The 913456-nt window shown below is 65.9% G+C and carries 778 protein-coding genes, 10 tRNA genes, 1 other RNA gene, 75 pseudogenes and 2 riboswitches (2 of these 866 running past the window's edge); of the genes and pseudogenes, 344 read left to right on the top strand and 520 right to left on the bottom strand.

What is annotated here, in order from left to right; genetic code table 11:
• The 8 genes and pseudogenes from metG to ilvD all read right to left on the bottom strand — a co-directional run.
• Positions 1-43: the start of a methionine--tRNA ligase gene (metG, locus tag ACX5I6_RS13060; RefSeq protein ID WP_461840744.1), read on the bottom strand. The gene continues 1517 nt to the left of window position 1, outside the view; the window shows 43 of its 1560 coding nt (coding positions 1-43); it begins with the start codon at positions 41-43; its stop codon lies beyond the left edge, outside the window.
• A 35-nt stretch (positions 44-78) separates the two neighbouring features.
• Positions 79-834, bottom strand: coding sequence for an ABC transporter ATP-binding protein (locus tag ACX5I6_RS13055; protein ID WP_018760051.1), 756 nt, complete (start codon positions 832-834; stop codon positions 79-81).
• Positions 831-3628, bottom strand: a pseudogene (locus ACX5I6_RS13050) (ABC transporter permease). Before ACX5I6_RS13050 ends, ACX5I6_RS13055 begins: the two are co-directional and overlap by 4 nt.
• A gap of 216 nt (positions 3629-3844) precedes the next feature.
• Positions 3845-5433: pseudogene (gene serA / locus ACX5I6_RS13045) on the bottom strand (phosphoglycerate dehydrogenase).
• A gap of 125 nt (positions 5434-5558) precedes the next feature.
• Positions 5559-6584 carry a ketol-acid reductoisomerase gene (gene ilvC / locus ACX5I6_RS13040; RefSeq protein WP_285247614.1) on the bottom strand — a complete coding sequence of 342 codons (1026 nt, stop codon included), beginning with the start codon at positions 6582-6584 and terminating at the stop codon, positions 5559-5561.
• Between the two features lie 83 nt (positions 6585-6667).
• On the bottom strand, positions 6668-7180 hold the full coding sequence (ilvN, locus tag ACX5I6_RS13035) for an acetolactate synthase small subunit (RefSeq protein ID WP_018760055.1): 513 nt from the start codon (positions 7178-7180) through the stop codon (positions 6668-6670).
• 2 nt (positions 7181-7182) lie between these two features.
• Positions 7183-9090, bottom strand: a complete 1908-nt coding sequence (locus tag ACX5I6_RS13030; protein WP_461840743.1) for an acetolactate synthase large subunit — start codon at positions 9088-9090, stop codon at positions 7183-7185.
• A gap of 291 nt (positions 9091-9381) precedes the next feature.
• On the bottom strand, positions 9382-11100 hold the full coding sequence (ilvD, locus tag ACX5I6_RS13025) for a dihydroxy-acid dehydratase (protein WP_285247612.1): 1719 nt from the start codon (positions 11098-11100) through the stop codon (positions 9382-9384).
• 257 nt (positions 11101-11357) lie between these two features.
• Here ilvD and ACX5I6_RS13020 point away from each other — a divergent pair, with 257 nt between their 5' ends.
• The 3 genes and pseudogenes from ACX5I6_RS13020 (at position 11358) to ACX5I6_RS13010 (ending at position 13636) form a co-directional block, all read left to right on the top strand.
• Entirely contained in the window at positions 11358-12356 is a 999-nt protein-coding gene (locus ACX5I6_RS13020; RefSeq protein ID WP_461840742.1) for a sunset domain-containing protein, read from the top strand.
• A 145-nt stretch (positions 12357-12501) separates the two neighbouring features.
• Positions 12502-13448: pseudogene (locus ACX5I6_RS13015) on the top strand (PQQ-dependent sugar dehydrogenase).
• Positions 13449-13563: 115 nt separating this feature from the next.
• Positions 13564-13636, top strand: a tRNA-Lys gene (locus tag ACX5I6_RS13010).
• Between the two features lie 249 nt (positions 13637-13885).
• On the opposite strand, the gene ACX5I6_RS13005 is transcribed toward ACX5I6_RS13010, so the two are convergent.
• Positions 13886-14989, bottom strand: a complete 1104-nt coding sequence (locus ACX5I6_RS13005) for a hypothetical protein (protein WP_461840741.1) — start codon at positions 14987-14989, stop codon at positions 13886-13888.
• A gap of 464 nt (positions 14990-15453) precedes the next feature.
• Between ACX5I6_RS13005 and ACX5I6_RS13000 the strand changes: the two genes are divergently transcribed.
• The gene (locus ACX5I6_RS13000; RefSeq protein WP_461840740.1) at positions 15454-16098 is read left to right on the top strand and encodes a hypothetical protein; all 645 of its coding nucleotides are present in this window, start codon (positions 15454-15456) and stop codon (positions 16096-16098) included.
• A gap of 137 nt (positions 16099-16235) precedes the next feature.
• Here the strand turns inward: ACX5I6_RS13000 and ACX5I6_RS12995 are convergent, their stop codons facing one another.
• A complete protein-coding gene (locus ACX5I6_RS12995) occupies positions 16236-16691 on the bottom strand; it encodes a MarR family winged helix-turn-helix transcriptional regulator (RefSeq protein WP_285247757.1) in 456 nt (151 codons plus the stop codon).
• A gap of 96 nt (positions 16692-16787) precedes the next feature.
• On the opposite strand from ACX5I6_RS12995, the gene bcp reads away from it, so the two are divergent.
• The 8 genes and pseudogenes from bcp to ACX5I6_RS12955 all read left to right on the top strand — a co-directional run bounded on the left by bcp (position 16788) and on the right by ACX5I6_RS12955 (position 26834).
• Positions 16788-17261, top strand: a complete 474-nt coding sequence (gene bcp / locus ACX5I6_RS12990; protein ID WP_461840739.1) for a thioredoxin-dependent thiol peroxidase — start codon at positions 16788-16790, stop codon at positions 17259-17261.
• A 97-nt stretch (positions 17262-17358) separates the two neighbouring features.
• Positions 17359-17440: transfer RNA gene (locus ACX5I6_RS12985), tRNA-Leu, on the top strand.
• A gap of 231 nt (positions 17441-17671) precedes the next feature.
• A pseudogene (locus ACX5I6_RS12980) lies at positions 17672-18363 on the top strand (fasciclin domain-containing protein).
• A 214-nt stretch (positions 18364-18577) separates the two neighbouring features.
• A pseudogene (locus tag ACX5I6_RS12975) lies at positions 18578-20191 on the top strand (ABC transporter substrate-binding protein).
• Between the two features lie 79 nt (positions 20192-20270).
• A pseudogene (locus ACX5I6_RS12970) lies at positions 20271-21771 on the top strand (malate:quinone oxidoreductase).
• A 66-nt stretch (positions 21772-21837) separates the two neighbouring features.
• Entirely contained in the window at positions 21838-25071 is a 3234-nt protein-coding gene (locus ACX5I6_RS12965) for an efflux RND transporter permease subunit (RefSeq protein WP_461840738.1), read from the top strand.
• Between the two features lie 186 nt (positions 25072-25257).
• A complete protein-coding gene (locus ACX5I6_RS12960) occupies positions 25258-26367 on the top strand; it encodes an LLM class flavin-dependent oxidoreductase (protein ID WP_461840737.1) in 1110 nt (369 codons plus the stop codon).
• Positions 26367-26834: a MarR family winged helix-turn-helix transcriptional regulator gene (locus ACX5I6_RS12955; protein ID WP_461840736.1), complete on the top strand. Its 468-nt coding sequence runs from the start codon at positions 26367-26369 to the stop codon at positions 26832-26834. Before ACX5I6_RS12960 ends, ACX5I6_RS12955 begins: the two co-directional genes overlap by 1 nt.
• Before the next feature lie 28 nt (positions 26835-26862).
• Here ACX5I6_RS12955 and ACX5I6_RS12950 read toward each other — a convergent pair whose 3' ends face one another.
• Together ACX5I6_RS12950 and ACX5I6_RS12945 are read right to left on the bottom strand one after the other, a co-directional pair.
• A complete protein-coding gene (locus tag ACX5I6_RS12950) occupies positions 26863-27669 on the bottom strand; it encodes a transglutaminase-like domain-containing protein (RefSeq protein WP_461840735.1) in 807 nt (268 codons plus the stop codon).
• Positions 27670-27740: 71 nt separating this feature from the next.
• On the bottom strand, positions 27741-28547 hold the full coding sequence (locus ACX5I6_RS12945; RefSeq protein WP_461840734.1) for a hypothetical protein: 807 nt from the start codon (positions 28545-28547) through the stop codon (positions 27741-27743).
• Positions 28548-28694: 147 nt separating this feature from the next.
• Here ACX5I6_RS12945 and ACX5I6_RS12940 point away from each other — a divergent pair, with 147 nt between their 5' ends.
• Together ACX5I6_RS12940 and ACX5I6_RS12935 are read left to right on the top strand one after the other, a co-directional pair.
• Complete coding sequence (locus ACX5I6_RS12940) at positions 28695-29357, top strand: DUF1684 domain-containing protein (RefSeq protein ID WP_285247601.1); 663 nt, start codon at positions 28695-28697, stop codon at positions 29355-29357.
• Between the two features lie 100 nt (positions 29358-29457).
• Positions 29458-29946, top strand: a complete 489-nt coding sequence (locus tag ACX5I6_RS12935) for a GtrA family protein (protein ID WP_461840733.1) — start codon at positions 29458-29460, stop codon at positions 29944-29946.
• Positions 29947-29964: 18 nt separating this feature from the next.
• On the opposite strand, the gene ACX5I6_RS12930 is transcribed toward ACX5I6_RS12935, so the two are convergent.
• The 5 genes from ACX5I6_RS12930 to ACX5I6_RS12910 are packed head-to-tail and all read right to left on the bottom strand — an operon-like array spanning position 29965 to position 35867.
• Positions 29965-31131 (bottom strand): cysteine desulfurase family protein, encoded by a 1167-nt coding sequence (locus ACX5I6_RS12930; RefSeq protein ID WP_461840732.1) that lies wholly within the window; start codon positions 31129-31131, stop codon positions 29965-29967.
• Positions 31132-31134: 3 nt separating this feature from the next.
• Positions 31135-32049, bottom strand: a complete 915-nt coding sequence (nadC, locus tag ACX5I6_RS12925) for a carboxylating nicotinate-nucleotide diphosphorylase (RefSeq protein ID WP_461840731.1) — start codon at positions 32047-32049, stop codon at positions 31135-31137.
• Positions 32042-33817, bottom strand: coding sequence for an L-aspartate oxidase (gene nadB / locus ACX5I6_RS12920; RefSeq protein WP_461840730.1), 1776 nt, complete (start codon positions 33815-33817; stop codon positions 32042-32044). Before nadB ends, nadC begins: the two co-directional genes overlap by 8 nt.
• A complete protein-coding gene (nadA, locus tag ACX5I6_RS12915; protein WP_461840729.1) occupies positions 33817-35121 on the bottom strand; it encodes a quinolinate synthase NadA in 1305 nt (434 codons plus the stop codon). Before nadA ends, nadB begins: the two co-directional genes overlap by 1 nt.
• Positions 35118-35867, bottom strand: coding sequence for an NUDIX hydrolase (locus ACX5I6_RS12910; protein WP_461841716.1), 750 nt, complete (start codon positions 35865-35867; stop codon positions 35118-35120). The genes nadA and ACX5I6_RS12910 overlap by 4 nt, the downstream gene beginning before the upstream one ends.
• Positions 35868-36101: 234 nt before the next feature.
• Between ACX5I6_RS12910 and ACX5I6_RS12905 the strand changes: the two genes are divergently transcribed.
• The 3 genes from ACX5I6_RS12905 (at position 36102) to ACX5I6_RS12895 (ending at position 39179) form a co-directional block, all read left to right on the top strand.
• On the top strand, positions 36102-37499 hold the full coding sequence (locus tag ACX5I6_RS12905) for an amino acid permease (protein WP_461841715.1): 1398 nt from the start codon (positions 36102-36104) through the stop codon (positions 37497-37499).
• Positions 37500-37578: 79 nt separating this feature from the next.
• Positions 37579-38406 carry an alpha/beta fold hydrolase gene (locus tag ACX5I6_RS12900; RefSeq protein ID WP_461840728.1) on the top strand — a complete coding sequence of 276 codons (828 nt, stop codon included), beginning with the start codon at positions 37579-37581 and terminating at the stop codon, positions 38404-38406.
• A gap of 71 nt (positions 38407-38477) precedes the next feature.
• Positions 38478-39179 (top strand): phosphoribosyltransferase, encoded by a 702-nt coding sequence (locus ACX5I6_RS12895; protein ID WP_461840727.1) that lies wholly within the window; start codon positions 38478-38480, stop codon positions 39177-39179.
• A gap of 30 nt (positions 39180-39209) precedes the next feature.
• Here ACX5I6_RS12895 and ACX5I6_RS12890 read toward each other — a convergent pair whose 3' ends face one another.
• Positions 39210-40544 carry an MFS transporter gene (locus tag ACX5I6_RS12890; RefSeq protein WP_461840726.1) on the bottom strand — a complete coding sequence of 445 codons (1335 nt, stop codon included), beginning with the start codon at positions 40542-40544 and terminating at the stop codon, positions 39210-39212.
• Positions 40545-40794: 250 nt separating this feature from the next.
• Between ACX5I6_RS12890 and ACX5I6_RS12885 the strand changes: the two genes are divergently transcribed.
• On the top strand, positions 40795-41529 hold the full coding sequence (locus ACX5I6_RS12885; protein ID WP_461840725.1) for an IclR family transcriptional regulator: 735 nt from the start codon (positions 40795-40797) through the stop codon (positions 41527-41529).
• 31 nt (positions 41530-41560) lie between these two features.
• On the opposite strand, the gene ACX5I6_RS12880 is transcribed toward ACX5I6_RS12885, so the two are convergent.
• The 4 genes and pseudogenes from ACX5I6_RS12880 to ACX5I6_RS12865 all read right to left on the bottom strand — a co-directional run bounded on the left by ACX5I6_RS12880 (position 41561) and on the right by ACX5I6_RS12865 (position 48338).
• Positions 41561-42901: an MFS transporter gene (locus ACX5I6_RS12880; protein ID WP_461840724.1), complete on the bottom strand. Its 1341-nt coding sequence runs from the start codon at positions 42899-42901 to the stop codon at positions 41561-41563.
• Between the two features lie 83 nt (positions 42902-42984).
• Positions 42985-46084: pseudogene (locus ACX5I6_RS12875) on the bottom strand (AAA family ATPase).
• Positions 46081-47258, bottom strand: a pseudogene (locus tag ACX5I6_RS12870) (exonuclease SbcCD subunit D). The pseudogenes ACX5I6_RS12875 and ACX5I6_RS12870 overlap by 4 nt, the downstream one beginning before the upstream one ends.
• 57 nt (positions 47259-47315) lie before the next feature.
• On the bottom strand, positions 47316-48338 hold the full coding sequence (locus tag ACX5I6_RS12865; RefSeq protein WP_461840723.1) for an aquaporin: 1023 nt from the start codon (positions 48336-48338) through the stop codon (positions 47316-47318).
• Positions 48339-48547: 209 nt separating this feature from the next.
• Between ACX5I6_RS12865 and ACX5I6_RS12860 the strand changes: the two genes are divergently transcribed.
• Entirely contained in the window at positions 48548-49633 is a 1086-nt protein-coding gene (locus tag ACX5I6_RS12860) for an ADP-ribosylglycohydrolase family protein (RefSeq protein ID WP_461840722.1), read from the top strand.
• Here ACX5I6_RS12860 and ACX5I6_RS12855 read toward each other — a convergent pair.
• Entirely contained in the window at positions 49614-50093 is a 480-nt protein-coding gene (locus tag ACX5I6_RS12855; RefSeq protein ID WP_285247586.1) for a DUF4395 domain-containing protein, read from the bottom strand. The genes ACX5I6_RS12860 and ACX5I6_RS12855 overlap by 20 nt on opposite strands.
• A gap of 80 nt (positions 50094-50173) precedes the next feature.
• Positions 50174-51241 (bottom strand): 3'-5' exonuclease, encoded by a 1068-nt coding sequence (locus ACX5I6_RS12850; protein WP_461840721.1) that lies wholly within the window; start codon positions 51239-51241, stop codon positions 50174-50176.
• Between the two features lie 98 nt (positions 51242-51339).
• Between ACX5I6_RS12850 and ACX5I6_RS12845 the strand changes: the two genes are divergently transcribed.
• The gene (locus ACX5I6_RS12845; RefSeq protein WP_461841714.1) at positions 51340-52134 is read left to right on the top strand and encodes a DedA family protein; all 795 of its coding nucleotides are present in this window, start codon (positions 51340-51342) and stop codon (positions 52132-52134) included.
• A gap of 72 nt (positions 52135-52206) precedes the next feature.
• Here ACX5I6_RS12845 and rdgB read toward each other — a convergent pair whose 3' ends face one another.
• The 6 genes and pseudogenes from rdgB to clpS form a co-directional block, all read right to left on the bottom strand.
• The gene (gene rdgB / locus ACX5I6_RS12840; RefSeq protein WP_461840720.1) at positions 52207-52830 is read right to left on the bottom strand and encodes an RdgB/HAM1 family non-canonical purine NTP pyrophosphatase; all 624 of its coding nucleotides are present in this window, start codon (positions 52828-52830) and stop codon (positions 52207-52209) included.
• A 19-nt stretch (positions 52831-52849) separates the two neighbouring features.
• A pseudogene (rph, locus tag ACX5I6_RS12835) lies at positions 52850-53606 on the bottom strand (ribonuclease PH).
• 29 nt (positions 53607-53635) lie between these two features.
• The gene (locus ACX5I6_RS12830; RefSeq protein WP_285247583.1) at positions 53636-54433 is read right to left on the bottom strand and encodes an MBL fold metallo-hydrolase; all 798 of its coding nucleotides are present in this window, start codon (positions 54431-54433) and stop codon (positions 53636-53638) included.
• Positions 54430-55458 carry a glutamate racemase gene (murI, locus tag ACX5I6_RS12825; protein ID WP_461840719.1) on the bottom strand — a complete coding sequence of 343 codons (1029 nt, stop codon included), beginning with the start codon at positions 55456-55458 and terminating at the stop codon, positions 54430-54432. The genes ACX5I6_RS12830 and murI overlap by 4 nt, the downstream gene beginning before the upstream one ends.
• Before the next feature lie 105 nt (positions 55459-55563).
• A complete protein-coding gene (locus ACX5I6_RS12820) occupies positions 55564-56130 on the bottom strand; it encodes a DUF2017 domain-containing protein (RefSeq protein WP_285243917.1) in 567 nt (188 codons plus the stop codon).
• Positions 56123-56506 (bottom strand): ATP-dependent Clp protease adapter ClpS, encoded by a 384-nt coding sequence (gene clpS, locus ACX5I6_RS12815; protein WP_461840718.1) that lies wholly within the window; start codon positions 56504-56506, stop codon positions 56123-56125. Before clpS ends, ACX5I6_RS12820 begins: the two co-directional genes overlap by 8 nt.
• Before the next feature lie 504 nt (positions 56507-57010).
• Between clpS and ACX5I6_RS12810 the strand changes: the two are divergent.
• Positions 57011-58338: pseudogene (locus tag ACX5I6_RS12810) on the top strand (nicotinate phosphoribosyltransferase).
• 9 nt (positions 58339-58347) lie between these two features.
• Positions 58348-58980 carry an isochorismatase family protein gene (locus ACX5I6_RS12805; protein WP_461840717.1) on the top strand — a complete coding sequence of 211 codons (633 nt, stop codon included), beginning with the start codon at positions 58348-58350 and terminating at the stop codon, positions 58978-58980.
• A 3-nt stretch (positions 58981-58983) separates the two neighbouring features.
• On the opposite strand, the gene ACX5I6_RS12800 is transcribed toward ACX5I6_RS12805, so the two are convergent.
• The 5 genes from ACX5I6_RS12800 to ACX5I6_RS12780 all read right to left on the bottom strand — a co-directional run bounded on the left by ACX5I6_RS12800 (position 58984) and on the right by ACX5I6_RS12780 (position 64356).
• A complete protein-coding gene (locus ACX5I6_RS12800; RefSeq protein ID WP_461840716.1) occupies positions 58984-60762 on the bottom strand; it encodes a DEAD/DEAH box helicase in 1779 nt (592 codons plus the stop codon).
• A complete protein-coding gene (locus ACX5I6_RS12795) occupies positions 60762-61100 on the bottom strand; it encodes a DUF3039 domain-containing protein (RefSeq protein WP_285247576.1) in 339 nt (112 codons plus the stop codon). Before ACX5I6_RS12795 ends, ACX5I6_RS12800 begins: the two co-directional genes overlap by 1 nt.
• Before the next feature lie 108 nt (positions 61101-61208).
• Positions 61209-61988 (bottom strand): glucosamine-6-phosphate deaminase, encoded by a 780-nt coding sequence (nagB, locus tag ACX5I6_RS12790; RefSeq protein WP_461840715.1) that lies wholly within the window; start codon positions 61986-61988, stop codon positions 61209-61211.
• Between the two features lie 20 nt (positions 61989-62008).
• Positions 62009-63580, bottom strand: a complete 1572-nt coding sequence (locus ACX5I6_RS12785) for a transporter (RefSeq protein ID WP_461840714.1) — start codon at positions 63578-63580, stop codon at positions 62009-62011.
• On the bottom strand, positions 63562-64356 hold the full coding sequence (locus ACX5I6_RS12780; RefSeq protein WP_461840713.1) for an ABC transporter ATP-binding protein: 795 nt from the start codon (positions 64354-64356) through the stop codon (positions 63562-63564). Before ACX5I6_RS12780 ends, ACX5I6_RS12785 begins: the two co-directional genes overlap by 19 nt.
• A gap of 52 nt (positions 64357-64408) precedes the next feature.
• Between ACX5I6_RS12780 and ACX5I6_RS12775 the strand changes: the two genes are divergently transcribed.
• Positions 64409-66286, top strand: coding sequence for a Na+/H+ antiporter (locus ACX5I6_RS12775; RefSeq protein ID WP_461840712.1), 1878 nt, complete (start codon positions 64409-64411; stop codon positions 66284-66286).
• A gap of 15 nt (positions 66287-66301) precedes the next feature.
• Here ACX5I6_RS12775 and ACX5I6_RS12770 read toward each other — a convergent pair whose 3' ends face one another.
• Genes ACX5I6_RS12770 through ACX5I6_RS12755 form a run of 4 tightly spaced genes read right to left on the bottom strand, consistent with a single transcriptional unit; the run spans position 66302 to position 70399 of the window.
• Entirely contained in the window at positions 66302-66586 is a 285-nt protein-coding gene (locus ACX5I6_RS12770) for a DUF3253 domain-containing protein (protein WP_461840711.1), read from the bottom strand.
• 15 nt (positions 66587-66601) lie between these two features.
• On the bottom strand, positions 66602-67699 hold the full coding sequence (locus tag ACX5I6_RS12765) for an NADH:flavin oxidoreductase/NADH oxidase (RefSeq protein ID WP_461840710.1): 1098 nt from the start codon (positions 67697-67699) through the stop codon (positions 66602-66604).
• A complete protein-coding gene (locus tag ACX5I6_RS12760) occupies positions 67699-68685 on the bottom strand; it encodes a co-chaperone YbbN (protein WP_461840709.1) in 987 nt (328 codons plus the stop codon). Before ACX5I6_RS12760 ends, ACX5I6_RS12765 begins: the two co-directional genes overlap by 1 nt.
• Before the next feature lie 52 nt (positions 68686-68737).
• Positions 68738-70399 carry a hypothetical protein gene (locus ACX5I6_RS12755; RefSeq protein ID WP_461841713.1) on the bottom strand — a complete coding sequence of 554 codons (1662 nt, stop codon included), beginning with the start codon at positions 70397-70399 and terminating at the stop codon, positions 68738-68740.
• 233 nt (positions 70400-70632) lie between these two features.
• Here ACX5I6_RS12755 and ACX5I6_RS12750 point away from each other — a divergent pair, with 233 nt between their 5' ends.
• Entirely contained in the window at positions 70633-71946 is a 1314-nt protein-coding gene (locus ACX5I6_RS12750; protein WP_461840708.1) for an AI-2E family transporter, read from the top strand.
• 44 nt (positions 71947-71990) lie between these two features.
• Here ACX5I6_RS12750 and ACX5I6_RS12745 read toward each other — a convergent pair whose 3' ends face one another.
• Together ACX5I6_RS12745 and ACX5I6_RS12740 are read right to left on the bottom strand one after the other, a co-directional pair.
• On the bottom strand, positions 71991-72788 hold the full coding sequence (locus ACX5I6_RS12745) for an alpha/beta hydrolase (RefSeq protein ID WP_461840707.1): 798 nt from the start codon (positions 72786-72788) through the stop codon (positions 71991-71993).
• 73 nt (positions 72789-72861) lie between these two features.
• On the bottom strand, positions 72862-73209 hold the full coding sequence (locus ACX5I6_RS12740) for an ATP/GTP-binding protein (protein WP_285247567.1): 348 nt from the start codon (positions 73207-73209) through the stop codon (positions 72862-72864).
• A gap of 103 nt (positions 73210-73312) precedes the next feature.
• On the opposite strand from ACX5I6_RS12740, the gene nucS reads away from it, so the two are divergent.
• Both nucS and ACX5I6_RS12730 read left to right on the top strand, forming a co-directional pair.
• Positions 73313-74008, top strand: a complete 696-nt coding sequence (gene nucS, locus ACX5I6_RS12735; protein WP_026264238.1) for an endonuclease NucS — start codon at positions 73313-73315, stop codon at positions 74006-74008.
• Between the two features lie 305 nt (positions 74009-74313).
• A complete protein-coding gene (locus ACX5I6_RS12730; RefSeq protein ID WP_011692441.1) occupies positions 74314-74517 on the top strand; it encodes a cold-shock protein in 204 nt (67 codons plus the stop codon).
• A 129-nt stretch (positions 74518-74646) separates the two neighbouring features.
• On the opposite strand, the gene ACX5I6_RS12725 is transcribed toward ACX5I6_RS12730, so the two are convergent.
• The 26 genes and pseudogenes from ACX5I6_RS12725 to argS form a co-directional block, all read right to left on the bottom strand.
• Positions 74647-77220, bottom strand: coding sequence for a phosphatidylglycerol lysyltransferase domain-containing protein (locus ACX5I6_RS12725; RefSeq protein WP_461840706.1), 2574 nt, complete (start codon positions 77218-77220; stop codon positions 74647-74649).
• On the bottom strand, positions 77214-78542 hold the full coding sequence (locus ACX5I6_RS12720) for an alpha/beta hydrolase (protein ID WP_461840705.1): 1329 nt from the start codon (positions 78540-78542) through the stop codon (positions 77214-77216). The genes ACX5I6_RS12725 and ACX5I6_RS12720 overlap by 7 nt, the downstream gene beginning before the upstream one ends.
• Positions 78543-78546: 4 nt before the next feature.
• Entirely contained in the window at positions 78547-78978 is a 432-nt protein-coding gene (locus ACX5I6_RS12715) for a DUF2550 domain-containing protein (protein WP_461840704.1), read from the bottom strand.
• A 10-nt stretch (positions 78979-78988) separates the two neighbouring features.
• On the bottom strand, positions 78989-79273 hold the full coding sequence (locus ACX5I6_RS12710; RefSeq protein ID WP_050686789.1) for a F0F1 ATP synthase subunit epsilon: 285 nt from the start codon (positions 79271-79273) through the stop codon (positions 78989-78991).
• 1 nt (position 79274) lies between these two features.
• Complete coding sequence (gene atpD / locus ACX5I6_RS12705; protein ID WP_018760118.1) at positions 79275-80729, bottom strand: F0F1 ATP synthase subunit beta; 1455 nt, start codon at positions 80727-80729, stop codon at positions 79275-79277.
• Positions 80730-80811: 82 nt separating this feature from the next.
• Complete coding sequence (locus ACX5I6_RS12700; RefSeq protein WP_461840703.1) at positions 80812-81702, bottom strand: F0F1 ATP synthase subunit gamma; 891 nt, start codon at positions 81700-81702, stop codon at positions 80812-80814.
• A gap of 73 nt (positions 81703-81775) precedes the next feature.
• Positions 81776-83413, bottom strand: coding sequence for a F0F1 ATP synthase subunit alpha (gene atpA / locus ACX5I6_RS12695; protein ID WP_018760120.1), 1638 nt, complete (start codon positions 83411-83413; stop codon positions 81776-81778).
• A gap of 78 nt (positions 83414-83491) precedes the next feature.
• Complete coding sequence (locus ACX5I6_RS12690) at positions 83492-84319, bottom strand: F0F1 ATP synthase subunit delta (RefSeq protein ID WP_461840702.1); 828 nt, start codon at positions 84317-84319, stop codon at positions 83492-83494.
• Positions 84319-84870: a F0F1 ATP synthase subunit B gene (locus ACX5I6_RS12685; RefSeq protein ID WP_285247562.1), complete on the bottom strand. Its 552-nt coding sequence runs from the start codon at positions 84868-84870 to the stop codon at positions 84319-84321. Before ACX5I6_RS12685 ends, ACX5I6_RS12690 begins: the two co-directional genes overlap by 1 nt.
• 55 nt (positions 84871-84925) lie before the next feature.
• Entirely contained in the window at positions 84926-85144 is a 219-nt protein-coding gene (gene atpE / locus ACX5I6_RS12680) for an ATP synthase F0 subunit C (protein ID WP_003804776.1), read from the bottom strand.
• Between the two features lie 109 nt (positions 85145-85253).
• Positions 85254-86054 (bottom strand): F0F1 ATP synthase subunit A, encoded by an 801-nt coding sequence (gene atpB / locus ACX5I6_RS12675; RefSeq protein WP_026264239.1) that lies wholly within the window; start codon positions 86052-86054, stop codon positions 85254-85256.
• 81 nt (positions 86055-86135) lie between these two features.
• Positions 86136-86474: an AtpZ/AtpI family protein gene (locus ACX5I6_RS12670; RefSeq protein ID WP_461840701.1), complete on the bottom strand. Its 339-nt coding sequence runs from the start codon at positions 86472-86474 to the stop codon at positions 86136-86138.
• Positions 86467-86949: a hypothetical protein gene (locus tag ACX5I6_RS12665; RefSeq protein ID WP_461840700.1), complete on the bottom strand. Its 483-nt coding sequence runs from the start codon at positions 86947-86949 to the stop codon at positions 86467-86469. The genes ACX5I6_RS12670 and ACX5I6_RS12665 overlap by 8 nt, the downstream gene beginning before the upstream one ends.
• Positions 86950-87048: 99 nt before the next feature.
• The gene (locus ACX5I6_RS12660) at positions 87049-87930 is read right to left on the bottom strand and encodes an MraY family glycosyltransferase (RefSeq protein WP_461841712.1); all 882 of its coding nucleotides are present in this window, start codon (positions 87928-87930) and stop codon (positions 87049-87051) included.
• A 140-nt stretch (positions 87931-88070) separates the two neighbouring features.
• A pseudogene (locus ACX5I6_RS12655) lies at positions 88071-89938 on the bottom strand (polysaccharide biosynthesis protein).
• A gap of 98 nt (positions 89939-90036) precedes the next feature.
• Positions 90037-90999 carry a glycosyltransferase gene (locus tag ACX5I6_RS12650; protein WP_461840699.1) on the bottom strand — a complete coding sequence of 321 codons (963 nt, stop codon included), beginning with the start codon at positions 90997-90999 and terminating at the stop codon, positions 90037-90039.
• Positions 91000-91005: 6 nt separating this feature from the next.
• Positions 91006-91917, bottom strand: a complete 912-nt coding sequence (locus ACX5I6_RS12645; RefSeq protein WP_461840698.1) for a glycosyltransferase — start codon at positions 91915-91917, stop codon at positions 91006-91008.
• A gap of 1 nt (position 91918) precedes the next feature.
• Positions 91919-92671, bottom strand: a complete 753-nt coding sequence (locus ACX5I6_RS12640) for an L-threonylcarbamoyladenylate synthase (RefSeq protein ID WP_461840697.1) — start codon at positions 92669-92671, stop codon at positions 91919-91921.
• Positions 92668-93567: a peptide chain release factor N(5)-glutamine methyltransferase gene (gene prmC, locus ACX5I6_RS12635; RefSeq protein WP_461840696.1), complete on the bottom strand. Its 900-nt coding sequence runs from the start codon at positions 93565-93567 to the stop codon at positions 92668-92670. Before prmC ends, ACX5I6_RS12640 begins: the two co-directional genes overlap by 4 nt.
• 13 nt (positions 93568-93580) lie before the next feature.
• Complete coding sequence (prfA, locus tag ACX5I6_RS12630) at positions 93581-94654, bottom strand: peptide chain release factor 1 (RefSeq protein WP_461840695.1); 1074 nt, start codon at positions 94652-94654, stop codon at positions 93581-93583.
• A 231-nt stretch (positions 94655-94885) separates the two neighbouring features.
• Positions 94886-97024, bottom strand: coding sequence for a transcription termination factor Rho (gene rho, locus ACX5I6_RS12625; protein ID WP_461840694.1), 2139 nt, complete (start codon positions 97022-97024; stop codon positions 94886-94888).
• 297 nt (positions 97025-97321) lie between these two features.
• Complete coding sequence (gene thrB / locus ACX5I6_RS12620) at positions 97322-98296, bottom strand: homoserine kinase (protein WP_285247552.1); 975 nt, start codon at positions 98294-98296, stop codon at positions 97322-97324.
• 2 nt (positions 98297-98298) lie between these two features.
• On the bottom strand, positions 98299-99405 hold the full coding sequence (gene thrC / locus ACX5I6_RS12615) for a threonine synthase (RefSeq protein WP_461840693.1): 1107 nt from the start codon (positions 99403-99405) through the stop codon (positions 98299-98301).
• Positions 99406-100722, bottom strand: coding sequence for a homoserine dehydrogenase (locus tag ACX5I6_RS12610; RefSeq protein ID WP_018760135.1), 1317 nt, complete (start codon positions 100720-100722; stop codon positions 99406-99408). It lies immediately after the preceding gene.
• On the bottom strand, positions 100723-102201 hold the full coding sequence (gene lysA / locus ACX5I6_RS12605; RefSeq protein ID WP_461840692.1) for a diaminopimelate decarboxylase: 1479 nt from the start codon (positions 102199-102201) through the stop codon (positions 100723-100725).
• Positions 102198-103861 (bottom strand): annotated as a pseudogene (gene argS, locus ACX5I6_RS12600) (arginine--tRNA ligase). Before argS ends, lysA begins: the two are co-directional and overlap by 4 nt.
• Positions 103862-104003: 142 nt before the next feature.
• Here argS and ACX5I6_RS12595 point away from each other — a divergent pair.
• The 4 genes from ACX5I6_RS12595 to ACX5I6_RS12580 all read left to right on the top strand — a co-directional run bounded on the left by ACX5I6_RS12595 (position 104004) and on the right by ACX5I6_RS12580 (position 107168).
• Entirely contained in the window at positions 104004-104522 is a 519-nt protein-coding gene (locus tag ACX5I6_RS12595; RefSeq protein WP_461840691.1) for an FMN-binding protein, read from the top strand.
• A 3-nt stretch (positions 104523-104525) separates the two neighbouring features.
• Positions 104526-105398 (top strand): FAD:protein FMN transferase, encoded by an 873-nt coding sequence (locus tag ACX5I6_RS12590; RefSeq protein WP_461840690.1) that lies wholly within the window; start codon positions 104526-104528, stop codon positions 105396-105398.
• The gene (locus ACX5I6_RS12585) at positions 105395-106981 is read left to right on the top strand and encodes a ferredoxin--NADP reductase (RefSeq protein ID WP_461840689.1); all 1587 of its coding nucleotides are present in this window, start codon (positions 105395-105397) and stop codon (positions 106979-106981) included. The genes ACX5I6_RS12590 and ACX5I6_RS12585 overlap by 4 nt, the downstream gene beginning before the upstream one ends.
• A 111-nt stretch (positions 106982-107092) precedes the next feature.
• Positions 107093-107168: transfer RNA gene (locus ACX5I6_RS12580), tRNA-Arg, on the top strand.
• A gap of 53 nt (positions 107169-107221) precedes the next feature.
• On the opposite strand, the gene ACX5I6_RS12575 is transcribed toward ACX5I6_RS12580, so the two are convergent.
• Entirely contained in the window at positions 107222-108172 is a 951-nt protein-coding gene (locus tag ACX5I6_RS12575) for a cation diffusion facilitator family transporter (protein ID WP_461840688.1), read from the bottom strand.
• Between the two features lie 127 nt (positions 108173-108299).
• On the opposite strand from ACX5I6_RS12575, the pseudogene ACX5I6_RS12570 reads away from it, so the two are divergent.
• The 4 genes and pseudogenes from ACX5I6_RS12570 (at position 108300) to ACX5I6_RS12555 (ending at position 114809) form a co-directional block, all read left to right on the top strand.
• Positions 108300-109350, top strand: a pseudogene (locus tag ACX5I6_RS12570) (M4 family metallopeptidase).
• 60 nt (positions 109351-109410) lie between these two features.
• Entirely contained in the window at positions 109411-109746 is a 336-nt protein-coding gene (locus ACX5I6_RS12565; protein WP_461840687.1) for a protealysin inhibitor emfourin, read from the top strand.
• A 64-nt stretch (positions 109747-109810) separates the two neighbouring features.
• Complete coding sequence (hrpA, locus tag ACX5I6_RS12560) at positions 109811-113797, top strand: ATP-dependent RNA helicase HrpA (protein WP_461840686.1); 3987 nt, start codon at positions 109811-109813, stop codon at positions 113795-113797.
• Positions 113798-113825: 28 nt separating this feature from the next.
• The gene (locus ACX5I6_RS12555; protein ID WP_461840685.1) at positions 113826-114809 is read left to right on the top strand and encodes a beta-ketoacyl-ACP synthase III; all 984 of its coding nucleotides are present in this window, start codon (positions 113826-113828) and stop codon (positions 114807-114809) included.
• A gap of 2 nt (positions 114810-114811) precedes the next feature.
• Here the strand turns inward: ACX5I6_RS12555 and ACX5I6_RS12550 are convergent, their stop codons facing one another.
• From ACX5I6_RS12550 to ACX5I6_RS12540, 3 genes are read right to left on the bottom strand one after another with little or no spacing between them, the layout of a single operon-like run.
• Complete coding sequence (locus ACX5I6_RS12550; RefSeq protein ID WP_461840684.1) at positions 114812-115240, bottom strand: HIT family protein; 429 nt, start codon at positions 115238-115240, stop codon at positions 114812-114814.
• Positions 115237-116394 (bottom strand): NAD(P)-dependent alcohol dehydrogenase, encoded by a 1158-nt coding sequence (locus ACX5I6_RS12545; protein ID WP_461840683.1) that lies wholly within the window; start codon positions 116392-116394, stop codon positions 115237-115239. The genes ACX5I6_RS12550 and ACX5I6_RS12545 overlap by 4 nt, the downstream gene beginning before the upstream one ends.
• Positions 116391-117284 (bottom strand): sulfurtransferase, encoded by an 894-nt coding sequence (locus ACX5I6_RS12540; RefSeq protein ID WP_461840682.1) that lies wholly within the window; start codon positions 117282-117284, stop codon positions 116391-116393. The genes ACX5I6_RS12545 and ACX5I6_RS12540 overlap by 4 nt, the downstream gene beginning before the upstream one ends.
• A gap of 109 nt (positions 117285-117393) precedes the next feature.
• Here ACX5I6_RS12540 and ACX5I6_RS12535 point away from each other — a divergent pair, with 109 nt between their 5' ends.
• A complete protein-coding gene (locus ACX5I6_RS12535; protein WP_461840681.1) occupies positions 117394-118509 on the top strand; it encodes a PLP-dependent cysteine synthase family protein in 1116 nt (371 codons plus the stop codon).
• On the opposite strand, the gene ACX5I6_RS12530 is transcribed toward ACX5I6_RS12535, so the two are convergent.
• Positions 118506-119162, bottom strand: coding sequence for an MBL fold metallo-hydrolase (locus ACX5I6_RS12530; protein WP_461840680.1), 657 nt, complete (start codon positions 119160-119162; stop codon positions 118506-118508). The genes ACX5I6_RS12535 and ACX5I6_RS12530 overlap by 4 nt on opposite strands.
• Before the next feature lie 90 nt (positions 119163-119252).
• Here ACX5I6_RS12530 and ACX5I6_RS12525 point away from each other — a divergent pair, with 90 nt between their 5' ends.
• Positions 119253-119714, top strand: a complete 462-nt coding sequence (locus ACX5I6_RS12525; RefSeq protein WP_018760151.1) for a Fur family transcriptional regulator — start codon at positions 119253-119255, stop codon at positions 119712-119714.
• Here ACX5I6_RS12525 and ACX5I6_RS12520 read toward each other — a convergent pair.
• The 5 genes and pseudogenes from ACX5I6_RS12520 to ACX5I6_RS12500 form a co-directional block, all read right to left on the bottom strand.
• A complete protein-coding gene (locus tag ACX5I6_RS12520; protein ID WP_285247535.1) occupies positions 119692-120576 on the bottom strand; it encodes a metal ABC transporter permease in 885 nt (294 codons plus the stop codon). The genes ACX5I6_RS12525 and ACX5I6_RS12520 overlap by 23 nt on opposite strands.
• Complete coding sequence (locus ACX5I6_RS12515) at positions 120576-121394, bottom strand: metal ABC transporter ATP-binding protein (protein ID WP_285247534.1); 819 nt, start codon at positions 121392-121394, stop codon at positions 120576-120578. Before ACX5I6_RS12515 ends, ACX5I6_RS12520 begins: the two co-directional genes overlap by 1 nt.
• The gene (locus ACX5I6_RS12510; protein ID WP_461840679.1) at positions 121391-122368 is read right to left on the bottom strand and encodes a metal ABC transporter solute-binding protein, Zn/Mn family; all 978 of its coding nucleotides are present in this window, start codon (positions 122366-122368) and stop codon (positions 121391-121393) included. The genes ACX5I6_RS12515 and ACX5I6_RS12510 overlap by 4 nt, the downstream gene beginning before the upstream one ends.
• A gap of 67 nt (positions 122369-122435) precedes the next feature.
• The gene (locus ACX5I6_RS12505; protein ID WP_461840678.1) at positions 122436-123518 is read right to left on the bottom strand and encodes a hemolysin family protein; all 1083 of its coding nucleotides are present in this window, start codon (positions 123516-123518) and stop codon (positions 122436-122438) included.
• Positions 123515-124848 (bottom strand): annotated as a pseudogene (locus ACX5I6_RS12500) (hemolysin family protein). The gene ACX5I6_RS12505 and the pseudogene ACX5I6_RS12500 overlap by 4 nt, the downstream one beginning before the upstream one ends.
• A gap of 551 nt (positions 124849-125399) precedes the next feature.
• On the opposite strand from ACX5I6_RS12500, the gene ACX5I6_RS12495 reads away from it, so the two are divergent.
• The 5 genes from ACX5I6_RS12495 (at position 125400) to ACX5I6_RS12475 (ending at position 131517) form a co-directional block, all read left to right on the top strand.
• Positions 125400-129212, top strand: coding sequence for a multifunctional oxoglutarate decarboxylase/oxoglutarate dehydrogenase thiamine pyrophosphate-binding subunit/dihydrolipoyllysine-residue succinyltransferase subunit (locus tag ACX5I6_RS12495; RefSeq protein ID WP_461840677.1), 3813 nt, complete (start codon positions 125400-125402; stop codon positions 129210-129212).
• 141 nt (positions 129213-129353) lie between these two features.
• Complete coding sequence (locus ACX5I6_RS12490) at positions 129354-129953, top strand: GDSL-type esterase/lipase family protein (RefSeq protein ID WP_461840676.1); 600 nt, start codon at positions 129354-129356, stop codon at positions 129951-129953.
• A gap of 82 nt (positions 129954-130035) precedes the next feature.
• Positions 130036-130863 carry a DUF4097 family beta strand repeat-containing protein gene (locus ACX5I6_RS12485; protein ID WP_461840675.1) on the top strand — a complete coding sequence of 276 codons (828 nt, stop codon included), beginning with the start codon at positions 130036-130038 and terminating at the stop codon, positions 130861-130863.
• Positions 130863-131324 (top strand): PadR family transcriptional regulator, encoded by a 462-nt coding sequence (locus tag ACX5I6_RS12480; protein WP_461840674.1) that lies wholly within the window; start codon positions 130863-130865, stop codon positions 131322-131324. Before ACX5I6_RS12485 ends, ACX5I6_RS12480 begins: the two co-directional genes overlap by 1 nt.
• Positions 131325-131442: 118 nt before the next feature.
• A complete protein-coding gene (locus ACX5I6_RS12475) occupies positions 131443-131517 on the top strand; it encodes a 50S ribosomal protein bL37 (protein WP_369299106.1) in 75 nt (24 codons plus the stop codon).
• 101 nt (positions 131518-131618) lie between these two features.
• Here the strand turns inward: ACX5I6_RS12475 and rsrA are convergent, their stop codons facing one another.
• A complete protein-coding gene (rsrA, locus tag ACX5I6_RS12470; protein ID WP_018760161.1) occupies positions 131619-131879 on the bottom strand; it encodes a mycothiol system anti-sigma-R factor in 261 nt (86 codons plus the stop codon).
• Positions 131876-132649 carry a sigma-70 family RNA polymerase sigma factor gene (locus ACX5I6_RS12465; protein WP_461840673.1) on the bottom strand — a complete coding sequence of 258 codons (774 nt, stop codon included), beginning with the start codon at positions 132647-132649 and terminating at the stop codon, positions 131876-131878. The genes rsrA and ACX5I6_RS12465 overlap by 4 nt, the downstream gene beginning before the upstream one ends.
• Positions 132650-132925: 276 nt before the next feature.
• Between ACX5I6_RS12465 and ACX5I6_RS12460 the strand changes: the two genes are divergently transcribed.
• From ACX5I6_RS12460 to ACX5I6_RS12425, 8 genes and pseudogenes are all read left to right on the top strand, one after another.
• On the top strand, positions 132926-133474 hold the full coding sequence (locus ACX5I6_RS12460) for a DoxX family protein (protein ID WP_018760163.1): 549 nt from the start codon (positions 132926-132928) through the stop codon (positions 133472-133474).
• 6 nt (positions 133475-133480) lie between these two features.
• Positions 133481-134869, top strand: coding sequence for a 3-phosphoshikimate 1-carboxyvinyltransferase (gene aroA / locus ACX5I6_RS12455; protein ID WP_461840672.1), 1389 nt, complete (start codon positions 133481-133483; stop codon positions 134867-134869).
• Positions 134853-135968 carry a ribosome small subunit-dependent GTPase A gene (rsgA, locus tag ACX5I6_RS12450; RefSeq protein WP_285247522.1) on the top strand — a complete coding sequence of 372 codons (1116 nt, stop codon included), beginning with the start codon at positions 134853-134855 and terminating at the stop codon, positions 135966-135968. The genes aroA and rsgA overlap by 17 nt, the downstream gene beginning before the upstream one ends.
• Positions 135969-136012: 44 nt before the next feature.
• A complete protein-coding gene (hisN, locus tag ACX5I6_RS12445; RefSeq protein ID WP_018760166.1) occupies positions 136013-136837 on the top strand; it encodes a histidinol-phosphatase in 825 nt (274 codons plus the stop codon).
• A 141-nt stretch (positions 136838-136978) separates the two neighbouring features.
• Positions 136979-137092, top strand: a riboswitch (SAM riboswitch).
• Positions 137093-137129: 37 nt separating this feature from the next.
• Positions 137130-138548: an aminotransferase class V-fold PLP-dependent enzyme gene (locus ACX5I6_RS12440; RefSeq protein ID WP_461840671.1), complete on the top strand. Its 1419-nt coding sequence runs from the start codon at positions 137130-137132 to the stop codon at positions 138546-138548.
• 93 nt (positions 138549-138641) lie between these two features.
• Entirely contained in the window at positions 138642-139400 is a 759-nt protein-coding gene (locus ACX5I6_RS12435; RefSeq protein WP_461840670.1) for a class I SAM-dependent methyltransferase, read from the top strand.
• Positions 139401-139475: 75 nt separating this feature from the next.
• Positions 139476-140180 carry a metal-dependent transcriptional regulator gene (locus ACX5I6_RS12430; protein WP_461840669.1) on the top strand — a complete coding sequence of 235 codons (705 nt, stop codon included), beginning with the start codon at positions 139476-139478 and terminating at the stop codon, positions 140178-140180.
• An 80-nt stretch (positions 140181-140260) separates the two neighbouring features.
• Positions 140261-140639, top strand: a pseudogene (locus ACX5I6_RS12425) (hypothetical protein).
• A gap of 27 nt (positions 140640-140666) precedes the next feature.
• Here ACX5I6_RS12425 and ACX5I6_RS12420 read toward each other — a convergent pair.
• Positions 140667-141650 carry a S1C family serine protease gene (locus tag ACX5I6_RS12420; RefSeq protein ID WP_461840668.1) on the bottom strand — a complete coding sequence of 328 codons (984 nt, stop codon included), beginning with the start codon at positions 141648-141650 and terminating at the stop codon, positions 140667-140669.
• Between the two features lie 214 nt (positions 141651-141864).
• Between ACX5I6_RS12420 and ACX5I6_RS12415 the strand changes: the two genes are divergently transcribed.
• The 3 genes from ACX5I6_RS12415 to ACX5I6_RS12405 all read left to right on the top strand — a co-directional run bounded on the left by ACX5I6_RS12415 (position 141865) and on the right by ACX5I6_RS12405 (position 143916).
• On the top strand, positions 141865-142329 hold the full coding sequence (locus ACX5I6_RS12415) for a pyridoxamine 5'-phosphate oxidase family protein (protein WP_461840667.1): 465 nt from the start codon (positions 141865-141867) through the stop codon (positions 142327-142329).
• 77 nt (positions 142330-142406) lie between these two features.
• Positions 142407-142877 carry a pyridoxamine 5'-phosphate oxidase family protein gene (locus ACX5I6_RS12410; RefSeq protein WP_461840666.1) on the top strand — a complete coding sequence of 157 codons (471 nt, stop codon included), beginning with the start codon at positions 142407-142409 and terminating at the stop codon, positions 142875-142877.
• 22 nt (positions 142878-142899) lie between these two features.
• Entirely contained in the window at positions 142900-143916 is a 1017-nt protein-coding gene (locus ACX5I6_RS12405; protein WP_461840665.1) for a zinc-dependent alcohol dehydrogenase family protein, read from the top strand.
• Positions 143917-143969: 53 nt separating this feature from the next.
• On the opposite strand, the gene ACX5I6_RS12400 is transcribed toward ACX5I6_RS12405, so the two are convergent.
• From ACX5I6_RS12400 to ACX5I6_RS12315, 18 genes are all read right to left on the bottom strand, one after another.
• On the bottom strand, positions 143970-144995 hold the full coding sequence (locus ACX5I6_RS12400) for an ATP-dependent 6-phosphofructokinase (RefSeq protein WP_461840664.1): 1026 nt from the start codon (positions 144993-144995) through the stop codon (positions 143970-143972).
• The gene (locus ACX5I6_RS12395; RefSeq protein ID WP_461840663.1) at positions 144992-146503 is read right to left on the bottom strand and encodes a glycosyl hydrolase family 65 protein; all 1512 of its coding nucleotides are present in this window, start codon (positions 146501-146503) and stop codon (positions 144992-144994) included. Before ACX5I6_RS12395 ends, ACX5I6_RS12400 begins: the two co-directional genes overlap by 4 nt.
• On the bottom strand, positions 146431-148176 hold the full coding sequence (locus ACX5I6_RS12390) for an HAD-IA family hydrolase (RefSeq protein ID WP_461840662.1): 1746 nt from the start codon (positions 148174-148176) through the stop codon (positions 146431-146433). The genes ACX5I6_RS12395 and ACX5I6_RS12390 overlap by 73 nt, the downstream gene beginning before the upstream one ends.
• A gap of 68 nt (positions 148177-148244) precedes the next feature.
• Complete coding sequence (locus ACX5I6_RS12385) at positions 148245-148709, bottom strand: pyridoxamine 5'-phosphate oxidase family protein (RefSeq protein ID WP_461840661.1); 465 nt, start codon at positions 148707-148709, stop codon at positions 148245-148247.
• A 156-nt stretch (positions 148710-148865) separates the two neighbouring features.
• Positions 148866-149234: a transfer-messenger RNA gene (gene ssrA / locus ACX5I6_RS12380) on the bottom strand.
• 73 nt (positions 149235-149307) lie between these two features.
• A complete protein-coding gene (gene smpB / locus ACX5I6_RS12375) occupies positions 149308-149781 on the bottom strand; it encodes an SsrA-binding protein SmpB (protein ID WP_050054575.1) in 474 nt (157 codons plus the stop codon).
• Between the two features lie 82 nt (positions 149782-149863).
• On the bottom strand, positions 149864-151294 hold the full coding sequence (locus ACX5I6_RS12370) for a peptidoglycan DD-metalloendopeptidase family protein (protein ID WP_285247511.1): 1431 nt from the start codon (positions 151292-151294) through the stop codon (positions 149864-149866).
• A gap of 27 nt (positions 151295-151321) precedes the next feature.
• Entirely contained in the window at positions 151322-152236 is a 915-nt protein-coding gene (gene ftsX / locus ACX5I6_RS12365; protein WP_018760181.1) for a permease-like cell division protein FtsX, read from the bottom strand.
• Positions 152233-153021, bottom strand: a complete 789-nt coding sequence (gene ftsE, locus ACX5I6_RS12360; protein ID WP_133830941.1) for a cell division ATP-binding protein FtsE — start codon at positions 153019-153021, stop codon at positions 152233-152235. The genes ftsX and ftsE overlap by 4 nt, the downstream gene beginning before the upstream one ends.
• A gap of 184 nt (positions 153022-153205) precedes the next feature.
• Complete coding sequence (prfB, locus tag ACX5I6_RS12355; protein ID WP_018760183.1) at positions 153206-154321, bottom strand: peptide chain release factor 2; 1116 nt, start codon at positions 154319-154321, stop codon at positions 153206-153208.
• A 76-nt stretch (positions 154322-154397) separates the two neighbouring features.
• Positions 154398-154808 carry a pilus assembly protein TadG-related protein gene (locus ACX5I6_RS12350; protein WP_461841711.1) on the bottom strand — a complete coding sequence of 137 codons (411 nt, stop codon included), beginning with the start codon at positions 154806-154808 and terminating at the stop codon, positions 154398-154400.
• A gap of 35 nt (positions 154809-154843) precedes the next feature.
• Positions 154844-155455, bottom strand: a complete 612-nt coding sequence (locus ACX5I6_RS12345; RefSeq protein WP_461840660.1) for a TadE/TadG family type IV pilus assembly protein — start codon at positions 155453-155455, stop codon at positions 154844-154846.
• Entirely contained in the window at positions 155436-155852 is a 417-nt protein-coding gene (locus ACX5I6_RS12340; RefSeq protein WP_461840659.1) for a TadE family protein, read from the bottom strand. Before ACX5I6_RS12340 ends, ACX5I6_RS12345 begins: the two co-directional genes overlap by 20 nt.
• A 3-nt stretch (positions 155853-155855) precedes the next feature.
• On the bottom strand, positions 155856-156107 hold the full coding sequence (locus tag ACX5I6_RS12335) for a hypothetical protein (RefSeq protein ID WP_461840658.1): 252 nt from the start codon (positions 156105-156107) through the stop codon (positions 155856-155858).
• A gap of 68 nt (positions 156108-156175) precedes the next feature.
• The gene (locus ACX5I6_RS12330) at positions 156176-157117 is read right to left on the bottom strand and encodes a type II secretion system F family protein (protein ID WP_461840657.1); all 942 of its coding nucleotides are present in this window, start codon (positions 157115-157117) and stop codon (positions 156176-156178) included.
• Positions 157114-157971, bottom strand: a complete 858-nt coding sequence (locus ACX5I6_RS12325) for a type II secretion system F family protein (RefSeq protein ID WP_461840656.1) — start codon at positions 157969-157971, stop codon at positions 157114-157116. Before ACX5I6_RS12325 ends, ACX5I6_RS12330 begins: the two co-directional genes overlap by 4 nt.
• Positions 157968-159191 carry a CpaF family protein gene (locus tag ACX5I6_RS12320; protein WP_461841710.1) on the bottom strand — a complete coding sequence of 408 codons (1224 nt, stop codon included), beginning with the start codon at positions 159189-159191 and terminating at the stop codon, positions 157968-157970. Before ACX5I6_RS12320 ends, ACX5I6_RS12325 begins: the two co-directional genes overlap by 4 nt.
• A 495-nt stretch (positions 159192-159686) precedes the next feature.
• The gene (locus ACX5I6_RS12315) at positions 159687-160367 is read right to left on the bottom strand and encodes a hypothetical protein (protein WP_461840655.1); all 681 of its coding nucleotides are present in this window, start codon (positions 160365-160367) and stop codon (positions 159687-159689) included.
• 2186 nt (positions 160368-162553) lie between these two features.
• Between ACX5I6_RS12315 and ACX5I6_RS12310 the strand changes: the two genes are divergently transcribed.
• Positions 162554-164749 (top strand): lysozyme, encoded by a 2196-nt coding sequence (locus tag ACX5I6_RS12310; RefSeq protein ID WP_461840654.1) that lies wholly within the window; start codon positions 162554-162556, stop codon positions 164747-164749.
• Between the two features lie 59 nt (positions 164750-164808).
• On the opposite strand, the pseudogene rfbA reads toward ACX5I6_RS12310, so the two are convergent.
• Positions 164809-165682: pseudogene (rfbA, locus tag ACX5I6_RS12305) on the bottom strand (glucose-1-phosphate thymidylyltransferase RfbA).
• Between the two features lie 57 nt (positions 165683-165739).
• On the opposite strand from rfbA, the gene rfbB reads away from it, so the two are divergent.
• Together rfbB and ACX5I6_RS12295 are read left to right on the top strand one after the other, a co-directional pair.
• Entirely contained in the window at positions 165740-166738 is a 999-nt protein-coding gene (rfbB, locus tag ACX5I6_RS12300) for a dTDP-glucose 4,6-dehydratase (protein ID WP_461840653.1), read from the top strand.
• Complete coding sequence (locus ACX5I6_RS12295) at positions 166735-168147, top strand: sugar nucleotide-binding protein (protein WP_461841709.1); 1413 nt, start codon at positions 166735-166737, stop codon at positions 168145-168147. The genes rfbB and ACX5I6_RS12295 overlap by 4 nt, the downstream gene beginning before the upstream one ends.
• A gap of 337 nt (positions 168148-168484) precedes the next feature.
• Here ACX5I6_RS12295 and ACX5I6_RS12290 read toward each other — a convergent pair whose 3' ends face one another.
• Positions 168485-168838: a tyrosine-type recombinase/integrase gene (locus ACX5I6_RS12290; protein WP_461840652.1), complete on the bottom strand. Its 354-nt coding sequence runs from the start codon at positions 168836-168838 to the stop codon at positions 168485-168487.
• A 1120-nt stretch (positions 168839-169958) separates the two neighbouring features.
• On the opposite strand from ACX5I6_RS12290, the gene ACX5I6_RS12285 reads away from it, so the two are divergent.
• The 3 genes from ACX5I6_RS12285 to ACX5I6_RS12275 all read left to right on the top strand — a co-directional run bounded on the left by ACX5I6_RS12285 (position 169959) and on the right by ACX5I6_RS12275 (position 173433).
• Positions 169959-170810, top strand: coding sequence for an excalibur calcium-binding domain-containing protein (locus ACX5I6_RS12285; RefSeq protein ID WP_461840651.1), 852 nt, complete (start codon positions 169959-169961; stop codon positions 170808-170810).
• Positions 170811-172487: 1677 nt separating this feature from the next.
• Positions 172488-172946: a hypothetical protein gene (locus tag ACX5I6_RS12280; RefSeq protein WP_461840650.1), complete on the top strand. Its 459-nt coding sequence runs from the start codon at positions 172488-172490 to the stop codon at positions 172944-172946.
• 97 nt (positions 172947-173043) lie between these two features.
• Positions 173044-173433 (top strand): ankyrin repeat domain-containing protein, encoded by a 390-nt coding sequence (locus tag ACX5I6_RS12275; protein WP_461840649.1) that lies wholly within the window; start codon positions 173044-173046, stop codon positions 173431-173433.
• Positions 173434-173510: 77 nt separating this feature from the next.
• Here the strand turns inward: ACX5I6_RS12275 and istB (ACX5I6_RS12270) are convergent, their stop codons facing one another.
• The 3 genes from istB (ACX5I6_RS12270) to ACX5I6_RS12260 all read right to left on the bottom strand — a co-directional run bounded on the left by istB (ACX5I6_RS12270) (position 173511) and on the right by ACX5I6_RS12260 (position 178588).
• Positions 173511-174326 carry an IS21-like element helper ATPase IstB gene (gene istB / locus ACX5I6_RS12270; RefSeq protein WP_461840648.1) on the bottom strand — a complete coding sequence of 272 codons (816 nt, stop codon included), beginning with the start codon at positions 174324-174326 and terminating at the stop codon, positions 173511-173513.
• Entirely contained in the window at positions 174323-175999 is a 1677-nt protein-coding gene (gene istA, locus ACX5I6_RS12265) for an IS21 family transposase (protein ID WP_461840647.1), read from the bottom strand. Before istA (ACX5I6_RS12265) ends, istB (ACX5I6_RS12270) begins: the two co-directional genes overlap by 4 nt.
• Before the next feature lie 669 nt (positions 176000-176668).
• Positions 176669-178588 (bottom strand): hypothetical protein, encoded by a 1920-nt coding sequence (locus ACX5I6_RS12260; protein WP_461840646.1) that lies wholly within the window; start codon positions 178586-178588, stop codon positions 176669-176671.
• A 137-nt stretch (positions 178589-178725) separates the two neighbouring features.
• Between ACX5I6_RS12260 and ACX5I6_RS12255 the strand changes: the two genes are divergently transcribed.
• The 5 genes from ACX5I6_RS12255 (at position 178726) to ACX5I6_RS12235 (ending at position 183772) form a co-directional block, all read left to right on the top strand.
• The gene (locus tag ACX5I6_RS12255) at positions 178726-179787 is read left to right on the top strand and encodes a glycosyltransferase (protein ID WP_461840645.1); all 1062 of its coding nucleotides are present in this window, start codon (positions 178726-178728) and stop codon (positions 179785-179787) included.
• Positions 179788-180744 (top strand): NAD-dependent epimerase/dehydratase family protein, encoded by a 957-nt coding sequence (locus tag ACX5I6_RS12250; protein WP_461840644.1) that lies wholly within the window; start codon positions 179788-179790, stop codon positions 180742-180744. It abuts the gene before it with no gap.
• Positions 180745-180778: 34 nt separating this feature from the next.
• A complete protein-coding gene (locus ACX5I6_RS12245) occupies positions 180779-181381 on the top strand; it encodes a GtrA family protein (protein ID WP_461840643.1) in 603 nt (200 codons plus the stop codon).
• Complete coding sequence (locus ACX5I6_RS12240) at positions 181290-182150, top strand: glycosyltransferase family 2 protein (protein WP_461840642.1); 861 nt, start codon at positions 181290-181292, stop codon at positions 182148-182150. Before ACX5I6_RS12245 ends, ACX5I6_RS12240 begins: the two co-directional genes overlap by 92 nt.
• Before the next feature lie 482 nt (positions 182151-182632).
• Entirely contained in the window at positions 182633-183772 is a 1140-nt protein-coding gene (locus ACX5I6_RS12235; protein ID WP_461841708.1) for an IS30 family transposase, read from the top strand.
• 385 nt (positions 183773-184157) lie between these two features.
• On the opposite strand, the gene istB (ACX5I6_RS12230) is transcribed toward ACX5I6_RS12235, so the two are convergent.
• From istB (ACX5I6_RS12230) to ACX5I6_RS12190, 9 genes and pseudogenes are all read right to left on the bottom strand, one after another.
• Positions 184158-184946: an IS21-like element helper ATPase IstB gene (gene istB / locus ACX5I6_RS12230; protein ID WP_237430038.1), complete on the bottom strand. Its 789-nt coding sequence runs from the start codon at positions 184944-184946 to the stop codon at positions 184158-184160.
• Positions 184943-186492, bottom strand: a pseudogene (gene istA, locus ACX5I6_RS12225) (IS21 family transposase). Before istA (ACX5I6_RS12225) ends, istB (ACX5I6_RS12230) begins: the two are co-directional and overlap by 4 nt.
• Positions 186493-186678: 186 nt before the next feature.
• Positions 186679-187917: an IS110 family RNA-guided transposase gene (locus ACX5I6_RS12220; protein ID WP_461839766.1), complete on the bottom strand. Its 1239-nt coding sequence runs from the start codon at positions 187915-187917 to the stop codon at positions 186679-186681.
• A gap of 715 nt (positions 187918-188632) precedes the next feature.
• The gene (locus ACX5I6_RS12215; RefSeq protein WP_461840641.1) at positions 188633-190855 is read right to left on the bottom strand and encodes a hypothetical protein; all 2223 of its coding nucleotides are present in this window, start codon (positions 190853-190855) and stop codon (positions 188633-188635) included.
• 9 nt (positions 190856-190864) lie between these two features.
• Positions 190865-191599 carry an ABC transporter ATP-binding protein gene (locus ACX5I6_RS12210; RefSeq protein WP_461841707.1) on the bottom strand — a complete coding sequence of 245 codons (735 nt, stop codon included), beginning with the start codon at positions 191597-191599 and terminating at the stop codon, positions 190865-190867.
• A 20-nt stretch (positions 191600-191619) separates the two neighbouring features.
• A complete protein-coding gene (locus ACX5I6_RS12205; protein ID WP_461840640.1) occupies positions 191620-192471 on the bottom strand; it encodes an ABC transporter permease in 852 nt (283 codons plus the stop codon).
• Between the two features lie 2 nt (positions 192472-192473).
• Positions 192474-194495, bottom strand: coding sequence for a glycosyltransferase (locus ACX5I6_RS12200; protein WP_461840639.1), 2022 nt, complete (start codon positions 194493-194495; stop codon positions 192474-192476).
• Positions 194492-195679, bottom strand: coding sequence for a UDP-galactopyranose mutase (glf, locus tag ACX5I6_RS12195; protein ID WP_461840638.1), 1188 nt, complete (start codon positions 195677-195679; stop codon positions 194492-194494). The genes ACX5I6_RS12200 and glf overlap by 4 nt, the downstream gene beginning before the upstream one ends.
• Positions 195680-195828: 149 nt before the next feature.
• Positions 195829-195999 (bottom strand): annotated as a pseudogene (locus ACX5I6_RS12190) (DapH/DapD/GlmU-related protein); the annotation flags it as partial.
• A gap of 181 nt (positions 196000-196180) precedes the next feature.
• Between ACX5I6_RS12190 and ACX5I6_RS12185 the strand changes: the two are divergent.
• Positions 196181-199999 (top strand): FtsK/SpoIIIE domain-containing protein, encoded by a 3819-nt coding sequence (locus tag ACX5I6_RS12185; protein ID WP_461840637.1) that lies wholly within the window; start codon positions 196181-196183, stop codon positions 199997-199999.
• 345 nt (positions 200000-200344) lie between these two features.
• Here ACX5I6_RS12185 and ACX5I6_RS12180 read toward each other — a convergent pair whose 3' ends face one another.
• A complete protein-coding gene (locus ACX5I6_RS12180) occupies positions 200345-200833 on the bottom strand; it encodes a hypothetical protein (RefSeq protein WP_461840636.1) in 489 nt (162 codons plus the stop codon).
• Positions 200834-201063: 230 nt separating this feature from the next.
• On the opposite strand from ACX5I6_RS12180, the gene ACX5I6_RS12175 reads away from it, so the two are divergent.
• A complete protein-coding gene (locus ACX5I6_RS12175) occupies positions 201064-201312 on the top strand; it encodes a WhiB family transcriptional regulator (protein WP_003804966.1) in 249 nt (82 codons plus the stop codon).
• A 153-nt stretch (positions 201313-201465) separates the two neighbouring features.
• Here ACX5I6_RS12175 and ACX5I6_RS12170 read toward each other — a convergent pair whose 3' ends face one another.
• The 4 genes and pseudogenes from ACX5I6_RS12170 to ACX5I6_RS12155 all read right to left on the bottom strand — a co-directional run bounded on the left by ACX5I6_RS12170 (position 201466) and on the right by ACX5I6_RS12155 (position 209810).
• Complete coding sequence (locus ACX5I6_RS12170) at positions 201466-202932, bottom strand: sensor histidine kinase (protein WP_018760216.1); 1467 nt, start codon at positions 202930-202932, stop codon at positions 201466-201468.
• 27 nt (positions 202933-202959) lie between these two features.
• Positions 202960-207812 (bottom strand): annotated as a pseudogene (locus tag ACX5I6_RS12165) (NAD-glutamate dehydrogenase).
• A 55-nt stretch (positions 207813-207867) separates the two neighbouring features.
• Positions 207868-209172, bottom strand: a complete 1305-nt coding sequence (locus tag ACX5I6_RS12160; protein WP_461840635.1) for an AAA family ATPase — start codon at positions 209170-209172, stop codon at positions 207868-207870.
• Entirely contained in the window at positions 209169-209810 is a 642-nt protein-coding gene (locus tag ACX5I6_RS12155) for a hypothetical protein (protein ID WP_461840634.1), read from the bottom strand. Before ACX5I6_RS12155 ends, ACX5I6_RS12160 begins: the two co-directional genes overlap by 4 nt.
• A gap of 152 nt (positions 209811-209962) precedes the next feature.
• On the opposite strand from ACX5I6_RS12155, the gene ACX5I6_RS12150 reads away from it, so the two are divergent.
• Positions 209963-210178 carry a helix-turn-helix domain-containing protein gene (locus ACX5I6_RS12150; protein ID WP_018760220.1) on the top strand — a complete coding sequence of 72 codons (216 nt, stop codon included), beginning with the start codon at positions 209963-209965 and terminating at the stop codon, positions 210176-210178.
• A 53-nt stretch (positions 210179-210231) separates the two neighbouring features.
• On the opposite strand, the gene ACX5I6_RS12145 is transcribed toward ACX5I6_RS12150, so the two are convergent.
• Positions 210232-210801 (bottom strand): hypothetical protein, encoded by a 570-nt coding sequence (locus tag ACX5I6_RS12145; protein WP_461840633.1) that lies wholly within the window; start codon positions 210799-210801, stop codon positions 210232-210234.
• 140 nt (positions 210802-210941) lie between these two features.
• Between ACX5I6_RS12145 and ACX5I6_RS12140 the strand changes: the two genes are divergently transcribed.
• A complete protein-coding gene (locus ACX5I6_RS12140; RefSeq protein ID WP_461840632.1) occupies positions 210942-211784 on the top strand; it encodes a LysM peptidoglycan-binding domain-containing protein in 843 nt (280 codons plus the stop codon).
• A gap of 64 nt (positions 211785-211848) precedes the next feature.
• On the top strand, positions 211849-212337 hold the full coding sequence (locus tag ACX5I6_RS12135) for an Rv3235 family protein (RefSeq protein WP_461840631.1): 489 nt from the start codon (positions 211849-211851) through the stop codon (positions 212335-212337).
• 90 nt (positions 212338-212427) lie between these two features.
• Here the strand turns inward: ACX5I6_RS12135 and secA are convergent, their stop codons facing one another.
• The 7 genes and pseudogenes from secA to mtrA form a co-directional block, all read right to left on the bottom strand.
• Complete coding sequence (gene secA, locus ACX5I6_RS12130) at positions 212428-215166, bottom strand: preprotein translocase subunit SecA (RefSeq protein WP_461840630.1); 2739 nt, start codon at positions 215164-215166, stop codon at positions 212428-212430.
• 69 nt (positions 215167-215235) lie between these two features.
• Entirely contained in the window at positions 215236-216477 is a 1242-nt protein-coding gene (locus ACX5I6_RS12125; protein WP_461840629.1) for a winged helix-turn-helix domain-containing protein, read from the bottom strand.
• 31 nt (positions 216478-216508) lie between these two features.
• Positions 216509-217234, bottom strand: coding sequence for a ribosome hibernation-promoting factor, HPF/YfiA family (gene hpf / locus ACX5I6_RS12120; RefSeq protein ID WP_285248809.1), 726 nt, complete (start codon positions 217232-217234; stop codon positions 216509-216511).
• 178 nt (positions 217235-217412) lie between these two features.
• A complete protein-coding gene (locus tag ACX5I6_RS12115; RefSeq protein ID WP_461840628.1) occupies positions 217413-218186 on the bottom strand; it encodes a ComF family protein in 774 nt (257 codons plus the stop codon).
• A 229-nt stretch (positions 218187-218415) separates the two neighbouring features.
• Positions 218416-220130 (bottom strand): annotated as a pseudogene (locus ACX5I6_RS12110) (LpqB family beta-propeller domain-containing protein).
• A complete protein-coding gene (mtrB, locus tag ACX5I6_RS12105) occupies positions 220127-221899 on the bottom strand; it encodes an MtrAB system histidine kinase MtrB (RefSeq protein WP_461841706.1) in 1773 nt (590 codons plus the stop codon). Before mtrB ends, ACX5I6_RS12110 begins: the two are co-directional and overlap by 4 nt.
• Positions 221900-222038: 139 nt before the next feature.
• The gene (gene mtrA, locus ACX5I6_RS12100; RefSeq protein ID WP_018760230.1) at positions 222039-222713 is read right to left on the bottom strand and encodes an MtrAB system response regulator MtrA; all 675 of its coding nucleotides are present in this window, start codon (positions 222711-222713) and stop codon (positions 222039-222041) included.
• Positions 222714-223172: 459 nt separating this feature from the next.
• Between mtrA and ACX5I6_RS12095 the strand changes: the two genes are divergently transcribed.
• From ACX5I6_RS12095 to ACX5I6_RS12070, 6 genes are read left to right on the top strand one after another with little or no spacing between them, the layout of a single operon-like run.
• Positions 223173-224264, top strand: coding sequence for a DUF7847 domain-containing protein (locus ACX5I6_RS12095; RefSeq protein WP_461840627.1), 1092 nt, complete (start codon positions 223173-223175; stop codon positions 224262-224264).
• Positions 224254-224898: a DUF4129 domain-containing protein gene (locus tag ACX5I6_RS12090; RefSeq protein ID WP_461840626.1), complete on the top strand. Its 645-nt coding sequence runs from the start codon at positions 224254-224256 to the stop codon at positions 224896-224898. Before ACX5I6_RS12095 ends, ACX5I6_RS12090 begins: the two co-directional genes overlap by 11 nt.
• Complete coding sequence (locus ACX5I6_RS12085) at positions 224895-226106, top strand: DUF4350 domain-containing protein (protein WP_461840625.1); 1212 nt, start codon at positions 224895-224897, stop codon at positions 226104-226106. The genes ACX5I6_RS12090 and ACX5I6_RS12085 overlap by 4 nt, the downstream gene beginning before the upstream one ends.
• Positions 226103-227116 (top strand): AAA family ATPase, encoded by a 1014-nt coding sequence (locus ACX5I6_RS12080; RefSeq protein ID WP_461840624.1) that lies wholly within the window; start codon positions 226103-226105, stop codon positions 227114-227116. The genes ACX5I6_RS12085 and ACX5I6_RS12080 overlap by 4 nt, the downstream gene beginning before the upstream one ends.
• On the top strand, positions 227116-228408 hold the full coding sequence (locus ACX5I6_RS12075) for a DUF58 domain-containing protein (protein ID WP_461840623.1): 1293 nt from the start codon (positions 227116-227118) through the stop codon (positions 228406-228408). Before ACX5I6_RS12080 ends, ACX5I6_RS12075 begins: the two co-directional genes overlap by 1 nt.
• 41 nt (positions 228409-228449) lie before the next feature.
• Positions 228450-229163, top strand: coding sequence for a DUF4166 domain-containing protein (locus tag ACX5I6_RS12070; protein WP_461840622.1), 714 nt, complete (start codon positions 228450-228452; stop codon positions 229161-229163).
• Positions 229164-229166: 3 nt separating this feature from the next.
• Here ACX5I6_RS12070 and ACX5I6_RS12065 read toward each other — a convergent pair whose 3' ends face one another.
• From ACX5I6_RS12065 to ACX5I6_RS12025, 9 genes and pseudogenes are all read right to left on the bottom strand, one after another.
• A complete protein-coding gene (locus tag ACX5I6_RS12065) occupies positions 229167-230198 on the bottom strand; it encodes a uroporphyrinogen decarboxylase/cobalamine-independent methonine synthase family protein (protein WP_461841705.1) in 1032 nt (343 codons plus the stop codon).
• Positions 230199-230230: 32 nt separating this feature from the next.
• Entirely contained in the window at positions 230231-230629 is a 399-nt protein-coding gene (locus tag ACX5I6_RS12060) for a chorismate mutase (RefSeq protein WP_018760238.1), read from the bottom strand.
• A 110-nt stretch (positions 230630-230739) separates the two neighbouring features.
• Positions 230740-232453, bottom strand: a pseudogene (locus tag ACX5I6_RS12055) (ABC transporter ATP-binding protein).
• The gene (locus ACX5I6_RS12050) at positions 232450-233478 is read right to left on the bottom strand and encodes an ABC transporter permease (protein ID WP_461840621.1); all 1029 of its coding nucleotides are present in this window, start codon (positions 233476-233478) and stop codon (positions 232450-232452) included. Before ACX5I6_RS12050 ends, ACX5I6_RS12055 begins: the two are co-directional and overlap by 4 nt.
• A 1-nt stretch (position 233479) precedes the next feature.
• Positions 233480-234571, bottom strand: a complete 1092-nt coding sequence (locus ACX5I6_RS12045; protein WP_461840620.1) for an ABC transporter permease — start codon at positions 234569-234571, stop codon at positions 233480-233482.
• A 127-nt stretch (positions 234572-234698) separates the two neighbouring features.
• Positions 234699-236332 (bottom strand): annotated as a pseudogene (locus tag ACX5I6_RS12040) (ABC transporter substrate-binding protein).
• 252 nt (positions 236333-236584) lie between these two features.
• Entirely contained in the window at positions 236585-237718 is a 1134-nt protein-coding gene (gene mnmA, locus ACX5I6_RS12035; protein ID WP_461840619.1) for a tRNA 2-thiouridine(34) synthase MnmA, read from the bottom strand.
• Positions 237719-237880: 162 nt separating this feature from the next.
• Positions 237881-239110 (bottom strand): cysteine desulfurase family protein, encoded by a 1230-nt coding sequence (locus ACX5I6_RS12030; RefSeq protein ID WP_461840618.1) that lies wholly within the window; start codon positions 239108-239110, stop codon positions 237881-237883.
• A 62-nt stretch (positions 239111-239172) separates the two neighbouring features.
• Positions 239173-239838: a helix-turn-helix transcriptional regulator gene (locus ACX5I6_RS12025; protein ID WP_461840617.1), complete on the bottom strand. Its 666-nt coding sequence runs from the start codon at positions 239836-239838 to the stop codon at positions 239173-239175.
• A gap of 87 nt (positions 239839-239925) precedes the next feature.
• Between ACX5I6_RS12025 and ACX5I6_RS12020 the strand changes: the two genes are divergently transcribed.
• Positions 239926-240369, top strand: coding sequence for a hypothetical protein (locus ACX5I6_RS12020; RefSeq protein ID WP_285248793.1), 444 nt, complete (start codon positions 239926-239928; stop codon positions 240367-240369).
• Here the strand turns inward: ACX5I6_RS12020 and ACX5I6_RS12015 are convergent.
• Together ACX5I6_RS12015 and ACX5I6_RS12010 are read right to left on the bottom strand one after the other, a co-directional pair.
• A complete protein-coding gene (locus ACX5I6_RS12015) occupies positions 240339-240575 on the bottom strand; it encodes a hypothetical protein (protein WP_461840616.1) in 237 nt (78 codons plus the stop codon). The two genes, ACX5I6_RS12020 and ACX5I6_RS12015, sit on opposite strands and share 31 nt — an antisense overlap.
• Positions 240572-241039, bottom strand: coding sequence for a hypothetical protein (locus ACX5I6_RS12010; protein WP_461840615.1), 468 nt, complete (start codon positions 241037-241039; stop codon positions 240572-240574). Before ACX5I6_RS12010 ends, ACX5I6_RS12015 begins: the two co-directional genes overlap by 4 nt.
• Positions 241040-241210: 171 nt before the next feature.
• Between ACX5I6_RS12010 and ACX5I6_RS12005 the strand changes: the two are divergent.
• The 4 genes and pseudogenes from ACX5I6_RS12005 (at position 241211) to ACX5I6_RS11990 (ending at position 244302) form a co-directional block, all read left to right on the top strand.
• A pseudogene (locus tag ACX5I6_RS12005) lies at positions 241211-242145 on the top strand (J domain-containing protein).
• 23 nt (positions 242146-242168) lie between these two features.
• The gene (locus tag ACX5I6_RS12000) at positions 242169-242636 is read left to right on the top strand and encodes a tRNA (cytidine(34)-2'-O)-methyltransferase (RefSeq protein ID WP_461840614.1); all 468 of its coding nucleotides are present in this window, start codon (positions 242169-242171) and stop codon (positions 242634-242636) included.
• A 207-nt stretch (positions 242637-242843) separates the two neighbouring features.
• Positions 242844-243452 (top strand): sigma-70 family RNA polymerase sigma factor, encoded by a 609-nt coding sequence (locus ACX5I6_RS11995; RefSeq protein ID WP_461840613.1) that lies wholly within the window; start codon positions 242844-242846, stop codon positions 243450-243452.
• Between the two features lie 10 nt (positions 243453-243462).
• On the top strand, positions 243463-244302 hold the full coding sequence (locus tag ACX5I6_RS11990) for an anti-sigma factor (RefSeq protein ID WP_285248789.1): 840 nt from the start codon (positions 243463-243465) through the stop codon (positions 244300-244302).
• 67 nt (positions 244303-244369) lie between these two features.
• Here ACX5I6_RS11990 and ACX5I6_RS11985 read toward each other — a convergent pair whose 3' ends face one another.
• From ACX5I6_RS11985 to ACX5I6_RS11970, 4 genes and pseudogenes are all read right to left on the bottom strand, one after another.
• On the bottom strand, positions 244370-245149 hold the full coding sequence (locus ACX5I6_RS11985; protein WP_461840612.1) for a PIG-L deacetylase family protein: 780 nt from the start codon (positions 245147-245149) through the stop codon (positions 244370-244372).
• 4 nt (positions 245150-245153) lie between these two features.
• Positions 245154-246100: pseudogene (locus ACX5I6_RS11980) on the bottom strand (electron transfer flavoprotein subunit alpha/FixB family protein).
• Positions 246101-246112: 12 nt separating this feature from the next.
• Complete coding sequence (locus tag ACX5I6_RS11975) at positions 246113-246904, bottom strand: electron transfer flavoprotein subunit beta/FixA family protein (RefSeq protein WP_461840611.1); 792 nt, start codon at positions 246902-246904, stop codon at positions 246113-246115.
• 237 nt (positions 246905-247141) lie between these two features.
• Positions 247142-248731 carry a S1C family serine protease gene (locus tag ACX5I6_RS11970; protein WP_461840610.1) on the bottom strand — a complete coding sequence of 530 codons (1590 nt, stop codon included), beginning with the start codon at positions 248729-248731 and terminating at the stop codon, positions 247142-247144.
• 282 nt (positions 248732-249013) lie between these two features.
• Between ACX5I6_RS11970 and ACX5I6_RS11965 the strand changes: the two genes are divergently transcribed.
• From ACX5I6_RS11965 to ACX5I6_RS11955, 3 genes are all read left to right on the top strand, one after another.
• Positions 249014-251065, top strand: coding sequence for a TPM domain-containing protein (locus ACX5I6_RS11965; RefSeq protein ID WP_461840609.1), 2052 nt, complete (start codon positions 249014-249016; stop codon positions 251063-251065).
• 108 nt (positions 251066-251173) lie between these two features.
• On the top strand, positions 251174-251962 hold the full coding sequence (locus ACX5I6_RS11960; protein WP_461840608.1) for a PspA/IM30 family protein: 789 nt from the start codon (positions 251174-251176) through the stop codon (positions 251960-251962).
• An 88-nt stretch (positions 251963-252050) separates the two neighbouring features.
• Entirely contained in the window at positions 252051-253490 is a 1440-nt protein-coding gene (locus ACX5I6_RS11955; RefSeq protein ID WP_461840607.1) for a cryptochrome/photolyase family protein, read from the top strand.
• Here the strand turns inward: ACX5I6_RS11955 and ACX5I6_RS11950 are convergent.
• The 5 genes and pseudogenes from ACX5I6_RS11950 to ACX5I6_RS11930 form a co-directional block, all read right to left on the bottom strand.
• A pseudogene (locus tag ACX5I6_RS11950) lies at positions 253480-254413 on the bottom strand (cytochrome b/b6 domain-containing protein). The gene ACX5I6_RS11955 and the pseudogene ACX5I6_RS11950 sit on opposite strands and share 11 nt — an antisense overlap.
• A gap of 136 nt (positions 254414-254549) precedes the next feature.
• Positions 254550-254623 (bottom strand) — tRNA-Met (locus ACX5I6_RS11945).
• 144 nt (positions 254624-254767) lie between these two features.
• Positions 254768-254841: transfer RNA gene (locus ACX5I6_RS11940), tRNA-Met, on the bottom strand.
• A gap of 120 nt (positions 254842-254961) precedes the next feature.
• On the bottom strand, positions 254962-257940 hold the full coding sequence (locus ACX5I6_RS11935) for a UPF0182 family membrane protein (RefSeq protein WP_461840606.1): 2979 nt from the start codon (positions 257938-257940) through the stop codon (positions 254962-254964).
• A 163-nt stretch (positions 257941-258103) separates the two neighbouring features.
• On the bottom strand, positions 258104-259306 hold the full coding sequence (locus ACX5I6_RS11930) for a YlbL family protein (RefSeq protein ID WP_461840605.1): 1203 nt from the start codon (positions 259304-259306) through the stop codon (positions 258104-258106).
• Positions 259307-259441: 135 nt separating this feature from the next.
• Between ACX5I6_RS11930 and ACX5I6_RS11925 the strand changes: the two genes are divergently transcribed.
• Entirely contained in the window at positions 259442-260881 is a 1440-nt protein-coding gene (locus ACX5I6_RS11925; RefSeq protein WP_461840604.1) for a zinc-dependent metalloprotease, read from the top strand.
• A gap of 90 nt (positions 260882-260971) precedes the next feature.
• Here the strand turns inward: ACX5I6_RS11925 and ACX5I6_RS11920 are convergent, their stop codons facing one another.
• The 3 genes and pseudogenes from ACX5I6_RS11920 to nudC all read right to left on the bottom strand — a co-directional run bounded on the left by ACX5I6_RS11920 (position 260972) and on the right by nudC (position 264833).
• Entirely contained in the window at positions 260972-261625 is a 654-nt protein-coding gene (locus ACX5I6_RS11920) for a YgjP-like metallopeptidase domain-containing protein (protein ID WP_461840603.1), read from the bottom strand.
• Positions 261622-263755: pseudogene (locus ACX5I6_RS11915) on the bottom strand (ATP-dependent helicase). Before ACX5I6_RS11915 ends, ACX5I6_RS11920 begins: the two are co-directional and overlap by 4 nt.
• 55 nt (positions 263756-263810) lie before the next feature.
• Positions 263811-264833 carry an NAD(+) diphosphatase gene (gene nudC / locus ACX5I6_RS11910; protein ID WP_461840602.1) on the bottom strand — a complete coding sequence of 341 codons (1023 nt, stop codon included), beginning with the start codon at positions 264831-264833 and terminating at the stop codon, positions 263811-263813.
• Between the two features lie 143 nt (positions 264834-264976).
• Here nudC and ACX5I6_RS11905 point away from each other — a divergent pair.
• A pseudogene (locus ACX5I6_RS11905) lies at positions 264977-266208 on the top strand (macrolide 2'-phosphotransferase).
• Positions 266209-266253: 45 nt separating this feature from the next.
• Here ACX5I6_RS11905 and ACX5I6_RS11900 read toward each other — a convergent pair.
• From ACX5I6_RS11900 to ACX5I6_RS11890, 3 genes and pseudogenes are all read right to left on the bottom strand, one after another.
• Positions 266254-269766, bottom strand: a complete 3513-nt coding sequence (locus ACX5I6_RS11900) for a UvrD-helicase domain-containing protein (RefSeq protein WP_461840601.1) — start codon at positions 269764-269766, stop codon at positions 266254-266256.
• Positions 269763-273063 (bottom strand): annotated as a pseudogene (locus ACX5I6_RS11895) (ATP-dependent helicase). The gene ACX5I6_RS11900 and the pseudogene ACX5I6_RS11895 overlap by 4 nt, the downstream one beginning before the upstream one ends.
• 26 nt (positions 273064-273089) lie before the next feature.
• Positions 273090-273506: an MGMT family protein gene (locus tag ACX5I6_RS11890; protein ID WP_285319995.1), complete on the bottom strand. Its 417-nt coding sequence runs from the start codon at positions 273504-273506 to the stop codon at positions 273090-273092.
• A gap of 63 nt (positions 273507-273569) precedes the next feature.
• Between ACX5I6_RS11890 and ACX5I6_RS11885 the strand changes: the two genes are divergently transcribed.
• The 4 genes from ACX5I6_RS11885 (at position 273570) to ACX5I6_RS11870 (ending at position 277070) form a co-directional block, all read left to right on the top strand.
• Entirely contained in the window at positions 273570-274280 is a 711-nt protein-coding gene (locus ACX5I6_RS11885; RefSeq protein WP_461840600.1) for an exonuclease domain-containing protein, read from the top strand.
• Between the two features lie 331 nt (positions 274281-274611).
• The gene (locus tag ACX5I6_RS11880) at positions 274612-275559 is read left to right on the top strand and encodes an ABC transporter substrate-binding protein (RefSeq protein ID WP_461840599.1); all 948 of its coding nucleotides are present in this window, start codon (positions 274612-274614) and stop codon (positions 275557-275559) included.
• A 12-nt stretch (positions 275560-275571) separates the two neighbouring features.
• Positions 275572-276336 (top strand): amino acid ABC transporter permease, encoded by a 765-nt coding sequence (locus ACX5I6_RS11875; protein ID WP_018760270.1) that lies wholly within the window; start codon positions 275572-275574, stop codon positions 276334-276336.
• A complete protein-coding gene (locus tag ACX5I6_RS11870; protein WP_018760271.1) occupies positions 276333-277070 on the top strand; it encodes an amino acid ABC transporter ATP-binding protein in 738 nt (245 codons plus the stop codon). The genes ACX5I6_RS11875 and ACX5I6_RS11870 overlap by 4 nt, the downstream gene beginning before the upstream one ends.
• A gap of 110 nt (positions 277071-277180) precedes the next feature.
• Here the strand turns inward: ACX5I6_RS11870 and hemL are convergent, their stop codons facing one another.
• The 10 genes and pseudogenes from hemL to hemE all read right to left on the bottom strand — a co-directional run bounded on the left by hemL (position 277181) and on the right by hemE (position 288084).
• Entirely contained in the window at positions 277181-278512 is a 1332-nt protein-coding gene (gene hemL, locus ACX5I6_RS11865) for a glutamate-1-semialdehyde 2,1-aminomutase (RefSeq protein WP_461840598.1), read from the bottom strand.
• Between the two features lie 33 nt (positions 278513-278545).
• Positions 278546-279621 (bottom strand): annotated as a pseudogene (locus ACX5I6_RS11860) (LLM class flavin-dependent oxidoreductase).
• Positions 279618-280601, bottom strand: a complete 984-nt coding sequence (gene hemB, locus ACX5I6_RS11855) for a porphobilinogen synthase (RefSeq protein WP_461840597.1) — start codon at positions 280599-280601, stop codon at positions 279618-279620. The pseudogene ACX5I6_RS11860 and the gene hemB overlap by 4 nt, the downstream one beginning before the upstream one ends.
• Before the next feature lie 60 nt (positions 280602-280661).
• Positions 280662-281558 carry a uroporphyrinogen-III synthase gene (locus ACX5I6_RS11850; RefSeq protein WP_461840596.1) on the bottom strand — a complete coding sequence of 299 codons (897 nt, stop codon included), beginning with the start codon at positions 281556-281558 and terminating at the stop codon, positions 280662-280664.
• Positions 281559-281565: 7 nt separating this feature from the next.
• The gene (hemC, locus tag ACX5I6_RS11845) at positions 281566-282564 is read right to left on the bottom strand and encodes a hydroxymethylbilane synthase (RefSeq protein ID WP_461840595.1); all 999 of its coding nucleotides are present in this window, start codon (positions 282562-282564) and stop codon (positions 281566-281568) included.
• Entirely contained in the window at positions 282561-283802 is a 1242-nt protein-coding gene (locus ACX5I6_RS11840) for a ferrochelatase (protein WP_461840594.1), read from the bottom strand. The genes hemC and ACX5I6_RS11840 overlap by 4 nt, the downstream gene beginning before the upstream one ends.
• Positions 283799-284500 carry a hydrogen peroxide-dependent heme synthase gene (gene hemQ / locus ACX5I6_RS11835; protein ID WP_018760278.1) on the bottom strand — a complete coding sequence of 234 codons (702 nt, stop codon included), beginning with the start codon at positions 284498-284500 and terminating at the stop codon, positions 283799-283801. The genes ACX5I6_RS11840 and hemQ overlap by 4 nt, the downstream gene beginning before the upstream one ends.
• A 110-nt stretch (positions 284501-284610) precedes the next feature.
• Positions 284611-285399, bottom strand: coding sequence for a hypothetical protein (locus ACX5I6_RS11830; RefSeq protein WP_461840593.1), 789 nt, complete (start codon positions 285397-285399; stop codon positions 284611-284613).
• Positions 285400-285537: 138 nt separating this feature from the next.
• Positions 285538-286986 (bottom strand): protoporphyrinogen oxidase, encoded by a 1449-nt coding sequence (gene hemG / locus ACX5I6_RS11825; RefSeq protein WP_461840592.1) that lies wholly within the window; start codon positions 286984-286986, stop codon positions 285538-285540.
• Positions 286987-286989: 3 nt separating this feature from the next.
• Positions 286990-288084, bottom strand: coding sequence for a uroporphyrinogen decarboxylase (gene hemE, locus ACX5I6_RS11820; RefSeq protein WP_461840591.1), 1095 nt, complete (start codon positions 288082-288084; stop codon positions 286990-286992).
• A 159-nt stretch (positions 288085-288243) separates the two neighbouring features.
• On the opposite strand from hemE, the gene ACX5I6_RS11815 reads away from it, so the two are divergent.
• On the top strand, positions 288244-289572 hold the full coding sequence (locus ACX5I6_RS11815; RefSeq protein WP_461840590.1) for a glutamyl-tRNA reductase: 1329 nt from the start codon (positions 288244-288246) through the stop codon (positions 289570-289572).
• Between the two features lie 183 nt (positions 289573-289755).
• Here the strand turns inward: ACX5I6_RS11815 and moeB are convergent, their stop codons facing one another.
• Positions 289756-290955, bottom strand: a complete 1200-nt coding sequence (gene moeB / locus ACX5I6_RS11810) for a molybdopterin-synthase adenylyltransferase MoeB (RefSeq protein WP_461840589.1) — start codon at positions 290953-290955, stop codon at positions 289756-289758.
• A gap of 84 nt (positions 290956-291039) precedes the next feature.
• Between moeB and ACX5I6_RS11805 the strand changes: the two are divergent.
• The 3 genes and pseudogenes from ACX5I6_RS11805 (at position 291040) to ACX5I6_RS11795 (ending at position 292304) form a co-directional block, all read left to right on the top strand.
• Positions 291040-291706: pseudogene (locus ACX5I6_RS11805) on the top strand (TetR/AcrR family transcriptional regulator).
• 44 nt (positions 291707-291750) lie between these two features.
• A complete protein-coding gene (locus ACX5I6_RS11800) occupies positions 291751-291975 on the top strand; it encodes a DUF3107 domain-containing protein (RefSeq protein ID WP_285248758.1) in 225 nt (74 codons plus the stop codon).
• Positions 291976-292001: 26 nt separating this feature from the next.
• Positions 292002-292304, top strand: coding sequence for a hypothetical protein (locus ACX5I6_RS11795; RefSeq protein ID WP_461840588.1), 303 nt, complete (start codon positions 292002-292004; stop codon positions 292302-292304).
• Positions 292305-292367: 63 nt separating this feature from the next.
• Here ACX5I6_RS11795 and ACX5I6_RS11790 read toward each other — a convergent pair whose 3' ends face one another.
• The 3 genes from ACX5I6_RS11790 to thiO all read right to left on the bottom strand — a co-directional run bounded on the left by ACX5I6_RS11790 (position 292368) and on the right by thiO (position 294707).
• On the bottom strand, positions 292368-293180 hold the full coding sequence (locus ACX5I6_RS11790) for a thiazole synthase (protein WP_461840587.1): 813 nt from the start codon (positions 293178-293180) through the stop codon (positions 292368-292370).
• 4 nt (positions 293181-293184) lie between these two features.
• On the bottom strand, positions 293185-293421 hold the full coding sequence (gene thiS, locus ACX5I6_RS11785; RefSeq protein ID WP_461840586.1) for a sulfur carrier protein ThiS: 237 nt from the start codon (positions 293419-293421) through the stop codon (positions 293185-293187).
• Positions 293418-294707 (bottom strand): glycine oxidase ThiO, encoded by a 1290-nt coding sequence (thiO, locus tag ACX5I6_RS11780; RefSeq protein WP_461840585.1) that lies wholly within the window; start codon positions 294705-294707, stop codon positions 293418-293420. The genes thiS and thiO overlap by 4 nt, the downstream gene beginning before the upstream one ends.
• Positions 294702-294821: riboswitch (TPP riboswitch) on the bottom strand. (Overlaps the previous gene by 6 nt.)
• Before the next feature lie 27 nt (positions 294822-294848).
• Here thiO and thiE point away from each other — a divergent pair.
• The 4 genes and pseudogenes from thiE (at position 294849) to ACX5I6_RS11760 (ending at position 299918) form a co-directional block, all read left to right on the top strand.
• Positions 294849-295541 (top strand): thiamine phosphate synthase, encoded by a 693-nt coding sequence (gene thiE, locus ACX5I6_RS11775; protein WP_461840584.1) that lies wholly within the window; start codon positions 294849-294851, stop codon positions 295539-295541.
• A gap of 30 nt (positions 295542-295571) precedes the next feature.
• Positions 295572-297076: pseudogene (locus ACX5I6_RS11770) on the top strand (RNB domain-containing ribonuclease).
• A 290-nt stretch (positions 297077-297366) separates the two neighbouring features.
• Entirely contained in the window at positions 297367-299037 is a 1671-nt protein-coding gene (locus ACX5I6_RS11765; protein WP_461840583.1) for a DEAD/DEAH box helicase, read from the top strand.
• An 8-nt stretch (positions 299038-299045) separates the two neighbouring features.
• Complete coding sequence (locus tag ACX5I6_RS11760; protein WP_461840582.1) at positions 299046-299918, top strand: DNA-methyltransferase; 873 nt, start codon at positions 299046-299048, stop codon at positions 299916-299918.
• Between the two features lie 13 nt (positions 299919-299931).
• On the opposite strand, the gene ACX5I6_RS11755 is transcribed toward ACX5I6_RS11760, so the two are convergent.
• Positions 299932-300780, bottom strand: a complete 849-nt coding sequence (locus tag ACX5I6_RS11755; RefSeq protein WP_461840581.1) for a PHP domain-containing protein — start codon at positions 300778-300780, stop codon at positions 299932-299934.
• Between the two features lie 79 nt (positions 300781-300859).
• On the opposite strand from ACX5I6_RS11755, the gene ACX5I6_RS11750 reads away from it, so the two are divergent.
• Positions 300860-302434 carry an aminopeptidase P family protein gene (locus tag ACX5I6_RS11750; RefSeq protein ID WP_461840580.1) on the top strand — a complete coding sequence of 525 codons (1575 nt, stop codon included), beginning with the start codon at positions 300860-300862 and terminating at the stop codon, positions 302432-302434.
• Positions 302435-302555: 121 nt separating this feature from the next.
• Here ACX5I6_RS11750 and ACX5I6_RS11745 read toward each other — a convergent pair whose 3' ends face one another.
• Complete coding sequence (locus tag ACX5I6_RS11745) at positions 302556-303530, bottom strand: YflT domain-containing protein (RefSeq protein ID WP_461840579.1); 975 nt, start codon at positions 303528-303530, stop codon at positions 302556-302558.
• A 77-nt stretch (positions 303531-303607) separates the two neighbouring features.
• Between ACX5I6_RS11745 and ACX5I6_RS11740 the strand changes: the two genes are divergently transcribed.
• The 3 genes from ACX5I6_RS11740 (at position 303608) to ACX5I6_RS11730 (ending at position 306786) form a co-directional block, all read left to right on the top strand.
• Positions 303608-304891: a magnesium transporter MgtE N-terminal domain-containing protein gene (locus ACX5I6_RS11740; RefSeq protein WP_461840578.1), complete on the top strand. Its 1284-nt coding sequence runs from the start codon at positions 303608-303610 to the stop codon at positions 304889-304891.
• Entirely contained in the window at positions 304875-305573 is a 699-nt protein-coding gene (locus ACX5I6_RS11735; protein ID WP_461840577.1) for a DUF1003 domain-containing protein, read from the top strand. The genes ACX5I6_RS11740 and ACX5I6_RS11735 overlap by 17 nt, the downstream gene beginning before the upstream one ends.
• Positions 305574-305640: 67 nt before the next feature.
• The gene (locus tag ACX5I6_RS11730; RefSeq protein WP_461841704.1) at positions 305641-306786 is read left to right on the top strand and encodes an Mrp/NBP35 family ATP-binding protein; all 1146 of its coding nucleotides are present in this window, start codon (positions 305641-305643) and stop codon (positions 306784-306786) included.
• A gap of 8 nt (positions 306787-306794) precedes the next feature.
• Here ACX5I6_RS11730 and ACX5I6_RS11725 read toward each other — a convergent pair whose 3' ends face one another.
• The 3 genes from ACX5I6_RS11725 to sigE all read right to left on the bottom strand — a co-directional run bounded on the left by ACX5I6_RS11725 (position 306795) and on the right by sigE (position 308727).
• The gene (locus ACX5I6_RS11725) at positions 306795-307199 is read right to left on the bottom strand and encodes a Sec-independent protein translocase family protein (RefSeq protein WP_285248748.1); all 405 of its coding nucleotides are present in this window, start codon (positions 307197-307199) and stop codon (positions 306795-306797) included.
• A 69-nt stretch (positions 307200-307268) separates the two neighbouring features.
• Positions 307269-308105, bottom strand: coding sequence for an anti-sigma factor (locus tag ACX5I6_RS11720; protein ID WP_461840576.1), 837 nt, complete (start codon positions 308103-308105; stop codon positions 307269-307271).
• A 7-nt stretch (positions 308106-308112) separates the two neighbouring features.
• The gene (gene sigE / locus ACX5I6_RS11715; protein ID WP_461840575.1) at positions 308113-308727 is read right to left on the bottom strand and encodes an RNA polymerase sigma factor SigE; all 615 of its coding nucleotides are present in this window, start codon (positions 308725-308727) and stop codon (positions 308113-308115) included.
• A 229-nt stretch (positions 308728-308956) separates the two neighbouring features.
• Here sigE and ACX5I6_RS11710 point away from each other — a divergent pair, with 229 nt between their 5' ends.
• Positions 308957-309589, top strand: coding sequence for an O-methyltransferase (locus ACX5I6_RS11710; protein WP_018760302.1), 633 nt, complete (start codon positions 308957-308959; stop codon positions 309587-309589).
• Positions 309590-309643: 54 nt separating this feature from the next.
• Here the strand turns inward: ACX5I6_RS11710 and ACX5I6_RS11705 are convergent, their stop codons facing one another.
• The 4 genes and pseudogenes from ACX5I6_RS11705 to ACX5I6_RS11690 form a co-directional block, all read right to left on the bottom strand.
• Positions 309644-309811 (bottom strand): DUF3117 domain-containing protein, encoded by a 168-nt coding sequence (locus ACX5I6_RS11705; protein WP_009357720.1) that lies wholly within the window; start codon positions 309809-309811, stop codon positions 309644-309646.
• Positions 309812-310044: 233 nt separating this feature from the next.
• Positions 310045-311300: pseudogene (locus ACX5I6_RS11700) on the bottom strand (hypothetical protein).
• The gene (locus tag ACX5I6_RS11695) at positions 311297-311437 is read right to left on the bottom strand and encodes a hypothetical protein (protein WP_461840574.1); all 141 of its coding nucleotides are present in this window, start codon (positions 311435-311437) and stop codon (positions 311297-311299) included. Before ACX5I6_RS11695 ends, ACX5I6_RS11700 begins: the two are co-directional and overlap by 4 nt.
• Positions 311438-311829: 392 nt before the next feature.
• Positions 311830-312612, bottom strand: a complete 783-nt coding sequence (locus ACX5I6_RS11690) for an LOG family protein (RefSeq protein WP_133831014.1) — start codon at positions 312610-312612, stop codon at positions 311830-311832.
• A gap of 104 nt (positions 312613-312716) precedes the next feature.
• On the opposite strand from ACX5I6_RS11690, the gene ACX5I6_RS11685 reads away from it, so the two are divergent.
• The 4 genes from ACX5I6_RS11685 (at position 312717) to ACX5I6_RS11670 (ending at position 315985) form a co-directional block, all read left to right on the top strand.
• A complete protein-coding gene (locus ACX5I6_RS11685) occupies positions 312717-313472 on the top strand; it encodes an amino acid ABC transporter ATP-binding protein (RefSeq protein ID WP_461840573.1) in 756 nt (251 codons plus the stop codon).
• A 52-nt stretch (positions 313473-313524) separates the two neighbouring features.
• Positions 313525-314427, top strand: coding sequence for a glutamate ABC transporter substrate-binding protein (locus tag ACX5I6_RS11680; protein WP_387456951.1), 903 nt, complete (start codon positions 313525-313527; stop codon positions 314425-314427).
• 62 nt (positions 314428-314489) lie between these two features.
• Positions 314490-315137 carry an amino acid ABC transporter permease gene (locus ACX5I6_RS11675; RefSeq protein WP_285248740.1) on the top strand — a complete coding sequence of 216 codons (648 nt, stop codon included), beginning with the start codon at positions 314490-314492 and terminating at the stop codon, positions 315135-315137.
• On the top strand, positions 315134-315985 hold the full coding sequence (locus tag ACX5I6_RS11670; RefSeq protein WP_461840572.1) for an amino acid ABC transporter permease: 852 nt from the start codon (positions 315134-315136) through the stop codon (positions 315983-315985). The genes ACX5I6_RS11675 and ACX5I6_RS11670 overlap by 4 nt, the downstream gene beginning before the upstream one ends.
• Before the next feature lie 76 nt (positions 315986-316061).
• Here ACX5I6_RS11670 and dapE read toward each other — a convergent pair whose 3' ends face one another.
• On the bottom strand, positions 316062-317231 hold the full coding sequence (gene dapE, locus ACX5I6_RS11665) for a succinyl-diaminopimelate desuccinylase (protein WP_461840571.1): 1170 nt from the start codon (positions 317229-317231) through the stop codon (positions 316062-316064).
• A 51-nt stretch (positions 317232-317282) separates the two neighbouring features.
• On the opposite strand from dapE, the gene dapD reads away from it, so the two are divergent.
• Together dapD and ACX5I6_RS11655 are read left to right on the top strand one after the other, a co-directional pair.
• On the top strand, positions 317283-318305 hold the full coding sequence (dapD, locus tag ACX5I6_RS11660; RefSeq protein WP_461840570.1) for a 2,3,4,5-tetrahydropyridine-2,6-dicarboxylate N-succinyltransferase: 1023 nt from the start codon (positions 317283-317285) through the stop codon (positions 318303-318305).
• 7 nt (positions 318306-318312) lie between these two features.
• On the top strand, positions 318313-319170 hold the full coding sequence (locus tag ACX5I6_RS11655) for a hypothetical protein (RefSeq protein ID WP_461840569.1): 858 nt from the start codon (positions 318313-318315) through the stop codon (positions 319168-319170).
• A gap of 10 nt (positions 319171-319180) precedes the next feature.
• Here the strand turns inward: ACX5I6_RS11655 and ACX5I6_RS11650 are convergent, their stop codons facing one another.
• Together ACX5I6_RS11650 and ACX5I6_RS11645 are read right to left on the bottom strand one after the other, a co-directional pair.
• Complete coding sequence (locus ACX5I6_RS11650) at positions 319181-319792, bottom strand: hypothetical protein (protein ID WP_018760314.1); 612 nt, start codon at positions 319790-319792, stop codon at positions 319181-319183.
• A 116-nt stretch (positions 319793-319908) separates the two neighbouring features.
• Positions 319909-320513, bottom strand: a pseudogene (locus ACX5I6_RS11645) (TetR/AcrR family transcriptional regulator).
• Between the two features lie 100 nt (positions 320514-320613).
• Here ACX5I6_RS11645 and galE point away from each other — a divergent pair.
• Positions 320614-321627, top strand: coding sequence for a UDP-glucose 4-epimerase GalE (galE, locus tag ACX5I6_RS11640; RefSeq protein ID WP_461840568.1), 1014 nt, complete (start codon positions 320614-320616; stop codon positions 321625-321627).
• A gap of 145 nt (positions 321628-321772) precedes the next feature.
• Here the strand turns inward: galE and ACX5I6_RS11635 are convergent.
• The 3 genes and pseudogenes from ACX5I6_RS11635 to fdxA form a co-directional block, all read right to left on the bottom strand.
• Positions 321773-323058, bottom strand: a pseudogene (locus ACX5I6_RS11635) (citrate synthase).
• 250 nt (positions 323059-323308) lie between these two features.
• Positions 323309-324448: a succinyldiaminopimelate transaminase gene (dapC, locus tag ACX5I6_RS11630; protein WP_461840567.1), complete on the bottom strand. Its 1140-nt coding sequence runs from the start codon at positions 324446-324448 to the stop codon at positions 323309-323311.
• A 14-nt stretch (positions 324449-324462) separates the two neighbouring features.
• A complete protein-coding gene (gene fdxA / locus ACX5I6_RS11625; RefSeq protein ID WP_009356972.1) occupies positions 324463-324789 on the bottom strand; it encodes a ferredoxin in 327 nt (108 codons plus the stop codon).
• A gap of 136 nt (positions 324790-324925) precedes the next feature.
• Between fdxA and ACX5I6_RS11620 the strand changes: the two genes are divergently transcribed.
• Positions 324926-325162 carry a putative acetyltransferase gene (locus tag ACX5I6_RS11620; protein WP_018760320.1) on the top strand — a complete coding sequence of 79 codons (237 nt, stop codon included), beginning with the start codon at positions 324926-324928 and terminating at the stop codon, positions 325160-325162.
• Positions 325163-325296: 134 nt separating this feature from the next.
• Here ACX5I6_RS11620 and typA read toward each other — a convergent pair whose 3' ends face one another.
• Positions 325297-327225: a translational GTPase TypA gene (typA, locus tag ACX5I6_RS11615; protein ID WP_018760321.1), complete on the bottom strand. Its 1929-nt coding sequence runs from the start codon at positions 327223-327225 to the stop codon at positions 325297-325299.
• A 273-nt stretch (positions 327226-327498) separates the two neighbouring features.
• Here typA and ACX5I6_RS11610 point away from each other — a divergent pair, with 273 nt between their 5' ends.
• Positions 327499-328380 (top strand): SGNH/GDSL hydrolase family protein, encoded by an 882-nt coding sequence (locus ACX5I6_RS11610; protein ID WP_018760322.1) that lies wholly within the window; start codon positions 327499-327501, stop codon positions 328378-328380.
• Between the two features lie 58 nt (positions 328381-328438).
• Here ACX5I6_RS11610 and ACX5I6_RS11605 read toward each other — a convergent pair whose 3' ends face one another.
• The 6 genes from ACX5I6_RS11605 to ACX5I6_RS11580 form a co-directional block, all read right to left on the bottom strand.
• Entirely contained in the window at positions 328439-330145 is a 1707-nt protein-coding gene (locus ACX5I6_RS11605) for a dipeptide ABC transporter ATP-binding protein (RefSeq protein WP_018760323.1), read from the bottom strand.
• An 11-nt stretch (positions 330146-330156) separates the two neighbouring features.
• Positions 330157-331101 carry an ABC transporter permease gene (locus ACX5I6_RS11600; protein ID WP_018760324.1) on the bottom strand — a complete coding sequence of 315 codons (945 nt, stop codon included), beginning with the start codon at positions 331099-331101 and terminating at the stop codon, positions 330157-330159.
• On the bottom strand, positions 331091-332020 hold the full coding sequence (locus ACX5I6_RS11595; RefSeq protein ID WP_018760325.1) for an ABC transporter permease: 930 nt from the start codon (positions 332018-332020) through the stop codon (positions 331091-331093). Before ACX5I6_RS11595 ends, ACX5I6_RS11600 begins: the two co-directional genes overlap by 11 nt.
• A 123-nt stretch (positions 332021-332143) precedes the next feature.
• Positions 332144-333826 carry a peptide ABC transporter substrate-binding protein gene (locus tag ACX5I6_RS11590; RefSeq protein WP_018760326.1) on the bottom strand — a complete coding sequence of 561 codons (1683 nt, stop codon included), beginning with the start codon at positions 333824-333826 and terminating at the stop codon, positions 332144-332146.
• A 290-nt stretch (positions 333827-334116) separates the two neighbouring features.
• Positions 334117-335877 carry an ABC transporter family substrate-binding protein gene (locus tag ACX5I6_RS11585; protein ID WP_461840566.1) on the bottom strand — a complete coding sequence of 587 codons (1761 nt, stop codon included), beginning with the start codon at positions 335875-335877 and terminating at the stop codon, positions 334117-334119.
• A gap of 91 nt (positions 335878-335968) precedes the next feature.
• On the bottom strand, positions 335969-337600 hold the full coding sequence (locus ACX5I6_RS11580; RefSeq protein ID WP_461840565.1) for a cryptochrome/photolyase family protein: 1632 nt from the start codon (positions 337598-337600) through the stop codon (positions 335969-335971).
• 85 nt (positions 337601-337685) lie between these two features.
• Here ACX5I6_RS11580 and ACX5I6_RS11575 point away from each other — a divergent pair, with 85 nt between their 5' ends.
• A complete protein-coding gene (locus ACX5I6_RS11575; protein WP_461840564.1) occupies positions 337686-338153 on the top strand; it encodes a hypothetical protein in 468 nt (155 codons plus the stop codon).
• Positions 338154-338190: 37 nt separating this feature from the next.
• Here the strand turns inward: ACX5I6_RS11575 and ACX5I6_RS11570 are convergent, their stop codons facing one another.
• The gene (locus ACX5I6_RS11570) at positions 338191-338442 is read right to left on the bottom strand and encodes a DUF1272 domain-containing protein (protein ID WP_081624095.1); all 252 of its coding nucleotides are present in this window, start codon (positions 338440-338442) and stop codon (positions 338191-338193) included.
• Positions 338443-338552: 110 nt separating this feature from the next.
• Between ACX5I6_RS11570 and ACX5I6_RS11565 the strand changes: the two genes are divergently transcribed.
• Genes ACX5I6_RS11565 through ACX5I6_RS11555 form a run of 3 tightly spaced genes read left to right on the top strand, consistent with a single transcriptional unit; the run spans position 338553 to position 340582 of the window.
• Entirely contained in the window at positions 338553-339245 is a 693-nt protein-coding gene (locus ACX5I6_RS11565; RefSeq protein ID WP_461840563.1) for a histidine phosphatase family protein, read from the top strand.
• 24 nt (positions 339246-339269) lie between these two features.
• Positions 339270-339815, top strand: a complete 546-nt coding sequence (locus ACX5I6_RS11560; RefSeq protein WP_285320018.1) for a DUF3090 domain-containing protein — start codon at positions 339270-339272, stop codon at positions 339813-339815.
• Positions 339815-340582 (top strand): SCO1664 family protein, encoded by a 768-nt coding sequence (locus ACX5I6_RS11555; RefSeq protein WP_461840562.1) that lies wholly within the window; start codon positions 339815-339817, stop codon positions 340580-340582. Before ACX5I6_RS11560 ends, ACX5I6_RS11555 begins: the two co-directional genes overlap by 1 nt.
• Before the next feature lie 131 nt (positions 340583-340713).
• Here the strand turns inward: ACX5I6_RS11555 and ychF are convergent, their stop codons facing one another.
• Complete coding sequence (gene ychF / locus ACX5I6_RS11550; protein ID WP_026264273.1) at positions 340714-341799, bottom strand: redox-regulated ATPase YchF; 1086 nt, start codon at positions 341797-341799, stop codon at positions 340714-340716.
• A gap of 90 nt (positions 341800-341889) precedes the next feature.
• On the opposite strand from ychF, the gene ACX5I6_RS11545 reads away from it, so the two are divergent.
• Positions 341890-343116 carry a DNA recombination protein RmuC gene (locus ACX5I6_RS11545; protein WP_026264274.1) on the top strand — a complete coding sequence of 409 codons (1227 nt, stop codon included), beginning with the start codon at positions 341890-341892 and terminating at the stop codon, positions 343114-343116.
• A gap of 117 nt (positions 343117-343233) precedes the next feature.
• On the opposite strand, the pseudogene ACX5I6_RS11540 reads toward ACX5I6_RS11545, so the two are convergent.
• Positions 343234-344314: pseudogene (locus ACX5I6_RS11540) on the bottom strand (4-hydroxy-3-methylbut-2-enyl diphosphate reductase).
• Between the two features lie 9 nt (positions 344315-344323).
• Positions 344324-345172, bottom strand: coding sequence for a hypothetical protein (locus tag ACX5I6_RS11535; RefSeq protein ID WP_461840561.1), 849 nt, complete (start codon positions 345170-345172; stop codon positions 344324-344326).
• 160 nt (positions 345173-345332) lie between these two features.
• Between ACX5I6_RS11535 and xseA the strand changes: the two genes are divergently transcribed.
• Both xseA and ACX5I6_RS11525 read left to right on the top strand, forming a co-directional pair.
• On the top strand, positions 345333-346667 hold the full coding sequence (xseA, locus tag ACX5I6_RS11530) for an exodeoxyribonuclease VII large subunit (protein ID WP_461840560.1): 1335 nt from the start codon (positions 345333-345335) through the stop codon (positions 346665-346667).
• Positions 346664-346882, top strand: a complete 219-nt coding sequence (locus tag ACX5I6_RS11525; RefSeq protein WP_018760338.1) for an exodeoxyribonuclease VII small subunit — start codon at positions 346664-346666, stop codon at positions 346880-346882. Before xseA ends, ACX5I6_RS11525 begins: the two co-directional genes overlap by 4 nt.
• Here the strand turns inward: ACX5I6_RS11525 and ACX5I6_RS11520 are convergent.
• The 6 genes from ACX5I6_RS11520 to ACX5I6_RS11495 form a co-directional block, all read right to left on the bottom strand.
• Positions 346787-347755, bottom strand: coding sequence for a polyphosphate kinase 2 family protein (locus ACX5I6_RS11520; protein ID WP_461840559.1), 969 nt, complete (start codon positions 347753-347755; stop codon positions 346787-346789). The two genes, ACX5I6_RS11525 and ACX5I6_RS11520, sit on opposite strands and share 96 nt — an antisense overlap.
• A gap of 51 nt (positions 347756-347806) precedes the next feature.
• Positions 347807-349027 carry a pyridoxal phosphate-dependent aminotransferase gene (locus tag ACX5I6_RS11515; RefSeq protein WP_018760340.1) on the bottom strand — a complete coding sequence of 407 codons (1221 nt, stop codon included), beginning with the start codon at positions 349025-349027 and terminating at the stop codon, positions 347807-347809.
• A gap of 142 nt (positions 349028-349169) precedes the next feature.
• The gene (locus ACX5I6_RS11510; RefSeq protein ID WP_461840558.1) at positions 349170-350132 is read right to left on the bottom strand and encodes an ABC transporter substrate-binding protein; all 963 of its coding nucleotides are present in this window, start codon (positions 350130-350132) and stop codon (positions 349170-349172) included.
• Entirely contained in the window at positions 350129-350875 is a 747-nt protein-coding gene (locus tag ACX5I6_RS11505) for an ABC transporter permease (RefSeq protein WP_461840557.1), read from the bottom strand. Before ACX5I6_RS11505 ends, ACX5I6_RS11510 begins: the two co-directional genes overlap by 4 nt.
• Entirely contained in the window at positions 350872-351597 is a 726-nt protein-coding gene (locus tag ACX5I6_RS11500; protein WP_018760343.1) for an ABC transporter permease, read from the bottom strand. Before ACX5I6_RS11500 ends, ACX5I6_RS11505 begins: the two co-directional genes overlap by 4 nt.
• Positions 351597-352697: an ABC transporter ATP-binding protein gene (locus ACX5I6_RS11495; protein WP_018760344.1), complete on the bottom strand. Its 1101-nt coding sequence runs from the start codon at positions 352695-352697 to the stop codon at positions 351597-351599. Before ACX5I6_RS11495 ends, ACX5I6_RS11500 begins: the two co-directional genes overlap by 1 nt.
• A gap of 228 nt (positions 352698-352925) precedes the next feature.
• Between ACX5I6_RS11495 and ACX5I6_RS11490 the strand changes: the two genes are divergently transcribed.
• Complete coding sequence (locus tag ACX5I6_RS11490; RefSeq protein WP_461840556.1) at positions 352926-353945, top strand: pirin family protein; 1020 nt, start codon at positions 352926-352928, stop codon at positions 353943-353945.
• On the opposite strand, the gene ACX5I6_RS11485 is transcribed toward ACX5I6_RS11490, so the two are convergent.
• Both ACX5I6_RS11485 and ACX5I6_RS11480 read right to left on the bottom strand, forming a co-directional pair.
• Positions 353942-354889: an N-acetylglucosamine kinase gene (locus ACX5I6_RS11485; RefSeq protein ID WP_461840555.1), complete on the bottom strand. Its 948-nt coding sequence runs from the start codon at positions 354887-354889 to the stop codon at positions 353942-353944. The two genes, ACX5I6_RS11490 and ACX5I6_RS11485, sit on opposite strands and share 4 nt — an antisense overlap.
• Positions 354886-355867, bottom strand: a pseudogene (locus tag ACX5I6_RS11480) (LysR family transcriptional regulator). The gene ACX5I6_RS11485 and the pseudogene ACX5I6_RS11480 overlap by 4 nt, the downstream one beginning before the upstream one ends.
• A gap of 148 nt (positions 355868-356015) precedes the next feature.
• Here ACX5I6_RS11480 and ACX5I6_RS11475 point away from each other — a divergent pair.
• The gene (locus ACX5I6_RS11475; RefSeq protein WP_461840554.1) at positions 356016-357254 is read left to right on the top strand and encodes an MFS transporter; all 1239 of its coding nucleotides are present in this window, start codon (positions 356016-356018) and stop codon (positions 357252-357254) included.
• A 141-nt stretch (positions 357255-357395) separates the two neighbouring features.
• Positions 357396-357899 (top strand): Lrp/AsnC family transcriptional regulator, encoded by a 504-nt coding sequence (locus tag ACX5I6_RS11470; RefSeq protein ID WP_461840553.1) that lies wholly within the window; start codon positions 357396-357398, stop codon positions 357897-357899.
• 40 nt (positions 357900-357939) lie between these two features.
• On the opposite strand, the gene ACX5I6_RS11465 is transcribed toward ACX5I6_RS11470, so the two are convergent.
• Positions 357940-359184 carry an MFS transporter gene (locus ACX5I6_RS11465; RefSeq protein ID WP_461840552.1) on the bottom strand — a complete coding sequence of 415 codons (1245 nt, stop codon included), beginning with the start codon at positions 359182-359184 and terminating at the stop codon, positions 357940-357942.
• A 169-nt stretch (positions 359185-359353) separates the two neighbouring features.
• On the opposite strand from ACX5I6_RS11465, the gene ACX5I6_RS11460 reads away from it, so the two are divergent.
• A complete protein-coding gene (locus ACX5I6_RS11460; RefSeq protein WP_461840551.1) occupies positions 359354-359848 on the top strand; it encodes an Lrp/AsnC family transcriptional regulator in 495 nt (164 codons plus the stop codon).
• Positions 359849-360841 (top strand): annotated as a pseudogene (gene corA, locus ACX5I6_RS11455) (magnesium/cobalt transporter CorA); the annotation flags it as partial. It lies immediately after the preceding gene.
• A gap of 76 nt (positions 360842-360917) precedes the next feature.
• Here the strand turns inward: corA (ACX5I6_RS11455) and ACX5I6_RS11450 are convergent.
• From ACX5I6_RS11450 to galU (ACX5I6_RS11430), 5 genes are all read right to left on the bottom strand, one after another.
• Entirely contained in the window at positions 360918-361070 is a 153-nt protein-coding gene (locus ACX5I6_RS11450) for a hypothetical protein (protein WP_018760353.1), read from the bottom strand.
• A gap of 86 nt (positions 361071-361156) precedes the next feature.
• Positions 361157-361232 (bottom strand) — tRNA-Ala (locus ACX5I6_RS11445).
• A 132-nt stretch (positions 361233-361364) separates the two neighbouring features.
• Positions 361365-362285, bottom strand: coding sequence for a hypothetical protein (locus ACX5I6_RS11440; protein ID WP_461841703.1), 921 nt, complete (start codon positions 362283-362285; stop codon positions 361365-361367).
• Between the two features lie 105 nt (positions 362286-362390).
• Entirely contained in the window at positions 362391-363011 is a 621-nt protein-coding gene (locus ACX5I6_RS11435) for a GNAT family N-acetyltransferase (RefSeq protein WP_285248703.1), read from the bottom strand.
• A 4-nt stretch (positions 363012-363015) separates the two neighbouring features.
• Positions 363016-363921: a UTP--glucose-1-phosphate uridylyltransferase GalU gene (gene galU / locus ACX5I6_RS11430; RefSeq protein WP_026264278.1), complete on the bottom strand. Its 906-nt coding sequence runs from the start codon at positions 363919-363921 to the stop codon at positions 363016-363018.
• A 104-nt stretch (positions 363922-364025) separates the two neighbouring features.
• Between galU (ACX5I6_RS11430) and ACX5I6_RS11425 the strand changes: the two genes are divergently transcribed.
• From ACX5I6_RS11425 to ACX5I6_RS11415, 3 genes are all read left to right on the top strand, one after another.
• Positions 364026-364646 carry a 5-formyltetrahydrofolate cyclo-ligase gene (locus tag ACX5I6_RS11425; RefSeq protein WP_461840550.1) on the top strand — a complete coding sequence of 207 codons (621 nt, stop codon included), beginning with the start codon at positions 364026-364028 and terminating at the stop codon, positions 364644-364646.
• A 112-nt stretch (positions 364647-364758) separates the two neighbouring features.
• On the top strand, positions 364759-365022 hold the full coding sequence (locus tag ACX5I6_RS11420; RefSeq protein WP_461840549.1) for an FmdB family zinc ribbon protein: 264 nt from the start codon (positions 364759-364761) through the stop codon (positions 365020-365022).
• A 112-nt stretch (positions 365023-365134) separates the two neighbouring features.
• On the top strand, positions 365135-365866 hold the full coding sequence (locus ACX5I6_RS11415) for an RcpC/CpaB family pilus assembly protein (protein WP_461840548.1): 732 nt from the start codon (positions 365135-365137) through the stop codon (positions 365864-365866).
• 62 nt (positions 365867-365928) lie between these two features.
• Here the strand turns inward: ACX5I6_RS11415 and ACX5I6_RS11410 are convergent, their stop codons facing one another.
• The 7 genes from ACX5I6_RS11410 to ACX5I6_RS11380 form a co-directional block, all read right to left on the bottom strand.
• Complete coding sequence (locus ACX5I6_RS11410) at positions 365929-370218, bottom strand: AAA family ATPase (protein ID WP_461840547.1); 4290 nt, start codon at positions 370216-370218, stop codon at positions 365929-365931.
• A gap of 128 nt (positions 370219-370346) precedes the next feature.
• On the bottom strand, positions 370347-371936 hold the full coding sequence (gene guaA, locus ACX5I6_RS11405; RefSeq protein WP_461840546.1) for a glutamine-hydrolyzing GMP synthase: 1590 nt from the start codon (positions 371934-371936) through the stop codon (positions 370347-370349).
• Between the two features lie 86 nt (positions 371937-372022).
• Positions 372023-372532: a DUF3817 domain-containing protein gene (locus tag ACX5I6_RS11400; protein WP_461840545.1), complete on the bottom strand. Its 510-nt coding sequence runs from the start codon at positions 372530-372532 to the stop codon at positions 372023-372025.
• On the bottom strand, positions 372529-373392 hold the full coding sequence (locus tag ACX5I6_RS11395; RefSeq protein ID WP_461840544.1) for an SURF1 family protein: 864 nt from the start codon (positions 373390-373392) through the stop codon (positions 372529-372531). The genes ACX5I6_RS11400 and ACX5I6_RS11395 overlap by 4 nt, the downstream gene beginning before the upstream one ends.
• A 76-nt stretch (positions 373393-373468) precedes the next feature.
• Entirely contained in the window at positions 373469-373957 is a 489-nt protein-coding gene (locus tag ACX5I6_RS11390; protein WP_285248695.1) for a PTS sugar transporter subunit IIA, read from the bottom strand.
• 40 nt (positions 373958-373997) lie between these two features.
• Positions 373998-375737 carry a glycerol-3-phosphate dehydrogenase/oxidase gene (locus tag ACX5I6_RS11385; protein WP_461840543.1) on the bottom strand — a complete coding sequence of 580 codons (1740 nt, stop codon included), beginning with the start codon at positions 375735-375737 and terminating at the stop codon, positions 373998-374000.
• Between the two features lie 101 nt (positions 375738-375838).
• On the bottom strand, positions 375839-376975 hold the full coding sequence (locus tag ACX5I6_RS11380) for a GuaB3 family IMP dehydrogenase-related protein (RefSeq protein WP_018760366.1): 1137 nt from the start codon (positions 376973-376975) through the stop codon (positions 375839-375841).
• A gap of 188 nt (positions 376976-377163) precedes the next feature.
• Between ACX5I6_RS11380 and ACX5I6_RS11375 the strand changes: the two genes are divergently transcribed.
• From ACX5I6_RS11375 to ACX5I6_RS11365, 3 genes are read left to right on the top strand one after another with little or no spacing between them, the layout of a single operon-like run.
• On the top strand, positions 377164-377352 hold the full coding sequence (locus tag ACX5I6_RS11375; RefSeq protein WP_461840542.1) for a hypothetical protein: 189 nt from the start codon (positions 377164-377166) through the stop codon (positions 377350-377352).
• Positions 377349-377996, top strand: coding sequence for a hypothetical protein (locus ACX5I6_RS11370; RefSeq protein WP_461840541.1), 648 nt, complete (start codon positions 377349-377351; stop codon positions 377994-377996). The genes ACX5I6_RS11375 and ACX5I6_RS11370 overlap by 4 nt, the downstream gene beginning before the upstream one ends.
• 21 nt (positions 377997-378017) lie before the next feature.
• The gene (locus ACX5I6_RS11365) at positions 378018-378623 is read left to right on the top strand and encodes a hypothetical protein (RefSeq protein WP_461840540.1); all 606 of its coding nucleotides are present in this window, start codon (positions 378018-378020) and stop codon (positions 378621-378623) included.
• Here the strand turns inward: ACX5I6_RS11365 and ACX5I6_RS11360 are convergent.
• The 4 genes from ACX5I6_RS11360 to ACX5I6_RS11345 all read right to left on the bottom strand — a co-directional run bounded on the left by ACX5I6_RS11360 (position 378620) and on the right by ACX5I6_RS11345 (position 386053).
• Entirely contained in the window at positions 378620-380479 is a 1860-nt protein-coding gene (locus ACX5I6_RS11360; RefSeq protein WP_461840539.1) for an ABC transporter ATP-binding protein, read from the bottom strand. The genes ACX5I6_RS11365 and ACX5I6_RS11360 overlap by 4 nt on opposite strands.
• A gap of 146 nt (positions 380480-380625) precedes the next feature.
• The gene (locus ACX5I6_RS11355) at positions 380626-382119 is read right to left on the bottom strand and encodes an HNH endonuclease signature motif containing protein (protein WP_461840538.1); all 1494 of its coding nucleotides are present in this window, start codon (positions 382117-382119) and stop codon (positions 380626-380628) included.
• A 105-nt stretch (positions 382120-382224) separates the two neighbouring features.
• Positions 382225-383736: an IMP dehydrogenase gene (gene guaB / locus ACX5I6_RS11350; RefSeq protein ID WP_018760372.1), complete on the bottom strand. Its 1512-nt coding sequence runs from the start codon at positions 383734-383736 to the stop codon at positions 382225-382227.
• Positions 383737-383938: 202 nt separating this feature from the next.
• On the bottom strand, positions 383939-386053 hold the full coding sequence (locus tag ACX5I6_RS11345) for an acyltransferase family protein (protein ID WP_461840537.1): 2115 nt from the start codon (positions 386051-386053) through the stop codon (positions 383939-383941).
• A 128-nt stretch (positions 386054-386181) separates the two neighbouring features.
• On the opposite strand from ACX5I6_RS11345, the gene ACX5I6_RS11340 reads away from it, so the two are divergent.
• Entirely contained in the window at positions 386182-387105 is a 924-nt protein-coding gene (locus ACX5I6_RS11340; RefSeq protein WP_461840536.1) for a DUF389 domain-containing protein, read from the top strand.
• A gap of 37 nt (positions 387106-387142) precedes the next feature.
• Here ACX5I6_RS11340 and ACX5I6_RS11335 read toward each other — a convergent pair whose 3' ends face one another.
• Positions 387143-388666, bottom strand: coding sequence for an ATP-dependent DNA ligase (locus ACX5I6_RS11335; protein WP_461840535.1), 1524 nt, complete (start codon positions 388664-388666; stop codon positions 387143-387145).
• Between the two features lie 68 nt (positions 388667-388734).
• Between ACX5I6_RS11335 and ACX5I6_RS11330 the strand changes: the two genes are divergently transcribed.
• Positions 388735-389337, top strand: a complete 603-nt coding sequence (locus tag ACX5I6_RS11330) for a dihydrofolate reductase family protein (RefSeq protein WP_461840534.1) — start codon at positions 388735-388737, stop codon at positions 389335-389337.
• Positions 389338-389411: 74 nt separating this feature from the next.
• On the opposite strand, the gene groL is transcribed toward ACX5I6_RS11330, so the two are convergent.
• The 3 genes from groL to ACX5I6_RS11315 form a co-directional block, all read right to left on the bottom strand.
• Positions 389412-391022 carry a chaperonin GroEL gene (groL, locus tag ACX5I6_RS11325; protein WP_018760377.1) on the bottom strand — a complete coding sequence of 537 codons (1611 nt, stop codon included), beginning with the start codon at positions 391020-391022 and terminating at the stop codon, positions 389412-389414.
• 79 nt (positions 391023-391101) lie between these two features.
• Complete coding sequence (groES, locus tag ACX5I6_RS11320; protein WP_003805290.1) at positions 391102-391395, bottom strand: co-chaperone GroES; 294 nt, start codon at positions 391393-391395, stop codon at positions 391102-391104.
• Positions 391396-391642: 247 nt separating this feature from the next.
• Entirely contained in the window at positions 391643-392023 is a 381-nt protein-coding gene (locus ACX5I6_RS11315) for a hypothetical protein (RefSeq protein WP_461840533.1), read from the bottom strand.
• A 53-nt stretch (positions 392024-392076) separates the two neighbouring features.
• On the opposite strand from ACX5I6_RS11315, the gene ACX5I6_RS11310 reads away from it, so the two are divergent.
• Entirely contained in the window at positions 392077-393333 is a 1257-nt protein-coding gene (locus ACX5I6_RS11310; protein ID WP_461840532.1) for a THUMP-like domain-containing protein, read from the top strand.
• A gap of 26 nt (positions 393334-393359) precedes the next feature.
• On the opposite strand, the gene ACX5I6_RS11305 is transcribed toward ACX5I6_RS11310, so the two are convergent.
• Positions 393360-394178: a shikimate 5-dehydrogenase gene (locus ACX5I6_RS11305; protein WP_461840531.1), complete on the bottom strand. Its 819-nt coding sequence runs from the start codon at positions 394176-394178 to the stop codon at positions 393360-393362.
• 41 nt (positions 394179-394219) lie between these two features.
• The gene (locus tag ACX5I6_RS11300) at positions 394220-395671 is read right to left on the bottom strand and encodes a glycoside hydrolase family 3 N-terminal domain-containing protein (RefSeq protein ID WP_461841702.1); all 1452 of its coding nucleotides are present in this window, start codon (positions 395669-395671) and stop codon (positions 394220-394222) included.
• A 368-nt stretch (positions 395672-396039) separates the two neighbouring features.
• Between ACX5I6_RS11300 and ACX5I6_RS11295 the strand changes: the two genes are divergently transcribed.
• Complete coding sequence (locus tag ACX5I6_RS11295; protein ID WP_285248681.1) at positions 396040-397191, top strand: glutamate--cysteine ligase; 1152 nt, start codon at positions 396040-396042, stop codon at positions 397189-397191.
• Positions 397192-397308: 117 nt separating this feature from the next.
• Here the strand turns inward: ACX5I6_RS11295 and tsaD are convergent, their stop codons facing one another.
• From tsaD to ACX5I6_RS11265, 6 genes are read right to left on the bottom strand one after another with little or no spacing between them, the layout of a single operon-like run.
• Positions 397309-398400 (bottom strand): tRNA (adenosine(37)-N6)-threonylcarbamoyltransferase complex transferase subunit TsaD, encoded by a 1092-nt coding sequence (gene tsaD / locus ACX5I6_RS11290; protein ID WP_461840530.1) that lies wholly within the window; start codon positions 398398-398400, stop codon positions 397309-397311.
• A complete protein-coding gene (gene rimI / locus ACX5I6_RS11285) occupies positions 398397-398903 on the bottom strand; it encodes a ribosomal protein S18-alanine N-acetyltransferase (RefSeq protein ID WP_285248875.1) in 507 nt (168 codons plus the stop codon). The genes tsaD and rimI overlap by 4 nt, the downstream gene beginning before the upstream one ends.
• A gap of 5 nt (positions 398904-398908) precedes the next feature.
• Positions 398909-399580, bottom strand: coding sequence for a tRNA (adenosine(37)-N6)-threonylcarbamoyltransferase complex dimerization subunit type 1 TsaB (tsaB, locus tag ACX5I6_RS11280; protein WP_461840529.1), 672 nt, complete (start codon positions 399578-399580; stop codon positions 398909-398911).
• Complete coding sequence (gene tsaE, locus ACX5I6_RS11275) at positions 399574-400185, bottom strand: tRNA (adenosine(37)-N6)-threonylcarbamoyltransferase complex ATPase subunit type 1 TsaE (RefSeq protein ID WP_461840528.1); 612 nt, start codon at positions 400183-400185, stop codon at positions 399574-399576. Before tsaE ends, tsaB begins: the two co-directional genes overlap by 7 nt.
• On the bottom strand, positions 400182-401420 hold the full coding sequence (alr, locus tag ACX5I6_RS11270; RefSeq protein WP_461840527.1) for an alanine racemase: 1239 nt from the start codon (positions 401418-401420) through the stop codon (positions 400182-400184). Before alr ends, tsaE begins: the two co-directional genes overlap by 4 nt.
• 57 nt (positions 401421-401477) lie before the next feature.
• Positions 401478-402569: a carbohydrate kinase family protein gene (locus ACX5I6_RS11265; protein WP_285248676.1), complete on the bottom strand. Its 1092-nt coding sequence runs from the start codon at positions 402567-402569 to the stop codon at positions 401478-401480.
• Positions 402570-402660: 91 nt separating this feature from the next.
• Here ACX5I6_RS11265 and ACX5I6_RS11260 point away from each other — a divergent pair.
• The 4 genes and pseudogenes from ACX5I6_RS11260 to ACX5I6_RS11245 all read left to right on the top strand — a co-directional run bounded on the left by ACX5I6_RS11260 (position 402661) and on the right by ACX5I6_RS11245 (position 408379).
• A pseudogene (locus ACX5I6_RS11260) lies at positions 402661-404114 on the top strand (family 4 glycosyl hydrolase).
• 64 nt (positions 404115-404178) lie between these two features.
• The gene (mshA, locus tag ACX5I6_RS11255; protein WP_461840526.1) at positions 404179-405444 is read left to right on the top strand and encodes a D-inositol-3-phosphate glycosyltransferase; all 1266 of its coding nucleotides are present in this window, start codon (positions 404179-404181) and stop codon (positions 405442-405444) included.
• Positions 405445-405564: 120 nt separating this feature from the next.
• A complete protein-coding gene (locus tag ACX5I6_RS11250) occupies positions 405565-407241 on the top strand; it encodes a formate--tetrahydrofolate ligase (RefSeq protein WP_461840525.1) in 1677 nt (558 codons plus the stop codon).
• Between the two features lie 814 nt (positions 407242-408055).
• Positions 408056-408379 (top strand): hypothetical protein, encoded by a 324-nt coding sequence (locus ACX5I6_RS11245; protein ID WP_461840524.1) that lies wholly within the window; start codon positions 408056-408058, stop codon positions 408377-408379.
• Positions 408380-408531: 152 nt separating this feature from the next.
• Here the strand turns inward: ACX5I6_RS11245 and ACX5I6_RS11240 are convergent, their stop codons facing one another.
• From ACX5I6_RS11240 to glmS, 8 genes are all read right to left on the bottom strand, one after another.
• Positions 408532-409617 carry an inositol-3-phosphate synthase gene (locus tag ACX5I6_RS11240; protein ID WP_461840523.1) on the bottom strand — a complete coding sequence of 362 codons (1086 nt, stop codon included), beginning with the start codon at positions 409615-409617 and terminating at the stop codon, positions 408532-408534.
• Positions 409618-409800: 183 nt separating this feature from the next.
• Complete coding sequence (gene mgrA, locus ACX5I6_RS11235; protein ID WP_461840522.1) at positions 409801-410841, bottom strand: L-glyceraldehyde 3-phosphate reductase; 1041 nt, start codon at positions 410839-410841, stop codon at positions 409801-409803.
• A 96-nt stretch (positions 410842-410937) separates the two neighbouring features.
• Positions 410938-412704, bottom strand: coding sequence for a malto-oligosyltrehalose trehalohydrolase (treZ, locus tag ACX5I6_RS11230; RefSeq protein ID WP_461840521.1), 1767 nt, complete (start codon positions 412702-412704; stop codon positions 410938-410940).
• Complete coding sequence (gene treY / locus ACX5I6_RS11225) at positions 412701-415028, bottom strand: malto-oligosyltrehalose synthase (protein WP_461840520.1); 2328 nt, start codon at positions 415026-415028, stop codon at positions 412701-412703. Before treY ends, treZ begins: the two co-directional genes overlap by 4 nt.
• Positions 415025-417340 (bottom strand): glycogen debranching protein GlgX, encoded by a 2316-nt coding sequence (gene glgX, locus ACX5I6_RS11220; protein WP_461840519.1) that lies wholly within the window; start codon positions 417338-417340, stop codon positions 415025-415027. Before glgX ends, treY begins: the two co-directional genes overlap by 4 nt.
• Before the next feature lie 69 nt (positions 417341-417409).
• Complete coding sequence (locus ACX5I6_RS11215) at positions 417410-419005, bottom strand: NAD(P)H-hydrate dehydratase (protein ID WP_461840518.1); 1596 nt, start codon at positions 419003-419005, stop codon at positions 417410-417412.
• Between the two features lie 15 nt (positions 419006-419020).
• Positions 419021-419368 (bottom strand): holo-ACP synthase, encoded by a 348-nt coding sequence (locus ACX5I6_RS11210; RefSeq protein ID WP_018760400.1) that lies wholly within the window; start codon positions 419366-419368, stop codon positions 419021-419023.
• 156 nt (positions 419369-419524) lie between these two features.
• Positions 419525-421417, bottom strand: coding sequence for a glutamine--fructose-6-phosphate transaminase (isomerizing) (glmS, locus tag ACX5I6_RS11205; protein WP_285248666.1), 1893 nt, complete (start codon positions 421415-421417; stop codon positions 419525-419527).
• A gap of 125 nt (positions 421418-421542) precedes the next feature.
• On the opposite strand from glmS, the pseudogene coaA reads away from it, so the two are divergent.
• The 4 genes and pseudogenes from coaA to ACX5I6_RS11185 all read left to right on the top strand — a co-directional run bounded on the left by coaA (position 421543) and on the right by ACX5I6_RS11185 (position 424890).
• A pseudogene (coaA, locus tag ACX5I6_RS11200) lies at positions 421543-422518 on the top strand (type I pantothenate kinase).
• Between the two features lie 5 nt (positions 422519-422523).
• Positions 422524-423381: a M15 family metallopeptidase gene (locus ACX5I6_RS11195; RefSeq protein ID WP_461840517.1), complete on the top strand. Its 858-nt coding sequence runs from the start codon at positions 422524-422526 to the stop codon at positions 423379-423381.
• A gap of 95 nt (positions 423382-423476) precedes the next feature.
• Entirely contained in the window at positions 423477-423881 is a 405-nt protein-coding gene (mscL, locus tag ACX5I6_RS11190) for a large conductance mechanosensitive channel protein MscL (protein WP_461840516.1), read from the top strand.
• Positions 423882-424227: 346 nt separating this feature from the next.
• Complete coding sequence (locus tag ACX5I6_RS11185; RefSeq protein WP_461840515.1) at positions 424228-424890, top strand: methyltransferase family protein; 663 nt, start codon at positions 424228-424230, stop codon at positions 424888-424890.
• Positions 424891-424987: 97 nt separating this feature from the next.
• Here ACX5I6_RS11185 and glmM read toward each other — a convergent pair whose 3' ends face one another.
• Complete coding sequence (glmM, locus tag ACX5I6_RS11180) at positions 424988-426349, bottom strand: phosphoglucosamine mutase (protein ID WP_461840514.1); 1362 nt, start codon at positions 426347-426349, stop codon at positions 424988-424990.
• A 65-nt stretch (positions 426350-426414) separates the two neighbouring features.
• Complete coding sequence (locus ACX5I6_RS11175; protein ID WP_461840513.1) at positions 426415-427551, bottom strand: acyltransferase family protein; 1137 nt, start codon at positions 427549-427551, stop codon at positions 426415-426417.
• 158 nt (positions 427552-427709) lie between these two features.
• Here ACX5I6_RS11175 and ACX5I6_RS11170 point away from each other — a divergent pair, with 158 nt between their 5' ends.
• The 3 genes from ACX5I6_RS11170 to ACX5I6_RS11160 all read left to right on the top strand — a co-directional run bounded on the left by ACX5I6_RS11170 (position 427710) and on the right by ACX5I6_RS11160 (position 432719).
• Entirely contained in the window at positions 427710-428948 is a 1239-nt protein-coding gene (locus ACX5I6_RS11170; protein WP_461840512.1) for a bifunctional glycosyltransferase family 2/GtrA family protein, read from the top strand.
• Positions 428945-430828: an ArnT family glycosyltransferase gene (locus ACX5I6_RS11165; RefSeq protein ID WP_461840511.1), complete on the top strand. Its 1884-nt coding sequence runs from the start codon at positions 428945-428947 to the stop codon at positions 430826-430828. Before ACX5I6_RS11170 ends, ACX5I6_RS11165 begins: the two co-directional genes overlap by 4 nt.
• A gap of 181 nt (positions 430829-431009) precedes the next feature.
• The gene (locus ACX5I6_RS11160; RefSeq protein ID WP_461840510.1) at positions 431010-432719 is read left to right on the top strand and encodes an ArnT family glycosyltransferase; all 1710 of its coding nucleotides are present in this window, start codon (positions 431010-431012) and stop codon (positions 432717-432719) included.
• Between the two features lie 72 nt (positions 432720-432791).
• On the opposite strand, the gene rpsI is transcribed toward ACX5I6_RS11160, so the two are convergent.
• Positions 432792-433295 (bottom strand): 30S ribosomal protein S9, encoded by a 504-nt coding sequence (gene rpsI, locus ACX5I6_RS11155; protein WP_018760410.1) that lies wholly within the window; start codon positions 433293-433295, stop codon positions 432792-432794.
• A 38-nt stretch (positions 433296-433333) separates the two neighbouring features.
• Positions 433334-433777, bottom strand: a complete 444-nt coding sequence (rplM, locus tag ACX5I6_RS11150; RefSeq protein ID WP_015937805.1) for a 50S ribosomal protein L13 — start codon at positions 433775-433777, stop codon at positions 433334-433336.
• 293 nt (positions 433778-434070) lie between these two features.
• Here rplM and ACX5I6_RS11145 point away from each other — a divergent pair, with 293 nt between their 5' ends.
• The 19 genes and pseudogenes from ACX5I6_RS11145 (at position 434071) to ACX5I6_RS11055 (ending at position 450340) form a co-directional block, all read left to right on the top strand.
• Positions 434071-434736, top strand: coding sequence for a prepilin peptidase (locus ACX5I6_RS11145; protein WP_461840509.1), 666 nt, complete (start codon positions 434071-434073; stop codon positions 434734-434736).
• Positions 434737-435014: 278 nt separating this feature from the next.
• Complete coding sequence (locus ACX5I6_RS11140) at positions 435015-435215, top strand: Flp family type IVb pilin (protein WP_461840508.1); 201 nt, start codon at positions 435015-435017, stop codon at positions 435213-435215.
• 254 nt (positions 435216-435469) lie between these two features.
• Positions 435470-435571, top strand: coding sequence for a Flp family type IVb pilin (locus ACX5I6_RS11135; RefSeq protein WP_461840507.1), 102 nt, complete (start codon positions 435470-435472; stop codon positions 435569-435571).
• Between the two features lie 17 nt (positions 435572-435588).
• Positions 435589-436035, top strand: a complete 447-nt coding sequence (locus ACX5I6_RS11130; RefSeq protein ID WP_461840506.1) for a TadE family protein — start codon at positions 435589-435591, stop codon at positions 436033-436035.
• Positions 436023-437039, top strand: coding sequence for a pilus assembly protein TadG-related protein (locus ACX5I6_RS11125; RefSeq protein ID WP_461840505.1), 1017 nt, complete (start codon positions 436023-436025; stop codon positions 437037-437039). Before ACX5I6_RS11130 ends, ACX5I6_RS11125 begins: the two co-directional genes overlap by 13 nt.
• A gap of 22 nt (positions 437040-437061) precedes the next feature.
• Positions 437062-437841, top strand: a complete 780-nt coding sequence (cpaB, locus tag ACX5I6_RS11120) for a Flp pilus assembly protein CpaB (RefSeq protein ID WP_240617676.1) — start codon at positions 437062-437064, stop codon at positions 437839-437841.
• Positions 437838-439045 (top strand): annotated as a pseudogene (locus ACX5I6_RS11115) (AAA family ATPase). Before cpaB (ACX5I6_RS11120) ends, ACX5I6_RS11115 begins: the two are co-directional and overlap by 4 nt.
• Entirely contained in the window at positions 439042-440523 is a 1482-nt protein-coding gene (locus ACX5I6_RS11110) for a CpaF family protein (protein WP_461840504.1), read from the top strand. The pseudogene ACX5I6_RS11115 and the gene ACX5I6_RS11110 overlap by 4 nt, the downstream one beginning before the upstream one ends.
• Positions 440524-440525: 2 nt before the next feature.
• Positions 440526-441476, top strand: coding sequence for a type II secretion system F family protein (locus ACX5I6_RS11105; protein ID WP_461840503.1), 951 nt, complete (start codon positions 440526-440528; stop codon positions 441474-441476).
• A 9-nt stretch (positions 441477-441485) separates the two neighbouring features.
• Positions 441486-442360 (top strand): annotated as a pseudogene (locus ACX5I6_RS11100) (type II secretion system F family protein).
• 484 nt (positions 442361-442844) lie between these two features.
• Entirely contained in the window at positions 442845-443051 is a 207-nt protein-coding gene (locus ACX5I6_RS11095) for a Flp family type IVb pilin (RefSeq protein ID WP_461840502.1), read from the top strand.
• An 82-nt stretch (positions 443052-443133) separates the two neighbouring features.
• Positions 443134-443508: a TadE/TadG family type IV pilus assembly protein gene (locus ACX5I6_RS11090; protein WP_461840501.1), complete on the top strand. Its 375-nt coding sequence runs from the start codon at positions 443134-443136 to the stop codon at positions 443506-443508.
• On the top strand, positions 443496-444476 hold the full coding sequence (locus ACX5I6_RS11085) for a pilus assembly protein TadG-related protein (RefSeq protein WP_461840500.1): 981 nt from the start codon (positions 443496-443498) through the stop codon (positions 444474-444476). Before ACX5I6_RS11090 ends, ACX5I6_RS11085 begins: the two co-directional genes overlap by 13 nt.
• Positions 444477-444505: 29 nt before the next feature.
• Entirely contained in the window at positions 444506-445255 is a 750-nt protein-coding gene (cpaB, locus tag ACX5I6_RS11080) for a Flp pilus assembly protein CpaB (RefSeq protein ID WP_461840499.1), read from the top strand.
• Positions 445252-446445: an AAA family ATPase gene (locus ACX5I6_RS11075; protein WP_461840498.1), complete on the top strand. Its 1194-nt coding sequence runs from the start codon at positions 445252-445254 to the stop codon at positions 446443-446445. Before cpaB (ACX5I6_RS11080) ends, ACX5I6_RS11075 begins: the two co-directional genes overlap by 4 nt.
• Positions 446445-447946, top strand: a pseudogene (locus ACX5I6_RS11070) (CpaF family protein). The gene ACX5I6_RS11075 and the pseudogene ACX5I6_RS11070 overlap by 1 nt, the downstream one beginning before the upstream one ends.
• A complete protein-coding gene (locus ACX5I6_RS11065; protein ID WP_461840497.1) occupies positions 447943-448875 on the top strand; it encodes a type II secretion system F family protein in 933 nt (310 codons plus the stop codon). Before ACX5I6_RS11070 ends, ACX5I6_RS11065 begins: the two are co-directional and overlap by 4 nt.
• A gap of 7 nt (positions 448876-448882) precedes the next feature.
• A complete protein-coding gene (locus ACX5I6_RS11060; RefSeq protein WP_461840496.1) occupies positions 448883-449770 on the top strand; it encodes a type II secretion system F family protein in 888 nt (295 codons plus the stop codon).
• Between the two features lie 93 nt (positions 449771-449863).
• Positions 449864-450340 carry an Hpt domain-containing protein gene (locus tag ACX5I6_RS11055; RefSeq protein ID WP_461840495.1) on the top strand — a complete coding sequence of 159 codons (477 nt, stop codon included), beginning with the start codon at positions 449864-449866 and terminating at the stop codon, positions 450338-450340.
• Positions 450341-450348: 8 nt separating this feature from the next.
• Here ACX5I6_RS11055 and ACX5I6_RS11050 read toward each other — a convergent pair.
• Positions 450349-451133: pseudogene (locus ACX5I6_RS11050) on the bottom strand (response regulator transcription factor).
• A 250-nt stretch (positions 451134-451383) separates the two neighbouring features.
• Here ACX5I6_RS11050 and ACX5I6_RS11045 point away from each other — a divergent pair.
• Complete coding sequence (locus tag ACX5I6_RS11045; protein ID WP_461840494.1) at positions 451384-452418, top strand: hypothetical protein; 1035 nt, start codon at positions 451384-451386, stop codon at positions 452416-452418.
• A complete protein-coding gene (locus ACX5I6_RS11040; RefSeq protein ID WP_461840493.1) occupies positions 452391-453050 on the top strand; it encodes a sensor histidine kinase in 660 nt (219 codons plus the stop codon). The genes ACX5I6_RS11045 and ACX5I6_RS11040 overlap by 28 nt, the downstream gene beginning before the upstream one ends.
• Here the strand turns inward: ACX5I6_RS11040 and ACX5I6_RS11035 are convergent.
• From ACX5I6_RS11035 to ACX5I6_RS11000, 8 genes and pseudogenes are all read right to left on the bottom strand, one after another.
• Positions 453047-453939: pseudogene (locus ACX5I6_RS11035) on the bottom strand (tRNA pseudouridine synthase A). The gene ACX5I6_RS11040 and the pseudogene ACX5I6_RS11035 sit on opposite strands and share 4 nt — an antisense overlap.
• Positions 453940-453971: 32 nt before the next feature.
• Positions 453972-454547 carry a 50S ribosomal protein L17 gene (gene rplQ, locus ACX5I6_RS11030; RefSeq protein WP_109044358.1) on the bottom strand — a complete coding sequence of 192 codons (576 nt, stop codon included), beginning with the start codon at positions 454545-454547 and terminating at the stop codon, positions 453972-453974.
• Between the two features lie 67 nt (positions 454548-454614).
• Complete coding sequence (locus tag ACX5I6_RS11025; protein WP_013601812.1) at positions 454615-455625, bottom strand: DNA-directed RNA polymerase subunit alpha; 1011 nt, start codon at positions 455623-455625, stop codon at positions 454615-454617.
• Between the two features lie 130 nt (positions 455626-455755).
• Positions 455756-456157, bottom strand: a complete 402-nt coding sequence (rpsK, locus tag ACX5I6_RS11020) for a 30S ribosomal protein S11 (protein ID WP_018760435.1) — start codon at positions 456155-456157, stop codon at positions 455756-455758.
• Positions 456158-456211: 54 nt separating this feature from the next.
• Positions 456212-456586, bottom strand: a complete 375-nt coding sequence (gene rpsM / locus ACX5I6_RS11015) for a 30S ribosomal protein S13 (RefSeq protein WP_003803743.1) — start codon at positions 456584-456586, stop codon at positions 456212-456214.
• Between the two features lie 184 nt (positions 456587-456770).
• Positions 456771-456884 (bottom strand): 50S ribosomal protein L36, encoded by a 114-nt coding sequence (gene rpmJ / locus ACX5I6_RS11010; RefSeq protein WP_009358722.1) that lies wholly within the window; start codon positions 456882-456884, stop codon positions 456771-456773.
• A gap of 70 nt (positions 456885-456954) precedes the next feature.
• Positions 456955-457176: a translation initiation factor IF-1 gene (gene infA / locus ACX5I6_RS11005; protein ID WP_009358723.1), complete on the bottom strand. Its 222-nt coding sequence runs from the start codon at positions 457174-457176 to the stop codon at positions 456955-456957.
• Between the two features lie 167 nt (positions 457177-457343).
• Positions 457344-458318, bottom strand: coding sequence for a P1 family peptidase (locus tag ACX5I6_RS11000; protein ID WP_461840492.1), 975 nt, complete (start codon positions 458316-458318; stop codon positions 457344-457346).
• Between the two features lie 217 nt (positions 458319-458535).
• Between ACX5I6_RS11000 and ACX5I6_RS10995 the strand changes: the two genes are divergently transcribed.
• Genes ACX5I6_RS10995 through ACX5I6_RS10985 form a run of 3 tightly spaced genes read left to right on the top strand, consistent with a single transcriptional unit; the run spans position 458536 to position 461820 of the window.
• Complete coding sequence (locus ACX5I6_RS10995) at positions 458536-459495, top strand: carbohydrate ABC transporter permease (RefSeq protein ID WP_208294349.1); 960 nt, start codon at positions 458536-458538, stop codon at positions 459493-459495.
• Entirely contained in the window at positions 459492-460412 is a 921-nt protein-coding gene (locus ACX5I6_RS10990; RefSeq protein WP_018760439.1) for a carbohydrate ABC transporter permease, read from the top strand. The genes ACX5I6_RS10995 and ACX5I6_RS10990 overlap by 4 nt, the downstream gene beginning before the upstream one ends.
• 58 nt (positions 460413-460470) lie before the next feature.
• Entirely contained in the window at positions 460471-461820 is a 1350-nt protein-coding gene (locus ACX5I6_RS10985) for an ABC transporter substrate-binding protein (protein ID WP_461840491.1), read from the top strand.
• A gap of 106 nt (positions 461821-461926) precedes the next feature.
• Here the strand turns inward: ACX5I6_RS10985 and map (ACX5I6_RS10980) are convergent, their stop codons facing one another.
• The 23 genes and pseudogenes from map (ACX5I6_RS10980) to rpsJ all read right to left on the bottom strand — a co-directional run bounded on the left by map (ACX5I6_RS10980) (position 461927) and on the right by rpsJ (position 474903).
• The gene (gene map, locus ACX5I6_RS10980; protein WP_461840490.1) at positions 461927-462754 is read right to left on the bottom strand and encodes a type I methionyl aminopeptidase; all 828 of its coding nucleotides are present in this window, start codon (positions 462752-462754) and stop codon (positions 461927-461929) included.
• 72 nt (positions 462755-462826) lie between these two features.
• On the bottom strand, positions 462827-463396 hold the full coding sequence (locus tag ACX5I6_RS10975) for an adenylate kinase (RefSeq protein ID WP_018760442.1): 570 nt from the start codon (positions 463394-463396) through the stop codon (positions 462827-462829).
• Between the two features lie 5 nt (positions 463397-463401).
• Positions 463402-464712, bottom strand: a complete 1311-nt coding sequence (gene secY / locus ACX5I6_RS10970) for a preprotein translocase subunit SecY (protein ID WP_461840489.1) — start codon at positions 464710-464712, stop codon at positions 463402-463404.
• 211 nt (positions 464713-464923) lie between these two features.
• Positions 464924-465409: a 50S ribosomal protein L15 gene (gene rplO, locus ACX5I6_RS10965; RefSeq protein WP_013601817.1), complete on the bottom strand. Its 486-nt coding sequence runs from the start codon at positions 465407-465409 to the stop codon at positions 464924-464926.
• Positions 465410-465616 (bottom strand): 50S ribosomal protein L30, encoded by a 207-nt coding sequence (rpmD, locus tag ACX5I6_RS10960; RefSeq protein ID WP_018760444.1) that lies wholly within the window; start codon positions 465614-465616, stop codon positions 465410-465412.
• Positions 465617-465618: 2 nt separating this feature from the next.
• Positions 465619-466335 (bottom strand): 30S ribosomal protein S5, encoded by a 717-nt coding sequence (rpsE, locus tag ACX5I6_RS10955; protein WP_018760445.1) that lies wholly within the window; start codon positions 466333-466335, stop codon positions 465619-465621.
• The gene (gene rplR / locus ACX5I6_RS10950; protein ID WP_018760446.1) at positions 466332-466715 is read right to left on the bottom strand and encodes a 50S ribosomal protein L18; all 384 of its coding nucleotides are present in this window, start codon (positions 466713-466715) and stop codon (positions 466332-466334) included. The genes rpsE and rplR overlap by 4 nt, the downstream gene beginning before the upstream one ends.
• A 2-nt stretch (positions 466716-466717) precedes the next feature.
• Positions 466718-467254: a 50S ribosomal protein L6 gene (rplF, locus tag ACX5I6_RS10945; protein WP_018760447.1), complete on the bottom strand. Its 537-nt coding sequence runs from the start codon at positions 467252-467254 to the stop codon at positions 466718-466720.
• Positions 467255-467272: 18 nt separating this feature from the next.
• Entirely contained in the window at positions 467273-467671 is a 399-nt protein-coding gene (rpsH, locus tag ACX5I6_RS10940; protein ID WP_018760448.1) for a 30S ribosomal protein S8, read from the bottom strand.
• 82 nt (positions 467672-467753) lie between these two features.
• Positions 467754-468335 (bottom strand): 50S ribosomal protein L5, encoded by a 582-nt coding sequence (gene rplE / locus ACX5I6_RS10935; protein ID WP_018760449.1) that lies wholly within the window; start codon positions 468333-468335, stop codon positions 467754-467756.
• A complete protein-coding gene (rplX, locus tag ACX5I6_RS10930; RefSeq protein WP_018760450.1) occupies positions 468335-468697 on the bottom strand; it encodes a 50S ribosomal protein L24 in 363 nt (120 codons plus the stop codon). The genes rplE and rplX overlap by 1 nt, the downstream gene beginning before the upstream one ends.
• 3 nt (positions 468698-468700) lie before the next feature.
• Complete coding sequence (gene rplN / locus ACX5I6_RS10925; RefSeq protein ID WP_003803789.1) at positions 468701-469069, bottom strand: 50S ribosomal protein L14; 369 nt, start codon at positions 469067-469069, stop codon at positions 468701-468703.
• Between the two features lie 482 nt (positions 469070-469551).
• Entirely contained in the window at positions 469552-469857 is a 306-nt protein-coding gene (gene rpsQ / locus ACX5I6_RS10920) for a 30S ribosomal protein S17 (protein WP_018760451.1), read from the bottom strand.
• The gene (rpmC, locus tag ACX5I6_RS10915; RefSeq protein WP_018760452.1) at positions 469854-470183 is read right to left on the bottom strand and encodes a 50S ribosomal protein L29; all 330 of its coding nucleotides are present in this window, start codon (positions 470181-470183) and stop codon (positions 469854-469856) included. The genes rpsQ and rpmC overlap by 4 nt, the downstream gene beginning before the upstream one ends.
• Positions 470184-470185: 2 nt before the next feature.
• Entirely contained in the window at positions 470186-470602 is a 417-nt protein-coding gene (gene rplP / locus ACX5I6_RS10910; protein ID WP_015937848.1) for a 50S ribosomal protein L16, read from the bottom strand.
• On the bottom strand, positions 470603-471433 hold the full coding sequence (gene rpsC, locus ACX5I6_RS10905) for a 30S ribosomal protein S3 (RefSeq protein WP_461840488.1): 831 nt from the start codon (positions 471431-471433) through the stop codon (positions 470603-470605). It lies immediately after the preceding gene.
• Positions 471434-471798 (bottom strand): annotated as a pseudogene (rplV, locus tag ACX5I6_RS10900) (50S ribosomal protein L22). It lies immediately after the preceding gene.
• A 38-nt stretch (positions 471799-471836) separates the two neighbouring features.
• A complete protein-coding gene (gene rpsS / locus ACX5I6_RS10895; protein ID WP_003803803.1) occupies positions 471837-472118 on the bottom strand; it encodes a 30S ribosomal protein S19 in 282 nt (93 codons plus the stop codon).
• A 12-nt stretch (positions 472119-472130) separates the two neighbouring features.
• Positions 472131-472970 carry a 50S ribosomal protein L2 gene (gene rplB, locus ACX5I6_RS10890; protein WP_026264302.1) on the bottom strand — a complete coding sequence of 280 codons (840 nt, stop codon included), beginning with the start codon at positions 472968-472970 and terminating at the stop codon, positions 472131-472133.
• Between the two features lie 29 nt (positions 472971-472999).
• A complete protein-coding gene (rplW, locus tag ACX5I6_RS10885) occupies positions 473000-473305 on the bottom strand; it encodes a 50S ribosomal protein L23 (RefSeq protein ID WP_011692807.1) in 306 nt (101 codons plus the stop codon).
• Complete coding sequence (rplD, locus tag ACX5I6_RS10880) at positions 473302-473922, bottom strand: 50S ribosomal protein L4 (protein ID WP_461840487.1); 621 nt, start codon at positions 473920-473922, stop codon at positions 473302-473304. The genes rplW and rplD overlap by 4 nt, the downstream gene beginning before the upstream one ends.
• 4 nt (positions 473923-473926) lie before the next feature.
• Positions 473927-474577, bottom strand: coding sequence for a 50S ribosomal protein L3 (rplC, locus tag ACX5I6_RS10875; RefSeq protein ID WP_461840486.1), 651 nt, complete (start codon positions 474575-474577; stop codon positions 473927-473929).
• 17 nt (positions 474578-474594) lie between these two features.
• Positions 474595-474903, bottom strand: a complete 309-nt coding sequence (gene rpsJ, locus ACX5I6_RS10870) for a 30S ribosomal protein S10 (protein WP_003803825.1) — start codon at positions 474901-474903, stop codon at positions 474595-474597.
• Positions 474904-475298: 395 nt separating this feature from the next.
• Here rpsJ and ACX5I6_RS10865 point away from each other — a divergent pair, with 395 nt between their 5' ends.
• On the top strand, positions 475299-476735 hold the full coding sequence (locus ACX5I6_RS10865) for a GH1 family beta-glucosidase (protein WP_461840485.1): 1437 nt from the start codon (positions 475299-475301) through the stop codon (positions 476733-476735).
• A 21-nt stretch (positions 476736-476756) separates the two neighbouring features.
• Here ACX5I6_RS10865 and ACX5I6_RS10860 read toward each other — a convergent pair whose 3' ends face one another.
• From ACX5I6_RS10860 to ACX5I6_RS10815, 10 genes and pseudogenes are all read right to left on the bottom strand, one after another.
• Positions 476757-478007 (bottom strand): Nramp family divalent metal transporter, encoded by a 1251-nt coding sequence (locus ACX5I6_RS10860; RefSeq protein ID WP_461840484.1) that lies wholly within the window; start codon positions 478005-478007, stop codon positions 476757-476759.
• A gap of 105 nt (positions 478008-478112) precedes the next feature.
• Positions 478113-478238: a hypothetical protein gene (locus ACX5I6_RS10855; protein WP_461840483.1), complete on the bottom strand. Its 126-nt coding sequence runs from the start codon at positions 478236-478238 to the stop codon at positions 478113-478115.
• A 29-nt stretch (positions 478239-478267) separates the two neighbouring features.
• Entirely contained in the window at positions 478268-482470 is a 4203-nt protein-coding gene (locus tag ACX5I6_RS10850; protein WP_461840482.1) for a hypothetical protein, read from the bottom strand.
• Positions 482471-482619: 149 nt separating this feature from the next.
• Positions 482620-483810, bottom strand: a complete 1191-nt coding sequence (gene tuf / locus ACX5I6_RS10845) for an elongation factor Tu (RefSeq protein ID WP_018760460.1) — start codon at positions 483808-483810, stop codon at positions 482620-482622.
• Between the two features lie 264 nt (positions 483811-484074).
• Positions 484075-486189 carry an elongation factor G gene (gene fusA / locus ACX5I6_RS10840; RefSeq protein ID WP_018760461.1) on the bottom strand — a complete coding sequence of 705 codons (2115 nt, stop codon included), beginning with the start codon at positions 486187-486189 and terminating at the stop codon, positions 484075-484077.
• A 69-nt stretch (positions 486190-486258) separates the two neighbouring features.
• Complete coding sequence (rpsG, locus tag ACX5I6_RS10835; protein ID WP_003803829.1) at positions 486259-486729, bottom strand: 30S ribosomal protein S7; 471 nt, start codon at positions 486727-486729, stop codon at positions 486259-486261.
• A 1-nt stretch (position 486730) separates the two neighbouring features.
• Positions 486731-487105 carry a 30S ribosomal protein S12 gene (gene rpsL / locus ACX5I6_RS10830; protein ID WP_009358312.1) on the bottom strand — a complete coding sequence of 125 codons (375 nt, stop codon included), beginning with the start codon at positions 487103-487105 and terminating at the stop codon, positions 486731-486733.
• Positions 487106-487491: 386 nt separating this feature from the next.
• The gene (locus ACX5I6_RS10825) at positions 487492-491391 is read right to left on the bottom strand and encodes a DNA-directed RNA polymerase subunit beta' (RefSeq protein ID WP_461840481.1); all 3900 of its coding nucleotides are present in this window, start codon (positions 491389-491391) and stop codon (positions 487492-487494) included.
• A gap of 145 nt (positions 491392-491536) precedes the next feature.
• Positions 491537-495045: pseudogene (rpoB, locus tag ACX5I6_RS10820) on the bottom strand (DNA-directed RNA polymerase subunit beta).
• 298 nt (positions 495046-495343) lie between these two features.
• The gene (locus tag ACX5I6_RS10815; RefSeq protein ID WP_018760464.1) at positions 495344-495817 is read right to left on the bottom strand and encodes a hypothetical protein; all 474 of its coding nucleotides are present in this window, start codon (positions 495815-495817) and stop codon (positions 495344-495346) included.
• A gap of 264 nt (positions 495818-496081) precedes the next feature.
• Here ACX5I6_RS10815 and ACX5I6_RS10810 point away from each other — a divergent pair.
• Both ACX5I6_RS10810 and ACX5I6_RS10805 read left to right on the top strand, forming a co-directional pair.
• Positions 496082-497280 (top strand): annotated as a pseudogene (locus ACX5I6_RS10810) (acetyl-CoA C-acetyltransferase).
• A complete protein-coding gene (locus ACX5I6_RS10805) occupies positions 497280-497777 on the top strand; it encodes an aminoacyl-tRNA deacylase (RefSeq protein WP_461840480.1) in 498 nt (165 codons plus the stop codon). The pseudogene ACX5I6_RS10810 and the gene ACX5I6_RS10805 overlap by 1 nt, the downstream one beginning before the upstream one ends.
• A gap of 79 nt (positions 497778-497856) precedes the next feature.
• Here ACX5I6_RS10805 and rplL read toward each other — a convergent pair whose 3' ends face one another.
• From rplL to ACX5I6_RS10760, 9 genes and pseudogenes are all read right to left on the bottom strand, one after another.
• Positions 497857-498234 carry a 50S ribosomal protein L7/L12 gene (gene rplL / locus ACX5I6_RS10800; protein WP_018760467.1) on the bottom strand — a complete coding sequence of 126 codons (378 nt, stop codon included), beginning with the start codon at positions 498232-498234 and terminating at the stop codon, positions 497857-497859.
• 78 nt (positions 498235-498312) lie between these two features.
• Positions 498313-498904 (bottom strand): annotated as a pseudogene (rplJ, locus tag ACX5I6_RS10795) (50S ribosomal protein L10).
• 296 nt (positions 498905-499200) lie between these two features.
• Positions 499201-500319: a GNAT family N-acetyltransferase gene (locus ACX5I6_RS10790; protein ID WP_018760469.1), complete on the bottom strand. Its 1119-nt coding sequence runs from the start codon at positions 500317-500319 to the stop codon at positions 499201-499203.
• A gap of 7 nt (positions 500320-500326) precedes the next feature.
• Positions 500327-501466 (bottom strand): GNAT family N-acetyltransferase, encoded by a 1140-nt coding sequence (locus ACX5I6_RS10785; RefSeq protein WP_461840479.1) that lies wholly within the window; start codon positions 501464-501466, stop codon positions 500327-500329.
• 115 nt (positions 501467-501581) lie between these two features.
• Positions 501582-502289, bottom strand: a complete 708-nt coding sequence (gene rplA, locus ACX5I6_RS10780; RefSeq protein WP_018760471.1) for a 50S ribosomal protein L1 — start codon at positions 502287-502289, stop codon at positions 501582-501584.
• Between the two features lie 179 nt (positions 502290-502468).
• Positions 502469-502900: a 50S ribosomal protein L11 gene (rplK, locus tag ACX5I6_RS10775; protein WP_018760472.1), complete on the bottom strand. Its 432-nt coding sequence runs from the start codon at positions 502898-502900 to the stop codon at positions 502469-502471.
• A 128-nt stretch (positions 502901-503028) separates the two neighbouring features.
• Complete coding sequence (nusG, locus tag ACX5I6_RS10770; RefSeq protein ID WP_285248630.1) at positions 503029-503850, bottom strand: transcription termination/antitermination protein NusG; 822 nt, start codon at positions 503848-503850, stop codon at positions 503029-503031.
• A 115-nt stretch (positions 503851-503965) separates the two neighbouring features.
• Positions 503966-504250: a preprotein translocase subunit SecE gene (secE, locus tag ACX5I6_RS10765; protein WP_018760474.1), complete on the bottom strand. Its 285-nt coding sequence runs from the start codon at positions 504248-504250 to the stop codon at positions 503966-503968.
• An 83-nt stretch (positions 504251-504333) separates the two neighbouring features.
• A tRNA-Trp gene (locus ACX5I6_RS10760) sits at positions 504334-504406 on the bottom strand.
• Between the two features lie 277 nt (positions 504407-504683).
• Here ACX5I6_RS10760 and ACX5I6_RS10755 point away from each other — a divergent pair.
• On the top strand, positions 504684-505901 hold the full coding sequence (locus tag ACX5I6_RS10755) for a pyridoxal phosphate-dependent aminotransferase (RefSeq protein WP_461840478.1): 1218 nt from the start codon (positions 504684-504686) through the stop codon (positions 505899-505901).
• Positions 505902-506004: 103 nt separating this feature from the next.
• Here ACX5I6_RS10755 and ACX5I6_RS10750 read toward each other — a convergent pair whose 3' ends face one another.
• Positions 506005-506694, bottom strand: a complete 690-nt coding sequence (locus tag ACX5I6_RS10750; RefSeq protein WP_208294350.1) for a LuxR C-terminal-related transcriptional regulator — start codon at positions 506692-506694, stop codon at positions 506005-506007.
• Positions 506691-508025, bottom strand: a complete 1335-nt coding sequence (locus ACX5I6_RS10745; RefSeq protein WP_018760477.1) for an ATP-binding protein — start codon at positions 508023-508025, stop codon at positions 506691-506693. Before ACX5I6_RS10745 ends, ACX5I6_RS10750 begins: the two co-directional genes overlap by 4 nt.
• Before the next feature lie 125 nt (positions 508026-508150).
• Between ACX5I6_RS10745 and ACX5I6_RS10740 the strand changes: the two genes are divergently transcribed.
• The 5 genes from ACX5I6_RS10740 to ACX5I6_RS10720 all read left to right on the top strand — a co-directional run bounded on the left by ACX5I6_RS10740 (position 508151) and on the right by ACX5I6_RS10720 (position 512194).
• Complete coding sequence (locus ACX5I6_RS10740) at positions 508151-509689, top strand: PspC domain-containing protein (RefSeq protein WP_461840477.1); 1539 nt, start codon at positions 508151-508153, stop codon at positions 509687-509689.
• 1 nt (position 509690) lies between these two features.
• On the top strand, positions 509691-509945 hold the full coding sequence (locus ACX5I6_RS10735) for a hypothetical protein (RefSeq protein WP_018760479.1): 255 nt from the start codon (positions 509691-509693) through the stop codon (positions 509943-509945).
• Positions 509946-509948: 3 nt separating this feature from the next.
• Positions 509949-510212: a PspC domain-containing protein gene (locus ACX5I6_RS10730; RefSeq protein ID WP_018760480.1), complete on the top strand. Its 264-nt coding sequence runs from the start codon at positions 509949-509951 to the stop codon at positions 510210-510212.
• 212 nt (positions 510213-510424) lie between these two features.
• A complete protein-coding gene (locus ACX5I6_RS10725) occupies positions 510425-511450 on the top strand; it encodes an ATP-dependent 6-phosphofructokinase (RefSeq protein WP_018760481.1) in 1026 nt (341 codons plus the stop codon).
• 27 nt (positions 511451-511477) lie between these two features.
• Positions 511478-512194, top strand: coding sequence for a GNAT family N-acetyltransferase (locus tag ACX5I6_RS10720; RefSeq protein ID WP_461840476.1), 717 nt, complete (start codon positions 511478-511480; stop codon positions 512192-512194).
• On the opposite strand, the gene ACX5I6_RS10715 is transcribed toward ACX5I6_RS10720, so the two are convergent.
• The 6 genes from ACX5I6_RS10715 to ACX5I6_RS10690 form a co-directional block, all read right to left on the bottom strand.
• A complete protein-coding gene (locus ACX5I6_RS10715) occupies positions 512156-513679 on the bottom strand; it encodes a DHA2 family efflux MFS transporter permease subunit (RefSeq protein ID WP_285248621.1) in 1524 nt (507 codons plus the stop codon). The genes ACX5I6_RS10720 and ACX5I6_RS10715 overlap by 39 nt on opposite strands.
• A 53-nt stretch (positions 513680-513732) precedes the next feature.
• Entirely contained in the window at positions 513733-514152 is a 420-nt protein-coding gene (locus ACX5I6_RS10710; protein ID WP_461840475.1) for an ankyrin repeat domain-containing protein, read from the bottom strand.
• On the bottom strand, positions 514152-515234 hold the full coding sequence (gene ygfZ, locus ACX5I6_RS10705) for a CAF17-like 4Fe-4S cluster assembly/insertion protein YgfZ (protein WP_461840474.1): 1083 nt from the start codon (positions 515232-515234) through the stop codon (positions 514152-514154). The genes ACX5I6_RS10710 and ygfZ overlap by 1 nt, the downstream gene beginning before the upstream one ends.
• Positions 515235-515292: 58 nt before the next feature.
• A complete protein-coding gene (locus ACX5I6_RS10700) occupies positions 515293-516027 on the bottom strand; it encodes a flavodoxin family protein (protein ID WP_461840473.1) in 735 nt (244 codons plus the stop codon).
• Between the two features lie 17 nt (positions 516028-516044).
• Positions 516045-516653, bottom strand: a complete 609-nt coding sequence (locus ACX5I6_RS10695) for a nitrobindin family protein (RefSeq protein WP_018760487.1) — start codon at positions 516651-516653, stop codon at positions 516045-516047.
• A 171-nt stretch (positions 516654-516824) separates the two neighbouring features.
• A complete protein-coding gene (locus tag ACX5I6_RS10690; protein ID WP_285248617.1) occupies positions 516825-517592 on the bottom strand; it encodes a permease in 768 nt (255 codons plus the stop codon).
• Positions 517593-517932: 340 nt separating this feature from the next.
• On the opposite strand from ACX5I6_RS10690, the gene ACX5I6_RS10685 reads away from it, so the two are divergent.
• The 11 genes and pseudogenes from ACX5I6_RS10685 (at position 517933) to ACX5I6_RS10635 (ending at position 529369) form a co-directional block, all read left to right on the top strand.
• A complete protein-coding gene (locus ACX5I6_RS10685) occupies positions 517933-518631 on the top strand; it encodes a winged helix-turn-helix transcriptional regulator (protein ID WP_018769102.1) in 699 nt (232 codons plus the stop codon).
• A gap of 33 nt (positions 518632-518664) precedes the next feature.
• Positions 518665-519633, top strand: coding sequence for a mycothiol synthase (mshD, locus tag ACX5I6_RS10680; protein WP_461840472.1), 969 nt, complete (start codon positions 518665-518667; stop codon positions 519631-519633).
• A 132-nt stretch (positions 519634-519765) separates the two neighbouring features.
• Entirely contained in the window at positions 519766-522015 is a 2250-nt protein-coding gene (locus ACX5I6_RS10675; protein ID WP_461840471.1) for an RNA degradosome polyphosphate kinase, read from the top strand.
• A gap of 8 nt (positions 522016-522023) precedes the next feature.
• Positions 522024-522991, top strand: a pseudogene (locus ACX5I6_RS10670) (NUDIX hydrolase).
• Between the two features lie 72 nt (positions 522992-523063).
• On the top strand, positions 523064-524674 hold the full coding sequence (locus tag ACX5I6_RS10665) for a hypothetical protein (protein WP_461840470.1): 1611 nt from the start codon (positions 523064-523066) through the stop codon (positions 524672-524674).
• A complete protein-coding gene (locus ACX5I6_RS10660; RefSeq protein WP_461840469.1) occupies positions 524671-525474 on the top strand; it encodes a thymidylate synthase in 804 nt (267 codons plus the stop codon). Before ACX5I6_RS10665 ends, ACX5I6_RS10660 begins: the two co-directional genes overlap by 4 nt.
• Positions 525471-526055 carry a dihydrofolate reductase gene (locus ACX5I6_RS10655; RefSeq protein ID WP_461840468.1) on the top strand — a complete coding sequence of 195 codons (585 nt, stop codon included), beginning with the start codon at positions 525471-525473 and terminating at the stop codon, positions 526053-526055. The genes ACX5I6_RS10660 and ACX5I6_RS10655 overlap by 4 nt, the downstream gene beginning before the upstream one ends.
• A gap of 4 nt (positions 526056-526059) precedes the next feature.
• Positions 526060-526278: an NF038396 family protein gene (locus ACX5I6_RS10650; protein ID WP_188570795.1), complete on the top strand. Its 219-nt coding sequence runs from the start codon at positions 526060-526062 to the stop codon at positions 526276-526278.
• A 390-nt stretch (positions 526279-526668) separates the two neighbouring features.
• The gene (locus ACX5I6_RS10645) at positions 526669-526899 is read left to right on the top strand and encodes a hypothetical protein (RefSeq protein ID WP_461840467.1); all 231 of its coding nucleotides are present in this window, start codon (positions 526669-526671) and stop codon (positions 526897-526899) included.
• A 148-nt stretch (positions 526900-527047) separates the two neighbouring features.
• Positions 527048-528178 carry an aspartate-semialdehyde dehydrogenase gene (gene asd / locus ACX5I6_RS10640; protein WP_461840466.1) on the top strand — a complete coding sequence of 377 codons (1131 nt, stop codon included), beginning with the start codon at positions 527048-527050 and terminating at the stop codon, positions 528176-528178.
• A gap of 30 nt (positions 528179-528208) precedes the next feature.
• A complete protein-coding gene (locus ACX5I6_RS10635; protein WP_461840465.1) occupies positions 528209-529369 on the top strand; it encodes a cation:proton antiporter in 1161 nt (386 codons plus the stop codon).
• Here ACX5I6_RS10635 and ACX5I6_RS10630 read toward each other — a convergent pair.
• Entirely contained in the window at positions 529366-530466 is a 1101-nt protein-coding gene (locus ACX5I6_RS10630) for a winged helix DNA-binding domain-containing protein (RefSeq protein WP_461840464.1), read from the bottom strand. The two genes, ACX5I6_RS10635 and ACX5I6_RS10630, sit on opposite strands and share 4 nt — an antisense overlap.
• 45 nt (positions 530467-530511) lie before the next feature.
• Positions 530512-531579, bottom strand: a complete 1068-nt coding sequence (locus tag ACX5I6_RS10625; RefSeq protein WP_285248605.1) for a UDP-N-acetylmuramate dehydrogenase — start codon at positions 531577-531579, stop codon at positions 530512-530514.
• Between the two features lie 184 nt (positions 531580-531763).
• Between ACX5I6_RS10625 and ACX5I6_RS10620 the strand changes: the two genes are divergently transcribed.
• Positions 531764-532744 carry a trypsin-like serine peptidase gene (locus tag ACX5I6_RS10620; protein WP_461840463.1) on the top strand — a complete coding sequence of 327 codons (981 nt, stop codon included), beginning with the start codon at positions 531764-531766 and terminating at the stop codon, positions 532742-532744.
• 110 nt (positions 532745-532854) lie between these two features.
• Here ACX5I6_RS10620 and ACX5I6_RS10615 read toward each other — a convergent pair whose 3' ends face one another.
• The 7 genes from ACX5I6_RS10615 to ACX5I6_RS10585 all read right to left on the bottom strand — a co-directional run bounded on the left by ACX5I6_RS10615 (position 532855) and on the right by ACX5I6_RS10585 (position 538771).
• Positions 532855-533292 (bottom strand): MaoC family dehydratase, encoded by a 438-nt coding sequence (locus tag ACX5I6_RS10615; protein ID WP_387456144.1) that lies wholly within the window; start codon positions 533290-533292, stop codon positions 532855-532857.
• Positions 533293-533294: 2 nt separating this feature from the next.
• Complete coding sequence (locus tag ACX5I6_RS10610; RefSeq protein WP_285248602.1) at positions 533295-533756, bottom strand: FAS1-like dehydratase domain-containing protein; 462 nt, start codon at positions 533754-533756, stop codon at positions 533295-533297.
• 52 nt (positions 533757-533808) lie between these two features.
• On the bottom strand, positions 533809-534033 hold the full coding sequence (locus tag ACX5I6_RS10605; protein ID WP_018760507.1) for a DUF3188 domain-containing protein: 225 nt from the start codon (positions 534031-534033) through the stop codon (positions 533809-533811).
• 43 nt (positions 534034-534076) lie between these two features.
• Positions 534077-535036 carry a DUF2797 domain-containing protein gene (locus ACX5I6_RS10600; RefSeq protein WP_461840462.1) on the bottom strand — a complete coding sequence of 320 codons (960 nt, stop codon included), beginning with the start codon at positions 535034-535036 and terminating at the stop codon, positions 534077-534079.
• Positions 535037-535064: 28 nt separating this feature from the next.
• Complete coding sequence (locus ACX5I6_RS10595) at positions 535065-535928, bottom strand: HpcH/HpaI aldolase/citrate lyase family protein (protein ID WP_018760509.1); 864 nt, start codon at positions 535926-535928, stop codon at positions 535065-535067.
• A 157-nt stretch (positions 535929-536085) separates the two neighbouring features.
• Positions 536086-537027 carry an aldo/keto reductase gene (locus ACX5I6_RS10590; RefSeq protein ID WP_461840461.1) on the bottom strand — a complete coding sequence of 314 codons (942 nt, stop codon included), beginning with the start codon at positions 537025-537027 and terminating at the stop codon, positions 536086-536088.
• 31 nt (positions 537028-537058) lie between these two features.
• Positions 537059-538771: a glycoside hydrolase family 13 protein gene (locus ACX5I6_RS10585; protein WP_461840460.1), complete on the bottom strand. Its 1713-nt coding sequence runs from the start codon at positions 538769-538771 to the stop codon at positions 537059-537061.
• Between the two features lie 97 nt (positions 538772-538868).
• On the opposite strand from ACX5I6_RS10585, the gene ACX5I6_RS10580 reads away from it, so the two are divergent.
• Positions 538869-540077 (top strand): ROK family protein, encoded by a 1209-nt coding sequence (locus ACX5I6_RS10580; protein WP_461840459.1) that lies wholly within the window; start codon positions 538869-538871, stop codon positions 540075-540077.
• On the opposite strand, the gene ACX5I6_RS10575 is transcribed toward ACX5I6_RS10580, so the two are convergent.
• From ACX5I6_RS10575 to ACX5I6_RS10540, 8 genes and pseudogenes are all read right to left on the bottom strand, one after another.
• Positions 540078-541649, bottom strand: a complete 1572-nt coding sequence (locus ACX5I6_RS10575; RefSeq protein WP_461840458.1) for a Na+/H+ antiporter — start codon at positions 541647-541649, stop codon at positions 540078-540080.
• Positions 541650-541667: 18 nt separating this feature from the next.
• Positions 541668-542323 (bottom strand): annotated as a pseudogene (locus tag ACX5I6_RS10570) (SDR family oxidoreductase).
• Between the two features lie 16 nt (positions 542324-542339).
• Positions 542340-542897 carry a dihydrofolate reductase family protein gene (locus tag ACX5I6_RS10565; RefSeq protein WP_461840457.1) on the bottom strand — a complete coding sequence of 186 codons (558 nt, stop codon included), beginning with the start codon at positions 542895-542897 and terminating at the stop codon, positions 542340-542342.
• Positions 542898-542919: 22 nt separating this feature from the next.
• Positions 542920-543729, bottom strand: coding sequence for a membrane protein insertase YidC (gene yidC / locus ACX5I6_RS10560; RefSeq protein ID WP_461840456.1), 810 nt, complete (start codon positions 543727-543729; stop codon positions 542920-542922).
• 81 nt (positions 543730-543810) lie between these two features.
• A tRNA-Met gene (locus tag ACX5I6_RS10555) sits at positions 543811-543884 on the bottom strand.
• A 61-nt stretch (positions 543885-543945) separates the two neighbouring features.
• A tRNA-Thr gene (locus tag ACX5I6_RS10550) sits at positions 543946-544017 on the bottom strand.
• A 295-nt stretch (positions 544018-544312) separates the two neighbouring features.
• Positions 544313-546378, bottom strand: a pseudogene (locus tag ACX5I6_RS10545) (DEAD/DEAH box helicase).
• A gap of 409 nt (positions 546379-546787) precedes the next feature.
• Complete coding sequence (locus ACX5I6_RS10540; protein ID WP_461840455.1) at positions 546788-547441, bottom strand: MOSC domain-containing protein; 654 nt, start codon at positions 547439-547441, stop codon at positions 546788-546790.
• 134 nt (positions 547442-547575) lie between these two features.
• Here ACX5I6_RS10540 and ACX5I6_RS10535 point away from each other — a divergent pair, with 134 nt between their 5' ends.
• The 4 genes from ACX5I6_RS10535 to ACX5I6_RS10520 are packed head-to-tail and all read left to right on the top strand — an operon-like array spanning position 547576 to position 552063.
• Complete coding sequence (locus tag ACX5I6_RS10535; protein ID WP_285248591.1) at positions 547576-548169, top strand: Tat pathway signal protein; 594 nt, start codon at positions 547576-547578, stop codon at positions 548167-548169.
• Between the two features lie 3 nt (positions 548170-548172).
• On the top strand, positions 548173-549384 hold the full coding sequence (locus ACX5I6_RS10530) for a glutathionylspermidine synthase family protein (protein WP_285248590.1): 1212 nt from the start codon (positions 548173-548175) through the stop codon (positions 549382-549384).
• A gap of 13 nt (positions 549385-549397) precedes the next feature.
• A complete protein-coding gene (locus tag ACX5I6_RS10525) occupies positions 549398-550891 on the top strand; it encodes an APC family permease (RefSeq protein WP_461840454.1) in 1494 nt (497 codons plus the stop codon).
• Positions 550888-552063, top strand: coding sequence for an acyl-CoA dehydrogenase family protein (locus ACX5I6_RS10520; protein WP_461840453.1), 1176 nt, complete (start codon positions 550888-550890; stop codon positions 552061-552063). Before ACX5I6_RS10525 ends, ACX5I6_RS10520 begins: the two co-directional genes overlap by 4 nt.
• Positions 552064-552177: 114 nt before the next feature.
• On the opposite strand, the gene ACX5I6_RS10515 is transcribed toward ACX5I6_RS10520, so the two are convergent.
• From ACX5I6_RS10515 to ACX5I6_RS10495, 5 genes and pseudogenes are all read right to left on the bottom strand, one after another.
• Complete coding sequence (locus tag ACX5I6_RS10515; RefSeq protein ID WP_461840452.1) at positions 552178-552948, bottom strand: SDR family oxidoreductase; 771 nt, start codon at positions 552946-552948, stop codon at positions 552178-552180.
• A gap of 35 nt (positions 552949-552983) precedes the next feature.
• A pseudogene (locus ACX5I6_RS10510) lies at positions 552984-554353 on the bottom strand (MFS transporter).
• Positions 554350-554856 carry a winged helix-turn-helix transcriptional regulator gene (locus tag ACX5I6_RS10505; RefSeq protein ID WP_461840451.1) on the bottom strand — a complete coding sequence of 169 codons (507 nt, stop codon included), beginning with the start codon at positions 554854-554856 and terminating at the stop codon, positions 554350-554352. Before ACX5I6_RS10505 ends, ACX5I6_RS10510 begins: the two are co-directional and overlap by 4 nt.
• Before the next feature lie 52 nt (positions 554857-554908).
• Positions 554909-556072 carry a cystathionine gamma-synthase gene (locus ACX5I6_RS10500; protein ID WP_461840450.1) on the bottom strand — a complete coding sequence of 388 codons (1164 nt, stop codon included), beginning with the start codon at positions 556070-556072 and terminating at the stop codon, positions 554909-554911.
• Between the two features lie 10 nt (positions 556073-556082).
• Positions 556083-557470: pseudogene (locus tag ACX5I6_RS10495) on the bottom strand (cystathionine beta-synthase).
• Between the two features lie 62 nt (positions 557471-557532).
• On the opposite strand from ACX5I6_RS10495, the gene ACX5I6_RS10490 reads away from it, so the two are divergent.
• Complete coding sequence (locus ACX5I6_RS10490; RefSeq protein WP_461841701.1) at positions 557533-558717, top strand: ArsB/NhaD family transporter; 1185 nt, start codon at positions 557533-557535, stop codon at positions 558715-558717.
• 21 nt (positions 558718-558738) lie between these two features.
• Here the strand turns inward: ACX5I6_RS10490 and ACX5I6_RS10485 are convergent, their stop codons facing one another.
• Complete coding sequence (locus tag ACX5I6_RS10485) at positions 558739-559152, bottom strand: VOC family protein (RefSeq protein WP_461840449.1); 414 nt, start codon at positions 559150-559152, stop codon at positions 558739-558741.
• Positions 559153-559292: 140 nt separating this feature from the next.
• On the opposite strand from ACX5I6_RS10485, the gene ACX5I6_RS10480 reads away from it, so the two are divergent.
• Both ACX5I6_RS10480 and ACX5I6_RS10475 read left to right on the top strand, forming a co-directional pair.
• Positions 559293-560276 carry a DNA-3-methyladenine glycosylase family protein gene (locus ACX5I6_RS10480; protein ID WP_461840448.1) on the top strand — a complete coding sequence of 328 codons (984 nt, stop codon included), beginning with the start codon at positions 559293-559295 and terminating at the stop codon, positions 560274-560276.
• 101 nt (positions 560277-560377) lie between these two features.
• Positions 560378-560974, top strand: coding sequence for a hypothetical protein (locus ACX5I6_RS10475; RefSeq protein WP_461840447.1), 597 nt, complete (start codon positions 560378-560380; stop codon positions 560972-560974).
• Here ACX5I6_RS10475 and ACX5I6_RS10470 read toward each other — a convergent pair.
• A pseudogene (locus ACX5I6_RS10470) lies at positions 560971-562646 on the bottom strand (AMP-binding protein). The gene ACX5I6_RS10475 and the pseudogene ACX5I6_RS10470 sit on opposite strands and share 4 nt — an antisense overlap.
• Positions 562647-562748: 102 nt before the next feature.
• Between ACX5I6_RS10470 and ACX5I6_RS10465 the strand changes: the two are divergent.
• A complete protein-coding gene (locus ACX5I6_RS10465) occupies positions 562749-563027 on the top strand; it encodes a putative quinol monooxygenase (protein ID WP_018760535.1) in 279 nt (92 codons plus the stop codon).
• A gap of 68 nt (positions 563028-563095) precedes the next feature.
• On the opposite strand, the gene ACX5I6_RS10460 is transcribed toward ACX5I6_RS10465, so the two are convergent.
• Complete coding sequence (locus ACX5I6_RS10460) at positions 563096-563533, bottom strand: thioredoxin family protein (protein ID WP_285319206.1); 438 nt, start codon at positions 563531-563533, stop codon at positions 563096-563098.
• A gap of 89 nt (positions 563534-563622) precedes the next feature.
• Positions 563623-564177, bottom strand: a complete 555-nt coding sequence (locus ACX5I6_RS10455) for an acyl-CoA thioesterase (protein ID WP_285248577.1) — start codon at positions 564175-564177, stop codon at positions 563623-563625.
• 72 nt (positions 564178-564249) lie between these two features.
• On the opposite strand from ACX5I6_RS10455, the gene ACX5I6_RS10450 reads away from it, so the two are divergent.
• Both ACX5I6_RS10450 and ACX5I6_RS10445 read left to right on the top strand, forming a co-directional pair.
• Positions 564250-564984, top strand: a complete 735-nt coding sequence (locus tag ACX5I6_RS10450) for a potassium channel family protein (RefSeq protein WP_285248576.1) — start codon at positions 564250-564252, stop codon at positions 564982-564984.
• A gap of 265 nt (positions 564985-565249) precedes the next feature.
• Complete coding sequence (locus ACX5I6_RS10445) at positions 565250-566347, top strand: LysM peptidoglycan-binding domain-containing protein (protein ID WP_461840446.1); 1098 nt, start codon at positions 565250-565252, stop codon at positions 566345-566347.
• A 207-nt stretch (positions 566348-566554) separates the two neighbouring features.
• Here the strand turns inward: ACX5I6_RS10445 and ACX5I6_RS10440 are convergent.
• Positions 566555-566636, bottom strand: a tRNA-Tyr gene (locus tag ACX5I6_RS10440).
• 170 nt (positions 566637-566806) lie between these two features.
• On the bottom strand, positions 566807-567061 hold the full coding sequence (locus tag ACX5I6_RS10435; protein WP_285248574.1) for a hypothetical protein: 255 nt from the start codon (positions 567059-567061) through the stop codon (positions 566807-566809).
• A gap of 184 nt (positions 567062-567245) precedes the next feature.
• On the opposite strand from ACX5I6_RS10435, the gene ACX5I6_RS10430 reads away from it, so the two are divergent.
• A complete protein-coding gene (locus ACX5I6_RS10430) occupies positions 567246-567737 on the top strand; it encodes a YajQ family cyclic di-GMP-binding protein (protein ID WP_461840445.1) in 492 nt (163 codons plus the stop codon).
• Positions 567738-567787: 50 nt separating this feature from the next.
• On the opposite strand, the gene htpX is transcribed toward ACX5I6_RS10430, so the two are convergent.
• Positions 567788-568654: a zinc metalloprotease HtpX gene (htpX, locus tag ACX5I6_RS10425; protein ID WP_461840444.1), complete on the bottom strand. Its 867-nt coding sequence runs from the start codon at positions 568652-568654 to the stop codon at positions 567788-567790.
• A 28-nt stretch (positions 568655-568682) separates the two neighbouring features.
• Positions 568683-569954, bottom strand: a complete 1272-nt coding sequence (locus ACX5I6_RS10420; RefSeq protein ID WP_461840443.1) for an MFS transporter — start codon at positions 569952-569954, stop codon at positions 568683-568685.
• A 106-nt stretch (positions 569955-570060) separates the two neighbouring features.
• Between ACX5I6_RS10420 and ACX5I6_RS10415 the strand changes: the two genes are divergently transcribed.
• The 3 genes and pseudogenes from ACX5I6_RS10415 to ACX5I6_RS10405 all read left to right on the top strand — a co-directional run bounded on the left by ACX5I6_RS10415 (position 570061) and on the right by ACX5I6_RS10405 (position 572826).
• The gene (locus ACX5I6_RS10415; RefSeq protein ID WP_018760544.1) at positions 570061-570546 is read left to right on the top strand and encodes a Fur family transcriptional regulator; all 486 of its coding nucleotides are present in this window, start codon (positions 570061-570063) and stop codon (positions 570544-570546) included.
• A 7-nt stretch (positions 570547-570553) separates the two neighbouring features.
• A pseudogene (locus ACX5I6_RS10410) lies at positions 570554-572049 on the top strand (catalase).
• Positions 572050-572190: 141 nt separating this feature from the next.
• Positions 572191-572826, top strand: a complete 636-nt coding sequence (locus ACX5I6_RS10405; protein ID WP_461840442.1) for a DUF2461 domain-containing protein — start codon at positions 572191-572193, stop codon at positions 572824-572826.
• Here the strand turns inward: ACX5I6_RS10405 and ACX5I6_RS10400 are convergent.
• The 10 genes and pseudogenes from ACX5I6_RS10400 to ACX5I6_RS10355 form a co-directional block, all read right to left on the bottom strand.
• Positions 572811-573452, bottom strand: coding sequence for a TetR/AcrR family transcriptional regulator (locus ACX5I6_RS10400; RefSeq protein ID WP_461840441.1), 642 nt, complete (start codon positions 573450-573452; stop codon positions 572811-572813). The two genes, ACX5I6_RS10405 and ACX5I6_RS10400, sit on opposite strands and share 16 nt — an antisense overlap.
• 76 nt (positions 573453-573528) lie before the next feature.
• Entirely contained in the window at positions 573529-575088 is a 1560-nt protein-coding gene (locus tag ACX5I6_RS10395) for an amino acid permease (protein ID WP_285319221.1), read from the bottom strand.
• A 173-nt stretch (positions 575089-575261) separates the two neighbouring features.
• Positions 575262-575669, bottom strand: a complete 408-nt coding sequence (locus ACX5I6_RS10390) for a DUF779 domain-containing protein (protein ID WP_461840440.1) — start codon at positions 575667-575669, stop codon at positions 575262-575264.
• A pseudogene (gene adhP / locus ACX5I6_RS10385) lies at positions 575669-576690 on the bottom strand (alcohol dehydrogenase AdhP). Before adhP ends, ACX5I6_RS10390 begins: the two are co-directional and overlap by 1 nt.
• 41 nt (positions 576691-576731) lie before the next feature.
• On the bottom strand, positions 576732-578255 hold the full coding sequence (gene exaC / locus ACX5I6_RS10380) for an acetaldehyde dehydrogenase ExaC (RefSeq protein WP_461840439.1): 1524 nt from the start codon (positions 578253-578255) through the stop codon (positions 576732-576734).
• Positions 578256-578406: 151 nt separating this feature from the next.
• Positions 578407-579750, bottom strand: a complete 1344-nt coding sequence (locus ACX5I6_RS10375; protein WP_461840438.1) for a sigma-54-dependent transcriptional regulator family protein — start codon at positions 579748-579750, stop codon at positions 578407-578409.
• Positions 579751-579831: 81 nt separating this feature from the next.
• Positions 579832-581106, bottom strand: a complete 1275-nt coding sequence (locus ACX5I6_RS10370) for a glycosyltransferase (protein ID WP_461840437.1) — start codon at positions 581104-581106, stop codon at positions 579832-579834.
• On the bottom strand, positions 581106-581711 hold the full coding sequence (locus ACX5I6_RS10365; protein WP_461840436.1) for a TetR/AcrR family transcriptional regulator: 606 nt from the start codon (positions 581709-581711) through the stop codon (positions 581106-581108). The genes ACX5I6_RS10370 and ACX5I6_RS10365 overlap by 1 nt, the downstream gene beginning before the upstream one ends.
• Positions 581712-581768: 57 nt before the next feature.
• Entirely contained in the window at positions 581769-583229 is a 1461-nt protein-coding gene (locus ACX5I6_RS10360) for an FAD-dependent oxidoreductase (RefSeq protein WP_461840435.1), read from the bottom strand.
• A gap of 39 nt (positions 583230-583268) precedes the next feature.
• Positions 583269-584264 carry a DNA topoisomerase IB gene (locus ACX5I6_RS10355; protein ID WP_461840434.1) on the bottom strand — a complete coding sequence of 332 codons (996 nt, stop codon included), beginning with the start codon at positions 584262-584264 and terminating at the stop codon, positions 583269-583271.
• A gap of 119 nt (positions 584265-584383) precedes the next feature.
• On the opposite strand from ACX5I6_RS10355, the gene rarD reads away from it, so the two are divergent.
• Positions 584384-585394 carry an EamA family transporter RarD gene (rarD, locus tag ACX5I6_RS10350; RefSeq protein ID WP_461840433.1) on the top strand — a complete coding sequence of 337 codons (1011 nt, stop codon included), beginning with the start codon at positions 584384-584386 and terminating at the stop codon, positions 585392-585394.
• A 78-nt stretch (positions 585395-585472) separates the two neighbouring features.
• Here rarD and gabT read toward each other — a convergent pair whose 3' ends face one another.
• Together gabT and ACX5I6_RS10340 are read right to left on the bottom strand one after the other, a co-directional pair.
• Complete coding sequence (gabT, locus tag ACX5I6_RS10345; RefSeq protein ID WP_461840432.1) at positions 585473-586843, bottom strand: 4-aminobutyrate--2-oxoglutarate transaminase; 1371 nt, start codon at positions 586841-586843, stop codon at positions 585473-585475.
• A gap of 74 nt (positions 586844-586917) precedes the next feature.
• Positions 586918-588251 (bottom strand): annotated as a pseudogene (locus tag ACX5I6_RS10340) (aldehyde dehydrogenase family protein).
• A gap of 264 nt (positions 588252-588515) precedes the next feature.
• On the opposite strand from ACX5I6_RS10340, the pseudogene ACX5I6_RS10335 reads away from it, so the two are divergent.
• A pseudogene (locus ACX5I6_RS10335) lies at positions 588516-589953 on the top strand (PucR family transcriptional regulator).
• A 7-nt stretch (positions 589954-589960) separates the two neighbouring features.
• Here the strand turns inward: ACX5I6_RS10335 and ACX5I6_RS10330 are convergent.
• A pseudogene (locus tag ACX5I6_RS10330) lies at positions 589961-591507 on the bottom strand (CYTH and CHAD domain-containing protein).
• A gap of 196 nt (positions 591508-591703) precedes the next feature.
• Here ACX5I6_RS10330 and ACX5I6_RS10325 point away from each other — a divergent pair.
• Together ACX5I6_RS10325 and ACX5I6_RS10320 are read left to right on the top strand one after the other, a co-directional pair.
• Positions 591704-592969, top strand: a complete 1266-nt coding sequence (locus ACX5I6_RS10325) for an MFS transporter (RefSeq protein ID WP_461840431.1) — start codon at positions 591704-591706, stop codon at positions 592967-592969.
• A gap of 4 nt (positions 592970-592973) precedes the next feature.
• Entirely contained in the window at positions 592974-593654 is a 681-nt protein-coding gene (locus tag ACX5I6_RS10320; protein WP_461840430.1) for a FadR/GntR family transcriptional regulator, read from the top strand.
• Between the two features lie 73 nt (positions 593655-593727).
• Here the strand turns inward: ACX5I6_RS10320 and ACX5I6_RS10315 are convergent, their stop codons facing one another.
• Entirely contained in the window at positions 593728-594267 is a 540-nt protein-coding gene (locus tag ACX5I6_RS10315; protein WP_461840429.1) for a hypothetical protein, read from the bottom strand.
• A 160-nt stretch (positions 594268-594427) separates the two neighbouring features.
• On the opposite strand from ACX5I6_RS10315, the gene ACX5I6_RS10310 reads away from it, so the two are divergent.
• Genes ACX5I6_RS10310 through ACX5I6_RS10300 form a run of 3 tightly spaced genes read left to right on the top strand, consistent with a single transcriptional unit; the run spans position 594428 to position 596024 of the window.
• A complete protein-coding gene (locus tag ACX5I6_RS10310; RefSeq protein ID WP_285248551.1) occupies positions 594428-594718 on the top strand; it encodes a hypothetical protein in 291 nt (96 codons plus the stop codon).
• Positions 594719-594721: 3 nt separating this feature from the next.
• The gene (locus tag ACX5I6_RS10305) at positions 594722-595549 is read left to right on the top strand and encodes a DUF1206 domain-containing protein (RefSeq protein ID WP_461840428.1); all 828 of its coding nucleotides are present in this window, start codon (positions 594722-594724) and stop codon (positions 595547-595549) included.
• 34 nt (positions 595550-595583) lie between these two features.
• The gene (locus ACX5I6_RS10300; protein ID WP_461840427.1) at positions 595584-596024 is read left to right on the top strand and encodes an SRPBCC family protein; all 441 of its coding nucleotides are present in this window, start codon (positions 595584-595586) and stop codon (positions 596022-596024) included.
• A 64-nt stretch (positions 596025-596088) separates the two neighbouring features.
• Here ACX5I6_RS10300 and ACX5I6_RS10295 read toward each other — a convergent pair whose 3' ends face one another.
• The 6 genes from ACX5I6_RS10295 to ACX5I6_RS10270 all read right to left on the bottom strand — a co-directional run bounded on the left by ACX5I6_RS10295 (position 596089) and on the right by ACX5I6_RS10270 (position 602394).
• Positions 596089-597555, bottom strand: coding sequence for an FAD-dependent oxidoreductase (locus ACX5I6_RS10295; protein ID WP_461840426.1), 1467 nt, complete (start codon positions 597553-597555; stop codon positions 596089-596091).
• 97 nt (positions 597556-597652) lie between these two features.
• Positions 597653-598915 carry a uroporphyrinogen-III C-methyltransferase gene (gene cobA / locus ACX5I6_RS10290; protein ID WP_461840425.1) on the bottom strand — a complete coding sequence of 421 codons (1263 nt, stop codon included), beginning with the start codon at positions 598913-598915 and terminating at the stop codon, positions 597653-597655.
• A gap of 87 nt (positions 598916-599002) precedes the next feature.
• Positions 599003-599449, bottom strand: a complete 447-nt coding sequence (locus ACX5I6_RS10285) for an SRPBCC family protein (protein WP_461840424.1) — start codon at positions 599447-599449, stop codon at positions 599003-599005.
• Positions 599450-599556: 107 nt separating this feature from the next.
• Positions 599557-600522, bottom strand: coding sequence for an ABC transporter permease (locus ACX5I6_RS10280; RefSeq protein WP_461840423.1), 966 nt, complete (start codon positions 600520-600522; stop codon positions 599557-599559).
• Complete coding sequence (locus ACX5I6_RS10275) at positions 600512-601237, bottom strand: ABC transporter ATP-binding protein (protein ID WP_461840422.1); 726 nt, start codon at positions 601235-601237, stop codon at positions 600512-600514. The genes ACX5I6_RS10280 and ACX5I6_RS10275 overlap by 11 nt, the downstream gene beginning before the upstream one ends.
• Positions 601238-601263: 26 nt before the next feature.
• The gene (locus ACX5I6_RS10270; RefSeq protein ID WP_461841700.1) at positions 601264-602394 is read right to left on the bottom strand and encodes an ABC transporter substrate-binding protein; all 1131 of its coding nucleotides are present in this window, start codon (positions 602392-602394) and stop codon (positions 601264-601266) included.
• A gap of 262 nt (positions 602395-602656) precedes the next feature.
• Between ACX5I6_RS10270 and ACX5I6_RS10265 the strand changes: the two genes are divergently transcribed.
• A complete protein-coding gene (locus tag ACX5I6_RS10265) occupies positions 602657-603232 on the top strand; it encodes an SRPBCC family protein (RefSeq protein WP_461840421.1) in 576 nt (191 codons plus the stop codon).
• On the opposite strand, the gene ACX5I6_RS10260 is transcribed toward ACX5I6_RS10265, so the two are convergent.
• Genes ACX5I6_RS10260 through ACX5I6_RS10240 form a run of 5 tightly spaced genes read right to left on the bottom strand, consistent with a single transcriptional unit; the run spans position 603186 to position 608924 of the window.
• Positions 603186-604595: a sulfate adenylyltransferase subunit 1 gene (locus tag ACX5I6_RS10260; protein ID WP_285248542.1), complete on the bottom strand. Its 1410-nt coding sequence runs from the start codon at positions 604593-604595 to the stop codon at positions 603186-603188. The genes ACX5I6_RS10265 and ACX5I6_RS10260 overlap by 47 nt on opposite strands.
• The gene (gene cysD / locus ACX5I6_RS10255; protein WP_018760574.1) at positions 604595-605539 is read right to left on the bottom strand and encodes a sulfate adenylyltransferase subunit CysD; all 945 of its coding nucleotides are present in this window, start codon (positions 605537-605539) and stop codon (positions 604595-604597) included. The genes ACX5I6_RS10260 and cysD overlap by 1 nt, the downstream gene beginning before the upstream one ends.
• Positions 605536-606291 carry a phosphoadenylyl-sulfate reductase gene (locus ACX5I6_RS10250; protein ID WP_461840420.1) on the bottom strand — a complete coding sequence of 252 codons (756 nt, stop codon included), beginning with the start codon at positions 606289-606291 and terminating at the stop codon, positions 605536-605538. The genes cysD and ACX5I6_RS10250 overlap by 4 nt, the downstream gene beginning before the upstream one ends.
• A complete protein-coding gene (locus ACX5I6_RS10245; protein ID WP_461840419.1) occupies positions 606255-608000 on the bottom strand; it encodes a nitrite/sulfite reductase in 1746 nt (581 codons plus the stop codon). The genes ACX5I6_RS10250 and ACX5I6_RS10245 overlap by 37 nt, the downstream gene beginning before the upstream one ends.
• A 54-nt stretch (positions 608001-608054) precedes the next feature.
• A complete protein-coding gene (locus ACX5I6_RS10240; RefSeq protein ID WP_461840418.1) occupies positions 608055-608924 on the bottom strand; it encodes a sirohydrochlorin chelatase in 870 nt (289 codons plus the stop codon).
• A 60-nt stretch (positions 608925-608984) separates the two neighbouring features.
• Between ACX5I6_RS10240 and ACX5I6_RS10235 the strand changes: the two genes are divergently transcribed.
• Both ACX5I6_RS10235 and ACX5I6_RS10230 read left to right on the top strand, forming a co-directional pair.
• On the top strand, positions 608985-609638 hold the full coding sequence (locus ACX5I6_RS10235) for a trimeric intracellular cation channel family protein (protein ID WP_018760578.1): 654 nt from the start codon (positions 608985-608987) through the stop codon (positions 609636-609638).
• A gap of 50 nt (positions 609639-609688) precedes the next feature.
• Positions 609689-610120 carry a hypothetical protein gene (locus ACX5I6_RS10230; protein WP_461840417.1) on the top strand — a complete coding sequence of 144 codons (432 nt, stop codon included), beginning with the start codon at positions 609689-609691 and terminating at the stop codon, positions 610118-610120.
• 1033 nt (positions 610121-611153) lie between these two features.
• On the opposite strand, the gene ACX5I6_RS10225 is transcribed toward ACX5I6_RS10230, so the two are convergent.
• From ACX5I6_RS10225 to ACX5I6_RS10215, 3 genes are read right to left on the bottom strand one after another with little or no spacing between them, the layout of a single operon-like run.
• The gene (locus ACX5I6_RS10225; RefSeq protein WP_461840416.1) at positions 611154-612254 is read right to left on the bottom strand and encodes a polyprenyl synthetase family protein; all 1101 of its coding nucleotides are present in this window, start codon (positions 612252-612254) and stop codon (positions 611154-611156) included.
• Positions 612251-613582 carry a geranylgeranyl reductase family protein gene (locus ACX5I6_RS10220; protein ID WP_461840415.1) on the bottom strand — a complete coding sequence of 444 codons (1332 nt, stop codon included), beginning with the start codon at positions 613580-613582 and terminating at the stop codon, positions 612251-612253. The genes ACX5I6_RS10225 and ACX5I6_RS10220 overlap by 4 nt, the downstream gene beginning before the upstream one ends.
• A gap of 3 nt (positions 613583-613585) precedes the next feature.
• Positions 613586-614359 carry a demethylmenaquinone methyltransferase gene (locus ACX5I6_RS10215; RefSeq protein ID WP_285248533.1) on the bottom strand — a complete coding sequence of 258 codons (774 nt, stop codon included), beginning with the start codon at positions 614357-614359 and terminating at the stop codon, positions 613586-613588.
• Between the two features lie 114 nt (positions 614360-614473).
• Between ACX5I6_RS10215 and ACX5I6_RS10210 the strand changes: the two genes are divergently transcribed.
• From ACX5I6_RS10210 to ACX5I6_RS10195, 4 genes are all read left to right on the top strand, one after another.
• Entirely contained in the window at positions 614474-615862 is a 1389-nt protein-coding gene (locus ACX5I6_RS10210) for an isochorismate synthase (protein WP_461840414.1), read from the top strand.
• A 176-nt stretch (positions 615863-616038) separates the two neighbouring features.
• Complete coding sequence (locus tag ACX5I6_RS10205) at positions 616039-616992, top strand: ABC transporter substrate-binding protein (RefSeq protein ID WP_461840413.1); 954 nt, start codon at positions 616039-616041, stop codon at positions 616990-616992.
• Positions 616993-617027: 35 nt separating this feature from the next.
• Entirely contained in the window at positions 617028-617987 is a 960-nt protein-coding gene (locus ACX5I6_RS10200) for an amino acid ABC transporter permease (RefSeq protein ID WP_461840412.1), read from the top strand.
• Complete coding sequence (locus ACX5I6_RS10195) at positions 617984-618760, top strand: amino acid ABC transporter ATP-binding protein (protein ID WP_285248529.1); 777 nt, start codon at positions 617984-617986, stop codon at positions 618758-618760. Before ACX5I6_RS10200 ends, ACX5I6_RS10195 begins: the two co-directional genes overlap by 4 nt.
• A 123-nt stretch (positions 618761-618883) precedes the next feature.
• On the opposite strand, the gene menD is transcribed toward ACX5I6_RS10195, so the two are convergent.
• From menD to ACX5I6_RS10160, 7 genes are all read right to left on the bottom strand, one after another.
• Positions 618884-620644 carry a 2-succinyl-5-enolpyruvyl-6-hydroxy-3-cyclohexene-1-carboxylic-acid synthase gene (gene menD / locus ACX5I6_RS10190; protein ID WP_461841699.1) on the bottom strand — a complete coding sequence of 587 codons (1761 nt, stop codon included), beginning with the start codon at positions 620642-620644 and terminating at the stop codon, positions 618884-618886.
• A 332-nt stretch (positions 620645-620976) separates the two neighbouring features.
• Positions 620977-623043, bottom strand: coding sequence for a PhoX family protein (locus tag ACX5I6_RS10185; protein WP_461840411.1), 2067 nt, complete (start codon positions 623041-623043; stop codon positions 620977-620979).
• 201 nt (positions 623044-623244) lie between these two features.
• The gene (locus ACX5I6_RS10180; RefSeq protein ID WP_461840410.1) at positions 623245-624249 is read right to left on the bottom strand and encodes an o-succinylbenzoate synthase; all 1005 of its coding nucleotides are present in this window, start codon (positions 624247-624249) and stop codon (positions 623245-623247) included.
• 61 nt (positions 624250-624310) lie between these two features.
• Positions 624311-625327 carry a magnesium/cobalt transporter CorA gene (gene corA / locus ACX5I6_RS10175; RefSeq protein WP_018760591.1) on the bottom strand — a complete coding sequence of 339 codons (1017 nt, stop codon included), beginning with the start codon at positions 625325-625327 and terminating at the stop codon, positions 624311-624313.
• Positions 625324-625818, bottom strand: a complete 495-nt coding sequence (locus tag ACX5I6_RS10170; RefSeq protein WP_461840409.1) for a GbsR/MarR family transcriptional regulator — start codon at positions 625816-625818, stop codon at positions 625324-625326. Before ACX5I6_RS10170 ends, corA (ACX5I6_RS10175) begins: the two co-directional genes overlap by 4 nt.
• Positions 625815-627500 (bottom strand): ABC transporter permease, encoded by a 1686-nt coding sequence (locus tag ACX5I6_RS10165; RefSeq protein ID WP_461840408.1) that lies wholly within the window; start codon positions 627498-627500, stop codon positions 625815-625817. The genes ACX5I6_RS10170 and ACX5I6_RS10165 overlap by 4 nt, the downstream gene beginning before the upstream one ends.
• Entirely contained in the window at positions 627439-628431 is a 993-nt protein-coding gene (locus tag ACX5I6_RS10160) for an ABC transporter ATP-binding protein (protein WP_461840407.1), read from the bottom strand. Before ACX5I6_RS10160 ends, ACX5I6_RS10165 begins: the two co-directional genes overlap by 62 nt.
• A 52-nt stretch (positions 628432-628483) precedes the next feature.
• On the opposite strand from ACX5I6_RS10160, the gene ACX5I6_RS10155 reads away from it, so the two are divergent.
• On the top strand, positions 628484-629662 hold the full coding sequence (locus ACX5I6_RS10155; protein ID WP_461840406.1) for an MFS transporter: 1179 nt from the start codon (positions 628484-628486) through the stop codon (positions 629660-629662).
• Between the two features lie 36 nt (positions 629663-629698).
• Positions 629699-630604 carry a phosphatase PAP2 family protein gene (locus ACX5I6_RS10150; RefSeq protein ID WP_461840405.1) on the top strand — a complete coding sequence of 302 codons (906 nt, stop codon included), beginning with the start codon at positions 629699-629701 and terminating at the stop codon, positions 630602-630604.
• Positions 630605-630791: 187 nt separating this feature from the next.
• Here the strand turns inward: ACX5I6_RS10150 and ACX5I6_RS10145 are convergent, their stop codons facing one another.
• The 7 genes from ACX5I6_RS10145 to ACX5I6_RS10115 all read right to left on the bottom strand — a co-directional run bounded on the left by ACX5I6_RS10145 (position 630792) and on the right by ACX5I6_RS10115 (position 636198).
• Positions 630792-631166 carry a VOC family protein gene (locus tag ACX5I6_RS10145; protein WP_133830402.1) on the bottom strand — a complete coding sequence of 125 codons (375 nt, stop codon included), beginning with the start codon at positions 631164-631166 and terminating at the stop codon, positions 630792-630794.
• Positions 631167-631364: 198 nt separating this feature from the next.
• Positions 631365-631862 carry a hypothetical protein gene (locus tag ACX5I6_RS10140; protein ID WP_461840404.1) on the bottom strand — a complete coding sequence of 166 codons (498 nt, stop codon included), beginning with the start codon at positions 631860-631862 and terminating at the stop codon, positions 631365-631367.
• On the bottom strand, positions 631863-632492 hold the full coding sequence (locus ACX5I6_RS10135; protein WP_461840403.1) for a signal peptidase I: 630 nt from the start codon (positions 632490-632492) through the stop codon (positions 631863-631865).
• Positions 632482-633090, bottom strand: coding sequence for a hypothetical protein (locus ACX5I6_RS10130; RefSeq protein ID WP_461840402.1), 609 nt, complete (start codon positions 633088-633090; stop codon positions 632482-632484). The genes ACX5I6_RS10135 and ACX5I6_RS10130 overlap by 11 nt, the downstream gene beginning before the upstream one ends.
• Positions 633091-633161: 71 nt before the next feature.
• Positions 633162-633707, bottom strand: coding sequence for an alternate-type signal peptide domain-containing protein (locus ACX5I6_RS10125; RefSeq protein WP_461840401.1), 546 nt, complete (start codon positions 633705-633707; stop codon positions 633162-633164).
• A 189-nt stretch (positions 633708-633896) separates the two neighbouring features.
• Complete coding sequence (locus ACX5I6_RS10120) at positions 633897-634565, bottom strand: response regulator (protein WP_461840400.1); 669 nt, start codon at positions 634563-634565, stop codon at positions 633897-633899.
• Positions 634558-636198, bottom strand: a complete 1641-nt coding sequence (locus ACX5I6_RS10115) for an ATP-binding protein (RefSeq protein WP_461840399.1) — start codon at positions 636196-636198, stop codon at positions 634558-634560. Before ACX5I6_RS10115 ends, ACX5I6_RS10120 begins: the two co-directional genes overlap by 8 nt.
• A gap of 132 nt (positions 636199-636330) precedes the next feature.
• Between ACX5I6_RS10115 and ACX5I6_RS10110 the strand changes: the two genes are divergently transcribed.
• The 3 genes from ACX5I6_RS10110 to ACX5I6_RS10100 all read left to right on the top strand — a co-directional run bounded on the left by ACX5I6_RS10110 (position 636331) and on the right by ACX5I6_RS10100 (position 639321).
• Complete coding sequence (locus ACX5I6_RS10110; RefSeq protein ID WP_461840398.1) at positions 636331-637239, top strand: ABC transporter ATP-binding protein; 909 nt, start codon at positions 636331-636333, stop codon at positions 637237-637239.
• Positions 637236-638120, top strand: a complete 885-nt coding sequence (locus ACX5I6_RS10105) for an ABC transporter permease (protein ID WP_461840397.1) — start codon at positions 637236-637238, stop codon at positions 638118-638120. Before ACX5I6_RS10110 ends, ACX5I6_RS10105 begins: the two co-directional genes overlap by 4 nt.
• Before the next feature lie 91 nt (positions 638121-638211).
• Positions 638212-639321, top strand: coding sequence for an ABC transporter substrate-binding protein (locus tag ACX5I6_RS10100; protein ID WP_285248510.1), 1110 nt, complete (start codon positions 638212-638214; stop codon positions 639319-639321).
• A gap of 91 nt (positions 639322-639412) precedes the next feature.
• Here ACX5I6_RS10100 and ACX5I6_RS10095 read toward each other — a convergent pair whose 3' ends face one another.
• Positions 639413-640066 (bottom strand): TetR/AcrR family transcriptional regulator, encoded by a 654-nt coding sequence (locus tag ACX5I6_RS10095; protein ID WP_461840396.1) that lies wholly within the window; start codon positions 640064-640066, stop codon positions 639413-639415.
• A 100-nt stretch (positions 640067-640166) separates the two neighbouring features.
• Here ACX5I6_RS10095 and ACX5I6_RS10090 point away from each other — a divergent pair, with 100 nt between their 5' ends.
• Positions 640167-641285, top strand: coding sequence for a flavin-containing monooxygenase (locus ACX5I6_RS10090; protein ID WP_461840395.1), 1119 nt, complete (start codon positions 640167-640169; stop codon positions 641283-641285).
• Here ACX5I6_RS10090 and ACX5I6_RS10085 read toward each other — a convergent pair.
• From ACX5I6_RS10085 to ACX5I6_RS10075, 3 genes are all read right to left on the bottom strand, one after another.
• Positions 641254-641955: an esterase/lipase family protein gene (locus ACX5I6_RS10085; RefSeq protein WP_461840394.1), complete on the bottom strand. Its 702-nt coding sequence runs from the start codon at positions 641953-641955 to the stop codon at positions 641254-641256. The genes ACX5I6_RS10090 and ACX5I6_RS10085 overlap by 32 nt on opposite strands.
• A 23-nt stretch (positions 641956-641978) precedes the next feature.
• Positions 641979-643196 (bottom strand): MFS transporter, encoded by a 1218-nt coding sequence (locus tag ACX5I6_RS10080; protein WP_461840393.1) that lies wholly within the window; start codon positions 643194-643196, stop codon positions 641979-641981.
• A 76-nt stretch (positions 643197-643272) separates the two neighbouring features.
• Positions 643273-643710: a hypothetical protein gene (locus tag ACX5I6_RS10075; RefSeq protein ID WP_461840392.1), complete on the bottom strand. Its 438-nt coding sequence runs from the start codon at positions 643708-643710 to the stop codon at positions 643273-643275.
• 164 nt (positions 643711-643874) lie between these two features.
• On the opposite strand from ACX5I6_RS10075, the gene ACX5I6_RS10070 reads away from it, so the two are divergent.
• The gene (locus ACX5I6_RS10070) at positions 643875-644216 is read left to right on the top strand and encodes a thioredoxin domain-containing protein (protein WP_018760608.1); all 342 of its coding nucleotides are present in this window, start codon (positions 643875-643877) and stop codon (positions 644214-644216) included.
• Between the two features lie 26 nt (positions 644217-644242).
• Here ACX5I6_RS10070 and trxB read toward each other — a convergent pair whose 3' ends face one another.
• Positions 644243-645220 (bottom strand): thioredoxin-disulfide reductase, encoded by a 978-nt coding sequence (gene trxB, locus ACX5I6_RS10065; RefSeq protein WP_109044269.1) that lies wholly within the window; start codon positions 645218-645220, stop codon positions 644243-644245.
• Between the two features lie 203 nt (positions 645221-645423).
• On the opposite strand from trxB, the gene ACX5I6_RS10060 reads away from it, so the two are divergent.
• The gene (locus tag ACX5I6_RS10060) at positions 645424-645747 is read left to right on the top strand and encodes a hypothetical protein (protein WP_461840391.1); all 324 of its coding nucleotides are present in this window, start codon (positions 645424-645426) and stop codon (positions 645745-645747) included.
• Positions 645748-645919: 172 nt separating this feature from the next.
• Here the strand turns inward: ACX5I6_RS10060 and ACX5I6_RS10055 are convergent, their stop codons facing one another.
• Both ACX5I6_RS10055 and ACX5I6_RS10050 read right to left on the bottom strand, forming a co-directional pair.
• Positions 645920-646369 (bottom strand): hypothetical protein, encoded by a 450-nt coding sequence (locus tag ACX5I6_RS10055; protein WP_461840390.1) that lies wholly within the window; start codon positions 646367-646369, stop codon positions 645920-645922.
• A gap of 62 nt (positions 646370-646431) precedes the next feature.
• On the bottom strand, positions 646432-646950 hold the full coding sequence (locus ACX5I6_RS10050) for a MarR family winged helix-turn-helix transcriptional regulator (protein ID WP_285248504.1): 519 nt from the start codon (positions 646948-646950) through the stop codon (positions 646432-646434).
• A gap of 217 nt (positions 646951-647167) precedes the next feature.
• Between ACX5I6_RS10050 and ACX5I6_RS10045 the strand changes: the two genes are divergently transcribed.
• A complete protein-coding gene (locus tag ACX5I6_RS10045; protein ID WP_461840389.1) occupies positions 647168-647926 on the top strand; it encodes an ANTAR domain-containing protein in 759 nt (252 codons plus the stop codon).
• 332 nt (positions 647927-648258) lie between these two features.
• Positions 648259-648405, top strand: coding sequence for a hypothetical protein (locus ACX5I6_RS10040; protein WP_165837969.1), 147 nt, complete (start codon positions 648259-648261; stop codon positions 648403-648405).
• 28 nt (positions 648406-648433) lie between these two features.
• Here ACX5I6_RS10040 and ACX5I6_RS10035 read toward each other — a convergent pair whose 3' ends face one another.
• The 3 genes from ACX5I6_RS10035 to ftsW are packed head-to-tail and all read right to left on the bottom strand — an operon-like array spanning position 648434 to position 650920.
• Positions 648434-648892 carry an MFS transporter gene (locus ACX5I6_RS10035; RefSeq protein WP_461840388.1) on the bottom strand — a complete coding sequence of 153 codons (459 nt, stop codon included), beginning with the start codon at positions 648890-648892 and terminating at the stop codon, positions 648434-648436.
• Positions 648778-649647 carry an MFS transporter gene (locus ACX5I6_RS10030; protein ID WP_461840387.1) on the bottom strand — a complete coding sequence of 290 codons (870 nt, stop codon included), beginning with the start codon at positions 649645-649647 and terminating at the stop codon, positions 648778-648780. The genes ACX5I6_RS10035 and ACX5I6_RS10030 overlap by 115 nt, the downstream gene beginning before the upstream one ends.
• Positions 649648-649675: 28 nt before the next feature.
• A complete protein-coding gene (gene ftsW, locus ACX5I6_RS10025; protein ID WP_461840386.1) occupies positions 649676-650920 on the bottom strand; it encodes a putative lipid II flippase FtsW in 1245 nt (414 codons plus the stop codon).
• A 199-nt stretch (positions 650921-651119) separates the two neighbouring features.
• On the opposite strand from ftsW, the gene ACX5I6_RS10020 reads away from it, so the two are divergent.
• The 4 genes and pseudogenes from ACX5I6_RS10020 to ACX5I6_RS10005 all read left to right on the top strand — a co-directional run bounded on the left by ACX5I6_RS10020 (position 651120) and on the right by ACX5I6_RS10005 (position 654680).
• Complete coding sequence (locus ACX5I6_RS10020; protein ID WP_461840385.1) at positions 651120-652655, top strand: LCP family protein; 1536 nt, start codon at positions 651120-651122, stop codon at positions 652653-652655.
• A gap of 68 nt (positions 652656-652723) precedes the next feature.
• Positions 652724-653047: an ArsR/SmtB family transcription factor gene (locus ACX5I6_RS10015; protein ID WP_461840384.1), complete on the top strand. Its 324-nt coding sequence runs from the start codon at positions 652724-652726 to the stop codon at positions 653045-653047.
• Positions 653047-653754 (top strand): cation transporter, encoded by a 708-nt coding sequence (locus ACX5I6_RS10010; RefSeq protein ID WP_461840383.1) that lies wholly within the window; start codon positions 653047-653049, stop codon positions 653752-653754. Before ACX5I6_RS10015 ends, ACX5I6_RS10010 begins: the two co-directional genes overlap by 1 nt.
• A gap of 3 nt (positions 653755-653757) precedes the next feature.
• A pseudogene (locus ACX5I6_RS10005) lies at positions 653758-654680 on the top strand (cation diffusion facilitator family transporter).
• Between the two features lie 49 nt (positions 654681-654729).
• Here the strand turns inward: ACX5I6_RS10005 and ACX5I6_RS10000 are convergent.
• Positions 654730-655899 (bottom strand): acyltransferase family protein, encoded by a 1170-nt coding sequence (locus tag ACX5I6_RS10000; protein WP_461840382.1) that lies wholly within the window; start codon positions 655897-655899, stop codon positions 654730-654732.
• 158 nt (positions 655900-656057) lie between these two features.
• Between ACX5I6_RS10000 and ACX5I6_RS09995 the strand changes: the two genes are divergently transcribed.
• Positions 656058-656780: an ANTAR domain-containing protein gene (locus tag ACX5I6_RS09995; protein WP_461840381.1), complete on the top strand. Its 723-nt coding sequence runs from the start codon at positions 656058-656060 to the stop codon at positions 656778-656780.
• A 314-nt stretch (positions 656781-657094) separates the two neighbouring features.
• Here ACX5I6_RS09995 and ACX5I6_RS09990 read toward each other — a convergent pair whose 3' ends face one another.
• Positions 657095-658543, bottom strand: a complete 1449-nt coding sequence (locus tag ACX5I6_RS09990; RefSeq protein WP_461840380.1) for an FAD-dependent monooxygenase — start codon at positions 658541-658543, stop codon at positions 657095-657097.
• Between the two features lie 409 nt (positions 658544-658952).
• On the opposite strand from ACX5I6_RS09990, the gene ACX5I6_RS09985 reads away from it, so the two are divergent.
• Complete coding sequence (locus ACX5I6_RS09985; RefSeq protein ID WP_018760625.1) at positions 658953-659288, top strand: YciI family protein; 336 nt, start codon at positions 658953-658955, stop codon at positions 659286-659288.
• The gene (locus tag ACX5I6_RS09980; protein WP_461840379.1) at positions 659288-660535 is read left to right on the top strand and encodes an RNA polymerase sigma factor; all 1248 of its coding nucleotides are present in this window, start codon (positions 659288-659290) and stop codon (positions 660533-660535) included. The genes ACX5I6_RS09985 and ACX5I6_RS09980 overlap by 1 nt, the downstream gene beginning before the upstream one ends.
• A 250-nt stretch (positions 660536-660785) precedes the next feature.
• Here the strand turns inward: ACX5I6_RS09980 and ACX5I6_RS09975 are convergent, their stop codons facing one another.
• The gene (locus tag ACX5I6_RS09975; protein ID WP_461840378.1) at positions 660786-661520 is read right to left on the bottom strand and encodes a glycoside hydrolase family 16 protein; all 735 of its coding nucleotides are present in this window, start codon (positions 661518-661520) and stop codon (positions 660786-660788) included.
• Between the two features lie 505 nt (positions 661521-662025).
• Between ACX5I6_RS09975 and ACX5I6_RS09970 the strand changes: the two are divergent.
• The 3 genes and pseudogenes from ACX5I6_RS09970 to ACX5I6_RS09960 all read left to right on the top strand — a co-directional run.
• Positions 662026-662256 (top strand): annotated as a pseudogene (locus ACX5I6_RS09970) (TMEM175 family protein); the annotation flags it as partial.
• 74 nt (positions 662257-662330) lie between these two features.
• Positions 662331-662675 carry a hypothetical protein gene (locus ACX5I6_RS09965; RefSeq protein ID WP_461841761.1) on the top strand — a complete coding sequence of 115 codons (345 nt, stop codon included), beginning with the start codon at positions 662331-662333 and terminating at the stop codon, positions 662673-662675.
• A gap of 103 nt (positions 662676-662778) precedes the next feature.
• Positions 662779-663138 carry a hypothetical protein gene (locus ACX5I6_RS09960; RefSeq protein ID WP_461840377.1) on the top strand — a complete coding sequence of 120 codons (360 nt, stop codon included), beginning with the start codon at positions 662779-662781 and terminating at the stop codon, positions 663136-663138.
• Between the two features lie 38 nt (positions 663139-663176).
• On the opposite strand, the gene ACX5I6_RS09955 is transcribed toward ACX5I6_RS09960, so the two are convergent.
• From ACX5I6_RS09955 to ACX5I6_RS09945, 3 genes are read right to left on the bottom strand one after another with little or no spacing between them, the layout of a single operon-like run.
• Positions 663177-664664, bottom strand: a complete 1488-nt coding sequence (locus ACX5I6_RS09955; protein ID WP_461840376.1) for a dihydrolipoamide acetyltransferase family protein — start codon at positions 664662-664664, stop codon at positions 663177-663179.
• A 2-nt stretch (positions 664665-664666) separates the two neighbouring features.
• The gene (locus ACX5I6_RS09950) at positions 664667-665779 is read right to left on the bottom strand and encodes an alpha-ketoacid dehydrogenase subunit beta (RefSeq protein ID WP_461840375.1); all 1113 of its coding nucleotides are present in this window, start codon (positions 665777-665779) and stop codon (positions 664667-664669) included.
• Positions 665776-667002 carry a thiamine pyrophosphate-dependent dehydrogenase E1 component subunit alpha gene (locus ACX5I6_RS09945; RefSeq protein ID WP_461840374.1) on the bottom strand — a complete coding sequence of 409 codons (1227 nt, stop codon included), beginning with the start codon at positions 667000-667002 and terminating at the stop codon, positions 665776-665778. The genes ACX5I6_RS09950 and ACX5I6_RS09945 overlap by 4 nt, the downstream gene beginning before the upstream one ends.
• Before the next feature lie 160 nt (positions 667003-667162).
• Here ACX5I6_RS09945 and ACX5I6_RS09940 point away from each other — a divergent pair, with 160 nt between their 5' ends.
• The 7 genes from ACX5I6_RS09940 (at position 667163) to ACX5I6_RS09910 (ending at position 673391) form a co-directional block, all read left to right on the top strand.
• Positions 667163-667624 (top strand): Lrp/AsnC family transcriptional regulator, encoded by a 462-nt coding sequence (locus ACX5I6_RS09940; protein WP_461841698.1) that lies wholly within the window; start codon positions 667163-667165, stop codon positions 667622-667624.
• Between the two features lie 274 nt (positions 667625-667898).
• Complete coding sequence (locus ACX5I6_RS09935) at positions 667899-668345, top strand: hypothetical protein (protein ID WP_018760633.1); 447 nt, start codon at positions 667899-667901, stop codon at positions 668343-668345.
• Positions 668346-668421: 76 nt separating this feature from the next.
• Positions 668422-669558 (top strand): COG1470 family protein, encoded by a 1137-nt coding sequence (locus ACX5I6_RS09930; RefSeq protein ID WP_461840373.1) that lies wholly within the window; start codon positions 668422-668424, stop codon positions 669556-669558.
• A 1-nt stretch (position 669559) separates the two neighbouring features.
• Entirely contained in the window at positions 669560-670048 is a 489-nt protein-coding gene (locus tag ACX5I6_RS09925) for a hypothetical protein (RefSeq protein ID WP_461840372.1), read from the top strand.
• Positions 670045-672192 carry a beta strand repeat-containing protein gene (locus ACX5I6_RS09920; RefSeq protein ID WP_461840371.1) on the top strand — a complete coding sequence of 716 codons (2148 nt, stop codon included), beginning with the start codon at positions 670045-670047 and terminating at the stop codon, positions 672190-672192. The genes ACX5I6_RS09925 and ACX5I6_RS09920 overlap by 4 nt, the downstream gene beginning before the upstream one ends.
• A 368-nt stretch (positions 672193-672560) precedes the next feature.
• Positions 672561-672767 (top strand): hypothetical protein, encoded by a 207-nt coding sequence (locus tag ACX5I6_RS09915; protein ID WP_285245576.1) that lies wholly within the window; start codon positions 672561-672563, stop codon positions 672765-672767.
• 204 nt (positions 672768-672971) lie between these two features.
• Positions 672972-673391, top strand: coding sequence for a hypothetical protein (locus ACX5I6_RS09910; RefSeq protein WP_461840370.1), 420 nt, complete (start codon positions 672972-672974; stop codon positions 673389-673391).
• 97 nt (positions 673392-673488) lie between these two features.
• Here ACX5I6_RS09910 and ACX5I6_RS09905 read toward each other — a convergent pair whose 3' ends face one another.
• The 3 genes from ACX5I6_RS09905 to ACX5I6_RS09895 form a co-directional block, all read right to left on the bottom strand.
• On the bottom strand, positions 673489-673701 hold the full coding sequence (locus ACX5I6_RS09905; protein WP_461840369.1) for a hypothetical protein: 213 nt from the start codon (positions 673699-673701) through the stop codon (positions 673489-673491).
• A gap of 239 nt (positions 673702-673940) precedes the next feature.
• On the bottom strand, positions 673941-676406 hold the full coding sequence (locus ACX5I6_RS09900) for a hypothetical protein (RefSeq protein WP_461840368.1): 2466 nt from the start codon (positions 676404-676406) through the stop codon (positions 673941-673943).
• 6 nt (positions 676407-676412) lie between these two features.
• The gene (locus tag ACX5I6_RS09895) at positions 676413-677093 is read right to left on the bottom strand and encodes a peptidoglycan-binding protein (RefSeq protein ID WP_461840367.1); all 681 of its coding nucleotides are present in this window, start codon (positions 677091-677093) and stop codon (positions 676413-676415) included.
• A gap of 352 nt (positions 677094-677445) precedes the next feature.
• Between ACX5I6_RS09895 and ACX5I6_RS09890 the strand changes: the two genes are divergently transcribed.
• Positions 677446-678054, top strand: coding sequence for a hypothetical protein (locus ACX5I6_RS09890; RefSeq protein ID WP_461840366.1), 609 nt, complete (start codon positions 677446-677448; stop codon positions 678052-678054).
• Positions 678048-678506 (top strand): hypothetical protein, encoded by a 459-nt coding sequence (locus ACX5I6_RS09885; RefSeq protein WP_461840365.1) that lies wholly within the window; start codon positions 678048-678050, stop codon positions 678504-678506. The genes ACX5I6_RS09890 and ACX5I6_RS09885 overlap by 7 nt, the downstream gene beginning before the upstream one ends.
• Positions 678507-678549: 43 nt before the next feature.
• On the opposite strand, the gene ACX5I6_RS09880 is transcribed toward ACX5I6_RS09885, so the two are convergent.
• A complete protein-coding gene (locus ACX5I6_RS09880; RefSeq protein ID WP_461840364.1) occupies positions 678550-679053 on the bottom strand; it encodes a hypothetical protein in 504 nt (167 codons plus the stop codon).
• A gap of 166 nt (positions 679054-679219) precedes the next feature.
• Between ACX5I6_RS09880 and ACX5I6_RS09875 the strand changes: the two genes are divergently transcribed.
• Both ACX5I6_RS09875 and ACX5I6_RS09870 read left to right on the top strand, forming a co-directional pair.
• A complete protein-coding gene (locus ACX5I6_RS09875) occupies positions 679220-679930 on the top strand; it encodes a response regulator (RefSeq protein ID WP_461840363.1) in 711 nt (236 codons plus the stop codon).
• Complete coding sequence (locus ACX5I6_RS09870; RefSeq protein ID WP_461840362.1) at positions 679927-681414, top strand: sensor histidine kinase; 1488 nt, start codon at positions 679927-679929, stop codon at positions 681412-681414. The genes ACX5I6_RS09875 and ACX5I6_RS09870 overlap by 4 nt, the downstream gene beginning before the upstream one ends.
• Positions 681415-681509: 95 nt before the next feature.
• On the opposite strand, the gene ACX5I6_RS09865 is transcribed toward ACX5I6_RS09870, so the two are convergent.
• Both ACX5I6_RS09865 and ACX5I6_RS09860 read right to left on the bottom strand, forming a co-directional pair.
• Complete coding sequence (locus ACX5I6_RS09865; RefSeq protein WP_461840361.1) at positions 681510-683714, bottom strand: transglycosylase domain-containing protein; 2205 nt, start codon at positions 683712-683714, stop codon at positions 681510-681512.
• Positions 683715-683870: 156 nt separating this feature from the next.
• Positions 683871-684506, bottom strand: coding sequence for a LysE family translocator (locus tag ACX5I6_RS09860; protein ID WP_461840360.1), 636 nt, complete (start codon positions 684504-684506; stop codon positions 683871-683873).
• 169 nt (positions 684507-684675) lie between these two features.
• On the opposite strand from ACX5I6_RS09860, the gene ACX5I6_RS09855 reads away from it, so the two are divergent.
• Together ACX5I6_RS09855 and ACX5I6_RS09850 are read left to right on the top strand one after the other, a co-directional pair.
• A complete protein-coding gene (locus tag ACX5I6_RS09855) occupies positions 684676-685440 on the top strand; it encodes a VOC family protein (protein ID WP_461840359.1) in 765 nt (254 codons plus the stop codon).
• A gap of 64 nt (positions 685441-685504) precedes the next feature.
• Complete coding sequence (locus ACX5I6_RS09850; protein WP_461840358.1) at positions 685505-686422, top strand: DMT family transporter; 918 nt, start codon at positions 685505-685507, stop codon at positions 686420-686422.
• Positions 686423-686437: 15 nt separating this feature from the next.
• On the opposite strand, the gene ACX5I6_RS09845 is transcribed toward ACX5I6_RS09850, so the two are convergent.
• From ACX5I6_RS09845 to ACX5I6_RS09820, 6 genes are all read right to left on the bottom strand, one after another.
• Positions 686438-686950, bottom strand: coding sequence for a hemerythrin domain-containing protein (locus ACX5I6_RS09845; RefSeq protein WP_461840357.1), 513 nt, complete (start codon positions 686948-686950; stop codon positions 686438-686440).
• 149 nt (positions 686951-687099) lie between these two features.
• A complete protein-coding gene (locus ACX5I6_RS09840; protein WP_461840356.1) occupies positions 687100-687945 on the bottom strand; it encodes a hypothetical protein in 846 nt (281 codons plus the stop codon).
• Positions 687946-688094: 149 nt separating this feature from the next.
• Positions 688095-689213 (bottom strand): CapA family protein, encoded by a 1119-nt coding sequence (locus ACX5I6_RS09835; protein WP_461840355.1) that lies wholly within the window; start codon positions 689211-689213, stop codon positions 688095-688097.
• Positions 689213-691009, bottom strand: coding sequence for an ABC transporter ATP-binding protein (locus ACX5I6_RS09830; RefSeq protein ID WP_461840354.1), 1797 nt, complete (start codon positions 691007-691009; stop codon positions 689213-689215). Before ACX5I6_RS09830 ends, ACX5I6_RS09835 begins: the two co-directional genes overlap by 1 nt.
• A complete protein-coding gene (locus ACX5I6_RS09825; RefSeq protein ID WP_461840353.1) occupies positions 691003-692241 on the bottom strand; it encodes a DUF1611 domain-containing protein in 1239 nt (412 codons plus the stop codon). Before ACX5I6_RS09825 ends, ACX5I6_RS09830 begins: the two co-directional genes overlap by 7 nt.
• A 612-nt stretch (positions 692242-692853) precedes the next feature.
• Positions 692854-694143 (bottom strand): MinD/ParA family ATP-binding protein, encoded by a 1290-nt coding sequence (locus tag ACX5I6_RS09820; protein WP_461840352.1) that lies wholly within the window; start codon positions 694141-694143, stop codon positions 692854-692856.
• A gap of 335 nt (positions 694144-694478) precedes the next feature.
• Here ACX5I6_RS09820 and ACX5I6_RS09815 point away from each other — a divergent pair, with 335 nt between their 5' ends.
• The 3 genes from ACX5I6_RS09815 to ACX5I6_RS09805 all read left to right on the top strand — a co-directional run bounded on the left by ACX5I6_RS09815 (position 694479) and on the right by ACX5I6_RS09805 (position 696787).
• Complete coding sequence (locus ACX5I6_RS09815) at positions 694479-695195, top strand: DUF4397 domain-containing protein (RefSeq protein WP_461840351.1); 717 nt, start codon at positions 694479-694481, stop codon at positions 695193-695195.
• 175 nt (positions 695196-695370) lie between these two features.
• Positions 695371-695943, top strand: a complete 573-nt coding sequence (locus tag ACX5I6_RS09810) for an RNA polymerase sigma factor (RefSeq protein ID WP_461840350.1) — start codon at positions 695371-695373, stop codon at positions 695941-695943.
• A complete protein-coding gene (locus ACX5I6_RS09805; protein WP_461840349.1) occupies positions 695930-696787 on the top strand; it encodes an anti-sigma factor in 858 nt (285 codons plus the stop codon). The genes ACX5I6_RS09810 and ACX5I6_RS09805 overlap by 14 nt, the downstream gene beginning before the upstream one ends.
• Before the next feature lie 170 nt (positions 696788-696957).
• Here ACX5I6_RS09805 and ACX5I6_RS09800 read toward each other — a convergent pair whose 3' ends face one another.
• The gene (locus ACX5I6_RS09800; RefSeq protein ID WP_461840348.1) at positions 696958-697104 is read right to left on the bottom strand and encodes a hypothetical protein; all 147 of its coding nucleotides are present in this window, start codon (positions 697102-697104) and stop codon (positions 696958-696960) included.
• A gap of 242 nt (positions 697105-697346) precedes the next feature.
• Here ACX5I6_RS09800 and ACX5I6_RS09795 point away from each other — a divergent pair, with 242 nt between their 5' ends.
• From ACX5I6_RS09795 to ACX5I6_RS09785, 3 genes are all read left to right on the top strand, one after another.
• The gene (locus ACX5I6_RS09795; RefSeq protein WP_461840347.1) at positions 697347-697976 is read left to right on the top strand and encodes an NUDIX hydrolase; all 630 of its coding nucleotides are present in this window, start codon (positions 697347-697349) and stop codon (positions 697974-697976) included.
• A gap of 294 nt (positions 697977-698270) precedes the next feature.
• Positions 698271-699563 (top strand): glycoside hydrolase family 26 protein, encoded by a 1293-nt coding sequence (locus ACX5I6_RS09790; protein ID WP_461840346.1) that lies wholly within the window; start codon positions 698271-698273, stop codon positions 699561-699563.
• Between the two features lie 71 nt (positions 699564-699634).
• Positions 699635-700816, top strand: coding sequence for a glycoside hydrolase family 26 protein (locus tag ACX5I6_RS09785; RefSeq protein WP_461841697.1), 1182 nt, complete (start codon positions 699635-699637; stop codon positions 700814-700816).
• A 15-nt stretch (positions 700817-700831) separates the two neighbouring features.
• Here ACX5I6_RS09785 and ACX5I6_RS09780 read toward each other — a convergent pair whose 3' ends face one another.
• The 21 genes and pseudogenes from ACX5I6_RS09780 to ACX5I6_RS09680 form a co-directional block, all read right to left on the bottom strand.
• Complete coding sequence (locus ACX5I6_RS09780) at positions 700832-701224, bottom strand: Hpt domain-containing protein (RefSeq protein WP_461840345.1); 393 nt, start codon at positions 701222-701224, stop codon at positions 700832-700834.
• Entirely contained in the window at positions 701221-703242 is a 2022-nt protein-coding gene (locus ACX5I6_RS09775) for a glycosyltransferase (RefSeq protein ID WP_461840344.1), read from the bottom strand. The genes ACX5I6_RS09780 and ACX5I6_RS09775 overlap by 4 nt, the downstream gene beginning before the upstream one ends.
• Positions 703242-704948 carry a glycosyltransferase family 39 protein gene (locus tag ACX5I6_RS09770; protein WP_461840343.1) on the bottom strand — a complete coding sequence of 569 codons (1707 nt, stop codon included), beginning with the start codon at positions 704946-704948 and terminating at the stop codon, positions 703242-703244. Before ACX5I6_RS09770 ends, ACX5I6_RS09775 begins: the two co-directional genes overlap by 1 nt.
• Positions 704938-706944 carry a hypothetical protein gene (locus ACX5I6_RS09765; RefSeq protein WP_461840342.1) on the bottom strand — a complete coding sequence of 669 codons (2007 nt, stop codon included), beginning with the start codon at positions 706942-706944 and terminating at the stop codon, positions 704938-704940. Before ACX5I6_RS09765 ends, ACX5I6_RS09770 begins: the two co-directional genes overlap by 11 nt.
• Positions 706945-707062: 118 nt before the next feature.
• Positions 707063-707206 (bottom strand): hypothetical protein, encoded by a 144-nt coding sequence (locus tag ACX5I6_RS09760; protein ID WP_461840341.1) that lies wholly within the window; start codon positions 707204-707206, stop codon positions 707063-707065.
• Positions 707207-707256: 50 nt separating this feature from the next.
• Positions 707257-707379 (bottom strand): annotated as a pseudogene (locus ACX5I6_RS09755) (MBL fold metallo-hydrolase); the annotation flags it as partial.
• Between the two features lie 271 nt (positions 707380-707650).
• Complete coding sequence (locus ACX5I6_RS09750) at positions 707651-709012, bottom strand: hypothetical protein (RefSeq protein WP_461840340.1); 1362 nt, start codon at positions 709010-709012, stop codon at positions 707651-707653.
• A 230-nt stretch (positions 709013-709242) separates the two neighbouring features.
• Positions 709243-710070, bottom strand: a complete 828-nt coding sequence (locus ACX5I6_RS09745; protein WP_461840339.1) for an MBL fold metallo-hydrolase — start codon at positions 710068-710070, stop codon at positions 709243-709245.
• A gap of 130 nt (positions 710071-710200) precedes the next feature.
• Positions 710201-710479 carry a hypothetical protein gene (locus ACX5I6_RS09740; protein WP_461840338.1) on the bottom strand — a complete coding sequence of 93 codons (279 nt, stop codon included), beginning with the start codon at positions 710477-710479 and terminating at the stop codon, positions 710201-710203.
• 560 nt (positions 710480-711039) lie between these two features.
• Positions 711040-711825 carry a YveK family protein gene (locus ACX5I6_RS09735; RefSeq protein WP_461840337.1) on the bottom strand — a complete coding sequence of 262 codons (786 nt, stop codon included), beginning with the start codon at positions 711823-711825 and terminating at the stop codon, positions 711040-711042.
• A gap of 1530 nt (positions 711826-713355) precedes the next feature.
• Positions 713356-714501: pseudogene (locus tag ACX5I6_RS09730) on the bottom strand (oligosaccharide flippase family protein); the annotation flags it as partial.
• A 219-nt stretch (positions 714502-714720) separates the two neighbouring features.
• Complete coding sequence (locus ACX5I6_RS09725) at positions 714721-715242, bottom strand: CatB-related O-acetyltransferase (protein WP_461840336.1); 522 nt, start codon at positions 715240-715242, stop codon at positions 714721-714723.
• A gap of 112 nt (positions 715243-715354) precedes the next feature.
• The gene (locus ACX5I6_RS09720; RefSeq protein ID WP_461840335.1) at positions 715355-716065 is read right to left on the bottom strand and encodes a WecB/TagA/CpsF family glycosyltransferase; all 711 of its coding nucleotides are present in this window, start codon (positions 716063-716065) and stop codon (positions 715355-715357) included.
• Complete coding sequence (locus ACX5I6_RS09715; protein WP_461840334.1) at positions 716062-717099, bottom strand: glycosyltransferase family 4 protein; 1038 nt, start codon at positions 717097-717099, stop codon at positions 716062-716064. Before ACX5I6_RS09715 ends, ACX5I6_RS09720 begins: the two co-directional genes overlap by 4 nt.
• A 55-nt stretch (positions 717100-717154) precedes the next feature.
• Positions 717155-717991 (bottom strand): glycosyltransferase family 2 protein, encoded by an 837-nt coding sequence (locus ACX5I6_RS09710; RefSeq protein WP_461840333.1) that lies wholly within the window; start codon positions 717989-717991, stop codon positions 717155-717157.
• On the bottom strand, positions 717991-719007 hold the full coding sequence (locus tag ACX5I6_RS09705; protein WP_461840332.1) for a glycosyltransferase: 1017 nt from the start codon (positions 719005-719007) through the stop codon (positions 717991-717993). Before ACX5I6_RS09705 ends, ACX5I6_RS09710 begins: the two co-directional genes overlap by 1 nt.
• Positions 719004-719813 carry a glycosyltransferase family 2 protein gene (locus tag ACX5I6_RS09700; RefSeq protein WP_461840331.1) on the bottom strand — a complete coding sequence of 270 codons (810 nt, stop codon included), beginning with the start codon at positions 719811-719813 and terminating at the stop codon, positions 719004-719006. The genes ACX5I6_RS09705 and ACX5I6_RS09700 overlap by 4 nt, the downstream gene beginning before the upstream one ends.
• 79 nt (positions 719814-719892) lie before the next feature.
• On the bottom strand, positions 719893-720996 hold the full coding sequence (locus ACX5I6_RS09695; protein WP_461840330.1) for a glycosyltransferase: 1104 nt from the start codon (positions 720994-720996) through the stop codon (positions 719893-719895).
• Complete coding sequence (locus ACX5I6_RS09690; protein WP_461840329.1) at positions 720993-721988, bottom strand: GDP-mannose 4,6-dehydratase; 996 nt, start codon at positions 721986-721988, stop codon at positions 720993-720995. The genes ACX5I6_RS09695 and ACX5I6_RS09690 overlap by 4 nt, the downstream gene beginning before the upstream one ends.
• Before the next feature lie 2 nt (positions 721989-721990).
• A complete protein-coding gene (locus tag ACX5I6_RS09685; RefSeq protein ID WP_461840328.1) occupies positions 721991-722380 on the bottom strand; it encodes a GDP-mannose 4,6-dehydratase in 390 nt (129 codons plus the stop codon).
• A 20-nt stretch (positions 722381-722400) separates the two neighbouring features.
• Positions 722401-722973, bottom strand: coding sequence for a GDP-mannose 4,6-dehydratase (locus ACX5I6_RS09680; RefSeq protein ID WP_461840327.1), 573 nt, complete (start codon positions 722971-722973; stop codon positions 722401-722403).
• Between the two features lie 423 nt (positions 722974-723396).
• Here ACX5I6_RS09680 and ACX5I6_RS09675 point away from each other — a divergent pair, with 423 nt between their 5' ends.
• The 5 genes from ACX5I6_RS09675 (at position 723397) to ACX5I6_RS09655 (ending at position 729561) form a co-directional block, all read left to right on the top strand.
• Positions 723397-724779 carry a sugar transferase gene (locus tag ACX5I6_RS09675; RefSeq protein WP_461840326.1) on the top strand — a complete coding sequence of 461 codons (1383 nt, stop codon included), beginning with the start codon at positions 723397-723399 and terminating at the stop codon, positions 724777-724779.
• Between the two features lie 45 nt (positions 724780-724824).
• Positions 724825-726138, top strand: coding sequence for a UDP-glucose dehydrogenase family protein (locus ACX5I6_RS09670; protein ID WP_461840325.1), 1314 nt, complete (start codon positions 724825-724827; stop codon positions 726136-726138).
• 148 nt (positions 726139-726286) lie between these two features.
• Complete coding sequence (locus ACX5I6_RS09665) at positions 726287-728017, top strand: DUF4012 domain-containing protein (protein ID WP_461840324.1); 1731 nt, start codon at positions 726287-726289, stop codon at positions 728015-728017.
• A gap of 171 nt (positions 728018-728188) precedes the next feature.
• Positions 728189-728800 carry an LPXTG cell wall anchor domain-containing protein gene (locus ACX5I6_RS09660; protein WP_461840323.1) on the top strand — a complete coding sequence of 204 codons (612 nt, stop codon included), beginning with the start codon at positions 728189-728191 and terminating at the stop codon, positions 728798-728800.
• A 305-nt stretch (positions 728801-729105) separates the two neighbouring features.
• Positions 729106-729561: a VanZ family protein gene (locus ACX5I6_RS09655; protein ID WP_461840322.1), complete on the top strand. Its 456-nt coding sequence runs from the start codon at positions 729106-729108 to the stop codon at positions 729559-729561.
• Between the two features lie 10 nt (positions 729562-729571).
• On the opposite strand, the gene galU (ACX5I6_RS09650) is transcribed toward ACX5I6_RS09655, so the two are convergent.
• The gene (gene galU, locus ACX5I6_RS09650; protein WP_461840321.1) at positions 729572-730462 is read right to left on the bottom strand and encodes a UTP--glucose-1-phosphate uridylyltransferase GalU; all 891 of its coding nucleotides are present in this window, start codon (positions 730460-730462) and stop codon (positions 729572-729574) included.
• 367 nt (positions 730463-730829) lie between these two features.
• Here galU (ACX5I6_RS09650) and ACX5I6_RS09645 point away from each other — a divergent pair, with 367 nt between their 5' ends.
• From ACX5I6_RS09645 to ACX5I6_RS09625, 5 genes are all read left to right on the top strand, one after another.
• Positions 730830-731117 (top strand): WXG100 family type VII secretion target, encoded by a 288-nt coding sequence (locus tag ACX5I6_RS09645; RefSeq protein WP_285247153.1) that lies wholly within the window; start codon positions 730830-730832, stop codon positions 731115-731117.
• Positions 731118-731433: 316 nt separating this feature from the next.
• Positions 731434-732798, top strand: coding sequence for a DNA/RNA non-specific endonuclease (locus tag ACX5I6_RS09640; protein ID WP_461840320.1), 1365 nt, complete (start codon positions 731434-731436; stop codon positions 732796-732798).
• A gap of 25 nt (positions 732799-732823) precedes the next feature.
• Positions 732824-733228 carry a hypothetical protein gene (locus tag ACX5I6_RS09635; protein WP_461840319.1) on the top strand — a complete coding sequence of 135 codons (405 nt, stop codon included), beginning with the start codon at positions 732824-732826 and terminating at the stop codon, positions 733226-733228.
• 50 nt (positions 733229-733278) lie between these two features.
• The gene (locus tag ACX5I6_RS09630; protein ID WP_461840318.1) at positions 733279-737787 is read left to right on the top strand and encodes an FtsK/SpoIIIE domain-containing protein; all 4509 of its coding nucleotides are present in this window, start codon (positions 733279-733281) and stop codon (positions 737785-737787) included.
• 47 nt (positions 737788-737834) lie between these two features.
• Positions 737835-739448, top strand: coding sequence for a DUF4407 domain-containing protein (locus ACX5I6_RS09625; protein ID WP_461840317.1), 1614 nt, complete (start codon positions 737835-737837; stop codon positions 739446-739448).
• Between the two features lie 37 nt (positions 739449-739485).
• Here the strand turns inward: ACX5I6_RS09625 and ACX5I6_RS09620 are convergent, their stop codons facing one another.
• The 6 genes from ACX5I6_RS09620 to paaA are packed head-to-tail and all read right to left on the bottom strand — an operon-like array spanning position 739486 to position 744369.
• The gene (locus ACX5I6_RS09620; RefSeq protein WP_461840316.1) at positions 739486-740265 is read right to left on the bottom strand and encodes an enoyl-CoA hydratase/isomerase family protein; all 780 of its coding nucleotides are present in this window, start codon (positions 740263-740265) and stop codon (positions 739486-739488) included.
• 24 nt (positions 740266-740289) lie between these two features.
• The gene (paaE, locus tag ACX5I6_RS09615; RefSeq protein WP_461840315.1) at positions 740290-741516 is read right to left on the bottom strand and encodes a 1,2-phenylacetyl-CoA epoxidase subunit PaaE; all 1227 of its coding nucleotides are present in this window, start codon (positions 741514-741516) and stop codon (positions 740290-740292) included.
• 9 nt (positions 741517-741525) lie between these two features.
• On the bottom strand, positions 741526-742050 hold the full coding sequence (paaD, locus tag ACX5I6_RS09610) for a 1,2-phenylacetyl-CoA epoxidase subunit PaaD (RefSeq protein WP_461841696.1): 525 nt from the start codon (positions 742048-742050) through the stop codon (positions 741526-741528).
• Between the two features lie 5 nt (positions 742051-742055).
• Complete coding sequence (gene paaC, locus ACX5I6_RS09605; protein WP_461840314.1) at positions 742056-742982, bottom strand: 1,2-phenylacetyl-CoA epoxidase subunit PaaC; 927 nt, start codon at positions 742980-742982, stop codon at positions 742056-742058.
• Positions 742979-743359 carry a 1,2-phenylacetyl-CoA epoxidase subunit PaaB gene (gene paaB / locus ACX5I6_RS09600; RefSeq protein WP_461841695.1) on the bottom strand — a complete coding sequence of 127 codons (381 nt, stop codon included), beginning with the start codon at positions 743357-743359 and terminating at the stop codon, positions 742979-742981. The genes paaC and paaB overlap by 4 nt, the downstream gene beginning before the upstream one ends.
• A 5-nt stretch (positions 743360-743364) precedes the next feature.
• Complete coding sequence (gene paaA, locus ACX5I6_RS09595) at positions 743365-744369, bottom strand: 1,2-phenylacetyl-CoA epoxidase subunit PaaA (RefSeq protein WP_285247144.1); 1005 nt, start codon at positions 744367-744369, stop codon at positions 743365-743367.
• Between the two features lie 669 nt (positions 744370-745038).
• Here paaA and ACX5I6_RS09590 point away from each other — a divergent pair.
• The 5 genes from ACX5I6_RS09590 to ACX5I6_RS09570 all read left to right on the top strand — a co-directional run bounded on the left by ACX5I6_RS09590 (position 745039) and on the right by ACX5I6_RS09570 (position 749574).
• Positions 745039-745554 carry an MFS transporter gene (locus ACX5I6_RS09590; protein WP_461840313.1) on the top strand — a complete coding sequence of 172 codons (516 nt, stop codon included), beginning with the start codon at positions 745039-745041 and terminating at the stop codon, positions 745552-745554.
• Positions 745555-745930: 376 nt separating this feature from the next.
• Positions 745931-746905, top strand: a complete 975-nt coding sequence (locus tag ACX5I6_RS09585; RefSeq protein WP_461840312.1) for a hypothetical protein — start codon at positions 745931-745933, stop codon at positions 746903-746905.
• A 195-nt stretch (positions 746906-747100) separates the two neighbouring features.
• Positions 747101-748690, top strand: coding sequence for a S53 family peptidase (locus tag ACX5I6_RS09580; protein ID WP_461840311.1), 1590 nt, complete (start codon positions 747101-747103; stop codon positions 748688-748690).
• 129 nt (positions 748691-748819) lie between these two features.
• On the top strand, positions 748820-749047 hold the full coding sequence (locus ACX5I6_RS09575; protein ID WP_461840310.1) for a hypothetical protein: 228 nt from the start codon (positions 748820-748822) through the stop codon (positions 749045-749047).
• On the top strand, positions 749008-749574 hold the full coding sequence (locus tag ACX5I6_RS09570; RefSeq protein WP_461840309.1) for a phosphatase PAP2 family protein: 567 nt from the start codon (positions 749008-749010) through the stop codon (positions 749572-749574). Before ACX5I6_RS09575 ends, ACX5I6_RS09570 begins: the two co-directional genes overlap by 40 nt.
• Before the next feature lie 60 nt (positions 749575-749634).
• On the opposite strand, the gene ACX5I6_RS09565 is transcribed toward ACX5I6_RS09570, so the two are convergent.
• Positions 749635-749826 carry a hypothetical protein gene (locus ACX5I6_RS09565; protein ID WP_461840308.1) on the bottom strand — a complete coding sequence of 64 codons (192 nt, stop codon included), beginning with the start codon at positions 749824-749826 and terminating at the stop codon, positions 749635-749637.
• Between ACX5I6_RS09565 and ACX5I6_RS09560 the strand changes: the two genes are divergently transcribed.
• From ACX5I6_RS09560 to ACX5I6_RS09540, 5 genes are all read left to right on the top strand, one after another.
• Positions 749819-750346, top strand: coding sequence for a DedA family protein (locus ACX5I6_RS09560; protein ID WP_461840307.1), 528 nt, complete (start codon positions 749819-749821; stop codon positions 750344-750346). The genes ACX5I6_RS09565 and ACX5I6_RS09560 overlap by 8 nt on opposite strands.
• Positions 750347-750351: 5 nt before the next feature.
• The gene (locus ACX5I6_RS09555; RefSeq protein ID WP_461840306.1) at positions 750352-751023 is read left to right on the top strand and encodes a response regulator transcription factor; all 672 of its coding nucleotides are present in this window, start codon (positions 750352-750354) and stop codon (positions 751021-751023) included.
• Positions 751020-752057, top strand: coding sequence for a sensor histidine kinase (locus ACX5I6_RS09550; RefSeq protein ID WP_461840305.1), 1038 nt, complete (start codon positions 751020-751022; stop codon positions 752055-752057). Before ACX5I6_RS09555 ends, ACX5I6_RS09550 begins: the two co-directional genes overlap by 4 nt.
• Before the next feature lie 154 nt (positions 752058-752211).
• Positions 752212-752646, top strand: coding sequence for a VOC family protein (locus ACX5I6_RS09545; protein WP_461840304.1), 435 nt, complete (start codon positions 752212-752214; stop codon positions 752644-752646).
• Between the two features lie 5 nt (positions 752647-752651).
• Positions 752652-753293 (top strand): winged helix-turn-helix transcriptional regulator, encoded by a 642-nt coding sequence (locus ACX5I6_RS09540; protein ID WP_285247135.1) that lies wholly within the window; start codon positions 752652-752654, stop codon positions 753291-753293.
• 77 nt (positions 753294-753370) lie between these two features.
• On the opposite strand, the gene ACX5I6_RS09535 is transcribed toward ACX5I6_RS09540, so the two are convergent.
• From ACX5I6_RS09535 to ACX5I6_RS09520, 4 genes are all read right to left on the bottom strand, one after another.
• Entirely contained in the window at positions 753371-753787 is a 417-nt protein-coding gene (locus tag ACX5I6_RS09535; RefSeq protein WP_461840303.1) for an MmcQ/YjbR family DNA-binding protein, read from the bottom strand.
• A gap of 141 nt (positions 753788-753928) precedes the next feature.
• The gene (crcB, locus tag ACX5I6_RS09530) at positions 753929-754306 is read right to left on the bottom strand and encodes a fluoride efflux transporter CrcB (protein WP_018761644.1); all 378 of its coding nucleotides are present in this window, start codon (positions 754304-754306) and stop codon (positions 753929-753931) included.
• Positions 754303-754887 (bottom strand): fluoride efflux transporter FluC, encoded by a 585-nt coding sequence (locus ACX5I6_RS09525; RefSeq protein WP_018761645.1) that lies wholly within the window; start codon positions 754885-754887, stop codon positions 754303-754305. The genes crcB and ACX5I6_RS09525 overlap by 4 nt, the downstream gene beginning before the upstream one ends.
• Positions 754887-755423 carry a universal stress protein gene (locus ACX5I6_RS09520; RefSeq protein ID WP_018761646.1) on the bottom strand — a complete coding sequence of 179 codons (537 nt, stop codon included), beginning with the start codon at positions 755421-755423 and terminating at the stop codon, positions 754887-754889. Before ACX5I6_RS09520 ends, ACX5I6_RS09525 begins: the two co-directional genes overlap by 1 nt.
• A 167-nt stretch (positions 755424-755590) precedes the next feature.
• On the opposite strand from ACX5I6_RS09520, the pseudogene ACX5I6_RS09515 reads away from it, so the two are divergent.
• Positions 755591-757236, top strand: a pseudogene (locus ACX5I6_RS09515) (PAS domain-containing sensor histidine kinase).
• Positions 757237-757324: 88 nt separating this feature from the next.
• On the opposite strand, the gene ACX5I6_RS09510 reads toward ACX5I6_RS09515, so the two are convergent.
• The gene (locus ACX5I6_RS09510) at positions 757325-757825 is read right to left on the bottom strand and encodes a DUF4188 domain-containing protein (RefSeq protein ID WP_461840302.1); all 501 of its coding nucleotides are present in this window, start codon (positions 757823-757825) and stop codon (positions 757325-757327) included.
• 66 nt (positions 757826-757891) lie between these two features.
• On the opposite strand from ACX5I6_RS09510, the gene ACX5I6_RS09505 reads away from it, so the two are divergent.
• A complete protein-coding gene (locus ACX5I6_RS09505; RefSeq protein WP_461840301.1) occupies positions 757892-758467 on the top strand; it encodes a TetR-like C-terminal domain-containing protein in 576 nt (191 codons plus the stop codon).
• A gap of 359 nt (positions 758468-758826) precedes the next feature.
• A complete protein-coding gene (locus tag ACX5I6_RS09500) occupies positions 758827-759855 on the top strand; it encodes a serine hydrolase domain-containing protein (protein WP_461840300.1) in 1029 nt (342 codons plus the stop codon).
• Between the two features lie 375 nt (positions 759856-760230).
• On the opposite strand, the pseudogene ACX5I6_RS09495 reads toward ACX5I6_RS09500, so the two are convergent.
• Positions 760231-761111, bottom strand: a pseudogene (locus ACX5I6_RS09495) (helix-turn-helix transcriptional regulator).
• Between the two features lie 102 nt (positions 761112-761213).
• On the opposite strand from ACX5I6_RS09495, the gene ACX5I6_RS09490 reads away from it, so the two are divergent.
• The 4 genes from ACX5I6_RS09490 (at position 761214) to ACX5I6_RS09475 (ending at position 765620) form a co-directional block, all read left to right on the top strand.
• Positions 761214-762674, top strand: a complete 1461-nt coding sequence (locus ACX5I6_RS09490) for an MFS transporter (RefSeq protein WP_461840299.1) — start codon at positions 761214-761216, stop codon at positions 762672-762674.
• Between the two features lie 85 nt (positions 762675-762759).
• On the top strand, positions 762760-763641 hold the full coding sequence (locus ACX5I6_RS09485) for an aldo/keto reductase (RefSeq protein ID WP_461840298.1): 882 nt from the start codon (positions 762760-762762) through the stop codon (positions 763639-763641).
• A 73-nt stretch (positions 763642-763714) separates the two neighbouring features.
• A complete protein-coding gene (locus tag ACX5I6_RS09480; RefSeq protein ID WP_461840297.1) occupies positions 763715-764743 on the top strand; it encodes an aldo/keto reductase in 1029 nt (342 codons plus the stop codon).
• A gap of 46 nt (positions 764744-764789) precedes the next feature.
• Positions 764790-765620 carry an oxidoreductase gene (locus ACX5I6_RS09475; RefSeq protein WP_461840296.1) on the top strand — a complete coding sequence of 277 codons (831 nt, stop codon included), beginning with the start codon at positions 764790-764792 and terminating at the stop codon, positions 765618-765620.
• Between the two features lie 124 nt (positions 765621-765744).
• On the opposite strand, the pseudogene ACX5I6_RS09470 reads toward ACX5I6_RS09475, so the two are convergent.
• The 4 genes and pseudogenes from ACX5I6_RS09470 to ACX5I6_RS09455 form a co-directional block, all read right to left on the bottom strand.
• Positions 765745-767110: pseudogene (locus ACX5I6_RS09470) on the bottom strand (FAD-dependent oxidoreductase).
• A gap of 3 nt (positions 767111-767113) precedes the next feature.
• Positions 767114-767524 (bottom strand): arsenate reductase ArsC, encoded by a 411-nt coding sequence (locus ACX5I6_RS09465; RefSeq protein WP_018761657.1) that lies wholly within the window; start codon positions 767522-767524, stop codon positions 767114-767116.
• Positions 767521-768225: an aquaporin gene (locus ACX5I6_RS09460; protein ID WP_461840295.1), complete on the bottom strand. Its 705-nt coding sequence runs from the start codon at positions 768223-768225 to the stop codon at positions 767521-767523. The genes ACX5I6_RS09465 and ACX5I6_RS09460 overlap by 4 nt, the downstream gene beginning before the upstream one ends.
• Positions 768222-768572, bottom strand: coding sequence for a metalloregulator ArsR/SmtB family transcription factor (locus ACX5I6_RS09455; RefSeq protein ID WP_461840294.1), 351 nt, complete (start codon positions 768570-768572; stop codon positions 768222-768224). Before ACX5I6_RS09455 ends, ACX5I6_RS09460 begins: the two co-directional genes overlap by 4 nt.
• Positions 768573-768719: 147 nt before the next feature.
• Between ACX5I6_RS09455 and map (ACX5I6_RS09450) the strand changes: the two genes are divergently transcribed.
• A complete protein-coding gene (map, locus tag ACX5I6_RS09450) occupies positions 768720-769493 on the top strand; it encodes a type I methionyl aminopeptidase (protein WP_461840293.1) in 774 nt (257 codons plus the stop codon).
• Between the two features lie 62 nt (positions 769494-769555).
• On the opposite strand, the gene ACX5I6_RS09445 is transcribed toward map (ACX5I6_RS09450), so the two are convergent.
• Complete coding sequence (locus ACX5I6_RS09445; RefSeq protein WP_461840292.1) at positions 769556-770455, bottom strand: SGNH/GDSL hydrolase family protein; 900 nt, start codon at positions 770453-770455, stop codon at positions 769556-769558.
• A 96-nt stretch (positions 770456-770551) separates the two neighbouring features.
• Complete coding sequence (locus ACX5I6_RS09440) at positions 770552-771070, bottom strand: GNAT family N-acetyltransferase (protein ID WP_461840291.1); 519 nt, start codon at positions 771068-771070, stop codon at positions 770552-770554.
• Positions 771071-771225: 155 nt separating this feature from the next.
• Here ACX5I6_RS09440 and ACX5I6_RS09435 point away from each other — a divergent pair, with 155 nt between their 5' ends.
• Complete coding sequence (locus ACX5I6_RS09435) at positions 771226-771702, top strand: hypothetical protein (RefSeq protein ID WP_461840290.1); 477 nt, start codon at positions 771226-771228, stop codon at positions 771700-771702.
• Here ACX5I6_RS09435 and ACX5I6_RS09430 read toward each other — a convergent pair.
• The 6 genes from ACX5I6_RS09430 to ACX5I6_RS09405 all read right to left on the bottom strand — a co-directional run bounded on the left by ACX5I6_RS09430 (position 771671) and on the right by ACX5I6_RS09405 (position 780694).
• Positions 771671-773647: an APC family permease gene (locus tag ACX5I6_RS09430; RefSeq protein WP_461840289.1), complete on the bottom strand. Its 1977-nt coding sequence runs from the start codon at positions 773645-773647 to the stop codon at positions 771671-771673. The two genes, ACX5I6_RS09435 and ACX5I6_RS09430, sit on opposite strands and share 32 nt — an antisense overlap.
• Positions 773648-773789: 142 nt before the next feature.
• Positions 773790-774473, bottom strand: a complete 684-nt coding sequence (locus tag ACX5I6_RS09425) for a response regulator (RefSeq protein ID WP_018761665.1) — start codon at positions 774471-774473, stop codon at positions 773790-773792.
• Positions 774470-777037 carry a DUF4118 domain-containing protein gene (locus tag ACX5I6_RS09420; protein ID WP_461840288.1) on the bottom strand — a complete coding sequence of 856 codons (2568 nt, stop codon included), beginning with the start codon at positions 777035-777037 and terminating at the stop codon, positions 774470-774472. The genes ACX5I6_RS09425 and ACX5I6_RS09420 overlap by 4 nt, the downstream gene beginning before the upstream one ends.
• Positions 777038-777106: 69 nt before the next feature.
• Complete coding sequence (locus ACX5I6_RS09415) at positions 777107-777544, bottom strand: hypothetical protein (protein WP_461840287.1); 438 nt, start codon at positions 777542-777544, stop codon at positions 777107-777109.
• A gap of 76 nt (positions 777545-777620) precedes the next feature.
• Complete coding sequence (locus ACX5I6_RS09410; protein WP_461840286.1) at positions 777621-778778, bottom strand: ROK family protein; 1158 nt, start codon at positions 778776-778778, stop codon at positions 777621-777623.
• Positions 778775-780694 carry a hypothetical protein gene (locus ACX5I6_RS09405; RefSeq protein ID WP_461840285.1) on the bottom strand — a complete coding sequence of 640 codons (1920 nt, stop codon included), beginning with the start codon at positions 780692-780694 and terminating at the stop codon, positions 778775-778777. The genes ACX5I6_RS09410 and ACX5I6_RS09405 overlap by 4 nt, the downstream gene beginning before the upstream one ends.
• 147 nt (positions 780695-780841) lie before the next feature.
• On the opposite strand from ACX5I6_RS09405, the gene ACX5I6_RS09400 reads away from it, so the two are divergent.
• The 4 genes from ACX5I6_RS09400 to ACX5I6_RS09385 all read left to right on the top strand — a co-directional run bounded on the left by ACX5I6_RS09400 (position 780842) and on the right by ACX5I6_RS09385 (position 783733).
• Positions 780842-781588 carry an ABC transporter permease gene (locus ACX5I6_RS09400; protein WP_461840284.1) on the top strand — a complete coding sequence of 249 codons (747 nt, stop codon included), beginning with the start codon at positions 780842-780844 and terminating at the stop codon, positions 781586-781588.
• 108 nt (positions 781589-781696) lie between these two features.
• Entirely contained in the window at positions 781697-782284 is a 588-nt protein-coding gene (locus ACX5I6_RS09395) for a hypothetical protein (protein ID WP_461840283.1), read from the top strand.
• Positions 782285-782429: 145 nt separating this feature from the next.
• Positions 782430-783173 (top strand): YcnI family copper-binding membrane protein, encoded by a 744-nt coding sequence (locus ACX5I6_RS09390; RefSeq protein ID WP_018761672.1) that lies wholly within the window; start codon positions 782430-782432, stop codon positions 783171-783173.
• Positions 783174-783184: 11 nt separating this feature from the next.
• Positions 783185-783733, top strand: coding sequence for a copper resistance CopC family protein (locus ACX5I6_RS09385; protein WP_018761673.1), 549 nt, complete (start codon positions 783185-783187; stop codon positions 783731-783733).
• 115 nt (positions 783734-783848) lie between these two features.
• Here ACX5I6_RS09385 and ACX5I6_RS09380 read toward each other — a convergent pair whose 3' ends face one another.
• Positions 783849-784394, bottom strand: a complete 546-nt coding sequence (locus ACX5I6_RS09380; RefSeq protein WP_461840282.1) for a YceI family protein — start codon at positions 784392-784394, stop codon at positions 783849-783851.
• A gap of 161 nt (positions 784395-784555) precedes the next feature.
• On the opposite strand from ACX5I6_RS09380, the gene ACX5I6_RS09375 reads away from it, so the two are divergent.
• Positions 784556-784966, top strand: a complete 411-nt coding sequence (locus tag ACX5I6_RS09375) for a hypothetical protein (protein ID WP_018761675.1) — start codon at positions 784556-784558, stop codon at positions 784964-784966.
• Positions 784963-785799: a CDP-alcohol phosphatidyltransferase family protein gene (locus ACX5I6_RS09370; protein WP_461840281.1), complete on the top strand. Its 837-nt coding sequence runs from the start codon at positions 784963-784965 to the stop codon at positions 785797-785799. Before ACX5I6_RS09375 ends, ACX5I6_RS09370 begins: the two co-directional genes overlap by 4 nt.
• Positions 785800-785940: 141 nt before the next feature.
• Here ACX5I6_RS09370 and ACX5I6_RS09365 read toward each other — a convergent pair whose 3' ends face one another.
• Together ACX5I6_RS09365 and ACX5I6_RS09360 are read right to left on the bottom strand one after the other, a co-directional pair.
• Positions 785941-786345 carry a DUF302 domain-containing protein gene (locus tag ACX5I6_RS09365; RefSeq protein WP_018761677.1) on the bottom strand — a complete coding sequence of 135 codons (405 nt, stop codon included), beginning with the start codon at positions 786343-786345 and terminating at the stop codon, positions 785941-785943.
• 55 nt (positions 786346-786400) lie between these two features.
• Entirely contained in the window at positions 786401-786658 is a 258-nt protein-coding gene (locus ACX5I6_RS09360) for a metal-sensitive transcriptional regulator (RefSeq protein WP_018761678.1), read from the bottom strand.
• A 123-nt stretch (positions 786659-786781) separates the two neighbouring features.
• Here ACX5I6_RS09360 and ACX5I6_RS09355 point away from each other — a divergent pair, with 123 nt between their 5' ends.
• From ACX5I6_RS09355 to ACX5I6_RS09330, 6 genes are all read left to right on the top strand, one after another.
• Positions 786782-787399 (top strand): rhodanese-like domain-containing protein, encoded by a 618-nt coding sequence (locus ACX5I6_RS09355; protein WP_026264569.1) that lies wholly within the window; start codon positions 786782-786784, stop codon positions 787397-787399.
• Positions 787396-788154 carry a sulfite exporter TauE/SafE family protein gene (locus tag ACX5I6_RS09350; protein WP_018761680.1) on the top strand — a complete coding sequence of 253 codons (759 nt, stop codon included), beginning with the start codon at positions 787396-787398 and terminating at the stop codon, positions 788152-788154. Before ACX5I6_RS09355 ends, ACX5I6_RS09350 begins: the two co-directional genes overlap by 4 nt.
• Before the next feature lie 34 nt (positions 788155-788188).
• Entirely contained in the window at positions 788189-788530 is a 342-nt protein-coding gene (locus ACX5I6_RS09345; protein ID WP_018761681.1) for a rhodanese-like domain-containing protein, read from the top strand.
• A gap of 42 nt (positions 788531-788572) precedes the next feature.
• Positions 788573-788869, top strand: a complete 297-nt coding sequence (locus tag ACX5I6_RS09340; protein ID WP_018761682.1) for a rhodanese-like domain-containing protein — start codon at positions 788573-788575, stop codon at positions 788867-788869.
• Positions 788870-788962: 93 nt separating this feature from the next.
• Positions 788963-790363, top strand: coding sequence for an MBL fold metallo-hydrolase (locus tag ACX5I6_RS09335; RefSeq protein WP_018761683.1), 1401 nt, complete (start codon positions 788963-788965; stop codon positions 790361-790363).
• 113 nt (positions 790364-790476) lie between these two features.
• Positions 790477-791751 (top strand): MFS transporter, encoded by a 1275-nt coding sequence (locus ACX5I6_RS09330; RefSeq protein ID WP_461840280.1) that lies wholly within the window; start codon positions 790477-790479, stop codon positions 791749-791751.
• Positions 791752-791758: 7 nt separating this feature from the next.
• Here ACX5I6_RS09330 and ACX5I6_RS09325 read toward each other — a convergent pair whose 3' ends face one another.
• The 8 genes and pseudogenes from ACX5I6_RS09325 to ACX5I6_RS09290 all read right to left on the bottom strand — a co-directional run bounded on the left by ACX5I6_RS09325 (position 791759) and on the right by ACX5I6_RS09290 (position 799420).
• A complete protein-coding gene (locus tag ACX5I6_RS09325; RefSeq protein ID WP_018761685.1) occupies positions 791759-792001 on the bottom strand; it encodes an acyl carrier protein in 243 nt (80 codons plus the stop codon).
• 28 nt (positions 792002-792029) lie between these two features.
• Positions 792030-793523: a dihydrolipoamide acetyltransferase family protein gene (locus ACX5I6_RS09320; protein ID WP_018761686.1), complete on the bottom strand. Its 1494-nt coding sequence runs from the start codon at positions 793521-793523 to the stop codon at positions 792030-792032.
• The gene (locus ACX5I6_RS09315) at positions 793516-794496 is read right to left on the bottom strand and encodes an alpha-ketoacid dehydrogenase subunit beta (RefSeq protein WP_461840279.1); all 981 of its coding nucleotides are present in this window, start codon (positions 794494-794496) and stop codon (positions 793516-793518) included. Before ACX5I6_RS09315 ends, ACX5I6_RS09320 begins: the two co-directional genes overlap by 8 nt.
• Positions 794493-795541, bottom strand: a pseudogene (pdhA, locus tag ACX5I6_RS09310) (pyruvate dehydrogenase (acetyl-transferring) E1 component subunit alpha). The gene ACX5I6_RS09315 and the pseudogene pdhA overlap by 4 nt, the downstream one beginning before the upstream one ends.
• On the bottom strand, positions 795538-797355 hold the full coding sequence (gene acsA / locus ACX5I6_RS09305) for an acetate--CoA ligase (protein ID WP_461840278.1): 1818 nt from the start codon (positions 797353-797355) through the stop codon (positions 795538-795540). The pseudogene pdhA and the gene acsA overlap by 4 nt, the downstream one beginning before the upstream one ends.
• Positions 797352-798690: pseudogene (locus ACX5I6_RS09300) on the bottom strand (phosphoribosyltransferase family protein). Before ACX5I6_RS09300 ends, acsA begins: the two are co-directional and overlap by 4 nt.
• A 5-nt stretch (positions 798691-798695) precedes the next feature.
• Entirely contained in the window at positions 798696-799046 is a 351-nt protein-coding gene (locus ACX5I6_RS09295; RefSeq protein WP_018761691.1) for a CU044_2847 family protein, read from the bottom strand.
• 17 nt (positions 799047-799063) lie between these two features.
• The gene (locus ACX5I6_RS09290) at positions 799064-799420 is read right to left on the bottom strand and encodes an SPW repeat domain-containing protein (RefSeq protein WP_018761692.1); all 357 of its coding nucleotides are present in this window, start codon (positions 799418-799420) and stop codon (positions 799064-799066) included.
• Between the two features lie 193 nt (positions 799421-799613).
• Between ACX5I6_RS09290 and ACX5I6_RS09285 the strand changes: the two are divergent.
• From ACX5I6_RS09285 to ACX5I6_RS09230, 12 genes and pseudogenes are all read left to right on the top strand, one after another.
• Positions 799614-799960, top strand: a pseudogene (locus ACX5I6_RS09285) (PadR family transcriptional regulator).
• A gap of 2 nt (positions 799961-799962) precedes the next feature.
• Entirely contained in the window at positions 799963-800328 is a 366-nt protein-coding gene (locus tag ACX5I6_RS09280) for a DUF1048 domain-containing protein (RefSeq protein ID WP_461840277.1), read from the top strand.
• Between the two features lie 26 nt (positions 800329-800354).
• The gene (locus tag ACX5I6_RS09275; protein ID WP_461840276.1) at positions 800355-801170 is read left to right on the top strand and encodes an ABC transporter ATP-binding protein; all 816 of its coding nucleotides are present in this window, start codon (positions 800355-800357) and stop codon (positions 801168-801170) included.
• Entirely contained in the window at positions 801167-801931 is a 765-nt protein-coding gene (locus tag ACX5I6_RS09270) for an ABC transporter permease (protein WP_461840275.1), read from the top strand. Before ACX5I6_RS09275 ends, ACX5I6_RS09270 begins: the two co-directional genes overlap by 4 nt.
• A 179-nt stretch (positions 801932-802110) precedes the next feature.
• Positions 802111-803193, top strand: a complete 1083-nt coding sequence (locus ACX5I6_RS09265; RefSeq protein ID WP_461840274.1) for an alkaline phosphatase family protein — start codon at positions 802111-802113, stop codon at positions 803191-803193.
• Between the two features lies 1 nt (position 803194).
• Positions 803195-804832, top strand: coding sequence for a phospholipase C (locus ACX5I6_RS09260; RefSeq protein ID WP_461840273.1), 1638 nt, complete (start codon positions 803195-803197; stop codon positions 804830-804832).
• Between the two features lie 75 nt (positions 804833-804907).
• Positions 804908-805630: a VIT1/CCC1 transporter family protein gene (locus ACX5I6_RS09255; RefSeq protein WP_018761699.1), complete on the top strand. Its 723-nt coding sequence runs from the start codon at positions 804908-804910 to the stop codon at positions 805628-805630.
• Between the two features lie 117 nt (positions 805631-805747).
• Positions 805748-806152 (top strand): hypothetical protein, encoded by a 405-nt coding sequence (locus ACX5I6_RS09250; protein ID WP_461840272.1) that lies wholly within the window; start codon positions 805748-805750, stop codon positions 806150-806152.
• Positions 806153-806343: 191 nt separating this feature from the next.
• Positions 806344-807393, top strand: a complete 1050-nt coding sequence (locus ACX5I6_RS09245; RefSeq protein WP_461840271.1) for an iron ABC transporter substrate-binding protein — start codon at positions 806344-806346, stop codon at positions 807391-807393.
• A 4-nt stretch (positions 807394-807397) separates the two neighbouring features.
• Positions 807398-808987, top strand: a complete 1590-nt coding sequence (locus tag ACX5I6_RS09240; RefSeq protein ID WP_461840270.1) for an ABC transporter permease — start codon at positions 807398-807400, stop codon at positions 808985-808987.
• The gene (locus ACX5I6_RS09235) at positions 808984-810141 is read left to right on the top strand and encodes an ABC transporter ATP-binding protein (protein WP_461840269.1); all 1158 of its coding nucleotides are present in this window, start codon (positions 808984-808986) and stop codon (positions 810139-810141) included. Before ACX5I6_RS09240 ends, ACX5I6_RS09235 begins: the two co-directional genes overlap by 4 nt.
• 195 nt (positions 810142-810336) lie before the next feature.
• Positions 810337-810582 (top strand): hypothetical protein, encoded by a 246-nt coding sequence (locus tag ACX5I6_RS09230; protein WP_285247085.1) that lies wholly within the window; start codon positions 810337-810339, stop codon positions 810580-810582.
• A 38-nt stretch (positions 810583-810620) separates the two neighbouring features.
• Here the strand turns inward: ACX5I6_RS09230 and nhaA are convergent, their stop codons facing one another.
• Both nhaA and ACX5I6_RS09220 read right to left on the bottom strand, forming a co-directional pair.
• Positions 810621-811982: a Na+/H+ antiporter NhaA gene (gene nhaA / locus ACX5I6_RS09225; protein ID WP_461840268.1), complete on the bottom strand. Its 1362-nt coding sequence runs from the start codon at positions 811980-811982 to the stop codon at positions 810621-810623.
• A gap of 85 nt (positions 811983-812067) precedes the next feature.
• Positions 812068-812787, bottom strand: a complete 720-nt coding sequence (locus ACX5I6_RS09220) for a PAS and ANTAR domain-containing protein (protein ID WP_461840267.1) — start codon at positions 812785-812787, stop codon at positions 812068-812070.
• A 222-nt stretch (positions 812788-813009) separates the two neighbouring features.
• Between ACX5I6_RS09220 and ACX5I6_RS09215 the strand changes: the two genes are divergently transcribed.
• From ACX5I6_RS09215 to ACX5I6_RS09165, 11 genes and pseudogenes are all read left to right on the top strand, one after another.
• Positions 813010-815145, top strand: a complete 2136-nt coding sequence (locus ACX5I6_RS09215; RefSeq protein WP_461840266.1) for a copper-translocating P-type ATPase — start codon at positions 813010-813012, stop codon at positions 815143-815145.
• The gene (locus ACX5I6_RS09210; protein ID WP_461840265.1) at positions 815142-815600 is read left to right on the top strand and encodes a hypothetical protein; all 459 of its coding nucleotides are present in this window, start codon (positions 815142-815144) and stop codon (positions 815598-815600) included. The genes ACX5I6_RS09215 and ACX5I6_RS09210 overlap by 4 nt, the downstream gene beginning before the upstream one ends.
• Positions 815601-815654: 54 nt before the next feature.
• The gene (locus ACX5I6_RS09205) at positions 815655-816281 is read left to right on the top strand and encodes a DUF305 domain-containing protein (RefSeq protein ID WP_461840264.1); all 627 of its coding nucleotides are present in this window, start codon (positions 815655-815657) and stop codon (positions 816279-816281) included.
• A gap of 142 nt (positions 816282-816423) precedes the next feature.
• Complete coding sequence (locus ACX5I6_RS09200) at positions 816424-817074, top strand: arsenate reductase/protein-tyrosine-phosphatase family protein (protein ID WP_461840263.1); 651 nt, start codon at positions 816424-816426, stop codon at positions 817072-817074.
• Positions 817075-817200: 126 nt separating this feature from the next.
• Entirely contained in the window at positions 817201-818322 is a 1122-nt protein-coding gene (locus tag ACX5I6_RS09195; RefSeq protein ID WP_461840262.1) for an LCP family protein, read from the top strand.
• 113 nt (positions 818323-818435) lie between these two features.
• Positions 818436-820130 (top strand): alkaline phosphatase D family protein, encoded by a 1695-nt coding sequence (locus tag ACX5I6_RS09190; RefSeq protein WP_461840261.1) that lies wholly within the window; start codon positions 818436-818438, stop codon positions 820128-820130.
• A 149-nt stretch (positions 820131-820279) separates the two neighbouring features.
• Positions 820280-821101, top strand: coding sequence for a histidine phosphatase family protein (locus tag ACX5I6_RS09185; RefSeq protein ID WP_461840260.1), 822 nt, complete (start codon positions 820280-820282; stop codon positions 821099-821101).
• Entirely contained in the window at positions 821070-821984 is a 915-nt protein-coding gene (locus tag ACX5I6_RS09180; RefSeq protein WP_461840259.1) for an NAD(P)H-hydrate dehydratase, read from the top strand. Before ACX5I6_RS09185 ends, ACX5I6_RS09180 begins: the two co-directional genes overlap by 32 nt.
• 608 nt (positions 821985-822592) lie before the next feature.
• Positions 822593-824813 (top strand): annotated as a pseudogene (locus ACX5I6_RS09175) (S9 family peptidase).
• Between the two features lie 95 nt (positions 824814-824908).
• Positions 824909-825115 (top strand): hypervirulence associated TUDOR domain-containing protein, encoded by a 207-nt coding sequence (locus tag ACX5I6_RS09170; protein ID WP_026264575.1) that lies wholly within the window; start codon positions 824909-824911, stop codon positions 825113-825115.
• Between the two features lie 4 nt (positions 825116-825119).
• Positions 825120-826316, top strand: coding sequence for an NAD(P)/FAD-dependent oxidoreductase (locus ACX5I6_RS09165; RefSeq protein ID WP_461840258.1), 1197 nt, complete (start codon positions 825120-825122; stop codon positions 826314-826316).
• Here ACX5I6_RS09165 and ACX5I6_RS09160 read toward each other — a convergent pair.
• Genes ACX5I6_RS09160 through ACX5I6_RS09150 form a run of 3 tightly spaced genes read right to left on the bottom strand, consistent with a single transcriptional unit; the run spans position 826300 to position 828450 of the window.
• Positions 826300-826872: a GNAT family N-acetyltransferase gene (locus ACX5I6_RS09160; protein WP_461840257.1), complete on the bottom strand. Its 573-nt coding sequence runs from the start codon at positions 826870-826872 to the stop codon at positions 826300-826302. The two genes, ACX5I6_RS09165 and ACX5I6_RS09160, sit on opposite strands and share 17 nt — an antisense overlap.
• Before the next feature lie 5 nt (positions 826873-826877).
• Positions 826878-828038, bottom strand: a complete 1161-nt coding sequence (locus tag ACX5I6_RS09155; RefSeq protein WP_461840256.1) for an acetate kinase — start codon at positions 828036-828038, stop codon at positions 826878-826880.
• Between the two features lie 55 nt (positions 828039-828093).
• On the bottom strand, positions 828094-828450 hold the full coding sequence (locus tag ACX5I6_RS09150; protein ID WP_461840255.1) for a VOC family protein: 357 nt from the start codon (positions 828448-828450) through the stop codon (positions 828094-828096).
• 102 nt (positions 828451-828552) lie between these two features.
• Between ACX5I6_RS09150 and ACX5I6_RS09145 the strand changes: the two genes are divergently transcribed.
• On the top strand, positions 828553-828840 hold the full coding sequence (locus tag ACX5I6_RS09145; RefSeq protein ID WP_018761722.1) for a hypothetical protein: 288 nt from the start codon (positions 828553-828555) through the stop codon (positions 828838-828840).
• A gap of 69 nt (positions 828841-828909) precedes the next feature.
• Here the strand turns inward: ACX5I6_RS09145 and ACX5I6_RS09140 are convergent, their stop codons facing one another.
• The 4 genes from ACX5I6_RS09140 to ACX5I6_RS09125 all read right to left on the bottom strand — a co-directional run bounded on the left by ACX5I6_RS09140 (position 828910) and on the right by ACX5I6_RS09125 (position 833879).
• Complete coding sequence (locus ACX5I6_RS09140) at positions 828910-830106, bottom strand: fumarylacetoacetate hydrolase family protein (RefSeq protein WP_461840254.1); 1197 nt, start codon at positions 830104-830106, stop codon at positions 828910-828912.
• Entirely contained in the window at positions 830103-831647 is a 1545-nt protein-coding gene (locus tag ACX5I6_RS09135; RefSeq protein WP_461840253.1) for an aldehyde dehydrogenase (NADP(+)), read from the bottom strand. Before ACX5I6_RS09135 ends, ACX5I6_RS09140 begins: the two co-directional genes overlap by 4 nt.
• Entirely contained in the window at positions 831644-832990 is a 1347-nt protein-coding gene (locus ACX5I6_RS09130) for an enolase C-terminal domain-like protein (protein ID WP_461840252.1), read from the bottom strand. Before ACX5I6_RS09130 ends, ACX5I6_RS09135 begins: the two co-directional genes overlap by 4 nt.
• Before the next feature lie 163 nt (positions 832991-833153).
• Positions 833154-833879: a GntR family transcriptional regulator gene (locus ACX5I6_RS09125; protein WP_461840251.1), complete on the bottom strand. Its 726-nt coding sequence runs from the start codon at positions 833877-833879 to the stop codon at positions 833154-833156.
• A 240-nt stretch (positions 833880-834119) separates the two neighbouring features.
• Here ACX5I6_RS09125 and ACX5I6_RS09120 point away from each other — a divergent pair, with 240 nt between their 5' ends.
• Positions 834120-835451, top strand: coding sequence for an MFS transporter (locus tag ACX5I6_RS09120; protein ID WP_461840250.1), 1332 nt, complete (start codon positions 834120-834122; stop codon positions 835449-835451).
• Between the two features lie 75 nt (positions 835452-835526).
• On the opposite strand, the gene pta is transcribed toward ACX5I6_RS09120, so the two are convergent.
• Positions 835527-837647 carry a phosphate acetyltransferase gene (gene pta / locus ACX5I6_RS09115; protein WP_461840249.1) on the bottom strand — a complete coding sequence of 707 codons (2121 nt, stop codon included), beginning with the start codon at positions 837645-837647 and terminating at the stop codon, positions 835527-835529.
• A gap of 156 nt (positions 837648-837803) precedes the next feature.
• Here pta and ACX5I6_RS09110 point away from each other — a divergent pair, with 156 nt between their 5' ends.
• The 4 genes and pseudogenes from ACX5I6_RS09110 (at position 837804) to ACX5I6_RS09095 (ending at position 840757) form a co-directional block, all read left to right on the top strand.
• Complete coding sequence (locus ACX5I6_RS09110) at positions 837804-838271, top strand: hotdog fold thioesterase (RefSeq protein ID WP_461840248.1); 468 nt, start codon at positions 837804-837806, stop codon at positions 838269-838271.
• 7 nt (positions 838272-838278) lie between these two features.
• The gene (gene paaK, locus ACX5I6_RS09105) at positions 838279-839631 is read left to right on the top strand and encodes a phenylacetate--CoA ligase PaaK (protein ID WP_461840247.1); all 1353 of its coding nucleotides are present in this window, start codon (positions 838279-838281) and stop codon (positions 839629-839631) included.
• Positions 839632-839692: 61 nt separating this feature from the next.
• Positions 839693-840345 (top strand): annotated as a pseudogene (locus tag ACX5I6_RS09100) (TetR/AcrR family transcriptional regulator).
• A 106-nt stretch (positions 840346-840451) separates the two neighbouring features.
• Positions 840452-840757: a hypothetical protein gene (locus tag ACX5I6_RS09095; protein WP_461840246.1), complete on the top strand. Its 306-nt coding sequence runs from the start codon at positions 840452-840454 to the stop codon at positions 840755-840757.
• A gap of 97 nt (positions 840758-840854) precedes the next feature.
• Here the strand turns inward: ACX5I6_RS09095 and ACX5I6_RS09090 are convergent, their stop codons facing one another.
• Complete coding sequence (locus tag ACX5I6_RS09090; RefSeq protein WP_285247064.1) at positions 840855-841250, bottom strand: VOC family protein; 396 nt, start codon at positions 841248-841250, stop codon at positions 840855-840857.
• Between the two features lie 212 nt (positions 841251-841462).
• On the bottom strand, positions 841463-843574 hold the full coding sequence (gene paaZ / locus ACX5I6_RS09085; RefSeq protein WP_461840245.1) for a phenylacetic acid degradation bifunctional protein PaaZ: 2112 nt from the start codon (positions 843572-843574) through the stop codon (positions 841463-841465).
• A gap of 140 nt (positions 843575-843714) precedes the next feature.
• Between paaZ and ACX5I6_RS09080 the strand changes: the two genes are divergently transcribed.
• Positions 843715-844155, top strand: a complete 441-nt coding sequence (locus ACX5I6_RS09080) for a PaaI family thioesterase (protein ID WP_461840244.1) — start codon at positions 843715-843717, stop codon at positions 844153-844155.
• A gap of 44 nt (positions 844156-844199) precedes the next feature.
• On the opposite strand, the gene ACX5I6_RS09075 is transcribed toward ACX5I6_RS09080, so the two are convergent.
• The 4 genes from ACX5I6_RS09075 to ACX5I6_RS09060 form a co-directional block, all read right to left on the bottom strand.
• Positions 844200-845441, bottom strand: a complete 1242-nt coding sequence (locus ACX5I6_RS09075) for a S1 family peptidase (RefSeq protein WP_461841694.1) — start codon at positions 845439-845441, stop codon at positions 844200-844202.
• Positions 845442-845485: 44 nt separating this feature from the next.
• Entirely contained in the window at positions 845486-846355 is an 870-nt protein-coding gene (locus ACX5I6_RS09070; RefSeq protein ID WP_461840243.1) for a hypothetical protein, read from the bottom strand.
• Between the two features lie 59 nt (positions 846356-846414).
• Entirely contained in the window at positions 846415-847125 is a 711-nt protein-coding gene (locus ACX5I6_RS09065) for a tyrosine-protein phosphatase (protein ID WP_461840242.1), read from the bottom strand.
• Positions 847126-847207: 82 nt separating this feature from the next.
• Entirely contained in the window at positions 847208-847828 is a 621-nt protein-coding gene (locus tag ACX5I6_RS09060; protein ID WP_461840241.1) for a GNAT family N-acetyltransferase, read from the bottom strand.
• A gap of 75 nt (positions 847829-847903) precedes the next feature.
• Here ACX5I6_RS09060 and ACX5I6_RS09055 point away from each other — a divergent pair, with 75 nt between their 5' ends.
• Positions 847904-848137, top strand: coding sequence for a DUF6480 family protein (locus ACX5I6_RS09055; RefSeq protein WP_461840240.1), 234 nt, complete (start codon positions 847904-847906; stop codon positions 848135-848137).
• A gap of 14 nt (positions 848138-848151) precedes the next feature.
• On the opposite strand, the gene ACX5I6_RS09050 is transcribed toward ACX5I6_RS09055, so the two are convergent.
• The 4 genes and pseudogenes from ACX5I6_RS09050 to ACX5I6_RS09035 form a co-directional block, all read right to left on the bottom strand.
• Positions 848152-849021, bottom strand: a complete 870-nt coding sequence (locus tag ACX5I6_RS09050; RefSeq protein ID WP_461840239.1) for a 3-hydroxyacyl-CoA dehydrogenase family protein — start codon at positions 849019-849021, stop codon at positions 848152-848154.
• Positions 849022-849024: 3 nt separating this feature from the next.
• Positions 849025-849828: an enoyl-CoA hydratase/isomerase family protein gene (locus tag ACX5I6_RS09045; protein WP_461840238.1), complete on the bottom strand. Its 804-nt coding sequence runs from the start codon at positions 849826-849828 to the stop codon at positions 849025-849027.
• On the bottom strand, positions 849828-851054 hold the full coding sequence (locus tag ACX5I6_RS09040) for a thiolase family protein (RefSeq protein WP_461840237.1): 1227 nt from the start codon (positions 851052-851054) through the stop codon (positions 849828-849830). The genes ACX5I6_RS09045 and ACX5I6_RS09040 overlap by 1 nt, the downstream gene beginning before the upstream one ends.
• A 117-nt stretch (positions 851055-851171) precedes the next feature.
• Positions 851172-851846, bottom strand: a pseudogene (locus ACX5I6_RS09035) (pentapeptide repeat-containing protein).
• Between the two features lie 101 nt (positions 851847-851947).
• On the opposite strand from ACX5I6_RS09035, the gene ACX5I6_RS09030 reads away from it, so the two are divergent.
• Positions 851948-852124, top strand: a complete 177-nt coding sequence (locus ACX5I6_RS09030) for a CsbD family protein (protein ID WP_109045219.1) — start codon at positions 851948-851950, stop codon at positions 852122-852124.
• A gap of 106 nt (positions 852125-852230) precedes the next feature.
• Here the strand turns inward: ACX5I6_RS09030 and ACX5I6_RS09025 are convergent, their stop codons facing one another.
• The gene (locus ACX5I6_RS09025; protein WP_461840236.1) at positions 852231-853301 is read right to left on the bottom strand and encodes a DNA polymerase IV; all 1071 of its coding nucleotides are present in this window, start codon (positions 853299-853301) and stop codon (positions 852231-852233) included.
• Between the two features lie 98 nt (positions 853302-853399).
• Here ACX5I6_RS09025 and ACX5I6_RS09020 point away from each other — a divergent pair, with 98 nt between their 5' ends.
• A complete protein-coding gene (locus ACX5I6_RS09020) occupies positions 853400-854134 on the top strand; it encodes a dienelactone hydrolase family protein (RefSeq protein ID WP_461840235.1) in 735 nt (244 codons plus the stop codon).
• 101 nt (positions 854135-854235) lie between these two features.
• Here ACX5I6_RS09020 and ACX5I6_RS09015 read toward each other — a convergent pair whose 3' ends face one another.
• Positions 854236-855696 (bottom strand): amino acid permease, encoded by a 1461-nt coding sequence (locus tag ACX5I6_RS09015; RefSeq protein WP_461840234.1) that lies wholly within the window; start codon positions 855694-855696, stop codon positions 854236-854238.
• A 204-nt stretch (positions 855697-855900) separates the two neighbouring features.
• On the opposite strand from ACX5I6_RS09015, the gene ACX5I6_RS09010 reads away from it, so the two are divergent.
• Complete coding sequence (locus tag ACX5I6_RS09010) at positions 855901-856662, top strand: lysostaphin resistance A-like protein (protein ID WP_461840233.1); 762 nt, start codon at positions 855901-855903, stop codon at positions 856660-856662.
• Between the two features lie 21 nt (positions 856663-856683).
• On the opposite strand, the gene ACX5I6_RS09005 is transcribed toward ACX5I6_RS09010, so the two are convergent.
• Genes ACX5I6_RS09005 through ACX5I6_RS08990 form a run of 4 tightly spaced genes read right to left on the bottom strand, consistent with a single transcriptional unit; the run spans position 856684 to position 861608 of the window.
• Positions 856684-858408, bottom strand: a complete 1725-nt coding sequence (locus ACX5I6_RS09005; RefSeq protein WP_461840232.1) for a hypothetical protein — start codon at positions 858406-858408, stop codon at positions 856684-856686.
• Between the two features lie 39 nt (positions 858409-858447).
• Entirely contained in the window at positions 858448-859380 is a 933-nt protein-coding gene (locus ACX5I6_RS09000) for a carbohydrate ABC transporter permease (RefSeq protein ID WP_461840231.1), read from the bottom strand.
• 4 nt (positions 859381-859384) lie between these two features.
• Positions 859385-860326 carry a carbohydrate ABC transporter permease gene (locus ACX5I6_RS08995; protein ID WP_461840230.1) on the bottom strand — a complete coding sequence of 314 codons (942 nt, stop codon included), beginning with the start codon at positions 860324-860326 and terminating at the stop codon, positions 859385-859387.
• A gap of 4 nt (positions 860327-860330) precedes the next feature.
• Positions 860331-861608 carry an ABC transporter substrate-binding protein gene (locus tag ACX5I6_RS08990; protein WP_461840229.1) on the bottom strand — a complete coding sequence of 426 codons (1278 nt, stop codon included), beginning with the start codon at positions 861606-861608 and terminating at the stop codon, positions 860331-860333.
• A gap of 163 nt (positions 861609-861771) precedes the next feature.
• On the opposite strand from ACX5I6_RS08990, the gene ACX5I6_RS08985 reads away from it, so the two are divergent.
• From ACX5I6_RS08985 to ACX5I6_RS08970, 4 genes are all read left to right on the top strand, one after another.
• Positions 861772-862212 (top strand): VOC family protein, encoded by a 441-nt coding sequence (locus tag ACX5I6_RS08985; protein WP_461840228.1) that lies wholly within the window; start codon positions 861772-861774, stop codon positions 862210-862212.
• 22 nt (positions 862213-862234) lie between these two features.
• A complete protein-coding gene (locus tag ACX5I6_RS08980; protein WP_461840227.1) occupies positions 862235-863203 on the top strand; it encodes a 1,4-dihydroxy-2-naphthoyl-CoA synthase in 969 nt (322 codons plus the stop codon).
• A 12-nt stretch (positions 863204-863215) separates the two neighbouring features.
• Positions 863216-864454: an AMP-binding protein gene (locus tag ACX5I6_RS08975; RefSeq protein ID WP_461840226.1), complete on the top strand. Its 1239-nt coding sequence runs from the start codon at positions 863216-863218 to the stop codon at positions 864452-864454.
• A gap of 75 nt (positions 864455-864529) precedes the next feature.
• Positions 864530-865411, top strand: coding sequence for a 1,4-dihydroxy-2-naphthoate polyprenyltransferase (locus tag ACX5I6_RS08970; RefSeq protein ID WP_461840225.1), 882 nt, complete (start codon positions 864530-864532; stop codon positions 865409-865411).
• Here the strand turns inward: ACX5I6_RS08970 and ACX5I6_RS08965 are convergent.
• A complete protein-coding gene (locus ACX5I6_RS08965) occupies positions 865408-865716 on the bottom strand; it encodes a DUF4229 domain-containing protein (RefSeq protein WP_461840224.1) in 309 nt (102 codons plus the stop codon). The two genes, ACX5I6_RS08970 and ACX5I6_RS08965, sit on opposite strands and share 4 nt — an antisense overlap.
• 61 nt (positions 865717-865777) lie before the next feature.
• Here ACX5I6_RS08965 and ACX5I6_RS08960 point away from each other — a divergent pair, with 61 nt between their 5' ends.
• Together ACX5I6_RS08960 and ACX5I6_RS08955 are read left to right on the top strand one after the other, a co-directional pair.
• Positions 865778-866167, top strand: a complete 390-nt coding sequence (locus tag ACX5I6_RS08960; RefSeq protein WP_461840223.1) for a PLD nuclease N-terminal domain-containing protein — start codon at positions 865778-865780, stop codon at positions 866165-866167.
• Between the two features lie 65 nt (positions 866168-866232).
• A complete protein-coding gene (locus ACX5I6_RS08955; RefSeq protein WP_461840222.1) occupies positions 866233-866742 on the top strand; it encodes a hypothetical protein in 510 nt (169 codons plus the stop codon).
• Here the strand turns inward: ACX5I6_RS08955 and ACX5I6_RS08950 are convergent.
• The 10 genes and pseudogenes from ACX5I6_RS08950 to ACX5I6_RS08905 form a co-directional block, all read right to left on the bottom strand.
• Positions 866734-868227, bottom strand: coding sequence for a dynamin family protein (locus tag ACX5I6_RS08950; protein WP_461840221.1), 1494 nt, complete (start codon positions 868225-868227; stop codon positions 866734-866736). The two genes, ACX5I6_RS08955 and ACX5I6_RS08950, sit on opposite strands and share 9 nt — an antisense overlap.
• On the bottom strand, positions 868224-870074 hold the full coding sequence (locus ACX5I6_RS08945; RefSeq protein ID WP_461841693.1) for a dynamin family protein: 1851 nt from the start codon (positions 870072-870074) through the stop codon (positions 868224-868226). Before ACX5I6_RS08945 ends, ACX5I6_RS08950 begins: the two co-directional genes overlap by 4 nt.
• A gap of 122 nt (positions 870075-870196) precedes the next feature.
• Positions 870197-871000 carry an IniB N-terminal domain-containing protein gene (locus tag ACX5I6_RS08940; protein WP_461840220.1) on the bottom strand — a complete coding sequence of 268 codons (804 nt, stop codon included), beginning with the start codon at positions 870998-871000 and terminating at the stop codon, positions 870197-870199.
• 167 nt (positions 871001-871167) lie between these two features.
• Positions 871168-873254: pseudogene (locus ACX5I6_RS08935) on the bottom strand (LuxR C-terminal-related transcriptional regulator).
• Position 873255: 1 nt separating this feature from the next.
• Positions 873256-875355, bottom strand: coding sequence for an Hsp70 family protein (locus ACX5I6_RS08930; RefSeq protein ID WP_461840219.1), 2100 nt, complete (start codon positions 875353-875355; stop codon positions 873256-873258).
• 127 nt (positions 875356-875482) lie between these two features.
• On the bottom strand, positions 875483-876571 hold the full coding sequence (gene ccsB, locus ACX5I6_RS08925; RefSeq protein ID WP_461840218.1) for a c-type cytochrome biogenesis protein CcsB: 1089 nt from the start codon (positions 876569-876571) through the stop codon (positions 875483-875485).
• A complete protein-coding gene (resB, locus tag ACX5I6_RS08920; protein WP_461840217.1) occupies positions 876571-878343 on the bottom strand; it encodes a cytochrome c biogenesis protein ResB in 1773 nt (590 codons plus the stop codon). The genes ccsB and resB overlap by 1 nt, the downstream gene beginning before the upstream one ends.
• A complete protein-coding gene (locus tag ACX5I6_RS08915; RefSeq protein ID WP_461840216.1) occupies positions 878343-879098 on the bottom strand; it encodes a cytochrome c biogenesis CcdA family protein in 756 nt (251 codons plus the stop codon). Before ACX5I6_RS08915 ends, resB begins: the two co-directional genes overlap by 1 nt.
• A 15-nt stretch (positions 879099-879113) precedes the next feature.
• On the bottom strand, positions 879114-879692 hold the full coding sequence (locus tag ACX5I6_RS08910; protein WP_109045380.1) for a TlpA family protein disulfide reductase: 579 nt from the start codon (positions 879690-879692) through the stop codon (positions 879114-879116).
• A 35-nt stretch (positions 879693-879727) separates the two neighbouring features.
• On the bottom strand, positions 879728-880408 hold the full coding sequence (locus ACX5I6_RS08905; protein WP_461840215.1) for a histidine phosphatase family protein: 681 nt from the start codon (positions 880406-880408) through the stop codon (positions 879728-879730).
• 202 nt (positions 880409-880610) lie between these two features.
• On the opposite strand from ACX5I6_RS08905, the gene ACX5I6_RS08900 reads away from it, so the two are divergent.
• On the top strand, positions 880611-881159 hold the full coding sequence (locus ACX5I6_RS08900; RefSeq protein WP_461840214.1) for a YceI family protein: 549 nt from the start codon (positions 880611-880613) through the stop codon (positions 881157-881159).
• Between the two features lie 201 nt (positions 881160-881360).
• Positions 881361-882191: a hypothetical protein gene (locus tag ACX5I6_RS08895; protein ID WP_461840213.1), complete on the top strand. Its 831-nt coding sequence runs from the start codon at positions 881361-881363 to the stop codon at positions 882189-882191.
• Between the two features lie 74 nt (positions 882192-882265).
• On the opposite strand, the gene ACX5I6_RS08890 is transcribed toward ACX5I6_RS08895, so the two are convergent.
• The gene (locus ACX5I6_RS08890) at positions 882266-882970 is read right to left on the bottom strand and encodes a redox-sensing transcriptional repressor Rex (protein WP_461840212.1); all 705 of its coding nucleotides are present in this window, start codon (positions 882968-882970) and stop codon (positions 882266-882268) included.
• Positions 882971-882980: 10 nt separating this feature from the next.
• The gene (locus ACX5I6_RS08885) at positions 882981-883235 is read right to left on the bottom strand and encodes a glutaredoxin family protein (RefSeq protein ID WP_461840211.1); all 255 of its coding nucleotides are present in this window, start codon (positions 883233-883235) and stop codon (positions 882981-882983) included.
• Positions 883236-883313: 78 nt separating this feature from the next.
• Between ACX5I6_RS08885 and ACX5I6_RS08880 the strand changes: the two are divergent.
• Positions 883314-884131, top strand: a pseudogene (locus ACX5I6_RS08880) (HAD family hydrolase).
• A gap of 118 nt (positions 884132-884249) precedes the next feature.
• Here the strand turns inward: ACX5I6_RS08880 and ACX5I6_RS08875 are convergent.
• From ACX5I6_RS08875 to ACX5I6_RS08825, 11 genes and pseudogenes are all read right to left on the bottom strand, one after another.
• Positions 884250-884348 (bottom strand): 30S ribosomal protein bS22, encoded by a 99-nt coding sequence (locus ACX5I6_RS08875; RefSeq protein WP_003792170.1) that lies wholly within the window; start codon positions 884346-884348, stop codon positions 884250-884252.
• A gap of 151 nt (positions 884349-884499) precedes the next feature.
• Positions 884500-884712, bottom strand: coding sequence for a helix-turn-helix domain-containing protein (locus ACX5I6_RS08870; protein ID WP_018761777.1), 213 nt, complete (start codon positions 884710-884712; stop codon positions 884500-884502).
• 143 nt (positions 884713-884855) lie between these two features.
• Positions 884856-885977, bottom strand: a complete 1122-nt coding sequence (locus tag ACX5I6_RS08865) for a 3-deoxy-7-phosphoheptulonate synthase (RefSeq protein WP_461840210.1) — start codon at positions 885975-885977, stop codon at positions 884856-884858.
• Between the two features lie 242 nt (positions 885978-886219).
• Positions 886220-887239, bottom strand: coding sequence for an acetylxylan esterase (locus ACX5I6_RS08860; protein ID WP_461840209.1), 1020 nt, complete (start codon positions 887237-887239; stop codon positions 886220-886222).
• Between the two features lie 54 nt (positions 887240-887293).
• On the bottom strand, positions 887294-887923 hold the full coding sequence (locus tag ACX5I6_RS08855) for a LutC/YkgG family protein (RefSeq protein WP_461840208.1): 630 nt from the start codon (positions 887921-887923) through the stop codon (positions 887294-887296).
• The gene (locus ACX5I6_RS08850; RefSeq protein WP_461840207.1) at positions 887920-889392 is read right to left on the bottom strand and encodes a LutB/LldF family L-lactate oxidation iron-sulfur protein; all 1473 of its coding nucleotides are present in this window, start codon (positions 889390-889392) and stop codon (positions 887920-887922) included. Before ACX5I6_RS08850 ends, ACX5I6_RS08855 begins: the two co-directional genes overlap by 4 nt.
• Positions 889392-890194, bottom strand: a pseudogene (locus tag ACX5I6_RS08845) ((Fe-S)-binding protein). Before ACX5I6_RS08845 ends, ACX5I6_RS08850 begins: the two are co-directional and overlap by 1 nt.
• Positions 890195-890198: 4 nt before the next feature.
• Positions 890199-891674, bottom strand: coding sequence for a rhamnulokinase (locus ACX5I6_RS08840; protein ID WP_461840206.1), 1476 nt, complete (start codon positions 891672-891674; stop codon positions 890199-890201).
• Positions 891671-893713: a bifunctional aldolase/short-chain dehydrogenase gene (locus ACX5I6_RS08835; protein WP_461840205.1), complete on the bottom strand. Its 2043-nt coding sequence runs from the start codon at positions 893711-893713 to the stop codon at positions 891671-891673. The genes ACX5I6_RS08840 and ACX5I6_RS08835 overlap by 4 nt, the downstream gene beginning before the upstream one ends.
• 11 nt (positions 893714-893724) lie before the next feature.
• Positions 893725-894891: an L-rhamnose isomerase gene (rhaI, locus tag ACX5I6_RS08830; RefSeq protein WP_285247021.1), complete on the bottom strand. Its 1167-nt coding sequence runs from the start codon at positions 894889-894891 to the stop codon at positions 893725-893727.
• Positions 894892-894982: 91 nt separating this feature from the next.
• Entirely contained in the window at positions 894983-895327 is a 345-nt protein-coding gene (locus ACX5I6_RS08825; protein WP_285247020.1) for an L-rhamnose mutarotase, read from the bottom strand.
• Between the two features lie 152 nt (positions 895328-895479).
• Here ACX5I6_RS08825 and ACX5I6_RS08820 point away from each other — a divergent pair, with 152 nt between their 5' ends.
• Positions 895480-896502, top strand: coding sequence for a LacI family DNA-binding transcriptional regulator (locus ACX5I6_RS08820; RefSeq protein ID WP_285247019.1), 1023 nt, complete (start codon positions 895480-895482; stop codon positions 896500-896502).
• Positions 896503-896514: 12 nt separating this feature from the next.
• Here the strand turns inward: ACX5I6_RS08820 and ACX5I6_RS08815 are convergent, their stop codons facing one another.
• The 7 genes from ACX5I6_RS08815 to ACX5I6_RS08785 all read right to left on the bottom strand — a co-directional run bounded on the left by ACX5I6_RS08815 (position 896515) and on the right by ACX5I6_RS08785 (position 902517).
• Positions 896515-896892, bottom strand: a complete 378-nt coding sequence (locus ACX5I6_RS08815; protein ID WP_285247018.1) for a DUF7793 family protein — start codon at positions 896890-896892, stop codon at positions 896515-896517.
• A gap of 61 nt (positions 896893-896953) precedes the next feature.
• Positions 896954-897625: a DUF1961 family protein gene (locus ACX5I6_RS08810; protein WP_461840204.1), complete on the bottom strand. Its 672-nt coding sequence runs from the start codon at positions 897623-897625 to the stop codon at positions 896954-896956.
• Positions 897626-898336: a rhamnogalacturonan acetylesterase gene (locus ACX5I6_RS08805; RefSeq protein WP_461840203.1), complete on the bottom strand. Its 711-nt coding sequence runs from the start codon at positions 898334-898336 to the stop codon at positions 897626-897628.
• Between the two features lie 23 nt (positions 898337-898359).
• On the bottom strand, positions 898360-899232 hold the full coding sequence (locus tag ACX5I6_RS08800; protein ID WP_285245144.1) for a carbohydrate ABC transporter permease: 873 nt from the start codon (positions 899230-899232) through the stop codon (positions 898360-898362).
• Positions 899233-899234: 2 nt separating this feature from the next.
• Complete coding sequence (locus ACX5I6_RS08795; RefSeq protein WP_018761792.1) at positions 899235-900206, bottom strand: ABC transporter permease; 972 nt, start codon at positions 900204-900206, stop codon at positions 899235-899237.
• On the bottom strand, positions 900207-901736 hold the full coding sequence (locus tag ACX5I6_RS08790) for an extracellular solute-binding protein (RefSeq protein WP_461840202.1): 1530 nt from the start codon (positions 901734-901736) through the stop codon (positions 900207-900209).
• A 106-nt stretch (positions 901737-901842) separates the two neighbouring features.
• Positions 901843-902517, bottom strand: a complete 675-nt coding sequence (locus ACX5I6_RS08785) for a YesL family protein (protein ID WP_461840201.1) — start codon at positions 902515-902517, stop codon at positions 901843-901845.
• 240 nt (positions 902518-902757) lie between these two features.
• Here ACX5I6_RS08785 and ACX5I6_RS08780 point away from each other — a divergent pair, with 240 nt between their 5' ends.
• Both ACX5I6_RS08780 and ACX5I6_RS08775 read left to right on the top strand, forming a co-directional pair.
• Entirely contained in the window at positions 902758-903963 is a 1206-nt protein-coding gene (locus ACX5I6_RS08780; protein ID WP_461840200.1) for a Gfo/Idh/MocA family protein, read from the top strand.
• The gene (locus ACX5I6_RS08775) at positions 903963-907214 is read left to right on the top strand and encodes a family 78 glycoside hydrolase catalytic domain (RefSeq protein WP_461840199.1); all 3252 of its coding nucleotides are present in this window, start codon (positions 903963-903965) and stop codon (positions 907212-907214) included. The genes ACX5I6_RS08780 and ACX5I6_RS08775 overlap by 1 nt, the downstream gene beginning before the upstream one ends.
• Here the strand turns inward: ACX5I6_RS08775 and ACX5I6_RS08770 are convergent.
• The 5 genes from ACX5I6_RS08770 to ACX5I6_RS08750 form a co-directional block, all read right to left on the bottom strand.
• On the bottom strand, positions 907201-908376 hold the full coding sequence (locus ACX5I6_RS08770) for an MFS transporter (protein WP_461841692.1): 1176 nt from the start codon (positions 908374-908376) through the stop codon (positions 907201-907203). The genes ACX5I6_RS08775 and ACX5I6_RS08770 overlap by 14 nt on opposite strands.
• Before the next feature lie 125 nt (positions 908377-908501).
• The gene (locus ACX5I6_RS08765; RefSeq protein ID WP_461840198.1) at positions 908502-909134 is read right to left on the bottom strand and encodes a Poxvirus protein I5; all 633 of its coding nucleotides are present in this window, start codon (positions 909132-909134) and stop codon (positions 908502-908504) included.
• A gap of 18 nt (positions 909135-909152) precedes the next feature.
• Positions 909153-910070: a carbohydrate ABC transporter permease gene (locus ACX5I6_RS08760; RefSeq protein ID WP_461840197.1), complete on the bottom strand. Its 918-nt coding sequence runs from the start codon at positions 910068-910070 to the stop codon at positions 909153-909155.
• Positions 910067-911020: a carbohydrate ABC transporter permease gene (locus ACX5I6_RS08755; protein ID WP_026264595.1), complete on the bottom strand. Its 954-nt coding sequence runs from the start codon at positions 911018-911020 to the stop codon at positions 910067-910069. Before ACX5I6_RS08755 ends, ACX5I6_RS08760 begins: the two co-directional genes overlap by 4 nt.
• Positions 911021-911066: 46 nt before the next feature.
• The gene (locus tag ACX5I6_RS08750) at positions 911067-912356 is read right to left on the bottom strand and encodes an ABC transporter substrate-binding protein (protein WP_461840196.1); all 1290 of its coding nucleotides are present in this window, start codon (positions 912354-912356) and stop codon (positions 911067-911069) included.
• A gap of 198 nt (positions 912357-912554) precedes the next feature.
• Here ACX5I6_RS08750 and ACX5I6_RS08745 point away from each other — a divergent pair, with 198 nt between their 5' ends.
• Positions 912555-913456, top strand: the beginning of a protein-coding gene (locus ACX5I6_RS08745; RefSeq protein WP_461840195.1) for a beta-galactosidase. 1126 nt of this gene lie beyond the right edge of the window; only the first 902 of its 2028 coding nucleotides appear in the window; its start codon is at positions 912555-912557; the stop codon falls past the right edge of the window.

Below are 913456 nucleotides of genomic sequence, written 5' to 3'. Positions count from 1 at the left end.
TGGCCGTGGTGATGTAGAACGGCGTTTTCTCTGAAGCAGTCACGGTCGGACGTTACCTTCGGTGCGTGAGTGGGTGGGCTAGATCAGTTCTGTCAGGGTATCGCTGAGCCGGACCAGTTCGTGGTCGTGCGAAGCCACCAGGACGGCGATGCCGTCGGAGGTGGTGTCCTTCAGGATGCTGATGATGCGGTTGGCGGAGGCGCGGTCCAGGCTGGCGGTGGGTTCGTCCACCACCAGGACGCGGGTGCCCAGGATCAGGGCCCTGGCGATGGCCACGCGCTGGCGTTCACCACCGGAGAGCTGGGCCGGGCGGTGGCGCATGCGGCGGCCAAGTCCCACCAGGTCCAGCAGGTCCTTGGCCATGTCGCGCCGCTGTTCGACCTCTCCGTCGGGGACGGCCGGCAGCAGGACGTTCTCCAGCGCGCTCATGCCGTCGATCAGTGCACCGCCCTGGTCCACGTAGCCGATGAGCGCACGGCGTCGGTCGGCGATTTCGTCGTCGCCCATGCTTTCGAGCGAGTCGCCTTCCCAGAAGACGCGGCCCGACGTCGGCAGGGTCAGCCCCGCGCCAACGGTCAGGATGCTGGTCTTGCCCGAACCGCTTCGGCCGGCGACGCAGTGCATCTCCCCCGCGTGCAGGGTCAGGTCGAAGCCCTCCACCACGCTGACCGCCTCGGCGCCGCCCTTTCCGCCACCGTAACGGATGGTGATGTCGCGCATCTCCAGCGGGGTGGCGTGATCGGCAGACTTGACGATGGTGTTGGCCCGGGTCTGCAGGGGGACCTCAGTGGAGCCGCTCCGGCGGCTGCGCTGGACATTCGTCGGGTTTGTCATTGGACCACTTTCGTTGCAATCGGTATCCAGCAAAGTACGGCCACCAGCCCGGCCACGGCGGCCCAGATGGCCGCGTAGGGTGCCAGCAGCAGGCCGATGCCCAGGGCGCCCAGCACGCCCAGCGGCAAGGCCACGGTTCCCACCAGCGCGTTCTCGAACAAACGCACCTGGCGAAGCATGTCCGGGTTCCAGCCCATGGCCTGGAGGATGCCCAGGTATTGGCGCTTGGAGTTGAGCTCGAAGCGTCCGGTCACCAGGGTGAGCACCAGCCCCACGGCCACGCCGGCCACTGCCAGCAGGATGCTGGGCAGCGTCACGCTGGCCGCTGCAAGTCCGCTCAGGGCGCTGGCACCTGCGGCCCGCGGAATGTCGATCAGCAGGGCGATCAGGCCGCCGACGGCGGCGCCGAAGACACCTACCGCCACGGCCAGGGACAGGGTGTTGAACTTGTTGGTGCCCAGCTGCCGGTTGGCGAAGGTCAACGGCGAATCGACGGGGATGAGCCGCTCGTCATGCTGCGGTTCCTGGTCGATCACGTCACGGTGGCGGAGTTGTTGCGCGGCGAACAGTGCCGCGCCGCAGTAGAGGACCACGACGGCGGCGCACACCAGGGCGGTCGGCAGGCTCCAGCTCAGCAGGCTCAGCAGGATCCCCGCGGCAGCAAGGAGGACGGCGCCGACGCCGAACTCCTCAAGGACCCAGGTGCGGATCCGCCGTTGGGTCCAGCCCATCGCCCGCAGTGTCCCGGCCTCGCTCCGGCGTTTCCGGATGTAGCTGACGGTTGACGCGCCGGTCAGCAGGGCCGCGCCGCAGAGGGTAAGGAACAGCAGGGTGACGTTTGTTCCGGACAGGGATCCTGCCACGGCGTCGGCGGCGTTCTGCCGGACCCAGGACTGCTGGACCGTGCCCAGCGCGGATTCCTTGCCCGCCCCGTCCTTGGAGTAGCCGGGGACGGCGATGCTGGTGTCCTCGCGGGCGGAACCGGCCACGATGGTGGCGTCCAGGCCCATGTCCCGGATTTCGGCGGCAAGCTTCTCCACCTCGGGCTGGGCTTCCTTCCAGCTGCCCGGAGCCTTGGCCCGGACGCGGACGGCGTCGATGACCGCGGCGTTCTGCTTGTAGCCGCGGGCAGCCGCCAGGCCGTAGTAGTCGGTGATCGCACCGGCGGACTGGCTCGCCAGTCCGGTGGCGCTGAGGGAAGGCTTCAGTTCCGCGGCGGGGACATCCTTGCCTGCGGCGTCCTTGACCAGGGTGAACGGCGTGGGGTCGTAGCCGCCCAGCGGAAGCTTGTTGACGTCACCCGAGGCGGCGGCAACGGCAGCGGGGTCGAACGTGCCATAGACCATGGGCAGCGGCTGGGCCGGCTGCTGCTGGCCGGTGGACAGGTTCTCCCGGTACGAGCGCTCGTCTACCGGGTCGCGCTGGGTCTGGTCCACGGGGGCGCCGCTGGCGGCCTTGTCCGGCAGCCGGTTCACCGTTACCCAGTCACCGGGAACTGCGGTCTTGTCCACGGCACCGTTGGCGGCGGTGTCGCCGTCGGTGTACTTGGGGGCGCCGGCAAAGTTGGTGCTCCACTTGGCGGGGGTGTAGAGGCCCTGGTTGAAGTTGCCGTTGTTCCCCAGCAGGGACGAGTGGTCGGTGGAGCCGGGCCAGGAGAGCACGAAGGGGTCCTTGGACACGAACGGCAGGTAATCCTTGCCCAGCGACTTGGACACCGTGCCGACGTCCTTGACCACCTTGCCGGCGTCGTCGATTTCCTCGATCTTGACGTTGTACTTCAGGTCCAGCGACGTGCCCGACCGGACGATCAGCGGCACGGCCTGTGAGCCGCCGCTGAGCTGGCCGGTGCGCTTGGCCTGCTGGTACTGGGTCATCAGGGGTGCCCAGTACTTGAGCTTGACGCCGAGGAAGTCGGGTCCTTCCTTGAGCTGGTCCATGCTGATGCCGTTGGTGAAGAGGCCTTCCAGGTACCGTCCCACGGCGCCGGCGTCACGGGCGTCGGCGGGGGAGCCTTTTCCAGCGGGGCCAGGAAGTCGCCTGCGGAGCCCAGGAGGGCGCGCTCGGCCGCCGGGTCCACTGCCACGACGGATTCGGTGACCTCGGGGGCGAGCGGCAGCGCCACGGAGAGGTTGAAGAGGTTGTGCTCGGACCCGCCGGCAGGGTTGGGGAATTTTATCCCGGTCTCCCCCGCCGGTGCCGCGATGCGGATGCTGCTGCCGCCCTGGGCCTTCTCTTCGACGAGCCGCGCCTTGCCCAGGGTGCCTTCGGCGGTGGTCTTGAAGAGGGTCTGCTCGGAGTTTCCGTCGGAGCTCACGGCGCTGGCAGTCAGCCGGTACTTCTTTGCAGTGTCGCTGAGGACGGATTCGGCTGCCGGCCACTGGTTCGGGGCGGTGGCCCCTGCGGCCTGGTCGGCGGTGGCGGTGCCGGCGAGCCCGGCGTTGTAGCCGAGGTAGTCCATGGCGTCGAGCCGGGGCGTCTCAAGGTTCTGCGTTACCCGTGAGACCAGGCTGATGGGTGCGGCCACGGACGTGCCGGAGAGTTTCCGGATGGAGTCCAGCTGGTCGAACCCAATGCCGCCGGCGCCATTGGCGATCTCGGGCTGCAGGAGTGCTCCGGAGGGCGCCTTGGCCTGGACCAGGATGTCGTAGAGCCCCCTCGAATTTTCGTCGATTGTCCGGTTGAGCGCGGCCTGTGACTGGCTCTGGACGACGACCGACAAGCACATTGCTGCGATCAAGATGGCCGCGGTCAACAGCAGCACCCTGCTTCTGATGAACCTCTGGACGGCGTTCATGGAACTCCCTGAAACCTGGATTGCGTGCGCGCACTTCCAACCGCCGGGCAGACGTGGGCGATGGCGGACGGATGTGCAAAAGGTATTGGCCGGCCTGCCGGCTATGGTCCTGAACCAGGACCAAGCCACTTTAAGCAGACCGGCCAATCATACGTGGCTCCGCCCGGGCGTGCCTGCGCGGAGGAGCGGCTTCGGCGTTTCGGCCGGTGTGTCGCGTTAGTCTTCCAGGTCCACTTCCCGGACCATTTCAGCGCCGATGCCGGCCTTGATGGCGTCCAGCACCTGCTGGGGCACGGAGCTGTCGATGGTCAGCAGGGCCAGGACCTGGCCGCCTTCGTCGGAGCGGGCCACCTGCATGCCGGCGATGTTGATGTTGTTCATGCCGAGGATGTGGCCGATGGTGCCGATGACGCCGGGGCGGTCGGTGTAGGCCACCACCACCAGGTGCTCGCTGATGGGGATTTCGACTTCGAAGCCGTTGATGCCCACCAGCTTCTCCACCTGCTTGGGGCCGGTCAGGGTCCCGGCCACGGAGATCTGGCTGCCGTCGCTCAGGGCGCCGCGGAGCGTCAGGACGTTGCGGTAAGACTCGGTGTCGGGGGTGGTGATCAGGCGGACGTTGATGCCGCGCTGCTCGGCGATGACGGGTGCATTGACATAGGACACCTGTTCGGTCACGATGTCGGCGAAGATGCCCTTCAGCGCAGCCAGCTCCAGGACCTTGACGTCGAGGGAGGAGATTTCGCCGGCAACTTCGACGTCGAACTGGGTCAGGGAAGCGTGGGTCAGGGCAGTGAAGATGCGGCCCAGCTTCTCGATCAGCGGGATGCCCGGGCGGACGTCGGGGGCGATGACGCCGCCGGCCACGTTGACGGCGTCCGGCACCAGTTCGCCGGCCAGGGCCAGGCGGACGGACTTGGCCACGGAGACGCCGGCCTTTTCCTGGGCTTCATCGGTCGAGGCACCCAGGTGCGGGGTAACCACCACGTTGTCGAGCTTGAAGAACGGCAGGTCGGTGCTGGGTTCCTTGGCGAAGACGTCGACGCCGGCTCCGGCGATCTCGCCGTCCTGCAGGGCCGTGAAGAGGGCTTCCTCGTCCACGAGGCCACCGCGGGCGACGTTCACCACGTAGGCGGTGCTCTTCATCTTCTTGAAGGCGTCAGCGCCGAGCATGCCCACGGTCTCCGGCGTCTTGGGCATGTGGATGGTGATGAAGTCGGACTGGGCCAGGAGCTCATCCAGGGTGACCAGCTGCACCCCCAGCTGCGCCGCGCGGGCGGACGTGATGTAGGGGTCGTAGGCAAGGATCTTGGTGTCGAAGCCCTTAAGGCGGGCTGCCACGAGGGCGCCGATCCGGCCGAGTCCGATGATGCCGATCTTTTTCTCGAACAGCTCGATGCCGGTGTACTTGGAGCGCTTCCACTCGCCATCCTTGAGGGCGGCGCTGGCCTGCGGGATGTGGCGGGCCAGGCTGAGGATGTGGCCCACGGTCAGCTCGGCGGCAGAGACGATGTTGGACGTGGGGGCGTTGACCACCATGACGCCGGCCTGCGTGGCCGCCTTGATGTCCACGTTGTCCAGGCCCACGCCGGCACGGGCGATAACCTTCAGGTTCTTGGCGGCGGCGATGGCTTCGGCGTCCACCTGGGTGGCGGAGCGGACCAGGATGGCGTCTACGTCACTGATTGCCGAGAGCAGCTGGGAACGGTCTGCGCCGTCAGTCTGGCGGATTTCAAAGTCCGGGCCGAGGGCCTCGACGGTGGCGGGGAAAGTTCTTCGGCGAGCAGTACTACGGGTTTTGACACGGCTGATCCTCTGCGTTGCAGTCCTGGGGATGGAAACAAGTCTAGGCCGACGGAAAGGCCGGGCTCACATTGTTAAGTGTGAACCCGGCCTCACCGCTGCGGTCTGCGTGGTTGGGCTGGCAGCCTTAGCGGGCTGCGGAGCCTTCCACGTAGTCCACGTCCTGCTGCTGCCAGGAGAACAGGGAACGCAGCTCGCGGCCCACGGCCTCGATGGGGTGCTGTTCAGCCTTGGCGCGCAGTTCCTTGAACTCGACGCCGCCGTTGTCCTGGTCCTCGATGAAGCGCTTGGCAAAGGCACCGGACTGGATGTCGGCCAGGACGGCCTTCATGTTTTCCTTCACCTCCGGGGTGATGACGCGCGGGCCGGAGACGTAGTCGCCGTACTCGGCGGTGTCGGAAACGCTCCAACGCTGCTTTGCGATGCCGCCTTCCCACATGAGGTCAACGATGAGCTTGAGCTCGTGCAGCACCTCGAAGTAGGCGATCTGCGGCTGGTAGCCGGCTTCGGTGAGGGTTTCGAAACCGTACTGGATCAGCTGGGACACGCCGCCGCAGAGCACGGACTGCTCGCCGAAGAGGTCGGTTTCGGTTTCCTCGGTGAAGGTGGTCTTGATGACGCCGGCGCGGGTGCCGCCGATGGCCTTGGCGTAGGACTTCGCCAGCTCCCAGGCGGAACCGGAGGCGTCCTGCTCGACGGCGATGATGTCCGGGATGCCGCGGCCGGCTTCGAACTCGCGGCGGACGGTGTGGCCCGGCGCCTTCGGGGCGATCAGGATGACGTCAACGCCCTCGGGGGCCTTGATGTAGCCGAAGCGGATGTTGAAGCCGTGGGCGAAGGCGAGGGCCTTGCCCGGGGTCAGCTTGTCCTTGATGGAGTCGTTGTAGATCGCGCGCTGGTGCTGGTCCGGCGCGAGGATCATGATGACGTCGGCCCATTCGGCGGCGTCGGCAACGTTCTTGACCGTGAAGCCGGCGTCCTCGGCCTTGGCGGTCGACTTGGAGCCTTCCTTCAGGGCGATAACGACCTCGACGCCGGAATCGCGCAGGTTCAGCGCGTGGGCGTGGCCCTGCGAGCCGTAGCCGACAATGGCAACCTTGCGGCCCTGGATGATGGAAAGGTCGGCGTCGTCGTCGTAGAACATTTCAGTCACTTGCGTAACTCCTCTTGAGTGGTTGTAGATAGTGGTCTTGCGGTGCTGCGGTTGCGGGCGCCAAGTCCCGCCCGGGCTGGTGCCTAGGCGGAACGGAGGGCCCGGTCACTCATGGAGCGGGATCCCCGTCCAACGGCCAGGGTGCCGGACTGCACGATTTCGCGGATGCCGAAGGGCTCCAGCACTGAAAGCAGGGCTGTGAGCTTTTCCGGATGGCCGGTGGCCTCAATGACGACCGAGTCGGTGGACACGTCCACCACTGAGGCGCGGAACAGGTCTGCGGCCTGGGTTACCTGCAGGCGTGTTGCGGCATCCGCCCGTACCTTGACCAGGATGTGGTCGCGCTGTACGGAAGTTTCTGGTGTCAGCTCAACTATCTTGATCACGTTGACCAGCTTGTTGAGCTGTTTGGTGACCTGCTCGATGAGGTCGCCGTCGGCGTCGACCACCACGGTCATGCGGGACACGCCCGGCACTTCCGTGGGGCCGACGGCCAAGGAGTTGATGTTGAAGGCGCGGCGGGCGAACAGGCTCGCCACGCGGGTCAGGACGCCTGGCTTGTCCTCGACCAGGACGGAAAGTGTGTGGCGGCTCATGCTCAGTCTTCCTCTTCCCATTCCGGGGTCATGTTTCGGGCAACCTGGATCTGGTCATTGCTCACTCCGGAGGGCACCATCGGCCACACCATGGAGTTGGGGCTCACCACGAAGTCGATGACCACGGGGCGGTCATTGATTTCGAGTGCCTTCTGGATGGTGGCGTCGATGTCCTCTTCGCGTTCGCAGCGGAACGAGGCGCAGCCGTAGGCCTCGCCCAGCTTGACGAAGTCCGGGATGCGCACGGTGTCGTGGCCGGTGTTGAGGTCGGTGTTGGAGTAGCGGCCCTCGTAGAAGAGGGTCTGCCACTGCCGCACCATGCCCAGCGAGGAGTTGTTGATGACGGCAACCTTGATGGGGATCTTGTTAATGGCGCAGGTGGCCAGCTCCTGGTTGGTCATCTGGAAGCAGCCGTCGCCGTCGATGGCCCAGACCACCCGGTCAGGCTCGCCCACCTTGGCGCCCATGGCCGCGGGAACGGCGTAGCCCATGGTGCCGGCGCCGCCGGAGTTCAGCCAGGCGTGCGGGCGCTCGTACTTGATGAACTGGGCAGCCCACATCTGGTGCTGGCCAACGCCCGCGACGTACACGCCTTCGGGGCCGGTCAGCGCACCGATCCGTTCGATGACCTTCTGCGGGGCGATCAGGCCGTCGTCCGGTTCCGTCCAGCCCAGCGGGTAGGTTTCCTTGAGGTTGTTCAGGAAGGCCCACCAGGTGGTCAAGTCCGGCGTGCCGGAAGCATCGAACTGGCTGCGGACGGCCTCTGTCAGTTCCGGAATGATCTCCTTGACCGAGCCCACGATGGGCACATCGGCGGTGCGGTTCTTGGAGATCTCTGCGGGGTCGATGTCAGCGTGGATGACCTTGGCATGCGGTGCGAAGGTGCGCAGCACGCCGGTCACGCGGTCATCGAAACGGGCGCCGAGCGTGATCAGGAGGTCCGACTGCTGAAGGGCCGTGACGGCGGAAACGCTGCCGTGCATGCCCGGCATGCCCACGTGCTGCGGGTGGGAATCCGGGAAGGCGCCCTTTGCCATCAGGGTGGTCACCACGGGCGCACCCGTGGCCTCGGCGAGGGCGCGCAGTTCCGCGGAGGCGTGCGCCTTCACCACGCCGCCACCGACGTACAGGACCGGCTTGGAAGCGGCGGCGATGAGTTTCGCCGCCTCGCGCACCTGCTTGTTGTGGCCGCGGGTGACCGGCCGGTACCCGGGCAGGTCGATCCTTGGCGGCCAGGAGAACGTCATCTGTCCCACCTGGGCATCCTTGGCAACGTCCACCAGCACGGGGCCGGGACGGCCGGTGGAGGCCAGGTGGAAGGCCTCTGCCATGACGTGGGGGATGTCGTTCGGGTCGGTCACCAGGAACGAGTGCTTGGTGATCGGCATGGTGATGCCCACGATGTCGGCTTCCTGGAACGCATCGGTACCAATGACGCCGCTGGCGACCTGGCCGGTGATGGCCACCAGGGGCACGGAGTCCATGTGGGCATCCATGATGGCGGTAACGAGGTTGGTGGCACCGGGACCCGAGGTGGCGATGCAGACGCCAACCCGCCCGGTAACCATGGCGTAGCCTTGCGCGGCATGGCCGGCTCCCTGTTCGTGACGGACCAGCACGTGGTTCATGGTGGAGGCCATCAAGGGGTCGTAGGTGGGCAGGATCGCGCCACCAGGCAAACCGAAAATGTCGTCGACGCCGAGTTCTTCGAGCGAACGGACGATTGCTTGCGAGCCGGTCATCACCGTCGGGGGTACGACGTTGTTCGGCCCAAGGACAGGAGAGACGGCGGCAAGGTCGGCGACGACGGCGGCATGGTCAGCCGTCCGGTCGGCGCGTTCCGGAGCCTTGGCGGCTCCAGCTGACTTGGTGGCCATCAGCGAGGGGCTGATGGGCGATCCTTTGCTCATCGGACTCTTCCTTGTGGATCTTCTCTGGTGTTGGAATGTGACTGGAAAGGCGGGAAATAAAAAAACCCCTCAGCCTGGTGGCTCTGTGAGGGGTTCGCGCGTGACGGTTCGTTACCAGGGCTAATGTGCCACGCGCTTGGTAAGGACGACGACGATGCCGGTAACGAAAGTCATGCGTTCAGTTTTCCCTCTGGTGTGATGGGTGTCAACGAGCAACAACCCTATCTCACCATGTGGACAACACTGTCCACTCTTTGATCCTATCGCGGAAGGACCAGCCGAAACCGAACGTCAGCCGGTGTAGGCACCCTGGCTGGCACTGTGTACCAGCTTGGCGTATTTGGCGAGCACTCCCTTGGTGTAGCGGGCCGGAAGCGGCTCCCAGCCCACTTTGCGGGCCTCAAGTTCCGCGTCGTCCACCAGCAGGTCAAACGTGCGCGCGGCGATGTCCACCCTGATCCGGTCGCCGTCCTTGACGAAGGCGATCGGGCCGCCGTCGACCGCTTCCGGCGCAACGTGGCCGATGCACAAGCCGGTGGTCCCGCCGGAGAAGCGGCCGTCCGTCAGCAGCAGGACGTCCTTGCCGAGGCCGGCACCCTTGATGGCGCCGGTGATCGCCAGCATTTCCCGCATGCCGGGGCCGCCCTTGGGACCTTCGTACCGGATGACCACCACGTCGCCGGCCTTAATCTCGCCGTTGTCGAGTGCATCCAGCGCTCCCTTCTCGCGCTCGAAGACCCGGGCTGAGCCCTCGAAGACGTCGGCGTCGAAGCCGGCGCTCTTGACGACGGCACCTTCCGGAGCCATTGAGCCGTGCAGGATGGTGATGCCGCCGGTTTTATGGATCGGGTTGTCCAGTGCGCGCAGGATCTTGCCGTCAACGTCCGGCGGGTTGATGGCGTCCAGGTTTTCGGCGACGGTCTTGCCGGTAACGGTGAGGCAGTCGCCGTGCAGCAGGCCGGCGTCGAGCAGGGCCTTCATGATGACGGGCACGCCGCCGATCCGGTCGACGTCGGTCATCACGTAGCGGCCAAATGGCTTGAGGTCGCCCAGGTGCGGGATCCTGTCGCCGATTCGGTTGAAGTCGTCGAGGGTCAGCTCCACCTCGGCTTCGCGTGCGATGGCCAGCAGGTGAAGGACGGCGTTGGTGGAGCCGCCGAACGCCATGGTGACGGCGATGGCGTTTTCGAAGGCTTTCTTGGTCATGATGTCGCGGGCGGTGATGCCCAGGCGCAGCAGGTTGACCACGGCTTCGCCGGACTTGCGGGCAAATTCATCACGACGGCGGTCTGCCGACGGCGGGGCGGCCGAGCCGGGGAGGGACATGCCCAGGGCCTCGCCGATGCAGGCCATGGTGTTGGCCGTGTACATGCCGCCGCAGGCGCCTTCGCCGGGGCAGATGGCCTTTTCGATCCGGGTGAGGTCTTCCATGCTCATCTTGCCCGCGGCGCAGGCACCCACCGCTTCGAAGGCGTCGATGAGGGTGACTTCCTTTTCGGAGCCGTCCTCAAGCTTCACCCAGCCGGGCATGATGGAACCGGCGTAAAGGAATACGCTGGCCAGGTCCAGGCGGGCGGCCGCCATGAGCATGCCGGGCAGGGACTTGTCGCAGCCGGCCAGCAGGACCGAACCGTCGATCCGCTCCGCCTGCATGACGGTCTCCACGGAGTCGGCGATGACTTCGCGGGAGACCAGGGAGAAGTGCATTCCCTCGTGGCCCATTGAAATGCCGTCCGAAACCGAAATGGTGCCGAACTGCATGGGGAATCCGCCGCCTGCGTGGACGCCTTCCTTGGCGCCCTGCGCGAGGCGGTTCAGGGACAGGTTGCAGGGAGTGATCTCGTTCCACGAGCTCGCCACGCCAATCTGGGGCTTGGCGAAGTCGTCATCGCCCATGCCGACAGCCCGGAACATGCCGCGCGCGGGCGCCGCATGGATCCCATCGGTGACGACGCGGCTGCGGGGCTTGATATCAGGCGTGTTCTCGGTTGCGGTCTGGGCGTCACTCATAGGGGAAAGTCTAGGGCGCGCACCGCGCCCGGACGACCGTCAAATCAGCTTCCTGGTGAAATGACGGCAAAAATTGGCCAAATAGTGGACTTGTGTCTCACATAATGAGACGTCGCGGGTGTTCGAGGCTCCGGCCGGCCAACCTTGCGACCGGGTAGGACGCCTGCCTGCGGCCTGCGGCTTCTCTGGACAGCAGTGCCTGCCCGACGTAGCGTCGGGGACAGGACACCCCCGCCGCCCGGATCGAAAGGCCTGCCATGGACATTCTTTTCTGGATCATTCTCATCGTTGTTGTCGCGGCAGTCGTTTGGTGGCTGCTGAACCGCAACAAGTCGGCCAGTGCTCCTGGCGCCTCCGCCATCAGGTCGGACGGCGCCCTGGAGGGAGGCAGCGCCGCGGCTTCGGCCGAGGCTGCCGCGACCACCGGGATACCCACGGCAGCGGGCTTCGGCCGCGCCGCCGAACCGGAAGCCCCGCCAACGGCTGAGGAACCGGCGGATTCGTCGGCGACGCCACGGACGGCGACACCCGCGGCTGCCGAGGCCACCGACAACCCGGTCCAGGGCCCTTCCGGCGCCAATGACGGCACGGCTTCTCCCGGCGCCGTCGGCCGGGAAGAGGAGCGCAGGCTGCAGGATGAAGCCGAGTGGGAAACCCAGTGGTCGGAGGCCGGGCCGTCCGGGTCACGGCCCGCACCGCCAGCCACCAATGATGCAGCGGCAACGGCCGCAGCGTCACAGGCAGCCCCGCCCGCCGCAGGGGCCGGGGCCGACGCGGCGGACGACGGCGCCGGGCGGCAGGAATCCCGGGCGCACAGCTCCCCCGCACCTGCCCAGACTGTCCAGTCTGTCGTCCATCATGACGAATACACCGCACCCCACGCCCCGACGCTGCCCGGCGCCGAGACGGCCGCCGGGGAAGAGACAGCAGCGGCCGAAACGACGGACCATGCGGAGGCCTCGGCCCCGGCGGAGGAAGCATCAGGCCACCACGACGTCGCCCCGGGGCACAGCGAAGCGGCGGGAGAACCAGCCGGGCACCTTGCGGCAGAGGAACCGTACGGGGCAGGCTCGGCATCGCCGGCCGCCGACGGAAGCGGTCCGGCGGACTACAGCGTCAAGGGAGACGCCGCCGCGATGGTCTACTACGAAGAAGGACATCCCGACCATGAGCAAATCCGGGCGGACGTCTGGTTTGAGTCTGCCGCGCACGCCGAGGCTGCAGGTTTCCGCGCTCCGCGCCGCAAGCGGCTCTAGCCCAAAGACGGTCCGCCGCACGGCACCACGCCCCAGCTGGGCGGCATGCCTGCTCTTCCTGCTGGCAGCGTGAACCGGCTCGCCCGCCCCAACGCCTGGCAGCGGGGCCGGCACCACGGCCAATCCGCCCGTCTCCGTACCCGAGGTGCAGGAAAAGCTGGAACTGAAGCTGGCCGTCCCCTGGGCGGCCATCTTCCTTCAGGACGGCACGGCCATCATCTCCGAGCGTGGAACGGCGTTGTTGAAGGCGGTCCGCGACGGACAGGCCACCACCGTGGGCAAGGTCCCGGGAGTGGTGCCCGGCGGCGAAGGCGGCCTGCTGGGCCTGGCGCTGTCTCCGCATTTTGACGTTGACCACTACATGTACGCGTACGTGACGGGGCCGGAGGACAACCGGGTGGTCCGGCTGACGCTCCAAAAGGGACGCCGACGGCGCACTCTCCCCGGTCCACCGCAAACCGTCTTTGCCGGCATACCGAAAGCAACGACGCACAATGGCGGGAGGATCCGGTTCGGCCCGGACAGCTTCCTCTATGTTGGCACCGGCGACGCCCAGCGCCGGGAACAGCCCCAGGATCCGGTCGTCCTGGGCGGCAAGATCCTCCGGCTCGCCCCGGACGGCAGTCCGGCGCCAGGGAACCCGTTCGGCAATGCCGTCTACAGCCTGGGACACCGGAACGTCCAGGGGTTGGCCTGGGACGGCGAGGGCAGGCTGTGGGCCAGTGAATTTGGTCCCGACATCAATGACGAGCTCAACCTGATTCTTCCGGCGCCAACTACGGCTGGCCCGAAGTGACGGGCGCACCCCACCGGCCGGAATTCCAGGATGCAAAGGCCGTACGGCCGGCCACCGGTGAATCATCGCCCAGCGGCCTGGAAATAGCCGGCGGCACCGCGTACCTGGGTGCGCTTCGCGGGGAGCAACTGCGGGCCGTCACCCTCCACGGCACCGAGGCAGGAAGTCCTGTGGCCTATTTCACAGGAATGTACGGACGGATCAGGGACGTGATTCGCGACCCGAACGGCGGGTTGTGGCTGATGACGAACAACGAAAACCCTGATTTCGCGCTGGTTTTGGGGCTGCAGCGGTGACGGCATCTCCTTCGTGGGCGCCGATTTCACTTGCACCGGAAGTTCGTGTAGAGTTTCATGTCGTTGCGGAGATCAACGGGAAAGAAAAAGCCCGAAAGGTTGAAGCAAAGAAGATGCACCTCTAGCTCAATTGGCAGAGCAATTGACTCTTAATCAATGGGTTCCGGGTTCAAGTCCCGGGGGGTGCACAGGGGAAACCCCGTCTTTACTGGCCGATAGGCCAGGTGAAGGCGGGGTTTCGTTTTGCGCTTGCAACGGAAGTGCCACTGTTGGAGTAACACTCGTTGGACGACCCCCAGCGATCCGACCCGCAGCGGACCTGATACGACTGCCCTAAACGTCGGCGCGCCAGTTCCGTAACGAGGACGGCTCGGGACCTCTTCTACCGTTATAGCTTTGACGACGACTACTGGTCTGCCGGACGGCAGCGCTAAGGCTCATATCCACGTGCCTAAAATCTGCCTGTTGGCTTCTCGGAGATGATCGAAACCCTGTTCGGGGTGGAGCATCGGGGTCGTCCACCAGTCACTGGCATTGGGCGCTGTGAACATCCGCCGGCCGGCGCCCAAGGCGGTCACATTCCAGAATCCAGAAGGCTTGAGATCGGGGTGACTTGGGCCAAGTACCTGTGACCCGAAAATTCCGGGCACAGACGTTTTCATTAAGTGGTGGTGAGCGGAAAGATCGACGTCTTCCGGCCCGGGAACCCCGTGCTGAATCATTACACTGCGCGGAGTGGGGATCCCAAACCAACCCCTGGTGATAGCCGCATAGTCGATGTGCGGCGCGATGACGGTGAGCAGGCTGGTCAACGATGCCCACGCGGCTGCTTCTGAAGCCTTAATCTCTATGGACGGAAGAATCCAGCCTTCTCCGGAGAAGATCACATATCGGTCGCCGTCCTGTGTGGGGAATATAAGTTCGGCCCAACCCACGTCTTCACAGCACCGTTTGATTACGGCTGCCACTTGGTGAGCCTCGCAGCGTGCCAGCGTGAAGTGAAGGCCGGCGAGAACCGGGCCGGTGGCGTTCGTTATCGCCCAGCGTACGAATAAATCGACAATGTCCCTGAACGCCTGGCTGCCGATCGCCCAGCGGTCCAGGTTCTTCTTGGCCTCGCGAAAAGCCAGAGGAGTCTCACGGTGATCGAGTGCGGCATCAGCTGCGCAAATGGCCGCTGTAAAGCCGGTGCGTCCAGTCCTGGGCCGGGGGCCAATCTTGTCGGCGCAAGCCGTGATGGTCCCGCTGAAGCCGACCGTGGCGATGGCGTCTGCGATCATTCCCGCCACTTCCACCGCGTGGCGTGGAGAATCCATCGGCCAGATATAGATGGCACAGCCTCGGTTGACCTCGACGGCGTGGTAGCGCTGGTCAGGGTGCTGGTCCATCCTGATCTTGGCGATGGCGGCGTCGATCTCACGGGTCGAGGGCTGTTGGCGGTCAGAATTGGGCACGCACAAAAATCCTTGGTAAAACATCGCGTCAGAATTTACAGTCTTGATTTTCTGGGCGTCGACCTGAATGCCCGGCCCGTTATCCACTCAGTGCCCCTTGAGGCCGGCAGGGACCGTACCCGCCGAGGATCGCGCGGATCATTAGAACAGCCGCTCTGGGAGACTTGGGGCCGATGCGCAAGGTAGAAACGAAAATCGGCACACCAGCAGAGCGACGAGCAACTTCAAAAGTACTGCCATCGACGCTGCCCTCTATTCCCTTGCGATAGTTGGGAGTCTATCGGGGCGCCCAGCAGGGAGCCCACCCGGTTGGGCTGTCCGGTCCGGTGCTTGCGGGCGTTTTTGGTCCGCATGCGTGCCGACGGACGCGGCGAACCCGACACGCTGCAGGACGAGATCGGCAGGCCGGGCGAAGCTGTGGCTGGTCTTCTCGCAGGTTGCCATGATGTCCTGTCAGGGTGCGACCGCGGCCTGCCCGGGCTGCAAGCCGGGACCCGGGGTACCCGCACACCTGACCGGGGTACCCGTTTCCTCATTGAAAGTAGTCTCAGTTGAAAAAACAGCTCGCCGTCACTGCCGCCCTCGCCGGCATCACCCTGGCAGTTGCAGGATGCTCCGCGACCGTCACCCCCGGCCCCGGCACCGCCGTGTCCACGCCCGGCACGTCAGCTCCGACCACCGCGTCCTCCCCGGCAGCCTCCGCCGCGGCATCCACCGGATGGGAACTGAAGCCACAGGGGAGCGCTGACCGGATCAAGGCCGCCGGGCTGCAGGTCCTCAACGCCGAAGGCGCTGCAGAGCACTTCCATGCGCACCTGGACGTCCTCGTGGACGGCAAGCCGGTCGCCGTCCCGGCGGACATCGGCTTCAGCTTCACCCCGGCCGGCCAGCCCAACGGGATCTCCGCGCTGCACAGCCATGACAAATCCGGAATCATCCACATCGAAGCACCAACCGCCGGCGCCACCTACACGCTCGGGCAGTTCCTCACCGAATGGGGTGTCCTGGACGGCACCGACCCCACGCCCGGAACGCCACACTCCGCCCAGGACGGCTGGAGCGTGGCCGTCAACGGCGTTCCGCACGACGGGAAGATCGCCGATGTGGTCCTAAAAGCCCACGACGAGGTCGTCCTGTTCCACGGCGCGGCGCCAACTCCGGTCCCCGCCACGTTCACCTTTCCGGCAGGGCTGTAGCCCCCTCACCGGCGGCCGCTGATGAAGACCCCTATGTGGTGCGCGCGCACCTAACAGTGTGGCCGCCGGACACAAAAAAGCGTGGCCCCGGCATTCCTTGCCCGGGCCACGCTTTCGAAGGCGTTATGAAAAGCCGGTTACTTGTTCGAGTCCACCAGCGCAGAGGCGTTGCTCGGCGTCGTCGCGAACTGGCTGGCGAGTTCACGGACCACAGCCTTGAGCTCCTGGCGCAGGACCTCGGGGTCGATCGAAGAGGAAGCCAACACCGAACGCTCCATCTCCACTGCCTGGGCTACCGCTTCCTTGCCGCGCTCGGTCAGCGAGACCACGTGGCTCCTGCGGTCCGAGGTGCTCCGCACCCGGGCGATATGGCCGTGGGACTCAAGCCGGCTGAGCGTCTTGCCCATGGTCTGGGCCTGGACGCGGACATACTGGGCAAGCTGGGCCTGGGTCATGGGCCCCTGCGCAGCCAGCACTTCTATGGCGATCACACCGGCGTGCGTGAGTCCGATGGCGCCAAGTTTTTCGTTCCAGGAGTGTTCAACGAGGCGCGCAGCAGTGGACAGGAGGCGCCCTGTGGGCCAGTGATCCATATCAGGCATAGCAGCCAGTATAACCAAGTGCCGATTAGCACTCGCCCCACCCGCTTACTAGGCTGTTGTGTCCCGCCCGCAACAAGGAGAAAAACAATGGCTGAAAGACTCGTTACCGGCGACAAAGCACCCGCCTTCACCTTGCAGGACTCACACGGGAAGGAGGTCACCCTTGACCCGACATCCGGCCGCTCCACCATTGTCTACTTCTATCCGGCAGCGTCCACGCCCGGGTGCACAAAGGAAGCCTGCGACTTCCGCGACAGCCTTGCCTCCCTGCAGGCCTCCGGATACGACGTCCTGGGAATTTCGCCCGACCCCGTCGAGAAGCTGGCAACATTTGCGGCAAATGAAGCCCTGACGTTCCCCCTGCTCTCCGACGAGGACCACGCAGTGGCCGAGGCCTACGGCGCCTGGGGCGAAAAGAAGAACTACGGCAAGACCTACCAGGGCCTGATCCGCTCCACCATCGTGGTGGATCCCGACGGCACGGTCTCCCTCGCACAGTACAACGTCCGCGCAACCGGACATGTGGCCAAGTTGCGGCGGGACCTCAACCTGGACGCCTGACCACGCCGCACCTGCCGGACCACCCCGCCGGCGCGACGCTACAATGGACACTGGCATCCCGCCGTCGAACGCCTTGCGTTCCTGTCGGGAAGCCTGCGCGCGAGTGGTGAAATTGGCAGACACGCAGGATTTAGGTTCCTGTGCCTTCGGGCGTGGGGGTTCAAGTCCCCCCTTGCGCACACCGCGGATCCCCCGGCTTCGGCCGGGGGATCCTTTGCTTTAAGCCGGCCCTTTGCTGCCGGTTCATGCCCCGAATAGAAAAACTCCACGAATCCACCCATCCACTTCCGCCCACCGGCCGAATAGCCATTGAGACACCAGCCAAGGGCAGGTGCTTACCCCCAAGTCAGACTGCAAGCCACGGGCACCGTTCCAAGGGCAGCAGGCTCAACGATCCAAGGAGTACTGAAATGCAGACCTTCAAGCGCACCACTTTCACCGTCGCAGGCGTTGCAGCGGCCGCTCTGCTCAGCCTCACCGCGTGTGGCGGTTCGGGCAGCACCTCCGGGTCCTCGGCATCTTCGGCGCCGATGTCCTCCGCCCCAGCTCCAGCATGGCCTCACCGTCGTCCAGCGCGATGGCCAGCTCCTCGGCCGGCAGCATGGACCCGGCAGCAAACCTGGTCGGCCCGGGCTGCGCCGCCTACGCCCAGCAGGTTCCCACCGGCGCGGGCTCCGTAGCCGGCATGGCCCTGGATCCGGTGGCCGTCGCCGCATCCAACAACCCCATCCTCACCACGCTGACCGCATCGGTGTCCGGCAAGCTCAACCCCAAGGTCAACCTGGTGGACACCCTCAACGGCGGCGAATTCACTGTCTTCGCACCGGTGGATGACGCCTTCAAGAAGATTGACGCCGCCACCATCGACACCCTTAAGACGGACGATGCCCTGCTGAGCAAGATCCTGACCTACCACGTTGTTCCCGGCCAGATCACCCCTGACAAGATCGCCGGCACCCACGCCACCGTCGAGGGCGGCTCCGTCACCGTCACCGGCAGCGGCAACAACCTCAAGGTGGACAACGCCAACGTCATCTGCGGCGGCGTCAAGACCAAGAACGCCACGGTCTACCTGATCGACTCCGTCCTGATGCCCAAGTAGCCCTCACAGGCAACAGGCGTTCTTCGACCAAGCCGGGTTCCACTGGTTTTCCAGGGGCCCGGCATTGGCGTGTCCGGGTCCGGGCAGCGTCCAGGCCGTGTCCCTTAGACTGGATCCCGGCCCGCAAACGGCGGAGCCGGCAGGATCCAGAGGTGATAAACGAGTGCCCAGCAGTACATCGCGGCGGACTGCCCTCAAGGCCGGCGCCGTCCTCATGGCGCTGGGCGTGACATCATGCACAGGCACGCCGGCCCCCTCCCCCACGCCCGGCCGGAACAACTCCACGCCCGCGGAACCGGAAGCGACCTTCAGCTTCGGAACCGCCGCCCAGCCACTGGGCCTTGACCCGGCGTTGTCCAACGACGTCGAGTCCCAGCGCATCACGCGGCAAATCATGGAGGGCCTCGTGGGAGTTGACCAGACCACGGGAAAGCCCACGCCCCTGCTGGCCACCGAATGGAATGAATCCAACGAGGGCCGCACCTACACCTTCAAGCTCCGTACCGGCGTCACCTTCCAGGACGGCACCCCGTTCAACGCCGACGCCGTCTGCACCAATTTCAACCGCTGGTTCGCCTTCCCCGCCGAACTGCGGAAGCAGGCACCGGGCAGTTCCTTCAAGGGGGTCTTCAAGGCCCACTCGGACGAAGCCGGCCTCTCAATCTTCAAGGCTGCACCGCGGTGGCCGCGGACACCGTGCAGATCGACCTCACCCAGCGCTTCACCGCGTTCCTGCAGGCATTGACACTGCCCGCTTTCGCGATGGCCTCCCCCCCGCCCTCGCTGCCGGCAAAGCCGACGTGCTGGACCAAAACCGCGGCGGCCAGGCCTTGTCCGTTTTCGCCACCAACCCGGTGGGCACCGGCCCCTTCACACTCGCCGCCTGGGGCAGCGACAACGTGACCCTGTCCAGCAACAAGACCTACTGGGGCGACCGCGGGCAGATCGCCACCATCAACTTCCTGGCCTACAACTACCCGCAAACCCGCCTCCAGGCGCTTCTGGACGGAAAGATCGACGGCTACGACGCCGTGACCGTCGGGAACTTCGACCAGCTGGTCAAGCGAGGCAAGCAGATCGTCCAGCGCGACCCGTTCTCCGTGATGTACGTGGGCATGAACCAGGACGTCCCGGTGCTGCAAAACCAAAAGATCCGGCAGGCGGTGGAGCTTGCGATCGATAAGGAAACCCTGATCCGGAAGTTCTTCATCGACAACACCGCCAAAGCCACGCAGTTCGTCCCGCCCAAAATCAGCGGATTCAACAACGATGCTCCGGAACTGGGCCATGACCCGGAAAAGGCCAAGAGCTACCTCAAGGACGCCGGCTACGCGGGCGAGGAACTCAAGTTCTACTATCCCCTGAACGTCACCCGGCCCTACCTCCCGACCCCCGAAAAGGTCTACGCCGAGCTCAGCCGCCAGCTCACCGCAGCCGGCTTCAACATCCGGCCCGTCCCGGTCGACTGGGCCGATGGCTACCTCCAGAAAGTCCAGTCCCCCGGCGACCACGCCCTGCACATCCTCGGCTGGAACGGCTCGTACTCGGACGCCGACAACTTTGTCGGCCCGCTGTTCGGCGAGAAGAACGGCGAATTCGGGTACCAGGATCCGCAGGTATTCTCGAAAATCAACAGGGCCCGCGGCCTGCCGGACGGCAAGGAGCGCGATGACTTGTATCACACCATCAACTCCCAGATCGCGGCGACGGTTCCGGCCGTTCCCATCGCCTTCCCCATCTCCGCCCTTGCCCTGTCAGACCGGGTCCTGAGCTACCCGGCGTCCCCGGTCTTAATGAAGTTTTTACGAAGGTCCAACTAAAGCCTTGACGGGCCGGTCCAATTTCAGTATGTCGGCTGCCCGGGGATATTCTGTGACAGCCAGAGCCGCTGCAATCGGAGACTGATCGTGACTTTCATTTCCAAGACCCCACATGCCGACGTTGTCCTGATAGGCGGCGGCATCATGAGCGCGACGCTGGGCGCATTCCTCAAGCAGCTGGAGCCGGACTGGACCCTCTCGCTGTTCGAACGGCTGGACCAGCCGGGGCTCGAGAGCTCAGATCCCTGGAACAACGCGGGAACGGGCCACGCGGCCCTCTGCGAACTGAACTACTCCCCGCAGCCAAAGACGGCTCGGTAAGCCCCAACAAGGCGCTGCTCATCAATGAACAGTTCCAGCTTTCCCGCCAGTTCTGGTCCCACTTGGTGGACAACAACCTGATCGGCTCCCCCAAGGGCTTCATCAACACCGTCCCGCACATGAGCTTCGTGATCGGCGAGGACCACACCCGGTTCCTGAAGACGCGCTACGAGGCCCTGAAGCCGCACACCCTGTTCCGGTCCATGGAGTACTCCGAGGACCACGCACAGATTGCCAAGTGGGCGCCGCTGATCGTCAAGGGCCGCGACCCCAAGCAGCGCGTCGCCGCCACCCGGGCAGCTGAAGGAACCGACGTCGACTTCGGCGCGCTGACCCGTGAGCTCACCGGCTACCTGGGGAACAACGGCGTCGAAATCAACTATGGCCACGACGTCACCGGCATCTCCCGCGCGTCCGACGGCGGCTGGGACCTGACGCTGAAGCACCCGCGTTCCGGGGAGCACGGCAAGATCCACGCCAAGTTCGTATTCGTCGGCGCCGGCGGCGGTGCGCTGCACCTCCTGCAGGCCTCGGGCATCCCCGAAAGCAAGGGTTACGGCGGCTTCCCCGTCTCCGGGCAGTTCTTCCGCTGCACGGACGAGACCATCGCCGCCCAGCACAGCGCAAAGGTATACGGCCAGGCCTCGGTTGGTGCCCCGCCCATGTCCGTGCCGCACCTGGACACCCGCTACGTCAACGGCAAGCGCTCGCTCCTGTTCGGACCCTACGCCGGCTTCTCAACGAACTTCCTGAAGAACGGCTCCTACCTGGACCTGCCGCTGTCCATCCGCCCGGGCAACATCATCCCGATGCTCGCCGTGGCCAAGGACAACATGGACCTCACCGCCTACCTGGTCAAGGAAGTGGCAAAGCGGCACGACCAGAAGGTCGAAGCCCTTCGCGAGTACTACCCCGAGGCAAAGGGCGGCGACTGGGAACTTATCACCGCCGGACAGCGTGTGCAGATCATCAAGAAAGATCCGCAAAAGGGCGGCATCCTTCAGTTCGGAACCGAAGTGATCGCCGGCCGCGACGGCTCCATCGGTGCGCTCCTGGGCGCCTCGCCCGGAGCCTCCACCGCTGTCCCCATCATGATTGAACTGCTGCAGAAGACGTTCCCCGGAATTTCAAGGGCTGGCAGTCCAAGCTCAAGGACATGATGCCCGGTTACGGGGTCAAGCTGGATGAAAATCCGGACCTGGCCGCGGAGCTGGAACGGGCCACTGCCAAGTCCCTCCAGCTGGAGAGCGTTTCCGCCAGCCATTGACCCTGCCGGGGCCAGCGGCTGGCACCCAGGGCATGTACCAGTCACTAAACCCCCAGGAGGGCATCCATGTTCCGGCTGGCGCACCTTTCCCTTGCCAACAGGGCCCTGATCGCGCTGATCACCGTCTTTGCCTCGGTTTTCGGCGTGATCACCATGTCCTCGCTGAAGCAGGAGCTCATCCCGTCTATTGAGTTCCCGCAGATCACCGTGCTCAGCTCCATGCCGGGCGCGTCGCCGGAGGTGGTGGACAAGCAGGTCAGCGGCCCGCTGGAGAAGGCGCTGAACGGCGTGGAGGGGCTGGAATCCACCTCCTCCACGTCACGTACCGGCGTATCGCAGATCACCCTGGTCTTCACCTATGGTTCCAACCTCGACCGGGCCCGGAACCAGATCGATCGCGCGATCTCCAACGCCAAACGGACGCTTCCCAGCGATGTCCAGCCTCAGGCCATCGCCGGGAGCATCAGCGACTTCCCCATCGTGTTCCTCGCGGTGTCCTCGGACAAGTCCCTGAGTGACCTGAACGCCGACCTGCAGCGCCTGACCGTGCCCCGGCTGCAGAAGATCGACGGTGTCCGCAGCGCCGACGTGACCGGCGGCGCGTCCCAGCACATCGAGATCCTGCCACGCACCGATGCCCTCGCCGCCGCGGGCGTGGGCGTGACCGCGATAAAGGACGCCCTTTCCAACAACGGAGCCCTGGTCCCGGCCGGAACCCTCGAGGACCAGGGAAAGACCCTCTCACTGCAGATCGGCAGCCCGGTGGATTCCCTTGACGCCATCAAGGCCCTTCCGCTGGCCGGGGCGAAGAACGCTGCGACCGTCGGCTCGGTGGCCGACGTCTCGCTCAAGGACGACGAACGCACCTCCATCACCCGCACCAACGGGGCTGAGACCCTGGCCGTTTCCGTCACCAAGAAACCCGAAGGCGACACGGTGGGGATTTCCCATGCGGTGCGGGACTCCCTGCAGGATCTCCAGGCGGAGCTGGGATCGAACGCAAAGTTCACACCTGTCTTCGACCAGGCACCGTTCATCGAAAAGTCCATCAAGGACCTCACCACGGAAGGCCTGCTGGGGCTGGGCTTCGCGGTGGGGGTCATCCTGTTGTTCCTGATGTCGGCCCGCTCCACGCTGGTCACCGCCGTCTCGATCCCGCTGTCGCTGCTCATCACGTTCATCGGCCTTTCAGGCACGGGCTATTCGCTGAACATCCTGACCCTCGGTGCGCTCACCATCGCGATCGGACGCGTGGTGGACGACTCGATCGTGGTCATCGAGAACATCAAGAGGCACCTCAGCTACGGCGAAGAAAAGTCGACGGCGATCCTCACCGCCATCAGGGAAGTGGCCGGCGCCATCACGGCCTCCACGCTGACGACGGTGGCCGTATTCCTGCCGATTGCCTTCGTCGGCGATCTGGCCGGGGAACTGTTCCGGCCGTTCGCCCTGACCGTCACCATGGCGCTGCTGGCGTCGCTGCTGGTGTCCCTGACCATCGTTCCGGTACTCGCCTTCTGGTTCCTCAGAAATCCCAAGGGCGCCCCGGAAGGAGCACCGGCCGGTTCCGCCGAGGCGCGCCGGATTGCCGCGGAAGCCACAGCAAAAGCGCACGACGCCGAGCAGCGCAGCCGCCTGCAGCGTGGCTACCTGCCCATCCTCCGGTCCACCCAGAAACACCCGGTCATCACCCTGGTGGCGGCCGTCCTGGTACTCGGTGCCACGGGCGCCATGACGCCCCTGCTGGCAACCAACCTGCTGGGGAACTCGGGACAGAACAGCCTGACCGTGCGCCAGGTGCTGCCTGCCGGAACCAGCCTTGCCGACACCAGCGCCGCCGCCATCCGGCTAGAGGAGGTCCTGCGCGGCATCGACGGCATCAAGGACGTCCAGGTGACGTCGGGCAATGCGCAGGCCGGCTTCGCCGCGCTCACCTCCACCGGATCCTCGAACTCCACGTTCACTGTGGTCACTGACGAAAAGGCCAACCAGGAGCGGCTCCAGGACACCGTCCGGACCGAACTGGCCAAGGTGCCTGATTCCGGCAAGATCTCCGTCGGCACCCAGCAGGGCGGCTTCGGCACCTCGTCCACCGTGGACATTACGCTGAAGGCCGCCACCAGTGCCGACCTCCAGTCCGCCAGCGACACCATGGTTGCCGCCATGTCCGGCGTTCCGGGCACCAGCGAGGTGGCCAGCAACCTGGCGGCCAGCAACCCTGTGGTGCAGGTGAAGGTGGACAGGGCAAAGGCGGTGGCCGCAGGACTGAACGAGCAACAGGTGGCCGGGGTCCTGGCTTCCACCATCAGCCCCATCCCGGCGGGGACGGTCCGCATCGACACCAATGATTTCCCGGTGCGGATCGGCCAGGGCACCAAATTCACCAGTATTGACGCCGTCCGGAACATCCCGCTGCCGGCGGGCGGCAAGCCGGTAACGCTGGGAAGCATTGCCTCCGTGGATCAGGTGGACGTCCCCGTCTCCATCACCGCCAGCAACGGTGAGCGCACCGCCAAAGTCTCCATCACGCCGTCGGGCTCCAACCTGGGTGCCGTGAACACCGAGGTCCAAAAGCGCCTGGCGGACGTCCAGCTGCCGGCCGGCGTCACTGCGACGATCGGCGGCGCCACCACCCAGCAGGCGGACTCCTTCCGCCAGTTGGGCCTGGCGCTGCTGGCTGCCATTGCCATCGTGTACGTGATCATGGTGGCCACCTTCAAGTCCCTCATCCAGCCGCTGATCCTGCTGGTCTCGGTTCCCTTCGCGGCCACCGGCGCCGTGGCCCTGCTGCTGGTCACTGGAGTTCCGCTGGGCCTGCCGTCGCTGATTGGCATGCTCATGCTGGTGGGCATCGTGGTGACCAATGCCATCGTGCTGATCGACCTGATCAACCAGTACCGCCAGCCGCGGGACGGCCGGCCGGGCATGAACGTGGCGGACGCCATCACCAACGGTGCCCGGCAGCGCCTGCGGCCCATCCTGATGACGGCACTCGCCACGGTCTTTGCCCTGACACCCATGGCCCTGGGCCTCACGGGCGGAGGCGGCTTCATCTCGCAGCCGCTTGCCGTGGTGGTCATCGGCGGCCTGGTGTCCTCCACCGCGCTGACCCTCATCCTGGTGCCCGTGCTGTACCGGCTGGTGGAGGGTCGCCGCGAGAAGAAGGCGTTGCTGAAGGATCTCCACGCCCGGCCTGAACGCGGCCCGGGGTCCGACGTCGACGCCGGGTTCAAGGACTGGACCACGGGCCAGATTCCCAAACTCAGCGGCCGCCGCGCCGCCCCCGGCGGCGCCGAGTAGCAACAGCGCCCCTCCCTGATGCCCGTACCGCCCAGCGGTGCGGGCATCGGCTTTGGAGGCCCGCCTGCGAACACACGCGGGAATATTCACCGTGCCGGGGCGTTACAGCAGGCGATAGATGCAAATGCATCTAAATTGGTTTACACTTAAACCAAGCCAGCAAGTCCAGTAACGGAAAGGCACATCATGCAGATCGGTGTTTTCAGCGTCAGTGACATCACCACGGATCCCACAACGGGCCGCACCCCCACCGAGCACGAACGCATCAAGGCCTCGGTGGCCATCGCCAAGAAGGTCGAGGAGATCGGCATGGATGTCTACGCCCTGGGCGAGCACCACAACCGGCCGTTCTTCTCCTCCTCTCCCACCACAACGCTGGCCTACATCGCAGCGCAGACCAACCGCATCATCCTCTCGACGGCCACCACGCTGATCACCACGAACGATCCCGTGAAAATCGCCGAGGACTTCGCCATGCTCCAGCACCTGTCCGACGGACGCGTGGACCTCGTCCTGGGCCGGGGCAACACCGCCCCCGTCTATCCCTGGTTCGGCAAGAACATCCAGGACGGCGTGGAGCTGGCCATCGAGAACTACAGCCTCCTGCGCAAGCTCTGGGACGAGGACACCGTGAACTGGTCCGGCAAGTTCCGCACCCCGCTGCAGAACTTCACGTCCACGCCCCGGCCGTTGGACGGTGTGGCGCCGTTCGTGTGGCACGGCTCCATCCGGACGCCGCAGATCGCAGAGGTGGCCGCATACTTCGGCGACGGTTTCTTCGCCAACAACATCTTCTGGCCCAAGGAGCACTACCAGCAGCTTATCGGCCTCTACCGCGAGCGGTACGAACACTACGGCCACGGCACGGCAGACCAGGCAATCGTTGGCTTGGGAGGCCAGTTCTTCATGCGGAAGAACTCCCAGGACGCCGTCAAGGAGTTCCGCCCGTACTTCGACAACGCTCCTGTGTACGGCCACGGCCCCTCGCTGGAGGACTTCACCTCGCAGACTCCGCTGACCGTGGGCAGCCCGCAGGAAGTCATCGAGAAGACCCTGACCTTCCGCGAGTACTTCGGCGACTACCAGCGCCAGCTGTTCCTGATCGACCACGCCGGCCTGCCGCTGAAGACCGTCCTGGAGCAGCTGGACCTGTTCGGCGAGGAAGTCCTGCCCACGCTGCGCAAGGAGTATGCAGCACGCAAGCCCGCACAGGTTCCCGAGCCGCCCACCCACGCCGGGCGGGTCGCCGCGCTGCTGGCCGCCCAGGACGCCGAAAAAACCACCTCGGAGGCATGATGGCCGCGCAAGGATCCGACTCGCCGGTCCGGCTGGCGGCCGAAACCTGGGAGTCGCTGTTCCGGGCGCAGGTTGCGGTGATGCGCAAGCTGCAGTCCGGGCCGGCGTTCCGCAAGCTGGCACTGAACGAATATGACGTGTTGTTCACGCTCTCCCGCTGTCCCTCCGGCTGGCTGCGGCTCAACGAGCTCAACGACAACGTCCTGTTGAGCCAGTCCAGCCTCAGCAGGCTGGTGGAGCGGCTCGAGAAGCGCGGCCTGGTGGCCCGGATGCCGGCGCCCGAGGACGGCCGTGGAGTGCTGCTCAAGCTCACGGATGAAGGGCGGGAGCTGCAGAAGGAAATCGGCCGCGAGCACGTCCGGGACATCTCCGCGCTGGTGGCTCCCGCGCTGACGGCGGCCGAGCAAAAGGAACTCAGGCGGCTCACCGACAAGCTGCGGGCCTCCCTGGGTACCCTGCCACGCTAATCCCGACGCCGGGCCGGCGGGTCCGGCTTCAGCCCAGCGCCACCAGCCGGGACGGGTCCTCAACCGGCAACTCGCCGTTGACCACGGCCGTGATGCGCAGCTGGGTCAGGGTCAGGCTGCCGCCCACGGTGGAAAGGAACGCCGTGTCCGACGAGTCCCGGCCCGCGGTGATCCGGAGCATCGATTCCCGCGGGGCAAGCCCTGTGGGGTCGATGACATGCCACGCACCCTCCACGTAGGCTTCCGCCACCGCATGGAAATCCATCGGGCTGAGGCCTGGGGCGTAGACGGCCGCAAGGCGGGCGGGGATGTCCTTGGAACGGAGCAGGGCGATGGCCAGGTGCGCAAAGTCCCGGCACACGCCGCGGCGGCTCAGCAGAGTCTCCACTGCCCCGTCCGTGCCCCGGGAGGAACCGCTGATGTAGCGCAACTCGCCGTTGACCCAGTTCCGGACCGCATGCAGCAGGGCGGCCCCATGGATCCCGCCGAATTCGGCATAGGCGGTGGGCAGCAGCCGGTCGGATTCCGCGTAGCGGCTGGGGCGGACGTAACGGATCCGGTCGGCCAGCTCCGCTTCTTCGGGAACGGCGCGTCCGGACACCGTGGCGGTATATTCCACAGCAACCTCGGTGGGTTCGTCGAACTCCATGTAGTGGAACCGGCCGCCGTGGTGGTCGGACACCTCCGTGAGCGGCACGTCCGCACCGCCGGCCGTGACGGACAAGGATTCCGCAAAGGACGAATAGCCGCTGTTCCTCGCCGCGGCAATGGCCATGGCCACTTTGGTATGGGCGGTGGTCCTGAAGGCCAGGCGTGCGGAAACAGAGCGTTCCATGTCTCTCCGGGGGTGTTGGGGGTGGACGGCAAGTCGCGGTCCCCGGCACCGGGTGAGTGCGGGCAGCGGGACTAGTTTTTGACCTTCAGCGACATTAGCATCCGCTGTACGTTGGCGAAGTCGGAACTGTCATTGACATACTGGGCGGCCTGGGCAAGGGTGTCGAACGGCATCGCCGGTGCCACTTTCTCGTCCGGGGCGAAGGCCTTCAACGACACCACGTCGCCAAACGAGTAGTCGCCTTTGCCGGCCGGTCCGCGCACCACGTTGCGCAGCTCGCACGCCTGCCCGTCGCTTCCGCCCACCAGGTTGGTGATGCCGTAGGAGCCAAAGTAGCGGTAGCCCTGGATCACCCGGTAGACCATCCGGGGCGGGATGGTTCCGTCCCCGCCCTGGGCGGCCAGGTCGAAGGGCACGCTGCTGATCACCGTGTAGGGGTGCCTGGCGTTGTCCGGGCAAGCGGCGGAAGACGGCGGCAGCCCCGTCCGCAGTGCGGCGACGTACGTCCCGTCGGGCTTCTTGACTTCGATTTTCAGGCCGCCGGGGAGTACGCCTTCCTCCGGCGCCACCGACTGGGCGATCCAGTCCTGCGGCAGGTCGAAGCTCACGGTCTTCGCCGGGTCCGTGAAGGTCTTCCAGGAGGACGCCGTGGGGGCGCCCTCGGGTTCGGAGGGGGTGGCGGACGCAGAAGCGGGGGCGCTGCCTGACGCGCCCGGCGATGCCGCTGCCGCCCCTGATCCGGTGGATCCGGAGGCGTCCGGCTGCGCCGTCCAGCCCGGTCCGCTGCCGGCCTGGGGTCCCGAGCAGCCCGCCAGCAGAAGCGCGGCGGCCACCAGGGACATCCGGGAAAGAACGGTGATTGTTGCCTTGCCTTTCATGGCAGCCAGCCTAACCGTGCCGTGCCGCCTTCCGTGGCCGGCACGGCAGGTGTTTCCGGGCCACCGCCCGGTTCCGCCACCCGGGCACCCGGCCTGCGTGTCGCCGTCGGACGTTACCTGCCTTGGCCGGGGACTAGGCTGGAGGCTATGGCGGAAGAGCAGCACGGCACAGCCGAAGAGAATCCTGCGGAAATGTCCGCCCTTGACATCGCCGACTGGCGGCTGAGGACCTTTGCCCTCTACGACAATGTCCGCAAGATCTCAGCGGAGGACCCGGCCGAGGCGCACTCGTACTGGCGCCACCAACGCGACCTCATGTTCGCCACCCACCCTGCGTCCGCGCTCACGGCAGCGGACAAGGCACGCTTCTCCGGGCTGAAGACGGCGGACTACGATCCGATCTACCGGTTCCACGTACCGCTGACCAAGGAAGGCGCCGGCCGGCAGATGAGCGTGGACACCGGTACCGACGGCGTGGTCAATTTTGTGCGCCTGGGCACGTTCGACCTGCCGGAGATGGGCCAGCTTGGGGTCTGGAAGATCCACGGCTATGGCGGCGGCATCTTCGTCCCGTTCCGGGATGCGACTGCCGGCCAGCCCGGTGGAACGTACGGGGCCGGACGCTACCTGCTGGACACCATCAAGGGCGCATTCCATGGTGTCCAGGGCACCGGCCCGGACGCCATGTTCGTTGTCGACTTCAACTTTGCCTACAACCCCTCCTGTGCTTACAACGAGGCTTGGGCCTGCCCGCTGCCCGGGCCGTCCAACCGGCTGGCAGTGGAAATTCCCGTAGGAGAGCTGTACTGACCATGGTTTGCTCCCCCACGCGCCGGCAGCATGCCCTGTTCCCGCTGGACAGCCCGCAGTCCCCGGTACCCGTCGCCGACAGCGCCCCCGGTGGGGTCGCGTGAGGGAGGGTACATCCGCCCCCGCCGTCCAGGAGACGCCAACCCGCCGTCTTCCCGCCACCAGGCACTACCGCGGAGTCCTCCGCTTCCCGGTCATCCGGCAACTGCTGCGCTTCACCGGCGTCGGCGTCATCTGCACCGCCGCCTCACTTGGGCTGTACGCACTGCTGCGGCCGTGGCTGGGCGCACAGTTGGCCAACGCGGTGGCCCTGGTCCTCACGTCGCTGTTGAACACGGCCTTGAACCGGCGGCTGACGTTCAAGATTGCCGGTGGACAACGGCGCACCCGCGACCACCTCAACGGCCTGGTGGTGATCGGCGTGGCGCTGGTGATCACGGGCAGCAGCCTGGGCGTGCTGCACTGGATCAACCCGGACGCCACCGTGGGGGATGAACTGGTGGCAACCACCCTGTCCGGCTTCCTGGCCACCGCCGTCCGGTTCAGCATGCTGCGGCACTGGATCTTCCGCCGCGCACGGCACCGCTGACCCGATGGCACGGATCCGCTAGCGTCCCTGGCCTGCGCCGAGGTTTTTGACACTGGCGACGGCGGCCCGAACCGCTTCGGCAGCCTCCTCCAGTTCCTCCGGGGTTACGGATGCGTCGAAGCTGAAGCGGACGGCGGTCTGGGCAAGCTCTGCGGAGAGTCCCAGGGCAGTGAGGACCGGCGAGGGGGCATCGGAGCCGGCGGCGCAGGCCGAACCGCTGGAGCACACCACGCCGCGGCGTTCCAGCTCCAGGAGGACGGATTCGCCGCTGGTGCCCGGGAAGCAGAATGATGCCACCGACGGCAGCCGTTCGGCGGGATGGCCGGTGAGGACGGCGTCCGGCACGGCTTCCAGCACCGCTGCGATGAACCGGTCGCGCAGGGCGGCCACTCTCTCCCGTTGCTGTTGTTGTCCCGCATGGGCCAGGGTGAGCGCCGTGGCCAGGCCCACCGCACCGGCCACGTTCTCCGTGCCTGAACGGCGTCCGCGCTCCTGGCCCCCGCCGTGGACCACCGGTTCGAGCCTGGTGCGGCTGCGGACGTAGAGCATCCCGCACCCTTTCGGAGCGCCCAGCTTGTGCCCCGAGATGCTCATCGCGTCCACTCCCAGGGCCTTGGCGTCCAGCGGCAGCCAGCCGGCCGCCTGGACGGCATCGGTGTGGAACGGGATGCCCTGGCTGCGGGCCAGTTCCGCCAAGGCTTTGATGGGCTGCACGGTACCGACCTCGTTGTTGGCGTACATGACGCTGACCAGGGCTGTTCGCGGTCCGAGCAGCGCGGCGAGCGCATCCGGGCTGACCAGGCCGGACTTGTCTACCGGCACCACGTCCACCGCGAACCCGTGGAACCGCTCCAGGTACCGGGCGGATTCCTCCACGGCGGGGTGTTCGACGGCGCTGATCACCACCCGGTCCAGTCGCGGGTTGGCGGCCTGCCGTGCCAGCGCAATTCCTTTGACGGCAAGGTTGTCCGCTTCCGTGCCGCCAGAGGTGAACACCACTTCCCCCGGACGGCAGCCCAGGACGGCGGCCACGGCGGACCGTGCCCCGGCCAGTGCCGCCGCCGCAGCCTCACCGAGCGTGTGGTGGCTGGAGGGGTTCCCGAACCCGCCGGTGAGGTACGGCCACATGGCGTCCAGCACCTCGCGGCGGACGGGCGTGGTGGCGGCTGCATCAAGGAAGATCACGGGTCACCCGGCAGTCAGTTCGACGTCCAGGCCCAGGTCCAGGGCGGCCACGGTGTGCGTGAGGGCCCCTACCGAGATGACGTCCACGCCGGTGGCGGCGATCGCCGCGACGGTATCGAGGTTGACGTTGCCGCTGGCCTCCACCAGGGCACGTCCGGCAACCAGGGCCACTCCGGCCTGCAGTTCCGGCACCGTGAAGTTGTCCAGCATGATGGTGTCCACCCCTGCCGCGAGGACGGGCTCGATCTGGTCCATCCGGTCGACTTCCACTTCGAAGTGGGTGGTGTGTCCCAGCTGTGCTTTGGCTGCCAACAGGAGACCGGTGAGTTTGGCAGGGTCTCCGCCGGTCATCACGGCCAGGTGGTTGTCCTTGGCCAGGACGGCGTCCGACAGGCTGTACCGGTGGTTGGAGCCGCCGCCGCACCGGACGGCGAAGCGTTCCAGGACGCGCAGGCCGGGGGTGGTTTTGCGGGTGTCGGTGATGCGGGCGCGAGTGCCCTCCGTGAGCCGGACGAACCCGGCGGTCTTGGTGGCGATCGCGGACATCCGCTGCACCAGGTTGAGCGCCACGCGTTCGCCCAGCAGCACCGAACGCGCGGATCCGCTGACCCGGGCCAGGTGGGTGCCGGCCGCGAACGCCTGGCCGTCCGCGACGAGCAGTTCCACCCGGGTGGCAGGGTCCACGAGCTCCATGGCATCCCGGAAGACGGTGGCGCCGCTGAAAATGCCCGGGACACGGGCGTTGAGGACGGCGGTGGCACGCGCTCCTTTGGGAATCAGGAGTTGGGAGGTGATGTCCCCGGAGGGTGCGTCCTCGGCGAAGGCCCGCACCAGGATCTCCCGCACGGGGGCCGCCGGAAGGGTCAGGTCGAGGGGCCGCACGGCAGCGGCATGGTCGATTACGGCGGGTTCAGTCATGGAGCAGGCTCGCTTTCGGGCGCGGAGGGCAGGTGTTCTCGGGTTCGGCGGCTTCGTCGCTGCGGTAGTGGGCGCCCAGCGATTCGGTGCGGTCCAGCGCGGCAGCCACCAGCAGCCGGGCGGCCAGCAGAAGGTTTCGGTCCTCGGACGCCACAGGGTCTACGGAGGAATCAACAGCATCAGGACGGACGACGGCGGCCCAGGACTCAAGCGTGGCGGCCGCCTCCCGCAACAGATGCCCGGAGCGCAGCACCCCGGCATGGGACGTCATGAGGCGGCGAAGAGCCTCCCGGGAAAACGGCTCGCCGGCCCCTTCTCCCCTACCGGAGCTGGACGGCCCGCTCCCTGCCAGCGCACCTGAGCGATCCGCCGCGCCTTCTAAAACAGCAGTGACGGTGACGTGCGCACTCGCGTTTCGCGGCAGGGGTGCGGAAGCGTGCGTCAAGCGGAGGCCGCCCGCGGCCGAGGCAGCACGCGGAGCATCACTGACGCGGGACGCGCCCCAGCCCCTGTCACCGGAGAGGAAGCTTTCAACAGCGCGGCGGCCGAAGACGAGTCCCTCGAGGAGGGAGTTGCTGGCCAGTCGGTTTGCCCCTTGGACGCCCGTGCACGCAACCTCGCCGGCGGCGTAGAGGCCGGGGACGCTGGTGCGGGCGTTGAGGTCGGTGGTTACCCCGCCCATCCAGTAGTGGGCGGCGGGAGCGACGGGGACCAGTTCACGGGTCCAGTCAATGCCGGCCTCAAGGGTTTTCCTGGTGAGGGTGGGGAACCGCCGGCGAAGGAAGCCCTCGCCCTTGGCCTGCTCGATGGCGCGGGCGTCGAGGTAGACGTGGCCGTTGGCGTCGCCGAGTTTGGCCAGGTGCAGGGCGATGCTGCGGGAGACGACGTCGCGGGGCGCGAGCTCGGCGTCGGGGTGGTAGGCCTGCATGAAGCGCCTGCCGCCGGCGTCCAGCAGGGTGGCTCCTTCGCCGCGGACGGCTTCGGAGATCAGCAGCGGACCGTCCAGCCGGCCGGGGTGGGCGGTGGCGGAACTGACGAGGCAGGTGGGGTGGAACTGGAAGAATTCGAGGTCCTTCACGGCTGCGCCGGCGCGGACGGCGAGCGCCAGTCCGTCCGCGGTGGCGACGGCCGGGTTGGTGGTTTGGGCGAACAGCTGGCCTGCTCCGCCGCTGGCCAGGAGGACGGCGTCGGCCGCCAGGACGGACGGCCGGCACGCCTGGAGGTATTCGACTCCGCTGACGCTGCCGCATGTAGTGACCAGGGCGGTTGCCTGGGCTTGGGAAAGGATGCGGAGCGTGCCGCGGTCGCGCCGGTCCCGGACTGCCTGGATGAGCGCACCGGCCACCCGCGCCCCCGTGGCGTCCCCGCCGGCGTGCAGGATGCGCGGGGCACTGTGTGCGGCTTCGAGCCCAAGCGCCGGGCCGTCGTCGTGCGCGGCGTCGAAGCGGACCCCGTACCGCTGGAGCCCGGCGATGTCCTCGCGCGCCTCGGTGCACATGAGCCGGACGGCGGCCTCGTTGCAGTGTCCTGCCCCGGCGCGGAGGGTGTCGGCGATGTGCGCGGCGACGGTGTCCCCGGGCGACGGTTCGTCGAGCACTGCCGAGATGCCGCCTTGCGCGTACCAGGTGTTGCTGTCTTCCAGGGCGCCTTTGGTCAGCAGCACTACGTCCGCACCGGCGTCCGCGGCGAGCAGGGCAGCGTAGAGGCCGGCGATGCCGCTGCCCACGACGGCGAGGCGACCCGCCGGCGTGCCGGGCTGGCGGGTCATTAGGGCCTCGCAGCGAGCATGCGCTCGAGTGCCGTCCTGGCGTTGGCCTGCACATCCTCGTCCACCGTGATGCGGTTGACGATGCGGCCGGCGACCAGTTCCTCCAGAACCCAGGCCAGGTAGCCGGGGTGGATGCGGTACATGGTGGAGCAGGGGCAGATCACCGGGTCCAGGCAGAAGATGGTGTGCTGCGGGTATTCGGCGGCGAGCCGGTTCACCATGTTGATTTCGGTGCCGATGGCGAACGTGGTGGGCTCGGTGGCGGCCGCGATGGCTTTCTTGATGAAGTCGGTGGAGCCGGCTGCATCGGCGGCGTCCACCACCTCCATGGGGCATTCGGGGTGCACGATGACCTGCACGCCCGGGAAGTCGGCCCGGGCCTTTTCGATCTGCGCCACGCTGAACCGCTTGTGCACGGAGCAGAAGCCGTGCCAGAGGATCACCCGGGAATCGAGCAGTGCCTGTTCGTCGTTGCCGCCGAGGTCCTTGCGCGGGTTCCACATGGGCATCTGGTCAAGGGAAACGCCGAGCGCCTTGGCGGTGTTGCGGCCCAGGTGCTGGTCGGGGAAGAACAGCACCCGCTGCCCGCGCTGGAACGCCCACTCCAGAACGGTCCTGGCGTTCGAGGATGTGCAGACGATGCCGCCGTGTTCGCCGCAGAACGCTTTCAGGGCTGCGGAGGAATTCATATAGGTGACGGGGATGACCGGAACCCGGCCCTCGGCGTCGGGCTCGGTGCCGAAGATTTCTGCCAGCTGCTCCCAGCATTCCTTCACGGAGTCTTCGTCCGCCATGTCCGCCATGGAGCAGCCGGCCGCGAGGTTGGGCAGGATGACGGCCTGTTCCGGGGTGGACAGGATATCCGCCGTCTCGGCCATGAAGTGGACCCCGCAGAAGATGATCGCTTCCGCCTCCGGCCGGGTCAGGGCGGCGTTGGCGAGCTGGAACGAGTCACCCACGAAGTCGGCGTACTGGACCACCTCGTCGCGCTGGTAGAAGTGGCCCAGGATGACGGCACGCTCACCCAGGGTGGCCTTGGCCGCCCTGATCCGTTCACCCAGTTCGGCATCGCCGGCCAGCTTGTATTCCTCCGGCAGCTGGCCCTGGCGTGGCGTGGAGGCGGGCGCGGGATCGGCGCTCGATGCGCCCGGACCGTACGCCGGAGTACCTGCGAGCGCCTCGGCGAGGTCGTAGTCCCAGGGGCCTTTCGCCAGTGCCGGGCTACAGGTGCTGCGCTCCGCGGCGGCGCCCTTTTCGGCTTGTTCGCGCGTGATCAGCTGGATTGCCGTATTGACGCTGCTCATGGTGTGCTCCTGTTGTCTGGGTCAAGGCCTGGCCGGCCGGTGTAGCGGTAGAGGCGTGGCGGGCGGTGCTTGCCGCCCTGGAGGTATTCCCCGGTTTCTTCGATTTCCGGGGTGGACTTGAGCTGGCGGCGGAAGTTGGCGGGATCCAGCTGGCGGTCCAGGACGGCTTCGTAGACTTCGCGGACCTGGGCCAAGGTGAAGTACTCCCCCAGCAGGTGGTAGGCAATGGAGCCATAGGCGAGCTTGTTGCGCAGGCGCCAGAGGGCGTAGTCGACGATCGCGTTGTGGTCGAAGGCCAGGTCCCCCAGGCGGTCGGCCCGGAACCACCTGACGTTCTCCGACTCGTCCGCGAGCGCCGCTTCCGTGGGCTGGACCAGGGCCCAGTAGACGATCGAGACAACGCGCTGGGTGGGCGAGCGGTGCAGGCCGCCGAACGCATACAACTGCTCTAGGTAGCTGGGGCTCAGTCCCGTGGTTTCCCGGAGGTTCCTGGACGCGGCGTCCTGCAGCGACTCGTCGTGGCTCAGGGGCCCGCCCGGCAGCGCCCACAGGCCTTTGAAGGGTTCCCTGATCCGGCGGACCAGCGGCAGCCACAAGGTGGGGCGGCCGGAGGTAGCGCTCGGGCGCAGGGCGAAGATCACCGTGGAGATGGCGAGCGACGGCGGCGCGGCCTGCCGCTCGGACACGTTGGCTGAGCTGCAATACACCGTCACACCCCTTCCACTCCCCCGCCCCGGGGTCGCCATCTTAGTTATAGTCACTTTGACCAAAACTAATTTTACGACCAGCCGGACGGAAAAGGAAATGTTTCCGCGCCGGCAGCCCAAGCGCAGCCGCGTCCCCGGGAAGCCGCAACCCGATGCCGGACGGGGCGCGCGTTTTCGGCCGGCTTCCGGAAGCGGTAAATTCAAGTGGTCCCAAAAGGACCTCCGGCCCCCGTGACCGGACCCCGAACCAACCCCAAGAAGGGTTACCGCCCCATGACGATGAAGTCCGCCCAGACCACATCCGCCACAGCCGCACCCAAGGCTGCGGCAGGCCACAGCATGAAGCCGCGCCAGCTCACCATGATGGGGCTGGGCAGCGCCATCGGTGCCGGGTTGTTCCTGGGATCGGGCGCCGGAGTGCAGGCGGCAGGCCCCGCGGTCCTCATCTCCTACCTGGTGGCGGGGACCCTTATCATCCTGGTGATGTGGGCCCTGGGTGAGATGGCAGCCGCAAACCCGAACAGCGGAGCGTTCTCGGTCTACGCCGCACGTGCCCTGGGCCGCACGGCGGGGGCCACGATCGGGTGGCTTTGGTGGCTTCAACTGGTGGTGGTGATCGCGGCCGAGGCCCTGGGCGCGGCCGGCCTGCTGTTCTCCGTCTGGCCCGTGGTGCCGGTCTGGGCCCTGGCACTGCTGTTCATGGTGGTGTTCACCGGAATCAACCTGACCGGCGTCCGGAACTTCGGCGAATTCGAGTTCTGTTTCGCCATCCTCAAGGTGGCCGTCATCGTCCTGTTCCTGGCCGTCGGCGCCGCCTTGCTCCTAGGCCTGCTGCCCGGCGTTGAGTCCCCCGGCGCGTCAAACCTCACCACCAACTTTGCCCCGCAGGGACTGGGCGGGGTGGCCTCGGCCCTCTTCGTGGTGATCTTCGCGTTCGGGGGCACGGAAATCGTCTCCGTCGCCGCGGCCGAAACCGAGGATCCCCAGCGCAGCGTCGGCAAAGCCATCCGGACCGTGGTGTGGCGGATCCTGGTGTTCTACATCGGTTCGGTCTTCGTCATCGCCGCGGTCCTTCCGGCCACGTCCGCGGGCCTTGCCTCGCCATTCGCCGGAGTGCTCGACGCCGCCCGGATCCCCGGCGCCTCCACCGCCATCACCCTGGTGGCCGTCGTCGCGCTCCTCTCGGCGCTGAACGCGAACCTCTTTGGCGCCTCCCGCATGGCATACTCGCTGGCGCAGCGGGGCGAGGCGCCGCGCGTCCTTGCCCGCCTCAACACCGCCGGCGTCCCCATACTTGCCGTTGCGGTCTCCGTGGCCTTCGGCTTCATCGCCACCGTCATGGAACTGTTGTTCCCGGACCGGGTCCTGCCCGCGCTGTTCCAGCTGGTCGGCTCAACGTGCCTGGTGGTGTGGGGCAGCGCGCTGGTGTCCCAGCTGATCCTGCGGCGCCGCGCCGACCGGGACGGGGTTCCGTTGCCGCTGCGGATGAAGGGATTCCCCGCCTTGACCATCGTGGGACTGGTCCTGCTGGGACTGATCTTCGCCGTCGGCTTCAGCGCCGAGGCCAGCCGGGTCCAACTCCTGGGCACCTTGGGCCTGGTCGCCGGCATCGCGCTGGCCTGCGCTTTCGCCGGCCGGCTCACCCGCCGGAACCGGCCTGCCAACAGGTAGAGTGAAGCTACCTTTCCAAGGAAGACGCACCGACGCGCCGGGTCCGCCTGGGCGCCGTACCTGATGAGGAACTGACAGCATGAGCGGCAGGCACACCGGACAGCAGCAGGCGCACACCGTCGAGGGCACCGACCCGCAACTCTTCGTGGCGGTGCACGAGCCCACAGAGGACGCCGGGCTCCGGCCGGTGCTCCTGCTGCACGGGTTCTCCTCCTCGTCCAAACTCAACTGGGAGGACACAGGCTGGGTGGCCGCCCTGCTGGAGGCCGGGCGCCGGGTCATCACCGTGGACCTTCCCGGCCATGGCCGCAGCGGCGCCCCGGAAGACCGGGACTCCTATTCCCCCAGCAGGATCAGGGCGGACCTGCTTCAGGCAGCGTTCGACGCCGGTACGCGCCCGCTGCACGACGGCGATCCCTCCAGCGGCCTGGACGTGGTGGGATATTCCCTGGGTTCACGGCTCGCCTGGGAGTTCGCCGCAACCCAGCCGGAACTCGTCCACAGGCTGGTGCTGGGCGGACCCAACAACACCGACCCGCTCGCAGCCTTCGATCTGCGGGCCGCCCAGGACTACCTGGCGGACGGTACGCCGATCGCTGACGAATCGACGGCCCAGCTGCTGAAGATGGCGCTGCTGCTGCCGAGCAACAACATCTTCGCGCTGCTGTCTCTGGTCGAAGCCATCAAGGCGGAGCCCTATGACCCCGCCGAGGCGGTCCCCCACGTGCCCATGCTCCTCGTTGCCGGGGACCAGGACGAACGGGCCGGCACGCTGCCCCGCCTCGCCGAACTGGCGCGCGGAGCCGGGTCCATGGCCGAGCAACTGCTCATCCCGGGCCGGAACCACACCAATGCCATCACCAGCAGGGCCTTCAAGCAGGCCGCCATTTCCTTCCTGGGTGTCTAGCCACCGGCGGCACCCGGCCGCCGCCCCACGCGCTTTCGTTCACGCCGGACCTGACCGGCGGGGAGGGACAGATGGCGACGCGTTTTGAGGACCGCACGGAAGCGGGCGTGTGCCTGGCGGCCGCGCTTTCAGCGTTCCACGGGCGGACTGGCACCGTGGTCCTTGGCCTGGCCCGCGGCGGCATCCCGGTAGCGGCGGCCACAGCAGGTGCCCTCGGCCTTCCCTTGGGCACCGTCCTGGTGCGGAAGCTGGGGATCCCGGGCTATGAGGAAACCGCCTACGGCGCCCTGGCCTGGGCATCGGGAAGGATCGTCCGGCTGATCAACAAGCCCATGCGGGAGCGGGTCCTCCAACACGGCGTGCGCCAGGAGCAGCTCGATGACGTGGAGGACCGTGAACGCACGGAAATCCTGCGCCGGGCCGCCCTGTACCCGGGGACCATGCTGGACCTGGCCGGAAAGGCCGTCCTGCTCGTGGATGACGGCCTGGCCACCGGCGCCACCATGCGTGCCGCCGTCGAGGCGGTGCGCGCCGGCGGGGCGGCAACCGTGGTGGCCGCGGCTCCGGTGGGTTCCATTGACGCCGAAGCCTCGCTGGAGCGCGTGTGCGACGCCGTCGTTTGCCTGCACCTGCCGGGAAAATTCCGTGCCGTGGGCAGCTTCTACCGGCACTTCGGGCAGCTGACCGACGACGACGCCATCACCGTGCTGCGGCAGGGACCGCCCCTGCCGCACGCCGCAGGCCCGGAACAAAGTCCGGGCCTGCGGGACTGAGGACCGGCAAGCCGGCTCCCGGCAACGTTGCTAGTGGTGGCTGCTGACGCCCAGCGGCCGCCCCTTGGTTTCCTTGGCCAGCACCACTCCGACGGCGGAGATGACGCACAGGACCATGATGTAGATGCCGATCGAACCGGCCCACTTGGTGGACTGCAGCAGGGATTCGGCGATGGTGGCGGCAAAGGCTCCGCCCAGGATGGCGCCAAAGGCGTACCCGATGGAGATGCCGGAGTACCGCACTTCGGCCGGGAACATCTCGGCGTACATGGCGGACATGGGGCCGTAGGAGAGGCCAAGGCCAATGGTCAGGACGAACAGGGCCACCCCGTACAGGACGATGTCCTTGGTGTCGATCAGCGCGAACATGGGGATCATCCAGGCGAACACGATGGCGTAGCCGATCAGGAACGTCTTGACGCGGCCGATCCGGTCGGACAACCAGCCGCCCACCAGCGTGAAGATTAGCCAGCCGAAGGACGCCAGGGTGGTGGCGAGCAGGATCTGCGGGGTAGGCATCTTCAGCGTCTTGGTGGCGTAGGAGATGAAGAAGGCGATGAGCAGGTAGCCGGCTGCGTTGTTGCCGATGAAGATCATGGTCGAGTACAGGACGGGCTTCTTGTGGTTGCGGACCAGTTCGCCCAGGGGCGCCTTGCTTTCCTTCTTCCGCAGGGCCATTTCCTGGAAGACCGGGCTCTCGGCCACAGCGCGGCGGATCAGGTAGCCCACCACGATCAGCACGATGGAGAGCAGGAACGGAACCCGCCAGCCCCAGGCGGCGAAGTCTTCCTTGGACATGCCGGTGTTGAGGAAGAACAACAGGCCGGTGGCCAGGATCATGCCCACCGGGACACCGATCTGCGGGTATGCGCCGAACAGGCCGCGGCGGTTCAATGGTGCGTGTTCAACGGCCATCAGCGCGGCCCCGCCCCATTCACCGCCGGCCGAGAAGCCCTGGATGACACGCAGCACGATCAGCAGCACGGGGGCCCAGGCGCCGATCTGCGCGTAGGTGGGGAGCACGCCGATCAGCGCAGTGGCCGCACCCATCATCACCAAGGTGAAGACCAGCATGGCCTTTCGTCCCAGGCGGTCGCCGAGGTGCCCGGCAATGACGGCACCCAGGGGGCGGAACAGGAAGCTGATGCCGATGAGGGCGAAGGACAGGATCTGCGCCAGGCCCGGGTTGGACTCGTTGAGCGGTGCCAGGAACAGCGGTGAGAGCAGCGTTGCGGTCAGCTGGGCAAAGATGAAGAAGTCATACCACTCGATAGTGGTGCCCACGAGGGTGCCTGCGAGGACCTTGCGCTCCTCAGTCCGGCTGCTGGGGCCGGCGGGTGTGTCCACCTTGGAAGGTGTGGTCATTTAAACTCCATTGTTTTTATTGGGCAGCGTTGCTGCCCGGACGCCTTCAGGAATTACCGACAGAACGGTCAGTTAGTTAGCAGGGTACTACGAAAACGTGATGCGGGACACGGGGGAACGGGCCTGGGTGGAACCCGCCGGAACTTGTGTTCGATAATTGAACTCACTGTTCGTATAGAGGACAATACAGTCACGACGCGGCGGGGACAAGGGTCCTTTGCCCACAGTTTCGGCAACCTAGGATGGACACATGACTCCTCCCGCCGCAGCGCAGGCCGGAGCGGCCCTGCCGCAGGCTTCCCCGTCCCAGACCCTGTCACGCGGTATCCGTGCCCTCGAGATCCTGGCGGCAGCGCCGGGGCCGCTGACCATCGCCGAGCTTGCGGATGCCATGGGTGTCCACCGCTCCGTTGCCTACCGGATCCTGCGTACCCTGGAGGACCATTCGCTGCTGGTGCGCGATGACGCGGGGCGGGTCCAGCCCGGACCTGGCCTCGCGGTCCTGGCCCGCGGCGTCTCGCGCGACCTGCAGAGCGCCGCGCTTCCGGAACTGACCCAGCTGGCAAACTCACTAAACATGACGGCCTTCGTGGCCGTGTGGGACCACCATGACTGCATCACCCTGGTCACGGTGGAGCCGCGGCACTCCGGAGCCACCGTGGCCCAGCACCCGGGGACCCGGCATCCCATCAACGCCGGCGCGCCCGGGATCGCTATCCAGTCCGCCCTGACGGAGGCCGAGTGGAACAGGCTGGAAACCGGGATCCCCTACCGTCAAGAGGCCACCGAGGCGCGCCGGAAGGGATACTCCGCCAGCCATGACGAGGTTATCGCCGGAGTTTCCTCCCTGGCGGCGCCCGTCCGGGTGCCCGGCGGCCGGCCGGCCGCCCTCGCTGTCGTCTACATCCGGTCGGCCCACGACCCCGACGCCGTGGGCACCGCCATTGCCGAGAGCGCGGCCCGGATCGAGAGCCAGCTGGCCTGAGCCGGCGGAACGCCGGCCCAGGGTTCAGCCGTCAGCTCCGCCGGCGGAGTGCGACGGCGGTCCCCGCACCAAGCAGCGCCAGCGCCGCCGCCGCGCACACCGGGACCAGGAACGCCGCGCCGGCCCCGTGGACCTGGGCCAGCTGCCCGCCAATGGCTGAGCCGACCGCCGTGCCGGCGACAATGCCGCTGGCCAGGCCGGTCATCACGGTCCCCAGGCGGCCGGCGGGAGCCAAGGTGCCCCCGACGGCAAACACCGTGACCATGACCGGCCCCACCGGGAGCCCAAGGACCAGCAGGACTGCCGCCATCATGGGCAAGGACGACGGCAACAGCAGCAGGACGGCAAGCGCTGCCATGAGGACGGCGCACACCACCCAACGCAGCGCCAGGCCCGCCCTGCGCGGCCAGTAGGCAACCGAGAGCGCAGCGGCCGCAGAGCTCAAGCCCATGACCGCGTACAGCAATCCGGCAATCTCCGCACCCGCCAAGCCGGCGGAGAAAGCACTGAGGGCCGCTTGGGTGGACCCGAAGAACGTGCCCATGCAGACCATGGCCACCACGGGCAGCGCCACGGCCAGGGGCAGCCTTCGGGATGTCGCAGCACCCGCGCCTTTCCTGCCCCGGGCGGGCCGGGTAACCGGCACGGCCCGATGGGTGGGGTGAACGGCGAAGGCCGGGACAAGCGTGATGGTCAGGGCCGCAGCCAGGGCCAGCGGCAGCCAGGGCGCCACCAGGCTGGCAAGCGCCCCAACGAGCGCGGGCCCCAGGACGAAGGTCACTTCGTCAGCAGTGCTTTCGTAGGAGAGCGCGGTGTCAAGGTCGCGTTGGCCGCGGACGTCGGCGCCGGCACCTGCCGCGGCACTTGTCAGTGACATCCAACGGACCCTGGCCAGCGGGCCCACCTGCGGGCATGTTGCTCCGGCAGCAAAGGCCGCCGCCAGGACTCCCAGCGGGAATCCGCCGGTTTTTCCGGTGGCAAGTGCGGCCAGGACCAGCACCAGTACGGCCACTGTGTTGAGTACTGCCGATACCAGCAGCACGGGCCGTTGTCCCCGCCTGTCGGCCAGTGCCCCAAGGAAGGGCGCACCCAGTGCCGAGCCTATGCCTACTGCGCCGGCGGCCGTCCCTCCGACGGCAAAGGAGCCGCTGACGGAGGTGACCAAAGTCAGGGTCCCGACGGTCAGCATAGCCAGCGGCAGCCGCGCGAAAAGTCCCAGCGGAAGAAAAGTCCTGCCGGCAAGTTCGGGGAGGCGCGCGAAGCGGCCTGCTGCCGTTCCACCGGAATCCCGGGCAGGGACGTCCTCGGCGGAAGGGTCCGTACCCAGGGCCGGAACGTCGCGGGTGGTTGAAGGGGTGGTATGAGGTGTCAATTCCGGGCTCGTTCAGTCACTGCGCATCGTCCCTCCTCCCGATGCGCGAAACCCGGTAACGCGGTCCAGTATATCCGCCGGGGTCAGGAAAGTGCGTCCACGCTTTCAGATATCCGCAGGGTGGAGCCGTTCCGGCTCTTGAGCACCTGCAGTTGGGTGCCGATCCGCTGTTTCATCTCGGCCACGTGGCTGACCAGCCCCACCACCCGGCCGCCGTCACGGAGGCCTTCGAGGGCGTCCATGACTTGTTCAAGGGACTGTTCGTCCAGGCTGCCGAAGCCTTCATCAACGAACAGGGTCTCAATCTCCACGCCCCCTGACTCCTGCTGGACCACATCCGCCAGGCCCAGGGCCAGCGACAGCGAGGCCATAAAGGATTCGCCGCCGGACAGTGTGGACGTGTCCCTGCGGAAGCCCGTCCACTGGTCCACCACTTCAAGGCCCAGCCCCGATTTGGCGCCGCGGGCCGCCTTGGCATCGGTGTGCTGCAACAGGTAGCGGCCATCGCTCATGGCCACCAGTCGCTCCGAGGCGGCGAGGGCGACCTGTTCCAGCCGTGCGGCCAGGACGTAGCTGTTCAGGCTCATCCGGTAGGTGTTCTCACCCCTGCCCGCTGCCGCTTCGGCCAGTCCGGCGAGCATCTGCGCCCGCTCCGCCGGTTTCCGGGACGAGGACGCCAGGTCCTCATATTCCGCTGCTATCGAGGTCAGGGCGGCCAGGCACCGGCGAGCCATGCCCGCGGCGAGATCAGCCTCCCGGGCGTCATGGTGCGCGGCAGCAGCTTGGCTGCGGAGTGCTTCGAGCCGTTCATCGTCGGGTAGAAAGCCGTCGCCTGCTTCGGCCAGAGCCAGCACCAGGTCTTCCGACTCGAACAGCCCGGCTACCCGGGCAGCTTCTTCCCTGGCCGTCCGGACGGCAGCTTCGAGTGCTGCCACTTCCGCAGATCCCAGCAGTTGGCTGCGAACATCGGCGGCAGAGGCGAAACCCGCCCCGGGCAGGGCAAGCTCCAGGTTCTCCTCCGCCTCGGCGGCCTGCGCCCTGGCGGTGTCCAGCCGTGATTGCGCTTCAACAGCTTTGTCCAGGACCGCCACGGCGTCTTCAAGGACCCGCAGCCGCCGGTCCAAACTGCGGTGGTTTCCCCGCAGGCCGGCAAGGGCCCCGTCCAATGCGGCAGCCTGTTCGGCGAGGTCGGCGAGCTGGACAACAGTGTGGGACAGCTCAGCCTCCGCCTCTGACAGTGCGGCGCGGGCCTGGTCGGTACCGGTATCGAGTGCCTCAAGCCGCTGCCGCTTTTCCTGGAGCTCCTCCGCGGCCTGCTCTGCGGTCCCTGCCGCAGCCAACGCCTCCTCGGCCCCTCTGCGGGCCTCGGCCACGGGGATGGTCCCGCCTTGTCCGGCGAGGACGGCCACTGTTTGCTCGGCTTCGGCACGTTCGGCACTGACGGCGCTGTGGGCTGCCTCCGCCGCTTCAAAGGCGGCATGGGCCTCTTCCTCGGCCTGGGCCAGCGACGGCCCTCCCGTGCCCGATCCCGCCGGCGCCGGATGTTCTCCGCTTCCACAGACCGGGCAGGGCTCGCCGGCCACCAGTTTGGCGGCAAGCTCGGATGCGGCGTTGGCAAGCCGGACCTCCCGCAGGTCCAGCCAGCGGCCTTTCGCCTCCAGCAGGCTTTCCCGTGAGTCGTCGAAGCGGGCGTTTACGAGGTCCCGGCCCTTCACAGCCGTCCCGTACCGCCGGACGACGTCGAGCAGTTCCGCGGCAGCGGCCGCCTCCTTGCGACGGAGGGCCGCGTCCGCGGCACGGGGCTCCAGCTGGTCCATGGTTCCGGCCAGCAGCTCCCGGTCCGCCAGCAACTGCGCAACCCGGCTTCCCAGCGCCTCAACGTCCAGCCTGAGTTCGTCCTGCCTCCCGGCCAGGCTGCCGTGCCGCCCGCGCAGCTCCTGCAGCCTCTGCTCATCCGGCAGCCGTGCTTCGACGACGGCCAGCAGCGACCGAAGCCGGGCCAGCCTGCGCAGCCCCGGGCACACTTTCCGCCGTGTCATGGCTTGCGGTCCCCTTGCGGGCTTGGACCGACGGCCCGGCGGCCTCATCCGCGCCCAAGTTAAGCTGGGCGAGTTCGGTACTGTCCGCCGCGGCCATCCTGAGGAGGGTCATGGCGGCCTCAGCGGCGCCCCCAGCGCTCCGCACCTTGCCGGCCGCCGCATCCACCGCACGCAGCTGCCCCTGGAGGACTTCCGCCTCGCGGTGCCGACCCAGCCGGGCGGCGAGTTCTTCCTGCCGGGCTGCCCCGTCCTTCACGGCCTGCTGCCGCACGGTGGCCGCCTGGAGTTTGCGGGCCCGTTCGTGCCGTGCGGTCTCCCGTTCCACTTCATTGCGGCGGTCCTGGCTGAGGGATGCCGCGTTCGAAGCGTGCTCCGTGAGCTCTGCCAGTCGCGCAGCAACAGCGGCCTGCAACCAGCCCAGCCTGCCGTAGGTATCCTCTGCCGCCGGGGCCCCGTCCTGCGGGAGCTGGAGCGGCGCTGCCTCGGCTTCGGCCCGGGCGGCCAGGATGCCGAGCTGGCCGCCCAGGGCCGCGACGTCTTCCTTGGCCGCGGCGGCCTGGCGGGACAGTTCCTGTTCCAGGGCTTCGAACCGCTGCGTCCCGAAGAGTTTCTGCAGCAGGTCAAGGCGGTCCGCAGCTTTGGACCTGAGGAACGCGGCGAATTCCCCCTGCGGCAGCATGATGACGCGGGTGAACTGTTCACGGTCCATGCCCAGCAAGGCCATGATCTCCGCGCCGGCCTCGTCATTGCGGGCAGATTTCTCCACCCAAGTGCCGCCCACGCGTTCACGGAGCAGGGTTTTGGCCTGCTGGGTGGTGAAACCGTTCCTGCCGCGTGCACTGGGCTTGTCCCATGCGGGCGAGCGGGTCACCTCGAAGCGGCGACCCTGGGCGGAGAATTCGCAGCTTACGGCCGGCTCCTGGCCGGGCTCCGCATGGTCGCTGCGGAGCCGTTTGCCGTCCTGCCGGGCACCCGGAACGGATCCGTACAGGGCGAAGCAGATGGCGTCGAGGACGCTGGTCTTGCCCGCACCGGTGGGTCCGTTCAGCAGGAACAGGCCGTGGGCGCTGAGGCGGTCGAAATCGATGTCTTCTGTTCCGGCAAACGGGCCGAAGCCTGAGATGCGCAAATGATGGATCCTCACCGCGATGCCTCCAGCAGGCGGACGTTCTCCAACGCGGCGGCGAGCGCCGCTTTTTGTCCTGGTCCGCGCTGCGCCCACGCACGTGGTCCAGGAAGCCGCAGCATACAGCGAGGTCATCCGGGGCGTGGGCAAGCCTGCTGCTGTAGCTGGCCTGGTCCGGGTCGTTCCCGCCTTGCGGGTCGAAAGCCAGGACCAGGGTGTCAGGAAACCGCGCACGGAGCCGCTCCATCGCCCGCACGGGACGCTGGGCGTCAGTGAGGGTGACCTGGCAGTAGGCGGTCTCGGCCCAGGCATGCCCTGGCTCCTCAAGGAGCTCGGCCAGGGTGCCGCGCAGCACGGCAAGGGTTCGCGGGGCATCCCACTGCATCTCCTGCACCGAGGTGACTCCGTCCGGTCCCAGGTCCACTAGCCAGGCACCTTTCCGCTGCCTGGACTCGGAAAAGGAATAGGCCAGCGGCGAGCCCGAATAACGCACGCGCTCAGACAGCGCCTGGCGTCCGTGGAGATGGCCGAGTGCGGTGTAGCTGAATCCGTCGAACAGGTCCAGCGGAACGGCACCCACGCCACCGATGCTGAGGTCCCGCTCGCTGTCCGAGCTGATGCCGCCGCTGGCGAAGGTGTGGGCCAGGACCACCGAATGGACGGTGGTGGCATCTGCACGCCGTGCGATGTCGGCCCGGATAAGGGCGGTGGCCGCCCTGGTCACCTCGAAGTGGCTCGCCGTTTCCACGCCCAGCTGGTCGGCAACGAGCCGGGGTTCAAGCCAGGGGATGCCGTACAGGGCCAAGATGGCGTCCCGGCCTGCGGCGTCCGGCCCGAGCGGCAGCAGCAGTGGATGGTCGAGCTCGGCCACCTTGGTGCGCAGGTGGACTCCCCCGCGTTCCAGCAGCCGCGAGGCGAAACCCAGCCGGATCGCGGAGTCGTGGTTTCCACTGGTGAGCACCACCTTGGCCCCTGCGGAAGTGAGCCTGACCAGGGCGTCATCCAGCAAGTGGACCACGTCCACCCCGGGCAGTGCCCGGTCGTAGACATCGCCGGCAATCAGGACGACGTCGATGCACTCCCGCTCCACCGTTGCCACCAGCTGGTCAATGAAGGCCCGCTGGGCGTCCAGCATCCCAACGCCGTGGAATGACCGGCCCAGGTGCCAGTCCGAGGTATGAAGTAACCGCATATTCCTACGCTATCGGCACCCACTGACAGTGGCGGAAACCGCCGCGGCCCGGACCGCTCAGGATCGGTTGCCTTCGAAGAATTCCTGGGCCTCGCTGACATTGCGCGCCTGCTTGTCCTGTGCTGCAGTGCGTGCCGCGGGGAGCTGCTGCTCCGCACCCGGCGCGCCGCCGCCGTCGTCCGCCCGGGACTGGACCGGCACAGACCCGGTCCCGGCGTCCCCGGCACCTGTTTCCTCGCCCGCGGCCTCCTCGTCGTGGTCGGCAGCGTCCGGCGCTTCAGCGCTGTGCATGGCGTCAGCCGTGCCTGAAATCCGGAACACCAGGCCCGCGATGGCGGCGCCGGCCAGCGGGGCCACCAGGAATACCCACACCTGTCCCAGCGCCGCACCGGAGCTGAAGACGGCAGAGGCGAGGGCCCGGGCGGGGTTGAAAGGCAGGTTGCCGACGGACTGGCCCACCTGGAGCAGCGCCGCGAAGGACAGGCCCACGGCAACGGCGGCAACCGTCCGGCTGCCGCCCTCCACGCCGGCGTTGTCGCGCAGGGCGCCGTTGTCCCGGCCGGCAGCGCCCAGGAAGATGGCCACGATGATTGCCGCTCCCAGCAATTCCAGCAGCACCACCGCGGCGAGGGGCGCCTGGATAATGGAATGGTCGCCGAAGCCGGCGGCCACGGTATCGAAGGCGGTCCGGCTGTCGGGAATGCTGGGCAGGGTACGCAGGATGCCGAACAAGGCAAGGGCACCCACCAGCGCACCCACGACCTGGGCGGCGGCGTACGCTGCGGCCGCGCCGGCCCGGATCCGGCCGGCCAGGAGATGGCCCAAGGTGATGGCCGGGTTGAAATGGCCGCCGGAGATATGCCCGAAGGCGAGCATGGCGGCCGTGATGGCGAGGCCGGCAGCCAGGGCGGCGGGTACCGGGCTGGACTGCGGAATGCTGAACAGCGGTGCGCCCAGCCCGGCCACTGCCAGGAAGAGGCTGCCGAAAGCCTCGGCTGCCAGGCGGGGCAGCAGGGACCGGCGTTCGGGCTCCGCGCCGCCGGTCTGCAGTGCGTCGCGGGCTGGGACAGGGGTGCTCATGATGGGACCTTTGCTTGTCGGGTGCTCTCTGTGGTTCCCGAGCCGCCCCGGCCGGCAGGGGCGGCGGGCAGCGCAGGCAACCCGAGCAGTATTCCAGCCCAGTCTGGGCGTTCGCTGGACACCTGCTGTCCGCGGCCGCTCCCCCGGTCCCCCACCGCGGGATGCAGCCCCAACCGTTCGGAGCACGTCCGGACGGTAAATTTGTCTCCATGAGCATCGACCACGGCACGCCCACCCCCACTCCCAAGTCCCGGATCCACGGCTCCCTGTTGGGCGGGGCCCTGGGCGACGCGCTGGGCTACGCCGTGGAGTTCGATTCCATCGACGAGATCCGCCGGCGTTTCGGCGCCGGCGGCCTGACTGGCTTTGACGACCTCTCCGGTCCCTGCCATTTCTCCGACGACACGCAATTGACCCTCTACACCGTAGACGGCCTGGTGGAGGCGCTGGAGTGGGCCAACTCCGGTGTGGGCGCGGACGTGAATGCGTGCGTCTGGCTGGCCTACCTGCGCTGGCTGGCCACACAGGGTGCAGACGCCGGGCCGTCCGCACCGGTTCCGCAGCCCCGCTGGATCGACGGCAATGCGGTGTTGCGGCAGCGGCGCCACCCGGAGCAGGACTGCATCAGCGGGCTGGCCACCGGAGAGATGGGAACGTCGGTGCGGCCCGTCAATCCGGACTCGAAGGGTGCGGGCACGGTGATGCGCTCGGCGCCGTTCGGATTGATCCCGCACATCTCGCCTGAGGCAGCCTATAAGTTGAGTTCCGATGCCGCGTCACTGACCCACGGCCACCCGGCGGCACGCCAAAGTTCCGGTGTCTTCAGCCTCCTCATCCACCGCCTGGTCGCCGAAGAGGACCTGCGGGAAGCCGCCGCCGCCGTGACCGCCCACGCGGCCACCATCCCGCACGTGGCACCCGAACTGGCCCACCGCCTTGAAGCGGCACTGCGGCTCGCTGGCACGGCGGTTGTTCCACCTGAGGAACTGATCCGGGCACTGGGTGAGGGCTGGTTCGCGGAGGAAGCACTCGCCGTCGCGCTCTACGCCGTCCTCGCCACGCTTCCGGCAGGGGGCGCCCCAATGCTGCCGGAACAACACTTCCGGGACGCCATCGCCGTGGCGGTGAACCACAGCGGCGGCAGCGACACCGCCGGGTCCCTGGCGGGCAACATCCTGGGCGCCTGGTACGGGGAGGACTGCCTGCCCGACCCATGGCTCCGTGCCTTGGAAGGCCTGGAGGTAATCCGGGGGATGGCGGATCAGCTGGTTAGGGTCACGACCGGCGAAGGCTGATGTTGTTGCAGGCCTCGCAGACGTCCTCGGGGATCACTCCGCGGCGCTGCAGGAAGCCGAAAATCGTGCAGCCCAGGCAGAATCCGGCAAAAGCTTCAAGCGATGCCGCCACCACCAGGATCCCCAGCAGCAACCACGCTGCCAAGCCCAGGCCGGAGACGAACAACAGCAGGGCGGCCGTGGAGACGGCGGCGCCGATGCCTTGCGCAAAGCGCTTTGGCGGCCCGGGTACGAGCTTCACCTTTCCCAGCCGCGGGGTGATGACCTTCACGGAGAGGACCGCCAACGGTGAGATCCGCGGGCCGAAGAGCAGCCGCAGCCAGAACCCGACGGCGATGGCCAGCAGGCCCCACACGGAACCTGTCACGGCGGTGACCACCGCGAGCAGGACCACCAGGGCAGCCGTCGTGCGGGCCGCATACTCGTTGACCGGATTGGGGAAAGCGAACAAGGAACTCATCACGCAAGGCTAGGAGGGTAGCGCCCGGCGGCCAAGATTTGTTGCGCCGGATGAACCCTGGCGGATACCTCGAGGCCGCCTCAGGCGTTGAGGGCCGGCGCGAAGGCATCCGTTCCGGCGGGTGCGGCGGGGGCGTTCAAGCGGTGCGCAGGGACGGCTGCACTGCCCACCATCTGCAGGAACTCGCCCTCGGACAACACCTCGATGGCCTGCCCCCGATCATGGAGCTCCAGCACGCGCCGTGCCTTCCCGGTCAGCCTTCCGGAGCGCAGGTCCGAGGCCACGAACCCATCCCCCACCACCAGGACGGTGGTGCGGCCGGTCACCCGGCTCTCCGTGCGGGCACCGTGGTGGGCCGAGCGGAGCTTGGCGTCCGGGCGGCCGATGGACAGCTGCCCGGTGAACACGACGGTCTGGCCGTAGAGCGGGTGGCCGGGCTCGGCGTCGGCGTTCGGTTCGGGATTAAGCCCTTCTTCGGGCCAGCCGGACTGGAACCGCCGCACCAGCGCCGCGCCGTTGCCGGAGGCGCCGGACATGGCCGCCAGGCTTGGCTTCGACACATCACCGGTGGCGGGATCGAATGCCTGCTGGCGCGGCATGGCCAAACCCAGGGAGAGATACAGTTCGGCGATGCTGTTGGCACCGTTGCGGGCGGCAATGTCAATCAGGATGCCGGCGCAGGCGCGGGCATCCTCCGCGGCGTCGTGGTGGTTCACCAGCGGCACGCCCGCTTCCTCCGCAGCAAAGGGAAGCGAATTGGAGACCAGCGAATAGCAGCGGCGAGACAACATGACCGTGCAGACGTAGTCGTAGGCCGGGCCCGGCAGCCCTGACACTTCCAGCGCCGAGCGGATGACACCCAGGTCGAAGGCCGCGTTGTGCGCGGCCAGTACGTCCTCGCCGATGAACGCCCCGATCTCCGGGAACAGCTCCCCGAACCGCGGCTGCACCGCAACATCGGCAGGAGTGATTCCATGGATCCGGACGTTGTGGTGGTCAAAGTGGTCGTAGCCGGCCGGGGGCCGCATCAGCCAGGAGGCCTCGTCGACAATTTTCCCGCCCCGTACCTTCGTCAGGCCCACCGAGCATGGGGAGCCCCGGAAGCCGTTGGCCGTTTCGAAGTCGATCGCCGTAAAATCCAAACCCACGGCCCCCACCTTACCGCCGCCGGCGCCCCCGGGCCGGGAGGGACAGGCCCGGGAGGCGCAGGCCGGTCAAGTACGCTTGAGGGGTGAACTTTCCTGTGATGAACCACCTCGCTGTGTCCATGCTGGGCGGCGCGGGTCCGGTGCAGCCGCCAATGGCCTCCTTCCTGCCCGACTGGCTGAACCCCCAGGTCTTCCTGGCCGATCCGGCGCTCGCCCCGTGGGTGGTCCTGCTGGTCTGCGGCATCGTCTTCGCCGAGACCGGCCTGCTCGTGGGATTCTTCCTCCCCGGCGACTCCATGCTGTTCACCGCCGGCCTGCTGGTTGCCACCGGCACCATCAAGTTCAACATCTGGCTCCTGGCCCTGCTGATCGTGGTCTCCGCCATCATCGGCAACCAGGCGGGCTACCTGATCGGTTCCAAAGCGGGCCCTGCCCTCTTCAACAAGCCCGACTCCAAACTGTTCAAGCGCGAGAACGTCGAGAGCGCGCACGCGTTCTTTGAGAAGCACGGCGGCAAGGCGCTTATCCTTGCCCGGTTCGTTCCCATCATCCGGACGTTTGTCCCCGTGATCGTCGGCGTGGCACAAATGAGCAAGCGCAAGTTCTTCATCTACAACGTCATCGGGGCCGTGCTCTGGGGTGGCGGCGTGACCCTGCTCGGGTTCCTGCTGGGCGACACCGTTCCGTGGGTCCGGGACAACCTGGACATCATCTTCATCGCCATCGTGCTGGTCTCCGTGGTGCCGATCGGCATTGAACTCCTGCGCGGCATGTCAGCGAAGCGCCAGGCGCAGGCCTACGGCACCGACGCCGTCGACGAATTCATCGAGGAGCACGAACCGGAAGCGGAGCAAAAGACTCCGCGCAAGTTCCCCGGCGGCCGGCAGGATTAGTCCGGCCCTTCAACAGAAAAGGTGCGCACCCCGGCGGGGTGCGCACCTTTGTTGTGCGGCGTGCCGCGTCCTTCAGTCCGCTGCTTCCAGGGCTGCCACTATGGCTGGCAGCAGGGCACGGAAGGCCTTGCCGCGGTGGCTGATGGCGTTCTTTTCGTCGGCGGACAGCTCGGCGCAGCTGCGGTTCTCGCCGGCCGGCTGCAGCACCGGATCGTAGCCGAAGCCGCCGGCACCCCGGGGTTCGCGCAGGAGGACGCCCTCCAGCTGGCCGTACTCCACCACTTCGCGGCCCGGCCCGGCGGTGCCGGCGGGCACCGCCAGGGCTGCCGCGCAGACGAACGCCGCGCCGCGGTGCTCATCGGGAACGTCCGACAGCTGGTTCAGCAGCAGTTCGAGATTGGCTGCGTCGTCGCCGTGCCGTCCGGCCCAGCGGGCGGAGAAGATGCCCGGCGCCCCTCCCATGACGTCCACGGCAAGCCCGGAGTCGTCGGCGATTGCCACCAGGCCGGTGGCCCCGGCCACCGCCCGGGCCTTCAGCAGCGAATTCTCGGCGAAGGTCACGCCGGTTTCGACGACGTCCGGCGCACCTGCCGCCGCCGCATCCACCACCTGGGTGTCGACGTCGAGCCCGGGCACCTGCCCGCGCAGCAGGTCACGGAGTTCGCGCAGTTTCCCGGCGTTGTGCGTGGCGAGCACGAGCCGGGGGAGGGCGTGCTCACAGGGCGTCCGCCAGGGTTTCCCGCTGGATGGCGGCCAGCTGCGTAGTGCCCAGCAGGGCCAGGTCCAGGCTGGTCCAGCTCCTCCCGGTCGAACGGGGCGCCTTCCGCGGTGCCCTGGACCTCGACGAACTTGCCGGAACCGGTGACCACCACGTTCATGTCGGTTTCGGCCCGCACGTCCTCCACATACGGCAGGTCAAGCATGGGAACGCCGTCGATAATACCGACGGACACGGCGGCAATGGTGTCGAGGAGGGGCTGGGCGTTCTTGGCGATCAGCTTGGTGTCGCGGGCGAACCGGATGGCATCCGCCAGCGCTACGTAGGCGCCGGTGATCGCGGCGGTGCGTGTCCCGCCGTCGGCCTGCAGCACGTCGCAGTCCAGCACGATGGTGTTTTCGCCCAGCGCCTTGGTGTCGATGATGGAGCGCAGCGAACGACCGATCAAGCGCGAGATCTCGTGGGTGCGGCCGCCGATCTTGCCCTTGACCGATTCCCGGTCCGAGCGCGTGTTGGTGGCGCGGGGCAGCATGGCGTACTCGGCCGTGACCCAGCCGCGGCCTTCGCCTTTGAGCCAGCGTGGAACGCCGGCAGTCAGGGAGGCCGTGCACAGCACCCGGGTGTTGCCGAACTCGATCAGTGCCGATCCCTCAGCCTGGTTGGACCATCCGCGGGTGATGCTGATGGGCCGGAGCTGGTCGGGGGCACGGCCGTCGGCGCGCACGATGGGCACTGCAGTTGCTTCAGATGTCATGCCTTTAGCTTATCGAGTGCGGCCCGCCGCTAGATCGTGTAGTGCACACCGGCCACGGCAACGGCCACATCGCCGGGAAAAACCGGCCGGGCCTCGGCCATGACAGTGGTGGGTGATGTCCACACCGGAATGTGGGTCAGCAGGAGCCGGCGGGCGCCGGCCACGGCTGCGGTCTCCCCCGCCCGTTTTCCGGTCAGGTGCACGTCCTTGATGCCGTCGTCGCGGCCCTCTTCGAAGGCTGCCTCGCACAGGAAGAGGTCCGCATCCTTGGCGGCTTCCTCAAGCCCGGCGCAGGAGTCGGTGTCACCGGAGTACGTCAGCGTCCGGGTGACCGGGACGCCGTCCTTGCCGGGTTCCACCACCTCCACCCGCAGGGCATAGGCCTCTTCAATGGGGTGGTTGACGGCGAAGGGCGTGACGGTAAACGGCCCCACGGTCACGGGTTCGCGTTCGGTCCAGTTGCTGAAGTCGAATTCCTCGTGCATGCCCGGGTCCGGGTCAAGGCCGTAGGCGGTGGCCATCCGGTTGGCCGTGGCGGCCGGGCCCCACACCGGGATGCGGCCGCGGCCCCAGCCGCCGGGCTTCCAGCGGATGGCGACGTGCAGCCCGCACAGGTCCATGCAGTGGTCCGGGTGCAGGTGCGTGAGGAAGATGGCGTCGATGTCCTCCAGGTCGGTGTACCGCTGGATGGCGCCCAGCGCACCGCTGCCGAGGTCCATCACCACCTTCCAGGTCCGGTCGCCGTCGGTGGCGGTCAGCAGGTAGCACGACGCCGGGGAGCCGGGCCCGGGGAAGGAGCCCGTGCACCCCACGATGGTCAGCTTCACGGGCGGGGTCCTCCGGCTCGGCCGGCGTCGGCGAGTCCGCCGCCCACGAAATTGGAGATCCGGGGGCGTCCGCGCGCGGCCTGGGCGGCGGCGATCATTTCCGGCGTGATGCGGGCGAGGCTGCCGGTGGGGTATTGCGCGGCGACGTGGTCAACGTGCCGGACGGAGAGGACCTCGGGGCCCAGGAACCTCCGGGCGAGCGCCTCGAACTGGCCGGCATCGCCGGTGGCCACGAAGTGGTGCTCGGGCGGGGCGCCGGACGGGCGCTGCAGGTTGTGGGTGGCCAGCGCGCGGTAGACGTCCTTGGCTGTCTCCTCGGCGCTGGAAACGAGGGTGACGTCGCCGCCCATCACAAACGAGATGACGCCGGTCAGCAACGGGTAGTGCGTGCAGCCCAGAACAACCGTGTCCACCCCCGCGGCCTTAAGTGGTGCCAGGTATTCCTCTGCGACGGCCAGCAGCGCCGGCCCGGTGGTGATGCCGGCCTCGACATAGCTGACGAATTCGGGGCAGGCCACGGACGTGATGTCCAGGTCCGGGGCGGCGGCGAAGGTGTCCTCGTACGCGCGCGAGCCCACCGTGGCGGAGGTCCCGATCACGCCGATTTTCCCGCTGCGCGTGGCGGCCACGGCACGCCGCACGGCAGGCTGGATGACCTCGATGACGGGGATGCCGTATTTGGCGGTGTACCGCTCGCGGGCGTCCCGAAGGACCGCGGCCGACGCCGAGTTGCAGGCGATGGTGAGCAGCTTGACACCGGAGTCCACCAGTTCGTCCATCACGCCCAGGGCGTTGGCGCGCACCTCGGCGATGGGCAGCGGACCGTACGGCCCGTGGGCGGTATCGCCGACGTAGAGGATCGATTCGTTGGGCAGCTGGTCAATGATGGAGCGGGCCACGGTGAGGCCGCCGACACCGGAGTCGAAGACGCCGATGGGCCGGGTTTCCGGTGCGGCGGCCGGGAGGTCGCCGTCGCCGGCAGGCTGCGCATCCAACGTCGGGTCCGTGCTCGAGGCTGTTGTCATGATTATTCGAGGATAGGTCTTCCCGGAAGGCTCAGCCATCATCTTGTGTCCAGCGACTCATGTCGAATGTGTCACAACCAACGGCCTCCCCCGGGCCGCCGCAGCTCACCGGCGGGTTTCCAGGGACTGCAGCATGGCCTGGACAACGGACTCTTGAAGCCAGGTGGTGAAGTTGTAAACCAGCGCCAGGTAGCTTTCCACATCCTCGGCCTGGGACCAGTCCTGCATACGGTGGACGTGTTCGGCGTCGGCCTCGTCGCGGATGTCCAGACGCTCTGCCAGGACGAGCCGGACGTCATTGAGCGCCATGGACCAGTACTTGGCCCCCTCCGGCGTCAGGACGATCTCGTCCTTGTCCAGGTCCAGCGCCGCCGCACGGAGCGCCCCGATCTTGGTTTCCCGCAGCGAGCGCTCGGTGAGCTGGCGGAACTCCAGGGACGCGGCGTCGTCGTTCTTCGAAATGTTGGGCAGGAGCCGCTTGACCGCGCGGTCCGTAGGTTCGGCAACATCCATGTCCAGGCCGATGAGGGCAGCCAGCGGATCCTGTCCGTCGCGTTCCTCCGGCTGGAGCATGGAGATGACGTCATCGATCAGGCTGCGCAGCAGGTCCCGTTCGGCAGGTTCCAGGAACCCGGTGATGCCCTTGAGGCCGTATTTGAATGCCTTAGCCACGCTTCCCCTTACCCTGGCCCGGACCGCCGGACTTCCCGGCTTTGCCGCCGTGGCCGCCGCTGGCCTTTTCCACCGTGGCCCACAACCCGAACCCGTGCATGGCCACCGCGTGGCGTTCCACCTGCTCCTTGCTGCCTGCGGCGACGATCGAGCGGCCCTTCTTGTGGACCTCCATCATGAGCTTGTTGGCTTTGGTCACGGAGTAGCCGAAGTAGCTTTGGAAGACGTAGCTCACATAGCTCATGAGATTGACGGGATCGTTCCAGATCACCAGGTTCCAGGGGATGTCCGGAGCGGTGAGGGAGTCGGTGGACTCCGCTGTGCCGGTCCGGACGCCCTCCCGTGTATCGGGGCCGGGCGCAACGCTTATGGTCATCTGTCCATTCTATGGGTGGGCCCACACCGGCGAGGGCCCCACGGCGAAGCGAAGCGAGACGAGGGAGCCGGTGGGTGGGCCCACACCGGCGAGGGCCCCACGGCGAAGCGAAGCGAGACGAGGGAGCCGGTGGGTGGGCCCACACCGGCGAGGGCCCCACGGCGAAGCGAAGCGAGACGAGGGAGCCGGTGGGTGGGCCCACACCGGCGAGGGCCCCACGGCGAAGCGAAGCGAGACGAGGGAGCCGGTGGGTGGGCCCACACCGGCGAGGGCCCCACGGCGAAGCGAAGCGAGACGAGGGAGCCGGTGGGTGGGCCCACACCGGCGAGGGCCCCACGGCGAAGCGAAGCGAGACGAGGGAGCCGGTGGGTGGGCCCACACCGGCGAGGGCCCCACGGCGAAGCGAAGCGAGACGAGGGAGCCGGTGGGTGGGCCCACACCGGCGAGGGCCCCACGGCGAAGCGAAGCGAGACGAGGGAGCCGGTGGGGACTAGAGTGACTTTCGTGAGCACCTCCGCCGGCTGGGACCATCCCCGCACGTCCTTTTACACCGACCATTACGAGCTGACCATGCTGCAGGCGTCCCTCCATTCGGGGGCGGCGCACCGCAAATCGGTATTCGAGGCCTTCGCCCGGCGGCTGCCGGACGGCCGGCGCTACGGAATTGTGGCGGGTACCGGACGCCTGTTGGAGGGCATCGCAAGCTTCCGGTTCGGCGAGGCCGAGCTGGACTTCCTGGAACGTACCCGGGTGGTCAACCAGGAGACGCTGGAGTACCTGGCCAACTACAGGTTCTCCGGGGACATCTGGGGCTACGCGGAGGGCGAAGCCTACTTCCCCAACTCCCCCATCCTGATCGTCGAGGCCTCCTTCGCCGAGGCCTGCATGCTCGAGACATACCTGCTCTCCGTCCTGAACCACGACAGCGCCATTGCCTCCGCAGCGTCCCGGATGGTCAGCGCGGCCGGCGGCCGGCCGTGCATTGAAATGGGTTCACGCCGGACGCATGAGGAAGCTGCGGCGTCCGCCGCGCGGGCTGCGGTGATCGCCGGCTTTGACAGCACCTCCAACCTGGAAGCAGGCGCACGCTACGGCATCCGCACGGTGGGTACGGCGGCGCACTCGTTCACGCTGCTGCATGACACCGAGCGGGCGGCTTTCGAGGCCCAGATCGCGTCGCTGGGCGAAGGCACGTCCCTGTTGGTGGACACGTACGACGTCGAGAAGGCGGTCCGCACGGCCGTGGACCTGGCAGGGCCCCGGCTGGGCGCGGTCCGGCTGGACTCCGGGGACCTCGTGGCCCAGGCGCAGTGGGTTCGCCGGCTGCTCGACGACCTCGGCAACGAGCACACGAAGATCGTGGTCACGTCGGACCTCGATGAGTACGCCATCGCTGCGCTGCAGTCGGCTCCCGTTGATTCCTACGGAGTGGGGACCTCACTGGTCACCGGATCCGGGGCTCCCACGGCCAGCATGGTCTACAAGCTGGTCAGCCGGACGGACGACGCCGGTAACTTCGTTTCCGTGGCCAAGGCGGCCAAGAACAAGGCCAGCGTGGGCGGCCGGAAGTATGCCTTGCGGAAACTGGACGAGCGCGGCACCGCAACGGCCGAGGTTGTGGGCGTGGGCCACCGGCCGGAGGATGACGGCAACGACCGGCAGCTGCTGCAGCAGTTCATGAAGAACGGCGAACTGCTGCCGGGCTGGACCGGGCACGAAGGCGTGGTCCGCGCACGGCAGCGGCACGCCGATTCCATGGCGGAGCTGCCCCGGTGGTGAACCGCCTTCAGCGGGGCGAGCCCGCCATTCCCACGCTCTATGAAGACCACTGAGGAGGACTGATGTCCCGCGCACTGATCATCGTCGATGTCCAGAACGATTTCTGCGAGGGCGGCTCGCTCGCCGTGGACGGTGGTGCGGCCGTGGCCGGCGCCATCAGCGAGTACCTGGACGCCCACCACAGCGAATTCGACTTCGTGGTGGCCACCCAGGACTGGCACATCGATCCGGGCAGCCATTTCTCCGAGACACCCGATTTCATTGACAGCTGGCCGCGGCACTGCGTGGCCGGAACCCGCGGCGCCGAGCTGCACCCGGACCTGGACACCGAGTACATCGACGCGTATTTCCGCAAAGGCCAGTTCGCGGCCGCGTATTCAGGGTTCGAAGGCCTGTTGGCTCCCGAGGACGCCGTGCCCACCGGAGAGCGCCAGGCCGGCGCAATGGCCGGGTCCCTGGACGCGTCGGAAGTGGACGAGGACGCGATCGGGCTCGATGACTGGCTGCAGAGCCATGACGTCGAGGACGTGGTGGTGGTGGGCATCGCCACCGACTACTGCGTGAAGGCCACCTCGCTGGACGCGGTCCAGGCTGGCTACGGCGTCACCGTGGTGCGGTCCCTGACGGCAGGGCTTGCCGACGACCTCGAAGACGCCGTAGCCGAAATGGAACTGGGCGGCGTGGATATCGCCTAAGCCCTATTTACGGCCGATGAACCAGTCCTGGAGCTTCCGGAGCCTGGACTGCAGCTGTTCTTCGTTGGCCTGTGCCACCGGGGGCCCGCCGCACACGGTGCGCAGCTTGGTATGGACCACGCCGTGCGGGGTGCCCGTCCGGGCCGCCCACGCTGCCACGTTCTTGGCCAGCTCGTTGCGCAGGTCCATCAGCATCCGGTGGTCAGGGACGGCGGGAACCTGGCTTTCGGCGGCCGGGGACTTCCGGTTTTTCCGGTTCAGTTGTTCGTGCTGGCGCTGGCGCAGCAGCGTCCCCACCTGCTCCGCGTCCAGCAGGCCCGGGATCCCCAGGAAGTCCATTTCGTCGTCGGACCCCACCTCGCCGCCGGTGCCGAACTCGCCGCCGTCAAAAAGGACCCGGTCGAAGGAGGCCTGAGAATCCAGTGCCTCGAATTTGCCCTTGGTGAGGCTGTCCGAGGCTTTTTCTTCCCGGTTGGCCTCCTCCATCAGCGAGTCTTCGGGGTTGAAGAGTCCGTCGCCGTCCTCTTTTTCCGGCCGGTCCAGCGCGTGGTCGCGTTCCATTTCCATGGAGTTGGCCAGCGCCATCAGCTGCGGCACGGACGGCAGGAAGACCGACGCCGTTTCGCCCCTCTTGCGGGCACGCACGAAACGTCCCACGGCCTGTGCAAAGAACAACGGGGTGGAGGTGGACGTCGCGTAAACACCCACGGAGAGCCGGGGTACGTCCACGCCTTCGGACACCATCCGGACAGCCACCATCCAGCGCTTCTCGCCTGCCGAGAATTCCTCGATCTTGCTGGATGCCTTGGCGTCGTCGGACAGGATGACTGTGGGCGACTCACCGGTGATCTTCTTTAACTGCCCGGCGTAGGCACGCGCGTCTTCGTGGTCCGTGGCGATGACCAGTCCGCCGGCGTCCGGTACGGTGCGCCGGACCTCGCTGAGCCGCTTGTCCGCACCGGCCAGGACAGCGGGGATCCACTCCCCCGCCGGATTCAGGGCGGTCCGCCAGGCATGGCTGGTGATGTCCTTGGTGACTGCCGCCTCACCTAGCGAGGCGGCCATCTCTTCGCCCGCACTGGTGCGCCAGCGCATCTGGCCGGAGTAGGCCATGAACATCACCGGCCGGACCACGTGGTCCCGCAGGGCGTTGCCGTACCCATAGGTGTAATCCGCCTTGGAGCGGCGGATGCCTTCCCGGTCCTCCGCATACTCCACGAACGGGATGGGCGAGGTGTCCGAACGGAAGGGTGTTCCGGTCAGGGACAGCCGCCGCACCGCCGGATCGAACGCCTCGCGGAGGCCATCGCCCCAGGACAGGGCTTCGCCGCCGTGATGGATCTCGTCGAGGATCACCAGCGTCCGGGCGGCCTCGGTCTTGGCGCGGTGCAGCATGGGTTTGCTGGCCACCTGCGCATACGTGACCGCGACACCGATGAATCCGCGGCCGTGCTGTCCGTCGGAATTCTTGAAGTTGGGATCGATGGCGATGCCCACCTTGGCGGCGGCGTCAGCCCACTGCCGCTTCAGGTGGTCGGTGGGCGCCACGATGGTCACCCGGTTCACGGCACCGGAATCGATCAGCGTCGAGGCGATCCGGAGCGCGAAGGTGGTCTTACCGGCGCCGGGGGTTGCCACCGCAAGGAAGTCGCGGGGACTTTTCGCCAAGTAGAGGTCGAGTGCTTCCTGCTGCCAGGCACGGAGTTTGGGCGCGGTTCCCCAGGCTGCTCGTTCCGGATAAGCCGGAGGCAGGGTGGGGCCGCCAAAGAGCGTCTCCGTCACTACTTGTTGTTGCCCGAGTCGCCCGGACCCTTCCCGCCGTCGTTGCCCGGCCGGAGGCCCTCATAGACTTCCTTGCACTCAGGGCACACCGGGAATTTCTGCGGGTCCCGGCCCGGCGTCCAGACTTTGCCGCACAGCGCGATGACGGGCTCTCCCGTCATCGCGGACTCCATGATCTTTTCCTTGCGCACATAGTGGGCAAAGCGCTCCCGGTCGCCCGGTTCCACCTCTTGGCGCACTTCCTCGCGCTCAATGGTGGCCGTGGACGTTCCAGCCCCGGAAAGCTCGCGCATCGGGTCGTTTTCGAGAGGGTCCGTCATGCTAGTCATGGCATCCATCTTAGCCTTTCCGGTGGCCGGGCGTTCGACGGCGGCACGCCCGCGCCGGGGTGCGGCAGGGGCCGTTGCCGTCACTTTCAGGCAGGCGCGCGACGGCGGGTACACGGCCTACAACCCCTGCCAGCCGGGCTTGTTCTCATAGGTGTGGCGGTAGAAATCCGCGAGTTTCAGCGCGGACGCCGCGGCCTCGTCCAGCAGGACCGTGGCATGCGGGTGGAACTGCAGGATGGAGGCCGGGCAGATGGCCGCCACCGGGCCTTCCACGAAGTCGCGAACGGCTTTGGCCTTTTGCGCACCGGTGGCGAGGAGGATCACATGCCGCGCTGCCATGATGGTGCCCAGGCCCTGGGTCAACACGTGGTGCGGGACCTCGGCAAGGCTGTTGAAGAACCTGGCGTTGTCCCGGCGCGTCTGTTCGATCAGGCTTTTGATCCTGGTCCGTGAGGCAAAGGACGAGCCCGGTTCGTTGAAACCGATGTGGCCGTCCGTCCCCACACCCAGCAGCTGCAGGTCCACGCCACCGGCCGCGGCGATGGCCTGCTCGTACGCGGCGCAGGCTGCCGGGATGTCCTCGGCGGTTCCGTCCGGTCCGTGGACGTTTTCCGGCGCGATGTTCACCCGGTTGGTGAATTCCCGGCGGATCACCTCCCGGTACGACTCAGGGTGGCCGGCGGGCAGGCCCACGTACTCGTCCAGCGCGAACCCGGAAGACCTGCTGAAGTCCAGGCCCTGGAGGTGCCGGGCAGCGAGTTCGTCATAGACCGGCAGCGGTGAGGAGCCGGTGGCGAGGCCAAGCACCGCATCCGGTTTGCGCCGGACCAGTTTCTCGATGGCGTCGGCCGCGAGCCTTCCGGCTTGCCTGCCGCTGCCGAGGATGACGACTTCCATGCTCTTTCCTCCCTGGTTTGTCAGCGGTTGATGGAAACCTGCGCCAGGAGTTCCGGTCCCCTGGCGTCAAGCCATTTGCCGCCCAGGCGGACACCGGCCACGAACAGGACCAGGCCCAGGATGAGGCCGACGGCCAGGTTGATCCACCCGAACAGGGCCCTGCCCGTCACGGCCTGTGCCACCAGCAGGGCTGCCTCGGGGAGCACCAGGACCATAAGGACCAGCATTCCCACAAACTGCACGGCGAGGGTCTGGCCGACGTTCCCGGGCGGCTTCTTGAACGGGCTGTCGCCGGGCAGCGGAACCGTGACTGTGTACCGGGCAGATACCACCGAAGACAAGCCGAGGCCGCTGAAGAGGATCCCCAGGCTGAGCCCCAGCTGGCCGGGCAGCGCAGCCCAGTCGCGGGTCAGCGCCGCAGCCCCCACCGCGAACACCAGGACCACCGGCAGGGCGAATGCCAGGCACGCGAGGGACCGTCCCAGCCGGTCCGCCACGCCGCGGACCCCGGTGGCCACGTGCAGGGCGAACGCGGTGTTGTCATAGGACACGTCGGCGGAGATGGACCAGGCAAGGATGAACGCCGAGACCGGGGCAAGGAAGGCCAGTCCCCCGTACTGGCCTGTCTGCGCACCCTGGAACAGCATGATCACGGGAAGCAGTGGGATCACCACGAGGGAACCGGAATACCGCGGGTCCCGGAGCCAGTAAGTGAGGGACCGAGCCATCACGGCGCCTGCCGGGGTGGGCGGAATGACCCCGAGCAGCCCAAGGCGGCCGCCTTTCCGTTTACCGGCACCGGCGTAGGGCGGGGTGACGAGGGCCCTCTCCAGCAGCAGCTTCCAGCACCAGGCCAGGCCGGCCAGGACCGCCACCGACACCAGCAGCTTCACGGCAGCCGCGCCCGGCCGGCCGGCAGCGACGTCACCGCCGAGCGCCCAGGGCGCGCCCAGCGGGGTCCAGGACAGGGTCCCGGCGAAATCCGGCAGGAATCCCGTGGAGGCAGACACCCCGCGGCCTAGGGCCGCCACGATAGGCCCGAGCAGGACCAGGGGAACCATGAAGGCGATGGCGCTGATGTCCTTGAACCGCCTGGACGCGGCGAGGCTCGCCGTGGCGGTGGTGACAACCTTTGCCAGCACGATGCACGTCATGATTCCCAGGCACGCGCCCACGAGGGCCGCGAGCGCCGGCAGGACACCGCGGGACCAGGTGGCTACCGTGGCCAGGGCGACCAGGGTGGTGGCAACACCCGGGATGCCGATCAGGCCGCCAAGGGCAAGGCCTGCCAGCAGCTGCTTCATGGGAATGGCGAAGGTCGTGAAGCGTGCCGGATCCAAGGTCATGTCCGTGGCGGAGGCCACCACCGGGATGACGCCCCAGCCGAGCACGGCGGCGGAACCGCCCAGCACCACCGCCGTGTGGGCGGTTGCGGTGCCGGCGTTCCGCAGCAGGACCAGGGCGATGACGAGCGTGGCCACCAAGCCCAGCGCGTAGAGCCCTGCAATGGCCATACCCACCAGCTGCCAGGGGCTGCGGCGCAGTCCGTTTCGCAGCAGCGTGAGCTTGAGCCTCAGGAGGTGCGCAACCATTCGAGCCCTTCCGTGTGGCTGTGCCCGCCCACGAGCTGGACGAACCGGTCCTCCAGGGAAGCGCCGGCCCGGACCTCGTCCACCGTCCCTGCGGACAGGACCCGGCCACGGGCCACCACGGCCACGTGGTCGCACATGCGCTGTACCAGGTCCATCACGTGGCTGGAGACGATGACGGTGCCCCCGGAAGCCACGTACCGGTCCAGGATGGAGCGGATGTTCGCGGCGGAGACCGGGTCCACTGCTTCGAAGGGTTCGTCCAGGACCAGGACCCGCGGGGCGTGGATCATGGCGGAGGCAAGGGCGATCTTCTTGGTCATGCCGGCGGAATAGTCCACCACCAACGTCCCGGCGTCCTGGGTCAGGTCCATTGCCGCGAGGAGATCCGCCACCCGGGCCGCCACCACAGCCTTGTCCATACCGCGCAGCAACCCGGCGTAGGTGATGAGCTGCTCGCCGGTGAGCCGGTCGAAGAGGCGGACACCGTCGGGCAGGATTCCCATCAACCGCTTTGCCTCCAGCGGATGCTGCCAGACATCCACCCCGTGGACCACGGCGGTGCCAAAGTCAGGGCGCAACAGCCCCGTGGCCATGGACAAGGTGGTGGTTTTACCCGCGCCGTTGGGACCGACGATGCCGAAGAAGGAGCCGGCGGGCACCTCCAGGCTAATGCCGTCCACCGCGATCTTTCCGCCGAACCTCTTGGCCAGCCCGCGGATGGACAGGGCCGGGATGGGCCCGGAATTCGGCACCTGGTCAGGGAGCGGAGCAGTCATGGTGCCAGCCTAGCCCGCGGAAGGGAGCTGTGCGGGGTGCGAGACTATCGTCATGGACATTGCGCTCGGCCTGCTGGTGATCGTCGCGGTGGTGTGCGCCGGCAGCGCCATCGGCCGCAGATTCAATATCCCCGTGCCGCTGCTTCTGGTCCTGGCCGGCGTGGCGGGCTCGTTCCTGCCTTTCATTCCGCCCGTTGAGCTGAATCCCGAACTGGTGCTGGTGGGCCTGCTGCCGCCACTGCTGTATGCGGCGGCGTTCCGGACATCACTGTTCGACTTCAAGTCGAACCGCCGGTCCATTGGCCTCCTGTCCGTGGGCTACGTCATTTTCGGCACCCTGGCCGTCGGGCTGGTGGTGTGGTTGCTGTTCCCGGAAATCCCGCCGGCCGCCGCCATAGCGCTGGGCGCAGTGGTGGCACCACCGGACGCGGTGGCGGCCACCGCTATCGCCCGGAAGGTGGGCATGCCCCGGCGGATCGTCAACATCCTTGAGGGCGAATCGCTGCTCAACGACGCCACCGCACTGGTCTGCCTCCGGGCCGCCGTCGCGGCCATCGCCGGCTCCGTCTCAGCCCTGGACGTGGCCGGAGGCTTCGTGCTTGCCGCCGGCGGCGGACTGGTGGTGGGCCTCGCCGCTGCATACCTCCTCACCGAAATCCGGAAACGGATCAGCAACGTCGCCATCAACACCTCGGCGTCGCTGATGGCACCGTTCGTTGCGTTCCTCCCTGCCGAAGCCATCCACGCATCGGGGGTGCTCGCCGTCGTCGTCACCGGCCTGGTCATGGGCACCAAGGCGCCCTCGATGCCCAACGGTGCAGCCCGGCAAAGTGCCCGGAGCAACTGGGACACCGTGCAGTTCCTCCTGGAGAATGCGGTGTTCCTGCTGATCGGCCTGCAGGTCCGGACCATTATCGACAGCGTCCAGGACGACTCCCTGGGTGCCGGCCGCGTGTGGCTCGGCTGCGCCGTGATCCTGCTGGCTGTCCTGGTGCTGCGCCCGGTTTGGGTTTTCCCCGCCACCTACCTGCCGCGCCTGATCCCCTCTGTACGGCGGGCGGACCCGGCTCCGCCCTGGCAATTTCCGGCCATCGTGTCCTGGGCGGGCATGCGCGGTGTGGTCACGCTGGCCGCCGTCCTGACGCTGCCCGGTGACCTGGAGCACCGCAACGTGCTGGTCCTGGCGGCCATGGTGGTGGTGGCCGGCACCCTGGTGCTGCAGGGATTCACGCTGCCTCCCCTGGTCCGGGCCCTGGGTTTGCCCGGACCGGACAGGCGGGAAGATGCGTTGAACCAGGCCTCACTGATGCAGCTGACCACCGCCGCGGGAATGGAACGCCTGGACCAGCTGCGGCGCGAGAGCGATCCCCCGGAAGTCATGGACATGTTGCGGCGGCGGACGCAGGAGCGGGGCCTGGCCGCCTGGGAACGCCTGGGCCGGCCCGGGGCGGAATCCACCACGCCCAGCCAGCGCTACGCCCAGCTGCGGATGGCCATGCTGGAAGCCGAACGGGACAAGGTCCTGGAGCTGCGCCGCGGCGGCGACTTCGCCCATGAAGTCCTCAGCGAAGTCCTTGAACGGCTGGACATCGAAGAGTCCATGCTGGACGCGTCCCTCAACGAACTCGATTCCGCCACGGACGCCGGCGGCGGCGAGGGATTGGCCCAACCCGGGGGCGTCTGCGACCACCTGACGGCGGCCATGCTGTCCCCGGTCCCCGACAACCCTGCCTGTGCGGGTTGTGAACGGGAGGGGACCACACCGGTGCACCTGCGCATGTGCCTGGCATGCGGCCAGGTGGGCTGCTGCGACTCGTCCGCCGGACGGCACGCCAGCCGCCACTTCAAGGAGACCGGGCACCCCGTCATGCGCAGCATCGAACCGGGCGAACAGTGGCGCTGGTGCTATGTGGATGACCTGCTGGGCTGACCCGCTCCGGACCGTTTACGCTGGCCGGGCCCTGCGGATGCGGATAGGGCCCTTGGCTGCCGCCGGATCCACGACGGCACCGCCTTGGGTGACCTCCACCTCGCCCGCTTCCACCAGCCGGCGCGCGGCCTGGCGGGCAGCCTCCATCAGCTCCCGCCAGTCCGCCCCGCCAACCGCGCGGGCGGCGTCGGACGGGCAGATGCTGGACGTCGCGGCGCGTGACGCCAGCAGCCCACGGATGCCCGCTTCGAGCGCGCGGTCAACGGAGGACAGGCCCTGGTCCGGCTGCCGGTTGTCCATGGGCTCAGGCGGCCATCAGAAGGAACGCCGCGGCACAGCGCGCTCGTACTGCGGGGGCCAGGTGATGTCGTAGCCGAGTTCGAAGGCTGCGCGCAGCCACCAGTGCGGGTCCCGGAGGGCCGCCCGGGCGATGAAGACCCCGTCTGCCTGTCCGGTGGCAATGGCGTGCTCCGCCTGGCCCGGGGTGGTAAGGAGTCCCACCGCCCCCGTGGCCACGTGCGCCTCCTGCCGGATGGCCGCGGAGAATCCTGTCTGGTAGCCCAGGCCCGGTTTGATCTGCTGATGCGCCACCGCCCCGCCGCTGGAGACGTCCACCAGGTCCACGCCGTGGGCGGCAGCCTCACGGGCCAGGCGGACCGAAGCGGCCAGGTCCACCCCGCCGGGCGCCCAGTCAGTGGCCGAGATCCGGAGCAGCAAGGGCATGGAATCCGGAATGACGGCTCGGACGGCGTCGATCACCGCCATGGTCAGACGGTTCCGGCCGGCTTCGTCACCGCCCCACTCGTCGCCGCGTTCGTTGATCAGCGGGCTCTGGAACTGGTGCAGGAGGTAGCCGTGCGCGGCGTGGATCTCCACGGTGTCAAAGCCTGCGTCCACGGCGCGGACCGCCGCGGCGGCGAAGTCGGAAATGACACCGCGGATGTGCTCGACGGTCATGGCCGCGGGGGCGGCGTACCCATCGAAGGCGGTTTCGGACGGCCCCAAGGCCGGCCAGCCGCCGTCCGAGGCCGGGACACTGCCCTGCTTGCCGGAGAACGGCCAATAGGTGGACGCCTTCCGGCCGGCGTGGGCCAGCTGGACGCCGATCTTGGCATCGGCGGCCCCGTTCCGGTGGACGAACGACGTGATCCGCCGCCAGGCTCCGGCCTGCTCATCGTTGTACAGCCCGGCGTCGCGGGGGCTGATGCGGCCCTCGGCGTTGACGGCTGCCGCTTCGGTGAGGATCAGCGCCGCGCCGCCCGTCGCAAACGCCCCCAAGTGCACCAAGTGCCAGTCATTCGGAACCCCCGGGCCGTCGTCGGGATCGCAGCTGTACTGGCACATGGGCGAAACCCAGCCCCGATGCTGCAGCTCGAGCGACCTCAAGGCCAGCGGCTGGAACAGGGCAGGCACTAGAACAGCACCCGTGCGAGAGCCTGGCGCGCCTTGGCGACGCGCTCGTCTCCGGCGCCCACGACGTCGAACAGTTCCAGCAGCCGGACGCGGACCGTTTCCCGCTCGGGGCCAAAGTTCCTGCCGATGAACGCCACCAGGCGGTTCAGGGCATCCTCCACGTGGCCGCCCGCCACGTCCAGGTCCGCCACCGCCAGCTGCGCGTCAAGGTTGTCAGGTTCGTTCGCCGCCCGGGCGCGGAGGGCCTCGCTGTCCTGGGCGGAGAGCGGCTGCAGCCGGTCCATCAATTCCACCTGCGCCAGCCCGGCTTTCGCCTCGTGGTCCGAGGGCATTTCCCGCAAGGCCTGGCGGTAGGCCTCCGCGGCGGCGGCGTAGTCGCCGGCTTCGATGGCATCGAAAGCGGCCTGGTGCAGCGGCGGAAGCGGCGCGGGTTCCTGCTCTCCGGCCGGTCCGCCGTCGAGGCTGCCGGTCACGCCGTTGGCTGCTGCCACCTTGAGGAGTTCATCGAACAGGCTGCGCACCTGCTGTTCGTCCGCGGCGCCTTGGAAGAGCGGCACCGGCTGCCCCTTGAGCACGGCGACGGCGGTGGGGACGGCCTGTACCTGGAAGGCCTGGGCCAGCTGCGGGAAGGCTTCGATGTCCGCGGCGCCCAGGACCAGGCGGCCGCCGAAGGAGGCAACCACGCGTTCGAGGGTTTCCAGCATCCTTCCGGATTCCGGTGAGTAGGAGGCCCACAGGGCAAACACGACCGGAACCTGGGCGGAGAGTTCAACGAGCTGCTGGAAGTTCGCTTCGGTGACGTTGACCGTGAGCTCCGGGCCGCCTTCCGTTGCCTCCTGGCCAGGCGCCGGGCCTGAGCCGGCTGCGGGGCCGGACGGTGCAGCGGAAGCTGCGGGCCGCTTCAGCGAGGAAAGGTCGACGGCGCCGCGCAAGTTAAGCAGGCTGGCAGCGGCAGGAGGGACTGGGCGGGAAGCTGGCGAACTCATGTTTCCCACTCTAGCCACTCCGGCCGCTGCCGGTGGTAATACGGTCAGGGGCCTACTTGAAGCTGGCCCCCACCAGGCCGCGGGTGGCGGCAACGAGCTTCATCGGGTCCGTCGATCCTGCCGGCGGCACGTAGACCGCCATGGATTCGGCGAAGCTCAAGACCATGCCGGTGCTGGTTTCCTTGCCGCCGGCAAGGGCCGCCGCGTCGTCGCCGATGCTGAGCTTGTCACCGGCAGCCTTGGGGGTGCCCTCGAAGCCGAAGTTGATGCGGCCCAGGACGAGTGCCCCGCCATCGGAGGTACGGAAAACCACTGTGCTTTCCGGCACCACCTTGTGGGTGAAGGAGAAGTTGCCGTTCTCGCCGGCCTTCACCACCTCTGCCTGGTAGGACAGGGTGTCAGCGATGTACGGCGAGGACGAGCCCTCCACCAGCTTGTCCTTGAAAGGCGAGTCCGCCGAGGTGAGCCTGTCGGCCAGGCCGGACATGGCTTCCTCGCCGCTGTAAAGCAGCCCGGACTTGTCCGAGGCCGCCAGGGTCTGCGTACCGCTGCGGCCGATGGTGGGGAACGTGGTGCCCGGCTGGAGGGGGGTGGTCTCCATCAGCTTGTAGTTCTCACGCGGGGACTGCTGGACCAGCGTCAGGATTTGCGGGACGACGTTGCCGTCGCCCTGGGTCACGGCGAGCACCTGCCGCGGCCAGTCGCGGCCGCTGGTGATCACGGTGGTCAGCAGCTTGGTGGAGCGGACAGGCATACGGGGCTCGTACGAGCCGACCTGGGAACGGATCTTGTAGTTCTGGGTCCGGATTTCCAGTTCGGGTCCGGCCACGCGGTCGGCAAGCTTCGCCGCATCCTTGGCGGCGTCCCCGGCGTCGGTGGCGCTCGAGACCTGCTCCAGGATGCGCCGGAACTGGGCTTCGAGGAGGACCGGTGAACCGGTGCCGTCCTTGGCCGCCGGTGACGACGCACTGCCCGACGGCTGCGGGCTGGGGCTTGCCGCCTGCGCTGCGGTGCCGGATCCCGCCAGGACCACCGCCGCCACACCCGCGGCCACCATGGTGGCCTTGGTGGGAGACTGCGCCTGCGAACGGGCGCGGGCCCGCCGGGCGTAGCCGCTGCCGCCGCCGTCGCGGCCCTCGCCGTCCTTGGTCCGTGCGGACACCAAGGCCAGCACGACGCCGCCCACCATCAGCAGTCCGCCGATGACCATCAGCGGAACGGCCCACGGGGTGGACGTGTCGTTCGGGAAGGTCATGGACACCGATGCGGGTGCCGCCTTGGTGCCGTCGGCGGCCAGCAGGAGGCTCCAGTCGCCGTCAGCCGGCGGAGTCCAGGTGTAGTCCAGCTGGCCGCTGGCATTCTCAGTCGACGCCCAGAGGTCCGAGCCCGCCGGGTTGGGCGCCGTGGCGTCGCCGTCGGCATGCTCAACCTGCAGGGACTTTCCGTCCTCGGATACCCCGTTGATGGTGTTGTGGGCGGTCTTGCCGACCCACGCGTCAACGTCGTCGGGCCGGCCCGTTGCCAGCATGAAGTTGCCGTCGCCCTGGACCGAGATCTTGACGGTTCCGCCGTGCAGGGTGCGCAGCTTCTGGTCAATGACAGTCAGCGGGGCCGCGGCGGCGTCGGCCGGCAGGGACGCGGTGAACGTCTCGGATGGAGCCCAGATGGTTCTCTGGCCGATGCCGGCCAAAAGTGTCAGGAGGCCGAGCAGCACAAGTGCGGCTGCAGTCTTTAAACGCAAGGGAAACACCTATCATCAGCGGGGGTTTACCTTCAATAGTAACCTTTTTGTTACCAGGGGCCCCGAATCCGGGGTCCAAGCCGGCAGTCCCGGGGTCCGCCGGCGGCGCCTCGACTGTTGCTCACAAGCCTGCTGATAGTGTTTGCGATGATCATCACACCGGCCCGCGAACACGGTGCCACACACGGAACAGGCCCCAAAAACCAGTGACTGACAAGACGGACCCGTCCTCCCCGGCAGCCGAAAATTACGGGGATCCGGGCAGGGCTGTCCCGGTCCCGGCTCCGCAGGCCATGGCAGCGGCCCGACGGCGGGGCGGCGCCGCAGGGGCCCTCGGCCAGGTGGTCCGCAGGCTCCGCCAGCCGCTGCCCGGCGCCCAGCCCCGGCTTCGGTTCGAGATGCCGCCGGAGTTCGGCAGCCAGGCTCCTGAGCTGGAGCACGACGGCGAGGACGAGCCGCAGTTCGGGCACCCCGGGCCGCGGATGTCGCCCCAGCATCCGTTGTACATGGGATTCATGGGAACGGTCGGCGTTGGGCTGGCCCTGCTGGTGTACTGGATCGGATCCCACACCACGCAACTGTTGCTCTGGATTGTTGCCGCGCTGTTCATCGCCCTGGGCCTGGAACCGGTGGTGGGCTGGCTGGAGAACCGGAAGATTCCCCGGCCCGCCGGAATCCTCGTTTCGGTGGCCGTGCTGATGGGCGCCGTCGTCGGATTTTTCGCCACCCTGATCCCCACGATCGTTGAGCAGGTCTCCGAAATCGTGCGCCAGGCACCGGACTGGGTCCGCAACTTCATGGATTCTGATTTCTTCCGCAGCGTCGATGACCAGTTCGGGGTCAGGGACCGCATCACAGAGGAACTGAACAAGTTCGTCAATGATCCGGCAGCCATGGGCGGAATCTTCGGCGGGGTCGTCGGATTTGGTTCAACCCTTGCCAACAGCCTTTTCGGCACCCTCATCGTGCTGGTGCTGAGCCTGTATTTCCTGGCGGCGCTGCCGGCCATGAAGAAGTGGGGCTACCGCCTGGCGCCGCGATCCCGCCGGAAGCGGGTGGCGGCCCTCTCGGAGGAAATCACCCGGTCGGTGGGCAACTACGTCATCGGCCAGGCCTGCGTCGCCTTGCTCAACGCCACCTTCGCCTTCATCGTGATGTCCGTTGTCGGCGTACCGTTCGCCCTGCTGCTGGCGTTCGTGGTGGTGCTGCTCGCCTTCATCCCGCTGGTGGGCGGCATGATCGCGGGCATCGTGGTAACCCTGGTGTCACTCACGCAGGGCTGGCAGACAGCCGCGGTCTACGCGATCTGCTACTTCGCCTACCTGCAGTTCGAGGCCTACTTCATCTCGCCGCGCATCATGCAGAAGGCGGTGGCGGTCCCGGGCGCAGTGGCGGTGATCTCGGTCATCGCCGGCGGCAGCCTGCTGGGTGTCCTGGGCGCCCTGATTGCAATCCCCACCGCGGCCGCCGTGCTGCTCCTGCTCCGCGAAATCTACATCGCGCGCCAGGACCAGCACTAGCGGACGCCGCCGCGTTCCGGGTGGGGAACCGGCTGGACGCGGCCTCAGGACGTGGCGGTCGCCGTCGGGCCATCCCATTCCTGCGGAAGCGGCGTTCCTGATCCCTCCGGACTGACCCGGGCGACGATGTCGTTCAAGACCCGCGCGGCGTACTTCTCGCCCACCCACAGGTGCTTGGCGCCGGCCACGCCCACGACGTCCGCCTGGGGCACCAGGCTGAAGCGCTCGGCGGCCTCGGCCGGCTGGAGGAAGTCATCGTGCTCCGGCACCAGGAGGGTGAGGGGCTTTCCGGATTCGGCCCATTGCTGCAGGTGCTTGTCCGTGGCCCGGTGCAGCGGGGGCGAAAGCAGCACCGCACCCTCGATCCGGCCGGCCACCGGCTCCACGGCGCCGTACATCAGCGCCAGTTCCGTTCCAAATGACCAGCCCACCAGCCACCGGTTGGGCAGCCCGCGGTCGACGGCGAAACGAACAGCCGCTTCGACGTCGTACCGTTCCCCAAGGCCTTCCTCGAAGGCGCCGCTGCTGGTGCCGCGGGGTGAGGCCGTGCCGCGGGTGTTGAACCGGAGGACGGCGATGCCCGCCAGAGCAGGGAGGCGGTAGGAGGCCTTGCGGAACACGTGGGAATCCATGAATCCGCCGTGCGTGGGCAGCGGATGCAGGGTAATCAGCGTGGCGGTGACCGGGCCGTTCTCCGGCAGTGCCAGTTCGCCCACCAGGGTGTGGCCGTCCTCGGTCTGCAGCTCGATGTTCTCCCGCCGGGCGGGCAGGACCGTGGAAGCACGGATGGGAACGGGACCATGGGCTTGGGTGAAGTGGAACGACGCCGGATCAAAAGTCATGGTTTCCAGCTTAGCGACCAGCGGGTGGCCGAAGCCCGGACGGCCGGGTGCGCAGGCGGCGCCGCCCGGGCGGTCAGCGGTACCGGTAGCTGCGGGACATCCAGCAGTTGGTGTGCCAGTGCCGCCGTTCGGCGAGGCCGGCCGCCGCCCCGAAGAGGTGGTCGTCCTTCCAGACCACCAGGTGCGCGACGCCGGGCAGGACGGCCGTGGAGCACTCCGGGCAAATATAGGTCTTCTCCGCGTTTTTGGCCGTCATGGTGCGGACCATCCATTCGCCGTCCGGGGCGCTCTCGCGGCGTGCGATGCCGGCCCGGGCCCGTTCCAGGTCGAGTTCCGGGACCTCCTGGCCCTTGCGCCCCGCTCCCCTGCCGGAAGCGCCCTTACCGGATACGGGACGGCGGGGACGGTTCGAACGCGGCATGCCTCCATTCTGCCCCAGCCGCCCGCCGGCCCGCGCCTCCACGCCCTCCCGGCTGCCCGCCGTCGGCATGGCCCATGCGGCTCCACGCGGTAGTCTGTACGGCGTGCGACTCGTCATAGCCCATTGCTCCGTTGATTACGTTGGCCGGCTCAAAGCCCACCTTCCCCTGGCCACCAGGCTCCTGCTGGTCAAGGCCGACGGTTCGGTGCTGGTGCATTCAGACGGCGGTTCCTACAAGCCGCTGAACTGGATGAGCCCGCCGGCCACGCTGCGGGTTTCATCCCCCGACGAGGTGGACCTGGAACTTGGCGTGGTGGAGCAATGGACTGTGCAGTCGGCGAAGACCGATGACCGGCTCATCATCAACATCCACGAGAAGATCACCGAGTCCTCCCACGACCTCGGGGTTGATCCCGGGCTGATCAAGGACGGCGTCGAAGCCGACCTGCAGCGGCTCCTGGCCGAGCAGATTGAAACGCTGGGCGAGGGATATTCCCTGATCCGGCGCGAGTACTTCACCGCGATCGGACCGGTGGACATCCTGGCACGGGACGCCGACGGCGCCACCGTGGCCGTGGAACTGAAGCGGCGCGGCGACATCGACGGTGTGGAGCAGCTGACGAGGTACCTGGAGCTGCTCAACCGCGATCCCCTGCTGGCGCCGGTCCGCGGCATCTTTGCGGCCCAGCAGATCAAGCCGCAAGCCAAAGTGCTCGCCAACGACCGCGGCATCGCCTGCGTGACGCTGGACTATGACGCCATGCGCGGTGTGGACGACAGCGAATCGCGGCTTTTCTGACCGGATGGCCCGTTGCTTTGGGCACCTAATAATTGGCCTGAAATGCCGGAGCATCATTGTCACCTGGTTTTTACCTAAATTTTATGCATTTTCGTGTTCGGGCCGTTGACCTGCGGGAACGGGCATGAAATTCTGGTCTCAGTCTTTGTGTAGGTGTTTTTCATGCTCGCAAGACATGTTGCGAGCGCGAAGCTCCTGCAGCGCCGGACCTTTTGTGGCAAGGCAATCCAGGATTCTTCTCGCGGAGTGACCAAGGTCGGCACGAGGTGTGCCGGCTTAAAAAGTTCCACAATGAGGAGAAATAAATGGCACAGGGAACTGTGAAGTGGTTCAACGCTGAAAAGGGCTTCGGCTTCATCACCCCGGATGACTCCGACGGCGATGTCTTCGTTCACTACTCCGAGATCCAGACCGGCGGCTTCAAGACCCTCGACGAGAACCAGCGCGTTCAGTTCGAGATCGGCCAGGGCGCCAAGGGTCCCCAGGCTACCGGCGTAACGCTCGTCTAGTCACCCTGCGCGGCCGCTCGGCGGCCGCCAGCGACGCAAATGATCCCCGGCAGGAATGCCGGGGATCATTTGCGTTTGCGCACGTTGGGAGCGCCGGGGGTGCCCGGCGGCCGCCGGCCGTATCCGCGGTCAGGTGACCAGTTTGCCCACCAGGCGTGCTCCCTGGGCGAGCGAGAGGCCGGGAAGGTAGGCCCGGGTCAGTGCCCTGCCAATGGCCGGCAAATGAAGCGGATCCTGGTAATACAGGTAGAGCGCACGGTACTCCGGCTTGAACCGGGACTTGAACGCTGCCAGCGAGCGGAAGCCATAGACCGGCTCCAGGGCGTGGCCCACCAGGTCCAGGATGCGCACCAGGTTTTCCGCCCCCTCGTCGGTGGCGCCGGTGCCTGCATCGGCGTCCTCCCCCGCGCTGGCCTGCTCCTCCGGCCGGCTCGCCAGCGGAGAACCGGACAGGGAAATGACGTCCACCGAATCCTTCAGCTCCAGGACCGCGGACGCAATCAGGAACTCCATCACGCCCGGGAATCCCTCGCTGCCGCGGCGCATGACGTCAAGCGTCCTGCTGACCAGCCGGCCGCCGTCGTACACGGGAAGCCAACTGGTCACACCGTGCACGGCGCCGTTGCCGTCCACCGCCAGGCAGCACAGGACCTCCTCGTCGTCGAGTTCGTCCACTCCCCCCAGCGTGAACCCCATTTCCGGAACGGACTTCCCCGCCGCCCATTCCTCCGATACCTCATTGAGCCGGGAACGCAGGGCCGCAGGCAGTGAGTGATAGGAACCCCACACGGCGTGGACGCCGAGCTTTGCGGCCCTGTTGAGGGCGGTCCGAACGTTCTGCCACTCCTTGCCCTTGAACTCGAGCTCATTGAGCCTCAGCCGCGTTTCCTGCGCCACTGCCACCCGCGAGAAGCCCCGCTCCCGCAGCACCGGCCACAGGGTGTCGTCACAGGAGTAGAGCGCAGGGATCAGGGCCTGGGTGCGGCAGTAGTCCAGGAACCCTTCGGTAACCCTTTGCTCTGCCTGGCGGTCGCCGATGGCTCCGCCCAAAGTCAATGCCACGGTCCCGTGCTGCTGGAAGGCCATGGCGCCGGCGCCGTCCGGACTGAACCAATACGTGTTGGGCTCCCACAGGGCCATCCAGGACAGCGGTCCGCCGCCCTGGTGAAGCAGCTCGCGGGCACGGTCCCGGTCCTGCCGGCCGAAGCCGAGGCCGTGATGCCGCCCCAGCAGCACCCATGACACCGCCACCAGGGCGACGGTCCAGAACACCGGACCGGAGTAGGCAAACAGCACTGCCTCGGCGCTGTCCCGTTCCGGGAACACCCGACGAAAATTCTGTGGAATCGGCACCGGCACGTACTGCCTCGCCAGTTCGGCGAAGAGGCCCAGCAGACCGCCGTCCCGGGCAAGTCCGCCGGCCAGGAACCAGGCCACCGCGTACGAGCCGGACAACGTAACCCAGGTGCCCGAGACGAGCGTCGCGAGCGTCCGCCGTGCGCCGGGCCTCGTCTGGACACGGAACTGGCGGCGGTTCAGCCACAGGATCACGGCCAGCAGCAGCGGGACGACGACCAGGGGCAGCACGTGGGCGAAGGCCGATGACAGGGGCGTCGAGTGGTTGCCCTGAATGCGCGACGGGACCAGGGCGAACAGGGCCAGGTAGACAGCCGCCAGTGCCGTCACGGCCAGCTGGATGGCCAGGGCGATGTTGAGGGCCAGGCGGCGGCCGCGGCGCATGCCGTCCGCGCAGATCAGCAGCAGGATGACCGGCACCACTGCCAGCGCCAGGCCGAACGGCCCGGCAAACCCGGCCCTGCCGGTCTCCAGGCAGGACGCGTCCACTGTTGCCCCGCAGTTGAACACCAACTGGCTGAGGGTGGGCATCGGGCTGAGGACGACGTCGCGCAGCAGTGCCAGCGGGCCGGTGGGGGCCCGTGTAATCCCGGTCAGGATCGGACCCACGGCAAAAACCGCGACCGTCAGGGCCAGGAGGTTCCTGGTTTCGCGGCCGGTGGAACGGTGCCGGTGGAGCCGCCCCTGGTCCCCCTGGATCCACCAACCCGCCAGGAGGCCGAGGAGGGCACCGATCAGGCCGATCACCGTTTCCGCGTGTCCTACGTAGAGGACCAGGAGGATCGATACGGACAACACAGCGGTCCGGAGCCGGCGCTGCCACAGCAGCGTGATCCTGGCACTGGCTGCCAGGCCGGCGGTCAGGACCGGGGCGTAGGGTCCGATCAGGATGTCGCCCGCCATGTGGTCCAACCAGCCGTCCCCAACGTACACGGCCACCTGCGTGACCAGGAGGAAGACGGTGACTGCGGCGAACTGCCCGCCAAAATAGAGTCCGACGGCGGCGCGGCGCCCCAGCCTGCGCTCGGCCAGGCCCAGCAGCAGGATGATCATCAACGACGCCGTGAGGTAGGCCAGCGGGTTGGTGGCAAAGAACATGCTGGTGAAAAGGGTCCACCACTGCCCGGCACGAAGGCCGGGAGCGCTGACCGAGGCAAATCCCAGGAGTTGTTCCGGCGGGCCGTCCAGGAAACTTCCGGTCGCGGCGGCCGCCACCAGGAACACCGCTACGACACCCAAGGTGAACGGCATGGATTTCAGGGTGTCAAGGGTTTGGTGCACTGCAGGACGGCCTACGGAGGCCCACATCAATGCCACCGTGCGGTCCGGTTTCGTGGTGTTTACCATTGCAGCCCCCATTGGCTGCCGAGGAATGCCAGGGCGTCGCCAAAGCGCTTTGAAGACGTGTCCCACGAGTGTCCGGTGCGTTCAACCTCGTAGGCCTGCACGGTAAAGCCTGCATCCTTGGCCGCCGCGGCGAGCGTATGGAGGTTCCCCACGAACTCCGGATCGTTCTGGCCTGCGGTCAGGTACATGCCGCTGGTCTCAAAGCGTTGGTGTTTCATGATCTCCAGTGGAGTCTGCTTGATGAATTCGTCCGGGTTCCCGGGGAAGGCTGCGTCGATGGTCTTTTGCCGCTCCTTGGCGATGGCAGGCTCGGCTTCGCTGGAGAATCCCAGTACGTCCGCGTAGACGTCCGGGTGCCTGGTTCCCATTTGGATCGCGCACGTGCCGCCGAAGGAGAACCCGCCCACGGCCCAATGGCTGTGGTTGGTGTCAACGGCCAGGGTGGAACTGATCCACCGCGGCACGTCCTGCGACAAGTATGTGTCGGCTTTCGCGATCTTGCTGTCCATGCACATGGTGTTGGCGGACTGTGATCCGTTGGGATCGGGAATGACCACCACCGGGGCCACTCCCCCGTGCGCCGCGGCAAACGAATCCATGTGGCCGCGGATCGCACCGCCGGTCAGCCAGTCCGCGGGACCGCCGGGCTGGCCCGCCACCAGGACAAGCACGGGCAGGGCGGGACGGTTGGCAGCGAAGTAGGCCGGCGGGAGGTAGATGTAGGCATCGCGGTTGCTCATCCCGGACAGCGTTCCCGGGATGGCTGTCTTACGCAGGACACCGCCGGCTGGCAGGTCCCCGGCGGGCTTCCAGCCCTGGAGGGACACGCCATCGGATTCACCGGGGTGGCGCATGAGCTCCTGTTCCAGCACGGGTATCCGGGCCAAAGCGGTACCCAGCAGGTCGCTGACAGTCCGGTTCAGGCCGAAGTAGGCATTGATCTGGAGGGTAGAGAGGGCCACCACCAGGAGCGCGGCGACGAATCCGCTGCCGTAATGGGTCCAGGAGGTCCGCGGCAGCCTCAGGATTCCCAGGATGACTGCCGAAACACCTGGCACGAACCACAGCAGAACGGGCTCCGGGATGTCCTCCGGAAAAACGGTAAGGACGTTGATCATGACCCAATGGACGGTTGCCACCAGTACGACGGCTGAGGCGATGGCAATGAACACACGGATTGCCCAGGCGCGGATCCGCAAGTCCACTGTTTCCCAGGCGCGCGAAGGTGGTACCAGGAGGTAGGCCGCCCCGCCCAATCCCAATACCAGGACAGTCCCAAACAGGGGGCCGTCCGTAAGCCGAATGTCTGAAAGCCAGTCCACGTGGCTAGCGCCAGGTCCCTACGCCGATGACCGGACCGGCTTCGAGCCAGGAGGAAAGGCCCGTGTATGCGTCGAACTTCATGGCCAGGTGCAGATCCTGTCCCTCGTAGCGGAGTTCGACGATAACCACATCCGGCTGGACCTTGACGGCTTCGGCCTCGGTCGGCTTCCGCCTGCCCAAGAGCTCCAGCGAACTGCGCTTGAAGGTGTACTTCGGGCGGACGCTCAGTGAGATCAACCGGAACCACTCAAGGTCGTTGTCCTGATAACGACAAACCCCCATTTGCCAGCTGTTACCAGCAACGCAAATGGAGGCGTCCACCGTGCCGAGGGCGCGCCGCAAATTGAAACGGCGCACCCCCGAAAGGCACAGTGCAAAAATCAGCAATCCGAACACGACTGCCAGTGCGATGAACGAAATACCCGGAGCGTCCATCAAGGTCGTGCTAGCGGATCCCAGCGGTAGCCGAGCCGCCCAGCTGGGCGTTGTCAGCAACGATGACCACACGGTTGTTGTCCACGGAGAAGAACCCACCGTCAACATCTACCGCAATCCGGTCCCCTGTCACTGGCTGGATGGCCAGTTCACCTTCGGCCAGGATCGCCAGCAGGGGCGAGTGGCCGGGCAGGATTCCGATTTCACCATCGCTGGTGCGGGCCTTGACCATCTTGGCCGCTCCGGACCACACAAAGTGGTCCGCTGCGACAATCTCAACCTCAAGCTCAGCCATATTACTTGGTCTGTTCCTGGATCTTGGCCCACTGGCGCTCGACGTCATCGAGGCCACCGACGTTGAAGAACGCCTGCTCCGCGATGTGGTCGAGTTCGCCGTCGCAGATCGCCGAGAAGCCTTCAACGGTGTCCTTGATGGAGACCGTGGAGCCCTCAACACCGGTGAACTGCTTGGCAGTGTAGGTGTTCTGCGAGAGGAACTGCTGGATGCGGCGCGCACGCGACACCACGATCTTGTCTTCTTCGGAGAGCTCATCGACACCGAGGATGGCGATGATGTCCTGGAGTTCCTTGTTCTTCTGCAGGATCTGCTTCACGCGGACTGCCGTGTTGTAGTGGTCCTTGCCGATGTACTGGGGATCCAGGATGCGGGAGGTGGACGTCAGCGGGTCAACGGCCGGGTACAGACCACGGGAGGCGATTTCACGGGAAAGTTCCGTGGTCGCGTCGAGGTGTGCGAAGGTCGTGGCCGGTGCCGGGTCGGTGTAGTCATCTGCGGGAACGTAGATGGCCTGCATCGAGGTGATGGAGTGGCCCTTGGTGGAGGTGATGCGCTCCTGCAGGAGGCCCATCTCATCCGCCAGGTTCGGCTGGTAGCCCACGGCTGAAGGCATGCGGCCCAGCAGGGTCGACACCTCCGAGCCGGCCTGGGTGAAGCGGAAGATGTTGTCGATGAACAGCAGCACGTCCTGGTTCTGGACATCGCGGAAGTACTCCGCCATGGTCAGGGCGGACAGGGCCACGCGCAGGCGCGTTCCCGGCGGCTCATCCATCTGGCCGAACACAAGGGCGGTGTCCTTGAGGACGCCTGCCTCTTCCATTTCAACCCAGAGGTCGTTACCTTCACGGGTACGCTCGCCAACACCGGCGAACACGGAAGTACCACCGAAGTTGCGGGCAACACGGGTGATCATTTCCTGGATCAGGACGGTCTTGCCCACGCCGGCGCCGCCGAAGAGGCCGATCTTTCCACCCTTGATGTAGGGGGTGAGGAGGTCGATGACCTTGATGCCGGTCTCCAGCATCTCGGTGGAGCCTTCGAGCGAAGCAAAGCTCGGGGCCTTGCGGTGGATCGGCCAGCGTTCGCTGATGTCCAGTTCCGACTCCGCAACGTCAAGGGGCTGGCCCAGCACGTTGAAGATGTGGCCCTTTACTCCGTCGCCGACGGGCACGGAGATCGGGGCGCCGCTGTCCACCACGGACGTGCCGCGGACCAGGCCGTCGGTTGCCTGCAGGGAGATGGCGCGCACGAGGTTGTCGCCCAGGTGCTGGGAGGTCTCGAACGTGATGGTCTTGGTCTCACCGTTAAGCGTGATCTCGGTGGTGAGGGCGTTGTAGATCGACGGGATTGCGTCAGCCGGGAATTCGACGTCGACAACCGGGCCGATTACGCGCGCAATACGGCCGGTTGCACCGGACGTTGCGGCTACGTGTTCGGTAGCAGTGGCAGTCATCTCTCTCACTTCATTCAGTAGATGGCGTGGGGTTAAGTTTATCTGTGGTGGTGCTGGTTACGCGGAACCGGGGCAGTGCAGGCTAGGACGCGAGGGCGTCCGCGCCGGCAACAATCTCGGAGAGTTCCTGCGTGATCTCGGCCTGGCGGGCCGTGTTGCGCAGACGCGTGTACTTCTTGATCAGGTCCGTTGCGTTGTCGCCTGCGGACTTCATCGCCCGCTGGCGGGCCGCGAGCTCGGAAGCTGCTGCCTGCAACATGGCTGCGAAGATACGGGATTCGATGTAGCGCGGCAGCAAGGCGTCAAGGACACGCTCCGCTTCCGGTTCGAACTCGTACAGCGGCAGGAGATCCGACTCGGATTCAGCCTGCTCTTCCACTACTTCAAGCGGGAGCAGGCGGATGACCGTCGGCTCCTGGGTGACCATGGACTTGAAGCGGGTGTAGACAACGTGGATTTCGTCCACGCCGCCGTCTTCGAAGTCGGTCGCGAATTCTGCCAGCAACGCTGCGCCGATTTCACGGGCAGTAGCGAACTCGGGTGCGTCGGTTCCTCCGGTCCAGACCCGCGCGTATTCGCGGTTCCGGAAATCGAAGTACGCCTGGGCTTTGCGGCCCACGACATAGGTCTTGACTTCCTTGCCTTCGGCGCGGAGCAGCTCGTCGAGACCTTCCGCCTGCTTGAGGACGCTGGCCGAGTACGAACCTGCCAGGCCGCGATCCGAGGTGATTACCAGGACTGCGGCACGGCGGATCTGCTCCGGCTCAGTGATCAGCGGGTGGTCGATTTCGCTTTGGCTGGCGACAGCAGAAACGGCGCGCGTGATCGCGTTCGCGTAAGGCAGTGAAGCTGCTACGCGCGCACGGGCCTTCCCGATGCGCGAGGTAGCGATCAGTTCCATCGCCTTGAAGATCTTGCGCATCGACGTGGTCGAGCTGATCTTCTGGCGGTAGACCCGGATCTGGGCTCCCATACTTATCCTTTCCTAACATTCCGTTGCCGGGTGTGCCGGGCCTTTGGGGCCCGGCACACCCGGCGGTGCGGAACTAGCGCTTCTGCTTGACGATCTTTTCCTGGTCGACTTCGCCCTCGGAGATAGCGTCGTGCTCCTCGTGGCCGGCGCCTACCAGGTGGTTGTCACCCTCGCCGAAGAAGCCCTTCTTGAAGTCCACGATTGAGGACTTCAGAGCTGCAACGGTGTCGTCGTCCAGGACGTTGGTCTGTGCCAGCGTGGTCAGGATCGAGGACTTGTGGCGGAGGTGCTCCAGGAACTCAGCCTCGAACCGGCTGATGTCCTCGACCGGAACGTCGTCCAGGTAGCCGTTGGTGCCGGCCCAGATGGATACAACCTGGTCCTCGACCGGGAACGGTGAGTACTGGCCCTGCTTCAGCAGTTCCATCAGGCGGGCACCACGGGTGAGCTGCTGGCGTGATGCAGCATCCAGGTCGGATGCAAACATGGCGAACGCCTGCATGTCACGGTACTGGGCCAGGTCCAGCTTCAAAGTACCTGAGACCTTCTTCATGGACTTCACCTGGGCGGCACCGCCAACGCGGGACACCGAGACACCAACGTCGACAGCGGGCCGCTGGTTGGCGTTGAAGAGGTCCGACTGCAGGAAGATCTGGCCGTCGGTGATGGAGATGACGTTGGTCGGGATGTAGGCGGAGACGTCGTTCGCCTTGGTCTCGATCAGCGGCAGGCCCGTCATGGAGCCGGCACCGAGCTCGTCGGAGAGCTTGGCACAACGCTCCAGCAGGCGGGAGTGCAGGTAGAAGACGTCACCCGGGTAGGCTTCGCGTCCCGGCGGGCGGCGGAGCAGCAGGGAAACTGCACGGTAGGCCTCGGCCTGCTTGGACAGGTCATCGAACACGATGAGGACGTGCTTGCCGCCGTACATCCAGTGCTGGCCGATGGCCGAACCGGCGTACGGTGCCAGGTACTTGAAACCTGCGGGGTCAGAGGCGGGAGAAGCCACGATGGTGGTGTACTCCAGCGCGCCGTTGTCCTCAAGGGTCTGGCGGATGGCGGCAATCGTGGACGCCTTCTGGCCGATGGCGACGTAGATGCAGCGGACCTGCTTGGTGACATCGCCGGAAGCCCAGTTGGCCTTCTGGTTGATGATGGTGTCGATCGCGATCGCGGACTTGCCGGTCTGGCGGTCGCCAATGATCAGCTGGCGCTGGCCACGGCCGATCGGGATCATCGCGTCGATGGCCTTCAGGCCGGTCTGCATCGGTTCGTGGACCGACTTACGCTGGGTAACGCCGGGGGCCTGAAGCTCCAGCGCGCGGGTGGTCTCGGCCTTGATCTCGCCGAGGTCGTCGATGGGCACGCCCAGCGGGTCGACAACGCGGCCGAGGAAGGCGTCGCCAACGGGAACGGACAGAACCTGCCCGGTCCGGTGGACTTCCTGGCCTTCTTCGATGCCGGTGAAGTCACCGAGGATGATGACGCCGATCTCGCGGACGTCAAGGTTCTGGGCCAGGCCCAGGGTGCCGTCCTCGAAGCGCAGCAGCTCGTTCGCCATGACCGAGGGAAGGCCCTCAACACGGGCGATGCCGTCACTTGCGGTGGTTACGCGGCCGACCTCTACGCGCTCTGCGTTCCCGGGTTCGTAGGACGCCGCGAACTCGTTCAGCGCATTACGGACGTCGTCGGCGTTGATGGTCAATTCGGCCATCTGCAGTCCCTGCTCTCCTGTTTGTGATCACCGCAAACGGTGACCGGGGTTTCTATCAGTTTGGTTGTGCTTGTCCGGCTAGCCGGCCAGCTGGCGTTGCAGTTCTCCCAGCCGGGTAAGGACCGAGGCATCAAGTACCTCGTCGCCCACCTGGACGCGGATTCCGCCAATGAGCGACGGGTCAACAATGACGTTGACCTTCAATTCCCGCCCGTACAGTGCGTTCATGCCCGCCTGGAGGCGTGCCAGCTGTGTCTCCGACAACGGCCGGGTCACGCTGACTGTTGCAATCCAGCGCTGCTGCCGCTTGGCCGCCAGTTCGGCAAACCTTTCCACCAGCCGGGTGGGCTTGATGCCGCGGGGCTGGCTGACGGCCTGGGTGATGAGCACCCGGGCTTCTTCGCTGGCGCCGGGCGCCAGCCGCTCCGCGAGGGTAGCCTTGGCTGCCGCGCTGGCCTGCGGTTCGGACAGAGCACGTTGTACCTCGTGGCTGGAGGCAACAGCCTGGTTGAAGGAAAACAGATCGTTTTCCAGCTCTTCCAGGCCAGTGATTCCGGAGGCAGAAACGGCCGACTTGTTTTCAGCAACGGAAATGACCACCGTTGCGGCAAGAGTCTCGAGTGCATCGCCGATGTCGCGCGCCGATGCCCAGCGTGAGCTGGCCAGTCCGCCCGCGATTTCAGCCGCATCAGCGGAGACTTTTCCGCCAACCAGCTTCCTGACCAGCGCCGATTTCTCGTCGCCGCTGCGGGAGGGGTCAGCCAGGGCACGGCGCAAACCAGCCGAGCTGTCCACCATTCCCAGAATTCCGAAGAGTTCCTTTGCCAGCTGCAGCGACGCGGTCGGAAGCTTCGCTTCCAAGGCGGCCAGGGCTGTTGCCAGCGATTCGCTCGATACGCCTGCCATTATTTAGCTGCACCTGCGTTCTGGGACTCCAGATCTGCCAGGAAACGGTCCACGACCCGTGCTGCTCGGGCGTCGTCATCGAGGGACTCGCCCACGATGCGGCCTGCCAGGGTGGTGGCAAGGGTGCCGACCTCGGAGCGCAGGGACACAACGGCCGCCTGGCGCTCTGATTCGATCTGTGCGTGGGCCTGCGCAGTGATGCGGGCAGACTCTGCTGCGGCCTTTTCCTTGAGATCCGCGAGGATCTGGGCACCTTCGGCGCGGGCTTCCTCACGGATGCGGTTTGCTTCGGTGCGGGCGTCGGTCAGCTGCTGCTTGTACTCTTCGAGTGCAGCAGACGCCTCAGCTTGGGCCTTTTCAGCCTTGGCGATGCCGCCTTCAATGGCCTCGGCACGCTCGGCGAAGGTCTTCTCGAACATCGGGACAACGTACTTGACCACGATGAAAAAGAGGATGGCGAAGCCAACGAAGACAACCAGCATTTCCCAGCCATTGGGAACAAGGGGGTTGACGTCGCCCTCAGCGGCGGCTGAGATGTTCAGCTGATGCATATTTCACCCGTCCTTTATCTACTCGGTTCTGAATGTTCGCTGAAGTTCTCTGGGTTTACTTGAGAACGAAAGCGAAGACCAGGCCCAGGATGGCGAGTGCTTCGGTCAGCGCCAGGCCAAGGAATGCGATGGGCTGCAGGACGCGCTGGGCTTCCGGCTGGCGCGCAACGCCGTTGATGTAGGCAGCGAACACGAGACCCACACCGATACCACCGCCGATAGCCGAGAGGCCATAGCCGATGAGGTTGAGGGAGCCGTTGATGGAGCCTTCCATTTTTTTTCCTTTCAAGATGCCACTTGTGTGGCAGGTTGTTTGGGTTGCTTCATCCCCGCGAGGGGAATTCTGAGTGTGCCGTCAGGGACGTGGCGCCCCGCCGGCGTGCCTAGTGGCTGTCGGCGTGGAGTGCGCCTTCGATGTAGATCGCGGTCAGCAGCGTGAAGACGTAGGCCTGCAGGACCATGATCAGGGCTTCAAGCATGTACATGGCGATCGCACCGGCCAGGACCAGGACCGACGTGCCCTTGAGCAGGAAGTTCTCCTGCATGATCAGGTACTCGATGCCGGAGCCCGCGATCATCACGATGAGGTGGCCGGCGAGCATGGTCGCGAACAGACGAAGGCTGTGCGTCACCGGCCGGACAACGAAGTTGGAGATGATCTCGATCGGGATAACGATCGGCAGGATGTACCACGGAACACCGGAGGGTACGGTGGCCAGCTTGAAGTAGCGCAGGCCGTTCTTCTTGATGCCGATGGCGATCCAGGTCACGTAGACCAGGCCGGCCAGCACATACGCTCCACCCACGTGCGAGAACGTGGGGAGCTGGAACACCGGAATGGCGCCGTAGATGTTGTTGACCAGGATGAAGAAGAACAGGCTGAACAGCAGCGGGACGTACTTGATGAAGTCCCTGCCGCCGATGATGTCCTTGGCGATTCCGTTGCGGACGAAGCCGTAGGCGGCCTCGCCGGCGAACTGGAGCTTGCCGGGTACCAGCTGCTGCTTGCGTGCGGCGAGCACGAAGAAGACGGCGATAAAGACGACAGAGAGGAGGACCAGCAGCATCTGCTTGGAGAATCCTTCTGCGGCACCCCACGGCAGGATTGCCGGCAAATGCATTTCGTTAATTCCAGGAGGAGTGAACTCTCCTGAATCTTGGGCCGGGAGCGCAAGCGCGATCAACGCGTTTCCTCTCTGCAGTGTCCATCATTGGGCGTTGGGCGGGGTCCGGCAGCCTGACAGCCTGCTGTTCCCCCTGTGAAATTATTTGGCATTAGTGTTGCCGTCCTGGGACGGCCCGCTGGCAGCATGGCGATCACCAGCGTTTGTGCGAGAACTGGTAAGGCCATGCATATGGGAAAGGTAAAAACCTCCGACGGCTCCAAGCAGAGCGCCTGCGAGCACGATCCAGCGCGTTCCCCACACGTAATCCAGTCCCCACCCTATCAAACTCCAGACGATGATTCCGCCAATGATGTAGCTGAACACCGCCATTCCAGCGTTGTAGCCGCCGTCGTTCGAAGCCTCGGAATCGCCGGGTGCGGAGCCGCTGGATCGGCGCTTGGCGTTTGCTGCCGCGTCGGATTTCTTCGGGTTACGCATCGGTGGTTCCCTTCTCTGCCGGATCGTTGTAGATCTGGAGGCGGGCTTTGCTGAAGCCATGGATCTCGGCAGTCTGCCAGAGAACGACGGCGACCACGGCGCCGATGACGAACCAGCGCCCGTGCAGCCAAGCCGGAGCGCCGACAACGAACAGGACGACCGCGAAGCCAACCACCTTGATGAAGTAGGTGGCTACGAACACCCCGATCGCGCCGGACGGATTGCGGCGTCCCACGAAGTGGCCAACCAGCAGGCTGATTCCGAAGAACAGCATGACCAGCAGGCCGCCGAGGAAACTGGAAACTGCCCCGCTTGCTCCGTTGAGGAGCGCGGCAGGAATGGCGCACAGCGCAAGTCCGGCCGTGGCGGCAATCGAACTGCGCTTGAGCAGGTTCAGCCAAAGCGAGCGAGTGGGACCCGAAGAGCCAACGTGTCCATGGCCGGACACAGGTCCGGACTCGGCGTTGGAGGTCATTCGATCCCAATCGTCGGCACCCCACGGCTCAGCGCCAGGAGGTAAAGGGTGGAGGAGCAGCTTGGGCTGCCCCTAAATTCTACACGAGATAGAACATGGCTAGGTCACCGGCAGCCGTGTGACTTTGGACCTGCGGCGGCGTCGGCCGATCAGGTCCGGGCTGGCCAGGTACACGACGAGGACCAGGACGGTGCCGGCCACGCACAGGGCCACCACCGGCAACGACGCGGTGGCGGCGACAAAGCCGAGGATGATGACGGCGACCGTGCAGGCAGTAACGGCGGCAGCCGACTGCAGGTGCGAGAAGCCGACGTCCGTGAGCCGCTGGTAGACGTGCTCACGGTGGGATGCGTACCAGCGCTCCCCCGCCTTGATCCGCCGCAGCAGTGTGTAGCCGGTGTCCGCGGCATACACCAGGATGGGTGAGAGGACGTATTCCACGTAGACACCCCCAAGGAAGCCGGCTACGGCGAGGGCGGCTACGGATGCGCCGAGCAGGTAGCTGCCGACGTCGCCCAGGAAGACCGAACCCCGGCCCAGGTTCCAAGGCAGGAATCCGAGGAAGGACATCGCGAGCACGGCGCCGCCAGCCGTGAGCCACGGTTGTTCCGCCAGCGTGCCGGCCAGCGCGTAGGCCCCGCCGGCAGTGACCCCGTGCAGGCCCGAAATACCGTTGACGCCGTCCATGAAGTTGGCAATGTTGACGTACGCCGCGATCGCCAGCGCAGCGAGGGGCAGCCACCAGAACGACTGGCCGGTCAGCAGGATCAGGACCACGGAACCGGCGGCCCCGATGCCGAGCTGGGCAGCTGCGCGGCCGCGGATGGACAGGCCGCGCAAGTCCTCGACCCAGCCGACTACGGCGCAGGCCACAATAATCGCCAGGACGACGGCGGCCACGGACCGGTCAACGGTGACCACGCCCAGGAGGACTGCTGCCGCGTAGCCGATGACGGTTGCGAGCGCGGCGGCGACCCCCATGCCCCGGATGGTTGCCTTGACGTGCGATGAGCGGGCGGAGGGAACGTCCACCACGCCCATCCGGACCAACCACGGCTTGACCGCGAACGGCAGGAGGAGGCTCGCCAGCAGGGTTGCCAGTGCCACCAGCAGGAGCGGCATCATGACGCAACCCTGATGGCGCCCGTGTCATCGGCCTCGTCGTCGGGAATGTCGCTGATGCTGACGCCTTGTTCCGCTTCACAACGGGCCAGCCACACGTTGAGGTCGAGCTTGTCCGGATCCTGCTCGGTGGCCCGGGTGTGTGAAATCTTGGGGTGCAGCGGGCGTTTGTCCAGTTCCCCGGCGCCCACCAGTTCCTCGTGCAGCTTCTCCCCGGCCGCAGTCCGGTGTAGATGATCTCCACGTCCTTGCCGGACATGGCGATCATGCGCTGTGCCACGTCGAGGATCCGGACCGGTTCGCCCATGTCAAGGATCAGGACGTCGCCGCCGGCACCGATGGCACCGGCCTGGATCACCAGCTGGCAGGCCTCGGGAATGGTCATGAAGAAGCGCGTGACATCGGGGTCGGTGACCGTGACCGGACCGCCAACGCGAATCTGTTCGGTGAAGAGCGGCAGCATGGAGCCGCGGCTGCCCATGACGTTGCCGAAGCGGACGGAGACGAACTTCTTTTGCGTCTGCCCTGCCATCCAGGCGGTCAGTTTTTCGGCAACCCGCTTGGAGTGGCCGAGGGCGGTGGTGGGGTTGGCGGCCTTGTCGGTGGAAATGTTGACGAAGTTCGAGACGCCTGCCCGGCGGGCAGCGCGCAGCACGTTCAACGTGCCGCACACGTTCGTTTTCCACGCCTCCACGGGGTACTGCTGGAGCAGTGGAGCATGCTTGAGAGCTGCCGCGTGGAACACCACTTCGGGCTTCCGGTCGGCGAAGATCTCCTGGAGGGCCTCGCCGTCGCGGATGTTGGCCAGGACGGTGTCGCGGCCGGCCAGCAGGCCGCGGCCGGTGATGGAAATCTGCGTCTGCTGCAGCCCGGTTTCGTCGTGGTCCAGCATGATCAGTTCCGAGGGTTCGAACTGCACGATCTGGCGGCAGAGTTCCGAGCCGATGGATCCGCCGGCGCCGGTCACCAGCACCCGCTTGCCCTTGATGTAACCGGCAATCTCGTCGACCTTGATGTCCACGGGGCGCCGGCCGATCAGGTCTTCGACCGCCACGTCGCGGAAATCGGAGAACCCTGCGGGCGCCCCGCTGCCGAGCATGTCCCTCAGCGGGGGAAGGACAAGGACGCGGACGTTGAGCCCGGCCACGGCGTCGGAGATGCGGCGTACCAGTCCCGCTTCGACGTTGGCGAAGGCCACCACCAGGACGGTTGCCCGCGTGCGCCGGATGATGGCGGGGAGGTCGTCCCCGCGGCCCTGGACCTGGACACCGGAAAGGCGCAGGTGCTTCTTGGCGGGATCGTCATCCACCAGGCCTACCGGGAAGTAGGGCGAGTCCGGGTCCTGCAGCATCCGGGTTACCAGGGAGTTGCCGAGGAACCCCGCGCCGTAGACCAGCGTGTTTTGCGCCCCGTCCCCGGGCCTGGTCTTGCTTTCGGCGTAAAGGCGCTTGGCGTAGCGGGCGGCGCCCATGAAGAGACAGGCGAACGGGAAGGCGATGAGGCCCACGCTGCGGCCGATGTTGATGGCCTCATAGAGGACCAGCAGGCTGGCGGTGATGGAGGCGGCCACGATGACCGTGACGAACACCAGTGCCCGGGCTTCCTGGAAGCTGCCGAAGGGATAGCGGCCCCGGTACAAGGCGAGGGAATATCCTGCCAGCATCTGGACGACGACGGCGATGGCAGCGATGGCGAAGGCACCGGCGAACTGCTCCACCCGGATGCCCATCTCATAGCGCAGCAGGAGCGCCAGGACGATGGCCACGACCCACGACATGGAGTCGAGGAACATCTGGATCCAGATCCAGATGGCGGGTTTCTCGTCCCGTACGGCGGCGGGTGCGCGCGTTTCAGATTTTGTACTCAACAGAAGATGCAACCGACTTCCACTACCACGGCGGCCAGCGCCTTTTTCAAAATGCCCCGCCGCAAAACCGTCGGACGGCGTCGGGACCTAGAACGATACTAATCTCTTCGGCTTCCACTTCCCGGATGCGCGGGCACTGGAGGCATGGGTTTCCATTCGGTGTCCGAGAGGATCGTGCGTGATTCGCGCCATCCGCGCCACAGCGCACCGGAGCCCTTGAGGGTGCGTTCCACCAGGACCAGCCGGGCTATTTCCTTGAGGAAAGTCAGCGCCGTCCCGGCCGCGAAACCGGCCCTGTTGTACTTGCCGTACGCCTTCAGGTAGTGCGCCACGTGTCCCCGGTTGCGCATCACGTAGCGCCGGCTGAGGTCGGAGGAATCGTTTAGGTGGCGCAGTCCCAGGTCCACCTGCCGCTGGGCACGGACCTTCTTGATGACGAAGGCATTCACGTACACCACCTGGGTCCGCTGCGCGGCGAGCCAGCCGTAGATGAGGTCGTCCCAGGTGATGAAGAAGCGCGGGTCCGGCAGGCCGATCTCCCGGGCCACCGAGGCCCTGACCAGCATGCCCTCAAAATTCCCCACGTTGGTGCGGAACACGTTCGAATGCTTGAACACGTCCCGGGACACCGGCAGGAAGACGCCCAGCGATTCAACGAAATGGTGCTGCCAGAAGAAGGGCTTGCCGTTGGCGTCGTACCGGCGGCCGATCATGCAGGAATACTCAGGCGTGAATTTGTCCAGGGCGTCGACGGCGCCGGGGAGGACCTCGACGTCGTCGTCCATCAGCCACAGCCACTCGGCACCCGACTCCAGCGCGAGTTGGACGCCGTGGGAAAATCCGCCGGCGCCGCCCACGTTCCGGTCCAGCTTCTCGTACCGGATGGGCGGGCCGCCGGCGGACATCGCCTGCGCCACGACGTCGGCCGTGTGGTCGGTGCTGGCGTTGTCCACGACCAGGACCTGCGCGGGAGCGCTGCCCGGCCCGGTGAAGGAGCGGAGCAGGTTGCGGAGGAATTCGGCACGGTTGAACGTGACGACGACGGCGTACAGGTTGTCCACGGCGGCCTAGCTCTTGGCGGGCATCAGTTCCGCGGGCGAGCCGAAGCCCTTGCCGCGGAAGCCGGTGGAGTAGGCGCCGAACCAGTGTGCGAGGCCCTTGAAGTCACCGGTCTTCAGGAAGTAGTACGGGAAACCGACGATGTCGGCGCTGAACCAGCGCAGGTTGCGGTATTTCCGGGTCAGGTAGCCGCGGTTGCGGAAGTAGCAGTAGCGCTTGAACTCGCCTTCCGGGATGACGGGGGTGATGAAGCCGCCGAACACCGGCTTCATCTCGGTCCACGTGGCGGGGTGCTGCACGGCGACGGTGGCCAGGGTGCCGTACTTCAGGCCTGCCTTTTTCACCCGGGACAGGAAGTCCACTTCGTCCCCGCGGATGAAGAATTTCACGTCGGGTATGCCGATCTTGTAGAAGACCTCGGTCCGGATCAGGGCGCCGTTGAAGAAGTGCACCATGTCCGGGAGGTAGCCCATGGGAGCGAGCCGGGACCTGTCATTGGTCAGCAGGCCGTTGATGCGGAAATTGAAGGAGAGCCGGTTGGGATCTGCCGTTGCGGCAACCAGCGGGCTGATGATGTCCAGCTGGTGCTCGTCGGCGGTGCGGAGCAGTTCAGCCAGGCAGCTGGCGTCCTCCGGGTGGCCGTCGTCGTCCATCATCCAGATCCATTCTGCGCCGCTGGCCATGGCGGCCAGGATGGCGTAGGCGAATCCGCCGGCGCCGCCGAGGTTGGCTTCGGAGCGCAGGTAGTTGATGTTGTCCGCGCCCACGGCGTTGACGACGTCCGTGGCGGGGACGGTACCGGAGTCCACCAGGGCGATGGAATGGATGGGAGCGGTTTGGGCGGCCAGGCCTTGCAGCAGCAGGGCCAGCTCCTCGTGGCGGTCGAAGGTGACGGCTGCTACGGCAACTTTGGGCTGCATGTCAGTTTTCCGGAGCGGCGTCGGGGTTGCCCGCAACACTGGCGTCCGGTTCACCGGCGTCTTCGGCTTGCGGTTCTTCCTCTGCCATCGGGATTTCGCCGAGCCCAAGGACGCCGGGGACGTGCTCTCGCAACCGGTCGAGGCTGACCGCCCCGTTGCGTACCACGCGGAGGATGGGGCCGGTGGCGTCCACGATGGTTGATGGGACGCCGGCTTCACCTTCAAGCGGACGCGGGCCGCCCTCCAGGTACACCTCGACGGAGTCAGCCAGCTGCTCGCGCGCCGCTGCCGCGGTTTGCGCCGGTGCCTGGCCGGTGCGGTTGGCAGAGGAGACGGCGAGCGGGCCGGTCAGGGTCAGCAGTTCCAGGGCTACCTCGTCAGCAGGCATCCGCAGCGCCACGGTGCCCTTTGTCTCGCCGAGGTCCCAGTCGAGCGAGGGCTGGGCGTGCAGGATCAGGGTGAGGCCGCCGGGCCAAAAGGCTTCGGCGAGCTTGCGCGCGTCGGCTGACACATCCGTGGCCAGGCCGTCCAGTGCGTTGATGCGCGGAATCAGGACCGGCGGCGGCATGGTCCGGCTGCGGCCTTTCGATACCAGCAGCATGGTGACGGCGTGCGGCGAGAATGCGTCCGCGCCGATCCCGTAGACCGTGTCCGTGGGCAGAACCACGCACTTCTTTTCGCTGATGGCACGCTGGGCGTGTTCCAGGCCCTGTGCCCGCTCGTCGTCGATGGTGCAGTTGTAGGTTGTGGTCACTGGCCCATTCTTTCATTCCGTGTGGCCTGGTCCGCGAGCACGGCGCTGGTGGCGCGCTCCTTGCCGTTGAGGTCCAGGTGCGTACTGATGCTTGTCCAGGCGCCGGTCCGGTCGAGCATGGCGGCAATCCAGCCGGCCTGGACTTCAGCGTGTTCCATGACGAAGTAGCCCCCGGGACGCAGGAGCCGGGCAGCCGAGGCCGCTGCCGCCGTCGGGAGTTCCATGCCGTCCGCTCCCCCGCCGTACAACGCCTCGGGCGGGTCGTGCAGGGCCACTTCGGGTTCATTGGGGGTGGCGGCGGCCGGGATGTACGGCGGGTTGGAGATCACGACGTCGACTGTTCCGTTGAGTTCCGGCAGCGCGTTGCGCAGGTCCCCCAGGACGAGGTTGACGCCGAGGGGTGCCAGGTTCTTCGCCGCCCAGGCGTGCGCAAACGGGCTGAACTCGACCGCGTGCACGTCGGCACCGGGCACCTCGTGCGCGACGGAGCCGGCGATGGCGCCCGAGCCGGTGCCCAGGTCCACGATCCGGGGAGCCTGCATGCCCTTGACATGGTCGATGGCCAGCTGGACCACGGATTCGGTTTCCGGCCGGGGGATGAACACGCCGGGACCAACCGCCAGCTCAAGGTAGCGGAAGTGTGCCACCCCGGTGATGTGCTGCAACGGGGTGCGGCGGACGCGTTCAGCCACCAGCTCGGCGTAGCCCGCGGGCGCGGCTGTATCACCGAGCATCAGGGCACGGAGGCGTCCCAGCCCGACGTTGAGGAGGTGGTCTGCCAGCAGCTCCGCGTCGGCCCGGGGGCTGGGGACACCGGCCTCGGCCAGGCGTTCCGCGGCCTCGCGTACGGCTGCGGCCAGGGACTGGGCATGGGCCTTCTCGGTGGGCTCACTCATGGTTGGCTTCCGGTCAGTCGCCGATGGCGTCCAGCCGCGCCTGCTCGTCCATCTCGATGGCGGACTGGATGACCGGTTCGAGGTCGCCGTTCATCACCTGGTCCAGGTTGTACGCCTTGTAGCCGGTGCGGTGGTCCGCGATCCGGTTCTCCGGGTAGTTGTAGGTGCGGATGCGCTCGGAGCGGTCCATGGTGCGGATCTGCGACTTGCGCTGGGCCGAGTTCTCGGCGTCGATCTGCTCCTGCTGGTGCGCCAGGATACGCGCCCGGAGCACCCGCATGCCTGCTTCGCGGTTCTGCAGCTGGGACTTCTCGTTCTGCATGGCCACCACGATGCCGGTGGGAAGGTGCGTGATGCGGACGGCCGAGTCCGTGGTGTTGACGGACTGGCCGCCGGGACCGGAGGAACGGTACACGTCGATCTTGAGGTCGTTCTGGTTGATCTCGAGCTCTTCGGGCTCATCGACCTCGGGCAGGACAAGGACGCCGGCAGCGGAGGTGTGGATGCGGCCCTGGGATTCGGTCACGGGCACGCGCTGGACGCGGTGCACGCCGCCTTCGAACTTGAGCCGGGCGTAGACTCCCTCGGCGGGGTCGTTGGAGTTGCCCTTGACCGCAACCTGGACGTCCTTGTACCCGCCAAGGTCGGATTCCGTGGCGGAGATGATTTCGGTCTTCCAGCCGCGGGATTCGGCGTACCGGGTGTACATGCGCAGCAGGTCGCCGGCGAACAGTGCGGCCTCGTCGCCGCCTTCGCCGCCCTTGACTTCAAGGATCACGTTGCGGGCGTCGTCGGGATCGCGTGGAATGAGGAGGCGCCGCAGCTTGGCGGCAGCAGTTTCGAGCGAGGCTTCCAGTTCAGGGACCTCGGCAGCGAATTCGGGGTCCTCGGCAGCCATTTCCCTGGCAGCGGCAAGATCGTCCCTGAGCCCCTCCCACCGGTGGTAGGCCTCCACGATGCCATTAAGCTGAGCCGACCGCCGCCCCAGCTTCCGGGCAAGCCGCTGGTCAGCATAAACAGCAGGATCCCCCAACTGCGCCTGGATGGCGTCATGCTCATCAAGCAGGCCCTGTACGGACTCAAACATATTTCAAAACCTTTCGTTCTGTGCCCATCTTAAATCAGGCACAGGAAGCGGCGCGCCATGGTGAGCGAGCCCGCAACTGCCGCGCGGATGTTCCGCCCCGGGAGTGGCATCGGGCCTGTCGGAGCGTTGCAGTTGACGTACGCAGTACGTCAACTGCAACGCGAAGGGGCGGGCGGAACATCCGCGCGGCACCCACCGCACGAACGCACCAGCGCCCGCCCCTAAACTCAGCTACTTGTCGTTATCCGACTTCGCACCAAGCGTCGTCTTCTGCACCTGCATGAGGAACTCGACGTTGCTCTGGGTCTCCCGGATCTTGTTGGTGAGCAGTTCAAGGCTCTGCTGGGTTTCGAGTCCGGAGAGGACGCGGCGCAGCTTCCACATGATCTTGACTTCTTCGGGCGAGAGCAGGTTCTCCTCGCGCCGCGTGCCGGAGGCGTTCACGTCCACGGCGGGGAAGATGCGCTTGTCTGCCAGCTGGCGGGACAGGCGCAGTTCCATGTTGCCGGTGCCCTTGAACTCTTCGAAGATGACCTCGTCCATCTTGGATCCGGTCTCCACGAGGGCGGTGGCCAGGATGGTGAGCGAGCCGCCGTTTTCGATGTTGCGGGCGGCGCCAAAGAAGCGCTTGGGCGGGTAGAGGGCGGCGGAGTCGACACCACCGGACAGGATGCGGCCGGAGGCCGGTGCTGCCAGGTTGTAGGCACGGCCCAGGCGGGTCATGGAGTCCAGGAGGACAACCACGTCCATGCCCATTTCCACGAGGCGCTTGGCGCGTTCGATGGAGAGTTCGGCCACGGTGGTGTGGTCGTCGGCGGGACGGTCGAAGGTGGAAGCGATGACCTCGCCCTTGACGGTGCGCTGCATGTCTGTCACTTCTTCAGGACGTTCGTCAACGAGCACCATCATGAGGTGGACCTCAGGGTTGTTGGTGGTGATGGCGTTGGCGATGGACTGCAGGATGAGCGTCTTTCCGGCCTTGGGCGGGGAGACGATCAGGCCGCGCTGGCCCTTGCCGATCGGGGCGACGAGGTCGATGACGCGGGGACCGATTTTCTTGGGGTCGGTCTCGAGGCGCAGTCGCTCGGACGGGTAGAGCGGCACCAGCTTGGCGAACTCGACGCGGTCCTTGAGTTCTTCGGCGGTCTTGCCGTTGACCGAGGTTACGCGGACCAGGGCGTTGAACTTCTGGCGGTTGGACTGCTGGTTGCGGTCTTCGCCTTCGCGGGGGGCGCGGATGGCGCCGACGACGGCGTCACCCTTGCGCAGGTTGTACTTCTTGACCTGGGCGAGAGAGACGTAGACGTCGTTGGGGCCGGGCAGGTAGCCGGACGTGCGGATGAATGCGTAGTTCTCCAGGACGTCCAGGATGCCGGCGACCGGAAGCAGGACGTCGTCCTCGGTGACCTCGACGTCGTCGACGTCCGGTCCCTGGTTGCGCCCGCGGCGGCGGTCGTTGCGGTCGCGGAAGCGGTCGTTGCGCGAGTTGTCGCGGTCCTGGCCGCCGGAGCGGTCGTTGCGGTCATTCCGGTCGCGGCGGTTCCGGCGGTTCCGGCGGCTGCCGCCGTCGGTGTCGTCGTTGTCACGGGCGTTGTCGCGGTTGCCGTCACGCTGGCCGGCGTCGCGACTGCCGGCGTTGTCCCGGCCGCCGTCGGAATCCCGGGAGGTGGTGTCGCGGCCGCCGCGGGTGCGGCCGCCGTCACGGCGCTCGGTGCGCTGGCCGGCGTCTCCGGAGTCGGCTGCGGGGGCTTCGGTGCGCTGGTCGCCTGCCCGCTGTTCCGTGGCCGGCTGCTCTGCCGGGGTTTCCACCGGAGCCTCCTGGACGGAGGCTGCAGCGGCCTCGCTGCGGCGGCGGTTGCGGGTGCGGGGCTGGCGGCGCTCCGAGGCGCCTTCCGTGCCCTCGGTGGCTTCTGCGGACACAGCAGACGGCGCTTCGGCGGCCGGGGCAGCAGTAGTTTCGACGACGGGAGCCGCGGCTGCCGGGGCAACCACGCCGTCGCTGACCGCACGGCGGCTGCGGCCACGGCCACGGGCTCGGCTGCCTTCTGCGGCGGGGGCCTCTGCGGCGGGAGCGTCCGAAGCCGCCGGGGCGGCTGCTGCGGCCGGGGCCCCAACGCTCTCCGGTGCCTTGACGGTTGCCTTGGCAGGAGCCTTGGCGGTGAGGGTTCCGGCACGGTGGGCGGAAATGGCCGAGACCAGGTCCCCCTTGCGCATGCGGGAGCCGCCGGAGATACCGAGCTGGCTGGCGAGGGCCTGCAGCTGGGCGAGCTTCAGGCCTGCAAGGCCGCTGCTCTTGGCGGGTGCAGCCGATGATTCGGCAGCAGAAGTTGTGTGGTCCACAGCTGGTGACAGCTCAGTGGTTTCGGTCACGAAGGATCCTTCCCCCTCGACGGCGTCCAGACGAGGAGCTGGACGCGATGATTTGATCTGGGCTGCAGTTCAGATCTGCAGCCGGGATTTTTCGGCCTTGCCGGTTGGATTTCGGCCAGCAGGGCCGGATACTGATTCACCTTGCGCTGCACTCTTGGAGCAACGCCGGGCTGACGGTTCAGGGGCAGTTTTATGCTGCAATTTCCTGCGACAGACCAAGCAGGTGGCACCGGAATACATTCACAGTCGGTAGATCAAAACAGCAACTGAATGCACGAGCAGATCAGATAGGCGGAATTACCGCCGGTGCATGTCCACCTTAGCACCTTCAACGTCCACTGCGAGCTTCAGTACGCGCCAGCCGATATCCGGCGTGTTGGTTGCGGTGAAGGACTCAATGAAGGCCAGGGCATCCCCTGCCTGGGCGCCTCCGTTCGCCAGCACCAGGACGGTGGGGCCGGCGCCTGAAACAACCGCGGCATAGCCCGCTTTGCGCAGGGCGCCGATCAGCGCCGCGCTGGGCCGCATGGCCTCTGCGCGGTAGCTCTGGTGCAGGTAGTCTTCGGTGCCCGGCAACAGGAATTCGGGTTTTTGGGTGAGCGCATGGATCAGCAGCGCTGCACGGCCGGAATTCATTGCGGCGGCGTGGTGTCCCACGGAGGCCGGGAGCAGGGCCCGGGCGGCCTCCGTGGAGAGTTCGAAGTCCGGCACGGCGACGATGGGAATGACGTCCCCGGCCACGGTGGCACTGGTGCTGCTGTACTGCTCACTGTCCTGCCATGACAGCGCCAGTCCGCCGAATATGGCGGGTGCGACGTTGTCCGGGTGGCCCTCCAGTTCGCTGGTGAGCTGGAGGATCCAGTCCTTTCCGCGCCGGCTGCCGGCAGGCACCATGGCGTTGGCGGCAGAGACGGCGGCAACCACGGCAGAGGCGGAGGAACCGAGCCCACGCCCGTGCGGGTTGACGTTCTCGGCGGTCACCTTCAGGCCGCCGTGGCGGTAACCCAGCCGCTCGAACGCTGCGTCCATGGCGCGGATGACCAGGTGGCTGGCATCGCGGGGCAGCGTGTCGGCGCCCTCGCCGCGGAGCTCGAACAGGAGTTCGTCGGTATCCAGGCTTTCCACGGTGAGGGTGTCGTGCAGGGCCAGGGCAAGCCCCAGGCTGTCGTAGCCGGGGCCCAGGTTGGCCGACGTCGCGGGGACACGGACGGTGACGCGCTGGCCCGGCTCAATGAGGTGCAGCCCGACGGCGGCCTGCGAGGTGGCGTCCAAGGCTACTGCTCTTCCAGTCCCAGCTCAGCGGCTACGGTGACGACGTCGTTAGGCACCTTGACCGGCTGCACGTCGCTGCCGTCCTCGGTGCGAAGGGCCCACTGCGGGTCCTTGAGCCCGTGCCCGGTGACGGTGATGACGATGGTCTTCCCGCCGGGGACTTCGCCTGCCGCGTGCTTCTTGAGCAGGCCGGCCACGCCGGCTGCGGAGCCGGGCTCGACGAAGACGCCTTCCTTGGCGGACAGCCAGCGGTGGGCGTGCAGGATTTCGTCGTCCGTGACGGCGTCGATGAGTCCGCCGGACTCGTCGCGTGCGCCGACGGCACCGTCCCAGGATGCGGGGTTGCCGATGCGGATGGCGGTGGCGATGGTGTCCGGCTCGGTGATCGGGTGTCCGGCGACGAAGGGTGCAGCTCCGGCGGCCTGGAAGCCCCACATGGCAGGCGTCTTGGTGGAGACGGCGGGCAGCGTCCCGGCGGTCTCCGACTCAAACGGTGCGGAGTACTCCTTGTAGCCCTTCCAATAGGCGGTGATGTTGCCGGCGTTGCCCACTGGCAGGACGTGGATGTCCGGGGCGTCGCCCAGGGCGTCCACCACTTCGAAGGCGCCGGTCTTCTGGCCTTGGATTCGGGCAGGGTTGACGGAGTTGACCAGGAAGACGGGGTAGGACTCCCCCAGCTTGCGGGCGATGTCCAGGCAGTTGTCGAAGTTGCCGTCGACCTGCAGCAGGGTGGCGCCGTGCGCGATGGCCTGGCTGAGCTTGCCCATGGAGATCTTGCCTTCGGGCACCAGGACGGCGCATTTCAGCCCGGCAGCGGTGGCGTAGGCGGCAGCGGAAGCGGACGTGTTGCCGGTGGAGGCGCACACCACAGCCTTGGCGCCGGAAGCCACTGCGGCCGTCATGGCCATGGTCATGCCGCGGTCCTTGAAGGATCCGGTGGGGTTCATCCCCTCCACCTTCAGGTAGACCTGGGAGCCGGTGAGTTCGGAGAGCTTCTGCGCGTGCACCAGCGGGGTGCCGCCCTCGCCCAGGGTGATGACCCTGGTGGACTCCGTCACGGGCAGACGGTCAGCGTATTCGCGGATGACGCCGCGCCATTGGTGAGCCACTTAGACTCCTTCTACCCGCAGAACGGATGTAACTGAATTGATGACGTCCAGGCCCTTCACGGCCTCGACGGTGGCTGCGAGGGCAGCCTCTGACGCGCGGTGGGTGACGATCCGCAGCTCGGCCGACTCCACGTTGGATTCGGCGTCGCGGTGGATGGTTTGCCGCATGATTTCGATGGACACGCCGTGCTCGGCAAAGAGCTGGGCGATCCGGGCCAGTACGCCGGGCTGGTCGGCGACGTCCAAGCCGATGTAGTAGCTGGTGGTTGCCGCCTCGATGGGCAGCGCCGGGACGTGGCCGGTGGTGGTCTCGGTGCGCTGCGGTCCGCCCAGGACCAGTCGCCGTGCGGCGGAAACGAGGTCTCCCATCACGGCGGACGCGGTGGGAGTACCGCCGGCGCCCTGGCCGTAGAACATCAGCTCGCCGGCGTTTTCGGCCTCGATGAAGACGGCGTTGAAGGCGCCGCGCACGGCCGCCAGCGGGTGCTCGCGCGGCAGCAGGGTGGGGTGGACCCGGACGGACACGCCTTCCTTGCCGTCGGCACCGGTCAGTTTCTCCGCGATGGCCAGCAGCTTGATGACGAAGCCGGCGTCTTTGGCCGCAGCGATGTCAGAGGCCGTGACGGCGGAAATGCCTTCGCAGTGGACGTTCTCCAGCGCGAACCGGGTGTGGAACGACAGTGACGCCAGGATGGCGGCCTTCGCCGCGGCGTCGTGCCCTTCGACGTCGGCGGTGGGGTCCGCTTCGGCGTAGCCGAGGCGCTGGGCTTCGGCGAGGGCGTCCGCGAACTGGGCACCTGTTGAATCCATCTGGTCGAGGATGAAGTTGGTGGTGCCGTTGACGATGCCCAGCACCCGGGTGATCCGGTCGCCGGAGAGGCTGTCACGGATGGGGCGGAGGATCGGGATGGCTCCGGCGACGGCGGCTTCATAGGAGAGCTGGACGCCGGCTTTGTCTGCCTCTTCGTAGAGCGTGGGGCCATCCTGCGCGAGGAGTGCCTTGTTGCCGGTGACCACGCAGGCACCGTTCTGCAGCGCGGAGAGGATCAGGGTGCGCGCCGGTTCGATGCCGCCCATCAGTTCAATCACCAGGTCCGCGTCCTTGACCAGGGTCCCGGCGTCGGTGGTGAAAAGTTCCTGGGGCAGTTCGACATCGCGGTGGCCGTTGACGTTGCGCACGGCGATCCCGCTGAGCTGAAGGCGCGCCCCGGCACGGGCGGCAAGGGCGTCGGCGTCCTCAAGCAGGATCCGCGCAACCTGGGCCCCTACGTTGCCACAGCCCAGCAGGGCCACTTTCAGGGTTCGCATTTCCGTCATTCAGGCTCCCATGTCGCGGTTCAAAAGATCTTCTTCGGTTTCCCCGCGGACAATCAGCCGGGCAGATCCGTCGCGCACCGCGACAACGCCCGGCCGGGCCAGATAGTTGTAGTTGCTCGAGAGGGCCCAGCAGTAGGCGCCGGTCCCCGGTACGGCAAGCAGATCACCGGCTGCCACGTCCCCGGGCAGATATACATCTCTAACAACTATGTCGCCGCTCTCGCAATGTTTGCCCACCACGCGGGACAACTGCGGGGCCGCGCCGGAGGTGCGGGAGGCCAGGACAGCCGAATAATCCGCGTCGTACAGCACCGGGCGGGCGTTATCGCTCATGCCGCCGTCCACCGAAACATACCGGCGCGGATACGTAACGTTGTTGCCGCCGTCACTGTCGGCCCCGGAGGGAGCGTCCACGCGAACGGTCTTGAGCGTACCCACCTCGTACAGGGTGAAGGTGGTGCTGCCCACGATAGCGCGGCCGGGTTCGATCGAGATGCGCGGCGCGTCAATGCCCAGCTCGGCGCAGGTTGAACGCACGACGGCGGCCATCGCCGTCGCGATCTCCGCTGCGGGGCGGGGGGTGTCCACCGGCGTGTAGGCGATCCCGTAGCCGCCCCCGAGGTCGAGTTCCGGCATGGTGATGGAATATTTCGCCTGCATGGCCGCCAGGAAGCGGAGCAGTTTTTCGGCAGCCAGCGCGAAGCCGTCGGGCTCGAAGATTTGCGACCCGATGTGGCAGTGCAGGCCCAGCAACTCGATGCCGGGGTGTGCTGACGCCGCGGCAACTGCCTCTTCGGCTGCCGAGACGCCTGCTTCCGCGGTGGTGTCCGCAGCCATCGAGAGGCCGAACTTCTGGTCCTCGTGCGCGGTGGCAATGAACTCGTGCGTGTGGGCGTGCACGCCGGGCGTCAGCCGGAGCATGACCTTGGCCTGTTTGCCGCGGGCCTGCGCGATGGCCCCGACGCGGACCAGCTCGTCCAGGCTGTCCACCACGATGCGTCCGAGCTTCATGTCCAGCGCCCGGCGGATCTCGGCGTCGGATTTGTTGTTGCCGTGCAGTGCCACCAGTTCGCCGGGAATTCCGGCGCGTGCTGCCACCGCCAGTTCACCGCCGGAGGCGGTATCCAGGCGCAGCCCTTCCTCCTCGACCCACTTCACCACTGCGGTGCACAGGAAGGACTTCCCTGCGTAGTAGACGTCCACGCCGCCGCAAATATCGGCGAAGGCGGCGTCGAAGGAATCCTTGAAGGCCCGGGCACGGGAGCGGAAGTCAGCCTCATCCATGACGAACAGCGGCGTCCCGAACTGCTCCTTCAGGGCATGGACGTCCACTCCCCCGACGGTGAGGGCGCCGGCGCCGTTCCGGACCACGCTGCCGGCCCACATGGGCTCGTGGAGCGCGTTCAGGTCGGCCGGGACCTGCAGCCAATCGGGGGCCAGCGGGGACGCGGTGCTTGAGGAAACCGACACGGCGCTCACATCCGTTCCGGCGCCGAAACGCCCAGCAGGTCAAGTCCGTTGGCGAGCACCTGGCTGGTGGCGTCGTTGAGCCACAGGCGCGTGCGGTTGAGGTCGGTGACCGGTTCGTCGCCCATGGGCGCGATCCGGCACGCGTCATACCACCGGTGGTAGGCCCCGGCGATGGCTTCGAGGTGCCGTGCCACGCGGTGCGGTTCGCGCAGTTCCGCGGCCTTCGCCACGATGGACGGGTAGCTGCCCAGGTAGGAAAGCAGTTCGTTTTCCGTGGCGTGGTCCAGCAGCGAGGACTCGAAGCTGTCCCGGCCGTCCACCTGGCGTTCCACGCCGGCGGCCACCGCATTGCGCGCGGCGCCGCGGGAACGGGCGTGGGCGTACTGGACGTAAAACACCGGGTTCTCGTTGCTGTGCTTCTTGAGCAGCTGGGGTCCAGGGTCAGCGGCGAATCGGCCGGGAACCGGGCCAGCGAGTAGCGGACCGCGTCCTTGCCGAGCCATTCGATCAGGTCTTTGAGCTCGATGATGTTGCCCGCGCGCTTGGACAGCTTGGCTCCGTTGACGGAGACCAGCTGGCCGATCAGGACCTCGATGTTCACCTCGGGATCGTCGCCCGCGGCCGCGGCAATCGCCTTGAGCCGGTTGATGTAGCCGTGGTGGTCGGCACCGAGCAGGTAGATCTTCTCGGTGAAGCCGCGGTCCTTCTTGGACAGGTAGTAGGCGGCGTCGGCGGCGAAGTAGGTGGGCTCGCCGTTGGCACGGACCATCACCCGGTCCTTGTCGTCGCCGAAGTCCGTGGTCCGCAGCCACACCGCACCGCCGTCGTCGAACACGTGGCCCTGTTCGCGCAGGCGCGCCACGGCACTCTCGATCGCGCCGGCGTCGTGCAGTTCCTGCTCGGAAAAGAAGACGTCGAACTCGACGCCGAAGTCCGCCAGCGTGGCTTTGATGTCCTTCATCTGGGCTTCGTAGGCCGCGGCGCGGATGACGGGCAGCGCAGCCACCTCGGTGAGTTCGCGGATGTCCGGGTGCGCGGCGAGGACCTCGTGGCCGAGATCGGCGATGTACTGCCCGGGGTAGCCGCCGTCGGGCACCGGAAGGCCGTGCAGCCGGTTGTAGACGGAATGGGCGAAGGTGTTCATCTGCGACCCGGCGTCGTTGATGTAGTACTCGGCCGTGACATCGGCCCCGGAAGCCCGCAGCACGCGCGCGATGGCATCCCCGAGCGCTGCCCAGCGGGTGTGGCCGATGTGCAGCGGCCCGGTGGGATTGGCGGAGACGAACTCCATGTTGACGGTGTGCCCGGCGAGCGCGGTGTTGGTGCCGTAGCTCCGGCCGGCCTCGACGATGGCCTTGGCCAGGGCACCGGCTGCCGCGGCGTCAACGGTGATGTTCAGGAAGCCCGGGCCGGCGATGTCCACGGCGGAAACACCATTGATGGACTTCAGCCGGGTGCTGAGGATGGCAGCGAATTCACGCGGGTTGGTCCCTGCCGGCTTGGCGAGCTGGAGGGCTATGTTGGTGGCCCAGTCGCCGTGGTCCCTGTTCTTGGGTCGCTCCACGCGCACCTCAGCGGGAATTGCTGATTCCGCAAGGGCGATTTCGCCGGCGGCAACGGCGTCCTTGAGGCAGGCGGATATGGCGAGGGAAAGTTCTTCGGGAGTCACCCCCCAGCCTACCGGGGGCCAGTGACAGCAAAGAATTTGACGCCGGCCGGAGCACACCGGTGAACCTTTCGGGCAGATCCGGCGTTGTCCAGAGCGTAGCCACTGCCGCACGGCATGACCTCCGAGTGAAACGAGAGCCTTCATGAGACCCTCCACCCGTAAAAGCCAATCCATATCCGCAGGCGCCCCGGCAGCGGGCGGCGCCATCCGCCGGACCCTCTACGCCGGAATCGCCGGCTTGTCACTGGCCGGAACCGTGGCGGGCTGTGCGCCCTCGGCGGCCGAAGCCCCGCCGGCCAACGGCGCCACCGGAAACGCCTCCGCCGCGCCGTCGGGCGGCTCCACCGCCCTGGCCGGCAGCGGTGGCAGCTACAAGGACGGCACCTACAGCGCGGACGGCAACTACGTTTCCCCCAACGGCACGGAAACGGTCGGCGTGCAGTTGACCCTCGCCGCGGGAAAAGTCACCGATGTGCAGATCACCCAGCACCCGTCCAACCCGAATACCCGCAAGTTCCAGGGCGAGTTCGCCGGCGGCATCGCGGCGCAGGTGGTGGGCAAGAACCTCGACGAGCTCAACGTCTCCAAGGTAGCCGGCTCCTCCCTGACCAGCGGAGGCTTCAACCAGGCCGTGGGCAAGATCAAGTCGGAGGCGCAGTAGGCGGTGTCCGGCACGGACTGGGAGGGCTTTGCGTTCCAGGGAATCGGCACCGACTGGGAGATCTCCACTCCCCTGCCCCTGACAGCTGCGCTGCGGGAGAGCCTCCTGGACCGCATTGAAAAGTTCGACGCCGCGTGGTCCCGGTTCAGGGCCGACTCGCTGGTGGCGGCGATGGCCCGCGCACCGGGACCCTACCGGTTTCCCGACGAAGCCGCAACGCTCGGGCCGTTGTATTCCACCCTGTACGGTTTGACCGGTGGCGCCATGACGCCGCTGATCGGCGGCAGCCTGGAACGTCTGGGTTACGATCCCGCCTACTCGCTCCGTCCGGCAGGTCCGCCAATCCCGGCGCCCGCCTGGGAGTCGGTGCTCAACTGGTCCGGGACCAGCCTGACGGCCAGTGAGCCGGTGGTGCTGGACATCGGCGCCGCCGGCAAGGGTTTGCTGGTGGACCTGCTCGCCACCGAACTGGAGGGCGCCGGCACCGGATCCTTCATCATTGATGCCAGCGGCGACCTGCTGGTCCGCGGCCCGGACCCCGTCAGTGTTGCCCTGGAACACCCCTACAACCCGGCCCAGGCCATCGGCGTCGTGGAGCTGGCCGGGCGGGCCCTGTGTGCTTCCGCGGCCAACCGGCGTGCCTGGGGCGACGGACTGCACCACGTGCTCGACGGAACAACCGGACAGCCGGTCCGGACCGCCGTCGCCACCTGGGCACTCGCGGACGCCGCGGTGCTGGCCGATGCCCTGGCGACCGCGCTCTTCTTCGTTCCGGGCGACACGCTCGAGGATGAGTTCGAGTTTTCCTGGCTGACCGTCTTTTCCGACGGCAGCGCAGCCTATTCAGCCGCCTTCGAAGGGACACTGTTCTCATGAACCCCGTGGAAACACCGCCAGCAGGCCCGCTTCCCTCCCTGGCCGGCCGGGTGGGCTCCGCCGTGGGCAAGGTCACCATGTACCGGCTGATCCTGCTTGTCTTGGCCGCCCTTGCCGCCTACAGCCTGCTGCTTGACGTGCTGGGCTGGTTGACGTTCGGCGTTCCGGGCATGCTGGCACACCTGGCAGTGTGCCTGGGACTGACCTACGCCACCAACCGTGGACTGGCGGCGGTCTTCCGGGTGAACCCCCATTCGGAGTCTTCGCTCATCACGGGGCTCCTCTTGTATTTCCTGTTCTGGCCGTCCCTGCAACCGATGGATTTCGCGGGAGTGGCACTGGCCTGCGTGCTGGCGTCGGCGTCGAAATATGCCTTGGCATGGCGGGGCCGGCACATCTTCAATCCCGCCGCGGCAGGTGCTTTCGTCACCGGACTCACCGGGCTGAACATCGCCACCTGGTGGGCCGCCACTCCTGCCATGCTGTGGCTGGTGGTTCCTGGCGTGCTGCTGGTCCTGTACCGGACCCGCAAGGTGCTGATGGCGTCGGTGTTCACCGTGGTGGCCACCGCCATCATCACCGGTGAACTGCTCCGCGCGGGCATGGCGGCCGGCACGGGCGCCTACCAGGCCCTGGCCCAGCGGCCGGTGCTGTTCTTCGTGGGTTTCATGCTCACCGAACCCTTGACCCTGCCCCCGCGGCGTTGGCAGCAACTGTCCCTGGCCGCCGTGGTGGGCATCCTGTTTGCCGTCCCCTACAACCTGGGAACTTTTGCGAATTCGCCGGAGGCGGCCCTCTTGGCCGGCAACCTCCTGGCCTTCTTGGCCGGCCAACGCGGCGCCGTGAAGCTGCGGCTCGCCGGCACCCGGCCGCTCACTCCCAGCACTACGGAGTTTTCGTTCGAACCGTCCCGGCCGGTCCGGTTCGTGCCCGGCCAGTACATGGAACTGGATCTTCCGCACGGCAAGAGTGACGGCAAAGGGCGGCGCCGGGTGTTCAGCCTGACAGGTTCCCCGAGCGACCGTTTCCTCCGCTTCGGGGTGCGGACGGCCGGGCCGCTGTCCGGGGCCAAGAAGGCGCTGCTGGACCTCCGCCCGGGCGATGAAGTCACAGCTACGTCCGTGGGCGGCGACTTCGTCCTTCCCCGCGACCCCCACCGGCCCGTGCTCCTGGTCGCGGCGGGCATCGGTATCACCCCGTTCGTATCGCATCTGTCCGCCGGAGGACTGCGGGACCGGGATGCCGTGCTCCTGCTGCTGGCCCGGAGCGCGGACGAGGTGGCGTATGCGGACGAGCTCCGCAACTCGGGCATCCGGGTGCTGGTGCGGGTGGCGGATGGTTCCGGGCCGCCGTCGGGACTGGCTCCCGCATTCCCCGGGCCCGAAGGTGCGGCCGTGGCGGGTGCCGGCACCGACACGCCGGGTCAAAGGCTGGACGCAGGGATGCTGGCCGCGCTGGTGCCGGATATCGCCGGCCGGGAGGTCTACGTGTCCGGCTCCCCGGCGAGCGTTGCCGCGCTGCGCCGCGAAGCGCGCCGGGCGGGCGCGCGCCGCGTCCACACCGACTCCTTCGCCGGCTACTGAAGAGGCGCCGCCGCCTGCCCAAAGCGTGCCGCCAGGGACGGTTTTCCCTTGCGGGCCACCTTCCTGCTAAGCTCTAGGACGTCCCGCCGGCAACGGCAGGAAATCCGGATTGCCCTCGTAGCTCAGGGGATAGAGCGTCTGCCTCCGGAGCAGAAGGTCGTAGGTTCGAATCCTATCGAGGGCACCACAGGAAAACCCCGCCGCTTCAGTGAAGCGGCGGGGTTTTTGGTTTTCGCCGCATTAGAAATGCAGTGCGGCCTCATCCGGTGTGGCCAGCGTCAGCACGGCTTCCTCAACCGTTTCGTGGTCCTCCAGTTCACGTTCGATCCGGCGCAGGGCCACCGCCACTTCGTGCTCAGGGTGGTCGCCCTGCAAGTCCACGGCGGCAACAAGGTACAGCTTCCGGGGCCCGACGAACTCGAGGTGCAGGTACGTGAGCCTGGCGATGTCCTGGTGCTCCAGCATCCGCCGTGCCATGGACCGTTCGATGTCCGGGGTGACGCCCTGGCCCACGAGGAAGCGCCGGTTGCGGTCGATCAGCAGGACGGCGACGACGGCGAGCAGCACTCCCACGACGATCGAACCGATGGCATCGGGCAGCGGCGAGCCGGTGACTTGGTGCAGGAACACGCCGACGAAGGCCACGACGAGTCCGATCAGCGCGGCCGCATCCTCCGCGAACACCGCCCGAAGTGTGGGGTCTGAGCTGATGAGGACCTGCTCCAGGGTGTGCCGTTCCAGCTCGTGGGCCGCCTTGCGGGTTTCCCGGAAGGCCTGGATGAACGAAATCCCCTCAAAAACGAAGGCGACGGCCAGGACCACGTAGGCCACCATGAAGTCGGCCGCAGGCTCGGGCTGAACAATCTCCTGGATGCCGTGCATGATGGAAACCACCGCGCCGGCGGTGAAAAGCCCAAAAGCTGCGAACATCGACCACACGTAGGCTTCCCGCCCGTAGCCCATGGGATGGCCCTTGTCGCGGGGCCGGGCGGACCGCCGCTCCGCGAAGAACAGGAACACCTGGTTTCCGGTGTCCGCCCACGAATGCGCTGCCTCGGCAGCCATCGAGGCCGATCCGGACAGGACGGCCGCCACCGATTTGGCCGCCGCCACAAGGATATTGGCCGCGAACGCGATGATGACCGTCAGCAGCGTTGAACTGGATTTGGACCGCTCTTCGGTTTGCGCCATGCGCCTACCGTACCCAACCGCAGGGCTTCCGGGCGCCGACGCGGCCCATCAGGTCCGGGTGCCGTGCCTGCCGCCGATTGTCGGTGCCCGCTCGTAGTCTGAAAAGACCTGACTGAGGGGGTACGCCATGCATGTTCCGTTCTGTTCCATCGTTCCGCCCTACCTGTTGCGGCGGCTGGCCCGGGCGGCCGCCCCGCAATACTCCGCCGCGGCGAGCGCCGCCAGGAAAGCCCTGGGGCACGTCGAATCGTTCCAGGCTGCACGCGCCCAGGGGTGGCCGCCGTGACGGCCGGTTTGCGCCAGGCACCGCCGGAGCCGGTGGCGCGCAGCATTTACGACGCCGGAGGTACCGAAACACTGCCGGGCACCTTGGTCCGCGCGGAAGGTGCCGCTCCCTCCGGCGACGCCGCAGCGGACGAGGCCTATGACGGGTTGGGTCACACGCACCGCATGTATGCCGAGGCCTTCGGACGGGATTCAGTGGACGGCCGCGGAATGAAGCTCGATGCCACGGTGCATTTTGGCAAGCTTTACGACAATGCCTTTTGGAACGGCAGCCAGATGGTCTTCGGTGACGGCGACGGCGAGGTCTTCGAACGCTTCACCAGATCCGTCAGTGTCATCGGGCACGAGCTTGCCCACGGCGTCACCCAGTACTCTGCCGGCCTCGCCTACCGGAACCAGGCGGGCGCCTTGAACGAATCGATGTCCGACGTCTTCGGCGCGCTCGTTGAGCAGTTCGTCAGGAAACAGCCGGCCGCCGAGGCAAGCTGGCTGATCGGCGAAGGCCTCTTTACGCCCCAGGTGCAGGGGGCAGCACTCCGCTCCATGAAAGCGCCCGAACAGCGTACGACGACGACGTGCTCGGCAAGGATCCACAGCCGGAAACGATGGATTCCTACGTCCGGACCAGCGCGGACAACGGTGGTGTCCACATCAACTCCGGCATCCCCAACCGCGCCTTCTACCTGGTGGCCAGCGCACTCGGAGGCAACGCATGGGAGGCGCCCGGCCGGATCTGGTACGAGACTCTGACCAACGGCTCGCTGCCGGCGGCGGCCACGTTCACCGTCTTTGCCCGTGCCACAGTGCGCGCTGCCGTGGACCTGTTCGGCCCCGGAACCAAGGAACATGACGCCGTCCGCGGCGCGTGGGAAACTGTGAGGGTCAAGGTTTAGCCGCTGTTCCGGCGTGCCGGCCGCCGGCCGCCGGAACGTCCGAAAGCCCAGGGGCCTGCAATGAAGATCAAGGTGGAGCGCAGCGGCGGGCTCGCGGCCGTCACAAGGGTGTGGACCGTCGACGCCCGGACGGACAGTGACCTCAGCCAATGGCAGCCTCTTCTGGAGGCCTGCCCGTGGGATACCGTTCCCAGCACCAGGCGGGCGGCAGCCGCCATCGAGTCGCCGCAGCCGGACCGCTTCATCTACGCCATCACTGCCGGCCGGCGCAGGGCGGCTCTTCCGGAACAGGCCCTCACCGGTCCCTGGCGGATCCTGGTGGACACAGCACGGGCCGCGGCGGAGGAGTCCGGTGCCGGGGCACGGGCTGCGCACAGTCCGGAAGAGCCCGCCTGACCGCCGGGCTTCGGACCGGCCCCTGCCGATCGCTCCCCCACGCAGCAGTAGACTGTCTGCAGCCATGACTTTTCATATTTCCTATCCCGCCGAGCTGCCGGTTTCCGAGCGCCGCGAGGACCTGATGGCAGCGATCGCCGCCAACCAGGTGACCATCATCGCCGGCGAGACCGGCTCCGGAAAAACCACCCAAATCCCCAAGATGTGCCTGGAACTGGGGTTGGGCGAGAAGGGCCTGATCGGGCACACGCAGCCCCGCCGGCTCGCCGCGCGCACCGTGGCCGAGCGCATCGCAGAGGAACTGGGCGTGGAGATCGGCCAGGAAGTCGGCTTCCAAGTGCGGTTCACCGGTGAAGTCAGCAAGGACACCAAGGTCAAGCTGATGACCGACGGCATCCTGCTCGCCGAGATCCAGCGCGACAAGCTGCTGCGCAAGTACAGCACCATCATCATTGATGAGGCCCACGAGCGAAGCCTGAACATCGACTTCATCCTGGGCTACCTCAAGCGGATCCTCCCGCAGCGGCCGGACCTGAAGGTCATCATCACCTCGGCCACCATCGATCCCGAACGGTTTGCCAACCACTTCGGCAGCGCGGACACACCTGCTCCCATCATCGAAGTCTCCGGCCGCACATACCCCGTGGAAGTCCGTTACCGTCCGCTGTCGCAGCCTAAATCCGATGAGGACGACGCCTCGGACGACGAACTTGAGGAAGACCGGGATCCCCTGGATGCCGTTTGCGACGCCGTCGACGAACTCGCGGCGGAGGCTCCCGGGGACATCCTGGTGTTCTTTTCCGGGGAGCGTGAAATCCGTGACGCGGCGGAGGCGCTGCAGCCACGCATCCAGGCCAACCGCAGGCTGGCCAACACCGAGATCCTCCCCCTGTTTGCCCGCCTGAGCCTGCAGGAGCAACACAAAGTGTTCCACCCGGGCAGCAAGCGCCGGATCATCCTGGCCACCAACGTGGCCGAAACATCGCTGACGGTGCCGGGCATCAAGTACGTGGTGGATACGGGTACCGCCCGCATCTCCCGCTATTCGCACCGCACCAAGGTCCAGCGCCTCCCCATCGAGCGTGTCTCGCAAGCGTCAGCCAACCAGCGCTCCGGCCGGTGCGGACGCGTGTCCGACGGCATCGCCATCCGCCTCTACTCCGAGGAAGACTTCGAGTCGCGGCCAAAATTCACGGATCCGGAGATCCTGCGGACCAACCTTGCTGCCGTGATCCTGCAAATGACGGCCATGGGTGTAGCCAAGAGCCCCAAGGACGTTGAGGCCTTCCCGTTCGTCGAGCCCCCGGAGACCAGGGCCATCAACGACGGCGTCACCCTGCTCCGCGAGCTCGGCGCACTGGCTCCGGCCAGGCCGCAGCACGCAGCCGGTACCCCGGAGGCCGGCGCCAAGGGCGGGGCCAGGGGCAGCGGCCTCACCGCCGTCGGGCAAAAACTCGCCCAGCTGCCGGTGGACCCCCGCCTCGGCCGGATGATCGTGGAGGCCGGGAAACGCGGCTGTGTCCGCGAAGTCATGGTCCTGGCCGCCGCCCTCACCATCCAGGACCCGCGGGAGCGGCCCACGGACAAACAGCAGCTGGCAGCGGAAAAGCACAACCGCTTCCGCGATGAGAATTCCGACTTCACCGGATTCCTGAACCTCTGGAACTACCTGCAGGAGAAGCAGCAGGAACTGTCCTCGTCGGCGTTCCGCCGCCTCTGCCGCGCCGAGTTCATCAACTACCTTCGGGTCCGTGAATGGCAGGACCTCTTTGCCCAGCTGCGCCAGCTCGCCCGGCCGCTGGGCATCACCCTGGACAACAAGCGCCTCACGGATCCGGTGGGGAACCATGACGGCATCCACATCAGCCTGCTCTCCGGGCTCCTGAGCCACATCGGAATCCTGGACGAACGCAAACGCGAGTACGCCGGCGCCCGCGGCAGCCGGTTCGCCATTTTCCCGGGCTCAGCACTGTTCAAGAAGTCCCCCACGTTCGTGATGGCGGCGGAGCTGGTGGAGACCAGCCGGCTGTGGGCCAGGGTGGCAGCGAAGTTCGATCCGGTGTGGGCAGAGCAGGTGGCACCGGACCTGGTGAAGCGCAGCTACAGCGAACCGCATTGGTCCACCAAGCAGGGCGCCGTCATGGCGTACGAAAAGGTCACCCTTTACGGCGTGCCCATCATCGCCCAGCGGCGGATCAACTACGGCCGCGTTGACCCGGTGGTGGCCAGGGAGCTGTTCATCCGGCACGCGCTGGTGGAGGGCGACTGGCGCACCCACCACAAGTTCTTCCACCGCAACCGGGCGCTGCTGCATGAGGTTGAGGAACTCGAGGCGCGCATGCGGCGCCGCGACCTGATGGTGGACGATGAAACCCTGTTCGATTTCTATGACGCCCGGATTGGATCCGAGGTGGTGTCCGAGCGCCATTTCGACAAATGGTGGAAGGACGCCCGGCGCGATAACCCGGACCTGCTGGACTACGACAAGTCGCTGCTGCTCAGTGACGACGCCGAGGACCTGGACGAGTCCGCCTATCCGAAGACCTGGCTGCACAAGGGCTTCGAACTCCCGTTGACGTACGAGTTCCATCCGGTGGCTCCGGGCGGGATGCCGGACCCCTCCGACGGCGTCACGGCCGAGGTGCCTGTCCTGTTCCTGAACCAGCTCGACGATGCCCCCTTCCGCTGGCTCATCCCGGGCCAGCGGGTGGAGCTGGTGACTGCCCTGATCAAGTCGCTGCCCAAGCAGGTCCGCAAGAATTTTGTTCCGGCCCCTGACGTTGCCCGCCAGGCGGTGGCGCTCCTCGAAGCGGACTTCGACCCCGCCTCCGATGAGCTGGAGCCGTCGCTGGAGCTGGCACTGCGGCGCCTCCGCGGCGCGGTCATCCCGCCCGGTTCCTGGAACTGGGATTCCGTGCCCGCGCATCTGCGCGTCAGCTTCAAGGTGGTGGACAGCAAGGGAAAGGTCCTCGGCGAGGGCAAGGACCTTGCCGGCTTGCAGGAGCAGCTGGCACCGGCAACGCGGCGTGCCATCGCCGAATCGCTCGGCGCCACTCCCGCATCCACAGCGCCAGGCGGCAAGGGCCCGGCGCAGCGCCGGGGCGGCAAGGCGTCCGACGACGGCCCGGCGGCCCGGCAGCAGGCCCCAGGAGCGCCGGGGCAACACGCCGCGGCCGGGTTCGTGGAGCGGGACGGCCTGACGGAGTGGAGCTTCGGCGCGATCGAGCGCCAGGTCAGCGGCATGGTCAAAGGCCACACCGTCACCGGCTACCCCGCGTTGGTGGACCAGGGCCAGTCTGTTTCCCTCCGCGTCTTCCAAACCCCGGAGGAACAGCTTGAGGCGATGCGCGGCGGCGTCATCAGGCTGCTGGCCCTGCGCGTGCCGGCCCCGGACCGCTACGTCCTGGAGCACCTGAGCAACACGGAGAAGCTCACCTTCAGCCAGAACCCGCACGGTTCGGTCTCCGCCCTGATCGCTGACTGCGCGCTGGCGGCCATCGACAAGCTCACGCCGGTGGACCTCCCCTGGGACCGCGGGGCCTTCGATTCACTCTATGAGGTGGTCCGCGCCGAACTGATCGATACGGTGTTCACGGTGACCGCGGTGGTCGAACGCATCCTGGCGAGCACCCGACGGATTGAAAAACAGCTCAAGGGCACCACCAGCCTGGCCCTGATCAGTGCGTTGAACGACGTCAGGAGCCAGCTGGAACAGCTGGTCTACCCGGGTTTTGTAGCACGCACGGGTTACGCCCAGCTGAGCCAGCTGCCGCGCTATCTGGCCGCGATCGAAAAGCGGCTGGAGCGGCTGCCGGGGAACGTCCAGCGCGATGCTGTCAATATGGCCGTGGTCCAGCGGCTCGAAGACGACTACGACGACGCCGTCTCGGCGCTGCTGCCCGGCCGCCGCGCCGGCCGGGAGTTAACCCAGGTGCGCTGGATGCTCGAGGAGCTTCGGGTGAGCCTGTTCGCCGTCGAGCTGGGAACCGCGTATTCGGTGTCCGAGAAACGCATCCGCACGGTGCTCAACAAGGCACTCGCACCGGCCTGACGGCGCCCGTCCAGAGAAGAGGAACCCAATGAAGATCACGCTTGCCCAGGGTCCTGCCGGGACAGAACTCGCCGGCTTGGGCCACGCCCAGCCGGCGCATGTCATGGACAACCATGAACTCGAAGGCATGATGGACACGAGCGACGAGTGGATCCGGCAGCGTACGGGCATCGTGACCCGGCACATTGCGGCCGAGGGAGAAACGGTGGTGGACCTCGCGGTTCCCGCTGCGCGCATGGCCCTCGCTGATTCCGGCGTCGACGCTTCCGACATCGACCTGGTGGTGGTCGCCACCACCACTGCGGCGGAGCGGTCCCCCAACACCGCGGGCCGCATCGCGGAGGCACTGGGCCTCGTCCGGGACGGCCGCGGCCCGGGGATCATGGACATCAACACCGCGTGCTCCGGCTTCGAATACGCCCTCGGCGTGGCCGACCAGGCCATCCGTACCGGAAGCGCCACGCACGCAATCGTGGTCGGGGCGGAAACCCTTTCCGCGGTCACGGACTGGACGGACCGCGCGACGGCGGTGCTGACCGCCGACGGTGCGGGCGCCGCCGTCGTCCGTCCGTCCGCCACACCGCGGGTGGGGCCGGTGGTCTGGGGTTCTGAGGCCGGCATGGCGGACGCCGTCAGGATCTCCCCGCCGACGGGCAGGTTCTCGCAGAACGGCAGGGAGGTCCTCCGGTGGGCCCTGACCAGGGCCCCGGAGCGCGCCCGCGAAGTGGTGGCCCGCGCCGGCCTGGCCATGGACGACATCCAGGTCCTGGCAGCACACCAGGCCAACCTGCGCATCATCGAACCGCTCGCGGACGCCCTCGGCCTGACGGACCGGATCGTCATCACCGACGTCACCGAGTCCGGGAACACCTCCGCGGCCAGTGTGCCCCTCGGGTTGAGCAAATGGTGGCATGCCGGGCGGATTCCGGAGGATGTCCCCGCGTTGCTGTTCGGGTTCGGCGGCGGCTTCACCTATGCGGGCATGGTCGCGATGACGCCGCGCCGGGGCTGAACCTATCCTTCGGGTACGAACTCCCCGTAGCCGGCCGCCCGGAGGCCTTTACGGAGTTTTTCCGCGTTGGCGTCCAGGACAGCGGGGTCCGGGTTCTGGTCTGCCGAACCGAAGTCGAAGTCGGCCATGCTCCGGGACGGCCATACGTGGACGTGCAGGTGGTTGACCTCGTACCCGGCCACGATCAGGCCGGCCCGCCGGGCGTTGAAAATGTCCACTTGCACGGCCCCGATGCGCCGGGCAACCTCCATGACGCGGGCCAGGGTCTCCGGGGATGCGTCCGTCCAGCGGTCCACCTCCTCGGTGGGAACCACCAGCGTGTGGCCATCGGCGAGCGGTCCGGTCGTGAGGAATGCGGACACGTCGGCTTCACGCCAAACGAACCTGCCGGGGATCTCACCGTTCAGGATCCGGGTGAAAAGGGTGCTCATGCGTCTGCCTCCTCGGCGGCTGGCTGCAACGTGCCGGTATCCAGCACGAACCGGTATTTTACGTCTCCCGCAACCATTCGGTCGTAGGCGTCATTGAGTTCTCCGGCGGCCACCAGTTCGATGTCGGCCACCACGCCGTGCTCGGCGCAGAAGTCCAGCATCTGCTGAGTTTCGGCGATGCCGCCGATCAGCGATCCGGCGTAGGCTATCCGGCGCCGGATCAGTGAGCCCGGGTTGACCGGGGGCATGGCCTCGGACGGCAGGCCCAGCTGGAACAGCGCCCCGTCGACCCGCAGGGTCCGGAAGTACGGGTTCAGGTCGTGCGGGGCGGCAACGGTATCGATAATGAGGTCGATGCTCCGGTCGGCACCGGCCATTGCGGCGTCGTCCCGGGACAGGACAACCCGGTCCGCACCCAGTTCCAGGGCGGCAGCGGTCTTCGCCTCGGACGTGGTGAACACCACCACGGTGGCGCCCATGGCCTTGGTGAGCTTAACGGCCATGTGGCCCAGTCCGCCGAGGCCCACCACGCCCACGACGTCGCCTTCCGCCACACCGAAGTGCCGCAGCGGGGAAAAGGTGGTGACGCCTGCGCAGAGCAGTGGCGCGACGGCGGCGGGGTCCAGGGTTGCGGGGACCCGAAGGACGTACCGACGGTCCACCACGATGAAGGAGGAGTATCCGCCCTGGGTGACGGCGTCGCCGTTCCGCCGGTCCTTGGCGCCGTAGGTTCCGGTCATCCCGTTTTCGCAGTACTGTTCCAGCCCATCCAGGCAGCTCTCGCATTCGCGACAGGAGTCCACCATGCAGCCCACGCCCACGCGGTCGCCGATGGCGAAGTCGGTGACACTGGCACCAATCCGGCTGACCGTTCCCACGATCTCGTGCCCGGGAACCAGCGGGTAGGCCTGCGTGCCCCACTCTCCGCGGGTGGCGTGCACATCCGAATGGCAGAGCCCGCAGAATTCAATGGCGATCTCGACGTCGTCCGGTTTGGGAGTGCGCCGGGCCACGGTCAGGGGCACGAGCCCGCTGTCCCCGGAGGTTGCGCCGAAGGCGGCGGCCAGCCGTCCGCCGTCCTCCGCCGGCACCGGGCCGGCGGCGGTCGCAATGGGTTGGGCGAGGGGTGGCGGCACGGGGCGTCCAGGTGTCATGGTTCGACGCTACCCTTGCCGTCGGCGAAGTTTCCAGCCGGGGCGCCGGGGCCTCCCGGTTCCGCGCCGGTCGCCACCGGAAGGCCGGGGCGGTTGGACCATTCCGAGAACGACCCCGGATAGAGCGCAGCCGTGAAGCCGGCCAGTTCCAGCGCGGCCACCTGGTGGGCCGCTGTGACGCCGGACCCGCAGTAGACGGCGATGGGCAGGTCACCGCCGGCCCCGAGGGACTCGAACCTCCGGCGCAGCTCTGCCGGTGGCAGGAAGTACCCGGAATCGTCCACGTTGTCCGCCGTGGGCGCGCTGACCGCTCCCGGAATGTGCCCGGCCCGCGGATCAACGGGTTCCACCTCGCCCCGGTACCGCTCCCCCGCCCGCGCATCGAGCAGCAACCCGTGACCTGACCAGGTGGCGGCAGAGCCGGCGTCGAGCACCGGCATCCCGCCGCTGCCCAGCTCAACGTCGCCGCGCATGGGCTGGACAGGGCCGGATTCAAGGGGCAGGCCCGCCTTTCGCCAGGCGCCCAGGCCGCCGTCGAGCAGGTATGCCTCGGCAAACCCTGCGTTGCGCAGCATCCACCAGAGCCTGGCGGCCGCCATGTTGGCGCTGTCATCGTAGGCGACCACGACGTCGCCGTTCCGGATCCCCCACCGCCGCGCCGCCTCCTGGAACTGTCCGGCGCCGGGCAGCGGGTGCCTCCCGCGGTCCGGGATGGCCGGGTCCGCAAGTTCGGTGGCCAGGTCAACGAAGACAGCTCCCGGCAGGTGCTCCCGCAGGTAATGCTCGTGCCCGCGGGGGTCTCCGAGCACCCAGCGGACATCCAGCAGGACTGTGCGGTGGCCGGCGGCCCGCCGCGACTCAAGGCGGGAGACATCCATCAGCGGGTTCATGTGCACTCCTTCTGCGGATCCGGGCCGCGGCTCAGGCTTGGTGTGTGGATCTTGCCAACGGATCCCACTCTAAGCGCGCCGCGGCCGCCCGCGCGGGTAGGCTGGTCCGGTGAAGATCGAGGGCAGTGCAGACGGGGACGGCAGCCGCCGCAGCGGGGCAGACCGGGAATGGGCAGACAACGCCATCCGGACCATCAGGGCGGAAAACAACCGGTCGGCAGACACCCATCTCTACGCGGTGCCGCTGCCGGAGCAGTGGGGCATCCAGCTCTACCTCAAGGACGAATCCACCCACCGTTCCGGCAGCCTCAAGCACCGGCTGGCGCGGTCCCTTTTCTTGTTCGGGCTGGTGAACGGCTGGATCCGCGAGGACACCACCATCGTGGAAGCCTCCAGCGGCAGCACGGCAGTATCCGAGGCCTACTTCGCCCGGTTGCTGGGGCTGCCTTTCATCGCGGTGATGGCCCGTACCACCAGCCAGGAAAAGATCGCGTTGATCGAACAGTTCGGCGGCTCGTGCCTCTTGGTGGAGAACGCCTCGGATGTCTACGCCGTAGCCGAAGACGTGGCGGCCACCTGCAACGGACACTACATGGACCAGTTCACCTATGCGGAGCGGGCCACCGACTGGCGCGGCAATAACAACATTGCCGAGTCGATCTTTGGCCAGCTCAGCCTGGAACAGCATCCGGTGCCGGACTGGATCGTGGTGGGCGCGGGGACCGGCGGGACCAGTGCCACGATCGGCCGCTACCTGCGCTACCACAGCCATCCCACCCGGCTCCTGGTGGTGGACCCTGAAAACTCGGCCTTCTACCCCGGCTGGCTGGCGGACACGGCTGAACAGCCCACCGGCCTGCCGTCACGCATCGAAGGCATTGGCCGGGCGCGGATGGAGCCAAGCTTCGTCCCCACCGTGATCGACCGGATGGTCCAGGTACCGGACGCGGCGTCCGTCGGCGCCATGCGCCACCTGGACTCCTACGCCGGCCTGCACGCCGGACCCTCCACCGGCACCAACCTTTGGGGTGTCTGGCAAACGGTGGCACGGATGCTGTCCGATGGCCGGCAAGGCAGTATTGTGTCGTTGATGTGCGACGGCGGCGAGCGCTATGCGGGCAACTACTACAACCCGGAGTGGCTGGCGTCGCAGGGTCTGGATCCGGCGCCCTACGAGGCCGTGATCTCACGCTTCCTCGACACCGGCGAGTGGACTGCGGACTAGACCTCCACGGACTCGCGGGCAGCCAGGTGCCTGTATTCGGTGCCGTACTTCGCACCGATCCGCTGCACATGGCCCTCAATGATGCCCAGCCCGATCTCATTGAGCAGGCCGTCGTGGATCTGGAACGCCTGCGGTGCCCGCACTCCGATAACAAAGTCCACCACCTCGGCGGACTTGCTCCACGGTGCGTGCAGCGGCACCAGCAGGGTCTTCACGCTGAGGCCGTCCGGGATGATGAATGAATCTCCCGGGTGGTAGACGTTACGGTCCACCAGGTAGCCAATGTTCGCCACCATCGGGATCTGGGGGTGGATCAGGGCATGCTGTCCCCCGAAGCTGCGGATCTCGAAGCCTGCAACCTGGAATGAGGACCCAGGGTCCACCGTGTGGATCCTCCCGGCGGCGCCGGCAGCTTCCCCGCGCAGCTGTGCGGCCACGGACCCGGGCGCATACAGCGCCAGGTCCCGGTTGCCGGTGAGGGCCCCCACCACGGCCTTGGTGTCCAGGTGGTCCTGGTGCTCATGGGTCACCAGGATGGCGTCGGCCCCGGCAAGGGCTTCGGCTGACTCGGAGAAGGTACCCGGGTCAAGGACCAAAACCCCGGATTCCTTCTCGAGCCGGACACAGGCGTGGGTGTATTTGGTCAGCTTCATGGCGCCAGCCTAGGGCGCGTTCCTGAACCGTGTCCACGAGGCGCCGGCTGGTAATCTTGGTGTTTGCCCCCCACGGAAGCGAGTTTGTCCATGCCGATCGGCGTCAAGGCTGATTCCGCCGCCCCATCCCCGGCAGGAGGCGGCAAGGAACAGCGCGTTACCAAGCAGCGCAAGGCCGTCAGTGCGGCCTTGGACGACCTTGACGACTTCGTCAGCACGCAGGAGCTCTACCGGATCCTGCACAACCAGGGCGTGTCCGTATCACTCGCCACGGCCTACCGGATCCTCCAGTCCCTTGCGGATGAGGGCTTGGTGGATGTGCTGCGCAATGGCGACGGCGAAGCCGTGTACCGGCGCTGCAACGTGACCGTGCACCACCATCACCTGCTGTGCAGGAACTGCGGCAAGGCTGTGGAGGTGGAGGCTCCCGCCGTCGAAACCTGGGCGGCGCGGACAGCGGCCGAACACGGTTTCACCGAGGTGGACCACACGGTGGAGATCTTCGGGCTGTGCCCGGACTGCACTGCCCTTAAGGCTGCCGGGCAGCTGTAAGGACCCTGCCATTGATTCCGCGGGCCGCCCGCACGGAACCGATGATGCGGCACACCACGTAGATCAGGAATGACAACGTGGTGACGTAGGGGCTGATCGGGATCCGGCCGCCCAGGGCCAGCAGGATTCCGCCCACCGTCGCCGTGACGGCGAAAAGGACACTCAGGATGACCACCCATACCGGCGATGAGGTGACCCGCAGTGCAGCAGCCGCGGGGGTGATCAGCAGTGCGAGCACCAGCAGGGCCCCCACCACCTGGATGGACAGCGCCACACTGACGCCCAGCAGGATCATGAAAACGATGGCCAGGCTGCGCACGGGAACTCCCCGCGCCTCCGCAAGTTCCGGATCGATGCTGGCAAAGTTCAGCGGCCGCCAGATGGCCAGCAGTACGAGCATTACCACGAGGGCCGCCCCGGCCAGCGCCTGGAGCTGGACGGTGTCCACCGAGACGATCTGCCCGGTGAGCAGCCCGAACTTGTTCGCTGCGCGGCCTTGGTAGAGGGACAGGAACAGGATTCCCAAGCCCAGCCCGAACGGCATGATCACGCCGATGATCGAGTTCTTGTCCCTGGCCCGGACGCCCATCAGGCCCAGCAACAGTGCTGCCGCCACGGATCCGATCAGCGAGCCGAAGACCACGTCCGCGCCGATGAGCAGGGCAAAGGCCGCACCCGCGAAGGAGAGCTCGGAAATGCCGTGGACCGCGAAGGCAAGGTCGCGCTTCATGACAAAGGTCCCCACCAGTCCTCCGAGGAGTCCGAGGACGGCGCCGGCCCAGATCGAATTCTGGACCAGGACGAGCAGCTCGCCGTAGTTGTCGAAGTTGAAGATGGCCCCCAGGATGCTGTTGGCGTCCATCACGCCACCTCCCCGGCCAGGGCGTCCGCCCCGGCATGATGATGGTGCGTGGTGGCATCCGGCAGGCCGACCACGACGATCCTGCCGTTGGCGTGGATCACCTCAACGTGGCTGCCATACAGGTCAGAGAGCACTTCCGTGGTCATGACCTCTTCCGGCGTTCCCACCCGGAAACGTCCGCCGGCCAAGTACAACACCCGGTCCACGTAATCGATAATGGGGTTGATCTCATGGGTGACGAAGACGACCGCGCTGTTCTTCTCGTGGCTTTGCTTGTTGATGAGCGCACTGACCGCCTGCTGATGGTGCAGGTCCAAGGACAGCAGCGGCTCGTCGCAGAGCAAAACCTGGGGATCAGTGGCCAGCGCCTGGGCCACCCGGAGGCGCTGCTGCTCGCCGCCGGAGAGCTGGCCCACCGGCACCTTGGCGTAGTCGGTTGCCCCTACCAGTTCCAGGAGCTGGTCCACCCGCCGGTTTGTTTTCGCCGCGGACAGCCGGACGCCCCAGCGGTGGCCGTCCACCCCCAGTCCCACCAGGTCGCGGGCGCGCATGGGAGTGTCCACCGGGAATGATTTTTGCTGCGGAATGTAGCCGATCAGGCTGCTGCCGCGTTCCACGGGACGGCCACCCAGCGTGGCTTGGCCCGCGTGCAGCTTTTGCAGGCCCAGGAGGACCTTCAGGAAGCTGGTCTTGCCGCTGCCGTTCGGGCCCAGCACGGCGAAGAACTCGCCCGGCCGGATGTCCAGGTCAAGGTCGGACCAGAGCGTCCGCTGGCCGAACGCAAGCCCGGCGCCCTTGAGGCTGACAACGGAATTCACCGGTTGGCCTCCACGACATTGCTGATGTTGTTCACGTTGTCCGTCATCCACTGCAGGTAGGTCTTGCCTTCGGGCAGGGTCTCGTTGAAATCCACCACCGGAACGCCGGCAGCCTCCGCCGCCTTCTTCAGCGCCTCGGTCTGGGGCCCTTCGGTCTGGGCGTTGTAAGCCAGCAGCCGGACGCTCTTGGACGCCACCAGGTCAGTGGCTTCCTTCAGGACGGCAGGCGGAACATCGCTTCCCTCTTCAATCGCAGCAGTGTATTGCTCCGGCGTGGCGTTCTCCAAGCCCGCGTCCTCCAGCAGGTACAGCGGAACGGGCTCCGTGACGGCCACCTTGCCGCCTGCCGCGGAAGCCTTCACGGCGTCCAGCCGGTTGTGCAGGGCCGACAACCCGGATTTGAACGAGGCTGCGTTGGCCGTGAACGTGGCGGCGGAGGCCGGGTCCAGCGTGCCGAGCTTGCCGGCGATGCTGTCGGCCATCCGCTCCATGGCCGCCAGGCTGTACCAGACGTGTTCGTTGAAATCGCCGTGGTCATGCGTGTCGGCGGCGGCAGTTGCGGACGCCGTGGCATGGGCCGTGGCGTCCTCCGGGTGGGCGAGGCCCGAGACCTCGACGGCGTTGAGGACGGCCGCGCTGTCCAGCTTGCTCCCCTCCACCAAAGTGTGGAGGAAGTCGTCATAGCCGCCGCCGTTTTCGATGACCAACTGGGCTTTTGAAACGGCGAGCCGGTCCTGCGCGGTTGCCTCATAGGAGTGCGGATCCTGCGCCGTGTTGTTGATGATGGCGGTGACCTTCACCTTGTCGCCACCGATCGCCCTGGCGATGTCCCCGTAGACGTTCGTCGACGCTACGACATTGACGCCCGCCCCGGGGTCGGGCGTCGATGCGGACTGCGTGCTGCATGCACTCAGCAGGAGGCCAAGCCCTGCGAGGGCGGCAACGAAGGAGCTGGCAGCGGCATTACGGCGCACGGGAGATACCTCAGTTCACAGGAGGGGACGTCAACAGTGCCAGCCTATACCTAAATGCGAATGATTCCTATTTAGCCTTCTGGTTTCCATTGGGCTGGCCCAGCCGGCGTATCCCGGTTGCCTGTGTGGCATCCCTGATTTCACCGACGAGCTGTTCGATCACGTCTTCGAGGAACAACACCCCGCGCGTCCTGCCATCCGGGCCGATTACCCGGGCAAGGTGGGAGCCCGTGCGCTGCATGACGGACATGGCCTTTTCAATCTCGTCATCCAAGGCAAGGTTGGCCAGCGACCGGACACGGCCCTCGGCGATCGGCAGCTCATAGCCGGACTCCGGGATGGACAACACATCCTTGACGTGGAGGTAGCCGTACAGCATGTCCTCGTCATCCAGCATGGGGAACCGGGAGAACCCGGTCCTGCTGACCGCCTTCTCGAACTCCACGGGGGTGGTGGCCGCACCAAGCATGACCAGGTTCTCCAGCGGCACCATGATGTCCTCGGCGGTGTGCTCGGAAAACTCGAGGGCGCCGTTGATAAGCCCGGCGTCGTCGTCCACCAGGCCGTGGCGGGTGGACTCCTGGACGATCGACTGGACTTCCTCGAGCGTGAACGAGGAAGTTACCTCGTCCTTGGGCTCGATCCGCAGGAGTTTGAGGATGTGGTTGGCCGACCAGTTGAGGACTGAAATCACCGGGTGGACCAGCCGGGCTGCGAAGAGCAGCGGCGGCGCCAGCAGCAGCGCGGCTTTGTCCGCCACGGAGACGGAAATGTTCTTCGGCACCATCTCGCCGAAGGTGACATGGAGGAAGGTCACCAGCAGCAGGGCCACCGCGAAGGCAGCCAGGCCCGCAGCCTCGGCCGGCAGGCCCACCGTCTCGATGGGAACAGCCAGCAGGTGGTGGATGGCGGGTTCGGCCACCAGCAGGATCAGCAGGGAGCAGACAGTGATGCCCAACTGCGCGCACGCCAGCATCAAAGAGACGTTCTCCATGGCCCGCAGGGTGGTCTGGGCCCGCTTGGACCCGGCGTCGGCCAATGGTTCGATCTGGCTGCGGCGCGCCGACATGATGGCGAACTCCGCTGCCACGAAGAAGGCGTTGCCAAGCAGGAGGACGCCCAGCCACAGGATTCCGGCCCAGTCGCTCATGCGTTGCTCCCGTCACTGGCGTCCGGCGTACCGGCTTCCTTGTCGGGCCGGAAGCAGATGCGGTCGATCCTGCGGCCGTCCATCCTGGTCACGCTGAGTGTTCCGCCGCCGACAGGAACTGCGTCTCCCACGGCAGCGATCCTGCCCAGCTTGCTCATCACGTATCCACCCACGGTCTCGTACGCAGCCTCATCGGGCACGCTGAGACCCGGAATCTGTTCGGACAGCTCGTCCGGACGCAGGAGGCCCGGAAAGTACCAGTCGCCGGAGGCGCTTTGCAGCAGCCCGGGCCGGACCTTGTCATGCTCGTCCGCCACTTCGCCGACGATCTCCTCCACGAGGTCCTCCAGCGTGGCGATGCCTGCGGTGCCGCCGTATTCGTCCAGTACCACTGCCAGCTGGAGGTTGCCCTCGCGCAGCTCGGCCAACAGGGCATCGAGGTGGATGGTCTCGGGCACCCGCAGGACCTCGGTCATGATGGCACCCGCCTCGAGGTTCCGCCGGCGTTCCCACGGGACGGCGACGGCCTTCTTGACGTGGACCAGCCCGCGGATGTCATCGGCTGAATCACCGATCACCGGGAACCGGGAGTACCCGGTCCGGCGCGCGGCATCCACGACGTCGGACACCGGCTGGTCGGCGTCGATCGTCTCCACCCGGATGCGTGGCGTCATCACATCCGCGGCTGTCCGGGTGGAAAAGTCCAGGGTGCGCGCAATGAAGTTGGCGGTTCCGGCGTCGAGCGTTCCCATCGCCGCGGAACGGCGGACCAGCGAGGCCAGCTCCGCCGGGGTGCGGGCACCGGAAATTTCCTCTTTGGCTTCCAGGCCGAACACGTTCAGGACCCGGTTGGAGAATCCGTTGAGGACCAGGATGGCGGGCTTGAAGATGGTGGTGAAGACCAGCTGCGGGCCGGCCAGGGCACGGCCCACAGGGAATGCCAGGGCGATCGCCATGTTCTTGGGCACCAGCTCCCCAGGAGCATGGAGAGCAGGGTGGCCACCACCATGGCCAGGACGAGCGAGGCAGATTCCACCACCACGGGGGGCAGTCCGACGGCGGCCAGCGGGCCTTTGAGGATATGGCCCACGGAGGGTTCCATGACGTAACCGGTGAGGAGGGTGGTCAGGGTAATACCCAGCTGGCAGCTAGAGAGCTGGGTGGACAGCGACTTCAGGCAGGTGAGGAGCGGTACCGCGCCGGCGTCGCCGTCGTCGATGGCGCGTTGGACGGTGGGCTGATCCAACGCGATGAGGGAAAACTCGACGGCCACGAAGAAGCCCGTGCCGGCAATCAGCAGCAAACCTGCTGCGAGGAGGAGCCATTCCATTCAGCACGCCGCCCGGTGCGCGGGAAAAGCAGTCAAACCTGGAGCGGGAAAGATGTGTCGTCCCGGCGGAGGATGATCGGCCGAAACCGACGCCTGGTCCGTGCGGGTTGCGGCAAGCTGGGCCGTCTTCTGGTGATGGGCGCGTTGTCGGGGTTTGCCGGCTCTGGGGGCGGACTGCGCGGCGCTTCTCTTCGAGCTCCGCTGACAGCGCCCAGGCCGGCACCTAGATTTACTGTCCATAAGGATTTCAGTCTACAGGAGCGGCCCCGCGCAACGACGCGGCACCGGGCGGTCCCCGGGACCCGGAACCGCGGGCCCATGCATGCCTTTCCCGGTGTTCCGGCGGGGCCTGCTGCGCCATCCGCGGACCCCTTGATGGGGCCGCAGATCGTCACTTCATGATTTGGGTCACCCTTATTGGCAGTTAACACACGATGCTCACTAGACTTGCAAAGGTCTGGGTTCAGAGGACGCAGAGACTGGTTCGATCGCAGTGCTGAAGCACCGGGGGGCCGGAGAGAAATCAAACTCATGGAAGAGGCGTATTTCAAGTGCCAGAGCAGCCAAGCCACCGTCTACCAGAGGAATTTGGCGGAAACGAGTGGCTCGTTGACGAACTGTACGAGCAGTACCAGCAGGACAAGAACGCTGTGGATGCCAAGTGGTGGCCGCTGTTTGAATCCTTCGACTCGGGCAACGGTTCTTCTTCCAATGGAAATTCCGCACACGCAGCCCACCCCGCCACCCGGGAACTCCCGGTCGTGAAGGCGGCTCCCGCCGCGCCGGCACCGTCGCCGGCAGCAGCCCCCGCCGCTCCCCCTGCAGCACCCGCTGCCGCAGCACCCGCCGCCCCGGCCCCGGCCCCGGTCAAAAAGGCCCCTGCCACCGAGGCCCGCGACGGCGGCACGAAGACCGGCGCAGGCACCGGCGCCCAGCCCATCCCGGCCCAGTTGCCCAAGAACGTCAAGGCCCCCACGGCTCCCGAAGAGGACGTCGTCTCGATCCTGCGCGGCCCCGCCAAGGCCATCGCCACCAACATGGTGACCAGCCTCGAGGTGCCCACCGCAACCAGCGTGCGCGCCATCCCCGCCAAGCTGCTGATCGACAACCGCGTGGTCATCAACTCCAACCTTGCCCGTGCCCGTGGCGGCAAGGTTTCCTTCACGCACCTGATCGGCTACGCCGTCATCCGCGCGCTCTCCCAGTTCCCGTCCATGAACGTGTACTACGACGAAGTGGACGGCAAGCCCGTCGCCGTCCAGCCCGCGCACGTCAACTTCGGCATCGCCATCGACATGCCCAAGCCGGACGGCACCCGCCTGCTGATGGTCCCGAACATCAAGAAGGCCGAAACCCTCAACTTCGCCGAGTTCTGGCACACCTACGAGGACCTCATCAAGCGTGCCCGCAACGGCAAGCTGACCGCCGAGGACCACCAGGGCACCACGGTCTCCCTGACCAACCCCGGCGGCATCGGCACCGTCCACTCGGTGCCCCGCCTCTCCAAGGGCCAGGCAGCCATCATCGGCGTCGGTGCCCTCGACTACCCGGCCGAGTTCCAGGGTGCCAGCGAAAAGATCATTGCGCAGAACGCCATCAGCAAGGTCCTCACCCTGACCTCCACCTACGATCACCGCGTGATCCAGGGCGCAGGCAGCGGCGAGTTCCTCAAGCTGGTCCACCAGCTCCTGCTCGGGGCCCAGAACTTCTACGATGAGATCTTCGAAGCGCTGCGCATTCCCTACGAGCCCGTCCGCTGGAGCCCCGACCTCCAGGTAGATCCCGCCGACGAGATCAACAAGGTGGCCCGGATCCAGCAGCTGATCCACTCCTACCGCGTCCGCGGCCACCTCATGGCGGACACGGATCCGCTCGAATACGTCCAGCGCAAGCACCCCGACCTCGACGTCCTCACCTACGGCCTGACACTGTGGGACCTGGACCGCGAGTGGCCCACCGGCGGCTTCGGCGGCAAGCCGATGCTGAAGTTCCGCGACATCCTGGGCGTCCTGCGCGATGCCTACTGCCGCACCACCGGCATCGAGTACATGCACATCCAGGAGCCGGCCGAGCGCAAGTGGTTCCAGGACCAGCTCGAACACCCCTACTCCAAGCCCAGCCGCGAAGAACAAATCCGGATCGTTTCCAAGCTGAACGCCGCGGAGGCCTTCGAAACGTTCCTGCAGACCAAGTTCGTAGGCCAGAAGCGCTTCTCGCTCGAGGGCGGCGAATCGCTGATCCCGCTGCTGGACGCCATCATGTCCGACGCTGCCGACGACGGCCTGGACGAAGTTGCCATCGGAATGGCCCACCGCGGCCGCCTCAACGTGCTCACGAACATCGCCGGCAAGACCTACGCCCAGGTGTTCCGCGAATTTGAAGGCACCCAGGATCCGCGTTCCGTCCAGGGCTCGGGCGACGTCAAGTACCACCTGGGCACCGAGGGTACTTTCACCTCAGACAATGGCAAGGAGACCAAGGTCTACCTCGCCGCCAACCCCTCGCACCTGGAAGCCGTCGATTCCGTCCTCGAGGGCATTGTCCGCGCCAAGCAGGACCGCCTGGACCAGGGCGAATCCTTCCCCGTGCTGCCCATCATGGTGCACGGCGACGCCGCCTTCGCAGGCCAGGGCGTCGTGGCCGAGACGCTCAACCTGTCCCAGCTGCGCGGCTACCGCACCGGTGGCACCATCCACGTGGTGGTCAACAACCAGGTGGGCTTCACCACCGCCCCGTCGTCCTCGCGTTCGTCCACGTATTCAACCGACGTCGCCAAGATGATCCAGGCGCCCGTCTTCCACGTGAACGGCGACGACCCGGAGGCAGTGGTCCGCATCGGCCAGCTCGCCTACGAGTTCCGGCAGCGCTTCCACAAGGACGTCGTCATCGACATGGTGTGCTACCGCCGCCGTGGCCACAACGAGGGCGACGACCCCTCGATGACCCAGCCCCTGATGTACAACCTGATCGAAGCCAAGCGCTCCGTCCGCAAGCTGTACACCGAATCGCTGATCGGCCGCGGTGACATCACCGAGGAAGAAGCCGAGCAGCTGCTCCGCGACTACCAGGAACGGCTGGAGCGGGTCTTCGCGGAGACCCACGCCGCGCAGACCTCGCCGATCCCGATCGTGACTGCCGACTCCGCCGCCGTGTCCGATATCGAGCGCCCCATGGCCCAGCAGTCCGATTCCAACGTCAGTGCACCGGTCGCCACCGCCATCAGCGCCGAGACCCTGGCCCGGATCGGCAAGGCCCACGTCGAGGTTCCCGAGGGCTTCACCGTCCACGCCAAGCTCAAGCAGCTGCTCGAGAAGCGTGAGCAGATGTCCCGCGAAGGCGGCATCGACTGGGGCTTTGGCGAGATCGCAGCGTTCGGCTCCCTCATCATGGAAGGCGTGCCCGTCCGCCTCGCCGGCCAGGACTCGCGCCGCGGCACGTTCGTCCAGCGCCACGCCGTCTTCCACGACCGCGCCAACGGCAAGGAATGGCTGCCCCTGGGCAACCTCTCCGATGACCAGGCCAAGCTGTGGATCTACGACTCCCTGCTGTCCGAATATGCTGCCATGGGCTTCGAATACGGTTACTCCGTGGAGCGCCCTGACGCGCTGGTCCTCTGGGAAGCCCAGTTCGGTGACTTCGTCAACGGTGCGCAGACCATCATCGACGAATTCATCTCCTCCGCCGAGCAGAAGTGGGGCCAGCGCTCCTCGCTGGTCTTGATGCTCCCGCACGGCTACGAAGGCCAGGGCCCGGACCACTCTTCGGCAAGGATCGAGCGCTTCCTGCAGCTGTGCGCCGAGGACAACATGATCGTGGCCAACCCCACCACGGCGGCCTCGCACTTCCACCTGCTGCGCCGCCAGGCGTACAGCCGCCCGCGCAAGCCGCTGATCATCTTCACGCCCAAGCAGCTGCTGCGCCTGAAGGCTGCCGCTTCGTCCGTGGAGGACTTCACCACTGGCGCCTTCCGCCCGGTCATCGCCGAGCATGAGCAACTGCCGGCCACCGCCGTCGAACGCGTCATCCTGGTCTCCGGCCGCCTGTACTACGATCTCCTGTCCACCCGCCAGAAGACCGGAGACAAGACCACCGCAATCGTGCGCGTCGAGCAGCTCTACCCGCTGCCGCACGCGGAGATCGCCGCGGAGCTTGCCAAGTACCCGAACGCCGAGGTCGTGTGGGCGCAGGACGAGCCCGCCAACCAGGGTCCGTGGCCGTTCATCGGCCTGAACCTGCCGGAGGCACTGGACCGTCGCGTCCGCCTGGTGTCCCGCCCGGCGTCGGCCTCAACGGCTGCAGGTTCCATGAAGCGGCACGCCGCTGAACAGGACCTGCTGCTCAAGCAGGCATTTGCAAAGAAGTAAACCGTAAGGCTGCCCGGCCGGACGTCGAAATACCAGACTCCGGCCGGGCAGTTCTGTTAATGGTTGGACAGCGCCGCCCCTTACCTCCGCAGCCGCGGCGGCAACGGAGGCTGCGGCCGGTTCGGAAGTGAAGAGGAACGCGTGGAAGACAGGAAGCTGCGGATCGCAGCTGTAGGAGACGAATTGCTGGCTGGACTGGGCGATCCCCGGGCGCTGGGCTGGCTTGGCCGCGTCCTGGCCCGCACTCCCCAGGACGGCATGCTGCTGGAAAGCTACGCCCTCCCCTGTCCGCAGGAAGGTACCGAAGGGCTTGCGGCCCGGTGGCTGGACGAAGCCGGCCGGCGCTTCAGCGACCAGGCCGAGAACAGGCTGGTCATCGGCCTGTCCGGGCGCGACATCGAATTCGGACTTTCAACCGCGCGGAGCAGGCTGAACCTGGCCAACATCCTGGACTCGGCGTCGCAGAACCGTGTCGAGGTGTTCGTCGTCGGACCGCCCCCCACGCTCGATCCGACCCAAAACCGGAGGCTGGACGAACTGAACACCGCCTTCGCGGACGTCACCACCCGGCGCAAGCATCTGTATGTCGATACGTTCTCGCCCCTGCTGAACCACGAGCAGTGGCGCCAGGACCTCGCCGCCAACGGGGGGACGCCGGGCCAGGCCGGCTATGGCCTCATGGCATGGCTGGTGCTCCACCGCGGCTGGTTCCAGTGGCTCGGGATGGACGCGCCACAGTAAGCCCCAACAGGACGCCTTGACCGGCGCAAGCCCGCGCGGCTAGGTTGAAGCCCAACGCGATATATCGCCTCTGGAGGGGACCATGGCTGACGGAAACTGGACTGTGCAAGGCCCGCAAACCATCGAGATCGAGGACGCCACCGCCCTGAAGCTCGGCATGGTGCGCGGCAAGTTCACCGTGGCGGCCCATGCCGGGACGGCGGTACGGGTGGAGATCTCGGAAGTCCACGGCGACCCCGTGGCGGTGTCAGCAAGCGGCGGCAGGGTGGAAGTCCGGCATCAACTGAATGGTCCGCAGGGATGGTTCAAGAATTTGATGGAATCCGTCAACCACACCAGCGACAACTCGGCCGTGATCAGCATTTCCGTTCCACCCGGCGTCGAGGTGGAGGCCGGCACGGTCAGTGGCGAGGGAATGGTCTCCGGCGTCGCCGCCCACGTCCGACTCAACACCGTGTCAGGCTCCGTCGTCGCCGACGGCACCTCCGGTGAGCTGCAGGTCAACATCGTGAGCGGCACGGCCGCCATCACGAACCACCGCGGCGTCCTCACGGTCAAGAGCGTCTCCGGGGCAGTCACCGCGTCCGGACACTTCACCAACGTACGCACGAACACCGTCAGCGGCCACCTCACTTTCGAGCTGCTTGGCTTCACCCACGATTTCGGTTCCAACTCCCTCTCCGGGGACCTGACCATTCAACTTCCGCACGATGTCGGCGTCGATATCGTGGCCAAGTCGGCCGGCGGGACGGTGGTACTTGACGGCCAGCAGTGCTTCCTGGCCAATGGAAAAGTGGAAACGATTGCCGGCCCGGATGAACAGCTCATGCTGGTCAGGACCAATTCGGTGTCCGGCAGGACCGCCATTGTCCACGCCCCGGAACCCGGCAGCGGGGAAGCGCACGGCTGATGCCTGCCGTCTTCGCACACGGTGCGTTGCGCTTGTACCTGCTTGCCCTGCTCGAAGGCGGCCCCAAGCACGGGTACGAGCTCATCAAGGCGCTCACGGACCGGTTTGGCGGCGCCTACTCCCCCAGCGCGGGAACAATCTATCCACGGCTGGGCAAGCTTGAGGCGGACGGCCTGGTGGCCACTGAGCCGTCCGGACGACGCACGACGTACCACATCACGGCAGAAGGCCTTGCCGAACTGAACCACCGCCAGGTGGACCTGGCAGCAGTGGAACACGGGATCACCGCTGCCGTGCAGCAACTCGCCATAGACCGGATGCTGCAACAATTCCGCGATGGCATCCGCGCCGACCTGCAAAGCCTGGCCCAGCCCGCGCCGCTCAACGCGGTGGCGCTGGATCATGTCCGGCTTGTCCTGGAAGAAGCCCGCGCAGCCATCGGCGTTGCGCTCGACGGGTAGGGCGCCGGCAACCGGCCACACTGCCGCAGGTCACCCGCCTGCTCCGGTTCGCGGGTCGCCACATCATGTGGGAGACTGGAGGGCAGCTCTTTGAGTACCAACAGTAAGGAGGCCAGCTATGAGCAAGCGTGCACGCAAGCGTCGTGACCGTAAGCGTGGCGGCGCGAACCACGGGAAGCGCCCCAACACCTAGGCAAATGCCAGGGACTACGGTTCAAGCAAAGGACCCCGAAGCCATTCGGCTTTCGGGGTCCTTTGCTGTCTGCGGCTTTGTCCGCCCGCGTGTGGGCGTTCCTACGCCTCCACCGGACGGATGGCGTGAATCCGGTCCAGGATGGCGTTCTTCAGGTTGTCCGGAGCGGACTCTGTGCAGGAGCGCTTGACCATGTTGCGGATCACGCACTCAAGGTCATACTGCTGCGCGCACTCGGGGCAGTCGTCAAGGTGGTTCTTGATTTCAGTAAGGTCCTCGCGGGTCAATGCCCCATCAAGATACTCATAGATGCGTTGCATCCGTGTGTCGTCGCAATCGCCCAATCCCTGGCAGTCGCTCATTTCCTGTTCTCCTGTGATTTGCTTCCTGCCGCATCCGATGCATCAGCGGCTGTTTTGAATCCGCGCTCGGCGGCGTACTCCGCGAGCATGTCCCGCAACATTCTCCGGCCGCGGTGAAGCCGGGACATCACGGTGCCGATGGGCGTGTTCATGATGTCTGAGATTTCCTTGTAGGCGTAGCCCTCGACGTCGGCGAAGTATACCGCCAACCTGAATTCCTCCGGAATGTCCTGGAGCGCCCGTTTGACGTCCGAATCCGGGAGGTGGTCCAACGCCTCGGCCTCGGCCGACCGTAGTCCGCTCGACGTATGGGACTCCGCCCGGGCCAGCTGCCAGTCCTCGATCGTGTCCGAATTGGACTGAAGCGGCTCGCGCTGCCTCTTGCGGTAGAGGTTGATGTAGGTGTTGGTCAGGATCCGGTACAGCCACGCTTTGAGGTTCGTGCCCGGCTTGTACTGGTGGAACGCCGAAAATGCCTTGGTGTAGGCCTCCTGGACCAAATCCTCGGCATCTGAGGGGTTCCGTGCCATGCGCATCGCAGCGGAGTACAGCTGGTCGACGTACTGCATGGCGTCCCGTTCGAAGCGCAGGCGGCGGTCCTCGACGGTCTCCGCGGCAACGTCCAGGGCGGCGTCCTCGGTTTCCGGTCCTGCGGCCGGACCAACCTCCTCCGCCGGCGCGGCAGATGCCGGCGGGGCCGGTGCCGAGCCGTTCGCTGCGCCAGGTGAAGCCTCATACATGGCCGCGACGGCCGGATCCAGGGTGCTCATTGCCTTCAAGTCTACTGTCAGGCGCCCTGCCCGGGGCGTGCCGTACTCCAGGGGATCGGCAGCCAGTGCTTCCACTGCCACCGGACCCGCAGGCCTCGTTCCGTCCAACACCTTCCCCAAGGGCCAACTCCGCTCTGTATCGGGTGAATGATCATCGGGCCGCATGTCAGTGACCCGTCAGCCATAACCCCTTCCCGCAGGCAAATATTCCCCAAAAGTGCAAGACTAGGACCGACTCCGCCGCGTTCCGCGGTTCGTCCATCCAGGAGGAAATCCATGTCCTTTGTCCGCACGCTCGCACGGCCCATGCTCGCCTCCAGTTTTGTCATTGCCGGACTGGATAAGCTCAAGAACTCCGACGACACCGCGCAGCAGCTCTCACCGCTGCTGCGCAAGGCCGCCGCCTCGCTTCCCTTCCAGGCCAGCGAGAAGACCCTCGCCCGTGTTATCGGCGGTACCCAGGTGGGCGCCGGCGTCCTGTTCGGCCTTGGAAAGTTCTCCAGGCTCTCCGCGTCGCTGCTGACGGTGGTTTCCCTGCTCAACACGTTCGTTGAGTGGCGCAGCGCGGACATCAGCAGCAAGGAAGGGCGCGAGACCCGCCGGAACCAACTGCTCAAGAACCTGTCCCTCAGCGGCGGTGCGCTGCTCGCTTCGGTGGACACCGCAGGAAAGCCGGGGCTGGCCTGGCGCGCCGAACACCTTGCCGCAGGTGCCCGCCGGAACGCCTCGCACCTGGCCGCCGACGCGCGCAAGACCACGAACAAGAAGCTGCACAAGGCGGACAAGGCTGTCCGCCGCGCCGTCGACCACGCCACGGGAGCCTAAGCACGAATGACCGCAGCAACTGCCGCCCGGGACGCCGCCGGAACACCTGTCCAGCACTGGGACGCGCCTTTCGCTTCCCGGCCCGTCAATGCCACCGTCACGGTGCCTGGCTCGAAGTCCCTGACCAACAGGTACCTCGTTCTGGCGGCATTGGCGGATGGGCCGTCCCGGTTGCGGGCGCCCCTGCATTCCAGGGATTCCGCGCTGATGATCGATGCGCTGCGGCAGCTTGGCGCCACGATCACGGAGGTCCCGGGCGACGGAACCTTCGGTCCTGACCTCGAAGTGGTCCCGTTGCCCGCGTCCGCGCCGGTGACGGAGGCCAGGATCGACTGCGGGCTGGCCGGCACGGTGATGCGGTTCGTCCCGCCGCTTGCGGCGCTCCGCAACGGGGCCAGCGTGTTCGACGGCGACCCGCACGCACGCAAGCGTCCGATGGGGACCATCATCGAGGCCCTCAAGGCCCTGGGTGTGGCTGTCTCAGCCGAAGACGGCAGCGCCCCGTCGTCCCTCCCGTTCGTCGTGGCGGGCACAGGCTCCGTCCGGGGCGGCCACCTGGTGATTGATGCCAGCGCTTCGTCCCAGTTTGTCTCCGCCCTCCTGCTCGTGGGGGCACGGTTCGACGACGGCCTGCATCTTGAGCATGTGGGCAAACCTGTACCAAGCCTGGACCACATCAACATGACGGTCGCGGTCCTGCGCGGCGCAGGCGTGTCCGTGGACGATTCCGTGCCCAACCACTGGGTGGTGGCGCCCGGACCGATCCGTGCCTTCGACCAGCGGATCGAACAGGACCTTTCCAACGCGGGCCCGTTCCTGGCGGCGGCCCTCGCCTCGCGGGGAACCGTGCGGATCCCCAACTGGCCGGCGGAAACCCAGCAGGTGGGCGACCTGTGGCGCAACATCCTCACCAGCATGGGTGCCACGGTCACGTTGGCCGGCGGCGTCCTGACCGTCACCGGCGGTCCGGAGATCAAAGGTGGCGACTTCGCGGACACCAGCGAACTCGCCCCCACCGTCGCCGCGTTGTGTGCCTTGGCCTCGGAGCCCTCCCGGCTCACCGGGATCGCGCACCTGCGAGGACACGAAACCGACAGGCTGGCCGCCCTGGTGGCAGAGATCAACCGGCTCGGCGGGGACGCCGAGGAAACCCCGGACGGACTGCTCATCCGCCCCGCCCGGCTGCACGCCGGCGTCGTGCACAGCTACGCAGACCACCGGATGGCCACGGCCGGGGCAATCCTGGGACTGGCAGTACCGGGCGTCCAGGTGGAGGATATTGCCACCACAGCCAAGACCATGCCCGACTTCCCACAGCTGTGGGCAGGCATGCTGGCCCAGGAGGGCACGTCCGCTGCCGGACCGGAAGGGCGCGGCAGTGGCGCGGAGCACTGATTCCTGGGACGAATCGGACGTCAGGATCCGCCCGAGCAAGAAAGGCTCCAGACCCCGCACCAAAGACCGCCCCAGCCACGATGACGCTGTGACCGGCCGGATCATCACGGTGGACCGTGGCCGGTACACCGCAGTGGTGGGTGAGGACTCGGACAATGAGCGCGTGGTCATTGCCGCGCGGGCCCGCGAGCTTCGCCGCAATCCCGTGGTGGCCGGCGACTTCGTCTCCCTGGTGGGGGATGTCTCCGGAGCCCCGGACACACTGGCACGCCTGGTGAAAATCCAGGACCGCCGCACGCTCCTTCGCCGCAGCGCCGACGATACCGACCCCGTGGAGCGAGCCGTGGTGGCCAACGCGGACCAGCTGGTCATCGTCGTGGCGGCTGCCAACCCCGAGCCACGCACCGGCTTCATCGACCGCGCCCTGGTGGCGGCCTACGATGCCGGGATTGCGCCGATCCTGCTGGTGACCAAGGCCGACGTCAAGGACCCCGCCGAGCTCCTCTCCAATTACACGCACCTGGACTTCCCGGTCATCATCAGCAAGACCGCCGACGCACAGGCCTCCGGGATCGACGCGCGGTCCGACGACGGCCTCTCGGCCCGGCTGGACAGCGCCGCGGTGGCCGCCCTCCGCGCGCACCTCGACGGTACCGTCACCGTGATGCTGGGGCATTCCGGGGTGGGCAAATCCACTATGGTGAACGCACTGACGGGTGCCGAGCGCGCCACCGGCGGCGTCAACGCCGTCACCGGGCGCGGCCGGCACACGTCGTCGTCCGCGCTGGCACTTCGGCTGGCGGACGCGCCGCCCGGCAGCTGGATCATCGACACCCCGGGGATCCGGTCCTTTGGCCTGGCGCATGTGGATCCGGACAGGATCCTGCGCTCGTTCCCGGATCTCTCCCCCGGCATCGAAAACTGCGAACGCGGCTGCAAGCACACGGCAACGGCGGTCAACTGCGGGCTGGACGAGTGGGTGGATGGCGGACACGCCGGCCCCACCGGCGCCGCCCGCCTGGCGTCCCTGCGGCGGCTGCTCGGTGCCGATCCAAGGATGGAAGCACAGGAAACGAAGGAGCTTGGCAGCGTCAACTGACGCGTTCTCCCGGCAGAAACGCCCGCAGACGGTAGTTTGGAACCATGATCCAACCCGCTTCGAGTTACAACGATGACCTGCGCCTGGCCCACGTCCTGGCCGACTCCGTGGACGACCAGACGATGAGCCGGTTCAAGGCCCTGGACCTCCACGTCGAGACCAAGCCGGACCTGACGCCGGTCACCGACGCCGACAAGGCGGCCGAGGAGGCCATCCGTGGCCAGCTCTCCCGCTCCCGGCCCCGCGATGCCGTCCTGGGTGAGGAATTCGGCAGCACCGGCCACGGCTCACGGCGCTGGATCATCGATCCCATCGACGGGACCAAGAACTTCGTCCGTGGCGTCCCGGTCTGGGCCACGCTGATCGCCCTGGTGGACGAGGGCGAACCGGTGGTGGGCGTCGTCAGCGCACCGGCACTGGGCAAGCGCTGGTGGGCTGCCAAAGGCATGGGGGCGTACATGGGCAGGTCCCTGGCCGCCGCCACCCGGCTTCGGGTCTCCAACGTGTCCAACCTGGCCGACGCCTCCCTCTCCTATTCCAGCCTGGGTGGCTGGAAGGAACGCGGAAACCTTGACGACTTCCTGGGCCTGACGGAGGACGTGTGGCGGACCCGGGCGTACGGGGACTTCTGGTCCTACTGCATGGTGGCCGAGGGCTCGGTGGACATCGCCTGCGAACCCGAACTGAATTTGTACGACATGGCCGCCCTGGTGCCGATCGTGGTGGAGGCCGGCGGCCGCTTCACGTCCCTCGAAGGCGAGGACGGCCCGTTCGGCGGCAATGCCCTGGCAACGAACTCGATCCTGCATTCAGAGGTACTGCACCGGCTGAACCCGGACCTCGACGACCTGCTCCAGCAGTCGCCCTAGCGGCAAGATAATCGAATAATACGACGCCGGACGCCTCCTTTGCGGGGCGTCCGCGGCCGTTTCTTCGGCAGGACGTAACAAAAGCCTTAACAATTGCTGCGGCTTTAGTCCTGCCCATTCCATGTTCTACGCTTTTATCCAGGTCACGAGTGCCAGCGCAAAACCCCGGTTTGCTGGCCGGCAACCCTCCATTCGCGGTGGGGTGCCCCGGGTGACGACCAGGCCGGTCCGGAGCGGATACGGCAAGCGCGGATTCCACTATGCCGGAGTCCTGTATCCAAGTGAGGTCTCTGTGACAACTGCCACCGTCTCCCCCCAGTCCGCCACCGCCAACGCCGCCGCGCCGGATCCGCGCCAGGCCATCGCCGGCCGTCCCCTCGCCGCGGTCACCGGCGCAGAGATCCAGGCGCCGCTGATCTCCGGCGGCCACGTTCGCTACGCAAACCTCGACTACGGCGCCTCCGCCCCGGCTCTGTCAGTGGTGTCCGCGTACCTGAACGAGATCCTCCCGTATTACGCCAGTGTCCACCGGGGCGCCGGGTACGCATCCCAGATCAGCACGTCCGTGTACGAAAACGCACGCAACATTGTCCGTGACTTCGTGGGAGGGCGCCCCGACGATTCGGTCATCTTCACCCGCAACACCACCGACTCCCTGAACCTGCTGGCCGGCTGCCTGCCGCTGGCCGGCGGCCGCCCCGCCGGGGACGTCTTGTACCTGGACATCGAACACCACGCCAACCTCCTGCCCTGGCAGGGCGTCCCGCACCGCAGCATCGTCGCCGCGGACACCATCAGCGGCACACTGGAGGCAGTCCGCGCTGAACTGGAGCAGGGCGGGGTCAGCCTGCTGGCCGTCACCGGCGCCTCCAACGTCACCGGCGAGATCCTCCCCATCCGGGCCTTGGCTACACTGGCGCACCAGTACGGCGCACGGATCGTGGTGGATGCCGCCCAGCTTGCGCCCCACCGCCGGGTGGACATCAGCGCGGACGACGTCGACTATCTCGCCTTCTCCGGACACAAGCTCTACGCACCCTTCGGCGCAGGCGTCCTGGTAGGACGTGCGGACTGGCTGGACGCCGGTGTCCCCCACCTGGCCGGGGGCGGTGCCGTCAAGGAAGCAAGGCTCGACGGCGTCAGCTGGGCCACCGGCCCGGCCCGCCACGAGGGCGGCTCACCCAACGTGCTAGGCGCAGCCACCCTGGCCCGTGCCACCCAGGTGATCGCCGGGCTGGACCAGGCCCGGTGGCACGCCCACGAATCCGCCATCCGCTCCTTCCTGGTGGAGGGCCTCCAGGGCATCGACGGCGTCACCGTCCACCAGATCTTCAAGGACACCAATCCGGAAACGGACACCATCGGCGTGGTCAATTTCTCGGTTGCAGGCTACGACGCCGGGCTGGTGGCCGCCTATCTCTCGGCGGAGCACGGCGTGGGCCTGCGCGACGGACGCTTCTGCGCCCACCCGCTGCTGAAGCGCCTGGGCCTGCCCAACGGATCACTCCGGGCGAGCTTCGGCGTCGGATCCCGGCTGGAGGATGCCGAACGCCTCCTTGCCGGCATCCGCACACTGCGCAGCAGCGGTCTGGGTTGGGACTACGTGGTTGACGCAGGCCGCTGGGTGCCGGCCAACGATTCCCGCACCTACCCGCACTGGGCACCCAACACCCCGGGCACGGCCGGCGCGGCCCCCTGTATCGACGACTAGTGGGCACTTCCCGCCCATGGTCCCCCAGCACATTTTCGAGGCGGTGCGGTAAATTCGAGGGGCATCAACAGTCGGAATTGAAGGAGTCCACGCGTGGTTCGGTGTGGCCCCAAGCTTGATCACGGGCGCCGGCGGGAACTTGGCGGCAGTTTCCGGGACGGCGGACGGCACTACCAGCGCGTCAGGCCGGGCTACCCCGTGGAATCAGCCCGGTGGCTGGTCCCGGCGCAGGCCCGCGACGCACTCGACGTAGGGGCCGGTACCGGGAAGTTCACGGCCCTGCTGCTGGAGCTTGGCCTGGAGGTAACCGCCGTCGATCCTTCCACCGACATGCTCGCCCAACTCGCGGCGCACTGCCCTGCTGCCACGGCCATGGCGGGAACCGCGGAGGCGACCGGACTGGCCGAAGCCTCCTTCGACGTCGTCACCGTGGCCCAGGCCTGGCACTGGTGCGACGCGCTGCCCGCGAGCACCGAACTCGCCCGCGTCCTGCGCCCGCACGGAACGCTCGGACTCATCTGGAACCAGCTGGATACCTCGGTACCCTGGGTGCACAGGCTTTCCAGGATCATGCACGCCGGCGATGTGTACCGCCCGGGCCACAAGCCGGTGGTGGGGCGCGAATTTACCGGGCTTGAGGGCAATGTCACGCACTGGCAGGACAAGGTAACCACCACGGACCTGATGGAACTCACCAAGTCCAGGAGCTATTACCTGCGCGCGAGCGAGGCAACCCGGGCCAAAGTCCTGGCGAACCTGGACTGGTACCTCCACGACCACCTGGCCTACGCGCCCGACCAGGAACTCGATCTTCCCTACCTCACCCTGGCGTGGCGCGCCGTGAAGGCGTAGCGGGATGGTTTTGCCAGGCGGCGCCGCAGGCCCCGCGGACCCGGCCGCGGCAGGGAACCCGGTAGGCTTGAGCCTGTGAAGACCAGCGCGCCATCCTCCTCCATCGAGGACTACGTCAAGGTCATCTATTCATTCACTGAATGGCAGGACAAGCCCATCACGTCCACCCAACTGGCCCAGCGGCTCGGGGTGGCGAATTCGTCAGTATCGGAGATGGTCCGCAAGCTCAAGGACCAGGGCCTGGTGGACCACAAACCGTACAGTGCCGTGACCCTGACCGACGCGGGACTGCGGCTTGCGCTGGCCATGGTGCGCCGCCACCGGCTGATCGAAACCTATCTCGTGGAACGCCTGGGCTACAGCTGGGATGAAGTGCACGATGAAGCCGAACAGCTGGAGCATGCAGTGTCGGACACGTTCATAGAGCGCGTCGCCGCCAAGCTCGGGGACCCCAGCCGGGATCCGCACGGCGATCCCATTCCCACGGCGGACGGCCAAGTGCTGATGCCGCGCGCCCACCTCCTCGCCGAACTGGACGAAGGCCATACCGGCAGGATCACCCGGATCAGCGACGACAACCCTGAGCTGCTCCGCTACCTTGCCTCGCAGGACATCGAGCTTGACGCCCGCGTGGAAGTGTTGGGGCGGCGGCCCTTCGGCGGCGCGCTGGTGGTGCGGATCGGGGGTGCCCGGGAGTACGACCTCGCCGATGAGATCGCCTCGGCATTGTGGGTCTCCAGCGACGCCCCGCACCCCGGCTGCAGCCTGGATCTGCCCTGACCAGCGGCGTTGCCGGAACCGCCGGCTGAGGGGCTCCGGGGCAAGACGCGATTTGGCGGGTTCCCGTATGGTGGATGGTGATGATCAGCAGACGTGACGCCGCAATAGCCCTGGATGTACCCCTTGAAATGGCGCAGCGCCATGGCCTGCCGAAGTGGATGCCGGAAGCCGAGCTTCCGAGGCATCCTGGACAATCCTCCCCCGTGGCTGGTGCAGTCACGGGCCAACCGGACAGGCAAGCGGCCCGTGTGGGTCCATCTCGAGTGCGCCGTGTGCGGGTATGAGGAAGCGGCCCGGCCCAAGAAGTGGTGGCCGGACTTTACCTACGTGGTGTGCGGGCACCACGCCCCGGAAGAGATCCCACCGGTACAGCCCGGTTGCGTCCGTGGCGAGTACGACGGCGTCGGGACGCGTTTCACAGGCATCGCGGACGTGGAAGCGCCGGCAGCCGGAGCCTAGCGCTTCCGGACGCACCGGCCCCGGTGCCTACGGAGTTCCGTTGCCCGTCATTTCCTCCGGAACGGCGGTGAGGTGCACTTCGGTGCCGTCCCGCAGCACGGCGACATCGAGCGGTTGGCCAATGGCGTCCGCGAACAGGAGCCGCTGCAGGCTCTCGGCGTTGCTGACAGGACGGCCTCCCGCCGTCAGGAGGATGTCCCCGGCCGCCAGCCCTGCCTTGTCCGCCGGAGATTCAGGCAGCACCTCCACAACGCGCAGCCCTTCGCGCCGCCCGGTGCGGATCACAGCGCTGGGAGTGAGCTGGATGGGCGTACTCACCAAGCCCAGGTAGGCCCGGCGCACCCTCCCGTCCGCAAGCAAAGCGGCAATGATCCGACGCGTGGTGGCGTTGATGGGAATGGCGAGCCCAAGCCCTGCTCCCGCCACTGCCGTGTTGATCCCAACGATCCTCGAGTGCGTGTCTGCCAGCGCGCCGCCTGAATTGCCGGGATTCAAGGCCGCATCCGTTTGGATGACGTCTTCGATGACCCGCCTGTTGCCCCCGGACCACACCGGAATGGCCCGGCCCAGGCCGCTGACCACACCGGCTGTTACGGATCCAGCCAGTCCCAGCGGGTTCCCAACCGCCACCACCAACTGGCCCACCCTGAGGGTTTCGGCCGCACCGAACTGGGCCGGTGGCACCTTGGGCCGGGAACCATGGACCACCGCGAGGTCAGACAACGGGTCCGTGCCCACGAGTTCCAGTTCCATCCTGCTGCCGTCACCGAAGACCGCAAAACCCTCGTGCGTTCCGGCAACCACGTGGGAATTCGTGAGCAGGTAGCCGTCTTCGGTAAAGAGCACTGCCGAACCTGCGCCCACCCGGGCCCGCCCGTTGCGGCGCCGGGCAGTCATCTCGATCGCCGCCACGTGCGGCGTAACCGTGGCCGCCACCCGCATGACCGTCTGCGAGTACGAGTCCAGGATGTCGTCGTCCTCCGGCGGCATGATCTTCCGCGCCTGCTCCATGGGGCACCTCCAGCCCTCGTGCCGGTTCGCCCGGTGAAGTCCCCGGGCCGTTGCCGCCCGTGCCAGGTTTCCATCGGGATCCTTACGCTTGTCAACGACCCAGCCGCAGATTCCAGTCCCGGTGCTGCTACGCCGTCGGTGAACAGCGCAGCAGCCGTCCGGCATTCCCTTCCCACCGGTGCGCTGGTACTGCCGAGGCTCTAGGATCGGTAGCATGACTGGTTCCCCGGAGGGCTCTCCCACCGAAATTTTGGACGCAGATGCGTGCTGGCAGTACCTGAGGTCCTCCTATATCGGCCGCCTCGCGGTCATCAACGGCGAAATCCCAGAGATCTTTCCGGTGAATTTATCCGTCTCCGGCGACACGCTGTTCTTCCGGACGGCGCCGGGGACCAAGCTTCGTGCCCTGCTGAGCGGGGCGGTGGCAGCGCTGGAGGTTGACGGACTGAATCCATACGCCACGGAGGTGTGGAGCGTGGTGGCAAAGGGCAGGCCGGAACCGTTCGACGAGACACGCATGAGCCTGCCGGCGGTCGACGCCGACCGTGAACCGTGGGAGGCCGGGATCAAGGACCACCTGATCATCATCACCCCCACCGAACTCACCGGCCGCCGGTTCGCGGTCACGCCGCCCACCCGGTGGTGGCCGCCCGTGGACTTCGCCGCCGATTGGCTCTAGCCACTGCACATTCGTCCGCCCAATGCCGGGCCTTTGTGCCCTTTCCGGGGACGGGCGATTTCCCTACGCTGTGCCCTATGACAGTGAACCCAAACGTACCTGCAGCTGAAATCCTCGATGCCGAAGAGTGCTGGTCGCTTCTCGCGCAGACCGGGGTGGGACGCCTGGCCGTCATGGCGGATGGCCATCCTGACGTCTTTCCGGTCAATTACAAGGTGGACGGCCATACGCTCGTCTTCCGCACGGGCGGCGGCACCAAACAGCAGGCCATCGAGTCCGACGCCGTCGTGGCCCTCGAGGCGGACGCGGTCAGTTCCCAGTTCGGCCTGGCATGGAGCGTCGTGATTAAAGGCAAAGCCGCCGAGACAACGCCAACAGGACCTGACCTCGACGACATCCGGCGGGCGCTGTTCCCCTGGCAGGGAGTGGGCAAGGAATACTTCATCCGCATCACGCCCGAGTCCATCACGGGCAGGCGCTTCACCATGACCGCGCCGTTGCTGTGGCAGACGCCGTTGGACGACGCAACCCGCGCGGGCTTCGAGTAGCCGCCACGGAACCGGACGCACCGTGCGTGCATGGTGGGTGGGCGACCCGGGCCCAATATCCACGCATCCCCTGGTCCAGGGGCAGAGGGCCACGCCGAAACCGCGGCCGCATGAGCTCTTGGTGCAGGTCAGTGTCTGCGGTGTGTGCCGCACCGACCTCCATCTCGCCGAAGGAGACCTGGCACCCCACCATCCCCACGTGGTCCCCGGGCACGAAGCGGTCGGCGTCGTCATCGAAACGGGCACGGACTGCACACGGTTCCACGCCGGCGACAGGGTGGGCGTCGCCTGGCTTGGCGGCGTGTGCGGCCGGTGCGACTACTGCCGCCGCGGCGATGAAAACCTGTGCTCATCGCCAGTGTTCACCGGGTGGGACAGGGACGGAGGCTTTGCCGAACGGCTGGCGGTCGCCGAGGACTTCGCCTACCCGGTCCCGGCCGCCTTTTCCGACGAGCAGGCCGCACCGCTGTTGTGCTCCGGGATCATCGGGTACCGCGCCCTGAAACGCGCCGCAGTGCCGGTTGGCGGCCGCCTTGGCATCTATGGCTTTGGCAGCTCCGCCCACATCACCGCGCAGCTGGCCCTCAGGCAGGGCGCCTCCGTGTTCGTCATGACCCGGTCGGAGGAGGCCCGGTCACTCGCACTGGAACTGGGTGCAGAGTATGCCGGCGACGCCTACGGGCGGCCGCCGGTCCCTTTGGATTCGGCCATCCTCTTTGCCCCGGTGGGCGATCTTGTCCCGGTGGCGCTGGCGGCCCTCGACCGCGGCGGAACCCTTGCCGTCGCGGGCATCCACCTCAGTGATATTCCAGCCCTGAATTATGGCAGGGAGCTTTTCTACGAGCGCCAGCTGCGCAGCGTCACCGCCAATACCCGGGCGGACGGCCGTGAATTCCTGGCCCTGGCGGCCAAGCTGTCATTGACCTTGAAAACTACCGCATACCCCTTCGACGCCGCCGATAAAGCGCTGGAAGACCTGGCCGCCGACAGGATCACCGGGTCCGCCGTCCTGCGCATCCGCCCGGCGCAGCCTGATTGAATTCCGCCCATTCCGGCCCCTTCCGGCCGGTCGAATTATCCAAACAGCACCGCTTATCCAAACAGCACCGCGGCTTCCCGGTAGCGGGCCTCGGGAACCCTCTTAAGCTCGCCCAGGGCCTCGTCCAGGCCCACGTTCACGATGTCCGTGCCCCGGAGCGCGACCATGGTGCCCCAGCGTCCGGCCGCGGCTGATTCGACGGCAGCCAGGCCAAGCCGGGTGGCAAGGACCCGGTCAAAGGCGGTGGGCTCGCCGCCGCGCTGGATATGGCCCAGCACGGTGGCCCGGGTTTCTATTCCCGTCCGCTCCTGTAACTGCTCCTCAAGCAGCAGCCCGATCCCGCCGAGGCGCGGCCGGCCGAAGGTGTCCAGGCCGCGCGGCGCGTAGGGTGCCTGCCGCCCCTCCGGCGCGAAGGCCTCAGCCACCACCACCAGCGGAGCCCTGCCGCGGTCCCGCGCCGACAGCACCCAGGTGGCGATCTGCTCGATCGGGACGGGGTGTTCCGGGATCAGGATTGCGTGCGCACCGGACGCCATGCCCGAATGCAGCGCTATCCAGCCGGCGTTCCTGCCCATGACCTCGGCAATCATGCACCTGTGGTGTGATTCCCCCGTGGTCCGCAACCGGTCAATCGCCTCGGTGGCAGTCTGGACGGCCGTGTCGAAACCAAAAGTGTAATCCGTGGCGCCCAGGTCGTTGTCGATGGTCTTTGGGACGCCCAGGACATTGAGCCCCTGTCCGCACAGCTCCCGGGCCGCCGCCAGGGTGCCTTCTCCCCCGATGGCAATAAGGCCGTCCAGCCCGTTGCGCTGGAAGCCGGCACGTACTGCCTCGATGCCGCCCGCGGCCAGCGGATTGGTCCGCGATGTCCCCAGGATAGTCCCGCCAAGGCGCGCGATCCCGCGGACACCCGTCCTGGGCAGGGGAACGACGTCATCCTCCAGGACACCCCGCCATCCGTCGCGGAAACCCACGAATTCGTACCCATGGGCGACGTCGCCGCCCAGCACCGCTCCACGGATCACCGCATTCACGCCCGGGCAGTCGCCGCCGCTGGTAAGGATTCCCAGCCGCCTCACGATGCCGCCACCCCGGTGGTCCGGGCGGGCAGCGGGAACTGCCGCGCTTGGCCTGGGGGCAGGACCACATCAGTGCCATAAACGTGCACTGTGATGGGGCCGGCGTCACCGGGTGCCGATGCGATGCTCATCTGACCGTCCTTGAGGTGGACCCGCAGCCGGTGTCCCCGATAGAGGACTTCGAAGGCCACGGCACGGAGCCGTGTTGGCAGGTTGGGGGCGAACAGGATACTGTCCCCGCTGAAGCGCAGGCCGGCAAAGCTGCGCTGCACCACGTCGATGGTTCCTCCCATGGCTCCCAAATGGATACCCGCCCGGGTGGTGCCGTGCTGCGTGTCGTCGAGGTCGGCGTCGAGCGCTTCCCGGAAACTGTCCCAGGCACGGTCGGCGTCCACCCCGGCCAGGACGGAGGCGTGGGCCACCCGGCTTAACGTGGAACCATGGGCCGTCCTGGACAGGTAGTACTCGATGGTCCGGTTCAGCTGCTCCTTCGTGAAACCGTAGCCCAGTCGCTCGAGGATACCCAGCAGGCCTTCGTGGCCCAGTAGATACGGGAGCATCAGGACGTCCGCCTGTTTGGCCAGCTTGTACCCGTTGGTTCCGTCCCCCTCGGCCTCCAGGATCAGGTCCAGCCGCTCAATGTCGCCATACGCGTCGCGGTAGTGCTCCCAGTCCAGTTCCCTGAGCTGCTCGTATCCCTCGAACTGGCTGATGACGCCGTCGCCGTGGAACGGGACATACATGGCGGCGCCCGCGGATTCCCAGCCGGCGGCCTCCGTTGCGTCAACGCCCAGTGATTCCATCAGCCCGGCACGCTCGCTCCCGTGCAGGTAGCGAAGGATATCCGCCGCCTGCAGGCACACCCACGCCGCCATGACGTTGGTGTAGGCGTTGTCGTCCAGGCCAGGGTCGGCCCGGCCCGGATATCCCGTGTGGTACTCATCCGGGCCCACAACACCACGCAGGTGATATCTGCCATCTCGTTGGTCGAAAGTTGCCAGGGACCGGAAGAACCGGGCCACTTCGATCACCAGCTCCGCACCTTTTTGCAGGAGCCAGATCTTGTCACCGGTGGCCTGGAAATACTGCCAGGCGTTGAAGGCCACCGCGAGGCCCGAGTGCACCTGAAGATGGGAGTAGTCCCTGACCCAACGTCCGGAACGCTCGTTGTACAACCACTTCGGCGTCTCCTCAGTCCCGTCGCTGCCGCTTTGCCACGGGAATTTCGCCCCTGCCAGGCCGGCCGCGGCGGCGGCGTGCCTGGCAGCGGGAAGCCGCCGCCACCGGTACTCGATGACGGAGCGGGCCACCGCAGGGGTCTTGGACGTGAGCACCGGGAGAACGAACAATTCGTCCCAGAAAACGTGTCCGCGGTAGCCCTCGCCGTGCAGTCCACGCGCGGTGACGCCGGCGTCCAGCTCGGCCGTGTGGCGCGTCAGGGTCTGCAACAGGTGGAAGATGTGCAGGTTGAGGACCAGGCGTACCTGGACCGGGGCGTCGATTTCCACGAGGAACGGGCGGAGTTCCCTCCGCCATGCTTCCTCGTGGGATGCCAAGAGCCGGGAAAGGAATCGCCGGCGCGTTCCAGCACCGCGCGGGCGCCGGTTTCCGGGGAGGAAATGGCCCGGTCACGGGACGTCACCACCGCCACCGTCTTGGTCAGCCTGACAGGGATACCCGGCGTGAGGGAAAGCCGGAACGTCCTGTAGTGGAAGGCCCCTTCTCCGCCCTCTCCTAACGGCTCCGCCGCCACGGACACATGCGTACGGTAAGCCGCAGCGATACGGATGAGGCTTTGGGTGGTCTGGACTTCGACGACGGATGGAGCGTGCAGGGGCAGTTCGAAGGCGGTGCCGCGCGACGGCGTCAGATCGGCCAGGTGGATGTCCGAGCCCTGGGCACGCTCCGGCAGGTTCGCGTTGCGGACGCCGGCGTTGATGCCGCTGCGAACTTCCACGGCGCCGCTCCACCCCAAGGCGGTGATGGTGGTCTCAAGCGCCAGGAGGTGGGGTTCGGCCATGGAAACGAAGCGGACCTGGACCACCTCCATGCGACGGCGGTCCGCGCCTTCGAGCAGCAGGCGCCGTTCCAGCACGGCGCGTCGGAGGTCCAGGACACGGTGCTCACGCACCACGGCCAGGCCGCCGTCCGACCACCACGGCAGCCCGGCGATCCGGAGGTCCAGCGGGAGGCAGTCCGGCGCATTGACCATGTGCTCCTCAACCAGGGTCTCGTCTGCGGCCTTCACGGTAACCCTGTTGTACACGCCGGCAAGGTACATGCCCGCGTAGCTGAAGGGGCTCCCTTCAGGGGCCGCCCCCCGGACGCCCATGTAGCCGTTGCCCAACGTGGTCAGGGCTTCACGGTGCCCCTCGTGGCCTGCGTCGATGCCTTCATACACGAGGTGCCAGGCGTTGCCGATGACCAGTCCCAGGTCCAGCTCACCCACATCGTTCAGCACAGTACTTGCGCCGGCGGCCTCCAATTGGCGGCGGCTGCCGCTGCGGTCGATTCCAACCACCAGGCCGAAGCCGCCCCGGCGCCCTGCTTCCACTCCCGCCGCTGAGTCCTCTATGACCACGGCGTGTGCCGGTGCGACGCGCAGCTGGACGGCGGCGGCGAGGAAGACGTCCGGTGCCGGTTTCCCCCGCAAACCCAGGCCAGCCGCCGTCGTGCCGTCCATGACCACCGTGAACAGGTGCTTGATGCCGGCGGCTTCCAGGACCAGTGCGGCGTTCCGGCTGGCGGTGACCACCGCGGTGGGGACTGCAGCGCCGGCAAGCCGCTGCAGCAATTGCAGCGTTCCCGGGTAGCTTTGCACCCCGTCCCGGCGCAGCCGCTGGTGGAACAGTTCGTTCTTCCATGCGCCCAGGCCAAACCCGGTCCAGGCTCCCGGCTCGTCAGTCTCGGCTCCCCTGGCGATCTCTACCCCCCTCGCTGCGAGGAACCGGACCACGCCGTCCTCACGCGGCATGCCATCGATGAAAGAGAGGTACTCCGCCCGGCTCAGCGGAGCACGGTTGGCGCCGGCGGGCATCCGCGGGTCCTGGAATATGCGGTCGAAGGCATCTTTCCACGCAGCCTGGTGGACCAGCGCCGTGTTGGTTACCACCCCGTCCAGGTCGAAGATGACGGCGTCAAAAGGGGGCTTGGCGGCAGCGGCGGTTGGCGACCCAATCATAGGTCAGTGGTACCAGCACGCACGGGAATCCGGACAGGGCCGTTGGGCCCACCCCTCGTTTCCACGGCTTATACGGGTTCGTGCCGGGTGCCGTGCCCCACGTGGTTCCACCAGGTCAGCGGCGACGTGATGGTGAAGCGCCTGCCGGTTATCGAAGTGGGGACGATCCGGACGAAGTGGTCCTTCTCCCCGGCCTGCCAGGGGAACAGGGTAAGGCCTGCTCCGGCGAGGAGTTCATCGGAGGGCTCCAGGATGACGGCTTTTCCCTTGACCAGCACGCTCCAGGCTTTGGCGTCGTTGTGCCCGTCGGCTTCAAGCGCGACCGCGAGTGGGCCGCCGGCGGCGCGCAGCTTGGTTCCCTCGCCCGTGCGGAAGACCAGCGACTGCTGATCCACTTTGTAGTTGACGGGGAAGACCTCCGGGTAGCCGTTGACGAACACGGCAAGGTGTCCAACCGAGACACCGCGCAGGAGGTCCCAGCAGCTGCCTGGGTCCAGGAGTTCAGTGGGCGTCTGCGGCGGGTCGTTGTGCATAAAGTCGACGGTAGCCGCGTGCCGGAACATGCCGCTAGAGCATTTAGGCCCGGGCGGTGTCGCCTCGCCGAACAAACGAAAACGCCCCGGTCCTGGGACCGGGGCGTTACGGCAGCAAAGGCCGGGACGTCCGTGGGATGTCCCGGCCTTTGCCGTGGGTGGAGATGGGGGGAATTGAACCCCCGTCCGATGTCGTGTTGTCAGGGCTTCTCCGGGCGCAGTTTGCGTCGGATTTTCTCGGCCCCAGCCATGCTGCAAACAGCTGGCTGATCCGGGCCCAGTCACCTAAGAGTCCCGTCTACTCCGGTGACGGGAGCAAACAGCAGTGGCTATCTAAATGACGCCAGGATCCGGGGCGATAGCAACCCCGGGCTGACGGACTGTCTTACTGCTTAGGCAGCGAGAGCGAAGTCAGTGCGCTTAGATTCGGCACTTATTGGTTTGCAGACAGCGTTTACGAGATAATTCTGCATCCTCGGCCCGCTTCACCTGTCGCGACTAACATCGTCGAAACCGATCATCCCCGTATTTTGTTACCAAACCGGCTGGCAAGCCTGCCGGACTACTAATACTAACGCATGCCCTGCGGAAAAAATTCCTAGCGGCGCCGGTTGCGTTCGCGCATCTCGCGCTGGGCTTCACGGTTGTCCTGCTGCTCACGCAGCGTTTGCCGCTTGTCGTATTCGCGCTTGCCGCGGGCCACGCCGATTTCCACTTTGGCCCGCCCGTCCACGAAGTACAACTGCAACGGAACAATGGTGTAGCCGGATTCCCGGACCTTGTGGGAGATCTTGATGAGCTCCTCGCGGTGCAGCAGCAGCTTGCGCCGGCGGCGGGCAGCGTGGTTGGTCCAGCTGCCCTGGTTGTATTCGGGAATGTGGATGGCTTCCATCCACAGTTCGTCGTTGTAGAACGTGCAGAATCCATCCACCATGGAGGCGTGGCCCTCCCGGAGGGACTTTACTTCGGTGCCCATCAGGGCGATGCCGGCCTCGTAGGTGTCCAGCACGTGATAGTCATGCCGGGCCTTGCGATTGGTGGCCACCACCTTACGGCCACTTTCTTTAGGCACGGGGAAACTCCTCAGGTTAAGGTTGGCTGCTCCGTGACCGCGGCCCGGAGCTATACCAGTCTACGGCAGGGGCGGGACGACCCTAGAGCAGTCCCATGGGGTCAACCGCGACGCCGTTGAGCCAGGTTTCAAAGTGGGCGTGGCAGCCTGTGGAGTTGCCTGTGCTGCCGGAGTAGGCAATCAGCTGGCCTTGCGAGACCCTTTGTCCGTTCGAAACCACGATGCTGGAGTTGTGGTAGTAAATGGTCGTCAGGGTGTTGCCCTGCACCACCCCGTGGTCGATCTTGACGCGCCAGCCGCCGCCGTCGGCGGAGTTCCAGCCTGAGCTGAAGACTTCACCGGCTGCCGCAGCGTACACGGGAGTGCCGCAGGCCGCGCCGAAGTCAATACCGGTGTGCATGTATCCGCCGGTGCCGTAGAAGTCGATGGTGCCCGGCGGGGTGGTGCGGTAGCCGAAGCCGGAGGTGATGGGGATACTGCCGTCAAAGGGGTGGCGGAGGCCAAAGGCCGACGGCGACCCTGCTGCGGGCGGAACATACGGCTGGACAGGCGGGGCCGGGCGGTTCGCTGCCGCCGCTGCGGCGGCAGCTGCGGCAGCCGCAGCCGCTGCTTGCCTGCGCTGTTCGGCTTCCCATGCCTCGCGGGCCTTCCGGTCGCGTTCGGCGATTTCGTTGGCCACCTGGTTCTGGTTGGCCTGGACGCCCGCCAGCTGGGCCTGGATGCCGGGTTTGGCCGCCTGGAGCTCCGCATCGAGGCGGGTGGTGTCGGCGATCAGCTGGTCAACCTGGGCTTTCTTGGCCGCGGCTTCGTCCCGCGCGGCCTTCTCACGTTCCAGTGCTGCATCGGCTTTGGCCTTGAGGTCCTTGATCTCACCTTCCACGGCCTGCAGCCGGGCTTCGGAGTTGACGTTGGTGGCGTTCTGCTGGTTGAGCTTGTCCATCGCCGCGTTCTGGCTGCGCATGGCCTGGTCGGCGAGGTCCATGGTGTCGGTCAGGCTGCCGCCGCCGCTGGACCCGAAGAAAAGGGAAAGATTGGAGGGCACGCCACCGGACTTGTAGGCCTGGGTGGCGATCTGGCCGATCAGCTTCTTTGTGTCGGCGATCTTTTGCTTATCAGTTTCGAGCTGCTGGGTGATCTTGGCCTTGTTCTGCTGGGCCATGTCCACCCGGGCCGCCAGGGCTTCCGATTCTTTCACAGCACTGGCCACGCGGCCTTGCGCGTCGAGGAGGGCCTGCTGCGCACCGGGGAGCTGGCCCTGGTAAATCACCAGGTCACCGGCGGCCTTGGCGATCCTGGAATCGACGAACTCAAGGGAGGCCTGGACACGGGCCGCTTCGGCCTCGAGCGCGGCCTTGCGGTCCTCGAGGTCGTCGGCGAAGGCCACGGGAGTTGCCACGGCCATCCCGGCGGAAAGGATGACGGCCAGTACACCGCTGACGATCCCCATGCGGCGGGCAGCGGCCCGCCCCCGGCGGAACCGGCGGCGCGGAGAGGTTTGATCGGTTACGTTCATGAGCATTCCTTGGTCGGTTTGCATAGCCTAAACGCGCAAGTATCTGCGAAGGGTCAAGAGAGACGAAATTCCTGCCAAGGATCCGCCAAGAATCAGTAGTGCCGGCGCGAGGATCAGTGTCTGGCCCGAGGAAATGAAGGCGGTGTCCGGGTACTGGCGGGACATGTAGTCACCCAGGAAGAACTGCGCCACGGCCCACAGCGTGCCGGAGGCCAGCGCAGCGCCGATGACCGCAGCAATGACCCCTTCAAGGATGAAGGGCAACTGGATCACGGTCTTTGACGCGCCGACAAGCCGCATGATGCCGGTTTCCCGGCGCCTGCTGAAGGCGGATAGCCGGATTGTAGTGGCAATCAGCAGGATCGCGCAGACGATCATCACGCCGGCGATGCCGACTGCGACCAGGGAGGCGCCGTTCATCACCGAGAAGAGGCGTTCGAGGAGCTGTCGCTGGTCGATCACGGTCTCCACGCCCGGCTGCGATGAGAAGGTCTCGCTGATGATCTGGTATTTCTCGGGATCCTTCATGTTGATCCGGAATGATGCCGGCAACTGGTCCGGGGTAACGGAATCGACGATGGGCGAGTTGGAGAACTGGTCCTTGAAGTGCTTGTAGGCCTCGTCGCGGGACTCGAACTGGAAGTCGTTGATGTACTGCGCCACGGCTGGTGACTCCAAGAGCGCGTTGAGGCCCTGCTGCTGCTCAGGGGTGACCGGCCCGGACGCGCACCCAGGTGCGGTCGAACCGTCGCTGCACAGGAAGATGGCTACCTGGACCTTGTCGTACCAGTAACCCTTCATCTGGTTGATCTGCATCTGCAGCATCCCGGCCGCGCCCACGAAGGTGAGGGACACGAATGTCACCAGGATGACGGAAACCACCATGGAAAGGTTGCGGCGCAGGCCACTGCCGATCTCGGAAAGGATGAAGGCAAGCCTCATTGCCGCGCCTCACCTTCGGCACCGTTGCCCGGCAGGCCGTCGTCGGCTGCTTCCCTGCCGCTGGCGTCCTTAAGCCGCCTGGACTGGCCGACGACGGGGATCATCGAGGTGTACAGGGCCTTGGCTTCGTCGCGGATTACCACGCCGTTCTTGAGCTCGACCACCCGCTTGCGCATCTCGTTGACGATGTCATCGTCGTGGGTGGCCATCACTACCGTGGTTCCGTTTTGGTTGATCTTGTCCAAAACACCCATGATGCCCATGGACGTTGTGGGGTCCAGGTTTCCGGTGGGTTCGTCGGCCAGGAGGATCCCGGGCCGGTTGACCACGGCCCGGGCGATGGCCACTCGCTGCTGCTCGCCGCCGGAGAGTTCGTGCGGCATGCGGTGTTCCTTGCCTTCGAGGCCAACGGTCTTGAGGACCTCGGGGACGGTATCGCGGATGACGCTCCGGCTCTTGCCGATGACCTGCATGGCGAAAGCCACGTTGGCGAAGACGTTCTTTTGGGGCAGGAGGCGGAAGTCCTGGAAGACGACGCCGATGCCACGGCGGAGGCGCGGCACGCGCCAGCTCGAAATCCTGGCAACGTTTTGGCCGGCGACATAGACGGCGCCCGAGGTTGCGCGGTCCTCCTTCAGCACCAGGCGGAGGAAGGTGGACTTTCCGGAGCCGGAGGCCCCCACCAGGAAGGCGAATTCGCCGCGATCAATCTCAAGGTTGACGGAGTCCAGCGCAGGCCGGGCTTTTTGGTCGTAGACCTTGGTGACATTTTCGAATCGGATCATGGCCCTAAGTACCCTGCAGGGCATGGCTGATTGTTCTGATGCAGCCCAGTTCTGCAGCCGGTGCACGGGTTTTCGTTTGGGGGAAGTAGGGCCCCGGCCCCTCGACTATACGCAGGATGCCCGGCGCTTGGGCGGGCTTTCGGGGGCGTGTCGCCCGATCCGGTCGAGCCCGGGAGCCGCCCGGCTACTTTTCGGCGTTGCGGTTGTCAGTGCGCCAGCGGATACCGGCGTCGATAAAGTCGTCGATCTCGCCGTCGAACACAGCTGACGTGTTGCCCACCTCGTGTTCAGTGCGCAGGTCCTTCACCATCTGGTAGGGGTTGAGGACATAGGAGCGCATCTGGTCGCCCCAGGAGGCTTTGACGTCCCCCGCCAGGGCCTTCTTCTCCGCGTCTTCCTGTTCCTTCTTGAGCAGGAGGAGCCGGGATTGCAGCACGCGCATGGCGGCGGCCCGGTTTTGGAGCTGTGACTTCTCGTTCTGCATCGAGACGACGGTGCCGGTGGGAATGTGGGTGAGGCGCACCGCGGAGTCGGTGGTGTTCACCGACTGGCCGCCGGGCCCGGACGATCGGAAGACGTCGACCCTGATTTCGTTGTCCGGGATGTCGATGGAATCGGTCTGTTCGATCAGCGGGATGACTTCCACGGCCGCGAACGATGTCTGGCGCCGGCCTTGGTTGTCGAACGGGCTGATCCGGACCAGGCGGTGGGTCCCCGCTTCAACACTGAGGGTGCCGTAGGCGTAGGGAGCCTTGACCTCGAAGGTGGCCGATTTCAGGCCGGCTTCCTCCGCATACGAGGTGTCCATGACCGTCGTAGGGTAACCGTGCCGCTCGGCCCAACGAAGGTACATGCGCATCAGCATCTCGGCGAAATCTGCCGCGTCGACACCGCCCGCTCCCGCACGGATGGAGACCACGGCTTCGCGCTCGTCATATTCTCCGGACAACAAGGTGACCACTTCCAGGTCCTTGAGGGCCTTTTTGATGGATTCGAGTTCGGCCGCGGCCTCCCCCATCGAGGCGGCGTCGTCCTCGTCCTGGCCCAGTTCCACCAGGACTTCGAGATCGTCGATACGCGAGGCCAGGTTGGTGAGGCGTTCCAGCTCGGACTGCCGGTGGGAGAGACGGGAGGTGATCTTCTGCGCCGCTGCGGGGTCGTCCCACAAGTCCGGCTCCCCTGCCCGCTCGCTGAGTTCGGCGATGTCTTCACGGAGTGCATCCACGTCCGAGACGCGTTCGATGGACTCGTAGGTGGCGCGGAGGGCGCGGATTTCAGCGGAAAAATCAATATTGGCCATGGTGGTTTAACCCTACGCTATTGGGGCATACGGCCCGGCGCTGCCCGTCACCGGGGATTAACCGGCGGGGCAGGCATCAACGGGTCAGCCGGGACCGCGCCGTCGAGGTGGCCTCGATGCGGATTCCGTCGGGAACCAGGAAGTTGACCACCGGCGGGTGCACTGCAGCGGTGAGGACCACGACGGCGGTAGAACCGTCGGGCGTTCCCGTTCCGGCGGCAACGGCGAGGCCGGAGAACCGTTGGGAAGCCGGGCTCCTGCCGACAAAGTCGGCTGCCACGTTGCGGACACGGGCGGGGTTGAGGACAGCCGATGGGGTTCCGCCCTGTGATGAGACGTCGCCGAGCGTGTAGCTGTCGGCGGCGGCCAGTGATGCCCCGTCAGCCAGGGAGAGGAGCCGTTTGTGTTCGACGTAGACACTGGATATTCCGATGACGACCGTTGCCACCAGCAAGGCCACGGCCACGTAGCCGATGATCATCACCATCAGTTGGCCCTCTTCGGCTTTTTGCGCGCGGGGTGTCACCGGTAGCGCCCCACCAGCTGGGTGGCGGAGGCCCGGACATCCGTGACCGACAGTCCTTCCGCAAAAGGGAGGAACGGCAGCGGCACACTGAGGCTGACGGTCACCGTGACCGCGCTTCCCGCAGCGGTGCAGTCTGCGGGTTCGCAGCTTGTCGTCATGTTTGCCTGCGCTGGCTCATGCCCGAAATCGGAAAGAGCCAAGGAGACCGCCCGCTCTGCGGCCGCTTGTGCGGTGACGGGGTCGGACTGGGCAACGTACACCTTTGCTGCCTGGTCAGCGGCGCCCACGACGGCGAAGGAGCCGCCCTGGACCTGACCCACGGTGATGACGAAATACACCAGCGGGACCATCAGCAGGAGCGCCAGGAAGGTGAACTCGACGACTGCACTCCCCCGTTCGTGACCGCTGGTGTGCCGCTGCAAGTCCTCTCGGTCAGGCCGCGGCTGTTCCACCGCCAGGCCGGAGGCGTCTGCATATCCCGGATTTTGTCCGGCGTACGGTGCCCGTGCCCGGCAGAGTAGTTCCGTGAGCCTTGTCCTGATGCGGAACTTGATGGCGGTGCCGGGCGGCTTGTCTGTCGCTAACGGATCACGGCTGGATGGCAGCATGCCCTTTCACCTCCAGCATCGCCCGGGGACCGATCAGGCCGATGACCGGCAACGGGGACCGGACTGTCACTTCCAGCGTGCGCATCCCTTGAAGATTCACTTCCCGGGCGCTGACCTGCCCGGCAAATCCGGGATTCAGGGCAGTCCCGATGAGGCTGCGGGTCCGTTCCTCGGCGTCGGCGGAGTTACGGTCTGCCAAAGTCCCGTAGCGGGCGCCGGACGCGGCAGCATCGATGAGCGTGTTCCGAACGTGCAGGACTAAGGTCAGCTGGATAATGGCGAGGAAGAACATCGTCAGCAGCCCGCCGACCAGAACAAAATCCACGACGGCAGAGCCCCACTCCCCCGCAGAGGGCAACCCGGGACGCGCCTCCGGCCGTGGAGCGGAGCGTGCCACGGATCACTTCCCTACTTTGTCCATGGCCTGATTGAACATGGCCTCCAGCGCAGGGCCGGCGAGCGCCAGGAGCGCTGCCACCAGGACGGCGGACATTAGCGTAATCATCACCCAACCCGGTACATCCCCACGTTCGGGGTTGTCTCCGGAACTCACTTTGCATCGGTGGCCGTTCACCGGCCGGTGCAATTCACACTGCACCAGGGCAGCCATACCGATAAACAGCGCCGCCAGGCGGGTTCCCATAGTTTTCATGTTGCGTCCTTTCCTGATGAATACGGTGTCCTTGCACGAGCTGCTTCACGACAGGTAGCCCCCCAGGTTCAGAAGCCCATATTGATCGCTGCTATGCCCGGGAATACGGCGAATACCACCGTCAGCGGGAGTATTCCGAAGACCAACGGCACCATCATTGCTATTTCTTTCCTGCCCGCCGCTTCCATGAGGTCCCGCTTGGCCGAATCACGAACATCCTGGGCCTGGGCACGGAGCACTTCGGCAAGGGGGGTTCCCCTGTCCACCGCAACGATGATGCCGTCAACGAACCTGACCAAGGGCGCAAGGTCCGTGCGCCCAGAAAACTCTTCCAAGGCTAGGACGAGCGGCTTGCCTGCCCGCGTCTCCGCGAGGATGTTCGCAAATTCCCTTGACAGTTCCCCGTGGGCGCTCCTGCAGACCCGGTCCAGTGCACCCGTCGCGCTGTCCCCTGCGCTGACAGCCAAGGCCATAAGCTCCGCCAGGCTGGGGAATTCGGCCATCATGCGCTCCTCCCGGCGCCGCACCTGGGCGCCCAGCCAGTAGTCCCGGAGGACAAAACCTGCCGCCGCGCTGCCAAGGATTGCGGCCACCGCAAAGATCGGGCTGAACCGTCCTGCGGCCGCTCCTGTGAGTACGACCGTTAAAGCGAGGGCAAAACCGGCCGCTGCCCAAAGCAACTGTTCCGCACGGAAGTCAATGGGTGACTTGCCGATCCCCGCTTGGGCCAGCCGCCGCTCCGTTGCTCCCGGTGATGGGTTGAGCCGGGCCAACGCGGAAAGCCAGTCGCGGAAGACGGGACGGAGAATCCGCTCCAGCGGGCCGAATGGTGTCAAGTTCGGATCGCCCACGTTCAGGAGCCGCGACTCCAGGTTCTGCGACTTAAGTTGGGGCTCGATCCGCTCAGCGAGAGTCATGGCACGCATCGGCGGGGACCTGAAAATCACTAGCCACAAGCCAAGGCCAAGGCCGGTTCCGCAGACAACGGCGGCGGCCGGGACTGCCATCATCGGAGCACCCTTTCATCTTGGGGCAGCGCGCCGATCTTCAACATGACGGTGTAGCAAATGAGCGAAACCACCAGTCCCCCAAGCAGGACTGCGACACCCATTGGTGTGTTGTACGCCTGGATTGCTTCCGGTCTGGTTGCCAGCAGCACCATCACGATCCACGGTGCAGCAACAGCAAGCCGGGCCGCGTTGATCGTCCAGGATTGCCGCGCTTCCAGCTCACTGCGCGTGCGGGCGCTTTCACGGAGGAATTCTCCGAGGGTGCCGAGCAGTCGCCCCAGGTCGGAGCCGCCCACTTCACGGGTGAGGCGCAACGCTTCCACGATACGGTCTGCGACGGGGTCGGCGAGCCGGTGTTTCAGTTTGTTCAGCGAGCCGTCGAATTGGCCGCCGGCCCGGTAATCGGCTCCGAACTCGCGGAACAGGGGCCGGAGTTCTTCGGGCCCTTTGTCGCCGAGCTGGATAAGGGCCTCAGGCAGCGGAAGGCCGGCGCGGATTGCCGAGCGAACGTGATCAACGACGTCGGGCCACAGCTGGCGGAGCAGAGCTGACCTTTTTCGTGCCCGCCAGCGAAGCAGCGTGACAGGCAGCCACGATCCGAACAGGCCGAAGCAGCCGGCAATCGGCCATGAACGACTGAGCGCGAAGAAGACAAGGGCAGTGAACAGCCCCAGACCAAGGCAGGTGCCGACCAGGCCCCGGGCAGATACCTTCTCTATGCCGGCGGCAACGAGCAGGTTACTGAGACGTCCTGGCTTACGCTGCCGGCGTCCGGTATCTGGAGTCTCCCAGCAGGACCACCAGATGAGGAAGAATCCCACCCCGGCCGCAGCTCCCACCATCGCAGGAATCATCGTGCGTCCAATAGGGCTGCGACGTCGTATCCCGCGCGGGAGAACTTATCCGCGGCCGGCATTGCGTTTGCCCTGGGCTGCAGGACTCCGCCCTCCAGGGCGAAGACGAGGGAAGACTCTATGATGCCGTTCTCCACCCGTCGCCCCAGAGAGAGGATCTGGGTGACCTGCCGCCGACCGTCGACTTGTCTGCTGCAGTGCACGACAAGATCGATGCAGGATGCGACTGTGGGAACTACAAATGCGCTGGAGATGTTCTCCCCGGCCAGCAACGGCAGTGTGCAAATCTTCGTCACGGCGTCGTGGGCAGAGTTTGCATGGACGGTACACATCCCGGGAAGGCCACTGTTGAGTGCAATCAGCATGTCCAGGCTCTCGGCCTCCCGGACTTCTCCCACCACCAGCCGGTCGGGCCTCATCCGCAGCGCTTCCTTGACCAGGCGCCGGAGCGGGATCTCGCCTTCGCCCTCCAGGTTGGGTTGCCGGCACTGGAGGCCCACGACGTCGCGCAGCGGGAACTGGAGTTCAAAGATTTCTTCAACCGTGATCACGCGTTCCCGGCTTCCAATACTGGCCGCCAGGCAGTTCAGCATGGTCGTCTTGCCGGCCTGTGTTGCGCCGGAGACCAAGATGTTCAGGCCACTGGCAACCGCCGCCCCGAGGAACCGCGCGGATTGGTGCGTCAGCGTTCCGAGTTCAACAAGGTGCTCAAGCCGGCTCGCCTTCACCACGAATTTTCGTATGTTGACCGCCCAGTGGCGGCGGGTGACGTCCGGGATGACCACATGGAGCCTGGACCCGTCAGGAAGGGCAGCGTCGACGAAGGGGGAGGACATATCCAGCCGCCTGCCGGAGCTTTTCAGCATGCGCTCCACGAGATCGCGCACCTGCTGATCCGTCAGGCTCAGTGAAGTCAGTTCCGACTCGCCGTTGCGCGCTACAAAGATCTCGTTTGGCGCGTTGAGCCAAATCTCTTCTATCGAAGGATCGTCGAGCAGCGGCTGGAGCACACCGAACCCTGCCACTGCGTCGAACAGGAATCGGCGCGCTGCGTCCAGCGGGCCGATGGGAGGAAGCGGGCCCATCAGTGCCCGTTCGTCGTAATCGATGACCGCAGCCTCCACCAGGCGCCGGACCTCACCCGCTTGCTTGAGCGGATCCAATCCGCGGCGGCGGATAAGCTCGCGGACCTCGTCCTCGACTATTCCCAGCGCGTCCATATGTTCCCCCATACAAATGCCGCCTCCGTCGGAGGCACTGCGACTGGCTTACAGCCTAGGGAGGCTACACCACGCTGCCAAGTCATATGGGCGGCCCTTGTGGACAAGTGGCGGATCGATGCATGCCGCGTTGCGTCTGTCCGGAGAGTTAAACGGTCACGTCCACACGCAAAGACGTAACTCTTGCGATCATGCCGTCAATTCGAGCGGGCATTGCTCCCTGCGCACAGCTTCGTTGGCACTGTTGCCCGATTTAGTTGCTCACAGCTACAAGTGGAGCTGGGTAGCCGCTCTTGGCCATCCTTGAGGGGTACCGTGCCCCCTATGCTGGCGGGGGATATCACGGCGGTGCTACCGGAATCCCGGTCGCACTCGTTCCCCGTTGTGCGTTGAGACGAAATCTGACGTGGTCTGCCTGTCTCTTCTTTCGACAGACAACGTTTTGGGTGCGTTGGTAATGCTCGCTCCTAGCCAAGGGAGTTTTAGCAACAAATCCTAGGGAAAGAGGATGTCGGATGCCGCAGTATGGCTGCTCTTGTTCGGGTCAAGCAGCGCGCAGGGGAGTCTTACCCGGGTGAATTTCCAACGGGCCGGGGCCACCGACACCGTGCTTTCCGTCAGTGTCTTGTCGGAACTGCATGCGGCCCGAGCTGAAACGACTTGGGCTGCCCATTCTGGGCCAGCTTCCCTCAATGTTCTGGCTTGGAAGAAATTAGGCAGCATAACCAGGGTGAAGACCAGCAACGCGGCGGAGAACACCTTTTTCGTTCCTGGTTGACTACTGCGGGTAGGTGGATCGCTAAGGCTCGCGAGAGCAATGGGAATCAAAGTAAGGAGGAGCATGCCGGGGGCGACCGCATAGCGGCTAAATTGAAAACTTTGCCGCCAATCCTGGCTATTGAAGTATGCGTAATTAAACACGGGGTTGGCGTTGATGAGAACTGATGCAGTCCAGCATGTTGCGGCCGAACCTATCGCGTAAATAGCAGCCACCTTCAAATTAGTCCTGCCGAACATAAAGATTAAAATGAAAAGTATCGTCAACACTATTGCTGGGAGAAAGACGGCCAGAATTCCGGTATTGGCGAGATCGTCCGCAACGGTGTGGCTGTCGGTCCAGACTAGTGATGCGACAGGCTGGACGAGGAAACCAAGTGCGACCGAGCGGAGACCCACACTGTTATCGACCCGCAGTGAGTCCCCCGAGGACTGACGAGTGTTGTCAACAACTGAAGGCCGACCCCGACGATGAGGCCGATCGGCGCCCAGTAGTTCTTGCGTTTCAATACCATCCAGGCCGCCAGCGGCAGAAAAATCCCTGTTATCACCTCACTAGCCGAGATGGCTAAAGCAGTAAGAATCAGTCCTGCGCGTCCGCCCCAAGTGACAGGCCGATGAATAAGCAACCAAGGCGAGAGCCACATAAAGTACCAGTGAAGGTTTGCCGCGTTGCCCAGAACTTCTATCGGAGCAATAGGCAGCAGCACAGGGATAGCAGCCAAAATTGCACGTGACCACGGAGATAGAATTAGGGGCTTGGCGAGTACGAAAACACCCAACCCCACGCCCGCGGTCACTGCGCAACTCAAAAATGATACCAATACGGCAAAATCGTCGATAGGGGCAATGACGTACACAAATCCCACAAGAGCACGGGGAATTACGTGAATATATCCATCGTACGGCTTAAGGAGGGTTTCCCACCCGTTGCTGGAGAGAACATCACGTAGAAAGACTCCCCCGTCCTCGGCCCAGACCGTTTGTCTAGTGGTTTGCGGAAGCCTGCACCAAGCTATAAAAGTCAACGCAAGCCAAGCCATGGGCAGCCACAAATGGAGTAATAACTTACGCAGCTGCAGTACCTCGAGGGCCACCCAAGCACTCCCCAATCAATGCAAAGTCCGTGCGGATTATGAACGCGCCCTAATTGGCACCGGCACGCAAACCACATTCAGTTCAAGAACTGAAATCTCCATACTTCGAACCAATGCCGCTTGTCCGCGAATGCACCCTGGAGCCATATCTTGCCTGCACACGCTGTTGGTGGAATTTTAGCCTACGAACGCATGGGTCCGGACCAATGGTCGTTCATCTGGATGACGGTTAGTACTATTTGTTGGCGATCGAGCGGCGTCGGCATCCCCGGCACCAACCGCTGCCGCCATCCGGGGTTGACCCCACGACAGCCTCGCAACGGATCCACATAAATCAGGAAAACCCCTCATCCTCATTGCGGAGGCGCCTTCGATTTGTGAACACAGCTTGTGACTCGGGAAGTGAACACCTATTCTGTCTAGTGCGTCATCTCATGGCACACATCATGGGGGCCGCGACTGGAGGACCCCGAAGAGCTAGACACCTTCGGGGTCCCCCGCTTTAATGAGAGGATTCCCGGGTGCGTCACTCATTCAAGAGTGGCCCTCCTAAAGTGCCCACACGTCGTGAGCCCTAGCTTGGCTCTACGTCTGCAGTGCCGGTCGACAGCATTTACTACGGGGTATGCCGAGGCCAAGCACGTTGTAGTTCGCGCGAAGTTGGAGTGTCGCCCGAGCCACCCCAACGCCTGATCTTCGCACAATCACCTGGCCTACGTTCTGCTTCATCAAGCTAAGATGCAGCACGCGTATACGTGCGTCCCTTTCCAGTACGGCCGACCGGTCCGTCTTCTGGAGGGACGACTGAACCGCTGGCCAACTATGCGTTCTCCGAGTGAATGACAAGCGGCACCATCACTTCCTTCACATCGGCGGGTTGGCGACAAAACCATCTGGACGTTTGCAGTCACCCTGCTTGCATGAGCCCCAACAGAAACATCCATACCACTGGCCCCCCAAGCAACACGATGCTATGGTGAGCGCGTTAAGTGTCAATATCTCTGTTCGGCAGGTCCCTGGGGGGACCACCGGCGCAGCAAACCAGATGGGCGTTCGGGGGAGCGCCCATTGTCCTCCGGAGCCAATATGCAGCGGAACCTGTCTCAGTCCCGTATCCCATTCCTGAAGTACCTAGGGGTGATTCCGCTTGCGCTTGCTCTTGTAGCGGGACCGGGCCTCACCGGACCCACCTTTGCTCTTGAATCGAGCCCGGCACCCACCCCATCAGCTTCACAAACTCCCACGTCCTCTCCGGCGGCTGCGCCTCCTGACACGACGCCATCCGCAGCCACCAGCATGGCGAAGCCCTCGCCGCTTCCCACGCAAAGCGCAATGGCTCCCCAGGCGACCCAGCCTCAATCCATGGCCGATGCCATCGGACCAGGGGGAGCGCAAATGGGCCAGCGTTCAGCCAGGGTCACTTCCTCCGCGACCCCGACCGGAGCCAAGCCGAACAGCATTGAAACCCTCGCCGCCCAAGGCACATGGATGCCAACTTTTGGGGTCCAGGGACTGGATGTCAGCTACTACCAGTCCGCAGTCGACTGGCAGCAACAGTGGAACATGGGAGCGCGCTTTGCCTATGTAAAAGCGTCCGAGGGAAACTACTATACGAACCCCGCCTACAGTTCCCAGTATCAGGGAGCCAGAAACGTAGGGATGATCCGGGGCGCCTACCACTTCGCGATTCCGAACTGGTCTTCTGGAGCCGACCAAGCCACTTACTTTGTCAACAACGGCGGAGGATGGTCGCCCGACGGATATACCTTGCCGCCGGTTCTCGACTTTGAATTCAATCCCTACGAGGGTAGGACCATCAACGGTTTCTACTTCGGTAACACCTGCTACAACATGTCGCCAAGCCAGCTGGCAGCGTGGGTCCAGGACTTTGGGAATACGGTCAGGTCAATGACTGGCAGGTTACCCATGATCTACACCAACACAAGCTGGTGGAATCAATGCCTCGGCAACCAGGCCGGTTTCGGTGATTACCCGCTTTGGGTAGCTGCGTACCCCGGTTCGCCCAGCAACGACGCCGGCGCGGTTCCAGTGAGTTGGTCAACGTACAGTGTGTGGCAATACAGCAGTACGGGCCCAATGGCTGGCGACTCGAATGTATGGAATGGCGACCTTCAGTCTCTTCAGCGTTTTGCCAACAACAGGGACAGCACAGGTTCCACCCTTGTGAAAGGGCCGAGCAGCAGCACGATCTACCTCGTCAGCGGAACCACTAAGTATGCAGTCCCGGACTGGACAACCTACCAGCGCTACGCGCCCATAAGTTCCCTTTATAATGTGAGCCAAGCCTACCTAGATAGTCTGTCTAACGGTAATACGGTTGGTCGTTTCGTACGAAGCACGGACGGTGCAATCTACTTCGTAGACGCAGGCCGACGGAACTATATTCCGAGCTGCGCCATCATGAGCGATTTCGGGGGTGGCAACTGCTCGGGCTGGGTGCCGCTGGCTCCTTTCCAAATCGACCTCTTTACCAGCGGAGACAACCTCACCAATGCGACTGTTTCGGAGAGCGGAAAGCTTTTTTACGTCAGCGGAGGGACGAGGCGTGAGTTCTTCGACTTACAGTCCCTAGCATATGCGAACCTTCCCACGGCCACCGCAGGTATGACCGATGCGGCCATTGACTCCTTTCCACTGTCCAATTCTGTACCTTTGGTTAGACCTGAAGTAATCATCGTTGACCGCGCTGGCGGGCAGCCATACATCTACACCGCAGGACGTCTGGTACCTGTTCCCGAATCGATTAATCGAGACAACAAGTGGGCGAACGCTCTCCCCGTGGCTGCGCTGGACCCTCAGTCTGTAGCTAAAATGGAAAAAGCCCCAGCGTTTACTGGCTTTGTGATGAACGAGACCGCGAGTAGCGGGTACGTCATAGGATCGCAGGAAAAATTTCCGATGAGTGACCCATCGCAGTGGTCGGGGACCGTAACGTTTTCAACAAGATTACTTGGCATGATAGCTACAGGGCCCAGCATCAGCAATCCTTCTTTCGGAAAATCCCCTTCATCCCCGATCGTTTTTAGGATCGATAAGAAGAGTATCCGCGAAGTTCCCGATCTGAATACTCTGATCCAACTAGGGGTTGGCAGTGTTCCCTATATTTACTCCTTGACGCCCTTGACCCTGGACTCTATGAATAAGGGACCAGCACTTCTTCCATTAGCAACGCTAGTGGTTGGAGAGACTAGTCCCGATGTGTTCCTAGTAGACGGCGCCGATAGGGTCTTACAGCTTGAAAGCTTCCAGATATCGAACAATATGGGGATAGTAGGGTACTCGCGCCGATCGCAATCAGCCATGGCTCCTTACACTTCAACGGGTACGGTTCAGCCTGTCATTCGATGCGGCTCGGTCACATATCTTGGATACAAGGGCTCTTTGTGGAAGCTTCCAAGCAACACAGCTACTGCCCAGCTACCAAGCCGCAGCCTCGACGCGTCCACCTGTAGCGCACTACCCCAAGTTACGGCGTCCTTGAACTCCACTATTTTCGCGAAATCCTTGGACTCTCCGACTGTGTTCCTAATGTCGGGCGGGAAAAAGATGCCTGTGACTTCTTGGAGCCGTTTAGTGGAATTAAATGGTGGTGGAGCATCTCCGGTAATAGCCGAGTACAGCCGAAGCGCCCTCGATGCCGTACCTACCGGAAGTGCCGCCTAGGTTCGACTTACAAGAAAATGGCGGAGGATCGATATCCTGATCCTCCGCCATTTTTAAGCTCAGCGTCCTTCTTGGTTCAACAAGTCGAGCAAGTATTTACCGTATCCGCTCTTTACCAGCGGCTCGGCACGTTCAGCGAGCTTGCGAGTCGGTCAGGAATCCCAAGCGCCATGAGATTTCTTCCGGACAACCAATTGAAAGACCTTGGCGTTTTTGAACCGTGTGAATGAACTCGGACGCTTCGTTGAGCGAGTCAAAAGTTCCCGTATCCAACCATGCTGTGCCACGCGGGAGGATCTCTACTTGGAGCTTTCCGCGCTCCAGGTAGGCCCGATTCACATCCGTAATCTCCAACTCGCCTCGTGGCGAGGGCCTCAGGTCCTTCGCGATTTCTACAACAGCGTTGTCATAAAAATAGAGCCCAGGAACGGCGTAGTGGCTCTTCGGATTTACTGGCTTCTCCTCGAGGCTTATGGCCCTACCGTCGTCATCGAATTCGACCACGCCATAAGCAGAAGGATCTGCTACCCAATACCCAAAGACGGCACCTCCGTCAATCTCTGCGTACCGCCGCAGCTGCGTTCCCATGCCGCGCCCATAGAAGATATTGTCTCCTAGTACCAGTGCCACTGGCCCGTCGCCGATATGCTCTGCTCCGATGATGAATGCTTGGGCCAGTCCATCGGGAGAGGGCTGCTGAGCGTATGTGATGTTGACACCGAACTGTGACCCATCTCCCAGCAAACGTTCAAACTGCCCGGCATCGTGAGGAGTCGTGATTATAAGGATATCCCTGATGCCGGCTAAAATAAGCGTAGACAGCGGGTAGTAGATCATCGGCTTGTCGTAGACCGGCACCAACTGCTTGCTGATACCCAAGGTAATCGGATGGAGTCTGGAGCCGGTCCCGCCGGCGAGTATTATTCCGCGCATGGTAACCATCTTTCCCTCTCGCTCGAAGTCCAACCAAATCCGGTAACCTATGGAACTATGCAGCGACTTCTCGTTACCGGCGGCGCCGGCTTCATTGGTTCCAACTTTGTCCACTACGTCCTTGACAACACCGATGACCATGTTACGGTTCTGGACAAGCTGACCTATGCGGGCAACCTTGAATCTCTGACCGGCTTGCCCGAGGATCGCTTCAAGTTCGTCCAAGGCGATATTTCGGACGCTGACATCGTGGATCGGCTTGTTTCCGAAGCGGACGTCGTTGTCCATTACGCAGCGGAATCGCACAACGATAACTCGCTGCATGACCCGCGCCCATTCCTAGACACCAACATTATTGGTACCTATACGTTGATCGAAGCTGCCCGCAAGCACCAAAAGCGCTTCCATCACATCTCAACAGACGAGGTCTACGGCGACTTGGAACTAGACGACCCCGACCGCTTCACTGAGAGGACGCCGTACAACCCGTCCAGCCCTTACTCGTCTACGAAAGCCAGTTCTGATTTGCTTGTTCGAGCTTGGGTGCGCTCCTTCGGGCTACAGGCCACTATAAGCAATTGCTCCAATAACTACGGTCCGTATCAGCATGTCGAGAAGTTCATCCCACGGCAGATCACCAACATAATAGACGGTATTCGCCCGAAGCTTTACGGCAAGGGAGAGAACGTCCGTGACTGGATCCACGCCAACGACCATTCCTCAGCCGTACTGACAATCATTGCCAAAGGCGCCATCGGCGAAACCTATCTCATCGGTGCTGACGGGGAGAAAAATAACAAGGACGTTGTCGAACTTATCTTGAAGCATATGGGCCAAGCCACGGATGCCTACGACCACGTGATCGATCGCCCGGGCCACGACCTTCGCTACGCCATCGACTCCAGCAAGCTACGCCACGAACTTGGTTGGGAACCACAGTTTTCAAACTTCGAAACCGGAATTGAAGACACGATTGCTTGGTACCGCGACAACCAAGACTGGTGGCGCCCCCAAAAGGCAGAAACGGAAGCCAAATACAAGGAACAGGGCCAATAGGAGTGGAGTTTCAGAAGAAACTCGCTGGGCGCAATACGCCAATTCCCGGCGTAATCGTATATGATATTCCCGTCTTCGGGGATAACCGCGGCTGGTTTAAGGAAAACTGGCAGCGAGAGAAAATGGTTGCGCTTGGCCTGCCCGATTTTTGCCCGGTTCAGAACAATATTTCTTTCAACGACAAGGCTGGAACTACACGGGGCATACATGCTGAACCTTGGGATAAGTTTGTCTCAGTCGCCGCTGGGCGAATATTTGGAGCCTGGGTTGACCTTCGTGAGGGGCCTTCGTTTGGGGCGGTCTTCACAGCTGAACTAGATGCTAGCAAGGCCATTTTCATCCCAAGAGGTGTGGCCAACTCCTATCAGACGCTTGAAGACGATACTGCCTATGTTTACCTCGTAAACGATCATTGGTCTCCGGAGGCGGAATACACCTTCCTCAATGTGGCTGACGAAACCGTCAACATTTCTTGGCCAATCCCTCTCGAACGCGCAGAGGTTTCGGAGAAAGACCTGCGCCACCCCAGGCTGTCGGGAGTGATACCAATGGCGCCGAGGAAGACGCTTGTCCTTGGTGCGGACGGTCAACTAGGGCGAGCCCTTAGAAAGATCTACGAAGGGGATGACTCAGTAGAGTTCGCCACCCGAGATGACTTTGACCTTCTCGATGCTCAGTCCTACTCCAACCGCCACTGGCCAAACTACAGCACCATCATCAATGCTGCCGCCTATACCGCCGTTGATAGCGCTGAATCCCGTGCTGGGCGAGAAATGGCATGGGCGATCAATGCAACTGCCGTGCGTAACCTTGCGAGGATCGCCGCGAAAAACCGACTAACGCTGGTGCACGTCTCCAGCGACTATGTCTTCGATGGATTAGTTGCAGTCCATCCAGAGGACGAACCGTTCGCTCCGCTAAATGTATATGGGCAAAGTAAAGCGGCAGGCGACACTGCAGCCAGCACAGCACCTAGTCACTATATCGTCAGGACTAGTTGGGTAATCGGCGAAGGTAAGAACTTTGTGCAGGCAATGGCCGCCCTCGCTGAGCGCGGCGTTAGGCCAGAAGTCGTGAACGATCAAGTCGGGAGACTGACCTTTACCGAAGACATCGCTAGGGCCATTAGGCATCTGCTGTCAACTAACGCCCCTTATGGTACGTACAACCTCAGTAACGACGGAGTGCCACAGTCTTGGGCTGACATCGCAGCTGACGTCTTCGAACTCTGTGGGGCTGATCGGTCATTTGTGTCTGGAGTCAGCTCAACCGAGTACTTTAAGGGAAAACAAGCTGCAATTCGACCTATGAACAGTGTCCTCGACCTGGACAAAATCAAATCAACTGGCTTCACACCTCGGGACGCCCGATCCGCCTTGGTTGAGTTTCTAAACCCGAAATTGCCCTAGTAAGAATTCAAATCCGACCGTCACCGCGACGCAGAAAGGCCCCTACTCCCCCGCGATTGCAGAGCGGTAGGGGCCTTTGCTTTATCCTGATTTAGATACTTGCCCACAATTTGCCCACACTTGTTTGCTTGTGAGCTTCGGAAACGGCGTCAAGGTCGCCATCGAACAGGCCGCATCAGTGTCTAGCGTCATCGCCGCGGAGCTGTGACCGAGCATCTTCTGGACCACACCTTGACGTTAGCGCCAACGGAAACGACGAAGGTCGCAGCCGACTGCCGTAGATCATGCGGAGTGATCCTGGGGACGCCAGCCCGCTTGATCGCGTAGGCAAACCAGCTCATGTTTTGTTCGTGCACGCGTGCCCCCCCCGAAGGTGGTGCCCGTTCTCGTCCGGGAACACCAAGTCGTCTCGACCCTTACCCTGACACTGCTGCGACAGATATTCCCCCAGGAACCTAGGGAAGGGCACCGTGCGCTTCTTATGATTTTTCGGAGTGCCAACCTCCATTACGGATCCGACTTGGACGGCGTTCTCTTCAATCATCAGCCGACGCCGCAGCATATCCAGATGCTTGACCCTCAGCGCCGTAGCTTCGCCCCAGCGGACGCCCCAGTAAGCCAGCAGCAGCACGAGCGCCGGGTACTTACTGGCAGCGGCCAGGGCATGCACTTCCTCATGGCTCAGATACACGTGGGGTTTCTTCACCTTCCGGGAAAGGAGACTACCCGGGCAGGATTACTCAGAGCCCGCCTATCGCTCACGGCATCGTCAAGTATCGCGGCCAAGATCCCGTAGGAACGGATAACCAGAGTGGCCCCCTTGGGCTTCCGGGCCGGCGACGCCGCCGCATCCCCCACGGACATTTCTGACACCCACTGCTGAACCGCCGTCTTACGGACGTCGGCGATGGCAACTCCACCCCAGCGCGGCTCCACGTGGAGCCTCCAGGCTGATTCGAGCGGCCGGAAGGCCGATGGTTTTAGGTGAGTCTGCCGTGCCAACCATTCGGCGCCCAACGGGCCAATTTGCGCCCGTGCTGCCGTTACGTCAATGAACTCCCCACGAGCCTTGGAGACCTCTACCGAGGCTAGAAAAGCTCAGCATCCCGCTTAGTTCGGAAACCCCGCTTGTCTGTCTGCGTCCGGTCTGGCTTCCGATACCGAACCCGGTAGCGTTTCCCAGAATTAGTCTTCTACGGCTCAATAGTCGCCATGACTACCCCACCTCTTTGTCCTTTGATACCGAGCTCGATTCGGATTTCGCCCAGTCTTTTTCTGTTTCCGCGCGGAGCGCCGCCCAGTCAGCATCCGACATGTCTTCTGGAGACCAGCCCGTGCCCAAAGACGTCATAAGTCGGACCAGGGCCCTGGACGACGTGCCACCTAGGTGAAGGCACCCTTTCATGTGTCACCAAGCAAGCATTTGTGCTCACACGTAGTGAATCGTCACGCGCGTAACTTATGCTCCTCTTATCACCAATCGCTGCACCGATGCAGCACTAGAAGAAAAGAAAAACATGGGGGCATCTCAAAGGCGGCTTTTCGCCGTCGCTGCTTCGCTGGCCATAGCAATGTCCGGTATCGCATCTACCGCACCAGCCATCGCAGCACCGAAAACCGTGACCAACGAACAGGTAACAAACCAAACCAGTAGACCCACCGCGACACCCACCGCGTCCGCCGTTCCTGCGGCCACCAGCACACCGACCTTGACCGCAAGTACCACTCCCGCCGAGACGGCCACGACCACACAGCCAGCGGGAGCACCTACCGTGTCGGCCTCGCCCCCGCAGCCAGAAGCAGTAGCGGGTGTGGGCCTTTGGCCGATCTACAAGATTGTGTATGACTCCACGATCTACCAGCTAGTCACGCAGTCGGACTCAAGCCAAACACCGGTAGCCCTAAGCTACGAGCAGTGGCGGGACGTCTACAACTTCCAAACACCTGTTCCCGCTGACACCAACTTCGTGAAGTATCCGTGGTCCCCAACCATCTACGCGGTGACGTTCTGGCCGGGTGGCGAGAACTACTGGATGTGGACGCGCCTTTCCTACCAGCAGTGGCAGACCGCGGGCTTCCCAACACCCCGCAATGCGGGCTGGATCAAGGGTAGCTACTACTACAAGTGGGCTACCTCCTCCGAACTCTTCGTGGAAGGTGAAGACGGTGTAAATCACCAGCTGACCGGCGCTGAATGGGCCGCCTCCGGCTACCGCTCATTCGTTGACCGCGGTAACGAAGGCTTCATGAAGCTCACTTGGGCACCCGAAGTTGCGCGTATGTCCGGGATCAGCACCGGCGCGGGCCGCCCGTTGGGTTACAACGAGTGGCGGGACGAAGCCTTCCCCACGCCGCAAGCTGTTCAGCGGATCACGGGAGACAAGTTCTACAAGGACTGCGGCAGCTCCACGATCTGGTACGCGGGGCCAGGTATGAACAGGCCTGTAAGCCTCCGCGAATGGATGGGCGCTGGATCACCGAGCCCGACTGTGACCGGCACGTGCGCCCCCTCTCAGCCGGCGCGGCCTGGGGACAAGGACTGTTCTGATTTCAGCGCCCAGGCCGAGGCGCAGCAATGGTTCGACACTTACTACCCGTATTACGGTGACTTCGCCAAGCTAGATGCAGACGGCGACCGCATCGCCTGCGAATACCTACCGTAATTCTCGGCAGCAGTTTGTCTGAATAGCGCCCCACCTCCCCAGAGGTCGGGGCGCTATCTGTGTTTGACAAGTTCACCTGCTCACCCAACGTTAGCGGCCGCCTAATTCTCCGGATGTCGGACGCTACGATTTTCGGACTGTCCCAAAACCGGTCGGAGACTGGGGCAGCAGGACATGCAACGGGAACAAATCGGACGGCTCTTGAGTCACCAACCTTGGCCATATAGTCCCTGGCCGCCTGACCGATTAGGTTACCGAAGTCCATTTTCTCCCCGGAACCCCGGACGCCGAGAAAAAGCACATCTGCGCATTGCTGTTCAAGCCGTCTTGTGGCATGAGTGCGGCCACAGAGGGCGGCGGTAACAGCGAGGTCAAAAAACCAAGGCCCAGCGCAAGTGACTAAAGACAGCCGACATCATCTTCCTCATATGACCCTTCCTCGTCACGAATCGAGGGTTCTGAGGCCTACGGCTAACTGAGATGCGAGAAGCATATACGCTAAAGTAGCGAACCCGGGTTGTCCCGGGAAATAGCGCGAAGAGGTTTGTTGATCTGGCGGGGGCTCCAGCGTTGCCTCAGATGTTCACGCACGAACTCCTGCAGCTCGGGGTTGGCTGCGATCTTGCTGCGCCACTGGCGACTTCTTATACGTTCGGCGGTGCGCTGTGCTGCGTTTCCCCGGACGATAGTTGCCAGAGGGCTCGCGCATGTTCCGGCCCACCGTAATGTCAGCCAGACCCCAAACGGAAGGCGGATCATCGTCGAACGCGTCCTCGCCTGCCGCCCGGTGGCTCACGTTGCCAAAGACCTGGGCATCCCGTGGAGCTGCGCGCATCGTTGAATCAGCAGTTACCGCGCTCATGGATTGGGCTGGCTAAAAGAAAGCAGCTCCCGTCCAAGGTCGTCCCCCCGTTCAACTCCGGCGAAAGTCGTATCTTATGTTCGGGCCAAACGGGTTGAGCACCAGAAAGTCCCGACAGCGCTGGCAGTGCGCCGCGGTACAAGCGCCCGGACGGTCTCCAAAATCCTCGCCAGGGTACGTGTGCCCAAGCTGCTGGACCTTGACCCGGCGACGGGGGCCCGGACCCTGGCTTCTCGCGCCACCGACGCTGCTACGAACGCGACGCTTCGCGGACATGATCCACATCGACATCAAGAAACTAGGACGGATCCCAACGGCGGTTGGCAGGCTGATCCAACGTAGCTCGCCCGCAACCATATAACAGGCCACACAAGGGTCGGTTTCGACTACGTCCATTTGGCCGTTGAAGAACATTCCCGTTTCGCCTACGCCGAAGTCCTGCAGGGCTAGAAACCGCCCGGGGTTCCTCACCCGCGTGACCGCAGCCGTGGACTACAACGGAGCACCAGTCAGGCGCGTCATGGCTGACAACGCCTGTCCTCTAGCGGCTCTCCCGACTTCCAGGACGCAAGAAGGCTGGGTGAATATGTCAACGTGATTCAGGGCCACCATGACGGCTTGATTTAGGACCACCGTCTGGAGCATTGGCGCGGCTCGGACGGGCGAATAGGGACCGTTCGGGGCGGGCAACTGTAATTCGCGGATCAAATAGGAGTTGAGCAACCGCGCGCCTCTGAGTTCCCGGTAAAGGATCACCCTGTGGCACGTCCGTTATGGAGGTGAGGGATGATCGACGCCGGGACTAGAGTTTTTCCATGGAACAGGAAACCGGAAATGTGCGCCTGATGTTTTTGCACGACCAAGTGGGGTTGGTACCCAGCGAGAAGTATCCGGATGTAGCAGCTGATTTGCTTGTTGAGGGCTATGACTCTCCCTCTCTTCGCGAACTGGCTGGACACCCACGGAATGATCCACGGGGGGCGTCTGACTTATGGGTCCAGGTCCGGGAGCAGTTGGGCAGGCCCTATGAGGACGACGGCGACGCCCGGCGCGCATTGGTTCGGCACTGGCTCCAACAAATCGTTGACGGCGTCCTCGACCCGTACATTGGGACAAATCTCATTCTGGGCCATGCTTGGCACGAACTAGGTCAGCCCACGGAGTTGAATTATTTGGTTGTCCTCAGGGACGACTGGGACGACATGCCGCAAAGCCGGGAGGATATTTGCAACAAGATTGTGGAGGCGGCGCACGAAGTGTTGATTGATTGGTAGTCCGTCGAGGCTGCTCATCGCAAGGAAGGCGCACCCGCCTAGTAAAGGATTGTCTATCGTGGCAGTTTGCCCCTACCGTCCAGAAGTTGAGGTATCCATGGATCCCGCCGGTCGTTCGCCGCTGCACTACGCAGCACTTACCGATGCTGCAGCAGAGGTGACTCGACTGATTGCTGCCGGCGAGTCACCCGACTCCGCGGATAGTCAGGGGTTTACCCCACTTCACCTTGCGTCTCAGGAGTATGCCCTGAACGCCGCTGCCGCGCTGATCGAGGCCGGTGCTCCGGTCGACGCAAAGAACTCATACGGTAATACACCGCTGTTCGTCGCCGTCTTTAACTCCCGCGGACGACCGGCGATGATCAATCTGCTGCGTTCGCGTGGTGCCGATCCGCTTCTGGCAAACATGTCGGGCCAGTCCCCTCTAGGACTGGCCAGACTGATCGGCAACTATGACGTGGCAGAGTACTTTCAGGATCTCCCCTAATGCCGCCGAGTGACCCCGTGCGCTGGCGGTGGCTGTTCGGCGAGCTTGCCGGCTGGGACTCCTCGCCGCCGTTTAGCCTAAGCGTTTCGTTGGGCGATGGTGTGTGCGAGGCGGTAGGAGTCTGTACCGGTTTCGATAATGGTGCCGTTGAAGGTGAGGCGGTCCACAATCGCGGCGCACAGGCGTGGGTCGGTGAAGGTCTTGGTCCAGCCGGAGAAGGATTCGTTGGAGGCGATCGCGATGGAGTTCTTCTCCTCCCGCTCGGTCAGGACCTGAAAGAGGAGTTCGGCGCCGCGCCGGTCCAGTTCCATGTAGCCAAGCTCATCAATGCAAAGCAGGTCCACGCGGCCATAACGGGCGATGGTCTTGGCCAGCATTTTTTCGTCGGCCGCCTCGACGAGTTCGTTCACGAGCCGGGTGGCGAGGGTGTATTTGACCCTGAACCCTTTCTCCGCGGCGGTTGTGCCGAGACCGATGAGCAGGTGGGACTTACCGGTGCCTGAGTCTCCGATGAGGCACAGAGGTGCGCCTCTGCGGATCCAGTCACCGGTGGCCAGGGTGGGGATGGTCGCGGGGTTGATGTTCGGGTTCGCATCGAAATCGAAGTCCCCGATCCACTTGTCCCGGGGAAAGTTGGCAGCCTTCACACGACGGATCGAGGAGCGCCGGTCACGGTCGTCGCATTCGGTCAGCAGCAGCTCGGCCAGGAACCCCTGATAGGACAGTTGCTCTTTCCCGGCGACGCTTAGTGCTTCGTCCAGGACCGCCCGGACGGTGGGCAGCCGGAGTCGACGGCAGGCCTGGTCCACGGCTGCGACCGCCGCTTGTTCGGTCAGGCCGCGGCGTCGGCGCAGGGTTGGAGTGATGGTGGTGGCCGGTGCGGTGGGGCTCATGAGATGTTCTCCTTCGACGGTGTTCCTGCAGAGTGCTCGGTGCGTTTGAACAGCAGCTCGTCGTAGGCGCCGATGGACGGAAGCGGGCGCGTGTCGGGCGGGAGTCCCGCGATGACCGCTGCCGGGTCCATGAGCCGGCGCTGGGTAAGGCTGACAACCCGTTGCACATTCACTTCAGCAAGAGCACCCGGATGACGGTCTGAACCGGACCCACCCCCGGTCGATGCCCCTGCGTGTCTGCGGGCCTCCACTGCGACAACATCGGCATTGACAGCTCCCACGCCCAGCGCTGCGGTGATTCCCGCCTGGACGTCTCCGTCGTCCATGGACCGGTGGAGCAGCAGGACGTCGATGAGTTCCCGGGTCCCCTCAGCGTCGCCATTGACGCGACGGGAGGCTGCCCAGAAGGCCTCGTGGGCGCTGGTGAACGCCCCGGACTGCCGGGCCCTTGCCAGCGCGGTGGAACCTGGCAGGGCACCTGGTTTGGTTTTGAGGACCTCAAGGTAGTGGTCCAGCTGGACCGATTGCCCTGACCGGGCCGCCATGCGCTGATGCCGCGCGACCACGGCGCGGCCGTCGAACACCACAACCTCGGATGCCCGCAAGGACACTCGGACTTTCCGGCCGATGAACCGCGCCGGAACGGAATACTTCACCATCCGCACGGTGATCAGCGAAGACCTGTCCACGGTTGGGTTGAGCACCAGGCCGGGATCGAATTCCTCCGTTGGCAACGGTGCCAGGGAGGCCTGTTCGTTGGCGAAGTCCTGGCCGATCGTGTGGATTCTGTCCATGATCCGCCGGCGCTCGTCCTCGGCTTCCCAGGCACGGATGCGGTCGTTGAGTTCTTTCAGCGACTCAACGACCGGCATCGGGGAGAGGCGGTTCCGGCGGAACCAGCCCACCTCGCCCTCGACCCCGCCCTTTTCGTGCGCCCCGCCGATACCGGGCTGGCAGTAGAAGGCATCAAAGCCGTAGAACGACCGGAACAACACCCACCGGTCGTTCTCCTGCCGCTGCCGGCCTTGCCCGAACACCACGGCGGTGACCGCGCTGGTGAGGTTGTCGTAGCGGATGTGCCGGACCGGCACGCCCCCGATCTCGTTGAATGCCTCGATATGGCCTTCCAGGAAAGCCTCCTGCGCCTGGGTGGGATAGACACGGTGGATGGCCTTGCCGGAATGGGAGAGCCGGAAGACAAACATGTGGCACTTCGTCTTGACACCATTGAGCACCACCCAGAGCTCTCCAAAATCCACCTCAGCCTCGGCGCCTGGCTCATGTTCCTGGGGCACGAACACTTCAACCCGGCGGCCCGCTTCCACATCGATCTGCGCCCGGCGGACCCGCACGTAATCGCGCACCGTCGAATACGACAGTTCCTCCGCGCCGTGCTCTTCGATCAACCGGGCCAAGACCCTCCGCGCGGTATGGCGCTGCTTCCTCGGCGCCGTAGTGTCCCCGGTCAGCATGGCATCGATGGCAGGTTTGAACGGATCCAGCCTGGGCGATGACCTAACCGGCTTCTTCCGGGCGGGCGGGACAGGATCCGACAAGGCCTGCCGGACGGTGTCCCTGCCGATCTGATAACGCTTTGCCAGCCCGCGGATAGACATACCCTCCACACGGGCGTCTCGGCGGATCTTGGCAAACAGCTCCATGCGCACCCTCATCCGGGACCTCCAAATGTTCGCTTTCAACAGATGAAAGCAACACTGAGGTGGTCCTGACTCAAACCGTCACAAGCAACCGGCGAGTCGTGGGTGGTCCTGATTCAAACCGTCACACCGGTCCTGAATCAAACTGCCATAGTCAGCTGGGCCTACCGGCAACACTTCAGGTATGACCAGGTCCACACGGAGGCCCTACGGCCATGGCTAAACTACTACAAGACCGGCCGGGCACACGGCGGCAAACCATCCGTCGACACATGAGCCGCCCAACGTCCAGGAAATTCGACTGAGTGTCACTCACTGCGGGCTGCAATTGACGGCATGGCTGCCCGTCTTCAAGCCCGCTGCTTCGAGGCTTCTACAACGCCGGTGCACGAAGGCGAGAGCGCTAACTATAAGCACGTCGCCGACACGAGGCATCTCACCAAGCCCATTCTGAAAGCCCACGCTGTCTGATAACGGCGCACCCAACGCGACCGGTTAACAGCGGGTGGGCAAAAGATCACGTGCGAGGACACCATTTGGCTCGCGGTCCGAAACAGAACATCCCGGTGTCGAATCGGCCGCAACAAAGCCGATGGATGTTGACGTAGCCGCACCATTGCTCACCGCCAACCAAGTAATCGATGGTATGGACGATGGAAGCGGATTTTCCGCGACCTTCGAGATTCATCCAGTGAGCTTCCAAAGAGTAACAGTCGCGCGCTTTTCGTTTGTGTCGTAGCTGGCCTCAGATAGGCGATCCCCGTGAATTTGGATCTCCCAGTCCGCAGAACACGATGAATCTGTAAGTACGTATTTGATGCCGGCATCCTTGGCCAAAGATTCCGCAAAGACGGTGGAGGAACGCTGCTTCAAGACTTCCCGCAGGCTGGTTTCCTTGCTCGGCCATGCTAAACCGAGGTTATAAAAGGCAGTGGGCAGTCCCGTCAGGGTCTTAAGTTGGAAGGGATTGATGCACGGGTCCGCCAGGACCAAATCTGATGCCTTACCGTCACCTACAGCTGGCAAACCCGGAGCGGACGCATTTGCCGTCAGAGTAGCCGTCGCTTGTTCTATTGCCCCTCCCTGCGGGTTGTGGAAACTCTCTGTTCCGCGATCATGGACGTAGCGCGAAAATTCGAAGTAGTCCAGCAGACTTATCCCCAATGTGCCTAAGACGATAGCGCACCAAGCTATGGCGATCCCGGTACGGGGCCGTAGCGGGTCAGACGCTGACGTCGGCATGTCTTCATGAATCCGCCCAGTAGAGCTACGGGGGCGCGGAGAGAGTTCACTTCGGGTGTTCCAGATCCTAAAAAGAATCTGACACACGATGGGAACAGCAGTAGCTGTCACGAGAGTAAAGCCGTCGATCCAAAATCGGTAGGGTTCCTGGTTGGCTCCCCAACGGTCATTGGTGGCAACGAGCGTCCAGGCAGCTCCAGCGCCGATGGAGAAAGCCAGCCATGCACGATTTCTTCGCATAACACCAGCCCAGAAAATCAATGCAAGCATAAGTAGTGGAACAATGGCAGCTAGGAGCCCTGTGCCGACAGGAACCCCCAAGGCGGATGACGACACCTCCCGGTAAGTCAGAAACTCATCCTTATCAGCCAACCCAAGCATGGTTCCGACGATTGTCGGAGACGCGGCGACACTCGCCATCAAGGCGGCAGCGAGCATAGGACCCTTATATCTAAGCAGTACTAGGAGATAGCCAGGTAGAGCTGCAGCGACGCCGACGACCAAAGTTGCCAATGGACCGGCGGTAACGGCGATCGTCGGTCCAGCAAGAATTACAACAGCCAACAAAACCAAGCTCACCGCTGTGTGCCACCAGACTCCATAACTTATCAGCCCAAAGACTGCCACAATGTATATTGTAAAATAGACAACTGCTAAGAAAGAATAAGTCTGCACATTTGCTAACAAACCCATGGCAGCCGCGGCACCAATAATGACCGCCCAACTACGTCGATCGAGGGAGCGGCGGCTACCTTCAACAGGGAACGCGAAGCCAATGAGCAGACAGGCGGATACGACCGCCATTGACAAAGCGGCGGATTCGCCATTTAGTGTAAATAAAACACCAAAAGCACCCCAGAGAACGGCATGGTTGTCCAAAGCGTGAAACCAGTTGCCCGCCAATGGCACCGCAAAGGTACCAATGATGCTTGGCAAGAACCCAAGCACCCCCATTACAGGCTTTCCTGTCAGCCTGATAAAAAGCCAGCTGATAACCCCGACCATTATGAGCTGAAATGTCAAACCTGTAATCTGCCACGTGGCAATTATGTCAGAGCTAAATATTCTCGAAAGAAGTCCCAAAAAGATGTAATACAATCGAGGATAATGATTAACCCCAGTTTCGGTAAATGGTTCAACAGCCGACATGTTGCCGTCTCGAACGTTCACCGCAATGGCAAGATAGGAATACTGATCGTAAGGAAAATAATTCCGAAAGTTTCGCCAACTGAAACCGGCGCTGGACATCAAAGGCAGAACTTGGAGCAGGCAGTAGGCAGCTATCGCTGAGGCAGTGGCGGCGACGGCCATCCAGCGCTGGCCCAACTGTGCGTTTCTGACAGCATCTCTTTGGTGTTTCACGTTGCTCTCTGTACCCCGCTAGCGAATGAATGGTTGTAAGGACCCGCGGCTTCAAGGATCAAGTGACCCGGGCTGTATCAACTACTCCAGATCGGTTCGTCACGGTGGGGAGTCGCCAAGCGGTAAACTCTATACACATGACCAACCCACTGACAGGCTTGACGGCCAGCACCCATCGTATCTCCGTCGTCGTTCCCGTCTATCAGGGAGAAAGGACGCTGCCTGGCGTCGTTTCTGAGCTGATGCAGCTTTCAGTACCCCAGCTATCCCCTGCCGGACATCGATATGTTGTGTCGGAGGCACTTCTTGTGTTCGATCACGGCCCTGATCATTCTGCTGAAGTAATACGGGAGCTAACGGCCCGATACGATATCGTGCGCGCTGTGTGGCTGAGCCGGAACTTCGGTCAGCACCCCGCCACGCTGGCCGGCATGGCTTCGGCCGGAGGCGACTGGGTGGTCACCATGGACGAGGACGGGCAACACGATCCTTCTGCAATCGGCAGCATGCTAGACACCGCAATGGCCCACCAGTCAACGCTAGTTTATGCACTTCCAAGCAACAAGCCACCGCACGGATTCCTGCGGAATGCCGCTTCGAAGGGGGCCAAGAAGGTGGTGGCCACGCTTCTCTCTAGCAACGACGCACCAAATTATCAGAGCTTTCGGCTCGTTACCGGAGAAGTGGCGCGTTCAGTTGCAGCCTACGCGGGTAACGCCGTATATCTCGACGTTGCTCTTGGCTGGATTGCATCCAATGTTTCCACCTGCCCGGTGGCCCTCAGGGAAGAAGGCGACCGAACTTCGGGCTACCGTCTACGCACCTTGTTGTCTCATTTCTGGCGGATGGTAATCTCAAGTGGAACTCGAGGGCTCCGACTCGTTAGTCTCATTGGGGCCATATTTGCCCTCCTTGGTGTCTGCCTTGCAATATACCTTCTGGCTGCATACCTAACCGGACATGGCGCCGGGCAACAGGGCTGGACCTCTACCATGATCGTCATCCTGATCAGCTCAGGAGCAATTCTCTTCTCCCTCGGCATAATTGCCGAGTATGTTGGCGTAAACGTAAACATGGCCATGGGGAAACCTGCGTATCTGATCGTTAGCGATCCGGCCGTAGGACCACTGGGTAAAATCAAGGAAAGCAACGAGTCATCCCCTCAAGGGACTGCCACATCCTCCGGAGGACCTGTCTAGATGCCAGAGCCTGCATGGGTAATTGGCGCAGGGGGCCTGCTAGGTAAGGGCCTCGTGTCGGTTCTCAGGAAAAGGGGCCACCAAGTTCTGACGTCGTCAATACCGTGGCACGATCCTCCCGCAGCAAAGACTGCGCTGGAATCGGCCGTGAAGGACTTTAGAGTGATTTCTCGCGGTAAGCCATGGCTAATCGCATGGTGCGCCGGGGCGGGTGTTACGGGAACCTCTCAAGCAGATCTTGATGCAGAGCTTGATGTATTCAAAGCTGCTCTAGCATCAATCTCTGATGTTCTCTGTGCGGATGATGCAGCTAGCGGACGGCTATTCTTAGCCTCATCGGCCGGAGGCGTCTATGCGGGCTCTCCTAATCCCCCATACTCGGAGACGAGCAAACCTCAACCTCTAGCACCGTATGGATTTGCCAAGCTCGCGGCTGAAAAAGCTGCTACGGAATTTGGGGTCTCCTCAGGAACGCGGATTCTGGTTGGACGAATCGCCAATTTATACGGTCCGGGTCAGAATCTGGATAAACCACAAGGACTCATCTCTGTTTTTGCTAAGGCCTATCTTACGGGTCAACCAGTTAGCGTTTATGTCTCTTTAGACACACTGCGGGACTACATTTACATTGATGATGCCGCCGAACTGGTCGCAGATTGCCTCGTCCGACTGTCCCAATCGGACGTCAGCCCAGGTGAGACGATAACCAAGATCATTGCAACACAGCGCGCCGATACCATCGGCGCATTGATCGGCGCCTGTCGAACGGTCTTCAGACGAAGGCCACTCGTCGTGTTGGGCGCTTCTCCCTTTGCAAAAGCCCAGGCACATGATTTGAGGCTTCGTTCCATAATTTGGCCAGAGTTGGACAACCGGCCCTTCACTCCACTGCCTGTCGGAATTGATGCGACAGTGCGAGACATGCAAATCATCCGAACCTCTGCAGGCACGTTGTAACTCTACGTGCAAGTGACAAGAAATGAGATAGACGATGGCCTCAGACGCAACGAGCCGGAATGAACCTGTACGCGGCATACATGCCGGGCCACCCGGTCCTCTGATGAAGCTAATCAAAGACCAGCGTGTGGCTTTCTTGCTTGTTGGTGGCGCAAATACCGCGTTCAGCACAGCATTGTTCATCGGTTTGGCTCTTGTCTTCGACAAAGCGCCATCCTTCATCTTACTTTTCGTATCGTGGTTTGTTTCACTGATATCAGTCTTTTTTGTTTACAGAAAACTCGTCTTTCGGGTAAGTGGGAGCCTTTGGCTGGATCTCGCCCGCTTTGCGCTGGTTAATCTTACATCCTTGTTCGTCAACGTTGGGTTGCTCTCTCTGTTCGCCGACATTATGGGATTCCCCCGTATTCCGACGCAGCTGGTAATAACAGCGCTCTCTGTAATCATTAGCTACTTCGGGCACCGATATTTTTCATTTCGACGAAAAGCTACGGACAACGTGTCCCCAGCTTCCACGCTCGGCACCCCAAGAGAGGAAAAAGAGCATGAGGCCTACTGTCTCAGTAGTAATCCCGGCTTACAACAACGTTCAATACATCTCCGAGACCCTGGAATCGGTGCTGAATCAATCATATGACGATTACGAGGTCGTGGTTGCCGATCATTCTTCGGTGGACGGAACTCAAGAGGTGATTGACTCCTTCAAAGGGCATCCGAAACTTCGCATATTGACCCCCACTCCCCCGGGTGGGGGGGCCCAAGCAAACTGGAATCGCGTTAGCTCCGAGGCGCGGGGAAAATTCGTGAAACTCGTCTGCGGAGACGACCTAATCGCTCCGACCGCACTCTCCGAACAGGTCCAGGCCTTTCAGCAGTACCCGACAGCTGTTCTAGTTGCGAGCCAACGAGATTTGGTTGATTCCAACGGAGACGTGTTTGTTCGGAATAGAGGACTGCAGGGAATAACAGGCTTAGTGTCTGGAGCTGAGGCCGTTCGCGCAACTGTTGTCGCAGGATCCAACATTTTTGGTGAACCAGCCTGCGTTATGTATCGCAGAGACGTGCTTGAGGATGAAGGCGGCTGGGACAATACCCACCCCTACCTAATCGACGAGGCTACGTACGCCAGGATATGTTTCCACGGCGATGTAGTTGCTCTTCGCCGGAGCTTAGCCGTCTTCAGGATTAGCGCGAGTCAATGGAGCGTTCGACTCGCAAAACAACAATCAGACCAAGCGATTGCTTTCCATGAACAAATAGCGCGAGAACACCCACATGTACTTAGTCGCTCTGACTTGTGGATAGGAAACTGGAAGGCAATTAGCATGTCCTACGCACGCCGTCTGGCCTACCTGCGGCTTCGGAAGCGCATGGGGCACGAGCACGCAGTCGAGAGCACGGTCTGACCCGAGTTGCCTCACGCCCGGTCGGTTTACAGAGGCTTAATGCGCTAATCTCTAGTCAGAGTTGGCAGCGTGTATACGCATCTTCTGTTAAACAAATATGCTGGGGCCCCGCCACCACATCTCTGCCGCGAATGAGTGCTCTTAATCATCGACTGTAAAGCAGGTTTCGTCGTTGAAAGATGGCTCGTGACTCTATGGGATTGCCCTGGCTCTTGTTGGCTGGGGGTATGAGACCGCTGTGAGCGCGGTCCAGTTGGTTGTTTCGTTTTCGATGCGTGTGATTTTTCCGAGCCGTCCTAGCCGTCGCCTATCGCTGGCGGTCGAAAAGTGAGCCATTTCGCTGGCTTGGCGTCTAGTGGTCGTTGCAACACCTGAGCTTTTAGGAGTTGCAATTGCCAGAGATGAAGAGAGCAAGAAAGTCCCGGGGCGCACCTCCAAAGAACGCCGCTCGGGCTCACTATGATCAGCTGATGAAACAGGGAATGGGCAATTCTGAGGCCTGCCGGATTGTGGGAATCAGCCGTAGCTCGGGGACGCGATGGCGGCATGGCCACTCGGTCGTTCTGAAGTCCGGAGACATCAAGAAGGTTGCGCCCATCTCGCATCAGAGGCCGGCGGTTATCTCCGCCCGGTTTCTCTCGGAATTGGAACGGATCACGATCGCGGACCTCCTCCATGCAGGGCGGAGCATTCGCGCTATCGCAACAGAGCTCGGGCGCAGTCCATCGACAGTGAGCCGGGAAATCCGCCGGAACATTCACGAGCCCTCCGGTAACTACCGTCCTCGCACGGCCCAGCGCAGTGCCGAGCGTCGACGGAGCCGCCAGCGGACGGGGAAGATCGCGTCTAACCCGGTGCTGCAGCAGTTCGTGCGGGAACACCTGAAACAGCGTTGGAGTCCCCGTCAGATCAGCAACCGCTTGCGCGCCGTTTTCCCTGGACAACCGGAAATGCACGTTGTCCCGGAGACCGTCTATCAAGCCCTGTACGGGCGCGGAAGCCTCGATTTGGCCGTGGATGCAGCAGTAGCCCTGCGCACCGGACGGACCGGTCGCCGGCCGCGTCGTCGGAAGGAACACCGGACCAGGCGCTTCCCAGACATGGTCATGATCCGAGACCGGCCGGCAGATGCGATCGGCAGATCAGTACCCGGGCATTGGGAAGGGGACTTAATTATTGGAAAGGGAGGCCGCTCTGCCATCGGCACGCTGGTCGAACGGACCACGCGCTTCATCGTCCTCGTGCACCTGGCCGGTAACCGTGGAGCTGAGAATCTGCGCGATCGACTGGCCGAAGCGATGGGACCGCTACCGGCCCATCTACGCCGATCTCTGACCTGGGACCAGGGCACTGAGATGGCCTGCCACCAGGATTTCACACGGCAAACACTTATCCCTGTCTACTTTTGCGACCCAGCCAGCCCCTGGCAACGCGGATCCAACGAGAACACCAACGGCCTGCTCCGCCAGTACTTTCCGAAGGGAACAGATCTAAACGTCCACACCCGCGAACACCTGGCCATGGTCGCAGCCGAACTCAATCAGCGACCACGTGAAATCCTCGGATGGCAAAGCCCCTTGGAACACCTCACTAGACTGGTCTCACCGTCGACAGAACCATAAATCGTTGCAACGACCGCTGAACTCCGCCGCCGTCACAATGGCTCAGTTTTCGACCGTCACCGACAGAGTCCTACATTTAGGAACCACTCCAGTGGGCCGTTCGTGCTTTCGTTTGAGATGCGCTGCCAGGTGCACGAGGACGATGAAACGAGTGGTCCGTTCGACCCGTGCCGCCAAACGCATAGAACACAGGGCTGACCACGGTCTCGACGTCCACCATGTTGCGGAAGTTGAGTAAACAGAACCTCTGTGTGTCAATGGCCAGTTGTTTCTGCCCACGGGCGGCCATCAATTGTGCCCGCTGGTGGCCAGTAAAACTGCCCGGTTATGGCCAACGGATCTGCCCACTGATTGGTTTCGGCGGGGTTGGCCATCGTGGGGTTGGTCAGTTCAGTCGGGTGACTCCTTTTCCGGCGAGGGCTTGGGTGAGGCGGACGGAATCGCCGCTGGTTTGGCAGACGTGGGCGTGGTGCAGCAGCCGGTCCACGGTGGCGGTCGCGAGGGTTTTGGGCATGAGCTCATCGAACCCGGCGGGGTGGAGGTTGGAGCTGATCGCGACGGATCGTTTTTCGTAGGCTGCGTCCACGACCCGGTAGAGGCCTTCGGCGGCGTCTGTGGCCACGGGTAACAGACCAATATCATCGATGACCACGAGCTCGGCGCGGAGGATGCGGGCGACGGCGCGGGTGACGCTGTCATCGGTGCGGTGGGCGCGGATGAGGACGCCGAGGTCCTCAAGCCGGAACCAGGCGACCCGCATTCCGGCTTCGACGGCTTGCTGGCCGAGGGCTTCGAGGAAGAACGTTTTCCCGGTTCCCGAGGGCCCGCAGACGACCAGGTTTTCCCTGCGGGTGATCCATTCCAGGGTCCGGAGGGCTTGCTGGGTCGGTGCGGGGATGGAGGACGCTGCCGGGTCCCACGCCTCGAAGGTTTTCCCGGTCGGGAACCCTGCTGCTTTGCGGCGGGAAGCGAGCATGGACCGGGCCCGGCCAGCGGCTTCCTCGGTGAAGAGGGCTCTGATGACCTCGGCCGGTTCCCAGCGCTGGGCGCGGGCGGTCGCGATCAGGTCCGGTGCCAGCGCCCGGGCATGGGGCATTTTCAGGGACCGCATCAACGCTTCCAGGTCTGCCGGCAGCGGCGGGGAGGCGGTGTTGGGCGTGGTGACGGGGCTCATCGGGCCTCCTCCGGGGTGATCTTGGTGGTGTTGGTTGTGGTGTTCAGGGCGGCGTTGCCGATCGCGGCCCACGCGCCGGTTCCCTGGGTCAGCGAGCTCGCTTCGTTGGCCGCGTGAGTGGTGGTGCGGCGGATGTTGGCGTTCAGGATCGAGGCGAGGTCCTGGTGCGCGAACCGGCCATGCAGGGCGGCGTCGCCCAAGGCGCGGTCGACCTGGTCAGTGCCGGCGATTTTGGCCAGCGTGACGGCTTCGGCCATTTTGATGTTTATCCGTGCCGTTCCGGCCGCGGCGGCCTCGACCAGCCAGGTTCTGGCGCCTTCGCCGATGGCCAGGAACGCGGCCTCGTCCGCGTTGCGGGCCCTGACCTCGTAATCGCCGGGGACCCTGGTCCGGGGTCCGGGGAAGTGTTCGTCGTTGATGGCGGGGCTGCCGGGCCGTGCCCGGTCGTGGCGGGCGACTTCAACCGGACCGGTCGTGCCAGGGTGGACGATGATGACCTGCTCGCCGGGCCCGGTCCCGTGGGTTCGGACGAACACCCGGGCCCCGAGCAGGTGGGCCGGGACGGAGTACTGGGCGTTTTCGAAGGTGACCATCGGGGTGTTCTCCGGAACGGTGCGGGCAAGGCCGAACGCGACCGTGTGCGCAGTATCCGGGATCCGGTGCAACCGCGGGGCTTCCTCGGCGAGCATGGCCGCGGGTTTCCGCCGCGTCGTCCGGTGTTCACGGTGATTGACCTCGTCCATGAACGCCTGGCAGGCGGCCTCGAGTTCGGCGAACGTGCCGTATTCGTCGCGGAGGTTGGTGTCTTTGGGCACGAGATCAGCCTTGGCGAGCTTCACCGATGCTTCCACTCCGCCTTTGGTGGCGGGGTCTGCGGGTTGGCAGGTCAGCACGGTGACACCGTAGTGCCGGGCGAAGTCCAGGGTCTGATGTTCCGCACCGGGACCCCGGCAACATGAGCGGTGGTCACGGTCTTCTCGTTGTCCGTGAGTACATACGTTGGTGCTCCGCCGAAGATCCGGAAGCACCGGTCCAGCGCCGCGAAGACGCTCGGCGCCGTCCGGTCTTTGAGCGGGATCACGACGCGGAAGCGGGAGAACGCCAGCCACGCCACGAACAGGATGGTCTTCACCCCGCCGATCCGGGGCCCGTCGCCGAAGTCGTACTGCAGCCACATGCCCGGTTCGGTGATCCAGGGCCGGTGGACGCGGGTGTGACCCAGCCGCCATGCCGCCTTGACCTGCGCGATCGCCCGTCGGGTGGAGCGTTCCGAACCCGTATAGCCCAGCGCGAGGAGCTTTGCGTGGGCCTTATCGGCCCGGATCCGGCCCTTGGAGGCCTCCACCCATTCTTCGATCTTGGGCAGGTACGGGTCGGTGACCCGGCCCCGGGCCGTTGGTTCCCCGATCGGCCGGCCGGCGTCCCGGACGGCGACGTGTTTGGCAACGGTGTGGTGCGAGCAGCCCGTGAGCTCCGCGGTGGCGCGCAACGATCCGGTCAGATCGTAGGCAGCAAGAATTTCCATGATTTCTCCGTCAGACTTCATACAGGGCCTCTTCCTGGTTCGCTTGGTGCGCTTAGACACCGTCATCAAACCCCAGGGAGAGGCCCCCGCCGCTTAAGGCGCGGTCGGTTCAGTAAGGAAGTGGGCAGATCTCATGGCCACCATCGGGCAGTTTTACTGGCCGTCAGTGGGCACTTTCGTGGCCGCCTATTACGAAAATTAATGTGCTCACGGGATGCCTGGTGAGGTGAGGGTGACCTCGTATCCGAGCTGCCGGAGTTGCTGCAAGGCTCGCGCCTTCAATGCCTGCGGGTTTAGTCGCGCATAGTAGTCGGAGCCAAGATCCTGAAAACACTGGCCATTGCCGAGCATGTTCCACACTGCATTCAATATGGTGTGTTCCAAGGCCACGACAGCTTTTACCGGGCCACGTCGAGCAGCAATTCGTCGATACTTCACGGCCAGGTAGCTGCTGCGGTGGTGAGAAGCAGCCAGGGCAGCGATACCCAGCGCTGCCTTCAAGTACTTGTTGCCGGGCATTGTCTTGGACGACTTGATTCGACCAGCGGACTCGTCTGCCCGCGGACATACTCCAGCCCAAGATGCCAAGTGAGCCGCATCGGGAAAGACAGTCATGTCAGCACCGGTTTCGGCGATGATCACGTCAGCGACCAGCGCCGAAACACCTGGGATTGTCACGAGAGCCTCACGAGCGGATTCAAAAGGCTTCATGGCCTTCTCTATCCTTCTGGTGAGCGCGTCCACGGTTCGCGTATGCATGTCAATCTCATCCAGATAGAGCTGAGCCATAAACGCATGATGATCGGTGAAGCTGCCGGTAAGCGCCTCGACTAGTTCAGGGATTTTGGATCTCATCCGGCGCTGTGCGAGCTGCGCGAGAATCTGAGGGTCACGCTCCCCATGAATCATCGCGTCCAGCATCGCTCGGGACGAAACCCCCGTCAGACTGGCAACCGAACCGGAGAGCTTAATTCCTGAGCTTTCCAACATCTTCTCGAGCCGCAGGACTTCCCGTGTTCGGTCTCCGACAGCCGCCGCACGGGCGCGGGTGAGATCCCGCAGCTCCCTAATCGGTGCCGGCGGGACAAAGGATGCCCGCAGCAGCCCATGAGCAGCGAGCTGGGCAAGCCAGGTTGCATCAGAGACATCGGTTTTCCTGCCCGGGATGTTCCTGGCATGTTTTGCGTTGACCAGCATCACCGGCAAGGTTTCCTCCATGAGGTAGTAGAACGGCTTCCAGTAATCACTGGTTGCCTCCATCACCACGATCGTTGCCTGCGTGCTCACGATGAACTGACAAAGCTTGAGGATGTCGTTTGTCGTCGATCCCCATGTCGTGACTGTCGAGGTGAACTGGCCCTTGCGCTTTGCCGGCTTACGAACGCAAACCTTCGCGTCCCGTTTTGAAATGTCGATGCCTACAGCTCGTTCATGCACGAGATCCACGATGTTCCTCCTTGGCTCGAATTTGAAGCGTCCGTCCGGGAAGGACAGGAGTAAGGCAGGAATCTATTACTCGTGCTCGAAGCAACATTCCACGGTTCCCGTGGAGGTCCTTCTCACCACGCTATGGGGCGGGCAAAAGCACCAAGGCGGATCCGGCGTTGACCGTGACGGACGTATCCATCCTTCGCGCAAAACCCAGTCACGGCCACACGTAATGGGGACCCGAACGCATATTTTCGATGGACACGGAGCGGCGCCGCCGCTCAGCCGCTATGGGCAGTTTTTCATGGCCGCTAACATCTGTGTAGCAGGGCATGCGATCCTATGCCGGGCGGCAGTCTGTCTGGCCAGGCATATCTCCCCAAAATGATCTGCCCACTCGTCACAGGAGTTGCTTCGGGCAGCTATATAGCGCTGACGTGCGCACTCCTAGGGCTCAGCTAGGCGGTGCTAACACTCGTGGAAAACCGTGCCTGAAGGGAAGGACCGGATCGACGTGCATCTAGTCTCCGCAGTTTGTGACATCCGCCAGAACGACAGGGTCTCAACGCACCGTGCGCCAACCACGCAGAATGGTCAACACAAGTCTTCAGGATCCCTCTTCTGCTCTAGAACAATGAGAGTAAACACTCCATTCGCGTCACTCACAGAACCGTTTCAGGCCTCGGGAGTTCGCTTCAAACTTACGGCGAATATTCCCAGCGGCATGTATTTCTCACGGCCGCATAAAGCGACGACCGGTATAGCCCACCACCCAAGAAAGCCCAAGCAGCAATGCGACAATCATGCAAGCAAGCACTACTACCCATCCGGGTGGATGAAATTCAATCGTGATTTCTGATCCTACAGACGATCCCGACAGGTCCAGCTGAACCAAATAGCCTCGAAGCGGGCTGGACAGCACTGCCCCGGAGGCGGAGTATCCCGGCCAATTCAATCTGCTTAGGACTGCTTTACCGCCGCTCGCCGGCAGCGCGTCAACCCGGAATACCGCTTTACCACTGTCCTGAGAGACGGTCGTAAGTTTTACACCGTCACTCTCCCATACAACATTTCCGGTATCCAGGCGTGGGTTATCCCTGACCCAGAGCACAGTATTGTCAGTTATCTCCGCCACGTGCCATCCTTGCGGAACAGCCTGTGTCTGAAGTTTGCTGGTTCCTGCGTCTGACGGCTCACGTATCAACTGAACTGAGTCGATCGAAAGTAGATCAACGAGTGGCTTTCCGGTCATCTCATCTTCTGTGAAGAGCTTCGGGCCGGCAAGAGGACACGTCCACCCATGTGGGTCAAGACATAAATCCTCGGCGTACGTCTTGAACATGATTGGCGTATACAGATTTTGCACCGGATGGTCGTTGAGGTACCAAGAATTCGCTAGTAACGTTTCGTCCCACACCACAGGACCCAGAGCAGCCGGATTCCCGGAAACAAAAGTCATCCCTTCGGCCTTCTGCAACGGAAGCCGAAAAGCCTCGACACCATCGGGGAGTCCAAAATCCGGTAACGGCGTGGATCTGAAGTAGTGATGCTGTCCGACGGCAGTTACCAGAGTGATGCCCACGATAACTAGCAACGGAAGCTGCCTCATTCGTAGCCACAAAATATTCTTGCGACCGTAGAGAAGCCAAACGACAAGAGCTAAGCCAACAGCGGCCAACGCGGCAAATTTCAGATGGACACTCGGATTGGGAATCTGCGCCCAGGCAAAATATGTGCCCGCCGCCATCAACGATGCCATACCGACGACACGAGCACGCGTTAATAGATGAACACGCGATCTGCTCAGCAATACTGACAAAATAATCAGCACTGCCAAGGACACGTACGGCGTAAGTCTTACAGGAAATCTGAGTGGGCCGAGGTCGCTTGGGCCGAGAACAAGACCCAAAGAAACAATGCCAAAAAACAAAACGCCGCGCACCTTACCGATAATTATTCGTGCGCGCTTGAATTCAACTAAGCCTATTAACGGGAGAAACCAGGCTATGTAGAGAAGTGGAACCGGCGAAAATGAACCCCACCATCCCGACACCTGAGGGAGCCCACTTCCAATCCAAGAACTGGCGAAACCAGTCAAGTCAGGTGTAAGGAAACCTGTGTTTAGGACACCAGACTCACGTGCAGTGACCGGCGCAGTGAGTACTCCGGGCAGGTATACGGCTACGGCAACGAGTCCCAGTATAGAACCAGCGCCAAGAATCCTATAGAGGCCGGCAATGCTCCTGCACTTCCAAACCTCGAGAAGCAATCCCAATACTACAAGGCTGAGCATTAATGTTCCGTGCACATAGCCAATGGTGATCAGCAAGTAACCAGAAATGAGGCCAATAAATGGATTACGGCCGTCAACGATTCGTTTCAGGCCATACCAACTGAGTGGAAGAAACGCAAAGACCATCAAGCCCGTCACCCAGGAGGCAGCATCCATATATACGGTGAAGCCAGTCAGCGGAACAGCGAGGCCGGTAGTCAGCGCCCACGTCCTATTGGCCCCATATTCGCGGGATAGGAGAAAACTACCTAACGAAAGTAAACAGAGTAAAGAGATTTTTAATACTGTCGTGAACAATACGGGAGAACCGGTAGTGCTCGCCCCCAACCCAATGAGCATTATCAACGGGTTCCATAGTCCCCACTGACCTTCAGCCGTGTAATTACCGGCTCCCCAGCCCAGGTCGCTGAAGAGTGGCCATTCTCCAGAGCGGAGCTTCTCGCCGATTTCAAACCAAATTCCAAAAGCACCCGACTGAGTGTCATCGTAAAAATAGAAACGAGAATTGGTCAGCAGTGGGATTAAGGAAGCAAGCGCAGTGAGAAGGACTGAGGCAGAAGCGAACGCCGCTTCCAGACGGGCGTTAGTGAGTCTGCGGCGGGATCTGAATTGGCCACCAGTCTCACTACTTGGACTGGCTGTCTGCCTTACCGCTGTACTCAACGGATGCTCCTAAACTTCATTTCGAAGCCGACTGACGGCTTCCCGAATGGGACCGTCGAATACTACGGTCCCATGCTGGAGTACTATGCCACGCTCACATATGCGAGAAACCAGATCGAGATCGTGACTAACGACCACCAAGGTTTTCCCGTCGCGGGCCAACTCTTGGATCTTGTCGATGCACTTGCGCTGGAACGGCTCATCTCCCACCGCTAGAATCTCATCGATCAGAAAAACTTCTGGGTTTGTATGAACCGCTACTGAAAAGGCCAGCCGCAGATACATCCCAGAGGAGTAGAATTTAACCTCAGTGTCAATGAACTGCCCGATTTCCGAAAATTCGATAATCGAATCGAAACGTTCCTCGACTTCGTCTTCGGACATACCGAGAATTGCCGCATTGAGAAACACGTTGTCACGACCGGTGAGGTCGGGATGGAAGCCGGCACCGACCTCAATGAGCCCGGCGACTCTGCCACGAGTTCTAACAGTTCCAGAATCGGGGAGCATAACACCAGAAATATGTTTCAATAATGTTGATTTGCCAGAACCGTTGAATCCGAGGAGTGCTACGGTCTCGCCCCGGATTATAGTCAACTCGACGTCTTTCAGCGCGTGAAATTTTTCAGATAAGTCACCCCTGCGCCCCTTCAGCAGCCAAACGGCAGTCTCCTTTAGTGAGCGGGAATGCCTCAGAACGAACTGTTTACTGATGTTTTCGATATGAATCGCGACAGTATCCATGGTTTGCAATGCGTGCACCTCTACAGCTCCTGAGCGAATCGGCCCTCAAGGCGTCGGAAAGTCAGTTGACCGGCCATGACGACGACTACGGCAACCAGCAACCCGACAGGAAGCCAAATAGATAGTAAGTGGGGGGGCAGTTCCGCCGTGCCCTCCGTCGTAGGAAACCAGAAAGAGAAATGGAACACTTCGACTGCAATGGTCAATGGGTTCATTTGGTAAACAAACGCAAATGTCTGGCCCAGTGCCGAACGAACTTGTGTCCACACGTAAAGTACTGGAGATGCCCAAGTTGCGATCATCAGGAGTAGGTCCACTAGGTTTTCGGCATCACGGAAATACACATTTGCTGCACCGAAAAGAAGTCCCAGTCCTATCGCGAGCAATGCTACGAGAAGGAATGCGAGAACAGCTACGAGAATCTGCAGGATGTTCGGTTTCCAGCCGGTAACGAAGCAAGCAATGAGCAGGACGGCGAGCTGTGGAAAAAAGTGCACAGCGGCGACCCAGACGGATGCAACAGGGAAAAGCTCACGCGGAAGGTATATCTTTTTGATCAGACCTCCGTTAGCAACCATCGAACGCGACGCATTCGAAAGAGCCTCGGAGAAAAAATTTATCAAAATGATCCCAGAAAAAAGATAGACCGCATAATTTTCCGTGCCTTTGCTTTGCCCCAAGAAAACACCAAGCGCAAAATAGAAAACACCAAACTGAATACCCGGTTTGACGTAAGACCAAAGAATCCCGAGTATCGAACCGCGATAACGGACGGTAAGCTCTTTAGCAACCAACAAGCGCAGAAGATAACGCCTTCTGTACACATCGATGAGGCCAGAACCCGCCCCGGCGACGATCAAATCAGAACTCATCTTTAGTGAGCGCTCCCCTTCGATGCCTGCTGAATGGTGGCCTCCCAAGCCTCAATTGAAGTCACTTCAGCGAGGTGATTGCGATACTGTTCCTGAAGTCTTTCCCAATTCTTGCGCAAACGCATATGGAGCAAAATGCTCTCACGCAACAATGTTCGAGCCCTCGACGCATCACGTTGGTACCAAGACGCCCCAGTTCCGTCGGCGTTGGACACCACAGCGCTATCCAACTGAGACAATCGCCACCATTTGCTGTCTTGGTGAGCAATGGCTACTTCTGGATTTTGCACAGACAGTTCGGAGGCTGGAATTACCGTTTGTTTGATCAACGTCTTGGCCAACCAAGGCGCCAAGGCGTAGAGGTTGGGGGCCGATGGCTCCTTGCCCTTTTTCGGTGGCCTTCTTCGTCGCGGCTGCGGAAATGCGGCCGGGTCCTGTTGCATTGCCGAGTCCGGAAACCTACCTTTCATGGCACGAACTTCAGAAGCCCGTTTAGCTATGGTTTGCTGCATGTGTCCCGGTCCACTGAGAACATCGTGAATAGCGGAGATTCGGGCGGATGCCGCATAGTACTGCATGGAGAATATGTGCTTTACGTCCGTTGCAAGGCTTTGCCGAAGCAGGTCGCCACCCTTGGGATAGGGCGAATGAATTAGTCCCGCAACTAGCCGGTTGCGACCGTGAAAATATGCTTGCCAGTCAACTGAGTCATCTTTGTCAATCCAGGAAACATGCCAGACCGCCGTTCCCGGCATAGATACAGTTGGGTATCCTGCATCTTTCGCCCTAAGTCCGTACTCCGCATCGTCCCACTTGATGAAGACAGGAAGAGACAGGCCAATTTCTTTGATAACGGCAGTGGGAATCAGACACATCCACCAGCCATTGAAGTCGACATCCCATCGCCGGTGCATCCAAGGCGTAGCGCGCAGGTTCTGGCTGGCCAGATTGTGCCGGTGGTACAAATCTCCGCTTGGACCCCAAAGGAATTTCCACAGATTGACGGACTCTGCATATGCATGGAGCACCGATCGATCAAACATATCGAACATGTGTCCGCCGACGATCGTGGGCACCCGGCAGAAATCAGCAAACGATGAAGATCGGAGGATGCCCTCCGTCTCGACCATCACGTCATCGTCGAGAAGGAGAACGTAGTCTGCTACTCCACCCTTTACTGTCTCCAGCATGGATCTCGAAAAACCACCAGAGCCGCCCAGATTAGCCTGGTCGATGACCCGCAACTGATTCCCCATTTCGGCAGCGAGTTCACCAAACCCAGGAACATCACTTACTTTTTTATCGCCTTGGTCCACCACAATCATCTCATGGATAATTCCGCGCAAGTCGCTATCGGCGGCTACGGTTGCGATTGTGTTAATGCAATAGTCAGCTCGATTATAGGTTGTGACGCCGATATTAAGCCGGCCCAATGGTTTCCCGTTATCGGGCACAGCCCAGTCTGCCGAAATCAGCGTCATTCCATCGGCGTCAGCGATCAAATCAAACCAGTACCAGCCACCGTCTCCAAACTGCGCCAGGGACAGTTGATGTGCGTTAGTTTCTTTGCCGCTAACGCGGAACGATTCCACGCGTTGAGTCACACCCCGGGCATTCGAGCGGTAAATCACCAGAGAGCCGGAGCCAGACGTCTGGACGCGAAGCGTAACAGCGGAAACAGTAGTCCATTTTCGCCAATATGCAGCAGGAAATGCGTTGAAGTATGATCCCAGCGACAGACGATGGCCAGGACGAACCCGTACCGAGCGCCTCCCCAGGAGGTCATCAGGATGAAGCGTCGTTCCGGACGACTGGATGTGAACCGTCGCTTCCCTTGGAAGATCCTCCCTTAGTGGGCTGTTAGGCACGTCGCCTGAGTCCATATACAGAGGAAGAACGTCAAGATCTTTGTCTGCGGGGAAGACCACTCTTTGAACAACGCGCGTTGGGCGATCTCCAGATGCTGTGATTGGCGTAGCCACAGTTTCTGCCGCCTTCCCCGCATGGAGAACCTGCTTGCTCATGCGTCAACACCTCCGCTTTCCAGCTTCACGCCGCTTTCGAAGTGCGGACGGATCTTGTTACCGAACATGCTCAACGCGGATCCAATGGCCATATGCATGTCCAGGTATTTGTAGGTGCCCAGCCGGCCGCCAAACAAGACGTCCGTTTCCGCGGCTGCGAGGTCGCGGTACTTCAGCAGTCGCTCCCTGTCGGCCGAGGTGTTGACGGGGTAGTACGGCTCATCGCCCTTTTCGGCAAATCGTGAGAACTCCCGCATGATGACCGTCTTCTCGGTCTGGTAGTCACGCTCGGGGTGGAAGTGGCGCGGTTCGATCACGCGGGTGTAGGAGACGTCGTCGTCGTTGTAGTTAACGACGGACGTGCCCTGGAAATCACCAACATCGAGGACTTCTTCTTCGAAGTCGATGGTGCGCCATGAGAGGTCGCCCTCAGCGTAGTCGAAGTAGCGGTCCACCGGGCCGGTGTAGACCACGGGGATCTTGCCGACAACCTTGTTCTTGCTGTATTCGTGGGATTCGTCGAAGAAATCGGTATTTAGGCGCACCTCGATGTTCGGGTGTTCGGCCATTTTCTCGATCCACGCGGTGTAACCGTTGGTGGGCAGGCCCTCGTACTTGTCGTTGAAGTACCGGTTGTCGTAGTTGTAGCGCACGGGCAGCCTGGAGATGATGCCCGCCGGCAGGTCCTTGGGGTCCGTCTGCCACTGCTTCCCGGTGTAGTGCTTGATAAAGGCCTCGTACAGGGGACGGCCGATCAGCTGGATGCCCTTGTCGTTGAGGTTCTGGGGATCGGTGCCCGCCAGCTCGCCGGCCTGTTCCTGGATGAGGTCCCGCGCCTGGCCTGGGGTGAGGTTGGCCCGGAAGAACTGGTTGATGGTGGCCAGGTTGATGGGCAGGGAGTACACCTCCCCTTTGTGGACGCCGTACACCTTGTGCACGTAGTTGGTAAAGGTAGTGAACCTGTTGACGTATTCCCACACGCGTTCGTTCGAGGTATGGAAAAGGTGGGCGCCGTACCGGTGTATTTCAATACCGGTCTGCTCTTCCTTTTCGCTGTAGGCATTGCCCCCGATGTGGTGTCGACGGTCGATGACGACCACCTTCAAGCCGAGCTCAGTGGCGGCCTGTTCTGCGATTGTCAGGCCAAAAAAGCCGGACCCTACGATGACGAGGTCAGCGGTCACAAAATCTCCTGGTTCGAATGCGGGCAGCGCAATGTTGCGCATTGTCTGCTGCTCTAGCCTACCCGAGGGACCGCAACGTCCGTCGAATCCGCCCAGCCTTGTGGTCCGTCGCACATCCGACCTCAAGCCGGCTGCAGAAACCCATCCCGTTTGCAGTTATCCCCCAAATCCACGCCGGGGCCGATGTAGGCGCCGCGACCCACGACACAGTTCTCCCCCAGGCGCGCGCCCTCCCGGACCTGCGCCAGATGCCACACTTTGGTGCCCGCCCCGATACTTGCGCCTGCATCAACGTCAGCACTGTCCGCGATGGTGCCCAAAGGAGTCTCGTTTGCTGCTCACGGCCCGCTTTTCGAGGGACCGGGTGTAGCGATCCTAGCCAAGCTCCCGGCGTGCAAGCAGGACAATCCAGACGGGGTTTTCCACATAGAGCCCGAAACGGCTCCCCATGCTTTCCCTTCATGGATAGCGTGACGCAATACGCACGAAGGATTGGCACCCATGACCCTGCATTGCACCCTGGTTGGTGGTCCGGGCTCCCCATGTCTCCGGACTCCTCTCGAACTTTGCATCGAGGCTCCGCCCGGCACGCCGGGAGCGGACATCAACGAACAGTTGTCGACGACATTCGGAACCGGGCCGGTGACTGTGGACGGACAGGATCTCCGCTCGTTGGTTGCCGGTATTCCGCCGCTGGTAAGCGCGGCCATTCTTGTCGACGGCGGCACCTCGCCGTCAGGTCAACGGCCGCGTCGTCCGCGGGCAGCTGATGCCGCGGGCCCGCTGGCACTCGCCATTCACAGCGGCGCCGCAGCGGGAACAGTCATACCGCTCCGGCGAGGCAGCTACACCATAGGTCGGAGCGGCACGCGCGTTGTTATCCCGGATCCGGAGTTGTCGCGCGAGCACGCACGCCTTGTTGTCACGGACACGGATATCATCCTGATCGACCTGGACAGTGCAAATGGCACCTACGTCGATGGTGAGAGGATCCGTAACACTGCCATCTCCACCGAGTCCGATATCAGGTGCGGGCAGTCCACCATGTCTCTGGTGTTTTCTGACCAGTCGGAGAGGGTCTTGGCCGATGCCGGAAAATCCGTGGCCGAACCCATCGTGGTCTCCGGCGGGGCTGAGGCCGGCAACCGCGCGCTGCTGCTGCTTGCCGCACTTCTCCCGCTGGCGATTGGCGTGGGGCTTGCTGTGTTTACCGGGATGTGGATGTTCCTTGCCTTCTCGGCGGCGTCCGCGTTTTCTGTTCTCGTGCCCGTCATCGGCGGCCGGCGCCAGAGGCAGGAATTGGCGGCTGCCGTCCAAGCGGCAGTGCGGGAGGACAGGGAACGCCGACGCCGGTGCGCCCCGTCCCTTGCGCTCGTTTCCCTGGCAGCGCACGGAAGCACCCAGACGCCCGTTCCCCATGCGGCGTCCGACGGCGTGTGGCTGAGGTTGGGCGAAATGGAACAGTCCGCCAATGTCCGGATTGAGCCGGCACGCGCCGTCGAGTCCATTCACCCGGTTGGGCGGGTCCCTGTCGTCCTTGACCCGCGTCGGCCGCTCACCTTCATTGCGGGCTCTTCCGCGGGTACAGACGGCGCCATCCGGTCACTCATCATGCAACTTGCGGGGTACCCCCTGGCTGACACGACGGGGGTGGTCGTCCACGGCCGGCCGGAGAACCTGCCGTTGGCCGCCCGGTATCTTCCCAGGGCAATCCTCACCGGAACAACTGATGCCGCCCTCCGGGTCATCGAAGGAGGTGGGCCCTCAGGTTCAGAGCGAAATGTCCTGTTGATCCGCAGTACGGAGCCGGCGGACGAGGGCGACGTCAAAGTCCGTGAAGCCGCTGTGGAACGAGGTTGGCAGGTTCTTCATTTCCTTCCGGAACACACCGAATCCCCGTCAGCTGACGTGTTTTTGTCCGAGCGCAGGTCGGTCATGCTCCTTGACCACGACAAGCCGGTCTTTGTTCCGGACCTTATACCGGAGGCAGTATTCACCACGCTCTGCCGACGCCTGGCGAAGGCGCCCAAACGGGAGGACGGGCACGTCTGCTCGCTTCCGGCCACCGTCGGACTCAGCGAGATCCTGCCCATGTCGGCGGCCGAGACCGCGAGACGCTGGGAAGCCGCTGCGCAAAGGCCGGGGCTCGCGGTGCCGCTGGGCCTGGGTAAGGCCGGCCCAAGGACCCTGGATCTCCAGGCCGACGGTCCCCATGTGCTCGTTGCAGGCACCACAGGATCAGGAAAATCGGAATTGCTCCGGACCTTTACCCTGGCGCTCGCCCTGAGTTACCCTCCTGAGCGAATCAACTTCTTCTTCGTCGATTTCAAAGGTGGCTCCGGCTTGGGTCCACTCCACGGCTTGGTTCACTGTGTCGGACTTCAAACCGACCTGACCAGCGCCGAAATGGAACGCACCCTGGTGTCGCTGCGGGCAGAAGTCAGGCTCCGTGAGGAGCACCTCTCGGCAGCCGCCGTACCGGACCTGGCAGCGTACCGGTCCTCGCACGCGGCGAAGGACTTCGACCTCCCCCACCTTGTGATCATCATCGACGAGTTCAGGATGCTTGTTGACGATGCTCCGGAAGTGCTCCGTGAGCTGCTGCGGATCGCTTCCATAGGGCGGTCGCTGGGTATCCATCTTGTGATGGCCACGCAACGGCCCCAAGGTGCATTGACGGCCGACATCCGGGCAAACGTCACCTCCAGCATTGCCCTCCGCGTGCAGTCGGACATGGAGTCAGTAGACATCGTCAATTCGAAGGCCGCGGCGGCCATCGGAGTAGACACCCCGGGCCGTGCGTTCCTCGCACGCGGCGCGGAACCTGCCGAAGAGTTCCAGGCCGCGTCCTTGTCGCCCATATCCGAGGATCAGTTGCACGGTCCGGTCGTCATCCAGCCGACAACGGCGTACCTGGCTCCCCGGAAAGCAACGGACCCATCCCCGCCGAACCCGGCGCCAACCCCGGCCACGGCGGCGGCTCCCCTGGTGTCACTCGTGGAATCACTTTGCGCGGCGTATGGAAAACGGGCCCCCCGGAGACCGGTAGCTCCTCCCCTGCCTGCAGACCTGGAAGAACCGGGGCAGGATTATTCACCCGACGGATACCCGGCGGCCAGGTCGATGTCCGCTGGACCTGGCGGCGACGAAGGCAGTGTGCACCTGGGGCTGATGGATCTGCCCCAGAAGCAGAAGGTGGTGACTCTCACCTGGAACCGCGCCAAACACGGGCATGCCGCCTTCCTGGGCAGTTCCACCTCCGGCGCGCCGGAAGCCCTGGAACTGACGGCCGGGAGATTGATGGCCAGCCCGTCCGAAGCCCACTTCTATTTCCTGGACGGTACGGGAAGCCTTTTGCCCTTCGCGCACGCCGGCCGGACCGGGGCCCTCGCCGGTATCCACGAGTTGCGCCGGGGCGCCCGGATCCTGGAACGCCTTACCCTCGAACTCGGGAGGCGACTAAGCCGGCCGGCTGTGGGAGACGTCCCCCTGGTTCTCATTGTGTCTGGCTGGGGCTCCTGGGTTTCAGCGTTCCGGTCCGGCCCATTGGCCTGGGCCGAAGACCTGGTCCAGGACCTCGCCCGCGACGGGGGCAGGGCTGGAATAACACTGTTGGTTTCCGGTGAACGCGAACTGACCGCAGCCAGGTTCTACGCATCCATCCCCAACCGCTTCTATTTTCCGTTCGGCTCCACCGAAGAGAGCCGCGCCGCATGGCCACGGATGCCCTCCGTTTCCCCCGTGTCGGGAAGGGCTGTGGCATTTGGCCCGGCAGCCGCTGGCGGCCCGACGGTCTGCCAGTTCTACCGGCATTCCCTCGCTGGCCATGGGCATCCCTCTCCCTCCGGGGACGGCGTGCCTGCCGCATCACCGCCTTTCAGGGTCGAACCCCTCCCGGCTATGATCACGACCGGCGAAGTCACGGCACGTGCCGAGCGCACAACAGCGTTCCGGACTGGTGCCGGGAACGGGCAAACAGGCGCTGCAGAGGCCTCCGCAGGAACCGCTCAGCCCCGGGCCGTCCTGCTGGGCGTGGCGGGCAACGAGCTCGATGCATTCGCCGTCCGGATTCCAGCCGGCGGCGTGATGGCAGTCCTCGGCGGTCCCGAAAGTGGCAAAAGCAACGTGTTGCACGCTATGAAGAAACTCAATTCCAGCAAGGGAGGTTACTCAAGCCCGGTGCTGCACATGAAAGCCGGAAACCTTTGGCGAGGCGTGCTGGAGGAGGCCGAGGCCGGCGACCTTTCCCCGACACGCTGCTGCTCGTCGACGATGTTGACCTTCTGGACCCGCCGGCAGCGAAGGACCTGGGCCGCTTGAACGGTTTGGGCTATTCGCTGGTGGTCACCGCAAGGTACAGCCCCTTGCTGCCGCAACGCATTCCTTTGATCATGAACGCCCGGGCGGCCGGCCTCGGACTTCTGATGTGCCCACGGACGATAGCCGATGGTGACCTGTTCGGGGTCCGGTTTGAGGTGGAGGCTAATCCACCGTCGGGCCGTGGCATCCTGATTTCCGAGGGCCGGTCGTGTGCCCTGCAGGTTGGGTGGGCAGGCGCCGCACCCTGAACTGTCGGCCTTCCCCGCCGTTGCCCCAAATCCGGGCGTTCGTTACCCAGTCCGGACGTTTACAGGGAACGAACCAGTGGCGTCTGATGCAGGGACGTCAGAGAGCAGGGGGTGGACTGCCGGTTCGGGACGCGTGGCTGATCACCCTGTTGGAGAACAGGAGAACTATGGCGGCTGCGGCCGGTACCACCATTGCCACCCCCGCAAGGACCAGGCCACTGGTCAGGGTTGGGACACCAATGGTCAGGACGAACAGTTGGGCCACCAGCGCCGCTGCCCGGGTCCACCGGTACCCGCGGTAGAGGAAGACGGATACCGCAAAGAGCCAGGCGGAAAAGGCCAGCAGGAGGCCCAGGGTGAAGACCGCTCCCCAGAAGGAGAGCACGGGGCTGCCGGTCAACAGCTCGTACCCGTACCAGGCTGCAGCAGCCAGCAGGGCAAGGGCTTCGGCGCCGGCAATCAGCGCCACCACGATGGCAGCGACGGGAGCGGCAGTGGAATGCTCATCGGACGGACGGACGGGTCCGTTGCCGGGCTCGTCCGGGGTCGCTGGGACACCTGCTGGGTTTACCGGGGGTCTTGACACACTGGCACCCTACCGGACATAGTCGGACACTGGTGAGGGCAGGAGCCGCCACTGTGATGTATCGCTCAGGTTTCCACTGATATCAGGCGTTATTACCCCTTGTTTACACAGCGTTAACATGACAGGCTTGATGCAGATGACCAAGGGGGCCCAGAGGGCCCCTTTCCTTTGTAGCCACTAGTGAATAATTTCACAAAGGGCACTTCCCAGAAATGGAGCAACTGATCAGCATGGATTGGCGTAACCGCGCAGCGTGCCTCGACAAGGACCCGGAACTGTTCTTCCCCGTCGGAAATACAGGCCCGGCCCTCCTGCAGATCGAGGAAGCCAAGAGCGTCTGCCGCCGGTGCCCCGTAGTGGACACGTGCCTCCAGTGGGCCCTGGAATCCGGCCAGGATGCCGGCGTCTGGGGCGGTATGAGCGAAGATGAGCGCCGCGCCCTGAAGCGGCGTGCCGCCCGCGCCCGCCGGGCCTCCTAGAAGGCCTGCAGCCGGCACCGTCAAACGGACCGTTACAACCAGAGGCCCCGGATCGATCCCAAGGATCGACCCGGGGCCTCTGTCGTTTCCTCCCCCTCCACGCCGGGTGGCATATCCGCACGTACGGTCCCGGCGTGGTCCGTGGTCCGTGGCCTACTTCCCGTGCAGGCTGAGCCTGATCTTGACCTCGGTTCCGCCGCCCTCCCGGCGTTCCCACGTGATGGTGCCGCCCAGTTCACTGGTGACCAAAGTCCGCACGATCTGCAATCCAAGCCCCTCAACGTGCGGGGTCTCCGGGAGCCCCACACCGTCGTCGGCGATGGTTACCGTCAGTTCCTCGCCGTCCTCCCCCTCGGACCTGTCGGCCAGGAGCCACACCGTCCCGGCCCTTCCCTCAAGACCGTGCTCCACGGCATTGGTCACCAATTCGTTGATCACCAGGGCAAGCGGTGTGGCCAGGTCGCTGGGCAGCTCACCGAACGTGCCGGAGCGTTCGGTCCGTACCTGCTGTGAGGGGGACGCAACCTCGGCGGACAGCCTGAACTGGCGGCCGATCAGTTCGTCAAAATCAACGCTCTGGGTCAAGCCCTGCGACAGGGTCTCATGCACGAGGGCGATGGTGGCCACACGGCGCATCGCTTGCTCCAGTCCCTGCTTTGCCTCATCGCTCACCATCCGCCTGGATTGCATCCGCAGCAGCGCAGCCACCGTCTGGAGATTGTTCTTAACCCTGTGGTGGATCTCGCGGATGGTGGCGTCCTTAGTCACCAACTCCATTTCCCGCCGCCGCAGTTCCGAGACGTCCCGGCAGAGCACCAACGCACCGAAGCGCTGCTGTTCATCGCGCAGGGGGATGGCACGCAGGGACAGGCTGACACCGCGGGATTCGATCTCGCTGCGCCACGGCATCCGCCCGGTCACCACGAGCGGCAGGGTCTCGTCAACCATCCGCCGGTCCTTGAGGAGGCCGGCCGTGACCTCGGCAAGGGAACGCCCTTCCAGGGATTCCCCGTCGCCAAGGCGGCGGAACGCGGAGACACCGTTGGGGCTGGCGTACTGCACTACACCATCGGCATCAAGCCGGATCAGGCCATCGCCCACGCGCGGTGCGCCCCGCCGCGAACCGGTGGGCGAGGCAAAGTCCGGCCACAATCCCAGGGTGCCCATTCGCAGCAGGTCATACGCGCACTGCCGGTAGGTCAGCTCCAGCCGGGACGGCATCCGCGAACTGGACAGGTCCATATGCGTGGTGACCACCGCAAGCGTCCGCCCGTTCCGGACCATCGGGACCGCCTCCACCCGAAGCGCCATCTCGCTGTTCCAGTTGGTTTCACTGGACCGCTCAATGGAGCGGCTGTTCCAGGCTTTATCCACCAGCGGCTGCAGGTCCGAGCGGATCCCTTCCCCCACGAAGTCGCTGTGGAACGCGGTATGCGTGGTGGAAGGGCGCACGTGGGCCAGTGCGACATAGCCAAGCTCCGGGTGGGGGAACCACAGTGCCAGGTCGGCGAATGCCAAGTCCGCGACCATCTGCCAGTCCCCCACCAGAAGGTGCAGCCATTCGGCATCGCCCGGCCCGAAATCAGCGTGTTCCCTGATGGGGTCCGTAAAGATTGCCACTGCACCTCCAGTTGCGACGCCGCATGGCTAGCGTCGGACGATTGACCTCAAGAGCCTCAATGCTACCGATAGTGAGGCCATGTCGTCGGCCTCCAGGGCGTTCACTTCGTCGAACATGCTCTTTGCCCTGCCCAGCTGTTCGGCATTCTGCGCCTCCCAGTCCTTGAGCCGCGCCTCCGGCGAGTCGGCCGTGGACGTTGCGTCCAGCACCGCCGTCGTCATGTCCGACACCGTCGAGTACAGATCGTCGCGCAAGGCGGCCCGCGCCAGCGCCTGCCACCGGTCCTGGCGGGGCAAGCTGCTGATCCGTTCCAGCAACGAATCCGCGTGGAACCGGTTGAACACGGTGTAATACGTGGCCGCAATGTCCTCTACCGGGTCCTTGCGGGAACGCGCGATCTTGGCGATATCGAGCAGCACGAAGCTCTCGAACAGCTCGGCCCAACGCAGTGCCAGGCTTTCCGGGAGTTCCCATTCGCGGCCCTTCGCCAGCCACTCGGCCACCCGGTCGCGGTCATCGCCACGCAGGTAGTCCAGCAGGCGTGCCCGCATCGGATCCATGAGCGGCTTGAACTCAGCCACTACCTCTGCGATCGGGCGGGAGACGCTTTCCTGGCCCAGCAGCCATCGGACCGCACGGTCTAAGAGCCGGCGGATGTCCAGGTGGACGGTGCTCCAGTGCTCCGTCGGGAACGAAGCCGGCAGATTGTTCAACTCGGCCACCATCGCATCCAGTTCGTACACCTCCCGCAGCGCCACGAACGCCTTGGCGACGGCCACTTCGCTGGCAGACGTTTCTTCCATGACCCGGAATGCGAAGGTGATTCCGCCCAGGTTGATCATGTCGTTGGCCACCACGGTGGCGATGATTTCGCGTCGAAGCGGATGCGTGTCCAGCTCCGCGTCGAAGCGTTCGCGCAGCTGGTGCGGGAAGTAGGAGCGCAGCGTGTCCCTGAACCAGGGATCGTCGGCAAGGTCGCTGTCCCGAAGCGCTGACGCCAGCTCGATCTTTGCATAGGCGGCCAGAACCGACAGTTCAGGGGATGTCAGGCCCTGCCCCTGCTGCAGCCGGTCACGCAGGGATTCGGTCGTCGGCAATGCTTCCAGGTCGCGCTTCAGGTCCGCGCTCTTCTCCAGCCAGTCCATGAGCCGCTCGTAGCTCGGGCTCCACTCGGCCACCCGGCTGCGGTCGTTCAGGAGCAGGATGTTCTGGTCGATGTTGTCTTCCAGGACCAGCCGGCCCACCTCGTCGGTCATGGACGCGAGGAAGTCGGCGCGTTCGGCCGCCGGCAGCTTGCCCGCGGCGACCATGCGGTCCACGAAGATCTTGATGTTGACTTCGTGGTCGGAGCAGTCCACGCCGGCAGAGTTGTCGATCGCATCCGTGTTGAGGATGACCCCCTGCAACGCCGCCTCGATGCGGCCGCGCTGCGTCATACCGAGGTTTCCGCCTTCGCCCACCACCTTCACGCGCAAGTCCCGGCCGTTGACGCGGATGGCGTCGTTGGCCTTGTCCCCCACCGTTGCGTTGGATTCGGAACTGGCCTTGACGTAGGTGCCGATGCCGCCGTTGTACAGCAGGTCGGCCGGGGCAAGCAGGATGGCCCGCAGCAGCTCCGGCGGGCTGAGTTCGGCGGTTTCGGCCGACAGCCCGAGCGCCGCGCGCACCTGCGGGGACACGGGAATGGATTTGGCCTGCCGGGCGAAGACGCCGCCGCCTTCACTGATCAGCGACTTGTCGTAGTCGTCCCAGGAAGACCTGGGCAGCTCGAACAGCCTCTGCCGCTCAGCGAACGAGGATGCCTCGTCCGGTGCGGGATCGAGGAAGATGTGCCGGTGGTCGAATGCCGCAAGCAACCTGATGTGGCGGGACAGGAGCATCCCGTTTCCGAACACGTCACCGGACATGTCCCCCACACCCACCACGGTGAACGGCTCGGTCTGGGTGTCGAGGTCGAGCTCGCTGAAGTGCCGCTTGACCGACTCCCAGGCGCCCCGGGCGGTGATCCCCATGGCCTTGTGGTCGTACCCTACGGAGCCGCCGGAAGCGAACGCGTCCCCCAGCCAGAATCCGTACTCTGCCGACAGCCCGTTGGCGATGTCCGAGAAAGTAGCCGTCCCCTTGTCCGCCGCGACGACAAGGTAGGAGTCGTCGTCGTCATGCCTGACAACGTTCGACGGCGGCACAAGCCGCTCGCCGCTACCTTCAGTGAGCAGGTTGTCGGTGAGGTCCAACAGGCCACGGATGAAGGTCTTGTAGCTTTCGACGCCTTCCGCCATCCAGGCCGCGCGGTCGGCGGCCGGATCCGGAAGCTGCTTGGCGAAGAAGCCACCCTTGGCTCCGGTGGGAACGATGACGGCGTTCTTGACCGTCTGTGCTTTTACCAGGCCCAGGACTTCGGTTCGGAAATCCTCTCGCCGGTCAGACCAGCGAAGGCCGCCGCGGGCGACCTTGCCGAACCGCAAGTGCACGCCCTCCACCCGGGGCGAATACACCCAGATTTCGAACATCGGCCGCGGGAACGGCAGCCCCTCGATCTGCGCCGGATCCAGCTTGAAGCTCAGGTGCGGCTTGTCCTGGAAGAAGTTGGTGCGCAGGGTGGCTTCAATGAGGTTGCCGAATGTGCGCAGCACACGGTCGGCGTCCAGCGTGGCAACCTTCTCGATGGCAACTGCCAGGTCCTGGCGCACGGACGCCTGGGCGCCGGCGCGCCCGTCGTCGTCCATGGACGGGTCAAAGCGGGCAGCGAAAAGCGCGATCAGGGCTTTGGTTACGTCGGCGTTGGCCAGGAGTGTGTCGGCCATGAACCCGAAGGAACTGCTGCTCCCCATCTGGCGCATGTAGCGGGCGTAAGCACGCAGCACCGTGATCTGCCGCCAGTGCAGGCCCTCCCGCAGCACCAAACGGTCGAAGCTGTCCGACTCTGCCGCTCCGGTGACGGCGGCGCCAAAGGATTCGGCAAGGAGTTCCCCCGTGCTGACCGGATCCACCCCGGCCGGGTATTTCAGCCCAAGGTCGTAAAGGAAGAAGTCCCTGTGGTCAGCGGTTTCGATCTCGAACGGGCGTTCGTCCAGGACTTCCAGACCCAGGTTGTGGAAGTAGGGAAGGATCTGGCTCAGGCTCTTGGGCTCCAGCATGTAGAGCTTGACCCTGGCGTCCTCTTCCAGGGTCGCGCCTGCCCCCTCGGGCAGGTAAACGTGGACGCCGGGACGGTCCTGCCGCGCGCCCGTGCTCCGCTCGGCGGCGGCCCCGTACTTTTCAAAACGCGCAATATCCTCAAGCGCGTCCTCTACCTCGTAGTCCACCCGGTAGCTGGCGGGAAACGCCTCGGCCCAGATGGCGGCGAGTTCCTTGGCCTCGGCCGGGTCCCGCCCTTCGCGCAGGACCTCGGTGATGCCCTCACTCCAGGACCTCGCGGCCCGAACCAGCCGCGTTTCCAGTTCGTCGCTGTTGACGTGGCTGACATCGGCGTTCTTGGGCAACCGGATGCGGAAGAACAGGCGGGCAAGGGCCGATTCCGTCATGCGTGCTTCGTAGTCGATCGAGACCGCCTGGAACGTTTCCCGCAGTTCCTGCTCGATACGCAGCCTGACATTGGTGGTATACCGGTCACGGGGCAGGTAGACGACGGCGGACATGAACCGGCCGTAGATATCGGGCCTGAGGAACAACCGGGTGCGGCGCCGTTCCTGAAGCTTCTGGATACCGAGGGCGGTTGCGGCGAGGTCCGGAATTTCGATCTGGAACAGCTCATCGCGCGGGTATGTCTCAAGGATCCCCAGCAAATCCTTGCCGGAGTGGGAGTCCGGCGGGAAGCCCGCGGTTTGCAGCACAGCGTCGACCTTTTCGCGGACGATCGGGATATCCCGGACGGACCCGGCGTAAGCGCTGGTGGCGAAAAGTCCGATGAAGCGGCGCTCGCCGTTGACGTTGCCTGCGGCATCGAAACTCTTGATTCCGATGTAGTCGAGGTAAGCCGAGCGGTGCACGGTCGAGCGGGAATTGGCTTTGGTAATGACCAGGGCCCGTTTTTCCCGTGCCTTCTTCCGGCCGGTATCAGTGAGGTGCTGGATATGGGGGAATCGGCGGCTGCCCGCAACAGCCCGAGTCCGCTGTCTTCGCGCAGTTCGAGGACATCTTCCCCGTCAACGTTCAAGAGGTCGTATTCCCGGTAGCCGAGGAACGTGAAGTTTCCGTCATCCAGCCAGCGGAGCAGGTCCTTGGCCTGGCGCAACTCGGCGATCTGTGCGGGATGCGCCACCTGGTCCAGGCTCCGGGCGATCTCCAGCGCCTTTTGGCGCATCTTCGGCCAGTCCTCGACAGCGGCCCGGACGTCCTTGAGTACCCGGGTCAGTCCGGCAAGCAGGGATGACTTCGCGTCGTCGGAAATACGCTGGATTTCGACGGCGATCCACGACTCCATGTGGGAGGCGTTTTCACCTTGGGCGATGAGGTGGGACAGGTTCGGCATGGCGGCCGTGTCCCCACTGGAAATGCCCAGGTGGGCGGGGACCCTGTTGACCTTTACGAGCTCGCCGGTTTCCCGATTCCTGGTGGCGACAAACAGCGGGTGGACAACCAGTTTGATGGCTGCGTGCTGCCGGACCAGTTCCGCGTTCACGGAATCGACAAGGAAGGGCATGTCGTCAGTGACGACGAAGATGACGGTGCTGTCCTCCTCGTCGGCAATTGAGATCTTTGCCTGTCCGGGCTGCCGGACCGACGCCGCCTTGTGATGCTCCCGTGCCCGGGACTCGAGTACCTCGCGAGGGTAGCTCCGGGCATCCTCCTCGGCCAAGTGCTGGTAGTAGTCCCCCATGAAACCTTCAAGGCCTTCAATGGAGAGGGGCTGATCCTCCACACCGGATCCAGACGACATCGACAACGCCTCCACTAGAGAAATTCGCCGCACCTTTGCAGCTCTTATGGCGAGCCTAGTCCTTTGCCTTGCGCCGTGGTGTGGAAGAAAACACAGAGGATTTCTCTTTTCGCTGGACGGGTGCACAAACCAATTCCCTGATCGCGCTTCGCAGGTTCGACTCCGGCGCAGCTTCGTGCAACAGGGATCCAGCGAGGAGCGCCGCGTCCGCCGCAGCGGGGTCGTACGGCAGAAACGCGGTGAGCCCGGAAGCCGGGCCGTATCGTTCCCAGGCATCCCTCAGCTGGCGCTCGGGACTTCTGCCAACGGAGGAGGCCCGCACCTTGTTCATGACGACGATGGGTGCGGCCTGTGGGACCGCTGTTTCCAGTTCGGCGAGCGCCCGCACCAACCTGGGTACGCCCACCGGGTCCGCCGCCCCGACCGCGTAGACCGTGTCAGCCACCTCGAGGGGGCAAAGCGTCGCCGCATTCCGCCGCGGCGCCATCGTGTCGAAGCTGAGTTCTTCATCAGCCTCAAGGCAGAAGCCGGTATCTACCACCACCACATCCGCGATGTGCCTGGCCCGCTCGAGGACCAAGGCCAGAGCTGTTGCCCTGAGTTCGGTCCACCGGTCCGCGCGGGTTATCCCCGTCAAGACCTTGAACGTCCCTGACGCGGTGGCAACGGTTGAGGCCACTTTCCGAAGCGCATCAGCATCCAGCGTCCCTTGGTCGGCGAGCCTGCACGCCTGGGCCAGGCCCGCCGACTCATCCAGCAATCCCAGGACTGCCGCCACGCTTGCGCCGTAGGTGTCGGCATCGACAAGGAGAACCTCCCGGCCGTCAGCCGCCATCTCGCCGGCCATGTTGGCAGCAACCGTGGTCCTTCCAGGCGACCCCGCCGGACCCCATACGGCGATGATCTTCCCTGTCCCGGCATTCTCCGGGCCAGGCTTGGGTTCGACCGGAGTGGTGGCGAGCGCTGCTCCAGTATCAGCTTCCGCGCTCAGCGCCGGTGGACGATCCAAACCGGTCAGGCGTGCAACAGCGTCCGCTATCCTGTCCGAAAGCTCCGCGGAATGAACCCCTGTCAGTGCCGGGGCCACCCCGATCTTGCGGAGCCTGTCCGCCTCATCGGCATTGTCCGTCAGGGCAATGATTGCCACCCCCACAGCACCTAGGCGGTCCACCAGGGAGGCAGTCAGCCCTTCTGAACCTTCGGCCACGACGGCAGCCCTGGCGAGGCCGCTCTGGCAGGCTGCCAGCAATTCCGGAAGTTCCGCGCACCGCCGAACCACCGTGACCGGGCCATGCAGCCGTTCCAGGCCGCCCACCACATCCTCCCGGCTTTGGCCCACAGTGACCACCGGAATGCTCATCGGGCGCCTCCGGGGTTCCAGACGACCGAGATCTTTGCTTCATTGGCCTGGGCGCCCAGCAACGCCGGCATCTGTTTGTCCTCCACCAAGACCATCAGAACCGTCGTCTTCGAGGATCCAAGGGCCGTGGACCCCGTTGCCACCTCCGTGATCTCCGCGCCGGGCAGGAGGAGCTTCGGCTCACTGAAACCGTTCTTGGCATCCGGCTGCGCCACCCAAACATCGACACGGGCGCCGGCAACAGCTTGTGCCGGCAGTGTCTGATCAATGGTGAGGGCTACGGGCTTCCGGTCCAGCCGGTCCACTTCTCCGAGGCTTGCCCGCGGAACGAGCTGGTCTTTCCCGATCCGCTGCATGGCAACCACGTCCTGCGGCAGCCCGTCCTCCACGGTGATGTAGTGCTGCTCGGTATCTCCCAGCCTGACCTTGGTGCGCACCACGTTCTCAGGAGTGAGCCGTTCGCCCACCGCAATGCCGTCCCTGGCGGCGTAGACCTCGGTTGTCCGGTCTGCGCTGCCTACGAGAAAGACGACACCCACTATGGATACCAGGACCAGGAGGACACCAACCAACAGCCGGGGGTCTTTCCACGACGGACGCTTGAGCCGTGCAGCACGGACGCTTGAATCAGGAACCATACCGTCCTCCCCCTTGGTATCCCGGACCCTCCCCACGGGGCCGGACTCCTCATTGTTACCGCAAGGCCCATGGAACAAAAGTCATTTGGCTAAAAACCGCCAATATGTGGATAACGGGCACAAACAGCGCCACTTGATGGCAAAATGAGTCCATGCCAAGGTTTCTCACGCTCGCAGACGTCGCTGAGCAGCTCCAGATCAATTCTCCCGCCGCGTATGCCTTGGTGCGCAGCGGCGAGCTGAAGGCCATCCAGGTGGGCGGCCGGGGCCAGTGGCGGGTCGAAGAAAAGATGCTGGAGCAGTACATCCAGGAACGCTATGCCGAGGCCAGCCGCATGATCCAGGAGTCCCGCGCCAAGTCGATGTGACCGGTTAGCGCACGTTCAAGGCCGCAAAAGCAGCAGGACCGACTGCGCCGCCGCTACAGTCCGCCCATCTTGCGTGACCTGATCATGACAAGCCCGGCAAAGGGTATGGCAGAGACCTGGCTTACGCCCTGGCTCCTGCGGACCTCGCCGGGCGTGACCACGGCCAGGTCGATGTAATCCCTGCCCACACGGTCGATAACTCCCGCCAGGCGGACGGAACCTGCAGCACCGCCAATGGTCACCGACAGCTCCGCCCTGTCGCGCGCAAGGCCACGCAAGGAATGGGCGAGCCCAATCGATCGGCGAACCGCGGAATTTTCTGCTTGCGCGCGCCGTCCCAGTCCGACATAACGCGCCACGGCCGCGTAGGGAACAAGCACCTGGCTCTGCTCATCGTCCAGGACCAGCGCATCGGCCCCGGCATGTGTGAGCTCACCGTGCACGGATTCCCCGCAGAGAAGATGGACGCCAATCCGGTAGCCCACCGATGCCCGCAGCCTGTCTTCCACGGGCAGGCTCACCAACTCGACGCGGGCTCGCTCATTGATTTCGGCGTCCAACGACAACCGGTCAACTTCAGCAAGTTGGCTTTCGATGTCATTGAAGAGTGCATCCCACCGCATTCCGCCAGCGTAAGTTGCCCTTCCGTCCCGGTCAACGCAGCCAGGATTTTCTCTCCAACGTCTGGACAAAATGTTGCTGATCAGTCCAAACTGGATAAGACAACATCAAACGACATCAAATGGCATCAAAAGGATCGGTAATGGATTGCAGGGAAGAAGTGCATCGGTCGGACATCGTGTCGGCGGTTGCCTTGCTCGTGCTCGGCATCGGACTTTGGTTCCTGGGCTGCGGACTTGTCGGCCAATGGCAGGCCTCCGCCGCTCGCAACCAGGAAACATCCGTGGAAGTCCTGTTGGCGGCCGCCGCATCCGCGGCCGGTGCCGGCATTCTGCTGTGGTGGACGTTTGCGGTCGTGTGCGCGGGTTCAGCATTCCTGCTGGAGCGCCTTGGCCGACGCCGGTCCGCGGCAGCCATGCGGCGGTTCTCACCTGCGTTCATGCAGCGGGCGGTGGTTGCCGCCCTTTCGATCCAGCTGCTCGCAGGAACGGCCGCACAAGCCGCCGGAACCGATCCGGGGCCTGCATGGGCCCCCACACCCGGCCATTCGTCATCGGCCCCGCTCAGCCCACCACCCACGGGCAGCATTCCAGAGACCGAAGGAGGAGCCGTGAAGGAACAGTCCGCAGTGGAACCGGCAGGGAGCATCACCGCAACGACGGGACTACGCGGGCCCCAACTGCCCGTTGCGGTGCCGGCGCCCGGATGGCGTCCTGCTCCCCAGGTGGTGGACCCGGGCCTGCTCGCCACACCGGGGAGCAGGGCCGCAGGTGGAGCTTCGCCCGGGACCGAGGCTGCGACCGTGACCGTACTGGCCGGGGATACTTTGTGGGCCATCGTGGCAAACCAGATGGGCCCCGGAGCCTCGGATGTGGACATAGCCCTCGAATGGCCGCGCTGGTACTCAGCGAACCGCGGGCAAATCGGCGGGAACCCGGATGTCCTGCTGCCAGGCCAAATCCTCAGGGCGCCACAGGCGTCGTAACTGCACTCTTTGCTACCCGGCAGCGGAACCAGCCAACAAATTCAGGGGGAATCCAGTGATCGCTGTGACACCAATTCGAGCCAAGCAGGACCGGGCAGCGAAGCCCGTGAACACGACCGGGGAGGCGGGGATGGCCGCCGACGGGACCCCGTCCGCAGGGCCTTCCCGGGGAGCACTTCCGGCACCGCTGCGGCCTGTCGACGAGGCGGCGGAAGCGCGGGCCATCACCCGCGGGACGGTCCAGGCGTCCATGGAGGTCCTGGCCGGAATCCGGCCCGTCCACCAGCTTGCGCGTCGGCTGGATCCACGGTGCCTGTCAGCCCTTCAACACCGGGCGGCGTTGATCAGGCGTGAACTGACCCGGACTGGCAATCCGGCGCTGGCCCGGCTTCACCGGAATTCAGTGGTCCGCTCGGTACGCGTCTGTGAGGTGGCCGATGGAATCTACGAGGCCAGTGCCGTCGTTGTGGATGACGTGCGCGCCCGTGCCGTTGCTGTCCGGCTCGAACGCAGCAAACAGGTATGGCGGGTGGTCGAACTTGTCATCGGGTGAGAGAGCACCCGCCAGAAGCCGACAGGGCAGGGAACGAATTGTTCCCTGCCCTGTCGGCGGATGCCAGCGCCGCCTGGTAAACCGGACGGGCTAGCGCTTCTTTTTCTTTGCGGGGCGCTTAGCTGCGTCCTGGACTGCTGCCTTGGCCGGGTTGCCGGAACGTCCGCCTGAGCGTGTTTCCACGCGGGTCTCGGTTCCGCCGCCTTCGCTGGGTGCCGTGTATTGGAGCTGGGCAGGCTTCTCGGGTGCTTCGAGGCCGGCAGCCCGCAGTTGCGGGTCCACGTGCTCGGTGTGGCCGCCGGAAGCATCCTCCACCACGACGTCCTGGGCGGGAGTGACTTCCACCTCGAGGTTGAAGAGGAAGCCGACGCTTTCCTCCCGGATGGCTTCCATCATGGTCTGGAACATGGCGAAGCCTTCACGCTGGTATTCCACGAGTGGATCGCGCTGGGCCATGGCTCGCAGGCCGATGCCCTCCTTGAGGTAGTCCATCTCGTAGAGGTGTTCCTGCCACTTGCGTCCGATGACCGACAGGACCACACGGCGCTCGAGTTCGCGCATGCTTTCGGAGCCAATCGCCTCCTCCCGCGCCTGGTACACAAGGCGGGCGTCAGAGAGGATTTCCTCCTTCAGCAGCTCGACGGTAACCCGTGGCTTGCCGCCGGCTTCTTCGATGATGTCTTCCGCCGTGACACTGACGGGGTAGAGCGTCTTGAGGTTGGTCCACAGCTGGTGGAAGTCCCAGTCGTCACCGTTGCCCTCGGCCGTGGCGGCGTCGATCAGGGCCACAATGGTGTCCTCGACGAAGAACTGCACCTTCTCGTGCAGGTCATCGCCCTCAAGGATTCGGCGGCGGTCGCTGTAGATGGCTTCACGCTGGCGGTTCAGGACGTCGTCGTACTTGAGGACGTTCTTGCGCTGTTCGGCGTTCCGGCCTTCCACCTGGCCCTGGGCCGAGGCGATGGCACGCGACACTAGCTTGGATTCCAGCGCGACGTCGTCCGGAACGGAGCTGTTCATCAGTCGTTCGGCGGCCCCCGAGTTGAAAAGCCGCATCAGGTCGTCCGTCAGGGACAGGTAGAAGCGGGATTCTCCGGGGTCACCCTGGCGGCCGGACCGGCCGCGAAGCTGGTTGTCGATGCGCCGGGATTCGTGGCGCTCGGTGCCCAGGACGTACAGGCCCCCAAGATCCAGCACTTCCTCGTGTTCGTCCTTCACGGACTGCTTGGCTGCCTCAAGAGCAGCCGGCCATGCGGCTTCGTACTCTTCGGAGTTCTCCTCCGGGTCCAGGCCGCGCTTGGCGAGCTCGGCCACTGCCGTGAATTCGGCATTGCCACCCAGCATGATGTCAGTACCGCGGCCGGCCATGTTGGTGGCCACGGTGACGGCGCCCTTGCGGCCCGCCTGGGCAACGATGGCCGCTTCACGGGCGTGGTTCTTGGCGTTCAGGACCTCGTGGCGGATCCCTTCCTTTGCGAGCAGCTTGGAGAGGTACTCGCTCTTCTCCACGCTGGTGGTGCCGACAAGGACGGGCTGGCCTTTTTCGTGCCGCTCGGCAATGTCCTTCACGACGGCGTCGAACTTGACGACCTCGTTCTTGAACACGAGGTCCGGCTGGTCGATCCGCTGCATGTCCCGGTTGGTGGGAATCGCCACGACGCCCAGCTTATAGGTGCTCATGAATTCGGCAGCTTCCGTTTCGGCGGTGCCGGTCATGCCGGACAGCTTGCCGTACATGCGGAAGTAGTTCTGGAGCGTCACGGTAGCCAAGGTCTGGTTTTCCGCCTTGATTTCGACGCCTTCCTTGGCCTCGATCGCCTGGTGCATGCCTTCGTTGTAGCGCCGGCCGGCCAGGATGCGTCCGGTGTGCTCGTCGACGATCAGCACTTCGCCGTCCAGGATGACGTAATCCTTGTCCCGCTTGAAGAGTTCCTTGGCCTTGATGGCGTTGTTCAGAAACCCGATCAGCGGGGTGTTCGCGGACTCGTACAGGTTCGAGATGCCGAGGTAGTCCTCGACTTTTTCGATGCCGCTCTCCAGCACACCCACCGTGCGCTTCTTTTCGTCGACTTCGTAGTCCTTCTCCGGCTGCAGCCGGAGCACTACCTTGGCGAATTCGCTGTACCAGCGGTTGGTGTCACCCTGCGCCGGGCCGGAAATGATCAGCGGCGTTCGGGCTTCGTCGATAAGGATGGAGTCAACTTCGTCGACGATAGCGAAGTTGTGGCCGCGCTGGACCAGTTCGCTCCTGTCCCACGCCATGTTGTCGCGCAGGTAGTCGAAGCCGAATTCGTTGTTGGTGCCGTAGGTGATATCGGCTGCGTACTGCTGGCGGCGCACGGCGGGATCCTGGTTGGCCAGGATGACGCCACTGGTGAGGCCGAGGAAGCGGTAGACGCGGCCCATGAGTTCGGACTGGTATTCGGCGAGGTAGTCGTTCACGGTGACCACGTGGACACCCTTACCGGAGAGCGCGTTCAGGTAGGCGGGAGCGGTCGCCACCAGGGTCTTGCCTTCACCGGTCTTCATTTCCGCAATGTTGCCCAGGTGCAGGGCAGCGCCGCCCATGAGCTGGACGTCGAAGTGGCGCATTCCGAGTGTCCGCGACGAGGCTTCGCGTACGGCGGCGAAGGCTTCCGGAAGCAGGTCGTCGAGCTTCTCGCCATCTTGGTGCCGCTCACGGAGGCGGTCGGTCTCCTCCCGCAGTTCCGCGTCGGTGAACGTCTTGAACGAGTCTTCGAGGGCGTTGATGGAGTCGGCATAGTTCCGCAACTGCCGGAGTGTCTTTTTGTCACCCGTACGGAGGATTTTTTCGATAAGTGATGCCACGTGAAGATGCTCCCAGTCTCATGCCGCCGAATTCTGGCGTGTTCAGTCTACGGGAGAGACACCCCGCCGTTACTCCCTTTTCCCTGAGAGCGGATAGTCCTGCAGCCGCCCAAGCTCCTGTGCCAGCCTTGCGGCGAGATCCCCCGCCGGGCCCGCTTCCACGTCAGGCAGGCCAAGCCATTGACCCATGAGCTGCAGCTCCGCGGCCAGTTCGACGGCGGTGTCCGCCGGGGCGTCCGGCTCGGCGAAGGCGGACCTCACCAGCAGCCGGCCCCCGGCGCGGTCCGCTTTCACGTCCACCCGGGCCACAATTCTGTCCCGCAGCAGGAAGGGCAGCACGTAGTACCCGAAACGCCGTTTGGGCTCCGGGGTGTAGATCTCGATCCGGTAATGGAAGCCGAACAGTTCCAACAGGCGCCGACGCTCGAAGACCAGGGAGTCGAACGGGCTCAGCAGGGCCCGGCCGGTGGCCCGCCGAGGCAAGGCGGCTTCCACGTGCCGGAAGACTTCGCGGTTCCAGCCGTTCACATTGACGCGTTCCAGCCTGCCTTCCGACACCAGGTTTTCGACTGCCAGTGCGGTCGCCTTCACAGGGGTCCGGAAGTAATCGGCGAAGCAACGGACGCTTCCGATCCCGTGGGCCATGGCCGCCGCCTCTGTGAGCCGCTGGAGCGCGGCTGCCGGATCGGATTTTGTGGCTTCGCCAGAAGAAAATGGCAGGACCTTGGCCGTGAGGGTGTACTTGCGCTCGAACTGCCCGGTCCTGGCGGCGGCTGACACTGCCCCTTCCTCGAAGAGGTGTTCCAACACCCGTTTCACAGCGTTCCAGTTCCACCCCCAATTATCCGTCTGCCGTTCCTCGACGTGGCCGATCCTGGCTGTAAGTTCCGAGGCCGTCATCGGCCGGGACGTGGCGAGGACGGACAGGATCCTGCCGGCTATGTCGGTACGGAGTTCCGGGTCCATGCGTGAGGCACCCACCCATGACCGCTTCTGCCACAGCAGGAGGTCCCGGTAGTGCTCGGGCCGGATGTAGCTGGCCTCGTGCGCCCAATACTCCACCATGCGGCGCGGCCGCTGCCCGGACATGCGGTGCAGGATGTCGCGGTCGTAATTGCCAAGTCGCGAAAAGAAGGGCAGGTAGTGGCTGCGGACCAGGACATTGACGGAATCGATTTGGACGAGCTGGAGACGGGCAAAGGTACGGCCCACCGCCCGTGCTGTCACGGGGCCGGCGGGCCGTCCTTTATGGAGTCCCTGTGCTGCCAACGCGATGCGCCGTGCCTGGTCAAGGCTCAGCGATGCTGACATTCAGTCCTCTCACGTGGTGGTGTACTCCACCTTAGGCGTTGGCAGGTGCGTCGTCGGAGCGGTACGCGAGGATCTTTTCCTCCACGATGGTGTCGCCGGGCTCGCACTCGTGGTCCAGGGTGATGACCCCGTAGGTCCAGCCACGACGGCGGTACACGACGGAGGGCGTGTTGGTGGCTTTGTCCACGAAGAGATAGAAGTCGTGTCCCACCAGTTCCATGTTGTCCACGGCGTCATCAAGGGAAAGCGAAGCCGCGGGGAAGACCTTGCGCCGGATCAGCACCGGTGAGTTCCCGGCCGGGATGTCGTTGTCGACATCATAAGGGGACTTGTTGTCGGCGGCCTGCACGGTTTCATCCCTGTGGTTTGCCTCAAGGTACAGCGGCTCGTGCGCGCTGGCGGGTTCAAGCGATGCGGTCGCCTCGCGAACGGCCTTGGGGGTGTGGCGCCCGTGGTGGACCTTCTTGCGGTCCTTGGCCCGGCGGAGCCGTTCAAGCAGTTTGTTGTAGGCGAGGTCAAAAGCAGCAAATTTGTCTGCGGCGCTCGCTTCGGCGCGGATTACGGGTCCGCGGCCCAGGACTGTCACCTCTACGGTCAGCTGGTCGCCGGTTTGCCGGGCATTGGTCTCCTTGGAGACTTTCGCGTCGACACGCTGGACCTTGTCACCCAGCGATTCGATTTTTGCGATCTTTTCCCCGGCATATTCGCGGAACCGGTCTGAAACGGTCAGATTTCGTCCGCTGATCATAAACTCCATGGTGCCCTCCAAATGACTTCGGTGACACGACGGCGGCACTTCCCTGGGCCCAGCTGTCTGACAGTCGAGCCCCTCTCCGAGCCGCCATCGAAAGGTACATTCTGTTCTTGGTACCCACCTTCGACGTTAGTTCATAGCCACCTGTTATTCATCCTTTCCCGGTTTATTTTTTTCTAAGTCATGGTCGCTTCGGCGGCTCCGGGCGGGGGCCGGGCGCGGGTTCCGCAGCGTCCGGCGGGCGTGTCGCAGCAAGCACGACGGCGCCCCTCACCTTGGCCCCGGCCTGGTGCAACGCACGGGCTGCTTCACCGATCGTGGCACCCGTTGTCAGGACGTCGTCGACGATGATGCACGGCCTCCCCGCAACCGCTGGACGGGACCGGACGCCGACCCGCATGGACCCCCTGACCCGCTGGGAGCGGGCTCCTCTGCCCAGCCCCTTCTGGCCGCCGGACAGTCCTGTCCACCCGAGCGTTTGGGGCCCCGACGGCCGGACCTTTCGGAGGGCATCGACGACGGCAACGCCCGGCAGGTGCCCGGCCGCCTTCTTGAGGAGCAGATGGACCGGACTGAAGCCCCGGTTCATGTAGGCCGCCGTGCTGGTGGGGACCGGGACCAGCACGAACCCGTCAGCGTCCGCTGTTGCCGCCCGGACGGCCCCGGCCAAAGCCCGCGCCAGGCTTTCACCAAGCCGGTGCTGGCCGTGCCGTTTGAACGAGAGCAGGCCTTGCGCCAGCTCGTCCCGGTAAACGCCGGCCGCCACGACGGGGAGCAGGACGGTTCCGGACACATCCATCAGCGCGGGGGCGCCGCCTTCAGCCCGGAACGGCTCCCGGGTCAGGTGCCGGATAAGGCTGCTGCAGGCTGGGCAGAGGGCACTGTCCTCCGCACCACAGCACACACAGTCCACCGGGATGGCGAGGGCCAGGAGTTCACCTCCGGCCCCGGCCACCCAATCGAAAAGCCGGAGAAGGGCGCTCGCTTGCTCCGCCCGGTGCTTTGCAGCCCATCGCGGCGGCGGATGAAGGTCCGGGTCACACGCAGGTTCCCTGCCAAGGGACCATGATGTTCCGGCGGGTCGTCTGGTGCCGTTCACTTTTCCACCATCGCCGGTTGGTACCTGAGGGGTAAGGCGCGGGCCCACCTATGTGGATATCCGGTGGGCCGCGGTCCGCCCGTCCTCAGCCGGGGAACGAGGGATCGACCGGGCCCTTGATTTGCGGTGACCAGCCATTGCCCAGGCGCTGGAAAATCCCTTCCCCGGACTGGACGTAAATATCATCGGCACCGTTGCCGGCGCTGATGGACACCACCCCGGGCCAGGGGCAAGCTGCTGCGGCTGGCCGGAGGTCAGGGACAGCAGCTCCGGCGTGACATTTGAGCCCGCTGCCGCTTTCATCACGGCGACCGTTGTGCTGTTGACCCAGACCCCCTGGTCGGGATCGGTGGCGGTGACCAGCGTGATGGGGGCCGTCAGTTCGCGCGGGGTGCCGTCGCTGCCCCGGATCACGCCCGTCACCTGCACTTTGGATTTTCCGTTCTGTTCGGAGATCACCAGGGCGCGGACACCGTCACGCGAGATCCGGAATTCCTTTACCGTACGGCCGGCAAGCCACGACGGCGCCAGCGTCACGGAGGGGACGGGTGCACCTTCCGCCAATCCACCGGGGCGGAACGCCACCACCTCGGTTGCCCCGGTGGCGCCGGGGCCCGCGGTCCACACCCAGTCGTTGATGCTGAAGGACGGACGGCTGAGGGTGCTCCGCGTGGTCAGGGCGCGGGCGGGCTGGCCCGGGCTGATGCTGTAGAGCGTGGTGCGTCCGTCGTTCAGGAACGCGGCAGCCTGGGATACCGGTGATTCTGCGGGGAACCGCGGGTTGAGGGCCGAGACGGGCTGCATGTCGGGCAACGGGGAAACCCGGTTGTTTTCATACCGCACCAGCTCGCCGCCGCTGATGGCAATCTGGCGGGACGGCACCGTCTTATCCAGCACCGGGGGAAGAACCGAACCGTTATCCTCCACGCGCACCAGGTCCTGGTTGGCACGAAGCTCCACATTGACCACATCAGGCTGGGTGCGGAACGTCAGGGTCAACTGCATTTGCATGCGGAGCCGGTCTTCGGCTGATGTCTCCGTCAGTTCCTTTGCCGTCAAATCAACCTGGGCTGCTCCGGACACCACCGGCACCGATTCACGGGCGAGTTTGATCCCGGATGGGAAGGCACTGACGACGGCGCCGCGAAGGTAGGGAGCGGGCCCGGCCAGGAGGGCACTGGTCATGGCTTTGACCGTCTTGTTTTTGAGGAACCATCGGACGTCCGGGACCGCATAGGTGAACGTGGGGTCGTAGAAGTAGATCGGGTAGGCGCCGTAGATCACCTTGAAGGTTTCCTCGGCGATGGCGGTCCCATCCGGTATCGCGGAAATCCGCCATTCGCCGTCAACCTGTGTCACGGTGACGGGAATCCGTTCCACCGTTCCGGGCGGCGACTGGGTGGCAATCCCGTCGGCGTCCACTGTGTAGGCGACATCGAGCTCATAGTTGTAGACGTTTTCCGTGCCGGTCGGTACCACCCGTGCTTCCCGGTACACCAGGGCCCGCTTGTCGGGCTTCCAGGACACCGCCGATGCCTGGGTGAGGTACTGGCGGGCCACGGCGTAGTCGTCCTCGTAGCCGCTGCCTGCCCGGTAGAAGTAGTCGATGATCGTCTCCGGCGAGGCGCCCGGTTGCGGCGCCGCCGGGAGGAACACCGGGGCACTGACATTGCCGGCGCTGCTTTCGCTGCTCTTTCCCACCGGCCCCGACGTCGGGATCCGGGCACACCCGGACAGCAGGACGATCAGCAGCGCCAGGAGTGCCGCAGGGTACTGCACCTGCCGTCCGCGCCGGGTCATGGTGTCTCCTCGGGGCCCCGGGACGGAGCGGGCCTGCCGGCATCTGTCTGCAGCACCAGCATGTTCTTGTTGTCCTGTTCTGCGGGGATGTTCCCTGGTGCGCCCGGGATGGTGACGTCCCTGGGTTCGAGCTGCACGGGTGACTCGGTGATCCCGCCATCCTGGCGCAACGGCAGGGTGAGGCGGAAGTTCGCCCCGCTGCCCTTCCGGCCCCAGGCCTGCAGCCAGCCGTGGTGCAGCTTGGTGTCCTCCATGGCGATGGACAGGCCCAGTCCGCTGCCTCCCGTCGTCCGTGCGCGGGCAGGATCCGCCCGCCAGAACCTGTCGAAGACGCGGGCAGCTTCTGCCGGGTCCATCCCGATGCCGTGGTCCCGCACGGAAACGCCGACAGCCGTCTCGTTGGCCGCGACCGTCACCGTCACCGGCTTGCCTTCGCCATGCTCCACGGCGTTCAGGATCAGGTTCCGCAGGATCCTGTCGATCCGGCGGGCATCCATTTCCACCACCATGGAGCCTTCAGGGGCCGCGAAGACGATGTCCGAGCCGTACTCGGCAGCCACGGGGGCCGCGCCTTCGATGACGTGGGCAATCACTTGGAGCAGGTCCTCGGGTTCGGCGTCCAGCACCGCGACGCCTGCATCGAAGCGGCTGATCTCGAGCAGGTCCGAGAGGAGGGATTGGAAACGCTCCACCTGGTTGTAGAGCAGTTCGGCCGAGCGCTTGTTGATGGGGTCGAAGTCGTCGCGTGCGTCGTACAGGACTTCGGCCGCCATGCGCACGGTGGTCAGGGGTGTGCGCAGTTCGTGCGAGACGTCCGAAACAAAGCGCTGCTGCATCTGTGAAAGGGTGGCGAGCTGGGTGATTTGTTCCTGCAGGCTGGCTGCCATGTGGTTGAAGGAGGCGCCCAGGCGGGCCACCTCATCCTCGCCCCGGACCACCATGCGTTCCTGCAGTTGCCCGGCGGCAAGTTTCTCCGACACCATCGCTGCGTGGCTGACCGGGCTGACCACGTTGCGGGTGACGTACCAGGCGACGGCGCCGATCAGGAGCACCAGGACGGCGCCACCTGCCCACAGGACGCTTTGGATCTCATTGAGCGTCTGCTGTGCCGTGTTCAGGTCGTAAATCAGGTAGAGCTCGTAGACGGTGCCGTTGAAGGTCACTTTGTTTCCGACGGCGATTCCCGGCCGGTCTTCGGTGCCCACAGGAATAACGGTGGACGCCCAGAACTGTTCCTTGCCGGATTCCTGCACAGCCTTGCGCAGGTCCGGCGGGATGACGCTGACAGTGAGCTGGTCAGAGGCCCGGGACTCCACCCAGCGGTTGCGGGGCTTGGTCTGGTTGGGCATCGCTTCGAAGACGTAGCGCCGCTGGATGACCGATCCCCTGCCCTCGACCGCGCTGAGCGTGTCCGAAACCAAGGTGATGACGCTGGACTGGTCGGTGACCTGGGCGCCGTCGAACGTGTCCTGAACCTGCTTGACGTTGTAGCGGGTCTCCGACTCCGCCTGGGTCAACCGCTCCTGGAAGAGGTTGTTGGCAATCTGGTTGGACAGGTAGGCGCCGACCACGGCAAAGGAGGTCATGGCCAGCATCAGCGTGGTCAGGACCGTCCGGAACTGCAAGGAGCGGCGCCACCGTTTTTGCAGGGCCCGGCCGAGGTAGCGCAGGCCGGGCAGGAACCGCACCACACCTGTCCGCACCAACCGGACCACGCGCAAGGCGACAATCAGGGCGCGCCGCTGCCAGATCCTTGCGCGGAACACCATGCGCGGCATGCCCGGAGGTGTGGACTCGGCAAGGCCCGGCCCGCGCTCTTCGTCACTGCCGTTCGTCGCGGCGCCGGTTTCCGGCGCCTCCCCGGGGGCCGCGAGGCTCCGGCCAGGTCCCCCGTCCTGCGCGGCGGGGTCAGACCCCTGCTTTGTAGCCGACACCACGCACCGTCAATACAACTTCCGGGGCTTCCGGGTCCTGCTCGATCTTGGAGCGCAGCCGCTGGACATGGACGTTGACCAGGCGGGTATCGGCGGCGTGCCGGTAGCCCCAAACCTGTTCCAGGAGGAGTTCCCGGGTGAAGACCTGCCACGGCTTGCGGGCCAGTGCCACCAGGAGGTCGAATTCCAGCGGCGTCAGTGAGATCCGGTCGCTGCCCCTGCTGACCGTATGGCCCGCGACGTCGATGGTGATGTCCGCGATCCGGAGCGTCTCGGGCGCCTTTTGGTCTCCTGGGCGGAGCCGGGCGCGCACGCGTGCCACCAGTTCGGCCGGCTTGAAGGGTTTTGGCACGTAGTCGTCAGCGCCGGATTCGAGGCCCCGGACGACGTCGGAGGTATCAGACTTGGCGGTCAGCATGACGATGGGGACATCCGATTCGGCACGGACCTGGCGGCAGACTTCGATACCGTCCATGCCGGGAAGCATGAGGTCAAGCAGGACCAGATCCGGCCGCGAAGACCGGAAAACGTCCAGCGCCTGGGCGCCGTCGGCGCAAAAGACAGGCTCGAAGCCGTCATTACGGAGGACAATTCCAATCATCTCGGCCAGCGCTTCGTCATCATCTACAACCAGAATGCGTGCCTTCATAGTTATATATTCCCTTATCGGGATGGCTTTGTCCTGTTCAGCGGCTTCCGGCATGGCGGGACACTAGGCGGTCCGACGCCGGAACTATAGTCTTGGGGTCATGCCCTGCGCTGCCGGCGGGCACCTTTCCACGGGGCAGCGCGCGGGCATCAGGCGCAGTGGTATTGGGGGAGGAAATCAGTGTCACCACAGGAGTCGGAACCCGGGGAGCCCCGGCAGGGGCGGCCGGGCAACGGAGCAGACGACGGCGGATCGGGCGCCGGGAGCGGCAGCGGCCCTGTACCGCCGGGTTGGCAGCAGCCGTGGGAACCACCTGCGGGCCCGCAACAGCCGGCAGGGCAACAGCCGGGTGCGCCGAACCTCAGCAGCCCTTACCCGGGCCAACCACCGTACGCCGGCCATCCGTTTGGGCCGCCCGGCTATGGTGGCCAGCCATATAACGGGTCCTCCTGCCCGGGCATGCCCTATGGCGCCCCGCCCTACGGCCAGCCGCGCTACGTCGCTCCCCCCAAACCCGGCATCATTCCCTTGCGGCCGCTGATGTTCGGCGAGGTCCTGGATGGTTCTTTCCAAGCGATGCGCCGCAACGCAAAGGCCATGGTGGGCGCAGGCCTGCTGACCCAGGCCCTGGCCGCCGTCATCACCGCGGTAGTCACAGCCGTGAGTGCATCCTCGGCTGTATCGCTCGAGGGGTGGACGCGCACTGCTGCCCGGGGCGATATGGCGTCCATGGCCATCGGACTGATGGCAGGCGCCGCCGCGGTGACCATCCTGTCCGTGTTCCTCTCCGCCGTCCTCCAAGGCGCCATGGTGGTGCCCGTGGCCCGGTCGGTCCTCAACCGCCCCACCGGCTTCCGCCGGATGATGTCGCTGGCGCGGCCCCGGATCGGCGCCCTGATCGGATTGGCTGCGCTGCTGGTCGCGGCGGGAATTGCGGCCATGGTGCTGCTGGCCGTCATCCTGGCGCTCTTCTTCACCAACGTTCGGGGCGCCGCGTCCCTCTTCGCCTTCCCCGTGATCCTGGGCGTCGTGGCCCTCTTCGCCTGGGTGGGCATCAAGCTCATGGTGGCACCGGCCGCCGTCGTTATTGAAGAACTTGGCGCCCTCGCCGCGCTTCGGCGGTCGTGGGAGCTGACCCGGGCCAACTGGTGGCGGATCCTGGGCATCACGTTGGTGGTATCCATCCTGGTGGGCGTGATCAGCCAGGTGGTCCTGATCCCGGTGAGCCTCTTGCCCGCGGTCCTGGCCGGCGTCGTCTCGCCGCACGGCGGCAGCGGACAAGACGCCACCCTGGCAGTGGTCCTGGGCATCGTCACCGCCGTGGTCGGCGCCTTGGTCGGGGGCGTGGGGTTCGCCTTCCAGACTTCCGTCATGGCCCTGCTCTACATGGACCTGCGGATGCGCAAGGACGGCCTTGACATCACCTTGCTGCGGCAGGCTGAGACCGGGGCAGACCCGGACGGCATCCCGGGCCGGGAGCCCCGCCCCGGCGCCAACACGTCGTACCCCGGGCAGGGCGCGGCGCCGGGAGCCTGGCCCCATGGCCGCTGAGCCTCCGGTGCTTCCGGGCGCCGAAGAGGCACGGCGCTGGGCGGCGGAGGAACTGGCCAAACCGGAATACCGGGAGGCCGCCCCATCATGGCTTGACAGCCTGTGGCGGAACTTCCTGGATTGGCTGCAATCCCTGGACGGGTCCCGCGGGGATGCGCCATCGGTCCCCGGCGTCGCCATCGCCATTGTCATTGCCGCGATCATCGCGGCCGCCATCATTCTGGCGCGGCCCCGCCTGAACGCCCGCACCCGTCAGCCCAAGGACGTCTTTGAGCTCGAAAACTCCCTGGCGGCCGAGGACTACCGCGCCCGCGCGGAAGCCGCCGCCGCGGCAGGAAACTGGGGGGACGCCGTCGTCGACCGCTTCCGTGCCATGGTCCGCACCGCCGAACACCGGACGATACTGGACCCCCAGCCCGGCAGGACCGCAGACGAAGTGGCACAAGCGCTGTCGGTCCAGTTCGCTGCCGAAGCCGGGCCCTTGCGGTGGGCGGCGGCCACGTTTGACGGAATCCGCTACGGAAACAGGCCTTCAGGCAACGGGCAGTACCGGGACATGGTGGGACTCGATACCAGGCTGGAGGCCATGAAGCCCGCCTCCGCCGGCTCTGCAGGCACGGTGCCGGTGCCGTGACCGGGCTTCCAACAGCGAACACCGGACACGGGAACACCCCAAGGTCAGGGGCTGCCACCGGTCAGGCGCCGCAAAGCCGCGGGCCCTTCGCGTGGATCCGAAACCACCGTGGCCTGGCAGCCGCGGCTGTACTCGCCGTCGCGGCGCTGGCTCTGGTCATCGGAACGCAATTGGCGCCCAAGGGCGACACCGTTCCCCTGTCGGTCCACAATGCCGGACCCAACGGCGCCAGGGCGCTCGCGCAGATCCTCGGCCGCCATGGCGTAAACGTCCACACCCCGAACCGCTTCGATGCAGCCCTGGCCGACCTCCGGTCCAGTTCCTCGCCCACGCTGCTGCTCTATGACCGGAACGGCATCCTTGGCAAGCCCCAGCTTGCGGCCCTGGCAGCGGCATCGGGCCGCGTGGTGGTCGTCTCCCCCAGGCTGGACACCCTCGCCGCCCTGGACGTCGGCGTCCACCAGGCCGGCGTCGTGCCGGACGCCGTTCCGGTCCTGGACCCGAGGTGCAGCCAGGCGGACGCCAACGCCGCAGGCCAGGTCACCGGCCAGGGAGGATTCGTGTACGACGGCGGCACCACCTGTTACCGGGCGGCGGGAACCACCGGGATGCTCGCCATCAGTGGCGACCGGCGCACGTCAGTGCTGGGAAGCACTGCCGTCCTGGGGAACGACAAGCTCGACGACCTGGGAAACGCAGCACTGGCAACCAGGCTGCTCGGAGCGTCGCCGGACCTCGTCTGGTACCTCCCCTCGCTGGAAGACGTCACGGTGACCGGCCACGGGAAGACCCTCGATGACCTGGCACCGGGTTGGGCACGGTTCCTGGGGCCTTGGCTGCTCCTGGTGGCGGTGGCGGCAATCGTGTGGCGCGGCCGCCGGCACGGGCCACTGGTCTTCGAGCCCCTGCCCGTGGTGGTCAAGGCGGTTGAGGCCGCGGAAGGACGCGCCAGGCTCTACCAGGACTCACGTGCCCTGGACCAGGCCCGGGACAACCTGCGGGCCGGCATGCTGGCGCGCATTTCCGGGAAGGTCCGGCTTTGCCCCGGCGCCGGGGCCGAGGACATCATTGCCGCCGCGGCCCGGCTCCTGGGCAGGGATCCGGCTGCCGTGCGCGTGCTGGTGAATGAACGACCCGCAACTGAAGCCCGCCTGGTGGCCTGGTCGCAGGCCATGGACAAACTCGAGAAAGAGGTCATGACCCAATGAGCGAACACAGCAGCGGCCCGCAGGTCCTTAATTCGGTGGGCGGCGGCACTCCAGTGGACGACGACGCTGCGAGGCGGTCGCTCCTTGCTGTCCGCCACGAAGTGGCAAAAGCGGTGGTGGGCCAGGACGCAACGGTCACGGGCCTCCTGATCGCCCTGCTTGCGCAGGGGCATGTGCTGCTGGAAGGCGTCCCCGGCGTGGCCAAGACCCTGCTGGTCCGGGCGCTGTCCTCGGCCTTGAGCCTTGACACCAAGCGGGTGCAGTTCACCCCGGACCTGATGCCGGGCGACGTCACCGGCTCGCTGGTCTATGACGCGAATACCTCCGAATTCAGCTTCCGGGAGGGACCGGTGTTCACAAACCTCCTGCTCGCGGACGAGATCAACAGGACCCCGCCGAAGACGCAGGCCTCACTTCTGGAGGCAATGGAGGAACGGCAGGTGTCCGTGGACGGCCGGGCCCGGCGGCTGCCTTCACCGTTCCTGGTGGCCGCCACGCAGAATCCGGTGGAGTACGAGGGGACCTACCCCCTTCCCGAGGCACAGCTGGACCGGTTCCTGCTCAAGCTCAGCATGCCGCTGCCGCAGCGCCAGGACGAAATAGAGGTCATCCGGCGCCATGCCGCCGGGTTTGATCCCCGCGACCTTGCTGCCGCGGGAGTGCAGGCAGTAGCCGGTGCGGCGGACCTGGAACGGGCGCGTGAGGCAGTAACAAGGGTGGCCGTCGAACCGGAAATCATCGGCTACATCGTGGACCTGGTTCGGGCCACACGGAGCGCCCCCTCATTCCAGCTCGGTGTATCCCCTCGCGGTGCCACCGCCCTGCTCAACACCTCCCGGTCCTGGGCTTGGCTCTCCGGCCGCCCCTTCGTCACCCCTGACGACGTCAAGGCGCTGGCGCTGCCCTGCCTGCGCCACCGCGTGGCCCTGCAACCTGAGGCGCAGATGGACGGCGTACGGGTGGACGATGTCCTGGGCAGCATCCTGGCGTCCGTTCCCGTTCCCCGCTGATGGCCATCTCGGGTCGCTTCGTTGCACTGGTGCTGCTTGGCGTTGTCCCGGTGCTGCTCCTCCCCGGCTGGCTGACCGTCTTGGCCACCGTGTCAGTGCTGACGGCCCTGGCGTGCGCGGAACTGGTGTTCGCCGGGTCGCTGCGGAAGATCAGCGTGGTGCGCCCGGCGCCGGAAATTGTGACGCTGAACGGCCAAACGGACGCGGTGTTCACGGTCCGCAACGACGGCAGCCGGGCGCTGCGGGGCACGGCCAGGGACGGTTGGCAACCTTCGGCCGGCGCCCGGAACCCGGTGCAGGACATCGACGTGCCGGCGGGCGAAAGCCGCCGCTACACCGTACGGCTTCAACCGGTCCGGCGCGGGGACCTGACAACGCAGCATGTGACCATCCGTTCTTTCGGCCCGCTTCGCCTTGCCGCCCGCCAGCGCACCATCGGGTGCCCGGGCTCGCTGCGGGTCCTGCCGCCCTTCCATTCCCGGCGGCACTTGCCCTCAAAGTTGAGGAAGCTGCGCGAACTCGACGGCAAGGCTGCCGTGCAGATCCGTGGTGCCGGCACAGAATTCGACTCCCTGCGCGATTACGTCAGGGGCGATGACGTGCGCTCGATCGACTGGCGCGCCACCGCCCGCCGTTCCGCGGTGGTGGTCCGAACCTGGCGCCCGGAGCGGGACCGGCGCGTGGTGATGGTCCTTGATACTTCCCGGACCTCCGCGGCAAGGATCGGCGACGAAACCCGCCTGGACACCGGGATGGAGGCTGCGCTCCTGTTGGGCGTATTGGCGGAGCGCGGCGGCGACCGGGTGGACTTCGTTGCGTTTGACCGGCGGACCAGGGCCCGTGCCGCGTCCGCCGGGCAGGGAAACATCCTGGGGAGGCTGGTGCAGGCCATGGCCCCGCTGGAGGCGGAGCTGATCGAGATGGACTGGCCGGCGGTCCCGGCGCAGGTCAGGGCCCTCTCCGCGCATCGTTCCCTGGTGGTCCTGCTGACGTCGCTGGACGGGGGTGCACCGGAAGAAGGCCTGCTCCCGGCCGCCGAGCGGTTGGCCAGCCAGCACGTCGTGGTGGTGGCCGCCGTCCGCGACCCGCAACTGGGCACGATGCTCCGCGATCGCAGCGATGCCACCGGAGTTTTCCGGGCGGCAGCCGCGGAACGCGCCTTGCTGCAGCGGGCAGCCCTGACCGCCGAGTTGCGGCGCTATGGTGTGGAAGTGGTGGACGCCGAACCCCATGAGTTGCCGCCCCGGCTCGCGGACATGTACATCCGGCTCAAGGCTGCCGGTAGATTGTAAAACCGGCGGCAGCTGTCCGCCACCGGCAACAGGAGGTCACCATGAGCGTTCCGATCTACCAGCAGGCCTTGGGCGCAGAGTTTTCACGTTTGCAGCCTGAGCTGCAGGAGTACTTCTCCCTGGCCCCGGGATCAGGGCAGTACGGCGTGGGTGAGGGAACGTTCGACGTCGTGGGCTGCCGCCAGCGGTGGCTGCGCCCTCTGCTGCGGCTCACCAGCGGCGAAGAGGCTTTCTTCCCCGAGTACGGTGAAAACGTCCCGTTCCGGATCGAGAACCATGCGCACCAGGATCCGTTTGGGCGATCAAGCCTCACCGCACGCCGGGAAATCCGGTTCCCCGGGCGCACCCGGCTCTTCCAGGACACCACCAGCGCCACCACGCGCGGCGGCGGCACGCAGCTGGTGGACTACGTCGGCCGGTACCGCCGCCTCGTGACGGACCTGAACCTGGGCGTCACCCAGGAAGGACGGCTGCGCGGCGTGTCCGAGGCTTCGCGGCTCTTCCTCGGGCCGATCCGGGTTCCCCTCCCCCAGGCTTTGGACGCGAAAGCCTACGCGGAACAGTGGTGGGACCCCTCCGAAGGCCCCCACGGGCGGCACCGTATCCAGGTGAAAGTGATCCAGCCCCAGATTGGCTTGGTCCTGGTGTACGCGGGGGCCTTCGACTACCGGCTCCGCCCCTACGCCGGGGGTAGCTCCGCGCAGAGCTACCTCCCCCGTTACGCCCAGCCGGACCGCTGGGAGAACAGGGTTTGAGTCTTATCCCAGCACCCGCTGGTTGAGCCCGTCCGCCACTTGGGTCAGCCTGCCCAGGACCGCCGTGGCCTGTGCCGGGGTTAGTCCCGCCAGTCCCGCCGAGGGCGTCAACCGCACCGCGCTGAGCAGCTGGGCGGGCAGGCCCAGCTGCCGCCAAGGACGCCACAGCGATTCCACGCTCTCGGCCACCTGCGGGAGCGTGCCCCCGGAGACTTCCAATGCACCGGCCCAGAAATGCTTGCCTGCCTCGACTGCTCCGGCGAGCTGTTCCCATTGCCGGTTGGTCAGTGCCTTCAACGGCAACGCAACACCGTCGGCCCCCGCGGAGAGGGCCAGCTCGATCGGCGCTTCGATGTCCGGCAGGGACACGACCACGTCGGTGGCTCCTGCTGCGCGGAGGGCGTCCAGGACCAGGCGCCAGGCCTCCCGCGCTTCGGACGCGGCAACCGCCCGGAGGGTCCGGTAGCCGCTGGCCGTGGGTATGGTGCCTGCCAGCACTGCCGTGATGGCAGGCTCGTCCACCTGGACCACCAGGCGGGTACCCGGTACTGCTGCGGCAACCCGGCCAAGGTAGCCGCCCACCCCGGCGGCCAGGGAGGCCGCGAGGTCCCGGCGGGCGCCGTGGTCCAGCAAGGCGCGTTCACCGTTGTGCAGGTACAAGCCGGCAGCCAGGGTGAGCGGCCCCACCAGCTGGACCTTTAGTTCCCGTGCCGAAACGTCCTCGGCGCCGGCGACGTCCGCGAGGACGTTCAGGTCGGTGGACAGGGCCGAAGCTGCCCGCCGCATGTCCTTGCCGGGACGGTCAACAAGCCGCCACCCGTGAGGCTGGACATCAACGGCCAGCTCCTCCAGGAACGATGCGGTGCGGCCCAGGGCGTCGGATCCGACGCCACGTTCCGGCAGTTCGGCGAGGAACGGCAGGTGCGGGCTGCCAAGTTCACCGCGGATGATCCGGGCGGCCTCGAGCGGATCGTCACCGGGCCACGGGCCCAGGCCTGTGGCCGTCACTTCCTGCGCAGTGACAACGTCCGGCAGCGCGCCGGGTCCGGATTGCTGCTGTTCCCGGCTCACGCCAGTGCTGAGCTGTGGGGGTTGGCTTCCGCTGAGGCCTGATGGTCCTCGGCGATGGCCTCATGGTGGCGGATAACCTCGCCGATGATGAAGTTGAGGAATTTTTCCGCGAAGGCGGGATCGAGGTGGGCGTCCTCGGCGAGTCGCCGCAGCCGTGCGATCTGGGCGGCCTCGCGCCCGGGGTCGCCGGCGGGCAAGCGGTGTGCGGCCTTCAGGAAACCCACCTTTTGCGTGGCTTTGAAACGCTCGGCGAGCAGGTACACCAATGTGGCGTCGATGTTGTCGATGCTGGAGCGGATGGACAGCAGTTCAGCCATCACGGAATTATCCACGTGGCCTGCCAGGGAGCTGGCGGATGGATCAAAATCGTCTGGGCCGGGGTTGTGCTGCGTCATGGTTCCAGTCTATGGGAGCCGATGGAATCGACGCGGGTATGAAGCGCCGGTGCCGGCTGTCGGCCGGCACCGGCGCCCCTCGCTCCTGCTTGTCGGAGCCGCAGCCAGGCTCAGATGCCCAGGAGTGCCCGGTGTTCCTCCCGGCGTTTGGCCTGTTCGGCAGGGTCCGGCACCGGCAGCGAGGCGATCAGGCGGCGTGTGTAGTCATGGCTCGGGTTGCCCATGACCTGGCTGCCGATCCCCTGCTCCACCAGTTTGCCCTTATACAACACGCCCACCCAGGAGGACAGGATGTCCACCACGGCAAGGTCGTGGCTGATGAACAGGCAGCCGAAGCCAAACTCCTCCTGGATGTCCTTGAACAATTCCAGGACCTTCGCCTGGACCGAAACGTCCAGGGCCGACGTCGGCTCATCCGCAATCAGCAGCCGCGGATTCAGGCTCAATGCCCGCGCGAGCGATGCCCGCTGCCGCTGGCCGCCGGAGAGTCGTGCGGGTACCTGCCCGCGTACGACGCCGGCAGCTGCACCGATTCCAGCAGCTCGCCGACGCGCTTGCGCGCCTGCGCCTCGCTTGGCCGGGTATGGATCAGCATGGGCTCCGCGATGCAATCACCGATGGTGAGCTGCGGGTTGAACGAGGCGGCCGGATCCTGGAAGACGAAGCCGATGTCCTTGCGGAAAGGTTTGAACGTGCGTTCGCGCAGGTTCAGCATTTCGTAGCCCAGGACTTTCAGGCTGCCTCCGGTGGTCCGGTTCAGCCCGGCGATGGCCCGTCCGATCGTCGTCTTGCCGGACCCCGATTCCCCACGAGGCCGAACACCTCGCCCCTGGACAAGGTGAAGCTGACACCGTCCACTGCCTTGAAGGCAGGTGTTCCCAGCCGTCCCGGATATTCGATCACCAGGTTGTCGGCGGACACCAGCACTTCCCCGTCCTGGTGCGGACGTTCGGTGAGGCCGGCCGACGCCGAGTTGCGGCCCAGGTGCGGCACGGCAGCGAGGAGCTTGCGGGTGTAGTCCTGGCGGGGTTCGGCAAACAACGTCTTCGACGTGGCTTCCTCGACAATGTCGCCCCGGTACATCACCACTACCCGGTCGGCGAGGTCGGCCACCACTCCCATGTTGTGGGTGATCAGGACGATCGAGGTGCCGTACTTGTCCCTCAGGTCCCGGAGGAGTTCGAGGATTTCCGCCTGTACCGTCACATCCAGGGCCGTGGTGGGTTCGTCGGCGACGATGAGGCCAGGGTTCAGCGCCAGGGCTGCCGCGATCACCACACGCTGTTTTTGGCCGCCCGAGAATTGGTGCGGGTAGTAGTTGACGCGGTGTTCGGGGTCCGGGATACCCACCTTGCGCAGTGCTTCGATGGCCCGTTCCTTGGCTTCCTTCGCCGATACGCGCCCGCTGCCGTCTGTCCCGGCATGGGCCCGGATCCCCTCGGCGATCTGCCATCCCACCGTGAATACCGGGTTGAGGGCGGTGGAGGGCTCCTGGAACACCATGGCCACGTCGCGTCCACGGATCTGGCGGAGCCGGCCGGGACTTAGGCTGATGACATTGGTGCCGTTGATCAGCACCGCGCCGGAACTCATCGCTGTTTCAGGCAGCAGCCCCAGGATGGTCTTGGCGGTGACAGTCTTGCCGGAGCCGGATTCGCCCACGATGGCCAGCACTTCTCCGGCCCTGACTTCAAGGTTCACGTCCTTGACGGCATGGACGTCGCCGCCGTCGGTGGCGAAGGTGACCTGCAGGTGGTCGATCTCCAGCACCGTCTTACGGTCCTGTTCCGTGTGGTCCGAAACGGACCCAAGGTTTTCGCTCACGGGTTGCTCAATTCTGTTTCGGTGCCGGGTCCGGCTGATGCGGCAGGCGCGTCCGCGGCAGGGGCTTTGCGGCTGATGCGCTTCCGCCCGCGCAGGCGCGGATCGTTGAGGTCGTTGATGCTTTCGCCCACGAGCGTCAGCCCCAGCACGGTCCAGACGATGGCCAGGCCGGGGAACAGCCCCGTCCACCAGATTCCGGACGTGGTGTCGGCGAGCGCCTTGTTCAGGTCGAAGCCCCATTCCGCGGCTGAGCTGGGTTCGATGCCAAAGCCCAGGAAGCCCAACCCTGCGAGGGTCAGGATTGATTCGGAGGCGTTGAGGGTGAAGATCAGCGGCAGGGTGCGGGTGGCGTTGCGGTAGATGTGCCGGGTCATGATCCGGATGTTCGAGGCGCCAACCACCTTGGCCGATTCGACGAAAGGCTCTGCCTTAAGCCTGATCGTTTCGGCCCTGATCACCCTGAAGTACTGCGGGATGAATACGACCGTGATGGAGATGGCGGCAGCCAGGATTCCGCCCAGGAGGCTCGACTGGCCCCCGCTGATGACGATGGCCATGACGATCGCGACCAGCAAGGACGGAAAGGCGTAGATCGCATCGGCGACAACCACCAGGATGCGGTCCAGCCAGCCGCCGATGTAGCCGCTCACCAGGCCGAGGATGACGCCGGCGAAGATGGAGAGGATGACGGCGACGATGATGACCAGCAGGGCGGTCTGGGTGCCCCAGATCACCCGCGACAGGACGTCATAACCGCCAACGGTGGTGCCCAGGAGGTGCTTGCCACCGGGGGCTTGCTGGGTGGGGAAGTTGCCGTCGGCATCCGAGAGTTGCGCGAAGCCGTAGGGCGCCAGCAGCGGCGCTGCCAAGGCTGTGAGCAGGAAGATGCCGGTGAGGACGAGCCCCACCACGAGCATGAAGCGTTGCAGTCCGACGCTCTTGTTGAAGTGGGAAACAACCGGCAGCCGCCGGAAGAAGGATGCCCGCGGGTTGGCCACGGGTTCCAGGGTGGTTTCGGCAGTCATGTCAGTACCTCACGCGGGGGTCGATCAGCGCGGCGATGATGTCCACGATGAAGTTGGTGACGGCGACGATGACGGCCAGCAGCACCACGATGCCCTGGACGGCGACGAAGTCGCGCGCCGTGAGGTAGTTGGCCAGCTGGAATCCGAGGCCTTTCCACTCAAAGGTTGTTTCGGTGAGCACGGCCCCGCCGAGCAGCACTGCGATCTGCAGGCCCATGACCGTGATGATGGGGATCAGCGCCGGCTTGTAGGCGTGTTTGGTGACCAGCCGATATTCGCTGACGCCGCGTGAGCGGCCAGCCTCGATGTAGTCCTTGCCGAGTGTGCCGATGACATTGGTCCGAACCAGGCGCAGGAAGACCCCGGCCGTCAGGAGGCCAAGGGCCAGCGCCGGAAGGACGGCGTGGGACATCACGTCGCTGAGGGCAGCCATGTTTCCGCTGCGCAGGGCGTCCAGCCAGTAGATGCCGGTGGGGGCTTCCAGGGCTGTGAGGGACAGTTCGGTCCTGGTCCCGGCGCGGCCGGCGACCGGCAGCCAGCCCAGCCACACGGAGAACACCAACTTGAGCAGCATGCCGGCGAAGAAGACCGGGGTTGCGTAGAACAGGATGGCCAGGATCCGGAGCACGGCGTCCGGCAGGTGATCACGACGGTGGGCGGCGATCATGCCGAGCGGAATGCCCACCACCAGGGCGACGATGATGGCGTTGATGGCCAGTTCCAGTGTGGCGGAGCCATAGGTGGTCAGCATCTCGGTGACCTTGCGGTTGTCCGAGAGGGTGGTGCCGAAGTTGCCCGTGATGAGCTGCCCCAGGTATTCGAAGTACTGCAGAAGCAGCGGCCGGTCGTAGCCGGCGGTGTGGATGCGTTCCTGCAACTGTTCCGGCGGGAGCCGGCCGCCCATGGCGGCGGTGATGGGGTCGCCGGTGATCCGCATGAGGAAGAACACCAACGTGACGAGGATGAGGATGGTTGGGAAGATCAGCAGGAAGCGGACCAGGATGTACTGGCCCAGCCCTCCCCCTGCCGCTTTTTTCTTGGTCGGAAGGAGCGCGTCCGCATCACTTGGCGGCGCGTCAATCAAAGATGTCATCGGTACCTGGATTCGTGGTGACCGGGAGCCAGCATTCCCCTCGTTGCTGACTGATGACCGGCAAAAGGCGGGACACCATTGCGGCGTCCCGCCTCCGGCCCGTCAGAGCCCGATGGGGGTTGACTGCTTACTTGGACAGCACGCCAAGGCGTGTCTTGAACGAGGGGTCGAGGGTCTTCTCGACACCCTTGACGTCAGCTCCCGCCACCAGGAGCTGCGAGCCCTGCAGGAGCGGCAGGGTGGAGAGGTCCTTGGCGACTGCCGTCTGGGCATCGCCGATCAGCTTCTGGCGTTCGGTCTTGTCCGGCGTGGTCAGCTGCTTCTGGATCAGGTCCGTGACAGTCGGGTTCTCGTAGTGGTTCTTGAGGAAGTTGCCCGGGATGAAGAAGGGCGTGAGGTAGTTGTCCGCATCCGAGTAGTCCGGGAACCAGCCGAGCTGGTAAACGGGGTACGCGTCAGAGGTGCGTGCCTTGGAGTACGTCACCCATTCGGTGGACTGCAGGTCCACGGTGAACAGGCCGGACTTCTCCAACTGTTGCTTGACCATGGCGTATTCATCGCCCGAAGACTTGCCGTAGTGGTCCGGGTTGTACTGCAGCTTCACGGTCACCGGGCCGGTGATCCCTGCGTCGCTGAGGACCTTCTTGGCTTTGTCCAGGCTCGGCTTGCCGCTGCCATCCCCGTACAGGTCCTTCATGGGCTGGATTGCGCCGGGCAGTCCATCCGCCACCACGGAGTAGGCGGGAACGTAGGTTCCCTTGTACACCTGGTCCGAGATGGCCTGCCGGTCCACAATGTCCGCCATGGCCTGGCGCACGGCGAGGGCCTTGGCGGGGTTTGCTTCGGGCGTCTTGGCGCCGAACGGCATGGTGTCGAAGTTGAAGACGATGTAGCGCAACTCGCCGCCCGGGCCCTTGTAGACCTTGACCTTGGAGTCCTTGCCGAGGTCGGCGGCATCCGTGGCGGTGATGCTTCGGCCCGCAACGTCGATGTTGCCGCCCTGGACGTCCAGCTTCAGGTTGTTGGAGTCGGCGTAGTACTTGATCACGGCGTTGTCGTTGGCCGGCTTGCCGAGCAGTCCGTTGTAGTCGGGGTTGCTCTTGAGGCTGACGAGTTCGTTCTTCTTGTAGGAATCGATGGTGTACTGGCCGGCGAAGGGCTTGGCCGCCACGATGTCTTCGTCGCTCATCACCTTGTCGGCGGGGAAGACTTCCTCATCCACGATCGGACCGGTGTTGGTGCCAAGGACGCTCGGGAAGACCTGGTCGTTGGCGGCGTTGAGGGTGAACACCACGGTGGTGTCGTCTTTGACGGCAACCGACTTGAGGTTGGACAGCAGCGACGCCGGGCCGTTGGGATCATTGATCTTGAGGACGCGGTCGTAGGAGAACTTCACGTCCGAGGCCGTCAGCGCGTGGCCGTTGGCGAACTTGAGGTTGGGCTTGAGCTTCACGGTGAACTCGGTGGGTGACGTGAAGGACGCGGACTCCGCAATGTCCGGGCTGACCTCGGCCGAACCGGGCTTGGAGTTCATCAGGAAGGGGTAGACCTGGTTCATCACCAGGAAGGATCCTGCGTCGTAGGAACCGGCGGGATCGAGGGTGACGACCTTGTCCGTGGTTCCGAAGGTAATGGCACCGCCGCCGGCACTGCCGGTGGACGTTCCCCGCCGCCGGAGGGCCCTGTGCAGGCAGTCAGGGCCAGGGCGGAGATGCCTGCCAGCGCGATGGCGCGGTGCAGGGCCGTTGTGCTCTTGATCATCTGTGAACTTCTTTCCGATGAGTACGCGCACGCCCGCGGTCACAGGTTGATAGCCCCAGACGCCGGCGTGCAGTGCTGATCCCTAGATTCAATCAGAGAGTCTGCCCTCGAGACGGCCATTTCTGTGAGTTGAAACACAATATTTTCTCAATAGTTACCCGGGAGTGCGACGAGGAATCGTGCGGGCCACCGGCCTTGGGCACGGCAAAAGACCGCCACGGCGGAATCGTGGCGGTACCGGGAACGGCAGGGTTACAGCGCGGCCCGCTGGAGGGACCGTGCGGCGTCGATGGTGGCCTGGCCCAGCACGCGGCTGCCCTGGTACAGCACCACGGTCTGGCCCGGGGCCACACCGCGCAGCGGAGCCTCCAGGCGGACCATCAGCTGGCTGCCGGCAGCGCCGTCCCGTGCCGGTTCCATCCAGGCAGTGGCGGGTACGGGATCCCCGTGCGCACGGACCTGGGCGTGGCAGTTGAATTCCGCCCCCGAGTCCACCTCAGAAATGGGAAGGCCCGCCCAGGAGATCTTGATGCCGCGGATCTCGTCGATGGCCAGCAGCGCTTCGGGACCCACAACCACTTTGTTTTCCTTGGGCCGGATTTCCAGGACGAAGCGCGGCTTGCCGTCGGCGGCGGGGGTGCCCAGTTTGAGTCCGCGGCGCTGACCGACCGTGAAGGCGTTGGCTCCAGGGTGCTCCCCCACCTTGGCCCCGGACTCGTCCACGATGTCACCTGTGGTCATCTCGATTTTCTCGGCGAGCCAGCCGGCGGTGTCGCCGTCGGGAATGAAGCAGATGTCGTGGCTGTCAGGCTTGTTGGCAACCGACAACCCCCGGCGCTCAGCTTCCGCACGGACCTCGGCCTTGGAGGGCGTGTCGGCCAGGGGGAACATCGAGTGCTTGAGCTGCTCGTGGGTCAGGACGCCCAGCACGTAGCTCTGGTCCTTCGCCCAGTCGGCTGCGCGGTGGAGTTCCCGGTTGCCGTCGGCGTCCTCGATCACCTTGGCGTAGTGGCCGGTGCAGACGGCGTCGAAGCCCAGGGCGATGGCCTTTTCGAGAAGCGCTGCGAACTTGATCCGTTCGTTGCACCGCATGCACGGGTTGGGGGTACGGCCGGCGGCGTATTCGTCGATAAAGTCCTGGACGACGTCTTCCTTGAAACGCTCGGAGAAATCCCAGACGTAGTAGGGAATACCCAGGACGTCGCAGGCACGCCAGGCGTCCCGGGAGTCTTCGATGGTGCAACAGCCCCGGCTGCCGGTGCGGAGGGTTCCGGGCATGCGGGACAGGGCAAGGTGGACGCCGACGACGTCGTGCCCGGCCTCGACCGCGCGGGCGGCGGCAACGGCGGAATCAACTCCGCCGCTCATGGCTGCTAGTACTCGCATGCTGGCTTTCTGTTGGGGGATGCTGGCTTACCGGGGCCCGGGCGGCAAGGCCGGGCGGCGGAAACGATCTTCGCCTATCCATTCTACGGACCCGCGCAAATCGCCCCCAGCCGCCGGGATCTGACCCGGCAAACCCATCCAAGGCATCAGGGCCCCGAGGGATCAGCTGCCGTGCAGCCCCTGCCGCGCCACGGTACCTGCGGTTTGGATGGTGGACTCGTGCCCGGCCATTCCGGCCTGGCGTGCACGCGCATAAGCCTCGGGCAGTGCGGCAAGCAGGGCATCGACGTCGGCCTCGGTGGAGGTGTGTCCCAGGCTGAACCGCTGGGCACCCCGCGCGGTTTCCTCGTCCAGGCCCATGGCCAGCAGCACATGGGAGGGCCGCGGGACACCCGCGGTGCAGGCAGAACCGGTGGACGATTCGATGCCCGCCAGGTCCAGGAGGAACAGCAGTGAATCCCCCTCGCAGCCAGGGAAGGTGAAATGCGCGTTGCCGGGCAGCCGGCCATCACCAGGCGCACCACGGAGTACGGCCTCGGGAATCCGTTCGCGGACGCCGTCCACAAGGCGGTCACGCAGGGCGGCGATCCGTGCTGCTTCCCCGTCGCGCGCGTCGGCAGTGGCTTCCGCAGCGGCGGCGAAGGCCGCGATGGACGCCGTGTCCAGCGTTCCGGAGCGCACGTCGCGTTCCTGGCCGCCGCCGTGCTGCACCGGCGTCAATGTGACCGAGCGGCCCAGCAGGAGCGCGCCAACTCCGACAGGGCCGCCGATCTTGTGGCCGGAAATGGACATTGCGTCGAGGCCGGATTCCTTGAAGTCCACGGGAAGGGAACCGAATGCCTGGACGGCGTCGGAGTGGACGGGCACGCCGGCCGCGTGGGCCAGCTCCACGATGCGGCGGACGGGCTGGATGGTGCCTACTTCGTTGTTGGCCCACATCACGGTCACCAGGGCCACGCTGCCGGGGTCGCGCGCCAGCTCCGCCTCCAGGATGACGGGATCCACCACGCCCTCGCTGTCCACGGGCAGCCAGGTAACAGCCGCGCCCTCGTGGCGCTCAAGCCATTCGACGGTGTCCAGCACCGCGTGATGCTCGACGGCGGAGCAAAGGATGCGGCGCCGCCTGGGGTCCCCTGCCACGCGGGACCAGTACAAGCCCTTCACGGCGAGGTTGTCCGATTCGGTGCCGCCGGAGGTGAAGATCACTTCTGATGGGTGTGCCCCGACGGCGGCGGCAATGGTCTCGCGCGCGTCTTCCACGGCGCGCCGGGCCCGGCGGCCGGAACCGTGCAATGACGAAGGGTTTCCGGTACGTGCCAGCTCACGCGTCAGTGCGGTGAGGGCCGCACCGGTGAGCGGCGTGGTGGCGGCGTGGTCGAGGTAGGCGGGCACCGTTCAATTCTAGCGCCCGCTGCCGCGGCAGCCCCGGCCCGGGGAGCCAGCCCGGGCACCGCTCAGGACGCGCGGGTGATCCTCGCGCAACAGTGGCCGGGAAGGTCCACCGATGCCACGCGGTCCCCGTGCCCGCCGCATCCGGCCGCCGCTCCCCGCAGGAATGCGCCGTTCATGTCGCACACGACGGACGCGTGCTGGTTGGAAAGGCGGTGGAAGGGGCAGTTGGGCAGCAGGTAGCCGCCATCGCCGTCGTCCTGGGGCCGGTAGCCTGCCTGGGCCAGGAAATCCCCCATGCTCCCGGCCGCTTCCGCCAGCTCGCAGCCCTTCCGGAAGGCAGCTGCGCGCAACGCCTCACCCACCGGGCCGCTGCCGGCCTCGGACGCCTCGATGGCGGCCGCCATCAACTCGCCGGCAAGGTCATAGTTGCGGTCCGGCACCGTCGCTCCCACTTCCCCCGCCGCCCGCCGGTACATCTTGGCCGGCCGGCCGGAACCCGGCCCGGCCTTTCCAGGCGCCTTGTGGAACTCGACAGCCAGCAGGCCGTCCTGGACCAGCCTGTCCAGGTGGAACGAGACCGTGCTCCGCGCCAGGCCAACGGATTCGGCCACTTCGTCCCGGCCCACCGGCCGCGGGGAGGCCGCGACCAGCTCGAAAAGCTGCAGCCGCTTGGCGTCCGCCAACGAGGCAACGGCGGCAATCCTGCCGGCCCAGGGAAGTCGATACACGGTCCCACCAATCCATAGTCAAGATCTCTTGATTATAGAACATCAGGTTTCTAAAATTGGCATACCTACTTTTAGAAGGAGCACGTCATGAAACCAGCATCGGCAGTGCGCGCACACCCTGCACCGGCCACTGAGCCGGCCACGCGGCAGGCCTTCCTGCTGCTGCGCACTGTCTTCACGGTCGCCCCGGTCCTGTTCGGCCTGGACAAGTTCACGAACATCCTCACCGACTGGACCGTCTATCTGGCACCCCAGGCGACTGCCCTGGTGCCTCTGGCCCCACGAACCTTCATGGACGTGGTGGGCGTGGTGGAGATCATTGCGGGGATCGCGGTGGCAGTCCGCCCCCGCTTCGGCTCACTCCTGGTGGCCGCCTGGCTCGCCGGGATCATCGTCAACCTGCTCCTCCTTGGAAGCTTCTACGACGTGGCCCTGCGCGACTTCGGACTCCTGGTGGGTGCGCTCGCCCTCAACCGGTTGTCGGCCGGGAACCGCCAGGCTCAGGCCGACGGCGGCACCAAGGGCAGGTAGCGCGACACATCCTTCCGGGCGGCAGCGAGCGTTCCCGGATCCGGGCAGGAGACGGAGATGTAGGCTGACGACCCCGCAGTGCCGAAGACCCTGGCAAGAACCGCAGTCGACTTTCCGCCGTGCGCGGCAGGTTCCAGCACGAGGACCTCGACGCTCTTGCCGGGCTCTTCGACGCTTCCGCCCCACTGCAACGATTCCGTTGTCAAGTACGAGGGCTGGATGGTGGCATCCAGGTACTGGAACAGGGCCACCGTGGACTCCCGGTCGTCCCCCGGACCAGCGGGCCCTGCCCGGTACTGACCCGGGCCGCAACCACGCAGCCGTCAGCCTTGGCGTATTGGCTCGCACCGGATACGTCCTCAGTGACCTGCTTCCACCCCGGTGCACGTTTCAGCTCGTCAGAGATCCCTACCGGAACGCCCGGGGCCAGGGTGCCCCCGGCCGCAAAGGGCAGGTCCCGGGCTGCCACTGCCGCAGCGTCGTGGCCGGGGGTGATCGTCGGGGTGGACAGGACCGGCGTGCCTGGCGGCGTTTCCGGGGCAGCGGGGTCACGGACATCCACGCTGCAGCCGGCCAGCAGCACAGCCCCCAGCCCCGCCACCGCCAGCGGCGCCCCCAGGTGCCATGCCCGGCCCGCCGGCCGGGCCGTCGTCGCAAAATCCATCTCCACCCCGCATCCCCACCAGCCGGTGTTCGGCCGTGCATCCACGAGTCTAAACTCCGGCCGCGGGGAACCCGGGCACCCCGGACGCTCGTTGACAGTGCAGGCCGGCCATCCGCGCTGGCTAGACTGGGCGGGCACTTCGCTTTCCCCGTGGCGCTTGAAGAACAGGACGATTGCTTGACCGAGAGCAGCAGCTCCCACTACCAGGTCCTCCGTGTGGCCGTCACAGCCACTGAGAAAGAGATCAAGGCGGCGTACCGGCGCGCAGCCAGGTCTGCCCACCCGGACCACGGGGGTGATGCCGCAACGTTCCGCAGGGTCACCGCTGCCTACGAGACGCTGATTGATCCGCAGCGCCGTAAGGCCTACGACCGCTCCTACGGGGCGGGCACCGCTCCGACCGATGCCGGCGCCCACTTCGACGCTCCGGCGGCAGGGAGCCGGGCGTCCGCCACAGTCCGCCGGCCGGGCGGCGGGCGGAACACCGCCGGGGATCCTCCCATTTACGTTCCGCCGTACGGAGGGAGCGGCGACGTCCCCCTGATTCCGTTGGAGCAGGCCCGCCAGCAGGTCCACGGGATGCCCCGGAAGAGGGGAATCTTCGGCGCCGAGGCCCGGATCCAGCGTGAAATGCGCACGGTGCAGTCCTTTCCCGCCAGGTGCTGACGGCCATCCCCGCGGCCCGGCTCATCAACGGCCTGCAGTCGCCGGCGGACAACAGCCACATCGACCACGCCGTCCTGTCGGGCTACCGCCTCGCCTTGGTCAACTCGATGCTCCTGCCCAAGGGAGCCTATGCCTGGGACGGCCGCACCCTCAACCACGGGGGCCGTGCCGTGGCGCCCCCGCAGCTCACCCAGGTGGTGTGGGCCATGCAGGACATCTTCCCGGAACTGAACGTCACGGGGTGGACCGTGGTGTTCAGCCCGGACGGCAACCTCCATGAGCCCGTGATCGACCACCACCGCCGTCCGGCAGGGCCCGCGGAAACGGTCCAAATCGTCAACGCGGCCGGCCTGGCGCGCGGCCTGAAGGAGTTCCTTGCCGCAGGACCGGCACCGAACACCGTCAACGTGCCGGTCCTGGCCAGGCTGCTGCGCGGCATGCACTGACGGCGGTTGGCTAGGATGGGGAGGTGTTCCGCATCCTCTTCCATGCCCCCGAAATTCCCGGCAATACCGGCAACGCCATCCGCCTCGCCGCCATCACCGGCGCCGAACTGCACCTCGTGGAACCCTTGGGCTTCGACTTCTCCGATGCCAAACTGCGCCGCGCAGGCCTGGACTACCACGACCTCGCCGTCGTGACAGTCCACCGGAGCATCGAAGACGCCTGGGAACACCTCAAGCCGGAACGGGTCTACGCCTTCACCTCGGACGGTACAACCAGTTACACCGACATCCCGTACCAGCCAGGCGACGTCCTGATGTTCGGCCGCGAATCCGTGGGCCTGCCGGCGGAGCTGAAGACCGACCCCCATGTGACCGCAACAGTGCGCCTGCCCATGCTCCCGGCGCTGCGCTCCCTCAACCTCGCCAACGCCGCCTCGATAGCTGTCTACGAAGCCTGGCGGCAGCAGGGCTTCGCCGGCGCCAAGCTCTAGCACCCGGCCCATCGGGGACACCCGGGGCAGGACTTTTTTGCGTCCGTCCCATCCGCCTGCCGCAAGGCTCCGAATGCCTTTTGAAACACATTCGAGCGGAGCAAGGAGCGGCAGGTGACATTACTCGAGGCGCATTCCAGGCGCGAACACCGCAACAGCAGCAGGACTGCCCGGGAATCTCCCGCCGGAGACTTATGCTTGGGAGTGATGGAAACTCCCAACGCGCCGAATCCCGAAGGCTCCGCCGCGGTGACTGATCCCCCAGCCGACATCAGCCAGCGGCTGTCAACCCTGCTGGCCGCTGTTGCCCGCGGGGATCAGGCCGCATTTGCCGAGTTCTACCAACTCACGTCCCGCCGGGTTTTCGGCATGGCACGCCGGGTCCTGATCGATCCCGAACTCAGTGAAGACACTACGCAGGAAGTCTTCCTGCAGGTGTGGCAGAACGCGGCCAAGTTCGATCCGCACGCCGGAAGCCCGCTGTCCTGGCTCATGACCATCTCGCACCGGCGGGCGGTGGACAAGGTACGGTCCACGCAGTCCTCCACGGACCGGGAGGCGAAATACGGGGCCAGCACCCAGGACATCGACCACGACAGCGTCTCCGATGAGGTCGGAAGCCGGCTCGAGGCCGAGGCTGTGGTGCGCTGCTTGGAGACGCTGACCGAAACACAGCAGGAGTCCGTGCGCCTGGCCTACTATGGCGGGCTGACCTACCGGGAAGTCGCCGAACGGCTGAATGCCGCTGTTCCCACCATCAAGTCCCGCATCCGCGATGGACTGATCCGCTTGAAGACCTGCTTGGGGGTGAGTTGAATTGAACGAAATGGACAACAGCCGCAACGACCGTTCGCGTGCCTTTGGCGACACCGTCGCCATGGACCTTGCGGCAGGCCGTGCCATCGACCTCGCCGAACTCTACGCCCTTGACGCGGTCACGGAGCAGGAACGCGACGCCATTGACCACTACATATCCACCGCACCGGAGACCGAGCGCCTGGTCTTCCTGGAGCGTGTCCGCCAGTCCCGGGAGACGCTGGCCCGCACCTTCCGCGTGGAGGAGGAGCCGCCGTCGGACTTGTTCGAACGCATCGTGGCCCAGCTTCCCGTGGGCAGCGGGCGCACCGGTTCTGAAGTGGCGCCCCCGGCCGGAGGCGCGGCACAACCGGCAGAACCAACCGACGAGCTCGCCGAGGCCCGCAAGCGCAGGGCGGAGCGCCGCCCGTCCGGCACCAGGCGCTGGCTGGTGGGCGTAGCAGCCGCGGCAGCGATTGCCCTGGGCGGCGTGGGAGTTGGCGCCTACCTGGCCGACCAGAATGACCCCGTCAACCAGGTCGTGCGTGCCGGGGACCTCCGCGAGGCTTCCGTCAACGTTCAAGGCGGCGGCAAGGCGACGGTTCTGATCTCCGCGTCCGAGGATGCCGCCGTGGTGAAAATGAGCGGCGTTCCCGCTCCGCCGGCGGGCAAGGTCTACCAGATGTGGCTCATTCCCAAGGACGGCTCCGCCCCGGTGTCGCAGGGCCTGATGGACGAACAGGCACTCTCCAAGCCTGCCGTGGTCCAGGGCATCCATTCGGCTGCTTCGCTGGGCATCACCGTTGAACCGGCCGGTGGTTCGAAGGCGCCCACGCTGCCAACGGTTGCGGCGGCCCCACTCGGCGCCTGACCCGGCATCCGGCGCCCAACACCAAGGCGCCCCGCTCCCATGATGGGAACGGGGCGCTTCTTGCGTCCTAGAAGCCGGCGATGGTGCCCGGCCCGTTGACCGCCACCACGTGGAAAGCCTCGGCACTGCGTCCGCTCGGCATTCCTGCCCGTGCGGCGTTGGTGCGCATGCCCTGGCGCACGGTGGCTTCCATGGCCTCCACATCCGGATGCTGGCTCACGTGGACATGGATGGCTGCGAGTTTCGCATCCACCTGGTCGGTGACGTCGACGAAGTGGTTTTCCCGCTCCTCCGGTCCCGCATAGAGCCAGAGCCACGGCAGCTTGTAAGCTTCCAGCCCAGCTTCCGCCAGCTCGGGGTACGCGAACGGGTTCTCCAGTGCCGGGTACACGGCCCGGGTCACCGCCTCCCCCACTGCCAGGTGGTCCGGGTGGCTCTTCTGGATCCGCTGCCAGTTCCGTTCAGGATGCATGGCGAGGACGACGTCGGGGCGGACTTCGCGGATCAGCCGCACCACGCCCCTCATCACCTCATGGGAGGCCTCAAGGTAGCCGTCACGCTGATGGAGGTAGTGGATGTCAGTGACCCCGACCAGCTCCGCTGCCCGGCGCTGTTCGGCGTCGCGCATCGCGATGATGTCGGCGCGGTGGGCAGGATCGAAACCGCCGGCATCGCCGTCGGTCATGATGCAGTAGCTCACCTCCACCCCTGCAGCCGTCCACGCGGCGATGGTGCCCGCTGCGCCGAAGTCGATGTCGTCGGGGTGGGCCGCAAAACAGAGGACCCGCCCAACCCGGTGTATTTCCGGGTTGAACGGGCTCCCTGCCTGCTCGCTGGAAGCAGTCAACGGATCAGCCTTTGCGCTTCTTGATCTCGGCCGCGGCCTGCGGCAGGACATCGAAGACGTCCCCGATGATGCCGAAGTCGGCGATCTCGAAGACCGGCGATTCGGCATCCTTGTTCACGGCGACGATGACCTTGGACGTCTGCATGCCGGCTTTCTGCTGGATGGCGCCCGAGATGCCTGCCGAGATGTACAGCTGGGGGAAACGGTCTTGCCGGTCTGCCCCACCTGCGCGTCGTGGCTGATCCATCCGGCGTCGGTGGCTGCACGGGAAGCTCCTACGGCAGCACCAAGGGCATCGGCCAGCTCCTCGACGGGACCGAAGTCGCCGTCCATCCCGCGGCCGCCGGCAACGACGATCCGGGCGTCCGTGAGGTCCGGGCGGCCGCTGGCCACCTTCTGCTCGCGGGCGGTGATGCGGGCAGCGCTGGCGACGGCGGGCACCTCCACGGTTGCCGTTTCGGGCGTGGTGGGTGCGGGCGCGGGTTCCGGTACCACGTTGTTGGCCTTGAGCGTGAGTACGGAAACGGCCGTCGTGGCCCTGCAGGAGGTGATGTACGAGCCGGCCAGGACCGACTTGTGCGCGGTGCCGTCGGGGTCTACGGCGACGACGTCGGTGATGACGCCGGCGTTAAGCCTGATGCCCAGCCGCGCAGCGATCTCCTTGCCTTCCGGAGAGTTGTCCAGCAGCACGATCCCGGCGCCGGCTGCCTCTGCCGCGGCTGCCAGGTAGGCTGCCTTGGGCGCGACGAGGAAGTCGCCCAGGTCCTGGGCCGATGGGTGCAGGACGGTGCCCACACCGTATTCCGCGAAGGTGGCCGCGACGTCGTCGGAAAGGTCGCCGTTGACCGCGACGGCGCTCTCCCCCAGGGAACGTGCCAGGGTCAGCAGCTCCAGGCTGCTCTTCTTGAGCGAAGCTCCGGGGTTGTCGATGAATACGAGTACTTTTGCCATGTCGTTGTCCCCTTAGAGCAGCTTCTGGGCGGCCAGGAAGTCAACCAGCTTGATGCCGGCGTCGCCCTCGTCGGTGATGATGGTGCCGGCGGTCCTCGGCGGCCGCTCTTCGGCGCTGGTGACGGTGGTCCAGGACCCGGCAAAGCCGACCTGGGCCGGGTCCACGCCGATGTCGGCGAGGGACAGCGTAGTGATGCTCTTGCGCTTGGCCGCGATGATGCCCTTGAAGTTGGGGTACCGGGGCTCGTTGATCTGGTCCGTGACGGACACGACCGCGGGCAGCGCTGCTTCCACGGTTTCCGATGACGTGTCGGCATCGCGCCGGGCAGTGAGCCGGCCGCCGTCGACCTCCAGCGAGGAAGCGAAGGTCACCTGCGGCAGCCCGAGCCGCTCAGCCAGCTGGGCCGGGACCAGCGAGGTCTCGCCATCGGTGGACGCCATCCCGGTCAGGACCAGGTCCACGCCGCCCAGGTGCCGGACGGCAGCCGCGAGCGCCAGCGAGGTGGCGGCCGCGTCCGAGCCGGCGAGCGCGTCGTCCGTGAGGTGGACGCCTTCGGTGGCGCCCATCTGCAGAGACTTCTTCACGGCGTTGACGGCGCCGGCAGGACCCATGCTCAGGGCGATGACCCGGTTGCCGGCCTTGCTTCCGCCTCGGGCCTCGGCAAGCTGCAGGGCAGCTTCCAGGGCGTATTCGTCGAGCTCGGACAGGATGCTCTCGTCGCGGTCCGCGGTGTTGCCCTCGCCACCCAGGTGACGGTCGAACTGGGCGTCCGGTACATGTTTGACCAGGACTACGATCTTCAATGTCTCTTCCACTGTGGTTACAGCAGCCTTCCATGCTTGTGGACAGCCAGCCGGGTGGGTCATGGCCGCGGAATGCCCGGCAGGCGGGTAGCTCCTAGCTAACCATATCGGCGCGTCCGGGCGCCCTCTTCCGTTAACGCCTGTGTCAGGTTTTCCGTTGCGTTTTCCGTTGCGCCGGACATGCCGACGGCGGCGCCCCCGGGGTGGGGACGCCGCCGTCGTGATGGCTTGGGCGTGTCAGCTGGCTGCCGCGCCGAGCGTGACGTCGAACGTCTGCTCCTTGCCGCCGCGCTGGACCGTGATCTTGACCGTGGAACCTGCCGGCTGCTCGCGGACTGCCGCGGTCAGCTGGTTCGGTTCACCGATGCTGAGGTCGTTGAACTTGGTGATGACGTCGCCGACCTTGATCCCGGCCTTCCCAGCCGGCGAACTGGCGTCAACCGTGGCTACGTCGGCGCCTACCGAGAATTCCGAGGATGCCCCGGAGGTACTCTTCGCCTTGACGCTGACACCGAGCTGGCCATGGGAGGCCTTGCCGTTGTCGATGATCTCCTGTGCCACGCGCTTGGCGTTGTTGATCGGGATGCTGAACCCGACGCCGATGTTGCCGCTCTGGGAGGTCGAGGTGCCGGAGCCTGCGGAAGCGATGGCCACGTTCACGCCGATGATCTCACCCTTGCTGTTGACCAGCGCGCCGCCGGAGTTGCCGGGGTTGATCGCGGCGTCGGTCTGGATGACGTTGATGGCGATGGATCCCTGGCTAGAGCTTTGCTGGCTTTGTCCGCCGCCCGGAGGCGCGAACTGGAAGCCCTGGTCACCGCCCTGGCTGTTGTCACCGCCCTGCGGGGCTGCCGACGATGCCACGCTGATGGTCCGGTTCAGCGTGGACACAATGCCGTCCGTCACAGTCCCGGTCAGCCCCAGCGGTGATCCGATGGCGATTGCGGTGTCACCCACGTTGAGCTTGGAGGAATCCCCCAGTGTGGCTGGGGTGAGGCTTGAGGTATCGTCCACCTTGATCACCGCGAGGTCGGACAGGGGGTCCGTGCCCACCAGCTTCGCGGGAAGGACCTTGCCGTCGCTGGTGCGGATTTCAAGGGTGGCGTTGGCTGTCTGGCCGTCCAGCGTAACTACGTGGGTGTTGGTCAGGATGTGTCCCTGGTCGTCAAGGACGATGCCCGAACCGGTGCCGCCGGAACTGCCGCTGGTCGCACTGATGGTGACCACACTGGGGGAAGCCTTCACGGCTGCGGCAGTAATCGCGTTGACGTCATCCTTGTTGTTCACGATGACGGTTCCCGGCTGGTTGCTGCCGCCCACCGACGAGGTACTGGAGCCGGCGTTTCCAAACAGTTCACCTGCCCCCACCGTTGCCACGCCGCCGCCCACAAGCCCAGCGGCGAGGATGCTGGCGATAAGGGTGCCGATGCCGAAGGTCGCCTTCCGGCGCGGTGCATCCTTGGGATTGGGCGCCAGGCCGACACCTCCGTGCTGCATACCGGGCCCCGCGCCTTGGCCCGGCTGGCCGTTCTGCTGCTGGCCGTAGTATCCGGACTGGCCGTAGAAGGGCTGGCGCTGCGGGTAAACGGGGCGTGGAGCGCCGGGTAGCTCCTGGGTGTGGTCCTGCGGCTTGTCCAGCCGTTCCGGAGGGTTGTGCTGCTGGTCGGCAGCGCCGTAGCGATCCTGCTCGTGGCCGGCATTGCCCCCGTCCCCGGACTGAGTGGCCGCCGGGCCGGCTCCGGGCTGCTGCGGGTCCTGCTGCTGCCAGGGGTTCCGGCCGCCCGCGTTGCCCTCCGGGACCGGTCCTGGCGTGTGATTCTCAGTCATGGGACTTCCTTTCATCCTTGTCTGCCATTAACTATGACCCGTCCCGCTGGAACAAGCTCGGATGTTTGCTGAAAGCTTCCTGAACGTCATGGCGTTCCCGTAAAACCCCGCCGTGCGTTTCGCTGGCGGCATATTCGGCCGCATGGACTGGCTGTGGGGTGCACCATAGAATCAAGATGAATTGCCACAGCGACCTGCGGCTTCACACCAAGCGTGGGGGCGCTGCTGGATTCGACGACTGATTCGTCCCGAGTCGGTGTCAGGCGTGCTGAAGGGTTGCACATGCGGTCAAAGTTCAAGCGTTTCCTCGCCGTGATCGGCCTTGCCGGGCTGCTCGCGGTTCCCGCCGGCGCGGCCTGGGCCGAAGACCCGGTGACCATTCCCTCCGGGACCAACATTGTTGACAATGCCAACGTCCTGGGCAGCCGGAAGGGCGAAGTCCAGGACGCCATCCAGAAGCTGCTGAAAGACCACAAGTACAACCTGTATGTGGTCACGGTGAAGACCTTTACCAACCCGACCGATCCGGCCCAGTGGACGCAGAAAGTGGCTGAGCTGAGGAGCATGGGCAGGGCCGACGCCGTCCTGGCAATCGCTGTTGACGACGGCAAGTTCAACTTCGTCACGAATTCGAGCAGCCCCATCCGGTCCAAGCAGGCCAACATCAGCCAAAACGCAGTCACAGCCAACCTGGCCGGGGGCAAGAAGGACTACGCGCAGGCTGCCATCGACACTGCCTCAGCAATCGGCGATGCCGCCAACGGCGGCAGCGGCAATGTGTCCTCCGGTGACGGTGCGGGCGCCGCGGTCCTGGTTGGAGCCGGCGTCGTGGTGGCAGGAGGCGGCGCCTACCTGTACTACCGGAACCGCCGGAAGAAGGCTGCCGCCCAGGCGTCCACTGGCAGCTACGGCCCCCAGGGTGCCGAGCTGGACCCGTTGGCCTCGCTGAGCGTGGAGGAACTCCGCCGCAAGAGCGGCTCCCTCCTGATCGAGGCAGATGACGCCATCAAGTCCAGCGAACAGGAACTCGGCTTCGCGCAGGCGCAGTACGGCGACTCGGCCGTAGGAAACTTCACCAAAGCGCTGGAGGAAGCCAAAGCCCACATGGGCGAGTCCTTCAAATTGCAGCAGCAGCTTGATGACCACATTCCCGACACCGAGGAACAGCAGCGCACCTGGCTGGGCGAGATTATCCGCCGGTCCGAGGCCGCCCTGGCCTCCCTGCAGGAGCAGAAGGCGGACTTCGACTCGCTGCGTGAGCTGGAAAAGAACGCGCCCCAGGCCCTCGCGGCCGTCAACGCCGGAGCCCGGGACGCGGACGCCAAGATTGCCACTGCCGAGCAGTCGCTTGCCGCGATGCGGTCCAAGTACGCGGACAGCGCGCTGACTCAGGTTTCGGACAACATCGTCCAGGCCAAGGAGCGGCTGGCCTTCGTGCAGAACGCCTCGGCAACCGCACAGCAGAAGCTGGACGGGGGCGAGCAGAGCCTCGCGGCCGTGGCAGTGCGCGCAGCCGAGGAGAGCCTGCATCAAACCAACGTCCTCCTGGACGCCATCTCCAAGCTGTCCGCCAGCCTCGATGAGGCCCGCAACAGCGTGGAAACGGCGGTGGTGGACACGGCGCAGGACCTGGCGCAGGCAAAGGCCATGATCCAGGCCGGAACCCACGCCGAACTGGCCGGGCCCGTGGCTGCGGTCGAGGCGGCCCTTGCCCAGGTAAAGAACGAAATCCAGGCCGGGAAGATCGATCCTGCCGCCACCCTGCAACGTGTCGAAAGCGCGCACCAGACCCTGGACCAGGCCCTGACCGGCATCCGGGACCAGCAGGAGCAGGCGCGGCGCGCCCAGGCATCCCTGCAGCAAACCATCATGTCCGCGCAAGCCCAAATCAGCGCAACCTCCGACTACATCACCGCGCGGCGCGGCGGCGTTGGCACCGAGGCGCGGACCCGACTGGCCGAATCCCAGCGCAACCTCGACTACGCCCTCTCCATCGCACGGACAGATCCGGTCACGGCCCTGACCTATGCACAGCAGGCCCACGCCCTGGCGGCGCAGGCGGCACAACTGGCACAGGCAGACGTCGACCACTTTGACGGCTACGCCAACCAGGGCTTCGGCCGGGGCGGCATGTTTGGCGGCGGCGGGGGCGGCGGCCTGGGCGGTGCCATCCTCGGTGGCATCCTGATCAACTCCATCCTGAACGGCGGCCACGGCGGCTGGGGCGGCGGTGGCGGCTGGGGCGGAGATTCCGGCGGCGGTGGCGGCTGGGGCGGAGACTCCGGCGGCTTCGGCGGCGGCGACTTTGGCGGCGGCGACTCCGGCAGTTTCTAGACCCTCCGCCGGAACACCCCGGAGCAATCCGGCCGGCGGACAGCAGCAGTACACCACTGTGCACCGGTTCCAGTGGGTCAACACAGAGCAGGACGAAAGGCAAACACCATGGTTAAGCAGTCCATTTTCGGCCGGATCGCGCAATTGGCAAAGGCAAATATCAACTCTTTGCTGGACAACGCCGAAGACCCGCAGAAGATGCTGGACCAGATGGTCCGCGACTACACAAACAACATCGCAGAGGCCGAATCCGCTGTGGCCCAGACCATTGGCAACCTCCGGATGCTCGAGGACGACTACAACGAGGACATCAAGAACGCCCAGGACTGGGGCAACAAGGCCCTTGCCGCCTCCCGCAAGGCTGACGAATTCCGGGCCGCCGGCGATGTCGCCGACGCCGAGAAGTTCGACAACCTGGCCAAGGTGGCCCTGCAGCGCCAGATGGCGGCCGAGAGTGAAGCCAAGGGCGCTGAGCCGAGCATCGCCTCCCAGCGCGAAATCGTGGACAAGCTCAAGGTGGGCCTGGACCAGATGAAGAACAAGCTCAACCAGCTGACCAGCAAGCGCAACGAACTCGTCGCCAGGTCCAAGACCGCCGCCGCCCAGTCCCAGGTGCACGACGCCATCAAGAGCATCGACATCATGGACCCCACCAGCGAAGTTGGCCGTTTCGAAGAGAAGATCCGCCGTGAGGAGGCCAAGGTACGCGGGCAGGAGGAACTTGCCGCGTCCAGCCTCGATGCCCAGTTCAACCAGCTGGAAGACTTGGGAGAGCAGACGGAGATCGAAGCAAGGCTGGCAGCCCTGAAGGCAGGAGGAAAGCCTGCCCTCGGCGCAGGGAGCCAGGCAGCAACGTCCGGTTCCACGGTGGACGAAGCCGACTTCGACAAGCTCTAACCAGCGGGATATCCGAAGCGTGGAACAAGGCAATGGCCGGGACCGGTGTCCCGGCCATTGCCTTGCCTCCAGTGTGTAGCGTGGTGGTATGGCATCCACTGAAGAAACGTCCCTGGTATGGCTGCGCGACGACCTGCGCCTGGACGACAACCCGGCGCTGGACGCCGCGGCCCGCCTGGGCGCTCCCATGACTGTGGTCTATATCCTCGACGAGGAATCCGAAGGGATACGCCCGCTGGGTGGTGCTGCCCGCTGGTGGCTGCACCATTCCCTGGTGGCGCTGGCAGCGGACCTGGAAGGCAAAGGTTCCAGGCTGGTACTGCGCCGCGGTCCCGCGGCCGGCATCATCCAGGAACTGGCTGCCCGGACCAAGGCGTCGCACCTATTTTGGAACCGGCGGTACGGCTTGCCCGAGCGGACCATTGATGCCGGGATCAAGGACTGGGCGGGAAGCAACGGCATCGAAGCCGCCAGCTTCCAGGCCAACCTCCTCTTCGAGCCCTGGACCATTACCACGGGCGCCGGTGGCCCGTACAAGGTCTACTCCCCCTTCTGGCGGGCTTGCCTGGCCGCCGCGGACATCCGCGACCCCCTGGAGGCTCCTGGGACGTTGGCCGAGCCTGCCCCCTCGGGCCGGGGACTGCCCGCCTCCGACACGCTCAGCAGCTGGGCGCTCCTGCCCACCTCCCCCGACTGGAGCGGCGGCCTGGCCGAGGCCTGGGAGCCGGGCGAAAAGGGCGCAGCACACCGCCTGGAGGAGTTCCTGGACGGCCCCATCGAGGAATACGGCACTGGCAGGAACCTTCCCGGCACCGACGGCACCAGCCGGCTGTCACCATACCTGCGGTTCGGCGAGGTCAGCCCGTTCCGCGTGTGGCGCGAGATCCGCCGCCGCCACCCCCGCAAAGTCCCTGCCGACGTCGGAATATTCCGCTCGGAACTGGGCTGGCGCGAATTCAACTGGCATCTGCTGTACCACAATCCGGACCTGGCCACGCAAAACTTCCGGCCGGCGTTCGACAGGTTTCAGTGGGGGTCGCCAGGCAAGCGGGAACTTGCGGCGTGGCAGCGCGGAAACACGGGCTATCCCCTGGTGGACGCCGGCATGCGGCAGCTGTGGCAGACGGGCTGGATGCACAACCGGGTCCGGATGGCGGCCGCATCCTTCCTGGTCAAGAACCTCCTGACCGATTGGCGGATCGGCGAGGAATGGTTCTGGGACACCCTGGTGGACGCGGACGCCGCCAACAACTCGGCCAATTGGCAGTGGGTGGCGGGTTCCGGCGCCGATGCCTCACCGTACTACCGGATCTTCAATCCCGTCACGCAGAGCAAGAAATTCGACGCCGCAGGGAGGTACCTGCGCGAGTTCATCCCGGAACTTTCGGAGCTGGACGGCAAAGCCATCCACGAACCCTGGAAGTCAGGGGTCCAAGGCTACCCGGAACCGCTCGTGGACTTGCCGGAATCGCGGGAGCGGGCGCTGAACACCTACCAGCAGCTCAAAGACTCTGAGGCTAGCGGCTGACCTTGCCCATAAGGGACGCGATGGGGCGCAGGAAGATCGGACGCGCCAGGAACCAGGCAGCCACCATGACCGCCACGGACGCAAGGAAAACCCAGAAACCGAACCAGCCGTCGTCGTCGCTGAGGCCGTACATGTGGTTCAGGTTCCGCAGGGCGCCGGTGGTGAGCACCAGGAAGACGTGGACCACGATGAAGGCGACGAAGTAGATCATCACGGGGAAGTGGACGGCACGCGCCCATTCAATCGGGTAGGCCTTGTTGAGCCCGGCTGCCTTCTTTGGCCACGCGGAGGACATCCGCAGGCCGGTGATGAACGCCAGCGGGGCGGCAATGAAGACGGTGACGAAGTAGGCCAGGAGCTGCAGCGCGTTGTAGTTGATCCAGCCGTCCTCCGTGGGCCAGTCCAGCGAGGCGTATTGCAGCGCGGCAGAGAGGGCATTGGGAACCACATCCCAGCTTGTGGGGACAATCCGCATCCACTGTCCGGTGGCGAACAGCAGGACAGCGAAGACCAGACCGTTCAGGATCCACAGGGTGTCAAGCGTCAGGTGGAACCAGAAGCTCCAGGCTGATCTTGGTGGGCGCGTTCCTGGTCCGGATCAAGCCTTTGTTGTTGCGGGTCCAATGCCCGCTGGGACGGGTGGTGGTCCGCACCTGCCACCCGGTGCGGATGATTAGGAGCAGGAAGAAACCATTCAGGAAATGCTGCCAGGCGAGCCACGCCGGGAACCCAACAGGGGCGGAGGGCGGCAGTTCAGAGCGGCCCGGGTAATCGGCCACGAACGATGCAACCGCCGGCAGTCCCATCAGCAGCCTGGCAGCCAGCACTGCCAGGACCAGTGCCACGAGGACGGCCGGAACCGCCCAGTAGAGCCGGGACCGCTTACCCGTCGCGGTGCCGGGCTTCTTCGTGGGTGTGGCCATCGAACAACATACCTCTCAAGAATGGCGTGTGGCTGCCCACGGATCGTGGGGTCCTCGAAAGAGAATACTAGGAACTGTGCGCATCCAGGCAAAAAGAAGGCCCCGCCGGCGTAACTGCCGGCGGGGCCTCCATAAGTTGCGGGGACAGGATTTGAACCTGTGACCTCTGGGTTATGAGCCCAGCGAGCTACCGAACTGCTCCACCCCGCGTCGCTTGATCAACACTACCCTACTTTTGCAGCCGTCCCGACCACCTCGAGAACCACTGGGACACGCTACCCGAGTGCTTGGCGATGTTGCGCGGGCAAAGCAAAAGGCCCGAACATTGTTCCCAATGTTCGGGCCGTCTTCCAGTTGCGGGGACAGGATTTGAACCTGTGACCTCTGGGTTATGAGCCCAGCGAGCTACCGAACTGCTCCACCCCGCGTCGCAAGAACTACTTTACCGGGAGGTGAACCGGAGGCCAAATCGGGGAGGCGTGACGTCCGTTACGCCGGCCCGGCACCCGCGCCCGTGGAGGCTGGGATGCCGGGCCGCCGTCGTCGGACTAGCGGCTCGCTGACGGGGACGGCGTCGCCGAAGGTGAGCCGGAGGCTGCCGGTGCCGGCGTTGCTTCCGGAGCCGTGACCGGAATCTTGGCTTCGGCGTCCATCGCCTTCTTCAGGGCGGCGGACACCTTCTTCTGCGCGTCGCCATAGGCGGCGAAGTCGCCGGCTGCCAATGCCGCCTGGCCCGCCTGGATAGCCGAGTTGGCCTCATCCAGGGCCGCCTTCAACTGTGCCTTCGCATCAGCTTCCGCCGGCGTCGAAGGCGCGGCCGGTCCGGCCGGCGTCTGCCCGTTGTTGGCCGAGTCACCGGCCGCTGCACCCGAATCGCCTCCGAAGAGCTGCTTCAGGGCTGCGTCCAGCGTGGGCGCGAAGCCGACCTTGTCACCGAATGCCACCAAAACGCGCTGCAGGGTCGGATAGGAGGTTTCGCCTGTCGACTTGAGGTAGACCGGCTGGACATAGAGGATGCCGCCGCCCACGGGCAAGGTGAGCAGGTTGCCGTTCAGCACATCCGAGGCGCCCTGCCGCAACAGGTTCAGGGCCTGCGACACGGTGGGGTCCGAGTTGAACTTGTTCTGCGCCTGCCCGGGCCCGGGGACCTGGGTCTCCGGCGGAATCTGCAGCAGCCGCAGCTTGCCGTAGCCGTCGGCCTTCACGCCCGCCTGGTTGCCGGCGTCCGAGTCGGCGGCCAGGAAGCCATAAAGGACGTTCCGCGCGTTTCCATTGACAATCTGAGGAATGAACGACGACGTCAGCTGGAACGCCGGCTTCTGCTGGTCGGGCATCTGCAGGGACATGTAGAACGGGGGCTGCTTGACATCCGTACTCACCGTGGGGTCGGCCGGAGTGCTCCACACGTCGTTGTTCTTGTAGAAGCTGGTGGGCTCCGTCACGTGGTACTGCCCCAGGAGCTCACGCTGGACCTTGAAGAGGTCCTCCGGGTAGCGGACGTGGCTCATGAGCGCACCGGACATCTCCGAGTACGGCTTCAGCGAGGACGGGAAGACCTTCTGCCAGGCCTTGAGGACGGGGTCTGTATCGTCCCAGGCATACAGGGTCACCGAGCCGTCATAGGCGTCCACCGTGGCCTTGACCGAGTTCCGGATGTAGTTCACCGTGCTGTTGGGCAGCGCCACGGCGCGGCCGGAACTGGTCTGGGAGTCAGCCGTCGCATCGGAGAGCTGCTTCTGCTGCGAGTAGGGGTAGTACTGGCTGGTGGTGTAGGCATCCACGATCCACTTGACCCGGCCGTCCACCAGCGCCGGGTAGGATCCGCCGTCCACCGTCAGGTACGGGGCCACCTTCTGGACACGTTCGCGGGGGTTCCGGTCATACAGGATTTGCGACTCGGAGTTCACGCCGTCCGAGAGCAGCAGGTCCGAGGACTGGAACTTGATGGCGTACAGGACCTTATTGAAGAAGGAGCCGACGTTCGGGCCGCCGTTGCCCTTGAAGGTGTACTGGGTTTCGCCTTCCCCTTCCTTGCCGGAGGGGCGGTCCTGTTCGCGCGGTTGGGCGCCGTCAGGTGCGCCCACGATCGAGTATTCCGGCGAGGACTCGCCGAAGTAGATCCGCGGCTCGTACGTGGAATCACTGCCGAGGACGCCGGTGGAAGGGATGCCGGACTGCAGGAACTCAGGCTTGCCATCCACCGTGAACTTGTTCCCCTTGGCGGCCACGACGCCATAGCCGTGCGTGTACACCACGTGCTGGTTCAGCCAGCCCTGCTGGTTGGTCTGCACGTTGGTGGGGTTCAACTCGCGCACCGCGATCACGGTGTCCTGGATCTTGCCGTCCACCTCGTAGCGGTCCACGTTCAGGGCCTTGGGGAACTGGTAGTACGGGCGGTACTGTTCCAGCTGCGCGAAGGCGTCCGAGATCAGGTTGGGGTCCAGGAGGCGGATGTTGGCGGTGGTCTGGGCATCAGGTGCCAGCGCACCGGTGCTGGCCGTGTTGGTGGCGTCGTAGCGGGTTTCCTGGATGCCGTCCAGGCCGTAGGCCTTGCGGGTGTTGTCGATATTGCGCTGGATGTACTGGCTTTCCAGCGTCTGCTCGGACGGACGCACCTGGAACTGCTGAATCACCCACGGGTAGACGCCGCCGGCCAGGATGGACGTAATAATCAGCATGGCCGTGCCGATCACCGGCAGGCGCCAGCGGCCGATGACGGCAGCGACGATAAACAGGACTGCCACCAGGGCGGCCGCGACGGCGAGGATGGCCTTGGTGGGGATGACGGCGTTGACATCGGTGTACAGGGCACCGGCCCAGCGGCCGCCGTTGTTCTGCACGGACGAAAAGCGGTCCAGCCAGAAGTTGACCCCCAGGAGCACCAGGAAGGCCGCACCCGTGACGGCGATATGGATTTGTGCCGCGCGGCTGGTGAAGACGCCACGCTCCATGAGCCGGATACTGCCGTAAAGGTAATGCGTGAGGATCCCCGCGATGCCGGCAATAACCACCACGCTGATGAGGAACCCGGTCACGAACCCCAGGAAGGGCAGGGTCATCAGGTAGAAGCTGATGTCCATGTTGAACTGCGGGTCGGTTTGCCCGAAGCCCACCTGGTTGAAGAAGAGCAGCACCTTCTGCCACTGGCTCGCCGCCGCGCTGCCCGCAAACAGGCCGAACAGGACCGGAAGCCCCACCATGACAATCCGGCGGACCGGCTCAAGCTGGGCCTGGTACCTGTTAAGGTTGTCCCGCATCTCCGAGTCCGGCGCATACACCGGCCGCGCGTTGTAGGCGATCCGGATCGCGAAGAAAACGGCCGCGAACATGAGGGCGAAGCCGGCCACGAACGTGGCGATCTTGGCCAGGTTCTCCGTGATGAAGACCTCGATGAAGCCCAGCTGCCGGTACCAGAGGACGTCGGTCCAGACGTTGGCGAAGAAAATGAAGCCCACAACCACCAGGGCGACAACGATCAGGGTGGGCGTCAGGGCGCCTCGACGTGAAGGGGGTCTGCCTGTGGGCATGGTGCTGGCGGGACGGGACAAACTGGGTACCTCATAGCTGGTCGTCAGAATATTCGAAGCGTGCGAGCGACGTACCTACCGGCCAAAACGGCTGGTTTGGTCCGTCATCTGTGCCACGAGTGGCGGTGGAGCTTAGTTCCTGTCGGTTCTAGTTGCGCCCAGTCTAGTTGTTTGCGCAGGTCGGCAGGCCGGACATGTCCTGGCCGCTGCCTGCGGCCTCCACCGCGTGCCGGGCCTGGGACAGGTTTTCCACCCGGACCACCTGGAGGCCGTCCGGGACATGGCCGGCCACCTCGTCACAGTTGCCGGCGGGCGCGAGGAAGAGCGTGGCGCCGGCCGCGCGGGCACCGCGCATCTTCTGGGCGATCCCGCCGATGGGGCCCACGGTGCCGTCCGGGGCGATGGTGCCCGTGCCCGCGATGTGCTTGCCGCCCGTGAGGTCACCCGGCGTCACGGTATCGATAATGCCCAGCGAGAACATGAGCCCTGCGCTCGGTCCGCCCACCTTGTCCAGGGAAATCTGCACCTGGAAGGGGAAATTGAACAGGTACTTGAGCATGACGCCAAGGATGTACCGGCCTTGGCCGTTGTCCTTGGGTGTGATGTCCAAGGTGACCGGCTGGCCTCCGCGCTCCACCGTGACCGTTGCGGGTGCACCCTTGCCTGCCGCCAGTTCATCCTGGATGACGGAAAGGGAGGTGATGTCCTTGCCGTTGATGGCCTTCAGGACGTCGCCTTGCTGGATCTTCCCGGCGGACGCGGAATCCTTTGACAGGTCCGCGGCCTGGAGCTGCTGGCTGAAAGGAATCTTGAGTTCGTTCAGTGCCGACGCGACGGCGTTTTCCTGGGACGTGGTCATGGCCACCGCGCTTTGCTCCTGGGCCTCTTCCTTGGTGGTACCCGTGGGGTAGATCAGTTCTTCCGGGTACACGGCCTTGGAGCTGTCCAGCCACGCGGAGAAGGCGCTGAGGATGCTGACGGAGCCGGTAGGACCGCCGTCAACATAGACCGTGGTCAGGTCCAGGCTTCCGGCCGCAGGGTAGGTTTCATGGCCGGTGACACTGATGACCGGATGCCCCTGGCTCTCCCCCAGCGTGTTGTACGTGGGCCCGGGGGACTCAATGACATACGGCACCGGAAGGGTGCCAACAGCGATGCCCAGCCCCAGCGCCGCCAGCCCGGCAACCATCATGGTGGACAGGCGCCTGCCCGGCCGCCCGCCGTCGTCCGCAACCGTGCCCCCTGCCGAGCCGCCGCCGTCCTCGCCGTCAAGGGGGCTGTTGCCTCCCGTTGGTTCCGGACCGGAGAAGGGGCGAAGCTCGGGAACGTGGTCCTCGGAGGAATGGCCGCCACGGGTTGTAGTCACCCCATCAACAGTACGCGGTGAAGCTTTCCCGGGCGCTTTGCCTAGAGCGAACGACGGCGGCGGGCGGCAGACAGCCGCGCCCCACCGGGGTACCGTGAAGACTGATCAACAGTCACACCATCGATCGGCGGGACCATGACCTCCAACCCACTCAATCCGTCCAACGGCGACGACAATCCCAAGGATCCGTTGACCGAGATGCTGCAGAACCTGATGGGCGGCAAGGGGATGGAAAACTTCGACCCCGCCGAGCTCGCCAAGGCTGCCGGCCTGCCCGACGACCCCAACCTGCTGGCCCAGATGTTCTCCCAGGTGCAGGCGATGATGAGTGCGCCGTCCGAAGGCCCCGTCAACTGGACTCTGGCGCACGACAACGCCCGGCGCGTCGCCGCCGGCAGTTCGGATCCCTCGGTCACCGGGCAGCAGTCGCGGGACGTCGACGAAGCACTCCGCCTGGCCGAACTGTGGCTGGACCCGGTAACGGACCTGCCCGCCACCGGGCTGATCGGCAAAGCCTGGTCCCGTGCCGAGTGGGTGGAAGCAACCCTGGGGACCTGGAAGCGGCTGACCGAACCGGTGGCCAACAGCATCGCCAATGCCCTCTCCTCGGCCATGACGGAGCAGATGCCCGAGGAGATGAAGTCCATGATGGGCGGCGCCTCCTCGATGCTGCAGAACATGGGTGGGGCCATCTTCGGCATGCAGCTGGGCCAGGCCATCGGGGCCCTGTCCAAGGATGTCGTCAGCTCCACAGACATTGGCGTCCCGCTCGCCGACCTTGAAATGGCGCTCCTGCCGGCCAACGTCGCGGCATTCGGCGAAGGCCTGTCGCTGCCCGAGAACGACATCCGGCTGTTCCTTGCCGTGCGGGAGGCCGCGCACGCGCGCCTGTTCGTGCAGGTGCCGTGGCTGCGTGGCCACCTGCTGGGTGCCATCGAGGCCTACGCCCGTGGCATCCATATCGACACCTCCCGCATCGAGGAGCTCGCCCGGGACATTGACCCGAGCAACCCGGAAGGCATCCAGGAGGCCCTCTCCCAGGGCGTGTTCATGCCGCAGCGGACCCCCGCACAGGAGCAGGCACTGGAGAAGCTCGAGACAGCATTGGCCTTGGTGGAAGGCTGGGTTGACGAACTCACCGCCGCCGCCACCGAGAAACTCCTGCCCTCCGCCGGCGCCCTCCGGGAAACGGTGCGGCGCCGCAGGGCCACCGGCGGTCCGGCCGAACACGCATTTGCCTCCCTGGTGGGGCTGGAGCTGCGGCCCCGGCGCCTGCGCGACGCCGCCACGCTGTGGGCAACGCTGAAAGATGAGCGTGGAATTGCAGGCCGCGACGCCATCTGGCAACACCCCGACCTGCTGCCCACCGCCGAAGACCTCGATGACCCGAAGGGTTTCAGCTCCCGCCGGAAGCTCGCCGAAGCGAGCGACAGCGAGGTCGACGACGCCCTGCAGAAGTTGCTGAGCGGCGGTTTTGACGAGGGGCCCGACGCTGACGGTTCCACCGCCGCCGACACGGACAACGGCGGCCCGGACAAGGATGACGACGGCGGTCCGGACCAGCCGAAGAGCTGATAATTGTTGGCGCGGCCGGGGTTCCCCGGCCACGCCGGTTCGTTAAGCCCGGCTGCGCGGTTGGCGCCGGACGTTGAGCGTTGGGTGGTCCTAGTCGGCGTCGCCCGGCCAGGGGTCACCGGCAGTGTTGGGCACGCGGTCCGGGGCGGCGGCGTCTTTGTCCAGGCCCCGTGCGGTGGCGTACGAGACACCTTCGAGGAACGCCTTCGCCCGCGCGGTGTCGGGATAGGCCTCGAGCAGCCGCCAGAATGCCGCGTTGTGCGAGGCCACCAGCAGGTGCGCCAATTCGTGCAACAGCACGTAGTCGATCACCCATTGGGGCATCGGGCGCAGCTTGTCCGACAAGCGGATGGTCCCCTCGGCGGGAGTCGCCGAACCCCACCGCGAGTTTTGGTTGCCGACCCAGCGTACCGATGTAGGCGCCGCCCGGCCGCCAAGGTATGTCTCTGACAACTGGGCGGCATGGGCCGCCAGGGCTTCGTCGGTGGCGGGACGCCGCCGGCCGGAAGCGGTGCGCCGCTCCCCCTGCTTGTGCAGCTTTGCCAGCATCCGGTGGACCCACTCACGTTCCTGGGCCGCGGTGAACCGGGCCGGGATGGCGACCACCGCGGTGCCGTCTTCCCAGAATGCCGCGACGGTCCGGGTGCGGCGCGCCGACCGCCGCACCTCCACGGGGGATCCACCGGTGGTTGTCAGGACTGCGGCGGGCTGCCCGTGGCCGCCTGGCGGGCTGCCGCGCCTCACAGGACGCTGCTTTCGGCAAGGACCTTCAGGACGTCCTCCCCATAGCGTTCAAGCTTGGAAGGACCGATGCCCGCAAGCCCGGCAAGTTCTTCGAGGGATGCCGGCCGCGCCTCCGCTATCGCCGTGAGGGTGGCGTCGGTGAAGACGACAAAAGCGGGAACGTCAGCGGACTGGGCGACGTCGCGCCGCCAGTTCCGGAGGGCGTCAAAGGTCTGTTCCTCGTAGCTGGGGGACACGCGTTGCAGCGGCCCACCTTGCGCTCCGCCCCGGTGGACAGCATGCTGCCACAAACCCGGCAGACTGCCGGAGCGGCCGCCTTGCGGCGCGGAACCGGTCCCTTGCCGCGGGCGCTGGAGCTGGCGACGGAGTCGGGCCGCAGCCCGTCGAGGAAACGGGACGGCTTGCGGTTGGCCCGGCCGCCGGGAGTCCGCGCCGTGCTCCACGAAAGCGAGAGGTGTTCGCGGGCGCGTGTAATCCCGACGTAGAGCAACCGGCGCTCCTCGTCGACCGATTCGGGCGAATCCGCGAAGGAAATGGGCATCAGGCCTTCGCTGAGCCCCACCAGGAACACAGCGTCCCATTCCAATCCCTTGGCTGCGTGCAGGGACGCGAGCGTCACGCCTTGCACGGTGGGGGCGTGCTGGGCAACGGACCGCTCCTGGAGCTCGTTGACGAAGTCGCCGAGCCCGAATTCCGGACCGCGGTTCTGCGCCAGTTCATCGGCCAGTGCCACCAGCGCCGCCAATGACTCCCACCGCTCGCGGAGGGCGCCACCGCTGTGCGGTGCGGAATCTGTGTAGCCGAGGGAGGAAACAATGTCCCGTACCAACTGGCCCAGTGGTTCCGGGGAATCCGTTTCACTGACGGCCCTGGTGGCGGCGCGGAGCTGGAGGATGGCGTCCCGGACCTCCTTGCGCGCGAAGAAGCGTTCGCCGCCCCGCAGCTGGTAGCCGATTCCCGCAGCTGCCAGTGCCTGTTCGTAGGCCTCGGACTGGCCGTTGGTACGGAAAAGGACAGCTACCTCGCTGGCCGGTGTCCCGGCGTCGAGCAGCGCTTTGATTTTTTGCGCCACGGTGGCGGCTTCGGCTTCGTCGTCCGTGCATTCGGTGAACTGGGGCACGGGGCCGGCGGGACGCTGGGCCACGAGTTGCAGGGGCGTGGCCCAGGCGGCGTCGGCGGCAGGGCCGCCGCTGCGCCGGCCGGCCAGCAGGTCGTTGGCCAGCTTCACCACTTGGGGTGTGGAGCGGTAGTCCCGGATGAGCTTGACCACGTTGGCCTGCGGGTAGCGGGTCTTGAAGTCCAGCAGGTGCCGGGGGATGCTCCGGTGAAGGAGTAGATGGTCTGGCTGGCGTCGCCGACAACGCATAGCTCGTCGCGGCCGCCAAGCCAGAGTTCGAGGAGCCGCTGCTGCAGCGGGGAGACGTCCTGGTATTCGTCCACCACGAAGTGCCGGTACTGCTCCCGGACCGTGGCCGCCACCTTTTCGTCTTCCTGCAGGATGCCCACCGTAATCAGCAGCACATCTTCGAAGTCGATCACGTTGCGGTCCGTCTTGACGTCCTCGTAGGACTGGAAGACGCGAGCCACTGCGGTGAGGTCGAAACCACCGGGTGCGCCGCGCCCCTGCGCGTTCTCCAGGTAGTTGGCAGGCGTCAACATGGACACCTTGGCCCATTCAATCTCCGAGGCGAGGTCGCGGATGGACGCACGGTCGGTGCTCAGCCTCAGCCGCCGGGCGGCCTCGGCGAGGATCTGGGCCTTGTGATCCAGCAGGTTCGGCAGGGTGCCGCCCACGGCCTGCGGCCAAAAGAACTGCAGTTGGCGCAGCGCGGCGGCATGGAAGGTCCTTGCCTGGACATTGCCGGCACCCAGGTCACGCAGGCGGCTGCGCATCTCGGCCGCGGCCCGGGCGGTGAAGGTCACCGCGAGCAGCCGCTGGGGCGTGTAGACCCCCGAATGGACGCCGTAGGCGATGCGGTGCGTGATGGCCCGGGTTTTGCCCGTACCCGCTCCCGCGAGGACACACAGCGGACCGTTGAGGGTGCTGGCCACTTCACGCTGTTCTGCGTCCAGCCCACCGAGGATCCGGTCCTCAAGGGAGGCTGCGCCGTCAAAATTCTCTGTAGTCACTTCTGCTGCTTTGTTTCTCGACTACCGCGTGTTGGAGTCTGGTGGATGGAATTACTTAGGCTCCGGTCAGGTCCCGGATCCGGCCGCCGTACCAGTGCTCAATCAGTGAGCGGGCAATCGAGAGCCTGCTGGAAATGGTGATTTCGCCACTGAGCACGGCTTCCTGGAGTTCCTCGCGGCTGAACCAGCGGGCCCTGGTGACCTCGACGCCGTCGGGCGTTGCCTGGGTGTCTTCGGTGACGGCGGTAAATCCAAGCATAAGGGAGGCAGGGAACGGCCACGACTGCGAGCCCAGATACTGGCAGGCCGAAACCCGGACCCCGACTTCCTCCTGGATCTCGCGGACGACGGCCTGCTCCAGCGATTCGCCCGGCTCAACAAAGCCGGCGAGGGTGGAGTAGTTAATGGCGTCCAGGGGACCCCCGCCTCCGAGCAGCAGCCGCCCGTCCGCGCCGACGACAGTGACGATGATCGCGGGATCGGTCCGGGGATAGTGTTCGGAGTTGTCCGCCGGACAGCGGCGGACCCAGCCACCGGCTTCCACCTCCGTCGGCGTGCCGCAGCGCGGGCAGTGCGTGTGGCCGGCGTGCCAGTTGGCGATGGCGCTGGACTCCACGAACAACGCCGTGGAGGTGGCGGTCAGGCCTGCAGCGACGTCCCTGAACCCCGCCCAGGCCGCATCCGCAGGGATGCCGGCCGTACCGGGTTCGGGCGGTTCAGGCAGGACGAACAGCAACAGGTCCGTGCCCTCCGGGAGGTCCGAGCCGGCCAGTGCGGAGCCGAGGTACACCACGAGGTGCGGGGTTGCCCCGGCCCTTTCAAGCTCCGCCAGGAGTTCCTTGGCGGGGGCGAGGACCATGGTGCTTTCCTGCACCAGGCCCTGCCGGCCCGATAGTACGACGGCCACCGCATCCGGACCCGCAAGCAGGTCATCGATCATGCCGGGCCTGATGCGGGCAGCAGATCCCCGGTCCACCAGGGCCGGCCGCACCGGGAGCAGGGTGTCCGCCAGCTGGTTCGCGGGCAACCCTGCCGGCGCAGCCTGGTGAACGGGCAGGACAGACTCCGTATGGCTCATGAGTCCACCGTACTGACTGCCCCGGACATTTCACATTTCACAGTGCGGTTTGCGTGTGCGGAACGCCCCCTGAATTCAAGCAATCTCAAGACTCGCCGCCGGCAGACCTCAGTCTGGGACAGCTGGCAATCTACCGTGGAACGGTGAGAAGAAAACCGATTGAGCTGGCGGCCATTGCAACCGCGGCAGTCCCCGGACTGACGCCGACGGCCGTTAGTTCTGCACCGGATGATCCCGCGGACTTCGACTCGGCCCTGCTCCTGGATTCAGAAGGCAAGCGCTGGCGGGTCAGGTCGCCCCGGCACGCGGAGGCCAGCGCCCGGCTGGAAACGGAGTTTCTTGTATTGCGGGCTTTCGCTCCGGCCGTGCGGGCCGAGCTGCCCTTCCTCATGCCCACGGTAGCCGGCAGCGTACGGCTGGGAACGCTGAGCACCTTCGTGTACTCGCACCTGTCGGGCACCACGCGCAGCGTCGAGGAATTGACTTCCGGCCCGGGCAGCGTCGCCCGCGAAATCGGTACCGCCCTGGCTGCCATCCACGACCTGCCCCGGTCTTTGGTGAGCAACGCCGATCTCCCAAGCTACACCCCCAACGAGTTCCGCCAACGGAGGCTGAACGACTGGACCAAGCAGCGACCACAGGTAAAATCCCGGCTGCGTTGCTGCGCCGCTGGGAACACGCAATGGAGGACGTGTCACTGTGGCGCTTCAACCCCTGCGTGGTCCACGGCGACCTGCACGAAGACAACCTGCTTATCGAGTCAGGGCGGGTCACGGCGGTCACCGGCTGGACGGACCTGAGGATCGGGGACCCCGCGGACGACTTCGCCTGGCTGGTGGCTTCGAATGAGCAGGATTTCGTGGATGCGGTTCTGAAGGCCTACACCTCCAGCCGCCGTGACGCCCCGGACCAGCACCTCCTGCGCCGGGCTGCACTGTCAGCGGAGTTCGCGCTGGCGCAATACCTGGTCAAGGGGCTCGCAGCGGGTGATGAGGCCATGGTCAGCGAGGCAGAAGGCATGCTGGAGAGCCTGGCCGGCGATATCGCCGAGTTCGGTGGCCAGCCCATCAGCGTCGAACCCCTTCCGGACCCCGCAAACCGGGACAACGCCAAGCCGGCTGCACCGGCGCCCGCGGAGAGCACCGCGTCGGCGGCCGCGCCCACCCCGGCACCTTCGGGGTCCTCGCCCGCCGTCACGGTTGTTCCGGTCCCGGCAGAACCGGCAGAACCGGCAGCGCCCGCACAGCCCGCCGTGCATGTGACTCCCATCCCGGTGGAGGAGGCACCCGACGCCGAGGACGGGGCGCCGACGACCAAAGGGCCTGATGACACCTCCACCGCCGCCATCTCGGTCATAAACGTCAAACAGGGCTGAGCCGCACCGGGCCCCCGCCGGCAGCGGGCAAAGTGAACCTTTACCTCACGTCCGGGCGAGGGCGCGCGCCACTATTCCTTCCAGCTCGGCGGCCGACCCGAGGTCGTGCGGCCGCACCACGGCGTTGTCCGCCACATAGAAGAACGCAGCCCGCACGTCCTCCAGCGGAACGCCCTTCAGGCGTGCCCAGGCAAGCCGGTACACGGCAAGCTGGATCGAACGGGTCTTCAGTTGCCCGGCTGACGGCCGGCGGCCGGTCTTCCAGTCCACCAGGTCCCAGCGGCCGTCTGCGTCCTGGAAGACGGCGTCGACCCGTCCCCGGACAACCACGTCACCCACCCTCGTTTCAACCGGCACCTCAACGAAGGCCGGGGACCTGTCGGCCCATGGGGACGCCTTGAACGTGGCCACCATGTCGTCAAGGTCGTAGGCAGCATCGATGTGGTCGTCCGACCCCGGCGCCTCGCCGAGGTCAAGCATCCCGGCGGTCCCGAAGTACTCCTCCACCCAAGCATGGAAAGCCGTGCCCTTTCGCGCCGACATGCCCGGTTCGCGGGGAACCGGCCTGCGCAGCCGCCCCACCACCGCTTCAGGGTCCTCCCCGAGGTCCACGAGGGTGGAGGCGGAGATATGGGTAGGCAGGTGCACCTCCTGGCCACCAGACCTTCTGGCCCTGCGTTCCAGCAACAGCGCAGCTTCCCTCGCCCAGCCGGCGGCAGCTCCCGTGAGCAACGGCCCCCCACCGTTCCGGGGCATGCCCGCTCCGCTGGATTTCCCGGTCGCCTCGGTCAGGACCACGCCGGTCTTCAGCAGGCCCAACACCCGTTCGGCCGCAGCTTCCATGGCAGCCCTGCGGCCACGTGACATGCGCAGCCGCTCACCGGTCCGCGCGTCCGTTGGACCCTCCAGCGGGTCATAGGGCCACACCGCTTCTTCTGTCTCCAGCGTCAGCGGGCTTTCTTCCGGAAGGGCGGCCTCTTCCAAGGACAACCGATGGACCAGGGCGGCAGCCTGAAGCTCGTTGCCGGGCGGCTGGGTCAGCGGTGCAAGCTCCGCCAGGAAGGGGGACATCTCCGCCCGTCCGGCGCGTGAACCCACCCAGGCGGCGCTCGATACCCACAGAACATGCTTGGCCCTGGTGTAGGCAACATAGGCAAGCCGCCGTTCTTCTTCTTCCCCGTGGGCCTGCACCGCCGCCTTGAAATCCTTCTCAGCATCCAGCCACCCCTTCTGGTCCGGTTGTTCCACATCCCACTGGGGAAGGTCGGCCCGGTCTCCGCGCAAAGGCCAGGGAAGGGCTGCCGACCCGCTGCTCCAGCGCGAATCCCTGTCGCTCGGGAAGGCTCCCGCGTTCAGCCCGGGGACGAAGACAACGTCCCATTCGAGGCCCTTGGACGCATGGACGGTCAACAACTGGACTGCTTCCCGGTTCACGTCGCTGGCAGGTGCTTCCAGGCCGTTCTCCTCAGCGGAGGCAGCCTCCAGCCATGACAGGAAGGCGAGGATATCCACCCGTTGGGAGGTTCGAAGGAATCCTGCGGCGGCGTCCTGGAAGGCGTCGAGGTTACGTCGCGCCTGATGGATGCTGACCCCTGGCCGTGCCGCCACCTCGATGTCCAGGAGCATGGCCCGTTCCACTTCACCCAGGAGGGTGGTGAGGTCGTCTCCAAGGTAACCGCGCAACTGGCGCAGTTCCGCCGACAACCGGGCAAGACGCGTGCGGGCCGGCGCACCAAGGGTACGTCCGTTCGACGACGTCCATCCGTCGCGCGGCAGGAAGTCCAGGGCTTCCACCAGGCTGGCGCCGTCCGTGAGGTCACTTTCCAGGACCGGCCCCTCACCGGCATCGCTGTCGGTGTCGGGGTCCTCGGGGTCAAACCCGGCGGAAGCCTTGCCCCGGTTTCGCGCCAGTTGGCTGGACCAGTCACGCAACGCCATCAGGTCCGCCGGCCCTATGCGCCACCGTGCACCGGCCAGCAGCCGCATGAGGGCATCTGAACGGCCCGGGTCCGCAAGGACGCGCAGCGTGGCGACGAGGTCGACGATCTCGGGGGTGTCCAGGAGCCCGCCCAGGCCCACGATTTCGTAGGCGATGCCACGGGCTTCGAATTGCCTGCGGATGGTCTCCATCTGGGCGCGCCTGCGGCACAGTACGGCCAGGGCAGGGGCAACGGCCGTTCCGTCCGCTTTGGCTTCGAAGTCCGTGACCTTGTACCTCAGGACGTCCTCGGCCAAGGCGGCGGCCTCTTCGACGTCGCTGGCGAAGCGTCCCAGCACCACTGCTCCGTCGACAGCGTGGGGGCTGGGTTGCAGCGGGGGCACTTCGGCCACGGCCGCCAACGCTCCTGCCGGCCCGCGCCTGGCGGCCGACAGGCCCAGGGATTGGGACATGACGTTGGCGGCGGCGAGGATGGAGCGGCCGTTCCGCCACGCTGTGGTCAAGTAGGAGGTTGGGGCAGGCGCCCAGCCCGACTCAGTGCCGGTTTCAGCGGTCCGGACAGGAAATTCACGGACAAAGTGGAACAACTGCCCGGCGGATGCGCCGCGGAACCCGTAAATCGACTGGTTGGGGTCGCCGACTGCCGTGACCGCATGGCCGCCGCCGAAAAGGCGGGAAAAAAGTACCAGTTGCGCGTACGACGTGTCCTGGAACTCGTCGAGCAGGACAACCTTGTACCGCTGCCGCTCCATCGCGGCCGCCAAGGGAACCTCCTGCGCCACTTTCGCGGCGAGGGCCACGAGGTCCCCGAAATCGAGGGCGCCGCGGGCTCGTTTCGCCGCAGCGTAGCGGCCCACCATATCGGCGACGCTCGCCCTGGTCCGCAGCATTCCGGCAAGGTCCGCCGCTGCCTGCGGCGGGTTCTTCTTCTTGTCCGCCAGATACGGCAGGGACTCGAATTCCGAGAGACGCGCCATCAACCAGGCTTCGACGTCCTCGGGTTCCTGGAGGTGTTCGGCGCACTCCCCCGCCAGTTGGATCACGGCCTTCACCAGGGTGGACTTCGCGGCACGGAAGTGGGCGTATTCGCCGTCGTATGCCTCAACCACCTCACTGGCCAGCTGCCATGCCTGCGCTCCGCCCAGCAGGACCACATCGCGTTCCACACCCAGCCGAAGGCCGTAGTCCGAGACGATGCCGCTGGCGAAGGAATGGTATGTGGACACCTTGGGTTCCAGTGCGTCGCTGCTGAGCAGGCCCTCCGGAAACATCCCGCCGCCGTCGTCCTTTGCGGCAAGGCGCTGCAGGGCCAGCAGCTTCGACCGGATCCGGCTGGCGAGCTCGCCGGCAGCCTTCCGGGTGAACGTCACCCCCAGGACTTCCTCGGGCGTCACCCAGCCGTTGGCCACCAGCCATACCACCCTGTCCGCCATGGTGGCGGTCTTTCCCGAACCCGCCCCCGCGATCACCAGCCGGGGCGCCAGAGGGGAAGAAATGATGGCCGACTGTTCCGGCGTCGGGATGTTCTTTTCGCCGAGCAGCACGGACAGCTCTTCGGGACTGAAACGGGGTGTGGCGGCGGCCTCCCCTGCAGTCAGGACCTCCATCGGGTGGCTCATTCGGTGACCTGCCTTCCACGGGCACACAGCGGACACACCTCGGGAAGCCGGCAGCCATGGCCGCCGTGGCTGCCCTTGGCCGGATCATGCCGCGCGACGAATTCGCTGCCACCCATCACGGAGGCCGCATCCTTGACCATGTCCAACGCCCAGTTCTCCTGCGGGTCCAGGGGTTCCTGCTGCTGGATGGACGGGTTCTTGGCCCCGGTGCCGAGCTGCGCCAGGACGGCACCGCCGGACAGGCCGCTCCCATCCGGGCCGGCCTCAAACCCGCCGGCGACCACCGCTGCCTGGTACGCCCCAAGCTGTGGATGACGGAGAGCTCCCCCTTGCCGGGCTGCCTCTTGCCGGTCTTGAGGTCCACCACCACCAGGCGCCCCTCGCCGTCGACCTCCAGCCGGTCAACCTGACCGCGGAGCACCGCATCGCGCGGCGCCGCGGCGTCCACCACCACGTCCCCAAGGGCGACGTCAAAGTCCTTTTCCACGCCCAGCAGGCTGCGGCCTTCAGCCCTCATGGCCACCACATACTGGGCCAACTTCCGGACCATGGTCTCGGCGCGCTGAAAATCCAACCGCCCTTCCCAGTTGTCCTTCATCCCCAGCGCCGGCCAACGCCGCACCAGCTCTGCAACGTACTCGGAGCCGGACGCTTCGGGCATGTCCTGGGCGATCGCGTGCACAAGGGTGCCAAGGCTGCGGGCAAAGTCGGTGGCCGCCTCGCCGCCAGCCGCCTGGACGAACCAGTCCAGGGGCGACTTCTGCACGGTCTCCACCTTGGACGGGGACACGAACACTGTTGACCCGGGCGGCACCACGGCCTCGGAGGAGCTCAGCGGCGCCAGCCCCCACCAGGTGTCCGGGTGGGCGCCGGCTACCGCAGGCTCGGCGGCGGCCAGGCGTGCCAGCACCCGGGCCGCTTCTTCCCTGTGCGCGGGATCCGCAGCATCGGATTGGGCATATTGCCGGAGTTCGGCGACCAGGGCACGCAGGGTCATGGGCCGCTCAACCTGGGTGAAAACCCGCCCCTCCTGACCCGGTTCAAGTGGTGCCACGAAGTCCAGGAAGGATGACGGTTGGTCGTCCTCCGATGAGACGGCGGTGCACAACAGGAGTTCGCGTGCCCGCGATACCGCCGTGGAGAAACTGCGCAGTTCGTCATAGCGGATATCCCTCAACCGGCTCAACGGATCGCGTTGGAGCGCATACTCCGGTCCGTGTTCCACGGCGTCGGCGTACAGGGTGCTGCCGAGCAGTTCGCCGCGGAGCCTGGTGTTGGGCCACACCCCCTCCTGCAGGCCCGCAATGATGACGACCGGCCATTCGCGGCCCGCGGCGCTGGCCGGCGTCATGAGTTCAACGGCGTCATCCAGCTGGGCCCGGGCAGCGAGGGTGTCCATGGGAAGCTCCTGGTTCAGCAGGTATTCCAGGAACTGCTCAGGGCCCGCGCCGGGCATCTGGTCCACATAGCGTTCAGCGGTGTGGAAGAGGGCCATCATCGCGTCGAGGTCACGGTCGGCCCGGGCCCCGTGCGGACCGCCCGACAAGGCAGTTGAGGTCCATGCGGGGGCGAGGCCGGTGGAGTTCCACAGAGCCCACAACACTGATTCGGCATTGGCGCCGGGCAGGGCGGCTGCCGCCCGGCCGGCCTGGATCATCCTTGCGGTTCGCCGCGCTGCCCGGCCTTCAAGGCCCAAGGCGCCGAGCGCCCCGGGCTCGAGCAGTGCCTCGACCAGGAGGACATCGCTGGCCCGCCCGCCGCCACCGAGGAGGTCCTCCCGGCGCAGCGATTGCCGGAGCCGCCGGAAGCTCGATGGATGTGGCCCCTCCGATGCGCGACGTCAGGAGGGCCACGGCGGCTTCCGGCGTCAGCAGGGCCGGATCCAAGGCAATGGCGAAGGCATCCAGGAGCGGCCGGACCGCCACCTCGTCCCGGACCGCGGATTCAGCCACAGGGACCCGGACCGGGATGCCCTGCCCGGACAGGTACCGCTGCAGCTCGCTGACCTGGCCGCCGTTGCGGACAATCACCGCCATGTCGCCAAGACCGCGGTTGTGGTTGATGTGCTGGTCAAGGATCCGCTGGGCAACATAGCGCAGTTCATGGACTGGCGTGGGGACCAGGTGGGCCTCGACACGGCCGGCCGGGACATTGTCTTCGTCGTGCGCCGGGCCATCGTCCCGGGCCGGCCGGCCGATTGGCTCCAGTCGCCGCGCCAACTGGCCGCCGGCGCGCTGGGAAATGCGGCCGGCAACGCCGAGCCATGACTCGGCCACGGCGGGGGCGAGTCGGTGGGCATAGCGGAGCGGGCGTTCAAGGACGGGCGCCTGGGCTCCCAGGAGTCCGGGGAGCTCAGCCACGAGATCCGGCCTGGCACCCCGGAATCCCTGGACCACGGTGTCCGGGCAGGACGTCACATAGCAGTCGTTGCCGGACACGATATCGGCCAGCAGTTCGAAGATGGCGGGGTTGGCCTCCTGGATATCGTCCACCAGGACCACCTGCAGTCGGTCGCGCTCGGCCGCAAGGAAATCGGGGGCGTCCTGGAAGATCTGGCGGGCGGCTGTGATGATTCCGGCGGGGTCGAATGCTTCAGGCATCCGCAGGTCCAGGACGTCCCGGTACTCGGCGTAGAGCGCTGCCGCCGCTTTCCAGTCCGGACGTCCGCACTGGTCCGCCAACCGATAGAGATCCTCGGCAGTCCGGCCGGATTCAATCACACGGTCAACGAGCTTGCCGCACCTCCTGTCGGAAACCACGGGTTTCCAGTGCACGGTCAAGATCGGCCGGCCACGGCAGCTCGAGGCCGGGAATCCTGTGTCCCTCCAGGAGCTCCTTGATGATCAGGTCCTGCTCCGGACCGGACAACAGCCGGGGTGGCCTTGAGAGCTGGATGACGCCCTCGGCCTTGGCCCGCCGGATGAGGTCGAAAGCATAGGACGCCCACGTCCTGGCGGGAGTGGTGCTGAGGCTCCGGTCCAGCCGGGCGGTGAAGCGGTCCCTCAGGAAGTCCGCGGCAAGGCGGGTGGGTGCCAGGATCAGCATGCGCTCCGGATCCACCCCGTCACGGAAGACGCGCTGGACCGCGGCCTCGACCAGGACGGTGGTCTTCCCTGTGCCTGGTGCGCCCGGCACCAGGACTGGCCCCGAGCCCTGCGGAACATCCACTGCCGCCTGCTGGTCCGGCGTCAGCTGGATTGCTTCGGCGTGCACCCGGCGGGGCGGGAGCAGCCGGAGGGCCGGGGCACCGGGGAATGCGGCCTCCGGAGCTTCCTTCGGCTCCTGCCGCGGGGCCAAGGGGCCGTCCAAGGGGATTGCTACTGTCACAAACTCATTCCATCATCAGCCACTGACAAACTCCGGAGCCGACCCTCCAACTCTCCGGCGGCGTCGTCGATCCGCTCAAAATCCTCATCGGTGGGGGCCCAGCGTGCCGCAGCCAAATCCACGCGCCAACGTCCTTCGCCTGTCCGCAGGTACGCGGCATGGTCTCCCTTCAGCGGGGTACCCTCCTCGAGGTAGCGGTATAAGGCCTCGGCTTCATGGCCTTCGGGAGCATGCCCGCTCGCTTTCAGGACGCGCCACCAAGGCACACTGCTTCCGTAGTGGCTCATCACCGAGCCCACCTGCCGGGGCCCACCGGAGCCCAGGAGCTCGGCGACATCCCCGTACGACACTGCGGATCCCGGCGAAACCAGCCTGACAACGGCAAGGACCGCCTGGACATACTCTTTCCGCATTGATCCAATGTAGCGGCAGTGGCGTTCCACTAAATTGTCGGCGGGTCCCCTTAGCGTTGAACCATGAGCTCCTGGCACACCCTCCCCCGCGCAGCATTTGACCTTGAAACCACCGGCCGCAATTCGCGTGCGGCCAGGATCGTCACGGCGTCGATCACCGTGGTGGACCATGAAGGCGGGGTCATCAAGGAGCACGAGTGGCTGGCGGACCCGGGTGTGGAAATTCCCACGGAAGCCAGCGATGTCCACGGCATCACCACCGATCAGGCAAGGCGGGACGGCCGGCCGGCCCATGAGGTGACGCGGGAGGTCGCCGCCGTCCTGCAGGAACTCTTTGACTCGAAAATTCCGGTCATCGCGTTCAATGCCAGCTACGATTTCACCGTCCTCGCGGCGGAGTCGGCGCGGTACGGGGTGCCGCAACTCCACCGCTTCCCCATCCTGGACCCGTATATCATGAACAAGCAGGTGGACCGGTACCGCAAGGGCAAACGGACGCTCACGGCCCTTTGCGAGGAATACGGCGTAAACCTGGACAACGCGCACACCTCTGCCGCCGATGCTCTCGCCACCCTGCGCGTCCTCGATGCGATGGCCGGGAAGTTCCCCAAACTGCAGATGCCGGCAGGCAACCTGCACCAGCTGCAGATCGAATGGGCCACGGCCCAGGCCGCCGACTTCCAGAACTACCTCCGAAAGACCAAGCCTGCGGCCGTGATCGAGGGAGACTGGCCGGTCCTGCCGCCCCAGGATGCCACTGCCGGAGGATTCTAGCCCGCTCCTGCCGCCTGCCGGATTGGGAGGCATGTCACAGTCACGTTGCTTAATGCAAGTTCCCCCTCAGGTCGGCTGATCCTTCGTCCGGGTGGCCGCCAAGCGCTTTGATCACTCCGTAATTCCTTCCGTGGCTGATCATTATTCGGCCAAACAGTCATGGAACGGCACTTTCTTCAGCTCACAGTGCCTGATAGCGCTGGTGAGACAATAAAGTTTTGCGGTCACCGCCTGCCCAGCCCGGCTGGACCAGCGCCGGGAGCAGGTGCCAGGCGCCACAGCGCAGCCCTGCGGCCCGGTCGACTTAGGACTCAATGAAAGTGACAACCTGATGAAAATCAAAGCGATGAAGTGGCTCACAACCGCTCCTGTTGCCCTCGCCCTCGCGGTTTCGCTCGCGGCGTGCGGCGGCTCCTCCCAGCCGAGCGGCACCCCCACCGACGCCCTGAAGGGCAGCGACCAGCAGACGCTGGACAAGTACACCACCACGGACGTCACGCCGATCGACAAGATCGACAAGACCAAGCTAGGCCTCATCACCGAGGGCACCCTGCGCGTCGGCACCCTCTCCGATGCCCCGCCGAACATCTTCATTGACCCTTCCGGCAAGTTCACCGGCTACGACAACGAACTCCTGCGCGCCATCGGTGACAAGCTGGGCCTGAAGGTCGAGTTCGCCTCCACCGATTTCTCGGCCCTGTTGTCCCAGGTCGCCAACAAGCAGTTCGACGTCGGATCCTCCTCGATTTCCACCACGGACAAGCGCCGTGAGACGGTCGGTTTCACCAACGGCTACGACTTCGGCTACATGGCCGTCGTGACCAAGAACGATTCCAAGGTCAAGGGCTTCGCCGACCTCAAGGACGGCGTGCGCATCGGCGTGGTCCAGGGCACCGTGCAGGACGACTACGTCACGAACACCCTGGGTCTCGAGCCGGTCCGGTTCCCGGACTACAACACTGTCTACGCCAATGTGAAGTCCGGCCAGGTTGACGCCTGGGTGGCACCCTCGCAGCAGGCCACCGGGCAGGTCAAGGACGGCGACAACACCAAGATTGCCGAGAAAGTGGTCAACACCCAGAACTTCACCGCGTACGCAGTGAACAAGGACAACAAGCCACTGATCGACGCCCTCAACGCGGGACTCGACGCCGTTATCGCTGACGGCACGTGGACCAAGCTCACGGCCCAGTGGTACACGGACCGTCCCACGGCTGCCGAGCAGACCCCGCAAGGCTGGAAGCCGGGCAGCAAAGCCGTCCAGGTTCCCGCGAAGTAACCCGGGCGTTCCATGGACATCCTCAAACTACTCTCCGATACCTTCCTTGACTGGAATGCCATCGGCGCCGTCCTGCCCAAAATGTTCGCCGTCGGGCTTCCGAATACGCTCGTTTTGGCCGTCTCTTCCGGCGTCATCGGAACAGTGCTCGGCATGCTGCTTGCCCTGATGGGGATCTCCCGGAACGCCGGGGCCCGCTGGGTCGCGCGTATCTACACGGACGTGCTCCGCGGGCTGCCGCCCATCCTCACCATCCTGGTGATCGGGCTGGGCTTCGGGCCGATCGTCCGGCAGTGGACCGGGTCCACCAGCCCCTACCCGATGGCAATCGCCGCGCTGTCCCTGATGTCGGCCGCCTACATCGGCGAGATCTTCCGTTCCGGCATCCAGAGCGTGGACAAGGGACAGCTCGAAGCCACCCGGGCCCTGGGGTTCGGCTACGGCCCGGCCATGCGCCTGGTGGTCGTGCCCCAGGGTGTCCGGCGGGTGCTTCCGGCCCTGGTCAACCAGTTCATCGCGCTGATCAAGGAGTCCTCCCTGGTCTTCATGCTCGGGCTGCTGGCCAGCGAACGGGAGATCTTCCAGATCGGCAAGGACGCGGCGTCCACCAGCGGCAACCTGTCGCCTTACGTCGCTGCGGCTGTCTTTTACCTGGTGCTCACCGTTCCGTTGACGCACTTTGTGAACTGGATCGACAGGCGACTCCGCACCGGACGGCCGGAAAAGAAAGAGCCGGACGAAGCTGCAGCGGTCGTCGGGAAGGGAGCCCAGGCATGAGTGAGTTCACGTCCGGAACACTGAGCGCAAAGAATATCCACCTGTCCTTCGGCAGCAACCACGTGCTGCGGGGCATCGACCTGCATGTTCCGCAGGGCACCACGGCCTCCGTCATTGGCCCTTCGGGGTCCGGCAAGTCCACCCTGTTGCGGGTCATGAACCGGCTGATTGAACCGGACCAGGGGGACATCCTGCTGGACGGCCGTTCGGTCCTGAAGGACAACCCGGATGAACTCCGGCGCCGGATCGGGATGGTGTTCCAGCAGTTCAACCTGTTCCCGCACAAGACGGTGGTGGAGAACGTCTCCCTCGCCCTGCGGAAGCTGCGCAAGCTCTCCAAGGAGGAAGCGCGGGCCGAAGCCCTGGAGCAGTTGGACCTTGTCGGGTTGAAGCACAAGGCTGATTCCCGGCCCGCCAACCTGTCCGGCGGGCAGCAGCAGCGCGTCGCCATTGCCCGCGCGCTGGCCATGAAGCCCGAGGTGATGTTCTTCGACGAGGCGACGTCCGCGCTGGACCCCGAGCTGGTCAAGGGCGTGCTTGCCCTGATGGCGGACCTGGCCAAGGGCGGCATGACCATGGTGGTTGTCACCCACGAGATGGGTTTCTCCCGCAATGTCTCGGACGCGGTGACGTTCATGGACGCCGGCGTGGTGGTGGAGTCCGGCCCTCCTGAGCAGGTTTTCACCGAGCCACGGACGGACCGGCTGAAGGGCTTCCTCGCCGACGTCCTGTAGGCAGCCAGGCAGGCACGGACCAAAATCCCCGCCTCCCGGACTTTTCCACCTTGTACGCAGGGGAAAAGTCCGGGAGGCGGGGATTGTCCGTTTAACGGTCGACGGCGGTCCTAGGCCTGGGCGGCTGCGGCCGCCTTGGCTGCGGCCGGGAGGGCGTCGTAGATCCGGTTCATGGCGTCGTCATCGTGCGCGGCCGAGAGGAACCATGCCTCGAAGACCGAGGGCGGCAGGTAGACCCCGGATTCCAGCATGGAGTGGAAGAACGGGGCGTAGCGGAACGTTTCCTGCGCCTGGGCGTCGGCATAGTTGTGGACGCCGTGGGCGGAGGTTCCGAAGGCCACCGAGAAGAGGTTCCCGGCGAACTGGATGGAGTGGTCCACCCCGGCCGCATCCAGGGCGGTGGAAACCGCGGACGACAGTTCCAGCGAGCGGACGTCAATGAAGGAGTAGACATCCCGCGTGGCGTGGGTCAGGGTGGCGACGCCGGCGGCCATCGCCACCGGGTTTCCGGACAGCGTACCGGCCTGGTACACGGGGCCGGTGGGCGCGAGGTAGTCCATCACATCGGCACGGCCGCCCAGGGCCGCCGTCGGCATTCCGCCGCCGATGACCTTGCCGAAGGTGAGCAGGTCCGGGGTCCAGGGCTGTTCGGCGTCGGGAGCACCGCCGGTGAGGCCCCAGTAGCCGGAGTAGCCGGTGCGGAAGCCGGTCAGGACCTCATCGACGATGAGGAGCGCGCCGTGCTCCCGGGTGATCCGGGAAAGGCCCAGGTTGAAGCCCTCGCCGGGGGTGACGACGCCCATGTTGGCCGGTGCCGCCTCGGTGATGACAGCTGCGATGTTCTGTCCGTGCGCGGCGAAGGCTTCCTCGACGGCCTGGAGGTCGTTATAGGGCAGCACCAGGGTTTCGGCGGCGGTGGCTTCCGTGACGCCGGCGGACCCGGGCAGGGCGAGGGTCGCCACGCCGGAGCCGGCGGCGGCCAGCAGTCCGTCAAGGTGGCCGTGGTAGCAGCCGGCGAACTTGATGACCAGGTTGCGGCCGGTGAAGCCGCGGGCCAGCCGGACCGCCGTCATGGTGGCCTCGGTGCCGGTGGACACCATCCGCAGGCGTTCGACGGCGGGCACGCGCTCCTGGACGATGGCCGCCAGGTTCGCCTCATCAGGCGTGGATGCACCGAAGGAGAGGCCACGGTCGACGGCGGCGTGGACGGCATCCAGCACGCCCGGGTGGGCGTGGCCCAGCAGGGCCGGTCCCCACGAGCAGACGAGGTCCACGTATTCCTTGCCGTCGGCGTCGGTCAGGTAGGGGCCCTTGGCGGACACCATGAACCGCGGCGTGCCGCCGACGGAGCCGAAGGCGCGGACCGGCGAGTTGACGCCGCCCGGCATCAACTGGCGGGCGCGGTCGAAGAGTGCCTCGTTGCGAGGATTGCTGGAAGTCATGGTTCCTATTCTCTCAGTTAGCCGTAAGCACGGTTAGCCGGCGAGCAGCTCGGCCACCCGGGGCGCCACCGCCGTACCCATCAATTCGATCGAGCGCATCATGGCCGCATGCGGCAAAGGCCCGTTGCTGTATTTCAGGTCGAAGCGGTCCACGCCCAGGTTCCGCTTGAGCCGCACGATCTTTTGGGCCACCGTCTCCGGCGAGCCGACGTAAAGGGCACCCTCGGCCGAGCAGAGGGCATCGAACTCGCCGCGGCCGGCCGGTCCCCAGCCGCGCTCGGCCCCCAGCTTGTTGCGCAGCTTCAACCAGTGCGGGAACAGCTCTTCGCGGGCCTGCTCATCGGTGTCGGCCACATGGCCGGGCGAGTGCGTGGCCATCTGCTGCATCGGGTGGCCGTACTTGGCCATGGCTTCGCGGTAGAGGTCGGCGAGGGGCCGGAAACCGCGCGGCTGGCCGCCGATGATGGCGAAGATGATGGGATAGCCGTACTGGGCGCACCGGAGGACGGATTCGGGGGTGCCGCCCACGCCGATCCAGGTGGGGAGGAGGTGGTGTTCCAGCGGCGGGTAGACGCTCAGGCCGGCGAGGGCCGGGCGGGTGCGGCCCTCCCAGTGCACAGGTTTCTGTGCGCGGACCTTGTCGAACAGCTCGAGTTTCTCTTCGAACAGGACCTCGTAGTCGGCCAGGTCGAGGCCGAACAGCGGGAAGGATTCGATGAAGGATCCGCGACCCAGCATGACTTCCGCGCGGCCGTCGGAGATTGCGTCCACGGTGGAGAAGCGCTGGAACACCCTGATGGGATCGTCCGAGCTCAGGACGGTCACGGCAGAGCCCAGGCGGATGCGTGTGGTGCGTGCCGCAGCGGCGGCGAGGAAGACTTCGGGCGCGGACACGGCGTAGTCCTTGCGGTGGTGCTCCCCCACACCGAAGGCGTGGAGTCCGACGGCGTCCGCCAGTTCAGCCTGTTCCAGCAGTTGGCGCAGCACCTGGGCGTGCGGCTGCGGGCTGCCGTCGGGGGCCTCACCTACGTCGCCGAAGGTGTTCAGGCCCAACAGGATGCGGTCGTCCCCACCGGCGCGGTGGGTCCCGCCGCCTGGGCGCCGGTCACCGGGATTCCTTGAGCCAGGCGGCCAGTTCGGCGGCCCAGTACGTGAGGACCATGTGGGCGCCGGCCCGGCGGATGCCGAGGACGGACTCGGTGATGGCGGCGCGGCGGTCGATCCAGCCGTTGGCGGCTGCGGCCTCGATCATCGCGTACTCGCCGGAGATCTGGTAGGCGGACACGGGCACGGGGCTCATCGCGGCGACGTCGGCCACGATGTCGAGGTAGCTCATGGCCGGTTTGACCATGATGATGTCCGCGCCTTCAGCCAGGTCCAGCTCCACTTCGCGGAGGGCTTCGGTGCGGTTGCCTGCATCCATCTGGTAGGTCCGCCGGTCTCCCCTGAGCTGGGAGTCCACGGCTTCCCGGAAGGGTCCGTAGAACGCCGACGCGTATTTGGCGGAGTAGGCGATCACCGACGTGTTGAGGTGGCCGGCGTCGTCCAGGGCTGAGCGGATGGCGGCGATCTGGCCGTCCATCATGCCGGAGGGGCCCAGCATGTGGGCGCCGGCCTCAGCTTGCGCCACGGCCATCCGGGCGTAGATTTCCACGGTGCGGTCGTTGTCCACGTACCCGTCGGCGTCGAGCACTCCGCAGTGTCCGTGGTCGGTGAATTCGTCCAGGCAGACGTCGCTCATGATCACCAGGTCGTCGCCCACTTCGGCGCGGACGTCCCGGATGGCCTTGTTCAGCACACCGTCCGGGTCAAGGGACGCCGAGCCTTCGGCGTCGCGGGTTTCCGGGATGCCGAAGAGCATGATGCCGCCCAGGCCAAGTTCCACAGCTTCCGCCGCGGCCCGCTTGAGCGTGTCGGTGGTGTGCTGGACCACGCCCGGCATTGACGTGATGGGGTTGGGTTCGGTGAGGCCTTCCCGGATGAAGGCCGGGAGGATGAGTTCGGCGGGCGCGAGCCGGGTTTCGGCGGTCAACCGGCGCATGGCGGGGGTGGTGCGCAGGCGGCGGGGGCGTTGGTTGGGGAAAGTCATGGGTCCTGTCCTTCGCGTAGTTCGTCAGGCTTTTGGGGAGCGGGGAGGCGGGCGGGCCGGTCAGGGCGGGTTGAGGGCCTTCGCGACGGCGGCAACCAGCCCGTCAGGGGTGGGCTCGTCCGCCACCGCAGCCACGTCCAGGCCGAGCGCCGCGGCCTGGTCCGCCGTCGACCGGCCGATCACGACCAGCCGGCAGCCCGGGCGGCCAGCGAGGGCTGCGAGCCGGCGCACCGCGCTGGGCGAGACGGCAATGGCCGCATCGATGCGCCCTGCCGCCATGTCCGCCGCGGCTGCTTCCGGCGTCAGGAGGGAGTACGACGGCGGCTGCCGGGCTGTGCCGCCGTCATGCGGTTGCACGGCGAGCCTGCGCTCCGCTGCCGCCGGGTAATCCACGGTGCAGTAGGCAGTGACCGTTGTGACGTCGCCCCCTGCCGCCCGCAGGCCGTCGGCCAGTGTGGGAGCTGCGATGTCGGCCTGCGGCAGCAGGATCCTGCCGCCTCCTGGCCATGCGTCGAGCAAGCCCGCTGCCGACTGCTCGGCAGCAGGGACGAGGGCAACCGTGAGCCCACCGGATTCCAGGAGCCTGCGCGTCGCCGGCCCGATGGCCGCGATGCGCGTCCCGGCGGGGATCAGCGCGTCCAGGCCGAGGCCGCGGTCGGCGGCTTTTTCCAGCAGGACGTGCACGGTGGTGGCACTGCTGACGACCAGCCAGTCAAACGCGCCGGCGGCCAGGGCGTCGCAGTTGACGTCCAGCGCGTGCTGGTCCGGTGCCCGTTCGAAGTCGATCAGCGGCAGCAGGACCGTAGCGGCGCCTGCCCTTTCAAGGGCGTCCACCAAGGCGGCGGCGCGTTCCGGACTCCGGGTGACCAGCACCCTGGCACCGGCCAGGTGTCCGCCACCGGACCGTTCACCGCTGCGCGGCGTGTCCGGTCCGGGGCTCGGTGAAGGCTGCGTCATCGCCAGGTCAGGACGCCTGCAGGTCTGCGATGTCGGCGGCTCCGGCGGCGAGGAGGACCTCAGCCAACTCAATGCCCAGCAACGTGGCGCCGACTTCCGTCAGCCCGTCCGTGGCGCGCTTGTCCCGTACGGTGGCGGTGCCGTCCACGGCGCACACCACCGCTTCGAGGTGGAGCATGCTGCCTTTCCGGTAGGCGTAGGCTCCAACCGGTGCGGCGCAGCCCGCTTCGAGCCGGGCCAGCAGGGCACGCTCAGCGGTGACCGCGAGGCGGGTGTCCGGGTCGTCAAGGGCTGCAAGCGCCTGGGCCAGCACTTCGCGGGATCCTTCGGTGGCACCCGGTTTCGGCGGGGCATCGGCCGTGCGGCACTCAATGGCCAATGAGCCCTGCCCGGCGGCGGGGACCATGACGTCGGTTTCGAGGTATTCGCTGACGCTGTCCAGCCTGCCGATGCGTTCCAGTCCGGCGGCGGCGAGGACCACCGCGTCGAGGTCGCAGGATTTTCCGGGCACCACCTGGTCGGTGGAGTTGCCGGGCAGTCCGGGCACGCGGCCCAGCCGGGTGTCCACGTTGCCGCGGATATCGATGATGTCCAGGTCGGGCCGGGCAGCACGCAACTGCGCTGCCCGGCGCGGCGAGCCGGTGCCAACCTTGGCTTCCGCCGGCAGGTCGGCCAGCTTGAGTCCGTCGCGGGCGCACAGGACATCCCGCACATCCACCCGCCGCGGCGTCGCGGCCAGGCTCAGGCCCACGGCTGCGCCGGTGGGCAGGTCCTTGAGCGAGTGGACAGCGACGTCGCACTCATCGCGCAGCAGCGCATCACGCAATGCTGCGACGAAGACGCCGGTGCCGCCCATTTGCGACAACGATCCGGTGAGGACGTCGCCGTCGGTCCTGATGTGCACCAGTTCCACCGGGAAGCCCCCGACGGCGGCCAGCTGGTCCGCGGTCTGCCGGGTCTGGGTCAGCGCGAGCTTGCTGGCGCGGGTTCCGATGCGGACCGTCACTGCTGTGCCGTTTCCCCGGCCGTCCCTGCGGGATACGGGTCGTGCCCGGTTCCCACAGTGGTGTCGGCACCGGAGATGGTGGGCTTTTCGCCGCGGAAGTTGGCGCAGCAGCCGGGCCGGCACACGTCGTACCAGGGGCCAAGATCCGTCACGGCCGGGCGGTCGCTGATGTTGTTCGCCACGGTCCGCTCGCAGATGAGGTCCACCAGGCCGTCGACGAACGCGCGGTGCGTGCCGGGAGTGGGGACGCGGGTGGCGGCCAGTCCGAGGTTGGCGCAGGTTTCCATGGCTTCGGTGTCCAGGTCCCAGACGACTTCCATGTGGTCGCTGACGAAGCCCAGCGGAACGATGACGATTCCCTTGACCCCTTGGCCTGCCAGTTCCTCGATGGCGTCATTGATGTCCGGTTCCAGCCACGGAACGTGGGGGGCGCCGGAGCGGGACTGGTACACCAGGGACCACGGAGCGGCCAAGCCGGACTCCGCCTTGACCCGGTCCATGACCGCGGCCGCGTTGGCCAGGTGCTGGGCCACGTACGCCGAGCCTTCCTCGAACTCGCGCGGCTCGCCCTCGGAACGGCCGGCAGCCTCGGCGTCGCGGGTGGGGATGGAGTGGGTGGCGAACAGGACGTGGACGGGAGCCTCCGGCGTGCCTCCGGCTGCCAGTTTGGCCAGGACGTCCGCCAGGCCTGCAGAGGTACCCTCCACGAACGGCTCCACGAAACCGGGGTGGTCGAAGTACTGGCGTACCTTGTCCACTTCCAGCCGGCCGTCCAGGCCGGTTTCGGTCAGGGCCATGCCGATGTCCTCGCGGTACTGGCGGCAGCTGGAGTAGCAGGAGTAGGCACTCGTGGTGAGCATCAGGACCCGGCGGTGGCCGGCGTCGTACGCTTCCTGGAGTGTTTGCGGGATGTAGGGCGCCCAGTTGCGGTTGCCCCACAGGACGGGAAGGTCGATCCCCCGGGACGCCAGCTCGGCCTCCAGGGCTGCCTTGAGCTCGCGGTTTTGCTGGTTGATGGGGCTGATGCCGCCGTTGGCCCGGTAGTGGTGGGAGACCTCTTCAAGCCGCTCGTCCGGAATTCCTCGGCCGCGGGTGACGTTGCGGAGGAACGGAATGACATCGTCCTGGCCTTCCGGGCCGCCGAAGGAGGCGAGCAGGACGGCGTCGTAATTCTTCGGCGCCATGCGTCCGGCTTCCGTGACGGGGTTGACCGCTGCCTGCGGATCCAGCGGGCTCATGCGAGGACCTCGGCAACCTCATCGGCGGTGATCCGGCGGCCGGTGTAGAAGGGCACTTCTTCACGGACGTGGTTGCGTGCTTCGGTGGCGCGCAGGTGGCGCATCAGGTCCACCAGGTCCACGAGTTCGGGCGCTTCGAGTCCAAGGATCCATTCCCAGTCCCCCAGCGCGAACGAGGAGACGGTGTTGGAGATCACCTGCGGGAACTCCCGGCCCAGGAGTCCGTGCTCCCGGAGCATCGCGCCGCGCTCCTCTTCCGGCAGGATGTACCACTCGTAAGAGCGGACGAACGGATAGACACAGAGCCATTCAGCCGGCGCGACGCCCCGCGAGTAGGCGGGCGTGTGGTTCTTGGCGAACTCGGCCTCGCGGTGGACACCCATGGCGGACCAGACAATCTCGGTCCCGGCAAAGAGGGTGCTGCGGCGGATGTCGCGGATGGCCTGCTGCAGCGCCTCGGGCTTGGGCCCGTGGAGCCACACCATCACGTCGGCGTCGGCACGCATGGCGGAGACGTCGTAGCTGCCCCGGTGCGTCACGCCCGCCTCGGCGAGCCGCTCCAGCAGGGCTTCGAAGTCGGCGGCAGCATCTGCGCTGCGGACCACCGACGCCGACCGCTTGAAGACCGTCCAGAGGGTGAAGAACTGCTCGGCTGATTCTTCGGTTTTAGTGACAGATTCGGCAGAAGTGTGGCTCATGGTTACCAGTTTGCCCCTTCAGCGCCACCAAGTGGAAACCGAACAGTTCTACAACTCGTAGAAGTGAGGAATGTCACATTATCCAGCCCGTGGGTCGCGCTGCGCGGACTTTACAACCGGCGCATGCGCAGGAACACCAGGCCGGCGGCAGTCCCCACGCCAACGAGCCCGACTCCCAGCCACACCATGGCATCGGGGACGCCCGGCAGGGCCTCGATGGACGAAACCGGGCGGCCGGGACTTGCCGGGACTCCGGCCGCCAGCGCGGTGCGGGCTGCCGGGGACGGCTGGGCGCCCGGCTGCAGGGCAGTGCCGGACGGCCGGCCAGTGGACGGAGCCCCGCCGACGTCCGGACCGGCGGCAGCCGGTGTACTTTCCTGGCCTGCTGCAGCGTCACCGGCGGCCGTGCCGGACATCCCTGCTGCGGCACCGGATCCCGCGCCGGGACCGACAGCTGCGGGAGACGGAGGGACCACCGCCTGGGCAACCGCCGGCGCTGATGGGGACGCCCCCGCCGCGGCACCGGACGCCGTGCCGGCACCCGGGGCCATGGCAGGTGCCGAGGCAATGGTGGGGGCGGTTCGGGCCGACGACGGCGAAGAAGACGGCGACGGCGCAGGTGTGGTCGGCGTGGGCGTCCGCGCGGCCGGGGACAAGGGGGTCCCGGAGGTGGTTGGGAGCGGAAGATCGGGAAGGAGTGCGGACAGCGGGCTTCCCGCCGCAACGGAGGCCGACGCTGTTGTTCCTGCACTCAGCGACGTTTGTGCCGTGGGATCCTGGGGCGGGACTCCGTCATCAGCCAAGGACGCCTGGACGCCGGTGGAAAGAACCAGTACCGCTCCGACGGCCGCTGCTGCGGTGCCTCGCCGGAGTCCCCAATGGATACCGGTCCGGGACATTGGAAGCTCGGACCTGTGTTGAACCATAGTCATCGACCCTAACCAGAACGTCGGCCGGATTGAAAACCGGGAACGGCCCGGCCGCAGGGCCTGAACGAAGCCGTCAAGGCGTCCCGGCGTGCTGACCAGCAGCGATAGTCAGGCGCCGGTCAGTCGGCCAATTTGGTCCCGGGTATCGGCAACAACGGCAGCCAGGCCGTTCCCGGCCACCCAGCCGCCGACGACGGCCAGGCCGCCGGCAGCCGTGCACGCCTCCCGGATGGCTGCCGCCCGGGCCCGGTGTCCCACCGCGGCGAAGGGGAGGGAGCCGCGCCAACGCACCACGTCCCAGTCTTGGATGTCGCCGGCCGCGACGGGAACGCCCAGCAGTGCTGATGCGTCGCGAAGCGATGCCGCGAAGAGCTCCTCGTCGGAGTCCGGGCCGCCCGGCTGGGCGGAGGCGCCGTCCACCCGGCCGTAAGAGAGCCGCACCACGTGGCGGCCGGGGCCTGCAGCGGCGGCGAGCCAGTCCCATTTGCCGGTTGCATGGGTGAGTGCCTTCGCCTCGACGCCGGGGGTTTGCGGGGCCACCAGGATCCCGGTTCCGCGTGGCCGCCGGTCCAGCTCCGGCTGCTCCAGCACCAGGGTGACAAGCTTGACGTCAGGCCCGGAGGCCGGGTGCTTCCCTGCGATCGCAGGGACCGCAGCTTCCAGGAGCCCGACGGCGGCCGGACCGTCGACTGCCATGACCAGCAGGCCGCCGGTGAACGGCGTGCCGTCGGCGTCCACCCGCCAGCCTGACGTGGTGCGGCTGACGGCCGTCGCCGCCGTGCGCGCCAGCAGGGTCACTCCCCGCGACCGCAGATCGGCCACCAGGGCATCCACCAGCGTGTGCATGCCACCGTCAAGACCGGCGACGGCGGACCCGGCCTTGGCCGGACGGCCTGGATCGGTTGCTCCCGCACCGCCTAAAGGCCGACGCTGCGCTGACACCGCGGCAGCGAGGGAACCGTGTTTCCGCAGCCCGGTTCGAAGGCCCGGCGCCACCATGTCGACGTCGAGCAGCCCGGGATCCGCGGAATGGACACCACCCACTACGGGCGAAACCAGCCGGTCCAGCACCCGCGCGCCCATCCGCGCCCGGACGAGGGCAGCAACGCTGGTTACGCCGGTACCGGCACCCACCGACGCCGGCAGGAACCGGTCCAGCGAGGCACGCAGCGAGCCCATGATGCCCAGGGTCCGCCGGACCTCCGGGTCCCAAGGGTTGGCCGGGATGCCCAGCACGCCGGTCTTGGGCAGTTCGCGGGGCCCGTCGGGAAGCTGGACCCAGGCACCGCCAGGGCGTGGGGAAACGATCCTTCCGCCCAGTCCCAGTTCGGTGGCAAGGCGTGCCACGGCGTCGGACCTTGTGGCGAAGGATTCCGCGCCGCTGTCCAGCGTGAGGCCGGCCACGGTGTGGCTGCCAACGCAGCCTCCCCACGTGTCGCCGGCCTCGAGCACGGTCACGCCAAGGCCGGCCGCGGCGAGTTCCCGGGCGGACAGGAGCCCGGAAATCCCGCCGCCCACCACCAGCGCCGTGCCGGGCTTCGCCGGAGAACTGCCCACGGGTTACGCCGGCGGGATGGAGTGGATGAGCCCCACCACCCGGGTCAGGACGGCCGGATCCGTTTCGGGCGGCACGCCGTGTCCGAGGTTGAGGACATGGCCGGGGGCGGCGGAACCGGCCGCAATGACCTCCCGGACGTGGGCTTCGAGGATGTTCCAGGGGGCGGGGAGCAGCGCGGGGTCGATGTTCCCCTGCAACGGAACGGTGCCGCCCAGCCGGCGGTTCGCTTCGTCCAAGGGCAACCGGTAGTCGACCCCCACCACGTCCACGCCAACGTCACGCATGGCCACGAGGAGTTCGGAGGTGCCGGTGCCGAAGTGGATGAGCGGAGCACCGAGGTGGCGGACGTGGTCAAGGGCCCGGGCGGAGGCCGGTGCAACATAGCGGGTGTAGTCGGCCAGGCCCAGCGAGCCGGCCCACGAGTCGAAGAGCTGGGCCGCCGAGGCACCCGCCTCCAGCTGCGCCTGGAGGAACATGCCGGAGGCGTCTGCGGCCCAATTGGCGAGGGCGTGCCAGGTTTCGGGATCGGCGTGCATCATGGTGCGCGGGCCAAGGTGGTCGCGCGACGGCTTTCCTTCCACCATGTACGCGGCCAGCGTGAAGGGGGCCCCGGCGAAACCGATGAGCGGCGTCTTGCCCAGTTCAGCCACCGTCAGGCGGACGGCCTCGCGGATGGGCTCAAGCGCCTCCCAGGTCAGCTGCGGGAGGGCGGCAACGTCGGCGGCCGTGCGCACGGGCTTGTCCAGGACGGGCCCCACCCCCGGCACGATGTCGACGCCGACGCCGGCCAGCTTCAGCGGAATCACGATGTCGGAGAAGAAGATGCCGGCGTCAACGTCGTGACGGCGTACGGGCTGCAGCGTGATCTCCGAGGCCAGCTCGGGACGGAGGCAGGAGTCCAGCATGGCGATGCCCTCGCGGACCTTGAGGTACTCCGGCAACGACCGGCCCGCCTGCCGCATGAACCAGACGGGACGGCGGGAGGGTTTGCCTCCGCGGTAGGCCGTGATCAGCGGTGAGTCCGCTGTGCGGCCGTCCATCAGTGGATGGTCTGCGGCGAGGGCGCCGGCAGCGGAGACGGCAGGGCTAGGAGTCATGCTTTTGATTGTGCCCAAAAAGAGCCGCAAAAGATAACGACAACCTGTCGCCTTGCGGCCATGGCGACAGGAAGGTGTCCGGGATCACCGCAGGGTGTGGCGACTATCCTTTCCGGCGGTTGTTCTACCGGGCAACGAAAAAGCTATGATTGGTCTGCTGTGGTTCTTTTCTCATTGGTGGCTACACACGCCGACATCGATCTTGAAACCGTCGCTCAGCTGAGCAACGGTTCCTCAGGGATTGCCGCGTCCACCCTCATCGAATCCCCAGCCGTGGCCGGCGCCGTGGTCCTGGCCACCTGCAACCGCTTCGAAATCTACGGTGAAGCCCCCAACGCTGCCGACGTCGAGGCTGCCCGCGCCGCCCTCGTCGCCCGCATCAGCGAGGCCAGCGGCCTGTCTGAACCCCTGGTCTCGCGTTCGTTCAATACCCGCACCGGGCCGGAGGTGACCCAGCACCTTTTCGCCGTGAGCGCCGGACTTGATTCCGCCGTCGTCGGTGAACGCGAAATCGCCGGGCAGGTACGGCGGGCACTGATTACCGCCCAGCATGAGGGCACGGCCAGCGCCGGACTGGTCCGGCTGTTCCAGGCCGCGTCCAAGACCGCCAAGGACGTCGGTGCCCAGACTGCTTTGGGTTCCCGCGGCCTCTCCATTGTCTCGGTGGCGCTGGACCTTGCCACCGACCTCTCCGAAAGTCCCGACTGGTCCGCCAAGAAGGTAGTGCTCTTCGGAACCGGTGCTTACGCAGGCGCCACCATGGCCCTCCTCCGCGAACGCGGCTGCACGGACATCAGCGTCTACTCGTCTTCGGGGCGGGCCGAAGGATTCGTGGCAACACGCGGCGGCACGGCACTGGACGTCGAATCCCTCCGTCCGGCGGTTGCTGCGGCTGACGTCATGATTGGCTGCAGCGGTTCGGACACCCGGGTGGAAGCCGATGAACTGGCCCAGGTCCGCGCGGATTCCGCACAGCCGTTGATCGCCATCGACCTTGCCCTCACGCACGACTTCGACCCCGCCGTCGGCGAACTGGACGGCGTCGAGCTGCTCACCCTGGAATCGGTGCGCCTCGCTGCCCCGCAGGAGCAGGCCGAATCGCTGACCCAGGCAAGCGGCATCGTCAACGGCGCCGCCAAGGCGTTCGAACAGGAGCGCGAAGCCCGCTCGGTGGACTCCGCCATTGTCGCCCTGCGCCGGCACACCATGAACGTGCTGGACGCGGAGATGGAAAAGGTCCGGGCCCGCCACGGCTGCACCGCCGCCGCGGAAGAAGTCGAATTCGCGCTCCGCCGGATGGTCAAGCAGCTGCTGCACGTCCCCACCGTGCGCGCCCGCGAACTTGCCGCCAACGGGCAGCAGGATGACTACGTGGCCGCCCTGGAAGCCCTCTACGGCATCACCGTCGAGCAGCCGGGTGTCGCGCCGGCGGCCGCAGCCGCGGAGCCCGAATGCCCGGTGGACCACACAGGCCGCGAAACCGCCTGACGTCCCGGCGGCAACGCCCGCTCACTTCCTGCCACATTTGACGCAACGCGCGCTCACTTCCTGCCACATTTGAGGCAACGCCCGCTCACTTCCTTCAAGAAAGTGAGCGGGCGTTGGTTTGCAAGCTGTCAAAGGTGAGCGGGCGTTGGGGAAATTGATGTCAAAGGTGAGCGGGCGTTTCCGTCAGTAGACCGGCTTGTCGGGTTCCACCTCGCGCACCCAGGCCAGGATGCCGCCGTCGAGGTGGCTGACCCGCTGGTAGCCTGCCTGGCGGGCTGCCGCGAGGACGTTTGCCGATCGCGTCCCGGCCTTGCAGTGGAACACGATGTCCCGGTCCTGCGGGAGTTCGCCCCACGCCTCCCCTGCCAGGATCCGTCCCTGCGGAATGAGCTTGGCTCCGTCGATCCGGACGATGTCGTACTCGCCGGCTTCCCGGACGTCCACCAGTTCGAAGTCCTTGAGCCCGGCTTTCCGCGACGCGAGCATGGTGGCCAGCTGGGTGGCGGTGATGGTGTGTTCCGTGTCCGTGGTGGACTCCGGGGCAATCCCGCAAAACGCCTCATAGTCCGTGAGTTCGGTGATGGGTTCCGCCGCGGGGTCCTTGGAGACCCGGATCTCCCGCCAGCTGCCGCCGAGGGCATCGAACAGCGCCACGCGGCCCAGCAGGGAGCGCCCGACGCCGGTAATCAGTTTCACTGCCTCGGTGACCATCAGCGAGCCCACCGCCGCGCACAACATGCCGAAGACGCCGCCTTCGCCGCAGGACGGCACGGAACCGGCGGGAGGGGCCTCGGGATAGAGGTCCCGGTACGTGGGGCCGTGCTTCTCCCAGAAGACACTCACCTGTCCGTCGAAACGGAAGATGGAGCCCCAGACGTAGGGTTTGCCCAGGATGGCGGCGGCATCGTTCACCAGGTACCTGGTGGCGAAGTTGTCAGCGCCGTCCAGGATCAGGTCGTAGTCCGCAAACAGTTCGAGGGCGTTACCCGAATCCAGGCGCACGTTGTGGAGCCGGACGTCCACCAGCGGGTTCAGGGCGGCGATGGCGTCGCGGGCCGACTCGATCTTGGGCCGTCCCACATCCTGCACGCCATGGATGACCTGGCGCTGCAGGTTGCTCAGGTCCACCACGTCGTCGTCGATGATGCCCAGCGTGCCCACCCCTGCCGCGGCAAGGTATAGCAGCGCTGGTGAACCGAGGCCTCCGGCTCCGATGACCAGCACTTTGGCGTTCTTGAGCCGCCGCTGCCCCAGTGCGCCGATCTCGGGAATGATCAGGTGCCGGGAGTAGCGTTCCACCTCGGCGGACGTCAGGGCGGCCGCCGGTTCCACCAGCGGATCCAGCGAAGGGGTTGAAACATTTGCGGTGAACGTCGAAGCCATACTTCAATGTATGCCCCGGGATACCGCCGGGTCATATTACCCCGCAGTAAAGTGAATGTAACTGCAATGGAAAGAAGGCCAACTGTGGTCCCTGAAGCACGGGCTGACCGCCCGCCCGCGGCCGAACCGCAAACTCCCTCCCGCCCCGCAGGCCAGCGGTCCGCCAGGCTGCCCCGGGACGAGCGCCGTGCGCAGTTGCTTGCAGCCGCCCAGGAAGTCTTCGTTGCGAACGGCTACCACGGGGCCGCGATGGACGAAATTGCAGAGACTGCCCACGTGAGCAAGCCCGTCCTGTACCAGCACTTCCCGTCCAAGCGTGAGCTTTACCTGGCCTTGCTGGAAAGCCATCTGACGTCGCTGACAGAGCTGATGCTGGGGGCGTTGAACTCCACCACGGACAACGACGAGCGCGTGCAGGCCGTCATGCGCGCCTACTTCCACTTCATCGCCAACGACGACCAGGCGCACCGTCTGGTGTTCGAATCGGACCTGATTAACGATCCGGATGTCAGCTCCAGGCTGGAGACCTTCAATCGGACCTTCGCCGACGCCATCGCCCGGGTCATTGCCGAGGACACCAAGCTCCCCCACCTGGAGGCGGAGCTTCCTGGGCCGCGGCCTTGCCGGGATGGCGCAGGTCAGCGCCCGGTATTGGCTGGAAACGGACGGCAACCTGGACCTCAACGTGGCCAGCGACCTCATCTACCGTTTAGCTTGGCGCGGAATCTCTCGCTTCCCCAAAGAGTCCTAGACTACAAATAAGACATCATCGACGAACCAGGCTGGGAGGCCCCCTTGGAAATTAAGATCGGCGTTCAAAACGTTGGCCGCGAGATCGTGCTCGAATCAGACCAGGATGCTGAGACGGTGGCCAAGACTGTTGGTGAAGCCATCAACGACGGCACCCAGTTGCGCCTGAAGGATGACAAGGGACGCCTGATCATTGTTCCCGGCAGCGCGCTGGCCTATGTGGAAATCGGCGCTGAAGAGGTCCGCCGCGTAGGTTTCGGCCAGTTCTAGGCTGACCGCACGTTCCAAGGAGATCCATGCTGTCGCTGACCATCGTGGTGCTGGCCACGCTCGCCGCCGGGTTTATCGTCTGGGCCAATGACAAACGCCATTCCAGGTACGGCGCGGGCGTGCCCGCCGGGATCGCCGTGGGCGTCGCGGCGATGGCGTGGATCATCCTCATGACGGCAGGTTTCGGCTATCTTCCGGGTTTGACGTGGCTCCCCTGGGTCCTGCCCATCGTCCTGGGCATCGCTGCGGCCGTTGCCGCCGTCGTCTACCTGGGCCGCACCCGGACACGCCATGACACGGAACGGCTGAACGCGGTCCTGCGGAGCTGAACCGACCCTGAGTAAGGCTGTGGCCACCACCCGTCCGGGTGGTGGCCACAGCCTTATTAACTGCTAGAGGAACTCGGCCCGGCCCTCCATCGCCGATGAGGCCAGGGCGTGTTCCCGGCGCGGGATGCGTCCGGCGGCCCTCGCCAACCTGCCGGAAATCACGGCGTGCTTGAAAGCTTCGCCCATCAGCGCCGGATTCTGCGCCCGCGTCACGGCCGTCGCCAGCAGGACGGCGTCGCAGCCCAGCTCCATGGCCAGGGCGGCGTCGGAGGCCGTACCGATGCCCGCGTCCAGGACCACGGGGACCGAGGCCCGGGAGACGATGAGTTCGATGTTGTGCGGGTTCAGGATGCCCAGACCGGTGCCGATCGGTGCGCCGAGCGGCATGACGGCGGTGGCACCAAGATTTTCCAGCCGCAGCGCCAGCACGGGGTCGTCGTTGGTGTAGGCAAAGACCTTGAAGCCGCGGTTGACCAGTTGCTCGGTGGCCTCAACGAGTTCCACGGCGTCCGGCAGCAGGGTCTGTTCGTCGGCGATGACTTCCAGCTTCACCCAGTCGGTTTCGAGGGCTTCCCGGGCCAGTTCCGCGGTAAGGACAGCGTCCCGGGCGGTGAAGCAGCCGGCGGTGTTGGGCAGGACTTTGATCCCGTGGTCCACCAGCAGCTGGAACAGCGAGCCGGTTTCCGCTGGTGAGTAGCGCCGCATGGCCACCGTGGTCAGTGCCGTGCCGGAGGCCAGGAGCGCGGCGCCCAGTCCGTCCAAGCTGGGCGCACCGCCGGTGCCCATGATGAGCCGGGATCCCAGGGCGACGCCGTCGATCACCAGGGTGTCCCCTGCGGCTTGGCTTGCGGTGTTGATGGTGCCGGTTTCGGTCATGGTGTCAGCCTCCTTGTACTGCGGTAACGAGTTCGATGTCGTCGCCGTCGGCGAGCGCGGTACCGAACCACTGGCTGCGCGGCACCACCTGGGCGTTGTGGGCGACGGCGACGCCCAATTTCCTGCCGTCCGTCGCCTGGCCGTTGGGGGCCAGCGGCCGCCCGGTGACCTGGCTGACGAGCGTGGTGATGGAAGCGCCGTCGGCCACCGAGTGCGGGTTTCCGTTGAGGGTGATATTCACGCTGTCTCCTTCATGTGGGGGCTGGGGACGGCCACGGCCGACCCGGAAAAGCGGTCCGGGCTGAACGGCGCCCAGCGGGGATCGACGGCCCCGTCCAGCAGTGTTGTGCAGATGGCGGCGGCGGAGGGCGTGAGCAGCACCCCGTGCCGGAAGAAACCGGTCGCGATGATCAGCCCCGGCACGTGCCCGTCCGCTCGGCCCCCGGATCCCAAGGACGCCGCAACCCGGCCCAGCAAGGGTGCATTGTCGGGGGTCCCGGGGCGCGCCCGGGCGGTGCATTCCAGCAGTTCAAGTTCGGCGACAGCGGGAACCAGTGCCTGGGCGTCACGGAGCAGTTGGTACACGCTGCCGGCGCTCACGGCGTCGGAAAGCGCGTCCTCCCGCTGGGAGGCGCCGATGACCACCGTGCCATCCTCCCGGGGGACGATGTACACCGGGATCCCGTGGACCACCCCGCGCACCGTGGCCGTCACCAGCGGGCGCAGGTGCTGCGGCACGGAAAGCCGGAGGATGTCCCCGTGCACCGGCCGCAGCGGCAGGTCAAGGCCGTGGGGCAAGCCGTCAAGGGACGCCGCGTGCAGGCCGTTGGCCACGACCGTTTCCCTCGCCAGGACCATGCTGCCGCTCCCAAGGCGGACGCCGGCCACCGTCCCGTCCTTCCACAGCAGTCCGGCCGCCCGCTCCGGGACGGCAAAACCTTCCGTGGCACCGGCAACCGCCAACGTCGGGGTTTCCCGTGCCGCTGCGGCGAGCGCCAGGCGCACTGACGCTATCAGCTTCCTCGGGTCCACCTGGTGGTCGGCCGGGGTGTCCAGCGCGCATGAGATCCCCGGGCTCAGCAAGGGTTCGCGGCTGCGGGCTTCACGCACGGTCAACGGTGCCACCTCCAGGCCGCTGGCCTGCTGCACTGCGCGCAGGTCCATCAGCGCCCGCCGGTCGGCAGCGTCCACACCGACCGCGAGGGTGGGTGTCGTCAAGTAACCGGTCCCGGTTCCGGCTGCGGCGGCGACGCCGGCAGCGAAGCCGGGCCAGCGGGAGGATGCGTCGAGCATGAGCTCCAGGAGGTCCTCTTCCTGGTAGTGCAGCTCGCTGACGGGGGCCAGCATGCCGGCAGCGGCCCAGCTGGCGCCGGCGCCGGGCGCGTCATCGATGAGCGCGACGGAACGGCCGGAGCGCTGGATCTCCCAGGCGATTCCGTGTCCCACCACCCCCGCGCCGATGACGGCGACGTCGGCCCGGATGGCGTCATCGCCAGGCCCGGGCCGGCAGTTCCTGGTGCTGGTCATGGTGCGGTTCCTTCCCTACGCCGGTATTAGCCGGATCAGGTCAAGCGGTCGGCTCCAAAGCCCTCTCAGCCCGGCGCTTTGTGACAGCTGCCGCGGGCTCCCGCAGTACCAGCCCAGTTTAGAGGAACTAGGCTGGCAGGCATGAATATGTCCCCCTCCTCCTTTCCTGCCCTCGGGGCGGCCAGACTGTACCTCTGCACGGATGCGCGCCGGGACCGCGGCGACTTTGCCCGGTTCGTGGATGCCGCGTTCGCCGGGGGCGTGGACATCATCCAGTTGCGCGACAAGAGCATCGAGGCCGCCGAGGAACTGGACCTGCTGGCGGTCTTGAAGGAGGCGGCGGTGCGTCACGGGCGGCTGTGGGCCGTCAACGACCGGGCCGACATCGCGGTGCTGTCCGGCGCACCGGTGTTCCACATCGGCCAAAAGGACCTCCCGTTGGCTGCGGCCCGGACGCTGGTCAACGGTAATGCGGCCATCGGGCTGTCCAGCCACAGCCCGGACCAGGTGGATGCCGCCCTCTCCGCCGCTGCCGGGCCTTCCCACCTGGACTACTTCTGCGTGGGACCTGTCTGGGCCACGCCCACCAAACCCGGCCGGACCGCCGTCGGGCTTGCCCTGGTGAAGTACGCCGCCAAGGCCGCCGCGGAGGTACCCAGCCCGGTGCCGTGGTTTGCCATCGGGGGCATCGACCACGGGAATGTGCACCAGGTGGCGGAGGCAGGTGCACGAAGGATCGTGGTGGTCCGTGCCATCACCGAGGCGGCGGATCCCGCGGCCGCTGCAGCCTCCCTGCTCGACGCGCTGGACGCTGCCGGCCCCGGGCCTGCGTAAAACCCAGGACTTGGAGTTACGCTGACTTTTGTGTCACATCATCGGTTGGCTCCCAATGTCCGCGACCATCGGAACGCACTGGAAGAGGCACTGGGTGCGTTGCGGGCAGAACTCGAACTGCCGGGGCCTTATCCGGCAGCGGCAGTGGAGGACGCCCGCGCCGCCGTGGCGGCCCTGAAGCTGCCGTCCTATGACCTGACCGCCGTCGCGTTCGTGACCATCGACCCCGCCTCGTCCACCGACCTGGACCAAGCCGTGTTCATCGAGCCGGACGGGAGCGGCTACCGGGTGCTCTACGCGATCGCCGACGTTCCTGCCTTTGTTGCACCGGGTGGTCCGTTGGATGCTGAGACCCGGCGCCGCGGACAGACGTTCTACGCCCCCGACGGCCGGATCCCGCTTCACCCGGAGGTCATCAGCGAAGGGGCCGGGAGCCTGCTGCCGGGCCAGGAGTGTTCGGCTTTCGTCTGGGAGTTCACGCTCGACGCCGACGCAGCGGTGATGTCCGTCGGCGTCAGGCGGGCGCGGATCCGCAGCCGCGACAAGCTCAGCTACAAAGGTGCACAGGCCGCCCTCGACGCCGGCACCGCTCCCCCGTGCTGGAACTGCTCCGGGAAGTGGGGCTGAAACGGGTGGCGCTGGAGCGGGCGCGCGGGGGCGCCAGCCTCAACATGCCGGAGCAGGAGATCGTTCAGTTGCCCGACGGCGGCTACCGGATCGACGCCGCCCCGCAGCTTCCCGTGGAGGACTGGAACGCGCAGATTTCGCTGATGACGGGGATGGCGGCCGCCCAGCTCATGCTGGAAGGCAAGGTGGGCATCCTGCGCACCATGCCTGCCCCGGATGAGCGGTCGCTGAGGCATTTCCGGCTGCAGACCGAGGTGCTGGGCAGGCCGTGGGACGGCGAAGTCAGCTACGGCGAGTACCTGCGGTCGCTGGACCCCACCGATCCCCGCCAGCTGGCCATCATGCATTCGGCCGGGATGCTGTTCCGGGGCGCGTCCTATACAGCGTTTGACGGGACAGTCCCGGACGACGGCATCCAGTCCGCCATCGGCGCCGCCTACGCCCACACCACCGCCCCGCTGCGCCGGCTGGTGGACCGCTTCGTGCTGGTGATCTGCGAGGCCCTCAGCAACGGCGGTGACGTTCCGGGCTGGGTACGGGAGGCGCTGCCGCTGCTGCCGGGAATCATGGCCGGTTCCGACCAGCTGGCGTCGCGGATGGAGCGGATGGCGCTGGACACGGTGGAGGCGGCATTGCTGCTGAACCACATCGGCCAGGAATTCGACGCGATCGTGATTTCCGGGTCCAAACCCCAGAACGGGAACGGCAACGGATCGGCCAAGAACGGGAACTGCAACGCGTCCGCGAAAAACGGCAACGGGAACGGCAGCTCCGGGATCATCCAGATCGCCGAACCGGCGGTCACGGCACGCTGCGCCGGCGAGCTGACCTCCGGTACCAAGGTGCGCGTCCGGCTGCTGTCCTCCGACATCACCACCCGGCAGGTCCACTTCGAGCTGGTTCCATAGGGCCCGGCGGACGCGGCAGGAACGGGCAACACGGGGATTTCGCCCCTGTACGGCTAGACTGGGAAGGTAGAACTGGATGCCCGGTCGTTGATTTCCTTGATTTGAAACCAACAAGCCCGCCCCTACGCGATCTTGAGATTTGCCCGTTGGTCACCAGTGCCAGCATTAGATAGCCCGCGATCGGCTTCCACTGGATTAGCTTGCGCGCCCGAGCGTGCTCCGGAACGGCCAGGACTGGCCGGCCCGTTGAGCAGGCAGCGCCATTGCCCAAATGAATAAGGAAACTCCCCGTGAGTGAATTGCATACCCACCAGCTCCTGACCGATGCGTCCGGCACCGAGACCATCGAGCCGGAAGAGACCATCATTTCGGACGAGACGCCGCACGAGATCGCGGAGAAGTCTTTTGCCGACTACAACGTCCGCGCGGACATCGTCGAATCCCTGGCCGACGCCGGGATCACGCACCCCTTCCCCATCCAGGCCATGACCCTGCCGGTGGCACTGGCAGGCCACGACATCATTGGCCAGGCCAAGACCGGCACCGGCAAGACCCTGGGCTTCGGCATCCCGGCTCTGCAGCGGGTCATCGGACAGGACGACCCCGGCTACGCCAATTTGGCCGTCCCGGGCGCCCCGCAGGCCCTGGTCATCGTCCCCACCCGCGAGTTGGCGGTGCAGGTGGCCAACGACCTCCAGACGGCCTCCCGCAAGCGCAACGCCAGGATCACCACCATCTACGGTGGCCGTGCCTACGAGCCCCAGGTTGAAGCACTCCAGCAGGGCGTCGAAGTAGTAGTTGGCACCCCGGGGCGCCTGATCGACCTGTACAAGCAGAAGCACCTGAGCCTGAAGAACGTCAAGCTCGTGGTCCTCGACGAAGCCGACGAAATGCTGGACCTTGGCTTCCTGCCGGACGTTGAGACCCTCATCGCCGGAACCCCGGCTGTCCGCCAGACGCTCCTGTTCTCGGCAACCATGCCCGGCCCCGTCATCGCGATGGCGCGCCGCTACATGACCCAGCCCACCCACATCAGGGCAGCCGATCCGGATGATGAAGGCCTCACCAAGCGCGACATCCGCCAGCTCATCTACCGTGCACACAGCATGGACAAGACCGAGGTGGTGGCGCGCATCCTGCAGGCCCGGGGCCGTGGCCGGACCATCATCTTCACCAAGACCAAGCGCACCGCCGCCAAGGTGGCCGAGGAACTGGTGGACCGCGGTTTCGCCGCGGCAGCCATCCACGGCGACCTGGGCCAGGGCGCACGTGAGCAGGCGCTCCGCGCGTTCCGCAACAACAAAGTGGACGTGCTGGTGGCAACAGACGTCGCTGCCCGCGGCATCGACGTGGACGATGTCACCCACGTGATCAACTACCAGTGCGTCGAGGACGAAAAGATCTACCTGCACCGGGTGGGCCGCACCGGCCGCGCCGGCAACAAGGGCACTGCGGTCACGTTCGTCGACTGGGATGACATGCCGCGCTGGGCGCTGATCAACAAGGCCTTGGGCCTGAGCGTCCCCGAGCCCGTGGAAACCTACTCCTCCTCACCGCACCTCTACAGCGACCTCGACATCCCCGAGGGCACCAAGGGACGCCTTCCGCGCGACAAGCGGACCTTGGCCGGCGTTGACGCCGAGGTGCTTGAGGACTTGGGTGAAACCGGCAAGAAGAACAGCCGCGGCGGCCGGGACGCCTCCCGTTCCCGCGACCGCGACGGCCGGGGACGTGGAAAGGACGACGGCGGAAAGGCCGGCGGCCGGGACTCCGCCCGCTCCGGTGAGCGCCGTCGTCGTACCTCCGACTCCGCCGCCCCTGCCGCCGACGCAGCCGCCCCCGCGGCCGACGGCGACCAGTCCTCGCGCACCCGCCGTCCCCGGACCCGCACCCGCCGCCGCAACGGCGAAGTGGTTGGCGCCGCGGACAAGGGCGGCCAGCCCGGCAGCTCCGAGGGCTAACTGCGTCGATGACAGACACTGTTTGGGCGCCGGACGGCGGCAGCCTGGTGGTGCACGCGGACAACGCGGATTACCTCCCAACACTGCCGGACGGCGCCTTCACGCTGATCTATGTGGATCCGCCCTTCAACACGGGCAGGCCGCAGCAGCGGCAGGAAACCCGGATGGTGGCCAACGCTGAAGGCAGCGGGGACCGGGTGGGTTTCAAGGGCCGTTCCTACGACACCATCAAGGGCGCACTTCACCGCTACGACGACGCGTTCAGCGACTACTGGTCCTTCTTGGAACCGCGGCTGGTGGAGGCGTGGCGGCTGCTGGCCGACGACGGCACCTTGTACCTGCACCTGGATTACCGCGAGGTGCACTATGCCAAGGTGATGCTGGACGCCATCTTCGGCAGGGAGTGCTTCCTGAACGAAATCATCTGGGCGTATGACTACGGCGCCCGGGCGAAGAACCGGTGGCCCACCAAGCACGACAACATCCTGGTGTACGTCAAGAACCCGGCCAAGTACCACTTCGACAGCGCCGAGGTGGACCGCGAACCCTACATGGCCCCGGGACTGGTGACGCCGGCCAAGCGCGAACTGGGCAAGCTGCCTACCGACGTCTGGTGGCACACCATCGTCTCGCCCACCGGCAAGGAAAAGACCGGGTACCCCACCCAGAAGCCGGAAGGGCTGGTCCGCCGGATCGTGGCCGCCTCGTCCCGCCCCGGCGACTGGTGCCTGGACTTCTTCGCAGGCTCCGGCACCCTGGGTGCAGTGGCCGCCAAGCTTGGCCGGAAGTTCGTGTGCGTGGACCAGAACCAGCCCGCGATCGACATCATGGCCAAACGGCTCGGTCCCCACGCCACCCTGGCCGTGTACCAGCCCACCTGACGCGCCGAAGTGATCAGGGGCGGATGACCGCGGATCCGGTGCCCAGTTCCTCGATCCGCGCCAGCATTCCGGGGGCAGTGACGTTCTCGCCGAGCAGATTGGGCTTGCCCGTACCGTGGTAGTCGGACGAGCCGGTGACCAGCAGGCCGTGCTTGGCGGCGAGCTTGCGCAAAAACGCCCGCCCCTCCTCCGGATTGTCCCGGTGGTCGATCTCCAATCCCGCCAGTCCGGCGTCGATCATCTCCCGGTAGGTCCGCTCCCCCACGATCCGGCCCCGGGCCGACGCCACCGGGTGGGCAAACACCGGCACGCCTCCCGCGGCACGGACAAGTTCGACGGCGGTCGCCGGGTCCGGTGCGTAGTGCGGGATGAAGTAGCGGGACCGGGAGGTGAGGATCGAAGCGAACGCCTCGGAACGGTCTTCCACCACCCCTGCAGCCACCAGGGCATCAGCGATGTGCGGCCGGCCCAGGGTGGCGCCCGGGGCCACGTGGTGGATCACGTCATCCCATGTCAGGGGGTAGTCCTCGGCCAGGATGGTCACCATCCGTTCGGCCCGGGTCAGGCGCGAGTCCTTGGCCTTGGTGATCTCCTCCAGCAGGCCTGGATGGGTCGGGTCGTGCAGGTAGCTCAGGAGGTGCACGCTGATGCCTTCCGCGGTCCGGCAGGAGACTTCCATGCCGGGAACCAAGGCCACGCCGTGCGTGACGGCGGCCGCGGCCGCCTCGGCCCAACCCGCGGTGGAATCATGGTCCGTCAAGGCCACCACGTCCAGGCCCGCACGCGCGGCGGAGGCCATGACGTCGGCGGGCGGCTCTGTCCCATCGGAGACATTGGAGTGGGCATGCAGGTCAATCCTCACTTGTCCAGACTAGTGGACCGCGCCCCTTCGGCACCGGAGCCTGTTCGCTTAGCCGCGACGCTGGTGAGACGATGGTGCCGTGAACGATGCCGATAACACCCAGAACTCTGCTTCCCAGCCGCTGGAGGAGCGCGTCAACAACCGCTCGCAGCGGCCCAGTTCCAACGCTTTCAAGGCCTTCATGGCCAGCAACTGGGCGCCGTCCAGCCAGGAACTCCCCCAGCGCGACGCCGTCGCCGGCTACGCCGCAACCCGGCGCAAGGCAATCTCCGCCCAGTTCAAAGGCGAACGGCTGGTCATCCCCGCCGGACCGCCAAAGGTCCGCTCCAACGACTGCGACTACCGCTTCCGCCCGCACTCCGGCTTCGCCCACCTGACCGGCCTCGGCCTGGACCACGAGCCGGACGCTGTCCTGATCCTCGACCCGGTGGAGGAAGGAAACGGCGACGACGGCGGCAACCACCGCGCCACGCTGTACTTCCGGCCGTTGGCGGGCAGGGACACCGAACAGTTCTACGCCGATTCCCGCTCCGGCGAGTTCTGGATCGGGGCACGCCCCACCCTCGAAGAGTTCCAGGCCCGCCTGGGGCTGCCCACCGCGCACATCGACCAGCTCGAAACAGCCATCACCAAGGACGTCGGCGCTCCCGAGATCGGTGGAATCTCCATCCGCCTGGTCCGCAAGGTGGACGAAAACATCGACGCCCTGGTGGATACGGCCCGGTACAACACGGCGAAGGATCCGGAGAATCTGGACCTTGAGGCCCTGGACGCCCTAGACGAGAAGCTCAGCGAAGCGCTCTCCGAACTGCGCCTGCTCAAGGACGAGTGGGAAATCGAGCAGATGAAGATCGCCGTGTCCGCAACGGTTGAGGGATTCGAGGAAGTTGTGAAGGCCCTCCCCCGTGCATTGACGCATGCCCGGGGCGAACGTGTGGTGGAGGGTGCGTTCTTCGCCCGCGCCCGCGAGGTGGGCAACGAACTGGGCTACGACACCATCGCGGCCTCCGGCAACAACGCCACCGTGCTGCACTGGACCCGCAACACCGGCCGGGTCCACGCAGGCGACCTCCTGCTCCTGGACGCCGGTGTTGAGGCGGACTCGCTCTACACTGCGGACATCACCCGTACCATCCCGGCCGATGGCACTTTCACCGCTGTCCAGCGCAAGGTCTACGAGGCAGTCCTGGACGCGGCGGATGCAGGCTTCGCCGCGGCGCAGCCTGGCACGAAATTCCGCGACATCCACACCGCGGCAACCACGGTCCTGGCCGAACGACTCGCCGAATGGGGCCTGCTGCCGGTCAGCGTGGAGGAAGCGGTCAGCCCCGAGGGCCAACAGCACCGCCGCTGGATGCCGCACGGAACGAGCCACCACCTCGGCCTGGATGTGCACGACTGCGCCCAGGCCAAGCGGGAACTTTACCTGGACGGCATCCTCAGCGAAGGCATGGTCTTCACGATTGAACCGGGCCTCTACTTCAAGGCGGAAGACCTGGCGATCCCCGAAGAATACCGTGGCATCGGCGTCAGGATCGAGGACGATATCCTCATGACCGCCGACGGCCCCGTCAACCTCAGCGCCGCCCTGCCCCGCAAGGTTGAAGACGTCGAGACCTGGATGGCCGGCATTTACCGGACCGAAGAAGCCTGACACGGGCACACACGGAAAAGAGCGTGGCCACCGGACTGAGTCCGGTGGCCACGCTCTTTTGTATCGCCGTCATCCTGCGCGTGCCGCCAGGAAGGCCGGAGTGTCTGCGGAGCCGGGAGACCTATTGTCCGTTGCCGCCCCGGTGGGTGTCCTCGTCCTGGCCGTACTGCCCTGGGTTGTGCTCCGGGTTGGGGCCCGCCGCGGATTGGGCGGCCGGCTCGTGGGGGTGTTCCGGAGCGGCTGCGCCGTGCTGCGCGGCGTCAGTCGCGGGGCCCTGCGGAAGCCGGACCCCGTACTGCGGCCGGCCGTCCGGCAGGTCGGGGTACCGCACGGTTCGGACCGGCTGTGCCGGCTGCTGCCCGTCGTCGTACTGTTGTCCGGCCTGTTGCTGGCTTCCGGCGCCCGGGGAGCCGTGGCCTTCGTGCCCTGGAGCAGCAGTGGGCCGCTGGCCGTAGGGGTCGTTCCACCCGGCCGGCCTGGCCGGTCCTTGGCCGGGCTGCTGTTCCTGCCCCGGCTGGTGCTGCTGCTGGTTCGGCTGGTTGTAGTAGTCATGCTGCGTATACGGGCCGTGTCCGGACGCCGCGTCGGAGCGGGACATCGGCAGCTGCTGCAGCAGGCGCCGGGCCTCATGGGCTGCCTCGGGGGCCACGATGACGTCATAGTTCGTGGCCACCACCTGGCTGGTGGAGGTGAAGTCCCGCTTGCCGCGCTGCATGGCGTAGGTGACGATGCCGAACAGCATGAAGAAGGCCGCACCCATCAGCACCGACGTCATGATCGAGAAGTAGCCGGGCGAGGGCGCGAAGAAGGACAGCATGACGCCCACAAAGAGGCCGAACCACATGCCGCTCAGTGCTCCGGAAAGGGCCACCCGGGGGTAGCTCAAACGGCCCGTCACCCTCTCCACCATCTTCAGTTCGTTGCCCACGATCGAGACCATCTGGACCGGGAACTGCTGGTCCGCGAGGTAGTCGACCGCCTTCTGGGCATCGAGGTAGGAGGTGTAGGACCCTACGGTGTCACCGGTGGGTACGGCCCGGGCGTCATCCGGTCCGGTGGGGCCGCCGGTCTTGGGAGCACCAAAAATGTTGGACATACACCCATTCTTGCCCATCAAGATGGGTGCCGCCTGTAAATTCAGCTAAAAGAGAGCAGACTCGGTAGCCTGTAGTGGTGAGCACAACACCTACCCGTGTCTTCGTGGCACGCCTCCTGGGCCTGGATGTCTTCGACCCCTTGGGTGACCGCCTGGGCCGGCTGCGCGATGTTGTTGTGCTGTCCCGCGGGACCCAGGGAGCCCCCCACGTGGTGGGTATCGTGGTGGAAGTTCCGGGCAAGAAGCGTGTCTTCGTGCCCATGACGCGCATCACCTCGATCGACCAGACCCAGATTATCTGCACCGGCCTTGTCAACCTGCGCCGGTTCGAACAGCGCGGTGCCGAAACACTGGTGGTGGCGGAGATGTTCGACCGGCGGGTGACCCTCCGCGACGGCAGCGGCGACGCCACCATCGAGGACATCGCCATCGACCAGCACCGGTCCCGCGACTGGTTCGTCAGCAAGCTGTTTGTCCGGCGCGGCCACTCGCTGTCCCCCTTGAGCCGTTTGCGCCGCAACGAAACATTGATCATTGACTGGGCGGACGCCCAGCAGGGACCACGCACCGAGCCGCAGGCCGCCACGCAGTTCGTGGCCAACCACGAAGACCTCAAGCCCGCAGACTTTGCCGAGGCACTGCAGGAGATGAGCGACAAGCGCCGGTTCGAGGTGGCCAGCGAACTGCAGGACGAGCGGCTGGCCGACGTCCTCCAGGAGCTTCCCGAGGACGACCAGGTGGAAATCCTCTCCGCGCTGGATGTCCAGCGCGCCGCCGACGTCCTTGAGGAAATGGACCCCGACGACGCCGCCGACCTTCTGGGCGAACTCCCCTCCGCGCAGGCCGAGGAACTCCTCCAACTGATGGAACCCGAAGGCGCCGACGACGTCCGCCGCCTGCTCGAATACGACGAGGATACGGCCGGCGGCCTCATGACTCCTGTGCCGGTCATCCTGCCGCCGGAAGCCACCGTGGCCGAAGCCCTGGCCCACGTGCGGCGGGAGGAGCTTCTCCCCGCCTTGGCATCGTCGATCTTTATCGCCCGGCCGCCGCTCGAGACCCCCACTGGCCGCTTCCTGGGCGTGGTGCACATCCAGCAACTGCTCCGTTTCCCGCCGTTCGAGGCGCTGGGCAACCTGGTGGACAAGAACCTCGAGCCGCTGTCCGACCAAGCCCACATCAGTGAGGTGGCCCGGACCCTGGCCACCTACAACCTCAACTCCCTCCCGGTGGTCAACGACGCCGGCCGGCTTGTGGGGGCGGTGACTGTTGATGACGTATTGGATCACTTGTTGCCGGACGACTGGCGCGCCCATGATGGCGAAGCCCCGATAAGAAAGCTCGGTGGCCGCATTGGCTGATAACAGCGCCCCGAAGAACCCCAGCCAGCGGAACCTGGCCAACGCGGAATCAAAAGGCAGCCTCGACACACCCCTAAGCGCCCGTCAGCGGATCCTGCCCAAGTTCAAGCCGGATCCGGACGCATTCGGGCACGCCACCGAGGGTTTTGCCCGGTTCATGGGCACGCCGCAGTTCCTGGTTTACATGACGGTGTTCTGCATCTTCTGGTTGGGCTGGAACACCTGGGCGCCCGTCGAGTGGCAGTTCGACTCGAGGGACCTTGGCTTCACCCTGCTGACCCTGATGCTGTCGCTGCAGGCTTCCTACGCGGCACCCCTGCTGCTGCTTGCGCAGAACCGCCAGGACGACCGCGACCGCGTCTCCCTGCAGCAGGACCGGCAGCGCGCCGAACGCAACCTGTCCGACACCGAGTACCTCACCCGGGAACTGGCCTCCCTGCGGATCGCGCTGCGTGAAGTAGCCACCCGTGACTATGTCAGGGCAGAGCTGCGCTCACTCCTGGAGGACATGTTGGAAGCGCAGGAGGAACTCCGGACCCACGACGACTCGGGCCCCGGTTCCCATGAGTCACCACGGGACAAGGTCAAGGACAAACTCCGTGAGCAGAGGGACCGGCAGCGTGGCCCGCGCACCCAGCAGATCCCCCGGGTCAAGCCCGGCCATTCCACCAACGAACGCTAGGCCGGATCATCCGGCTGCACTTCGCCGCACCAGCACGAAAGCCGAGGCCCGCCACGTGAGCGCCCCCATGGATCCGGCACCATCCGCCAACTCCCCGCTGCTCCAGGCCGTCACCCGCGCCCTGGCAACCGTTATCGACCCTGAGCTCCGCCGGCCCATCACCGAACTGGGGATGGTGGACTCCGTCCAGGTGTCCGACGACGGCCGGGCCACCGTCGCTGTCCTGCTCACCATCGCGGGTTGCCCGCTGCGGGACACGATCACCGCCGATGCCCGCAAGGCCCTGTCCGCGGTCCCCGGTGTCACCGCCGTCGACGTCGACCTGAAGGTCATGGACCAGGCCCAGCGGGATGCCCTCAAGGAGAAGCTGCGCGGCCCCGGCGGCGCACGCACCATCCCGTTCAACCAGCCCGAATCGCTGACCAAGGTCTATGCGGTGGCCAGCGGCAAGGGCGGGGTGGGAAAATCCTCGGTGACCGTGAACCTTGCCACTGCCCTGGCTGCCCGGGGCCTGCGGGTGGGCATCGTGGACGCGGACGTCTACGGGTTCTCCGTCCCCGCCTTGATGGGCATCTCCCAGGCTCCCACCCAGGTGGATGACATGATCCTTCCCCCGGTTGCCTACGGCGTGAAGGTCATCTCCATCGGCATGTTCGTCACCGGGAACCAGCCTGTCGCCTGGCGGGGACCCATGCTGCACCGGGCTCTGGAACAATTCCTCACGGACGTCTACTTCGGCGACCTGGACGCCCTGTTCCTGGACCTTCCCCCGGGGACCGGGGACATCGCCATTTCGGTGGCGCAGTTGCTGCCCAAGGCGGAGATCCTGGTGGTCACCACGCCCCAGGCCGCGGCGGCGGACGTAGCCGAACGCGCCGGTGCGATCGCGACCCAGACCGGCCAGAAGATCGCCGGTGTCATTGAGAACATGTCGTACCTGGACATGCCCGGCGGTGGCCGGATGGAACTGTTCGGAAGCGGCGGCGGCACGGTCCTTGCCGGGCGGCTCAGCACCACGCTCGGCGTTCCGGTGCCCCTGCTGGGCCAGATTCCACTGGACATCCAACTCCGCGAGGGCGGTGACGCCGGGGTTCCGATCGTGCTTGGTAAGCCCGATTCCGCGGCAGGCGTGGCGCTGGCAGGTATTGCTGAGCGGCTTGCCGCCACACCGCGCGGCCTTGCCGGGATGAAGCTGGGGCTCCAGCCCCGCTGACAAGCGTCCTAGGTGGCTTCGGTGTCGAAGGGAGCGGTTTCGCCCGGGGCGAGCCGCTCCACAACCCGCTCAGGACGGGCAGGGGCGGCGTCGGCCACCGCCGCCGCACCGGATACGGCAGCCACCGCGGCCGGGGCTCCGGCGCTGACGGGCTTGGTGTCGTCGTCGAACAGTGCTTCCTTGATGATGCGGCGGGGGTCGTACTGGCGGGGATCGTACTTCTTCCAGTCGACATCGTCGATGTCGATGCCTACTTCTTCCTTGATTTGCTCCCGGGCACCGGAGGCCATCCGGCGCACTTCCTTGACCAGGTTTGCCAGTTTCTGGGTATATTCGGGCAGCCGTTGGGGGCCGATCACGAGAACTCCGATGATCAGCAGAATTATGAATTCCGGGCCGTTGATACCAAACACTTTAGGAAGATTACCCTCTCCGGGCTGCCAGTGACGATTCCCGTCCGGCTGACGTGGAAACAGTCCGCGTCACGGGGTGAACAGAGCTGCGATCTTGTTGATGCCGCGCTCCAGCCGTGATTCCAGCGGCTCCCCGGACTTTCCTGCGGACTGTTCTGGAACGGCGGCCGCAACACCCTCTGTTGCGGCATCGGCGACGTTCTTGAGGATCGGAAGGGCGTCATCGGCCTGCCCCGCGGGAAGGTCCGAGCGGTAGGTGATGGTGAGGCCGGCCGTGCGGTAGGTCGCGGACGCCGGGGACATGGACCATGCCTGCGAGGTGCCGGAATCCGGGTTGGACGGGTGCTGTTCGGTGACGGTGGCGTGGTGGGCGCCGTCGGTGAGGCGCAGTTCCACAGCCGGTTGTCCTTCCAGCAGCACCGCCCGTGCGGTTTCGAGGTGGAATCCCATGGCCTGCAGTTCCGGGCAGGCCCAGCCTTCGGTACGCAGCGAGGCCAGTTGGGCGGGATCCAGCGGGCGGCCGTCGGTTGGGGTCTGCAAAGAGACGTGGGAAAACGCCGCCTCCGTTCCGGAGGGTTCCCCCGCCACCGGGTCCCCCGCAGCGGTGAACGCCCCCACGGCGAGTACGCCGGCTGCCGCCATGGTCCCTCCTGCGGTGAACGCCAAGGCCCGGGCGGCCATCCGGCTTCCGGTGTGGCCCACGGGGGCGTCGGGCTGCGCCGCGAGTTCGTGGGTGCGCGCCAGGAGCCGTGCCGTCAGGTCGTCACTGGCGGGCGGGACCGGCGCCTGGCGGAGCCGCTCAAGGTATTGCCGTTCCCGGCGTACAGTGGCGGCACACTCCTGGCAGGCCTCGAGGTGGCTGCCGGAGCGCTGGTGCTTGCCGCCGAAAGGAAACTGGGACTTCATGCGCCGATCAGAGGATGCCCGCGATGCGCGGGATGGAGAGCTTGCGGCGTCCCTGCTGCGGGCGCGGGTCACGATGTGCCAGCTTTTCCCGCAGCATGGTCCTTCCGCGGTGGATACGGGAACGGACGGTGCCGAGTTTGACCCCGAGCGCCTCGGCCACTTCGTCGTAGGACAGGCCTTCGAGGTCGCAGAGGACGACGGCGGCACGGAAGTCCGGCGGGAGTTCCTCCAGGGCTGCCTGGACATCGAGGTCCAGGTTGTTCAGCTCGAAGCTCTGCTCGGGGCCGGGTTCGCGGCCGGGCAGGCGCGACTCGGCGTCCTCCGCCAGGGCATCGAATCGGATGCGTGTCTTCCGGCGCGCCTGGTCGAGGAACAGGTTGGTGGTAATGCGGTGCAGCCAGCCGTCGAGGGTGCCCGGCTTGAAGTTTTCCAGTGAACGGAAGACGCGGACGAACACCTCCTGGGTGAGGTCCTCGGCGTCGAACTTGTTCCCGGTCAGACGGTAGGCCAGCCGGTAGACCTTCGCGGAGTGATTGGTGACCACTTCTTCCCAGGTGGGACGGACCCACTCATCATCGGGATTGTTGACTGCAGGGACAGGTGCCACAACTAAAGATGACATCGTCCACTCCCCTCGTGGAATGCTAACGCCCGGATACTGTTGACATCTCTGATTCGGCGCCGGTCACCTTTTGGATGAGCGGATTCCAATCATGTCAAACTTGGCTGGGAATTTCCTGACCGAAGGGTAACTTCAGCCTTCGGCGCAACAGCCTCTTCCCGGGCCGGCAGGGCCGGACACAGTAGGCTAAAGGGGACATTCCCCCTTCACGCCCAGAAAGCGATAATTCATGAGCGCCGACAAGTCCAGCAGCTGGTCCTATGCAGAAGATCTGCCCGCTGAGGATGAGGTCATGCTTCGGGCGCGGGAACGTTCCTTTGAATTGGGTGTGAGCGCCATCAGCCCTGGTGTCGGCGCGGTCCTGACGGTCCTTGCTGCTGCGTCCAAGGCGCAGACCGCCGTCGAGATCGGCACCGGCGCCGGTGTCTCCGGCGTGTGCCTGCTTCGGGGCCTTGGCCCGCACGCTGTCCTGACCACCATTGACGTGGACGTCGAACACCTTCGCGCGGCCCGCGAGGCGTTCACGGAGTCCGGCAGCCCTGCCAACCGCACCCGCACTATCTCCGGCCGTGCCGGAGATGTCCTGCCGCGCCTTACTGACGGTGCGTATGACCTGGTCTTCATCGACGCCGACAAGCCCGGCCTGCCCGGCTACGTTGAGCAGGCCATCCGGCTCCTCAAGAGATCTGGCCTGTTGATTATCAATGACGCCCTGGACAAGGACAAGGTGGCCAACCCGGCCGGCCGCGAGGCCACTACGGTGGTGCTGCGCCAGGTGGGAAGGGCAATCCGCGACGACGACCGGCTGGCGTCCGCGATGCTTCCCACCGGCGACGGCCTGCTGGTCGCCGTCAAGAAGTAGGCCGGAAACAGGACAGGGCCCGCGGCGCGAGGCCGCGGACCCTGTCCGGCACGACTATTCGGTAACGCCTACCAGGCATTCCTTGAGGTTGGCTGCTTCGGCAGCGTTCAGCTCGACCACGAGGCGCCCGCCGCCTTCGAGCGGGACGCGCATGATCAGGCTGCGGCCCTCCTTGGTGACTTCCATTGGGCCGTCGCCGGTACGTGGTTTCATAGCCGCCATGAGGAATTCCCCTCCATTTTGTTCCAGGACTGATCAGCCCGGGCGGGCTGGGTCCGCATGTCGATCAAGCGGCTGTGGCGGTGTGGTGCTTCCCCCGCCGAGGCTGCGCGTTTTCTGGATGCTTGTGTCCTTGCTTACTTACTATTATCGCGGATTTACCCGCACGTAGCTAATCGATGGACATTTCCGTGCACCGGGCATTCCCGGCCTGACCTGCACTGAAGCCCCTTTTGCTAGGGCGGATAATCGCCGCCGCCAGGCAGCTGGGCCCAGGCCCAAAGCCACACGATCCACACGATCTGCAACAGCACGAACATGGCCACCACGGTCCCGCGGTAGGCCCGGGACCGGGACAGGAAGACGGCGCCCAGGGCCAGCGGAAACAGGGGCAGCAGCATCCTGAACGTACTGGTCTGGGGGTGGAGGAACATCAGCAGGTAGCCCATGTAGCAGGCGCACCACAGCCGGAGTTCGGCTCCGAGCCGCACTACCGGGGGAGGAACAGCATCACGCCGAACAGCGCCACGAAGACCAACGGCGCCAGCAGGCCAAGGACGGGGCCGAAAAGTTCGACGCCGGTATCGAACCAGGGCTTGAACGGCACCAGGTCCTGCCCCCGCCAGACCGTCTCGGTCTTGGTGTAGGCCTCGGGGTCACCCGTGGCGGCCCACGCGGCAGCAGGCCAGACCAGTGCGGACACACCTGCGACGGCGGTGAGTCCAGTCAGCGCCGCGAGGTCCCGCACCGAGTGGGATTCTTCTTCCGTTCCCGGCGCGGTGCCGCCCCGGAGACGGTCCACGGCGCGCCAGACCAGCAGCAGGCCCAGCATGGCCGCGAAGGGCACGCCCACGGGCCGCGACAGGCACAGCACGAACACCACCGGCATGGCCCACAGGTATTGGCGGCGCAGCACCAGCAGGAGGGCCCATGCAAGCAGCAGGAGGGACAGTGGTTCGGCGTACGGCACCTGCAGCACGGCCGAAACGGGAAAGGTCGAAAAGAACGCGACGCCCCACATCGCCTGGCCATGGTCCGCCCTCTGCCGGAACAGGACGTAGGCCAGCAACGCGGCGCCCCAGCCGGCCAGCATGGCGATCACGGTCAGCGAGGCGGCGGAATTCATGCCGGTGAGGCGGCTGAGCCCGCCGGCCAGCGCGGGAAAAAGCGGGTAGAAGGCCCACGTGTTTTCCTGCACGTTTCCGGCGGCGTCCGTGGGGAGCACGGAAGGGTAGCCATTGGCGATGACCTGGGCGTACCAGCGGGCATCCCAGATGTTGATGAAATTCCAGTAGTCCGGCTTCGGCGGGAACCAGGGGTTGACGCCCTGGTGGAGCGCGGCGGCCATGAAGATGCACGCCGAGACAAGGCGGGCGGCGCCATACAGGACAGTGGTTTGGATCCACCACGGCCAGCCGCGGACGGCGGAAGCAGCCCGGAGTGCGGCACTGTGGGCAGACGCCAAGGGGCTGCGGCGGTCCACCGTGCTCACGGGCCGCCCGTCCCCGGCACGGCGGTCCCGCGGGCGGCCTCGTCCGCGTCCGCGGAGGTGCCCGGGTCAGCCGGTGCCGGGTCCGCGGGGGCGGCGGGGCCGGCGTCGGAATCCGGTTCCGGTACGTCGCCTTCCATCGCGGCCAGCCGACTGCGGACTCCGCCACTTCCCGGTCCCTGGCGGCGAGTTGGTCCCGCAGGTCCTCCAGGACCTGGTCCACCTGGTCCATCCGGTAGCCGCGCAGCCCCAGCGAGAACCGTAGTTGGTCCACGTCCTCAGGTCCGGCGTGTGCTGGCAGCAAAACCGGTGGGAGGTTTGCGGGCGGGTCCTCGAGGCCGGCACCCAGCAGTGCAGGCAGCCCGGCACCGCCGGTGCCGCGGGAGCGCCGGCCCAGGCCGGCCCACAGGACCGCGGCTACCAGGACCACGGCGAGGAATACCAGAAAGAAACTCACTGTCCCATCGTGCCAGATCCATCCCGCCGGTCCGCGGCCCACGGCACGGAACCGTACCAGGCCGTGGTCCCTGTACTACTCCGGCCTCTGCTCACCGTTCAAGGAGGGGGTCACGGCAACGTGAAGTACACGGTCCACCGCTTCGGCGGGATCGTCAACGAGCTGGATCAGGTCCAGGTCCTTCTCCGAGACCATTCCCTCGGCCACCAGGGTGCCCCGGATCCATTCGATCATCGGCCCCCAGAATTCGACGCCCAGGAGCACGATCGGGAAGGACGTCACCTTCCGCGTCTGGACCAGGACCATGGCCTCGAACAGCTCATCCAGGGTGCCCAGGCCGCCCGGCAGCACGATAAAGCCCTGCGCGTACTTGACGAACATGGTCTTGCGGGCAAAGAAATAGCGGAAGTTGATGCCCAGGTCCACCCACTGGTTCAGGCCCTGCTCGAAGGGCAGCTCAATGCCCAGGCCCACGGAGACGCCGTTGCCTTCCACCGTTCCCCGGTTGGCCGCTTCCATGGATCCGGGTCCGCCGCCGGTAATAACCGCCACGCCGGCCTCGGCGAGCTTGCGCCCCACTTCGACGCCCATTTCGTAGTACTTGCTGCCGGGCTTGGTGCGGGCCGAACCAAAAACGCTGACGGCCTTTCCGATGTCCGCCAGCGCACCGAATCCTTCGACGAATTCGCTCTGGATCCGCAGGACCCGCCAGGGGTCGGTGTGGACGAACTGGCCGGGGCCCTTGGTATCGAGCAGATGCTGGTCGGACATTTCCACGGCAGCCTGCTTGCGGCGCAGTTCAAGGGGCCCTTTGCGGCGTGGCTGGGTTGTCTTGGCCGGATCAGCGTTGGTACTCATTCCCCTAGGCTAACCTCCGGCTCCAGGTATCTCTTGAATCACGATCGGCATGAACTTGGGGTGATTGGCGTCATAACCCACCGTTGTTCGCTAGATTCTTTCCTATGACTACTCATGTGCCCGGCGATGCCCTCGTCTCCCTGAACGCCGTTAATAAGCATTACGGCCAGCTGCACGTTCTGAAGGACATCAACCTCCAGGTCCGCAAGGGCGAGGTTGTTGTGGTCATCGGACCTTCGGGTTCCGGTAAGTCCACCCTCTGCCGGGCGATCAACCGCCTGGAGACCATCGAGGGCGGAACCATCAGCATCGACGGGAAAGTCCTGCCGGAAGAAGGCAAGGAGCTGGCCAAGCTCCGTGCCGACGTCGGAATGGTTTTCCAGTCGTTCAACCTTTTCGCCCACAAGACCATCCTTGAAAACGTCACCCTTGGACCCATCAAGGTCAAGGGCGTGTCCAAGGCGGAGGCTGAAAAAGAGGCCATGGCCCTGCTGGAGCGCGTCGGCGTCGGCCAGCAGGCGCCGAAGCTTCCCGCCCAGCTCTCCGGCGGCCAGCAGCAGCGCGTCGCAATTGCCCGTGCCTTGGCAATGAAGCCGAAGGTCATGCTGTTCGACGAGCCCACCTCTGCGCTCGACCCGGAAATGATCAACGAGGTCCTGGACGTCATGGTGCAGCTGGCCAAGGAAGGCATGACCATGATCGTGGTCACCCACGAGATGGGCTTCGCCCGCAAGGCTGCCGACCGCGTGGTCTTCATGGCCGACGGCCAGATTGTCGAAGACGAGGCGCCGGAGGAATTCTTCACCAACCCGAAGAGCGACCGCGCCAAGGACTTCCTGTCCAAGCTCCTCACCCACTAAGCACCCCGCACCCCTCCTGCCGCCACGGCGGCCGGCCAATGAAAGGTACCTGATGAAGAACTTCTTTACCCGAAAGAAGCCATTGTTTGTCGCAGCAACCGCGGCGCTGGCTCTTTCCCTCAGCGCCTGTGGTGGTTCCGGTGGCGGCGGCACCGCTTCCTCCGGCGCGGACGAAACTCCGTACAAGGTGGCTGACAACGTCACCCTCACGGGCAGCCCCACCTACGACGCGATCAAGTCCAGCGGCAAGGTCCGCATCGGCGTCAAGCAGGACCAGCCCGGCCTTGGCTTCAAGGACGCAGCGACCGGTGAGTACACCGGATTCGACATCGAAATCGCGAAGTGGATGGCAGCATCCCTGGGCGTGAGCAAGGACAAGATCGAGTTCAAGCCGATTCCGTCCGCCAACCGCGAGTCCGCCATCACCAACGGCGACATCGACTACTACGTGGGCACCTACTCCATCACGGACAAGCGCAAGCAGCTGATCGACTTCGCCGGACCGTACTTCGTCACCGGTCAGGGCCTGCTGGTGAAGAAGGACAACTCCAGCATCAACAGCGAGAAGGACCTCTCGGGCAAGAACGTCTGCTCGGCCACGGGTTCCACCCCGATCCAGAACATCAAGGCAAACTTCCCGGGCACCAAGACCACCGAGTTCGATACCTACTCGCAGTGCGTCGAGGCGCTCAAGAGCGGCCAGGTTGACGCCGTCACCACGGACCAGGCCATCCTGCTCGGCTACGCCGCCCAGGAACCGGACAGCCTGAAGGTAGTCGGCCAGCCGTTCACCACTGAAAAGTACGGCGTCGGCCTGAAGAAGGGCGACACCGCGCTGCGCCAGTTCATGAACAAGACGTTCACCGACGGTAACTCTGTGTGGCAGAAGATCTACGACCAGACGCTGGGCCAGTCCGGCACGAAGGTCGAACAGCCCAAGGTAGAGAACTACTAAACCAAAGTTGAGGGGGCGGCCACGCAGCCGCCCCCTCTTCCACTGTCGAAAGCGACGATTCTGTGAATACGCTGCTGAACAATTCGGATCTCTTTATTACGGGTTTCCGGAACACACTCATACTTTTCTTCTTCTCCGCGATTTTCGCCTTGGTCCTCGGGACCGTCGTCGCCGCGCTCCGGGTCTCCCCCGTTCCCGCCATGCGCGCCACGGCAACGCTCTACGTCAACGTGGTGCGCAACACCCCGCTGACCCTGGTTCTCTTCTTCTTCGCCCTCGGGTATCCGAAGCTGGGCCTGGTTCCGATCGACTTCACGACTGCCGCCATCATTGGCTTGAGCCTGTACACCGCCACCTATGTGGCCGAAGCGGTCCGCTCCGGCATCAACACGGTGCCCGTAGGCCAGGCCGAGGCCGCCCGCGCCATCGGCTTGCCGTTCACCCAAACCCTGACCCTCGTGATCCTGCCGCAGGCTTTCCGCGCCGTCATCCCGCCGATGTTCAGCGTGTTCATCGCCTTGCTCAAGAACACCACCGTCGCCGCCGGCTTCTCGGTCTTTGAAGCCGGCGCCATCCGGGCAAACCTCTCCGAGCGCGGTGAACCCGCGCTGACCGGCCTGCTCTGGGTCGCTCTGGTGTTCATCATCCTTGTCTTCATCCTTTCCGCACTGCAGCGAAAGCTTGAACAAAAGTGGAAGGTCTCACGATGAGTTCAATCCTTTTTGACGCCCCCGGCCCCAAGGCACGCTCCCGGTACCGGATTCTGGGCGTCGTCACGGCCTTGGTGATCCTGCTGATCGTCGGATTCGTCGTGCTGCGCTTCGCCCAGAGCGGCCAGTTCGAGGCGAAGAAATGGCAGTTGTTCACCTTCCCGCTGGTGCAGCAGACCATTGCCCAATCGGTCGGCGCCACCCTCTCCGCTTTCGCCACCGCAGCCGTGCTGAGCCTGGTCCTCGGCGTACTTCTGGCCTTCGGCCGGTTGTCCGACCGCCGATGGATCAGTGCTCCCTGCTACGGCTTCACGGAGTTGTTCCGCGCCGTCCCGCTGCTGATCCTCATGATGATCTTCTACTACGGCCTGCCCACCATCGGAATCCAGGGGATCACGCCATTCACCGCTGTGGTCGCCGGGCTTGTGCTGTACAACGGCTCCGTCCTTGCCGAGGTTTTTCGGGCCGGCATAGAGTCACTGCCCCGGGGCCAGAGCGAAGCCGGATACGCGATCGGCCTGCCCAAGAGCAAGGTCATGACCAGCATTTTGCTGCCCCAGGCCGTCAGGTCCATGCTTCCGGTGATCATTTCCCAGCTGGTTGTCATCCTGAAGGACACCGCTCTTGGGTTCATCGTCACCTACAACGAGATCCTCTTCCAGGCTAAGTACTTCGGCAGCCAGATCCAGTACGGATCCCCGATTATCCCGGCAGCCATTGTTGCCGCGGTGCTCTATGTGGGGATGTGCCTGATCCTGGCCGCTTTCGCAAAATGGCTGGAGCGCAGGCTTTCCCGCAAGCCCGGCGCAGCAGTCACACCGGCGGCTGCAGTTCCCGCCGAGGTGTAACCAGGCGGCAGCGACGCAACGCGGGAAGGGCCCGGAACCTGGCGGTTCCGGGCCCTTCCCGCGTTTCACATTCCCCTCAGGGGCGGTTCCTCGACGGCAGGCCGCCGTCCTGGCCGGCGAGCCAATCCTGCAGTGCGCGGAGGCAGGCGCGGATTGCGTCGGCGGATACGTGTTCGTTGTCCTTGTGTGCGAGCAACGGATCGCCCGGGCCGAAGTTCACCGCCGGGATACCCAGCTCGCTGAAGCGGGCGACGTCGGTCCACCCGTATTTGGGTTTGGGTTCAGCTCCCACGGCGGCGACGAAAGAGGCGGCCGCCGGGTGCTGAAGTCCGGGCCTGGCGCCGGCAGCCGCATCGGTGCGGACCACGTCGAAGCCGGCAAGCAGCTCACGGACGTGGGCTTCCGCCTGGTCCGGGGTCTTGTCCGGGGCGAACCGGTAGTTGATCTCCACCACGCAGCGGTCGGGGATGACGTTGCCGGCCGTACCGCCGTTGATCTTCACCGCGTTAAGGCTCTCGCGGTAATCCAGGCCGTCAACGTTGACGGTGCGTGGCTCATAGGCGGCGAGGCGGGCCAGGATTGGCGCCGCGGCATGGATGGCGTTGCTGCCCATCCAGGCGCGGGCCGAGTGGGCGGCCTCCCCCACAGTGCTGGCTTCGAACCGGCTGGTTCCGTTGCAGCCGCCTTCCACCGTGCCGTCCGTCGGTTCCAGCAGGATGGCGAAGTCGCCCTCCAACAAGTCGCCGTGGTTCCGGACCAGGCGTCCCAGGCCGCTCTTCACCGCTTCCACTTCTTCATGGTCGTAGAAGACAAAGGTGACGTCCCGCCGGGGCTGCCGGCCGCCGTCGAACAAGCCTGCCGCCAGGGCCAGCTGGACCGCCACGCCGCCCTTCATGTCGGTGGCGCCACGGCCGTAGAGGACACCCTCACCCGGAACTCCGGAGTCCCACGTCGAGGGGACCGTACCGCGGGAGCCCTCGGTCAGGGGCAGCGGGACGGTGTCCAGGTGGCCGGCCAGGATCACGCGCTCGCCCAGGCCGAGTTCGGTGCGGGCGATGATGGCGTCCCCATCACGCACCACCCGCAGCTGGGGAATCCCGGCCAGTGCGGCCTCCACAGCGTCCGCCAGTTGCTTCTCATTGCCGGACACGCTGTTGATGTCCATCACCGCTGCAGTCAGCAACGCCACGTCCTGGTGCAGGTCAAGGATGGACAGGGACGAGTCAGGGGCGGTTTCAGCAGTCACGAAGCCAGTCTAGTTCGAACCGCCTGCCCGCCCCTCGATAGACTGGAGCACATGACTGAGACCGCTTCCTCTGCCGTGCCCGAAACCCTCACCCCTGACACCGATGACCGTTCCGCCCACGGCTTTGGTGTTGCCACCATCGCCACCGGCGATGCAAGCGTCCTGGACGTCTGGTTCCCGGCACCGGCGCTTGGTGTCGCCGCCGAGAACCTCCGCTCGGTGGAGCACGCCGACGAAACCCTGACCCGCATTGCCGAGAACGGCGCAGACGAGGACCGCGGTACCGAGCAGAAGGTCGTGTTCGTCCAGATCAACCTCGATGAAGCCCCCGCGGACACCGCCGACGCCTACCTCCGCCTGCACCTCCTTTCGCACCGTCTGGTCAAGCCCAACACCATCAACCTCGACGGCATCTTCGGCAAGCTCCCCAACGTCGTGTGGACCAACTTCGGCCCCGCCGCCGTCGACGGCTTCGAACTGACCCGCGCCAGGCTCCGCCGGCGCGGCGCCGTCACCGTCTACGGCATCGACAAGTTCCCGCGGATGGTGGACTACGTGGTGCCCACCGGTGTGCGGATTGCCGACGCCGACAGGGTCCGCCTTGGTGCACACCTGGCCGCCGGCACCACCGTCATGCACGAGGGCTTCGTCAATTTCAACGCCGGAACCCTGGGGACCTCCATGGTGGAAGGCCGCATATCGGCCGGCGTCGTGACCGGCGACGGCAGCGATGTCGGCGGCGGCGCATCCATCATGGGCACCTTGTCCGGAGGCGGCAAGGAAAAGATCACCATCGGTGAGCGTGTGCTGCTCGGTGCCAACTCCGGCGTGGGTATCAGCATCGGCGATGACTCCGTCGTCGAAGCCGGCCTCTACGTCACGGCGGGCACCCGGGTGCGCATCCCCGGTCCCAAGGACGAGGTCGGCGAAGACACCATTAAGATCGTCAAGGCCGCTGAACTCTCGGGCGTGCCCAACCTGCTGTTCCGCCGCAACTCCACCACCGGCGCCGTCGAGGCGCTCCCCCGCGCCGGCCAAACCGTTGAGTTGAACGACGCCCTGCACGCCAACTGATCCGCGGGTGGGACGAAAACGCGGCCTGCGCCGCCTGGCGGTGCTGCTGCTTGCCCTCGCGCTGGCAGCGGGCGGCATCTATACCGCGGTGTACTTCGTGCAGCGTTCCGAAACCCTCGTTTCGGAACGCTGCACCGCTTCTGCGGGCAACCGCACCGGTGAGCTGGCGCCGGACCAGGCGGCCAACGCCGCCCTCATCACCGCCGTGGCGGTGCGGCGTGGATTGCCGCCCCGCGCTGCCACCATCGCCCTCGCCACTGCCATGCAGGAGTCAAAGCTGCGCAACATCGGCCACGGGGACCAAGCCGGGCCGGATTCGCGGGGGCTCTTCCAACAGCGGCCTTCCCAGGGCTGGGGCAGTGAAGCGCAAATCATGGACCCGTACTACGCCGTGAACGCTTTCTACGACGCTCTGGTGAAAATTCCAGGGTACGAGACGCTCGACATCACCGACGCCGCCCAGCGTGTCCAGCGCTCCGCCCATCCCGAGGCCTACGCCCAGCACGAGGAAATGGGGCGGGCGTTTGCCTCCGCCTTGACCGGCCAGACACCGGAGGGGGTCAAGTGCACGCTGCGCTCGGCCACCGCCGCGGGGGATGCGGCCGCGGTTGCGGGCGAACTGGAGCAGGCCTACGGCGGCGTGGATTCGCGGGCAGACGGCGCCACCCTGGTGGTGGAAGCCGACGGAACGATGGCGTGGTCCATTGCCCAGTGGGCAGTGGCCAACGCCAAGGACATGGCGGTGACCCGCGTTGATGTTGCCGGGCGGGCGTGGCAGCGTTCAGGCGGCGAGGGCTGGCAGGATTCAACCACGGCGGCCGGGCAGGTACGCATCACGCTGCGGCAGGGCGACGGCGGCGGGTGAGCCTGCGGGGTCAGACCAGGATTTCCAGCACCGGCTGGACGTAGCTGCGGAAGAGCTCCGGCTGGCCCATCAGTTCCTGGCTCATGATGATCTTGTCCGGTTCCAGGTACCACGCCCGCTGCTCGTCCAGCGGCAATTCGATGATGGTCAGGCGGAAGTCCCGCGAATCTCGGCCGATTTCCATCAGCCTGTCATCCACCATCTCCGCAAGCAGCTGGTCGGTGCCGCTGGCGACCCGTTCCCCCTCGAGCTCGGCATATTCGCTCCTGCGTTCCCTGGCCCAGGTGAGGGCTGAGCCGAAGTGCGCCTGCAGGACACGTTGCAGGGCCGGGGAATTGCCGAAGGCCTCAAAATCCGGTGGAGAAAGTTCGGGCGCCGTCTGCGGGTGTGCCTTGAGCAGTTGTTCCCACCAGGCCTCCCATTCGGTCTTCAGGGCGCTGAGTCCACCAACCTCCGCGGTCAGGTGGGTGTGGTCGGCGGACCTGATCTTGGGAGCCGCGTGGGACAGCACTGGACGGCCTACGCCGTTGAGGGCCGCCGCATCCCGGACATAGAGCGCAATCATCATCGGTCCGGACGTGTCCGTGGTGATTTGCCATCCTGAACCGCTTGCGTGGTGCATTCAAAGTCCTTCCCTGGCCGCCTTCCGCCGGACGTCATGGTGCCGTCCGGCGTACCGGCTTTCAGTCTATTCCCGCAGGCCATCCGCGGTAGTGCCGGACATGCTCCGGGTACGCGTCACCGGGCAAGACTGTCCAGGTGCCGGTCAAGGACATCGCGGCACATTTGCGCAGTCATCCAACCCGGCTGCAGCAAAGCGTGCATGCACAGGCCGTCCAAGGTAGCCAACAACCGCTCCGCCTCCAGCACCAGGTTGTCCTGCGGATCATCCGGCAGCAGCGCAGCAACCACCGTCCCGACAACGGCGGCGACCTCCCGGTGGCTGCGGTCCGCAACGGCTGCAAGGAACGGCCTGATCCGTGCCGCGTTCTTGAAGGCCAGCCAGGCGCAGGCCTCCACCGCGCTCTCCTGGTCCAGCGGCAGCAATCCGCCCAGCAGGGTTAAACAGCCTCGCGGTGTTCCGGGCTGCCCGGGACGGCCCCGTCCACGGCGGGCAGCAGTCGCTGGAGCCGTCCGACGATGCGGTCCACCACCGCGCCGAACGAGAAAGCGAGGAGTTCTTCACTTCCCGCAAAGTAGTGCCGCACGGAGCCCACCGCCAGGCCGGCCTCGTCAGCCACTTCACGCAGCGAGGCGCGTTCCAGCCCGTCAACGGCGATGATCCGGAGAACCGCCTGGACCACGTCCTGCCGCCTGGCATCTGCATCAACAATTTTGGGCACCCTCCTTATTAGCACACTTGTGCTTCTTTCGGAGTGTCACATCGGGCCGCCATCCGAAAAGCAGGGGCGGCCGGCGCCTGCCGTGGGATAGCGTTGAGGCATGAGAATCTTGGTTACAGGTGGCACCGGCTACATCGGTTCCCACACTGTTCTTTCCCTGCAGGAAGCCGGCCACGACGTGGTTGTCATCGACAACCTGGTCAACTCGAGCGAAGAGTCGCTGCGGCGGGTTGCCGAGCTCAGCGGCAAGGCCGCCGAGTTCCACCACGTCGACCTGGTGGACGAAGCTGCCGTCGAAAAAGTGTTTGCGGGCGCCGCCATCGACGCCGTGATCCACTTCGCCGGCCTCAAGGCCGTCGGGGAGTCGGTCCGGGAGCCGCTGAACTACTACTACAACAACCTGGTGGGCACCCTGAACCTGATCCGCGTCATGGACCGGCACGACGTCCGGTCCATCGTGTTCAGCTCCTCCGCCACCGTCTACGGTGAGCACAACCCCATTCCGTACGTGGAAAAGATGGAGCTCGGTGCCAACAACCCCTACGGGCGCACCAAGGAGCAGATCGAGGACATCCTCTCGGACCTTGGCGCAGCGGACACCCGCTGGCACATAGCACTCCTGCGCTACTTCAACCCGGTGGGCGCCCACCCGTCCGGCCGGATCGGCGAAGACCCCCAGGGAATCCCCAACAACCTGGTTCCGTTCATCGCCCAAGTGGCCGTGGGCCGGCGCGAGAAACTCATGGTGTTCGGCGGCGACTACGACACCCCGGATGGTACCTGCCTGCGGGACTACATCCACGTTGTCGACCTGGCCGAAGGGCACGTGGCTGCGCTGAACCACATTGCCGCCCGCACTGGAGTCTTCCGCTGGAACCTGGGCTCCGGCAAGGGCTCCTCCGTCCTGGAGGTCCTGCGCTCCTTCGAAAAGGCCGTCGGCAAGCCCATCCCCTATGAGATCACCGGCCGCCGCGCAGGAGACCTGCCGGCGTTCTGGGCCGACGCCACGTCCGCGCTGGCGGATTTGAGCTGGTCCACCACCAAGACGGTGGACCAGATGTGCGAGGACCACTGGCGGTGGCAGAAGAACAACCCCCAGGGCTACGCCAGCTGAACCCGGCGATTGCTCCGTACTTGTCGTTCTGACTTCTCAAAACGACAAGGACGGAGCAGTCGATCGAGGCAGAACGCGAAACGGCCGCCCACCTGTGAAAGGTGGGCGGCCGTTTCGTCGTCCTTCAACCGTTGCCGGCAGCAGGTCAGCGTGCCGGGTAGTCACGCTCCGGCTCACCGATGTACAGCTGGCGCGGGCGGCCGATCTTGGTGTTGGGGTCGCTGATCATTTCACGCCACTGCGCGATCCAGCCCGGCAGGCGGCCGATCGCGAACAGGACCGTGAACATCTTCTCCGGGAAACCCATGGCCTTGTAGATCAGGCCGGTGTAGAAGTCCACGTTCGGGTAGAGCTTGCGCTGGATGAAGTAGTCGTCGTTGAGCGCTTTCTCCTCCAGGCGGAGTGCGATCTCGAGCAGCTCGTCGTTGCCGCCGAGCTTGGTGAGGATCTCGTGGGCCGTGGCCTTGACGATCTTGGCGCGCGGATCGTAGTTCTTGTACACCCGGTGCCCGAAGCCCATGAGGCGGACGCCGTCTTCCTTGTTCTTGACCTTTTCCATGTAGTCCTCGGGCTTGAGGCCCTCGGCCTGGATCTGGCGGAGCATCTTCAGGACGGCCTCGTTGGCGCCGCCGTGGGCGGGGCCGAAGAGGGCGTTGATGCCTGCAGAAACAGAGGCGAAAAGGTTCGCGTTGGAAGAGCCCACCAGGCGCACCGTGGAGGTGGAGCAGTTCTGCTCGTGGTCCGCGTGCAGGATCAGGAGCAGGTCCAGCGCCTTGACGATGACCGGGTCCAGCTCGTACTGCTCGGCCGGCAGGCCGAAGCTGAGGCGCAGGAAGTTCTCCACGAGGTTCATTGAGTTGTCCGGGTACAGCATGGGCTGGCCGATGGACTTCTTGTGCGCGTAGGCGGCGATGACCGGCAGCTTGGCCATCAGGCGGATGGTGGAAACCTCCACCTGCTCGGCGTTGAACGGATCCAGCGAGTCCTGGTAGAACGTGGACAGCGCGGATACCGCGGAAGAAAGCACCGGCATGGGGTGCGCGTCGCGGGGAAGCCGCCGAAGAAGCCCTTGAGCTCCTCGTGCAGCAGGGTGTGGCGCCGGATCTTCTGGTCGAACTCATCCAGCTCGGTGGGCGTGGGAAGGTTGCCGTAGATCAGCAGGTAGGACACCTCGAGGAAGCTGGAGTGCTGTGCCAGCTGCTCGATGGGGTATCCGCGGTAGCGCAGGATGCCCGCATCGCCGTCGATGTAGGTGATGGCGGAGGTGGTTGCTGCGGTGTTCATGAAGCCGGGGTCAAAGGTCACGGCACCGGTCTGCTTGAGCAGTTTGGAGACGTCGTAACCTTCGTTCCCTTCAACAACCTGGATGCGCGGGAGCTTCAGCTCGCCACCTGCGTGGAGCAGGGTCGCAGCATTGTTGGTCTCAGTCATGGAGTCCCCTTCATGAGGCGTCTTCGGCCTCTGTCGAAAGCTTGATCCAACATCAGGTGAGCCGCGCACTGAGCCTGAGAAGACAGGTTCCAACACCCGGGCTGCCTTCTTGTAGAAAGCCACCATTGATCGTCAACTTAAAGAGTACCGCTCCTTGGCGGGTGTCACTAATCCGCAGGCTTTCCATCCGGCCTAAAATGCACCGAATGTGGGGCGAGTCACACGATTATTACGGGTCCCTGGAGCCGGATCAGGCCAGCCGTGCAACAGCGGCATCGATCCGCTCGTCGGATCCGGTCAGGGCCACCCGAACATGGCCGTTGCCGGCGTCACCGTAGAAGACGCCCGGGCCAACCACGATGCCTCGTTCGGCCAGGCGGGCTACCGTGGCCCACGTGTCCTCTCCCGCAGTCGACCACAGGTACAGGCCGGCATCGGACTCCTTGATCTCCAGGCCGAAGTCCAGCAGCGCGGGTACCAGTCGTTCGCGCCGGCCCCGGTACAGGTCCTTCTGGGCCTCGACGTGGGTGTCATCCCCCAGCGCCACCCGCATGGCCTCCTGGACGGGGTAGGGAACGATCATCCCCGCGTGCTTGCGGCTGTTGACCAGGTTGGGCATCAGGTCCGGATCGCCGGCCACGAAGGCTGCGCGGTAGCCCGCCAGGTTGGACTGCTTGCTCAGCGAGTACACGGCGAGCAGGCCCTGGTGCGAGCCGCCGGCAACGTGGGGATCAAGGATGCTGGGGACGCGCCGGCCGCCGCGCTGGACGTCCCAGTCGCCCCAGCCGAGCTCTGCGTAACATTCATCCGATGCCACCACGGCACCAATTTCACGAGCCTGGATCACCAGGGCCTTCAGGGACTCCACATCGCGGACGCTGCCCGTGGGGTTGCCCGGGGAATTGACCCAAATGAGGCGCACGCGTTCACGCGTGGCGTCGTCGAGCTCGTCCAGGTTGTCCGTGGCCACCGAAGTGACTCCGGCCAGGGTGGCACCGATATCGTACGTGGGGTAGGCCACCTTGGGGCGTACGACGACGTCTCCGGGCTTCAGGCCGAGCAGCAGCGGGAGCCAGGCAACGAGCTCCTTGGAACCCACTGTAGGCATGATGTTTTTGGGGTCCAGGCCCGCCACTCCGCGCCGGCGCTCGAACCATCCCGCGATGGCTTCCCGCAGCGCCGGCGTGCCATGGACAGTGGGATATCCCGGGGCGTTGGCGGCGGCCTTCAGTGCGTCCTGAACCAACTGCGGGGTGGGATCCACGGGCGTGCCGATGGAGAGGTTTACTGCCCCGCCCGGGTGTTCCGAGGCCTTGGCCACGTAGGGGGCCATAGCCTCCCACGGGTAGTCGGGCAGGTTCAGGCCAAACGAATTCACTGCTGCGGTCACGGCTCGCGTCCGGGTCAGTGGTCTTGGTTCTGCGGCGGCAGGGCGGCGATCATCGGGTGGTCCTTGCCCGTGTTGCCGATCTTGGCCGCGCCGCCCGGGGATCCGAGGTCATCGAAGAACTCGACGTTCGCCTTGTAGTAGTCAGCCCACTCATCCGGGGTGTCATCTTCGTAGTAGATGGCTTCCACCGGGCAGACGGGTTCGCAGGCGCCACAGTCGACGCATTCGTCCGGATGGATGTACAGCGAACGCTCGCCCTCATAGATGCAGTCCACGGGGCATTCTTCGATGCATGCCTTGTCCTTAACATCCACACACGGCTGCGCGATTACGTACGTCACGTCCCTGGCCTCTCCACGTTGGGTTCCGGCGACCCGCCGGTTCTTGCGTCCGGCAGCACGGCCGGACTCTTGACATCTGAGCCTATTATCCCCCAGCCCGTTCCCGCCAACCTAGCCGGCACCCTAGTATGAACTGGTGAGTCTGCCTGTTGCCGCGCCCGCCCGGTTCCTGACCGCGGCGGCCCCTGGTACCCGCGTCGTGGTCCGTTACCGGATTGACGGAGGCCTGACCGACGCCTTGGGCCATTTGCTGGCATGCGACGCCGGTTCCTGTACCATCCGCACCCGCCGGGCAGACGTCGTCATCCCGCTGGAACGCGTGGTGGCGGCCAAGGAGGTCCCGCCCGCTCCCCCGCGGCGCTCCGCGCTGTAACGGCCACTCCCGCGCCGGCCCCAGGGCAACAGGCGCGGGATTGCCGCGCAGCACGGCCGTAAAACGCGCAGCACAGTTGTTAAGCAGAATGCCACCGGTGCAGTACCGGTGGCATTCTTGGCGTTCAGGCGTTGTTATGCCTTGGCGCGGGCGCGGTTGGCCTTGGCACGCTCGTTGGTGTCAAGGATCACCTTGCGGATGCGGATGGACTCCGGGGTGACCTCAACGCACTCGTCTTCACGGGCGAACTCGAGGGACTCTTCGAGGGTCAGCTCGCGCGGCGGGGTCAGGTTCTCGAAGGTGTCCGAGGACGCCGCACGCATGTTGGTGAGCTTCTTTTCCTTGGTGATGTTGACATCCATGTCGTCGGCGCGGGAGTTCTCGCCCACGATCATGCCCTCGTACACCTCGGAGGTGGGCTTGACGAAGAAGGAGCCGCGTTCCTGCAGGTTGATCATGGCGAACGGGGTCACAACACCGGCGCGGTCGGCAACCATCGAGCCGTTGGTGCGGTACTCGATGGGACCGGCCCAGGGCTCGTAGCCTTCGGAGATGGAGGCGGCGATGCCTGCACCGCGGGTGTCGGTCAGGAACCGGGTGCGGAAACCGATCAGGCCACGGGCCGGGACGATGAATTCCATGCGGCACCAGCCGGTGCCGTGGTTGGCCATGTTGGTCATCCGGCCCTTGCGGGCGGCCATGAGCTGCGTCACGGCACCGAGGTATTCTTCGGGCACGTCGATGGTCATGTGCTCCATCGGCTCGTGAATCTTGCCGTCCACCAGCTTGGTCACAACCTGCGGCTTGCCGACGGTCAGCTCGAAGCCTTCGCGGCGCATCTGCTCCACCAGGATGGCCAGCGCCAGCTCGCCACGGCCCTGGACTTCCCAGGCGTCGGGACGCTCGGTGGGGAGTACCTTGATGGAGACGTTACCGATCAGTTCCTTATCCAGGCGGTCCTTGACCTGGCGGGCGGTGACCTTGGCACCCTTGACCTTGCCGGCCAGCGGCGAGGTGTTGATACCGATCGTCATGGAGATCGCGGGATCATCCACCGTGATCAGCGGCAGCGGCTGCGGGTTCTCGGCGTCGGTCAGGGTCTCACCGATGGTGATTTCCTCGATACCGGCAACCGCCACAATTTCACCGGGGCCGGCGGATTCGGCCGGCACGCGGTCCAGTGCCTTGGTGGCCAGCAGTTCGGTGATCTTGACATTTTTGAGCTCACCGTTGGCACGGGCCCAGGCAACGGTCTGGCCCTTGCGCAGGGTGCCGTTGTAGATGCGCAGCAGTGCGAGGCGGCCGAGGAACGGGGAGGCGTCCAGGTTGGTGACGTGTGCCTGCAGCACACCCTCCGGGTTGTAGGTCGGGGCCGGGATGTGCTCGATGATGGTCTTGAAGAGCGGCTCCAGGTCCTCGTTCTCCGGAGCGGTGCCGTCGGCGGGCTGCTCGAGCGAGGCGCGGCCAACCTTGGCTGCGGCATAAACGACCGGCACTTCGAGGATCTTATCCAGGTCCAGGTCCGGAACTTCGTCCGCGAGGTCGGAGGCGAGGCCCAGGAGCAGGTCCATGGACTCGTGCACGACCTCTTCGATGCGGGCGTCGGGACGGTCGGTCTTGTTGACCAGCAGGATCACCGGCAGGTGTGCGGCGAGGGCCTTGCGCAGCACGAAGCGGGTCTGCGGCAGCGGGCCTTCGGAGGCGTCCACGAGCAGCACGACGCCGTCGACCATGGACAGGCCGCGCTCGACCTCACCGCCGAAGTCGGCGTGGCCGGGGGTGTCGATGACATTGATGGTGATGGTCTCGCCGTTGGAGGACGGACCGTTGTAGGCCACCGTGGTGTTCTTGGCCAGGATGGTGATGCCCTTTTCACGCTCAAGGTCACCGGAGTCCATCACGCGGTCTTCGAGGTGGTTGTGCTCGGCAAAGGAGTTGGTCTGCTTGAGCATGGCGTCGACCAGGGTGGTCTTGCCGTGGTCAACGTGGGCCACAATCGCGACATTGCGGAGGTCACTGCGGGATGCAGTGGCCACCGCGGTGTTGGTGGTGGTTTCAGACATGCGTAATTGCTCGATTCAGTGGAGTCAGCTGTTGTATCGCGACATTTCCAACTGGAACGCACGACGGACAAGGCCCTTGGCACAGGGCGCCTGCATCTATTCTAGCCGGTGAGCCATTTGTTGGCCTAAAATCCGGCGGGACCACGGGTCCGCGGGGTGCACTGTGGCAGGGCAGGAGCGGCAAAAGTGTGACGAAATTCACTGGTACTTCCGGGAGCGTGGCATGATTGCTCTGACGCAGAGCCCCACCTTCAGAGCAAGTCGGAGACCACGATGCCCCGTGCCACGGCCATCACGCCCAACGGCGCCACCCGTGCCGCCACCATCGTGGCGTCCGGGCTCCTGGCAACCTCCGCCGTCCTGGGGCTCGCCGGGTGCGGGGCGCCTGCCGGCGATGGGGTCAGTTCCCTGTCGCGGGCCGCAGCGTCCGGTGGACAGGCCCCCGCCGCCGTGAAGACCAACGTGGCAGCCACGTCCCGGCTGCTCAATGCCGGGAACGGACGGCTCGAGGCGGTGGTACCGGACATCAGCAGGACTGTCCTGCTGATCGGGGATTCCCAGTCTGAACCCCTGGACGGCTGGCCGCGCCTGGGCCTCGCCGCTGCCGGGTACGACGTGTATTTTTGCGGCCGGGGCGGCACGGGGTACGTCGCGGCAAACGGTGCCACCGGCAACTACGTTGACGCCCTGGAGCGCGGGGACTGGCTGCTCCCGTCAGGCAGCCCGGCGCTGATCGTCATCGAGGGTGGCGGCAATGACGCGGCCACCGGGGCAAGCAACACCCAGATTGTCCGCAACGCCGGGCGGCTGATCGCCGATCTCAAAACCCGCTACCCCGGCACTCGGATAGCAATGATCGGCACGTTGGCACGCGGCGCGGACGACGGCGGCGGACGTCGCAGCGAAGTGGACGCGCTGGTGGGGTCCGTGGCTGCCGCCCACGGCCTGCCCTTTGTTTCCACCGGGGATTGGCTGACCCGCTACGGACTCGCCAAGGACCTGGCTGATTCCGTCCACATGAACGCCGCCGGTCGCGTGGCCCTGGGCGGGATCCTTGAGCGACGGCTCAGGGAGTTGAAACTGGACCGGACATCGGCCGCTGACCAGGGTTCCCTGGCGGCGGTCCCCGGCGGCATCAGCGGACTGCAGGACTAAGACTTAAACAGGTGGAGCCGGGACCCACGGTCCCGGCTCCACCTGTATGGGCTGCGCCCTACGCCACCTCAGGCGGAAGCATCAACTTCGCACCGGGGATGGCGTTGAGCAGCGCCTTCGTGTAGTCCTGCTGGGGCGACTCGAAGACATCGTCCGTCGAGCCCGTTTCCACCAGCCTGCCCTTTTCCATCACGCAAACGTGGTCGGCGATCTGCCGCACCACGGCGAGGTCGTGGGTGATGAACAAGTAGGTCAGCCCAAGGTTGGCCTGAAGGTCGGCGAGCAGGTTCAGGACCTGCGCCTGCACCAGGACGTCGAGGGCGGACACGGCCTCATCACAGATGATCACCTCGGGATCCAGCGCCAAGGCGCGGGCGATGGCAACACGTTGACGCTGACCGCCGGAGAGTTCGTTCGGGTACCGCTGCATGGCGGACTGGGGCAGCGCCACCTGGTCCAGCAGAGTCCGGACTTTCTTTTCCCGGCTGGCCTGGTCGCCGATCTTGTGGACCCGCAACGGTTCTTCGATCGTGCGGTAGATGTTGTACATCGGATCGAGCGAGCCATACGGGTCCTGGAAGATCGGCTGGACCCGCCTGCGGAACTTGAACAGTTCGGCCGGCTTCAGCGCCGAGGTGTCGACGCCGTCGAAAAGGATCCTGCCGTCCGTCGGCTTCTCAAGCTGGAGCACCATCTTGGCCACCGTGGACTTACCAGACCCCGACTCCCCCACGATCGCCGTCGTGGTTCCGCGCCGGACGTCGAAGCTCACGCCGTCGACGGCCGCGAAATCCGCCGCCTTGCCCAGCCCCTGGCGGAGCTTGTACACCTTCCGCAGGTCCTGGATCTGCAGGAAGGTATCGGACTTCGCCGTCTCGGCGGCAGGCGCCAGCAGGTCTGTCGTCTCCACACCCTGTTCCTTCGCCACCTGGATACGGCGGCTGGCCAGGGACGGAGCCGACTCCACGAGCCGCTTGGTGTACGGGTGCTGCGGGTTGCGGAGCAGTTCCAGCGACGGTCCGGCTTCAACGACGCGGCCCTGGTACATAACGACGACCTTGTCCGCGCGCTCGGCTGCCAGGCCGAGGTCGTGGGTGATCAACAGGACGGAGGTGCCCAGTTCGTTGGTCATGGTTTCCAGGTGGTCCAGGATCTGCCGCTGGACCGTCACGTCAAGGGCCGACGTCGGCTCATCGGCAATCAGCAGCCGCGGTTGGCAGGACAGGCCGATAGCGATCAGGGCGCGCTGGCGCATGCCGCCGGAGAACTCGTGCGGGTACTGGTTGGCCCGGCGCTTGGCGTCCGGCAGCCCGGCCTGGGAAAGCACCTTGGCGATGTCGTCCGGCCCGCTGGGCCGTCCGTTCGCGCGCAGTGTTTCCCGGACCTGGTAGCCGATCTTCCAAACCGGGTTCAGGTTGGACATGGGGTCCTGCGGGACCATGCCGATGGTGTTGCCGCGCAGTTCAATCATGCGCTGCTCGCTGGCGTGGGCGATGTCCTCCCCGTCGAGCAGGATCTGGCCGCCGGATACCTTGCCGTTGTTGGGCAGGAGGCCGATGGCCGCCAACGCGGTGGTGGACTTGCCGGAGCCGGACTCCCCCACGATGGCCACGGTTTCGCCGGGCATGATGGTCAGGTGGGCGTCCCTTACGGCCTTGACTTCACCGCCACCGGTCTTGAACGTGATGGCGAGGTCGCGGATTTCGAGCAGCGGCCTGATCCCGGTGGTGCCGGCCTCATCAATGCGGACGTCTGGAGTTGTCATCTCTTTATCTCTCATCGCTGACGGCTCTTCGGGTCGAGGGCGTCGCGCACGGCGTCGCCCAGCATGATGAAGCTGAGCACCGTGATGGACAGCGCCGCGGCCGGGTAAAGCATGATTTCCGGCCGGGTCCTGATCGATGCCTGCGCACCGGCAATGTCATTGCCCCAGGACATGATGCTCTGCGGCAGGCCGATGCCCAGGAAGGACAGGGTGGCTTCCGCCACGATGAACACGCCCAGTTCAAGCGTCGCAAGGACGATGATCGGTGCGAGGGCATTCGGCAGGACGTGGCGGATCAGTGCCCCGAACTTGGAAACACCCAACGCCCGCGCCGCCGTAACGAAGTCCGAGTTACGTACTTCAATGACCGCCCCGCGGGTTATACGGGCCATTTGCGGCCACGCGAGGAGCGATATGACGAAGACTACGGTCCATACGCTCTTGTTCTCGCGGAACAAGGGAAGCTGCGTAATGACCAGCGCACCGAGGACCAGCGGCAGGGCGAAGAAGATGTCGCCCAGGCGTGCCAGCACGGCATCGATCCAGCCGCCGTAGTATCCGGCGAGGGCACCGAGCGTCACGCCGATGACCAGGACGCAAAGGACCGAGAGCAGGCCCACGGACAGCGAAGCTTGCGTGCCGTGGATAACCCTGGAGTAGACGTCGCAGCCCTGGAAGGTGAAGCCGAACGGGTGCCCGGCGGTGGGGCCGCCTTCGGAGTTGGCCAGTTCGCAGCCCTCGTTGGGGGGCGTGGACGTGAACAGTCCGGGGAACAGCGCAATCACCACCAGGGCAAGGATCAACAGTGCCGAGATGATGAAGAGCGGACGACGGCGGAGCTTGCGCCAGGCGTCTGCCCACAGGCTGAGCGGGGCCTGGTCAGTCTTGACGGCATCCGTTGCCTGCAGCGGGGTCTCGTCGATGGGTGCCACAAAGTGGTTTTTATTACTGGTCATAGCGGATCCTCGGGTCAAGCCAGGCGTACAGGAGATCAACAAGCAGGTTGGCCACCACGAAGACCAGCACCAGCACGCTGACGATGGAGACGATGGTGGGGCCTTCACTGCGGAGGACTGCCTGGTAGAGCTTGTTGCCTACGCCGGGAACGTTGAAGATGCCCTCGGTGACGATGGCACCGCCCATCAGGCCGCCAAGGTTGGCGCCGAGGTAGGTGACCACCGGGATGAGCGAGTTGCGCAGGATGTGCGCCAACACCACCCGGGGCCGCGAGAGGCCCTTGGCGGTGGCGGTCCGCACATAATCGGCGTTCATGTTCTCGCTCACGGACGCGCGCGTCAGGCGGAGGACGTAGGCAAAGGAGACGAGCCCCAGGACCACGGCCGGCAGCAGCAGGGTGACCCAGTCGGCGTTGGCGCCCACAGTGGGTTTTGCCCAGCCGAGCTTTACGCCGAAAACGAGCTGGAAGACGAAGCCCAACACAAACGTGGGAACGGCGATGACCACCAGCGAAGCGACCAGGACCGTGGAATCGAACCAGCCGCCGCGGCGCAGGCCTGCGAAGACGCCGAAAGCAACGCCAAAGATTGCTTGGATTGCCAACGCTTCGACGGCCAGCATTGCCGTCACGGGGAAGACCCTGGCAAGGCTGGCCGCGATCGGCTGGCCGGTGAAGTCGTTGCCCAGGTTGAAGGTGAAGAGGTTCTTGAGGAACAAGCCGTACTGGACCCAGAAAGGCTGGTCCAAGTGGTACTGGCTGCGCAGGGTGTCAATAACTGCCTGCGGGGGCTGGCGGTCGCCGAAGAGCGCGGCGATGGGGTCGCCGGGCAGGGCGAACACCATGTAGTACACCAGGAGGGTCGTGCCGAGGAACACAGGGATCACCTGCAGGAGTCGGCGCAGGATAAACCGGATCACAGGATCACCTGCCTTCCGGTAGGGGGAAAACGCGTTCATGAATGCCTTCCTGCCGCTTGCAAGCCAATGGGGGCCCGGACGTAACCGGAACCCCCATCAGCCTTCGGCAAGTTAGATCTGGGCCTACTTGGCGGTGATGCCGTAGTAGAGGATTTCACCGTTCCAGCCGGTCTCGGCCTTCACAATGTTGTTGCTCCACACGATCGGGCGTGCCTGGTCCCAGAGCGGCAGGCCGGGCAGGTCCTGGAACAGGATCTCCTGGGCCTGGTTGAACTTGGCGTTGGCCTCGTCCGTGCTCTTGGCTGCCAGGCCTTCCTTCAGCAGCTTGTCGAACTCCGGGTTGGAGTACTTTTCGTAGTTGGAGGAAGCGCCCGTGGCCCATACGGGTCCCAGGAAGTTGTAGAGCGACGGGTAGTCACCCTGCCAGCCGGCGCGGGTCAGGCCCGGCAGCTGCTGGGACTTGCGCAGGTTGAGGACCTCGGCGAACTTGGCGAACGGCTGGATTTCAGCCTGGATGCCGAGGTTGTTCTTGAAGCCGTTGGCAACAGCGTCGATCCATTCCTTGTTGCCACCGTCAGTGTTGGAGGCAATCTGGAGCGGCTTGGAAGCGTCGTAGGGCTGGATCTTGTCGGCCTGGGCCCACAGGTCCTTGGCCTTGGCGGGATCGAAGTTCAGGACTTCGCTGCCCTTGAGGCCTTCCTTGAAGCCGTCGATGACCGGCGGAGCGAAAGCCTTGGCCGGGGTGCGGGTGCCGTTGAAGACAACCTTGGCGATTTCCTCGCGGTTGATGGCGTAGGACAGAGCCTGGCGGCGCAGCTTGCCGGCTTCACCCTGGAAGTTCGGGTTGTAGCCCGGGATGTTCAGGGTGGAGTCGGTTGCAACAGCCTTGGTGGCGTTGCGGTCCGGGAAGTCGTTGACGTAGGTCTTCAGCGCGTTGGACGGCAGGACGTCAGTGATGTCCAGGTTGTCCGACTGCAGGTCCGTGTACGCGGGGCCCGGATCGGTGTAGAACTTGAAGGTCACGCCGCCGTTCTTGGCCTCGCGGGTGCCCTTGTAGTCGGCGTTCTTCACCAGGGTGATGGACTGGTCGTGGACCCAGGAACCCTGCTTTTCGAACTTATAGGGACCGTTGCCAACCGGGTTTTCACCGAAGGTCTTGGGGTCGGTGAGAGCAGCGGAAGGAAGCGGGTAGAAAGCGGAGTAGCCAAGGCGCAGGGACCAGTCGGCCTCAGGCTGGGCGAGCTTGACCGTGATGGTGGAATCATCGGTTGCCTGCAGTCCGGACATGGTGTCGGCCTTGGGAGCCGGGGTGGTGGTGGTCTTGCCGTCGGCACCCTTCACTGAGTTCACGGCCGAGACGTCGTCGTAGCCGGCGATGGACTCGAAGAAGAAGCCGTTGTTCTGCAGGTTCTTGGAGTTCGCGGCGAAGTTCCAGGAGTCAACGAAGGTCTTGGCCGTGATGGCTTCCCCGTTGGTGAACTTCGTGCCCTGCTTGACCTTGATGGTCCAGTTCTGCGCGTCGGACGACTCGATGGAATCGGCCAGTGCGTTCACGGCCTTGCCGTTGGCGTCGTAGCTGCGAAGGCCTTCGAAAAGCAGGTTTACGACGCGGCCGCCGTAGACCTCATTGGTGTTCGCCGGCAGCAACGGGTTTTGTGGCTCGTTGCTGTAAGCGGTGATGACCTTGTTCGGATCGCCGGCAGCAGTGCTGGACCCGCCAGTGCTGCCGCCGCCGCCGCACCCGGTCAGGGCAAGCGCGGCGATTGCCACGATGCCCAGTGCTTTGGAAGTGCGCGTAAAACGCATTCCGCCTCCTATGAGTTGTGGGAGAGAGATATTGGGGAAATCTTGTGCTTCCCCGCAGGCTGGACACAGCTGAGTGCTGTGACGAAACCTACATATACGGGTTAGCCTAACCGCACGAAGTCCGGATACTGGTACTCCGTTGCCAAACCGTGATCGGAGCAGTCAAATACCCCGCGAGTGGTGGGCAGTTACGCACGTCACATGCTACTCGTCGGTACGCCAGACGGCGAATCGGGGCCGTGATCGTTCACGTTCCGGCGGGTCCGCCCGCAGCGAAGGGGCTGCCCGGCCTAGGCCAGCCGCCAGTCCCAGACGTTCCACCAGACACCCACAGGACCGGGGCTGGTTTTCACGCCGGCCACCCGGGAGTTGAATGCGGTGGTGCCCAGGGTCTGGTAGAGGGGCAGGCCGTAGGCGTCCTCCCAGACGTGCCTGTCGATGTCGGCGAGGAGCTCGTCCTGTTTCCCAAGGTCGGTGGTGACGGCCAGTTGCGCCATCACCTTGTCCGCATCGGCGTCGGAATAGCCCGTGAAGTTGCTGCCGCCCCCGGTGCGGAAGATCTGCGGCACCCGACTGACTCCCGCCTCGGTGCCGATCCACCCGGACAACGCCGCGTCATAGCCGCCGCGGCTGAGCGCTGCGGCCCAGTCTGCGCTGGCCTGGCCGCCGTCTTCGACGCGGAAGCCCGCACGTTGGGCCGAGTCCCGGATCAGGGTGAAGGCCTTGGCGCGGTTCGGGTTGTCCCGGTTGTACAGGATCCGGACGGTGGGCGTGGCCCCCTTCAGGAGGCTCCGGGCGCCGTCGATGTCCACTGCGGCGTAATCCGAGGAACCGTTCTTCTTCACGGTGTCGGCGTATTTGGGCTGGTCCGGAAGGAAGACCTGCGAATCCAGTGGCTTGTTGTCCGGCGCCTGGCCGCCCAGCACGGCATCCACGATGTCCTGCCGGGGAACCGTTTTGAGGAAGGCCTCGCGAACGTCCTTGTCCTTGAACGGCCCGGCAAAGTTCAGGTCCAGGTGGTCGTAGCCCGCCTGCTTGTAGCGTTGCACGGTGATGCCCTGCCCGGACAGGCCCGTCAGCAGCGCATCGGTGGCAGCGGATGGCTGTGGCGAGATGATGTCCGCCTGCCCGTTGCGCAGGGCATCGACGGCGGCGGGCACGGCACCGGTGAACCGGACGTTGATCTCGTCCAGCCAGGGTTCCTGGCCCCACGTGTAATCCCGGTTCCGGACCAGTTTCATGGAAACCTCCGGGACGATGTCCCGGACGATGTAGGGGCCGCTCGAGAGGTACAGCGCCGGATCATCCGGAATTTTCTTCGTGTCGAACCCGGTGTTCCAGAAGTCGCTGACCTTCTTGAGCGCCGCAATGGTCACGGGCTTCTCAGGATTGCCGCGCGGAGTGTCCTTCAGGAGGTCTACCAGGTCTCCCTCGTCGGTGAGCCCGCTCTTGGCCGCGACCACATGGGCCGGGAGCCCGACGTCGAATGCCACTTCCCAGTCGGCGTACGGCGCGGCGTACTCGAGGGTGATGGATCTGCCGTCCGAGCCGAGTTCCGGAAAGGCCGTACCTGCCAGGCCCGTGGCGTTGGAGGCTGTTGCGAAGTATTTGGTGCCCTTCCCGGTGCCGGGGTCGACGTCGTCGAAATAGCCGGATCCGGCGGCCCAGCTCAGGAGCAGGTCGGCGGCGCCCACCGGAGCACCGTCGGACCACTTGACTCCCTCGTTGACCGTGTATTTCACCTTGAGGGGCTGGTCCGAAACCTTTTCGTAGTGCCCGAACTTGTCGTTGCGGACCACCTTGGAGCTGTCATCGAGGAAGAAGAAACCGGAGTGCGTAATGGCGCCGATCTTTGTGTTGATGTCGGTGTTGCCGTTTGCGCTGTAGGGGTTGAAGGAGGAGAAGGCGTTGACTTCCGCGACGGTCACGCTGCCACCGCGCTTGGCTTCCCCGACCACCACCGACGGGGCACCCCCGCCGGAGCAACCGGACAAAATCAGGGCGGCCGCCACCGCAGCAGTGAGCAGTTGCATCAGCTGCCTGACCGGCATGCCGCCTCCTTTGTGTTTTTCCCTCTCCGGAGGGCAACGGGCCGCCACGAACACGCCCGGTGAAATCAGGATACGCGGTGCCGCTGCCCAGTCATCGAATCCTGTCCCCCTCCCCCATAAACGGGGGCTTCCGGACCAGCCGCTCCCGGCCGGGGTCATCCAGCAGCCCGTGGGCACGGGTCCGGTGGCTGTCCTTGAGCGCCGGATCCATCCGGTCCCACAAAGACACAACCATCCGCGAGCGCGGATTCCGCTCGAAGACCGGACGGTGGTCATCGATGAACGACCAGTACAACCCGTCCCAGTCAGCCATCCACTCCCCCGCCGGCAGGTCCGACATCTTCCGGAGGTAGTTGCTGCCCGAGACATAGGGTTTGGTGGTGATGTCGGCCCCGGCCGCGAATTGGCTCATGGCGTAGACATTAGGGACCATTACCCAGTCGTAGGCGTCGATGAACATCTCCATGAACCACGCATAGACCTCGTCAGGGTGGATCCGCAGCAGGGACATGGCGTTGCCCAGCACCATCAGCCGTTCGATGTGGTGGGCGTAGCCGGTGGCAAGCACGCGCGATATGACAAGGTCCACGGGCGCCAGCCCGGTCCTGGCGTCCCACCAGCCCGCACCGGGGCGGTTCCGGTGGTTGAGCAGGTTGGCGGTCCGCATCCGCCGCCCACGCACCCGATAGGTGGCGCGCATGTACTCGCGCCAGCCGATGACCTGCCGCACGAATCCTTCAAGGGAGGCCAGTGAAGTGTTGTCGTCGGCGCCGTCCAAGGCAGCGTCCAGGACTTCGCGCGGATCAAGCAGGCCGATGTTCAGGACCGGGGTAAGGAGGCCGTGGTTGATGAACGGATGCTCGGCGGAGATCGCGTCTTCGTAGGGTCCGAAGCCGCCCAGTCGCTCTGAAACAAATTCCTGCAGATGTTGGCGGGCCTCCCGTGTCGTCGTAGGCCAGGCGAACAGGTGCGGGTCGCCCGGGGCATCCGGGAATTCCTGCGCCACCCAATCAATCGCGAAGCCGACTTCGCGGGATGCGTCGTCGGTGTGCCGGCTTCCGGCCGGGAGGGAGGGCTCGGTCAGCGCATCAAGGTCGAACGCGCCTTGCTGCTGGAGAGCGGGGTGGTCCCTGAAGCGGCTGACGGTGGGTGGAACATGCCCGCGGGGAAGCTTCTTGCGGTTCTCTGCGTCGAAGGACCATTTTCCGCCGGCCGGTTCGCCGTTATCGACCAGGATGTCCAGCCGCCGGCGTTGCCAGATGTAGAAGTCCTGCATCCGTGGCCGGTTATGGGAGAACCAGTCGTCGATCTGCGTGCGGGTGGTCAGGAAGTTCGGCGTCTCGAGCACGTCTTCGGCGCGCAGCCGGTACCCGCCGTCGGCCAGTCCCGCAGCGAGGTCTTGCTCGAGCCAGTCATCCACGACGTCGAAGCAGGTAACGGACTGCGGACGCCGTCGCCTGACCAGCTCGGCAAGCTGGACACGTGACGTCCGGGTCCGGTCGCTGGGGAGGACCACCACGTCGTAGCCGAGCCCGCGCAGAGTGCGGGCAAACCTGGCCATGGACGCGCGGTGCAGCACCAGTTTGTGGGAGTGGAAGGCGTACTGGCGGTAGTAGAGGTCATGTTCGATGAGGACGAAGACGGTGTCCGTGCCCGTCTCCTCCCAATGCTTCTCGAAGAGTTGATGGGGCAGGACGAGGCGCAGGCGTGGTCCATCAGTCATGGGGAAACCCTATGGTGCCTCGGTTTCGGCCAGGGCCGCCGGCGGTAGGGTGGGCGGACGTCAGGCAATGACATTGGGGGAAGAAATGCTTGAAAACACCGCACGGCCGTCACAGCCGCCACCACCGGCAGCCCATCGCCGCGTCCGGCAGGCGGACCTGCCGACAGAACAGTTGTCCGCCTTGGAACCGGTGCCGAAGGGACGGCTGGCCGGTTGCGTCCTGGCATTGCTTCTCGGCGGCTGGATGCTCACAGTCCCGGTTGTCCTCATTGACCGGCTCAAGGATTCTCCAGGAACGACGGCCGGGGTGCTGTCCATCGTCGTCGTTGCCTGCGCTGTTGTCACCGCCGGCCTCGGGGGGTTCCGTTTCTTCAATCCGAGGGATGAGCGCAAGCCACTGCGGTTGTCCCTTTCTGCTGCCCTGACGGCAAGTATCGCTGCAGGCGCCGCGTCTGCCCTGGTTCCCGAGTACGGCGTGCTTCTGGTAATTCCGGCAGTGTTCGCCGGAATACCTTCCCTGGTCCTGCTTGCCAGGGACGTCAAGGAAGGCTGACCGCCAAGGCCTGCACCCGTTCTGCTCCCGGCCGGCCTCAGGTACGGGCGGTTTGCTGGAGGCAACTGGGCGACACCACCCTGACCGTACTCGCCGGATTGTTGACCAGGGCTGCCGCGGGGCGGACAGGCCGCCGCTGCAGGTCGCCACCGCAGTTGGGACATGACCTGTTGGGAAAGCGCTCGACGCAGTCCGGGCACCACGTGCATTCAAAGGTGCAGATGTAGGCGGGGTCGGAAGGCGCAATGTCGCGGTCGCAACATTCGCAATTGGGACGGATCTCAAGCATCCGACCACTCTAGCCAACGGGACCCGCACGAACGCCCGGTCACACCTTAAGGCCGAACTCCCGGACGGCCGCTGCCCATGAATAATGTTCAGGGTGGATAGGCTGGGTGCATGGCGACCGTTATTCTCGTGCGGCATGGCCGCACCACTGCCAATGCCACGGGGCTGCTGGCCGGCCGGGCGGCCGGCGTCGGCCTGGACCAGCTCGGACGGGACCAGGCCGCACTGACCGCGGACCGGCTCGCGCCGGTGCCGTTGGTCGGCGTGGTGTCCAGTCCGCTTGAGCGGTGCCTGCAGACCGCCCGGTTCATCCTGGACCGCCAGGCCGGTGCGCCGCATGCGCCGACCGATCCGGATCTCACCGAGTGCGATTACGGCCGGTGGCAGGGCCGCCTGCTCAGCGAACTCGCAACAGACGCACTGTGGCCGGTCGTGCAGTCGCAACCGTCCGCCGTCGTCTTTCCGGGCGGCGAAGCCATGGCCGGGATGCAGGCCCGGTCGGTGGCAGCTGTCCGACGCCACGACGCAGCCTTCGAAGCCGAGTACGGGCCGGGGGCCGTCTGGGCAGCGGTGAGCCACGGCGACATCATCAAGTCAATCCTCGCTGACGCGCTCGGCATGCACCTTGATCTGTTCCAGCGGATTAACGTCGGTCCCGCGTCCGTATCGATCGTGCGCTACGGTGCCAACCGGCCGAGCGTCTACGCCACCAACACCGATGCCGGCGACCTGTCGTGGTTGTCGAAGGGCATGGACGCCGTCGACGCTCCTGTAGGCGGCGGCGCGGGGCACAAGGCGCCGTGAACCCCATGTGCCTAGAATACTGACATGCCTACACGTGTTCACGAGTTTGACTGGCCTGACCGGGTGGTTGTTGGCACCATTGGCCTGCCGGGGGCGCGTACGTTCTACCTTCAGGTACGGGCAGGGGCGCAGCTGGTGAGTATCGCCATGGAGAAGCAGCAGTCCGCCCTGCTTGCGGAGAAGATCGACGAAATCCTCGACCAGCTCATCACCGTCGAGGGCAATCCCTTCAGCATTCCCACTGGCACGCCCCCTGAACTTGTCGACAACGACCAGCTTGAGGCCGTCCAGGAACAGTTCCGCACCGGGGCCATGAGCTTGGGGTGGGACCCCAGCACGGCCCAGGTGGTGATTGAGGCGCATCCCATTACCGATGCCGATGACGACGACGAATCGTTTGACGAGGACTCCGACGAGTCGGAAATGCTGGTGGTGCGGATGCCTGTCGGCACCGCCCGTGCCTTCGCCAAGCGGACCCGTGAGATCGTGGGCGCCGGACGTCCAGCGTGCCCGATCTGCGGCTACCCCATAGACGCCGACGGGCACACCTGCACCCTTCCCGAGGCCTGATGCCGGCGCCGGACCTGCTGGCCGCCGAGCTGACTCTCACCGGCCGCATCACGACGGCATCAAACGCTACGTTCCTGGGCAGCATCGGCGACGTGGCCGTCGTTTACAAGCCGGTTGCAGGCGAGCGGCCGTTGGGGGATTTTCCCGCGGGATCCCTGGCCCGCAGGGAGGTGGCCGCGTACCGGGTCTCGCAGGTCCTGGGCTGGGACATCGTGCCCCGCACCTGGCTGCGCGATGGTCCGATGGGCGAAGGGATGGTCCAGCTCTGGCAGGAGCGGGACCCCGCCCAGAGCCCCGTGGACCTGGTCGCTACGGAGCAGGTGCCGGAGACGGGCTGGAAACAAATCCTCGAGGGACAGGACGAGCGTGGACGGATGGTCGCGCTGGTCCACGAAGACTCGCCGGCCCTCAGGCGCATGGCAGTGTTCGACATCATCGTCAATAACGCCGACCGCAAGGGCGACCACATCCTTGCCATGCCGCGCGGACACCGGCACGGCGTGGACCATGGGCTCACCTTTCACAGCGACCACAAGCTCCGCACAGTGCTGTGGGGATGGCTGGGAGAGGCCCTGACCGCCGAGGAGCGCGCCGGCGTCGACCGTGTCAGCGCGGGACTTGACGGCGAACTGGGCCGGGACCTGGCGGACCTGATCAGCGCCGAAGAAATCGCATCGCTCGCCGCCCGCTGCGCCCGGTTGCGCCAGACGGGGCGGTTTCCGGCTCCGAGCGGCGAAATGTCGGCGGTACCTTGGCCGCTGTTCTGAGGAACTTCCCCCGGATGCTTCGCAGCCATCGGGCATGAGGGTGGCCGCAGTATGCCCGCCAACCGGAGACCAAAGAACGAAGGCCGCCAAGAACCATCGTTCTTCGCAGCCATCGCACCGGCGCCCCTGGACTAGACGTTGAAGCGGAACTCCACCACGTCGCCGTCGGCCATGACGTATTCCTTGCCCTCGATCCGGACCTTGCCGCGGGATTTTGCCTCGGCCATGGAGCCTGCTTCAACGAGGTCGTTGAAGGACACCACCTCGGCCTTGATGAACCCGCGCTGGAAATCGGAGTGGATGACACCGGCGGCCTGAGGTGCCGTATCGCCCTGCCGGATGGTCCAGGCGCGGGTTTCTTTCGGCCCGGCGGTGAGGTAGGTCTGGAGCCCCAGGGTGTGGAAGCCAACACGGGCGAGCTGGTCGAGGCCGGATTCGTCCTGGCCGTTCATTTCGAGCATCTCGCGGGCTTCTGCCTCATCCAGTTCGACGAGGTCAGATTCCAGCTTTGCGTCAAGGAAGATGCAGTCGGCCGGGGCCACCAAGGCGCGCAGCTCGGCTTGCTTCTCGGGGCTTCCGAGGATTCCCTCGTCGGCGTTGAAGACGTAGATGAAGGGCTTGGCGGTCAGCAGGCCGAGTTCCTTCAGGTGCTCCATCTCCAGCTTGTCGCTCTTGATCGAGGAGAAGATCGTGTCGCCACGTTCCAGCACCGCCTGGGCAGCCTTCACGGCGGCCAGTTCGGCGGCTTCGCGCTTCTTGATCTTGACTTCTTTTTCGATCCGCGGGACGGCCTTTTCAATGGTCTGCAGGTCGGCGAGGATCAGCTCGGTGTTGATCGTCTCCATGTCGGACCGGGGGTCCACCTTGCCGTCGACGTGGATGACGTCGGGATCGTCGAACACGCGGACCACCTGGGCGATCGCCTCAGCCTCGCGGATGTTGGCCAGGAACTGGTTTCCCAGCCCTTCGCCCTCCGAGGCGCCCTTGACGATGCCGGCGATGTCGACGAAGGACACGGCGGCGGGAAGCACGCGCTGGGAGCCGAAGATGGCAGCCAGCTTCTCCAGCCGCGGGTCCGGCAGGTTTACGACTCCGACGTTGGGCTCGATCGTGGCGAACGGATAGTTCGCCGCGAGCACCTGGTTGCGGGTCAGTGCGTTGAAAAGGGTTGATTTGCCGACGTTGGGCAGTCCGACGATGCCAATAGTAAGAGCCACGAGCATTGATTCTACCCGCCGGGTCCCTCCGGCCAGTACCCGGGGATGTCACTGGCCGTGATTGTCGGAGGCCCGTGCAACAGTGAAGCCATGGATGCTTTTGCCTTGATTCTGGCCCTTCTGATGTTGCTGCTGGGTGCACTTGCCGGTGCCGCGGCCATGTATGTCCTGCTGCGCAGGAACTCCCGCGGGCTGGAGGCGGACTTTGACGCGGTCTCGTCCCGGCTTTCGGAGGTGACGGCCCAGCTGGCAGCGGCCGACGCCGAGCGGCGGCTTTTGGCTGCCCAGAACCGTGACCTCGGTGAGGCACGGACGCAGGACGGCAGCGTGCTGCGCGCCCTGGCCCCGGTGGCGGAAAAGCTGTCCGCGGTCCAGCAGCAGGTGGCGCTCCTGGAACGGGACCGGGTGGAACAGTACGGCCAGCTGGCACAGCAATTGCAGGAAGCCCGGCTGTCCGACGAGCAGCTGATCCGCTCCACGCACGCGCTGGAATCGGCCTTGCGGTCAAACAGCGCCAGGGGCCAATGGGGCGAGGTACAGCTTCGGCGGGTCGTGGAGGCTGCGGGGATGCTCCGCCACGTGGACTTCGTGGAGCAGGCCCACAGTGCGGGGCACGATTCGTCCGTCCGCCCCGACCTGGTGGTGCAGTTGCCGGGCGGGAAACAACTGGTGGTGGACGCCAAGGTGCCGTTGTCGTCCTACCTGGAGGCCCAGGATCTCGGTGTGGTGGATCCCCGCACGGTCCAGCCGTCCGTGGCGCGGTCCGGGAATGACGCCCGCAGCCAGGCGCTGCTGGCGGCGCACGCCAAGGCGTTGAGGGCGCATGTGGACGCTCTGGGCACCAAGAAGTACTGGGACATCCCGGGGAATTCGCCGGAGCTGGTGGTCTGCTTTATTCCCGCGGAATCGATTCTTGCCGCGGCACTGACGGCAGACGCCGGACTCCTGGACTACGCGTTGTCGCGGAACGTGGTCCTCGCCTCGCCGAGTACGCTGCTTGCGGTACTGAAGTCCGTGGCGTTCACCTGGCGCCAGGACGTCCTGACGGACAGCGCACGCGAACTGTTCGAGCTCGCGCGGCAGCTGTACGACCGGATGGGAACGCTGGGTGAGAACGTCGGGAAGCTCGGCTCGTCCCTGAAGTCGTCGGTGGATCGCTACAACGCCATGGTGGGGACCCTGGAAGCGCGGATCCTGCCCACGGCCCGGAAGCTCAACACCTTGGAAGATTCAGGCCTCGTCACCCCGGCCCTGGTGGAGGCAACCCCGCGCGCGCTGGTGGCACCCGAACTCCAGGGTGATGACGAAGCGGCCTGAGGACCGTCGGAGATGCTGGAAGGGCCGGGCAGTTTCATTGAAACTGCCCGGCCCTTCCTTCACGCTGTTGCCTGCTGCCGTCCGCCTGCTGTGATGGGTCCTCGCCCGCGGGGGTGGTCAGCTGCGGGTACGGCGGCCGCCCAGGGCGCGGCTGACGTCGCCGGCTTCCTTGAGGGTTGCACGGAAGCTCCTTGGGCAGCGAGAACAGCAGGTCCTCCTCGGCGGTGACCACTTCTTCCACCGCACCGTAGCCATAGTCGGCCAGCAGCCGCAGGACGTCCTGCACCAGGACCTCCGGAACTGAGGCCCCGGACGTGACGCCCACGGTGGCGACGCCTTCGAACCAGGTTTCGTCAACCTCGTTCGCGAAGTCCACCCGGTACGAGGCCTTGGCGCCGTATTCCAGCGCCACCTCCACCAGCCGGACGGAGTTGGAGGAGTTGGCGGAACCGACCACGATCACCAGGTCCGCCTTGGGTGCGATCTTCTTGATGGCCACCTGCCGGTTTGTGGTGGCGTAGCAGATGTCATCGCTGGGCGGATCCTGCAGGGTGGGGAACCTGTCCTTGAGCAACCGGACGGTTTCCATGGTCTCGTCGACGCTGAGGGTGGTCTGGGACAGCCAGATGACCTTTTCCGGATCGCGGACGGTCACTTTGTCCACTTCGTGGGGCCCATTGATGATCTGGATGTGGTCCGGCGCTTCACCGGAGGTGCCTTCCACTTCCTCGTGGCCGTCGTGGCCGATCAGGAGGATGTCGAAGTCGTCCTTGGCGAAGCGGACGGCTTCCTTGTGCACCTTGGTGACCAGGGGGCAGGTGGCATCGATGGTGCGCAGTCCGCGGCTCTCCGCCGATTCGACGACGGCCGGGGAAACGCCGTGGGCGGAGAAGATCACCAGCGCGCCCTCCGGGACTTCGTCAGTCTCGTCCACGAAGATGGCGCCTTTTTCCTCGAGCGAGCTGACCACGTGGACATTGTGGACGATCTGCTTGCGGACATACACGGGCGGGCCGTAGTGCTCCAGCGCCTTCTCGACGGCGATCACTGCCCGGTCAACACCGGCGCAATAGCCGCGCGGGGCGGCCAGCAGCACCTTCTTGGTTCCGTTCACGGGGGCCGCGGCCGCCACTTCCTGGGGCGAGCGGCGCCGGCGCGGAACGGTTGGCATCGAAAGGGGTACAGCCGAGGTGGTCATCCCTCCATGCTACCGGCTGGCCCGCACCCGTTTCCGGGAGGCGAACAACGTCACAATCCCCGCTGCCAGCAGGACCGCGCCGGTCACCGCCGTGGCACCGATCCAGGCCTGGAAGTCAGCCGTTGCCACGCCCACGAATTCGTCGCGGAACATGTTGGCCACCGAACTGCCCGTGTCTGTGGCCGCGGCACGGGCCGATCCCAGTTGCGTTCCGAGCGACCAGAGCCCGGCGAGGGCCAGGCTGCCAAGGCCCGCAGCGAACAGCACGGTCCAGCGGCGGCGGGCTGCGACGAGTGCCAACAGGAACGCAATGCCGGCGCCGATGGCGGCGATGTAGCCCATGGGAGCGTAGGTGGCCAGCCGCTCCGCCCACTCGCGTTGTGCGGGTTGGCCGACGTTGATCAACGTTTGGTCCGGCGGGGAGAGGGGAAGCCGGGTGGTGCGGGAGATTTCCTCCGAACCGAGGGCAACCAACGGGGCCACGTCAAGGGTGATCGACGACGCCGGAACGTTGCCGGCCTCCCCGGCCGGGCTGGCAAAATTCAGGCGGTGGCTCCTGCGAAGGGTCTCCTCCCACGCTGCGGGGTAGCCGGGAAGCTGGGTCAGGGACTCCGCGGCCTTCTCCAGGACCGAGTCGACCAGCCCGGACAGGGCGCCGGGAACCGAACCGGTATCGATCGTTCCCACGGCCGCGGCAGCGAGTTTCTTCTGGAAGTCCGCGTTCTTGCCAAGGGGCGCCGCAAGCCGGACAAATCCGTCTTCCTGGATGATGTTCCGGTCCACCCACATGGCGGGGACGGCGACGGATGCCAGGAGGATGCCCAGCACGGCGGCGAGGGCGGAAATGAAAGTGCGCACGGCAGGTCCTTCGGGGTTGGGGGCCTCACTCCATCCTAGGCAGGCCCGCTGGCCGTCCCTGTCAGCCCCGGGTGCTAGACCTTTTGGATAAGGTTGATTGACCGCCCACAACAGTTGAAGGACACCATGCCCGCAGCACCAGCCCCGCACCGGCGTCCGCATGTCTGACGAGGCGTCCCTTCCGGGTGCCGCGCCCACCACATTGCCGGCCACCGCAGCGGAAACCAGCCCGGACAATCCCTGGCCTCTGCAACTGTTGTCGCAGAAGCTGAAGGCGCACATCGACCGGACCCCGTCGGCGTGGGTGGAAGGCCAGGTCATCGAACTGAACCGCCGGGGCACCAACGCGTACATCACCCTTCGCGACGTTGACGCGGAAGTATCGCTGCCGGCGTCCGTCTGGACGAAAGTGCTGGAGCGGCAGAACCTTCCGCTCGAGCGGGGCTCACGGGTGGTTGCACTGCTGAAGCCCGAGTTCTGGATGAAGACCGGACGGTTGAACATGCTGGTCCGGGACATCCGTCCAGTCGGCCTGGGCGACCTTCTGGCCAGGATCGAACGGCTGCGCCAGGCCCTGGCCGCGGAAGGCTTGTTCGCCGATTCGCGGAAGAAGCCCCTGCCGTTGCTGCCGCACCGCATCGGCCTGATCACCGGCCGCGACTCGGACGCGAAGAAAGACATCCTGCGCAACGCGGCATTGCGGTGGCCGGCTGTGGAGTTCGAGATCCGCGAAGTGGCGGTGCAGGGCAACACCGCCGTGTCCCAGGTTGTCAGGGCACTTCGTGAACTGGACGGGCTGCCGGAGGTTGACGTCATTGTCATTGCCCGGGGCGGTGGCGCCCTGGAGGACCTCCTGCCGTTCAACAGCGAGGACCTGGTCCGGGCGGTGGCCGCTGCGGCAACTCCCGTGGTCAGTGCCATCGGGCATGAGGCGGACCGCCCGCTGCTGGACTACGTTGCCGATCTTCGGGCCTCCACGCCTACGGACGCTGCCAAGCGGATCGTTCCGGAAGTCTCCGAAGAACTGGCAGGCGTCCGCCAGGCGCGGGAACAGCTGCGGCGCTGCATGGAACGGCTGGTGGACCGGGAGTCGGACCGCCTGGCCGCACTCCACTCGCGGCCCGTGATGGCAGCACCCGAGGGCATGGTTTCCGTCCGCGCCGAGGAAATGGAGCGGCTGCTGCGGCGCTCCTCGGCGGCCGTGAATTCCACGGTGGTGCGGGCGGCGGACCAGCTGGAGCACCTGAAGGCCCAAGTGCGCGCACTGTCACCGCAGAAGACGCTCGACCGGGGGTACGCCGTCGTCGAACTGGCAGGTGACCAGAGCGCCCGGATCGCAGCGTCCGGGCACGCCGTCGTCCGCCGCCCTGCTGAGGCGCCGGCGGGCTCCGCTTTGTCCATCCGGGTGGCGGAGGGCCGGTTTGGCGCCACCTCCACCGGGCTGCTGCAACCAGGCAAACCAGACCACCAGCAAGGATTGGAAGAGAAGGCATGACCGAACAAAAACCGGAGCCGGACGTCGCGGGGCTGAGCTACGAGGACGCCCGGGAACAGCTCATCGCGGTGGTGGGCAGGCTGGAAGCAGGAGGGGCAAGCCTCGAAGAATCCCTGGCATTATGGGAGCGCGGAGAGGCGCTGGCCGCACGCTGCGAGGAGTGGCTGGAGGGCGCACGGAAGAGGTTGGCAGCCGCGCGCGACCAGCCGCTCTAAGCCGCCGCAGCCGCCCGTCAGGACCGGGCCACGAGCTTCCCGTTCAATGTCCACGTCGAACTCTGCTTTGGGCCACTCCAGGCGAAGATCGGACAGTGCCGACATCACCAATTGCTGCACGGCGATCCGGGCATACCACTTCTTGTTGGCCGGAACCACATACCAAGGGGCCGCCGCCGTGCTGGTTGCGTCAAAGGCGGCCTGGTAGGCCGCCATGTAGTCGTCCCAGAAGGCCCGCTCCTTCAAGTCACCGCTGCTGTACTTCCAGTGCTTGGCAGGATTGTCCAGGCGGGCCAACAGCCGGGATTTCTGCTCATCCCTGCTGATGTTGAGCATCACTTTGACGATCCTGGTGCCGGCGTCGGCCTGGCGTCCCTCGAATTCGTTGATGGCCCGGTAGCGCCGGGTGATCTCTTCCGGCGTGGCCCAATTGTGGACCCGGTGGATGAGGACGTCCTCGTAATGGGAGCGGTCGAAGATCCCCACCATACCGGCCGCCGGCACCTCCTTCTCGATGCGCCAGAGGAAATCGTAGGACTTCTCCTGCTCGGAGGGGGCCTTGAACGCCTTGAACTGGACGCCTTGGGGGTCCATGGTGGCCATGACGTGGTTGACGATGCCGCCCTTGCCTGCGGTGTCCATCGCCTGCAGGACCAGCAGGATCCGCTTCTTCCCGCCGAACCGTGACTCCGCGAACAGCTTCTCCTGCAGCTCCGTGAGCTTCCCGTCCAGGTCAGCCAGCAGCGCTTCGCCGTCAGCTTTGTTGCCGCCGTAGCCCGGAGTGGCGTCAGGGTCCACCGCGGCCAGGGAAAATCCCTTGCCAACGCGCAGGGTGTCAGAGGGGTGCTGGTCGAAACCGACAATGCTGGCCACGGGGGTCCTTCCCTGGGAGGTTCACGGACGCGGTGCGCCCGTGACCACAGGCTAGTTCCCCTGGTACCGGCTTAGGAAGTCCCCCATCCGGCCGATGGCTTCCTCAATGTCCTTCACATTCGGCAGCGTGACCATGCGGAAGTGGTCCGGCCGCACCCAGTTGAATGCACGGCCATGCGACACCAGGATCTTCTGTTCCCTCAGGAGGTCAAGGACAAACTTCTCGTCATCCCTGATGTGGTAGACCTCCGGGTCAAGGCGCGGAAACAGGTACAGCGCGCCCCTTGCCTGCTGCGTGCTGACACCCGGAATCGCGTTCAGCATGTCGTAGGCCTTGTTGCGCTGTTCCAGCAGGCGGCCGCCCGGAAGGATGAGGTCGTTGATGCTCTGGTAGCCGCCGAGTGCGGTCTGGATGGCGTGCTGGGCCGGGACGTTGGCGCAGAGCCGCATGTTGGCCAGCAGGTTGATGCCTTCCAGGTAGTCGGCGGCTTCCTTCTTGGGCCCGGAGATGGCCATCCACCCGGCCCGGTAGCCGCACACCCGGTACGCCTTGGACAGGCCGCTGAAGGTCAGGCAAAGGACGTCGTCGCCAGTGAGCTTGGCGAGGTTCACGTGGACGGCGTCCTCGTAGAGGATCTTCTCGTAGATCTCGTCGCCAAAGATCACCAGCCCGTGCTTCTCGGCCAGCTCCACGATGCGCTTCAGCGTGGCTTCGGGGTAGACGGCGCCGGTGGGGTTGTTGGGGTTGATCACCACGATTCCCTTGGTGCGGGGCGTGATCTTCGCTTCCATGTCCTCAAGGTCCGGCTGCCAGCCGGACTCCTCATCGCACAGGTAGTGGACCGGTTTGCCGCCGGCGAGCGCCACGGAGGCGGTCCAGAGCGGGTAGTCCGGCGTGGGAATGAGGACCTCGTCACCGGAATCCAGCAACGCCATCAGGGACATGGTGATGAGCTCGCTGACGCCGTTGCCAAGGTAGATGTCATCAACGTGGATGTTCTGGATACCGCGGGTCTGGTAGTACTGCGACACGGCGGTGCGTGCGGAAAAGATGCCGCGGGAGTCACTGTAGCCCTGGGCGTGGGGCAGGTGGCGGATCATGTCCACGAGGATGGCGTCCGGGGCCTCGAATCCGAACGGCGCAGGGTTGCCGATGTTCAGCTTGAGGATCCTGTGGCCCTCCGCTTCCATCTGCTGGGCGGCCTGCAGGATCGGTCCACGGATGTCATAGAGGACGTTGTTGAGCTTCGTGGACTGCCTGAATTCTGCCATCCCTCAAATATGCCACAGGAAGGATGCATCACCGTTGAGACCTCCGCCACACGCACGACGGCGGCTGCCGGACCTTTGGAAGTCCGGCAGCCGCCGTCGTGATCACCTGCTCCTCCCCGGCCGGGAGGGGAAGGGCGGGCTGTTACTTGACGATGCCCTTGTCCTTGAGCCAGGCGGCTGCTGCCGTCTTGGCATCCTGCTTCTGGCTGCCGCTGACAGCCCGGTTCAGGTTGATGAGGTCATCGGTGGTGAGGATGCTGGACACGGAGTTCAGGGCCTGCTTTGCCTTGTCCGTCATCTTCGCCTTGTTGTACAGCGGCAGGACCTGCTGGGCTATGAAGTTGTTCTTCGGATCCTCAAGCACCACCAGGTCGTTGTCGGCGATCGAAGGCGTGGTGGTGTAGATATCGGCCACCTGAACCTGGTTCTCAAGGAGCGCCTTGAGCGTCACCGGGCCGCCGCCGTCGCTGAAGGGCTCCAGCTTCTTGGGCACGCAGTTGTAGTTCTTCTTCAGGCCCGGCAGGCCGTATGCGCGCTCACCGAACGTGGCCGGAGCACCCACCACGATGTCGCTGCAGACCTTGGCAAGGTCTTCGATGGACTTCAGCTGGTATTTCTCCGCCGTTGCCTTGGTGACAACCATGGCGTCCTTGTCCTCGGCCTTGGACGCGTCGAGCACGGCCAGGCCGTCCGGGAGCTTGCCCGGCAGTGCCTTGGCGATGTCGCCGGCGGAAACCTCGGTGGCTTCCTTGTTGACGTAGAGCAGCAGGTTGCCGCTGTAGTCCGGCACCACGTCCACGGAACCGTCCTGGACTGCCTTGAAGTAGACCTCGCGGGAGCCGATGTTCGGTTTGGTGGTGGCGGTGATTCCGTTGGCGTTCAGGGCGCCGGCATACAGTTCGGCGATGATTTGGCTCTCCGGGAAATCAGCGGAACCAACCACCAGGGACGTTGCCGCGCCGGAGGCGCCGCCGCTGGATGCCGGTGCGTTGCTCAGCGGATTGGACGAACCACCGCAGGCGGACAACGCCACTGCGAGGCCAAGCCCGGCGGCCAGGCCGCCGAAGGCCCGCCTGCCGAGGCGTGGGGGACGGCTATCTTTCATGACTTACCTCCTTGTACAACAGTCTCCGCAACCACGGGGTCTGTGAGATCAACCGCAGCCTCCTGGCTGCGGTGGGACTGCTTCGAGGTGCCTGTTGCCAGGAACAGCCTCTGGAATAGGGACAGGACCAGGTCCACGGCGATGGCCAGGACCGCGATGAGCAGTGAACCGGCCAGCATCTGGGGAAAGTCGCTCAGGACCAGGCCGTCGAAGAGGTAGCGGCCCAGGCCTCCAAGGTTGATGTAGGCAACCACGGAAACCGTGGCGATCACCTGCAGCACGCCGGTCCGGAAGCCGCCGAACATGACCGTCAGGGCATTGGGCAGTTCGGCCCGGAACAGGACCTGCAGTTCGGTCATGCCCATGGCCCTTGCGGCGTCCACCACGTTGCGGTCCACGCTGGAGATACCGGCGTACGTCCCGGCCAGGAGCGGTGGGACGGTGAGGATTACCAGGGCCCAGATCGGGGGCATCAGCCCAATGCCGGCCAGCAGCACGAACAGGATCAGCAGGCCCAGGGTGGGCAGGGCCCGCAGCGCACCTGCCAGGGCCACCACAGCCACCCTCCCCCTCCCGGTATGGCCAACGAACAATCCAACCGGGACCGCGATGGCGGTGGCGATCAGCATGACCAGCCCGGTGTACTGAAGGTGCTCGACCACGCGGGTGGGGATGCCCATGCTTCCGGACCAGTGCATCGGGTCGGCGAGCCAGGCAACGGTGTCCGAGATGACGTTGCTCATGCTCCCCCTCCCGTCCCGCTTGCGGCGAGGGGGCCTGCGGCGGTTGATGCCTCGGTGTGGCTGCCGCCGTCCCCGCGTCCGCGCCGTTTGCCCGTCCGTTCCCACGGTGTGAGGACACGTTCCAGCAGGACGAGGAGGGCGTCCATGACCAGCGCCAGGACCAGGATGGCGACGATCCCCACCACCACCTCGGTGACGAAGTCGCGCTGGAGCCCGTCAGTGAAGAGCATGCCCAGGTTGCCGACCCCCAGCAGGGCGGCAACGCTGACCAGGGAGATGTTGCTGACGGACACGACGCGCAACCCGGCGAACATCACCGGAAGGGAGAGCGGCAGGTCGACCTTCAGGAAGCGTGCCAGCGGCTTGAATCCCATGGCCTGGGCGGCCTGGCTGACCTCGGCGTCCACCGAGTCGAAGGCGTCCAGCGCCGCGCGAACCAGCAGCGCCACAGCGTAGATGGTGAGCGCCACCACGACATTGACGGGGTCCAGGATGCGGGTGCCCAGGATGGTGGGGAGGATGATGAACAGTGCCAGCGAGGGAATGGTGTACAGCAGCGACGACGCCGTCAGCACCACAGAGCGCAGCGCACCACTCTGCCTGGCCAGCTGGGCGAGCGGAACGGAGATCACCAGGCCCAGGACCATGGGAACAAGCGCCAGGACCAGGTGCTGGCCGCCGCGCTCGAAGACCATGCCGCTGTTGGCCAGGAACCACTCCATCAGAGTGCCGCCTGCCGCAGCTGCCGCGCTTCCTCGATCAGTGCCAGGACCTCGCCGCCGCGGACTACCCCCAGCACCCGGCCGTCGGGGTCCACGGCAACACCAAGGCCCGACGGCGATGACAGGGCCGCGTCCAAGGCCCGCCGCAGGCTCTCGCCGGGGCGGAACAGCGACCCGCCGGGAACAAGTTCAGTTTCGGTGCCGGGTGCCGACCATCCCAGGGGCCGCTTGTCCGCATCCACCACCAGCTGCCAGCCCCCGGCCGCGCCGTGGTCCGACACGTTTCCCTGGGCGCCCCGGATAATTGTCGGCACGGGGTGCAGGACCACGCCGTCGGACGGGGTGAACCCAAGGTGGCGGAAGCCGCGGTCGCGCCCCACGAAGGAGGCGACGAAATTGTTGGCGGGCGCCCGCAGGATCTCCTCCGGAGTAGCGTATTGGGCCAGTTTGCCGCCGGTAGCGAAGACGGCCACCCTGTCCCCGAGGATGGTGGCCTCGTCAATATCGTGGGTGACGAAGACGATGGTCTTGGCGAGGTCTTTCTGCAGGCGCAGCAGTTCCTGCTGGAGTTCGTCACGCACCACGGGGTCCACGGCACTGAACGGCTCGTCCATAAGGAGCACCGGTGGGTCTGCTGCGAGGGCGCGGGCAACGCCGACGCGCTGCTGCTGCCCGCCGGAGAGCTGGGAGGGGTAGCGCTTGCCAAGGGACGACGCAAGGCCCACAACGTCCAGGAGTTCCGAGGCGCGTTTGCGGGCGTCAGCCTTTGAGACACCGTTCAGCCGGGGGACGGTGGCGATGTTGTCCAGGACCGACCGGTGCGGCAGCAGCCCCGCGGACTGCATGACGTAGCCCATGGAGCGGCGCAGTTCCGCTGCCGGAACGGAGGTGACGTCCTTGCCGTCCACCGTGATGGTTCCCGAGGTTGGTTCCACCATGCGGTTGATCATCCGGAGCGAGGTCGTTTTGCCGCAACCGGAGGGACCGACGAAGACGGTGATGGTGCCCTTGGCGATGGACATGGACAACCCGTCCACGGCAGGCTGGCCGCCCGGGTACTGCTTGGTGACGCTCTGGAACTCGATCATCGCCTGGTCCATGGTGCGGACTTACCTGTTCTCTCGGACGGGCTGATCCCAGCACCGCGACTTTGCCATCAGCACGCTGATAGTTACGGTAACCCAATCAGGGGCCGGGTTCACCAGATCTGGCCCCAAACCCCACAAAGGAATCCCTACTGTGACCATTCGGTGCCGCGGCGGGGGCGGATGGGTATCCGGGCGGGAAAGAGCATGTCCGGCCGGCCGGGGCCCGCCTAAAGTGGAGGCGTGACCAATTTGGAAGTTTCACCCCAGCAGGAAATCTGTCCCCCGGCCCCGGCGGAAGGGAGATCCGGACCCTGCCTGCAGTTATGGCCGGAGCGCGAGGTGCCGCTGGGCGGGGTGCGCGCCATGAACGTCAAACGCACATTGCCGCAGCGCGGGTTGCCGACGATCGGGGCATGGTGCTTCCTGGACAGTTTTGGTCCGGACCGGACAGCGATGTCGGTCCTTCCCCATCCCCACATCGGGCTGCAGACCGTGACGTGGCCCTTGGCAGGACATATCCGGCACCGGGACAGCGTGGGCAGTGACGTGGTTGTTCGGCCTGGAGAGCTGAACATCATGACTGCCGGGCACGGGGTGTCGCACTCCGAGTTCGCAGTGCTTCCTGCCGACGGCGGCGGGTTGCCGCTGCAGCGGGGCCTGCAGCTTTGGGTTGCGCTTCCCGATGCCCACCGGCACCGGGCGCCTGCCTTCGAACAACACCGGGAGTTGCCGGTGGCGGATGGCCGCGGGTTCTCAGCCACGGTCATGGTGGGTGAGTTTGGCGGCGTGGTGTCTCCCGCCACGATGTATTCGCCAATTGTGGGCGCAGACGTCGCCTGTGAAGGGGACGCGGTTCTGCCGCTGAACCCGGACTTTGAGCACGGTGTCCTGGTGCTCGACGGCGGCCTGGCGGTGGACGGGCAGGATCTGCCTGCGGGGCCGCTGGGCTACCTGGGCGCCGGGCGGAGCGAACTGGAGGTCCAGGCACGCCCGGGCACCCGATTCCTGCTGATCGGCGGTGAGCCTTTCGGCGAGGAACTGTTGATGTGGTGGAACTTCGTGGGCCGCACGCACGAGGAAGTGGAACAGGCCCGCGGGGACTGGGAGGCCCAGGCAACACTTCCGGACGCCATGGCCGCCGGCGCCCGCTACGGCCTGGTGCACGGACACGGGCCGGATGCCGGGGCCGAAGCCGGCCGCATCCCGGCCCCGCCCCTTCCGGGGGTCCGGCTGACGCCCCGGAAACGCACCGTGGACTAGGCGGGCCGGGCCACCAGCTCCAGCACACCGAAGACAGGTTCCTGGTCCAGGACCCTGACGTCCGTGACTCCGGCGTCGGCCAAATTCCGGCGGAAGGCCTCCTGCAGGGGCACCACGTTCATGCCCAGGCCGCCGCCAAGGATCACCGGACCGTGGAGTCCCAACTGTCCCAGCACCTGGCCGGCCAGCGCGGCAAGGTCCTTGCCGGCCTGTTCCAGCAGGGCTGCGCTGTCCGCGTGTCCTTCTGCCGCCGCCTCCACGACGTGCCTGGCCTGCTGCGCCCAGAACCGCCTCCCGGTTTCGGGTGAGTGGAACAGTGCTATGAGCTTGTTCGGGTGGTCCAGTCCGCAGCTCTTGAGCAGGGCGGAAGTGAGTTGATCGATCGGCAGTCCTTGGTTCATCCGGCGCAGGCTGTGCCGCACCGCTTCCCTGCCCAGCCAATAACCGCTGCCTTCGTCCCCGAGAAGGTAGCCCCAACCGCCTGCCCTGGCCTCGCCGCCGTCGGCATTGCGTCCCCAGGCGGCCGAGCCGGTGCCCGCAATGACCGCCACTCCTGTTGCGGCCCGCCCGGCGGCGAGCAGGAGGCGCGAGTCGTGCACAACGGTGACGGTAGCCCCCGGGACGAGGGGCTGGATCAGGCCGGCAAGGGCGGCGGCGTCCTGGTCGGTGTCGATGCCACCGGATCCGGCGTATACCCGTGCCACGGGGCCGGCTCCGATCCGGGCGAAGAGGTCCGCCAGGTTGCGGGCTGCCTCATCCCGGGTGACGTTCTGGACGTTGGAGCTTCCGGCGGACTCGTCGGCGACGGGGATGCCGTCCTCGAAGCGGACGCCATGCGTCTTGGTGCCGCCGATGTCCAGCCCGATCGTGATGCCGTGCAGTGGATTGGCGGGATTGTCAGCGGGCCCGGCGTGGGTGGTGGGGGTGTTCTGGGTGTTCGTCACGTCACAAGGGTACTTGCCCGGGTGGCCAGGCCGGCCACCAGGCCCGGGCCTTCGGCCACCACCAGTTCGCGGAACAAGCGTGCCGGCGCAGGCTCGGCGCCGGGTTTCCTGCGCCGCCAGCTGACGCCGACCTCCCGGAAGGCCAGCCGGGAATCCAGCGGTACTTCCACCCAACCGAGGTCTCCGGTTTTGGGGCGGCCTGTCCAGCCCGGTGCCCCTGCGGCGGGTGGCAGGATGCCGACGCCGAGCCCGGCTGAGACGAGCCCGCGGACTGTGTGGGAGTCCTGGCTTTCGAAGGCGATGCGCGGCCGGAACCCGGCGTCCCGGAACAGGGCGTCCGTCAGGGAGCGCAGACCATAGCCTGGGCCGAGCGCTACGAATGGCTCGGTCCTGATGTCGGCCAGCCGGGCCGTCCGCTGCCGCGCCAGCGGGTGGGCATGGTGGACCACCAGCCGGAGCGGCTCACGGTACAGCGCCGCCGAATCGAGAGTGCGTCCAGGGGCGGCAACCGGAGCCGTGAGGGCAAGGTCGGCTTCCCCTGCTGCCAGTTCCTCAATGCAGAAGTCCCTTGCGCCCTGGCTCAGCCGGAACCCGGTCCCGGGATGCCGGGCGCGGAAGGTGCTGATCAGCAGGGGCAGCGTGGCCTCGCCGAAGGTGTGCTGGAAGGACACGGAAACCGTCCCGCGGACCACCTCGGACTCATTGCGCACCAGATCCAATCCGGCCTGGAACTCCGCGAGCGCCTGCTCGATGTAGGGCAGGAGCGTGCGCGCGGCTGGGGTCAGGCGGACGCCTCGGCCATCCCTCACCAGGAGCTCGGTGCCGACGGCGGCACTTGCCCGGGCCAGCGCCCGGCTCACCGTTGACTGGGGTATGCCCAGAAGCTCAGCGGTCTCCGTGACGTGCTCGGTCCGGCCGAGTTCGGCCAGGACCGGAAGAAGCGGCAGGCTGCGCCAGTTGCTTGCGGTCCGGTTCCACTTCCGCTTCCTTCCTCGCCCGCCGGGGAGCGCCTGTCCTCGGAGCGGCCAGCGGGGCGGCGCACCTGGTGGGCAGATTCGATTTTGCTATGAGTTTGACATAAAACATGCATTGGATGCATCAGTTGGGGCGTGACTACGCTGGCTGGATGCCTAAGACTCAGCGCGGCGGCATTGCCGCTCCCCCACGCTGGACCGGCCACGCCAAGGGATCCAAGGCCTACGGGCGCATTCTCGCCGGATTGTCCTGCGCGGGTGTGGCGACGTTCGCGCAGCTCTACTCCACGCAGGCCGTCCTGCCGCTGCTGGCATCCGACCTGCAGGTCACCGCCGCCGAAGCCGCGCTCACCATCTCGCTGGCCACCGTTGGCCTGGCCGCCACCGTCATTCCCTGGTCTTTCCTGGCGGACAGGATCGGCCGGGTCAAGGCCATGATGTGGGGCATTTCCACAGCCACAGTCCTGGGACTGTTGGTGCCGCTGTCATCCGGCTTCGCGATGCTCCTGGTCCTGCGGCTGCTGGAAGGAATGGCCTTGGGCGGCATCCCCGCAATTGCCATCGCCTATCTCAACGAGGAGGTCAGCAAGGCCCACGCCGCGCTCGCGGCAGGAAGCTATGTAGCCGGGACCACCTTGGGCGGCTTATCCGGCCGGCTGGTCGCGGGCCCGGTTGGCGAGCTCTGGGGATGGCGTGCCGCGGCCCTGGCCGTTTCCCTGCTCGCGACAGCCGCCGCCGTCGCGTTCCTGGTCCTCGTTCCCAGGGCGCAGGGCTTCATCCCCGCCCGGGTGTCCGGACTTCGCGGAGCCCTTCGGATGCTCGGCGGCCACCTGCGCAATGCCCGCTTGCTGGCCATCTATGCGCAGGCCTTCCTGATGATGGGTGGTTTCGTGGCCGTCTACAACTATCTGGGCTTCCGGTTGTCGGGCGCCCCCTTTGGACTCCCGGCCACCGTTATCAGCCTGATTTTCCTGGCGTACCTGTCCGGGACGTTCTCCTCCCGCTGGGCAGCCACCATGACCACCCGGTTCGGACGCCGCAACGTCCTCCTGGCAGGGCTTGCCCTTGCCATTACCGGACTCGCCCTGACCCTGGCCTCGAACCTGGTGCTCATCCTGGCCGGCCTGGTGGTGTTCACCGGGGGTTTCTTTGCGGCCCACAGCATCGGCTCGGGCTGGACAGGCGCCCTGGCCAGGACCGGCCGGGCCCAGGCGGCGTCGCTGTACAACCTGGCGTACTACCTCGGCTCCAGCTTGCTTGGCTGGGCCGGCGGCCTGGTTTTCCAGGCCTGGGGCTGGAACGCCCTGGCGGGAGCCGTGATCGTCCTGGCCTGCCTGACGGCCGCAACTGTCGCCGTCGTCCACCCTGGAACGGACCCCGCCGCCGCCTGACGGCCGTGGACCCTACTCGAATTAACGGGTCCCAAGGCACCGCCGGGCAGCCTGAATGTTCGGCGGGGCGTGCTCCTGCACCGCGGATCACGGCGTTTCTGCGGTCTAGGATGAACAGAGGACCCTTTGGAAGGAAACGCTGTGAGCACGAATGCCAGGAACATCAGGCCCGGGGCGCACCTGGAACCCTTGGATGCCATTGACGAACGGCTCTTGGCAGCCCTGGTGGCGGATGCCCGGATCTCCAACAAGCAACTCGCCGAGATGGTGGGCATCGCCCCGTCGACCGCCCTGATGCGCACCCGCGCCTTGTCCGAACGGGGCATCGTGCAGGGCTACGAGGCAAAGTTGAACCTGTCGGCGATCGGCAGGTCTGTGCAGGCACTGGTGGCCGTGCGGCTCCGCGCCCACGACCGCGACCAGATCGACCGCTTCACGGCACGGGTACCGCACCTGCCGGCTGTCCTCTCCACCTTCCATACGTCCGGGTCGGTGGACTACCTGCTGCACATCGCCGTCGGCAGCACCGAAGACCTTCGGGACTGGGTGCTGGACAACCTGGCTACCGACCCCGTCGTGGGCCATACCGAAACCACCCTGGTCTTCGAACACATCCAGGGCAACCACGGCCCGCTCCCGGAGTAGCGGGGCGCCTGGCTGTGACCGGGGTTGCCCGGTAATGCCGTCAGGCGGCGCTGCGCCTGGCGGACTGAACGAGCGTCGCGGCGGAGAGGACCAGCGCCGCCGCGCCGCACACCAGGACGAAGCCCTGGACCGCCGCGCCCATCCCCACCGCAGCGCTGGCCCACCCCAGGCCAAGGACCGGAACCGCGCTTCCCAGATACGTAATGACATAGACGGTGCTGATGATCTGCGCGTGCCGGGCGGGCTCCACCCTGGCCGCGACATCGTTGAAGACGGTCCGGAACGCCAGTCCCTGCCCCACGCCGGCGGCGACCGCAGCTGCCACCAGCAGCGCCGGGTTGTGCCAGGCACCAGCGGCTCCCAGCATCACCACCGAAACGCCAAGGACAGCAAGGCCCGCCGGCACCGTGAACCGGCCTCGAACTGTGACCAGCTGGCTCAGGGCCGAAGCCCCCAGCGGCAGGCCTGCCAGGATGCCGATCAACGGCCGGGAATCCGTAGCCAGGACCTGGGCGAAATAGCCGGGAGCCAGCGAAAGGCTGAAGCCAAAGACTGCAAAGCTGAGGAAGCCGACGCCGGATGCCAGCCAGAAGGCTCCGCGCGCCTGGCGTGACACGGAAGGGCGCCGGGGCGCCAGGGCGTGGAGCGGCCGGGTCGGCGCCGGCGCCACGATGGCCGGGCGGGCACGGATCAGGTACAGCGGAACGAGGAGCGCGGCAAGCAGCAGGGAATGGACGACGTACGGGGCAGTGGTGGCGCCGGGAAGCAACGACAGCAGGCCGCCGATGACCGGGCCTGCGGCGACGCCCCCCGAGGACGCCAGGAGCGTGAAGCGCGATGCCCACTCCGGCCGGGACGGAAGCAGCTCCCGCAGGGCGGCGGCACTGGCTCCGGTGGCAAGTGCCACGGCGGTTCCCTGCAGGGCCCGGCCGGCACAGAGGGCTGCCAGCGACTGCGCTTCCGCAAAGATCCAGCCGCCTGCCAGACCCGTCAGCACAGCAACCAGGAGGGCTGCCCGCCGTCCGATGTGATCGGACCAGTGGCCGGCCACCAGCAGGGTTCCCACCAGCGCCAGGACGTAGCTGGCGAACGCTGCCGTGACGTCCAGGCTCGAGAGACCAAGGCTGGACTGCAGGAGCGGATACAGCGGCGTGGCCAGGTTGGCGCCCACGAGGAGCATGAAAATGACCGCACCCGAAATGACCAGCCGGGCCGTGGTGGAGGCATTCCACCCGGCATGGGTGGCCGCTGCCGGACGCATGCGCAGCTCACTGAAGACCGTCATCGTGCCGCCTTAGGGATCGCCGCAGCCGACAGTCCTTGTGGGACGCCGGCGCGGATACAACTGTGATGCTTCAAGGGTGCGTCAGGGTTGCGCGATCAAACCGATATTGGGTGGATAATTGAGCACAATTATCAAATATTGGATCCCAATGTGGTGGAGAGTGACGATCGTGAACAAGTTGGACCCCACTGACCTGAAGATCCTCCTGGCCCTGATCCAGGATCCGCGGATACAGATCGGGGAGCTCAGCGAGTCCTTGGGCATCGCCCGGAACACCGCCCAGTCCCGGGTGCGCCGGATGCTCCGCGCAGGCGTCCTGCGTCCGGGCGGCCGCGAGGTTGACCTTGACGCGGTGGGCTACGACGTGGTGGCCTTCGTGACCATCGAAGTCTCCCACCGGGAACTGGACGGGGTGGTGGCAGCGCTGCGGCTTATCCCGCAGGTCCTGGAGGTCCACGAAATCTCCGGCCGCGGGGATGTCTGGTGCCGGGTGGTGGCCACGGACACGCACAATCTCCAGGCATCGCTGCGCCAGGTCCTGAGGATCAAAGGGGTCATCCGGACCGAGACGGTGCTGGCCCTGCACACCCATATCCCCTACCGGACAGAGCCCCTCATCAGCGGCCTCAGCAATGCCGCATCCGCGGCGGCTAGGATTTCCTGAATGACCATCATCGATAACGCCGTCTACGTCAACGGTGTCCGCCACGCGGAGCCCGAAAGCCTGGAGCAAACCTTCGAAACCCTTGCCCGGCACGGTGGCATGGCGTGGATCGGGCTCTACCGGCCCACGGCGGAAGAAATGGCGGCGGTAGCGGCGGAATTCGGGCTGCACGGCCTGGCGGTGGAGGATGCGGTCTCAGCCCACCAACGGCCCAAGCTGGAGCGGTACGACGACAATCTCTTTACCGTCCTGCGGCCGGCCCGGTATGTGGACTCAGACGAAACGGTGGAATTCGGCGAGCTCCACGTCTTCACGGGCAAGAACTTTGTGGTCACGGTACGCCACGCCGAAACGGCCGGCGTAGCCAGGGTACGGCAGCGCCTGGAGGCCCGGCCCGACCTCCTCCAGCACGGGCCCGAAGCCGTCCTGTACGCGCTCCTGGACCGGGTGGTGGACGACTACGCCCCGGTGGTGGCCGGACTTGAGAACGACATCGACGAAATCGAGGACCAACTCTTCAGCGGAGATTCCTCGGTGTCCCGCCGGATTTACGAACTGGCCCGGGAGGTCATCCAGTTCCAGCGCGCCATCCACCCCCTGCCGGAAATGATGGACCAGCTGAAGCGTGGTTTCGAAAAGTACGGGGTGGAGACCGATTTGCGGCACAACCTGCGGGACGTTGAGGACCACGTGGAACGGGTGATCTCCCGCGCAGACTCCTTCCGCGACATCCTGCAGAACGCACTGACCCTGGATGGAACATTGACGGCAAACCGGCAGAACGAAGTCAGCGCCGAGCAGAACGAGCAGGTCAAGAAGATCTCGTCCTGGGCGGCCATCCTGTTCGCACCGTCGTTCGTTGCCGGCATCTACGGCATGAACTTTGACAACATGCCTGAGTTGCACTGGCCCCTGGGCTATCCCATGGCGCTTGGCCTGATGGTGGCCGCTGCGGCACTCATGTACGGCATCTTCAAGAAGAAGGGCTGGATTAAGCCAAACACCCAAGGCGCCATCCCATTGTGGAGGGTGGTGCCTTGGGTGTTTGGTGCGTTGCGGCGGGATCAGGTCAGGCGTTGGTCCTGCGCTTGAGCCAACCCCAGACACCTGTTGCGACGAACAGGACCAGGCCGATGATGGCGAGCCAGAGCAGGCCCTTCACGACGAAGCCGACGATGGACAGAATGAGCCAAATGACAAGAAGTCCGATGATTATTCCCATGGGCCCACTCTAGGCCCGCCTTGCAGTTACGGCCGGGGCATTCGACTGCGTTTCGCCCATGAACTTTGCGCTGGGGGTGGGGGTTCTGGTGGAGCTAAGGAGATTCGAACTCCTGACCTCTTCGATGCGAACGAAGCGCTCTACCAACTGAGCTATAGCCCCGGGAGTGGCCGCAGCCTGCGTGGTACTCCAGGCCGGTGCGGAACCGGTGTCCCTAGGCTACAAATAATCCGTGTCCAACACCAAATTGGGGCGCCCGGCGGGGCCAAACCGGTGGGAATGCTTGCCGGCCGCCTACGCGCGGCGGCGCTGGAGGACGTCGTCGAGGTTGCTCAAGGCACTCTGCGCCTTGGTCAACTGAGGTGAACCCGCCGGCTGGGACGTGACTTCCGGGACGTCGGCACCGGCAGCCCCCTGCTTCAGCGACGGTTTGCCAACCGCCTTCGGAGCCTCCGGCAGTTCAAGCGGCAGGGGCTCGGGCCGCTCAGCCTTTGCTGCCTCAACGTAGGTTGGCCTGGGAACTTCGACCGGCTCCCACGGAGTTCCCGCGGCAGCGCCTGCTGACGCAGCGGCAGCACTGGTGTCACCGGCGGCAACGGCGACGGCGACGGCCGCCTCACGCAGTTCCACAGCAGTGAGCGGTTTGGCCTTGGCCTCACCCGCTTCGGCATCAAACAACGGGCTCTCCGGCCGGGCCGGAGCTGCGTCGGGTTTGGGCACGGGGACGGGTTCCGGCTCTTGGCGCCGGGAAGGCGCACTCATGGCGGCACGGAAGGCCGCGTTCACCTTCGCTTTGCGGTCCCGGATGGCCAGCCAGCGGAGCAGGGCCACCGCGCCGAAAGCCAGCACAAAGGCGGTGAGGGGAAGGGCGGGCGATCCCACACCGAAGGGAAGGAGCGCACCTGAGATGAACGCCGTCACCAAGCACAGCAGACCCGCCAAGGCCAATGCCGTCCGGCCGTACCGGATGCGGAACCGGGCCTCGGGCGGGGTGCTGGCAGCGCCGGCAGCGGCTGCGGCACTCTTCCTGGGTTCCATGGCTTTCTCCTGCTGGGCGACGACGTTCAACACTTTGCCGGCGGGCTGGTCCGGCTTTTCATCGGCGGGGACGTCTGCCAGGAAGTCGCCGGCGGCCTGGACCTGGCGCCTTCGGTTCCGGAGGACGTACGGGGCGACCCAAAGGATCCAGAGCGCGACGGCAACCACGAGGATCACTGAGCTGCTAAGGGGGAAGTCCACACTCAAAACCGTATGAGCATCATGCCTGCTCAGTCCGCATTAGCCCCGGTGTGTCGTACCCCTGTCCACAAACCGATGGATTTATGACGGGCGGGACGCCAGCCACGGCGCCAGCAGGCCCGCCGGGACTTCTTCGGAGGTCAAGGCAAACGAACGGTGATCCGCCCACCGGCCATTAATGTGCAGGAAACGGGGCCGGTATCCCTCATCCCGAAATCCCAGCTTCTCCACCACCCTCAGGCTGGGCCCGTTCTCCGGCCGGATGTTGATTTCCATCCGGTGCAGGCCCAGGGTCCGGAAGCAGTGGTCAGTCACCAGGGCCACGGAGGTGGGCGCGATCCCCCGGCCGGCCCGGGCTTGATCCACCCAATACCCCAGCGTGGCCATCATGGCCGAACCCCACACAATCGAGGACACGGTCAGCTGGCCGACGATGGCCGGATTCCGGAGTCCCGGGGTCCGCTCGGTGATGACGAATGGAAGCGCCGTGGCCTGGGCTGCCTGCGCGTTCAATGAGCGCACCATATGCCGGTAGTCCGGCAGCCCGCCTCCGGGTTCAGGGTTGGAGGCTTCCCAGGGCGCCAGCCACTCGCTGTTCCTGGACCGCACCTCGGTCCATTCCCTTTTGTCGCGGTAGCGGATGGGCCGCAGGACCAGGTCACCGCATTCGAGGGTGACCGGCCAGATGGGACCGGTACGCACGGCGTCAGCTGGAAAGGCCGGCGGTGAAACCGGGCAGCCACTCCCGCAGGCCGGGGCCCAGGTCATCGCTGTCGACGGCCAGCTGGACGCAGGCCTTCAGGTAGCTGAGCTTGTCCCCGGTGTCGTAGCGGCGGCCGCGGAACACCACGCCGAAGACCCCATAGCCCTCCCCGTCTCCGGACGCGAGTTCCTGCAGGGCGTCGGTCAGCTGGATCTCGCCGCCGCGGCCGGGTGCGGTGTGCTCGAGGACATCAAAGACAGCGGGGTGCAGGACGTAGCGGCCGATCAGTGCCAGGTTGGACGGCGCTTCCTCGGGTGAGGGCTTCTCCACGAGCCGGTTGACGCGGACATAGCCTTCGCCGTCCAGTTCCTGGACGTCGGCGCAGCCGTAGGCACTGATCTGTGCCGGCTCCACCTCGATGAGGGCGACGACGGACCCACCGGTCTTCGCCTGCACGTCGATCATTGTGCTCAGCAGTTCGTCGCGGGCATCGATGAGGTCATCACCCAGCAGGACAGCGAAGGCTTCATCGCCGACGTGTTGTTTGGCGCGGAGCACGGCGTGGCCCAGGCCGTGCGGGTCGCCCTGCCGGACGTAGTGGATGTCGCCCAACTGGCTGGCTGCCTGGATGGAGGCGAGCTTCTCGGTGTCGCCCTTGTCGGCGAGGGTCGATTCGAGGGAGGGCACGCGGTCGAAGTGGTCTTCCAGTGCACGTTTGTTGCGGCCCGTAATCATCAGGATGTCGTTCAGGCCCACATGCACGGCTTCCTCCACCACATACTGGATGGCAGGTTTGTCCACGACGGGGAGCATTTCCTTCGGCATCGCCTTGGTGGCCGGCAAGAACCTGGTGCCCAGGCCCGCTGCTGGGATGACGGCTTTGCGGACTCTGGGGTTACTGGTAGTCACCGGACTAATCTAACGTCAGCGTCAAGCATTTCAGTAACCACCGGCACATCAGGCCGTCATCCGCCTGGGGCGCCGTGGAACGCCGGGCACCGAGGAAGGACACCATGCAGGAGAAGACGAATCCCGCCAAGGACGATATCCGGGCGGCCCACCGGCGCCGGCGGGCCGCCCGGACGGAGGCGGAGCTGGACGCCGCCGGGTCGGACCTGGCGCGCCACGGGGAAGCCTGGGCAGCATCCGTCACCGCGGGGCGCCCGGGAAACGTATGCGTCTACCTGGGTGTCGGAAAGGAACCGCCCACCATGCCGCTGGTCCATGCGCTGCATGACAGCGGCCATAAGGTCCTGCTCCCGGTATGCGAGCCGGACCGGGAGCTGAGCTGGGTGTTCTGGAGCCCGAACACAATCTTTGAACGCAGCCGGTACGCGCCCATCCTGGAACCCGCCGGACACCGGCACGGGCCCGAGGTGGCCGGGAGCGCAGCGGCGCTTATCATTCCCGCCACTGCCGTCGACCTGTCAGGCAACCGGATCGGCCAGGGGGGCGGCTACTACGACACCTTCCTGGGGCGTCTGGCCACCGCCGGGAAGGAAATACCGTTGGCCGCTGTTATCTACGACGATGAATTGCTTCCCGCGGGGCGGATTCCTGCCGAGGAATTCGACCGCCCGGTCCCGGGTGTCCTGATGCCGTCCGGGTACCGGGGCCTGGCGGGTGGCCGCTGAGCCCGGTCCCTTCCGGACGCAGTGATAGAATTAGCACTCAGGCCCTGCGACTGCTAACGGATTACCGGGTGGCAGCACGGGACCTCTCGTTTGCCCAAGAGGAGGAGCACCAGTGCCAACATATGCTTACGCCTGCAAGGATTGCGGCCACGCCTTCGATATTGTCCAGTCGTTCTCGGACAGCAGCCTGACATCCTGCCCCGAATGCGAGGGCACCTTGCGCAAGAAATTCAACAGCGTGGGTGTGGTTTTCAAGGGCTCAGGTTTCTACCGTACCGACTCCCGCGATGCCAAGGGCAGCTCGGTCTCCCCCGCCCCGGCAGCGGCGCCGGCGGCGCCTGCTGCAGCGCCCGCCCCGGCTGCAGCGGCCAACTAGCCCCACGCACTGATTGTCGACGGCGGCCGGCGCCTCCTGGCGCCGGCCGCCTTTGTCCACATAGGCGCCGCCACCCCTGTCCTGCCGCTTCGTCCGCCAATAGCGTGGGCGCATGCCTGCATATCCACGCCGCGGCCGCGACAGCCTCCGGATTCCCACCAAGTCCCGTACTGCCAGCCGTCCCGCCAAGGCCAACCACCCCATCCCGGCGCAGGTTGCCTCCTGGCTGGGCCGCAACCGCCGCTTGGCCGCCGCCCTTCTCCTGTGTGCAGCGTCGGCCATCGCCGTCAATCAACTGACGCCGGCTCCGCTCTCTACCGTGACCGCACTCGCTGCTGCGCGGGATCTTCCGGCAGGTACCGCTGTGACGGCGGCAGATTTGGCCAGCGTTCATGTGCCGCCCGGAATGGTCGCGGAGGGCTTCCTCCAAGACACCGCCGCAGCCGCCGGGAAACAGCTCGCTGGACCGTTGCGAAAAGGCCAGCTCGTTACTGACGCCCAACTCCTGGGACCGGGCCTCCTCATTGGGACGCCTCCGGGCTCGGCCGCGGTTCCGCTCCGCATGGCGGACCCGTCTTCCATTCAGCTGGTGTCCCCGGGCCAGTTGGTCAATGTGGTGCTCACATCTGCCAACGGGTTTGACCAGCAAGGCCCATCAGAGGTGCTGGCGTCTGCGGTTCCCGTGCTGTGGACTTCGAACAAGGGCGGCCAGAGCGGCCAATGGCTGGGTACTACGGAGACCGACGGGTTGATAGTGGTGGCAGCAAACGCGGAACAGTCATCCCGGCTGGCTGGAGCGTCTACGCAGGGCAGGCTCTTCTTCGTCCTGGTGGGTCCGCCGTGACACCCCGGATACGATCCCTGGACAACCTCCGGGTCGCCCGGGCCTGGAGGCCTTGCTGCGGGTCAGCCCCAGTGCGGCGGTTTCTGTTCCTTCAGCCAGGCGTCGTGGTCGTCCTCACGGTCGCCCCAGCTGCGGGCGTCGTCTTCCGCGGCCTTGCTGGGCAGCACAGCGTCGGTACCCGCGGTGGCCCGCAGTGGCGCCGGAGCGGGCTGGGGCGTGCCTGCCGGAGTTCCGCCGTCAGTTGCCGCTTCCGTGTTCTGGTTCTCGCTCATATCTTCTCCGGCCCGATTTTCCGCGGGCCCATTGTTGTCGGAAACGTTGTCGTTGGAGACGCTGAGGCCGGAAACATTGACGTCGGAGACACTGTCTTCCGCGGCCAGGCCGTTAGCCTCCGTGGTGTCCAGGCCACCGGCACGCCGGCCCTGGCTGGGGCGGATGCCCGCGGCGGGGTCTCCGGAATCACTCCGGTTCCCGCCACTGGCGTTCCGCGGCAGATAGGCAACACCGGTGGCCGGGGCCGCATCGATACCATTGAGCGCCTGGTCCACGTCGTCGTCAAGGGAACCGGCCGAGGGCGCAGTCCTGCCCGGCAACACCAGGTTTTCCAGGCCGAGGTACCCGGCAATGCGGTCGGCACAGGACGACGGGTCGGTAAAGACCTCGATGGTCCACAACGGCATATAACGCCATCCAAGGCGTTCCAGCAGCTGCGGGCGGAGCCTGCTGCGTTCCCGAACGCTCATGGTGCGGTACTGCCCGGTGCCGTCGGACTCGATCGCCACCGGTCGTGGCAGGTCGGCGTCGTCCTTGCCCATGGTGTTCAGCGGGTCAGCCGCGGCCACAACGTCGATGGCACCGTCGTACTGGTGCCAGACCCGGGCGCCGCGGGCGCGCAACCGGTCACCCAAGTCGGCGACCAGCGGGTCCGCGCCGAGTGCCTGTTCGCTGGCGGCTGCCCGGGAGGCGGGAGTTCCCAGGTCGGTGTTACCCGAAATTTCGCGGTTCAGCAGTGTGTACAGGTCCACCGCGCCGTGCGTGAGCCTGGTATGGTCCAGGTCCTCGGGCCGGAAGCAGGTGAGCACATGCATTGACCGGCGCGCCCGCGTCATGGCCAGGGCGAATTTCTCCCTTCCACCTTCGGCGGACAATGGTCCGAAATTGTGCAGCGCCCGGCCGTGCGGGGTGCGCCCAAAACCTGGGGAGAAAATAACGTGGTCGCGGACCAGCCCCTGGGCCCTCTCCAGGTCCACCACCCTGAAGGACTCAGGACCGGCACCGAAGAAGCCGGCCATCCCGGGCTGGTTGGACAGCTGAAGGCGGATGGACTCGCCAATCCTGGCGGCGTGCCGCAGGCTGGCGGTGACCACGGCGAGCGAAGTACGCGGACGCAGGCGGGCGTGCTCGAACACGAGCTCGACCACCCGGTTGACCTCAGCCACCACCGACTCCACGCCCTCGTGGTCGGCGCTGGGCAGGCCGGTTCCGTCAGGCAGGTACTCCACCAGCAGCGCCCGGTCCAAGCCCGTCGCCGACTGGCCTTCGGGCAGCCGGCGCAGCCCGCCGTCGTAAAAGTCCTTACTCAGCTGCAGGACGAGGTCCTCGTCCACGGCCCGGTACACCACGTTCAGCCGCCACACCGGAAGCACCGCGGACAGAGCCGTGAAGGCGCTCTCCACCCTGTGATGGGCGGACTCGCCGGCGGCGAGGCGTTCCACGCCCACGGTAAAGGTCCGGGGCGAGGCTATGCGCGGGTCGCCGAAAGCAATTACCTGGCGTGCACGGGCGATGGACGGCAGGACAGCCTGCAGCGACGTGGCCTCGGCATCCAGGATCACGACGGCGTCGAAGTGTTGCTCCGCCGGGAGCAGACCGGTCATCAGGTATGGGCTGACAGACCACACCGGAACCAGCGTGCCGATCAGGTCGGGGGCCTGCGCGGTCAGGGACGGCAGTGATACCCGGCCGTCCTTGAGCAGGCTGCGCAGCAGGCCCGCCTGGCGCGGCTGTTCGGCGATCGCTCCGCGCCAGCGTTCTGCCAAGTCCCAGCGAAGGCGTGCGGCGCCGCTGGCGATGTGGGCGTTGTCCGCCAACCGGTACTCGGCCTCAAGCTGGCGCAGCGCGTCGCCGTCGGACATGGCCAGGTAGTCATCGCCGCTGATCATGGCCTCAAGGGCCGACTGCCACCAAGCCAGTTCCAGCTCGGCTGCAACGGACCGTTCCGGGACTTCCCGCTCCGCAAGGTCGGCCAAGAGTTCGCCCAGGCCGTGCTCGCGCATGTTTTCGATCAGGAGGGTGCGTTCGGGGAGCGTCTTGAGGGTGTCGGTGTCCGCCACGAGGCGTTCCAGCCGCTCCATCAGCTGGCCATAGGGCGCAGCGGCGAGGGATCCGCCGGCTTCCGTGTGCCGGAGCGCCTGGCCCAACTGTTCCAGCTCCCCGTCCAGCGACCGGTACATGGCGATCATTTCGGCCAGGCCGGACGGCACCGCTGGATGGCGTTGGGTGGTGGCGTAACCGGCCCAAAGGGCGCGCTGCTCCTGGACCAGGACCAGGGATGTGTGCAGATCGGCGATGTGCACACCCGGGCGCACGTATTCCTTGGCCACCCGGCGAAGCCTGGAACGCTGCATGGACGTCATCTCGATGCCGCGCTCACGGCGCCACGCTGACGGGGCCGTGGCGGAAATCAGGTCCGTCACGGGCCGGTCGAAGATGTCCGGCGTGAATTTGTCCAAGCTGCCGCGGACGGCAACCAGCAGCTCGAGCTGCTCGCCCCATTCCGCAAAGGACTCCCCCAGCCGGATTTCCGCGTGCTCGGCGACGGCGTCCATGCGGTCGCGCAGCACCGGGAGGCTCTTGGCCACTGAGCGGACCAGGTCCTGGGCTTCCTCGGTTTCCTTCCGGGTCAGCAGCCGCGCGCCGTGCCAGGGGCTGGTGGTGGCCGCCTTGCTGAAGCTGCCCAGCTCGGCAGCACGGCGAAGCCTGCCTGCCAGCTCCTCGCGGTCCCGGATGCTGTCCAGGACGCTGCGCTTCAACCGGACTGTGGTGGCCGGCGCCGGATGGATCGAGGTGAGCTCCGCGAGGGACTGCATGGCCTGGTAGGGCGAGCAGCCCCACCGGTCCCGGACGTTGTGCAGCGACGCCACATGGTCCATGAGCGCATGCCGGTGCTCGGTCAGGGTGCTGTGAAGGTTGCCAAGGTGCGGTTCCAGGGACTTTTCGTTGCGGACAATCGCCCGCACCAGCTGGCCCTTCAGCTGCTGCGCCGTGACGTTTCCAGAGAGCTGGAACAGGATGGATTCCAGTCCCAGGGATTCGAGCTGGCCGGAGACTTCATTCAGGCTGGCCCGGCGGTCACCCACCACCAGCACCGTCTTCCCGGCGTCCACCAGGGCACCGATGGTGTTGATCGCGGTCTGCGTCTGGCCGGTACCCGGCGGGGCGCTGACAACGAGGGAGTCACCGGCGCGGGCGGCATCAATCACATATTGCTGGTCCGTGTCCGCGTCCAGCAGCAGCAGCTCGTCCTTGGGATGCCTGTTGTCCAGGTGCGGGAAACGCGAGGGGTCCGGGTCTTCGACATCCACAACTTCGCCCCCGGCGGCGGTCGCCAGCGCCGACACAATGGGGTGGGAGTCGTTGATCCAAGGGTCGTCCAGGTTGCCGGAGAGATCGGCGAAGGTCGAAACGAGCAGGTTGTGCTGGGTTTCCGCGCCATGGATGGGCCGGATCAGTGTGGCCAACCGGTCCAGGACGGGCTGCGGGTCGAATCGGGCGGTGCTGTAGGCGAGGCGGGTAACGGCGTTGACGTCGAAGACGATCCCGTGGATGTTCTTCAGGTGGCGCACCAGGGCGGGGTTGATGTGCGCCTGCTCGGTGAGCTGCAGCTCAAAGTCGTCCTCGCCCGGGCGGACGGTGAGGGAGATGGCGGTCAGCATGACGGGGGCGGACACTCGCTGGGGTTTGCCCCCGACGGCGGACGTCCACACCACAGTGCCGGCGGACAGGTACCCGGCGTCGATGCCGCGGTCGTTGGAGAGCTCAAAGATCTTTGACCGGATGTTGCGCGATGCCCTGGCTGCCACGACGTACTGCTGGCGGTCCCGGATCAGCGTGGACAGGCGTGTGCGGCGCCCTGCCATGAGCTGGGCGAGCCCCGAGGGATGCGCCGAGGTGAGGTCGATGGAGCCTTCGGGCGTCTTGGTGAAGCGCAGCATCGTGTCCGCGCCAGTGACGGGTTTAAGCCCGGACAGCCATTTGCGAAGCTCTTCCGAGCCTTCCGGGTGGCCTTGACCAACTGACACTTCTGCCTTCTTTTCTGCGTTTGCACGTGACGCCCTGGACCATACCGGCATAGATTCGAGAGTAGCCGCTCCGGTGCCGGACTTTGGCGACCGCAACACTGGAGCACAGGAAATTGCTGGGATTCTCCCGGGAAAAACAATGGCCGGCCTCCGCTGGCGGAGGCCGGCCACTCAAGGGATTATTCCCATTCGATGGTTCCCGGCGGCTTGCTGGTGACGTCCAGCACCACCCGGTTGACGCCGTCCACCTCGTTGGTGATCCGGTTGGAGATCCGTGCCAGGAGATCGTAGGGCAGGCGCGACCAGTCGGCGGTCATGGCGTCCTCGGAGGACACGGGACGGAGCACGATCGGGTGGCCGTAGGTGCGTCCGTCGCCCATGACGCCCACGCTGCGGACGTCGGCGAGCAGCACGACGGGCATCTGCCAGACTTCGTCGTCCAGGCCGGCGGCGGTCAGTTCGGCGCGCGCGATGGCGTCGGCCTTGCGCAGCAGGTCCAGCCGTTCCTTGGTGATGTCGCCGACGATCCGGATACCCAGGCCGGGGCCGGGGAAGGGCTGGCGGCCGACGATTTCCTGCGGCAGGCCGAGCTGCGCACCCACGGCACGGACTTCGTCCTTGAACAGGGCGCGCAGCGGTTCAACGAGTTCGAACTGCAGGTCCTCCGGAAGGCCGCCCACGTTGTGGTGGCTCTTGATGTTGGCGGCACCTTCGCCGCCGCCGGATTCGACGACGTCCGGGTACAGGGTGCCCTGGACCAGGAATTTGATCTTCTCACCGTGGGCGGCGGCATCGGCGATGATGGCCAGTTCCGCTTCCTCGAAGGCGCGGATGAATTCACGGCCGATGATTTTGCGCTTGGTTTCCGGATCGCTGATGCCTGCCAGTGCCGAAAGGAAGCGCTCCTGCTCGTTGGCGACGTACAGCTTGACGCCGGTGGCGGCGACAAAGTCACGCTCCACCTGCTCTGCCTCGCCTTCGCGCAGCAGGCCGTGGTCAACGAAGACACAGGTGAGCTGGTCGCCTACTGCGCGCTGCACCAACGCAGCGGCCACGGCAGAATCGACACCGCCGGAGAGTCCGCAAATGACCCGGGCGTCTCCCACCTGCTGGCGGATGCGCTCCACCTGCTCCTCGAGGATGTTGCCGGTAGTCCAGTTGGGTTCCAGCTTGGCGCCCTTGAAGAGGAAGTTCTCCAGGACCTGCTGGCCGTAGGCGGAGTGCTTGACCTCGGGGTGCCATTGCACGCCGTACAGGCACTTCTCCTCATTGGCGAAGGCCGCGACTTCAGCGCCGGCGGTGGTGGCCAGGACATCGAAGCCTTCGGGCGCCTCGTGGACGGAGTCGCCGTGGCTCATCCAGGTCTTCTGGTGCTGCGGCATGCCTTCGAGCACGGAGCGCCCGTCACCCAGGATGGTGGTTTCGGTGGATCCGTACTCCCGCAGCCCGGTCTTGTCCACCTTGCCGCCCAGGGCGTTGGCCATGGCCTGGAAGCCGTAGCAGATGCCGAAGACGGGGACGCCCGCTTCGAAGAGGTCGGCACCTACGCTCGGGGCGCCGTCGGCATAGACGCTGGAGGGGCCACCGGAGAGGATGATGGCGGCGGGGTTCTTGGCCAGTAGCTGCTCGGTGGTGTAGGTATGCGGAACCACTTCCGAATACACATTCGCTTCCCGGACGCGGCGGGCAATGAGCTGCGCGTACTGGGCACCGTAATCAACAACCAGCACCGGCTTCTGGGAAGTCTGGGATGCAGTGGGAGTAGTCACCGTAATAGCCTACTTTGCGCCGTTGCACCGACGCACCTTGAGAGGCCTCCCTGTGACGCAGCAGACGTCCTTGAAGCCGGAAACGCTCAGTAGCGCTGGGGCGCCTGCGGGTTGGCGGCGAGCTCGGCCTCAACCTCGGCGTGGAACTTCTTTTCGACGATGAAGGACAGGAACGGCACCACACCGCCGAGGGCCAGCAGGACCAGCTTCAGGAACGGCCAGCGCATGAGGGACCAGAGCCGGAAGTTGGAGATCAGGTACACCACGTACATCCAGCCGTGGACGATCAGGACCGTGACGGAGACGTTCACACCGTTCAGCACCGCCGGCGGTTCGGCGTCGGCAAATCCAAAACCGAAGGGCTGGCCCGTGAGTGCGCTGGTGCCGCCGGCGAACAGGTACTGCCCGAAGCCGTACCGGGCCACCAGTTCCGCGCACAGCAGCAGCAGCATGGTGCCGGTCAGGTAGGCCATGACCTTGTAGAACTTCAGGGCCGACCGGATCTGCGCTTCCGTTCCGCCGAAGCGACGCTTCTTGCCGGACGCCTTGGCGCCGGAGGCTTGGGACGAGGGGGTGGCCGGTTTCGGATCAATCATGGCTGTACCTTCTGCTGGTGCTGATCAGGGTGCTGCTGTTCGTTTTGGTGCGGTTCCGGGGCATCGGATTCCTCGGCTTCGTCGAGCGCCTCTTCAAGGTCCCGGTGGTAGTCGTCCTTGACCAGCCGCCACCAGATGAAAAGGGCAAAGCCGGCAAAAACCACCCATTCGATGGAGTAGAAAAGGTTCAGCCAGTTGATCTGCTGCGACGGCGGCTGGGGGCCGATGTTCAGCGGAAGCAGGTTGCCAGGCACGGACGCGGCGCTGACATCCTTGCCGCCCACCACTTCCGCGGTGGCAGAGACGAAGCCCGGGTAGCTGCTGACACCCCAGTAGTTGATGAGTTCGGCAACAGACACTGCCGAGGCCTCCCCCGTTTTGGGAGCCTTCCCGGGAACCGGCGCTTCAGAAGGAATCAAGCGCCCCGTCAGTGCCACCGGGCCCGACGGCGGGGCCGGCGCGTCGGCAGGGTCCGCCACCCAGCCGCGCGCCACCGGAATCCAGGTTTGTGGGGACGCGGCCGCACCTTTCAGGGTGGGGGCGCCGTTAACGGCAAAAGCGGAAACCACCCAATAGCCGGTCTTTCCATCATGGAGCCTGCCGGGCACCAGCACCTGTTTGTCGGGACTGTAGGTTCCCTGGGCGGTGACCATCTGGTCTGAGACGCTGCCGTGGAAGAATTCGCCGGGCTGGAGGGTGCTGGTGAGTGGCTGGACCTGCTCGGTGGCCGGGTTGACCGGCGCTTCGGGCTGGGTGGACCGGCCGAACTGCCACTGGCTGAGCAGCACGAAGACCCCGGAAAGCGCGATCGCGAAGATGAAGCCTGCGATCCATCGGGGTTTGAGGGCTGTTTTCCACACGTCTTAACCGTACTTCGTACTTCTGTAGAACAACTAAACGCCTGTGCCTTCGGATGCGGCGCAGGAACCGGGCTGCTTAGTGGTCGAAGAACACCAGGCTGGAATTGATGAGCTCGGCGATGACTTCTGCGTCGTAGGCCCGCCGCAGGGATTCGCGGAAGGATTCCTTGGACAGCGACCGGGCCAGGGTGGCCAGCACTTCCAGGTGGTCCGAGAACGAACTGGCAGGCGTGGCGATCAGCAGGATGACCGTGGCCGGGCCGTCCGTGGCGCCGAAGTCCAGGGCATGGCCATACTTGGTTATTCCGACGGCGATCGACGTCCGGGAGACGAACTCGCTGCGGGCGTGCGGCAGCCCGACCCCGCCGGGGAGGCCGGTCGCCAGCTGGTGCTCGCGTGCGTTGACGTTCTTGAGGAATCCGTCAAGGTCGGAAATCCGCCCGGCGGCATGGAGCCGTGCCGCCAGCTGGTTGGTGGCGTCGGTTTTGTCCGTCGCTTCCAGTTCCAGGATCACCATCTCGGGGGTGGTGAGTTCGGCGTCATACGGGTCAAGTGGTTCCGCCAAGGCGTATCCCTTCAGTCAGCAGTGCCGGGCGAGCGGCCCCTCAGCGCAAGGGCACGATGTCTTCCACGCCCAGGCGGGCAGCGTCCGCGGATTCGTCGTCCGGCTGTTGCTGGCTGAGGCGCTCGGCCTCCACCCTGGCAATGTAGTGGCGGACTTCGTTTTCGCGCTGCGCGTCACTCCAGCCAAGAACGTCACCCATCAGTTTAGCGACAACGGGGGCAGCAGACACGCCCCGGTCCCACGCCTCGATCGAAATCCGTGTACGGCGGGTCAGGACGTCCTGCACGTGCCGGGCACCCTCATGGGTGGCGGCGTAAACGGCTTCGGCCTGCAGGTAGTCATCGGCCCCGGGGATGGGTTCGGCCAGCTCCTTGTCCTGCTCGATGATGGCCAGGACCTCGGGCGTCATTGATCCGTAGCGGTTGAGGAGGTGCTCAATCCGGGCCACGTGCACGCCGGATTCCTCTGCGGTGCGGTTCCTCCGGTTCCAAGCGGCCCGGAAGCCGCTGGCACCGAGAAGCGGGATGGTTTCGGTGCAGCTGGGCGGAACCCTTTCATCCATGGTGCGGGTGGCCTCGTCGACGGCGTCCTTGGCCATGACCCGGTACGTGGTCCACTTTCCGCCGGCCACCACCACCAGGCCCGGGACGGGGTGCGCCACCACGTGTTCGCGGGAGAGCTTGGCCGTGGAGTCGTTTTCACCGGCGAGCAGCGGCCGCAGTCCGGCATAGACCCCTTCAACGTCCTCCCTGGTCAATGGCCGTTTCAGGACCTTGTTGACGTGTTCGAGGATGTAGTCGATGTCCTTGCTGGACGCGGCCGGGTGGGCTTTGTCCAGGTGCCAGTCGGTATCGGTCGTGCCGATGATCCAGTGCCGCCCCCAGGGGATGACGAACAGGACGGATTTCTCCGTGCGGAGGATCAGGCCCACGGTTGACTGGAACCGGTCCCGCGGAACCACCAGGTGGATGCCCTTGGAGGCGCGGACCTTGAGCTGGCCCCGGTCGGTGACCATGGCCTGGGTTTCGTCCGTCCAAACACCGGTGGCGTTGATGACCTGTTTGGCGCGGATGCTGAACTGGCTCCCGTCTTCGCGGTTTTCCACCTTGGCACCGACTACCCGCTCGCCTTCGCGGAGGAAGTCCACCACTTTCATCTGGTTCACGGCGTGGGCGCCGTAGTAGGCAGCCGTGCGGACCAGGTTGGCACAGTATTTGGCGTCGTCCACCTGCCCGTCGTAGTACCGGATGGACCCCACGAAGGCGTCGTCCTTCAGGCTGGGGGCGGCACGGAGGGTTCCACGCCTGCTCAGGTGCTTGTGGAACGGCACGCCGCGGCTGTGGCCGCTGGAAATCGACATGACGTCGTACAGCGCAATGCCGGCGCCGACGTAAGGCCGCTCTATGAACGGCTTGGTCAGCGGATAGAGGAATGGCACGGGCCGTGCCAGGTGCGGGGCGATTTCCGAAAGCAGCAGGCCGCGTTCCTGGAGGGCCTCCTTGACCAGGGCGAAGTCAAGCATTTCCAGGTAGCGCAGGCCGCCGTGGATGAGTTTCGAAGACCGCGACGACGTTCCGGCGGCCCAGTCGCTTGCCTCGACGATGCCAACGCTCAGCCCGCGGGTCACGGCGTCCAGTGCGGCGCCCGCGCCGACGATGCCGCCGCCCACGATCAGGATGTCCAGTTCCTGGCCGGGTTCCGCGGTGGCGCGCAACCGCCCTATGGATGCTTGCCTGGCTTCCGGGCCGAGAACTCCGCCGTTTGCAGGAACACTCTTCATTGAACGCCTCCAGTGCCGCTAGTGCCAGTAGTAAACCCACACTACTTGTTGGGAGCGCGCTTTGGGCAGGGCGGCGGTGGCTGCCGCCCCGCCCAATCAGGTCAGTTCCCCGCGTAGGGCGACACCACGACGTCGACCCGCTGGAATTCCTTCAGGTCCGAATAGCCGGTGGTCGCCATCGAGCGGCGCAGCGCCCCGATGAGGTTGGAGGTGCCGTTGGTGTGGTGGCCGGGTCCGAAGAGGACTTCCTCCAGGGGTCCCACGGTGCCCACGTTGGCGCGGTCCCCGCGCGGGAGCTCCGTGTGGTGGGCTTCCTGGCCCCAGTGCCAGCCCTTGCCCGGCGCCTCCTCTGCCCTCGCCAGGGCGCTGCCCAGCATGACGGCGTCGGCGCCCATGGCAATGGCCTTGACGATGTCACCCGAGGTGCCCATGCCGCCGTCGGCGATGACGTGCACGTACCGGCCGCCGGACTCGTCCATGTAGTCGCGGCGGGCGGCCGCGACGTCGGAAATGGCTGACGCCATGGGCGAGTGGATGCCCAAGGCGCGCCGCGTGGTGGTGGTGGCGCCGCCGCCGAAGCCCACCAGCACACCGGCCGCGCCGGTCCGCATCAGGTGCAACGCCGGGGTGTAGCCGGCCGCGCCGCCCACGATGACGGGGACGTCGAGTTCGTAGATGAACTGCTTCAGGTTCAGCGGTTCGTGGTTCTTGGAGACATGCTCGGCGGACACGGTGGTCCCGCGGATGACGAAGATGTCGACGCCGGCGGCGACGACGGTCTTGTAGTGCTCCTGGGTGCGCTGAGGGGTGAGCGATCCGGCCACGGTGACGCCGGCCTCGCGGATCTCGGCCAGGCGGGACGTGATGAGTTCCGGCTGGATGGGCGCACGGTACAGCTCCTGCATCCGGCCCGTCACGGCGGGGCTGTTGACCTCGTCCTGAAGGGCAGCGATCTCGTCCAGCACGGACTGCGGATCCTCGTACCGGGTCCACAGGCCTTCCAGGTCGAGGACGCCCAGGCCGCCGAGCTTGCCGAGGGCGATGGCGGTCTGCGGGGACATGGCCGAGTCCATCGGAGCGGCGATCACGGGCATGCTGAACTGGTAGGCGTCGATCTGCCAGGAGACGGAGACGTCCTTGGGGTCGCGGGTGCGACGGTTGGGGACGATTGCAATGTCATCCAGGGAGTAGGCACGACGCCCACGCTTGCCACGGCCGATCTCGATCTCATAAGTCACTGCTCTAGGTTATCCCAGCAGCTCCGGTGGCCGGTCCCGACTGCATGCAAAGGGGCAGCGCTGCCCATGGAGGAACTACCGGACTACCGCGTAGCCTTGGGCAGGGGGATTCGGTGAACGCTCCCCGTGCCCACCTTCCGAGGAGAACCAACCATGGCCACTGGTCTTGACGGCGCTGGCAGCCGATGATGAAGCAGACCTCGGAGTCCCTGCCAGATGCCTCAAGGACATCCCTCCCGCAGGCTGACCGGCACGAACAGGGCCGTAAAGGTGCGGCCGGCGTAGTAATCGTTAACGGTGACGACGCGCAGCCTGCACCGGCGGCGCTGAGCCGGGAGGACCGGCTGCGCCAGGGACTGGGCTTGGTTCCGGCATGACACATCACAATCCCTTTCCCCCAGATGCGCCCGTCCACTCCCTCGACCACTGGCTGTCTCCGGAACTGGCTCGGATCAGCCCGCCAAACGCTCCGTCCCGGCTGCGCCAACTGGCTGACGCCCAAGGTACCCGGGCCGCCGGCTGGAGCAGCGCAATCGCCGGCGGTCCCGTCCTGGCTCTCGCGGGCATGTTTTTTGCCGTCACGTCGGGGAACCCTGCCGCAGCGCTCGTACTGGTCCCGCTGGGAGCCGTCCTGATGCTTTCGGGCCTCTTTGGATGGAAGCGTGCCCGGGCCGCGCTGCCCGCCACCGACAGGGTCGTGATCAGCCGTGGCCCCGGATCCGCCCGTGGTGGCGTCGCCATGGTGTCCGTACTGGCAGTAGCGCTGGGCGCGATCATGGTCCTCTATCTGCCCTCAGCCACGGCCAAAGGCAATGGTGCGGCAACAACACCCGTGGGAGCCTTCGTACTCATCCTGTTTCTCCTGGTCGCATGCATCGCGGTCCCGTCAACAGTCATGGGCCGCGCCCGGCAGTCGTTCCGGGAACGGGTGCAATCCAACCCCGGGCTACGACGGGCAGTTGACGAAGACTTGGCCCTCTTGCGCGATCCTCATGGCAATGCCGCCTACGGACCGCTCTGACAACCGGTCAGCAGGATTGTGATGGATAGGCGCTGGATCTTCGACGGTCATATTGCAGGTATTGGCACTGCATCCGGGCTCCGCGCCGTGGTGGGCATCTGGCAGGACTCCCCCTTCGGTTCGTTCGCCGATGTCATGGTGCAGCAACCCTCGGGGCACCGGCTGCTGTTGGCACCCCGGCCTGATGTGGCAGAGTTCATCGCGGCCACCTACACGTTCGATGAGGTGCGTTTGGTTGAGGTCTCCGCCGTGCTGGGTGATCGGGCAGTACGGGTCGACGCCGGCCCCTTGGCAATCCGGGCCGTCACCGGCGCGAGGACTTTCCTGGGTTCAGCTTTGCGGGCCGTGCCACGGCGCCTTGCGGTGGATCCGCGCTGGCTTTCGGCCGTCAGTCCGCTTGCCGCTTTGGCGGCCCCGGGTGCCCGCACCTACGGCACGGCGGGCAGCGGCAGGACGGAGTACTACGGGGTGACGGACCTGCACCACGTCACCTCCGCCGACGTCAGCTGGGAAGGCTCCGACGCCGGGACGCTGGCTCCCATCCGGCCCGCCGTGACGTTCGGGTTCAGCAGCGTCCCGCCCCGGCCGAGTGTGGCACGGGTCCGCACCACCGTGGTGCAGTCCTAGGTTCCGGTTGGTTCCTCGACAGTCAACTGGGATTCGAACATCCTGAAGTACCTGCCGCGGAGGGCCACCAGTTCTTTGTGCGTGCCCTGCTCGACGATCCTGCCGTCTTCCAGCATGTAGACGACGTCGGCCTTTTCGATGGTGGCAAGCCGGTGGCTGATGGCAATGATGGTGCTGTCGCGGTCGGCGAAAAGGCGGGTGAAAATCCTGTGCTCGGCAAGGGCGTCGATGGCGGACGTCGGTTCGTCCATCACCATGAACGAGGCATCCCGGTAGAAGTTCCTGGCCATGGCCAGCCGTTGCCACTGGCCGCCGGAGAGGCCGCTCCCCTTACGGCCGCGCGGGTCCTCCATCCAGTTGCTGACGTGGTTGTCCAGCCCGTTGGGCAGTTTGTTGATGAACTCCAAAGCTTCGGCGTCTACTGCCGCCCGCCGGATGCGGCCGTCGTCGCGCCGGCTGTCGACGTCGCCGAAGTAGATATTCTCCGCGGCGGTGGCGAACTCGTACTTCAGGAACTCCTGGCTGAGGACTGCAAGGTGCCGGTGCCAGGAGGTGACGTCGACGGCGGCGAGGTCCACGCCATCGAGCAGTACCTGTCCGGAGTCCGGGCGGTAGAGGCCGGCGAGGATGCGGATCAGGGTCGACTTTCCGGCGCCGTTCTCCCCCACGATGGCGATGTGCTGGCCGCGCCTGATGGTGAGGCTGATCCCCCGAATCACCTCGATATCGCTGCCCGTGTAGGTAAAGCGGATGTCCTTCAGTGCGACTTCCTGCGGAGCCTCCAAGAGGGGCGGTGCGTGTTCCGCGTGAACGGGCATCCCCATGAAGGTCTCGTAGTCCGTCAGGTTGGCCAGGTCTTCGTCAATGGAACTCAGGGAGGACACCAGGTTGTTGGCGGTGGACAAAGCGCGGCTGACGATCTGCTGGACGTAGAGGAATTGGCCAACGGGCTGGGCCCGGGCGATAACTTGGCCCACCACCCAGATCAGCGAGACCACCTCGGCGCCGTACTGCAGGGCGTCCGCGGCCAGTTGCCTGGGGATGTAGCGCCGCTGGTAATCGAGCCGGCGCCGTTCGTCCGCGTCGCGGAGGCGGGAGCGGAGGTCCATGAGGAAGCGGACGATACCGTAGAGCCGCATCTCTGCGATGTGCTGCGGGCGGAGCAGGTTGGTTTCGATCATTCGGCGCTGGCGGCGTGAGTCCACCTGGGTGTTCCAGTGCGCAATCTGCTCCCTGGAGAGCTTGAACTGCAGGTACACGCTCGGAACGATGGCCACCAGCACGATAACGGCGATCCACCAGCTCACCAGCAGCAGGGCACCGATGGCCAGGATGACCGAGACCAGCTGCGTGAAGATCGCGGCGATCCGGTCCAGGACGCGGGCGTACGAGTCCGAGAACCGCTTGGCGCGGTCGTAGAGGTCTACCGTCTCCTTGTCGTCGTAGCGCCAGAATTCCAGCGCAAGGAAGCGCTCGTACATTTGGTCGCCCACGATGGCGCCCACCTTGAAGCTCATCAACTGCTGGATGTAGCGGTCAACGCTGCTGAAGGCGCCCCAAAAGAGGCCCAGCGCCGCGGTGACCACGACGTAGATGATCGCCAGGCGCCCGGCTCCGGCGTCACCCGCATATGCAGCAGCCAACGCCGTGGTGGTCCTGGACGCAAAGTAGGTGGTGACCAGGGGAAGGACGGCTGAAATCAGCGAGCCGAGCACCTTCATGATCACTGCCCCTGGGGACGCCCGGAAACTGACCCTGAGGACCTGGGCTACGGCGCGGGCGTAAGGCCTGATGGCAAGCCGTTTTTGCGGGTCGCGTTTTGGGGTGAGTTCCGCCGGATGGCGCGGTTGGGACATGGAATCAGCCTAGTGCCGGCACCGGTCTAATCGGTCAGGACGAACGTTCCGCTGAGGGACGGCAGACGGGACCTGGACCGACAGCACGAACGGTCTTGCGAAGAATTCGTCCCGGACGGGGTCCCCTTCCGGGAGGTCGTTGAGGTCTATGAGGTTGGCGTCGTCCGGTTCCCACGGCGGGAGGTCTTCAATGCCTGCCGGTTCACCCTGGAATTGGACGGGCATTGCATGAGTTCCGGCCGGCAGGGTTCCTGGTGGCCAGTGGGTTGGTTGGGGTCGTGTTGTTCGGGTTTGTAGTGTCTGCCGGTGGGTGAGGTCCAGCCGGGTGGTTCATTCTTAGTGGCCGGGTCGGGGGTCCAGGTGGTGTGGTGTTTGAGGCGGTGGTGTTTGGGGCAAAGCTGGGCCAGGTTGCCTACGTCTGTTCTGCCGCTGTGGTGCCAGGGGGTGAGGTGGTCGGTGTCGTTGTCGGGGGTGTGGTTGGTGCAGCCGGGGAAGGTGCATTTGCCGTCCCGCAGCCGGATCCATTTCTTGAGGGTCTCCGGGAGCCGGTAGCGGGTGCCGCCGATTTCCAGGGGTGCCCCGTCGCGGGGGTCGACCAGGACCCGGTAGAACGATTCCGCCCCGCCGGCGACGAGCCTCCTCGCCATGGATGCCGGGATCGGCCCGAATCCGTCCAGCACCGCGGGTTCCTCGGTGAGGCCGAGCAGTGAGAACACCGGGACCGTGACCAGGACGTCCGCCCGGGGTGTGGGGATCATGCCGCTAGCACCGGTATCTCCGGCAGCTTCACCCGGGGTGGTCGTGTTTCCGGCGCCGAGGAGCAGGGACGCGGCGACGTCGGCGCGGAGCTGGGTCAGGGTCCGCTCATCCGTGGGGTTTTGGAGGCCGCGGGCGGTGGCGGTGCTGCGGTTCCAGATCGCGCATGCGGTGTCCCCGGGCAGGTAGAGCGCGAGCCAGGCCATCCCGTCCCGGTCCGGGGCGTAGTCCATCCGCCGGTCCGCCACCCCCTTGGCGTGGCGCTTCTCCAAGGACTCGGGGTGGTGGCGTTCCCGCCAGGCCCGGACCTTCGCCCGGAACCGGGACGGGACAAGCTCACCGGGCGCGGCGCCTCGGGCCGGGTGGGGCGCGTCAGGGTCGAAGAAATGCGCCACCAACGCGGCCGCCCCTGCAGGGGTGAGGCCTTCGGTTTCGTCGGCCACGATCCGGGCGTGCTGCCAGGACATGTCACCCGCAGCCAAGGCTTCAAACACCGGCGGCAGCGAGCAGACCCGGCGGGACTGCTCCACCAACGCCCCGGCGGCGGCGGAGCTGATGGTGAGGATCCCGGCGATCTCCTCCACCGCGGACATCTCCGCGAACGTGCGCTCCTCCACCGGGGCGTCCGGCGGAAGCAGAGCATGCTGGATGTCAACGCACTCGGCCACATCGCGCGCCTTCACCGCCGCCAGCTGAGCTTCCAACCTGGCCACAAGCTCCAGCCGTTCCAGACACAGCCCATACCGCCGCTGCAACACATCCACGGAAACGCCGGCATGAAGGTCAGACGTCAGGGAAGCGTCCTCCAGAACCAGCCCGCTGAGCGCAGCAACAGAGGCAGAAACACCCTCCATCACCACCGCCAGATCCGCACCGATTCCCATGGAAACATCATCCAGCGAGGGTCTGACATTCAAGGACGACGACGCCTGGGCGGAAAACAAAAGGAGGCAGGGCCGAAACCCTGCCTCCTTTGTTGGCTCCTGTGCCTACCGCGAGCCGTAGTTCGGTGCTTCCACCGTCATCTGGATATCGTGCGGGTGCGATTCCTTCAGCCCGGCGGAGGTGATGCGGACGAACTTGCCTCGGGCCTTCAGCTCGGGGATGGTCGGCGCGCCGGTGTAGAACATGGTCTGGCGCAGGCCGCCCACCAGCTGGTAGGCCACCGAGGACAGCGGGCCCCGGTACGCCACGCGGCCTTCGATGCCTTCCGGGATCAGTTTGTCGTCGCCGGACACATCGGCCTGGAAGTAGCGGTCCTTGGAGTACGACGTGTTCTTGCCGCGCGACTGCATGGCACCGAGCGATCCCATGCCGCGGTAGGACTTGAACTGCTTGCCGTTGACGAAGATCAGCTCGCCCGGAGACTCGTCGCAGCCGGCCAGCAGGGAGCCGAGCATGACGGTGTCGGCACCGGCCACCAGGGCCTTGCCGATGTCGCCGGAGTACTGCAGGCCGCCGTCGGCGATCAGCGGAACGCCGGCCGGGATGGCCGCCTTGGCGGACTCGTAGATGGCGGTGATCTGCGGAACACCCACACCGGCCACCACGCGGGTGGTGCAGATCGAGCCGGGCCCAACGCCCACCTTGATGCCGTCGGCGCCGGCGTCGATCAGTGCTTGGGCGCCCTCGCGGGTGGCGGCCTGGCCGCCGATGATGTCCACGTGCGCGGCAACAGGATCGGACTTCAGCCTGCGGATCATGTCCAGCACACCCTGGGAGTGGCCGTTGGCGGTGTCCACGAACAGGGCGTCAACCCCGGCGTCCACCAGGGTCATGGCGCGCTCCCAGCCGTCACCGAAGAAGCCGATGGCTGCACCCACGCGGAGGCGGCCTTCGTCGTCCTTGGTGGCCAGCGGGTACTGTTCGGCCTTGGTGAAGTCCTTGGTAGTGATCAGGCCCTTGAGCCGGCCCTGCTCGTCCACGAGCGGGAGCTTTTCGATCTTGTTGGTGGCCAGCTTGTGGGAGGCTTCGTCGCGGCTGATCCCCACGTGGCCGGTGACCAGGGGCATCTTGGTCATGACGTCGCTGACCAGCCGCAGGGGGAAGTCGGATTCCGGCACGAAGCGGGTGTCGCGGTTGGTGACGATGCCCAGCAGGCGGTTGTCCTCGTCCACCACGGGAAGGCCGGACACGCGGTAGTGGGCGCAGAGGTCATCCAGTTCCCGCAGCGTGGCCTCGGGGCGGATGGTCAGCGGGTTGGTGATCATGCCCGATTCACTCCGCTTGACCCGGTCAACCTGGTCGGCCTGGTCGGCGATGGAGAGGTTGCGGTGCACCACGCCCAGGCCCCCCTGGCGGGCCATGGCGATAGCCATCCGGGATTCCGTCACGGTGTCCATGGCGGCCGACAGCAGGGGGGTCTGCACGCTGATCCGCTTGGAGATCCGCGATGAGGTATCGGCCTCGGAGGGGATGACGTCGGTGTGGCCCGGCAGGAGCAGGACGTCGTCGTAGGTCAGGCCAATGAAGCCAAAGGGATTGTGTTCGGGCTCGGTCATGAGTGCGCCTCTTACCTTGGTTGCTGGGTCACGGGTAGGGGTTGCAGCCGATGACCAGCCCGTTATTACGGAACTGGCCTGTGCAGACGTTCCTGCGGGACCACCGTGGGATACGGCGTTCCGGGGGCAGAAAGTGTTGACTAAATATTAGAACCTCCGGCCCGATCCCCCTATTCCAGGCCCGCAATGTGAGCAACCGCACTCAGCTCCATCCCGTTGCGGCCAGCAGGCGTTGCTCGAACATGGGGATCATGGTCTCCACGTAGGTCCGGGTCAGGTGGTTGTCGTCCTTGTAGACGTAGACGTTCCCGACGACGGCAGGGCAGACGCCGCGGGCGCAGATGAAGTCGCTCATGTCCATCAGGTGGAGGCCCGGCACCTTGCCGCGGTAGTTTTCCAGCGGTGAGGGCTCCACGAGGGACTCGGCCAGGGACGGGTTGCAGGCCGGCGCTTCAGCGCCGTTGCGTTGGGCACACTGGGGCATGTTGAACGTGAACCTGGGGTTGTCCCTGATGCCCACGATCTCGATTCCCGCCTCGGCGAACGGAGCGACTCCTGCAAGGTAGCCGGGCACCTCCGTTTCGAAGGGCGCGTCCTCATGGGTCAGCGACGCCACCGTGAAGACAGCATCCGGACGATGTTCCAGGACGTAGGCGGAACTGGACCTGTTGTAGGCGTTGCATTCCGCGTTGCGGGTTTCCGATTCCGCGCCGAACCGGCAGGCCGGCATGAGCAATGTCACCAGTTCCCAACCGCGTGCAGCGGCCACCGGAGCCAGCGCGGCAAGGTATTGCTGGGCATGCGAATCCCCCAGCACCACGATGCGTTTGGTGGCCGGTTCTTCCGGCAGCTCCTGGCGGCACCCTTCCAGGATGGGGTCGTCCGTGGCGTTCGAACCTGTACAGGGCGAGTCGATTCCGGCCCAGTCGTTGTCCAGGGCAGTGGGGCCGGGAATGGTCCTTGCCCGGGGAGCCGGCACGTTTTCGTTCTCCGGGGTGAGCGCCAACGCACCCGGCGTCAGCTCCCGGGGCTGTGCCGCCGTCGCGCTTTCCTCCGCGGTGAGCGATGTCTGCCAGACGGCGACGGGACCGGCCAGCAGCGCACCGCAGGCAACTATGACGACGGCGGTGCGCCACGCCCGGAGCTTGGGCCAGTGCCAGTCGCGCAACGGTTTTTCAACGAAACGGGTGGTAAGGAAAGCCAGCACGACGGCGGCGGCAACGATCCCGAGGCCCTGCTTGAGGTTCGGCGCCTCCACCCCCGTGGCCGCCAGCGCCAGCACCAGCAGGGGCCAGTGCCAAAGGTAAAGGGCGTAGGAGTTGTCGCCCAAGGCGACGGCCGGGCGGCTGCTCAAGAGCCTGTCCACGCCGAAGCGGCTGCCGGACTGCCCGGCGACGATGATGGCAGCGGCAGCCAGCGTGGGCCAGAGTGCCACATAGCCCGGAAAGGACCTGTCGACCGTGAGGAGCAATCCGCACGAGACCATGCCGGCGAGCCCCGCCCAGCCCAGGACCACCCTCAGCGCGCGGCCCGGCCGGAGGTACGGCAACGCCAGCGCCAGCAGCGACCCGAGGGCAAACTCCCAGAGCCTGGCGCCGGTATCAAAGTATGCGTAGGCCTGGTTGGTGGCGGTCTGGTCGATCGAGTAGGCCAGCGACGCGGCGAACACCGCGCCAAAAACCACGGCCAGCAGGCCCCGGTAGGCCGTGCGGCCCAGCAGGGGAATCCGGCGGACGGCGGGCAGGAGCGCGGCGGTTGCGGCGAAGGTCAGCGGCCACAGGATGAAGACCTGCCCCTGGATGGACAACGACCAGAAGTGCTGCAGCGGGCTGGCTCCTGCGTGGTCCTGGGCGTAGTAGTCCACCGCGGCGTCAGCCAGCAGCCAGTTCTGGCTGTACAACAGCGAGGCCCAGGCTTGGTCCAGGACCTGCGGCCATCGGCCCTGGGGCAGGATCAGCCATGTGCCGGCCAGCACCCCGAGGATCACCACGACGGCGGCCGGCAGCAGGCGCTTGAAGAGGTGCAGCCAGTGGGCCATCAGCCGGAAGGGCTGGCCGGACTCTGCTTTGCGGACGAAGGAGAGCGTGAGCAGGAAGGCCGAGATCAGCAGGAAGACATCCACCCCGCCGGACACGCGTCCCAACCAGACGTGATAGGCCACAACCATGAGGACCGCCAGTGCACGCAAACCCTGGACCTCCGGCCGGAAGGTCGGTTTGCGGTCGCGGCCGGGGGCGGGTCCCGGTGGCTCCGGCGCCGTCCGGGTTCCTGTCTTCGACACTCCAAAACCCCTCACGCCGCCGGCCAGCCAAAACATTAAGCCTACGCACCGGCGTTTGGAAGGGCCAATCCAGGGTCCGGCGCGAACTAAGCTGGGCCGAGGTGTGGAAGGGAGCCGGCGTGATTGTCCAATTGCGGATTTGCGTGCCCGGAGAATTGTCCGAGGTGACGGTGAAGACTTGCCGGGACCAGCTGGGAACGGCGGGCGTGGCGGTGGTTCCCGGCGCGTCCGTGGTGCCGGCGGGCGACGTCATCGAGGTCCAGGTCGCCAGGGAATCCGTGGAGGAACTCCTGGAGAAGCTCCAGGTCCTGAAGATCCGCGACGTGGGATCCGTTGCCATGACGACGCCGGAATTCGTGCTCTCCAGCAGTGCTGACCGGGCGGAGCATGCCGCGCCCGGGGACGGCGCGGACGCGGTGATCTGGGACGACGTCACGCGCCAAACCGGCGAGGACTCCAGACTCACGTGGAACTTCCTGGCCTTCCTGGTGCTGGCGACCCAGCTCGCCGGAATCGGCATCGTGACCGATTCGCCCATTGCAATTGTGGGTGCCATGGCGGTGGGTCCGGAGTTCGGGCCGCTGGCCGCCCTCGCCGTTTCGCTGGCCACCCGGCAGTGGAGGCTTGGCCGCCGTGCTGCCATTGCCCTGGGTGTCGGGTTCCCCGTTGCCATGCTGCTGGCGGCATTGACTGCATGGCTGTCCATCCCCTTGGGCCTCTTTCCGCGGGATGCCCTGGACACGGGTTCGGCCGTCGAATTCATCTACCATCCAGGCCCTTACTCACTGATCGTTGCCGTCCTGGCGGGTATCGCGGGCATGCTGTCGATCATCGGCCGGCGCTCGGCAGCACTGATCGGCGTGTTCATCTCGGTGACCACGGTCCCGGCTGCAGGGTACGTTGCCGTTGCCTTGGTGCTGGGTGAATACCCAAAGGCGGCCGGTTCGGCCCTGCAGCTGTTGCTGAACCTCGTCGGCATTGTCGTGGCCGCCGTCGCGGTCCTTCTCTTCTACCGGCTGGTGGCCAGGCGGCGGCCCGCGGCAGCGGCACACAGCGTGCAGGGCCAACGGAGCGGCCTCCGCCACTGATCGCCCGGCAACTGCGCAGCCCCCGGGATACGGTCCGCTAGGGACGCAGCAAGGCGCGCAGGGTCCGGATGGTGTCGGCTTCGGCCGGGGATTTATCGTCCCGGTAGCGCTTCACCCTGGCGAACCTCAGGGCGATCCCGCCCGGGTAGCGCGGTGACTGCTGGACCCCGTCGATGGCGATTTCGACGACGGTGACCGGCTCAACCCACACGGTGCCGGCGGTGCGGCGCACCTCGAGCTCCTGGAATTTCTCCGTCTGCCAGCGGAGCAGCTCATCGGTGAGCCCCTTGAAGGTCTTCCCCACCATCACGTAACCGCCTGGTTCGCCGAAGTCCCCGTCCGGGTCCAGTGCGCCGAGGTGCAGGTTCGACAGCAGCCCGGTCCTGCGGCCCGACCCCCACTCCCAGGCAAGCACCACCAGGTCGTAGGTGAGCACCGGCTTCACTTTCACCCAGTTGGATCCCCGCCGTCCGGCAGCGTAGGCGGACCCGACGGCCTTCACCACCACGCCCTCGTGACCCGCAGCCAGCGCGTCGCGGGACACCCGTTCAGCCACCTCCGGGTCCGCCGTGATTTCGCCCGGGATCCGATGGGCCGGGGCAATCCGTTCCAACGCGTCGATGCGCACCGACAACGGTTCGTCCAGCAGGTCCCGCCCGTCGATGTGCAGAACGTCGAAGAACCAGGGGTGCAGCACCGTTTCCCGCACGGCATCCGCGCCGAACCGGGCCATGGTTTCCTGGAACGGCCGCGGGCCGCCGTCTTCGTCGAGGACCAGGGTCTCGCCGTCGAGGATCACATCCTGCACCGGCAGCCCGCGGACCAGCTCGACCACCTCCGGGAGGCGGTGCGTGACATCGGCGAGGTTGCGGGTGTAGATGCTGACCTCGGCGCCGGACCGGTGGACCTGGATCCGGGCGCCGTCGAGCTTGTATTCCACCGAGGCTTCCCCCGTGGTCTCCAAGGCTTCGCCGGGGCTGGCGGCCGTGGCGGCAAGCATGGGCTGCACGGGGCGGCCGACGACGAGGCCCACCGCCTCCAGCTCGGCCGCGGTCCCGGTCATGGCGAGCAGGGCGGTCCCACCGAGATCCCCGGAGAGCATCGCGGCGCGCCGTACGGCAGCGACGGGCCTCTCCGCAGCGCGGGCCACGGCATCGGTCAGGACGCCGTCGAGGGCGCCGGTGCGCAGCTCACCGAGCAGGACGCCGGAGATGAAACCCTGCTCCCCCGCCGTCGCAGCCCGCATCAGGTTTCCCAGCGTCGCGGCGCGACCGGCCGCCGAACCTGCCCCCGCGGTGGCGAGAATTGTGTCCAGGGCCGCGTCGAGGTCGGCCACAGTGAGGCTTGCTTCCAGGGCCGGTTCGGCCTTCGAAGCCGCTACGCTGCGCCACCCGACGCCAACACGGCCCTGCCGGGGCTTCGCCGCCAGCAAGCCCACCGCCGTCGGAATCTCAGCCGGCTCAAGCCGGCGCAGCAGGTCCGCCAGTGCATCGACCTTCGCCAGGCGGGAGCGGGTGGACGCCACGGCGTCCGAGGTCTTGACGAGCTCGAGGAGCAGCATGGCACCATCCTGCCACGCGCCGGTTCCCTGCTCTGGACAGCGCCCAGGACCCCTCCCACACTGGACGCATGGGATTCATCGTGGCAAACCTGTTCATCACACTCGACGGCGTCTACCAGGCTCCCGGCGGCCGGGAGGAAGACACCTACGGAGAGTTCGCCTTCGGCGGCTGGCAGGCACCGGTGTCCGACGACGAGGCCGGCGCCGCCATCGCCGCAGAGATTGGCCGCATGGATGCCCTGCTTCTCGGCCGGCGGACCTACGACATCTTTTCGGCCTACTGGCCGCACCAGGCAGGGGAAATTGCTGATGCACTCAACCGGGTACCAAAGTTCGTGGTCTCGCGCACCCTGTCCACCCCAGGCTGGGCCGGCACCACCGTCCTGCCGGATGAACGGGCTGCACGACGCCTCCGGGACGAGTACGGGCAGGTGCACATGTTCGGCAGCGGCGTCCTGATCCGCTCGCTGCTGGCTGCGGATGTGCTGGACCGGTTGCACCTCTGGCTGTACCCGGTCACGCTGGGCCAGGGCAAACGCCTGTTCGACGCCGGCACCGTCCCGGCGTCGTACCGTCTCGCCGAGCCGGTACGCAGCTTCCCGAAAGGGGCGGTCTCGCTGGTGTACGAACGGGCGGGCGGGGTTGAGACGTCGGAGATGGCCGCAACCTGACCCGCGGCCCCGGGTGCACAAAAAACCGGCCCAGCAGATGCTGGACCGGTTTTCTGCAGGGGAAGACGGGCAGGTCAGTGGCTGTGGCCTGCGTGCTCGTCCTCTTCGGCCGGCTTCTCCACGACAAGGGTCTCGGTGGTGAGAACCAGGGCGGCGATGGAGGCCGCGTTGCGGAGGGCAGCACGGGTGACCTTGACGGGGTCGATGACACCGGCAGCGATCAGGTCCTCGTACTCGCCGGACTTGGCGTTGAAACCGTTGTTGGTTTCGAGGTCGGCCACCTTGGAGGTGATGACGTAGCCGTCGAAGCCGGCGTTCTGGGCGATCCAGCGCAGCGGCTGGACCAGGGCGCGGCGGACGATGCCCACGGCAGCGGCGGCGTCGCCTTCGAGTGCCTTGACGGACGGGTCCTCATCCAGTGCCTTCAGGGCGTGGATCAGGGCCGAGCCGCCACCGGCCACGATGCCTTCTTCGAGCGCAGCGCGGGTGGAGGATACGGCGTCCTCGATGCGGTGCTTCTTTTCCTTCAGCTCAACCTCGGTGGCAGCACCCACCTTGATGACGCCGATGCCGCCGGCCAGCTTGGCCAGGCGCTCCTGGAGCTTTTCACGGTCCCAGTCGGAGTCGGTGCGGGTGAGCTCGGCGCGCAGCTGCGCGACGCGGGCCGCGACGTCTTCGGCCGAGCCGGCGCCGTCGACGATGGTGGTGTTGTCCTTGGTGACGGTGATGCGGCGGGCGGTACCGAGCACCTCCAGGCCGACGGTGTCCAGGCTCAGGCCCAGTTCCGGGGACACAACCTGTGCGCCGGTGAGGGTGGCGATGTCCTGGAGCATGGCCTTGCGGCGGTCACCGAAGCCCGGGGCCTTGACGGCCACGACGTTCAGGGTGCCGCGGATGCGGTTGACGATCAGCGTGGACAGGGCCTCGCCGTCGACGTCCTCGGCGATGATGAACAGCGGCTTGGAGCTCTGCAGCGCCTTTTCCAGCAGCGGCAGGAATTCCTGGATGGAGGAGATCTTGCCCTGGTTGATCAGGATCAGGGCGTCCTCGAGGACGGCTTCCTGGCGTTCCGCGTCGGTGACGAAGTACGGGGACAGGTAGCCCTTGTCGAACTGCATGCCCTCGGTGAGGACCAGTTCGGTCTGGGTGGTGGAGGACTCTTCGATGGTGATGACGCCATCCTTGCCCACCTTGCCGAAAGCCTCGGCGAGGAGTTCGCCGATTTCGTCGCTCTGCGCCGAGATGGCGGCAACGTTGGCAACCTGGGTGCCCTCGACGGGGCGTGCGTTCTCCAGCAGGCGGGCGGCGACGGCTTCAACCGAAACCTCGATGCCGCGCTTGATCTGGCCGGGGGCAGCACCGGCGGCAACGTTGCGCAGGCCTTCCTTGACCAAGGCCTGTGCCAGGACGGTGGCGGTGGTGGTGCCGTCACCGGCAACGTCGTTGGTCTTGGTGGCGACTTCCTTGGCCAGCTGGGCGCCAAGGTTCTCGTAGGGGTCGTCCAGTTCGACTTCGCGGGCGATCGTGACGCCGTCGTTCGTGATGGTGGGGGCGCCCCACTTCTTGTCCAGGACGACGTTGCGGCCGCGGGGGCCGAGCGTCACCTTGACGGTGTTGGCGAGCTTATCGATGCCGGCCTCGAGGGCCCGGCGTGCAGCGTCGTCAAACGCAAGCTGCTTTGCCATGGTTTTGTCCTTTCAAAGACAGAAACCCCGCACTGCCGGCCAGCATAAGCGTGGCCGGCGGCACGGGGATCCGAAAGAGTTACTTGACGACGATCGCCAGGACGTCGCGGGCGGACAGCACGAGGTACTCGGTGCCACCGGTCTTGACTTCGGTTCCGCCGTACTTGGAGTAGATGACGACGTCGCCGACGGCCACGTCGACAGGAACGCGGTTGCCGTCTTCGAAGCGGCCGGGGCCTACTGCAACAACTTCGCCTTCCTGCGGCTTCTCCTGTGCGGAGTCCGGGATGACCAGGCCGGAAGCCGTGGTCTGCTCGGCTTCGAGCGGGCGGACAACAATACGATCCTCAAGAGGCTTAATAGAGACCGACACTCGGACCTCTCCTTTTCGTCAGCAAATTCGTGGACTGGAAAGCTTTCCGCCGTGGCTGGCAAACCGTCGTCGCGGTGCCGGCAGCAGCCTGGCTGGCAGCTCTTCATGTGTTAGCACCCTCCGGGGGAGAGTGCTAATTGAAACTCTATGTAAGGGTTAGCACTCGGTCAAGGCGAGTGCCAGTTTTTCGTCATCGGCGTATTCCGTTAAGCACGGTTTCGGGACCCGCAACGAGCCTCAGGCAGCTTCAGCGGCCCAGATCGTCGAAGTCCACGTCTTCGCCGCCGTCGGCATCGCTGCCACCCTGTTTACGGCCCCGGAACAGAACCCAGCCCGCAGCGGCTGCGGCAAGCAGGGCGGCCACGAGGAAGAAGATGCTCCCGGCCCGCGCGCCGTCGTACAGTCCGCGGATATCGCGGGCTTCCTGCGTGTTGTCCGAGATGTCGTTGCCGCCCACCGAGTAGACGGTGGCATTGAAGGTGTCCAGGACAAAGATGATCACCAGGAGCGCGATGCACACCAGTGCCACCACGGCGGCGGCGATCAGGACCGGGCGGGCAAACCGGGCAGGTCCCCGTTCCTTGGGGTCGTGTTCGCCGGTGTCCCCGGGGGCTGCGGTTTCATCCATGGTGTCCACACTATCGGCAACCCGGCATCCGCTCCTCCACTAGGCTGGAACCCATGGCTCACGCTCCCCAGGACCAGATTGCACCGCTGCTGACCCCCGAAGGCTGGGAGCTGCTGGCCTCCCTGGGCCCGTACCGGGACGAGGATTCCTTCGAACTCAACTCCGCGCTCCGGAAGGCCGGCCATCCTGCCGGGCTGGTCTCCGCCGTCCTGACCCAGTCACGGCTGCGCACCAAGGCCGAGGCGAAGTTCGGTGAGTTCGCCCGCCAGATGCTCTTCACCCAGGCAGGCCTGGAGCAGGCCACCCGCCTGAACGTCGCGGCGCGCCACGCACAGCGGTTCGCCGCCGCCGGGATCAGCCACGTAGCGGACCTGGGCTGTGGCCTGGGCGCCGATTCCCTGGCCTTGGCATCCCTTGACCTCAACGTGACCGCCGTCGAAATGGACGAGACCACCGCGGCCTGCGCCACGGTGAACCTGATCCCCTTCCCCAACGCCACCGTGGTGCACGCGGATGCGGCAGCCGTGCCGCTGGAGGGAGTCGACGGCGTGTGGCTGGATCCAGCACGCCGGGTCACCTCCACGTCCGGGACCAAGCGGATCTGGGACCCGGAGGCGTTCTCACCGCCGTTGTCCTTCGTTGAATCGCTCGCGGCGTCAGGAAAGGCGGTGGGCGTCAAGATGGGGCCCGGCATGCCGCACGAATCCGTGCCCGCCGGCTGCGAAGCCCAGTGGGTGTCGGTAGCCGGAGACGTCACCGAGGTAACCCTGTGGTTCAACGCCGTCAGCAGGCCGGGGGTGCGCCGCGCCGCCCTGGTCCTTGGCCCGGAAGGTGCGGCCGAACTGACCAGCGGCAACGATTTCGGTGCAGGCCCCACGGCACCGGTGGGACCGGTGGAGGGCTACCTGTACGAACCCGACGGCGCCGTGATCCGGGCCGGGCTGGTGGCGGATGTCGCGCTGGAACTCGGCGGCCACCTGGTGGATGAGCACATCGCCTACATCTGTGCCCCGGAACTCGTGGCCACGCCGTTCGCCCGCGCCTACAAAGTGCTGGAAGTCATGCCCTACAACGTCAAGGCGCTTAAAGCCTGGGTGAAGCAGGAGGGCATCACCGTGCTGGACATCAAGAAGCGGGGCACCGCCGTCACCCCGGAAGAACTGCGGAAGCAGCTGCTGCCGGGCGGAAGGGCGGCCGGCAAGGGTGCCGGCAAGAAGGCCGCCGGCAAGGCCGCCACCCTGGTCCTGACCCGGATTGGCGAGGACCGGGTGGCCGTCGTGGTGGAACCCGTCCCGACCGGCATGCCCTAGGGCCAGCCGGACGGGCCGCCAGTCCGCTACTGGGCGCGCATGAACTCTTCGGCGGCCCGCACCTGCTCCGCCGTGGGCCGCACCCCCGTGTACAGGACAAACTGTTCGAGCGCCTGGATGGTGGCCACCTCGGCACCGGTGATGACCGGCTTGCCGGCTGCACGGGCGGCCCGGATCAGCGGCGTTTCGGCGGGCAACGCCACCACGTCGAACACCAGGCGTGCAGCTTCGATTGCCTCCGCCGGGAACGCCACGGTGTCCGCTTCCGTCCCGCCCGCCATACCGATGGGCGTGACGTTGATGATGAGGTCAGCCGTCCCGCCGTCGAGCGCTGCCCGCCACTGAAAGCCGTACTGGTCCGCGAGCGCCCGGCCGGAGGCCTCGTTCCGGGACACGACCGTTACATTGGCGAAGCCGGCGTCCCGCAAGGCCGCCACCGTGGCCTTCGCCATCCCGCCGGATCCCTGAACCACCACGGAGTAGCTGGTGGGGACCTCGTTGGAGGCCAGAAGCTGCTCAATGGCCGTGTAGTCGGTGTTATACGCCTTGAGGTGGCCATCGGTGTTCACGATCGTGTTCACGGAGTCGATGGCCTTGGCGGAGGGGTCCATCTCGTCCACCAGGGCGATGACGTCTTCCTTGTAGGGCATGGAGATGGCGCAGCCCCTGATGCCCAGGCCCCGCACGCCGGCGATGGCCTGTTCAAGGTTGGTGGGCGCGAACGCCTTATAGATCCAGTTCAGGTCCAGTTGCCCGTAAAGGTGGTTGTGGAACCGGGTCCCGTTGTTGCTGGGGCGGGCGGAGAGCGAGATGCAGAGGGTCATGTCTTTATTCAGAATGGGCACCCGACCATTAAACGCGCTCCCCCGCCGCTCCCGCTCGCAAATCACGGACTGCAGCCGGTTCCGGCAGGATAGGGCCCGACGGCGGCGGGCAACTTTCCGGGCGCCGTAGCCTTCCCTGCCAGGACGGCGGCGAGGGCGTCGAAGGCGGTGTCGTTGCGGCCGTAGAGCGCCAGCTTGATCGGTGCGTTGGAGTCCTGCAACGGCCAGGGCGCGTCCAGGGTTACCGCGATGTCGCCTGCTCCCGGTTTGCCGCCGAAGCCGATGAGGTTTACCACGGGGCCGGATCCGACGGCCAGTCCGGCACGGGCGGCAGCGGCTTCGAAGCGTTCGCGGTCACCCGGGCCACCGCCCTCCACGCGTACCGAACCCGGCACCAGCGGTCCGTGGCAGGGGCCGGAGAGGACTGTCACGGCGGATGCCGAGACCTTGGCTGACAACGCGGCGCCGGTTCCGGCCGGCGCACCCGCACCCGGGATTCCCGCGGGGGCCGCTGTGCGCGCGTGCCACATCATCATCGTGGCAACCCGCCTCGCGGCGTCATCGAGCCGCGCGGCAGGGAGGGTTCCCGCTGCCAGGGCCTGCAGGATGGCGGCATGCGCCTGTTCAACGTCCTCGGGCATCAACAGCAGGTCGGCGCCGGCGGCCAAGGCCTTCACGGCGGCCGCGCCGGCCGGATACTGCTTCTCCACGGCACCCATGTTGAGGGCGTCCGTCACCGCTACGCCCTGGAATCCCAGGTTCCGCAGCGCCGCGTAGCTTGGCGCGGAGAGCGATGCCGGCACGCCGGGCTCCAGCGCGGGCACGGCGATGTGCCCGGTCATGACAATCGGCAAGCCGGCGGCTACGGCGGCCTGGAACGGTTTCCAGTCCCTGCCCCGGAGCTCGTCGATGGTGGCCGGCTGGACGGGGAGGTTGAGGTGGGAATCGGTTGTCACCGAGCCGTGCCCCGGGAAGTGCTTGACGGTGGGGAGGATGCCTGCGTCCAGCATGCCCCGGGAGAACGCCACGCCCTGCGCTGCCGCCACCGCCGGATCGGCGGACATGGAGCGGGCGCCGATGGTGGGGTCCTTAGGGCCGATGGTCACATCGGTGTCGGGCGCGAAATCCAGGTCGAACCCCAACGGCAGCAGCTCGGCGGCCAACGCCTTGCCGGCCTCACGGGTCAGGTCCTCGCTGCCTGCGGCGCCGTAGCTCATGGGCACCGGCCATTCTGTGAGCGGGGCGCCCAGGCGGGCCACTGCGCCGCCTTCCTGGTCCACGCCGATGATCCCGGGCCATGGCCGGCCGTCCGCGGCCGCGGCCTGGCGGAGCCGCTGGTTCACGGCCCCCATCGCGGCCACGTCCACCTTCCCCTGCGGGTCGCGCGGGACGTTGTCGCCCATGATGATGGACCCGGCCAGGTGGAGGCGCTGGATGAGCGCCGCGTGGGCTTCCACCTGGTTGCCTTTAAAGAACGGGAGCAGCACCTGGCCGGCTTTTTCCTCTGGCGACATGGCCGCCACAGCCGCCGCGGCGGCGTCCAGGTCCCGCTGCTCGGGGCCCCACCCCAGGGGCCTGGAGCCTGCGTCGGGCGAGGGTGCAGCGGAAGGCCCTGCCGGCGTCGTACTTTCCGCGGCGGATGCGCTGGGCGCAGGTGCCGGGGACGACGGCGGCGCGGCGCTGGGCGAGGCGGTGCAGGAGCCCAGGGCAACGGCTGACAACGCGAGGATCAGGGGGAAGGATTTGGCGGGACTGTGACGCAGCGGGAACGAGGCCATCAGTACGATGCTACCCCTGGACTAGACTTGGACCATCCGTTCGCCTGCCGGCTGCAGCCTGTGAGCGGCACCAGCCAGCGGCAAACCGGACAGTAAGGAATTGTGTGAAGATCGACTTCGCGTCATCGAGGCAGTCAACCCTCGGTGTTGAGTGGGAGCTCGCTTTGGTGGACGGCAAGACGGGCGAGCTCGCTTCCGTCGCCAACCAGGTGCTCCGCGGGGTGTCCTCCCGGCACCCTGAACTTAACGAAGACGATGAACACCCGCACATCAAGCAGGAACTCCTGCTCAACACCGTGGAACTGGTCACCGGGATCTGCGAGACGGCCGCCGAAGCCAAGGAGGACCTCAACCGGTCCGTGGCCGCAGTCCGCGAAATCACCGATCCCATGGGCGTGGAGTTGTTCTGCGCGGGCAGCCACCCGTTCAGCCCGCCGCAGCTCCAACCGGTCACGGACAAGGCGCGCTACGCCAAGCTGATCGACCGGACCCAGTGGTGGGGACGGCAGATGGTCATTTACGGCGTCCACGTCCATGTGGGGCTGGACCGCCGGGACAAGGCGCTGCCCGTCCTGGACGGACTGGTCAACTACTTCCCGCATTTCCAGGCGCTCTCTGCGTCCAGTCCTTTCTGGGGCGGTGAGGACACGGGCTACGCGTCCCAGCGGGCCTTGATGTTCCAGCAGCTCCCCACCGCCGGCCTGCCCTTCCAGTTCAAATCCTGGGCGGAGTACGAGTCCTACGTCCAGGACATGTTCACCACCGGTGTCATCGACACCATTTCCGAGATCCGGTGGGACATCCGGCCAGTGCCGGCCCTGGGCACCATCGAAATGCGCATCTGCGACGGACTGGCCACGCTGGAAGAAGTGGGTGCCATCGCCGCCCTCACCCAGTGCCTGGTGGATGAGTTCTCCACCACCCTGGACAACGGCGGCACCATCCCCACCATGCCGCCGTGGCATGTCCAGGAAAACAAGTGGCGCGCCGCCCGCTACGGCATGGATGCCATCATCATCCTGGACGCCGCAGGCAAGGAACAGCTGGTCACGGACCACCTTCTGGAGACGCTGAACCGGCTGGAGCCCGTGGCAGCCAAGCTGCGCTGCTCCGACGAGCTCGCCGATGTGGAGAAGATCATCCGGCGCGGGGCCGGATACCAGCGCCAGCGCCGGGTGGCAGCCGAAAACGGCGGAAACCTGCAGGCTGTGGTGCTGGACCTGGTCAAGCAGATGCGGAACGGCCCCACCGCCTAGTCTGCTTCTGCGGAAGTCGCGGTCCTTCGGCACGGACACGCCGGCCGCCGTCGTAATGTACGACCACGGGCCCGCCAAAACGCACCGTGGCGGTTCGCTTTCGCAGGGCCCCTGCCGTCAGGCCGGCAGCGATACCGAGGTGACGGGCAGCGACGAATCCGGGGCGAAGCCGATTCCGCTGGGTTCCACGCCGGCCATCACCAGTTGCGCTCCGAGGGCGGCCACCATGGCGCCGTTGTCGGTGCAGAGGTCCAGCGGAGGAACGTGCAGCCGGATACCGGCGGAGGCGCAGCGTTGCCCGGTCAGCTCCCGCAGGCGTGAATTGGCCGCCACCCCGCCGCCCAGCAGGACGTCCTTGATTCCGTGCTCGCGGCAAGCCAGGACGGCCTTGGACGAGATCACGTCCACCACCGCTTCCTGGAATGCGGCCGCGATGTCAGCCACCGGAATCTCCTCCCCGCGCGCCTCGAATTGCTCCACGCACCGGGCCACCGCCGTCTTCAGGCCGCTGAAGGACCAGTCATACCGGTGCGGCCCCGGCTGGTCCGCCGTGCCCATGTACTTGGGCTGGCTCAGTCCGCGGGGGAAGCGGATGGCTTTGGGATTGCCGTTGCGGGCCACCTTGTCGATGGCCGGCCCACCGGGGTAGCCCAGGCCCAGGATGCGGGCCACCTTGTCGTACGCCTCACCGGCGGCGTCGTCGATGGTGGCGCCCAGGAGCTCCACATCGCTGGTGATGTTGTTGATGCGGAGGATCTCCGTGTGGCCGCCGGACACCAGCAAGGCGCCCAGGTTGGCCGGCAGCTCCTGCGTCCTGCCGGTTGCCCGGTCGTCCAGGAGGCCGACCCCAACGTGGGCCACCAGGTGGTTGATCGCGTACAGCGGCTTCCCGGTGGCGACGGCGAGCGCCTTGGCGGCGCAGACTCCCACCATGAGTGCGCCCGCGAGCCCAGGGCCTGATGTGACGGCGATGGCGTCCACGTCGGCAAGGGGCACGCCCGCGTCCGCCAACGCCTGCTCCAAGGTGGGAACGAAGGCGTCCAGGTGTGCACGGGAGGCGATCTCCGGGATGACCCCGCCGAACCGGACATGCTCGTCCATCGAGGAGGAAACGGTGTTGGCCAGGAGGCTGGTGCCGCGGACCACCCCCACGCCTGTCTCATCGCAGGAAGATTCGATCCCCAGGACCAGTGGCTGCGTGCGGTTCATTGCCTGCCTGCTTCCGTTGCGTCGTCACCGGCGGTTTGAGCGGCCAAGGGGAGCCGCATGATCAGGGCGTCCACGCCGTCGCGGTAGTAGCGGGGACGGACATGGATCTGCTCGAAACCGAACCGCAGGTACAGCTGCTGGGCCCGCGGGTTGTCCGCCCGGACTTCGAGCAGGACGTCTGCGGCGCCCCGCCGTCGGGCCTCCCCGATGAGCCGGGTGAGCAGGTCGCTGCCGATGCCGCGCCCCTCGTACTCCGGGACGACGGCGATGGTCTGCACGTCTGCGATCGGTTCGATGCACATCAGGCCGGCGTAGCCCACGATGCCGTCGCTGCCCTCCGCCACGAGGTAGCGGCGTGTTTCCGGCTGGGACAGCTCATCCAGGAACATCTGCACGGGCCAGGCATCGATCGGGAAGAGCCGGTGTTCGAGGAGTCCGACGGCGGGAACATCCTCCAAGGTCATGTCACGGACCGTGATTCCCGCCGGCCGCGGATCCTGCATGGTGTTCACAGTGCCCTCTTCCGTGGTCCGGGGACCTGGGCGTCGGATTCGCGCAGGTACAGGGGGGTGGAGTCCAAGAGGGCCTCGCCGGAAGCCAGCCTGGCGATGGCGAACTGGCCAAGGTACAGCGCGTCCGGCTGCTCGGCCGCGAATTCCGGGTGGGCGTCCAGGACATCGCCGTACAGCCCGGCGCCGGCACCAAATGCAGGCAGGTCCGGCAGCTCCGCGGCGGCACTGACGTGCGGACCGTCCTGGAGCAGGGGCAACTGGCCGTCGGCCAAGCTGTAGCGGGCCCAGTAGACCTCCTTGCGCCGGGCATCGGTGACCACCAGGAATTCCGGAACGGCAACGGTGGATTCGGCCACTTCCAAGGCCACGGCGTCGAGGCTCATCAGCCCATGCAGGGGCTTGCCCCAGACGAACGCAAGCGTGCGCGCCGTGGCAATGCCCGAACGCAGCCCCGTGAACGGTCCGGGGCCGACGCCCACCACCAAGGCATCGATGTCCGCGCCGTTGACTCCGGCCTCGGACAGCATGGCGTCGATCCCGGGGGCGAGTACCTCGGCGTGGCTGCGGGTGTCTGCCGTTGCGAAGCTCGCGAGCACGCTTTCAGGGGCGTCGTCGGACACCAGCGCGGCGCTGGCCACCGCCGAGGTGTCAATGGCGAGGATCAGCATGGGAGTCCCCCTTCAAAACCGCCCAGCGCCGGTGCCGTCGCCCAGCGGGGCCCGTATCCGCGCACCACGATGGTTCGCGGTTCGTCGGTGTCGTCGTCAAAGTCCAGGGCTCCGGACGCGCCGCCCGCGGTGCGGGCGTCACCGGCGGATTCCGCGGCGCCGCCAAGACCGATGGCGCGGTGCAGGTCGATCTCGAGGCGGCTCTCGCTCAGGTGCTCCACCCGGTCATGGCCCCACTCCACCACGGTCACCGACGAGTCCATCGTGTTCTCGAGGTCGATGTCATCGATCTCCGCGGCGGATCCCAACCGGTAGGCATCCACGTGCACCAGGTCCGGGCCGCCGGGACGCGGACCGTCCGGCAGGTTTGGGTGGATGCGGACCAGGACGAAGGTGGGCGAGATGATGCCCGCACGGACCCCCAGCCCCTCCCCCAGGCCCTGGGTAAAGGTGGTCTTTCCAGCGCCAAGCTCACCGGAGAGGACCAGCAGGTCTCCGGCCTGGAGCACCTCCGCCACGCGCCGGCCGAGCGCCTGCGTCTGCTCCGCCGTCGTGGCCGTCAGCGTCACTTCCCAGTTGGCGGCCGGCCGCCCTGTGCCGCTCATGCCGCTCCCGCTTTGCCGGGTACGCCCGCCAGGCTTGGGCTGCTGCCGGCCGGCTGGTCCTCGTTGATGAAGCGGCGCGGAACCCGGGGGCTGATGCGGGTGACGATCTCGTAATTGATGGTCCCAGCCGCCTGTGCCCAGTCGTCAGCCGTGGGACCGCCGTCGGCACCGTTCCCGAACAGCACCGCTTCGGCACCAAGCAGGCTGGAATCCCGGGCCTCCGGCCCAAGGTCGATGACCATCTGGTCCATGGCGATCCGACCGACCACCGGGTAGGTCTTCCCGCCCACGCGGACGGGGCCGCCGGTGGCAACGCGCGGGACACCGTCGGCATACCCCAGCGGGATCAAGGCCAGGGTGCTGGCCTCCCTGGTCCGGTAATGCAGGCCGTAGGAAACGCCCTGCCCGGCCGGAACACCTTTGCATTGGGACACCAGCGTGCGCAGGGTCATGGCAGGGCGCAGGCCAAGTTCCGCGGACGTCTGGCCCTCGAACGGCGAGAGCCCGTAGATGCCCAGGCCAACCCGCACCAGGTCGAAGTGGGTATCCGGCCGGGACAAGGTGGCGGGGGTGTTGGCCAGGTGCCGGACTTCCGGGTCCACGCCCGCGTCCTCGGCAATGGCCAGGGCTTCCCGGAACGCGATCAACTGGTCATCAGTTTCGGGGCGGTCCGGCTCATCGGCCACGGCCAGGTGGGAGAAGATTCCCACCACGCGCAGCAGTCCCTGGTCCTGGTATTCCACGGCTTCGCCCACCAGGCGGTCCCAGGCTTCGGGGGTGGCACCGTTGCGCCCCAGGCCGGTGTCCACCTTGAGGTGTACGCGGGCCGGACGCTCCTGTTCACGGGCCGCGGCCACGATCCGTTCCAGTTCCCACCCCGAGCAGCCAATGTCGACGCCGGCAGCAACCGCGGCGCCAAAGTTGCTGTCGGTGGTGTGCAGCCAGGCCAGCAGCGGTGCGTCGATGCCGGCAGCCCGGAGCGCAAGGGCCTCGGAAATGTGGGCCACCCCCAACCAGGCCGCGCCCGACTGCAGGGCCGCACGGGCTACGGGAACGGCGCCGTGCCCGTAGGCATCGGCCTTGACCACGGCCATGACTTTCGCGGGGGACGCGGCGTCGGCCAGCCGGCGGACATTGTGCCGGATGGCGTCCAGGTCAATCACGGCGGACCGTTCGTGGCGGGGGTCCGGCCCGGAGGCAGCACTGAATTCACCGGTTGTTGCGGGGTAAGTCACCTAAGTGATTCTAGTGCGGGCACTTCGCGCCGAATAATCGGCGACAGCCTGGCCGCCTCAGGCGTCCGAGAGGTGCGCGATGGTGGCGGCCGCCCGGCGCTGGGCAGCGAGCGGTACGTCCTGGACGATCTCCGCGAGGAAGCCGAAGCGCCGAAGCCACTGGCTCGTCTGCCGTTCGGGGCGGGCGTTGGCGCGTTTCCACCAGTCGGCGATGTCGCCCCAGCCCGGGGCTGCCAGCGATCCGCCCACCTCCTGCACCGCCAACGATGCGCACAGGTTGGCGAACCGCAGCCGGTCCCCCAGCGGCCAGCCGGCCAAGGTACCCACGATGAATGCGGCATCGAAGCAGTCGCCGGCACCGGTGGGGTCATGCGCCTTGACCGGAAGGGACGGCACCCACTCTTCCTCCCCGGTTTGGGAATCAACCGCCATGGCGCCCTGGGCGCCAAGCGTCACCACAGCCACCGGAACCCGGTCCGCCAGGGCGTAGAGGGCGCTCCAGGGGTTGTCCTTGCCGGTAAGCGCCATGGCCTCGCGCTGGTTGGGCAGGAAGGCGTAAAAGTGCTGCAGGTTCTCGAGCCGCACCGGCGCCCACTCCCCGCTGGGATCCCAGCCAACGTCGCCGAACAGCCGGACTCCCGCCGCGTGGGCCGCTTTCGCCCACGGTTCCACTTCGACACCCAGTTCCGCGATGCCGGCAAGTGCCCGCGGCGGGTCCCCGATCAGCTCGGAGTTGGTCACCGGCGCCGAATGCCCGTGGGTGACCATTGAGCGGTCCTGGTCCACACACAGGGATACCGTCACCGGGGAATGCCAGCCCGGGACGCGGCGGGAAAGGCTGAGGTCCACGTGTTCCTGGCTGGACAGGATCTTCCAGTTGAAGTCGCCGTACCCGTCATCGCCGAAGGCTGCGGCCAGCCCGGTCCGCAGGCCCAGCCTGGCGGCGGCGATGGCCTGGTTTGCCACCCCGCCCGGACAGCTGCCCATGCCGTCGCTCCAGACTTCCGTCCCGGGCTCCGGTCCGTGCGGCAGGCCGGTGAAGATGATGTCCTGGAAAACGGTCCCGGCCAGCAACAGATCGAATCCCGGCTCGACGGGTGAACGGACGGCGGCCAAGGGATCGAACGGGCGTGCGGGAATCGCGTCCATGTTCGGCACAATACGCCGTGGCGCCATGCGGCGGTAGGGGCGAAGGAACGCTGTGGACAACCTGTCCGGCAGGGGTCCTAGACTGCATGGTATGCGGCTTATGATTGCGGGCGGCGGGGGATTCCGCGTGCCCCTGATATACCGGGCACTGACGTCCGGCCGCTATTCCGGGCTGGTCGCCGAGGTGGTGCTTTACGACGTCGATCCTGCCCGGCTCAAAGCCGTCACCGCCGTCCTGGCCAGCATGCCCGGCGGCTCGGGTGCCGGGCCTGCCGTGCACGCCACCACCGATCCCGCCGGGGCCCTGGCCGGAGCTTCCATGGTGTTCGCCGCGATCCGGCCCGGCGGCACCGCAGGCCGGATCATCGATGAAAAGGTGCCGCTGGGCCTGGGCCTGCTCGGCCAGGAAACAACAGGAGCCGGCGGGATTTCGTACGCCCTGCGGACCATTCCCCCCATGCTGGAGCTGGCCCGCCTGATGCGGGAACATTGTCCGGACGCGTGGCTGATCAATTTCACCAACCCCGCGGGGATGGTCACGGAGGCGCTGCTCCCCGTGCTGGGGCACCGGGTCATCGGAATCTGCGATTCAGCGGCCGGCCTGGTGCAGCGGGCTGCTTCGGCCGCCGGTGTCCCCCTCCGGAGGGACGATTGGGCGGCGTCGGGTACTACGGGCTTAACCATCTTGGCTGGCTGTACCGGCTTGAAGCCCGCGGCCGGGACGTGCTGCCGGACCTGCTCGCCAACGCGCCGGCCCTCCAGTCGTTCGAAGAAGGCAGGCTCTTCCCGCAGCCATTCCTTGCCAGCCTGGGCATGCTCCCCAACGAATACCTGTACTACTACTATCGGCGCGACGCCGCCCGGCAGGCCATGGACGCCATGGCGCAGACCCGCGGCGAGGCCATCCACAGCCAGCAGCAGGAGCTGTATCCCCGGCTTGCCGCGGCCGGCCCGGACGCCTACCGGCTGTGGGAAGAGGCCCGCCGGTCCCGCGAAGAGGGATACCTGGCCGAGGCCCGTGGTGCCGGCGAGCGCCGGAACGAGGAGGACCTGGCCGGCGGCGGCTATGAGCGTGTTGCCCTTGCGGCCATGCGCGCCCTCGCCGGCGGCGGGGACACGCAGCTGATCCTCAACACCCGCAACGTCCTCCCGGCCGCCGGCCAATCCGCCGAAGCGGCCGCGGAACGTCCCGTTCCCCTGCCGGCCCCGGCAGACCCGGGTATTCCCCAACCGGCCATCCCCGGCCTGCCGGCGGACGCCGTCGTCGAAGTTCCCTGCGCCGTCACCCCCGCCGGCGCTTTCCCCCTGTCCCAGCAGGCGCCCGCCGGACCGCAGCTCGAACTGATCCGGCAGGTCAAAGACGTCGAACGGCTCACCGTCACGGCCGCTGCCGAGGGCAGCCGCGAGGCCGCCGTGCAGGCCTTCGCCCGGCACCCGCTCGTGGCTTCGACAGACCTGGCCGCCCGGCTGCTGGACGGTTACGAGCAGGCGTTTCCGGCGCTGGGGAAGATCTGGGCGGGCGGTGGGCGTTGGGTGAAGGAGTAATGTTTTATCGAATGTGCACTCGACCGGCTCCGCTCACGCGCGCCGGCGGCCGGAAGGAGGTCCCGTGGCACTGATCCGCAGGGTCGCTTTGCTCTCCCTCCACACCTCCCCCATGGAACAGCCCGGTTCCGGCGATGCCGGCGGAATGAACGTCTACATCCGTGAGCTGGCTTCGGCGCTGGCGGAGGCCGGTGTTGAGGTCGAAATCTTCACCCGCGCCACCTCTCCCGACCAGCCCGCCGTCGAACACCCGGATCCCGGCGTCTGCGTCCACAACGTCCTGGCCGGACCGCCCACCAAGGTCCCCAAGGAGGAGCTGCCGGGCTTGCTGCACGCCATGGTGGCTGAAATCGAGCAGATCCGCCGCCGCCAGCCGCACGGCCGGTATGACGTCATCCATTCGCACTACTGGGTGTCCGGGATCGCCGGGCTTGAGCTGTCACGGCTCTGGGACGTGCCGCTGGTCCACACGATGCACACCATGGCCAAGGTCAAGAACTTGCTGCTGGAGTCCGGCGAACAGCCCGAACCCCGCCGGCGCGAGTTGGGCGAGCACCGCATCGTGGAGGGAGCGGCCAGGCTCATCGCAAACACCAGTTCCGAGGCCGCCGAACTCGTGTCACACTACGGTGCCACCTACGACCGGATCGACATCGCGCCGCCGGGCGTGGACCTGAGCACCTTCACCCCGGCGTTCCGGGCGCGGTCCAGGGCGGAGCACGGCGTGGGCCCCGGCACCTTCCATTTGGTGTTTGCCGGCCGGATCCAGCGGCTCAAGGGTCCCCAGGTCCTGGTCAAGGCCGCGGCGCTGCTGCGCAAACGCCGCCCGGACATCGACCTTCGGGTCACCATCCTGGGCGCCTTGAGCGGCAACAAGGAATTCAACCTCCGCTGCCTGGTGGCGGAGGCGGGAATGGACGACGTCGTCACGCAGCTTCCGCCGGTGAAGGCACCTGAGCTTGCATCCTGGTTCCGCGCGGCGGACGTGGTGGTGATGCCTTCCTTCAGCGAGTCCTTCGGCCTCGTGGCCCTTGAAGCCCAAGCCTGCGGGACGCCCGTGGTGGCCACCCGGGTGGGCGGCCTGTCCCGCGCAATCTTCCACGGCCGGACCGGGCTCCTGGTGGACGGGCACCATGCGGCGGACTGGGCGGATGCCCTCGAAGCGCTGTACGACGATCCCGCCACCCGCGAGGACCTGGGCCGGGCGGCGGCCATCCGCGCCCAGAGCTCCGGCTGGCAGCGCACGGCCGCCATTACGCTCGAAAGCTACCACGCCGCCGTCGACCATTACTCGGGTCACCGCCTCGCCCCGGCCGTGCCGGCCTCCTGACAACCCTCCGCCCTAGCTTCGAAGGCCACTCCCGTTGACGGCTGTTCCCTCAGAGCCGGCCCGGGTGCTGTTAGCTTAGGGGCAGGTGTCCGGCGCCGGCCGGTACAGGAAAGGACAAGGATGTCTGGTCTTCCTTCTGACCTTGAGATAGCCCGGGCTGCCCGGATCCGGCCCATCGGGGAAATCGCTGCGGCGGCCGGGATCAACGCCGACGCCCTGGAACTCTACGGGCGGTATAAGGCGAAAATCGATCCGGCCAGGCTTGATGCCCCGGCACCGCACGGCAAGGTGGTGCTCGTGTCCGCCATGTCCCCCACCCCGGCCGGGGAAGGCAAATCCACCACCACTGTGGGACTGGCCGATTCGCTCGCCCGCGCCGGCCACAAGGTGATGATCGCGCTGCGGGAGCCGTCCCTGGGACCCGTGCTCGGGATGAAGGGCGGAGCCACCGGCGGGGGTTACTCGCAGGTGCTGCCCATGGACGAGATCAACCTGCACTTCACCGGCGACTTCCATGCCATCACCTCGGCCAACAACGCGCTCATGGCGTTGGTGGACAACCACATCTACCAGGGCAATGCCTTGAACATCGATCCGCGCCGGATGACGTTCAAGCGCGTGCTGGACATGAACGACCGGTCGCTGCGCGAGGTGGTCATCGGGCTGGGCGGTCCAACACAGGGGGTGCCGCGGCAGGACGGGTTCGACATCACGGTGGCGTCCGAAATCATGGCCGTCTTCTGCCTGGCAACGGACCTGTCGGATTTGCGGACGCGGTTGGGCCGGATCACGTTCGGCTACACCTACGACCGGACGCCGGTGACGGTGGCGGACCTGGGCGTGGAGGGTGCCTTGACCCTGCTCCTGAAGGAGGCGGTCAAACCCAACCTGGTGCAGACCATCGCGGGGACTCCCGCTTTGGTGCACGGCGGGCCCTTCGCCAATATTGCGCATGGCTGCAATTCGCTCATCGCCACCCAGACGGCGCGGCGGCTGGCGGACCTCGTGGTGACAGAAGCCGGTTTCGGTGCCGACCTGGGGGCAGAGAAGTTCATGGACATTAAGGCCCGGTATGGCGGCCTGGCTCCGTCCGCCGTCGTGGTGGTGGCCACCGTGCGGGCGCTCAAAATGCAGGGCGGCGTGGCCAAGGACGCACTGACGCGCCCGGACCTGGCCGCGCTTGAGGCAGGCGTGGCGAACCTGCGCCGGCACGTGCACAACGTGGAGAAGTTCGGGGTCACTCCGGTGGTGGCCATCAACAGGTTCTCCTCCGATTCGCAGGAAGAACTGGACTGGCTGCTGGCCTGGTGCCACGCGGAGGGCGTGCATGCCGCCGTCGCGGACGTGTGGGGCCGCGGAGGCGGTGGCGACGGCGGTGACGAACTCGCCGCGCTGGTGGCGCGGGCGGTGGAGGCTCCCGGCAAATTCCGGCACTTGTACCCGTTGGAATTGTCTGTGGAGGACAAAATCCGGACCATCGCCCAGGAGATCTACGGGGCAGACGGGGTGGACTTCTCCGTGCCGGCCCTGAAGCGGTTGGCCGATATCGAACGGAACGGCTGGAGCGGGCTGCCCGTGTGCATGGCCAAAACCCAGTATTCCTTCACGGACGACGCCTCCCGCCTGGGCGCCCCGAAGGGCTTCACCATCCACGTCCGGGATTTGCTGCCCAAGACGGGCGCGGGCTTCATCGTTGCGTTGACGGGTGCCGTGATGACCATGCCCGGCCTGCCACCCGTCCCGGCTGCGCTCCGCATGGATGTTGACGCCGACGGCAACCCGGTGGGCCTCACCTGAAACCCCCGCTCACTTCTTGCCCCTCTCCAACGAACCCCCGCTCACCTCTTGCCCCTCTCCAACCAACCCCCGCTCACCTCTTGCCCCTCTCCAACGAACCCCCGCTCACTTTTGACCAAAACCGAGTGAGTGCCTGTGGATAACTTCCAACGGGCCCCGGCTGTTTGAATAAGAATGCAATATGCGATCCCAGCCGCCCCTGCCCTCCCATCTGGCCACCAGTCCGTTCACCCTCGAAAGTTCCAGGGGCGCAGGGCTGCCCTACAGCCGCTTACGGCGCGCAGATGTTGAGCACGTAAGCCGCGGGCTTTACCGTCCGGCCGGTTGGGATTTCTGTCTTGAGGAGGCCGCCCGCAGTTTGTCGGAGGCCACGCCTGGCGCGTGGATTTCCCATGTCACCGCCGCTCGACTCCGGAGTTTCGTCCTGCCGCCTTGGCTATCAGATTCCAACGAGCTTCACCTCAGTAAACCCAGCGTTTTTCCCGGCGCACGCAGGAGGGGCATCCATGGCCACCGGGTCATCGTGAAGCCGGGCGAGATTGAGTGCGTTGAAGGGATGTGGCTCAGCACCAGGGCCCGGACGTGGCTGGACATGGCACGGCAACTCCCATTGAACGATTTGGTGGCTGCGGGAGACCAGCTCATCCGGATACCCCGGCCGGACTTGGAAGGCAGGGAGGGCGCGTACTCAACACTCGAGGAGTTACGGTCCTTGATAGGCCGACATCCAAATCTTCAGGGCGTTGTCCGCGCCCGGCAAGCATTGGACCTGATGCGGGTAGGGGCGGACTCTGCGCCGGAGACATTCCTTCGGTTGTCCATGCTGGACGCGGGTCTTCCTGAACCGGAGCTGCAGATTGAACTTCGTCCGGGGGACCCCCGCTCGCCATCGGCCGACCTCGGCTTTCGTCTGCACAGAGTCGCTATTCAGTACGACGGCGCCCATCACCTTTTGGAGCCACAGCAACAGATCGATCGGCGCAGGAACAAGGCCTTCGAACGAGCCGGTTGGACCGTCATCATCGTCGAAAAGGCTGATCAGGAGGACGGTTTCGCCGGAGCGCTCAAGAGAGTCAGGCGTGCCCTAAGGAATTCCGCCACCAATCCTATGACTGCCTCGGGCTTCGCCAACGAGTGAACCACGCAGGACGGAGCACCGCACCATCAGATATTCGCGGAAAACACGTCAAAGGTGAGCGGGCGTCCCGGGAAAACACGTCAAAGGTGAGCGGGGGTGATTAAGCAGGAACGCTCCCCCACCTGTACGGGTGAGGGAGCGTTCGAGGGGTGCTAGCGTTCGAGGTCGCCGCGGATGAAGGCTTCGACCTTTTCGCGGGCGAGGTCGTCGTTGAACTGCTCCGGCGGGGACTTCATGAAGTAGCTCGACGCCGACAGCAGCGGGCCGCCAATTCCACGGTCCAGGCCGATCTTCGCCGCACGGATCGCGTCGATGATCACACCGGCCGAGTTCGGGGAGTCCCAGACCTCAAGCTTGTACTCCAGCGACACCGGGGCGTCACCAAAGTTCCGGCCCTCCAGGCGCACGAATGCCCACTTGCGGTCATCGAGCCACTGCACGTAGTCCGACGGGCCGATGTGCACGTCCTTGGCAGCCAGTTCCGCCTCAACGTTCGAGGTCACGGCCTGGGTCTTGGAGATCTTCTTCGACTCGAGCCGATCGCGCTCGAGCATGTTCTTGAAGTCCATGTTCCCGCCGACGTTCAGCTGGTACGTCCGGTCCAGGGTCACGCCGCGGTCCTCGAACAGCTTGGCCATGACGCGGTGCGTGATGGTCGCACCGATCTGGCTCTTGATGTCGTCGCCCACGATCGGCACGCCTGCGGCGGTGAACTTGTCGGCCCACGCCTTGGTTCCGGCGATGAAGACCGGCAGCGCGTTGACGAACGCGACGCCGGCGTCAATTGCCGCCTGCGCGTAGAACTCTGCCGCCTTCTGTGAACCCACGGGCAGGTAGCAGACCAGGACATCAACCTTGGCGTCCTTGAGCGTCTGGACCACGTCCACGGGCTCTTCGGTGGATTCCTCGATGGTCTCGAGGTAGTACTTGCCCAGCCCGTCCAGGGTGTGGCCGCGCTGGACCGTCACACCCGTGGGCGGGACGTCAGCGATTTTGATGGTGTTGTTCTCGCTGGCCAGGATGGCGTCGGAAAGGTCAACGCCGACCTTCTTGCCGTCAACATCAAACGCGGCAACAAATTCAACGTCGCCCACGTGGTACTGGCCAAACTCAACGTGCATCAGGCCCGGAATGGTTTCTGCGGGATCGGCATCCTTGTAGTACTGGACGCCCTGTACCAGCGAAGCGGCGCAGTTACCCACGCCAACGATTGCAACACGGATCGGATGTGAAGACACAAAACTCCTTTGGGAACAAACGTCAGCCGGCCGGGTATGGCTCCGCAGGAAGTCCGACGGCGGCCGGCTGGCACGGCGCCGCACGGCGCCTTTTCATACTACCCAACGCAGCGGGACCCGGCGCTGTTGCGCCGGGTCCCGCTGCGTAAGAGCTTCGTCAGGGCTGTCCGTTGAGGACGGACGCTACGACTTCTGCTTCCAGAGGTTGATGTCGGACTCCACTGCGAACTCGTCGATGGCATTAAGTTCGTCGGCGGAAAAGTCGAGGTTGTTGATGGCGGAGAGCGTGTCTTCGAGCTGGCTGACGCTGGAGGCGCCCACCAAGGCAGAGGTGACCGGTGAACCCTTCGGCTGGTCCCGCAGGATCCAGGCGATGGCCATTTGGGCCAGTGATTGTCCGCGGCCCTCGGCAATGCGCCGCAGCCCGCGGACCCGGTCCAGCTTCTCTTCAGTGATGGAGTCCTCGGAAAGGAACCGGGCCTTGGCGGCACGGGAATCTTCCGGGATGCCATGGAGGTAGCGGTCGGTGAGCATCCCCTGGGCGAGGGGCGAGAATGCGATGGACCCGGCGCCCACTTGGTCCAGCGCCTCGTACAGGTTGGGCGATCCGTCCTCGGTCCAGCGGTTCAGCATGGAGTAGCTGGGCTGGTGGATGAGCAGCGGCGTTCCCATCTCCTTCAGGATCCGGGCCGCCTCAAGCGTCTGCTCAGGAGTGTAGGAGGAGATGCCGGCATAGAGTGCCTTGCCGGACCGGACCGCGTAGTCCAGGGCGCCCATGGTCTCTTCCAGCGGCGTCTCGGGATCGGGCCGGTGGCTGTAGAAGATGTCCACGTAATCAAGGCCCATGCGTTGCAGCGACTGGTCGAGGCTGGAGATCAGGTACTTGCGGGATCCCCACTCGCCGTACGGGCCGGGCCACATGTAGTAGCCGGCCTTGGTGGAGATCACCAGTTCGTCGCGGTAGGGCTTGAAGTCGTCCTTGAGGTGGCGGCCGAAGTTGGTTTCGGCGGAGCCGTCCGGGGGCCCGTAGTTGTTGGCGAGGTCGAAGTGGTTCACGCCGAGGTCGAAGGCCCGGCGCAGGATGTCGCGCTGCTCTTCAAAGCGCTTGTCGTCGCCGAAGTTGTGCCAGAGGCCCAGGGAGATGGCAGGGAGTTTGAGTCCACTGCGGCCGACACGGCGGTAGGGCATGGATTCGTAGCGGTTGTCCGCTGCTGAATAAGTCATGGGTTCCATCCTGCCAGTTGTGACGCGCTGCACATCGCGTGTTAGCGCTCAGCAGAAAAGTTACGCCGCGGATGCCCGCGGCGTAACTTCTCCTTCCTAGGACGCGAGGATGGCCGCGCTCCACGGAGCCAGGGCCAGGGTGCCGCCGTCCAGGCCGGTTCCTTCATCCGTGGCCAGCAGGACGTTCCCCGAAGCGTCGAGGCGTACCTTCGCATCCGTGAAATTCACCAGCACCTCAACGGAACCGCGGCGGAACCGCAGCCAGCCGGCGTCGTCGTCGAACTCCACCTGCGTGCCGTCAAAGCCAAGGCCTGCCAGGTCCGGATGGGAGCGGCGCAGCGCCGTCAGCGACCGGTACTGCTCCAGCAACCGGGCGTGCTCGCCCGTGGTGGCCTCGCCCCAGTCCAGCTTGGAACGGTGGAAGGTTTCCGGGTCCTGCGGATCGGGCACGACGGCGGGATCCCACCCCATGCGCTCGAATTCCCTGATGCGCCCTTCCGCGGTGGCTTTTCCAAGCTCCGGTTCGGGATGGGAGGTGAAGAACTGCCACGGCGTGGTGGCACCGTATTCCTCGCCCATGAACAACATGGGCGTGAAGGGCGAGGTCAGGGTGAGCACCGCAGCCACGGCCAGTTGCCCGTAGGACAGGGACTGCGAGAGCCTGTCCCCCGTGGCCCGGTTGCCGATCTGGTCGTGGTTCTGGTTGCAGACCACCAGTGCCGCCGGGTGCACCAGCGCGCCGTTGATGGGCCGCCCGTGGTGCCGGCCGCGGAAGCTGGAGTAGCTGCCGTCGTGCAGGAACCCGTCTTTGAGCACCTTGGCCAGCACGGCCAGGGATTCGAAGTCGGAGTAGTAGCCGGTGGTTTCGCCGCTGACATTGACGTGCACCGCGTGGTGGAAGTCGTCGCTCCACTGGCCGGCGAGGCCGTACCCGTTGGCGTCCCGGGGGTAGATCAGGCGCGGATTGTTCAGGTCCGATTCGGCAATCAGGGTCTTCGGCAACCCGGTTTCCGCCGAGACAGCGTCGCCCAAACCGCCCAACTCCTCGAGGATGTGCACTGCGCGCTCATCCCGCAGCGCGTGCACGGCATCGAGGCGGAGGCCGTCCACGTGGTAGTCGCGCAGCCACAGGGCCGCGTTGTCCAGGATGTACTCGCGCACCACATCCGAACCCGGCCCGTCCAGGTTCACCGAGTCGCCCCAGGTGTTGGCATCCCCCTGTTTCAGGTATGGGCCAAACTTGGGCAGGTAGTTGCCGCTGGGCCCCAGGTGGTTGTACACCACGTCCTGGATGACACCGAGCCCGGCGGCATGGGCGGCATCGACGAACCGCTGGTACGCGGCCGGCCCGCCGTAGCCCTCGTGCACGGTGTACCACTGGACGCCGTCGTAGCCCCAGTTGTGCGTTCCGTTGAACCCGTTGACCGGCAGGAGCTCCACGAAGTCGATGCCCAGGTCCGCCAGGTAGCCCAGCTTGTCCACGGCGGCGTCCAGGGTTCCTTCGGGGGTGAAGGTGCCCACGTGGAGTTCGTAGATCACGGAACCCTGCAGGTCCTTGCCGCGCCAGTCCGTGTCCAGCCACTTGTAGGCGGCAGGATCGTAGGTGCGGGACAGTTTGTGCACACCGGCGGGCAGGCGGCGCGACCTTGGATCCGGGACGGGAGTGGAGTCGCCGTCCAGCAGGTAGCCGTAGTCCACCTCGCCGCCGGCCGGGGCCTCAGGCGCGGTCCACCATCCCTCGGAGCCGGGAGCCGTTTCCATTTTCTGCATGGGGTATTCACGGCCATCGGCCTGCAGGACCACCGATGAAGCATCCGGCGCCCACACATCGAACCGTCCGGGGCCTGCGTTGACGAGCGTCATTCGTTCCCTCCATCCAGGGGGACCAGCAGGGCCACCGGGTAGGTGCCCAGCAGCTCGGCCACGGCAACCTGGCCCGGTCCATAGCCGGCGCCCGTCAGTTCGTCGCGCATGGCAGTGGAAAGGTCGACGGCGGTGTCCCGCCAGCCGCCGCCCGCTTCCAGTCCGGCGGGGAGCCGGGTGGCAAGTGCCAGCGCCCCGGTGGAGGCGCCGGTTCCGCGGGAGAACGCGAGCAGGTGCTCTGCTGCGGCCCCGGTGGCGGCCACGGGGCTGTAGCCCTGGAACAACTCGGGCTGGTCCCGCCGCAGGCGCAACGCACGGGAGGTGACCAGGAGCTTGCTGGCTTCCGTGCCCGCGGCCGGCAACTGCCCGGCGTCGAGCTTTGCCAGCTCCGCCTGCCGGACGGCAAAGTCCACCGGCCGGCGGTTGTCCGGGTCCGTGAGCGACCGTTCCCAGAACTCGCTGCCCTGGTACACGTCCGGCACACCCGGCATGGTCAGCTGGACCAGCTTGGCCGACACCGAATTGGCTGCGGAGAAGGCGTCGATGCGGGCCACGAAGTCGGCGACCACCTTGGCAACCTTCGCGTCGTCGAACACCGCATCCACGGCGGCCTTCACCTTGGACTCGAAGTCCTCGTCGGGATCGGTCCACGCGGTGGAGTTGCCCGCCTCCCGGGCCGCCTTTTCCGCATACCCCTGCAGCCGCTCACGGCTTGCAGGCCAAGCACCTACGATTGCCTGCCACAGCAGGTTCTCGTAGGGGCCGTCCGGGATCGGTGCCAGGCCGCGCAGCGTCTCCAGCGTTTCTGCCCACTCCTCAGGGAGTTCGGCGATGACCGAGATCCGGGCCCGGGCGTCCTCGCTGCGTTTGGTGTCGTGGGTGGACAGGGTGGTCATGGACAGCGGCAGGTCCTGCTGGCGCCGCTGCATCCGCCGGTGGAACTCCTCCGGGGCCACGGCGAATTCGGTGGGTTCGGCGCCCACCTCGGTCAGGGTGCCCAGCCGGGTGTAGCGGTAGAACGCGGTATCCTCCACGCCCTTGGCCATGACCATGCCGGAGGTCTGCTGGAACCGGATGGCGATGGGGTTGGCAGGGTCCAGGAGCAGCGGGAGGAGGGTGCCCACCGCGACGTCCAGGTCCGGCCGGTGCGCAGCGGCGGACTCGCAGGCTTCCTTCAGGATGTCGGCGCCTACCGGCAGGTAGGACCTGTACACCGGGAAGGACGCGATGATCTCGGCGATGGCGTCGGCCGCCTGGTCCACGCTGAGCCCATGCGATTCGGGAACCAACCGGGCCAGCCGCAGCACCTCCGAACGCAGGATGCCATCGGCAATCATGCGCTTGGTACCGCGGATCATGGCGGCATAGTCCGCCGGTTCCGCGGTTCCACGCAGGCTGGAATCCAGGGCGTCGAGGGCCTGTTGGCCTGCAGGGTCCACGAAGACCCGGTCCACGTCGGCCAGCGCGTCGTAACCGGTGGTGCCCTCGCAGGCGAACTCCTGGGGCAGGACTTCACCCGGTTCCAGGATCTTTTCCACCAGGACGTACGCTCCGCCGCTGAGGTCCTTGAGCCACCGGAGGTAGCCGGCGGGATCCGCGAGGCCGTCCGGGTGGTCCACGCGGAGGCCGTCCACCAGGCCCTCGGTGAACCAGCGGCCCACCTCGGCATGCGCCTGTTCGAAGACCGAAGGTACCTCGACCCGGATCCCGGCGAGGGTGGTCACCGCGAAGAAGCGCCGGTAGTTCAGCTCGGCATCGGCACGCCGCCAGTCCATCAGTTGGTAGTGCTGGCGCGCGTGGACGTCCTGCGGCGAATCCCCTTCGGTGTACGTGCCCTCGGCCAGCGGAAAACGGTGGTCGTAGTAGCGGAGTTCGCCGTCTTTGACCTCAAGCTTGTCCAGGTCTGCGTCCGATCCGAGCATGGGAAGCCGGACTTTTCCGCCGCCCAGTTCCCAGTCGACGTCGAAGGCTTCGGCGTACGGGGACTCGCGGCCTTCCTTCAGCAGTGACCACCACCACGGGTTCTGTGGCGGGGAAGCCACGCCCACGTGGTTCGGCACGATGTCCACCAGGACGCCCATGCCGTGCTCGCGGGCCGCTTTGGAGAGCGCCAGGAGGCCTTCGGGGCCGCCCCGGTCGGGGTCGACGGCAGAGGGGTCGGTTACGTCGTAGCCGTGGTCCGAGCCCTGCTCCGCCGTGAGGATGGGAGACAGGTATACCCAGTCAACGCCGAGGTCCTTCAGGTACGGGACTTTCGCTGCGGCGTCGAAGAGGGTGAAGCTGCTCCGGATTTGTAGCCGGTAGGTAGAAGTCGGCGTCCTCATTTGCCGGTTGCCTTTGTGGCACCCGTTTCGGTTGCCTTTTCGTCGGCTGCGCCGGCTGCGTCAGCGGCTTCGGTGGCTTCGGTTGCCCGGGCCTCGCTCGCCTCCGCTGCCTTGGTCTGGGCCTCCACCATCTCCCCCTGGGCCTCTTCGTGTTCGGCCATGGAGGCCAGCGACGCGGCTGCCGAGGTGTCAACTTCAGCCTCGGGGCCGGAGTAGGCGCGCAGTACCACCATCGACTTGGCATCCAGTTCCAGGGTTGCGCCGGCTCTGAGCGGTTCGTAGGCTTCGGCCTGCGCTGCCGTATCGATCAGGACTTCCCAGTACTGGGAGTATTCGTCCGAGGGCAGGCAGAAGTCCACGACGTCGTCGTGGGCGTTGAACGCCATGATGAAGCTGTCGTCGGTGATGCGGCGGCCGCGTGAATCCTGCTCCTGGATGCCGTCGCCGTTGTAGAACACGCCGATGGTCCGGCCGAAGCCGCTTCCCCAGTCCTCGGGCCGCATCTCGGTGCCGTCGGTCTTCAGCCAGACGATGTCCGGGAGCTTTTCGCCCTCACCACGGACTACCGGGCGGCCGTCGAAGAAGCGGCTGCGGCGGAAGGTGGGGTGGTCGTGCCGGAGCTTGTTGACGAACGCGGTGAACTCCACCAGCGGCTGGTCCATGGCTTCCCAGTGGATCCAGCTGAGCTCGGAGTCCTGGCAGTAGGTGTTGTTGTTGCCCTGCTGCGTGCGGCCCAGTTCGTCGCCGTGCAGCAGCATCGGCACGCCCTGGGAGAGCATCAGGGTGGCGATGAAGTTTCGCTGCTGGCGGGCCCGCAGGGTCAGGACCTTGTCGTCGTCCGTGTCGCCTTCAACGCCGCAGTTCCAGGACCGGTTGTGCGATTCGCCGTCATTGTTGCCTTCGCCGTTGGCCTCGTTGTGCTTCTCGTTGTAAGAGACGAGGTCGCGCATGGTGAAGCCGTCGTGGGCGGTGACGAAGTTGATCGAGGCCACCGGGCGGCGCGCGGAGCTTTCGTAGAGGTCCGCGGAACCGGTCAGGCGGGACGCGAATTCGCCCAGGGTGGCGGGTTCGCCGCGCCAGAAGTCACGGACCGTGTCGCGGTACTTGCCGTTCCACTCCGTCCATTGCGGCGGGAAGTTGCCCACCTGGTAGCCGCCGGGGCCGACGTCCCACGGCTCGGCGATGAGCTTGACCTGGGAAACGATCGGATCCTGCTGGATGAGTTCGAAGAACGTTGAGAGCTTGTCCACGTCGTAGAACTCGCGGGCCAGGGTGGAGGCGAGGTCAAAGCGGAAACCGTCCACGTGCATCTCGGTGACCCAGTAGCGAAGGGAGTCCATCAGCAGCTGGAGGGAGTGCGGGTGGCGGACGTTCAGCGAGTTGCCCGTGCCGGTGTAGTCCATGTAGTGCTTGAGGTCGTTGTCCACCAGGCGGTAGTAGGCCTGGTTGTCGATGCCCTTGAAGGACAGCGTGGGGCCCAGGTGGTTGCCTTCGGCGGTGTGGTTGTAGACGACGTCGAGGATCACTTCGATGCCGGCCCGGTGCAGGTCGCGGACCATCGCCTTGAACTCCTGGACCTGGTGCCCGACGTCGCCGGTGGCGCTGTAGGTGTTCTGCGGGGCGAAGAACCCGATGGTGTTGTAGCCCCAGTAGTTGTTGAGGCCCTTCTCCACCAGGGTTCCGTCATTGACGAACTGGTGGACGGGCATGAGCTCGATGGCGGTGACGCCAAGCTTCTTCAGGTGCTCGATCACGGCCGGGTGCGCCACGCCGGCGTAGGTGCCGCGCTGCTCTTCGGGAATCTCCGGGTGGAGTTCGGTGAGGCCCTTGACGTGGGCTTCGTAGATGACGGACTGGTGGTACGGAATCCGCAGCTGGCGGTCGCCGTCCCACTCGAAGAACGGGTTGATGACCACGCCGTGCATGGTGTGCGGGGCGGAGTCGGCGTCGTTGCGGGAGTCCGGGTCGCCGAACTCGTAGGAGAACAGGGCCGGGTCCCAGTCGATCTGGCCCTGGATGGCCTTGGCGTAGGGATCCATCAGCAGCTTGTTCGGGTTGAAGCGGTTGCCGCTGGCGGGATCGTATGGACCGTGGACGCGGTAGCCGTACTTCTGGCCGGGCTGGATGTGCGGCAGGTAGCAGTGCCAAACGTAGCCGTCCACCTCGGTCAGTTCGATCCGGGTCTCGGTCAGGTCATCGGCCAGGAGGCAGAGTTCGACCCGCTCGGCCCGCTCGCTGAACAGGGCGAAATTGGTGCCGGTGCCATCAAAGGTCGCTCCCAGCGGATAGGCAGTTCCAGGCCAGACTTCCATCGTGCTCCTCATTTTGTGGTCAGCAGCAGAGGGCATCGGAACGCCCCTGCTGCTGGTGCGAACTAATGCCTACCGTAGTGGTTGGCTGTGACTATTACGTTTCCGGGCTCCATATTTACTAAGCATGCTGACTTTACCCCATATTTCAGGTATACCCTCCGCGATGCGGGCCGCCGTGATGGGTCCGCCCGCCGCGGACTCCGACGCCGCCGTCCCGGCGCGCCCATGCAGCGCGGCGCCGAGTGCGGCCAGGGCGGCCCAGCGGTCGTCGTCGTCCAGGCCCAGCTGGCGGAAAGGTTCGACGGCGGACGCCGCCTGGGCGAGCAGCGCACCGATGACACCGGCCAGGACGTCCCCGCTCCCGGCGGTGGCCAGCCAGGGGGTGCCGTCAGCCTGGCTGAAGGTCGTTCCGGATGGTGCGGCCACCAGCGTGGTGGCGCCCTTGAGCAGGACCGTGGCACCGGTACGGTCCGCAGCGCGGCGGACGGCGTCGAGGGTGCCCGCTTCAACGGCCTCCCGGTCTTCGCCGCCACCGAGCCGCTGGAACAGTGCGGCGAGCTCCCCGGAATGCGGGGTCAGCACCACATGCGGCGCCAGCGTGTCCGGAAGGGCCGGCAAAGCACCTGCGTCAGCCACAACTGGAAGGCCGGAGGTGACGGCATCGCGGGCGCGGGCCAGTTGGTCGTGGTCCTGCGGGCCCATGCCGGAGCCCACGAGCCAGGCCTGCACACGGTTTTCCGCGACGCTCCCCGTGCTGCACACGACCTCGGGGCAGGATTGGCGGACCAGGTGCGCCACTGACGCCGGGCCAAGGTACCGGACCATGCCCGCGCCGGCGGCCAGCGCGCCACGGCAGGCGAGGACGGCGGCACCGGGATAGTCCTCAGAGCCGGCCACCACTCCCAGCACACCCCGGGAGTACTTTTGGGCGCGTCGGGCGGGGTGCGGCAGCAGGCCGGCCATCTCGGCAGCTTCAAGCCTGCGCAAGGACGGCTGCGGAAAGTGCCCTTCAATCCCGATCGGTACCACCAGGACGCGGCCGGCATAGTCGGCCCCGGGATCGGCCAGCAGCCCGGACTTCGCTCCCCCGAACGTCACCGTCAGGTCGGCCGCGAGAACCTCGCCGGCCGCCTCTCCGCTGTCCGCGTCGACGCCGCTGGGGAGGTCGCAGGCCACCACCAGGCCGTGGGCGCCGCCGGCTGTCTGCGCACCCGTAAGGGCCTGGACGAAGGCTGCGGCGAGTCCCCGCAGGCCGCCCTTGGCGCCGGTTCCCAGCACGGCATCTATGACGACGTCGGCGCGCGCGGCTGCCGCCGCCAGCTCCGGAAGTGCCTCTTCGGTGAGGCGGTTCACTCGGCCGCCGGCGCGCTCGAATGCGTCGAGCCCGCCCGAATGGGCGGCATCCCCGGTGAGTACCGCCGTCGTACGCATTCCCCGGGCGGCGAGGAAGGCAGCAGCGTAGAGCCCGTCTCCACCGTTGTTGCCCTTTCCCGCCAGCACCACCACGCGGGCGCCGTACAGGCGGGCACCGCGTGAACGAAGCTCATGGACGACGCCGGCGGCCAGGCCGTGAGCGGCGCGGAGCATGAGTTCCTCTCCGCGGCCGGCGGCCAGGAGGGGTTCTTCGGCTGCGCGGACCTGGGTTCCGGTGTAGGCGGTGATCATGCGGCGGCCGCCGGGTCAGCCTTCGGCCAGTACCGTCGCGGTGGCGATGCCGCCGTCGTGGCTGATGGACAGGTGCCAGCGCTTGACGCCTTTGGCCTCGGCGACCGCCAGGACGGTGCCCTTGACCTGGACGGTGGGCCCGTTCTGGTCAAGGCCGATCCAGCAGTCCTGCCAGTTCATTCCGGCGGGCGCGCCGAGGACCTTGGCCACGGCTTCCTTGGCCGCGAACCGGGCCGCCAGGGACCGGGTGTTCAGTTCCCGCTCCGCGGGGACGAACAAGCGGTCCCTTAGCCCGGGTGTGCGCTCCAGCTGGCGGCCGAACCGCTCGATGTCTACTACGTCTACCCCAATGCCAACGATCATGCGCTCATTCTACGGTGGGACCCCTCCCCGCACGCCCGGGTGGGGCGCCGTTGGCGCGGGTTCTTTCCGTTGTCCGCCGATAGCGCAATTGCGTGGCTTAACGCAGGAAGCCCCTGGCTTGTGGGCCCGGGGCTTCCAGCGGTTAGGGAGTCACCGCTACTCGACGGTGACGCTCTTGGCCAGGTTGCGGGGCTGGTCCACGTCGTACCCCTTGGCTGCCGCCAGCTCCGCCGCGAAGATCTGCAGCGGAACCGTGGTCAGCAGCGGCATGAGCAAGGTGGGGGTCTCCGGTACGTAGAAGACGTACTCGGCGTAGGCCTTGACGGCTTCGTCGCCTTCCTCGGCGATGACCAGGGTGCGGGCGCCGCGGGCACGGACTTCCTGGATGTTGGAGACCACCTTGGCGTGCAGCGAGTCGCGCCCGCGCGGGGACGGAACCACGACGAACACCGGCTGGCCTTCGTCGATCAGGGCGATGGGGCCGTGCTTGAGCTCACCGGCAGCGAAGCCCTCGGCGTGGATGTAGGCGATCTCCTTGAGCTTCAGCGCACCTTCCAGGGCCACCGGGTAACCCACGTGGCGGCCCAGGAACAGCACGGACTTCTCGCTGGCCATGCTGCGGGCCAGTTCGCGCAGCGGCCCGGCGTTGTCCAGGATCTTCTGGATCTTGGCGGGGATCTTGTTCAGGTCCGCCAGGACGTCCTTGATTTGGCCGGAGAAGATGTTGCCGCGCAGCTGTGCGAGGTACAGGCCCAGCAGGTAGGCGGCAGTGATCTGCGCAAGGAAGGCCTTGGTGGAGGCGACGGCGATTTCCGGCCCGGCGTGCGTGTACAGGACGGCGTCGGATTCACGCGGGATGGTGGAGCCGTTGGTGTTGCAGATGGAGATGGTCTTGGCGCCCTGTTCGCGGGCGTAACGGACCGCCATCAGGGTGTCCATGGTCTCGCCGGACTGGCTGATGGACACCACCAGGGTGTTCTCGTCCAGGATGGGATCGCGGTAGCGGAACTCGTGCGCCAGTTCCACCTCGGTGGGAATCCGGCACCAGTTCTCGATGGCGTACTTGGCCACCATGCCCGCATAGGCGGCGGTGCCGCAGGCCAGCACAATGATCTTGTTGACCTGCTTGAGCAGCTCCGGGTCGATCCGGAGTTCGTCCAGGGTCAGCTTGCCTTTGATATCCGAGCGTCCCAGCAGGGTCTGGGCCACGGCGTCGGGCTGGTCGTTGATCTCTTTCTCCATGAAGGAGGAGAAGCCGCCTTTTTCCGCCGAGGCAGGGTCCCAGTCAACGTGGTACTCCTTGCCCTGGGCCGGGTTGCCGTAGAAGTCGGTGATGTCCACCGAGTCCGCGGTGATGGTGACGATCTGGTCCTGGCCCAGCTCCACGGCCCGGCGGGTGTAGTCGATGAACCCGGACACGTCCGAGCCCAGGAAGTTCTCGCCGTCGCCCAGGCCCACCACCAGCGGTGAGTTGCGGCGGGCGGCCACGACGACGTCGGGCTGGTCCGCGTGCACGGCCAGCAAGGTGAAGGCGCCTTCGAGGCGCTGGCAGGCCAGCTCCATGGCGTGGGTCAGTCCGCCGTTCGCGGTGTCCCCGCCCAGCTTGTTCCGGAGAATGTCGGCCAGGAGTGCAGCGGCCACCTCGGTGTCCGTTTCGGAGAGGAAGGTGACTCCCTTTTCCAGCAGCTCGAGCTTGAGCTCAGCGAAGTTCTCGATGATGCCGTTGTGGATCACGGCCAGCTTGCCGCCATCCGCCAGGTGCGGGTGCGCGTTGCGGTCCGTGGGACCGCCGTGCGTCGCCCAGCGGGTGTGCCCGATCCCGGTCACCGTCTCGGGCAGTGGGCGCGCCTCAAGCTCAGCGATCAGGTTGCTCAGCTTTCCGGACTTCTTCCGCGACTCGATGGCGCCCTCGGACACCACTGCCACGCCGGCAGAGTCATAACCGCGGTACTCCAGGCGGCGGAGCCCCTCAAGGACAACGTCCAACGCGCTGTGACCATTAATCGCACCGTCGGTCGAACGGCCTACGTAACCCACGATTCCACACATAGGCACAAGACTATCGGCAGCGTGCCGGTTGCTCTAAACCGGTAAGCGCCGCCGCGCGGCCCACGTGACGCAGCTCGCCGCGCTGAGCAGGGGCGTCATTTCGCGATGCGCCGGGCGGGGGCAGAATCTTTAGCGTGACTTCGCAACGCAATGAAGCGAACGGGGAGGGTGCCTCTCCGTTCGTGGAAGCTGGACCGGCATACCTGGTCCCGGCTCGCAGCCCAGATGGAACAGCCCCTTAATGAAGAGGATGTGCTGCGCCTTCGTGGGCTCGGCGACCCCTTGGACATGAACGAAGTCCGCGACGTCTACCTCCCCCTCTCGCGGCTCCTGCACCTGTATGTGGAGGCAGCCGGGCAGCTGCACGCAGCCACCACCACCTTCCTGGGTGAGCAAACCCAACGCACGCCGTTCGTGATTGGCGTGGCCGGCTCCGTGGCGGTGGGCAAGTCCACCATCGCCCGCGTGTTGCGCGAGATGCTGCGCCGCTGGCCCGGTACCCCCAATGTCGAACTGATCACCACCGACGGTTTCCTGTACCCCCTGGCTGAGCTCAAGCGCCGGCAACTGCTGGACCGGAAGGGATTTCCCGAGTCCTACGACCGCCGGGCGCTGCTGCGCTTCGTTAGCGAAATCAAGGGCGGGGCCGAGGAAGTGCGGGCCCCCTGGTACTCGCACGTCACCTACGACATCGTGCCGGAAAAAGAAGTGGTGGTGCGCCGGCCGGACGTGCTGATCGTGGAGGGCCTGAACGTGCTGGCCCCGGCCCGGCCCCGGCATGACGGACGCCAGGGGCTGGCGCTGAGTGACTTCTTCGACTTCTCCATCTATGTCGACGCCAAGACCTCCTACATCGAGGAGTGGTACGTGGACCGGTTCCGGAAGCTTCGGAGCACCGCGTTCGCGCAGCCGGAGTCCTACTTCCACCGTTACGCCACCCTCTCCGATGAGGAAGCCGAGAGCACCGCGCGGGACATCTGGAAGCGGATCAATGAGCCCAACCTGGAGGAAAACGTCCTGCCCACCAGGGGCCGGGCGCAACTGGTGCTGACCAAAGAGGCAGACCATTCCATCCGCCGCATGCTCCTCCGGAAGGTCTAGCACACGTGTGCTACGAATGCGGATCGGCCACGCGCCGCAGCTTTGCCCGCTTCCTCGCGGCGGGGGCCGGGCTGACGGTCCTGGCAGCCTGCACACCGGCGGCACCTCCGGCTGAGCCGGCGTCGTCCGCTGCTCCATCCCCGTCCCCCTCCCCTGCCGCCGCCACGGCATCAGCGGGCCCGACGGCGGAAGCCGCCACGGTGGGCCAGTCGCCGGAAGCACAGTCCCCCACACCGTCGCCCTCCGCCACGCTGGCGCGGCACTTCTCGCTCGACGACCCCGCAAGCCAGTGGGTCATCGTCAACAAGCACCGGCCGCTGGCGCCCGCGGACTATGCGCCGGCTGATTTGGTGCGTCCCGCCGTCGCCATTTCCGCCTCGGGTGAAGCGGCCCTGCTGAACAGCACGACAGCGGCAGCGGCCGAGGCGATGTTCGCGGCTGCGGCGCGGGATGGCGTGGCGATGGTCCTGGCCAGTGGCTACCGCTCGTACAGCACCCAGGTGACCACCTACAACGGGTACGTCGCCGCGCGGGGACAGGCCGACGCCGACACCGCCAGTGCGCGGCCCGGCCACTCGGAGCACCAGACGGGATGGGCCTTCGACATCGGGGACGGCGGCGGGGCCTGCAGCTTCCAGCCATGTTTCGCGGACCAGCCGGCGGCCACCTGGGCGAAAGCGAACGCCTACCGGTTCGGTTTCGTCGTTCGGTATCCGTGGATGCTGCACCCGATCACGGGCTACTACTACGAGCCCTGGCACCTTCGGTTCGTGGGGGTTGAGGCGGCCACGGACATGGCGAAGCGCGGCATCGGCACGCTGGAGGAATACTTCGGCCTGGAGGCGGCGCCCGCCTACCTGTGAGGGGCGCGCAGCAGGGTCGTCCCGGGCCTGACACGCAGGGGGAATTTACCTCGGCGTCATCTGGCGGGCCGCCTGCCTGGGCTAGCGTGGTTCCCATGCTGACAGGATTCAAGAATTTCATCATGAAAGGCAACGTCGTTGACCTTGCCGTCGCTGTTGTCATGGGTACTGCCTTCGGCGCGGTTGTCACCGCACTGGTGAACAAGGTGCTCATGCCGTTCATCGCAGGGCTTGTGGGATCCCCGAACTTTGACAGCTTTGCCCGGTGGGACTTCAGGGGAAACGCCGTGGAGTTCGGCGTGCTTCTGACCGCGATCGTGAACTTCCTCCTGATTGCGGGTGCCATCTACTTTGTGGTGGTCATGCCCATGAACCACATGATCGAGCGCCGCAACCGCCGGCTGGGCATCAACCAGGGCGTGAAGGAAGAAGCCGCCGAAGACCCGCAGATCGCGCTGCTGACCGAGATCCGCGATTCCCTCCAGAGCCGGAACCCGTAACGCCATACGCAGCCTGAACATTTGTGGCCCGCTTCCCTTCCGGGAGGCGGGCCACAATTGGTTGGTCTTGGTAGTCAGTCGGCGACGAGTTCCAGTGCGAGCTCCGTCCGGACCACCTGTGCCAGGTGCTCGGCGACCCAATCTCTGTCGGCTGATCCACACGAAAGTTTCGCATATAAAGCCTAAGAGTGCTCCCGCGTCAAACTACGTTTCGTCCGTAAGCAAGTCTCGCGCTAATAATTTCCCTGAGGCCTATTAGGCTCATTGCACGGCAGCTCAACCGACGAAGCCGCGGAATAGTGACCGCGGAGCGTTGGCCCGGTGCAACTCTTTGGAAGGCATTTCGATGAATCTTCGCCAGCAGCTAAGCTCTATTGACGTTGAACGGGTGATCATGGTTCCGGTCATGACGCTGTTGTTGTTATGGTCGATCTCCGCCATAATCACGGGCGCGAATGGTGCTTCGGCTTCTGTCCTTGACACCGTGTTGCACCTTACCTACCAGGTGCTGCTAACCGTTTTTTATATCCTGCTGGTCTTTTTCCTTCTCACCAGGAAGCCTGCAATTGCCCGGAGCGGACGGATTATGCCCACGGTCGCTGCCTATGTCGGGAGCTTCCTGTCTTTCCTGTTCGTATTCGCTGGTGACTCGGAAGTACCTCAGGGATTCGCTTCGTTTGCGGTGGGGCTCATGGTTCTGGGAATGGCCTTCACCGTTTGGTCCCTGGTCACGCTCGGTAGGAGCTTTGGCGTGGAACCGCAGGTGCGAACGCTCGTACAGCACGGCCCCTATCGGCTGATCCGCAACCCACTTTATGTCGGAGAGATGGTGACTCTGATCGGCGCAGTGTGTTTCAGTCCTACGTTGTTGAAAACGGCGATCCTTTTGACACTTGCGGCAATTCAGGCCTACCGGGCGATACAGGAGGAACTGCTTCTGGAGGAGAACTTGCCCGAATATGCAGCATACAAGCTGCGAAGTAAGCGCTTCGTTCCCGGCCTCTTCTGACACATGCGGCTGGTCCTAGGGACCTCGCGTTGTAGGTCCATCCAGCCGAATGTGGCCCGCTTCCTTTGCAGGTGGCGGGCCACATTTCTTTTCACTTCTAGCTTGAGGTCAGCTCCAGTGCGAGCTCTGTCCGGACCACCTGTGCCAGGTGCTCGGCGATTGATTGGGCGGTTTCCTCGTCGGCGGCTTCCACCATCACCCGGACCACAGGCTCAGTTCCGGAGGGCCGGAGGAGGACACGGCCGGTGTCACCCAGCACTGCCTCCGCTGCCCCCACGGCCTGGGCCAGCACGTCATTGCTGCCCACTTTGCTCCGGTCCACGCCTTTGACGTTGATGAGGACCTGCGGGAGCTTGGTCATCACGGTGGCCAGTTCCTTGAGCGGCTTTCCCGTGAGGGCCACCTGTGCGGCCAACTGCAGACCGGTGAGGAGTCCATCGCCGGTGGTGGCGTAGTCGGAGAAGATCACGTGGCCGGATTGTTCGCCGCCGAGGTTGTACCCGCCGTCGCGCATGCCTTCGAGGACGTAGCGGTCCCCCACTGCCGTTTCCATGATGGTGATGCCGGCGTCGCGGAGGGCGATCTTGAGTCCCAGGTTGCTCATCACGGTGGCCACCAGGACGTTGTCCTTGAGCTTCCCGGACTTCTTGAGGGCCACTGCGAGGATGGCCATGATCTGGTCGCCGTCAACCTCATTGCCTTCGTGGTCAACAGCCAGGCAGCGGTCGGCGTCACCGTCGTGGGCGATCCCCAGGTCCGCGCCGTGCTTGACCACGGCTTCCTTGAGGGGGCCCAGGTGGGTGGAGCCGACGCCGTCGTTGATATTCAGGCCGTCGGGATCGGCGCCGATGACGATGAGGCGGGCGCCGGCGTCCTTGAAGAGCTGTGGTGAGCAGCCGCTGGCGGCGCCGTTGGCGCAGTCGAGGACAACCGTGAGGCCGTCGAGGCGGTGCGGCAGCGTGCGCAGGAGATGGACAATGTAGCGGTCCTCGGCGTCGGAAAAGCGCTGGATGCGTCCCACGTCGGATCCGGTGGGGCGGACGGCTTCCTTGCTCAGCTGGGCTTCAATGGCGTCCTCGACCTCGTCCGGCAGCTTCTTGCCGCCGCGGGCGAGGAACTTGATGCCGTTGTCCGGCGCAGGGTTGTGGGACGCGGAAATCATGACTCCGAAGTCCGCGTCCAGGTCCGCCACGAGATAGGCCGCCGCCGGGGTGGGCAGGACACCCGCGTCATAGACGTCGATACCCGAGCTGGCGAGGCCAGCCTCCACTGCGGCAGCGATGAATTCGCCGCTGGCGCGCGGGTCGCGTGCCAGCACCGCGCGCGGGCGGGAGCCGTTGGAGTTGCGGTCATGGCCAAGCACGACGGCGGCCGCCTGGGCCAGCTGCAGGGCCAGCTCAGCTGTCAGCAGGCCGTTGGCCAACCCCCGGACACCATCAGTTCCAAATAATCTAGACACCGGTCAAGTGTAGAGGATGGGGCGTTGGGCTTCGGGGGGCGGTTCCTTCAGGGGCGGCGATCTGACTATGGCCGGGCCGTAAGAAGCTGCGGTGATCGGCGAACCTTGCTGCCCACAAGACGGCCGATGTGTCCAGCAAGCAGGTGGCTTGGCCGTTCGGCAAACCGAAAGAATAATTCGGTCGCAGCCAACGAGGGCAGTACGGCCAAGGCGGTGAGGAGCAACGGGTTCGAAATATGGGACATGAAACCAATCGATACCACGATCGGCTCGTGCACCAGGTACAGGCTGAAGGATCGGGTGCCAAGCCATTGCAGGATTCGATGGTTGGCTGCACCGGCTACGGGCGGGCAGGCAATGAAAGCGAACACCAATAGCGAACCACCGATGCACGCCATGCATATCACCGTGGGAAGTTGCGGGAACAGCCACCGCGACGCCAGCAGCAGCAATGACGACGCAATGAGACCAATCCATTTGACTCGACTGAGAGTGCGTCCGAATTGTTCCAGCGAGTTCCTCCGCACTGCCATGAGTACACCGATGCCGAACATGGACATGTAAACGATTGCCGGGAGATAGGTGACCGTTCCGACAGCGATCAACGAAAAAAGCGTTAGAAGGCACGGCAGCCAAGCCTTTCTAATCCGCAGCGCCAAAACCACATAAAGAGGGAGCGTTAAGGAGAACAACATTTCCCATTGCAGTGACCAGAGTGGCGAATTGATAGAGTCTGCACCACCAATGAGGACCCCGTCAGCAAACACATTCGGAGACTCATCATGATTGAGCAGCCACAGACTAAGGTCCGGGCTCCCCGTGCGCGGGACGATCCACGCCAAGAGCAACGCAACGGCCAAGGACGCCCAGACTGGAAGGTAAATCCGGACAAATCGCTTTGCATAGTACGCCCGCCAGGTTGGCCGAGAAACTCCCAGGAAGGGAAGCGTGAGAACAAATCCGGAAAGAATAAAAAAGACGTAAACCGCCTCGGTGCCCGCCCATAGCAAGTGCGCAGGCGTGAAGGTGCTCCACCATACCCACGGTTCAGCGTTGCCAGTGTCAACACCGGTAACGGCAAGGGCCAAGCTCGGGGAGACCAGGAAGCAATGGTGAATCACCACGACTGCGGCGGCCAGTCCTCTAAGCCCGTCAAGTGCGCCGTATCGGGATGACCCCCGGTTTGCTGTCTCATCCCCCATGCGCACTGACAGTAATGATTCGGCGGTGGGCGGTCCCCAGTAGTAACTACCTGCTTCAGAGCGAAGCCGGCCAGGTGCACTACTTGATTCTTCTGTCGTGTACGTGTCTTTACCAAAAGCCCTCGCGGCCGGCACAGGCCAGCCCTAATCTCTGATGCATGACACCTAGCTATGGGGGCTTGGCGCTCGAAATTGTAGTACCGGTTTTCAATGAGGAAGCCGTACTCGAACACAGCATCTCAAGACTCTCCGAATATCTCTCACAGGAAATGCCGTCGACATGGAAGATAACCATTGCCGACAATGCGAGCACCGACAGGACTCCGGCGATTGCTGCCCGGCTCAGCGAACAACTGCCCAATGTCGAGTATCGGCGCCTTGAGGTCAAAGGGCGCGGGTTCGCGCTTCGCGATGCTTGGAGCGCTTCGGAGGCAAAGGTCTTGGCCTACTTGGACGTGGACCTATCCACGGATCTTGCCGCCCTCCCGCCGCTTGTCGCACCACTCCTGTCCGGGCATTCGGACATTTCCATCGGCACAAGACTGGGCCAGAGCTCACGCGTCAGTCGCGGCCCTAAGCGGGAATTTATCTCCCGCTCCTATAATTTCCTGCTCCGCCGCACGATGCAGGTCCGGTTCTCCGATGCGCAGTGCGGATTCAAGGCAATACGGGCCGATGTCGCCAAGCGATTGCTCCCGCACGTCGAAGACAACGGCTGGTTCTTCGATACCGAGTTGTTGATCATCGCTGAACGCTCGGGGCTGCGGATCCACGAAATCCCGGTCGACTGGATTGATGACCCCGATAGCCGGGTCAACATCAAACAAACAGCCGTGGACGATCTTCGTGGGATGGTTCGCGTCGCTGGTTCCTTGGTGAGAGGTTCGATTCCCGTCCAGGCAATCTATGCCGAACTCGGCCGCGGGCCGATAGTCCCACCGGGCCGACCCAGCTTTTTCGGCCAGGTGGTCAGGTTCGGGCTCGTTGGCGTTATTTCAACCCTCGCCTTCGCATTGTTGTATTTGGTTCTCCAAGGACCCTTTGGTGCACAGCAGGCTAATTTCCTTGCCCTGCTGCTGACGGCCGTTGGCAACACTGCCGCGAACAGGCGCTTCACCTTCGGCATTAGCGGTCCAGCGAAGCTGTTTACCCAACAATTCCAGGGCCTCGTCGTCTTCCTTCTGGCATGGGCTATAACGTCCTCGGCGCTGCTGGTCCTGCACGCGGTGAATTTGGACCCAGCCCCAAGCACCGAACTCTTGGTCCTGACCGGCGCCAACGTCTTCGCCACATTGCTGCGGTTCGTGCTTCTTCGCCTTTGGGTGTTCAGGGTTCGCCGCAGTGACGGGCGTTCGGCCCTTCTCGCTTTCCGGCCTGTTGGACAGACAGTCCGTTGAGCATCAGCGAGGCGAACAAGGTTTTTGCCCCCGCCGGCCCGATTGCCCGGAATCACGCCAGGTGGGAACACATGGCCTTGGTCGGGCTGTTGGCTGCAACCGCCGTGTCGTTCCTCTGGGCCCTGGACCGCAATGGATGGGCCAATCCTTACTATTCCGCAGCCGCGCTGGCGGGGTCCCAAGACTGGAGGGCCTTCTTCTTCGGTTCCCTCGACGCGGGGAACCTCATCACCGTCGACAAGCCGCCTCTGAGCATTTGGATCATGGCGTTGTCGGTCCGTCTTTTCGGCCTCAATTCCTGGTCCCTTCTTGTGCCGCAAGCCCTGATGGGAGTAACCACCACCTGGCTTATCTACAAGATCATCCGCCGAAACCATGCGGCCGCGCCGGCGCTGCTGGGCGGCCTCATCTATGCGACCACGCCGGTAGTTGTCCTCATGTCCCGGTTCAACAACCCGGAACCCCTCATGGGCCTGCTGACGGTCGCCGCAACGTACTTCGTCGTCCGCGCCATTGAAAGCAACCGCTGGTCATGGTTTCTCCTGTCAGGAACGGCTCTGGGGCTTGGATTTATGGCAAAGCAGTTCCAGGCCTTCCTGCCAGTTCCCGCCTTTGTCCTGGCGATTGTCCTCTGCGGCGCGGGAACAATCGGATCAAGGATATGGCGGCTCCTGGGTTCGCTCGGCGCTCTCATCGTCAGCGGCGGCTGGTGGCTCATCGTGGTCGACCTCATCCCTGCGGGAAACAGGCCGTACATCGGGGGTTCTGCTACGAACAGCATGCTCGAACTCACTATCGACTACAACGGACTGGCCAGGTTCCTGCGATTTAGCACCAATCCTGCAACGGGCGCCGCACCGACCTCTGAAGACCTCCCAGCAAGTTCCTACGACGGCGGACTCAGCCGGCTGTTCAATGCAAACTTCGCTCCGGAGGGCGCATGGCTGCTGTTTACAGCGCTGACGTGCACGCTCGCCTTGGTGATGTTGTGGCGACAGTCCGGCCACGTTTCGAAGTCAAAGACCGGTCTCATGACGATCTCCGTCACCTGGCTGGCAACCACCTATATCGTGTTGAGCTTCATGGGCACCATGACACATACGTACTACGTATTTTCCTTGGCCGCCCCGATAGCGCTGGTCATCCCGATGGGCGTCGCCCTGTTGTGGGCACTCCGTGGGCGGTTGATCCCTCGAGCGATGGGCGTTGTCTTGTTGTTGGGAACAGGCTACGTGGCGACCCGGATTTTTGAATACGGTAACGGTTGGGGCAGCTGGCCACTCAGCGCCATCGCGCTAACGCTCTTGGCAGCGGCAGGCTGGCTGTTGGCTGCATCGAGGTTTCAGGTCCGGCTCACGCTGGTGCTCGTCGGACTCGTGTTGATTTGGGGTCCGCTGGCAACGGATACGATCACGCTTTCCACGCCCCATTTTGGGACAAATCCCTTGTCCGGGCCTGTGAGCAACAATCCGGGAACCCTCTCAGCACACCTTGACGCCGCGCGCCGTGGCGATCCGCCTCTTGCCCGCCAACTTGGGTTTGGTGCAGAACCATCACCGGAAGTGACTGCGCTGCTGCGGAACGTCAAGGAGTCCGAATGGGCCGCAGCCACCTACACGGCCCAGAACGCAGCGCAATATCAGTTGTCTTCGCAGCGCCCTGTAATCGCGCTTGGAGGTTGGCTGGGCACCGACCCTGCCCCGACTCTTGACCAGTTCAAGTCCATGGTGTCGAGTAAGCGCATCGCCTATTTCATCTGGCAGCAAGCGATCGTTGACGGTATCCCTCTCGGCCGGGACGCCGCATTGATCACGGAGTGGGTTCAGTCGAACTTCAAGGGGGAGAACGTTGACGGCGTCACTATCTACGACCTTCGCTGACTATAAGAGTGTGGGCACACAATTTCTTCGCAGTTTGGTTCGGGGGCGTGCCCAAGATCCAGTGTGGGAGCGGCCTGCGTTACTTCTGATTTTAGTCCTAAACGCGATTCTCTATTTTTGGAATCTTGGGATCAACGGATGGGCTAATGCTTATTACAGCGCAGCTGTCCAGGCGGGCTCAATGGACTGGAAGTCGTTCTTTTTCGGATCGCTCGACTGGGGTAACTCCATCACTGTGGATAAGCCTCCCCTGAGCCTGTGGATCATGGGAATCTCCGTTCGACTGCTCGGACTGTCACCGGAAAGCATTATGGCGCCACAGGCAGCCATGGGTGTAACGACTACACTTCTGGTCTATCGCCTGCTTCGTAGCAACTGCTCCGCCGTGGGGGCACTTACAGCCGCCGTGGTCTTCTTCACCACGCCAATAATCACATTGCTCTCGCGTTACAACAACCCTGATCCGCTAATGCTCTTGTTCATGGTCTGGGCCGCATACCTCGTGGTGCGGGCCGTGGAGAAAACCAGTGCGCGGCTCGTCTATTGGGCGGGGCTTGCCCTCGGCCTAGCCTTTATGACCAAACAGCTGCAGGCTCTACTTTGCGTTCCGGCGATCACCGCGGCCATTGCGATTTCTTACAAATCATCACTCTGGCGACGACTGAGAGTTGGACTACTTGGCTTTGGCGTGATGATTATCTCAGGCTCGGCCTGGATGTTGATTGTGGAGCTTATCCCAGCGTCTGGACGCCCCTTTATCGGCGGCTCCCCAAGTAACAGCATTCTTCAATTGACGTTGGGCTACAACGGTATAGACCGGATCATCAGCAAGGAAGAAGATCCAACTATCCAACTACTGCCAGCAGAATTCCGCTCCAAAGAAAGTGACACCGGATTTTTCCGGCTATTCAATGCTAATTTTTCCCAAGAAGCTTCTTGGTTGCTGATCGTTGCCCTTCTTGCCTGCATCGTAATCGTGTTCAAGTGGCGTGCGGCCACGATTAGTCGCGGCCGCACGGCCACCACGATAATCGCCGTGGGCTGGTTTGTGACGGTCTACTTGCTGCTCAGCTTCATGGGCAACGGAATACACACCTACTATGCAGCAACCTTGGCGCCGCCGTTGGCCCTCGTCATCGGTTTGGCCTTAACGCTGCTCATGGAGGATCGGCACAGGATCAGCACCCGGATAATCACAAGTGCCATCGGCCTGGTGGGAACCGGCTTCACTTCCGCAATCCTCAGTCTCGGCACGGGATGGCCGGATTTCCTTGCTCCGTCGATATTAGTGGCGGGGTGTCTCGGATCAGCCCTGCTGGCTATCAAACCACCACTTGCCATACTGGACTTAATTGCCGGCAGCCTGCTGATCCTTGCGCTCCTCACACCGCCCGTTGTTGTGTCCTGCTACAACGTCCTGTCCCCGCACAATGGCTCCAATCTGCTGTCCGGCACTGTGACGAAGAGCAAGATCTCCCTGAGCCAGTTTCTGGCCGGCGCTTCCCGGGGTGATCCGCTGTGGGCCAAGGAACTGGGCTACGGATTAGAACCCGGCCCTCAACTGGTGGCCCGACTGCAACAGCCCCTATCATGCCAGTGGGCCGCAGCTACCTATCCCGGACAAACGGCAGCGCAGTATCAGCTTGCGGTGGGAAGGCCAGTTATGTCTCTATCCGGATTTATGGGCGTGGATCCGAACCCAACCCTCGAGCAATTCCAGGCGGAGGTCGACGCCGGTCAGATTTGTTACCTAGTCTGGCAACAGAGTCACTTGGAGGTACCCGAAAGGGCGACTACGTTAACGCAAATATCCCAATGGGTAAAAGATAACTTCACATCAGAGATAGTCGACGGATCGGTCGTTTTTGATCTTCAGAGAAAATTGCACTGAAGAATTCCCTGTTCAGGGCAGCAGAAAAGCCCGCCCCGCCAAAAGGCGGGACGGGCTTCTGTGCAAGCGGGTTTAGCGCTTGGAGTACTGCTGGGCCTTGCGTGCCTTCTTGAGACCGGCCTTCTTGCGCTCGATGACACGGGCGTCGCGGGACAGGTAACCGGCCTTCTTCAGGGTCGGGCGGTTGTTTTCGACGTCGATCTCGTTCAGCGAACGGGCGATGCCGAGGCGCAGGGCGCCTGCCTGGCCGGAGATGCCGCCACCGTGGATACGGGCGATGACGTCGTAGGCGCCTTCCAGATCAAGGATCTTGAAAGGCTCGTTGACGTCCTGCTGGTGCAGCTTGTTGGGGAAGTAGTTCGCCAGCTCGCGGCCGTTGATGGTCCACTTGCCGGAGCCGGGCACAACGCGAACGCGTGCAACGGCTTCCTTGCGGCGGCCAACAGCTGCGCCGGCAACGGTCAGGGCCGGGCGTTCCTTCTTGGGAGCAGCTTCGGAAGCTGAGCTCTCAGAGGTGTAGCTGGTCAGGTTTTCCTCGGCCTCGACGGCCTCGGTGGTCTCTTCGTTCTGAGCCACGATTCTCCTTGTATAGATAAGTTGTTTGGTGGCCAGGACTACTGGGCGACCTGGGTGATTTCGAAAGTCTTGGGCTGCTGGGCGGCGTGCGGGTGCTCAGCACCGCGGTACACCTTCAGCTTGCCCAGCTGCTGCGCAGCGAGGGAGTTCTTGGGGAGCATGCCCTTGATGGCCTTCTCTACGGCGCGGACCGGGTTGGATTCCAGCAGTTCCGCGTAGTTGACGGAGGTCAGGCCGCCCGGGTAGCCGGAGTGGCGGTATGCGCGCTTCTGCTCCAGCTTGGCGCCGGTGAGGGCAACCTTTTCAGCGTTGATGATGATGACGAAGTCGCCCATGTCCATGTGGGACGCGAAAGTGGCCTTGTGCTTGCCGCGCAGCAGGATTGCGGTCTGGCTTGCAAGACGACCAAGGACAACGTCGGTGGCGTCAATGACGTGCCACTGGCGGTTGATATCGCCGGGCTTCGGGGTGTACGTACGCACGGTGTTTGCCTCGTTCTTGTTCTGGCGTTCTTGTTTAGGTGTCGCTAGCTCGCGCACCTACTGTCTGCGCGCTACCGGAACAGAGGTGAGGGCTCCATGTAACCAGTCATCCTGAGGTTCCGAATGTGCACGTTGAGTAGTTATCCTGCAACCGGATTCTCAAGCGGGCACGCACCATCGGAATAGGACACGCACAACGACTACCTAGATTAGCGCGTCAGGTGGTTCAGGGTCAAAATGGGGTAGCGGCGGTTGGCTCGTCATGAGCCAACCCCATCGACGCAGGGGGCGCAGTGGCATCAGCAGGGGGCGGAGGCTTGGCCGCTTGGCTCCTTGTCGTTGCCATAGGCCTGTTGGGGTGTTTCCTCTCCCCCACGGCTGAGATCCTGATCGCCCGCCTGCTGCCGCGGCTGGATGCGCTGCCGGCGCCGCGGGTTCGGATGACGACGGCGGCCGTCACCGGTGCCGCGTGCGTCGCCTTCGTCTTGCGTTTTGGCAATACGCCAGGCCTGCCGGCCCTAATCCTCTTGGCAGTGATAGGTGTTCAACTTTCAAGGGTGGACATCGCCCTGCATTTATTGCCCAACCAGCTCGTATTTTTACTTTTAGTCGCGGGCATTGTCCTGTTGGCAGCTCCGCTGATATTTAGTCAGCAGGCTGACGATTTCATCAGGGCTCTCGTTGGCGCGGTCATTTTGTTCGCCGCCTACCTTATTTTGGCATTGATTTCGCCTGGCGGCATCGGAATGGGCGATGTGAAGCTGGCCGCGCCCGTCGGCCTTTACCTGGGGTACCTAGGTTGGAGCCAGCTGCTCTACGGCAGCCTTTTGGGCTTCATCGTGAACGGAATCACAACAGCAGTGCTCCTCGGTGGAAAACGCCGGAATATGGCCAAGGAAGTGCCACACGGCCCCGCCATGCTTGGCGCTTTGGCCCTCACTGCACTGCTCATCCAGTAGCGCGAACTGCAGCCGAGAGACTCCTTGCGCTCGGGTTGAAGCGCGCCCATCCAAGTAGTCGCTGGAGCGGGCTGATCGCGCCCTAGGTACCTTTCCGAGTATTCGAGTACGTCCTTTCAGCGCGCCGCCTAAAAGTCGAGTACCACTACGCATTGTTGCCCATCGGCGTAAATGACAATCTCTTCTTAGCGAAGTCCAGCCGCTAAGGATTTATGGGGGCAGCTGGAAATTCGTTGAAATAAAAATCAATTCAATTTCACCGAATTAAGGAAAATACAATGACTTCTCTCATGGTCTCGATGATGGCTTTCGTCGCCGGCGTCAAGGATCGCTTCTCTTCCGAAAAGGGCGCAACGGCAACAGAGTACTCGTTGCTTGTTGCCTTCATCGCCCTGCTCATCATTATCGGGGTCACCGCCTTTGGCACAGCGCTGAACAACTGGTTCTCGACCCTTGGAGCGAAGGTCGGTACCTGGTAGGTGACGGCCTCCCGAGTGCGCCGCGTCCTTGCCGTCCAGCAGGCGCGGCGCACTTCGTGGCAGCGATGAACCTTTCAAAGCTGCCAGTCAGGGATCGCCTGGGGCGACCAGCCGGCGCATCAGCGACCGTGCCAAAACAAGACATTAGGGACAGAAATGACTTCAATCATGGTCTCCTTGCTCGCCTTCGTGGCGGGCTGCAAGGAGCGCATCTCCTCCGAAAGGGGGCAACCGCGACGGAGTACTCGCTCCTCGTGGCCTTCATCGCACTCCTCATCATCATCGGCGTCACTGCCTTCGGCACGGCGCTGAACGACTGGTTCTCCAGCCTCGGCTCAAAAGTCGGCACCTGGTAGCCAACCCACTTTCGGTTGTGCCGCGCGCCAACCGCGGCACAACCGAAAAACGCAAATCAACCTCGGGGGATCCGTTGAAAAAGATCCGCAAAGCAAACACGGAACACAAGAGCCGCGGCGCAGTAGCTGTGGAGTTTGCACTTGTAGCTCCCATTCTTCTGTCCGTAGTCGTAGGAATAGTCGAGTTCGCGAACGCCTACAACGCCCAAATTTCCGTGACCCAGGCCGCCAGGGAGGCCGCTCGGACCATGGCCGTCAAAAACAGTCAGACCGATGCAAAAGCCGCGGCCGTCGCGGGTGCGCCGGGTCTCACCGGCCCGTTCAGCTACACGTTCTCCCCGACGGCATGCACACCGGACACCACGATGAAGGTAACGATTACCTACAGCGCGCCAACGATGACAGGCCTGTTCGGATCGTCAGTCGGATTGACCGGAGTAGGAGCCATGCGATGCGGCGGATAAATCAGAATCGTGAAGCCGCCGAGCAGGGTGCTGCTGGTGTCCTGGTGGCTGTGATGATGGTGGTTCTTTTAGGTGCTGGCGCCCTCGCGGTGGACACAGGCCAGATATACGCGGAGCGGGCACAGCTGCAGAATGCCGCAGATGCCGGGGCCCTGGCTGCGGTGGACCTTTGCGCAGCCTCAGGCTGCTCCCAAGCCAGCGCTGTTGCCCTTGCCTCGTCCCTTGCGAACGGCAATTCCCTGGACTCGCAGTCGACAGTTCAGTCAGTTGATCTTTCAGTCGCGGGCCAGGTCTCCGTGACTACCTCTACAAAAGATGGCACCACAAACGCCGGCTTCCTGACCAAGATGTTTGCCAGCGCCCTCAACGCTCCACCGGTGACCGTAGGCGCTACAGCAACAGCGAAATGGACGTACGTCACCAAGGGTATTTCCGTCCTCCCGTTGACCTTTGCCACCTGCGAATTCGCAGATGACGGACAGCCACACAAAATCCTCACCCAAGGTGGGGGTGCAGGCGCACAAGATTGCAATGGACTTAACCCGTCGAATCAAATCATTCCGGGTGGGTTCGCCTGGCTGAATCCCGACGGCAGCACGGGCTGCAAAGTCACCGCAGAAGTTGGGCAGTGGAGCATGACGAGCGCCGGAGCCGCAGTTCCAAACGGATGTATCGACCTCTTCAATCCGACCATTAACCCGTCCCTCGCCAATTCCACCGTGGCGCTTCCGGTCTACAAGTACACATGTGCAGGAATGCCCGCAGCCCAATTCGGCTCATGCAGTGGATCCAGCGTCCAGTACTACATCGAAAAGTGGGCAGGCTTCAAGCTTCAGGCATGGAACTTTACTGGTCAGGCCAAATATGACCCAACCAATGTTTTCACCGGGAGCCAAAAGGGTCTTTACGGAACGTTCGTCGGATACTCCGCGGACCCCAGCCTCTTCACCGGGGATTCCACCACACCGAATGGCACCGTCATCAAAATCGGTCTGATCAAGTAAAGCAACAAGTAAGGGGAAGCAAGTGAAAGCACGCCTACTGGGAGGCATCGCCGCGCTAGTCATCGCGATAACCGGCACCGTCCTTCTTATTACATACGTACAGAGCGCGGATGCCCGTGCCATGGCCGGAACCGAAACATCGGAAGTGTTCGTGGTTCAGTCCGCCGTTCCTGCAGGAACAGCAGTCAGCGATTTGGGAGGGTCGGTGGCCAAGAAGCCGCTCCCCAAGTCAGCGCTCACCGCTGACAGCGTGACCGACCTGAACTCCCTGGGCTCGAAGGTCACAGCCGTTGCCCTGGTTCCCGGCGAGCAACTGCTGTCGAGCCGACTGGTGGAGAAGGAATCATTCCTTGGACCGTCACGAGTCGCCGTTCCCGATGGAATGCAGGAGATCTCCCTCAAGCTCCCCATCGAACGCGTAGTTGGCGGAAAGATCTCCGCCGGCGACACGGTGGGCATCTTTATCTCCCTCACCGAATCATCCACCAACGGGGCAGGGCAGACGGCTACGCAGTCCGCCGGCACCCAGCTGACCTTCCACAAAGTACTCGTCACCGCCACCCAGTTGAGCAACGGCAGCCCGGCCCAGCAGGATTCGACGCAAAAATCGGATGGATCCCTCAGCTCCGGCAGCAATGCACAGAGCGACGGGAACTACCTGATCACAGTCGCCCGGAACTCGGTTGACGCCGAACGCCTGGTTTACGCAGCGGAATTCGGCAAGATCTACATGTCTAAAGAGCCCACCGGGGCTACAGAAGGCACCACTGGTGTCGTGGACAAGACGAAGGTATTCCGATGAGCCGCTTTGTCCTGATCACTCCAAACACGGAGTTCGAGCGCAAAGTTCGTCTGGCCACGGCGGCCATGCCGGGGACCCTTCAATACTTCCAGGCTGACTACCTTCCCCAGGGTCCCGAGGAAGTCCTGACGCAGCTCCTCGGCGAACCTCCGGAAGTTTTCATCCTCGGGCCCGGGCTCCCGTCCGACGAGACATTGAAGTTCGCCGCGGTCATGGATCTGCAGTATCCGGAGATCAGCATGATCCTGGTGACCGACGAATCCTCCGAAGTGGCCATCCAAGCCATGCGGGCCGGCATCCGGGATCTCTTGGATCCGGCCGCAGAAGTGGACCACATCCGTATCATCGTCGAGCGGGCAAGCCTTGCCTCAGCCGGACGGCGGCGCGGCCTGTCCCCAGAGCAAGCTCCGAGCATCATGAGCACGCCGCGGGGGGTCGAATCATCGCCGTCATTTCCCCCAAGGGAGGGGTAGGCAAGACTACGGTGGCGACGAACCTGGCCGTGGGCCTGGGAAAGATCGCCCCCATGGGAGTGGTCATCGTGGACCTGGACCTGCAGTTTGGAGACGTCGCCAGCGGGCTGATGCTGGATCCTGACCACACCATCACGGACGCCGTTGTAGGTGCCGCGAGCCAGGACTCCATGGTCCTCAAGACGTATTTGACCGTGCACCCTGCCGGCATTTATGCCCTGTGCGCCCCAAAGAACCCGGTAGAAATGGACCGGATCACGGGAGAAAACGTCAGCCACCTGCTTACCCAGCTGCGGCAGGAGTTCCAGTACGTCGTCGTGGATACTGCGCCGGGGCTCGGCGAACATGTACTGGCGACTCTTGAATTGGCTTCGGACGCCGTTTGGATCTGCGGCATGGATGTTCCGAGCATCAGGGGCCTTCGCTCCGGAAACCAGATTCTCTCGGAGCTGAACCTCCTGCCTGAAGTCCGCCACGTAGTCCTCAACATGGCAGACCGCCGCACCGGGCTGACGCTCCAGGATGTTGAAGCCACCATCGGGGCCCCGGTGGATGTGGTGCTCCCCCGCTCGCGGACCCTTCCGTTCTCGACCAATAAAGGGATCCCACTCCTGCAGGACGGCAGCCGGGATCCGGCGCAAAAGGGTCTTCGGCAACTGGTGAAACGGTTCGAACCCAATTGGGAAGCAAGACCCCACAAGAAGTTGCACAGAAGGGCGGTAGTCCAGTGAACCTCTCACGCAGGCTTGAAAAGGCACGCGGCACCGAGCCGAGCTTGGCAGTCGTCGAAGAAAAGCACGATCCGTTCGTGTTGGCCAAGGACGCTGCTGAACCAGCCACGTTGGGCCGCATCCACGACGTCAAGACCGCCGAAACAGCGCAAGCGGCCGAAGTCATCGAGCTGAGCCCCACAGCCGCTGCGGCGAGTGGCGCGTTGAGCGCACTCAAAGAGCGCGCCAGCACGGCCCTCTACGAGCGACTTGGTGCCCGTATCACTGATTCCTCCCTCGAAGAGAGCGAGCTCCACCAATTCGTCAAGGACGAGTTGAAGGTCGTCGTCGACGAGGAACAAGTTCCGCTGACTTCGTCCGAGCGCCAACGCCTTATCCGCGAAATTATCGATGACGTTCTCGGCCATGGTCCGATCCAGCGATTCCTGGACGATCCGTCCGTCACGGAAGTGATGGTCAATCGTTTCGACCAGGTATATGTGGAACGGGCTGGCAAGTTGACGTTAACGGACACCAAGTTCGCCTCCGACGACGCACTGAGGAGGGTGATCGAGCGCATCGTGTCGAAGGTTGGACGCCGCATCGACGAGTCCTCCCCTCTCGTGGACGCGCGTCTTGCGGACGGATCGCGCGTTAACGCCATCATCCCGCCGCTTGCTGTCAATGGCCCCGCGCTCACTATCCGAAAGTTCGGCGGTGACGCGCTGACGGTCCAAAAGCTCATTGCTTTCGGCAGCCTCTCCCCCGAGATGGCCGAACTGCTTCAAGCGTGCGTCCTGGCCAGGATGAACATCATCGTTTCCGGCGGTACAGGCACCGGCAAGACGACGCTTCTCAATGCGTTGTCTTCCTTCATTCCCGCATCGGACCGCATCGTCACGATTGAGGACGCGGTGGAACTCCAGCTTCAGCAGGATCATGTGGTGAGGCTGGAAAGCCGGCCGGCGAACATTGAAGGAAAAGGCGAGATTGCCATTCGCGACCTCGTGCGAAATTCGCTCCGCATGCGTCCCGATCGCATTGTGGTCGGCGAAGTGCGCGGCGGCGAATGCCTTGACATGTTGCAGGCCATGAACACCGGCCACGACGGCTCCCTCTCCACTGTCCACGCCAATTCCCCCCGCGACGCCATAGCCCGCCTTGAGACCCTGGTATTGATGGCCGGGATGGACCTCCCGCTCCGCGCAGTACGCGAGCAGGTTGCCTCCGCGGTGAATCTCATTGTTCACATCTCCAGGCTGAGAGACGGCACCCGGCGCGTGACACACATCACCGAAGTTCAGGGCATGGAGGGCGATATCGTCACCCTCCAGGACGCGTTTATCTTCGATTTTGCTGCGGGAGTCGACTCGAACGGAAGGTTCCTCGGTAAGCCAGTGCCAACAGGCGTTCGGCCTCGGTTCACAGACCGCTTCGCCGACCTTGGCATCCACGTTTCACCGCACATCTTTGGTGCTGAAACGGGCCGAGGTAGATAGCCATGACGCCGTCCGTGCCAGTCGCCCTCTTCATGACGGGCCTGTTCCTGGTCTACACATCGCTCGCCCTGCTTTTCGTATTCGTTTGGAAGGGACGCCCCGGCGTCCCCCTTTCCAGGCGACGCCCGGAGATGGCGCAACAATCCTCCAACCTGACACGCCTGACCAATCAAGCCGTCGGCGCCCTGAACCGCGGCCTGAAGAAGCGCCCCACGTCGATCTTCAACCGCGAAAAGTTGGAGCAGGCAGGCCTTAATAAGGAGCCGGGCGATTACCTCCTGATCGCCGGAACAGTCACTTTGGTGGCAACAGTGGCAGCGTTCCTCCTCGGTGGCCTCGGCATGAGCATCCTGGCCCTCATTGTCACGCCTTTCCTCCTATATCTGGGCCTAAACTTCCTCATCTCCCGGCGCAGGAAGGCCTTCGACGCTCAGGTCCCGGACACACTGCAAATGTTCTCCGGCGGTCTCCGGGCGGGCCACAGCCTCTTGAGGGCCATCGACGCGGCAGCGCAGGAAAATGATGGACCGATGGCGGCGGAGCTCACCCGAATCGTCAACGAAACCAGGATCGGCCGCGATTTGGGAGAATCGATGGCGGATGTCTCTCGGAGGACTGCAAGCGAGGACTTTTACTGGATAGCACAAGCTATTGAGATCCACCGTGAAGTTGGTGGGGACCTCGCGGAAGTCCTGGACCACGTGGGTGAGACCATCCGCGACCGAAACCAAGTCAAAGGCCAGGTCAGGGCGCTCAGCGCAGAAGGGCGTATCTCGGCATTGGTCCTCATGGCACTGCCGATCCTGATGTTCATCGGCCTGGTGCTGTTCAACCCGACCTACTCGCGGGTCTTCACCACGACATTCATCGGATTCGCGATGTTGGGCGCGGCGATCATCCTCTTGTCCGTCGGCGGTCTCTGGCTCAGCCGCATCATCAAACCGAAGTACTAGGGGGATGACATGCAACCCATCGCATTAGCAGCAATATTGGCCATTGTCGTGCCGATATCGGGCATGGTTTGGTTGTCCTTCACAGGCGACCGGGCTGCCCTGCGGCGCATCAAGGCCAATCTGGGCGGCCGTTCCGCACAGGCATCGCAGTCGCTCAACATCAGCCAACAATTCTCGAGCCTGTCCAAGCGGATTACACCCCGCGGCTACGAGGCCTGGCTTGACAAACAATTGTCGGGCGCGGGTCGACCAAAACAATGGCCGCTTTCCCGGATCCTCATGATCAAGCCAATGCTGGCTTTCGGCGGCGCACTGATGGGCCTTCTGGTCTTTATGGGCTCACCTTCGGCGGGGAGGTTCTTCATTGCCTTTGTGATTGTCGCACTGTCCTATTTCCTTCCCGACATCCTCTTGCGGAACTTTGCCCAAAAGCGCCGGGAAGCAATCAGGTTGGCTTCCCGAATGCCTTGGACCAGATGCTGATTTCGGTTCAGGCGGGCCTCGGATTTGAAACCGCCATGGGACGTGCCGGCGAGAATGGCAGGGGGCCTCTTGCGGATGAACTAATCAGGACTCTTCAAGACATTCAGGTAGGACGTTCCCGCAAGGAGGCGTACCTGGCTCTCTCGGAACGAGTTGACGTACCCGCCGTGCGGACGTTCGTTCGGGCCGTGGTACAGGCCGATACCTACGGCATAGCTATTGCCGGCGTATTGAAGGCACAGGCGAAAGACATGCGCATCAAACGCAGGCAGATGGCCGAAGAACACGCCATGAAGATGCCGGTCAAGATGCTCTTCCCGCTGATCTTCTTCATCCTTCCGACGCTCTTCATCATTTTGCTCGGACCAGCGGTCCTTCAGATCATGGCCGTTTTCCACTAGAGAGGTTGCATTGAAATCAATTCACAGCCTGCTGATGCGGCCGGCGACAACTCTACGAGTTCTAATCAGGGACCAGCGCGGGGCAACGTCCACGGAGTACGGCATCTTAATCGCATTCCTGGCCATGGCCTTGGTCATCGGCATCGCAGCCTTCGGGCAAGCCCTCAATCTTCATTACCAAAACTTGGCGTCGACATTGAGTTCAGCTCTCGGCATCCCCTGATCCCTCGCGAAAAGCGCAGCTTGCGCCCATAGTCCGGACCCCCTCGGCACCCAGAACCGAGGGGGTCCTTTTTGTGTGCCTGCTTTGTTTGGGAAGCGCAGTGTCAGCCCAGCAAGAACCAAGCAAAAGCGCAGAAAAAGTACAGGCCGTAAAGCCTTTGCACAGGATGTTGCAAGATCCCGTCAATGTCGTATCAAGCGTTGCTAACTTCGTTTCAGTGCTGGTGCAGGGCCAGCCAATCCGTCTCGCTCAGGAGTCAAAATGCTTTCTCTTTACACCAATCTCATGATTCGTCTTCGCAGCGAAGAGAAGGGCGCCACCGCCGTCGAATACGGCATCATGGTCGCCCTCATCGCTGTCGTCATCATCGTCGCCGTCAGCACCCTTGGCGGCCAGCTCCAGACGATGTTCACCAACGTCACGAGTGACATCGCCCACCCGGCCAGCACCACTGTCCCGACCCCGTAACACGGCCGCCGTTCCGGACCCCAAAGCCAAACGGCGGCACTCTGCCCGGCGGAAACAAGCAATCCAAGAGGAGGTTCAGCAGATGAAACGCGACCCGGAACGCGGCGCAGCCGCCGTTGAATTCGCGATTCTGCTGCCCCTCCTCTTGATGCTTGTGCTGGGCACAATCGAGTTTGGCAGAGCCTACAATACCCAGATCACCCTAACGAACGCAGCACGCGATGGCGTCCGCATTATGGCAATCAACAACAATCCGACCGCAGCAGCGAGCGCCGTTCAGACCGCAGCCGCGTCGGTCAGCTCCACCATTCCGTCGTCCGCCGTTACCGTAAGCCCAACCACGTGCAGCACGGGTACTCAAGTAACAGTCACGGTCCAGTACACGCTCTCCACCATCACGGGAATCGCCGGGCCGTTTCCTATGACCGGCAAGGGAGTCATGCTGTGCGGCGGCTAGGGACGGACAGACCGATCACCACAACCCAGAGCGGCGAAGACGGGGCCGTCAGCGTCATCGTCGCCATCCTCCTGGTTACTCTTCTTGGCTTCGTGGCTATCTCCGTCGACGTGGGCCTGATCTACTCTGAACGGGCGCAGCTGCAAAGTGGTGCAGATGCATCTGCGCTGGCCCTAGCTCAGAAGTGCGGCGTCAATTTGACGGATCCACTATGTTCAACTTCTTCTACACTTGCCGCCAGTCTGGCAAATCAGAATGCACTGGACGGGAAAAGTAACGTCTATTCCATTCAGCTGGACAAGACCGCGCGAACAGTCAGTGTGATGACGTCGGCAAAACAAGACGGCGCACCGCAGGACTCGGTCTCGCTCTACTTCGCGCGCGCGCTGGGGATCGGCAGCGAGAAGATAATGGCAACCTCTTCTGCCACGTGGGGAACCCCATCCAGAGGACCGGTAATCCTGCCGTTAGCAATCGCCTACTGCAAGTTGGACATGCTCGCCGGTTCGACGGCGGGCACCGAACAGGTTCTAGAGCAGTCCGTCAATGGATGCGGCGGCATCCCAGGGGGGTTCGGCTGGATTCAAACGACTTCAGCGAAGTGTGCCATAACTGCAACTGCAGGGGCGTCCAACAACTCCGGGATCTGGTTTTCCAGCGACACTGGGGCAAGCGTTCCGTATTCCTGTAGCCAGTCGGACTTCAATCAAATGAACAACCAAACCGTTTTGCTGCCGCTATATGACGTCGCTACCGGAACAGGCTCCAGCGGTAAATACTACGTCAAAGGCTTCGCGGCATTCCACGTGACGGGTTACCAGTTCGCAAGCATTGGTTGGACGGCAGGTGCCAAGGTGGCCAACAAAACGATACGGGGCTATTTCGTGAAATTCGTTTCCCTCGCCCAAGGCTTTGAACTCGGCAACGCTCCGGATTTCGGTGCATCCGTTGCCCGACTTACCCTCTGACAATCCCCACCCAAACCACGGAGTTCAAAGTGAAGTCTCACATGCTCGCCGGAACGGCCGCCGTCGCCCTGGCGCTTGTGGGAGCCCTCATCATCATCGTCTACGCGAACGGCGCGGACGCTCGGGCGATGGCCACTACCAGCCCCAAAAAGGTGCTGGTGGTCGAAAAGGCCATCCCCGCCGGAACCCAGGTGAACGCCATGGCAGCCTCGCTCGTCATCCAGGACGTCCCGGCGGCAGGTGTCGCACCAACAGCACTGACGTCCCTCGACGATTCGGCCGGCAAGGTGGCCGCCGTGGACCTCGTCCCCGGCGAGCAGCTTCTCGCCGAGCGGCTCGTGGACCCACAAGACGCCAAGTCCAGCGGGTCCGTCAAAGTGCCCGCGGGCATGCAGGAAGTCACCTTTGAACTGGAAGCCAAGCGGGTGGTGGGCGGCAGGATTGAAGCGGGCGATCACATAGGGATCGGGTTCAGCTTCGGCGCAGGAGCGGACAAGACGAAGCCCGGAGAGGCCACCACCCAGCTCACCCTCCGAAAAATCCTGGTCACCGCCGTCCAGCGTGCCCCGCAACCAAGCGCAAAGCCCACAGACGGCACCAACCCGCAGGACACCACCCTCCCGCAGGGGTCGTTCATGGTCACCGTTGCCGTCAGCGATATCGACGCCACCAAGATCATCTATTCCTCAAACAACGGCGATCTCTGGCTCACCAAGGAACCCCTCGACGCCCAGGACAACGGCGGCTTCATCGCCAGGAAGGACACGGTGTACAAGTGAGCCGCTTCGTCCTCCTCTCCCCCAACGGCGACTTCGACCAGAAACTGCGCGCCGCCGTCGCCAACGGCCTGCGCGGCACCATCCAGACCATCTCGAGCGACATCCTCCCCGCAGGCCCGGCGGAACTGTTCGCCCTCCTGAACCAGGAGCAGCCCGAGGTGCTCATCATCGGCCCGGATGTCCCGTACGAGGAAGCGCTCCGGTTCGCCAAGGTCTTCGACGTCCAGCTGCCCGGCCTCAGCCTGGTCCTGGTCAGCGACGTTGACCCCGCCGGCTTGCTGCACGCCATGCGGGCCGGTATCCGCGACATCCTCAGCCCCCAGGCGGACGCCGCCGAAATCCGGGTACTGCTGGAACGCGCCTGCCAGTCGTTCGCCACCCGGCACCGCGGCCCCGAGGCGCAGCAGCCGGGAGACGGCAAGGGCCTGGTCATCGGTGTCTTCTCCCCCAAGGGCGGAGTCGGCAAGACCACCCTGGCCACCAACATTGCCATCGGCCTGGGCCAGGTGGCACCCATGAGCGTGGTCATCGTGGACCTTGACCTGCAGTTCGGCGACGTCGCCTCCGGCCTCTACCTCAACCCCGAACACACCGTCACGGACGCCGTCACCCCGGCCGCCGCCCAGGACTCCCTGGTCCTCAAGGCCTTCCTCACCGTGCACCCGGCCGGCATCTACGCCCTGTGCGCCCCACCCAACCCGGTGGATGCGGACCACATCACCCCGGACCAGGTCAGCCACCTGCTGGACCAGCTGGCCCAGGAGTTCCAGTACGTGGTGCTGGACAGCGCTCCCGGCATGCCGGAAATCGGGCTGGCCGCCATGGAAAAATGCACTGACGTGGTCTGGGTCAGTGCCATGGACATCCCCAGCCTTCGCGGCCTCCGTTCCGGCCTGGAAGTCCTCCGCCAACTGGACATCATGCCCGAATCCCGCCACGTGGTCCTGAACATGGCCGACGCCAAAGCAGGCCTGAACGTCCGCGACGTCGAATCCACCATTGGCGCCCCCGTGGACGTCAGCGTCCCCCGCTCCCGGGCCGTGGCATTGTCCACCAACCGCGGCATCCCCGTCCTCCAGGACTCCAAGAAGGACCCGGCCGTCAAGAGCCTCCGCCAACTGGTCCAGCGCTTCAACCCGGCCTGGCGCACACAGGCCCAGCGGAAGCTTCACCGAAGGGTGGTTATCTGATGAAACTCTCCGAACGCATCAACGCAGCCCAGGGCCGTCCCCCGGCACCGGCCGGCACCGCGCTGCTTGAGTCTCCACACCCGGCCCCCGCGCCTGTCCCCGCCGCCGCCGACGGTACGGACAAGCGCCTTCCCGCCCACGCCGGCGTCGTGCATTCAACGCACGACGCCGGCACCTCCTTTGTGCCCAAGGCACCTGGCGTGGACGTCTTCGCAGCCATGAAGGACAGGGCGGCCACCGCACTGTTCGAGCGCATGGGAGCGCGCTTCAACGACGCCGCCGTCACCGAGCAGGAACTGCGGAGCACCGCCAAGGATGAGCTCACCCGCATCATCGATGCAGAGCAGGTGCCGCTCAGCGCGGAGGAACGCGCCCGCCTGGTCCGCGACGTGGCTGACGACGTACTGGGCTACGGTCCCCTGCAGCGCCTGCTGGACGACCCCGCCGTCACCGAAATCATGGTCAACCGGATGGACCAGATCTACGTCGAGCGGAAGGGCAAGCTGACACTTACCGAGTCGCGCTTCAGCTCAGAGGAACACCTCCGCAAAGTCATCGAACGGATCGTGTCCAAGGTGGGCCGCCGCATCGACGAGTCTTCCCCCTTGTGGACGCACGCCTGGAAGACGGCTCCCGTGTCAACGCCGTCATCCCCCCGCTGGCCGTTGGCGGCTCCTCGCTGACCATCCGAAAGTTTTCCAAGACCCCGTTGACCGTCCGCAACCTCATTGACTTCGGCACGCTCACCCCGGAAATGGCGGAGCTGCTCAACGCCTGCGTCAAGGCCAAGCTCAACATCATCGTTTCGGGCGGCACGGGTACGGGCAAAACCACCCTTTTGAACGTGTTGTCCTCCTTCCTGCCGCACGATGAACGGATCGTCACCATCGAGGACGCCGTGGAACTGCAGATCCAGCAGGACCACGTGGTCCGGCTGGAAAGCCGGCCGCCCAACACCGAAGGCAAAGGCGAGGTGACCATCCGTGAGCTGCTCCGCAACTCCCTCCGTATGCGTCCGGACCGGATCGTGGTGGGCGAGGTCCGTGGCGGCGAATCGCTGGACATGCTGCAGGCAATGAACACCGGCCACGACGGCTCCCTGTCCACCGTGCACTCCAACTCGCCCCGCGACGCCGTTGCCCGCCTCGAAACCCTGGTGCTGATGGCCGGCATGGACCTTCCGCTGCGGGCCATCCGTGAACAGATCGCCTCCGCGGTTAACCTGATCGTGCAGATCTCCAGGCTCCGCGACGGGTCCCGCCGCATTACCCATGTCACCGAGGTCCAGGGGATGGAAGGCGACATCGTCACCCTCCAGGACGCGTTCGTCTTCGACTACTCCGCAGGCGTGGACGCCCAGGGCCGCTTCATGGGCAAGCCCGTAGCCACCGGCATCCGTCCCCGGTTCATCGACCGGTTCGAGGACCTTGGCATCCATGTCTCGCCGGGAGTTTTCGCCGGTCCGCTGTCACCGGGCGCGAAGCAGGGGCAACACTCATGATCATCGGCATTGGAGCCGTCATCCTGCTGGCGGCCATCTGCCTGCTCGGCGTCGCAGTCCTCCTGCCGGGTGCCCCCTCGGTGCCGCTGGACCGCCGTCGTCCCTTTGAACCCCAGCCGCCGTCCTCCCTGACGCGGCTGGCCCTCTCGGGGGTCAAGTCCTTCGAACGGCTGCTCGCCGGCCGAAACGTGAATCTCTTCTCCCGGGCGGAACTGGAGAACGCGGGGCTGCGGCTGAGCCAGGCGGAATTCTTCCTGCTGGTGGGGATCGGAGCCTGCGTGGGAATGCTGGTGGGCATTGTCACCGTGGGACCCCTGGCAGGGCTGCTCCTTGCGCTCCTGGCACCGTTCGCCGGCAAGCTTGTCCTCGGGTTCCTGTCCGGCAAGCGCCGGGCTGCGTTCGACGGTCAGCTCGGCGATACCCTGCAACTGCTCTCCGGCGGCCTGCGCGCCGGACACAGCATCCTGCGCGCCATCGACGCCGCGGCCATGGAATCGCAAAAACCCACCTCGGAAGAGATGCGCCGCGTGATCACCGAGACCAGCCTGGGCCGCGACCTTTTGGCAGCACTGAACGACACCGCCGAACGGATGAAGAACGAGGACTTTGTGTGGATCTCGCAAGCCATCCAGATCAACCGTGAGGTGGGCGGCAACCTGGCCGAAGTGCTGGACCAGGTGAACGAGACCATCCGCGAGCGCGCGGAGATCAAGGGCCACATCAAGGCATTGGCCGCCGAAGGCAAGTTCTCGGCCTACATCCTCATCGCCATGCCGTTCGGCATCGTGGCCATGCTGCTGGCCGTCAGCCCCAACTACATGAATTCAATGTTCACCCACCCCCTGGGCTGGGTGATGATCGGTGCCTCGTTCGTCCTGATGACCATCGGCGCGCTGTGGATGCGCAAGATTATCGACCTGAAGTTCTGAGGAAGCCATGAACCTGACCGTCGTACTCTCGATCCTGCTGGTCTGCCTGCCCCTGGCCGCATTAACCTGGTCCGTCCTGACCGTTGACAAGCAGGGCCGGATCGCCGCCGCCGAACTGCTCTCGCGTGGTGCGCCGCCCACTGCCGCTGCCCCCGCCGGAACAGGGCCGGGACTCCTCGAGGCCTTGGGCAGGCGCCTGACTCCCCCCGCTTATGTCGCCTTCCTTGACCGGCTCCTGGCCCTGGCCGGCCGGCCTGCATCCATGCCGCTCGGAAAGGTGCTGGGGTCCAAGCTCGGACTTGGTGTGGCCGGCGCGGCCGTTGGCCTTTACCTGACCTCGATCGGCAGCTCACCGATAATGAAGCTGGCCGGACTCTTCGTCATGGTTCTTGGCTACTTCATCCCGGACCTCATGCTCTACAGCAAAGGGTCGGAACGGCAGAAGGCCATGCAGCTGGAACTTGCCAACACCCTGGACCAGATGCTCATTTCGGTGGAAGCCGGGCTGGGCTTCGAGGGCGCCATGGCACGGGCCGGTGAGAACGGCAAAGGCCCCCTTGCCGAGGAACTGGTGCGCACCCTGCAGGATATGCAGGTGGGGCGCAGCCGCCGGGAGTCCTACATCGCCCTGGCGGAGCGGACCAGCATTCCCGAACTGCGCAGCTTCGTGCAGGCCGTGGTGCAGGCCGACACGTATGGAATCGCCATCAGCCGGGTACTGCGCGTCCAAGCCAAGGTCATGCGCGTCAAGCGGCGCCAGCGGGCCGAGGAAAAGGCCATGAAACTGCCCGTAATGATCCTTTTCCCGCTGTTGTTCTTTATATTTCCGGTGCTCTTTATTGCCATTTTGGGACCGGCGGTCATTAACACCATCGCCACCTTTACTGGCCAGTAGGGTTGCTCAGCATGGCGGCAAGGTTGCCTCAAGGTTTACACAGAATCATCCGAAACAGGTCACTGAAGGATTTCCAGGAAGTAGCCTTGGACAATGCACAATCCCGATCCCGGCTCCAGCGGAAACAGCCCCGCTGCGGAATTGCCGCCGGCCGGGATCGCGCCGCCGTCCATTCCAGCCGCAGGTGCGGCCCATTCGCTGAAGGCGGCCTCTCTCTTGCCTCTCATTGATGCATCCGTGCTGGATGAACTTGACGACGAACTCTCAGGGTCGGGCCTGGCCCGGCGCTTCGCACGGGACTACGCCGCCATGTGGGACACGCGCCTGGCTCGGCTCGGAACAGCAGTCGACAGCCAGGACGAGGCCTCAGCCCTTGACGCGGTAATCAGCCTCAAAATCAGTTCCGCAATGGTGGGCGGTATTCGGCTGGCCAAGCTCGCCGAGGTCCTCGAAGCCCTGATCCGGCAAGGCGACTTCGTCCAGGGGCAGGCCATGATGGCCGGGGTTGCCCATGACGGCGCGCGGACGGTGTCCGAGCTCCAGTCAACCTTCATCCTCGAACAGGGATAGCTGTCCGGTCAGGCGTCGTCGGGCCGCCGGGGCGCAAGCCTGTACCCCACCCCGCGGACCGTCTGCAGCCAGCGGGGCGCGAGCTGGTCCTCCTTGAGCTTGCGCCGCAGGTTTCCCACATGGACTTCGACGGCGCGCTCGTCCGCTTCGCTGATGTAGGTGTCATGGTCGTAGAACTCCCCGCGGACCGCCCGCACCAGGTCAGCCCTGGTACACACGGCGCCGCCACCTTTCAGCAGCACATGGAGCAGGTCGAATTCGCTGCGCGTCAGGCCCAGCGGCTCCCCCTGACTTCCACGGTGCGCGTCCGGTGGTTCAGGCGAAGCCCGTTGTGCTGCAGGATTCCGGACTCGGCGGGCGCGGCGGCAGGAGCCGCTGCTTGGCCCCATGCGGCAGGTGACGGGCGCGGCCCGTTAACCTCCTGGCGTGGCCTGCGCATCATTGCCGCCACCCGGGCACGGAGCTCCCTGGGCCTGAACGGCTTGGCTATGTAGTCATCAGCCCCGGTGTTCAGGGCTGACAAGAGGTCCGGTTCCTCAGTCCTCCCCGTCAGCATCACCACGTAGGCGTTGCTGAAGGTCCGGATCCGCCGCAAGACCTCGAACCCGTCAATGTCCGGCAGCCCGATATCGAGAGTCACAACGTTGGCCTGCTTGCTGCGGACCACCTCTACCCCGGACCGCCCATCATCAGCTGTATGCACTTCAAAGCCCGCCTGGGTCAAAACACCTTCAAGGAGGTTCCGCACATCGGCGTCATCTTCGATGACCACAGCTACACCAAGATCGTCCATTGCTATCCCTGCGCCAGGCGGAGATGGCCCCCCATTGGCCCAGCGCCAATGCCATATCCGCTCCAACCATTTATACGCTACTAGTAAGCCCTGCTGATGACATCCGCAACGGTCCAAAAATTGAAAAGTCAATTATTATGACAAGACATGTGCAATATGGGCGGAAAGGGGTACCTGCCCGGTATGGGAGCAACAGAGAAGGCCTCCCGGGCACTTTGCTTTCCACAAGTAAGGGGTACGAGTCAGAAACATGGCTGAGCCATTGTTCCACCGGGGACCCGGCCGCATCTTCCGCAGGCTGGGAACCCGCGCCCAAGTGGCGTTGTGCCAACTCCCCATCACGGTCATTGTGGCCATCATTGCCGTAGCCACCCCCCTTGCCTGGCCGTCGCTCACGCACAGCCCCCTGTACCTGGCCGGCATTGCGTTGCACGCCATTTTGTTCCTTGCCTGTTTCCTGGTCCCTTGGGAACGACTGGCACACCGGGCTTACCTGCTCATCCCGGTACTGGACTTCGCAGCCATCGGGTTCCTCCGCAACGGTGCCGCACCGCTGCTGCCGGGCCTGGCCGTGCTGGTGGTCTTCCCGGTGATCTGGCTGTCCGCCTCCGGCATGCTGACCCGGACCAGCCTGGTGCTCAGCTTTGTGGGCCCCTTCCTGATCATGGTCCCGCCAACCGTGGCCCACCTCCCGTCCGTCACGGCCTCGGACCTCACCACCGTGGTCCTCTTCCCCCTCATGATGCTCGCGGTTTCGCTGGCCATCCGCTTCGCGAGCGTTAACCTGCGGCTGCAGCAACGCGAACTCGCCGAAAAGGACCGGGAACTCCGTGAACTGCTGGACGCAAGCCGGGAACGGGAGAAGCTGCTGGAAACGGTGCTGGACGCCACCGACGTCGGCATAGCCGCCGTCGACCGCTCAGGCCACTTCCTGGTCTCCAACAGCAGGCAACGCAACTTCCGCCGGGTCACCGGCGCCGACGAGGAAGTCCCCGGCCAGGGTCACCAGCTGATCTACGGCCAGGACCGGCGGACCCTGCTTCCCCGGACCGGCGGCCCATCAGCCGGGCGATGGCCGGGGAATCCTTCGCCGACTACCTGGTGTGGGCCGGTGAGGGCCCGGAACAGCGGGCAGTCTCCACCGCGGCCCGTCCGCTTGTGGGCGAGGACGGCAGGCTCACCGGCGCCGTGGTGGTGTACAGCGACGTCACCGGCTGGGTCGAGTCGCTGGCGGCAAACCAGGACCTGGTGTCCAACGTGTCGCATGAATTCAAGAACCCGCTGAACTCGATCATCGGCAACGTGGACCTGGTGCTCGACGACATTGCCGACCTGCCGCCGCACGCAGCCAAACGGCTGCTGGTGGTGCAGCGCAACGCGGAGCGGATGATCGACCTCGTGGCTGACCTGACGGCCTCGGCATCCACCACCATGAACGTCCACCCGAAACGGACCGACCTCGCCAGCCTGGTGGAAACCAGCCTCGGCTCCGCGCAGGCGTCGGCGCAGCGGTCACACGTGGAGATCGCCGCCGACGTCCCGTCGCCGCTCTGGGCCTACGCGGATCCACTCCGGATCGGCCAGGTACTGGACAACCTGGTGTCCAACGCCATCAAATACTCGCCCGACGGCGGCACGGTCAGCATCAGCGCCGAAGCGGACGCCCAGTGGGTCTCACTCAGCGTCAAGGACACCGGCATGGGCATGTCAGCGGACGACGCCGCCAGGGTGTTCAACAGATTCTTCCGCGCCGAAGCCGCGCGTCAGGCCGCCATACCCGGTGCCGGGCTCGGCCTGTCAATCACGCGGATGATCGTGGAGCGGCATGGCGGCACCATCACGTGCCAGAGCGGCGAAGGCCAAGGCAGCACCTTCACCGTGACGCTGCCGGCCGAGGGCCCACCGCCGTCGTTCTAATGGTGGCGCAGGGCCCGTGTCTGTTCCGCGCGGGCCAGCAGTTCATCGTCGGACGGGTAAGCCACTTCCTCCAGCACCAGCGGGTGCGGGGCGGCCAAAACTGACTTGGCGTCCCGTTTCTGCAGGAGCAACCGTTCGTGCAGCCAGCCGGGTTCCACGGTGCCCTCCCCCACGTAAAGGGCCGAACCCACCAAGGCACGGACCATGTTGTGGCAGAACGCATCGGCCTGCACGGTGGCAACGATGACGCCGTCGTCACCGCGCGCGAACTCGAAGCGCTGCAGCTCCCCGATGGTGGTGGCCCCTTCGCGCGGCTTGCAGAAGGACAGGAAGTTTTGCAGGCCCAGCAGCTGCGAGGCACCCTGGTTGAGCAGGCCGACATCCAGCGGATTCTTGTGCCACAGCGTGAAGTACCGTGCCAACGGGTCCCAGAGGGCTGGTCCGTCCGCGATCCGGTAGCTGTAGCGCCGCCAGAGGGCCGAGAAGCGGGCGTCGAAGCCCACAGGCGCCAGGGCGATGTCATGGACTTCGACGGCGCCGTGGAGGTCGCCCAGGGCACGGTTCAGCGCGCCACGGAGCCTGCGCAGCAGGGCGACGGCGGGATCGAGCTCGTGCCCGCGCGGCAGTGCCAGCCATTCAGCTTCCGTGAGGTCCAGGTGGACCACCTGGCCGCGGGCGTGGACGCCGGCATCGGTACGGCCGGCAACGGTGACCCGGACCGCGCGGCGTACCACCAACTCGATCGCTTCCTCAAGGACTCCCTGGACGGTCCGCAGGCCCGGCTGCAGCGCCCACCCACTGAAGGGGCCGCCGTCGTACGAAAGATCAAGCCGGAGACGCAAAACCCGCCGCCCCCTAAGACGGGGGCCGCGGGTTTTTGGTGGTTCACAGACCTAAGTCTATGCGAAGCAGGTCAGCGAATTACTTCGCGTCCTTCTCCTCGGCAGCCGGAGCTTCCTCAGCGGCCGGAGCCTCTTCGGTTGCGGCGTCCTCGGCAGCAGGTGCTTCTTCGGTTGCGGCAGCTTCCTCAGCGGCCGGAGCCTCTTCAGCAGCCGGAGCGGCAGCGGCAGCTTCCTTCTTGTCGGCGTCACGCTTGGCGGCAGAGGTAGCCTCGGCTACGACGGCCTGCTTGGCGGAAACCGGCTCCAGGACCAGCTCGATGACAGCCATGGGAGCGTTGTCGCCCTTGCGGTTGCCGATCTTGGTGATGCGGGTGTAGCCGCCGTCGCGGTTCTCCACTGCCTGGGCGATATCGGTGAACAGCTCGTGGACGACGCCCTTGTTGCTGATCAGGCCGAGAACGCGGCGGCGGGAAGCGAGGTCGCCACGCTTGGCGAAGGTCACCAGGCGCTCTGCGTACGGCTTCAGGCGCTTGGCCTTGGTCACCGTGGTGGTGATCCGCTTGTGCTCGAACAGGGATGCTGCCAGGTTCGCGAGCATGAGGCGCTCGTGAGCCGGGCCGCCTCCGAGGCGCGGACCCTTAGTGGGGGTAGGCATAATTGTTTCTCCTCATGTGGAAGCCGTGGGCGGCACACCATGGTGCTGCCCGCGGCCAAGGTCTGGTTTAGAGTTCGTCGTCGCCGAACGCGGCGTCGTCCTCTTCGATTGCTGCGGCGCGTGCTGCGAGGTCAAAACCGGGAGGCGAGTCCTTGAGGGACAGGCCCAGTTCAACCAGCTTTGCCTTGACCTCGTCAATGGACTTTGCACCGAAGTTGCGGATGTCCATCAGGTCGGCCTCGGAGCGGGCAACGAGTTCACCCACAGTGTGGATGCCCTCACGCTTGAGGCAGTTGTAGGAACGGACGGTGAGGTCCAGATCCTCGATCGGCAGTGCCATGTCGGCTGCCAGGGCAGCGTCGGTGGGCGACGGGCCGATCTCGATACCTTCAGCTGCGGTGTTCAGCTCACGGGCCAGACCGAACAGTTCCACCAGGGTGGTGCCTGCGGAAGCGACGGCATCGCGCGGGGCGATGGCCTGCTTGGTCTCGACGTCGACAATCAGCTTGTCGAAGTCGGTGCGCTGCTCAACACGGGTTGCTTCCACTCGGAAAGTAACCTTCAGGACCGGCGAGTAGATGGAGTCGACCGGGATACGGCCGATCTCTGCGTCGCCGGACTTGTTCTGAGCTGCCGAAACGTAGCCGCGGCCGCGCTCGATGGTCAGTTCGAGTTCGAACTTGCCCTTCGAGTTCAGCGTGGCGATGTGCAGATCCGGGTTGTGGAATTCGACGCCGGCCGGCGGAGCGATGTCCGCGGCGGTGACGACTCCGGGGCCCTGCTTGCGCAGGTAAGCCACGACGGGCTCGTCGTGCTCGGAGGAAACCGACAGGCTCTTGATGTTAAGGATGATCTCGGTGACATCTTCCTTGACACCCGGAACCGTGGTGAACTCGTGCAGCACACCATCGATCCGGATGCTGGTTACGGCAGCACCGGGGATGGAGGAGAGCAGGGTACGGCGGAGGGAGTTTCCGAGGGTGTAGCCGAAGCCCGGTTCCAGCGGTTCGATGATGAAACGCGAACGGTTTTCGGAGACTACCTCTTCGGAGAGGGTGGGGCGCTGTGCAATGAGCACTTAGGTTTCCTTTCGGCGAGCATCCGCTATATGACGCAACACAGGTGGTGGAAATTCGGTCTGAAGACTTAACGCGCTGGGCTTGCCCGGGCCATCACTGGTCCGGGCAAGCTCCTGCTGCGGAAAAGAATTAGACGCGGCGGCGCTTCGGCGGGCGGCAGCCGTTGTGCGCTGCGGGGGTGACGTCCTGGATGGAGCCAACCTCGAGGCCTGCGGCCTGCAGCGAACGGATTGCGGTTTCGCGCCCGGAACCCGGTCCCTTGACGAAAACGTCAACCTTGCGCATGCCGTGCTCCTGCGCACGCTTTGCAGCGGCTTCGGCAGCCATCTGGGCAGCGAACGGGGTGGACTTGCGCGAGCCCTTGAAGCCAACCTCGCCAGAGGAAGCCCAGGAAATAACAGCACCGGAGGGATCCGTGATGGAAACGATGGTGTTGTTAAAGGTGCTCTTGATGTGCGCCTGGCCAAGCGCGATATTCTTCTTGTCCTTCTTACGCGGCTTGCGAACCGCGCCACGAGTCTTCGGGGGCATTTTTTCTCCTACAGAAAGTTATTGGGGAAAGTCCGTAAATCCCGAGCGGGGATTTTAACGGGCCTTCTTCTTGCCGGCGACGGTACGCTTCGGGCCCTTGCGGGTACGTGCGTTGGTCTTCGTACGCTGACCGCGTACGGGCAGGCCCTTGCGGTGGCGCAGGCCTTCGTAGCTGCCGATTTCAACCTTGCGGCGGATATCTGCTGCTACTTCGCGGCGAAGGTCACCCTCAACCTTGTAGTTGCCTTCAATGTAGTCACGCAGCTCAACCAACTGGGCGTCAGTCAGGTCCTTGACGCGAACGTCAGCGCTGATGCCCGTGGCAGCCAGGGTTTCGTGTGCACGGGTCTTGCCCACGCCGTAGATGTAAGTAAGCGCAATTTCCAGCCGCTTTTCGCGGGGAATGTCTACGCCAGCGAGACGAGCCATAGTGGCAGTACTCCTTGATAAACCGGAGGTCGTAGGCAGTACACCCGCACATTCCGTACGGCCCCAGCCTCCGACCGGGGGTTAGCTGTCCGGACTCTTTCGAGCTCAATGTTCCAGATCAGCTTGTGCTGCCTTTATTTACTTGCGTGGGTTGGCAACCCAGGATTTCCTTCAGGGAAGGAAATTAGCCCTGGCGCTGCTTGTGGCGCGGGTTCTCGCAGATCACCATGACCCGGCCGTTACGGCGGATCACTTTGCACTTTTCGCAGATCTGCTTGACGCTCGGCTTGACCTTCATGGCGTTCCTTTGCGTGTAACAGTTGGTCAGCTGGAGCAGCAGTCAGCATGCGCTGCAGCTGCCCAGCAATTTACTTGTAGCGGTAGACGATACGACCACGGGTGAGGTCGTACGGGCTCAGCTCCACCACTACGCGGTCCTCGGGGAGGATCCGGATGTAGTGCTGACGCATCTTTCCAGAGATGTGTGCCAGAACGATGTGCTTGTTGGTGAGCTCAACGCGAAACATCGCGTTAGGCAGCGCCTCGGTCACAACGCCTTCGATCTCAATGACCCCGTCCTTCTTGGCCATACCCTCCGCTAACTGTTGTTGCCGCAGCCCCGCCGGATTGCACCGGACATGACTACGAACGTTTTTGTTGGATCGATTGCCATCTCCAAGCCCAAAAGGGCGCGGCAGTCCAGACAACCAACAGACAACACTACGCCATCTGGCGGCGAAAGTTAAATCCAGCCATGCTAGCGCATCCGGTCGCCGTATGCACCATACGCACCCGCGGGAGTGGTCACGGCCTCCGCGCTGGCCACGCCGTCCAGGACGGCCAGCCGGACGACGTCGGCTGCCGCACTTTGCAGCGTGATGAGGCTGATTTGCCGTGCGGCTGCGTCCGTGCGATCCAGCGCCAGGGCGCCGGTTGCGAGGCAGAATACGGTGTCCCCGTCGGCAAGGGTGTGGCTCGGATTCAAGGCCCGGGCGATCCCGGCATGCGAGGCAGACGCCGTACGCTTGCACTCCGCCGCGTCCAGAACGGCATTGGTGGCTACCACGACGAGGGTGGTGTTCAACGGCGCCGGACGTCCGGGCTTGTCCTCCCGGTGGGTGGGCTTGTCGAAATCCAGGGCTCGGTTTTCGACAAGCCCACCCACCGGGAGCCCGAGTGCGTTGACGATGGCCAGCGCACCGACTACTGCCCCGTTCTCCAGGGTGATGGAGGCTGTGCCCACGCCGCCTTTGAACTGTCCCCTGCCGATGAGGGCTCCAGTGCCGGCACCGACGTTGCCGCGCTCGACGTCGTGCCCCTCCGGTTGTGCCGACGCGGCGGCTGCTGCCGCGTAGCCCATGTCCGGCGTCGGCCGTGCGGCGAAGTCGCCGCCCCGGCCAAGGTCGAAGATCGCGGCTGCGGGAACGATGGGCACCACTCCCCCGGGCACGGCGAACCCGCGGCCGTTGGCCTCGCACCAGGCTTGGGCGCCGGCGGCGGAGGCAAGCCCGTAGGCGCTGCCGCCGGCCAAGACCACCGCATCCACGGTGCTGACGAGTGTGGTGGGGTCGAGCGCATCTGTTTCGTGGGTGGCGGGGCCGCCGCCCTGGACGTCCACCGACCCCGTACTGCCCGGCGGCGGCAGGACCACCGTGACTCCGGTCAGCCAGCCATCGCCGGTCCGCTGGTGGTGGCCTACCCGGATGCCCGGGACGTCTGCAATGGTTCCCATGCCCCCTATTCTCCACGTCGCGGGCGCGCCCCTGCCGCAAGGGCAAACTTTATGCGAGACTGCATCCAACACAGCGTTAACGGGCGACGAAGCCTCGGATAACAGTCCTTCGAGAAGGGCAAATGCGGGCTTCAGCCCACTGACGGTCTGGTGTAGTTAGTCCCTAGATTCAGCCAGTGCCCGCCACGAGCAGGCTCCCGACCCGGGAGAGACACGCATGACCCGTCAACTCGCCCCGCATCCGTCCGCCAAGCCCAAGCGGCCGCCAGGACCCGCAGCGAAAATTCCGCACCGGCGGTGGACCGCAAGGAACCGCCGGGACTTCTTTGTTTTCCTTGCCATGGCGCTGCCCAACCTGGTGCTGATCGCCGTCTTCACCTACCGTCCGCTGATCAGCAACATGTACTACTCCACGCTGGACTGGACGCTGGGTTCCCCCACCGCCACCGTCGTGGGCCTGGCCAACTACGCCACCTTCTTCACCAGCAATGACGCCCCCAAGGTCCTGGGGACCACCGCCGTGTTCACCGTGGTGACGGTGGGCGGATCCATGCTGCTGGGCCTGCTGGTGGCGGTGGCCCTGAACGGGAAGATCCGTGGCACCACGTTTGCCCGTTCGGCCGTGTTTGCGCCCTATGTGCTCTCCGGCGTGGGGGTGGGCCTGGTGTGGCTGTTCATCTTCGACCCCGGCTACGGCGTCCTCGCCTGGCTGCTGCGGGGCATCGGCCAGCAGAGCCCGCAATGGATCAACGACCCCCAGTTGTCGCTGGTCATGGTGATCCTGGTGTACGTCTGGAAGAACCTTGGCTATTGCGCCGTCGTATACCTTGCCGGGCTGCAGTCCCTGCCGAAGGACGTCATGGAAGCCGCGTCCCTCGACGGTGCGAACGGGTTCCGGCGTTTCCTGAGCATCTCGCTGCCGCTGCTGTCCCCCACCACGTTCTTCCTCCTCATCACCACCATGCTCAGCTCGCTGCAGGCCTTTGACCTCATCCGGATCATGACGCCGCTGGGCGCCGGCACCAGCACCCTGATCTACGAGGCCTACCTCCAGGCGTTCGGGGCGTACAACCGGGCGGGCTATTCAGCAGCCATTTCCGTCGTGCTGTTTGCCATCCTCCTGGTGATCACCGTGCTGCAGTTGCGCTTCGTGGAACGAAAGGTGCACTACTCGTGACATCCCTATCACCGGTCAACCCGGACCCGGCAGCCCCGGCGGTGTCGACGCCGGATCCGGCCCTGCGCCCCGACCGCCCCTTCTCGCGCCGAAACCTTGTCCAGACGATTGTTGGCGGCTACCTGCCGCTGCTCATTGCCACGCTGGTGGTGTTCCTGCCGCTGCTCTGGATGGTCCTCAGCTCCTTCAAGTCCTCCGGCGAGATTGTCACCACGGACCTGAAGATCCTCCCGGAGAGCCTGAACCTGGAGAACTACCGGACCGCCATGACCACCGTCCCGTTCGGACAGTTCTTCCTGAACAGCACCATCGTTACCCTGGCCGGGGCCACCATCAAGGTGCTGCTCGCAATCCTGACGGCGTACGCGCTGGTCTTTGTCCGCTTCCCGTTCCGGAACTTCATCTTCCTGTTGATCCTGGTGGCCCTCATGGTGCCGCCGCAGGTCTCCATCCTGCCCAACTTCATCCTGATCGCCGGGATCGGCGGAAAGAACACCCTGTGGGGCATCATCCTGCCCGGCCTCGGCACCGCGTTCGGCACCTTCCTGCTGCGCCAACACTTCCGGACCCTGCCCGCCTCCATCCTGGAATCGGCGGAAATGGACGGGGCCGGGCACTGGCGCCGGCTCTGGCAGATCGTGGTTCCGGTCTCGGTCCCCTCTATCGCCACGGTGGCGCTGGTGACCATCGTGACCGAATGGAACGACTACATCTGGCCACTGATCATCACGGACCGGCCGGAGACCATGACCCTCCCGGTCGGCCTGACGCTGTTGCAAAACAGTGAGAGCAACGCCGCCGGCTGGGGCGTGCTCATGGCCGGCGCCGTCCTGGTCATCGTGCCCATCCTGATCATCTTCGCGGCCCTGCAGCGTTACATCGTGGCAGGCCTCACCCAAGGCAGCGTGACCGGCTAAGCTGCCGGCCGCCGTCGAACTTCCACCTTCCACAAGGCAACAACCGAAAGGAACTCTCATGGCATTGCATCTGGACCGGAGGCATTTCCTGGGCCTGGCAGGGGCCACCGCCTCCGCTGCCGCCCTGGCAGCATGCGGCGGACCATCAACCACCGGCGGCGGCCAGGCCACGTCCCAAGCGGCCGACATCGACTTCAGCGGGGTGAAGCCTGCGGCCAAGATCGACTTCTGGTCCAGCCACCCTGGCCAGTCCCAGGACGTCGAAAAGAGCCTGATCGACAAATTCCACGCCCAGAACCCGGACATCACGGTCAACCTGGTCACGGCCGGAGCCAACTATGAGGAGATCGCCCAGAAATTCCAGACCGCGCAGGCGGCCAAGTCGGGCCTCCCCGGCGTTGTGGTCCTGTCCGACGTCTGGTGGTTCCGCTACTACACCAACGGCAGCATCATCCCCGTGGACAGCCTCACCAAGCAGCTGGACATGAAGATGGACGATTTCCAGAAGTCCTTGGTGGACGACTACAAATACGACGGCAAGCAGTGGGCCCTCCCCTATGGCCGCTCAACGCCCCTGTTCTACTACAACAAGGATCACTTCGCCGCCGCGGGCCTGCCGGACCGTGCCCCGAAGACCTGGGACGAATTCGGGGAATGGGCACCCAAGCTGAAGGCAAGCTCCGGCGCCCAGTACGCCTACATCTACCCGGCCCTGGCCGGCTATGCAGGGTGGACGCTGCAGAACATGCTGTGGGGCTGGGGCGGCGGCTGGTCCAACGAATGGGACATCACGTGCGACTCTGCCGACTCCGTGGCGGCGCTGCAGTGGGCCCAGGATTCGATCTACAAGGACAAGTGGGCAGGCGTCTCCTCCAAGGAAGCCGCTGACGATTTCTCGGCAGGCCTGACCTCCACCACGATTTCTTCCACGGGCTCGCTGCTGGGAATCCTGAAGTCCGCCAAGTTCAATGTGGGCGTAGGCTTCCTGCCGGGCGGCCCGAAGGCGCAGTCCAACGTATGCCCCACCGGCGGCGCCGGCCTTGGCATCCCGAGCGGGATCACCAAGGAGGAGCAGCTGGCCGCGGGTACGTTCCTGAAGTTCATCACGCAGCCGGAAAGCACCGCAGAGTTTTCTGCCGCCACCGGCTACATGCCCACCCGTAAGTCTGCCGACATGACGGCGGTCCTGGCCAAGACGCCGCAGATCAAGACGGCCATGGACCAGCTGGCCGTCACCAAGGTCCAGGACAACGCCCGGGTGTTCCTGCCGGGCGCAGACCAGGAGATGGCCAAGGCCGCCGCGAAAATCCTTACCCAGCAAGGCGACGTCAAGTCCTCCATGACGGACCTGAAGAGCACCCTGCAGGGGATCTACGACCGGGATGTGAAGCCGAAGCTGAAGGCTTAACGCTTTTCGACACGCGAAAGCCCTGGCGACCCCCGTTTATGGGTTCGCCAGGGCTTTTGCGTGTCGCTGAGGAAAACACGCGTCGTACCGCTCTTGGCGGTTTGGCCTAAGGGATGGGAACGGGTGTGACGCCCAGCGGCACCAGGTGCTCCGCGCCGCCGTCGGGGGCCGAAAGCACCCAGATGCCCTTCTCATGCACAGCAACCGAATGCTCCCACTGGCAGGACCGCTTGCCGTCGGTGGTGACCACGGTCCAGTCGTCCTCAAGAACCGCGGTGTCAATGCCGCCACGGACCAGCATGGGTTCGATGGCAAGGCACAGGCCTGGCTTGATCTTCGGTCCCCGGTGGTTGGTGCGGTAGTTCAGCACGTCCGGGGCCATGTGCATCTCGGAGCCAATGCCGTGGCCCACGTAGTCCTCCAGGATGCCCAAGGGCTTTCCCGGTACGGAGGAGACGTAATCGTCGATGGCGGCACCGATATCACCTACATGGCTTCCCGTGGCGAGGGCCACAATGCCACGCCACATCGCTGCCTCGGTGACGTCGGAGAGCCGCTGGTCTTCCGGATCCGCTGTGCCCACGATCACGGTCCGCGCCGAATCGGAGTGCCAGCCGTTGACGATTGCCCCGCCGTCGATGGAAATGATGTCACCGTCCTGCAGGACCCGGCTGCCCGGGATACCGTGGACCACTTCCTCGTTCACGGACGTGCAGATGGTGGCCGGGAAGCCGTGGTAGCCCAGGAAGTTGGATTTCGCGCCCGCTTCGTTGAGGACCGCTGCGAAGACGTCGTCCAGGTGCTTGGTGGTGACGCCAGGCACCGCGGCGGCGACGGCGGCATCCAGCGCGCGGCTGAGCACCAGTCCGGCTTCATGCATGGTGCGCATCTGGGCGTTGTTCTTGAATTCGATGCGGGGTTGGCCGAAGGCCATGATGTGTCCTTTCAAATGGCTGAGGCTCCTCCCGGATTCCGGGAGGAGCCTCGATAACCGTGGCGCCTTGGGTCAGGCTGCCTGTGCAGCCTTGATGGCCTGCATCACGCGGTTGGTTACTTCGTCGATGGGACCGATCCCGTCCACCTGGGTCAGGATGCCACGCTCGGCATACTTCGCCACCACGGCCTCCGTCTGCTCGTGGTAGAGGTCAAGGCGGTGGCGGATGACGGCTTCGTTGTCGTCGCTCCGGCCCGTTTCCTTGGCCCGGCCCAGGAGGCGGTGAACCAGTTCCTCGTCGTCGGCCGTCAGCTGCAGCACCACGTCGAGCTTCTCGTCGCCGTCGGCGAGGATCTCGTCAAGGTAGTCCACCTGCGCGGTGGTGCGCGGGTAGCCGTCCAGCAGGAAGCCGTTTTCGACGTCGGATTCGCCCAGGCGGTCGCGGACCATCTTGTTGGTCACGCTGTCCGGAACGAAGTCACCGTTGTCCATGTACTTCTTCGCCTCGATGCCGAGCGGGGTTTCGCCCTTCACGTTGGCACGGAAGATGTCGCCGGTGGAGATGGCCACAACGCCAAGGCGTTCTGAAATCCGCTCCGCCTGCGTTCCTTTTCCGGAACCGGGAGGTCCAATAATCAGCATTCTCGTCATCGCAAAAGCCCTTCGTAGTGACGTTGTTGTAGCTGCGCATCAATTTGCTTGACGGTCTCCAGGCCAACGCCCACCATGATCAGGATCGAGGTGCCACCGAACGGGAAGTTCTGGTTTGCGTTGATCAGTACCAGTGCCACCAGTGGAATCAGTGCCACGAAACCCAGGTAGAGGGCGCCGGGCAGGGTGATCCGCGAGAGCACGTACTGCAGGTAGTCCGCGGTCGGCCGGCCGGCGCGGATACCTGGAATGAAGCCGCCGTACTTCTTCATGTTGTCCGAGACTTCTTCAGGGTTGAAGGTAATCGCGACGTAGAAGTAGGTGAAGAACACGATCAGGAGGAAGTAAACCGCCATGTAGATCGGGTGGTCACCGCGGGTCAGGTTGTTGTTGATCCATTCAACCCACGGCTGGAGCTGCTCGCCGTTCCGGGGCTGGTTGAACTGTGCGATCAGCCCTGGAATGTAAAGCATGGAGGAAGCGAAGATCACCGGAATGACGCCGGCCATGTTCACTTTGATGGGAATGTAGGTGCTGGTGCCGCCCACGGTCCGGCGGCCGATCATCCGCTTGGCGTACTGGACCGGAATGCGCCGCTGGGACTGTTCCACGAAGACCACCAGGGCGACCGTGAGGAGGCCCACCACCAGGACGAGGAAGAAGGTCCCCGGTCCCTGGGAGGTCCAGATCGCACCGAGAGAGGTGGGGAACTGCGCTGCGATGGAGGTGAAGATCAGCAGCGACATGCCGTTGCCCACACCCTTTTCGGTGACGAGCTCGCCCATCCACATGATCAGGCCGGTGCCGGCCGTGAGGGTGATGATGATCAGGATGGTGGTGATGATGCTCGTGTCCGGGATCACCGGGAGCTGGCAGCCCGGCAGCAGCTGGCCGGAACGGGCCAGGGACACCAGGGTGGTGGCGTTGAGCAGGCCCAGGGCGATGGTGAGGTAGCGGGTGTACTGGGTCAGCTTGGACTGGCCCGATGCGCCCTCGTCGTAGAGCTGCTGGAACCGGGGAATGACCACCCGGAGCAGCTGGACGATGATGCTGGCCGTGATGTACGGCATGATGCCCAGGGCGAAGATAGACACCTGGAGCAACGCGCCGCCGCTGAAGAGGTTGACGAGCTGGTACAGCCCGCCGGCAGTCTGACCGTTATGCAAGCATTGCTGGACATTCTGGTAGTTCACACCTGGCGAGGGAATGAAAGCACCCAAGCGGAAGATGGTGATGATTCCCAGCGTGAACAACAACTTGCGTCGCAGATCAGGCGTGCGAAAGGCCCGGCCAAATGCGCTAAGCAAGCGTCCTCCTGTGGTGTCAATAAGAGTGGGGTTGCGGAACTTGATAAATCCCGACATCCGAGTCTAACGGTTGGATGCGCCATGCGAACAATCCATACCGGCCAGGGTGCGCCGGAAGGCAGGAAAAATTCGCCCGGCGGATATGGAAAACTCCCGGCATCCGGGGCCAAAGCCCGCGGATACCGGGAGTTCAACAGCTGGCGCAGTCCCTTTAGAGGGCGGTGGTGCTTCCGCCTGCTGCGGCAATCTTTTCTGCGGCGCTGGCCGAGAATGCGTGGGCGGTGACGTCAACCTTGACGGTGATGTCGCCGGTGCCCAGCACCTTGACGGGCTGGTTCTTGCGAACGGCGCCCTTTTCGACCAGGTTCTCCACGGTGACTGCGCCACCTTCCGGGAACAGCTCGTTGAGCTTGTCCAGGTTTACAACCTGGAACTCAACCCGGAACGGGTTCTTGAAGCCGCGCAGCTTCGGCAGGCGCATGTGCAGCGGCAGCTGGCCGCCGGCAAAGCCAGCCTTCACCTGGTAGCGGGCAGCCGTACCCTTGGTACCGCGGCCGGCGGTCTTACCCTTGGATGCCTCACCACGACCAACACGGGTCTTGGCGGTCTTGGCACCCGGAGCGGGACGCAGGTGGTGAACCTTCAGGGCGTTCTGCTTCTCAGCAGCCTGTGCCTTATCAGCAGTGTTCTCTGCCATTTACTTCGCCTCCTCTACCTTTACCAGGTGCGGAACCGTGTTGATCATCCCGACGGTCACGGCGTCGGCGGTGCGGACAACGGTGTGTCCGATCCGCTTCAGGCCGAGGGACCGCAGGGTGTCGCGCTGGTTCTGCTTGCCGCCAATGGCGGACTTGATCTGAGTGATCTCCAACTGAGCGTCGGAGGGGACCAGGTTCTTAGCCATGACTAGGCACCTGCCTTCGGGGCGAGAAGGGCCTTCACCAGTGCCTGGGGAGCAACCTCGTCCAGCGGCAGGCCGCGGCGTGCCGCCACGGATGCCGGCTCTTCGAGGCGCTTCAGGGCGTCAACGGTCGCGTGAACGATGTTGATGGCGTTGGAGGAACCGAGCGACTTGGAGAGGATGTCGTGGATACCCACGCACTCCAGTACTGCACGGACCGGACCACCGGCGATAACACCGGTACCGGCGGAGGCCGGACGCAGCATTACGACGCCGGCAGCGGCTTCACCCTGAACCCGGTGCGGGATGGTGCTGCCAACGCGGGGAACGCGGAAGAAGGACTTCTTGGCTTCTTCAACGCCCTTGGCGATAGCGGCGGGAACTTCCTTGGCCTTGCCGTAGCCGACGCCGACCATGCCGTTACCGTCACCAACGACCACCAGAGCGGTGAAGCTGAAGCGACGACCACCCTTGACGACCTTGGAAACGCGGTTGATGGTGACAACGCGCTCTACGAACTGGTTCTTTTCGGCTTCACGGCCACCGTCGCGGCCGCCACGGCCACCGCGGTCGCCGCGGCCCTGGCCACGGTCTCCACGCTCGCCGCGACGGGCGCCACCACGGCGGTCCTCGGCAGCGGGGGCAGTGGTCTCAGCAGCTGCGGCTTCGGGCGCCTTCTGATCTGCAGACACAGTGTCCTTTTCCTTGTTTGCTTCGGTCACAGTGACAGCCCACCTTCGCGTGCACCGTCGGCGACGGCGGCGATCCGGCCGTGGTACTTGTTACCACCACGGTCGAAAACGACAGCCTCGACACCGGCAGCCTTGGCACGTTCGGCAACGAGCTCGCCGACGCGCTTGGCCTTGGCAGTCTTGTCACCATCGAATGCACGAAGGTCGGCTTCCAGAGTGGACGCGCTTGCTACGGTCTGGCCAATGCTGTCGTCGACAACCTGGACAAATACGTGGCGTGCGGAGCGGTTGACCACCAAACGGGGGCGGGCAGCCGTACCGGCAATGCGCTTGCGGATACGAAGCTGGCGGCGGCTGCGTGCAGCTGCCTTGCTCTTGTTCGTACGCTTCTTGTTAATGGCGATGGCCATGGTTACTTACCAGCCTTTCCGACCTTGCGGCGGATGACTTCGCCGGCGTAACGGATGCCCTTGCCCTTGTAGGGGTCAGGCTTGCGCAGCTTGCGAATGTTGGCAGCAACTTCGCCGACCTGCTGCTTGTTGATGCCTGAGACAGAGAGCTTGGTCGGACCCTCTACTGCAAAGGTGATGCCGGCCGGAGCGGAAACGCTGACCGGGTGGCTGAAGCCGAGAGCGAACTCAAGGTCAGATCCCTTGGCCTGAACGCGGTAACCGGTACCGACAATTTCAAGCTTTTTCTCGTAGCCTGCGGTGACGCCCTGGATCATGTTGGCGATCAGGGTGCGGGTCAGGCCGTGGAGTGAACGGGAGGCGCGCTCATCGTTCGGGCGGGTAACGGTCAGGGTGTTCTCGTCCAGGGCAACCTCGATGGGGCTGGCCACAGTGTGGCTAAGCTCCCCCTTGGAACCCTTGACGCTGACGACAGAGCCGTCAACCTTGACCTCAACGCCGGCAGGAACGGTGATGGGGAGACGTCCAATACGTGACATTATTCTCTTCCTTTCCCGTTACCAGACGTACGCGAGGACTTCGCCGCCCACGCCCTTCTTGCCGGCCTGCTTGTCAGTCAGGAGGCCGGAAGAGGTGGACAGGATTGCGATACCCAGGCCACCGAGCACGTGCGGGAGGTTGGTGGACTTCGCGTAAACGCGGAGACCCGGCTTGGAGATCCGGCGTACACCGGCGATGGAACGCTCGCGGTTCGGACCGAACTTGAGTTCGAGGGTCAGCTTCTTGCCAACCTCTGCGTCCTCTTCCTTCCAGCCGGCGATGAAACCTTCGGCCTTGAGGATGTCGGCAACGCGTGCCTTGAGCTTGCTGTACGGCATAGTCACGGAGTCGTGGTACGCCGAGTTTGCGTTACGCAGGCGCGTAAGCATATCTGCGACAGGATCTGTCATTGTCATGTGGGCTCATGCCCTTCCTCATAACGGTTTCCGCCGTTCCGTCCCCTGGGGAGCGGAGCAGCCGGACCTTTTACGTAGTTAATTAAGCTTCGGTTTTGAACGGGAAACCAAGCGCCTTGAGCAGCGCACGGCCTTCGTCGTCGGTCTTCGCAGTGGTGACAACCGTGATGTCCATACCGCGGACGCGGTCGATCTTGTCCTGGTCGATTTCGTGGAACATAACCTGCTCGGTCAGACCGAAGGTGTAGTTGCCATTGCCATCGAACTGCTTGCCACTGAGGCCGCGGAAGTCGCGGATACGGGGCAGGGCCAGGCTGACCAGGCGGTCCACGAATTCCCACATGCGGTCGCCACGCAGGGTTGCGTGCGCACCGATGGGCATGCCTTCGCGCAGCTTGAACTGTGCGATCGACTTGCGGGCCTTGGTAACCTGCGGCTTCTGGCCGGTGATCTGGGTGAGGTCGCGGACAGCGCCGTCGATCAGCTTGGAGTCCTTGGCGGCATCTCCAACACCCATGTTCACAACAACCTTCACCAAGCGGGGTACCTGGTTCACGTTCGAGTACTTGAATTCATCCTGCAGCGCAGCCTTGATGGATTCGGCGTACTTGGTCTTCAGACGAGGAACGATCTTCGTTGCCGGGGTCTCGATAGTCTCGGTCATTAGATGTCCTTCCCGGTGCTCTTGGACACGCGGATGCGGACGGTCTTCTTGACGCCGTTCTTCTCCACAGTGTCGAGGCGGAAGCCCACGCGGGTCGGCTTCTTGGTCGACGGGTCAACCAGGGCCACGTTGGAAACGTGAATCGGGGCCTCTACAACCTCGATGCCGCCGGTCTTGGTGCCGCGCTGCGACTGTCCAACCCGAGTGTGCTTGGTGACGCGGTTAACGCCCTCAACCAGCACGCGGTTGGTGTCGGTGAAAACGCGCAGAACCTTGCCCTGCTTGCCACGGTCGCCGCCGCGCTCAGCCTTGGCGCCAGTGATGACCTGAACCAGGTCACCCTTCTTGATCTTTGCAGCCATGGACTAGAGCACCTCCGGAGCCAGAGAAACGATCTTCATGAACTTCTTGTCACGCAGTTCACGACCAACCGGTCCGAAGATACGGGTACCGCGGGGGTCACCGTCGTTCTTCAGGATCACAGCTGCGTTCTCGTCAAACTTGATGTAGGAACCATCCGCACGGCGGCGTTCCTTCTTGGTACGGACGATGACGGCCTTGACCACATCGCCCTTCTTTACGTTGCCGCCCGGGATTGCATCCTTGACGGTGGCGACGATGACGTCGCCGATGCCTGCGTAGCGACGGCCGGATCCACCGAGAACGCGAATGGTAAGGATTTCCTTAGCACCCGTGTTGTCGGCGACCTTCAGTCGCGACTCCTGCTGAATCACTATTTACTCCTTGCGTCGCGCCGGTTCTCAGGCCGTGGTCTTGCTACGGAATGAGCCTTGCGGAACGGTTGATCGGGGTGTCTCTTGACCTGCCTGGATTTTGCCAGACCAGGCCTAAACGCCCGTGCCAGAAGCAGTTGCTCCCACCCGGTCCGGGACGGATCCCGGGCGCACAGGGGCACTATGCTGTGGCACGCTTGTTTACGAGGTTGATGACGGCGCACAGAAGGCGCCATACAAACTCAATATCCTAGCACGTTTTCCGCCAGTCCCCATATCACCCCTCGCCTCCGCACCGCAAGACGGACGACGGCGTAACGCACGGCAGCCTTTCGGCCCGCCAAGGGTGCCACTCCCCCACCGGCCCAGGCGCCGGCGTCGTCCGCGGCGTCCGAAGGGTGCCCGGCGTGACACTGCCGGCCGCTTAACGAGGAAGCCCCCGCTCCCGGAAGGGAGCAGGGGCAACAGCGAAGCAGCAGGTGCTACTTGGCCTTCTCGAGGATTTCCACGAGCCGCCAGTTCTTGGTGGCGGACAGCGGACGGGTCTCGGCGATGACAACGAGGTCGCCGATACCGGCGGTGTTCTCTTCGTCGTGTGCCTTGACCTTGGAGGTACGGCGGATAACCTTGCCGTACAGGGCGTGCTTTACGCGGTCCTCAACCTCGACAACGATGGTCTTTTCCATCTTGTCGGAGACCACGTAGCCGCGACGCGTCTTGCGGTAACCGCGCTCCCCAGCCTTGGCGGCGGTAGCAGTTTCCGTCACGTTCTCGTCCTTTTCACTCACTTGGCATCCTCCTCGGTCTCAACCGTTTCAGCCTTTTCGGCCTTCTTGGTTGCAGCCTTCTTGGACTTCTTTTCTTCCTTGGCTTCCACAACCGGTGCGGCAACCTCGGCACGAATGCCCAGTTCGCGTTCGCGGAGAACGGTGTAGATGCGGGCAATGTCCTTCTTTACTGCACGCAGGCGACCGTGGTTCTCCAGCTGTCCGGTGGCGGACTGGAAGCGCAGGTTGAACAGCTCTTCCTTGGCCTTGCGGAGTTCTTCAACGAGACGCTCGTTGTCGAAACCGTCCAGCTGTGCGGGAGCCAGATCCTTGGATCCTACTGCCATTTCTACTCACCACCTTCGCGACGCACAATGCGTGCCTTCAACGGCAGCTTGTGGATTGCCAGGCGCAGGGCCTCGCGAGCTACCTCTTCATTGACACCGGAGAGTTCGAACAGAACCCGGCCCGGCTTGACGTTGGCGACCCACCATTCCGGTGAACCCTTACCGGAACCCATGCGGGTTTCGGCAGGCTTCTTGGTCAGGGGACGGTCCGGGTAGATGTTGATCCAGACCTTACCGCCACGCTTGATGTGGCGGGTCATCGCGATACGGGCAGATTCGATCTGGCGGTTGGTGACGTATGCCGGGCTCAGAGCCTGGATACCCCACTCACCGAACGAGACCTCGGTGCCGCCCGTGGCAGCGCCGGAACGACCCGGGTGGTGCTGCTTACGGTGCTTGACTCGACGTGGGATAAGCATTTAAGCCTGTCCTCCTTCTGCTGCTGCAGGTGCAGCTTCAGCTGCCGGAGCTTCAGCAGCAGAAGCTGCGTCAGCGGCCGGGCGGTCGTTGCGACGGCGGCGGTCACCGCGGTCGGCGCCACCCGGACGGCCGGGACGGTCGCCACGGTTGCCGCGGGACGGTGCCGAGGCAGCCTGGGCGGCCAGTTCCTTGGCAGTGACGTCGCCCTTGTAGATCCAGACCTTCACACCGATGCGGCCGAAGGTGGTCTTGGCTTCGTAGAAGCCGTAGTCGATGTTCGCGCGGAGGGTGTGCAGGGGCACACGGCCTTCGCGGTAGAACTCCGAGCGGGACATTTCAGCGCCACCGAGGCGGCCCGAGCAGGCGATACGGATGCCCTTGGCACCTGCACGCTGTGCGGACTGCATGGCCTTCTTCATTGCACGGCGGAATGCCACGCGGGAAGTCAGCTGCTCTGCAACGCCCTGGGCCACCAGCTGGGCTTCCATCTCGGGGTTCTTGACCTCGAGGATGTTCAGCTGGACCTGCTTGCCGGTGAGCTTTTCGAGCTCGCCGCGGATGCGGTCTGCTTCTGCTCCACGGCGGCCGATGACGATGCCGGGACGGGCCGTGTGGATATCCACGCGGACACGGTCACGGGTGCGCTCGATCTCAACCTTGGCGATACCGGCGCGCTCCATGCCCGTGGACATGAGCTGGCGGATACGGATGTCTTCGCGAACGAAGTCCTTGTACCGCTGGCCGGCCTTGGTGCTGTCAGCGAACCAGTGCGATACGTGATCGGTGGTGATGCCGAGTCGGAACCCGTGCGGGTTTACTTTCTGTCCCACTTAGCGAGCCTCCTCTTTCTCCGGGGTAGCGACTACCACGGTGATGTGGCTGGTGCGCTTCTTGATCTGAAATGCACGACCCTGGGCACGCGGCTGGAACCGCTTCATGGTCGGGCCTTCATCAACAAACGCTTCGCTGATGATGAGGTCACCTTCGTCAAACGCCACGCCGTCGCGGTCCGCGAGGACCCGGGCGTTGGAGATTGCCGACTGAACTACCTTGAATACCGGCTCCGAAGCTGCCTGGGGGCAAACTTCAGAATTGCCAGAGCCTCATTCGCTTGCAATCCACGAACAAGGTTGACGACGCGCCGGGCCTTCATAGGCGTTACGCGGATGTGGCGCGCAATTGCCTTGGCTTCCATTGCTTTCCTTCTCTCGTCTTTGACGTAAACGCAGGCGCCTAGCGGCGCTTGCCCTTACGGTCGTCCTTGACATGGCCGCGGAATGTCCGCGTGGGAGCGAATTCGCCGAGCTTGTGCCCGACCATCGACTCAGTGACAAACACCGGGATGTGCTTGCGTCCGTCGTGTACGGCGATCGTGTGCCCGAGCATGTCGGGGATGATCATCGAACGGCGGGACCAGGTCTTGATGACGTTCTTGGTGCCCTTTTCGTTTTCCCTGGCGACCTTCACAAAGAGGTGCTGGTCAACGAAAGGACCTTTTTTCAGGCTGCGTGGCATGTGTCCAGGCTCCTATCGCTTGTTCTTGCCAGTACGACGGCGACGCACAATAAGCTTGTCGCTCTCTTTGTTCGGGCGGCGGGTGCGGCCTTCACGCTTACCGTTCGGGTTGACGGGGTTACGTCCACCGGACGTCTTACCCTCACCACCACCGTGCGGGTGGTCGACCGGGTTCATGGCGACACCACGGACGGTCGGGCGGACGCCCTTCCACCGCATACGGCCGGCCTTGCCCCAGTTGATGTTCGACTGCTCGGCGTTGCCGACCTCGCCGACGGTTGCGCGGCAGCGCACGTCAACGTTGCGGATTTCGCCGGAAGGCAGGCGCAGCTGGGCGAAACGGCCTTCTTTGGCAACGAGCTGGATGGATGCACCGGCGGAGCGGCCCATCTTGGCGCCGCCGCCCGGGCGCAGTTCAACTGCGTGGATGACGGTACCCACCGGGATGTTGAGCAGGGGCAGGTTGTTACCGGGCTTGATGTCAGCACCGGCACCTGCCTCCACAACGTCACCCTGGGAGAGCTTGTTGGGGGCGATGATGTAACGCTTGGTGCCATCAACGTAGTGCAGGAGGGCGATGCGAGCCGTGCGGTTCGGATCGTACTCGATTTCGGCAACGCGGGCGTTGACGCCGTCCTTGTCGTGGCGACGGAAGTCGATCAGACGGTACTGGCGCTTGTGTCCACCACCCTTGTGGCGGGTGGTGATCTTACCGGTGTTGTTACGGCCGCCCTTCTTGGGCAGCGGACGTACCAACGACTTTTCCGGCGTCGACCGCGTGATTTCGATAAAGTCCGCTACGCTCGAGCCACGACGGCCCGGGGTAGTCGGCTTGTACTTACGGATTCCCATAATTTATTTCCTCGTTAAAGTGGTCTCCGCTACGCGAGCGGACCGCCGAAGATGTCGATGGTGCCTTCTTTGAGGGTGACAATCGCACGCTTGGTGTTCTTGCGGGTACCCCATCCGAATTTGGTGCGCTTGCGCTTACCGGCACGGTTGATGGTGTTGATCGATTCGACCTTGACGGAGAAGATCTTCTCCACGGCCAGCTTGATCTCGGTCTTGTTCGAACGGGGGTCCACCAAGAAGGTGTACTTGCCCTCGTCGATCAGGCCGTAGCTCTTTTCCGACACGACAGGTGCAAGCACGACGTCGCGGGGATCCTTGATGGTGGCTGCACTCACTTGGCATCCTCCTCGTTCTTAGCTGCCTTGGCGGCTACGAATGCTTCGTAGGCTGCCTTGGTGAAGACAACGTCATCGGAGACGAGAACGTCGTAGGTGTTCAGCTGGTCTGCGTACAGAACGTGAACGCCGGCGAGGTTGCGCACGGACAGTGCGGCAACGTCGTTGTCGCGCTCGATGACGACCAGCAGGTTCTTGCGGTCGGAAACACCGCGGAGCGTTGCCAGTGCGGTCTTGGCGGAGGGCTTGGTGCCTTCAACCAGTTCAGGGACAACGTGGATGCGTCCGTTGCGGGCCCGGTCGGAGAGTGCGCCGCGCAGTGCAGCAGCAATCATCTTCTTGGGGGTCCGCTGGCTGTAGTCACGCGGGGTGGGACCGTGGACAACGCCACCGCCGGTCATGTGGGGAGCACGGATGGAACCCTGACGGGCGCGGCCGGTGCCCTTCTGCTTGAACGGCTTGCGTCCTGCACCGGAAACTTCAGCGCGGGTCTTGGTCTTGTGGGTTCCCTGGCGGGCAGCAGCGAGCTGGGCAACGACAACCTGGTGCAGCAGCGGCACGTTGGTCTGAACGTCGAAGATCTCTGCAGGCAGGTCGACCTGGACAGTGTTAGCCATTGAACTAGGCTCCCTTCACGGCGGTACGTACGAGGACGACCTGGCCGCGGGCACCGGGAACGGCACCCTTGATCAGGAGCAGCGACTTCTCGACGTCAACCGCGTGAACGGTGAGGTTCAGCGTGGTGTGACGAACGGCGCCCATGCGGCCGGCCATTTTCATGCCCTTGAAGACGCGGCTCGGGGTGGATGCGCCACCGATTGAACCGGGCTTACGGTGGTTCTTGTGGGCACCGTGGGAAGCTCCAACGCCGTGGAAGCCGTGACGCTTCATAACACCGGCGAAGCCCTTACCCTTGGTGGTGCCGATGACGTCGATCTTCTGGCCGGCTTCGAAGACCTCTACGGAGAAGCTCCTGGCCCGCTCGTACTCGGCAGCATCTGCGGTACGAAGTTCGACGACGTGGCGGCGAGGCGTGACGCCTGCCTTTTCAAAGTGACCAGCCAGCGGCTTGGTGACCTTGCGGGGATCGATCTGGCCGTAGCCGATCTGGACGGCGACGTAGCCATCGGCCTCAGCGTTGCGCAGCTGGGTGATGACGTTCGAATCTGCCTGGACCACAGTGACGGGGATGAGTTTGTTGTTCTCGTCCCAGACCTGGGTCATGCCGAGCTTCGTGCCCAGCAGGCCCTTTACGTTACGGGTTGCGGTCATAGTTTCTCAGCACCTCCCTACAGCTTGATTTCGATGTTCACGTCAGCCGGCAGGTCGAGACGCATGAGCGAGTCGACGGCCTTCGGCGTGGGATCGATGATGTCGATAAGACGCTTGTGCGTGCGCATTTCAAAGTGCTCGCGGCTGTCCTTGTACTTGTGCGGAGAGCGGATCACGCAGTACACGTTCTTCTCCGTCGGCAGCGGCACGGGGCCGACTACCGTTGCGCCTGCGCGCGTGACCGTCTCAACGATCTTCCGTGCTGAAACGTCAATGACCTCGTGGTCGTATGACTTCAGCCGGATGCGGATTTTTTGTCCCGCCATGTCGCCTGACTCTCTTTCAGTCTGTGCTTCCCCGGTTTAGGGCTGCCCTGTTCACTTACCTGTTGTATGGCTGCCGAAGCATTTGAGGTCGTAACCACCATCCGCCGCACAAACTGAATCCGGATAAATCCGGGTTCCTCACCTTGCCGGCGTAACCGACCCCCGCGGTCGGGCGTGTCGCGCTGGGCGCGCATGTGAATCCGCAGTTCCATGGGGGTGGGTTATGTTTGGTCTTCAGCTTGGACCCTGCACCCGGCATTATCCGGATCGGGACGCGAAGAAGCGCTTGAACAACTCATCTAGTATGCCGGAAAACCCTGCCAGATGCGAATCGCCGCTTTTCAGCCCCGGGAACGGCCATTGCCGTGGACCGGAAGCCACTGGATGATAGGGGCATGACCATGGAAGGCACGGAATCGGTGACCGAACTGGCCGGGCGGGTGCCGCCGTCGTTCACCCTGGGTGTTGCGGCTGCGGCGTTCCAGATCGAAGGCTCCCTCAAGGCGGATGGCCGGGGACCCTCCGGGTGGGACGCCTTCGCCGAAAAGCCCGGGGCAATCCTGGACGGCCACTCCCCCGCTGTCGCCTGCGACCACTACAACAGGTTGCCCGAAGATGTGGCGCTGCTCAAGGAGCTCGGCGTTGGCTCGTACCGCTTTTCGCTCTCCTGGCCCCGCATCCAGCCCGATGGCCAAGGCAGCTTCAACGCCCAGGGACTGGATTTCTATGACCGGCTGATCGACGAACTCCTCGAGGCCGGCATCTCCCCCATGGCCACTCTCTACCACTGGGACACTCCTTTGCCGCTCGAGCACCGGGGCGGCTGGCTGAACCGGGACACGGCGCATCGCTTTGCCGAGTACGCCAGGGCGGCCGGCGAGCGGTTCGGGGACCGGGTGCCGCAGTGGGTCACCCTCAATGAGCCCGTATCGGTGACCCTGAACGGCTATGCCTTGGGGGTGCATGCCCCTGGACGCCGCCTGATGTTCGATGCCCTGCCCGCCATCCACAACCAGCTCCTGGCGCACGGGCTGGGGGTCCAGGCGCTGCGGGCCGCCGGAGTTGTTGGCGGCATCGGTCTGACGAACCTGCACTCACCGGTCAGGCCCGCGTCCCGGAAGATCGGTGACCGGATGGTCGCCCACCTGTACGACCTGCTGATGAACCGGCTGTATGCCGACCCCGTCCTGCTGGGCCGCTACCCGTCCCTGCCGTTGTATGCCAGGCCGTGGCTGCGTTCCATCGGCAGGATCTCCGACGCAGACCTGAAGACCATCCACCAGCCGCTGGATTTCTATGGGCTCAACTACTATTTCCCGGTCAAGGTGGCGCTGGGGCCCGGCATCACGCCCCTGCCGGCGGACATGCACCAGGAACTGGCGAAGCTTCCCTTCCACGAAGTGGGGTATCCGGAGTACGGCAGCACCGGTTTCGGCTGGCCGGTGGCGCCACACCACCTGGGGATCCTGCTGCAGGAAATGCGGGACCGTTACGGTGATGCCCTGCCCCCGGTGTACATCACCGAAGGCGGGGCCAGCTTCCCCGAGCCCGACCGCGTATCCCAGACTTTGGACGACGCCGACCGGGTGGACTACTTGGCAACCCACCTGGGAACTGCACTGGAGGCCACGGCGCCCGGCGGTGTTGCCGAAGGCGTGGACCTGCGCGGCTACTACGTGTGGACCCTGATGGACAACTTCGAGTGGGCCGCCGGCTACTCGCAGCGCTTCGGCCTGGTGCATGTGGACTTCGAGACCCTTGAACGGACCCCCAAAAAGTCCTTCTACTGGTACCAGGCCCTCTCCCGGGCCCGGGCACGCCGGGACAGCTAGCGCACGGCCGCCGGCGCCGGCTCAGGCATGTCCGGACACCGTGAGGACAATCAGGACACAGTTCAGTCCGACGATCAGCGCCGCACTGGTCCAACCGGCAATCCGCAGCGGCCGGGAATCCACATGGATGCCCATCACCTCACGGCTGCCGGTGAGCCGGATCAGGGGGATCAGCGCGAACGGAATCCCGAAGCTGAGGAGCACCTGGCTCAAGACGAGGGCGAGCGTCGGCTCTATCCCGGCACCCAGGACCACCAGGGCCGGGATCAAGGTGATGATCCGCCGGACCAGGAGGGGCACCCTCATCTTCAGGAGGCCGCCCATGATCGTGGCTCCGGCGTAGCAGCCCACCGAGGTGGATGCCAGGCCGGAGGCCAGCAGGCCTACGGCAAAGACGACGCCGATCACCGGCCCGAGCGCCGACGTCACGGCGGCATGCGCCCCGGCAATGGTGTCGGTTCCTTCCACGCCGCGAAGGCTGGTGGCGGCCAGCAGCAGCATGGCGATATTGACGATTCCGGCAAGGAGCAGGGCACCGGCGACGTCAACGCGCGTTGCCCGGATGAGCCTGGACCGGACCCCGGGATCAGGCGAGAAGCCATGGCGGTCCCGCGCCAGGGCAGAGTGCAAGTAGATCGCGTGCGGCATGACCGTTGCCCCGAGCATGCTGGCGGCCAGCAGAACCGTATCTGTCCCCTCGAACCGCGGGACTAGGCCGGCCAGCGCACCGCCCGCGTCAGGTGGGCTGACAAACAGGCCCGAGACGAACCCCACCGCAATCACTCCCAGGAGCACCAGGATGGCGATCTCGAAGGACTTCTGGCTGCGGTGCGATTGAAGGGTCAGCAACAGCATGGAGGCAACACCGATGATGAATCCACCGGCCAGCAGGGGTACTCCGAAAAGGAGGTTCAGCGCCACCGCGCCACCGATCACTTCGGCCATGTCCGTAGCCCCGGCCACAAGCTCTGCCTGGGCCCAGTAGGCGCGGCGGCGCCGCGTACCCAGCCGCTCGCCCAGGATTTCCGGCAGGCTCATGCCGGTGGCGAGGCCAAGCTTCGCGGATTGGTACTGGATCAGCACCGCCATGGCGTTGGCGGCCACGAGGACCCACACAAGCAGGTACCCGAAGTTGGCCCCGGCCGTCAGGTTGGCGGCGACATTACCCGGGTCCACGTACGCGATGGCCGCTACGAAGGCAGGTCCGAGCAGCAGGAGCCGGGACCAGGCCTTGGGGGCGGCAGGTCCGGCCGTCAGTGTGGGAGCAGCCATCACGTGTCCTCGTCGTTGCGGGCATCTATGAGACGAGGATAGCGCGAATTTAGGTATACCGAAAAGTAGGACTACGGTATGCCAGCGAACCTGCGCGGCACGGTACTACTGGTTCTTGTTGGACCTGTTGATCCGTTTGGCGCGATCGATCTCGTGCCGGAAATACTTTTTAGCCCAGAACGCCCCGGCAACGACGGCAACCGCGATGAGCAGGAAAATAAGCCACCCCATGATGGACTCCTTTCAGTGCTGAAACAGTATCAGGGCGCGTTCCCGGCCTTGTCCTGACCAGCCGTGCCACGGTTGAGGCGCCAGACCGCAAAAGCAATAAGGCCGGCGGCCACCACGGTCAGGAGTGCAAACGTGTACTGCCGCATCGCCCAAAGGACGCAGACGGCAATCCCCGCCGCGCCCCACCTGACAAAGAGCCTGTCACCAAGGACCAGCCCGGCGACCAAAAGCACGGCGAGCCATACCAGTACCCACAACTGCTGCGAGGATTCGCCTCCGAACACTGTGCCCGCCCCTGACAGGCTGAGCAGCCCGGCAGCGGCACACGCATAGCGCCGGCCGATGGTGGGACTGCCCGCCAGATATCGCAGGCCGGCCAGCACGGCCGCCGACAGCATGTACCACTGCGCCACCCAGAAGGAGTCCGCGTGGGAAACGGCAGGCCAGGGCAGGAGTCCCCGGGCCGCGCTGAACTCGAATAGGGCGGCCCGCTGGACTGCAGCCACGATCGCGATGCCGGCCAGCTCCGCCGCGGGCCTGCGCATGCGGGGTGTCGCTTCGACGACGGCAACAGCGGCGGCGGCAACGAGGACCCCAACACCGGCCCAGGAAGTTCCATCACGGCAGAGGCCCGCAAGGGCTGCCAGGAGAAGGCCGGCGAAGGCGCCGCCGGCCAGGGACCAGCGCCTGAACGGGTCATCCGCCAGCGCCGCGGACCGTGCCCGGCGCACGGCATAAAGCCCCGCTGCCGCGACGCCCGGGCCGGCCAGCCAATGCAGGTAGCTCGCCCACTCCCCCGGGCCATTGCCCCCGGATTCTCCCAGCCACGCGGAAGCCAGCATGAAGGCTCCGCCGAGCACAGCAACTGCAGCCGGCGCATAGAGGAGCGGCCTCGCTTCCACATGGGAAGCCGTCAGCAGGACCGCGGCAACGGCCAGCACGGCAGCGCCCGGAACCCAGTCGGACGTTCGGGGCGACACGGCCAACGCCGCAACAGTGAATGTTCCTGCAGCGGCGAGCCACAATCGGCGCTCCGGGTCCGTAGAGGCACTGCGCCGCCGCCACTCCGGACCGGCGGCGGCGGCCGCAAGGCCCAGGAGCAGAAGAACGACGGCTGTCCCGGTGAAGCTGAGGGCAGCCACGTCCCCGAAGGCAACCACCGGGCTGAGGGACAATACGCCCAAGAGCAGCCCGTAAACGCCGAAGTACAGCGCACCCCGGGCAACGAACAGCCTGCGGGCTGCGGCGGCCGACGCCACCAGCAGCCCCAGCTCCAGAAGCAATACCCAACGGCGGGAGCCGTCCATCCCGATCCCGCCGCCCGGCAGCGGAGCACCAAAGTACGCGCCAAGCCGCAACGCGCCCTGCTGCACGGCGTATGCCAGGGGCAGCAGGGCCTGGCCTGCAAGGGTGATCCACACGGCAGCCTGCTGGAAGGGCACGGCAGCGAGCCGGAAACGCATCAACCAGCGAATGACATGCTGTGCGGCTAGGACGAACGCAAACGTTACGGATACAGCAGTGGGTGAGGCCGTCACGTCGCCGCTGAGCACCAAGGCAAGGGCGGCAGTGAGGACGCGCGCGGCAACGAAATACCACCCTTTGCTCCGGGGCCGGGGCACCGCTGCCACCATGACGGCCGCAAACACTGCGAAGACACCCAGCAGAACCTCTACCACCCGGGCATTTCCGAGCGACAGGCCCGCGAGGGCCAGGAAGGACAGAGGGACAAGGACCATAGCGGCCGGCTCTGTCCGCATTACGTAGGCAGCCAAGGCGGCGGAAACTGCAGCTCCGGACACGGCGGCAAGATGCTGCCAGCTCCCGGAGGCCTGGAACGCCAGGACGGCACAGGCGGCCAGCTGCAGCACGATGACACCGGCAGCATCGAAGAATACGCCAGAGGGGGCCCGCCGCAGGATCTTCCCGGCCAAAGGCAGGGACAGCTGGGCAAAGAGGGCGGCAACGAGAACGGCGGCCGGATGCAGCGCCTCCCCGCCGATAACAAGGCTGCCGGTACTGTGCTGCAACTGCGAGAACGCCGTCAACACCAGAACGGTTCCTGTTGCCCGGGCTGCCCACCAATAAGCCCACCGGTGCTCCAGCGCCGGGAGCCTGGGCGCGGACGCCACAAAGTATGCCAGCAGCAGCAAGAGGACCAGGTTGCCGGCCCCCTCCGTGACCCTGTCAAACGCGAACGCCGCAAGCATCGCGGCCACCACGGGCGCCAGGACCTCCCCGGTGCCGGGCCGCCAGTTGCGCCAATCCGCAGGTTTGCCGGTCAGCAACACGCCGGTCACGAGTGCAGCAGCGAGCTGGATCAGCACGGCCGCCCACACCAGCCCCTGGGACCCGGGGCCCGCAAGTGACGAGAGGCCGGCGATGCTTCCAAGCCCGAGAAGCGTGAAGCCCACCAGGCTCACGGCGGGCGCCATGGGGCTCATTCCGAAACGCTGCATCGCCGCAGAGAGAAGTTGCTGCACGGCAGCCGCGATCAGCCACGTGAACCATATGGCCCGGTCCTGCCCGTCGCCGTCGGTCACGGCTGCTGCCAGCGCGGGAGCCAGTACCGTGCAGGCCAGGCGTGCGTTGAGCACCATGCGGTGCCGCAGCGCCCCGTCCGCTGCGTAGGCCCTGGCTGCCCAAAAGCCGGTGGCCAGGGCGAGCAGCAGCGCAAACACGCCCTCACCGAGGTGATGGCTGACGACGGCTGCCAGCAACAGTGCCGGCACCGGGGCGGTCTCGGCGCGGCCTCGCAGCCTGGCAGCCAGCGCGAAGCCCGTCACAAGGCTCAGGAAAACTGGAAGCCACAGTGGCACAGGACTTGCAGATGTTTGAGTCGGTGGGAAGAAGCCCGCGACGACGACGGCCAGCGCATAGCCGGCCGTGGCCGCGAACTGGATGCCAAACGTGACGAACGCGTCACGCCGCCAACGTGCCGGAGCCGCCAGCGGTCCGGCGTCGACCGTCCGTTGGTGCCCGCCGGACGCTCCTGCTGCCCGCGTGATCCAGCCGTCAAGGCGTGCGCCCATGTATGCCACTGCCACTGACTGGGCGCCGACCACGACGGCAAGGGTGAACAGGGCGACCGTCCCGCGACCTGAGACGTGCCAGATCCCGACGGCGGCCGCGATTGTCAGAGCGACCCTTGCGGCCCTGAGGTAGGCCAGCCGCAGACCGGCCATGGCCACTGCAAACACGGCGAAGTATGCCCCGCAGGCGCCGAGGACGAGCGCATACTCTGCCTTGGTCAATCCCGGGCCAGCGGGCAGGAACGGCGATAACGTGGCCGCAGCCCCGACACCTGGCACCACATAGGGGTGCAGTGCGGCAAGCGGCCCGGCGAAGATCAACGGCAGCCATGACGGGCGCAGATGCGACAACAGCGTGAAGGCCACGGCCACACTGATCATGGCCGCGAAGTACCAAACGAGTGCTCCTCCGAGGACAGCAACCCCCGACCACGCACTCGACACCACGAACGTCAGAGACAGGTAGGTCAGGACTTTACTTTCCAGCCTGATGGCGGCCGCCACATAGGCGGCGGTCCCCACTAGGGACGTCAGCAAGCAGGTGGCGGGCCCGTCATGCCAGGCAAAGTTGTACAGTGCCAGGCCCGTAACCGGCACCAGTGCCAGCCCGGTGCCGGTAAAGGCAACGGCGGCGGGCCTTAGCCGGGCCACCTTTGCATGCAACGCGAACCCGAGGCAGTAGAACATTGCGGTGACGGCTCCAACACCGGCGAAGCGCAGCATCGGTGGCAGACTGCTCCCAACGAAGAGTGCCGCAGCCGCCACCAGGAGCAGGCTGGCAACGTAGAGCGTGATGTTGATGTTCTGCCGGTCCCGGCGTTCCCGGCGCGCCTGGCGCTCGGCCGGCGTGCCGGCGCGCGGCACCGCGCGGGCGGCCGCTGGCATTGGCGCGGCGGGCCGCGGCGGTACCGCCCGTCCGGGGCCGGAGACGATTCCCAACCGGTCGGCGTCGGCCTGCCGGGTCAGTGCGGAGGATGCCGGTGCGGGCTGCCCGAAAGCGGCTGCCGCGGCGAGCGTTCCGGCAACTGGCGGAAGCACAGGAGGAGCCGCGTCCACAGAGACCCGCGCCGGGTTCACTTCCTGCGCCGCGGGTTGGTCCGCACTGGCCGGACGCCGCATTTGGTCTACTTGAGCCATGGCGTCCAGCCACCCCTGCAGATGACCGGCGCGGTACCCTGCGGCATACGACTCGTCCCTCATGTCGGGCCTTCTTCCATAAGACAACGGTCCCCATTTATTTATCCAACGACTGGATAAATGGTAGCAAAAGAAAACCCCGCTGCACTGGGCAGCGGGGTTTCCTGTGGATTACCGAATCAAGGATTCGGATGGTCCGTGATCAGCAGAAACTACTTGATGATCTTGGTGACACGTCCCGAACCAACGGTGCGGCCGCCTTCACGGATTGCGAAGCCGAGGCCCTCTTCCATTGCGATGGGCTGGATGAGCGCAACGGTCATCTCAGTGTTGTCGCCGGGCATAACCATTTCCGTGCCCTCGGGCAGGGTGATAACGCCGGTTACGTCCGTGGTGCGGAAGTAGAACTGCGGGCGGTAGTTGGAGTAGAACGGGTTGTGACGTCCGCCTTCGTCCTTGGAGAGGATGTAGACGTTGGCCTCGAAGTCGGTGTGCGGGGTGATGGAACCCGGCTTGACGACAACCTGGCCACGCTCGACATCGTCGCGCTTCAGACCGCGGAGCAGGAGGCCACAGTTCTCGCCGGCCCATGCTTCGTCGAGCTGCTTGTGGAACATCTCGATACCGGTAACCGTGGTCTTCTGGACCGGGCGGATGCCGACGATCTCGACCTCGGAGTTGATGGCGAGGGTTCCACGCTCGGCGCGGCCCGTAACAACGGTGCCACGACCGGTGATGGTGAAGACGTCTTCGATCGGCATCAGGAACGGCTTGTCGCGGTCACGTACGGGGTCCGGAACGGACTCGTCGACTGCAGCCATCAGGTCCTCAACGGACTTGACCCACTCGGGGTCGCCTTCCAGGGCCTTCAGGCCGGAGACGCGGACAACCGGAGCGTTGTCGCCATCGAAGCCCTGCGAGCTGAGGAGCTCGCGAACTTCCATTTCGACGAGGTCGAGGAGCTCTTCGTCGTCAACCATGTCGGCTTTGTTCAGCGCGACCAGCAGGTAGGGCACACCAACCTGGCGGGCCAGCAGAACGTGCTCGCGGGTCTGAGCCATTGGGCCGTCGGTAGCGGCAACCACGAGGATTGCGCCGTCCATCTGGGCAGCACCGGTGATCATGTTCTTGATGTAGTCAGCGTGGCCGGGGGCGTCAACGTGTGCGTAGTGACGCTTCTCGGTCTGGTACTCCACGTGGGAGATGTTGATGGTAATACCGCGCTGACGCTCTTCGGGTGCAGAGTCGATCGACGCGAAGTCACGCTTCTCGTTGAGAGTCGGGTACTTGTCGTACAGCACCTTGGAAATGGCGGCCGTCAGCGTCGTCTTACCGTGGTCAACGTGACCAATGGTGCCGATGTTGACGTGCGGCTTAGTCCGCTCGAACTTTGCCTTTGCCACAGGTTCCTCCTAGAACGTTTTCAAATGACATACCCTCCTGCCGCTCTTGTCGCGGCAGAAACTCAGGTAAGTCTACTTGGGGGGCTTTGGATTGGTGAAATTGCAGATTCAGGAACTAATACTAGTCCCTAGAGCCTGTTCGTGCAGATGGCCGGGAACCGGCTTGACCGGACGAATCCGACCGAACCCCGGCCACCTGCACCGGCTGTGCTTTCCGTAACCGGCAAGCGCACCCGAGTTTTTCGCTGCGAAAAGTCCGAAGGACTACTCGCCGCGGGTCTTCTGGATGATCTCGTCGGCAACTGCCTTCGGGACCTCGGCGTAGCTGTTGAACGTCATGGAGTACACAGCACGGCCCTGGGTCTTCGAGCGCAGGTCACCGATGTAGCCGAACATGCCGGACAACGGAACGTGCGCACGGATGACCTTGACGCCCTGTGCATCTTCCATGGACTGCATCTGGCCACGGCGGGAGTTGAGGTCACCGATAACTTCACCCATGTATTCCTCAGGGGTGCGGACCTCGACATCCATCAGCGGCTCAAGCAGAACCGGGTTCGCCTTGCGCGCAGCTTCCTTGAAAGCCATGCGGCCGGCGATCTTGAACGCCATTTCCGAAGAGTCAACATCGTGGTACGCGCCGTCAATCAGCGTGGCCTTGATGCCGACAACCGGGTAGCCGGCCAGGACGCCGTCGTTCAGCGCATCCTGGATGCCCGCGTCAACGGACGGGATGTACTCGCGCGGAACGCGGCCACCGGTGACCTTGTTCTCAAACTCGTACAGCTCGCCCTCGGCGGTGTCCAGCGGCTCGATCGCGATCTGGATCTTTGCGAACTGGCCCGAACCACCGGTCTGCTTCTTGTGCGTGTAGTCGTGGCGTTCGACGGCGCGCTTGATGGTTTCGCGGTAAGCAACCTGGGGCTTGCCCACGTTGGCCTCGACCTTGAATTCGCGGCGCATGCGGTCCACCAGGATGTCCAGGTGGAGCTCGCCCATGCCGGCGATGATGGTCTGGCCGGTGTCTTCGTTGAGGGACACCTGGAAGGTGGGGTCCTCAGCGGAGAGCTTCTGGATGGCCGTGGAGAGCTTCTCCTGGTCACCCTTGGTGTTCGGCTCGATGGCAACCGAGATCACGGGCTCCGGGAAGCTCATGGACTCGAGCACGATCTGGTTGTTGGCATCGCACAGGGTGTCGCCCGTGGTGGTGTCCTTCAGACCGATGGCTGCATAGATGTGGCCGGCGGTAGCGCCCTCGACGGGCATTTCCTTGTTGGCGTGCATCTGGAACAGCTTGCCGATGCGCTCCTTCTTGCCCTTGGTGGAGTTGACCACCTGGGCGCCTGCTTCCACGTGACCGGAGTACACGCGGATGAAGGTGAGCTGGCCGAAGAAGGGGTGGGCCGCAATCTTGAAGGCCAGAGCCGAGAAGGGCTCTTCCGAGGAAGGCTTGCGGGTCAGTTCCTTCTCTTCGTCGCGAGGATCGTGGCCGACCATCGGGGGGACGTCGAGCGGGTTCGGCAGGTAGTCCACCACAGCGTCGAGCATCGGCTGGACGCCGCGGTTCTTGAAGGCGGAGCCACAGAAGATCGGGTACAGCTCGGAGTTGATGGTCATCTTGCGGATGCCGGCCTTGAGCTCGTCGATCGAGATCTCTTCGCCCTCGAGGTACTTCTCCATGAGTTCCTCAGAGGACTCGGCGACCGTCTCAACGAGGTTCGCGCGGTACTCTTCAGCCTTTTCCTGCAGATCGGCAGGGATCTCGCGGATTTCGTACTTGGCACCCATGGTCACGTCGCCCTTGGCGTCGCCCGGCCAAACCAGGGCACGCATGTAAAGCAGGTCGACGACGCCGATGAAGTCGTTCTCGGCACCGATGGGCAGCTGCATGACCAGCGGCTTGGCACCGAGGCGGCTGATGATGGTGTCTACGGTGAAGTAGAAGTCAGCACCGAGCTTGTCCATCTTGTTGACGAAGCAGATACGCGGAACGTTGTACTTGTCAGCCTGGCGCCAAACGGTTTCCGACTGCGGCTCAACGCCTTCCTTGCCATCAAAGACGGCAACTGCACCGTCGAGGACGCGCAGGGAGCGCTCAACCTCAACCGTGAAGTCAACGTGGCCGGGGGTGTCGATGATGTTGATCTGGTTGTTCTCCCAGAAGCAGGTCACGGCGGCAGACGTGATGGTGATGCCGCGTTCCTTTTCCTGTTCCATCCAGTCAGTGGTCGAAGCGCCGTCGTGCGTTTCGCCGATCTTGTGGTTCACACCCGTGTAGAACAGGATGCGCTCGGTTGTGGTGGTCTTGCCGGCATCAATGTGGGCCATGATGCCGATGTTGCGGACCTTACTAAGGTCGGTAAGCACGTCCTGTGCCACGGGGTCTCCTTTTGGGATGGACTACACGTTCGCCGCCGGCTCTGTTGAGCCGGCGGCGCCCGGGGAGTATTACCAGCGGTAGTGTGCGAAGGCCTTGTTGGACTCGGCCATCTTGTGGGTGTCTTCGCGACGCTTCACAGCGGCACCGAGACCGTTGGACGCATCCAGGATTTCGTTCTGGAGGCGCTCGGTCATCGTCTTTTCACGGCGGGCCTTGGAGTAGCCAACCAGCCAGCGCAGGGCGAGTGCGGTGGAGCGGCCCGGCTTGACCTCAACCGGGACCTGGTAGGTGGCGCCACCGACGCGGCGGGAGCGAACTTCAAGCGAAGGCTTGACGTTGTCCATGGCCTTCTTCAGCGCTGCGACGGGGTCGCCACCGGACTTGGCGCGTGCGCCTTCGAGGGCACCGTAGACGATGCGCTCTGCAGTGGACTTCTTGCCGTCAACAAGCACCTTGTTGATGAGCTGGGTTACCAGCGGGGAGCCGTAAACCGGATCCGAAACGAGCGGCCGCTTGGGGGCCGGACCCTTGCGAGGCATATTACTTCTTCTCCATCTTTGCGCCGTAGCGGCTGCGGGCCTGCTTACGGTTCTTCACGCCCTGGGTATCAAGGGCGCCACGGACGATCTTGTAGCGGACACCGGGGAGGTCCTTAACACGACCACCGCGGACGAGCACAATGGAGTGCTCCTGCAGGTTGTGGCCAACACCGGGGATGTAGGCGGTGACTTCCACGCCGCCGTTGAGGCGAACACGCGCCACCTTACGCAGAGCCGAGTTCGGCTTCTTCGGGGTGGTGGTGTAAACGCGGGTGCAAACACCGCGGCGCATGGGGCTGCCCTTAAGCGCGGGAGCCTTGGTCTTTGAGACCTTAGGCGTGCGGCCCTTGCGGACCAGCTGGTTAATCGTAGGCACTCTCGTGTTCTCCGTTTTATCCGGAGTGGCTGTTTCCGGCCACTCTCTTGTTGCGTTGCCCCGCCGCCCGAGCCCTGAAGAGGATCTTCATGGCGGCGAAGGCGAAGCCTTTAATAGTCGGATCGCATACCGGGAAGGAGCTTGCGATCCCATCAGTCCCTAGGCATGCAAAAATGTGGCATACGTTGCACAAGAACCCTGCAAACCGGAAACGTCGCTCTGGTCCAACCTTTCAGCTGATACCGGCGCACTCATCCACTGCCACAATAACAATTGGTAACCAGTCTACCACGGACAGTGTCCAGGCCTTAATCGACGGGTTAAGGGGGATGGTCCCCACCGTGCGGTGCGGGACCATCCCTTTCGGCTAAGCCGGCTTCTGCTGGTTAGCGGAAGTCGTTGCCGAGGTCGTAGTCATCCAGCGGGATGGCGTGGAACTCGGGAACTCCGTCACCGCCCAGGGTGTCGTACGAGAAATCGCTGAATGCACTGGGGCCGGTGAACAGGTTGGCCTTCGCTTCTTCAGTGGGCTCGACCGTGACCTCCGTGTAGCGCGGGAGGCCCGTGCCGGCGGGGATCAGCTTACCGATGATGACGTTCTCCTTCAGGCCAAGCAGCGGATCGCTCTTGCCTTCCATGGCCGCCTGCGTCAGGACGCGGGTGGTCTCCTGGAAGGAAGCGGCCGAGAGCCAGGACTCGGTGGCCAGCGACGCCTTGGTGATGCCCATGAGCTCAGGACGTCCGGAAGCCGGAGTCTTGCCCTCGGACACAACGCGGCGGTTGGCCTCCTCGAACCGGCTCCGCTCGGCGAGCTCGCCGGGCAGCAAGTCCGATTCACCGGACTCGATGACCGTGACGCGCCGCAGCATCTGGCGGACGATAACCTCGACGTGCTTGTCGTGGATACCGATGCCCTGGCTGCGGTAGACGCCCTGGACCTCGTCCACCAGGAACTTCTGGGCGGCACGCGGACCCATGATGCGCAGGACCTGCTTGGGGTCCACGGGACCGTTGATCAGCTTCTGGCCAACGGTGACGTGGTCACCGTCTTCGATGAGCAGGCGTGAACGGCGCAGGACCGGGTAAGCGATCTCTTCCGTTCCGTCATCCGGGGTGATGACCAGGCGCATCTGGCGCTCGGACTCTTCGATGGTGATGCGGCCGGCTGCTTCGGCAATCGGCGCGACACCCTTCGGAGTACGGGCTTCGAAGAGCTCCTGGATACGGGGCAGACCCTGGGTGATGTCGTCGCCACCGCCGGCGGAAACTGCACCACCGGTGTGGAACGTACGCATGGTCAGCTGGGTACCGGGTTCACCGATGGACTGTGCGGCAATGATGCCCACGGCCTCGCCGATGTCCACGGTCTTGCCGGTGGCCAGCGAACGGCCGTAGCACAGGGCGCAGGTGCCGACGCTGGACTCACAGGTGAGGACCGAGCGGACCTTGACCTCGGTGATGCCTGCCTTGAAGAGTTCCGCGATGACGACGTCGCCGCAGTCGGTGCCGGCGGCTGCGAGGACATTGCCCTCGGAGTCCACGACGTCGACGGCCAGCGTACGGGCGTAGGCGCTGTTCTCGACGTTCTCGTCCAGGACGAGCTCACCGTTGGAATCGGCGACGGCGATGGGCGTGACCAAGCCGCGCTCGGTGCCGCAGTCTTCTTCACGGACGATGACATCCTGCGAGACGTCCACCAGGCGACGGGTCAGGTAACCCGAGTTGGCGGTACGCAGGGCGGTATCGGCCAGGCCCTTACGGGCACCGTGCGTGGCGATGAAGTATTCCAGCACCGACAGGCCCTCACGGTAGGAGGACTTGATGGGGCGCGGGATGATCTCACCCTTCGGGTTGGCCACCAGGCCACGGATACCCGCGATCTGGCGGACCTGCATCCAGTTACCACGTGCACCGGAGGACACCATGCGGTTGATGGTGTTCATCGGTGAGAGGCTCTCGCGCATCACCGAGGCGATGTCGTTGGTGGCCTTGTTCCAGATCTCGATCAGTTCCTGGCGACGCTCGTCGTCGTCGATCAGGCCCTTGTCGTACTGGCCCTGGATCTTGGCGGCCCGTTCCTCGTAACCGGCAAGGATTTCCGGCTTGGCAGCCGGGACCTCGATGTCGGAGATGGCAACCGTGACGCCTGAGCGGGTGGCCCAGTAGAAACCGGCGTCCTTCAGGTTGTCCAGCGTTGCCGCGGTGACGACCTTCGGGTAGCGCTCGGCGAGGTCGTTGACGATCCGGGACAGTTCGCCCTTGTCGGCAACAGCCTCGACCCAGGGGTAGTCCTCGGGCAGGGTCTCGTTGAAGAGGACCTGGCCCAGGGAGGTCTGGACGAGAGCGGGCTGACCCTGCTCCCAGCCTTCCGGAGCTTCCCAGCCGGCGTAGGGCACGAAGCCTTCGAGCCGGATCTTGACCTGCGAGTTCAGGTGCAGCTCGCGGGCGTCGAACGCCATGATGGCTTCCGAAACCGAACCGAAGATGCGGCCTTCACCGGCTGAACCCTTGCGCTTGGTGGTCAGGTGGTAGAGGCCGATGATCATATCCTGCGAGGGCAGGGTGACCGGGCGTCCGTCGGAGGGCTTCAGGATGTTGTTCGAGGACAGCATCAGGATGCGGGCCTCAGCCTGCGCCTCGGGGCTCAGCGGCAGGTGGACTGCCATCTGGTCACCGTCGAAGTCTGCGTTGAACGCGCCACAAACCAGCGGGTGCAGCTGGATTGCCTTGCCTTCAACAAGCTGCGGCTCGAACGCCTGGATGCCCAGGCGGTGCAGGGTAGGTGCACGGTTGAGCAGCACCGGGTGTTCGGTGATGATCTCTTCGAGAACGTCCCAGACCTGCGGGCGGTAGCGCTCCACCATCCGCTTGGCCGACTTGATGTTCTGGGCGTGGTTGAGGTCAACCAGGCGCTTCATCACGAACGGCTTGAAGAGCTCCAGGGCCATCTGCTTGGGCAGGCCGCACTGGTGCAGCTTCAGCTGCGGGCCGACGACGATGACCGAACGGCCGGAGTAGTCGACGCGCTTGCCGAGGAGGTTCTGGCGGAAACGGCCCTGCTTGCCCTTGAGCATGTCGCTCAGGGACTTCAGCGGACGGTTGCCCGGTCCGGTGACCGGACGGCCGCGGCGGCCGTTGTCGAAGAGGCTGTCAACAGCTTCCTGAAGCATGCGCTTCTCGTTGTTGACGATGATCTCCGGAGCACCAAGGTCAAGCAGGCGCTTGAGGCGGTTGTTCCGGTTGATCACGCGGCGGTAGAGGTCGTTCAGGTCGGAGGTCGCGAAGCGGCCACCGTCCAGCTGGACCATCGGGCGCAGTTCCGGCGGGATCACCGGGACGGCGTCGAGCACCATGCCGAGCGGGCTGTTGTTGGTGGTCAGGAACGCGTTGACCACCTTCAGGCGCTTGAGGGCGCGGGTCTTGCGCTGGCCCTTGCCGTTGGCGATGATGTCGCGCAGCAGGTCGGACTCAGCCTGCATGTCGAAGTTCTCAAGACGCTTCTTGATGGCCTCGGCACCCATGGAGCCTTCGAAGTACATGCCGTAGCGGTCGCGCAGTTCGCGGTACAGGCCTTCGTCACCTTCGAGGTCCGCGACCTTGAGGTTCTTGAAGCGGTCCCAGACCTGCTCGAGGCGCTCGATGTCGGCGTCGGCGCGCTTGCGCACGTTGGCCATCTGGCGGTCGGCGGAGTCGCGGGCCTTCTTCTTGTCCGCTGCCTTGGCGCCTTCGCCCTCGAGGCGTGCGATTTCGCCTTCGAGGTCGCGGGCGATCGCGGCGATGTCGGCGTCGCGGTTGTCGATCAGCTGCTTCTTCTCGATGTCGTGCTCAACCTGCAGGTTGGGCAGTTCCTCGTGGCGGGCGGCCTCGTCGACGCTGGTGATCATGTAGGCGGCGAAGTAGATGACCTTTTCGAGGTCCTTCGGAGCCAGGTCAAGGAGGTAGCCCAGGCGGGACGGAACACCCTTGAAGTACCAGATGTGCGTGACGGGAGCGGCCAGCTCGATGTGGCCCATGCGCTCACGGCGGACCTTGGCGCGGGTGACTTCGACGCCACAGCGCTCACAGATGATGCCCTTGAAGCGCACGCGCTTGTACTTGCCGCAGTAGCACTCCCAGTCCCGGGACGGGCCGAAGATCTTCTCGCAGAAGAGGCCGTCCTTCTCGGGCTTGAGCGTGCGGTAGTTGATGGTTTCCGGCTTCTTAACCTCGCCGTACGACCAGCCGCGGATGTCTTCCGCGGTGGCGAGGCCGATCTGCATGAGGCCGAAGGAGGATTCGCTGGACATATGGTCCCTGTTCTCTCTTGTTCTCTAAATTCTGAAGTCTTGACGGCGCCGGGGTTTCGACAGCTCAACCACCGGGCGCCCTGGGTGCGGGAGGAGGGAGGGGGCGTACGACGGCGGGTGGTCACCCGCCGTCGTCAGCCTCCTGCTAGACCTCTTCTACGGAGCTGGGCTCTGCGCGAGACAGATCGATGCCCAGTTCTTCCGCAGCCGTGAAGACTGCGTCATCAGAGTCACGCATTTCAATTGTGGTTCCGTCCGTGGAAAGCACTTCCACGTTCAGGCACAGCGACTGCATTTCCTTGATCAAGACCTTGAAGGATTCGGGAACACCCGGCTCGGGGATGTTCTCGCCCTTGACGATCGCTTCGTAGACCTTCACGCGGCCGTGGATGTCATCCGACTTGATCGTAAGGAGCTCCTGGAGCGTGTAGGCGGCGCCATAAGCTTCGAGCGCCCACACTTCCATTTCACCGAAGCGCTGGCCACCGAACTGTGCCTTACCACCCAGCGGCTGCTGCGTGATCATGGAGTACGGGCCGGTGGAGCGCGCGTGGATCTTGTCGTCCACCAGGTGGTGGAGCTTCAGGATGTACATGTAGCCGACCGAGATCGGATCCGGGAACGGTTCGCCGGAGCGGCCGTCAAACAAGCGGGTCTTGCCCGAGGAGTTGATCAGGCGGTCGCCGTCACGGGTCACGTTGGTGGAATCCAGCAGGCCCGTGATTTCCTCTTCGCGGGCACCGTCGAACACCGGCGTGGCAACAGTGGTGGGGCCACTCTCGCGCGGCAGGTTCGGCAGCTGCTTGACCCACTCGGGCTCGCCTTCGATCTTCCAGCCGGTCTTGGCAACCCAGCCGAGGTGCGTTTCGAGCACCTGGCCCACGTTCATGCGGCCCGGAACACCCAGCGGGTTCAGGACGATGTCAACGGGGGTGCCGTCGGCAAGGAAGGGCATGTCCTCGACCGGGAGGATCTTGGAGATAACGCCCTTGTTGCCGTGGCGGCCGGCGAGCTTGTCGCCGTCGGTGATCTTGCGCTTGGCGGCCACGTAGACGCGGACCAGCTGGTTCACGCCCGGGGCAGCTCGTCGTCGTTGTCGCGGTCGAAGACGCGGACGCCGATGACGGTGCCGGACTCGCCGTGCGGCACCTTCAGGGAGGTGTCGCGCACTTCGCGGGACTTCTCACCGAAGATGGCGCGCAGCAGGCGCTCTTCCGGGGTCAGTTCGGTTTCACCCTTCGGGGTGACCTTTCCGACCAGGATGTCGCCTGCTTCAACCTCGGCACCGATGTGGATGATGCCGCGCTCGTCCAGGCCGGCCAGGACTTCCTCGGACACGTTGGGGATGTCACGGGTGATCTCCTCGGCACCAAGCTTGGTGTCGCGGGCATCGATCTCGTGCTCCTCGATGTGGATGGAGGAGAGGACGTCCTCGGCAACGATGCGCTGCGAGAGGATGATGGCGTCCTCGAAGTTGTGGCCTTCCCAGGACATGAATGCCACGAGCAGGTTCTTGCCGAGTGCAAGTTCACCCTGGTCCGTTGCCGGGCCGTCGGCGATGATGCCGCCGACTTCCAGGCGCTGGCCTTCGTTCACCAGGACGCGGTGGTTGTAGCAGTTGCCCTGGTTGGAACGGGCGAACTTGTTGATGCGGTAGTTGGTCTCGGTACCGTCGTCGTTGAGCATGATGACGAGCTCGGCGGAAACCTCGGTGACCACACCGGCCTTCTTGGCGATGACAACGTCACCTGCGTCGACGGCGGCGGCGCGTTCCATGCCGGTACCCACGAACGGGGCCTCGGAACGGACCAGCGGCACGGCCTGGCGCTGCATGTTGGCACCCATGAGTGCACGGTTGGCGTCGTCGTGCTCCAGGAACGGGATCAGGGCGGTTGCCACGGACACCATCTGGCGCGGGGAGACGTCCATGAACTCGACGTCGGCGGCGGGAACCAGGACGGGCTCGCCTCCACCACCGCGGGCACGGACCAGGACAGTGTCCTCGGCGAACTTGTTGTTCTCGTCCAGCGGGGCGTTGGCCTGCGCGATCAGCACCTCGGCCTCGTCGTCGGCCGTCAGGTACTGGACGTCGTCGGACACGACGCCGTCCTTGACCAGCCGGTACGGGGTTTCGATGAAACCGAACGGGTTGATCCGGCCGTAGGACGCCAGCGAACCGATCAGGCCGATGTTCGGGCCTTCAGGAGTTTCGATGGGGCACATACGTCCGTAGTGGGACGGGTGCACGTCACGGACTTCCATGCCGGCACGGTCACGGGACAGACCACCCGGGCCAAGCGCGGACAGGCGGCGCTTGTGGGTCAGGCCCGAGAGCGGGTTGTTCTGGTCCATGAACTGGGACAGCTGGGACGTTCCGAAGAACTCCTTGATGGCTGCAACCACAGGGCGGATGTTGATCAGGGTCTGCGGCGTGATGGCCTCGACGTCCTGGGTGGTCATACGCTCGCGGACGACGCGCTCCATGCGGGACAGGCCGGTGCGGACCTGGTTCTCGATGAGCTCGCCGACGGCGCGGATGCGGCGGTTGCCGAAGTGGTCGATGTCGTCGATTTCGACGCGCAGGTCCACTTCCTGGCCATCGCGGGTGCCCTTGATGGTCTTCTCGCCGGCGTGCAGCGCGACGAGGAACTTGATCATGGCAACGATGTCTTCAACGTGCAGGACCGAGGCTTCCTTGTCACCAAGGGAGCGGTCGATGCCGAGCTTGCGGTTGATCTTGTAGCGGCCAACCTTGGCCAGATCGTAGCGCTTGGAGTTGAAGTACAGGTTGTCCAGCAGGGACTGGGCAGCCTCGACGGTGGGCGGCTCGCCCGGACGCAGCTTGCGGTAGATGTCCAGCAGGGCGTCTTCGCGGGTCTCGGTGGCGTCCTTCTCCAGGGTTGCCCGCATGGAGTCGTACTGGCCGAACTCTTCGAGGATCTGGCCTTCGGTCCAGCCGAGGGCCTTCAGCAGGACGGTCACGGACTGCTTGCGCTTGCGGTCAAGGCGGACACCTACCTGGTCGCGCTTGTCGATCTCGAGCTCGAACCAGGCACCGCGGGACGGGATGATCTTGGCGGTGAAGATGTCCTTGTCGCTGGTCTTGTCAGCGGCGCGCTCGAAGTAGGCGCCCGGCGAACGGACCAGCTGTGAGACGACGACACGCTCGGTGCCGTTGACCACGAAGGTACCCTTCTCGGTCATCAGCGGGAAGTCGCCCATGAACACGGTCTGCTGCTTGATTTCGCCCGTGTTGTTGTTCATGAACTCGGCCTTCACGTACAGCGGAGCCGAGTACGTTGCGTCCCGGTCCTTGCACTCGGCCATTGTGTACTTGGGGTCAGCGAACTCCGGATCGGAGAAGCTCAGGGACATGGTGCCCTGGAAGTCCTCAATCGGGGAGATCTCTTCAAAGATGTCCGACAGGCCGGACGTGGTGGCGACGCTGAGATCGTTTTCTTCGACAGCCTTTGCCACGCGTGCCTGCCAGCGCTCATTGCCGACCAGCCAGTCGAAGCTGTCTGTCTGCAGGGCAAGCAGATTCGGAACGTCAAGAGGTTCGTGAATCTTTGCGAATGAGAGCCGGCGAGTGGCACCATCAGTGCTGTCGGCGGTGTTAGCGGTTTCGTTATTAGAGGTGCTCGAGGCGACCAAGAGGGATCCTTCCACAGACCTTCAGGCGTTTTCAGATCTCCCCCGCTGTGCACCCTGCGGAGTGACTCCGCAGCGCTACCATCCGGTTCCGCTATATGACCCGGGACCCGCGCTGACGATGCTGTGACGTTGTCACGGCACGTTAATTGCCAGCTGCCAGGCAAAGCCCACCGCTATATGAAGGCTGAAGGTAAACAGGGAAGACGCAAATATCTACGATACGGCAAAACAACCTACGTGTCTACCCCACATCCGGCCGGATTGCAAGCACCTGTTTTCGCGCTGTGCACCGGGCACCCTACAGGCGCAGCGTGACGCCTTCCGCCGTGCAGGTTCCCGAGTTGGCGAAGACGGCGTCACGCACGGCGTCCTTGGACTCCTGGGCGGGCGTGCCGCCGGACTCAGCGGCAGCCGAGTGGTCGATCGCAAGCAGGCTGAGCGAGGCGAAGAGTCCCTCAAGGTCGCCGGAAACCGTGGCTTTGGCGTCTTGGGCCTTCAGGTAGACGTCCTCGTAGCCTTTTGCATCGGTGGGGGAAACGGCAGCATAGTCCGCGAACAATGTGTTGAAGAGTTCACAGGCTTCTTTGGTACCCGCAGCCGCGTTGCCGGCGCCTGTTGACGTTGCTGACGCACGGGGCGTGCTGCCATCGCTGGACCGGACCGAGGGCGAAGCGGACGGCTGAGTTGAGTCCGCCGGCGACGGTGTCGATACCGAGCAGCCGGTGAGCGCGGCAACGGCGGCAAGGGCTGCTGCGGCAAATGTCGTCTTCATGTTCTCGCTCCGTCCGTCACGGCCCCGGAACCGGTGTCCCCTGGAAAGCCTCGCCCACCACCCTACGCAAGGCGCCGCCGTCGTGCACAATGCCGGGATGGGGACCTCTCCCCGCCTGCCGCGGCCTCCCGCCCGGAGGGGAGGATTCCTGCCGCAACCGGGACGCCGGAATGCACACAGGCGATTCGGCGTTTGAGTATATGGGTGACCAGGCTCACGATAGCCTTGGTGGCTTACACCTGAACCGGATTGAAAGTGATGACCATGGGCAACTCTCCTGACAACAGTGACGTTGTCATCCTTGCAGCAGCGCGGACCCCGCAGGGCCGCATCAACGGCCAACTGTCCAGCCTGACGGCGGTGGACCTCGGCGCCCACGCCATCAGGGCTGCCTTGGCGGCCAGCGGCATTGATGCAGCCGATGTGGAAGCCGTGATCATGGGCCAGGTACTGCAGGCGGGTGCCGGCCAAAACCCTGCGCGGCAAAGCTCCATCGGCGCCGGGATCGGCTGGAACGTCCCCGCCGTGACGGTCAATAAGGTATGCCTCTCCGGGCTCACCGCCGTGATCGACGCCGCCCGCATGATCCGTGCCGGCGAAGCAGCCGTGGTGGTGGCCGGCGGCCAGGAATCCATGAGCCGGGCACCGCACCTGCTCCCCGGGTCCCGGCAGGGATGGACCTACGGCTCCATCCAGGCACTGGACGCAGCCGCCCACGACGGTTTGACCGACGCCTTCGACGGCGAGTCCATGGGGTTGTCCACCGAGACGCGCAACCTCACCCTGGGCATCGACCGGACCTCCCAGGACAACGTGGCCGCACAGTCCCACCAACGCGCGGCCCTCGCGGCAAAGAACGGAACGTTCGACGGCGAAATCGCCCCGGTCAGCGTGAAGCAGCGGAAGGGCGATCCACTGGTGGTGGACACCGACGAGGGCGTGCGCCCCAACACCTCCGTGGAGTCGCTCGCCGGGCTGCGCGCCGCATTCGTTACGGACGGAACCATCACGGCCGGCAACTCTTCTCCCCTGTCCGACGGCGCCACCGCACTGGTGCTCGCTTCCCGCGCCTACGCCGACGAACACGGCCTGGAGTACCTGGCCGTCGTCGGGAAGCCGGGCCAGGTTGCCGGACCGGACAACTCCCTGCATTCACAGCCTTCGCACGCGATCATGAATGCCCTCGGCAAAGCCGGCTGGGGCACGGCCGACCTGGACTTCATCGAGATCAACGAGGCCTTCGGTTCCGTTGCCGTGCAGTCGCTCAAGGATTTGGACTACCCCCTGGAAAAGTGCAACATCCATGGCGGGGCGATCGCCCTGGGGCATCCGATCGGGGCTTCCGGGGCGCGGCTGGCCGCGCACGCCGCCCATGAGCTCAAGCGCCGCGGGACAGGCAAGGCCGCGGTGGCCCTGTGCGGCGGAGGGGGCAGGGCGAAGCGCTCCTGCTCTACCGCGACTAATGGCGGGCCTGACCGCAAACGGAACGGACGGCGTCGGGCGGGAACGTTTCCTGGCCGACGCCGCCGCGCGCGGCCTGCACGTTGACGTCGTGGAACGTCCGCAGGCACGCAGCCTCGCCGAAGCGGCCGATATCCTGGGCATCCCGCCGGCCGACATTGTGAAGTCACTGGTGGTCAAGCACAAGGACGGTTCATTCCTGTTCGCGCTGGTTCCAGGCGACCGGCAGATTTCCTGGCCGAAACTCCGGTCCCTGCTCGGCGTCAACAAGCTCTCGCTGCCACCGGCAGACGTTGCCCTGGAAGTGACCGGCTACGAGCGTGGCACCATCACGCCGCTGGGCAGCACTACCGCATGGCCTGTCTATGCCGACGCCGCGATCACCGGCCGCAGGATCTCCATGGGCGCCGGAGCCCACGGCTACAGTGCGTTCGTTGACGCCGACGCGCTGACCGCAGCCCTGGATGCCGTAGTAGCCGACATCTCAGATCCCGGCTGACCCTTCGGCCCCGCTTAAAGCAGGAAACCCCGCCCAACTGGCTCGCAGTGGGGCGGGGTTTCCCGAGGAAAAGGCGTTGTTACTTGAGGGTAACGGTGGCGCCTGCAGCCTCGAGCTGCTCCTTGGCCTTCTCGGCAGCTTCCTTGTTGGCGCCTTCGAGAACAGCCTTGGGGGCGCTGTCAACCAGGTCCTTGGCTTCCTTGAGGCCGAGGGAGGTGATGGCGCGAACTTCCTTGATGACGGCGATCTTCTTGTCACCGGCAGATTCGAGGATGACGTCGAAGTCGGTCTTCTCTTCAACCTCTTCAGCAGCTCCGCCACCGGCGGGGCCGGCAACTGCAACAGCAGCGGCGGTAACTTCGAAGGTCTCTTCGAAGAGCTTGACGAACTCGGAGAGCTCGATGATGGTCAGTTCCTTGAAAGCTTCAATGAGCTCTTCGTTGCTGAGCTTCGCCATGATTGGCGTCCTTCCTGTTGTGGTGTCCGAGCGGCGCGGAGCCGGGCCTGACACCGGAGTCTGGTGGGGTAAAGAGAATTAGTTCTCTTCGGCAGCGGCAGCTTCGGCGGGTGCCTCGGCTACTGCTTCAGCTGAAGAGTCAGCAGATTCTTCAGCGGCAGGCGCTTCGGCAGCTGCCGGTGCACCGTTCTCTTCTTCAAGCTTGAGGCGCAGTGCGTCGATGATGCGTGCAGCTGCGGCGGCGGGTGCCTTGAGGACGCCCGCAACCTTGGCGAGCTGCAGCTCACGGGACTCGAGGGCAGCCAGGGCTGCAACCTCGGTGGCGTCCAGTGCCTTGCCCTCGAAGTAACCGGTCTTGATGACCAGCTGCTTGTTGGCCTTGGCAAAATCCGTCAGGCTCTTGGCAGCGGCAACTGCGTCACCCTTGATGAACGCGATTGCAGTGGGGCCGGCAAGCTGGCCGTCGAATGCTTCGACGCCGGCTTCCTTGGCTGCAATGGCGGTCAGGGTGTTCTTGACGACCGCGAACTTGGTGTCCTGGCCGAGAAACACGCAGCTGCTTGAGCTGTGCAACGGTGAGCCCGCGGTATTCGGTCAGGACAGCGGCGTTCGATTCCTTGAAATCGTTAGTGATCTCAGCTACTGCTGAAACCTTGGTAGGCGTTGCCATAACCCTCCTTCCGGGGATAGTGCCGGTATTCGACGGTCCCCGCTCAAGAGAGCTAAAACAAAAAACGCCCCGCGCAGATGCACGGGGCTTGGCTCAACACGGCTGAGCCGTGGAGCTTTGCTTCGTTCACCTGCGCCGGCCGCCCTGCGTTGAGGGTCCTTCGTCCGGAAACCTACTGTGGCCTCCGGCGCACAACTGCAGAGTTGAGCCATGAACAGGAGAGTGGATTTCCAACAACCGACGGTCTTTGGTACTCCCAGCTTACGTGAGGGAGCACCGGTCCGCCAAATCGGGCGTCAGCTGGTGCTGGTCCGCAAGGTGGGAAGTTCCTTTTGCCAGATACCCGTCACCCCTGCCGTCTGGAACCCAAGTTGCTTGTTGACCGTAAGCAGGTACCGGTTCTCGGGGGCATTCCAGGTGTAGATGATGCGGGCATCCGGGAACTGCTCGCTGAGCCGCTCCATGTTGGCCACTTTGATCAGCAGGCCCAGCTTGTTGCCGCGGTGCTCCTGCAGAACCAAGGTATCGTCCTGGAAAACGACGTCGGCGCGGTGGGCCAGCACGGTGATGGTGGTCAGTCCCACCAGCGATCCCGTGGCGATGTGCTCGACGGCGGTGACCACCGTCCGCCTTCCCTGCGCGATGGCGACGTCTTCGGCCTCACGCAGGATCCCGCCGTCGAACACCATGTCCTGCTCAACCGGCACGTCCAGGGAAGGGTCGACGTCTGCACCCGCCTGGTTCTCCAAGACCGCCACGGCCTCCAACCACTGGTCCGGGCAGCGGTCCGTCCAATGGTGCAGCCGGTACCGGCCGCCATTGGCTTCCTCGGCCTCAGCCTGGAGGTCGGCCACCAGCTTCGTGTCGAGGGGAAGCAGGCAGGAACTGAACTGCTCAATGTGCTGGAGTGTGTACCCGGTCCGCTGCGCGAACTCCACCTCCCGGCTTTCCAAGGGAACGAACCCCTGGCCGGTGCCCGGGACCAACTGGGCCTGACCAAATTCGTGGAGTGATGCGCCGGGGTGGTTGGTGTCCACCAGGATCATGGTGCGTCCCTCGCCGCGAGCCAGCTGTTCGGCCGCCTCAAGCAGGCGCCGGCCCACGCCCTGGCGCTGGAACTCGGGCAGTATGTCCAGGGTGAGTTCGGCAAGGTCCAGGTGGTCCGTCAGCGGCAGCGCGATGTCCACAGTGCCCACGATGTCTCCGTCCACCTTGGCGACGAGGATCAGCTGCCGCTCATAGGGATCAGCGAACTCGAGCAGTTTTTCCAGCGGACCGTAGGCGAGATCGTCACTCCCCCAGGTCTGCATCCGCACCTTGCGCCCCACCTCGACGGCGGCCAGGAAGTCGGCTGCGTCCGGGGTGTCCAGGGAATCCGGAATCCACAGCTGTTCGATCTTTACGTCTATCGCCATTCGGGCATCATCCCAGCCGTTTCTGCCACTCACCTTCATAGCCGGCAGGCTTGAATCCAAGTGCGGTATTAATCGCCAGCATATGCTGGTTTTCGCTGGCATTCCATGTCAGGACCGAGCGCGCCGGGGGCCACTTTTCCTGCGCGCGGCGGAGGTTGGCCGCCTTGACCAGCATGCCCAGCCGATGCCCGCGATGCTCTGCCGACACCAAGGTGTCTTGCTGGATCAGCGACTCCGGCACCTCGGGGCGCCAGGTGAGGACCGTGTACGCCACCAGCTCGCCAGTGGGCCGGTGCACGGCGGCCGCCACGGAAGACTGGACGCCACTGCGGACAAGGGCCGATTCGTCCCCCCGGACCCGGGCCGCATCCCAGTCCTCGCGTTCCCAGTCCATGCCCGCGGTAGGCGCATCCGTGCTCATCCGCTCCTTGAGCCGGGCAAAGGCGGCAACAAGCTCTTCCGGGCAACGATCATCCCAGGCCGTCAGCGTGTAGCACTCTGCACGCGCGATCCCTTCCGCTTCGAGCCGGGCCAGCCGGTCACCGGCCACGGGCAGGGCCAGCCGGCTGGAGCGTTCCACCTGTTCCAGCTGGTAGCCGGCGGACAGGGCAAAAGCGCTTGCGGGGTGGTCCAGTGGCAAGTGCCCGGCCCCGGACTTCGCGGCCAGCCTGCCGGCGCCATGTCCCGAAGCGTCCAGGGGTATTTCATGGAAGCCGCCAAGGGATGACCGGCCCCGGGAGTGGGCCACGGCCTCGACATGGCCCAGCAGCGCACGCCCGATCCCCCGGCGGCGCCAGCGGGGAACCACCAGGACCTCAATGCCCGCCGTGGCCGTGTTGTCCCGCAGCGGGAAGGTGACCGAGCACAGGCCCACCGGTTCGCTGCCGATCCGGGCCAGGAAGAGCTGCCGTTCTTCATAGGGGTTGCCACGCCAGTACTCAAGCGCCTCCTTGTCGGTCAGGCAACGCTCCAGGCTTCCCCACACAGCCATGTCCTCCGCTGCCCGCATGGACTGGCACTCCCGGAAGTCCACCAACGTACCAGAGGGACCTTGGCCGCTTCCGGCGGCAGGGATCGCGACGGCGGCAATCACCAGTACGTCACGTGCCGGCAGAGGCGGGACGCCAGCGGGGTCCGGATTATCCATGCAGCCAGCTTAGGCAAATACGCCGGACAACAAAGGAGCCCGCCCCGGCGCATGCGCCTCGGGGCGGGCTCCTGATGCTCCGGGATCAGCCCGGGGCAGGAACTTTCATCAAGGACTAAGCCTCGGTGAGCACCTTGGTGACGTTGGGGTCGACGGAGATGCCGGGACCGAACGTGGTGGCAACGGTGGCCTTCTGGATGTAGCGGCCCTTGGCAGCGGACGGCTTCAGGCGAAGGACCTCTTCCAGGGCTGCTGCGTAGTTCTCGGCCAGCTTGATGGCGTCGAACGACACCTTGCCGATGATGAAGTGCAGGTTGGAGTGCTTGTCGACGCGGAAGTCGATCTTTCCACCCTTGATGTCGTTGACGGCCTTGGTGACGTCGGGGGTCACGGTGCCCGTCTTCGGGTTCGGCATCAGGTTACGCGGACCAAGGACCTTACCGAGGCGGCCAACCTTACCCATGAGGTCAGGGGTGGCAACGGCTGCGTCGAAGTCGGTCCAGCCGGCGGCGATCTTTTCGATCAGGTCGTCGGAACCAACGAAGTCGGCGCCGGCTGCGATTGCTGCCTCAGCCTTGTCGCCCGTGGCGAAGACCAGGACGCGGGCGGTCTTACCGGTGCCGTGGGGCAGGTTGACCGTACCGCGGACCATCTGGTCAGCCTTGCGGGGGTCAACGCCCAGGCGGAAAGCCACCTCGACGGTTGCGTCGAACTTGGACGGGTTGGTGTCCTTGGCCAGCGTTACTGCCTCGAACGGTGCGTAGTGCTTCTCCGCGTCGATCTTGGCGGCTGCTGCCTCATATGCTTTGCTGCGCTTTGCCATGCTGCTTATTTCTCCTTGTGCAGTTGTGGTCTGCGGACCGCGCTGGGCCCTGCCACAGTCGGTGATCCGGTTCGTTATCCGGCCCGGATGACCGACATTTCAATGTGTTTGGTACCGGTGTCCCGGCGGTGCCGCCCGTCGTCGTCAATTACCTTGACGCTGGACAGCGGGAAGGGTGGTTAGCCCTCGACGGTGATACCCATGGAGCGGGCGGTGCCGGCGATGATCTTGGCTGCGCCTTCGAGGCTGGTGGCGTTGAGGTCTTCCATCTTGGTGGAGGCGATCTCGTTGACCTGGGCCTGGGTCAGCTTGGCAACCTTGACAGTGTGCGGGGTGGATGAACCCTTGGCAACGCCTGCAGCCTTCTTGATGAGCTCTGCAGCCGGCGGGGTCTTGGTGATGAACGTGAAGGAACGGTCCTCGTAGACCGTGATTTCCACGGGGATGACGTTTCCGCGCTGGGCTTCCGTCGCAGCGTTGTACGCCTTGCAGAATTCCATGATGTTGACACCGTGCTGGCCAAGCGCGGGACCGATCGGCGGGGCCGGGTTGGCGGCACCTGCCTGGATCTGCAGCTTGATGAGGCCGGTGACCTTCTTCTTGGGAGCCAATGTAGGGTCCTTCTCTCAATAACGTCCTGGGGCACAGGAGCGTGCCTCAGGTTTGTGGCCGCCACGGCAAGGCGGCCGGCCGTTCCGGCGCCGCTAAGCGGGCGGTGCCGGAACGAATTCTCGGTTGGTCAGATCTTGGTGACCTGGTTGAACGCCAGGGTGACGGGCGTTTCGCGCTCGAAGATGGAGACCAGCACCACGAGGGTCTGGGACTCGGGCTTGATCTCGGAGATCGTGGCGGGAAGGGTCTCGAACGGGCCTTCCTTGACGATGACGGACTCGCCAACCTCGAAGTCGACGGCTACGGGAGCCTGGTTCTGCTTGTTGACCGGCTTGCCCTTCTCGGCCTGCTCTTCCTCGAAGACCGGGGCGAGCATGGAGAAGACCTCGTCCAGGCGCAGCGGGACCGGGTTGTGGGCGTTGCCCACGAAGCCGGTCACGCCGGGGGTGTGGCGGACGGCGCCCCAGGAGGCGTCGGTCAGGTCCATGCGGACCAGGACGTAGCCGGGGATGCGGACGCGGTTGATCACCTTGCGCTGGGCGTTCTTGATCTCCACGACTTCTTCCATGGGCACCTGGATTTCGAAGATGTAATCTTCCATGTCCAGGGTCTGGATGCGGGTTTCAAGGTTGGCCTTCACGCGGTTCTCGTAACCTGCGTAGGAGTGGATGACGTACCAGTCACCCTCCTGGCGGCGCAGTTTGGCCTTGAACTCCTCGGCGGGATCAGCGGCTGCGGCGGCCGCTGCGGCGGCGAGGGCGTCGGCGGACTCGTCGTCGCCGTCTTCCGTGGCGTCGGCTTCTTCACCGGCGGCACCGTCAGCATCGGAGCCGGCGTCGTCGGATTCGGGCGCGAAGGACTCAACCTCGGACTCTTCACCGGCTTCTGCCGCGACGTCCTGGGACTCTTCCAGCCCAGACTCGGTTACCTCGAGCTCCTGCTCAGACACTTGGTCTCCTGCTTCCTCATTGCCTAACATGCCTATTTAAATGGCTCAATTCCGCACACCGGCGCTTCCCTTCCGGTTTCCCGGACGAAACACGCGGCCTGCGGACCATCCAGCCTTAGCTGTCCGTCGAGCCGGTACCGCCGAAGATCCAGCTGACAGCGGTTCCGAAACCAATGTCCAGCAGGCTGACGATGACCATCATGATGGCCACGAACACCAGCACCACGAGCGTGTAGTTGATCAGTTCCTTGCGGGTGGGGGCCACAACCTTCTTGAGTTCGCCAATGATCTGGCGGACAAAGAGAGCAATGCGGGCGAAGAAGCTTGCCTTGGCTTCCTTCTTAGCTGGGCGGCCCTTGGAGCTGCTGGCAGCTGTTTCGGTCACCTGGTCCTCGCTCATCTTTGCAATGGTGGATTACCCGGCCCTGATCAGAACCATGGTTGCTGCGCCTGCCCCGGGCTTTCGCCCGGAGACAGCTTGCGCAGGGCAGACAGGACTCGAACCTGCAACCTGCGGTTTTGGAGACCGCTGCGCTACCAATTGCGCCACTACCCTATGGAGTGAATGCCACTCTTTGACGACCCATGCACCAGTTTGAACTGGGGCGCACGCCATCATCCGTGTTTCAACACCGGTGAACCAGTCTACGCAAGAAGTCCGCGTAGGTAAAACCGGCCCGACCCGGCCCATCCGCCGGCCGGTCCGACTTGTGCAGCAGTCAGCAGTCACAAAACCAAACCGGCTCCCCGGAGGGTCCGCTGAACAGCTTAGAGTAGAACTCGTCGAAACCCACATTCCAGCCTTCAGGCTGCAAGCGAAGAACGGACCTGCCATGTCTGCCGCCCGCGTTTCCAAGCGCATATCCGCAATTGCCGAATCCGCAACCCTTGCCGTTGATGCCAAGGCGAAGGCGCTCAAGGCAGCAGGCCGGCCGGTTATTGGCTTCGGCGCGGGCGAACCCGACTTCCCCACCCCGGACTACATTGTCCAGGCCGCCATCGAAGCGGCCGGCCAGCCCAAGTACCACCGCTATTCCCCTGCGGGCGGCTTGCCGGAGCTGAAGAAGGCCATTGCCGAAAAGACCCTCCGGGACTCGGGCTATACCGTTGACCCCTCGCAGGTGCTGGTCACCAACGGCGGCAAGCAGGCTGTGTACAACACGTTCGCCACCTTGGTGGATCCGGGCGACGAAGTGATCGTGCCCACCCCGTTCTGGACCACCTACCCCGAGGCGATCCGCCTGGCCGGCGGCGTGCCCGTGGAAGTTTTCGCAGGGCCCGAGCAGGAGTACCTGGTAACCGTCGAGCAGTTGGAAGCGGCTGTCACGGACAAGACGAAGATCCTGTTGTTCGTCTCGCCGTCGAACCCCACCGGCGCTGTCTACTCGCCGGAGCAGGTGGCTGAGATCGGCAAGTGGGCCGCAGCAAAGGGCCTCTGGGTTGTCACGGACGAGATCTACGAGCACCTCGCCTACGACGGCGTCCCCTTCACCTCCATCGCCACTGCAGCCCCCGAACTTGGCGACAAGGTGGTCATCCTCAACGGCGTCGCCAAGACGTACGCGATGACCGGCTGGCGCGTGGGCTGGATGATCGGCCCCGCCGACGTCATCAAGGCCGCCACCAACCTGCAGTCGCACGCCACGTCCAACGTCTCCAACATCATGCAGATTGCGGCCCTCGCCGCCGTGTCCGGTCCGCTGACCGCGGTCGATGAGATGAAGGTGGCCTTCGACCGCCGCCGCAAGGCCATCGTCGCCGGCCTGAACGCCATTGACGGCGTGGAATGCCCGACGCCGAAGGGCGCCTTCTACGTCTACGCGGACGTCCGGGGGCTGCTGGGCAAGGAATTCCCCACCGCGTCAGGCACCGCCACGCCTCAGACGTCTGCCGAGCTGGCCGCCCTGATCCTGGATGAGGTAGAGGTGGCTGTGGTCCCCGGCGAGGCGTTCGGCCCGTCCGGATTCGTGCGCCTCTCCTACGCACTGGGCGATGACGACCTCGCCACCGGCGTCCAGCGCCTGCAGGACTTCCTGGGCAAGGCCCAGTAGACGCCCGCTCACTTCCGGCCGGTTAGACACCGACGCCCGCTCACTTTCCTTGAGGAAGTGAGCGGGCGTCGGTGTTTAAGGCGTCAAAGGTGAGCTGGCGTTGTTAGAGGAGGCGGCGCTCGGCGGCCCACTTGGTCAGCTCATGCCGGCTGGAAAGCTGCAGCTTCCGGAGCACCGCGGACACATGCGTTTCCACCGTCTTGATGCTGATGAAGAGTTCCTTGGCCACTTCCTTGTAGCTGTAGCCCCGGGCGATGAGCCGCATGACCTCCAGTTCGCGTGCCGAGAGCTTGTCCAGCTCGTCGTCGGCAATGTCCGCGGGAGCGGTTCCGAATGCGTCCAGGACGAACCCGGCCAGGCGCGGAGAGAACACGGCGTCGCCGCCGGCCACCCGGAACACGGCATCAGTGATCTCGGCGCCGGAAATTGTCTTGGTGACATAGCCCCTGGCCCCGGCGCGGATCACCGCCACCACGTCCTCCGCTGCGTCGGAAACGCTCAGGGCCAGGAAGCGGGTGGCGGAGAGGAGGGGTGCGGAGCCGGCGATGACTTCCCGGCCGCCGCCCCCCAGCCCACCGGGCAGGTGCACGTCCAAGAGGACGACGTCGGGCCGCTGCTCGGCGATCACGGCGATGGCCTGTTCCACGGTGGCGGCTTCCCCCACCACGTGGATGCTGGCGTCGAGGTCGGCCTTCAACCCGGAGCGGAAGATCGCGTGATCGTCCACGATCACCACCCGCACGGATTTGGCCGGCCGGGCGGCTGCGCCCCCTGTTCCCTGGATGGTGCTCATGGTTTCCCTTCCGCGTTCTCCGCTGCCGGCAGCCTCAGCCGAACCTCGGTGCCGTCATCCGTACTGAGGATGGCAGCCGAGCCGCCATGCCTTTTCATTCTGCCGATGATCGATTCCCGGACGCCAAGCCTGTCCGAGGGAACGTTCCCCAGCTCAAAACCGGGGCCCCTGTCCTTGATGAAGATCTCGGCTTGCCCGTCCGAAGCCTCAAGATAAACGGACACCGTTCCGCCGCCGTGCCGGGAGGCATTGAGCATCGCCTCACGGCTGGCCTGGACCAAGGCTTCGTGAGCCTCCGTCATGGCGGCGTCACCCACCGTGACCACCTCCACTGCGTTGCCGAGCAGGTCCTCCACCTCGGCGGCTGCGGCCTTGATCCGGTCCGACAATTGGCCGCTTTCCCGTCCGTGGTCCTGAAAGAGCCAGCCACGCAACTCACGCTCCTGCGCGCGGGCCAGGCGGACGACGTCGTGCTCGTTGCCCGCCCGCCGCTGGATCAAGGCGAGCGTCTGCAGCACTGAGTCGTGCAGGTGGGCCGCGATCTCCGCGCGTTCCGTTTCCCGGATGCGGCCCGCACGCTCGGCTTCGAGGTCCCGCCAGAATTTCAAGGCCCACGGCAGCAGGACCAGCACCACGCCGCCCAGGACCGCCACGGAAGCCAGCAGCGCAAGCCACGTCTGTTCCCAGGAACCCGAGCCGGACACCATCACCAGGACACCGGCAACCACCAGCGCCAGCCCCGCTGCGAGCCGGCCCCAGCCGCCGGCCTGGTCCGCCTTGGTCTTGTCCACCAGTCCCGCCCGGCGGGTCTCGTCCAGTTGCATCCAGGCGATCGAGGCGCCACCCAGGACAGCGGCGGCGGGGATGAGGGTGCCCAGGGACACATCAACACCCAGCAACTGGGCGATCATGATCCCGGCGACCAGCAGGAGCCCGCAGCCGAGCAGGATCTCCTTGCCGTAGCGCATGCCCCGCACCCGGAACCAGGGAGCGCCGGGGGTTGCGCCCGTGCCGGCCGGGCCGGAGCCCGCGGCACCCGTGGGACTTCCGTCGTCGTCCGTTGTTGCGGCGGCGGGCCGGCTCACCGCCGGGGCAATGGGCGACGCCGGGCGGCGGGTATTGCGCCGGGCAGCCTCATCCGCGGTGGGAACCATGATCCAGAGCCACGCGTAAAACACCAGGCCGGCCCCGCCTGCGAAGGACGCGAGGACCATGCCCCAGCGGACGGTCTTCACGGGCCACCCGAGGTGCAGGGCCAGGCCGGAGCACACGCCGGCGATGACCCGGTCACTGCTCCGGGCCAGGGGCGGCCGCGCGGGGAGGGTTGTCATGGATCAATCCAAGCATGGATCAGGGTAGCCCGGACCGGGTTGTGCGCTTTCCCGGGGGTGGCTCAGGGACCGTTCAGGGTTTCCCCCAGTAGAGCGGCGACGGGCTTGGACGGGAGGATCGAAGTATGAACTCGCAGACCCCTTCCCCCGACGACGAACACCCAACCGGGCCGTTGCCCGGCTCCGGCAACCAGCGGCCCACCGAGCCGCTGCCGGCCTCCGACGCGATTCCTCCGGGCCCGGCGTCGGGCCCCGCCCAGGGCGGCCCCGGCGGTTCGCAGGATGGCCCCACCGCTCCCCCAGCTTCCGACCCGGCACAGGGCTATGCCTTCCACGCCGGCCCCACCCCGCCAGCAGCCTCAAGCGACTTCTTCGGCTGGATCCGCAGCCAGGGCATCTCCCGGGGCAGCGACCGCTGGATCGGCGGCGTCTGCAGCGGCATAGCCCACCGGCTCGGCGTGGACCCCATCATCATCCGCGGCGCCCTTATAGTCCTGACCCTCCTGGCAGGCATCGGCGTACTGCTCTACGGCCTGGCCTGGGCCTTCCTCCCGGAACCGGACGGCCGGATCCACGTCCAGGAAGCCGGCGCGGGCCGCTGGTCCAGTGGCATGACGGGCGCACTGATCGCCACCGTCCTCGGATTCACCGGCCTGGGCGGAGGGTTCTGGGGGTGGAGCCACAACGGCTTGAGCGGCCTCCTCTGGACCGTGTTCTGGGTGGCCGGCGCGATCTTCCTGATCTACCACCTCTCCCAGCGCAACAAAGCACGTCCCACCATGGCGGGCCATGCTCCGGCGGCTCCGGGTGCGCCATACACGGCGGGACGGCCAGGTTCCGAACACACGTCGTCCTTCTCCGCGGCCACCACGTCCGGCCCCGCCCAGGGGTTCCCTCCAGCGCCCGCCTATGGCGGCGGCACCGCCGGCGGGCCCGCAGGGAATGGCCCGGGAGCATTCGGAGGGACCGGCGGCCCGGGCGGTTCCGGCGGGGACGGATACCCGGCGCCGTGGGTTCCGCCGCGGCCGCCCAAGCCCCGGCCGGCCGGCCCGGGTGCCCCCGCCGTCGCCATCGCCACCGGCTCTGCCCTGCTGGTGGGCGGAGGCCTCAAGGCACTGGACGCCGGGCATGTCATCGACCTTGGCGGCTCCGGCAACGCGATTGTCTGGGCCAGCGCCGCGGCAGTCCTTGGCCTGGGCATCCTCGTGGCGGGACTGCGCGGCCGGACCTCGGGGATCCTGAGCCTGTTCGCCGTGATCGCCCTGGTTACCGGCGGCGTCTACAACGTGGCGAACGACGGCAGGATGCGTTTCCAGCAGGTGGACTGGAACCCCGCCAGCATCGAGGAGGCGCGCGGCGGCATCGACATCACCGCCGGACGGGGAACCGTGAACCTCACGGACCTGTCCCCCTTAGCCCCCCTGACCTCCGACGTCGTGGTTCCGCTCGATATCACGGCCAGCAACGTCACCGTGGTGATCCCGCAGAACGTGCCCGTGGATATCAAGGCGGACATGACCATGGGCAACCTGAACGAGGCCACAGGCCAGCGCGGCGGGACCACCACCCGCGAGAGCAGCTACAACGCGGACAAACCCGGCAACCACCTGGTGGTGCGGATCGATGGCACCTTCAGCAACGTCACAATCCAGGAAGGCAACTGACATGGACAGCAACATTCCGACGACGGCGGGCCACGAGCCTGCCGATGCGGCGCCGGCCAGGGTGGGAACCGTGGTGTGGGGCCTGATCGTCCTGGCTTTGGCCGCGCTGATCATCGTGGCGCAACTGGGCATCGTCACCCTCAACGGGACCTACGTCCTGATCGGCCTCATGATCGGCGCCGGAGTGGCCCTGGTGGCCGGCGGCCTGCTCTCTGCCCGCAAACGTGACAACGACCCACTGAAAAGGAAGTCTTGAACCATGGATAAGTTCTTCAGCATTGTCAGGGGCCTTGGCCTGAAGCGCGGCCCGCAGCGCTGGCTCGGCGGGGTGCTGGGCGGCATCGCGGCCAAGCTGAACGTGGACGTGGCCTACGTGCGCATCGCGTTCCTGCTGTTCTGCCTCCTCCCGGGACCCGCCGTCGTCTTCTACCTGCTGGCCTGGGTGGTGCTTCCGGACCAACGCGACGAGATCCCGCTGCAAACCTTCCTGGAGCGCCGCTCGACCAACGGCCCACGGATGTAGCTACGGAAGGTGCCTCCCCCACTGGGGGACCAGGCCCCCGCCCTCGTGAACGGATCACGGATGCGGGGGCTTTTTCCTGCCCGCGGCCACCCGCCGGGAAAGCGCACCGCATGTAACCGGTTTGTGTCGTACCCCACACACCCCACTACACTTCTAGGTGAGCTCAGCGTGGCGCTCTGCCTGTAAACCTTCTCCCAGGATTTGAGCTGAACATGAAAATTGGAATCCTTACCAGTGGTGGCGACTGCCCCGGCTTGAACGCCGTGATCCGCGGCGCCGTGCTGAAGGGCATCGCCATCCACGGCCACGAATTCGTCGGATTCCTCGATGGCTGGCGCGGCGTGGTGGAGGGCGACATCATCGACATCCCCCGCACCATGGTCCGCGGCATCGCGAAACAGGGTGGCACCATCCTGGGCACCTCCCGCACCAACCCGTTCGAAAACGGCGGCGGCCCCGAGGCCATCAAGGCCCACATGGACCGGCTGGGCATCGACGCCATCATCGCGATCGGCGGTGAGGGAACGCTCGCCGCCGCCAAGCGCCTGACCGACGCCGGGCTGAAGATTGTCGGTGTCCCCAAGACCGTGGACAACGACCTCGACGCCACCGACTACACCTTCGGCTTCGATACCGCCGTCCAGATCGCCACCGAAGCGATCGACCGGCTCCGCACCACCGGCGAGTCCCACCACCGCTGCATGATCGCCGAAGTCATGGGCCGGCACGTAGGCTGGATCGCCCTGCACGCTGGCATGGCCGCGGGTGCGCACGCCATCCTCATCCCGGAGCAGAAAGTCAGCATCGAGCAGATCACCGAGTGGGTCAATGAAGCGCACGCCCGCGGCCGCGCGCCCCTGGTGGTGGTGGCTGAGGGCTTTGTCCCGGAGCACATGGAGAGCCCGCACTCCGAGCGCGGCCTGGACACGTTCGGCCGGCCCCGGCTGGGCGGCATTGCCGACCAGCTGGCACCCGAGCTGGAGGCCAGGACCGGCATCGAAACCCGGGCAACCATCCTGGGCCACATCCAGCGCGGTGGCGTACCCTCCGCCTTCGACCGCGTCCTGGCCACCCGGCTGGGCATGGCCGCCATCGACTCCGTGGTGGAGGGGTACTGGGGCACCATGGTGGCGCTGAAGGGAACCGACATCCACCACGTCGCGTTCCAGGAAGCCCTCGGCCAGCTGAAGACCGTTCCGCAGAACCGGTACGACGAAGCGGCTGTCCTGTTCGGATAAGCCGCAGGGCCGCCATAGGCTGGGACCATGACACTCGATCCCGGCTCTGCTGCCATCATCCAGTTGGCGTGGGCGCGCCGGCTGGGCCTTGACGACGACGCGTTCGGGACCGGACTCGCCTCGTCCGAACGGATTGTGCGGGCCGACGAGTCAGCCCGGACCGTTGAGTTCGTGCGGCTGTTCGGAAGTTCAGTGCTCGTGGGGCCGCAGAGCGTGATCGACGCCGCCGCCGGCATCCCGGATGAGGAAATGGCCCAGCACGTGACCCTCCTGACCCTCACCCGGGACCGGGGCGGTCACGGTCTCGGCGCGGCGGCACTGTTCTTCGCGGACGACCTGCCCCTGCAGCAGCCCGCGGAAGAGCTCACCGTGTCCCACGGCAACCCCGAGGCAATCGAGCTGGAGGGCCGCTGCCCGCCCGATGACGTCAACGAAGTTGGCCTCTCCGACCTGGAGAACCGGTACACGATCGTCCACGAGCAGGATGGCCGGCGCGTGCCCTTGGCGTGTGGGGCTTACGGCGAGTGGGAAGGCCTGCTGGCCAACATGGGCGTACTGGTTGACCCCGAGTGGCGCCGGCGCGGCCTCGGTTCCCTGGCGGGCTCCATCGCGGCGCACGAAGCACTCGCGGCGGGACTGACGCTGCAGTGGCGCGCCGACGTCAGCAACACGGGCTGCCTGGCGCTGGCCCGGAAGCTTGGCCTCTCAGCCGGCGGAATCCAGACCAGCGTCCACCTTCGCTGAGGGCTGGCCTTCGGCCGGCGCTCCCCAACCCTGGACGGGCTGCGGCTTTGCGAAGAACAACGCGACGGCCGCCCCCACCAGGATCACCCCGGCGGGAAGAAGGATGGACTGGCCCATCGCCGTCGAAAATCCGCCGTGCAGGAACTCGGGCAGCGAGCCGCCCATCGCCAGGCCTTCGCCGGCGGATCCGCCAGGGCCTCCCGCGGGCAATTCGGCCGCGAGCCGCGACTGGATCAGCACCGCGATCGCGGCACTGCCCAGGACCGCGCCGATCTGGCGGGTGGTGTTGTACACGCCCGAACCCGCCCCTGCCTGCCGCGGCGGCAGGTTCCTGGTGGCCGTGGTGCTCAACGGGGCCCAGATGCCTGCGTTGGCGAAGCCCAGGACGGCACTGGGCAGCAGGAACATCAGGATGGGTGTGTCCGGTTGCATCAGGGCTGAGTTCCAGAGCAGCGCCACAGCCATCAGCACGAGCCCGGTGGCGGTGATGTATTTCGGGTTGACGCGGTCCACCAGCTTGCCCACGACGGGCGCGAGTCCACCGGAAATCAGGGCCATGGGAACCATCATCAGGGCGGACTGGGTGGGAGTCAGGCCCCGGACAAGCTGGTAGTAGAAGATCAGCGGCAGGCTGAAAGCGGTCACGGTGAAGCCCACCGTGGTGATCCCGATGTTGGCGAGCGAAAAGTTCCGGTCCTTGAAGAGCGCCAAGGGCAGCAGCGGCTCGCCCTTGTTGAAGCGCTGCCACGCCACGAAGGCCGCCAGCACCACGATGCCGGCGATGATCAGGCCCCATACGCTGATGGGTCCGGTGATGGTGCCCCAGTTGTAGGTCTCGCCTTCCTGGATGCCAAAAACCAGCAGGAAGAGACCGACGGCGCTGAGCAGGACTCCGGGGATATCGAACTTGTGCGGGTGCGTGCTCAGTGCCGGCACGTTGCGCCACGCCAGGATGAAGCCGACCAGGCCAACCGGGACGTTGATGAAGAAGATCCATTCCCAGCCGAGCCCGTCCACCAGGACGCCGCCGAGGATGGGCCCGACGAGGGTCGCCATACCGGCGGTTGCGCCCCAGACGGCCATCGCGGAGCCGCGGCGGTCCGGCGGGAAGATCCGGGTTATGACGGCCATGGTCTGGGGAGTCATCATGGCGGCGCCGAGGCCTTGGAGCACGCGGGCCGCGATCAGGACGCGGACGTCGCCGGACAGGCCGCACCACAGCGAGGCCAGCGTGAAGACCACCAGGCCGGAGAGGTACAGCTTCTTGGGCCCGAACCTGTCTCCGAGGCGGCCGGTGATGAGCAGCGGGACAGCGTAGGCCAGCAGGTAGGCGCTGGTCACCCAGATGACCGAGTTGATGTCCGCGTGCAGGCCTTCCATGATCCGGGGGTTGGCCACGGACACGATGGTGGTGTCGATCAGGATCATGAAGAACCCGATCACCAGGGACCACAGGGCCGGCCAGGGCTTCGCTACGTTTTCCACTCGATCATCCTTTGAAATTTTGGTGTTGGTGCCGGGCGGCCCCGGCGAAGGCGCTAGCCCAGCAGATCCAGGATCTCCGCGCGGGCGAACATTTGCGCCGCGGCCCGGGCCGACGGCGCTCCGGCATCCGGATCGGCTCCAGCCCCCAGCAGGACCCGGGCCACGTCCGGGTAGCCCTTGAAGGCGGCCCCGGCAAGCGGGGTCTGGCCACGGTCGTTGGCAGTGTTGGCGTCGGCGCCGTGCTTAAGGAGCAACTCCACCGTATCGGCGTGGCCGTGGTACGCGGCCAGCATCAGCAGGGAGTCTCCTGTGGCGTTGGTCATGGTTGCCGGCGCCCCGGCCTCAAGGTAGGCGCCAAGCAGGGCGTCGTTGCCGTCACGGGCGGCCTGGAACAGCGAGTGCGCCAGCGCCACCGCGGCATCGTTGTCCTCCGTGGCCGCCGGCGCAGTACCCGGTGCGGTGTGGTCTGTCATCAGCGAGGCCCTCTCAGGAATCCGGTCTGCCGCCCAACAACCTGGCCGGCGTCGGGGGCGACAATGAGCTCCTGGACGGCCGGATACGGTTCATCGCCGTCCAGGACCGTCAGTATTTCATCCGGCGCCACCGAACGCTTTATGACCGCCAGCGCCACGGGACCCATCTCGTGGTGTTGGGCAACGGTTGTCACGGTCCCCACTTTGCGCTCCCCTGCCATGACCGGGCTGCCGGCCGCGGGCAGCGTGTGCTGCGAACCGTCCAACTGCAGGAAGACGAGCCGGCGCGGCGGGTGGCCAAGATTGTGCACGCGGGCGATGGTTTCCTGCCCCTTGTAGCAGCCCTTGGCCAAGTGCACCGCGGTGCGCAGCAGGTCGAGTTCGTGCGGGATGGTCTTGTCATCGGTTTCTGCGCCGATCCTGGGACGCCAGGCAGCGACACGGAGGGCTTCCGCTGCGAGCACTCCGGCCAGCGGGCGGCCGGCGACGGCGGCCTCGAGTTCCGCGGCGGGGATGAGGTATTCGAACCACGGACGCTCAAGGCCCGGGTGGCTTTCCTCGGACACAGTGGCGTAGGAGTACCCGCCCGCCGAGACATGCGGCCAGGGATCCTGCCAGGCAAGGCGTCCGGCCCATTCGGAAACGGCTGTGGTGCTGCCCACCACGGCCCAATCGGCGGAGACGTCGGCGATCTCCACCCGCAGCATGAACTTCATCCGGTTCAAGTACTCGGCCAGCGGTGCAGCCTCGGCGGCCTCCACGATCAGCCAGGTGGTCCCGCCGTCGTCAACAACCCTGGCGTCAAAGTCGATGCGCCCCTGGACGCTGAGGAGCAGCAGTTCGCTGGACTCACCCGGCGCCAGGGCTGCCACCTGCTGGGACGAGAGGGTGTTGAGCCAGCTCAGCCGGTCCGGTCCGGTGACGGTGACCACACCGCGGTGTGACAGGTCGACGACGGCGGTTCCGGCAGCAAGTGCGCGCTGCTCGCGCAAAGGCTCGCCGTAGTGGGCGGCGACACCGGCGTCAGGGCCGGCGGCCTCCACGGCGCCGGGACGCGACAACAAAGGGCTGGGCGTACTCATATTGGCGGCAACGTCCTTTAGCAACGGGGTATTCCGGGGTGTGAAGCTTCAGCCAACGCTAGCGGTATTCCGGGTTCTCGAAATCGAACCGCGTACCGGCCGCCCATTCACCGGGCAGGTTGCCGTAGGCCGGGTAGCCCCCGGCATCCTTGAGGATCCGGGCCAGGTGCAGGAGGTTCCAGGTCATGAACGTCGTGTTCCGGTTGGTGAAGTCTGTCTCCGGGCCGCCGGAGCCCTCGTCCAGGTAGCTGGGGCCGGGCCCTACCGGCCCGATCCACCCGGCGTCGGCCTGCGGCGGGATGGTAAACCCGATGTGCTGCAGGCTGTAGAGGACGTTCATGGCGCAGTGCTTGATGCCGTCCTCGTTTCCGGTGATGAGGCAGCCGCCGACTTTCGGGTAGAACGCCCACTGGCCCTGGCTGTTGAGCTGGCCGGAGTGGGCGTAGAGGCGCTCGATCAGCTTCTTGGTCTGGGACGAGTTGTCGCCCAGCCAGATGGGCCCGGCCACCACCACGATGTCCGCTTCCTGGACGGCGGGGTAAATCTCCGGCCATTCATCGGTGGCCCAGCCGTGCTCGGTCATGTCTGGGTAGACGCCCGTGGCAATGTCGTGATCGACAGTGCGGATGAGCCTGGTGCTGACGCCCTGCTTCTCCATGATCCGGCGGCTGATGGTGATCAGCCCTTCGGTGTTGGAGGTCTGGGGTGACTTCTTCAGGGTGCCGTTGAAGAAGACGGCCTTGAGGTCGCTGTAGCTGGTGGGCTTGCCTGCGTGTTCCGTTCCGTCTTCCATGGCGGTGCCTTTCCGGGTCAGGAAACTCTTTTCAGGAATGCAGAGGCGTGGGCCTCCAGCCCTTTCCCGGCCTCTCCACCCGTTGCCACGTCCCACCGCCACAAAAGGTTCCCGTCCACCAGGCCGAAGATCCGGGTGGCGGCACTGTAATCCTTGGAATGGCTGCCGCGCATCACCATGTCGGTGGTCAGCTGGATCTGTGGTCCCTTGATCTGGCCGTAGTACAGCTCCGTGATGCCGCCGGGGTGGGCGATGGATACGGAAATGTCGAAGCCGCCGTCCTTGTTGCGCAGCGCTTCCACCTCGTCGGCGCTTTTCAACACGGGAACGATGTCGGCCGGCACCAGCCCCGGGCCGCCGTCGGCGTCCAGCTGCTTGCGCTCCAGCGCCCAGAAGCCGGTCTCGACGGTGAGCGGCCGCAGCCGCGTGCCGTCGTCGTCGGTCAACCAGCTTTCGGCGCGGTACTGGAGGTACGGCAGGCCGTTGTGGGTGAAGGAGACGTGCTGCAGGAAATGCTCGGAATCCTCGTCACCGCTGCCCAGCCGGCCGCGTCCTTCCCACTCACCAATGAGCCAGGAAAGGGGGACGAGTTCGGGGGTCAGGTCTGTGGGAATCTCAATGGGCACTGTCTATTACCTCGAGATACGGCAGGGGGAAAGGATGTGGCTACTTCTGGCCCTTGAAGAGGCGGTAGACCACGAAACCGGCAAACCAGGCCATGGAAACGCTCGCGATACCGAGCAGGACGAGGAAGAAGATTTCAAATGCAAGTACGGACATGGTGCAATCCTAACCCGTTAGTAGATGAGTAGTTTGTCTATGAAGTACGCCAGGGATCCGACGGCTGACACCGGCGCCAGGCCCATGCTCAACGCTGCCAGCATATTCAACGGTGCGCCGCGCAGTGTCGCCAGCCTGCGGAAGCTGGCCAGGACCGCACCGACGATAACGCCGAAGACGGCGGCTGGCAGGACAGCGATATCGGACAGGACCAGACCGGCGAGCGGACCTGCCAGGCCGGCCAGCACAACGCCCAGGGGCGCGACGATGCTGTCCGGCCACTGGATGAGTCCGGCGAGGAGCGCCACGGCGGCACTAATCGCGGCCACCAGGAGCATTTCGCGGACACCGTTGAACCGTGCGCCGGCTATCCAGCCGGCGCCGAGGCAGGACAGGAGGACACCCACGCAGCACCCCAGGGTGGATTCCAGCCGTTGGGCCTGGCCGGTGCCGCGGATGAGTTGGACCACGAAGACGGCCATCATGCCCAGGGCGACGAAGGCGGGCGTCCAGTCGAGGTAGCCCGGGGGCGGAGCCAAGGAGGCGCAGACCGCGGCGGCGGCGCCCGGCAGGGCGATCACGGCGGCCAGGGTCTTCTTCGCCGGGATGCGCAGGAAGTGCGGCCACCCGATGCCCACGGCCGCGGCGATCAGGATGCCGACGGCGGCGAGGGCTTCCGGGGAGGAATAGACACCGGCGATGATGGCAATGAGCCCGGCGATCCCGACGACCCCGATGGTCCAGGAGCCAAGTGACCGCACAGGTGACTGCAGTTCCGCCGTCATCCGGGGCCCGGCCTGTGTTTTGTCGGTGCACTCACTGCGCTGATTTCCCATCCTGGCGTCGGGTGGAAGGCTGGTCCGCCCCCTCGTGGCAGGGCTGGTCCGCCCTGGTCCAATCCTGCCCTATATGAACCGCTTATGTCGCAAAACGTACCTGTCCGGGGCCCGAATCTGTGGCTGGGAAGGGGGTGCCGGGTATACTCAAAGTTCAGCTACGCTCCCTGCTGAGGTGGCTGGCCGGCGGCGCGCTGACGGTCCAACAACCTCCCGCAGGAAGCCCGTACCGGCCGGTGAGAATCCGGTTCAGTCGCCCAATGATGCGCGGACGGCCCTTGGAGGAACAATGTCGCACATCCTGTTACTGACGAACAGCACCGGTTCTTCGGTGGACATCCTGCCTGCCCTCGAGCTGCTGAACCACCGGGTCCACATCCTGCCCGCGGAACCCACTGCCCTGCTGGAGACCGACCCGTGCGACATCGTGCTCCTGGATGCGCGCAAAGACCTTGTGGGTGCCCGTTCCCTCACCCAGCTGCTGAAGGCCACCGGACTGAGCGCACCCCTCGTCCTGATCCTCACCGAGGGCGGCATGGCCGCGGTTTCCTCGGCGTGGGCCGTTGACGACATCGTCCTCGATTCTGCCGGACCCGCCGAGGTGGAAGCCCGCATCCGGCTGTCCGTAGCGCGGGCCGTCCCGGAGCAGGAGGACGCGCCCAGCGAGATCCGGGCGGCCGGTGTGATCATCGACGAAGCAAGCTACACGGCACGCGTCAACGGCGCACCGCTGAACCTGACCTTCAAGGAGTTCGAGCTCCTGAAGTACCTGGCGCAGCACCCCGGCCGCGTCTTCACCCGCCAGCAGCTGCTCACGGAAGTCTGGGGCTACGACTACTACGGCGGCACCCGCACTGTGGATGTCCACGTCCGCCGGCTTCGCGCGAAGCTTGGCGCGGACCACGAGAACCTGATCAGCACGGTCCGGAACGTGGGCTACCGCCTCACCCTGGTCAGGCAGCAGGAAGACGAACTCACCGAAGCCTGAGCCCTGCGCGCCGTCGCCGTATAGCCTTGGCTCATGACTCCAGCGCATCCGCAGAAGTGGCCCGTCCATGTTGTCCGGGGCGGCGTTGACCAGCAACTCCTGAAAGACTCCCGCGACCTCCTCGCGGCGGCCGAGGAATCGGACGGCAATCCCTCGATCTCCGAACAGACCCTGGTGACCATGCGCGCCGGCGACTCGCCGGACCACACCCTGCTGACGTTGGCCTTGTACGCGCCGGATGAGGACTCCGATCCCGCCACCGGCCAGGACCTGGCCGGGTTCGCCGTCGTGGTGGACGAGACGGACGGCAACGGTGTCCTGGAAATCGCCGTGCACCCCTCCTACCGGAACCAGGGCGTGGCGGACCGGCTGGTGGGTGCGCTCAGGGAGGTGCGGGGCTTCGACGGGCTGAAAGCCTGGTCCCACGGGAACCATGAGGCTGCCGCGGACCTCGCGGCCCGCTACGGCTACGCGCCGGTGCGCGAATTGTGGAAGATGCGGATGACGACGGCGGGCGCGGAGCTACCCGACGCCGGCCTGCCGGACGGTGTGGCCATCCGCGCCTTCGTGCCCGGCAAGGATGAGGAGGCGTGGCTGGCGGCCAACCGGGCCGCGTTCGCGCACCACCCCGAGCAAGGAAACCTGACCCGCGCGGACCTGGACGCCCGGATGGCAGAGGACTGGTTTGATCCCGCAGGGTTCTTCCTCGCCGAAGACCGTGACGGCCGTTTGCTCGGCTACCACTGGACCAAGGTCCACCCGCGCCACGGGGAGCATCCGGCTATCGGCGAGGTGTACGTGGTGGGTGTTGCGCCGGAGGCGCAGGGCCTGGGGCTGGGCAAGGCCCTGACGATCGCCGGCGTCAAGCACCTGCGCGACTCCGGCCTTAGCGGGGTCATGCTGTACGTGGATGCGGACAATACTGCGGCAGTCGCCCTGTACCGGCGGCTGGGGTTCACCCGGTGGGACATGGACGTCATGTATGGCCCGGCTGCAGGCTAGGTTAAGGGCCCCGGAACAAAGCCCGGCAGTGCGTTAAACAGGGCCGTGGGGCCGGGGAATGCTTGTAAGGTTGGAGTGGAGCCGCGCGGGGCGGAAGCGCCGGCACCACAGCGCCAGCCATAAGGAGAAGCCATGAACCCGGAACCCTCCGGAACAGCCACGTCCCAGGATGTTGCGTTGCCTGCCCGGGCGCGTTTCGGCTCCTCCGAGGTCCCTGCGGCAAGGGCCACCCAGGACCGCATCGACATCCCGGAATTCGCACCCAACCTGCAGCCTGAGGGCGACATCCGGCCGGACCGTTTCCTGGACCGCGAACTGAGCTGGCTCGCCTTCAATTCCAGGGTGCTGGAGCTGGCCGAAGACCCTACCCTTCACCTCCTGGAACGCGTCAGCTTCCTGTCCATCTTCGCGTCCAACCTGGACGAATTCTTCATGGTCCGCGTGGCCGGCCTCAAGCGGCGCATCGCCACAGGCCTGGCCGTTCCGTCGCCCGCCGGACTCAGCCCGGTGGAGGTGCTGGAGCGGATCAGCGACGAAGCCCACCGACTGCAGGAGCGGCACGCCCAGGTTTTCGCCGACCAGATCCGCCCGGCACTGGCGTACGAGCACATCCACGTCATGCAGTGGGGCGAACTGGACGACGCCGCCCAGCAGCAACTCAGCGTGATGTTTGCCGAGAAGGTCTTCCCCATCCTCACGCCGCTGGCGGTGGACCCTGCGCACCCGTTCCCGTACATCTCCGGGCTGTCACTGAACCTCGCCGTCGTGGTCCGGAACCCGGTCAGCGACAAGGAGCTCTTCGCCCGCGTCAAAGTGCCTGACCAGCTGCCCCGCCTGATTTCCATCGACGGTCCGCGGGCCGGCGCAGTTCCCGGGCGGGTGGCACGGTTCATCGCCCTCGAGGAAGTCATTGCCGTCCACCTGGACAAGCTGTTCCCGGGCATGGAAGTGCTGGAGCACCATACCTTCCGCGTTACCCGCAACGAGGACGTGGAGGTGGAGGAGGACGACGCCGAGAACCTCCTGCAGGCGCTGGAGAAGGAACTGCTGCGCCGCCGCTTCGGCCCTCCGGTGCGGCTTGAGGTGACCACGGACATCAACCCGAACATCCGTGCACTCCTGATCCGCGAACTGGGGGTGGAGGAATCCGAGGTGTATTCGGTTCCCGCGCCGCTGGACATGCGTGGCCTGTCGGTCATTGCCGGAATCGACCGCGCCGACCTCCACTACCCCAAGCACATGCCGCACACCTCGCGGTACCTGAACGAGTCCGAAACCTCCAAGGCCGCCAACGTCTTTGCCGCCATGCGGCGCCGGGACATCCTGCTGCACCACCCGTACGATTCCTTCTCCACCTCGGTGCAGGCGTTCCTGGAGCAGGCGGCGTCGGATCCCAAGGTCCAGGCGATCAAGCAGACCCTCTACCGTACGTCCGGGGACTCCCCCATTGTGGATGCCCTGATCGACGCCGCGGAGGCAGGCAAGCAGGTTCTGGCCCTGGTGGAAATCAAGGCACGCTTCGACGAGCAGGCCAACATCTCCTGGGCCCGGAAGCTGGAGCAGGCAGGTGTGCATGTGGTGTACGGCATCGTCGGCTTGAAGACGCACTGCAAGCTTTCGTTGGTGGTGCGCCAGGAGGTTGACGGGCTGCGCCGCTACTGCCATATCGGCACCGGCAACTACCACCCCCGGACGGCCCGGTACTACGAGGACCTGGGCCTTCTGACCGCGAACGACCAGGTGGGCGAGGACCTTTCCAAGCTCTTCAACCAGCTCTCCGGCTACGCCCCCAAGTCCACCTTCAAGCGTCTGCTCGTAGCGCCCCGGTCCGTCCGGTCGGGACTTATCGACCGGATCGAGACCGAGATCCGCAATGCGCGGGCGGGCGTTCCCGGCCTGGTGCAGATCAAGGTGAACTCGATGGTGGACGAGGCCATCATCGATTCGCTCTACCGTGCATCGCAGGCCGGCGTGAAGGTGGACGTCATTGTCCGAGGCATCTGCTCGCTGCGCCCGGGCGTCCCGGGACTGAGCGAGAACATCACCGTGCGCTCCATCCTGGGCAGGTTCCTCGAACACTCACGGGTCTTCGCCTTCGCCAATGGCGGCGACCCCGTGGTGTACATCGGTTCGGCTGACATGATGCACCGCAACCTGGACCGCCGGGTGGAGGCACTGGTCCAGTTGAGCAGTGCGGACGACATCACCTATGTCCTTGACCTCCTGCAGCGCTACATGGACCCGGAAACGTCCAGCTGGCACCTGGACAACCAAGGCCGCTGGACCCGGCACCACCTATCCGACGACGGCAAGCCGCTTGAGGATGTCCAGTCCTGGTTGCTGGCGTCCCGGCCGCGGCAGCGCACCCTGAGCCGGCGCTAGGCAGCGCATTGTCGAGCGATGCACTCGTAGCCGACCAGACTGACCACCCGGGGGAACCCGTTGCCGTGACGGCTGCGGGTGCCATCCCGTGGCGGGTCAACAAAGACCGGCTGGAAGTCCTGTTGATCCACCGGCCGCGCTATGACGACTGGTCATGGCCCAAGGGAAAGATCGACGACGGCGAGACGGTCCCGGAATGCGCCGTCCGGGAGGTGCGCGAGGAGATCGGCCTCGACGCGCCGCTGGGAATTCCCTTGCCGCCCATCCACTACCACGTTGCCTCCGGCCTCAAGAAGGTCCACTACTGGGCGGTCAAGGTCAACGGCAATGGGCTTGTTCCGGACGGCAAGGAGGTGGACAGCGTGATGTGGTGCGGCCCTGACAAGGCAGCCCGCCTGCTATCCAACCCGTCCGACGTCGTCCCTTTGGAGTACCTGCGGGACGCGCATGGGCGCGGCAGCCTGGACACGTGGCCCCTGGTGGTACTCCGCCATGCCAAGGCCAAACCCCGTTCGTCCTGGAGCAAGGCCGAGGGCGAGCGGCCGCTGGCTGCCACCGGGACCAGGCAGGCCCAGGCCGTGGGCCGGCTCCTGCTGGCATGGAAGCCGATGCGGGTGGTCACCAGCCCGTGGCTGCGCTGCGTTGCCACCGTTGCTCCGTACGCACGGGCCACCGGGGCGAAGGTGAAACTCGCCGAAGGCCTCACCGAGCACAGGCACCAGCGGAGCCCGCGCAAAACGGCGGCCGTCATCGAATCCCTCTTTGACAAGCAGCGGCCAGTGGTTGCCTGCACCCACCGGCCGGCCCTGCCGACAGTACTCAAGCAGCTTGCCGGCCACATGCCTTCGCACCTGGCGAAATTGCTGCCCGCGGACGAGCCCTTCCTCTCCCCGGCGAGCTGGTGGTGTGCCATGTAACCCATGGCGGGAGGAAGCGGATCGTGGCTGTGGAACAGTTCAAGCCGTTCGACGACTAGCCGGACACCGGCTTGACCGAGGGCTCTTGTCCGTCTTGACTGGGGGGACCACGCACTGTTCTGGGGGATAACGTGCACGTTGCCACTATCGCTGTCGTCGACGACGTTCCACCGCTGGCCCTGTTGTGGCCGCTTCTTCTGGCCGGTGGAGTGTACTGGCTCCTCTCGCGGGTCATCCGGGGCGCGAGGGATGGCAGCCCAAGGGCGTCGCGACATGCGTTTCTGGTGGGGCTGATCGGGTGGCTTGCCAGTTCCCTTGTGCCCGCCGCGAACGCGGGAATCATTCCCCTCCCCCACTCAGCGACCATCCCGGCGGCCATCCTTCCCGCCCTTGCTTGGCCGGTCCTCGGTTGCCTGGCTGCGCATGTCCTCGGGCAACTGAGTTATCCACGGCCGCAGTCGACGCCGGACGCTCCAGGCGCGTCCCGGCGCCGCATCCGTGACATCGTTCCCCGCCGCCTTGGATGGACGGTGGCGGCCATCTTCGCGGGAGCCGCGGCGCACATCGCGTGGATGTCCGCGCTGCCGGGTTTCCCTTCCCGCGCCTACGAGTCACGGCCCGACGGCCATGGGGGATTCACCACCTTCGGCGGGGAAGGGCGCATCCCCGGCCAGGAACTGGCACCGTACCTGGGCGGCGCCCTGATCGTCCTGGCGGCGGGAACGTTGTTCGTCCTGGCGCTGGCCGCCCGCCGGCCCCCTCTCGCCGGGCTGGCCCCGAAGGAGGATGACCTGCTGCGGACGATCGCCGGCAACCGCCTCCTCCGGACCGTGGCAACTGTGGCGTCCGGGCTGGGGGCGATCGCCGGAAACCACGCAGCGCGCCCCGATCCGGCCACCGGACTCGGCAGTTGGACCAACCCTGCCGGTGCCCTGAACCTGGTGGTCCTGGCGGTGATGCTCTTCTGGCGCCCGCCCGCCCTCCAGGGCCAGCGGCCACCCCTCAAGGCCGCCCAGGTAAATGCCCGGCCCGAAACCATGCTGGCTGTGTCAGTGGGACCGGCCATGGGGCTCGCGGCGTTCGTTCCCGTGCCGGTGGCCATTTTCGTCCCGTGGGCGGTGACGGGGCACGCCGCCCCGGTGGCGGCAGTTTCGGCGGCTGCGATACTGGCCGTTGTTTCACTCGGGGACTTGGTGATGCACCGCAATTATGGCTCGGCTGGCCTGCCCCGGCATTGGCCCCGGCAGCCCGTGCATCCGGCCTTGATGGTGGCTCTTGTGGCGGCGGCAGCCGTCATGGCGGTGGTGGTCGCCTGTGTCGCAGGCCGGCAGGCGGAACTCGCGGTGCGGCAGACGTGGGAGGTGACAGTGTGGACCGGCGCAGGCACCGCGCTCCTCGCCGCCGTCCCTTTAGTGCTTGCGAGGCGGCGCCGCAGTGTTGCCGCCGAGGTCCCGGGACTCGACGCCGCCCTCCGGGCCATCACGGTACACCGTGTGGCGCGCACACTGACAGCCTTCTTCGCTGCCCAAGCGGGGTTGCTCCTGATGAGCGCGGGGCCCAACCTTGGGCCGCAGGCGGCTTCCGCCCAGGGCCCATGGGACGCGGTGTGGCAGGGGGCGTCCGGCCTCGGCGCCTTGTTGACCGCCGCCGCGGTAGTGATCGCAGTGGCCCCGGTCTCAGCCCTTGCCCGGGGACCCGAAGCCAGCCTTTCGTTGGGACCACCCAGTAGACTTGGGGCGTGAGCATCCCTACGCCTTATGAAGACCTCCTGCGCGATGTCCTGGCCACCGGCACCCATAAATCGGACCGCACCGGCACCGGAACCACCAGCGTTTTCGGCCGCCAGATGCGCTTTGACCTCTCCAAGAGCTTCCCGCTGATCACCACCAAGCGGGTCCACTTCAAGTCCGTGGCGGTGGAACTTCTGTGGTTCCTGCGCGGCGAGACCAACATCAAGTGGATGACGGACCAAGGCGTCACCATCTGGAATGAATGGACCGACGAAGACGGCGACCTGGGCCCGGTCTACGGCGTGCAGTGGCGTTCCTGGCCCACCCCCGACGGCGGCCACATCGACCAGATCGCCGAACTCATCGAGAACCTGAAATCGAACCCTGACTCCCGCCGGCACCTCGTGTCCGCCTGGAACGTCTCCGAGCTCAACGACATGGCGCTCCCGCCCTGCCACGCCTTCTTCCAGTTCTACGTGGCGAACGGCAAGCTCTCCTGCCAGCTCTACCAGCGCTCCGCCGACATGTTCCTGGGCGTCCCGTTCAACATCGCCTCCTACGCATTGCTCACCTGCATGATCGCCCAGCAGGTGGGCCTCGAACCCGGCGAGTTTGTCTGGACCGGCGGGGACGTCCACATCTACGAAAACCACATGGACCAGGTCCTCAAGCAGCTTGAACGCGAGCCCTACGAGTATCCACAGCTGAAAATCACCCGCAAGCCCGCGTCGATCTTCGACTACACACTGGAGGACTTCGACGTGGTGGGCTACCAGCACCACCCCACCATCAAGGCGCCGATCGCGGTATGAGCACCGAAAACTTCACCGATCCGCAGTCCTTCACGGAGGAACTGGCTTCCTCCATCACCGGCGTGGGCCTGGTCTGGGCCCAGACCTCTGATGGGGTCATCGGGATGGAAGGAGACATGCCCTGGCATCTGCCGGAGGACCTCAAGCACTTCAACCGGCTGACCACCGGGCACCCGGTCATCATGGGCCGCAAAACCTGGCTGTCCTTCCCGGACAAGTACCGTCCGCTGCCGGGGCGCACGAACATCGTCATCACCCGGCAGAAAAGCTGGGCCGGCACGCCTGAGGCGGAGGGCGCCGTCGTGGTTCCTTCCCTTGATGACGCGCTCCTTGAGTCGCAGTTTGTCGACGGCGGCGAGACAGTCTGGATCCTGGGCGGCGGGGATGTCTTCCGCCAGTCCACCGAGCTTGCCAACGTTGCAGTGGTCACCACCATCGATGTGAAAGCCGACGGCGACACGTTCGCCCCCGAGCTTGGCCCCAGCTGGGAGGCCACCGCCTCCGTCCCGCCGGACGGCTGGCTGACGGCCACCAACGGCACACGCTACCGATTCACCAAATGGTCACGGACCGAGGGCTAGGAACATGCTGAAGAAACCCGAAACCCTGTTCGTCCTGGGCTACATGCTGCTGCCACTGCTGGCCCTGCTGTCCGCGATCGTGGGGCTGACCATGATCCTGGGCGGCAACAAGATCGCCGGGGCCATCGTGCTGGTGGTGGTCACCCAGGTGTTCACCTTCGGCGCGTTCTTTGCGCTGCGCGCCCGGAAAGCTGCTGTGTTGGAGCAGTCGGACCGGGGTTAGGTCCAGCCAACTTTCAGGTTGCCTGGGGAAAGCGCCCCGTCCCGGCGGTGCTTCCCGTGCGCTAGGCTGGTGCGCGCAGCTTTCCGGGGGCTTTTGAACGAATATTGGGGGAATCCTGATGGCAGGAACTTTGTGGGGCGACGACATCGAGCAAACGAGGGCCCTCGCGCAGCATTTCAGCACGACGGCGGACGTGCTGCAGCAGTGAGCTTCGACAGTGGCCGTGAGCGCCGCAACGATGCCGTCCACGCCGAACATAAGGCCGCGCTTGCGCGGGGTGAAAAACGGGTGCTACGAAACACCAGCACCGGCGAACTGCACAGTTACCCCGCCGACGAAATAGGGTTTTCCCCAGGCCGCGGCCACGTACAGGTCCAAACCTGGTGGGGTATGGGCATCCTGACAGGCGTCCTGGTGCTCTTGGCCATCCTTTCCCTGGTAATACTGCTCAGGCCCCTCGCGGACGGCGGCCAGCCGTTTTGGGGCGCCCTGGTCCTCACTGCATTCGGCATTTTTGGAGCCTGGTATACCGTCCGCATGGCGAGGGAGGAGTATCGGGCCAGGAAACTGCGGAAGGAGCGGCATGCTCCGGAACCTGGAGCAGGACCGCTCGGCGAATGAACCGCACGCCAGGCCGCAGGTGCCCGGTGGAGCAAAGCGATGCGGATTATCCTCCGCACCGTGACGGGTGAACTGCAGAGCCGGCAGGGCCGACCGGCCGTGACGTAACCGACTGCGCCCGGCTGGTTCCGAAGTCTAAACTGGTCGAATGACTACAGCAGCTACCCCCTCCGTCGGCCTGGTCGGATGGCGCGGCATGGTCGGCTCCGTCCTCATGCAGCGCATGCAGGACGAGGGCGACTTCGCCAACATCAACCCGGTGTTCTTCTCCACCTCCAACGCGGGAGGTGCCGCGCCGTCCTTCGCTGACGGCGCCGGCAAGCTCGAGAACGCGTTCGACGTCGACACGCTGGCCAAGCTGCCCATTATCGTCACCGCCCAGGGCGGCGACTACACCAAGCAGGTCCACGGCGAACTGCGCAGCCGCGGCTGGGACGGCCTGTGGATCGACGCCGCTTCCACCCTGCGCATGAGCGACGACTCCATCATTGTCCTGGACCCCATCAACCGCGACGTCATCGACAAGGGCCTGGTCAACGGCACCAAGGACTTCATTGGCGGCAACTGCACCGTGTCCTGCATGCTCATGGGCCTGGGCGGCCTGTTCAAGAACGGACTGGTGGAGTGGGGCACCTCCATGACCTACCAGGCTGCCTCCGGCGGCGGAGCCCGGCACATGCGTGAATTGCTCAGCCAGTTCGGCACGCTCAACGCCGAGGTGAGCACGGAGCTGGACGACCCCGCGTCGGCCATCCTGGACATCGACCGCAAGGTCCTCGCCCACCAGCGCACGGACATCGACGCCACCCAGTTCGGCGTCCCCCTGGCCGGCTCCCTGATCCCCTGGATCGACGCGGACCTGGGCAACGGGCAGTCCAAGGAAGAGTGGAAGGCCGGGGTTGAAACCAACAAGATCCTGGGCACCTCCGAAGAAAACCGGGTGATCATGGACGGACTCTGCGTCCGTATCGGCGCCATGCGCTCCCACTCCCAGGCACTGACCCTCAAGCTCCGCGAAGACCTGTCCGTGGCCGAGATCGAGAAGCTGCTGGACGAGGACAACCAGTGGGCCAAGGTGGTTCCCAACACCAAGGAAGCCTCTATGGCGCAGCTGACCCCCGTTGCCGCCTCCGGCACCCTGGACATCCCGGTGGGCCGCATCCGCAAGATGGAAATGGGCCCGCAGTACATCAGCGCCTTCACCGTGGGCGACCAGCTGCTCTGGGGGGCCGCCGAGCCGCTGCGCCGCATGCTCAACATCGCCACCGGCAACCTGTAACAGCCGGCCCGGCCGCCGCGGAGGCAGATCATGGCATTCCTGGTCCTCGCCCTGATCACCGTGGTTGCCATGGCCGGCCCGTTGCTGGCGCTGCCTGCCAGATGGCGGGTTCCAGTGGTGGCGGGCGAGCTGTTCGCCGGCGTCGCCATTGGCCGGAGCGGGCTGAACCTGGTCGATGCCTCCGACCCCACGCTGCGGCTCCTGTCCGACGTCGGCTTTGCGCTGCTGATGTTCGTCGTCGGTACCCATGTGCCCGTGAGGGACGCCCGGATCCGTTCAGCCCTCGGCCACGGTGCGGTGCAGGCGGGGGTGGCTGCGGTCTTGGCTGCCGCCACCGGAGTTGCCGTGGCGGCGGCCTTCGGTACCGGCCATGCCCCGCTCTATGCGGTCCTGCTCGCTTCCTCCTCAGCAGCCATGGTCCTGCCGATTGTTGACTCACTGGGCCTCGGCGGCCCTCCCGTGCTGGCCATGACGGCACAGGTGGCCATCGCGGATGTCGCCTGCATCGTGGCACTCCCCCTTGCCCTGGACCCCGCGAACGCAGGCCGGGCCGCGGTGGGCTCCCTCGCCGTCGCGCTTTGCTCGGTGGTGCTGTTCCTGCTGCTGCGACGCGCCGAGCAGTCCGGCGCCCGCGCCAGGCTGCATAAACTTTCGGAAAACCGGAGGTTCGCCTTGGAACTCCGGATCCAACTGGCAATCCTCTTCGCCCTGGCCGGACTGGCCGTGCTCAACAACGTATCCATCATGCTGGCCGGTTTCGCCTTCGGCCTGGTGGTGGCGGCGGTGGGTGAGCCCCGGCGCCTTGCCCACCAGTTGTTCGCGGTCAGCGACGGGTTCCTGGGCCCCGTCTTCTTTGTGTGCCTGGGCGCCTCGCTGAACCTGAGTGACTTGGCGGCGCACCCTGGCATGATCCTGCTGGGACTGTGCCTCGGTGGCGGCTCCCTGCTCATTCATGTGGTCCTCCGCCTGCTGGGCGTGCCGGCCATCCTCGGCGTCCTGTCCGCTGCCCAGCTTGGCATCCCGGTGGCCGCGGCCAGCATCGGAACCCGGACGGGGGTCCTGTTGCCCGGTGAGGGCGCCGCAGTGCTGCTCGGGGCTCTGGTCACGATTGCCGCGAGTGCGTTTGCAGGGCAGCGTGCCGCCCGGCGGTGGACGCCGCCGGCAGCTGCGAAGCCGCTTCCATCAACCTAGCGGGCCAGGAACTCCAAATACTCGCGCGCGGCCTTCGCAAGCGCTTTTTGGGCGGCAGGGCCAAACGTTGCGGTTGCGTGGAACATTTCGGGAACGACGACGGCGCTCCGGCCCGTGCCCTGGACCATCCAGGTGCCGGTCACCGTTCCCGCGGCCACCAGGGTCTTTTTGAAGATGCCGTTGCCGCCCGGAACGATCAGGTCGAAGTGCTCCGGGGCCAGGACGGGCGTGCGGTCAGTGTAGCCGAGGACGAACTCGTCAAACCCGGGCAGCAGGCGCACGGAGCGGGCGCCCGGCAGGCCGGTGTCGAGGAGGGACGCCGTCTCGGGCGACATCCAGTATGAGGTCCCTCCCCATTCCAGCTCCACCACTTGCGCACTGACCTCCATGAGCGCGGACCTCACCTCGGTCAGCGGCAGCTGCGTCCACCAGGCGAAGTCCCGGAGGGTGGCCGGGCCGTGGCTGCGGAGGTAGCGCAGCAGGAATTCCGCGACTGCTTCCTCCCGGTCCAGGCGGCGGGAGGAGGGTATCCACTGGTCGAACGCGGCAATCAGCTGCTGGTTCCCGGCCAGGGGACCCAGCACCAGCCAGCCGTGCCGGCAGAGCGAGCCCAAGAGGTGGACGCCCCGCTGTCCCTGGGTCGGCTGGCCGCCGGCGTCGAATTCCCGGAACAATTCGGCGCGGCTGATGGGGCCGTCCGCCAGGATCCGGTCAAGGGCGATGTCCCGCGCCTTCTCAACGTCCGCCCAGGCAATGTCCAGCTGGCGGTGCCGGGCAGCGATGCTCCGGGTGAGCCGCTCGGCGGTGAGATCGAGCATCCAGCGCAGGTCTTGGGGGGCCACCAGATGCAGCGTTCCGCGCATCGGCCAGGACCGCACCACCGTGCCGGTGTTGATGGCGGCCCGCACGTCCGTGAGTCCGGAGCCCGGTACCCGCACTCCCACCGCCCACAGGGCTGCGGGCAGCTCCTGCGCCTGCATGGCAGTCATCCACCGGACCAGTTCCGGCACCGTGCCGCCTCCGCCCGCAAGGCGCTGCGACGCGAGCCGCAGCCTGCCTATCATCCTGCGGTCGCGCGGTGTACCTCGTGCAGCCATGGCCCCATCCTAGGCCGGGGCACGGCTGTCCAGAGTTACACCCCCTTAGAGTTCCAGTCCGATAAGCAGCGGCTCGGGGTGCAGCAGGATACCGAAACGGCGCTCGACGCCGGTGCGCACCTCCCGCGCCACAGCGACCATATCCGCCGCGCTGGCTGAGCCGCGGTTGGTGACGGCGAGCGTGTGCTTGGTGGACAGGGAGGCCCGGCCCGCGGACACGCTTCCCGGTTCCAGCCCGAACCCCTTGCCGAACCCCGCCTGGTCAATCAGCCACGCTGCCGAGAGTTTCACCTGTCCGTCCTGTCCTGCCGGATAGCGGGGAGCCGATTCGGGCAGCGTGTCGGCCACATCGGCCGGGACGATGGGGTTGGTGAAGAACGACCCGGTGGAATAGGTATCCCTGTCGGCGGCGTCCCACACCATCCCCTTGGAGGCGCGCAGCCGCAGCACTTCCCGGCGGACGTCATTGGCGTAAGCGCGCTTGCCCACCTCGACGCCGAGGGACCGGGCCAGTTCGGCATAACGGATGGGCGCGCTCATGCGGCCCAACGGCAGCTGGAATTCAACGGTGAGGACCACGTACCGGGGGGAACCGTCAACGGTGCTCCGCTTCAGGATGGAGTCCCGGTAACCGAATTCCAGCTCCGAATTGGTAAACGTCTGCACCGCGTTCCGTTCCCGGTCCCAGGTACGGACGGCGGCGATGGTCTGGGACACTTCGGCACCGTACGCTCCCACATTTTGGACGGGCGTGGCCCCGGTGGAGCCCGGGATTCCGGACAAGGCCTCTATCCCCGACCAGGCATGGCGAACGGCGTACTCCACCAACCGGTCCCAATTGTGGCCTGCCTGCACCACCACGGCCACACCGCCGCACGAGTCCTCCGCATTCACGGTGAAGCCCTCCGAGGCGATCTTCACCACGGTGCCGGGGTACCCGTCGTCGGACACCAGGAGGTTGGAGCCGCCGCTGATGATCAGGAGCTGCTCGCCGGCGGCATCCGCCGTCCTGACGGCGTCGATGATCTCGCCCTCGGTCCGGGCCTCAATGAAGGTTCCGGCGGGGCCGCCGACGGCGGACGTGGTCAGCTGGGAAAGCATGGTGGCAGTCACCCGTCAACAATACTAGGGAACCTCCAGGCCGCCCCGGCCCGGCCCCGCCTTGCGAGGAGTAACAGAATCGACAAATAACTAACAGGTTCAGTGTTGGATATTTACAAAGTTGTCATATGTGCGTATTTTCGAGCCAGCGGATCACAGACCTGGGTTCGCATTCCCCAAACCGCATAGGACAGCTATGACCATCACCAGGACTCTGGCCACGAGCCTCATGAGCCTATCGACAGCCGCAGTGTTCGCTTTCTCCTCGGCCGGCGGCGCAACAGCGGCACCCTCCGCGCCAGGAAACGACGCAGTACCCGGGATCAGCAGCACCAGGACAACCGGTGACACCGCCGACTACTGGACGCCCGAGCGGATGCGGGCAGCCGTCCCGGGCGATGCACTCGCCAAGAAGGCATTGCAGCGGCAAAAGGGCAATACTGCCCACGTGGGGGAATCGCCCAGCACAGGCAGCGAAACCAAAATCAAGGGATCGGATCCAACGGTCCAGCCGATGGCGAACGCCAGCGAAAACCCCGTCCCGCATATCGGCAAAGTGTTCTTTACCCTGGGCGGGACAGACTATGTGTGCTCGGCCAACTCGGTGGCCTCCACGAACCGGAGCACGGTGTCCACGGCGGGCCACTGCATCAATGAGGGCCCCGGCGCCTTCGCAACCCGGTTCACGTTCGTCCCCGCCTACCTCAACGGGTCAGCTCCGTACGGCAAGTGGACGGCCCGGGCCCTCTACGCCCCCACCGAGTGGAGCTCCTCGGGCAATATGCAGTACGACACCGGGTTCGCCGTGATGTCGCCGCTGAACGGCCGCAACCTCGCGGATGTCGTGGGCGCCTCCGGTGTCCGGTTCAATGCCGCGCGCGGCCTCGCCTACAAGGCATTCGGCTACCCGGCCGCGCCGCCTTTCAACGGGGAAACCCTCAAGAGCTGCTCGGGCACGGCCACCAACGATCCCTACAACCCGCAGTTCAACACCCAAGGCATCCCCTGCAACATGACCGGCGGTTCGTCCGGCGGTCCGTGGTTCATTGGCACCTCCGCGGGCGGTTACCAGAACTCGGTCAACAGCTATGGCTACGGCAGCAACTCCACCACCATGTACGGCCCGTATTGGGGCTCGGTCATCCAGTCGGCCTACAACGCCGCCGCCGCTTCCTGACCCACACGTGCCATAAAAAAGGTTGAGGGAGGATGCCTTCGGGCATCCTCCCTCAACCGCATTAAGCAGCCCGGCCGGTGAAAGGGCCGGGCTGAGGTGTCAGGGCCGGGTCAAGCCAGCTTGACCAGTGCCTGCGCCTTCATCAACACCTTTTGCCCGGCGGCCACAACGGTGAGGTCAATCCGTGCGGTGTTGGCCTCGGCGTCGAGCTTTCCGATGATGCCGCTGACCTCCACGGTGGCGCCGGGTTCAGTAGTGCCCGTGGTATCGGTGACCAGGACGGGCTTGGTGAAGCGGGTCTGGAAATCGACGACGGCGGCAGGGTCGCCTGCCCAGTCCGTGACCAGCTGGACGGCAGAGCCCATGGTGAACATGCCATGCGCGATGACACCGGGCAGTTCCACGCTGGTGGCAAAAGCCTCGTTCCAGTGGATGGGGTTGAAGTCCCCGGAGGCGCCGGCATACTTGACCAGGTCGGTGCGGGTCACCTCGATGGTGCGGTTGCCGATGTCCTGGCCGGGGCTGAGTTCAGTGAGGCTGGGGCGCATGGTTACTGTCCCTCTCCGCGGACCAGGATGGACGATGTGGTGGTGGTGACCTGCTCGCGGGAATCCCCGTCGCCGAGGGCGAAGATCTCCGAGCGGGTGGTGATCATGGCGCCGCCGCCCATGGCCCGGACACCGTCGACGTGCAGCTCCGCGACGAGGCGGTCTCCGGCCACGATGGCGCGGTGGTGGGTGAACCGCTGGTCGGCGTGGACCACGCGGGAGAAGTCGATTCCGGCGTCCGGATCCTCGATGAGCTGGGCGTCGGCCCGCTGGGCGATGATGATGGCGAACGTGGGTGGCGCCACGAGATCGCGGTGGCCCAACGCCTTGGCTGCCTCAACGTCGAAGTGTGCAGCGTGCGTGGCCTTCACGGCGCGGGCGAACTCGCGGATTTTCTCCCGGCCAACGTCGTACACCTCTGCGGCAGGGTAGCTGCGGCCCTGCAGGTCCGGATTGATAGTCATGGATTCCAGCCTATCTCCCGCGCGTTGGCGGCAGGAAACGTGCGCCGAAACGCTACCGGCGGAGGTTCTTCCGGATGGACTGCCCGCGGACCACCATGCCGACGACGTGCAGCACCAGGCCCAGCCCGATCAGCGGCAAGGAAGCCATGGCGAGGCCCTGGTTGCCGCCGGTGTTGCCGATGAGGTTGAGGACAATGCCCACGGCAATCAGTCCCATCGCGCTGAAGACCAGGACTTTGTAGCGGGTTGGCGCGGTGGCCCAGAATTCGTTCAGCACCGTCCAAGTCTACCGAGGCCGGCGGCCCGCCAAACCCTGCCGGTTAGAACAGGGCTTCCTGCAGTGCCGGCACGGCTGAGGCGTACTCCCCCAGCACGATGGTCCGGGCGGCCAGTTGGGACAGGTTGACCACGAATCCGGCGTCCGTGCCGTCCAGCCGGACCAGGGCATTCGCCCCGCTCAGCGACGCGACGTCGAAGCCGTGGCGCCCCCGGTCCAATGCGTGCGGGTACGCGTGGCGGGGCCCGGCCGCATGGAGGTCGCCGGCATGCACCGGCCGTACCCACTGCTCCGACACCGCGTCGAAGCCCTCGACCGCGGTCCGTGCCAGCAGCGCCCGCACCTGGCCCGCGGCGCGGGCGTTGACGGCCGTCAACTCGGCACCCGGAAGGGGGTACAACAGGGCCTCGGCCTTAGCCGCGGACCGGACCTGCTGGGTCAGTCCCGCCTCCTCCGTCACCAGGTCCTCAAGGACGCGCACCACCTTTCCGTCCCGTGCCCTGGCGACGTAGGTTGCCGCAGCGGCGCCCTGTTCGGCCAGCCGGTTCCACTTTCGCGGTCCGGAGGCCGTTCCCACCTTCGTGGCGCCGCCTGCGAAGGTGGCCACATACAGCCAGTGTTCCTGCATCAGGTAATCCCGCAAGCCGGGCGTGACCCGGCCGCCGCGGTGGAAATCATGCATCAAACGGGATTCGTCCAGCACGAAGCACCGCTCGCACTGTTTTCCGCGGGCCGCGGCCGCCGCCGAGGCACAAGGGATATGGTCCCGGCGCGTTGACGAGTGAACCACCGTATGCCCCAGGCAGGACTTGCCGGGGCGGACCACCTCGAAGCCCAGGCGTGCCCGCGGCTGGAGGCTGAGCTCCCGGAAGTCCCCGTCCGGTGACTGCAGCCGCAAAACCGGGCTGCCGGCGTCGGGCGCTGCTGTGCAAGCCTGCACTGCCGGGGAGGCGGGCGCCCCATCCCAAAAGACCCCGTGGACCAGGTATGGGGTATCGGTCAACGGGGTCTCCTGCGGGAACGGGGTGGCGTTAAAGGGCCGGCTGGACCCCGAAGGCTACGGCGAGCTTCATGATCTTCTCGGCGCGGCCCAGGCGGGGCAGGTCGGAGCCGTCACGGATCACGCGGCCGTTGGCTTCGAAGTCGTTCATGAAGTCGGTGGCCCATGCGACGTCGGACGGGGTGGGGCTGATGACCTCGTTGATCACCGGGGTCTGGTCGATGGCCAGGCAGAGCTTGCCGGTCATGCCCATCATCACCGTGATGCCGGTCTGTTCGCGCAGGATGGGGTGGTTGGTGCCGACGGTGGGGCCGTCGATGGGGCCGGGCAGGTTGCCCACGCGGCTGGCGACGACCAGCTTGGCGCGCGGGTAGGCCATGGCCTCCGGGGTGGCGGCCATGCCGGTATCGCGGCGGAAATCGCCGGAACCGAATGCCAGCCGGAACGCGCCCTGGGCCTTGGCGATGTTGTTGGCTTCCTCGATGCCGACCGCGGACTCCACCAGCGGGATCACGGGGGTCTTGCCGTCCATGCGGTGGAAGCTCTCGGTCACCTGGTCAGCCGACTCGGTCTTGGCGAGCATGACTCCCAGCAGGCCCGGGGTGCCGCGCAGGCCCGCGAGGTCATCGGCCCAGAACGGGCTGGTGGCGTCGTTGATCCGGACCCAGGCCTGGCCGCCGGCGGTCAGCCAGTCCACCACATTGGCCCTGGCCTGGTCCTTCTGCGACGGGTCCACGGCATCTTCAATATCCAGGATGATCGAATCGGCGCGGGACACGGCCGACTGGTCGAAGAGCTCCGGCTTCATGGCATTGACGAGCAGCCACGAACGGGCGATCTCTGCGGGGATATTGCGTTCCGGCCTTACGGTTTCGGCGGCGATGGTAGACGTCATGGTTTCTACAGTATCCGCCCGGGAAGCGGCACGGCGAAGAAAACGGCCGGCTTGTGAGGATCAATACGAACTAAACGCGTTGTGACCGGATATGGAAGCGGCAGGTGCCCTGATGGCCACGCATCAAGGCACCTGCCGCCACAGGGGTGCGGAACGGTCAGGGGATGTTGCTGCCGCGTGCCGTCACCCAGAGCTGGTACCAGTCGGCCCGGGTCATGGCACCGGCCACCCTCTCCGCCTCGGCACAGGCGAGGATGCGTTCGGGGTTGGCCGTCCCGATCACCGGCGCGATTCCGGCCGGGTGCTTCATCAGCCAGCCCAGCAGGACCGCCTCGCCGGTGGCCCCGTACCCTTCCGCGAGTTCCGCCACAAGCTCGGCGGTGGCGGCCTCTGCCCGGGTGGGGCTTTCCAGCTCCGCCCCGGTGTAGGCGCCCCGGGCGAGGGACCCGTACGCCTGCAGGGTGATGTTGTTGCGGGTGCAGTACTCCAGCGTCCCGTGCGGGAAGCTGTAATCCAGGTGCTCCGGGTGGTTCACCAGGACCTGGCTTTCCAGCCAGGCCCGCTTGAGCAGGCTCATCTCCAGTTGGTTGGCCACCACCGGCGTCTCCAGCCGGTCCTGCAAAGCTTCGATCTGGGCGGCAGACATGTTGGATACACCCAGTTGCCGGACCTTGCCCTCGGCCATCAGCTGCCCGACGGCGGACGCGACCTCCGCCGGGTCCGCCAAGGGATCCGGGCGGTGCAACAGCAGGATGTCCACGAAGTCCGTCCGAAGCCTCCCGAGGCTGCCGTTGACCCGCTCCAGGATGCCTTCCCGGCTGAGGTCGTAGTGGGTCTGCAGGCCGCGTTCATTGAGCCGGATGCCGCACTTGGTCTGCAGCCGGATCCGCTCCCGCAGGCCCGGGGTGGCCGCCAGCACCTCGCCAAAGACTGCTTCCGACTTGCCCCGCCGGTAGATGTCCGCGTGATCGAACAGGGTGGTCCCTGCGGCCATCGCCGCGTGGACGGCGGCAGCGGCCTGGTCCACATGCTTGGCTTCATGCGGCTCGTCAGACCAGCTGCCGCCCAGTCCCATGCACCCGTAGATGAGTTCCTGCATCAGGGGCACCCGGTCCCACGGCTGCCGTGCATCAGCGCAGCCACGCGGTGGTGTTCGCCGGCAGCTTGCCATCCTCCAGCGGCGAGCTGCTAACCAGCACTTCACCGGCGGGAAGGTCCACAGCCGTGGTCCCGAAGTTGGTCACCGACTGCCAGCCGTTGGGGCGCTTGAAGTGCAGCACGTCCGGTGCGCCGGCTTCGATCCACTCCAGCCCTTCACCCGTGAGCAGTTCCCGGCGCAGCTTCAGGGCCTTGCGGTAAAGCTCCAGGGTGGAGCCTTCGGTGCCGTCCTGGGCCTCGACGGCGTACTTGCTGAACCAGTCCGGCTGCGGCAGGTGGGAGCCGCCGTCGCCAAAGCCGAACGAGGTTCCCTCGACCTTCCACGGCAGCGGCACGCGGCAGCCGTCGCGGCCGATTTCCACGCCCTTGTTGCGGAAGAAGGACGGATCCTGGCGTTCCGATTCGGGGATGTCGGCCACTTCCTGCAGGCCCAGTTCCTCGCCCTGGTAGAGGTAGGCGGAGCCGGGAACGGCGAGCATCAGCAAGGTTGCGGCGCGGGCCCGGCGTTCGCCGAGTTCCACGTCCAGCTGGTCCTGTGGTCCCCCGGCGAGCAGCCAGTCCTTGCCGTCCTGGCCCTTGGCACCGGCCTTCTCCTTGGCCACCTGCGGCAGACCGTAACGGGTGGCGTGCCGGACGACGTCGTGGTTGGAGAACACCCAGGTGGAGGAGGCGCCGGTGGCAGCGGCCTCGGCAAGGTTGCGGGTGATGATCTCCTGGTACTCGGCGGCGTCGAAATCGGCCTGCAGCAGGTCGAAGTTGAACGCCTGGCCCAGGCCCTGGGGACTGGCGTAGCGGGCGCGCCGGGTGGCGTGCACCCAGGCTTCGGCCACGGCGGTGCGGGGCGGGCTGTACTCGTTGAACACCTCACGCCATTCGGCGTAGATTTCGTGGACTTCGTCGCGGTCCCAGAACGGGTGCGAGCCGTCGTCGAACCCGTCCACGCCGGTGTTGGCCGCGCTCAGTTCCAGCTTGGACAGCAGCGGCTCGGTGAGGTCCTTGGTCAGCGCGTGCGCCACGTCGACGCGGAAGCCGTCCACGCCGCGGTCGGACCAGAAGCGCAGGGTCTTCAGGAAGTCGTCGCGGATCTCGCGGTTGGACCAGTTCAGGTCCGGCTGCTCCTTGGCGAAGATGTGCATGTACCACTGGCCGGGCGTGCCGTCCGGTTCGGTGATCCGCTCCCACGCGGGTCCGCCGAACACCGAGTCCCAGTCCGACGGCGGGAACTCACCGTTGGGGCCCTTGCCGTCGCGGAAGATGTAGCGGTCGCGGGCCGGGGATCCCTTGGGTGCGGCCAGCGCCTCCTGGAACCACCGGTGCCGGTTGGAGGAGTGGTTGGGGACGATGTCGGCGATCAGCTTGATGCCGGCGTCGTGCAGGGCCTTGGCCATCTCGTCGAAGTCCGCCAGCGTTCCGAGCTTGGGATCGACGTCGCGGTAGTCGTCCACGTCGTAGCCGCCGTCAGCGAGGGCAGAGGGGTAGAACGGGCTCAGCCAGACGGCGTCGATTCCCAGCGACTTCAGGTACGGCACCTTGGCGGTGATGCCCTTCAGGTCACCGATGCCGTCGCCGTTGGAGTCCGCGAAGCTGCGCGGGTAGATCTGGTAGACGGAAGCCTGGCGCCACCAGTTGGGATCGGCGAGGCGGTCGGAGTCGGACAGGGTTGCCAGCGTGGCAGTGGTGGACAAGGAAACGGTCCTTTTCGTCGGTGTGGGTATATTTATATTGGATCTAAATTTACTTCCCCAAGTATTATCTGGTGCATTGTGCAGGAAGGTCAACAGCATGCCTGAGCCGGTTCCGGCGACTCCCCAATTGCTGCGGCGGGTCAGCGCCGGCGCGGTCCTTGAGTTCATGCGCTCCGCCGCGGCAGTCACCGTCACGGACGTCATGGCAGCAACCGGCCTGACCCGCGCCACCACCATTGCCGTCTGCGAGGACCTGGTCCGGCGGGGCTGGGTCCTTGAACGGGAGAACCAGCGCGAGTTCGGGGGCTACCAGAAGGGCCGGCCTGCCCGCCGGTTCGAACTCAACGACCGGGCCGGCGTGGTGCTGGGCATGGACATCGGATACGCCAAGGTCACCGTGGTGGTCTCGGACCTTCGGGGCACAACCGTTGGACGCGCCAGCCGGCCGTTCCAGGCCGGCGAGGTGGGATCCGGGGAACGCATTGCGTTCATCGATGGCGTTGCCATGGCGGCACTGCGCTCCGCCGGAGCGGCACCGGACCAGGTCCTCGCGGTCTGCGCCGGCGTTGCCGCGCCGGTGGACCGGCACGGAGAGGTGCTGGCAACGCAGGAATTCTGGGGCCTGTTCGATCTGGGACTGCGGCCGGCTTTGAAGGAGGCCCGGGGGTGGACCGTGCTGCTCGAGAACGACGCCAACCTGGCCGCCTTGGGCGAGCGGTGGCTCGGCTCGGCCGCCGGGATCGATGACGTCGTGGTAATCCTGGCGAGCGAACGGCTGGGGTCCGGAATCGTGGAAGGGGGCCGGCTGGTGCACGGCAACCGCGGCAGCGCCGGGGAGCTTGCCTACCTGGATTTGGTTGACGGGGTGGGCGACACCTATGGGATCGCCCACCTGGCCCGGACCTGGGCCGCGGAAGCCTTGGCCGGGTCCGCCCCCACCGTGCTCAGGGCCTTCCAGCCGGGCCGGGTCGAGGCCGAGCAGGTCTTCTCGGCCGCCGCGGACGGTGACGCCGTGGCCCAGGACATCCTGGACCGGCTGGCAGACAGGATGGCCCGGGTGGTGGGGACCGTGGCCACCTTGCTCAACCCGGAGCTGGTGGTGATCGGCGGCGGCGTGGCCAATTCCGCGGACATGCTGCTGGGCCCCATCACCGCACGGCTAAAGGACTTTACCGCCACCCCCGCGCGGGTGTCCGTCTCCCCGCTGGGGGACTCGATCGTGACGGTGGGTGCGGTGCGCTGTGCCCTGGACTACGTGGAGAAGCATTCGCTCGACCTTGAGTTGGTGCCGCCGGCGCAAGCGTAGCTATTCCGGCATGATCATGGTGCGCAGGTCCAGTTGCCTCAGCACCCGGTCCGCCACCTCCGGATCCACGTCCGGTTCGTTGCGGGCCGCCACCACTTCCTGCCGCGCGGCATCCAACGCAATCGTCTGGACCGCGATGGCCAGTTCCCGCCCGCGCTTCCGTTTTTCCGCCAGGGGCTCATCCGGGAGGTTTCCGCCCGCCAGCTCTACCTGCAGGCGGCGCATCCGTTCCTTGACCAGGGCCACCATTTCCGGCGGCAGGTCCTTCATCAGATGATGCTGCTTCAGGGCCGCGACGGCGGCGGCCTGGGCGCGCGCGGCGAGTACCCGGACGGCGTTACGTTCGGCCGTCCCGTCCTCGGAGGCGTTCAGGACGCGCATCAGCCACGGCAGCGTCAGGCCCGGAAGGACCAGCGTGGCCAGCAGCACCGCACAGGCAATCACCAGCAGGTAGTCCCGGCCGGGGAACGGCGCACCGTCTGCCAGGGTCAAGGGCAGCGCCAGGGCCAGCGCCAGGGTGGCGAGCCCGCGCATCCCGCACCACGTCAGGATGAGGACTTCCTTCCACGACGTGGGCTGCAGGACGTTCTTGCGCTTCCGGGCACCCGCGGCGAGGACGGCCAGCCACAGGAACCGGACAGCGAAGACCAGGATGCACACCACGGCCGCCACCCCGATCATGCCGAAAATGCCGGCACCCTCATCCCGGATGACGTGCCGGATCTCCAGTCCCACCAGGCCGAAGGCCAGCCCCGTGACCAGCAGCTCCACCACGTCCCAGAAGGCGTTCCGCGTGACGCGCTCGGCGGCGTCCTGGGGGCGGGCGTGGCGCTGCATTTCGAGTGCGGTGACCACGACGGCGATCACGCCGGACGCGTGCACCTCCTCCGCCAAGATGTAGGCGGCAAACGGCACCACCAGGGTCACCGCGCTCCGGGCGACCATGGAGGTGACCAGCCTGGTGACCAGGGCGATCACCCACCCCATGGCGACGCCGACCACCACGGCAAGCGCGGCGCCCAGGAGGAACTTCAGGACGACGTCGGACCCCACCTTGGTGCCGCCCACAGCGGCGGCGACGGCCGCCTGGAAAATGACGATGGCGGCGGCGTCATTGAACAGGCCTTCGCTCTGCAGCACGGTAATCAGGCGCCGCGGCATGTGCACCCGGCCCGCCACGGACTCCACCGCCACCGGATCCGGAGGGGCCACCATGGCGCCGAGCGCGATGGCGGCGGGAACTCCGATGCCGGGAATCATCAGCCACGCCGCCCCGGCCACCACAGCGGTACTGATCACCACCAGGGCCACGGCCAGCATGATCAACGTGCGCCAGCGGACCCGGAACACCGCCCACGCGCTGCGCTGGGCGGTCGCGAACAACAGCGGCGGCAGGAAGATGGGAAGAATCAGCTCGGGTGCAATCTCAAGATCCGGAAATCCTGGAATGAACGTCAACGCCACCGCCAGGAGCAGCATCAGGACCGGGTACGGCAGCCTCAGCCGGTCCCCCAACCCCACGGCCACCACCGTGGCAAGCAGCAGCCCAATGATGAGGGCGAGCTGATCCATCCGGCCCGTTCCCGGCGCCTAGGCGCGCGGTCCCAGGGCGGCCGAGACCGGAAGGGTGCCGTCGCGGAATTCGATGGTCCGGCCTGCGGTCTGGGGCAGGTCCAGCACCGCCGCCGCCACGATGGCCGTGTTGGACCGGGACGTGTCGCGGTCCCCGTCAGGTGACGGGTCGACGTCGATCAGGCCGGTTCCGGGTTTATCAGTCAAGGCACCCGGGCCCAGGATGGTCCACTCAAGGGAGGTACCGCGCAGGTACTCGTCCGCCGCGGCCTTGGCCTCCGCATAGGCGAAGAAGCTGTTGCTTTCGGGGACGCCGTGGTCCTTGCCGGCGCCGAAGTAGGACACCATGACGTACCGGTTGACGCCCGCTTGGGTGGCGGCGTCGATGGAGCGGATGGCAGCGTCCCGGTCAACGGCGTAGGTCCGTTCAGGGTTGCCGCCGCCGGCGCCTGCGGACCAGACCACGGCGTCGTGGCCCTGGAGTCCAGCGGCGATGTCCGCGGTGGAGGCATTCTCGACGTCCAGGACCACCGGCGTGGCGCCGGTCTCCGTAACGTCCGCCGCATGGTCGGGATTCCTGATGAACGAGGTGACGCTGTGGCCCTCCCCGGTCAGGAGGGGGACAGGAGGAGGGCCACTTTCCCGTGGCCGCCAATGATGGCGATGCGTGTCATGCCCCCATTCTGCCTGCTAGGCCAGACATCTGTAACGCAGGTACACCGTGCCCGCTTCGAAGCGGCGCTCATCGACAAGCTCCAGCCGGGACTCCATGCCCTCCGGCAGGAAACGCAGGCCGCCACCCACGGCCACCGGGGTGATGAACAGCCGGCACTCGTCCACGAGGCCGGCATTGAGGGCGTGCGCGGCGAGCGTGGGCCCGCCAATGGTGATGTCCTTGCCGCCGGCGGACTTCAGGCTCCGCACGTCGTCAGGCCGGAACTGGGGTTCCACCCGGGTCCTGGGTGTCGCCGCGGCGTCAAGAGTCCTCGAGTACACCACCTTGTCCGCCCCCTTCCAGATCCGCGCGTAGTCCTGGATCACGGCCGGTTCATCCGACGTGTCCCACGTTTCCCAGGCCGACATGACCTGGTACATCCTGCGGCCGAAAAGGTACGTACCCACGTCCCGTTCGAGGTCGTTGATGAAGGCATGGACCTCCTCGTCAGGGGCGGACCAGGCAAAGTTGCCGTCCCGGTCCGCCGTGTAGCCGTCAAGGGACATGATTCCGGAGTAGATCAGCTGCGCCATGGGCCCATTCTGCACGTGGAAGTCATTCGGGCCCAGGACTTCGTGCCACCAGGTACTGCTGCCCCAAGGTCCAGAGGTTGGAAACAGTCCAGTAGGCCAGCACGCCGATGGGGAAGAAAATGCCGCCCACGCCAAAAACCAGCGGAAGCACATACAGCAGGATCTTCTGCTGCCGGACCAGCGGGCTCTCCGGGTCCTGCGCGGCCATGGTCCGTGCAGCCACGAGCCTCTGGGTCAGGAACTGGCAACCGGTCATCAGCAGGATCATGGCGACAGCGAGCACGGCTACTGCGGCCGGGTCGCCCCCGCCGTGGACCAGGGACGCGGACAGGGATGCCCCGAAAATGTTGGACGAATCGAATTGGGCCACCTGCGCCGTGCCCATGGCGCCGATGCCGGTCCCCTGCTGCGAGGCGTTGGAGACCCCTGACAGGACCTGGAACAGGGCCAGGAAGAACGGCGCCTGGATCAGCAGGGGCAGGCACGCGGAGAAGGGATTGGTGCCGTGCTTCCGGTACAGGGCCATCTGCTCCTGGGCCAGGGCCTGCCGAGAAGCCTGGTCTGTCCTGCCCTTGTACCTGTCCTGCAGTTCCTTCAGGTCCGGCTGCAGGCGGCTCATCCTGCGCTGGGCCCGGACCTGCGCCAGGAACACCGGAATAAGGGCGGCCCGGATCACCAGGACCAGGCCCACAATGGCCAGGGTCCAGGTCCAGCCGGCTGCCGGAGGCATTCCCGCCGAACTGAGCCCGTCGTGGAAATCGACCATGATGACGGACACCAGCCACCGGAACGGCTCCATGACCGCGGCAACAACATCCACCGAATCCCCCATCCGCCAGTTGCTGCAAAGCTACTGCCGATCCGGGAACAGGAAAGCCCCCGGAATCCCTGCGGATTCCGGGGGCTTAGCCTGTAGCGGTGGGGAGGCTCGATCTCCCGACCTCACGATTATGAGTCGTGCGCTCTAACCAACTGAGCTACACCGCCACGAATGAGAAAAACCTGCGTCAAGCCGGTCAAAACCGCCTTGACGCAGGCCCTCATCCAGAGCCCCCCACCGGAATCGATCCGGTGACCTCGTTCTTACCAAGAACGCGCTCTACCACTGAGCTAGGGGGGCAACGAGTAAATACTCTACCGGAAGATTTACGCACCAACAAATCGGCGCCCGGAGCCCCTCCGGGGCGGCTGGACAGGCTCTTATGAGATCCGCGAAAGCGCGGCTTTCCGCGGAAATCCGGGGCTGAAGGGGCACAGGACAGCAAGGAGGACGACGGCGCCAGGGACCTTTCCGGGGCCCCGGACCACCGCGCCGGGGCACGAATGTGGCCAGTCCCACACCCGGGCGCTTAAACGCCGATGGGCCGGCTCGAAAGCCGGCCCATCGCCGTCGTCAATTCCTCAACGCCGGGCGTTTACCACTTGCCCTTGCGGTTGAAGTCGCGGTGTCCGCTGTCGCCGCCGTGGCGGGGCTTGCGGGAGCCGTCGCCGTGGCCACCAAAGCGCGAGTCGCCGGCCTGGCCCCGGTCGCTGAAGGACCGCTCAGACCGCTCGGTGTAAGAGCGTCCGCCCCTCTCAGCGGAGGACCGCTCACCGTCGTTCTTCCGGAATTCCTTCTTGAACCCGCCGTTGCCCTTGAAGTTGCCGCCGCGGTTGCCCTGGTAGCTGGGCCGGTCGCCGGAGGGCCTGCGGCCGTTGTCCAGCTCGAGGTGGATCAGCTCGCCGCCGATCCGGGTACGGGACAGGGCGCGCAGCTGCTCGGGGCTCAGGTCTGCGGGCAGCTCCACCAGGGAGTGGTCCGAGCGGATGTCGATCCCGCCGATCTGCGCGGACGAGATGCCGCCCTCGTTGGCAATGGCGCCCACGATGGAACCGGGCATGACGCGCTGGCGGCGTCCCACGGCGATCCGGTAGGTGGCATTGCCCTCGGTCAGCGCGCGGGTGGGCCCGCGGGAACCGAAGCCGTCCTTGGAGCGCTCGCGCTTCTGGAATTCAGGAGCGGCAGGCAGTTCCTTGACCAGCAGCGGCTGGCCGCCCTGCGCCATCACGGCAAGGGCCGCAGCGATCTCTGCTGCCGGGACGTTGTGCTCTTCCTCATAGGAGGCGATGAGGTCGCGGAACGCCGCGACGTCCTCGGAGGCGAGGGTCTCGGTGATGCGCTCGGCGAACTTGCCCAGGCGCAGCGTGTTCACGGTCTCGGCCGTGGGCAGGTGCATCTGTTCCACCGGCTGGCGGGTGGCCTTTTCGATGGAACGCAGCAAGTACTTCTCCCGCGGCGTCATGAACAGGATCGCTTCGCCGGAACGGCCGGCACGGCCCGTGCGGCCGATGCGGTGCACGTAGGACTCGGTGTCATGCGGGATGTCGTAGTTGATGACGTGGCTGATCCGCTCGACGTCAAGGCCACGGGCGGCAACGTCGGTGGCCACCAGGATGTCGATCCGGCCCTCCTTCAGCGCGTCGACGGTACGCTCGCGCTGCTGCTGCGGGATGTCGCCGTTGATGGCGGCAGCCTGGAAGCCGCGGGACTTCAGCTTGTCAGCCAGGTCCTCGGTGGCCATCTTGGTCCGCACGAAGGCGATGACGCCGTCGAAGTCTTCCACCTCAAGGATGCGGGTCAGCGCGTCCAGCTTCTGCGGGCCCATGATCTGGAGGTAGCGCTGCCGGGTGTTGGCTCCGGTGGTGGTCTTGGACTTGACCTGGACCTCGGCCGGATTGTTGAGGTACTGCTTGGACATCCGGCGGATCTGGCCCGGCATGGTGGCCGAGAACAGCGCCACCTGGCGGTCCTCCGGGGTCTGCTGGAAGATCTGCTCCACGTCTTCGGCGAAGCCCATCCGCAGCATCTCGTCAGCCTCGTCCAGTACCAGGTACTGGAGTTCGGACAGGTCCAGGGAACCCTTGGAGATGTGGTCGATCACGCGGCCGGGGGTACCCACAACCACCTGGGCGCCGCGGCGAAGGCCGGCAAGCTGGGGGCCGTAGGCGGACCCGCCGTAGACCGGCAGGACGGTGAAGTCATCAATGTGCTTGGCGTAGGAGGTGAACGCTTCGGCAACCTGCAGCGCCAGCTCGCGGGTGGGAGCCAGGACCAGGGCCTGGGTCTTCCGGGAGGGGCCGTTGAGATCGTGGAGTTCGGCCAGGCGGGACAGCGCCGGTACTGCGAATGCTGCAGTCTTACCGGTGCCGGTCTGGGCCAGGCCCACCACGTCGCGGCCTTCAAGCAGCAGCGGGATGGTGGCTGCCTGGATGGGGAAGGCTTTTCGTACCCGACGTCCTGCAGGGCGGCCAGGACGCGGCCATCGATGCCAAGATCGGCGAATTTGACGGTGTCTTCGTCTTCATCCGCAGCGGGGGCGGCCGTGGCAGGCGCCTCAGCGGCGGGAGCCTCAGCAGCTGGGGCTTCCGCGGCGGGAGCGGTTACGGGAGCCCCGGCGGCGTCCTCGACAACAGCGGTGGTTTCGTTCTGATTTTCGGGCATAGGGAGATATTCCTCATCCATAGGGGGCCAGGCGGCACAACCCGAGGTGAGCGGAGCCGCAGTACACGTGCCGATGGTGCCGGGCAGACGTTGACCGGCCGGTCACAGAAGTCCGGCGCTTTCGCAATCCCGTGGCAGGACTTCGCGCTGCATCTCTTGGCTGCTATCCCAGCAGTCTGTACAGCGTTTTCTTTAGCCGGCTCTCCCTATGAAAATGCCCGCATCGCTTGCGCGGGCCCCAACACTTGCCAGTCCTGCCTCAAAAATTGGGCAGGAATAAGGGATTTCCGGAGTGGGGGATATTTCAAGTGTAAGGGACGGACACCGCCTGCGGGAAATCAAGGGCCCGACGACGGCGGTGAGCTTGCGCACACGGGCCCGGGGAGCGCGCGCCACAGGGCTGTGGTGGCTACTCCCCCAGCCGCCGCATCAGTACCTCGAACTTGGTGTGGTATTCCTCCTGGAGCCTGATTTCGCCGTCGGCCTCGGCATCGCGGAGGGCCTCGACGGCCTCCGCGTCGGGCGCGCTGAACCACCGGCCGATGGTGACTCCATGGCGCGGCACGAACGTCCGGTGGATGTAATCGCCCGCCTGGACGGTGCCGGTGCGGATAACGCGCAGGTAGGCGCCCACCCGGCCTTCCTCGGTGAAGCGCTTCACCCACTGGGGTTCCTTCATCCGGCGTTGGAAGGTGGCGCAGGGGACGCGCGGCGAGGTGACTTCAAGGACGACGTCGGTCCCTACCTGCCAGCGCTCCCCGATCACCGCATTGGTTGGTTCGATGCCGGAGACCCGCAGGTTCTCCCCAAAGATCCCCGGCGGCAGCTCGCGTCCGAGCGCCCCGGCCCAGAAATCCGCGTCGGACTGGGAGTAGGCGTAGATGGCCTGGTCCTCGCCGCCGTGGTGGACCCGGTTGGCCTGGATGTCCCCGTGCACGCCCAGCTTGTGCACCTTCACGGGACCGTCGGACGGGCGTTTGTCGATCGCCGTGACACCAACGTTTCCTTGGTCTCCCAGGAGCTGGTGGACGCGGCAGACGGCGAGGACAGAAGCTGGTTCCATGGCTTCAGTCTAGGGTTCCTGCCGGTGGTGCCAATCTCGTCAACTCAGTCTTGCAGGGACTACGCTGGGTCGAGACTTGCAGGTGGGGGTGCAGCGCTGCGCCCAAAGAGTATGGACAACCGAGGGGGACGGCCGTGGACTCGAACGAAAAAGACCCGAAAGAGGACCCGGAAAAGGCGCCTCCGGAGGGAGGCGGAACCGCCAAGCCGCCGCCCTGGCAGGTCCCCAAGCCGGAGCTGCGCCCCGACCTCCTCAAGGAGCCGGTCCCCCTGGTGGACCCGTTTGCCCGCGAGCGCGAAAAGCAGCTCAATGCCGCTGCGGCGAAGAAGAAGCGCTCCCAGCGCCGCACGGTGGTGGTGGGCCTGGGCGTTACGGCCCTCCTGGCGGGAACCATCACGGCGGTGGTGGCCAGCAACGAGGACGACCCCGAGTACGCGCAGGTCTGCTTCAACGACGACACCGGCGAGCGCGTCGAGGATACCAACTGCGACAGCTCCGCCGGCCGCAGCGGCGGCGTCTACGCCTGGTATTTCTACTCCCGCGGGGCCAGCGTCCCGCCGGTGGGCCAGAACAGGTCCACGGCGCCGGGTTACACGCGGACCATCCCCAGCGGGGCCAAGGCTTCCACGGGGTACAGCAGCAAGGGCGGCACGGTCAGCCGCGGCGGGTTTGGTTCCAGCGCCAAGAGCGGCTCGAGTGGCGGCGGCGGCAAGGTCTCGGGAGGCTGAGCGGTGAAGAGACTGATATCCGAACCACGGCCCGGCTGGAAGCAGAAGATCGAAGAGCAGGGCCTGGTCTTTTCCACCACCACCATGGACGACGGGCGCCGGATCGAGTACTGGAACGAATCGGCGTATTACGAGTTCAGCATGGACGAGGTGGAGACCCTTGAAGCCGCGGCCGAGGACATGCACCGGATGTGCCTGGAGGCGGCGAAGTTCCTGGCCACCGGGGCCATGGGGAGCATCGGCATCGGCCCCCAGGCACTGGAGCTGGCGGCTGAATCCCTGCAGGCCGCCGACGTGGACGTCTACGGCCGGTTCGACTTCATCTACGACGGCCAGGGCGGCCCGGCGAAGATGCTCGAATACAACGCCGACACCCCCACCGGACTCATCGAAGCCGCCGTGGCGCAGTGGTTCTGGCTGCAGGACGTGTTCCCGGAGAAGGACCAGTGGAACGGCATCCACGAGGCCCTGATCCGGCAGTGGAAGAAGTTCCAGTACCGCACCGGCATGAGCACCCTCCACGTGGCCCACTCTGAGGTGGAGGAATCCGGCGAGGACTGGATGACCGCCGCGTACATGCGCGACGTCGCCAGCCAGGCGGGGTGGACCACCATCGGGATCAACATGTCGGATATCGGCTGGGACCCCAACCTGAACCGGTTCGTTGACCTGGACAACTTCATGATCAGCACCATCTTCAAGCTGTACCCGTGGGAGCTGATGATGAAGGAAGAGTTCGGGCCCCGCCTCCTGGAACGGGCGCATAATCCGCGATGGGTTGAGCCGGCCTGGAAGATGCTGCTTTCCAACAAGGCCCTGCTGGCCGCATTGTGGCACCTCTACCCGGACCACCCCAACCTGCTGCCTGCGTACCTCACGGACCCTGGGCCGCTGAAGGAATGGGTGGCCAAGCCCCTGCACGGCCGCGAAGGCGACAACATCCGGATCCACGCTGACGGCCTCACTGTGGAACAGCCCGGCGGTTACGGCCGCGAGGGCTGGTGCTACCAGCAGTACCACGCCCTTCCAGACTTCGACGGCAACCGTCCCGTGCTGGGCCTTTGGGTGGTGGACGGCGAATCCGTGGGCTGCGGCATCCGGGAATCCGACGGCCCGGTCACCGACTACTTCTGCCGCTTCGTGCCCAACACCATCGACGCACCGGCACCGCTTTCGGCGGTGGCCAACTCCAGCAAGGCAGGTATCGTCCTATGAACCCGGAGACAGCATGAGCACGGATATCACGACGACGGGAGGCCCGGGCAGCGGGCCCGGCGCCCCGGTGCCGGGCAAGGGATTGCGGGCCGGGATCCTGGACCTTGGCGACTCGGTAATGCTGGGGCTGGCCTCCACTGCCCCTGTGTACTCACTGGCCGCAACCTTGGGCCTGATCGTTGCCGTCAACGGCAACTACACTCCCTTGATCCTGCTGCTGGGATTCGTCCCGGTCCTGTTCATCGCCTACGCCTTCCGCGAGCTCAACAGTGCCATCCCGGACTGCGGCACCACTTTCACCTGGTCCCGCCAGGCTTTCGGCCCGTGGGCGGGCTGGTTGGGCGGCTGGGGAGTGGCGCTGGCCGGGATCGTGGTCCTGGCCAACCTCGCCCAAGTGGCCGGCCAGTATGTGTGGCTGCTGGTGGGTGACGGGTCGCTGGCGCAGAACAAGGTGGTGGTCACCGCCACGGGCCTGCTGTTCATCGTCCTGATGACCCTGGTGAACTACCGCGGCATCCGGTTGGGTGAGCACGTCCAGCGGGTGCTGACCTATGTCCAGTACATCGCCCTGGGCGTCTTCGCCCTAGCCCTGGTGGTGCGGATCGTGGGCGGCGCCCCGGAGGGCCAAGCCTTCGATTTCGAGTGGTTCAACCCGGCGGGAGCCTTTGCCGATCCCGGCGCCGTGGTGCATGGAACCCTCCTTGCCCTGTTCATCTACTGGGGCTGGGACACCTGCCTTGCCGTGAACGAGGAGACCGAGGACCCCGCCAGTACGCCCGGCCGCGGGGCCGTGATCTCAGCTTTCGTCCTGATGGCGATCTATGTTTCGGTGGCACTGCTGGTGATGATGTACGCCACCGTGGGCACCGAGGGCATCGGCCTGGGCAACGAGGCAAACAAGGACGATGTCTTCCTCGCCATGAAGGACGTCGTCCTGGGACCCTGGGGCTGGCTGATCGTCGTCGCGGTCCTGGCGTCCGTCCTGTCCTCCACCCAGACCACCATCCTGCCAACGGCCCGCGGCACCCTGTCCATGGGGGTCCACGGGGCCCTGCCGGCGAAGTTCGCGGAGGTCCACGAGCGGAACCAGACGCCCGGTTTTTCCACCCAGGTGATGGGCGGTGCGGCTGCCGCCTACTACGTGGCCATGAGCTTCCTGAGCGAGAACCTGCTGGCAGACTCCATCAGCGCCATCAGCCTGTTCATCGCGTTCTACTACGCCCTCACCGGGTACGCCTGCTTCTGGTACTTCCGGACCACCTTGCGGGATTCCGCACGGAACCTCTGGTTCCGCGGCATCCTTCCCCTCCTCGGGGCGGTGCTGCTGACTGCCGCGTTCTTCGTCTCCGCCGTGCAGATGTGGGACCCGGCGTACGGCGATACCCGGATCTTCGGCGTCGGCGGTGCCTTTGTCAGCGGCGTGGTGCTGCTGGCACTGGGCGTGGTGCTGGCAGCCGTGTGCAGGTTCCTGCCGGCCACCCGCGGCTACTTCGAGGTGAAGCGTTGAGCGCCGGCCCGTCCGATGTCCTGGACCTCGACTCCCTGCTGTCAGCGGACGAGCTCGAGCTCCGCGAGCATATCCGGGACTTCACCCGCCAGCGGATCAAGCCGGATATCGCCCGCTGGTACGAGGACGCGGTGTTCCCCCTGGAGCTGGCCCCCGAACTCGGCGAGCTCGGCGTCCTGGGGATGCACCTGGAAGGCTATGGCTGCCCGGGTCGGACCGCCGTCGAATACGGACTCGCGGCCATGGAACTGGAAGCGGGCGACTCCGGCATCCGCACGTTCGTCTCGGTCCAGGGATCGCTGGCCATGACCGCCATCTACACCTGGGGCTCGGAGGACCAGAAGCAGGAATGGCTGCCGCGGATGGCCGCCGGCGAGGTGATCGGCTGCTTTGCCCTGACCGAGCCCACTGCGGGCTCCGACCCGGCGGCTATGGCTACCTTCGCCACCCGGGACGGCAGTGGAGACGATGCCGGCTGGGTGCTCAACGGGGCCAAGCGCTGGATCGGGCTTGCCTCGGTGGCCGGGGTGATGGTGGTGTGGGCCATGACGGACGACGGCGTGCACGGTTTCCTGGTTCCGGCGGGAACCCCCGGCGTGACGGCAACGCCCATCCGGCAGAAGCTGTCCATGCGCGCCTCCATCCAGTGTGATGTGGTGTTCGACGACGTCCGGCTGGGTCCCGAGGCCCTGCTCCCGGCTGCACGGGGGCTGCGTGGCCCGTTCACCTGCCTGAACGAGGCCCGGTACGGCATCGCCTGGGGCGCCATGGGCGCGGCCCGTGACTCGTACGAGGCCGCGCTGGGCTATTCTCTGGACCGGCTGCAGTTCGGCAAACCGCTGGCCGGCTACCAGCTCACGCAGGAGAAGCTGGTGAACATGCTGCTGGAGATCCAGAAGGGCACCCTCCTGGCCTTGCACCTGGGCCGGCTGAAGGACGCCGGGGCCCTCCGGCCGGAGCAGATTTCGCTGGCCAAGCTGAACAACGTCCGCGAGGCCATCGCCGTGGCGCGCGAAGCCCGGACCATCCTGGGTGGCAACGGCATCACCGGCGACTACTCACCGCTCCGGCACGCCGCGAACCTGGAGTCGGTCCGCACCTACGAGGGCACCGACGAAGTGCACACCCTGATCCTGGGCAGGCATGTCACCGGGCTGGACGCCTTCCACTGACCCTGCCCCCAACTAGCTCGCAGTTGTTGCCGTTTTGGCGGCCCAAAACGGCATCTACTGCGAGCCAGTTGGGAGGGCGCGGGGCCAATGGGGCGAAGTGGGGCGCGGGGAGTTTCAGGCGGAGAAGCCGCCGTCGGCCTTGATCAGCTGCCCGGAGACCCAGCGCCCGGCGGGCGAGAGCAGGAACGCCACCGTTCCGGCGACGTCGGCAGGGGTGCCGAGGCGGCCGGTGGGCTGCTGGGAGGTGAGCTCTTCCTTCAGGTCGGGAGTCATCCAGCCCGTATCGATGGGCCCGGGGTTCAGGACGTTCGCCGAGATGCGCTGTGGACCCAGCTCGCGTGCGGCGGCAATGACGATCCGGTCCAGGGCACCCTTCGAGGCGCCGTAGGGAAGGTTGAACGCGGTGTGGTCGCTGGTCAGTGCCACGACCGCGCCGCCGTCATCCGTGGCCTGGCGGGCGAATGCGGCGATCAGCTGCCAGCTGGCGCGCGTGTTCACCGCGAAGTGCCGGTCGAAGGACTCCACGCTGGTGTCCAGCACCCCCGAATCCACCGATTCGGCATGGCTGAGCACGAGGCCCCGCAGCGGACCGGCCAGCTCCACGGCCTCGGCCACCAGCCTCTCCGGCACACCGGGGTCCTGCAGGTCTGCGGGTACGGCGTGGACCGTGGCGCCGATGGCTTCGAGCTCGGCCGTCAGGCGGAGGACATCCTCCGGCTCACTCCCCCACGGCATCCGGGCGTCATAGCCGGCCCAGTAGGAGAGGACGAGGTCCCAGCCATCGGCAGCCAGCTGCCGGGTGATGCCGGCACCGATGTTCCCGGTGCGCCCGGCGCCGGTGATTAGGGCAACGGGGCGGGCAGCGGCGGGTGCGTCTGATTCCATCCGACCAGCCTAGCGCCGCCCTGTGGGGCGCTGGTTCAGGCCGCAGCCGGCTCCGCTTCCCGCGAACTCCGGTCCCGGCGGATGGTGGCGCTGATGACCGCAGCGATGGTGCACATGGCCGCCGCACCCAGCCAGGCGTAGGTGTAGTGCCCGGTGGCATCGCGCAGGGCTCCGGCGGCGATCGCTGCCGCCGCGGCGCCCAGCTGGTGGGCCGCGAACACCCAGCCGAAGACCACGCTGCCGTCCGCACCGAATGTCTCGCGGCAGATGGCGGCCGTGGGGGAACGGTGGCTACCCAGTCCAGGCCGTAGATCACCACGAACACGATCATGCTGGGCTGGACCTCGGCGTTCAGCAGCAACGGCAGCACCAGCAGGCCGATGCCGCGGAACTGGTAGTAGACGGCCAGCAGGACGCGGGGATTGAACCGGTCGGTCAGCCAGCCGGAGGCGATGGTGCCGATGATGTCGAAGATCCCGACGACGGCGAGCAGTCCTGCCGCCGTGGTTTCGGGCATGCCGTGGTCGTGTGCGGAGGGAATGAAGTGGGTGCCGATCAGCCCGTTGGTGGTGGCCCCGCAGATGGCGAAGCCTGCCGCCAGCGCCCAGAACGTCCGGACTTTGATGGCCCGGCGGAGGACCTGGAGGGCGCGGACGGCGGCGTTGGCGCGTGGCCCGTCCGCGGCTGCGGGGGCTTTGGCTCCTTCCGGCTCCACGGCGTCCGCGGGCACCGGGGGAAGGGCACCGTACGGCAACACCCCGACGTCGGCGGGCGAGTTCTTGAGGAACTTCAGCACCAGCGGGACCACGGCAAGGGCACCGGCGGCGATCAGCAGGGACGCCTGCCGCCAGCCGGGGTCCTGTGCCAGCAAGGCGATGAACGGCAGGAAGACGAGCTGGCCGGCCGCGCTGCCGGCGGTCAGGATGCCGATGACCAGCCCCCGGTTTTTGGTGAACCAGGTGTTGGCGATAGTGGCCGCGAAGACCAATGCCATGGAACCGGTGCCGAGGCCGATCAACAGTCCCCAGGTCAGCAGGATCTGCCAGGACTGGTTCACCAGCACCGTCAAGGCGCTGCCAAGGCCGATCAGGACCAGGGCTGTTGCCGTGACGGCCCGGATGCCGAACCGTTCCATCAGGGCGGCGGCGAATGGTGCGGTCAGGCCGAACAGGACAAGGTTGATGCTGACCGCCGCCGACAGGACCGTGGTGGACCAGCCGAACTCCTGCTGGAGCGGGACCATGAGCACCCCGGGGGCCGCCCGGAATCCGGCCGCCCCGACCAGCGCCAGGAACGCCACGGCGGCGACGATCCATGCCGGGTGCAGCCGGCGGCGCCGGACCGTGTCCGGCCGGGCGGCGGCGTCGGCGGGCAGCTCGGCTGCTTCCTCGGGCAGGGTGCTCACGCGGCCGATCCTTCCCGGGCTGCGGTGGATAACCGGATGGGCTGTTCGGACCGTGACCGGCTGTGCCAGCTGGTGTTCGCGGCGGTGAGCCGCTCCCCGCACCAGGTGCAGGTGTCGGCCGAGGTGGTGGGTTTCCCGCAGCCCGAATGGATGACGTACAGGTGGGCCTGGTCCGAGGGCGCCGGCAGGTGCTTCTCTGCCCAGATGGTGACCGCGTTCAGGACCGGGAGTGCGTCTTCACCCATGGCGGTGAGCACATATTCCTGGCGGGTGCGGCCGCCGTCGTCGTACGGCTTCTTCTCCAGCAGCCCGGACTCGACAAGACCCGCGAGCCGCTTGGTGAGGACCGAGTCGGCCACTTCGAGGCGGGCCTTCATGGGGTCGAAGCGGCCGTTCCCGAAGAAGACCTCGCGCAGGACCAGGACGGACCAGGGGTCGCCCAGTATGTCCAGGCCGCGGGCCATGCTGCAGCTGCGTTGGGACCAGTCGGATCGGAGGGGCATACGGGAACCCTAGCTGACTTTCTTCAAGAAAGCCAGGGTTCCTCTGCAGCCGCTAGGGTATTGCGGAAAAGGCCTGGTCCAGGTCGGCGATGAGGTCCTCGACATCCTCGATGCCGCAGGACAGGCGCAGCAGGTTGACCGGAACTGCAAGCTCGGTCCCTTTCACCGAGGCGTGGGTCATCTCAGACGGGTAGTTCATGAGCGATTCGATCCCGCCCAGCGATTCGGCCAGGGTGAACACGGTGGTGGACTCCGCCACCTTCCGGGCAGCGGCCTCACCGCCCTTGAACTGCACGGACACCATGCCGCCGAACTTGCGCATCTGTGTCCTGGCGAGTTCGTGGCCGGGGTGCGACGGCAGGCCCGGATACAGCACAGCCTCCACCTCGGGACGCTCCAGCAGCCACTCGGCCACCGCCTGGCCGTTCTCGCTGTGCCGGTCCATCCGCACGCCAAGCGTCTTCAGCCCGCGGGTGGTCAGGAAGGCGTCCATGGGGCCGGACACCGCACCCACCGCGAACTGCACGAACCCGATCTTCTCCGCCAGCTCCGCGTCCTTGACCACCACGGCGCCGCCCACCACATCCGAGTGTCCGCCAATGTACTTGGTGGTGGAGTGGACCACGACGTCGGCACCGAGGGCCAGCGGGTTCTGCAGGTAGGGCGAGGCGAAGGTATTGTCCACCACCAGCAGGGCGCCGGCAGCGTGGGCGATATCCGCGAGCGCGGCGATGTCCGTGATCTTCATCAGCGGGTTGGAGGGCGTCTCCACCCACACGAAGCGCGTCTTGTTGGCGGCGACGGCGTTGCGGACGGTGTCCAGGTTGGCCATGTCCACAGGGGTGTTGCCGATCCCCCAATCACCCAGCACGCGGCTGATCAGCCGGTAGGTGCCGCCGTACGCGTCGTTGCCGAGCACAATGTGGTCGCCCGGGCGGGTGAGGGCGCGGATGAGGGCGTCCTCCGCGGCCAGGCCGGAGCTGAAACTGTAGGCGTGCGTCCCGAGTTCCAGGGCGGCAAGCTGTTCCTGCAGCGCGTCCCGGGTGGGGTTGCCGCCGCGGCCGTACTCGTACCCGCTGCGCAAGCCGCCGATGCCGTCCTGGGCATAGGTGGAACTGAAGTGCAGCGGCGGCACCACGGCGCCGGTGCGGGGCTCGAAGGCCTGGCCGGCGTGGACGGCGCGGGTGTTGAATCCTTGGTTCTCAGAGGCAGTCATGGGTGCTCCTTTAGTTGCTCAGGTAGGCCAGCAGGTCGTGCCGGGTGAGGATTCCCACCGGCGCGCCCACGAAGGTGACCATCAGGGTGTCCGCGTCCGAGAGCAGCTCCCTGGCGGCGGAGATGGTTTCCAGCGACCCGATCACGGGCAGCTTGGGCCCCATGTGTTCGGAGATCTTGTCCGTCAGCTTTGCTTCGCCGCGGAACAGCTTGGCGGTCAGGGTGCGCTCGTCCACGGCGCCCAGGACCTCCCCCATCACCACGGGCGGTTCCTGCGAGAGGACCGGGATGTGGCTGACGCCGTACTCGGTCATGATGTTGATGACGTCCCGTACGGATTCGTTGGGGTGGATGTGCACCAGGTCCGGCAAGCTCGCCGTTCTTGGACTTGATGACCTCACCCACCGATGTTTCCTCGCCCCCGGAGAGGAAACCGTAGGAGCGCATCCACTGGTCGTTGAAGATCTTCGCCAGGTAACCGCGGCCCGAGTCGGGCAGGATGACCACGACGACGGCACTTTCGGGCAGGTCCCGCGCTGCCTTGAGCGCCGCCACCACCGCCATGCCTGAGGAGCCGCCCACCAGCAGGCCTTCCTCCCGTGCCAGGCGCCGGGTCATGGCGAAGGAGTCGGCGTCGCTGACGGCGATCACGTCGTCGGGGATGGACTTGTCGTAGTTGCCGGGCCACATGTCCTCGCCCACGCCCTCGACGAAGTAGGGCCGCCCGGTGCCGCCCGAGTAGACCGAGCCCTCGGGGTCGGCGCCGATGATCCTGACCACGCCGCCGTCGGACTCCGGCCGGTCCGCCGAAACTTCCTTTAAATCAGCGGCCGGTCCCGGTGATTGTGCCGCCGGTGCCGGCGCCGATGACGCAGTGCGTGATCCTGCCGTCGGTATCACGCCAAATCTCCGGGCCGGTGGTCTTGTAGTGGCTGCCCGGAGCGGCGGGATTGGAGAACTGGTCCGGCTTGTAGGCACCGGGTGTCTCCCGGGTGATCCGGTCCGAGACGCCGTAGTAGCTTTGCGGGCTCTCCGGCGGGACCGACGTGGGCGTGACCACCACTTCGGCGCCGTAAGCCTGCAGCACGGCCCGCTTGTCTTCGCCGACCTTGTCCGGGACCACGAAGATGCATTTGTAGCCCTTTTGCTGCGCCACCAAGGCCAGGCCCACGCCGGTGTTGCCGGACGTCGGCTCCACGATGGTGCCGCCCGGCTTGAGCTTGCCTTCGCGTTCGGCATCCTCGATCATCTGCGCCGCGATCCGGTCCTTGATGGAACCGCCGGGGTTCAGGTACTCCAGTTTGACCAAAATGGTGGCTTTGATGCCCTCGGTCACGTGGTTGAGTTTGATGAGCGGCGTATTGCCGATGAGGTCCAGGATGGACTGGGCGTACTTCATAGATACAAAGCTACCGCTTCCTGCAGGCCGTTCCCCGCCCGGGATGCGAGGATAGCCCGGTGATGCAGTTCGCATGGCTCAAAGCCACCCGCAGCTACCTCCTGCCCGGCGCAACCCTGGCGGCAGGCCTGGCCACCCTCGCCGTCGGCGCCCTCCCCGTCCCGGCCTTCGGCGAACTGGCCGGACGCACCATTCCCATTCTGGCTTTCGTGCTGGCCATGTCCCTGGTGACCGAACTGGTGGACGAGGCCGGCCTTTTCCGCGTGGTCACGGACCGGTTGGCGGCGATGGGCAGGGGCCGCGTTTTCACTTTGTGGCTGCTTGTGGTGGCCGTGGCCACGGTGGCCACCGTGTTCCTGTCCCTGGACACCACCGCGGTGCTGGTGACACCGGTGGTTGTCCTCCTGGCCGTCCACGCCCGGATTCCTCCCCTGCCGTTCGCGCTGACCAGCATCTGGCTGGCGAACACGGCCTCACTCCTGCTGCCCGTGTCCAACCTGACCAACCTCCTGGCCCAGGACCGGCTTGGCCTGAGCCCATGGCGCTTCGCGGGACTGGTCTGGGCGCCCGCCGTCGTGGGACTGCTGGTCCCCCTCGTCCTGCTCTGGTTGGCGTTCCGGCGGGACCTGCGCGGAACCTACGGGCCCCAGCCATCCCATCCCGTCCGTGACCGCACCCTGTTGAAGGCCGCCGCCGTGACGCTCCTGATCTTGCTCCCGGCCCTGGTTTCAGGCGTCCCGGTCCAGTACCCGGCCCTTGCCGCGGCGGTGGTCCTGCTGGCGGTCTTCCTGCGCCGCAGGCCCTCGGCCCTGCGGTGGTCCATGGTCCCGTGGCGGCCGCTGATGCTGACAGTGGGCCTGTTCATGCTGATGGAAACGCTGCACGCACACGGGCTGACCACGCTGCTGGCAGGCATCGCCGGATCGGGCGACGGACTGCCGGCACTCCTGCAACTGGCCGGGCTGGGCGCGGGGGCGGCCAACGCCGCGAACAACCTTCCCGCCTACCTGGCCCTGGAGCCGGTGGCCGGATCACCGGCCAGGCTGGCCGCCCTGCTCATCGGCGTGAACCTGGGCCCGCTGGTGAGCCCCTGGGCTTCGCTGGCCACGCTGCTGTGGCATGAGCGCCTGCGGGTGCTGAACGTCCCTGTCAGGTGGGGCGGGTTTGCGGTGGCCGGACTGGTGGCCGTCCTGCTGACCGTGCCGCTGGCCGTGTTGGCGCTGTGGCTGGTTTCCGGGATGCCCTGACGGCTCGTCTTTCCAGAGTGCTCAGGCGCTGTCTGAACTCCCGGTGGCCTGCGGCGCGAGGTTCTGCCAGAGCCCCATCACGTTGCCCTCTGAATCCTGGAAGTATGCCGTGTAACCCATCCCCGGAATCTCGTTCCTGGGCATGACCACCGCACCGCCCAGCTCCTCCACGGTTTTGAGTGTGGCGTTGATGTCCGGAACATCCACGGTGATGACGGGGGCGGTGATCCGGCCTTCCCTGGCCATCATTCCACCGTTGATCGCCCCCGGCGTGGTTGGCTGGCCGGTGGCCGCATCCATGTCCGTGGTGATGACCATGGTGTAGTCCATCCCCGGCACCGGTTCCATCCGCCACCCCAGGGCTTCCTGGTAAAACTTCCTGGCCCGCTCGGGGTCGTCCGCGGGAATCTCAAAATGCACTGCTCCGCCCACCATGGCCTCCTGGTCCTCTGCGGCGCGGCTTATGGACAGTCCGCTGCCCGTGCGCCGTCCGCAGTGATCGTAGGCCCGGGCCGCGATGCGGAGAAGGGCCGATAGTCCCGCCGGTGTCGGTGGGCCGTGGGACCATGGAAGACATGACGATCGCAGACGCACCTCCCCGGCTGGCGGCCGCCGCGGATGTGTCCCTGCGCTGGTATCCGGAGGCCCCCTACAGCTTGTCGCGGACCCTTGGACCGCTGCTGCGCGGCAACAGTGACCCGTCTTTCTGCGTCCAGGGCGCTGTCATCTGGAACGCCTTTACGGCTTCCACCGGCCCTGCCACCCTGCGGCTGGCCCCCGCGGGCGGCGACGCGGGCGGCCCCTGGGTGGACGTCCAGGCATGGGGCCCGGGTGCCGCAGCCGCGGTCCACGCAACACCCCGGCTGTTGGGGGCCGACGACGACTGGCGGGGTTTCGACGAACCGGCCTTCCACGCCACGCTGCCCCGCATGGTCCGGGAGGCACGCCGGCGCAGCCAGGCGCTGCGCCTGCCCGCGAGCGGCCGCATGGTGGACCAGCTGGTGCCCATCATCCTGGAACAAAAGGTGACGGTGGTGGAGGCCCGGCGCGCCTACCGGTACCTGGTCCACCGCTACGGGACGCCGGCCCCGAGCGCGGGGGCCTCCACTCCGCCAGGACTCGTCGTGGCGCCAACAGCGGCCCAATGGTTGCAGGTCCCCAGTTGGGAGTGGCACAAGGCCGGCGTGGGTCCGCAGCGTTCCGCCACCGTCATGCGGGCGCTGCGCTCCGCCGCCGCCCTGGAACGGCTGGCAGCGCTGCCGGCTGCGGAAGCCGCGGACAAAATGCAGGTGATTCCCGGGATCGGTGTCTGGACTGCCGCCGAGGTGGTGCAGCGCACCCACGGCTGCCCGGACTCGATCGCGGTGGGCGATTACCACCTGGCAGCCTACATCGGGGCCGCGCTCACCGGCCGCAGGACCGACGACGCCGGCATGATCCGGCTGCTGGAACCGTGGCGCGGGCACCGGCAACGGGTGGTGCGGATGATCCAGAGCACCGGTTACCGCAAACCCACTTTTGGCCCGCGGATGACCATCCAGGACCACCGGAGGCATTGAACTGCACGGCAGGTCAACAGGTGCTTGATCCGGACCGCGATGGGTAAGGCTACAGTGTGGCGTCCAGCCAGGACGGCCGGACCACGATTGAGAGGAACCCCATGAGCTCCGACCCAGGACGCACCAATCACGCCGGCGTGGAACCCCTGGACGTGGATCCAAACGGCCAACACCCCGCGGTGGTGGACCCGGAGGCGCACGATCCTGATCCGGATGCCAAACTGAAGCTGCAACTGGCCATCTTCGACGTGACCCGCCGCGGGGCCACGGGTAAGAGCCTTGAGGAAATCCGGGAGATGCTGCTGACCGCGTTCGCCGCGCGGGACGTTGCCCCACCACCGTTCACCTGGGTGGAGTCGGCGGCGTCCTCCGCGTTTTACGGTGAGCCCTACATCATCGACTACCCCACAGCCATCGCCGCCGACGACCTCGAGGCTGCCCCCGATGAAACGGTCCGCAAGCGGCTCGCCGCCCGCCGGGAACTGCGCGAGGTGCAGCTACCACCCGGAACCTTTCCCTCCCGGGAGGAGTGGAAGATCCCTGCCAACGAGGTCACCGGCACGGCCGGTACCCGCACGCTCTCCCCAGCGGGTTGGAAAAGCAGGGCTGTCCTGGCCGTCGCGGCGTTGGCAGCGGTGGCCGCCGCAGCAATCGCGGCCACCCGGGCCGGCACGGGCCGCCGCCGCAGGGACGCCTAGAGCCCCAGCCGCGCCACCGCTTCCTCCCGCATCTGGACTTTGCGGATCTTCCCGGAGACCGTCATGGGGAAGTTCTCCCGGACCTCCACGTAGCGGGGGATCTTATAGTGGGCCAGCCGTCCCCGGCAGTACTCGGCCACTGCCGCCGCATCCAGCGGTTCGGCCCCGGGTTAAGGATGATGCAGGCCATCAGTTCCTCGCCGTATTTCGGATCCGGGACCCCGATGACCTGGACGTCCTGAATGGACGGGTGGGTATACAGGAACTCCTCGATCTCGCGGGGGTAGATGTTCTCGCCGCCGCGGATCACCATGTCCTTGATCCGGCCTTCCACCACCACATAGCCGTCGTCGTCCATGTGGGCCAGGTCCCCGGTGTGCATCCAGCCATCGGCATCGATCGCCTCGGCCGTCTTGTCCGGCTGGTTCCAATACCCGGACATCACGGCGTAGCCCCGGGTGCAGAGTTCTCCGATCTGCCCGCGCTCCAGGTCCTCCCCCGTAGCCGGGTCAACGATCCGGTTTTCCAGCTGCGGCATGGTCCGGCCCACCGTCTCCGTGCGCTGCCGGAGCGTGTCACCCCTGCGCGTCATGGTGGACACCGGGGACGTTTCGGTCATGCCGTAGCAGATGGCCACATCCACCATGTTCATCTCGGAAATCACCCGGTTCATCACCTCGATGGGGCACAGCGAGCCGGCCATCACCCCGGTCCGTAGCGTCGAAAGGTCATAGGAGCCGAAGTCCGGCAGCGCCAGCTCGGCGATGAACATGGTGGGCACCCCGTACAGCGACGTGCCGGCAAAGTCCTGCACCGCCTCGAGGGCGGCGGCAGGCGAGAAACCGCGGCCGGGGATGATGGTGGCGGCCCCGTGGCTGAGGGCGTTCAGGTTGCCGATCACCATGCCGAAGCAGTGATAGAACGGCACCGGGATGACCACCCGGTCGTGCTCGGTGTAACCCAGCAACTCGCCGATCGCGTAGCCGTTGTTCAGGATGTTGTGGTGGGTCAGCGTGGCACCTTTTGGGAATCCCGTGGTACCGGAGGTGTATTGCAGGTTGATGGGATCGTGCGGGCTGAGCCCGGCCATCCGGGCCTTCAAGGCAGCGTGCCCGACGTCGTCCGCCCGCTTGAGCAGTTCAGCGTACGTGAGTTCCGCGCCGCCTTCGGGGCTGCCGGCCGCCAGGCCGTCCAGGCCATGGTCCGGCAGGAAGACGAGTTCCTTCAAGTCCGGGCACGCGGCCAGGGCCTGGCGGGCCATGCCGACGTAGTCGCTGTTGGCGTCCGACGGCGCGGTGACCAGCATGCGCATGCCGTTTTGCTTGACGACGAATTCGAGTTCGTGGCTGCGGTAGGCGGGGTTGACGTTCACCAGGATCACTCCGGCCTTGGCGGTGGCGTACTGCAGGAGCGTCCACTCGGCGCAGTTGGGGCTCCAGATGCCCACCCGCTCCCCCTTGGCGACCCCCAGGGCGAGGAGCGCCCTGGCCAGCCGGTCGACGTCGTCGTTCATCTTGGTGTAGCTCCAGCGCCGCGCGTCGGCGCCGGGCACGGGGGCGGCCTCGATCAGTGCGTCATGGAGCGGAAAATGCGCGGCGACGCGCTCGAAATTCGCGCCAATGGTTTCTTCCAGGAGCGGGACGTCAGTGTCCCCGGCTGTATAAGCACGCATGCTGGAACGCTACCAACAGGATCCCGGCAGGAGAAGGAAGGCGGGGCCGGATGCGGGCGCAACACGGGAGACGGGCCGGCGGCGCCCGGTATTGTGAAAACCATGAGTGCACCCATTGACCTGATAGCAACGTTCATCCCCAACGACGGCGAGTTCTTCCGCGTCAAACTTGCCCTGGAAATCGCCATCGACGAGGTGGTGAATGAACCGGGCTGCATCCGCTACGAGCTGACCGAGGCAACGGAGGAGAAGCTGGTGCTGACCGAGCAGTGGGCGTCCCAGGAAGAGCTGGACAAGCACTCCAAGGGCACCGCGGTGCAGGACCTGAACGAATCGTTGAGCGCACTGCTGGCCGAACCGGTCAAGGTGGAACGCGTCTAGCACAACCGTTAAACGCAGAAATGCGGGACCTCCGAAGGGAGGTCCCGCATTTCTGCCTTAACAGCGACTTAGAAGTCGGGAATCTGGGTGCCGTCCTGGGGACCGTTCTGGGCGCCGGCGGGCTTGCCGGCCGCGGCAGCTGCTTCCTCCCGCTGGCGGGCCACATGGGCGTGGACCTCATCCATGTCCAGGGCCTTAACAGCGTCAACCACCTGCTCCAGCTGCTGGGCGTTCAGTGCGCCGGGCTGCGAGAACACCAGCACCTTTTCGCGGAAGGCCATCAATGTGGGGATGGAGGTGATGCCTGCCTCCGCCGCGAGCTGCTGTTCGGCTTCGGTGTCCACCTTGGTGAAGAGGACATCCGGATGCTTCTCGGACACGGTGGCGTACGTGGGACCGAACTGCTTGCAGGGGCCGCACCATTCTGCCCAGAAATCGACCAGGACAATATCGTTGCCTTCGATCGTGGATGCGAACTGTTCACCTGTGATGTCAAGGGTAGCCATGCGACTACGCTACGCGCCCGGGGCTGTCCGTGTCGCGGGTGTTCGCTCCCCGCGTCATCGGGAATACCCGGCGTACGACGACCAACGGTTCAGCTGTAGGCATCCCACAGGTGCGGGGCGGGGGTGCGGCTGCCGGGGAGGGCGCTGGTGGCGCGCCATTCGTGGATCCATTCGGGCAGCACCAGGTCCGCCGGCGGGGCACCAAACTCCGCGATGATGTCTTCCTGGCTGACCGGGCCTCCCTTGGTGACCAGCCGGGTGGCGATGTAGGCACGTGCGTAAATCTCGCCGTCGGCCACCATGCGCTGCTCAAAGAAGATCGCCTTGGTGTCCAGCCCGATGACGCGGGTCTCGATGGTGTACTCCTGCCAAAGTTGCAGCGATTTGCGGAAGGCGATGGTTTCGGCGGAAACCACCGGGCTCCAGCCGCGGCGCCGCATCCGCTTCCAGACGCCGCTGCGCACCATGAGGTCGAACCGGCCAAGGTCCATGAGGGAGAGGTACATGCCGTTGTTGACGTGCATGGCGATGTCGATGTCCGTGGGCAGGACCCGAAGCGGCAGCGACGAGGACTCCCACACGGACAGGGGCGCGCGCCGGGCGGAACGGAACAGCAGGAGCAAGGTTCTCAGGAGCAGGTGCATGCCCCAATGCTACCCGCGGGTAACATGCCGGGCACCTGCTGTTGCGTGGGGCGTCGCCGTAGGATTTCCTGCATGACGCAGCAACGCTACCGCGACCTGGCGGAGTGGCCCCTGATGGCAACGGCACTGGTGTTCCTGGCAGCCTACGCGTGGCAGGTCATCGGACGGCTCGAGGGCAGCGGCGCGGACTGGCTGGAAATGGTCATGTGGGTGACGTGGTGCGTGTTCGTGCTGGACTATGCGGCGAACCTGTGGCTGGCGGAGAACCGCCGGCAGTGGTTCATCCGCAACCTCCACGAGCTGGTCATCGTGGCGCTGCCCTTCTTCCGGCCCTTGCGCCTGCTGCGGCTGGTGACGCTGTTGTCCGTTTTGCACCGCACCGTGGGCGAAACGCTGCGCGGCCGGGTGGCCACCTATGTGGCCGGTTCCGCCGCGCTGCTGGTGTTCGTGGGCGCGCTGGCAGTCTTGGACGTGGAACAGTGGGCGCCGGACGCCAAGATCCTCACGTTCGGCGACGCCCTGTGGTGGGCCACCTCCACCATCACCACGGTGGGCTACGGGGACATGTATCCCGTCACGCCCATTGGCCGGCTGGTGGCTACGGCCCTGATGATGAGCGGGATCGCCGTGCTGGGCGTGGTGACCGCGTCCATCGCATCGTGGCTGGTCCAGCGGGTGGAGGACACAGCGGAATCGGTTGCCGAAGCCGTTGAAGAGCCCATGCGGGTGGAAGTGGCGGAACTGGTGGCCGAGATCGCCCTGCTGCGCCGGGAAATCGCGGAACTGCGGGACCGCCGGGCGCTGTAGCGGCAAGTACCGAACGCTCCGGGCCTGAGTAGGGGCGCTGCCGGGGACGAGTACCGGTGCCGAAAACTCGGGTAATTCCTACTGGTGCCCGCGCCGTGGCCGGATTCCTAGACTCGGGATTCCTAGGACCACCACGCACCGGCAGGTGCACCGGGTTGCTTCCGGACGTTCCTGCCATCACGCGGACTTCCGCATTTTCTGGGTATGCGGATGCCTCCATCTTGCACCGCCCGCGGCTCCGGCACCTGCCGGGGCCGGCGGTGCAATGGCATCGCGATCCGTCCTTGACCGGGGGCATGCACCGCATGTCCTGGCGGGACCGAACCCAGATGGGCCCACCCATGAACCAGCCTCTCCCCCTTCCGACGGCACCAGCAGGAGCTTTGTCACCGACGAACCCCGGACGGACCTCACCACCGGACGCCCGGTTATCAGCAACAAGTTATGGGCCGGCATGGCCACGGCGGCCGTAGTCGCCGCAATGGGCATCGGCGCCATGGCTGCCCCACCCGCGTCCCTCAGCGGAGGCACACCTGCGGCGGCGGTCCAGGTAGCGGCGGCCGCCGTTCCGTCGCCGGCTCCCGCCGTTGACTCCAGCGGGGCAGCAGACGCCTCCGGACAAAATGCCCCGGATGCGCCCGCCGCTGAGGCACCCGCAGCCGCGGCAGTGGCCGCCCCAGCCGCGGAAGCAGCCCCGGCACCGGCGCCCGCCCCGGCACCAGCCCCCGAACCAGCTCCGGCACCTGCTCCCGCTCCCGAGCCGGCAGGGGACCCCAACGTCTACACGGTGGTGTCCGGCGACACTGTGGGCGCGATTGCCGCCGGCCACGGCTTGGACATGAATGCGATGCTCGCGGCCAACGGCTTGGGCGCATACAGCATCATCTACCCGGGCCAGACACTGCTGCTGACCGGCCCTGCCATCGCGGTGGCCGCCCCGGCTCCGGCTCCAGCCGCCGCGCCTGCCCCGGCAGCAGCCCCGGCCCCTGCCCCCGCGGCGGCTCCCGCACCTGCGCCGGCACCGGCAGCACCCGCCGTCCGCACCATCTACGTGGCAGGGTCCGGCGGCCAGTCAATGGTGGACGCGTGCATCGGCCCCATCCACTTCACCCCGAACGACGGGTACTCGCTGTTCATCACCGAGCACGACTTCTGCGGCGGCTGGGCACGGTTCTCCGGAATCGGCGTGGGTGAGACCGTCAGCATCCCCGGCTACGGCACCTACACCGTGACCGGCCGCGGCACAGTCCCCAACCCCGGAACCACCAACGACGTGATTGCGGTCTTCGGCGGGTTCCCCCGGGCCATCCTGCAAACCTGCATCCCGGGCACCAGCACGATGCTCCTGATCGCTTTGAACTGACTGCATGTGAACCACGGCGCTGAACCGGGATTTCAGAAGCTTGTCCGCGGGTCCGAACCTTTACCGGCAAGATCCGCGGACAAGGCCATGACGGTTCGCCGGATGGTGTCGACGACGGTCCGGCACCGCTTCCTGGCTTCCTCCGGACCTGCCGGGAGACACGAAAAAGCCTCCGGAACCTGATGGTTCCGGAGGCTTTTCCAAGGGTGGCAGATGAGGGATTCGAACCCCCGTAGGCATTGCCAGCTGATTTACAGTCAGCCCCCTTTGGCCGCTCGGGTAATCTGCCGAACTTCAAAAGAAGTACCCGCCGATGCAGTGTTCGGAGCGTCCGTTTCCGGTCCGTTCCGCTTCCAGTAACCGCGGGCAAGACAACTTTACAGAACTTCCGGCGAAGAATCGAATCGGGCCCTGCAGCACCCACAATCCCCTGAAATGACGGGAAAAACCGGCCCCCGGTCAGGCCTCACCCAGGATGCGCCCGGCAAGCTTGGCTTCGAAGCTGAGCGCCTGCTCAGCGGTGATCTGGTTCAGCTGCACCGCCCGCTGGAGGTCGGCCCGCACGCCGTCCATCCGCGAGGAAGCGTCCGCCACCGGACTGAAGACGATCGAGGCCGCCACCGCCGCCGCTGCCACCGAGGTTGCTGCCGTTGCCACCGCCCCGGCTGCTGCTGAGGTGGTCCGGGTGACGTAACGGGCGGCTTTGCGGTGCATGGTGTTCCCTTCGAGCTTGTACAACTGCTCCAACTCTCGCCAGGGCGCCTTCGTTCCCGCGGTGCGTCCGCTGAGAGGGAACTGTGAATTCATCGCCGCCCCGGGCGGGGGCATCCGTATTAGGCTTGATGCCAGTGATCCCGGCCCTGTTACGCGCAGGGCTCCCATCAGCAAAAGGAGAGTCATGGCAGGCGAGTCAACGTTCGACGTCGTAAGCAAAGTGGACAAGCAGGAAGTGGCCAACGCCCTCAACCAGGCCCAGAAGGAACTCACGCAGCGCTACGACTTCAAGGGCGTCGGCGCGGAGGTGGACTTCAGCGGCGAGAAAATCCTTATGAAGGCCAACTCGGAGGAGCGTGTGCTGGCCGTCCTGGACGTGCTGCAGTCCAAGCTGATCCGCCGCGGCATCTCGCTGAAGTCGCTGGACACCGGCGAGCCCTACGCCTCCGGCAAGGAATTCCGCCTGGAAGCCTCCATCAAGGAGGGCATCGCCCAGGACCTCGCCAAGAAGATCAACAAGCTGATCCGCGACGAAGCCCCCAAGTCGGTCAAGTCGCAGATCCAGGGCGATGAGCTGCGAGTCTCCTCCAAGTCCCGTGACGACCTCCAGGCCACCATGACGCTCCTTAAGGACTTCGAGGAAGCCGACCTGCAGTTCGTCAACTTCCGCAGCTAGGCGGCCGCCGCCGTCGTCCCCTGCGCGCACGTGCGCGCAGGGAGGAGCGGCTACAGCTGACGGCCGGCCATCCGCTCCAGCCGGGCGATCCGGTCCCGCATGGGCGGGTGGGTGGCGAACAGCTTGTTCATGGCGCCCCCGCGGAACGGGTTGGCGATCATCAGGTGCGAGGCGTTGACCAGGCGCTGGTCCTGCGGCAGCGGAGCAATGCTGACGCCGCGCTCAATCTTGGCCAGGGCTGAGGCAAGCGCCAGCGGATCGCCGGTCAGCTGCGAACCGTCCTCGTCGGCGTCGTACTCCCGGGTACGGGAGATGGCCATTTGGATCAGTGACGCCGCGAAGGGCGCCAGCAGTGCCATGGCGATCATTGCCAGCGGGTTGGCGTTCCGCCGGTCTCCGCCGCCGAAGATCAGGAGCATCTGCCCCACCGAGGTGATGACGCCTGCGACGGCGGCAGCCACCGAGGAGGTGAGGATGTCGCGGTTGTACACGTGCATGAGTTCGTGCCCCAGCACACCCCGGAGCTCGCGGGCATCCAGGAGCTGAAGGATGCCTTCGGTGCAGCAGACGGCCGCGTTGCGCGGGTTGCGTCCGGTGGCGAAGGCGTTGGGGTTCATGGTGGGCGAGACGTAGATGCGCGGCATGGGCTGGTTGGCGCGGGCCGAGAGCTCCCGGACAATCTGGTAGAGCTGCGGAGCCTGTGCTTCGGTGACCGGAAAAGCCTGCATGGACCGGATGGCGATCTTGTCGCTGTTCCAGTAGCCGTAGAACGTGGTGCCGACGCCGATCAGCGCCATAATCACGATGGGCGCCGAACTCCGCGTTCCCACCCCGATCAGGCCGCCAAGGCCCAGCAGCACCGCCCACAGGACGCCGAACAGGGCCGCCGTCTTCAAGCCGTTGTGATGATTGTGCACGTTTCCTCCTCACTAAGGGAACGGTCCGCTAGGGTACCGGGTTCCGCGCGTCATACCGGCGGAATCCCGGCTGCAGCTGAGCCGCCAGCCAAGCGCCCGCGATGCACAACACACCGCCGAGCAGCAGGACCCAGCCCTCATTCAAAATCCTAGTCGCGCCTCCGGCCAGCAGGTCGCCGATCCGCGGCCCGCCGGCCACCACCACGATGAAGACCCCTTGGAGCCGCCCGCGCAGGTGGTCCGGGGCGGCGGCCTGGAGGATGGTGTTGCGGAAGACGCTGCTGATGGAGTCCGCGATGCCGGCCAGGGCGCAGCAGACGGCAGCCGGCAGCAACCAGAGCGTGGCGCCGGCGCCCGGCGCCCGGCCGGCCAACAGAACCACCAGCCCGAAGGCCCCGATGGATGCGCCCCAGCCCATGACGGAAACCACGACGGCGGTCCCCTGGCGGCGCACGCTGCCCAGCGGCCCGGAGAACAGTCCGGCGAGGAAGGCGCCGACGGCGGTGCACGCCAGCAGGATGCCAACGGTTGCCTCTCCGCCGCCGATCATCACGGCGGCAACGGCGGGCAGCAGAGCCCGCGGCTGGGCGAGGATCATGGCAATGAGGTCGATGACGAACGTCATGCGGAGGTTGGGACGGGTGCCAAGGAACCGGAAGCCCTCGACCACGGAGCGGATCCCCGCCTTGCGCCGGCCCCCGGTGGGCGCCATGGGCGGCAGCCGGTACACCGCCCACAGGACAAATGCGAAGCTCACGAAATCGATGGTGTACGTCCAGCCGAAGCCCAGCCACGCGACGAGGAGGCCGGCCAGCAGGGGCCCGGCAGTCATGGCAAGGCCCAGTGAGAGCATGCTCAGGGCGTTGGCGGCAGGCAGGAGTTCCTTGCGGATGAGCATGGGGATGATGGCGCTGCGGGCCGGCTGGTTGATGGCCTGCGCCCCGCTCTGCAGTGCCACCACCAGGTACAGCACCCACACGTTTCCCAGTTGCACCCAGGCCTGCAGGGCAATCATGCCGGTGGTCAGCCAGAGCACCGAAGTGGCCAGCAGGGCGATGCGCCGGCGGTCGTGGGCGTCCGCGATGGAGCCGCCCATGAGGCCGCCCACCACCAGCGGAACCAGCGCAAAAACGCCCAGCAGGCCCACGTAGAAGCTGTCCTGGGTGAGCCGGTACACCTCGAGGCTCACGGCCACCAGGGTGAGTTGGCTGCCGACGGCGGATACCGCCGAGCCGAGCCAGAGCCGGCGGAATGCGGGGCTCTCCTTGAGCGGCGTCATGTCAGCAAGCAGTTTCCCCACCCTGCAACCCTAATGTCACCTGGAAGCTCGGCCGTTCACCAGGAATTGGCAGGAGGTTAGCCGCGCCTTATTGCGATAAATTCAAAATAAGTGTTTGAATGGAGCCATGACGGAGCACTTTGACGGCCAAGACGCGTGGGCTGCGGCCCTGCGCGCCCACGGCCGCAGGGTGACCAAGCAGCGGCTCGCCGTGCTGGCCGCCGTCGAACGCCACCCGCATTCACCTGCCGAAAGCATCCTGGCCGCCGCCCGGGCCGAACTGCCCGAGCTGACGGCCCAGTCGGTCTACGTGGTCCTGGGCGACCTGACGGACCTGCACATGCTGCGCCGCTTCGAGCCGCCGCACTCCCCCGCCCTGTACGAGACGCGCGTGGGCGACAACCACCACCACGCCATCTGCATCAGCTGCGGACGGGTGGAGGACGTGGACTGCGCCGTCGGCCATGCCCCGTGCCTCACGCCCCACTGGAACCCTGACGCCAAGCCCATGACCATCCAGATCGCCGATGTCATGTACCAGGGCATCTGCCAGGACTGCCAGCGGGCCCAGCAACTTCCTCCCCATAGTCCCTCGCAAGAAAAAGAGAAATAGGAGAACAATGACTGCCGTTTCCACAACCCAGTCAGGTGCGCCGGTAACGTCCGACGCTCACTCGAAGTCAGTTGGTGCCGACGGTGCCATCATCCTGACCGACCACTACCTCGTCGAAAAGCTTGCCCAGTTCAACCGCGAACGGGTTCCGGAGCGCGTAGTGCACGCCAAGGGCGGCGGCGCATTCGGCACGTTCAAGGCCACCGAGGACATCTCCAAGTACACCAAGGCCGCGTTCCTGCAGCCGGGCGCCGAGACCGAGATGCTGATCCGCTTCTCTTCCGTCGCCGGCGAGAACGGTTCCCCGGACACCTGGCGCGATCCCCGCGGTTTTGCCGTGAAGTTCTACACCACCGAGGGCAACTACGACCTCGTGGGCAACAACACCCCCGTCTTCTTCATCCGGGACGGCATCAAGTTCCCGGACTTCATCCACTCGCAGAAGCGCCTCCCGGGCACGCACCTGCGTGACGCCGACATGCAGTGGGACTTCTGGACCCTGTCCCCGAGTCCGCACACCAGGTCACCTGGCTCATGGGCGACCGCGGCCTGCCCGCCTCCTGGCGCGAGATGCAGGGCTACGGCTCGCACACCTACCAGTGGATCAACGCCGCAGGCGAGCGCTTCTGGGTCAAGTACCACTTCAAGTCCAACCAGGGCGTGAACTCCATGACCAGCGAGCAGGCTGAGCAGCTGGCCGGTTCCGACGCGGACTTCTACATCCGCGACCTGTCCGAGAACATCGCCGCCGGCAACTTCCCCTCCTGGGACCTGCACGTCCAGGTGATGCCGTACGAGGACGCCAAGACCTACCGCTTCAACCCGTTCGACCTGACCAAGGTGTGGCCGCACAGCGACTACCCGCTGATCAAGGTTGGCACCATGGAGCTGAACCGCAACCCGGAGAACTACTTCGCGCAGATCGAGCAGGCCACGTTTGCGCCGTCGAACTTCGTCCCCGGCATTGCCGCCTCGCCGGACAAGATGCTGCAGGCCCGCATCTTCTCCTACGCCGATGCGCACCGCTACCGCGTGGGCACCAACCACGCCCAGATCCCGGTGAACCAGCCCAAGAACCAGGTCAACAACTACAGCCAGGACGGCGCAGGACGCTACCTGTTCAACGCTCCGTCGGTTCCGGTCTATGCACCGAACTCCGTGGGCGGCCCGGCTGCGGTTGAGCCGCAGAACCCGGCCGGCGGCTGGGAGAACGACGGCGAACTGACCCTCGCCGCGCACTCCCTCCACGCGGAGGACAGCGACTTCGTCCAGGCCGGCGCGCTGTACCGCGAGGTCTACGACGAGGCCGCCAAGGCCCGGTTCCTGGAGACGATCTCCGGTGCAGTGGGCGGCGTCAAGAGCGCCGACATCAAGGAACGGGCCATCCAGTACTGGACCAACGTCGACGCCGAACTGGGCGCCAAGCTGCGCGCCAACCTCGGCGCAGCCGACGCACCCTCGGCTCCGACCTCCCAGGCAGAGTCCGCCAACAAGGTGGGCTAGCACCGCCTTCAGGCCCGCGGGCCACAGAACACCCCGTTCCCGGGCTGCCGGGAACGGGGTGTTCTGCTGTCCGGCTGTTGTTTTTGCACATACGGCTTCCGGGATCTGGCCGGTTGCGGCAGGCAGCCCTAGGCTCCCTACATGAGTACTTTCGCAGGCATTCCCCCGGAGGCCTTTGGCTTCTACGCGCAGCTGGAAGAGAACAACAACCGCGACTGGTGGCAGGAACACAAGGCGACATATGAGGAGGCGGTGAAGCGGCCGCTCACCGCCCTGCTCGCCGAGCTGGAGCCCGAGTTTGGCCCCGCCAAGCTGTTCCGCCCCAACCGGGACATCCGCTTTTCGCTGGACAAATCGCCGTACAAGACAGCCCAGGGAGCATTCGCAGCACGGCAGGAAGGCGTCGGTTTCTACCTCCAGATCAATGCCGACGGACTGTTGATCGGCGGCGGCTACCATTCCCACACCCCTGCCCAGCTGGCCCGTTTCCGGTCGGCCGCCGATGCTTCCGCCAGCGGGTCCGCCCTGCAGGACATCGTGGATGCCGTGGCCGGGGCAGGTTTTGCCATCGAGGGCGAGAAACTGAAGACCGTCCCGCGGGGTTTCGCCAAAGACCACCCCCGCGCCGAGCTGCTCAAGCACAAATCGCTGTCCGCAGGCGTCGAGGTCGGCCAGCCGGAGTGGGTTTCCACACCGGACGCCAAGGCGGAGATCGCGGAACGGTGGCGGAAACTCCGTCCGCTGGTGGAGTGGGTGGGCCGCTACGCAGCCCCCTGACGCCCTCCGGCCTGTGGTCCTGCGGGGTGCTGTGCTGCGGCTTCGAGGCGCGTCTCGAGGTTGTTGAAGAACACGGCCAGCATGAGTTCGAAGGCCTTGGTGGCGGCATCGGGCTGGTTCATCACCACGAAATCGAACTGCAGGCCGTAGAAGGTGGACGTGAAGAGCCGTGCATCGGTGTCCGCGTATTCTTCGGGAATGCCCTGGACCATCAGCCAGTCGCGGGTCTTGTGGTGCAGCAGGCGGAAGTGCTCCTGCGCGGTGCCCCGGGGCGTCGCAGCCACAATGTCCTGCGCTGTGGCCTCGAATTCGAGCCGGGTCAGGTGCCGGTTCCGCTGGGCCATGGTCCACTGCCACGAGTCCAGCAGGAATGCCCGCCACTCGTCCCGGTCAATATCGCGGACATCGGTGTTGCGCATCCGGTCCAGGCGCGACTCGATGGACACCACGATGTCGTTGATCAATTGTTCCCGGCTGCCGAAGTGGTACACCAGCGTGTAGGAACTCATCCCCAAGCCCTCGGCCAGGCTCCGGAAGCTCAGCTCGGCCAGGGTCTTGTCCATCAGGTAGTCAAGGATGGCAGCGAGCAGTTCAGTTTTGCGTTCTGAACGGGAGGGACGTGCCATACCTCCATCCTAGGAGCCGGAAACGCCACTGCCCGCCCGGCTGGGGCCGGGCGGGCAGTTATTGAGGGAAGGGACCTCAGGTCCGGGACAGCTCGTCCTCGTCATCCGACGCATCCGGCGCGTCTGCGGTGGCAGGACGGCTGTTGACGGACGCGTTGGCTTCAGCGAAGCGCTCGTTGAGCCGCGAATGGCGCTGGCCGTAGGCGAAGTAGATGGCCAGGCCAATGACCAGCCAGAAGGCAAAGAAGATCCAGGTCTCCACGGCGAGGTTGGTCATGAGGTACAAGCAAAGGACGGCAGAGACAACCGGCAGCACCTTGCCGAACGGGACACGGAAGGCCGGCTTCAGGTCCGGGCGCTTCTTGCGGAGCACCAGGATTCCCAGGCTCACCACCACGAACGCGGAGAGCGTACCGATGTTGATCATTTCCTCCAGCAGGTCCACGTTGGTAAGGCCCGCAACAAGGGCTACCGCGGCGCCGCAGATGATCTGGAGGCGCGCCGGCGTCGAACGCTTCTCGCTGGTTTTGGACAGGGCCCGGGGCAACAGGCCGTCGCGGCTCATGGCGAGCACCACGCGGGACAAGCCCATGAGGAGCACCATGATCACGGTGGTCAGGCCCACAAGGGACCCGAAGGCGATGACCTTGGCGGCTGACGTGTCACCGACCGCTTCGAAGGCGGTGGTGAGGGTGGGGCTCTTGGCCTCGGCCAGCTGGGTGTAGGACACCATGCCGGTCAGCGCCAGTGACACCAGGATGTACAGCAGCGTGACCAGGGCCAAGCCGCCGAAGATGCCACGGGGAAGGGTCTTTTGCGGGTTCTTCACTTCTTCGGCCGACGTGGCGACCACGTCGAACCCGATGAAGGCGAAGAACACCAGGGCGGCGCCGGCAAAGATGCCCAGGGTGCCGTACTGGGCCGGGGCGGCACCGGTCAGGAAACCGAAGAAGGACTGCTTCAGCACATCCGCGCCGCCGGTGCCGGCGGTGGGCTCCGCCGCGGGAATGAACGGCGTGTAGTTTTCGACCTTGACGTAGGTGAAGCCCACCACGATCACGAAGAGCACCACGCCGATCTTGATCAGGGTGAAAATGTTGCCAACCCGGGCGGAAAGCTTGGTGCCCAGGACCAGCAGCACCGTGAAGATGGCCACGATCAGGAAGGCGCCCCAGTAGAGGTCCACGCCACCCAGCGAGATGGCGGGCGGAATATCGGCCCCGGTGAGCGCGAAAACCTTGCTGAGGTAGATGCCCCAGTATTTGGCAATCACGGCGGCGGCGGTGAACAACTCCAGGATCAGGTTCCAGCCGATGATCCAGGCGAGGAGTTCGCCCATGGTGGCATACGTGAAGACATAGGCTGAACCGGCCACGGGGATGGCGGTGGCGAACTCGGCGTAGCACATGATGGCCAGCGCGCAGGTGACGGCGGCGATGGCGAAGGACAGCGTGACGGCGGGGCCGGCGAAGTTCGCGGCAGCCTTGGCGCCAACGGAAAAGATGCCGGCGCCCACTGCAACGGCGACGCCCATGATCATGAGGTCCCAGGTGCTGAGGGAGCGCTTGAGCTTGCGTCCGGGTTCATCGGCGTCAGCGATCGATTGCTCGATGGATTTTGTCCGCAGAAGATTCATTGGGGGTCACAATCCTGGTATGTGATGGAAACAGACCTATCAACGATAGTGTCCATCCACTGGACGGTCCCAATTGTCCCGAATAGTGAGACGGCCAAAAGCCCGAACTATATTCCGCGAATGCATCCGGGGCCCTCCTGATGGAGAGCCCCGGAGCATGTTGGCCGAACTTCCTAGACGGGCCAGTCCATCAGGGTTGAGCGGATCAGGAAGCGTTTGCCCTCGGGCGCTTCCACGGAAAAGCCGCTTCCCCGGCCCGGAACAACGTCGACAGTCAGATGCGTGTGGCTCCAGTAATTGAACTGTTCCCGGGACATCCAGAACTCCAGGGGCAGGGGCTGCACTCCGTCCGACAGGTCGAACAGCCCCAGCAGGACGTCTGAATCCCCGGTGATGAAATCCCCTGCCGGGTAGCACATCGGCGAGGACCCGTCACAGCAGCCGCCGGACTGGTGGAACATGAGCGGACCGTGCCGCTCCCAGAGCATCCGCAGGAGGTCCACGGCCGCGGGCGTGAGCGCCACCCGGGAGAAGTCCTCCCCGGGCAGCGTCACGGCGGCCTCAAGCCCATGAACGTACATCAGAACTTCAGCACCACGCGGCCGTCGATCTTGGCGTGCTTCATCTCGTCGAACACCGCGTTGACCTCGGAAAGCTCCCGCACGGAGACCGTGGGGTGGATCTTCCCCGGGCGTAGAAATCCAAGGCTTCCGCCAGGTCCTGCCGGGTGCCCACGATCGAGCCGCGAACCGTCAGCCCCTTGAGCACAATGTCGAAAATCGGCGCCGGAAAGTCCCCCGGCGGCAGCCCGTTGAACACGATGGTGCCACCACGGCGGGCCATGCCGATCGCCTGCCCGAACGCTGACGGGTGCACCGCAGTAACCAGGACGCCATGGCAGCCTCCCGTTTCACGTTGGATCACTTCCGCCGGGTCCTCATGCAAGGCGTTGACTGTCACTTCGGCGCCGTGGGTCCTTGCCAGGGCAAGTTTGTCGTCGGCGATATCCACCGCGGCGACGCGCAGGCCCATGGCCACTGCGTATTGGACGGCGATATGGCCCAGGCCACCGATGCCGGAGATGGTGACCCACTGGCCCGGCGTTGCCTCGGTCATCTTCAGGCCTTTGTAGACGGTGACGCCGGCGCAGAGCACCGGCGCCACCTCGACGGGGTCGGATCCCGCCGGTATGCGGGCCGCGAAGCGCGAGTCCACGAGCATGTACTCCCCGAAAGAGCCGTCCACGCTGTAGCCGCCGTTCTGCTGCGACTCGCACAGTGTTTCCCAGCCTGTGCGGCAGTACTGGCAGTCGCCGCAGGCGGACCAAAGCCAGGCGTTGCCCACGAGGTCGCCGAGGGCAAGATCGGTGACGCCCTCGCCCAGGCCCACCACCTCGCCGACCCCTTCGTGGCCGGGAACGAACGGCGGTGTGGGCTTCACCGGCCAGTCGCCCTCCGCGGCGTGGAGGTCGGTGTGGCAGACGCCGGTGGTGAGCACCTTGATCAGCGCCTGTCCCGGCCCGGGCACCGGAACGTCGATGTCCTGGACGGACAGGTCGGTGCCGAATTCGGTTACTACTGCTGCTTGCATTCTCGTCGTCATTGGCGAAATCCTTGCGTCGTTGTAGTGGAGGTAGCGGTGGTTTAGAAGAAGCCCAGCTTGTTCTCGTCGTAGCTGACCAGGAGGTTCTTGGTCTGCTGGTAGTGGTCCAGCATCATCGAGTGGTTCTCACGGCCGATGCCGGAGGACTTGTACCCGCCGAACGCGGCACCGGCCGGGTAGGCGTGGTAGTTGTTGACCCACACGCGCCCGGCCTGGATCTCGCGGCCGGCACGGTAGGCAACATTGCCGTTGCGGGACCAGACGCCGGCGCCGAGGCCGTAGAGGGTGTCGTTGGCGATCCCCATGGCGTCGCTGTAGTCACTGAAGCGGGTCACGGACACCACCGGGCCGAAGATCTCCTCCTGGAAGATCCGCATCTTGTTGTGGCCCTCGAAAACGGTGGGCTGCACGTAGTAGCCGCCGGCCAGGTCGCCGGACAGTTCGGCCCGGGCGCCGCCTGTGAGCAGCTTGGCGCCCTCCTGCTTGCCGATGTCGATGTAGGAGAGGATCTTCTCCAGCTGGTCGTTGGAGGCCTGGGCGCCGAGCTGCGTCTCGGTGTCCAGCGGGTTGCCCTGGATGATCTTCTGCACCCGGGCGATGGCGTCTGCCATGAAGGAGTCGTAGATGCCGTCCTGGACCAGGGCGCGGGACGGGCAGGTGCAGACTTCGCCTTGGTTGAAGGCGAAAAGGGCGAAGCCCTCCTGGGCCTTGTCGTAGAAGGCATCGTTGGACTCGGCGACGTCGTTGAAGAAGATGTTGGGGCTCTTGCCGCCGAGCTCCAGGGTGACCGGGATCAGGTTCTGGCTGGCGTACTGGCTGATCAGGCGGCCCGTGGTGGTCTCGCCGGTAAAGGCGATCTTGCGGATCCGGGGGCTGGAGGCCAGCGGCTTGCCCGCCTCGACTCCGAAGCCGTTGACCACGTTGACCACACCGGCGGGCAGGATGTCGCTGATGAGTTCCATCAGCACCAGGATCGAGGACGGCGTCTGCTCGGCGGGCTTGAGCACCACAGCGTTGCCGGCGGCGAGCGCCGGGGCGAGCTTCCAGACGGCCATCAGGATCGGGAAGTTCCAGGGAATGATCTGGCCGACGACGCCGAGCGGCTCGTGGTAGTGGTACGCGGTGGTGTCATCGTCGAGCTGGGACAGCCGGCCCTCCTGGGCGCGGACGGCGGAGGCAAAGTAGCGGAAGTGGTCCGCGGCCAGCGGAATGTCGGCGTTGAGGGTCTCGCGGATCGGCTTGCCGTTGTCCCAGGATTCGGCGACGGCGAGCATCTCGGTGTTCTCATCGATCCGGTCGGCAATCTTGTTCAGGATCGCGGCGCGCTCGGCCACGGAGGTCTTGCCCCAGGACGGCGCGATCTTGTGGGCGGCGTCCAGCGCCAGTTCGATGTCTTCGGCGGTGCCGCGGGCCACCTCGCAGAAGGCCTTGCCCGTGACCGGGGTGATGTTTTCGAAGTACTGGCCCTTCACCGGGGCCACCCATTCGCCACCAATCCAGTTCTCGTACCGGTCCTTGAAGGTGACCTTCGAACCGTCGGTTCCTGGCTGCGCGTAAACGGTCATTGCTTAGCTCCTTTGCTGTGCAGGAGGCCGGCCCGCTCGGGCCCGCCGTTGCCTACAGCGTAGGAGCCGGGAGGTTGCAGCCAGGTTGCAACGGTGGGTGCGCTTGCCGGAACCCGGTTCCGGGAAGCTCAGCCACTGGGCAGGCCGGGTTTCAGGCGCGCAGTTCGGCTTCCAGCCGCTCAAGATCAGCGACGACGGCGGCCCGCTTGGGTGAGCGCGGCGGCAGGAGGCGGAGCGCGGCACGGCGGATGCCGACGTCGTCAGTTGCCTCGGGAAGCGCGGCAAACTTGAGCAGGGACTCGGCGCTGCCGTCCGTCAGGACCGCCTCACGGAGCAGGGACGACACCCTGCTCCGCAGCTCGACGATGCCAGGCGCCTCCGAGCGGGGCAGCACCGCTCCCCGGTAGATCTCCAGCGCTATCCGGTGGGCTCCGCGCTGCAGGCAACTGAGGACCTGGCCGGTATCGGCCACGATGTCCACCGGGAGCCGGTAGGGACGCGAGCCGGGGACGGCCTCGGGGCTGAGCTGCTGGATCACTTTGCGCAGGCGCACCATCTCGGCCCGGAGCGTCATGGTAGAGCCCTCCCCCGGGTACAGCAAAGAACTGAGTTCCTCGGCGGTAAGCCCATCCGGATTCATCCCCAGCAGGGCAAGGATTTCACTGTGCCGGGCGGACAAGGCAACCGTCTTTCCCCCGAGGCTGAGCAGCGCCTGGTCTCGGCCCAGCAGCTGCAAGCTGTTCCGGTAGAGGCTGCCTTCCGTGGCACTGCGGCCCTGCCCGGCCGCCGCGGCCGGGCTCCGGCGTCGTACGGGTTTCCGTGCCACTTCCGCCGCGTGCTGCAGGCGCTCCACGCGCAGCTGCGCCTGCGCGGCCGCAACCGTTGCTTCCACCAGCGAGAAGGTGTGCGGCGCCACCGCGGTAGCCGTCCCGGTGATGTCCACGACGCCGAGGACAGCTCCCGAGTCGGGGTCGTGGAACGGAACGGCGGTGCAGCTCCAGGGGTGGACTGCGCGCTGGTAGTGCTCTGCGCCGGAGATCTGGATTCCCCGGCCCAGGGCGAGTGCCGTTCCGGGTGCGCTGGTGCCCACGCTTGCTTCGGACCAGTTGGCGCCGGGGACGAACATCATGCCTTCGGCCCGGCGCTGGAGCGCGGGGTCGCCGTCCACCCAAAGGAGCCTGCCCACTTCGTCCCCGACGGCCACCAGGAGCCCGCTGTCGTGGCTCGGCTGCACCAGCAGCTTGTTGATGACCGGCATGATCGCGGCTAGGGGGTGCCGGCGGCGGTAGTCCTCCAGCTCATCCCAGTCGAACGCCAGGGGCGCGGCGGCGTTGTCCGGGTTCGCTTTGAAGCGGGCGGACCGCAGCCAGGATTCGCGGATCAGGGCGCGCAGGCCGGGTATTTCCGGGGTGGCGTCAGCGAACGCATGGTCCAGGCGCTCGTGTCCGGCCAGCGCGGCACGCTGGCGCGGTTCAGGCTGGATCAGGTTCGTCATCGAACTCCCGTTCCGGGGTCTTGTCCGGCGAAGCAGCGCTGGAGGGTGGCCCAGCCAGCATAGCCAAACAACACCCCCGTGTCATCGGCGCACCCGGACCAGTTCCTCCAACGCATCCGCGCCCGCCGCGGCTCCCCCGGCGGCGGCATAGCCGGCGGCGACCTGCCGCGCGCCCGGCGCCTTCCCCAGGGCCCGGTAAACGGCTGCCCGGAGCCGCTCGGGGGTGAGGTTCTTCCGCCCCAGCCGCACCCCGGCGTCGGCGGCCACCACCCGGGCCGCCACCTCGTGCTGGTCGCGGCCGAACGGGACCACCACCACCGGTACTCCCTTGGACAGTGCCTTCTGCGTTGCCCCCATTCCGCCGTGGGTGATGGCAACCGCCGCCCGGTCGAGCACGGTCCCGTGCGGGACGAAGTGCTCCAGCCGCGCATTGGCCGGCAGGGGCCCGAACCGGTCCATGCCGGCGGCCTTGGCGGCACCGGCCGAACCGGCCTGGGCTGCAGGCAGGGTGGCGACGACGGTGAAGGGCTCGCCAGCAAGTCCCGCCAGCGCGGTCCGCACAATGGCTTCGTCCGCCTGGTACTCGGAGGACGTGGTCACCAGGATGACGGGGTGGGTGGCCTCTCCAAGCCAGGCGGGAGGTTCGGCCGGCGGCTCCCATGCGAGTGCGCCAATCATGCGCACGTCGGCACCCCAGTCCGGGTGGGGATACTCGAACGGCTCGGAGGTCGCCACGAGCATCAGAGGCGCGGTGCGGAACATAGAGTCGGCGCCGGTCACCGGGGGAAGCCTGCCTCCGGAAAGTTCGGCCCGAAGTGAATTGATCCGCGGCAGCATCAGCTTTTCCACCGCGCCAATGACCAGGCGGCGAGCCACGGCATCGCGGGCCCTCCCCCACGGGCCGTTCATAGGGGCAAGCCCGGGACCAAAGGGCGGCGTTCCCTTCGATTGCAGCGGCGGGGTGTAGGGGCTGAACGTGGCCCAGGGAAGGCCCGATGACTCGGCTTGGATCCGTGCTCCCCAGGCGTTGATGTCGATGAGCAGCAGGTCCGGGCTGACGTCGGCGATGGCCCGCTGCAGGTCCGGCGCATCGAAACGGGCGCGGCTGGTGAACGTCTCAACGCTGGAAGCCAAGGCAGCCTTGGGGTTTCCGGCCCTGTAGTCCGTGGCCTCGATCGCAAGGATCCTCCCGTCCACGGACCCGGCGTGGAACCCTAACGCCGTAATCATGGGAACCTGCCCGCGAAGGGTGCGCACGTGCACGTCGTGGCCCCGGGCTTTGAGTTCCCCGAGCAGGGGAACCATGGGGAAGAGGTGGCCGATGGCGGGCGAGGTGTAGGCAAGGACGGTGGACATCAGGGCCTCCGGGTGAAGGGTTCCAGCATTTCGAACAGGGAGTGTGCCACCTGGTCACGGCTGAGCCCGGCATCGAGGCGCAGCAGTTTCCAGGTGTAGACGTCGCAGAGGGCGACGAACTGGGCCAGCCGGCGGTCATGGTCCGGTGTACCCGCCATGGCTTCCAGGAATGGCGCAAATACCCGTCCGCACCATTGCCGGTGGAGTTGGCGGGCCGCCCCCGTGATAGGGGCCAGGTCCGCGGACGAGTGTTCCTCGGCGAGGAGTTTCAGGGCGAGCGCGGCGGTGGTTTCGTAGTGGTCGAGCAGGTTTTCCACGGCGGCATGGACGTCACCGGGGGGAACTGCATTTCGCTGGGCCGAGACGCGCGCGGCGGCTGACTCTGCCGTGGCGCGGATCAGGCCGTCCCGGCCGCCGAACCGGCGGATGATGGTCTGGACCGTGACGCCCGCCCGCTCCGCCACGGCGTTCAACGTGACGTCGGCGAGCGGTCCCGCCATGAACAGGTCCTCGGTGGCCTGCAGGATGCGGTGGCCCGTTTGCACCGCAGCCGAGGCGCGTTTCCGCGAGTCATAGGCACGGGTCTTTGCCCCGCCGACTTTCATGTTAATGATGTTAACTCGAATATCCGGCGCTGCACAGGGGTGCGCCGGCGGAAAGCGTCAGCCGCGGGAGATGCGGATCATTTCCTCGCGCGGGACCACCTTGATGCGTTCGCGCACCACATGGTCCAGCCCTTCGGGGCCTGTCCAGGCAGCGCCGAGGCCGGCCTCGTGGGCGTCGAGCTTGTTCCAGCCCTCCCACGTGGTGTACTCGATGCCGCGCTCCTCCAGGAGGTCGATGATGGCCTGCGGATCCGGGTTGCGGGCCGCCGGCAGGTTCAGCCGGTCCTCCAGCAGGAACCCGATGGTCTCCAGGGCATCGCCCTTGGTGTGCCCGATCAGGCCGACGGGGCCGCGCTTGATCCAGCCGGTGGCGTAGATTCCGGGGACGGGCTTGCCATCGGCGTCCAGGACGCGGCCGCCCTCGTTCGGGATAACGCCGCGTTTGGCGTCATATTCCAGTTCGTCGAGCGCCGAGCCGTGGTAGCCGATGGCGCGGTAGACAGCTTGGACGGGGTATTCAACGTATTCCCCCGTGCCCTTGGCGTTTCCGGTCCCGTCCAGCTGCATTCGCTCGAACTTGATGCCGCCCACCTTGCCCGTGCCGTCGTCGAGCACTTCAATGGGGCTGTGCAGGAAGTGCAGGTGCAGCCGGCGGGAGGACGGGTTCTCGGCTTCGGCGTGCTCTTCCACGAGCCAGTTGGTGAGGGTGTTCACCATGGTCTTGATCTGGTTGTTGCTGCGGATGGCCTCGTCCGAGGCGTCGTCGAATTCGAAATCCTCCGGGTAGAGCACAATGTCGACGTCGTCCATGTGGCTGAGCTCGCGCAACTCCAACGGGGTGAACTTGACCTGGGCCGGCCCGCGGCGGCCGAAGACGTGGACGTCGGTAACGGGAGATGACTTCAGGCCCTGGTAGACGTTGTCCGGGATTTCGGTGCTGAGCAGTTCTTCCGGGTGCTTGACCAGCATGCGGGCCACGTCCAGGGCCACATTGCCGTTGCCGATGACCGCGATCTGCTTCGCGTCGAGGGGCCACTCGCGCGGAACGTCCGGGTGCCCGTCGTACCAGGAGACGAAGTCCGCTCCGCCGAAGGAACCCTGGAGGTTGATGCCCGGGATGTCCAGGTCCGCGTCCTTGACCGCACCGGTGGAAAAGATCACGGCGTCGTAGAAAGCGCGGAAGTCGTGCAGGGTCAGGTCGCGTCCGTAGGTCACGTTGCCCAGGAACCGGATATCGCCGCGGTCCAGGACCTTGTGCAGGGCGTTGACGATGCCTTTGATCCGGGGATGGTCCGGGGCCACGCCGTACCGGATCAGCCCGTAGGGCGCCGGGTACGCCTCAAAGAGGTCGATGCTGACCTGGAAGTCGCCGTCCTTGACGCCGCTGGACTTGGTGAGGATGTCCGCAGCATAGACTCCTGCCGGTCCCGCGCCGATGATGGCGACGCGGAGCGGACGGTTGACGGCGGATTCGCTGTGATTGGTCACCGGGAGCCCTTCTGAACTGGTCCTGCTCATGATTCATGCGCTGCATGGTGCAACGCACAAGGCCCCATTCTAGTTGGCGGCCAGGGGCACCACCTGGCCTTCCCGGTACAGGAGTGCCCGGAGTTCGGCTTCGGCGGAGTCCAGCCGCTTCGGATCGATGGTTTCGCCGTCGTGGTAGTGGTCCACCACCCGGGGGTCCACGTAGCTCTTGCGGGCGATCGAGGGGGTGTTTCCCAAGGTCTCCGCGGCCTCGGCCATGGCCCTGCTGATGGCACGCTTCCGCTTGGCGGCCGTGCGCAGAGCGCCGGTCCGCGCCAGGCTGGCCGCTGCGGCAGCCGTTCCCCGCAGGGTCCGGAAGTCCTTGGCCGTGAAATCGGACCCGGTCCGCTCCTTGACGTAGGCGTTGATGTCCGCGCTGGTAACGGGCCGCCAGGTGCGGCCCTCCTTGTAGGCGAGGAGCCGCGCGTTGGATCCGCGCCGCTTAAGCAGGCGCAAAAGGTCGGCGAGGTCGAAATCGCGGATTTCCGATTCCCAGTCCTTGCCGCTTTTGGCCGGGAAGCTCAGCAGGATCCTGTCTTTGCGCACCCGGACGTGGGCACAGAGCAGCGTGGCCAGGCCGCGGCTGCCGTTCTCATTCGTGTAGCGCTCGGAGCCGACCCGCAGGGATCCGCTGTCAAGCATCCGGAAGGCTGCCGCCAGGACGCGTTCCCGGCTGAAGCCCTCGCTTCGCAGATCGATGGTGACCTTGCGGCGGGCCGTAGGCAGCGATTCGGCCAGCTGCAGGGACCGGTCGAACTTGACCCGGTCCTTCCGCTCGCGCCACTCAGGGTGGTAGATGTACTGGCGCCGCCCCACTGCGTCCAGGCCTGTGGCCTGGATGTGGCCGTTCTCAAACGGGGCGATCCAGACGTCGGTCCATGCCGGGGGAATGCCGATACTTTCGAGCCGGTCCCGCACGGGTCCGGGCGGCAGGGTGGAACCGTCAAGGTCCCGGTAACTGAAGCCTGTTCCTGCGGCCACCCTGCGGTAGCCGCGGCCGGAGGCGTTGCTGCGCCGGAGTCTCATCGGGCGCCGGATGGCCGGTAAGCGGATCTCATAAAAGAAAGCCTACTGATTGTTTTGCGGTTTGCCCGTGTTCCGGCTGGAATACCTGCCCCGGGACTGCTGTTATGGACATCGTGCCCATGCCAGAACGAACGTCCCACGCCGCCCCACTCACCACGTCCCCGGCCCCCGGGCAGGAGCCCGCGGCCACCACGGGCCCCAAGCCCGTTGCGAAAGACACGACGGCGGGCATGCTCTTCGGCATCGGCGCGTACGTTTTGTGGGGCCTGCTCCCCCTGTACTTCTTCATCCTCATGCCTGCGGGCGCCGTCGAAATCGTGGCCAACCGCGTGGTGTGGTCGCTGTTGTTCTGCGTCCTCCTGATCACGGTGACCCGGACCTGGAGCGTGCTCGCGGCCGCGGTGAAGGACCGGCGGGTGTTCGGTCCGCTCGCGCTGGCGGCGTTTCTGATCGCGATCAACTGGTTGACCTACACCTACGGCGTGACCACCGGGCAAGCTGTGGAAACCTCGCTGGGCTACTTCATCAACCCGCTCGTTTCCGTTTTGCTGGGCGTGTTCGTGCTGAAGGAACGCCTCCGGCCGCTCCAGTGGGCCGCCGTCGGCGTCGGCTTCATCGCCGTGGGCGTGCTGACCTACTCCTACGGGAAACTTCCCTGGATCGCCCTGACACTGGCGTTCAGCTTCGGACTGTACGGGTTCGTCAAGAACCGGGTGGGCTCCAGGGTGGACGCCATTACCAGCCTTAGCGTGGAAACCATGGTCCTGGCCCCGCTGGCCGCCGTGGCGATGGTTGTCCTGGCCGCCGGGGGCACCGCCACCCTGACCACGGAGGGTGCCGGCCACTTCTGGCTGTTGCTGGCCTCCGGCGTCATCACCGCGGTTCCGCTGCTCTTCTTCGGCGCCTCCGCCCGGCGGCTGCCCATGACCACCATCGGGTTGCTGCAGTACTTCGCGCCGGTGCTGCAGTTCCTGGTGGCGCTGCTGGTGTTCCGGGAGGCCATGACCGTGGAGCGCTGGATCGGCTTTGGAGTGGTGTGGCTGGCGCTGCTGCTGCTCACGGTGGACATGCTGCGGACGGCACGCCGGAACTCGCTGGTCCGCAGGGCCGCGCTCCGCGCCGCCGCCTGAAAGGCTACCCAGGCACAAAGAAGGTGGGCTCCCCATGGGAGCCCACCTTCTTTGCGTTGCCGGAGGGAGTCGTTCCGGTTAGGCGTTGGCCTTGATCGCCGCGGCCAGGACATCCAGCCCGTCGTTGAGCAGCTCCTCGGTGATGACCAGCGGGGGCAGCAGGCGGATGACGTTGCCGTAGGTTCCACAGGTGAGGATAATGACGCCTTCCTTCAGGCAGGCGGCGGCAACGGCCTTGGTCAGCTCCGGGTTGGGTTCCTTGGAACCGGCCTGGACGAGTTCGACGGCGAGCATGGCACCTCGGCCACGGACGTCACCGATGACGGCGGCACCGGCAGCAGCCAGTTCGGACTGCAGGTCGCGGAGGCGGCCCAGTGCGAGTTCCTCGATGTGGCGGGCACGGCCGTTGAGGTCGTATTCCTCCATGGACCCGATGGATGCCAGGGCAGCGGCGCACGCCACGGGGTTGCCGCCGTAGGTGCCGCCCAGGCCGCCGGGGTGGACGGCGTCGAGCAGGTCTGCTCGGCCGGTGATGGCGGACAGCGGCATGCCGCCGGCGATGCCCTTGGCCATGGTGATGATGTCCGGGACGACGCCCTCGTGGTTGACGGCGAACCATTCTCCGGTGCGGCAGAAGCCGGACTGGACTTCGTCGGCGATGAAGACGATGCCCTTGTCCTTGGCCCAGGCGGCCAGCGCGGGCAGGAAGCCCTCGGCCGGGACGATGAAGCCGCCCTCGCCCTGGATGGGTTCGATGATGATCGCGGCAACCTGGTCCCCGCCGATCTGCTTCTCGATCATGGTGATGGCGCGCTTGGCGGCCTCGGCACCGGTGATGGAGGGGTTCTCCTCGCGGTACGGGTAGCTCATGGGCATCCGGTAAACCTCGGGCGCGAAGGGTCCGAAGTTGGTCTTGTACGGCATGGCCTTGGCGGTCAGCGCCATGGTCAGGTTGGTGCGGCCGTGGTAGGCGTGGTCGAAGGCGACGACGGCGTCCCGCCCGGTTGCCAGGCGGGCCACCTTGACGGCGTTCTCCACGGCCTCGGCGCCGGAGTTGAAGAGGACGGTGCGCTTTTCGTAGTCACCCGGGGTGAGGCGGTTCAGCTGCTCGGCGACGGCGACGTAGCCCTCGTACGGGGTGACCATGAAGCAGGTGTGGGTGAAGTGCTCCACCGCTTCCTTGACGGCACCGACGACGGCGGGATCGGAGGCGCCCACGCTGGTCACGGCGATGCCCGAGCCGAGGTCGATGAAGGAGTTGCCGTCGACGTCGTGGATGATGCCGCCGTCGGCGTCTGCAACGTAGACCGGGACGCTGGAGGCGACGCCGGCAGCCACCACGGACTTGCGGCGTTCGGTCAGTGCCACGGACTTGGGGCCCGGGAAGTCGGCCTGGACGTTGCGCTTCTGCTCGAGCCGGTAGGTGATGTCTGATGCGGTGGTGGTCATTGGGGTTCTTTCTGTGCTGGTGGTTGAGCGTGCCGAAACCGCGGTTTTCGGCGAGCTCAACCCGCGGAAACTGGTCAGGCGTCGAGGGCGGACATGACGTGCTTGATGCGGGTGTAGTCCTCCACGCCGTACATGGAGAGGTCCTTGCCGTAGCCGGACTGCTTGAAGCCGCCGTGCGGCATTTCGGCGGTGAGCAGGATGTGGGTGTTGATCCAGACGGCGCCGAAGTCCAGGTCCCGGCTCAGCCGCATGGCGGTGCCGTGGTTGGTGGTCCAGACGCTGGAGGCCAGGGCGTACTCGACGTCGTTGGCCAGTTCCACGGCTTCGGCTTCGGTGCTGAATTTCTGCACGGTGATGACCGGGCCGAAGGTTTCCTTCTGCACCACGTCGTCGGTCTGCTTGGCGCCGGTGATGATGGTGGGTTCGAAGAAGAAACCCTTCTCCCCGCACGGTGGCCGCCGGTTTCGATCCGGCAGTTGGCGGGCAGGTTCTCCACCACCGAGGTCACTGCCTTGAAGTGGTTGATGTTGTTCAGCGGCCCGAAGTAGTTGTCTTCGTCGTTCTGCGAGCCGGTGTGCAGGGTCTTGGTGTGCTCCACCATGGCTGCCACGACGTCGTCGTGCACTGACTCCTCCACCAGGACCCTGGTGATGGCGGTGCAGTCCTGGCCGGCGTTGAAGAACGCGAACTCGGCGATGGCCGCGGCGCTCTTCTTGATGTCCGCGTCCTTGAACACGATCGCCGGAGCCTTCCCGCCCAACTCCAGGTGCGCGCGCTTGAGGCCCTTGGCGGCACCGGAGGCGACGGCAATGCCGGCGCGCACGGAGCCGGTGATGGACACCAGGCCGGGGACCTTGTGCTCCACCATCATGGCCCCGGTTTCGCCGGTGCCCAGGACAACGTTGAGGACGCCGGCCGGGAAGATCTCTCCGGCGAGGCGGGCCAGCACCAGGGTGGACTCCGGCGTGGTGTCAGAAGGCTTGAGCACCACGGTGTTGCCGGCCGCCAGGGCGGGGCCGATCTTCCAGATGGCCATCAGGAACGGGTAGTTCCAGGGCGCAACCTGGGCCACCACGCCGATGGGTTCGCGGCGGACGTAGGAGGTGTGGCCCTCGAAGTACTCACCGGCGGACTTGCCTTCCAGGATGCGGGCGGCACCGGCGAAGAAGCGGAGCTGGTCTGCGCCGGCGGCGATTTCCTCGGAGGCGATGAGGGAGCGGACCTGGCCGGTGTTGCGGTGCTGGGCCTCAACGAGTTCGTCACTGTTGGCCTCGATGGCGTCGGCGAGCTTCAGCAGCATCAGCTGGCGCTGGCCAGGGGTGACGTGCTTCCAGGTCCGGAATGCTTCCTTCGCGGCGGCCATGGCGGCGTCGACATCGGCCTGCACGGAAACGGGGGCTTGTGCCACCACCTCGCCGTTGGCGGGGTTGACCACGTCCAGCAGGGCGGTGCCGGCCGGCGTGACGAACGCGCCGTTGATGAAGTTCTGCAAGGTTTGGACCACGGTGTGCAACCTCTTTCGTAGGAGCCATCAGCGCCCGGGCGGAGGCCGGGACGGATGGATGGAACTGCATTGAGCCTATGCCAGGGCCCCACCGCGGTGAATAGCCACCTGCACACCCTTACGGAACAGGTTTAGTGCGGTTGCCCAGCTCACGTTTATCCTTGCTTCATGGCCATTTCCCTTGCTGCCCTGGTGGGCGTGACGTCGCTGAAGCTGTCCAAGGCGGGCGTGGCGGAGACCACCTGGAACCAGGACATCAACTGGGTGGCCGTCACCGAGCTTGAGGATCCCCAGCGGTTCCTCAACGGTGGAGAGCTGGTCCTCACCACCGGCCTGCGGCTGCGCTCGGCCCCCGAACAGCGCCGCTTTGTCCGCCAGGTGCAGCGGGCCGGCGCGGTGGGCATCGGATTCGGGGTGGGCCTGACGCACGAGGCAGTGCCGCCGGCCCTGCTGGCGGAGGCGAACCGCTGGGGCCTCCCTGTGGTGGAAGTTCCCTACGAGACTCCGTTCATCGCCATTACCAAGCTGGTGGCGGACGCCCAGTCGGCGGACCATTACGCCAAGCTTGAGCGGCTCATCGCCGGCCACCAGGTGCTGGCCAGGGCACTTTTGACCGGCGGCGGCCTGGCCGAGTTGTTGAAGAATTTGGGCGGCATGCTGCGCACAGACATTGCCCTGACCCAGTTCGCCGCGCAGCTGTACAACAGCAGCACGTCCAGCCCGTCCGCGGATACCTGGTCCAGCTACCCCGTCCCCACCGGCCGGCGGGATGCCTGCACGCTGTGGGTCCGCCAACCCTTCGAGGACACGGGCATCATCGGGTACGCGCAGAACCTGATCAGCGTAGAGCTGAACAACATGGTCAAGCAGCGCCAGGCCCAGCGGGCGCTCTGCGGCCAGGTGTTGGAGGACGTGATCCATGGCGCGCTGGAGACCAGCGAGGCGCAGCGCCGCCTGGCAGGCGTGGGCGTGAACAGCACCCGCAAGAACGTGGTGCTGCTGGCGGTGTCCGCCGCCCACGGCAAGGCACTGGGCAGCACCTCGGTGCCGCAGGAAGCTCCAGAAGGCCGTTGCCGCCGTCGTGGGCAAGGATCTGGTGCTGGTGGTCAATGACGACGGCGGAGCGGCACCGGCGCTGGCCCGCGGGCTGAGCGACCACCTGGCGGAGGCCGGAATCCACGCCACGATCGGCATCGGCGGGGCATACACCAAGCCCAACGGCCTGCGCTGGAGCTACTTCGAGGCGCGGGACGCCGCAAGCCACGGCCTGCCGGTCAATGAGCCCGAGCGGCTGAGCCTGACCTCGCTGCTGCTGGCCAGTGAGGACGTGCCGCTGGCGGACATGGCGCATGAGTCCCTGAACCCGCTGCGGGCCTTCGATGCCGCGCACGGCTCGGAGCTGATGTCCACGCTGGAGAGCTACTTGAACAACAACGGCTCGGTGGCCGCTGTGGCGGAAGAGCTCACCCTGCACCGCAACACCGTGCGGTACCGGCTGGCCCAGATCACCGAGCTGACCGGCTACGATCCCTCGGTCACCGCGGACCGGGTGCAGTTGTGGCTGGCCCTGGCCGTGGCGCGGTTGTCGGCCCGGCAGGGCAAATAACCCGCCTCTAGATGATGCCGCGGCGGAAGAGGTCGCGGGATTTCTTCCGGGCCTTCCGGTATTTGGCGTGTGCGGCGAGCATGATCGCATCCTGCTGGCTGAGCAGCTCGGTGTAGACGGCCGCGGCGGCCGGGTCGCTGCCGTCCCCGGCGAGGGCCGTCAGCAGTTCCCTGGCCACCACGGCGTCCTGGAAGCTGCCGAGGATCTTTTGCTGCCGGCGGGCGGCTTTGGCGACTTTGGCGGCGCGCTTGCCGCGGACCAGGGCGGCTGATTCCGCCACGTAGCGCAGCCGCTTGGCATCCTTGCGTACGCGGTGCAGGGCAAGTTCCTGGTCCGTGCCGCGGCGGGCGCGGGTGGCCGCCTTGTGCGAGCGCTTCAACTTCCTGGCACCCTTGTCCACGGCTTTCGCCGCCGCCTTGCGGCCGGAGGTGACGGCGGCGGCGCGCACCGGCGGGTTGTCGCGGAAATCCTCGAGGTTGTCCAGGAGCCGGAAGTAGCGGGCCGAGCCGAGCGCTTCCTGCAGGAGGCGGTAGGCGGCGTCGAAATTTTCACTCGTCCGGTGGTCAACCGCTGCCGTGGCGGCGGCGAGGCCTTCCCCGGCGGAAGGTCGGCCAGCTGGCTGCGGAGCTGCGCGCGCAGGACTTCGGCGTCGCGCGGTTCGCCGAGCAGCCGGCCCAGCCATTTCAGCTCGTCCCGGAGCCGGCGCACCGGTGATGCCCGGTACAGCTTGCCGTACGCTGCCAGGACCGACCGGATGCGGCGGGCCGAGGAGCGCATGGTGTGCACCGCTTCCGGTTCCTCGAGCCGGACGGCGGCGTCGATGGCGAGGATCTCGTCGATCTGCGATGCCACAAAGACGGTGACGACGGCGGCTGCCGGGGCGCGCTTGCCGGCCAGCAGGGCGGGACTGCTTCCGGCGTTACCGCCGGGCGCACCGTCGTCGGGGACGGCGCCGTTGGAGCGTTTCTCGGCTGCCTTGCCTGTGCCCAGGGCACGCGCCAGCTTCGAGGCGTGCGCGGCGGGGCGGGCACCGGCGGCGGTCAGGAGTTCTTCCACCGGTCCGAAGAGGGCGGCCCCGCCGTGGACCAGTTCCACCTCCCACTCGCGCCACTCCCCCTGCGCGCTGGTGCCCTTGTCCCGGGCGGCCAGCCGCTCGGCGGTGACGTGGTCGTCGGCGAGGTCGGCGAGGTGCACGCCGTCGTCGCCGTACAGGGGGTAGGTGGTGCGCCGGGTTTCCAGCCGGACCACGGGCACCGGAACGGATCCCCGCAGGTAGGCGTGAAGGTGGGCCAGGAGGCTGTCCGGCACGGCGTCGGGACGGCCAAGGGGTGCGTGCAGCTCCGTCCGCGGCGCGGGACCGTCAGCGGTGGCGGCGGCAGCGGTGGGCGGGAGCTTCAGGTGCCACCCCGCGTCGGCGCCGCCGGTGCGGCGCCGCAGGGTGATCCGGCGGGCCGCCAGGTCGTGGGCAGGGGTGTCGAAGTACACCGCTTCGAGGAGGTCGGTGTGGGGTTTCCCGGTCCGGGCCACCCCGGCGGCCTGTTCCAGCGCCGGCACCACGGCGTCGGCGTCGACGTCGTACTTCTTCTCGATCTCAAGTCCCCGTGAAGCCTCCACAGCCGTCCTTCCGCACCGCCCGGTCCATGCCAGGCCCTCCGACAGTCCGTTCGCAGTCTATGCCAGCCCCCGGCATGGGCGAGAGGTTGGCCACAAAACCGCAAACATCAAACGTCTAACCTTTAGGGTGGATGGTATGTCCGCCACTCCCCCCGCGTCCGCCCCAGCAGCAACCGCCACCATCCCGGCCGTCACCGCCGGCGCGGTGCCCGCCAAGCCGCGCTCCGCCGTCGTCTTCGGTGTGATTGCCCTGGTGCTCATCGGGCTGAACCTCCGTGCGGGGATCACCGGAGCCTCGGCCCTGCTGCACGACCTTCAAGCCGTCCTGGGCTACGGGGCGCTGGTGGCGGCCATCATCCCGTCCATTCCCACCCTGTGCTTCGCGGTGGCGGGCGCCGCAACATCGTGGCTGAGCGGCAAGCTAGGCGTGGAGAAGGCGATCCTGCTGTCGTTGACCCTGCTGGCTGGCGGGCTCCTGCTGCGGGGTATCCCCGCCACCGGAATGCTCGTGGCCGGCAGCGTGGTGGGCATGTCCGGCCTGGCCGTGTGCAATGTGGCCATGCCGTCCTTCATCCGCGAACACTTCGCCGCCCGGACGTCGCTCATGACGGCCGTCTACACGGTGACCATGACCACGGGCGGCACCCTGTCCGCCGTCCTGGTGGTCCCGCTGGCGCAGGCCCTCGGGTCGCCGTCCGCCGCGGTCGGCATGGTGGGCATCGCCGCCGTCGCGGCGCTCCTGGGCTTCCTCCCGGTGGCCCTGCACGCCCACCGCCACACGGTCCGGAGCACCGCAGCCCACATCTCCCCCTGGCCGCTGCTGAGGACCGGGAAAGGCCGGCTGCTCACCGCTATCTTCACCCTCCAGGCACTGCTGGCCTACGCGCTGCTGAGCTGGCTGCCGTACATGCTCACCACCATGGGAATGAGCGCCTCGGACAGCGGGCTCATGTTCGGCCTGATGCAGCTCGTGTCCGTTCCGGCGGGCATGGTGCTGATTGCCATCGGATCCCGCCCGCGCATGCTGCGCCCGGCCTTTTACCTGGTGAGCGTCACGATGGCGGCCGGAATCGCGGCGCTGCTGGTCCTCCCTGTGGGGCTGGCGGCCATTCCGGCTGTCCTGATCGGTTTCGGCCTGGGCATTTTCCCCCTGGTGATGGTGATGATCAGCCGCAGCGGGTCCAGCACGGCCGAAACCACGGCTTTGTCCACGCTGGCCCAGTCCTCGGGCTACCTGCTGGCGACCGCAGGGCCATTCGGCATGGGCCTGCTGCACAGCGCCACCGGCGGCTGGACCCTGCCACTGGCCCTTCTGCTGGCACTGGCCGTGGCCCAAATCGTGGTGGCCCACCTAATCACGGGACGCCCGATGTCCGGAACCCGCCCCGCGGAAAGGAAGTAGCACCTTGTCTTTGAGCCCCTCCGTCCGCCAGCCGCTGGCCGCCGAAGTCACCGCCAAGCTGCGGGAGATGGTCCACTCCGGTGAGTGGGCGTTGAACCAGCGCATCCCGCCCGAGCCCGAGCTCATGGCGCGGCTCGGGGTTTCCCGCGGGACCCTGCGCGAAGCAGTCAAGGCCCTGGCCCATGGGGGCATGCTGGAGGTCCGCCGGGGCGACGGCACCTACGTGCGGGCAACGAATGAGATGTCCGGCGCCGCGCGGCGGCTGTACCAGGACCATACCGAGCAGCACATCCTCGAGGTCCGGCTCGGCCTGGACACCCAGGCTGCGCGGCTCGCCGCCCGGAATGCCACCGACGACGACGTCGCGGCCCTGCGCGCCTTCCTCGCCGCCCGGGACCAGGCCTGGAAGAACGGCGACATCGAGGCGTGGGCCGACGCAGACTGGCAGTTCCACCAGGGAGTCGCCCAGGCATCCGGCAACCCGCTGCTGCATGAGCTGTATGCCAGCTTCGGCACGGCGTTCCACCAGGACCTGCTCACGCAACAGCGCCGGCCCGGCTTCAATGGGCTCCCGCGGGACGGCCACGAAACCCTGCTGGATGCCATTGAACGGCAGCACGAGGACGATGCCGTGGCCACGGTGAACCGGAACCTGAACTCCTGCGCGGAGTGGCTCGCGGAGTAAAGTTCCCGGGCATGGCGGCGGCCCGGCACTGTGGTGCCGGGCCGCCGTCGTCCGTCCTGTGCCTGCCGGTGAATCAGTTCCGGCGCAGGCCCGCGAGGACGTTGGTGGGGCGCTGCATCTCGCCGTGCTTGGCGCCCAGGATGATCACCAGCGCAGCGAATCCGGGGATGGCCCACTGCAGGAGCTTGAGCTGCTGCTGGGCGGACTTCAGCTCGTCCGATGCCGCCGGCTGCGGCTCCGTGGCTCCCTTGGCCCCCTCATCGGCAAGCTTCTCCACTTTCTTGCCCAGGATGCCCGAGTACAGGGTCACCCCGGCGCCCGCAAGGGTCACGGCTGTCTTGATGGCGGTGTCGCGTGCCACGCCGTCCTGCTTGGCGATCCGGCCCTTGTTGTCCCAGGCGATGGCGAGGTCTGCCGCCAGGTGCGCGGCGAACGCCGCGGTCTGGACCGGCGCCCAGCGCATCCAGCCGGCGCTGGACAGCCGGGTGCGTTCGGCGGGATCCTTGGCCTGCGCCGCTGCTCCGTTCAAGCCGATGGCGCCCATCAGCGATCCGCCGAACCATGCTGCCGCCGTCAGGTCGTGAACTGAACGCGCAAAGAGATTTCCTGCCATGATGTGCATTCCTAACGTTGTGAACGGGTCCCGGCGTGCCGCCCTCCGCGGGTGTCGCATGCCGTGTCCTAATCAAGGTATGGTCCGCTCATACTAAGCACACTTACTAATATTACGAAAGCCCGGCCCCCGGGGCCGCCGACCGCGTAATATCAACGCCATGGGAAACACAGGGACATTGTTCGGCTGGGCCTTCGGGAACCCCGCCCGGGAAAGTGACAGCGGCTATGTGGATGCGCTGGAGCGCGAGGCCCTGGGGAACGCCCGGCAAACCGCCAAGGCCAAGGGCGTCAGCGTCCTCGCCGGTTCCGAAGTGTTCACCGTCCTCAGCGGCCACGATTCACTGGTGGAACTGGACAACGCCCCCGGCCAGCTGGTGGTCCGCTGCACTGTCCACGTTGAGGGTCCGGGAGCCGAGAACATGCGGGCCGAAGGGCCCATGAACGGCTAAGGGATGTCCGACGGCGATTCCACCCTCAGCCAGGCAGCCGACGCGGTCGAAGACGCGTCCAACCACAAGGTCCTCGATGTCCTGGCCCGCACGGGATTCGCCGTCATGGCACTGCTCCATGTGATCGTGGGTGCCATCGCGATCGCCATCGCCTTCGGCCACCAGGGGGACGCCGAGCCAACCGGGGCCATTGCCCGCCTCGCGGACAACCCCTTCGGCACCATCGTCATGTGGGGGTGCGTGGTGGCATGCCTGGCATTGGCCCTCTGGCAGGCCAGCGAAGCGACGCTCCGTGCCCGGAGCCTGCCCCGGAAGGAACGGCTGGCCAAACTGGTGTCGTCGGGTTTCCTCGCCATCGCGTACGGCAGCGTAGGCCTCAGCTTTGCAGGATTCGCCGTGGGGCAGCCCAGCGACTCGGGCGACAACACCAGGGATTTCAGTTCCGGCGTGATGGCGCACCCTGCGGGGCCCTGGGTCCTGGTGGCCCTGGGCCTGACCGTCCTCGGCATTGGCATCTACTTCATCGCCAAGGGCCTCCGCCGCGGGTTCAAGGAGGAACTGTTCCACTTTGACGGCACCCGGCGGGGGCGGCTGATCGACAGCCTGGGCGTCACCGGCCATGTGGCCAAGGGCATCGCCCTGGTCCTTACCGGGCTGCTGTTCGTGATCGCCGCAGCCCGGCACCGGCCCGATGAATCCACCGGATTGGACGGCAGCCTCAAGGCCCTCCAGGACCACCCGTTCGGCCCCACCCTGCTGGTGGCGATTGGCGCGGGCTTCATCGCCTACGGGATTTTCGCGATGATCCGGGCCCGGTTCGGCCGCATGTAGCACCGCCTTTGCCCACGAAGAGAGAAGGAACCCCATGTCCACTGTCTCGCAGCTGTTCAAGTGCCCCGCTGCCGATGTCTGGCGGGTCATCGCCGACGGATGGCTGTATTCCGGCTGGGTGGTGGGCGCCTCCCGGATCAGGGATGTGGATGCCGAATGGCCGGGGCTTGGAGCCCGGCTCCACCACTCCGTGGGAGCGTGGCCGCTGGTGATCAACGACACCAGCCTCGTCACCGCGGTGGAACCCGGCCGCTCCCTGGAACTCGTGGCGCGCGGCTGGCCTGTGGGCGAGGCCAAGGTGGACATCAGGCTCGAGGACCGCGGCGGCGAATGCCTGGTGACCATGGCCGAGGACGCCATCCGCGGGCCGGGAAAGCTGATGCCGAAATTCCTCCGTGATCCTGTCATCTCCGCCCGGAACCGCGAGACGCTCCGCCGGCTGGAGCTCATGGCGATCGGCGGCGCGGGAAAATAGCGCAGCAGGGTTAATGGCAGGAGCCGCGGAACGGTGGTTCCACGGCTCCTGCAGCATCAGGATCCTAGACCTGGGCGGACACGCCATCACGGGAAATGGACACCATGTCCTCGCGCGGCACCACCTTGATCCGCTCACGCTTGACCTCGACGCCGTGCGAGCCGCCGGCCTCGGTGGCCGCCGCGCCGAGCGCAAGTTCGTGGGCGTCCAGTGCCAGCCAGCCTTCCCAGGACGTGAACTTCACGCCGCGGGCGTCGAGCAGCTCAACGACCGCATCCTCCGCCGGCGCGGACGCGACCGGGAGGTTTTCGCGGTCTTCCAGCAGGTAGGTCACGGTTTCCAGGGCGTCGCCCTTGGTGTGCCCGATCAAGCCGACGGGGCCACGCTTGATCCAGCCGGTGGCGTAGATACCCGGCACGTGGTTGCCTTCGGCGTCCAGGACACGGCCGCCGTCGTTCGTCACAACGCCCTTCTTGTGGTCGAACTCGACGTCCGGCAGGGCGGAACCGAAGTAGCCGATGGCGCGGTACACGGCCTGGACCGGGTAGTCCACGAACTCGCCGGTGCCGCGGGCGTTGCCCGTGCCGTCCAGCTCGGTGCGCTCGAACTTGATGCCGGCCACCTTGCCGGGGGCATCGGCGTCGTCGTAGATCTCCACCGGGCTGTGCAGGAAGTGCAGGTGCAGGCGGCGGGAAGCCTTGAGCTCGGAGAGGTCCTCCGGCTGCTCTGCGATCCAGTTGGTCAGCGTGCCCACCATGGTCTTGGTCTGGTTGTTCGTCTGGATCTGGCGGTCCGATTCCTCGTCGAACTCGAAGTCCTCCGGGTACAGGATGATGTCCACGTCCTTGGAATGGGACAGCTCGCGGAGCTCCAGCGGGGTGAACTTGACCTGGGCGGGGCCGCGGCGGCCGAAGACGTGCACGTCCGTGACCGGGGAAGCCTTCAGGCCGGCGTAGACGTTGTCCGGGATTTCCGAAACCAGGAGGTCGTCGGCGTGCTTGGACAGGACGCGCGCCACGTCCAGGGCCACGTTGCCGTTGCCGATCACGGCGATCTCCTTGGCCTCGAGCGGCCACTCGCGGGGCACGTCCGGGTGTCCGTCGTACCAGGAGACGAAGTCGGCGCCGCCGTAGGAGCCGTCCAACTCGATGCCGGGGATGTTCAGGTCGGCGTCCTTGATGGCGCCGGTGGCGAAGATGACGGCGTCATAGTGGGTGCGCAGGTCCTCGATGGTGAGGTCCGTGCCGTAGTCCACGTTCCCGAAGAAGCGGATGTCGCCGCGGTCCAGGACCTTGTGCAGGGCGTTGACGATGCCCTTGATGCGGGGGTGGTCCGGGGCCACGCCGTAGCGGATCAGGCCGTAGGGTGCCGGGTAGCGGTCGAAGAGGTCGATGCTGACGGTCAGCTCGCCGCTCTTGACGGCCTCGCTCTTGGTGAGGATGTCGGCGGCGTAGACGCCGGCCGGGCCGGAGCCAACGACGGCGACGCGCAGCGGACGCGCAGCAGTTCCTACGGTGGTGCTGGATGACACGGCTGTGTTCCTTTTCTTCGTTCCGGCCCAACTGGCTCGCATTTGTTGTCGTTTTGACGGCTCAGAACGACAACAACTGCCAGTCAGTTGGGCGGGGCTAGGTGGTGAGGACGGTCTTGCGGGGGCTGTTCGGGGTGGTGGTGCCGTAGTCGGCGGTTTTGAAGTGCGGCGGAGCGAACGGGCTCACGCGCACCACGTCACCGATGACGATCACGGCGGGGTTGGCAACACCGGCGGCGTCGGCCTGGTCCGCGATGGAACCGAGCGTGCCGATAGTGACGCGCTGGTCCGGCAGGTAGCCGTTCTCCACGATACCAACCGGGGTGTCGGCCGGCATGCCTGCTTCGCCCAGCGCGGACGCGGATTCCCGGAGCTGGCCAACGCCCATGAGCAGGACGACGGTGTGGTCCGGGCGGGCGGGAACCTCGGAGAGTTCCTCGTGGCCGGTCACCACGCTGAAGCCCTTGGCCAAGCCGCGGTGCGTCACGGGGATGCCTGCGGCGGCCGGGACGGAGATGGCTGACGTGACACCGGAAACCACCTCAACTTCCACACCGTGCTGCCTGCAGTATTCGGCTTCCTCGCCGCCGCGGCCCAGCACGTACGGATCCCCGCCCTTGAGCCGGACCACGCGGTGGCCTTTCAGCGCTTCTTCAACCAGGATCCGGTTGATCTCCGCCTGGGGCACGGGGTGGTGGCCGGGGGTCTTGCCCACTTCAATGACGCGGACGTCCGGGGCCAGTTCGTTCAGGAGGCTGCGGGGGCCCAGGCGGTCGGCCACCACGACGTCGGCCTGGCCCAGCAGGCGGCGGCCGCGGACGGTGATGAGGCCGGCGTCGCCCGGACCGCCGCCCACCAGGGCAACGGTCCCCCGGTGCGCGCGGCGGCGGCGCAGCGGGAGGTCGCCGGTTTCGAGGGCGGTGGCAACGGCGTCGCGGACTGCCATGGCGCGGCGCGGGTCTCCCCCGGCGTTCACGGCGATCTTGACGTCATCCACTTCGGCGACGGCGGGCGTCCAGGCGGCGGAGGCTTCATGGTTGGAGGCGTTGACGCACCAAACCCGCTGCGCCTCGGCGTCGGCCGACACCTGCGCGTCCACGTCCGGGTCGCCGGTGGCGGTCTGGGCGAACCACACGCCGTCGACATCGCTGGAAAGGTAGGGCCGCGCTTCCCAGGTGAGCAGGCCGGCGTCGGCCATGTCCTTCAGGGCGGGCGAGGCAACCGGGGCCACGACGGTGACCACGGCACCGGCATCGAGCAGGCCCTTGGCGCGGCGTGCCGCAACGGGGCCGCCGCCCACCACCAGCACGGGGCGGCCAAGCAGCCGCAGCGCCGTGGGGTAAATGTCCTGAATTGCCATGGATCAACGGTAGGGCCGCGTCACATTCGCCAACAAAGGCCGAGCAACACCAGTTCACGCAAGGTAATGCAGCGTCACAAACGGTTCCTAGGGCCGCCCGGCGAGGAACCGGCCCCTGCGGATGATCAGGCGCTCCAGGTAGCGGGCCAGGACAAGCCGTTCGACGGCGGTTCCCAGGACTCCGAGCGGGACGGTGAACTCCACCCGGTCCGTCATCACGCTTCCCGTTGCTGTTGCCGCGAAGTCGTGGACATGCCGGAAGGCCTTGAAGGGGCCCTTCACCTGTTCGTCGGTGAAGCTGCGCGGGTAATCCAGATGGGTAATGCGGCTGGTCATGATGAGCGGGACCCCGAAGTGCCGCGCACGCCAAGTCACGTCCTGGCCTTCCCCGATCAGCCCACTGGTGACGCCGCCCACCGCGCGCTCCCCGGATGCCTGCTGCGAGTCCAGGTGCAGGTCGATGCTGCGCGCCCGGTGGAAGAGCTGCTCCATGGGGAGTGGGGACTCGGTGCGGCACACGAAGCTGGCTGTCATGGCGCCAGTCTGCCATCTGTTCCCGAGTCGGCCGGGCAGGACAGCAGAAAGCCCAACGGCGGGAGGTCGCCGTCGGGCTTTCTGCAGTGGTTGGGTGCCGGCGCGGGCTAGCGGGTGCTGCCGGACAGGAGGCCCCGGCTGCGGAGGAGCCGCTTCTCGATGGGGCCGAAGACCAGCAGCTCAATCAGGATGCCCACCGCCAGGATCAGGAGGATGGCAGCCATGACCACGGCCATGTCCGAAAGGGTCCGGCCCTGGTCCAGCAGCGAACCCAGGCCAAAGCCGATGGTGCCGCCCACCGCAATGATTTCGGCGGCCATGAGGGAACGCCAGGAGAAGGCCCAGCCCTGCTTCAGGCCGCCCAGGTACCCCGGCAGCGCGGCCGGAAGGACAATCTGCAATGCCATCTGGAGCCGGGACGCGCCCAGCACGGTGCCCACCCTGCGGTACTGCGGCGGGATCTGGTCCACGCCGGAGATGAGCCCGTTGATGATGGAGGGGATGGCTCCCATGAACACCACGAAGTAGACAGTGGCATCGGTAAGGCCGAACCAGATGATGGCCGCGGGGACCCAGGCCACCGAGGGCAGGACCTGCAGGCCGGAGATCAGCGGGCCGAAGGCTCGCCGCAGCGGCGCCACCTGGGCCAGGAGCAGACCTACCGGCGTGGCGATGGCCACCGAGATGAGGAAGCCCACCACGCCCCGCTGCAGTGACGTCCAGACGGACTCCTGCAGCTTGCCGTCGCTCCAGAGGACCCCGAGCTGGCTGAGGACGTCCAGCGGTCCGGGCACCAGGTCGCGGCGCTTGACGCCCAGCGAGACGTAGAACTGCCAGACCAGCACCAGGACCACCAGGGCAGCCACGGGCAGGAGGATCCGGCTCCAGTCGATCCGGTGTTTGCGGTCGGCGTCGGACTGCAGGGAATCCAGGCCGGACTCCAGCTCGCGTAGGTCCTCTTTGCCGGTGGACGTCCTGGTCAGGGCGGCATGGACGTGACGGGTTTCAGCGGGTGTGGTGTCGACAGGCTCAACCACCGGTTCCTCCTCAACCAGGGGTGGGTTACTTGGCATGGCGGCGAATCTCCTCCCGCAGCCGGGCGGTGATTACCCCGGTCAGCTGGCCGGCGAGCCCGGCGTCGGTTCGGTGTTCCTCGGTGACGGACCATTCCTGGACCACCCGTCCGGGACGGGAGGACAGGAGCAGCACGCGCTGTCCCAGCCGGACAGCCTCGCGGACGTTGTGGGTGACGAAGACGATGGTGCGCCCGGTTTCCTTCCAAATCCGTTCCAGCTCATCGTGCAGCAGGTCACGGGTAATGGCGTCCAGCGCGGCGAACGGCTCGTCCATGAGCAGCAGCTGCCGGTCCTGCGCCAGCGAGCGGGCCAGCGAGACACGCTGCCGCATGCCGCCGGAGAGTTCGTGCGGACGCTTGTCCCCGGCAGAGCCAAGGTGCACCAGTTCCAGGAGTTCCTGGGCCTTGGTGCGGCGCTCGGTTTTGCCCACACCCCGGAGCTTCAGGGCCAGTTCGATGTTTTCCCGGGCCGTGAGCCACGGGAAGAGCGCGGCATCCTGGAACATGAAGGCGGCGCCGTCGCTCGGCACTTCCAGGGCGCCCGACGTCGGCGCTTCCAGTCCCGCAATGATGTTCAGGAGGGTGGACTTGCCGCAGCCGGAGGCACCGAGGAGGGCAACGAATTCACCCTGCTTGATGTTGGCGTTGACGTCGTCCAGTACCGGGGCGCCGTCGCCGAAGCGTTTGCCCAGGTTTTCCAGTACGACTGGCATGGTGCCGTCCTTAGGTAGTGGGTGGGTCAGTCCTGGCCGAGTCCGGCCGCGGAGATCTTGTCGGCGCCACCGGTGACCTGGTTGAGCGCACGGAGGTCGAAGAGCCCGTTGATGTCGGCCTTCTTGGTGGTTCCCGCATCCACGCCGTCCTGCAACAGCTTGGGGTAGCTGCCGGCCAGCGGGTCAAGGGTGAAGGTGATGTTTGCCAGCGACCTGGTAAGGACACCGTTGGGCAATGCTGCCCCGGCGGATTCCTGCAGTGCGGCGTTGATGAGGTTCGCCTTCTCGTCGGCGGGCGCGGAGTTGAGCCAGGCCACGGATTCGGCGTTGCCCTTGAGCAAGGCCTTGACGGTGTCCGGGTGGTCTGCAGCGAACTTCTGGTTGACGATCAGGATGGTGGTGGGAAACTCGCCCGGCTTGCCGGTCCCGGTGCCGTCCCAGAGGTCTTTCTCATCCACCAGCACCTTGGCGCCGGCCTGGAGCACCAGGCGGGAGGCCCACGGCTCAGGCAGCCACGCGCCGTCGAGCTTTCCGTCCTGGAACAGCTTCAGCGTCTGGGCGTTCTCGGTGGGGTTGATGGCGACGTCGCCGCTGCCGTCCACACTGGTCTTGTACCCCTGATTGGAAAGCCAGGCGCGGAGTGCGACGTCCTGGGTGCCGCCCAGCTGCGGCGATGCGAGGGTCTTGCCCTTGAGGTCTGCGGCTGAGGTGATCTCGGGCTTGACCACCAGCTGGGCACCGCCCGCTGCCGCCCCGGCAATTACCCGGACGGACTCGCCCTGGCTCTTGGCGAACGAGTTGATGGCCGGGTTGGGGCCGATGTAGGCGGCGTCGATGGCGCCTGCGTTCAGGGCTTCGATGGCGGCCGGTCCGGCGTTGAAGGTCTGGGTGCTGAGCTTGGTGCTGCCCAGGGCCTGCTGGAGGAATCCTTTTTTGACGCCCACCAGGGCCGGGGCGTGCGTGACGTTGCCGAAGTAGCCCAGTTTCAACTCGGCCGCGGGGCTGGTCTCTGCGGCCTGGGCCTCGGTGTTGCGGGACACGTTCGAGGCCACAATGGCGCCGACGGCGATCAGGAGGACCAGCCCGATGGCCAGGGCAGCTTCGATGGCACGCTTGCGCTTGGGAACCGCGCTTTGGCCTGCCACGATGCGGGTCATCCCGGGCTTGGAACTAGTCATTGTTTCACCATAGGGAGTGGCCCAAACCCGTTCAATGACGCGGAAACGGGGGGTCACGCACGTTCATGTAGCGTCACATTCGGCCGCCCCGGGGCCCGGTTTCACAGATCCAGGCGCTGCGGCGTTGACCACCTGCCACGGCATGTGCTCCACCGTGGCGGGTGCGCCGCCCCATCGTCCCGGCTAACGTGGCTTGGAGGCTTACCGCAACGGCACACCCGCAGCTGCAAGGAGACCAGGCATGGTGAACGTCCAGACCGAGATCCACATCGACAGGCCCCGGCGTGAGGTGGCGGAGTACGCGGCAGACCCGGGGAATGCACCTAGGTGGTACCGGAACATCCACAGCGCCCAGCGGCTCAGCGGAGGTCCTGCAGGGGTGGGTTCCCAGGTGGCTTTCACTGCGAAATTCCTGGGCAGGGAGCTGAAATACACGTACGAATTCGTGGAGTTCATTCCCGGCGAGAGGCTGGTGATGCGGACGGCCCAGGGCCCCTTCCCCATGCAGACCACCTATACCTGGACGGACGACGACGGCGGGACACGCATGACGCTCGGCAACAGCGGGAGCCCCTCGGGTTTCTCCAGGCTCGCCGGGTTGTTCATGGAGCCGATGATCCGGCGCGAAACCCGCCGGGACCTGCAGCGGCTGAAGTCCATCCTCGAGGGGCACAGCCAGATCCGCCCGTCACCACCGATTCGCCGGAAACCTGCGGGCTCGCCGTTCAGGAACGGCGAGCCCGGCAGTCTTCCGGCGAATCGAAAAGGGACTAGATGCTGTAGCGCTCGTCCTCGTGGTCGCCCGGGTGGTCCTTGACCAGGCCGGCGGCCAGCGTGTTGCCGTCCAGCGGGTCGATGACCAGGAACGCTCCGGTGCGGCGGTGGTGCAGGTAGTTCTCCAGCGGCAGCGGGGCAGCGAGCCGGAGCTGGGCGTGGCCGATGTCGTTGAGCTCCAGGTTCGAGGCGGCCTCCAGCTTGAAGGTGGCCAGGTCCAGCTTGCCTGAGACGTTGCGGACCATCGCCTGCACCGTACGGGTGCCGTGCTTGACCAGCACCTTCTGGCCTTCGCGCAGCGGCTTCGGGGAAAGCCAGCACAGGGCGGCGTACAGGTCGGCGGAAGCTTCGCGGACGGTGCCGGCGGCGGCGATGGTGTCACCGCGGGCGACGTCGAACTCGTCCGCCAGCCGGATGGCCACCGACTGCGGGGCGGCGGCTTCCTCCAGGGAAGCGCCGGCGAAGTCGATGCCCGCCACGGTGGTGGTCCGCGGCGACTGGCCCGGCGTCAGCACAGAGACTTTGTCTCCCACCTTGACCGAACCTTCTGTGATCTGGCCGGCGTAGGCACGGTAGTCGCGGTAGGCCTCCACGTCCAGGCCGGCGGCGACGGCGTCCGGGGCCAGGGCACCCTGCGGCCGGATCACCAGTTGCACGGGGAAGCGGAAGCTTTCCAGGTGGCTCTCGAGCTCATCGGCTGCGGGGAGGGTTTCGAGGACCTCGAGCAGGGCGGGCCCGGTGTACCAGGGGGTGCGCTCCGAGCGGTCCACCACGTTGTCGCCGTCGAGCGCCGAGACCGGGATGACCAGGAGGTCGCTGATGCCGTCCGAGCCGAGGCCCAGTTCGCGGCCCACCTGCTGCACATCGGCTTCGATCCCGCGGAAGACGGATTCGCTGAAGTCCACCAGGTCGATCTTGTTCACGGCCACGATCACGTGCGCCACGCGCAGCAGCTGCAGCACGGACAGGTGCCGGCGGGTCTGCTCCAGCACGCCCTTGCGGGCGTCAATGAGGACGACGACGGCATCCGCGGTGGACGCGCCGGTCACCGTGTTCTTGGTGTACTGGACGTGCCCGGGGCAGTCAGCCAGGATGAAGCTGCGCTGGTCGGTGGCGAAGTAGCGGTAGGCCACGTCAATGGTGATGCCCTGTTCGCGCTCGGCGCGCAGGCCGTCGGTCAGCAGGGCCAGGTCGATGCCGCCCTTGTCGCCACCAAAGCCGCGGTCGGCTGAGGTCCGGGCGACGGCGTCGAGCTGGTCAGCCAAAATGGCCTTGGAATCGTGGAGGAGGCGGCCCACCAAAGTGGACTTGCCGTCGTCGACCGATCCCGCCGTGGCGAACCGGAAGAGCGTGGTGGGCAGGCTGTCGTTGATTGAGCCTGTCGAAATCTCGGAAATCGTGCTCATTAGAAGTACCCGTCCTTCTTGCGGTCTTCCATGGCGGCCTCGGAGATGCGGTCATCTGCGCGGGTGGCGCCACGTTCGGTCAGGGTGGAGGCGGCGACTTCAACCACGACGTCGGACACCGTGTAGGCGTTCGATTCCACGGCACCGGTGCAGGACATGTCCCCGACGGTGCGGTAGCGGACGGTCTTGGTGATGACGTCCTCATCAGGGCGCGGCTGGGACACTTCGCCCACTGCACGCCACATGCCGTCGCGGGCGAAGACCTCGCGCTCGTGGGCGTAGTACAGGCCGGGCAGCTCGATGTTCTCGCGCTCGATGTAGCGCCAGATGTCCAGCTCGGTCCAGTTGCTGATGGGGAACGCGCGAACGTGCTGGCCCACGGTGTGGCGGCCGTTGTACAGGTTCCACAGCTCGGGGCGCTGGTTGCGCGGATCCCACTGGCCGAATTCGTCGCGCAGGCTCAAAATGCGCTCCTTGGCGCGGGCCTTGTCCTCGTCGCGGCGGCCGCCGCCGAACACGGCGTCGAACTTGTTCTGCTGGATGGCGTCCAGCAGCGGCACGGTCTGCAACGGGTTGCGGGTGCCGTCGGCGCGCTCTGCCAGCTCGCCCCGGTCGATGAACTCCTGCACGGAGCCGACCACGAGCTTCAGGCCCAGCCGCTCAACGGTGCGGTCGCGGAAGTCGATGACCTCGGGGAAGTTGTGGCCGGTGTCCACGTGCAGCACGGGGAACGGCACCTTGCCGGGCCAGAACGCCTTGGTGGCCAGGTGCAGCATCACCACGGAGTCCTTGCCGCCGGAGAACAGCAGCGCAGGCTTCTCGAATTCGGCAACAACCTCGCGGATGATGTGGATGGCCTCGGACTCCAGGGTGTCCAGGCTGGACAGGCGCGTGGATACGGCGGCGTCAGTCACCTGGGTCTCCTCGGTAAGTGAAGTGCTCATACGTGTAGTCCGCATTCTGTCTTGTCGGTTCCAGCCCAGCGGCCGGCGCGGGGGTCCTCGCCGGGTGCCACCTTGCGGGTGCAGGGCTGGCAGCCGATGGAGGGGTAGCCCTGGGAAAGCAGCGGGTTGACGGGCAGGAGGTTGTCGTCGGAGTACTGGACCAGCTGGTCGAACGTCCAGGCGGCCATCGGGTTGACCTTGACCAGTCCGTTCTTCTCGTCCCAGCCGATCAGGGGGGTGTTGGTCCGGGTGGGGGCTTCGTCGCGGCGGACACCGGTGAACCACAGCTCGTAACCGGCAAGGGTGCGCTGCAGCGGAGCCACCTTGCGCAGGGCGCAGCACTGGGCGGCGTCGCGGGCGAAGAAGTCCTTGCCCAGGAGCCGGTCCTGCTGCTCCACGGTGTTTTCGGGGAGCACGTCCACCACGTTGACGCGGAGGTTCGCGGCCACCTCGTCACGCGTGGCGTAGGTTTCCGGGAAGTGGTAGCCGGTCTCCAGGAACAGGACGTCGACGCCGGGCATCTGGTCAGCGACCAGGGCGGGCAGGACGGCGTCGGCCATGGAGCAGGCGACGGCGACGGCGGGCAGCTCGAAGTTGCGCTCCACCCAGGCGATGACGTCGCGGGCGGGGGCGTCCCAGCCGAGCTCGGCGGCGCCGGCTTCGGCCAGGGCCTTCAGCTCTTCCTTGGAACGGAGCTTGGCCGGCTGTGCGGTTGTCACTGGAGTGCCTCCTCGTCTGCTGCGTGGGTCCATTCGGCGAAGGTCTGGCCTTCGGTGCGGTCGGCGACGAACCGGCGCACCACGCGCTCCACGTAATCGGGCAGGTCGTCGACGTACACCTTCAGGCCGCGGACGGTCCGGCCCAGGCCGGCTTCCTCGCGGGTGTTGTTCGCCAGGCCGCCGCCAAGGTGGACTTGGAAACCCGGGGAGGGCTCGCCGTCGGGCGTTGGCAGCATCATGCCCTTGAGTCCGATGTCCGCCGTCTGAATGCGGGCGCAGGAGTTCGGGCAGCCGTTGATGTGCAGGGACAGTGCCTGCGGCAGCTGGCCGGATTCGGCGAGGTCGGCCAGGCGGCGTTCCAGTTCGGCCACGGCGGTGGCGGCCGTCATCTTGGTTTCAACGATGGCCAGCTTGCAGTATTCGATGCCGGTGCAGGCGATGGTGCCGCGGCGGAACACCGACGGCCGTGCAGAGAGGCCAAGGGCGTCCAGCTCGGCTACCAGCGGCTCCACCTGGTCCTTGTGGACGTCCAGGACCACGAGCTTCTGGTGCGGGGTGGTGCGCAGCCGGTAGGAGCCGCGTGCCTCCAGGGTGTCGGCGAGCTTGACCAGCGCGGAGCCGGAGAGCCGGCCGGCCAGCGGCGTGGCGCCGATGAAGAACTTGCCGTCCTTCTGCTCGTGCACGCCCACATGGTCGCCCGGGGTGGCGGGCTTGGGGGCGGCGGGACCGTCGGCCAGCTTGTAGCCAAGGTATTCGTCCTCGAGGATCTGGCGGAACTTCTCCGGCCCCCAGTCGGCCATCAGGAACTTCAGGCGGGCCTTGGTGCGCATGCGGCGGTACCCGTAGTCGCGGAAGATGCTGGTCACGCCGAGCCATACGTCGGCGGCCTGCTCCGGCTTTACGAAGGCGCCCAGACGCTTGCCCAGCATGGGGTTGGTGGACAGTGCGCCGCCGGCCCAGAGGTCGTAGCCGATGCCGAGTTCGGGGTGCTTGATGCCGACGAGCGCGAAGTCGTTGATCTCGTGCACCACGTCCTGGCTGGGGTGGCCGGTGATGGCGGTCTTGTACTTGCGCGGCAGGTTGGACAGCAGCGGGTTGCCGATGAACCGCTCCCCCAGCTCGGCGATGAGCGGGGTGGGGTCGATGATCTCGTCCTTGGCGATCCCGGCCACGGGCGAACCCAGGATGACGCGGGGCACGTCACCGCAAGCTTCGGTGGTGGACAGGCCCACGGATTCCAGGCGGTTCCAGATCTCGGGGATGTCTTCGACCTGGATCCAGTGCAGTTGGATGTTTTGGCGGTCCGTCAGGTCGGCGGAGTCGCGGGCAAAGTCCACGGAGATCCGGCCGATCACGCGCAGCTGCTCGGTGGTGAGCGCGCCGCCGTCGATCCGTACACGGAGCATGAAGTACTTGTCCTCAAGCTCGTGCGGCTCGAGCGTGGCGGTCTTGCCGCCGTCGATCCCGGGCTTGCGCTGGGTGTACAGGCCCCACCAGCGGAACCGGCCATGCAGGTCCTGGCTCGGGATGGCGTCGAAGCCTTCCTTGGCGTAGATGGTCTCGATACGCTCGCGCACGTTCAGGCCGTCGTCTTCCTGCTTCCAGGTTTCGTTGGCATTCAGCGGCGTCTTGCCGTCCACCTTCCACTGGCCGTGCGGCTTCGCGGCGGGTCGGGACGGGCGTGCGGGGCGCTTGGGGGCAGCCGAGTCCGCAGACGCTCCGGCTAGAGCTGTATCAGTCATGCAACGACTGTAGGGCGCCCCCGATTTACGTCACAAAGGTCCGGAAATGCTGAGTCACCTAGGGAAATATTTCGTCACGAAACGCCGAACGGCCTTGAAGATGCCACCCTGCTGTGCATCGGCGGGCGGCCCGGCCACTCCCGCCGCCGGTGCCTCAGGCGCTGCTTCCGGGGCCGGTTCTGGGCGGGCTTCGTGCATCGTCGCGACGGCGGCGTCGTACCTGTCCAGCGCGATTTCGGCGAGCGTCGCGGATGGCAGCAGGGGTTCGGTGACGACGTCGGCGCCCGCCTTCGCGAGCTGGTCGTGGAAGAAGCCCGGCGCCAGCAGGTAGGAGGCAATCACCACCCGGCCTCCGACGTCGACCGCTCCCGCTGACTCCCCCGCACCCGCACCTCCTGCCAGCTCCTCCCGAAGCATGGCGACGGCGTCGGGCACCGAGGGCTTGGCCGAGGCACCATACGCGGCCACAATCCGGTTGGTCCGGAGCTCCCTGAGCTGGCCCAGCAGCTCCTCGACGCTGACGGCGGCGTTGGGATTGGACGAGCCCGCCGCGGCCAGGACGACGACGTCATTATCCGTGGTGCCGGCCTCGCGCAGCCGCTGGTCCAGCAGGGCGGCAAGCCGGGGGTCCGGGCCCAGCGGAGCGGCGGCGGCGCTGCCGGGGCGGCTCTTCACGGCCCGCGCAATATCCACCTTCACGTGGTACCCGACGCTCAGCAGCAGCGGGACCACCACCGCGGGCTCCCCCTCCGGCAGGCCCGCCACCACGTCCACCAGGTCCGGCTGCTGGACGTCCACATAGGCTTCCCGGACATCCAGGCCCGGCCGGAGTTCAGCGATGGCGGCGCGCAGCGCGTTGACCTCCGCTGCTCCCTGTGTGTTGGACGTCCCATGGGCGCAGGCGATCATGATGGGGCTGTTCATAGGGGCTAGCGTAACGTTGGAGCCGCCCTGTCCGCCCTCTTTGAAATACCGGGACGCCCCATGACATTCGCCTTTGACAACTCCCCGGTGTGGCTGGACCTGCTGGGCGTGTTCTTCTTTGCCGTCTCAGGGTCGTTGCTTGCGGCGAGGAAGCAGATCGACATTGTCGGCTCCCTGCTGCTGGCGTCGCTGGTGGGCCTTGGCGGCGGTGTCATCCGGGACATCATCATCGCCGTGGTCCCGGCAGCGTTCACCAACCCCGCCTACCTTTTCCCGCCGGTCTTCGCCACGGCGCTCGTGTATTTCCTGTTCTCCAGCGTCCAGCGCTACACGTCCCTGCTGGTCCTCTTCGACGCCGCCGGGCTGGCCCTGTTCTGCATGACCGGCACCCTGAAGGCCCTGGCCACCGGGCTGAACCCGGTGGCGTCCGTGCTGCTGGGCGTGACGACCGCGGTGGGCGGCGGCCTCCTGCGCGACATCACCGCCAACGAGGTGCCGGAATTGTTCAACCCCAAGGACATTTACGCGCTGCCGGCGTTCCTGGGTTCGTCCTTGACCGCCGTGCTGTGGGTGCTGGGCGTCTTCAACGTGCTGACGGCGGCGGCCATCGCGGCCTTGGTTTTCACGTTCCGGGTCCTGGCCTGGCGGCGGTCGTGGCAGGCGCCGCTTGCCGTCCGCGGGTGGCACCGGCGGGCTGGCGATACGGGGCTGTAGTGGCTGTTCCGTGTCATTTTGGAGGGTCCGGGATTGGCTAGGATATGAGCATGACTGACATGTTCCTCGAGAAGTTCCGCGCGCTTGTTCCGAAGTATCTCGAGGATGAATGGCAGGAAGCAGATGGCCTGACCCCCGAGGAGCTGGACAGCGCCCTCGCCGAGCACCAGTTCGACATCCCCTTGGTCCTGCGTGAGTTCTACCTTGCCCTGGGCGGCTGCGAAGACCTGATGGAGGCCTACCACTACTTCTGGGACCCGGAAGAGCTCGAAGTCGATGACGAGGGCTTCCTGATGTTCCTCGAAGACGAAGAGGAACAGTTCACCTGGGGCTTCCGCGTGGGCGACCTCGGCGTCCCGGACCCCATTGTCTACCGGCGCAACAACGCCCGCGGCCAGTGGAAGTCCGAGGAAGGCACCTTCTCCGAGTTCGTGTTCGACATGTTCGAGTGGGCTTTCGAGGACGACGAAGAGGAGGAGTAGGGGTTTCCTGCTCCCCCGCTGGGCCGGCCCTCGCTGAATCTCCCCACCTTTGAGGGGTGCCGACGGCGTGTCCCCCGGTGTTGCCCGCGAGTCCCCGGCTTTGCGGTTGAAAGCCGGCAATTTCAGCGGATAACCCTGCCCCTGAGCACCTCCCAGACCTCGGCAAGCACCTTCTGCGGGTTGTGGACCACGTCCGCGTACCCGTATCGCAGCACCGCATAGCCACTGAGGTGCTGGCATTGTTCCGTGAGCGGTCTTTCTTCACCTGTCGCGGCTCCAAGTGGCTGGCACCGTCGATCTCGATGATCAGGAACCCCTCCAGCAGGAAGTCGACGCAGCCGATTCCGGGCAATCCGACCTGGGTCTGGGTATGGATTCCCGCTGCACGAAAGAGGATGATGTCAGTCGTACTGGCGACGGGCTCCGCCGTACCGTGCGGGACCAGGGACCCGCACGGTGCACCACGGCATGCGGCGGCCCCGCGTGCCGGCACAGCAGATGCACCTTCTCCGGCGGGTGCAGCAGCCACAGTCCTCGATAGGGAGCCCCTGAGGCGCAGGTAAGCAGTCCGTTGCCGAGAACCGCAGCCACAAAGTCCTGAGGGGCTTCCCGGAGGGCCAGCACTCCGTGCCTGAGGCGGCAGAGTTCACCGGATGCCGCCGCTGAGGAGCCTGGTTCGCGCTATGTGGGTAACCCGCGGCGCTGAAACTCCTCACGTTCCGGCTGCCGTCCCGGCGTGCCGCCGCAACATGCCGAGGCTGGTCACCCTCCCGGCGCTGAAAGGCGGGCAGACTCGGCGGCAAAACTTTTTGACACGGGCAGTTACAGAAGACTTGCGCATTGTGACAAAGCTGTCATAAGCTATTCACGGATCCGCTAAACGCCTCCGGCGGGTCTGATGCGAACGGAGAGATAGCCCCGGTTCACAGCAGCTTCGGTTGTTGAGGACCGGGGCTATCCCGTTAACGCCACACCATAAGAAGAAGCCCGGCACCTGCTGGCTGGACCAGAGGCGCCGGGCTCCCGCAAAAGATCAGCTGGCGCGGTCCACCACGGCCAGGGCAAAGTTGGACAGCGACTCCTTGACCACGCCGTCCGGCAGGGGTGCCAAGGCGGCGATGGCTTCATCGGCCCAGCGGCGTGCCACTACCCAGGACTCGGCCGTGACGGGGTGCTCCCGCAACCCGGCGACGGCGGCGGCAAGGGCCTCGTCCGAGGTCAGGTCGCCGTCAATCAGCGTCAGGAGCTCGACGGCGGACTGGTCGCCATCGGCGGCAGCCTTGCGCAGGAGCAGCACCGGCAGGGTGGGAACCCCTTCGCGGAGGTCCGTTCCGGGTGACTTGCCGGACTTTACCTTGACACCGGTGACGTCGATGACGTCGTCGGCCAGCTGGAAGGCAACGCCAACCTTCTCGCCGTATTCCACCAGGATGTCCTCGAATGCCTCGTCGGCGCCGGAGAAGATGGCACCGAACTGGCCCGAGGCTGCCACCAGGGAACCCGTCTTGTCCGCGATCACGGACAGGTAGTGCTCCACCGGGTCCTCGTCCGGACGCGGGCCCACGGTCTCGTGCAACTGGCCCAGGCACAGGCGCTCAAACGTGCGGGCCTGGATACCCAGCGCACGCCCGCCCAGTTCGGACACCAGGATGGATGCCCGGGCGAAGATCAGGTCGCCGGTGAGGACGGCCACCGAGTTGCCCCAGACTTCGTGGGCCGTGGGAGCGCCGCGGCGGAACGGGGCGGAGTCCATGACGTCGTCGTGGTAAAGGGTGGCCAGGTGCGTCAGTTCAACCACGACGGCGGCCTGGACCACGGCGGGCAACGATGCGTCACCGAGGTGGGCGCACAGCAGGGTCAGCAGCGGCCGGATGCGCTTGCCCCCGGCTTCCACCAGGTGGCGGGACGTGGCATCGGCAAGCGGATCCGAGTTGGCGATCGCCTCGCGAAGCTTTTTCTCCACCTTTGCCAGGTTGTTGGTGATGGCCGGGCCCAGCTCGGCATCCCCCGCGATCGCCGCGAAGCCTGCCGGCAGCTGGAGGCCCGTGGCAATGGCGGTGGTGTTGAGGCTGGGTTCGGAGTCCGGCAGGCCGTGCCCGGCGTGCGTCCAGCTGTGGTCTGCGGATTTGGTCACGGGTTAACCCTAACTTTTTGTTGCGGATACCGCTGATTCGAAGCTGACGGGGTATTGGACGTGGCCGGAACCAGCGATTCCAGGACGCGGATCACCCGGTCCTCGAAACCCTTCGCTGAAGGGTCCGTGAGGTTGGCCAGGAGCCGGACCACGAACCGCATCAGGACCGGGATGGGCATGCCGGTCCGCAGGGCGAGTTTCATGACGGCGGGCTTGCCGATCAATGCGGCGAAGGCCCGGCCGAGGGTGAAGTGCGAGCCCCACTGGCCGCGCACGTAGTCCGCGTACCGCGACAGGTGCGCATCGGCGTCGTACGTTCCGCCCAAGGCGGCCGAACGGGAGGAGGCGTCGATGATGAACTCGGCCGCATACCGTGCCGACTCCATCGCGTAGGAGATGCCCTCACCGTTGAACGGGGACACCATGCCACCGGCGTCGCCCAGCAGGAGCAGGCCCGGAGCGTAGTGGGGTGTGCGGTTGAAGCCCATGGGCAGCGCGGCGCCGCGGATTTCGCCCACTTGGTTCTCCGGTGTGAAGCCCCAGTCGGCGGGCATCCCGGCGGTCCATTCGCGCAGTACCTGCTTGTAGTCCAGTTTGCCGAATTCCTTGGAGGAGTTCAGGATGCCCAGGCCCACGTTGGAGGTGCCGTCGCCCACGCCGAACACCCAGCCGTAGCCGGGCAGCAGTTTTCCGTCGCGGCCGGGGAGTTCCAGCCAGCCCTCCATCCAGTCGTCGTCGGTGCGCGGTGAGGTGAAATAAGTGCGGACCGCAACGCCCAAGGGCCGGTCGTCACGCTTTTGGATCCCGAGGGACACGGCCGTGCGGGTGGAGTTGCCGTCGGCTGCGAGGACGACGTCGGCAGCAAAGTCACGCGTCTCGCCCGTCTTGCGCCCGTTCCCGTCAAGGAGCGATGCGCGGACCCCGGTGACGCGGCCGGCATCGTTCCGGAGGGCATCGGTGACGCTGTGCCGTTCAAGGATGGTGGCACCGGCGGCCTCGGCGTGGCGCGCCAGTTCCTCGTCAAAGCCGAGGCGGGTGCGGATCAGGCCATACTGCGGGAAGTCGGACACCTCGGGCCAGGGCAGCTCGATGGTGCGGCCGCCGGCAATGAGGCGAAGGCCCTTGTTCCTCCGCCAGCCGTCGTTCTCGGGGTGCGGCAGGCCAAGCTTCTGGATTTCGCGGACGGCGCGGGGCGTGAGTCCGTCCCCGCAAACCTTCTCGCGCGGGAACTGCGTCTTTTCCACGACCGTGACCTCAAGGCCGGCCTTGGCGAGGTAGTACGCGGCGGTGGACCCGGCCGGACCTGCGCCGACAATCAGTACCTTCACAGGTCAGCGGACGATGTTGCGGCGCAGCTTGGCCACCGGGCCTTTGTGCGCGGCGATGGCGGCAGCGGCACCCTCGGGGCCGGCGGCAGGCTTGAAGGCCCGGTGCACCGCCACGATGCCGCCGGTGAGGTTGCGGTAGGTGACCTTTTCCCAGCCGCTGTCCTGCAGCCAGGCGGCCAGGTGGTCCTGGTCCGGCCAGGCGCGGATGGACTCGGCAAGGTAGACGTAGGCGTCCGGGTTGGAGGCCACCTTGACGGCGATGGCCGGCAGGGCACGCATCAGGTATTCGGTGTACATGGTGCGCCACAGCGGGACCACGGGCTGGGAGAACTCGGCGATGACCAGGCGGCCGCCGGGTTTGGTGACGCGCAGCATCTCGGCCAGCGCCTTCTTGGGCTCGTTCACATTGCGCAGGCCGAAGGAGATGGTGGTGGCATCAAACGTGTTGTCCGCAAAGGGCAGGTTGGTGGCGTCACCGGCGATGAAGTCGATGTCCGGGCGGCGGCGCTTGCCCACCTTGAGCATGCCCAGGGAGAAGTCGCAGGCCACTACGTCTATGCCGGCGTCGGCATATGGTTCGCTGGAGGTGCCCGTGCCGGCGGCGAGGTCAAGGACGCGCTGGCCCTTGGAGACTTCCATCGCGTCCACCACGATCTTCCGCCAGCGGCGGGTCTGTCCCATGGAAAGGACATCGTTGACGACGTCGTATTTAGGGGCGACGTCGTCAAACATCGTGGCTACTTCGTCCGGACGCTTATCCAAGGATGCTCGGTTCACCATGACATTGTCTCAAATGTTCGCGGCCGTCCGGACCAGCGCCTCCATCTCCTTTTTGCCCCTCCCCGCACCCGGAGATGGCCCGGGCCTACGCGGGAGTAGTGTTGTCTCATCATGACGAGCACGTTCCGCACCCTGACAGTCCCCCTGGATGGCAAAACATTCCCCGGGGGGCTGCCTTCGTTTCTGGTCCGGGACGATGTCCTGTGCTGGACCCGCCGCGAAGCCGGGCTGGCCGGGTTTGGCGAGATTTCACGCTTCACCGCCACAGGTCCGGACCGGTTCCTGGAGGCGGATATCTGGTGGCGGCACCTGGTCCTCGAGGCGGACGTCACGGATGCCGTGGAGCTGCCCGGCACCGGGCCCGTCGCTTTCGGTTCGTTCGCTTTCTCGAAGACCTCGCGGCACGAGTCGCGGCTGATCGTGCCGGAGATCGTGGTGGGCGTCCGGGACAACCAGGTATGGCTCACCCAGCTGACGTTCGACGACGGCCCGCTCACCGAAGAGACGGCGGTTGCGGCACTGGACCGCTGGCTCAGCAGCAGTTCAGCTGCCGGTGAAGCCACGACGACGGCGGACCCGGCCGGGGACGGCACCCTTGATGAGGTGCCTGGCCCAGCCCGCGGCGCCGTCGTGCGTCCCCTCCCCCTGGCCGCCGGCGCAACACTGCACACCGGGTCCCTCAGCGAGGAAGGCTGGATGGACGCCGTGGCAGCCGGCGTCGCCGAGATCCGTACCGGCGCGCTGGAGAAGCTGGTGCTGGCGCGGGATGTGGTGGCAACCATTCCTTCGGGCGTACATGCCGCCGATGTATTGCGTGAGCTCGCCGCCAGGTACCGCGAATGCTGGACCTACGGAGTGGATGGCCTGGTGGGCGCCACGCCGGAGATGCTGATCCAAGTGGAAGGACGCACCGCCCAGGCCCGCGTACTCGCCGGCACCCTTGACCGGCGGGACGCCCACGGCGAGGACGGCGCACCCATGGATTACGCCACCCGGGTCCTGGCGGGTTCGGAGAAGCAGCGCCACGAGCACGAGATCGCCATCCAGTCGCTAACCAAGCAGCTGGCGCCCTTCTCCGAGGCGATGAACGCCCACGACGAACCGTTCATCCTGGAGCTGCCCAATGTCTGGCACCTGGCCTCCGACGTCAAGGCGGAGCTCACCGAGGTGGAAGGGCATGTCCCCACGTGCCTGGCGCTGATCAACGCACTGCACCCCACTGCGGCCGTCTGCGGGACGCCCACCCTCGTGGCGGGCGAGCTGATCCGCAAGCTGGAGCACCTGGACCGTGGACCGTATGCCGGGCCGGTGGGCTGGCTGGACGCCGCGGGCAACGGCGAATGGGGCATCGCGCTGCGCGGTGCCGTCATTGAGTCTGCCGACACCGTCCGGCTTTATGCCGGGTGCGGAATAGTTGACGGCTCGCTGCCGGAGGCCGAATTGGCTGAAACGTGGGCCAAGTTCCGGCCCATGCTGGAATCCCTGGGCATCAACAGCTAGCTTCTTGGGGCCCCGAGTCTGGGATGACAGACAAGTCCTGCTCTGGAAGTCTTGATTTTGCCCCCGCTACAGTTATCCAATAGTGAAACTTAGTTGCGTGTGACGTACCTCTCTTGTTGAGCGTTACACTATAAGCCGCGTTAGTACCTCATAGCCCCTGCAACAAAAGGTAAGAAATGCAGACTCCCCGTACCCTCCTGGGCACCTCCAAGCTGACCGCCGCCACTATGATCGCCATCAGCGCCCTGGCCCTCTCAGCATGCACCAATGCCTCGGAAACGGGTCCCTCCAGCGCGGCCACCTCCTCAGGCAGCGCCAGCGCCAGCTTTGATCCCACCACCGTCAAGAAGGACGACGCCCTGGCCGCCATGGTCCCGGACGCCATCAAGTCCAAGGGCACCATCACCGTTGGTTCTGACACCAGCTACGCCCCCGCCGAGTTCCTCGGTCCGGACGGCCAGACTCCCGTGGGCTACGACGTGGATATCGCCAAGGCCATCGGCGCCACGCTGGGCCTCAAGGTCCAGGTCCAGACTGCCGAGTTCACCGGCATCCTCCCGGCCCTCGGCCCCAAGTACGACCTGGGCATCTCCTCGTTCACCATCAACCCGGAACGCCTGGGTGCCGTGAACATGGTCAGCGACTTTAACGCCGGCACCGCCTGGGCAGTACAGAAGGGCAACCCCAAGAAGTTCTCGCTGGATGATGTCTGCGGCAAGTCCATCGGCGTGCAGACCGGCACCGTGCAGGAAGACCCGGACCTCGCCGACCGCAACAAGAAGTGCGCGGCCGACGGCAAGAAGCCCATTGATATCGTCACGCTGAAGAACCAGACGGACGTCACCACGCGCCTGGTGAACGGCAGCATCGACGCCATGGCCGCCGACTCCCCCATCATCGGCTACGCCCTCACCCAGACCAACGGCCAGCTGGAGAAGCTGGGCGACGTCTACGACTCCGCACCGCAGGGCATCGCCGTGGCCAAGGCCGACACCGCCTGGGCTGACGTCATCCAGAAGGCCGTCACCAAGCTGATGGCAGACGGCTCCTACAAGAAGATCCTGGAAGGCTGGGGCAACTCCGAGGGCGCCATCACCAAGTCCGAGGTCAACCCGGCGGTTAAGTCTTGAGTTTTCGCGTTACCGACGACAAGTCAGGCGTGCACATGGAACACCATCAACAAGGGGACGCACCCGTACTGAACAAGTCAGTGCCGGTGCGCCACCCCGGCCGGTGGATCAGCGCTGCCATCATCCTGCTGCTGGTGGCCGGGCTCGTGCAGAGCCTGTTCACCAACGCCAACTTCCGCTGGGACGTTGTGGGCACCTACATCCTGGACGTCAAGGTTGTCCAGGGCGTGGGGTGGACGCTCCTGCTGACGGTGGCATCGATGGTCCTGGCCATCGTCCTGGCCATCCTGCTGGCGGTCATGCGGCAGTCCGACAATCCGGTCTTCCGCTGGTCCAGCTGGGTCTGGGTGTGGTTCTTCCGCGGAACTCCGGTCTACACGCAGCTGGTGTTCTGGGGCCTTGTCACGGTTCTCTACCCGGCCTTCACGCTGGGGATCCCGTTCGGTCCCGAACTGTTCAGCTATGCGCTCTCCGATCCCAGCAAAGGCCTGATCCCCGCGATCCTCGGCCTCGGCCTGAACGAGTCGGCCTACCTGGCGGAAATCTTCCGGGCCGGCCTCAAGTCCGTGGACCGGGGCCAGCAGGAAGCCGCGGAGGCGCTTGGCATGTCCAAGGGCAAGATCATGTGGCGGATCATCCTGCCGCAGGCCATGCGGATTATCGTCCCGCCCACCGGAAACGAAACCATTGGCATGCTGAAGACCACCTCACTGGTCCTGGCGGTCCCGTTCACGCTGGACCTGACCTTTGCCACCAATGCCCTGGCCAACCGCATCTACCTCCCGATTCCGCTGCTGATCGTTGCCGCGTTCTGGTACCTGCTCGTCACCAGCATCCTCATGGTGGGCCAGCACTACCTCGAGGCGTACTACGGCAAGGGCGTGGACAACCTCGCTCCCGCTGCCGTGAATCCTGCAGCGGCCAAGGCTGCCGGTGCGGGTGCCGACGCCCAGCGGTCCATGAAGACGGACTTCCCCGAGGAGAGTGCACGATGACGGTCACAGCCGAAAAGCCGCTGGTCAAGATCGAGGGCCTGCACAAGTTCTACGGGCCCCACCATGTCCTCCGGGGCATCGATATGACAGTGCAGCAAGGCGAAGTGTCGGTGGTGATCGGGCCTTCGGGTTCCGGAAAGTCCACCATGCTGCGCTGCGTGAACCTGTTGGAATCCATCAGCGCCGGGCGGATCTCCGTAGGCGGCCAGCTGATTGGCTACCGCGAGGTCAATGGCAAGCTCCACGACCTCAAGACCAAGGAAATCGCCGCCCAGCGCCGCGAAATCGGCATGGTGTTCCAGCGGTTCAACCTGTTCCCGCACAAGACTGCGCTGCAGAACGTCATGGAGGCGCCCGTGCACGTTAAGGGCCAGTCCAAGGCTGCCGCGCAGAAGCGTGCGCTGGAGCTGTTGGACCGGGTGGGCCTGGCGGACCGATCCGGCCACTACCCGTCCCAGCTCTCAGGCGGCCAGCAGCAGCGCGTTGCCATCGCACGCGCGCTGGCCATGGACCCGGAACTCATGCTCTTCGACGAGCCCACATCGGCGCTCGACCCGGAGCTCGTGGGCGATGTCCTGAACGTGATGAAGGACCTGGCAAAGTCGGGCATGACCATGATCGTGGTGACCCACGAGATCGGCTTTGCCCGCGAAGTGGGCGACACCCTGACCTTCATGGACGGCGGTGTGGTGGTGGAATCGGGCGACCCCCGGGAGATCATCGCGAACCCGCAGCATGCCCGGACCAAGGAGTTCCTGGGCCGCGTGCTCTGACGCTCCTGCATTTCCCGTTCGATGCGCACATTCCCTGGCGCTGCCGTTATTCCGGCAGCGCCAGGGAATTCTTACGTCACGGGGCAGTTCACCCGTCGAGGGGCACCGACGCGGGGGCGGCGCTTACCGGCCCGCGAGGACTCCCGCGACGGCGGCGGACACGGCGTCCTTGATACGGGCATGGAGCTGCCTGAGCTGCCGGCGGTCCGTGCGGACTTCGACGATGCTGCGCCCCTGCACAGGCTGGCCGAGCGCTTCGGCGAGTCCCGCCGTCGTACTGACCAGTGAATGCCCGACGCCGTACGCCCTGGCAAGTGCCGCGATGTCCACCGAGTGCGGGGTGCCGAAGAGGCGTTCGACGGCGTCCCCGTAGCGGCCGCCCTCCTCCACTCCCCCGTGCTCCAGCAGACTGAAGATGGCGCCCCCGGAATCGTTGAGGACCACGATCCGCAGGTCCGGCTGTTCCTCGCCCGCGCCGAGGAAGAGGCCGCCGGCGTCGTGCAGGAACGTCACGTCGCCCAACAGGACCGTGGTTTCCTGCAGCCCGCCCAACGCGATGCCCGTGGCCGTGGAAATGGTTCCGTCGATCCCGGCCAGGCCCCGGTTGGCGTAGACCGTGGCGGCAGGATCCGGGGCCGGCAAACCGGCCAGGTCAACGTCCCGGATGCCGTTGGAGGATCCGAGCAGCAGGTGGCCGCGGGCATTCCTCCACACCAGAGATGCGACGGATGGGCCGGTGGCGGCGGACTCTTCGGAGACCACCTGGTCCAGCGCGTGCTGGGCGGCCGACCCGGCGAGCAGCCAGGTATCAAGCCAGGCGGAGCTCCCGCGGCCGGCGAAGTCGGCCAGGTCCGCAAGGTTTTCCAGCGGCAGTTCGGTGCGGCGCCCGGGTTCGTACCAGGCGACAGGTACCGGCTGGTACAGGGCTGATTCAATGTCCGCGCGGGCAAGGAGGGAGGCCACGGGGCGGGACAGCGTGGGCCGGCCGAACAGCACCACACGCTCTATGGGGAGTGCTGAGCCGGCCCCGAAGTGCTCCAGCAGCAGCCTGTAGGGGCCCAGCGCGTTGGGCCCGAACCTGGCGTTGGACGAGGGCTCAGCCAGGAGCGGGAGGTTGTGGGCGCGGGCGAAGGCCTCGGCGACAGGCCCTGCGTCGTGCCCGGCGAGCACCACCGCCCGCCGCTCGGGCAGGTCCTCCGGGGCGGGCGGCAGGTTCATGACCAGCGGCTCGAATCCCACCCGGTAGCGTTGCCGCTCCACCGCCTCGGGCAACCCGTCACGTGGCGATGGAACCAGCGGGTCCCGGAACGCGAGGTTGAGCTGGACCGGCCCCGGCGGCAGGTCCGGGAACGCCCCGGTGGCCGCGGACAGCCCGGTTTCCACGGCGCGCTGCGGGCTGGTCCCGGCGGGTATGTCGGCGGCGAACCGGACCTGCTCGCCGAACAGGTCCGGCTGGACTGTGGTTTGGTTGGCGCCGGTCCCGCGCAGTTCCTCCGGCCGGTCCGCCGACAGGACGATCAACGGAACGGCTGCGTGGTTGGCCTCCATCACCGCCGGCATCAGGTTCCCGACGGCGGTCCCGGATGTGGTGAGGACGGCCGCCGGCGTTCCGGTGGCGAGGGCAAGGCCCAGGGCCGCGAAGCCGGCACACCGCTCGTCGATCCGCACCAAGAGCTCCACCCGGCCGGCCGCAGACGCCTCTGCCAGGGCATAGGCCATGGGGGCCGACCGGGAACCGGGCGATACCACCACGTGCCGCACCCCGCCGTCGAGCATGACGTCGACGGCGATCCGTGCCGCAGCAAGGGCGCTCAACCCGGGGGCGGCGTTGGCGTTCCCGGGATCGGTTTCGGCGGAGGTGTCCGGTGCGGGTTCGTTCGGCAAAGTCACCCAACCAGTCTGCCACCCTCCAACCCCCGCTCACCTATGACAGCCAATCCCCCAACGCCCGCTCACCTATGACAACTCAAAAAGAAACGCCCGCTCACCTATGACAACTCAAAAAGAAACGCCCGCTCACCTTATGCGCCCAAGAAGGGCACAAGTGAGCGGGCGTTGCCAGAAAAGCCGTCAAAGGTGAGCGGGCGTTACCAGAAGACCCGTCAAAGGTGAGCGGGCGTTACCAGAAGACCCGTCAAAGGTGAGCGGGCGTTACCAGAAGACCCGTCAAAGGTGAGCGGGCGTCGGGTTTCGGAGACCGGGCGGTGGTGAAGGGTCTAGCCGCGGAACACCTGGACCACTGCGGGACGGGGCGCGCTCACCTTGCCCGGTGCCGGCGTCGTGCCTGCCGGGACGTAGTCCGGGAAGTAGGAGTGCGGCGCCTCGAAGGTGCCTTCCTCGCCCGGGTGCTGAACGGAGACGAAGACGGTGCGCTCGTCGTCGTGGATGACCGGTCCGCAGGTTTCGGCGTCGCGCGGAACCGAAAGGAACTGTTCCACCTTGCCGCGCTCTGCACCGTCCAAGGTGACCTTGAAGAGCCCGTCGTTGTAGCCGATCCCGGACGGGGCGCCGTCGGTGGAGATCCAGAGGTTGCCCACGGAGTCGAAGGCCACGTTGTCCGGGCAGGAGATGGGCGAGACTTTGTCCACCGGGTAGCCGGAGAAGTAGGTGACGTCGCCCTGGGCGGGATCGCCGCAGACCATCAGGAGGGTCCAGTTGAACTTCGTGGAGGTCTGGTCGCCGGTTTCGGTGATTTCCACGATGTGCCCGTCGCGGTTCTGCGTGCGCGGGTTGACTTCGGTGGCGCCTTCCTTGTTGCCGGTACCGCGGTCCGAGTTGTTGGTGCAGACGACGTACACCTTGCCGGTGTGCAGGCTGGGCTGGACGTCCTCGCAACGGTCCATCTTGGTGGGTCCCACTTTGTCCGCGGCCAGGCGGGTGTAGACCAGGACTTCTTCGACGGACATGCCGGGGACGGCGGACTTGCCGCCGACCACCAGGGGCAGCCATTCGCCGGTGCCGTCGAACGCACCGTCGGCGGGAAGCGCCCCGGTTCCGGTGATCTCAGCAGCGGGAGAGTTGCCGGTGAACTTGGCGACATACAGGTCGCCCTCGGTGAGCAGGTCCATGTTGTGCCTGCGGTCGCCCTCACGGTATTTCCCTGCCGAGACGAACTTGTAGAGGTAGTCGAACTTCTCGTCGTCGCCCATGTAGGCCACCACATGGCCGGATTCGGCCATGATCACGTTGGCGCCCTCGTGCTTGAAGCGGCCCATCGCGGAGCGCTTCTTCGGGGTGGAGGTGGGATCGAACGGGTCGACTTCGACGATCCAGCCGAACCGGTTGGTTTCGTTTTCGTAGCCGGCGTTGCGGGTGTCGAAGCGGGGGTCGTCCAGCTCCCACTGGCGCGCGGTGGGCTTGGCGGTGAGGCCGTAGCGCTTGTCGCTGGCGGAGGTGCCGCCGGAGACAAAGTAGCCGTTGAAGTTCTCCTCGCCGGAAAGGATGGTGCCCCAGGGGGTGGTGCCGCCGGAGCAGTTGCCGAACGTTCCCTTGATGGCGCGGCCGGTGGGGTCGGCGACGGTCTTGACCAGGGCCGACCCGGCAACGGGGCCGGTCAGTTCGTAAGTGGTGTCGGAGAGGTAGCGGCGGTTCAGCGGGGCGCCCTTGACGTACGACCACGGCTTGGTGGCGTTCTTGCGCTCGAGTTCCACGACTGCCAGCCCATGGGCGGCGCGTCCGATGGCGCGGGTTTCCTTGGCGTCGTAGCCGGCGGGAACCATGATGTTCTCGTTGGTGTATTCGTGGTTCGTGAACAGCACCGCGCGGCGGCCCTTGCTGTCCGGGATCTCCACGATGTCCGTGTAGTCGTTGTTGTAGCCGAACTGCCGGGCCTGCGCTGCCGCGGTCTGGTTGTTCAGGTCGAAGTCCGGGGAATCGTTGAACAGCGGGTCACCCCAGCGGATGATGGGCTGCCAGGTGAATCCGTCCGGGACGGTGAAGGCATCAACGGCCTTGTCTACCGGCTTGATGGCGGTGAACTGCAGCTTGGACTTGCCGAAGCCCTCCTTGGCGGCCTTGGACAGGCCTGCGGCGGAGGCGGGTTCGGCGGAGGTCACCGCAGAACCGAGGACGACGGCGAGCGCACCGGCGGCGCCCAGGCCCAGGGCGGAGCGGCGGGACAGGGTGGCGGAGGCAATGTCGCGGAAGTAGCCGTTGGAGCTGGTGTTGCAGACCTCGCCGGCGCAGGCGTTGTCGCATTTGAGTGCACATGTGACCGGGCTGCGCTTGCCCTTCGTATGGCCGAGCATGGGCAGCAGGGTGAACTTGCGGGCAGTTTCAGACATGGGGAACCTTCCGAAGGAATGTCTTTGGGGTGCCCGCCCACCCTTCCAGCCCGTTCCTACAGGAAACCGTCCATTCGATGAAGTTATGGTTAACCGCCCGTGACCTGCAGGGACGTTGCCAAAAGTGAGCGGGCGTGCCAAGAGAAACCGCCAAAAGTGAGCGGGCGTGCCAAGAGAAACCGCCAAAAGTGAGCGGGCGTGTCAGGAGGCGGTGAGGAGCGCGTGCACCCGGCGGACGCGGTCCAGCCACCAGTCCCGGCGTTCGGCCGGAGCCGCGAACCGCTCCAGCAGCCCGGCGTCGGGAACGGCATCGCGGAGGCCGATCGCGCCGTCGTCGGCCACCAGGGGGTCCAGGGTGACGTCCGATTCAAACAGCGACACTGTGCCAAGGCCGCAGGCGTAGGGCAGTTCCGGCAAGGCTGCGGCCAGGGCCAGGCCTGCGCGGATCCCCACCGAGGTGTCCAGCGCGGAACTGACGACGGCGGGAAGTCCCGCCTGCGCCACGATATCCAGGGCGCGCCGCACTCCCCCGAGCGGGGCCACTTTGACGACGATCAGGTCCGCCGCACCGGCCCTGGCGACGCGCAGGGGGTCGGTTTCCTTGCGCACGCTCTCGTCGGCGGCGATCAGCACCGGAGTTCCGGCGTCCCGCAGCCGGGAGCGGACCTCGGCCAACCCTTCGATGGTGGGTACCGGCTGCTCGGCGTACTCCAGGCCCACTGCGGCCAGCCGGGTCAGGGCCTCCACCGCTGCGGGCACGTCCCAGCCGCCGTTTGCGTCCACCCGGATGGCGGCCCCGGGCAGGGCCGCCCGGACGGCGTGAAGCCGGGCGGCGTCGTCGTCCAGGGACTGTCCGCGCTCGGCGACCTTGACCTTGACCGCATCCACCCGGCCGAACCGGGCCAGGACCTCCGGCACCCGGTCCGCGGGAACGGCGGGCACGGTCGCGTTGACCGGCACGGACATGCGCAGTGGCGTCGGGAAGCCCTGCCACCCGGCTTCAATGGCGGCGGCCAGCCAGCGGGAAGCCTCGGCGTCGCCGTACTCCGGGAACGGGCAGAACTCGCCCCACCCGGCCGGCCCGCGGAGCAGCAGTGATTCGCGTTCCATGATGCCGCGGAACCTCACCCGCATGGGCAGGCTGACCACGTGTGCTCCTGCCAGGAGTTCGTCCAGCGGGGGTATCGGGGCATCACGGCGGGGCATGCGTTTCACTGTACCGGCGCCGGAGTCCTCCCGGATCTGCGGCAACGGCGGTGTGGAAAACCTAGATCCACTTGTTGTGCTTGAACGCCAGGTACAGGATGAGCCCGAGGAGCAGCATCAGTCCAATGGCATACGGGTAGCCGTAGTCCCACTCGAGCTCGGGCATGATGCGGAAGTTCATGCCGTAAATGGATGCCACGAGCGTGGGGGCGAACAGGATGGCAGCCCAGGAGGAGATCCTTTTGACCTCCTCATTCTGGGCGTAGCTGGAAACTGTCAGGTTCTTCATTTCATCGTTTTGCCGCTGGGCCACCAAGGCGGCGTTGACCGCGAGGGCGTTCTGCAGCAGGGCGCGGAAGGCCGCCACGCGTTCGTTGAGCCGGAGCACGTGGTCCAGGACGTCCCGGTAGTGGTCACGGAGCTCCGATGCCTGCTCGCGGTCCGGGGTTCCGGACATCAGGGCGTGCAGGATCCCGGCCAGCGGACTGGTGGCACGCTGGAACATGATCACCTGGCGGGACAGTTCGTAGATGCGGCGGGATACGTCCGGGTCCGCGCCGAAGAGGTCGTCCTCGATCTCGTCGATATCGTTTTCCAGCCCGGCGGCCACGGGTTCGTACTCGTCCACCACCTGGTCCAGGATGCCGTACAGCACCGCGTCCGGGCCGAGGGCAAGGAATTCCGGCATGGACTCCATCCGCCGCCTGACCCGGGCCAGGTCCGGGGACTCGGCGTGCCGGACGGTGACGACGTATTCTTCGCCGACAAAGACGTGGATCTCGCCAAAGTCGACCTTCTCGACGTCGTCACGGTACTTGGCGGGCCGAAGCACGAGGAACAGGCACTCCCCGTAGTGTTCCAGTTTGGCGCGCTGGTGCCCGGCGAGCGCGTCCTCCACGGCCAGGGGGTTAAGGTCGAATTCTTCGCCGACGGACTCCAGTTCGGCGGCATCGGGCCGGTAGAGCCCGATCCATGCCATCCCCTCACGCTGCCGCAGCAGGAAATAGGTTTCGTCCAGGTCCTCGGGGTCCTCGGTCCGCAGCCCGTTCACGTACACCGCGTTGTCGATGATGGTCACGGCTGCGCCTCCCGTTCCTTTTCCCAGTCGTCCAGCAGGGCCGGCATCCTTGATTTGAGGAAGCGGTAGAAGCGGGCCATCTCGGCCACCCGGGCCCGGGCCGCCGAACCTTCCGGCAGGGCCTCGGCGGTGGCGTCCGTCAGCTCGGCGAGCTTCTCGTAAATGGGACTGTTCCGCATGGACACCACGTACCACTCGTCGTCGTGCAGTGCGTAGAGGTCGCGGCGGCTGCCGGGCTGCGATACGCGGTGCACGAAGCCGACGGTCTGCAGGTAGCGCACCGCCCCGGACACGGCGGCGGCGCTGGCCCCCAGCCGCTCCGCGAGCTCTGCAGCCGTAAGGCTCCCCTGCTCGGATGACACCAGGGCCAGCAGCGTCCTGGCGGGCATCTTGGGAAATCCGGCGGCGGCGAACGCGGCAGCCGTCCGTTCGGCAGCAGCGGCGGCCACCCCGGCGTCCCGGGCGGCAGCCACCCCCGTCCCGGCGCTCATGCCGCCCCCACCTCCCGCCGCCGCATCGCCGCGACGGCAAGCGCGCCGGCGATGACGGCGATGGCCAGCATCCACCACGCCCCGCTCCAGTCGGTCGCGTTCCCGTGCGGGACCGGCGTGTGGGTAAACGGGGAGAGGTCGCGGAGGCTCTGGTCCAGGCCCAGCATGCCGCCGAAGATCCCCAGGAACACCCCGAGCCCCAGCAGGGCCCAGCCAACGCCGATGGTCGCGGCGGGCCACAGGACGAACACCAGGGCGGGCACGGCGAGGTAGACCAGCGCCGCCGGCAGCTGCGCCACGGCGGTTTGCCAGAGTGCATCGGCCGGCATGGCCTGGTCACCGGAACCGGTCAACGTGATCCACGTGCCCACCGCGGTCAGGCCAATAACCAGGACCACTGCTGCGGCACCGAGCACCAGGTAGCCGGCCAGCCAGCGCATCCGCCCCACCGGAGCGGCGAGCAGCAGTTCCGCGGTCCCGGCGGCCTCTTCCTGCCTGAGCCTGATAACGGCCTGCAGCGCGCAGGCAGCGGCCAGGATCCCTGCCATCGAGAACAGGACAGACACCATGAGCTGGGTCAGGGAAGTGCCCTGCGACTGCAGGATCGACCTCAGGACGGCGGTGATATTGGTGTCCGGCGTGTCGACGGCGGCAATCGCCTTTCCCAGCGACCCGGCCAGCAGGCCGAGGGCCAGGCCACCCAGTGCCCAGCCGATGATCGAGTTGGCTTGCAGGCGCAGGGCGAGGGCCGCAGGGCTGCGCAGGCCCGGCCGGGCGGTGAGGCGTCCGGGGCGGGCACCCCAAACGCTGGCGCCGCTGTCCCGGGTGCCCAGGATGGCCCATGCGGCCCCGAGGCAGGCGACGCCGAGCCCCAGCGGCAGCAGCAACGGCCAGGCCCGGTTGCCGGAGAAGGCGAACGTCTGCTGGCCCCATCCGATGGGCGAGAACCAGCTGGCGGCGCCTTCGGTCATGGACGTTCCGTCAGCGTGCGGGGTCCCGGTGGCGTCGCCGATCCCGCGCAGCACGTACGCCAGGACAACCAGGGCGGAGGAGACACCGTTGGCGCCGCGCGAGGTGCTTATGAACTGGGCCACCAGGATGCCCACGCCAAGGAAGGCAAGGCCGACGGCGCCCGTGGCCGCACCCGCAACGAGGGACCCCTGCAGGTCCAGGCCCTGGGCGGCAAGCCCGGCGCAGACTGCGAGCGCCGCCAGGACATTGGCCGCCGCACCGTGCAGGACGGTGGCAATTGTGGGCAAGAGCCGGCCCGCGGGGGTGGCGGCCACCAGCTCGGCGCCCCCGGTTTCCTCGTCGGCACGGGTGTGGCGCACGGCCAGGAACGTGCTCATCAGTCCGGCCAGCAGGGCCAGGAAGGCGTAGACCAGGAAGAACGTGAAGGCGCCCTGGTCAGCGCCGCGGGGCAGGCCGCGCAGCATCAGGATGGCGGGGGTGGCGATGGCCACCTGCAAAATTTCGGCGCGGCTGGCGGCGTTGCCGTACGTCTGGGTCACGGCGGAGGCGGCGAACAGGGCGAAGGCGCCGATTCCCAGGATCCAGCTCAGCAGCTGCCAGCGGTCACGGCGCAACCGCTGGCCCCAGAGGATCATGAGGACGGCCATGTCAGCCACGTCCCCTGGCGCCCAGCAGGTGCCGGCGCGCGCCGTGCCGGTGGTCCCCGTCATCGTCCCGCGCCCCGGATTCGGCACCTGCCGCCGGGTCGCCGTAGTGCCGCAGGAACAGTTCCTCGAGCGACGGCGGCGTAATGGTTAGCCCCTGCACCGCCAGGGCGCCCAGGGCGGGCAGCACCTCCGCCACCCGGTCCGATTCCGCGCTGAACTTGACCCGGCCGGCGTCGAATGTCAGGTCATGCACGGCCCCCAGCCGTGCCAGGGAGGCTGTGTCCAGGCCATCGGCAGCGAACGAAACTTCGGTCCTGGTCAGGTGGCGCAGGGAGTCCAGCGTACCGCCGTCCACAATCCTGCCGGCCCGGATGATGCTTACCCGGTGGCACAACACCTCCACCTCGGTCAGGATGTGGCTGGAGAGCAGCACGGTGGCACCCCGCTCGACGGCGGCCAGCAGTTCCGTGCGGAAGACCGCCTCCATGAGCGGGTCGAGGCCGCTGGTGGGCTCGTCGAGCAGGTAGATTTCGGCGTCCGTGGCGAGGGCGGCGATCAGGGCCACCTTTTGCCGGTTGCCTTTGGAGTAGGCGCGCCCCTTCTTGGCCGGATCAAAGTCGAAGGCCTCGCACAGCCGGTCCTTGCTGCGGCGGTACCCGGCACCATCCGCTGTACCGCCGCGGAGCCGGGAGAGCAGGTCGATGGTTTCGCCGCCAGAGAGGTTGGGCCACAGCCTGACGTCGCCCGGAACATAGGCCAGGCGCCGGTGGAGTTCAACAGCCTGGGTCCACGGGTCCATGCCAAGGACGGTGGCGGACCCGGATGTTGCCTTGGCCAGGCCCAACAGGATGCGCAGGGTGGTCGACTTCCCGGCGCCGTTGGGTCCCAGGAAGCCATGGATCTCCCCTGCCCGGACGTCAAGGTCCAGCCCGTCCAGGGCACGGACCCGGCCAAAGTTCTTGTGCAAGCCCACAGTTTGGATGACGGTGTTCATGGATTAATCTTCGGAGTTTTCACAAGTTTGTGAAGGTACTAAAGTCCCAATCATGAGCACTGAAGGCCAGGCCGCCCGCTCGTCCTCGGCGCCACTGTATGCAGCGGGATTCGTCACAGCTTTTGGCGCCCACAGCATCGCGGCCGGGCTGGGCTCGCAAAGCGGAAATATCGGCCTGACGCTGCTGAACCTCGGAATCCTGCTGGCCTTGTATGACGTTGCCGAGGTGTTCCTCAAACCGGTCTTCGGTGCGCTCAGCGACCGGATCGGAGCCAAACCTGTCGTCGTGGGCGGCCTGCTGGCCTTCGCCGCGCTGTCGCTGATCGGACTTGGCGCGGCCGACCCCTTGGTCCTCGCCCTGGCCCGGCTGGGACAGGGCGCTGCGGCGTCGGCCTTTTCGCCGGCGTCATCCGCGATGGTGGCCCGGATGGCGCGCGGAGGCAAGGCCGGCACCTATTTTGGCCGGTACGGCTCCTGGAAGAGCCTGGGCTATATCATCGGCCCGCCGCTGGGTGCGGGGCTGATCCTGGCGGGCGGTTTCCCGCTGCTGTTCGGCGCCCTCTCCGTCCTGGCCGCCGTCACGGCTGTGTGGGTGCTGGTGTCCGTCGCGCACCTGCCGCCGCTGCCCCGAAAGCGGTACACGGTGATGGACCTCGCCCGGCAGCTTGGCGAGCGTCGTTTTCTGGTACCCACACTGGTGCTGGCCGCGTCCACCGGGGCGCTGGGTGCCGCCGTCGGTTTCCTGCCGGCGCTGGCTGCCCGCCATGGCATGGATGCCTTCGCCGGCACCGCCGCGGTAAGCGTGGTGGCGCTGGGTTCGGTGCTGACCCAGCCGTGGATCGGCAGGCTGCGGGACCGGAACGCCGTCACAGACAACAGGGGCACCGCCGCCGGCCTGCTGCTGATTGCCGCGGGCATCGCCCTCGTTGCGGCCGCCCCGGGCGCGGTGACCGTTTTCGTGGCCGCGGCGTGCATCGGGACAGGGATCGGCGCCGCCACGCCCCTGGGCTTCGCGCACTTGGCGGACACCACGCCACCGGAACGGATGGGCCGGACCATGGGCTCGGCCGAGCTCGGCCGCGAACTGGGTGACGCCGGCGGCCCGCTCCTGGTGGGCGGCATCGCGACGGCCACAGCGCTGCCGTTCGGCCTGGGCGTCCTCGCGGTACTGGTGGCGGCAGCGAGCATTCCCCGGCTCGACCCCGTCAAGCCGGATGCCACCAGCCCCTGAGCAGCCGTCCAGCTTTTTGTGTCACCCTTAAGCGCGATGACTTCTTCACAGCAACTACCCACCAGGACACCGTCCCGGCCCGCTCCGGGTTCGGCGTTCCTGTTCGTGCTGTCCACTGTGGCATGCATTGCCGGTCTGGTTGCCACCTACTACTTCTTCATCCAGACCGCCACGGGCCAGTTCATCGATGAGTCCGCGCTGGTGGAAGCCGTGGACATCCACGGACCGGCAGGCAAGGCCGCCACCCAGTTCCTGGACTGGCTGCCCACCATCTCACTGGTGATGGCCGCCGTCGTGGTCCTGTTCGTCACGGTGATCCGGCGGCACTGGGCGGAAGCGGGAATCGCCGTGGCAGCGTGCATCGGCGCCAACGTGGCCACACAAGTCCTCAAGGACCTGCTGCCTGCCCGGCCGGACAAAGGCGTGCTGACCCTTGAGCTCAACTCCCTGCCGTCCGGGCACACCACGCTGGCGGCCTCGGCCGCGGCCGCCGTGTTCTTGATGGCATCCCCGCGCTGGCGCCCCATGGCCGGCTTCATTGGTGGTTCCTTTGCCATCGCGTCCGGCGCCTCCACGTTGATTAACCAGTGGCACCGGCCCGCGGACGTGGTGGCCGCCTTCCTGCTGGTGGGCGCCTTCATGATCCCTGCGGGCTGGCTGATCCTGCGCCGCGGTTCCTGGAATGAGTGGGACGGGTTCGGCCGGCACCTTGGCTCGGCCCGCATCTGGCTGACGCTTCCGGTGCTGATCGGATTGGCCTCGGCCGGGGTGGCCGTCTATTCGCTGATCCGGATTGCGCCCAGCCCGTGGCAGGAAACCAGCACCACGAACTACTTCTGGGCCGGGATCTCGCTGATTGTGATCGCGGGGTACCTGGCCACGGTGGCAACGACGTCCTTGTTCGCCTTCGCGGCGCGGCGCCGGGACGCGACCGGGCGGTAAGGGTCACCGGGCGGGCGGCACAGTTTACGGCGACTCCCTGACACCCAGCCGGCATCCGGGAACTCTTGACCGAACCTTGCGGAATTTACTCCGGGTAACTTGAGCGCCGCCGTCGATAGTTGCTAGTGCCTGGCGGCGTCTTGAAGTGGGCGCCCCCAGGCACTCCAGTATCCGCCGCCGCCCACGCTCAGGGTTCGAGCCGCCTGCGAAGGAGGCAGAACTCGTTGCCTTCCGGGTCCTGCAGGACATGCCACTGCTCGCGGCCGGTCTGCCCGACGTCGGCCGGACGCGCTCCCAGTGCCAGCAACCGTTCCAGTTCGGCATCCTGGTCCCGGTCCACCGGGTTGATGTCGATGTGCAGCGGGAGCCGCCCCACACGCGGGTTGCTGCTGGGGCTGAAGATGATGGTGGGCTGAAGTCCGCCGAACCCTGCCGCCGGCCCGATTTCGATCGAGCCCTCCTCACGGTCCAGCTCGACGTAGCCAAGGACTCCACACCAGAACCGTGCAAGCAGTTCGGGGTCGGCGCAATTCAGGACGAGTTCACTGATTCGGGATGACATGAGCGCAGTCTACCGACGCGCAAACCCATTTTCGCGGCGCATTTTCCCCTGCGCGCCCCACATATCCGGGGCGGGAGAGCGGCTCCGGGTCGCCAACGAATGTGGGTGTCGCCAGGCCAGCTCGGCGGGAGGAGGTGCCACTGCGTGGGGGGTTGCAGCGGCACCTTCTTCCGCCGAGCTGGCGGGAAAGCCAGGTGCCTAGAACGTGGTGGACAGGCAGGTGACTTTGTTGCTGTTGTTTCCTTGCTCAAGCGAGACTGTGGCCGAGGCCGTGGTCTGTGACTGGTCCGCGTACGTCGCTGTCACACGGATGGTCAACGGAGTGGTGGTCCTGTTGGCCACGACGATCTGCGACGCGATGGTCAGGGTGACCGTGCTGGTCGTTCCCAGGCTCACCGATTCGGTGTAGGCCGGCCCGTAGGTGCCGTTCGACTGGAGGGCGGCGTAGCTGAGTGCCGTTGGCGTCGTCGAGCCTACCGCCGACAGGGTGGCCGTAATTCGCGGGCTGTCGTTGGTGCACGTGAATCCGGAAAACTTGTTGGCAGGCCAGGTGCCGGACGCCGTGACGGCCATGCTCGCCGTCGCGCTTTGCTGCCAGAGGGCCGAGGCCGTGCCGCCGCCGACGCCCAGCAGCACAGTGAGTACGAATGCCCCCACCGCGAGCGTGGCGCCTGGAATGCTCTTCAGCCGCCGCATTTAGGCGGCCTCGGCAGCGGGGTCATCCTGCTTGCGGGCCTTGCGCACGGACTTGTAGACCGTGATGGAGCCGTAGCCGATCAGTGCCACGGCCGCGATGACCGTCCATATTTCCCGGTCCGAATTGCCCAGGAAGTTGGCCACGAAACCGACGTACGGGACGGCGTAGAACAGCTTGCCTTTGACCTGGATGGCCCGGATGGGCTCGGGATCGTTGGCCCCGTTGTTGTCGCCCTTGGTGATGAGCGTCTTCTCGCCGGACTGGGTGGAACCAAAGCCGACAATCCGGTGCGTTTCCACGTCGGGGCGGCCAGAGTACAGCTGGAAGGTGATGACGTCGCCGTACTTGAGTTCGTCGAACGGCACCGGTTTCATCACCATGAAGGTGCCGGGCGGGTAGTGCTGCGCCATGGACTTGGTCAGCACGGTGTAGGTCTGCGAGCCGGTCGCCACCGGCACCACGATCAGGACAAGGGCGGCAAAGAGCGCCACCAGCATCGCCGCCATGCTCAGAATGCGTCCGACGGCGGCCCAGGCGCCTTTGCGCCCGCGTGCCGGCTTTGGTTCGGCTGCGGGAGCGTCGGGTCCGGTGTCTCCGCCGAGCAGGCGTTCGGTCAGGTCAGCAGCCACTGGGCACCCCGCAGAGTTGACGTGCGGTGAGTGGAAGGGAGATGGTCACTGCTTGTCCTTTCACTGTTGACGGGGCGGTGGAGGCGAGGCTGACCTGGAAGCAGAAGATGGTGGACCCGCCTTTGCCCACTGTGGGCGAGACGAGGCCGCTGGTGCCGATCTGCGCGTAGCCGGTGCCGGAGCTGCACTCCGTGGCGGAAACGGCGGTCTTCGCGCTCACGATGATGTAGGAGGCCAGCGTTCCACCGCCGGTGTTGGCCACTGTTGGCTGGCCCACCGTGGTGGCGGTGTTGAACTGGCCGCCGGCGTTGGTGTTGTTGGTGACCATTACTCCCCCGGAGACCGGGCTCCCGGGCCCGAGCGTGCCTGCTGGAGACAATGCCAGGTTCGCCGCGGCACCGTTGGCCAGGGTCATGTTCGTGGTGGTGCCGGAGTTGACCGCCGTCAGCGCCACGTCGAACGAGGCCGCGGATACGGTGCCGGGAGCGGCCACCGCGGACGCGTTCCAGAGGGCAAATGTTCCCTGCACGGTGAACAGTCCCAGGACCACGGCAGCGGCGATCAATGCCGCCGCCTTCAGTGAGCGCGTGATGCGCATGTGGTTTCCTCCTGGTCCTGTTTCCTGGTACTGCCGGCCGGGTGGCCCTGGGGCCACCCGGCCACGTCAGGCTAGGAGAGGCCGGACTGGGTTACCTGGGTCAGCTGGAAGGCCACATTGTTGAAGTTGTAGGTCGCGGTGGTGTCCGCGCGGCCGGTGGTGGTGGACAGGAATTCGAAGGTGATGGTTGCGGTGACCGTCTGGTCCGCGCCCGTTTGCGTGGGCTTGAGCGGGTTGGCGACGGCCGTGCCGCCCACCGTGAGCACAGGAGCGCTCACCGAGACGTTGGCCGGCGTGAAGCCGTTGGTGGCGTTGATGCCGGTGGTGGCAACGTTGGCGGCCATCTTGTTGCCCGTCAGGGTCACGGTCAGGTCCTGGGTGAACGTGAGCTTGTCGCCCGGGACCACCTTGTAGGTGCTGATGTCAATGGTGGCGCCGTTACGGTCTTTCCACACACCGTTGACGCTCTTGACCACGTTCAGGTCACCGGCAACGATCGTGCCGGGAGCGGCGGTTGCTTCTGCGTTCCAGTTGGCCAGGGTTCCTCCGCCGCCCAGCAGCAGTGCGGCGCCAACGGCGATAGCGGCAGTTCCCTTGACCAGAGTGCTGTTCTTCATGATGTCCCCTCAGACTTTGCGGTGTTCGTTTTGTCTAGCTGGGACTTACTTTGCAGTGCCAAGCTCAGGAAGTGAGGGGGTAAAGAGTCAACAAATGCTCAAGGTATTTGAAATTTCAACTGGTGCTTGACCTGCGGTTATATCAACAGCGGCGAGCTTGCACCGGCGGCCGGCCGGTCAGTGCGGCAGTCAGGAGACCGTGTAGGAATTCATCGGCCGGCCTGTACTGCCGTAGGCCAGGTCCAGGACCAGGAGGCCCTTTCGTTCCAGGGTGCTCAGGTAGCGCTGGGCGGTTGGCCTGCTGACGCCAAGCTGCTCGGCAATTTCCGCGGCGTTGACGGGCCCGCGGGCGGCCCGGACGGCGTCGAACACTTTCTGCATGGTGGGCTGGAGGCGCGGGGCCGGAGCCGACGCCTTGATCCCTGCCAACCGTGCCTTGTAGAGGTTGTCGATGGTTGCCTGGTTTGCCGTCGAAACGGCTTCCAGCTCCTCGCGCCACTTCCTGTAGGCCTCCAGCTGCGTGCGGAGGCGGTCGAATCCGAAGGGCTTGACCAGGTAGTAGATGGCGCCGCTGGTCATCGCGGATTTGACGGTGGCCAGGTCCTGCGCGGCGGTGATCACGATGCTGTCGATCTGGGTTCCGGCTGATTGCAGGGACCGGAGGAGGGAGAGTCCGTCCTCGTCCGGCAGGTGGATGTCCAGCAGGAGGAGGTCCGGGTTCAGACGGACTATGGCATCCCGTGCGGCTGCGGCACTGTAGACCTGGCCGACGCACTCGAATCCGTCCACCCGCTCCACCCTGGCCGCATGGATGCCCGCAACCCGGAAATCGTCATCCACGACGAGCGTCTTAATCAACGCCGGCACTCCTGTCTTCAACCGCTGCCTGCGTCTTTGCCGGCAGCCACACCTCAAAGTTACCGCCGGGACCTGGAAACACATCCAGTGTTCCCCCTGCCCTGCGCACGATCCTGCTCACCAGGGCCAGCCCGATGCCTCGACGCATGCCGGGCCGGGGATCCTTGGTTGAGTATCCGTCCACCATGACCTGGTCAAGCTTGTCGGCAGGGATGCCGGGCCCGTTGTCCCGGACGGCGATGAAGACGCCGTCCGCGTCGTCGAACTGTACCGTCACGCGGCGGGGCCGCGGCGTATTCGCCAGCGCGTCCACGGCGTTGTCGAGGAGGTTGCCAACGATGGTTACCAGCTCGGTGGGATCGGCCTCCGGATGTTCCAGCCTGGAGTCGGCGGTCACCTCCATCTGCACGTCTTGTTCGGCGGCGACGGCCACCTTGGCCAGCAGCAAGGCAGCCAGCTCCGGCGGGGAAATGCTGGCGCGCAGCCTTTCCCCCAAGGACCTGGACATGGTTGATACCTGCGAGACGTACTTCTTGGCCTGGTCCAGGTCCCCCATTTCCAGCAGGCCGTCAACAATGTGGAGCCGGTTCGCGTACTCATGTTCCAAGGCCCGCATGGCCTCCATCAAACCTTGGATCGAGTGAAGGTCACGCACCAGGCCTTCGATTTCGGTGCGGTCCCGAAGGGTTACCACTGACCCGATGCTGCGGCCGGCGGTGGCCACCGGCATCCTGTTGACAACCAGCAGGGCATCCTCGGTGAGCGCCACCTGGTCGGCGCCGGGGAGCCGGCCGGCCAGCAGGTCCCGCAGGCGGCCATGCGGCAGCAGCTCGGCAATGGGTTTCCCCAGGGCCTCCCCTTCCAGGTGGAGCAGCCGCCGGGCCTCCTCGTTGATCACCGTCACCTTGCCGTCGTCGTCCAGGCCGACGACGGCCTCCCGGATTCCGTGGAGCAAAGCCTCACGTTCCTGGAGGAGGGAAGCGATCTCGGCTGGCTCCAGGTCGAACGTGACCCGCTTGATGCGCCGCGAGAGGAGCAGGGAGCCCACGATGCCCAAGGCCAGGACCAAGGCGGAGAAGCCCGTGATCAGCCAGATGTTCTGCATCTGGTTGCTCAGGACCTGGGTGTCCTCGATCCCCACCGAGACCTGGCCCACCACCGAGCCGCCGGCACCAAAAATGGGGGCCTTGGCGTTCGCGGAGCGGCCCAGGCTTCCGGGGTCGAAACCGACGTGGGTTTGGCCGTCCAGGACCGCCACGGGTTCTTCCAGCCGGTGGCCGATCAACGCTGGATCCGGGTGCGAGAACCGTATCCCCTCCCGGTCGGTGACGACGACGTAATCGGTCCCGGCGGCTGCCATGACCTGGCGGGCAATCCCGTTGATGAGGTGGCCGGGGTCCCCGGAGGCCACTGCGGAGCGGATCTCGGACATCTGCGCTGTGGTGGTCGCAATTCCGAGGGCGCGCAGCTGGTACTGCTGGTCGAGCGTCTGGTTGCTGATCATCGAAAAGAGGAAACCGCCCAAGGCCACGGTGAAGATCAGCAGCGACAGCGAGGCAAGCAGGATTTGGGCGGTCAGCGTTGTGAAACGCCTGCCGGCCCGTGGCCTGCGCACCGCGGATTCGGTGCTCATCGCGGCCCCGGACGCACGGATTTTGCATGGGTGCAGAAAATGCACAAAACGTGCACTTTTGCGGCTAAAGCACACATCTTACGGAAGTCTTTCTGCCCGGAATGATCACTTCCTAAGCTTCACACAGTTCCAGTGACCACCATCACTAACCCGAACTACATGGACAAGAGACAGCGAGGTCTTGCAATGGACAGCACCCCCACACCCAGGCCGCCCGGGCCTCCGCAGAAGGCCGCCGAAGGGGCGCGGATCGAAGTGTCCGGCCTGACGAAGCGCTACCTGACGCCGAAAGGCGAAACCTTCACGGCCATCCGTGATGTGACGGTGACCGTCGAGGCCGGACAGTTCTGCTCGATCGTCGGACCTACGGGCTGCGGCAAGTCCACCACCCTGGCCCAGGTCTCCGGCCTGGAGCAGCCGAGTGCCGGTTCGGTAAGGGTGGGCGGCAACCTGGTGGAAGGCATCACCGACGGTGTGAGCTACATGTTCCAGGCGGACGCCCTGTTTCCTTGGAAGAGCGTCCTCAGCAACGTCATGATGGGGCCCATCCTTCTCGGCATGCCGAAGCGCCAGGCCACGGACCTTGCCCGGGATTGGCTGCGCCGGGTGGGCCTGGCCGGTTTCGAGGACCGGTATCCGCACCAGCTTTCGGGCGGTATGCGCAAGCGCGTGGCCATGGCGGCGGCGCTTATTAACAATCCGCGGATCCTCCTCATGGACGAGCCGTTTGGAGCACTCGATGTGCAGACGAAGGCCATCATGCAGAACGAACTGCTCAAGCTTTGGGAGGAACTGCGGCCCTCGGTCCTGTTCATCACCCATGACCTGGACGAGGCGGTGGCGCTCTCGGACCGGGTGGTCATCATGACCAGCAGCCCCGGGTCCGTCAAGGACGTCTTCGACATCGACCTTCCCCGGCCCCGCGGCAATGTCCAGGAAATCCGGCACGAGGAGCGCTTCCTGGAACTCCAGGGCCGTATTTGGGAATCCCTGAAGGACGAAGTCACCCGCGCCTATGCCCTGACGGCAGGTGCGGCATGACAACCGTTGCCCACCCCGAAACCCGCAAAAGCGAGACGCCAGTGGAACCAGAAACAGCAGCGAAGAGCGTCGGCCGGATCAAAGCCCGGCGCCGCACCACGTCCATCTGGATCGGCCGGGTGGTCCTGGCCGTCGCGGTGGTGGGCGGCTGGCAGTGGTTCACCACGGAAGGATGGGTGGACAAATTCTTCTTCGGCCAACCCTCCGAAATCTGGGACAGCCTGGTCAAGCTCTTCACCGAAGGGACGGCGTTCGGCACCATCTGGGAGAACCTGGGGGTCACCGCGCAGGAGGCGTTCTTTGGTTTCCTGCTGGGAACCTTCGTCGGCGTGATCCTCGGCATCCTCCTGGGGTCCAACAAGTACCTGTCTGCCGTCGTCGGGCCCTACATCCGGATCGTGAATTCGATTCCGCGCATCGTGCTCGGCTCGATCTTCATCGTGGCGTTCGGCCTCGGGGTCTTCCCGAAAATCCTGCTCGCGGCCGTGCTGGTCTTCTTCGTGGTGTTCTTCAACGCTTTCCAGGGCGTCCGTGAGGTGGACCAGAACCTGGTGGCGAATGTGCGGGTGCTCGGCGCTTCGCCGTACCAGGTGGCGATGCACGTGACCATTCCCTCCGCGATGACGTGGATTATCGCCAGCCTGCACACCGCTTTCGGCTTCGCCATCATCGGAGCGCTTGTGGCCGAGGTGCTCGGCGCGCAGAAAGGCATCGGCCTGATCATCAGCCAGGCGCAGGGGACCTTCGATCCGAATACGGTCTTCGCCTGCATGGTGATCATCGCCGTCGTCACGCTCTTTGCCGAATCCCTGATCAACCTCCTTGAGCACAGGCTCCTCAAATGGCGCCCGCCGAACCGTTCCGAGGCCCAGGCCATCTGACCCCGGACCCAGCTTTCCAACCCGCACTGCCCCTAAACCCGCCACCCATGTCCCGATCGGGACAAACAAAAGGATGCGTAAAACAATGATGATGAAGCGCCCTATTCTTGCCGCTGCAGCCGCCGGAGCGGTTGCCCTCAGCCTGGCAGCCTGCGGCAGCAGTTCCACCCCTGCCTCCAGCGGCGGGTCCGCCGGCGGCAGCGCCTCCGCCGACACCAGTTCCATGCCCACAGTGAAGATGATGGTGGGCGGCATCGACAAGCAGATCTACCTCCCGTACCAACTGGCCCAGCAGCTGGGCTACTACGAGAAGTACGGGGTCAAGATGGAACTCTCCACCGAGCAGCAGGGCGGCGTCGGTGCGGAGGAGGCCATGGCGTCCGGGCAGGTGGACATGGCAGGAGCGTGGTACATCCATACCGTGGACTTCCAGGCCAAAGGCAAGAAGGTCACCAACCTCATCCAGCTCTCCGGCGCCCCCGGCGAGCGCATCATGTGCAGCCCGAAGGCCAACGTCCACTCCGGAGCCGACCTCAAGGGCAAGACGGTCGGCGTCACGGACCTCGGCTCCGGTACCGACGAACTCACCCAGTTCATTGCGTCCAAGGCCGGCCTGTCCAAGAGCGACTACCAGACCATCGCCGTCGGTGCCGGCGCCACCGCCATCGCGGCCATCCAGCGCGGGTCCGCCGACTGCGTCATGACCACCCAGCCAACAGTGGGCGCCCTCGAGGCCAAGAACCTTGCGGTTCCCGCCATTGACCTGGCTACGGCGGATGGCGCCAAGGCGGCCCTCGGCAGTTCGCTGCCGTCCGCAGGCCTGCTCGCCCAGGCGGACTGGGTCAACAGCCACCAGGATGAAGCCCAGAAGGTGGTGGATGCGCTCGTGGACACCATGCACTGGATCAGCACCCACTCGGCCCAGGAGATCGCGGACAAGCTGCCGCCGGCTTTCGTCCAGAACAGCACCATCAGCAAGGACGATTACGTCAAGGCATTGGACCAGGACAAGGGCCAGTTCCTCCCTGACGGCATCATGCCCGCCGGCGGGCCCAAGACAGTCTTTGACGAGGAGAAGACGATTGGCGTTGATACCTCCAAGGTCAACATGGCGGATACGTTCGACCAGAAGTATGCCCAGGCGGCACTGAAGCTTGAGGGCTACACCGCCACCACCACCCCGGCGGGCTCCGACGGCTGATACCGTCCGGGACGCTTTAGTTGCGCTCCTCCGGAAGGCTGACAAGGCTTTCCGGAGGAGCGTTTCAGTTAAGGGGCGGCTGCAGCGAGGCTCAGGGCCGGTCCAGCAACAGCCGGCACCACGCATCGCCCAGCCATCCGGCGAACCGTTCCGGATCCCAGCCGCGCTGGCCCACCAGCAGCCCCCAGTACTCCGGCCCGTTCATGCTCCATACAGCGTCGGCGAGTTCCTCGGCCGGCAGGTCCGTGCGGAGCTTCCCCGTCGTGGCGAGGTCCGCGATGAATTGGCGCATGTTGGCCGCGCGCCGGTCCGAGATCTCCCGCCACAAGGCACCGCAGTCCGGATCGGTGCCGGCCCCATCGCGGAGCGCCTCGTACACCGGCGCCAGCCGGGGCTGGATGCGTGCCAAGGCCTGGGCGTACAGGGAGATCTTCTCGGCCGCCCCCGTCGCCTCGCGTATGCGGATCACATAGTCCCGGCGCTCGGCCGGGACGGCCTGGCCGGTCCCCGAGATCGCCGCTTCCACCACCCCGCGCAGGAGGTCCGGCTTCCGCCCGATCGTGGCGTAGATCGTGTCGACGGCGACACCCGCCCGCCGGGCGATGGCCGCAACGGTGGCGGACCGGTACCCCTCGCCCACGAACAGGTCCCGGGCAGCGGAGAGCACCGCGTCCCGGGTTGCCGCCGCCTGTTCCCGCCGCAACGGGGAGTTGTAGCGGCGCGCCTGGGCATTGACTTCACTCATCGACGGGCCTAGCCTTTATTCATCCGAATGCCATTCGGATGAATTGTAGCAGGAAGCCCGGGACCGCGGCGAAGCGGCACGGACGGAAGGGCAGGACACCATGTCGGAGCGCTTCAACACCGTGGTCATCGGCGGCGGCCAGGCAGGCCTGGCCATGGGATACCACCTTGGCCGCCTCAACCGGCCGTTTGTGATCCTGGATGAACAGGCGGCAGCCGGTGACAGCTGGCGCGCCCGCTGGGAGTCCCTCAGGCTCTTTACCCTGGCCCGCTACGATGCCCTGCCCGGCAGCCGCTTCCCCGCCCCGCAATGGTCCTTCCCCTCCCGCGAAGAGTTCGCCGAATACTTGGGCCGTTATGTTGAAGAGTTCGGGTTGCCGGTCCGGCACAATGTCCGGGTCACCGGCCTCGGCCACAACAGCCACGGTTTCGTCATCGACGCCGGCGGCCGGCGGTTCGAAGCCGACAACGTGGTGGTCGCCTCCGGCTGGGACCGGAAACCCCGGATTCCCGCCTTCGCCGGGCAGCTCAGCCCGGCCATCCGGCAGCTGACGGCCGGGAGCTACCGGAGTCCCCGTGACCTCGCGCCGGGACCGGCCCTGGTGGTCGGCGCCGGCAATTCCGGTGCGGACATCGCCCTGGAACTTGCCTCCACCCGCACCGCCTACCTGTCAGGCCGCCATCCGGGCGAAATCCCCTGGCGCGTCGACGCCGTCGCCGCCCGCCCGCTGACACTTGCCGTCTTCTTCGCCTTCTCCCATATCCTGACGCTCGGCACACCCGCCGGCCGGAAGGCCCGGCCCCGCGTGCTCTCGCACAGCGGACCACTGGTCAGGGTGAAGGACCGGGACCTGGTGCGTGCCGGCGTCGTACGTGTTCCCAGGACGGAAGGCGTCAAAGACGGCCTGCCGCTGTTGGCTGACGGCAGGACACTGGCAGTGGCCAACGTCATCTGGTGCACCGGATTCACTCCGGACCTGGACTGGATCGACCTGCCCGTAATGGGCGCCGACGGCCAGCCGGCCCAAGAGCGGGGCGTGGCCACCGCCCAGCCCGGACTCTACTTCCTCGGCGCCACCTTCCAGCATTCGCTCGCCTCCTCAATGGTCCACGGCGTGGGCCGCGACGCAGAATTCATCGCCGGCCGGATCGCGGCAGCAGCATCTGCAGAGGCAGCACCGGGTGCGGTCAGGCCGGAAGGCTCAGCTGCTCCACAATGATCCTCGCGGTCCCGGGGTCGCCAAGGATCCGGAAGTGCCCGGCCACGGGCAACTCGATATTGGTGGCGCCGGGGAGCACGCTGCCCTCCGGGATGTGCGGATCGAACGGGCCGTACAGGGACGTGATGCGGCTGTTGATGGTCTGCTCGCGCGCCATCTGCAAGGTCAGCGCGTTGCGCGGCGAGAAGATCCGCAGGCTGGGCAGCAGCATGTACCGGGCGTAGCGGGAACCGGAGAATGGTGCGCACACGGCGATCATCCGGTCGATCCGGTGCTCGGGGTCCAGGGACAGCATGGTGTATTTGCCGATCAGCCCGCCCTTGCTGTGGGCCACCAGGATGGCGTTGTGCAGGCCCGCCTCCTCCAGGTGCTGGGCCACCAGCCTGGCGGCGTCCGGCACCTTGAGTTTGTTGCGCTGCAGCACCGTGACCACGTGCACTGGGTGCCCGGCATCATGGATGGCCCGGATGAGCGGCATCATGAACTGCCAGTTTTCGTAGACGCCGGGGATGATCACCACGGGCTGGAGGGTGCCGGTCCGGAAGGAGGCCGGCTGCACGCGGGAGAGGAACCCCCGGACCTGCCAGCCGGTGGCATAGGCATAGTCCTGGGCCCACCACACGGCTTTGTGCAGGGGGCTGGTGCGGGCGCTCACGCCGGGGTCGGTCATGTGTCGAGAATAGCCTGCCGGCGTCAGTAGTTCCGGCGGTGCTTGAGGCGGGGAAGGACGACGGCGAACACGGCCGCCGCCGCGAACCCCAGGATGCCCGTGGCTGAGATCCCCGGCCCCAGGGACGCCAGGGCCGTCACCCCGGACAGGAGCACCGGGCCGCCGGTGGACCCGGCGTCCGCCATGAACCGCCAGAGGCCCAGGAACTGGCCGCGGCCGCGGTCCGGCGAGAAGTCCGCTCCCAGGGTCATCACCAGCCCGGAGCTGATGCCGTTGCCGAAGCCGATCAGCAGCGCCGCCAGCAGCAGTCCCGTGAAGGATCCGGTGAGCGGGATCAGCAGCAGCGCGGTTCCCATGAGCAGCGTGGACGGGATGGCCACCCATTGCCGGCCTTTGCGGTCCATCAGTTTGCCGGCGGGATAGAACACCAGCATGTCGATCGCACCGGAGAGGCCGTAGATCAGGGACGCGGAGGTGGCGTCCATGCCTAGATGGTCGGACCAGAGCGGGATCACCACCTGCCGGGAGGACCGCAGCGCGCTGAGCAGCAGGATGCCCACGCCCAGCGAGAGGAACACGCCCGCGTGCGAGACCGCGACGCTCCGGAGGGTGGGCTGGGCGGCACCGTCCCCGCCCGGCGGAGCGTCCGGTACCGCCAGGTCCGGGATGGTGAGGGAAAGCAGGGCTGCGGCGGCCATGGCCACCACGCCCACCCAGTATGCGCCGGCGATGCCGAAGAACTGCATCACGGCCGCGCCCGCGAAGGGGCCGATGAACACGCCGATGCGGTTCACGCCGCCCAAGGTGGACAGCGCCCTGGCACGGTACGCCACGGGCACGGCCTCGGTGAGGTATTTCTGCCGGGCCAGGCCGAACACCGCACCGGACATCCCGACGACGGTCATCGCCACGGCCAGCAGCCAGAGTCCGTTCGGGGCCAGGGCGGAGGTGGCGGCGGCGGCGAGGGCCAGGCCGGCGGCGACGGCGGCGCCCACGATGGACCAGCGCTCTCCGAAGCGCAGGGTCACCAGTGACGCGGGCAGGTTGAAGAACCAGGAGCCCAGGCCGATGAGGGTCACGATGAGGGCTGCCACGGCCACGGATGCGCCCAGCTCGCGGGCCGACAATGCCACCACCGGGAGGATGGCACCTTGGCCGATTCCGAAGAGCAACGTGGGACCGAACGCGGCGACGGCAATACTGCGCAGGTTGAAGGGCTGGGCGTCATCCGGGGAAGTCATCAGATTTATCCTATGGCCGCCGCCAATGCATCAGGGGTGTGGCGCGAGGGATGGGGTGTGGCAGAGCCCCGGGCCCCTAGCGTTTCCTGGGCCGGGGCTCGATGCCCGCCAACGCACGGACCAGGTTGACCAGCTCCGCCACGGCCCCGATGACCGAGCCCACCATGGCTATCAGCAGGAGCACCCGGACCAGCACCGGCCAGCCGGTCCAGCCGCCCGTGAAGTCGAAGGGGAAGACTTCCCAGACGCGTATGATGGCGGCCATGCCGAAGCCCAGCGCCACCAGGTTTCCCACGGCCAAAAGGGCCCGGGCACGGATCAGGACGCAGACCACGCCCACCACGATGCCGGCGACCAGGGACGCGTTGATGAGGTCGAGGACGCGGACCATGCCGGAGGTGAGGAAGGGCAGCACCTGCCACCCGGGCCAGATGTTGATCGCGTACAGGAGCAGGGCATTGACCACTGCGGAGCCAATGTTGCCGCTCCCGCCGGTGGAAGTCCTGTCCGCCATGGCACCACCATCCCCTGGCCCAACCGCATGCCAAAAGTGCCGAAGGTCCCCAGCCCGCGTGCGGCCCGGCGGTAAAAATACAGGGGTCACAAAAGGGCCGGCGAGGAGTAGCGTTCGCCTTATGGGGCGCTGATTCGTGCCCACCGCCAAGGGGAGGTCATTTCATGGGTGAAGTGTGGGTTCGCACTCTGGGCAACGGGCTGGTCCGGGCAGACCGGGTCACCGAGATTGCGTCCACCCGGGGGTCCTTGCACGAGGACCGCGGGTATTCACTGAAGGTCATTGTGGACGGCAAGGGCCACGTGCTGATTGACGACGCCGGCCTGCAGGGTTCCCTGCCGGAGCGCCTGGAGTATGCCCGGCACATGGAGGATGCCCTGCTGCTGGCCATCGACGAGGCTCGCGAGAACGACGCGTCGATGGTGATCTCCTACGAGCCCGAACGCGAGCGCTGGTCCGCCGCTCCGGTCTCTGTATTAACGGGCAGGCTCCCCGAAGTGGTCTGACCCCGGGGGCCCGCCGCCGGACTGCCTCAGTTGTGCGTCGGTTCCTCCACCAACGCAGTCGCGATGCTGGCCGCGTCCTCCAAGGCTGCCAGGAAGCGTTCCGCGTCCAGGGCAGCCGCGCAGCCGGTGCCGGCCGCAGTGATGGCCTGCCGGTACCGGTGGTCAACGGCATCGCCGCAGGCGAAGACTCCGGAGAGGTTGGTGCAGGTGGTGGGGGCATCCACTTTGATGTAGCCCTCCTCGTCCAGATCCACTTGGCCGGCCACGAGTTCGGTCCGCGGCAGGTGCCCGATGGCCACGAAGATGCCGGTGGCGTCCTGGTGCCGGGTTTCGCCGGTGCGGGTATCCGTGAGGGTCACGCCGGTGACCTTGCCGTCGCCGTGGATGGCGCTGACCGCGGAGTTCCAGGCGAACCGGATCTTGGGGTTGTCCTTGGCCCGTTGCGCCATGATGCGGGAGGCCCGCAGTTCGCCCTTGCGGACCACCACGGTGACGGTCTTGCCGAAGCGGGTCAGGAAAGTTGCTTCCTCCATGGCGGAGTCGCCGCCGCCCACGACGATGATGTCCTGGTCGCGGAAGAAGAACCCGTCGCAGGTGGCGCACCAGGAGACGCCGTGTCCGCTGAACTTCTTCTCCTCCGGCAGGCCGAGCTCCTTGTAGGCCGAGCCGGTGGCCAGGATGACTGCCTGCGCCTCGTACGTCTCCCCGCCGCCGGTGACCACGCGCTTGACGGGGCCTTTGAGCTCAACGGACGTGGCGTCGTCGTACTCGATGCGGGCGCCGAACTTTTCCGCCTGCTGCTGCAGGCCGTCCATCAGCTCCGGGCCTTGGATGCCGCCCGGGAAACCGGGGAAGTTCTCCACTTCGGTGGTGTTCATCAGGGCACCGCCGGCCGTGACGGAGCCGGCCAGGACCAGCGGGTTCAGTCCGGCGCGGGCGGCGTAAATGGCGGCGGTGTAGCCGGACGGGCCGGAACCGATAATGATCAGCTGTTCTTTGCTCATGGGGTGTCCTTCGGAGGCGGTGCTACTGGGGCGTGCCTTGATCACATCACGGATCAGAGCGGAAGGGCCAACGTTCGCTTCGATGTCATAGAGGCCACGGTGTTGCGCACATCACATTCTGTCCCTAATCTGGTTGAGGCTTAGCAAACAGGCCATGCAAGAAGCTGCAGCGTCGCAGCCAATGCCGGGGAAGGCTTTACAACGTGAATTCGAAGCTTAATATCGTGGTCCGCATTGACTTGGACCACAGCAGGGCCCAGGTGATTGCAAAGGGGCATATCACCATCCACAGCATCAACGCACTCTACGTCGTAGCCAAGCGTGCCAACTCCCTCAAAGGGGGCCTGGACCTGGAGCTTGATATCTCCAGCGCCTGGGTGGATGAGGATGCGCTGGAAATGCTCCGGTCCGCCGCCCGGTCCAGGCACCTGCCGGCCAAGATCGATCCCGGCCAGGCACCCTGCACCATCAGCGTGCTGGCTGACCGGCGGCATCGTGCCGCGACGCCCGCCCGCCAGGCCGCATAGCGCGTTCCGGCCGCTCGCCGCGCCCCCTGATCGGGCCAGAGCCGGCCGACTATATTCTTCTTTACCGCTTTAACCCACGAAGTGCAGCTGCACCCGAACAGACGGGTGGCTGCACTTCGTGACGTCAAAGCTTTCTTCCGGGGCGGGGTCCTGTTCGGACAGCGGCCTGGAGCTACAGCAACCGGTCACTGCCGGCGAGGAACTCCCGCAGTTCCGGCTCGGTCAGGCCTGCCGCATCGCTCAGGGCGTCCGGCGCGGCACCCAGCCGGGAAGCGCTGCGCACGGCATTGGCAAACCCTTCCTGCGCGGCATCCAGCTCCCACTGAATGCTCTCCACCCTCGCGGAGGCCAGCCGGACTGCTTCCAGCGGATCTCCGGCGGGTTCGCTATCCATCCGGTATCCGCAGGGGCAGGACCATTCGGAGGAGCCGAGCTCAAGTGGCGCCCAGCCGAGGGAAGCAATGGGGACCGGGGCAGCCGTCATCTCCACGCCACAGTGCATGGGGGCCGCGGGTGCCGTTTGCTCCAGCGCCGGGCTTTCCGCGGGCTGGACGGGAGTCTGGGTGTCTATCGTCACCGGGATCGAGTGCCCGGCCGCCTGAGGTTCAAGTACTGCAGTCATTCGATCCACCATCCGATAGTTCACTAACAATGTAGCTAGTCTAACTAGGATTACTTCGTTGTCTACCGGGATCCAACATGCGGGGCCATGTTGACGGCGTCCACCGCCTCGCGCATGCGCATCAGGAAGTGCATCACCGCTTTGATCTCGTCCGGCGACAGGGACTCGGCGGCCTCGAGCATGCGCTTATGCATCTGGTTGAGGTTATGCCGGACTTCCTCGTCGGCGCCGGGTGCGGGCCGGAGGATGATGGCGCGGCGGTCCGACGGGTGGCGTTCACGCGTTACATGGCCACTGGCAACCAACCGGTCCACGAGCGTGGTCATGGACGCGGAGGTGATACCCAGCCTGCCCGCCAGTTCCGTGGGGCGGACTCCCACGCCGGCGGCTTCAGCGTCAATGAGGTACCGCAAGGCCAGGAGGTCGGTCTCCCCCATGGCGGGCGACGAGCGCGTGCGCCGGCGCATGGCGGTTTCGGATGTGCGGAACTCCCGGAGGGCGTTGATCACATCAACGGCCCTGGGCTCTGTGTCTTCCAGGGTGGGGTACGAGTAGCCTTCGCTTGCACCATGCGGGTTCATGCGAATTCCTTCGATATCCTACTTGCTTGGCTGTCTAACGAATCTATCGTAGCCCATCCGCCGGTCCGGCCCTCGAAGAGCCCGGGCAAGTACCTGCGCCGGTCACCGGAAAAAGTAGAGTACCGGCTACTCGTGCACACGCCCTGACCGCCCAATAAATTGCAAGGAAACCTGCGGCAGCCGATGCCACGGGGTACGACTTGAATGGGGGTGCGGGGTGGCGGTTGGCCCGGCGCATAACAGGGGACCCGAACGGCAAGGGTTCCTGCTGGACCTGATAACAGGTACCGAGGACGACGCCGGCTCCCTGCAGACACTCGCCGACGCAGGGGCCAGGTGGCTGAGTACGACGGCCGGCTCAACGATCGAGTGCGGCGCCGTGCTGCACCGGCAGCGAACCTACGCCGCCGGTGCCGGCAGCACGCCGGGCGCAGCCCGCTTCGCAGCAGCTGAGGAGGAACACGGAGACGGGCCCACAGCGCTGGGCGTGGCGTTGTCAGCACCCGTGGTGGTCAACCCCACGGGTTCCCCCGCGCGCTGGCAAGCGTACCGTCACCGGTTGCTGGATGGCGGATACGGGGCGGCGCTGGCCCTCCCCCTCGAACTGCGGCCCGGTTCCTCGGGAGCCCTGGTGTTCCTGGCCCACGGCAATTACGCCTTCATCACCCGGATCACCAACGAGGCGGCTTGGTTTGCCGGAGTGGCCTCACAGAGCCTGAAGCTTGCCTTGGACGTCCACGGCGTCATCCGCTCGGGGGACAACCTGAAGCAGGTGCTGGAGAGCAGGACCTCCATTGATGTAGCCTGCGGCGTGCTGATGGCACAAAACCGCTGCTCCTACCCCGAGGCCTTCAGCAAGCTCGCCGGGGCGTCGCGGCACCGCAACCTCAAGGTCCGCAGCGTTGCGGACAGCATCCTCAGCACCATGCCCAGCGGCGCCGCCGGTACCCGGTTTGACCCCCCGGCGTTTGCCTGAGGACTACGCGGAGGGATAGCGGCACTCCCCTGCCCGGAGGGATTTTAGTGGCGCGCCCGCGCCCGGATGAGTCCGGCCGCGACGAGCCCGGCAGCTCCGAGGGAAGCCAACATGCCGCCGAGAGCCACGAAGTAATCGGTAATGGTCATTGCCCTGCGCTCCGTTCGTGCCACTGAAACTGCCTGATGAGCCCAAGCTACGCGCCGAATCTCAGCGTTTACCGAAGGATCGCCAGCAGGTTTGGTCAAGATCTGATGAAAATCAGCTGCGGGCATCCACATAGTTCGGCTCCCCGATCTTCCCTTTGGCGGGGCGTTCCGTATTATTCATGCATGTGGACAAAACAAAGCCAGAGCTACTGCCCCACCTGCGGCAGGGCCACTAAGCACGTCACGCATTTCCGCAAGGACGACGCCGGCTCGCTGGTTGCGGAGGTCCGTTGCAGTGAGTGCCCCGAGATCGAGAGTGCCGTCGCCTGAGTCCCTTCCGCGCCTCTTCCGGCCGGACCTAAGGCCTGCCGGCGTGCGGACGGACGACGACGAAGATCACCAGGGCCGCCGCCTGCACCACCGTGATGGTCACGGCCAACGCCGGAATTGATTGTTCGTAGAGCAGGCCGATGAGGAAGCTCCCCGCCAGCCAGGCAAGGCCGTAACAGGCGGTGAACATCCCGTACGCACTCCCCCGCCGGGCTGCGGGTGCCAACCCTGCGACGCCGGCCCGCATGGTGCTTTCCTGGATCCCCATGGCCGCTCCCCACACCAGCACCCCCGCCACCGCGAGCACTGTGTCGTTGCTGAAGCCCAGCCACGGGACCGCTGCGGCAAGCACCGGCAGGACCACGAGGACTTTCAGGCCCACCCGGTCATAGAGCCACCCGGAGGCCAGGGCCGCCACAGCGTCAACGCCCATGGCCACTGCATACAGGACTGGGACCAGGGCGGGCGGCAGCAGTCCGGCCTCCACCAGGTGGAATGAGAGCAGCCCGAACGTGGCATAGCCAAACATGGTGAGGCTGCTGAACGCGGCATAGAGCCAGTACTGCCGGGGCAACGGGGCAGCCCGCCGGACGGTGCCGCATCGTTTTCACGAGCGGTACCGGCCTGCGGGGTGGCGGGCTCCGCGGACGACCCGGCCGGGACGGTCTCGTAGGCGGCCGGGTCGGGCACCTTGTTCTTCAGCCAGAACAGCAGCAGCATGGCCGCCAGCCCGGGGATGGCCAGCAGCAGGAATCCCGGCCCGTAGCTTCCGGTCAGGGCGAGGGCCGCGCCCACCAGGAGCGGCCCCAGCAGTGCTCCTACCTGGTCCAGCGCTTCGTGCAGCGCAAAGGCCTTGCCCTGGCCCAGGGCGGAACCGGCCTCAGCCAGCATGGTGTCCTTGGCAGGGCTCCGCACGGCCTTGCCCAGCCGTTCGGCCAGGACCAGGAGGCAGGCGATCCACAGGGCAGTGCTGATGCCCAGGAGCGGAACGGACAACGCCGTGAGGGCGTAGCCGGAGATGGCGAGGGACCAACGCAGTGCCGGCCGGTCCGCGAGGCGCCCGAACAGGAGGCGGAGGACCAGGGCGACGGCCTCCCCCGCCCCCGTGACCACGCTGACCAGGAGGGCCGAGGCACCCAGGGCGCCCAGGTAGGGCCCGGTGACGCTCCGAGCGCCCTCGTACACCATGTCCATCAGGGCACTGACGATCCCGAAGGCCACAATGAAGCGGACGGCCGTCATGGGCGTTCCCGGAACAGCCCTCCCGGCGCTACTGCTGGTACTCGTGTTCCCTCACCCGCTTCGCCGGGGCGGGAGCTTTGGCCGGGGACTTGGTGTCCGGGTGTTCGGGCCGGGTCACGGCCAGGATCACCCCGATGCCGGCGAGGGAGGAGACCATGGCCGAGCCGCCGTAGGAGATGAACGGCAGCGGGACACCGATGACCGGCAGCAGCCCGCTCACCATGGCGATGTTGATCACGGCCTGCCCCAGGATCCAGGTAATCACGCTGCAGGCAACGATCCGCGAGAAAGTGTCGGTGGTACGGGCAATCGTCTTGAAGACGGTGATGGCAAGGATCGCGAACAGTCCGAGAACCAGCAGGGTACCGGCCAGCCCGAGCTCTTCGCCCAGGATGGAGAAGATGAAGTCGTTGTGGGCTTCCGGGATCCAGTTCCATTTCTGCCGGCTCTGCCCCAGGCCCACTCCGAACCAGCCGCCGGAGGCAAGCGCGTACGCGCCGTGCTGCGCCTGGTAGCCCATGCCCTGGGCGTCCTCGTCCGAACCCATGCCCAGCCAGGACGAGATCCGGCCCATCCTGTTGCCGCTGGTTGCCGCGAGGACCAGGGCGGCCACGACGCAGATCAGGCCGGCCACGGAGAACACCTTCATCCGCACCCCGCCGTAGAACATGGTGGCGGCGAGGATCAGCATGATGATCATGGTGGTGCCGAGGTCGTGCCCCAACGCCACGATGATCATGATCAGCCCGCCGGCGGGGCCCAGCGGGACCACCGCATGTTTCCAGTTCGCCAGCAGGGCTTGTTTCCGGTCCAGGATGGCCGCGGCCCAGACAATCAGCGCCAGCTTGGCGAACTCGGAGGGTTGGGCGGTGAATCCGGCTACGCTCAGCCAGTTCCGGTTGCCGTTCACGGACATGCCCAGTGGCGTGAACACCAGGACCAGGGCTACCAGTGACCCGATCAGCATGGGCCAGCCCAGGCGCCGGATCCGTCGGACCGGCATCCGCGCCAACAGCAGCATGATCACCACGCCCGCAACGGTCCACATGGCCTGCTTGAGGGGGAGATCGTACGGATTGTTTCCTGCCGCCACAGATTCCACGGACGACGCCGATGCCACTTCCACGAGCCCGATCGCCGAGAGCGTGAGGACCACGGCCAGGATCAGCGGCCGGAGGCGGCCCGGCGAGTCATCCTCCAGCCAGAGAGTGAATCGTCCCCATCCGCGCCGGCCAGGGCGGGCCGCGCTGCGTTGTTTTTGACCTGTGTCCATCTGTCCGTTCCTCAGCCTGCACCCCGGGCTTCCTCGACGGCCGGGCCCATCTCCGGGGCGGGTACCGCCGAGAAAAAGAGTACGCCCCCGCCGCCCGGGGACGGCACCGGCGCGGCCGGAAAACCGTGATTCCGGGCGAATTGCCAGCTTGGCCCTGTAGGGTAGCGGAAACCTGTCCCCTCCCGAAGGTCATTTCGTCGTGTTCGGTTCCAGAAAATCTCCCGGCCCGGAACAGGAAGGCTCCGCTCCCGTTGCCTATCCGGGCCAAGGCGAGCTGTATGCCGCCAGTTCCCGCCACGGCAGGCCGCGCCGCCGTGCCCCGCGCTGGGTCAAGGCTGTGGTCGCCGTCGTCTCTGTGCTCCTCCTCGGCGTCCTGGCGTTCGGCGGCTACTGGGCCTGGCGCCTGCAGTCCAACATCAGCACCGCGGCGCTGACCGCCGGTGGCGAACGCACCGAAGGTGCGGTCAATGACAGCACGGACCGGATGCAGATCCTGGTGCTGGGCTCGGACACCAGGAGCGGCAACAACAGCGAGTACGGCAGCGCGGACGATTCCTCCGGCTACGGCCAGTCGGACGTGATGATGCTGCTGGATATCTCGGCGGACAACAAGCACGTCAACGTGGTGAGCTTTCCCCGCGACCTCCTGGTGAACATTCCGGCCTGCACGGACGCGAAGACCGGCCAGCAGTATCCCGCACAGCAGGGCGCCATGATCAACAGCGCCATGAAGCAGGCCGGAATCGGCTGCGCCGTGGACACCGTGAACAAGCTGACCGGGCTGGAGATCGACCATTTCATGATGGCCGATTTCAACGCCGTCAAGGAACTGTCCAACGCGGTGGGCGGCGTGGACGTGTGCGTCAGCGACGCCGTGGACGATCCCGACTCCGGACTGCACCTGCCCGCCGGCACCTCCCAGGTGCAGGGAGAGCAGGCACTGGCGTTCCTGCGCACCCGGCATGGTTTCGCCAATGGCGGGGATCTGGGCCGGATCAAGGCCCAGCAGGGGTTCCTGGCCTCGCTGACCCGCAAACTCAAGTCGGAGGGAACACTCAGCAACCCGCAAAAGGTACTGACCATCGCTGATACGGTCACCAAGAACCTGACCGTGGATTCGGGGCTGTCCTCCGTGCCGTCGCTGCTGACCATCGCCAACCGGCTGAAGAACATCGATCCGGCGAGCGTCAACTTCATCACCACTCCCACCGTCCCGGCACCGCAGGACCCCAACAGGCTGGCCCTGGACGAGCCGGCGGCGTCCAACTTCTTCGCCGCACTGCGCAGCAACCCGGACCTGAGCCAGCCGGCCACCGCCGCCCCCACCCAGGCACCCGCCACACCCGCGGCGCCGGCCTATGACAAGGCTCTGCAGCCGGTATCCGTTGCCAACGGCACCGGCGTGGCGGGCCGCAGTACTGCCATCGCAGGCCTGTTGGCCGACGCCGGCTTCACCAAGGTGACCAAGCTCCAGGCCACCGTCCGCACCCAGACCATGGTCTACTACAGCGCCGGGTATGAGGACGTGGCAGCAGACGTCGCCGCCCTGTTCGGCCTGCCGGCCGGCAGCGTCCAGCAGGTGGCCAACATCCAGGGCGTGCAGCTCTCTGCCGGCACCGACTTCGTGACGGGCACCAAGCCCGCCGCGCCGCCGTCGTCAGCTGATTCCGGAAGCGTGGTGGCGCAGACCGGAAGCGACCAGACCTGCCAGGCCACCAACACCTCCGGCTACTAGCAACGGGGGCTGCCGCAGTCCCAAAGTACACAGTTGCCTGAATACAGCCAGCTATGTACTTTGGGATCATGCAAACCCTAACGCAGGCTCCCGTGCTGGCCCGGTTCGGCTACGCGGTGTCAGACCCCACCCGTGCCCGCGTCCTCCTGGCGCTTTCCGAGGCGGCGTCGTACCCCTCGGACCTGGCGGACAGCCTGGGCGTGTCACGGCAGAGCATGTCCAACCATTTGGCGTGCCTGCGCGGCTGCGGCCTGGTAGTTGCCGTTCCGGACGGCCGGCGCACACGCTACGAGCTCGCGGACGCCCGGATCGGCCACGCCATCACGGACCTGATCAACGTGGTACTGGCCGTGGACCCCACCTGTTGCGGCCCCGACGGGGACGTGGCGTGATGACGGCACTCCACATGCCCGGCACGCATCGCCGGCGGGTCCTCAGCCGCCGGATCCGGCTCTTTGCGGCCGCAACAATCACCTACAACGTCATCGAGGCCGCCGCGGCGCTCTGGGCGGGCGGGGTGGCGGACTCTTCGGCCCTGATCGGCTTCGGGCTGGACTCGGTGATCGAGGTGGCGTCCGCACTGGCGTTGTCCTGGCAGTTCTCCGCCAAGGACCCGGAGCGGCGCGAGCACCTGACGCTGCGGATCATCGCCGTCTCCTTCTTTGCCCTTGCCGCGTTCGTTGCCGTGGACGCCGCCGGCTCGCTGGCAGGCGCGGGAGAAGCGCAGCACTCGGTTCCCGGCATCGTCATCGCGGCCCTGAGCCTGGCCATCATGCCCGTCCTGTCCTGGGCCCAGCGCCGCGCCGGCCGCGAACTCGGTTCCCGGACGGCGGTGGCCGATTCGAAGCAGACCCTGCTGTGCACCTACCTCTCCGCAGTGCTGCTGGTTGGCCTGGTCCTGAACAGCACCTTGGGCTGGTGGTGGGCGGATGCCGGGGCCGCCCTGGTCATTGCGGCAATCGCCGTCCGTGAAGGCATCAGCGCGTGGCGCGGGGACGCCTGCTGCGCGGTTCCGCACGCCGAACAGCACCAGGCAGACGACGACTGCTGCGGGGCGCCGCCGCAGTCCTTGGGCATGCCCACCATAAGGAAGGGCTGACCCGTGGGCAGCGGACACAACCACTCCCACGGCGGAGCCGACCACCACGGCCAGCGCGGAAAGCTGCTGCTGGTTTTCGGCATCACGTTTACCGTGATGCTGGCCGAGATCCTTGGAACGGTCCTGACCGGAAGCCTGGCCCTGCTGGCGGACGCCGGGCACATGTTCACCGATTCCGCCGGGCTCCTCATTGCAGTGATTGCGGCGTCCCTCGCCCTGAAACCTGCCACCCACACCCGCACCTGGGGTTACAAGCGCGCCGAAATCATCGCCGCGGCCGGGCAGGCCGCACTGCTGCTGGGCGTGGGCGGATTCGTCATTGTGGAAGGCATCCGCCGGCTGTTTGCCCCTCCCGAGGTGGGCGGCTCCCTCATGTTGTGGTTCGGCGTCATCGGCCTGGCCGGCAACGCGGCGGGGCTGCTGGTGCTCGCCTCCGGGCGGCACCACAACTTCAACATGAAGGCCGCGTTCCTCGAGGTGCTCAACGACGCCTTGGGTTCGGTTGCTGTGATCGTGGCGGCGCTGGTCATTGCCCTGACAGGCTGGACCCGGGCGGACGCCGTCGTGTCCCTGCTGATCGGCGCGCTGATCATCCCCCGCACCCTCAGCCTGCTCCGGGACACCGTGAACGTGCTGATGGAAAGCACTCCCCCGGCCTGGACCTGGCCAAAGTACGGGAACACATCCTGGCCCTGCCGCACGTCATCGACGTCCACGACCTGCACGCTTCCCTGGTTGCCTCAGGCGTTCCGGTGTTGTCCGCCCACGTCACCGTGCAGGATCAGTGCATGCGCGACGGGCACTCGGCAATCATCCTGGCCGACCTGCAGCGCTGCGTGGCCAAGGACTTCGACGTCAGCATCGAGCATTCAACCTTCCAGATCGAACCCGCTGCGCACCGCGACCAGGAAAGCATCCAGCACTGACGGCCCAGGCCGCCTGTCGGCCGGGGCGGTGGGCGCCGGGACGTCCGGATCAGGCGGCCACCGGCTCCTTGGCGCGCTCCCTGGGTACTGGCTCGACGGCAGGTTCCAGCTTTGCGTTGGCCCACTGCCGGAGCGGCCGCTCCACGAAGCGGAACGACACGTAAGCCACCAGCACGGTGAGGACCGCGGTCAGCGCGATCCGGAGGGGCAACGCCGGGATGAGCCGCATCAGCAACAGGTACACCGGCAAGTGCCAGAGGTACATGGCATAGGACAGGTCGCGGCCGGGCTTGGCGAGCCAGGGGTGGCTCAGGATCCGCGCCAGGAACCCTGCCGGCTGGAGCACCAGGGCCCCGATCAACACAGCTGACAGCAGGGCGAGTACCGCTGGCCCGGCAGACCAGAAAGCAGTGAACCACACGCCGGGCGTGTCAGGTTCCTTGAACAGGAACAGCGCGGCGGCCAGTGTGATGGCGGCCAGCGGGGCTCCCCAGCGGGCTACGGACACCAATCCGCCGTGCAGCCGGGAGCCGGTCCGTACGGAGGTGAACAGCAGGGCGAGTGCGCAGCCAATGAGCAACTCGTCGGCGCGGGTGTCCGGGCCGTTGTAGATCCGGGCCAGCGGCTGGCCCGCGGTGACCAGCAGGAACCGGTTGAGCAGGAAAGCACCGGCCAGTGCCAGCGTGGCGAAGGCGACGGTGCGGACCTTCCAGAACCGGAGCATTACCAGCAGCAGGAGCGGCCACACCAGGTAGAACTGTTCCTCGACGGCCAGGGTCCAGGTGGGGCCCAGCGTTTCCCCGGCGATGGAGTCGCCGAACAGGCCAAAGTGCGCCAGGTTCATCACGTAGGCTGCGGCCGGCAGGACGAACCCCGCCTGGCCGCCCCAGCCCGAGGCAGGGAACAGGAAGCCTGCCACGAGGATCACTGCGCAGAGCACCAGCAACGCCGGCCAGAGCCGGGCCAGTCGCTTGGCGTAGAAGATGCCCAGGTGGAGGCGGCCGGTGGTGCTCCACTCCTTCATGATCAGCAGCGTGATCACGAAGCCGCTGAGCGCGAAGAAAACGTCGACGCCGATGGATCCCCCGGGGACCAGATCGGTGGCGGTGTGAAAGAAGAACACTCCCGCCACGGCGATGGTGCGGAGCCCGTCCAGGGCATGCTTGCGCCCGGCGATGAGCCCCGTTCCGGGCAAGGCCGGGCGCTCCGCGGCTGACAAAATTCCACTGCTTGACCTAAAAACCACCAAGCAAGCATATATAACGTTTCCATAACTGCCCTGTGTGGAAGCTGGGCGGACCCTGAAAATGAGGCCCAACATCGTGGCTTGTGGCCGGACGGCGCGCCTTCTACATTGAACACATGGTGGACCAGGACATGGCAGAAGATTTCGAGCGGCTCGTCGACCTGATCGGCGGCACGGAGGACATCAAATCCGTGTTGGACGCCATCACCACGTTTGCGGCGGCCACGATGACGGACACCACCGGCACGTCGATTGAATGCGCCGTCACCCTGCGCCGGCGCAAGCACACGGCCACCATTGGCGGCAGCAGCGATACTGCGGTGGTGCTGGACAGGATCGAGCAGACGCTGGGAGACGGGCCCTGCGTCGATGCGCTGGAAACCGGCGTCCCCGTCCTGCTTGGTGACGTGGACTCCGACCCCCGGTGGCCGGAGTACCGCAAAGCCCTCGCAGCCGCGGGCATCGCCAGCGCGCTGGGGGTGCCCATGAAACTGCAGGACGACGCCGGGGCCGTCCTGGATTTCTTCGCACCCGCCAGCGGAGTCTTCAGTGAGCGGGCGGTGTCCGAGGCGGTACGGTTTGCGGACATGGCGGGCATGGCCCTGCGCCTGGCCATCCGGATAGCGTCCGCCGACCAGCGTGCCGAGCACCTGAAGGCCGCGATGGACACCAGGACCGCAATTGACGTGGCCTGCGGGATCATCATGGCGCAAAACCAGTGCGGCAAGGACCAGGCGTTTGAAGTGCTCCGCCGGGCTTCCAACACGCGGAACCAAAAGCTCAACGATCTAGCCCAATCCCTGGTGGACCGGTTCACGGGCTCCCAGCCCACAGCCGCCTACTTCGAGGACTGAGGTTGCACGCCGGCGGCGTTCGCCGCCGGCCCGGGAGCCAGCCACGCTGCTGACTCCCGGAGTGTACGGCGTGGATGTGGCCCACCCCCGAATCATGGATTTCCCTTGGGCCACATCCGCGCCAGCTAGGGGGAGGCGGATGCACGCCGGGAAGCGGCTCGGGTGCTGTGGGGAGAGCGGTCACAGATATCCTCAGACGGTGCGTTGCCGGCCGTCTGCCTGACCTTGGGCCAGCCTACAAGCACCTGCCTCCCGGCAACAGCGTGCAAGCGCACAATTTTGGGTCAAGATCATGCAAGGATTCATGGCGGATTTCAGTGCGCAGCACCAAACCATTCCGCCATCGCTTCCGGCAGGCCCGACGCCGAGTGCTCGCCGGCCCAGGCCACATAGCCATCCGGACGCACCAGCACAGCCGTGGGTGCAGGCACCACGCCCAGCACCGGAAGCTCCCACGCGCCGTCGTACGTCCCTGAAACATGCCGCACCCGCCCAGCCCACGCGCCCGCGTCCAGGGCGGGGCCGCCCAGTTCCAGCAGAACGGGCCGTGCCTGGTGCAACAGCTCGTATACCCGCACGGATCCCTCAACGGTGGCGACGTCCAGGTCAGGCATCCGGCGTCCCACGAGGGGGTGGCCCATCCCAGGCCCGTAGGCAACGTCGAGGCCGGTGACCAATCCGGCCATCGGGGCCCCGGCGCCCTCGCGGCGGAGGACTTCGTCCAGCAGGTCGCGGAGCGCCTCCTGTCGAGGATCGGCCTTCTGGAACAGGGACTGCGCCATGGTGTACTTAAGCGCCCGGGCGCCTGCCGGGTGGCGTTCGGCGTGGTAGGTGTCCAGCGTGTGGTCCCCCGCTATTCCGCGGACCACCTGCGCCAGCTTCCATCCAAGGTTCACGGCGTCCTGGAGGCCCAGGCCGATGCCCTGCCCGCCGGTCGGGGAATGGACGTGGGCGGCGTCGCCGGCCAACAGGATGCGGCCCTTCCGGTAGGACTCCGCCTGCCGGGTGGCGTCCGTGAAACGCGAGAGCCAGGCAGGGCTGTGGACGCCGAAGTCCGTGCCGAACACATCGGTTAGGGCGCGGCTCAGGTCCTCCAGCGTGGGCTCGGTGGCAGGGCCGAGTTCCGCTTCGGTCACCACCACCCGGACCATGCCCTCCCCCATCGGGTACAGCCCATGGATGCCGCGGCCATCCACTTTGCCCTGCTGCACGGGTTCGCCGGCCACCTTCACCTCTGCGATCAGGCTGCTGCGGGTGGCGTCCGGGCCGGGGAACTTGATCCCCGCCGAGCGCCGCACCACGCTGCGTCCGCCGTCGGTGCCCACCACAAACCTGGCCCGCACGGGTCCGCCGCCGGCGAGCTGGACGTCGACGCCGTCGTCGTCCGCTGCGACGCCGGTGACATCCACGCCCCGCCGGACCTGCACGCCCAGTTCCTCTGCCCAGCCCAGCAGCAGCCGCTCGATGTGGTTCTGGAACAAGGCCAGTGTGTACGGGTGGCGCGTGGGCAGGCCAGCCAGGTCCAACTGGGTGGCGCCAAACGTTGCCGCCTGAACGGTCTTGCCCTCAGCGAGGAACCGCTCCGCGATGCCGCGCTGGTCCAACAGTTCAATGGTTCGGGCATGGATTCCACCGCCGCGGGAGCCGGCCAGTTCCTGGGAGGGCCGCCGCTCCAGCACCAGGGCCTCCACGCCAGCCAGGTGCAATTCCGCCGCGAGCATCAACCCCGTGGGCCCGCTCCCCACAATCACCACATCTTGCATGTTGTCCCCGCCCTGTGCCCGCACCCGCCAGCCGGGATGCGGCACCCAGTATGCGCCAGCCCGGGGGCCTTGCGGCAAGCCCCCGGGAGCGCGGTACCTTGGAAATACGGGGAAGACTGCAGCCTCTAAGCAGGCGTGCCGCCTTCTCCAGGTTGGGGGTCCCTGAGAAGGCGGCACTGCATCCAAAGTACTGGCCGGCCGCTGTGGAACAGCCCGGCAGCCGCTTTTTCGGCCGGACCTTAACGATTCCTTTACGCCACGGCGGAACGGCACCTCATGACGGTGGCGCATGAACCCCGTTGCCCGGGCGAACTTTATAAACAGTGCTGTCGATCCGGGCTTCCCCTGCGCGTCGTATGGGTAGGGGCTCCAGCAGTGGGCTCTTATTGACAAGCGAAGGGAGTTCAAAATGTCCAAGTATCTGATCCTGATTTACCAGGACGAAGCGGTGACCAGGCAGGCCGAAGGCGAGTCGATCAGCGCCAACTACCAGGAGTTCATGGAACGCCGCGGGGCGTCCCTGATCAGCGGCGCCGCCCTCCATCCGTCCTCCACGGCGACATCCATCCGGCGCGACGGGGCGGGCGGGTTCGTGGTGACGGACGGCCCCTTCGCCGAGTCGAAGGAGACCCTGGGCGGTTACTACCTGGTGGAGGCGGCCGACCTCGACGAGGCGCTGCAGATCGGCAAGGAGGTGCCCGCCGGCGTGGGGGTTGAGGTGTGGCCGGTCCGGGTGGTCAGCTGATGGCGCGGGCCGCCGGCTCGGAGGTTGCTGCCGCGGTTGCCGATGCGCACCGCCGGGAGTGGGCGTTCGTGCTGGCGGCCACGGTGCGGGTTGCCGGCGACATCGACGCCGCTGAGGAAGCCGTCCAGGACGCGTACGCCAGCGCCTTGTCCACGTGGGGCGCGAACGGTGTCCCAAGCAATCCCGGGGCTTGGCTGACCGTGACGGCACGACGACGGGCCTTGGATATGCGGCGCCGTGCGGCAACCGCGCAACGGGCTTTGCCGAAGCTCCTGGGCCGTGAGGACGACGATGGCGGGTTCCCGGCGGGGGACGATATTCCGGATGACCGGCTGAGGTTGATCTTCACCTGCTGCCACCCGGCCCTGCCCTTTGAGGCAAGGGTGGCCCTGACGCTGCGGCTGCTCTGCGGACTGTCCACTGCAGAGGTGGCGCGGGCGTTCCTGGTCCCCGAGGCAACCATGGCGGCACGCATCACCCGGGCGAAGAAGAAGATCACGGCCGCGAACATCCCCTACCGGGTGCCGTCGGTGGACGAGCTGCACGAGCGCGTGGACGGGGTGCTGTCGGTGGTGTACCTCGTGTACACCACCGGGCACACGGCGCCGTCAGGAGCCGACCTGATGCGCCGGGACCTTGCCGAGCGCGGTGTGGAACTTGCCCGGCTGCTGCGTGAACTGCTTCCGGCCGACCCCGACGTGGCCGGGCTCCTGGCCCTGGTCCTGCTGACCGAAGCGCGCCGGGATGCCCGGGTGGACGGCAACCGGGACCTCGTCCTGTTGGAGGACCAGGACCGGTCCAAGTGGGACCGGCACGCGGTCACGGAAGGTGTGGCGCTCGTGCGCGAGGCCCTGGCGTCCCGGCCACCGGGCCGCTTTGCCCTCATGGCGGCGATCGCCGCCGTCCATGACGAGAGCGGGTCCTGGTCCGGCACCGACTGGCAGGAGATCCTTGGCCTTTACGACCTGCTGATGGAGCGGTGGCCCTCCCCCGTGGTCCGGCTCAACCGGGCCATCGCCCTGGGCTTCGCGGTGGGGCCGTCCGAGGGGCTGGCAGAACTCGATGCGCTTGGCGCCGAGCCGCAGCTTGCCAGATACCCGTACCTGGTCGCGGCGCGCGGTGACTTCCTGGTCCGGCTGGGCCGGCCGGTTGAGGCGCGGGTGGCGTTCGAGGAGGCATTGATCCTGACGGACAACGAAGCCGAGCAGCGATTCCTCCGTGCCCGCCTGTCCGGCCTGGCCGGCTGACGCCGCCGGTTGCCGGTTTGCCGCGGCCCGCGGCAAAGGGAAAGCCCCTCCTAGGAGGGGCTTTCAACGTAGTGGTTGTCACTTGGCTTCCGATAGTGGTCGGTGTTGATGCACTCCCCCTTCCCGGACGCCCCCGGGCGCCCATCCGGACTATGACCTAAATCACTTTAGTGACCTCCGGCTAGGGCGTAAAGACCCTATTCGAAAAAAGGCACAACGTTCGACGGCGGGGTCCGGCCGGGATCGGCCGCTAGGACTTTGCCCAGATGGCCACCCAGTCCACCAGGACATGGCCGCTGGTTTCAGGCAGTGGGCACATCGGCGAGCACGACTCGGTCTGCAGGATGTAATGCATCGGCTTATCCGGCGTGAATCGGCGGGACACACCTATCGATTTGCCATCAAGGAAGAACTCGATTTGCCCCGGGCTCCACTCGGTGGTGGCAACGTGCCAATCCCCGAATGGTTCGTTTGGACGAAGGACCTCATCTTTGTGGATACCCCCCTCGACCCCATGCACAGCAGCGTAAATGACCTTGGACAGGTCCCCCTCCGGGAAATCGATCTCGCCATCCTGCGGCCACTGTTTGCTGTCGGGCCACAACAGCCACGCCAATTTGAAGCCCGGCAGGACATCGGCCTTAAAACGCACCGAGTAACGCCCGTAGACTTGGCTGTTGTAGGGGCGCTGGCTGGCTCCACTGAATTTGGGTGATGGAGCAGCTCCCCTTGCTACACCGTCTTCCGAGTGAAGAAACATGTCCAAAACACCATCATGGACACTCAGGACTTTCGAGGGGTAATACCCCGACGTTCTCTCGCCCTTCTTTTGCTGTTGCGCGGCCGTGTCCGGCGTGCCGTCAACGTAGTTCTCGCTCCACCTCGTGCCGTAGACCGGGCCTGGGAACTCGCCAATCCCCACGTTTGCTTCGCTGAAGTCCTCCGCAAAGACCTGTCTCCAGCCAGGCAGGTCGCCCACCGGCATGGCTTCGGAGGCGGCAGAGGGGTCTGAAGCCTGGGAGGGGTCGGAGGACGGGGACGGACTGCCCGTCACCTCCTCGGCGGGAACTGACGGCAAGGTCGATTCGTCTGCGCTTGGCTGCGCAGAACCGGAAACCGTGCTGCCCGGGTCAGCTCCCGGGGAAGGCGCTGAACCCGGAGCACCACGCATGTCGCCACAGGCAACGGCGGATAAACCTGTCAGCATTGAGACGGCGGCAAGGCAAGTCCACGCACGATATTGAATCCTCTTCAAAGGTTTTGCTCCTTCCAGAAGATATTGCGCGGGAGTCTTTCCCCTGTTGGGTTCCAGCCTATGGACGAGTCACGCAGCGGGTCACGAGTAGCGGGTACTCAGTTTTCCAGTCCTTGCCCCGTGCGGCTACCCGTTAATCGGGCAGCGGACCCACACGGATGCGCTACCCCGGCAGGGACGACGGCGGCGCGCGGCCGCCGTCACCTCCCGGTGCCCTGGCCGGGGACCGGGCATTATGCTTCTGACGGAGGGCAGAACTGTGAACAAAAACCGGCTTGAGGCGTTCAGCGATGGCGTGCTGGCAATCATCATCACCATCATGGTGCTGGAGCTGCGTGTACCGGAGGAGCCCACCTGGCATGGGGTCGGCGGGGTGCTGCCGACGTTGCTCAGCTACCTGCTCAGCTTCGTCTATGTGGGGATCTACTGGAACAACCACCACCACCTGATCCAGATTGCGGACCGCGTCAACGGTGCCATCCTCTGGGCCAACCTGCACCTGCTGTTCTGGCTCTCCCTTTCCCCTTCACCACCCGGTGGATGGACGAGTCCGGATTCGTGGAGGTACCGGTGCTGGTCTACGGCATCAACCTTCTCTGCGCAGCCATCGCTTTCTACATCCTGGAGCAGGCACTCATCCGCGAGCAGGGCAAAACCGGTGCCGTTGCCCAGGCCCTGGGCCGGGACTGGAAGGGCAAGGCATCGCCGCTGATCTACCTCGTGGGCATAGCTCTTGCGCTCGCCCAGCCGCTCCTGGGTATCGCCGTCTACACGGTGGTGGCGCTGATCTGGCTGGTTCCCGACCGCCGGGTGGAGCACTTCGTCTACCGCGCCCACCAGCCCGGCGACGCCAACGGTCAGGACGTTCCCGGCCCCACGCCCTAGGTGTCCTTGCGGCGGGACCTATTCCTCTGGTCCGGGACCATCCGCGGAGATGCACTGGTACCAGCAGGTGCCAGTTGACGCTCCTGCCGGGAGGAAAGGAAAAATGGCCACGAAACACAATCCGTCCGCCGTGGCAGCAATCAAGGCGGTCCACACACTCGCGTGGCTGTCGATTGAGCTATGCGTCGTCTACGTGCTCGTCACCGGCTTGGCCGGGCGGACCGACAAGCGCGTCGGCATGGCCGCTGCAGTGGTCACCGCCGAAACCTTGGTGTTTGCCGCAAACGGGTTCCATTGCCCCCTCACGGGCCTTGCGAAACGGTACGGCGCCGAAACCGGCTCGGTCACGGACATCTACCTGCCGAAATGGTTCGCCCACAACCTTCCTGCCATCCACACTCCCCTGCTGGCGCTGATGGCCTACCTCCACCTAAGGAACATCCGCCGAGGGCTGGCAGGCTAAGGCAACGGACCGGCGGCGCTCATCGAGAGTGGAGGAGCTCAGATGTCTGCCAGCAGGGCCGTGGGGTTTTCGATGGCGTCGGCCACGAAGCGGAGAAAGCCGCCGGCGGTGCCGCCGTCGCAGACCCTGTGGTCGAAGGTGAGGGTGAGCTCGGTGACCTTTCGGACAGCGAGCTCGCCGTTGACCACCCACGGCTTGTCGATGATGCGGCCCACCCCGAGGATGCCCACCTCCGGGTGGTTGATGATCGCGGCGGATCCGTCCACGCCGAACACGCCGTAGTTGTTCAGTGTGAAGGTGCCGCTACCGAGTTCGGCGGGTGTCGCCTTGCCGTCCCGGGCCACCTGCGTGAGGCGGCGAATTTCCGCGTCCAGTTCCCGGGCGCTGAGTTTCTCGGCGCCGCGGACGGAAGGCACCACCAGGCCGCGCTCGGTCTGGGCCGCGAACCCAAGGTTGATCCCGTCGAACGAGACGATCTCCTGCGAGCCGTCCTCCGCCGTTTCGATCCGCGTGTTCAGTTCCGGGTACTTCTTCAGCCCGGCGGTGACGAACCGGGCGATGAAGGCGAGCAGGCCCGGAGCTTCCCCACCTTTGGCTTTGAGTCCTTCCCGCAGCTCCATCAACGCCGTGGCATCCACATCCACCCACACGGTCGCTTCCGGGATTTCCGAGCGGCTGCGCGCCATGTTCGCGGCCACTGCCTTCCTTACACCGCGGACAGGAGTGCGGGCGGAGACGGCGAGACCCGTACGGGGATCTGCGGTTTTGGTTTCGACAGGCTCAACCACCGGGGTGCGCCTGGTTTCGGCGGGCTCAACAGCAGGGGTTCGCCCGGTTTCGACGGGCTCAACCGCCGGGGTGCGCCCGGTTTCGACGGGCTCAACCGCCGGGGTGCGCCTGGTTTCGGCGGGCTTGGCCGCCGGGGTGGAGATGGCTGCTTCGACGTCGCGGCGCATGATCAGGCCACTGTCGCCGGAGCCTTGGAGGCCGCCGAGGTCGACGCCGTGCTCCCGTGCCATGCGCCGGACCAGCGGTGAAATCACCGCGCCGAGCTTGCCGGGGACGCGGGTGCGCAGGAGGCTGAGGTCGTCTTCAGTGGTTTGGACAGGCCTGGTTTCGACAGGCTCAACTACCGAGAGGGAGGCCTTGGGGGCACGGGTGCGCCGGGCAACACCGTGACCGCCGGGAGTGCCGTAACCAATCAGGACATTCCCGGAGCCGGCCTTCTCCTCTTCACGGTACGTCTCGGCTGCCGCATCATCCGCGGCGGCGGCACCCGAATCGACCGGCGTCACCGAGATCAGCGGCTTCCCCACGTCCAGGGTCTCCCCCGGCTTCCCATGCAGCTCGGTGACGATCCCCGCGTACGGGGACGGGACCTCGACGGCGGACTTGGCGGTTTCCACCTCGGCGATCGGCTGGTCAACAACAATCGTGTCGCCCACAGAAACGTGCCAGGCAACGAGCTCGGCTTCGGTCAGGCCCTCGCCCAGGTCCGGCAACAAAAACACACACGGTTGGCTCATGGTCAGTTCTCCCACTGAAGGTCGTCGACGGCGTCGAGGATGCGGTCCACGCCGGGCAGGTAGTACTTCTCGAGTTTGGGTGCCGGGTACGGGACGTCGAACCCGGTAACCCGGCGGATGGGGGCGGCCAGGTAATGGAAGCAGCGTTCCTGGACCCGGGCCACGATCTCGGAGGACACGGACGCGAAGCCGTGCGCCTCGGCGATCACCACGGCCCGGCCGGTCTTGCGGACGGACTCACACACGGTGGCGTCGTCGAACGGCACGATGGTCCGCACGTCGATGACTTCCAGCGAGCGCCCTTCCAGCGCGGCTGCCTCGGCGGCGGCGAGCGCGGTGGGGACGGACGGGCCGTAGGCAATCAGCGTGGCGTCCGTGCCGGGACGGGCGACGGCGGCCCGGCCTTCGGAGGTGCGTCCCGTCGTCGTGCCTTCCGCGTGTTGGCGGCGCAGCTCACCCAAGTCGACTTGGTCCTTGGTCCAGTACATCTTCTTGGGCTCCATGAAGATGACGGGGTCGTCGGAGTCGATCGCTTCGCGGAGCATCCGGTAGCCGTCCGCCACGGTGGCGGGGGTGTAAACCTTCAGGCCGGCGGTGTGGGCGTAGTAGGACTCGGAGGAATCGCAGTGGTGTTCCACTCCGCCGATGCCGCCGCCGTACGGGATGCGGATGACCATGGGCAGCTTCACGGCCCCCTTGGTGCGGTTGTGCATCTTGGCTACGTGGCTGACGATCTGCTCGAACGCGGGGTACGCGAACGCGTCGAACTGCATCTCGATCACCGGGCGCATCCCGTTGATCGCCATGCCGACGGCCATGCCCACGATGCCGGATTCGGCCAGCGGGGTATCGAAGCAGCGCTGTTCGCCGAACGTGGCGGTGAGGCCGTCGGTGATGCGGAAGACGCCGCCCAGCATGCCCACGTCCTCACCGAAGACCAGGACGGAGGAGTCGGCGTGCATGGCGTCGGCCAGGGCTGTGTTCAGCGCCTTGGCCATGGTGACCGGCTGCGGCCCGGCGGCTTCGGCGGACGCGGCAGCGGAGGCTGCGGCCCGGGCGGTGGCGGCGGAAACGTTGCCGTTGGCCTCGGACGAGGTGGTGATGGTGGGGCTCACTTGCCGGCCTCCTCTGAATCAGTAGCTGCTGCGTCGCGGGCGAGTTCGTCGGCGAGCATGCCGGATTCTTCCGTCAGCTGCGGCGTCTGCCGGTCGAAAACGTGACGGAACAGCTCCTGCGGGTCGACGGGAACGTCCTCGCTGAGGCCTTCGCGGAGCTGAGCGGCAACGGCCTCAGCGTGTTCACGGATGCGGGCCTCGCCGTCGTCATCCAACAACCCTCGGTCCGTGAGGTACGTGCGCATCCTGTTGACCGGGTCCTTGGCCCGCCACTCTGCAACCTCGCTGTTTTCGCGGTAGCGGGTGTCGTCGTCGGCATTCGTGTGGGCCTGCATGCGGTACGTGTTCGCTTCCACCAACAGCGGGCCGGAGCCCTCACGGGCGAGCTTGACGGCGCGGTCCAGGACGGCCAGGAGCGCCACCACGTCGTTTCCGTCCACGCGTTCGCCCGCCATGCCATAGCCCACGGCCTTGTGCGCGAGCGACGGCGCAACGGACTGGTGTGCCAGCGGCACCGAGATGGCGTATTTGTTGTTTTGGACGAAGAAGATCACCGGCAGGTGGAAGACGGCGGCGAAGTTGAGGGCCTCGTGGAAGTCGCCTTCGCTGGTGGCGCCGTCGCCGCACATGGCCAGGACCACGGTCTCCTCGCCGCGGAGCTTGGCGGCGTGGGCCACCCCCACAGCGTGCAGCAGCTGGGTGGTCAGCGGGGTGCACTGGATGCCCACCTTGTTTTCGAGGGGGTCGTAACCGCCGTGCCAGTCGCCGCGGAAAATGGTCATCACCTGCACCGGGTCCACGCCACGGGTCATGACGGCCACGGCGTCGCGGTAGGTGGGGAACATCCAGTCGGCGTCGGAGAGGCACAGGGCGGCGGCAACCTGGCAGGCTTCCTGCCCGTGGCTGGAGGGGTAGACGGCCATCCGGCCCTGCCGGACCAAGGCGGAGTTCTGGTCGTTGACGCGGCGGCCGACGACGAGTTGCTCGTAGGCTGCCAGCAGTTCCTTGTCGCCGGGCACGGGGTATTCGTGGCCGGGCTGGGTGCCCTGCTCACCTTCGGGGATGAGCCGGCCGTCCGGGTCCACCATCTGGATCTGGTGCCGGGCGGGGAGCATGTAGTCCTCCACCGTGATGCCGAACTTCTTCACAGCGTCGGTCAGCGCGTTTCCTGCTGGCTCGGTGCTGGTGGTGTCCGGCGCGGTGTGGTCTGCGGAGATCGTCATTGGTCCGTCCTTCGGTTGCCACTATTCGCTCCCAGTATGGTCCCGCAGCAGGTTTCGTATCTACCGGACGGGCAAATCGTGGAGAAGCTGCTCCGAAGTGCCTATTATGGGAGACGATTTGTAACTGTGACGTGGATTACCGACGGGAGCCGTGGACAAAATGCCGGGCAAGGATGCCGCAACCGAGGTCCCGCTGGATGAGATCGACCGGCGCATCATCACCGAGCTCACCCGGGACGGCCGGATGTCCGTGACCCAGGTGGCGGAAAACGTCCACATATCCCGGGCGCACGCCTATTCCCGGATCGCCAGGCTGACCGGCGACGGAGTGCTGACCCGGTTCACGGCGCTGGTGGACCCCATCAAGGCGGGCCTGAAGTCCTCCGCGTACGTCACGCTCAAGCTGAAGCAGGATTCGTGGCGTGAACTCCGGGACCAACTCGGTGCCATTCCGGAGGTCCACCACATTGCACTGGTGGGTGGCGACTTCGACGTGATCCTCCTGGTCCGGGCCGTGGACAACATCGACCTGCGCCGGGTCATCTTCGACCAGCTGCAGTCCATGCCCGGCGTGCTGGACACGCAGACCTTCCTGGTATTCGAGGACGTGGATACCCGGTAGGGACGGGCTAACTCGCCGCGCACGTTCGTCGCCGGCGCCGGCATGTGATGCCGACGCGCAGGTCAGGGTGCTGCCCACCCGTGCGAGTACTCACCCGCCGATCCAAGTAGCGGTCAATTCCAGTCGCTGGAAATTCGGGTACCACTACGTGTTGTTGCGCCCTTTTGCGTTCGCAAATATTGGGTCATCGATCCACCGGAAGGCACCTCGATGGAGCCACCTATGGGGGAACGGGTTCTCAATCACACACACAAGGAGTCTTTCCATGCGCCCAATGACCAAGAAGAACAAGATCGCCGCCGTCGCCATGTCCGCAGCCCTGGTGGCTGTTGGTGGCGGTGCCGCGTACGCCTACTGGAGCACCAACGGTTCGGGTACCGGCAACGCAGCCGCCTCGTCCGGGACGAAAGACGTCGTCCTGCACACCTCGTTCGCCGCTGACATCGCACCAGGCGAGACAAGGGCCGTGACCTACACGGCTGACAACCCGAACACGTCCAGCACTGTCGTCGGTTCCTTGACCCCGAGTGTCGTGACGAGCGACCCGACCAACTGTCTCGCCAGCTGGTTTACGGTCGACGCGTCCAACACACCGACGACCGTTTTGGCAAATACGACCGGAACGACTGTTGGTACCGGCACCTTGACCTTCAAAGACACCGCCACCAATCAAGATGCCTGCAAGAGCGCCACTATCACCGTGAACGTCAGCAGCAAGTAAACCAACAGCCAGTCGGGGGCGGCGCAATCCGCCCCCGGCTCGCCGTCGTCTGCACCAAGGAACAAGGGGGCACAGGGTGCACAAGCAGGACGGGCCATCGCGGCACGGCACACGGAACGGCATCAAGGCAGCGCTGATAGCGCTGTTGTTGGTGCTGGGCAGTGCGGGGGCGCTGATCGCGGCATCGAACAATCCAAAGCCGGGCATCACCGTGCAGGTCTCCCCTGCCAGCCAGTCCGTCCAGCAGGGCCAGTCGGCCGCCTACACGGTGACAGTGACGTCCACCGGAGGGTTCAGCGGAGCGGTCAACCTGGCCACCGCGGGACTGCCGGCCGGCGCGGCAGGCGCCTTCACGCCGTCGTCCGTCACCCTGAACTCCGGCAGCACCGCGACCGCAACGTTGAACGCCACCACCAGTGCCACTACTCCGGCCGGAACCAATGCCCTGACCATTACCGGGACCAGCGGCAAGGTGTCCGGCAGCGTGGACGCCAGCCTCACCGTTAACTACAAGATGTCCTCCGCGTTCTCGGTGGCCGCCACACCGGATTCCGTCACCGTCCCACCCGGGGCAACCGCCGTCTACACGCTGCAGCTGGCCCGCAACAACTTTCCCGCCGCCGTCTCCTTCAGCGTCCAGGGCGGACTGCCCGCCGGCGCCACGGCAACGTTCTCGCCCACCCCGACAACCGGCAACTCGAGCACACTCCAGGTGGCAACCACGGCCGCCTCACCGACCGGCAGCTACAACCTGTACCTGGTGGGGACCGGAAAAGACTCCGCCGGGAAATCCCAGTACGCCTACGCGAACGTCCAGCTGGTCCTGGATTCGACCATCAAGCAATTCGCCCTCTCCGGGAACGTGCCCGGGACACTGTCGCCAGGCACCTCGGCCGCACTGGACCTGCAGATCAGCAACCCGAACAACAAATCCGTTTCCCTGACCAACCTGTCCGTGGCTATCGCGGGGGTTACCAGGAGCGCGGATGCCACAGCGAAGAACCTTGCCTGCACGGCGGCCGATTTCGCCCTCACCCAGTACAGCGGGCCGTACCCCCTGGTGGCGCCGACCGGCAGCAGTTCGCTGTCAGGTCTCCGCCTGGCACAGTCTGCGTGGCCGCGGGTGGGGATGCTGGACAGTTCCAGGAACCAGGACGGGTGCAAAGGCGCAACCCTGCAGCTCACGTACTCGGGATCAGGACAGGGGAACTGAGATGACGAGCATCCACAGGCGTCGCGGCATCAAGGCCGCCGCCCTCGCCGGGCTCCTGGCCACTGCCGGCGCCGGTACCGCCTACGCCTACTGGTCCGCGGCAGGCGGAGGCTCCGGGTCCGCCGCGGCCGGCACCATGCAGGCAGTCACAGTCGACGCCCTGGTAGCCGGCGACAACCCCAAGACGGCCCTCATCCCGGGCGGCAGCGCCGACGTCGTGCTCCGCCTGACCAATCCCAACCCCTATTCGGTGCAGGTTTACGGCGTCACTGCGAACGGCCCCGCCGCCGCTGATGCCGCGCATCCGGGCTGCACCACCACCGGTGTCCGCTTCGCCGGTGCCGCGCCGCTCACTCCCGCAACGTACGTTGCCGCGAACTCGTCAGCACTCATCACCCTCCCCGGAGCGGCCACCATGGACACCACTTCCCTCGCCGCCTGCCAGGGCGCAACCTTCAACGTCCCCGTGACGGCGGAGGTGCGGAAATGAGTTTCCTCCTGCTCAGCCGCCCGTCCCGCCGGCTGCCCTGGATCGTCACGGCCCTGCTGCTCCTGCTGGGAACGGGCACCGCCGCGTACGCATTTTGGGCCTCCAGCACCAGCAGCAGCAACGCGGCCGCCACGGCAGACACGCTCTCACCCGGGTCGAAGCCCGCGGTCACCGCCGCCGGCTCCGCCTTAACGGTCACCTGGGCCGGCGGCACCACTGTGAACGGGCGGGCCGCCACCGGCTACACCGTGGCACGCTATTCGGCGGCCACCGGCGGCACGGCTGTTCCGGCCACGGGCGGCTGCGCCGGGACCGTCACCACGCTTACCTGCACGGAACAGTCTGTGCCCGGCGGCATCTGGTACTACACGGTGACTCCTGCGATCGCCCTGTGGACCGGCGCCGAAAGCCCGAGGAGCAACGGCATCAGCAGTGACTCCACCGCACCGGTGGCCACCGTTTCCGGGATCTCGCCCATGCCCAACGCGGCCGGGTGGAACTACACAAGCCCCGTCAGCGTGACGGTCACTGCGGATGACGGTCCGGCCGGGTCCGGCGTCGCCTCCATTTCCTACGCGCTCGACGGCGGCGCGCAGCAGACAGTCAGCGGCGCTGTGGCCGTTGTCCCCGTCAGCGGCGACGGGACCCACACGCTCACGTACTTCGCCACGGACAAGGTGGGCAACGCCGGGTCCGCGAAGAGCCAGACAGTGCGGATCGACACCCAGGCACCGGCCGCGCCGGTGTTCACGCCCACCCCCGGATCCGTCTATTCGGGCAACGTTGGAGCGGTACCGCTGACAGGCACCGCTGAGGCTGGGTCCAAGGTGACGCTTGTTGCCAGCGACGCGGGCTCCGCGCATTCTGTTCCCGCCACGGTGACGGCATCGGGGACGGGTACCTGGTCTGCATCCCTGGACTTGACCAGCCTGAACCAGGGCGCAGTCACCTACTCGGCCACCGTCACGGACGCCGCGGGCAACACCAGCCCGGCCAAGACGGCTACTGCCACGAAGGACACGGTGGCTCCGGCCGCAGCGCAGGGCTTGAGCGTGCCGACGTATATAAATAACGCTGCCACTCAAACGGCGAACAGCGCCAATGCCTCGGCAGTTCCGGTCTCCGGTACTGCTGAAGTCAACGGAACCGTGACGGTCAAAGCAACAGACCCCGCTAATAACTCTGTCAGCGGCACGGTGGTGGCATCGGGTCCTTCAGGGGCATGGTCTCTGAACCTCAACCTTGGCTCCAGCTCGTCCATGGTTGACGGAATCATCACGTACACCGTCACGGTTACCGACGCGGCGGGCAACACCAGCGCCGCAGCTACTGCGGCGGACACAAGGGACACTGCGGCACCTGCGCTGAAGCTCGACACGCTCCAGAACATTCTTTCGGGGAATGCCGCAAACTATCCGGTCAGCGGCAGCAACGACTCCAACACACCCGTAAGTGTAAGCGTCACAGACGGCGCTACCACGGTTCGCGGGACAGCGTCCGGCATGGGATGGAGCACAGGGCCGCTCAACCTGACGAGCCTGAAAGACACGTCAACAGCCAGTCCGACAGTTACCGTCACGGTCATTGCCACCACAAGCGATGCTGCTGGCAACACCACAACCCTCACTTCAACAGTCACCAAGGATGTCGTCAGGCCAGCCGTCACCAACATCGCCATCAGCGGGACCGCCGGAAGGAAGGCAGCGACGCCTGATCCAGGCGACACCATAACCATCACCTTCTCCGAACGCATTGATCCCGCCAAGGCATGCACAGGATGGAGCGGCACTTCGCTGAACGGCACCGCAACCCTGACCGAGGCCGGTACCAATGACCAGATGACCTTCGCTTCGAGCAACTGCCCGAACCTGCTGGGAACGCTGTCGTTGGGAGGCAACTACATCGGGCAAGGCAGCGCCGTCTTCGGGGGCAACGGAAATGGCAATGCCACTACCTTCGTTTTTGACACCACCGGGCAGATCCTGACCATCAAGCTCGGTAACCAGCAGTCGAATCCCAACGGAACACCGATATCGGCAACTCCCACAGTTCCGCCGACTCTGGCCCCGCTAGCGAGCCTGGCCGATTTGGCAGGCAACCCAGCAGGATCGAGCCAAGTCATCTGGGGCACGTCAGGATTCTGATCGTTCTTTAGGGTCTCGAATGCCTAATAAGGTCGCCCTGCAGTCAACTGGACTGCAGGGCGACCTTACTCATGCCCGGAGGCTGCTATTTCCGGCGGCGCACCACCAGCACGATGTACAGGGCAACAGCCACCGCCACCAACGCTCCGACGCTCGGCCCCAAGCTTGCATTGTTGAGCATGCTGCGACTCCTCCGAAGAGCAAATGGCCGTTGAAACTTCAGGATACGTCCGGCCTCTCAGAAGGCGATGACCAAATCCGTTCCCGCTTCGCCGACCGATTGACCCGTGCGTATTGATAAACGCCGTGGTTCAATGGCGCTTGTGCACCCCAGCACAGTCAGGACCACCGAACACCAGGAGGACAGTATGGCTGGAATCAATGCGAAGTTCGACAAGGAATACCTCGATAAAGGCGTCGACGACTTGGCTGCGGCGCCGGTCGAAGCACTGAAGGGCCTTTCCGAGGGCGACGCCCAAAAGCTCAAAGAGGCGCTGAACATCAAGACCGTCAAGGACTTGGGGACCAACAAGTTCTTCCTCTGGGCCCAGGCCGTCTCCAAGCTCGCGGAGTAGCGGGCACAGGCACAGAATCCAAAGGAAGCCCCTGGCGCACACATGCCAGGGGCTTCCTGCTGGTCAGGGGCACAAACACCAACGTTCAGCGGCCCAAAAATCTCCACAGCGGTTGCACAGCGGAGCCCTACATCGGGAACAGCCGGGGCCCGGATGCTTGAGTCATCCCCCTCCAGCGGAGGGCCAACCCAGAAGGAGCCCCACATGAAGACCACCGTAAAGTCAGCGATCGCCAGCCTCGCCCTCGCAGCAGCCATCGGCGGTGGCGCCTTGGCCAGTGCGGCGTTGCCGGCCAATGCCGCCACCACGGACTCGAACACCAGCCAGTCCAGCACCACCACGTCCACCAGTCAGGCTCCGCGGGACGTATCAAAGGGCGGCCACCAGGCCAACGGCATCACGGAGACGCTCCTCACCGGGGACACCGCGACCAAAGTGACGGACGCAGCCCTGGCGGCGAACCCCGGCGCCACCATCCAGCGCGTGGAGAACGACGCCGAAGGCGCCACCTACGAGGCCCACATCATCACGTCGGATGGAACGCGCGCCACCGTCTACCTGGACGCCTCCTTCACCGTGACTTCCACGGAAACCGGCGGCCCCGGCGGCGGCCCGCAGGGCTGATCCGAATCACCATCACAGGACCAGGCAGCAGCGTGCCCGATGGATATTGGCACGCTGCTGTCTGTCCCGCTTTCTGGGAGTGCTGTTCGTCCTGGTCCTACTTCTGCTCCGGAATCCAGAACGGTGCGGCCACCCCCGCGCCCGTGAGGTTGTCACAGCGGACCAACTGGGTGCCGATGCGTTCCAACGGGCAGTCGGCGTAAACGGCGAGGGCATCGTCATCGAGTGCCGTCGTGGCTTGGGCTGGCCCTGCCGGGATGAAGAGTGCTGGGAAGAGGGCGGCAATGATCGGGAAAGAGCGCATGTGCATGGTTGTCTCCTGGGAATGGCCACAACGATGGAAGGGTGGCCGGCCCGAGACCCGGGCGGGCAGAATTGGGTCCCCCAACTGATTCCCAAAATACGGAACCTCTCAGCGCAGGAAGCGCCGATGGGTGCCAGCGTACCGACGGACATACGCCTGCGGTAAGGGTGGACCGTCCCCCTTCCGTTGAATCCGCCTACCCGAATCCGGGCCAGGTTCCCCCAACGCCATGCCGGTAGCCCCCATCAGCCGGCGCTGGCGGTGGGCGCCGGAACAGGCGTGGCGCCGTACCCGGCGTCATTGGTGGGTGCCGGTGTCGCACCGTCAACGGCCGACGTCGGCTGCCCGCCTTCCACGTACTGGCCCGCCGGTGCCGTGGCCGCCCCGGTCCCTGCGGGGGCAGGTGCGGCGGTTTCGGCGGGTGCCGTCGCGGGAACCGCAGCCGGGCCGTCCACTGCGGGGGCAGTGGGTACGGTGGAGGGAACGCCGCTCGGGCCCGCGGACGCCGGGGACGTTGCCACCGATGTCCCTCCGGCTACGGAGTTGCCCTTGACGATGGACGTGATCTGCTCCTTGTATCCGGACAGGGTCGCTTGGATCTGGGAGAGCGGCACGTCCTGGATGTGCCTTCCGTAGTCGGCGATCTGCGCCCACAAGGCCTCGAGCTGCTGCTTGGCGGCCGCATCCAGCGGACCGTCAAGCGTGAGGACAAGCTGGCTGGCCAGTGCATAGGTCAGGCAGTCCAGGCAGTTGTAATTGGCGGCAGCGGAGAGGTTCTGCGGCACGATGACATCGGCTTGCCCCACCACCAGCACCACCTGGAAACCCACGGCCACGGCCGCGCACCCGGTGCAGTTGGCGAAAGCGTAGGCCTCGTTGGTGCTGGTCACAGGCTCGCCGTCCTCGGCCCACACCAGCGCGAACGCCACGCTGTAGGCCACGGAGCCATCGGTGGTGTTGACGGCGAGCGCCTGGTTTCCGTCGGCGGCCGCCGCGGTGGGCCGGTCGAACGGGAAGACCCAGGACGGAGCGGACGCGGGCGAGGAACCGCCGGAAGCAGTGCCGGGCGATGCACCCGCCGGGGATCCGCCAGCGGGCACCAAGACCATGCTCAGCTGCGGGTTGTCCCGGGTGGGCTTGGCGGCTCCAGCGGGCCACAACGCAACGGTCCGTCCGGCACCGCCTTGCCGCAACGCCCCACTGTCGCGGACGGGCAGGATGGCCCGGGTGGCATCGCCCAGCGTCCCGCGTTCGTACGCCTGGACCGGACGGTACGTCCCGCCGTCGGGCCACCATGCCCAGGCGAGTCCCGCCAGCAGGACTGCCACAGCGGTCATGGCCGCCGTGCGCTGCACCGCCTTGCCCCGGGTCTTCTGCCACAGCCCCGTCACCAACTGCCGCAGCAGCCGCACCACGATGTACAGCACGCCCAGCACCGGCACCGCCACCACCACCATGGCCAGCGCCCGCACCGCAACGCCCGCGAAGTCACCGGCGGACAGGCTCGCAGCGAGCTGTTCCTGCTGCTTCCCTGCACTGGCCCAGCCCGTAGCCAGCAGCCTGGGCAGGGACAGGACCATCATCACCATGCTGAAGAGCAGTACCGGCACGGTGACCAGGACCCAGGCGGTGACGACGGCGCGTGCCCAGGGCTTGAGGACCTTGCTTTCAGGGTTCCCCCACCGCCAGGGAAGGATCCCCAGGAGGGTGGGTTTGATCCGCTGGAAGAGGTCCGGCACGCCGGTGGCGTCGGCCAGGATGTGGTAGCCGTCGTACTTGACGAGCGGGATCAGCTGGCGGACCATCTGCAGGATCTGGGTGACCACCACCAGCAGCAGCGCGTCGAAGCCGGTGGCCCACCACAGTCCCATGATGGCCACCGCCACGATGGCGTTGAAGTACAGCCCGCCCAAGTCGGTGCGGATCCTGCCGCCGCGGCCCAGCCGGTAGGAGTCGGTGACGTCGGTGAAGAATGCCGGCCACAGGAGGTACAGCCCGGCCCCCATGGCTCCGGGGGTTGCGCCTCCTTTGCGGGTGGCGGCGGCGTGGCCGAATTCGTGGAAGCCGGCGGAGAGGATGGTGACGGCGAGGATCAGCAACAGGAGGGCCGGCTGGGCAAACGCCTCGTGGGTGGCCGAGCCCAGGCCCTTGACCATGAGCACCCACCAGCAGGCCGCCAGGAACGCCGCGGTCACGGCCACCACGATCAGCGGGTTGAACAGGACAGCGAACGGCGCGGTGATCCTGCGGGTCCGTTCGGGATCCGTCACGATGTAGCGGAACCGCAGGCCCAGCAGCGGGTTGGACTTCTTGACCTCGGGCTGGCTGCCGTCGGCAAGCCGGAGCAGGCCCATCGGGAGCAGCTGCGAATCCATCAGGGTGCGGACGTTCTCCGCGCTGACCAGCCGCCCGGACCCCTCGCTGGCGTGCCGGGCGATTCCGTCAAGGTCCCGGCTCCCGTCCGCCGCCTCCAGCACCAGGTACAGCAGCCGGGTGAGCTGGAGGGTCTGGCCGTCTCCGCGGCGGGCCAGGGCCGGCGGCTCACGGTAGCCGGAGCCCTCAGCCGTGCCAAGCAGCTGCACGCCGTCGGCCAGGGCCGGAAGGTGGGCTCCCGCCGTCGTACTTCCTTGGCCCGGCGGCTCCTGGGCGACGGAAAAGCGTGACGACGGCGGGCCCGCCTCGGGAGGCGGGCCGCCGTGGGTTTGGGTCATCTTGGCTTACTGCTGCAGGTTGGACGTCTGGCCGGCTGTGGCGTTGGCCGCGCCGTCGATGTGCTGCGAAATGGTGGCGCTCTGGTCCGAGATGGCGTACGACTGGCTGTCGATGGAACCGATGTTCGCTGCGACGGCTGCATCGATGGGGGCGGCGACGTTGGCGTTCGCGGCCACGGCACCGTTGATGGGGGCGGCGATGGCGGCGTCGGCGTCCAGGTTCACGTCCACGTTCAGCAGGTTGCCGTTCAGCGCGCCCGCTGCGTCGGTGACGCCACCGGTGCTTGTGGGCGCAGGTGCTGTTCCCGTGGTCCCATCCGTGGTTCCGGTGGTGCCTGTGCCCGTGTCGGTAGCGCCGGTTGTGCCGTCGCCCTGGCCGATCACGCTGTCCTGGGCGGAGTTGGCATTGGCATCGGCCACGATGCCCTGGTCGATGGCAGCGTCCTGGTGCGAGAGTGCCTGCGCGTCAGAGCCGAAGGAGAGGATGTTGGCCGAGGCGGCCGCGTCGATGGGGGCCGCCACGTTCGCGTTGGCGGCTACGGCCAGGTCGATGGGAGCCGCAGCGTTAATGCCCAGGTCCAGGTCCGCATTCAGGTCCAGGACGGATGCCACTTCCTTGTCCGGCAGGGCGGTGGCCTGCTCAGACATCAGTTCTTCATCGGTGAGGGGACGCAGTTCGTTGTCCATGCTTGAGAGACCTCCGGTGCGGCGCGGGTGCTCTGCCCCCAGCGGGCAGCCCACGCCCCACAATAGTAAGCATGATTAGCAGTTTTGCGAAGCACCGCCAGCGTCCCGGCGGCGGGGGCCGACCTTAGCGGCGTCGTGTCCTACTTCTGCTCGGGGATCCAGGCAGGTGCTTCCGCTCCCGTAGGTCCTCGAAGCTGTCCTCGCCTTGCCCGAAAGACGACTCTAACCAATGGAGCGTGAATGTGGGTTTGACCAAGCGTGAAGATGGGTGACCAGCACAAATGTGGGTACGGCCCAGGCATGGGGGAATACGTCACGCGGTTTAGCGACCCCACCAGGAAGGGACCCCGGATTGGACTCACTGCCCCTTGCAGTCCTACTGCTCATATTTGCCGCCGCTGCGGCCGTGATCTGGGTGGCGGGGATCCAGCTGTCCAAACAGACGGACATCCTCGATGACCGCCTGCACCTGGGCTCGGCGCTGGGCGGCCTCATCCTGCTGGCCATCGCCACCAACCTGCCCGAAATCGCCATCACCGTCTCCGCGGCCCTGGCCAACAACATTGGCGTGGCCGTGGGCAACATCCTGGGCGGCATTGCCATCCAGACGGTGGTGCTGGTGGTCCTGGATGCCCTGGGCACCAAAGGCGGCCACCCGCTGAGCTACCGCGCGGCATCCCTGACGCTGGTGATCGAGGCGGTCACCGTCGTCGCCGTCCTGGGCGTGGTGATCGCCGGCAGCCAGATGCCCGGCAACCTGGTGGCGTTCCGGCTCACGCCCGCCGCGGTCCTCATTGCAGTGTTCTGGATTGTTGGCCTGATCCTGGTGCAGCGCTCCCAGAAGGACCTGCCCTGGCACCAGCAAGGGGACGCCCCGGGGCGCAGGACAAACCCCGGGGACACTCCAAAAAGCAAGGCGCCGAGAAGAACAAGCACCTGCGCACCGGCACCTCGGTGCTGATCTTCAGCGTCGCCGCGCTTGCCACCCTGGGCGCCGGTGTGGTGCTGGAGCGCAGCGGTGATGCGATCGCCGGAAACATCGGACTCTCCGGGGTGCTGTTCGGTGCCACGTTCCTGGCGCTGGCAACCTCGCTGCCGGAGATCTCCACCGGGCTAACGTCCGTGAAGCAGGGGGACTACAAACTCGCGTTCAGCGACATCTTCGGCGGCAATGCCTTCCTTCCGGTGCTGTTCCTGGTGGCGGTGCTGATCACGGGCAAGCCGGTACTCCCCCAAGCCCAGTCAACGGACATCTACCTCACCGCGCTGGCCATCCTGCTCACCCTCGTCTACCTGCTGGGGATCCTCTTCCGGCCGCAAAAGAAGCTGCTGGGCATGGGCGTGGACTCCCTGCTGGTCCTGGTGTTGTACCTGCTCGGCGTTGCCGGGCTGTTCGCCGTCGCGGCTTCCTAGAGCGGGCCGCTATTCGTTGTCTCGGATTTCGTCTCGTGGTCGCTTATTGCTTGGCCGGCGCCTGGTTGACCTTGTCCTCGATGGCCTTGGCTTCCTTCTGGATCTTGTCCCCGTAGCCGCCGTTGAGGGCGGTGTCCTTGATCTTGGCGGCGACAGCGTCACGGTCTGAGGCTGCGGCCGCCTCCAAGGTCTTCAGGTCCGCCTGCAGGTTGGCCGGCAGCTTGCCGAAGGCCTGGGCGCGGTGGATCAGGGCGTACGCGATCACGTGGGCCTTGTCCCCAAAGCCGTCGCCGCCCTTGATGTCCACACGGAGTTCGTTGCGGAGCGAACGGACGAACGGGTGGGCGGCGTGCTTGGCGTTGCCGGGACCGGACCCGGAGCCGGCGGACGGGGAGGCCGACGGCGCCGGGCTCTGGCCGTCCGCGAATGCGGCCGTGGCCCCAAAGACGGCTCCGCCCACCAGGACAACGCCTGCCGCGACGGCGCCTCCACGGACTGCCCAAAAGCGTGCGGTACGGTCGCGGGGCGTGCTGGGTGTGGTGTTCATGGTGTTCTCCTCGGCGTTTCATGCCCGGGGCGTTCCGGGCGCTGCAGGTTGTGCGTCTCCAACTGTGGCGCGCCCACATCCGGCGTGTGTTCGGGGAATGTAAGGGGAACGTAAAGTCGCGCGTCCGTGTCTGTGGGCCGGTGCTGCCGGAGCGTTCAATAGATACATGGAACAACCAACAGCCGCCGGCGCCCCGCCGTCCCGTGGCCTGGTGCTGATCGTTGAAGACGAGCGCGCCATCGCCGACGTGCAGCGGATCTACCTGAGCCGGGCAGGGTTTGGCGTGCACGTGGAAACCACCGGCCAAGGGGGCCTGGACCGGGTCCGGGGCCTGCGCCCGGTAGCGGTGGTGCTGGATGTTGGCCTGCCGGACATCGACGGGATTGAGGTGTGCCGGCGGCTGCGTGGGCGGAACGATTGGACGCCCATCATTTTTGTCACCGCCCGCGATGACGAGGTGGACATGCTGCTGGGGCTGGAGCTGGGCGCGGACGATTACATGACCAAACCGTTTTCGCCTCGTGAACTGGTGACCCGGCTCAAGACGGTCCTGCGGCGCAGCGCCGGGATTCCGCGCCCGGGCGTCCTCCGCGCAGGGCCGGTAACCCTGGACCCGGAGGCCCGCACCGTGGGCGTGGACGGCGCGCCGGTGGAGCTGACCGCGCGGGAGTTCGATGTGCTCGCCTACCTGATGGCAAGCCCGGGCCGGGTCTTCAGCCGTGAGCAGTTGCTCTCCGCGGTGTGGGGGCAGGCGGACTATTCGGCGGGGCGCACGGTGGACGTCCACATCGCCCAGCTGCGTTCCAAGCTGGGCCCCGGGAACCCGCTGCGCACCCTGCGGGGCGTGGGCTATTCCGCGGACGCGGAGGGATCGTGAGTGTCCCTACAGGGACGACGGCGGCGCAGGAGCAGCAGCCACGCCGCGCGCGGGCTCCCTGGCTGCGTTCCCTCGCGGGCCGCATCACCCTGGTGACCGCCGTCGTCGCGGTTTTGGCAGCACTGGTCACCGGCAGCGTTGCCTTCCCGCTGATCCGTTCCGCGGCCGTGACCCAGGCCCGGGAGCAGCTGTCCCGCCAGGCCGATGCGTTCAGCGCGGCCCCGGTGGCGTCCCAGGCGCTGGACCTGCGGGAACGCCACCTGCTGGGCCCGGATAATTACGACCTTGCCAGCATCACCCCGTCCGGCACGGTCACCAGCGCGGCCGGCCGGATCCTGGGCGCGGACGAGGTGCAGGCGGTGCGCTCCGGGCAGCCGATCTCCCGGACCATCACCCGCGGCGGCATCCAATACCTGGTGGAAGCAAGGCCGCTGGCCAAGGGCGGCGGGATTGCCCTGATCCGGCCCCTGGCGGACGTCAACGCCGCCTCCGCCCGGCTCCTCCAGCCCATGCTGCTGGCTTTGGCCGCGGGGCTTCTCATCGCGGTGCTGGCGGGCACGCTGCTGGCGCGGTGGCTCTCGGGCCCGCTGGTCCGGACGGCGGCGGCGGCGCGGCGGATGGCCCAGGGCGAGCGGACCGTGCAGTTCAGCCCTGCGGGGGTCACCGAGGTCCGGGCCGTCGGCGAGGCCATCAACACGCTGGACCACGCGCTGCTGGCCAGTGAAAGCAGGCAACGGGAGTTCCTGCTGTCCATTTCGCATGACATCCGCACCCCGCTGACGGCCCTGCGCGGCTACGCCGAAGCCCTCCAGGACGGGCTGATCCCACCCGAGGACACGGTGCGCGTTGGGCAGACCCTCGCCGCCGAAACCGATCGACTGGACGGCTTTGTCCGCGATCTGCTGGCCCTGGCCCGGCTGGAAGCGGACGATTTTACGCTGGACATCCAGCCAGTTGACGTTGCCGCACTCCTTGAACAGGCCCAGCGTGCTTGGCAGCCGGCCGCTGCGCAGGCGGGCGTGGACCTGGTCCTGGAGGTGCCGGCCGTGGACCCGGCCGGGCCGTTGCTGGCCACCACGGATGCGCAGCGGCTCCGCCAGATCGTTGATGGGCTGATCGGCAACGCCCTGCGCGTCGCCCCGGCGGGGAAACCGCTGGTCCTGCAGGCCCGGACAGAAGGCGTGGCCTCGTCCCCCGGCCCGGCACCCGGGAACGGCCACCTCGCGGACCCGCCAGGCGTCGTCGCCGTGCTGGTGCGTGACAGCGGCCCGGGGCTGACGCCGGAGGATGCCGCCGTCGCCTTTGACCGCGGTGTCTTGGCGCGCAGGTACGACGGCCAGCGCCCCACCGGCACCGGCCTGGGCCTATCCATCGCCGCCCGGCTGGCGCAGCGCATGAACCTCCGGCTCACCGTGGAACCAGCCACCCCGGAGCACCCGGGGGCCTGCTTCTGCATCCGGCTGCCCCGCGCAACCACCGCGTAACGCCGGCGTTGGCCCCTGCGGCGGGGCAGGGAGGTACGACGGCGGCGCGCACCACAGTGCAGGCGGGAACCTTCAGCACCTGGCGGAAGCAGCCGTTACCTGCTCTTGGTGGGCTGCGGGCCGGGGACGCTGATCAGGTTCTGCGGCGGGGCGTCGAAGTTGCCGTGGTCGAAGAGGCCAACAACGCCTTGCATGTACTGCGCCCATTGCGGCCCGGCAATGTAGGCCCCGTCCACTGCCGGATAGAACTTTCCGTTGACGGTGATGTTGCGCCCCAGCCGGCTGGGTCCGCCGTTGAAGGGGTCGCCGAAGAACGACGCCGTGGCCAGCCCCTTGGTGTAGCCCACCACCCAGGTCTGGTTGTTGTACTCGTTGGTGCCCGTCTTGGCGGCGTCCGGAACCCCCAGCTTCTGCGGAATCAGCAGGCCCGAGCCCTTGGTGAGGACGTCCTGGAGGACGTTGGTGACGGCCTTTGCCACGTCCGGTTTCAGGGAGCCTGGCTGGCAGGACGGTGCGTCTCCGCCGATCTTCCTGCCTTGGGCGTCGTCCACTTCGGTGATGGAGACGGGTGCGCAGTAAGTGCCGTTGGCGGCAAAGGTTGCGAACGCGTTCGCCATGGTCAGGGGGGCAACGTTCTGGCTGCCCAGGATGTTGCCCAGGGTGGAGAGGTCGATCTTTTGGTCGTGCCCGCTGCCCAGGTGCAGCCCGATGGCGTCCGCCGCACGCTGGACGTCGCAGAAATCGTTCAACCCGGCCAGCGACGCGAAAGTTGCCGTGTTGATCGACTGGTAGATGCCTTCCCGGACCGTCATTGGCCGGTACCAGTTGGGCTCATCGTTTTGCAGGTCGGAGGATTGCGGCACGGTGCTGTCGAACCAGCCCTGGACGGGATGGCAGGTTGTCTTCCACGGGTAGTTGATGCCGTAGCGGCGCTTGGAAGCATCCACCACTTGGTTGGTGGACTTGCCCTCCCCCAGCCACGCGGCGAGGGTGACGGGCTTCATGGTGGAACCGGGCTGCATCCCGCCCACACCGCCGAGGCTGTTCCCGGCGGCGTCGCTGCTGTCCACGTTGAAGTTGTAGTCGGAGACGAACCCGCTGCCTTCATCCGGCAACTTCCTGGAGTTCTGCGCCATGGACAGCACCTTCCCGGTACCGGGTTCAATGGTTACCAGGGAGGCGCCCCATTTGTCCGGATTGGCGCCGGCCGTGGCGTCCACCTGGGACTGGGCCGGTCCTTGCAGCCGCGGGTCCAGGGTGGTTTTGATGGTCAGGCCGCCCGCCATGATCTTCTGGTCCCGTTCATCCTGCGTGGCGCCGTAGGCAGGGTCATTTTCGATCTGGTGGAGCACGTAATCGCAGAAGTACTGGGCCTGGGAGGCGTAGGCGCACCCTTGCTTGGGTGGATTGACCTTGAGTTGGAGGGGCGTGTTCACGGCGTCGTCGTGCTGCTGCTGGTCGATGTAGCCGTGCTGCAGCATGGCGTCCAGCACCAGGTCACGGCGGGCTTTCGCGGCCTCGGGATGGACCGTGGGGTCATAAAGCGAGGGGCCGTTGACCAGCCCGGCCAGCAGCGCCCCCTGCGGCAGCGTGAGGTCCTTGGCGTCAACGGAGAAGAAGTACTGGCTGGCCGCCTCGATACCGTAGGCGTTCGCGTTGAAACCCACCACGTTCAGGTAGCCTGCGAGGATCTGGTCCTTCGAGTACTTTTCTTCGAGGCCGATGGCGAGCTTCATCTCCTGGACCTTCTGGTCCAGGCCTTTCTGCCCGTTCAGCACCACCTGGGCGTCCTTGCCCTGGGCGATGAGGTTTTCGTTGAGCATGTTGGTGACGTACTGCTGGGTCAGGGTTGAGGCCCCCTGGTGGCCGCCGCCGGCGTCGATGACCAAGGCGCGGAAGATGCCTTCGGGATCGATGCCGCCGTGCTGGTAGAACCGGTAGTCCTCAATGGCCACGATGGCGTTCTTGATGTTGGGGGACATCTGGTCAAGGGAAATCCGGGTCCGGTTCTCACTGAACAGGGTGGCGATCAGTGATCCGTCAGCGGCCAGCACCCGCGTCATCTGGGCCGGGGGCGTCGAGAACACGTCGTTGGGCAGATCGGTCTTGAGCGCGGCGGCGCCGTCCGCCACCGCCGTCTCGGTGACCGCCGCCGCGGGCATCATCAGGCCCGCCACCAGGGCGCCGCACAGCGCGCTGACGCCGAGGAACACCATGATCCAGCCAAGGGTGGTTCCCGTGGCGCGGAAGAGGTTGGGGTGCTTGGCGGGTTCCCGCGCGGCAGGGAATTCCTTGGGCATGGGTGTCTCCGGTTCCGCGCGTGGTGGTACAGCACCGGTTGCCAGGTCCCCGCGTCACATCACGCCGGCAACCGTCTTTTCACCCTACTCCGCGAACTCGGCGGAAACGGGCCGGAACCCCGGACAGTCAGGACACTGGCAGGCAACTCACAGGAACTACGAGCCGGCGCTTGAGGCCACCATCCCGAGGCCCAAGGCGGCGAGGATGCCACTGCTCCCGCGTCCGAGGGACCGGCTCACCCGGGGGCGCTGCAGCCACGCCATTGCCTTGGCTGCTACGACGGCGACGGCCGCCAGGTACAGGAATCCAATAACGCTTTCGATGCCGCCCAGCACCAGGGCGGTGTTCAGGGTGTTGCCGCCGTGCGGGATGAACTGGGGCACTACAGCGAGGTAGAACAGGCCAACTTTGGGGTTGAGCAGTGTAGAGAGGGCACCGGCGCCGAACCCGGCCCGGCGGCTGTACGCCCGGCGGGCGGGGACTTCAGGGCCGGCAGTCCCGGCGGTGCGCCGCGCCCGGATCAATGACGAGACTCCCAGGTACAGCAGGTACAGGCCGGCGGCGATCTTAAGCCAACGGAACACCTCGGCGGATTCCTCAAGCACTGCGGCCAGGCCCACACCCACCAGGACGGCCCACACCAGGGCCGCCGCGGCCGAGCCGAAGGCCGCGGCAATTCCGGCACCGGCGTTCTGCAGCGAGATCCGCAGCACCAGGAAGGTGTCGGGACCCGGGGTGACAGACAGCAGCAGGCACAGCCCGGCGAAGGCGAGGAGGGACACGGGAGTCATGGGCACCATTGTGGCGGAGCCCGCCGTCGGACGGCAACGCAGGCACCCCGGCTCTGCGATGTCAGGGCCCGACGGCGGCCTCCTGGCAAGGGCTGTTGCAGGCGGCCCGGGCGGCGCTAGAGTCGGAAGCAGACCAGCCGGCACTTCCCAACAAACCCCAGGAGTCCCCATGCCCCAGCCCACGTTTGCCCCCGGTGATCCCTGCTGGATCGACCTCATGACCTCGGATCCTGAAAGGTCCCGCGAGTTCTACACCCGGCTGTTCGGCTGGACGTACCAGGAGGGTGACCAGGAGAAATACGGCGGTTACATCACGGCCCTTGCCAATGGCCTGCCGGTGGCCGGGATGATGAAGAACGACGGCGAATCCGGCTATCCCGACGTCTGGACCACCTACCTGCGGGTGGAGGACATCAACGCCACGGCGAAGGCTGCCCACGCGGCCGGCGGCCAGGTTTTCATGCCGCCCATGGAGGTTCCGGAGCAGGGGCACATGGCCATGTTCGGTGACACCGGCGGCGCGGCCGTGGGCGCATGGCAGTTCGGCGGCCACACCGGGTACCAGGCGAAGGGCGAACCCGGCACCCCCTACTGGCACGAACTCCACACCCGCGAATACGCACCGTCCGTGAAGTTCTACCAGGACGTCTTCGGCTGGGAAACCGACGTCATGAGCGACACCGAGGACTTCCGTTACACCACGCTCGGCTCAGGGGACTCATCACGGGCCGGAATCATGGATGCCACCTATCTTCCGGATGGTGTTCCGTCGAACTGGCAGGTGTATTTCGCGATTGGGAACGCCGACACGGGAGTGGAGACCGCCACGTCCCTGGGTGGCACGGTGATCCATCCGCCCGAGGATACGCCGTTTGGCCGCATTGCCGCCCTGGCCGATCCCACGGGAGCGCTGTTCAGGATCGCCCAGCGCTAAGTTCCCGGGCTGTGGGTGGGCCCGGCATCCGGCCGGAGATGCCGACCTTGGGTACCGTCAGACCATGATCCAGGCAACGGCTGTGTCCGCACTGACGTCCTATCACTGGCTGGGCATCCCCATCGCCGCTGCGGGCGCAGTCCTGCTCGCGCTGGGAACCCTGTTCCAGCACCGGGCCGTGGAAGACCAGCCGGCCGCTTCCGGGCGTGCGGCCGGGAGCATGGGCGGCGGACGCCTTCAGGCCTTGATCCGCCGGCCGGTGTGGCTGGCGGGGACGGGGATGCTGGGTGCGGCCATCCTCCTCCAGCTGACCAGCCTCCGGTTCTCGCCCCTGATCGTGGTTCAGCCCATCGGCGCCATAGCCCTCGTCGTCACCACTCTGGCTACCGTCCGAATGACCCGCAGGCCGCCCGGGCGCCGGGCCCTCACCGCCGTCGCCCTCTGCATCGGCGGGGTGGGGGTGTTCGTCACCGTGGCGGCGTTCTCGGCGGCGGATGTGGAAATCAGCGACCAGCACCTGGTCACCATCCTGATCGTGCTCGCCGTCGTCCTGGCATGCGTGGCGGTGGCGTACGCGCTGTGGCGCCACCGCTCGGGTGCCGTGGTGTTTACCGCCGGCGCCGGAATCCTGTTCGGGTTCGTCGCAGCCTTGGCCAAGACCGTCATCGCCCGGCTGTTCCAGGGTGATTTCGAGTGGCTGTCCCTGACGTGCCTGGCGGGGCTGCTCATTGCGGCGCTGGCGGGCAGTTTCCTGGTCCAGAATGCCCACACCAGGGGAACGCCGGAACTGGTGGTGGCCGGTCTGACCGTCATCGATCCGCTCGTCGCCGTCGCCATCGGCATCACCATCCTCGGCGAGGCGGCCTCAGCTCCCCCGCTGGCCATCGTCCTGTTCCTGCTGTCCGGAGCCACCGCCGTCGCCGGTGTCTTCCTGCTGGCGACGGTCAAGAACCCGGTCCGGCCAAGGGCCGTCAAACGGTGACTTTCCTGCCATGCGCTATTCGTTGTCGCGGACGTAATCTTCGGGGCTAATGTCCTGGGCCTTGATGCCGGAGGCGTGCTTCGACTCAAAGATGGCGAAGGACAAGCCCAGGCGGTGGCGCAGTTCCAGGGAAGCGTGCTGCCGGAAGTCGGTCAAGCCTTCGCGTTCTTCCTCCGCCATGTGATCACCGTTGGCCTCGTTGACCTTGGCCAGGGCCGCCCACCACTGCTGCGTCCCTGCCTGGTGCCGGGAGACTTCACTGATGGCGTCCCGGATTTCGTTGTGGTCATGGATCGCATCGGTGGTTTCGTCTTCCGGGGAATCCTTCCCGCCTGCGCCCTCCCCCAATTTCAGCAACTCGGGGTAGAACAGGTCCTCTTCCCCTTTGGCGTGGACTTCCAGCAGGATGCGGAGTTGGTTCCAGACGGCCTCGAGGTCTGACGGTTCGGAGCCGTGCATCTCGTCCAACAGGGCGAACCGGCGCCTCTGTTCGTGGTGGTCGTTCAGAATCACTTCAACGATGTCCATGGTGGTCCCTTCGGCAGGTCAGTATCCATCTACACTGGCCCCTGAAGCCACGCCTGTCACCCCGACAGCCCGAAGGGCTCCAATTTCCAACGTATTCACAGCATGGAACCACCGGTCACACGTTCCAGGGCGCTGTCCGCGCGCAGGCGCTACTTCGCCGCAAGCAGCAGCGGTGCTGCTGCCATAGCCATCTGTTTGTGGTCGTGGGCCACACCGGGCACCACGGTCAGCGCCCAGTTGAACTGGTCTCCGTCACGGGCAGCCTTCCGGGAAGCCTCGTAGAACTTCAATCCCCGGCTGAGCCTGTTGTCGCCCTGGGCATCCGTCTGCCGGTCACGTTGAAGGAGCGGGTCCTTGGGGTCTGTGTCGTCAGCCCCCAGCATAATGATGAGGCGCCTGGAAAATGCGTCGCGCAACCCCCGCGACGAAAGCGGCGCGTTCTTAAGTCCGTACGGATATTCAATGCTTTGATCCGGCATCGTGTACCAGCCCGCGTTTGCTGCCACCGCGAGGCTTACATGGTTCGATTCGGTGAATTCCATGAAGCGGTGGACAAACTGGCCTCCCGCTGAGTGGCCGAACAGGGCATACTTTTCGGCTTTACTGTTGGTTTCACGGACGACGGCCTGGAAAAGAGCCTCCACCACATTGAACGTCCAGGCCTCCGGCGGGTTGGCTTTGCCGTTGGCGTCGAAAATGTTGCCTTGGTTGTAGCTGGCAGCACCGGGGTAGTCATCCTTGGAAAACTCCAGCACGAGCAGCAGGGTGTTGGTGTTCCCAATCAACGGCAGCCAGTCGGCACGGTACGATTCGCCGTCCCGGTGGGCGCCCGTCATGACCACCAGAATCTGGGCTGAGGATGGATCCTCGGGAGCCTTGTACCAGACGCGGATGGGCTGGTCTTGAAGCGGGCCTTGGGCGTTGAAGGTGAAGTCACCCGCTTCACCGGGCCGGATCATCCTTGTCTGCGGATTGGTGGCACTGGCGCTTCCCATCATCTCTCCTGGACTGGACGCGGTCGATTTCTCAGGCGTTCCAATAGGGACGCCCGTGCAGGAAGTAGCCACGTTGAGCATACAAAGAAGGCCCGCCAGCATCGTCAGCACCTTCCTGTCCCGTAGTCGCTGGTGCACGCGGCGGCCAATCACTCCGGCGGCTCGAAACAGCGGCACGGCATCCTGGCTACGTCACCCTGGATCTGCAGCGCGGGGTGGACCAGCGGAATTGAACTCACCATTTGCGGTGCGGAGCACGGCTGTGTGTGGAAGCCCGTGAGGAAATTGTCCGTAACCAGGCATTTCACGGCAAATTGGGCGGGGGCATCCCGGCTCAGCTCCAAGGTAAGAGTTATGCCAATACCTTGCTTTCCGTAGGAAACAAAGCGCCCGGGCGTCCCGAACACGAAATTGCCAAGACTGTAGACCACGGGAATGTTGTCGATAAATTCGATTTTATCTGCAATATGCGGCCCCGTGCCCACAATTAGGTCGTATCCGGCGTCGACCATTGCTTTTGCCCAGTAGCGTTGCTCCGGCAGCGTGTCCGTATAGTTGTCGCCCCAGTGCACGTAGGCAACCACCCAGTCAGCACCAGCCGCCCGTGCCAGGTCTTGCCCTCTTTGAACGGCTTCAGGGCTGAACACGACTGTTCCTGGTGTTGCCTCATCGGCGTGGGTCGCCTTGCCGAAGTTTTCCCCAAGTGCCACCACGCCGATCGTCCCCATGTCGGTGTGCCAGATGAGCGGCCGCTCGGCTTCGGCCGCGTTGTGTCCAGCGCCAAACGTGGTCATTCCTGCATTGGCCGCCAGCTTGATGGTGTCCTCAAGTCCCGTGACTCCCATGTCCATCGAGTGGTTGTTGCCCAGCCCCAGTGCATCAATGCCTGCCTTGGACAGTGCCCATGCTGCCCTGGGGTCAACCTGGTATGAATACTGTTTGCCCGGGTTCAGGGGCTGGGTGCTGTAGGTGATTGGACCTTCAGCGTTGGCAATGACAAGATCACCGTCGATCAGGGGAAGGACCCCCGCCAGCGCTGCGTCATAACCAGCGGGATCAGCGAACGGGGTTTCGCCGTCGCCCAGCATGGTATCTCCAAGGAACTGGATTTTCAGGGGCTCGTCTGTTCGGAGGCCCGAGGCTAAATCTATGGATTCAACGTGCGAGGTCTCGTTGGCGGAATAGTTCGCCGCGATGGCGCCGGTTCCGGCCACGGCTACAGCCAATGCGGTGACGATGAGAACCCGGTCGCGCGTCTTGGGATGCATCAGGCACCGCTTTCCTGGTTGTCGGGCAGCCGGTCTACCCCACCGGTTCCCCGCGGGTCAGCCTCACGCCGCAGCGCGTGCTCCGCCGGCGCTGCGAGGTTCGCCTGGATCCAGGCCCTGTCCCTGTATTCCTCACCGGAGATGACCTCCGCTACTGTTCCTTTGTGAAGGACCACCACCTTGTCAGCAAGGGCCATTTCCTGGGGATCCTGGGTGGCGATCAACACGGTCCCGTCATATCTGGCCAGCATGGCGCCGAAGGTCGCCTTCGCCGCTGCGTCGAGGCCGAGGGTGGGCTCATCCAGGAGCAGGATTGGCGGGTTGCCCATGATCGCCCGGCCAAGGGCTATCCGCTGTCGCTGGCTGTATGACACATTGAGCCCTCCTTCCGTGATCCACGTTTGCAGGCCATAGGGGAGGTCCAGCAACATATCGTCCAGCCCGGTGGCGGCCAGGACCCGCTGCACTTCCTCTTCGGAGGCATTTGGTGATGCGTACGTGAGATTGCGCCACATGGAGCCACGCATCAGCGGCAGTTCGGGCCCCATTGTCCCGATCCACCGGGCCGCGGAACGCAGCGAGGTCTTGCTCAGCATCTGCCCGTCGATGAGGAGGCACCCCACATCAGGGTCCACCGTTCGGGAAACCAGGCCCAGCAGGGTCGACTTCCCGCTGCCGCCTTCCCCGGTGATGGCAACCACCTCGCCGGGTGCTATCTGCAGGTTGACGTTCTGCAAGGCCCCTTGCACTGATACGGACATGACGCTGATGGATCCCTTGCGAACCCTCAGCGGACCATGGCCGTTGCTGTCGAGGTCCCGGGTGGAGCTGCGCAGATATTCCTTGATTTTCCCCATGGAGACTTGGGCGCGGTGCCAGTAGTCGTGGGCCAGGCCCAGGGTGCGGACCGGGCCGGAGAGCTGCCTGGTGACGACGACGAAGCCCACCACCGTGCCGATGGTGGCTGTTCCTTGCCGGACCTCGAACAGGCCGGCCGTGAGGACAGCACCCAGTGCCAGCAGTGCGAACGCGGTTGAGACTCCGCGGAGGTAGCCGCGCAGCCTGGCGACTCTCACGAGCGCCCGGGTCAGCTCGTCATTTTGATGTGACAGCCGGCTGAACTCCCCGGCTGACCGACCGAAAACCTGGGCTACCGGCTGGGCATTGAGTTGTTCGTCGATGTTGCTCATCACCAGCGAACGGCGCCGCCGCATGACGCGGGTGGCCTGCCGCATGCGTTGACCGGCGACGAAGGATGCGGCTGCACCGACGGCCACTGTCACAACGATCGCGAGGGACATCCAGATACTGAAGAAGAACAGGACCACCAGGGCTCCGCCCAGAACCAATGCAGCGATTATTCCGCCCACCACACCGCGGCTGATCCACAACCTCGTCATGGAGAGGTCGCCGAGAAAGCGCAGGAGGAGACCGCCGCGGGCGCGATTCTGGAATTGCCGCGGCGTCATTCCTTGCAGGTGGCTGTACATCGTCATTCTTAGTACTTTGACGATTTCGTACCCGGCGGTTTCGGCGACGTTGAAGCCGGCAGCACGAAGCCATCCGTGCAGCAATGCAACCACGGCCAGGAGACCTACCTGGACCAGCGCCCACCGCCATTGCAGGTCTGCGGCAGCGCCGACGGTCATGGGCGCCAAGCCGTCCACGATCAACCGCACCAGCAGAATGTAGGCGATCAGGGTTGCGACTTGTCCGATGCCAATGGCCAGCACTTTGGCATAAACGCTGACGGGAATTCGGTACAGCCTGTCATTGCCGGCCACTGCGTTCACCACGCTTCCGGGCTTCCTGCGGAGGTGCTGGGCCTGGGGAACCCGAAGAATGCAGGCCTTGGCCGTGGCTGGCGTTCCGGTGATGCCGTGAAAGGTCCGATCATGACCTCACTGGTGGCCGGCACGGGCTGGACTTCAACTGCGGCTGCCACTTTGCCTGACTGGGCCGCGGCGAGGATTTTCTGGATACCAAGAAGTGACGCCGCACCGTGGGGTTCTGTCAGTTCTTCGCGCGTCAGCACCGGGAGCCCGGTCACGGCGGCGGCTTCCCGGATGGCCAGGGGCGATCGGGTCAGGAGTCCCGTTACGGCCAGGACTTTATGGCCAAGCGTTTTGAGGTGCGTAACGCCTGCCACCGCACCCATTGAGTCCGGAGCCGCAAAAATCACGGCGTCCACCATGTTCCTGAAAACACCTGCCTCAAGCAGGCGGGAGGTTTCGTCCTGATAGATGCCGTCAGCTACTTCCACCAGGTTGAGATCGGTCCCGGACGCCGTAAGGTGGTCCACCAGCTCAGCAAATTTCGACTCCACCACAGCCATTGGCTGGCGGTAGGTGGACGCGAGTCCTACATCCGTGAAATCGAGCATCAGGTGTGCGCCGGCGTCGATCATGCACCAGTAGTCATTTCCGGAGCCTGTGCCTGTCACTTTTGTGGCTCCGACGGCGAGGCCGGCCTTGCTCAACCCGTTGACGAGTGAGTGCACCGTGGTTGTTTTGCCCGAATTCATTGCCGTGCCGATGATGGCGACGGTCAAGGGCCGGGGACCTTGCGGCAAGGCCGGCGGCAACGCGAAATCCTGGATATTCAGGGGCCGCCCTTTGGCATCTCCGAGGAGGCCCAAAGGCTCGATCTCAGTTGCCCGCCGAACAGCCATGCTGCGGCTTAGCACCTCTGACGCGATTCCTCCCGAGGCCACCAATTGCGCCTCGCCAAGGGTGGCCGGCACCCGGGACTCGAACTGGTCGGTGGCGTACCGGTCCCCGTACGTGACGATGATTTCGTCGTCATCGTGCAGGACGGCGCGCCGGCCGTTCGGCTGCTCGATGTGGCGGTGGTGGCCAAGTTGCACGATCCGGGCCAGCACCAGGTCACCGGAGCGGGGACGGACTGCCCCGGAAACAAGCGAGGCTATTCTCTCCGGCACCACCCGCCGGGTGGTAAAAGCAGATTTGGCCCGCGCCACCCGTTCCGGGCCCAACGGTTTGACCCACACTTTTCGATCTGAGCTCATGACTGGCACGCTAATGGGGAAATTCAGCGCAAGACAGAGCCCCGGGTACTCGAAAATCCGGTTAGGTACTACTTGGGGAAGCATGGGGCCGCAAAATACCCCTTTGCATTTTCGGCGATCACCACAATTATTTTGGGGAAATTTCGAACCAGGCAGTTGAATTTCCAAGCCCTAATTGTGCGGCCCGCGGGCGCCACGAATGCGCAGCGAAAGAAGGCCAGCTGCCTCGAGAACGTAGAAGCACGACGGCGACGCGCAGGTTCCCTGGCCAACCGCAAATACATTCTCGAGCCCCACATCCGGGCCGCGTCAGGAGATCCGCGCAGCGAAAGTGAGGAACGGCAGCGGAAGTGCGCGGGAATGCAGCTAGTGTCGGCGGCGGGCACCGTCAGCCGTGGACCGGTAGCTGTCGTAGCAGTCCCGGGAGCAAAACACCGCAGTGGGAGAGGGAGGGAGGACCAAGCCGCAGACCTTGCACTTTGGCTTTGGGCGAAGACTCCGAAGCACAGTTTTCAGCATGGAAGAAGGATATTTATTCGGTTGGCAGATTTGATCAGTAACGGATACCTGAATCCGCCGGACGGGGTACCTGCCCCGCCTGAATGTCAACCCTTACCGGTACCCGTCCACGATTGCGGCGGCAATCTCCTTGTAGGCGCGCCGCGTTTCGGGCTTCAAAACATCCAGGGTGACCAGGTCGCCGTCGGCCACCCCGCGGTCGTGCGGCACGGCGATCAGTTCGCGGCAAATCCCGGAGAGGTGTTCCTCGATGGCGTCCTTGTCCACCCGGGAGGACACCTCGTCCTTGTCCGTGATGACCACGATCGCGTTCCGGGCCAGGTCCTCGTATCCGTGGCTGGCCAGCCAGTGCAGGGTGCTGCGGGCCCGCTTGGCGCCGGAGACAGCGTAGCCTGCCGCGATCACCAGGTTGTCTGCCGACTGCAGGATCCCGCTCATCGCGTTGTGGGTCACGCCGGTGCCGCAGTCGGTCAGTGCCACGGAGTAGTAGCTGGAGATGAGCTTGCGGATCCGCAGGTATTCCTCGGCGGTCAGCGAGTCCGAGACTTCCGGGTCCTGCTCCCCCGCGATCAGGTGCAGCCGGCCGGCGTGGTGCATGTACCGGGCCAGGGCGGTGAGCGAATCGATGGATTCGATGTTCTCCAGCAGGTCCGTGATGGTCCGCGGGCTGGACTGCTGGTAGATTCCCTCGCCCAGGGCGCGTTCCACGAGGTCGCCGGAGTCCGGGTTGGCGTCGATGGCGCACGGCGCGTCGCCGCGGTATTCGGCAAGGGTCAGTCCCACACCAACCGTGGTGGAGGTCTTGCCGATGCCGCCCTTGAGGCTCAGGACGGCGGTGTTGTAGCTGCCCTGGAGCTGCCGGGAAATCCGGCGGCCCAGCTCGTCTTCCTGGCGCTGCTTGGGGCCGGGGCCCAGGTTCCAGGCGCCGCCGGTCAGGTTGTACAGCGCACCGCGGAACCCGCCCACCGGCCGCGGCTTCTGCTCCTTGACGAACAGGCCGGGCGAGCTGATGAAGTCAGGCATGGGGCTTTCGGCGATCGTGTCGGCCACGGTGGGCCGACTGCGGCGGAATGACGGAGTGTCCGACGACGGCGCTGCTGCTTCCGGCGCAACCCCGCCTGAGCGGCGGGCGGGCTCAGCCGCGGCGGGTTCGGCGGTTCCCGGCCGGGAGGTGCCCGGCACGGAGGCGATGGGTTCGGCGGGCGGCGTTACCGGTGCAGCGGGCGGGGCTGCGGGTGCCGGCGGCGGGGTGCGGGTGGGGGCCGGTGCGCGGGACGGCTTGGTGGCGTCGGCTGCGGCGGCCGCCTCGGCCCAGGACGTGCGGCGCGTCACCGGCTTTCCGGCGTCGTTCTGGCTGGAAGGGGAAGGGGTTACTGCTGGCATGGTTCCTGTCCAGGCATCGTCCACTGTTCCGTCGGCACGACGAAGGTCGCGGCGTCGGCGCAGTTGCGGCTGCCCTGCATCCTCTGCTGGGGCGCCTGCATTCTGATCCGCCGGTTGTGGCATGTCTGTCCCCCCGGACGATCGGCAAACTGTTATGCAGCACTAGTTCAAACAGTAAGTCTACGGGCTATGCCGGGAGCATCGGGCCCGGCCCCGGCGCCACGGACCGCGCCGGAGAAATTTTCGCCTGGCTGCATCCGGGCAGGGCACTCGGCCGGTAGTAGGGGTTGTAAGCGGAACCTCGGCCCCATCGGGGCCCCTGTTTAGGAGTTGGAATGCGCAAGACACTTTCTGCAGTCGCAGGAGCAACGACGCTGCTGGCAGCACTCACTTTCGCCGCCCCGGCCCAGGCGTCCAACTGGCACCATGACCATGACGGGACGGCCAAACTCTCCGTCCTCCACGGCGTCCCGGGCCTGACGGTGGACGTCTGGGTGGACGGCAAGCTCACCCTGGACAACTTCACGCCGGGCACCCTGGCCGGGCCGCTGGACGTTCCGGACGGAGACCACAAAATTGCCATCACGGGCGCCGACGCCACCAGCGCCGACAACCCGGTGATCGGTCCGGTTGACGTGGACCTCAAGGCCGGCAGGGACTACACGGCGGTGGCGCACCTGGCCGCGGACGGGACCCCCACCGCCACGCTGTTCACGAACAGCACCAAGCCCAGCCCTGACGGCAAGGGGAAGCTGACCGTCCGGCACGTCGCGGCCGCCCCGGCCGTCGATGTCCTGGCCGGCGGGACCGCCGTCGTCAAGGGGCTCACCAACCCGGACCAGAAGACCCTCACCCTGAAGGAAGGAACCATCTCGGCCTCGGTGGCGGCAGCGGGAACCACCACGCCGCTGATCGGCCCCGCCAACGTGAACATCGCGGAGGGCAAGAACACGATCGTGTACGCCTGGGGCAGCCTGGCCGATAACACCCTGGGGTTGGCCGTCCAGGTGGTGGACTCCGCCGCACGCGGGCACGACTGCGACGACGACTAACCGCCGAAGCCCGCAGTCATTGGTACCGCAACTGGTCCCCGGCGGCGCCCGCACCGCGGCGCCGCCGGGCACTGGCAGGGGAAATCTCAGCCAGTGCCACGCGCCCGTAGCGGACCGCCCCGGGCAGCGGCATAATGGGGTCAACTCAGGCCCGTTGCCGCCCAAGGAGCACCCGATGGAGGCTGCCGCCACCCGCGATTGGGACCCCGGCCTCGACCAGGCGTTTGCCGGCGGGGACGAGAATGCCCTTGCGGAGGCCTACCGGAGGCTGAGCCCGCTGGTGTACACGTTGGCCCTCAGGTCCCTGGGCGAGCGGAGCGCCGCGGATGATGTCACCCAGGAGGTGTTCATCCGGGCCTGGAAGTCCCGGACCACGTACCGCCCGGAGCTGGCACGGCTCCCCGCCTGGCTGGTGGGGATCACCCGGAACGCCGTCAACGACGCCCTCTCCGCCCGCGCCCGGCAACGCCACGTGGAAGAAGCCGTTGTCCAACTTCTCCCGGACCCTGCCGCCGGACCGGCGGACGGCAACGTGGAGGCCGTGGCCGACCGGTTGATCCTTGACGACGAACTGGAACACCTGGGAGACCCCCAACAGGCGATACTCAGGCTGGCGTTCTACGATGACTTGACGCACGATCAGATCTCGTCACGGCTGAACCTGCCGCTCGGAACCGTCAAGAGCCATATCCGGCGCAGCCTGACCCGGCTGCGGACCCGCCTGGAGGTGGAACATGGAACACCTTGACGCGGAACTGCTCAGCCTCATGGCCCTGGGCGAGACACCGGGCACTGACGCCGACGCAGACCACCTCGCCTCCTGCCCGGAATGCGCCGCAACCCTGCGGGGCTTCCAGCGGGTCGCCGACATCGCCACCTTGGAGCCCGCGGGCATCACGCTCGACCGGCCCAGCGCCCGGACTTGGACGGCCATCCATCAAGCGCTCGGGCTTTCACCGGCCCTCGCGGCCGATCCCCTGGCCGGGGCCGATCCCCTGGCCACGCCCGGGAGCCAGGCTGACCAGTCGGCTACCCCGCCGGCCGAGGTGGAGACACGGTCAGCGCCCGACGACGGCCCGGCCGCCGAGCCAATTCCGCTGCGGCCGAGTGCCAGGGACCGGCGCCGCCCCAGCCTGTGGATGGCAACCGCCGCCGCCGGGATCGTCCTGGGCACGGCTGCTGGTTGGACCGCTGCGGGGGTCCTGGGACAAGGGGGTCCGCCGGCGCCCGGCCCCACCCAGTCAGGTCCGGTTGCACGGGTCCTGGCCGAAACGCCGCTGACTCCCCTGGCCGCGCATACGGGCAGCGGTGAGGCACAGGTGGAGCAACTCCCTGACGGGACCCGTCAACTCACCATCCATCTCTCCGCCGAACAGACTTCGGGATACCGGCAGGTGTGGGTGGGCACCAGCGACCTCTCCGGAATGGTCAGCCTGGGCGTCCTGGCCGACGGCACGGGCACGTTTACCATCCCCACCGGCATCGACCTGGCCCAATATCCGATCGTCGATATTTCAAACCAGGCGTACAACGGGAATCCGGCACATTCGGACGACAGCGTCGCGCGGGGAAAGCTCAGCCCCAAGGCCTGAGACCCGGACGTCCCGGCCACGGCGGTACTCCACCGGCCGGAATGCCTGCTTAGTGGTGTGTGAGCGCTGCCGCCACGACGGCGACCGTGAGGAGCAGGAGGACGGTCAGGACGGCGTAGCCCACCCACTTGGGACGGCCTTTGTGGGGATTGATATCGACATACGGCATGTCAGCGCTTGTTACCTCGGGGTGCGGGACGGACGGGGATCCGGAGTGCGCGGCGCTTGAGCCGGAGCATCTGGTAGAGGACTGCAAAGGGGATCAACAAGGTGCCGAGCAGTGCGCCAAGCGCCATTGCATAGTCGGAAAAAGCCACAACAGTCTCCATTGGTGATAGTGAGCCCCCGCATAGACCCAACCAGATGAAAACGAAATTGACAAATTGAGTCAAAAACTCAAGGTTTCCTCAAGGTGCAACATCTTCGGCCGGTACGTGGCCACAGCCGCATCGAGGATCCCCTCAAAATGTGTCTTCGCCTTCGCTGCCTCGGGTGCCCCGGCTTTGGTTGTCGCAGCGGGACGTGTTGAGACCGTTTAGCCACTGAGAGACGGAGAACTGTGCCTGTCAGCGAGACCTGGAAAAAGATTCGAACGACGACCGCTTACGAAGGCTTCGTGACGGTCAACCGTCAGACCTATGAAGAGCCAAGCGGAGCCGTAACGGACTGGGACGTCATCGTCGGTCGTGACTCCGCAGCGACCCTTGCATTCACACCTGCAGCAAGTCACGTCGTCCTTTTCGAACAGTTCCGCGTTGGACCCGGGAAGGCACTACTCGAACTCCCCGGCGGATACCCCAATGACAACGAGCAACCCATGGAGGCAGCTCTTCGAGAGCTGCGGGAAGAAACCGGCTACTCCTCAGAATCAGCCTTTTACGCTGGTTCAGAATGGTTTGCTGCGAACTCGTCACGGCGTAAACATCTCGTAATCGCGGCCAACGCATCGGAAGAATTTGCAACGACCTGGGATGATTCTGAATCCGGCCACGTGCACCTTCTTCCTATCTCGGAACTCATGGATTTTCTTGTCAGCGGAGAACTCACCGACGCTGGACTTGCCTGCCGCGGCCTTGCGGCCCTCGCACGCAGCACTCCCGAAACCGAAGTACTCGCAGATCTGCGTGACCGCATCCTCCAACTCCTAACGGCCCCGTCGGCGCAGGGGCTCCCGGTAGGGAACGATTAACGGCCGCCGCGGATGGACGAGGCTTTGCGGCTCTGCGCAATGCCGGTGATGGTTAATGCAGCCGTACCCAGCAGAATGAGAATCAGCAGTCTTAGAATCGGGAGCTCATGAATGGCAAGCTGCGGGATACGGCGTGAGGGCACTGCCAGAACACCCACGAACGCTCCGAGCAGGCCAAAGTAGCTGAGCGTAGCGGATCGCCGCACGCTCTGCCGTCCGTTCGGGGATCCCTGCCGGGCGACGGACGACATTTAGGATGGGAGATAAAACCGCAGGCCACCAGGGGGTTCCGCTTTGCCTGAAGAGCAGTCCACGGACAATTCCGTGACCCGCCGGGGGGCCATGGCGGACCGGTTCAAGTCCTGGGCCCTCCCCGTGGCGGCGGCAGTGCTTGCCGTGGGATTCGGGGTGGCCAGCATCTCCAACGGGCTGGCTGACCGGAACCGGGACACGCCCGCGTCGGACCAAAGCGCAGCGGGCCAAGGCACTGCGGACCAAAGCCTGCCCGTCTGTGAGGTGGCGGACCGCGCCAGCCTGGTGCCGTCGTCGGGAGCGCTGTTTGGGGTGAACCTGGACCTGGCCGCCAAACCGCTGGCCCAATACGCCACGGACCTTGGGCACAAGCCTGCCGTGAGTGTCTCCTTTGTGGACTTCCCCTACACGGACCAGGACCGCACCAACCTGCAGCAGGCCGCGGCCCAGATCCGCAAGGACGGGCAGATGATGCTGCTGACGCTCGAACCCAAGAACGGCCTGTCCGCGGTCACCCCCGACGCCATCGCCGGCCTGGTCAAGGACCTGGCAGCCATCAACGGCCAGGGCGTCCCGGTGATCGTCCGCTTTGGGCACGAGATGAACGGCTTCTGGTTCCCGTGGTCGCAGCAGCCGATTGAGTACCGGGCGGCCTTCACCAGGGTGGCTGGCGCCGTCCATGCGGGCGCGCCGGGCTCGGCCATGATGTGGGCGCCGTCCTACGCCGGCGGCTACGCCTACCCCGGCCGCCTCAATGACGCGCAGCCCGGGACGCCGGACTTCGCGGCCCTGGACACGAACCACGACGGCGTCCTCACCATCGCGGATGACCCTTACGCCCCGTATTACCCCGGGGACGCCGCGGTGGACTGGGTGGGCCTGTCCCTTTTCCACTGGGGCGCCACGTATCCGTGGGGTGCCAACGCGGTGCCGGAGGCCAACAAGTTCGCGGACCAGCTCACCGGCAATTACAACGGCGCCAACGGGGATGAGCGGTCCCTGCCGGACTTTTACGGCGAGTACGCGGTGAACCACAACAAGCCGTTGGCCATCCCGGGAACGGCTGCCCTGTACAACCCTGCGGTGGGTGGCGCTTCCGAAGCGGAGATCAAGCGCACCTGGTGGGAGCAGGTGTTCAGCGCCCAGACCCACGCCCGGTTCCCGCAGCTGAAGATGATCAACTGGTTCGAGTGGGACAAGGACGAAGCCGAAGTGAACGGCCGGATCGACTGGACCGTCACCACCACGCCGGCCATCAGGGCAGCCTTCACGGCGGCGCTGCCGGACTGGCTCAGGTACGGATCCGGAACCACGTGCCGTCCGGCCGGGTCGTAGCCGTGGGGAGGATTCCTGCCCGTGACGATGAGTCCAGGAAAGAGAACAGGGCAGAACTGCGCCGGGCGTTCGTGCTGCCCGTCCTGATCGGGCTGGTGGCTTTGGGCGTTGCCGGATGGAACTTCGCCAACGACCTCTCCCAGCGGCAGTCGCAGTCATCCCCGGCGGCGTCCACGTGCGAGGTGGAGCCCCGCGCGTCGCTTGCCCCGGCTGACGGCGCCCTGTTTGGCGTGAACCTGGACTTCCACTCCAAGCCGCTGGCCACGTTCGCCGCGGACCTGGGCCATAAGCCGGCAGTCAGCGTATCCTTCACCGGCTTCCCGCTGACAGCCAAGGATGAGGATGACCTTGCCAAGGCCGTGGACCAGATCCGCGCCGACGGCCACATGATGCTCCTGACCCTGGAGCCCGCCGACGGGTTGTCCACCATTACCGACGCCACCGCCACGGCCCTGGCGAAGGACCTGGACCGGTTCAACAAAAACGGCGTCCCGGTGATTGTCCGGTTCGCCCACGAAATGAACGGCTCCTGGTACGCCTGGTCGCAGCAGCCGCTGGAGTACGTGGCCGCCTTCAAGACCCTCGCCACTGCGGTGCACACCACCGCACCGAGGTCCGCCATGATGTGGGCTCCGAACTATGGAGGGGGCTACCCGTTCGCCGGCGGCAAATATGAGGCCAAGCCGGGCACCGCGGATTTCGCCGCCCTGGACACTAACCACGACGGCGTGATCACCATGGCGGACGACGCCTACGCGCCGTACTACCCGGGTGACGACGCGGTGGACTGGGTGGGGATGTCGCTTTACCACTGGGGCGCGAAGTATCCGTGGGGCGAGAACGAAATCCCGGAGGCGAAGAAGTTCGCGGACCAGTTGACCGGCAACTACAACGGTGCCAACGGCGATGACAGCCTGCTGCCTGATTTCTACGGCGTGTACGGCAAGGACCACAACAAGCCCGTTGCCATCCCGGAAACCGCGGCCCTGTACAACCCTGCGGTGGGTGGCGCGTCCGAGGCGGAGATCAAGCGCGCCTGGTGGGAGCAGGTGTTCGGAGCCCAAACCCACGCACAGTTCCCCAACCTGAAGATGATCAACTGGTTCGAGTGGGACAAGAACGAGACCGAGGTCAACGGCCGGCTCGACTGGACCATCACCAACACCCCCGCCATCCGGGATGCCTTCACCGCGGCCTCGCCGGAGTGGCTGCACTACGGGTCCGGGACCAATTGCAGCCCCGCAGGGTCCTAAGTCAAAGCACCCAAACTAGGGGTGCAAGAGCCCGTTGACGACGGCGGCACCGGCCTTCCGGACGGCGGCGACGGCGGGTGCCAGGACCTCGAGCAGGGGTTCCGCGGCTGCCCAGTCGCCCCGGCAGACCAGCGCCTCCATGGTTTCGGCGAGCGCCGCCAACTGCAGGGCGCCCACCATGGTGGAGGTGACCTTGAGGCTGAGCGCCCGGTCCATGGCGGCCTCTTCGTCACCCGCGGACACGGCATTGCTGACCCGCAAAAGCCGGTCCGGCAGCATCTCCAGGTAGCTGCCCAGGAACGCGTGCGCGCCGGCGGGGCTGTCCAGCTCCTCCCCCAGGTCCCGGACGTGCCGGGGATCCAGCACGGGAAGGGCCAGCGGGTCCAGCACGGAAAGGTGCGCGCTCACGCGGACCACCGCCCGTCGTCGTGGTATTCCTCGTCCAGGCCGTGCGGGGTCTTTTCCCATTTGTGCGGGCTGGAGAGCATCTGCCAGGCCGCACGCCACGCGGCCACGGCGTGCAGCACCCAGTACGCGGGGTTGAGCAGCGCGAAGATGGCGATCCGCCAGCCGTGCCGCCGCCAGGTGGCTATGCCGGACACCAGGATCATCATGGCGTTGCCGAACAGCATGGACACCACCCCGCCCAGCAGCAGCCATTCGGGCAGTACCAGGCCCACGAAGTTGTAGCCCACATAGGTGACCACGGTGAAGCCGAGCACCAGCGGGTAGGCCAGGAACGCCAGCGGGGTGCCCAGGATCAGGCCCAGAAAGCCGACGGCGCCGGCCACCCCGGTGCGTTTGACGTACCGGACGGTGTTGCGGGTGTTCACGGCCGCGGTGACCATGTATCCCTTGATCCAGCGGGTGCGCTGTTTGATCCAGGCCGGCACCTGCGAGCAGGCTTCCTCCCAGGTGGTGGAGTTGATGACGCCCACCCGGTAGCCTTCGACGGCGGCGCGGAGCCCCAGGTCCGCGTCTTCGGTGACGTTCCACGGGTCCCAGGCGCCCACGAGCCGCAGCAGCCGGGTGTCGAAGTGGTTGGAGGTGCCGCCCAGCGGCAGCGGGATGCCGGAGCGGTCCAGGCCCGGGAGCATGGAGTCGAACCAGTGCGTGTATTCGATGGCGAAGAGCCGGGTGAGCACGTTCTGGTCCGCGTTGAAGTAGTTCAGTGCGGCCTGCACGCAGATCAGCGGCCGCCGGTCCGGGGCCAGGTAGCGGCGTTCGAAGGCGTCCTGCCGGAACGCGTCAATGGCCGCGCGGAGCTGTCCCGGATCGGGCCGGTCTTCGGCGTCGTAAATCACCACGTACTCGCCGCGCGCGAAGGTGAGGCCGTAGTTGCAGGCCCGGGGCTTGGTCTGCGGCTCGCCGCGGGGCACCACCAGGATCCGCACGTATTCGGGTGGGCGGGAGCGCTTGGCGGCCTCGATGGTTTCGGTGTCGTCCTCTTCGAGCAGCACCAGCACGTCCAGCTTGGAGCGCGGATAGTCCAGCTGGCCCAGGTTGGCCAGCAGCTTGTTGATGATGTTGGCCTCACGGAACACCGGGACCAGGATGGTGTACACGGGCAGTTCGCCGTCGGGGATCCGCCCGGCCAGCCCGGTCGGATCCCCCAAAGCCCCGGTCCCTACGCCGCGCCGCTCCAGTTCCCGGACGCGTGCCGTGGCGGCGGCCCGGTCATGCAGCGCGTCGAACGGCTGGCGGAGGCTGGCCAGGGTCTTGAAGCCGATGCTCACCAGGAACACCACGTTCACGGCGGTGAGCAGCACGATCACGCTCAGCTGCGCGTCCAGGAGCAGGCCGCCCAGCAGGCAGCTGAGCAGGACGGCGGGCAGCAGCCGCTGCCACAGGTTCAGGGCGGTGCGGGCGGAGCCGTCCGGTTGTTCTTCGGCCAGGCGTTCGGCGGATTCGTAGAGCAGGTGGTTGCGGAAGGCGCGCTGGATGGAGTGGTTGATGTCCCAGTCGGTGGTGGTGCGGAACACCACCTGTTCGGCGCCGGGGATGCGGAGGGCGGCGCGGCGGATCTCGTCGCTGGGTTTGACGGCGGTGGCCACGGTGAGGACGCCGTCTTCCAGGTGCCAGGGCAGCCAGCCGGGCTCTGACACTTCGGTGAAGCTCAGCTGTTCCAGCAGGGCGTCGTCCGAGGGGTGGTGCACCAGGTCCACCAGGGGCGCGCCCCATTGCTCGGCCAGCACCTGGTAGACGTGCCGGCGGTTCAGGCCGGTTTCCAGGATGATGTGCCGGCCCAGCAGGCCGCCTTCGGTGTTGGCGCGGTCCAGGGCGCGGTCCAGCTGCTCCGGGGTGATCAGCCCTGCCATGAGCAGGGACTGGCCCAGCGCCACGGACTGCACGCCCACGCCGTCGTCATAGGAACCGGCGGGACCACCGGCGCGGGCGGTGGAGAGGACCGGGGCCTGCTCTGCCATCAGTTGACGGTCCTTTCGTAGATCCGGTGCGTGGGGCTGGAGAACACCACGGCGTAGCGGGCGTTGAACGTGGGGCTGGCGCTGATGGCCTGGTGCACCAGGTCCGTGAACCCGGAGTCCAGGGGCGCGTCCTCGCCTTCGACGTTCACCAGCACCCATTTGGCGTACTTGGCCGGGTCCTGCAGGGCGGGCCCAAAATGGTCGCCGGCGGCCCGGTTGTAGATGTTGGCGAGCGGGATGCCCATCATGGGGAGCACGGCGTTCCCGCGGGCGCTTTCGTCCAGGAGGATCCCGCCGCCGTCGTAATGCTGTTTTAGCCAGCGGGCCGCGGCGAAGGAGTAGGTGTTGGAGTCGTGGGACATGCGGCCCTCGGCCAGGATGGCCATCCTGCCGGCGGGGTCCTGCAGCCACCACGCGTTTTGCCCGGCCAGGGCGAGCAGGAGGAACGCCACAAACCAGGAGCGGGTACGACGGCGGCGGGTCACCTGGTGCACGAACGCCGCCACGAGCACGGCGGCCAGGGGCAGCGCGGTGAGGGCGAAGCGGTTGTTCCACCAGGTGCTGGGGAGGGAGTGATCGTTGTTGATGGCGGTCTGGCCCAGGTAGAGGCTGAGCAGGGCGAAGGCGTAGGCGCTGCCGGTGACGGCCACCAGCAGGGTGCTGGTGGCAAGCCCGCGCCGGTACACCACCACCAGGGCGCCGCAGGCCGCGGCGGCGAGCACCACCACGCCCAGGGTTTCGAGCAGGGACCAGTGGAACGTCCAGAGGGTCAGGCCCAGGTTGCCCTTGGTGGGGAGCAGGCCGCCGTCGGTGATGTTCTTCTGCTGGGCGTAGGCGGAGTACTGGCCGAACATGAATTCCAGCGGGTTGCCGTAGATGGCCCAGTTGTAGGAGAGCCACCAGAGGACGGCGGCGGCGGGGACCATGGCGTAGGCGGCGGCCATCTTGGTGGCCTCGCGCCACTGGCGGGAGCGGCGGAGTTCGGTGACCAGGACGAACAGGGTGCCGGTGAGTACCAGCGCCCAGCCTTCGTAGCGGGAGAGCACGGCGGCGCCGGAGGGGATCCCGGCGAACACGGCCAGCTCGCCGGCGCTCATGCGGCGGCGGCTGGTGGCCCAGTGCGCCAGCCCTGCCATGCCGGCCACCAGGCACATGAGCAGCACGGGTTCGGTGAGGGCGGTGGTGTAGGTGTAGAGGATGGCGGGGTTGGCCAGGAGGACCAGGACGGCGGCCAGCCGGCCGGTGCGTCCGTAGCCCAGGCGGGCGCAGATCCGGTAGAGCCCGGAGGCGGTGGCGGCGAGGGCGATGATGCCCAGCACGCAGGCGCCCCAGCCGCTGCTGAACATCCAGAGGTTGATGATGAACGGCATGAGCAGCAGGTGCGGCATGGGCAGCCACACGGTGCCGAGTTGTTCGAACCCGGGGGCTTTGCTGTCGAACACGCGCCGGGCGATGGTGAGGTGGCTTTGCGCGTCCGAATAATCCAGGTTGCTGCCCTGCCCGGTGGTGTAGAGGCAGGCGAGGAAGCCGACGGCGGCCGCCACCACGGCGATGGCGGCCGTGCCGGGGACGCGGCGCCCGGCAGCAGGGGCACCCAGGGCGGTCCAGGCGCGGCGCAGCCACGGGGCCCGCTCCCCCGCGGGCGCGGCCGGTCCGGCCGGGGCAGCCGTCAGGGGTGCGGGGGCCGCCTGCAGGTCACTGGCCATGGGCGGTGTCCGCGGCGGCCTGTTCCAGCGCGTCGGCGTGGGCCCGGGCGGTGCGGCGGTGCTTGCGGCGGAGCAGCACCCGGGTGCCCGCGGCCAGGATGAGCGCGGCGGCTGCGGCGGCGAGCCAGAGGGCCAGCGGCCGGAAGCCGTCGGTTACTTCGGCCTGCGGGGTGATGGCGTTGGTCTCCAGCAGCACGGGGTTGCCGGTGGTCTGGGTGACCAGGAGGTTGCGGGACAGGGCGCTCCAGCCGCCGGGCTGCTGCTGGATGTAGCTGGCGAGGCTGGTCTGCAGGGTTCCGGGGGTGGCTGCTGCCTTCGCCGTGGCGTCGGCGGTGTCCGGGGCCCAGCCGCCCAGGAGCAGGAGGTTGCGGCCGTTGTGTTCGTAGGCTTCCAGGGCGCCGTAGGCGGCGGCGGTGCCCACGCCGTATTCGATGTCCTTGCTGGACACGGTGCGGAACCCTGCGAGCCGGAGCGGGGCGCCGGCCTGTTCGGCGGTGGCGGGGGTGGCGCCCACCAGGAGGCCGGAGTCGCTGGAGTCCAGCAGGGCGGCGGGGGTGGTGAGGCGGACGTCCAGGAGGGAGTCGTTGTCGCGTTGGAGGGAGAATGCCAGCGTGGCGGCGTTGATGGTGTTTTCCTGGGCGGTAGCGCCGGCGTCGAACGCGATGGGGAGGGTGGTGCCCAGGACCTGGGGGAAGCGGGCGAAGCCGGGCTTGATGGAGTCGCCGCGCTGGGCGGTGAGTTTGCTGCCGGTGGTGTCCATGGTGAGTTCCATGGGGAGCAGGCCCGCGGGGCCGGAGCAGTCGCCGCCGGCGGGGAGGGCGGTGAGGCGCAGGCGGAGGCCGTTGCGGGATTGGATGTGGCCGGCGGGGACGTCGGCGGTGAGGTCGAAGGTGTCCCCGTCCAGGGTTTGGGAGCTGAGCAGGTAGTCGTTCCAGTAGACGGAGAGTGCGGCCTGCCCGCCGGTGGGGATGGCGGTGTGGGTGCCGCGGAGCTGGAGGCTGAGGGCGGAGACGGGGCCGCCGAATTGGGACTGGTTGACGCCCAGGTAGGTTTCCTGGGTTCCGTAGCCGGCCAGCCGGATGGCCTGGGCGCCCAGGTCCGTGAAGGTTTGTTCGGGTCCGGCGGCGGCGGGGACGGTGGCGGTCATGCCGGTGACGGTGGCGCCGTCCGCCAGGGCGGATTTGGTGTCTGCCAGGGCGCGGGCGGCAGTGCGGAGGCCCTCGCCGGTGCCCGTGATGGTGAGGGCGGGGCGGCCGGCCTGGGTGCCGAGCGTGGTGCTGGCCGCGCCGTCCGTGCTGCTGATGGTGATGATGCGGGAGCCGGCGGGGAGGGCGGCGGCCTGGGCGTCCACGTCCGACGGCGGCACGAGCTTGAGTGCGGCGTCCGGGTAGCGGTGGGCCATGGCGGCGGACGCGGCGAGGATGGCGGCGGAGACGTCCGTGGCGGGCTCGGCCGGGACGGGGATGAGGATGGCGGGCACGGAGGGGGCCAGGAATTCGGCCACGGTGGTGGGCGCGGTTTCGGCCCCCTGGGTGGTGAGGCTGAGGCTGCTGAGCGTGGCGGTGGACTGGGTGGCGGTGCAGACGTCCCGGACGGCGGGGGTGTATTCGAGGGCCAGGACCAGCTGGTGTTCGGTGAGGTCTGCCGCGCTGACGGGGGCGTCCAGGGCGATGGTTCCCTTGGCGGGTGCTTCGAGAAGGGTCCTGCCCTGGGCGCTGACGCGGATGGTGCCGGTGGTGGGCTGGCCGGCGACGGCGATGCTGCCGGTGATGCGGGCGGGCTGCAGGCCGGGGGCCACCGGGACGGCGAGCTGCTGGCCGGGCATGGCCGAGACGGAGCCCAGGCTCACGGGGGCGGTGGCCGGGCTGGTGTGGGACGCGGCGACGCTGTCCGCAGGTACTGCGGCGGGTGCGGCGGCGGTGGCGGGCTGGAATTGGACGGCGGCAAGCAGGGCGCAGGTGAGAACAACGCTCCCTGCCCGGAGACGTGAGAGCATGCCTCCACCTTGGCGGGGCGAACTCAATTTACCCTGCCGTGCACCCTCAAGGTTGACTCAAGAATGGGTGTTTGTGCAGGTCAGGGGTGATTTTTGGCTCTGTGTGCCGGTGGCGCGCTTAGCGCTCCACGGCCATCAGGACCACCCCGATGGTGGCAACGGCCAGGGCGGCCAGTGCCACGTAGGAGATGTACCGCAGCCTGCGCTGCCGTGCATCCCGCTTCGAATAGCGAACGTCGTAACTTCCCCCGTGCCGGCTCATGGGCTGACCATAGGGAGCAAACCTCAAGATTGGCTGTGAACGGCCGTTTGTTACGAGGCGTCGTGGCTGCTGCGCCAGTTCTCTTGGAGCCGTTTGATGAACCACCGGGACTGTTCGGGGCCGTAGGGCAGGACGGGAATGGCTTTGGTGGCATCGTTGGGGGTGTCGCGGATGAACAGCCAACCGACAGTCAATAACCGCAACGCCACCGGCACGATACCGTTAGCGCAAAGTCCGTAGCCCTACCTCGGATGAAAAGGTAATCAGCACCTCGGATAAAGAGGTAATCAGCGTATAAAGAAAACAGGTTTAGGCACCAACGATTGGCCAGACTGGGTCACGGCGACCTGGTGAGCCGCCCAAATTTCGACTCAGCCATTGGTCCGCGAGCCAGCCCCTTCGGGCCGCGTCCGCGCCGCAATGGCGAGTGCTGGTGCCTACGTACTAAAGCGCGGATACACTCGCAATAGCCAGTGAGCGCCTCCCCGCTTTGGGCTCTAAGCCCTCCCTAGACAGCTGGCGGCGCCAGCTATCCGGCGTACGGGACTGCTCGTTTACTGCGCTGCCTACCGCGAAGCCGAAGAGAACTGCGATCGCCGGCCAGGACATCGGCTCCATGACGAAGAAGGCCGGTAGGAAGATTGAGCCCGCTACGGCCATGGCTCGCTGCAACGGGTCCAGCCCTTTACGGCGGACGCCCACCAGCACAAGACAAATAAGTCCAACGACGAGCGCTACGCCGATAAGACCGTAGTCTGCGTAAGCCGTGAAAAATTGATTATCCACGGTTCGGAAAGATGCAAAGCTGTAGGTCTTCGAGGCATCGGCCACAGATCTCGGGCCCCCGCCCACTATGATCTCGGCGCCGGTCGTGATTTGGTTTACAACGTCAAAACCTCCCAGCCTGATGGATTGCTCGCGCGTCGAAAGCTGGTCAAACCGACCAGAAAGGAGGCTGCCTGGTTGCAATCCGAGAATGCCTAGGACCACGGCAAGAACCGCGACAACAAATCTGTGAGATTTATTTGAGCTGCCGTCGCGGCGGACCACAAGCATGGCCGTGATGCCAACCCCAACCATCAACAGCACGCTCCGTGAACCGCTAGCAGCGGCGCCAGCGAGTGGTATGCCAACGGATGGAAAACGCGCGAACAGCCTGCTAGCGGTAGTCCATGCCGGTCTGGCCATATTGACTACCGCGACGAATGCCATGAAGACGCAAAGCACAAGCGGATGCCCAAACAGGGAAGCTGCGCGGAAAGCCGCACGCTGGTTGCTCTGGACCTGAAAATTCGTGAACTCGTAAAGTGGCTTCCCAGTTGCCACCTCGTACAGCGCTATGGCGGCCGTTACGTAGGCTAGGAAGGTGAGCATTCTAAGTAGTCTTTGCCGATCCAGGTGGTCCGCAGCCAAGCCGATGCTGATCGCCAAAGCGACAGATGTAGCTACGACTAAGCCAGCCAAAAGACGGAATTGGTCGAATCCCAGAACACCCACTGTGAGAAGAGGCAGGCCTGAGAGAACCCCAAGGACCATAAGGGGCAAACGCAGACGCTTTTGGCGGGCCCTGAGTAGGTCCAGTGCGGGAAACAGAAGAAGCGCAAACAATATAGCGTAGGCCGCAACCTGAGGTGTGCGCGTCTCCTGCAATCCAGGAACAAGCGGAATGGCTACAGCAAACACGACGCTGACGCCGCCAAGCCTTGCTGGAGACTTTCTCGCCCATAGGACCAGCGCACCGAGACCAATAAAGAGCAGTGCTTGTACGGCGAACCCAAGAAACACTACAGCGAAGGTGCCGATCACAGCTGCAGTTGAGACCGCTCGTCTCAAAGTTCCCCCTAGCTTCCTGCCGGTCTTTACATGGGCCGGGATCATGGAAATCCCGCAAACGCTGGAGGCTTTCCTGTTGACTTGAACAAGCATGACGGCGGCGGTGAGCCACCAGAATCGGCGTTATTTACCGTCGCGTCTCGGTGGTGCCCGTCGGTGTATTTACACTATATAGGGACAAGCTTCTCGTCGTTCTAGCTGCGTCACGGCTCTCGGCTCGCTCCTGCAGGAGTCTCCTGCAGACGCTTAATGAACCAGCGAGACTGCTCAGGTCCGTAAGGTAAGACTGGAATCGCCTTAGTGGCGTCGTTTGGGGTGTCTCGAATGGTCTGGCGGGCTTGACGGACGGCGGTGGTCATGGTGGTAGCCATCGTTTTGACGAACTGGTCGCTGCATGGCTTGCCGTGGCCGGGGATCAAGAATTCGTAGCGGTGGCGCAGGGCAGAGATGTGCCGGAGAGCGCCTGACCATTCCTCGGGGTAGGAATCCTCGAAGGAGGGGTGGGCACCCTGTTCCACAAGGTCACCCACGTACAAAGTGGTGGGTGTTCCCACCAGGAGATCGCCGTCGGTATGGCCGCGTCCTAGATAGAACAGCGTTGCCGTAAGGCCGCCGAGGTCCACCAAGACAGGCTGGTCCTTGACGATTGCGTTGGGTACCACCAGCTCCACGTTGTCACCTTCGCCAGCAGCCATCTCAGGCTCCAGCGTTCCAACTTGCCGGCGCTGCACGTCACCGCGCTGGTCAATCTCGGTTGCGCAGTTCTGGTGCGCCCAGAATTCGGTGATGCCGGCTTCGGCGAAGACGGCGTTGCCGAAGAAGTGGTCGTAGTGAGCATGGGTGTTGACGACCACGACGGGCAGGTCCGTCTTCTCCCTCACCGCGTCCAGGATTTCGCGTCCCTGGCGGGGGCCGCATCCGGTGTCGATGACCATGGCGCGTTCCGAGCCGACGATCAAGCCCGTGTTCAGCAGGGACCCTTCAGTGACCAGTACATAGTTGTCCGCCCCGACTTCGAGCCATTCCGACATTGTTTCTCCGTACCTCCGGCAAATCAGTGTGCGTGTCTTTTTGACCGATTCTACCCGCGTCAGGAACGCAGGCTAGGGTTCGGCGATGCACTGGACGCGAGGAATTTGGGGTCTGCAACCGCCTCGGCAGCTACCGGGGCGCTGTGAACGGGCCACGATACGGTTCTTTCTTATCCCGGGTAATTCGCGACTTCCATGCCGAGGCAAACAGACTTCCAAAAATAAATCCTTCGACAAGTAAGAATCCGCAAAGTATCGAAAACGCTGGACCCGGATTGTCGCTGGACGTAACCAGCAGGATAACAAGTACGGTCGCCACCGAAAAAACAGCTAAACAAAAGAGGATCCGGCGACCCACGAAACGAGAGTATTTTGAATCAGTGGAATCTTCCCGGGCATCATTGTTCATACTTTCAAGCATAATTAAAAAATAGAGGGATGGTCATTTGGCCCGAAGGAAAACCTATGAACCCCCAACCGTCCAATTTTGTCACTCGCTCGCATGTCCTCCCTGATCAACGAATCGTGCCGCAGCAGGAAATCTGCTTTCTCGCCCGCTTACGTCGCTGCGGGTCGTGTCCTGCCTAGGGTCGGGCGGTACAGCCCTGGAGCGCCTGGCCCCACCGGCTTGTTCCGTGGTCAAGGAGCTGTCCTTGGTGTAGTAGCTGTAAGTATATGAGTCGGGCCCCTTGCCGGGCAGAAGGTTGAGTACTAATCCGAGGATGTTTGCCCCCACAAGTTCGAGAGCCCTAAGCGACTTCTCCAAGTCCTGTCGGCGGATTCTTTGAGACCCGACTACCACGGCCACACCCCCAACATGTTGAGCGAGCACTGCGGCGTCAGTGACCGGCAGGAGTGGAGGTGCGTCGATAATTACGAGATCGAAGGCCTGCTCAAGTGAAGCAATAAGCCCGCGCATTTCTTCAGAACCAAGGAGTTCGCTGGGATTCGGCGGAATCCTTCCAGAAGTTAAACACAAAGATTGTCGCTGCCCCAAACGTGCAGAAGTTCGTTGACATCGGCTGCACCCACAAGCGCAGTCGTTAGCCCTGCAGTCGCATCCAAGCCGAGGTATTCGCCAACCATTGGTCGACGAAGATCAGCATCTACCAAACACACTGATTGTCCTGCCTGCGCCAAAGCGATCGCCAGATTTATGGCAGTCGTACTCTTTCCCTCACCGGGAAGCGATGAGGTCACGAGAACGGTCTTGGCGTGCCCGGAGATGTTGGCGAATTGTAAGTTCGTTCGCAGCTGGCGATAGGATTCGGCCCTTCGACTATGTTGGGGCGCCTGAGTAAGAAGCGGACGCTTGGAAGCATCAGGGTCGTAGGAAATCCCGCCAATAATCGGCGATGAAGAAACGTCAGAGACGTCAGATTCTCCACGCACTTTAGTGTCAATCGCCTTACGTCCAAAAGCCAAAGCCAGTCCAGCTATCAAACCAAGACATGCCCCAAGAACGAGGTTCAGCCTCGTATTTGGGGACGTCGGACTGCCGGGGGGAGTAGCGGGGGTTATGACCGATAGCTTAACAGGCGACGCTCCGCCTAGCTTAGGTCTTTCTAGGTCATCTACCACCTTGATCAGGCTGTTACCAATCGCCTGCGCTATAGCTGCCGCCTGCACAGGGGAGTTGTCCACCACAGATATATTAATGACGACGGTATCAAGATCGGTGCTCGCTTTGACCTGCTTGGCCAGCTGGTCGGCGGTGACTGCCAGACCTAAAGAATCAATGACCGGCTGCAGCACAACCGGCGTGGAAACCGTCTTTACGTATGACTGAACACGACCTTGGCTGAACGTGTTCCCCTGTTGCAGCTCCGTGACGCTTCCCGAACTCTGGATGGCGACAAAAAGCTCTGTTTGAGCCGCATATGATGGTTTGCTCAGTAAGGAGAGAGCCCCCCGCCGAGCAGGCCCGCAAGCGCGACCGCCAAAATCAAGGCCCAGCTACGTCGGACAACGTGCAAATAGTCTTTCAGGTCCAAGCTGGGTTCCCCCTGTTTTGTCTCGCAACCAGCCGGTGTGAGATTTCTAGATCTTGCGGTTGGTGTAATTCTACCTAGGAACTCCCGTCGTCTTGGCACCTGTCACAGAGCGGCGTATTTGAGTAGGAACGAACAACAGGCTCGAGCGGGGTCGGATCGACATGGGACACCCGGCGCTTCTAGGTCCAACACCCTCTACCGAGAATGGCGTGAGTGAAGACATCCATTCCTAACAGCCGCATTGGCCCGATCATCGAAGTTTAGGAACCGTGGAGAGAATTCAAGCACCACGGCGTTACTGCATGAATCATCGGCCCCGCAGACCTGTACCTGCTCCCTCACAGCAGGTGAAAAGCAGCTCACCCCACGTCCGTGTGGGTTGATATTGCCACACAGCTCGCCTCAGTTTTCGTGGATGCCGTCCGTGATGATCTACTGTCCGAGCACAAAACTCCGAACCAGCTTAGCCGTAGCTCCACTCGGGCGACCGATCCAAGTAGTTTTTCATTTGTAATCATGCTGAGTGGTATCGGCCGAACACCTGGGACTCATTGACCACACCTAGAGTGACCTAAGCCAGTTTAAGCGACTATGGCCGGCAACCGGTATGCAAGTAGTCTGCAGCCCAGAGACAGGTACTTGCCACTCTTTTGGGCTAAACGGTGACCGGCTACCCTCGCCCCATGTCAAAGTTCAACGCAAGAAGGGCAAACCTTCGCCTAAGCTGCAGAACGCCGAAAAAGACGGTCGACGCTGGTAAGCGAGCTGACGATTCGGTGATTTGCCAGATGTGTCATGCAGGTGTCACTCCAGGTGGGACCCCGCCTTCATTACTGTGTTCATCATGCATCGCTGACAGAGACTGGGCGGCATTTGGAGTCCGACTAGGAGCGTACCCTTTTTGAGCTACAGCTTGAGTCATCTCGACAAGCGCTATATTCTTCACACGCGCTATCCCGGAGGGAGCGCCCTTAGTTGCTATGCGATCTCTCATAGGACGCGTTGAGAATACTCCGGCCACTAGTTCCGGGGGTATTTAGTCCCTCATACACGACGGTCAGCCGCTTCGTTGCTTCGCATGGCAATCCTTCACGGACACAACATAAGCGGTGCAGCCCATAGCACTGTTGTGTTTTCTAGGCCCGCTCTGCCTATACCGAACTGACCGGGGATAACACGCCGGCAGATTGGCTCCCACCAGGAGCCTGGATGATCTAACTTCACCGTCTTCCAGAAAGCAAGAAAGTAACATACACCCAACGCCCTGACATCAATGCGGACGAAAGATCCGCTAGACCGACGTAGTTTGCCCAGTAGAAATGAGGCGCCGGGCCCGACCGGGCGTCAAAACAAGAAAATGCCAAAGAGGTACGTTAAAAAGATAAGTTCTAGCAATGAAAAGGAGAGCAGCCAAACTCAGCAGGTTTCCAATCAGGTTCGCTATCGCTGCGGCCATAACACCGTACATTGGAAAAAATACCAGAATAGATAACGCAGTAGTCGCCAGTGCGATGGCCTCGCCTATCACTGGAGTACCAGGGCGTCCAGATCCAACAAAGCAAAAAGTTAGCACAATTACACCACTAAGAGGGACCTGGGCCGCCGCCAGCATAAACATAATTGGAATCGCAGAGTTAAATGCCGCGCCCAGCACAACTGGCACTATCCAGCCAAGATTGACGCATAAGATCACAGCAGCGAAGAAAGTGAGCGCTATTACGAGCGCAACTGCCTGAGGCGCACTATCCTTATCGCCAGTCGAAACTTTGTTGCGCACTGGAATGCCCACGGCTGTCGGGATTGCATTTAGGACTGATGCTACAGTGGTTGCCACGGCGTAATAACCGAGATCGACCTTACCCGCCATAGCGGTAAGAAGAAGCAGATCTATTCGCTGGTTAAGAAGGCCCAAAGCGCCAGTAGTCCATCCCCTTAGCCCGAATGCTAGCGCCTCCTTTACCTCCTCAATGGGGACAGAACCCGCAGGACGTGTCCCTTTGGCTATGAGCGGCAGGAGCACCCCCGCCAGACTACTTGCAATAAGAAGAGATCCAACAGCTAGGGCATCTGCTTCGAACATAGAGATAAAGACTAGTCCAGCAATATTGAGGCATTGTGGCAGCACTTTTGATAAGGCAACGATACGCCAATTAGATAATCCCATTGAGATAGATACGAGGCAGTACCCAAGTATGAAAAGAGGCGTAACGCATGCATAAAGCATCAATAGCCACCAAGCATGGCTCTCAGCTGGAGATAGGAACTGAACTAACAGTATGTAGGGCCAAATAGCTAGACAACCAATAGCGGCACTAAGCAGAAGCGCCAGCTTGCTCGCCGCACGCCCATTACCATCCCGCGCGCTGCGCCTTGCGAAGTAATCCGGGAGCCCAAGACATAACAACAGCGACAATACAGTGCCAGGGACGACGGCTGTGGCTAGCTCCCCCGCCCCTCGGGGCCGAGCACACGGGCCTGGATGGCGGCGGAGAACACCCCAAGCGCTAAAGCGATGATGTTGGCGGCAGTAAGCATACTACTTGGCCGACGTAGGATCGCACGCATCAAGACCTGTTCCTTTCGCTTTCAGCGGTAACAGGCACGGAAGGTCCACCATTCCTCAAGGCGGTAAGTTCAAAAGAATTTGTAGCATCCATCATGGCTTTGCCGGCAATTTACCGAATTTCTTTACAAAACCCTCAACGTCGGTCCCTGAAAGCTCTGACGCCAACCGCTCAACAGTCGCGTCGTCCCACTCCCACCACTTAATGCTCAGCATCGGACCAATCAGTTCCTGTGGAATTCTGAATTTAACTGGTCTGGCCGGTTGACCAACACAAATCGAGTACGGTGGTACATCGCGGCTCACTAAGCTTCCAGCGCCAATCACTGCCCCGTCACCGATATTCACGCCAGCCAACACAAGAGTTCGCGCACCAATCCACACATCCGATCCAACGTTTATGTTCCCAGGTGAACTTGGGTAGCCGTCACTCCCTGCACCCTCCAAACCAAGCCTGATCCGCAGGGGAAACGTAGTGACGCGATCCGTCGGGTGATTGCCTCCGAGCAAGAACTGGACCTCATGTGCAATAGAGGTATACGCTCCGATGGACAACTTCGTATCATCATGTTCGAAAACACGGACAGACGGATTACCATAGGTGTGTTTTCCCACATTTACTGTCCCGGAAGCGGCCAAACGTTCCAAGTCCGGCTTAGATCGTCGTAGAATTTTAGCAACTCTGGATATCAATTAGCACCTTCCGTAACTCTGTTCTAAATAATCACTATCTCATCCAACTGCTGACGCGAATTTGAACTGCTTCAAATGCGAGTTGGGGCATTATTGAGGCGGCTTGTACTATGCGAGGAATAAATCGCTGTGGGTCCTGAAAAGTTCGTTGCAACCACTCAAGCCCCAACGACTCAGACACCACGGAGGGCGGCTTGCGAAGTCCAACAGCAGTCTCTATGGAACCACCTACTCCAATTACTGTTACCCCGGCAAGGTCAGCAATCTTCCTGCCCCAATTCTCTTGTTTTGGGCTTCCTAAGGCAATGAAGACCAGAGACACATTATTGCTTTGGATACCGTCAAGGACCGTCGCTAATCGCTCTTCATCAATGTTGGTCCCAAATTCTCCGCCAAAACAAATCCATTCAGGTCTTGTTTTCCGAACTCTTTCAAGTGCTGCTTGGGAAGAACCGACAACCGCAATTTTTTCCGTGTTTGACTCGTCAAAGTGCCATTGAACAAGTGCGCGCCCAGTAACCAGTGGAAAATTTCTCCCTGCAAGCTTTAGGCACGCGTTTAGCCAGCGACCATCAATAGTCACAGCGTCGGCCCCTTCGACAGATGAAGCGAAGGCAGGACTCCGGCGTGCAAGCCACAGTTGCCATGGAGCCAGAGTAATAATTTGGCGCGCTCCCGGCTTTATGTCTGTTGTCAAAGACGCTTCGTCCGCAACATTCTTCACAAGCAAAAAGAGAGACTTCATGATGTACGAACCGCTCTTTCGTAGATTTCTGAGATGCGAAGACTCGTTGCTTCCCATGAGTAGTGCTCAACCGCACGCTCGTGTGCGGACTTCTGAAGCTCTCTTATGTCCCCCGAATGTACGAGTTCATCAAGGCGGAGACGGAGATCGTCAACGTCGCCCCATTGGAAAGGCGCGGTTATTCCTCCGCTGATCTCGGGTAATGCCCCCGAATCAGACACCAGTGGCACGCAGTAGTTGGCCATTCCCTCAACAAGCGCTCGCGAAAACTGCTCGCTCCAGCCCTCAAGCTCGTGTGACGGAACACAGATAACGTCAGAGCGCCGCATAACTGCAGCAGCTTCCTCTATCGAGACCGCTCCCGTGAAAGTAACCCTGTCTGCCAAACTTGGGAGTTCAGCGACCCGGGCCCTCAAAACACTTTCCAGGGGACCCGTCCCAACCAGGGTCAGATTCACACGACACTGGCTCTTGGCGATCGCTTCAACCAGGTCCTGTACACCCTTACGCTCGATAAGTCGGCCAACACACACAACTTCGAGAATCTCTGCGGGAGTCGAATCTACCCGCGCATGCTCAGGGACGGCCACCCCATTGCCCACAACCGTAATGGGACGTCGAAAATTTTTCTGCCGAAGTACCTGAGCCGCTTGTGCCGACGGAACGTATGCCTCAGCACTCACATGGAAAATGTACTTCTGAAATCCTGCGAAAGGAAATGGGTATTTCTTGAACTCATTTTGGCTAGATCGAAAAACAACTTTCGCTTTCGATCGGGCCAAAAATCTGCCTAGAAGTATCGATGCGGCAGCCAAGCTGTACGGCTCTTCATGCACATCGATGACATCTGCACGGAATTTAAAAATTTCCATAGCAATGCGCAGAGGGTTATAGAAAAAGAACGGATTACGACGTAGTCCGAAAAGACCAACGGGCGTGACCATAATTAAATCGTTCCGGCGCACGGCAACTGTAGCAGTGGGCAGTTCCCGGAATACCTTTGGCACCAAAAGATGGACTTTGTGTCCAAGCATCGCTAGTTCTTCGTCTCTTCGCTGATAGGCGGGAACACCTCCTCCGTGGAAAACTCTAAGTACTCTCAACGCTTCTCCTTATGCCTTCGAAATACTGTCTCAAGCTAAGCTGACGGCTTCCAAATCTAGGTTCGACTAATATCTTTGAAAGATTTGTGAGGACCGCGATCAGACCCTCTAGATATGTAAAGTGCTTGAACATATAGCGTGTGTGGCCCACCATTCGCTCGACGGAGCGCCATCGATCCGTCACTCCTAGAGAACTGGCGCCGCCAGGTGTTTCCACGACTACGTCGCGAGTCACAGCCGTACGTCCACCCGAGTCTTTCAGCCGCCTGTGCAGGTCCATCTCCTCGCAAAACATGAAGAAGTCGCTGTCGAAGCCACCGAGAGCTGCGAACTTGGATGCTGAGAGTGCCATACAACAACCACTTATGGTCTCCGCAAAGATAAATGACCCGTCTTCTGAGTATCCACGATCTCTTTGTCGCCAAGGCGGCTTTATCGTTCGACCCCATGTCATCTTTTCCCGACCGTCAGGGCCAACAACCTGAGGCCCAACGCAGTCTAGATCGCCAGCCTCGGCTATCGACACCAGGGTCAGAAGTTGATCAAATCCGACCGAAACATCAGGATTCACAAAGGCCAGCCATTGACCAGTTGCAGCCGATGCACCCAGATTCGAACCTCTGCCATACCCAATATTTTTGTCACTTACTAGAACTGTGGCCCCCTCCTCCCTCGCGATTTGAATGGTGTTTTCAGCATCACTGGAGCCGGAGTCCACGATTATGAGCTCACAATCATGATGATTACTGAGATCCAACCTCCGCACAAAATCACGTAGAATGTGGCTTGAGTTATAGGTGACAGTAACGAGCGAAAGTCTCATCACTCGATCCCGCTTAGAACCGTACGAGCAACGGCGGCCCAGTCAGTCAGAGCTACATTCGCAAGATTCCAAGTGGAAATTTGATGACGAAATTCCTGATCTTCTAAGACTCGCTTAATACTTTGCGCAATAGAGGCAGTCGAATATGGATCAAAAGTGCTGGGGACTCCAGAACTTCCGTAAACGAGGCCAAGGTTTCCCAAAGCACTAACGACTGTGGGTGCGCCCGCAGCGGCCAGATCCAGGGCGGGTATGCAAAGTCCTTCGTCAAAAGAGGGCTGGACGTAGCCCGAGCATCCAGCAAGAAGGGATTGGTAGGCAACATCGTCGAGACCCGACACCACCTGAACCGAGTCTTCCAATCCCAGCCTCTTGATGGCGTCTCGTATCTCGAGGCTAGCCGCACCGGGGCGCCCGCAGATCACCAAGCGCCACCCACACGCATCAACCTCATTCCAAGCCTCAACAAGTCGTGCAAGATTCTTGTGATGTTCTTGCGCAGCGACACATAGCACATAGCGATCCTCTGGCGCGGGCCTCCACTCAATCGGGTGAATAGCCTGAATTGGCAAAGGCACGACGGAGGTCGACAGTCCTTCCTCAGCAAGCTCGTTAGCCGTGTACTCCGATATTGCGACGATCTCACGACACCTGGCTGCATACTTCGTCGTCAGGTCTCGGACTAAGTGCTTCGAGTAAAACTGCGGAACTCTCAAAAAACCGATGTCCATAAATACGGGGATGGATCGAACTGCAGAAATAAAAGGCACGGTCTGTCGTGGAACAATGATCCGGTCTGCCCTGTGGCGTGCGGCAGCAAGAGGGAGACTGAAATGCATAAATCCCCTTGAAGGCAAGATCACATCGATCTCGTCATGCGCCCTATCGCCAGCCACGACGAAATCCAATTTGCCATCTTCCGCCAATTGTCGAAAACCCGCTACCAAACCCAAGGTGATATCGCGAACGCCCGATGGTTTGGAAGTCAAAAGTCGTCCATCAAAAACGATTTTCATTTCGTAGTCCCAAGTTTCGAGCGTTTGAAGTCCACGATCTTCTCCACCGTTTCGGCTATACTCACCGCAATATTTCCCGACGCCCCGAGCCACTTCCGAGAATAAATTCTTCGACTCTGATTACTGTACTTCTTCAATAAGAGTGACGGTTCCTTGCCATGGCCTTGATCATGAATTGCCTTCGCGTCGGCAACCGTTGCTACCCGAAGGCCTGCTTTCCACGCTTTGCGGCATATATCAACATCTTCATAGTAAAGAAAGAACTCCGAAGAAAAACCTCCGATTTCTTCGAATGCTCTTCGTCTCCAAAGCATAACCGCGCCGCAAACCCAGCCAACATTCAGTATTTCGTTGTCAGTAGGTATCTGCTCTTCTACGACTCGCGAAGCGATGGACCATGGAGTAGGCAAAGCCCGAGCGGATGAAACAGCCTGTCCGTCGCTGGTGACAAGCTGAGGACCGACGCAAGCTAGACGACTGTCCGAGTCCAAAGCCGCCTTCAGGACCGGCAGAGTGTCGGATCTTAGCTGCACATCAGGATTCACGATTAGGAGAAATTCGTTTTCACGCTCAAAACTCGATATACCTTGGTTCATAGCAGGGCCAAAGCCAATGTTCTCTTTATTGGCTAAAACCTTAACAGGTGCGCCCCACTGCAGGCCCTCCGCCACTGTCGGCGATCCATCAGAGGATGCGTTATCAACGATGACCACTGACCCGTCCAGGCACATTTCAGAAAGACTCGATGCGAGCTTCGGAAGGTATAGGCTCGAGTTATATGAAACGACAACGACATCAATGCCCATATTTCTCTTTCCATAATAGGTGTTTGCAACCATCAAATGCGTTGCGATGATGGGATCTCTTGAAATACACTGCTAGTTATCAAGAAATGCCGCTTGTAATCCAATTCTTCATTTCTGAAGCAAACACGCTTTTATCAAACTTCCAAGCCTGTGCCACACATTGGGTGCCGCCGAGCGATACCGCAGAATGAACCGCATCAGCAAGTTGCCGGGATTCAAAGCTTTCGAGGAGGTATCCCGTCTTACCGTGAATGACGGTTTCAGCCGCTCCACCTACGGCATTGGCAAGGACAGGTGTCCCCGTGGCCATCGCCTCAACGGGCATAATCCCGAAGTCCTCAACCGGCGGGAAGACGTACAGGAGCGTTCGGCGGTAAAGTTCGCGAAGCATCTGAAACGATGGCGTTTCAACGAATGTTACGTGGCCCGGATATTGGGCTGCACAATGCTCCAAAAAGCTGTGGCTTGGCCCGCTACCAGCAAGCACAACGGGAATACCCGCGGCAGCGCCAGCCTTGATAACTAGATCAAGTCGCTTGTACGGGATGAACCGTGACGCTCCGAGAATAAACTCAGAGGGAAGCTGATTTAGCAAATCTTCCTCATCGGACGTCAACACGGTTGTTCCGCCAGCGTAGTCCGCCACGCTAACTGGCGGATAAATGACTTTTGCGCTCCTGCCCCAGCACGTTTCAATTCGGTCCCTGACAAATTGACTAATGCCCGCTATGGAGGAGGGCTCCTGGGCGCGCGCCCTGTCGAGACGCCTGAGCGGTACCGCAGCAGCGCGAGCCGCAAGCGACTTTCCACGCTCATCTAGCTCTGGGGTCCAGATATATCGAGCGGGTGTATAGGCGTACACAAATTTTGAAGCTGCACGAGCAGGACCTGAGAACTTTGCATGATGGGCAAACAAATGTGAACTGCACAAAATCCACTCGGCATCTCCGAATCCCAAGTTGCGCCATGTGATCGGCATAAAGGGGAGAGCGAGCTTCTTAGTCCTACGAAGTGGCGTCCGTGCGAGCCACGTCTCGGTTACGCGTCCGTCCGCGAATCGTTCCGGCGCGTCATCCCACAGAGAACGGATAGGTGCATCGGGAAATATTTCAGCGATCTCCTCCATGACTTTTTCGGCTCCGCCATGGGGCTCGAGCCACTCATGAACAATTACGCCGCTCATATTTGAGGTTCCTGGAAGGTCGTCGCCGAAAGTGATCGCTTTTCAAGATCGATGTCGTTCATCACCATATGTGCGACCATCTCTTCAAAATCCATAGTTGGTTTCCATCCCAATAAGCGCTGCGCTTTTCGGGAGTCTCCTCGCAGCTCGGTCGCATCGGCCGGCCGGACAAACCTTTGATCAATCTCTACGTACTGTTGCCAATTATTTATGCCCACAGCGGCAAACGCACTAGCCACAAAATCAGCAACGGTATGCGATTGACCCGTTGCTATAACGAAGTCCTGCGCATCGGAGTGAGCCGCAATTCGATACATCGCATCGACATAGTCAGGGGCCCACCCCCAGTCGCGTCGAGCATCCAAATTACCTAATAGCAGCGAATCAGCTTGACCCAGGAAGATCTTTGCCACCTGCGACGTTATCTTCCTGGTGACGAACGCTACTGGCCGGCGAGGAGACTCATGATTATATAAAATCGCAGTTGACGCAAACATCCCCCTATTGCGATAGATCTGCACTAAATTGTGCGCCAGCGCCTTGGACGCACCATAAGGCGAAACAGGCTGAATTGAGCAGTTCTCATGCTGCGGAGCCACCGCTGCATTGCCAAAAATTTCGGCGCTCGAGGCTTGCACGAAGCGGATGTCGTTGCCAGTCGCTTCGCGAAGACGCCAAGTCGCTTCAAGAAGCACGGCCACGGCTGTTGAATTCACGGCGACAGTTTCGGCAGGCGAATCCCAAGATCGAGCTACTGAACTGCTGCCAGCGAGGTTGAAGACAACGTCCGGTGAGGCATCTTCTAGCGCATGCTGCAGGCTCTCATGATCGGTCAGGTCACCCGGATGAGGAATAATACCCGCCGATAACTGTGCTACGTCAGTCTTATCCGTCCTGGTTAGAGCGTGTACCGACCACCCCAAATCCAGGAGTTGCTCAGCGAGATAACTTCCATCTTGGCCGCCGACGCCAGTTACGAATGCGGTACTCACTGCTAGCGAACTAATGCAGATTGTTCAGCGAGGTCACTTGCGACCATCATCTGAATCAATTCTTGGAACGCGACCTGGGGCTTCCAGCCCAAAACAGCCTTGGCCTTCGAAGGATCACCTATCAACAGGTCAACTTCAGCAGGACGCATGAAGCGAGGATCCTGTCGAACGTATGGCTCCCAGTCTTCGATGCCGATAGCCTCGAAGGCAACGTTCAGCAGATCACGTATGGAGTGTGTCTCCCCTGTGGCGATTACGTAGTCGTCGGCTTCCGGCTGTTGGAGCATTCGCCACATGGCCTCGACATAGTCGCCGGCGAAACCCCAGTCACGCTTTGCATCGAGATTGCCAAGCACAATTTCGTTCTGAAGTCCTAGCTTGATCCTCGCCACTGCCTGCGTAACCTTTCTGGTTACAAATTCTGGTCCGCGGCGGGGGACTCATGATTAAAAAGGATGCCGCTTGAAGCGTGCATTCCGTAGGACTCGCGGTAGTTAATGGTCATGTAATGGCCGAAGACCTTAGCTACGCCGTACGGTGACCTCGGCCAAAGAAGCGTGCTCTCGCTCTGAGGCACCTGCTGAACCTTCCCAAACATCTCCGACGACGACGCTTGATAGAACTTGACCCGGTCAATGTCATCGCCAGCAAACTGCCGTGTGGCTTCGAGCATGTTCAGGACGCCCTTGCCCGTAACATCCGAGGTCAAGGATGCATTTTCCCAGGAGTAGGCAACATAGGAAATTGCTCCAAGGTTGTAGACCTCGTCCGGAACAGAAACGTTAAGGACTCGAGTCAGTCCGGCAACGTCTGACAAATCACCGGGGAGAAGTTTCACTCCCGGCGCCACGGCAGCAACCAGATCCCTCTTGGGATTGTTTTGACCACGAATCAAGCCGAAAACTTCGTAGCCTTTTGCAAGGAGGAGCTCCGATAGATAGAGCCCATCTTGTCCCGTTATACCCGTAATGAGTGCCCTTGGCATACTTCCCCCTGCGTAATTTCGGCGTCCCCGGATATCCACGGACATCGATAGTTTGTGATAGACCTGTCGACGACGCCACCCGCGCGGTCTTAACGAGCGGTCTGGTCAAACAAGAGCCTTAGATGCACCTGCTTCAGGCTACGGCGCCCGGTCTCCCGGCAATAGTAGCGTTTCCGAGTCAACGGAAGAAAAGTAAGCCACTGACCTCCGCGGGCGACCACGAGGCTTTGCCTATCACGAAGCGAGTTGACGGGATCTGGCGAGCGCCCAGTGCCGTCCAGGAATAGCAACCTGTCAGGTTCATCAACGGGGCGAGGCTATGATTACTCGCGGGGTCGTAGACCCGGATAGTTAGTCGCAGTAGATGGGGAAGCCGTGGGGGGCAACAAAAGCTGGAGAGCACGCTACGCCAGACGGCTTGCGGTGATCGATGCATTCGTCATCACGTGGGCGGTCGCGGGTGCCTACATACTGCGCTTTGGTCTCGACCCGGGCACCCAAAACCAGGACACAGCCTACTTGGCGACTTCCTTCATCCTGGTCATTACCTGGTGGTCCATGCTTGGTGCTTGGAGTAGCCGCGAAAGCCGTATTCTCGGCGCCGGAGCTGACGAGTACAAGCGCGTCGGGGCAGCGTCGTTATGGTTGTTTGGATTCATTGCGATCGTTTCCTATGTGCTGAGGATTGACACCGCCCGAGGTTACGTCGGCGTGGCCCTCCCGGTGGGTCTTATTGGTTTGCTCATTTCACGTTGGCTGCTGCGTCAGCATCTAACTCTTGACCGAAACCGAGGACGAAGCATGTCCACCCTGTTGTTACTCGGAGGCCCTAGTGCCATAACCCACTTAGCCTCATCGCTCCAGCGTTCCAAGCATGCGGGCTACGTTCCGATCGCAGCCTATGCACCGAGTAACTCATCCGATTTGCATTCGAACTCAATTAGCGGTCTTCCAGTCCTAGGCTGCAGTCCCGATGCGGCCTCGATTCTGTCCGCGATAGATATTTGTCAAGCGGACGCTGTCGCGGTTTCTGCAGGCGTTCAACTGCATCCTCAAACGCTGAGGCATTTGGGCTGGGAGCTCGCCGCTCGCAACGTCGGTCTGATCATGGCGCCCGCCCTCACCGACATTGCCGGCCCGCGGATCCACACTCAGCAAGTTGCGGGTCTCCCGCTGATCCACGTCACGACACCTACACTCGAGGGTGGACAGCGTGTAGCAAAACGCCTATTTGATGTAACAATGTCCGGCCTCCTGATCCTTTGCACGGCTCCCCTCATGTCTTTCGTCGCCGTTCTCGTAAGGCTGGACAGTCGTGGGCCCATATTTTTTAGGCAGGAGCGAGTCGGGATTCAGGGGATCCCGTTCCGCATGTTGAAGTTCCGTTCCATGGTCGAGAATGCAGAATCCCAGTTATCCACGCTCGAAGCGTCAAATGAGGGTAGTGGCGTGCTCTTTAAAATGAAGAACGACCCGCGAGTGACGCGGCTCGGACGCGTCTTAAGGAAATACAGTCTCGACGAACTCCCACAGTTGTATAACGTCTTCGCGGGCTCGATGAGCCTAGTAGGTCCACGACCTCCACTACCGCGTGAAGTCCAGTCATACGAGTACGACGTTCGTCGACGTCTACTGGTGAAACCAGGCCTTACAGGTCTCTGGCAAGTGAGCGGCAGGTCCAACCTCTCTTGGCAAGATTCTGTAAGGCTCGACCTCTATTACGTTGAGAACTGGTCCTTGGCCGGTGACCTCATCATCTTGCTGCGAACTGTCCGAGCAGTCTTTGGCAGTTCCGGTGCGTACTAAACCACCCTCATTTTGGCCATCCACCCTGCGGGGAAGGAACAAGTAATGCGAATATCAGTAATCGGCTGCGGCTATCTCGGTGCTGTCCATGCGGCTTGTATGGCAAAGCTGGGACACGAGGTTGTTGGCATCGACGTAGACGAGGCCAAAATTCGTGCACTCTCGGAGGGACAAGCCCCCTTCTTTGAGCCCGAGCTAGGAGACCTCCTTCAGGAAGTGCAAGCGACTGGGCGCCTCTCTTTCACATCCGACATGGCCGCGGCAGCCGGAAGCGCAGTGCATTTCATCTGCGTCGGCACGCCTCAAAAACAGGGGGAAAATGCCGCGGATTTAAGTTACGTCGATGCAGCTACATTTGCACTACTTCCGTATCTCGGGGCAGGCGATGTTGTCGTCGGCAAATCAACTGTACCCGTTGGTACAGCAGCTCGCCTGGCGGAGCTCGTACAACGGGCTGAACCCAGCACCCATTTGATGTGGAACCCAGAGTTCTTGCGAGAGGGGCACGCCGTTTCAGATACTCTCCGTCCGGATCGGCTTGTCTACGGCGTAGCAGGAGGGTCGGAGGAACATGAGGCCGTTCAAACGTTGGACGCTGTCTACGCTAGTCAGCTGGACTTTGGCACGCCGCGAATTGTTACCGACTTGCCGACAGCTGAGTTGGTCAAGACAGCTGCTAATTCCTTCCTTGCTACAAAAATTTCATTCATAAATGCCATGGCGGAACTCTGTGATGCGGCGGGAGCCGACGTTACACTTCTGGCAGATGCCATCGGTATGGATGAAAGAATTGGCCGCAAATTCTTGAACGCCGGAATCGGATTTGGTGGAGGCTGCCTTCCCAAAGACATTCGCGCATTCATGGCACGTGCCGGCGAGCTAGGTGCGGATCAGGCACTAACCTTCCTGCGAGAAGTCGATGCCATCAATATGAGACGTCGGACTCGAGTCGTGGAACTTACGCGGGCAATGTGTGGGGGTTCGCTTTTGGGACAACGAATTACAGTTTTGGGAGCGGCATTCAAACCTGAGAGTGACGACGTCAGGGATTCCCCCGCGCTGAGCATTGCTGCCCAACTTCAACTCCAGGGAGCCGTAGTGACCGTTACGGATCCCGAAGCGCTCCAGAACGCCGCTGGAAGATTTCCGGAGTTGCATTACGAAAAATCGACGGATGTTGCCCTTCGACGTGCGGACGCACTCTTGCTCCTAACTGAATGGCGAGAATACAAAGACCTTGATCCATTCGAGACAGCGACGCTGGTGTCACAAACGAAAATACTTGACGGTAGGAATGTTCTGGACGCCACCAAATGGCGAGCAGCCGGTTGGATGTATCGAGGGCTGGGTCGGCCTTGAATATGAATGACGATGGATTGCAGCAGACAAAGCGAGCCTTCGGAAAATCCGACACCACTAAGCGGCGGCGTCGTTCGAGACGTCGCCTTCTTCTGAGAACTGGCATCCCCCTTGTCGTTCTCGTCCTGGTGATAGGCGGGAGCAGTGCATGGATAGGTCTCAAAGCGACTTCCGTCAAGGCAAACCTGGAAGCCGCATCGAATCTCGTCCCACAGTTAAACAGGAAATTGCCGTATCGGACGCGGATTCGGCTGCCGACACAGTAGCGAAGCTGCGGGACTACACGTCCAAAGCACGGAGCGACGCAGAGGATCCCATATGGACCGTCGCCTCAGGACTTCCATGGCTGGGACCCAATCTTGCTGCCATTTCGGAAGTGGCGCGCACAACAGACGACGTCGCCGTCCTCGGCCTAACACCATTGGTCAATGTATACGAGTCCTTGAATTGGGACGCTCTGATGCCTTCGGGCGCCGGATCCAACCTCGAACCAATTAAGGCGGCCGCCCCAACTGTAGCTTCATCTTCGTATGCGGTGCAGGTGTCCTCCGAGAGGCTTCAAGGGATAGACACGTCGCAGCTTCTGCCGCAAGTTGCAACTCCACTGGTACAAGCGAATGCAGAACTAAAGCAAGTAGTCGGAGCTCTGAGTTCGGCTGCGGATGCTGCCAGCATAGCTCCAGCCATGCTCGGCGCCGACGGACAGAGGAGCTTTTTGCTCATAATTCAGAACAACGCCGAAGCCCGGGCTTCCGGAGGAATACCCGGCGCCTTGGCCATCCTGAATCTTGACCACGGCAAACTGTCACTCGGCGCACAAGGAAGTGCCGCCGACATCGGAATTATGAACCCCAGCTTGCCTGTGGATCCAGAGCAGCAACAAATCTTCTCAACAAGGCTTGGCAAGTACATCCAGGACGTCAATTTGACGCCGGATTTCCCCACAGCTGCCGCAACTGCTAGAGAGATGTGGGAGAAGAAGACCGGTCAACGAGTAGATGGAGTCATCTCCATTGACCCTGTCGTTCTCAGCTACATCCTCCAATCCACGGGACCGGTTTCAGTCGACGGCCCCGAAGTGGCGGCGATTAAGCCGTCAGGCCTACCAACGAAGCTGACCGGTGACAATGTTGTGGCAACTTTGCTCTCAGACGTCTATGGAAAAATCCAACAGCCAAAACTTCAGGACGCTTATTTCGCCGGAGTGGCCAAAGAGATCTTCGCCGCCCTTTCTAGCGGCAAGGGTGAAGCCAAGGGCCTCATCAGTGGGATCACACGCGGGGCGCAAGAAGGCCGTGTCCTCGTGTGGTCCGCTGACAAGTCTGAGCAGTCCATAATTTCAAAATACGCGTTAAGCGGCTCTGTTTCTGGGCCTAGTATTTCGCCGGCCCAATTCGGCGTCTACTTTAACGACGGTACTGGCGCCAAAATGGATTACTACGTCACGCACACTGTGCAGCTAATCAAAGAGTGCCAGAGGGATGGCTACGAACAGACGACGGTACGTATCAAAAGTACGAACACCGCACCCTCAGACGCAGCAACCTCGCTCCCGAGATATGTAACGGGCGGAGGTGCTTTCGGCGTACCTCCCGGTACAGTGCAAACTAACCTCGTTTCCTATGGGCCCGCTCAGGCGAACGTGGAGTCAGCCTCAATTGACGGGCAAATGACGCCCTTTGCCCCCTACATCCATGCGAACAGGCCGGTCGGTGTTGTTGCCCAGCAGCTTGCGCCAGGCGAAAGCAAAACGGTGGAGTTCACTTTCGGGAAGATCGTTCAGCACACGGAACCTAACGTGGTTGTCACACCGACGGTCCAGCCTGTAAAGGACGTTATCCTTCCGACGGAAAACGCGTCCTGTGATCAAGGCCAGTGACGGTCGCGTTAACACTATGTAAACCGACTGGATTGAGGTTGGTTACAACCGATCCGGGATGGTACCTTCTATCTGGGATATCTATCCGTAGTTCTGCACATGGTCTCGTGCGGAGGGGACATTTCCCCAAAATCGGGTAATCAAAACTGAAACGTCTCCGGGGGGACACACATGAAGAAAACACTCGCCGCACTCGCACTTGCGGGCTCAATCGCACTCGTTGGTTCCGCGCCTGCCATGGCCGCAACCTACCCGGCACTTCCGCCGGCAGTTGGTGTCTCCGACGGAACGCCGGCACCGGGCCAGACCTTCGTCTTCACCGCACAGGGCTTCGCTCCCGGTGAGACCGTCACCATCACCATCACTGTGACCACTACCGGCGCAGCAAACGCTGGCGGTACCGCGGTCTCCGCAGCAATTCCTGTTTTCCAGGCCCCGCAGACGCTCAGCGCCACTGCTGACGCCCAGGGGAAGATCTCCATCCCCCTGGCAATCAGTGAAGCTGGCACCTACAGCATCACCGCCAAGGGCAACACCTCCGGTGTGACCGTCGGTCCCGTCACCGTCACCGTGGCAGCTGCACTGGCCAACACCGGCGGCAACGGCAGCACCGTTGCCGGCACCACCGGCGGCGCTCCGCTGGCCAACACGGGCGGCCTGGCCAACACCGGCGCCGACTCCGGCCTGATCCTGTGGACCCTGGTGGGCGCAGGCGCACTGGCCGCCGGTGCAACCTCCGTTGTGGTGGTTCGCCGCCGCGCCAAGGCTGAGGTTGCCGCCTAACCGCAGCAGCTCCTCAGCACCAAAGAAGGTGGGTGCATCTCCGGAAACGGAGATGCACCCACCTTTTGCTTTGAGGTTGATGCTGCGGGTTCCCGCAACCTTGATTCCACCAAGCTCAATCGCCAACGCTTTTGTGGTAACTATTAGGGCTATGGGGAGACATTGGCGCAGGGCACCACGCAAATACGACTTTTCTATCCCGCTCCCCCGCCCACAAGTGCTCGGCTACGCCCTTCTCGTTCTCCTCGCGGCTTGCGCTCTGGCCACTGCCGCCTTCGCCCTTCTACGGACGTCCTGAGGCCCATTTGAGAATCCTCACCAACCACCGGCTGTGGCAGCTGATTCTCGCGGCCATGGTGATTCCGTTGGCGCTTGTCGCTTTCTGGCCGACCCCCGTGGACCAGCCCGTCTCAGGGCAGCTCGCCATCGTGTTGAATTTCCTCCACCACCACGGCATTCCCCTCTGGTTTAACTACGACTTTGTGGAACGATCCACCAACGTTGGCCTATTTCTCCCTGTCGGTTTTGTAGCCGCCCTGGCATTTCCCAGCAAGAAATGGTGGCAAATCGGCGCTTTCGGAATGCTACTCTCCGGCTGCATCGAACTCGGACAGTTCCTGTTTCTTCACAGCCGCTTTGCAAGCCCGTCAGATGTCATGACCAATACGTCAGGCGCTGTCATCGGCGCCTTGCTGGCACTCCTGGCCATGCAAAAAGGGAGGCCCGCCGCCATTCGGCAACGGGCCTCCCAAAAACAATAGAACGCCAGGACTACCCGACGAAGCCCTTCATCCAGGTCTTCAGGTCCTCGCCGAACTCCACGCGCTCCGAAGCCAGCGTGATGACGGCCTTGAGGTAGCTCAGCTTGTCGCCGGTGTCGTAGCGGCGGCCCTTGAAGACCACACCATAAACGCCGGAGCCTTCGCCCTCGCCCGCTGCGAGGGTCTGCAGGGCGTCGGTCAGCTGGATCTCATTGCCACGGCCCGGAGCGGTGTTCTCCAGGACGCCGAACACCGAGTGGTGCAGCACGTAGCGGCCGATCACGGCAAGGTTGGACGGTGCGTCAGCGACGGCCGGCTTCTCCACAAGGCTGTTGACGCGGACGTAGTCCTCGCCTTCAACAACGGAAATGTCAGCGCAGCCGTAGGCACTGATCTGGGAGGGGTCAACCTCGATCAGGGCGATGACGGATCCGCCGGTCTTCTGCTGCACCTCCATCATGGTGCCCAGCAGGTTCTCAGACTCATCGATGAGGTCATCACCCAGGAGCACGGCGAAAGGCTCATCCCCCACGTGCTGCTGGGCGCAGAGCACAGCGTGGCCCAGGCCCTTGGCCTCGCCCTGGCGGACGTAGTGGATGGGACCCAGGTTGGAGGCGTACTCCACCATGCCCAGCTTGTCCTTGTCCCCCTTGGCCTCCAGCGCGGCCTCCAGTCCGGGCTCGCGGTCGAAGTGGTCCTCCAGGGCACGCTTGTTACGGCCCGTGATCATCAGCAGGTCAGTGAGGCCGGCATCCACCGCTTCCTCGACCACATACTGGATGGCCGGGCGGTCAACCACCGGCAACATTTCCTTCGGCATTGCCTTGGTGGCGGGCAGGAAGCGAGTTCCCAATCCGGCAGCAGGAATGACGGCTTTGGTGATAGCTCTCCCCATAGTCATAGCTGAACCTTACAAATCAGAGGCAACGAAAGGCAATTTTCACCACAATCAGGGGTTGGTGAGCCGACCTTGGGTATCTCCCAAATCTTCCGAGACTCGAGACGACCCGAGGTCCACAAAGGCAGACGCCGCCGTCGTCAGGTCCCGACACCTCATCGAAGTGCGATGGGTGATAGGAACGGAAGCTCAAGATTCTGCGAGTAAACGCAATTTTGCATCAACTTTTAGGGCCATTCGGTCCGAAACAGGCCAAACTCTCAACTGCTTTTCTGAGCAGGGACTTAATATTCCATTCTTTTTTGTTTCTGTCATTGTCCAGTTGCCGCCCCAATGCGAGGATTCAAGCAGTCCCAAACTAGGAGGAAAAATGGGTCATCTGTCGCTCGACTACGACGGCGCAAAAAGCTTGGCCGCCGCGCTCAAAGCCGGATCGCAAGAGCAAGTGGCCGCCCTTGGATCACTGAGTGCCCGCGCGGAACCATCGGCTGTCTGGACGGGACAAGCTGCCTCCGAGTACACCAATGCGTACGATCGCTACCAACGCGCCCAAAAAGAACTTTCAGCTGCTTTGGAAGGACTTGGACACACTGTTGCGACGATCGTCGACAACTTTGAAGAGGTCAACCAGCGGGGCGCCGCAGCACTCAGGCAATAGCCGAAGGTGTTCATAGTCAACACCGACCAACTCAACGTGTTGGCCAATCAGCAAGCAGCCGCCAGTGAACTTCCCATCGCCGCTGCTCTCGACCTCGACAGGGCACAGACAGCACTGTCGAGGGAGTTATCGGCGAGCCCATACGATGCCGGACTTGTCAGTGCCGTCGCAAAGTTGAATACCTGCTGGTCAATGGACCTACTTGGAGTTCGAGACTCGTCGAAGAAAGTGTCTGAATTCATAACGGAATACGCGTCCGCCGTGTCTGCGATCGACTCGGCGGGCGCATCGGCGTTCCGCGGTTCGTAGCCCAGCAATGGCAGTTATTGGCACGATTCCATCCACTAGTGGGTTTTTGAATGCAGCAGACTATCTGCAGGATGCCCAGCGCCGTTCGCGCGATGCCGCTCAGCAGCACAACGCAATTGCACAAGGGTTCTCCGGAGTATGGGAGAGTGTTGCTGCTGACGAGGTCCGCCGATTCAACGAGAAGATTGCAAATAAGTGCCATAGAGCGGCTGACGCGTTGGCTAAGGCAGGCGATCAATTGAGAAATGTCGCTGCCTACCTCGTCAGCGTTCGCTCAGAATACGACCTTCTCGCCCGGGAACGGCAGCAGCTAATTAACAAGTCTCCAGCTCTGGAGTTCTCCTTCGGCGTCAGCGCCGACGAACAGCGATTTGCCTACCTGACGTCACGAATGACGGGGATCGAACGTACGGTAATAAACAAAATTGAGCACTCCAAGGGCGCCGTCGATGCTGCCACTGCGATGTCGGAAGACTACGCAAGTGATGTGGCCGTCAACAGCGGCGCGTGGTGGGCGGCTTTTGGCCACGAGCTAGTTGGCGCGACCAACAAGGTAGTGGGCGAGCCAGTCGGCGAAGTTGTCCATGCCGCCACCCACCCCGTTGAGACTCTTACCGGCCTGGCTCACGCCTTCCGAGTAGACCCCCTGGGCACGGTGGGTCAAATGTTCACGGGCATCATTGATGTCGATGCTTGGAAGAAGGATCCTGCCACTGCAATGGGACAAATGGCAACCGGGATTCTCCTGTCGCTGGCTGGAGGGAAGTTAGCTGGCCTTGTCGCCAAGGGAGCCCGGGGAGCTGCCGCCGCGGATGCTGCGGCTTCAAGGATCGGGCTTGTAAAGCTTGACGGCCGTGGCCAAGAAATATTGGAAGCAAGTTCCGGACGCAAATACCAACAGTGGCCGAGCGCGCTCCGCACCCCAGAACCGAATTCGACATATCTGGTAGACGGAAAGTATGTCTACGTCACGGACAGCAGAGGACGTGTTACCGAGGCTGGGGCCCGGATCGAGCGAACCATTGAGCCTGGCGAGAATTACCTTCGACGGAACGAAAACTATCAGAGTTCGGCGGGAGGATTTGACCGGCTGGAGGGAGACCAAGGGGGGCACATCTTCGCTGCCCAGTTCGGCGGCCCCGGGGACTCAATCAACTTGGTCGCTATGAGTAGGCAGCTGAATCAGCCCGGAGGCGCCTACGCCGCTCTCGAAACGCAGTGGAAAAACCTCGTCAATGCGACACCGCCCCATACCGTTGACGTGAAGGTACGCATGCTCTACAGCCCGGAAAGCGCGCGCCCCTCACAATTTATCGTTGAGTACAAGATTGATGGTGGAAAATCCCTATCAGCAATGTTCTTGAACGAGTAAGCCCCGGAAACGAGCGAAAACCATGATGGACATTCGAACCGAACAAGAAGACGCCGGGCGAGCTCTTATGGATCTTGCCGACGCTCTCAACTGGACGGAGATCACGTTCCACGCCCGCTTTCTCGGCAAGTACGGCGAACAAGATTCCGTATCCATCCGACTCAGCAACGGGGACGTCGAGGAGGTCGCTGCACCTGTTGAGCTTTGGCTGGCCCTGCAAACAATGCGAAACAAAATGTACAAACCTGGTGAAGGAACCTGGTTCGGCGTCAGTGGAGTCATGCAACGAACCGGCTATTTGGACATGCATTTCAACTATGGTGAGCCACTGTGGCGAATTCCTCTCGGCGCACTGACCTTCCAGCAAGAACTCGAGAGATTTCCGAGAGAGCCAGGAAACATCCCATCGTGGTTCGTACTGGCCGACTAACCGTTACTGCTCTGGTTGGAGCTGATTTCTCTATACAGATTGGATAACCCTTGCTGCAGCATGAATCCGATGGACAGCAAGTGCTCGAATTGAACATTAGGTTTGACGTCAACCTATCAAGCGCAGCGGGCACGGTATCAGTTGACCGACGCGTCACCTACCTGGCCGATTCAACGGTCGGAGACCTCATCGAAGCCCTGCAACAGGATCCGTCTGTTGTTCCCCCCGAGTGGCTTGAGGTTCAGTCTCATTCGAGGATGGGCCTCTACTACGAGAGCCTGAGCACCAAGACTGACCTTGGCGTGACCGTCATGCGGGGTGGATATCTTCCAGAGACCGGACGTCTTATTCACTGCGGTCTGACTGATGGAAGCTGCCTGTTCTTTGAAGACAGAACTCAGCCACGCGTTGACCGCAATGCATCAGACCTTGTCATAGATGAAGAGCTGAACGATGTCTCCGACTCGGATGCCCTGTACTTAGTGGATGAAAGGGGTACACAAAAAGGGCGGGTTGTTAAGCTACCTTTGGGCCGGCGCGTCACTTACGGCGCGCTCTCTTTCGATGCTGACGTGATAGTTGATGATCAGTTACTCGGCACGAGTGAAATCGGTTTTACCTCGATGGGGTCGCACGCACTGGTCGACATTCCGGACGAAGTCGGCGTTGTATCCATAAGCGGGAACAGGATCAAGTCGGGGCAACACAAACTGACTCCTGGAGCAATTGTTGAATTGACCCGTCACGGCGAAACCGATCCCCGGATCATTTTGTCCATGCGTTCCTACGAAGGCCTTGCTGCGCATCCGAGGTCCGGCAGGGTCAAGTTCGAGCCGAGTGCACGCCAGGGGTTTCCTCGGCATGAAGCGCTGCCGGAGCGCTACCGCCGTATCGCCAAACGTCCCCAAGCTCCGGAGCCGCCCAAGCTCGATTTTGTTCCGGTCCTGACGAGCCTGGTTATGGCCGCAGGCCTCGCTGTTTTTTCTGGCTATTGGGCCTTCGTTCTCATCAGCCCGCTGGTGGCGATACCGATCTGGTGGACGTGGCGATCAGCTTCCAAACGTCAGCAGAGGGAACATGAAAATTCAACCAGCGAATGGCTGAAAACCAGCGGTGAAGCCTTTGAGAAGCTCACCGAATTTGCTGGGGTTGAAGAAATGAAGCTCCGGATCCAGGCGCCCCCGACGGAATACTGGACGCTCCAGGCTTACCGTCGACTCAGCGGCTTGTGGGTACGAGACCACACAGACCCCGACTTCCTGCAGATTCGTGTTGGGGATATCGAGCCGCTGAGCAGGTATCAGATAGAACTGGCGCCGGGAGTGGACATCAAGGATGGGGAGTTTCGCCGCTTGGCCGGGAATGCGCACCGGATTATCACGCGAGAGTATGTACGGCCGAATCTCAGAGATGTTCCAGCGCTCGTAAACCTATCCGAGCAAAACTACGGCATCATCGGCCCCTGGAGTCAAGTCCGGGCATCGGTCACGGACGCAATCCTTCAGCTAGTTTGCTCCCATTCGCCCGGCGTCTTGGCCATTGCACTTCTGGGGCCACGAAGCACACAGGCAAGCGAACTTATTGAGTGGATGAAATGGCTTCCTCACGTTCGATCTGGATCGCGCCTAATGCCTGCTACCCGAATCACCAGGGGAAGTGAAGCCGGCAACGCGTTTCTCCGCTCGCTCCTCGAATTGTTATCCGCGGAGCGAGAGGAACGCACTCCGGAGAATTTACGCCATCACGCTGTTCTTGTAGTGCATGAATCTGCGGAATTAGACCAGGGCCTGTTACAAGAGGTGCTGGAAGCCTCTAAAGGCGCAGTACATCTGCTTTGGTTGGGAACAGGACGCCCTTTGCTCAGCAAGTCGGTGACCTCATGGCTCCACATCCCCAACGATGTTGACTCCTCCGAGGATGCCATCAGGGCGAGCCTGGCGAACAGTACCGAAGGGCTGTCCCAGGAAGTTGTCTTCAACCGCATACTTACAGACGCATTTCGCGTTTCGTCGCGGTTGGCTCCCCTGTACGATCCCCGCGTGACGGGAGCCAGCGCCAGCATCCCGACGAAGGTGCCCTTATCGAGCTTGGGGGCGGTGACAGACGTCGTGTGGTCCAAAGGGTCCGCCGTCGACAGACTGGTGGTGCCCCTTGGAATTTCCGAGGAAGGTGTTTTTGAATTCGACCTCGTCAGTCATGGGCCGCACACACTGATCGGCGGCGCTACGGGGTCAGGCAAGAGTGAGTTACTGCAAACGTTGGTCGCTTCCCTCATGCGCCACCACAGCCCAGACGAAGTTGCACTGTTTCTCGTGGACTTCAAAGGCGGATCTACATTCCAGATGTTCGCGGATTTGCCCCATGTTGTGGGTCACGTCACTGATTTGGACGGGCCTCACGTGGATCGCGCCCTTGCGTTCTTGCGCTCAGAAATTCAACGGAGAATGCACATCTATCGTGGCTGCGGCAATCCGGCCAACTACGAAACCTACCGTGCCCGACTCAGTTCCGCTGGTGAGGGCAAAACGGTGCTGCCTCGGTTGGTGGTCATCTTTGACGAATTCGCAACACTGGTAAAAGATGCCGATGACAGGGCCAAACGTCCGGTACTCGATCTTGCCCAGCGGGGCCGTTCCTTGGGAATTCACCTCGTCTTGGCAACCCAGAGCCCCTCGGCTGACGTGGTCGATCGAAGCGTTAGAGCGAATGTGCACGCCAGCATCGCGCTGCAAACCCTTAGCGCCGAAGAGTCGGAAAACATCATCCGGCGCCCGGAAGCAGCAGCGATTCCAAAGCACCTTCAAGGTCGAGCTCTGTTCCGGCACGGGACAGCAAAAATTCTTGAATTCCAGACGGCATACGCCGGGGCACCTGTCGCTGCGGGTGTGAGCAAGCGAGACAGAACCGTCAAACTGGTACCCCTGGAACTGGAGCTGGAGGGGAACTACTTAGGGGCAGCTCCAAGGGCGCAGTCCCCGGAGGGCCCACCTCTAAAGACTGAAATAGCAGAACTCTTGGAAAGAGTCCTCAAGGTGTGGTCCTTCGTAGAGAAGAGCAGCTTGAGAGACGTAGTCAAACTGCAGCCACCACTCACGCAGGTCGTGCGTCGACCAACGCCTCAGCCAGAGTCCGGCAATGCAGCAGAACGTCACAGCCACATGCGGGCAGTGCCATGGGGGCTTCGTGATCGTCCAGCGCAGGGGGACCAGTCCATCTTCCACGCTGACTTTTCAAGTGGAGTAATCGTTGTAGGAGGCCCGGCGAGAAGTGGTAAAACTACCTCTCTACTAAGCCTCGGATGGAACTGGACTATGACAACCCGGAAGCAGGTTGTGGTCCTCGACGGGGGCGGGTCACTGTCAGAAAGAGCTCGGAGTATGGGCCTTGAATGGCATCTCGTCTCATGTTCGGACAGTACAGAAGTAACCCGCACTATCGACCGCTTCCATCATGTGCTCTCACGGAATATGCGGCCAGGCACACGTTCAGAGCCGCAGGTAGTACTCCTGATCGATGGTTATGAGCGGCTAGCGAGCTTACTGAGTTCCTCGAGGTCAGTTATCTGGTTTGAAAAGTTTCGGGACTTGGTCCGTTACGGACGCGACTACGGCATCGCGCTCGCCCTCTCAGTGTCCTCCGTAGCGCGTATTGGACAGGAAATTGGGCCCGATCTAGGTTCGACAATCAGCCTCTGGGAGAACTACGAAAAGTACGGGACGCCGGTAGATGAAAGGCAACCGGGCATCGGGTATACAACCGATGGAGACCTTGTTCAAGTCTTCTTTGACGATCTAAGTAACCAAAGTGCAATGGAGCTGAAAAACCTCGACCAGCCGATCGTTGCGCCTGCAGCCCTCGACATCTCCATTCTTCTTGAGACCTTCGAGTGTGACTGGTCAGAAATTGTCATAGGCACTGACGACGTCGCCGGCGCTCCAATTACGGTCGACCTGCTGCGTTCTCCCTTGCTGGTGGCCGGCCATGCCAGATCCGGCAAGTCATCACTTCTCCGGTCCATCGCAATGCAGTTAAGAGGTGGCAGCAGCGGCGGGCGTGTAGCGATCCTCTCTTCAAGTATCCGAGGAAATGACCCTGACTTTGTGGTGATCGCCGAAGAAGAGATCAACGAGGTGCGAAACAACGTTCACAGCGTGGCAGAAGAAGCCCTGAAGTTGCTCAGAGCCCGCGACGTTATTTCGATAGGCGGGCGATTCGCGATATTTGTCGACGATGTCAACCAGAGAGCAAACACTGCATCATGGCCTTCCGTCATACAGGCATTGCTCGATTCAGACCGGATAGTTTTGGTTTGGGCGTTTATGCCTCACCAAAGGCTGGGCCCCAATCAGATCGGAAACTTCCATCCCACCGTAATTCTCCAACCCAACCCGCGGTTGGAAGTCGACGAGGGCTCATCACTGCTCTCGGTTCCACTTCAGCACCGGCCGTGGACCAAGTATGAGCCTGGGCAAGGAATTTTCGTGTCTGGTTCATCGCAGCAAGTCATCTTTGCAGCCAAGGTCCCCGCCAAATCGTCCAGATTTGATACGGCCAAGTAGGCAGGCATGATGCATGTACCTGATGCCCCGATGAGGAGGGCAAACTCATGAGCCGCTTCCATACCCGGTTCCTTGGCGGATTCCACTTGCTTGGCGATTTGCTCTTAACCCTGGCCGGCGGCAACCGCGCACGATTGAATCGATGGGGAGTCGACCGTAACTACTACGTTGGGCTCGGATTCTCACTGCTTCTTTCCGCAACGATTGGTTCCGTATCGCTGACGGTGGCGGCCAATATTATTTGGGGACTTACTGATGGGCCGCTCGCTGTGGTGGGGTTGGTCTATTTTGTACTCATACTCGGATTTGACAGGTGGCTAGTTTCGGACGCAACGTCAGGATTCTCACCGACGCAATACAGCAACTATTGGTCGCGCTCATTCGGTTGGGTAGGAAACTTCTTAATTGAGACCCTAAAAATCCTGCCCCGGGTTATCATTGCATCTCTGACATCGCTTTTGTTTGCCGAGATTTTGCTGTTGACCATTTTCGGTACTGAAATACATGAACAAATGAAAGTAGATCAACTTGCTGCCAGCGCCGACTACACCAGTAAAGTGTCCGCGCTTGCAAACTCCCTGGCAGCGCCGCAACAAAAGGTGATCGATGAAGCCGAGAAGCGCAAGGAAACGCTGCAATCCGACCTGGTCGCTGCCACAGCAGCAGTCGCCGCAGCAGAGACAACCAGGCAAAGCGGGCTTCGAGATCTCGCGGCGGCAGGAGTTAGTGTGGCTTGTTGGGACTACACAGTCAACCGCTTTGATGCCGCGGGCCGGCTCTATCCCGTCCGCATCCAAGGGTGCCCTCAACAGGTAGAACTGCTTAATGAAGCCTACGACAACGCAGTAAGACCCTATAAAGATCTCAACCAGCAGAGCGTTGACACCAAGAAGTCAGATATTGATAACGAGGCCGGTGTTCGAGCTGCGCGTGATTACGTTCAAAGTGGAGCAAAGACCGAAGCAGAGAATCAACTCAAGAGCACGGCGCCTCAGACTCTGGAGGATGCCGGCCTGCTGCTGAGGATGAAAGCCCTGGAGCAGCTGACGACTCCGTCGCCAGCCAATTGCGTGAATCCAACCGTCAGCTCAACTTCGACGGCCACACCGCCTAGCACGGGCACTCAGCAGGCGGAAGCATCGCCGAACGCCATCGAACCCTGCCATGTTTACTACAGTGCGTCTGCCGCTCTGCAGAAAGACCTCTGGCGCTGGGTCATCTTCGCTTTCGAGATTTCTGCGGTAGTACTGAAGCTGGTCCGTTCGATCACGAAGAAGACCGGACATGCAGCCTTTATGAGTGCAGTGGATGACGAGGCGCACGCCGAAGCTTTGATCCGAAGAGCCCGGTCAAAATCGAGGCTGCACCACGAATCGGTACGTGCCGAGGAAGAAGCACTCTTGGCAATAAATGACGCAGTTACGGAGAAAGAGATCCACTTGCGAGCCAATGCGCGAGCCAGGGAAAGGTACCGCTTGAGAGCGATGCTGGATCGCTTCCACCGGGCGGACCGTCCCGATCCGAAGCAGTCTGCGAGCAAACTACCCGACGTAGAGGATGCCCTGAACGAAGCCTTTGAGAACTCCGATGTATCGGAAGCTCCACGGGAAGAACCTGTGGCCAAGAAAGTAATCAGAGACGACGACTACCTCCTCAGGTAGAGATTGGGCACATCGGGAGGGCCGGAATTCTTCACGGTCACCCGGTAAATTTCGGTTCGCGCTTCTCCTGGAACGCCCGGAAACCCTCGGCGTAATCATCTGTTTTGCAGAGGCGCGCCTGCTCCTCGTTCTCTTCCTGCATGGCCTGCCACAGGCCCAGGCGCTGGTCGCGGATGTGCGCCACCAGTTCCTTGGAGGCAACGAACGCCCCGGTGGCACCGGCAGCGACGCGCGCAACGATCGCCCGGGTGGAGTCCAGCAGATCGGCCGCCGGCATGGCACGGCTAAACATGCCCTGCGCCACCGCCTCTGCCCCCGAAATCAGGTCCGCCGTGTAAATCAGGTCCAGCGTGCGGTGCATGCCCAGGCGCTCCGTGAAGTACCAGTGCCCGCCCGAATCCAGCGTGGCGCCCAGCTTGGCGAACGGCGAACCGAACTTGGCGTTCTCCGCCACGTACACCACGTCCGTGGCCAGCAGCAGACCCAGCCCGACGCCCAGGCAGGCGCCCTGGGCCGCGGCGAACGTCGGCGCAGGGAACGCGGCCATCTTCTTCAGCAACGGCTCCACCAGCCCGCCCAGGTACGCTGCGGCGTCGTCGCTCTCCGGGGTGACCCCGGCGATGTCCCGGCCCGCGCAGAAGGCCCGGCCCTCTCCCCTCAGCAGCAGCGCCCGCACCTCACCGCGCGAGGCGGCGGCAGCAGCGTCGTCGTATGCCTGGGTTAAATCCCGCAGCGCCTGCTCATCAAGCGAGTTCAGCTTGTGCGGGGCGTCCAGGACGACCTCTGCGATGCCGTTGCTGATGGAAAGGGAAATCATGGGGCTCCTTTTGGTGAAAACGGATTAGACGTCGAAGTCGACCGTGACTTCCTTGCTGGTGGGGTGGCTCTGGCAGGTCAGCACGTAGCCCTTGTCCAGCTCATCCTGCTCCAGCGCGTAGTTCTCGTCCATGGTCACGCTGCCGGTGACCACCTTGGCCCGGCAGGTGCCGCACACTCCCCCGGCACACGCGAACGGCACGTCGGGGCGGACCCGCAGCGCCGCGTTCAGGATGGACTCGCGGGCGTGCGTGGGGCTGGCCACCTCGCCCTGCAGGCCGTCCAGCTTGAACCTGATCTTGTACGTCTCCTTGGACTCGTCCACCACCACGGGACGGCCGGCCTGGCCCTCCGGGCGGTCCGGCTTGCCGGACGTGAACAGCTCGAACCGGACGTTCTCCGGCTTCACCCCGCGCTCGGCCAGGGTGTCCCGGCACAGCGGCACCAGCTCGAACGGCCCGCACAGGAACCACTCATCCACATCGTCCGCGTGCAGGGCGGTGCCCAGCAGCTGCTGCAGCTTCTCGGCGTCGATCCGGCCGGAGAGCAGCGGCGCGATCCGCTGCTCCCGGGAGAGCACGTGGTGGATGGCCAGCCGCTGCGGGTATTTGTCCTTCAGGTCCGCCAGCTCCTCCAGGAACATCACGTCCATGGCGGCCTTGTTGGCGTAGATCAGGTCGAACCGGGTCTCCGGGTTGGCGGCCAGCAGCGTCCTGGCGATCGCGATCACCGGGGTGATCCCGGACCCGGCGGCGATGGCCACGAAGTTCCCTGCCTCCCCCGCGAGGTCTTCCGGGTGGTTCATGGAGTTCATGACGTTCTGCTCCACGGCCACACCGTCGCGGCCGTGCTTGGACACGAACGCGCCCATGGGGCTCATCACGTCCAGGGTGTCCCCGGCCTTCAGCTCGGCGTTGGCCCAGGTGGAGAACAGCCCGCCCAGGTCCTTTTTGATGGCCACCCGGATTTCGCTGGTGCCGTCCTCGAAGCTGCGCGGCTCGGCGCAGATGGAGTAGCTGCGGCGGATTTCCTTCGGCTCGCCTTCCTCGTCCGGCAGCGTGGTGCGCAGGGCAACGTACTGGCCGGGCAGGTAATCGAACTTGCCGGCAAGCTCCGCGGGGACGTGGAAGCTGACCTCGATGGCGTCCTCCGTGAGCCGGCGCACCTCCTGCACGGTGAGGGTATGGAAGGACGGACGACGGCGGCCGGTCACCTCAGCCTCTTCGGCGGCGGTCTGGCGGACAACAGGCATGGGGATTCCTTACAGGACTTTGAAGTAGTCGAACGGTTCCTTGCAGTCCTGGCACACATACAGCGCCTTGCAGGACGTGGAACCGAAGCGGGTGAGTTCCTTGGTGTTCAGGCTGTTGCACTGCGGGCACTTCACCGCCAGGCTCAGCCGGATGGGGCCGGAGTGGCCGCCAGCCTTGGAGTGGCCACTGGGCGGGGCGATGCCGTACTCCTGCAGCTTCTGCTTGCCGGCCTCCGTCATCCAGTCCGTGGTCCACGCCGGGGCCAGGACCAGGTCCACGTGCACGTCCCCGTAGCCCTCCTTCTTGAAGGCCGTGTAGAGGTCGTCCCGGATGGCGTCCATGGCCGGGCAGCCCGAGTAGGTGGGCGTGATGGTGACCGTGACGCTTCCGTCCGTGCCGGCGTCGACCTTCCGCAAAATCCCCAGGTCCGCGATGGTGAGCACCGGGATTTCCGGGTCCACCACCGTGGCGGCGATGTCCCACGCCTTCTGCCGGGGCGTCTGCGTGCGGGTTTCGAAGTCCGAGATGTACATGGCAGTCACCAGCTGGCCCCGGGATGCTCGCGGGCCAGCACCTGCATCTCCGCGAGGATGTAACCCAGGTGCTCCGAGTGCTTTCCATACCGGCCGCCACCCGGGGCTGCGGGCACGTCCGGGACCTCCAGCTCGGCCTCGGTGAGGACGGCGGTGACCAGGCGGTCAAAGTCGCCTTTAAGGCTGGAAGGCGCGACGGCGGCGCCCGCCTCAGCGAGGCGCTGCGTCAGGTCATCGTCCTGGAACAGTTCGTTGACGTACGGCCACATGAGGCGCAGGCCGTGGATCATCCTCTTGCGGGATTCCTCGGTGCCGCCGGCCAGGCGCAGCACCCACTGGCTGCTGTGGTCCCGGTGGTAATCCACTTCCTTCACGGCCTTGGCGGCGATGGCTGCCAGGGTGGCGTCCGTGGATTCGGTGAGGCGGCGGTAGAGCTCGTACTGGTAGTAGCTCACCACGAACTGGCGGGCGATGGTGGCGGCGAAGTCCCCGTTGGGCTGCTCGAACAGCTGGACACTCCGGAACTCGTGTTCGCGGCGGAAGTAGGCCAGCTCATCCTCGGACGTGGCCGTACCGTCCTCCTTGGGCAGGCCGGCGCCGGCGTAGGTGAGGAAGCTGCGGGCGTGGCCCAGCTGGTCCAGGGCGATGTTGCCCAGGGCGATGTCCTCCTCCAGCTCGGGGGCGCGCGAGATCCAGTGGCCCAGCCGCTGGGCGAGGATCAGGGCGTCATCGCCCAGCCTCAGTGCGTACTCGGCGACGTCCCCGCTGGGCTTGACCAGGCCGGTCTTGACCTCGAGCGCGATGTCCTCCGGGCGCAGGGCGTTGCCGGGGGTGATTCTTGTTGCCGATGCGTTGGAGTCGCCGCCGGCCACGCCGGTGGAGATGTCGCCGTGGCCCGTGCTGGTTTCCGCCTGGGTTTCAGGGGTGCTCACAGGTGCTTCACCCCTTCGCTCTTGGTGTAGTACGTGGCGTGCCGGTAATCCTTGCCCTGCGGGGACTCGAAGAAGGAACCCTTGGAATCGGGATCGCTGGCCGCGATGGCATCCGCCGGGACCACCCAGATGGACACGCCCTCGTTGCGGCGGGTGTAGAGGTCGCGGGCATTGCGGAGGGCCATGGCGGCATCCGGTGCATGCAGGGACCCGGCGTGCACGTGGCTCAGGCCGCGGCTGGAGCGGACGAAGACCTCCCAAAGGCCCCAGGCACCGCGGTCGTGGTGCTCCTCCGGCGCTGGTGATGCTTTGGGGGCTTCGCGGTTGATCTCGGTGGCGGAGCTGGCCGGGGTTTCCGGGTTGCCGTGGGGGGCCATGGGGCTCATGCTGCGTGTTCCTTCGTCTTCATCGACTCTTTTGCCTGCTGTTTTGCTGCGTACGCGGCGGCTGCCTCGCGGACCCAGGCGCCGTCGTCGTGCGCTGCCCTCCGGCGCTCAAGGCGCTGGGCGTTGCAGGGGCCGCGGCCGGCCAGGACTTCCTGGAACTCGTGCCAGTCCAGCGGGCCGTGCTCCCACTTCTTGGTGTCCTCGTTGAAGCGGACCTGGTCATCGGGGAGGGTGAGGCCCAGGACCCGGACCTGCTCCACCATCATGCCCACAAAGCGGCTGCGGAGCTCGTCATTGCTGAACCGCTTGATGTTCCAGGCCATCGACTGCTTGGAGTTGGGGGAATCGTCGTCCGGCGGCCCGAACATCATCAGGGCCGGGGCGTACCAGCGGTTCACGGCGTCCTGGGCCATCTGCTTCTGTGCGGGGGTGCCGTTGGAGAGTTCCAGCAGGATCTCAAAACCCTGGCGCTGGTGGAACGACTCTTCCTTGCAGATGCGGACCATGGCCCGGCCGTAGGGGCCGTACGACGCGCGGCACAGCGGGACCTGGTTGCAGATGGCTGCGCCGTCCACCAGCCAGCCGATGGCGCCCATGTCCGCCCAGGTCAGGGCCGGGTAGTTGAAGATGCTGGAGTAACGGGCCTTGCCGGCGATGAGGTCGTCCATCATCTTGTCCCGGGACTGGCCCAGGGTTTCAGCGGCGGAGTAGAGGTAGAGCCCGTGGCCGGCCTCGTCCTGGACCTTGGCCATGAGGATGGCCTTGCGCTTCAGGCTGGGGGCGCGGGAGATCCAGTTGGCCTCCGGTTGCATGCCGATGATCTCGGAGTGGGCGTGCTGGGAGACCTGGCGCAGGAGGGTCTTGCGGTAAGCCGCTGGCATCCAGTCGCGGGGCTCGATCCGGGAGTCCTCGGCGATGATGCGGTCGAAGTGGGCCTGGCCCGCGGCGTCCGCTTCTTGGGTTAGCTCAGCCGGCACTGACTGCAAGTTCTGCGCTGCCATGGTTGCTCCTATGCAAAGACCTGTCGGGCGGCTCGGAATTATTTACCGACCGTTCGTTCAGGATATGCGGGCGCGGCGGACCTCGTCAAGCGTGCACCCCCTCAAACCCCCGCTCACCTTCGACCGCTCTCCCACCGACGCCCGCTCACTTCCGACCGTCTTTCCCGCAACGCCCGCTCACCTTCGACCGTTCCTCCCCCAACGCCCGCTCACCTTCGACCGCTCCTCCCCCACAACGCCCGCTCACCTTCGACCGCCTTCCCCTCAACGCCCGCTCACTTCCGACCACCTTTCCCCCAACGCCCGCTCACCTTTTGCGCGTGGCGCGTGCCGCCGTCGTGCGCTGACTGCCCTAGGCGAGGCCCGCCGTCGTACGTTGTCCCGGTTCTCGACGCACAAATCCACTTTCGACGCGGACGCACCCTCACGCACCCCACGTGTCTGGCGCGCCACGGAATCTGCGCGGCGAAATGGATTCTGGGCATCGCGGGCGACTACGGGCCGCATGGCCGCCACGGCGCGGGAGGGAATCTGCGGGTCGGCACGGAATTTGCGTGTCGCCGGCAGGGCCGCCCTGGAGGCTGCGACATGGCGGGGTGATTGCCCAAGGCGCGGGCCGCCGTCGTGCCTTGCTGCCGTTCTCGACTTAGAAATCCACCTTCGACGCGGATGCACCCTCACGTACCCCACATTTCTGGCGCGCCGAGGAATCTGCTTCGCGGAATGGAATCTGAGCGTCGAAGCCGCCATTGCAGGGCCGCGGCGGCCCCTAGCAGCGAAGAGGAAAAAGCGGTGCGGCGCGGAATATGGACATCGCCAGAATCGCGCTCGCGAGACCGGAGCGGAACCGGTAACGCTAGCGCACTGGGTGCCGTCTCAGCCACGCAAGTGGTGGTGTTCGCCAGCATCGCCTACGCAATCCTGCAAACCATTTCCTTCTCCCTCTACCTCTACTCCGCCGAGCTCTACCCCACCCGGCTCCGCGCCATCGGCACCGGCTTCGGCAGCGCCTGGCTGCGGGCCGGCTCCGCGATCGGACCCATCCTGGTGGGCTGGATCGTGGACAACTACGGCATCAGCCTGGTCTTCACGGTGTTCGCGGCCGTCGCCCTCATCGGCGGACTGATCACCATCTTCTTCGCCGTCGAAACCAAGGGCCAGGTGCTTGAGGAGCTTCTCCCCTGACGGAGTCCCCTATCGCTGGGCGGCTGTGGTTGGGCGGCGGCGCGGATCCTGTTGAAGGGTCCGCGCCGCCCAAGGTGGGAAACCGGCGTCGTACGTTGGCCGCCCAAGGTGGGAGACCGGCGTCGTAACGCGCGCTGGAACTCTGGATTGCCCCTTCTCCCCGGGCTTATACTAACCACGCCTCAGGTGGCCTCAGGCAACAGCGAAACATCTCACGGTCCGGCGTTTTCGACGCCGGCGACAGGCACAGCGCGGGCGCGCGGCCTCCCGAATCCACAGACTAGGCCCGTCCGGACATTCCGGACGGTGGCGACTTTGAAGATGGATGGTCATGAGACGGTTCTTGGCTCCAGTAATTGCTTTTGCGTTGACCTGCATGGTCTTTCCCGTCCTGGCACCAAGCGCCGCCCGGGCCGCGGCCGGACCCTGCATCGGGGCACCCCCGGCCGACGGAACCATATACGCAGAGACCAGGCAGTTTGTGGACAGCCAGTCGTGGTGGATGCCGGACGTTGACCAAGCCAACAACTCCATCACCAATAACGGCCATGTCCACCTGGGGGCCTGCATCCCCGAACGGGAAACGATCAGTTCGGGCAACGTCACCGTGAATGTGCGCGTGATCCTCCACGACAACCCCGGCACGGCCAACTACGTCTCGATGGTATTCATAACCACCGACTCAGAGACCGTCGTGCAAAAGTGCTACCTGAGGGCCACCGCATCCGACTTCACCTGCCCAGGCCCATCCAGCAGCGGCGACGGCGACTTCGTGTGCGCCGGCACCTGCGAACGCTGGCTGACGTTCTCGCGCCCAATCACGGATTTCAACCGCTCAGGACTGCAGGAGATCCATCTCCGCGCGTTTGTCCCGGAGCCGGACGGCAACGAAATGCGGACCAGCCTCAACTGGCAAACCGACATCCAGAACGGCAGGTCCCAGTCTGACGTTTCAAGGTACCCCTTCCTGCGCGGCAAGGGGTGGTACACCCACGCCGGGTATTGTGAGGCGTCGGTCCGCAGCGTCCCCCTTCCGGATGCTCCGGTATCAGGCATCTGGACTCCGGAAGTGGGTTTGACCACCCACCCCAATGCTTCACTCCCGGCGACGCACTCATTCATTTCCATCGACCCCGATTTCCATGCCATGCCGGCAAACCGCGGAACCGTGCTCTGGGATTCTGCCGGTCCGTATGGCCCTGAACCGTTTGGATCCGCTCCCATCTCGATCGATACCCGGACCCTCGCCAACGGCGTGCACAAACTGCACCTCAGAACGTCCTGCCGCGACAACAAGCTGGGTTCAACAAACTCCGGGGTAACGGTCATACCCTTCACGGTGGCCATCTAGTCCTACGCCGGCGCAGACGTTCACCTGCGCACCCAATTACCTGGCGCGCCCCACATATCCGGCGCGCCACGGAATCTGCGCCGGCGGAGGGGAATTGATGGGTCGCCGGCGGCTCCGGAGGGACCAATGTTCCCTGTTCATTGTCAGTGGCGCGGAGCACAATGGGCCTTGCCTGACCAAGAACGGAGCCATCCCATGTCCGAGCACACCAACCCCACCCCCGAGCACGCAGAGAGCCGTGTCCCCCTCCCCGGCTCAGATCGCCCCACGGCGGCACGGATCCAAAACACCCTGGGTCCCGTCAATCCCGCGCACAGGATCGAGGTCACCGTGATCCTGCGCCGCCAGGAACCGCTGCCGGAGACCTCCCGCGAGCCCGCCCAGCCCCTGACCCGCGACGAACTGGCAGCCCGCCACGGCGCCTCCGACGCTGACCTGAACCTTGCCACCGAGACCTTCACCCGACTCGGCGCCGAGGTTGTCGAGGCCGACGCCGCCTCCCGCCGCCTCCGCCTCGCCGGGACGGTGGAGGTGCTGAGCCGGATCTTCGGCACCAGCCTGGAGGAAGTCACCAGCAGCGGTCCGCACGGCCACGACGTCACCCACCGGCACAGGACCGGAGGGCTGGAGATCCCCGCGGAACTGGACGGCGTTGTCACGGCGGTACTGGGCCTTGACGACCGGCCCCAGGCGCGCGCCCAGTTCCATGCGATTCCGAGGGCGGCATCCGGGACCAGCTACACACCGCCCGAACTCGCCCGGATCTACAACTTCCCCGCGGGCGGCGGCGGCGCCGGCCAGACCGTAGCCATCATCGAACTCGGCGGCGGCTTCGCCCAATCCGACCTGGACGCCTACTTCGCCGAACTGGGCATCACCGGGCCCACGGTGCGGGCAGTGGGAGTCGACGGCGCCGCGAACCATCCCGGACAGGATCCCACGGGCGCGGACGGCGAAGTCCTCCTGGACATCGAAGTGGTGGGCGCCCTGGTGCCCCAGGCGGACATTCCGGTCTACTTCGCCCCCAACACCGACGCCGGATTCCTCGACGCCATCATTAACGCCTCCCACGCCACCCCGGCACCCACGTCCATCAGCATCAGCTGGGGCCAAAGCGAGGACGACTGGACCGCCCAGGCCCGGACAGCCTTCGACCAGGCCCTGGCCGACGCCACCGCACTGGGCGTGACCGTCACCGCCGCCGCCGGGGACAACGGCAGCGCAGACGGCGCCACGGACGGCAAAGACCACGCCGATTTCCCCGCCTCCAGCCCCCACGCGCTGGCCTGCGGCGGAACCCGCCTCGACGCGGACCCCGCCACCGGGACCATCACCTCCGAGACCGTGTGGAACGACGGCCCGCACTCGGCCACCGGAGGCGGTTACAGCGACACCTTCCCCGTCCCCGCCTGGCAGTCAGGCCAGTCCGCACACCACGGCGGCCACCACCCCGCAGGGACGAAAGGCCGCGGAGTGCCGGACGTCAGCGCAGTGGCGGACCCCCAGACCGGCTACAAAGTGCGGGTGGACGGCAAGGACATGGTCATCGGCGGCACCAGCGCCGTAGCACCGCTCTGGGCGGCACTCATCGCCCTCCTGGCGGAGTCCACCAACCGCACCTTCGGGCAGATCCAGCCGCTGCTGTACCGCAACAAGGCGGCCTTCCGCGATATCACCACCGGAAACAACGGCACCTACAAGGCTGCCGCCGGCTGGGACCCCTGCACCGGCCTGGGCAGCCCCGACGGAGCAGCACTCCTCACCGCGATCACGGCCGGCCCGTGACCTGAGCGTGCGCCTTCCGCGGTCCTGCGGCGGACACGTTCTTAAGCCTTTCTTAGGAACCCTGGGGAAGGATCGAAACAGAGACCACGGACAGAACCCTGTCCGCCGCAGGACCATCCCGGAGGATTCGTGAACGGACCAACCCGAGCCCACAAGACAACAGTCGGCCCCCGCACCACCGACGCAGCCCGCACCCAGTTCCCCGTGCTCCCCCAGGCCCGGCACTGGCTGCTGCTGGGCGCACTGCTGTGCGCCGCCGTCGTCGCCCTCGGTTTCACGGTGCAGGCCTGCCCGGCGACACCGCCGCCGAACTGCACGTGGACCAGGACCTCAGCACGCACCACGTTGCCGTGCTGACCGCCGTCGCAATGGGCATCAACCTCGTGTTCGGCCCGGTGGCCGGCCTGGGCCTGATCGCCGTCATCGCCCTGGTGGTGCTGTTGGTGCGCCGCGACCTGGCCAAGGCTGTTGCCTTCGGCGTGGTGGCGTGCTCGGGCTGGGTGGCCAGCGAAGTCTTCAAGCTGATCGTCGCCCGGCAACGGCCCAACCCGGCCCTGCTGTTCGACCCCCTGGCGCCGGAGACCGGATCCAACAGCTTCCCCAGCGGCCACGTCAGCTTCGCCGTCGCCCTGGCCTTCGCCCTGTACTTCCTGTCCCGGGGCACTCGCTGGTCCAAGCTGGTGGCCGCTGCCGGCGCCCTCATGGCCGTGATCGTGGCGTGGTCCCGGCTGTACGTCGGCGTGCACTACCCCACCGACGTGGCGGCCTCATTCCTGGCCGCGAGCGCCGCCTTCGTGCTGCTCGCCGGGCTCTGGAACCGCTTCGCTCCCCGGTTCTTCGACCGCCTGCCCGCCGCGCTCACCACCCCGTCCAGCCGACGCTAAAGGACCCCCATGCACAGCTTCCTCACCCCTGACCTGGTCACCGCCATGGCCACCACCGGATCACCGTCCCTGCTGGACCCCGCCGGCCTGCTGGGCGGCCTGGGACCGGCAGCCCTGGGCGTGATCGCCGGGATGGTCTTCATCGAATCCGGCGTCCTGTTCCCGTTCCTGCCCGGGGATTCGCTTCTCTTCACCGCCGGGCTCCTGCACCAGCAGCCGGCTGGCCCTCCCCGTCCTGATCGGCGTGATCACGGCCGCCGCCATCGCCGGCGACCAGGTGGGTTACCTGCTGGGACGTCGGTTCGGCCGGCGCTGGTTCAAGGACGACGCCAAGGTCCTGAAGACCGCCCACCTCACTGCCACCGAGGACTTCTTCCGCCGGCACGGTGGCGCTGCCGTGGTGCTGGCCCGCTTCGTCCCCATCATCAGGACGTTCGCCCCGCTGACCGCCGGAACCGCCCGCTACGGGTACAAGGCCTTCACGCTGTGGAACATTGTGGGAGCCGCCGCCTGGGCCACGTCCGTGACCCTCCTGGGCACCTGGCTGGGGCACTACGAAATCATCGCCAAGAACATCGACGTCATCGCCGTGCTCATGGTCCTGGTGTCCGTGGTGCCTTGGGCCGTGGAATACCTCAAGCGCCGCCGCGCCAACCGCCGCGCCGCCGTCGAGCGTGCCGCAGAGTACGACGACGACGCTGCCGCGGGTGCCCCGCCGCACCTCGACACGGTGGGCACCAGCGCCCGGCAGGACTCTTTCACGGAAGAATAGGCCGCATGACCACCGCGGACCGGCCCTCCCTGCTGCTCGCCGAGGACGATCCCGCGCTGGGACCGCTGATCGCGGAACTGCTGGAGCCGGACTACCGGATCCGGCTCGCCGCCACCGGGCAGGAAGCCCTGCACCTGGGGCTGACGCAGCCCTGGGACGTGATGGTGATTGACCGCGGCCTGCCCGTCATGGACGGGTTGGCCGTCATCGCGGCGCTCCGGGCCAAAGGCATCGCCACCCCCATCCTGATCCTCACCGCGCTGGGCGAGACGGATGAGAAGGTCCGCGGGCTGGACACCGGCGCCAACGACTACATGACCAAACCGTTCGACGCCGGCGAGCTGGCGGCGCGGCTGCGCGCACTGACGCGTACCTTTGCCCCGCCCGCGGGACCGGTGGGCATCGGCAGCTGGGACTTCGATCCGGCGTCGCGCGCTGTCCGTTCCGCCTACGGCGAGGTGGTGACGCTGACCGCCAAGGAAGCCGAAGTCCTGGCGGCGCTGGCCGCCGAACCCAGCAGGGTGTTCACCCGCGACGACCTGCTCGCCGCGCATTTCCAGTCCACGGACCAGCCCGGCGTTATCGACACCTACGTCCACCACCTGCGCCGGAAGATCTCCCGGACCGTCATCCGCACCGTCCACGGCGTGGGCTACCAGATCGGCGACCCCTCATGACCTCTCCCCAAAGCTCCGGCACCGGCTCCTCCGGCCTTGGCTCCCCCCGCCCTGGGGATCCGGACCAGGACACCCTCCGTCGCGCGTCCCTGAAGGTGGCGCTGCGGATCAGCGCCGGCGTGGCCGTCCTGGTGCTGGTGCTGCTCGCTGCCGCCACCGTGTTCCTCATGAACAAGCTGGCCCATCCCACTCCGCCCGGTTCCACTGCAGGCAAGGCCTACACCTACCTGGACTCGAAGGACCTGATCGAGGGCATGATCCTGGCGGGGCTGGCAGGCATCGTGCTGGCCGGCGTGGTGGGCTGGATCAGCGCCCGAAGCGCCATCCGGCCGCTGGGCGAGGCCCTGGCCAGGCAACGGCGCTTCGTCCAGGACGCCAGCCACGAACTCCGCACCCCGCTGGCAATCCTTGATACCCGCATCCAGCTCGCGCAGCGCAAGGCCGAACCCGGGTCCGAGCCGGCGCAGGCTTTGGCGAAGATCCGGGAGGACGCGGCCACGCTGACGGGCATCGTCAACGAACTCCTGTTGGCAGCGACCGGCTCCCCCGGCGCGCCCGGAGGTGCCGTACCGGAGCCGGTGGACGTCGCGGCGGTTGCCCGGTCCGCCGCCGAAAGCCTCCAGGCCCTGGCCGGCCAACAGGGCGTCCTGCTGGACTTCTCCTATGCCGGCGCGGCGTGGGTGCGCGCGGATCCTGGTTCGCTGCGGCGCGCCATCCTGGCCCTGGCCGATAACGCGCTGGCCCACACCCCAGCCGGCGGAACCATCACCATCAGCACCAGTGTTGAGGGATCCCGGGCCGTGGTCCTGGTGGCAGACACCGGGTCCGGCATCACCGGGGTGGACCCCGGGCGGATCTTTGACCGGTTCGTCCGCGCGCCTGGGCTGGACGGATCCGGGGGCAGGCGGAGCTTTGGCATAGGCCTGGCCCTGGTCCGCGACATCGCCACCGCAGCCGGCGGCACCGTGGACGTACAGCGGACCGGATCCGACGGGACGACCATGAGGCTGGCACTCCCGTTGGCGCGGGGCTGACATTGCGGCTGGCACGGGACCGAAACCGCCGGTCCTGCGGGGCTGAAAAGCGGTTGAACGAACGGACTGAAAGCACGCGCTCAGGGTATTGACCCCTCACTTGCTTTTTGCAAGTATCGAGGTTATCCACTCCATCTTGGGAAAAGAGACCGTGATGACCTCAATGTTCGTAAACCTGCCCGTGACAGACCTGGAGCGCGCCAAGGCGTTCTACACGGCGGTGGGTTTCACCATCAACCCGCTTTTCACCGACCACAACGCCGCGTGCGTGGTGGTGGAGGAAGACCACAGCTACTTCATGCTCCTGGTCCGCGAGTACTTCCAGACCTTCAGCGACCGGCCCATTGGCGACCCGTCCGCGACCGTATCGGCCACCACGGCTATCTTCCTGGAGAGCCGGGAAGCGGTGGACGCCAGCGTTGCCAGTGGCCTGGCAGCAGGCGGAACCGAGGCCCAGCCCGCTTCCGATTACGGCTTCATGTACCAGCGCCAGCTGACCGACCCGGATGGCAACATCCTGGAGTTTGGCTACATGGAAGCCGCCGCCGCCGAACAGGGCCCGGAAGCCTTCATGAACCAGCAGGCCTGAGGTTCATGGCCGCACGCGACTACGGACAGTACTCGGGCATCACGCGGGCCATGGAGATCGTGGGCGAACGGTGGGCCCTGCTGATTGTCCGCGACCTGCTCGTGGGGCCGCGCCGCTACGGTGAGCTCGCCGAGGGCCTGCCACGGATCCCGAGCAATATCCTGGCCGCGCGGCTCAAGGAACTGCAGGCGGCCGGCGTGATCCGCCGTGCGCCACGCTCTCGGGTCATCGTCTACGAGCTCACGCCGTACGGACGGGAACTCGAACCGGTGGTTCTCGCGCTGGGCGCCTGGGGCTTCAAGGCCATGGGCGACCCCCGCGAGGACCAGGTCATCAGCCCCGACTCGATGACCATGGACCTGCGAACGGCGTTTCGGCCGGACGTGGCGGCCGCCCTGCCCGCCACCGCCTACGCGGCCCACTTTGGGTCCGCCGACCTCCTGATCAGGGTCCAGGGGCCCAGCCTCGACGTCATCCGCGGTGATGGCGCGGCGGACCTCGCCTTTGCCGCCGGGCCGGACATCCGGCTGCTCATCTCCGGCGACATGGCACCGGACCGGGCGATCGAAAGCGGCGTGATCCGGGTGCTGAGCGGGCCGGGAGACCTCCTCCGCCGCTTTGCGGACACCTTCCACCTGGCGGCCTGACAGGCGGCGGCTCCTTTTGGCTGACGCCCACCCGGGGACGGGGCGTCATGGGGCACGGCGCGGACCGGCGTCGTGAGTCAGCGGCCGGCGAAGAACTCCTTGACCAGCCTTTTGGGTGCCCGGGCCGCCCAGGCTTCCACAAGGATCTCCGCCAGCTCTTCGCGTGACATCTCGCCAAGCCGGGACTCCTGCACCAGGACGGCGTTGTACCCGTCGAAGTGGGGCACGGTGAAGAACGGCAGCGACGGGTCCTCCACCAGTGCTGACTTCGCGGCATCGTCCGGGACCACGATGACCAGCAGGTCCTGGTACGGCTCGCCCGATTCCGGATTAATGGCCGTCTTGTGCGGGGCCCGGTACAGCACGAAGCCCCGGCCCTTGGGTCCCTGCGGCACTTTGTAGGTGGGACGGTCACCCCAGGAGGTCCCCAGCACAACCTCGGGAAGGCCCCTGCAGATGGCATCAATGTCGCCCGGTGTTGCCTTGCGCTCCATCGCCACAACGTAGCCCCGCGCCGTAACCGGCCGCAATGCTTTGCGCCGGGCTCCTACTCGGTGGCGCCCAGGAACTCCGCCACCCAGGTTGACGGCCTCGCGGCAAGAGATGCCGCCTGGGTGCCCGCGGGCCTGACCTGGCTACAACAGTCCGCCCAAGGCAAGCCCGCCGGCAGCAGCGGCCACCGCGGCCAGCGCGGTGCCGACGCCATTGAGGAGGGCCAGCCCAGTGCGGCGGGACTGGATGAGCCGGACCGTCTCAAAGCTTGCCGTGCTGAACGTGGTGTACCCGCCCAGGAACCCGGTGCCGGCAATGGCCTGCAACTCGGCGGGCGCGGCATGCACGATCACGGCTCCGGCGAGCAAGCCAAGCAGGAACGAGCCCGTGACATTGATGATGATGGTTCCCACCGGCAAGGCGGTGCGGGCTCTGGACCGGACCAGGCCGTCCACCACGAACCGGGTGGCCGACCCGAGCCCGCCGGCGACGCCGACCAGGATGATGATGGCGACGCTCACCGACTCTCCTTCTGCAGAGTCTTCCGGTGATCGGTGGCCCGTGCGTGGTGGCCTGCCGCCAGCCAAATTCCCGCCACGGTGGCAGCGGCGCCCGCCACCACACTGACCCCCACGTAGAGCAACCCGTCCGTGACGCGGCCGGCCCCGAACAGGGTGTTCGTTTCCAGCGCCAGCGTGCTGTACGTGGTGAACGCGCCCATGAAGCCGGTGCCGACGAACAGCCGGATCAGCCGAAGCCGCCCCGCATCAGGGCCCCGCCGCACCAGGGCCTCCAGCAGGAGACCGAGCAGGAATGCCCCGGAAAGATTGATGGCCAGGGTGGGAACCGGCCAGCCGCCCGGCGCGGGCAGGATGCCGCTCAGCCCATAACGCGCCAGTGCCCCCAGGATGCCACCCGCAATGACTACGAGGAGGAACCCCGGATGCAGGTGCACCGGCCGGTGGGGGCGCGCCGCACCAAGCGTCCCCTGGTCCGCTGCAGCCTCCCGGCTGCCGGGCTCCGGGCGTCCGGTCCCGTCGTCGTGCGCCTGCTTGTCCGCGGTTCCCGCCTGGGCCTCGGCGTCGGGGACAGGCGGTTCCATCAGTGAGCCGCCTTCGGCTGGTGCCTGTGCGGCGACAGCGGCACCACCAGGACGGGCCGATGCTGGCGGTGGGTGAGGTGCACCGCCACGGATCCCACCAGCAGTTCCTCAAGCCGCGCCCCTAGCCCGCGCTCGCGGGTGCCCACCACAATGACGGACGCATCAGCGGACTCCGCCAGGCGTCCCAGAGCCCGGGCCGGGTCACCCGCAAGGGTCACGAAGGACCAGTCGATGCCGGATCCGTCGAAGGCCGCACGGAGGTCCGCGGCGATGGTGGCACTGATTCCTTCGATATCGTCATCAACCCCGTCCGGGTCGATCGGCCGGGCCTCCACCCTGCCGTCCGGCTCCTCGGCGAGGTAGGTGGTCACGTCCACATAGGCACAGACAAGCTTCACGCCGAGGCTGAACGCCAGCTCGACGGCCCGGTGGGCGACGGCAAGCGGCTGGCCGGGCACGACGCCCATCAGCACCGGCCCGCCGATCTTCCGCGGGACGTACGGGGTGGGGCTTGATTGTTTGCCTGCGTCAGTCATCTGTTCTCCTGTCAGATCCGGATTCTACTGCGCCGCCGGACGTCCAGGAGAAACGTGCAACAAATGCCCCGCGCCGACAGAGATTCCGGACCGGCGTTGCTGTTGATTGAGCACCCTGCGGGGTAGGTTTCTTCCACAAGCGTTCAGGGCAGGGATAAGGGGATACCATGCTTTTTGAGCCGTTATATGCGTACTACCGGACGTTGGGGCGCAGAGGCAGGGCGGTGCTGTTCCAGCTGCCGCTTTCTGTGACGATGCTGATGGTCGTGGTCCTGACGATGGTCCTGCACCCCCAACTCGACGTGGCCGGCCCATTCATCTACAGCCTGGGAGCACACGTGCTCTTACTCGCTGCGTGCGCCCTGGTGCCGTGGGGCCGGCTGCCCGAACGGGCCGTGCTCATCATTCCGTTCCTGGACTGCATAGTCGTGGGGATTTCCCGCGAGGCCGCCGACCAGTACCTCACCGTTTTGGGTTTCCTCCTGGTCTTTCCCGTCGTATGGTTGGCCGCGGACCGGCGTCGCAGCGGCGTCCTTTACGCCGTCGTCGCCACCATCCTCAGCGCCGTGCTGCCCCCGGTCATGCTGGGCACGGGCTTTGACGGCCCAGACTTCATCCGGATCGTCCTGCTGCCAGTCATCCTCGGAGCAGTCGCACTGACATCCTTCGCGATTGCCAACGCCCTCTCGCTGCAGCGGCAGCAGCTGGAAGCACAGGGCTGCGAGGTCCGGGACCTCCTGGTTGCCAGCGAGGACCGTGAGCGCTTGCTTAGCAGCGTCATGGACACCGTGAGTGTAGGAGTATGCGCCGTCGACGCCAAGGGTCAGGCGGTGCTTGCCAATCACCAATTCAGCAGCCATTTCGGCGGCACCGTCACCGGGAGGCTGCTGTCGGAGGAACCACCGGGCTTTCTCGTCTTTGGTCCCGACCGGAAGCATGCCCTGCCTCCAGAGCGACGCCCCGGGTTCCGGGCGGCACGAGGGGAGTCCTTCACCGACGAACTGATCTGGGCGGACAACGGAACCAGTCAGAGGGCCTACTCCGCAACGTGCCGGCTGATCCGTGACTCCCGTGGCGAACACCGGGGAGCGGTCATGGCGTTCACCGATGTCACAGCGCTGGTCGAAGCACTCTCGGCCAAGGACCAGTTCGTCTCCAGCGTCTCCCACGAGCTGAGGACCCCGCTGACCTCGATCCTGGGCTACATGGACCTGGCCCTGGACGAAACGGATCTTGGCTCCGACATCGAGATGTACTTGACCGTCGCAAAACGGAATGCCCAGCGGCTCCTGCACCTTGTCGGGGACCTGCTGACGATCGCCGCGGACACCGTGACCACTAATCCGCGGCCCGCTGACCTCTGTGAAGTTGTCAGGCACTGTGTTGAGGCCGCCCACCCACGTGCCAAGGCCGGCGGCATCACCCTGGACCTGGTCGCAGGCGGAGCGGCCACGGGTCACTTCGACCCGGACCGCCTCGGCCAAGCCGTGGACAACCTAATCTCCAACGCCATCAAATACACTCCGCGCGGCGGCACGGTGACCGTCACGGTCGATGCCACTGGGCACGACTCCGCTGCGAAGTAACAGACACCGGCGTCGGCATGACCGAGGACGAGCTGGACCAGGCCTTCACCCGCTTCTTCCGCGCCGCAAAGGCACATTCCTCGACCATTCCCGGCGCCGGCCTGGGGCTGGCAATCACCAAATCCATCGTGGAAAACCACCGCGGCCACGTCGTCCTGTCCAGCATCCCGGGAGAGGGAACAACGGCGGTCCTGACCCTCCCCTCGGTCAGCATGGAGACCCCCTGAGCACGGCGGTTTTCTCGTGACCGAATCTGACCATGAGACGAACGGCAGGCAGTCCACGGCCCGGCGCCAGGAAAGCGCCCCGCTATGATCAGGAACCGCCGGCTGGGTGGGCAGCCCGTCCCATCCGCTGCTTGGCGGTGTTGGTGCCCGCTCCGACCTGGACATGGTTGGTTGCCTTGGCGAGCCCGAAGAGCGGCATCCCGCTGTAGATGACCTCGATGCCGGCAGCGGGCACCTGATAGGTCTCATGCCAGACGCCGACGTCTCCGGTTCCGGCGAGCTCCTTCATGAAACGGCGCCAGGGTTCCAGATGGGGCGCATCCCTGTCCGCTGCAAACTTCCGCAGGTGCTCCGGGCTCTCCCAGTAGCTGAGCATCATGGTGGTACGCCCCACCCATTGCTGGTAACCGAGCATCCCCGCTGCCGGGTCATCGCCCAAATGCTGAAGCATCCGCCCCATGGCGGCACCAACCCTCCCCACGGTCCCGACCTTCCACCACCGGTTGGCCCGCATCCCGATCAGGAACACCGTGACGGACTCCCGGCCCGGATCGGCCGTATAGCGGCCCGGAAATACCTTCTGCGACATGGGAACCCCTTCGGCACGGTGTTATGTAACGTTGTTACAAAACAAGGTTATGAAACAATGGGGTCCATGGCAAGACCTGTTGTGCATAACGATTCCCTGAGGCAGGACCTGTTGGCCGTCACGGCTGACCTGGTGGACCGCACTGGTCCGGCGCGGGTGACGATGCGGGACGTGGCCGCGGCCGCGGGGACCTCCACCACCGCCGTTTACTCGCTGTTTGGCGGGAAATCGAGCTTGCTCACCGCAGTCGTGGAGGATGGCTTCCGCTCGTTCGGCGAGTCGCAGGTGGCCGCAGCCGACGGCGGCCTGCAGGGGCTTGGCGTGGCGTACCGGGCCTGGGCCCTGGAGCACCAGGCACTCTACCGGCTGATGTTTGGTGGCGTGCTGGCCGCCTACGTCGAGTGCCGGCCGGACCCGGACGTTGCCCTCAATGCCATGCAGCCGCTGATGGACGCCGTCGCTTCTGCACAGTCCGCCGGGACACTCCTGGAAGCGCCCGTGGAACTGGTCGCCGCGGCCATCTGGGGGCAGGTCCATGGCCTGGTCAGTCTGGAACTGGCACAAGTCGGCCCACCGGATGCCGATTGGGCGGCCGTCTACGCCGCCGCCCTGGACGCCGTTGCCCGCGGCTGGGCGGCCTGAAGCACGACTAAGGTCCACGCCGCGGGCCCGGCGGCCCACCACCCGGGCCAGGCTTGGTCCTGTATTCGACACGTCGCCGAACCCTGCTTGATATGGGGTAGCTGCAACCCTTATGAGGCGTTGGGCAGGGGTGTAAATTAGGCCCAGCCGCAAGGACCAGGAAATGAATCGCAGGCTTACATGTTGGCCCACCACAGCGCCAACGGCTTGAATCGGCGGACGAAGGATCGTTTGTGGAGACGAGCGGGACTCGCCGTTGCCCTCACGCTAACTGGCTGTACTTATTCCCCGACGAGCCCGCACCGTCATCAAGCCCACCGAGTCTTTTCGCTTCCCTGGAAAGCCAGGCGCAGCTGTTCATGGACCAAGGCGCGGTGGCCGCCGTCGTACAAATCCGCTGGCCCGAGGGGCAATGGTCAAAGGCCTACGGCGTGCGAGACCTCGAGACCAGGACCCCGGCCCAGCCCACGGACCGGGCTGCGGTGGCAAGCGTCACCAAGACAATGACGGCCATCCCGGTGCTGAAACTGGTGGACGACCACCTGATCGGCCTCGACGATCCCGTCAATGACGTCATTCCCGGGTTCACATCCGCGCTCAAGCCTCCCGGTCCCATTAGCGTGAGGCAACTCCTCAGCCACACGTCCGGGATGCCCGAGGTCAACGATGCCCTGCCGCACGATGTTGACTTCCGCGCCGGGCTCTCAAAGACGCTCACCATGGAGGAGGCCCTCCAATTAGCGGGGACGCTCCCCTGGACCGAGGCCAGTGTGGGGTCCTTCAAGTACTCGAACACAAACTACTTCGCGCTCGGCATCCTTCTCCAGACGTTGCGGCACAAGCCCTACGTGCAGATCATGCAGGAGGAGGTCTTTGACCCCCTCGGTTTGAAGAACACCAGCCTGGCTCGCGTCGACCCGCATGAGCCCGGACTTCTGCACGGCTATGTCACCCTCCGCGGAGAACGGATTGACACCACAGACATCACCCTCGCCGACCCCAACCCAGCCGGCGGCGCGATCTCGACTATGGACGACCTGAACCTCCTGATGGCCGGGATATTCCAGGGACGCGCGGTCTCGGCGGCGTCCCTGCGCGAGATGAAGACCAGCCCCGGCTTTAGCCCGTACGGGCTGGGTCTGTGGGAGCACGCTGACGGATGCTCGAGGGAGTCGAGACATGAAGGACGGGGTGGGTTCTGGGAATATCAGACGGTAGCGGTCAGCAGCAGCGACGGCCGGTACCAGGCCGCCATGACGGTCACGACGCCGCCAATGCCCACGGAGCTTGAGGACCCGTCCACGGAGAACAAGCGTGTACTGCTGAACGGCCAAGTGGAATCGACCCTCAACGAGACCCTGGACCGGATCTGCAAGCCAGCCAGCTGAGAAAACGGGGCTGTGCACCCGTCCTATCCGACAGGATGCCCGTGCGAACAGTGATCCTGCCCCGGCAGAATCTCATGGCCTTGGATGCAAGTTCTCACCGGCGGGAGCGGCCTGTCATGGTAGCTGAGGAAGATGCTGCTGTAGGCACCCTCGACACCCTCGTCCTCCCGCCTCAGCCACTCTCCCAGATGCAGCCTGTGATGATCTCCGGGCTGCTCAGGCTTGGTCGATTCACTTGTCTGATGCCTGAAAGGATTCTTCGTCACGGCAATCGCGACCTTAGTAACGTCTCTGTTCGGCGCAGAGAGGAAACGGTGAAATCATCATAGGAGCCCCAAGTTCCTGCGGCAATTGGCTGCGGAACCACCGGAGACGTCAGTTGGTTTCCGTGACCGATGCCTGGGCCGGTTCCGCCTGCGTAGCGGCCCAGCTGGCCAGGACTTTGAGGGCGTCCTCGGACGGCGAGCCCGGCTCGGCCGTGTAGACGTTGATCCGCAGCCCAGGATCGGCGGGGAGCTCCAGCGCCTCGTAGGTCAGGTCCAGGTCCCCCACGATCGAGTGGTGGAGCCGTTTGCGGCCGGTGCGGTGGTACTTCACGTCGTGCCGGGCCCACCGGGTGCGGAACTCCTCGCTGCGGGTGGAGAGCTCCCCGATCAGGTCGGAAAGGTCCTTGTCATACGGGTTCTTCCCGGCCGTGGACCGCAGGACGGCAACAATGTCGTCCGCGGCGCGTTCCCAGTCGGCGAAGAACTCCCGCGCCTTCGGGCTCAGGAACGTGAACCGTGCGCTGTTGGGCGGGGTGCCGCCGTCGGTCATCATTTCCAGGTACAGGGCCCTGCCCAGCTCGTTGGCGGCCAGGACGTCGCCGCGGTCGTTGCGGACCCAGGCCGGCGCAGCGGTAATCGCGTCAATGACCCTCTGTACGCTGGGCCGCACCGTCAGCGGGCTCCGCTTCCGCCGCACCCGCGGAGCAGCCGTGGACGCCCGGGCCAGGTCGAACAGGTGGGCTGTCTCGGCGTCGTCCAACTGCAACGCCCGGGCCAGCGCCTCCAGCACGCTGTCCGAGGCACCGGAGAGGTTCCCCGTTCCAGCCGGATGTAGTAATCAATGCTCATCCCGGCGAGCATGGCCACCTCCTCCCGGCGCAGGCCCTTCACGCGCCGGTTGCCGCCATACGCCGGCAGCCCGGCTTCGTCCGGTGTGAGCCTGGCCCGGCGGGAAGTCAGGAATTTCCGCACGTCGTCGCTGTTGGTCATGGCACCCACGCTACGCCCGGCCCCCGCCGCGAGGGAGGGACTGGCAGTACCCGGAAGAGCCGTGACTCCCCCGGACATAAACATCACTGTTGCATGGAAGGCATGAAACCCGCACCCACAGCCCGCCCGGCAGCGACCGCCCGCCCGGCAGCCATCCTGGCGATCATCCTTGCCAGCTACTTCATGATCCTGCTGGACAACTCCGTCATCTTCACCGCCTTGCCCAGCCTGGAGGCGGACCTGCACCTCACAACGGGCCAGCTCTCCTGGATCCAGGACGCCTATGTCCTGGTCTTCGGCGGGTTGTTGCTGCTGGGCGCCCGGGCCGGCGACCTGCTCGGTCGGCGACGGGTCTTCGTCGTTGGGTTGGCGGTGTTCTCCATCGCGTCCCTGCTGATCGGCCTGGCCCCCTCCGCGGGGTGGGCCATCGCCGGCCGGGCCGTCCAAGGCATCGGCGCCGCCGTCGTCGCCCCCGCATCCCTGTCGTTGCTGACGGCCAGCTTCCCCGAAGGCCGCGAACGGACCCGCGCCGTGGCACTCTACGGTGCAACGGCAGGGATCGGCGCCAGCCTGGGCCTGGTCATCGGCGGCGCCCTGGCGCACTGGATCTCCTGGCGGGCCGGGTTCTTCGTCAACGTCCCCCTCGGCGCCGCCATGATCCTCCTCGCCCCGAAGTTCCTGCCCGAAACCGGCCACGCCACCGGACGGTTCGACGTCGCCGGAGCCCTCACCGCCACGCTGGGCGCCGGTGCCCTGGTGTTCGGCATCATCAACGCGGCGGAAGCCGGCTGGGACTCGCCGCTGACCCTCTGGACAGTCAGCGCCGGCGTCGTTCTCCTCGTCGCGTTTGTACGAATCGAACGCAGGGCCGCCCAGCCCATCATGCCGCTGCGGCTCTTCGCCAGCCGCCGCCGTACCGGCGCCTACGTGGCCCGGTTCCTGTACCTCGGCGCGATGATCGGGTTCTTCTTCTTCACCACCCAGTTCATGCAGGAAGTGCTGGGCTTCGACCCGCTCCAGGCCGGCATCGGGTTCCTGCCCATGACCGCCGTCAACTTCGCCGTGGCCATGGCCAATCCCCGGCTCGCACGGCGGCTGCCCGGCTCCGTCCTGCTCCTGGCCGGAATCCTGCTGACGCTGGCGGGGATGTTCTGGCTCAGCCTCGCCGGCACGGGGTCCTCCTACCTTTCCGGCGTGGCCCTGCCCATGGTCCTGATCGGCGCCGGCCAGGGCCTAGCGTTCGCGCCGCTGACCTCGTTCGGCATCGTTGGAGCCCCTGCCGCCGATGCCGGGGCCGCCTCCGGCCTGCTGAACACCTTCCACCAGATCGGCACCTGCCTGGGGCTCGCCGTCGCGGTCGCCGCCGCCGCCACCGTCCCGCACGGCCCTGCCACCGCCCACCTGGCGGCGCAGGTCAGCGCCGCCCTCACCGCCGGCAGCGTCCTCCTGCTCCTGGCCCTGGGCACCGCCGCGGTTTTCATCCTCCCGGCAGACCTGGCGGCCCGCCGCACCAACAACCGGCCGACGGCGGCCCGCACCTCCCCGCTGGAGCCCGCCCGGTAGCCACCCATCCGGGCATCCATCCGAAAAGGGGTACTGGCTGCCCCTCCCATAAACAGGCACACCCAAATACCGTGAAGGAATGGTTATGGAACTCACACTCAACAACGGCGTCACGATGCCCGCGCTCGGCCTCGGCGTCTTCCAAAGTCCCCCGGAAGAGACGACGGCGGCCGTCCAGACAGCGCTCGACGTAGGCTACCGGCACATCGACACAGCCGCCGCCTACGGCAACGAGCGCGAAGTGGGCGACGGCATCCGCCGCTCCGGCCTGGACCGTGGCGACTTGTTCATCGAAACCAAGGTCTGGGTCAGCGACTACGGCTACGACGAGTCCCTGCACGCGTGGGACAAAGCGGTGGGAAAGCTGGGCGTGGAGCAGCTGGACCTGCTCATCCTGCACCAGCCTGCGCCGGACCGGTTCGAGAAGACGGTCGCCGCGTACAAGGCGCTGGAAACCCTGCTGGCGGAAGGGCGGGTGCGGGCCATCGGCGTCAGCAACTTCATGCCGCACCACCTGGAGCAACTGCTGGAGGAAACGGACGTGGTCCCGGCCGTCAACCAGATCGAGCTGCACCCCTACTTCGCCCAGCGGAACGTCCAGGCCTCAGACGCAGAGCACGGCATCCTCACCCAGGCGTGGTCGCCGATCGGCGGCATCACCTTCTACCCCGGCTGGGGCGAGAACCGGAAGAACGTCATGCGGGACCCGGCGATCGCCGCCGTCGCAAAGGCCCACGGCAAGACCCCCGCCCAGGTGATGCTGCGCTGGCACCTCCAGCAGGGCCGCTCCGCGATCCCCAAGTCCACCAACCCGGCCCGCATCGCCGAAAACTTCGATGTGTTCGGCTTCGAGCTGTCCGCCGCGGACCTGGCTGCCATTGATGCTCTGGATACCGGCGTCCGCAGCGGCCCGGACCCGGACGTGGCCCGTCCCGAGCGGTTCGCCATGGCCATTCCCGAGGCCTGAGTCCGGAGAAAACCGAGTCCGAAAAAACTGAGTCCCAAAAAACTGAGTCCCCGGCAAAGAGATAAGGAACCAGATGGAATACCGCCCGCTTGGCCGCACCGGCGTGCAGGTCAGCCCCCTGTGCCTCGGCGCGATGATGTTCGGCCCCTGGGGCAACAACGACACCGACGACGCCACCCGCATCATCCACCGCGCCCTTGACGCCGGCATCAACTTTGTCGACACCGCAGACGTCTATTCGGGCGGCGTGTCAGAGGAAATCGTGGGCAAAGCCCTGGCCGGCCGCCGCGACGACGTCTTCCTGGCCACCAAGTTCTTCATGCCGATGGACGAGAAGGACCCCAACCGGCGCGGCGGCTCCCGCCGCTGGATCATGCGCGCCGTGGAGGACTCGCTGCGCCGGCTGCACACGGACCACATCGACCTCTACCAGGTGCACCGGCCCAGCCCGGACACCGATGTGGAGGAAACCCTAGGCGCCCTCACCGACCTGGTCCGCCAAGGCAAGGTGCGCTACCTCGGCTCCTCCTCCTACTCCGGATCGCAGATCGTGGAGGCGCAGTGGGCCTCCCGGGAACGCAACCTTGAACGGTTCGTCACCGAGCAGCCGCCCTACTCCATCCTGACCCGCGGCATCGAGGAGGACGTCCTCCCCACCGTGCAGCGGCACGGGATGGGCACCCTCACCTACAGCCCGCTCGCCGGCGGCTGGCTCTCCGGGCGGTGGCGGAAGGACTCCGCGTCTTCACCCACCTCCACTGCCCGCCCCAGCGCCCGGTTCGACATGTCCCAGCCGGCCAACCAGCGCAAGCTGGACATCGTCGAAGAGCTGGCGCAGGTGGCCGAATGGGCAGGCGTCACGCTCATCGAGCTGGCCATCGCCTTCGTCATCAACCACCCCGGCGTCACCTCCGCGATCGTAGGTCCGCGCACCATGGAACAGCTTGAGTCCTACCTCCCGGCCGCCGACGCGAAGCTGGCGCCGGACGTGCTGGACCGCATCGACCAGCTGGTGGCCCCCGGCGTCACCGTCAACGCCGACGACAACAGCTACGGCGCCCACGAACTCACCGCACAGGCACGACGGCGACACGCGGCTTAGCTGCCGGGCCCCGCCTTACTCTCCACACCCCATGAAAGGACAACCCATGGCAACGTGGCTCATCACAGGCTGCTCCACCGGACTTGGCCGGGCACTCGCGGAAGCCGTGCTCGCATCCGGGCACAACGCCGTCGTCACCGCCCGCAACGTCGAATCCGTGCAGGACATCACCGCAGGCTTCCCGGACACCGCGCTGGCACTTCCCCTGGACGTCACGGACAAGGCGCAGATCAGCGCGGCGGTCAAGGCGGCGGAGGAAAAGTTCGGCAGCATCGACGTGCTGGTCAACAACGCCGGCTACGGCTACCGCGCCGCTGTGGAGGAAGCCGACGACGCCGATATCCGCCAACTGTTCGACACCAACTTCTTCGGTGCGGTGGACATGATCAAGGCGGTGCTGCCGGGCATGCGCGCCAACAAGGGCGGGTCCATCCTGAACGTCTCCTCCATCGGCGCCCGGATCACCCCGGCCGGCTCCGGCTATTACGCTGCCACCAAGGCTGCGCTGGAAGGCATGTCCGGGTCGCTCCGCAACGAACTGAAACCGCTGGGCATCAACGTCACCGCGATCGAACCCGGCGGCTTCCGCACCGATTTCGCGGGCCGCTCGCTGACCCAATCGGCGACGCCGATTGGCGACTACGCCGAGACCGCCGGCAAGCGCCGCAAGGAAAGCGACACGAGCCACGGCAACCAGCCCGGCGATCCGGACAAGGCCGCCCGGGCGATCATCGCCGTCGTCGAATCCCCCACCCCGCCGGGCCTGCTGGTCCTGGGCACGGACGCCTTCGGTGCGTTCGGCATGGTGGCGGACGCCCAGCGGGCCGAACTGGACCAGTGGCAGGAGCTGAGCACCAGCACCGACATCACCGGCTGAGCCAACCAGCTCGCAGTTGTTGTCGTTTTGGAGCGTCAAAACGACAACAACTGCGAGCCAGTTGGGGTTGAGGGTGCGGGTCACCAGTGAACGGCCGCGTCGCCTCGTGGCAAGCCGGGCCCGTTTATACGCGCGCGGAGTCGCCGCTGCGGCCGTGCTCGACGCCGGTGGCGAAGCCGATCGTCACCGGCACCGGGCCGCCACAGCACGCGTCCCCGGCGGCAGCGTCGGCCGGGAGGCTGGTGGAGCAAACCCCGGTTTCCGGGAAGCTCGAGTTCCACGGCGTCCGCAGCCGCGGTATCCCCTGCCAGCGCTGCCGCGAGGGACCGGACCTGCTCATAGCCGGTGGCCATGAGGAACGTGGGCGCCCGGCCGTACGATTTCATGCCGGCAAGGTAGAAGTCCTTTTCCGGCTGGGCGAGGATCCTGGCGCCGTGGGCGGGGACCGTGCCGCAGCTGTGGAAGTCCGGATCGATCAGCGGGCCCAAAGCCTTGGGTGCCTCCACCGCCGGGTCCAGGTCCAGCCGGAGTTCCGACAGGATGGACAGGTCAGGGCGGAACCCGGTGGCGGGAATCACCCGGTCCACGGTCACGCTCCGGCCGTCCGCGGCGTGCACGGTAACCATATCGCCGCGGGTTTCGAGGGATGCCGTGTGGAAGTCCGTAAGGAGCTGGACGGCTCCGGTGTCGACGGCGGTGCGTAGCCGGGTGCCCAGCTGGCCGCGGGCAGGCAGTTCGTCGGCGTTTCCGCCGCCGTAGGCGCCGGCCGGAGAGGCTCCGCGGATGGCCCACAGGACCTCGGTTCCGGGGTTGGCGCGGGCCACGCGGGCGAGGTCAAGCACCATGTTCGCGGCGGAATGTCCGGCACCGACCACCAGGGTGCGGCGCCCGGCGAACCCGCCGGCGGTCACGTCGGGCAGCGGCGCGGTGACCAGCCCGGCGGCACGGGCCTCCGGCTCGCCCAGGGCCGTCAACCCGGAGGATCCCAGCGGCGCGGGCGTGGTCCAGGTCCCGGACGCGTCGATGACGGCGCGAGCCAGAAGCTCGGTGACCTCTCCGCCGTCGTGCTCAATCCGCAGCAGGAACGGCGCCTTGTCCCGGCCCTGGCTGCGGCCCTTGTCCATGCCCTGCCGGGTCACGGCCAGAACGCGGGCGCCGGTCCTGATCCGCCCCTTCAATTCCGGTGTGGCGGCCAGGGGTTCCAGGTAGTCGGAGACGATCTGGGAGCCGTAGGGCAGCGCGGTGGGCCGGGGCGCTTCCCAGCCGCTGCGTTCGAGCAGCCGCACCGAGGCCGGGTCCAGGTTGTATTTCCAGGTGGAGAACAACCGGATGTGGCCCCATTTCCGGATGGCCGACCCCACGGTGGGGCCGGCTTCCAGGACAAGGGGGTCCAGCCCGCGTTCGAGCAGGTGGGCGGCCGCGGCGAGGCCCACGGGCCCGGCGCCGATCACGGCCACGGGCAGCGATTCAACGGATGCCGGGGTGCCCACCGGTCAGCCCTGCGCCGGGGTCAGGGAAGCGATCAGGGCCTCCACGCGGGTCTTGATCTCGTCGCGGATGGGCCGGACCGAGTCCACGCCCTTGCCCGCCGGATCCTCCAGGACCCAGTCTTCGTAGCGCTTGCCCGGGAAGTAGGGGCATTCGTCGCCGCAGCCCATGGTGATCACCACGTCCGAGTCCTGCACCGCTTCCGTGGTGAGGACTTTGGGGATTTCGGCTGACATATCGATGCCCACCTCGGCCATGGCCTGGACGGCGGCCGGATTGACCTTCTCCGCAGGCTGGGACCCAGCGGAGCGGACCTCGATGGCGCCCTGGGAGAGGGTTGTCAGGTACGCGGCGGCCATCTGGGAGCGGCCGGCGTTGTGGACGCAGACGAACAGGACGGAGGGTTTGTGGCTCATGAGAGCACCTTTCGGTCGGCCGCCGGAGCGGTGGAAGCGGCGGTGAGGGAGGGGTAGAGGAAGCGGACCAGGACGAATCCGGCGGCGCCGCCGAGGATCTGCGCCAGGATGAAGGCAGGGGCCGACGACGGTGCGATGCCGGCAAAGGTGTCCGTGACCGTGCGGGCGATGGTCACCGCTGGGTTGGCGAAACTGGTGGAGCTGGTGAACCAGTAGGCGGCGGTGATGTACCCGCCCACGGCGAACGCTACCCGGTCTGCCCGGCCGGACCGGACCGTTCCGAAGATGACCAGCAGCAGGCCCACCGTGGCGATGACCTCCCCCAGCCAGAGCGGGGCGCCGCTGCGCTGGTGCGTGGACCAGGTGACGGCGTCCAGCCCGAACATGAGGTTTGCGGCCACCGTGCCGGCCAGGCCGCCGAGCACCTGGCCGGCGACCAGGCCTGCCGCGGTGGGGGTGTCCACCATCCCCAGCGCCCGTTCCAGCAGGGTCACCACGGGATTGAACGACGCCGACACGGGCTGCAGTGCCACGATCAGCGCCACCAGCGCGGCACCCGTGGCGAGGCTGTTCTGCAAAAGCTGCAGGCCGACGTCGTCCGGTGACAGCCTGGAGGCCATCACGCCCGAGCCGACCACGGCCATGGCCAGGAACGCCGTTCCGATGAATTCCGCCGCCGCCCGGCGGACCAGGACGGTCACGCGGCCTGCCCGCCGATCAGGGCGGCCAGGTTCTGCAGGGCCTCGGTGCGGGCCCGGTAGTAGACCCAGACTCCGCGCTTTTCCCGGTCCAGCAGGCCTGCCTCGTGCAGGATCTTCAGGTGGTGGCTGATGGTGGGTTGGGAGAGGTCGAAGGCATCGTTGAGGTCGCAGACGCAGGCCTCGCCGCCCTGGTGCGAGGCCACCATGGACATCAGCCGGAGCCGGACGGGATCCGCCAATGCCTTCAGCAGCGGCGCGATCCCTTCGGCGTCCGACTCGGACAACGGCTGGCGCGCCAGCGGGGCGCAGCAGGCTGCGGCCTGGACCGGAGTCAGCTCCAAAGACATAGACATACGTAAATATTTACATCCATCAATGTCTTTGGCAATCGCCGCAATAATCCCGCAGGTCCGGGCCGTCCTCTTGCAGCCCGCGGCGGCTGGACAAATAGGATGGCCCCTACAGCTACCCGGCCGCAGATGAAGGGCGTCCCCATGATTGAGATCCTCAGCCCCGCCGAAGTGGCCCGCGCACGCGTCACCGGCACCCTGGTGGCTGACATCCTGCAGGCCATGAAGAGCCGCGCCACGGTGGGCACCAACCTGCTGGACATCGACCAGTGGACCAAGGAGATGATCGCCACGGCCGGGGCCGAGTCCTGCTACGTGGACTACGCGCCGTCCTTCGGGCGCGGCCCGTTCGGGCACTACATCTGCACCGGGGTCAACGACGCCGTGCTGCACGGACTGCCCCACGACTACGCCCTGGCCGACGGCGACCTGCTGACCCTTGACCTCGCCGTCGTCAAGGACGGGGTGGCAGCGGACGCCGCCATCAGCTTCGTCGTGGGCGAATCGCGGCCGGCGGAGAGCGTGGCGATGATCGAGGCCACCGAGAAGGCGCTTGCCGCCGGCATCGCCGCCGCGGGACCGAGCGCCAAGATCGGCGACATCTCCTACGCGATCGGCCGCGTCCTCACCGACGCCGGGTACCCCATCAACACCCAGTTCGGCGGCCACGGCATCGGCTCCACCATGCACCAGGACCCGCACGTGCCCAACATGGGCCGGCCCGGCCGCGGCTTCAAGCTGCGGCCGGGACTGTTGCTGGCGCTGGAGCCATGGATCATGGCCGACACGGCGGAACTGGTCACGGACGACGACGGCTGGACCCTCCGCAGCGCCACCGGCTGCCGGACGGCCCACACGGAGCACACCATCGCCATCACGGACGACGGCGCCGAGATCCTGACCCTGCCCTCGCGGTAGGAGCTATCCGGTCCCGGCCACGGTGCTGCGGCGTTCCAATGTGTCCCCGCCCAGGGTACGGGTCAGCCCTTCACGAGCTGGGCGGGCTTGATCGCGCTGACCATGGCCGGGTAGTAGCCCTGGGAATATCCGTCGGCGGTGGGGTGGAAGTTGAACTGCGTGTACTGGCCCAGGTTGAACCAGGAGGCGGAGGAACCAATTTCGTGGCCGTTGAATTTGGGGGCGACGTCCACGAACTGGGCGCCGGCGTTCCGTGCCTTCGCCGCGAGGACGGCGTTGAGCTGGTCCGTGCCCTTGTCGAACACGGCGGCGGCCGCTGCGGTCATGACGCCGCCGCCGGCGATGACTGTGGTGGATTCCCCGGCCGTCGCAAAGAGCCGGGGGTAGCCGAGCCAGGCGATCTTGGCATTTGGCGCGTAGCCGCGGATTGTACCGACCGTCCCGGCGACGTCGACCCCGTTTGCAAGCTGGACTCCATAGGCTGCGGCCGCCTGGCACCCGGTGGCCTGTGGCGATGCGTCTGCAGCACACGCTCCGATGATCTGGCCGAAGTTGACGTCGTTGCCGCCGGCGGTAAGCGTAACGAGTCCTGTGGTGCTGTTGAGCGCACCATCAAGGGATGCCTTCGCCGCCTGCTGGGCAATAGTGGGAATACCTGAAGTTGTTGCTCCGACAGTCGCGCCCGCACACGCGTAGTCGCCGGTGAGGGCCACCGATTGCAGCTGGTCGAACAGCGCCACGTCGTCAGGACCGCCGTGCAGGCAGGCCGGGCTGCCGAACGCCGGATTCACGGCGGCAGTTGGCGCCAGCGACCCCCAGCCGGCCGAGAAGGAGTCCCCGAGGTTGACGTAGTTGACGGGGCTCTGCGCGGCGAAGGCCGGCGTGGCTGCCCCTGAGAGGATGAGCGTTGTGGCGGCGGCGAAAGCCGCGGCACTGCGGCGGTAGGCCGAGGGAAACTGCATGATGTACTCCGTACTGTCCTCGGGTAAGCGTGTCCATTGACGCTAGGCCTGGGCCGCACGCCCAAACAGGGTCCTTGGACTCTGGCAAACCAGGAGCTATTCCGTCCCGGCCACGGTGCTGCGGCGTTCCAGGAGCAGCGTGTCCTGCCAGTGCCCGGCTTTGGGCCCGGTGCTGATCCGGGCTATCCGCTCCCGGGTCCCCACCACGCGGAACCCGAGACGCTGGTGCAGGACCAGGCTGGCGGTGTTTTCCGGGAAGATGCTGGACTGGATGGTCCAGATGCCCGCGGCCTCGGTGGAATCGATCAGGGCTCCGAGCAGGAGCCGGCCGACGCCCCGGCCCTGCGTCCGCGGCGCCACGTAGATGGAATGCTCCACGAGGCCCCGGTACACCTCCCGGGAGGAAACCCGGGACACGGCGGCCCAGCCCAGGACCCGGCCCGCGTCCTCGGCGATGAGCCGGTGCTCAGGCAACCGGCCGGCGTCGAACGCTTCCCAGGTGGGCGGTTCGCTCTCGAAGGTCGCTTCCCCCGTGGCGATGCCGGCGGCGTAGATCGCGTGCACGGCGTCCCAGTCATCGGGGCGCATGGGGCGGATGGTCACGGGGCTGTCCATGGGTCCCATTATGGTTTACCGGCCCGGTCCCCCTGGCCGGGAGGCGGCCCGGGCGGGGCGTAAATAATCCGTCAATAATTGGCCCCCGCCATCCCGCCTGCGCCTGTGCAGCCCTTTGATGGAGGCATAGGCGGCATGGGAGGCAGGGAGCGCAGATGCGGTGGGATGAGGCGCCGGAGGACCGCGGCAGGGTCAAGTTCGCCGCCGCGGCCGAGGCCGTGGAGGGCTACGGCGGCCGGGCCTTGAACGGGCGTGCCCTGCAGCCGGCCAGCGGCTACCTTTTCCCCGACCAGGACGGCGAGGAATGGTGGGTCATCTTCCAGCCGTGGCCGCCGTCGGGCATGCACGCCCACAAAGTTCCCGGCGACATCCTGGCCTGCAACGATTCCTACGGCGACATGGTGCACGTGGTGGTGCTGGCAGCGGGCGTGTGGGAGGACGACGCCGAGGCCGCCTTCCGCGCGCACGTCCCGCTGACGCTGGCGGACGCCGCCCGGGTGGCGGCCACGGTGGCGCACGTGGCGGCACCGGGGCCCGCTGCACCGGAGCGCCCCGGTCCCGCGCCGAAGCGCAAGGACGGGACGCCGGCGGACCCTCCGGTCAGCCCACGTGGACCCATGGGCGCTGGGTGACATCCGGAACGGCCTCGCGCAGGACCTCACGGGTCACCGGCGCGATCTCGCCCTCGCCCAGGAACAGGAACCGCACCAGGTTGGTGATGGGGTTTCCCTCGGTCCAGCGGAAGTAGATGTGCGGCATCAGCCCGGTCACGTCCCTGATGTGCAGGAGCACGGAGGCGATGGTGTTGGGAACCACCGGCCCGTGGACTTCCAGGACGTGGTAGCCGTGGCGGTTCACGCCGCGGACGTGGAGCTCCGTTTCGAAGTCGGAGGAGTCGTCCACAATGACTTCGAGGAACAGGGCGTCCCCCGCCAGCGGCAGGTGGCTGACCTCGATGGCAGATTCCAGCTTGTCCCGGTACGCCTCCGCTGACAGCCGGAGTGGCTCATGGGCAATGATGGCGATGGGCCCGTCCAGGGTGCTGGACATGAACTCCAGGGCCTGCTGGTCCAGGTGCACCCGGGTTGCGTGGAGTTCGAAGGAACGCCGGACCCTGGACAGCAGGGAGATCACGATGATGCCCAGGATGAAGATGGCCGCGATCCGGATGCCTTCGGGACGTTCGAAGATGTTGGCCACCGTGGTGTACGCGAACACCACCGAGATGGCGCCGAAGCCGAACGTAAGGTTCCGCTGCCCTCGGCGGCGCGCCGACAACGTCACGGCCACGGCGGCGGAGGTCATCAGCACCAGGACGCCGGTGGCGTAGGCGCCGCCCTGGGCGTCCACGTCGGCGTTGAAGATGAACGTGATCACGAAGCCGATCAGGGTGAAGACGAGCACCAGGGGGCGCACCGCCTTGGCCCATCCGGGGGCCATGCCGTAGCGCGGCAGGTAGCGGGGAACCAAGTTCAGCAGGCCGGCCATGGCCGAGGCGCCGGCGAACCAGAGGATGCCGATGGTGCTGATGTCGTAGACGCTGCCGAATCCGACGCCCAGGTATTCGTGCGCAAGGAACGCCAGGGCGCGCCCGTTCGCCTGGCCGCCGGGCTGGAATTCCTGCTCCGGGATCAGGACCACGGTAATGAAGCTGGTGGTCAGCAGGAACACGCTCATGATCGCCGCGGCGGTGGTGAGCATGCGCCGGGCACCGCGGATGCGGCCCGCCGGGTTCTCTTCGGTATCGTCCGCCGCGCCCCGGACCTGCGGCATCACCGCAACGCCCGTCTCAAAGCCGGACAGGCCCAGCGCCAGCTTGGGGAACACCAGCAGCGCGATGGCCACCGCCATCAGGGGATTGCCGTGGGAAACCCACAGGTTGGTCCACCAGTCCCCCATGGCTGCAGGATGGGCAATCACCTGCATCAGGGTGGCCACCACAACCACGGCGTTCAGGCCCAGGTAGAGGACCACCAGGACGACGGCGACGCCGATCGCCTCCTTGAATCCCCGCAGGAATACCGCCGCCAGCAGCGCGAGCAGGAAGAGCGTGACCGGGACGTTCTGGTTTTGCAGCCAGCCGGGGGCAACCGGGTTGCCGATCAGGTGCGCGGTGGCGTCGGCTGCCGAGAGGGTCATGGTGATCATGAAGTCGGTGGCGGCGAACCCGAGCAGGACCAGCACCAGGAGCTTGCCGCCCCAGCGTGGCAGCAGCCGCTCAAGCATGGCGATGGAGCCTTCACCGCGCGGGCTCTCACCGGCAACCCTGCGGTAGACCGGCAGCGCGCCCAGCAGGGTCACCGCCACCAGTACCAGGGTGGCCAGCGGGGAGATGACCCCGGCAGCCAGCGCCGCGATGGCCGGCTGGTACCCCAGGGTGGAGAAGTAGTCCACGCCGGTCAGGCACATGACCTGCCACCACGTGTGCTTCCGTTCGTGCTGCGTCGGAACGCCGCCGGGGCCCGGGTGGGTGCCCTTGCTGTCCTGCAGGCCAAACAGCAGCCAGTCCTTGAGCGCCTTCCTGCCATGCGGGTGGAGCGCGGAAGGATCCGCCGGGGGCCTGCTTAACGTGGTCATGACTACCTTTCCGCGCTGCCCTGTGCACCGCGATCACTGCGAAGCTAGCACCGGCAAAATTGGCTGGCGTGGGAAAGGGGGTTTTCTTAATGATTCCTTTACGCGTGATGTACGACGCCGTCGGGGCCCTTGGCGGGGCGGGTCACGGTTCGAAGCGGTAGCCCATGCCGGCCTCGGTGAGCAGGTGCCGGGGCCGGGCGGGGTCGGCCTCGAGCTTGCGGCGCAGCTGGCCCATGTAGACGCGCAGGTAGTGGGTTTCGTTCTCGTAGCCGGGGCCCCAGACCTTCCGGAGCATCTGCTGCTGCGTGATCAGCCGGCCGGGGTTCCGGGCCAGCAGTTCCAGGATGGCCCATTCGCGGGGCGTGAGCCGGACCGGGTCTCCCGCGCGGGTGACTTTCCGGTTGGCCAGGTCCACTTCGAAATCGCCCACGTCGATGGCCGGGCCGCTGTCCACCGTTTCGGGGGTTCCGCTCCGGCGCCCCGCCACGCGCAGCCGCGCCAGGAGTTCGTCCAGGCCGAACGGCTTGGTCACATAGTCGTCGGCGCCGGCGTCCAGGGCCCGGACCTTGTCCACGGAGCCGTGCCGGGCGGACAACACGATGATGGGCATGCTGCTGGTCCGGCGCACCCTGGTGATGACGTCCACGCCGTTGATGTCCGGCAGCCCGAGATCCAGGACCATCACATCCGGATGGCCGCCCTCCGCGTGGTGCAGGGCGGACGTACCGTCCAGCGCCGTCAGCACCCGGTAGCCTTCAGCTTCAAGGTTCACCTGGAGGGCGCGCAGGAGCTGGGGTTCGTCATCGACGATCAGGATGGTCCTCATGGCGTGCTCCCGGCCGGGCGGCGGCGGTCCGGGGCGGCGGCCCCCGCGGAGAGCGGCAGCCTGATGATCATGGTCAGTCCGCCGCCGGGGGTCGGTTCGGCCACCAGCCGGCCGCCCATGGCCTCCGTAAAGCCCTTGGCGACGGCCAGGCCAAGCCCGATGCCGAGCCCTTCCGGGGCATCATCAAGCCGCTGGAACGGCTGGAACATCGCGGCGGCCGCGGCAGCGGGCACACCCTGCCCGTGATCGACGATGCGCAACTCGCCGAACCCGCCGTCGTCGTCCGTCCTTAGCGTCCCGGCCGAAACGCCCACGATCACCACGTCCGACTCCGGCGCGTATTTGAGCGCGTTCTCCACGATGTTGGCGATGACCCGTTCCAGCATGCCCAGGTCGGCGTCCACGGCGGGCATGGAGGGTGCGAGGTCAACCCGGATCCGGCCTGCCGGGAGCCCGCGCAGCGCGTCCTCGATCGCGTCGCGCCAGGAGACCGGCGCTGTCAGCGGGGCCGCCGAGCCGCTGGAGATGCGGGACATGTCCAGGAGGTTCGAGATCAGGGCGTCCAGGCGCTCGGTGTAGGACTCGATCGTGGCGAGCATCTCGGCCTGCACCTCTTCCGGCAGCCTGCGGTTTTGGCGGCGCAGGGCGGTGACGGCGAGCTTGATCCCGGCCAGCGGGGTGCGCAGGTCGTGGCTGACGGCCCGCAGGATGGACGTGCGGACGCTGTTGCCCTCCGCAAGTTTGGTGGTGCTTTGCAACCTTCGCTGCAGGGCCTGGCGCTGGCGCAGCAGCAGGAGGTGGGCGCCGTGGGCTGCGAGGAGGAGGCGGTCCCCGGCGGTCAGGGTCCGCCCGGAGAGGACCAGCGCCGTCCGGTCGTCGGCCAGTTCCACGCTGTCCGTCAAGGCCGCGGCGTCCGGAGCCGGCGGCGGCGGGGCACCCGAGAAGGCCTGGAGTTCCCACGCTCCGCTGCCGTCACCGGCCACGGTGAACAGGCCTGCCGAGCGGACCTGGAAGGTTTCCCGGACCTTGTCCATGAACGCGGCCACGGTGTCATCGGCGAGCAACGCGTCGCGGGCCAGGTCCGCCAGGGTGGCTGCCTCGGCGCGGGCCCGGGCGGCTTCCCGGGCCCGCCGGGCGGACAGGCCAACCACCAGGGAGACTGCCACCGCCGCCGCCAGGAACACCGCCAGCGCGAACACGTTTTGCGGGTCCTTGATGTTGAACGTTCCCACCGGGTCTGTCTCGAAGAAGTTCAGCAGCAGCGAGTCCAGGACCGCCGCGAGCACCGCCGGCCACAGCCCGCCAATGAAGGCCACCGCCATGACCCCGGTCAGGTGCACCAGCGCGTGGGTGGCGAGGTTAAGGTCCGGGCTGGCGGCCAGGGCGGTGGTCAGGATGATCGGAAGGACGACGGCGAGGATGAACCCGACAGTGGTGCGCGTACGGCCCAGTGCTGCGGTGGCGGGCCTGGGCAGGCCGGCGCCGCCGTGCGGCCGGGACACGATGTGCACGTCGATGTCGCCGGAGTCCTGCACCACCTTGGCCCCGGCTCCGGAACCGAGCAGCCGGCTCCACAGCCCTCCGGTCGAGGCGCCGATGACGATCTGCGTGGCGTTGACGCTGCGGGCGAATTCCAGGAGCGATTGGGCCGCGTCCTCCCCCGAGACTGTGTGCCAGGTCCCGCCGAGATCCGTGACCAGGCGCTGCTGGGCGTCCAGTGCGTGGCCGGATTCGGCGGTGCCGCCGTCTCCCCGCCGCACGTGGACGGCCAGCAGGTCGCCGCCGTGGACCCTGGACAGGATCCGGGATGCCCGCCGGATGAGCAGTTCTCCGTCCGGGCCGCCGTCCAGGCCAACCACCACCCGTTCGCGTGCGGGCCAGGTGGCGGTGATGCCCTGGCTTTTCCGGTAGGTCGCCAATCCTTCGTCCACGCGGTCGGCGAGCCAGATCAGGGCGATTTCGCGCAATGCGATCAGGTTGCCCAGGCGGAATTCGTTGGCCAGGGCCGCATCTATGGCGTCCTTGGCGAACACCTTTCCGTCGGCGACGCGCTGGCGCAGCAGCTCGGGCGGAATGTCCACCAACTCGATGTGCTCTGCCCGCCGCACCACGGCGTCCGGCACGGTTTCACCGCCCGGCTGGTCCGTGATGGCCGCGACGGCGTCCCGCAGCGACGCGACGTGCTGGACGGTAAGGGTGGTCAGCACGTCCGTCCCGGCCGCCAGAAGTTCCTCGATGTCCTGCCAGCGGCGCCCGTTCCGGCTTCCCGGGGCGTTGACGTGGGCATAGTCGTCGACGACGGCCACCTCCGGGTGCCGGGCCAGCAGTGCCGGCACGTCCAACTCGGCGGCCGCCGCTCCGCCGGCGCCGGGCACCGGGCGCGGGGCAACGAGGTCGAGCCCGTCGAGGAGGTGCGCCGTCTCGGTCCTGCCGTGGTCCGCGGCGATGCCGACGGCCACGTCCCGGCCGCACGCCGCAAGGCGGTGCGCCTCGCGCAGCATGGAGTATGTTGTGCCGGCTCCCGTTGCCGCGCCCAGGAAGATGCGAAGCGTTCCCCGTGCCATGTTCACAGTCTTATCCCCTCCGGCCACCCGGACCAACTCCCCGGGCTGCCGGCCGCCCGCAGGTACAGGCTATTCCACCCAGCGGAGCAGCCACACGGTCGTGGCCGGCGGCAGGTACCCGTCCTGGAGGGCGCCGCTGCTGATCACCACGATCTCCTCGGGCACCGGCACGGGCGAGCGGCCGAAGTTGGCGACGCAGTGCCACCCGTACGGCCGGCTGAAATGCAGCAGGGCGTCGTCCCGGGAGTCCTCCCAGTGGACGTAGTTGAAGGACTCCAGTTCGGTCCGCCAGGCAGAGGCCGCGCGCAGGAAGTCCCGCCGGCCGCCGTTGGCACCGAGACGAACGTCCGGGTCCACGGGACCCGCATGGTCCGGGTCAACGGGACCCGCGTCCTCAGGGCAGGGCAGCGCCAGGTTGAGGAGCAGGACGGCCCGGATCCAGTGTTCCGCCAGGCTGCGGTCCCGCGGAGGCTGCCGGAGGGCGGCCCGCACGTTCAGTGAAGGCAATCTTTGCTCGATTCTGTAGGAAGACCCGCGCGCCGCAATGGTGCCGGCGCACGCCGGCGTGGAATACCGGGGTGGTTCAGCGCAGGGACCGCTGGATGGCCAGGCAGGCGGCGCCCTTGCCCCAGAGATCGGCGTCGGCGGGCGCCACCTTGAGCCGGGGCAGGAAGTCGCCGCCCTCGAGCGAATACTCCCGAAGGGACGCCGCCGACCGGTCGGCCAGCAGGTCGTAGGCGGCGGAACCTTCGCCGGTGATGACCACCAGTTCGGGGGCGGCAAGGTTGCACACCACCGCCAGGCCGCGCCCGATCCAGCCGCCTGCGTCATCAAAGGCTGCCCGGGCGGCGGCTGCCCGCCTGCCCTGGCCGTCCCGGGCCAGCCGCATCGCCGTGCCCACATCCGCGGTACCGGCGGCGGCGGCGATCGCTGCGTCGCCGGCGAGCGCTTCCAGGCAGCCCCGCCGGCCGCAGCTGCACAGCGGGCCGTCCGGAACCAGCGGGATGTGGCCCAGTTCCCCGGCGGCTCCCTGGGCCCCGCCGTACACCTTTCCGTCGAACACGAGGCCCAGTCCGATGCCGGGGCCCAAGGTCACCACCGCGAAGTTGCGGGCGTTCCTGCCGTCGCCGAACAGGTGCTCGGCGACGGCCAGGGCGTTGACGTCGTTGTGGACGGTGACGGGCAGCGCAATCTGTTCCGCCAGGGGTGTTGCCACGTCCACCCCCCGCCAGCCAAGGATTGGGGAAAAGCGGCATGTCCCGGCGTCGGGATCCACGTGTCCGCTGACCGCCACCCCCACGCCCAAGGCCTTTTCCCGCGCGCCGGGCACCGAGTCGAGCAGCCGGTCCACCAAGGCGGCGACGGCCCGGAAGGTGTCCGCAGGCGCCAGCGGAACACCCACTTCCTCGCCGCGGGCCAGCACGTTTGCGCCCAGGTCCGTGACGACGCCGGAAATGACCTTGGGACCGATCTTGATGCCCACCGCGGTGTGCTTTGTGGCCACGACTTCGATCAGGCGCTCAGGCCGGCCGCGTCCGTTGGGCGTGGTGGGCGCCTCCACCACGTATCCCTGGTCAACCAGCGGCCGGAGTGTCCGGGCGATGGTGGACGGGTCCAGGGATGCCTGCCGGGCAAGCTCCACCCGCGAGATCGGCGCGTGCCGCAGCACCAGGGAAAACAGCCCGGCCCGGTGCGGATCCCTGAGGGCGGGAACCCCGAAGGCCTGCGTCGGTGTGCTCACATGTCCAACTCTATCCAGTTCAGGTTGATGGCTCCCTTGTCCGTGGCGCCCCTGCCGATGGTGACCAGGTTCAGGCCGGCATCGAGCGTGATGGTGCCGTCCGCCACGCCCCAGGTGTCCCAGGTGGCCAGGCCAGGGAAGCTGACGTGGACCGGACCGTCCACGGTGGAACGGTCCGCCTTTTCGGCGGTGACCGTCATGGTGCTGGTATCGCCGGTGGCATTGGCATACCGGTAGCGGATGGCGTAGCTGCCGCGGTGCGGCACCTGGACCGCGAACGTGACCAGCGGGTCCGCGCTGCCGGAGCCCGCCTGGAGTCCGTCCACGAAGCCGTTGCCGTCATACCCCGGGTGGTTGTTGTTGAAGCCGGCCCCGCCTCCCCAGGCTGCGAAGGCCGCGGGGTACCGGGTGGTGCCGTGCATCTTCGGCGGAGTGACGCGGAAGATGGCCGAGGCGTGCGGGGCCAGCGCGGCCGTGGCGCGGGAGTCCATGCCCAGGTTCCTGTGCTCCCAGAGGTCCCGGACGTTGCCGCCGGTTGCCAGGCCGAGGTCCTTTGCGAAGTCGATGGTCTTGGTGACCGTTTCAGTGTCGCTGCGGTTGAAGAGCGCAACGCCCCACGAACCGTCCGGAAGCTGCCCGGCCCAGCGTTCGGTGTCACGGGAGCCCGGGTCCTTGGAGAACGGGGTGGCGGACCGGTAGAGGGGCTTGCCCACCAGGCCATCGGCATTGAGCTGGAGGACTTCCTTGTTGGTGTACACCCAGGCGTTGTTGCCGATTTGCTGGTAGGTGTCAGCGATGGCCAGGGGTGATCCGGCCGCGACCATCAGGTTCATCATGGTCTTGCGTTCCTCGTCGCTGGCAAAGGTGCTGGCGCGCATGAAGTCGCCGTCCAGGATCAGCTGGCCCCTGCCGTTGCGGTGGGACCAGCCGGTGAACCCGCAGAACGGGTTGGCCCAGTTGGGCCAGGCGTCCTGCCAGTTCTGGCGCATCCCGCTCAGCCGGTCCCAGCCGCCCTTGTCGGCGTCGGCATTGATCCGCACCAGGTCGCCGTTGGCCAGTTCCGCGGAGCCGTCCTGGAACATGTGCGGCATCACGAGCGAAACTTCCATGTCCTCGCCGGCGGCCTCGTTGATCCAGGAGAGGGCGAGTTCGTAGTTGGCCCGGCCGTGCGGGGCGTTGACCTGCCCGATGTTCGCGTCCCTTCCGTCCTCGTACCAGGAGAGGAAGTCGATCCGCAGGTAGGGAACGCCGAGGTCCTTGAAGTAGCGCACGTAGCCCTGGACGTATTCCTTGGCGCCGGACTTGGTCACGTCCAGCCAGTACAGCTGGGTTCCGCCGATGTCCCGGGCGAAGAAGTCCCCGGGCACCACCAGGTCCGCGATCTTGACGTCGGGCCGGCCCAGGACGGTCTTGGAAGCGTCTTCGACGGCGGCCCGGTGCACCCAGAGGGGGTTGTAGTAGACACCCAGCTTCATCTTCCGCGCGGCCAGGTAGTTTGCCCAGTAAGCCCAGTCGTGCTGCCAGGAATCGTTGTAGCTGGTGATGTAGCCGTTGCCGGTGGTGCGGCTGGAGCCTTCGATCCAGCCGTCGGTGCAGGCGATGTCGTAACCGAAATCGGCGAAGTTTCCGGCCAGCCAGTCGATGTTGGCCTTCCACTCGTTTTCCGGAATGGGGGCGTTGTGCGGGAACGAGTAGCCGTAGATGTTCCAGTACCGGGGGCCGGCACCGCTGCGGGTGAACACGCTGTTCCGGCTGGCCAGGCGCAAGGGCGGCGCGGCCGTGACGGGGACGCCCGGGCGGGCGGTGACGGCGGTGACGGCGGTGGCGGCCTGGGCGGAGCCTGCCATGCCCAAGGCGTAGGCGAGGGTGGCGGCGCTGCCGGTGGTGAGCAATGTGCGGCGGGACAGGTTCATCATCGATCAGTCCTTTGGGAGGGAGGTCGGGGCACACCAAAGTATTCACGGGCCATATTCGTGCGTCAAGCATTTAATTAAATTCCGACGCCGGGCCAGCCCTCGGGCGGGCATGGCACCGGGAAGCCGCGGGGTCAGTATGCTGGGCAGATGCCCGACCTTGCCGCACTGGCCCCCACCCTGGCGGCCATTGCCATCCTGGCGGCACTCACGGTGGGCATCCTCTGGGGCTCGCGGACGCCGTCGTACCTCTCCCCTGCCCTTGCCATCCTCCGCGGCGTGCTGCAGCTGGCGGTCATCAGCCTTGTCCTGGGAGGGGTCATCACCAGCCCGCTATGGGTTGGCCTGGCCCTGCTGGTCATGTTCTCCGTGGCGTCCGTGACGGCTACGCGGCGGCTCACCTGGTCCTGGCGGCGGTTCGCCGTGGTGGCCGCGACCATGGCGGCCGGCATCCTGGTGACGGTCGCAATTGTCTTCGGCACAGGGGCCATCGAATTTTCGCCGCGCTACGCCCTGGCCGTGGGCGGGATCGTGATCGGCAACTCCATGACCATCGCCACGCTGGCCGGCCGCCGCTTCGTCGAGGCCGTCCTGGAGCAGTGGGACCAGGTGGAGGGCTGGCTGGCGCTGGGCGCAACGCCCCGGCAGGCCACCCTCCTCCAGGCCCGGCAGGCGGTGCATTCGGCGCTGATACCCTCCACGGACCAGACCAAGACCACCGGACTGGTCACGCTTCCCGGCGCATTCGTGGGCGCCATCTTTGGCGGCGCCTCGCCCCTGGAAGCCGGCCGGTTCCAGGTGGTGGTGCTGGCGTCCATCATGGCGGCAGGGTCCATTACCGCCGTCGCGTTGATCCGTTCGCTGGGCAACGTCACAGTGCGGCCCGAGCCGCTGTAGGGCTACGCGCCGTCACGACCCGGGCGGCACGGGTGCCGATTACGCGCCAGGGCGCTGTTTTCCCTAAAGTGGTACCGGTAATCAGTGGAAGAAGGGGTGGCGATTGGCATGAGCGCGCCGTTCCGCTTCCCCCGCGCCTTCGCGTTCACCGTGGCGATGTTCGCCCTCGCTGCCGGAGCCCACGTGTTGGCCCGTGGCGTGATGCCGCACCCGGCCATCGTCGCCGGCCTCTTTGCCCTGGTGCTGCTGCCGGTCATGGTGCTCGCCAGGATCCGGGTGAACTCCCCTGTGATGGCCGGCCTCCTCATCGGCGGCCAGCTGCTCCTCCACGAGGCCTTCAGCACCCTGTCGGCTTCGTCCGGCTTCACTCCGGCCCCGGGAGCGCACGTCCACCCGGGGCAACCGCTTGCCGCGGCAGCAGTGGCAGCAGCCCCGGAACACCTCCACGCTCCGGACCCGCTGATGCTGGTCCTGCACGCCGCGGCCACCGTGTCCACCGCCCTGGTGCTGGCCCGCGGCGAAGCGGCCCTCTGGGCCCTCGCGGCCTGGCTGCGGCCGCTGATCCGTATCCTGACGGCGGCGTTCCTTCCCGACTGGCCGCAGCTTGCGGCTCCGCGCCGCCTTGTTGTGGTGCTGCGCGCCGAGGTCCTCCGGCTTCCCGCACTCCGCGGTCCGCCGCGCGCTGCCGCCTCCTGAGCGGCACCTCACCCCACCATGCTGACCCGGGCCCAAGGCGATGCCCTTGGACCGCTGCCATCGCGCGCCCCGGTCAGCCATGCCCTCGCGCCCGGCCGCAGCCGCAGGCCGCCCCGGCGCACCCATACCTTGTGAAAGCGACATCATGAATACCTCAATCCGCCACACCGCCAAAGCCTTCGCCGCCATCACCGCGGCCGCCGGAATGCTCGCCGCAGGCGCCGCCGCCGCGTCAGCCCACGTCTCCGTGGACCCGGGCGACACCGGCGCCAACGGCTACTCGCACCTGACCTTCAATGTCCCCAACGAGTCCCCCACCGCCAAGACGAACAAGCTTGAGGTCAAGCTGCCCACCGACACACCGTTCACCTCCGTCTCAGTCAAACCGGTGGAAGGCTGGACCGCGCAGGTCATCACCAGTGACCTGCCCAAACCGGTTACGGTGGCCGGCGCCACGGTCACCAAAGCACCTACTTCGGTGGTCTGGACCGCGGACGAAGCCCACCAGTTGGGGCAGAACCAGTACCAGGCGTTTTCGCTCTCGGTAGGCCGCCTCCCGGCCGAGGGGACCACGGTGGTGCTGGAGGCCGCCCAAAGTTACAGCGACGGGACGGTGGTGAACTGGAACGAGCGCAGTGCTGACGGGCAGCCCGAGCCCAAGCACCCGGCCCCCTCCTTCACCACCACAGCCGAGGACGGCACCACGGCGCACACCACCCCGGCCCCGGCTGCCGCTTCAGCTGCTCCCGCCGCCTCGGATGCCATCGAGCGCACGTCCGAGGCGACCTCAATCTGGGGCGTTGTCCTCGGCGCTGCGGGGTTTGTCCTGGGCGCCGCCGCCCTGGCACTGGTGCTGGCCGGCCGCCGGTCCCGCGCGGCAGCCAAGTAGCAGGGGCCCGGATGTTGGAGAATCTGCTCCGCTGGTTCCAGCGCAGCGTGCTGGTCCTGGCCGTGGCCGCATGTTCGGTTGTCCTGGCTGCACCCGCGCAGGCGCACGATGTGCTCGAATCCAGTGATCCTGCGAATGGATCGTCCGTTCCGGCGGTTCCCAGCCGGATTGGACTGACCTTCGACCACACGCCGATGGGCATCGGCTCGGTGATCCAGGTGCAGGATGGGACCGGCACGGACCAGGCCGACGGCGCCGTCACGATTGTGGACAACCATGTCACCCAGGCCGTGAAGGCCGGTGCACCGGCGGGCAAATACACGGTGATCTGGCGAGTGGCTTCCTCCGATGGCCACCCTATCGAAGGAACCTTCACGTTCACGGCCGGCTCCGGAAACTCCGGTGCGTCGCCGTCCGCAGCTGGTGCTGCCGCCGGTGCCGGCGGGACGCCCGCGGGCGTGATCATTGCCGGCGGGGCTGCCGCCGTACTGGTCATCGGCTTGGCCGGCGGGGCGGTGCTGGTCCGGCGGCGGCTCCGGAACACGGAGTCCGACGCCTGACGAGGCCACAAGCCTGGCCAAGCCGCGGGCTTGGCCAGGCATTACGACCGGCCGGGGCGGCCCTGCGCATCCGGCGCAGTGGCCTCCCCGGCCGGTCGTCGGGCAGATCCCTGTGTCAGCCCTGCTTCACGAGTGCGGCTTCGAGGTTGATCTTCACCTTGTCGCTGACCAGCAGGCCGCCGGCTTCCAGGGCGGCGTTCCAGGTCAGGCCGAACTCCTTGCGGCTGATCTCGGCTTCGGCGGAGAAGCCTGCCCGTGTGGCGCCGAAGGGATCCACGGCAACACCGGTGAACTCCACCTCGAGCTCCACAGGCTTGGTGACACCCTTGATGGTCAGGTCGCCGGTCAGGGTGTATTCCTCGCCGTCACCTTCGATGGCAGTGCCGCGGAACGTCATCTCGGGAAACTTCTCGACGTCGAAGAAGTCCTCACCCCGGACGTGCGCATCACGGTTGGCGTCTCCTGAGTCGAAGCTGGCCGTGGCAACGGTGGCGTGCACGGTGGACTCAGCCAGGGACTCACCCACCCGGGCTTCGGCCTGGGCATCGGTGAAGCGGCCCCGGACCTTGCTGATCCCGGCATGCCGGACGCTGAAGCCGATCTCGCTGTGTGACACGTCCAGGGTCCAGGTTCCCGGGGTGAGTTGCTGGGGAAGGGTCATGGTCATTTCTCCTTGCTCGTAGGGCCGCAGGCTTCGCTGCCCGCTATGGGCGCAAGATTGCGGATGGTCCTAAATATTCCGCATCCAACCCGCATTTATAAGGGGGCGGGGTGAACCGGAAGGGAACTTCGGGCGTATACATAAGCGTGGCACTAAGACTATTGACCGCCCTTGCGTTGTTCATTGATGCCGGCGTACACCTGTTCCTGGCCCCGGGCTACCAGAACGCCCAGCCGGGCACCGTCAGCCAGGGCACCCTGTTCCTGCTGGAGGCCGCGGTAGCGCTTGTGGCCGGAATCTTTGTCCTGCTCCGCGGCAGCCGGGCAGCCTATGCTGTGGCCCTGCTGGTGGCACTGAGCGCCTTCGCGGCCGTGATGCTGTATCGCTACGTTGATATCCCGGCCATCGGACCGATCCCCGCCATGTACGATCCCGTCTGGTTCTTCTCGAAGACCCTCAGCGCCGTCGCCGAGGGAGCCGGGGCCCTCCTGGCCGCCGTGGGACTGGCGCGGGCGTCCGGGAAGCGGCGCTCCGCCGTCGTGAAGCGCCGCGCGACGCGTCCCGGCACGTGATTCCCCGTCCGGATTCCGCGGCACGCCGGTGGCCCGGGCCCGCCGCCGTCGTCGTCAGCGTTCAGGCGGAGGCGGCAGGGCCTCGCGGTGCGGCCGGACGTGCCATCCCCGACGCACTGGCCGCCCTGGCCGCCTACGGTTTGTTGGCGCTGTGGCTGTCGTCCTTGTCAGCCCCCGGGTTTCCCTTGCAACTGGCAGGCCTGGGCGCGGGCGGACTGGTCACGGGTGCGGCGGCCGCTTCCCTGCTGCGGCGGGCACCCAGGTTCTCCACTCCGGCCGACCGCGTGACGCTGCTGCGCGCCGTCCTCGCCGCCCTCTGTGCCGTATTGGCGGTCCCCCAGCTGTTCACGGGGCCGCGGGAGGACCTGCTGATTCCGGTCCTGGGCGGGCTGGCCTTCGCGCTGGACGGGGTAGACGGGGCGGTGGCCCGGCGGACCGGGCTGTCCTCCACGGTGGGGGCGCGCTTTGATGCGGCCACCGACGCCGGGCTGGTCCTTGCGTTGTCCGTCGCGGCCGCTGCCCGGGTGGGGCCGTGGGTGCTCGCGATCGGGGGCATGTACTACGTTTTCGTGGCCGCCGGACGCTTCCGGCCCCACCTCCGCGGGTCTTTGCCGCCACGGCAATCCCGGAAGGCAATCGGGGCGTTCCAGCCGTTCGCGCTGCTCCTGCCACTGCTTCCCGGTATCCCGGCCGTGGCCGCGGTGTCCATTCCGGTGGCGGCCCTGGCGCTGCTGGCGTTTTCCTTCGGGCGGGACGTGGTCCAGCTGGAGCGCCGTCACCGGACGGCCGGCCGCGCTGCAGCCTGGGCGGACCACGGACCGTGCGCCGGCTGACCCAGACTTGCGCTGCGCATTGTCACTCCCGACACAGAAATTCCCCGGCGCGCCCCGCATCCGGGCTGCGCCAGGGAATCCCGGTGTCGAAAATGAAAATCTGAGTCGCCAATCACTTCCCGCGTCGGGCGGACCAACGCCTCACCGCAGGCTGGCGAGGGCCTTCCGGAGCCGCGTCCCGGCGTCGTCCGCCACGTCCTTGACTGCAGGCGCGTCGCTGAGCTGGACCATGGCCTGCGGGTCGATCGCCTCAACTGTGGTCTCTTGCGCACCGGCCTGGCGGCGCACCACCACGTTGCACGGCAGCAGGGCGCCCATTTGCGGCTCGGCGGCGAGGGCTCGGCTGGCAAGGGAGGGATTGCAGGCGCCAAGGATGACATAGTCCCCGACGGCGTCTGCCGCGTCGGTGCCGAGCTTGGCTTCGAAGGTGGAGCGGATGTTGATTTCCGTCAGGATCCCGAAGCCCTCCGCGGCAAGGGCCGCGCGGGTGCGTTCCAGCGCTTCGGCCCAGGGAAGGGCGACGGTGGTGGCCAGCGTGTAGGTCATGGTGCTCCTCGAAGTTGCCGAATGGTCCGCTGCCTTGGGGCTGCCGGGCGTCGAATTATGCCAGGGAGAGGAAGAGCTTCTCCAGGTCTTTCCGGTCCATGGTTTCGTCTTTTTGGGTGATGCACTGCTCCAGGCCGGTGGCAATGATGGCGAAGCCGGCACGGTCAAGGGCCTTGGAGACGGCCGCCAGCTGGGTGACGACGTCCTTGCAATCCCGGCCTTCCTCGAGCATCCGGGTGACCGCGGCGAGCTGGCCCTGGGCGCGCTTGAGGCGGTTGATCACGGGCGTGAGTTCGGTTGGGTTCAGTTCCATAACGGGTTCTCCATCGGTGGGGTGCTGCCCCCAAGCATATACCCCCATGGGTGTTTTGACTACCCCCGGGGGTATCTGTAATACTCGGTGGGGTATCCACCTGCCCCCTTTTGAGAGGCCCCCATGACATCCCCTTCCACAGCAACCGCTGTTACGGCACTAGCCCCCGAGACCCTGCGGTCGTGGTTCAACACGCACCAGGACCTGATGGTGATCGACGTGCGTTCCGCCGCTGAATTCGAGTCAATGCACATCCGCGGCTCCTACAACGTGCCGCTCCCCCTCCTCTCCGAGCACACCGGCGAACTCGCGGCCCGGCTGGGCTCACGCGTGGTCCTGGTCTGCCAGTCCGGCGTCCGCGCCGAGCAGGCCCGCCAGCGGATGGCGGCGGTTGGCCTCGACACCGCCTATGTCCTCACCGGCGGCGTGCCGGGCTTCGCCGCCGCCGGCGGTGACGTGGTCAAAGGCAAGGACCGCTGGGACATGGAACGCCAGGTCCGCCTGGCCGCAGGTTCACTGGTGATGCTGGGCCTGGTGGGCGGCAAGTTCGTCTCGCCCAAGGTCCGCATGCTCGCAGGCGCCATCGGCACCGGCCTGACGTTCTCGGCCGCCACCAACACCTGCGCCATGGGCAAGGCCCTCTCGGCCATGCCGTGGAACAAGGCAGCCACGGAGCCCACCCGCGAAAGCGCCATCCTGCAGCTTCCCGTCCATGGCGCTGAAGAGGACGCCGCGGCATGATCCCGGCCCTGGGTCTGGGGCTCGTCGTCGGAATCGTCCTGGGCGTGGTGGGCGGTGGCGGCTCCATCATCGCCGTTCCCGCACTGGTGTACGGCGTGGGCATGAGCCCCGCCCAGGCCATCCCGACGTCGTTGCTGGTGGTGGGCATATCGTCACTGGCAGCCCTGCTCCCCCGGATCCGGGAGGGCCTGAACTGGCCCGTCATCGCACTGGTCGGGGGCGCCGGCATTCCGGCGGCCTGGGCCGGCGCCGCCGTCGGCAAACTCCTGGATCCGACCATCCTGATGCTGGCGTTTGCCGGAATCATGGTGGCCGCGGGCATCCGGATGCTCAGCAAACCCCGCGAAACCGAGGGCTCCTGCAGCACGGGACCCAACCGGGCCTTCCGGTCCTGCGCCCCGAAGGCCGTGGGCGTTGGATTGCTCGTCGGGCTCCTCACCGGACTGCTTGGCGTGGGGGGCGGCTTCCTCATCACCCCTGCACTGACCATCCTCCTGGGCCTGCGCATGAAGCAGGCCGTCGGAACCTCGCTGGCGATCATCGTGGTCAACTCCGCAGCCGGATTCAGCGCCCACGCCGCCGGCTACACCATCGACTGGGCCACCACGCTGGCATTCGCCGTCCCGGCCATCCTGGGATCACTGGTTGCCGCGCGGTTCGCGGGCCACCTGAAGGACAAGCACATCCGCATCTCATTCGCGGTGCTGATCTTCGCCGTCGCGGCGTGGGTCACGGCCGGCACCGTCACCGCCTGACAACCCCCAACACCGTTACCCGAAGGAGAACAGCATGGGACTGATCGATTCGCTCAAGAAGGCCTTCAGCAAGCCCTACAAGACAATCTCCGTTGCACAGGCCAAGGACCTCCTGGGTTCCGGCGCCACGTTCATCGACGTCAGGTCAGCGCAGGAATGGCGGACCGGCCGGGCACCGCAAGCCAAGCATGTTCCCCTGGACCGGCTGCAGGCCGGCACCGCCGGCATCCAAAAGACCCGCCCCGTGATCGCCATCTGCGCCTCCGGCGTGCGGTCCGCCTCCGCCGCCCGGCTCCTGGCCGCCGAGGGCTACGACGCCTACTCGGTCCGCGGCGGCATGGCCGCCTGGCGCCAGGCCGGCGAACCCGTCCGCTAGACACATCACCCCAGCCAACAACCACTTCGAAGGAGAACCATCATGGCTGAAATCACCATCACCGAAGCCGACCAGCGCCGCAACGCCGCCCGCATCCTCGATGTCCGCGAGGACTTCGAAGTCGCCGAAGGCATGATCCCCGGGGCCCTGCACATCCCCATGGGCCAGCTGCAGGCCCGCCTGGGCGAGCTCGACCCGGCCGTCCCCGTCATTGCGGTCTGCCGCAGCGGCAACCGCAGCGCCGCCGTCGCCGACGCCCTCAACGGCGCAGGCTACACGGCGGACACCATGGCCGGCGGCATGACCGCCTGGACCCGCGCCGGACTCCCCACCACCTGACATTCCTGGGGATATCTCTAGTTGTTGTATACCCCCCTGGTATCTAAAATTGGTACCAGGATTTCATATCTTTCCCATTCGAAGGAGCACCAGATGCTGCTTGAACGCATATACGACGAAGACCTCGCCCAGGCCAGCTACCTGATCGGCTGCCAGGCCAAGGGCGAGGCAATCGTGGTGGACGGCCGCCGGGACATCGCCGTCTACCAGGACCTTGCCGCCAAGAACGGCATGAAGATCGTGGCCGTCACCGAGACCCACATCCACGCCGACTACCTCTCCGGCACGCGCGAACTGGCCGCCGCCACCGGCGCGAAGATCTACGTGTCCGGCGAGGGTGGACCCGACTGGCAGTACGGGTTCGACGGCGAACGGCTGCACGACGGCGACACCATCACCCTGGGCAACATCACCATCAAGGCAGTCCACACCCCCGGCCACACTCCGGAGCACCTGTCCTTCCTGGTCACCGACGGCGCGTTCAGCGACAAGCCCGGCTACCTGCTCTCCGGAGACTTCGTCTTCTCCGGCGACCTGGGCCGGCCCGACCTGCTGGACGAGGCCGCCGGCGGCATCGACACCCGCTTCGAAGGCGCCAAGCAGCTCTTCGCCAGCCTCCGCGACAAGTTCCTCACCCTCCCGGACTACGTCCAGGTCCACCCGGGCCACGGCGCCGGCAGCGCCTGCGGCAAGGCCCTGGGCGCCATCCCCTCCTCCACGGTGGGCTACGAACGCCTCTACGCCTGGTGGGGCCCCTACCTGGCCACCAACGACGAACAGGGCTTCATCAACGAGCTCCTCGACGGCCAGCCCGACGCCCACGCCTACTTCGCCCGCATGAAGCGCGAAAACCGGGAAGGCCCCGCCGTCATGGGCGAACGCGCCCCGCTGCAGGAACTGGACACGGACGCCGTCGCCAAGGGCCTGGCCGAGGACACCCTGACCTTCATCGACACCCGCTCCAGCGGCGAAATCCACCAGGGCACGGTGGCGCGGTCCCTGAACGTCCCGGCCGGCAAGTCCGTAGCCAGCTACGGCGCCTGGGTGGTCAACCCGGAAACCGACAAGAACCCGCTGGTGCTGCTGGCCAGGGACCTGGACCAGGCCCAGGACATGTGGGACCACCTGGTCCGCGTGGGCATCGACAACGTGGCCGGCTACCTCACCAGCATCAAGGGGTTGCCCACCTTCACCCCCAAGCTGATCCAGCCTGGGGAACTCGAGGGTTTCGAGGCGGCCGTGGTCCTGGACGTCCGCAACAAGACCGAGCACAAGGCCGGGCACGTCCCGGGCTCCTACCAGCTCAGCGGCGGCCGCGTGATGTGGCACCTGGATGAGCTGCCGGCCGGCGGCACCATCGTGTCCTACTGCCAGTCCGGCGTGCGCAACTCCGTGGCCGCCAGCGCCCTGCGCCGGGCCGGGTACGACGTCGTCGAACTCGATGGCAGCTACGCCGCCTGGAACGCCTGGCGGAACAGCGTCCCCGCAGCCTGAGCAGGCAATTCCCCCTAGACCGCCCGGGCAAGACCCCCCTCCTGCCCGGGCCCGGCCCGGACGCGTCCCCCGCGCGTCCGGGCCACCTTCTGCTTCACCAGAACGGAGCCACCATGCAGGGCACCCCCCTCCGCGGCACCAGCGGATCCACCCCGGCGGTGCTGGGCTTGCGGCAGAACGTTGCCCAGTTCATGCTGCTGGTGGCCGTGAACGCCCTGGTGGGGGGCACCCTGGGCCAGGAGCGCACGGTCCTTCCGCTGCTCGCCGCCCGGGAATTCCACCTCGACCTGTACACGGGCGCACTGACCTACATCCTCGCCTTCGGCTTGTCCAAGGCCGCCATGAACTACTTCGCGGGTACCCTCTCGGACCGGTACGGCCGGAAACCGGTCCTCATCACCGGCTGGCTGGCAGCGGTGCCCGTCCCGTTGATGCTCATACTCGCTCCGTCATGGGGCTGGATCGTGGCGGCCAACGTGCTGCTGGGCGTCAGCCAGGGCCTCACCTGGTCCACCGCCGTGATCATGAAAATGGACCTCGTGGGCCCCAAACAGCGCGGCCTGGCCATGGGCTTCAACGAGGCCGCGGGCTATCTCGGGGTCGCCGTATCGGCCCTGGCCACCGGCTACCTCGCCACCGCCTACGGCCTGCGCCCGGCCCCGTTCCTATTGGGCGCCGCCTACATCGCGCTGGGTCTGGGTCTCACGGTCCTGGCCGTCCGCGAAACCCACCACCATGCCAGGACCGAGGCCGCGCAGCATGCCGCGGGCCGGGATGCCGCCCGTGCCGGCCTCACCACCGGGCAGGTGTTCACCCTCACCAGCTTCAGGGACCGCTCTCTCTCCGCGGCCAGCCAGGCCGGACTGGTGAACAACCTCAACGACGGCCTGGCATGGGGCCTCTTCCCCGTCCTGTTCGCCGGCGCCGGGCTTGGCCTGGGCCAGATCGGCATCCTGGCCGCCGCCTACCCGGCAGCCTGGGGCGCGGCCCAACTGGTGACCGGAGCAGCCTCCGACCGTTGGGGACGCAAGTGGTTCATCGCCACCGGAATGCTGGTGCAAGCCGGCGCCCTGGCGATCATTGCTTCCGCTCACGGCTTCGCACCGTGGCTCGCCGCCGCCGTCGTGCTGGGCCTCGGTACCGCCATGGTCTACCCCACACTGCTGGCCGCCATCGGCGACGTCGCCCACCCGGCCTGGCGTGCCCGCTCCGTGGGCGTGTACCGGCTGTGGCGCGACGGCGGATTCGCCGTGGGTGCCCTGCTCTCCGGAGTACTCGCGGACCTCTACGGCATCCCCGCGGCCATCGCCGCCGTCGCGGTGCTCACCGCCCTCTCGGGCCTGGTGGTTGCGGGGCGGATGCGCGGGAATGACCACGCTGCGGGATAGCCCCCCTTTATCCGTGCCCGGCCAAGTACTCCACCAGCCCGCCCACCGTGGCCACCGCCGGATAGTCGGCTTCCGGGATGTCGACGCCCGTGGACTCGGCGATGACCTCCACCAGGCGGAGGAAATCCAGCGAGTCCAGTTCCAGGTCCTGGCGCAGCCTGGCAGTGCCGTCCAGGTCGCCGGGCTCGACGTCGGGCGCAACTTTGCCGATCGCCGCCTCCACGGCCAGGCGCGCGTCCTCTTGGTTCACGGTTCCTCCTCGGTCACACGGGTCCGGCTCACAGGTCCTCCGGCGTTTGCAGGAGTTCGTCGATCCTGGCCAGGAAGCGGCCTCCGCGCAGCCCGTCGCTGACCCGGTGGTCCGCGGACAGGGTGGCGGTGGCCGCGTGCCGGATCCCGAGCATCCCGTTGTGCGCCCACGGCTGTTCGATGACCTTGCCGAAACCCACCATGGCAACCTGAGGCGGATAGATCACGCCGTAGACGCTTTCGACCCCAAGGTCGCCCAGGTTGGTGACGGTAATGGTGGGGTCGGCCATCTCCGCGCGCTGCAGCCGGCCCGCCCTGGCCCGGCTGACCAGGCCGCGCAGCTGCTCCATGAGTTCGTCCAGCGTCAGGGTGTCTGCGTCGTGCACCGCCGGGGCCACGATCCCGCCGTGCCGCAGGGCCACCGCGACGCCCAGGTGCACGGCATTGCTCGGCTGGAACGCGCCCCTGGTGAAGAATCCGTTCATGTCCGGCACCTCCTTCGCCGCGAGCGCGGTGGCCTTGAGCAGCAGGGCGGAGGGCACCAGGCGGGCGGTGACGGGCCGCTGCTGGTTGGCCGCCTGCATCCACGCCATGGCCGCGGCAAGGTCCAGGGTGGTGGCGAGGTAGTAGTGCGGGATTTCCTTCTTGGACCGCGACATCAGCGCGCCGATCGCCTGCCGCAGGCTTTCCGCCTTGCTGGCGGCCGCAGCCCGTTCCTGCCGGGGGGCTGCGGGCGGCACGTTTTCCTTTGCGTTCCCGGGTTCCGTTGCCTGCGCGGGCGCCGGCGGGCGGGCTTCCGACGGCGGTGCTTCCGCCGGCTTGTCCGCGCCGGGTTCCCTGGCCGGCCGCCCCCGCGGCGGGACGGCGGCGAGCACGTCTTCCTCGGTGACGGCACCACCCGGGCCCGTGCCCGTGACGGCCGGCAGGTCCACGCCAAGTTCCGCCGCCAGCCGCCGGGCCAGCGGCGAGGACCGCACGCGGTGCGCTTCGGGTGCTTTTGCCGGCTCCGGCGCCCAGGTGCCAGACGCCGCAGCGGCGCGTTCGACGTCGGCCCGGGTCACCTCTCCGCCGGCACCGCTCCCGCTGAGGCGTCCGACGTCGACCCCCAGCGTGTGCGCAAGGTGCCGGACCGGCGGCGGGACCTTGGCGCCGGGCTCCGGGTGGCCGCCAGCGGCGCCCGGGTGAGCGGGCGTTTCCTCTTTTGCTGTCAAAGGTGAGCGGGCGTCGGGGAAAATGCTGCCGGAAGTGAGCGGGGGTTGGGGCGGGGGTGGCGGCGGGAGTTCGGCGGGGGTGGCCGTGATCCGGGCGATGGGGGTCCCCACCTGCACGGTGTCGCCGATGTCCACCAGGAACTCGGCGACGACGCCGTCCTCGAAAGACTCGATGTCCATCACGGTCTTGTCGGTGTCCACGGCCGCCACGAGGTCACCCTTATGGACATAATCCCCCGGCTTGACCAGCCACTCCACCACCTTGCCGTGCTCCATGTCTGCGCCCAGGGACGGCATCCGGAACTCAGCCATTGGCCCCCACGGCCCTTCGCGCGGCGGCCATGACCCGTTCCACCGACGGCAGGGCAGCCTGTTCCAGGTGCTTGGCGTACGGGACGGGCACCTCCAGGCTGCATACCCGTTCCACCGGGGCGTCCAGGTCGAAGAAGGCTTGCTCGCAGATCCGGGCCGCGATCTCCGCGGAGATGCTGCCGCTGCGCCAGCCTTCGTCCACCACCACGGCCCGGTGCGTCCTGGCCACGCTGTCCATGATGGTGTGGGCATCGAGCGGGCGGAGGGTGCGGAGGTCGATCACGTCGGCCTCAATGCCTTCGGCGGCCAGCAGGTCCGCGGCCTCCAGCACCATGGGCAGCGTGCCGCCGTAGGTGACGAGGGTCAGGCCGTCCCCATGCCGGAGGACTGCTGCCTTGTCGATGTCCACGGCGCCGGCGTCGTCGTCGAGCTTCCCCGCAACGTTGTACAGCGAGCCATGCTCGAAGATCAGCACCGGGTCCGGGTCCTGCAACGCGGTCCACAGCATCCCGCGGGCGTCCGCCAAGGTGGCCGGGGCCAGGATCCGCAGCCCGGGAATGTGCGCGTACCAGCCTTCCAGGCTGTGCGAGTGCTGGGCGCCGAGCTGCCGGCCGGCTCCGGTGGTCATCCGGATGACGATGGGCACGTTGAACTGGCCGCCGGACATGTGCAGCAGCGTGGCGGCATTGTTGATGATCTGGTCCAGCGCCAGCAGGCTGAAGTTGACGGTCATGATTTCGACGACGGGACGCATCCCGCCCAGCGCGGAGCCGATGCCCGCGCCGACGAACCCGGACTCGGACAGCGGCGTGTCACGGATCCGTTCGGGCCCGAACTCCTCCAGCAGTCCCAGGCTCACGGCGAAGCTGCCGCCGTACCTGCCTACGTCCTCGCCCATGAGGAACACCCGCTCGTCGCGCTGCATCGCGTCGCGGAGCGCCGCCCGCATCGCTTCCCGGTACGTGGTTTTCATCCTGCTGCCCCTTCTTTCCCGCCGCCGCCGCCGGCGGTGGCAGCGCCGCTGCCGGCTTCCGGCGGGTCGCTGTAGACAAACCGCATGAGTTCGGACACCGGTTCCGGCGTGCCGTTCTCGGCGAATCCCACCGCGGTGCTGATCTCGGCGTCCACGTCCGCCGCCAGCGCCGCCCAGGTGTCCTCCGGCAGCTGTCCCGCGGCCTGCATGGTTCCCTGCAGCAGGCTGATGGGGTCCCGTTCCATCCAGCGGGAAACCTCGGCTTTCTCCCGGTACAGCTGGGATCGAACATGGAGTGGGCGCGGAAGCGGTAGGTGCGCAGTTCCAGGAAGTGCGGCCCGCCCCCGGACCGGACGGCATCCACCGCCCGCCGGGCAGCTTCCTCGACGGCGAGTACGTCCATCCCGTCCACGGCCCACGCGGAGATTTCGTACCCGGCGGCCTTGAGCGCGATGTCCGTCTGGGATTCGGAACGGCCCAGCGCGGTTCCCATGGCGTAGAGGTTGTTTTCGCAGCAGAACAGCACCGGGAGCTGCCAGAGCGCGGCGAGGTTCATGCTTTCGTGGAACTCGCCTTCGGCCACGGCGCCTTCGCCGAAGAAGCAGGCGGTCACGCGCTGGCGGCCGGCCATCCGGTCTGCGAGCGCCAGGCCGACTGCAAGCGGCAGGCCACCTGCCACGATCGCGTTTCCGCCGTAGAAGCGCGCCTCCGCGTCGAAGAGGTGCATGGAACCGCCGCGGCCGCGGCAGCAGCCCTCGGCGTGGCCGTACATTTCGGCGAGGATGGCACCGGCGGAGACGCCCCGGAGCAGGGCGTGGCCGTGCTCCCGGTAGGTGGCCACCACCGCGTCGTCGGGCGCCAGGGTTTCCATCACCCCGGCGGCCACGGCTTCCTCGCCGATGTACACGTGCAGGAAGCCGCGGATCTTGGCCGCGCTGTACAGCTCGATGCATTTTTCTTCGAGCCGGCGGACCCGCAGCATCTGCCGCAGCAGGTGCAGGGCGTGTTCCTGGTCGCGGATGGCCGGGTTCCGCAGGGTGCTCATGGCTGCTCCTTGCCGAGGCCCGGCGCCGGTCCGGCCGGGGCCTCCAGGGTTGAGGTGTCGCCTTCGGGCAGTCCCAGCTCGCGGGCTTTCAGGAGCCGGCGGAGGATCTTTCCGCTCCGGGTCTTGGGCAGCGTACTGGTGAAGTCGAGCAGCCGGGGCGCGACGGCGGCTCCCAGCCGTTTCCGGGCGAAGCCGATGATCTCCAGCTGCAGGGCCTCGCTGGGCTGGTTGCCCGGCTTGAGTTCCACGAAGGCCTTGACCACCTCGCCGGCCACGGGGTCGGGTACTCCGATCACCCCGGCTTCGGCCACCGCGGGGTGTTCCATCAGGCAGCTTTCCACCTCGAACGGGCCGATCAGGTGGCCGGAGGACTTGATGACGTCGTCGCCGCGGCCGACGAACCAGAAGTAGCCGTCGGCGTCCCGTTTCGCCAGGTCACCGGTGAGGTACCAGCCGCCGGCGAAGCACCGCCGGTAGCGCTCCTCCTCGTTGAGGTAGCCGCGGAACATGGACGGCCACCCGGGGCGCAGCGCCAGCTCACCCATGGTGTCCGGTTCCGTGACCAGGACCGCCTGTCCGTCCGTGACGACCGCTTTACCGTCGGCGTCCCGTGCCACGAGCGCCGCCTCGATGCCGGGGAGCGGACGGCCCATGGACCCGGGGCGGATGTCCATGGCGGGATAGTTGGCGATCATGATCCCGCCGGTCTCGGTCTGCCACCAGTTGTCGTGCACCGGCAGGCCCAGGACCTCCTGGCCCCACACCACCGCCTCGGGGTTCAGCGGCTCCCCCACGCTGGCGATGAAGCGCAGCGCTGACAGGTCATGCCCGGCTGCCCGTTCGGCGCCGGCCTTCATGAGCATCCGCAGTGCCGTGGGGGCGGTGTACCAGACCGTGACGTGCTGGTCCGCAAGGATCCGGTACCAGCGGTCCGCGTCCAGCTCCTCCTCGTCCACGATGGCGGTCACGCCGTGCACCAGCGGCGCGATAATTCCGTAGGACATTCCGGTCACCCAGCCGGGATCGGCGGTGCACCAGTAGACGTCCTCCGGGTGCAGGTCCAGGGCGAAGCGGCCGGTGGCGTAATGGGCGGCCACGGCGCCATGGACGTGGATGGCGCCCTTGGGCGTGCCGGTGGTGCCGCTGGTGAAGTGCAGCAGGGCCATGTCCTCCGGCTGGGTGCCGGCGACCTCCCCGATCGGGTCCGCCCGGGACAGGAGTGCTGCCAGGTCAAGGGTCCCGGGTTCGGGGGTGCCATCCGCGTCCGCCAGCAGGATGTGGCGGAGTTCCGGAAGGCTGTCGCGCACCGGCGCCACCTTCTTGCGGTACAGGGCCCTGGTGGTGACCAGGGCCCGGCCCGCGCCGAGGTGCAGCCGCTGCCGGACCGGTTCGGGGCCGAACGCGGAGAAGAGCGGGCAGAAGACGCTGCCGTTCTTGAAGGTTCCCAGCACCGCGGCATACAGCTCCGGGCTGCGGCCCAGGAGGGAGAAGACCCGCTCACCGCGCCCCACCCCCAGGGCCCGGAGCACTGCCGCGAACCTGCCGGACTGCTCCGCAAGGTCACCGTAATCCAGGGACCGGGTGCCGCCGTCGGCCCTGATGAAGCGCAGGGCTTCCCTGCCCCCGCGGCCTCCGGCCACGTGGCGGTCCACGGCCTCGTAGGCGATATTCAGCCCGCGGCCCCCCGGCAGCCCGGCCAGTTCCTCCCGGGCCTGGTCCCAGCTGAAGTCGCGCCGGGCGGCGTCGTAGTCCGGCATGTTGGGCTGCACCGGGAAGGCGGCCACGTCCTTGGCGATGGCGGGCCAGCGTGTCACTCCCTCGCCTCCGGCATGGACCGGCCCACCGGTGACGGCAGCAGGTATTGGCGGAACCAGTCGGCAGCCAGGTTCGCGGCCAATGCCAGGGTTCCGGGCTCCTCGAACAGGTGGGTGGCGCCCGGGACGATCTCGAGCCGGGTGGGCGCCTGCATCCGTGCCATTGCCTGGCGGTTGAGTGCGAGGACCTGGGTGTCCGCACTGCCAACGATCAGGAGGGTGGGGGCCCTGACGGCGTCCAGCCGCGGACCGGCAAGGTCAGGCCGTCCGCCCCGGGACACGACGGCGGCAACGTCGGCGCCGGGCTCGGCCGCGGCCCACAGCGCCGCTCCGGCACCGGTGCTCGCCCCGAAGTAGCCGATCCGTCCGGCCGAGCCGTCATGCCGGACCTTCAGCCAGTGGGTGGCGGCTGAGAGGCGCCGGGCCAGGAGCGCGATATCGAAGACATTGGCACGGTTGACTTCTTCCTCGGGGGTCAGCAGGTCCAGGAGCAAGGTGCCCAGGCCCGCCCCATGCAGGACGGAGGCCACGAAACGGTTGCGCGGGCTGTGCCGGCTGCTCCCGCTGCCGTGGGCGAAGATCACCGTGCCGTCGCACACGGCCGGCAAGTAGAGGCTGCCCCGCAGCACGGCCATCCCGTCCGGAACCTCGACCTCGTCCACCAGGCTGCTGTCCCCCTTTCGGGGCCGCTGCGGGACGGCTGGGACGCGGCGGCGTCCAGCAACTGGACCACCTCGCCATCCTCGGTGGGGAAAAGTCGTGGTAGTAGTAGCCCACGGCCTGGAAGTCCTGCGGCGAAAGCAGGCAGACGACGTCGTCCGGTTCCTTGAGCTCGACGATGGCCCGGGCAGGGGCCACCGGCACGGCAAGGATGACTTTCGCGGCGCCCAAGTGCCGCGCCACCTGGCAGGCGGCCTTGGCCGTGGAGCCGGTGGCGATGCCGTCGTCCACGATCACGGCGGTGCGGCCGGTGAGGTCAAGCATCGGGCGCCCCTGCCGGAACCGTGCCACCCTGCTGTCCAGCAGGGTGCGCTCCCGCCGTTCCACCTGCTGCAGGTCCTCCTGGGAGACGCGGGCCATGGAGATGGTGCGTGGATCCAAGACCCGGACGCCGCCCTCCCCTATGGCTCCCATGGCCACCTCAGGCTGGAACGGGACGCCCAGTTTCCTGACCACGATCACGTCCAGTGGCGCCTCGAGGGCCTTGGCCACCTCGAATGCCACGGGCACGCCGCCTCGGGGCAGGCCCAGCACCACCACGTCCCGTCCCCGGAGTCCGCTGAGCCGCTTGCCCAGCCGCCGGCCGGCGTCGGCCCTGTTCAGGAATGCAACCATCACGCTCACCCGCCATGTGGGAGTTCTTCCGCGGGGAGGATCGCCGCGGCCGCGGGGGTCCAGGACATCCGGAGGACGAAATGGGCCTCGGAACTGCTCCTGGCGATCATCGCCCCTGCGTCTCCCGCCAGATTCACGCCAAATTCGATTTCGATCTGTTCCGGGTACAGCTCCGCCATGGCCTCAAGTGCGGCGTGGGCCGCCGGTCGGACACTGGCGAGTGCATCTTCCAGCCTCCTGCCGGTGTCCAGGATCCCCTGCTCGTTGCGCGCGGGATGGTCCACCCCATAGCTGTTGTCGGCAGCCTCAACGAGCACGGTCCCGGATCCCACCTCGTACCGCATCACTTCGGTCATGGCGGATGCTCCCCTGTCTAGTGCGAGATGCGCAGGTTGTGGTGGGCGTCAGTGCTGGGCTTTATGGCCACCGCGGTGACCACCAGCGCCACTGCCCCCGCAATCCACGACGTCCACGCTGCGCCCGTCGCGCCCGTGTAGGACCCCAGCCATGGCGAGAGGATCAATACTGCGGCAAGGACAGCCTGGGCGTATTCCATGACCGGTGTTCCGGGCATTGCCAGGTTGACGATTCCGCTGACCACCAGGAGCCCGCCGAAGACGAGCATGAGGGTGGTGGACATGTTTTGCTGCCGCGTGAACAGGACCGCCACTGCGGTGAAGAGTCCGGCGGCAGCTGCTGCGTAGTCCTGCCACCGATACCACTTTTTCACTGTTTTTCCTTTCTGGTGTGGGCGGAACGCCAGTACGTTTCCGCCCTATGGGCCTCTGCTGCCCATGGTTCAAGTCAACGCCTGCGGTGGTGCGCCCAGTAGGGCAGAAAGACCTGCCCGCAGGGGTTGCCGTCCAGCTACTCAGTGTTACTATTTACTAGTAGTCAGCAACACTAAGTACCAAGGGGATTCCATGGGCAAGCAAATGACCGAGATGCTCAAGGGCACGCTGGAAGGCATTGTCCTGGCGCTCCTCGCCGCCCAGCCGGCCTACGGCTACGAAATTACCGCCCGGCTGCGCGAACAAGGCTTTTCGGACATTGCCGAGGGCACGGTCTACGCACTGCTGGTCCGCATTGAACAGCGCGGCCTGGTGGACGTCGCCAAAGTCCCCTCGGAAAAAGGACCTCCCGGAAGGTCTATTCGCTGAACGCCTCCGGCGGCGGTTACCTGGACGAGTTCTGGAACTCCTGGAGCTTCCTCGCCGAACGGATCGAGCGGCTCCACCACGCCAAACACAAGCAGGAAAAAGGAGAATGACCATGACGCAGGGATGGCTCGAAAAAGTCACCGGCTCCTTCGACGACAAAAAGCGCTGGCGCCAATACAAGGCCCGCAAAGAACAGCTGCCCGGCAGCTACCGGACCACCATCGACGCCCTGGAACGCTACTTCACGTACGCCGGCGCCATCGTCAAGGGCGACATCCTCATGCAGATGCTTGAGGACCTGGCCGACCTCATCGAGGGGGCCGCCGCGGACGGAACCCCGATCCGCGACATCGTGGGCGACGACCCCGTGGAATTCGCCGAAACCTTCATCAGCAACTACTCGGACGGCCAGTGGATCAGCAAGGAGCGCAAGCGCCTGACCGACACCATCAACCAGGCCGCTTCCGGGGATGCCTGAAACATCCCGCACCGGAAGGACCGGCCATGACTACAGACCAGGCCCTGCACCCCGCCATCCGGGTCCAGGGCATCGAAAAGTCGTTCAAGGACCTGCACGTGCTGCGGGGCGTCGACTTTGACGTGCTGCCGGGAAGCATCTTTGCGCTGCTCGGATCCAATGGCGCCGGAAAAACCACACTGGTGAAGATCCTGTCCACCCTGCTGAAGCCGGATGCCGGCACGGCCACGGTCAACGGTCATGACACCGGCACGGAGCCCGCGCGCGTACGGGAATCCATCAGCCTGACCGGCCAGTTCACAGCGGTGGACGACGTCCTCACGGGCCGTGAAAACCTGGTGCTGGTGGCGCGGCTGCGCCACCTGCCCCGCCCGGACGCGGTTGCCGGCGCCCTGCTGGAGCGCTTCGACCTGGCTGAGGCCGCACACCGCAGGGCGGGCACTTACTCCGGCGGGATGCGGCGGCGCCTGGACATCGCCATGAGCCTGATCGGGAACCCCCGCGTCGTCTTCCTCGACGAGCCCACCACCGGGCTGGATCCGCAGGCACGCAACGAGGTATGGCGGACCATCCGGCAACTGGCGGGCCAAGGCACCACCGTGCTGCTCACCACCCAGTACCTCGATGAGGCAGAACAACTCGCAGACCGCATCGCCATCCTGCACCAAGGCATCATCATCCAAAACGGGACGCTGGCCGAACTCAAGCAGCTCCTGCCCGCCGCCACGGTGGAATACGTGGAGAAACAGCCTTCGCTCGAGGACGTCTTCCTGGCCCTGGTGGGTTCCGGCCCAGACGACCGTCCCAGCGGCGCCCCGGCGCCAGGAAAGGACCACCGATGAGCACCCATGCCTTGCGGGATACCGGCGTCCTGACCGGCCGCTCGCTGCGGCACATCCTGCGCAGCCCGGACACCATCATCACCACCGCGGTGACGCCCGTGGCCATGATGCTGCTGTTCGTCTATGTGTTCGGCGGCGCCATCACCACCGGCTCAGGAGGCTCCTATGTGAACTACCTCCTGCCCGGCATCCTGCTGATCACCGTCGCCTCCGGCGTGGCCTACACCGCCTACCGGCTGTTCCTGGACGTCAAGGGCGGGATCGTCGAACGGCTTGGATCCATGCCGATCGCCAGGCCCAGCATCCTGTGGGCCCATGTGCTCACTTCCCTGGCCGCCAACCTCGCGGCGATCGCCATCGTGATCGGCGTTGCGGTCCTCATGGGCTTCCGCAGCGGCGCATCCCTGGCAGCGTGGCTCGCCGTCGCCGGCATCCTGGTCCTGTTCACCCTGGCCCTGACCTGGCTGGCGGTCGTTGCCGGCCTGACCGCCAAGACGGTGGATGGCGCCAGCGGCATGAGCTACCCGCTGATTTTCCTGCCGTTCATCAGTTCGGCATTCGTTCCCACGGCCACCATGCCCGGCCCGGTCGCCTGGTTTGCCCAGAACCAGCCGGTGACCCCGATCGTGGACACCCTCCGGGCGCTGCTCGCGCAGGAACCCGTGGGCACCGGGATCTGGACGGCGCTTGCCTGGCTGGCCGGGATCCTTGCCCTGGCTTACGCGGCCGCTGCCGCCATCTACCGACGGAAAGTGGGCTGAGGCCGCAACCTGGACAGATTCACTGCGAACTCACAGGAAGTGCCCGTGCAAATCCGGGCCGCGGTATGCGAGAGTGGCCGCAACGCTGGGGCGTAGAGAGAGTCCAGACCGCGGAGGCCGCCCGTGAACCGTTTAAAATCCGATCCCGCAGTGTTGTGCGGGATCATTCGCCAGCAATAGTGCCGGTTTTAGCACTGCTCCTGTTCGCCCTGGTGGCTTGCCAGGCTCCCGCACCAGCCTCCGAGCCTGACACTGCAGCACCGCTGCCGGACATTCCCTCGAAGGCAGGCACGCCGCAGCATGTATTTGTCATCAACCTGGAAAACAAAGGCTACGACTCCGTGTGGGGGAGCAACTCCCCCGCACCTTTCCTGTCCGGAACGCTCCGCAGGAAGGGCGTCCTGCTGATGAACTACTACGGTATCGCCCACAACTCACTGCCCAACTACCTGGCCCAGATTTCCGGCCAGCAGCCCAACATCGATACGGAACAGGACTGCCGCACTTACAAGGAGTTCAACGCCACCGGCACCGGCCCGGAAGGCACGCTGCAGGGCAATGGCTGCCTGTACCCGGAGGAAACCCAGACCCTGGCCGGGCAACTGACAGCCCAAGGTAAAACATGGAAGGGCTACATGGAGGACATGCAACAGCCCTGTGAACACCCGGTCCTCGGTGAACCGGACAACCACGGGCACGCCCTGCCCAACGACATGTACTCCACCCACCACGACCCCTTCGTCTACTTCCGCTCGATTACCTCCTCTCCGGATTGCACCAAAAACGTGGTCAACTTCTCGGCGCTCGCAAACGACCTAAAGTCTGTTGACACCACCCCGAACCTTGCCTATGTCACGCCCAACCTCTGCCACGACGGGCACGATTCGACCTGCGCTGACGGCAGTCGGGGTGGCCTGGGGGCAGTGGACTCGTGGCTCAAGGCCGAGGTACCAGCTATTTTGTCGTCGCCGGCATTCCTGCAGGACGGCATGCTGGTCATCACCTTCGACGAGACCGACGGCGGCACGGTGGGCCCCTCCGAGGGAGACCCGGGAAGCCCCGCAGGCGGTTCGGCCGGCGGGAGGGTGGGGGCACTTGTAATTTCGCCTTTCAGCACCGCGGCCGCCTCGTCAGACCAGCCGTACAACCATTACAGCTTGCTGGCCACCATGGAGGACTTGTTCCACCTCCCGCGGCTCGGGTTGGCGGCCGACCCCGGAGTGAAGACCTTCGGCAGCGACGTCTACCAGTCAGGGTCCTGACATGCGGCGGCTCCGGAACGGACGACGACGTACTGCCCTCGTCCTGGCCGCCGCAACAGTGGTAGCCCTGGCAGTCCTCGCCGCCATGGTGCCAGCCGCGCTGCGCGCCGGCGTATTTCCCGGAGGGGATACCGGGATCGCCAAGATCAAACACGTAGTGATCATCACCCAGGAAAACAGATCCTTCGACAGTTACTTCGGCACCTACCCCGGCGCGGACGGAATACCCATGCAGGACGGCCAGCCCGCTGTCTGCATCCAGGACCCCGCCCATGGTGGTTGCGCACGGCCGTTCCATGACACCAAAGACAGCAACGCCGGCGGCCCTCACAGCCCGGCAGATGCGACGGCCGACATCAGCCATGGCGCCATGGATGGGTTCGTGGCCCAGGCCGAAAAGGGCCTGGCCCACTGCGCGGCGGCGGCGGTTGACTGCAAGTACAGCCAGAAGGCAACGGACGTTTTGGGATACCACGACCGAACCGAACTGCCCACGTACTGGACTTACGCCGACAACTTCGTGCTGCAGGACCATATGTTCACTTCCTCGGCCGCCGGCAGCCTTGCCGCCCACCTGTACCTGGTGTCCGAATGGGCCGCCAAGTGCACCAAGTCCGGGGACCCGTCGTCATGCACCAATGAGCTGCTGAACGTGGACCCAGAACCCGAAAAGCAAGCCCTCGAGCAAAGCCTGATCGGCAAATGCCAGGCCGGGGTTGACCTGGGGCCCTGCAGGGACGCCCTCCAGGCCGTGGGAATCACCCCCGATCTGGCCACCCAGATCGGGCAGCTTGTCAGCGCCAACTGCAAGCCCACGGATTCCTACTCCGCCTGCCGCACCGCTGTCGACTCGGCGGACGTTCCGGCAGACCTGAAAGTGAAACTGACCCAGGCGGCCAAAAACCTCAAACTGCCCAACTATTCGTGGACAGACCTGACGTACCTGCTGCACAAAAACTCAGTGCCTTGGGCGTACTACGTTTTCCAGGGGACGGAACCGGACTGCCGCAACGATGCCGCCACGTGCACCCCGATAGAGCAGGACGCCCAAACGCCGGGCCGGTGGAACCCCCTTCCGTACTTCGACACCGTCAAGCAGGACGGCGAGCTGGGTAACATCAAGCCGCTGAACGGCTTTTACGACGACGCCCGCAACGGCAGGCTCCCCGCGGTCACCTGGATCGCACCCACCGATGTGGTCAGTGAACATCCGCCGGCAAGACTCAGCACCGGGCAGGCATATGTTGCCGGGCTGATCAACGCCATAATGAGCGGCCCGGACTGGGACAGCACGGCCATCTTCCTGACCTGGGATGACTGGGGCGGCTTCTATGACCATGTTGCCCCGCCCGTAGCGGACGGCAACGGCTACGGGGTGCGCGTCCCGGGACTGGTGATCAGCCCGTACGCGAAGAAGGGGTACATCGACCACCAGGTCCTCAGCCATGACGCGTACTTCAAATTCATCGAAGATGACTTCCTGGGAGGGGAGCGCATTGACCCGGCCACCGACGGCCGGCCGGACAACCGTCCCGGCGTCCGCGAGGACAACCCGATACTGGGAAACCTGGCCGCGGCGTTCGATTTCAACCAGGTACCACGGCCGCCGCTGATCCTGCCCAACGCCACCACGTACTGACGCCCCGGATTCCGCGGGTGTTAGGGGATGCAAACCTTTGTGGTAAACGGAACCGGGCGGTGGTTAACTTCCAGCATGTCTGAAACCGTGAAGCTCAGCCACAACGAACCCCACGACAGCAGCGTGGCCGCCCGCCTGAACTGGCTGAGGGCCGGCGTCCTTGGCGCCAACGACGGGATCGTCTCTGTCGCGGCAACCGTGGTGGGCGTCGCGGGTGTCACCAACGACCTCGCCCCGATCCTGGTAGCCGGCACGGCCGCGGTGGTGGGCGGCGCCGTCTCCATGGCCTTGGGCGAATACGTGTCCGTCAGCAGCCAGAGCGACAGCCAGCGGGCATTGATCGAGAAGGAGCGCCAGGAGCTCCGGGACGACCCCGATGGCGAATTGGCCGAGCTTGCGGAGATCTACCAGGCCAAGGGGCTCAGCGAAGCCACGGCCCGGACCGTCGCCGAGGAGCTCACCGCGAAGGACGCGTTGAAGGCGCACCTGTCAGCCGAACTGAACATCGACGAGGAGGAAGTGGTGAGCCCATGGCACGCCGCCTTCGCCTCCGCAATCGCGTTCACGGTCGGCGCCGTGCTGCCGATGCTTGCCATCATTTTCCCGCCGGAGCAGGCGCGCATCCCGGTCACGTTCGTTGCCGTGATCCTGGCGCTCGCCTTGACCGGCACGGTCAGCGCCAGGATTGGCGGAAGCTCCAAGCGCAAGGCAACCCTGCGGCTTGTGGTGGGCGGGGCACTGGCCATGGCCTTCACGTTTGCGGTGGGCAGCCTCCTGGGCACCACCGGCATCGCCTAGTTCCCTGGATCAAGCACTGATCGGAGCTGCCTATGCTGGAAATCGCCGGCCTTCCTGCCCATATCCTGCTTCTTCATGGCGTTGTGGTCCTGGCCCCCCCTTGCAGGGGTTGCAGCAGTGGTGTTCGCGGTGTTCAAGCGTTCCAGGCGTTACTTGGCGTGGCCCCTGGGTGTCCTGGCGCTGCTGTTGGTCCCGCTGTCCGTCCTCACCGCCGAAGCGGGAGAACAGCTGGAGAGGGCAAAAGGGCTGTCGAAGCTCATCGAGGAGCACGCTCAGCAGGGGAAATTCCTCCGCTATGTCACGGTGCTTTTTCTGCTTGCCGCGGCTGCGCAGATCGCAGCCGCTTTCCCATCCCTGCTGACGCGCTGGCCAGCCTTTCGCGGCCTGCGCCGACTCCTGCACGGCCGCTGGCTGCCGCTGGCGGCCTCTGTCGTGGGCATCCTGGCGGGTCTGTTCCTGATGTACCAGAGCATTGTGACGGGCCACTCCGGGGCGGCATCGGTCTGGGCCGGGATCCGCTAGGTGCATGCCACCACCGAAACCTAATTACGTCACGCCATGTTTGCGTAATTGATGTGAACCTCGTCACTTAAAGCGCTTTCCGGCTTGGAGCTTAGGTTTGCCTACCCTACAGTTTTTGAACATAGGCACCGTCTCCCGGTGCCCGTAGAGACTTAGGTTCACGCAGACTTTTCCCCACGAAAGCAGCCTCAATGAAGATCCGCAACAGCGCGCTGGCAGGCATCGCACTCGCCGCCACCGCAGCTCTCGGCCTGACCGCCTGCGGCGGTGGCACGCCCGCCGGTGACAGCTCCGCTTCCAACAGCGCCGCCTCCGGCGAGATCACTGTCTACAACGCCCAGCACGAGAGCCTCACCAAGGAATGGGTGGACGCCTTCACGGCGGAAACCGGCATCAAGGTGACCCTCCGCCAGGGCGACGACACCGAAATGTCCAACCAGATCATCCAGGAAGGCCAGGCGTCCCCCGCGGACGTGTTCCTCACCGAGAACTCCCCCGCCATGACGCAGGTGGAGAACGCCGGCCTGTTCGCCGACGTCAACAAGGACACCCTGGCCCAGGTTCCCGCCGAGTTCGCGCCGTCCACCGGCAAGTGGACGGGCATCGCCGCCCGTTCCACCGTCTTGGTGTACAACAAGACCAAGCTCACCGAGGACCAGCTGCCCAAGTCCATGCTGGACCTGGCCAAGCCGGAGTGGAAGGGCCGCTGGGCCGCTTCGCCCACCGGCGCCGACTTCCAGGCCATCGTCTCGGCACTGCTCGAACTCAAGGGTGAAAGCGCCACCGAAGACTGGCTCAAGGCCATGAAGGACAACTCCAAGGCCTACAAGGGCAACAGCACGGCCATGAAGGCGGTCAACGCCGGCGAAGTGGACGCCGCGCTGATCTACCACTACTACTACTATGGCGACCAGGCCAAGACCGGCGAGAACTCCAACAACGTCACGCCGTACTACTTCAAGAACGAGGACCCGGGCGCGTTCCTGTCCGTCTCCGGCGGCGGCGTGCTCAAGTCCTCCAAGAATGCTGCGGCCGCGCAGGCGTTCCTGAAGTTCATCACCGGCAAGAAGGGGCAGGAAGTGCTGAAGAACGGAACGTCGTTCGAATACGCCATCGGCTCCGATGTGCCCGCCAACGACAAACTGGTGCCCATCAAGGACCTGCAGGCGCCCAAGGTTGACGCCGCGAAGCTCAACTCCCAGAAGGTCAGCGATCTGATGACCCAGGCCGGACTCCTCTAATTCCGTGACCACCGATCTATCGGCTCCCGCCAGGCGGGGCACGACGACGGCGGGCCGGGGCAACAGCCCCCGCCCGCCTTTCGGCGTTTCCGCGGTGTCCATCCTGGCGGTGCTGATCGCCCTCTTCTCCCTCGTCCCGCTGGGGTACGTGGTGTACATGACGGTGGCAACCGGGTGGGACACCGCCGTCGCCCTCATCCTGCGCCCCCGGGTGGGCGAACTGCTGGCCAACACCCTGCTCCTGATGGCCGCCACCGTGCCGCTGTGCCTGCTGCTTGGCGTGGCGGGGGCATGGCTGGTGGAACGGACCAACCTCCGCGGCCGGCGGATCTGGGCTGTCCTGCTGGCCGCTCCCCTGGCCATCCCGGCATTCGTGAACAGCTACGCCTGGGTTTCGGCCATCCCCTCGCTCGGCGGCCTGGGCTCGGGAATCCTGATCTCCACCCTGTCCTACTTCCCGCTGGTGTACATTCCGGCGGCCGCCACGCTCAGCCGGTTGGACCCTGCCATCGAGCAGTCCGCCGCCGCACTGGGACTGGGCGCCTGGCGGGCCTTCTTCCGGGTGGTGCTTCCCCAGCTGCGGATCGCACTGACGGGCGGCGGCCTCCTGGTGGGGCTGCACCTGCTCGCCGAATACGGCGCCTTCGCCATGATCCGGTTCGATACCTTCACCACCGCGATCATGACCCAGTACCGTTCAACGTTCAACGGGGCCGCGGGCAACATGCTGGCCAGCGTGCTGGTGTTCTTCTGCCTGCTGTTGCTGATGGCCGAGGTCCGCAGCCGCGGCACCGCCCGGTACGCGAGGATCGGCTCAGGTGCCCAGGCACGGGCACTCCGGCTCCCGCTGCACGCCTACCAGATCCCGGGCCAGGCCTTCCTGCTGGCGCTGACGGCACTGGCGTTCGGCCTCCCCCTGTACTACGTACTGAAATGGATCGTGGCCGGCGGCGCGGACGTCTGGACCGCCGCCGAATTCCTCCCGGCCCTGCTGGCCACGTTCGGGTATGGCCTGGCCGGCGCTGCCGCCACCATCGTGGTCGCGTTCCCCATGGCCTACCTCGCGGTCCGGAAACCCGGCTGGTTCAGCAAGTCCCTGGAACTGTCCAACTACGTCACCAGCTCCATGCCCGGCATCGTGGTGGCCCTGGCGTTCGTCACCGTCAGCATCCGCGTGATGCCGGGCATCTACCAAACGGCCGGAGTGCTGGTGGCGGCGTACATCCTGCTGTTCCTGCCCCGGGCCCTGGTGAACCTCCGGGCCGGGCTGGCGCAGGCTCCCAAGGAGCTTGACGAGGCCGCGCAGGCGCTGGGCAAGCCGCCGCTGCTGGCCTTCATCCGCGTCACACTGCGGCTGACCGCCCCGGCCGCCGCCGGCGGCGCGGCCCTGGTGTTCCTGGCCATCGCCAATGAGCTCACCGCCACGTTGCTGCTGTCCCCCAACGGCACCAAGACCCTGGCCACCGAGTTCTGGAGCAAGAGCAGCGAAATCGACTACGCCGGAGCCGCGCCCTATGCCCTGCTGATGATCCTGCTTTCCGCCCCGATGACCTATCTCCTCTTCCAACAGTCCAAGAAAGTAGCCGGACAGTGACAGCACCATCCACCCGTCGGCTGCCCGAACCACGGGTCTCCCCCTCCGTGGCGGCAACCACCAACAGCCACCTCCAGATCACGGACGTCACCAAGAACTTTGGATCCCAGGCGGTCCTGAGGGGCGTCAACCTGTCCGTGGCCAAAGGCGGGACCACCGCCATCGTGGGTCCGTCCGGCTCCGGCAAGACCACGCTGCTGCGCCTCATCGCCGGTTTTGAACACCCGGACACGGGCACCATCTCGCTCAACGGCACCACGGTGGCAGGCGAGGGCGCATGGCTCCCCGCCCACAAACGCCAGATCGGCTACGTTGCCCAGGACGGCGCACTGTTCCCGCACCTGACGGTGGGCCAGAACGTTGCCTTCGGCCTGGACCCGGCCAAGCTGGAGGGCGGCCGGCGGGCTGTCGCGGCCCGGGTGGCGGAACTCCTGGAAATGGTGTCCCTGGATCCGGCCATGGCCAAGCGCCGCCCGCACCAGCTCTCCGGCGGCCAGCAGCAGCGCGTGGCCCTGGCCCGCGCCTTGGCCCGGGAACCGGAACTGATGCTCCTGGACGAGCCCTTCTCAGCCTTGGACGCGGGCCTCCGCGTGGCCACCCGCCGCGCCGTGGCCAAGGTCCTGGCCGAGGCCGGGGTCACCACCATCCTGGTCACCCACGACCAGGCCGAGGCATTGTCCTTCGCCGACCAGGTGGCGGTCATGCGCGGCGGCAAGCTGGCCCAGATCGGCAACCCCTTCGTCGTCTACACCCGTCCCGCGGACCGGGCCACCGCCGAGTTCCTGGGCGATGCCGTCATCCTGGACGCCTGGCTCGAAGGGTCGTTGGCCACCTGTTCGCTGGGCGGGATCCCGGTGCGCCGCCCGCCGGCGCAGGGGAAGGTCCAGCTGATGCTGCGGCCCGAGCAGATCCGCATCGCCGAGGACGGCCCCATCCGCGGCGTGGTGGTGGACACTGACTACTTCGGCCCCGAAACCACGGTGCGGCTCAAGCTCAACGTGCCGCAAGAGGTGGCGGAGCACGCGGATCACCGGTACCCCGGCGGCGGCGAAGTGATCACCATCCGGCACTGGAACGCCTCGATCGCACGGCCCGGAATGGAACTGTGCCTCCGGGTGGTGGGCGAAGCCGTCGCGTTCCCGATGGAGGACTGAGCTCCCCGGCCGCACTCAGCGGCGGATCAGAAGCTTGTCCGCGCATCCGAAGCTACAGGGCACAGATGGTCGAACAAGCTTCTGTCCGGTGCGCCCGCCACTCCTGACACAGAAAAAACACCGGGCCGAAACACTCCGGCAACCTCTTCACGGCAAGCTGTGCTTACGGGGACACAACAGCAGGAGGCAGCCCTCATGGAGGCACAAGGAATACGTACCGCGCAGCTCCGCATCGGGGACCAGATCGAAGCCTGGCACCGGGGCAAGCTTTTCCACAGCGGCCGGGTGACCGACGTCGTCCCGGCCCTTGAGCTCTTCTGGATCCTGGATTCCCGGACCGGTGCGCGGAAGCTGCTGGACCCGGAGGCCCTGGAGATCCGGCACGTGGAGGCCCCGGCCGTTCCACCCGCCGCCCAGGCGAAGCCGCTCGCGACCGCCTGAGCAGGGTTTCCGGCCGGGCGGGCCACGGCACCAGCGGCTTAGGTGCGTTCCTGGTAGACGTCCGGGACGCCGTCGTGGTCCGAATCCACCTTCTCGAGCTCTTCGGCGAGCCGGTACTGGCGGTTCCGGGTTCGCAGCACCACCGTCGCCAGCAGCGCGGCGATCAGTGATGCGGCCAGGATGCCCACCTTGGCATGGTCGTCATGCAGGCTGCCGTTGCCGAAGCTGAGCTCCGCCACGAGCAGGGACACGGTGAAGCCGATGCCCGCCAGCAGCGCGACGCCGAACACGTCGATCCAGGTGAAGGAGCTGTCCAGGCTGGCCCTTGTGGCTTTGGTCAGCACCCAGGTGGTGGCAAGGATTCCCACCGGCTTGCCCAGGACCAGGCCCAGAATGATGCCAAGCGCCACCGGGTCCGACAACGCCGAAACCAGGCCTTCCCATCCGCCGACCAGCACGCCCGCGGAGAAGAACGCAAAGATGGGGACCGCAATGCCCGCGGAAATGGGCCGGAACCGGTGTTCGAAGATCTCGGCGAGCCCCGGGCCCGCTTCCGGACCGCCGGAGGCCTGTGACCTGATCACCGGCACGGCGAAGCCCAACAGCACACCGGCCACGGTGGCATGGATGCCGGAGGCATGCACCAGCGCCCAGGTGAGCACCCCCAGCGGCAGCAGGATCAACCACGCCGCGGCGGCATGGCGGCCGAAGAACCGGCGGTACTTTTGCGCCAGGAACGCGTAGGCCGCCAGCGGAATGAACGCCAGGAGCAGCGGGGTGGGCTGGATGTCGCTGGAGTAGAAGAACGCAATGATGGTGATGGCAATCAAGTCATCCACCACGGCCAGCGTCAGCAGGAAGATCCGCAGCGCGCTGGGCAGGTGGGACCCGATGATGGCCAGCACGGCCACGGCAAAAGCAATGTCGGTTGCCGTGGGGATGGCCCAGCCGCGCAGGGTTTCCGGGCTGGAGAGGTTGACGACAAAGTAGATCACCGCCGGGACGGCCACGCCGCCCACGGCGGCGGCCACGGGGACGATCGATTTGCTGATCTGCCGCAGGTCACCGGCCACGAATTCCCGTTTGAGTTCCAGGCCCACCAGGAAGAAGAAAATGGCCAGCAGGCCGTCAGCCGCCCAGGCACCAAGGCTCAGCTCCAGGTGCCACGGCGCATAGCCCACCGTGAAGTCGCGAAGGGCAAAGTAGCTTTCCGACGCCGGGGAGTTGGCCCAGATGAGGGCGATGACCGCCGCGATGACGAGGAGGGCTCCGCCGACCGTTTCCTTGCGGAGGATTTCACCGATCCGGAGGGCCTCGGCGTAGCTGCCGCGGGAGAAGACGGTGGAGCCGAAAAACGTGTTCCGACGGGGCGGTGTTGGTGCAGGCGGGGTGGAGGTCATGGTGGCATCCTTATTTCCGGGTTCGACAAATCCATGCCGACCAGACTTCCCGGCGCACCTGGGTCTATTCTACCGGGCGGGGTGGTCAGCCGGCGCGGCGTCCCCCGGTGTCCCGGCTCCGTCCGTGCACCTGGATGGCCCGCACGGCCCGGTCCAGGTAGGTCCGCCCGTCAACGGAATTGGCAAGCTGCACCAGTTCGGCGGCCACCACCACGAGCTTGACGTTCCGGTGGCTGCTGGTGGCCACGAGCAACTGGAAGGCCTCGTCCGAGCCAAGCTTGAGCAGGCCCATGAGGATGCCGCGTGCCTGGTCGATCACAGTGCGGGTGGAGGTGGCGCCGGCAACGGCGTCCCGCGCCGTCTGTTCGGTTTCGCGCTGCAGGGTCCTGGTGAGGTCCACCATCACGCCTTCGAGGGCCACCACTGATCCGTCGTCGCCGAGGATCGCTTCACCGGAGGTCATCACCCGGCGGGTGTGGCCTTTGGCGTCAATGATGCGGTGGTACATGCAGAAGAAGCCGCCGGTTTCGGCCACCTTGGCGGTGATTTCTTCGCATTGTCCGCGGTCATCGGGATGCTTGTGCGCAAAGACGAGTTCGTGGGTGGGCACCACCTCGCCGCGCTGGTAGCCGTGCAGCCGGTACATGCCATTGGACCAGTGGAACGCCGGCCCGGCCAGGTCCACGCGGAACACCCCGGCGTCGCACTGGTCGTCGCCGAGGGCACTGGAGTAGGTGTACAAGTCGCTCAGCTCGGTCACGAGGCCCACTTCCCAGGTTTTGGCCAGCCCCCAGCGGGCCGGCACCGTACTCGCTCCTCCCAGTATGGGCGAATGGAGCAGCGGAAAGTAGAGCGGGAGGTCCTATGGAACTCCCGGGCTTCATGGTCTAGGGACTTGAACATATATACCCCTAGGGGGTATATTCGAGGTGTTGTCAGTGACGTGGTGTGTCCCGGCCGGTGCCTGCACCGGCCTTACAGCCGGTCAACCCCAGCGCCCCATGATCGTCTATGGAATGGAACTGTCATGAGCCACGGGAACCAGTCCCACCACCCGGCACCGGCCGGCCCCCTCACCCACCCGCCGGCAGGCGCCGACGGTCACGCGAACCCCACCGGGCACCCCCACCCCGGCGGCCACGCGCATGGCGACGACCACGCCTTGCACACCCACGGGCAGCACGCCGGGCACAGCACCGCCATGTTCAAGAACCGGTTCTGGCTGACGCTCGCCCTGTCCGTGCCGGTGGTCTATTTCAGCCCCATGATGGGCCACCTGCTGGGCTACATGGCACCGGAATTCCCCGGCGCCGCCTGGATTCCGCCCGTGCTGGGCACCGTGATCTTCCTGTACGGCGGCCAGCCGTTCCTCAAGGGCGGCCTCCAGGAACTCAAGGACCGCACGCCCGGGATGATGCTGCTGATCGCCATGGCCATCACCGTGGCCTTTGCGGCCTCGTGGGTCACCAGCCTGGGGATCGGCGGCTTCGACCTGGATTTCTGGTGGGAGCTGGCACTCCTGGTGGCCATCATGCTGCTGGGACACTGGATCGAAATGCGCGCCCTCGGATCCGCCCAGGGCGCCCTGGACGCCCTCGCCGCGCTGCTCCCGGACGAGGCCGAGCGCATCACCGGGAGCGGCCTCGAGACAGTCCCTGTTTCCGAACTGGCCCCCAACGATCTGGTCCTGGTCCGCCCCGGAGCCCGGATGCCGGCCGACGGAACCGTAGTGGACGGCCAGGCGGAGTTCGACGAGTCCATGATCACCGGCGAATCCAAAACCGTTCCACGCGGAGCGGGCGATCCGGTGGTGGCCGGAACCGTGGCCACGGACAGCAGCGTCCGGGTCCGCGTCACGGCGGTGGGCGACCAGACCGCCCTGGCCGGAATCCAGCGGCTGGTGGAGGAGGCACAGGCCTCATCCTCGCGCGCGCAAGCCCTCGCGGACCGCGCGGCGGCGTTCCTGTTCTACTTCGCCGCCGGAGCCGGCGTGCTGACCTTCATCGGCTGGACGCTGCTGGGAAGCGTCCCGGACGCCGTTACCCGTACCGTCACTGTCCTGGTGATCGCCTGCCCGCACGCGTTGGGGCTGGCCATCCCGCTGGTCATCGCCATTTCCACCGAACAGGCCGCCCGGGCAGGGGTGCTCATCAAGAACCGAATGGCACTGGAGCGCATGCGCACCGTCGACGTCGTCCTGTTCGACAAGACCGGCACCCTGACCACCGGCGAACCTGAACTGAAGGACATCGCCGCGGTCGAAGGGGCCGAGGCCGATTCCGTGCTCGCCCTCGCCGCCGCCGTCGAATCCGACAGCGAGCATCCCGTGGCGCGTGCCATTGTCCGGGCCGCTGCGGCCCGGAACCTGGAACTCCCGGCGGCAACCGGCTTCACCGCCCTGGCGGGCCGGGGCGTCCGGGCCGCCGTGGACGGCCGCACTGTGCACGTGGGCGGGCCCGCGCTCCTGCGCGAGCTCGGCGTCGTCGAACCCGAGCCCTTGGCCGCCCGGACGCGCGCCTGGAAGGACCGCGGCGCCGCCGTGCTGCACGTGGTGGACGGCGACGGCACCGTCCTGGGTGCCGTGAGCATGGAAGACGCCGTGCGGGCCGAATCGCGGCAGGCAGTGTCAGCCCTCCAGCGCCGCGGTATCAAGGTGGCCATGGTCACCGGCGACGCGCGCCAGGTGGCGCAGACCGTGGCCGCGGACCTGGGCATTGACGAGGTATTCGCTGAGGTCCTTCCAGCGGACAAGGACAAGAAAGTCGCCGAACTGCAGGCCCGCGGCTTGAAGGTGGCCATGGTGGGCGACGGCGTCAACGACTCCCCGGCCCTTGCCCGCGCCGAGGTGGGCATCGCCATTGGCGCCGGGACCGACGTGGCCATGGAATCCGCCGGCGTGGTGCTGGCAGGAAACGATCCGCGGGCCGTGTTGTCCATGGTGGACCTGTCCCGGGCGAGCTACCGGAAGATGTGGCAGAACCTGGTGTGGGCCGCCGGCTACAACATCCTGTCCGTGCCGCTGGCCGCAGGCGTCCTGGCCTTTGCCGGAGTGGTGCTCTCGCCGGCGGCAGGGGCGGTGCTGATGTCCGCCTCCACCGTAGTGGTGGCCCTGAACGCCCAGCTCCTCCGGCGCCTGAAACTGAACCCGTCGGAGGTGCAGTGAACCGGGCGCTGCGCCAGGCCTGGCTGCTGGCCGGCATGCTGGCGGTCATCATCGGGCTCCTGGGCATGCACGTCCTGACCGCGGGCCACGCCTCACACGGGCCTGTTGCGCAGGGCGTTGTGTCACACAGCGCAGCCTCACACACGGCACCCGCCGGGCACACCGCCGTCGTGCAGTCCACGGTTGGAGACCATCACGGCCATACCGGCCACGCGGCCGCAGCGGCTTCCATGCACGCGCCGGCCCTGTCCACGTGCGGCACCTCGTGCCCGGGAGCGCAGGAGTCGGGGGCGCCCTGCGTGCCGTCGGTCCCCGGCAGCCCCGTGGCGGTTTTCCCGCCGCAGGCAACCCTTGCGGTCGTTCCACTGCTGCCGCCGGCGGGCCACCCCAGCTCCTCCTATGGGTACCTGCCGCCCAGCCCCACACCCTGCGACCTGTCCATCAGCCGGACGTAAACCGGACTGTGCCCACCACCCCGGTCCAGTTCCACTACCTCCCTGAAAGACACCATGAAAACCACATTCAAGACCCTGTCCATCACCGTTGCCCTCGCCGCGTCCCTCAGCCTCGCCGGCTGCGCCACCGGCTCCGGCGGCAGCATGCCCATGGACCACGGCAGCTCCAACCCCATGTCGACTACGATGCCTAGCGCCGGCACCATGCCAAGCGCCGGCGCCGACCATAACCAGGCTGACATCATGTTTGCCCAAATGATGATTCCGCACCACACCCAGGCAGTGGAGATGAGCGGCATCATCCTCGCCGAAAAGGACGTGCCGGCAGAGGTGACAGCGCTCGCCACGAAGATCAAGGCGGCCCAGGCACCAGAGATCGAGCAGATGACCGGATGGCTGACGGGCTGGAACGCGCCCACCATGATGGGCGATGACCCCGGGCACGGCATGTCGGGCATGGTGGACGATGCCGGCATCGAGAAGCTGAAGTCCGCCACCGGAACCGAGGCCGCGAAGCTGTTCCTTGAGCAGATGATCGGCCACCATGAGGGCGCCATCGACATGGCCCGGCAGGAAATCAGCGCCGGCACATTCCCGGACGCCGTGAAGCTGGGCCACGACATCGTGGACGCCCAGCAGGCCGAGATCACACAAATGAAGCAGCTGCTGACCGTTCTGTAAGCTGGCCGGCGGGCGCCCGGCATCAAAACACGCACGGCGCGGCAGCGGCACCCGGCCTGGGGCCGTCGTCGCGCCGTTGCGTGTTAAGTTGAAAGGCACGGGCCCACCGGTCCTGCCGCCAGCTGGGAAAGAGAACATCTCCTTGGACAATTCCGCGCCAGTCAAGATCCTGACCGTCTGCACCGGGAACATCTGCCGCTCGCCCGTGGCCGAACGGCTGCTGCAGGCAGGGCTGGACCAAGCCGTGCCGGGAGGATTCCAGGTGGCGAGCGCCGGTACCCGGGCCATGGTGGGCGAACCCATGCAGCCCATTTCCGCGGAGATCGTGCGGACCTTCGGCGGAGATCCGGAGGGCTTTGCGGCACGGCAGCTCACCCCTGCCATCCTGCGCGGCGTGGACCTGGTGCTCACCATGACCTCCGGACACCGCGGCGAGGTCCTGCAGCTCGATGCCTCCCTCCTCAAGCGCACCTTCACCATCCGCGAATTCGCCCGCATGCTCGACGTCCTGGACCAGCGGGACACGTCCGCGTCCACGGACAAGGCGCCCGACGACGACGGCTGGCTGGCTGCCCACACAGCCCGTTGGCGCGGGTTGCCGGCCCGGGCCGCCGGGGTGCGGCACCTCTCACTCCCTGCAGATCCCGCCGAGAACGACATCGTGGACCCGTACCGCCGGCCGCCGGAGGTGTACCGGCAGATGGAGGACCAGCTGGCCCCCGCCATCGTGTCCATCCTGCGCCACGCCCGCCTCAATTCCCCGGTCCGCGGGGACGCAGCCGGCGCGCCGTAACGAACCGTGGGTGCCCGGCGGCCCGGCGACACGCCGCAGGTGACAGTTTGGACAAGCCTGTAGCCAACAGGGGCATCACTGGCGGACACTGATCCCACCCGCAACACGATGAGGTGGAGGCCCCGCATGAGCACGCCTGATCCAACCGGACCAGCCGGTCCCCCCACCAGCCCGTCCGCGCCCCACCGGCCCGCCTGGCTTGCAGCCCTGGGCCGCCGCCGCTGGATCGCCGCCCTGCTGGCACTGGTGCTGGTGGCGGCCGCGGGGATCGCGGTGTTCAGCCTCAACCGCGCGGGCAGGGATGCCGCCCCCGCAGCCACGCAAACCCAGTCGCCAAGTGAAACGCCCACGCCCACACCCACGCCATCTGACACTCCTCCGCCGCCCGCGCCCGCTCCGCCTCCTCCGCCGCAGCCGATTCCTGACCTCCCGGCGGCCGAGATGAATGTGCTGGTCATCGGCAGCGACAGCCGCGGGATCGCCCGGAACGAGGCAAACCACACCGCGGAGACCGGCGAGCCCTCGGACCAGCGCTCGGACTCGTTGATGCTGGTCCATGTGCCCGCGGACCGCCACACGCTCTATGTCATTTCGATCATGCGGGATCTGTGGGTGGACGTCCCGGGCGTGGGCGGCTCCAAGATCAATGCGGCCCTGGAGTACGGCGGCATCGACCTGACCACCCAGACCGTGCAGCAGTTGCTGGGCGTCACCATCGACCACACCCTAATGCTCGATTTCAACGGCTTCCGGGCACTCACGGACGGGCTGGGCGGCATTGACGTCAACGTCCCGTTCGCCTTCCAGTCCACCATCGAAACCCAACATGTGTTCAGCCAGGGCATCAACCATCTTGACGGGCAGGCGGCCTTGGAGTTCAGCCGCGAGCGCTACGCCTTCACCGACGGAGACTTCCAGCGCGTACAGAACCAGCGGACCATGCTGCGTGCCATCCTGGCCCGGCTCACCGGCGGCGGCGCCCTGAACGACGTAAACGCGGTCCGGTCGCTCGTGGACTTCGCGGGCTGCTGCCTCACGGTGGACAAAGGTTTCGACCCCGTCCAGGCCGCCATCCTCGCCTACAGCCTGCGGAACCTGGACGTGAACGCCATCGGCACCATGACCCTGCCCACGGCCGGGACCGGCATGGCGGCCGGGCAGTCGGTGGTATTCCCCGATTATGGCGGCATCGCCGCCGTCGGCGCAGCGCTGCGGGAGGGCAGGATCGCCGACTTCGCTGTCCCGTAGCCTGCCGGCCCAAGCGTCGGGCCCCACCCTGGCCACCGCCTGTTCAGGACCGCCTCACCCCGGGTTTACCCGCAGGACCATGTCCGTGCGTCCGCCCGCGGGAACCTCAGGGTATGACTGAGAACTTCCGCACCACCGTTTCCCGCCGCACCGTCGTCAAAGGCTCGGTCCTGGCCGCCGCTCTCGCGTCCGTCCCCGCCGCCGCCCAGGCAGCCGAAACCGGCCAGTCTCCCGCCGGCGTCGCGTTGGTCCGCAACCGCCTCACCCTCCCCAGCGGCATCGCCACCGGGGACGTCACCTCCGATTCTGCCGTCCTGTGGTCCCGCGCCTCGGGTGCCGGCCGGATGACTGCGGTCCTGCGGGCGGTGGACGACGGCGGCCAGGTCCTGCGCGGGCGCGGCGCCTTTGAAAGGGTCCTTCGCGGCCCCCGTGCCACCCAGGCATCGGATTTCACGGCCAAGATCCATGCCGGCAACCTGCCATCAAACACCCGGTTCGCCTTGGAAATCAGCTTCGAGGACGACGGCGGCGCGGCCAGTGAGACGGTGACCGGCAGTTTCCGGACGGCCCCCGACGCCGGGACGGTCAACGGCAAGGGCCGCACCGGTGGGACGGGCAGCGGCGGCGACGTCCCGGCGTCGTCCGCGCAGAGCTTCGTGTGGACCGGCGACACTGCCGGCCAGGGGTGGGGCATCAACGAGGAGATCGGCGGCATGCGCGGCTACCGGGCCATGCACCAGGCCCGGCCGGACTTCTTCATCCACTCCGGCGACACCATCTATGCCGACGGTCCCATTGCGGAAACCGTCACCGAAAAGGACGGCCAAGTGTGGAAGAACCTGGTGACCGAGGAGGTGTCCAAGGTGGCCGAGACGCTGACCGAGTTCCGCGGCCGGCACCGTTACAACTCGATGGACGCCAACATGCGCGCCTTGTTCGCTGACGTCCCGGTCATCGCCCAGTGGGACGACCACGAGACCCACAACAACTGGTACCCGGGCCAGATCCTGGATGACTCCCGCTACACGGTGCGGGACGTCAACACCCTCGCCGCCCGCGGCCGCCAGGCCTGGCAGGAAAACATGCCCATCGCGGACAGCTCCGCCCTGTGGCGGCCCGGCACATTCGACGACGCCGGCACGTACCAGCCGGCCCGCATCTACCGGAAGATCTCCCGCGGGCCGCAGCTGGACATCTTCTGCCTGGACATGCGCACCTACAAGTCCCCCAACACGGATGGCAAGGAGCCCTACGCCACCGCCATCCTGGGCCAGGAGCAGGTGGACTGGCTCATCAGCGAGGTATCCAAATCCAAGGCAACGTGGAAGGTGATCGCCAACGACCTGCCCCTGGGCGTCGTGGTCCCGGACGGTCCCGTGAATGAGGAAAGCGTCTCCAACCGCGATCCCGGCGCGCCTTTGGGCCGCGAGCTTGAACTGGCCGGGGTACTCAGCGCATTCAAGCGCAACGGCGTGAAGAACACTGTGTGGCTGACCGCCGACGTGCACTACTGCGCCGCCCACCACTACTCCCCCGAAAGGGCCGCGTTCACCGACTTCGACCCCTTCTGGGAATTCGTGGCCGGCCCCATCGCGGCAGGCTCGTTCGGTCCCAACGCCATGGACGGCACGTTCGGGCCGGAGGTGGTCTTTTCCAAGTCCGGCCGCTTCGCCGGTGAGTCCCCGCGGGACGGCGAAAACCAGTTCTTCGGGCACGTACAGCTCGGTGAGGACAACAGCTTCACCGTGAGCCTCCGGAACGCCAACGGCGCCACCGTGTTCTCCAAGACCCTCACGCCCCAAAGGTAGGTGTTCCGGCCCCATCACCCTGGTGCCGGGCCGACGGCGGCTGCGCGCGCCCCTGGCGCCGGGACCGCCGTCGGCCGTTATTTTCCGCCGTTCCTTGGGTACGCCGCACATAGTGGGGCTTCGGCACGGCAAACGGACGGGGTGGTTCCTTGAACGGCGATTCTTCGAAGAAAGACATTTCGGGCGGCGGCCCGTCCGGCGACGACGGCTTGACAGCAGCGGTCAGGGCAGCCGGAGCGGTGGAGCTGCTCCTGGTCCGGCACGGCGAAAGCGAAGGCAACGTGGCCGCCACGGAGGCCCGGGACGCGGGGGTTGAGGTCATCGACGTGCCGGCCCGCGATGCCGATGTGGACCTTTCCGGCACCGGGAAGGACCAGGCAAAGGCGTTGGGTGTTGCCCTGTCCCGGATCGCGGAAGGGTTCCGTCCCGACGCCGTGGTCTCCTCCCCCTATGCGCGCGCTCGTCAGACAGCCCGGATCGCCGTGGAAACGGCAGGCTGGCCGCTGCAGGTTCGGATTGATGAACGGCTGCGGGACCGCGAACTGGGCATCCTGGACCGGCTCACCCGGCTGGGCGTGGAGAACCGCTACCCGGTGGAAGCCGAACGGCGGGACTGGCTGGGCAAACTGTACTACCGGCCGCCGGGCGGGGAATCCTGGGCGGACGTGGCGCTCCGGCTGCGGTCCGTCCTGGCAGAGCTGAATGGCCTGGGTGCCGCCCACCGGGTCATGCTGGTGTGCCATGACGCCGTGATCATGCTGTTCCGGTACGTGCTGGAAGGACTCACGGAGAGGGAGTTGCTGGACCTCGCGGCCACCGAAGCCATCCTTAATGCCTCGGTAACCAGGTTTGTGCGCCCCTCCGGTGAGGGACCGTGGACCCTGGAAAGCTTCAACGTGGCCAGCCACCTGGCCGAGCAGGGCGTCGCTGTCACCGAGCATGCGGGAGACACCAGTGTGCGGCCCCGGTGACGCCGGCGCCACCCTGGTCACCCCGTCGCTCCTGCGCGAGTGGCCCCTGCCGGCACCCGGCGCAGACAAATACTCCCGTGGGTCGGTGCTGGTGATCGGCGGGGCCCGGACCACCCCTGGCGCGGCGCTGCTGGCCGGCACCGCCGCGCTGCGGGCCGGGGCAGGTAAACTCACGCTGGCAGTGGCCGGGTCCGTTGCGGTGCAGCTGGGGGTCGCGTTGCCTGAGTGTGGTTGCATCGGGCTGCCCGAAACTGCGGAAGGTTCCCTCAAGGCGGAACTGGACCCTGTTGCCGCGTATTTGGACGGGGCGGACGCGGTCTTGGTCGGACCGGGCTTGGATGACCCGGACCTTGCGGCGGAACTGTTGGTGGCGATGCTTGACCGCGAGTCGCCCGGTACGGAACGGCCCGCCGTCGTCCTCGATGCCTACGCCCTGGGCGCCCTGGTGCCGCTGGAAGACCGGCTGGACCCCTGGCGCGGCCGGCTGGTCCTGACCCCGAACCCCACCGAAGCGGGAATCCTGCTGGGGCGCGACGTGGCGGACCTTGAAAAAGACCTGGCCGAGGTCTCCGCCCGGTTCGGCGCCGTTGTCAGTTGCCAGGGCCTGATCACGCAGCCTCCAGGCTTCGACGACGGCCCGGGCCCCTGGAAGATCACCACGGGATACGGCGGCCTTGGCACCTCCGGCAGCGGGGATGTGTTGGCGGGGACCATCGCCGGCCTCCGGGCGAGGGGAACCACCGGCGCCCAGGCAGCATGCTGGGGGACGCACCTGCATGCGGCCGCCGCGGACCGGCTGGCCAGCAGGCGAGGCCCCATGGGGTTCCTGGCCCGCGAACTAGCCGAGGAAATGCCTGCGTTGATGCTGGAACTCAGCACCTGATTCCTGATGCCGGGCCACCCGGCCGGTACGTGACCGGAACACAGGGAGGCCGGACACGCGGATGGCCCCCGGCCGAAGCCGGGGGCCACCGTGTCGGGAAGTACAGGCCTCAGCTGCCGATGCGCTGTCTGGCGCTGTGGCGTGCACAGTTTGGCGATCCGCCCCATAAGGCAGTCAACAGGTTTGCCCGCCTCCCGAGCTTTTGTTGTCTGATACTGATTTTGTAGCACTCCGGGCGCGGGCCTTCAAGTGCCCGTGGGGTCAGTCCCTGGTGGGGTCCGGCCGGAGCGGCGCCGGCCCGGGATCGGGAACGGGCAACGGTCCCGGCGCCGGCGGTGCGGGGAACGGATTTGGCGACGGCGGCCCGGGCGGGCGGGGCTGGGTGGGATCCGGGGAACTGGGCTCCGGTCCGGGTTCGGGTGGAAACGGCTCAGGTTCGTGCACTGGCGGGATGGTCATGGAACTTCCCCTCTCAGGCTGGGCAGATGTGCCTTGGACTGATCAGGATACGCCGGACATGCCCCGGCAACCACCCGTCCCGGTCCCCCCGGCTCCCCCGTCAGCGAACGGCCTGCGGACTTGCAGGGACGGGTCTATATATTGAATCCATGACCTCCACCCCGCTGCAGGATTCCACCGGCACCTCCGTCCCGGCACCCCCGGTTGCCAAGAAGATTCCCACCGAACGCACCCACCACGGGGAGACCTTCGTGGACAACTACGAGTGGCTCCGGGACAAGGAATCCCCGGAGGTGGTGGCGCACCTGCGGGCCGAAAACGAGTACCAGGAAGCGGTCACCGCCGGCCAGGAGCCGCTCCGCGAGGCCATATTCCAGGAGATCAAGGGCCGCACCCAGGAAACCGACCTTTCCGTCCCGCACCGGAAGGACGGCTGGTGGTATTTCAGCCGCTCGGCAGAGGGCAAGGAATACGGCATCCACTGCCGGGTGAAGGCGCAGGACACCGGGGACAAGGTGGCCGACTGGACTCCGCCGGCCGTGGAGGCCGGCGTGGGCATCCCGGGCGAAGAAGTCCTGCTGGACGGCAACGTCGAAGCCGAGGGCAAGCCGTTCTTCTCGGTGGGCGGTACCGCCGTCACCATTGACGGCCACCTCTACGCCTACGCGGTGGACAACTCCGGCGATGAGCGCTTCACCCTCCGGATCAAGGACCTTCGCACCGGCACGCTGCTGCCGGATGTCATCGAGAACATCTTCTACGGCATCTCGTTCTCCCCCGACGGCACCCGCCTCTTCTACACGGTGGTGGATGAGACCTGGCGCCCCTACCAGGTGAAGTCCCACGTCCTGGGCACGCCCGTGGCCGACGACACCGTGGTTTACCAGGAGGACGATCCCGCCATGTGGCTGGGCTTCGAGCTTCTCCGCGGACCGGCGCTACCTGGTGCTCGGCATTGGCTGCTCGGAGTACAGCGAAACCCGGCTGCTCCGTTTCGACGACCCCGCCGCAACGGTCAGCACCGTCATTTCGCGGGACGAACGCATCCTTTACGAGGCAGAACCCTTCATGCTGGACGGCGAAGACAAGATCCTGCTCACCCACAACCGCGGCGCCATCAACTCGATGGTCTCCCTGACGGACCCGGCTGAGCTGCACAAACCGCTGGCCGAACAGACCTGGCAGACCGTCGTCGAGCATTCCGACGACGTCCGCGTCAACGGCGCGGGCGTCACCTCCACGCACCTCATCGTCTCCGTCCGCAAGGACACCATCGAGCGGGTCCAGGTGATGGGGCTGGCCGGGCTGGGCACGCCCGCGCAGCAGGCCCCGGTGGAGCCGGCCTTCGATGAGGAGCTTTACACCGCCGGGGTGGGCGGCTCGGACTACGACGCTCCGGTGATCCGGCTTGGATATACGTCCTACTTCACGCCGTCGCGGATCTACGACTTCGTCCTCCCCACCCCCGAACTGCCGTCCGGCGACCTGCTGCTGCGCAAGGAAAGCCCGGTCCTGGGCGGCTACGACGGAAGCGACTACATCGCCACCCGCGAATGGGCCACCGCCGGCGACGGCACGCGCATCCCGCTGTCCGTCCTGCGGCACAAGGGCGTCAAGCAGGATGCGACGGCGGCGGGCCTGGTCTACGGGTACGGCTCCTACGAGATGAGCATGGACCCCGGATTCGGCATCGCCCGGCTGTCCCTGCTGGACCGCGGCGTGGTGTTCGTGATCGCCCACATCCGTGGCGGCGGCGAACTGGGGCGGCACTGGTACGAGGACGGCAAGAAGCTCACCAAGAAGAACACGTTCACCGATTTCATCGACGCCACGGACTGGCTGGCGGGCTCGGGCTGGGTGGACCCGGCGCGGATCGCGGCCCTGGGCGGTTCCGCGGGCGGCCTGCTGATGGGTGCCGTGGCCAACATGGCACCGGAGAAATATGCGGCGATCGTGGCGCAGGTGCCGTTCGTGGATCCGCTCACCAGCATCCTGGATCCGGACCTGCCACTGTCCGCCCTGGAGTGGGAGGAATGGGGCAACCCCATCACCGACCCTGCGGCCTACGCGTACATGAAGTCCTACTCGCCGTACGAGAATGTGCGGGCGGTCGCTTACCCCAAGATCGCGGCCGTGACGTCCTTCAACGACACCCGGGTCCTGTACGTCGAGCCCGCCAAATGGGTGCAGGGCTGCCGGAACAAGACCACCGGTTCCGAGCCCATCGTCATGAAGATCGAGATGGACGGCGGCCACGGCGGGGCCTCCGGGCGCTATGTGCAGTGGCGTGAGCGTGCGTGGGACTACGCCTTCATCGCCGACGCCCTGGGCGCCACCGAGCTGCTGCCCGGCGCCGGGCTGAAGCGGTAGCGGCTGCTCGGCACCGCCCTGTTCCCGGAAATGCTCATCATGCTTACCATTGTGGGGCACTTGTTTTCCGATCCGGGCTACCAAAAGGGGCAGGCATGTCATTAAGCAAGGGAACGCACGTGGAGTGGAACACCTCACAAGGCAAGACCCACGGCAAGATCGTGGAAAAGAAGACCAGCGATTTCGAACTCGACGGCAACACGCACCGCGCCAGCGAGGATGAGCCGCAGTATGTGGTGGAATCGGCCAAGACCGGCGCCCGCGCGGCGCACAAGGCATCCGCCCTGACCGAAAAGAAGTAGGCCCGTGGCTGCCCGCCACGAGGTTGTCATTATCGGTGGCGGCAACGCCGGCATCTCGCTGGCGGCCAGGTTGCAGCGCTACGGCGTCCAGGATGTGGCGGTGGTCGAACCCAAGGACCACCACCTCTACCAGCCGCTGTTCTCGCACATCGCAGGCGGCCGGGCGCAGGCCCGGGAAGCCGTCCGGACCCAGGAGTCGGTGACCCCGGCGGGCGTAACCTGGATCCGGGATGCGGCGGTGGACGTGGACGCCAACGCGAACACGGTCACCCTGGCGTCCGGAGCCTCCGTTGGCTACGGGCAGCTGGTGGTGTGCCCTGGGCTGCAGTATGACTGGGACGCCGTTCCAGGCCTTGCCGACGCCGTGTACTCGCCACACGGCGCCTCCCATTACGAGTTCGACCTTGCCCCCAAGGCCTGGACCCTGCTCAGCGGCCTGGCCTCCGGCACCGCCGTGTTCACCATGCCCGCCGGGCCCGTCAAATGCGCCGGAGCCAGCCAGAAGCCCATGTACCTTGCCTGCGACTATTGGCGGGAGCAGGGCGTCCTGGACAAGATCCGGGTGGTGATGGTGCAGCCGTACCCCACCGTCTTCGGGGTACCTGAGGTGGACCGGGAGCTGGACCGGAAGATCGCCGAGTACGGGATCGAGCTGTGGACCAACAGCGAACTGGTCGCGGTCAACCCCGGCGAGCGCAGGGCAACCATCCGCAACCACGCCGCCAACACCACCGAAGAGCTTACCTACGACGTCCTCAATGCCGTCCCGCCCCAGTCCGCCCCGGACTGGCTCAAGGCCACGGACCTGCCGGCCGCCGGTGGCTCCGGCGGCTTTGTGGAGGTGGACCGCCAGACGCTGCGGCACCTGCGGTATGAAAATGTGTGGTCCTTGGGCGACGCTGCGGGGACCACCAACTCAAAGTCCGGCGGCGCCTTGCGAAAGCAGGCCACGGTCCTGGCGAAGAACCTGGTGGCCGCCCGCAAGGGAAAGCCCCTGCGCACACAGTATGACGGGTACTCGGTGTGCCCGTTCACGGTATCGCGGGACACCGTGGTGTTCGCCGAATTCGACGACCAGTACCGGGTCAAGCCCAGCATCCCGCACGTTCCCACCTGGAATGAAAGCAGGCTGTCCTGGGTGGTGGACCGGGACCTCTTCCCAAAGATCTACTGGAACCTGATCCTCAAGGGCCGGGCGTAGGGTTCCTTTCCCCGCTCCATTCGTCGGCCAGGACGGCGTAGACCAGTTCGGTGGCCCACTGGCCTTTGTAGAACCACTTGTCCACATGCCGTGCCTCCAGCCGCATCCCCAGCCGATGGCAGAGCGCGGCGGAGGCGGTGTTGAGCTCATCCAGCCGGGCCTCAATCCGGCGCAGGCCGAGCTCCCCGAAGCCGAGGTCCAGGACCGCCGCTGCCGCCTCGGTGGCGTACCCTTTGCCGCGCGCCTGCGGTGCCGTGGACCAGCCGATCTCCGCCTGCCCGCGGCCCGGGAGCCACTTCAGTACCACTTCGCCCAGAAGTCCCGGCTCGTACTTGGCCTCGATGGCCAGCGACAACCAGTCGCCCTCCTTTTCGTACACGAAGTTGGCGTACTTGCCCACGTACTCCATGGACTTGGTGTAGCTTTTGGCCGGTCCCGGCAGGAACCGGGCAGTCTCCGCGAGTGAATGGTAGGCGTGGAAGGCGTCCAGGTCGCGGCCTTCGAAGCGCCGCAGGACCAGCCGGTCGGTGCGGATGGGCAGCAGGATCTCCGGCATTCCGGTTACCTGTTTGAGCCGACGACGGCGGCCGTCGCCTCGGCGATCGCACGTTCTTCATCCGTGGGAACCACCAGGACGGGGATGGCTGAGGACGGGGCGGATACCAGGCGCGGCTCCTTTGACCGTTTGGCGTTCAGGCCGGCGTCGAGCTCGATGCCCAGGGCACCCAGCCGGTCGGCGACGAGCGCCCGGAACTGGGAGGAATTCTCGCCAATCCCGGCAGTGAATACCAGCGCCTTGGCACCGCCGACGGCCACGTGGTACCCACCGATGTACTTGGCCAGCCGGTAGGACGCCACCGCCAGCGCCATCGCGGCTTTGGCGTTCCCGGATTCGGCGGCCTCCACCACGGTGCGCATGTCATTGTTGCCGGCCAGGCCCTTCAGCCCGGATTCCCGGTTCAGCATGGAGTCGATGTCTTCCGGCGTCCACCCGGCGCGGCCCAGGAACACCAGGATGGAGGGGTCAAGGTCGCCCGAGCGGGTGCCCATCACCAGGCCTTCGAGCGGGGTGAAGCCCATGGAGGTGTCCACGGAGTGTCCGCCCCGGATGGCGGTGACCGAGGCGCCGTTGCCCAGGTGGGCTATGACGCCGTCGAACTCCTCCGTGGGGAGGTCCAGCAGAGCAGCGGACCGGCGCGCAACGTACTCGTGCGAGGTGCCGTGGAAGCCGTACCGGCGGATCCCGTGGTTGGTGTAGAGCTCATCGGGGACGGCGTAGCGCCAGGCGTGCTCGGGCAGGGTCCGGTGGAAGGCGGTGTCGAACACGGCCACCTGCGGCATGACCGGCCATTTCCTGGTGATGGCGCGGATGCCCAGGACGTTGGCGGGGTTGTGCAGCGGCGCCAGCGGGTTGAGGCGTTCGATGGCGCGGGTGATCTCGTTGTCGATCAGCACGGGTTCGGCGAACCGCTCGCCGCCGTGCACCACCCGGTGGCCCACCGCGCCCAGTTCCAGGCCGCCAAGTTCCTGGTGGATGGCGGCGTCCACCTGCTCCAGGGCCTCCGCGTGGTCCCGCGGGCCCTCGATCTCGCCGTCCCCTCCGCCACCGTTGCCCATCCCGATCTTCTCGATCAGCCCCTCGGTGAGGACCGTCCCGGCGGCGACGTCGCGGACCTGGTACTTCAGCGACGACGAGCCGGAGTTGATGACGAGCACGAGCATGCGGGGCCTCCTCAGCCTGGCGTCAGCAGTTCAAACCCCACTATAGGTGGCGCCGCTAACGGTCGGTCAGCAGCAGCGTGTTCCCGTCCGGGTCCTGGGCCGTGAAGAAGAGGCAGACGTCCGGCGAGCCCGTAATGGACCCCACCGGGACGCCTTGCTCCGCCAGCTCTGCGCGCTTGGCGTCCAGGTCATCGACTGTGAAGTTGCACGTCGCCCAGGACAGCCCCGGGGAAACCTGGATGCCGCTCTCCGGGCCCATCAGCGTTACGGATGCGGTTCCGCTGCCGGCAAGGAGCGCCGAGAATCGGTTCGCGTCCGCGACGGTGAGTCCCAGCATGCGGCTGTACCAGTGGGCCGCCACTTGAGGGTCGCGGACGGGGATGAAGGCGGTGGTAATGGCTGTACCGGGCATGCCAGTGATGGTAGCTGATGAGTGCACTCTTTCCTTGCGCATGCACCCCGGGTGTGCCTATGGTCGGCGGACAAGGCTGGACCACGGCGAGAGGACATTTCCATGACGAGCGAGCCCACTTCGATCGACGAAAACGACCCCACCAACACGGGATCCAGCAGCACCGCCCCGCTCAATGCGGGCTCCGGCTCCGGGAAGAAAGACCCCACCGTGGTGGAGGGGGCCAACCCCGCCCTGGACGATACGGGCAACCTCAAGGCCGCCGAAACCGGCGAGGCCCCGCAGGCACCGGAGCACCCGGAGGACCTTGACCTGACCCCGCAGGGCCTCTCCGACGAGCCTGCCAAGGAGGAAGATCCGGAGAGCATAGCCAAGCCGGACAACAGCTAGGCTCCCCCATTCCAAAGGACGACGACGGCACTTGCGAAAGTGCCGTCGTCGTCCTTTATCCGTAAAAGACTAGGCGCAGGCGCCCTGTCCCTGCCCCGCCAGGTACTCGAAGAGCCGGCGGAGGCCGAAGGTCCATTCCGGCAGTTCCTCGCATGGACCGACTGTGTTGACCAGGGCGCCCAGGTGGCGGCTGCGGATGGTGACCACATCGCCGTGCTTGTGGGTGAAGCCCTGTCCCGGCTCGTCCCGGTCCTGGGTGGGCGCAAAAAGGGTCCCCGTGAACAGCGCGAAGCCGTCCGGATACTGGTGGTGCTTGCCGTGGGTGGCGGCCACGAGTTCCTCGAAGGGCCTGCTGATGCGGGCAACGCTGTTCCGGCCCTCCAGCAGGTACCCGTCCGGACCGTCCACGCGCAGCAGGATCTCCTCATCGCGCAGCGTCTCCAGCGTGAAGGTCCCGTCGAACAACCTGATGAACGGCCCCAGCGCGCTGGATGCGTTGTTGTCCTTGGCCTTGCCCAGCAGCAGGGCGCTCCTGCCTTCCACGTCCCGCAGATTGACGTCGTTGCCCAGCGTGGCACCCACCACCCGCCCGCCGGCGGTGGCAATGAGCACCAGCTCCGGTTCCGGGTTGTTCCAGGACGAGAAGGCCGGGATGCCGATTCCATCGCCGAGGCCGACCGATGACAGGACGGGCGCCTTGGTGAAGACCTCGGGGTCCGGACCGATCCCCACCTCCAGGTACTGCGACCACAGCCCTTCGGCGACCAGGACCCGCTTGGCTTCAGCGGCTTCCGCCGAGCCGGGCCGGAGGTCTGCCAGGCTTCCGCCCAGCGCACGGCCCACCAACTCCCGCACCTCCGCAGCCCGCCCGGCGTCGCCCGCGCAGCGTTCCTCGATAACGCGCTCGATCATGCTGTCCACGAACGTCACGCCGCAGGCCTTGATGACCTGGAGGTCGATGGGCGCCAGCAGCCGGGTGCGGGTGTGGTCACCCTGCAGGGAGGCGTTGACGACGTCGGGCACCGCCCACCGCGGTTCGGCGAGGGTGGGATCCAGCAGGGCAGCGCGGACGGCAGCGGCGGGGTCCGGCAGTTCCATCAGCGCGGCAACGGTGGGGGCCAGGCGGTTCAGGTCGAAGACGGTGTTCCCGCTGACGGCCACGGGGCGCGGACCCGCCGTTTCCCCATCCCAGACCCGGCCTATGAGCAGCGCCGCGTCGGCGTCCTCGGGAAGGACGGAACGTGCTGCCCCGGACAGCGGGCTCACTGCTGCTCCTCCTTCCCGGCTCCGCCGACGCAGGTGCGTCCGGCCGGATGCTGCCATACGCCGTCGACCCTTTGCGGGACCCGCCAGGGGTTGCTGTCCTGCAGGGGTTCGGGCAGCCGGGACGCAGGGAACGACTGGTAAGCCACCGGGCGGAGGAAGCGGCGGATGGCGGCCGTGCCCACGGACGTGGTGTTTGAGGTGGTGGCCGGGTACGGGCCGCCGTGGTGCTGGGCGTAGCTGACCGTGACGCCCGTGGGCCACCCGTTCCACAGGACGCGCCCGCTGATGTCTGCAAGCCGGGCAGCGAGTTCGGACACGTCGTCGTCCTCCTGGGCCTGGAGGGTGGTGGTCAGCTGCCCTTCCAGCAGGTCCGCCAGCCCGGGCAGTTCGGCCTGGTCCCGGTACTCCACCACCAGGCTGGCGGGGCCGAACATCTCCTGCCGGAGCAGGTGCGGGTCCTTCCGGACTTCCTCCGCAGTGGTGTGCAGGACCGTGGGGGCCGGTTCCTCCGCAAAGTCGCCTGGCACCAGGACATCCACGCCGGCACTGTCCCGGAGGGTGGCCACGGCGTCCGCGTAACCGGCGTGCAGGCGGTCGCTCAGGAGCCGGGACGGAGCGAAACCGGCCAGGGCCTCCCCCAGCTGGGCGCGGATCCCCGCTGCATCCCCCGCGGGGACGAACAGCAGCCCCGGCTTGGTGCAGAACTGTCCCATGCCCAGGGTGAAGGAACCGGCGTACCCCGTGAGGATCTCCGCGCGCCGGGCCGCCCATGCGTTGGGTGCCACGAAGACGGCGTTGATGCCACCCAGTTCGCCGAAGAACGGGATGGGCTCGGGACGGGCGGCAATCCTGTAGAGCAGGGCACGGCCGCCCGCGGTGGAGCCGGTGAAGCCGATGGCCTTGACCAGGGGGTGGTCCACCAGCCCTTCGCCCGCCTGCCGGCCGGTCACCAGGGAGAACAGGCCCGACGGCGCCCCGGCGGTATCCAGGGCTTCGGCCACTACGCGGGCGGTGCGGGCGGCGAGTTCGCGGTGTGCGTCGTGTGCCTTGTGCACCACGGAGCAACCGGCGGCCAGGGCCGAGGCACTGTCCCCTCCCATCACGCTGAACGCGAAAGGGAAGTTGGATGCGCCGAAGACGCCCACGACGCCGAGGGGCACGTTGTACCGCCGGAGGTCCGGCCGCGGACCCATGCCCCAGGCCGGGTCCTCGTGGTCGATGGTGGCGTCAAAGTGCTCGCCCTGGCGGATTTCCGCCGCGAAAAGCCGCAGCTGGAAGACGGTCCGCTTCAGTTCCCCCTCCAGCCGGGCGGTACCAAGGTGGGTTTCCCGGACGGCCGTTTCCACCAGTCCGCCGGCGTCCTGCTCCAGGCCGGCGGCAATCGCTTCGAGCCAGCCGGCACGGGTAGCCGGATCCACGCGGCGGCCCTGGTCAAAGGCAGCTGCTGCGGCTTCCACTGCCGCGGCCAGGGCACCAGGCGTGGTGGGCCCGGCGCTATGGTCCGCGGCGAGGCCGACGGCGGCACTTGCTCCGGCGGTCACCGGCCGGCTCCGGCAGGGGCCGGGGCTGCGCCGGTCACGGCGGCGCGGTTGCCCACTTCCTGCCACCCGGCACCGTTGGGGAATTCCCAGCGGGCGCGGGAGGCGCTGAACATCTCGGCGCCCGTGCCCGGGAGTTCGGGCGCGGCGTAGCGGCCGTTGATGATCCGGACGGGTTCGGCGAAGTGCTCGTGCAGGTGGTCCACGAATTCGATCATGCGGTTTTCCTGGCTCCGGCCCACCACTGCGTAGTCGAAGAAGGAGAAGTGCTGGACCAGTTCGCACAAGCCCACGCCGCCGGCGTGCGGGCAGACGGGCACCCCGAATTTGGCGGCCAGCAGCAGGATGGCGATGTTCTCGTTGACGCCGGCCACCCTGGTGGAGTCGAGCTGAAGCACGTCGATGGCACCGGCCTGGAGCAGCTGCTTGAACACGATGCGGCTTGCCACGGCTTCACCGGTGGCCACCCGGACCGGCGCCACTCCCCTGCGGATTTCTGCGTGGCCCAGGATGTCGTCCGTGCTGGTGGGTTCCTCGATCCAGTACGGGTTGAATTCCGCGAGCTGGTTGACCCATTCAACCGCCTCGGACACCTCCCACCGCTGGTTGGCGTCAATGGCGATGGGCAACGCGCCCACGGCGTCGCGGGCCAGGGCCATCCGCCGGCGGTCGTCGTCGATGTCCCCGCCCACTTTGAGCTTGATCATGGAGAAGCCGTCGGCTGCGGCCTCCTTGCTCAGCCGGACCAGCTTCTCGTCGCTGTATCCCAGCCAGCCCGGGGAGGTGGTGTAGGCGGGGAAGCCGCCGGCCTTGAGTTCGGCGATGCGCTGGTCCCTGCCTTCCTGGCCGGCGCGGAGGATCTCGAGGGCTTCTTCGGGGCTGAGGGCGTCGCGGATGTGGGTGAAGTCCACCACGCTGACCAGTTCTTCGGGTGTCATTTCGGCGAGGAGGAGCCAGAGCGGCTTGTTTTCCCGGCGGGCACGGATGTCCCACAGAGCGCTGACCAGGGCGCCGCAGGCCATCTGGGTGACGCCCTTCTCGGGTCCGAGCCAGCGCAGCTGGGAGTCATGGACCAGGAGCCTGGAGGCCGAGCCGAGGTCGCCGATGAGCTCATCGATGTCGCGGCCCACCAGCAGGCGGGTGTAGGCGTCAATCGCGGACGTCAGGATGTCATTGCCGCGGCCGCAGCTGAAGACGAAGCCGTGGCCCTCATCGCCCGCATCGGTGCGGATGACCACGTAGGCAGCGGAGTAATCGGGGTCTACGTTGACCGCGTCTGAACCGTCAAGCTCAAGGGACGTGGGGAAGCGGACGTCCTGGGTGTTGATGGACGTGATGGAAGGCATGGATCTCAACTTTCGGAGAACTGGAGAAGGGAAAGATTCGATTCCTATACGAATTTCTAGAATCATATAGGAAGCGTGATTCAGGTCAACCCCCTGCAGTGGCGCGCCGGACCGAAAACGCAAAAACCCCGGACCTTGCGGACCGGGGCTGTTCGCCAAATTCCTAGGATGTGATGATGCGCCTGCGCGGCGGGCCGCCGTCCTCCAGCGGCGGCAGCTCACCCTCGAATGCTTGGGCGAAGCGGTCAAAAGAGTTGCGGATGTGGGTGGTCATGGCCGCCTCAGCCCGCTCCGGATCGCAGGCCTCAATGGCTTCCCGCACAGCCGTATGCTCAGCCACGGTGATGGCGCCGTCCACGTCCGCCGGGTACAGCCGGAAGGTGTGCAGGTGGCAGTGGGTCTGCGCAAAAGCATGCCGGACCACGGGGTTGCCGGAGGCGGCAAGGATTGTGTCATGGAAGCGGGTGTCATGGGCCACCAGGTCCTGCCGCAGGTCGCTGGTCCGCTTCATGATGGCCCGGAATCCGCTCAACTCCCTTTCCAGCGAGCCGGCCGGATTGGCAAGGCGGTCCACGGCCGCGGCCCGGGCTGCCCACGGCTCCACAAGGAGCCTGAATTCAAAGAGCGAGCGCAGCTCCGGCAGGTCAAGCAACGGGGTGGTGCTGTAGCCGCGGCCGGGGTTGTAGACCACAAGGTTGTCGCCCTCAAGACGCTGCAGCACCTCACGGACGGGCGTCTGGGACACACCCAGGCCGCGGGCTACGGCATCGATGTTGATCCGGGTGCCGGGCGCAATCTCCCCTTCCAGGATGGAGGCACGCATCGCCGAATAGACATCGGGCACGGCCGCCTTGCCGCGGGAAGTTTCGGACGATTGACGTGGGGGCACGCGGTTACCTCTTGCACTGGGTTGCTGGTACTGGATGGCGGGAAGTCGCTTGGGGGAATCATAAGCCACGGGGCACCGCAGTCTTCATCGAAGCATTTTTCGGCAGGAGACTTGATCCGGGTCACACTTTCTATATGATTAACCCGATTCCTATATGATTTTGGCGCAGATATCTTCCGCGTCTCCCCCTCCCGCCGTGCGCACCGCACCCGAAGCCATGTATATGTCGAAGGAGACCGCATGACTACGCTCGGAAGTAAAACCTCCATCACCACCTCATCCCGGCAACCCCGCCTCATGACCCGCAAACGCTGGGTGATCATCTGGCTTGCCTTCATTGGCCTGAGCATCAACTACCTTGACCGCTCCAGCCTCAGCGTCGCCCTGCCCTTCATGGGCAAGGATTTTGAACTCAGTGCCACCCAACAAGGCTTGATCTTTGCTGCGTTCTTCTGGGCCTACGACTTCTTCCAGCTCGCCGCCGGCTGGTACGTGGACAAGGTGGGACCGCGCCGCTCATTTTTCCTGGCCGCCCTCTGGTGGTCCGTCTTCACCATGGTCACGGCAGCCGCTTCCAGCTTCTGGTCGCTTTTTGCGGCCCGCTTCCTCCTGGGCGTCGGCGAAAGCCCGGCCCCCAGCACCGCGGCCAAGGTGGTGGCCACCTGGTTCCCGGTCCGCGAACGCGCCTTCGCCACCAGCATCTGGGACTCCGGTTCGCGGGTGGGAGCAGTGATCGCGCTGCCGATCGTCACCCTGATTGTCGCGTTCACGTCCTGGCACGCGGTGTTCATCATCATCGGCATCCTTGGAATCATCTGGGCAGCCGTGTGGTGGAAGTACTACCGCAACCCGGAGGAGCACACCGGCGCCAATGCCGCCGAAGTCAGCTACATCCAGGAGGGCGGCGCCCGCGGGGCGGCAAGCGACGACGAAAACGCGGCCAAGCTCCCCTGGCGTTCGCTCTTCAAGTACCGGACCATCCTCAGCATGATGTTCGGCTTCTTCTGCCTGAACAGTGCCATCTATTTCTTCATCACGTTCTTCCCCAGCTACCTGGTCAAGGAACGCGGCTTCGACCTCCTCAAGCTCGGCTTCTTCGGCGCGATCCCCGGCATCTGCGCCGTCCTGTTCGGCTGGCTCGGCGGCTACCTGGCGGACCGTGCCGTGCGGGCAGGATCCCCCGTCAGCAAGGTCCGCAAGACGGCAATCGCCGGCGGCCTGGCCGGCGGCTCCGTCATCATGTTTGCCGCATTGGTTCCGGAGGCCTGGATGGCCCTGGCCCTGCTGTCCATTGCCTACTCCAGCCTCACGGTCGCCGCCACCGGCATCTGGTCGCTGCCGGCTGATGTCGCACCGAGTTCACGCCACGTCGGTTCCATTGGCGGGCTGCAGAACTTCGCTTCCAACCTGGCCGGCATCTTCACGCCCATCCTGATCGGCGTCTTGGTGGACCAGACCGGATCCTTCGTGGCGCCGCTGGCCGTGATCGGCGCAATTTCCCTCATCGGGGCCGCCAACTACCTGTTCGTCATCGGCAAGATCCAGCCGCTGCCGGTCAAGGCAGCCGCCTAGGATTTCCCCGCCCCAAGCAAAAGGACGACGCCGGCACTGGCGAATGTGCCGGCGTCGTCCGTTGTGGGTGGCGCCTTAGGACGCCGGCGTCCCTGCAGGGACCTGCGCCCGTTCCTGCCCGGCATCGCGGGCCTGCGCCTGGATGGCGGTGATGGCCACGGTGTTGACGATGTCCTCCACCGTGCAGCCGCGGGAGAGGTCGTTGACCGGCTTCCGCAGCCCCTGCAGGACCGGGCCCACGGCGACGGCGCCGGAGCTTTGCTGGACTGCTTTGTACGTGTTGTTGCCGGTGTTCAGGTCCGGGAAGATGAACACCGTCGCCTGGCCGGCCACGGAGGACCCTGGCATCTTGGACGCGGCAATGGAGGCGTCAACGGCGGCGTCGTACTGGATGGGCCCCTCCACGGCGAGGTCGGGCCGGCGGGCGCGCACCAGTTCGGTGGCCTGCCGTACCTCGTCCACCGCCTCACCGGACCCCGAGCCGCCGGTCGAGTACGAGAGCATGGCCACCCGCGGCTCCACCCCGAACTGGGCGGCGGTCTCGGCCGAGGCCAAGGCAATGTCCGCCAGCTGCTCGACGTTCGGATCCGGGTTCACGGCACAGTCCCCGTACACCAGCACCCGGTCCGGCATGAGCATCAGGAACACCGAGGACACGATCTTCACGCCCTCGCGGGTCTTCACGAACTCCAGCGCGGGCCGGATGGTGTGCGCGGTGGTGTGCGCGGCGCCTGACACCATGCCGTCCACCACCCCCAGCTGGACCATCATGGTGCCGAAGTAGCTGACGTCCTGCATGATCTCCAGGGCCTTGGCCAGGTCCACGCCCTTGTGGGCCCTCAGCTCGGCATACTTCTCGGCGAATTTCTGCCGCAGCTCCGAGGTGGCGGGATCGACGACGGTGATTCCCGACAGGTCGATGCCGTTGGCTGCGGCCAGCTCGCGGACGTCCGATTCGGGCCCCAGGAGGGTGAGGTCGCAGACGTCCCGCCGGTGGAGGATCTCGGCTGCGCGAAGGATCCGGACATCGGTGCCCTCGGGCAGGACCACATGGCGGCGCTGGGCCCGGGCGCGTTCGATCAGGTCGTGCAGGAACCGCAACGGGGTCATCCGTTCGGCCCGCGGAAGGTGCAGCCGCTCCACCAGTTCGGCTTCATCCACCCGGCGGGACCAGAGCCCCAGCGCCGACGCCACCTTGCGGCGGTGCCCGGACCAAATCTCGCTGCGGACCTCGGAGACCCGGCGCGCCGTCTGGTAGGTGTCCTCGTCCGCCGCGAACACTGGAAAGGGCGCCTGCGCCAGGAGCGGGTAGATGTTGGCATCCGGTGCCAGGCCGCCGGTGAGGATCAGCGCGGAGGCCACGGGAAACTCAGGCGAGAAGGAGGATGCCAGGCAGGCCACCATCACATCCGCACGGTCCCCGGGCACGATCACCAGGGCCCCCTCGTCGAGGACATTCAGGAAGTTGCCCACGTTCATGGCGGCAACCTTGATGTCCTTGACGTCGCGCTCCATGTCCGGGGTTCCCGCGATCTGCCGGACACGCAGGGCCGCTGCCACCTCCCCTGTGGTGGGCCGGGCGATCTCTTCGAGTTCGGGCAGGATGTACACGGGCCGACCGGAGGCCCCCGGCTTCAACGCCGCCGCAATGGCATCCAGGTCCGCGGCGTCCGCCCTGTTGACCATGATGGCCAGCAGCGAGCAGCGTTCGGCGGCAAGCTCCTTGCGGGCAACTTCAACGGCGGCGGCAGTCTCGGCGACGGTCCGCCCCTTGGCGCCCACCACGGCCACCACGGGCGTGGCCAGGTTGTTGGCCAGCCGGGCGTTCAGGTCAAACTCGACGGCGGAGTCCTGGCCCACCAGGTCCGTCCCCTCCACGATCACCACATCACAGTGCCGGGCGATGTCGGCGTAGATTTCCACGCACAGGGCGTCGATCTCCGCGCGGTTGCCTGCCGCAAGGAGTTCGCGGACCTCCGCATAGGTCAGGCCGCCGCGGCACAGGTCGTCATCCAGGGCAAACCGTGCCTTCATCAACGCCACCATGGGGTCGTCCGCTGCGGAGGGGCCGTGGACCACGGGCTTGAAGAAGCCGATCCTGTCCGCGTGCCGGTGCAGGGTGTCCGCCAGGCCCAAGGCCACCAGGGACTTGCCCGACCCAGGGGTGGTTGCGCTGACGTAGATGCCTTTGGCCATGGTCCGCCCTTTGCTGTGCTTGCTCGTGCCGGTCCTCCCATCCTTGCACTTCAGGCGGCCCGGGGGCACATGTGCGGGCCGCCCACCCTTGACACCGGACCCCCTCATGGGATTACCTAATGAACATTCGGTAAATAAAGCTGGAGGCAATGACGCATGGCTGAAGCAACACTTTCCGGGGCCACCCACCCCCTCCTGGAAAACGACTACGCCTCCGAATGGATGGGCATCGAGGTCCTCGCGCTCAGCGACGGCCACGCCACCATCCGGATGACCCTCCGGCAGGAAATGCTCAACGGCTTCGGCATGGCCCACGGCGGAATGATCTTCGCCTTCGGCGACACCGCCTTCGCCCTCGCGTGCAACCCCATCCAGCCTGCACCGGGCGAGGAAAACACCATCACCGTGGCGTCCGGCGTCGACATCAATTTCCTCAAACCGGCATTCCGCGGCCAGGTGCTCACCGCCGTCGCGGACCGCCGCTCCAGCGCGGGGCGCAGCGGCCTGTACGACATCCAGATCTTTGCCGCCGACGCCGCCGCGGCCTCCAAAACCCACCCCAGCTCCCCGGGCGAGCTCATCGCCGAGTTCCGTGGACGCAGCCGCACCATCCCCAAGAAGTAGGAAAACCATGACCCTGCATGCCCCCGAAACCCCCGCCGCTGCCGGCATCGACCCTGGCCTGGACCGCGAAGAGACCATCTCCCGCGACGAACTCGAAGCCCTCCAGCTCAGCCGCCTGCAGCACACGGTGGCCTACGCCTACGACCGGGTGCCGCTGTACAAGCGCAAGTTCGACGACGCCGGCATCCACCCCAGCGACCTGCGCGAGCTTGAAGACCTGGGCAACTTTCCCTTCACTACCAAGGACGACCTCCGCGCCGAGTACCCCTTCGGCATGTTCGCCGTACCGCAAAGCCAAGTAGCCCGGATCCACGCCAGCTCGGGCACCACGGGCCGGCCCACCGTCGTCGGCTACACCAAGCAGGACCTGGCCGATTGGGCCAAACTGGTGGCCCGCAGCTTCCGCGCCTCCGGCATCCGCCCCGGCATGAAGGTCCACAACGCCTACGGCTACGGCCTGTTCACCGGCGGCCTGGGAGCCCACGCCGGCGCCGAAGCCCTGGGCTGCACCGTCATCCCCATGTCCGGCGGCCAGACCGAACGCCAGATCCAGCTGATCCAGGATTTCAAGCCGGACGCCATCCTGGCCACCCCCACCTACCTGCTGACCATCGCCGACGCGATGGCGCACATGGGCATCGACCCCGCCTCCACCTCGCTGAAGTTTGCGGTCCTGGGCGCCGAACCGTGGACCCAGGAGATGCGGCACGAGCTCGAAGTGATGATGGACATCAAGGCCTGCGACATCTACGGCCTGTCCGAGGTCATGGGCCCGGGCGTCGCCGGCGAAGCCGTGGAAACCCAGGACGGCAGCCACATCTGGGAGGACCACTTCCGCCCCGAGATCATCGACGCCTTCAACCCGGTGGCCGGCAAGGAGAACGTCCTGCGCGACGGCGAACACGGCGAGCTGGTGTTCACCTCGCTCACCAAGGAAGCGCTGCCGATCATCCGGTACCGCACCAAGGACCTCACCCGCCTGCTCCCGGGAACTGCCCGCCCCGCGCACCGCCGGATGGGCCGCATCACCGGCCGCAGCGACGACATGATCATCCTGCGCGGGGTGAACCTCTTCCCGTCCCAGATCGAAGAAATCGCCCTCCGCATCCCCGAACTCAGCCCGCACTTCCAGCTCGAGCTCACCCGGCCCGAGGGCCAGCGGATGGACCAGCTGACCGTCCGGATCGAGCGCCGGGACGCCGTCACCAATGAGCAGGGCACGACGGCGGCCCGCACCTTGAAGGAGCAGATCAAGATCCACGTGGGTTCTTCGTGCACCGTGGACGTGGTGGAACCGGGTTCGCTGGAGCGGTCCAACGGCAAGCTGCGCCGCATTTACGACCTCCGCCCGAAGGCTTAATCGTTTCGGTGGTGCTGCGCCGTCCCCGGACTTACCGACCGTTCGTGAGAAACTAGCCACTATGCCCAGCGCCAGCAGAACTGCCAGCACCACCGACACCCCAGCCGCCAACGGCACAGCCGCCGGCGGCACCAAGCGGGGCCGCCCCGGCTATGACCAGCAGTCCGTGCTGCGCATCGCCGTTGACGTCTTCAACCGGCACGGCTATGACGCAACCTCGATGGGCATCCTGGCCGAGAACCTGGGCATTTCCAAGTCCGCTATCTACCACCATGTGCCGTCCAAGGGCGACCTGCTCAAGCTCGCCCTGGACCATGCACTGGGCGGACTTGAAGCCATCCTGGAGCAGCCTGAGGCCACTTCCGGGGCGGCCGACGCCCGGCTCGAGTTCGTGCTGCGGCAAACGGTGGCCGTGCTCGTGGAGCGCCTGCCGTTCGTCACCCTGTTGCTGCGCCTGCGCGGCAACACCGAGATCGAACGGGACGCCATGGAACGGCGGCGGACCTTCGACCACAAGGTGGCCGGCCTGATTTCGGCTGCCCGCGATGAGGGATCGCTGCGCGCAGACATTGATCCCCGTACCGTCTCGCGCCTGCTGTTTGGCATGATCAACTCCATCGTGGAGTGGTACAAGCCGGGCGGCTCGCTTTCCCGGAAAAGCTCGCCGACGACGTCATCACCGTCGCGTTCGACGGCCTGCACAGCAAAGGATAGGAGGCTGGTCCAGCACGCATCACCGCTGATAATAAGCGTGCTTGGTATTTTCCCGGCTCCCCCGCTACGGTGGTAGGAAGCCACCACCCGCTGGAAGGAAATTAAGATGAGCCATCCCAAGGAAGAGCCCGAGGCAGGGTACATCGTTCCGGATCCCTCAAAGCTCCGCGAAGACATCGCCGGTGATTCGGGCGACGAGGCCAACGCCATCCGGTTCAGCGAAGAACAGGCCCTGATCGAGGAACAATCGCACGGTATCCGCCCGGACACCTACAGCGTCCCGCCGGGAGGCCCCACCATGGAAGAGGCCCGCGGCAACATGGACCTCTCCGACCGCAGCGAAGAAGGCCACGGTACCGGCCGCGAGGATGACAGCAGCGACGACGGCCTGCACGGCGGCGCCGAGAACTGACCACCAGGTTCCAAAGCGTCCACCACAGGCAGCAGGGGTGCCCCGATCCGACCGGGGCACCCCTGCTGCCTGTGTTTCAGCGGCTGTTTCTGGGCGCCTAGACCTGGTATTCCGGATTGGCCGCGAGGTTCTGGTGGACGCAGAGGATGTTGTGCTCGGTGTCCATGAACCACGCGCATTTTTCGGATTCCGTGGTGCAGATGTGGTTTTCCGTCCTCAGGGTGGGAAGGTCATAGTCCTGGAACATCACACCCCTGGCCTCCATGTCACGCACGGTCCCCTCAATGTCGGCTACCTCGAAGCTCAGCGCTGTGTGCTCGGAGTGCTTGCCATCGGAGACGGGCATCAACTGCAGCATGGGGCCGCCGTCGGTGCCGAGTAATTCGCTTCCATCGTCTGTCATTCCGCGGTGCGGGAGTCCGAGCTTTTCGGTGTAGAAGCTGCGGGCGCGGGCTGCGTTGTCGACTGGCAGGATGGTTGTGGCTGTGCTCATTCTAAGGTTCATGCGGCCACCTCCTACGGGCAGAATCTTACGCCCGGGCTGCCGGAAAAGCCCCTCCCCCACAACGCCCGCTCACCTTCGACCCCCAAAACCCCAACGCCCGCTCACTTTCGACCCTCAAACCCCAAACGCCCGCTCACTTTCCCGAAAGAAGTGAGCGGGTGTCCCGGCGGAAGCCGCAACAAGTGAGCGGGCGTTGCGGGTTACTTTTCGACGAGGGTGAGGACGTCGTAGGTGGCCACGATGTCGTCGTTCTGGTTTGTCAGGACGGCGTCCCAGGCCACCTCGCCGAACTCATCCGTTTCGCGCGGGGTGATCTTCTTGGCCGTGAGGGTGACCCGGATGGAGTCCCCGGCAGCCACGGGGGTGAGGAAACGGGCGTTCTCCAGGCCGTAGTTGGCCAGCACAGGGCCCGGAGCCGGCTCAACGAAAAGTCCCGCGGCCCAGCTCAGCAGCAGGTAGCCGTGGGCCACGATGCCCGGGAAGAACGGGTTGGCTTCCGCCGCTTCCCGGTTGGTGTGGGCATAGAAGGTGTCGCCAGTGGAGTTGGCAAACGCGGTGATGTCCTCCAGCGTGACCTGCCGCAGGTCAGAGCGGACGGCATCGCCGATTCGAAGCGTGGCAAGGGATTTCCGGAACGGGTGCGCGCCTTCGGTTTCCACAGTGAAGTTGCGGTCCGCCCCGGTATGCCAGACGCCGGTGACGGCGGTGAGCATGTTGGGTGAGCCCTGAATGGCGGTGCGCTGCATGTGGTGCAGCACCGACCGGATACCACCGAGTTCCTCGCCGCCTCCTGCGCGCCCCGGGCCTCCGTGGACCAGGTGCGGCACCGGTGATCCATGGCCGGTGGACGAACGGGCGTCCTCCCGGTTCAGCATCAGGACGCGGCCGTGGTGCGCGGCGATTCCGGTGACCAACTCCCGTGCCACCGCGGGGTCGTTGGTGCAGACCGAGGCCACCAGGGAGCCTCCGCCGCGGGCGGCGAGGCGGACGGCGTCGGCCAAGTCGCGGTAGCCGATCACGGACGATACCGGCCCGAACGCTTCGAGTGAGTGGATCGCGTCCGCTTCGGGGTTTTCCCAGTTCAGGACGACGGGGGCCATGAAGGCGCCGCCGGCCACTACCCCGGTGGTTCCGTCGGCCGAGGTGACCGACGGCGAATCGAGGGTTCCGTACGCAAGCTCACCGCCGGCGTCGAGCATGGACTGGACGGCCGCCCGGACGTCCTTCAACTGTTCCACGGACGCCAGTGCGCCCATGGTGACGCCCTCGCCGCGGGGGTCGCCCAGGACGACGCGTTCCGAAATGCGCTTGCCGATCGCGGCGGTGACGGCGGGAACCAGCTCCTGCGGCACGATGGCGCGGCGGACGGCGGTGCACTTCTGGCCGGCTTTGACGGTCATTTCGGTGACTACGGACTTGACGAACGCATCGAATTCCGGGGTGCCCTCCACCGCGTCCGGGCCAAGGATGGCAGCGTTCAGGGAGTCCGTCTCGGAGGTGAACCTTACCCCGCCCTCCACCACGTTCGGGTGCGCCTTGAGCGACTTTGCGGTGGAAGCCGAGCCGGTGAAGGCGACGAGGTCGCGGTAGTCCAGGACGTCCAGCAGTCCGCGGACGGATCCGGAAATGAGCTGCAGCGAGCCAACCGGGAGGATGTTGGACTCAACGATGGCTTTGACCACGGCCGCGGCAACGTAACCGGTGGGGGTGGCAGGCTTGACGATGGTGGGGACGCCGGCCAGGAAGGCGGGGGCAAACTTCTCCAGCATGCCCCAGACCGGGAAGTTGAAGGCGTTGATCTGGACGGCAACGCCGGGAATGCGGGTGTAGATGTGCTCGCCGGCGAAGGAGCCGTCCTTGGAGAGCACCTCCATTGGCCCGTCCACAACTACCTGCGCGTTGGGCAGTTCGCGCCGGCCTTTGGAACCGAAGGTGAACAGGACGCCGATGCCGCCGTCGATGTCCACCATGGAGTCGATCTTGGTGGCGCCGGTCTGGAACGAGAAGCCGTAGAAGTGTTCGCGGCGGGCGTTCAGGTACTGCGCCAGTTCCTTGAGCTTGAGGGCGCGCTGGTGGAAGGTCAGCTTGCCCAGTTCCGCCTGGCCGGTGGTGCGGCCATATTCGACGACGGCGGCCAGGTCCAGGCCCTCCGTGCTGACCTTGGCCAGGATCTCCCCTGTGCTCGCATCCCGGACAGGGACCGCGGAAGCTGACGAGCCGGCGTCGGGCGTCCACCAGGCATCCTTGACGAAGCTGGGCACTGTCTCCACGGTGTCGACCGTGGCCTGGGGAGCTGTGGCTGTGGTGGTCATCGTTGACGGGTCCTTCCAACGCTGGGGCAGGCAAACAGCAGTCATTACTGACCGTCCGTTCGGTAATATATTCACCATACATGAAGTGCCGTGCCGCACACTAGAAGGCCGGGACTGAATTGGCCACCAAAGGAGAACGAATGAGCGCCCCACACGAGGATTCCGGCGACAACCAGCCGTCGCAGTATGAACTCTGGAAAATCACGCTGGGCGAGCTGGACGAAAAGATGGGCGTGAAGATCCTGGAAGAGTCCGTGGAGCGGGTGGTGGCCACCATGCCGGTGGAGGGAAACCGGCAATCCTTCGGCCTGCTGCACGGCGGCGCCTCGCTGGCCGTCGGCGAGGCCGTGGGCTCCTGGGCCGCCGTGATCCACGCGAGCACCATGGGCAAGACCGCAGTGGGGGTGGACGTTTCCGCCACCCACCACCGGTCCGCTCGGGAGGGCCAGGTAACCATCACGGCAACACCCATCCACCTGGGCGGCACACTGACCACGCACGAGGTTCTGATCACCAACGAGGCCGGCCAGCGGCTCTGCACCCTGCGCATCACCAACCTGCTGATGCGCCGCCACAAGTAACGGTGGTTAAGTCGGCCGCCCCCGGTGCTTGAGCCCGTCGAAACCTAGTCCGATCCCCGCTTCCGGCGCCTGACCAGCACCATAAGCACGATCCCGACGGCGAGCGCGGCCGCCGCGGCAACGGCTGCGGGAACCAGCGCCGTAGCACCGGTGTACGCCAGGCCGCCCGCACCCGCGGAACCGTCGCCGCCCGTGATCGCCAGGCCAGCAGGCGGGACGCTGGGTGCCGGGGTACTGGCCGGCGGCGTGACGACGACGGCCGGGCTGGTCTGGGTGGGTGACGGAGCCGCGGTGGCCTGGGTCGGCGACGGGGCTGCGGTAGCGATACCGGCCGGAGGACTCGTGGGAGGCGGCGAGGCGGGGTTCGACGGCGGCGCAGGGCTCGACGGCGGCGCGGGGCTGGTGGGAGCCGGCGGGGTGGCCGCGAACTCGAAGGTGTTGGCGCCCGACCGGCTGTACCCGTTGACGGTCTCGGCCGTGAAGCGGAGCGGATCCTTGCCTTGCGACGCGGTGAAGCTCCAGTTGCCGGCGGCGTCCACCGGGACCTCGAACGGGCCCTGGCCCTGCAGGGTGATCCGGACCTTGGACCCGGCTGCGACAGCGGACGCCGGAGCCGCTGCCACGGTGCCGGTGATGGTTTGGCCGGAATCATAGGTGCCGCCGGCCGCGGGCGCGGTGACGGCAGGCTTGTTGAGGAACAGTTCCAGCTGGTAGCCGGGAAGTACGGCCAAACTGTTCCGCAAGGTGGCGCCGACGGCAAAGTTTTGGATCACGTTGCCGTTTTGGTCCGGGGTGTCCCCTGCCGAGTGGGTGCCCACGGCGTAATTGCCGCTGACGTAGGGTCCCCCGGAGTCTCCTCCGCTGGACTGCACCCCGTAGGACAGGAACCCGTTGAACGCGCGGATGTCTTTGTTGTCCGAGGCGTAGCCCGGGCCAGGCACCAAGAAGATGCCGACGGCGTCAACTGTTCCGCACGACCAGGCCGAGGAACGTCCCGAGCGGCAAATGGGCATTCCCACAACGGGGTCTTCGGAGCCGATGATCTTGACGTCGGGCCCGGGCTGGGATGGGTTGCCCCACGTGCTGGCTGCGGGAAGGGGATCAATGTCCGGCCGCAGCGACTGGATCACCGAGATGTCAGTCCCCACATTGCCGGGGTTGGTTACCGCCGTCTGGTCCGGACCGATGGCAGTGGTGGGGTCGAGCACGCGGGTGTTCCCCGGGCCGCCGAACTGGCTGAAGCCGAATTTCCCCAGCAGGCCCGCCGGCACCCCTTGGAACTCCAGGGTGGCTGTCTTGGCAGCACCATCCGAAGCACAGTGCCCTGCGGTCAGGACAGTGGGGAGGCCGGTGGGATCGAAGGCAGAGAAACCCGTGGAACAGACATAGCCGATATCGGTCTGGTACCCGACGCCGCCGGGGACGTCCGCCTCGGATTAAGCGGCGTACCGCCGTCGAGCTCGACGTTGGCATAGCGGGAGACGAACTGGGCCGGGGTGATCTTTCCGGCCCCCGGCGACGGGGCTGCGGACGACGACGGGTCTGCGGACGACGACGGCGACAGCGCCTCCGGCGCATTGATCCCGCCCGTCCTGATCACGAACTTTCCGCCGGCATACATCACCGCCTGCAGGCCCTGCGCCCCAACCTCGCGGAGATAGGCCTGGAAGAGCTGCTCCGTGCTGACCGCCAGTTCGGACCCGGTGACGGCGGCGGGCGCCGCGAGGGACAAACCGGAGATCGTGCCTGCGAGGGCGGCAACGGCGGCCTGCAGCTTCTGCCCGGAACCGCTGACGATAATGGATCCATTCTCGATCCGGATTCCCACGTAGCCCGGGACTTGCCGCAGCTGGACAGCCGCCTGCGCTGCCTGGGCACCGAGTTGTCCGGCAGCCTCGAACTGCTGGGGGGTGAGCTTGAGGTCCCGCTGCACGGCGTCGTCGAGGGCCGCCTGCGACAGTGTGGTGGACGCCGGGGCTGTGCTTCCCAAAGTCGGGCTGGGCGACGCTGTCGCCTGATTCGGCGACGCCGGAGCAGGGGACGATTCACCGGCACCGAAAGCGGGAACGGCTGCGTACGCGGAGGATGCCAGCACGCCGGCTGCGGCACCCAGGGCGAGCACCCGCCGCAGCGTGGCAGCACTAAACCCCAGGTCACGCGCCATTGAGGTCTTCTTCCTTGGTGCTGCCGTTGAACTCATGCCCGTCTCTCTGCCGATCAACCTGACCGAGGCAACAACAGTATCTCAGGTCACATGCGTCACGCTGGTCCCATTGTATCTACGCTGTCATCGCAACAAGCCAGGACGGCTTCAAGTTCCACTGCGGTGAGACCGTTGGCCAGGAGGTAGCGGCGGGTATCCAGGTCGCGGACAAACCTGACCACGGTGATCCCCCGTTGTTCCAGCAAGGGCTCAAGTTCACCGGCGTCCAGGTAGCGTTCGCGGTTGTGCGGCGGGCCGTGCGTTCGGTATCTCTCGTTGATGCCGCGTGCCGCCTGCCGGTAGCCCTCTGCGATCGCTTCGTCGGAATCGCCTGCCAGGTCCTGGACCATGGCGGCCACCATTCCACTGCGGTCCCGGCCGGCGGCGCAGTGCAGCAGGACATCCCCCTTGGGTGCGGCATGGGCGATGGCCCGGAAGACGCCCACCAGCTTTTCCGGGAAGAGGCGGGCATTCTCGGCGTACTGCCTGGGGTCGTTCAGGTACGGCCCGGTGACGGCGGTGAAGCGTGGATCGCCGGGCTCTTCCGTGGGGGCCTGGACCACGTCGATGTCCGGCATGGAAGCGTCCGGGACCACCGGGTCGGTGTCCCGGCGCCGGCCTTCCGCTGCATTGCGGAGATCGACGACGGTGCGGACGCCGTCGTCGAACACCTGCCGCCACCCGGACGCCGTCAGCCACTCACGCCGCCCCATCCGGTAGATGCCGCCCGAAATGTGCCAGGCGTTGACAGCTCCATCCCAGTTCATGGGCCTGCCCCGTTTGCTCATCCGCCCAGCTAATCACACGGCGCTGGGAGCCGTATGCCGCACGGGAAGAGTTTTGGCGTCATCAGCGAGCAGCCGTGCCGCGGCGGTGCAGCCGATACTCGAGCCCGGCGCGGACGGCGGGCCATTCGTGGTCCAGGATGGAGAACACCACGGTGTCGCGCAGGTTCCCGTCGCTGGTCCGGGAATGGCTGCGCAGCACTCCGTCCTGCTTGGCACCGAGCCGGGCGATGGCCTCCCGCGACTGGTGGTTCAGCCAGTGGGTGCGGAATTCCACCGCCGGGCAGCCCACGGCCTCGAAGGCGTGCCCCAGCAGCAGGAGCTTGGAGTCCGGGTTGGTTCCGGTCCCCTGCGCGGAGGCCGCGTTCCAGGTGGAGCCAATCTCCACGCGGGGCGTGGCGGCGTCGATGTTCATGTAGGTGGTCATGCCGATGATGCGGCCCGGGCCGCCGGTTTCCGCATCGATCAAGCGGGTGGTGAACGGAAGCATGGATCCCTGGTCCTGCAGTGCCAGCCGCCGCCTGATTTCGGCGGCCATCGCATCGGGCGCCGGCACCGAGGTGTACCAGAGCTTCCAGAGCTCACCGTCCCTGGCGGCGTCCACCAGGCCGTCGTGGTGCTCCTCCGCGAGCGGCTCCAGGATTACGTGCCGGCCGGTCAGGGTAAGGGGTTCAAGGAAAGTCACTGCACCAGCCTAGGCCCACCCGTTCGGGGCCGGTTAAGCTGGGCAAGCACGTGGCCGGCGAGCGAGGGAGTCATTGTGTCAGGAACCAATCCGGATCCGGAAGACGACAAGATCACCGGCCTGGAGCCCGGCGGCGGCGTGCCGCCCGGCGAAACCCCGCCGGGCGAGGCATCCACGGTGGGCCCCCATCGCAAGGAGGAGCGCGGGCCGGGCAAGGGCACGCAGTTCCTCTGGATTGCCATCATCGGGCTCGTAGTCCTGCTCTGCCTGCTGTATTTCATCGGCTACATTGTGGGCTTCTTCGACTAACGCGGGCGGCCGGCTCAGCTCCAGTCGAAGAAGCCTTTGCCGGTCTTGCGGCCCAGTTCCCCGCGGGCCACCTTGTCGCGCAGGATCTGCGGGGGTGCGAACCGGTCACCCAGGGTGGACTGCAGGTATTCGGCGATGCCCAGGCGGACGTCAAGGCCCACGATGTCCGTGGTCCGGAGCGGCCCGGTGGGGTGTTTGTAGCCCAGCACCATGGCGTTGTCGATGTCCTCGGCCGAGGCAACACCTTCTTCAACCATCCGCATGGCCTCCAAGGCGATGGCCACGCCCAGCCGCGAGGACGCGAACCCCGGCGCATCATTGACGACGACGGCGGTCTTGCCGAGTGCCGCCACCCACTTCTTCGCCTCCGCGGCGAGTCCGGGCAGGGTCTGCTCGCCCAGCACCACCTCGATGAGGGTCGACGCCGGCACCGGGTTGAAGAAATGCAGCCCCAGGAAATTGCCCGGCCGCTTCAGCTCTTTCGCGAGCCCGTTGACGGACAGCGAGGACGTGTTGGACGCCAGGCAGGCGTCTTCCGCCAAGCGCTCCTCGATGCCCCGGAGCGCCGTAACTTTCAGGTCCCAGTCCTCCGGGACTGCTTCCACCACCAGCTGGCGGTCCTTGAAGGCGTCATAGTCCACGCCGACGGCCAGGCGGGAGACCAGTTCGTCCAGGTTTGCGTCGGTTGCCCCGCGCTCAATACTCTTTGCCGCTGCGGATTCCACCCGTTCCCGGGCGGCTTCCGCAGACTGTTCGTCGCGTTCCACCACCAGCACGTCGGCGCCCTTAATGAGGAAAGCGTGGGCGATCCCGGCGCCCATCCGGCCACCGCCCAGGACGCCCACCCGGGCCGGGAGGGCTGGAGTCTCTTGCGATTCGCTCATGGTCTACTTTCCGTCTGCGGGGTTGGCGGGGTTGGCCTTTTTCCGGGCACTGCGGTCGAGGAACGCCTGCATACGGTCGAACTTGGCCTGGGATTCGAAGAGGATGCCCTGGGCCAGCTGGTCGATTAGTGGGTGGGCTTCCGCGGGGGCGTGGAACACGGACTTGGTGATGCGGACGGCCAGCGGATCCTGCCGCCCGATCCTGTCGGCAAGGCTGTGGGCCGCGGCCAGCAGGTCTGCGGGGTCGTGGATCTCGGTGATGAGGCTGGCCGCCCGTGCCTCGTCGGCGCCGAGGACCAGGCCGGCCAGGAGGATCTGCTTGGCCAGCGGTTCACCCACGAGTTCCCTGAGCCGCCAGCTGGCGCCCGCCGCGGCCAGGATGCCCAGCCCCGTTTCGGGATTGCCGATGCGCACGGTGGGGGTGCCGATCCGGAAGTCCGCCGCGTAGGCCAGTTCCGCCCCGCCACCCAGGCAGTAGCCGTCCAGTGCGGCAATGACCGGCATGGGCAGCTTCGCAATCCGGACGAAGATGGTGGAGTTGATCCCCTGCAGGGCGTCATCCCGCCGCCGTTCGCGCAACTGGGCGATGTCCGCCCCGGAGGCGAACACCCCGTCCACCCCGGCAATAATCAGGACCCTGGGATTCTGTTCCAGCGCCGCGCACACGGTGTGGAGTTCGTCCACCATCTGCTGGTCGATGGCGTTCTTCACCTCGGGCCGGTTGAGCAGCACCACCACACGGTCGTCCCGTTCCTCTACCTTGAGGGCGGAAAATACTTCGGCGCCAAGGTCCACTGCGGCGGCCATCAGATTTTCTCCAGCAGCATGGCGGTGCCTTGGCCGACGCCGACGCACATGGTAGCGAGGCCGATTTTGGCGTCCTCGCGTTCCATCCGCCCCAGCAGGGTGATGGCGATCCGGGACCCGCTGGAACCAAGCGGGTGGCCCAGCGCGATGGCGCCGCCGTCGCGGTTCACGATGTCCGGATCCAGGCCCAGGCGCCGGATGGAGGCCAGCGACTGGGTGGCAAAGGCTTCATTGAGTTCGACGGCGGACAGGTCACCAACGCTCAGGCCACTGCGCTTGAGCACTTTCTGCGTGGCGGGGACAGGGCCGATGCCCATGATTTCGGGTTCGCAGCCGGCGGAGGCGCCGTCGATGATGCGTGCCCGCGGTGTGAGGCCCAGGCGCTCGATGGCGGCTTCGGAGGCCACGATGATGGCCGAGGCGCCGTCGTTGAGCGAGGACGAGTTTCCGGCGGTGACCACGGAGCCGCCTTGTGTTACCGGCCGGAGGGCCGCGAGAACGTCGAGGCTCGTGCCGGGGCGGGCTCCTTCGTCCGTGTCCACCACCGTTTCGGACTTGCGTGTCTTCACCGTGACGGGGACGATCTCGTCCTTGAAGCGCCCGGCGGCGATGGCATCGAGGGCACGCTGGTGCGAGCGGACGGCAAATGCGTCGGCATCCTCGCGGGAGATGCCGTCCACTCGGGCCACTTCCTCCGCTGTTTCCGGCATGGAGTAGGTCATTTTCCCGTCACGGGACAGGCCGCCGTGCTGGAACTGCGGGTTGGTGAAGCGCCATCCGATGGAGGTGTCGAAGATCTGGCCTGGCTTGGCAAAGGCGGCGGCGGGCTTTTCCTGTACCCAGGGTGCCCGGCTCATGGATTCCACCCCGCCGGCGATAACGATGTCCGCGGCTCCGGCCTTGATCATGTGGCTCGCCTGGATAATGGCGCTCAGTCCAGAGGCGCAGAGCCGGTTGACCGTAATGCCCGGGATGTGGAGCGGAAGGCCCGCCAGCAGGGTGGCCATGCGGGCAACGTTCCGGTTCTCCTCCCCTGCACCATTGGCGTTGCCCAGGATTACTTCGTCGATGCCTTCCGGATCCAGGCCGGCGCGTTCCACTGCTTCGCGGACCACCAGGGCGGCGAGGTCGTCCGGCCGTACGGCGGACAAGGCACCTCCGTACCGGCCCACCGGTGTTCGGACCCCGCCAACAAGGAAAGCCTGCGGACCTGCGGTTGCAGCCATGGATACACCCTTCACGCGATAAACAGCACTGTCATCGGCGGCCGGGACAGCGGAGGAGCCACTTACCGACCGTTCGTTCTGTAAATGGTACACGGCAAGGTTCCGCTCCGCACCCGGCTAAAGGACTGTGACACCAAGGTGTGCGGCGATCAGCGGCGCCAGGAGGCCCAGCTGGTACTCGTCAACAACCAGGCCGGAGAGGCTGCCCAGCCCGCTGATCTTGCGAAACGCGGTTCCGCGGATGTCGAAATCCTTCAGCTTGGCGCCGGCCAGGTCCAGGGATCCAATGGTGCAGTCCTCAAGCCTCACCCGGACGGCTCCCGCGGCCCCAAGGTCCAGTTCATTGATGATGCAGCCGCTGACCAGCACATCCGTAAGCTTGGCACCACGCAGGTTCAGGAAGTCCACCTTGCCGCCGTCGATCCGTACGGACTGCCACCCGGTTTCAGTAGAGCTCCGCTGAACCCAGCCGCGGATTGTGCAGTTCCACGTCCCGCCAGGTGCTGCGGGCACCGCGGAAGACGGGGGCGTACAAGCCGCCAGGATGCAGTCGCGGAAAGATGAACCCCGGAGCTGCACGTCGTTGAAGGACACGGCATCGAACCGGCACTCGGAAAAGACAGATCCGCCCAGGTCGAGCCCCTCTGCGTCCGCGCGGCTAAACCTGGCCCCTTCGTGCCGGTCGCCGCGCCGGAAGGCGGCATCCAGCTGGTCTTCGAGGTCATTGAGCTCCACCGGTGAAACCCGGGGTGCCTGCACGCCGGCCGGCCCCCTCCCGCGCTTTTTCTCCATCCCCCGAGCCTAGCCCGGCCGCCACACCCTTGAATTAGTAAGCAAGCTTCATTTATGGTGAAAATGTAAACGATCGACGGAAACGGAAGGAGGCCACCACCATGGGCCTCGGAGACAAGATCAGCAACGAAGCCGAAGAACTTGGCGGCAAGGCCAAGGAAGCCGCCGGCAACGTCACCCACAATGACCGTCTCAAGGCTGAAGGCCAGGCGGACCAGGTCAAGGCGGATGCCAAGAAGGTCGGCGAAAGCGTCAAGGACGAGTTCAAGCGCGACTGAGAGCGACGCTGCTGCGGCCGCAGCGAACGCGTGCTGCATCAGCCCAACGGCGGCGGATCGGATCGATCCGCCGCCGTTCCGCTGCCCACACCCGTCGATTGCAGAATCACCAGCCGCTGCGGGTGGGGGTGTGGCCCTGGCGGGAATCTTCCGGCATGGTCATTTCCGCCCGCAGCCCGAGCAGCCGGACAGGGCGGCCGGGCTCGATCTTCGCGGCAAGCTCCAAGGCCTGCGCCAGCACTTCCGCAGGGGCGGACGTTTCGGGGATCTTCCGGCCGTACGTTGTGGTGGTGAACGGCGCATAGCGCACCTTCAGGGTGAGGCCGACCACCGGCCGCCCTTCCGCGGCGACATCGTCCATGACGTGCGCTGCCAATTCCCTGAGGGCCCCGTCAATGTCCGCCGCCTCCGTCAGGTCGCGCTGGAAGGTGGTCTCGCGGCTGTGTCCCCGGGCCACCCACGGTGTGTCATCAACCACCCGCGACCCTTCGCCCCGTCCCAACCGGGCGTACCACGGGCCCATCTTGGGACCGAACTCGGGCACCAGGTCCGCCGGGTTGGCCGCCGCGAGCTCGGCAACAGTCTTGATGCCAAGGGTGGCGAGCCGCCGCGACACCGCCTTTCCCACGCCCCACAGGTCGATCGTGGGCCTGTCCCCCATCACCTGGAGCCAGTTCCCTTCCGTCAGCCGGAAGATGCCCGCGGGCTTGCCGAACCCCGTGGCCACCTTGGCCCGGACCAGGGTGTCCCCGATGCCGATGCTGCAGTGCAGCCTGGTTTCCGCCAGGACGGCAAGCTGCAGCTGCCTGGCAATATCTTCGGGGACGCCGCTCTCGATGCCCACGAACGCTTCGTCCCATCCCAGCACCTGGACAGTGGCGCCCGGCTGCGAGCGCAGGACCGCCATCACCTTTTCGGACACGTCAAGGTATGCCTCATGATCCACGGGCAGGATGACCGCGTCCGGCACCTTCCGCGCGGCGATGCGCAGCGGCATCCCGGAGCCCACGCCGTAGGCCCTGGCTTCGTAGGACGCGGTGGACACCACGGCACGTTCGGTGGGGTCGCCGCGGCCACCCACAATCACGGGTTTGCCCGCGAGCTCGGGCCTGCGGAGCACTTCGACCGCAGCGATGAACTGGTCCAGGTCCACGTGCAGCACCCATGGTTCGTTCACAGCCCCAGTTTGCCCGGGCCGGGCGCCGCGCACCAGCTTCCCCGGGTCCGCGGCTGAAATCCACCCCGCTAACCCGTACTGCCCGGTTAGCCTTAGCCGTGACCTACGTTGACCTCAGCGCCGAAAGCGCCACCGCCGGCGGCTCGCCTTCCTTGGGCGGCTACCTTGCCACGCCGGAGGGCCAGGGCCCTTTCCCCGGCGTCGTGATGATCCACGAGGCCTTTGGCCTGACCGACCAAACCCGCAGGCACGCCGACAGGCTGGCCCGGGCCGGCTACCTGACGTTGGCCGTGGATCTGTTCAGCGAGGGCGGGGCCCGCCGCTGCCTGGTCAGCACCATGCGCAGCATGGCTGCCGGCACCGGCAGGGCATTCACGGACATCGCCACGGCGCGGACGTGGCTTGCCGCCTCCCCGCAGTCAACCGGAAAAACCGGTGTGATCGGTTTCTGCATGGGTGGCGGCTTCGCGCTGCTGGTGGCGAAGGACGGTTTCGACGCAGCCTCGGTCAACTACGGTCGCCTGCCCGGAAACCTGGACGACGCGCTCCGCGGCGCCTGCCCCATCGTGGCCAACTACGGCGGCGCGGACAGGCCCCTGAAGGGCGCCGCTGCCCGGCTCGAATCAGCACTGGACAGGCTGGGAATCGAACACAGCGTCAAGGAGTTCCCCGGCGCCGGCCACGCCTTCCTGAACGACACCGACGAAGGTCCCGTGGTCCTCCGCCCGCTCATGCGTGTGATGGGAATCGGGCCTGACCCGGTCTCCGCCCCGGAGGCCTGGCAGCGGATCGAGGACTACTTTGCCCGCTACCTGAAGGACTCCGCCGCCTGACGCACCGGGCCCGCCCGGACATCAAGGAGGAAACGCCGACGGCGGACCACCCCACCCAAGGGACGGCCCGCCGTCGGACGTTGTTCCAGGAAGATCCGGAGTCAGCTGTAGAGCTCGCTCTTGGGCTGGTTGTCCTTGACCTTCTGCCAGCCGAGCCACAGGACCACCGCGAAGAACGGGATGGTGGCCAGGGTCCAGAGGCCCAGGTAGAACACCTCGCCGTCTTTGCTGGTCATGGTGTCGAAGCCGATGAGTACGGTGATGGCAAGCAGGCCCAGCAGCCCGGCCCAGCTGGTCCACGGCGAACCCGGCATCGGCAGGGTGGACGTGATGCCCTTGCGGCGGCGCAGCACGATTTGGCTCGCGAAGATTGAGCCCCAGCAGAAGATCACGCCGATCGAGGCGGTGTTCAGGGCGAGGTCGAACGCGTGTGAGCCGCCCAGCCAGATGTTCAGCAGGATGCCCACCAGGTAGAACGCGGCGATGGCCAGGATGGCGGCATACGGGACGTGCCGCTTGGACATGCGGGTAAGCCACTGCGGGGCGTGGCCGTTGTTGGCCATGGTGCGGAAGACGCGGCCGATCGAGTAGAGCCCGGAGTTGCAGGAGGAGAGGGCGGCGGTGATCACGATCATGTTCATCACGTCACCCACCCAGCCCAGGCCCATCTGGCCGAAGACGGTAACGAACGGGGAGGTGCCGGCCTTGTACTGGTCCGAGGGCAGCAGCATCGCCAGCAGCAGGACGGAGCCCACGTAGAACACCACGATGCGCAGAACGACGGCGCGGATCGCCTTGGGCACCTCGCGTTCGGGCTTTTGCATCTCGCCGGCAGTGACGCCGACCAGCTCGATGCCGTTGTAGGCAAAGATGACGGCGTTCAGGACCAGGACCATCACCAGCGCGCCCTTGGGGAACATGCCGCCCTCGGCCGCGAAGAGGTTGTTGACGGAGGCGTGCCCGTCACCCACCTGGGCGTTGGTGACCACCATGAACGTGCCCACCACCAGGAAGGTCAGGATGGCCCCCACCTTGAGGCAGGAGGCCCAGAATTCGAACTCGCCGAACGCCTTGACGCTGAGCAGGTTCACTGCCACCAGGAGCGCCAGCGCGGCGATGGCCGAAGCTTCCACGGGGACGTTGGGGAAGAAGAACTGGAAGTACAGGCCGATCGCGATGAGCTCGGCGATGCCGGTCATGCCCCAGTTGATGAAGTACATCCAGCCGGACATGTACGCGCCCTTTTTGCCGAACATCTCGCCGGCATAGCTCACCAGGGAGCCTGAGGTCTGCCGGTACATGATGAGTTCGCCGAGGGCCCGCATGAGCAGGTAGGCGATGACGCCGGCGATGGCGTAGGAGAAGATCAGGGCCGGGCCGGTGGAGGCGAGGCGGCCGCCGGCTCCCATGAAGAGGCCCACGCCGATGGCGCCGCCCATGGCGATCATGGTGACGTGGCGTCGGCCCAGGGTCTTGCTGTAGCCCTCGGCGCTGAGGGAGGAGTCGACGGCGGCGGTCGCCGCGGCGGTGTTCTTGAGGTCTGTGGGGGTACTTTGAGGCACAACTGTTCCTTGTGGGTTGGGGGTTGGCCGCATCCGGAATCCGTATGATCAGGCTCACAAAATTCGGCCTTACAGCCATGAAACCAGCGATTGTGAGCGTAAATCATCGAGCAGCCGAAGCTTCACGCGGCCTGTCCATCCTACAAGACCGGGCGCAGAGTACGTGACGCGCGCTACACGGCACCCCCGGCGATAGGCTGAAGCATGGCCACAGCCCATCGCATGCCACCCGCTCCGCAGCCGCAGCTGTACAGTTTTTCCCGACTGGACCTGGCGGCGCTCTGCCTCTACGTGGCCATCGCGGGGTTCTTCGCTGCGGCCGGCGATCTGGTGGCCCCGTTCCTGCGGCAGATTGCGCCGTCCCCGGCCGCTGCCTCGTATGCGGTGAACCTGCTGTTCTATGCCTCGGTGGGAATCGTGGCGCTGTTGGCCGCCCGGAAGGTAGTGGCCCGCGACCTCAGAGTCCTGGCGACCCGGCCATGGTTCACCCTGTTGATGGTTCCCGCCGCGGTCATCGCGATGCTGGTCCTGACCGCGGTCTTGGTGGCGCTGAACGGGCAGGTGGAAACGTCCGCCAACCAGGCAGGCCTGCAGGCGCTGATACAGCAGGTGCCGCCCTGGCTCATGGTGCCCCTGCTGGTGGTGGTGGGACCTTTCGTAGAGGAATACATCTTCCGCCACCTGCTGATCGGCAAGCTGGGCAGGCGGGTGAACATCTGGATCTGCTGCGTCTTGTCGGCAGTGCTGTTCGCGGCGATGCACATCGTGGGGCAGGAGGCCATCACCCTCACGGCACTGCTCCCCTATCTGGCCATGGGCGCCACGCTGGTGTTCGTCTACGTATGGACCGGGAAGAACGTCGTGTTTTCCTACTTCGTCCACGCCGCCAAGAACCTGCTGGCCGTGGTCCTGGTCTACGCCATCCCGCCGGAACTGTTCGAGCAGATGCAGCACGTCCAGGCGTAGGCCGCCACTCAGTCCCGGCACTCAGGCCCGCAGCGTGTACCCGCGCAGTGTGAAGCGGCGCGTGCCGCTGGTCCGCCCCGTGATGTAGACCTTGGTGCCGCCGGCCGCGTTCGTGCCGCCCAGGTAGCGGTAGCTTTCGCCCGGGTTGTAGGTGGCAGGAGTATCCGGATCCGCGGGCAGCCCGGGGCCAAACTCAATCACGTCCGCGCCCACCCGGTATGTTCCGGTACCGGACACCAGCTGGAAGGTTCCGGGCGCACCTGCCGGCTCTACGCCGTCGAGCACCCCGCCTGGCTGAAAGGTCAGCTCGAGCGCGAAGGCCGTGCGCGTCCCTTCGAACCCCAAGTCCAGGCCCACCTGCCCGTCTGCGGCCTCGATCCTGATCTCCGTGGCGAGCCGGTGGACGTCGGCGGCGCGCGAACTGAACTCCATTCCGGCGCTGAACCGGCCTTCATGCTCCAGGGCGTATATGCCGTCCGGGCGCTGCTTGGCCGGCGGCAGGGGCTGGTAGAAGTTGGCTTCGAGCTGTTCGGCGAGCACCAGCGCACCCCCCTTCCGCGCCGTGTTCGGGCTGCGGAAAGGGCCCAGGTCGAAGAAGTTCCTGGACAGCCGCAGATCGGACAGTACGGCGACGCCGTGCCCGAAGCGGAGGAAGGTGGGGTTGGTGGCAAGCCCGGAGCCCACGCCCGGGACCAGCGGGTCGCAGCCGCCGAACACGGTGGCCACGGACCCTGCTGCACGGAACCGGTAGGCGCCGCAACTCTCGAGGGCTGCCCCGGCCGGAGCGAGGGGCTCCGGCAGCGCGGTGGCGTTCGACGGCGGTTCGGCCGGCAGGGCCGCTGAAAGCCAGGGGTCCAGTCGGGTGAGGGCAAGCAGTTTCGCGGGTTCGTGCAGGGGCAGCTTGGCCAGCCAGTGGGCTGCGGCGGCGAAATCGTTTCGGCCATCCTGGGCCGCCAGCCGGCGGTAGAGGTGGAGGAACGGGGCCGCGCCGAATTGCATCCACTGGTCCTGCCGGCGGGAGAAGACGGATTCCACAGTGCCGTCGGCGTTGAACCAGGGCAGGAAGGCGGTGAGGTTCCGCCGGACGTGGTCCAGGAGGTCCGCTCGGCCCGTCGCGTCCGCAATGGTCAGCAGCGAGGGATTGGTCACGGCAGTGGCGTACAAGGGGCTGCGCTCGGAGTACATGCCGTCCGGGAGCTGGTCGATACCCTCGGCCAGCCATTGTTCGATCCGGGCACCGATATCCTGCCGCGGGTGCAGTGTGTTGATCTGCGCCAGCGCGGCGGAGAGCTCCCAGCGGTGGTTTGGGGTGTGGACGCCGCCGGCCACCATGGCGTCAACGCTCTTGGCGATGATGGCCTCGAGCCGCTCGTCCACCTCCGCCAGGAGGGCGTCCGGGGTTTCCGTCCCACGAACCAGCCGGACCGCCAGGCAGACGTCGTTCAGGGTGAACGCGGAGTCCGGCGGCGAGGACAGGTTGGTGCCGTCGAACAGGCCGGTGGGCCCTTGGAGGGCCTCCAGCCGGTCCAGGCACCGCCGCATCGCCGCGGCAAGGGTTTCCCGCAGGTAGTAGCCGGAGCCGGGCTCGGTGACGACCGCAGCCAGGGCCAGCAGCCTGGCCATGGCCGGCCGGTGCGCCAAGGCCCGCACGTCGTCGTCGTGGGTTGCCAGGAACGCCGCGACCTCCCGGTCCGCTTCTGCCACCACCCGCGCCAGGAAGGCCGTGTCCGTTGTTGCTGTCTGCATTGTTGCTTCCCTTCACCGGCCCGCCGTGGCGGGACCGTCCTAATCTTTCAGCCCGGCGCTGACGTCCGCGTTGAGCACGTATTTTTGGAAGACGAAGAACACCAGGACCAGCGGCAGGAGCGAGATCACCGAGGCCCCCAGGAGCACCGGCCAGTCGATGTTTTCCGCCCCCACGATGCTCCGCAGCGCCACCTGCAGGGTGTACCACTTGGGGTCGTTGAGCACGATCAGGGGCCAGATGTAGTCGTTCCACCGCCACTGGAAGGAAAAGATGGCCAGTGTGAACAGGATGGGCTTGGACAACGGGAGCATGATCCGGAAGAAGATGGCCAGCTCGCCCGCACCGTCGATCCTGGCGGAGTGCAGCAGGTCATCCGGAACCGTGAGGAAGAACTGGCGGAACATGAACACCCCGGTGGCCGTGAGCACCGATGGGACGATGATGCCTGCCAGTGAGTTGTAGAGGCCCAGGTCCCGGATGACGGAGAACGTGGGGTTCAGGATTACCTCGGTGGGCAGCATGGTGGTGGCCAGGATGCAGACGAAGAACAGCCTGGTGCCCTTGTTGTTGTACTTGGCCAGCGCATAACCGGTGCAGGCGCTGAAGAAGACCGTCAGCACCGTGGTGGTGATGGACACCGTGGCGGTGTTCAGGAAGTACTGCGCGAAGTCCACCCGTTCCCATGCGTCCACGAAACCCTGGAAGGTCCATTCCCGGGGAATCATGGACAGCGGGTAGCTGAAGAGTTCGCTGCCGGGCTTGAACGAGCTGAGCAGGAACCAGAGCAGGGGAAGCGCGTAGATGGCGGCGATCACCCACATCAGCAGGGTCAGGGGAATGGAGGCCTTGGCCCGGATCTCCCGGTTGCCCGGCTGGGTGCGGCCGTCCCTGCGGCGTGGAGCCTGGGCCTTCAGGGTTGGTGGGGCGTGTTCCTCCGCTACCGCGGGAGGCAGGTTGGCAGCTGTTGCCATTGGGTCAGCCCTTCTTCCTGTTGAACCGCAGCTGGATGAGCGCGATGGCCAGCAGGACCACCATCAATACCATGGAGGCGGCGCTGGCGTAGCCCACCTTTGACTGCTCAAAACCCGTTTTGTAGATGTACTGCACGATCAGGGTGTTCTGCGTTCCGGGCCCGCCGCCGGTCAGCGCCTGGATCATGGCGAATTCCTTCATGGCATGGATGGTGGAGAGCAGGATGACCATGAACGACGTCGGCGCGATGCCCGGCAGGGTGACGTGGCGGAAACGTTGCCAGGCGTTGGCACCATCGAGTTCCGCGGCCTCCAGCAGGGATTCCGGAATGTTCTTCAGCGCGGCGATGAACAGCAGCATGTTGAAGGCGGTGCCGCCCCACGCCGAGGCGAAGATGACCACGGCGAGGGCCAGGTTGCCGTCGCTGGACCATGGCAGCGGATTGCCGCCGAGGCCGGAGATCAGGAAGTTGATGAACCCGAAGTCCTGGCCGAACAGCCACTTCCAGATGACGCCCACCACGATGGGCGAAATGAGCCAGGGCAGGAAGATCACGGTCTTTGCCGCGGTGCGTCCGCGGACGGCTTTGCTGACGAGCAGCGCGGCCACGCCCAGGGAGCAGACGTAGACCAGCGGGACCGACAGGACCGTGTACACGAAGGTCCGGCCCAGGGCGGCGTAGAACGAGCCGTCCGCGAAGAGCTTCTGGAAGTTGGCCAGGCCGATGAAGTGCAGCTTGCCGATTCCGCGGTAGTCCGTGAAGGAGTACAGCATGCCCAGCGCTCCCGGCCAAACAAAGAACACCAGGAAGAGCACCACGTTGACGCCGATGAGGACCAGCGGGGCGATGACGTACCGGTTGCGGCGCTTCAACGCCGCCTTGCTGCGGACCGGCCCTGGCTGCTGAACCAGGGGCGCCGTTGGAGTGATGGTTGGTTGTGCCACGGGATCAGGCCCCGTTGTAGAGCTTCACGATGTTGTCCACCGTGGTCTTGGCGTCCTGGCTGCCGGAGAGCATCTTGACGGTCTCCTCCCGGAGCGGATCGCCGGAGAACGGGGTCTCTGCATAAGCCTCGATGACTACGCGCTTGATGGCGTTGTCCCCCTTCGCCTGGTTGCCGGCGATCTGTTTTTGGTAGAGCTCGAACGATGCCTGCTGGAACGGGTAGTCCACTTTCAGGTCCTTGACGGGCAGGTAGCCGCCGGTCTTGGCGAACTCGGTGTAGTTGGCGTCGTTGTAGAACCAGTCGATGAACTTCTTGGCTTCCTCATCTGCGCCGGTGTCCTTGAAGGCGATCATGAAGCCGCCGCCGAGGTTGGTGGCGTTGACGGCCTTCTTGGGCAGCGGAACTGACAGCCATTCGAAGTCCTTGATGTTCTTGTTGAAGTCCGCCACCTGCCAGCTGCCGGAGTAGTAGGCGGCCACCTGGCCGCTCTTGAACATGGCGTTGCCGTCCTCGCCGCTGAGCCAGACGGACTTGGGCATGGTCTGGTCGTCGTTGATCTTCTTGAAGTAGTCCAAGGTCTCCACGGCTTTGCTGTCGCCGGTGTACTTGCCGTTTTCCTTTGCAAAGGCGGTGCTGCCGAATTCGTACATCATGGCGCGCAGCCGGTGGCCGGAGCGGTCCATCACCACACCGTACTTGGCGCCTGCCTTCTCGCGGACCTGGTTCACGGCTGTGATGAACTCATCCCAGGTCCAGGTGGTGTCGATCGACGTCGGGAAGGCGACGCCGGCCTTGGCGAACAGGCTCTTGTTGATGAAGAGCCCAACTGCGGTCAGGTCGGAGGGGATGGCGGGGATAATGCCGTCCGGCGATTGCTGCAGGAAGTTGGGATCGATGTTGTGGGATTTGGCGATGTCCGTGAGGTCCTGGAGCTGGTTGGCCCACAGCGGGTCGAGGCCGGTGACGCGGGCCAGCGCCGGAAGGTCGTTCGCAGTGGCTGCGTTCTTCAACTTCGTGGTGATGTCCGCGGTGGGGACATCGACTACCTCGATGGTGATCCCGGTGGCTTCTTTGTACTTCTTGGCGGCGGCAGCGAACGCACCGCCCTGGTTGGTGTCGCCGGACAGGATAAGCTGCAGCGTCTTGGCGCCACCGTCCGAGGAGCTTCCTCCCCCTCCTCCGCTGCAGGCGGTCAGGCCGGCAGCCAGGGCCGACAGTCCGAACGCCGTCAGCCCGAACTGGCGGCGGGTAATGCTGGAGGTTCTTGTCGTCTCTGACAATGCTCTGTCCTGTCTCTCGCGATAGCGGGGAAAACCCTTTCCGCTAGAAACTGTGACGTATGTCATGACATATTGTCAAGAATACTTTTGGGTGTTGGAGGGACGGGCCGCACCTTCATGGCAGCCCCTTCCCCAACTCCGCAGCCACCCTTACCGTGGACGGATGGGACTTAATATCCAAATCGTGATCGACTCGTCAAACCCGCATGAGCTCGCCGACTGGTGGGCCGAAACCCTGCAGTGGGCGGTGGAACCACAGGATGCCGGCTTCATCCGTTCCATGATCGAGCAGGGCTATGCCACCGGGGACCAGACCATGACGCACCGTGGAAACCTCGTGTGGAAGGACGGCGCCGCCATCCGGCCGCCCGAGGAAATAGAGGCCAAAGCCCCCGCCCGTCGCATGCTCTTCCAGACCGCTCCCGAGCTGAAAACCGTGAAGAACCGCGTGCACTGGGACGTGCGGCTGGACGGCCGGGACAAGGACGAGGTGCGGCGCGAACTTGAGGCACGGGGCGCCACTTTCCTTTGGACGGCGGGGCAGGGCCCGCATTCCTGGCACACCATGGCGGACCCCGAGGGCAACGAGTTCTGCATCAGCTGACGCCGATTACTAGACTTGGACGGTGAGCAACCAGATCCCCGCCCCGGTGTCCGATGTCTTCGATCCCACGCGCTGGCGGGTGGTTTCCGGTTTCGAGGACTTCCAGGACATGACCTACCACCGGCAGGTGGAGCGGGATTCCGACGGCGGCTGGGTGCGCGACCTGCCCACGGTCCGCATCGCGTTCAACCGGCCGGAGGTCCGCAACGCGTTCCGTCCGGGCACCGTGGATGAGCTGTACCGCGCCATGGACCACGCCCGCATGACCCCGGACGTTGCCACCGTGCTGCTCACCGGCAACGGCCCCTCCCCCAAGGACGGCGGCCACTCCTTCTGCTCGGGCGGCGACCAGCGGATCCGCGGCCGGGACGGCTATCGGTACGTAGTACAAAACACAGCCGACGGCGAGACCCAGGAGACCATCGACCCCGCCCGTGCCGGACGGCTTCACATCCTGGAGGTCCAGCGGCTCATGCGGACCATGCCCAAGGTGGTCATCGCCGTCGTCAACGGCTGGGCGGCCGGCGGCGGGCACTCGCTGCACGTCGTCGCAGACCTCACCATCGCATCCCGGCAGCACGGCAAGTTCAAGCAGACCGACGCCACGGTGGGCAGTTTCGACGCCGGTTACGGTTCGGCGCTGCTGGCGCGGCAGGTGGGGCAGAAGGCCGCCCGCGAAATCTTCTTCCTGGCCCGCGAATATTCCGCTGAGGACATGGTTCGGATGGGCGCCGTAAACGAGGCAGTGGACCACGAGCGGCTGGAGGAAGTAGCGCTGGAATACGCGGCGGACATCGGCCGGCAATCGCCGCAGGCCATCCGCATGCTGAAGTTTGCTTTCAACCTGGCCGATGACGGCCTGGCAGGCCAGCAGGTGTTTGCCGGCGAGGCGACCCGGCTGGCATACATGACCGACGAGGCTGTGGAAGGAAAGGAAGCCTTCCTGCAAAAACGCGACCCCGACTGGTCACGCTTCCCCCACTATTTCTAAGAAGGGACGGCAATGAACAGCGACGAATCACCGGCCCCCGGCACCGGCGGCCCCCTCAATATCGAACCCGCCCTGAAAGCCCTCGCGGCCGCCCTGCACGGCGAGGGCCCCGCCGTCGAACTCTCCGTCGGGACAGGCGGCGGCCTGGTGGTGGGGCACGTGGAAACCCCCGGCTGCGACGACGCCGTGGCCGTGGTCCGCACGTCCGGATCCACCGGCACCCCCAAGGCGACGCTGCTGACGGTGGAATCCCTGGCAGCCTCCTCCATGGCCACGGCGCTGCGGCTCAAGGGAGAGGGGCAGTGGTTGCTGGCGCTGCCCGTGCAGTTCGTTGCCGGAATCCAGGTGCTGGTGCGGTCCCTGTTCGCCGGGACCCGGCCCTGGGTCATGGACATGTCCGGCGGCTTCACGCCGGAGGCCTTCACCGCTGCAGCGCTGGAACTGACGGACAAAATCCGCTTCACTTCCCTGGTTCCCACCCAGCTCCAGCGGCTCCTGGAGGACCCGTCGCCGGAAACCCTCGCGGTGCTGCGCCGGTTCAACGCCATCCTGCTGGGCGGCGCCCCGGCGCCGCAGTCCCTGCTGGCAGCTGCCCGGGACGCCGGCGTGCGGGTGATCACCACCTACGGTTCCGCCGAAACGTCCGGCGGCTGCATCTACGACGGCTACCCCCTGGAAGGCGTCTCCGTCCGCGTGGCCGCGGACGGCCGGATCCTCCTGGGCGGGGACACGGTGGCCGCCGGCTACATCGAGGCACCGGATGAAGAAACCGGGACCTTCTTCGAGGAAGACGGCGTGCGCTGGTACCGCACCAGCGACCTCGGCTCCATTGACGACGACGGCCGCCTCACCGTGCTGGGCCGGGCCGACGACGTCATCATCACCGGCGGTATCAAGGTTTCCGCCGCGCACGTGCAGGAGCAGTTGGAACGGTCCGACGCCATCTCCTCGGCTTTCGTGGCCGGTGTCCCTTCCGCGGAATGGGGCCAGGCCGTGGCCGCCTACGTGGCCCTTGCCGGGGACGGCGCCTCCGGGGGCGGTACCTCCGGGCAGGGCGGCACGGCGAAGGCCGGCGCCGGGCAGGACGCCGGGGACCCCGGCGTCGAGCTTCAAAAGCAGTGGCAGCGCGAATTGGGGGTCCTGGCACCCAAGACCGTGCTCACCGCGCCGGAGTTGCGGATGCTGCCGAACGGCAAACCTGACCGGCTCGCCATGACCGCGGAACTCAGTGCCCTGCACAAGGGAAAGTAGAGTGGACCTGCACCACCGCGGCGGGTGCGCCCGCTCCTTCCTGCCGTCATATCGAAACAACACGAGGTACTAACCGTGGCCACAGCCGCCCAATGGATCCAAGGCGCCCGACTCCGGACACTTCCGGCAGCGATCGCGCCGGTGCTGATCGGCAGCGCCGCCGCCTACGAAATGGACTCGTTCCTGCTGCCCAACGCCATCCTCGCGGCCCTGGTGGCACTCCTGCTGCAAGTGGGCGTGAACTTCGCCAACGACTACTCGGACGGCATCCGCGGTACCGACGACGACCGCGTGGGGCCGTTGCGGCTGGTGGGTTCGGGCGCCGCCAGGCCTGAGCACGTGAAGTGGGCCGCGTTCGGCACGTTTGCCCTGGCCATGGTGTTCGGCCTGGCCTTGGTGGTCCTGACCCAGGCGTGGTGGCTGATCCTGGTGGGGCTGGGCTGCGTCATGGCCGCGTGGGGCTATACGGGCGGCAAGAACCCCTACGGCTATATGGGCCTCGGCGATCTGTTCGTCTTCGTGTTCTTTGGCTTGGTGGCCACCTTGGGTACCACCTACACCCAGGCGGGGCACATCAGCCTGCCGGCAGTCATCGGCGCGATCGGCACCGGGCTGATCGCCACCGCGCTGCTGATGGCCAACAACGTCAGGGACATTCCCACTGACATGCAGGCCGGCAAGAAGACCCTCGCCGTGCGGCTCGGAGACAAGCATGCGCGCGAAAGCTACGTCCTGATGCTGGCCGTCGCCATCCTGCTTGTAGTGATCCTGGCTCCCGGCCGGCCATGGATCCTGATTGTGCTGTTGCTCATCCCGGCCTGCCTGATGCCGGCCTGGCTGATGATCAACGGGCGCAAGCGCAAGAGCCTGATTCCGGTCCTTAAGCAGACCGGCCTGATCAACCTCGGCTACAGCATTTTGTTCTCACTGGGGCTGATCCTCAGCCACGGGTTCTAGGCGTTCTTCTTGCCCTTGGCGTTGTTGATGGTGATGTCAGGGTTGGCATCGAGAAGGGCGTCCTCGGCGTTCGCGTCCTGGATTTCCCCGGCCGAGCGAAGCGGCTTGGCCTTTCCGGAAAAGCGGTGCTGCAGGGCCGCGGTGGCCGCGTCCCGCTGCTTCTGGAAGAACAGGTAGCTGATGGCGAAGGCGATGAGCGCGGCGCAGACCACGGACATCAGCACCCCGACCTGCAGGAACGCGAACAGGACGAACAGGGGCAGGAAGATCGCGAGCCGGATCAGGGAATATTTCAAAAAGGCCACTATTCAAGTTTAGCCGCCTCCGCCCGCGGCCCCTGCGCGTCCTGACGATAGACTTGATTGCATGCTCTTCCGTGTGGCTTTGGCCGTCGCAGTCCTCGTCATCTTTGTGTATGGCCTGGTGGACGTGATCCGTACCGAGGGCCGCCTGACCCGGGGCATTTCCAAACCGGCGTGGATTATCGTCCAGATCATCCTGCCCGTCCTGGGCGCCATCCTGTGGTTGCTGATCGGCAGGCCGCGCGGCACCGCGGAGCCCCGGCCAAGCTACCCCCACCCCACCGCTCCGGACGACGATCCCGACTTCCTCCGCAACCTGGAGGCCCGGCGCCGCACCCAGGCCGAGGCTGAGCGGCTCAAGAAGCTCAAGGATGAACTGGACGCCAAGGCCAAGGACGGCGACCGGAAACCCCGGCACGACACCGACGAACACGATACCGACGGGCTGAAATAGGGGCCATGACGTCCCCGCCCGGAGGAGACGAGCAGCGTCTGTCCCTTCCTCCACCTCGGCCTGGGATGTCCTGGTCCGCACCGCCGCCCATCCCGGCCTCCCCTTCCCTGCCCCGCACCGTCAGGGCTGCCCGCACCCTCTGGGTCCTCAGCTTCCTCGCCGGACTTACCGTGCTGGCCGGCTCATTCGTGGCCCGCGATTCGAACCTGCAGCGCCTCCGCGCCGTGGTGGCGGACACGGCGGCCCGTGGCGGCGTGGCGCCTGCAGGTACTGCAGCGGACATCGTGTTTTGGGGAAGCATGGGCGCCTTGCTGCTGGTCACGCTCCTGGAGGCGGTGGCCTTGGCTGCGGTGCTGGCCCGCAGGGCCTGGGCACGTTGGGTCCTGCTTCCGCTGCTGGCCAGCCACTTGCCCGTGCTGCTGCTGGCGTCCGTCTTCCTGGTCCCCACGGGCGCGGCCGGCAGCTACGTGGTGATGCTGTGGGTGGCCGGCGTGGCCCTGGCGTTCGGCGGACTGGTGCTGCTCTTCCTGCCGCCAGCCGGTGCCTGGCTGCGGCAAGGACGCTCCCTAGGCTGACCGCGGCTGGCGGTGGCCGCCGGAGCTCGCGGCCACCACGCCCTCGCAGCTGCGGATCACCACCCGGCATGCCTCCGCGGCCTGCCTTCCGGTCAGGGGGCTCTCGGCCACCCCGCGCCAGCGTGCCAGGTACCGCCGGGCCTCTGCCGCCAGCACCTCGGTGCCGGAGCCGGCGTCCAGGCCCAGCCGCACCCAAGAGGCCGCACCGCTGCCGCCGACGAGCCGTTCGGCCTCCGCGCTCAGTTCCGGTGGCAGGTCAACGCCCGTGGTCCGCAACATCGCGAGCAACTGGAGCTCCCGGAACTCGTGGGCGTTGGCCTGGAGCCGTTCCAGCGAGGCCCCCAGGCGCTCCGTCCCCTCGCGGGGGCGGCTGGCCAGGAGGTTCTCCACCGCCGCCAGCGCGGTCCTGGCCTTCAGCGCCTCGGACCTCGCTTGGAACTGGCGGTCCAGCACATCCAGCAGCGGATCCAGTCCGCTGCGCCGCGCAAGCTCATGGGCGAGGGGTGTGGCTTCCGTGAACCCGTTCCGGATAAGGACCGAAGCCAGCCGGATGCCAAAGAGCCCGTAGCGCTCCAGGAGGGCCGTCCGTGCCTCCTCCGTCAGTCCCGCGGGTTCGGTGGACCGGCGGAACCTGTCGGCGGAAAGCAGCGTCCTTTCACGGACGGTCCGGTCAAGGCCTGCCAGCATGCGCAAGGCCTCGAAGTCCGCCTGGCGCAAGGTGCGGGCACTCTGGGCCAGGAGTCCGGCCACCGGGACCACCGCCAGCGCCAGTTTCCGCAGGTTGGGGTCGCGGCTGTACCTCTCCGCGATGCTTCCGGCGGAAATCAGGGAGTCAATCCGGCCGGCCCCCACTTCATCGGCACGGGACAGCACCGCGATGGCATTGACCGTGCCGGAGCGCCCGGCCCGGGTGTCACGGAAGGATTCAAGGAACCGGAGGTCCGACGCGTGCAGGTGGCGCATCAGGTAGATGACGGCGTCAGCTTCCGACGCCGAATCCTCCGGCGTGAGGAACGCCAGGCTTCGTGCGGACACGTCCCGGGACAGGGATGCGATCCCCGGGGTGTCGATCAGGGTCATGCGCTGCAGTGCCGGTGCCGGCCATTCGACCTCGAGCTTTTCCACTTCCTCCGCCCGCGTCCCGTCCAGGACGAAGACCAGGCGACCGTCCACGCGTTTCAACGGCAGGTTTCGGGGCTCCCCGTTGAAGGGGAACAGCGTGATGCGGGGCGTGGGCCCGTGCCGGTACCACGTGACGATCCTGGTGCATTCGCCGGTATCCGTGGGAGCGATTTCCTCACCGATAATTGCGTTCAGCAGGGTGGATTTCCCTGCCTTGACCATGCCCGCCACGGCGATCCTGAGCGGCTCGGCCAGGCGCCGGGCATAACCCTGCAGCATCCCGGCGGCTTCCCGGTCGTCGCGGTAGGCCTCCAGGGTGTCCTGGATGAGCTTCGCCGCCCCGGCCATGGTGGCCGCTGTCATCCCACCCCCGCGGCGGTGCGGACGCCGGAGGCGGTTACCTCGGCGGATACAGCTTCGGCGGCCCGATGCAACGCCTCCACCTTCTTGAGCTCGGTCCTGATGTCCCGGATGCGGCCTTCCTTCTCCTGGGCATAGGAGTTGGCGGCCTTTTGGGCTGCCGCCACGGAGTCCGACAGGGAGCGGTGGTATTCGTCGGCGATTTCGGTGAAGTGGTCCCGCGTGGTCCGCTGGACCAGGCGCAGCCGGTCTTTGAGTTGCTTTCCCACCTGGAACGTCACGTCGTCGAGTTGGCGCCTGACCAGGGTTTTAGCTTCGCCCTGGCGGCGTTTCAGCCGCGCTTCCTTGTCTTCCCGGTAGGCCTTGCGTCCCAGCAGCAGGCCGGCTCCAACGGAGAGCGGATTGATCAGGGCCATCCCGAAGATCCCGGTGAGGAGGCCGAACATCAGCACGCCACCGTAAGACCCGCGCATGCCGATCAGGACCTTCTGGACCGGGTTCACCCGGCCGGGATCCAACCCGGGCATCTGGTCCACCGGGTCGAGGGCGTCCCCCGCGTCGGAGACGTGCAGGACCGGCAAGGACACCTCGTCTGCGGCAAAGTGCTCTGCCACTTGGGCCGCGAGCCATTGGGACCGTTCGCTGGTCCAGACGAACGTGTCGGAAACGGCCGCCGCGACGCACTCTTCGAGCCACTGGGAGAATTCGGCCCAGACCGGCCCGGGATCGCCTTGGTCGATCGCGGCCTCGGCTTCGCGTTGGATCCGGCGCAGACGGTCCCTGATGTCGTACTCCATGTCGGCAATGAGGTCGTTGATGCCGTCGCTGAGGGTCAGTTGCCAGCGGGCGGAGCGTTTCCGCAGTTCGTCGGCTTCGGCTTTGGCGTGTTCCAGGGCCTCGAGCATGTGCGGGGTCCCGGCCGGATTCTCCAGGGCCTCCAGCTCGGATTGGAGGGACAACCTGAGGTTCGCGGTGACCGACAGCAGGTCCTGGCTGACGGAGCGCCGCTGGAGGCGCTGGGCCTTCGCCACGACTTCGTTGCGCAGGTGCGCCACCAAGCCGGGATAGCCGGATTCGTCGTTGAGCTCGTTGTCCTGGAGCCGTGAGGCCTCCAGCCGGAGGTCGGCGGACACGGGGAACAGCGGAATGTCCGGTGCCACATGGTCAAGGTGGGCCCGGTCCAGCTCCTCCACGCGCCGCCAGTCAGGGTAGAGGTCGGTCTTGGAGAGCACCGCTGCCACGCTGGGCGTGATCCGCATGGCCTTTCGCAGGAAGCGGAGTTCGGGTTCGGTGTATTCCTGGGACGCATCCGAGACCAGCAGCATGGCATCGGCCGTGGGGAGTGCGGTGAGCGTAGTCAGCGTGTGGGTCGATCCCATGCCGCCCACCCCCGGGGAGTCGATGATGGTGAGGCCGCCGGTCAGGACCCGCCTGGGCAGGCAGACCTCCGCGGCCGTGAGCTTCCTGCTGTTGCCCGGGTTGCCCTGCTCGGAGACGAGGGCGGGCAGGTCCGCCAGGTCTACTGGACGGCGTTCGAGGCCCTCTTCCCCGCCGTCGGGAGTGCCTGCCGTGGGAACCAGGATGGCGGCAGACGCCGGATCCCCGTACCGCACGGCCGTGGGAACAGCAGTGGCAATGTCATCGTCCACCGGGCATACGGGGGCGTTCACCAGGGCATTGATGAGCTTGCTCTTGCCCTGTTTGAACTCCCCCACCACGATCACCCTGATGCTTGGATCCTGCAACCGGGCCACGGCCTGCTCCAGCCTCTTCCGCAGGTCCTGGCGGTCCCCGCTTCCCACCAGCTGCAGGCCCTGCTCAATCAGCGTCATGAGCTGGCCCGCCGTCATTGGATCAAGGGGCCTTGCGGGTCCTGCTTCTGCCACGGCGCGTCCTTCATTCCAGTACCCAATGTCCCGGGCGGGAGGTGAACGCCTCCTGCCCGCCGGTTTACCTTTCCGGCACCAGCGTGTTACAGCCCGGCTGAGTCGTCAACCACCGGAATGTCGACGATGTGGTGGGCCTCCAGGTCCGCATCGGGATGGGCCGGGTTGTCCTCGGCGAAATCGAGCTGGTTGTCCCCGGCCAAGCTGGTGGCTGCGTCGTCCTGGAAGGCGTCGTCCGGGTGTGCATCCAGCGCCACGGAGCCATGGCCGGAGGGATCGCTGTACGAATCGCCCGCAGTGGGGACCAGGCCGGTATCCAGGGCGTCATCGGAATGATCGGGTTCCTCGGCGAACGAGTCACCCGGTTTCAAGCCGGGGTCGGCGGCAGCGGCCTGGACCTGGGGGTCGGCCGCTGCGGCGGGGTCACCGGAGGGCGCCGCAACATCGGTTTCGAACCACTGCTCCACGTCCCCGTGGGCCCAGACGTTCTGTTGCTCTGACTGGCCGGCAAGGGTGGCGCGCTCGTCCACAATAGTTGCGCCCGGGGTGAAGGAGAAGTGGTTCACCACGTGGTGGAGCTGCTGGACTGCGTAGGCATGGTCGTCAGCATCGTAGGTTGCGCTGCCGTAGCCCGGGCCGTACCCGCCATGCCCGTTCCATGAGCTGTTGCTGCCGGTGTCGTAGTTGCGCTCGAACGAGGAGGCGCTGACCGTGATGGGGGCATAGTCGAGGACAACAGGCATGGCGGCGTCGACATCCGCCGAACACACATTTCCGAGCCCGTGGTCAGCCAATGCCTGCTCCGGGTTGTCAAGGAACTCCTGGACTGCTTCGCGGTCGCCGAAAAGATGCATGAGGAACTGAACGAGGTCATTTGCGACTGTTGGCATCTGCGTAGTCCTCACATCTTCTTCGATTTCTGGATCGGCGGGCGCGCGGCGCCCCGACTGGTTCAAACCTAGGTACGAGGGCGTTCACGGGGCAACGGGCTCCTTCCCCCAAATGACGACCGCTGCTTCAGGGTACGGATACCCTGTTCGCTAGGGGCATTAGGGTTTCATTCCTGCCGCGGATGCATGTGCTGGGAATTGTCCGCTCCGAGGGCAAGGCGCAGGCGGGCCAGCAGGTCGGAGCGGTTTTCGGCTCCCAGACGGCGACGAATCCGGGCGATGTGATGCTCCGCCGTCCGCGGAGAAATATAGATTGCCTCCCCAATTTCACGGTAGGTCTTGCCCTCCAACACCAGCCGGGCAACTTCTTTCTCCCGCTCGCTCAACGCCGAGCCGTCCGGTTGGGCCGTCCCGCCGGTGTCGGCACTGGATACCGCCGGCGCCTCTGACATACCCGTCACCGCGTCGCCGGTCGGGCCGCCCCGAGGTCGAAGCTCCCGGGCGCAGGAGAGGAGGCGCATCATGTCCCTGCGGTCATCGGCACGCGCGGCCGCGTGTCCGGCAAGCCGTGCACCCTCCCATGGCATCCCCACGGCACCCAGCAGTCGGGCCGCACCCTCCACTTCGGCGGGGCCGAACCTTCCAGCCAGTACAGACACCCAGGCCTTCCCCGCGGCGGCAAGGATTGCGGCGAGGTGGCTGTGGGTGGAAGCTCGCGCAAGTGCGGCAGCGTGCGGGGCAAGATCGGCCGGGCTCTCGTTTAACAGGGCCGCCTGGACTGCGGCCCAATGCAGGGGAACTGCCCACAGCGGCGGTTCCCCCAAGCGGCCGAGCAGCTTCCACGCCTCGTCCATGTATTGCGCCACGCGGCGCGTCTCACGCAGGCGGGACGCAGCAATCATGAGTTCGCCCCACGCCAGCATGCTGTAGAGGTCCACGCACGTATGAAGCATGGCCTCGCGGGCCCGTTCCCATGCCCGCAGGAGCTCCGGGACCTCACCGTTCCTGCGGGCCAGCCCCACGTCGAGCGCCGCGTTGAGGAATTCATCGCGTGGAACCAGGGCCCAGTGGTTGATCTTGGCGGCTTCTCCGGCGGCCAGCCGCGCCTCGTCCGGTTTATCCTGCATCATGGCTGCCCAGGCCTGGAGCAACAGGAGCCTGGGTTGGGCGGCGCTGCCCCCTTGGCCTGCTGCCACTGCCGCCCGGCACACTGTCTCGGCCAGGTGGGGCTCACCGCTGTGCAACGCCACCAGGGCGGCAAGGGCAGCGGGCGTATCCGGCAGCGGGAGCGCAATGCCCGCTGAGTTCAGCAGGTCCGAGGCATGGATCAGTGCGGCGATTCCCTGTTGCGGATTCTCTCCGAGGGTGGCCAGGATGCCCTGGCCCGTCTGTACCAACGCAGCGGCGAGGAGTGTCGGGGAGGCCTGCGGGGCTCCCGGCGGAAAGAAGGCTTCCGCGCCATTGAGGTCTCCGGTCCCCAGGATGGCGACGGCGGCCAGCGGTGCGGACGCCCCCGCGCGGTCCGCACCCAGCCAGTTGTAGACGTCGGCCGCGCGGGCAAGCATTCCCCGGTGTGCCCACACGGAGGCTGCCACATCGACGCCCTTGCGCACATCAGGCGGATCCGTGCTGACCAGTAGCGAATCAACAATCCGCGCTGCGCCGTCAAACTCGCCGTCACCTGCAGCGGCCTGGGCGCGCCTTGCTGCAGTTGCCAGGGGGTCGGCGCCCGCCAGGAGTGCCTCCTCGTAGAGCTGTGAGGCAAGCCTGGGGTCATTCTCCAGCGCGGCGTCGGCGGCGTGCTCAAGTTCCGTGGCAACGCGCGGATCTGCGAGGCCACCCCTGGCCAGCTCCCGGGCAAGATTTCCGAGCGGTTGTCCTGTGGAGGCAAAGACATTCACCAGCTCACGCTGCAGCGCACGGACCTTGGCGGCCGGCGTGACAGCGAGCAAGGTGTGTTTCACGGTCCCCACCACTGTGCCATCCGGTCGCAGCAATCCGGAGGACTCCGCGCGGTCCACCAACGCGTCAAGGTCTTCCCCGAACCCATGTCGAGCCTGCGCTGGAGGTCCGCTGGAAGTGGGCGAGGCAACGCGAAGCCCACGGAAAGCGCCAGCAGCAGTTCACGCACGGCCGCGTTTGCACCCTTCAACTGTTTTGTTATCAGCTCCGGACCGTGGGGCGACTCCGATTGGTCATCCGGTGAGGCGTGCAGGGATGCCGGCCATTCCACACGTTGCAGGTGGGCGTCCATGTCAGGCCGCCGGTGAATACGTCAAGGCCGTGGCAGCGGCGGCATCAGTGGGCATGGGGTTTGTTTCCTCCGGCGTGGGGGAAGGGGCGGTGGCCGGCACAGGCGTCAGGTCTACCGACGTCGGGGACAAACTGGGATCCGTGGCCGGGTCCGAGGCGCCGGTAGACGTGGGCACCGCCGTTGAGAGCGGCGTGGGCGTAGGTGCTGCCGAGGTGGCCGGATCGGTGGGGCTCGTGGAACCGGAAACCGGCGTGGGTTCGGTGGTGCTGCTCGGCGGCGGGGTCTCCGACGGTGTCGAGGTGTCCGACGGAGTGGCAGTTCCCGTCCCGGGGCCCGTGCTGCCGGGCGGGGCGGTATCCGGTGGCGAGGTGGGAGCCGCGGTCACGGATTCAGGCACCACTCCCGTCCCGGCCGTCCCCGTCCCTGCCGGGGCACCCCCCGCCGTGGCACCATCGGCTGCACCGGCGCCCGTGGTTGCCGTACGTCCCAACTCCTGTTGTTTGCTGGTGGGAGAGGCGGAAACGTCCAGGCCCGCCTGCGGCGCGAGCGGCTTTTTCGCAACGGCCTCGATCCCGGCCAGCGGCTGCGGGTTCACCGCGACAGCAGTTCCCCCGGCGCCCGGGGCTTCGGTCCCCGCCGGACCGGTGGCCGCTCCCGGACCCGAAGCTCCGGTGTCTGCCCCTGCCTGCGGGACGAACATCGCAGTCAGGTTCCCCAACCCGTCCGGACTTTGCGCGGCCGTGGCCGTCAGGACCGTCAGGATGGCCGCAGCGGCGGCGACCGCCGTGACGCGGACCGTCGGTCTCGGGGCGTGCGCACCCCTTCGCGTGGCCCGCACTCCGGGAAGCCGGCCCGTCCCCGCCATGGCCCCTGCCGTCGTCGCACGCTGGCGTGACCAGCTGGGCCTGACCGGGGCGCCGGACATGCCCGGTGCCGCAGGGACAGGGACGACGCCGGCCGGGACCCCGGCTGCCTCGGCAACAGGCCCGGACGCTGCGGCCAGGGCAGTGGCGTCAGCTGAGTGTGCCAGGACGGCCGCGACGGCAGCCCCGAGGCAGATGGAGGATTTCGGATCGGCGTCTACCGCGATGGGCCGGCCCAGTTGTTCGGACACCAGCTGCGCCACCAGGGGAATCCGGGACGAGCCACCTATCAGGAGCACCGCGGACAGGTCGGCGGGTTCAAGGTGGAGCCTGGAAAGGGATTGTTCCAGCGCGTCCACCGTGCCCCGCACGGGGTCTTCGATCAGGGCCTCGAATTCGGCCCGCACCAGCCGCACCTGCTGCTGGACTCCGGGCAGGAGCACCGGGATGGTGGCTTCGCTGTCGGCAGAGAGCGCTTCCTTGGCCTCGACGCATTCACGCCGCAGCCGGCTCAGGGCGCCCATCACGGCGGGGTCGGCGGGGTCGAGGTCCGTCAGCGCAGTTCCGGTGTGCTGCGCCACGTAGCGGAATACGGCGGCGTCAAAGTCCGCGCCGCCCAGGTCCTCGATGCCGTCCGGGCGGCCCAGGAGCTCGAAGCTGCCGGCGCCGGATTTCCTCAGCACGGCGGTGTCGAAGGTCCCGCCGCCGAGGTCGTACACCGCGATGGTGCTTCCGTCCTCCACCCGCACTTGGGAGGCGTAGTGCAGGGCCGCAGCCTCGGGTTCGGGAAGGAGCGTGACATTGTCCAGGCCATGGACGGCCAGGGCATCGCGGATGGCGGACAGCCGGTGGATCCCCCAGGCTGCCGGGTGGGTCAGGTAGATGGCCGCCGGAAGCGCGCCTTCGCGTTCGGCCGCCCGGTTTGCCACCCACCGGGCCACGGTGGCGAACACATCTTCAGGCTGTACTGTCAGGGTGCCCAGGGCGAACGGGACGTCGTCGCCGACGCGCCGCTTGAATTCCCTGACGACGCGGCCGGGTGAATCGAGGCCGCGGCGCTCCGCGGCTTCCCCCACCAGGACCGGACCCTCCTCCGGGTAGTACACGACCGAGGGCACGGACGTTCCCCGGAGGCCTAACGGCAGGCACTCCGGGAGGGGCGAAGCACCTTCGTCGAAACGGACAACGGCAGCCGCTGTGTAACTGGTTCCGACGTCGACGGCGAGAGCATAGCCCATGGGTACCTCGGAAAGCTGGTGATCCGCCTGCAAGCTTCATCACAGGGAACCTGACCAAAGTAGCATTTCCGAAGGACCGGGGAACAGCCCTGTTGCTACATCGAATGGTTATTCGATGCAGGCCGCCTTAGAGGCCCGAATAGGAATGGAGCCCGTTGAACAACGTGTTCACGATGGTGAAGTTGAAGATCACGCAGCAGTAGCCAACGATGGACAGCCAAGCGGCCCGGGTTCCGGTCCAGCCGCGCGTGGCGCGGGCGTGCAGGTACCCTGCATAGACAACCCAGATCACGAACGTCCACACCTCTTTGGTGTCCCAGCCCCAGAACCGGCCCCAGGCCTTTTCCGCCCAGATCGCGCCGAACATGAGGGTGAAGGTCCAGCCGATGAAGGCGATGGCGTTGATGCGGTAGGACAGGTTTTCCAGGCTGAGCGCCGAGGGCACCAGGCGCATGAAGCCGAACTTGTCGGCGCCGCCCGCGGCCACGGCCCTCTGCCGGTGGGACTGCACCAGCTGCAGCGCGGACATGGCGAACGTCAGGGTGAACAACGCGGACGACAGCACCGCGATGGAAACGTGGATGACCAGCCAGTAGCTCTGCAGCGCGGGCACGAGGTGGCCGACGGGGGTCCAGAAGGCCACGGACGCAGCAACCATCATGATGATGACCAGGCCCACTACGAAGGTGCCCAGGAAGCGGAGGTCGCGGCGGATCAGGGAGAGCAGGAACACAGCCGCCACCAGGAACGCGCCGGTGGTCAGGAATTCGTACATGTTGCCCCACGGCACCCGGCCGGCACCAAGTGCCCTGGTCACCACTCCGGCGCCGTGGATGAGGACCGCGAGGGTTGTCAGGGCCACGGCAACCCGCGCCGGAACCCGGCGCTCCGCGGCATACTTCATGTCGCCGTCGGCCGTGGCGACGCCTCCGGAACCTGCCGCGTTGGCCTTGGCAGTTGACGACGACGGCCGCTCAGCCCGGCCGGCCGGCCCGTCCAGGCGGGCCTCGGCGGAGCCGGCACCCACGCCGGCTGCTACGCGAACCTTGGCCGGGGCACCCGCTTGGGCGGCCTTGAGGTCCACCGCGCGCAGCGCCTTGCTGCTTTTGGCCAGGTCCCAGGCGAAGGCGATGAAAGCCACCGTGTAGGTACCCGCCGCCAGCAGCATGAAGAGTTCGCTGTACTGGCCCATGGTTTCGTTGATTCCAAATGGCATTACTGGTCCTTTTCGGGCCCGGTGGGGCCTGCTGGGGTGCTGACGGAGCCTGCGACATTATCGCCTGTCCGGCTGGGAGTTTGCTGGGACCCGGCGGTGCTTTCGGCATCAACGTGGTCGGATACCGCTTCTTCGGCGGCGTTGTCCGCGGGCAGTTGCCATTCCGTGGCGAAAAGTTGCCGGAGGGCGGCCGCCTCGCCGGCGAGGCGGTGGTCCTCGCCGCGGGCCAGGAGCCCGTATTCCACCATGGTGCGGCCGTCCGCAGCGGTGCCGGTGCGCACCCAGACGCGCCGGCGGTTGACGTAGAGCGAGACGATCAGGCCGGCCACCGCGAGGAGTGCGAACACCAGGGCGTAGACCTGGCCCGGGTTGTGGTGGATGTCCACGCCGATGTAGCGCTTCACGCCGTCAAAACTGATGGTGCCCTTGCCGTCGGGCAGGGTGTAGGTGGAGCCGGGCGCCAGGGTGATGCCGCCTGCGGCCAGGTTCCGCGCGTTGAGGGGCGTCAGGTTCCTGACGTCGAGTTCGAAGACGTTCTGCGGCGCACCGCTGTTCAGGCCCAGGTCGCCGTAGTAGGAGTTCAGGGTCAGCTGCGGGTTGAAGAGTTCGGGGTCGGCGCTGAACGAAACGTTCTTGTCCGTGACGAAGGCGGTGGGAAGGAAGAAGCCCACGAAGCCCAGCTGGTCCGGCTTGGCGTCGGGGACCTTGATCACCACTGAGGAGTAGTAGTTGTCCCCCTGCAGCTTGGCCACCACCGGGCCCTGCATGGCGATGTTCCCGGCCCCGTCGCGGACGGTGACCACGGGGGCGTAGCCGTTGCCGGTGAGGTAGATGCTCGTGCCGCCCAGGCTCACCGGATCGTTGACCTTCAGGATTTCCTGTTTGGCGGGGGCGTCCGGGGTTTCCCTGGTGGTGACGGCGGCCGAGAAGTCGATGGGCTGCCCGAATTTGCCCTTCGATTCCCGGTCAAAGGTGATGTTGAACTTGTCCAGCTGAAGCGAGTAGGGCTGGAGCTGGCTGGACTGGAAGTTGGTGCCCGGGTTGAACTGGTCGTAGCCCACCAGGGTGTTCACGAACGTGTCGCCCTCCACCAGGATGCGCTGGCCGCTGTACCCGAACAGGCCGCCGGCAGCCACGGACACCAGCACGCCGATCAGCGAGGTGTGGAAGACCAGATTGCCGACCTCCTTCAGGAAACCGCGCTCGGCACCCAGGGACGGCAGGGCGCCGTCGGCATCCCTGACCTCCACCCGGTAGCCGCGCTTGCGGAGCAGCCCGGCGGCGCTGTTGATGGCGTCCGACGCCGGGATCCCGGCGTCGGCGGGAATCACCAGGGTGCCGTATTCGGGGAGCCGGGACAGTCGCTGCGGTGTGCGCGGCGGCTGTGAGCGCATGGCTTTGTAGTGGGCGATGGCGCGCGGCACCACGCAACCGATCAGCGAGATGAAGAGCAGCAGGTAGATCGCCGAGAACCAGGCCGAGGAGTAGACGTCGTAAAGCTGCAGGGAGTCCAGCAGCTTGCCGTAGTCCGGGTGGTCCTTGATGTACTGGGTCACCACGGAGGGGTTGGCAGGCCGCTGCGGGAACAGGGATCCGGGGACGGCCGCGACGGCGAGGAGCAGCAGCAGGAACAGTGCTGTCCGCATGCTGGTCAGCTGGGTCCAGGCCCACCGCAGCATGCCAATCGGGCCCAGCGCCGGGAGGGTGGCCTCTGCCTTGGCTTCCGCGACAGGGGTGGCTTGCTTCTTCTTTACGTTCACACGCTCGCTCATCAGATCGGCAACTTCACGTCGGTTTGGAACCAGTACTGCAGCCCGGTCACCCAGGCCCCCCAGACGCCGGTGGCCATCAGCAGGCCCAGCACCACCAGGATGCCGCCGCCGGTCCGCTGGATGGCAAGGCGGTGCTTGCGGAAGAACGCCATGACGCCCATCCCGCGGCGCACGGCCAGGGCGATCAGCAGGAACGGGATGCCCAGTCCCAGGCTGTAGACGAACGCCAGGAAGGCTCCCTTGGCGGCGGATGATCCGCCGGAGAGGCTGAGCAGTTGCACGGCGGAGTAGGTAGGTCCGATGCAGGGTGCCCAGCCCAACCCGAAGGTCAGGCCCAGCAGGGGTGCTCCCCAGAGTCCCGCAGGCGGTTTGGCGTGGATTTTTGCGTCCCGCTGGAGCCAGCTGAAGCCGCCCATGAACACGATGCCCATGATGATCACCAGGATTCCCAGGAACTGGGTGATCCAAGCGTTGCGGCTGCCGCTGATCAGGGTGCCCAGCTGCCCGAACGCGCCGCCCAGCAGGACGAAGATCACCGAAAAACCCAGGACGAACAAGCCGATGCCTGCCAGCATCCGGCCGCGCTTTTGCTTCTGCAGGTCAACGCCGCTCAATCCCGTGACGTAGCCGAGGTAGCCCGGAACGAGGGGCAGCACGCAGGGCGAAAGGAAGGACACCAGGCCGGCGAGGAGCGCCACCGGGATGGCCAGGAGGAGCGAGCCGCTGAGGATGGCTTCGGCGAAGGGACTGTTCACGGTTCCCGGGCCGCCCTACTCCGCCACGGCGGCGGTGATGAGGGCCTTCAAGGTGCCCTTCTCGATCTCGCCGAGAACCCGGGACGCCACCCGCCCCTGCTTGTCCAGGACCAGGGTGGTGGGAACGGCCCCGGGCGGAACCAGGCCGGACACGGACAGCAGGACGCCGCCGTCCTTGTCATCGAAGCTCGGGTACGTCAGGTTGAAGGTCTTCTCGAACGCCTCCGCCGTGGGCTTCTCGTCCCGGAGGTTGACGCCGAAGAACTGCACGCCCTGGTCCTTGAACTCCTGATGGAGTTCTTCGAGGATGGGCGCCTCCACCCGGCACGGGGCGCAGGCGGCGAACCAGAAGTTCAGGATGCTGACCTTGCCCTGGAAGTCGGCAGGGGTGACCTTGGCCCCGCTGAAGAGTGCCCCCTGGATCTGGACGGCTTCCTTGCGGTCGCCGGCGGCGAACTCGGTGACGGAACCGTCGCCTGCCACATAGTTCTTGTTGTCCCCGGCCTTTGCCTGCTTTGCCAGGGCGTCTTCCTGGGCGCAGCCGGACAGGCCCAGGGTCAGTGCGCCGAGGGCCAGGCCACCCGCGGCGAGCATGCTCCGGCGCGTGGGGAGGAAATCGTTGGTCACAGCTAGGCTCCAGGGGTGCTGGCGGCACCGGGAAGAAGGGACGCGGCGGGTTCGCTGTACTCAACGCGCAGCAGCGAGCCGTCGTCGGCGAACACCAGGGACGTGACGGAGGTCAGCGTGCACTCGCGCTTGCGGGGATCGTGCCACAGGGGCCGGCCTTCGGCGCTGAGCCGTGCGGCCCAGATGGGCAGCTGGTGGCTGACGAGGATGGCCTCGGGTCCAGTGGCACCGAAATCGCCGGCAGCCAGGTCAATCGCCCGGAGCCGGGCGTCCCGCGCTGCCGCGGCAACGCGGGCCGCCTGCTGCGTATAGGGCTCGCCCCAGGACGGGCGCAGCGGATTGACCAGCCGGGGCCAGTGCTTGGGCCGGCGCAGCTCTGCCTTGGTGACCTTCATGCCCTCGAAGTAGTTTTCCGCCTCGATGATCCGCGGCTCGGTGTTGATCTGCAGGTGCAGGGCTTCCGACGTCGGCCGTGCCGTTTCCTGCGCACGCTCAAGCGGCGAGGCGGCCAGGTAGGTGATGCGGGCGCCCTGCTCGGCACGTTGCCGGAAGTGCTCGGCGAGGGTCCTGGCCATCTCCTGCCCCAGTTCGGAGAGGTGGAATTCGGGGAGCCGTCCGTACAGAACGCCGTCGGGATTATGGACCTCGCCGTGGCGGAGCAGATGGACAGTGGCTTGGGGCATAGTTACCAGTTTCTCAAAGATGGCGTGCGATCCGAAATCTTCTACAAACAGTAGAACTTAAGTTTCTGAAGAAATGTTCCAAATGTGGGAACAAAAGATGCAAACGCATGTTTATACTGGATGCAGCAAGTTAGTTGAGGCTTCAACCGATGAAGGTTCAACCGCAAGACCACAACAGGCATTAAGAACAAGGAGCATCATCATGGCACTTCCCGCAGACGTCACCACCGGCACCTGGACCCTGGACAACTCCCACAGCGAGATCGGCTTCACCGTCCGTCACGCCGGCATCAGCAAGGTCCGCGGCCAGTTCACCGAAGCCGCCGCGACGCTTGACCTCCTCGAGGATGTGGCCGACTCGAAGATCAACGCCACCATCAAGACCGCCAGCTTCGATTCCGGCGACGCCAACCGCGACGGCCACGTCAAGGGCGAGGATTTCTTCGACGTGGAGAAGTTCCCGGAGATCTCCTTCGTCTCCAACGGCCTCGTGGCAAAGGGCAACAGCTACGAGCTCACCGGTGACCTCACCATCAAGGGCGTCACACGCCCGGTAACCCTGGAGACCGAGTTCAACGGCGTGGCCGTTGACCCGTTCGGCAACACCCGCGCAGGCGTCTCTGCCGAGACCACCATCAGCCGCAAGGACTTCGGCCTGACCTGGAACGCCGTCCTGGAGACCGGTGGCGTGCTGGTCAGCGACAAGGTTGCCATCAACCTGGAACTCGCCTTCATCGCTCCCGCAGCCTGATTCCGCCCCGGCCCACCCCGGCAGCAGGTATTCCGCCTGGTGCCGGGGTGCCGCATTAACGCCTGTCGCACCTTGAACGGCCCTGCGGAATCACGCACAACCAGGGCTGCCGGGGGTACGGTGGACCTAAGCCATGCTGGGGGCGGCACAGGACCGATTCCCGGCAGCCCGCCCGGATCCCGACCTGCAGAAGGAACGCCCATGAGTACTCCTCCCGTCCCGCCTCCCGTGCCGCACGATCCGACTTCCGGAAGCGACCAGCCCGGCAACGGCCAGCCGGCCGGCGAACAGCCCCGCTACGGACAAAACGCCCCCCAGTATGGGCAGAACGCTCCTCAATACGGACAGAACGCACCCGGTACGCAGCCGCCGGCAGCCCCGCAGTATGGGCAAAACGCTCCGCAGTATGGCCAGAACCCGCCCCAATACGGGCAGAACGCCCCCCAGTACGGGCAGAACCCGCCGCAGGCTCCGGGCTACGGACAGCAGCAGCCCTATGGACAGCAGCCGTACGGCCAGTCCCCCTACGGCCAGTACCCATCGGAGCAGCCGCAGCCGGCGGCAAGCACCGGCATCCCGCAACTGGTCAACATTTCCTTTTGGATGCTGATCACAGCCGCCGTGATCTTCGTCATTTCCCTGCTCACCGGACTGACCCAGCTGGATGATCCCGCATTCCGGCAGGCCTTTGACCAGCAGGTCAAGGCCAGCAACGCCGGCGTCACGTACGACGACATCAAGGGCGTCATCGCCGGAACCCTGGTGGTCTTCGCCATCATCGGTGCCGGGCTGTACCTGCTGGTGGCCTTCTTCGTCCGCAAGGGCAAGAACTGGGCACGCATCCTGGGGACCGTCCTGGCAGCCCTGTCGGTGCTGGGCCTCTTCGGGGTTCCGTCGTTCGCCACGGTGGGCACCGTCCTGGGCATCGCGGCCATTGTGCTGCTGTACCTTCCGGCGGCCGCCCCCTACTTCCGGAAGCAGCAGTTCGGCAACCCGTATGCCGGCGGCTTCGGAAACCCCTACGGCCGGTAGCAGCCTGCCACACCACGGAAAACGGCCCGGGATGCTTCGCAGCGTCCCGGGCCGTTTTCCTTAACCGGTGGTCCTTACGCGGTCTGGCCCGGCGCCTGTGCCCGCTGGGCATGGTAGGCCAGGATCTGCAGCTCGGTGGCCATGTCCACCTTGCGGAGGTTCACGCCTTCCGGGACCTGCAGCATCACGGGCGCGAAGCTCAGGACGCTGTGCACGCCTGCGGCCACCACGCGGTCGCAGATGCCTTGGGCCACAGCCGCCGGGAGCGCCAGCACCACCATGTTGGCTCCGGTGCGGTGCAGGACGGTTTCAAGGTCTGCCACGTCGCTGACCCGCAGCCAGCCCACCTCGTTGCCCACCACCATCTGGTCCGCGTCGAAAATCGCCACGACGTCGAACCCGCGGGATTCGAAGCCGCCGTACCGGGCCAGGGCCTTGCCCAGGTTTCCGGCGCCGACGATCGCGACTTTCCAGTCATGCGTGAGGCCAAGGGCCGCTGCGATATGGCGGCTGAGGTACTGCACCTCGTAGCCCACTCCCCTGGTGCCGTAGGACCCTACATGGGACAGGTCCTTGCGCAGCGTCGAGGAACTGACGCCGGAGGCCTCCGCCAACGACTCGGACGAGACCCGCTCCACCCCCTCGGCCAGCAAGGTATTCAAGGCGCGGAGGTACAGGGTCAGCCGGGCCACCGCCGCGGGCGGGATCTGCTTGGCCGGCGTACCGGTGGCGCCCGGAAGGTCCGGGACGGGCTGGGACATTGATTCCACGGACGTCATTGGCCTCCCCCTACCGGGCCATGGCGCGCTGCAGCACGCGTTCCAGCCGGGCTTCGTCAATTTTCCAAAAGTCGCGCTGGACCCCGTCCACCAGGACCACCGGGATTTCCTCGGCATAGCGTTCGCGCAGCTCGGGCTGGTAGTCCACCGACTCTTCCGCCCAGGTCAGTCCCAACGAGGCAGTAACCCGGCCGACGGCGTCGCGCGCCTCTTCGCAAAGGTGGCAGTCAGCTTTGGTGACCAGGACGACGCGGGGGGTAGCCATGGCTTAACGGTATCGCCGTTCGCGGCATGCGGGCGACGCCGACGGCGGCTGCCCGGCCTATTGACTAGACTCGAGTCCATGCCCGAGGAGAAATACGTCGCCGTAGCCACGCGGCCCGTCACTGCGCCGCAGCCCGGCGAAGCGGCGTTTTTCGACGTGGACAACACCTTGATGCGCGGCGCCAGCCTCTTCCATGTGGCCCGGAAAATGCACCAGCGCGGGGCGTTCACCCTGAGGCAGGCGGCCGGTATGGCCTGGAAACAGTTCAAGTTTGTGGCCCGCGGTGAAAACATGGATGATGTCCACGCCGTCCGGGACTCGGCCCTGACCCTGGCTGTGGGCATCAGCGTTGACGATATCCGGGCGTTGGGCGAAGAGGTCTATGACGAAATGATCGCCTCCCGGATCTGGCCGGGTGCCAAGGCGCTGGCCGAGCAGCACCTGCGCGTGGGCCGCCGGGTGTGGCTGGTCACGGCCACTCCCATCGAAGTTGCCACGGTCATTTCCACCCGCCTGGGCCTGACCGGCGCCCTCGGCACGGTCGGGGAAGTCTCCGACGGCATGTACACCGGCCGCCTGGTGGGCGACATCCTGCATGGCGCGGCCAAGGCCGTGGCGGTCCAGGCCCTCGCCGACGAGGAAGACCTGGACCTGAAGCGCTGCTGGGCGTACAGCGACTCCTTAACGACGTCCCGCTGCTCTCACTGGTAGGCCACCCGGTGGCCATCAACCCCGATGCCAGGCTCCGCCGGCACGCCCGCGACCGCAACTGGCCGGTCTACGATTTCCGTGCCGGCCGCCGTGCCGCCACCTTCGGACTCAAGGTGGCAACCTTTGGCGGCGCCATCTACGGGCTGTGGAAGGGTTTCGCCCGGATGCGCGGCCCGCGCCTGTAGCTTCCCGCGAGTCTGCCTTCCCCCTGCCTGCCGGTTCCCGCACCGTACCCTCCAGCGCACGAAAAACGCCCGCCGCCTTTGCAGGCGACGGGCGTTCTCCACGCTGTTCGAAGTATTGCTACTTCTTGTTGCGGCGCTGGTGACGAGTCTTGCGAAGCAGCTTGCGGTGCTTCTTCTTGGCCATACGCTTGCGACGCTTCTTAATAACTGAACCCACGAAAGTTCCTTACAAACTAGATGCAGTACCTGTCTGATGGAAATGGTTCGTGGACAGAGCTACGAACTGGACAACTGACAGATTCTTACAATGACGTAAAACGTTCCTTAACAGGGTACCGCCTATCGGGGGCGGCTTGGGACAAGCTGCCTTAGGCTGTCTCGGAGTGACCGTCCACCACAGCACCTTTGAGGTACTGCTCCACGGCATTCTCAGGTACCCGGTAGGAGCGGCCGAACCGCACTGCCGGCATTTCGCCGGAGTGGACCAGCCGGTAAACAGTCATTTTGGAGACGCGCATGACCTCGGCTACCTCAGCCACGGTCAGGAACTTCGCGTTGGAGAAGTTCTGTTCTGCCGACATTTCCCTATTTTCCTTTGCTGACGGATGGACAACAGTGACCCCAGGTACGTGCCAATGCGGTGTTCCGATGCTGAGCCATCCACCAATCACCTAAATAGATACTCTAGATGTTCATGTGGCAGATGTGAAAGTAGGTAAAGGCACTATTTCGCCTGCCGGCGCTTCCGCGCCGAGGCCGCCAGCTGCTCCAGCACGGAGGCGGAAACGTCCCAGTCCATGCAGGCGTCGGTGACGCTCTGGCCGTAGACGAGTTCGGAGCGGCCGGCCGCGTGCTCGGCAACGTCCAGGTTCTGGGCGCCGCCCACCAGGAAGCTTTCCAGCATCACCCCGGCGATCGCCTGCGCCGCGGCGCCCCCGTCCTCGAGCTGGGCACCGATCTCGAGTGCCACCTCGGCCTGCCGGTGATGGCTCTTGCCGCTGTTGGCGTGGCTGGCGTCCACCACCAGGCGCGGGTTCAGGCCCTTTCCGGCCAGCTCCCCGGACGCCCGTTCGACGTCGGCGGCTGAGTAGTTGGGTCCCTTGCGGCCGCCGCGGAGGATGACGTGGGTGTCCGGGTTCCCGGCTGTGGCCACCAGTGCTGCCCGGCCGTCGCCGTCGATCCCCAGGAATGCCTGGGCCGCCGCCGCGGCGCCGCATGCGTCAATCGCCACCTGCAGGCCGCCGTCGGTCCCGTTCTTGAAGCCGATGGGCATGGACAGGCCGGAGGCCAGCTGGCGGTGGATCTGGCTTTCGGTGGTGCGGGCGCCGATGGCACCCCAGGAAATCAGGTCCGCCATGTATTGCGGGCTGATCGGCTCCAGGAATTCGGTGGCGGTGGGCAGTCCCAGCGCGGTCACCTGCTGCAGGAACTGCCTGGCGGTGCGCAGGCCGGTGACCATGTCGTGGCTGCCGTCCAGCCGGGGGTCGTTGATCAGGCCCTTCCAGCCCACGGTGGTGCGGGGCTTTTCGAAGTAGGTCCGCATGACCACCAGCAGGTCTTCCTTGTGCTTTTCAGCCTGGCTGACCAGCCGCCGGGCGTATTCCAGGCCGGCTTTGGGATCGTGGATGGAGCACGGGCCCACGATGACCAGCAGTCGGTCATCCACGCCGTCCATGATGGCCCGGACCTGGTCGCGTCCGCGTTCGACGACGTCAGCCGCCCGGGCGTCCAGCGGCAGTTCGGCGAGGAGCCCGGAAGGGGTGGGCAGCGCGGTGAATTCGCTGACGCGCAGGTTCGAGGTGGATTTGGTGCCGGCGTTGGCGGCTGCTGCTGTTGCGGTGCTCATGATCGGGTCCTGTTCCAGATGGGAAGCGGGCCCGGATTTCAGAACCCGCCGGAGAAACGGCGAAGGGCAGAGAATGATCTCTGCCCTGTTGGCTCTGAAGGAATGCTGGATGCGTGTCAGTTAGACGCGGGCCCCTCCAGAGCCAACGAAAAATACGCATACCAACGGTTAGTCATGGGAAAGACCATAAGCCCGGCCGCCCGCCGCCGCAAAATCAGCGTCCGTCACATTCCCGCACCGGCCTACCCCAGAAGCTTGCGCAGGTACTGCAGCTGCCGGATCCAGTGGTGTTCCTGGCCGCCTTCATGGTTGTTGAACCGGTACACCTCGATCTCCTTGGCCGCCCCGGTGGAGGATGCCCCGGACGTCCCGGAGCCGTAGGCGTTGAAGCTGGCGAAAACCGTGGACGGCGGGCAGATGTCGTCCATCTGGGCCACCGAGTACAGCGCCGGTGCCGTGGCGTACCGGGCCAGGTTGACGCCGTCGAAGTAGTTCAGGACCTCAAGGGCGGGCTGGTACCGGTCGCGGTGGCGCGCCAGGAACTGGGCGATCTCCGGGTAAGGCCCGCGCGGGGTGATATCGATGGCGCGGGGAAAGTCCTGCAGGAAGGGGACGTCGGGAAGGGCGGCGATGACGCCGTCGAGCCGTCCCGCAGTGAGGCCCGCCGTGGCCACCACGATGCCGCCGCCCTGGCTGACTCCGGCGAGGACCACCTTAGCGGGGTCGACGGCGGGGTGGGCCTGGGCTGCCTCCACGGCGCGGAAGGCGTCCACGTAGACGCGCCGGTAGTAGTAGTCCTCGCGGTTCGCCAGGCCCCGGGTCATCAGGCCCGCGTGGGCCACGTCCCCGGCGGAGGGGTGCGGGTCCGGAGTGTCCCCCAGGGTGCCGCCGTACCCTTGGCCGCGGGTGTCCATGATGAAATGCGCATAGCCGGCCTGGGCCCAGCGGGTGTCCTGGTTGACCAGGCCCCGGCCGCCCGAATAGCCCACGTAGTGCACCACCACGGGCAGCCTGGTGCCGTCTTCCCGGGCGGCGGGCAGGTGCAGCCAGCCTTTGACCGGCGCCCCGCCGTAGCCGGAAAAGGTGACGTCGAAGGTATCGATGACCGTCAGGTGGTTCTCCACCGGTTCGAACGCGGCGTTCAAGGGGAAGGCCCTGGCTTCTTCGAGGGTGGCGTCCCAAAACGCGCCCAGGTCCTCCGGCGGCGTGACATCGGAAGTGTAGCTGCGCAATTGGGCCAGGGGCAGGTCGAAGAGGGGCATCGTTGTCCGTTCTGTCAGGGGTGGTTGGCGGCCTGGTTGCAGCCTACTTCAGCTTCACCGGATGATGACGACATCCAGCCGCCGGGGCCCGTGGACGCCTTCGACGCGTTCAAGCTCGATGTCCGAGGTTGCGCTCGGTCCGCTGATCATGGTGAGGGGCCTGTTTCCGTCCAGGCGGCGGAGGGCTTCGGGTAGGATCGCGGTGACGTCCCGGCTGCGCACCACGCAGACGTGGTGGTCCGGGATGAGCGAGATGGCGCGGCGGCCCTGGTCCGGACTGCCGTCCAGGATGATGGTCCCGGATTCCGCCACGGTCACCGCGCTGGCAGTCACGACAGCGTCTGTTGTGTCGAGCTCGGTGACGGACCTCGCTCCGTGGCCGCCGCCGTCGTACCTGATCCTGGTGGTGTCTGTCTCCCAGGCCAGCCAGGCCGGGTCCAGGCCGGCCGGTACCACGTAGGTGCCGGCCCCGGCGAGGAGGTCCCGGATGGTGGCGGGGACTGCGTCTTCGTCCACCACGGTGACTCCGGCCTTGCAGTCCTCCAGCCGGTCCACCAGGACGTCGATGCGCTGCTGCGCGTCGGCCTCCCCGTCCAGCCGGTACTTCCGGGGGATGTCCGGGACGGCGGGGGCGTCCTTGAGTGCGGTGCGGACGGCCGCAAGGATATGTTCCCGGGTGCTCATGGCGTCTTGTGCTCCTTGGCCCACCAGTCACGGAAGGACTGCGCAGGGGGCGCCGGGATGTCCCGGCTTTGGGTCCAGCCGGCGGCGAGGCCGGGCAGCTTCTTGATCTTCTTGCCCCGTCCGGCGGCGGCCCGGCCCAGGGGCAGGAGCTTTTCCACGGCGGCCAGGCGGCGTCCGTCGGAGAGCGCCCAGGAGGCGGCCTTGAGTCCCACGTCCATCTGGGACGGCAGGCCGCCGCGGTGGGCGTCCACATCCTTGCCGCGCAGGTGGACCAGGATGTCCGGGATGTTGATCTTCACCGGACAGGCGTCGTAGCAGGCGCCGCAGAGCGAGGACGCATACGGCAACGAGCCGTTCTCTTCCGCCTCGATGCCGGTCATCAGCGGCGACAGGATGGCGCCGATGGGGCCAGGGTACGTGGAGCCGTAGGCGTGGCCGCCTGCCCGCTCGTAGACCGGGCAGACGTTGATGCAGGCGCTGCAGCGGATGCAGTGGAGCGCCGAGCGTCCCATCTTGTCGGCAAGGGCGTTGGTGCGGCCGTTGTCGAGCAGGATCACATGGAAGTTCGACGGACCGTCACCCTCGGTCACGCCGGTCCACAGCGAGGTGTACGGGTTCATCCGCTCGCCGGTGGAGGAGCGCGGCAGGAGCTGGAGGAAGACTTCCAGGTCGGAGAACGTGGGGAGCAGCTTCTCGATGCCCATCACCGTGATCAGGGTTTCGGGGAGGGTCAGGCACATCCGGCCGTTGCCCTCCGACTCCACCACACCCAGCGTGCCGGAGTCGGCGATGCCGAAGTTGGCGCCGGAGACTGCCACCTTCGCGGTGAGGAACTTGGCCCGCAGGTGGGCGCGGGCGGCCATGGCCAGCCGGCGGGGTTCGTCCGTGAGGCCGGGATCGACGCCGGGCATTTCCTGGAGGAAGATGTCGCGGACCTCGGTGCGGTTCTTGTGGATCGCGGGGACCAGGATGTGGCTGGGCTTGTCGTGGCCCAGCTGGACGATGAGCTCGGCGAGGTCGGTCTCGAACGCCGAGATGCCGCGCTCTTCCAGGTACTCGTTCATGCCGATTTCCTGGGTGGCCATGGATTTGACCTTGACCACCTCATCCACGCCTTCGGCGGTGACCAGCCCGTGGATGATCGCGTTGGCCTCGTCGGCGTCGCGGGCCCAGTGGACCGTTCCGCCGCGGGCGGTGACGTTCGCTTCGAAGGCCTCCAGGAGTTCCGGCAGCCGGGCCATGACGGAGGTCTTCAAGGCACTGCCCGCCTCCCGCAGTTCTTCCCAGTCCGGCAGCTCACCGGTCACGGCCAGGCGCTTGGCGCGGATGGTGGACGTGGCGTGCTTCAGGTTCTTCCGCAGCTGGCTGTTGCCGAGCTCGCGGCGGGCAGCGGAAGGAAACTTCTCTTCGGCGAACAGGTTGCCGATGCCAGGGCGCAGGCCGGGCATGCCGATCGGGGTGCGGGACATTATTTGGCCACCACCTTGACGGTTTGTCCGGCGGGCCCGGGGACTGCGACCGGTTCTGTTTCGGTACTGGCAAGGATCTCCGCCAGGTGGAGGGTAGCCACACTTGAGTCCTGCCGGGAGAGGCCGCCGCCGATGTGCATGAGGCAGGAGTAGTCGCCGCCGGCGCACACAGACGCACCGGTGCTGCGGATGTTCGCTGTTTTGTCCGCCAGCATCGCGGATGAGACGTCTGCATTCTTCACGGCGAAAGTGCCGCCGAAGCCGCAGCACTGGTCCGCTTCCGGCAGGTCCACCAGTTCCAGGCCCTTGACGCCGCGCAGCAGCCCGGCCTGCCGGTCACCCAGCTTGAGCAGCCGCATGCCGTGGCAGGACGGGTGGTAGGTCACGGTGTGCGGGAAGTAGGAGCCCAGCTGCGCCGCCGGGTTGGTGACGCCCAGGACGTCCACCAGGAGTTCTGAGAGTTCGTAGGTCTTCTTTCCGACGGCGTCAGCCCGCTCTTCCAGCGCGGTGTCCCCCGCGTGCCGGGCCACCATGGGGTGCTGGTGCTTCACCGACGCGACGCAGGAACCGGACGGCGCCACGGCGACGTCGTAGTCTTCGGATTCGAAGGCCCGCACGTGGTTGGCCACCACGGGAAGGGCCTCCTTGAGGTAGCCGCTGTTGACGTGCATCTGCCCGCAGCATGCCTGCCCCGGGGAAACACCACCTCATGGCCCAGGCGTTCGAGGACCGCCACCGTGGCTTGGGCGGCGCGTGGATACATGGCGTCCACGATGCAGGTGGCGAAAAGTGCGATCTTCATGGGTTCAATTCCTGGCGGCGTTCACGGGCAGGTACGCGGGTTCGTAGCGGCGAAGGCTCGTTCCCGTCGCGATGATTTCGCGCAGTTGCGGCAGCCCGCCCACGGCTGCACCGGCCGCGCGGGCCTGTACGAGCACGTTGCCCAGGGCAGTGGCTTCCACGGGGCCGGCGATGACGGGACGTCCGGTGGCGTTGGCGGTGAGCTGGCAGAGCAGGGTGTTCTGCGAGCCTCCGCCCACCACATGGACCACATCCACGGCACGGCCGGCCAGGCGTTCGGCAGCCGTGACGGTCCGGGCGTAACCACTGGCGAGGCTGTCCATGATGCAGCGGGTGATCGCCGCGGGATCGTCGGGCAGGACCTCACCGGTGCGCCGGACCGCCGCCCGGATGCGCTCGGGCATGTTGTCGGGGGCGATGAAGTAGGGATCATCGGCGTTCACTTGCGGGCCACCGGCAGGAAGGGCCGCGGCTGCCGTGAGCAGGGCGGTCAGTTCCGGCCGGAAGCCCTCCAAGGCCCAGGTCCGCTGGCATTCGCTGAGCAGCCAGAGCCCGCCCATGTTGCGCAGGTACCGGATGGTGCCGTCCACCCCGCGTTCATTGGTGAAGTTGGCTTCCCGGCTGGCCTCGGTGAGGACCGGATGCTTCAGTTCCAGTCCCACCAGCGACCACGTGCCGGAGGAAATGTAGGCAAAGTTCTCTTCTTGCGCAGGGACAGCGGCGACGGCGGAGGCCGTGTCGTGCGAGCCGACGGCCACCACCTTCGTGTCCCGGGGAAGCCCTACCGCAGCGGCGGTCTCCGGCAGCAGCGTGCCGATGGTTTCACCGGGCTGGACCAGCGGCGGGAACAGGTCCTTCCGCAGGCCCAGGGGAGCGAAGAACTCGGTGGCCCACTCCCCTGCCACGGCGTCGAAGAGCCCGGTGGTGGAGGCATTCGTGGCTTCCGTCCGGCGGACGCCCGTGAGCAGGAAGGCGATCAGGTCCGGGATCAGCAGGGCCTGCAGCCCGTCGAGGTCCTGTTCCGCGGCCAATTGGTAGATGGTGTTGAACTGCAGGAACTGCAGCCCCGTGGTGGCGTAGAGGCGCGCGGGGTCCAGCTTGGCGTGGACCGGCGCCACGGCGGCCCGGCTGCGGTCGTCGCGGTAACTGAACGGTTGCGCCACCAGCCGGCCGGCCTTGGTCACCAGGCCGTAGTCCACGGCCCAGGTGTCAATGCCGATGCTGGCAATGGTTTCGCCCTGCGCCGAGGCCACAGTGGCTGCGGCCCGAAGGCCGGCAAGGACTTCGGCGAACAACGCGTCGAAGTCCCAGCGGAGGCCGCCGTCGATCTCCGCCACTCCGTTGGGGAAGCGGTGGACGGTCTCCAGCGACACCCCGGCACCGGCAGTCACGCGGCCCAGCATGACCCGGCCGGACGAGGCACCGATGTCCACGGCGGCGAAGACGCCGGCGCCGTCAATGCTTGGAACGTGCGTGCTCATCGGAGGAAGGCTGCGGCCACTCCGGCGTCCACGGGGATGTGCAGGCCGGTGGTGTGGGACAGTTCGTTGCTGGTGAGGACGGCGGCCGCGTTGGCCACGTGCTCAGGCAGGACTTCGCGCTTGAGCAGGGTGCGCTGGGCGTAGTACTCGCCCAGTTTCTCCTCGTCAACGCCATAGACCGCTGCGCGCTTGGCGCCCCAGCCGCCGGCGAAGATTCCGGAGCCGCGGACCACGCCGTCGGGGTTGATGCCGTTGACGCGGATGCCGTGCTCGCCCAGTTCGGCCGCGAGGAGCCGGACCTGGTGGGCCTGGTCTGCCTTGGTGGCGGAGTAGGCGATGTTGTTGGGGCCGGCGAAGACGGAGTTCTTGGAGGAGATGTAGATGATGTCCCCGCCCAGGCCCTGGGCGATCATCACCCTGGCCGCGGCCTTGGCCACCAGGAAGGAGCCCTTGGCCATGACGTTGTGCTGCAGGTCCCAGTCCTTTTCGGTGGTTTCCAGCAGCGGCTTGGAGATGGACAGTCCGGCGTTGTTGACCACCAGGTCCACGCCGCCGAAGGCCAGCACGGCGGCATCGATCGCCGCGGCGACCTGGGCTTCGTCGGTGACGTCGGCCTGGACGCCGACGGCGACGTCGGAACCGCCGAGTTCCTCGGCCACCTTCTGCGCGTTCTCGAGGTTGAGGTCGGCGATGACCACGCACGCGCCTTCCGCGGCGAGGCGGGTGGCGATGGCCTTGCCGATCCCGGATGCCGCGCCGGTGACCAGTGCGATGCGGGTGGCGTGCGACTTGGGCTTGGGCATCCGGGCCAGCTTGGCTTCCTCCAGCGCCCAGTATTCGATCCGGAACTTCTCGGATTCCTCGATCGGCGCGTAGGTGGAGATGGCCTCGGCGCCGCGCATGACGTTGATGGCGTTGATGTAGAACTCGCCGGCAACCCGGGCGGTCTGCTTGTTGGCACCGAAGGAGAACATGCCCACGCCGGGCACCAGCACGATGGCCGGGTCGGCGCCCCGCAGCGCCGGCGAATCGGCATCGGCGTGGCGGTCGTAGTAGGCCTGGTAGTCCTCCCGGTAGTCGGCGTGGAGTTCCTGAAGCCGGGCAATCGAATCCTCGATCGAGGCATCGGCCGGAAGGTCCAGGATCAGCGGCTTGACCTTGGTGCGCAGGAAGTGGTCCGGGCAGGAGGTGCCCAGGGCGCCCAGGCGCGGGTGCTCGGCCGCTTCGAGGAAGTCCAGGACGACGGCGTCGTCACTGAAGTGCCCCAGCTGCGGCTTGTCCGTGGAGGCCAGGCCGCGTATCACCGGTGCCAGGGCTGCGGCTTTGGCGCGGCGCTCGGCTTCCGGCAAGGCTGCATATCCGGGCAGCTTGGCGCCGAAGGGCTCGGCCGTGCCGTTCTCTGCGATGTACTTTTCGGCCTGTTCGATGATCCACAGGGAATTGGCTTCCGCTTCTTCGCTGGTTGCGCCCCAGGCGGTGATGCCGTGGCCGCCCAGGATGGTGCCGATGGCCTGCGGGTTGGCGTCCTTGATGGCCGCGATGTCCAGGCCCAGCTGGAATCCGGGGCGGCGCCAGGGAACCCAGACCACTTTGTTGCCGAAGATCTTGCTGGTCAGCGCTTCCCCGTCAACGGCGGTGGCGATGGCGATGCCGGAGTCCGGGTGCAGGTGGTCCACATGCGCGGCGTCCACCAGGCCATGCATCGCCGTGTCGATCGACGGCGCGGCGCCGCCCTTGCCGTGCAGGCAGTAATCGAAAGCCGCCACCATCTCGTCTTCACGCTCAACGCCCGGGTACACGTTCTTCAGGGCGGTCAACCGGTCCAGCCGGAGCACGGCCAGGTTTTGTGCCTTCAGCGTGCCCAGGTCCCCACCGGACCCCTTCACCCACAACAGCTGGACATCCTCACCCGTCACCGGGTCCTTCTCGATGCCCTTGGCGGAGGTGTTGCCGCCGGCAAAGTTGGTGTTCCGCTTGTCCGCACCCAGGCGGTTGGAACGGGAAATCAGGTCTTCGACAGTCTTGGCTGCGTTCTGCATGTTCATGCCCTTTATGCGCCCCATCCGGCTTGCTGGCCGCCTGCGCGGTCCTCGTTGATCTGTTTCTGGTAGCCGCTGGCCTTGTAGGCAGCGATCGGGTCCGCGGGCAGGCCGCGGGATTCACGCCATTCGGCCAGGATGGGCCGGACGTCGGTGTAGAACGCATCATTGAAGATGCCGTTCGCGGCCAGCACGTCCCCGGCGCGCTGTGCCTCGCCCAGGGCGGTGGTGTCCACCAGCAGGGCGCGGGCCGTCATCTCCTGGACGTTCAGGACCGAGCGGATCTGTCCCGGGATCTTCTCCTCCAGGTTGTGGCACTGGTCCAGCATGAGGGCGACGCCGGCCTCTTTCCCGAAACCGCCGCCGCGGATCACCTCGTGCATGATGCGGAAAAGCTGGAACGGATCGGCGGCGCCCACAATCAGGTCGTCGTCGGCGTAGAAGCGCGAGTTGAAGTCGAAGGACCCCAGCTTGCCCAGGCGGAGCAGCTGCATCACGATGAACTCGATGTTGGTGCCCGGGGCGTGGTGGCCGGTGTCCAGGCAGACGAACGCCTTCTCGCCAAGGGCCAGGGTCTGGGCGTAGGACGTGCCCCAGTCCGGAACGTCGGTGTGGTAGAACGCCGGTTCAAAGAACTTGTACTCCAGCACCAGCCGCTGTTCATCGCCCAAGGCGGCGTAGATCTCCTGCAGGGATTCGGCCAGCCGGTCCTGCCGGCCGCGGATATCGTCCTGGCCCGGGTAGTTGGTGCCGTCAGCCAACCAGATCTTCAGGTCGCGTGAGCCAGTGGCGTGCATGATCTGGATGCAGTCCAGGTGATGATCGATGGCGCGGCGGCGCACCGATCCGTTGGAGGAGGTCAGGGAACCGAACTTGTACTCGTCATCCTGGAAGGTATTGGAGTTGATGGTGCCCAGCCCCACCCCCAGGCCGGCGGCGTAATCCTTCAGGGCGGCGTAATCGTCCACCTTGTCCCACGGGATGTGCAGGGCCACGGTGGGGGCCAGCCCGGTCAGTTCGTGGACCTTGGCGGCATCGGCCAGCTTTTCCTGGACCGTGCGCGGCGTGCCGGGCGTACCGAACACCTTGAACCGCGTGCCTGAATTTCCATAAGCCCACGAGGGGACCTCGATGGCAAGCTCCTCGAGCCTGCCCAGCGCCGTTGCTACGTCGTTCATGATGTTCTTTCCGGTGTGTGGTTCGTGTGGTTGTGGTGCCCCGCTGCTGGAGCCCTGTTGCTGTCGGTGCGGGAGTTGTGCGCGCGGGCGGTCAGCCCGCGGATGCGCCGGCTGCCAACTGGCTGTCGAGGTTGAAGACTTCCTCCAGCACGCGGAACCCTTCATCGGGCGCCTGGCCGGAGTCTTCAAAAAGTGTCGCCATTTCTGCCTGCCACCTGGTGTTGACGTCCGTCAGGGCCATCCGGGCGCGGACGGCGTCGAAGTCGTCACATTCCACGTACCCCACCAGGAGCCCGTCCTCCCCCAGGAACAGCGAATAGTTGTGCCAGCCTGCTTCTTTGAGGGCGGTCAGCATCTCCGGCCATACCGCCGCGTGCCGGCGCCGGTATTCGTCGATGAGCGCCGGCTGGACCGAGGAACGGAAACAGACCCTCATTGGTTCTCCTGTTCAAACTCGCGATCTTTTGAATCGTTTCATTGTTACGATTCAAAGTACAGTTGAACCTGAGCAGGTGTCAAGCAATGGCAAAGAACTTTTGATCGCCCGCGCGGGACACCCGGCCGCGGACAGACCAGCACGGAGATTCGATGAACCGGACAGCAAGTATCAAGGACGTCGCCACCCACGCGAGCGTGGCCGTGGGAACGGTCTCGAACGTCCTGAATTACCCGGACCGGGTATCGGAGCGGACCAAGGAACGGGTCCTGCGGGCCATCGACGAGCTGGGCTTCGTCCGCAATGATGCCGCCCGCCAGCTCCGGGTTGGCCACAGCCGCACCATCGGCCTCATTGTCCTGGACGTGGGCAACCCCTTCTTCACCTCCGTGGTCCGCTCCGCGGAGGACGCGGCGGCCCTGCAGGGCAGTGCAGTGCTGCTCGGGGACAGCGGCCACGACGCCGGCCGCGAAGCGAATTACATCGACCTCTTCCAGGAGCAGCGCGTTCAGGGCCTGCTGATTTCCCCCGTAGGCGATGTCACGGACCGGTTGGACCTCCTCCGCGAGCGCGGCGTCCCCACCGTCCTGGTGGACCGCCTGGCGGACGAATCCAAGTTCAGCTCCGTGGCAGTGGATGACGACGCCGGCGGCTACCTCGCAGCCCGGCACCTGCTGGACACCGGCCGCCGCCAGCTGGCCTTCGTGGGTGGCCCCACCTCCATCCGCCAGGTGGCGGACCGCCTCGAGGGGGCCCGCCGGGCCGTCAAGGAGGAACCGGACGCCACCTTGGAGGTGCTGGACTCGGAGGGCCAGACGGTCCTTGCCGGCCGAAGCGTGGGCGACATGCTGGTGCAGCGGGGCCGCGCGGAGCTGCCGGACGGGATTTTCTGCGCCAACGACCTCCTGGCCCTGGGCGTCATGCAGTCCCTCACCATGACGCACACCTTCCGCATCCCGGAGGATGTGGCATTGATCGGTTACGACGACATCGATTTTGCGGTTTCCGCCGTGGTCCCCCTCTCCTCCATCCGCCAGCCCACGGAGCTGCTGGGGCGGACCGCCATCGAGCTGTTGTCCGAAGAAGTGGAATCCCAAAACCCCGTCCACCGGGCGGTAGTGTTCACGCCCGAGCTGGTGGTCCGGCAGAGCACGGCGGCGCCGGCAGCCGGCTGAGCCGCGGGTCCGCTACTTGTCCGGCTGCAGCAGCCATTTCATGGACTCTGACCGGGACGTGAAGAAGCGCGTGGGGCACGGCGGAATGTGCACGCCCAGGAAAAAGTTGGCGATAATCCGGTCCACCGGGCTGGCCCCGAGCAGGGCGATGCGGTTGGCCGCGCACGGGATGGAGAACACTCCGCGGGCCTCCCGGCTGACAGACTCCGTGGTGGCCATGTCCACCAGCATGGGGTAGCTGCCGTCGCCGGCGATGTCGTTGACCGCGGCCATGGCCGCCTGCGCATCATGGATTTCGATCCGAACCTTGGGTTCCCAAATGAGATGGAGAATGCCGTCCGGGCCCAGCTCCACGGTGCCCTTGCCGCCGTCGACCAATACGGGTTCCATGTCCCGCCTCCCTTCAGTGGGCAGATGTACGCCTCCTATCTTGCCCCAGTGCGGAAGCGGCCTAAACCTTCTCCACCACCAGGTTGCGGTACGCGGCGCGGAGTGGTGCCATCTGGCGGAATCCGATCCGGCCGCCGCCCAACACTTTGTCCGACGGATCGTGCCACCGAAAGAGCCCCAAACCGTTGATGGCGAACTCCACCTGTGGCCCTTCTTTCACTACTTCGAGCCGGTAGAAGCCGGCGGCGTCTTCCGTGGGCGGCAGCGGATCCGCACCCTGGGCCACCAGTTCGAAGCCGGCACTCTTGCGGAGGTTGCAGGTGCGGAAGGCGCGCTCGGACTGGTGTTTGTGCCGGAAGTAGGAGACGTGCAGTGCATCGATGTCCCCTGAGTGGTACTGCGGGTAGTACCCGGTCCGGGGCGCGAGCGCAGGGCTGAAGAGGTCCAGGCCGCCCTGTCCGGCGGCCGCGAAGAACAGCATGGCCAGGCCCGGTTCGGCGAGCGGCAGGAAGTCCCAGCTGATGCGGATGCCGTCCGGAAATTCCTCGGGGCACCAGAAGGTCCAGTGCGCATGGTCGCCGAATTCGCCGTCGTCCAGGGTGCCGGACAGCTCCAGGGCGCCGTTGTGGCTGCCGAGGCCCAGTGGCCCTTCCGCCACCCAGCCGGCGACATCGTCCGGTCCTGCCAGCGGGTTGCTGTAGAGGACGCCCGCTTCCAAGCTCGCGGCGCCCACCTAGCCCTGTCCCGACGTCGTACCCAATGCCGGTTCCAGCACTCCGTATCCCAGCCGGCCAAGCTGCCGGGCCACCTCCCCGGCCACCAGCATGGCACCCTGCTGCGAAAAGTGGGTGTTGTCCGCCAGGCCGCCTGGCCAGCGGGCGTGCTCACCCGGCGCGAAGTGGCAGAAGAGGTTCCGCGATCTGTCGCGCCCCAGCCGCAGGTACAGGTCCCGGGTCCAGGCGTTCAGGTCCACCACCGGCACCCCCAGTTCCAGGCCGAGTTCGCGGACCACCTCGGGGTAGTCCTCCAGGCTTGCCTCCAGGACAGCGTCCGACGCCGGACCGTCGCCCTGGTGCCGGGCGTCGAGGAAGTGCCGCCGCTCCACCGAGGTGCACAAGACCGGCGCGGCGCCGGCCCCGCGCACCTCGTCCACCATGGTGCGCAGGTTGGCCGCGTATCCGGTTCGGGCAGCGAGGTGCTGCTTCTTCTGGTCGTTGTGGCCGAACTGGATGAGCACCGCGTCGCCGGGCCCGGCCTCGGCCAGCAGGTCCGCCCAGAGTCCCTCGTCGCGGAAGGACTCCGTGCTTGCCCCGCCTTTGGCGAAGTTGTGCACCGAGCCCCACCGGTAGGTATGCGGCGGAAGCTGCGCTCCCCAACCGCTCATGGGGAACTCTTGGGTGGGGCAATCGGCGACCGTGGAGTCGCCGGCCAGCAGGATTTTCATGGTGTGCTTCCTCCAGTACGGGGTCAGCCCTTGACGGAGCCGATGAGCATGCCCTTGGCGAAGTGCTTTTGCAGGAACGGATAGAAGATCAGGATGGGCAGGGTGGCCACCACGATCACCGCAAACTTGATGCCCTGTTCCGGCGGGATGTAGTTGGGGTCCACGTTGCCGGTGCCCAGGAGGTCCGAGGCGGCGGTGACCTGCCGCAGGTACATTTGCAGCGTCCACTTGGAGTTGTCGCTCAGGTACAGCAGCGGGGACATGAAGTCGTTCCAGATCCCCACGGCGTAAAAGAGCGCGAACGTTGCGAGTACTGGCTTGGACAGCGGCAGCAGGATCCGCCAGAGGATCCCGATTTCGGTGGCGCCGTCCATCTTGGCCGACTCTTCCAGCTCCGCAGGGAGTTCCTGGAAGAAGTTCTTGATGATGATCAGGCTGAAGGGGTTGATGGCTGCCGGCAGGATCAGGGCCCAGTACGAGTTCAGCAGGCCCAGGTCCTTGACCAGCAGGAAAGTGGGGATCATGCCGCCGGAGAAGACCATGGCGAAGACCACCAGCGACAGGATGACGTTCCTGCCGCGCAGGCTCTTCTTGGCCAGCGGGTAGGCCATGGTCACGGTGAAGGCCAGCTGGACCAGGGTGCCCACGGCGGTGACCAGGATGGTGGTGACCAGGGCGCGGGTGAACGCGGGGGTGGCGAAGATGTACTCGTAGGAGCCCAGGGTGAACTGCTCAGGCCAGACGAAGAACGCCCGGCGGGTGATCTCCGCTTCGGTGGCGAAGGACCCGGCGAAGACGTAGACGAACGGCAGCAGGGTGATGATGCCGATCAGGGCGAGGAACACGTAGTTGACGGCGTCGAAAACCCGGCCGCCGCGGGTGTTGTGGATTTTCATGGCTAGAACAGTCCGCTCTGGTTGAATCGTTTGGCCAGCCAGTTGGTGCCGAAGATCAGCACGATGCCTACCAGGGATTTGAACAGGCCCACCGCCGTGGAGTAGCTGTAGGCGCCCTGGGTGATGCCCACGAAGTAGACGTAGGTGTCAAAGACGTCCGCCACCTCGCGGTTGAGGGCGTTGGTCATCAGGTAGATCTGTTCGAAGCCGGTATTGAGCATCTGCCCGATGGCCAGGATCAGCATCACGATGATGGTGGACCGGATCGCGGGAAGCGTGATGTGCCAGACCCGGCGGAACCGGCCGGCGCCGTCGATGATGGCGGCCTCGTACTGGTCCTGGTCCACCGTGGCCAGGGCGGCCAGGAAGATGATGGTGCCCCAGCCGGTGTTCTTCCAGATGTCCTGCAGCACGATCAGGGGCCGGAACCAGGCCGGATCCGACAGGAAATCGATGTTCGTGCCCATGACGTTGTTCAGGAACTGGAACAGCGGGCCGATGTCCAGGGCGAACAGCAGGAAGCTCAACGACGCCACGATGGTCCAGGACAGGAAGTGCGGGATGTACACGAGGGTCTGGACCGTGCGCTTGAGCACGGACAGGCGTACCTCATTGAGCAGCAAGGCCAGGACGATGGTCAGCGGGAACGCGATGCCCAGGTTCAGGAAAGCCAGGATCAGGGTGTTGCCCAACAGCCGCGGGAAGTCCGGGTTGGCAAAGAAATCCGTGAAGTTCTGCACTCCCACCCAGGGGCTGCCGTTCACCCCCAGAAACGGGACGTAATCCTTGAACGCGATGGATACGCCGTACATGGGGGCGTACCGGAACACCGCGAAGTACACCACGCCGGGCAGCAGCAGCAGGTACAGCCACTTGTAGTGCGCGAAATGGACGGAGAACCTGCCGTTCTTCCGTTCCCGCACGGGCGGCCGGTTGGCCGCCCGTGCCTCAGCCTCGACGACGGGGGCTGCCATTTACTTGTTGTCCTGCCAGAGCTTGTTGATCTCTTCCTTGACCTTGTCGCCGCCGCTGGTGTCCCACAGCTTGATGGCGTCCTTCAGCCCCTGCTGATCGATCTGGCCGGCCAGGTATTTGATCCGGGCGTCGGCCACGATGTTGTCCAGCTGGGCTCCCTTGGCCACGTAGGTGGCGGAAACGTAAGGCGCTGCCGGGTTGTAGACGGCGCTCTTGAGGTCTTCAGCCATGACGTCCGTGCGCTTGTCGAAGACCTGCTGTTCGTAGTCGGTGGCCTGCTTGACCGGGTAGAACTGGTTGCCGGCGACGTTCATGCCCAGCTGGGCGTAGCTCTTGATGTCCGTGGTGACGGCCTTGCTGGCGTCCGTTTCCGGCTTGACGGGAGCGGCCTTGCCGTCCACCACCGTGAAGTTGACGCCCTCAATGCCGTTGTTCAGGAGGATGCCGGCGTCCTTGCCGTTGAGGGTGTTCAGGAATTCCAGGACCTTGTCCAGTTCGGCTTCCGTCCGGACACTGGCTTTCGGGACGGCCAGGAAGCCGGAGTAGCCGTCGGTGGGATGGGCGTGCAGCTTGCCGTCGGGGCCTTCGAGGTTGCCCACGAAGCCCACCTTGTTCTGGAAGTTGTTGGGGTCTGCCTGCTTGAACAGGTTGATGAGGACGCTGACCCGGGAATCGACGTCCACGATGATGCCGCCCTTGCCGTTGAAGAACGGCTCATTCCATTTGGTGCTGTCGAACGTGGCGAAGTCGGGGTTGATGAGCTTCTCATCCACCATCTTCTTGATGAAGCGGTCTGCCTGGAGGAACTCGTCGGTCTCGAAGCTGGGTACCAGCTTTCCGTCCCGCTCGGTCCAGCGGTTGCCGGCCCCGAACCATTCCTCGATGACGTCGTAGGGGCTGTTGCTTCCCAGCGCGCCCCATTTGGGAATCGTGATGCCGTAGGTGTCGTTCTTGCCGTTGCCGTCCGGGTCCTGCTCGGTGAACGCCTTGGCCACCTTGTAGAGGTCCTCCACGGTCTTGGGCGGCTGCAGGCCCAGCTTGTCCAGCCAGTCCTGCCGGAACATGACCGCGGTCCGCATCGGGGCGCGGCCGCGGAAGATGCCGTAGACCTTGCCGTTGACGCTGGCGTTCTGCTGGATGTCCGGGTAGGTGGTCTTGAGGTTGGGGTACTTGTCCAGCTTGCCGGTGAGGTCCCAGAAGGCGCCGGCCTGGGCGTTCTTGACGAACCCGGGGCTCTTTCCCTGGATCACCATGACTTGGGGGATGTCCGATCCCGCCAGGGTGATGTTGGTCTTGTCCTCGTAGGAGGCGTTGGGAGCCCAGTTGATCTTTACCTGCTTGCCGGTGATCTCCTCCAACTTCTTTTGGACTGCGCCGTCCGCGCTGGGCGGCTGCGCCTCGAGGAAGGGCGCCATGATGGACACCGAGGTGAGGTCGGCGGCCGGAGCGTCACCTCCGCTGCAGGCCGTGAGGGACAGGGCCGCGGCGGTGACGACGGCGGCGGCCAGGGAAAGTTTCCTGCGGATCATATTTTTCCTATTCCACTTCATTGGGGTTCATTGGGCCTTGAGGCCAGTATTGATACGTTTCATTTAGAGGCCGGCCATGGCGGAGCCGCACCCGGGAGGAGCCCGGTCAGGCGGTGGAGGCTCCCTGCAGGGCGGCCCGGCCGTCCGGTTCCCCAGCCGGCACTTCGGCTACCGATTCGTCATTGGCGGTGAAGAAGCGGTCGCAGAGCCAGCCGGTCAGGAAGAGCCAGGCTCCGATACTGAAGAACGGAATCAGGCCCGGGAGCGCCGCGCTGGCGTACGCCGCGGCGGCGGTGACGAACAGCAGGATGACCGTTCCCGCAAGATGCCGCACGGCAAAGCGCGACGACGTCAACAGGTACTGCCCCAGCGGCAGTTCGTAGCGGGCATACATGGGAAACACGTAGCACGCTGCGCCGGCCAGGAAGATTGCGGCAACAAAGATGCCGGCCGCCATGAGCTGCGGGAAGAGCCCGCGCCCCGCCGAAAAGTAGTTCCAGTTCAGGGCAAGAGCCACGGAGACGGCCATGACCGGCAGCGCAAGAATGTTCGCTCGGCCAAAATTCCTGGCGTATCCGGCAGCAAATCCGCGCACCAGCGGAGCCGCCTCCCCTCGGGCCCGCTTGCGCACCAGGATGTGCGCCGCGGCCGTGGCCGGCCCGGCACCAAGGATGCCGCCGCCCATCAGGGTGAACGCGATCCACAGCAGGTTCAGGCCCGCAATCCATGCGAGCGTGTCAAAAAATGAATAGGCACGCGCACTGAAGGTCCCGGACAGCATGGCTGGGCTCCCTTCTGTTCTCCATCGTTGCAGAGGCGAAGCGGAAAGTGTCCCGCATCACGCTGGTAATCGGTTTCTCGAAAATCTAGACCCCAGCCCGCACCCCGGTCAAGTGAAATTTTGAATCGTTACATAGCTGGACTGGCAATGCCTTCATGCCGCACACTGAACGGTGGAAAGCGCTTGCTGGATGATGGCCCGCGCTACAGGCTGGTGCCCGGACGGGCAGGACGGAGAAAGATGGGAACGGCAACGGAAGCGGCCGGCAAGGACGCCGGAACCGCCCCAAGGACTGCGGCGCGGGTGGCACTGGTGGGCGTGCACGGCTTTGGCACCCACCACCTCCGGAACCTGGAACGCCTGCAGGCGGCAGGCGCCGTCGAGCTGGTGGCGGTTGCCGATCCGCAGCCGCCCGCACCAGGTGCCGTGCCGCCGTCGGCCGCCATCCACCCCGGGCTCGATGAACTCCTCCAGGCGGCCGGGGACCTGGACCTGGTCATCGTGGCCACCCCCATCCAGACGCACGCCCCGCTGGCCCTGGCTGCCCTTGCCACGGACGCGGAGCTGTACTTGGAGAAACCCCCCGTCGCGTCCCTTGCCGATTTCAACCGGCTGTGTGCCGCGGCGGCGGATTCCGGCCGCGGCGTCCAGATCGGGTTCCAAAGCCTCGGTTCGCACGCCCTGCGGGCCATCGAGGAACTGCTCGCGGCCGGCACCATCGGCACCTTGGAGGGGATCTCGGCCACCGGCCGCTGGGTCCGGGACCGGGCGTACTACAAACGCTCGCGCTGGGCCGGGAAACGCAGCATCAACGGGGTGGACGTGGTGGATGGCGTCGCCACCAATCCGTTGGCGCATGCCGTAGCAACCGCCCTCCGGATTGCCGGGGCGCGCACCACCGCTGACATCGCATCCGTGGAGACCGAGCTGTACCGGGCCAACGACATCGAATCGGATGACACCTCCGTGATCCGGATCCGCACCACTCCGGGCCTGCCCATCACCTGCGCGCTGACCATCTGTGCGTCCGAATCCGTTGAGCCCTACGTGACCCTCCAGGGCTCGGCCGGTACCGCCGTGTTCCACTACACCGAGGACCGGCTCAGCGTTGAAACCGCAGCCGGGCGCACCGAGCAAACGTATGGCCGCGATGACCTCACCGAGAACCTGCTGGCCCACCGCGCCACCGGCGTTCAGCTCACCAGCAGCCTGCCGGACAGCGGAGCCTTCATGCTGGTGCTGGAAGCGGTCCGGACGGCGCCGCTGCCCTCCCCCATCGATCCCGCCCACGTCCGGTGGCAGGGCGACGGCGACTCGGCCCACGCCGTCGTGGCAGGCATTGAAGACGCGCTGGAACGTGCGGGCCGGGAGCACGCCACCTTCAGCGAGCTGGGACTCCCCTGGGCCAAGTCTGCCCCGGCCACCTTCGATATTCCGGCCTCCTGATGGAAGGCCAACTCCAAGACGCCGGGCACCTCCACGCAGCCAACCTGCTGACGGACGGGCTTTCCCCCTGCCTGACTGCTTCACCTGCCTCCGCCTTCAGCTGGCAGCTTGCCCAGGACGACGGCGACGATCCCGTCCTGGCACGGCAGACCGGCTACGAAATTGAGGTCCGGGACACCCTGGGCAAGCTGGTGTGGAGTTCAGGCGCGGTGGCTTCCGCCTCCCAGAGCGGCGTGCCCTATGGGGGTCCCGCCCTGGCGGACGACTCCGACTTCGCCTGGCGGGTGCGCATCCGCGATGCTGCCGGCAACCCGGGCTTCTGGTCTTCCCCGCAACCCTTCAGCACCGGCCTGACGGATGCGTCCTGGCAGGCCGGCTGGATCAGCCGGGCCCCGGGCGGGCGGGCACCGCTGGAAATCCACAACCGCGCCCTGCGGGTGGCGGGCTCGCCGTTCCTGCCTCTTCCGTGCCCCGCCCTCCGCAGCGTCCGGATCCAGGCCCGGCTCCGGCCCGTCATGGGCAAAGCCGGCATTATCCTGCGGAGCAGCGGACCCGGGACGGGCCTGCTGCTCGAACTGGGCCCGGCCGGAGAACTGGTACTCCGCCGCACTCCGGACTGGGAAATCCCCTCCCCCGCCGCCCCGGATTCCGAGGTCCTGGGGACCGCCGCACCGGCAGGAGACCGGCAACCTGGCCCCGGATCGTGGCAGGACCTGGATATCAGCGACGACGGGCAGAGCATCCGGGTGTCGCTGGACGGAACGGAACTGCTGGTGGTTGACGTACCGGCATCCCCGGGCAACGGCGGAAGGGCCGCCCTGCACCAGGGACCCCGGAGCCAGGCGGAGTACGCCCGGTTCCGCATCACCGGAGAGGTTCCCGGCCGTTCCGGGGACGTCCTGCTGGAGCACCATTTTGATGCCGGCGAGGACGAAGCGCTTGCCTCGTTGGCACAATGGGACCGCGCCACCGGGCACCGGCAGCCCGACGAGTGGACCCTGTTCCGGGGCACCATGGCGCTGGACGGGACGGTCCGGCGGGCCAGGCTCTTCGTGGCGGCACACCACCATGCGCAGGTTTCGGTGGCCGGGACGCCCTGCCTCGGCACCACCTCATTCGGCTACCCCGGCGAGGGGTATTTCGATGCCGCCGACGTCACCGGGGTCCTGGCGGCACATCCGGCCGGTACGCCCTTGCCGGTGACGGCCCTCCTCCACTGGTACGGTCCGGGCCAGGGCCGCGCCGCAGGTGTTCCCGGCCTGTTGGTCAGGCTGAGTGTTGACTACGACGACGGACGGCGGGACGTCCTTGTCTCAGGCCCCGGCTGGCGTGCCGGCGAGGCCCCGTACCGCCAGTCGGGCTACCGCAATGACGAGGGCGACCCCGTGGAGCACCTGGATGGCGAGGCCGCAGCGTCCCTGGACATCACCGAGGACCTTCCTGCTGCCATCAGCGTTGGCCGGCACCCGTCGTCGGACTTTCCCCGGCTGCACGCCCGCCGGACGTTCCTGGGCGGGGAGTTCGTGGCACCGCGGCGGTTCCTTGCCGCGGAGGACGGCACCATGGTGGCGGACTTCGGGCGCGTCATCCCGGCCCGGCCTGAGGTGGACTTCCTGGCCGGCGTCCCGGGGCGCACGGTCATGCTGCGTGCCGGCTACGTCCTGCGCCCGGACGGCAGGGTGGATGCCGGAAAGACCCCCAGCCAGAACACGGACATGTCCTTCCCCTACACCCAAACCGCCGGGCCACAGCAGTTCCGGGCCTCGGTCCACCTCGGCTTCCGCTACCTGGAACTGCCGGGCGTGGAGGCCGCGGACGTGTCACGCGTCGGCGCCGTCACGGTCTACGGCAACCACCCAGGCGAGGGCAGCTTCAAGAGTTCCGACCCCGTCCTGGACGAGGTCGTCGGGCTGCTGCGCGATTCTGCGCTCTACGGTGTCCAGGAGCAGTTCGTGGACACTCCCACCCGGGAAAAAGGCCAGTTCCTGGCCGACGCCGCCAACATTTCCTACGCCACCATGGCGTTCTTCGGCGAACACGCCTACACGGCGCAGGCACTGCGGGAATTCGCCTGGTCAGCCCGCCGCTACTGGAACACCGGGGCGGACAAGGGCCGGTACAACGCCGTCTATCCCAACGGCGATGGCAAGCGCGACATCCCCGATTTCTCCCTGATGCTGCCGGAGTGGGCGGAGGAGTACCACCTTCGCTCCGGAGACTTGGGCCTGGTCCGCGAACTGCTCCCCCACCTGTGCGACACGGCCGACTACGCGCTGCGCTGCATTCCGGCGGAAGGCCCGACCGCGGGACTGGTCACCAGGCTGGGCGGCGGCTCGGGCCCCTACCTGCACGGCATCGTGGACTGGCCCGCACCCGGCCGGTTCGGCTACGACATGGAGTGCGCGGCCAAGACCACCGTCAACGCCCAGGCCTACTCGGCGCTGGTGTCAACGGCACGGCTCTGCAACGCGGCCGGCAAGGAAGACGCCGCCGTCCGCTACGCCACGGCGGCCCGTGCGCTGGCCGGCGCGATCCGCGGCCGGCTGCGGGTTGGCGGGGTCATGGTGGACGGGCTCCATGAGGACGGGACACCCAGTTCCCACGCCTCCCAGCACGCCACGTCCTTCCCGCTCTCACTGGGCATCACGGACCCCGGCCACGCGGACGCCGATGCCGCCCGGATCGCCGGAATGGGCATGCTGCAGGGTCCCATGACGGTGCACCGGCTGGTCCGTGCCCTGGTCCGCCAGGGCCGCATGGACGCCGTCCTGGACCTCCTCACCGCCAAAGACCAGCCCGGCTGGGCACGGCTCCTGGACCGCGGAGCCACCTTCACCTGGGAAGCCTGGGACCTGGCCGAGGGGACCGACTACAGCCAGTCGCACGCCTGGTCCGCGTCCGTGCTCAAGGAGATCCTTGAGCACCTGCTCGGCATCCGGTACGCCTTGCCCGGCGGCACCGCGGTGGTGATTGAACCGCCGCTGTGCCGCTTGGAGCACGCCCGCGGCAGTATCCCGGTGGACAACGGATACGTACAGGCGGGTTGGCGCAGGCGCGGTGGTTCGGTGGAGCTGGAGTGCACGGTTCCACCGGGCACCACTGCCACCGTGCGGCTGCCCGCCGGCACCTACGGGGTCAAGGGGCCCACTGCGGATGCCGCCCCGGTACCTTCCGCCCCGTTGGGCACCGCGGACAGCGCCGCCAGGGAATTCCGCGTGCACACCGGCACCTGGATCTTTACGCCCCGGTAGTTGCCACTGCAGGACGGGTGCGCCGCCCGTGCCGCCAGAGCAGGAGGCCGATGACCCCGGCGGACAACATGCCCAGGCAGCCGGTGGCCACCAGGCCCGCACGGACTCCGAACTGCTCGGTCAGCCAGCCGGCCAGGAGGCCACCGAGCGCATGTCCGCCCAGCAGGAGTGGCAGGTACAGGGCCATGACGCGGCCGCGGATGGCGGGACCGGCCTCGAGCTGGACGGCGGTGGCGGCGCTGGTGAGGAACAGCAGAGTCATCATGCCGACCACCACCAGCATGGCAGTGAAGAGGCCCACGGTGGGCATGAGCGCCGCCAGCAGCTGGGACAAGCCGAAGAGGCCGGCCGCAGCCACAATGCCTTTCCGGCCCATGGTGCCAAGCCGCGCGGCCAGGAGCGCCCCGGCCAGGGCGCCAACGGCACTGACGGTGTTGAAGAGGCCGAAGCCTTCCACGCCGTTGTGCCACACCCGCTCGGCAAACGCCGCCAGGACCACCGGCCCGTTCATCCCGAAGGCGCCCAGCAGGCCGGCGAGGAGGATGAGGAGCAGGAGCCGCGGCCGCTCCCGGACGTAGTGGAGGCCGGCAAGCACCTGGCCCCGGCCGCGTCCTGCGCGCGGGCCGGGATACAGCTCGCTGGTCCGGATGGCGGTGATCAGGCCCAGGACACCCATGCCGATCAGCGCGTTGGCGGCAAAGGCCGCCGCCGGTCCGGCCTGGGCGATGAGGACCCCGCCCAAAGCCGGCCCGGCCATGCCGCCCAGTTGGGACAGTGCATTGTTCAGTCCGATGGCCGGCCGCAGCGCGGCGTCCCCCACCACTTCATTGACGAAGACCTGCCTGGTGGGCTGGTCCACCGCCGCCGTGATGCCCAAGGCGACGCAGCTGGCGTACACCACCCATACGGTCAGGGTGCCGCTCGCGACCCAGGCAGCGAGGCCAATGCCCAGCAGCACGATGACGGACTGGCACACCATCATGATCCGGCGCTTGGGGAAGAGGTCCACCACCAGTCCGGCCAGCGGGCCCACCACCAGCATGGGCAGGAACTGCAGGGCGACGGCGGCGCCCACCGCTGCGGGGCTTCCGGTCAGCTGCAGCACCAGCCAGTCCTGGGCCAGGCGCTGCATCCACACCCCCAGGCTGCCGGCCAGCTGCATGCCCAGGAACAGCCGGTAGTTGTGCAGCTTCAGCGGGTGGTACCAGCGGGGTTGGCCGGGCCCGGGTTGGCCGCGTAGTTCGGTACGGGCGCGTTGTTCGGTTCGGGCGCGGCGGAACGGCACAGCTAGCGTCGGGGCCGGCCGGAGCGCAGTTTCACTGCCGCCGCGGCGAGGATGAGGGTGCCGGGGACTACCACGAAGAGTGCCGCGAGCATCCAGACGAACACCGCGGCGCAGAACAGCGCGGCCGCGAGCAGCAGCGAACCGGTCCAGTCGCGCAGGGTCATTGCCTGCCCGGCCTGGAGGGCCGTGCGCCAGGAATCCCCTGCGGAGGTGCCGTGGCCGGTTGCGTCGGTCCAGGCCGAGGCGGTGCGGAGCAGCACGACCGCCGCTCCGGCCGCCAGGACCAGGGTGGCGGGAAGCACCACTCCACGGCCCGGCAGTTGCCCCACCCAGGCGAGCAAAAGGTTGAGGACAATCACGACGCCGGCCGCCGCCGTCGTGAGGCCCAGCTTCCAGCTGCCGGGCAGGGCCGCCTTGAAGAGGCTCCAGAGTCCGCGGACGGAATCATCCCGGCCGGCCAGGTGCCGTTCCAGGTGGGCGATGCCGGCCGCGTAGGCGGCCGGGAGGGTCACCAGCGGGATGGACAGCACCAGCACCAGCAGGCCTGCCAGGAGGGTTTCGGAGAACAGGGCAAACCGGTTCACCGGAATGGGCTCGTGGCCGGAAACGGGGGTGGTGCTGTCCATGGCGCTCATTTTTCTCTCCGTTGACCGTTAGCCCTTGAGGCCCTGGGTGGAAACGCCCTCGACGATGTACCGCTGGAAGATCAGGAAGAAGATCAGGACGGGGAGCAGGGCCAGGACGGACATGGCGATCATGGCGCCGTAGTCCGAGGACTGGGTTTGGTCCACGAAGAGGCGCAGGGCCAGGGGCAGCGGGTATTTGTCGGGGGTGTTCAGGTATAGCAGCGGGCCCAGGAAGTCGTTCCAGCTCCAGATGAAGGAGAAGATCGAGGTGGAGATCAGGGCCGGTTTCATCAGGGGCAGCATGATGGAGGTGAAGATCCGGACGTGCCCTGCGCCGTCGATGCGGGCTGCTTCGTCGAGTTCGGCGGGCAGGTTGCGCATGAACTGCACCATCAGGAACACGAAGAACGCGTCTCCGGCGAGGAACTTGCCGATGAGCAGGGGGACGTAGGTATCCACCAGTCCGAGCTGCTGGAAGATGATGTACTGCGGGATGATCACCACGTGGAACGGCAGCAACAAGGTGGCGATCATCATGCCGAAGAACACGCTGCGGCCGGGGAATTTGATCCGGGCGAAGGCGTAGGCGGACACGCTCGCGGAGAGGATGGTGCCGGCGACGGCGCCGATGGCCAGGATCAGCGAGTTGGTGAAGAACTGCAGGGTGGAGACCCCGCCGATGCCATCCATCGCGGTGGCGAAGTTGTCAAAGCTGAAGTTGTTGGACCACAGCGACGTGTTCTGGCCGCCGATTTCGGAGTTGGGTTTGAACGCGGAGGCGATCATCCACAGGGCCGGGTAGAGCACCACGCAGGTCAGCAGGAGGGCTGCGGCGTGGAAGATGGTGCTCTTGGCGCGTTTGGCAGTGGTGGATTCGGACTTCGGGTTGTAGGCCGGGGCGGTGGCACCGGGGGCCGGCTGGACGGGGGTTGCCGTGGTTGTCATTTTGCATCACCGCTGTAGTGGACCCAGGACTTGGAGGTGCGGAAGAAGATCAGCGTGATGATGCCGACCACGATCACCAGCAGCCAGGCCATGGCCGAGGCGTAGCCCATCCGGAAGTCGCTGAAGCCGCGCAGGTACAGGTAGAGGGTGTAGAAGAGGGTGGAGCCGGCGGGGCCGCCGTCACCGTTGGAGATGATGTAGGCCGACGCGAAGATCTGGAACGCGTGGATGGTTTCCATCAGGAGGTTGAAGAAGATCACCGGCGAGAGCATGGGCCAGGTGATGTTGAAGAACTTCCGGACCGGACCGGCACCGTCCATCGATGCCGCCTCGTAGAGTTCGCCCGGGATCTGCTTCAGGCCGGCCAGGAAAATCACCATCGGGGCGCCGAACTGCCACACGGTCAGCAGGATCATCATGGGCATGGTCATGGACGGATTCCCCACCCAGCCGCCGATGTTGATCCCGAAGAAGGACAGGCCCTGGTCCACCGGCCCGGAATCGCCGAACATGGCCTTCCAGACGATCGCGATGGACACCGAGGCCCCGATCAGGGACGGGGCGTAGAACGCCGACCGGTAGAAGCCCTGGCCGCGGCGCTTGCTGTTCAGCAGCATCGCCACTGCCAGGGCCGCGGCGAGCTTGAGCGGGGTACCGAAGACCACGTAGGAGAGGGTCACGCCCACGGACTGCAGGAAGCGTTCGTCCTGGAAGAGGGTGGCGTAGTTGTCGAAGCCGATCCACTTGGGCGGCTCGAACAGGTTGTAGTTGGTGAACGAGAGGTACAGGGAGGAGATCATCGGCCCGACCGTCAGGGCGATGAAACCCAGCAGCCAGGGCAGCAGGAAGGTGTAACCGGCGCGGGCATCCGCCCCGCGCTGCCGCGACTTGCGCGGCAACGCGGTACCGGAGTGCCCCTGGCGCCTGCTCAGGGTTGGGCTTTGAGTCACGAGTTCAATCCGTCAGTCGTGAACACTCGATCAGGCACTGGCCGGATCAGGCGTTCTGCTTGATGAGGTCTTCGGCTTCCTTGAACCACGCGTCGACGGCACCGTCAACGGTGAGCTTGCCGTAGTTGAGGTCGGAGGCGATCCGGCCGAACGATGCTTCCAGCGTGCCGAAACCGACGATGGGCGGCTCGGGTGCGTCTTTGAGGTACTGCTCGATGGACTTCTCGTAATCGACCACCAGCTTGTCGGCACCGTCGAAGGTGGTGCCGTCGCGCTGGGTCTTGGAGGCCGGAACGCCGCGGGAGGTCTTGAAGATCTGGCCCACCTCGGGATCGTTGACCATGAAATCGATGAAGCGTGCGGCAGCGTCCTTGAACTTGGTCTTGGCGCTGGCCACCATCAGCATGGACGGCTTCAGGAACAGGCCCAGGTTGTTCGGGTCGTCCGAGGGTACCGGTACCAGCTTGAGTTGCTTGGCACCGCTGTCAGCCAGGTACCCGGCCATGAAGTTGTCCCAGGTGACCTCGGCGGCACTGACGTTGGAGCCGAACGGCGACTTGGGCTTGAGCTGGGTGACCCTGTCTTCCGGCACGATGGCCTGGGTGCCGCGCAGCTTGGAGTTGAGGTTCCACCAGGTCTTCAGGTCGTCCTTGCTGAATCCCAGCTTCCCGTCGCTGGTGAAGGCCTGGATATTCTTCTGCCGGAGCCAGATGTTGAACTGCCACCAGACACCGGTGAAGTCCGTGGAGCCGTAGAGGGTGCCGTTGCCCTTGTCCCCAACTTCCTTCAGGAAGGCCTGGAATTCGGACCAGGTCCACTTGCCGGTGGGTTCGGCGATGCCCAGGGAGGCCAGCTTGGCGGGATCGTAGTAGACCGCGAAGGCGTTGGTGCTGGTGGGGATGCCGTAGGTCTTGCCCTTGATCTGGCCGGACGGCAGGAGTGATTTCTCGAACGCGGAGGTATCGATCTTCACCGTGCCCAGGTCCAGGAGCTGGTTGCGCTGGCCGTAATCGCGAAGGTAGGACAGGTCCCACTGCATCACGTCAGGCAGGCCGCCGCCGGCCGCTTCGGTGGCGCGCTTCTGCCAGTAGCCGGCGAAGTCCGTGAAGTTGCCGTTGACCTTGATATCCGGGTTCTTCGACTCGAACAGGGCGATGGCCTTGCGGGTCCGCTCGGCGCGGTCGTCGTTGCCCCACCAGGTGTAGTTGATGGTCACGGGTTTTTCGGCGGTTCCGGTCTGGCCGGACGAGCTGCCTCCGTTCCCGCAGGCTGCCAGGGCTGCGGCAGATACGGTGCCAATGGCCACGGTTGTGAGGAAATGCCTTCTGTCGATCACGGGAGCCTCCTTGCTCAATGGGTGCCTGCCTCGGCTCGGTCTACAACGGAAGTAGTGAGCTGGCTAACACGGCGCCTGAAACGATACAATAGCTGCATTCGAATGAATGGGCAAGCGTTTTCCAAGCCCTCAGGCAAGCGCTATCCAAGAAAGCGTTTCCTCACCGTAAGCCAGCCCCTCAGTTGACGAAGGAGTCCCATGACACAGCAGGAAAGCACCCGCCCGTCGAGCGTTTGGTCCACGGTCGAAGGCATCGCGTTCGGGGGCGACTACAACCCTGAGCAATGGCCCGCGAGTGTCCGGCTGGAGGATTTGGAGCTCATGCAGGAGGCGGGCGTGAATTTCCTCAGCGTCGGCATTTTCTCCTGGGCCCTGCTGGAACCCGCCGAAGGGCACTACGAGTTCGGCTGGCTGGACGAAGTACTGGACAACCTCGCCGGGATCGGCGTGAAAGTGGCCCTGGCCACCGCCACCGCCGCACCTCCGGCCTGGCTGGTGCGCAAACACCCGGAAATCCTGCCGGTCAGGGCTGACGGGACCGTGCTGGGACCGGGCTCACGGCGGCACTACACGCCGTCGTCGGCCGTGTACCGCCGCTACGCCGCCGGGATCACCCGCGCACTCGCCGAACGCTACAAGGACCACCCCGCGCTGGCACTGTGGCATGTGGACAACGAACTGGGCTGCCACGTCTCGGAGTTCTACGGCGAAGAGGACGCAGCCGCCTTCCGCACCTGGCTTGAACGCCGGTACGGGAGCATCGCTGCCTTGAACGCTTCCTGGGGCACGGCATTCTGGTCCCAGAACTACGGCTCCTTCGAGGAAATCCTGCCGCCCGCCGTCGCACCGTCCACCCTGAACCCGGGCCAGCAACTGGACTTCCAGCGGTTCAGCTCGTGGGCGCTGATGGACTACTACCGGGAGCTGGTGGCCGTCCTTCGCGAGGTGACCCCGGACATCCCCTGCACCACCAACCTGATGGCCTCAAGTGCCACCAAATCCATGGACTACTTCAGCTGGGCCAAAGACCTGGACGTCATCGCCAACGACCACTACCTCGTGGCCGCGGACCCGGAACGCCACCTGGAACTCGCGTTCAG

The organism is Arthrobacter sp. MMS24-T111 (assembly GCF_054888995.1).
This window is presented reverse-complemented; position numbering and strand designations above follow the sequence as displayed.

Bases quoted from the DNA above. Each gene is read 5' to 3' on its own strand.
- ACX5I6_RS10590 (WP_461840461.1), bottom strand. From the start codon at position 537,027: ATGCAGGAACTCATCTACGGGTGCATGGGACTGGGCGGCAGCTGGTCT.
- ACX5I6_RS10710 (WP_461840475.1), bottom strand. From the start codon at position 514,152: ATGACAGACCACACCGCACCGGGTACTGCGCCGGCGGCCACGGAGGAC.
- ACX5I6_RS11175 (WP_461840513.1), bottom strand. From the start codon at position 427,551: ATGGGGGATGAGACAGCAAACCGGGGGTCATCCCGATACGGCGCACTT.
- ACX5I6_RS12235 (WP_461841708.1), top strand. From the start codon at position 182,633: ATGGGCAATTCTGAGGCCTGCCGGATTGTGGGAATCAGCCGTAGCTCG.
- ACX5I6_RS09320 (WP_018761686.1), bottom strand. From the start codon at position 793,523: ATGGCTGAGTTCCGGATGCCGTCCCTGGGCGCAGACATGGAGCACGGC.
- ACX5I6_RS10515 (WP_461840452.1), bottom strand. From the start codon at position 552,948: ATGGAATCAGACGCACCCGCCGCTGCCCGCCCCGTTGCCCTAATCACC.
- ACX5I6_RS10865 (WP_461840485.1), top strand. From the start codon at position 475,299: ATGACCATGGAAGGCACGGAATCGGTGACCGAACTGGCCGGGCGGGTG.
- ACX5I6_RS10185 (WP_461840411.1), bottom strand. From the start codon at position 623,043: ATGTCTGAAACTGCCCGCAAGTTCACCCTGCTGCCCATGCTCGGCCAT.
- ACX5I6_RS12740 (WP_285247567.1), bottom strand. From the start codon at position 73,209: ATGCCGCGTTCGAACCGTCCCCGCCGTCCCGTATCCGGTAAGGGCGCT.
- ACX5I6_RS11670 (WP_461840572.1), top strand. From the start codon at position 315,134: ATGAGTTCAATCCTTTTTGACGCCCCCGGCCCCAAGGCACGCTCCCGG.
- ACX5I6_RS10235 (WP_018760578.1), top strand. From the start codon at position 608,985: ATGACATTCGCCTTTGACAACTCCCCGGTGTGGCTGGACCTGCTGGGC.
- ACX5I6_RS09205 (WP_461840264.1), top strand. From the start codon at position 815,655: ATGAAAACCACATTCAAGACCCTGTCCATCACCGTTGCCCTCGCCGCG.
- ACX5I6_RS11365 (WP_461840540.1), top strand. From the start codon at position 378,018: ATGGATAGGCGCTGGATCTTCGACGGTCATATTGCAGGTATTGGCACT.
- ftsW (WP_461840386.1), bottom strand. From the start codon at position 650,920: ATGGACACAGGTCAAAAACAACGCAGCGCGGCCCGCCCTGGCCGGCGC.
- rplD (WP_461840487.1), bottom strand. From the start codon at position 473,922: ATGGCTAACACTGTCCAGGTCGACCTGCCTGCAGAGATCTTCGACGTT.
- ACX5I6_RS12330 (WP_461840657.1), bottom strand. From the start codon at position 157,117: ATGATGGCAGTCCCGGCCGCCGCCGTTGTCTGCGGAACCGGCCTTGGC.
- ACX5I6_RS10140 (WP_461840404.1), bottom strand. From the start codon at position 631,862: ATGCGGCGGCTGAAGAGCATTCCAGGCGCCACGCTCGCGGTGGGGGCA.
- ACX5I6_RS10010 (WP_461840383.1), top strand. From the start codon at position 653,047: ATGACGGCACTCCACATGCCCGGCACGCATCGCCGGCGGGTCCTCAGC.
- rpsG (WP_003803829.1), bottom strand. From the start codon at position 486,729: ATGCCTCGCAAGGGTCCGGCCCCCAAGCGGCCGCTCGTTTCGGATCCG.
- ACX5I6_RS12150 (WP_018760220.1), top strand. From the start codon at position 209,963: ATGCCAAGGTTTCTCACGCTCGCAGACGTCGCTGAGCAGCTCCAGATC.
- ACX5I6_RS09120 (WP_461840250.1), top strand. From the start codon at position 834,120: ATGACTACGCTCGGAAGTAAAACCTCCATCACCACCTCATCCCGGCAA.
- ACX5I6_RS11965 (WP_461840609.1), top strand. From the start codon at position 249,014: ATGCGGTCAAAGTTCAAGCGTTTCCTCGCCGTGATCGGCCTTGCCGGG.
- rplE (WP_018760449.1), bottom strand. From the start codon at position 468,335: ATGACCGAGACTATCGAGACCCCGGCAACGAAGATCGTTCCTCGTCTG.
- ACX5I6_RS12145 (WP_461840633.1), bottom strand. From the start codon at position 210,801: ATGCGGTGGGATGCACTCTTCAATGACATCGAAAGCCAACTTGCTGAA.
- ACX5I6_RS10310 (WP_285248551.1), top strand. From the start codon at position 594,428: ATGGGAAACACAGGGACATTGTTCGGCTGGGCCTTCGGGAACCCCGCC.
- paaB (WP_461841695.1), bottom strand. From the start codon at position 743,359: ATGGCCCCCCACGGCAACCCGGAAACCCCGGCCAGCTCCGCCACCGAG.
- paaZ (WP_461840245.1), bottom strand. From the start codon at position 843,574: ATGACCACCACAGCCACAGCTCCCCAGGCCACGGTCGACACCGTGGAG.
- ACX5I6_RS11525 (WP_018760338.1), top strand. From the start codon at position 346,664: ATGACCGAACAAAAACCGGAGCCGGACGTCGCGGGGCTGAGCTACGAG.
- ACX5I6_RS09900 (WP_461840368.1), bottom strand. From the start codon at position 676,406: ATGACCCAAACCCACGGCGGCCCGCCTCCCGAGGCGGGCCCGCCGTCG.
- ACX5I6_RS09295 (WP_018761691.1), bottom strand. From the start codon at position 799,046: ATGACCGAAGTGATGCGGTACGAGGTGGGATCCGGGACCGTGCTCGTT.
- ACX5I6_RS11500 (WP_018760343.1), bottom strand. From the start codon at position 351,597: ATGGAGTGGTTCCTGGCCAACAGCGGCATGGTCTTCGAGCGCGGCGGC.
- ACX5I6_RS12210 (WP_461841707.1), bottom strand. From the start codon at position 191,599: ATGGATACTGTCGCGATTCATATCGAAAACATCAGTAAACAGTTCGTT.
- ACX5I6_RS11955 (WP_461840607.1), top strand. From the start codon at position 252,051: ATGGCATCCACTGAAGAAACGTCCCTGGTATGGCTGCGCGACGACCTG.
- ACX5I6_RS09170 (WP_026264575.1), top strand. From the start codon at position 824,909: ATGTCATTAAGCAAGGGAACGCACGTGGAGTGGAACACCTCACAAGGC.
- ACX5I6_RS10265 (WP_461840421.1), top strand. From the start codon at position 602,657: ATGGTGAACGTCCAGACCGAGATCCACATCGACAGGCCCCGGCGTGAG.
- ACX5I6_RS10735 (WP_018760479.1), top strand. From the start codon at position 509,691: ATGGACAGCAACATTCCGACGACGGCGGGCCACGAGCCTGCCGATGCG.
- gabT (WP_461840432.1), bottom strand. From the start codon at position 586,843: ATGACCACCACCGCATCAGACATCACCTACCGGCTCGAGCAGAAGCGC.
- ACX5I6_RS10325 (WP_461840431.1), top strand. From the start codon at position 591,704: ATGTCCGCCACTCCCCCCGCGTCCGCCCCAGCAGCAACCGCCACCATC.
- ACX5I6_RS09050 (WP_461840239.1), bottom strand. From the start codon at position 849,021: ATGAGCGAATCGCAAGAGACTCCAGCCCTCCCGGCCCGGGTGGGCGTC.
- ACX5I6_RS08870 (WP_018761777.1), bottom strand. From the start codon at position 884,712: ATGTCGGCAGAACAGAACTTCTCCAACGCGAAGTTCCTGACCGTGGCT.
- moeB (WP_461840589.1), bottom strand. From the start codon at position 290,955: ATGGCTTCGACGTTCACCGCAAATGTTTCAACCCCTTCGCTGGATCCG.
- ACX5I6_RS09485 (WP_461840298.1), top strand. From the start codon at position 762,760: ATGGAACTCACACTCAACAACGGCGTCACGATGCCCGCGCTCGGCCTC.
- ACX5I6_RS12550 (WP_461840684.1), bottom strand. From the start codon at position 115,240: ATGAGCACCCTTTTCACCCGGATCCTGAACGGTGAGATCCCCGGCAGG.
- ACX5I6_RS12715 (WP_461840704.1), bottom strand. From the start codon at position 78,978: ATGGACGCTCCGGGTATTTCGTTCATCGCACTGGCAGTCGTGTTCGGA.
- ACX5I6_RS12575 (WP_461840688.1), bottom strand. From the start codon at position 108,172: ATGGCGCAAACCGAAGAGCGGTCCAAATCCAGTTCAACGCTGCTGACG.
- ACX5I6_RS09940 (WP_461841698.1), top strand. From the start codon at position 667,163: ATGCCGGGCAAGGATGCCGCAACCGAGGTCCCGCTGGATGAGATCGAC.
- nadB (WP_461840730.1), bottom strand. From the start codon at position 33,817: ATGACCCGCCAGCCCGGCACGCCGGCGGGTCGCCTCGCCGTCGTGGGC.
- ACX5I6_RS12045 (WP_461840620.1), bottom strand. From the start codon at position 234,571: ATGACATCTTTGATTGACGCGCCGCCAAGTGATGCGGACGCGCTCCTT.
- ACX5I6_RS11840 (WP_461840594.1), bottom strand. From the start codon at position 283,802: ATGAGCCCGCTGGATCCGCAGGCAGCGGTCAACCCCGTCACGGAAGCC.
- ACX5I6_RS10455 (WP_285248577.1), bottom strand. From the start codon at position 564,177: ATGCACCTGCTCCTGAGAACCTTGCTCCTGCTGTTCCGTTCCGCCCGG.
- ACX5I6_RS11990 (WP_285248789.1), top strand. From the start codon at position 243,463: ATGGACAACAGCCGCAACGACCGTTCGCGTGCCTTTGGCGACACCGTC.
- ACX5I6_RS09645 (WP_285247153.1), top strand. From the start codon at position 730,830: ATGGGTCATCTGTCGCTCGACTACGACGGCGCAAAAAGCTTGGCCGCC.
- rhaI (WP_285247021.1), bottom strand. From the start codon at position 894,891: ATGAACGACGTAGCAACGGCGCTGGGCAGGCTCGAGGAGCTTGCCATC.
- hemB (WP_461840597.1), bottom strand. From the start codon at position 280,601: ATGACTTTCCCCAACCAACGCCCCCGCCGCCTGCGCACCACCCCCGCC.
- rfbB (WP_461840653.1), top strand. From the start codon at position 165,740: ATGCAGCGACTTCTCGTTACCGGCGGCGCCGGCTTCATTGGTTCCAAC.
- ACX5I6_RS10400 (WP_461840441.1), bottom strand. From the start codon at position 573,452: ATGGCACGTCCCTCCCGTTCAGAACGCAAAACTGAACTGCTCGCTGCC.
- ACX5I6_RS10450 (WP_285248576.1), top strand. From the start codon at position 564,250: ATGACGCAGCAACGCTACCGCGACCTGGCGGAGTGGCCCCTGATGGCA.
- ACX5I6_RS11370 (WP_461840541.1), top strand. From the start codon at position 377,349: ATGACACATCACAATCCCTTTCCCCCAGATGCGCCCGTCCACTCCCTC.
- ACX5I6_RS09720 (WP_461840335.1), bottom strand. From the start codon at position 716,065: ATGAAGTCTCTCTTTTTGCTTGTGAAGAATGTTGCGGACGAAGCGTCT.
- mtrB (WP_461841706.1), bottom strand. From the start codon at position 221,899: ATGGTGTTCCGCGCAAGGATCTGGCAGCGGCGCGCCCTGATTGTCGCC.
- ACX5I6_RS10650 (WP_188570795.1), top strand. From the start codon at position 526,060: ATGCTGAAGAAACCCGAAACCCTGTTCGTCCTGGGCTACATGCTGCTG.
- ACX5I6_RS09540 (WP_285247135.1), top strand. From the start codon at position 752,652: ATGGCCGCACGCGACTACGGACAGTACTCGGGCATCACGCGGGCCATG.
- ACX5I6_RS10575 (WP_461840458.1), bottom strand. From the start codon at position 541,649: ATGGATCAGCTCGCCCTCATCATTGGGCTGCTGCTTGCCACGGTGGTG.
- ACX5I6_RS09465 (WP_018761657.1), bottom strand. From the start codon at position 767,524: ATGAGCCACAAACCCTCCGTCCTGTTCGTCTGCGTCCACAACGCCGGC.
- ACX5I6_RS12325 (WP_461840656.1), bottom strand. From the start codon at position 157,971: ATGATTCCTGCGATGGTGGGAGCTGCGGCCGGGGTGGGATTCTTCCTC.
- ACX5I6_RS10620 (WP_461840463.1), top strand. From the start codon at position 531,764: ATGACCATCACCAGGACTCTGGCCACGAGCCTCATGAGCCTATCGACA.
- ACX5I6_RS11475 (WP_461840554.1), top strand. From the start codon at position 356,016: ATGCCTAAGACTCAGCGCGGCGGCATTGCCGCTCCCCCACGCTGGACC.
- ACX5I6_RS11575 (WP_461840564.1), top strand. From the start codon at position 337,686: ATGCTTGAAAACACCGCACGGCCGTCACAGCCGCCACCACCGGCAGCC.
- ACX5I6_RS08775 (WP_461840199.1), top strand. From the start codon at position 903,963: ATGGAAGGCCAACTCCAAGACGCCGGGCACCTCCACGCAGCCAACCTG.
- ACX5I6_RS10195 (WP_285248529.1), top strand. From the start codon at position 617,984: ATGACGGTCACAGCCGAAAAGCCGCTGGTCAAGATCGAGGGCCTGCAC.
- ACX5I6_RS12480 (WP_461840674.1), top strand. From the start codon at position 130,863: ATGCCTGCCGTCTTCGCACACGGTGCGTTGCGCTTGTACCTGCTTGCC.
- thiO (WP_461840585.1), bottom strand. From the start codon at position 294,707: ATGACCAGCACCAGGAACTGCCGGCCCGGGCCTGGCGATGACGCCATC.
- ACX5I6_RS08910 (WP_109045380.1), bottom strand. From the start codon at position 879,692: ATGCTCGCCGCGGGTGGCCTGGCCCTCGGCGCACTGACCCTGGGCCTG.
- ACX5I6_RS12200 (WP_461840639.1), bottom strand. From the start codon at position 194,495: ATGAGCAAGCAGGTTCTCCATGCGGGGAAGGCGGCAGAAACTGTGGCT.
- ACX5I6_RS11375 (WP_461840542.1), top strand. From the start codon at position 377,164: ATGAAGCAGACCTCGGAGTCCCTGCCAGATGCCTCAAGGACATCCCTC.
- sigE (WP_461840575.1), bottom strand. From the start codon at position 308,727: ATGTCATCTTTAGTTGTGGCACCTGTCCCTGCAGTCAACAATCCCGAT.
- ACX5I6_RS11210 (WP_018760400.1), bottom strand. From the start codon at position 419,368: ATGATCGTTGGCATTGGGGTAGACGTAGTAGACATCGAGCGGTTCGGC.
- ACX5I6_RS10610 (WP_285248602.1), bottom strand. From the start codon at position 533,756: ATGACTATCAATCCGGACCTGCAGGGCCGCAGCTACCCTGCCGCAGAG.
- ACX5I6_RS12895 (WP_461840727.1), top strand. From the start codon at position 38,478: ATGGCGACGCGTTTTGAGGACCGCACGGAAGCGGGCGTGTGCCTGGCG.
- ACX5I6_RS11545 (WP_026264274.1), top strand. From the start codon at position 341,890: ATGGATGCTTTTGCCTTGATTCTGGCCCTTCTGATGTTGCTGCTGGGT.
- ACX5I6_RS09820 (WP_461840352.1), bottom strand. From the start codon at position 694,143: ATGCCAGCAGTAACCCCTTCCCCTTCCAGCCAGAACGACGCCGGAAAG.
- ACX5I6_RS11790 (WP_461840587.1), bottom strand. From the start codon at position 293,180: ATGACCGAAACCGGCACCATCAACACCGCAAGCCAAGCCGCAGGGGAC.
- ACX5I6_RS09770 (WP_461840343.1), bottom strand. From the start codon at position 704,948: ATGGCCAGTGACCTGCAGGCGGCCCCCGCACCCCTGACGGCTGCCCCG.
- ACX5I6_RS11355 (WP_461840538.1), bottom strand. From the start codon at position 382,119: ATGGGAATCGGTGCGGATCTGGCGGTGGTGATGGAGGGTGTTTCTGCC.
- typA (WP_018760321.1), bottom strand. From the start codon at position 327,225: ATGTCTGAAACCACCACCAACACCGCGGTGGCCACTGCATCCCGCAGT.
- hrpA (WP_461840686.1), top strand. From the start codon at position 109,811: ATGACTTTTCATATTTCCTATCCCGCCGAGCTGCCGGTTTCCGAGCGC.
- ACX5I6_RS10720 (WP_461840476.1), top strand. From the start codon at position 511,478: ATGACACTCGATCCCGGCTCTGCTGCCATCATCCAGTTGGCGTGGGCG.
- ACX5I6_RS09150 (WP_461840255.1), bottom strand. From the start codon at position 828,450: ATGCCCGGTACAGCCATTACCACCGCCTTCATCCCCGTCCGCGACCCT.
- tsaB (WP_461840529.1), bottom strand. From the start codon at position 399,580: ATGCTGATCCTCGCCATTGACACCTCGGCGGTGGCCAGCGCCGCGCTG.
- ACX5I6_RS11690 (WP_133831014.1), bottom strand. From the start codon at position 312,612: ATGAGTACCAACGCTGATCCGGCCAAGACAACCCAGCCACGCCGCAAA.
- ilvN (WP_018760055.1), bottom strand. From the start codon at position 7,180: ATGAGCCGCCACACACTTTCCGTCCTGGTCGAGGACAAGCCAGGCGTC.
- ACX5I6_RS10850 (WP_461840482.1), bottom strand. From the start codon at position 482,470: ATGAGGGACGAGTCGTATGCCGCAGGGTACCGCGCCGGTCATCTGCAG.
- ACX5I6_RS11055 (WP_461840495.1), top strand. From the start codon at position 449,864: ATGCACAATCCCGATCCCGGCTCCAGCGGAAACAGCCCCGCTGCGGAA.
- ACX5I6_RS10565 (WP_461840457.1), bottom strand. From the start codon at position 542,897: ATGGCGCAGCTGATCTACTCCGGAATCATGTCCCTTGACGGCTACACG.
- rplL (WP_018760467.1), bottom strand. From the start codon at position 498,234: ATGGCGAAGCTCAGCAACGAAGAGCTCATTGAAGCTTTCAAGGAACTG.
- ACX5I6_RS10160 (WP_461840407.1), bottom strand. From the start codon at position 628,431: ATGAACACCGTCATCCAAACTGTGGGCTTGCACAAGAACTTTGGCCGG.
- ACX5I6_RS09920 (WP_461840371.1), top strand. From the start codon at position 670,045: ATGAGTTTCCTCCTGCTCAGCCGCCCGTCCCGCCGGCTGCCCTGGATC.
- ACX5I6_RS08865 (WP_461840210.1), bottom strand. From the start codon at position 885,977: ATGAGCACCGCAACAGCAGCAGCCGCCAACGCCGGCACCAAATCCACC.
- ACX5I6_RS08860 (WP_461840209.1), bottom strand. From the start codon at position 887,239: ATGCCCCTCTTCGACCTGCCCCTGGCCCAATTGCGCAGCTACACTTCC.
- ACX5I6_RS12370 (WP_285247511.1), bottom strand. From the start codon at position 151,294: ATGAACGTAACCGATCAAACCTCTCCGCGCCGCCGGTTCCGCCGGGGG.
- ACX5I6_RS09535 (WP_461840303.1), bottom strand. From the start codon at position 753,787: ATGGAGCGCAAGGCAACACCGGGCGACATTGATGCCATCTGCAGGGGC.
- ACX5I6_RS10315 (WP_461840429.1), bottom strand. From the start codon at position 594,267: ATGGCAGGAAATCTCTTTGCGCGTTCAGTTCACGACCTGACGGCGGCA.
- ACX5I6_RS12795 (WP_285247576.1), bottom strand. From the start codon at position 61,100: ATGGATGCCATGACTAGCATGACGGACCCTCTCGAAAACGACCCGATG.
- ACX5I6_RS11160 (WP_461840510.1), top strand. From the start codon at position 431,010: ATGGACTGGAAGTCGTTCTTTTTCGGATCGCTCGACTGGGGTAACTCC.
- ACX5I6_RS11580 (WP_461840565.1), bottom strand. From the start codon at position 337,600: ATGACTGATGGACCACGCCTGCGCCTCGTCCTGCCCCATCAACTCTTC.
- ACX5I6_RS12525 (WP_018760151.1), top strand. From the start codon at position 119,253: ATGCCGATCGGCGTCAAGGCTGATTCCGCCGCCCCATCCCCGGCAGGA.
- ACX5I6_RS10150 (WP_461840405.1), top strand. From the start codon at position 629,699: ATGACTTCTTCACAGCAACTACCCACCAGGACACCGTCCCGGCCCGCT.
- ACX5I6_RS12205 (WP_461840640.1), bottom strand. From the start codon at position 192,471: ATGAGTTCTGATTTGATCGTCGCCGGGGCGGGTTCTGGCCTCATCGAT.
- hemE (WP_461840591.1), bottom strand. From the start codon at position 288,084: ATGACTCCTAGCCCTGCCGTCTCCGCTGCCGGCGCCCTCGCCGCAGAC.
- ACX5I6_RS12345 (WP_461840660.1), bottom strand. From the start codon at position 155,455: ATGCTGCCATCCAGCCGTGATCCGTTAGCGACAGACAAGCCGCCCGGC.
- ACX5I6_RS11415 (WP_461840548.1), top strand. From the start codon at position 365,135: ATGCCTGCATATCCACGCCGCGGCCGCGACAGCCTCCGGATTCCCACC.
- ACX5I6_RS10080 (WP_461840393.1), bottom strand. From the start codon at position 643,196: ATGACTTCCCCGGATGACGCCCAGCCCTTCAACCTGCGCAGTATTGCC.
- hemQ (WP_018760278.1), bottom strand. From the start codon at position 284,500: ATGAGCCACACTTCTGCCGAATCTGTCACTAAAACCGAAGAATCAGCC.
- rpsM (WP_003803743.1), bottom strand. From the start codon at position 456,586: ATGGCTCGTCTCGCTGGCGTAGACATTCCCCGCGAAAAGCGGCTGGAA.
- ACX5I6_RS09230 (WP_285247085.1), top strand. From the start codon at position 810,337: ATGGAGGCACAAGGAATACGTACCGCGCAGCTCCGCATCGGGGACCAG.
- ACX5I6_RS11000 (WP_461840492.1), bottom strand. From the start codon at position 458,318: ATGGGAACCATTGCAGACGTCCCGGGCATCCGGGTAGGCCACCACCAG.
- ACX5I6_RS10180 (WP_461840410.1), bottom strand. From the start codon at position 624,249: ATGCCCCGCCGTGATGCCCCGATACCCCCGCTGGACGAACTCCTGGCA.
- ACX5I6_RS10415 (WP_018760544.1), top strand. From the start codon at position 570,061: ATGACGGAGCACTTTGACGGCCAAGACGCGTGGGCTGCGGCCCTGCGC.
- ACX5I6_RS08770 (WP_461841692.1), bottom strand. From the start codon at position 908,376: ATGCAGCTGGCCGGCAGCCTGGGGGTGTGGATGCAGCGCCTGGCCCAG.
- ACX5I6_RS10040 (WP_165837969.1), top strand. From the start codon at position 648,259: ATGTGGACAAAACAAAGCCAGAGCTACTGCCCCACCTGCGGCAGGGCC.
- ACX5I6_RS09525 (WP_018761645.1), bottom strand. From the start codon at position 754,887: ATGGAACCGCCTGTCCCCGACGCCGAGGCCCAGGCGGGAACCGCGGAC.
- paaK (WP_461840247.1), top strand. From the start codon at position 838,279: ATGACCCTGCATGCCCCCGAAACCCCCGCCGCTGCCGGCATCGACCCT.
- ACX5I6_RS12955 (WP_461840736.1), top strand. From the start codon at position 26,367: ATGGCCGCGCAAGGATCCGACTCGCCGGTCCGGCTGGCGGCCGAAACC.
- ACX5I6_RS12685 (WP_285247562.1), bottom strand. From the start codon at position 84,870: ATGCATCAGCTGAACATCTCAGCCGCCGCTGAGGGCGACGTCAACCCC.
- ACX5I6_RS12420 (WP_461840668.1), bottom strand. From the start codon at position 141,650: ATGGAGCAGGCGCGGAAGATCATGCCGCCGGAGGACGACGACATCCTG.
- ACX5I6_RS09475 (WP_461840296.1), top strand. From the start codon at position 764,790: ATGGCAACGTGGCTCATCACAGGCTGCTCCACCGGACTTGGCCGGGCA.
- ACX5I6_RS12775 (WP_461840712.1), top strand. From the start codon at position 64,409: ATGGACATTGCGCTCGGCCTGCTGGTGATCGTCGCGGTGGTGTGCGCC.
- ACX5I6_RS12855 (WP_285247586.1), bottom strand. From the start codon at position 50,093: ATGAGTTCCTTGTTCGCTTTCCCCAATCCGGTCAACGAGTATGCGGCC.
- rpsK (WP_018760435.1), bottom strand. From the start codon at position 456,157: ATGCCCCCGAAGACTCGTGGCGCGGTTCGCAAGCCGCGTAAGAAGGAC.
- ACX5I6_RS13030 (WP_461840743.1), bottom strand. From the start codon at position 9,090: ATGAGCAAAGGATCGCCCATCAGCCCCTCGCTGATGGCCACCAAGTCA.
- trxB (WP_109044269.1), bottom strand. From the start codon at position 645,220: ATGAGCAAAGAACAGCTGATCATTATCGGTTCCGGCCCGTCCGGCTAC.
- ACX5I6_RS12465 (WP_461840673.1), bottom strand. From the start codon at position 132,649: ATGAGCACCCTGGATCCGGCCGTCGCGGCCATGTATGAGGCTTCACCT.
- istA (WP_461840647.1), bottom strand. From the start codon at position 175,999: ATGAGGGTGCGCATGGAGCTGTTTGCCAAGATCCGCCGAGACGCCCGT.
- ACX5I6_RS11705 (WP_009357720.1), bottom strand. From the start codon at position 309,811: ATGGCGGCTATGAAACCACGTACCGGCGACGGCCCAATGGAAGTCACC.
- ACX5I6_RS09355 (WP_026264569.1), top strand. From the start codon at position 786,782: ATGACATCCCCTTCCACAGCAACCGCTGTTACGGCACTAGCCCCCGAG.
- ACX5I6_RS11045 (WP_461840494.1), top strand. From the start codon at position 451,384: ATGGCTGAGCCATTGTTCCACCGGGGACCCGGCCGCATCTTCCGCAGG.
- ACX5I6_RS09550 (WP_461840305.1), top strand. From the start codon at position 751,020: ATGACCTCTCCCCAAAGCTCCGGCACCGGCTCCTCCGGCCTTGGCTCC.
- ACX5I6_RS09715 (WP_461840334.1), bottom strand. From the start codon at position 717,099: ATGCTTGGACACAAAGTCCATCTTTTGGTGCCAAAGGTATTCCGGGAA.
- ACX5I6_RS09620 (WP_461840316.1), bottom strand. From the start codon at position 740,265: ATGATTTCCCTTTCCATCAGCAACGGCATCGCAGAGGTCGTCCTGGAC.
- ACX5I6_RS09840 (WP_461840356.1), bottom strand. From the start codon at position 687,945: ATGGGAAGCGCCAGTGCCACCAATCCGCAGACAAGGATGATCCGGCCC.
- ACX5I6_RS13055 (WP_018760051.1), bottom strand. From the start codon at position 834: ATGACAAACCCGACGAATGTCCAGCGCAGCCGCCGGAGCGGCTCCACT.
- rpmD (WP_018760444.1), bottom strand. From the start codon at position 465,616: ATGGCTAAGAACCTGGTCCCCTCCGACGCTCAGTTGGAGATCACTCAG.
- ACX5I6_RS10275 (WP_461840422.1), bottom strand. From the start codon at position 601,237: ATGCCAGTCGTACTGGAAAACCTGGGCAAACGCTTCGGCGACGGCGCC.
- ACX5I6_RS12410 (WP_461840666.1), top strand. From the start codon at position 142,407: ATGACAGTGAACCCAAACGTACCTGCAGCTGAAATCCTCGATGCCGAA.
- ACX5I6_RS12950 (WP_461840735.1), bottom strand. From the start codon at position 27,669: ATGGAACGCTCTGTTTCCGCACGCCTGGCCTTCAGGACCACCGCCCAT.
- ACX5I6_RS11695 (WP_461840574.1), bottom strand. From the start codon at position 311,437: ATGGAAGGCGACGTACCGGAACCGGATTCCGACGCCGGCCCCGCCGCC.
- ACX5I6_RS09400 (WP_461840284.1), top strand. From the start codon at position 780,842: ATGCCCGACCTTGCCGCACTGGCCCCCACCCTGGCGGCCATTGCCATC.
- paaA (WP_285247144.1), bottom strand. From the start codon at position 744,369: ATGGCAGCGCAGAACTTGCAGTCAGTGCCGGCTGAGCTAACCCAAGAA.
- ACX5I6_RS10745 (WP_018760477.1), bottom strand. From the start codon at position 508,025: ATGACAACCCTCCCCGCGCGGCCGCCCCTGGCCCGGAGCAGTGACCGG.
- ACX5I6_RS09500 (WP_461840300.1), top strand. From the start codon at position 758,827: ATGGACCAAGGCGCGGTGGCCGCCGTCGTACAAATCCGCTGGCCCGAG.
- ACX5I6_RS09045 (WP_461840238.1), bottom strand. From the start codon at position 849,828: ATGGCCGCCGCAGTGGACCTTGGCGCCGAAGTATTTTCCGCCCTCAAG.
- ACX5I6_RS12645 (WP_461840698.1), bottom strand. From the start codon at position 91,917: ATGCAGCCCAAAGTTGCCGTAGCAGCCGTCACCTTCGACCGCCACGAG.
- ACX5I6_RS09915 (WP_285245576.1), top strand. From the start codon at position 672,561: ATGGCTGGAATCAATGCGAAGTTCGACAAGGAATACCTCGATAAAGGC.
- ACX5I6_RS10790 (WP_018760469.1), bottom strand. From the start codon at position 500,319: ATGGCGATAGACGTAAAGATCGAACAGCTGTGGATTCCGGATTCCCTG.
- ACX5I6_RS10430 (WP_461840445.1), top strand. From the start codon at position 567,246: ATGGCAGGCGAGTCAACGTTCGACGTCGTAAGCAAAGTGGACAAGCAG.
- ACX5I6_RS09635 (WP_461840319.1), top strand. From the start codon at position 732,824: ATGGACATTCGAACCGAACAAGAAGACGCCGGGCGAGCTCTTATGGAT.
- ACX5I6_RS09880 (WP_461840364.1), bottom strand. From the start codon at position 679,053: ATGAACACCACACCCAGCACGCCCCGCGACCGTACCGCACGCTTTTGG.
- ACX5I6_RS10015 (WP_461840384.1), top strand. From the start codon at position 652,724: ATGCAAACCCTAACGCAGGCTCCCGTGCTGGCCCGGTTCGGCTACGCG.
- ACX5I6_RS11880 (WP_461840599.1), top strand. From the start codon at position 274,612: ATGAAAATCAAAGCGATGAAGTGGCTCACAACCGCTCCTGTTGCCCTC.
- ACX5I6_RS11250 (WP_461840525.1), top strand. From the start codon at position 405,565: ATGTCTGGTCTTCCTTCTGACCTTGAGATAGCCCGGGCTGCCCGGATC.
- ACX5I6_RS09845 (WP_461840357.1), bottom strand. From the start codon at position 686,950: ATGGACATCGTTGAAGTGATTCTGAACGACCACCACGAACAGAGGCGC.
- ACX5I6_RS12595 (WP_461840691.1), top strand. From the start codon at position 104,004: ATGAGACCCTCCACCCGTAAAAGCCAATCCATATCCGCAGGCGCCCCG.
- ACX5I6_RS08890 (WP_461840212.1), bottom strand. From the start codon at position 882,970: ATGACGTCCGTGGAATCAATGTCCCAGCCCGTCCCGGACCTTCCGGGC.
- ACX5I6_RS10200 (WP_461840412.1), top strand. From the start codon at position 617,028: ATGGAACACCATCAACAAGGGGACGCACCCGTACTGAACAAGTCAGTG.
- ACX5I6_RS09340 (WP_018761682.1), top strand. From the start codon at position 788,573: ATGGCTGAAATCACCATCACCGAAGCCGACCAGCGCCGCAACGCCGCC.
- ACX5I6_RS12080 (WP_461840624.1), top strand. From the start codon at position 226,103: ATGAGCGAACACAGCAGCGGCCCGCAGGTCCTTAATTCGGTGGGCGGC.
- ACX5I6_RS11265 (WP_285248676.1), bottom strand. From the start codon at position 402,569: ATGGACGCGATTCCCGCACGCCCGTTCGATCCCTTGGCCGCCGTCCGT.
- ACX5I6_RS10435 (WP_285248574.1), bottom strand. From the start codon at position 567,061: ATGCACCGCAAAGCCGCCCGTTACGTCACCCGGACCACCTCAGCAGCA.
- ACX5I6_RS11890 (WP_285319995.1), bottom strand. From the start codon at position 273,506: ATGCGGAAAGAGTATGTCCAGGCGGTCCTTGCCGTTGTCAGGCTGGTT.
- ACX5I6_RS08785 (WP_461840201.1), bottom strand. From the start codon at position 902,517: ATGCTGTCCGGGACCTTCAGTGCGCGTGCCTATTCATTTTTTGACACG.
- ACX5I6_RS08900 (WP_461840214.1), top strand. From the start codon at position 880,611: ATGGCACTTCCCGCAGACGTCACCACCGGCACCTGGACCCTGGACAAC.
- ACX5I6_RS11875 (WP_018760270.1), top strand. From the start codon at position 275,572: ATGGACATCCTCAAACTACTCTCCGATACCTTCCTTGACTGGAATGCC.
- ftsE (WP_133830941.1), bottom strand. From the start codon at position 153,021: ATGATCCGATTCGAAAATGTCACCAAGGTCTACGACCAAAAAGCCCGG.
- ACX5I6_RS09510 (WP_461840302.1), bottom strand. From the start codon at position 757,825: ATGTCGCAGAAGGTATTTCCGGGCCGCTATACGGCCGATCCGGGCCGG.
- ACX5I6_RS11900 (WP_461840601.1), bottom strand. From the start codon at position 269,766: ATGAGCCACCCGATGGAGGTCCTGACTGCAGGGGAGGCCGCCGCCACA.
- rplX (WP_018760450.1), bottom strand. From the start codon at position 468,697: ATGGCTGCAAAGATCAAGAAGGGTGACCTGGTTCAGGTCATCACTGGC.
- ACX5I6_RS12020 (WP_285248793.1), top strand. From the start codon at position 239,926: ATGAAACCAGCATCGGCAGTGCGCGCACACCCTGCACCGGCCACTGAG.
- ACX5I6_RS09555 (WP_461840306.1), top strand. From the start codon at position 750,352: ATGACCACCGCGGACCGGCCCTCCCTGCTGCTCGCCGAGGACGATCCC.
- ACX5I6_RS11995 (WP_461840613.1), top strand. From the start codon at position 242,844: ATGGAAACTCCCAACGCGCCGAATCCCGAAGGCTCCGCCGCGGTGACT.
- ACX5I6_RS12540 (WP_461840682.1), bottom strand. From the start codon at position 117,284: ATGAACCCGCTGATGGATGTCTCCCGCCTTGAGTCGCGGCGGGCCGCC.
- nagB (WP_461840715.1), bottom strand. From the start codon at position 61,988: ATGGAAGTCGTCATCCTCGGCAGCGGCAGGCAAGCCGGAAGGCTCGCG.
- tsaD (WP_461840530.1), bottom strand. From the start codon at position 398,400: ATGAACCGCACGCAGCCACTGGTCCTGGGGATCGAATCTTCCTGCGAT.
- ACX5I6_RS09665 (WP_461840324.1), top strand. From the start codon at position 726,287: ATGGATAGGTCTCAAAGCGACTTCCGTCAAGGCAAACCTGGAAGCCGC.
- ACX5I6_RS11360 (WP_461840539.1), bottom strand. From the start codon at position 380,479: ATGTCCCAACCGCGCCATCCGGCGGAACTCACCCCAAAACGCGACCCG.
- ACX5I6_RS10090 (WP_461840395.1), top strand. From the start codon at position 640,167: ATGTCGGAGCGCTTCAACACCGTGGTCATCGGCGGCGGCCAGGCAGGC.
- ACX5I6_RS11515 (WP_018760340.1), bottom strand. From the start codon at position 349,027: ATGGCAGAATTCAGGCAGTCCACGAAGCTCAACAACGTCCTCTATGAC.
- ACX5I6_RS09585 (WP_461840312.1), top strand. From the start codon at position 745,931: ATGGTCTTTCCCGTCCTGGCACCAAGCGCCGCCCGGGCCGCGGCCGGA.
- ACX5I6_RS10170 (WP_461840409.1), bottom strand. From the start codon at position 625,818: ATGAGCGCCGGGACGGGGGTGGCTGCCGCCCGGGACGCCGGGGTGGCC.
- ACX5I6_RS09980 (WP_461840379.1), top strand. From the start codon at position 659,288: ATGGCGCGGGCCGCCGGCTCGGAGGTTGCTGCCGCGGTTGCCGATGCG.
- ACX5I6_RS11330 (WP_461840534.1), top strand. From the start codon at position 388,735: ATGGGATTCATCGTGGCAAACCTGTTCATCACACTCGACGGCGTCTAC.
- nhaA (WP_461840268.1), bottom strand. From the start codon at position 811,982: ATGACCTCCACCCCGCCTGCACCAACACCGCCCCGTCGGAACACGTTT.
- ACX5I6_RS09855 (WP_461840359.1), top strand. From the start codon at position 684,676: ATGCCCCAGCCCACGTTTGCCCCCGGTGATCCCTGCTGGATCGACCTC.
- ACX5I6_RS11125 (WP_461840505.1), top strand. From the start codon at position 436,023: ATGCGGCGGATAAATCAGAATCGTGAAGCCGCCGAGCAGGGTGCTGCT.
- pta (WP_461840249.1), bottom strand. From the start codon at position 837,647: ATGGCCAAAGGCATCTACGTCAGCGCAACCACCCCTGGGTCGGGCAAG.
- ACX5I6_RS09000 (WP_461840231.1), bottom strand. From the start codon at position 859,380: ATGGCAACAGCTGCCAACCTGCCTCCCGCGGTAGCGGAGGAACACGCC.
- ACX5I6_RS09455 (WP_461840294.1), bottom strand. From the start codon at position 768,572: ATGTCTTTGGAGCTGACTCCGGTCCAGGCCGCAGCCTGCTGCGCCCCG.
- rplC (WP_461840486.1), bottom strand. From the start codon at position 474,577: ATGACCGCAACCCGTAACGTAAAGGGCCTGCTGGGCACGAAGCTCGGC.
- ACX5I6_RS09680 (WP_461840327.1), bottom strand. From the start codon at position 722,973: ATGCCAAGGGCACTCATTACGGGTATAACGGGACAAGATGGGCTCTAT.
- ACX5I6_RS11495 (WP_018760344.1), bottom strand. From the start codon at position 352,697: ATGGACCAGGCGATGATCGAGTTCCAGAGCGTCACCAAGCAGTACCCG.
- ACX5I6_RS10305 (WP_461840428.1), top strand. From the start codon at position 594,722: ATGTCCGACGGCGATTCCACCCTCAGCCAGGCAGCCGACGCGGTCGAA.
- ACX5I6_RS11505 (WP_461840557.1), bottom strand. From the start codon at position 350,875: ATGAGCAACGTCATCTCGGACACCGTTGCCTGGCTCGCCGACCCGATG.
- ACX5I6_RS08955 (WP_461840222.1), top strand. From the start codon at position 866,233: ATGTCCTGGTCCGCACCGCCGCCCATCCCGGCCTCCCCTTCCCTGCCC.
- ACX5I6_RS10250 (WP_461840420.1), bottom strand. From the start codon at position 606,291: ATGGACCCACGCAGCAGACGAGGAGGCACTCCAGTGACAACCGCACAG.
- ACX5I6_RS12245 (WP_461840643.1), top strand. From the start codon at position 180,779: ATGGCCTCAGACGCAACGAGCCGGAATGAACCTGTACGCGGCATACAT.
- ACX5I6_RS08855 (WP_461840208.1), bottom strand. From the start codon at position 887,923: ATGAGCACCCGGGAACATATCCTTGCGGCCGTCCGCACCGCACTCAAG.
- ACX5I6_RS09335 (WP_018761683.1), top strand. From the start codon at position 788,963: ATGCTGCTTGAACGCATATACGACGAAGACCTCGCCCAGGCCAGCTAC.
- ACX5I6_RS09765 (WP_461840342.1), bottom strand. From the start codon at position 706,944: ATGCTCTCACGTCTCCGGGCAGGGAGCGTTGTTCTCACCTGCGCCCTG.
- ACX5I6_RS10490 (WP_461841701.1), top strand. From the start codon at position 557,533: ATGCAGTTCGCATGGCTCAAAGCCACCCGCAGCTACCTCCTGCCCGGC.
- ACX5I6_RS12900 (WP_461840728.1), top strand. From the start codon at position 37,579: ATGAGCGGCAGGCACACCGGACAGCAGCAGGCGCACACCGTCGAGGGC.
- ACX5I6_RS10395 (WP_285319221.1), bottom strand. From the start codon at position 575,088: ATGAATCTTCTGCGGACAAAATCCATCGAGCAATCGATCGCTGACGCC.
- ACX5I6_RS12175 (WP_003804966.1), top strand. From the start codon at position 201,064: ATGGATTGGCGTAACCGCGCAGCGTGCCTCGACAAGGACCCGGAACTG.
- ACX5I6_RS12585 (WP_461840689.1), top strand. From the start codon at position 105,395: ATGAACCCCGTGGAAACACCGCCAGCAGGCCCGCTTCCCTCCCTGGCC.
- ACX5I6_RS09660 (WP_461840323.1), top strand. From the start codon at position 728,189: ATGAAGAAAACACTCGCCGCACTCGCACTTGCGGGCTCAATCGCACTC.
- ACX5I6_RS09505 (WP_461840301.1), top strand. From the start codon at position 757,892: ATGGCAAGACCTGTTGTGCATAACGATTCCCTGAGGCAGGACCTGTTG.
- ACX5I6_RS09935 (WP_018760633.1), top strand. From the start codon at position 667,899: ATGACCAAGAAGAACAAGATCGCCGCCGTCGCCATGTCCGCAGCCCTG.
- ACX5I6_RS09705 (WP_461840332.1), bottom strand. From the start codon at position 719,007: ATGAAAATCGTTTTTGATGGACGACTTTTGACTTCCAAACCATCGGGC.
- ACX5I6_RS11410 (WP_461840547.1), bottom strand. From the start codon at position 370,218: ATGCCGGTATGGTCCAGGGCGTCACGTGCAAACGCAGAAAAGAAGGCA.
- ACX5I6_RS09905 (WP_461840369.1), bottom strand. From the start codon at position 673,701: ATGCACATGCGCTCTTTCCCGATCATTGCCGCCCTCTTCCCAGCACTC.
- ACX5I6_RS12710 (WP_050686789.1), bottom strand. From the start codon at position 79,273: ATGGCTGAGCTTGAGGTTGAGATTGTCGCAGCGGACCACTTTGTGTGG.
- ACX5I6_RS08825 (WP_285247020.1), bottom strand. From the start codon at position 895,327: ATGAGGGTCTGTTTCCGTTCCTCGGTCCAGCCGGCGCTCATCGACGAA.
- ccsB (WP_461840218.1), bottom strand. From the start codon at position 876,571: ATGCCATTTGGAATCAACGAAACCATGGGCCAGTACAGCGAACTCTTC.
- ACX5I6_RS12760 (WP_461840709.1), bottom strand. From the start codon at position 68,685: ATGAGTTCGCCAGCTTCCCGCCCAGTCCCTCCTGCCGCTGCCAGCCTG.
- ACX5I6_RS11310 (WP_461840532.1), top strand. From the start codon at position 392,077: ATGGCTCACGCTCCCCAGGACCAGATTGCACCGCTGCTGACCCCCGAA.
- ACX5I6_RS09275 (WP_461840276.1), top strand. From the start codon at position 800,355: ATGACTACAGACCAGGCCCTGCACCCCGCCATCCGGGTCCAGGGCATC.
- ACX5I6_RS09745 (WP_461840339.1), bottom strand. From the start codon at position 710,070: ATGTCGGAATGGCTCGAAGTCGGGGCGGACAACTATGTACTGGTCACT.
- ACX5I6_RS10635 (WP_461840465.1), top strand. From the start codon at position 528,209: ATGGCATTCCTGGTCCTCGCCCTGATCACCGTGGTTGCCATGGCCGGC.
- ACX5I6_RS08835 (WP_461840205.1), bottom strand. From the start codon at position 893,713: ATGCAGAACGCAGCCAAGACTGTCGAAGACCTGATTTCCCGTTCCAAC.
- ACX5I6_RS10995 (WP_208294349.1), top strand. From the start codon at position 458,536: ATGACCCGTCAACTCGCCCCGCATCCGTCCGCCAAGCCCAAGCGGCCG.
- ACX5I6_RS10270 (WP_461841700.1), bottom strand. From the start codon at position 602,394: ATGACCCGCATCGTGGCAGGCCAAAGCGCGGTTCCCAAGCGCAAGCGT.
- ACX5I6_RS08805 (WP_461840203.1), bottom strand. From the start codon at position 898,336: ATGAAAATCCTGCTGGCCGGCGACTCCACGGTCGCCGATTGCCCCACC.
- ACX5I6_RS09010 (WP_461840233.1), top strand. From the start codon at position 855,901: ATGGCCACAGCCCATCGCATGCCACCCGCTCCGCAGCCGCAGCTGTAC.
- ACX5I6_RS10100 (WP_285248510.1), top strand. From the start codon at position 638,212: ATGAAGCGCCCTATTCTTGCCGCTGCAGCCGCCGGAGCGGTTGCCCTC.
- ACX5I6_RS11730 (WP_461841704.1), top strand. From the start codon at position 305,641: ATGGATCCGGCACCATCCGCCAACTCCCCGCTGCTCCAGGCCGTCACC.
- ACX5I6_RS12385 (WP_461840661.1), bottom strand. From the start codon at position 148,709: ATGCACAACGACCCGCCGCAGACGCCCACTGAACTCCTGGACCCAGGC.
- tsaE (WP_461840528.1), bottom strand. From the start codon at position 400,185: ATGAGCGGCACAGGGCGGCCGGCCGCCAACTGGGAAGTGACGCTGACG.
- ACX5I6_RS09395 (WP_461840283.1), top strand. From the start codon at position 781,697: ATGAGCGCGCCGTTCCGCTTCCCCCGCGCCTTCGCGTTCACCGTGGCG.
- ACX5I6_RS09995 (WP_461840381.1), top strand. From the start codon at position 656,058: ATGGCAGAAGATTTCGAGCGGCTCGTCGACCTGATCGGCGGCACGGAG.
- ACX5I6_RS10360 (WP_461840435.1), bottom strand. From the start codon at position 583,229: ATGAGCAGGACCAGTTCAGAAGGGCTCCCGGTGACCAATCACAGCGAA.
- ACX5I6_RS12690 (WP_461840702.1), bottom strand. From the start codon at position 84,319: ATGGCAGGCGTATCGAGCGAATCGCTGGCAACAGCCCTGGCCGCCTTG.
- ACX5I6_RS10405 (WP_461840442.1), top strand. From the start codon at position 572,191: ATGAGTACTTTCGCAGGCATTCCCCCGGAGGCCTTTGGCTTCTACGCG.
- aroA (WP_461840672.1), top strand. From the start codon at position 133,481: ATGACCGCAGCAACTGCCGCCCGGGACGCCGCCGGAACACCTGTCCAG.
- ACX5I6_RS08985 (WP_461840228.1), top strand. From the start codon at position 861,772: ATGGGACTTAATATCCAAATCGTGATCGACTCGTCAAACCCGCATGAG.
- ACX5I6_RS12555 (WP_461840685.1), top strand. From the start codon at position 113,826: ATGAAGATCACGCTTGCCCAGGGTCCTGCCGGGACAGAACTCGCCGGC.
- ACX5I6_RS09005 (WP_461840232.1), bottom strand. From the start codon at position 858,408: ATGCAGACAGCAACAACGGACACGGCCTTCCTGGCGCGGGTGGTGGCA.
- ACX5I6_RS11605 (WP_018760323.1), bottom strand. From the start codon at position 330,145: ATGACAACTCCAGACGTCCGCATTGATGAGGCCGGCACCACCGGGATC.
- ACX5I6_RS09490 (WP_461840299.1), top strand. From the start codon at position 761,214: ATGAAACCCGCACCCACAGCCCGCCCGGCAGCGACCGCCCGCCCGGCA.
- ACX5I6_RS09695 (WP_461840330.1), bottom strand. From the start codon at position 720,996: ATGAGCGGCGTAATTGTTCATGAGTGGCTCGAGCCCCATGGCGGAGCC.
- ACX5I6_RS12155 (WP_461840634.1), bottom strand. From the start codon at position 209,810: ATGGTTCCTGATTCAAGCGTCCGTGCTGCACGGCTCAAGCGTCCGTCG.
- ACX5I6_RS09805 (WP_461840349.1), top strand. From the start codon at position 695,930: ATGGAACACCTTGACGCGGAACTGCTCAGCCTCATGGCCCTGGGCGAG.
- ACX5I6_RS10525 (WP_461840454.1), top strand. From the start codon at position 549,398: ATGAGCACGGATATCACGACGACGGGAGGCCCGGGCAGCGGGCCCGGC.
- ACX5I6_RS10095 (WP_461840396.1), bottom strand. From the start codon at position 640,066: ATGAGTGAAGTCAATGCCCAGGCGCGCCGCTACAACTCCCCGTTGCGG.
- ACX5I6_RS09360 (WP_018761678.1), bottom strand. From the start codon at position 786,658: ATGGAACTGAACCCAACCGAACTCACGCCCGTGATCAACCGCCTCAAG.
- ACX5I6_RS09380 (WP_461840282.1), bottom strand. From the start codon at position 784,394: ATGACCCTTCCCCAGCAACTCACCCCGGGAACCTGGACCCTGGACGTG.
- ACX5I6_RS10105 (WP_461840397.1), top strand. From the start codon at position 637,236: ATGACAACCGTTGCCCACCCCGAAACCCGCAAAAGCGAGACGCCAGTG.
- ACX5I6_RS10740 (WP_461840477.1), top strand. From the start codon at position 508,151: ATGAACTCGCAGACCCCTTCCCCCGACGACGAACACCCAACCGGGCCG.
- ACX5I6_RS11570 (WP_081624095.1), bottom strand. From the start codon at position 338,442: ATGCTTGAGATCCGTCCCAATTGCGAATGTTGCGACCGCGACATTGCG.
- ACX5I6_RS10730 (WP_018760480.1), top strand. From the start codon at position 509,949: ATGGATAAGTTCTTCAGCATTGTCAGGGGCCTTGGCCTGAAGCGCGGC.
- murI (WP_461840719.1), bottom strand. From the start codon at position 55,458: ATGACAACAGCCTCGAGCACGGACCCGACGTTGGATGCGCAGCCTGCC.
- ACX5I6_RS10375 (WP_461840438.1), bottom strand. From the start codon at position 579,750: ATGACGAACCTGATCCAGCCTGAACCGCGCCAGCGTGCCGCGCTGGCC.
- ACX5I6_RS12485 (WP_461840675.1), top strand. From the start codon at position 130,036: ATGGCTGACGGAAACTGGACTGTGCAAGGCCCGCAAACCATCGAGATC.
- prmC (WP_461840696.1), bottom strand. From the start codon at position 93,567: ATGAGTGAGCCCACCGAGAAGGCCCATGCCCAGTCCCTGGCCGCAGCC.
- ACX5I6_RS10855 (WP_461840483.1), bottom strand. From the start codon at position 478,238: ATGGGGTGGCTTATTTTCCTGCTCATCGCGGTTGCCGTCGTTGCCGGG.
- ACX5I6_RS10505 (WP_461840451.1), bottom strand. From the start codon at position 554,856: ATGCCCCTCCGATCCGACTGGTCCCAACGCAGCTGCAGCATGGCCCGC.
- bcp (WP_461840739.1), top strand. From the start codon at position 16,788: ATGGCTGAAAGACTCGTTACCGGCGACAAAGCACCCGCCTTCACCTTG.
- rpmC (WP_018760452.1), bottom strand. From the start codon at position 470,183: ATGGCAGTAGGATCCAAGGATCTGGCTCCCGCACAGCTGGACGGTTTC.
- ACX5I6_RS11585 (WP_461840566.1), bottom strand. From the start codon at position 335,877: ATGCCGGTCAGGCAGCTGATGCAACTGCTCACTGCTGCGGTGGCGGCC.
- ACX5I6_RS11140 (WP_461840508.1), top strand. From the start codon at position 435,015: ATGACTTCTCTCATGGTCTCGATGATGGCTTTCGTCGCCGGCGTCAAG.
- thiE (WP_461840584.1), top strand. From the start codon at position 294,849: ATGAATATGTCCCCCTCCTCCTTTCCTGCCCTCGGGGCGGCCAGACTG.
- ACX5I6_RS10370 (WP_461840437.1), bottom strand. From the start codon at position 581,106: ATGTCCACCGTCCTTGCCTACACCTCGCCCGCCATCGGCCACCTCTTC.
- ACX5I6_RS12095 (WP_461840627.1), top strand. From the start codon at position 223,173: ATGCCCTATGGCGCCCCGCCCTACGGCCAGCCGCGCTACGTCGCTCCC.
- ACX5I6_RS11105 (WP_461840503.1), top strand. From the start codon at position 440,526: ATGACGCCGTCCGTGCCAGTCGCCCTCTTCATGACGGGCCTGTTCCTG.
- ACX5I6_RS12060 (WP_018760238.1), bottom strand. From the start codon at position 230,629: ATGACGCAGCACAACCCCGGCCCAGACGATTTTGATCCATCCGCCAGC.
- ACX5I6_RS09760 (WP_461840341.1), bottom strand. From the start codon at position 707,206: ATGAGCCGGCACGGGGGAAGTTACGACGTTCGCTATTCGAAGCGGGAT.
- hpf (WP_285248809.1), bottom strand. From the start codon at position 217,234: ATGGAGTTTATGATCAGCGGACGAAATCTGACCGTTTCAGACCGGTTC.
- ACX5I6_RS12075 (WP_461840623.1), top strand. From the start codon at position 227,116: ATGGCCATCTCGGGTCGCTTCGTTGCACTGGTGCTGCTTGGCGTTGTC.
- cysD (WP_018760574.1), bottom strand. From the start codon at position 605,539: ATGAGCACTTCACTTACCGAGGAGACCCAGGTGACTGACGCCGCCGTA.
- ACX5I6_RS09065 (WP_461840242.1), bottom strand. From the start codon at position 847,125: ATGAACTGGGATGGAGCTGTCAACGCCTGGCACATTTCGGGCGGCATC.
- ACX5I6_RS12350 (WP_461841711.1), bottom strand. From the start codon at position 154,808: ATGGTGATGATCATCGGCTACGTGGCCGTGGCCTTGCTGGTGGCAACG.
- galE (WP_461840568.1), top strand. From the start codon at position 320,614: ATGAGAATCTTGGTTACAGGTGGCACCGGCTACATCGGTTCCCACACT.
- ACX5I6_RS09255 (WP_018761699.1), top strand. From the start codon at position 804,908: ATGTCTGAAACCGTGAAGCTCAGCCACAACGAACCCCACGACAGCAGC.
- rpsH (WP_018760448.1), bottom strand. From the start codon at position 467,671: ATGACAATGACAGATCCTGTCGCAGATATGCTTACGCGCCTGCGTAAC.
- ACX5I6_RS09740 (WP_461840338.1), bottom strand. From the start codon at position 710,479: ATGAACAATGATGCCCGGGAAGATTCCACTGATTCAAAATACTCTCGT.
- rpsS (WP_003803803.1), bottom strand. From the start codon at position 472,118: ATGCCACGCAGCCTGAAAAAAGGTCCTTTCGTTGACCAGCACCTCTTT.
- ACX5I6_RS12940 (WP_285247601.1), top strand. From the start codon at position 28,695: ATGGCGGAAGAGCAGCACGGCACAGCCGAAGAGAATCCTGCGGAAATG.
- ACX5I6_RS11060 (WP_461840496.1), top strand. From the start codon at position 448,883: ATGAACCTGACCGTCGTACTCTCGATCCTGCTGGTCTGCCTGCCCCTG.
- ACX5I6_RS10755 (WP_461840478.1), top strand. From the start codon at position 504,684: ATGTCTGCCGCCCGCGTTTCCAAGCGCATATCCGCAATTGCCGAATCC.
- ACX5I6_RS09190 (WP_461840261.1), top strand. From the start codon at position 818,436: ATGACTGAGAACTTCCGCACCACCGTTTCCCGCCGCACCGTCGTCAAA.
- ACX5I6_RS09080 (WP_461840244.1), top strand. From the start codon at position 843,715: ATGAGCGCCCCACACGAGGATTCCGGCGACAACCAGCCGTCGCAGTAT.
- ACX5I6_RS10115 (WP_461840399.1), bottom strand. From the start codon at position 636,198: ATGAGCACCGAATCCGCGGTGCGCAGGCCACGGGCCGGCAGGCGTTTC.
- ACX5I6_RS10165 (WP_461840408.1), bottom strand. From the start codon at position 627,500: ATGACGGGGACCACCGGCACGGCGCGCGCCGGCACCTGCTGGGCGCCA.
- ACX5I6_RS09945 (WP_461840374.1), bottom strand. From the start codon at position 667,002: ATGACGATCTCCGCAGACCACACCGCGCCGGACACCACCAGCACCGAG.
- ACX5I6_RS11335 (WP_461840535.1), bottom strand. From the start codon at position 388,666: ATGCTGCTCCTCGAGCTCGTCAAGACCTCGGACGCCGTGGCGTCCACC.
- ACX5I6_RS12745 (WP_461840707.1), bottom strand. From the start codon at position 72,788: ATGACTTTTGATCCGGCGTCGTTCCACTTCACCCAAGCCCATGGTCCC.
- ACX5I6_RS11300 (WP_461841702.1), bottom strand. From the start codon at position 395,671: ATGTCGCCAGAGGAAAAAGCCGGCCAGGTGCTGCTCCCGTTCTTTAAA.
- ACX5I6_RS12160 (WP_461840635.1), bottom strand. From the start codon at position 209,172: ATGAGCATTCCGGTGGTCACTGTGGGCCAAAGCCGGGAGGATGTGGTG.
- ACX5I6_RS08760 (WP_461840197.1), bottom strand. From the start codon at position 910,070: ATGACAACCACGGCAACCCCCGTCCAGCCGGCCCCCGGTGCCACCGCC.
- ACX5I6_RS10645 (WP_461840467.1), top strand. From the start codon at position 526,669: ATGGGCATCCTGACAGGCGTCCTGGTGCTCTTGGCCATCCTTTCCCTG.
- ACX5I6_RS11600 (WP_018760324.1), bottom strand. From the start codon at position 331,101: ATGACCAGTAATAAAAACCACTTTGTGGCACCCATCGACGAGACCCCG.
- ACX5I6_RS11885 (WP_461840600.1), top strand. From the start codon at position 273,570: ATGAGCTCCTGGCACACCCTCCCCCGCGCAGCATTTGACCTTGAAACC.
- ACX5I6_RS11400 (WP_461840545.1), bottom strand. From the start codon at position 372,532: ATGATTGATCCGAAACCGGCCACCCCCTCGTCCCAAGCCTCCGGCGCC.
- ACX5I6_RS11610 (WP_018760322.1), top strand. From the start codon at position 327,499: ATGCCCCGTGCCACGGCCATCACGCCCAACGGCGCCACCCGTGCCGCC.
- ACX5I6_RS12730 (WP_011692441.1), top strand. From the start codon at position 74,314: ATGGCACAGGGAACTGTGAAGTGGTTCAACGCTGAAAAGGGCTTCGGC.
- ACX5I6_RS09580 (WP_461840311.1), top strand. From the start codon at position 747,101: ATGTCCGAGCACACCAACCCCACCCCCGAGCACGCAGAGAGCCGTGTC.
- ACX5I6_RS12865 (WP_461840723.1), bottom strand. From the start codon at position 48,338: ATGAGCACCCCTGTCCCAGCCCGCGACGCACTGCAGACCGGCGGCGCG.
- ACX5I6_RS10750 (WP_208294350.1), bottom strand. From the start codon at position 506,694: ATGAGCACCATCCAGGGAACAGGGGGCGCAGCCGCCCGGCCGGCCAAA.
- infA (WP_009358723.1), bottom strand. From the start codon at position 457,176: ATGGCCAAGAAGGACGGGGTCATTGAGATCGAAGGCGTTGTGACCGAG.
- ACX5I6_RS12125 (WP_461840629.1), bottom strand. From the start codon at position 216,477: ATGTCAGCATCGCTGAGCCTTGACCAGGCACGGCGCATCGCGTTGGCA.
- ACX5I6_RS12140 (WP_461840632.1), top strand. From the start codon at position 210,942: ATGGATTGCAGGGAAGAAGTGCATCGGTCGGACATCGTGTCGGCGGTT.
- ACX5I6_RS09430 (WP_461840289.1), bottom strand. From the start codon at position 773,647: ATGACCACGTTAAGCAGGCCCCCGGCGGATCCTTCCGCGCTCCACCCG.
- ACX5I6_RS09775 (WP_461840344.1), bottom strand. From the start codon at position 703,242: ATGGCAGAGCAGGCCCCGGTCCTCTCCACCGCCCGCGCCGGTGGTCCC.
- ACX5I6_RS09040 (WP_461840237.1), bottom strand. From the start codon at position 851,054: ATGGCTGCAACCGCAGGTCCGCAGGCTTTCCTTGTTGGCGGGGTCCGA.
- ACX5I6_RS12780 (WP_461840713.1), bottom strand. From the start codon at position 64,356: ATGACTGCTCCGCTCCCTGACCAGGTGCCGAATTCCGGGCCCATCCCG.
- ACX5I6_RS09480 (WP_461840297.1), top strand. From the start codon at position 763,715: ATGGAATACCGCCCGCTTGGCCGCACCGGCGTGCAGGTCAGCCCCCTG.
- ACX5I6_RS09810 (WP_461840350.1), top strand. From the start codon at position 695,371: ATGGAGGCTGCCGCCACCCGCGATTGGGACCCCGGCCTCGACCAGGCG.
- ACX5I6_RS11850 (WP_461840596.1), bottom strand. From the start codon at position 281,558: ATGACGCAGCCTTCACCGAGCCCCGGACCGGACACGCCGCGCAGCGGT.
- prfB (WP_018760183.1), bottom strand. From the start codon at position 154,321: ATGGCCAATATTGATTTTTCCGCTGAAATCCGCGCCCTCCGCGCCACC.
- ACX5I6_RS12945 (WP_461840734.1), bottom strand. From the start codon at position 28,547: ATGAAAGGCAAGGCAACAATCACCGTTCTTTCCCGGATGTCCCTGGTG.
- ACX5I6_RS11590 (WP_018760326.1), bottom strand. From the start codon at position 333,826: ATGCGTTTTACGCGCACTTCCAAAGCACTGGGCATCGTGGCAATCGCC.
- ACX5I6_RS08850 (WP_461840207.1), bottom strand. From the start codon at position 889,392: ATGTCCCGCACCCCGATCGGCATGCCCGGCCTGCGCCCTGGCATCGGC.
- ACX5I6_RS09985 (WP_018760625.1), top strand. From the start codon at position 658,953: ATGTCCAAGTATCTGATCCTGATTTACCAGGACGAAGCGGTGACCAGG.
- ACX5I6_RS11090 (WP_461840501.1), top strand. From the start codon at position 443,134: ATGAAACGCGACCCGGAACGCGGCGCAGCCGCCGTTGAATTCGCGATT.
- ACX5I6_RS09850 (WP_461840358.1), top strand. From the start codon at position 685,505: ATGATCCAGGCAACGGCTGTGTCCGCACTGACGTCCTATCACTGGCTG.
- ACX5I6_RS12070 (WP_461840622.1), top strand. From the start codon at position 228,450: ATGAGCGTTCCGATCTACCAGCAGGCCTTGGGCGCAGAGTTTTCACGT.
- xseA (WP_461840560.1), top strand. From the start codon at position 345,333: ATGTCTGACGAGGCGTCCCTTCCGGGTGCCGCGCCCACCACATTGCCG.
- ilvD (WP_285247612.1), bottom strand. From the start codon at position 11,100: ATGAGTGACGCCCAGACCGCAACCGAGAACACGCCTGATATCAAGCCC.
- ACX5I6_RS10030 (WP_461840387.1), bottom strand. From the start codon at position 649,647: ATGACGGCCGTCCGCTTCATTGTGGCCTTCGGGATCGTCAGTGCCCTG.
- ACX5I6_RS09925 (WP_461840372.1), top strand. From the start codon at position 669,560: ATGACGAGCATCCACAGGCGTCGCGGCATCAAGGCCGCCGCCCTCGCC.
- ACX5I6_RS11185 (WP_461840515.1), top strand. From the start codon at position 424,228: ATGAATCTTCGCCAGCAGCTAAGCTCTATTGACGTTGAACGGGTGATC.
- ACX5I6_RS09590 (WP_461840313.1), top strand. From the start codon at position 745,039: ATGCACCCTCACGTACCCCACATTTCTGGCGCGCCGAGGAATCTGCTT.
- ACX5I6_RS10205 (WP_461840413.1), top strand. From the start codon at position 616,039: ATGCAGACTCCCCGTACCCTCCTGGGCACCTCCAAGCTGACCGCCGCC.
- ACX5I6_RS11450 (WP_018760353.1), bottom strand. From the start codon at position 361,070: ATGGGAATAATCATCGGACTTCTTGTCATTTGGCTCATTCTGTCCATC.
- atpE (WP_003804776.1), bottom strand. From the start codon at position 85,144: ATGGAAGGCTCCATCAACGGCTCCCTCAACCTCATCGGCTATGGCCTC.
- hemL (WP_461840598.1), bottom strand. From the start codon at position 278,512: ATGACTTCCAGCAATCCTCGCAACGAGGCACTCTTCGACCGCGCCCGC.
- clpS (WP_461840718.1), bottom strand. From the start codon at position 56,506: ATGACCATAAGCGTTGCGCCCGGCCCCGATACACGGGAGGGCGTCCGG.
- mtrA (WP_018760230.1), bottom strand. From the start codon at position 222,713: ATGAAGGCACGCATTCTGGTTGTAGATGATGACGAAGCGCTGGCCGAG.
- rimI (WP_285248875.1), bottom strand. From the start codon at position 398,903: ATGCAGGATCCGCGGCCGGCGGGAATCACGGTCCGTGACATGACCTTG.
- glmS (WP_285248666.1), bottom strand. From the start codon at position 421,417: ATGTGTGGAATCGTGGGTTACGTAGGCCGTTCGACCGACGGTGCGATT.
- treY (WP_461840520.1), bottom strand. From the start codon at position 415,028: ATGAGGACGCCGACTTCTACCTACCGGCTACAAATCCGGAGCAGCTTC.
- ACX5I6_RS12335 (WP_461840658.1), bottom strand. From the start codon at position 156,107: ATGAAAACTATGGGAACCCGCCTGGCGGCGCTGTTTATCGGTATGGCT.
- ACX5I6_RS08895 (WP_461840213.1), top strand. From the start codon at position 881,361: ATGAGTACTCCTCCCGTCCCGCCTCCCGTGCCGCACGATCCGACTTCC.
- map (WP_461840293.1), top strand. From the start codon at position 768,720: ATGATTGAGATCCTCAGCCCCGCCGAAGTGGCCCGCGCACGCGTCACC.
- ACX5I6_RS12885 (WP_461840725.1), top strand. From the start codon at position 40,795: ATGACTCCTCCCGCCGCAGCGCAGGCCGGAGCGGCCCTGCCGCAGGCT.
- rplO (WP_013601817.1), bottom strand. From the start codon at position 465,409: ATGGCAGAGAACACTGCTGATAAGGCACAGGCTGCTGAGAAGCAGAAC.
- ACX5I6_RS12240 (WP_461840642.1), top strand. From the start codon at position 181,290: ATGAGGCCTACTGTCTCAGTAGTAATCCCGGCTTACAACAACGTTCAA.
- ACX5I6_RS09155 (WP_461840256.1), bottom strand. From the start codon at position 828,038: ATGCTCGTGCTCGTCATCAACTCCGGCTCGTCGTCGCTGAAGTACCAG.
- prfA (WP_461840695.1), bottom strand. From the start codon at position 94,654: ATGTTTGAGTCCGTACAGGGCCTGCTTGATGAGCATGACGCCATCCAG.
- ACX5I6_RS08840 (WP_461840206.1), bottom strand. From the start codon at position 891,674: ATGAGCACGCACGTTCCAAGCATTGACGGCGCCGGCGTCTTCGCCGCC.
- cobA (WP_461840425.1), bottom strand. From the start codon at position 598,915: ATGGCAATTCAGGACATTTACCCCACGGCGCTGCGGCTGCTTGGCCGC.
- ACX5I6_RS10985 (WP_461840491.1), top strand. From the start codon at position 460,471: ATGGCATTGCATCTGGACCGGAGGCATTTCCTGGGCCTGGCAGGGGCC.
- ACX5I6_RS11555 (WP_461840562.1), top strand. From the start codon at position 339,815: ATGCCGGCGCCGGACCTGCTGGCCGCCGAGCTGACTCTCACCGGCCGC.
- ACX5I6_RS09090 (WP_285247064.1), bottom strand. From the start codon at position 841,250: ATGAGCACAGCCACAACCATCCTGCCAGTCGACAACGCAGCCCGCGCC.
- ACX5I6_RS09345 (WP_018761681.1), top strand. From the start codon at position 788,189: ATGGGACTGATCGATTCGCTCAAGAAGGCCTTCAGCAAGCCCTACAAG.
- ACX5I6_RS10480 (WP_461840448.1), top strand. From the start codon at position 559,293: ATGACGATCGCAGACGCACCTCCCCGGCTGGCGGCCGCCGCGGATGTG.
- ACX5I6_RS10280 (WP_461840423.1), bottom strand. From the start codon at position 600,522: ATGCCAAGTAACCCACCCCTGGTTGAGGAGGAACCGGTGGTTGAGCCT.
- ACX5I6_RS11215 (WP_461840518.1), bottom strand. From the start codon at position 419,005: ATGATCACCGCCTACACCGGAACCCAGGTCCGCGCAGCCGAAGAACCC.
- ACX5I6_RS10085 (WP_461840394.1), bottom strand. From the start codon at position 641,955: ATGACCGACCCCGGCGTGAGCGCCCGCACCAGCCCCCTGCACAAAGCC.
- ACX5I6_RS10460 (WP_285319206.1), bottom strand. From the start codon at position 563,533: ATGGCTACCCTTGACATCACAGGTGAACAGTTCGCATCCACGATCGAA.
- dapD (WP_461840570.1), top strand. From the start codon at position 317,283: ATGACTGAGACCGCTTCCTCTGCCGTGCCCGAAACCCTCACCCCTGAC.
- ACX5I6_RS08815 (WP_285247018.1), bottom strand. From the start codon at position 896,892: ATGGAACCCGTATTGGTCGACGGCGGCAAGGGCACCGTGGAGCTGGGC.
- ACX5I6_RS09520 (WP_018761646.1), bottom strand. From the start codon at position 755,423: ATGACTGACGCAGGCAAACAATCAAGCCCCACCCCGTACGTCCCGCGG.
- ACX5I6_RS10630 (WP_461840464.1), bottom strand. From the start codon at position 530,466: ATGGCTGCACGAGGTACACCGCGCGACCGCAGGATGATAGGCAGGCTG.
- ACX5I6_RS12670 (WP_461840701.1), bottom strand. From the start codon at position 86,474: ATGCGTAACCCGAAGAAATCCGACGCGGCAGCAAACGCCAAGCGCCGA.
- ACX5I6_RS08790 (WP_461840202.1), bottom strand. From the start codon at position 901,736: ATGATCCGCAGGAAACTTTCCCTGGCCGCCGCCGTCGTCACCGCCGCG.
- ACX5I6_RS11565 (WP_461840563.1), top strand. From the start codon at position 338,553: ATGGCGACCGTTATTCTCGTGCGGCATGGCCGCACCACTGCCAATGCC.
- ACX5I6_RS09245 (WP_461840271.1), top strand. From the start codon at position 806,344: ATGAAGATCCGCAACAGCGCGCTGGCAGGCATCGCACTCGCCGCCACC.
- ACX5I6_RS12910 (WP_461841716.1), bottom strand. From the start codon at position 35,867: ATGGCGACCCCGGGGCGGGGGAGTGGAAGGGGTGTGACGGTGTATTGC.
- ACX5I6_RS11345 (WP_461840537.1), bottom strand. From the start codon at position 386,053: ATGTTTTGGCTGGCCGGCGGCGTGAGGGGTTTTGGAGTGTCGAAGACA.
- ACX5I6_RS09860 (WP_461840360.1), bottom strand. From the start codon at position 684,506: ATGACTCCCGTGTCCCTCCTCGCCTTCGCCGGGCTGTGCCTGCTGCTG.
- ACX5I6_RS11560 (WP_285320018.1), top strand. From the start codon at position 339,270: ATGCCTACACGTGTTCACGAGTTTGACTGGCCTGACCGGGTGGTTGTT.
- ACX5I6_RS09070 (WP_461840243.1), bottom strand. From the start codon at position 846,355: ATGAGTTCAACGGCAGCACCAAGGAAGAAGACCTCAATGGCGCGTGAC.
- mscL (WP_461840516.1), top strand. From the start codon at position 423,477: ATGCTGACAGGATTCAAGAATTTCATCATGAAAGGCAACGTCGTTGAC.
- exaC (WP_461840439.1), bottom strand. From the start codon at position 578,255: ATGACCGTTTACGCGCAGCCAGGAACCGACGGTTCGAAGGTCACCTTC.
- rarD (WP_461840433.1), top strand. From the start codon at position 584,384: ATGCCAGAACGAACGTCCCACGCCGCCCCACTCACCACGTCCCCGGCC.
- ACX5I6_RS10050 (WP_285248504.1), bottom strand. From the start codon at position 646,950: ATGAACCCGCATGGTGCAAGCGAAGGCTACTCGTACCCCACCCTGGAA.
- ACX5I6_RS11870 (WP_018760271.1), top strand. From the start codon at position 276,333: ATGAGTGAGTTCACGTCCGGAACACTGAGCGCAAAGAATATCCACCTG.
- ACX5I6_RS12860 (WP_461840722.1), top strand. From the start codon at position 48,548: ATGAGCATCGACCACGGCACGCCCACCCCCACTCCCAAGTCCCGGATC.
- ACX5I6_RS08975 (WP_461840226.1), top strand. From the start codon at position 863,216: ATGAACAGCGACGAATCACCGGCCCCCGGCACCGGCGGCCCCCTCAAT.
- ACX5I6_RS10725 (WP_018760481.1), top strand. From the start codon at position 510,425: ATGAAAATTGGAATCCTTACCAGTGGTGGCGACTGCCCCGGCTTGAAC.
- ACX5I6_RS11760 (WP_461840582.1), top strand. From the start codon at position 299,046: ATGACAGACACTGTTTGGGCGCCGGACGGCGGCAGCCTGGTGGTGCAC.
- ACX5I6_RS12565 (WP_461840687.1), top strand. From the start codon at position 109,411: ATGAAGATCAAGGTGGAGCGCAGCGGCGGGCTCGCGGCCGTCACAAGG.
- ACX5I6_RS12660 (WP_461841712.1), bottom strand. From the start codon at position 87,930: ATGGGGGTCGCCGCCGCGCTCGCAACCGTCATCGGCTACGCGGCAGCA.
- rpmJ (WP_009358722.1), bottom strand. From the start codon at position 456,884: ATGAAGGTCAAGCCGAGCGTCAAGCAGATCTGCGAAAAGTGCAAAGTG.
- rplB (WP_026264302.1), bottom strand. From the start codon at position 472,970: ATGGGAATCCGTAAGTACAAGCCGACTACCCCGGGCCGTCGTGGCTCG.
- ACX5I6_RS09215 (WP_461840266.1), top strand. From the start codon at position 813,010: ATGAGCCACGGGAACCAGTCCCACCACCCGGCACCGGCCGGCCCCCTC.
- ACX5I6_RS09365 (WP_018761677.1), bottom strand. From the start codon at position 786,345: ATGACCTACACGCTGGCCACCACCGTCGCCCTTCCCTGGGCCGAAGCG.
- ACX5I6_RS08940 (WP_461840220.1), bottom strand. From the start codon at position 871,000: ATGCCAACAGTCGCAAATGACCTCGTTCAGTTCCTCATGCATCTTTTC.
- ACX5I6_RS09955 (WP_461840376.1), bottom strand. From the start codon at position 664,664: ATGAGCCAACCGTGTGTGTTTTTGTTGCCGGACCTGGGCGAGGGCCTG.
- ACX5I6_RS08800 (WP_285245144.1), bottom strand. From the start codon at position 899,232: ATGAAAATCCACAACACCCGCGGCGGCCGGGTTTTCGACGCCGTCAAC.
- ACX5I6_RS09975 (WP_461840378.1), bottom strand. From the start codon at position 661,520: ATGCCGGTGGGCGACCTGCCTGGCTGGAGACAGGTCTTTGCGGAGGAC.
- ACX5I6_RS10130 (WP_461840402.1), bottom strand. From the start codon at position 633,090: ATGCGCATCACGCGCTCACTGAAGGCGGCGGCATTGATCGCCGCTGCC.
- ACX5I6_RS10210 (WP_461840414.1), top strand. From the start codon at position 614,474: ATGACGAGCACGTTCCGCACCCTGACAGTCCCCCTGGATGGCAAAACA.
- ACX5I6_RS12965 (WP_461840738.1), top strand. From the start codon at position 21,838: ATGTTCCGGCTGGCGCACCTTTCCCTTGCCAACAGGGCCCTGATCGCG.
- rplR (WP_018760446.1), bottom strand. From the start codon at position 466,715: ATGGCCATCGCCATTAACAAGAAGCGTACGAACAAGAGCAAGGCAGCT.
- ACX5I6_RS12415 (WP_461840667.1), top strand. From the start codon at position 141,865: ATGACTGGTTCCCCGGAGGGCTCTCCCACCGAAATTTTGGACGCAGAT.
- ACX5I6_RS12275 (WP_461840649.1), top strand. From the start codon at position 173,044: ATGGATCCCGCCGGTCGTTCGCCGCTGCACTACGCAGCACTTACCGAT.
- ACX5I6_RS09425 (WP_018761665.1), bottom strand. From the start codon at position 774,473: ATGAGGACCATCCTGATCGTCGATGACGAACCCCAGCTCCTGCGCGCC.
- ACX5I6_RS11710 (WP_018760302.1), top strand. From the start codon at position 308,957: ATGAGCGCCGACAAGTCCAGCAGCTGGTCCTATGCAGAAGATCTGCCC.
- ACX5I6_RS09390 (WP_018761672.1), top strand. From the start codon at position 782,430: ATGAATACCTCAATCCGCCACACCGCCAAAGCCTTCGCCGCCATCACC.
- ACX5I6_RS12280 (WP_461840650.1), top strand. From the start codon at position 172,488: ATGGAACAGGAAACCGGAAATGTGCGCCTGATGTTTTTGCACGACCAA.
- istB (WP_237430038.1), bottom strand. From the start codon at position 184,946: ATGAGCCCCGTCACCACGCCCAACACCGCCTCCCCGCCGCTGCCGGCA.
- ACX5I6_RS10580 (WP_461840459.1), top strand. From the start codon at position 538,869: ATGCCTGAGCCGGTTCCGGCGACTCCCCAATTGCTGCGGCGGGTCAGC.
- ACX5I6_RS10285 (WP_461840424.1), bottom strand. From the start codon at position 599,449: ATGACAGCCAGCTTCGTGTGCCGCACCGAGTCCCCACTCCCCATGGAG.
- ACX5I6_RS10690 (WP_285248617.1), bottom strand. From the start codon at position 517,592: ATGACGGCGGAACTGCAGTCACCTGTGCGGTCACTTGGCTCCTGGACC.
- ACX5I6_RS11970 (WP_461840610.1), bottom strand. From the start codon at position 248,731: ATGACTGAGAATCACACGCCAGGACCGGTCCCGGAGGGCAACGCGGGC.
- ACX5I6_RS09315 (WP_461840279.1), bottom strand. From the start codon at position 794,496: ATGAAAACCACGTACCGGGAAGCGATGCGGGCGGCGCTCCGCGACGCG.
- ACX5I6_RS10485 (WP_461840449.1), bottom strand. From the start codon at position 559,152: ATGGTGGGCGGAGCAGTGCATTTTGAGATTCCCGCGGACGACCCCGAG.
- ACX5I6_RS12770 (WP_461840711.1), bottom strand. From the start codon at position 66,586: ATGGACAACCGGCAGCCGGACCAGGGCCTGTCCTCCGTTGACCGCGCG.
- ACX5I6_RS11425 (WP_461840550.1), top strand. From the start codon at position 364,026: ATGCAGGAGAAGACGAATCCCGCCAAGGACGATATCCGGGCGGCCCAC.
- ACX5I6_RS10390 (WP_461840440.1), bottom strand. From the start codon at position 575,669: ATGTACGTTCATGGGCTTGAGGCCGCCGTGACGCTGCCCGGGGAGGAC.
- ACX5I6_RS09440 (WP_461840291.1), bottom strand. From the start codon at position 771,070: ATGGACAGCCCCGTGACCATCCGCCCCATGCGCCCCGATGACTGGGAC.
- ACX5I6_RS11960 (WP_461840608.1), top strand. From the start codon at position 251,174: ATGGTTAAGCAGTCCATTTTCGGCCGGATCGCGCAATTGGCAAAGGCA.
- ACX5I6_RS10240 (WP_461840418.1), bottom strand. From the start codon at position 608,924: ATGAACAGCCCCATCATGATCGCCTGCGCCCATGGGACGTCCAACACA.
- rplA (WP_018760471.1), bottom strand. From the start codon at position 502,289: ATGGCAAAGCGCAGCAAAGCATATGAGGCAGCAGCCGCCAAGATCGAC.
- ACX5I6_RS09180 (WP_461840259.1), top strand. From the start codon at position 821,070: ATGCGGGAGACACCAGTGTGCGGCCCCGGTGACGCCGGCGCCACCCTG.
- ACX5I6_RS12785 (WP_461840714.1), bottom strand. From the start codon at position 63,580: ATGGTTGCGCACCTCCTGAGGCTCAAGCTCACGCTGCTGCGAAACGGA.
- ACX5I6_RS09640 (WP_461840320.1), top strand. From the start codon at position 731,434: ATGGCAGTTATTGGCACGATTCCATCCACTAGTGGGTTTTTGAATGCA.
- galU (WP_461840321.1), bottom strand. From the start codon at position 730,462: ATGACTATGGGGAGAGCTATCACCAAAGCCGTCATTCCTGCTGCCGGA.
- ACX5I6_RS10230 (WP_461840417.1), top strand. From the start codon at position 609,689: ATGACTGACATGTTCCTCGAGAAGTTCCGCGCGCTTGTTCCGAAGTAT.
- ACX5I6_RS10805 (WP_461840480.1), top strand. From the start codon at position 497,280: ATGGCGGGCCTGACCGCAAACGGAACGGACGGCGTCGGGCGGGAACGT.
- ACX5I6_RS09835 (WP_461840355.1), bottom strand. From the start codon at position 689,213: ATGCATCCCAAGACGCGCGACCGGGTTCTCATCGTCACCGCATTGGCT.
- ACX5I6_RS10475 (WP_461840447.1), top strand. From the start codon at position 560,378: ATGAGCTCCGACCCAGGACGCACCAATCACGCCGGCGTGGAACCCCTG.
- yidC (WP_461840456.1), bottom strand. From the start codon at position 543,729: ATGGGGGATTCGGTGGATGTTGTTGCCGCGGTCATGGAGCCGTTCCGG.
- asd (WP_461840466.1), top strand. From the start codon at position 527,048: ATGACTACAGCAGCTACCCCCTCCGTCGGCCTGGTCGGATGGCGCGGC.
- ACX5I6_RS12725 (WP_461840706.1), bottom strand. From the start codon at position 77,220: ATGGTAAACACCACGAAACCGGACCGCACGGTGGCATTGATGTGGGCC.
- ACX5I6_RS11170 (WP_461840512.1), top strand. From the start codon at position 427,710: ATGACACCTAGCTATGGGGGCTTGGCGCTCGAAATTGTAGTACCGGTT.
- glgX (WP_461840519.1), bottom strand. From the start codon at position 417,340: ATGGAAGTCTGGCCTGGAACTGCCTATCCGCTGGGAGCGACCTTTGAT.
- ACX5I6_RS08780 (WP_461840200.1), top strand. From the start codon at position 902,758: ATGGGAACGGCAACGGAAGCGGCCGGCAAGGACGCCGGAACCGCCCCA.
- paaE (WP_461840315.1), bottom strand. From the start codon at position 741,516: ATGCCTGTTGTCCGCCAGACCGCCGCCGAAGAGGCTGAGGTGACCGGC.
- ACX5I6_RS10155 (WP_461840406.1), top strand. From the start codon at position 628,484: ATGAGCACTGAAGGCCAGGCCGCCCGCTCGTCCTCGGCGCCACTGTAT.
- ACX5I6_RS09385 (WP_018761673.1), top strand. From the start codon at position 783,185: ATGTTGGAGAATCTGCTCCGCTGGTTCCAGCGCAGCGTGCTGGTCCTG.
- ACX5I6_RS11830 (WP_461840593.1), bottom strand. From the start codon at position 285,399: ATGTCCCGGACCGGTATCCATTGGGGACTCCGGCGAGGCACCGCAGCA.
- ACX5I6_RS12610 (WP_018760135.1), bottom strand. From the start codon at position 100,722: ATGACGGAAATGCGAACCCTGAAAGTGGCCCTGCTGGGCTGTGGCAAC.
- ACX5I6_RS08905 (WP_461840215.1), bottom strand. From the start codon at position 880,408: ATGCCCCAAGCCACTGTCCATCTGCTCCGCCACGGCGAGGTCCATAAT.
- ACX5I6_RS09435 (WP_461840290.1), top strand. From the start codon at position 771,226: ATGCGGTGGGATGAGGCGCCGGAGGACCGCGGCAGGGTCAAGTTCGCC.
- rplF (WP_018760447.1), bottom strand. From the start codon at position 467,254: ATGTCACGTATTGGACGTCTCCCCATCACCGTTCCTGCCGGCGTTGAG.
- nadC (WP_461840731.1), bottom strand. From the start codon at position 32,049: ATGACTGAACCCGCCGTAATCGACCATGCCGCTGCCGTGCGGCCCCTC.
- ACX5I6_RS09545 (WP_461840304.1), top strand. From the start codon at position 752,212: ATGACCTCAATGTTCGTAAACCTGCCCGTGACAGACCTGGAGCGCGCC.
- ACX5I6_RS09965 (WP_461841761.1), top strand. From the start codon at position 662,331: ATGGACGAGTCCGGATTCGTGGAGGTACCGGTGCTGGTCTACGGCATC.
- istB (WP_461840648.1), bottom strand. From the start codon at position 174,326: ATGAGCCCCACCGCACCGGCCACCACCATCACTCCAACCCTGCGCCGA.
- ACX5I6_RS08885 (WP_461840211.1), bottom strand. From the start codon at position 883,235: ATGGCTACCCCCCGCGTCGTCCTGGTCACCAAAGCTGACTGCCACCTT.
- treZ (WP_461840521.1), bottom strand. From the start codon at position 412,704: ATGACGCTCGTCAACGCAGGCCCCGGACGGTTCGATGTGTGGGCGCCG.
- ACX5I6_RS11095 (WP_461840502.1), top strand. From the start codon at position 442,845: ATGCTTTCTCTTTACACCAATCTCATGATTCGTCTTCGCAGCGAAGAG.
- ACX5I6_RS12995 (WP_285247757.1), bottom strand. From the start codon at position 16,691: ATGGATCACTGGCCCACAGGGCGCCTCCTGTCCACTGCTGCGCGCCTC.
- ACX5I6_RS08820 (WP_285247019.1), top strand. From the start codon at position 895,480: ATGAACCGGACAGCAAGTATCAAGGACGTCGCCACCCACGCGAGCGTG.
- ACX5I6_RS09350 (WP_018761680.1), top strand. From the start codon at position 787,396: ATGATCCCGGCCCTGGGTCTGGGGCTCGTCGTCGGAATCGTCCTGGGC.
- ACX5I6_RS10355 (WP_461840434.1), bottom strand. From the start codon at position 584,264: ATGAGACTCCGGCGCAGCAACGCCTCCGGCCGCGGCTACCGCAGGGTG.
- ACX5I6_RS09420 (WP_461840288.1), bottom strand. From the start codon at position 777,037: ATGGCACGGGGAACGCTTCGCATCTTCCTGGGCGCGGCAACGGGAGCC.
- hisN (WP_018760166.1), top strand. From the start codon at position 136,013: ATGATCCAACCCGCTTCGAGTTACAACGATGACCTGCGCCTGGCCCAC.
- ACX5I6_RS10260 (WP_285248542.1), bottom strand. From the start codon at position 604,595: ATGAGCACGATTTCCGAGATTTCGACAGGCTCAATCAACGACAGCCTG.
- ACX5I6_RS11465 (WP_461840552.1), bottom strand. From the start codon at position 359,184: ATGACGGTCTTCAGTGAGCTGCGCATGCGTCCGGCAGCGGCCACCCAT.
- ACX5I6_RS10445 (WP_461840446.1), top strand. From the start codon at position 565,250: ATGGCATCGCGATCCGTCCTTGACCGGGGGCATGCACCGCATGTCCTG.
- ACX5I6_RS10815 (WP_018760464.1), bottom strand. From the start codon at position 495,817: ATGAAGACGACATTTGCCGCAGCAGCCCTTGCCGCCGTTGCCGCGCTC.
- ACX5I6_RS10700 (WP_461840473.1), bottom strand. From the start codon at position 516,027: ATGGAAGACGGAACGGAACACGCAGGCAAGCCCACCAGCTACAGCGAC.
- rplQ (WP_109044358.1), bottom strand. From the start codon at position 454,547: ATGCCTACCCCCACTAAGGGTCCGCGCCTCGGAGGCGGCCCGGCTCAC.
- ACX5I6_RS12185 (WP_461840637.1), top strand. From the start codon at position 196,181: ATGACCCTGCATTGCACCCTGGTTGGTGGTCCGGGCTCCCCATGTCTC.
- ACX5I6_RS10125 (WP_461840401.1), bottom strand. From the start codon at position 633,707: ATGAAGAACAGCACTCTGGTCAAGGGAACTGCCGCTATCGCCGTTGGC.
- ACX5I6_RS10785 (WP_461840479.1), bottom strand. From the start codon at position 501,466: ATGGATAATCCGGACCCCGCTGGCGTCCCGCCTCTGCCGGCACGTGAC.
- atpD (WP_018760118.1), bottom strand. From the start codon at position 80,729: ATGACTGCCACTGCTACCGAACACGTAGCCGCAACGTCCGGTGCAACC.
- rsrA (WP_018760161.1), bottom strand. From the start codon at position 131,879: ATGAGCGACTGCCAGGGATTGGGCGATTGCGACGACACACGGATGCAA.
- ACX5I6_RS09990 (WP_461840380.1), bottom strand. From the start codon at position 658,543: ATGCAAGATGTGGTGATTGTGGGGAGCGGGCCCACGGGGTTGATGCTC.
- ACX5I6_RS10685 (WP_018769102.1), top strand. From the start codon at position 517,933: ATGTCGCACATCCTGTTACTGACGAACAGCACCGGTTCTTCGGTGGAC.
- ACX5I6_RS09445 (WP_461840292.1), bottom strand. From the start codon at position 770,455: ATGCAGTTTCCCTCGGCCTACCGCCGCAGTGCCGCGGCTTTCGCCGCC.
- ACX5I6_RS09270 (WP_461840275.1), top strand. From the start codon at position 801,167: ATGAGCACCCATGCCTTGCGGGATACCGGCGTCCTGACCGGCCGCTCG.
- ACX5I6_RS10070 (WP_018760608.1), top strand. From the start codon at position 643,875: ATGGGTGAAGTGTGGGTTCGCACTCTGGGCAACGGGCTGGTCCGGGCA.
- atpA (WP_018760120.1), bottom strand. From the start codon at position 83,413: ATGGCCGAATTGACCATCAACGCCGACGACGTCCGTAATGCGCTGAAC.
- resB (WP_461840217.1), bottom strand. From the start codon at position 878,343: ATGAGCGAGCGTGTGAACGTAAAGAAGAAGCAAGCCACCCCTGTCGCG.
- ACX5I6_RS11720 (WP_461840576.1), bottom strand. From the start codon at position 308,105: ATGAAGTCCCAGTTTCCTTTCGGCGGCAAGCACCAGCGCTCCGGCAGC.
- ACX5I6_RS12545 (WP_461840683.1), bottom strand. From the start codon at position 116,394: ATGACACCTGGACGCCCCGTGCCGCCACCCCTCGCCCAACCCATTGCG.
- secE (WP_018760474.1), bottom strand. From the start codon at position 504,250: ATGAGCGAGGACCAGGTGACCGAAACAGCTGCCAGCAGCTCCAAGGGC.
- ftsX (WP_018760181.1), bottom strand. From the start codon at position 152,236: ATGAGGCTTGCCTTCATCCTTTCCGAGATCGGCAGTGGCCTGCGCCGC.
- ACX5I6_RS09865 (WP_461840361.1), bottom strand. From the start codon at position 683,714: ATGCCCAAGGAATTCCCTGCCGCGCGGGAACCCGCCAAGCACCCCAAC.
- ACX5I6_RS12390 (WP_461840662.1), bottom strand. From the start codon at position 148,176: ATGATTGGGTCGCCAACCGCCGCTGCCGCCAAGCCCCCTTTTGACGCC.
- ACX5I6_RS09160 (WP_461840257.1), bottom strand. From the start codon at position 826,872: ATGCCGGAGATCCTGCTGCCCATCCGCACCGACCGGCTGGTCCTGCGG.
- ACX5I6_RS12530 (WP_461840680.1), bottom strand. From the start codon at position 119,162: ATGAAGCTGACCAAATACACCCACGCCTGTGTCCGGCTCGAGAAGGAA.
- ACX5I6_RS10655 (WP_461840468.1), top strand. From the start codon at position 525,471: ATGAGCACCGAAAACTTCACCGATCCGCAGTCCTTCACGGAGGAACTG.
- ACX5I6_RS13020 (WP_461840742.1), top strand. From the start codon at position 11,358: ATGGACATTCTTTTCTGGATCATTCTCATCGTTGTTGTCGCGGCAGTC.
- ACX5I6_RS09910 (WP_461840370.1), top strand. From the start codon at position 672,972: ATGAAGACCACCGTAAAGTCAGCGATCGCCAGCCTCGCCCTCGCAGCA.
- ACX5I6_RS09825 (WP_461840353.1), bottom strand. From the start codon at position 692,241: ATGAGCTCAGATCGAAAAGTGTGGGTCAAACCGTTGGGCCCGGAACGG.
- ACX5I6_RS12905 (WP_461841715.1), top strand. From the start codon at position 36,102: ATGACGATGAAGTCCGCCCAGACCACATCCGCCACAGCCGCACCCAAG.
- ACX5I6_RS10300 (WP_461840427.1), top strand. From the start codon at position 595,584: ATGTCCACTGTCTCGCAGCTGTTCAAGTGCCCCGCTGCCGATGTCTGG.
- ACX5I6_RS10825 (WP_461840481.1), bottom strand. From the start codon at position 491,391: ATGTCCAGCGAATCCTCCTTCGGCCTCATGCAGATCGGCCTCGCCACC.
- ACX5I6_RS09815 (WP_461840351.1), top strand. From the start codon at position 694,479: ATGCGCAAGACACTTTCTGCAGTCGCAGGAGCAACGACGCTGCTGGCA.
- ACX5I6_RS10615 (WP_387456144.1), bottom strand. From the start codon at position 533,292: ATGCGCCCCAGCCTCACTGAACTCAGCCCCGGCCAGGACATCGGCAAC.
- ygfZ (WP_461840474.1), bottom strand. From the start codon at position 515,234: ATGAGTACGCCCAGCCCTTTGTTGTCGCGTCCCGGCGCCGTGGAGGCC.
- ACX5I6_RS10365 (WP_461840436.1), bottom strand. From the start codon at position 581,711: ATGAAAGTCGGCGGGGCAAAGACCCGTGCCTATGACTCGCGGAAACGC.
- ACX5I6_RS08950 (WP_461840221.1), bottom strand. From the start codon at position 868,227: ATGACAGCGGCCACCATGGCCGGGGCGGCGAAGCTCATCCAGGACACC.
- ACX5I6_RS10500 (WP_461840450.1), bottom strand. From the start codon at position 556,072: ATGACTGCCTCTGAGAACCAAGGATTCAACACCCGCGCCGTCCACGCC.
- ACX5I6_RS10860 (WP_461840484.1), bottom strand. From the start codon at position 478,007: ATGGCTGCTCCCACACTGACGGCCGGACCTGCCGCCCCCAAGGCCTGG.
- ACX5I6_RS09130 (WP_461840252.1), bottom strand. From the start codon at position 832,990: ATGCCTTCCATCACGTCCATCAACACCCAGGACGTCCGCTTCCCCACG.
- ACX5I6_RS11315 (WP_461840533.1), bottom strand. From the start codon at position 392,023: ATGGATGAAACCGCAGCCCCCGGGGACACCGGCGAACACGACCCCAAG.
- ACX5I6_RS09330 (WP_461840280.1), top strand. From the start codon at position 790,477: ATGCAGGGCACCCCCCTCCGCGGCACCAGCGGATCCACCCCGGCGGTG.
- ACX5I6_RS10595 (WP_018760509.1), bottom strand. From the start codon at position 535,928: ATGACGTCTACCATCGCCGCCGAAACCGTAAGGCCGGAACGCAATATC.
- ACX5I6_RS09700 (WP_461840331.1), bottom strand. From the start codon at position 719,813: ATGGGCATTGATGTCGTTGTCGTTTCATATAACTCGAGCCTATACCTT.
- ACX5I6_RS12310 (WP_461840654.1), top strand. From the start codon at position 162,554: ATGCCAACTTTTGGGGTCCAGGGACTGGATGTCAGCTACTACCAGTCC.
- ACX5I6_RS10975 (WP_018760442.1), bottom strand. From the start codon at position 463,396: ATGCTGATTATTGGACCTCCCGGTTCCGGAAAAGGAACGCAGGCGGAG.
- ACX5I6_RS10075 (WP_461840392.1), bottom strand. From the start codon at position 643,710: ATGGCGGACAGGACTTCCACCGGCGGGAGCGGCAACATTGGCTCCGCA.
- ACX5I6_RS09095 (WP_461840246.1), top strand. From the start codon at position 840,452: ATGAGCCATCCCAAGGAAGAGCCCGAGGCAGGGTACATCGTTCCGGAT.
- ACX5I6_RS12255 (WP_461840645.1), top strand. From the start codon at position 178,726: ATGACCAACCCACTGACAGGCTTGACGGCCAGCACCCATCGTATCTCC.
- nadA (WP_461840729.1), bottom strand. From the start codon at position 35,121: ATGAGCAGCGTCAATACGGCAATCCAGCTGATCACGCGCGAACAAGCC.
- ACX5I6_RS12250 (WP_461840644.1), top strand. From the start codon at position 179,788: ATGCCAGAGCCTGCATGGGTAATTGGCGCAGGGGGCCTGCTAGGTAAG.
- ACX5I6_RS09960 (WP_461840377.1), top strand. From the start codon at position 662,779: ATGGCCACGAAACACAATCCGTCCGCCGTGGCAGCAATCAAGGCGGTC.
- ACX5I6_RS10055 (WP_461840390.1), bottom strand. From the start codon at position 646,369: ATGACTGCAGTACTTGAACCTCAGGCGGCCGGGCACTCGATCCCGGTG.
- ACX5I6_RS10145 (WP_133830402.1), bottom strand. From the start codon at position 631,166: ATGTCATCCCGAATCAGTGAACTCGTCCTGAATTGCGCCGACCCCGAA.
- ACX5I6_RS09145 (WP_018761722.1), top strand. From the start codon at position 828,553: ATGACGAGCGAGCCCACTTCGATCGACGAAAACGACCCCACCAACACG.
- guaB (WP_018760372.1), bottom strand. From the start codon at position 383,736: ATGACCGAGCCCGAACACAATCCCTTTGGCTTCATTGGCCTGACCTAC.
- ACX5I6_RS12960 (WP_461840737.1), top strand. From the start codon at position 25,258: ATGCAGATCGGTGTTTTCAGCGTCAGTGACATCACCACGGATCCCACA.
- mgrA (WP_461840522.1), bottom strand. From the start codon at position 410,841: ATGACTTATTCAGCAGCGGACAACCGCTACGAATCCATGCCCTACCGC.
- ACX5I6_RS08795 (WP_018761792.1), bottom strand. From the start codon at position 900,206: ATGGCAGCCCCCGTCGTCGAGGCTGAGGCACGGGCGGCCAACCGGCCG.
- rplP (WP_015937848.1), bottom strand. From the start codon at position 470,602: ATGCTTATCCCACGTCGAGTCAAGCACCGTAAGCAGCACCACCCGGGT.
- ACX5I6_RS10245 (WP_461840419.1), bottom strand. From the start codon at position 608,000: ATGACTGATACAGCTCTAGCCGGAGCGTCTGCGGACTCGGCTGCCCCC.
- ACX5I6_RS09110 (WP_461840248.1), top strand. From the start codon at position 837,804: ATGGCTGAAGCAACACTTTCCGGGGCCACCCACCCCCTCCTGGAAAAC.
- nudC (WP_461840602.1), bottom strand. From the start codon at position 264,833: ATGAGCCATACGGAGTCTGTCCTGCCCGTTCACCAGGCTGCGCCGGCA.
- paaD (WP_461841696.1), bottom strand. From the start codon at position 742,050: ATGTACATCTCGGACTTCGAAACCCGCACGCAGACGCCCCGGCAGAAG.
- rpsJ (WP_003803825.1), bottom strand. From the start codon at position 474,903: ATGGCGGGACAAAAAATCCGCATCCGGCTGAAGTCATACGACCACGAG.
- ACX5I6_RS12700 (WP_461840703.1), bottom strand. From the start codon at position 81,702: ATGGGAGCCCAGATCCGGGTCTACCGCCAGAAGATCAGCTCGACCACG.
- map (WP_461840490.1), bottom strand. From the start codon at position 462,754: ATGGCCTTCGGCCAACCCCGCATCGAATTCAAGAACAACGCCCAGATG.
- ACX5I6_RS08945 (WP_461841693.1), bottom strand. From the start codon at position 870,074: ATGACGGCGGGCCAGCTCATGACGCTGATTGAGCAGGGCCTGCAGCTG.
- ACX5I6_RS12320 (WP_461841710.1), bottom strand. From the start codon at position 159,191: ATGGACGCGCTGGGAATAGTCGAGGACGAGGTCCGCGAGCTTATCCGC.
- ACX5I6_RS11510 (WP_461840558.1), bottom strand. From the start codon at position 350,132: ATGAAAGATAGCCGTCCCCCACGCCTCGGCAGGCGGGCCTTCGGCGGC.
- ACX5I6_RS11745 (WP_461840579.1), bottom strand. From the start codon at position 303,530: ATGTCCAACATTTTTGGTGCTCCCAAGACCGGCGGCCCCACCGGACCG.
- ACX5I6_RS11935 (WP_461840606.1), bottom strand. From the start codon at position 257,940: ATGCCCACAGGCAGACCCCCTTCACGTCGAGGCGCCCTGACGCCCACC.
- ACX5I6_RS12520 (WP_285247535.1), bottom strand. From the start codon at position 120,576: ATGGACGCCAACAGCATCCTGGGGGCCATCTTCAACTTCGACAACTAC.
- groL (WP_018760377.1), bottom strand. From the start codon at position 391,022: ATGGCAAAGCAGCTTGCGTTTGACGACGCTGCACGCCGGGCCCTCGAG.
- ACX5I6_RS12505 (WP_461840678.1), bottom strand. From the start codon at position 123,518: ATGAGCGACTGGGCCGGAATCCTGTGGCTGGGCGTCCTCCTGCTTGGC.
- ACX5I6_RS09280 (WP_461840277.1), top strand. From the start codon at position 799,963: ATGACGCAGGGATGGCTCGAAAAAGTCACCGGCTCCTTCGACGACAAA.
- ACX5I6_RS11385 (WP_461840543.1), bottom strand. From the start codon at position 375,737: ATGAAGAGTGTTCCTGCAAACGGCGGAGTTCTCGGCCCGGAAGCCAGG.
- ACX5I6_RS11925 (WP_461840604.1), top strand. From the start codon at position 259,442: ATGACCTCCAACCCACTCAATCCGTCCAACGGCGACGACAATCCCAAG.
- ACX5I6_RS08960 (WP_461840223.1), top strand. From the start codon at position 865,778: ATGCTCTTCCGTGTGGCTTTGGCCGTCGCAGTCCTCGTCATCTTTGTG.
- ACX5I6_RS09195 (WP_461840262.1), top strand. From the start codon at position 817,201: ATGAGCACGCCTGATCCAACCGGACCAGCCGGTCCCCCCACCAGCCCG.
- ACX5I6_RS11795 (WP_461840588.1), top strand. From the start codon at position 292,002: ATGCTGTCGCTGACCATCGTGGTGCTGGCCACGCTCGCCGCCGGGTTT.
- ACX5I6_RS09875 (WP_461840363.1), top strand. From the start codon at position 679,220: ATGGAACAACCAACAGCCGCCGGCGCCCCGCCGTCCCGTGGCCTGGTG.
- mshD (WP_461840472.1), top strand. From the start codon at position 518,665: ATGACTCCAGCGCATCCGCAGAAGTGGCCCGTCCATGTTGTCCGGGGC.
- ACX5I6_RS12805 (WP_461840717.1), top strand. From the start codon at position 58,348: ATGTCCCGCGCACTGATCATCGTCGATGTCCAGAACGATTTCTGCGAG.
- ACX5I6_RS12090 (WP_461840626.1), top strand. From the start codon at position 224,254: ATGGCCGCTGAGCCTCCGGTGCTTCCGGGCGCCGAAGAGGCACGGCGC.
- ACX5I6_RS10675 (WP_461840471.1), top strand. From the start codon at position 519,766: ATGAACCCGGAACCCTCCGGAACAGCCACGTCCCAGGATGTTGCGTTG.
- ACX5I6_RS11650 (WP_018760314.1), bottom strand. From the start codon at position 319,792: ATGCACCACGCAAGCGGTTCAGGATGGCAAATCACCACGGACACGTCC.
- ACX5I6_RS08930 (WP_461840219.1), bottom strand. From the start codon at position 875,355: ATGGGCTATGCTCTCGCCGTCGACGTCGGAACCAGTTACACAGCGGCT.
- ACX5I6_RS12665 (WP_461840700.1), bottom strand. From the start codon at position 86,949: ATGACCTCCAACGCCGAGTCCGGACCTGTGTCCGGCCATGGACACGTT.
- ACX5I6_RS11680 (WP_387456951.1), top strand. From the start codon at position 313,525: ATGAAGAACTTCTTTACCCGAAAGAAGCCATTGTTTGTCGCAGCAACC.
- ACX5I6_RS10465 (WP_018760535.1), top strand. From the start codon at position 562,749: ATGAGTGCACCCATTGACCTGATAGCAACGTTCATCCCCAACGACGGC.
- ACX5I6_RS09405 (WP_461840285.1), bottom strand. From the start codon at position 780,694: ATGATGAACCTGTCCCGCCGCACATTGCTCACCACCGGCAGCGCCGCC.
- ACX5I6_RS09030 (WP_109045219.1), top strand. From the start codon at position 851,948: ATGGGCCTCGGAGACAAGATCAGCAACGAAGCCGAAGAACTTGGCGGC.
- ACX5I6_RS12890 (WP_461840726.1), bottom strand. From the start codon at position 40,544: ATGACCACACCTTCCAAGGTGGACACACCCGCCGGCCCCAGCAGCCGG.
- mnmA (WP_461840619.1), bottom strand. From the start codon at position 237,718: ATGCGAGTACTAGCAGCCATGAGCGGCGGAGTTGATTCCGCCGTTGCC.
- ACX5I6_RS12050 (WP_461840621.1), bottom strand. From the start codon at position 233,478: ATGACTGCCGAAACCACCCTGGAACCCGTGGCCAACCCGCGGGCATCC.
- ACX5I6_RS09895 (WP_461840367.1), bottom strand. From the start codon at position 677,093: ATGGACAACGAACTGCGTCCCCTCACCGATGAAGAACTGATGTCTGAG.
- ACX5I6_RS09260 (WP_461840273.1), top strand. From the start codon at position 803,195: ATGCGGCGGCTCCGGAACGGACGACGACGTACTGCCCTCGTCCTGGCC.
- ACX5I6_RS11065 (WP_461840497.1), top strand. From the start codon at position 447,943: ATGATCATCGGCATTGGAGCCGTCATCCTGCTGGCGGCCATCTGCCTG.
- ACX5I6_RS09670 (WP_461840325.1), top strand. From the start codon at position 724,825: ATGCGAATATCAGTAATCGGCTGCGGCTATCTCGGTGCTGTCCATGCG.
- ACX5I6_RS12460 (WP_018760163.1), top strand. From the start codon at position 132,926: ATGTCCTTTGTCCGCACGCTCGCACGGCCCATGCTCGCCTCCAGTTTT.
- ACX5I6_RS12845 (WP_461841714.1), top strand. From the start codon at position 51,340: ATGAACCACCTCGCTGTGTCCATGCTGGGCGGCGCGGGTCCGGTGCAG.
- ACX5I6_RS10540 (WP_461840455.1), bottom strand. From the start codon at position 547,441: ATGGAACCAGCTTCTGTCCTCGCCGTCTGCCGCGTCCACCAGCTCCTG.
- ACX5I6_RS08765 (WP_461840198.1), bottom strand. From the start codon at position 909,134: ATGAGCGCCATGGACAGCACCACCCCCGTTTCCGGCCACGAGCCCATT.
- ACX5I6_RS09710 (WP_461840333.1), bottom strand. From the start codon at position 717,991: ATGAGACTTTCGCTCGTTACTGTCACCTATAACTCAAGCCACATTCTA.
- ACX5I6_RS09625 (WP_461840317.1), top strand. From the start codon at position 737,835: ATGAGCCGCTTCCATACCCGGTTCCTTGGCGGATTCCACTTGCTTGGC.
- ACX5I6_RS11685 (WP_461840573.1), top strand. From the start codon at position 312,717: ATGACTACTCATGTGCCCGGCGATGCCCTCGTCTCCCTGAACGCCGTT.